Source organism: Tianweitania sediminis, assembly GCF_017813335.1.
Taxonomy (GTDB): domain Bacteria; phylum Pseudomonadota; class Alphaproteobacteria; order Rhizobiales; family Rhizobiaceae; genus Tianweitania; species Tianweitania sediminis.
Genome location: NZ_JAGIYY010000002.1, coordinates 1 through 729,150, shown reverse-complemented (window position 1 = coordinate 729,150; position 729,150 = coordinate 1). Strand labels below are relative to the sequence as shown.

The following is a 729,150-nucleotide window of genomic DNA, read 5'->3' as shown; positions in this document are numbered from 1 at the left end:
TTCCCGCCTGGTGCTCCTTCAGCACACCGATGATCTGGTCTTCCGTGAACCGGCTTCTCTTCATCTCCGTCTCCTGTCGACGGAGTCCAGTTCAAACCGAAGGCATCCACGGGGGCAACGTCACTGGGTCCAATGACAACTTGTCAGAAAACCGCTGATGAAGGTGCTCTCCCTCCGTGATCTCCATGACTATTTTTAGGTACTGAAGCTGAACCATCCACGGTCGACATGATTGCTCAGCGGATACGAGTTCTGCCTGAACGATTTCGGCAGTGTAGAGTCCATCAGGCACACTGGTCATGCCGCCGCCCTCGCCCGCTCCGCGTTATCGTTTCCAGGCTGCCGATTACCCGCCACCCATGCATCCAAATCTTCGGTGCGATAGATCACGGTGGTTCCGAGTTTCACGTAGACCGGGCCTGTGCCGTAGCAGCGGGCTTTGTCCAGGTACGACTTCGAGAGGCCGACATAGGCGGCGGCTTGTTTTACTCTCAGGTTGGGCATTCCAGTACCTCCATGCTTGGGATTGCACGGAGTTTTAGGCGTTTTCGCCTATGACGCTTAGGCAAACAAAAGGCTATTGATTGCGGTCTGCGGCAGCATCTTCTTTTGCGCGATCAAAGGTAGCTACAGCCGTGCGGACGTGCGTTTCCGAACGACCATATTTCTCCGCCAGAAGAATGAGGACCTCTTCATAGCGCACGCCTTCATCGCGCAAATGATGAAATTCCTCGCCGATCTCCAGCCAGTGCTTGGGCAGGCTCTTCCGACGTCCTCTCGATTGCTTCGGTGGCTTGATAAGGTCGGCCGCAATGCCCTGCACCACGGCGTCAGCAGCGCCGGATCGAAGGATCTCGACGATCATCGTCTTGGCATCTTCGACCCTATCCTCAAGCAGTGCGCTTCGGATCCGGATCGCCTGAAGGCTAAGCGATTTGGGGAGCGGCGCCATTCCGTCCTCCAATCGCATCCGCGATCTGGTTCGCTATGACATCAGCTCCGCGTCGTGCTGCCTCGTCGGCGATGTGGGCGTAACGTTGGGTGGTAGTGACGTCGGCGTGGCCGAGCAGCTTACCAATCACCGGCAAGCCGAGACCGGACCAAGCACCTACGCTGGCGAAACTGTGCCGGAGGTCGTGAATTCGCAGTCCGTCGAGCTTTGCGCGCTTTGTGATGGCAGTCCAGGGCCGCTTGAGGTCAGCGCGCGGCTTCTCGTCGGGCGCGCCTGCACTCTCGCCTGCAACCACATAAACCCCTACTCGCGGCATCTCCCTTAGGACGGCGAGCGCTGCCGCGGAGAGCACTACGGTCTTGCGGCCCGTTTTTGAATCCGGAAGGAACAGCAAGCCGCGTTCCAAATCGACCTCGGACCATCGGACATGGAGGATCTCCCGGAGCCGGGAGCCGGTCAACATGATGAGTCTAATGGCGCCGGTGACGCTAGGATGCATGACAGTGCGCTGTCCTTTGGGAGCGTGCTTGGACTCTCCAGCGTTGACTGGAAGGCCGACTGTCTCAGCCTCGATCATCGCTTCGCCGAGACGCTTCATCTCGTCAGCGGTTAAGAAGCGCTCGCGGCCTGTCTCCTTGTTCAGGTCGACCCCAGACGCAGGATTAAGACCCTCTGGCACATAGCCGTTCCGCGCGCCCCAGCCGTATGCCGCAGCGAGCAACTTCATTGCCCGATTTGCTGATATTCTCGCTGTCTTCGACATAGCCGCATGCGCACGTTGAACATCCACGCGGGTGAGCGCCACTGCTTTGGTGGCGCCGATATGCGGCTCAATGTGTTTGGTGAGGATCGTACGATAGAAGGCTGCTGACGACGCCTTCTTGTTCACCGACACGAATTCTGCGACGTAGGTGTTAACCAGCGTGTAAACGGTGATGCTGGCGCGCTCAACCGAGCGCTCGTTCGCAAGGTCCCTCCCGAGCCCAGCATGCGCAATCGCTCGTCGCGCGGCCTCGCGTGCCTCGTTTGCTTTTAGAGCCCCCACGCGACCAAGCTTGATGCGCTTCTTCGAGCCACCCGCGATCGGCCTAACTTCTACGAAGAATGTCCCTGTGCCGGCGGTGGTTCGATAGAAGCCAAATCCGGCCAGATCCGTGTCGAAATAAAACGTCGTTCGGTTCGGCTTCGACGAAGCCATTACCTCCCCCACGGCGGCAGCCGTAATCTTGATTGTAGCCACCCCACCCTCATTTGTAGCCGTATTGTAGCCAACATATAGGCAAACGGCTCAACCGAGGCAAGCGGCCACCAGTTTCCCAGCGTTGGAAAACATAAGTTTCGTCAATCTGTTATCATAATCTTACCATCTCTCGTGCAACCACAGGATTGGCTATAAAACCGCGTTAATTAGACTGGGGGTCAAGGGGTCGTGGGTTCGAATCCCGCCGCTCCGACCATTGAGCCGCCGGGGCCTGCGATTGCATCGGGAACTCAAACACGGGCTCAGGCGTCTAGGATGTGACGCCTGAAAGGATGACCGTGACCGAAAACACCAGCCTCACCCTCTCCCTTCCCCCCGATCTCGTGACCGCGATCAACCGCTATGCGGCTCAACGCGACCTCGGCTCCAACCAGGCGGAAGCCGCCATTCAGGCTTTGCGGCAGTGGGCGTTCAACGAGGGATTGTTGTCACCGGCAGGTGGCGACGAAGGGCTGCGGCCGGAAGATCTGAGCGCCGCCAACGACGGCTGAGACTTACCTCAGCGGACCTGGTCCAGCAGGCGCTTGCATTCCAGAAGATCAAACAGGGCCTCCTGAAGCAGTGCCCGGTTGTCACGCGAAAGCTTGCCCTGCCCCGGTGAAACCGGACCCTCTTCCTCGGCCTTGCCGATGCCGAAAAAGCGACGGTTCGGCTTTACCTTAGGCTCGCCAACCAGCATTTCTTCATCGACCGGCCGCGAGGGGGAGGCTGCGTGGTCGGCAGACGCCGACGGTTCGGCGGCCGCCTGCTTGCGCTGCGCCAGGGCTTCCGCGGCCGACAGGTCGCCGGTTCCGATCGCCATCAGGAACTGGTTGCCGTTTTCGCGCAACAGCTTCTGCACACCCTTGATGGTGTAGCCCTGATCGTAGAGCATGTAGCGAATGCCCTTGATCAGGTCGATGTCGTTGGGTCGGTAATAGCGCCGGCCACCGCCTCGCTTCAGCGGCTTGATCTGAGTGAAGCGGGTTTCCCAGAAACGCAGGACGTGCTGAGGCAGATCGAGATCTTCCGCAACCTCGCTGATGGTGCGAAATGCGTCCGGGCTCTTGTCCAACATACCTCAAATCCTTCAACCGCTGAGCGAATCGCGATTATCGCGTCAGTCCAGCGATTTGAAGGCAAGGTTTCAAGAGCAGCTTGACGCAAACACTGGCTATCAACCGGCTTTCTTCGCCTTGCCGGTACGCAAGGCTGCGTTGTGGCCGTCCAGGATCCGGCTTTTCAGGACATTGGACGCCTTGAAGGTCATCACCTTGCGCGGAGAGATCGGCACTTCTTCGCCGGTCTTCGGATTGCGGCCGACGCGTTCATTTTTCTCGCGGACGTGGAAGGTCGCGAAGGAAGACAGCTTCACATCTTCGCCGCGAACGATGGCAGCGCAGATCTCATCGAGCACGGACTCCACCAATTGGGCCGATTCAGTTCGGGAAAGGCCGACCTTTCGGTAAACGGCTTCGGCGAGATCGGCACGCGTGAGTGTCTTGCCTCCCATCGATCTTCGCCCTCACTACAGATGAAACTGAAATAACAAATGAGAAGAAGGATTAGGAAATTGGCCACGCTGGGTCAAGAACTTACACCAGACGCGGCTCACCAACGCAAGAGCACGGCGCCCCATGTGAAGCCACCACCCATGGCTTCGAGAAGCACCAAGTCGCCTTTCTTGATCCGGCCGTCGGCCACCGCTGCAGCAAGAGCGAGCGGAACGGAAGCCGCCGACGTATTGCCATGCAGATCCACCGTGATCACGACCTTGTCGAGGGGAATGCCGAGCTTCTTGGCGGATGCCTCGATGATCCGGCGGTTGGCCTGGTGGGGGATGAACCAGTCCAGTTCCGCGGCACTGATCTGGCCCTGGCGGAAGGTTTCCTCGACCACATCCGTGATCATGCCGACTGCGTGCTTAAAGACTTCTTTGCCTTCCATCCGCAACACGCCGACCTGGCCGGTCGTTGACGGGCCGCCGTCCACATAAAGCTTTTCGCGGTGGCTGCCATCGGAGCGCAGGCTTGCTGCGAGGATGCCGCGGTCCGTCAGCCCGCCCTCGCCTTCTTCCGCTTCAAGCACCACCGCACCCGCGCCATCGCCGAACAGGACACAAGTGGTTCGATCCTTCCAGTCGAGGATGCGCGAAAAGGTTTCCGAACCGATCACCAGCGCGCGCTTGGCCATGCCGCCCTTCAGGTGAAGGTCAGCGGTCGTGATTGCGTAAACGAAGCCGGAGCAAACCGCCTGCAGGTCAAACGCGAAGCCATGCGTGATGCCGAGCCGGTTCTGGATCTCCACGGCCGTAGCCGGAAACGTATTGTTGGGCGTGGATGTGCCGAGCACGATCAGGTCGATGTCGGCTGGCTGCAAGCCCGCCGCATCAAGCGCGGCCCGCGCCGCCGCTTCACCGAGTGACGCCGTGGTCTCGTCGGCCGCAGCGATGTGCCGCTGGCGGATGCCGGTGCGTTGGACAATCCATTCATCGCTCGTTTCCAGCGACGCCTCGAAGTCCGAATTCTTCATGATGCGGCGCGGCAGAGCCGTGCCGACACCTTTAACAACAGAGCGGATCACGCTTCACCCTCGCCTTCTTCCCCGAGGCGCGGCGCGCGCGACAAGGCATGCTGATGGCGACGGGCATGGAAGAGCTGCAAGTCCGCTTCGATGCGATCAATCAAGCGGTTGCGCACCATGTCGTAACCAAGGTCGATCGCAGCGGCGAAACCTTCGTCGTCCGTTCCCCCGTGGCTTTTCACGACAATGCCGTTCAAGCCAAGGAAGACACCGCCGTTGATTTTGCGTACGTCCATCTTTTCCGCCAAAGCCTTGAACGCACCCCGGGCGAAAACATAACCGATCTTTGCCATCAGGGTCCGTGACATCGCTGCCCGAAGATAACCCCCGATCTGGCGCGCTGTTCCTTCCGCGGTCTTCAATGCGATATTTCCAGAGAATCCCTCGGTCACCACCACGTCCACGGTGCCTTTGCCGATGTCGTCGCCTTCCACGAAGCCATGGTAGGTCATGGAATTGAGATCAGTGTCGCGCAGCATGGCGCCGGCTTCCTTGACCTCTTCCTGACCTTTCACTTCTTCAACGCCGACGTTCAGAAGGCCGATGCTCGGGCGTTCGATCTGGAACAAGGCCCGCGACATCGCGCCGCCGAGGATCGCGAAATCCACCAGTTGATGTGCATCGGCACCGATGGAGGCGCCCACATCCAGCACGATGCTTTCGCTGCGCGATGTGGGCCAGATCGCAGCGATGGCGGGACGGTCGATGTTGGCCATCGTGCGCAGGCAGAACCGCGCCATCGCCATCAAGGCGCCTGTGTTGCCGGCCGAAATACAAACATCGGCCTGATTGAGCTTCACCGCCTCAATGGCCCGCCACATGGAGGACTTGCCGCGACCGTGGCGCAGCGCCTGGCTCGGCTTGTCGTCCATGGCGACCGCCACGTCGCAATGAACGAGTTCCACAGACTTGGCGAGCGCGGGAAACTTCGCCAGTTCCGGCTGCACCAAGTCCTGCTTGCCGAAAAGGATGAAGCGAGCATCGGGACGCCGCTGGAGAAACTTCGCCAAAGCGGGAACCACAACCACGGGTCCGTGGTCGCCTCCCATGGCATCGATTGAGATCCGTATCACGCTTGGCTGTTTTCCAGGTTGATCGGGCCGGGTGAAAAGTCGCGCGAAAATAGCCGTTTTGCTTCTTCACACAACAGCAAAGGGTTGGCCGAAGCGTTTTCAGGTTTTCGCCTTCAGCGCCGCGAGCTTTTCCGCGAGAGGTCCCAGCGGCTTGTCCGCATCAGCTTGCGGCGCTACCGGGACCGCATCGCTTTTGCGCGGATATGGATTGATGGCGACACCAAAAAACTCTTCCGCCAGCGCGCCGACGTCCAACGTGTCGCCTTCAAGGATCTCCGGTGCATCCGGACCTTCGGGATCCACGAGAACTTCGCCGCTGAGGTCGCCAAGACGGAACAGCTTCGAGTTGCGAGGCAGGAACGTCGCATCCACGGGCTCGTCGATACGCGCAGGAACAGGCTCCAAAGAAGCAATGCAGGCCTGCGTAATTTCGGCTTCGACGCGCCCCCGCACGGCTACACCGTTGCCCTTCCAATCCGTCACGAGAAGATCGGCCTTGAAACGCTCCACCGAAAGGAGCCCGTGCGCTTGCGCGAGCGCTGTGCGCATTGCCGCGTCGGCTTCAACGAGCACGGGCATGCCCTTCGACGGCAATCGGTTGATGTTGACCGGAAATGAAACCGGGCTGGGCGGGGTGGTGGTCACGAATCAGGTCCCTGCAGGCTCTTCAAAGGAAAGGCGGCCACTCGCGAATTCGCCAACGGACTGGCTCGCGAGCAGAACGCTTTTGTCCTTCATATAGGCTGCGAGATCGCGCGTTTCAGGCCATTGTTCGACTCCTGGCCGCACATTGCGCGCCAAGGCCGCTTCCAAAGCCGGCAAATCATCCGCATCGAGTGCTTCTGTATAAGATTTCGCCCGACCATAAAACATGCGCGCGAGCTTCTTGATGCGCTTCGGCACGCCGACGTCCGAAATCCCGAGTTCGCGCAGGGAATGGTCGACATCGAGAAAGAACTCGTCCGTGAGGATCTGGGCGATGCCAGCCATTTCCCCCTTCTCGTCCCGAACCCGCCGCAGAAACAGGACCATGTGCAGCGCCACCATCTCGAATCGGCCAAGCGGCGTGTCCGGAACATTCCACTGGGCATAAAGCACCGGTTGCCGCGCGGCCGCCACGATCTGATCATAAAGCCTGAGCGCTGCCGTTCTGCCGGCGTTCTCGCCAAGGCCGAACAGTTTGCGTAACATGGGTTTCGAGCTCCGTTCTGCAGGAAGAGGCGGTTGGTTGCATCCGCTTCGAAGCTGGTCTACCGGTTTCCACGCTTTTCTGCAAAGCGGGTGGGGGTTCAAGGATCTCAATGGTGACGACAGGTTTTTCGCGACTGCGCAAGCTTGGCTTCGGACTGGCAGCTTTGGGGCTCGGCGGAACGGCGCTTGCCGGCTGCACGACCGCTGATCTGGCGCCGGGTGAGACGCTCACGCAGGGCTATGTGATCGACGAGCAGGCGATCGAGCTTGTTCCTGTGGGATCCTCACGCGAACAGGTCGTGCTGGCGCTCGGAACGCCCTCCACACAGGCGACCTTCGATGACGAAGCCTACTACTACATCTCGCAAACGCGCCGGCGCGACGTGGCGTTCATGAACCCGCGCATTGTCGACCAGCGCGTGCTTGCGGTTTACTTCGGCGAAGACGGCCGCGTGACGCAGATCGCCAATTACGGCCTTCAGGATGGTAAGGTCTTCGACTTCATTTCCCGCACCACGCCAACGGGCGGCCGCGACCAGACCTTTATCGGGCAAGTGCTGACGGGTGTCGGCAACTTTGGCGCGCCAAGTTCGGCGGCTCCAGGCTCCCAGCGCAACATCGGTCGGTAATTCCGGCGCTCCAAAAGAAAACGGCCGCTGATCCAGCGGCCGTTTTGCGTTTCACGTGACGATTCCCGTTAGCCCCCGTGCGCCAGAACCGCCAGCAACAAGAGCGCAACGATGTTGGTGATCTTGATCGCCGGGTTTACGGCAGGCCCTGCCGTGTCCTTGTAAGGATCGCCGACGGTGTCACCGGTCACGGATGCCTTGTGCGCGTCGGAGCCCTTGAGGTGCCGGGTGCCGTCCTTGTCGACGAAACCGTCCTCGAAGCTCTTCTTCGCATTATCCCAGGCACCGCCGCCCGAGGTCATGGAGATCGCCACGAACAGACCGTTGACGATCACGCCGAGAAGCGAGGCGCCTAGTGCTGCAAAGGCGGAGGCCTTGGAGCCGGATATCAGAAGAACGCCGAAATACACGACCAACGGAGCCAACACGGGTAACAGCGAGGGGATGATCATCTCCTTGATCGCTGCCTTGGTGAGGATATCCACTGCACGCGCATAGTCGGGTTTGCTGGTGCCCTGCATGATGCCGGCATCGGCCCGGAACTGCCGACGCACTTCTTCCACGATCGAACCCGCGGCACGACCCACCGCTGTCATGGCGATGCCGCCAAACAGGTAGGGGATCAAGCCGCCGAAGATCAGACCCGCCACCACATAGGGATTGGACAGGTCGAAGGAGACCGTCCCGATATCTGCGAAATACGGGAACAGCGTCGGGTTGGACGCAAAGTACTGGAGGTCGTAGCTGTAAGCCGCAAACAGCACCAGCGCGCCGAGGCCCGCTGAACCGATCGCATAGCCCTTGGTCACAGCCTTGGTGGTGTTGCCCACCGCATCGAGCGCGTCGGTAGATTGACGCACTTCCTTCGGCAGCCCCGACATTTCGGCGATACCGCCAGCATTGTCGGTCACCGGACCGAAGGCATCCAGCGCGACGATCATGCCGGCAAGGCCGAGCATGGTGGTCACTGCAATGGCCGTGCCGAACAGGCCTGCAAGCTGGAAGGTGGAGATGATGCCGCCGACGATCACGATGGCGGGGAGCGCGGTGGATTCCAGCGAAACCGCCAGACCCTGGATGACGTTGGTGCCGTGGCCGGTCACGGAAGCCTGAGCGATGGAGTTCACCGGACGCTTGTTGGTCCCCGTATAGTATTCGGTGATCACGACGATAAGGCCGGTCACCACGAGACCGATCAACCCGCAAGCAAACAGGCTCCAGCCGGAGATCCCCATATTGTTTGCCGTGCCGAACTCGCCCCAGCCCACGGTCAGGTGCGTGGCGATCGCAAGTCCGAGGATGGACAGCAGGCCCGTGACGATCAGGCCCTTGTAGAGCGCGCCCATGATCGAACCATTGGCCGACAGCTTCACGAAGAAGGTGCCGATGATCGAGGTGATGATGCAGGTGCCGCAGATCACAAGCGGGTAAAGCAGCACGTTTGCCAAAACGTCCGAACCGGCAAAGAAGATCGCGCCCAGCACCATGGTGGCGACAACTGTCACCGCGTAGGTCTCAAAAAGATCGGCGGCCATTCCGGCGCAATCGCCGACATTGTCACCGACGTTATCGGCAATGGTGGCTGGGTTGCGTGGATCGTCTTCGGGAATGCCGGCTTCCACCTTGCCGACGAGATCGCCGCCAACGTCGGCGCCCTTTGTGAAAATGCCGCCGCCCAGGCGCGCAAAGATGGAGATCAAGGAAGCACCGAAGCCCAGAGCCACCAGCGCATCAATGACGTCGCGGGGCAGCTGGTTTTCCGTAATCGCGTAGCCCATGGGTCCGATCAGCACCCAGAAATACACAGCCACGCCCAGAAGCGCGAGACCGGCCACCAGAAGGCCGGTGATCGCGCCTGCCTTGAACGCGATGTCGAGGCCCGCGGCGAGGCTGTTCGAGGCTGCTTGCGCCGTGCGCACGTTGGCCCGAACCGATACATGCATGCCGATGAAGCCGGCCGCACCAGACAAGACCGCTCCGATCAGGAAGCCGATGGCGGCAACGCCGGACAAAAGCCACCAAGCCAAGAGAAACACTACGATGCCCACGATCGCGATCGTGGTGTATTGCCGCGCAAGGTAGGCTTGCGCCCCCTCACGGATTGCGGCCGAAATCTCCTGCATGCGCGCGTTGCCCTGGTCGGCGGCAAGAACCGACCGAGTGGCCCAGATCGCGTAAGCAATAGAAAACAGACCGCAGAGAATGACGACGGTAAGCATGGTCATTGCCTGCAATTCCCTCCGGTTTCATCCGGCGAGCCCTCCCCCCGGACATGAAACGGAACCCGCGAAGCACGCTTCGACAGGCCCCTGGCGTAAGGGTTACGCTGCGTTGCGGGATAGTCAAGGTGGCGTGAATGCGGCTGCAAGGTTGCATCACCTTGCAGCTCAAGGCTTCAAGCGGCCTGGGGTCGTCTCAAGGTCACCGCAAGAACCAGGGCGGCGAGGCTGATCGCCACCACGGGGAACACGATCCAGTTCAGCATGTCCCAGCCATACGCGTTGTACACCAAGCCGGACATGAAGGATCCGAAGGCTACGCTGCCGAAAAGTACGGTGTCGTGGAAGCCAAGAACACGCGCGCGCTCCGACTGCCTGTAGGTTTCGGCGACCATGGCCGTGGAGCCGATGAAGCCGAAATTCCAGCCGAGCCCGAGCAGGATCAAGGCGGTCCAGAACTGCCAGAGTTCGATGCCGGACAGCGCCACCAAGGCACAACCAACCAGAAGCGCCAACCCGGTGGCCACGATCCGAGGAGCGCCGAAGCGCTGGATCAGGCTTCCCGTGAAGAAGCTCGGCCCAAACATGGCCATGACATGCCAGGAGATGCCGAGCGTCGCGTCATCGGTGGAAAAGCCGCAGCCGACCATCGCAAGCGGCGCACCGGTCATGACGAAGCTCATCAAGGCATAAGTGCCAACAGCGCAGGTCAGCGCTGCCGCAAACCGCGGCTGACTGATGATCGTCCGAAGCGGCCGCGCCGGCTCTGTGTCGGCCACAGTCACGGTCCCTTCGGACACCAGCGGTCGCCGCGGAAGACCGGACAGCAGGATGGCACCCACTGCCGCGAGGCCGATCACCGACACGAAGGATCCGGCGAACATCACTGGCGCAAACAGTTCACGCGTATGGATCACAATTTGCGGGCCGACGATGGCGGTGATCACACCCCCGGCCAGCACGAGCGAAATAGCCCGCGCCTTAAACTGTGGAGGCGCATTGTCGGCAGCGGCGAAGCGGAACTGCTGCACGAACGCGCCGCCGAGGCCGATCACCAGAAGCCCGATCGCGAAGATCAGGAAACTTGCGGCGAACAATCCGGCGGCGGCAACGGCACCGCCCGCAGCCGTCACCGCCGTGCCTGCCATGAAGCCGCCGCGTTGACCGAGCGTCCGTATCAAGGCGGCGGCCGGAATTGCGCCCAAAGCCACACCCAGGTTGAAGCCTGTCACGGGTGCGGTGGCAAGTGACTTGTCTTGTTCAAGGAGGTAATGCCCGGCCAGTGCGCCGATCGAAATGCAGATCGGAGCGGCAGCGCCCACAATGGCCTGAGCGGAAGCCAGGATAAGCGCCGTGCGACGCGCGCTCCCTGTGCCGCTGGTCATTCCGGCAGCGATCCGGGATCACGGCCTTTGCCTTCGCCGCGAATGCGGCGCGACACGCGGTCGAGAACGGCGTTCACGAGCTTGGGCTCGTCTTCCACATAGAAGGCCTTCGCGATGTCCACGTATTCGGACACGATCACAGCGATCGGCACGTCCTGCCGCTTCGTCAGTTCATAGACGCCGGCTCGCATGATGGCGCGCAGCGTGGAATCAAGCCTCGACAGCGGCCAGTCTTCGGTCAGCGCCTGCCGGATCAACGGGTCGATCGTCTTCTGATCTTCGACGACCCCCGACAGGATAGCGCGAAACCATTGTGCGTCCGCGTCGCGATAGGTTGCGCCATCGACTTCCTTGCCAAGCCGATAGGTCTCGTATTCCGCGGCAATCTCAAGCACGCCCGTGCCGGCGACGTCCATCTGGTAAAGCGCCTGTACCGCAGCGAGCCGTGCTGCACCGCGCTTGTTGACCTGGCGGACCGCGTTTGCTTCCGGCTTGTTAGGTTGGTCCGTCACGCGTCAGGCTCCGAGTTTCTCGCGCAAAGCAATCATCGTCAGGGCCGCACGTGCGGCGCCGCCGCCCTTGTCGAGCTCGCTCAACCGGGCGCGCGCCCATGCCTGTTCGTCGTTTTCCGTGGTCAGGATGCCATTGCCGATCGCCAGCGCTTCATCCACTGCAAGGTCCATGAGTGCACGGCTAGACTCGTTCGCGACGAGGTCGAAATGATAGGTTTCGCCGCGAATGACGCAGCCGAGCGCAACAAAGCCATCATAGCTCGCGCCGCCGTCTTCGGCCGCATACAAGGCGAATGATATGGCCGCCGGTATCTCCAGCGCGCCTGGAACCGTCACCACGTCATAGGTTGCGCCGGCTGCATCGAGCGCTGCCTTTGCTCCTTGAAGAAGAGCGTCGGCGAGATCGTCGTAGAAGCGCGCTTCCACAATCAGCAAATGGGGTTTGTCGCTGTCGGCCATGTCAGTCTCCGGAAGAGGCGCTGACTTAGGCCCATCACGGCGCTAGCGCAAGAAAGGAATACCTTCAGCGCCGCGACGAACCGTCAGCGCCGCCTTCCTGACCTCACAGCCCCTGCTCGCGCGCTTCCACAAGCCGGGCGGCATAGCGGGCCATTGTATCGACCTCGAGGTTCACGCGGTCGCCGACCTGGCGCGCACCCCATGTGGTGACCGTCAGCGAGTGATGGATCAGGAGCACGTCGAAGCGCGAACCCGCAACGCGGTTCACAGTCATCGACGTTCCGTCTAAGGCAACGGAACCCTTGGGCGCAATGAACCTGGCGAGTTCGCTCGGCGCTTCAAGCGTGAAGCGCACCGCCTCCCCCTCATCCTCCCGCGCCACGATCGTCGCCATGCCGTCGACATGGCCTGACACGATGTGCCCGCCAAGTTCATCACCAATCTTCAGCGCCCGCTCCAGGTTGAGCCGAGTGCCTTGGCGCCAATCTTGCGCGGTGGTGAGGCGCAGCGCTTCTTCCCACGCCTCGACTTCGAACCAGCGTTCGTTTGCGCCGGCTTGGGGAAGCTCCACCGCGGTCAAGCAAACGCCTGAACAACTGATTGAAGCACCGATGTCGATAGTCACCGGATCATAGTCGGTCGCGATGCGCAGCCGCACGCCCCCTTCACGCGGGGTCAGCCGCGTCACCTCGCCAACGTCCGTGACAATGCCCGTGAACATCAGACGGCCCTCACCCATTCCTGCCAAAGATCGTTTCCGAACCGGTTCTCGCGCCAAGCCATGAAGCGCTCCGGCACCTGCGCCGGAAGAAGCGGCGCGGCGATGCCCTCCGCCCCGATCGCTTCCGGCCCGGTCAGCAGCACAATCCGATCAACCAGATCATTCCGGAGAAAGGCCGAAGCCGTGACAGCCCCACCTTCAACCATCAATGTGCTGATGCCTTGGCGCGCAAGACCTTGCAAGAGACCGGGAAGATCGAGCTCACCGTTGCTGTGAGGCACAAACAGCACGTCCACGCCGAGGTCGCGCAACGCTTCGACATCGGCTGGGCGCGCAGCTTGCTCGTCCGCAACGATTGTTGTCGGTACCGTTTGCGCCGTTTGCGCCAGCCGTGACGCAAGAGGCAGCCGCGCGGAAGAATCAAGGATGAACCGCGCGGGTGATCTTTGCTCCAGACCAGGCAAGCGGCAGGTCAGCTGAGGGTCGTCAGCCAGTGCCGTGCCGATCCCGATCAGGATCGCGTCTGAAAAAGCGCGCAGGAGATGAACCTGACGACCAGCCACCGGACCCGTGATTGCAACCGGCTCGTTCCCCTTCCGGCCGATCATTCCGTCGGTAGAAACAGCAAGTTTCAGAGTCACTTCCGGTCGCCGCTTCAGCGAGCGCGTGAGGTATCCAGAAAGCATTTCCGATGCTTCGGTTTGGAGAACGCGCGCTTCAACGCTCACGTTGCCGTTCTGCAGGATTGCGAAGCCGCGGCCCGTCACACGATGATCGGGATCAGGCGCGCCGCACACGACGCGGCGGACACCTGCCGCAACCAGAGCTTCTGCACAAGGTGGCGTTCGACCGTAGTGCGCGCAGGGTTCCAGCGTGACATAGGCCGTCGCGCCGCGAGCCCGATCACCGGCCTGAGCAAGCGCCTGCGTTTCGGCATGCGGTCGGCCGCCGATCGCCGTAACGGCGCTGCCCACGATCGCGCCATCCTTGACGATGAGCGCGCCCACGGAGGGATTCGTGTCCGTCAGACCGGAGTGGCGGTGGGACAGCCTGATGGCTGCCGCCATGAAGCGGCGATCCTGGACGAGCGCATCGGGAGCCTGCACGTGCTAAGACCTGTTTTCCGCCTCGTCCTCGATGCTCAACTCGTCCAAAACGCCGTGAAAATCGCGCGCTTCTCGGAAATTGCGGTAAACCGAGGCAAAGCGGACATAGGCGACGTCGTCCAGTGCCTTCAGCGCTTCCATCACCAGGCGACCGATCTCACCAGCGCCGATTTCGCTTTCCCCCGAGCTTTCGAGCTGGCGGACGATCCCCGTGACGGCTCGCTCAATGCGATCCGGCTCCACGTTGCGCTTGCGCAAGGCAATGTCGAAGGATCGCATCAGCTTGTCGCGGTCGAACGGCACCTTGCGGCCAGACTTCTTGATCACCATCAGGTCGCGAAGCTGCACGCGCTCGAAGGTGGTGAAGCGGCCGCCACAGTCCGGACAAACACGACGGCGGCGGATTGCCGCCCCGTCTTCAGCGGGGCGGGAATCCTTCACCTGCGTGTCTTCGGATTGGCAATATGGGCAGCGCATGAGACTTCCGCTTCGGGGGAACTGGCGCTCCCCTTAGCCCATATAGGGATAAAGCGGGAAGCGATCCGTCAACGAAACCACCTTGCGCTTCACAGCCTCTTCAACGGACTGGTTGCCTTCGTCGGAATTTGCAGCCTTCAGGCCATCGAGGACTTCCGCGATCAGAGTGCCGATCTCGCGGAACTCCGCTTCACCAAAGCCCCGGGTCGTGCCTGCCGGCGTGCCGAGGCGAATGCCCGAGGTGACGAAAGGCTTTTCGGGATCGAACGGAATGCCGTTTTTGTTGCAGGTGATGTTGGCGCGACCGAGCGCTGCTTCCGCGCGCTTGCCGGTGGCGTTCTTCGGGCGCAGGTCCACGAGCATCGAGTGGTTGTCCGTGCCGTTGGACACGATATCGAGGCCGGTTTCCTGCAGGCTTGCGGCAAGCGACTTCGCATTGGCCACCACGTTGGCTGCGTAGGTCTTGAACTCCGGCTGCAGCGCTTCGCCAAAGGCAACGGCCTTCGCCGCGATGACATGCATCAGCGGGCCGCCCTGAAGCCCAGGGAAGACGGCCGAATTCATCTTCTTGGCAATGTCTTCGTCATTGGAAAGGATCATGCCACCGCGCGGACCACGCAGTGACTTGTGCGTGGTGGTGGTGACCACATGCGCATGCGGCAAGGGCGATGGATGAACGCCACCCGCAACCAACCCGGCGATGTGAGCCATGTCGACCATGAGATAAGCGCCGACGGCATCCGCGATTTCGCGGAAACGCTTCCAGTCCCAAATTCGGGAATAGGCTGTTCCGCCGGCCAGGATCAGCTTCGGCTTGCTTTCATGCGCCTTGCGCTCAACCTCTTCCATGTCGAGGAGGTGGTCATCCTTGCGTACGCCGTAGGACACGACGTTGAACCACTTGCCGGACATATTCACCGGCGAGCCATGGGTAAGGTGACCGCCGGAGTTCAGGTCGAGGCCCATGAAAGTGTCGCCCGGCTGCAGAAGCGCCAGAAACACGGCCTGGTTCATCTGGCTGCCGGAGTTCGGCTGCACGTTGGCAAAGTTGCAGCCAAACAGCTGCTTGGCCCGCTCGATCGCCAGCGTTTCCGCGACATCCACGAACTGGCAACCGCCATAATAGCGCTTGCCCGGATAGCCTTCGGCATACTTGTTCGTCATCACGGAGCCCTGCGCTTCCAGCACGGCACGGGAGACGATGTTTTCAGAAGCGATCAACTCGATCTCGTGGCGCTGGCGCCCCAGCTCGTCACGGATCGACCCGAAGATTTCGGGATCCCGTTCTTCCAACGGCATGGTGAAAAAGGCATCGGACACGTGTGCCATCGCAGGATCCTCGAACGATATCGGATGGGAAGTTGCGGCGCACTATCACATCTCCCAGTTATCCGCCACGAGCCGGGGGCGGATTTTTCTAGCGCGTTTCCGACAAACTGCCGCTCAACGAGCGCTCGTCGCGGAACCATGCCGGCAAGTTTACAATTGGGTTTGAACCTCAACACCAGAAGCGGAGTTCCCAATGCCGCCTTATGCACGGTTTGCCGCCATGATCGCCACCTCAACAGTGGTGATGTTTGGCCTGATGTACCTGAACACCTACCAGCTCGATCATGTGTTTTTCAGTGAAACCCGGGCCTACATGGCGCTGGTGATGGGCGCCGTGATGGCAATCATCATGATGGGCTACATGTGGAGCATGTATGAGAACCGGTCCGCAAACATCGCGATCCTTGTTGCAGCCGTCGGAGCGTTTGCCGGTTCACTTTACCTCGTGCGGAGCCAGGCGACCGTCGAGGACGTCGCCTACATGAAGGCGATGATCCCGCACCATTCGATCGCCATCATGACCAGCAGGCGGGCCAACCTCAGCGATCCCCGGGTGCAGGACCTCGCCAACAGCATTGCGGAAACGCAGGTCTCCGAAATTGCCGAGATGAAGGGCCTGATCGCCGATCTCGAGCAGGGCCAGAACCGCTGAGAGAATGCAAAAAAGGGCCGCACAAGGCGGCCCTTCCCAGGAGAAGTGCGATAGGCTCAGAGAGCCTGCGAAAGCTGCAGTTCCTGGCTGCCATCCAGTGCGTAGATGTCGTCGCGGAAGTGCGACACGCCATCGCCCGTCGACCAGGCCGAAACATAGGAGAAGTGAACCGGAACAGGCACTGCCAGCTGAACAGGCGTGTTCTGGCCGGAGCGGATCGTGTCCTCGAAGCGCTGGCGGTTCCAGCCCTGCGTGTCGCGCAAAAGCCACGTCACGAGATCGCGCACGTTCTGGACGCGAACGCAGCCTGATGAGTCGAAGCGCATCAGGTTGTTGAAAAGGCTCTGCTGCGGCGTGTCGTGCATGTAGGTCGCGTGGCTGTTGGGGAAGTTGATCTTCACCGAAGCCATCGCGTTGATCTTGCCCGGATCCTGGCGGAAGCGCAGCTTGGCTGCATCTTCGGTGGACCAGTCGATCGTCATCGGATCGATTTCCGAGCCATCGCCGGCCAAGATGCGGATGTTGTTGTCGCGCAGGTAATTCGGGTTCTTGCGCATCAGCGGAATGATGTCCTTGCGGACGATCGACTCGGGCGCGTTCCAGTAAGGATTGACGATAACTTCGTTGATCGCCGAGTCGATGATCGGGGTTTGCCGGTCGATTTTTCCAACCACCGCCGTGTGACGCGAAACGACGCGGCCGTTTTCCACCGCCTCGATCTGGGCCGCCGGAATGTTGACCATGACGTAGCGAGGCGTCTGGTAGGCGCCCATGCGCTCGTTCAGCCGGTTGAGGTTCGTTTGCAACTGGCCAAGGCGCACCTGCGCCGACACGTTCATGGCCGCATAGGTGTATTTGCCGGTCACGCCATCGGCCGGCAGACCGTGGCGGCGCTGGAAGCGCTTCAAGGCCGCGTCGACATAGGTATCGAAGGCCGGCGACATGCCGGCACGCTGCGACAGATCCCCCGAGATCATCAAACGGCGGCGGAGGGCTTCCACGTCGCCATCAACGCTGCCCAGTTGCAGCTTCTTGCCGGATGGCACCTGCCCCCAGCCGCCCTGCGCGACGATGTTCTGATACTGCCCGATCGCAGCCTGCGTATACATCAGGGTTTCCGCGCTGTAGATCGGGATGTTCGACATCACCTCTTCGCCGCCGGCGGCGCGCGCGTCGAACTGGTCGCCCCAGCTGCCACGGCGGGTGGAGCTGAAAACATCGCCCAGAATATCCTGCGCGAAGGCAGGAGCGGCAAGGGCGGTGCCAGCAAAGGCACTGGCAACGGTCAGAAAGTGGCGGCGGCTCGTGTTCATTCTTTATCCACGCTGTCAGCAAGCACTCGGAACAGTCAGGCGTCGCGCAAATCTAGGTCGACAGGCTTAACAAGTTGCAACCAGCGTCGACGCGCGTCCTGCTTCTTACCGCCTGTCACCGGATTATGGCCGCAGCGTGGCCCCTCACCTGGCGGAAGCTTCATCTCGGTCAGATCGTAGCGGATCGACCGCAAGGTGTGACATCCCGAACGCAGTTGCGGCGCCCGGAGGTCAGCCGGAGCGCCGCAACTGCTGCAGGGAAAAGGGCGGATTACATGCGGTAAGCGATGGTGTCGTTCCAGAAGCGGTCGAGGCGCTGCAGGGACTTGTTCATCTGGTGAAACTCGTCGTGGTTGATGCCGCCAACGGCTTCGATCGACCCGATGTGGCGCTCGTAAAGACCGGCAACGATCTTCTCGATCTCCTGCCCCTTCGGCGTCAGGCTGACGCGGACCGAACGGCGATCGATGCGCGAGCGCTGGTGATTGATGAAGCCGAGATCAACCAGCTTCTTCAGGTTGTAGGACACGTTGGAGCCGAGATAGTAGCCGCGGGAGCGGAGTTCACCGGCTGTCAATTCAGCATTGCCGATGTTGAACAGCAGCAGAGCCTGGATCGCATTGATGTCGCTGCGGCCGTTGCGGTCGAACTCGTCCTTGATGACGTCCAGAAGGCGGCGGTGCAGACGCTCCACCAGCTGGAGGGCTTCAAGGTAAAGCGAGCGGATGGCTTCACGGCGGTCATCCTGTGCCGGTGCGGGCTTTGCAGCCTGTCGCGCGTTGTTCATGGTATTGCCTCTCGTTTGACGCCTGGTGATTTTGTTTGTCTCACCTTGGACACGACCATAGCCGTCGCACCTAAAATTCGACTTAAACGCCAAGCTTAACCAGAGCTTTCCAAGGCCCAGTTTCCAAGAGGCTTAATGGACACTTACGTCTTCGGTTTGGTTTGGAAATAAATAACCAGACGCAGCGCGATATAGATGATGGCAACCAGCAAATGCGCCCACACCGCTGTAATGCGGTTTCCAAACAATTCTGGAAAACCAACAAACATTACTGTTTCGGTAATTGCGCAGATTGCCCAAACAACGCCACCCCAGGATGCAAGCATCCATAGGCCAATGGCGGCAAAGGGGAAGAAGACGGCAAGCGATGCACTTACCGCCTGCCAATACACGGGCATCGTGTCGAAGCGCCAGGTGAGCCCGTCATGGAGACCCACCAGCCTGATCCAGTACAGAACGCCGAAAAGCAGGCAGTAGGCCGCGACGATCCGGCTCAACCACACTTGCAGCGTTTCAGCCAAAGTCGGCGGTGCAGCCAGCGGAACCCCGGCCGGCTGGCGGCTCACACCTCGAGTTCCTTGTCGCCCAGCGGAGCGAAGTAGGCATCAACTTCCGCTTCCGAGACCGCAGCAATGTCGCCCGGCTGCCATGAAGGGGTGGAGCCCTTGTCGATCAGGGCTGCGCGGATGCCCTCGTAGAAATCATGGCCCTGCAGCATCCGATTGAGAATTCGGTACTCCATGCGCATGCATTCAGCCATGGAAAGCATTTCGCCGTCGAGCAACTGCCGGAAGGTGACGTGCAGGCTGGTCGGCGAGCGCTTACGCATGGTTTCGAGCGTCTTTGCCGCAAACTCATCATGAGCAGCTGCTTTTTCCAGACCATCCACGACCTCGGCCAGGGTATCGACGGAAAAGAGCCGGCTGATCGTGTGCAGGGCTCCGTCATCGACTTCGCGTTCTGGCGGCGTTGCAGAGAACTTGGCGAGCGAGGCGCGAGCATTGCCGCTTGCGGCGAGTTCCTCCAGCAGCAACGGCTGGTCGGCGGAAGCTACGAAATTGGTGCCCATGCCGGATGCCATGATGTCACCGGCGCGGACGCGATCGCCGGTTAAAGCCAGAAAGCGGCCAAAGCAGCCGGCGATCTTCGGCAGAAAATGACTGCCGCCGACATCGGGGAAAAAGCCGATGCCCACTTCCGGCATGGCGAAAAGGGCGTTTTCGCTGATGACGCGATGCGATCCGTGAAAGGAGATCCCGACGCCTCCGCCCATGACGATGCCGTCGATCAAGGAGATGTAGGGTTTTTCGTAGGTCTGGATCTGGATGTTCAGCCGGTACTCGTCGGCAAAAAACTCCACTGGGTGCTCGCCGGCCTTGCCGCGTCGGTAAACATCCAGGATGTCGCCACCGGCCGAAAAGGCGCGGCCTTCCGCTTTCACGACAACGACTTCCACTTCCGGATCGCGCGCCCAGTCCGTCAAAGCCGCCGCAAGCGCCTTGACCATGCCGTGGGTGAGCGCGTTCAAAGCCTTGCTGCGCGTCAGCGTAACCACGCCTGCCCTGCCGATGCGTTCAAAAGCGATTTCCTCGCCGCCGCCGAAATCAACCTTCATCGTCGTCACTCCCCGGACATGCTTTAGCGGGCTTACGAACCGAACCCGCTTGCGTCAATGCCGCAGCGCACTTGCTTTGTGCAGGGCCACGCATCGTGATAGGACGGCCGCTGCAAAGAGGTGCGTGATGGACAGGATCACCCGCGAAGCGGCTCGCCACGGCCGAAGCGTCGACGAAATCACCAGCAGTCGCCGGCTGCGCCGCATGCGCAAGGCCGATTGGTCGCGCCGCCTGGTTCAGGAAACCCGCCTGACCGTGCATGACCTGATCTGGCCCATTTTCCTGGTGGACGGCGTGAACAAGCGCGAACCCCTGCCCGCCATGCCGGGCGTGTTTCGCTTGTCTCCGGATCTTGCTGCCCAGGAAGCCCGCAGGGCGGCATCGCTGGGCATTCCGGCCATTGCGACCTTTCCTTATGTCGATCTCGCGCTGCGTGACCAGATCGGCTCCCATGCCTCGCACCCCGACAACCTCATCAATCGCGGAACCCGCGCCATCAAGGATGCGGTGCCGGAGATCGGCGTCATCACCGACGCGGCACTCGATCCGTTCACTGACCATGGCCATGACGGCATTCTGCGCGACGGCATCATCGTGAACGATGAAACCGTGGATCAGGTCGTAGCGGCGGCGGTGGCGCAAGCGCAAGCCGGCGCGGATATCATTGCGCCCTCAGACATGATGGACGGGCGCATCGGCGCTATCCGCGAGGCGCTGGACTCCGAAGGGTTCCAGGACGTGGCGATCATGTCCTACGCCACCAAGTTCTCGTCCGCCTTCTACGGCCCTTACCGGGAAGCGATCGGCACCAGCGGCCTCTTGAAGGGGGACAAGAAGACCTATTACCTCGATCCCGCCAACAGCGACGAAGCCGTGCGCGAAGCCGAGCAGGACATGCTCGAAGGCGCGGACATGCTGATGGTGAAGCCGGGCTTGCCCTATCTCGACATCATCCATCGGCTGAAGGAAACCTTTGCGGTGCCGACGTTCGCCTACCAGGTGTCGGGGGAATTCTCCATGATCAAGGCAGCAGCCGCGAATGGTTGGATCGACGGCGAGCGGGCGATGCTGGAAAGCCTCCTTTCCTTCAAGCGCGCCGGCTGTGACGGCATTCTCACCTATTTCGCGCCCGATGTTGCGGAAATCCTGAACGCGTGATGACGGGCACGATCAGTCGTCCGTTATGCGTGGCCGCTGCGCTGAGCGGCGCCGCCGGGGTTGTTTTTTCTGCCATCGCCGCGCATGCGGGCGGCGGTTCGCTGGGTACCGCTGCTTCCTTTCTTTTGATGCATTCGCCAGCGATTCTGGCCGTTGGTTTGGTGGAAGTCGGCAAGCCGATGCGGCTTTCAGCCTGGCTGCTGTTCGCAGGACTCACCCTTTTTGCGGGAGATCTCATCGCCCGGCATTTCGGAATGGACCGCCTTTTTCCTCTTGCGGCACCAACAGGTGGCACGATGATGATCTTCGGGTGGATCGCGATCGGGCTCGCCGCGCTTCTGCCGCGCGCACGGGCTTGACGCCCATCCGCTTGAATCTCGCGCTGGAATAGCCATCTCGAAGGAATCCCCAGGCAAAGAACTCGAGGATTATGATGCGCAGCAACACTTATTCAGACGTAACCCCTGGCCTCCAGGGCAGCCTGGATGAGGCACGCCTTTATGACGGGGTGCGCTCGCGCCGGGTTCTCGCCTTCTGCATTGACTACCTGATCGTCGGCTTGCTGCTTGTTCCCGTCAGCATCATCGTCGCCCTGCTTGGGGTGATTACGCTTGGGCTGGGCTGGGTTCTTTTCGGCGTGCTCGGGCCGATCGTTGCGATCGTCTACGTATACACCACCCTCGGCTCCGCCCGTCAGGCGACCTGGGGCATGCGCGCGATGTCCTTGCGGCTTGAGCGGCTGGATGGCGGCCGCGTCGAAGGAACGCTTGCTGTTCTCCACTCTGTGCTGTTTTGGGTGGCCAACGGCCTCCTGACGCCGCTGATCCTGCTCGTGACCCTGTTTGCCGACCGCAAGCGGACACTGCACGATCTTCTCCTGGGCACCGTCGTGATCCGCGCCGATCGCTGAAACTTGCTTCGGCCGCAAGGTTCAATTCTTGTGAGTTGACCTTTGCGGCCATGAGGCCAAGGTACAGTGAACCGCGTCCAGTCATTCGGGCTCAATGACTCACCATCAGGCCTCCGCGCCACAGTTCTTTCTGACCGCACCAACGGCGTGCCCCTACCTAGAAGGGCAGTTCGAGCGGAAGGTCTTCACCCATCTTATTGGGACTCGCGCCAAGGACCTTAACGATCTTTTGACGCAGGGCGGATTCCGCCGCTCGCAGAACATCGCGTATCGGCCGGCGTGCGAAAGCTGCCGGGCCTGCGTCTCGACGCGGGTGCTCGTGAACGAGTTCAAGCCGACGCGCAACATGAAGCGTGTTCAGGCGCGCAACGCCGATCTCGTCGGTGTCATGCATGATGCGGAACCCACCACGGAGCAGTACGCCCTGTTTCGCCGCTACCTCGATGCGCGGCACAAGCGTGGCGGCATGCTCGACATGAGCGTCCTTGATTACGCGATGATGGTCGAGGACACGCATGTGGAAACCAAGATCATCGAGTATCGCCGCCGCGGACCCGACACGTTCATAACCGGACGGGGCGTGGGCGACCTCGTGGCGGTTTCGCTTTGCGACCGCATGGGCGACGGCTTGTCGATGGTTTATTCGTTTTTCGATCCGGACCTCGACGATCGCTCGCTCGGCACCTTTATGATCCTTGATCATATCGCCCGCGCCCGATCCTACGGCTTGCCACACATCTATCTCGGCTATTGGGTCAACGGCTCGCGCAAGATGGCCTATAAGGTGCGCTTTCTGCCCCAAGAGCACCTTGGCCCCAAGGGGTGGGAGCGCTTCTCCGAGGAAGCGGTGCGACAAGGCGGCTGAAGCCGATCCGCGTCTCGCGCCTTCCGGAGGAACTCCATGCTTCGATCGCTGTCGCCGCACACACGCGGCCTGCTTCTTGCCGCCGTCGGCGGCCTTATTCTCACGATTGACATCCCGCTGCTTAAGCTCGGCGGAGCCAACAGCTGGACCGCCCTGCTGATCCGCACCAGCATGACGCTGATCGCGACGCTGAGCGTCTGGTCGGTGCTTCGCCTGCTCGGTTTCAAGCTGCCGCCACTCATCCCGGGCAAGATCGGCTTGGTCGTCGCAGGGCTTTATTCCGTTTCTTCCATGTGTTTCCTGTTGGCCGTTTTCTACACGACAACGGCCGACCTCGTTTTCATTCTCGCCTTCAACACGGCCTTTGCCGCGCTCTTGTCGTGGATCTTCCTGCGCGAGCGCCCGCGTCCCGTCACCCTTGGCGCCATCGGGCTGATGATCACGGGTGTCCTGATCATCGTTCATGCCGGCATCGGCACGGGAAACCTGCTCGGCAACGCGCTTGCCTTGTGTTCGGCCTTCTTGATCGCGGCCGCCATCACGATCAGTCGGGCGAGCGGACGCGACATGGGCCTTGCGTCCCTGATGGCGGTTGTGCCCGCACTTTGCGTCGCCATTGTCATGGTGACGCGCGTCGGCTTCGTGGTGGAAGCGCCGCAGTGGATCATGCTCGATGGCCTGCTTGTGATCCCGATTGCATTTTTTTGTCTTGCGAACGCGCCGAAATACCTGTCGGGACCCGAGGTCGCGATGTTCTACCTCCTGGAAACGGTGCTGGCGCCGATCTGGGTCTGGCTGATCTTTGCGGAAGTGCCTACCGGCGCGAGCTTGCTGGGGGGTGCCATCCTGATCACGACGCTGGTTGCGCATTCCGGTTGGCAACTGACCGAACACCGCCGTCGCCGGGCAGCACTTGCGCCCCGTCATCCCGCATGAAAGTTCCTGACGACCTACGGCGGGAGATTCGCAGGCCATATGACGCGCCGGTCGGGTTCTTGAGCTAGGGTGAAGGGCATGAGCCACGTCATTCCCAACGCTGTTGCGCGGCGCCTCCTGATTCACGAGCAGGCGCTGTCAGACCCGCCGCATCGCGCGCAGTCGCTTCCAGAGCTTGGCGATGTCATCACGCGCCTCGGCTATGTTCAGGTGGACAGCATCGCAATTGTGGAGCGGGCACACCATCAGATCCTGTTTGCGCGCAACAAGACCTACAAGCAGCCGCAACTGCATCGGCTGATCGAGCGCGAGCGCGCCCTTTTCGAGCACTGGACGCACGACGCGTCCGTCATTCCCGTCGCCTTCTATCCTTATTGGAAGCACCGATTCGCGCGCGAAAAGCTGCGGCTGGCCGAGCGCTGGCCCACCTATTTCGGGAATGACTTCGCTCATTCCGCCGATGCGATCCTGGAGCGCATCCGACGCGATGGCCCGGTCATGGCACGCGATTTCGAAGCGCGCGACAAGCCTTCCACCGGCTGGTGGGACTGGCACCCATCCAAAGCGGCACTTGAGTATCTGTGGCGAACCGGCGAATTGCAGATCGCTCGACGCGAGGGGTTCCAGAAGGTTTATGACCTCACCGAGCGGGTCATCGCCGCGCAGTACCGCGACCAAACGGTCGATCATGACGCCTTTGTTGACTGGGCCTGCACCGCAGCGCTTACCCGGCTGGGCTTCGGCACCAGGGGCCAGATCGCTGCCTTTTTCGCCCTGCTAAAGCCGGCGGAGGTGGAGCAATGGATCGCTGCCAAACACCACCGACTCGTGGTTGTCCAGGTTGAGAGCAGCGATGGTTCCAAGCCACGCGCCGCCTACGCCTTTCCCGAAATCATCGAAACTCTCGATGCCCTGCCTGAGCCCCCCGCGCGGGTGCGAGTTTTGAGCCCCTTCGATCCGCTGTTGCGTGACCGCGCGCGGGCCGAGCGCGTGTTCGACTTTCATTACCGGATCGAGGTCTTCGTGCCCGAAGCCAAGCGGAAATTCGGCTATTACGTCTTTCCGGTCATGCGCGGCGACAGGATCATCGGCCGCATCGACATGAAGGCAGACCGTCCGAACAACGTCATGAGCGTCCGGAGGTTTTGGCCCGAGCGCGGCTGTCGCCTTTCGAAAGCGGTCATCTCCGGCCTCGAAGCCGAGATCGAGCGGCTGCGGCGGTTCACCGGCGTTGAACGAACAGCCTTCGCGTCGGACTGGCTTGAGCCCTAGGTGAACCGGCCCGAGCGCGGAAAGCCTTTCGGGACCACGCGGCCGGCGCTTGCCCGCTCGCTAGTCCATTCAGTCAGTTCGGCGGCGCTGCGAGTGAAGGTGCGATCCGCCGTATCCTGCCAACTGAGGCCCTGTTCCAGCGTGAAGACCTTGATGTCGGACACGCCGCCATCCTTGTAGCGCTGCAAGCGAACGCCCTTGCCGCGCGCCATCTCCGGGATTTCTGCCAGGGGGAAGACAAGCATCTTGCGGTTTTCGCCGACGATCGCGACCTGATCCCCATGCGCCTGGATGCAGCGCTTGGCTTCATCCGGCATTTTGACGTTCATCACCTGCTTGCCCTTGCGGGTGTTGGCGACCACCTCGTCTTCCGGCACGAGGAAGCCGTAGCCCCCCTGTGAAGCGAGCAGAAGGCGGCGCCCCGGCTGGTGGGCGAAAGCCGTGACGATCGCCTGGTCGTTGTCCATGTCGACAATGATGCGGATCGGTTCGCCGTGACCGCGACCGCCTGGCAGGCGGTCGGCGCCGATCGTGTAGAACTTGCCGCCCGTGGTAAAGACCAGGATCTTGTCCGTTGTTTGGGCGTGGAAGGCGAGTTTCAGCGCGTCGCCTTCCTTGAAGGTCAGCGTCGAGAAGTCCGCCAGATGCCCCTTGAGGGCACGCAGCCAGCCCTTTTCCGAAACCACCACGGTAACCGGCTCTTTTTCAATCATCGCCTGGTGGATTTCGGAAAGATCATGGGTCGGCGCGTCCGCGAACTGGGTCCTACGCTTGCCAAGCGGGGTGTGGGAGCCGAACCGATCGCGCAGCTTTTCCACTTCCCAGCGGATCGTCTTCCATTGCTTCTCGTCCGACGCGAGCAGCGCTTCGATCGAGTCCTTCTCGGCGGAAAGCGCGTCGAACTCCTTGCGGATTTCGATCTCTTCCAGCTTGCGCAGCTGCCGCAAACGCAGATTGAGGATCGCTTCGGCCTGTAGGTCCGTCAGCTCCCAGCGCGCCATCATGACGGCTTTGGGCTCGTCTTTCTCGCGGATGATGCGGATGACCTCGTCGATGTTCAGGTAGGCAACGAGGTAGCCGCCAAGGATCTCCAGCCTGCGCTCGATCTCGGCGAGGCGGTGGCGGGAACGGCGAACAAGCACCTCCTTGCGGTGCTCCAGCCATTCCCATAGTGCATCGCGCAAGGACAGGACGTTTGGCACCTTGCCGCGTGACAGAACGTTCATGTTGAGCGGGAAGCGCGTTTCAAGCTCCGTCAGCTTGAACAAAGATTCCATCAGGAGGCCCGGGTCGACGGAGCGGCTTTTTGGCACCAGCACGATGCGGATGTCTTCGGCGCTTTCGTCGCGGATGTCTTCCAGCAAGGGCAGCTTGCGGGCAAGCAGCAGCTCGGCGATCTTCTCGATCAAGCGCGACTTCTGCACGCCATAAGGGATTTCCGTGACGACGATTTGCCAGGTGCCGCGCCCGAGATCCTCGGGCTCGTTGTATTTCGCACGAACACGGAAAGACCCTCGACCTGTCTTGTAGGCTTCAAGGATGGACTCGAAGCTGTCGACGATCACGCCGCCGGTCGGGAAATCCGGGCCGCGGACCATGTTCTCGTCCGGGTCTTCCTGCGGCACCCGGGTCATCAGGTCTTCCACTGAAGCCTCGGGCTTGTCGATCAGGTAGAGGGCGGCCTTGCAAAGCTCTGCCGCATTGTGCGGCGGGATCGATGTCGCCATGCCGACCGCAATGCCAGACGATCCGTTGGCAAGCAGATTGGGGAAGGCGCCGGGCAGAACAACCGGTTCTTCGTCTTCCTCGTTGTAGGTGGCGCGGAAATCCACCGCGTCTTCCGTGATGCCCGACAGGAGTTCGGTCGCGACTTCCGTCATGCGCGCTTCGGTGTAGCGCATGGCGGCAGCATTATCGCCGTCGATGTTGCCGAAGTTCCCCTGCCCGTCCACCAGCGGATAGCGAACGGAGAAATCCTGGGCGAGGCGCACCAGCGCGTCATAGATCGACTGGTCGCCATGGGGATGGAACTTGCCCATCACCTCGCCCACGATACGGGCGCATTTGGCAAAAGCCTGGTCCGGGTTCAACCGCAGCAGGCGCATGGCATGCATGATCCGACGGTGGACCGGCTTCAGCCCGTCGCGCACATCCGGCAGCGCACGGTGCATGATCGTCGACAGCGCATAAGCAAGGTAGCGCTCTTCCAGCGCTCGCTTGAGGTCGACCGGCTCGATGTGATCACCGCCCTCGGGTGGCGGAACGAGGCTTTTTCCCATGTTCACGCTCTAGCGAAGCGCAACGCTCGCCACAAGAACAAGATCAGAACAGACCGTCCGCGCACCCTCCCAGGCTGTGGTTTCTGTGGACAGCTTAAGGTGATTGTCTTTTGATGCCGATTAAGAGCAAAGTGCAGACCTGCCCGCCGGCGGTCGCGACGATCCGACGCGACTGTATTCCGGACCGGGAAACCCAATTGTCGTGGCTCGGCCAGCGACCAGAACAAACCCGGTGAACAGGACTTCCATCATGATCGGTACACGGACCATGGCCCGCTTGCTTTGGGCGCCATCGCTTCTGCTGTTGTTGCCGCTTGGCGCTGCCCAGGCGGCGGACCTGCAGCGATTGGGCGAAAGCCTGAAGGCAGCGGCCTCCGCACAGGACATGACCCTGGAATGGTCGGACCTCACCGGAAACGACGCAAGCGCGACGCTCAACAACGTCGTGCTGCGCTTCGAATCCGTCGATGATCCGGTCGAGGTCGGCACGGTCACGCTGACCGACATCAGCGAGGAAGCAGATCACTTCCTGATCGGAGAAGCCCGGCTGCCGGACTACAACGTCACGGAGGAAGGCGTCTCGGTCAGTGCCAGCGGCATCTCGGTGAATGGACTGGAAGTGCCTTTTGCGACAAGCGCCGAGCGCGAAGCGGGGCTCCTTCTTTATGACCGCGCTGGCTTGGACAGCGTCTCGATCACGCAGGACGGCACGCAACTGTTCGAACTCAGCGGCTTGAACGTCACACTCACAAAGCCCGAAAGCGAAGACGATCCACTTGAGTTTTCCGGCACAGCCAACAGCTTTTCAGCCGACCTTTCAAAGGTGGAGGATGTCCGAACCAAAGCGGTTCTTGACCAGCTTGGTCTGCAAACTATTTCCGGCGACTTCAATGTCGCAGGCTCGTGGAACCTGCAAAGCGGCCGCCTGGTTGTCGATCAGTATGACCTAAAAGTAGAGAATGCCGGCACGCTCGGCATCACGTCGGATCTGTCGGGCTATACGCCAGCCTTCATCAAGAGCCTTCGGGAAACCAGCGAGAAGATGGCCAACGCGCCGGAAGACCAGCAGTCGGCACAAAGCCTTGCAATGCTCGGCCTGATGCAGCAGCTGAGCTTCAACCGCGCGTCAATCCGCTTCGAAGACGAGGGCCTTACCCGCAAGATCCTGGAGATGATCGCGTCCCAGCAGAACACCACGGCGGATTCGCTCGCCAACCAAGCCAAGGCCATCGTGCCCTTTGCGCTGGCGCAGCTCAACATGCCGGATTTCGCATCCAGTGTTTCACAGGCCGTGAACGCCTTTCTCGATGATCCCCAGAACATTGAGATCACCGCCGCGCCGGCAACCGGGGTTCCCTTCGCGCAAATCATGGCGACGGCCATGTCGACCCCGCAGGCGCTGATCAAACAGCTCGGCGTTTCCGTCACAGCAAACGAGTGACGAGAAGCCAACAGGACGCATGCATAAGCCCGGCTCAGGCCGGGCTCTTTGTATGCTCCATCCAGGCCTGGCAGCAGGTCGCGATGATGATGCGGGACGCCTGCAAGAGATCCTCAAGCGTCATGTCATTCGAAGGACTTGCGCGGTCTTCTTCCAGCAAAGGGGGAACATGGATGAAGCCCGCCATCTCCGGCTCGTAACCGGCACAAAGCCTCGAGCGCGCGAGATAAAAGAGGTAGTTGCACAGGTAATCGCCGGCATCATCGGAAAAGGACACCGGCAGCCCTGCCCGAACCAGCTCCTCATGAAGTGCGAGGAGCGGCAGGCTTGACGGCAGATGCTCGCCGCCTTCGTGGATGTGGGCCACAGGTGGGGCGAAGCCCACATTGTCCGGTCGACCCACGCCAAAAGCGTTGCGCGCCAAGCGTTCCAGGGTGATGCTCTGCGCTTCCGCGCTCAAACCGAAATGAATTGCGATGTCGGGGCTCGCGGCCTTGCAGGCATCGGCAAGACGAAGCGGCAGCCCTCTGAAGTCGACCGGATAAACTTCTGTCGTCAATTGGCAGAGGTCGGCATAGCGATCCCGTTCCGCTTCGATCAGCGGGATCAAGTGTTCCGTCGGATTGAGCGGCGCACCGGGGAAAACGGAAAAGCCGGTGACGAGGACGCGCGGCAAACGAACTCGCTGCGCATCCTCCTGCACCGTCCTCAGTCCTTCTTCACCGGAACCGGGCGCAGCGCCAGTTCACGAAGCTGCTGCGGGGTTGCTTCCGACGGCGCGTTCATCAGGAGGTCGTAGGCCTGCTGGTTCATCGGGAACATGGTGATCTCGCGCAGGTTCTTTGCGCCGCAAAGCAGCATCACCACGCGATCGATGCCGGCCGCCATGCCGCCGTGGGGCGGTGCGCCATACTGGAACGCCCGGTAAAGGCCGCCGAAGCGCTCTTCAACCGTTTCGCGCGACAGACCCACCATCTCGAACGCCTTGACCATCGTTTCAGGCAGATGGTTGCGGATGCCACCCGACGCGATCTCGAAGCCGTTGCAGACCATGTCGTACTGGAATGCCTTGATGGTCAAGGGATCCTGACCCTCAAGCGCTTCAATACCGCCCTGCGGCATAGAAAACGGGTTATGGGCGAAGTCGATCTTCTTTTCGTCTTCGTTCCATTCAAAGAACGGAAAGTCGATGATCCAGCATAGCGCGAACCTATCACGGTCGACGAGGTTCAGTTCCTCGCCGGCGCGTGTGCGCGCATCGCCTGCAAACTTGTAGAACTTCGCGGGATTGCCGGCGACGAAGAAGGCAGCATCGCCATCGTCCAGGCCGAGCTGCTGGCGCAATGCTTCGGTGCGTTCTTCGCCGATGTTCTTGGCGATCGGACCGGCGCCCTCGATCTTGTCGCCTTCCTTGCGCCAGAAGATATAGCCGAGGCCCGGCTGCCCTTCCCCTTGAGCCCAGGAGTTCATGCGATCGCAGAATGCGCGCGAGCCGCCGGTCCTGGCAGGAATTGCCCAGACTTCAGCCTTTGGATCATTTGCCAGGATGTTGGCGAAAACCTTGAAACCCGAACCGGCGAAATGCTCGGATACGGCCTGCATTTCAATGGGGTTGCGCAGGTCCGGCTTGTCGGAACCATACTTGCGGATGGCGTCATCATACTTGATGCGCGGGAAATCCTGCGTGACCGGCTTGCCTTCAGCAAAGGTCTCGAACACGCCGCGCAACACCGGCTCCATGGTGGCCAGGATATCCTCCTGTTCCACGAAGCTCATTTCGAGATCGAGCTGGTAAAACTCGCCTGGCAGACGGTCGGCGCGCGGATCTTCGTCGCGGAAGCAAGGCGCGATCTGAAAATAACGGTCGAAGCCCGACACCATGATCAGTTGCTTGTACTGCTGCGGCGCCTGCGGCAGCGCGTAGAAGGTGCCGGGATGGATGCGGCTCGGCACCAGGAAGTCGCGTGCGCCTTCCGGGCTGGAAGCGGTCAGGATCGGCGTCGAAAATTCGGTGAAGCCAGATTCGCCCATGCGTTTGCGCATTTCGGCTATGATCTTCGTGCGCTGTACAATGTTTTTGTGCAGCGTGTCCCGGCGCAGGTCGAGGAAGCGGTATTTGAGGCGAATGTCTTCCGGATAATCCGGCTCGCCAAACACGGGTAGCGGCAGCTCCTTGGCAGCGGACAGCACTTCCATGTCCTTGGCGAAGATCTCGATCTCGCCGGTGGGCAGGTTAGCGTTCACCGTTTCAGGCAGACGCGCCTTCACCTCGCCATCGACGCGGATCACCCATTCGCCGCGAACGGTTTCGGCGATCTTGAAGCACGGCGAATCGGGATCGGCCACGATCTGCGTCAGGCCGTAGTGGTCGCGCAGGTCGATGAAAAGCAGGCCGCCGTGATCGCGCACGCGATGGACCCATCCGGATAGACGAACGGATTTGCCAACATCGGCTTTGCGGAGTTGAGCGCAGGTGTGGCTGCGATAGCGATGCATGATGGTTCCTGATGAAGCGGGCGTGCGGAGGCCGCCGACTTGAAGCGGCCCTGCAAAATCGGCGCGAAAAGCGCATGCGAGGCTGAGATTGTCAAGGCAAGCAGCTAGTGGCTTGGCGCAGGCTTGCAATGCCAACTGGCCCAGCCGCCTCCGGATTGCGCAATAGCCAGAACGGCGTGACCTCCTTATAGCTGACGGACGGACCACCCGGACGTGCCATGAGCTCTTTGCGACCGCTTATTCCCCTGCTCATCGCCGCGGGCATCCTGCTAGGCGGGAACGGTTTGCAGGCAACGCTGATCGCGATACGCGGCGCGGCCGAAGGGTTCGAACCCGCCACCATCGGCTGGATGGGCACGGCCTATTTCACGGGCTTCCTGGTGGGCTGCATTTTCATCACCCGAATGCTGCAGGCAGTGGGGCATGTGCGGACCTTCGCTTCGCTGGCAGCGATTGCCTCCGCGGCGACCTTGATGCTCATTCTGTGGATCGATCCGATCGTCTGGTCGGTGGTGCGCCTGGTGACCGGGTTCTGTTTTTCCGGCCTTTTTACTGTCATGGAAAGCTGGCTCAACCAGGGAGCCTCGAACCAGGACCGGGCGCGCGTCCTGGCGCTTTACCGCATCGTGGATGTGACGTCTGTTACGGGTTGCCAGTTCCTGATCCCGGTTGTGGGCACCGACGGCTTTACGATCTTTGCGATCATGACGATGATGATCACCTTGTCGCTGGTGCCGGTGTCGCTGGGCGACCGCTCGAACCCGGCGGCGCCGGTCGACGTCAAGCTCGATCTGAAGCGGGCCTACCAGATCTCACCGTTGGCCGCTTTGGGCTGCATTGCCATCGGTATGACCAACGGCTCCTTCCGAACCATGGGACCGGTTTACGCCGAGCAGATCGGCCTGTCTGATACGGGCATCGTGGCCTTCGTCAGCGCCGGCATCATTGGCAGCGTCCTTGTTCAGTACCCGATCGGATCGCTTTCGGACCGATGGGATCGCCGCAAGGTGCTTCTCGTTGCGACCGCCATCTCCCTCGTGGCTGCGCTCGCGCTTTCGTTTCTTGCCGGGTCTGATCCCCTCATAAACATCGGCCTTGTGTTTGTGTTTGGTGCCTTCGCGATGACGCTGTTTTCGCTCTGTGCCGCACACGCCAACGACCGGGCCGAGAAAGGCGAGTTCGTGCTGATTTCGGCAGCGCTGATGCTGTTCTATTCGATCGGCGCCGTGGCCGGACCTGTGCTCGCGTCCGCGCTCATGCAGATCCAGGGCCCGTCCGGCCTCTTCGTCTTCACCGCAGCGATCTATGTCGTTCTGATTGGGGTGACGCTTTACCGGATGCAGGTGCGGGGAAAGGTCCCGCCCGAACAACGAGGACGCTTCACAGCCCTGTTGCGGACATCACCCTTGTTTTCGCGGCTAACGCGAAAGAAAGACGATCCTTCCTCGCCCCTGGCCGATGGCTGATCGACACAGGAAAGACCCTCAGGCCTTGACGTCGGCGTTTCTCGCTGAAAACTGCGCCCGAAAACTAAAGGCGCTTTGATGAATCTCATTCAAACTCAGTCAGAACTCGAGCAAGCCATTGCGGCCTTCGAGCAGGCCGATTTCGTGACCGTCGACACGGAGTTCATCCGCGAAACGACATTTTGGCCGGAACTGTGCCTGATCCAGATGGCAACGCCTGACCAGACTGCGCTGATTGACCCTTTGGCTGAGGAGATCGACCTCGCACCGTTCTTCCGCTTGATGGCCAATCCAAATGTGACGAAGGTATTTCACGCCGCGCGGCAGGACATTGAAATTATCTTCCACCTCGGTGGCCTGGTGCCCTCGCCTGTTTTCGATTCGCAGATCGCGGCCATGGTGTGCGGCTTCGGCGAAAGCGTGTCCTACGATCAGCTCGTGCAGAAGATCACTGGCGCTCACCTCGACAAGTCGTCGCGCTTCACGGATTGGCGGCATCGCCCCCTTTCCGCCAAGCAGCTCGAATACGCGCTGGCCGACGTCACCTACCTCATCCCCGTTTACCTTCATCTGCGGGCGCAGCTCGAGCGTGAAGATCGCGCGCACTGGCTAAAAGAAGAAGCTCTGATCCTGACGGCGCAGGACACCTACGACCTGAAGCCGGAAGACGCCTGGAAGCGGCTCAAGATGCGGTTGCGCAAGCCGCAGGAATTGGCTGTGGTGCAGCACGTCGCGGCGTGGCGCGAGCGCGAAGCGCGGAGCCGCAACGTTCCCCGCGGGCGTGTTCTGAAGGACGACGCAATCTACGAGATCGCGCAGCAGCAGCCTGTCGACGCCACGGCGCTGGGACGTCTGCGCACCACGCCTAAGGGTTGGGAGCGATCGTCCACGGCAGCAGAACTGCTGGCCACGATCAAGGAAGCGCTGGCCACGCCGAAGGACAAGTTGCCCAAGCTGCCGCGCCATACACAGGCTTCGGAAGGAACAAATGCGGGCGCAGAGCTTCTCAAGGTTCTGCTGCGGATCGTCGCCGAACAGAAATCGGTCGCGCCCAAGATGCTGGCATCCAGCGACGACATCGAACAGATCGCGTCCAAGGGCGAAAGCGCCGACGTTCCGGCCCTCCACGGCTGGCGACGCGAAGTGTTCGGAGAACAGGCTTTGAAGCTGATCCGGGGGGAAGTGGCGCTAAAGTTCGAGAAGCGGCGGATTGCCGTTGTTGACGCTCCGAACTGAGCGTCAATCTTCCACTTCGAGCTTCAGCTGCCGATTGGTGACCTTGGCAAGATGCGCAAGGCGGCCTGCGGGGCGTTCGCCGTTGAGGTGAGCCAGGTCGCGCGGAAGAACAAGCGACAGCGTGCCGTCCTTCGCTTCGCGCCATTGCAGGCGGGGAAGCACACCGGGCATGGAAGCCGACAGCAAATACACAACGCGCATGATTGCGCCGAGCAGCCGTGCGCGCTCCAGGAAATGCGGTCCCGCCAGGTTTGCCAGTTCCGGTGCGAAGCGATCCTCGAAGACGCCTTCATGGCGGAACAGGTTGGCGAGCGCAATGAAGGCGCGGCCGGGATGGTCGATGCCCGTAAACGACGCATGCGCGATGATGTTGAGGGACTGCACGCCCCGGTAATCAGGGTGGGCGCGCCATCCGATGTCCGCCAGAAGGCAGGCGGCATGGCGCAAGCGTGCTTCCTGCTCTGTTTCCACGACCCCGAAGGTCTTCAAGGAACTGCCGACCCAAGCGGCAAGCTCGTGCGCATGCTTGACCGAGCGCGCGCGAAGCAGCGCCAGTTCCTCGGCCGCAGAAATCAACGGATCAACCGCGCGCTCTTCTTCTTCCAGAAGCGAGAACAGAAAGCCTTCGCGAACGCCGAGCGCTGACACCACGATCTTGGACGGCATCATGAGGGCGGCAATTTCGTGCAGCACGGCTGCGCCATAAGGCAGAAGGCTTCGGCGATTCTTCGAGATCTGCTCGACTCCGCGCATCTTGTCGAACTCGCCCCGCGCGACCTGGCGCAGGAACGGCGCAGAGTCCTTCAGGTCCATCTCATAATGATGCATGACGTTGAGCGGGTAGTTCGTCGACATCATGTGAAGGCGGGCGAGATTGCGCCATGTGCCTCCAACCGCATAGAAGGTGCGCCCTTCCCCCTTGCCGAGGAGCGACGCGCGCTGCAACTGTTCGCGAATAATCCGGCCGGCGTTCTGCGGCGCGTTCTTGGTCACGTCCTGCAAGCGCAGTCCACCGAGCGGAAGGGTGATGCCCTCCCCGATCGTGGTGTTCGCCACATCCACCAGTTCAAGGCTGCCGCCGCCGAGGTCACCGGCGATGCCATCGGGCTGGTGAAAGCCGGAGATCACGCCCATGGCCGAGAAGTAGGCCTCCTCGCGGCCGCTCAGGACGCGGATCTCCGTTCCGAGGATGCCCTCGGCGCGCTGAATGAATTCCGGACCGTTTTCCGCTTCTCGGGCCGCAGCCGTTGCGATCACATGCAACGCTTCCGAACCCGCCTGTTCGGCCAAAGCGCGGAAACGGCGGAATTCTTCCACCGACCGCTGAACGGCTTCAGGGTCGAGCTTGCCGGTTGAAACAATGCCGCGGCCGAGTCCCGCCAGCATCTTCTCGTTGAACAGCACAGTGGGTGCGCGCGCGATTCCCTCGTAGATCACCAAGCGAATGGAGTTCGACCCGATGTCGATCACGGAGATGGGGCGACGGTCTGGTAGTCGCCCTTGCGAAATCGCCATCATACGCCGGCTTCGACGCTCCCTTTCTTACGCTTCTGCCGGGTAATGCGCTTGGGCGCCGATTGTTTCAGAGCATCGCCACGACCGGACAGGCTCGGATTGGTCATGAAATATTCCTGAGCGTTGAAGGCTTCTTCCGCGCCGTCCCAAACGATCCGGCGAGACGTGCCGTCGGCGAGTACTTCAAAACTCTGCTGGTTGTCCATGATGTTCCCCAGCATGATCTGGCCGAGGATCTGCTCCTTCACCGTGGGATTGGTGATGGGCACCATGGTTTCCACGCGGCGATCCAGGTTGCGCGGCATCATGTCGGCCGAGCCGATATAAACCAGCGCTTCCTCCGATGGCAGACCATGGCCATTGCCGAAGCAGAAGATGCGGCTGTGTTCAAGAAAGCGGCCGATGATCGATTTCACACGGATGTTTTCGGACAGTCCCGGAACCTGCGGGCGCAAGCAGCAGATGCCGCGAACCACCAGATCGACTTCGACGCCGGCCGCTGACGCGTCGTAGAGCGCGTCGATGACGATCGGATCGACCAGCGCGTTCATCTTCATCCAGATCTGCGCGGGTCGCCCGGCTTTCGCGTGCTCGATCTCGCCTGCAATGTGCTGGAGAATGCGATTGCGCAAAGTGAATGGCGAGATCGCAAGCTGCATCTCCTCAGCCGGCTCTGCATAGCCGGTGATGAAATTAAAGACCTGCGATACATCTCGGGCGATGGTCGGATCGCAGGTGAAGTAGGACAAATCGGTGTAGATGCGCGCCGTGATCGGGTGGTAGTTGCCCGTTCCCAGATGCACGTAGTTGCGCAGCCGGCCCTCTTCGCGACGCACGATCAGCGACATCTTGGCGTGGGTTTTCAGCTCCACGAAGCCGAACACGACCTGCACGCCTGCTCGCTCAAGGTCGCGTGCCCAGCGGATGTTGGCTTCTTCGTCGAAGCGGGCCTTCAACTCCACCAGGGCCGTCACCGACTTGCCGGCTTCGGCGGCATCGGCCAGTGCGCGCACGATCGGGCTGTCGTTGGAGGTGCGATAAAGCGTTTGCTTGATCGCCAGAACGTCCGGGTCGGCCGCGGCCTGGCGCAGGAACTGCACCACGACATCAAACGACTCGTAGGGGTGGTGGACGACGATGTCCTTTTCGCGAATGGCCGCGAAACAATCGCCGTTGCGATCGCGGACGCGCTCGGGGAAGCGCGGGTTGTATGGCACGAACTTCAGATCGTCGCGCGGCACCTGCGTCAGTTCTGAAATCTGGCTGAGCGCGAGCGGCCCGCGCAGCACGCTGATGCGGCTTTCCGGCACGGCCAGTTCGCGTGCCACGAAGCTGCGCAGCGCTTGTGGCGTCCCACTGTCGAATTCGATGCGGATCACCTGCCCGCGGCGGCGACGCTTCAGCGCTGTTTCAAAGAAGCGCACGAGGTCCTCGGCTTCTTCCTCGACCTCGATATCGCTGTCGCGGATAATCCGGAACGTGCCGGAGGCCTTCATCTGGTAGCCAGGGAAGAGCTTGCCGATGAACATTTCAACGGCTTCCTCGAGCAGCACAAGGCGCACCTGGCGGTCCGCGTCCGGCAAGCGGATCAAGCGGCGCAAGGCGGGCGGCAAGCGCACAAGCGCGGTCATGCTTTCGTTGAGCCGCTTATGCTTGAGCTCCAGCGCCATGGTGAAGCCGAGATTCGGGATAAACGGAAATGGATGAGCGGGATCGATCGACATCGGCGTCAGCACCGGGAAGATCGTGTCCATGAAATGCGCTTCGAGCCAGGCCTTTTCTTCCTTCCCAAGGCTTGCAGGGCGCACCGTCTCAATGCCCTGGGCCTTCAGCAACTCGCCGAGCTTGCCGAGGCTTGCTTCCTGGTCTTCCTGCAAACGCCCGACTTCAAAAAGGATGCGCTCGAGCTGTTCTTCCGGCGTCTTGCCGTCCGGGCTCCTTGTTGCGATGCCCTGCCGCACCTGGCCGGCAAGACCCGCCACGCGCACCATGAAGAACTCGTCCAGGTTGCCCGCGGAGATCGAAAGGAAGCGGACGCGCTCAAGAAGCGGATGGTTGGGATTCTGCGATTCTTCGAGCACTCGGCGGTTGAATTGCAGCCAGGAGAATTCCCGGTTCACGAAGCGATCGGGATTGCCCGCAGCCGGTTCGCTGACAGCAACAGCCCCTATCCGCGCTTCCGCGCGCACCGGCTTCATCTCGTTCATCCTTTTCTCCCAATTTTGGCCACGCGGGCAACGGCAACCATAATCCCTTGCAGCGCTTTTGCGACAGTTTCGTCACACCAGCTTGCAAAGCCGCGCTTTCTGTTCCAGATGCCTGAGCACGACCAGAGGAGCTTGTCATGGCTGGCGGCACCATTCCGCATTTCCAGAACGATGCCGGGCACCCGGCAATCGCGATCGGCGTCAAGGAATTCATGTGCGTGGGGGCAAATCCACCCTTCGATCACCCGCATGTGTTCCTGGACATGGGCAGTGGCGACGAGAAGATCTGTTCCTACTGTTCCACCCTCTACAAGTATGATCCAGCGCTCAAGGCAACCGAAACACTGCCGCCCGGCGCTCTTTTCCAGTCGCCGCACGCAGCCTGATACAGCCGGGCATGCTCGACGCGAGCCGCCCGGTTCTGATCGCGGGCGGCGGCCTTGCCGGGCTGACCACGGCGCTTGCCTTTGCAGCAACCGGCACCGCGGTGCGCTTGTTTGAAGCCGCTCCGGCCTTTGGTGAAATTGGCGCAGGGTTGCAGCTTTCCCCCAACGCCACCCACATTCTCGACCGCCTCGGCGTGTTGCCACCGCTCGAACCCCAACTGACCCGCCCAAGCGCAGTAACCCTGTTCGATGCGGCGACGCTGCGGCCGCTCACGGCGATCCCTCTTGGCTCCGGCGGCGAAAAGCGCTGGCGCGCACCCTATGTGGTCGCGCATCGTGCCGCGATCCTCGATGCCCTGCTTGCAACTGCGCGCCGCAATCCGCTGATTTCCATCGAAACAGGCGCCCTCGTGCGCGACCTGGTGATCGGCCATGATGACGTGACCCTTGCCTTTGAGCGAGGCGGCAGCACGCAGACGGCCGATGGCGCGTTTCTGGTGGCCGCTGATGGCGTGTGGTCCGGACTTCGCCGCTTTGCCAACGGGGATCGCCCCGTCGACAGCCGCTTTTCAGGTCTTACCGCATGGCGCACGACCTTGCCGATCGCAGATGCCGAAAGCCTCGCGCTCCCGCGCGTGATCGACTTTGGCTGCGTGTCTACCTTCCTCGACCCCTACGCGCATCTTGTAGCGTATCCGCTGGCGGGCGGCTCCGCCCTCAACCTGGTTGCCATTACCCGCGGCGGGTCGGCTAAGAAGACCTGGCGGGAAGCGGATGGGCGCGACGTTCTCGATGCCTTCTTGCGCCGGTTGCCGCAGCCCTTGAACGGCCTGGCTCGGCTGAGCAACTGGACGCGGTGGCCCTTATACGAAGCGCCGGCCGATCTCACCTGGGTGAGCCACCGCTTCGCCTTGGTGGGAGATGCGGCACACGCGCTGCTGCCGTTTGCAGCCCAGGGTGCAGCGATGGCGATCGAGGATGCAGCCGTGCTCGCAGCCAGCGTTCAAGCTGCAGGTGCAGACCTGGATCGTGGTTTGCAGCACTACCAGGAGGTACGCCGCCGTCGCCTCCATCAGGTTCGCTCGCGCGGTCGTCTTAATCGCCTGGCCTGGCATGCGGGCGGGCCTGTGGCGCTCGCCCGCAACCTGGTTTTCCGCCTCAAGGGACCAGAAGCGCTCGCCGCCGATCTCGACTGGCTTTACGGATGGCGCGAACCGACCCGACCCTAGTGGAGGATCTGGGACAGGAACAATCTCGTGCGCTCGTGCTGCGGGTTGTTGAAGAACTCCACCGGCGTGTTCTGTTCGACGATCTGGCCTTGATCCATGAAGATCACGCGGTTCGCCACCTTGCGTGCGAAGCCCATCTCGTGCGTCACGCAAAGCATGGTCATGCCTTCTTCCGCCAGACCCACCATCGTATCCAGCACTTCCTTGATCATTTCGGGATCAAGCGCCGAGGTCGGCTCGTCGAAGAGCATGATGCGCGGGTTCATGCAGAGCGAGCGGGCAATCGCCACGCGCTGCTGCTGGCCGCCGGACAACTGACCGGGATATTTGTTGGCCTGTTCAGGGATTTTCACGCGGCGCAGGAAGTGCATCGCGGTTTCTTCCGCTTCCTTGCGAGGGATCTTGCGAACCCAGATCGGGGCCAGGGTGCAGTTTTCAAGAATGGTGAGATGCGGAAAAAGGTTGAAGTGCTGGAACACCATTCCCACCTCGCGGCGCACCTCGTCGATCTTTTTCAGATCGTTCGCGAGTTCCTTGCCATCTACGATGATCTTGCCCTTCTGGTGTTCTTCCAGTCGGTTGATGCAGCGGATCAGCGTCGACTTGCCTGAGCCCGAGGGCCCGCAGATCACGATCCGCTCGCCGCGCATGACCTTGAGGTTGATGTCGCGCAAAACGTGGAAATCACCGTACCACTTGTGCATGCCCTGGATTTCCACGGCCACGTCGGTTTCCGAGATGTGCATTCGCGAACGATCGATCTCGGCGTCTTGTTCGGCAACGGCGTTCTCAATGACCATATCCGTATTTCCCAGAGCGGTTGCGCCTTGTTGTTGTTGCAAAGATCGGCCCTTCGCTAGCGACTATGGCCGGTGTCCAGCCGCCGTTCCATGTAGATGGAATAGCGCGACATCCCGAAGCAGAAGATCCAGAACACGAAGCCCGCGAAGATCAGACCCGACATCGGCGTTTGCGGCGAGGCCCACGTGGCATCCGAGAAGTTCTGGCGAACGATCCCAAGCAGATCGAACATGCCGATGATGTAAACGAGGCTGGTGTCCTTGAAGAGCCCGATGAAGGTGTTGACGATCCCCGGGATCACCAGCTTCAGCGCCTGCGGCAGAACGATGAGGATCATCTTCTGCCAATAGCCGAGGCCGAGTGAATCGGCGCCTTCATACTGGCCCTTGGGAATGGCCTGCAGACCACCGCGGATCACCTCCGCCATGTAGGCGGAGGCAAACAGCGCCACGCCCACCAGCGCGCGCAGCAGGCGATCGAAGGTCATGCCGGCGGGCAGAAACAGCGGCAGCATGACGCTTGCCATGAAAAGGACGGTAACCAGCGGAACGCCGCGCACGATCTCGATGAAGACCACGCACACCATCTTCACGATCGGCATCTTCGAGCGGCGGCCAAGCGCAAGCACGATCCCCATCGGAAGCGAAACAGCGATGCCGACGAAGGAGATCACGAGCGTGACGAGGAGACCGCCCCACTGCTGGGTCGGTACGTAGGGAAGGCCGAAATAGCCGCCAACCAGCAGGAAAAACGCGATCACCGGCACGCCGAAGAAGAAGAGGACGGCATTCAGCGCCTTGTAGGGTGCGTTTGGCATCAGTAGCGGAATGAACAGCAGCACGAAGATTGCGGCCACCAGGTTCACGCGCCACCGCTCGTCGAAGCTGTAGCGGCCATACATGAACTGCTCGAACTTCGAATTCACGAAAGCCCAGCATGCGCCCGACCAGCCTTCCGGCTGAACGCCGCCTTGCGCAATGGTGGCGCATACGGAGCGATCAGGCCCTGTCCATTGCGCGTCTATGAACGCCCAGTTCAGCAAGGGCGGTACAAATGCAATCACCAGAAGCACCCCGATAACCGTCAGAACGATGTCCAACGGCGTCGATAGCAGGTTGGTGCGCAGCCACCTCAACACGCCGCGCTCGGAGACCGGCGCAGTTTGCGCGTTGATCATCTCGGCGCGGACGAAAGTCATGTCATGTTCTTGCATCGGCGTAGCCTTACCGCTCGACCAGCGACATGCGGTTGTTGAACCAGTTCATGAACACGGAGGTGGTCAGGCTGATCGTCAGATAAACTACCATCCAGATCGCAACCACTTCGATCGCCTGCCCGCTCTGGTTCATGGCGGTCTGGCCGATCTGCACCAAGTCCGGATAGCCGATCGCCACCGCCAGCGACGAGTTCTTGGTGAGGTTGAGATATTGGCTGGTCAGCGGCGGGATGATGATCCGCATGGCCTGCGGGATGATGATCAGCCGCAAAGTCGGTCCAGCCCGAACCCCCAGCGCATAGGCGGCTTCGGTTTGGCCGCGCGATACGCCCAGGATGCCGGCCCGCACGATCTCGGCAATAAAGGAAGCGGTATAAAGCGACAGCGCGAGGTAAAGCGACAAGAACTCCGGCTTCACCTGAACGCCGCCGGTGAGATTGAAATTGCCTTTCACGGGCACATCCACGTCGACCGGCATTCCGGCCAGGAAGTAGGCCAGGAGCGGAAGCCCGAGGATCAGCAGAATGCTTGTGCGCAGCACGGGGAACTGCTCACCGGTGGCCATCTGCCTTGCCCGCGCCCAGCGATAAACCAGAACGCTCATCACGAGGCCGGCTATCAGCCCCGCAAGGATCAACCAGGATCCTTCGTTGAACACGGGCCTTGGTATGAAGAAGCCGCGATTGTTCAGCCAGGCATTGAAGCCGATCGTGTCGTCCCAGCCGATGAGGCCGAAGGGTGTCTGGATGCCAAGCGGGATGCCGACTTCAAGGCTGTCGCGGGCTCCAGGCAGCGCCGACAGCACGCCCAGATAAATAAAGAAGATCACCAACAGCGGCGGAATGTTACGAAACACCTCCACATAGACCATGCAGATCTGGCGGATCAGCCAGTTGCGGGACAAGCGTCCGACGCCAACCAGAAAGCCGATGATGGAGGCGGTGATGATGCCGGTGACGGCAACCAGCAGCGTATTGAGCAAGCCGACAAGGAAGGCCTGTCGATACAGCGAGTTGGAGCCGTAGGGGATGAGCGATTGCGCGACGTCGAAGCCTGCGCGCGCATCCAGGAAGCCAAAGCCCGAAGCGATGTTCTGGCGGCGCAGATTGTCGGTCGTGTTGCCGACGATCCACCAGATAAACAAGGCAAGAAGAACAACGAGCACAACCTGAGCAATGATGCTGCGGACCTGCGGATTGTTCAAAGCAGAACTGCGCGATGTCGCTGCTGGCCCTGGAAGATGCGTGCTGTCAGTCGCCATGACACCGTCGGGTTGCGAGAGGGTGGGTAATTGGGGAGCGGCCGGAGCCGCTCCCCTTGTGGCGGTGGTTAGCGGATAGGCGGCGCGTACATGATGCCGCCCTTCGACCAAAGGGCGTTCAGACCGCGGGCGATCTTCAGCGGCGAGCCGGAACCGATGTTGCGTTCAAAGACTTCGCCGTAGTTGCCGACGCCCTTGATGATATTCACCACCCAATCGTTAGGAAGACCGAGATCCGCTCCGAGCGTTGAACCCTCTTCCTTGCCGAGGATGCGGCGAACTTCCGGATTGGTGGAGGTGTTCGCCATTTCCTCGACATTGGCCTGGGTGATGCCGAGTTCCTCGGCAATAATCATGGCATTCAGCGTCCATTTGACGATGTCCAGCCACTGATCGTCGCCCTGGCGTACGGCTGGTCCAAGCGGTTCCTTGGAAATGATTTCCGGCAGAACGACATGGTCATCAGGCGCAGCAAGCTGCAGGCGGATGGAATAAAGGCCCGACTGGTCGGTGGTGTACACGTCGCAGCGGCCCGACTCATAGGCGGCGTTCACTTCTTCCAGTGCCTGGAACACAACCGGGTTGTATTCCATGTTGTTGGCGCGGAAATAGTCCGCCAGGTTCAGTTCGGTGGTGGTGCCGCCCTGAACGCAAACCGAGGCGCCCGAAAGCTGCAGCGCGGACGTGATGCCTTCCAGGTTCTTCGCGTTGATCATGAAGCCCTGGCCGTCATAGTAGTTGACGCCGGCAAAGTTGAAGCCAAGCTTGGTGTCGCGGCTCAGCGTCCAGGTGGTGTTGCGGGCCAGAAGGTCGATTTCGCCGGATTGCAGAGCGGTGAAGCGCTCCGTGGCATTGGTGGGCGTGTAGTTCACCTTGTCCGGATCGCCGAGCACGGCTGCAGCAACAGCACGGCAAAGATCGACGTCAAAGCCTGTCCACTGCCCCTGGTTATTCGGCGAAGCAAAACCCGCCAGCCCTGTGTTGACGCCGCAACGCAACGTGCCCCTGGACTTCACGTCGTCCAATGTCGCAGCGGATGCGACCGACGATGCGGCGGCGAGAACGCCGGCGCCTACCAAAAGCTTCACGAGATTCTTCATTCGTACCAACCCCTTTTTCCTGCCGGGCTTCCAGCCGGCTTGCCGAAACGGAACGCGGCGAACCTGACATAAACGCTGCCGGGCTCAACCATGACACGCATCGAATGCCATTATGATCCAGCGGTCAAGCATGAAAGGGCCAGCGCGCTTCTTTGTTGTGCAGAATCAACCGGCTGCCTCGCAGCAGCCGCAGGCGTGAAGATCACAGTTTCGCCATGGGTGGCACATGTGGTTTGCGGAACCTTGGGACTGGCAGAAGCTCGCCGGGGTGGATGCGGAACGCGACTTCCCGACGGGCAAGCCAGCGCGCAAGCGCGAGCGTAAACAGGAAGCCGACCGTGAAGCCGCCAACGATGTCGCTCGGGTAGTGCGCGTCGGCTGCCACCCGCGTGGCCGCCATGAACAGCCCTGCCCCCAGGAAAAGCCAGCGGAAGCGCGGCAACCAGGCCATTAGGATCACCGTCAGGGCCGCAGCCGTGGTGGAATGGCCGGACGGAAAGCTGGCGAAGTCATGGGCGACCGTGAAAGGATCGAGGTGCAGCGATCCGAACTGTTCATATAGAACGGGCCTTGCACGGCCGAAGATGATCTTGAGGATGTTGGTGGTCATCAGCGAACCAGCCACAGCCGCGAAAACAATGCCGGCCTGCGCATAAAGGTTGGACCAGACCCTGCGGGCGCTGCTGTGGGGCTCGCCCCAGTCGACAACGCCTGCAAACAGCACCAAGAACGCTGCCGGCACCAGATACCACTGTGAGCGCACGAGATCGGTCCAGTTCGCCATGAAGTCGCGCAGAGCGTTGTCGTTTGCGCGAACGGCGGCGTTGATTTCCCCGTCAAAGAAACTGAGAACCACGATCAGCAGGGTGGCGCTCCAGGCGATCACCGTCATGGCCGGCGCCCAAACCGGGTCGGTCGCTTCACCCACAGGCATCCGGATCTTGGCGTGGCCCTGGCGGAAGCGTGTGAGGAGATGGCGGGGGGACACAGAACGGCGTCCGGTTTGCGCGTTCAGCGGGTCAGGTCGGATATCAGGCAAGTATCGGTGGTCCTTGAGATCAGATGACACGGTCACAGTTGCGTCAAACGTAGCGCCCGCCTAATCCAATTCCCATTCACTTTCACGAGGATCGTTATGGCACGCGCAAACGGTGGGGACAGCAACCGGTTCAAGGGCATCAACACGCGCCTGGCGCATTCCGGGCATGATCCGCACGCCTATTTTGGCTTCGTGAACCCGCCGGTGGTTCATGCCTCGACCGTTTTGTTTCCCGATGCCAAGACCATGGTGAATCGGGCGCAGCGATACACATACGGCACGCACGGCACCCCCACGACCGACGCGCTTGCCGCGGCCATCGATGAACTCGAAGGGTCTGCCGGAACGATCCTGGTTCCTTCCGGACTTGCTGCGGTGACTGTTCCGCTGCTCGCCTTCTTGTCGGCCGGAGACCACGTCCTGATCGTGGATTCGGTTTATTTCCCCACGCGACGCTTCGCCAATACGATGCTCAAGCGGCTTGGTGTTGCCGTGACGTATTACGACCCGCTGATCGGCGCCGGTATCGCAGACCTGATGCAGCCGAACACGCGCGTTGTTTTCACGGAATCACCGGGATCCAACACCTTCGAGGTCCAGGACATCCCGGCCATTTCACAAGCGGCGAAAGCAAAGGGCGCCGTGGTAATGATGGACAACACTTGGGCCACGCCCTTGTATTTCCGCCCCCTGGATCATGGCGTCGACATCGTGATCCATGCGGCCACAAAATATCCGGCCGGCCATTCCGACGTGCTGCTCGGAACAATCTCCGCCTGCAAAGATCACTGGCCGGTCTTACAGAGCGCGCATGACACGCTGGGCGTCTGCGCCTCGCCCGATGACGTTTACCAGGTGCTGCGCGGACTGCGGACGATGGGCGTGCGGCTTGAGCACCATGGTCGGTCGGCGCTGGAGATCGCGCGCTGGCTGCAATCGCAAGCGGGCGTTGCCGAGGTTCTTCACCCGGCGCTTCCCTCGCATCCGACCCACGCGCTCTGGAAGCGGGATTTCGGCGGTACAAGCGGCATCTTTTCCGTGGTGCTCGACGGTGGTGGCGAAAGCCAGGCGCATGCCTTCCTGGACGCGCTGGAGGTGTTCGGCCTCGGCTATTCTTGGGGCGGCTATGAAAGCCTGGCAGTTCCTGTGTCGCTGCAGGATCGCACGGTGTCTCGCAGGGACTATGGCGGCCCCGTGATCCGGCTGCAGATCGGCTTGGAGGATGTTGCGGACCTGCAGGAGGACCTGACCGCTGGGCTTCAGGCCGCAAAAAACGCTTGATGCTTGCGAAGAAGCGGCTTGCACCCCTTGCCTTCTCGCGGCGCGGTCTCTAGGACACGCGTCACCCGCCGGAGTGTAGCGCAGCCTGGTAGCGCACCTGATTTGGGATCAGGGGGTCGCAGGTTCGAATCCTGCCACTCCGACCACGGGTTTCTTCTTTAATCGATGCCGGCGCGACGCAGCGGAAAACTCCGCGGCGCTGTCCGGCCTTTGGCAGAAGTCCGCCGCGCGGCTCGATGAACTCACACGGCGTTTCTATCTCGCCTGCCGAATGCGCTGACGTCTTATGCGACCGCGTCGAAGTGGACAGCCAGGTGCTTCTTCAAGGCTGCTTCGGCGACCATGTCGTCGAACTCGCGCTGGCTAACAATGTCTTTGACCGGCAGGATCATCGAAACAGCCTGCGCCGCAGCGCGCGTAGAGATCGACTTTGCGCCCTGGCGAGAGGCGACATATTGCTCAACAACATCGCGAAGGGTCATGCTCTGCTTCCTCGTTAGCATGCGAGCAACTTACGATGCTGACGAAGTCTCGCATTAGCTTTCGTTACGTTCCTGCTAAATACTTCGAGGCGTTCTCCGACTTTTTACCCGTGGACGATGCAGAAGCACTCCGTTGCAGCCTGGAGCTTCAGAGAAGGAGCGGTTTGTCGTCGAAGAAGACGGTTCCTTAGGGTTTTTGCTTGAGGCTGTAGGTCCCAAAACAAACATCCTTTCCGGCATGGCAACCTTGCAGTTCGGTAACCCGCTTTTCCAAACGGACTCGCTCCAGACCGCCCTTTCTTCCATTCGGAAGCACCTTGGCATGGAGGTCGCCTATATCTCGGAATTCGTCGGCGACGAGACCGTGTATCGGGAAGTTGACGCTCCCGGGCTCGAGGCGCTGATCAAAGTCGGGGACAAGCGACCCCTCGACGAGGTTTATTGCCGGCATATCCTGGCGGGCCGCCTCCCCGAGCTGATTTCAGACACATCGCAATATGAACTCGCCCGATCCATGCCGATCACGGCGGCTGTTCCGATCGGAGCGCATATGAGCGTTCCCATCCGCGACAGAAACGGAACCGCAGTTGGGATGTTCTGCTGCCTCAGCCCTTCCCCGAACAAAACCCTGAACGAACGCGACCTTCAGATCATGCGGGTGTTTGCCGACATGGCGGCAGAGCAGATCTCGGAAAAGTCCGAGTCACAGCGCCATGACGCAACCAAGCGGGCCGCCGTTGAAAGCGTTATCGCTGAGGAAGCCTTTTCGATCGTCTACCAGCCCATCTGGAACTTCCTGACCGATCGGCCGACCGGCTTCGAAGCTCTGTGCCGATTTGCACCCCAGCCTTATCGCTCGCCAGACAAGTGGCTGCAGGACGCGTTCGAGGTCGGCCTCGGACCGAAGCTGGAAATGTGCTTGATCAAGAAGGCCGTTACTGCGCTCGCCCGCCTTCCGGAGAACACGTATCTTTCCGTCAACATCTCGCCCGAAACCTTGATCACCCATGTTTCGGAGGTGCTGGAATGGCAGATCCCGTTCGACCGCCTGATTTTCGAGATCACCGAGCATGCCGCAGTTGACGACTACGTTGTGCTCCTTGCCGCGGTTGAAAAGATCCGAGCCGTGGGGGCCGGCATTGCCATCGACGACGCGGGCGCAGGCTATTCGGGGTTGCAGCACATTCTCCGCTTGAAGCCGGAGATCGTAAAGCTCGACATGAGCCTTACGCGTGCCGTGGACAGTGACGACGCCAGGCAGGCGCTCGCGAGCGCTTTGATCTTCTTTTCCCTGAAAACAAGCTGCATCCTTGTTGCGGAAGGCATCGAAACCACGTCCGAACTGCAAACGCTTCGATGCCTCGGCGTTCCCCGGGGACAAGGTTATCTTCTCGGCCGACCCGCCGGACTGGACGAGGTCCTGAACCTGCTCACGGACGGGTGGAAACTCCAGCCCACCGGCTAATTAAAATCGGCGTCCGAGAAGATTATCCACGCGGGACCTTGCGGAATTGCCGATCACGCTCTAAATAGAACACGTCGAACTTGTTGACGAACGTTGTTTTTCCGGCACTGCCGCGCACTGCGATCTTCTTTCTCATTTTCGAAATATCGGGCATTTGGCGCGTTGCGAAATGCCGATCTTGTATGTCGATTGAAAGGACATCGCTATGAACACTGGTATCGTCAAGTTTTTCAATTCCACCAAGGGCTTCGGCTTCATCGAACAGGGCAACGGCAAGCCGGACGTGTTTGTTCACATCTCCGCCGTTGAGCGCTCGGGCATGAGCACGCTCTCCGAAGGCCAGAAGGTCAGCTTCGACATCGTGCAGGACCGCCGCAGCGGCAAGAGCACGGCCGACAACCTTCAGGCGGCTTAAGCTATCGAAAGATGCGCCTGGTCGTTGACCACGGATGAACTGGCAACGACTGCTCAGGCAGCACCAGGAAGGTCGGGTTCGCCCGGCCTTTTTTCTTTTCTGAAAGGATCGAAGCCATGAAAAGCATGCTGGAGCCTGGCATTTTCAAGCCGACGCCATCCCGCGGCGAGGCCAAGAGCGACGCCACAACGCGGTTGGCGCGCGAGATCATGAGCGGCGAGGCCAACGCCCGCATCGCCAAGACCGAGCGATTGCGCGCAGCGCGGCTCGCGCAGGAAGTGGCGGAGCCCGCGGTTCCCCCCGTGGCCAAGAAGACCCGCGGCAAGCGAGCCAAATAGCGCTGCCTCGTTTCGCTCTTTTCTTACGCGGCTGCAGCAACCCTGCGGCCGTGGGCGACAACCTTTTAAGCTTTGCAACCAAGCGGGCGCTGGACTATTGAAACAGCCAAACATCTTGTCGCCTTCCGGAGCCCGGCTCATGTCCGCCAGAATCTTCAGCCCCGCAAAAACCGCCATGCAGTCAGGCAAGGCAAAGACCGGCTATTGGGTGCTGGAATATGATCCTGAAATGCCGCGCAAGATCGACCCGCTGATGGGGTATACCTCGTCGGGTGACATGCGCAGCCAGATCCGCCTCACCTTCCAGACCAAGGAAGAAGCCGTGGCTTATGCGGAAAAGCACGGCATCGAGTTCCGCGTGCAGGAGCCGAAAGAAAGCTTGCGGCGCCAGATCTCCTATTCCGACAATTTCCGCGCCGACCGTCGCACTCCCTGGACGCACTGACTTGTTCTGCGCCTCCGGCGCGGGGTCCCGTAGCTCAGATGGATAGAGCACCGGCCTTCTAAGCCGATGGTCGCAGGTTCGAATCCTGCCGGGATCGCCAATAAAAACAAGTTCTTAGCTTATCTATCCTCCCCCTCCACGTCGCATTTATGTTGCAATTGAGAAGCGTTGATTTTCAACGGTTTGCACCGGTGCGCGGCAAATCGATGCGACGTGGACTGCAACATGAAAACGGAATGACCACATGAGCCAAGTAGCAGTACGCGTTGAAAAGAAGTCCGGCGAAAACTGGAAGGTTCGCGTCTCTCAGGACGGCCAGACAAAGGAAAGCGAGTTCTCAAATAAAGAGGACGCGAAGCGCTATGCCAAGGTTGAAGAGAAGCGTCTCGGCATAGCAAATTAAGCGAGCACGTCTAATCCGTCGGCGTGATTGCGGACATAAAGCGAGACATCGGAATGAGCGACAGTCCGAATGCTGATGAGTTCCTGCAGAGCTATGATCACAACTTCTGCACCGTTGGGCGGCTGAAGGCAACACAATGGCTGAGTTCCTACACCAAACCTTATCTCGGTCCTATTCGGCGTGATCATCTGCTGTATCGCTACGATCGGGCATCTGGTCGTAACCGACTTAGGTCGTATGCAGACTGACCCGAACTACAAGGCCAATCTGTTCAGAACGAGAAAGAAGCACGTGGTGTTGGCTCTCTCTCTCTCGGGCTGTTAGCGTGCGCTCTTATCGGCACCCTCATTGTGCTTGACCATCTTATGGCTGCGACATAGCGACGGGAAACCTAGCGAAAACAACCGCTGGCTTGGGCCTTCTAAGCCGATGGTCGCAGGTTCGAATCCTGCCGGGATCGCCACCCTTCTTCGTTTCAGCTTTCGGCGAGCACCAGCTTGGTGCAGGTCCCGCCCACTCCGTCGCCGTGGGTGATGGTGGCGCCGAGATTGGCTGCCATGGCCTTGACGATGCGCGAGCCGAGACCTGTGCCTTTGGCAACACCCGTGCCGTTCCAGCCGATGCCGTCATCTTCCACCGTGAGAAGTGCCGCGCCATCTTCGGAGCGGCGCAGGATCAGGCGGACCTCGCCTTTTTCCTCGGTCGGATAAGCGTATTTCAGGGCATTGGTGAGCAGTTCCGTGACGATCATGCCAACCGAAACGGCCTTGTCCGTGGGAATGCTGTAGCGATCGAGGTCGAGCTTCACGAGCGGCTTGTGACCGGACGCGCTCATGGATGTGCCGAGCTCTGCCACAATGGTGGCAAGATAATCGTCGAGTGCCACGTTGCGCACGTCGTCGGAGGTGTAAAGGCTGCGATGGAGGTTGGCTATGGCCGAGATCCTCACCTGCGTTTCGGCCAGCGCTTCCTTGGCTCCGGGATCAGCAATGGCAGACGCCTGCATGCGCACGAGGGCCGCAACAAGTGCCAGGCTGTTGCCGACACGATGGTTCACTTCGGCCAGCAGCAACTCGGCGCGATCCTTGGCGGCGCGAATTTCTGCTTCTGCACGCAGATGGGCCTGACGCATGCGCGCCGCGTTGATGGCCTGCTCGAGCGCCTTGGCCAGCAAGGTGACGAAGTCCTCACCAGCCGACTTCAACACATAATCTTCCGCGCCGGCCTTGAGGGCATCGACGGCCAGCGCCGGTTCCATGGAACCCGTCACGTAAACCACCGGAGGCGGATCGGTCAGATCGCGCATCGCGTGCAGCACGGTGAGGCCGGTTCCCGATGCGAGGTAGTGGTCGAGCACAACCGCATCCAGACCGCCTGCCCTGATCCGCGCCAGGCCGGCATCGATGTCGGCTGCATTCTCGACGGTGAAGCCGCGACGCGTCAGCGCTCGCTCCACCAGCCTGACCAGAGCGGCGTCGTCATCAATATGCAGGATGTGAACCGGCCGTGTTTGCACGTCAGGCTGTCTCCGGCACCTGCATCACCGAGAAGAACAGGCCGAGCTGGCGAATCGCATTGGCAAAGCCGTCATAGTCCACCGGCTTCGTGATATAGACGTTCGCGCCGAGATCATAGCAGCGCTGGATCTCACGCTCATCGTCCGTGGTGGTGAGGATCACCACCGGCGAACGGCGCGTGTGCTCGTTGGCCTTGACGCGCTGGAGAATGTCGACGCCGGTCATGTCCGGGAGGTTCAAATCAAGAAGCACCAGCAGCTGGCGACTGGAACTTGCTTGGCCCGACCCGTCAGGTCCAAGCAGGTATTCCAAGGCATCCGTGCCGTTTTGGAAGGGCACAATGGGATTGTTCACGCCTGCGCGGCGAATGTTCTTCTCGATCAAGCGGGCGTGGCCCTCGTCGTCCTCGACCATGACGATCGTGACGGGCCTTGAATCATGGCTCACTTCGCTTCACTCCTTACAACCGATCTGAGATCGAGCGGCAGTTCGACTCTAAAGGTCGAACCCACGCCGAATTGAGACGACACTGATATATCTCCGCCGAGATTGCGAGTCTGCGATCGCACATGGGCAAGACCGATGCCCTCACCGGGCTTGTCCTGGACACCGGCTCGCCGGAACAGATCAAAGACGCGCTCGTGGTCCTGGTCGGCGATGCCGCGGCCGTTGTCGTTGACAGCGATGGCGACGCGATTTCCACGCAGGCGTTCAGCCGAGATGCGCAGGCGCAACGGACGATCTGATGCGCGGTACTTAACGGCATTGTCGAGAAGGTTGCCGACGATCTGGTCCAGCGACATGCGGTCGGAAACGATCCGCGGGACGTTGACGTCGAACTCCACTTCGCCGTCGTTTTCGGCGATCTGGTGGTGAATGCTTGCGACGCTGTTTTCCAGCATCGCCTTGAGGTCGATCGATTCCGGCTTCAAGGGGCGGCGCCCTTCGCGTGACAGCTTCAAGATCGCGTTGATCAGCCCGTCCATCTTGCGGGTCGAAGAGCGGATGAAGTTGATGGCTTCAGGCAGGTCTTCGCCGGCAGCAAGCTTTGCTTGTTCCACATCATCGTCTGTTGCCTTGCCAGGCTCGGCCAGAACATAGGTCTGGATGGACTTGAGCGTAGTTTCGAGCTCGGACGTGAAGCCCATGATGTTAACCAGCGGCGCGCGCAGGTCGTGGGTCACGATATAGGCGAAGCGCTGCACTTCCTCATTGGCCCGGATCAGATCCTGCGTGCGCTCCTGGATGCGCGACTCAAGGCCGACATTCAACGCTTCCACTTCATTGCGCGCAGCAATGATCTCGCGTGTGTAGGTCCAAACGATCCAGGCGGCGGCCGCCATCACCAGCAGGATCAGCAAGCCACCCACGGCGGTGACAAGACGCAAAGCAAAGAAGTTGCGGTCCTGGGCAGTCATTGCGTCGATGATCTGCCCGTCTGCCTGCTCGATGGTTTGCGTGAAAAAGCTCTGCAGCTCGTCCATTAACTGCTTGCCGCGATCGGTCCGGACAGTGGCTATGGCTCCCTCGAGATCACCAGACTGGGCAATCTCGATGCTGCGCGTCATCTCATCAATCTTGCTTTGGATCGCGCCCCCAAACCGGCCGAGATCAGCGTCGTCGTCCAGCAGGGGCTCAACGGCTGCCACCATCTCGCCGTAGAGGGGGATGATGCGGGTGCTTTCCGCCGCGAAGGGTTCGAGATAGGTCGCGTCGTTGGTCAGCAGAAAGCCGCGCTGGCTGCTTTCGGCGACTTGCAGAGCGTTGCGCAGATTCACCGTTGATGCCCGTGCGATGCGCCATTGCGTCAGCGTTTCCGACAGGCTCTGGGACCGCTCGGCCAGGTAAAAGGTGGTGCCAACAATGGCGAGCAACGCCAGGAAGGCCACAACCAGGAACACGGCACTGCTGCGCAGGAATGCAGCGCGGGAGATCGGCATCAATATAATCCTCGAACCTGGCTTCCATGCTGCAAGCCGGGCAAAGACGCCAGAGAAAACTTGCTCCTGATGCGTCTGCCAAGCCGGAAAAACGAGCCCTCAGCCGTCTGGTGTCGCGACATCGTTAAGAACTTCACCTGCCAGGGCGCGGGTGATCGGTCGCCGCCGCTCAAGCGCTGCCTTGTCCAGGCGGTCCACCACCTCGATCGCGGTGCCCACGGAGCGTTCCATGCGGCGAATGATGAACTGCACCACATGCGGTTCAATCTCGACCTGGCGATCGGCAAACAGCTTCATCACCACGGCAGAAAGAAGCGCGTCGCCGGGCTCGGCTAGTTCCACAAAGGCGGCTGCCTTCAGCCGGGATTGCAGGTCTGGAAGGGTGATCTCCCAGGAAGCCGGCGACTGCCGCGCCGTCAGAAGCAGCGTTGCACCGCCGGAGCGGACTGCGTTGATGAGGTGAAACAGGGCCGTCTGGTCGATCGGCGCCCGGTCGGCATCGTCCCAGGTGATGGGCTCGCCGCGCTCGGCCCTCGCAAGCGCAGCGTCAAAGTCGCCAGCTGCATCTTGCGCACCCGTTTCATCGCGGAAGATCTCCATGAGGTGGGTCTTGCCCGAGCCCTTAGGTCCCGTCAGCACGGCCACCGGCGCCGGCCAATTCGGCCAAGCGTCGATCAGGCGCAGGGCAGCTTCATTTTCGTCCGCGACAACCAGGTCGTCCCGGCTGTGCCCAGGGCGATGACCCAGGTCGAGCGGCAGCTGGCGCGCTTCATCCGGCATGGTTCAAGGCAGGCTCATTTCAGGCGACGGTGACTTCGCTTTTGCCCCGATAAAGAGGCGATTCAAGATAACGCGAAATGGCGAAGCGCACGAGGACGCCAACTGCCGCGGCGGCCGGAACCGCAATCAACAACCCGACAAAGCCGAACAAGGCGCCAAAGGCAAACAGCGCGAACATCAGCCACACCGGATGGAGCCCGACGCTCGATCCCACGAGCTTGGGCTGCAGAATGTTGCCTTCGATGAACTGGCCGCCGAAGAAAATCGCAGCCACCAGGACGATCCAGGGCCAATCCGGCCAGAACTGCACAAACGCCACGCCCAGCGACAGCACGAGCCCAACCAGCGAGCCAACATATGGGATGAAGCTGATCAGGCCCGCGAAAAAGCCGATCAAAAGGCCGAAGTTCAGGCCAACAGCCGTCAAGCCGACCGCGTACATCGCACCCAGAACCAGGCAAAGGGTGCCCTGCCCCCGCACAAAGCCCGCCGTCGACGCGTTGATGTCGCGCGCAAGCTGCCGCACCGTTTCCACATGATCGCGCGGCACATAGCTGTCGACCTTGGCGACCATGCGATCCCAATCGAGCAGCATGTAAAAGGCAACAACGGGGGTCACCACCAGGAGACCGACCACGTCGATAATCGCCTTGCCGGAACTCCAGATGGACTGCATGAGCGTTGTCAGGAAACCCGCACCCTGCGTCAGCAAACCGTTCATGCCATCACGCAGCGCGGCAGGATCGACGCCGAAATTGTCACTCAGCCATTCCGGGTCGAAATCGGTGATGAGGGTTTGCAGGCGGGCGATGTAACCTGGAACGTTCGCCGCAAAGCCGGCCAGCTGCGAGGTGAGAACGGGCACCACGACGATCAAAAGCAGCACCAGCATCAGCACAAAGCCGACCAGGATCACGATGGTCGCCATGAGGCGCGACAAGCCGACTCGCTGCAGGCGGTCGGCAATGGGATCGAGGAAATAGGCGAGGACCATGCCCGCCACGAAGGGCAACAGGATGGAGCTGAACACAACCAGAAACAGAAGAAGCACCAAGGCAGCGCCGATCCAGAAGGCGGCGGTTCGCCACAAGCGGGGCTCAATGGCCACGACTGCCGCAACAGGTGCCGGCTCTGGTGGCGGCATGGTCGCGGCTGCTTTCCTTCTGGCAACAGCGAGGGCTGTTCGGCGGCTATCGGTCGGAGTTTTCGGGTTCGCCATAGCCGCTCATATGCCTCAGCCAGCCCACGAGATAGGCTGCCGCGGAAGCGACCGTCAAGAGCGCCGACACGATCACCAGCGCGTCCCGCAGCCAATCTCCTCGCCAGCCGGAAGCGAGCTCCGCCAGCACTGCCAGCGCCAGAAGGATCTGAAACGTCGTGTTCGCCTTGGACACAAACAACGGCTTCATGGCGACGGGATTGCCCATCACCGTAGACAGCATGACGCCTCCCACGATCAAGGCATCGCGCGACACGGCCGCCACGACGAACCAGAGCGGCAATTCGCCGAGATAGCCGAGCACAAGAAACACACAAACAAGCAGGAGCTTGTCGGCAATAGGGTCAAGGTAAGCGCCGAGTTCGCTCCGCTGATCGAAGTGGCGGGCAACGAAGCCGTCGACGCCGTCTGAAACGCCGGCAACGAGGAAACCGACAAAGGCCCACCCCATATGGCCGGTGATCATCGCCAGCACCACGCAGGGCACAAGGAAGAAGCGGATCAGGGTGATGAAATTGGCGACCGTCATCGTTTCCCTGTTGTCCTCCACCTTCGTTTTCACATGATCCATTCTCACCGGTGACTCACCAGTGCGACCGCTTTAGCATGTGGGTGGATCTGGCAGGAACTGATGCGGCGCTTGCGACCCATGCCGGTGCATGCGAAGAGCGCGGCACCCACCTCAGAACTCGGAGAACAGGCGATGGCGCGCGAACAGGACGGGCTCACCTATGCTCAGGCCGGGGTCGACATCGATGCGGGGAATGCGCTTGTCGACAAGATCAAGCCGATCGTGCGGTCGACGCGCCGCCCGGGCGCCGACGGCGAGATCGGCGGGTTTGGTGGCTTGTTCGACTTGAAGGCCGCCGGCTTCACCGACCCGGTCCTGGTCGCGGCCAATGACGGCGTCGGCACCAAGCTGATGGTGGCCATCGAGGCCGGCAAGCACGACACGGTCGGTATCGATCTTGTTGCGATGTGCGTCAATGACCTGGTGGTGCAGGCAGCCGAGCCTTTGTTTTTTCTTGATTATTACGCGACCGGCAAGCTCGAGCCGGACCAGGGAGCGGCCATCGTTGCCGGTATCGCGGAAGGCTGCCGCCAAGCGAACTGCGCGCTGATCGGTGGCGAAACAGCCGAGATGCCCGGCCTTTACCGCAGCGGCGAATATGATCTGGCCGGCTTCGCCGTGGGAGCCGCCGAACGCGGTTCGCTTTTGCCCACGGACGACATCTCCGATGGTGACATCATTCTCGGTCTCGCTTCGTCCGGGGTGCATTCCAACGGCTTCTCGCTTGTCCGCAAGATCGTGGAGCGCAGCGGCCTGTCTTACTTGGATCCAGCACCTTTCGACGGTGGGACGACGCTCGGCGAAGCCCTGCTGATGCCGACGCGCATCTATGTGCGGTCGCTGCTCCAGGCCATCCGTAACACGCATGGAATCAAGGCGCTGGCCCACATCACGGGCGGCGGCTTTCCCGACAACATTCCTCGCGTGCTGCCGGCGGAATGGTCCGCCGACATCGATCTCGAAAGCATCGACGTCCCGCCCGTGTTTTCCTGGCTGGCGGAAACAGGTGGCGTTGCGGAGCACGAAATGCTGCGCACCTTCAACTGCGGTATCGGCATGGTCGCAGTTGTCGCGGCAGGACAGGCCGCGCAGGTTGCCGCAGTGCTTCAACAAGCTGGGGAAACCGTCACTCCCATTGGTCGCATCGTGCCGGCGCGGGACCAGCGGGTGGTTTACCGCGGTTCGCTCGGCCTATGAGCAGCGCACGCAAACGGGTTGCCGTCCTGATCTCAGGTCGCGGTTCAAACATGGCGGCGCTGATCGAGGCCACAGCGGATCCGCGCTTCCCGGCGACCATCGCCGTTGTTGTTTCCAACAAGGCCGATGCGGGCGGGCTCGCCGTCGCGAAAGCTGCCGGGATTCCCACCCGCGTGATCGCAAAAGCCGATCATCCCGGTGCGGAAGCACAAGACCACGCCATGCAGGCGGTGCTTACGGAGCACCGCGTCGACCTGATCTGCCTCGCCGGCTACATGCGGCTGTTGCGCGATGAGTTCGTTCACCGCTGGAGCGGACGAATGATCAACATCCATCCCTCGCTCCTCCCCTTGTTCAAGGGATTGCACCCCCACGAGCAGGCCTTGGCCGCGGGCGTGCGCCTCCATGGCTGCAGTGTGCATTTCGTGACGAGCGAAATGGATTCCGGTCCAATCATCGCGCAAGCCGCCGTGCCCGTGCTTGCCGGTGATACGCCGGATAGCCTCGCGACCCGTGTTCTGGAGATCGAACACCGGCTTTATCCGCTCGCGCTACGCCTTGTCGCCGAAGGACGAGCGCGCATGGCAGGCGATCGCGTCGAGTTCAGCCAAACAAGCGCTGCCGAGCAGCAGGCTTTGCTGTCGCCGCTCCCGGACGACCCGATGGAAGATCTGGAAGCTCTGGCGCGCTCCACCCCTTAGGCGGTTACGAGTTCCGGAAGCGTCGTCTTTGGTGCCGCTCCGAGCGCGACCTTTCGCAGCCACACGCGCGTGTCGTGGAAGGCTGCGCCGCCATAAGGCGCCACGGCGTCGGCTCCCGTGAGTGTGTTGATGCCTTCCCCGTTGAGGTGCGCGGAGTTCGGCCAAATGCCTTCCGCAATGAGCACGCCACCTTGCACGCCATCAAAGAGCTTGACGTGAAGCGCAACGGCGCCGCGGTGGTTGCCGATCTCCGCGACGTCACCGTCACTGAGATCAAGCAGCATGGCGTCCTGCGGGTTAAGCAGCAGTTCCGGCCTCGTTTCCCGTTTCAAGGAGCCGGCGGTTTCGGTGAAAGTCGAGTTCAGAAAGGATCGAGCGGGTGACGTGGCCAGGCGGAACGGATGCGCCTCGTCCGCGCCTTCGATGAGATCAACATGATCCGGATAGGTCGGCAGGCGCGTTGCCTCTCCCTGCACGCCCATGGATGTGGGCGGCCGGTTTGGCGCCGGCGTTCCCATCCAGTCCGGCTGGAAGCGGAAGCGCTTGTCGGGGTGGCCGAAGCCCTGAAGAAAATGTGCCTCTTCGAAGGGTGGCTGCAGGTCGGCGAAACGCTGCTCTTCCAGGTCGGCGAAGGATCCGAGCCCCCGTTGGGCAAGGATCGCGTCGATGTGCTGACGTTCGCCCAAGCCGAAACCCGGCAGATGCGCGACGCCGAGACGCTTCGCCAGTTCTTCAATGACAAAGAGGTTGGTGCGGGGACCTTCCGGCGGGTCCACCAGCTTCGGCCCTAGCGTGATGTGCTGCTGGCCGCCGCCCTTGTAGATGTCGTCATGTTCCACAAACATCGTTGCTGGCAAAACAACATCAGCGAGCTTGGCCGTGTCGGTCATGAAATGCTCATGCACCGCCACAAACAGATCCTCGCGCAGAAAGCCCTCCCGGATCAGGCGCTGTTCAGGCGCGACATTGGCCGGGTTGGTGTTCTGGATCAGCATCGCCGTTACGGCCGGGCCATTGTACAAAGCCTCGCGATCCCCCGTAAGGATGCGGCCGATCTTCGACTGGTCGAGATGGCGGATGGCCGGATCGGCAAAGGCGTCGCCCTGGATGCCTCGCGTGTCGAGCTTGTAGATGCCCGAGTTGGAGTGGAAGGCCCCGCCACCCTCATGCTGCCACGCGCCGGTGACAGCCGGAATGCAAAGCGCGGCATGCATGTTGACCGCGCCATTGCGCTGGCGCGAGAACCCATAACCGAGCCGAAAGAACGTCCGCTTCGTTTGACCCACCAGTTGAGCAAACGCCTCGATCTTCTCGACGGACAGGCCCGTAATCGCAGCAGCCCATTGCGGTGTGCGGGTCTGCAGATGCGCTTCAAGCCCTGCTGGATCATCCGTGTAGCGGGCGAGATAGTCGCGATCGGCGTAGCCATCGCGGAACAGGACATGCATCACCGCGCAAGCCAGGGCCCCGTCAGTGCCCGGACGCAAGATCAGGCCTAAGTCAGCTTGGCGGACCGTTGCATTGTCGTAGACGTCGATCGCGACAATCTTGGCGCGGCGCTCCTTGCGAGCACGCGTGGCATGGGTCATCACGTTGACCTGCGTGACCACCGCGTTGGTGCCCCAGATCACCACGCAATCCGCTTTCGCCATTTCGCGCGGATCAACGCCGCGCAAGGCGCCGGCGCCCATTACCCAACCGGTCCAGGCCATGTTGGTGCAGAAGGAATCGAACTGGTTCGAATATTTGCGGGCGTGTCGCAGGCGATTGATGCTGTCGCGCTGAACGAGGCCCATGGTGCCCGCATAATAATAGGGCCAAACCGTTTCGCTGCCCTCGCGCGCTTCCGCAGCGAGAAACTTCTCCGCGATCAGATCGAGCGCGGCGTCCCAGCTCGCTTCCTTCCACGATCCCTCGCCTTTCGCACCCGCTCGAACGAGGGGCTTCAACAAGCGCTCGGGATGGTGGACGCGCTCGGCATACCGCGCCACCTTGGCGCAGATCACGCCTGCCGTGTAGCTGTTGTCCTTTGCGCCATGAACCCGGCCGATGCGGCCGTTGACGATCTCCACCTCGAGCGCGCATGTCGACGGGCAGTCATGGGGGCAGGCCGAGTGGCCCTTGCGGGGTTCGAAATGGATGTTCATGGCTGGCAAACTAGCCGATCTCGCAGCCGCCGTGTAGAGGATCGGGCAACGAGAGCCGAACACATTCGATGAACTACCGACACGCGTTTCACGCCGGGAATTTTGCCGACGTCTTCAAGCATGCAGTTCTGGCGCGACTGGTCGAGTACCTGAAACGCAAGGACGGAGCTTTTCGCGTGATCGACACCCATGCGGGTATCGGCATCTATGACCTTCACGCCAGCGAAGCGAGCCGCACCGGTGAGTGGCAGGATGGCATAGCGCGACTGCTCCAAACAAAGCTTCCCGCCCCAGCCGAAGCGCTGCTTTCGCCCTACTTGTCGGCAGTGCGCGCGGTGAACTCCGGCGGCGACACTCGCTTCTACCCCGGCTCGCCTCGGGTCACACGCGAGCTTCTACGCAAGCAGGATCGCCAGTCCCTGATCGAACTCCATCCGCAGGACGCAGAAACGCTGGCGCATCGCTTTGCCGGCGATCACCAGACCCGCGTTATTGCGCTTGATGGCTGGCTTGCCCTGGGCGCGCATCTTCCGCCCAAGGAAAAGCGGGGGCTTGTGCTTGTTGACCCGCCTTTCGAGCAACCCGGCGAGTTCGACCGCATGCTTGGAGGCCTCCAGGCCGCGCACAAGCGCTGGCCTGGCGGCATCTACGCGTTCTGGTATCCCATCAAGGACATTTCCGCTGTGGAAGCTTACCGCGCTTCGTTGGCTGCACTCGGAATCCCCAAGATCCTTGACACGTGGCTCACGGTGCGTGCTGCATCCGCCGAGGCAGGCCTGATCGGGTCGGGCATGGTGATCGTCAACCCGCCGTTTACGCTGCGTGACGAACTCACAACAATTCTCCCTGCTCTTCAGCACGTGCTCGCGCAAGAAAGAGGTGCGGCATCTGGGACACGCTGGCTCGCCGCCGAGCGCAGTCCCGGCTCAGACTGACGCGCAAAGCGTCGCCTCGCCTTGACCTTCTCCCCGGCGCGGGGCAAGTGCTTCAGAGAACGTGCACACAGGCACATCCGTCGCGAGGCACCCATGGCGCTTGGAACTCTTTTCCGCAAGTCCGCAGTCGCAGCCGCGATGCTGCTCGGCAGCCTCCATGCTCCGGCGGCAACCGCGGCGGACTACATTCTCCAAGTTGCGCCCGCTGACGCAGGATTCTGCTCCACGCCCGGCGTGCTCGGCCGCATCAAGAAGAATTTTCAGTATCAGGTGACGCATGTTCCGCACCTGCCGAATGTCGCAATCCTCGACTTCCAGAATATCACCTTGCGGCGTTGGCTGCCGGCGATCCCTGAAGAGCGGCCGATTGCCCGTCTTTATTGCGGCGGTATTGTCCAGCTTTCCGACGGGATGCAGCGCAACATCTGGTACCTCATCGAGGAAGGCATGGGCTTCGCGGGCACCGGCTACAATGTCGAGTTCTGCGTCGACGGCTTCGACCGCTGGAATGTCTACAGCGGCGCTTGCCGCGTTCTGCGGTGATCGGGCGCGTTTTCGCGCTCTTTCTGGGTCTTTCGACGCTGGCTGCCTGCGAGCCGGCGCAACCGACCGCTTCGTCTGATGCAACACCGATTACGACCGGCTCGACGGATCGCGCCCTGCCTCAGGGGAAGGGCTTCGACTTCTACGTCCTGAGCTTGTCGTGGTCGCCAAGCTATTGCCAGGCCGAGGGGGCTTCGGCCAACCGCCAGCAGTGCGGGCGTCGAGACCCGCTTGGCTTCGTGGTGCATGGCTTGTGGCCGCAGTTCAACGATGGCTATCCGGAATTCTGTTCGAGCCGCGAATCGGACCGGGTGCCGGACAGTCTGGTGAAGCAGTATCGGGACCTGCTGCCCTCCGCAGGGTTGATTGGCCACCAATGGCGCAAGCACGGAACATGCTCCGGCCTGTCGCAAAGCGACTACTTTGCCTTGACCCGATTGGCCCGCGAGCGCGTGACAATCCCGGCCGCGATGGCTGGAGGCACGGAGCCGGTTTCCCCCGCAGCGGTTGAGCAGAGTTTCATGGCAGCCAATCCCGGACTGCGCGCCGAGGACATGGCCGTTTCGTGCGACGACGGGCTTATCCGGGAAGTCCGCATCTGCCTTTCGCGGGACACGCTGGAGTTCCGCAGTTGCCCGCAGGTGGACGCGCGGGGCTGTACGCGCGCAGCGTCCATGCCACAGCCCATTTCTTACCAATAACATCCCGTGCCGCAGGAGCGTTCATGCCGAAGATCCTTTATTCCCCTGCATCCCCTTACAGCGCGAAAGTCCGGATGGCGGCTGCCTATGTCGGCCTGAGCTTCGAGTCCGAGTTGACGGAAACGAACGCCCCGCCCGACTCGCTGCTGCAGGCCAACCCGCTCGGCAAGATACCGGTGCTTGTGACTGATGAGGGCGACGGCATCTACGACAGCCGTGTCATCACCCAGTACCTGAATCGCGAACACAAGGGTGCCTTGTTTCCGCGCAACTCGGCCAAGCGGCTGCAGGCGGAACGGCTGGAAGCGCTTTGCGACGGTCTCTGCGACGTGCTTCTCGCGCATGTCTACGAGCGGCGCATGCGGCCAGAAGAAATCGTTCACCAGCCTTGGCTGGACCGGCAATGGAGAAAGGCCGAACAGTGCCTTGATCTGCTTATGACGCAAACCCCCAACCTGCCCGCGAAGCTGCATGCGGGGCACCTCGCCTTCCGCGCGGCACTTGCCTATCTCGCACTGCGGTTTGAAGGCAAATGGGAGCGCGGCCGCAGCAAGCTGGTGCGCTGGGCCAAGCGGTTCGATGAGAAGTTTCCGGATCTCGCTGCTTTGCTGCCCAAGGCCTGAGCGCGCAACAAAAAAGCCGGGCGCGAAGCCCGGCTTTTTTCGTCGTCGAGTTTGGCTCAGAACTTGAAGCCGACGCCGACCGAAACCTTGTGGTCGCGGGTGTCGACGTTCTGGGCAAGGCCGCCCGTGTTGAACGTTTCCGAACCGTAGTCGGTGTAGCGGTATTCGACGCGGCCGAAGACCTGGTCGGTCAGCTTGGCATCAACGCCGCCGCCGACCGTGTAGCCGAGCAGGGTCTTGTCGTCCGAGCCGAACGCATTGGACACTTCGGTCCGTTCAGCAGCACCACCGGCCGTTCCGTAGATCAAAACGCGATCGGTTGCTGCAACGCCCATGCGAGCGCGGATGGAGCCGTTCAGGCCACCTTCGACCTTGTTGCCGCCGTCCGAACCTTCGACGCCGCTGTAGCCGACATCACCTTCGAAGCCGTACACGAAGCTGCCCGTCTGCCAGTTGTAACCAGCGAAACCGGAGCCAGCAAAGCCGTCGGTGTCGACATCAGGACCCGTCAAACCGCTCGCGCGACCGTTGAAGCCGTAGGAAGCTGCAACACCGGCGTAAGGACCAGCCCAAGAAGCAACCGGCATCGACTCGATGAAGGCCGGTGCTGGCGGCTCTTCCATGACGACGTCAGCAGCCTGCGCCGAAAACGCGGCGAAGATAGCAGCCAGGCCGGTGAGCGCTGCGGCAGGCCGCGCATACTTGTTGATCAAATGCATTTTCATACTCCTTCACTCAGAAAGCGCCGATGGGAGGTCAGCCTTTCCAATCTGTTGGCATCACCGGCGGAGGACCCGGGGTGTCTGCCGCACCGTCAGAAAATCGGCACCAAATGCGGCCGAACCAAACTCCAATCGTGAAGTTTGCCGGGCGGAGATGTGGCGAAAAATTGACGTTGCAGGATCGTCACACAGGCTTGGAAAGTTTAATCAAATCCTAAGCTTACGAAAGCCGGTACGGACGTAGTTAACGCATCGTTGCGCGAAGCCGGTCAGGATCCTTATATGCATGGAGCGCCTCGTGCCTCGTCACGCTTGCCGAGGCGACGAAGCTCAGATACCCGGTTTTGATGTTGGCTGATTTCAGCGCTGGTCTCGCGCCCCGTTCCACATGGTCTTACACCCCTTGTTGCCGCAGCATGCCACGCGCGTGCTCGCCCGAGGTGGGAGGCTGTTGTCGATGACAACGGAACCACCACGTTCGCACCAGGCCAGCAGCGACATCGCCGGCTTCATGCCCGGTCGGGACGAAGACGATGATTCGCTTGTCGACGACGGCGGCGAGGCGATCTCGATTGAAAGCGCCGCCTCCATCGATTGGCTTGGAACGGGCGGGGATGCGGCTGGCTTGACCGGGCCGGAAGCGATCCAGGTTCTGGTGAAGCGGCTTCCCAACGCGCCTGGCGTTTACAGGATGATGAACGCGGCTGGCGACGTGCTTTACGTCGGCAAGGCGCGCAACCTGAAGAAGCGCGTCACGTCCTACGCGCAGGGCCGCTACCACAGCAATCGAATCGGTCGGATGGTGCGCGAAACCGCCGCCATGGAATTCGTTATTACCCGCACCGAGATCGAGGCGCTGCTGCTCGAAGCAAACCTGATCAAGCGGTTGCGGCCCCGCTTCAACGTTCTTCTGCGCGACGACAAGTCCTTTCCTTATATCATCTTGACCGGCGACCATCGAGCACCCGGCATCTTCAAGCATCGCGGCGCACGCTCCCGAAAGGGCGACTATTTCGGGCCTTTCGCTTCCGCGGGAGCTGTCAGCCGGACGATCAACGCGCTGCAACGCGCCTTTCTTCTGCGCACATGCACCGACTCGGTTCTGGAAAGCCGTACGCGGCCCTGCCTGCTTTACCAAATCAAGCGGTGCTCAGGCCCGTGTACCGGCGAAATTGACAACGCGGCTTACCAGGAACTGGTGGGTGAAGCGCGCGGCTTCCTGTCCGGCAAGAGCCAGGCGGTGAAAGGCCAGATCTCGGCCGCCATGCAGGAAGCCTCGGAAAACATGGAGTTCGAGCGGGCAGCCATCTACCGCGACCGGTTGAGCGCGCTGAGCCATGTGCAGAGCCACCAGGGCATCAACCCGGGGTCGGTGGAAGAGGCCGATGTGTTCGCCATCCATGGCGAAGGCGGGCAGACCTGTATCCAGGTGTTCTTTTTCCGTACCGGGCAGAACTGGGGCAACCGCGCGTACTTCCCCAAGGCGGATCCGGCCATCGAGCTCGACGAAGTGCTTGGCGCATTCCTGGCCCAGTTCTACGAGGACAAGCCCTGCCCTCGCATGATCCTTTTGTCACAGGATGTGGAGGAGCAGCCCCTGCTGGAAGAAGCCCTGTCGACGCTTGCCGGACGCAAGGTGTCGATTTCCGTGCCGCAACGGGGCGAAAAGAAAGAGCTGGTGCAGCACGCGCTGCAGAATGCTCGCGAAGCACTCGGGCGGCGCTTGGCGGAAACATCGTCCCAGAACAAGCTGCTTGAAGGTGTCCAGCAGGTGTTCGGCCTTGCCAGCAAGCCGCGGCGGATCGAAGTCTACGACAACTCGCACATCATGGGCACGAGTGCCGTTGGCGCGATGATCGTCGCGGGTCCGGAAGGCTTCGTGAAGAACCAGTACCGGAAGTTCAACATCCGATCGACCGAGATCACCCCAGGCGATGACTTCGGCATGATGCGCGAGGTGATGGAACGACGCTTCGGCCGCCTGATCAAGGAGCATGGCGTTCCCGACCGCGCCGCTCCCCCCGCGGATCCCGAAGAAGACGGTTTCCCCGCCTGGCCGGATGTCATCCTGATCGATGGCGGCGAAGGGCAGATGAACGCCGTGCGCAGGATCATGGCGGAGCTCGGCATTTCGGATGCCGTCACAGCGATCGGCGTTGCGAAGGGCATCGATCGGGAAGCCGGGCGCGAGCGCTTCATCATTGAAGGCCGGCCAAGCTTCACGCTGCCCGTGCGGGATCCGGTTTTGTATTTTCTGCAGCGGATGCGCGACGAAGCCCATCGCTTTGCGATCGGCGCCCATCGCACGCGACGAAAGAAAGAGTTCGTCCGAAATCCGCTGGACGAGGTTCCCGGCGTCGGGCCTGGGCGCAAGCGGGCACTGCTGCATCACTTCGGAACGGCAAAGGCGGTCAGCCGTGCCGCCGTCGAAGATCTGATGGCCGTGGAAGGCATTTCGGAATCGATCGCCAGAACCGTTTACAATCATTTCCATGAGCGCGGGTGATGAAGCCGGTGGCTTCCCTCCTTGCCCATGGTTCCAATTTGCCGCATTTGACGGCATGACAATCCGATCACCCCGGGATCTCCGAAGCGCATAAAGCGAGAACAATGGCAAGCCGTCGCGCTTTCAACGTTCCAAACCTCCTGACCTACGGCCGCATTTTGTGCGTGCCGCTGATCGTGTTCTGTTTCTTTCTTGAAGGGCGGTTGCAATCGAGCGACGTGGCGCGCTGGCTGGCGCTGTTTCTTTTCGTTCTCGCCAGCGTCACCGACTATCTCGACGGGTATCTAGCGCGAATTTGGCAGCAGACATCGAACATCGGGAAGATGCTCGATCCCATCGCCGACAAGCTGCTGGTTTCGACGTGCCTGCTCCTGCTTGCCGCCGATTCCGATCGGACCATTGCGGGCTGGACGCTTTGGGCGGCCATCATCATCCTGTGCCGTGAAATCCTCGTGTCCGGCCTCAGGGAGTACCTCGCGGCCTTGAAGGTGCGCGTTCCCGTGACCCAGCTGGCGAAATGGAAAACCACGCTGCAGATGTTTGCGATCGGCTTTCTGCTCGCCGGTCCTGCCGGTGACAAGCTGGTGCCCTACACGACGCAGATGGGCATCGTGCTCCTGTGGATCTCCGCCATTGTGACGCTTTACACGGGCTACGACTACTTCCGTGCGGGCGCCAAGCACATCATGGACGAGTGACGATATGAAGCTGGTTTATTTTGCCTGGGTGCGCGAACGGATTGGACGGGGCGAGGAGGAACTCGATCTTCCCTCGTCCGTCCAAACGGTTGCAGATTTGCTTGAATGGTTAAAGAGCCTGGGCGAAGGCTATCAGGAGGCTTTGAAGGTCCCGAAGGCCATTCGCGTGGCGATCAACCATGAGCATGTGGATTACCATGAACGGCTGGATGGCGCGCGCGAAATCGCTCTTTTCCCGCCCATGACGGGGGGCTAGTCGTGTCCCCTGCGCTTTCCGTCAGAGTCCAGCGCGAGGATTTCGATACGGCGGCCGAGATCAAACTCGCCGGCGAGACCTCCCGGCAAACGGGCGCAGTGGTTAGCTTCACCGGGATCTGTCGCGACGACGACGGCGGGCTGGCAGCGCTCGAACTGGAACATTATCCCGGCATGGCGGAACGTGCTCTTGCCGCAACCGCACAGGAGGCGCTCGACCGCTGGCGGCTCCTTGCCATCACCATTATCCATCGGTTCGGGCGCATCGTGCCGGGCGAAAATATCGTGCTGGTTGTGACTGCTTCCACACACCGGCAGGCGGCCTTTGAAGCGGCTTCGTTTCTGATGGACTTCCTCAAGTCGCGAGCTCCCTTCTGGAAAAAGATCATTTCGGGCGATGGCAGCGACAGCGGATGGGTCGATGCCAAGGACACCGACGAAGACGCGCTTCGTCGTTGGTCCGAAACACACGGCTGCGATCGATAACCACCACTTAACCGTGTACGAGGTTTTCGTGCTGCGGTTACATTTGCGAGACTTTCCGTGGCGTAAGGTGCAGGCGATCAACTTGCCGGCGAACCGTCATAGATGTTCTTTGAACCCTTTCTTCCCGGCTTATCGGGCACAGAGCTTCTCCTGGCGGCGCTGCTGTTCGTGTCCCTGGTGTTTTCTGCAAGCACGTTGTTTTTCTACCGGAGATTGCAGGGCTCGCTTGCAACGGCAGAGGAGAGCAGCGCAGCGTTGATCGCCCACCTGTCCGACGGGATCTACCGTTCCTCGCTGGACGGGCGTCAGCTTTCAGCCAATCCCGCTCTTGTTCGGCTGAACGGGTATGACACCGAAGAAGAGATGCTGCGTTCCGTCGAGGACATCGCGGTCGAATGGTATGTGGAGCCAGGCCGCCGCGAGGAGTTCCGCCGCATCCTCCAGGCTGAAGGTCATGTCAGCAATTTCGTATCCGAGGTTTATCGGCACAAGACGCGGGAGCGGATCTGGATCACAGAGTCTGCGCGTGTGGTGCGTCATGGCCGGACGGGCAAGCCGCTGTTCTACGAAGGGTCGGTGCGCGAGATCACCGAAACGCGGCGGCGGTTAAATCAGGAAGCCCTGTTTCAGAAACTGATGAGCGGCGTTCCCGGAGGCATCTTCCAGTTGAAGGTCGGCGCGAGCGGCATCAGCGCTTTCACCTTCCTCAGTCCCGGCTTCGAAAGGATCACCGGCATCTCGGTGCAGGAGATTTTGCGCGATCCGGCGACGCTGACCCAGCACATGCATGTGGACGATCAACAGCGCTACCGCACAAGCTTCCTTGAAGCCGCAAGCACCCTGCACTCTTGGGAAGTCGAGTTCCGTGTCGAGACAGCGAGGGGTGGTGAGAAGTGGCTGAGGCTCACGGCTGATCCGGAGCGCTCCGCCGATGGGGTGACCTGGCACGGCTACATGGCCGACATAACCATTCGCAAACGGCAGCACGCCCAGATCGAAGCCCTGGCTTACCGCGATCCGTTGACCGGACTTGCCAATCGGCGCCGCTTTTTCCGCGGCATGGAAGCGACGATGGCCGGCTTGCGGGATTTCGGCGGCACGGCTGCGGTGCTTTTCATCGACCTCGACAACTTCAAGTTCCTCAATGACACGGCAGGCCATGACGCCGGTGACCGCTGCCTGAAGGACGTCGCTGCCATCCTCCAGTCGAACACGGCGGAGGGCGAGATCCCGGCGCGCATCGGTGGCGACGAGTTCGTCCTGATCATCGGCGGATCGCTCATGGATGAAGCGGAGATGACGCAGCAAGCACTTGTTCGCGGCAACCAGATCCTTTCAGCGATCCGCCATGGTTGCGGCTCGCACCAGGTGTCCGCCAGCATGGGCGTGGTTGTGTTTGATGGCTCGAGCGCCGGCCCGGACGACGTGTTGCAGCGGGCAGACCGAGCAATGTACCGGGCGAAACAGGCTGGACGCGACGGACTTGCGATCTGCGATCTCAGGCCTGCCTCCGAAACGCTGAAGCCGATCGAGCTCCTTTCGCTTGCCGCGGCAGACACGGAACAGTCGCTCGACACATTCCAGCCACGGCGACGCAAGCTGAACTAGAAAAGACAAAGCCCGGACATGATCCGGGCTTTCTCGGTGTCTTGCGAGATCGAGTGGCTTAGCCAACCACTTGCGTTTGCGAGAACCAGTAGGCAATCTCCTGTGCGGCCGTTTCCGGCGCATCCGAACCGTGCACGGAGTTCTCGCCGATCGACAGGGCGTGGACCTTGCGGATCGTGCCTTCGTCAGCGTTCGCAGGGTTCGTGGCGCCCATCACTTCGCGATTCTTGGCGATTGCGTTCTCGCCTTCCAGGACCTGAACGACCGTCGGGCCCGACGACATGGATTCCACCAGTTCGCCGAAGAACGGGCGTTCCTTGTGCACGGCATAAAACCCTTCGGCTTCTCGACGGCTCATCCATACGCGGCGCGACGCAACCACGCGCAGGCCGGCATCTTCGAGCATCTTGGTGATGGCACCCGTCAGATTGCGCTTGGTCGCATCGGGCTTGATCATGGAGAAAGTACGTTCAACAGCCATAACTGGGCTCATCCTGTTTGAAAGGGTCAATGGGGAGGTGCCGGCTCTATACAGAGCCCCCCACCCCTTGCCAAGCCTCCGCTCAGGCTGCGGCAGGCACCTGACGCGCTATCCCGCCATGCAGATCAAGACAGCGCTGCAACCAGATCCCAACGGGGTCGGCTTCGTCCAGGAAGCGGAACGGGGAAACCACGCGAACCCATTGAAAGGCGCCGAACACGATGTAGTCGCAGAAAAGCGGGCTTTCGCCACCGATGAAAGGCTGAAAGCCAAGCATGCCGCGCAACGGCTCGAGTGAAGCGCGGAACGCCACCACCTTGGCCTCGCGTCCGACCGGCACCTCTTCCAGCTTCTTGTTGAACCGCGCTTCCCGGCTTTTCCGAAAATACTCCTGATCTTCCGGCGCGAGATGATCGTGAATGTCCATCAGCGCAGCCGACGCCAGGAAGGGATGAAGCGTCACGAGGGACCATCGTTCGATGAAGCGGCTCGTCGCTACCCCTGCCGGACCGCCGAACAGCGTTCGCCGATCCGGATATCGATCTTCAAGGTAAAGCGCGATGGCGAAGGAATCCCACACGATCTTGCCTCTGTCGGACAGCACCGGGATGAGGGGTGATGCTCCGTTTTCCACATGCTTGATGCGGGTGAAAGACGTCGGCACGCTTTCAAACTCGAGCCCCTTGTGTGCCAGCGCCATCGCGACCTTCCAGCAATGCGGACTGAAGGGCCGCGTTGGGTCCTTGCCCACGAGATCATAGAGTTTAATGGACATGGCGTTCTCCCTAGTCGCTTCGGCACCCGTTTAGCAGAAAGACACATCTATGAGGCAGGTTTTCGAGATGTTTGCGGCCTATAACGCATGGGCCAATAACGAACTTTATGAGGCGGCGGCGGAGCTGAGCGATGAAGAGTTCGGCCGGGATGCCGGCGCGTTCTTCAAGTCCATGCGGGGCACGCTCAACCACATTCTCGTTGCCGACCGCATCTGGATGAAGCGCTTCACGGGGCGCGGTGAGGTGCCAACCAGCCTTGCCGCGATCATCCATCCGAACCTCGCGCCCCTGCGGATCGCCCGGGAAGCGGAAGACACCCGCATCTCTGGCTGGGTCGCCGGCCTCAGCGATCCAGAACTGTCCGGACGCTTTTCCTACACAACCGTTTCAGAAATGCGCACCGTGTCACAGCGGCTCGCACCCGCCCTGTTTCACGTTTTCAATCACCAGACACATCACCGGGGACAGGCGCACATGATCCTGACCAGCCTTGGCCACCGCGCTCCCTCGCTTGACCTGATTGCCTTTCAACGCACCGAGATCGGCCGCAGCTTTGCTTAAGCTCGAAAGCAGTTTTCTTATATAAGCATACGGTAATTATAGCTTCGGATCGCCTGCAACGGTTCCGCGCATTGCTTCTTCTTTCTCCCAGCGGATTGAACCCCTTCTGGATGAAAGAGGAGCTTGTAATGACTAAGAATTCCAACGTTCTAATCGGCAAGATCATCGGCGCGGCCCTGCTCACCACGGTCGCCTTTCCTTCCTTCGCACAAGAAGGCGGGATCGGCGCGGGCGTGGGCGCGTCCATCGGCGGCAGCGACGGCATCGGCGCTGGCCTGGGCGCCAGCATCGGTGGCGATAGCGGCATTGGCGCCGGCCTGGGCGCTTCTGTTGGCGGTGACAGCGGCATCGGTGCCGGCGCGGGCGCAAACATCGGAGGCGGCAGCGGTGTCGACGCCGGTGCGGGTGCCTCCATCGGCGGCGGCGGCGGCGTCAATGCCGGTGCAGGCGCAAGCGTCGGCGGCGGCAGTGGCGTGGATGCCGGTGCAACGGCTTCGATCGGCGGTGGCAGCGGCGCGAATGCTTCAGCCGGCGCCACTGTGGGTGGCTCGGGCGGCATCGGCGCCGATGTCGGCCTCGGGATCGGCGGAAGTGGTGGCGACACCAGCCCTGCAACGGCCAGCGGGGTGTCCAACCAGGGCGGCCGCAGCATCTTCGGCGGCATCTTCGGTGGTGGCATGTCGGGCAGCACGGCGAGCAACCCCGACAGCAGCACGGGCGTAGCGGGCAATGCGGGCCGGACCGGACGGTCCTCGGTCGCTGGAACGCAGTCCACCGGCAGCAACGTGGTGAGCGGTCGCGATACGCGCAAGCTCAGCATCCTGTGCCGCCAGGTCCGCGCCAACCCCTACAACTACGATCAGGCTTCCAACGACGCCTGCATGCGCTGAAGCATCGGAGCCGCTTGGCTCCTGTCGACCTCAGACGAAAGGGCCTGCCGTTGTGGCAGGTCCTTTTCCGTTTCCCTATCCTTCTTCTTGCATGGTGCGACGCAAGCAGGCAAAAGCGCCGCCATGCTGATCATCAACGACCTTTCGCTCCGCGTTGCGGGACGCCTTCTTCTTGACCATACGTCGCTCACCCTGCCAGCCGGCACAAAGGCCGGTCTGGTGGGTCGCAACGGAACGGGCAAGACCACGCTCTTCAAGGCGATCACCGGCGATCTTGCCAGCGAAACCGGATCCGTCAGCCTTCCTAAGGGCCTGCGCATCGGCCAGGTCGCGCAAGAAGCACCCGGCACTGAAGAAGCGCTGATCGAGATCGTGCTGAAGGCAGACAAGGAACGCCTCGCGCTGCTGGAAGAAGCAGAAACGGCGACCGACCCGGGGCGCATTGCGGACATCCAGATCCGGCTGGCCGATATCGACGCGCATTCGGCGGAAGCACGCGCTTCCACGATTCTTGCGGGTCTTGGCTTCGACCTCGAAGCGCAGCAGCGTCCCGCCTCCTCATTCTCCGGCGGTTGGCGTATGCGCGTGGCACTGGCGGCGGTGCTGTTCTCGCAGCCCGACCTTCTGCTTCTCGACGAACCGACCAACTATCTCGACCTTGAAGGCACGCTGTGGCTTGAGAACTATGTTTCCAAATACCCGCACACTGTGCTGCTCATCAGCCACGACCGCGACCTGCTCAATCGGGCGGTGAACTCGATCGTTCATCTCGACCAGAAGAAGCTGACCTTCTGGCGTGGCGGTTACGACCAGTTCGAGCGCCAGCGGTCCGAACAGGCGGCCTTGCAGGAAAAGGGCCGCGTCAAGCAGGAGGCCGCGCGCAAGCATATGGAAGACTTCGTGGCGCGTTTCCGCGCCAAGGCTTCCAAGGCGCGTCAGGCACAATCTCGCTTGAAGGCATTGGAGAAGATGAAGCCCATTGCAGCCGTGATCGAGGATCATGTCGCGCCCTTCAACTTCCCTGAACCGGTGAAGACCGTCGCATCCCCGATCATCACAATGCAGCAGGGCACGGTTGGCTATGCGGAAGGCAAGCCGATCCTCAAGAACCTGACCCTGCGCATCGATGCGGACGATCGCATCGCGCTGCTTGGCGCCAACGGCAACGGCAAGTCTACCTTTGCCAAGCTGCTTTCCGGCCGCCTGCCGCTGCAGTCCGGCTCAATCACGGTTGCACCGCAGCTCAAGGTGTCGATCTTCGCCCAGCACCAGCTGGATGATCTGCGGCCCGAGGAAAACGCCATTGAGCATGTTCGCCGCATGATGCCGGAAGCGCCCGAGGCCAAGGTGCGCGCGCGGGTCGCGCAGTTCGGCTTGCCGACAGAAAAGATGATGACACCGGCCAAAGACCTTTCCGGCGGCGAGAAGGCGCGCCTCCTCATGGGCTTGGCCGTGTTCGACGGGCCGAACCTCTTCATCCTCGACGAGCCAACCAACCACCTCGACATCGACAGCCGCGCAGCCCTGATCGAGGCGCTGAACGATTTCTCTGGTGCGGTCATCATCATCAGCCACGACCGCCACCTTTTGGAAGCAACGGCCGACCGGCTTTGGCTGGTGAAGGACGGCACGGTTGCGCCTTATGACGGCGACCTCAGCGATTATCGCCAGCTCGTGACCGGCAGTGCCGGCGATCGGCGGGAACGTCGCGAGGCCGATAAGGCGAACAAGGCTGAGAAAAGGCGCGAGGCAGCGCAACGACGCGCTGCAATGGAGCCGGTGGCCAAGGAAATCAAAGCTACCGAAGCCCTGATGGAGCGGACACGCAAGCGGATCGACGGCATCGAGGATAGGTTGGCCGACCCTTCCCTGTATGAACGCGACCCGACCACGGCGACGCAGCTCGCTAAGGAACGCGCGCAACTTGAAGCCACCCTCGCCCAGAATGAGGAGAAATGGCTGACGCTTTCGGCCGAATACGAGGAAGGCGTGGCGGAGTAGCTACGCCTTTCTTTCCCAGCGGCGGTCCGGCGTTTGCTGCCAGTAGGTCGCTTGATGGCCGGAGCCTTTCACCGTGCGCCAGTGGCGCCGGGCGGCTTCGAGCTGCGCGTCATCATGCCCGTCGAACAGGAAAACGGCGCGTTCATAGCTTGTCAGGTCAGGCGGCTCGGCGGCGTCCACCATGAAGCGGATCTGCGCATCGTTGGTGTTGGCTTGCCCGGTGGTCAGAAGCACCGGCTGTTCTCCGGCATGCGGCTCGTGATCAACGCCATGCCCCAGAAACGAATCCTCGCGAAACGTCCAGAGATGGGCATCAAGTGCATCTCGCCGTTCTTCGCTGCCGGCCTGTACCACCACGCGCCAGCCACGCGCCGTGCTGCGCTCGAGAAGCGCGGGCAGCGCTTCTTCCAGCGTGGACTCGCTGAGATGGTAGAAGAGGACCTCGGTCATCGCGGTCCCTTTCGGCGCCCTAGCTTTCGTAGTGGTCGCGCACCAGCCGGTCGAGCAGGCGCACGCCATAGCCTGAGCCCCAGGACTGGCTGATCTCGTTGGCCGGCGAGCCCATGGCGGTTCCCGCAATGTCCAGATGCGCCCAAGGCGTGTCCTTGACGAAGCGTTGCAGGAACTGTGCGGCGGTGATCGCGCCGCCGAAGCGCCCGCCGATGTTCTTCATGTCCGCCGTCTTGGAGTCGATCATCTTGTCGTATTCCGGTCCAAGCGGCATCCGCCACAGCTTCTCGGCCGTTGCCGTACCAGCGCTCGTGAGTCGCTCGGCCAATTCGTCGTTGTTGGAGAACAGCCCCGCATGATGCTGCCCGAGAGCGACCATGATCGCGCCGGTGAGCGTCGCGAGGTCGATCATGAAGCGAGGCTTGTATTCCTCGTTCACGTACCAGAGCGCGTCGCACAGCACCAAGCGCCCTTCCGCATCGGTGTTGAGCACCTCGATGGTTTGACCGGACATGGAGGTCACGATGTCGCCCGGGCGCTGCGCATTGCCGTCGAGCATGTTTTCCACCAAGCCGACGACACCCAGTACATTGGCCTTTGCCTTGCGCGACGCCAGCGCGTGCATGAGCCCCGTTACGGCAGCCGCGCCGCCCATGTCGCCTTTCATGTCTTCCATTCCGGCGGCGGGCTTGATGGAGATGCCGCCCGAATCGAAAACAACGCCCTTGCCGATGAAGGCGATCGGCGCTTCGCCCTGCGCGCCGCCGTTCCAGCGCATGATGGCCAGCCGCGGCGGACGCACGGATCCTTGGGCCACGCCCAGCAGGGCTCCCATGCCGAGTTGGCGCATTTCGGTTTCCGTCAGGATCTCGACCTGCACACCGGCCTCGCTGAGCGCCTGGATGCGTTCGGCGAACTCAACGGGACCCAGCATGTTTGCGGGTTCGTTCACTAGGTCGCGCGCGAGCATGACGCCTTCCGCCACAGCGCGGTGGGCAGCGAAAGCGGCTTCCGCCGCAGCGGGATCGGCACAATGGATCGTGACGGCGACCGCCGCATCCGGCGCGTCTTCCCCGTCTTCGCCCTTCCTGGTCTTGTATTTTTCAAAGCTGTAGCTGCGCAGCAGCATGCCCTGCGCCAGCGCGGCGACATCATCGGGGCGCGCCGGGCCATCCGGCGTGTCCGCGATCACCGCCACCGTGGTTGCTTTGCGAATGGCAGCCGTCAGCGTGCCGCCGAGCTTGGTCCATCCCCACTCGTCGAGGGCGTCGGCCTTGCCGAGCCCGACCACATGGAGGCGATCGACCTGCGCGCCTTCAGGGCTCACCAGATCGAGGCTCGACCCAGGCTTGCCGCGGAAGTCCGACACCTTCGCGGCACGGCCGATCACACCAGCCGGATCGCTGTTCATCGCGTTTTGCGACAAGGCAGCATCGGCGCCGGCCAGCAGCAGGACAGTGCCTCCGCTCGGGCGTGCGAAATCGGCGAAGCGAATGGTGAGCTGAATCGGCATGCTGCTATCCCGTTGAAGCGAGTAGGAGGGTCGTTATTCCAGTGACATCACGCGTCCCCACTTTCAAGACCGTGACCTTTTGGCAACCGCGCCCGATGAAAGCGGCGGGGGCATGCATCAACGTACGCAAGCGGGAAAAGGCGCCGAGTTCCGCCCGCCTGCGCGCAAATGCCCCCATAAACGGTTCCTTAACTCTGTTTGTTGGCCCTTCCTTAGCCATTCTCATCGCTTGTATGAAGCTGGACAATCGATTTGCGTCGGTTAAAGACTCGGCTCGGGCGAGGCCGGATGATTGCGGTGGCGGAAGCGCGGGGGCGCGATTTCTGCTACAAAGGACGAACGCGACAGAATGAAAGTCGTTGAGCGCTACATCCTGCGGCGAGCCTTCGGTGTGTTTGCCGCAGCGCTGTTCTGGACCCTTGCCATGGTTTGGGTGAGCCAGATCCTCGCACGCATCAATCTGGTAACCGACAGTGGGCAATCCGCCTCGACCTTTTTCGAGGTCGCAACCATGATGCTGCCGTCGGTGGTACCGATCGTGGTTCCATTTGCGATCGTGATCGGCATCACGCAAACGCTCAGCGCCATGAACCAGGACTCGGAGCTCGTCGTTCTGAGCGCTGCGGGGTCTTCGCGCGGCACGATTATTCGCCCGATCATCCTGATGGCGCTCGCTGCCAGCCTGTTTGTTTTCATCGTCGACAACGTGGTGAACCCGCCGGCCCGCGAGCGGTTTCGCCAGCTTCTCGCCACTGCACGGGCTGACCTGATTTCGACCGTGATCCAGGAAGGCGCGTTCCGGCAGATCGACGACGGGCTTTACGTGCAGATCGCGGAACGACTTCCGGACGGCCGGCTGGGCGGCATCTTCGTCGCCGATACGCGCGATCCGCAGACCGAGCTCGTTTATTACGCCAAAACCGGCGCCATGCTGGACAAGGTCGGCGAGAACGTCCTCCTGATGCAGGATGGCGTGATCAACCGGAAGGAGCCGAACCGCCCGGCCTCTCTGATCCGCTTTGATTCCTACGGCTTTGACCTGTCTGCTTTCGCTTCCACCTCACGCGCCGTGGTGATGTTCCCCAAGGATCGACCGCTGGCCTACCTTCTCGACCCGGATCCCAGTGATCCCGTCCTTCTGGAACGTCCGGATTATTACAAGGCCGAGCTCCACAATCGATTCACCGAATGGCTTTATCCGCTTGTTTTCGCCTTGCTTTCGATCGCGGCGGCAGGCGACGCCCGGTCACATCGCGAAGCGCGGCTTCACCCCATGGTCACGGCGATCGGGGTTGCGCTGCTGGTGCGCTGGCTGGGCTTCACCGCCACCAACAACGCGGAAGGAAGCGCGCTGTTTTCGGCAGGCGTTTACGCCGTACCGATCCTGTCCGCCGCCCTGGCGGTCGCCTTCATTCGGGCCAACAAGACGCTGGAACTGCCCATTTCATGGATCGATCGGCTGACTGCCTGGATTGACCGGTTCCGCACGTCAGTCCTGGGTCGGCGCCTGCCGAGCCGCGGAGGTGCCGCATGATCGGCTTCACGCTTGGGCGTTATTTCTTTCTTCGGTATGTGACGATCACCGCCTGGTTCTTTCTGGGGGTGTTCGCCCTGGTGTTCATCGTTGATTTCACCGAGTTCCAGAACGTAGTGGCGGGTCTTTCTACCTACTCCTTCACGGGCGCGCTGACTGTTTCAGCGCTCCGCGTGCCCATGGTTATGCAGCAAACAGTGCCCTTCATCGGCTTGTTTTCGGCCATGGCCACGCTTGTGTCGCTGAACCGCAAGTACGAGCTCGTGATCGCGCGTTCAGCCGGCATTTCGGCGTGGCAGTTCCTGACACCGATTGCGCTTGGCGCTTTTGTGTTTGGGCTGTTTACGATTGTCGTGCTGAACCCAATCGCGGCGGCCGGGTTCGAGCGGTCGCAGGGCCTGGAAACGAACCTTCGAGCAGGCGAACCGAACCGCAATACCGCGTTCGAGACGCCATGGCTGCGCCAAAGCTTTGATGGCGTCGACACCATTATCAGCGCACAGGCAGTTCTGAACAACGGCCTGGAACTTCGTGAAGCAACCTTTTTCCGCTTCGATTCCGACGGTGATTTCAGCGACCGGCTCGACGTCCAGCAGGCCTTCCTGCGGGACGGCTATTGGGAGCTGCAGGGGATCGAAAGCTTCGCCAACGGCGCGAGGATCATCAACGAGGAAACCGTCCATATCCCGACCGGCCTGACGCCGGACCTGGTTCAGGAACGGGTCACGCTGCCGGAAACCATCCCGTTTTTCGAGCTGCCCGGCCGGATCAACACGGCGCGCGCCTTTGGCCTCAGCGCCAATGCATTTGCCATGCAGTTCCAGTCCCTCCTCGCCCTGCCGATCCTGCTTGTTGCGATGACGTTGATCGCCGCCACAGTGTCGATGCGCTTTACGCGGATGGGCCAGAACGAGGTCATGATTCTGGGTGGCATCCTTGCCGGCTTTCTGCTTTATGTCGTTTCGGTCCTGGTCAGGGCGTTCGGGAGCGCGGGGATCGTTCCCCCCGTCATCGCGGCCTGGGTACCCGTCGTGGTGGCGATGTTTTTCGGGGTGACTTTTTTGCTGCACAGGGAAGACGGCTAGTGTCGCGCGCGATTTGTTTATCCGCGCGAATGGGGCGCCTGCTTGAGGCAAGTGCCCTCGCCTGCCTCATGACGGTGCTGCCGCTGGGGCTCGCCTCCGCGCAAACGCCGGAAGAACTAGCCGTGCGCGACCGCGTGGCTCCCGATGGCCAGATGCTGCTGGAAGCCGACACGCTCGTGTACGACAACGATGCACAGACCGTTACGGCGGTGGGCGGCGTGCAGATCGACTACAACAACAATCGCCTTGTAGCGCAGCGCGTATCCTATAACCGCGCCACAGGTCGGCTGGTGGCGAGCGGCGCCGTCCAGGCGGTCGATCCGGGCGGCAACATCATCTATTCCGACCAGATCGACGTCACCGACGATTTTCGCGACGGCTTTGTCAGCGCGCTGCGGATCGAAACGCCGGACAAGACCTATTTCGCGGCGGAAAGCGCTGAACGCCGGGACGGCGTGGTAACCACGTTTAATCGCGGCGTTTACACCGCATGCGAGCCTTGCGAGGACCAGCCAAGCAAGCCGCCGATCTGGCGGATCAAGGCGCAGAAGATCATCTGGAACGGCCAAACCAAAGTCGTGCGCTTCGAATCGGCCCGCTTTGAGATGTTCGGCTTCCCGATCGCTTATCTGCCCGCGTTCGAGGTTGCTGATCCGACGGTGCGGCGCAAAAGCGGCTTTCTGTTCCCGACCTTCGGCTACAAGAACAAGCTCGGCTTCAGCGCGGCCGTTCCCTACTACTTCGCGCTTTCGCCGACCTATGACCTGACCCTTACCCCACGCGGCTACACGCGTCAGGGGTTCATGGGCGAAGCGGAATGGCGCCAGAAGTTCGACAATGGCGAATACAATCTGCGAGTTGCGGGCATCAACCAGCTCAAGCCCGAAGCTTTCGACGAGAACACCGTCGATCGGCAGGAGGAATTCCGTGGCGCAGTGACGACGCGCGGTGCGTTCACGATCAATCCGCGCTGGACGTTTGGCTGGGATGCCCTGCTGCAGACCGACAAGAACTTCGCCTACACCTACGGCCTCGACGACTACGGCACCTATGTGCATCGTTCCGAAATCTACCTGACCGGCTTGAACGACCGGAACTACTTCGACCTGCGGGCGATGAAGTTCCAGGTGCAGGAAAGCGTCCTGGACGACAATCCGGACTCGGTTGCCGAGCGCCAGCCTTACGTGCTGCCGAGCTTCGACTATTCCTTGACGCCGGACACGCCGATCGCGGGCGGCGAACTAAACATCGACGTCAACGTCACAGCAATTTCCCGCGACCGGCTGGCGATCGACGATTATCCTGATTTCGCTGGTGTTGTTCCGCCAATCTACGGCCAGAACATCCGCGGAATAGACGGCGACACGGCCCGCGCCACCGCACAAGCGGAATGGCGGCGCACCTTGATTACTCCCGGAGGCCTGGCTTTGACGCCGCTTCTCCAGGTGCGCGGCGACGGCATCTTCACCGACTACGAAGAGAACACGGTCCAGGCCCTTCAGTCGCAATATGTTGCAGCCGACATCCGCGACGAATACTGGCGCGGGATGGCGACGGCCGGGCTCGAAGCCCGCTGGCCGGTGCTGTTCACGTCAGCCAACTCGACGCATGTAATCGAGCCCACGGCTCAGATCCTTGTCCGGCCGAACGAACAGTTTGCCGAGCGCCTCGGCATCCCCAACGAGGATGCGCAAAGCCTCGTCTTCGACGCCACCTCGCTGTTCGAAACAGACAAGTTTTCCGGCTATGACCGGGTGGAAGGCGGCACGCGCGCCAATCTCGGCATCCGCTATTCCGGGACCTTTGCGAATGGCTGGACGACCAATGCCATTGTTGGCCAGTCCTTCCACCTTGGCGGACAGAATTCGTTCGCATCGCCTGACCTCGTAAGCGCCGGCGCCTTTTCCGGGCTCGAATCTGACCGCTCGGATTATGTGGCGCAGGTCGGCGTCGGCAGCCCTCTCGGCTTCACCGGCATTGTTGGCGCGCGCTTCGACGAAGACTCGCTGGACCTGCGGCGCGGCGAAGTAAAGGTGGGCTATAACACGGTGCCTTTGGCCGTGACGGCCCAATACGCCTTCATCGAGAAGCAGCCGCTTTACGGTTTCCCGCGCGATCGCCACGAGATCACGGTGGGTGCGCGCGCGAAGGTCGCCGAAGCGTGGAGCGTGTTCGGTTCGGCAATCTACGACTTCCAGTCCGAAGTGGTGGTGCGCGATTCGATCGGCTTTGCTTATGACGACGAGTGCTTCACCTTCGCCATGGCGTTCAACGAGCAGCGCGAGATCGACACCCGTGAAGTGAGCCGCGGCGTCGGCTTCCAGCTGACCTTCCGCACCATCGGCGATTTCGGTTCGGTCAATCGCGGCGGGTTGAACTAGCGTTGCTCCGCATGCCAGTGGGCGGTTGCAACAGCCGCCCGCCCGGAGTTAAGAAGAGCCGAACTGCCAGTCATCGTTTCGCCGTACTAGACGGGCAGGAGCGCGTTCGACCTGTGCGCGCCCCGTTCAATGAGGCCACTCCTTCATGAAGACGATCATCACGAAGCTTGCTGTTTCTTCTGCCCTCGCCGTCACCTTGTTGACCGGGACAATGGCGGTTTTGCCGCAGCCAGCTGCAGCAAGCGAAATCCGCTACGTGGTGAACAAGGAGGCGGTCACGAGCTACGACATCGAGCGCCGGGCAGCGTTTCTGCGCTTGCAGCGCCGCGACCCGTCCGATGCCGCCGACAGCATGATTGAACAAACCTTGCGCAAGCAGGAAATTGCACGGCAGCGGATCGCGATCTCGGACACGCAGGTCGACGACGCCTATAAGCGCTTCACCGATTCCAACAAGCTCACCACCGCTCAAATGGACCAGATCCTGAACCAGAGCGGGGTCACGAAGAGCCACTTTCGCGAATTCATGCGCGTGCAGATCGGATGGGGCCAGGCGATCGCCCGGCGGTCACGTTCCGACAACCGCATGAGCGAGCAGGACGTGGTGCAGCGGATGATGAAGGAAGGCCGCAAGCCTTCCGCCACAGAATATCTCCTGCAGCAGGTGATCTTTGTTGTGCCGGCAGCGGAGCGCGGTGCCAAGCTTGCGCAACGCAAGCGCGAAGCCGAAGCCATGCGCGCGCGCTTCAACAGCTGCGATAACACCCGTAGTTTCGCCAAGGGCCTCCTCGACGTGACGGTTCGCGACCTTGGCCGCGTTCTAGAGCCGGAACTGCCGCCGGACTGGTCGGAGCAGATCAAGTCCACCAAGACCGGTGGTGCGACCGCGGTGCGCGAGACCGATCGCGGCGTGGAATTCATCGGCATCTGCTCGCAGCGCGAAGTGTCGAATGACCGCGTTGCACGCATGGTGTTCGGCGCGGAAGATGCCAGCAAGGACGGCGCCGGCGAGGACATCAGCAAGACCTATACGGACGAGCTGCGCAAGAACGCCCAGATCGTCAAGCGCTGATGCCCTTTTCTATCTAGCACCATCGTGGCGATTGATGCACTTCCGCCGCTGCGCGAGGTCGTGGATCGCCACGGCCTTTTCGCCAAGAAGGCGCTCGGGCAGAATTTCCTGTTCGACCTCAACCTGACCAGCAAGATCGCCCGCGCGGCCGGACCTCTCGACGGCGTGACGGTGATTGAGGTTGGGCCTGGACCGGGCGGCTTGACGCGGGCCCTTCTGGCGCAAGGAACCAAGCAGGTCCTTGCCATCGAACGGGACGAGCGATGCCTCGCCATCCTGCAGGAAGTTGCCGAGCATTATCCCGGACGGCTTCAGGTAACGGAAGGCGACGCGCTTCTATCCGATTTCGCGGCATTGGCAGCAGGCAAGGATCCGGTGCGGATCATCGCCAACCTGCCCTACAATATCGGCACTGAACTCCTGGTACGCTGGCTCACCGTTCCGGTGTGGCCCCCGTTCTTTCAAAGCATGGCACTGATGTTCCAGCGCGAGGTGGCAGAACGGATCGTCGCCAAGCCAGGCGATGACGCTTATGGCCGGCTTGCCGTGCTGGCTGGCTGGCGCACGGAAGCGCGCATTGCCTTCGACGTGCCGCCACAAGCCTTCACGCCGCCGCCCAAGGTCACATCATCGGTGGTAACCCTGCAGCCGCGACCTTCGCCGGCTGCGGTGGAGTTGCGCATGCTGGAACGGGTCACTCAGGCCGCCTTCGGGCAGCGCCGCAAGATGCTGCGTCAAAGCCTGAAGGCGCTTGGCGGAGAAACACTCCTCGCGCGCGCCGCCATTGATCCAACCCGCCGCGCAGAAACACTGGACGTCGCTGAGTTCATCAGGCTCGCCAACTGCCTGGGGCACCCCGCTGGCTGACCAGGCTTGCTACTGTTCCGCCGGGGCGGCGGAATTGTCGTCGAGGAGGTCGGACACGAAATCGAACAGACCCGGCCGCCGGTCGCGACGGAGGCGCTCGGCAGCCACGATCGATCGAACAGCGCCGAAGGCGCGGTCCAGATCGTCGTTGATCACGACGTAGTCGTAGTCGCGCCAGTGCTCGATTTCCTTGCGCGCGTTTGCCAGTCGGGTTTCAATCACTTGATCGGAATCTTCGGCGCGCCGCTTCAACCGGCTGCGCAGTTCTCGCATCGAGGGTGGCAGGATGAAGATAGACACGATATCGGCCCGGATCTTCTCGCTCAGTTGCTTGGCACCCTGCCAGTCGATGTCGAACAGCATGTCACGCCCTTCGGACAGCGCGATCTCGGCCGGTTCGCGCGGCGTGCCGTAATAATTCCCATGCACTTCCGCCCATTCCAGCAGGGCATCGGTATCGCGGAGGCGCTCGAAATCGCGATGCGACACGAAATGATAATGGACGCCATCAATCTCGCTGCCGCGGCGGGCGCGGGTCGTGACGCTTACGGAAAGCTCGAGGGCCTTATCGTTTTCCAGAAGGTTGCGCGCGATTGTGGACTTGCCTGCTCCTGACGGCGAGGAGATCACCAGCATGACGCCGCGCCGGCGGATAAAGGTCGACGGATGAACCGCGGGCATCGCTTTCTTTCACTCCAGGTTCTGGATCTGCTCGCGAAACTGATCGACCACCACCTTCAGCTCCAGGCCGATCGCGGTCACGGCGGCAGCATTGGCCTTTGAGCACAAAGTATTCGATTCGCGATTAAATTCTTGCGCCAGAAAGTCGAGCTTGCGACCGACAGCGCCGTTCTCCATCAGCAATTGGCGTGCCGCTTCGACGTGGATCTTGAGGCGATCGAGCTCCTCACGCAGATCAGCCTTCGTCGCCAGAATGGCTGCTTCGGTGTGAAGCCGCGCTTCGTCCAGCGCGGGCGAGGCTTCCAACAACAAGCGCACCTGCTCGCTCAGTCGCGCACGGATGGCTAGGATGTCGCGCGAGGGATCCGCTTCCGCGCGTTGCCTCAGAGCATCGATCGTTTCAACATGGGCGAGCAACACGCCCTGCAGTGCAGCGCCTTCGCTGCGCCGTGCTTCTTCAAGCCCGCGCGCCGCGTCTTCCAGCGTTTGGAGGATGGCGCGGTCGAGGCCTGCACGTTCTTCGTCGCTTTCCAGCGCTTCCGGCGCTTCCATGACACCGCGCAGGGCGAGCAGTTGGGCAGACGTGGCCGGGGCGGCGCCGTATTCCTTTTCCAAACGCCCGGCGAGCTCGGCCATTCGTCGCAGCAGGCTCTCATTCACCACCGGCTGCGCTGATTTCTCCTCGCGGCTCAGGGTTAGGGTTGCCTGGATGTTTCCACGCGCAAAACGCTTTTGCAGGATCTGGCGCGCCGGTTGCTCAAGCCGCTCCAAGCCGGGAGGCATGCGCAGGCGGGCTTCCAAAGTCTTGCCGTTGACGGACTTCAACTCCCAGCCAACGGAGGCGCCCTCGCCTGTTGCCGAGGCACGCGCGAAGCCCGTCATGCTCTGCAAACCCATCGCGACCTTACCCATGATGCCGCGCGGGCACTGAAGCGCTCATTGGACCGCCAGCGTATCGTCGGCTGCGTCCGCGCTTTGACCCGCCTGCTGTGCCTGTTGGCGGCGAAAAGCACGCCAGCGGGCTACATTTTCATTGTGCTCCTGCAGCGTCTTGGCGAAAACATGCCCGCCGGTGCCATCGGCCACGAAGTAAAGTTCGTCGGTACGCGAGGGGTTGGCAACCGCTTCCAGCGAAGCACGGCCTGGAATTGCGATCGGCGTCGGCGGCAGACCGTCGATGCGGTATGTGTTGTAGGGCGTCGGCTTGTCGATGTCGGAACGGTAGATCGCGCGGTCGGCCGGCTTCCCGGCGCCACCAAACAGTCCATACACGATGGTGGGGTCGGATTGCAGCCGCATGCCCTTGCGCAGGCGGTTGATGAACACGCCGGCGATGCGCGGACGTTCATCAGCCACCGCCGTTTCCTTCTCGACGATGGAAGCAAGCGTCACGAACTCGTTGATGTTCTCAAGCGGGAGGTCGGGCTGTCGCCGCTCCCAAACGGCCTCGATCAGGGCCGTTTGGCTGGCCTCCAACTTGTCGACCAAAGCCTGGCGCGACATGCCGCGCGTAAAGCGCTCGGTATCGGCCATCAGGTAGCCTTCTTGCGGCACCTCGGCGGGCATTTCGCCGGTCAAGGCGTCGTGCTCGGCGATGCGCTGCAGGGCCTGCTGCACTGTCAATCCTTCGGGAATCGTCAGCGACAACAGCACGGAACGGCCCGAGCGCAGCAGTTCCATGATGTCACGCATGGAACTGCCCGGCTTGATTTCGTATTCGCCGGCCTTCAAGTCGCCATCTGCGCCATTCACGCGAAGGCCGATGCGGAAGATGCGCGCATCGCTGATGACGCCTTCGCGCTCGAGCGTGGTTGCGATCGACGCAACACTCGAGTTCGGCTTGATCATCACCAGTTCGGATTGCGTGGCGGGGCCTGGCCCGTTGAACATGGATCGTCCGAACCAGGCGCCCGCCAGAGCCACGATAGCCAGCAGCACCAGGCATGTCACCACGAAGTTCATGAACACCACGAACTGGCTGCGAGACTTGCGCGAGCGGCGCGGCGGCGGCACTCCCTTTTGGGGACGAAGCGCTTCACTGGCCGATTTCGGCACGATCGGCCGGTTGGTGCCGGCGCCTGACGGGTGCTGATCGGTCGGCTCGATGCTCATAGGGTTCCGGCGTGCTCCATGAAGGGAATCAGCCTCCGAACTATCGCCCCTTTATGGCAGAAATGACAGACGAAGCAGGCAACAGCGCACGCCTTGTGCGCCGTCCTCCTCAAGCCGCGTAGCGCTGGAAGACCAGGGACGCGTTGGTTCCGCCGAAGCCGAAGGAATTCGACAAAACCACATCGATCGGCCGCTCGCGTGGGGTATGCGGAACGAGGTCGATGGCCGACTCCACGGAGGGGTTGTCGAGGTTCAAGGTTGCCGGGGCAATGTTGTCGCGCATGGCAAGGATGGAGAAGATGGCTTCAACCGACCCTGCTGCTCCAAGCAGATGCCCAATCGACGACTTCGTGGACGACATGGAGATCTTGGACGCGGCATTGCCGACCAGCCGCTCGACGGCTCCAAGCTCGATCGTGTCGGCCATGGTCGAGGTGCCGTGGGCGTTGATGTAGTCGATGTCGGCCGGTGCCAGATTCGCGCGCTTCAAGGCAGCGGTCATGCAGCGGAAGGCACCGTCGCCATCTTCGGACGGCGCGGTGATGTGGTAGGCGTCCCCTGTCAGCCCATAGCCGACGACCTCGGCATAGATGCGGGCGCCACGCGCCTTGGCATGCTCGAGTTCCTCGAGGACGACAACACCGGCACCCTCTCCCATGACGAAACCGTCGCGGTCGACGTCATAAGGACGCGAAGCCTTCTCAGGCGTGTCGTTGAAGTGGGTGGAAAGCGCCTTCGTGGCGGAAAATCCTGCCAGTGACAGCCGGATCACCGGGGATTCGGCACCACCTGCAACCATCACGTCAGCGTCACCGAACGCGATCAAGCGAGATGCGTCGCCGATTGCATGCGCACCCGTGGAGCAGGCCGTGACGACGGCATGGTTGGGGCCCTTGAGGCCGTGGCGAATCGAAACCTGACCCGACACAAGGTTGATGATGTTGCCCGGGATGAAAAACGGGCTGACGCGGCGCGGACCTTTTTCGTGCAGGATCAGGGCGTTGTCGGCAATGCCACCCAGCCCGCCGATGCCGGAGCCGATCATTACCCCCGTGGCGCAGCGATCCGCTTCGTTCTCGGGATGCCAGCCGGCGTCGTTCAGCGCCTCATCGGCCGCTGCAATGCCGTAAAGGATGAAGTCCGCAATCTTGCGGAGTTCCTTCGGCTCCATGTAGGATTCTGGATTGAAGGTGCCGTTCGTCCCGTCGCCGCGCGGGATCACGGCAGCGATCTTGCAGGCAAGATCGTCCGTTTCGAAGTGCTCGACCTTCTTCACAGCGCTTTTCGCCGAAAGAAGCGACTTCCAGCCGTGCTCGACACCTGGGCCAAACGGGGTCACCAGGCCCATACCTGTGACAACGACACGCCTCATGACCGGTCCTCCTGAGACATCGGGATCTTGGGGATGATGCAGCGTTGCCGATGGCGGGCGACGCGGTTTCGAGCCGCCCGCAGATCGATCAGGCCTGGGCCTTCTCGATGAACTTCACTGCATCGCCCACCGTCAGGATGGTTTCTGCAGCATCATCCGGGATTTCGACGCCGAATTCTTCCTCGAACGCCATGACGAGCTCAACCGTATCGAGCGAGTCGGCGCCCAGATCGTCGATGAAGCTTGCCTGCTCCGTTACCTTGTCGGCTTCGACACCGAGATGCTCGACGACGATCTTCTTAACGCGCTCTGCGGTATCGCTCATGGCGTGGCCCTCAGTTTCCTGTGTTGAGTGCTCTCGTTAGCGGCCTCAATGCCGCTAATCAAGCTGAAAAAGTTCATGTTTCGGCGGGTTTACCCACTGGGTTTCAGCAGCAGGGCCGCGTCAGATCATCGCCATGCCGCCATTCACGTGCAAGGTCTGGCCCGTCACGTAGCTGGCTTCATTGGCGGCGAGGTAAACAACCGCAGCCGCGATATCGTTGCCGGCGCCCATCTTCTTTGACGGAATGGCCGACAAGATCGCGTCGCGCTGCTTGTCGTTGAGCTTGCCGGTCATGGCCGATTCGATGAAGCCCGGCGCCACGCAGTTCACCGTGATGTTGCGGCTGGCGATTTCCTGCGCCAGCGATTTGGTGAAGCCGATCATGCCGGCCTTGGACGCGCAATAATTGGCCTGTCCAGGATTGCCCGTCACGCCGACCACGGACGTGATGTTGATGATGCGGCCGAAGCGGCGACGCATCATCGGATGGGTGAGTTCGCGCGTCAGGCGGAAGACGGAGGTGAGGTTTACCTCCAGCACCGCATCCCAGTCCTCGTCGGACATGCGCACAAACAAGCCATCGCGCGTGATGCCAGCATTGTTGACGAGGATATCGACGCCTTCGAGTTCGGCCTCCGCCTTCTGCCCCAGAGCCTTCACCGATTCACGATCGCCGAGGTCGGCCGCAAAGACCTTGGCGCGGTCGCCGAGGTCTGCGGCAAGCGCTTCGAGCTTTTCCTGGCGGGTCCCGTGCAAGCCCACCGTTGCGCCCTGAGCGTGCAGCGCGCGTGCGATCTCTTCCCCAATGCCGCCGGTTGCGCCGGTCACCAAAGCCTTGCGGCCGGTCAAGTCGAACATGGATCGTCTCCTCGTGGATGCGACGCCCTTAGCAGGGCTTCGCCTTACTTCAAAGCGGCGAGCGCTGCTTCTACGTCGGCCGCCGTCGCGATGTTTGCGGTCGTAACCGACTTATCGATGCGCCGCGCCAAGCCGGACAGCACCTTGCCCGAGCCGATTTCGTAAAGCGTTGTCACGCCATTTGCGGCAAACCACTCCACCGTTTCGCGCCAACGCACACGGCCGGTCACTTGCTCCACAAGGCGCGCGGCGATCTCGTCCGGATCGGACAAGGGTGCCACCACGACATTTGCGACGACGGGGACCTTCGGCGCGTTCTTTTGCACTTCGGCCAGAGCTTCGCGCATCGCCTCGGCTGCCGGCGCCATGAGCGCGGAGTGGAAAGGCGCGGACACCTGCAGCATCAGGGCGCGCTTGGCACCCTTTTCGGTGCACAACCGCGCCGCTTCTTCAACAGCCGCCTTTGCGCCGGAAATCACCAGCTGCCCGCCGCCGTTGTCGTTGGCGATCTGGCAGGCCGAACCCTTGCCGGCCTCGGCGCAGGCTTCTTCCACCGCATCCTGTTCGAGCCCGATGATAGCAGCCATCGCACCTGCGCCGACGGGAACCGCCGCCTGCATGGCATTGCCCCGAATGCGCAGAAGCCGGGCCGTGTCGGCAACGGAAAAGGTGCCGGCCGCGGCCAGTGCGGAATATTCGCCGAGCGAGTGGCCGGCCACGTAAGAGACCTTCGAGGCAAGGTCGAAGCCGCGTGCTTCCAGCGCGCGCATGGCGGCCAAAGACACCGCCATCAGAGCCGGTTGCGCATTGGCGGTGAGGGTCAGCTTGTCTTCCGGGCCGTCCCACATCAGTGCGGAAAGCTTTTCGCCCAGGGCGTCATCGACTTCGTCGAAGACGCGGCGCGCGTCCGGAAAGGCTTCCGCCAAGTTTTTGCCCATGCCGACGGCTTGGCTGCCCTGCCCAGGAAAGGTGAATGCAATGCTCATGAGGATGCCTCCGATTGCGCGGCGTGTTGCGCAAGGGCGATCATGGAGTCAAGACGGGCGCGAAGCCATCTTCGCATCGGGATGCCAGCTTATTCACCTTGCTTTTGACGGGCGCCCCTGTATAAGCGCGCCATTCTGCCGGTCTCAGCTGGGGGCTGAACGGAGGGCAACGCCTTTGTTTGAAGGCGTGTTGCGGAGCCAGATGGTCTCCCGCCTCCCGTGTCTCCGCTCTCGACCGTCTCGACGATGCGCCTTTCTCGCCACCCCACGTGGCACCCGAAAAGTCGCAGAGGCTTTGCCGTTGGGACCGGGAGATCAAACGAAGAAAGGCGAACAATGGCTCTCTACGAACATGTGTTCCTTTCCCGTCAGGACCTGTCCCAGCAGCAGGTCGATGCGCTTGTCGAACAGTACAAGGGTATCGTCGAAGAGCTGGGTGGTTCCGTTGGCCGGATCGAGAACTGGGGACTGAAGTCCCTCACCTACCGCATGAACAAGAACCGCAAGGCGTATTTCACGCTCATGGACATCACTGCGCCTGCCGCCGCGATTTCCGAGCTGGAGCGTCAGCAGGGTCTGTCGGAAGACGTTCTGCGCTTCATGACCATCAAGGTCGAGAAGCACGAGGAAGGCGCCTCGGCCATGATGCAGAAGCGCGATGACCGCGAGCGCGGCGACCGCTTCGGCGATCGTCCCGGCGGCGGCCGTGGTGGCTTCGGCGACCGTGACCGTGGCGATCGCGGCGGCGGCCGTGGTTTCGGCGGTGGTGATCGTGATGGTGCGCCGCGCCGTCCACGGGAAGCTCAAACGGAAGGCGCTGAATGATGGTCGACATCAACCAGATCCCGACGCGCCGGCCGTTTCACCGTCGTCGCAAGACCTGCCCGTTCTCCGGCGCCAACGCGCCGCGCATTGACTACAAGGACGTGCGTCTCCTGCAGCGCTACATTTCCGAGCGTGGCAAGATCGTGCCGTCGCGCATCACGGCTGTCAGCCAGAAGAAGCAGCGCGAACTCGCCAAGGCGATCAAGCGCGCCCGCTTCCTGGGTCTCCTGCCCTACGTCGTGAAGTAAGATCGAAGGCGGCCGGCTGGTCCGGCCGCCTTTCCCTTTCCCCGTTCGGCGGTTGGAAAGCAGACCAGAAAATCCGAGTTGGGCTCCGGCCCTAACTGCCAGGCGGCAGGACAGCGAAACGGGCTTTGCTCCCTTTGTCCTTGCTTGCGGTGGCTCGTTGCCAATCCCCGGTTCGATCCGGATAAAACAAGGACCAACATCCATGCAGGTCATCCTCCTCGAGCGCATCGCGCGCCTCGGCCAGATGGGCGACACCGTCAAGGTCAAGGACGGTTTCGCACGCAACTTCCTTCTGCCGCAGGGCAAGGCACTGCGCGCCAACGAATCGAACAAGAAGAAGTTCGAAGGTCAGCGCGCGCAGCTCGAAGCCCGCAACCTCGAGCGCAAGTCGGAAGCGCAAGCTGTTGCCGACACGCTGGACGGCAAGAATTTCATCGTCGTTCGCTCGGCTGGCGAAACCGGCCAGCTCTACGGTTCGGTGTCCACCCGCGACATCGCCGAGCTTCTGGTGAGCGAAGGCTTCAACGTTTCGCGCAACCAGGTGCAGCTCAACAACCCGATCAAGATGATCGGCCTGAGCAACGTGGCGATTGCGCTCCACCCGGAAGTGGAAGTCACCATCTCGCTGAACATCGCCCGCTCGGCGGATGAAGCAGAACGGCAGGCACGTGGCGAAACCCTCACCACCGCCGAAGCCATCTATGGCGACGACATCAACGAGAACGCCCGCCCCGACAACTTCTTCGATCCGAATGCCGAAGAAGACGAAGGTGATAGCGAAAGCGACAACGAAGAAGCATAAGCTTCCAGAACCGGCTGGTACAAAAGGCCCGGGATTGCAGTCCCGGGCTTTTTTGTTTTTGTTAACGCTGGACGCGCGGATCTGGTCTAGATGCCACCCGGCTGTTTGCGCGGCGGAAACTGCATTCTGGGTCTCGCTTATGAACAGGTTGCTGCGTAACGTCATTGAAGCGACCATCCGGACGGGCAATCTGCTTGTCACTAGCCCAGACGGCGCGGTTCATCACTTCGGGGACAAAACGGGCGCCCCGGTCCATGTCTGGATCAAGACGCGCCGTGCAGAGCGCGCGATTGCTCTCGACCCCGCCCTGCAACTCGGAGAAGCCTTCATCCAAGGAAACCTCGATTTCCTCGAGGGCGACGTGCTGGCGCTGCTTCGACTGGTTTATGCGAATTCGGCTCGAAGCGACTCGGCAACCGGTAAATCTCTGAACGCCCTACGCACCCTGTTCAAGCGCTTTCAGCAGTTGAACAATGAGCGCCGGTCGCGGGAGAATGTACACCATCATTATGATCTCTCCGGGGAGCTTTACCGGCTCTTCCTGGACGACGACATGCAGTACTCCTGCGCTTATTTCGAGCATCCGGGCATGACACTGGAAGAAGCGCAGGCTGCCAAGAAGCGGCATATTGCAGCCAAGCTGGACCTGAAGCCCGGACAAAGCGTCCTCGACATCGGCTCAGGGTGGGGCGGAATGGGGCTTTACCTCGCGCGCGAGTTCGGCGTGCATGTGCTGGGGGTCACGCTCTCCACAGAGCAGCATGCGGTTTCCACGGAACGAGCCCACGAACAAGGACTTCAAAACGACGTCCATTTCGAACTCCGCGATTACCGGAGCCTTTCCGAACGGTTCGACCGCATCGTGTCCGTCGGCATGTTCGAGCATGTCGGGGTCAATCATTACAAGACGTTCTTCGAAACCGTTGCCGCGTTGCTGAAGCCGGGCGGCGTCATGGTGCTCCATTCGATCGGCCGCAATGGACCGCCGTATGCAACGAACCCGTTTATTCGGAAGTACATCTTCCCCGGCGGCTACATCCCCTCGCTTTCGGAGGTGCTGCCGCATATCGAACGGGCCGCGCTGATGGTCAACGACATCGAGATCCTTCGCCACCACTACGCCGACACGCTCATGCATTGGCGCGAACGGTTCATGGCCAACCGAGACAAGGCAAAGGCGATCTATGACGAGCGCTTCTGCCGGATGTGGGAGTTCTATCTGTCGGGCTCGGAATCAGCCTTTCGCTGGCAGGACATGATGGTGTTCCAGATCCAGATCACCAAGCGCAACGACGTTCTGCCGGTGACGCGAGACTACATGTTGGAAGCCGAAAGAGCTGCGCCTTTGCCCCTTCTGTCAGCAAGCATAGCGCCCCCGCGCAAGCGTCCGCGCAAACGCGCCGACAGCATCGAGGATTGAGCGAGTTCCAGGTCACAACGCTTTTGTGCTCCGGCGCTCAAGTTCCTGTTCTGTTCCTACTGCGACTCAGCTATGCTGGCTGGCCGGCTTGGGTCAACGGGATTCTTTCCCCGGATTGATGATGATCTGTGAATCCGGTGCGCAAAGCGGCGGCGACCGCGCCTTTCCGCGCCCGGCCTGATAGCTAAGCCGGCACATCAGAGGTGACGAAGATCATGGCGGAAGCCGTCAGGAAACTCCCGGTCAGCGAGGCTCCCCTTTATCGGGAAGCGCCGCACAACATCGAGGCGGAACAGGCCCTTCTGGGCGCCATTCTCGTCAACAACGACGCATTCTACCGTGTGTCGGACTTCCTCAAGGTGTCGCACTTCCACGAACCGCTGCACCGCAAAATTTGGGAAGTCTGCGCGGAAATGATCCGCATGGGCAAAACCGCCACGCCCGTAACGATCAAGACCTTCCTGCCGTCGGACGCCCGCGTTGGCGACATGACCGTGTCGCTTTACCTCGCAAAGCTCGCAGCCGAGGCCGTGACGGTGATCAATGCCGTGGATTATGGCCGCGCGATCTATGATCTCGCCACCCGCCGCGCGCTGATCACGATCGGCGAGGACATGGTCAACATCGCCTACGACGCGCCGGTCGATATGGCGCCGCAGGAGCAGATCGAAGACGCCGAACGGCGCTTGTTCGAACTGGCGGAAACAGGCCGGTATGATGGCGGCTTCGAGTCGTTTTCAGACGCCATGAAGACCGCCGTGGACATGGCAAGCGCCGCGTATCAGCGCGACGGAGGCTTGTCGGGCATCGCCACCGGTCTCCGCGACCTCGATATGCGCATGGGCGGATTGCAGCGCTCCGACCTGATCATCATCGCCGGCCGCCCCGGCATGGGCAAGACGTCGCTCGCCACCAACATCGCCTTCAACATCGCGTCCGTTTATGAACCTGCCCAGCAGGCGGACGGCTCGTTTGAAGCCAAAAACGGCGGCGTGGTCGGCTTTTTCTCTCTCGAAATGTCGGCAGAGCAGTTAGCGACCCGCATCATCTCCGAGCAAACGGAAGTGCCCTCGTCCAAGATCCGTCGCGGCGATCTGACGGAAAGCGACTTCGACAAGCTGGTCGCTTATTCGCAGATGAACCAGAAGCTGCCGCTCTTCATCGACTCCACGGGCGGCATCTCGATCGCCCAATTGGCCGCGCGTGCCCGCCGCTTGAAGCGCCAGCGCGGGCTCGACATGATGGTGATCGATTATATTCAGCTCATGCAGGGCTCGAGCGCAAAGTCATCGCAGAACCGCGTGCAGGAAATCACCGAAATCACCACCGGCCTGAAGGCGTTGGCGAAGGAACTGAACGTTCCGATCGTCGCCTTGTCGCAGCTGTCGCGCCAGGTCGAAAATCGTGACGACAAGCGGCCGCAGCTATCCGATCTGCGCGAATCGGGTTCGATCGAGCAGGACGCCGACGTGGTGATTTTCGTTTATCGCGAGGAATACTACCTCAAGAACAAGGAGCCGAAGCCCGGGACGGACGAGTACCTCAAGTGGGAAGGCGAGATGAATGATGCGCGCGGAAAGGCGGAGATTATCATCGGCAAGCAACGTCACGGCCCGACGGGAACGGTGACGGTGTCCTTCCAGGGCGAGTTCACGCGCTTTTCCGATCTTGCGGAGGAAAGCCACCTGCCGGAGCGCTTCGAATAGCCTTGTCCGCTCCGTTTCCTCCGCCCTCGGGCTCCAGTGTCGACGCCCGCCTGGCGGGTGGCGAACTGGTGATCAACCTCGAGGCGCTCCAGTCCAACTATCGCCGGCTCGCTGAGGCAGCGCCCACGGCAGCCACAGCCGCGGTGGTTAAGGCCGATGCGTATGGCCTGGGCGTCGACGTCGTGGTGCCCGCACTCCTGTCCGCGGGGTGTGACACCTTCTTCGTGGCGATGCTGCATGAGGCGCTGGCGGTTCGCGCACTCGCGCCGGAGGCGCGCATTTTTGTGTTGAACGGGTTGTTCGGCAACGATACCGCCCAGACTTTCGTCGAAGCGCAACTGATCCCGGTTTTGAACACGGCGCGCGATGTCGCCGTGTGGGAAGCGCATGGACGAGCCGGTGGCGAGCCACTCCCTTGCGCCCTTCATGTCGACACCGGCATGAACCGGCTCGGCATGAATCTGGAGCAAGCGGTTGCGCTCGCGCGCGAGAACGCGCTGACGCGGGCGCTCAACATCGTCCTTGTGATGAGCCATCTCGCCTGCGCCGACCTTCCGGAACATCCTCACAACGCGCACCAAGCGAAGTGCTTTGCGCTCCTTCGGGACGCCTTCCCCGGCGTGGAAGCAAGCCTCGCCAACACAAGCGGCATCCTGCTCGGGCAAGCGTATCACCTGTCCCTCACCCGGCCGGGAATCGGACTTTATGGCGGCGTTGTTTTACCCGGTCTCGTCCTGGAGCCGGTGGTCACGCTGACAGCACGGATCCTGCAATTGCGCGATGCGGCGGCCGGCGAAGCGGTGAGCTATGGCGCAGCCACTCGCCTCCGCCGCTACAGCCGCCTTGCCGTGGTGGCCATTGGCTATGCCGACGGCTTTCCCCGCGCTTCTTCCGGAAGCGGCGTGCCCCTGCGAGAGCTCCAGCCGATCGGCGGATACGGCTTCCTTCACGGCCACGCTGTTCCGATCCTAGGCCGTGTCACCATGGATCTCACCATCTTCGACGTCACGGATCTTGCAGCGGATCTCGTGCGGGAAAACGATATGATTGAACTGATCGGTCCAAACATCCGGCTGGGCGATCTCGCCGAAGCAAGCGGCACGATCGGGTATGAGATCCTGACGCGCCTGGGGCGGCGCTTCCATCGCCGTGTCCTGGGAGCCGTTTGACCGTGGCCAAGGCGCGTTCGCAATTCATCTGCCAGAACTGTGGCACCGTGCATTCCCGCTGGGCCGGCAAATGCGATGGCTGCGGCGAATGGAATACCCTTGTCGAAGAAGGCACGGCGGGCGGGATCGGGAGTGGACCTTCATCCATGAAGTCGGCCCGCAAGGGCCGCGCGGTGACACTGACGTCCCTGGACGGGGAGATCGAAGACGCGCCGCGGATCGTGTCCGGCATCGGCGAACTCGATCGTGCGACCGGCGGCGGGTTCGTTCGCGGTTCGGCTTTGCTCGTGGGAGGCGATCCCGGCATTGGCAAGTCGACGCTGCTCACCCAGGCTGCGGCCGCGCTTGCGTCCAAGGGCCACCGCATCGTGTATGTTTCGGGCGAAGAAGCCGTGGCGCAGATCCGCTTGCGCGCGCAACGGCTGGGTGTGGCCTCGACCCCGGTGGAACTGGCGGCGGAGACGAATGTCGAAGACATCCTGGCGACGATCGCCGATGGCAAGCGGCCGGACCTGGTTATTCTGGATTCCATTCAAACGCTCTGGACCGACACGGCTGATTCGGCCCCAGGCACGGTGACCCAGGTGCGGTCTTCCGCTCAGGCGATGATCCGCTACGCCAAGTCCACGGGTGCAGCCATCGTGCTCGTCGGCCATGTCACCAAGGAAGGCCAGATTGCGGGCCCTCGCGTCGTGGAGCACATGGTGGACGGCGTGCTGTATTTCGAAGGCGAAGGCGGTCACCATTACCGCATCCTGCGCACGGTGAAGAACCGCTTCGGCCCGACGGACGAGATCGGGGTGTTCGAGATGTCTGATCGCGGTTTGCGCGAAGTCGCCAATCCATCCGAGCTGTTTCTGGGCGAGCGCAGCGCCAAGTCGCCCGGAGCCGCCGTCTTTGCAGGCATGGAAGGCACACGCCCCGTGCTGGTTGAAATTCAGGCACTGGTGGCGCCTTCGCCACTCGGCACCCCGCGCCGCGCTGTGGTTGGCTGGGACTCGTCGCGCCTGTCGATGGTGCTGGCCGTGCTGGAAACCCATTGCGGCGTGCGCTTTGCGCAGCACGATGTTTACCTCAACGTCGCAGGCGGCTACCGGATCAGCGAACCGGCCGCCGATCTGGCGGTTGCCGCGGCGCTTGTGTCGTCCTTGACCGGCCTTGCCCTGCCTGCCGATTGCGTTTATTTCGGCGAAATCAGCCTGTCGGGCGCCATCCGGCCGGTCGCCCATGCGTCGCAGCGAATGAAAGAAGCAGAAAAGCTCGGGTTTCGCCAGGCAGCGATGCCGGTGGTCGGAGAGGACGCCACCGGGGCGTTCTCAGCACGATCCTTTCAGCCCACGGTTCTTGCCGATCTTGTTGCGCGGATCGCGGCGACACGCCGAGGCAAGCTCGATGACGAATAACGGCGTGGTGGAACGCATTTTGGCCGCGGCGGAGTAAGGGGAACCATGCCGATCACATTGCTGGACGGAATTCTTATCGGGTTCACCCTCGTGTCGGCGCTCCTGGCCATGGTGCGCGGCTTTTCGCGAGAGATCCTCTCGATCGCATCCTGGGTTGCGGCCGCAGCGGCTGCCTACTTCTTCTATCCCGTCGCGGTGCCTTATGTGACGCCTTACATCGACAACGACCAGATCGCGCTTGCCGCTTCGGCCGCGATCATCTTCGTGATCGCGTTGATCGTCGTCACCGTGATCACCATGAAGGTTGCCGATTTCATCATCGACAGCCGGGTCGGCGCACTCGACCGCACGCTGGGTTTCCTCTACGGCGCTGCCCGCGGCATTCTGGTGGTCGCTGTGGCGCTGCTGTTTTTCTCCTGGCTCGTCGGCTCCAATCCGCCTGCCTGGATCACCTTCGCCAAGTCGCGGCCGTTTCTTGAAGATATCGGCGCACGAATCGAGGCTCTGCTGCCTTCGGACCCAGACGCCGACATTTTTGACCGACTGACGGGTCCCGACGCCAACGAAGCCACGCCGGCTCCCGAAGCGCCTGCCGATGCGCCAGTGGTGCCTCCTGGGACAGTTACGCCGGCACCAGCAGACGGCGTCACAAACAACTGAGTGGCGCAACGGCGCCGGCTACATTATATGAGCGCCTTAACCTCAGGGACGGGCCTGAAAGGTCCGCCCACAGCAGCCGTCGCGAGCTGAAGGGCCGTTAAACATGCAGGACGCCGTGCGCCAAGCCTCGAACGATCTCCGTTCCGAGGTCGATGACCTGTTCGGTGATGAACTTCATGAGGAATGCGGGGTTTTCGGCATCCTTGGCCATCCCGACGCAGCGACGCTGACGGCACTCGGCCTTCATGCGCTCCAGCACCGCGGCCAGGAAGCAGCCGGCATCGTCTCCTTCGATGGACGGCGATTCCATTCCGAGCGGCGCATGGGCCTCGTCGGCGATCACTACACCGACCCCGCAACGCTCGCGAAACTCCCCGGCACCATCGCCATGGGCCATGTGCGCTATTCCACCACGGGTGAAGTCGCGCTGCGCAACGTTCAGCCGCTGTTTGCTGAACTGGAAGTTGGCGGCATTGCAATCGCCCATAACGGCAACTTCACCAATGGTTTGACGCTGCGACGTCAGCTGATCGCCGGTGGCGCGATCTGCCAGTCGACCTCCGACACGGAGGTCGTGCTGCATCTCATTGCCCGTTCGCGCTACACGTCGACCTCGGATCGCTTCATCGACGCCATCCGCCAAATGGAAGGCGGCTATTCCATGGTGGCCATGACGCGCACGAAGCTGATCGCCGCCCGCGACCCGACCGGCATTCGCCCGCTCGTGATGGGCGAACTCGACGGCAAGCCGATCTTCGCATCCGAAACCTGCGCGCTGGACATCATCGGCGCCAAGTTCGTGCGTGACGTGGAAAATGGCGAGGTCATCATCTGCGAGATCCAGGCAGATGGCTCCATCTCGATCGACGCGCGCAAATCCGGCAACCGTCAGCCGGAGCGGCTTTGCTTGTTCGAATACGTGTATTTTGCCCGCCCCGATTCGGTCGTCGGCGGCCGCAGCGTTTATGTTGCCCGCAAGAACATGGGCATGAACCTCGCCAAGGAGTCACCCGTCGAGGCCGATGTGGTGGTCCCGGTGCCCGATGGCGGCACGCCGGCTGCACTCGGCTTTGCACAGCAGAGCGGCATCCCGTTCGAATACGGCATCATCCGCAACCATTATGTCGGGCGCACCTTCATCGAGCCGACGCAGCAGATCCGCGCTTTTGGCGTCAAGCTCAAGCACTCTGCAAATCGCTCCATGATCGAGGGCAAGCGGGTGGTTCTCGTGGACGATTCGATTGTGCGCGGAACGACTTCGTTGAAGATCGTCCAGATGATCCGCGATGCGGGCGCGCGCGAAGTGCATCTGCGCGTGGCAAGCCCGATGATCTACTACCCTGACTTCTACGGCATCGACACGCCGGACCGCGAAAAGCTGATCGCCAACCAGTACGAAACACTGGAAGACATGTGCCGCTATATCGGCGCGGACTCGCTGCAGTTCCTGTCGATCAACGGCCTTTACCGGGCTGTGGGTGGCGAAGACCGCAACAATGCGCGGCCGCAGTTCACCGACCATTACTTCACCGGTGACTACCCGACCCGCCTCCTCGACAAGGACGGCGAAACCATGGGCAGTAAGCTTTCCCTTCTTGCCAGCAACGGCTGAGATTGCGGCTCACCCCCGTCCCTGGGTGAGCCATTCTTCGTCAACGGTTTAATAGCCCATCGCCGAACCGGCCTCGGCGCGGCTGTCGATCGCGCCATAATAGCGGGCGGCGGCGCTGCCGTTCTCAATTTCCTCCAGGTTGCGGCCACCCACAAGTATGGCGGCGGCCTCGCCCCAGATTGTCCAGTTCTCGTCGATTCCGACGTCGTATCCCTGCGCCGCCAGGATCTTCAGGGTGTCCGGCGACAGCGCGAGGGGCTCCATGCGGACCTTGTCCGGCAGCCACTGGTGGTGGATGCGCGGCGCGTCGATGGCTTCCTGCACATCCATTCCGTGGTCGATGACGTTCATGATCGCGGACAGCGTGATGGTGATGATGCGCGAGCCGCCCGGGCTGCCGACCACCATGAACGGCTTTCCGTCCTTGGAAATGATGGTCGGGCTCATAGAAGACAAAGGTGACTTTTTCGGTTCGATGGCGTTGGCCTCACCCTGAACCAGGCCGTACAGATTAGGCACGCCCGGCTTGACGGTGAAGTCGTCCATCTCGTTGTTGAGCAGAATGCCGGTGCCTTCCGCCACCTTGGCCGTGCCGAACGACCCATTCAGCGTATAGGTCACGGCAACCGCATTTCCGTCCTTGTCGATGATGGAGTAGTGCGTGGTTTCCGTGGATTCGCCGAAGCCTTGCGGTTTCAGGCCCTCGCTCTTGCCCGCGCGATACGGATCGATCCTCCCTCGGATCTCAGCTGCGTATTCGTCGCTGGTCAGCTTCTCCACCGGGTTCTGCACGAAGTCGGGATCGCCGAGAGCCGTGTTGCGGTCAACAAAGGCATGGCGCATCGCTTCCACCATCAGCCGCGTTGTTTCAGCGGATCCGTAGCCGAGATAGCCGATCGGGTAGCCTTCCAGCACGTTGAGGATCTCGCAGATCACCAATCCGCCCGAAGACGGCGGTGGCGATGACACGATGTCGTAGCCCCGGTAGCCGCATGTCACCGGCTCCAATTCGCGAACGGCATATTGCTCGAAATCAGCCTTGGCGAGGATGCCGCCATTCGCCTCGCTCGCTTGGACGATCAGATCGGCGATCTCGCCCTTGTAGAAGGCGTCGGTGCCGCGCTCGGAGATTGCACTGAGGGATTTCGCGAGGTCGGCCTGCTTGAGAGTTGCGCCAAGCGCCAGCGGCTTGCCGTCCGTGAGGAAGATTTTTGCGGCGGCCGGATCCTGGGCGAGCCGCTCGTTGCTGCCGGCGAACGACGCAATGTCGCCGGCCTCAAGCGCGAACCCATCCTGTGCGAACCGGATCGCCGGTTGCAGGAGGCGCTCGCGTGGCATTGTGCCATATCTCTCGCGCGCCATCTCGAAGCCTGCCACCGAACCCGGTGTTCCGACCGCCAGGTAGGTTTGCGTGCTCGCATCGGGAATCGGGTTGCCGTCCTTGTCCAGGTACATCGTCTTGGTGGCAGCTAGCGGCGCGCGCTCGCGGAAGTCGAGGAACGTGGTCTTGCCGTCAGCAAGCCGGATGGTCATGAAACCGCCGCCGCCAAGATTGCCCGCCGTCGGGTAGACCACTGCCAGCGCGTAGCCGACCGCAACTGCGGCATCCACGGCATTGCCGCCGTCCTTCAGAACCTGGACGCCGACCTCGGTTGCGAGATGCTGGGCGGTGACGACCATGCCGTTGTCGCCCTGCGCCGGGGCTGGCGACGCGGCCGACGCAAAGGAAGTATGGCCGGCAACCGCGGCCAGGGCACAGAAGGCGGTGCAGGAAAGTCTCTGGATATGCCTCATGGTGGCTCCCCTCCTCCGGGAGAAGGACAGAATAGGCACCCCGCCCTGCGGCTCAAGGCGTCACGAGCTTGAGACCGACAATGCCAGCCACGATGAGGCCAATGCAAACAAGCCGCATCGCTTGCGCCGGCTCGCCGAACAGCCAGATCCCGAGCAGTGCGGTTCCCACCGTTCCGACGCCGGTCCAAACGGCATAGGCGGTGCCCAGCGGCAAGGTGCGGAGGGCCAGTCCCAGAAGGGCGAGGCTGATGATCATGGAAACGAGCGTCAGGCCGGTTGGAACGACCCGCGTGAAGCCGTTTGTGTATTTCAGGCCCACGGCCCAGCCGATCTCGAAAAGGCCGGCAACAACAAGAATGATCCAGGCCATCGCCAGATCTCCTTCATGGCGATGAGGTCGTCCTCATCCGGGATGATGATGAAAAGCGGGCCGTCCCGCCGCTGAACTAGCTAGGCTGCAGCGCGCCGCCGTCAACGGATCGCCCAAAGCCCGGGGTTACGCGCCGGACGAATTCATATTATCAGCCTCGCAAACGCTGACAGCAGGAGCTCCCCGCATGACCACCGCCCCTGATCTCACCGGCCGCATCGCGCTGGTCACCGGCGCTTCGCGCGGCATCGGCTATCAGATCGCCAAACAGATGGCGGCGGCCGGAGCGCATGTGATCGCAGTGGCACGTACCGTCGGCGGGCTGGAAGATCTCGACGACGATATCAAGGCCGAGAACAAGCAGAGTGGCAAGGGCGAAGCCACGCTGGTGCCACTCGACCTCATGGACATGGCCGGGATCGACCGCCTCGGGGGCGCGATCTTCGATCGCTGGGGCAAGCTCGACATTCTCGTTGCCAATGCCGGTGTGCTCGGGGTGATCGCGCCAATCGGGCATGTTGAAGCGAAGGTGTTCGAGAAGGTGATGCAGATAAACGTCACCGCAACGTGGCGCCTGATCCGCTCCGTTGATCCGCTGTTGCGGCGCTCCGACAGTGGCCGAGCCCTGCTGCTGTCTTCGGGCGCCGGCTCCAATCCGCGGGCGTTCTGGGGTCCTTATGCAGCGTCCAAGGCTGCAGTGGACGCGCTTGCACGCAGTTGGGCCGACGAAACCAAAAACTCGGCCTTGCGCGTCAACGCGGTTGATCCAGGAGCCACCCGCACCGCCATGCGCGCGCAGGCGATGCCCGGTGAAGACCCGAAGACCCTGCCGACGCCCGCGGAGGTCGCCGCACGGATCCTGGCGATCTGCGGAACCGACCGCACGGAGACCGGGCAACTGTTCCACGTGCGCGACAACCGCTTCAAGAGCTTCCGCCTGCCCGACTAACGCATCCGTCCCAAGCCGCCGCTCCGTTGCGGGGCTCCATGGGTGCCGCTAGATTGCCACCCTGCGCTTTCCCGCGCGGGATTTTCACGAGCCGCCATGAACCTTCGCGCCGACCCGCATAACAGCCGCCTGGATGATGCCGCACGCGCCGGCTGGCTTTATTATGTCGGTGGCAACACCCAGGATCAGGTTGCGGCCAAGCTCGGCGTGTCGCGGCAAACCGCACAGCGTCTTGTCTCCCTGGCCATGTCGGAAGGCCTGGTGAAGGTGCGCATCGAGCACCCGATCGCCAGTTGCCTTGATCTTGCGCAGCGGCTTCAGGAGCGGTTCGCGTTTGAGCTCGTGGAAGTGGTGCCGAGCGACCCTGGATCTGCCTCCACAACGCTGGGGATTGCGGATGCCTGCGCGGCTGAGATTGAGCGGCGGCTTCGCAGCAGCGAACCGCTTGTGCTCGGGATCGGCACTGGCCGCACCCTCAAGGCTGCCGTGGAGCGGCTCCCGGTTATGGATTGCCCGCAGCACAAGATCGTGTCGCTGACAGGCAACGTGGCTCCCGATGGCTCGGCCGCCTTTTACAACGTGCTGTTCAGCATCGCGGACACGGTGAAAGCGCGGTCGTTTCCCATGCCGCTGCCGGTGCTGGCCTCTTCGCCTGCAGAGCGGGAAACCCTTCACAGCCAGCCCATGATCCGCGCCACGCTGGAGCTTGCGGCCCTTGCAGATGTCACCTTTGTGGGGATCGGCGACCTCGGCCAATCGGCGCCGCTTTTTCTGGACGGCTTCATTTCGGCCGGGGACCTCGAGGCGCTGCAGCAAGCGGGTGCGATGGGCGAGATCCTCGGCTGGACCTTCGACCGCCACGGCTGCCTGATCTCGGGGCTGACGAATGATCGGGTTGCCAGTGCGCCGATCCCGTCGCGCGAGCGCTCGCTGGTGATCGGTATTGCGATGGGCGAGCGCAAGCAGCAGGCGGTGCTTGCCGCTGCAAAAGGCAAGCTCATCAACGGCCTCGTCACAGACGAGGCGACCGCGCAATCACTTCTGGGCTGACCCGGCAGCCGGAGCCGCCATCAGCCACGCCGATGTCACGGGCGAGATGTGGAGACAATTCGTCGATGAAGAGCTTGCGCTGAGGTGCGGTTGGCCGCCGACGGAAGATCGCATCGCGCAGCCATCTCAGAGGCCTGATCTGGCTGCTTGAGTCCGATCTTGAGGCCGTTCTTGTGGTGAAGGTCATGGCACCATCCTCTTTGCTGCTTGCATCAAGATGGCGGTTTGTGCCTTGATCGACCAATTGAACGTCGATCAGGATCGATAAGGCTGCCTTATGCCGAACGAGATCGCCAACCTGCCGCTCGCAGCCCTGCGGGTGTTTGAAGCTGCTGCGCGGCTGCTGTCCTTCACACGCGCCGCAGAAGACCTGCGGATGACGCAGGCTGCGGTGAGCTACCAGATCAAGGTTCTGGAAGAACGCGTTGGGGCGCCGCTGTTTTTGCGCAAACCCCGCCACGTGGAACTGACCGAGGTGGGCGCCCGCCTTGCGCCGATCGTCAGCGACGCCTTTGAACGGTTGCGTAGTGGTTACGACGAGGCGCGGGGTGAAACCCGATCCGTGCTGGCGGTCACCAGTACGTCTACCTTTGCGTCGCACTGGCTGGCGCCACGGATTGGGTTATTTCAGCTCCAGCACCCGCAGATCGCCGTTCGGCTCGACACGGAAAATCGCGCCCGCGATTTCACGCGCGAACAAGTCGATGTCGGGATCCGTGGCGGTTACGGCGTTTGGCCGGGAGTTGCAGCACACAAGCTCCTGCCGATCACCTTTACGCCGATGGCCAGCCCTGCCCTTCTCCATCGCCTGGGGACACCAAAGCGTCCTTCCGACATCCTTCAGATGCCAATCATCGACACGTCGGACATCTGGTGGCGGCTCTGGTTCAAGCATGTGGGGATCGCCGAAGACAGCCTCGAATCGCACCCGCAGAACGATCTCGGCGCCCAGTCCATGACGTCCAGTGCTGCGCTTGCTGGACGCGGCGTCGCCATACTCACGCCGCTGTTTTTTCAGGAGGCTCTGGCGAGTGGTGCACTTGTTCAGCTGTTTCCCGACCTCGGCAGCGATGGACAGCATTATTGGCTGGTTTATGCGCAGGCCCGACGAAATATCGCAAAAATTAAGGCTTTCCGCGACTGGCTGCTGGACCAGTTCGAGCCGAGCCTTACCTGATGAAGAACGTGGGAGGCCGCATCGCTTGCTGCGCCGCAACGACGAATCCATGTTGACTTCGCGCCTTAGCTTTGAACATTTGCCCAAGGCTGAGGCAATTGCTCGTAGCCCGTTCAAGGGAGGTTACCAAATGACCCTGAAATCACTCATGCTTGGCGCCTGCTCCACGCTTGCGCTGGCGAGCGTCGCACAGGCGCAATCCACAACGTTGACGATCGCGACGGTCAACAACGGCGACATGATCCGCATGCAGTCGCTGACAGACGACTTCACGAGCAAGAACCCGGACATCCAGTTGCAATGGGTCACGCTTGAAGAAAACGTCCTGCGCGAGCGCGTGACAACCGACATTGCCACCAAGGGTGGCCAGTACGACGTCATGACCATCGGCAACTACGAAGTGCCGATCTGGGCAAAGCAGGGTTGGCTGCTGCCGCTCGACAACCTCGGCGACAACTACAAGGTCGACGACCTGCTGCCCTCGATCCGCAGCGGCCTGACCTATGAAGGCAAGCTTTACGCTGCGCCGTTCTACGGCGAGTCCGCGATGATCATGTATCGCACCGACCTGTTCGAGAAGGCCGGACTGACCATGCCGGAAGACCCGTCCTGGGAATTCATCGCCGACGCCGCTCGCAAGATCACGGATCGCGACAACAACATCAGCGGCATCTGCCTGCGCGGCAAGGCCGGCTGGGGCGAGAACATGGCGTTCCTGACGGCGCTCACCAATTCCTTCGGCGGTCGCTGGTTCGATGAAAACTGGCAGCCGCAGTTCGACCAGCCAGAATGGAAGGAAGCGCTGCAGTTCTATGTCGACCTGATGAAGGACGCAGGCCCCTCCGGCGCGTCGTCCAACGGTTTCAACGAGAACCTGACGCTGTTCCAGCAGGGCCAGTGCGGCATGTGGATGGATGCCACTGTTGCGGCGTCCTTCGTGTCCGACCCAGACAATTCGACGGTCGCAGACAAGGTGGGCTACGCGATCTTCCCGAGCAAGGAAGGCGTCGACAACAATGGTAACTGGCTGTGGTCCTGGAACCTTGCGGTTCCCGCCGGTTCATCCAAGGCTGAAGCTGCCCAGAAGTTCATCGCCTGGGCGACCAGCCAAGAGTACACCGAACTCGTTGCTGACAAGGAAGGCTGGGCTGCTGTTCCTCCCGGCACGCGCACCTCGCTTTACGAGAACGAAGAGTACCTGAAGGAACCGTTCGCACAGCCAACGCTGAATGCGATCCAGGCCGCCAACATTACCGAACCTTCGGTGAAGCCGGTGCCTTATACGGGCGGCCAGTTCGTTGCGATCCCCGAGTTCCAGGGGCTCGGCACGACCGTGGGCCAGTTGTTCTCGGCAGCCCTTGCTGGTCAAAGCAGCGTGGATGATGCGTTGGCTCAGGCCCAGCAGGTCAGCGTGCGCGAAATGACGCGCGCCGGCTACATCAAGTAAGCGTCCTCCCAAGCACGCTTTGCTCCCGGCTGGGTCTCGTCCCGGCCGGGAGCGCACCTTCTCACCACAAAACTCGTATTTGTGGCCCGGGCTTGTTCCGGATGATCCTGCGCTAGATGACAATGAGCCGGCTGCGGTTTGGCCCGCCGGCGGAGGGGAGACGGAGGATGGCGACCAGACAAACGCGAACGCTCGCCCGTTTCATGATGGCGCCTTCGGTGCTGTTGCTTCTTGTCTGGATGATCGTCCCCTTAGCGATGACGTTGTGGTTCTCGTTCCAGAACTACAATCTGCTCAACCCCGCAAATGTCTCCTGGGCAGGCTTCTTCAACTACCAGTATTTCTACACCGATCCTGCCTTCTTCCAGGCAATCTGGAACACGCTTCTGATTGTCGGCGGCGTGCTGCTGATCACCGTCGTTGGCGGCACATTTCTCGCGCTGCTGCTTGATCAGCCGATGTTCGGCCAGGGGATCGTGCGCATCCTCGTGATCTCCCCCTTCTTCGTGATGCCGCCTGTGGCCGCGTTGATCTGGAAGAACATGATCATGCATCCGGGCTACGGCGTCTTTGCAAGCATCACGCGGTTCTTCGGCGGCACGCCGATCGACTGGTTTGCGCAATATCCGCTGTTTTCCATCATTCTGATCGTGGCCTGGCAGTGGCTGCCGTTCGCCACGCTGATCTTCTTGACGTCGCTGCAGTCGCTGGACGGCGAGCAGAAGGAAGCCGCTGAGATGGATGGCGCGGGCCTTGTTGCCCGCTTCTGGTACCTGACGCTGCCGCACATGTCGCGGGCGATCACGGTGGTGATCCTGATCCAGACCATCTTCCTCCTGGGCGTTTATGCCGAGATCCTGGTGACCACCAACGGGGGCCCCGGTTACGCATCGACCAACCTGCCCTTCCTGATCTACCGCACAGCGCTCCTGAACTACGACGTGGGTGGCGCGTCGGCCGGCGGTGTCATCGCCATCATCCTCGCCAACATCGTTGCGCTGTTTATCATGCGCGCGGTGGGCAAGAACCTCGATCGCTGAGGAGGACCGGATATGGCCCGCGCTGCTTCGACTTCGCAGAAAATCGCCTGGACCGTTGTGGCCTGGGCGGTGGCTTTCGTGATCTTCTTCCCGATCCTTTACACGGTAATCACCAGCTTCAAGACCGAACCGGAAGCGATTGCCGGCATCAACCTGATCCCGTCCGGCACGCTCAAGAGCTATATCGACGTGCAAACGCAGCGCGACTACTGGCGGCCGTTCACCAATTCGGTGATCATCTCACTCGGCTCCACCCTGCTGGCGCTGTTGATTGCTGTTCCCGCCGCCTGGTCGATGGCGTTCTCCCCTACGCGACGCACCAAGGACATCCTGATGTGGATGCTGTCCACGAAGATGATGCCGGCGGCGGCCGTTCTGGTGCCCATCTATCTTCTGTTCCGCGACTTTGGCCTGCTCGACAGCCGCATCGGTCTGACGCTGATGCTGACGCTGATCAACCTGCCGATCGTCGTTTGGATGCTTTACACCTATTTCCGCGAGATACCGGGCGAGATCCTCGAAGCGGCGCGCATGGACGGCGCCTCGTTGTGGAACGAGATCATCCATGTGCTGACGCCAATGGCCGTGCCGGGCATCGCGTCCACCATGCTTTTGAACATCATCCTGGCCTGGAACGAGGCGTTCTGGACGATTCGGCTGACCACCACCAACGCGGCGCCGCTGACAGCCTTCATCGCCTCCTTCTCGAGCCCGCAGGGCCTGTTTTGGGCGAAACTGTCGGCCGCATCCACGATGGCAATCGCGCCGATCCTGATCATGGGCTGGTTCTCCCAGCGGCAGCTCGTTCGCGGCCTGACATTCGGTGCGGTTAAGTAGCAGAGAGGCGATGCAGCGCACCTCGGCGGGGACTCGGTTTCGGAGAAAACATGGGCAAGATCAATCTCGAGCACGTTTCGAAGTCGTTCGGCGTCACAAGCATCATTCCGGACATCAGCCTCCAGATCGAGGACGGAGAGTTCGTCGTGTTTGTGGGCCCGTCGGGCTGCGGCAAGTCAACTTTGCTGCGGCTGATCGCGGGATTGGAAGATGTCACCAGCGGTACGATCCGGATCGACGACCGCGACGTCACCAACGCCGCACCTGCCAAGCGTGGTCTGGCGATGGTGTTCCAGTCCTACGCCCTTTACCCCCACATGTCCGTTTACAAGAACATCGCCTTTCCGCTGAAGATGGCGGGCGAGGACAAGGCGGTGATCGAACGCAAGGTACAGGATGCTGCGAAGATCCTGAACCTCACCAATTATCTCGACCGCCGGCCGGGGCAGCTTTCGGGCGGCCAGCGCCAGCGTGTCGCGATTGGCCGCGCCATCGTGCGCCAGCCCTCAGCCTTCTTGTTCGACGAACCGCTTTCCAATCTCGACGCGGCACTACGCGGCACGATGCGCCTCGAGATCAGCGAGCTACACCAGACGCTGAAAACCACGATGATCTATGTAACCCACGACCAGGTCGAGGCGATGACCATGGCCGACAAGATCGTGGTGCTGAACGCCGGCAACATCGAGCAGGCCGGCTCGCCGCTGGAGCTTTATCGCAGCCCGAAGAACCTGTTTGTCGCCGGTTTCATCGGCAGCCCGCGCATGAACCTGGTCGGCGGCGCCCAGGCGGCCAAGCATGGTGCTGAAACCATTGGCACGCGTCCGGAGCACATCGCCATCTCCCGCACCGAGGGCGAATGGCGCGGCACGGTTGGCGTTGCCGAGCATCTGGGCTCAGACACCTTCCTTCACGTCCATGTGGACGGCATCGGCCAGGTGACCGTGCGTGCAGACGGCGAGGCCGGGCTCCACACGGGCGAAACGGTTTTTCTCACGCCGGAGCCGGGCAAGCTGCACCGGTTCGGCAAGGACGGAGTGGCATTGTGAGTGGAAGACTTGAGGGCAAGAGCGCCCTCATCACAGGCTCGGCGCGGGGCATCGGACGTGCTTTCGCGGAAGCCTACCTTCGCGAAGGTGCGACCGTTGCAATCAGCGACATCGACCTCACGCGGGCTGAAGCCACTGCGGCGGAACTCGGCGATAAGGCCTTTGCAGTAAAGCTCGACGTGACCGACCAGACCTCCATCGACGCTGCGGTTGCGGCGGTGGAAGCCAGGGCTGGCGGGATCGACATTCTCATCAACAATGCCGCCCTTTTTGACCTTGCACCGATCGTCGAGATCACGCGCGCAAGCTTCGACAAGCTTTATGCCGTGAATGTCGCTGGCACGCTGTTCACGCTGCAGGCCGTTGCCAAGTCCATGATAAAGAGGGGCAAAGGCGGAAAGATCATCAACATGGCGAGCCAGGCCGGCCGCCGCGGCGAAGCGCTGGTGGCCGTTTACTGCTCCACCAAGGCGGCCGTGATCAGCCTCACGCAATCGGCGGGCCTCGACCTCATCAAGCACGGCATCAACGTCAACGCGATCGCACCCGGCGTGGTGGATGGCGAGCACTGGGATCATGTGGATTCGCTGTTCGCCAAATACGAGAACCGTCCGCTGGGCGAGAAGAAGAGGCTGGTGGGTGCTGAAGTTCCGTTTGGCCGCATGGGCACGGCCGATGATCTGACCGGCATGGCGGTTTTCCTCGCCAGTGCCGAAAGCAACTATGTCGTCGCACAGACCTACAATGTGGACGGCGGGAATTGGATGAGCTGACCCATGGCAACGAAACTTTCTGCCGCCACGCTGGCCGACCTGCCGGCGAAGGTCCCTGCGCCGGCCTATGATCGATCAAAACTCACGGCCGGCATCCTTCATTTTGGCGTCGGCAACTTCCATCGCGCCCATCAGGCCATTTATCTCGACGACCTTTTCGCCTCGGGCGCAGGACACGACTGGGCGATGATCGGCGCCGGCGTTTTGCCATCTGAGAGCATCATGCACGCCAAGCTCGCGGAGCAGGATTGGCTCACCACCGTGGTGGAACAGGACGAGGGCCACATGGAAGCCCGCGTGACCGGGCCGATGATCGACTTCATCCCGCCGGGCGCCACGGGACAGATCCTGGCCACACTTGCCGATCCCGCGATCCGCATTGTCTCGCTGACCATCACCGAGGGCGGCTATTTCATTGATCCGGCGTCGGGTAGGTTCAACCCGCGACATCCGGCCATCGCTGCCGACGCGCAGGCACCAGAAGCGCCTGTCACCGTGTTTGGACTGATCCTCGCCGGTTTGAAGCATCGACGCGCTGCAGGAACACCGCCGTTCACTGTGATGTCCTGCGACAACATTCCCCACAACGGCCATGTCACGCGCGACGCGGTGGCGGGGCTTGCCGACCTGCAGGATCCGGAACTCGCCGGCTGGGTGCGCAGCACGGTCGCTTTTCCCAACAGCATGGTCGACCGGATCACCCCAGCGACCTCCGACCGCGAGCGCACTATCCTGCGCGACGAATTCGGCGTTGAAGACAATTGGCCGGTGTTTTGCGAACCCTTCAAGCAATGGGTTCTGGAAGACAAGTTTCCCGGCGGTCGGCCGCCGCTGGAACAGGTCGGCGTCCAGTTCGTGCCGGATGTGGCGCCCTTCGAACTGATGAAGATCCGCATCCTTAATGGCGGGCATGCCACCATCGCCTACCCCGCCGGCCTGCTGGATGTCCATTTCGTCGACGAGGCGATGAGCGAGCCGCTGGTGAAAGCCTTCCTCAACAAGGTGGAGCGCGACGAGATCATTCCAACCGTTCCGCCCGTACCGGGCGTTTTGCTGGACGAGTACTACGAACTCATCGTTCGCCGCTTTTCCAATCCCAAGATCGGTGACACCATCCGCCGGCTGTGCCTCGACGGATCCAACCGGCAGCCGAAATTCATCGTGCCTACCATCGCCGACCGCCTGAAGGCGGGCGCCTCCGTCCATGGCTTGGCGCTCGAGTCCGCGCTCTGGTGCCGCTACTGCTTCGGCACGACCGATTCAGGCGCGATCATCGAGCCAAACGACCCGGCCTGGGATCGGATGCAGGCAACCGCAAGGGCGGCCAAAGAAGACCCTGCCGCCTGGCTCGCCATGGCCGACATTTATGGTGACGTTTCGCACTCGGAACCCTTCCGGACGGCCTTCTCAGCCTGGCTCACCATGCTCTGGGGCGACGGCACCAAGGCTACTTTGGAACGCTACCTCGCCAGCGGAAACCCATCTTCGGCAGGCTTGTGACCATCAAGCTGGTAATTTTCGACTGCGACGGCGTGCTGGTGGACAGCGAGCCGATTGCGGTCGAGATCCTGGTTGATCACATTGCGCGGGCCGGTGGTGCGGTCACTCCCGCACAGGCGTATGAGGCGTTTCTCGGCCGCAGCATGGCAACGATCCGGGGCATCCTTGCGGATCAGTTCGATCTTCGCTTCAGCGAAACACAGATGGACGCCATGCGCGCCGACACCCGCAGGCGGCTCGCCGCGGAGCTGAAGCCAATCCCCGGCATCGCTGCTGCGCTGTCTGCGCTGCCGGCGCCCTTCTGTGTCGCCTCGTCCAGCCAGCCGGATCGCATTCGGCTATCGCTGCGGGTCACGGAGCTACTCGCCTTCTTTGAGCCGAACATCTACAGTTCGACGATGGTTGCGCGCGGTAAGCCCTTTCCCGATCTGTTTCTTCACGCGGCCCACAGCATGGGCGTCGATCCATCAGCCTGCCTTGTGGTGGAAGACAGCGCACCCGGCATCGAAGCCGCGAAGGCAGCCGGCATGCGCGTGCTGGGCTTCGCCGGCGGAACCCATGCCACACCGGGCAAGCTCGCTACTGCCTTCGAGCGGCTGAAGCCCGACGCGATCTTTTCGGATATGCGCGAGCTCAACTCGCTTCTGCATGCTGTGGCGGTGCGGACCGCCTGATGCCGAAAGGGGATCTCGTGTGCGCCGTCGATGTCGGGACCGGCAGCGCCCGCGCCGGTGTGTTCGACGGCAGCGGAAATATGCTGGGCCGGCAGGACCATCCCATCGCGATGCACCAGCCGTATCCCAACTTCGCGGAGCATAGCTCCGAAAACATCTGGAATGCCGTATGTGCTGCCGTGAAGGCCGCGGTTGCGCAGGCAGGGGTAGAACGCGTGCGCATCGCCGGCATCGGCTTCGGTGCAACCTGCTCCCTTGTGATGCGCGACAAGCAGGGCGAGCCGCTCAGCGTATCCCCTTCAGGCGACAACCAATGGGATACCGTTGTTTGGCTCGACCACCGCGCGATCGAGGAGGCGGACGCCTGCACGGCAACCGGTCACCCGGTGCTGCAAACCATCGGCGGGCGGATGTCGCCGGAAATGCAGGTGCCGAAGGCCATGTGGCTGAAGCGCCATCTGCCCCATCAATGGGAGCGCTGCGGCTTCCTGTACGACCTTGCAGATTTCCTTACCTGGAAGGCAACGGGGTCCAGCGCCCGCTCGCGTTGCACGCTGACCTGCAAGTGGACCTTCGAGCCGGATCGGGCGTCACCCTGGCACGGCGACTTCCTGTCGGCCGTGGGCCTTGAGGATTTCCTCCTTTGTGGCGGGCTGCCGAACACGACTGCCAGACCTGGCGACCCTCTTGGCACGCTCACCGATGCCGCCGCAGAAGCGCTTGGCCTCTCGTCCGACTGCCGCGTCGGGCCTGGATTGATCGATGCCTATGCCGGTGCGCTTGGCGTGCTCGGCCAATATGCCGGCGCCCCTGACATCCTGCGCACCCAGCTGGCGCTGATCGCCGGCACGTCGAGTTGCCTCATGACCCTTTCTCCGGACCCTATCGCCATCCCCGGCGGCTGGGGTCCCTATCCCGGCGTTACGCTACCACAATCGTGGGTGACCGAGGGCGGGCAATCAGCCACTGGCGGGTTGCTGGACCACGTGATCCGTGCGCATGGCGCCGGAGGTGAACCCACATCGGCCATGCACAGCAGGATCTGCACCAGGATCAACGAGTTGCATGCTGCAGAGGGCGAGGCCTTTGCCAGGCGCCTTCATGTGCTGCCGGACTTCCATGGCAACCGGACGCCCTTTGCCGACCCTCATGCGCTGGGAGTCATCTCCGGGTTGTCGCTCGACGCGTCGTTCGACGGCTTGTGCCGGATCTATTGGCGAGCCGCGGTGGCGATCGCGCTTGGCACGCGGCAAATCCTCGACAGCCTCCGGGCGGCTGGCGCAGCGGTGGAAACGCTGCATGTCGCGGGCGGCCATGCCCGCAATCCCCTGCTGCCGGAGCTTTACGCCGATGTAACCGGCCGCGAAGTCATCGTACACCACGACGGCGATGCCATGCTGGCGGGAAGCGCCATGTGCGCCGCCGCTGCCGCCGGCCTGCATGGCTCCTTGGAAAGGGCCTGCATCGCCATGGGAAAATCAGGGCGAAGCCAATTGCCCAAGACGGACGTCAAGGCTCGCTTCGACCGCGACTACGCCATCTTCCTTCAGATGCAGCGTCATCGGACGGCAATCGAGGCGCTCGACCCCTAATCCTCCGCGCCCTGCCCCAAGTGCTTTCGCTTGGCTGGCTTTGGCGCCGCGTGAAGGCGTCCGGTAGGCAGATGCTGGCTCTGCGCGAGAGTCCCGGAACCAGCATGAGCCAGCCCCTTGATTTGAACGCGCGGCAAACCAGCATCGCTGCCATCGGCTTCGTGACCTGCGCCTACTCGCTTTTTGCGATTCATGATGCTGGCATCAAGCTGCTGGTTGCCGGCTTCACGGTGTGGCAGGTGCTTTGCCTGCGCAGCATCACCATCCTCTCCGGCTTTGCCCTTGCCGGGCGTTGGGATGTTTACCGCGACGCCATTCGATCGCCGATCATCAAACCGATGGCGTTCCGGTCCCTGGTCATCCTTGGCGCCTGGATCTGCTACTACACGGCGGCTGCCGATCTGCAGCTGGCGGAACTGACCACGCTTTACTTCGCCGCGCCGATCATCACCACGCTGCTTTCGATCCCGCTTCTCGGCGAAAAGGTGACGCCGCTGCGCTGGTTCGCCGTGCTGACCGGGTTTGCCGGTGTGCTTGTTGCCAGCAACCCAGCCCAGCTCGGCTTCAGTGTGCCTGTGATCCTGGTGCTGATGGCGGCCGGCTTCTGGGCCTACTCGATCATCCTGTTGCGGCAGATCGCGCTTTCCTCTCCCACAAGCATCCAGATGGTGCTCAACAACCTGTTTTTCCTGATCATCCTCACCGTGCCGATGATCGTGACATGGGTCACGCCGACATGGGAACAGGCAGCGCTCCTGCTTGGCGCCGGCGTTTTGGCGGGCGTCGGCCAGTTCACCCTCTTCGAAGGGATGAAGCGCGCGCCCGCATCGGTGGCTGCCTGCTTTGAGTATTCCGCGCTGTTGTGGTCGTTTCTGCTCGGCTACCTGATCTGGCGCGACGTTCCGCGGCCGGAAGTGTTCTTGGGCGCGCTCCTGATCGTCGTCGCGGGTATCGTGATCGTGTTCGGCGAAACGCGTCGACGCCGCGCTTAGGCGCTAGCCCTCGCGCGCTTCCCGGCGCTTGAACGCCCGCACGCTGAACGGCAGGAACAGAAGGTAGCAGAGCGCAGAAACCACGAGGGTCTCCCAAGTGTAGCTCGCCAGAAACAGCACATAAGCCACCGTGCCAAGGATCAAAGGCACAACGGCATCGCGTCGGATTCGCTTGCCGGCTGTTTTGCCCGAGTAGATGGGCAGGCGACTGACCAGCAGGAAGGCGACCACGAGCGTGAACAGCACCGCAAGAAACGCGAAGGAAGGTCCCGGCTCCACGCCAAGAAAGCCCAGGTAGATCGGCAGCATCACCAGCCCTGCCCCGGCAGGGGCAGGCACGCCAACGAAATACGCGTTCTGCCACGCAGGACGGTTTGGCTCTTCCAGCATCACGTTGAAACGCGCGAGCCGCAAGCCCACGGCGATCGCGTAGATCATCGCCACGATCCAACCCAGTGAGCCGGCGTCGTTAAGGAGGTACGCGTAAAGCACCAGTGCCGGCGCAACGCCGAAATTGACGATGTCGGCCAACGAGTCCATCTGCGCGCCGAAATTCGAGGTCGCCTTCAGGGCCCGGGCTGCCCGCCCGTCGATGCCGTCCAGAAGGGCGGCGCCGAGCACCATCACCACGGCGACGTCATAGCGCCCTTCAAAAGCGAGGCGGATGCCCGTCATACCGGCGCAAACGGCCAGCAGCGTCAGCAGGTTCGGGATCAGCAAGCGGATGGAGATGCGCCGGGACTGCGCGGGGGGTGGCTTGTCGTCGAAGTTGGCGCTCATCGCTTCAGGATACCCTTACAAGTGGCGCCGGCAAGCCGCGGCCGAAATCTGCGATGATGGTTTCGCCGCCGATGGCACTTTGCCCCACCGCAACGCGCGGCGTGGCGCCAGACGGCAGGTAGACGTCGAGGCGCGAGCCAAAGCGGATCAGGCCGAAACGCTCGCCGATCGCAAGGCCGTCGCCTTCCTCGGTCCAGCAAACAATCCGACGCGCAACAAGTCCGGCCACCTGGACGCAGGCCACCGTTCCATGAGGGCTGTCGATCAAAAGGCCGTTGCGCTCGTTTTCGACGCTCGATTTATCGAGGTCCGCGTTCAGGAACTTGCCCGGACGATATTCGATCTTGCTGACCCGACCGCGCACCGGTGCGCGGTTCACGTGGCCCGAAAAAACATCCATGAACACGGACACGCGCATCATTTCGCCCGATCCGAGATCAAGCTCGCGTGGCGGAACAGCGGGGCCAACAGCAGACACACGCCCGTCGGCCGGGCTCACGACCACATCATCATCCACGGGCGTCACTCGCGGCGGATCGCGGAAAAAGAAGGCGCACCATGCGGTCAGCACCAGTCCCACAAAAAACAGCGGTTCCCAAAGCAGGCCAAGCAGGATCGTGGCCAAGGCAAACGCCGCAATGAACGGGTAGCCTTCCTTGTGGATCGGGACCAGCGTGTTGCGGATGGTTTCCGCTATGCTCATCAGAAAGGCCTCGTGAAATGACCCCCCGTGCTTAGCGGAAAGGTGGGGCTGCCGCAACGCGGCCGCCTATCACTCGTTTTCAACCGTTTCGGAGGTGCGGCGACGAACCACGATGCCGAGATCGTCGGTTTCGCGGGCCAGGCGCAGCCGCTCTTCTGCCTCGGATGCTTCGCGCTGGCGCATCCACATCGACGCATACAGGCCATCCAAGGCGAGCAGTTCGGCATGCGTGCCGCGTTCAGCGATCAAACCGTCGCGCAAGACGATGATCTGGTCGGCGTTGATCACCGTGGACAAGCGGTGGGCGATCACGATCGTCGTTCGGCCGCGGCTGACCACGTCCAGTGCAGCCTGAATCGACTGTTCGGTTTGCGTGTCCAGCGCTGATGTTGCCTCATCGAGGATGAGGATCGGCGGCGCCTTGAGAATGGTGCGGGCGATCGCGACTCGCTGCTTTTCGCCGCCGGACAGCTTCAACCCGCGCTCACCGACCATGCTGTTGTAGCCATCCGGCAAGCGGGCAATAAAATCCGCAATCTGCGCGCGATCGGCCGCTTCCTTGATTTCGTCCATGGAGGCAGACGTCCGGCCATAGCGAATGTTGTAGGCGATGGTGTCGTTGAAGAGCACGGTATCCTGCGGCACCATCCCGATCGCGGCACGCAGGCTTTCCTGCGTGACCTCGCGCACGTCTTGCCCATCGATCGTCACGCGGCCTTCACCGACATCATAGAAGCGAAACAGGAGCCGCGAGATAGTTGACTTGCCGGCACCGGACGGCCCCACGATTGCGACCGTCTGTCCCGCCGGGACTTCGAAGCTGATGCCACGCAGGATCCGGCGGTTGGCATCATACGAGAAATGGACGTCCTCGAAACGAACCACGCCTTCCGTCACCGCCAGCGGCTTGGCGCCCGGGCGATCCTGGACCTCCTGCGGCACATCCAGAAGGTCGAACATCTGCTCGATGTCCACCACGGCCTGGCGGATTTCGCGATAAACGAAGCCGATGAAATTCAGCGGCACCGACAGCTGCATCAACAATGCGTTGATGAATACGAAGTCGCCAACCGTCTGCGTTCCGGCCATGACCTCGCGAGCCGACAAGATCATGACAACTGCCATGCCGATCGCAAAGATCACCCCTTGCCCGAAGTTCAGCCAGCCGAGTGAGGTCCAGGTCTTCGTGGCAGCAACTTCATAGCGGGCCATCGAGCGGTCGAAGCGCTCGGCCTCCATGCGCTCGTTGCCAAAATATTTGACGGTCTCGAAGTTCAACAGCGAGTCGATTGCCTTGGAATTCGCTTCCGTGTCGGAATCGTTCATCTCGCGGCGGATACCAATGCGCCAGTCGCTCGCCTTCACGGTGAACCAGACATAAGCCAGCACCGTCAGCGCCACGACCAGGACGTAGCTGAAGCCGTAAGCCCAGGCGAAGACGATCGCCGTCAGGGCAAATTCCAGAATTGTCGGAATGGTGTTGAGGATCGTGAAGCGCACGATCGTTTCAATGCCCTTCGTGCCGCGCTCAATGATGCGCGATAGTCCGCCGGTGCGGCGCTCGAGATGAAAGCGCAGCGACAGCTGGTGCATGTGCACGAAGGTGCGAAACGCAAGCTGGCGAACCGCGTATTGTCCCACGCGGGCGAAGAGCGCATCGCGCAACTGGTTCAATCCGACCTGAATGGTGCGCACCAGATTGTACGCCACCACCAGCATCACCGGCCCCAGCAGGAGTACCGGCACCACCTCCCGGCCGGTGACGTCACCGGCCAGTGCATCCGTGGCCCACTTGAAGAAGTAGGGTACAGCAATGAGAACGAGCTTGGAGATGATGAGATAGAAGCTCGCCCAGACCACGCGGGCGCGCAGATCGGGGCGCTCGGACGGCCACATATAGGGCCACAGATTCCGCAAGGTTTGCAGAAGCGAGCCGGAGTCGGCTGAAACGGTTTTAGGCAAGGGGTTTTCCAGGGTTCTGGCAGGTGTCTGCCGTGCAGCAGCAGTCCACAAAGCCTTGTAGCGCGCCAGACAGCTTCTTCAACGCCACACGGTCAAGGGAATAGTGGGAGCGCTGCTTGTCGGGTGTGTAACGTACCAGCCCGGCGGCCACCAACACCTTCAAATGTTGGGAAACGGTGGACTGGGCAAGATCAAGGCGGGCGACAACTTCCTTGCAGCAACAAGCGGGCTGATCGGATAGCTCGCGCAGGATCCGCAGGCGCGTCGGATGCGCGAGGGCTGCCAGGCGCTCAGCGGTTTGGCCGTCGGCGTTTGCGTCGTCAGGAGAAGCCATCATCGTTCATCGGCGATAAACGATGGAGATTCGAAGTGCAAGAGCGTGGCTCGTGATCGCGACTTTGGTTTACTCGCTCTCCACCACCTGGTCGCCCGCGACTGCTTGTGCGCCGAGCTTGCTCATATCCACCTCGTGACCGTCTCGGGATGTTTTCGGCATCACGAAGACCTGGCCTGGCCAGATCATATCCGGATCTTCGATCTGATCCTGGTTGGCCAGGTAGATCGTGGAATAGCGGGTGCCCCGCCCATAAGCGCGGCGGGAAATCTTCCAAAGCGTGTCACCGCGACGGATGATCACTGCGCCCTTGGCCGACTGCAACGCAGGCGCTGTGGTTTCGGCTGGCGCAACCGGGCTCCCCCCAACGATTTCCGCACGCCGGGTGGAATCTTCGGGCGCCTGGGTGGCCGTTTCGACCGGCTTTTGCGCCGTGGTCTCAACGGGTGACGCCGTCCTCGACGTTCCCGCTTCCTGGACGGTTTGGGGCTGGCCGACCCTCGCGGCAGTGCGCGTGGCGGCCGGTGAGGCCTGGGATGGCTCAGCCTCGGGAGCGAGCGGTGGGGGCGCGGCGGGAGCCACAGCGCCGGCTGGCGCAGAAGCCGGTGGCGCAACAGACGGGGGTGCAGCCTCAACAGGGGCTGTCGCGTTTGACTCCACCACAGCCGGCGCTACAGCCGCCACCGCTTCGCCGGCTTCGCGGTCGAACGGCACGGCGGCGCGGGCCACGACGGTTCTGCCGTCGGGACCGAGGGCATCGACGCGGATGGTGTAGCTTCCCACCGGAAGATCCTGCTGCGCTTCAACAAGGAAGCGGCCGGCTTCGGAGGCGATCACCTGACCGAGAAAAAGGTTGTTGGCATAAACCCGCAGCGTGCTGCCCGGAGCCGCACGCCCGGCGATGTAAACCATGCCTGCTTCGATCTCCACCGCTTCCACGGCTGGCGAACGCCGTTGCGGACGCGCGGTTTCGTTGTTTCCCTGCGTTGATGTCCCTGGTGCCGCCACGTTGCCGGCAGAGGCGGGACCAGCGGCAGCAACCTGCTTTTCCTCCGCCTCGCCTGCCGGCGGGACAGGTGCAGGCGGTGTGGCGGCCGGTTGCTGCGATGCTGCGGTGCCGCCAGCGCTTGCCGGAGCCGAGGGATCATTGGTTGTTGTGCCGGCGGGGCTCGCGGCCGCAGCGGCTGTTTGCTGAGCTTCTGCCTGCGGCGCAGCGGCTGCGCTCGGTGCTGATGCGGCTGGTTGCTGCACCGATGCGTTTTCACCCGTTGCGGGTGCCTGTGCGGCGGATTGCTCTGTTGGTGCGCTCGCAACAGCTGCCGGTGCTCTTGCTGCAGTCTCACCCGCTGGTACTGCTGCCACGGGATCGGATGGGCGCGCTTCGCCTGTCTGCTGCGTGGCAGCCGAGGCGTGCGGCGTATCCGTTGATGGCGTCGGAGCGGGTGACGCAGCGCCCGCCGCTTGTTCGGCAGGCGGCTGAGGGGTGGCCGGGGCGGCATCGTTTGATGCTGCAGGCGCTTCCGGAACAGTGATCAAGCGGCTTGGCTCACCTGGCTGCTCCACCAAGGCGAGAACCTGGCCGCTCTTGTCCTTAGGCACGGACACAATCGCAGTTTCAACCGAAGTGGCAGCACTGCCCTTGTCCGTTGAACGCAGCACAAGTGAGTAGTCGCCGCCGCTCAACGGCTCTTCAAGCACGATCGCAAAATCGCCCTGGGGGCCGGCAACCGTGTTACCCAGAACCGTCGAACCGGAAACCACCTCCACCGCAGCGCCAGCGGCTGCCTGTCCTGCCACAACCACCGACCCATTCGGCTCCACGCGCAGCAAGTCAAAGCTTGGCGCCTGCACGTGCCCTGCAGAAGCGCCAGCTTTTGTCGTGTCCGGCGCGTCCGCAGGCGGCTCGGCTTGCAAAGGTTGTGGTGCGGCTGTGTTCTGCGCGTTGGAAGCGCCTCCCCCATCCGCGGCCAATCCGTTGGACGATGACGTACCCGGCGCCACGGCGGCAACCGTGCCAGAACCTTGCGCTTCTTCGCGCTGGAAGGCACCAGATCCATAGGCAACGATTCCCGCTGCTAGGAACAAGCCAAACAGGAACAAAACAACGCGCGCCGGAGTCACAGCCATGAGGAAAACCCTTAATCCTAACGGGCCTTAACTTGTTTTCATCCGGCTCACAAGAAAAAGCCGATTTAGGGCTTGACCGCTTTTCCGCACGACCTAACGACAGGTATTCACCGGCATGACCTCCATCACCTCTGTTTGCGTTTATTGTGGCTCCTCCCCAGGCCGCGCGCCGCATTATCTGGAAGCCGGGCAAGCGCTCGGAGCGCAGATTGCACGCGCCGGTCTTCGCCTCATTTATGGCGGCGGGACGCGCGGCGTCATGGGGGCCGTTTCGCGGGGCGCCATCGAAGCTGGAGGAAAAGTCACGGGCATCATCCCCCGCTTCCTGCTTTCCAAGGAGGCTGCAGACGGCCAGCACGCGGGCCTCGACGAACTGCTCGTGGTGGACACGATGCACACGCGCAAGCACATGATGTTTGAACGGTCCGACGCCTTCGTTGCCTTGCCCGGCGGGATCGGCACGGTGGAGGAGATCATCGAGATCATGACCTGGGCACAGCTCGGCCACCACCGCAAGCCGATGATCTTTGCCAATCAGAAGGGGTTCTGGAACCCAATGCGAGACCTTCTGGACCACATGGCTGCCGAGGGCTTCGTTCACACCGCCCACAACGTGCAGCCGATGTTCATCGAAGCGGTGGACGGAATCGTTCCTGCCCTGCTCGGAGCATCCGCCACCGGTAACGTCGGCGACGAAAGGGTGATCCGGCGGATGTGACGGTCAGCCCGCTTTCCTGCTGCGAAAGAAGGCGGACCAGGTGAAAACCACCAGGGCACACCAGATCAGCAGGAAGGCGATAAAGGTCGTGCCGCTGAAGGGTTCGCGGAACCAGAATACCGCCAGCAGGAAGATGATGCTCGGCGCAATGTACTGCATCATCCCGATGGTGGAGAGCTTCAGGAGCTTGGCGCCGTTGGCGTAAAGCAGCAGCGGACAAGCCGTTGCGAGCCCGGATGCGGCCAGGAGCCAGGCATTGAGGTGCGCGGGGCCATCGAGGAAATGCGACTGGCCGCCGATCGTCAGCCAGGCCAGGTAGGCCGCAGCCGGGACGCTGATGATGAGCACTTCCAGAAAGAAGCCTTCGTTGGCGCCGATCGGCAGGGCGCGTTTGAACATCGCGTAGAAGCCCCAGCTTACCGCAAGCGCCACCGACACCCACGGCAAGCCGCCGCGCTCCCAGGTGAGCACGGCCACCGCCGCAGCGGCAAGACCAATGGCCACGATCTGCGCCTTTGTCAGCTTTTCGCCGAGAAGAACCGCTGCGAGGAACACGCTGAACAAGGGGTTGATGTAGTAGCCCAGCGCGGCTTCCACCGTGCGGTCCGCCGCGATCGCCCAAACATAGATGCCCCAGTTCACCGAGATAATGGCGGCCGTCAGCAGCGCCATTGCAAACACGCGGGGCGTGGTGAGTGCCAAGCGGACACTCGGCAGCCGGCCCATCCACAACACTGCAAGGCCAGCAATCGGCACCGACCAGAGTGCACGATGCGCCACCACCTCCACCGTTGGGATGTGAGCGACCGCCTTCATGTAAAGCGGCAGGAAGCCCCACAGAAAGTAGGCGGCGACAGCCAGGAAGAAGCCGCTGCGTGCGGGATCGGTATTCTGTATCGGCAGGGTGTGCGTGGACATGCCTGCGCTATGCGCCCACTCGGCGAATGGAACCAGCAAAATCTGCTGATCCCTCCATTCAAGCCGTTGAAGAACCGGGGCTGCGTCAGGTCGGTGGCGGCGGGGCAGACAACCTGTTCTGGTTGAAAAGGAGCGAGAGCGTGTAAACGATCAGCCCTGCCCAGATGAAGCCGAAGGCGACGCCGCGCTGCCAGGTGAACGGTTCGTTGAACACGAAAACAGCCAGCAGGAACAAGCCCGTAGGAACGATGTACTGCATGATGCCGATGGTGGTGATGCGCAGAAGCTTTGAGCCGAACCCGTAGAAAAGGAGCGGAATGGCCGTTGCCGGCCCGCAAACCAGCAGAAGCAGGATGTCTTCGCCGGTGCCTGCAAAGAAGTGATCCTTCCCTTGCGCTGCCAGCCAAGCGACATAACCCAAGGCTGGAACAAGGAGGATCAGCGTTTCCAGGAAAAACCCCTGGCTCGGACCGATCGGAAGCGTCTTTCTGAGGAAGCCGTAAGCCGCGAAGGAGAAGGCCAGCGTCAGCGAAATCCACGGCACGCCGCCTGCTTCGATTGCAACCAGCACGACGCCAACCACCGCCAAGCCGATGGCCGTCAGCTTTGCCTTGTCCAACGGTTCGCGCAAGATAAACGCGCCGAACGCCATGGTGACCAGCGGGTTGATGTAGTAGCCGAGCGCTGCCTCCACCGTCCGCTCGACGGCAATGGCCCAGACATAGATCCCCCAGTTGACCGTGATCAGCGCTGCCGTGACGACCGCCATCAGCATGGTGCGAGGTGATCGGAGCGCTGCCCTGACATCGGCCGTGCGACCCAGCCACAAAAGAACGCCAGCAGCCACTGGCAAAGCCCAGATCACGCGGTGCGCCACCACTTCCGCAGCCGGCATGTGCGCGACCAGCTTCATTAGGAGCGGAAAGAAACCACCCCAGATGCCATAGGCCAAGCCGGCATAGATAAAGCCGCGAGTTTCGGGAGCGAGGGCATGGGACTTGGTGGTCATGCCCGCTCTATGCGCCGACAAAGCTGCTCAAGCCATGCCGGATTGCGTATGGCACAGCGGCATTTTGTGCATGGATCACCCGCTATTCTGCGGCGACCCTGCCGGCCAATTGGCGGTTCTTCATCAGCTTGAACACGATCGAGTCCATCAACGCCTGGAACGAGGCGTCGATCACATTGTTCGACACGCCCACGGTGCGCCAGCGCGCACCCTGCCCGTCCTGTGATTCGATCATGACCCGCGTTACCGCTTCAGTTCCTCCATCAAGGATGCGCACCTTGTAGTCCGCCAGCACAAGATCCTGGATCTCGTGCTGGAACTTGCCGAGGTCCTTGCGCAGCGCGATATCGAGCGCGTTGACCGGCCCATTGCCTTCGGCGACCGACATCTTTTCTTCGTCGTCGATCATCACCTTCACCACCGCTTCTGACACGGTGCGCAGTTGGCCGTTGGCATCGAAGCGACGCTCCACCATGCAGCGAAAGCTGGTGACGGAAAAGAATTCCGGCACATGACCGAGGGTTTGGCAGGCAAGCAGTTCAAAGCTGGCGTCGGCTCCCTCATAGGCATAGCCGCGGGCTTCGCGCTCCTTCACGAGGGTGATCAGCGTGTCGAGCCGGCTGTCATCGCGGGGGACATCGATGCCACGGCGCGCCAGTTCGGCCATGAAGTTCGCTTTGCCCCCCTGGTCCGACACCATCACGCGGCGGCGATTGCCGACCGCTTCCGGCGGCACGTGCTCGTAGGTTTGCGGTTCCTTGGCGATGGCGGAGGCATGGATGCCAGCCTTCGTAGCAAAGGCGGACGCGCCGACATAGGGTGCCTGTTCGCCCGGAGCGCGGTTGAGGATTTCGTCGAAGGCATGCGACACGCGCGCGATGCCGGCCAGAGCCTGCCCGGAAATACCGACTTCGAAACGATCGGCAAAAGCGGGCTTAAGCATCAGGGTCGGAATCAGGCTGACCAGGTTGGCGTTGCCGCAGCGCTCGCCGATGCCGTTCAGCGTGCCCTGGATTTGCCGGACGCCGGCTTCAACCGCTGCCAGCGAATTTGCTACCGCCTGCCCCGTATCATCATGAGCGTGGATGCCGAGATTTTCGCCCGGTATGCCGGCTGCAATAACCTTGCCGACGATGTCGCGCACTTCAGACGGCAGCGTGCCGCCATTCGTGTCGCACAAGACCACCCAGCGGGCGCCTGCTTCCAGCGCGGTTCGCGCGCAGGCAATCGCATAATCGGGATTGGCCTTGAAGCCGTCGAAGAAGTGTTCGCAGTCCACCAGTGCTTCGCGGCCGGCCCCGACGGCGGCTTTCACCGAAGCCTCGATGGCTTCAAGGTTCTCATCGTTGGTGCAGCCGAGCGCAACACGAACATGGTAGTCCCAGCTCTTCGCAACAAAGCAGACCGCGTCGACCTGCGCCTGCAACAGTGCGGCCAAGCCGGGATCGTTGGACGCTGAAATGCCGACCCGCTTTGTCATGCCGAAGGCTGTGAACCGAGCCCGCTTCGTCTGCTTGCGGCCGAAGAAGGCTGTGTCGGTTGGGTTTGCGCCGGGGTAACCGCCCTCAACGTAATCGAGACCGAACTCATCCAGCATCCTGGCGATCGCGATCTTGTCTTCAACCGAGAAGTCGATCCCCGGCGTTTGCTGACCGTCCCTGAGCGTGGTGTCGAAGAGGTAAAGCCGCTCGCGCGTCATTGGACGACCTTTCCGGCATAATGATCCGTGGCGCGGATCAGCTGATCGAGAATACCGGGCTCGGTATAAGCGTGCCCCGCTCCTTCAATGATGTGGAGCTTCGACCCAGGCCATGCCTTGTGCAGGTTCCAGGCCGTGCGCAGCGGGCATGGCATGTCATAGCGGCCATGGATGATCACACCGGGAATGCCGGCAAGCCGGCCGGCGTCGCGGATCAGCTGTCCTTCTTCCAGCCAGCCGGCATGCGTGAAGTAGTGGTTCTCGATGCGCGCGAAAGCCAGCGCGAAGTGATCACCATCATGCTGGGCGCTGAGCGCTGGCTCCGGCAGAAGCGTGATGGTTTCCCCTTCCCACAGGCTCCAGGCCTTGGCGCAGCGAATCTGCTCCGCAGGATCATCTCCCACGAGGCGCTTGCGGTAAGCCGCCATGAGGTCACCGCGTTCGACTTCCGGAATGGGCGCGACGAAGCGCTCCCACTTGTCGGGAAACATCTCTGACACGCCGAACTGGTAGTACCAGTCGAGCTCGGCCTTGGTCAGCGCGTAGATCCCGCGCACAACGAGTTCGGACACGCGGTCCCGGTGCGTTTGCGCGTAAGCGAGAGCCAATGTTGAGCCCCAGGAGCCGCCGAACACCAGCCATTGCTCCACTCCCGCCATCTCACGCAGGCGCTCGATATCAGCCACCAGATGCCAGGTTGTATTAGCATCTAGCGAGGCATGCGGGCGGGACCGGCCGGCGCCGCGCTGTTCAAACAGGAGCACGTCATAGAGGGTTGGATCGAAAAGGCGCCGGTGGTTTGGCGACAGGGTCGACCCGGGACCGCCGTGAAGAAAGACCGCCGGCTTCGCACCGGGTGTGCCGCATCGCTCCCAATAGATTTCATGACCATCCCCAACCGCAAGATGACCGGATGCGTAGGGCTCGATGGCAGGGTAAAGCTGGCGCAGGGTCATTGCTTTTCCTGCCGTCCCGGCACCCACCCACTGTCAGTGTCGTGATCGGGATGCTGGAAGTTCTGCATGTCCCGCAAGAACGATGCGGAGGTCTCGTCCTCCATGGTTTCGTGCCCGGGCAACCCATGCAGATCGTCCACAAAGGGAATCTTGTTTTCCGTGCCCCACTGCTTGTCGGGCGCCACGGACGCGGGATCATCAAAAGCGCCGATCGCCAGCGCCACGCCATCCGGCGCCTCGTAGGTGAGCGGTGTGCCGCAGTCCGGGCAAAAGCCGCGCTTGACCACACTGGATGATTGGAACCGCTTCGGTTCGCCGCGGGTCCACCTGAGGCTGTTCTCTGGAACCGTCGCAAGCGGGGCATAGAAGTTGCCGAAGGCCTTCTGGCACATGCGGCAATGGCAGATCGAGATGCTTGCCAGCGCGCCTTCGACGCGAAAACGCACGGCGCCGCATTGGCATCCGCCCGTGTAGATCGGCTTGTTGTCGAGGCTCACCGTTTCACCTCCCAGGTTGTGATGCGTTCGCCCGTCGTGGGGTCCTTGCCGTCCTTTAGCTGGATGCCCTTCGCGAGAAGCTCGTCGCGGATGCGGTCGGCTGCCGCCCAGTTCTTCGCCGCGATGAAGGCGAGGCGCTGTCGCACCGCTTCATGCACCTCGGAGCCGACATCCGTTTTCCGCACAGGATTGATACCCATCAGCCGCAGCGAAGCCAGTGCGGAGGCCGCCTCGCCGCCATGCAACAGCGCATGAATGCGGCCGATCGCTTCCGAAACGTTCAAGTCGTCAGCAAGGGCATCCAGCACTTGTGGATCCGGCTCGCCCGCGGGTTCAACGTCCTGGACGAACCGCTCCCACCGCTCGATCTCACGCAACGCATCTTCCAGCTTGACGACGGTGAAGTCGATCGGCTCGCGGTAATGCGTTTTCAGCATCGCCAGGCGCAGCACCTCTCCCGGCCATTTGCGGCCGCCGAACTTTTCCGTGTGCAGGAGATCGTGGATGGTGATGAAATTGCCTTCCGACTTCGACATCTTGCGCCCTTCGACCTGCACGAAGCCGTTGTGCATCCAGACGTTCGCCATCACCTCCGTGCCATGCGCGCAGCGGGACTGGGCGATTTCGTTTTCGTGGTGAGGAAAGATCAGGTCGAGCCCCCCACCATGGATGTCGAAGACCTCGCCAAGATAGGCGGCGGACATGGCCGAGCATTCGATGTGCCAGCCGGGACGTCCGCGGATCGCGAACGGCAAGGCCTCCACCGTGAAAACAGCGTTCCAGCCTGGCTCGTCTTCGGAAGAAGCCTTCCAAAGCACGAAATCGCCGGGGTTGCGTTTGTGTGCATCCACCGCAACGCGCGCGCCTGCTTGCTGCTCGTCCAGCGGACGGCGGGACAGTCCGCCATAGCTGCTCATAGAGGCGGTGTCGAAAAGGATTTCCCCTTTTTCGGCATAGGCATGGCCGCGGTTGATGAGGGTCTGAATCAAGCTCACCATGTCGGTTCTGCCATCATCGCGCGGCAGCACGAAGTCGGTGGCGCGAGGCTCGTGCGAGGGCTCCAGGCAACCCAAGGCCTTAACGTCCGCGTGGAACTGATCGGCTGTTTTTTCCGTGACACGCCGGATCGCTTCGTTGAGCGGCAGATCGGGAAAGTCACGCAAGGCGCGTGCGTTGATCTTGTCGTCGACATCCGTGATGTTGCGGACATAGGTGACGTGGCTGTCGCCGTAGACATGGCGCAAAAGTCGATAAAGCACGTCGAAGACGATCACCGGCCGGGCGTTACCGATATGGGCAAAGTCATAGACGGTCGGGCCGCAGACATACATGCGCACATTATCCGGATCGATGGGCGTGAAGACGTCCTTCGAACGCGAGAGCGTGTTGTGAAGCCGCAGCGACGTGCCTGCCATTCCCGTTCCTTTTCCCCTCTTCATCGGCGCGCCAAGCGCTGACCAACGCCGATAACCAGCCCTCGCCTGCTGGCCGGGGCGTTTGTTTCGTCTGTGAGGAGAAGGCGAAAACGACCGGACCAGCGAAGCGCTAGCCGATAATGCAAATCCCGCGAATTGCCCAAGTCGTTTTCATGCCGGCGTTATCGCGCCTGACGCTGCGAAAAGCAAGCGTGCTGCTGGGTCAGCATCAGCTCCATAGGACTTTATTAAACATAGAAGAATTCTGTGATTAGCGAATAGGAGCGAACCGGCCGGCGTGACATGGTTTAGTCCCAATCAAGCAACATCTACTCGAAGCAAGGGACAACGCTTCGCTCGAGGAAACGAGATGGCTCAGCACGCTGAAACGAAATCCAAGCGGCCGCAGGCTGCAAAGGACGCTGAACTCGCACGGCACTACCGGCAGATCGGCTCTGCGGCCATTCTGGGCGCGCTGGCAGTCAAGATGAAGCAGGCGGCCGACGACACAGCCGAGGTGCCGGCCCGCGGCCGAAAAGCTGCCTGATCGTCAGAAGAGCTGCAGTTGGCTTTGTTCCGGCTCGCTTGTTTCGGCGGCGCGGGTCGGTTGATCGACCACCGCAACCGGCCGGATCAGGTCAGCGCCGATGTTGGCAACCTTGTTGACCTTGTCGGACACGGGAATGGCTTCAAAGAAGCCAGGCTCCACAGGCCGCAGCAGATCTTGCACGTCGCGCGGCTCGCGCGTGCGGCAATCAAGCCAGCGGCTAAAATCTTCCGGCTTGATCACGACCGGCATGCGGTCGTGGATGGATCGCAGATCATCGTTGGCGGCGGTTGTGACGATCGCGCAGCTGTCCATCTCAGACCCACCCGGCTCCATGTAATGCTCCAGGAGACCGGCGAAGGCAGCGATGCCGCCGCTTCTCGGCCGAATGAAAAAAGCTTGCCTGGTTTTTCCGCTCCGTCTCCATTCGTAGAACCCGGTTGTGGGGACCAGCACGCGTCGGTGACGCATGGGCGCCTTGAAAGCAGCCTTTTCGTTGACCGTTTCGGAACGTGCGTTGATCAGCAGCGGGAGTTCCTTCGGGTTCTTGGCCCAGGATGGAAGCAAGCCCCAGCGCACAAGCATCCCCTGTCGGTCCGGCAGGTTGGATCCAGGCTCCCGCGCGGGACCGGGCGCGACAATCAGAACGGGCTGCGTCGGCGCGATGTTGTAGCGGGCAGGAAACGGCTCCACCTCGAGCAGCGCAAACATTGCGCCGACTTCGTCCGGCGTCGCTGTCAGCGTGAAGCGTCCGCACATGGCCTGCACCCTTCGATTTGACTTCGCATCCGTTCCTTAGATAGTCGCGACCCATGGCAAATGCACCCATCCCGGCCGTTTCCGTTGTGCTCCGTAAGGGCGACGCGTTCCTTTTGGTGAAGCGCGGCCGCGCGCCAAATCTCGGTTTGTGGGCCTTCCCGGGCGGCAAGGTCGAAGCCGGCGAATCGCTTGAAGATGCCGTGCGCCGAGAACTCCTGGAGGAAACCGGACTAAGCGCAACGGATTATCGGCTCCTGCGGATGATCCCACTGGTTGGCGACTGGGGTTCGTTCCACCTCCATGTGTTTAGCGCCGTTGCCAATGGTGCAAACCCAACCGCCGGTGACGATGCCGCGGAAGTCGGCTGGTTTGCTGTGGACGCCATGGAGGATCTGCCGGCCACCCCTTCCACGATAGAAGTCGCGAGGGAGATTCTCGGACAAGGGGTGTCGCTTACCCGCCACGACACTCCGGCAGGATGCCCCTCATGATGCGCCGCCACCTTTTCGCCGTCCTGGTTGTTTGCGCGGCAAGCGGACCGGCGACCGCGCAAACACAAGCGCCGCCTTTCGAGCCCGCGTTGCTGCGTCTTTCGGAACTTCTGGGCGCACTCCATTACCTGCGCAACCTGTGTGGCGAGCCGGGCACGCAATGGCGCGACCTCATGGGCAAGCTGATCGCAGCCGAAGCGACCACGGACGCGCGCAAGGCTCAGTTCACGGCGAGCTTCAATCGCGGCTACCGTTCGTTCGCGAGTTCATATTCGACATGCACGAGCTCGGCCGTGGCAGCTTTTGAGCGATACCGAGCCGAGGGAGAAAAACTGGCTGATCAGACTGCCGCAAGATTCGGCTATTAACATTCGATTTACTTTTTAACCCGGTAGGCGGGGTGCAGTCGGGGCAGACTGTGCTAACGTTTAAAGGGACATTAAAGGAAAGCATCAAGTTCGACCGGTGTGGCAGCCGGGTGACACTGCAGATGGGGATAGGAAAGCATGGACCTTGGTCGCAACGACATCGATGCCATGATCCGCGAAGAAAAGCGGCTCACCGCCGTGGAAAGCCACAACGAGGCCTGGGCCGATGGCATTTCAGCCGGCATCGAGCCGGAGATCATGGCGGAAGCGGCCCTGACGACAGCGCTCGGCGAACTGCTGCGCGAGTCGGGCGACGCTGCGGCGCTGGCCTTGCTCGAGCGCATGCGCGAGCGTGTTGAAGCCGGCGAGTTCGACGTTTATCAGTCACGGCACTGATCCGGCGCAACAGCATCACCAGCTGCGCCGGCGGATACTCAGGAGCACGATGCCCTTTTTCTTCGCTACTCCCCTCGGCCGCTTCACGGCAACGGCCGCGCTTTTTGCCGGTTTGACCCTGCTCCCCCTACCCGCGCATGCGCTGAGCGAGATCCAGAACGACGCCACAACCGCGCCATCCGGTGCGCAGGCGCCGATTCAGCGCAGCCCTTTGCCGCTCCCGAACGCCTTGGGCGATAGCCCGGCTCCTGCCGCTCCCGATGGGGGTACAGAAACGGAGGAACCCGAAGGTGGCCTTTCGTCCCCTTCGGCGACCCATCCGCAAAGCGACCCTGACGAACAGCCGGCCGAAGTGATCTATGATCTGTCGCGGCTGCCTGAGCCCGTTCGGCGCATGCACCAGTTGATCTACGATGCCTGCAACAGCGGGGATATCGAGCGCCTGCGTCCGCTGATCGGCACAGGCGAAACACAGACACAACTTTCGCTTGGCGATGTGGAGAGCGATCCCATCGAGTTCCTGAAGCAGTTGGCCGGCGATGACCAGGGACATGAAATCCTGGCCATTCTCGAGGAAGTTCTCGACGCCGGTTTCGTGCACCTGGACGCCGGAACGCCGGACGAGCTTTATGTATGGCCCTATTTCTTCGCCGTGCCGCTCGACAGCCTGACGGGTCCGCAGCGGGTGGAACTGTTTCGGATCGTCACTGCAGGCGATTACGAGGAAATGAAGAGCTTCGGCGCTTATGTGTTCTACCGCGTGGGAATCACGCCGGAAGGCCGGTGGTCGTTCTTCGTCGCCGGCGAATAAGCGTCACGCTGCGGGCAGCGCTTCGCTGAAAAGAACCGGCTGACCTGTGGATGGCGCGACGATCTCGCCTTCCCACATCGCCCGCTGGCCACGCACGATCGTTCCTACTGGCCAGCCGGTGACCTGCTTGCCATCATAGGGCGTCCATCCGGCCCTCGACCCAGCCTGCGCGTTTGTGATTGTTTCCGTGCGCTTCATGTCCACCACAGTGAGATCGGCGTCATAGCCAACGGCGATGCGTCCTTTCCGGGCCATGCCGAAGATCCGGTTGGGCCCGTGGCTCGACAGGTCCACGAAGCGCTGCAGGCTCAGGCGGCCGGCATTGACGTGGTCCAGCATGATTGGAACCAGGGTTTGCACGCCCGTCATGCCCGAAGGCGAGGCAGGATAGAGCTTTGCCTTTTCTTCCAGCGTGTGGGGTGCGTGGTCGGAACCGAGCACATCGACGATGCCCCCCTTGATGCCGGCCCAAATGCCATGGCGGTGTCCTGCGTCACGAACAGGCGGGTTCATCTGAATGAGCGTGCCCAACCGCGCGTAATCGTCAGCAGTCAGCGTCAAGTGATGCGGCGTCGCCTCGCAGGTTGCGACGTCCTTGTGGGCGGCAAGAAACGGGATCTCTTCGGCCGTCGAGATATGCAGCACGTGAATGCGCGCGCGGGCGCGCCGAGCAATCGCAACGAGCCGCTGCGTGCATTGCAGCGCCGCCGTCGCATCCCGCCACACCGGGTGCGAAGCCGGATCGCCTTCAACCCGCACGGAAAGGCGTTCGCGAAGGCGGAACTCATCTTCGGAATGGAAGGCAGCGCGTCGACGGGTCCGGCGCAGGATCTCGAAGACCCCGTTGTCATCTTCCACCAGGAGGTTTCCCGTGGAAGAGCCCATGAACACCTTGATGCCGGCGGCACCCGGCAGACGCTCGAGTTCGGCCACATCGGGCGCATTGTCGCGCGTGCCGCCGACCCAAAAAGCGAAGTCGCAATGCATGCGGTTCGTGGCGCGGCGCACCTTGTCGGCCAAGGCCGCCTCGTCCGTGGTGAGCGGATTGGTGTTCGGCATCTCGAACACCGCCGTCACACCTCCGAGCACCGCTGCGCGCGACCCTGATTCCAGATCCTCCTTGTGTTCCAGCCCAGGCTCGCGGAAGTGCACCTGGCTGTCGACAACCCCCGGCAGAATGTGGAGGCCGGTACAGTCGACCCGTTCCCCCGCACTTGCACGCGATAGATCGCCGACGAACGAGATACGGCCAGCCGTGACGCCAATGTCGCGGATGCCCTCACCATCGTGGTTCACCACTGTGGCGCCCGTCAGGATTAGGTCGTGGGTGGCCGTCATGTCGCTTGTCCCGGTTGTGCGCCCGGCTTACGTAATGCGCGACGCAGAGACAAGGGAAGACACCGATGCCAACCGTCCGCCTTGCCCATCGCGCGCTGATCCTCGTGACCGGCCCCGATGCCGAGTCCTTCTTGCAGAACATCCTCACGGTGGACCTCACCCCCGTGCAAGCCGGCGAAGTTGTTCCCGGAGCCCTGCTTTCACCACAAGGCAAGATCCTGTTCGACTTCCTTGTGTCGCGGGTTGAAGGGGGCTTCCGACTCGATTGCCGCGCCGCCGTAGCGACCGATTTCGTGCGGCGACTGACAATGTACCGGCTTCGCGCAAAGGCCGAGATCACCGTTGAAGATGAGTCGCTTGTAACAGTTTCCTTGCGCGGGGAAGCAGAGGCCGAAAACCCCGGATTCGGCCTAGTGGACCGGCGCTTTGCAGATGGCTCAGTGGTGCGGCACTACGGCACTGAACCGGCTGAAACCTCGGATCTGATGGCGTGGACCGCTTATCGCGTGAAGCACGGCATCGCTGAAAGCGGCAGCGATTACGAGCTTGGCGATGCCTTCCCGCATGACGTTCTCCTGGACCAGATCGGCGCCGTCGGCTTCAAGAAGGGCTGCTATGTCGGTCAGGAGGTGGTGTCGCGCATGCAGCATCGCGGCACCGCACGCCGCCGGATCCTGCTTGCCGAAGGGGAAGCGGATCTGCCGCCGACCGGCACCGACATCACGGTTGCGGGCCGCCTTGTCGGTTCAATGGGCTCCGGGCTGGGACGGCACGGGCTGGCGCTGGTGCGCATCGACAAGGTGAAGGCTGCCATGGACAACGGCTTGGCCGTCACAGCAGGTGATGTTCCCGTGACGCTGTCCATCCCCGGCTGGGCCAAGTTCGGCTTCCCAGAAGCCGCTGCAGACGCAGGCGACTAATGCCCGATCGACCTGGCGCACCGACCCGCGCTTGGCAGCGGATGCTGTCTGGTCGGCGGCTCGATCTTCTGGATCCATCTCCGCTCGACATCGAGATCAGCGACATCGCCCACGGGCTTGCCCGCGTGGCCCGCTGGAACGGGCAAACCCAAGGCGACCACGCCTTTTCGGTGGCCCAGCACTCCCTTCTGGTGGAGAAAATCGTCTGCCGCTTCGACCCCGCTGCGTCATGGGGGGCAAAGCTTGCAGCCTTGCTGCATGATGCGCCGGAATATGTAATCGGCGACATGATCTCGCCGTTCAAGGCAGCGATCGGCGGCGACTACAAGAGCGTCGAACATCGTTTGCAGGCAGCCATTCACCGCTGCTTCGGGCTTGCCCCTGCCCTGCCCGAGCCGCTCCGGCGCTTGATCAAGCGCGCCGACATGGTGGCCGCCTACTTCGAGGCAACCCAGCTGGCCGGCTTTGCGGAAACGGAAGCCGCCCAGTTCTTCGGGCGGCCACGCGGTTTTGCAGCGGACATGTTTCAGCTCGAGCCCATGCCCGCGGTGCAGGCCCAGCAGCAATTCCTCGATCGCTTCGCGGCAATCCAAAGTGAGAATACGAACTAGAATCACGTATCTCTGGTGCCGGCGTCCTGGAGCGTTGCTTCGCAGCATTGTCGCACTAGTTGCGCCGCTGAGCGGATGAGCGAGCAAGGAATCTAATGGACGCTTCCCGAACAAACCTTTTGGCGGCAGCGAGCAGCGCCTGGGACATGCTGGCTGCTCTGGCGGTCGCTTATTCCCTCTCGCTTCTCGGGGCGGTGGTGATCCTCGTCGTGGGCTGGATCTTCGCGGGCTATGCGGAGCGCTGGTCCTACGCGGCCATGGGCTCGTTCAGGCACATCGACGAGACGATCAAGACGTTTCTGTCTAAGACGCTGCGCTACGTCGTGCTCATCTTCGTTGGCGTCACGGTCCTTTCGCAGTTCGGCGTGCAAACAACCAGCATCGTGGCCGCACTCGGCGCTGCCGGTCTTGCCATTGGACTGGCGCTTCAAGGCACGCTGCAGAACATCGCCGCCGGGCTGATGCTGCTGTTCCTGAGACCCTTTCGCGTGGGCGAATATATCGACGCCGGCGCCGTCGCCGGAACCGTTCGCGAGATCGGCCTTTTCGCCACCGAACTCCGGACCTTCGACGGGCTCTATGTTCTCGCCCCAAACAGTTCGCTGTGGGGAACGCCGGTCAAGAACTTTTCCCGCAACGCGGATCGACGCACCGATATCCTCATCGGCATCGGCTACGATGACGATGTCGCCCTCGCCAAGTCGACTTTGATGGACATGCTGATTGGCGACAGCCGGGTCTACAAGGAGCCGGAACCTGCCATCTTCGTCACGGAACTGGCGGCGAGCGCAATCAACCTCAATGTCCGCTACTGGTCGGCAAGCAGTGATTTCGAGCGGCTGAAGTCGGACATGACGGCGTCCGCCAAACGTCTTCTCGAGGAAAAGGGGATCACGATCCCCTTCCCGCAGCAGGAAGTGCATTTCGTTCCGCAGGACCTGGCCGGCCAAGCGCAGAAGTCGGCAAAGCCGGCGCTGGTGCTCGATCAAAACAATTGATCGGTCCGGTTCTTCTATTCAATTGTAGCTGTCCCCAAACGCGGTAGAAGTCGCCTATCTGGCGGGGACTTCTTCCATGGCACTTGCAGCCACGCACCGTAGCACGCTTCCGTGGTTCCTCATCATCTGCGGCTGCGTTATCGCGGCACTGACCTTCGGCCCGCGATCGGCCATGGGCTTCTACCAGTTGCCGATGCTGGCCGAGAAAGGATGGGACCGCACCACCTTCGGCCTGGCCATGGCTTTCCAGAACCTTGCCTGGGGCGTCGGAACGCCAATCTTCGGTGCGCTTGCCGACCGCTACGGCACCTGGCGCGTGCTAGCGTTGTCGGGCTTCATGTATGCAGCGGGCCTTTGCCTGATGGCGCTCGCAACCACGCCCGGCATGCTGTACCTCGGTGGCGGCCTGCTGGTGGGCCTCGGTGTTGCGTCGGGTTCGTTTGGCATCGTGCTGGCCGCCTTTGCGCGCAACGTTCCGGCTGAACGGCGAAGCTTTGCCTTCGGCTTGGGAACGGCAGCCGGTTCAGCGGGCATGTTCCTGTTCGCGCCACTTAGCCAAGGCTTGATCGATGCCTATGGCTGGTTCAACTCGCTGTTGATCATGGCGGCGATGATGCTGGTGATCCCGTTGATCGCCGTGCCGTTGCGGGGCAACTCCAAGACGGGACTTGCCGGTCAGGCCGTTTACGAACAGACGCTCGGAGCCGCGCTTCGCGAAGCCTTGGGACACCGCAGCTACAACCTGCTGGTTGCTGGCTTCTTCGTGTGCGGCTTCCAGGTGGCGTTCATCACGGCTCACTTCCCCGCCTATATCGCGGATCTCGGCATCGACGCCCGCTATGCCGTTCTGGCGCTCGCGCTCATCGGCTTCTTTAACATCATCGGTTCGCTGGCAGCTGGCATCATCGGTCAGCGCTACTCAAAACCGACCTTCCTCGCCTGGATCTATATCGGGCGCTCCATTCTCGTGACGGGCTTTCTTTTGTTGCCGCAAACGCCAACGAGCGTGGTCGTCTTTGCCGTGCTGATGGGCCTTTTATGGCTTTCAACCGTGCCACCGACAAACGGGCTGGTGGCGATCATGTTCGGAACGCGCCATCTCGGCCTTCTTGGCGGCCTGGTCTTCTTTTCGCATCAGATCGGGTCGTTTTTGGGCGTGTGGCTCGGCGGCTACCTGTACGACCGGTTCGGCAGCTATGATCCCGTTTGGTGGCTCGGTGTCGCGCTCGGCGTCTTCGCGGCCTTGGTTCACCTGCCCATTCGCGAGAAGCCGGTGGAGCGGCCGCAGATCGTGCCGGCCGAGTAGCTCAGCGGGGCGCCAGCTGCGTTATCGGGAAGATGGAGCAAGTCTCGGTGCCGATTGCGAGGAGCTTGCCGGTGCTGTCCTTCAGGCTGGCTTCTGAAACAGCGGTGGTGCGGCCCTTGTGCAGGACACGTCCTTCCGCAACCACTTCGCCGGTGTTGGCCGTGATCGGGCGCGTCAGGTTGACCTTGAACTCGACCGTCGAATAGCCCTCGCCCGCCTGCAATAAGGTGTGGACGGCACAACCCAGCGCACTGTCCAGCAATGTGGCCGCCCAGCCGCCATGCACCACGCCGAGCGGGTTGAGATACGCTGCACTCGGCATGCCGCGGAAGACCGCCCGGCCTTCGGCCACCTCGGACAGGCCGAACCCCAGGTGCCGACCTATCGGAGGCACGGGATAGTCGCCCTGGATGATCCGTTGCAGGAATTCGAGCCCGCTTATCGACCCCACAACATCATGGGGCACGGTGCCGGCACCACCGCGTGCCACGAAACCGGGAAAGAGCTCAACAGCGTCGCTCATACGGATGTGTGCTCCTTCGACACAGGTCGGTTCAGCGCCTTGGTCAAGGCCGCTAGAAAGGAAGCGCGCGCTTCCGGCGCTTCGATACCGCGCGGCTCATAAACATGCCGGGCCAGGAAATGGCCCGTCAGGCGGAAGGCGTCGTGGATGGCCGCCGCGTCTCCTCCCAGCGCAGAGCCGACCCGCAGGAAGGGTGGGAGGCCGAACAGCCGGTCAGCCCAGGCGCTTCCCGCTTCGCCGCTGATGGCGCGGCCCGTTTTCGGCGAAACATAGATCAGGTCGTCGCTCGATCCCGTGGCCCCACACCGGGTGAGGTCCAGGCCAAAACCGAGTTCGTCGAGCACTGCGACCTCGAAGCGGGCCAATAGGGCCCCGACCACATCTGCATCATCGAGATGGGCGATGATGATCCCAAGCGTCTCGTAAAGACGGATATGCGGGTCCCGTTCGGGCAAAAGGCGCAAATGGGCGGCCAACACCTGCAACCCGTAAACGGAAACCGCACTGTCGAAGAGCCGGGCGGCGTTTTGTTCCAGCGGCTCCACTTGGAAGCTGCCGAGATGCTCATCGAGCCGCGCACGCCACAGAAGGTCGACCTTGTTGCCGGGTTGCAGAAACGGGCGCATCCGCCGCGACAGGCCCCCGCGAACGAGGCCAAGATGGCGCCCGCGCGAACGCGTCATGACTTCAAGGATGGCGCTTGTTTCACCATGCTTGCGAGTAGCCAGGATAATGCCTTCGTCGCGCCATTCCATGGCAGCGTTCTGTGCCGGTCAGGACGGGAACTCAAGTCCCATTTCACGGTAGCGTTCGGGATCATCGCCCCAGTTTTCCCGCACCTTCACGAACAAGAAGAGATGCACGGTCTGTTCAAGCATTTCGCCGATCTCGCGGCGCGCAGCCTGGCCGATGGCGCGGATGGTCTCGCCCTTGTGCCCGAGCACGATCTTCTTCTGGCTATCCCGCTCAACATAGATGACCTGCTCGATGCGCACCGAACCGTCCTTCTTTTCTTCCCATTTCTCCGTTTCGACATGGGACGAATAAGGAAGTTCCTGATGCAGCCGCAGATAAAGCTTCTCGCGCGTCACCTCGGCGGCGAGCTGGCGCATCGGGAGATCGGAGATCTGGTCTTCGGGATAATACCAAGGCCCCTGCGGCAGCGCCTCGCCGAGGTAGCGCAGGAAGTCCTTGCAGCCGGAGCCCGTCAGCGCGGAAATCATGAAGGTGCGCTCGAAGCGCACCTTCTCGTTGGCTTCGGCAGACAACGTCAGGAGCTTTTCGGGATTGACGCGATCGACCTTGTTGAGGAGCAGGATCTTGGGTTGAGCCACGTCGTTCAGGCTCTGGAGAATGGCTTCCGCGTCACCGCGGATGCCGCGCTCGGCATCGATCAACAGGACCACGAGATCGGCATCCTTTGCGCCGCGCCAGGCCGTGCTCACCATCGCATTGTCGAGGCGCCGCTTCGGCTTGAAAATGCCCGGCGTGTCGACAAAAACGATCTGTGCATGATCCTGCGTGACCACGCCGCGAATGATCGCACGCGTGGTCTGGACCTTATGCGTGACGATGGAAACCTTCGAGCCAACCAGCTGATTGAGCAAGGTGGACTTGCCCGCGTTTGGAGCCCCGATGAGCGCAACAAAGCCAGAGCGTGTTTGCACCTCCGGTACCGCGTTCTCTTCAGGCATCCACGCTCAACCCTTCATCCGTCCAAACTCCTTCCCGACGCAAAACAGCGGTTGCCGCCGCCTGTTCCGCTTCGCGCTTGGAGCGTCCGCTTCCCTGCTCGTCCGCAAGTCCTGCTATGCTCACCGACACCACGAAGACTGGGTCGTGATCCGGCCCGGTGCGGCTGACGACGCTGTAGACCGGCGTCAGAGCCTTGGCCTGATGCGCCCATTCCTGCAGCTCGGTCTTGGCATCGCGCCGGGCAGACGCTGCCTTGTCCGCATGGCCGCGCCAGAAGGTGCGAATGAAGGTCTGCGCCGGCCCGAACCCGCCATCGAGATAGATGGCCGCGATCAGCGCTTCCATGACATCCGCGCGCATGTTGACCCGCTTGCGACCGGCAACACCGCGCAACTCCCGACCCGCCTTGATCCACTCCGTAATGCCGATCTCCTCGGCAATCATCGCCAGCGTCTCGGCATTGACGAGCGCGTTGAGACGCACCGACATTTCGCCTTCGCTGGCCTGCGGATAGGTCTGGTAAAGCCAATCGGCAACGACAAGGCCGAGCACGCGGTCGCCGAGGAATTCCAGCCGCTGGTAGTCCGTTCCGCCGCTCGAGCGAGCACTGGCGTGCGTCAGAGCCCCCTCAAGACGCGCAGTGTCACTGAACTGATAGCCAATGCGCTCTTCAAGGCCGCTCGTGGTCCAACGCTCTGCCTGGCTCGCCCGTTGCGCCATTTCAGTTGACGAAGTTGAGGAGCCGCGACGCGCGCAGTTCGGTTGGCCATCTCCAGATTTCGAGCGGGCTCGCACTGTCCGCTATGGAGAAGAAGATGATGTTGGCTCGACCGACGAGGTTTTCTTCCGGCACAAAGCCAACGGCGTTCATGAAGCGGCTGTCGGTGGAGTTGTCGCGGTTGTCACCCATCATGAAATAATGTCCGGGCGGAACGACATATTCTTCGGTGTTGTCACCGTAGGAGTTCGGGGTGAGATCGAGCGTTTCATAGGAAACGCCGTTCGGAAGGGTTTCGCGATACACGTCCACCGGACGTTCTTCTTCCGTGATGTCGCGGTTCTGGATCTGGCCGATCTTTTCGCGCGGAACAGCCTCGCCGTTGATGTAGAGGACGCCGTCCTGCATCTGAATGCGATCGCCCGGCAAGCCGATCACGCGCTTGATGTAATCCAGGGACGGATTCGGCGGATACTTGAAGACGGCCACGTCGCCGCGTTCCGGCGCCGATCCCCAGATGCGGCCATCGAACAGATCCGGTCCGAACGGCAAGGAATAGCGTGAATAGCCATATGCCCACTTGGTCACGAAGAGGTAGTCGCCTTCCAGGAGGGTCGGGCGCATGGAGCCGGACGGGATCGAGAAAGGCTGGAAGAACAGCGTGCGGATGATTAGCGCCAGAATGAGCGCCTGCGCTATGACGTTGACGGTTTCGCCAAAGCCGCCGCTTTTCTTCTCGGTCTTGTCTGCCACGCTCATGCCGTCCTCGATGAGGCCCGCTCCCGCGCAGACCCGAATAGTGTTCACCTCTTAGCCGCTGTTCCCCACGCGGGCAATGCGGCCGCAGCGTGGCGCAGCGTCCTCACGAAGCCGGCAGAGCTTCGATAATCACAAAGGCTTGCGCGAGCGGAAAGTCATCGGTGATGGTGAGGTGAACAACAGCCACGTGTCCCGCGGGCGTCATGGAAGCCAGCCGCGCGGCTGCGCCGTTGGTGAGCTTCATCGTCGGCTTGCCGCCCGGCAGGTTCACCACGCCCATATCACGCCAGAACACGCCACGAGCAAGGCCGGTGCCAAGTGCCTTGGCGCAAGCCTCCTTGGCAGCAAAACGCTTGGCGTAGGACGCGGCGCGCTCCTTTCGGCGGTCGGATCTTGCCTGCTCGATGTCAGTAAACACGCGTGCTCGGAAGCGCTCGCCATGCCGCTCCAAGGTCTTTTCGATTCGACGGATGTCGATAAGGTCGCTGCCGATGCCGATGATCATGGCAAGGAAATCAGCGCGAAACTGCGGCGGAGCGGCTGCCCGGCTTCACCGGCGGGATCTTGGCAAGCTCTGCAGGCATCAGGTCCGGCGGATAGGCGGGCACCTCGTATTGCGCCAAGGACACCAGCGGGACGCCAACATCTGCCTTGCCCGCGGACCGGTCGATGATACAGGCGGCTCCGAGAACCTCCGCGTTTACCTTCAACATGGCCGTGACGGTTTCGCGGATGGATAGACCAGTCGTGACAATGTCTTCAACGATCAGGATGCGCGCGCCTTCCTTGATCTCAAAGCGCTTGAGCCGAAACTCGCCATGATCGCGCTCGACCCAGATCGCGGGCACACGAAGATGGCGCGAGGTCTCGTAGGCCGGGATCAGACCACCGATTGCAGGCCCAACGACGTAGTCGATGTTCCCTGAAAACTGCTCGCGGATGCGTTCCGCCAGCGCGCGGCAAAGAACTTCCGTCTTATCGGCATGCATGAAAACGCGTGCCTTCTGCAGGAAGATGGGGCTGCGCAGACCTGACGTCAGAATGAAATGACCTTCGAGGATCGCGCCTGCGTCGCGAAAGATGGCGATGACGTCGTCCGTGTTCATTGGTCTCCCCAGTGTGCGGTCAGCCATTGACGCGGCGTGCGTCACTAACGCTCGATGCGTCCTTCAGTTGCGACAGAAGCCGACTGAGGTGCTTCAGGTCCCAGACTTCTAGGTCGAACATCATCTCGGTGAAATCAGGCGCCGTGCTGATCATCGAAAGGTTGTGAATGTTCGCGTCGTTGGCAGCGACCACGCCGGCAATCTCGGCAAGTGAACCCGGCGCGTTGATGGTGGTGACAGCAATGCGCGCAGGAAAGCGCTCGGCCGTGGCTTCATCGATATCCCAGCGGACGTCGATCCAGCGTTCGGGGTGATCGTCGAACGCGGTAAGCGAGGGCGACTGGATCGGGTAGATCGTGATGCCCTGCCCCGGCTCGAGAATGCCGACGATGCGGTCGCCCGGCACAGCGCCTTCCGGCGCGAAGCGCACCGGCAGATCCCCTTGCACACCGCGGATAGGCAGGGCGCCGTTTGACGGGGCCTTTCTGGTGGATTTGCCCGGCACCTGGAACAACATGCCGGCCGCGTTGCGCAGGTTGAACCACCCTTCTTCGCGCTGTCGCGGCGGGTTCAGTGACACGCGTTCGTCCTTGAAGTCGGGGAACACGGCCTTCAGAACGTCATGCGACGGCAGTTCGCCACGGCCAACGGCTGCCAGAACGTCATCGATGTCCTTGTGGCCCAGCCGGTGGAGAACTGGCTTCAGCTGGTCGCGGGTGAACTGCTTGCCACTCCGCTCGAACGCGCGCTCGAGGATGCGGATGCCCAGGCCGGAATACTGTTTGCGAATGGCGTTCTTGGTTGCCCGGCGAATGGCAGCGCGCGCCTTCCCGGTGACCACCACCGATTCCCAGGCAGCGGGCGGCACCTGCGCCTTGGAGCGGATGATTTCGACCTCGTCGCCGTTCTTCAACTCGGTCACCAGCGGCATGACGTGGCCGTTGACCTTGACGCCGACGCAGGTGTCGCCGACCTCCGTGTGAACCGCGTAAGCGAAGTCGATGGGCGTTGCTCCACGCGGCAGCGCGATCAGCTTGCCCTTGGGGGTGAAGCAGAACACCTGATCCTGGAACAGTTCGAGCTTTGTGTTTTCCAGGAAGTCTTCCGGGCTATCGCCTTCCGCCAGCGACTCGATCGTACGCCGAAGCCAGGCATAGGCGTTGGTGTCCTTGGACACGCCGTGACCGCCCGAGGCTCCGTTGCGATTGCCACCGTCCTTATAGATCGCGTGGGCCGCGACGCCATATTCGGCGATCTTGTTCATTTCCTGCGTGCGGATCTGAAGCTCCACGCGCTGGTTGGACGGGCCGACAATGGTGGTGTGGATCGAGCGATAGTCGTTCTGCTTAGGCGTCGAGATGTAGTCCTTGAACCGGCCCGGCACCATGGACCAGGTCGTGTGAACGGCACCAAGCACGCGATAGCAGTCGTCCACCGTGTCGACGAGGACGCGGAAGCCGAAGATGTCCGACATCTGGTCGAAGGAGAGCGCCTTGGTTTCCATCTTGCGGAAGACTGACCAGGCCTTTTTCTGCCGCGACTTCACGGACGCCTTGACGTTCGCCTTCTCCAACAGCCGCGACAGCGAGGCTTCAATATCGGACAAGGTCGTCTTGTTCTTCTCGAAGACCTCCGCCAGCTTGTTGGTGAGGGTCTGGAACGCCTCCGGATTGATGTGCCGGAAAGCGAGCTCCTCGAGTTCCTCGCGAACGCCCTGCATGCCCATGCGGCCTGCAAGCGGGGCGTAGATATCCATGGTTTCTTCGGCGATCCGCAGGCGCTTTTCCGGCGCCATGTGGTCGAGCGTGCGCATGTTGTGCATGCGATCGGCGAGCTTCACCAGAAGAACGCGAACATCCTGTGCGATTGCCAGAAGAAGCTTGCGCAGGTTTTCGGCCTGCTCAACCTTCTTGGAAACCAGGTCGATCTTCTTGAGCTTGGTCAGGCCTTCCACGAGGTGGCCCAGATCGGGGCCAAACAGGGCATCGATTTCCTGGCGGGTTGCCGTCGTGTCTTCAATCGTGTCGTGGAGGAGAGCCACCGCAATGGTCGCCTCGTCCATATGCATGTCGGTCAGGATCGCCGCCACTTCGAGCGGGTGGGAGAAGTAAGGATCTCCGGAAGCACGGCGCTGATGGCCGTGCTTCTGCATGGCATAGACGTAAGCCTTGTTCAGCAGCGCCTCATTGACGTCAGGCTTGTAGCGCTGGACGCGCTCAACAAGCTCGTACTGACGCATCATGGACGGACACTCCTGCACCGGAAATCAAGAAGGGGCGCCCGCGCTAGGCGCCGGCACCCCTTAAGTAACATCTATTCACCACACTAAAAGATGTGGTCTTTGATCCAAGAGCTTAGAAATCGTCGCTTTTCTCCGGCGCGACGAGACCCTCGATGCCGGCAATCAGATCTTCTTCCGACATGCGGTCGAAGGTGATGTTCTCTTCCTCGACGTCGTCGGCCGGTGCGTTGGCATTGGCCTCGATCTGAGCCGCATCCGCTTCCGGCTCGTCGACTTCGACATGCTTCTGCAAGGAGTGGATCAGGTCTTCCTTGAGGTCGCCCGGCGACAGCGTTTCATCCGCGATTTCACGCAGGGCCACAACAGGGTTCTTGTCGTTGTCGCGGTCGATGGTAATCGGCGCGCCCTGCGAAATGAGGCGGGCCCGGTGACCGGCGAGCAGAACGAGCTCGAAACGGTTGTTCACCTTGTCGATGCAATCTTCAACAGTTACGCGGGCCATCGGGTGCCCCTTTCATGTCAGCGGTAGCGGGAGTTGGAGCCTGCTTAGCGCCAGAAAGCGAAAAAAACAAGGCAAGGGAGAAATTCCAAGGCTTAATGTTTTTGTCAAAATTGTGGTGCCAAAGACATCAACGTGCAACGCTTTGAGCACCAGCCAGTTTGTCCATGACATATTGCCCACGTTTCCGTTGAAGGAAATTCCGATGTTTGACCCTCGCGAAAAGATCGCGCTCTTCATAGATGGCGCCAACCTCTACGCCACGTCGCGCTCGCTCGGCTTCGATATCGACTACCGCAAGCTGCTCACCAACTTCCAGCGGCGCGGCTATCTGTTGCGAGCCTATTACTACACCGCGTTGGTGGAAGATCAGGAGTATTCCTCCATTCGCCCGTTGATCGACTGGCTCGATTACAACGGCTACCGGGTTGTCACTAAACCCGCCAAAGAATTCACCGACGCGACGGGCCGCCGCAAGATCAAGGGCAACATGGACCTGGAACTGGCAATCGACGCGCTGGAGCTCGCCGATGTGGTGGACCATTATGTGATCTTTTCTGGCGACGGCGATTTCCGCACGCTCGTGGAAGCACTCCAGCGTCGCGGCCGGAAAGTGAGCGTCGTGTCCACCATGGCTTCCCAGCCGCCCATGATTTCCGATGAGCTGCGACGCCAGGCGGATCACTTCATCGATCTGCAGAACTTGCGGCTGGACATCGGCCGTGATCCATCTGAACGTCCGCTGCGCCGGCCAGAACCGGCAGAACTTGAGTCGGAAGATAATCTTGCATGACGAAACAGCGCCGTCGGAGCCCTCGCCCGACTGCGATTTCTGCCCCCGCTTGCATGCCTTCATCGCAACGTGGCGCGAACGTGAACCGACTTGGTACAATGCCCCCGTGCGCGCATTTCTGCCGAACGGTGCAGTCAGCGCGCCACGGCTCGTAATCGTCGGCCTGGCACCTGGGCTACGCGGCGCAAACCGGACCGGCAGACCGTTCACCGGAGACTACGCCGGCGACCTGCTTTACAGCACCTTGCTTCATTTCGGATTTGCCACGGGCTGCTTCGAAGCGCGCCCGGACGACAGCCTTGAGCTCGTCGACACCGCAATCGTCAACGCCGTTCGGTGTATGCCGCCGGAAAACAAGCCGACACCTGCAGAAATCAACACCTGCCGACAGTTCCTGGCGCCGATGCTGCTTGGGCACCCCCTGCCCCGCGTGATCGTCACGCTGGGAGCCGTCGCCCATCAGTCCACCTTGCGTGCGCTTGGTTTGCGCATCAAGGACTATCCGTTCAAGCACGGCTTGCAGATGGATGTACCAGGTGGCCCGACGCTGATCGCGAGCTATCACTGCTCGCGCTACAACACCAACACGGGTGTACTCACCACTGCGATGTTCCACGATGTGTTTCGGCAGGCACGAACCCTGCTCGACTAGTTCCCCGCGGCGGCCGGCGCCACAATATTCAAGCGGATCGGCAGCCGGTAAGTGGCATCGGAAGCGGCATAGTCTCCGATCGCGAGCGGCGGCAGGGCGTTCAAGGCTTCCAGCACGAGCTGCTGGTCGTCCTGCGAGAGAATCGAATGCACGATGCGTGCATCGCGGGCTTTGCCATCCGACGTCAGCCCAAATTCCACCACGACATTGCTCGGGGAAGCATTCAGCGCCACCAGTCGCACACGTGGATCCGCGGCGACGGCACCGAAGTGCGCCTGCACGCGCGCAGCGAAGCCCGCACCCGTTTCAGCCACCGCGTCAGCCGAGAGAGACACCAGCAAGGCTGCCGCGAAAACGAGCGGACGTGTCATCCGCGATCCCGCAACAAACGCGCTTTTTCACGACCCCAATCCCGCTGCTTGGACGCTTCACGCTTGTCATGGAGCTTCTTGCCGCGTGCCACGGCGAGCTGGAGTTTGGCTCGACCGCGATCGTTGAAGTAAAGCTTGAGCGGCACGAGGGTCATGCCCTCGCGATCGACATGCTGAGCCAGGCGCGCCATTTCCCGCTTGTTGACCAGCAGCTTGCGGCGGCGGCGTGGCTCATGGTTGAAGCGGTTGGCCTGCAGGTATTCCGGCAGATAGGAGTTGATCAGCCACATCTCGCCGCCTTCCACCGAGGCGTAGGATTCGGCAATGTTGGCATGGCCTTCCCGAAGCGCCTTCACCTCCGTGCCGGTCAGCACGAGGCCAGCCTCAAGCGTATCGAGAACCTCATAATTGAAGCGCGCCTTGCGGTTCTCGGCGGCAATCTTGTTGTTGGGGTCGCTTTTCTTCGGAGCCATGCTGGTTAGATAGGCGCAATCCGCCTCAGTTCATCAGGCCGGCATGCTGAAGTGCCGCGTCAATCTTCCCAGCCGTCGCCGCTTCCACCGTCACCAGAGGAGAGCGAACCACATTCTTCACATGACCCAGACGCGATAGCGCGTATTTCGCGCCGGACACGCCGGGTTCGACGAAAATCGCCTTATGAAGCGGCATCAGCCGATCCTGCAGTTCAAGCGCCTTGTCCTTGTCGTTGGCGAGCGTTGCCTCTTGGAACTCGGCGCAAAGACGCGGCGCGACATTGGACGTGACCGAAATCGCACCGACCCCGCCATGGGCGTTGAAGCCGAGCGCGCTGGCGTCCTCACCCGACAGCTGGATGAAGGTCTTGCCGCAGGTCATCCGCTGTTCCGAAACGCGTTCGGTGCGGCCGGTCGCGTCCTTTACGCCCGCGATATTCTTGAAGTCAGCGGCGAGCTGACCCATCGTTTCGGGGGTCATGTCGATAATGGACCGCCCGGGTATGTTGTAGATAATGATGGGCAGCGTCGTTGCCTGTGCAACCGCTGCGAAATGGGCATAGAGACCCCGCTGCGTCGGCTTGTTGTAGTAGGGTGTGACCACCAGAACCGCATCCGCGCCAGCTTGTTCTGCAAACTCAACAAGGCCGATCGCTTCACGCGTGTTGTTCGAGCCGGCACCCGCAACCACCGGGACCTTGCCCTTTGCGACTTCGATGCAGGCCTTCACGACCTGGCGGTGCTCGTCATGCGAGACCGTCGGGGACTCGCCCGTGGTTCCCACCGGAACCAGGCCATGCGAGCCCTCCGCGATCTGCCACGCGCAGAACTCTTGAAAGGCTTTCTCGTCGAACCGGCCGTCCTCGGTAAACGGGGTAACGAGCGCAGTCAGCGAGCCTCTCAACATCATTCGAACTCCACGGGTTGTGCCGCCGGCAGCAGCGAGCGAAGCCTTCTAGACGATCCCAGCGGCGGGCACCATAGTCTTGACACGGAAGACAGAGATGTTCCGATCCCGCGGCGTCGCCCGCATCCGTTTACGCACTCTTCACGATGCGCACTTACCCTTAATCAACGGCTGACCGCTCCCTTCCCTTTCGCTTGGTACTGGAAAAACAACGACATGAAGCCTCGCACGCTCCTGCCATTGGGTTTCTCCGGTATGCTTCTGGCCGTTCTACCGGCTTTGCATCCCGCCCATGCCTTCGACCTTGGCAAAGCGCCTACGCCAAGTGCGCGTCCCAACATCAATGCTTATGTGGATACGCAGACAACAACCGGATCTGTGCCCACCCGCACGTCTGTTTCCGCGCCGCTTCAGCGCGGCGGAAGCATCACCCAACTGAAGAACGGACTTGATGCAATCGCGTCCAGGGATGTTCCCCGAGCCCGCGCGGTTCGCGACAGCCTGCCTGCTCAGTCGATCGATCGCCATATCCTTGCCTGGGCCATTGCGCTCTCAGCCGATCCCTCCGTCGGAAGCAACGAAATCGCTCAGGCGGCTGCCATGCTGCCCAACTGGCCGGGGATGGCGAGCTTCCGGCGCAACAGCGAGCGCGCACTCGCCCGCGAGAACGCCGCGCCGCAGGTCGTGGTGAATGCGTTTGGCGGAACGGCGCCACTGACGCTCGCGGGAACCTTGACGCTGACGCGCGCGCATCTCGCGCTCAACGACACAAAAAGAGCGCGCGCTGTTTTGGCGCCGTTCTGGCACAAGGAAAAGCTCGAGGCGGCCGACGAACAGGCCATCATCCGCGAGTTTGGCAGCAAGGTCCTGACACAGGCAGACCACCGTGTCCGCATGGAGCAGATGCTTTTCCACGACCGCATCACTTCGGCCGAACGCGTCGCCAAGCTCGCCGGCGCGCAGGCACTATGCGCTGCCTGGTCGGCCGTGATCCGCGGAGACCGAAACGCCACCAAGCTGCTAGACGCCGTTCCGGCAGCCCAGCGCAAGACGGGCTTCTATTTCGCACAGGCCAAGGCCCTGCGGCGTGCTGAAAAGTTCACGCTTGCCGCAGCGGCGATGCTGAGCGCGCCGAAAGATCGGGCTTCACTTATCGATCCCGACGCATGGTGGGTGGAGCGGCGTGTGCTTTCCCGCGAACTGCTGGACATCGGCAAACCCGACCTTGCTTACAAGGTTGCCGCTGCCCATTCGGCGGAAAGCGCCACAAGTGCCGCTGATGCGGAGTTCCACGCGGGCTGGTACGCGTTGCGCAGTTTGGGCGATGCGCGAACCGCGTCTGCTCATTTCGGCCGCATCGCCCAGCTGTCCAGCACACCGATTTCGCTGGCAAGAGCGCATTACTGGCTTGGACGCGCGGCCGAAGCCGGCGGCCCGGGCGACGCGCGCACGCACTACCAACAGTCGGCGCGTTACGGCACCACCTATTACGGCCAACTTGCATCGGCCAAGCTCGGACGGCAGTCGATCGTTGCCGACTATCCCTCCCCCACCGTTACAGACCGCCAGAACTTTGCGGGTCGTGAAGCGGTACAGGCGATCCAGCGGCTGGAACAAGCCGGTTACGAATGGCGTGCCGATGTTCTTTATCGCGATCTGGCGGAACAGCTGACGAGCCCCGGCGAACTGGCGCTGCTCGCCGTGCAAGCCGAAAAGCGCGGCAACCATTATCTGGCGCTGCGAATCGGGAAGGTTGCCAGCCAACGCGGTCTTGATGTCGGCGCCCTTGCGCATCCGACCGGAGCCATTCCGGCTTCGGCCAAGATGTCAGGCGCAGGCAAAGCCCTCGCCTATGCGATCGCGCGACAGGAAAGCGAGTTCAATCCTTCGGCAGTTTCGGGCGCCGGCGCGCGGGGATTGCTTCAACTTCTGCCTGGAACGGCAAAGGAGATGGCGCGAAAAAGCGGGCTTGCTTATTCAGCACAGAAGCTGACGGCGGACGCCGGCTACAACGCCACGCTTGGCGCTGCCTACCTTTCCACGCAGCTCGACCGCTTCAACGGATCCTATGTGATGACGTTCGCCGGCTACAATGCCGGACCGAGCCGTGCGGCGGAATGGGCGCAACGCTACGGCGACCCGCGCGGCAAGGATGTTGATAGCGTCGTCGACTGGGTGGAACGGATCCCCTTCACCGAAACGCGAAACTACGTGCAGCGCGTGATGGAAAACTACCAAGTCTACAAGATGCGCTTGTCCGGTGCGACCGACATCGCGGCGGATCTGTCCAACGGACGGTAGTCCACCGCCACTTCCGAGTTTTTGCAATTAGAGGTTCCCGGAGCAGATCGCTTCGGGGGCCTTTTTCGTCGTCCCCTCCTCGATCTCCAGGACGTTAGGCCGGTCCCGTTGCCCCAAAACAGAAAAGGCCCGGCGTGAGCCGGGCCTTCCTGCAATCTGCTCTGGAGAGCGGATTAGAACGAGCGCTGGAAGCGCAGGATGCCAGTGAAGTCTTCCGAGAACGTGTCGTAAGCAACTTCAGGCGTGATCGACAGACCGGAAACCGGGGAGATCGGCATGCCGAGCGAGAATTCCCACTCGTCGTCCGAGCCCACGAAGGTGTCGTTGTCGGAGAACCACTGAGCGGTTGCAGCCAGACCGACCTTTTCCGTCAGAGCGAAAGCGGCACCAGCGAGAACCGAGTACTCGGCAATCGCGCCGTTCGGCGAGATGATCGAGTAAACGCCAGCCACGCCATCGTCATCCGACGAGTAGAAGCCGTCGAGGTTGAGCTTCACAGCGGTGTTCGGAACGGTGAAGCGGAGGCCAACCTTGGCACCCCAGTTCTCGCGAACTGCGTCGTAACCGGCGATCGCACCGATCGAGCCCCAGCCCTGCTTGAAGTTCACGCCACCTTCGAAGTTCGTGTCCCAGTCGCTGTTCGCGGTGTTCTCAACAGCAGCGATAATGGCCGAGAAGCCGTTAGCGCCGGTGTAGGTGTAGGAGATTTCACCCGAGTTGTTGAAGCCGTAGCGGCCTTCGTAGATGGTCGGACCAGCATAGCCCAGGAAACGGGAGTACGGGGTGTCGCCCTTACCAACGAGGAACGTACCGTTTGCAGTCGCAAGCGAGATCTGCATGTGGTCGATGGTCGTTGCATTGCTGCTGCGGCCTTCAGGGAAACCGGTCGAGGAGTTATCCCACGTGTCCCACTGAGCGTAGAAGCGAGCATAACCGGTCAGGGTGCCGAGTTCGGTTTCCGACTTAACGGTGAAGGTCGGAGCGAAGCGAGCGCGCTTGCCGTAGCCTTCGTCGACCTGACCGTACTGACCGTTGCTGAAGTCGTCGAACGAGGCGCGAACTTCGTAACGGAAGTAGCCACCGATCTTCAAGCAGGTTTCGGTGCCCGGGATGTAGAAGTAGCCGGTGCCGTAAACGTCGCAGACGCGAACGTATTCGACCGGCTCGGGTTCAGCGATAACGATCGCGTCAGCGGCGCGTGCGCCGGAGACAGCGATCATCGCCGCTGCGGAGCCGAGAAGCAGGCTCTTAATGTTCATTTTCTGACCTCCAGTCAAAGTTGATAGTGGGTCTGGGTATTTTGCTGAAGGACAGCGTTCCCTGCCCCATCCCCTATGGCCGAAAAAGCTGCGTCTGCACGCCCCTTCTTCGAGGCAGACATTTACCCAGCCCCACACGCCGTTCAACCGAGATTGTGGCGGCAGCCCCTTGCAATCGCCTCTATCCAAACACCTTGTTGCACAAAAGCCACGAAATCGGGGGGCGGGGTAAGGTCTCGTTAAGGACTGGGCCTCTGTTGCGGGGCTTCAGCGCATCCGTTTGGGGTGAAGGGAGCTGGAATCACGGTGAATCCGGCGCGTTCAACTCCGTCGAGCCGCCTCTTGCCGGAAGAACAGCTCGGACGTGAGTCGCAGCACCGTCAGCTTAGGACGAGCAGCCTGCTGACCTAGCAAGGTCGGAGCAAGTCACACTTCTTCCCTTCCTGAATGTGAGCACACGGAGGGCGACGCTCCCCTGCCTCCCGTTTAAGCATCCGCCCAGATCAGCAGCAGCCAGTTTTTAGCCACCCTGCCTAGGTCTTCCGCAGTCCTGCCAAGCACTTGAAGCTCTTGTTACTTGCTTACAACAAAACAGTCACATTCAACGAAACAGAAGCGGTTGGCGCGGCGATGTATATTGCGAAGACCCGCAAATCAGATCTTACTCACTTCACCAAAGGGCAAGAAGCGCCACCGGTCGGGGGACCGAGAGGGGACGCCAGCAAGCCTCCGGCATCCACAACAATGCGCTTCTGGAGCACTCTATGTATATAAAGACGATCTTGCTCGGTTCTCTTGCCGCATTCGGCGCGGCGACGAGCGCGAATGCCGCTGATGCAGTGGTGATCGCAGAACCCGAGCCAATGGAATATGTTCGCGTTTGCGACGTCTACGGCACCGGTTACTTCTATATTCCCGGAACGGGAACCTGCCTGAAGGTGAGCGGTTACTACCGTTACGAGATCACAAGCATCGGATCGAGCGACTTTGGCGGCGACCAGTACGGCGATAACGTTGACGGCTATCGCAAGCGTGCGCGCTTCGCACCAGAGTTTACGGTGAAGTCGGAAACCGAGCTTGGTACTTTGACAGGCTATGCCCGCATTTACGCCCAGTGGGATACGCTGGAGGGCAGCGGGGCCGACAACGCAACCTATCTCGACCACATGCAGATCTCGCTGGCGACCGCGAACGGCACCATCCTGGTTGGCTACGGCGATACGCCGTATTCGCGTTTCCTCGGCTATGCGGGTCCCACCATTTACGAAGGCCGCTATGGCTTCAACAGCTCGGGTGAAATTTCCTACACCTATGACAGCGGCAACGGCCTGACCGCCATCGTGGCGGCGGTGGAGAATGACGACAACTCCGATTGGGACACCAATTTCGAAGGCGGCGTCAACTTCACGCGCGGCTGGGGCTCGATCGGCGCCATGGCCGGGTACGACGGCGTGGACGAGAACTGGGGTGCCAAGATCGGGGCGCGCTTCGCGATCCCCGACACGGCTGTGAAGCTGACGCTCGATGGCTTCTATTCTTCGGATGATGACGGCGTCGCCGGCGACTACTCGATCATCTCGCCGAACGGCTTCATTTCCGAATGGTCGGTGCTGGCTGGCGCGTCCGTGCCGCTGGGCACGAAGTTTGCCATCGTCGGAACGGCGCAGTGGTTCAGCGACAATGACACGCTGGTGGGTTCGGACGACGAGTGGGAATTCTCCCTCGGCGCGCCTTTCGCCCCCGTCACTGGAATGTCGATCACCCCGGAAGTCGCCTACGACACGTTCTCCGAGGAATACACCGGCATCCTGCGCTTCCAGCGCGACTTCTGATCAACCCACAACCTCCCAAGGGTGGAACTCGGCTCGGTGGAAACACCGAGCCTTTTCTTTTGATCACCCGAGTTGATGCCGGCCGAAGCGGCAGCTAAGCACCTTACGTTCCTTTAGGAGGGTTCCCCCACATGGCACCGCGCTTGACCAGGCTTGCCCAAAGCCTTCCTCAGACCGTCCCCTTTGTTGGAGTGGAAACGCAGGAGCGCGCCAGCGGTCGCCCATTCCGCGCTCGTCTTGGCGGCAACGAAAACGGTTTCGGCGCTTCACCACGCGTGGCCGAGGCGATGACCCTGGCGGCTGGGGAGATGTGGAAATACGGCGATTCGGAGAGCCATGATCTGAGGCAGGCGCTCGCAGCGCGGAACGGCATTTCAGCAGAGAATATCGCCGTAGGCGAAGGCATCGACGGACTGCTGGGTCTCGTCGTGCGGCTGTTCGCGGAACCAGGCTCTACAGTGGTTTCATCCCTCGGCGCATACCCCACCTTCAACTACCATGTCGCTGGCTTCGGCGCTCACCTGCATGTCGTGCCCTACAGAGATGACCGCGAGGACCTTGAAGCGCTGCTGCAAGCCGCACGAACCCTTCAGCCCGCAATTCTTTACCTGGCTAATCCTGACAATCCGATGGGCAGCTGGTGGCCCGCAGACGAGGTTGCTGCCTTCATGGAGGCGCTGCCCGAGGATGTGCTGCTGGTTCTCGATGAAGCCTATGGTGAGTTCGCACCACCGAGCGTTCTCCCCGCGCTGCACCCGATCCGTCCCAACGTTCTGCGCATGCGGACCTTTTCGAAGGCCTATGGGCTCGCCGGAATGCGCTGCGGCTATGCCATCGGCGCGCCGGAGGTGATCAGGGCCTTCGACAAGGTGCGTAACCATTTTGGCGTATCGCACATGACTCAGGTCGCGGCTCTCGCGGCCCTCGGCGACGACGCGTTCCTAAAGGATGTGGTCCTTCAGCTGCAGGCCTGCCGGCAGGAACTCGTCACGATCAGCCGTGACAACGGTTTGGTCGCGCTGCCGTCCGCAACCAATTTCGTTGCGATCGACTGCGGCAGCGATGGCGCCTTTGCCACGCGGGTGCTGAGAAATCTGGCGGAACAGCAGATCTTTATTCGCAAGCCGATGGCGCCGGTACTCGACCGCTGCATCCGCGTGAGCTGTGGACCCGAAGGGGAGATCGCGCTGTTTGCGGAAGCCCTGCCCCGCGCCCTGGCGGCGGCAAGCAGCGCCGCACAATAAAAGACGATCATCAAGGCGGATGATCGTCCTTGAAGGGCTGAGCCTGCCCTTGCTGGGCAAGCTGGCGGGTCAGATCAAAACTTAAGGGTCGCGCCGATTTGGAGCGCATAGCCCCATTCAGATGGCGATACTGCGGTGTAGTCGGTAGCGCTTGACCGCTGATCCTTCAGGCCATCCTCGAAGTAGATCGCCGCTGCGCCGGCACGAAGCTGGAACTTGTCCGTGGCGTTGTAGCCGAGGCCGCCTGCAATCGTCCACGTATCGTACAGCGTATCCCAGCCGGTGCTGACGCCCTTGTCCCAAGTGAGCGAGACCTGACCGGCGAGCTTCTCGTTGAACTGGTGACCAATGCCGCCGTTGATCGTCCAGCCGTCCTTGAAGAAGAACTGCGTGGACGAGAACGGGCGTCCGGCGACGCCTTCGGTGACAATCAGATTCTGAAGGACGCTCCAGTCGGTCCATTTCACCGAACCGAAGGCGAGCCAGCCAGGCGCGATGCCGCTTTGCAGGTTCAGCTCGAGGCTTTGCGGCAAGGAAGCGCCGGTGCGAGCCGTGGCGCTGGTGGCTGTGCCATAAAGAGCGCCGGCAACAGCGGGTGGCGCACCGGTCAGCACCGCCAAAGCTGCGAACGGCGTGTTCGTGTAGTTGCCGGTGGCATCGTCGTGGTTCGTTTCGGAGCGATAAAGCAGCTGTGCCTTCAGCGCGATTTCCGGAATGTCATAACCAAGCCCAAGCCGGTAACCGAAGGTGTCTGACTCGACCTGGAGCAGGCTGATATCCGTTACGCCCGGAATGATGCCGATGAAGTTGCGCCCTTGCGTGAACTCCACCGTTTCGTAGAAGCCCCCGCCGATAACCGATAGCCGGCCCTTGCCCACGTCGAAGCCATAGGCGCAGGTAAGGCCGTATTCATGTGTTTCGAGCGACTGCTCGGCGATATGGAACGTGATCGGACCAGAATATTTCGCGTCCGCGCCATAAGGCTGCGTATAGGACCCGGCGCAGCTCAGGCCGCCTGCGATACGACCACCGACCGAAACGGACGGGATCCAGTAGTCTTCACCGAATTCAACGGAGCCCGAAGGGCCGGTGACGGGGCTGTTCACGCTCGAATAAGAGCGGCCGGGCGACACGTAAATCGCTGTCGAGTAGATGCCGAACCCGCCAGCGTTGTAGAGCGGATCAAGGTTGGCTGCGCCGCGATTGAAGCCGCCGGCCTGCGCCGACACGGCGGTCGCCAAGATGATGCCGCCCGTCAGTGCCGCTGAAAGTGGTTGTTTGCCCATAGTGGTTCCCCCAAATCACCGCAAAACCTTACGTGACTGCGACTTAAGCGAAAACGCTAAGCGCGATGCGCAGCCGCTTTCCCAAACAACCGTTGCCCATGGGCCACAGAACCAGCACTCTTGAAAGAAATGAACGTTCGTTTTATTGCTGCCGCCGGAGGAACGGATGGCGCGCACAACGGGATCCGAGGGCGGGAAAACAGAGGCTGCAATCCGCATTGCGGCGGCAAGCTTGATCGCGCGCCACGGCTTCGAAGCGGTTGCCATGCGCCAGCTCGCATCCGAGGTGGGCGTGCAGGCAGCTGCTCTTTACCGCTATTTTCCCAACAAGCAGGATCTGCTCTTCAAGCTTATGGCCCGTCATATGGAAGAGCTTCTGTCTTCCTGGGAAGCAAAGCGCGCCCAAGCAGGCTTGGAGCCAGCTTCGAGGCTGGCTGACTTCGTCGAGCACCACATCCGGTTTCATCTGGAACGGCGCGAAACCACCCACGTCTCCAATCTCGAGCTGCGGTCGCTTTCCGAAGGCCAGTTGCCGGTGATCCTCGATCTCCGCTCCCGCTACGAGGCACAGCTTCGCACCATCCTGCAGGACGGGATGGCGGCAGGCCGCTTCACGATCGAGGACGCGGGGCTGACCACCATGGCCATCATTCAGATGATTACCGGAGTGATCGTCTGGTACCGGCCGCAGGACCGGCTTTCGGTGGATGAACTGATTGCTAGATATCTCATCATGACGCTGCGCCTCGTCGGCGCGGCTCCCCATCATTGAACCTGAGCGAGAGGCAGCATGTACGCAAACAGCATGGATTTTGGCCTGGGCGAAGATCTCGAAGCGCTGCGCGACACCGTGCGCCGCTTTGCGCAGGAGCGCATCGCCCCGCAGGCGGCGGAAATCGACCGAAGCAACGAGTTTCCAGCGCCGCTTTGGCGTGAAATGGGCGAGCTCGGCCTGCTGGGGATGACCGCCGATCCCGAATTCGGGGGCTCCGGCATGGGCTACCTCGCCCATGTCGTGGCGGTCGAGGAAATCAGCCGAGCATCCGCATCCGTCGGACTTTCCTACGGGGCGCATTCCAATCTGTGCGTCAACCAGATCAATCGCTGGGGCTCGGCCGAGCAGAAAGCCAAATATCTGCCGAAGCTTTGCTCGGGTGAGCATGTCGGTGCGCTTGCGATGTCGGAAAGCGGTTCAGGCTCCGATGTCGTTTCGATGAAGCTGCGCGCCGAAAAGCGCAACGACCGATATGTGCTGAACGGCACCAAGATGTGGATCACCAACGGTCCCGATGCCGAAACGCTGGTGGTCTATGCAAAAACGGATCCGGAGCGGAAATCGCGCGGCATCACGGCTTTCCTGATCGAAAAGGACATGGCCGGCTTCTCCATTGCGCAGAAGCTCGACAAGCTCGGCATGCGCGGCTCCAACACCGGCGAGCTGGTCTTCGAGGATGTCGAGGTGCCCTACGACAATGTGCTGGGCGAGGAAGGGCGCGGCGTCGAGGTGCTGATGTCCGGCCTCGATTACGAGCGGGTTGTGCTGTCGGGCGGTCCGCTCGGGATCATGGCTGCCTGTCTCGACGTGGCCGTGCCGTACGTGCGCGAGCGCAAGCAGTTCGACCAGCCGATTGGATCGTTCCAGCTCGTGCAGGGCAAGATGGCCGACCTTTACACCACGCTGAACGCCTGCCGCGCTTATGTCTACGCGGTTGCGCGGGGCTGCGACGACGGCAAGACCTCGCGTAAGGATTCTGCCGGCTGCATCCTTTTCGCCGCCGAAAAAGCCACGCAGTGCGCGCTGGATGCCCTCCAGCTGCTTGGCGGCAACGGTTACATCAACGATTATCCAACCGGCCGCTTGCTGCGCGACGCCAAGCTCTACGAAATCGGCGCCGGCACCAGTGAAATCCGCCGCTGGCTGATCGGCCGCGAAATGATGGAAGAAGGCTGATCCCATGCCCGTGATCCAGACACAGATCTCCCCGTCGTCCGAAGCCTTCAAGGCTAATGCGGAGCGCATGCGCGCGCTGGTGGCCGAGATGAAGGACAAGGCGGCGATCGTGGAACAAGGCGGCCCGGAAGAAGCTCGGCAGCGCCATACTGCACGCGGCAAGCTCCTGCCGCGCGAGCGTTTGGCGCAGCTGCTGGATGCCGGTTCACCGTTTCTGGAGATCGGCCAATTCGCGGCGTGGGACATGTATGGCGGTGGCATCGCGTCGGCCGGAATGATCGCCGGCGTCGGCATGGTCGAGGGCACGCCGTGCATGATTGTCGTCAACGACGCGACCGTGAAGGGCGGGACCTATTATCCACTCACCGTGAAGAAGCATTTGCGGGCGCAGGAGATTGCGGCGGAAAACGACCTGCCCTGCCTGTACCTAGTGGATTCGGGCGGCGCCAACCTGCCAAACCAGGATGAGGTCTTCCCTGACCGCGAGCATTTCGGCCGCATCTTTTTCAACCAGGCCAATATGAGCGCCCAGGGCATTCCCCAGCTCGCTTGCGTGATGGGCTCCTGCACCGCCGGCGGCGCTTACGTGCCGGCTATGTCCGATGAAACGATCATGGTGAAGAACCAGGCGACGATTTTCCTTGGCGGCCCACCGCTGGTGAAAGCGGCGACCGGCGAAGTGGTGTCGGCGGAAGACCTCGGCGGGGCGGATACGCATACGCGTTTGTCTGGCGTGGCGGATCATTACGCGCTCAACGACGAACATGCGCTCGCTCAGCTGCGGCGGATCGTCAGAAACCTGAATCGAAAGAGCGAGATGCCGCTCAAGCTTCGTGAGGTGGTGCAGCCGCTTCGCTCCCAAGATGAGATCTACGGCATCGTACCTGAAGACACGCGCCAGCCGTATGACGTGCGCGAAGTCATCGCGCGCATCGTGGACGGATCGGAACTCGACGAGTTCAAGCAGAACTACGGCACGACGCTGGTCACCGGCTTCGCGCATATCCACGGCATGCCGGTTGGCATCATCGCCAACAACGGTGTTCTGTTCTCGGAAAGCGCGCAAAAAGGCGCACACTTCATCGAGTTGTGCTGCCAGCGGAAGATCCCGCTGGTGTTCCTGCAGAACATCACGGGCTTCATGGTGGGCCGGAAGTATGAGGCGGGCGGCATTGCCAAGGACGGCGCCAAGCTGGTCACGGCCGTCGCAACCGCGCAGGTGCCGAAGCTCACCGTGATCATCGGTGGCTCGTTCGGTGCCGGCAATTATGGCATGTGCGGCCGCGCTTATTCCCCGCGCTTCCTGTGGATGTGGCCGAATGCGCGCATCTCCGTCATGGGCGGCGAGCAGGCGGCAACGGTGCTGTCGATCGTCAAGCGCGAGGGCATCGAACGGCGCGGCGGTGAATGGAGTGCCGAGGAGGAAGCCGCGTTCCGCCAGCCAATCCTCGACAAGTATGAGCGCGAAGGCCATCCGCTTTATTCTTCAGCGCGGCTTTGGGACGATGGGATCATCGATCCGGCAAAAACCCGCGAGGTGCTGGCGCTCAGCCTCGCCACCACTCTGAATGCACCCATTCCGGACACCAAGTTCGGCCTGTTCCGGATGTGAGGTTGAGCGAGATGACAAAGCTTTTCAGCAAGATCCTCATTGCCAATCGCGGCGAGATCGCCTGCCGCGTGATCCGTACGGCGCACCGCATGGGGATTCGCACTGTCGCGGTTTATTCGGATGCGGATGCAAAAGCGCTGCACGTCGAAATGGCGGACGAGGCCCTGCATATCGGCCCCTCGCCTGTGGGTGAAAGTTATCTGCGCGGCGACCTGATTATTGACGCTGCCCTTCGAACCGGCGCGGAAGCCATCCATCCGGGCTACGGCTTCCTGTCGGAAAATCCCGACTTCGTGGATCAAGTGACTGCCGCCGGCCTCACCTTTATCGGACCATCTGCCGATGCGATCCGCGCGATGGGCTTGAAGGACGCGGCCAAGCGGCTGATGGAGAAGGCCGGCGTGCCCGTGGTGCCAGGCTACCATGGCGAAGCGCAGGAAATCGTGGTGCTCGCCACAAAGGCGCATGAGATTGGCTATCCCGTGCTGATCAAGGCGCGCGCGGGCGGCGGCGGCAAAGGCATGCGGCGGGTGGATGATCCCGACAGCTTTCCCGAAGCGCTGGCAGGCGCCAAGCGCGAAGCGAAGGCGGCGTTCGGCGACGACCGGGTGCTGGTCGAAAAATACATCCTGTCGCCGCGCCACATTGAGGTGCAGGTGTTTGGTGACAACCACGGCAACGCCGTGCACCTGTTTGAGCGCGACTGCTCGGCGCAGCGCCGGCACCAGAAGGTGATCGAGGAAGCCCCCGCGCCCGGCATGACGGCCGAGATGCGCCAGGCCATGACAGAAGCAGCCGTGAAGGCTGCCCGTGCCATCAACTATTCAGGGGCGGGCACGATTGAGTTCATCGTTGACGCTTCCGCGGGGCTGCGGCCCGAAGGCTTCTGGTTCATGGAAATGAACACGCGTTTGCAGGTCGAACATCCTGTCACGGAAATGGTGACGGGCATCGATCTCGTGGAATGGCAGTTGCGTGTGGCCGCAGGGGAGCCGCTGCCTCGGGACCAGGAGCAAATCACCCTGTCAGGGCACGCTTTCGAGGCGCGGCTTTACGCCGAAGATCCCGCAAAAGGCTTTCTTCCGGCGACCGGAACACTGCACCATCTCGACTTTCCGCAGGAGAACGCTTCGCTGCGCGTGGAAACCGGTGTCCGGCAGGGCGATGCGATCTCGCCCTTCTATGATCCCATGATCGCCAAGCTGGTGACGCATGGCGCGACGCGTGAGGATGCCCTGGAGTCGCTCGTGGCAGCTGTTGACGCGACGCGGGTTGCGGGATCCGTGACAAACAAGAATTTTCTTGCGCAGCTTGGTCGGGACGCGGAATTTGCCGCCGGCAAGGTCGACACCGGCATGATTGAGCGCAAAGGTGAGGCCTTGGTGTCGCGAAGGCAGCCCAGCGAGCGTGCCACCGCCATTGCTGCGCTGGCCGCTGCCGGCGCTTCCGATGTTGCGGATCGTGCCGATCCTTGGGCGGCGCTGCGCGGTTATGCGCATTTCCATCCGGTCGCACGCAGCGTCACGATCGGCGAGGACGAGGCCGTTCAGGCGCGTATCGCCCCATCGGGCTCTGGATGGACGGTGACGCCGGAAGGCTCCACGGCGGCGATCACGCTTCCTGCCGATGCCGCCGCCGAGGCGGTGCGCTGGCCCGGTCACCTGACGGTTTTCGAGAATGGCGTCGGCTTTGACTTCGCACATGCCGACCCTCTCGACCAGGCTGCCGGCGCCGGTGCCGCATCCGGGGGGCTGCGGGCGCCGATGCCGGGGCTCGTCAAGCTCGTGCGGGTTGCGCCCGGCGACACGGTCCAGAAGGGCCAGCCGCTGCTCGTGCTTGAAGCCATGAAGATGGAGCACACGATCACGGCACCGCAAGATGCGGTTGTGGCAACGATCGTGTCGCAAGGAGATCAGGTGGAAGACAAGGTCGTGCTGGTGACCTTTGAGGAAGCGACGGGATAACAGCACCGCTTGATTGCTGCGTTGCCACAGGAGGCCGTAAGAATGCGCTCATGACCCTTCCTGGCGCCGATCCTGCCGTTCAGCGGCACCGCCTCTACGAGGATGTGCTCGCCATCCTGACAGGCACCGCTTTTGCGGCGCTCGGCCTCGTTATGTATACGCATGCGCATCTGACGGCCGGCAGCGCGGCAGGCCTCGCGCTTCTGCTGCAGTACATGACAGGCTATGGCTTCGGCACGATCTTCTTCGTGATCAACCTGCCCTTCTACGCCTTCGGCGTTGCTCGAATGGGCTGGGCCTTTGCGGCCCGGACCTTCGCCGCCGTTGTGCTGGTTTCGGTGATGAGCCGCGCTTTTCCTATGTGGATCAGCTTCGAGTTTCTGGATCCGCTGTTTGCCGCGCTGCTCGGCGGAGCGCTGCAAGGGATGGGACTGCTGGTTCTTGCTCGTCATCGCACTGGATTGGGCGGCTTCACCATCCTTGCGCTCTTCTTGCAGGACCGAAACATCATCCGTGCCGGATATTTTCAGCTCGGGGTGGACCTGATCATCCTAGCGGTCGCTTTCACCGTGCTCACCGGCCCGCAGGTAGTTCTGTCGGTGATCGGTGCGGTGGTGTTCAACATGATCCTCGCCATCAACCACCGGCCAGGTCGGTATGTGGCGATGAGCTGAACGGCAAAGGAACAATCCGGAAACAGGAACCGTTGGGGTGAGCAGACCAAAACCCAAGGAGTTCTGCCCTCATGAAACACCTGATCATTTCCGCCGCAGCGCTTGCGCTGCTTGCCGGCTCCGCCTACGCTCAACAAAACGCCGCACCGCCTGCGGCGCCCGCTCCCGCACAAACCGCTCCTTCCGCCGCGCCACCGCCACCTCCTGCCGAGCTCACCCCGGATGGGGACGATGAGCAGATGCAGCAGGACTCGAATGTTGGAACAGAGTCTCAGGACGCGTCCGAATACGATGACGACGACGGCCGCATGGAAGACAGGCAAAGCAGGCGCGAGGAGATGCGCGACCAGCGCCGCCAGATGCGCGCTGAATATCGTGAGCATAGCCGCCGGTGGGATCGCGATCGTCCGCGCTGGCACGGGCCTCGCCACGGCAAGGGTCCACAGCAGGAGCGCCGCGGCGCGCGCTTCCAGATCGAAACCGACGAAAACGGTCAGATCAAGCTCGATGTTCGCTGCCCGGCAAATGAGTCGCTGCAGACCTGTGCGGACGTCATCAACGATCTGCTTGATCGCATGGGTTCAGGCAACGTGAGTGGCGGCAACACTGACCTGTAAGGCGTGCCGCATCGTCGTTCCAAAGGGTCGCTTCGGCTGAAGCGGCCTCTTTCTTCAGTGGATGGTCATCCATTCGCGCGCTGCTCGCAGCGCCTTGGCGATGTCGGCCTTTGACATGGAAATCGCGAGTTCGGCCCGCAAACCGGCGGCGCGTTCGGAGCCCTTGATGGCGGCAATGTTGAACCATTTGTGTGCCGCGACCAGATCCACTTCGCAGTCGCGACCGGTAGCGTGCATCAGCCCCAACTCGAACAAGATGTCCGCCTGAGCCGTTGCGCCCATCGTGCCGACCGTGCCGTCCAGAATTTCGAAGCGTGCCATTGTCTTGATCCCTGTTAGCCCCTGAGAACCGTTTGTTCGGCGCCCTTTTTGATGGGATCAGAATGCGCCGCCGGCTTGAATTTGCCGTTAAACCTTGTGCTTAACTCGCGGAAAACAAAGCTAAAACAAGACGTAAACGTGAGGATCCGTTAAGGATGAGATCCCTTGTATCGCCTCGCATTTCGTTCAAAGGCGATGGAAACGGTGGGACGGGAAAGTCACGCTTCGCTAACCAGGAATCACACCGGTCAGAGTGACTGCTTTTCTTGTAAGCTGGCGCTGAGGGTCTTTTCCAGCCGTTCCAGCCCCTGCTAAGCTGCTGCAGAACCTGACCGGCCATGGGCTGGTCGCATCGGGAGGATCACATGCGTATTCTTGTGGCTGCCATCGCAGCGACGCTCAGCCTGACGACCATCGCCGCAGCCGACAACATCGAAGGACGTTGGCTGACCGACAGCGGCGCCACTGCAACGATCGCCTCTTGTGGAAAGGCTTTCTGCATCACCTTGAGCAGCGGGGCCCACAAGGGCCGCCGGATCGGACGCATGAATGCGGACGGTGAAAGCCGCTATTCGGGTGAGATCACCGATCCTGCCAACAACAAGACTTATGCCGGGAAGGCGTCGCTGGACGGGAATTCGCTTTCCATGAAGGGCTGCGTCCTCGGTGGGCTGATCTGCCGAGGTCAGAAGTGGACCCGCATGTAGGCAGCAGCGCGAGGGGCGGCACCGCTCCGCCCCCGTCGCATTCTTGATCAGCGTGCCTTTTGGCCGAAAAGAACCTTCTGCGCTTCCTTGTCTTCGGCGAGGTTCGAGCGCGCGTCAGCGGCCAATGCAAGGCCGCGCTGAACGGCCGGTCTTTCATTTACGGCCTCGAACCAGCGCTTGAGGTTCGGGAAGTCTTCGAGGTCCTGGCCCTGGTTCCTGTAGGGCTTCACCCATCCAACCGATGCCATGTCGGCAATGGAATACTCTCCTGCAAGGAAATCGCGGTCGGCCAGGCGCTTGTTCATGACGCCGTACAGGCGGTTTACCTCGTTGGTGTAGCGGTTGATGCCGTACTCGATCTTTTCCGGCGCGTATTGACGGAAATGATGAGCCTGGCCAGCCATTGGACCCAGGCCGCCCATCTGCCAGAAGAGCCACTGGTCGACCTCAACGCGGCTACGCTCGTCGGTGGGATAGAAGCGGCCAAATTTGCGGCCGAGATACTGCAGGATCGCGCCCGACTCGAAGATGGAGATCGGCTCGCCGTCAGGGCCCTCCGGATCGATGATTGCTGGCATGCGGTTGTTCGGCGCGATCTTGAGGAACGAAGGCTCGAACTGCTCGCCCTTGCCGATGTTGATCAGCTTCACCTCGTAGGGGACACCGAGTTCCTCGAGCATGATGGAGATCTTCCACCCGTTCGGCGTGGGCCAATAATAGAGTTCGATCGGCTTGGTCTGGTCGGCCATGATGCTCTCCTTTTTGCTGGACCAGCATATGGCGCCGCCGGAAGGGATGGTCGAGCCATGTGGCGCAGGCCAGGCCTCAATTTTGTTGAACGGTGGATGAACGCACGCATCAGCACCAATTCAGTCGCCTGTGTTCATGCTCTCCTCGATCTTCACAGGAGACGCTTCCATGCTCGCCCGCCGCTTCGCCATTGTTTGCCTGATGACGATGATCTTCGGAATGATGTTTTCCGTGGTGGTGGCAGAAACCAGTCGCAAGCGCAGCAACGACGGCGGGATCTCCTGCACCTGGGCAAACGATTACCCGTGCCGGTGGGACCAACCCTGAGCCGTTAACCGGCTGCCACACATCTCGCCTAGGCCTCTCCCATAGCCTGCAGCGAGCCTTTATAGTGGGTCATGGGAAAGCGAATCTATCCGACTGCAATCGAAACGGTCCATGGACCCGATCCGTTTGAGCGGCAGAGCTTCACGCGGGCAGAAGACGCCGTGGACGCTCTTGTCTGGCTTTACGAGCGCAACACGCGCTTCCTGCGAGACAGCTTTGTTGGGCTCGCGCAAGGTGGCGATCTTCTGCGCCGATACCGCGCTTTCTACCCCGAAATCTCGATCACCACGTCATCCTTTGCGATGATCGACTCGCGGCACGCCTATGGCCATATGCCCGCGCCCGGACAATATACCACCACGGTGACCCGACCAGACCTTTTCCGTCATTACTTGGTGGAGCAGTTGCGTCTCATCATGCGCAATCACGGCGTCCCGATCATTGTGCAGGAGTCCGAAACGCCGATTCCGCTGCACTTCGCCTTCACGGAAGGCAGCTATGTGGAAGGAGCTGTGGCTGACCGCATCAACCGGCCGCTCCGCGATATGTTCGACGTGCCGGACCTGAATGCCACAGACGATCTGATTGCCAACGGAACCTATGAGCCGGCGCCCGGCGAGCCCGGCCCCCTTGCCCCCTTTACGGCACAGCGGATCGATTACTCGCTGCATCGGCTGTCGCACTACACGGCTACGGCGCCACAGCACTTCCAGAACTTCGTTCTGTTCACCAACTACCAGTTCTATATCGACGAGTTCTGCGCTTATGCGCGCGGCCTCATGGCGGAAGGTGGTGGCGGCTACGAGAGCTTTGTGGAACCGGGAAATCTCGTGACGGATGCCGGCCGAAGCGATGCGCGCGAGGGTGCAGTGCCGATCCGCTTGCCGCAGATGCCAGCCTACCACCTGAAGCGACGAGGGCACGGCGGCATCACCATGGTGAATATCGGCGTCGGTCCGTCCAACGCCAAGACCATCACGGACCACGTGGCGGTTCTACGACCCCATGCCTGGCTGATGCTGGGGCATTGCGCGGGCTTGCGCAACACGCAGGCGCTCGGCGACTACGTCCTCGCCCATGCCTATGTGCGCGAGGATCATGTGCTCGACGACGATCTCCCGGTTTGGATCCCGATTCCCGCCCTTGCCGAAATCCAGGTCGCGCTGGAAGAAGCGGTCGCGGAAGTCACTGGGCTGACGGGGTACGAGTTGAAGCGCATCATGCGCACCGGTACGGTTGCGACCATCGACAACCGCAACTGGGAACTGCGCGACCAGCGCGGCCCGGTTCAGCGGCTGTCACAGTCTCGCGCCATTGGTCTCGACATGGAAAGTGCCACCGTGGCAGCCAACGGCTTCCGCTTTCGTGTGCCCTACGGCACCCTTCTTTGTGTATCCGACAAGCCGCTGCACGGCGAGTTGAAGCTGCCGGGAATGGCCACGGAGTTCTACAAACGGCAGGTGTCACAGCACCTGACGATTGGCATCCGCGCCCTGGAGAAGCTGGCAGCCATGCCGTCCGAGCGCCTTCATTCCCGAAAGCTCCGAAGCTTCTCGGAAACGGCGTTCCAGTAACGAAAAAGCCGGGCGATCTGGCCCGGCTTTCGATGGTAACGTAGCCGGCGCTTCACCGGCATTTTCCAGTCGGCGGTCGTGCAGGCCGCGCCAACACTACATGTTGGCGTAGACTGGCCCTTCGCCGCCTTGTGGCGGAACCCAGTTGATGTTCTGGTTGGGGTCCTTGATGTCGCACGTCTTGCAGTGCACGCAGTTCTGCGCGTTGATCACAAAACGCGCTTCACGAGCATGGCCCTCGTCGCGGTTTTCGCCCCCCTTGTCAGTGGCGCCTGGGCCGCCCGACACCGAGTTGCCGTCTTCGTCCACCCACTCGTAAACACCGGCGGGGCAGTATCGCGTCGACGGGCCCGAAAACACGCCGAGTTCCGAACGCTTCTGCAGATCCGGGTCCTTCACTTGAAGATGGATCGGCTCGTTCTCGTCGTGGTTGGTGCTGGACAGGAACACCGATGACAGCCGGTCGAAGGTCAATACGCCATCCGGCTTCGGGTATTCGATGGGCGAGTGCTTTGACGCGGGCTCCGTGGCCGCATAGTCCGGCTTGCCGTGCTTCATGGTTCCGAACGGCGACCAGTTGAAGAGCTGGTTGAGCCACATGTCCAGCCCGCCAAGCGCTACGCCAAACAGGCCGAGCTTCGACCAAAGCGGCTTCACGTTGCGAACCCGCTTCAGGTCCTCGCCGATCAGCGAGTCGCGCCAGCCGTTCTCGTAATCCAGCAGTTCGTCATGGGAGCGCCCGGCCGCGATGGCTTCCGCCGCGTGTTCGGCCGCCATCATTCCCGACAGGATGGCGTTGTGCGAGCCCTTGATGCGAGGCACGTTTACAAAGCCTGCCGAGCAGCCGATCAAGGCCCCACCGGGGAAGCACAGTTTCGGCACCGACTGGTAGCCGCCTTCCGTGATCGCGCGGGCACCATAGGACAAGCGCTTGCCGCCCTCAAAGGTGTCGCGGATGCGCGGATGGGTTTTGAAGCGCTGGAACTCCTCGAACGGGGCGATGTAGGGGTTCTTGTAGTTCAAGTGGACCACGAAACCGACGGCCACCGTGTTGTTTTCCAGGTGGTACAGGAACGAGCCCCCACCCGTAGAATAATCAAGCGGCCAGCCAAACGAGTGCTGCACCAGCCCCGGCTGGTGCTTTTCCGGGCTGACCTGCCAAAGCTCCTTCAAGCCGATGCCGAACTTGGCGGGCTCGCGGCCCTGATCGAGCCCGAACTTCTTGATGGCAACCTTGGACAAGGACCCGCGTGCGCCTTCGCCGAGAAGTACATACTTGCCAAGTAGCGCCATTCCGGGTGCGAAGTTCGGTCCGGGCTCGCCGTTGCGCTCCACGCCCATATCCCCGGTTATAACCCCGGTGACGGCGCCTTGGTCGTTGTACATCAGCTCCGCGGCCGCGAAGCCGGGGTAAATTTCCACGCCCAGCGCTTCGGCCTTTGTTGCCAACCAGCGGCAAACATTGCCGAGCGAGACCACATAGTTGCCGTGGTTGTTCATCAAACGCGGCATGATGAAACCGGGCAGGCTCAGCGAACCCGCAGGACCAAGAAGCAGGAACTGGTCCTTGGTCACCGGCGTCTTGAACGGATGATCGCTGTCTTCACGCCAGTCGGGCAACAGCCTGTCGATGCCGACAGTGGCCACAACTGCGCCCGACAGGATGTGGGCGCCCACCTCACCGCCTTTTTCCAGAACCACCACGGAAAGCTCCGGGTTTACCTGCTTCAAGCGAATCGCGGCGGCGAGACCGGCAGGGCCGGCGCCCACGATCACAACGTCGAATTCCATGCTTTCGCGTTCGATCTCGTCCATGCAAACTCCCGGTGCGGTGACCCTTCAAACAGTCGTTTGGTTTTGCATAACGCATGAGCAGCGCCGTCGGCACAACTTTTTCGCTGACGCAGCGGCGCAAAACGTCGCGTTTTCTGGAAATATTCTAATCCGGACCTTTCGCTTGCAACAGGGGGCGGAGAAGACCAAAAGAACCGCATGCCTGACCGGATCGCCGCCGAAGTTGAAGCGCTGCTGCGCTTTTATGCCGATGCCGGCTATGACGCCGCGCTCGATGAGGTGCCGCACGACCGGTTCGCCGAGACAGCCGAGCGGATTGTTCGGCGGGAGGTGACGCAGCCTGCGCAAGCGCCCGGCGCTCCGCTCCTGCCGCAAAAGCCCGCCGCTGCACCCGCCTTGCCGCAGCCCACCATCCCCGCCGAAGCGCAAGCCGCGCGCGCCCGCGAGATGGCGCGCTCCGCCCGCTCGATGGAAGAACTGCGGCAGATCCTTGAGGCGTTCGATGGCTGCAATTTGCGGTTCACGGCGAAGCAGCTGGTGTTTGCCGACGGCAACCCGCAAGCACCCATCATGTTTGTGGGCGAAGCGCCTGGCCGGGATGAGGATCTTGAAGGACGGCCTTTCGTGGGCCGGTCCGGGCAATTGCTGGACCGCATGCTCCAGGCGATCGGCCGTGATCGCGACAGCGCCTACATCGCCAATGTCATTCCGTGGCGGCCGCCCGGCAACCGCGATCCCTCGCCGCTCGAAACAGAGATCTGCCGCCCCTTCATCGAGCGCCAGATCGAGCTCGCTGGCCCGAAGGTGCTGGTGACGCTCGGAGGGCCATCAAGTAAGATCATCCTGAACACCCGGGACGGGATCATGCGGCTTCGCGGAACGTGGCAAACCCATACCACGCCTTCGGGTCGTGAGATCCCGACCATGCCGACGCTCCACCCGGCCTACCTTCTACGCAACCCGGCGCACAAGAAGCTCGCATGGCGCGATTTCCTTGAAGCGAAGGTGCGGCTGAAGGCGCTAGCGGGCGAGGCCTAGGCGGTCCACAAGGTCAGGCGTTGCGCCCGTCATGGCATCCGCCAAAAGGGCTGCAGTGGTGGGTCCTAGCGTGAAGCCCTGGTGTCCGTGGCCGAAGTTCAGCCACAGGCCTTTGTGCCTCGGCGCCGGCCCCACCACTGGCAGCATATCGGGCATGCAGGGTCGGTTGCCCATCCACGGCTCTCCTTCGACAGGGGTTCCGAGATCGAACAGTTCGCTGATTCCCTGTTCAGCTCGCTTGAGCTGCCGCAGAGCAGGCATCGCGTCGAAGCGTGTCAGTTCCGCACCGGTGAGAATGCGCGAGCCGTCCAACATCGGCGCGATGATGGCTGCATTCTCCACATCCATGATGGGCACGGTTGGCTGGGTGCCGCCTGTGAAATGCCGGTGATAGCCGCGTTCGAACAACATCGGGACGTCATAACCAAAGCGCTGGAGGAGCTTGGGCGTCCAGGGCCCCAGCGCGATTACGACATCTGGCGCCTCGAGAGGTCCATCTGCCGTTTCGATCGTCCAGCCACTTCCGCTTTCGCGCAGCGTTTCGGCGTCGCCGCTGCGCCAACCGCCGCCTTGCGCTTCAAACAATCGCGCATAGTTCGCGGTCAGTGTGCCTGGGCTGGCGCATGTCCAGGGTTGCGTCCAATGCACCGCGCCCTGGAGATCGCGCTTGAGATGCGGTTCGGCCGCGCGCAGCGCCGAAGCATCCTCGATCCGCATGCCCACGCCGAATTCCGCATGGAGACGCTCGGCCGTACGCAATCCCTGCTCGAAACGGCGTGGCGATCGGAACACCTGCCTGAAACCGTTTTTCGCTATGAGGTTTCCCGAACCGGAAGCCTCGATCCAGGGTGCATGGTCGCCGATCGCGCGGCTGATTAGCTGGCTGTAGGTCGAGGAGATCGTCTTGTAACGCTTGGCGGCGGAATGACGGAAGTAGTGCCACACCGGCCGCGCCCATAGCGGCATGGCGGCAAGGTTCCAGTTAACGTCGTTGCCGCGCTTCAGAGCAATGGAAACAATGGATGCGAGGTCGCGCGGAAAGGCATAAGGCTCGACGGCTTCACTCTGGATGATGCCGGCATTGCCATAGCTCGTTTCCTGGCCAGGGTTCCGGCGGTCTATGAGCACCACCTGCTTGCCCCGCGCCTGCAGGGCCAATGCTGTGCTGACACCGACCATCCCGGCCCCGAGAACGATGCAATCCGACATTGAAGCGACCTTCTTTTTGCGTTGACCTCGGTCAACCAGCGCAACCGGCCGGGCGGCATCAGGTTCCAGATGGCGGCGAAACCTGACGCGCTGTTCCACGCTCCAGGCCGAGGCGGTGTTCGCGCCAGATGATGAAAATGCCGGCAGCGACAACAATGGAGCCGCCAACAAGCATGTTGAGCGACGGCAGTTCGGAGAAAACCAAGTAGCCTGCCACGGTTGCCCAGATCATGGAGGTATATTCGAACGGCGCCACGGTTGAAGCCTCGGCATGCCGATAGCTTTCCGTCATGGCGATCTGGCCAAGCCCACCAAACAGGCCTGCCGTCACCAACAAGATGAACTGCTGGTTGTTAAGGAACACCCATCCGAACGGGAGCGTCATCAGAGCGACCACCGTCGACGTCATCGTAAACCAAAGAACGATGGTGGCGCTGCGCTCCGTATGCACCAGGCGGCGGACCAGAAGCATGGCGATGGCCGATGCCGCCGCAGACGTCAGCGCTGCCGCGACGCCGATTGCCTGAGCATTGTCGAGCCCGGCACCGGATGTGAAAAGCGTCAGCTTCGGCCAGGAGATCACCAGCACGCCGACGAAGCCGACGCAAACCGCGGCCCATCGATAGGCTCTTACAAGCTCGCCCATGAACAAGGCGCTGAACACGACGATCAGCAGCGGCTGCGCATAGCCAAGAGTCACCGCCTCCGGCAAGGGCAGCCGCGTGAGAGCAAAGAACCCCAGTCCCATCGAGGACACGCCGACGAGGCCACGAGCAACATGGCTGAGCGGCGCCTTCGTGCGGAAACCGCCCTTCAGCTGTTTCCGCCATGCCATGATCAGCAGGAGGGGAACGAAGGCAAAGGCAGAGCGAAAAAACACCAGCTGGCCAGCTGGAACATCGCCGGCGACCTTCAGGCAGGTGAACATCATTACGAAGGCGAGAACGGATGCCACCTTCAAGCCGATCGCTGCAAGCGGCCGGCGATCCCTTGGTTCAGCGCGTGCCGAACCTGTTCTTGCTTCGGCACTCACCTGCGCAATCCTGAGTCGTAGCTGCCTTCGTCCGGCCTCTGCCGGCGACCACATCGAAATACTATGGCTGCCTTACGGCAAAGCAGCTTCCCATGCCAGAGGCGGTTGTGGTGACACTGTCGACCATGGTTCGATTTGAGGCGGGGGCGTCTTCATGTATGAGGCAGAGTTACACGCCCCCTGCCCGGTTTACCCGTGGTCCCCAATCCAAAGGCAAAGCACCAAATGCGCGTCGACCAAGGACAGGTTTTCAAGCTCGAGGATTACAGGCCGAGCGCGTTCCTGATTCCGGAAACCAAGCTGACTTTCCGGCTCCATCCCAAGCACACGCTCGTCCAGGCCGAACTTCATGTTCAAACCCGCACGGGTGCGCCCAGTACAAGCAAGCTCGTGCTGGACGGGGATGAGCTCACCTTGCGGTCGATCGCCATCAACGGAGCGCCTTTGGCGCCGGATGCGTATACGGCCTCACCGGACCAGTTGGTGATCCACGCGCTGCCGAACGCAGCCTCGTTCACCCTTACGATCGAGACCGAAGTGGCACCGGAAGACAACAAGGCGCTGTCTGGTCTTTACCGCTCCGGCGGCAATTACACGACACAATGCGAAGCCGAAGGCTTCCGCCGCATCACCTATTTTCTTGATCGGCCGGATGTCCTGTCCGTTTACACGGTGCGGCTGGAGGCTGACCGGGCGGAAGCGCCTCTGCTTTTGTCCAACGGCAACCCCGTCGAAAGCGGACCGCTCGCCGATGGCCGCCATTTCGCTATCTGGCACGATCCCTTTCCGAAGCCCTCGTACCTGTTTGCGCTCGTGGCGGGGGACCTTGGCTCGATCAAGGACAGCTTCCAATCGGCCAGCGGCCGACAGGTGGAACTCGGGATTTATGTCGAACACGGCAAGGAAGAGCGTGCGCTCTACGCCATGGATGCGCTGAAGCGCTCCATGCGCTGGGACGAGGAGGTGTTCGGCCTCGAATATGATCTCGACGTCTTCAACATCGTTGCCGTGTCGGACTTCAACATGGGGGCTATGGAAAACAAGGGCCTCAACATCTTCAACGACAAATACGTACTCGCTGACGAAGCCACCGCGACCGATGCCGATTACGCGGGCATCGAAGCGGTGATCGCCCACGAATATTTCCACAATTGGACAGGCAACAGAATCACTTGCCGGGACTGGTTTCAGCTCTGCCTCAAGGAGGGGCTCACCGTTTTCCGCGACCATGAGTTTTCGGCGGATCAGCGGTCACGTCCCGTGAAGCGCATTGCGGAAGTTCGCGCTCTGCGGGCGCACCAATTCCCTGAAGACCAGGGACCGCTTGCGCATCCGGTACGTCCACGCCGGTATCGCGAGATCAACAACTTCTATACGTCCACGGTCTACGAGAAGGGATCGGAAGTGGTGCGCATGATCCGCACCATCCTTGGCCCGCGCGATTTCCGTCGCGGCATGGACCTTTATTTCCAGCGCCACGATGGCGAAGCCGCGACGATCGAGGATTTCCTGAAGGCCTTCGAGGACGCGTCAGGCCGCGATCTGCAGCAGTTCGCCTTGTGGTATCATCAGGCCGGAACGCCAACCGTCACGGTGGCCACGCGCCATGATCCGGACAAAGGCGAACTCACGCTGCATCTGGAGCAGGCGCTGGCGCCCACCCCTTCCGAAAGCCGCAAGCGCCTCATGCACATCCCGCTGGAATTCGGCTTGGTGGCCCCCGACGGCAGCGAAATGGCCGTGCAGGCGAAACACGAAGGCGTCGAAGGCAACATCATCCACCTGCGCAGGCGTCACCAAACGATCCGCTTCACCGGTGTCGATCAAAGGCCGGTTCTATCGATCAACCGCGGTTTCTCGGCGCCGGTTGCCCTTTCGCTGGAACAAACCGCGGAAGACCGCATGTTCCTCGCGCGCTTCGACGGTGATCTGTTTGCCCGATGGCAGGCGCTGACAAGCCTCTACACTCAAGCGCTGATCGCAGGCTATCGCGCCGTGCTTGGCCAGTCTGCACCGAGTTTCGAGCCAGCACTGTTGACGCTTGCCGGCGACCTGGCTTGTGACGAGGGCCTGCAGCCTGCCTATCGCGCGCTTGCGCTCACGCTGCCGGGCGAAGGCGACATCGCGCGCGAAATCGGCCAGAACATCGATCCGGACGCGATCCTGTCTGCCCGCACCGGGCTTGTCTCGGCCGTCACGCAGGCAAATGCAGCGCGCTTCACCCCGCTTTACCATGCCCTCGCCGAAACGGGCGGTTTCAGCCCCGATGCGGCGAGTGCAGGCAGGCGCGCCCTGCGCAACGCTCTGCTGGACTACGTCTGCAGCGAACCGGGGCAAGGCACCCTTGCAGCAAAGCAATACCAAGACGCCACCAACATGACAGAGCGCTCAGCCGCCTTGGCCGTGCTGGCGCATCGCCACAACGGAACGCCGGAAGCCCTTGCGGCACTTGCCGATTTCGAGGCCCGCTACCGTGCGGAGCCGCTGGTGATCGACAAGTGGTTCCAGATCCAGGCGACTGTACCCGGCGCCGCAACGGTTTCGACTGTCCGTGCGCTTATGGACTACAGCGGATTTTCTATCGACAATCCTAACCGGGTGCGGTCGCTCGTCGGAACCTTTGCTTCGGCCAACCAGACCGCGTTCCATGCCGCGGATGGCTCAGGCTATGCCTTGTTCTGCGATGCCGTGCTTGCGGTAGAGCAACGAAACCCACAGGTGGCCGCTCGGATTGCCACGGCTTTCCGCTCCTGGCGTTCGCTCGAACCCGTGCGGCGGGAAAAGGCGAGGCAAGCGCTGGTCGCGATCAGCCAGGTGCCGAACCTGTCGTCCGACCTGCGAGACATCGTGGAGCGGACACTCGGCTGAGTCCTCTTTGCCACGTTTCCGCCCGAGACGTTAAGGCTTCGTTGTTTAGGGCTGGACACCGGGAATCCCGTCTGATTCTTTAGGTTAGATTCGGCAGTGCGGCGTTCGCCGGATCCATCAAAATGGCGGCAATCTTGGGAGCCCATCCATGGGTAAGGCGGACGCGTTGCGCGCGGACGATGGGCGCATTTATGCGCGGGCAAAGGCAACCAGTCAGCGCGCTGTGCTGACCGGAGCAGCACGCTCCCTGGCGCATCCCGCCTATCAGCGTCTTCTGGCTGCCGAGCCGATCCTTCGCCGTTCCATCCCTACGCTGATCATCGTGTTCCTGATCGTGGTTGCAGCGGCTCGTACGCTGTCGCTGATGAACGCCCAGGACGAAGTGGAACGCGGCGCGAAAACTATTTTGGCCCTGGCTGCGGCCGATATCATTCAAAGCTATGACGGCTCTGCCCTGCCCGAGGGCGAGCGCCAGCAAAACGCCGACACCACCTTGAACTACGCTCGCAGCCTGGGCGCATTGAACATGCGCCACGTCCTGGCTGTCACGGACGCAAGCTTCAACGTGATCGCTGCCTCGCCTGAACAAAGCGGCCTCGTCGGGCGATCCCTCGAGCAGGTGATCGTGGGCGGCCAGCCGCTGTTCCTGTTCGGTGAAAGGGCCGGCGTTCTTCCCGTGACTGTCAGGGGCGCCAGATGGTACGCCGCGGTGAGCTTGATGCCGGACCGCTCCGCCGCCGCCGTTGCAATGGTCTCGGAAGACGCGGTGTTTGCGGAATGGCGCAAATCGGTTTCGCTGAACGTGACACTCTACGTCCTAACCGCCGGCGTCATGATCATCATCCTTTATGCCTATTTCGGCCAGGCTTCGCGGGCACGGGTTGCCGATCGCATCTACCTCGAAGCGCATCAGCGCATCGATCTTGCCCTGGTGCGGGGCCGCTGCGGCCTTTGGGATTGGGATCTCCATCGCGGCCGGATGTACTGGTCTCGCTCCATGTATGACATGCTTGGCTACGAAGCTTTCGACACGATGCTGTCGTTTGGCGAGGTGGCCCAGATTATCCACCCCGACGACGGGGACCTGTTTGAGATGGCAAACCGCATTGTTTCGAAGCAGACGGATCAGATCGACCACATCTTCCGCATGCGCCATGCGGACGGCCAATGGGTGTGGATGCGGGCCCGCGCGACCGTCGTGGATCCCAACGCAGAAGAAATCCACCTGATCGGCATCGCGGTGGATGTTACGGAACAGCGCACTTTGGCCCAGCGCTCGGAAGCCGCCGACCAGCGCCTGCGCACCGCCATTGAAAGCATTTCGGAGTCCTTCGTCCTGTGGGACGCAAAAGGCCGGCTGGTGATGTGGAACAGCAAATTCGCACAAGATACCGGCCTCAACATGCAGGATCTGGCGGAAGGAATGGAACGGCGCGCCGTTGAGGAACGAATGACGAAGTTCGTTTCCGAGCGGCGTCTCGCCAATCCGAACGGGCCACATGGCGCGGCAACCTACGAGCGCCAGGTGGCGGATGGACGGTGGCTGCAGGTCAACGAGTTGAAAACGCGGGACGGCGGTACGGTGTCGGTGGGCTCCGACATCACGCAGCTGAAGCAGCACCAGGAGCGGCTCACGGAAAGCGAACGGCGCCAGATGGCGACGATCCATGACCTCAGCCTCGCACGGCGTGCGGAAGAAGAGCGCGTCGTGGAACTGGCGGATCTCAATCGCAAGTATATGCGCGAAACCGAACGCGCCGAAGCGGCCAACCGGGCGAAATCCGAATTCCTCGCCAACATGTCGCATGAGTTGCGGACGCCCTTGAACGCCATCATCGGCTTCTCGGAACTGATGGCGAACGGCTTCTTCGGGCCACTCGGTTCGGAGCGGTATGTCGAATATGCCCGTGACATTAATTCGAGCGGCTCGTACCTGCTTGGCGTGATCAACGACATTCTCGACATGTCGAAGATCGAGGCAGGTCACTTCACCGTGGATCGTGAAGAAATCGACCTTGGCCCGCTGATCACGGAAGCCGTGCGCGTGGTGGCGCTGCAGGCGCAGCAGAAATCCATCACTGTGGAAACAAAGATCTCGGACTCGATCTCGCTGCATGCCGACAAGCGCGCGGTGAAGCAGATCGCTCTCAACCTCTTGTCCAACGCAATCAAGTTCACGGGGCAAGGCGGCCGCATCTCTGTGCGCGCACGCAACGTAGCTGGCGCCATGATGCTCACGATCGAGGACAATGGCTGCGGCATTCCGCGAGACGCCCTGAAGAAACTCGGCCGCCCTTTCGAACAGGTCCAAAACCAGCTGTCCAAGAACCACACCGGGTCGGGCCTTGGCTTGGCGATCTCGCGCTCCCTGGCGGAACTGCATGGCGGAACGCTGAAGATTCGATCCGTAGAGGGATCAGGAACCGTGGTGTCGGTGCGCATTCCGGCCCAGCGGCAGCCGCTGATGCGCGCGGCCTGACTAGGCCTTCATCAGTTCGTTGAACACGCTTCTTACGGCAACCGCGGTCTGCGCCACATGCGCTTCGAGCACGGTGAAATCCGGCAGGTCGGTTGCTCGCAGCAGAAGATCGGAAAGGCCAGGCAGGACGCCTTCGCCGTCAAAGGGCTCGGTCACGCAAAGCCGAATTACCTGCGTCAAAGCTGTGTAAAGGTCGTGGCCTCGCACAAGCACCTCCCTGGAGCCGGGCTCGACAAAGGCCGGTGACAGGCAACGCAGGATTTCGCCCGTTCCGGTCACCCGCCCCTGGCTTTCCACTGCGCCGGCAAGCACAGCGACCTGAGCGATGAACTCCAGGTCGATCAGCCCCCCAGGCATCAGCTTCAGGTCCCACTCGTCACGCGGCGGCTTTTCTTCTTCCAGGAGGGCGCGCATCTCGCGGGCCGCCTTTCGAAGCTCGCCGAGCGGCCGCTTGTTGATCAGGACTGCGTCGATCGTTTCCACGAGCCGATGCCCAAGGCTTTCATCCCCTGCAACGGCGCGGGCGCGAGTCAACGCCATGTGCTCCCAAGTCCAGGCGTCGCGCTCCTGATAGCTGCGAAAGGCTGCAATATGCGTGGCGACCGGCCCCTTGTTGCCGGATGGTCGCAAGCGCAGGTCCAGTTCGTAAAGAATTCCCTGTGCGGTCGGCGCCGACAGGGCGGCAATCAAACGCTGCGTGAGCCGCGCGAAGTACTGGGAGGAGGCAAGTGGCTTGGCGCCGTCCGACCACTCCGCTCCTTCATCATGGTCATAGATCAGGATGAGGTCGACATCCGAACTTGCGGTCAGTTCACGACTGCCGAGCTTGCCCATCCCGAGGATCGCGACCCGCCCGCCGGGCACGCTTCCATGCTTGGCTTCCATCTCGGCCTGAACGACTGAAAGCGCGTGTCCGATCGCGAGATCCGCCAGGTGGGAAAAAGCGCGACCAGCACGACCCGCATCGATAAGCCCCGTCAACAAGCGCATGCCGATGAGGAAGCGCTGCTCGGCCGTGAAGATGCGCAACCGGTCCAGTGCTTCTTCCAGACCCGTGGCGGCTTCAAGAAACACGTGCAGTCGGCCTGCAAGGTAGTCGCGGCTCGGCAGCTCGGACAAAAGCCGCGGGTCGAGAAGACCATCGAAAACATGCGGCGAGCGCGTGATCGTCTCGGCCAGCCGCGGTGCCGCACTCATCACCGCCATCAGCATGTCCAGCAAGGGCTGGTTGTTTTGCAGCAGCGAGAACAGCTGAATGCCCGCCGGCAACCCCGCCAAAAACCCGTCAAACCGAACCGCCGTTTCATCTGGACGGCCGGCCCGGGAAAATGCCCGCAGGAGAGCGGGCGTGAGTTCTGTCAGGCGCTCCCGAGCTTCCGCCGACCGCGTTGCGCGGTAGCGGCCGTAGTGCCAGCCCCGCACCAAACGGATCATGTCCGAGGGTCGTTCGAAGCCGAGATTTGCCAGCGTCTCCAGCGTGCCTGGGTCGTCGACGTCGCCGGTGAAAACGAGGTTCCCTAGTCCACTGGAAAGCTGCGGCGCTGTTTCGAAGAGAGCGGCGTAGTGCTGTTCCACATCCACCAGTGTGGATCGAAACACCTGCTCGAAAGCCGCCTCGTCCTCGAAGCCCATCAGTCTGGCGACGCGCGTGAAACCCTCGTCGTCTTCCGGCAGGACATGGGTCTGCTCGTCGGCCACGATCTGAATGCGATGTTCCACATCCCGTAGGAACCAATAGTGCTTGCCAAGCACATCAGCGGTCTCCGGTTCAATCCATTTTTGCTGGGCGAGCATGTCGAGCATCGGGACCGTTTCGCGGCCCCGCAATTCCGGCACCCGCCCTCCTGCGATGAGCTGCTGTGTCTGCACGAAAAATTCGATTTCGCGGATGCCGCCGCGACCGAGTTTTACGTTGTGGCCGCGCACGGCCACAGCTTCGTGGCCGCGATGGGCGTGAATCTGGCGCTTGATGGAATGAACATCCGCGATGGCGGCAAAGTCCATATACTTGCGCCAAACGAATGGGCGCAGCTCCTTCAAGAACCTCGCTCCCGCCGCCGCGTCTCCGGCAATCGGTCGGGCCTTGATCATCGCGGCACGCTCCCAGTTCTGGCCGCGCCCTTCGTAATAGGTCATCGCCGCATCCACCGAGATCGCGAGCGGGGTCGACCCAGGATCAGGCCTCAAACGCAGGTCGGTGCGAAACACATATCCGTCTCCCGTGCGGTCTTGAAGGATGCGCACGAGCCGGCGCGTCAGCCGCACAAAGAGATCCCCGGCCTCGTCAGGATCCACAATCGCGGGCGCCTCGGGGTCGAACATCACGATGAGGTCGATGTCTGATGAGAAATTCAGCTCGGCGGCACCGAGCTTGCCCATTCCGATCACGATCCAGCCGCAACCGGCTTGAGGATCGTCCCGCTGAGGGAGCTTCAGGCGCCCGGACGCCTCCGCATCGCGCAAAAGAAATCGCACGGCGGCGCAAGTGCAGGCTTCCGCAAGCTGTGACAGCTGGCGAACCGTTTCCTGTGCGGCTTGGGTGCGCGACAGATCGGCCAAGCCGATCAGCGCATGCGCCTCGCCCTTCAAACGCCGCAGCCGAGCCATTAATTGGCCCTCGGTTTCCCCCGCCACGTCAGCCGCAAGTTCGTCAAAGATCCGCGCCAGGCGCTGTTCAACGCCCGTGTCGAAAAGCGCTTCCAGGATCTGCGGCCGCCGTTCCAGGACACTATGGAGAAACGGGGACAGGGATGCCGCACTTGCCAAAAAGGAGGACAGCCCCCCGCTGCCTTGGCACAAGGCCTGGAGGCGCTTGCAACCTGCCTGTTCTGCCGCGTCCAGCAGATCTTCCCGCGCACGCTCGGCTGCTTCGATGCCTTCCGGCGGAAGAGGCAGCGGAGGACGGGTGAACCAGTTCGCTTCGCCAGGAGCCGAAGATCTCGCTGCCGCCTTGCTCACCGCGCTCCTTCCCCCGCCGGAAACACCATGCTGACCAGCAGGCCTGGATTGGCGTCCGACAGATCAAGCCGCCCTTTGTGGAAGGCCATCACTGCTCGAGCAAGGCTGAGCCCTAAACCGGAACCGGGCTGGGATCGGCTTTGTTCGAGCCGCACGAAGCGCTCAGTCGCCCGTTCCCGCTGTTCCTCTGGAATTCCGGGACCGCTGTCACGCACCCACAATCGTGCTTCGGCATTCGCGACAGTGAGCCCGACCACCACTTTTGTTGCGCCGGATCCTGCTCCGGCCGAGTATTTGATCGCGTTGTCGACGATGTTAGACAAAGCCTGCCCGATCAGTTCACGATTGCCGTTCACTGTTGCACCTTGCGCGATATCGAGATGCAGTTCCACACCCACCTCCTCGGCGGCGGGTTCATAGAGTTCCGCCACATCGGCCGCGATCGTCGCGAGATCAACCGTGGTGATCACTTCCGTGGATTGCCCTGCTTCCAGACGCGAAATCATCAGGATCGCGTTGAACGTGCGAATCAGATGATCGGACTCGGCAATCGTTCGCTCGATCATCGCACGGTATTCGTTTGGGTCTGGCGGAAGGTTCAGCGCCGCTTCGGCGCGATTGCGCAGTCGCGTGAGCGGCGTTTTCAGATCGTGCGCGATATTGTCGGAAACCTGCTTCAGGCCCTCGTTCAAGGTCGCGATCTTGGTCAGCATCTGGTTGAGGTTTTCCGACAGCCGGTCGAACTCGTCGCCCGTGCCCTCGACGGGTAGCCTGCCGCTGAGATCCCCGCCCATGATGCGCTGGCTGGCATCAGAAATCCGGTCGATCCGCCGCAGCGCCGCTCGCCCGACGAAAAACCAGATCAGCAACGCGCCGAGGCTCATGATGCCAAGCGTCACGATCAGCGCACGCTGAACGACTTGCCGGAAGCGCTCGGGCTCGCCCAGATCGCGTCCTACCATCACGATCATGTCGTTGGGGAGCCTCAACACCAGAGCTGTTGCAAGATGCATGGCTCCACTTGCATCCGTGGCTGCGGTTGGCTCGTCGCCCAGCCGTGCATTGCGCCCGTCTTCACCATAGCGCTGATAGCCGAAAGGTGACGCCGTCCATCCCGCCTGGTCGAGAACGCCCGGCTGCAGGCTCTCGACGTTCCCCGCGAGAATGCGGCCGGAAGGATCCGTGATCAGGTAAAGATTGGCGCCCGGCTGACGGGAACGTTGGTCGATCACGCGAACAAGGGCGTTCAACCCGCCCCGCTGGTATGCGCGGCCGAGCCCGTTCATCTCATCATCGATGGTGTTCTGGATCTGGCCGACCAGCATGCGGCCGGACAAGGACGTCATGTAGAAGACGAGAAGGATGGCACAGGCCGCAAACAGAAGCAGGTAGAGGGCCGACAACCGAGCGGCCGTGGTGCGCATGGTCGCGCCGAGCCGCGCAAACACCGTCACCCCGCCTTCAGCATGTAGCCCGCTCCACGGACGGTATGCAGCACCGGTGTTTCGAAGCCCTTCTCGATCTTGCCGCGCAAGCGGGAGACGTGCACGTCGATGACGTTGGTTTGCGGGTCGAAATGATAATCCCAGACATTTTCGAGAAGCATCGTACGGGTAACGACCTGGCCTGCATGACGCATGAGATATTCAAGCAGTCGGAACTCGCGCGGCTGGAGCGTTACCTCCTGCCCTGCCCGTTTGACGACGTGGGACAAGCGGTCGAGTTCCAGATCGCCGACGCGGTAGATCATCTCGACATCTTTGCTGCCGCTGCGCCGCTTCAGGACCTCCACGCGTGCAAGGAGTTCGGTAAAGGCATAGGGTTTTGTGAGGTAATCGTCGCCGCCAGCCCGCAGGCCGGTGACACGATCATCGACTTGCCCAAGCGCCGAAAGGATCAAGGCCGGCGTTTCGTTGCCGCGGGAGCGCAAGCCCGCGATGAGGGACAGCCCGTCGCGCTTCGGCAACATCCGGTCGACCACCAGAACGTCATACTCGCCGTTGTCGGCCAGCACAAAGCCGGACTCTCCATCCCGAGCGACATGCACGGTATGCCCCACCTCGTTCAAAGCTTTCTCGAGGTAGTCGGCCGCTTCACGGTCATCTTCGATAACAAGGATCTTCATGCCACCTGTATATGATGTCAGGTCGGCTCGCGGCAAAGAGGACGCTTCCTGCAAAAGGTCACCTCAGAAAAAGGAGCGGCAGCGGACCTAACGAAAGATCCGCTGCCGCCCTGTTCGCCGCTCAACTCAATACAAGAGCGGCATCATGTTCAAGCACCTGAAAAGGTCGGCTGACCGAGATCAACCCTTGCTGGTCGGCAGCGCGATGAACCGGTTGGCATCGTCGCGGGTGATCTGCACCAGAACCTGCTTGCGGCCTGCCTTTTCTGCTGCACGCACGGCTTCCTGAACGTCGCTCGCGCTGTTCACTTCCGTGTTGTGGACAGAGGTGATCACATCGCCTGCCTGAATGCCACGCGCCGCCGCATCGCCATCCGGGTCGACTTCCGTGACGAGGACGCCTTGTCCGTCTTCAGAAGGCGACACCGTCAAGCCAAAGTCGCTAAGGGCGCGACCTTCGCTCTGCTGCTCCTCGTCGCTACCATCGGGCGACGTTGCCGCGACAGTTTCTTCGGGCAACTCGCCAAGCTTCACGGTGATCTGCTCAGCCTTGCCATTACGCCACAAGTCGATCTCCACCGCGGTGCCTGGCCGATCAGAGCCGATCACGCGCGCCAGTTCCCGCGGGGACGACACAGACTGGCCATCAACCGCCGTGATCACGTCGCCTTCCTCGATGCCGGCTTCAGCTGCCGGGCTGTCGCTTTGCGCCGAAGCGACGATCGCGCCCCGTGCATCCTCGAGGCCGAGCGATTCGGCAATCTCCGGCGAAACCGGCTGGATCTGGACGCCAAGCCAGCCACGCTGGACTGACTTGCCCGTCATCAGCGTCGAAACGACGTCCTTTGCCGTTGAAGCCGGAATGGCGAACGCGATACCGACATTGCCGCCAGAAGGCGAGAAGATCGCCGTGTTCACGCCTACGACCTCGCCGTTGATGTTGAAGGCTGGGCCACCGGAGTTGCCGCGGTTAACCGCCGCGTCGATCTGCAGGAAGTCGTCATAGGGACCTGCACCGATATCGCGGCCACGGGCCGACACGATGCCTGCGGTGACCGTGCCGCCGAGGCCGAAGGGGTTGCCCACGGCGACCACCCAGTCGCCGACACGAACCTTCATGTCATCGGCGAAGTCGACATAGGTGAACTTGCGGGTGCTGTCGTCCACCTTCAGAACGGCCAGATCGGTGCGCGGATCGGTTCCGATCAGCTTGGCGTCGAGCTCGGTTCCATCGTCCATGCGAACGCTGAAGCCTTCTCCGCCTTCCACTACGTGGTTGTTGGTAACGAGAAAGCCGTCTTCGGAGATGAAGAAGCCCGAACCTTGTGCGGCAGGGCGCAGAGGACCACGCTCGGCACGGCGCTCGGAGCGACGGCCTTCAGGGCGATCCGGTGCACCGAATTCGCGGAAGAAGCGCTTCAGCGGGTGATCATCCGGCAGGTCTTCGAAACCAGGGATCTGTGAGGGACCAGCGGGGCCGGCGGATGCGCGCTCGGAGCCGCCCTTCACGAGAACGCTCACCACGGCAGGCGTCACGCGCTCCACGACATCCCCGAAACCAGGCGTCGCCGTCGTCGATTCGACGCGAACAGGCTCAGCAAAGACAGGCGCGGTTCCAGCGGTGATTGCACCAGCGCCGGCGCCGGCAATGATGCCGATCGATGCTGCGGCCGCGAAAAGGCGTGCGCGCGTAGTCATGTTGGATTTGCTCATCTGTTCCTCGTGTATCCTGAGATCGGGAGCGCTCGTGGCGTTCCGTTGAAGATACAGATAGGGAGCTTTGGGTTACATCGACCTGTCCGGGAGATGAAATCTTGTTAATCTAGCCGGAACGGGGCCCTCAGCTGTCACGAAGGATCGCCTGAAGCTTTCGTTCTTCCTCTTCACTGAGGAGCGCGGTTGTTGCAGCCTCGCGGCGGCGCATCATGAAGAGACCAATGCTGCCAGCGACTAGGATCAACAGGGGCGCCCCCCAAAGCAAGGCCGTGTGGTAGCCAAAGCGGGGTTTCAGCAAAACGAACTCGCCGTAACGCTGCACGATGTAATCAGTCACCGCCTCATCGGTGTCGCCTGCGAGGATCCGCTCCCGGACTAGGATACGCAGATCACGAGCGAGGTCTGCATCGGAATCGTCGATCGACTGGTTCTGGCAAACGTAACAGCGCAGCTCGGACGAGATCTCGCGCGCCCTTGCTTCCAGCTGCGGATCCGCCAGGATCTCGTCCGGCCGGACGGCATGCGCGGGCAAGCAGAGGCTTGCCAGAACCAGCACCGCGAAGATCAGCTTAGCGACCGTCATTCGGCTGCCGCCGGAACGGGCTGCGACCTGCGCCGGGCCGGGGCGCCGACGCGCAGCCGCCGGTCCGAGATCGACAACAGACCGCCGGCCATCATCAGGCACGGACCGAGCCAGATCAGCGTCACCATCGGCTTCCACCAAGCCCGCACCACCCAACTGCCATCGCCTGAAGGGTCGCCAAGCGCGACATAGGCCTGGCTGAAGCCGCGCGTCAGGATCCCTGCCTCGGTTGTCGGCATCTGGCGTGCCGTGTAGAGCCGTTTGGCAGCGACAAGCGTTCCGACGTCTCGATTGCCAGAGATCAGGGTGAAACGAGCCTGATCTTCGGTGTAGTTGGGTCCGGCAAACGGCTCCACACGCTCGAAACGCAGTTGCCTTCCAGCGAAATCGATCGTGTCACCCGGCTTCATTATGACGATCCGTTCCGTCTGGAATGCAACGGTCGCAACAATGCCCACCACGGTGACGCCCAGTCCGAAATGCGCCAGCGCCGTGCCCTTGGCGGAGCGTGGAAGACCCCACAAGCGACGACGGACCACGCTCCACGGCTGCGACCCCACCCCCGAACGCAGCACGAGATCCGTGGCAGCACCCAGCATCAGCCATGCGGCTAGGCCGATGCTCAAGGCGGCAAACAGCATCGTCCGATCAACGAACAACATGATCAGCAACGCCACGAGGATCGCGCCGCCCAGCGCCCAAGCAAGCCGTTGCGCGGCGGCGTAAAGGTCGCCCCGCTTCCAGGCGAGCAGCGGACCGAACGGAACCGCGATCAGCAAGGGCACCATCAGCGAACCGAAAGTGAGATTGAAAAAGGGCGCGCCAACGGAAATCTTGTCGCCGGTGAGCGCTTCCATCAGCAGCGGGTAAAGCGTGCCGATCAGCACGGTCGCGGTCGCCGTCGTCAGGAACAGGTTGTTGAGAACGAGCGAACCTTCACGCGAGATGGGTTGAAAGATGCCGCCGGCCGTCAGAGCGTGTGCCCGCCAGGCAAACAGCGCAAGCGCTCCGCCAACAAGCAACGTCAAGATGCCGAGGATGAAGACGCCACGGGTCGGGTCAGTCGCGAAGGCATGTACCGAGGTCAGCACGCCCGAACGCACCAAGAAGGTTCCAAGCAAGGACAAGGAAAACGTCAGAATTGCAAGAAGCACCGTCCAGATCTTCAGGGCCGAGCGCTTTTCCATCACGAGCGCCGAGTGCAGCAGAGCAGTCCCGGACAGCCATGGCATGAAAGAAGCATTTTCCACCGGATCCCAGAACCAGAAGCCACCCCAGCCGAGTTCGTAATAGGCCCAATAGGAACCCATCGCGATTCCACCGGTGAGGAAGATCCAGGCAGCCAGCGTCCAAGGCCGTACCCACCGCGCCCAGGCAGCATCGATCCGCTTCTCGATCAAAGCAGCAACCGCGAAAGAAAAGCTGACGGAAAAGCCGACATAGCCGAGATAAAGCAGCGGCGGATGAACCGCGAGACCGACGTCCTGCAGGATCGGGTTGAGGTCCTGCCCCTCGAACGGGGCCGGCACAAGCCGCGCGAAAGGATTGGATGTCACCAGGATAAACAACAAGAAGGCTGCCGCGATCCACCCCTGGACGGCGAGCACGGTTGCCTTCAGCTGATCCGGAAGGTTGCGTCCAAAGACAGCTACCAGAGCAGAAAACAAGGCGAGGATCAGGACCCACAGCAGCATGGACCCTTCGTGATTTCCCCAGGTCCCGGTGATCTTGAACAACATGGGCTTCTGGGAATGCGAGTTTTCCCAGACATTGACGACGGAAAAATCAGAAGTCACGTAAGCCCAGGTCAACGCCAGGAACGCCAGCGCAATCAAGGCGAAGCTGACAAGTGCGACCGGTGCGGCCACAGCCATCATGCGCGCATCGTTGATGCGGCTCCCCACGATTGGAACTGTGGATTGCACCAGCGCCAGAGCCAAGGCCAGCACCAGCGCGAAATGGCCCGCTTCAATCATGAGCCACGCGCCTCAGCCATCAGTTTTCCTGCCAAAGACCCTGGGCCTTGAGGCCATCCGCGACTTCCTTCGGCATGTAGGTTTCGTCATGCTTCGCCAGAACGCTGTCGGCCATGAAAATCCCGTCCGACCGGAAACTGCCTTCCGTCACCACGCCTTGTTCTTCGCGAAAGAGATCGGGCAGGATTCCAGCAAAAACCACGGGCACGGACCGTGTTTCATCCGTCACGGCGAAGGAGACTTCGGTGCCCTGCCCGCGCACCACCGTGCCCTTCTCGACAAGACCGCCCAACCGGATGCGCTGTCCAGGCGGCACAGCCTGCGTCGCCAGATCGGTCGGCATATAAAAGTACGACGTGCGCTGGCCCAGGGCATAGAATGTCAGGCCCATCGCCAGACCAAGGAAAGCCAATCCCCCCGCGATGACGCCGAGGCGCTTTTGCTTGCGGGTCATGGCTGAACACTCGCGAGGACATTGATGGAACGGGCAAAGTCCTGCAGCGCCGCTGCATCCCGGGTCGTTTCGCCTAAGGCGGACATCCCGCGACGCAGCGCCTCCCGCGCCTCGTCTTGGCGCCCGAGAACCGCATAGGAGCGTACGAGTTTCTGCCAACCTTCAGGATCGCGCGGATTGTCTCTCAGCTTCGCGTCAAGCGTGGCGACCATCCCCTCGATCATCGTTGAGCGCTCTGCAGAGCTCAAGGCAGCCGCATCTTGCACGTCCTGCGCGCCCGGCCCACGACCCGGTTGCGCGATGCGCGCAAGCGCCTGGTTTGCGGCCTCGCTCCAGGGCGATCCTGCCGGTTGATCCGCTTTCAAGGCCTGCCATTGTGCTTGCGCGCCGGCGACGTCACCCTCTTGCGCCGCGGCAAGGGCAAGGAAGAAGAGCGCCTTCCCATCGCCCGGCGCTGCCTGCAAGCCTTGCTCGAAGGCCTCGCGCGCCTCCGCAGTGACCGTGCCGCCTGCCTGCGCGATCAGCGCCTCGCCCAATCCAGACTGCCTTATTCCGCTCGAGCCAAGACGATCGATTGCTTCTCGATAAGCGCGAACCGCGTCATCCGTGCGGCCAACCCGCAGGTAAATTGGGGCAAGCACTTCCCAGCCACGGCTATCCGAGGGGTCCGTGCGAAGGTGTGCTTCCGCCCGCGCAATCAAGTCCTCTACAGGCAGATTGCCAGGACTCTCCTGCAAGCGTGCTTGGAGGGGTTGCGCTGGTTCGCCCGGTGAGCCAGTGGCCGCGTAAACGCTCCAGCTGACCAGCGGAATGGACAAAACTGCCGCCGCCGTCACGGCCCGACCCCACAGCGGCCTCTGCACCGTCGCACCGCCCGCTCTTTCGCTGGCGCGGAGGATACGCCGACCGATTTCGCTGCGGGCTTGTTCCGCTTCCCCGCGCCCGATCAAACCTCGTGAAAGATCCCGTTCAACCTCGGCAAGCTGATCCTTGTAGATCGCGAGGTCTGGTGAGGTCATTACGCCAACAGCGGCTGGCCGCCGCAGAAATGGCACGAGGACACTCAAGCAGGCCATCAACGTTAACAGCGTGGCAACGATCCAGAACAGCATGGCGTCCTTCTAGCCGGGCGGATCGCCACCGCCAATGCGACATGGTGCTGCCTCCGCGACAACCTCCCGCCCCAGGGAGGCCAAGACGATCAGGTGAGAGGCGTCCAGCTTCCGTTCGCGTTCCGGCAGGCCGTTCCGCGGGCGCTGTGCGGATTCCCCTTCACAAACACCGTATGATAGTATTGGCGGCAATCCTGGGAGCCGACGCGATAAGGCTGTGCGGCCACAACTTCCCCATAGGTATTGGCGCGCTGGTTGCGCCAGGTCACCGGCTGGCCGCTTGGTGTGTATTCGAGCGCCCGGTATTCTGCTTCCAGTGCGCTTCGACGATCGCGTGTTTCCAGCTCACGGCCTATCGTGCCGCCGACGAGACCACCTGCCATAGCCTCAAGCAGCGCTGCGCCGACCGGCCGCTCTTCGGCTTCCGGTTGAACAAAGCTGCTCGCCGTGGAACCAAAGCCGCTGGCCGAACATCCCGCCAAGGCAATCAAGAGAAGGGCAAGACTGACTGTCGTTTTCATGAAGCATCTGCCGCAGATGTGGGGTTACGCGAAGTCAAGTACATCTTAGCATAGCTAGGTGGCGCGCGGCAGTTCTACAATCACCTTCAGGCCACCAAGTTCAGAGCGGTCCAGCCGCAGAGCGCCGCCATATTCCGAAACAAGGTCGGATACGATCGAAAGGCCCAGTCCCGACCCAGGTTTCGTTTCGTCGAGACGCTTGCCGCGTTTGAGCGCTTCGTGACGCTGGTCTGCCGCAATGCCGGGTCCATCGTCCTCGATCGTCAACAAGAAGCGGTCGGCGCCCGCCGCGCTTTGCGCGACGTCCGTTGAAATCCGAGTCCGTTCCCTGCTCCATTTCATCGCATTCTCGAACAGGTTGCCGGTGATCTCTTCCAGGTCGCCTTCCTCGCCCGCAAAGATGATGTCGGCGTCCGACCCAAACACAAGGTCGATCCGCTTTTCCGGGTTGAGCTTTTCCATCACCCGAGCAAGCCGCTCAATGGGCTGCCGGACGCTGGTACGAAACACGACGCTGTCGCGCTGAGCCGCAATGCGGGCGCGTTGCAGATAGTTCTCGATCTGCTGGCGCATGGCCTTCGCCTGGTCATCCAGCAGTCGCCCCTGTTCCGTGTTCATCGCGCGCCCTTCATTCATGATGATCGCGAGCGGCGTTTTCAGCGAGTGCGCGAGATTGCCGACCTGCGTGCGGGATCGCTCGACGATTCGGCGATTGTTCTCGATCAGCGCATTGGTTTCATTCACCAGCGGCTCGACTTCCGGTGGGAAAACGCCGTCCAGCCGATGCGCCGTTCCTTCGCGCACCGCGGAAAGCGCGGCGCGCACTCGGGCAAGTGGCTTCAGGCCAAACAGAATGGCTGCCGCGTTGAAAGCCACCGTCCCGAGACCGAACAGGAAGAGATATGCATAAACGCTGTGTTCGAACTCTGCGATTTCCGCCTCTAGTTCGCTCAGGTTTCCCATCACGCGAAACCGCGCGATGCGGTTCTGGTCGTCCAGCACGAACTCGTTCTCGATCACCTTTACGCGTTCGCCGTTAAGTCCGTTGGCGGCATAGCTGCGTTGAAAACGATTATCGAAAGGAACTTGAACCAGCGTCGGCGAATCGACATTGCCGATAAACGACAGCGACCGCAAACGGCCTTCCAGGTTCTCGGACAAAGGCTCGACCGACCAGTACCAGCCGGACCGCGGGATCACGTAGCGGACGTCGCCCAGATCCGGTGAGCCCTGCAAACGCCCGTCCGGACTGACGCTTGCCGCACCGATCAGGTTGAAGAGATGCGCCGACAACAGGCTGTCGAAGCTGCGCTCGCTGGATTGGCGATAGAGTGCGGAAATCACCGTTGCGATCGCCACAAGCGACAACACGGCCCACAAGGTCGACAGCGCAAGAACGCGAATCGTCAGCGATCGCGGGAAGCGGATCATGGGCGCTCAGGCAGCTGAGCCGGGATTGCGCATCCGGTAACCCATGCCTCGGACGGTTTCGATCAGATCGACGCCCATCTTTCGGCGCAGCCGCCCTACGAACACTTCGATCGTGTTGGAGTCACGGTCGAAATCCTGGTCGTAAAGGTGTTCAACCAGCTCGGTTCTCGAAACCACCTCTCCGCTGTGATGCATGAGGTAGGCAAGCAGCCGGAACTCGTGCGAGGTCAGCTTCAAGGGAACACCATCAACATCGGCCTTGGAAGCCTTGATGTCGAGCCGGAGGGGTCCGCAGGTCAGTTCGGAAGAGGCATGTCCGGCGGCACGGCGGATCAGGGCCCTGACGCGTGCGAGAACTTCTTCGATGTGGAACGGCTTGGTCACATAATCGTCTGCGCCCGCGTCGATGCCCTGGACCTTGTCGCTCCAGCGATCCCGCGCAGTCAGAATTAGCACAGGCATCTTGCGGCCGGCCCGCCGCCAGCGCTCCATCACGGAGATACCGTCCATCTGCGGCAAGCCGACATCGAGCACCACGGCGTCATAGGGCTCGGTGTCGCCGAGGAAGTGCCCCTCCTCGCCGTCATAGGCGCGATCCACGACATAGCCGGCATCGGCAAGCGCGTCGGTGATCTGACGGTTCAGGTCCTTGTCGTCTTCCACCACCAGAATGCGCATGTCCCCTCCCGAAGTGCCAGACTGGCGGCCAATCTATTCCGCCGGCACGACATATTCGGCGCGGCGGGGCCGTGCGCCATCGCGGCCTGGAACCAGGATAACGATGCGGCACACCTGCTGGCCGTCTTGGACGAACGGCATGGCGCGTGCAAGCTGGCCGCCATATTTTGCTGCAAGTTCAAGGCCCAGCGCATAGCAATCCGCCGCCTGCGCGTTTGACAGCGACGAACCTTGCATCGCTGTCAGCGCTGTCGCCAGCAACAAACCGGAAAGAACGCGTTTTACTTTCATGGACCCCGTCAAGGCCTTGAACTGCGGTTGAGCAAGCGCGATGAAGCGCCCTTCACGGGTGATTGTGCCACCAGGAAGCACCGGACGACAGGGAAAACAAAGGGCTGTCGCGACCGGTGCATTCCAAACTCCATCCAGGCCGACACACTAGTTCTGGCGGGCTGAACGCGTCATGAACGGTTCCGTTGCCCATTCGATCAGGATCTCATGCTCGCCCTTTGCAAGAGGCGGCAGAGGCGACACGGATCAACTGATCTTCGCCGTTGCGGCGAACCGACCCATGACGGCAACCACGCCGCTGACTGCAGTAACGATCTGCAAAAGCGCATCCGTCAGAAGCATCTGCTCGGCAAGGCCGACGCTTCGACCCATCAGGCCGCCGACCGCGGCTGCAACGGTCACCAGAGATGCCCATACTGTACGCGACAAGTACCAAGGTTTTGAACCGTCCATGTTGCACTCCTTTCAGTTGGTTGATCACAATAGTGGGAGATCGGCTTTTGCGGGGATGCCTGTTCCGACGGTCCTGCTCACCTGCCGTACGGCAACCGCAATGCGGTTCGGCAGCCCGCCGAAGTCTGAAGCGGCCTCCGCAACGGGATAGTTGAGGAAGGGCACGCTGGTTTGCACGCGCCGCCGCACCTCACTGCTTCCTGACGCGGCGATCTCGACGAGATAGGTTTCGCTGTCTTCGCCAAGCGGGATTTCCGAAGCTTCCCAATCGTCGGCATCGATTCGGCTGCGGCGGATCCAGGTCAGCAACCATCCCGTGGCGGTTTTCCTGGCCCGAAGATGCACTGGGGCCAACGGCATGCGCGACCGCTGCCCTCCTGTGGCGCTGAGTTGGGTGAAGTATTCGCCCGTGACCGGATAACCAGCCGGGCCGATCCGCCATCGCCGCTCAAGACCGACTTCGGATGACATCAGGCCAGCCGGCAGGGCGCGATCATTCAGCAGAACAAAAGATCCTCCAGCGGCAGCGCCCGACTGCATCGCATCTTCCGTGCCGAGTTGCGCCCGTAGCAGGGCCGACAGCTGCCAAGTGTCGGCGGCGGTTTCTTTCGCTCTCTCGAACTGAAGCACCTCCCACTGGCCGTTCGCACAGGACACCGCGGCTGTGCCGGAACCGTTCAGCACTTCCAGCCGGGTTCGGTTTGCCAGTTCACCGCGTAGAAGCGAGACTTCGAGCACGTTTGTCCGGTCAATCCGCCCGACGGGTCCGGGGAAAAGCGGCGCAACAAGCTGGCCCATCGTGGCCGGCGCGGCGACCGTTCCTCGTTGAACATAGCCTTCGGCGCCTGAGGCACTGAACACGGCCAACGTCTTCCAAGGCTTCGCATGGGTCGCGAGACGCAGTTGCCGGGCCGGATCGGTTTCGCCCGGCAACATTGGCAGGTCGAGCAGGATCGAGGCAGGCCTGCCTGCCATTGGCTCGACAATTGCCGTTTGAAGCGGCCGGCGCACACGCCACGGCGATGACGCGATGCGCCGGACCTGCTTGGCGCGGATGCTGCGCTTGCTGCCTGCTTCGACACTGGTGACAAGAAAATCCACGCTCGGTATTTGAAACGGCAACCGGACGGTGGTGCCCGGCGTGACATCGGTTCTGCCCGGCTCCAGAGCGAAGCTGATCTCCTCGCGTCCTGCCCAATGGTCGCGCAGCCGGTCGGCAGCGAGCGACGCGGCCGCATCCGGTTCAAGCACGGCGCTGAGCGCGAGCGCCTGTTGGCGCAGCCCGGTGCGACCTGGGTCCACCGCGCGTGCGGTGGCACCCTGATATGCCGCAAACGGATCCCGGAAGCCCAGCGTCAGTTCGGTGGGCAACTCGCCCTCTCCGGCGCGCGTGCTTTCCACCACGGGTACGCCGTCCTCCACCACGAGCTCCGAGACTGAGATCGGCACCGTTGGCGTCGGTCCCGCGAAGCGCAAGGTGCCGCCGTCGTCGCCCACGCCGAGGCCGAAAAGACTCACGAGCGGCTCCAGTGCTTCGCGCGCCGTGCCTGGCTCCTCGATCACATAGCCATGAAGGGACCCAGGCGAGTCGTGGGTTTGCGCGAGGGGTAGGTCGTGATCCTGGAGAACAGCTGCAATCAGGTCCGCCGTTGTTGCCGTGCTTAAACGGCCGTTGAGCCAGTGCCCGAGCAACCAGTTGTCGCCGTCGCGCCACTGGTCACCGAGCGACGGGAAGGCGGGAAACGGTCGCGCGTCCCAGGCCCAAAGGTAGATGCGGTCGGGATCCACCATTGGTCCGCCGTAAATGGGGGAAAGCGGATTGTTCTGCCGCTCGAAACCCTCCGCATCGCCGTCCCAATGCGCCTGATGCGCCGCAATGAAGCTGTGTTGTGCGGGGTCCGAACGGCCGCCGGTGGAGTAATAGGGAAAAGCGCTTTCAGACGATTTCGGATCGGGAAAGACATTCGGCTGGTTGGGGCCCTTGTCCGATGCAGGACATCCCAGTTCCGTGAACCAGATTGGCTTGGAACAAGGGATCCAGTCTGTCGCTGTGGCAGCCTCGACCCCATTTTGCCTGTCGTGGTGGGGGTTTGACCACCAACTCACCAGGTCCTTGTAGCGATAAATCCAGGGCTTGTTGTAGGCACCGTCGCTGATGGGCGTGCGCCGCCTGGCGTGGCGATCTTCGAGACTCGCATAGAACCAGTCGTAGCCCTCGCCTCTTGCGATTTGGCCGCGCAGCGCGACCACGTCATACTGGCTTTGGAAGCCATCCGGATTGCCGGAGGCCCAATCGTTGTCGCGCCAATCGGACAAGGGCATGTAGTTGTCGATGCCGACCGCATCCACGGCAGAATGCGACCAGAGCGGGTCGAGGTGAAAGATTCGGTCCGCGCTCCCAATCGGTTGGTAGCCGGAATATTCCGACCAGTCCGCGCCATAGGTGATCTTGGTTGCAGGCCCAAGCAGGGCTCGCACATCCGCGGCGAGATCCATGAGTGCCGCAACGAAGGGAAAAGCGCCCGCGTGGTCGCGCACAGTTGTAAGTCCGCGCAGTTCAGACCCGATCAGAAAGGCATCGACGCCGCCGGCCGCCTTTGCCAGATGTGCAAAATGGAGCAGGAAGCGTCGATAGCTCCATTCGGCTGGATTGCCGTTGAAGGCCACCGTATCGTCCTCCAACGCGAAGTCGCTCGACGCCGCTCTGCCGACGAAGGCTGCAATCTCCTCCCCCGCCGCAGTGCTGCCGTCGCTTGTTTGCGGTGTTCCCGGCGCCGGATGGCAGGTGATGCGGCCGCGCCATGGATAGGGCGGCTGCGCGGTGCCACCATGCGGGTCCGGCAACGTGTTGTTGTGGGGCACATCCATCATGATGAAGGGGTAAAGCGTGACCTTCAGTCCCCGCCTTTTCAGGTTGAGGATCGCGTCCGTCACCGATCGGTCAGACGGTGCGCCGCCATAGGCCGCGCTGCCTTCATGCCGAGACACTTCCTCGGCATCAGCCCGCTCCAAGCCTGATACCCGCCAGGGCTGCGACTGACCGGTCACGTCCTTTTGCGCCACCATAGGCCGGATGGTGCAGGACCCGGCCCGCAGATCATTGCCGAACCAGGTCGCAACCAGCCCCACATGCTCAAGGTTCGGGCAAAGCGCCTGCAACTCGTCGAGGGCAGCCCCGATGTCCGTGCCGGCATGAAGAACATGCCGATTGAGTATCTCGGTTTCGCCGGGCTTAATGGTCAACGTCACCGGGCTGGGCGACAGGCCGTATTCCGTCGATCCCGGGATGAGGGTCACGGCCTTGATCTTTGCCGGGAGAGTGCCGGTCGGCCGAAGGACCTCGAAGCCGAACTGCGGGATTCGGTTGCCGAACTCCGCCAGCGGAAGGCGGTCGAACACCACGTAAGCCGTGCCACGAAAAGGCGCAGCGTTGCCTTCGCCCTGCTTGGCCTCGATGAGCGGATCCGGCAATTCGTCTTCGCTGCCCTTGTAGACCCGAACCTCGAACATGGTCTGGTCGAGTTCGCGCCCGTCGGCCCAGATCCGGCGCACGCCGGCGATCGGCCCTTCGCACAGGGCAAAAGCAACGTTGGCGAAGTAGCTGTAATTGGTGATCTTCGGGCCGCCCTTTCCGCCCGTGCGTTCCGCCGTCGCGACTTCCTCGAAGCGCGTCGCCCAGATCAGCGTGCCGCCCACTCGTACCGTGCCATACACGCGGGGCAGCGCTGCGCCGTCTTCCGCTGAAAACGGCCGGGGATCATTGAGCCTCCCACCTTCCAGGCGCCGCGTGCCGTTGATCACGGCCTGGTCAATGGCATAACCAGCCAGCGCACCGGCTGCACGGCCGATCACGGCGCCGGCAGGACCAAGGGCGCCGCCGAGGAAGGCCCCGGCAGCCTGCAAGACGATGGTTGCCATGCGGCACCTCTAGATGTGAGCGGGAAAAGCGAAAACGCCGGCAATGCGGTTGCGCCAGTGTCGGTTGAGCGCCGACACAACCACGCCATGCCGTTCATAAGCGTGGATCATGCGGTTCTGCGGCAGGGCAATTGCGCAGTGTGTGGCCGGGGCGTTCTCGTGCCAGCGCAACAGCATGAGATTGCCCGGCGCCGGCACACCGATCTCTGGACTGCTCGGGCAGGCGCGAAAATGTGCCCTGGCCGCTTGCAGCAGAAGACCATCCGCGCCAGTTTCCGCCCAATCGAGCGAATAAGTGTCGGGCACCATAGCCGGCGCTTTGCCGTAGAGGCCCTGCCACACACCCACGATCAAACCAAGGCAGTCGCAGCCCACGCTGCGCTGGCGACCCTGATGGCGATAGGGTGTCCCGCGCCACGAGAGGGCTTCCGCGACGACCCGCTCATTGATGCAAGCCTCCGTTCTCATGGCACAAGCGGGGCGCCGTCGAACACCACCCCATCCGTGACATAGCCATAGGCCGCATCATTGCCCGGAAGGTGCGGAAAGCCACGGAAGTTCAACACGTTGTTGAACTTCGCTTTGCAGGTTGCAAAATGCTTGTCACAGCCCACCTCGACGATGAAGCTGTCGCCCGTGTCCGAAACGACCGTTCCGTCGCGCCACAAGGCGAGCCGGACGCCGTCAAGGCGGCGCGCATGGTCGAGAACCTGCTCGCTACGACCCAGATTGCTGCCGCTCGTCCATGTCAGGCGGCCATGGGAAAACCAGCCATGCGCGGCGTCGCCGAGGCCGCTCACGAGGATCGCGTCGCTGCCCTCGGTCTCAACCACCGCTCCTTGGGCTCGAAAGCTTGGTCGATCGAGATCGACCCGGCAGCGGCGGTCGCCCAAGACCGCGTCGCAGTTTCTGCGGATGAAGCGGCCATTCACCCGATCCAGGCTTTCGCTTTGGCTGAGCAGTTCGGCGGTGAAATGCCCATCCCGGCGCGTGATCTTGCCCATCACGGCGCGGCGCAGCAACGTCGCGGTTCCCGACTGGCTCCAGTCGACAAGCAGGGTTTCCACAACCGCTCCGTCGTATGCGCCATCCGCGATCGCTTCTTCGGAAATCTCGAAGGCTGTCAACGCCCCGTCGATCTCCACCGCATCGGCAGCCAGGCCCAGCCGGTCCCGCGCCTCGCTTGCGGAAAGACCGGTTTCCGGCTGAAAGTGCGTTCCGACCACGCTCAAGGCGGTGTCGTGGTCGGTGAACCCCGCAACGTGACCATCGCGCCGCGTGATGCGCCAGCAGTGGCAAAGCGTGGAAACGCTCACAGGCTCACCTCGATCAGGGGAATGCTGGGAATCTGCCCCGCCTTGAAGGCGGTGAGGCTGAGAGAAAGATGTTCTGCGTCGAAGCGCACGGGGACGTGGAACTCGAACCCCGCCGTAAGCGCTGCGCCTGGCGCCACCGGGTCCGCCAGCGTCAGCAAGCCCGTGGCAGGATCAACGGCGAAGCGATCTTCCCTCAGTTCGACGCCGTCAACCGCGCAACGCACACTTCCAGCAACGATCTTGCGGATCGGACGCACGTAGGATGCCTCGCCGGTTCCGTAGGTCTTCGCCAGTTGAAAAGCCGCAGGCTCTCCTTCCGGGGTCCCGAGCGGCTGGTCAAGCGGGGTGATCGCCTGGTCCGGAAGGCAGGATTTCATGTCGAACGGATCTCGGAAGCGAAACGGATGCAGCGAGCCGCGCCGCGCTTCGAAGAAGGCCAGAACGGCGTAAAGATCGGCCAGCGCGCGCAGGCCGGTGCCGACGTCATAACGGCGGCGGGAATGGCGCAGCCTGAGGTTGCGCGCTTCCCTGCCGGAGGTCAGTTGAACGATCTCGACCTTGCGCTCCGGCCCGCCCGTTGCGCCAAAGGAGATCGCCGTCGGAAACAACGCGTCGTGAAACTCCTGCATGACGTCTCCTAGAGACCGCGCGTGCCGCGGCGAACGGCCTGCGCGAGCATGCCGGTGACCTGCGCTTCCGATTTGCGGAACGATGCCGCGTCGGTTGCCGTGACGTTGAAGGTGACATGAACGCTTGGCGTGCTGCCGCCGGCTGCGACCCCAAGGCGGCCATCGGCGCCTCGTGCCAGGGGCAGGATCGCTTCCGCACCGGCTTCTCCCATGAGACCGAGGTTGTGCCCCATGGGAAAGTAGCTCGGCGATGCCACCACGCCGCCTTTGGCAAACGGCACGACACTCGCCGCGCCACCAAACAAGCCCGACATCATCGAGCCCGCCATCTGCCGCAGCGGCGCTAATCCGAGGTTCAGAGCACGTCCTGCAAGGTTGGATGCAAGACGCCGTAAGATGTCATCGAGCGAACGCCCGCTGACGGCGGCGCCCTTTAGCGCGCCGGTCAGTTCCGCGCCAAAGCTCGTCGAAAGCGATTTGAGGTTTTCGAGTGTCGCAAGAAAGGGAGCGGCATCCGCTTCGATGCGCACTCGGATGTCTTCAGCCAAGGGGTTGCTCCTTATGCTCCGTCGGGAAATTGTTGCATCAAGCGGTCGAGTTCGTGGCGCGGCATGGCCTCTGCCGGGTCGCCGCCGGTGAGCGGCTGCAAGGCAGCCGCCAGTTCACGTGGGGTCATCATCCAGAAGTCAGCCGACCTCAGCCGCAGCAGACCTAGCCCGAGCGCCATCGCGCGTTCCCAGGGAAACGCCTCGTGTTGACGGGGCACCGTCGCGCCTGCTGCGGCTATCAAGGGTTTGCGGGCGCGTTGCTCCCGAATGTTGCTTGGAGCAGGTCGCTGACCATGCGCGCGTAGCCTGCCACGCCGTCGTCGCAGTGCATCCGCGCCACCGTCTCGTCTTCCACGGGGTTGCCGCCGCCGCGCAGCCCGGCGCCCAGGATCGCGATCATGTCAGTGGCCGACAGCGTTCCGCTTGAGAAGCGCTCCACCAGCGCGCGCAGATCGGTTGCGGCAAAGGCGCTTTCCAGTTCCGCCAGCGCCCCCAGCGTCAGGCAAAGCCGGTAATCGCGGTTATCGAGGCGCGCTGCCACCTCGCCGCGTCGCTTGTTCACATTCATTGTGATGCGAACCCGATTGCGCCGGCTGATTCAAGCGCGATCTCGAAGGCAATCTCACCGTCATGCGCTCCGGAATATTCCAGCGCCGCGATCTGGAATGGCCCTTCCACCGTGCCGAAGTCGGGCAGCACCAGTTGCCACCGCACGATGGCGCCGGAAAAGAAGGTGGACCGGATCGCAGCGTCCGAAGCCGCGTCCTTGAAGATGCCGGCCCCGCTCAGTGACGCCCGCTGAATGCCGGCGGCAGCCAGCAGTTCGCGCCAGCGGCCGCTTGAGTCCGCATCCGTAATGTCCACGGTTTCGCTGTTGAAGGCGAGCCGCTTGGTGCGCAAACCTGCCACCGTGCTGAATGTGCCATTCGCGGCCGCATCCATTTTGACGAGCAGATCCCTGCCCCGCTGAGCAACCATTTTTTGGCTCCGAAGATTGAAGTGGTAGTGGCCTAGTCAGTCGGCTCGGTCACCGCGCGGTAGCGCAGCAGGCCGTGATGGAGCGAAAGCTCCTCGTCGAAACGCGATTCCGCGAAATCCGGCGTCAGGTTGACAAGATGATGGCCTTGCGGCGCGAGCGATCCGTCGCGCAGGATCTCCTCCACCCGTCCCATCAGCTCCAATGTTTCCGATTTGCCCTTGGCCTTCGACCAGACATGGATGGTGAACAGGTGTTCGGTGCCGATTTCCGTTCCCGTGCTCCAGTCGAAGGAGCTGGTGCGCCCGAAGGTGAGATAAGGAAACGCAACATTCGCCGGGGCATGATCGTGGATGCGGTTGCCCACGATCGCGCTCACGGCAGGATCAGCTTTCAGCGCAGCAAAGATTGCCTTCTGCAGTTCAAGCGCTGCGGCTGCCACGATGCGTCACCTCCCGCTGTTGCCGTTGACCCCGCCTTGGAGGCGCGCCGGCACGATCTTCCATGTCCCGTCTGCTGCTCTCGGCAACGTCCGCATCTTCCTGGAGCTGGTGCAGCGTTGCTCGAAGCGCCCGCATCATACCGTCCATCGTCAAAGAATATCTGACATTCACCGCCCTTGCTCCTCCGTTCTGCAAACAAGGTAACGCCCGCCTTCATCCGGATCGTGCACCGTCAGGATCCGGAAATGGCGGTCGCCTCTTCGGAAGCGCATGCCGCTTGCCACATCGTCGCGCAAGCGCAGGGTCACGGTGTGCGTCACGCTTTCCAGCGTTTGATCACCGCCGAACCGCATCTGAGCGCGCACCGGCTCCAGCGCGGCAAAGATCCAGCCGATTTCGGTCCAGCTTTCCGCATGACCGCCCGCTCCGTCGTCGGTGAGCACGGCTTGTTCCAGTGCGAGTTGCGTTCGAAACCGCCCGGGATCCACGAACTGAAGCCGCATCAAAGCCTCCGAGTCTGGTAAGGTGCGATCAGCCGCTCATAGCCGCGGGGGAAGGAAGCGGGCCGTGCGGCCGGTTCCAGTTCCGTGCGGAATTCGAACCAGTGTGCTGCAAGCAGGATCACCGCGCGCTTCAGGAGATCAGGCACATCCGTGCCCGCGTCGCCGAAGCCAGCCCGCAGGTCGATCTCGATGCCGCTCAAAGCCTTGCCCGGCGCGGGCGGCGCTTCAATCAGCAAGCGAGCCGGTCGCGTTGTTCCGTCGAGGAGAATGCTGCCGGGGTCGAGCACCGTCGGGTGCCCGTCCCCATCAAAAACCGTGATGGCTACAACGGCCCGCACGGGATGGATGCTGAAAACAACGAGGTTCGAGCGCGGCCACCGGTCGAGCAACAAGCGCCATTCCTGCGTCAGCAGCGCGCAGCCCGTTGCCCGCTCCACCTCGCACCGAGCCGCCTTGATCAGGCCCGAAAGCAGGGCATCCTCACGGTCGCCGTCGAGGCGCAGATGCGCCTTCACATCCGCAAGCGTCACCGGCTCGGCCGCAGGCTCCGCCGTGCGAAACAGAGTCATGTTTTCCCCTCAAGGTCCAGTTCTGAAAAGAAAAACCCCGGCTCAAAGGCCGGGGTTCGTGAAGGAAGGCGGTTGACGCAGCTTATGCCGTGCCGAACTTCAGCAGCTTGATGGCGCTGAAATCCTGCACGCCGCCGCCCACGCGCTTGGTCACGTAGAAGAGAACATAGGGCTTTGCGGAATAAGGATCGCGCAGGATCCGCACGCCCGTGCGATCCACAACCAGGTAGCCCCGCGTAAAGTCTCCGAAGGCCACCGCGAAGGCGTCGGTACCGATATCAGGCATGTCCTCGGCTTCCACCACCGGGAAGCCCATGAGCATGGCCTTGGCGCCCACAGTGGCGGGCGGTTGCCACAGGTAGTTGCCGTCGCCGTCCTTCATCTTTCGCACGGCGGCCTGCGTTTTGCGGTTCATCACGAAGCTGCCATTCTCGCGATAGCCAGCCTTGAGCGCATAAACCAGGTCCACCAGCTTGTCCGCCGGGTTGCTGGCTGCGAAGGCACCCGCCGCCCCGGTCGCTAGGTAACCGAGGCTACCCCAGCTCCAGCTCGCATCGGCAACCTTGTCGGAAGCAAGGAAGCCTTTCGGCTTGTTGACGCCGTTGCCGGTCACGAAGGCGGTGCCCTCCTGTTCGGCAAAGGCCATCTCGATCTCATCGGTGAGCCAGCTGTCCAAGTCCACCGCGCTGTCTTCCAGTAGCGCCTGCGTTGCGGAAGGCATCGCGTAGAGCTCAGCCGTTGGAAACTCGAGCTCTGCCAATGTCGGGCTTCCGGTTTGCGGCCGCGCCGCTGTTTCGCCGACCCAGCCGGTTGCAGGACCCGTGAGGGCAAACGGCTTCTTCAGGAGTGCGGTTGAGACCTGCCGCACGGATGCAATGGAGCGGATCGGCGACAAGGCGCCCAGCCGCTTGGCGATCTGGGTTTCGGTTTCGTTCGGCACGAGGTATCCGCCGTCCGAGCCGGAGCCGAAGCTCATCGCCTTTGTGTCGAGTGCCCGCATCGCCCGGTCATCGCCGGACCGGACATAGGCTTCAAACGCTGCCTTGTGTTCACTTGGTGCGGTATACCCGCCGCCCAGCGCCGGTCGCGCCTTGCGCAGGAGCAGTTCGTCCAGCTTGCGCTTGTTGTCGTCGAGCGCCTTGGAGATGCGGTCGACCTTCTCGGTCGCCAGAACGTCGCCGCTCATGCGCGTTTCAAGCTCGCCCAGCCGCTGGTCGTTGGCGTCCTTGAAGGCCTCGAAGCTCGTCATGAAGTCATCGAAGGCGCCCTTCACGTCATAAGGAAGGGCGCTCTTTGTTTCAGGTGCGGGGGTCGATTGGGTCATGCAGGGTCCTTGGAATGAAACAGGGTTGCGGCGCGGCGGATCGTGCCGGCCAGATCAGTCGGAAAAGCTGTCGCGGCGTCGCGCTCGCGTTTCAGTTCGTTGAAGCCCTTGGCGATCACGCATCGCGCTTGGCTTCGCGTCAGCCCAGCGTCCTGCGTGAGCCAGCGTTCGAAATCTCTGGTTGTGGGAAGACCCTGGTGGGCCGTCTTCACCTGGTGGATGCGGGCAGCGCCTTGCATGGGAAAGGTCACCACGGAGATTTCCCAAAGGTCCGCTTCGAGGATACGGCGCAGCCCCGTTCCCGCCTCGGCTTTTGCCCGCAGCGCACGAAACCCGATGGACAGCCCGTCCAAGCCGCCGGCGCGCATCAGCGCGTGAACGTCGCGGGCGCGCGCCACGTCGAGGGCCAACTGGCCGCGCACCAGCAGGCCGCGGCTGTCTTCGCGCAGTTCAAGCCAGCGGCCGATCGGCTGTGCCGGATCATGCTGGAACAGCATTCGGATCCCGGCCGCACCACGCGTTTGCAGGGAGCGGACAAAGGCGCCTCGCGCCACGACGTCGCGCCCGAGGTCCGGCAGCTCGAACAGGCTGGCATAGCCCGTGAAGCTGCCGTCCGCGTCGAGGTCATCCACCGCAAGCGTCAAGCGTTTGGTTTCGATCCTGGGCTCGATCATCCCCGTGCCTCCTTGTTGCTCGTGAAGCTCGCGGACGGCCGAAGGCCTCGGCTGAACACCCGCATCAGGAAGCCCAGCGCCCACCAGGCACACAGGCTTGCCGCGGCCGAGCCCATCAGCATCAGTTCGAACGGCCCGAGTTCAGGCCCGAGCCCGAGTTCGACCGCAATTTTCAAGCCAACCGCACCGCCGAACACGAGGCCGCTCACCAGTCCGACTGCGAAACGGACGGCGGCTTCACGCCGACCCCTAGGCAAAATGTAGGCCAGCGAGATTGCTGATCCCGCGACGGCTCCGGCCGCACGTGCTAGCCAGATCCAGGCAGTGTCATTCATTGCTCCGGTCCTTCTGTCGGGGTGTTCAGCCAAGCGGCGGATAACCAACCGCCTGCCGCTTTTCGTCGTCGCTGAGAAAGGTTGCGGCGGCCAATCGCGACCAAAGCGCTTCACGCTCGGCTGCCAGCCCCTCGATCCCGTCCGCATCGAACCACAACCGAAGCCCACCGCCGAAGGTGGGTGACAGCCAGGCCGACAGCTCGCGGGCGGTTTTTGCCACCAGCGGCAGCACGGTCAGGCGATAAAAGGCGCGATGCGCTTCCTGGTAGTTGGCGTAGGTGTTGTCGCCGGGGATCCCGAGCAGCATGGGCGGCACCCCGAACGCCAGTGCGATGTCACGGCTGGCCGCATTCTTCGCCTCGATCAAGTCCATGTCGCGGGGCGAATAGCCCATCGCCTTCCAATCGAGGCCACCCTCCAGCAACAGCGGCCGGCCAGCGCGTTTGGCGCCGGAATAGCCCTCCTCGAGTTCCGCCCGCAGTCGATCGAACTGCTCGTCCGTCAGGTTACCGCCTTCCTTCGGCGCATAAACAAGCGCACCTGACGGCCGAGCGGAGTTGTCGAGCAGCGCCTTGTTCCATTGGCCTGCTGCGTTGTGCGTATCCAGCGCGGTCAGCGCGGCTTCCAAGGGCGCGAAGCCGTAATGGTCATCCAGGGGATGGAACAGTTGCAACTGCAACGCCCCTTCGGGCCCAAGCGGGATCAGGCGCTTGGCGCGGCCTTCGCCCACCGCCACCGCGACGGGCCAGCCGGCTTCATCCGTTTCCACCCGCGTACGATCAGGCCGCAGCACATGGAGTTCACGTTCCTCGCTCGCCGTCACCAGTTCAAGATAGGCGTTTCCCGCCAGAAGAAGGTGGCCGTAAACCGCTTCCATGAACGCAGAACCGGCCATGCGCCGGTTAGGCCGTTCAAGAAGCGCCAGAAGCGGATGCACCTCGAGCTCTGTTGCTCCTTCGTACAACAACCAGGGAACCGAAGCCGCCGCTTCCGCAACCATCCGGACGCAGCGATGCGCCACCGCATTGCGCATGAAGCCTTCGCGGGCGAGCGCGGGATAGTCACGCCGCGTCCAGCGGGCTTCACTTTGCGTGTGGAGCGATACGAAGCCGTAACGCGATTCCTCCTTGCGCTCCGGAGCTTCGGGCACGCGTCGCCAAGGCCAGTTCCATGCCTTCATCGTCACCAACCTTCTTTTGAAACGAAGCGGCTAGCGCATCTGCCGGATGCGCGGCTCGCCTGCCCTGCCAAGCAGCAATTCCGTCACCGCCCACACAAGGGCATCGACGCGGTCGGGCGAACGCCCGCCAGACAGCCCATCAGGACCGAAATCACACATCTCGTCTTCAAGCGCCGCGAAGCGTTGCGCGTGACCGACCCGTCCTTGCGCATAAAGAGCCGCCACAGGTTCGGCCCGCAGCCACTTGCCGCGGGTCGCGCGCACGGGTTTGACCGGCACTGTCGGGTCCACCGCCCGCAGCACGCTTTCCACCATGGCGCCACCCTGGTTGATTTCAGCCACGATGCAGTCCGCTTGCAGCCGGCGATAAAGCGCAACGGCAGAAGCCGCCCAGCCGTCCGGCGTCTGGCCGCTCACCGTTGCGTCGGCCAGCACCACGGCCCGCCCGTTTCCGTCGAGGCCGGCAGCCACGATGCCGCAGCGGTTGCCTTTTCCGTGACCGCCAGCCGGGGGATCCACCGCCACGACGATGCGCCCGACCTCGGCTTCGGCACGGCCGCAGCAAGCGTCCAGCATGGCACGGGTCCAAAGGGCGTCCGGCCGATCCTCAACGAGCTCGCCGTCAAGCTCTTGGCGTCCGAGATGCGTGCCGCCATAGCGTTGCTGGATGGCTTGCAGAAAACCCGGCGCGAGGTTGGCTGCGTTGTCAGCCGTCTTCATTCGCGTCACCCGCACTGCGGGGTCGGCAAGAAGCCGCTTCACCAGCGGTGTCGGCTTCGGCGTTGTTGTCAGGATCTGGCGCGGTTCTGTTCCCAGCCGCAATCCAAACTGAAGCTGGTCGAACACAGCGTCGGCATGCTTCCACTTTGCTATTTCATCACACCAGGCAGCGGCGAATTGCGGGCCGCGAAGGCTGTCGGGATCTTCGGATGAAAACGCCTGCGCCACCGCGCCATTGTCCCACAACAGCCGCCGCCTCGTGGCTTCGAAACGCGGCCTGTCATGGCGGGCGATGGTCACGAGACCCGAAGGACCCTCGATCATCACCTCGCGGACGTCGCCCAGCGTTTCGCCCACCAGCGCGATCTGCTCGTAGCGATCGCCAGGTCTCGTGAACGGCGGAAAGCCGCGCACAAGCGCGTTCACCCATTCCGCGCCAAGCCTCGTTTTGCCGGAACCACGTCCGCCAATCACCAGCCACGTCGCCGGCTGTTCGTCTTCCATCGGGTACTGGGCCGCGCGGGCGGTTGTAAACCACTCCCCCTCAACGAGCTCAGCGTCTTCCCGGCTGAGGTCCCCCGCCCGGGGCCAGTTGTTGCGCGAGCGTTTGGATCCGCTCGTGGATTTTTTGGAGGATGTTGGCGACGCGGGCATCGCGCTCCTTCACGGTGTCTTCTTTCCGTTCCGTCGGCACGAGTTCGCGGAGCTTTTCCACTGAGCGCAGCAGCGTCGACAACAGGTCGATGCGGCTCTTGTCCAGGCCCGTGCCCGCTTCCTCGGCATCGGCCATCAGGCGATCGACCTGTGCGTCGAGCCGCGTGATCTGCTGCTGCAGCCGCCGCTGCCGCTCGCGCACGGCATCCGCATGCGGCGCTTCCCAGCCTTCGTTCTCCGCCCGGCGCGCAACGGCCGCGGCCGTCACGCGTCCCGCCTTTGCCAGCAAGGCAATGCTGGGCGCAGCGCCTTCATGAAGCGCACGCAAACCAGCCCAGGCTTCTGCAGCCTTTGCTTCCATGTTCGATCATGTCCGATTGAATTCGTCGCGCTGCTGTCCAGCCCCGCCGCCTGCAGTCGCAACTCTTTGACGATGCCTGAACCTTACAGAACCATCGTCACGGTGTCAAGGACTATTTTCCTATTCGAGAGATTGGCTTGATGAATGCGTTCCGCCCTAACCGCGCCTTCACACTATCGCGTTATATCGCGCCTCGTTTCCCTTTCTTCTTGCTGTGTGGCCGAAAAGCTTGGCATCCTCTCAGCCGGGCGAAGGGACGCGCCCGCATCGCTTGTTCTATGTTCTGTGTTAAGAAGCCTGCCGGACCGTCACCATGGTTGAGCCCAAAAAAGCCCGCGGGAGGCGCGGCCAGATCGCCGCCCGGCTTCTTGAAGCCGACGCGTGGTTTGACTCGACCTTGTATGAGGCGGGGTTCCGCTTCGCGCGAATCTGGGAAAACATCACCATCTTCTCGCGCCGGTTCCGGGTAACCGGTTGGCGGCGCGGCCTGGTGGAGCTTTCCTCTGAAGCCTTCACCTTTGGTGCGGCCGGTTCCGTGGTGATGCTCGCTCTTGCGATGCCTGCTTTCGAGGAAACCAAGACCGATTGGCGCAACCAGGGAGACTACGCCGTCACCTTTCTCGATCGCTACGGCACGGAAATCGGCCAGCGTGGCATCATCCAGCGCGACAGCGTCCCCGTGGACGAGATTCCGGATTATGTGATCCAGGCAGTTCTCGCCACGGAGGACCGTCGGTTCTTCACGCATTGGGGCATCGACTTTCTCGGGCTGGCGCGCGCGCTCAGTGAGAATGTGCGGGCAAACGGGGTCGTGCAGGGTGGTTCGACCCTAACTCAGCAGCTCGCCAAGAACCTTTTCCTCACCAACGAGCGCACGTTGGAGCGCAAGATCAAGGAAGCGTTCCTGGCGGTTTGGCTCGAGCAGAACCTGACGAAAAAGGAAATCCTGCAGTTCTACCTCGACCGCGGCTACATGGGCGGCGGAACCTTCGGCATCACCGCCGCGGCCGATTTCTATTTCGGCAAGTCCGTCAAGGAACTGACGCTGGCGGAAGCGTCCATGCTCGCCGGATTGTTCAAGGCGCCTGCCAAATACGCGCCGCACATCAACCTACCGGCGGCACGTGGTCGCGCCAATGAGGTGCTGACCAACATGGTCCAGGCCGGCTTCCTCACCGAAGGCCAGGTTCTATCCGCGCGCATCCATCCCGCGAGCGTGATTGATCGCGGCGACAAGCCCAGCCCCGACTATTTCCTGGATTGGGCCTTCGAGGAAGCCAAGAAGATCGCATCGGCGTCCGGCATCCGCTCCATGGTGGCGCGCACCACAATCGATCTGAACCTGCAACATGCAGCGGAAGAAGCGCTGGAATTCATGCTGCGCCAGCACGGCAAGGAATATCGCGTCACGCAGGGCGCCATCGTGATGCTTGAAACCAATGGTGCCGTGCGGGCCATCGTTGGCGGGCGGGATTATGGCGCATCGCAGTTCAACCGCGCCACCAACGCGCTGCGGCAAACCGGCTCCTCCTTCAAGCCCTATGTGTATGCCACCGCCATGGAGCACGGCTTCACGCCGGACTCGGTTGTTTCAGACGGACCGATCACCTGGAACGGCTGGTCGCCCAAGAATTATGGCCGCAGCTTCTCCGGCCGCATGACCCTTGCCACCGCCCTGATCCGGTCGACGAACACGGTTCCCGTGCGGCTGGCAAAGGATCACCTCGGGGTGGACGCCATCAAGGCCATGACCAAGGCTATGGGGGTGGAATCGGAGGTGGAAGCCCACAAGACCATGGTTCTCGGCACGTCGGGCATGACGGTGATGGATCAGGCGACGGGTTACGAGGTGTTTGCCAGCGGCGGCTTCAATGGGCTTCGCCACGGCATCACGCAGCTCGCGAACCATTCGGGTCGCGTGGTTTATGAGCGCGAGCGTGATGCGCCGCCGCCGACCCGTGTGCTGTCGGAACAGGCCGTGAAGTCCATGAACTCCATTCTGGTGCAGATCCCGGAAACCGGCACGGCCCGCCGCGCTGCCCTGCCCGGCATCCGATCGGCTGGAAAAACCGGCACCACGCAGGCTTATCGCGATGCGTGGTATGTCGGCTTCACCGGCAACTACCTGGCCGCTGTGTGGCTTGGAAACGACGATTTCACGCCGACGCGCGAAATGACCGGGGGGTCCTTGCCCGCAATGACCTGGCAGCGCCTGATGGCCTATGCTCACCGCAACGTCGAGCTCAAGCCGATCCCCGCAATCGACAAGCCGTTCATCGAAAAACCGGCTGGAGACGCGGTGGCCGAACTCGCGGCCGGTCAGGATCCAAGCTTTGTGGAGGAAGCGCCGCGGGTGCTTTCTCCTGCAACCAGCCGTGTGCTGGAAGAGATCGGCGATGCTTTGCGGGGAACAACTTCGCCAGCAGCTGGTCGGCTGTCAGCACTTTGATTGTAGCCGCTTGCTGCCCACTCCACCGGCACGCTATGCGGCTTGATCCGCCCGCGACCGATCCATGCTGAAAACCATCCTGCTTTTCGCGCTTGCCTGCGCGACCGCCATCTTGGGCGGCGCGTGGAGCGTCGACTACGTGCTCAACAAGAGCGCGAGCTTCGGTGCGGTGTCAGTGGGCCCGTGGGTTGCCTTCCCCACGATGGGCACGGCCGAAGCCGATCCGTACATGCGCGCGCGCTATGCCCGAGATGGAACTTTGGCGCTCGGTCGCGCCGAAGGCATCGCGTTTCGCGCCTGGAGCGATTCATCCGGGGCGCTGTTGTCGCGCTCCTGTGACTACGCCATCGAAGGCACAACGCCGCCGGCCCGCTTCTGGACCTTGTATGCGAGCGACGCCGAGCAGGTTCCGCTCGGGCCGGTGGGACTGCGGCAGGCGGCCTTGAGTTCCTTGTCCGTGCTTCGCGTCGACCAGGCGGAGCGCTTTACAGTGACGGTCAGTGCCGATCCAGCCCCGTTTAACTGGCTGCCGCTCAGCGGCGAAGGCGCCTTCCAGTTGGTGCTGACGCTTTACGACACGCCCCTCGCAAACCAGACCGATGCGGCCAGCAACATCCTTCCCGCCATTCGCCGGACGGGCTGTCATGACTAAGCTCCTTTACGCGATCGTGGTGGGCTTGATCGGCGCGGCGATCGTGCATATCGCGATCGTTCTGCTGATCCCCTCCTATGCACCGCGGGATGCGTGGTCCCGCCTTGCCGCGGCTGGGGACCTTTACACCGTGGCGCCGATTTCCGGCGACACAGCCGGCGCTGGCCTTCTTGTGGGCGAAGGCGATCCGCTGTTTCGCGCCGCCGCTTGCCGGTTCGACCTCACGGATGGCGCGCTGCATCTTGTTGGAACGGGTCGCCTGCCGTTCTGGTCCATGTCGATCCGCGACCGCGCCGGCCAGACCACTTTCAGCCTGAGCGACCGCGCATCGACGCAGGCTGCACTGAACGTCATCGTATTGACGCCGCTGCAGATGATTGAGATGCGCCGCAGCCTGCAGCCGAGCCTGGATGAGGCCGTTTTCATCGAAAGCGAAACGCAGGAAGGCATCGCGGTGGTGCGGATCTTTGTTCCGGATCCAAGCTGGTCCGAGACAGCCGACACTTTCCTGCGTGAGCTTTCCTGCACCCCGCTGTGATTCGGGGCACGACCTGAAGCCCGTCAGCCCTGCCGCAACAGCGGCTTGGTGACGGTCCCCTGCTTTGCCGGCGCCGCCGATTGGGTGTCCAGGCGCTCATAGCGCACACCCGGGAAGATCACGATTTCCGCGGATCTTTCGCGCTGTGGTGCCGCGCTTCTTTGGGAAGAGCGGAATTTCAGTTCCACGATGTTTGTCATTTTCGAAGCCCTCTCACGATGATCGGAGCAAGTGACGCAACGCCTCCATGGGCGATTGAGCCCCCAGACGGTTAATGGTCCGCTAACGGAGTTCGTTTAAGTGTAGCGATCGAGCCATCGTTGAGTGCAGATCGCCGTGTCGCAGGAATTTCGACAACTCGCCCGCAAGCAGGAAACCGGACGTTCGGACCGCTTGTTTCGTGCGGCGATCTCTGCTTTTTGCGCCCTGACGCGGCCCAGCCGGCGCGACATCGTCCAGCTGGAAGATCTCTGCCTGCAGCTTTATGACGCCGTGTCGGCTGAAACGCTGCGCTACGTTTCCGCCGTGCTAAGCGAATGCGCGGTTGCGCCGGCTGGGATCGTGCGTCGCCTTGCCGATGAAGCCATTGAAATCGCCGCACCTTTGCTCCTGAAATCGCAGGCGCTGACGGAGGTCGACCTTGTTGCGATCATCGGGCGCCACGGTGCGAGCCATGCCCGCGTGGTGGCACAGCGCAGCCGCCTGACGCCGCCGGTGGCTTCCGTGGTGGAAAGGGTTCGCAGCAGCGGTGAACCAGGAACACGAGGCGAGAACAACGAGGGGCAGGCCGCAGCTGAAACGCGTGAGATCCTGCGCGGCATGATGCGCCCGTCGCGCACGCGCGCAGAAGGCGATGCGGAAGCCGCGATGGACGCAGTCTACGAAAAGCTCCGCTCCACGGCTTTGACGGGATCCCTCCCCTTCTTCCAGACCGCCTTGGCGGACGTGCTGGAAATCGAATATCGCCAGGCCCGCAGCATTGTCGCCGGCGCAAACAAACAGGACCTCCTGCGGATTTTGAAAGCGCTTGGCCTGACACAGGAACAGGCTTTTCTGCTCACTTCCGCGGTTCGCCCGCAGGATTTCGGCCACGGGCAAGCGATCCGGGCCTTTTTGTCGGCCTTCGAAGCCATCAGCGCGGACGAGGCCGTGAGCGCGGTGCGCTTGTACCAGGCCGACGCTGTTTATTCGGGCGTGACCCAGCACCTCGCGGGCAACGGCAATCTGGCCAAGGCGCCGACGCGCCGTTCAGTTCAGGCCGCCTGACGCGTTTCAGGGTTCATCCACCGACAGGAGCTCGTCGACTGCCAGGCGGCCCGGCTCGACGTCGACGATCCATATATCGGGATCGAAGCGCATCTCCTTGGCGAGCCGGGCTTCCACGGATGCATCGTCCGCACCGTCCAGCAGCCTGGAAAACTGCCGCTCCGCCGGACAGTCCTCGCCGTAGCTCGTTTGCGCTGCCGGACCATACAATGTCACCTCGCCGAAGCGATTTCTCGACGTCACGAAGATGGCGCCAGCTTCCGTTGCGCCCCGGCGTACCACGGCAGCAAACCCGCCGTCGCCGAACACCCGTCGCGTCAAGGCGGCTACAAAGAAGTCCGAGGTCAGCCGCATGATCGGAACGGCTCAGTTCGTCAGGCCAATTTCGCGCATCTTGGCATAAACCTCGTCCGTCGGCTCGCCGGTCACGGCCAGCCCGAACAACGCCTGGAATTCTCGGATTGCGCTCCGCGTCTTGGCGCCCATCAAGCCATCCACCTCGACGCTGTGATCGCCGAAGGCTCGCAAACCCGCCTGCACCTGGCTGATCCGGATCGGCTCCGGCGTCGCGCCTGGTTCGGCAATCAAGGAGGCGACTTCGTCGGTTCGCCCAATAGGGTCTGTCGGGACAGGAACGCTCCCTACCGAGGCGGTGTTGGTTTCGATGCCGAGGTGGTTCAACAGCGTGTCGTCGATCCGCCCTGTGGTCGGTTGCCCAAGGATCTTCTGATAGATCGAGATCGCCTCGCTCGTCCCGCTGCCCATGCGGCCGTCGACAGGGCCGCGATAAAGCTTGAGGTCTTGCAAGGCGGTCTGCACCTGCTGCACGGTCAGGTCGATGCTGGTGTCCGCCCCGTCCGGCTGTTCAATGCGGTCTTCGGGCTGCAACAAGGAAGGCACAACCGAGGGGGTGCGCATCTGCGGCAGGTCGCGCGTGGCAAAAAAGGCCCCGCTATGGACGTGAGGCTGGTACCAAACGGCATTCGCGGAAACAAAGAATAGCGCCACCAGAAAGGCCGTGCTGCCGCCCACCGCAACGGGATTGCGCGCGATCGCTGCCGCGGATGCCGAAGCAGCCCGGTGCATCACCCCATGTTGCGCAGCCGGCTGCGGCTTACGCGCTTTTGCGGAAGCTTTCTGCGATCTGCCTGCCATGCCTCTCCGTTCCTTTGCTTCCCCCAATTGCCGCATCCGTCTCCGGACCGTCGATCGGCAGGGTCACCGTCACCGTCGTGCCTTCGCCGGGTGCACTCGCCACCGACAAAGTACCCTGGTGCAGCTCCACAAGACCCTTCACGATGGAGAGCCCCAATCCCGCCCCTTCATGCTGGCGATTATAATCGCTGCACACCTGGACGAAAGGCCGGCCGATCTGTTCCAGGTCGCAGGCGGCGATACCGATGCCCGTGTCAGACACCCAGAACTGTAGCCGGCGACCCTGCCGGTGCGCCCCGATTGTTACGGCGCCGCCTTCCGGCGTGAACTTGATCGCGTTGCCGACCAAGTTGATCAAGGTTTGCTGGATCGCACGTCGGTCGCCGCAAACATCGCCGATGTCGCGCTCGATCTGGACCCGCAGCGAGATCGCCTTGGTTTTCGCTTGGCCTGCGAGCATGGCTCGGCAGAACTCCACGGCGTCGGCAAAGGGGAACGGCTCGGCATTGATCGTGTATGTGCCCGATTCAATCTTCGAGACATCCAGAATGGAATTCACCACGCTGAGAAGGTGCTGGCCCGACTCGCGGATGATGCCGACATATTCCGCTTGGCGAGGATCGGCAAAGGGGCCGGCCATGCCGCTGTTCATCATCTCGCTAAAGCCGATGATCGCATTCAGCGGCGTGCGCAGTTCGTGACTCACGGCAGCCAGGAACCGGCTCTTTGTCAGCTCGAGGCGGTCAGCGCGCTCGATCGCCTCCTCCAGCCGATGCTTGAGGTCGACTTCTTCTCCCCGGCTGCGAACCGATAGAAAGACGCTGAGGTCGATCTTGCGTTGCACCATGGTGAGGGCAAAAAGCTTGACTGCGGAGCCTGTTTCTCCTTCCGGGACGCGTAGCCGGACATCGAGGGTCTGGTCGACACCGGTGAGGCGCAGGTCAGCGAGAGCGGTGAGATACGTCACCCGGTCCGCGACATGAAGACGCTCGAAAAAGCCTTGCCCGCGCAGATGCTGACCAGGAAGGCCGAGCACGGTTTGTGAGTGCCGGTTCACGCTGACGACTTCGCCCGCGCTATCCACCCGCAAAACGGCCGCGTCCGACAAGGCTTCCAGTTCTGACGTGGGGTCTGACGTGGGGTCTGACGTCGGCACGACGTCAGCGTGCGGCGTTTGATTGAAGCGCTGCAGGAGGCTGAAAGCATAGCCGATCGGAAGCAGCCAGTGCCAAAACGCGCTCGGTGCCAAGGGCAGAAACAAGCCCGCGCCTTGCAACGCAACCAGCACGCCAAGCACGGATGCGGCGGCAAAGAAGCCGGCCTGCGCCGCGCGTCGCGAACGCTTCACCCACCATGCTTCAAGCGGCAGCGCGATCAGCATCAGGGTCACGGGAGATGCGACGCCTCCAGCAGCAGCGATCACCACCGTCAGCGCAAGGCCACCCAGAACAAGCCCCGCGGCCGCAAACAGGGAATCGCGCCCTGTGCTCGCCAGTCCGACGAGCAGGCCCCAGGAAGCGGCGATGCCGACGCATACGAGGGCCAGCATGATGGGCACGGTGAAGAAGGATGACAGATAAGGCGTTGCCAGTGCCGAAAGGCCGATCGGCGCAAGCAAAAGAAGCCCCGCCAAGCGAAGATGGCTGTTGAACGCCGATTCCGCCACGCGCGGATGCACAAGCCGGCTGCAAGCGGCAGCCAGGCCGCCTTTCCAATCGCCGGATCTGCGGGCCGTATAACTCAATACAACGCACTCACATGTAGCCGCGCCGTCGCGACCTCGAACTGGGTCGAAAGTCGCATCCAGCGTTTAAGGAAGAGATAAACGAGCCACCTTTCCTCGCCTTCTTCGCTCGCTGACACCCTCCGCGGGCTCTTCCGCCAAGCCAGCAGTTGCTAGGGTTAATTGCCCGTTGTGGCGTGTTCCGGCCCGGTGCGGCGCGCCGTCCCGCTGACCCGCCGACATTTCGACGAAGCACGCTCAGGAACTTAGATGGTTAACGAAAGGTTGGCTGGAACCCATTGCACCCGCAGCGCTTTTTCCGAATGATCGGGTATTCCGCATTTGAACTAATTTTGCTGAAAATGCTGGTTCTGCCTTCAAGCCGCTTTTGAAGGGAAATGCGCCAGAACGCCTTCAGCATAAGCAACGGGCCTTGGGCCCTTCTGGATGAAGTCGATGGCGTTTCTGATCCGCATGGGGTTTTGGTTCTCGCTGGTTCTTCTCGCACTTCCCTTTGGTGTTGGGGGAAGCGATTCGTCAGTACGGGAAGTCGGGCCGATCGAGGCCCTGTTTGCCGCCAAGGATGCCGTCAGCGACGTGGCGGGCCTTTGCCAGCGTAAGCCGGATGTCTGCGAAACCGGACGCGCCGCTTTCCAGACGATCAGCGTGCGGGCTCAGGAAAGCGCCCGCTTGGCTTCAACCATGATCGACCCTGAGCTTCCCGCCGATCCGGCGGCCGCCGACCTTGCTCTTGCGGATGTTGCGGCGGAGCCGACCACGACCGGAAGCATTCCCCTTCCCACCGCACGTCCGGACCACGCCCCTTTCTAGCCTTCGCAGCGCGAAGAGCAGCGTGACGCCCAGCTTTCCTCGACCTATATGCGCGGCATGACCGCATCCATCGAATCGATCCGCGAAGACTTCGCCTTCCTTGACGACTGGGAGGACCGCTACCGCTACGTCATCGAACTCGGGCAGGATCTTCCCCCCTACCCGGAAGAAGCGCGCGACGACGCGCACAAGGTTCCGGGTTGCGCCAGCCAGGTGTGGCTGGTCAGCGAACACGCCGGCGGCAACGATCCCGTTCTCACGTTCCACGGCGATTCGGATGCCCATATCGTTCGCGGCCTCGTGGCCATCCTCCTTGCCTTGTATTCCGGCCGGCGAGCGTCGGAAATTACCGGGATCGATGCCGAAGAAACGCTGCGGTCGTTGGGCCTCGACTCCCACCTGACGCCGCAGCGATCCAACGGACTTCGTTCCATGGTGAAGCGCATCCGGGCCGAAGCAGAGGCCAGCCGCGGCGTTTGATGCCAACCTACCGGACCGTCGGCCGGTAATCGTCTGTACCCCAATGAAGCACCCGCTGTTGCCGGTTCGATGATCGCGCTGGCTCGTAATGGCGCGCCAATGCGCTGAGTGCGGCCTTCAGCATGACCTTGCCTGAACGAACGGGCCATCCGCGCTCGGCTTCCACTTGCTCCAGCCCTTTCAGAAAACAGCAGATATCCAGCAGCACGCCCGACAGTTCCGGTCCCGTGGCATTGATCGCCCGTTCCACGCGTTGGCGGGCTGCCAGCGCCGCGTCGGTCAGATCGGCCATTCCGCCAGCACCGCCGCGGCCGCGCTGGGCCGCAGAAACTGTGGCGTTCCAGTTGGCGCTCAAGCGCGGCATCAGCTGGCCGCGGGTGAAATCGGCTCGCAGCCGCTCGCCAGCCCGGATCTCCTCCTCGCCCAGATAAGCACGTCCCGCACGATCCCTGCGGCGTGCAAGTTGTGCCAGGGGCGACTCCGCCAGGTTCACCGTCACGGTTTCCCATTCGCCGTCCGTTTTCACGGCTGCTTCCGCAAGCTCGCGATGCTGCGCGGCAAAGGCGTCCTGCAGGCCACGCCGCACGGCTCGTCCGTTTTCGGTGATCGTCACCGTCTCACCGGCTCTCTCCACCGCGATAGCTTGTAGCGCAGCATCCAGAACTGCGAGCGGCACGGCTATCCGGCCGCGCGGGCCGCTCAAGAGCAGTTGATCTCCAGTGTCCCGTTCGATGCGCGCAGCTCCTTGCGCGAGAAAATCGAGCAGGCGGCGCTTGTGGTGTTCTTCCTGTACCGGGTCCTTCATTATCGCAGGCTCCACACCTTGCGACCGCGCATCACGGTCTTCGCGATATGTTCGGTTCGCGCCAGGACAGCATCGAACTCGGCGTCGTCGCGCAGATCCTCGATCAGATGAACGGCATGAAGAACCGTGGTGCGGTCGCGCCCGAAGCCGCGCCCCACCTCCCCCATGCTCATGTCGAGGACGGTGTGGGCCACATACATGGCGATCTGCCGCACACGCGCGACCTCGAGGCGGGAACGCCCGGTTTGCCGCAGTTCCCGTCCGGAAACGCCATAGAAGGCCGCGGCGAGGTCGAGCACGCAGTCACACAGTTCCACGACTGCTTCTTCCCGACCCTGCTTGCCGGTATCCCCGTCGATATCCTCCTCCGCTTCAACACGCCTGTCCTGCCTTGCCGCATTTGCCGCCACCGGCCGCACTCCCAATAGGAATAGGTTCCTTTCTATAGGTGCAGCTCCTCCTCATGTGAACAAAAAAGGAACATCGGGCAGGTTTGTCAGAGGCGCATCATCTTGGCAGCGCTGGGTTTTCCACCTTCGGCGGATTGCTCCCACGTCACGTCCATTCCCCTCCCACTCCCGCCAGGCGAAGCTTCGCGGACTAATGGAGATGCCTGGGAATGACGATAATCAACGAGCGAACGCAGTTCTTAATGGCGAAACAAAGCTGGAGCGAACACGCCCGGCAAACAGCGGCATTGTCACTGCTGTGTGGGATCAATCTCGAGAAAGCGCTGACCAGCTCACCGAAGGACCGCGAACGTCTTGTGACAAGGCTGCGCCGCTACCTCGAGCGGGAGCGGCTTCGGGGCGCGCAGCGCCACTGGTGCTACGACCTCAACCGGCACATCGCCTTGAAGCAGGCTATGGACCGACTGGTTGCGAGCACCGGCGCCGGAAAACGGGACATCCATTAGGATACCCCCCGCGCAAACAAAAAGCGGCGCCGAAGCGCCGCTGATTTTTAGGATGTCGCGAAGAACTTTACGACGAGGCTTTGGGCTTGCGGCCAAGACCCATTGACTTCGCCAATTGCGAGCGGGCCGCTGCATAGTTTGGCGCCACCATTGGGTAGCTTGCATCAAGGCCCCACTTCTCGCGGTATTGTTCCGGCGTCATGTTATAGTGCGTCATCAGGTGACGCTTCAGCGATTTGAATTTCTTTCCGTCTTCCAGGCAGACGATGAAGTCGTCATGAACGGATTTCTTCGGATTGATCGCTGGCTTCTGCTTTTCAGGAGCGACAGGTTCGGCAGCCACACTGCCGACACGGCCAAGTGCGGCATGAATTTCGGCAATAAGAGACGGCAATTCGGATGCTGGAACGGAATTGTTGCTGACGTAAGCAGCCACGACATCAGCCGTAAGTTCCATGAGCGAATCGCTCGAACGGGGATCAGAAATTTCCATGAAGAAGGGCCTCAGGGCGAAAGGATACTAGGTTGTTGATTTTGCGCTTATAATAAGCGGGCAGTCACTTGAAGGTCGATGGCGGCATCGCGCCCGATCGCCCTCAAGCATTGCGCCCTATCTGGTCAAGAGTTTGCCGGAAGTCAAATAAAGCGTTTGTAATAAGTCGCAGCTATAAGCTAGCAGAAAACCTGCTGTGTTGCAGATCGGCACATCTCATCAGACTTTGGTCCGATTTGAGGCAAGAAGTAGCTTCCGAAAGAGTAGCCTCAGTCACGGGTGCCGTCATTCTCACGCGCGAGCTGAGGTCTTTCGTCGCAGTTCGCCCCCCGCCACATCGGATAGCCGGCCTGCAAAGCGGCGCGCGCCAGGAGATGCGCCGAGATGGGCGCCGTGATCAGAAAGAAGACTGCCGCCGCAATCGCCCGCGTGCCGAGTGCTGCATCCATTTCCACGAGTGCAACGGCGATCAGAATAACGCAGGAGCCAACCGTCCCCGCCTTGGACGCCGCATGCATGCGCGAATACACATCCGGCAGGCGCAGAATGCCAATGGCAGCCGTGAGCGTGAACAACGATCCGACCACAAGGAGAACGGCTGCCAGAAGCTCGAGAGCGGTCGCCACCATTATGTTTCGCCCTCCTGGTTGCCGGCATCCCGAGCGTCCTGGCGCAGTTGCAGCTTGCCCTGAAGGCTCAAGGTGAAGCGCGCGAAAGCCACTGTTGCAAGAAAGCCGACGAGCCCCAGCGCGAGCGCGATGTCGATGTAGAGCGTGTAGCCAGTCTTGATCCCAATGGCGCCGATAAAGCCGATGGCAATGACGACGAGCATATCCAGCGCCACCACGCGATCCGGCAGCGTGGGGCCGAGGATCACCCGCCAAACTGCGAACAGGAAGGCAAGGCAAAGCACCGCCAGCGTCAGCCAGGTCGCCCATTCGAGGATCACGGAAGACAGGCTCATTCGAAAGCCTCCAGGATGCGCCGCTCGAACCCGTTCTGGATGTCGCGTCGCGTTGCATCGGGGTCCCTGCAGTCGAGCGCGTGGATCACCAGATGCGACCGGTCGCTGGTGACGTCCACCGTCAGCGTGCCCGGCGTCAACGTGATCATGTTGCCGAGCAGCGCGATCTGGAAGTCTGACTTGAGTTGCAGCGGATAGATGATGATGCCGGGCGACACGTCCATCGTCGGCTTCAGGACCGCCTTCACCACGTTCCACACAGATTTCATCAGTTCCACCGCGAACACCGCCAACAGCACGAGGATCTTGCGGGGACGGCGGATCGAGACGGGGGTGCCAAGGTGATGGCGGACGATAAACAGCACGGTGGCGGCAAGCAGAAGCCCCAGAAACAGGTTGGGCAGAGTCCAGGTCGCGGAGATCGCCAGCCACACCAGCGTCAGGAGGATCAGCATCAGAATTGGCATCAGCCCTGCTCCCCAAACACAGCGTTGATGTAGGCGGCGGGATCAAGCAATCCGTCGGAAGCTCGCACTGCGGCAGCAACGAAGGGCTCCGGATAAAGCCCCATGACAATCGCAACAACCGTCAGAACACCGAGCACGCGAGGTGTTCCGTCGTGCTTGCTCCGACTTTCGGTGGAACTCGGCCGCCAGAAGGTCAGCAGAAAGAAACGGCCGAGTGCGATCACCGAAAGCAAAGACGACACCAGCACCGCTGCCGTGAGCCAGCCCCGGCCCGCTTCCAGTGCCGCCTGCACGAGCATCACCTTTGGCCACAATCCTGATCCGGGCGGCAAACCGCCGAGGGAAAGCACCAGCACGAAAGCGATCGCGCCGAGGAGCGGCACATCCTTCCACAGACCACCGAGCGCATTGAGAGAGGCCGACCCGCTGCGCCGCTCGATCACGCCCACCAGCAGGTAGGCGGCCGAAATCGCCACCATGGAATGCAGGGCATAGAAGATGCCGCCCGCGAGCCCTGGCGCCGATCCGATCGCGAGGCCTGCCATCATCACCCCGACTCCCAGGATCACCTGAAAGCCGACCATCCTGCGCAGGTCGTTTTGCGCCAGCGCACCCAGCGCCCCCAGCATCATCGTCGATCCTGCCACCCAGGCGACGACCGTTTGGAGTTCCAGGAGTTGCACCGGAAACATCATCACCAGCACACGGAACAGCGCGTAAACGCCAACCTTCGTCAGAACGCCTCCGAAGTAAGCGGAGGTGGCGTTTTCCGGCGTGTGGTACGAGGCCGGGAGCCAAGCATGGACGGGAAATGCGGCGGCCTTCATGCCGAACGCCAGCAGGTAGAGCGTTGCAAGCGTCATCAGCGGCGCGGCTTCGATCAGCGGCAGCTTGCGCATAATATCGGCCATGTTGAGCGTGCCGACGATGCCATAAAGAAGGCCAGTCGCGATCAGGAAAAGCGTGGTTCCGATCAGGTTCAGCACCCCGTATTTCATGGTGCCGTCGAGTTGAGCACGTGTTGAGCCCACCACCAGAAGACCAAAGGACGAAATCAGGAAGACTTCGAACCAGACATACATGTTGAAGATGTCGCCGGTCGTGAAGGTCCCGTTCACGCCGGCTGCCGTGAGCACCAGGAAGGCGAAGTAACCGTAGCGGCGTGACGAACGGATCACCCGGCGCGACGCCGAGATCGCACAGCCGAGCGCGATCAGCGAGTTTGCCACGGCGAACAGCGCGCCGAGCAGGTCCACGGTGAAGGAAATCCCGAAGGGCGGCAACCAGCGGCCCATGGTCATCACCAACGTCCCCTCGCTCCAGACCCGTGCGAGAAGTGCGATGCTGGCCAGCGAAACCAGCGCCAGGGTTGTGATCGCCACGGGCGCCTGCCAGTGCAAGCGCTTCCGCACGATGATCAGAAAGGCGCCGACAAGCAGGGGCAGCACAGCGGGTGCAACCACCAGCCAGTCCGCCAGCGGCGTCGGGGTCATCAGGAGGGCATCAGCGCCCGCGTTCGGAAGCACAGCCACGTCTCAGTATCCAAGCGGCGGAAGGGTGTCACCTTCCGGTTCGGCAACGCGCATCTGCACCGTATTGTCGCTTCCAAGCTCCTGGTAGGTGCGTAGCGCAAGCACCAGCAGGAAGGCGAAAAACGAGAACGATATCACGATTGCCGTCAGAATCAGGGCTTGCGGTAGGGGATTGGCGGCAATGCCGGTCAGTCGGTCCATGTCGGGCGCAATCACCGGCGGGGCTTCGCGGGTGATGCGGCCCGCAGTGAAGATCAGCAGGTTTACCGCATTGCCGAACAGAACGATGCCGATCAGGATGCGAATGATCGCTTTGGAAAGCATCAGGTAAACGCCGGCAGCGAAGAAGCAGCCGACCAGGAGGGACATCACTGCTTCCATCAGTGGTTATCCTCGGTGCTTTCGAGGGCAAGCGCGATCGAACTGACCGCGCCGGCAACCACGAGGTAAACCCCGATGTCAAAGATGATCACATTGGAAATGTCGAAGCCGATGATTGGGGATTTCGTCCAGACCCCCGTCAAAAGGGGTGTGCCGCTGAACAAGCCCGTGAGCCCTGACAAGGCCGCTATGAGCAGGCCTGTTCCCGCGATTGCGATCGGGTGAAACCACATCGCACGTCGCGTGGCAGGCACACCAAAGGCGATGCCGTAGATCGCAAAAGCTGATGCGGCAATCAAGCCACCGATAAACCCGCCACCGGGCTCATTGTGGCCGCGCAGCAGGATGAACACGGAGAAAAGCAGCATCAAAGCAGTCAGGTACGGCGCAACGGTTCGAAAAATCAGTGTTTTCATGACCGTCCCCTAATCCGTCCCGGCGTAGCAATCCGCAGGAGGGCAAGGATGACCAAGCCCGTCACGGCCACAACGGCGATCTCTCCCAAAGTATCGAGAGCGCGGAAATCGACGATGATCACGTTCACGACGTTGCGGCCGTGGGCGATGATGCGGGCGTTGGCGTTGAAGAACTCGGAGAGCGACGCGTCGAAGGGATTTTGCGTCACGCGAAGAAGCAGGAGCGTGAATGCCACGCCGCACGCGATCGCAATCGACCCGTCGAACAGACGCTCATTCCAGGGCCGGTGATCGGTTGGGGAAAGGTGAAGCCTCGTCATCGTCAACGCCAGCACGATCACCGAAAGCGTTTCAACCATGAACTGGGTGAACGACAGGTCCGGCGCGCCCATCAGCACGAAAAGAACGGCCACGGCAAAGCCCTGAATGCCGAGTGAAACAATGGCGGTCAACCGATTGCGCGTGCGAACGACGCTGTAAAGGCCGACCAGCGCAACCACGACCAACGTCCATTCGTGGAGTTGAAGCGCTGGAAACGGTGGCATGCTCGGCAGTTCGCTGTAAATCACCATCGGCACCAGCAGGACCACCGCCGTCGTGATGAAGGCGATTGTGATGTAGACGTCAAGGCGGCCGTTCTGGACGATGCGGAGCACGGCTGCGGACAATCGAACCAACCCGGCCACCACGTGGTCGAAGCCGCGGTCCGGACCCCAGTTTCCAGCGCCGAAAACGCTTGCCAGTCCGCCACGCAGGCGGGCCTGTGCGGCATACAGCACCAGGCCAACTGCAAGCGTGACCAGAGACAAGCCGAAGGCAAGGCTGACATGCGGCAAGGGAGAAATGGCGTTGGCGAATGCCGACCCTGCCACGGCCGTCGTCATCGGATCGGCGATTGTTCTGTAGAACAGGCCGTAAAGAAGGGCGGCGAGGAGCCCGGTGATGGCCAGAACAACTGGTCCCAGCCACAAGAGCGCCGGGCCTTCATGCGGATGTTTTGGCGTTTCCCGTTGGCGGCCGATGAAGGGTCGGAGCCCCACCGCGAAGCCGATGGCCACCATGGTAGCGTTACCCAGGATCGCGACAAGGAGGATCAGAAGCGGCCAGCCGCCGCTGTCGTGGGTGAGCGCCTCATAGATGGCTTCCTTGGCAAGAAAGCCCGTGAACAGCGGAATACCGGCCATGGACAAGGCGGCTCCGATGGCTGCGGCAAAGGTGATCGGCATCGCCTTGCGCAGCCCGCCGAGATCGCGGGTGTCGCGCGAGCCGGTTTCGTGGTCGAGGATGCCCACCACCATGAACAGCGCGCCTTTGAACAGCGCATGGGCGATCAGGTAAAGCACTGCAGCAGAGACGGCCAGATCGCTGCCGAAGCCGGTGAGCATGACAAGGAGGCCGAGCGAGCCGACGGTTGTGTACGCCAGCATCAGCTTGAGATCGGTCTGGCGCAGCGCCAGCACGCTACCCACCAGCAGCGTTGCGCCGCCGAACAAGGGCAGCACCGTTTCCCAGATCGCCGTTTCCCCCATGGCAGGGTTCAAGCGCATCAGGAGGTAAACGCCGGCCTTCACCATCGTGGCGGAATGGAGATAGGCCGACACGGGCGTGGGCGCCTGCATCGCGTTCGGCAGCCAGAAGTGAAACGGAAGCTGCGCCGACTTGGTGAAGGCGGCGAGCAGGATCAGGAGAAGCGCGGGAAGATAGAGCTCGCTGCCGCGAAGGCCTTCCGGCTGCGCCAGGAGGCCCGACAGGGTGTCGGTGGTTGTTGCCATGCCGATCACCACCAGCCCGGCGAGCAAGGCGAGGCCACCAAGCCCGGTTACCACGAGCGCCTGCAACGCGGCGCGACGGCTTGCTTCACGCTCGTGATCGAAGCCGATCAACAGAAACGACGCGATGGACGTCAGTTCCCAAAACACGAACAGCATCATGAAGTTGTCGGCGACAACCAGTCCCTGCATCGCGCCCATGAACAGAAGCAGGTAGCTCATGAAGCGGCCATGCTGCGGATGCCCATGTAGGTAACCGCCGGAATAAAGCACGATCAGCGTGCCGATGCCCGATATCAGCAGGGCGAAAGCGGTGGACAGCCCGTCGAGATACCAGGCCAAGGTCACGCCGAGCGAAGGGATCCAGCTGACCTCGCCGCGCACGGACGTTCCCGATGCGACGGTGGAAACAAGCGACACGAACACCGTGAACGCAAACAGCGGGATGAGCGCCAACAGCCATGCACCACGATCGCCCATCCGCCGCATCAGCCATGGCGCCACCGCAGCGCCCGCGAATGGCAGGGCAAGCCCGATCAACAATGCTGTTTCACTGCCTGACTGCATGAATGCGGTGGTCTCGATTGCGCTTGGGAGAATGGGGTTGGTTGCGCTGCCTGCCTAACCCGGGCTTGGCGAAAGCGCTAGCGCCGAATCCTCGGAAGCGTGCAGGCGCATCGTCCGAAACACCCTTCCGCCCAGCTTTTCAGAGCCCTCTGCGGGTGACTTCTCGCGGTCGGACCCTTATGTTCGGCAGGATTTTCGGGCCGCCAACCCACCTTCTTCTTCTGGTGAGCAGAAGCAGCTGTTTTCACTCACTTTTTTGTCAGAGATCCTCATGACCAAGAGCCTTTTCCCGCCTCTTCCTGCGCTCACCACCGAGCGTCGGGAGTGGAGCAACACACGCCATGGAATCAGCCGCAGCGACGAGTATGCCTGGCTGCGCGCCGACAACTGGCAGGACGTGTTCCGAGATCCGTCTCTGCTTGACCCCGCCATTCGGACGCAGCTTGAAGCGGAAACCGCCTATCAGACAGCCCTAATGGCCGACACGGCCGCCCTGCGTGAAAGCCTGTTCAAGGAGATGCGGGGGCGCATCAAGGAAGACGATTCCTCCGTTCCGCTGAAGGACGGCCCCTTCGCGTACGGCTCGTCCTACGTCACAGGCGGACAGCATCCGCGCTTCTTTCGCACGCAACGCGATGGCGGCGAGCGGGTGATCCTGCTCGACGGTGACAAGGAAGCGGAAGGCCAGGCCTATTTCCACCTCGGCAGCGTTGATCATTCACCTGATCACCAGCAGCTGCTTTGGGGCTACGACAACAAAGGATCCGAGTTCTACACGCTGCGGGTTCGTAACCTCGCCGGGGGCGAGGATCTTGGGGATGTCGTGCCCGATACTGGCGGAGGTGGCGTGTGGAACGCCTCCGGGGACGGCTTCTTCTACACCCGTCTCGATGACAATCACCGGCCCTCGCGAGTGTTCTTCCACCGGATCGGAACGTCAGCTGACGAGGACCGTCTGGTGTTCGAGGAAGACGATGCCGGCTTTTTCGTCAGTGTCGGCGGCACCCGCGACAACAAGTGGATCATGATCTCGATTGGAGATCACGAGACGTCCGAATACCGGATCCTGCGGGCGGACGAGCCGGATGCGACCCCTCAACTCGTGGCGGCGCGCGAAACAGGGCTGCAATACGATCTGGAGGAAGGCGGCGACGTCTTCTTTGTTCTGACGAACGCCGATGGCGCCAAAGATTTCAAGATCATGGAGACGCCGGCTGACAATCCGATTCGGGACAACTGGCGCGAGGTCGTGCCACACGAACCCGGCCGTCTGATCCTGTCTGTCATGGCTTTCCGCGACTTCCTCGTCCGGCTCGAGCGAAAGGACAGCCTGCCGCGCATCGTTGTGCGCGAACGGGCCACCGGTGAGGAGCACCTCATCGCCTTCGACGAGGAAGCCTTTTCGTTGGGTCTGGGCGGCGCCTATGAATACGGCACGGACGTGATCCGCTTCTCCTATTCCTCGATGACGACCCCCGCACAGCTTTTCGACTACAACTTGCGCACGCGCGAGCGCACGCTTCTCAAAACACAGGAAGTGCCGTCCGGTCATAATCCGGATGATTATGTCACGCGCCGCCTGATGGCGCCGGCACCCGACGGCGAGCTTGTGCCGGTATCCCTTCTTCACCGCCGCGATACCAATCTCGACGGCACCGCGCCCTGCCTGCTTTACGGCTACGGCTCCTACGGCATGAGCATTCCGGCGAGCTTCAACACCAACTGCCTGTCCCTGGTGGATCGTGGTTTCGTTTACGCCATCGCGCATATCCGCGGCGGCAAGGACAAGGGTTATGCCTGGTACGAAAACGGCAAGCGCGCCGCCAAGCAGAACACGTTCACCGATTTCATCGCGGCCGCGCGCCACCTGGTTGCTGAAGGCTACACCAGCCACGACCGCATCGTGGCGCAGGGTGGTTCTGCCGGCGGCATGTTGATGGGTGCCGTTGCCAATCTCGCGCCGGAAGCCTTCGGTGCGATTGTGGCGGAAGTGCCGTTCGTGGATGTGCTGTCCACCATGCTCGACGACACGCTGCCGCTCACGCCCCCGGAATGGCCGGAATGGGGCAATCCCATTGCGTCCGAGCAGGACTACAAGACGATCGCGGCCTATTCGCCTTATGACAACGTTGCGGCCCTGCCCTACCCGCCGATCCTGGCGGTTGCCGGCCTCACCGACCCGCGTGTGACCTATTGGGAGCCGGCGAAGTGGGTTGCGCGGCTGCGCGATCGCTCGACCTCGGGCAATCCGGTTCTGTTTCGCATCAACATGGATGCGGGCCACGCGGGCGCTTCCGGCCGTTTTTCACGGCTGGAAGAGATTGCCTACACTTACGCCTTCGCCCTGAAGGTGACAGGAAAGGACGCTGCTGTCCCTTAAGGGAACGCGGATGGGCAACCATTCGCGTCCTCCACGCTTCTTGTTCTCGGCTCCTCTGACGGCCTGAACAGCCGACCTCTTCGAAAGTCACTTCCATGTCCCAGCCGATGCAAGCCGCCGCGCCTGAACAACCTTATGCGCGGCGCTGGCCGATGCTTTTTATCCTGCTGCTCGCAGGGTTCATGAACCTGATCGACGTGACGATCGTCAACGTTGCCCTTCCCAGCTTGCAGGAAGGTCTCGGCGCGTCATCCAGCGAAATCGAGTGGGTCGTGGCTGCCTATATCCTGGCTTTTGCGATCGGCTTGCTGCCGTTCGGCCGTTTGGGTGACCGGATCGGGCGCAAGTCGGTTTTCCTCGTCGGTGTCGCAGGCTTCACCCTGTTTTCGGCGTTTTGCGGACTGGCACCGTCCACCGGCTGGTTGATCATCGCGCGGGTGTTTCAGGGCTTTGCGAGCGCCATGATGATGCCGCAGGTGCTGGCCATCGTTCAGGTCACCTTTCCGCCGGAGGAACGGGGAACCGCATTTTCCCTGTTCGGGCTCAGTGCCGGCCTTGCTTCGGTGACCGGTCCCTTGGCCGGCGGCCTCCTGATCAGCCTCGATCTTTGGGGTCTCGACTGGCGCCCGATCTTTCTCGTCAACATACCGGTTGGTTTGTTTGCCCTTTGGGCGGCTGGCCGCGTGGTGCCGAAGCTGCCTGGCAACACCGGGCAGGTGAATGACCTTGGCGGCACGCTTCTGGCGGGTGCGTCGATCTTTCTGATCGTGTTTGCCTTGATCGAGGGCCGCGGCTTCGGCTGGGCCTCCTGGATCTTCGGCCTGATGGTGCTCGCCGCCGTCGGCTTCGTCTTGTTCTACCGGCTCCAGAAAAGCCGCGAACGGGCTGACCTCACCCAGCTTCTGCCTGCCGCCCTGCTGCGCAATCGCAACTTCATGCTGGGCACCACGATGGTGCTTCTGTTCTTTTCCGGCGTTGCGGGCTTCTTCATGGTGCTGGCGATCTTCTGGCAATCAGGGCTTGGATTCACGCCGCTGGAGTCCGGGCTCACCACCGTGCCCTTCTCGATTGGTGTGCTTGTTTCGTCGGCCATAAACGGCCGGCTGAAGTCCAGCTTCCTGCGCCAAAGAACTGCCGCCGGCGCGCTTCTGCTTGCGGCCGGCATGGTCTGGCTGCGCGGGGTCGTCGGCGCGATCGAAAGCTTCGACGATCACTGGACGGCGGCCGCGCCCTTGTTCGTATCGGGCATCGGTCTCGGCATGACGATCTCGTCGCTGTTCCAGACTGTGCTGTCCAACGTTCAGGGTCGCGATGCCGGATCGGGTGCCGGCGCCTTGCAGTCGTTTCAGCAGGTCGGCAGTGCACTGGGCGTCGCCATCATGGGGCAGATCTTTTTCGCCGTGCTGGAAGGTGGCGGCCCTTCTGCCTCAGGAGACCGCTATCTCAGCGCGATGCAGACCTCGCTGATCTATGAAATCGTCGCCTTTGTCGGGGTGGCTGCCCTCGTTCTGCTTTTGCAGGCGCCGAAAGCTCCTTCGGTTTATGCCCCTTCCGCTGTGCCGGAATAAGGACGACCGCTCGACGTCAGTTCGAAGCGGGATATCCGTTTGGCTTGCCGGGGATGGCCTTCAGGTAGGCCGCGATCGCTTCGCGATCTTCCGGCCTGAGTTGCGCTAGGTTCTTCTGGACTTCGGCCATTGGGCCACCCACCACGTCGAAATCGGGTGTGAAGCCCGTTTCGAAATAGGTGACGAGATCGGCCTGCGACCAGTCTCCGATGCTGCCGTCGGGGGTTATGTTGGGAATGATGCCTTCGCCTTCCGCCGCAATGCCGCCGGCCAGCCATTGCGACCGCTCCAGGCCTCCCGTCGCATCGCGCGGCGTATGGCATTCGCCACAGTGCCCCGGACCTTCCACCAAATATCGGCCGAGTTGCACCTGTTCGGACGCATCGGGCGCCAGCGCCACGACGGGTTCGCTGTCGAGGTTCACCGCCTTCCAAAGCCCTAGGCCACGGCGGACGCTGAACGGAAAGCCAACCTCGTTGGGGGCGGCGCCACCGGCGACCTGTGGCGTGGTCTTCAGGAAGGCGTAGAGATCGCCGATGTCGGACGGCGCCATGCGGGTATAGGAGGGGTAAGGAAAAGCCGGATAAAGATGCGATCCATCGGGCGCAACGCCGTTAAGCATCGCATTGGCGAGATCTTCGCTCGACCAGTTGCCGATGCCGTCGGTTGGGTGCTGGGAAATGTTGGGCGCCACGAAAGTGCCGAATGCGCTCACCAAGCGGACTCCGCCCGGCAGTTCGAGAAGGGCCTCGCCTTCCGAACCCGGGGCGGCATGGCAGGAAGCGCAGCCGCCAGCAAAGAAGATCCGCCGTCCGGCTTGGGCATCGCCGGGGCCGAGCGCCGCAACCACATCGGACGAAACGCGCTGCGGCGCGGTCAGGAACCAACCGGCTCCCGCCGCGACCGCAACCAGTCCGACAGCGGCCCAGCCGAGCTTTGCTGTTGTCCGCATTCTGGGATCAGCGCTTCACGCGATAGCCCTGGTGGCAGGTTCCGCAGTTTGCCGTCACCAGCTTGAACTGCGTTTGGAAGGACTGGAGGTCCTGTGGGTTGGCGGCAACGGCTGCTGCCGTATCAGCCTTGAACTTCTCGGCAACGGCGATGAATCCAGCGCGATCTTCCCAGATCTTCGGCGACGCTTCGGTGTCTCCGCCGGTTTCAGTTCCCTCAGGAAAAAGAGCTTCGACGTCAAGTTTCTGCGCGTCGGCGGCCAGCGTTTCAAGCGCTGCCTGAACCTTGGCTGCGTCGAATGGCTCCTGGCCCTGGGCGATCTTGGCCACGGATCCCACCGCACGCCCCATATCCTTCATGAGCGCCTGCCGCTCCTCGATGGGATCGGCATAAGCAAAACCGATTGTCAGGATCAGCAGGCCAGCGGTGAGTACGATCTTCTTCATCCATTCCTCCGAGATGATCGACAGTCCCTGAAGCGCAGCATGCACGAGCTTCGTGAAATGTCGCGGACAAAGATCCGTGAGCGGGCCAGCCTCTTCTTGAACACTGCGTTCACAGATCCGGCGCGTCACGGGCAAAAAAAAGCCCCGCCGGAGCGGGGCTTTGCAGGATGGGTGAAACGAAAGCTCAGGCGGCGGCTTCGTAGCGCTCGAGCACGTAATCCCAGTTGATGAGGTTATCGACGAAGGCTTCGAGGTACTTCGGGCGCGCGTTGCGGTAGTCGATGTAATAGGAATGTTCCCAAACATCGACGCCGAGGATCGGCGTGCCGCCGTGCACGAGGGGGTTTTCACCATTCGGCGTCTTCATGATCTCGAGCTTGCCGTTCTTCACGGCAACCCAGGCCCAGCCCGAACCAAACTGGCCCTTGCCTGCTTCGATGAAGTCGTTGCGGAACTTGTCATAGCCGCCGAGATCGCTGTCGAACGCGGTCTGCAGCTTGCCTGGGAGGCTCTTGCCACCGCCGTCCTTCTTCATCCACTTCCAGAAATGGATGTGGTTGTAGTGCTGCGCAGCGTTGTTGAAGAGCGGCTGGTCCTTGCCATAAGACGCCTTCACCACTTCCTCGACCGACTGGTCGGCCATGCCGGCTTTCTCAGCCAGCGTGTTGCCCATGTCCACATAGGCCTTGTGGTGCTTGTCGTGGTGGTATTCCAGCGTTTCCCTCGACATGTAAGGCTGCAGCGCCTCGTAGTCGTAAGGCAGTTCGGGAAGTTGGAAGGCCATGGAACAATCTCCCTCGTTTATGGCTGTGCGGGTCCTGGTGGAACATAGGCGGCGCGCCGCGAGCGGCAACGCAGCCTGGTGGCTATTGGCTTGAATTCTTCAGGCGGCCGTTGAGTGCGCCCACTCCCAGTAAAGCTCACGCGCCTTTTTGGCGATCGGTCCTGGCTGGAGATCGCGGTCTTCCACCTTGATGATCGGAACGACCTTCGAATGATTGCCGGTTGAGAACACCTCGTCGGCATCCAGAAAGTCAGCGACCTTCAGAGCCTTTTCGATCACCTCGTGGCCGGCCTGGCGCAGGAGCGCGATGTTGCGGGCGCGCGTGATGCCAGACAAGAAGCTGCCGTTTGGCGCGGGCGTGAACACCACGCCGTCCTTGGCCATGAACACGTTGGACGTGCCGGTTTCCGCGACATTGCCCAGCATGTCGAGCACCAGCGCATTGTCGAAGCCGCGCGACCGGGCTTCCACGACGGCGCGTGCATTGTTCGGGTAAAGGCACCCGGCCTTGGCGTTTGTCGGCATGGTTTCCAAGGAAGGCCGACGGAACGGCGATTGCGTGACGGAGAAACCTGATGGCGGGATCATCGGCGCTTCGTAAAGGCACAAGCAGAAGCGGGTGGATGCCGGATCCGCCGCCACGCCCATGTAGCCGCCGCTTTCGGCCCAATACATGGGGCGGATGTAAACCGCTGTGCTGCCATCAAACTTCTTCAAGCCGTCGCGAGCATAGCCGACGATCGACTCGGCTGTTTCAGTGGGCTGAAGGCCGAGGTTTACGGCGGACATGTTGACGCGCTGCGCGTGAAGATCCAGATCGGGAGCAACGCCCTCGAACCAGCGGGCGCCGTCGAACACGCAAGACGCCATCCACATCGCATGGGTTTGCGGTCCCATGATCATCGGGTTGCCTTCGACCCAATCGCCGTCAACAAAGGTCCAGGTCTTGGTCGTCGTGGGCTTGGTTGGGATCATAGCCAGTGCTCTTTTCCTCGGGCGCTCTTGAGCGCGCACTCAAAAACGGCAATGCGCTGCGCGTCAACCGGCAAGGGGCTGATCTTCGCTCCAGGCCTCAAACTCCCGGCCCGGTGGCTCAGTCCATTCGGGTCGGAACCACGCTAGGTGAACAGCGACCAGGATCACGCCATGCCCTTTAGCCACTTTGTTTTTGACGCCTACGGAACGCTGTTTGACGTTCATGCAGCGGTGCGTCGTCACGCGGAAGAAATCGGCCCGGACGGGCAACTCCTTTCCGAGATCTGGCGTGCCAAACAGCTGGAATATTCGTGGGTCCGCACCCTGATGGGGGCTTACCAGGACTTCTGGGCTTTGACGGAGCAAGCCCTCGATCATGCGTTTGCGCGCGTTCCAAGCGCCGACCGCGCGATCCGGCAAAAGCTTCTCGATGCCTACTGGACCTTGGATTGTTATCCAGAAGTGCCGGCCGTGCTGCGCGGGCTCAAGGCTGCGGGTGCGCGCGTGGCAATCCTGTCCAATGGATCGCCGGACATGCTGACCTCTGCCGTGAAGTCGGCGGCCCTTGACGCCGTGATCGACGAGATCTTTTCCGTTGATCTCACCCGCCGCTTCAAGACCGACCCCAGCGTTTATGATCTCGTCACCACCCACTGGCGCCTTTATCCCGATGCGGTGTCATTCCAGTCGTCCAACCGCTGGGACATCGCGGGCGCAACCCGGTTCGGCTTCCGCAGCGTTTGGATCAACCGCAACAAGATGCCGGACGAATACCTCGACCTCCCGCCGGCGCTCATCCTGCCCAGTCTGGACGGCGTGCTGCAGTCCTGATCCAACCTGGAGAAACGCAAGGGAAGCTGTTGCTGATATGGCACACAGGCCAGCCCGATTGGCAGCAAAAGGCGAAAATGCGTCGCTGGAACTGATTTCCTGCCGCACTCACGCGTTGTTGCTTTTGCAAGCCGCACGCTTGGCTTTCTCCTAGTTCCGCGTCCAGTCGAAAGGCAGAACCACCTTCCATGTCGAACCCACTTACCCAAACGCGCGCAGATCGCCGACGCTTTCTGCTGAGCGCCGGGTCGCTGGCAGCCACTTTCGCGCTGGCATCCTGTGCAACCCGCATCGGCCCGGTTGACCGGACGGTTGAACTCGCTCCAGCCGAGCCCTTCATGGGCGGCGGCAGCAGCGGCCTGAACCCGGCAGCGATGTATGGCCCTGTTTATGACGAGGGCTACCAGATCCCGGCGGTGCCGTTCGAAAAGATCGATCCGCAGTTCTACCGCCAGATCGTGCCGAACCCCACCGGCGAGAAGCCCGGCACCGTGGTCGTCGATACCGGCAGCCACTTCCTTTATTACACGATGCCAAATGGGCAGGCGATGCGCTATGGCGTGGGCCTGGGTCGCGAAGGCTTCGCCTGGTCCGGCCGCGCCGTTGTGCAATGGAAGCGCAAATGGCCGACCTGGACCCCGCCGGACGAGATGATCGCCCGCCAGCCAGAGCTTGCGCCCTACAGCGCCGAAAACGGCGGCATGGAGCCAGGTTTGAACAACCCGCTCGGTGCACGCGCGCTTTACATCTTCCAGAACGGCGAAGACACGCTTTACCGGCTGCACGGCTCCCCTGAGTGGGCTTCGATCGGGCGCAACGTGTCTTCTGGGTGCGTGCGCCTGATGAACCAGGACGTCATTGATCTTTATGACCGTGTGCCAAATGGCACGCCGATCGTGGTGATCTGATCGTCAGGACCTGACGCTTGAAAAGCCTCGGTGCCGGGGCTTTTCCTTTACCGGCCGCGCTTGAGACTGCCCAGTAAGCCGCGCACCAGAGCCCGGCCGAGGGAAGAGCCGACGGAGCGAACCACCGATTTTACGGCTGCTTCCGCCACCGTTTGGCGGTTGGATGCACGTGGCGCGCGGCGTTGCGGCTCGTGATCGCCGCTTGAACGGGTGCGGCGCGTCGGCGCCCGATCGTTTGGCGACCGATCTTCTCCGAAGTCGGGCAGCGTCCATCCTGCCCCGCCTGCTTGAGCCTGTTCCGCTTCTTCTTCTTCGGGCACTGCGGCTTCTTCGGCTCGGCGCTGCAGCACCTCGAAGGCGGAGTCGCGATCGATGGTCTGGTTGTAGGCGGCAGCAACCGGACTGTTGCTCATGATTGTGCGTCGCTCGTCCGGCGTAATGGGCCCCAGCCTCGCTGCAGGCGGACGGATCAGCGTCCGTTGCACCACGGACGGCACGGCCTTCGCTTCCAGAACGGAAACGAGGGCTTCACCGACGCCCAGTTGCGTGATCGCAGCCGCACAATCGAAATCGGGATTTGGACGGAAAGTTTCGGCGGCCGTCTTCACCGCCTTTTGCTCCCGCGGCGTATAGGCGCGAAGCGCGTGCTGCACGCGGTTCCCTAATTGCGCCAGAACGGTTTCCGGAATGTCGAGCGGGTTCTGCGTGACGAAATAAATACCGACCCCCTTGGAGCGGATCAGCCGCACGACCTGTTCCACCCGGTCCACCAGCACCTTGGGCGCGTCATCGAACAGAAGATGCGCTTCATCGAAAAAGAACACGAGTTTCGGCTTGTCGAGGTCGCCCACTTCCGGAAGTTCTTCGAAGAGTTCCGAGAGCAGCCAAAGCAGGAAGGTCGCGTAGAGGCGCGGGCTCATCATGAGCCGGTCGGCTGCCAGCACGTTGACGGCGCCACGGCCGTCACGCGTATGCCCCATCAGGTCCCGGATATGCAGCGCCGGTTCGCCAAAGAAGTGATCGCCGCCTTGTTGCTCGAGCACCAGCAGGGCCCGCTGGATGGCTCCTACGGACGCCTTGGTGACGTTGCCGTATCTCGTCCCGATTTCCTTGGCCCGCTCGCCGATGTTGGCGAGCAGCGCCTGCAGATCCTTCATGTCGAGGAGCAAAAGCCCTTCGTCATCCGCGATCTTGAACGCGATGTTCATGATGCCTTCTTGTGCGTCCGACAGGTTCATGAGCCGCGACAACAGAAGCGGTCCCATCTCAGAGACCGTGGCGCGGATCGGATGCCCCTGCTCGCCAAAGAGGTCCCAGAAGATCACCGGGAATTCGGTGTTCTCGTAGGCAGCAAGGCGCACGTCAGCTGCCCGCTTCACCAGGAAGTCCTGCTGCGTACCCCGGCAGGCAATGCCCGACAGGTCGCCCTTGATGTCGGCGCAGAACACCGGAACGCCGGCGTCGGAAAAGCCTTCCGCCAGCACCTGCAGCGTCACCGTCTTGCCGGTGCCGGTCGCGCCCGTGATCAGGCCGTGCCGGTTGCCGTACTTCAGGAGAAGCGCTTCCGGCGCCCGGTAGCTGTCGTCAGGGTTTCTGCTCGCGCCCAGGAAGATGGTGTCGGCTTCCCACATGCACAGGCTCCCCTTCCGCCGCTTCGGCGCATCCCGCTCCTATATCGACGCATCGGCTCCACCACAATCATCCGAGCCATGCCCGTGATTCCCTCTTGCCAGCCGCGCAAGGCGGCGCCAAAGACAACCTAACAAATATTCGGTTGGCTGACGGAAAGCGGCTGTGCGATTGCGGCATCGCCCGGCACGCCCTAGTTTTCCAGAAGCTTCCAACATGCGGGGTTGAGGATGGAATACGGCTCGATCAAGGACGCACAGTTCCCCCAGGCCGATATGGATGCTTGGCGAGCGGTGGCCGAAAAGGCGCTGAAAGGCGCCGACTTCGAGGAAACACTGGTTTCCCACACGGATGACGGCCTGCGAATCGAGCCGCTTTACCGTCGTGCGGACCCTCTTTTCGTCCCGCGGTGCAATCCCTTGAAGCCCTGGAGCTTCGTACAGCGTATTGACGATGTCGATCCTGCCCGCGCCAACCGGCAAGCTCTGGATGATCTGGAGCAAGGCGCGACTGGTCTTGCCCTCGTGTTCGAGGGTGCCCCCAATGCCTTCGGCTATGGCCTGCCCGGGACGCCGGAAGCGTTGGCCGCCGTCTTGGAGGGCGTCGCCCTCAACAGGGTGCACCTGAGAATCGACGTGCATCCGCAAAGCCGCATGTCCGTTGACTGGCTGGTGGACTACCTCACCCGCAAATCGGCCGATCCAGCCAAGCTCGACATCGCGCTCGGGATCGATCCGGCCGCCCTTTTCGGCGGCACAGGCCGGCTGCGCATGTCGATCGAAGCGCTGGAAGCGTCCATGCCGACCTCGCTCGCCCACTTCTTCGCCATGGGCGTGCCGGCCGTTTTGATCGAGGCTGATGGGCGCGTGTACCACAACGCTGGTGCATCCGAAGCGCAGGAACTCGGCGCCATGGTGGCCGCGGCCGTGTCGCATCTGAGGATGTTTGAAGCCAGCCGCCAGCCGCTGCAGCATTCTGTGCCGCATCTCGGTTTTGCCGTGTCGGTGGACCAGGACCAGCTCCTGTCGATCGCGAAGATCCGCGCGCTGCGTTTGCTTTGGACGCGCGTGCAGGAGTTGTCCGGCGTCCAGCCCGTTCCGGCAAAGATCCATACCGAAACGTCCTACCGGATGATGGCCTTCAAGGATTGCGAAACCAACATCCTGCGCACCACGATCGCTGCTTTCGCAGCCGGCGTGGGCGGCGCCGACAGCGTGTCTATCCTCCCGCACACGATCACCCATGGTTTGCCGGAAGCCTTTGCCCGTCGAATTGCGCGCAACACGCAGATCATCCTTGCCGGCGAAAGCAAGCTCGATTTCGTGGTCGACCCTGCGGCGGGATCCGGTGCTATCGAGGCTTTGACCCACGAACTCTGTGCGGCGGCCTGGGGTGAGTTCCAGCGCATCGAAGCCGAAGGCGGCATCCTCAAGAGCCTCCAAGCCGGCAAACTCCAGGCGCGGATCGGGGCCATGGCGCAGGCTCGCGGCGAAGCCATCCGCGGCGGCAAGCGCGACGTGATTGGCACGACCCTTTATCCCAACAAGACGGAGCGCCCGGTGCAGGTGATCCGCGCCGAAACACGCGCCGCACCAGAAGATGGCGCTGTTTTCTGCCAGAAGCTGACCCCGATCTTTCTTGATCGCCTTGCAGGAGCTACAGCATGATTCCTGATTTCACGAAAGAAGCCTGGCACGCGCCGAAGACCGCAGGCACGATCGATGTTGCCGGTGATCCCTGGGCCACGCCGGAAGGCATTCGCGTCAACCATGCCTACTCGTCGGCGGATGTGGTCAATCTTTCCTACCTCGACACGGTGCCGGGTATCGCGCCCTTCATTCGAGGCCCCTACCCAACGATGTATGTCCAGCAGCCTTGGACGGTTCGGCAATATGCGGGCTTCTCGACGGCGGAAGAGTCCAACGCCTTTTATCGACGCAACCTCGCAGCCGGCCAAAAAGGCTTGTCGGTTGCCTTCGACCTGGCAACCCACCGCGGCTACGATTCGGATCATCCGCGGGTTGCGGGTGATGTCGGCATGGCGGGCGTCGCGATCGATTCCATTTTGGACATGCGTCAGCTTTTCGACGGCATTCCGCTCGACAAGATGTCTGTGTCGATGACGATGAATGGCGCTGTGCTGCCGATCATGGCCCTGTTCATCGTGGCCGCCGAGGAACAGGGCGTCGCGCAAAAGGATCTGTCCGGGACCATCCAGAACGACATCCTCAAGGAGTTCATGGTCCGCAACACCTATATCTACCCGCCGAAGCCGTCGCTCAGGATCATTTCGGACATCTTCGCCTACACGTCGAAGAACATGCCGAAGTTCAACTCGATCTCGATCTCCGGCTACCACATGCAGGAAGCCGGTGCGACGGCCGACCTGGAACTCGCCTACACCATCGCCGACGGCATTGAATATGCTCGCGCAGGCGTCGCGGCCGGCCTCGACATCGACCATTTCGCGCCGCGCCTTTCCTTCTTCTGGGCCATAGGCATGAACTTCTTCATGGAAGTCGCCAAGATGCGTGCCGCCCGCCTGATCTGGGCAGCCCTCATGCAAAAGAACTTCCAGCCCAAGGACCAGCGCTCGCTGTCGTTGCGCACCCATTGCCAGACCTCCGGCTGGTCTCTGACGGCGCAGGACCCCTACAACAACATCATGCGCACCATGATCGAGGGGATGGCGGCCACGCAGGGGCACACGCAATCGCTCCATACCAACGCCTTCGACGAGGCGCTGGCGCTGCCTACCGATCACTCCGCGCGCATTGCTCGCAACACCCAGCTTCTGCTGCAGAAGGAATCCGGCACCACCCGTGTCATCGATCCATGGGGTGGTTCGGCCTATGTGGAGCGTCTGACCCACGAGCTCGTGCGCAAGGCCCTCGCCCACATCGACGAAGTTGAAACACTTGGCGGCATGGCCAATGCGGTGGAACGCGGCATTCCTAAGCTGCGCATCGAGGAAGCCGCCGCCCGCACCCAGGCGCGCATCGATTCCGGCGAACAGCCGCTCGTCGGCGTCAACGTCTTTCAGCCCGAAACCGACATCGAGGTCGACGTCCTCAAGATCGACAATGCCGAAGTGCGCGCCCGCCAGCTTTCCAAGCTGCAGCAGCTGAAGGGCACCCGCGATGTGCAGGCCGTGGAAGAAGCGCTTGATGCGCTGACCAAGGCGTCGGAAGGCGACGGCAACCTGCTTGAATTCGCGGTCCGCGCCGCCCGCGCCAAAGCGACAGTTGGCGAGATTTCGCTCGCACTGGAGAAAACCTTCGGCCGCCATGCTGCCGTCGTGCAAACGATTTCGGGCGTATACCGGAAGGAGATCGGCCAGAACCCGACCGTGGATCGCGTGCAAGGCAAGGTCGAGCAGTTCGAAAAGAAGACCGGCGAAAAGCCGCGCATCCTCGTCGCCAAGATGGGCCAGGACGGCCATGATCGTGGCCAGAAGGTGATCGCGACCGCCTTCGGCGATCTCGGCTTCGACGTCACCGTCGGCGCGATGTTCCAAACGCCGGAAGAGATTGCCAAGCTCGCCGTGGAACGCGATGTCCACATCGTCGGCGCCTCATCGCTGGCCGCCGGTCACCTGACGCTGATCCCCGAGCTCAAGGAAGCGCTGCACCGTCTCGGACGCGAGGACATGATCATCGTGGCCGGCGGCGTGATCCCACCGCAGGACTTCGACGCCGTCCGGCAGGCTGGCGCCAGCGAGATCTTTCCGCCCGGCACCGTGATTCCCGATGCGGCAGACCGGCTGATGGATGCGCTGCTGGCGTGAGTTAGTAACTGCAAGAGATGCATCCACGTTAGATGGTTGTTATAACTTGGGTCGATGCAGTGACGTACGACCAGACGCACTTCGACAGGCAGATGGAAGCCGCTCTGCAACGGCTACAGCCTTGAGACAGCACCAGAAGACCGATCCACTTGGTGACATTTGCCGCCGACGGAACGATCGATGAAGACGGACTCGCAACCTTCTTCAGGGACAAATGTCAGCTGATTGAAAGCCTGACCCTCTTGCCCCGATGAGGCCGTGAACCAATGCTCAACCGACGCGCCCTTCTCACCGCCGGCTTGGCCTTTACCACGGCACCCGCATTCGTCCAGGCTCAAACCCAGCTGCGCGGCGGGCTTGACGGCGGAGCTGCGGCAGGATCCAGCCAAGAGCTGCAGCGCCTTCTTGAGGAGGCATCCGAGCGCAGCGAGGTCGTTTATCTGCCGGCTGGCACCTACGCCGTTTCGAACCTCGTTTTGCCCCGCCGGACCCGCATCACCGGCGTTCCAGGCGCGACCCGCCTGATCTTTTCAGGCGGCGGCGCGATGGTGACGGGTGAAGACACCGAGCATGTGGAACTCACGGGGCTCACCTTTGATGGCGCGAACACCCCGCTCGGCGAAGCCAGCCGGGCGCTGATCGACCTTCGTCGCCCAGCGGAGGTGGCGATCACCCGTTGCGTCATCCTCAACAGCGCCAAGAGCGGCCTGGCGCTTGAAAGTGCTGCCGGCCGCGTGGAGGATTGCACGATCACCGGCGCTGCCGAGCACGCGATCTATTCGGTTCAAGCGCGTGGGCTGTCGATCGCCGGCAACACAGTTGCCGATTGCGGAGATGGGGGCATTCTCGTGCATCGCTGGGAACCCGGCGAAGACGGAACCATCGTTTCGGAAAACCGCATCTCCCGTATCGGCGCCCGAAGCGGCGGCACTGGGCAGGTTGGCAACGGCATCAATCTGTTTCGAGCGCACACAGTCACGGTTTCGAACAACAAGATCGCGGATTGCGCCTTTTCCGCGATCCGCTCCAATGGCGGATCAAACGCCGTGATCACCGGCAACAGTTGCTTGCGGTCCGGGGAAACCGGGCTTTACGCCGAGTTCCAGTTCGACGGCGCGGTGATCGGATCCAACCTGGTCGACGGCGCCGCCAACGGCATTTCCGTGGTCAACTTCAACGAAGGCGGCCGCCTGGCAACGGTAACCGGCAACATCGTCCGCAATCTGCGCTCCACCGGCCCTTACCCCAGCGATCCGCCTGGCTTCGGCACCGGCATTGCCGTTGAAGCGGACACGGTGGTCACCGGCAATGTCGTTGAAAACGCGCCCTTGTTCGGGATCCATCTCGGCTGGGGCGAGTTCATGCGCAACGTCGTTGCGAGCAACAACGTCATCCGGGAGGCGGGGATCGGGATCTCGGTGACCGTTGTGGAAGGAACGGGAAGCGCGGTGGTGACGGACAACGTGATTTCGGGCGCACGCAACGGGTCGATCATCGGCCACCGCTGGACGGAACGTGCCACCGGAGATCTCGCCACAGGGGAGGAGCAGCCCTTTGCCAACCTCCGGGTTTCCGGCAATCAGGTGCTCTAGGCGAAGGCCTCCGGCGTCCGCACGCCGCCCACAACAAGGCCGTTCCAGTTCGTGAAGATGGGATTGGCGATTTGTTCGAAGCGCTCCGCGAAGGCTTCGTCGCCGCGCATCAGGATGACCAGGAGCCGCGCCACGATTGCTTCGGCGGCACGACTGGCGCCGTCCTCGCATTTCAGCGCAAAGCCCAGCCCAAGCTCCGGAACCGCACCGCAGTAAACGCCTTCCGCGCCGATCTTCACCATCACGCGCCCCTCGCCCGCTCGCATGATCGCCGTGTCGGCCCGATCCGTTCCGGCAACAAAGAATGGCTCGGCCATGCAGGCCGCGAACAAGCGCCGTGCGGCGGCAGCGCGATGGGGCTCCAGGCCCTCACCGGTTGCCATGCGGGCAAAACCCCTTGCCAAACTCTTCAGGGGCACCGCGTAAGTCGGAATGGAGCAGCCATCGATGCCTCGATGCGCCGCGTCGTGTTTCGCGCCGGTCACGCTTTCCATCGCGTCGCGCACGATCTCCTGCAACCGGTGTTCCGCCGTCACGTAGCCGCGCGGCGCGATGTGCTGGTGAGCGCAGGTGCAAAGAAAGCCGGAGTGCTTGCCGGAACAGTTGTTGTGCAGCTGGTTTGGATGTTTGCCGCCCTTCGCCAGATCCAGCGCCGTGTTCTGACGGCTCGGCCAATGGGTGCCGCATTCGAGATCTGCTTCGCCCAGGCCTGCTTTCTCCAGCATGCTTTGCGCCCGGGCGGCATGTTCCGGCTCCCCGTTATGCGAAGCGCAGGCCAGGGCGAGTTCCTTGTTTGTGAAGCCAAACGCATCTGCGGCGCCGCTTTCCACCAGCGGCAGCGCCTGGATCGATTTCACGGCTGAACGGGGAAACACCCGCCCTTCCACATCGCCCACTGCCAGCACCACGCCGCCGGCTGCATCGCAGACCACCAGGGAGCCGCGATGGCGGCTTTCCACCTCTTCGCCGCGGAGCACTTCAGCCAGAACAGGGTTCGTCATGGTCTCACCAATGTGATCGCGCGCGGCCGCGATCATTCCTACATAAATGCTGTTCCCGCCGTTTGAGGTTTACCCGCTGTATGGCTCTTCTGAAAGCCGTCCTTCTTTTCATCCTGCTTGTGTTCATCGTGCCGACTGCCGCCACCACCGTCTGGTGGATGTTGCAGGAGCGGCCGAACTCCTGGCGATCGGCGGACTGGTCGGCGAGCGGCGTTCTGCCGGTGGTCACCGACACGGACGAAGCCGCCGTTTACGTGATGGCAGCAAGACTCGGCGGGCTGAAGGGAGCCATCTCCGTCCACAGCTGGATCGTCACCAAGGAAAAGGGCGCGTCGCGATACAACCGCTTCGACGTTGTGGGCTGGGGCAGCCCCGTGCGCCGCAACGGCTATCCTGCCGATGGCCGCTGGTATTCCAACGAGCCGGTGATCATGCACGCCGTTGTTGGAGCGCAAGCCGAGGCCCTGATCCCTCGCGTGGAAGCAGCCGTCGACGCCTATCCTTATGCCCGCGCCGGCGATTACGTGGTGTGGCCCGGTCCGAACTCGAACTCCTTCGTGGCGTGGGTGCTGCGCGAAGTGCCGGAGATCGGCGCGCGCATGCCGCCGAACGCGACGGGGCGTGATTTCGCTCCGGGGGTCTTCGATATCCGCTGGACGCCGCAGACCCGCGACCTCCATGTCACGCTTGGCGGTTTCGTGGGCTTTGCCGCGGGTTGGACCAGCGGCTTCGAGGTTCATTTCCTGGGCGTCGTAGCAGGAATCGACTTGGTTCAGCCGGCCCTGAAAATACCGGGCTTCGGGCGGGTGGAAGCCTCGATCTTCCGCTGAGTTGCTGCATTGCAACAAATTGGGGCCGATCGTCATCGGACCATCATGGAAGGTTCATCAGTTCATCAAGGAGCGATGAGAAACAACAACAGCAAAAGCTAACCCGCTGAGTCCTTTTCAAGGCCCGCCATGCTGACGCTGCTTCTTCTTCTGCTGCTCTTCTTCCTTGTTCCCGCGGGCTTGCGGATCCTGTGGTGGTGCCAGCGTTCACAATGGCAGTATTGGGACGGGGAGGATTGCCGTGCGACCGGCCTGCTACCGGATCCCGCGCACCAGAGCTCGGCTGCGGTTTATGTCCTCAGCGCCCGCACGTCCGGCTTGAAAGGCGCGCTTGCCTCCCATTCCTGGATCGTTATCCGGCGCGCCGGCAGCCACGTCTATGAACGCTACGACAAGATGGGCTGGGGCGATGTCATCTGGAAAAACGGCTTTCCGGCCGATGGCCTGTGGTTTTCCAACATGCCCGTGGTGGAGCATGCGATCGAGGGGGCGGCGGCCGCCCGACTGATCCCGCTGGTGGATGCGGCCATCGCCTCTTATCCCTTCGCCGCCCAAGGGTCCTATTGCGCATGGCCGGGACCAAACTCGAACTCCTTCGTGGCCCATGTGCTTCGCGCAGCACCTGAGATCGGCCGCATGCCAGTTACGGCGATCGGCCGTGACTTCCACCCGCGCGTAACGTTGCGCTGGCAGGCCGAACAGCAGGCCCTCGCCTTCAGCGCCTATGGCTATGTCGGTGCGGCAGTGGGTCCGCGACTGCTCGAGATCCAGTTCCTTGGTCTGGTCGGCGGCATCGACCTGCAGAAGGGGCTGATCCTCGTTCCAGCCTTCGGCGCCGTTCGGCTATGGCCCGGCCGCATCCTCAGCGAAGGGCTGCGCCGGCGCTATGAACCCGCTGACTATTTCGACTCCGAGGCCGCTTGATTGATCAGTCAATAAACTTTAGATCCGAGCGATGCCCAAGCTCGGAATGGAACCTGTTCGTCGTCGTGCGCTGATCGATGCTACCATCGAAGCGATCGGCGACAGCGGGTCTCTTGATGTCACCATGTCGGAGATCGCCGGTCGTGCCGGCGTATCGTCGGCTCTTGCGCATCATTATTTCGGCGGCAAGGACGACCTGCTCCAGGCTGCGATGCGTCACATCCTGACTGAACTCGGGGCTGATGCCCGCGCAGCGCTCGCCTCGGCCGAAACCCCGCGCGGCCGCGTGTCCGCGATCATCGAGGTGAACTTCTCACCCAAGCAGTTCCGCAGCGAAATCATCGCATCGTGGCTTGCCTTCTATGTTGAAGCGCAGCGCACGGAGCCTTTGCGCCGCTTGCTGCGGATCTACGCGCGGCGGCTTCATTCCAATCTCATGAGCGGCCTGTGCGCATTGCTGCCGCGCCCCGAAGCCGCCCTTGTTGCTGAAGGCGTCGCGGCCCTGATCGACGGTCTCTACATCCGCCGCGCCTTGAAGGACGGATTGCCCGACGCCGCTTCCGCCATTGCCCTGGTGGAAGATTACCTGTCCGCCAAGCTTCCCCGGGAATGACCATGACGAAGCCGAACATCCTCATCATCATGGTTGACCAGCTGAACGGGACCTTGTTCCCGGATGGTCCTGCGGATTTCCTTCACGCGCCGAACCTCAAGGCCCTGGCGGCGCGCTCGGCGCGGTTCCGCAACAACTACACGGCCTCACCGCTTTGTGCCCCCGGTCGCGCCGCCTTCATGAGCGGTCAATTGCCCTCGCGCACCGGTGTTTACGACAATGCCGCCGAATTCCCATCCTCCGTGCCCACCTACGCCCATCACCTGCGCGCTGCCGGCTATCACACGGCCCTTTCCGGCAAGATGCATTTCGTCGGTCCGGACCAGATGCACGGCTTCGAAGAGCGGCTGACCACCGACATCTACCCCGCCGACTTCGGTTGGACGCCAGATTACCGCAAGCCAGGGGAGCGGATCGACTGGTGGTACCACAATCTGGGTTCGGTGACCGGCGCGGGCGTCGCCGAGATCACCAATCAGATGGAGTATGACGACGAGGTCTGCTTCCATGCCTGCCAGAAGCTCTACGAGTTTGCCCGCGTGTCGGACGATCCGGGTCGTCGACCGTGGTGCCTGACGGTGTCCTTTACCCATCCACACGACCCTTATGTCGCGCGCAAGCAGTATTGGGACCTTTACGAAGACTGCGCCCATCTGAAGCCGGAGGTCGGATACATTCCCTTCGAGGAGCAGGACCCTCACTCGCAGAGGCTTTATCGAGCCAGCGATTATCCGAGCTTCAACGTTTCGGACGAAGACATCCGGCGCTCGCGCCGCGGCTATTTCGCCAACATCTCCTATCTCGACGACAAGGTCGGCGAGCTGATGTCGGTTCTGGAACGCACCCGCATGGCCGACAACACGCTGATTTTGTTCTGCTCCGACCACGGCGACATGCTGGGAGAGCGTGGTCTCTGGTTCAAGATGTGCTTCTACGAGGGTTCGGCCCGCGTGCCGCTGATGATCGCCGGACAGGATGTTGCGCCTGGTTTGATCGACACGCCGGTGTCCAACCTCGACATCCTGCCCACGCTCGCGGATCTCGCCGGCCTCGACCTCTCAGGTATCGCACCCTGGACGGACGGTCAGTCCCTGATGCCTTTGGTGAACGGCGAGGATCGAACCGAGCCGGTGCTCATGGAATACGCTGCGGAAGGATCTGAAGCGCCGATGGTTGCCGTTCGCGACGGTCGCTTCAAGTTCGTTCATTGCGAAATAGATCCGCCGCAACTCTTTGATCTCCACGCGGATCCGCTCGAACTCACCAACTTTGCCGCCGATCCCGCGCATGCTGAAACGGTGGCCCGCTTCACCGCCTTCGTACGCGCGCGCTGGGACATGGCGCGCTTCGACGCCGATGTTCGCGCCAGCCAGGCCCGGCGCTGGGTGGTTTATCCGGCACTTCGCAACGGCGCTTATTATCCCTGGGAATACCAGCCGCTGCAGAAGGCGTCGGAGCGTTACATGCGCAACCACATGGACCTCAACGTTCTCGAAGAGAACAAGCGCTTTCCGCGAGGCGAATGACATGATCACCCTCCATGGCCGTGCAACCTCCTCGAATGTCCAGATGGTGGTCTGGACGCTGACCGAAATGGGTTTACCCTTCAGCCGGCTCGATGTTGGCGGCGCGTTCGGCGGCAACGATACGCCAGCGTTCAAGTCGATGAACCCGAACGGCTTCGTGCCGGTGATCGAAGACGGCGAGCTGGTGCTGTGGGAAAGCGCGGCCATTGTCCGCTATCTGGGCGCCCGCTACGGCGACGACCAGTTCTGGCCAGTGGATCCGGCAAAGCGTGCGATTGCCGACAAGTGGGCTGAATGGATCAAGACCACCTTTGTGCCAGCCTTCCTCGGAGGCGTTTTTTGGCCGATGATCACCCAACCCCTGAAGGACCGGCAGCCGCAAGCGCTGTCGGCTAATATCGAGAAGCTCAAGGGAGTCGCCGCGATCTTCGAAAGCGGCGTGCCGGCTGAGGGCTTTTACGGCGGCGGGGACGTCAGCTTCGCCGACATGGTGCTCGGTACCTATCTGTTTCGCTACTTCGACATGGACTTCGACCGCGCCGACACACCGAAGCTGCGCGCCTATTACGATCGCCTGGCCGCCCGGCCGGCTTATGCCGAGCACGTCATGGTCAGCTACGACAGTTTGCGCGCACGATGAGCCTCGAAGCCGATTTCGTTGTGGTTGGCTCCGGCTCCGCCGGCTCGGCCCTGGCTTATCGCCTGTCGGAAGACGGCAAGAACTCGGTGATCGTGATCGAGTTCGGTGGCACGGATGCCGGGCCGCTCATCCAGATGCCCTCGGCGCTGTCGATCCCCATGAACATGGCTCGATACGACTGGGGCTTTTCCACGGAACCGGAGCCAAATCTGGGCGGGCGGATTCTTGCCACGCCGCGCGGCAAGGTGGTTGGCGGTTCCTCTTCCATCAACGGCATGGTGTATGTGCGCGGTCATGCGAGGGACTTCGACCACTGGTCGGAAGCGGGTGCCACCGGCTGGGCCTTCGCGGATGTTCTTCCATACTTCAAGCGCATGGAAACAAGCCATGGCGGCGAGGAAGGTTGGCGCGGCACCGATGGGCCGATGCATGTCCGCCGGGGCCCGCGCAGCAACCCGCTTTACCACGCCTTTGTGGAAGCCGGTCGACAGGCAGGTTTTGAAACCACCGAAGACTACAACGGCTCCAAGCAGGAAGGCTTCGGCCCGATGGAACAGACGATCCACCAGGGTCGCCGCTGGTCTTCCGCCAATGCTTATCTGCGCCCGGCGCTGAAGCGCCCCAACGTTCGGCTGGTGAAGGGTTTCGCCCGGCGGGTGGTGATTGAAAACAACCGCGCATCCGGCGTCGAGATAGAGAGCCGCGGCGGGATCCAGATCATCACCGCGCGACGCAAGGTCGTGCTTGCCGCCTCGTCAATCAACTCGCCGAAGCTTTTGCTTCTTTCGGGGATCGGGCCCGCGGAAGAGTTGCGCCAGCACGGGATCACGGTCGTCGCCGATCGGCCGGGCGTGGGCAAGAACCTGCAGGACCATCTGGAAATATACATCCAGCAGGAGTCGCTGAAGCCCATCACGCTGCATTCCAAGCTCAACTGGGTCGCCAAAGGCATGATTGGCGCTGAATGGCTGTTGTTCAAGACGGGCCTGGGCGCCACCAACCACTTCGAATCTGCTGCGTTCCTCCGCTCCAAGGCGGGCGTCGATTACCCGGACATCCAGTATCACTTTCTGCCGGCTGCCATGCGCTATGACGGCAAGGCAGTGGCGAAGGCCCATGGCTTCCAAGCCCATGTCGGGCCCATGCGGTCCAATTCGCGCGGCGCAATCACGCTGCGTTCGCCTGATCCGGCAGTGAAGCCGAAGATCCTGTTCAACTACATGGCGCATGAGGAAGATTGGGCGGATTTCCGCCATTGCGTCCGCCTCACCCGCGAGATCTTCGGTCAGGAAGCTTTCCGACCCTATGCCGGTCGCGAGATTTCGCCCGGTGCCGAGGTGCAAACCGACGCTGAGCTCGATGCCTTCATCCGCGAACATGCGGAAAGCGCCTATCATCCCTGCGGATCCTGCCGGATGGGCCGGGCAGACGATCCTCATGCCGTGGTGGATCCGCAAACCCGGGTCATCGGCGTCGATGACCTGCATGTGGCCGACAGCTCGATTTTCCCGCGGGTCACGAACGGGAACCTGAATGGTCCCTCCCTGATGACGGGCGAAAAAGCAGCCGATCACATTTTGGGCCGCACACCGCTCCCCCCGTCCAACCAGGAACCCTGGATCAACCCACGCTGGCAAGTGAGCGACCGTTAAACCGTGTCGCGAGGGCCACAGCGGGCGCCGGGAACCTACGATGACGCCATGTTGAACGGGAGATCATCCGAAACGGCATGCTGACGGCACATTCTTAAGGGGGATGATTGCACTTCTCCTTCGACCCGCACCAGCCTACGGAATTCTTGATCATGCCCCATATGACGCGCCGCTTGTTTGTTTTGTCCCTTCCCGCTTTTGCGGCGGGCTGCGTTTCTTCGGCGCAAACGACCTCCATCAAGCCGGAGCGACCGCCGGTTCCCGCTTATTACCAGCAGATGTATGCAGCGGTTCCGGGTGAGCCTTACCCCGTTGCGGCCGCCGACCTGTCGAAGATCGATCCGCAATTCTATCGGCAGGAAGTGGATTACTTCACGACCGAGCCGATCGGCACCATCGTCGTGGATACGCAAGCGCGCTTCCTTTACCTCGTGGGCCAAAACGGCCGCGCGCTCCGCTATGGGATCGGCGTTGGAAAGGCCGGGCTTGCCTTTGAGGGCGTCGCCCGCGTGCAATACAAGCGCGAGTGGCCGCGCTGGACGCCAACGCAGGACATGATCGCCCGCGAACCGGAGCGCTATGGGCCGCTCGCCGGCGGCATGGAGCCGGGACCCACCAATCCGCTCGGCCCACGCGCGCTTTACCTGTTCCAAAATGGGGTCGACACGCTTTACCGCATCCATGGAACCACAGAAGACTGGTCCATTGGCCAGGCCGTTTCCAGCGGCTGCATTCGGCTCCTGAACCAGGATATTATTGACCTTCACGGTCGCGTGCCGAACGGCACGCGCGTCGTGGTCCTGCAAGCGCCCGTCAGCCCGGTGGCCTGACTTAACGAGGAGTTTCGCTCATGAACGTCCAGCCGAAGGCTTCCCACTACATCAACGGCCGCTTTGTTGAAGATGAAGGGGGCAGTGTGCTGGACGTGATTTATCCCGCAACCGGCGAGATGATCGCGAAGCTCCATGCGGCCACGCCCAACATCGTGGAGCTTGCGCTGGAAGCAGCACGCACGGCACAAGGCGAATGGGCGCGGCTGAAGCCGGTGGAGCGCGGCCGCATCCTGCGCCGTGCAGCCGACCTTCTGCGGGAGCGCAACGCAGACCTTTCGCGCATCGAAACGCTCGATACGGGCAAGCCCATCCAGGAAACGCTTGTTGCCGATGCTGCCTCCGCCGCAGACGCGCTGGAATTCTTCGCCGGCGCCGTGGCGGCCTTCAACGGCGAGTTCGTGGATCTCGGCGGCCCGTTTGGTTACACCCGGCGGGAGCCGCTCGGCGTGTGCGTCGGCATTGGCGCCTGGAATTATCCGATCCAGATCGCGGCCTGGAAATCCGGCCCGGCGCTCGCCATGGGCAACGCCTTTGTTTTCAAGCCGTCCGAAAACACGCCCTTGTCGGCACTTGCCCTGGCGGAGATCTACACCGAAGCCGGACTGCCGGACGGCTTGTTCAACGTGGTGCAAGGGTTCGGCGACGTGGGTGCCGCCCTTGTTTCGCATCCCGTCACCGCAAAAGTCTCGCTGACGGGCTCTGTGCCGACCGGCAAGAAGGTCATGGGCCTGGCGGGCTCGCACATGAAGCACGCAACCATGGAGCTTGGCGGCAAGTCGCCGCTGATCGTGTTTGAAGACGCCGATCTCGAAAACGCGATTGGCGGGGCCATGCTCGGCAACTTCTATTCGTCGGGCCAGGTTTGCTCCAACGGCACACGCGTGTTCGTGCAGCGCAATGTGCACGACCGTTTTGTTTCGCGCCTGGTTGAGCGGACGAAGGCGATCCGCATGGGCGACCCGCTCGATCCCGATGTCCAGATGGGACCATTGATGAACAAGTCGCAGCACGCCAAGGTGATGGACTATATCGCCGCCGGGAAGTCCGAAGGCGCGACGCTTGCCACCGGCGGCAACGCGCCGACCATGCAGGGGTTCGAGAACGGCTTTTTCGTCGAGCCGACCGTGTTCACCGGCGTGACCGACGAGATGCGGATCGCGCGCGAAGAGATCTTCGGGCCCGTGATGAGCGTGCTTGCCTTCGACACGGAAGACGAGGTCGTGACGCGCGCCAACAACACGGAGTTCGGGCTTGCAGCCGGTGTTTTCACCCGCGACCTTTCCCGCGGGCACCGGGTTGTGGGACAATTGCAGGCAGGAACCTGCTGGATCAACGCCTACAACCTCACCCCCGTGGAGCTACCGTTCGGCGGCGCCAAAGCGTCCGGCATCGGTCGGGAAAACGGCCTCGCCGTTCTGGGCCATTATTCCCAGCTGAAGTCAGTGTATGTGGAAACAGGTGACGTGCAGAGCCCATATTGAGCAGGCTCTGCTGCCTCCACCTATTCCACCCGGTCGAGATACTGCGTCAGTGCACTGACGAGGTGGTAGAAGATGCTGGCCGGCACTTCGGTGGCCGACGCCCTGCCCTTTTCGTCGATCTGGTCGATCCACATGCCGGTCGGCGCGGGGTCGATATGCCAGCGGAACAAGCGGCCGACGCGCTGCTCGATTTCCGGCTTGAGATCCGGGCCGCCCGTGGCGTCCAGCGCAATCGCCGCCTTGATCGCTTCGGACTGCGGCCAGGAGCGCGACATGCGGTCGAGCGGCAGGCCCGCCCGCGATACCGCACCATAAGCGAGGCCGGTCGCCCGGTTGAGCCCGTTCGCCACGGCTGACGCGTAAAGCTTGCGACCGAAGGGGATCAGGTCCTTTTGGCCGCTCGCCTTCGCGAAATCCACCAGGAGCGAGGCCCATTCGAAATGGTGGCCGGGCTCGGTCCATTGACCCTGTTCGCCGACCGCACGGCTCCAATCGTCTTCGAAATATTCGCCGAGCGTCCAGGTGTCGGCATCGAAGAAGCTGGAGCGGAACAGGTCGACGATGCGAGCGGCTCGGCGAAGGTAAGCGCGCTTGCCCGTGACCTGGTGCCAGGCGAGGAACGCCTCCAGGAGGTGCATATGCGGGTTGGAGCGGCGTAGCCCCTTGCCTTCCGAGGTCTCCAGAAATCCGGTGAGCCGGTGATCCTCGAGATGCTCGTCCAGGAAGTCGAAGGTGGCATCTCCCAGCCGCATCGCGTCCTTGTTTCCGGCGGCATGGGCATGGGCGAGCGCCAGAAGCACGCAGGAATGATCGTAGGCATCCTCGGTCGGGTCGGCCACGGCGCCATCCACCGTAAGCGTCCGAACGAAGCCGCCACGCACCGTGCGGGCTTTCAGCGCAAGATGTTCGATGCCATGCGCAATCAGCTTGTCGGCATCACCTGTCCAGCCCTGCTGCTTGGCCATGGCAAAGGCATAGATCTGGCGCGCTTGAGTGCGCACCCGCTTGTTCTTCAGAACCGGCCGTCCGTCGAAGGTCAGCGCTTCATGAAAACCGCCATGAACGCGGTCGACGCCGTTTTCGCACCAGAGCGGCAGTGTTTCCTCGAACAACCAGTGCCGCACGCGCTTGCGCCAGGCGCCGCTTTCCACGATGCGATCCTCCGTGGGCGTGAAGCGGGTTTCGAGACGGCCGCTTTTTTCCAGCTGCTCGACGATCTTCTTGACGTGCTGCGAGTGCGTCACCGGCGCAACGAAGGTCGCGTCCAGCGTGGACACCACGGCCACGTCCTTCATGCCGATTGCGGTCAGCAAGCGGCCGTGGGAGCGGAAATAAGCGTTCTCGCAATCGATGGCGATGACGTCGCCGAGCTTCACATTGCCCTTCTCGTCGGCTTGCGACACTTCCAGCAGCGATTGCCAGGAGCCAAGATCCGACCACTTGAACCGCGCCGGCACCATGGTGATGTCTGCCGCTCGTTCCATCACGGCGTAGTCGATCGAGTCCGACGGTACGTCGGCATAAAGGTCGGCCGGCAGGAACACGCCGTTGACCTCTTCTGTGGCGGCCTTCAGCGATGCTTCGGCGCGGGCCCAGATTTCCGGCGCATGCGCCGCGAAAGCATCGCGCATGGCGCTCGCCCGGAACAGGAAGATGCCTGCGTTCCAATAAAATGAGCCGTCGGCGAGATAGCGCTCGGCGGTTTCGAGGTCCGGCTTCTCCACGAAACGCGCAACCTTGCGCGGCTCGTCCACATTGCTGTCCGGGGCGCCCGGCGCTTCAATATAGCCATAGCCGGTTTCCGGCTGCGTCGGCTTGACGCCGAACACAACCAGGCTGCCGGCCTTCGCCGCGGGCACGCCGCTTTCCACGGTTGCCCAGAAATCGGCTTCGGTGGAAATCTCGTGGTCGGACGGCAGGATCAGCGCCAGGGCATCGTCGTGGCGTTCCAGAACCCGCAGCGCGGCAACAGCCACCGCGGCCGCCGTGTTGCGGCCCATCGGCTCGAAGATCGCCGCGCCGCCAGCCAAGTCGATCGGCGCCAGATCGTTGCGCACGCGCTCCGCATGGCGCTCGGATGCAATCAGGTAAACCGGAGTTTCGCCGGTTTGCCGCGCCTTCAAGCGCTTCACTGTCTTCAACAGCATGGAGCCGCCGCCGGACAGGTCGTGGAATTGCTTCGGGTTGTCTTCGCGTGACAGCGGCCACAGGCGCGAACCAACGCCGCCGCTCATCACGAAGCCTACAATGCGCTCAGATGCCACGTTCGTTTCCATTCCCAAAGGAAATGCTGGATTAGCATCCATTGCCGTTTGTCTCCACGAATAACCGGATCGGTCAAAAGGTCTGGTTGTAGGCACCAACTTCAGGGTTCTTGCGCAACACGGCGTCCACGGCCTCGAACATCGCGCGGCGGCGCTCCGACGACACCGGACTTTCGATCACCACCACCAGTTCCGGCTTGTTGGATGAGGCGCGCACCAGCCCCCAGGTGCCATCTTCGGCCGTGACCCGGATGCCGTTCACCGTCACTAGATCCACGATCTGCTGACCAGCAATTGCTTCCTTGCGGTCGCGCATGTCGGTGAAGTCGGCAGTGACCCGTTCCACCACGCCGTATTTCTTGTCGTCGTCGCAATGCGGCGACATGGTCGGCGTGCCGTAGGTCACCGGCAAGGCGCGGTAAAGATCAGCCATGGACTGGTCGGTATTGCGGTCGAGCATCTCGCAAACGGCAATCGCGGTGATCAGGCCGTCGTCATAGCCGCGCCCGATCGGCGGATTGAAGAAGAAGTGGCCCGACTTTTCGAAGCCTGCGATGGCGTTCAGTTCCTTGACCCGGCGCTTGATGTAGGAATGGCCGGTTTTCCAGTAGTCGGTTCTGGCACCCTTCGCCTTCAGGTCTTCGTCGGTCATGAACAGTCCGGTGGACTTCACATCAACCACGAACTGCGCATCGCCGTGCTGGCCAGCGATATCACGGGCAAGCATGACGCCGACCTTGTCAGCAAAGATCTCGTTGCCCTCGTTGTCGACGACACCGCAGCGGTCGCCGTCGCCATCGAAACCAAGACCGACGTTGGCGCCGACTTCAAGAACTTTGTCGCGGATGGCATGGAGCATCTCCATGTCCTCCGGGTTTGGGTTATAGCGTGGGAAGGAGAAATCGAGCTCGGTATCGAGTGGCACCACCTCGCAGCCCAGCCGTTCCAGCACTTCCGGGGCGAATGCGCCGGCTGTTCCATTGCCGCATGCAGCGACGACCTTGAGCTTGCGCTTGATCCGCTTGTTGGCAACAAGGTCGTCGACATAGGTCTGCCTGAAGTTCTCGACGAACTGGTAGGAGCCGCCTCCGACAAGGTCGAAGTCGCCGTCCAGCACGATCTGCTTCAGCGCGCTCATCTCATCCGGCCCGAAGGTCAGCGGCCGCTCGCAGCCCATCTTCACGCCGGTCCAGCCGTTTTCGTTGTGCGACGCCGTGACCATCGCAACCGAAGGCAGATCAAGCGCGAATTGCGCGAAATAGGCCATTGGCGACAGCGCCAAGCCGATGTCGTGCACCTGGGCGCCGGCGGCCATCAACCCTTGCGTCAGCGCGATCTTGATGCCCATAGAATAAGAGCGGAAGTCGTGTCCGACCACGATGCCGGGGGCCACGCCCTTGCGGCGGATCAAGGTGCCCAGCCCCATGCCGAGCGCCTGCACGCCCATGAGGTTCAGTTCGGGCGCCTTGTTGCTCGCAGGATGACCGAACCACCAGCGCGCATCATATTCGCGAAAGCCGGTGGCCTTCACGAGCGGCATGGTTTCAAAAGCGAAGGTGTTGGGCGAAACGTCGTCGGTTGGCTTGAAGAACACGGAAGGGCTTTCGATCGCTGCTGCAATTGCTGCGTCGTTATGCCGAAAAGCGACCCGCGTTGCCATGACAAAAACCCCCTGCCAGCGTCCTGACGGGTAATGTCATACGGATCGGCAACGGCGTCCTTAACTTCGATCGAGTTTCCTGCACACTGCGGAAAGGTTTCCGCAATATTCAGCGGGGCGCCGCAAAGACGCTGGCGCGGCGGATATGAAGAAAGCCGGCGTCACCGCGCGCAACATCCGTTTCGGGCGAAACGTCAAGTTCCACGGCGTCTCCGTTGGCCAGCCGCGCCAGGACGCGACGGCTATCCGGCCGATCGATGACGCGGGTCACGGTCGCTGCCATGCCTTCGCCACTCCGCGACCAGTCGAGGTCACCCGGCCGGACATAAATTTCCGCTGCACCATCCGCCAATCCCGGCGCCGCGATCGCCTGGCCGTCGATCTCCGCCCGCCCCCCGGCCACTCTGCCGAACAGCCTGTTCGTGTCGCCGAGGAAGCGCGTCACGAAGGCGGAGTTCGGCCGGCGCGTGACGTCCTGCGGTGAACCTTCCTGAACGATCACGCCGTCGTTCAGGATCACCACGCGATCGGCGAGATCAAGCGCTTCTTCCTGGTCATGCGTCACAAACAGCGTGGTGATGCCTAGCTGTTCCTGGATCTCGCGCAACCATAGGCGCAGATCGCGGCGAACCGCAGCATCCAGGGCGCCGAACGGCTCGTCGAGCAGGAGCACTTTGGGATCGACCGCCAGCGCTCTCGCCAAAGCAACGCGCTGCCGCTGACCGCCCGAGATCTGGGTGGGAAACCGGTCGGCAAGCCCTTCGAGCTGCACGAGCTGCAACAGCTCCGAGACCCGCGTGGCGATCGCTGTCTTGGAGCGCTTCACCTTCGAGACCTTCATGCCAAAGGCGATGTTTTCCGCAACAGTCATATGCGGAAACAGTGCGTAGTGCTGGAACACGAAGCCCACGCCCCGGTCGCGCACAGAGATCGCAGTGGCGTCTTCGGCGTCGAAATAGATCGCGCCGCCATCGGCATATTCCAGGCCGGCGATCATGCGCAGGATCGTCGTCTTTCCAGAGCCCGAAGGGCCAAGCAGCGCAACCAGTTCCCCGCTGGCGACCTCCAGAGACACTCCGCGGACCGCGCGAAACGTGTCGAAGGTCTTCACCACATTGTCGAGGCGGATCTTCATGGACGTTGTCCTTCAGCAAGTAAGACCGGTGCTGCCACGCTGACGCGGCTGCGGCGCCCCGCGCCCTGCCGCTCAAGCAAAACCTTGGCAACGATGGTCACCAGCGCCAGAACGGTCAGGATGGACGCGGCCGCAAAGGCCCCGGCGGTCTGGTAATCGTGGTAGAGCAGCTCGATATGGAGCGGCAGCGTGTTGGTTTGGCCGCGGATGTTGCCGGAAACCACGGAAACGGCGCCGAACTCGCCCATCACGCGGGCATTGCACAGCACCACGCCATAAAGCAGCGCCCAGCGGATGTTGGGCAACGTCACCGACCAAAAGGTGCGCCAGCCCGATGCACCCAGCGACGTCGCGGCTTCCTCCAGATCCCTGCCCTGCGCCTGCATCAGGGGGATCAGCTCGCGCGCCACAAACGGCGCCGTCACGAACATGGAGGCGAGCACAATGCCCGGAAGTGCGAAGAGGATCTGGATGTTCGCGTCGGCCAAGGCGGGCCCGAACACTCCTTGCAGGCCATACACGAACAGATAAGCGACACCGGCCACCACGGGCGAGATCGAAAACGGGATCTCGATGATCACGATCAGCAAGCGCTTGCCGGGGAAGTCGAACTTGGTCACCGCCCAGGCGGCTGCCAACCCAAAGGCTGTGTTCACCGGCACGGCGATCAGGGCGACGATCACGGTGAGCATGATCGCGTGCCGGGTGTCGGGTTCAGCGATCGTGGCAGCAAAGGCGCCCACTCCCAGCGAGAACGCTTGGGCGAAGATAACGATCAAAGGTGCCAGCACGAGCACGGCCCCAACGAGGAGGACCAGGGTGATCAAGGTGCGGCGCACCAAGGGGGTGTCGCCGACGCGGGAGGGTTTCCCGGAAGGGCTTGCGCTCATCTCAGGACCTTTGCGTGTAGCGCAAGGCGCGCGCCTGCAGGAAATTGGTGACGGCAAGCATCACGAAGGCAGTGATCAGCAGTACCGAGGCAATCGCCGCAGCGGCCTGATAGTCATATTCTTCGAGGCGGATGAAGGCGAGCAAGGCAGTGATTTCCGTCGACATCGGCTGGTTGCCTGCAATGAAGATGATCGCGCCGAACTCACCCAGGCTGCGGGCAAACGACAGCGAAACACCCGCCATCAACGCGGGGGCGAGCAATGGAAGCATCACCTGACGAAAGATGGTCCAGTCTGAACCGCCGAGCGACTGACCCGCTTCTTCTAGCGCCGGGTCGAGGTCTTCCAGCACCGGCTGCACCGTGCGCACGATGAAGGGAAGGCTGGTGAACGCCATCGCCACCACAATGCCGAGCGGCGTGTAAGCCACCGGAATGCCGATTGAGGCCAGCGGGGAACCGAGCCAGCCATTGGCCGCAAACAGGGTCGTCAGCGCGATACCCGCAACCGCCGTGGGCAAAGCGAAAGGCAGATCTACAATGGCATCCACCAGCCGCTTGCCGGGAAATTGGTAGCGTACCAGCACCCAGGCCAAGGCCATGCCGAAAACGAGGTTGAACGCCGTTGCTATCGCCGCTGACCCCGCCGTGACACGGTAACTCGCCACCGCGCGTTCCGAAGAAACAATGCGCCAGTAGTCCTCCAGCCCAAGCGTGCCCGCCTTGTAGATCAGGGCGCCCAGCGGAAGCGCCACGATGAAGCCGACATAAAGAAGCGTGATCCCGAGCGCCAATGGCAGACCCGGCAGGACACGGCGTTTCAAGTGGAGCAATCCTTTTCGTTCACAAAGAGAGGCCGGCATGCGCCTGCGCATACCGGCCTTCCGGTCTCAAGTCAGGCAGTTAGCGTTGACCGTAGATCTCGTCCAGCAGCGCCCCGGACGCGAAGTGCTCTTCCTGGATCTTGTCCCAGCCGCCGAACACGTCTTCTACCCGCACCAGGCGAACTTCCGGGAACTGGCTTTCGAACTCTGCCGCGACCGCTTCATTGTTCACCCGGTTGCCATGCTCGGCAATGATGCGTTGGCCTTCTTCCGAATACAGGAAGTCGAGATAGGATTTGGCGAATTCGCGCGAGCCACGCTTGTCGACGACCCGGTCGACGATTGCCACCGGAAATTCGGCAAGGATGCTCATGGCCGGTACAACAACATCATACTTATCTTCGCCAAATTCCTTGGCGATGCCGCGCGTTTCGGCCTCAAAGGTGATCAGCACGTCACCGATCTGACGCTCCACGAAGGTGGTTGTGGCGGCACGGCCGCCTGTGTCGAACACCGGAACATTGTCGAACAGCTTGCCGACGAATTCCTTCACCTGCTCGGGGTCATTATTGAACTTCTCTTTGGCGTAAGCGGTCGCGGCAAGATAAGTGTAGCGCGCGTTGCCGGATGTCTTCGGGTTCGGGAACACGACCTTCACATCGTCCCGGACCAGATCACCCCAGTCCTTGATGTTCTTCGGGTTGCCTTCACGCACAAGAAAGGCTGGCAGCGAGTAGTATGGCGAAGCGTTGTTGGCGAATTCGCTCTGCCAATCTTCCGATACCGCCCCGCCCTTCACGAGGGCATTCACGTCCGTAACCTGGTTATAGGTCACCACGTCGGCATCAAGCCCTTCCAGAATCGCGCGCGCCTGCTTGGACGAACCAGCGTGGGATTGGTCGATGGTCTTGCCCGGGTTTGCCGAGACATAGGCCTCGTTCACCTTTGCAAAAAGCTCGCGAGCGATGTCATAAGACGAGTTGAGGATCTTGTCGGGCGCTTGCGCGAAGGCCGAGCTGGAAAGGAGCGTCGCAAACGCCGCGCCGAGAATGAAGAGCCGCATGAAAACTATCCTGGTCTTGATCACTGCCAGGACATTACCGGTTCCGTTGCCACAATGAGAGGCAGGGCTGCGCGCGGCGCAACGCGCAGCAGAAAAGAGCGTCTAAAGGAGGGGAACGGACGAGAAAAATGTTCCCCTCGCTAGACCGCGCTTTCAGCCGACCGGGTAAAGATCCTTTGCACGGATCCGGTCGCGGATCTTTTCCTCGATCTTCACCAGCGGCTTCTCGGAAAAACGCGGCGCAAGGGCCGCTGCGCATTCCTTGACCGGAATGAGCAACTGACCGTGGGCTGCCGCGTCGTCGACGTAGTGGTTGATTTCAGACAAAAGTTCCGGGCTCGTTGTCATTCCAGTTCCTCCCTTGAACGACTGAACCAGTATGCCGCAGTTTTGGCGCGACACAACAGGTCTTCACCTGGCTAAGCGTTTCGGCTGAATCACACGCGCCGGGGCCTCACTCTTCGAGGAACTCCACGCTGGTTTCCTCCGGCTTCACGAGGTCTGCCAGTCGGCCGGCATCCCAGTTTGTCAGCCGGACGCAGCCATGGCTTGCGCTTTTGTCGATCATGGCCGGCTCAGGCGTGCCGTGGATGCCATAGGTCGGCTTGGATAGGTCGATCCAGACGTTGCCCACGGGGCCGTTCGGGCCCGGAGCGATCTCGAGCTTTTCCTTGTTGTCGCCCTGCTGGAAGTTTTCTTCGGGATTATAGGTGTAGGTCGGGTCCTCCACCGCCGCGAGCACTTTCATCGTTCCGGATGGAGAGGGGGTGTCTTCCGAGCCAATGGTGGCCGGTGCAACGAAGACCGGCTTGTCGCCGTCTCCGAAAGCGCGCAACTCGCCCTTCTCCTTGTCGATTTCGATGCGCGTGACTTGCTTTTCCGGAACCCCGCCGGGCGCCACAACGGCGATCTCCGTGCCGGCGGCGGTAAAATCAGTGTTCGGGTTCAGCAGCTTGAGGAGATCCTGGTCCATGTGGAAGCGCTCGGCGAGCATCTCCGTCACATCGTGGTACCCGATCCAGTCGAGCTCGGCGAGCTTCGCGTAATCATCAGGAACTTCATCGACATAGCGGCCGTTGATGTCGTCCTCGGTCAGCTTGTAGGTTTGAACCGGGCTCGCCTCATCTTGCGAAAGGCTGCTCCAAAGCTCGGCCGTGATCTCGCCGGTGACGTCCATGTCCTTGATACGCTGGTAGGCCTCGATCGCCTTGCGCGTATTTTCACCCATCAGCCCGTCGATCACACCCGGCGAGGTATAGGCACGGTCAAGAAGCACCTGCACCCGCACCAGGAAGGGATCGGGACCCTCAGCCGATTCACTGCTGGCTTCCTCGGCTTCTTCCTTGATGGACGGATCTGCTTGCACCTGCGCGGCCGCCTCATCGGGAACATCTGTGGACGCTTCAGGTGTTTCCACGACGGTGTCGGATTGACCTGGAACAGAAACCGTTGCGCTGTCGCCCTCCTCCGAGCTCGATTGGGATCCTTCTGCGGCTTCCACTTCGCCGGATCGCTGGTCGACCTCGAGCACCGCCTTGCCGGCCTCCCGTTGTTTCCAGCGCTCGAAAGTAGCGGCTTCGATCGCCTCCGCGTCGAACGCCTGAGCCCGAGCCATATTGCCAACCAGGAGCGACGCTCCCACCATCAGCGCAGCCATCTGCAGCTTTGTTGCAATGCCCACTTCGATCCCTCTCCTCTTGTTCTCGTGATCCCCAACGCGCGCAGTGGCGGTTTTGCTCCCATGCAACCCACCACGCGCTTGCTTTGCCCGCCTCGAGCTTAAGAGGGACGCAGGATGCGCAAGGGCGGATCTTCCATGGAACAGCCAGTCGAGAAGAATTGGCGGAGCAACTCGCCGCCAAGGAGGGTGCATCGAATAGATGACGAAAGGCCCTCAGCGCAGATCAGTGACGGGGATTCTTTGCAGGATGGGCATCGCGCCTGGCCAGGCAGGGCGTTGATGCCGCTGGGGCCCGATCTGGCTGGTCGGAGTGGCAGGATTCGAACCTGCGACCCCCTCGTCCCGAACGAGGTGCGCTACCAGGCTGCGCTACACTCCGCGACCAGACGCGGGCTTATAGCTTTGCCCCCAAACATGTGCAAGCGCCGCACCGGCCAATTTGTGGCGGCGGAGGATGTCGGTCAAACGGCGTAGAAGGCTCGGTACCAATCGACAAAGCGGCGGACACCTTCGCGCACGGACACCTTCGGGCGATAGCCCAGGCGGGTCTCGAGCTCCGACACATCTGCGAAGGTTTCCAGGACGTCGCCGGGTTGTGCATCCACGGGAACAGTCACAGCCTTGCGGCCAAGCGCGTCTTCGATCGCTGCCAGAAAGTCGATCAACTGCACCGAGTCGTTGTTGCCGATGTTGAAGATGCGAAACGGCGCATCGCTGCTCGCAGGATCGGGCACGCTCGGCAACCAGTTTGCATCGGGCGTTGCGATGTCGTCGCTCGCCCGCACCACGCCTTCCACGATATCGTCGATATAGGTGAAGTCGCGCGCGTGATTGCCACGGTTGAACAAGCGGATCGGCGTGCCTTCCATGATGCTCCTGGTGAAGATCATGGGCGCCATGTCCGGCCGGCCCCACGGGCCATAGACCGTAAAAAAGCGCAGCCCCGTCACCGGCAGGCGGTAAAGGTGGCTGTAGGCATGAGCCATCAGTTCGCCGGCGCGCTTGGTTGCGGCGTAAAACTGCAGCGGATGGTCGACATGGTGATGCTCAGAAAAGGGCATCGTCGTGTTGGCGCCGTAAACGCTGCTGCTTGAAGCAAAGGTGAGATGCGCCACCTGGGCGTGGCGGCAGGCTTCCAGCACGTTGGTGAAGCCAGTGACGTTGCTTTCAACGTAGGCCAGCGGGTTTTCGCTGGAATAGCGAACGCCCGCCTGTGCTGCCAGATGGATCACCCGATCAGGACGCGCAGCGTCGAAGCAGGCGTGGAACGCTGCTCCGTCGGCAATGTTGGCATGAACGAAGGTGAAGTCTGCGCCGAGGCGCTCCGCGAGCTTGCGGCTTTCTGCCAGGCGCGCCTCTTTCAAGGCGACGTCGTAGTAGGCATTGAGCGAATCAACACCAACCACCGCATCACCGCGCGCGAGCAGCCGTTGAACCACATGAAAGCCGATAAAGCCGGCGCTTCCGGTGACGAGGACGCGCATGTTTCTCCTGTCGGTGCGGTCGGTCGCGCCACGCGTCAGGATGGTGGCGGCGCAGGCTGCGCCGCCCGTTTAGCCGCTGCCGCTTACGAGCGGAAGAGGGACAGAACGCCCTGAGCGCTGGAGTTGGCGATCGACAGAGCCTGGATGCCCAGCTGCTGCTGGACCTGCAACGCCTGCAACCGCGTCGACTCCTGGTTCATGTCGGCATCCACCAGATTTCCGATGCCGCGTTCAATCGTGTCCATCAGGTTCTTGACGAAATCCTTTTGGAGGTCGACGCGCTTTTTTGCGGCGCCAAGATCTGACGCTGCATTGGTCATGCGCGTGATCGTATCATCTACGCCTATAATGAAGCTGTCGATCTTGGCGATGTCGAACGCGCTGTTGGTCAGCGCACCAATGTCAAGGGTCGTCACAGTGAAAGCGCCGGTCCCGGGTGTGGACTGATCCGCCTCCCTTACGCCGCCGATCGTTGGCGGCGTACCGGTCACTGCTCCCGTATAATGCGCGTCCAGTATTCCGATGCCACCGGTGGCGGTGTTTACTGCGGCGTCGAAGAGAACAACGCTCGACAGGTCGATGTCGATGGTGCCGACCGAAACGCTGGAAGCCGAACGGGTGAAGGACGACACGATTTCCTTGGTTGCGCTGTAGTTGCCGTCGTCCGACTTCACGGCCAGCCAGTTTTCTCCCGAGAACGATGCGGCCGCAGCGTTGCTTTTGAGCTGTTCCTGGAGAGTTGAGATTTCAGCCTGGATCTTGGCCTTGTCGACGCCGCCTTCCCGCGCCGCCACCAGCTTCTTCTTGATTTCGTCCACGACTTCGATGGCCGAGTTCATGCCAGTGTAGGCGGTATCGACCTTGGCTGCGCCGAGGCCCAAGGCATCCTGAACGGTGGACAACGCCTTGTTGTCGGACCGCATCGTGGTTGCGATCGACCAGTAGGCAGCGTTATCTGCGGCGCTTGCTACGCGGTAACCTGTCGAAATCCGGCTTTGCGTGCTTTCCAGCGCCTTGTTCGTTGCCTGCAGAGACTGCAGCGCCGTCATTGCAGACGCATTGGTCATGATGCTGGTCATCGATCGATCCCCTCCATCGCGCGACCCTGTCGCCTGCGATGCTTGTCATCCGGTGGGAAGGTGTACACCAACCCTTATAGCTAAGAGACAATGAACGGGTTTGGTTAACATTCAGTAAGCGAGGTTAATCTCCCGTCCGTGAGTTTTGGGTCTGCGACACGAAACCTGCTCACGAGGAAGCTTCAAGGGCGATCTTCGTTCAGCAACTCGCCTACCGGTTCCTCGATCGCGAATACGACGCTACGCGGCGGGGATTCCACCAGATGATCCTCGCGGCACTCACCGTCCAGTGTTCGCCACCGCACACCACTCACTTCGGGAAGGCGGAACAGGCTCGCCCTGTGGCCGCCATTCACAAGCACGGCGAGCCGCTCTCCTTCGCAAGTCAGCACCATCGCAAGCTTGCGGCTGTCCGGCTCTTCCCATTCAAGCGCGCTCAGGGCTTCGCCCGTGGGAGACAGCCATTGAACATCCTTGGACGTCAGCAGGCGCGCATGCCCGAGCACCGGGTGCCTTTTCCGCAACTGCGACAGCGCACTGGCATGACCCAGCAGGTCAGCATCGGCGCTTTCCCAGTCCAGCCAGGTCGTGTCGTTGTCTTGGGCGTAGGCGTTGTTGTTGCCCTTCTGCGTCCGGCCGAACTCGTCTCCAGCCGTCAGCATGATCGTGCCCACGGAGGCAAACAGCGTGCCCAGCATCGCTTTGAGATCAGCCCGCCGGGCTCGGAGAACGGCCGCGTTTCCGCTTGGTCCCTCCACGCCATGGTTCCATGACAGGTTCTCGTTGTGGCCGTCGCGGTTGTCTTCGCCGTTGGCCGCGTTGTGCTTTTCGCAGTAAGCGGTGACATCGGCGAGCGCCATGCCATCGTGTGAGGCGAGGAAGTTTATGCTGCGCGTCTCATCCTCGCCGCTTCGCCCGAAAATGTCGGAAGACCCAGCGAGACGCGTTGCCAGGGCGCCCAGCCCCCCATCGCCACGCCAGAAGCGGCGCACATCGTCACGGTAGCGGTCGTTCCACTCGAGAAAGGGTGCCCGGAAGTTGCCCAGCTGATACCCTCCGGCGCCGATGTCCCAGGGCTCGGCGATCAGGGTGCGGCTGCCCACAACGGGGTCGCTGCGTAAGCTTTGGAGCAAAGCAGATTTGGCGGAAAAGCCATTCTTGTCGCGACCCAAAATGGGGGCGAGGTCGAACCGGAATCCCTCAATGCCGGATTGAAGAACAAAATGCCGAAGCGCATCCAGGATCAGGTGCTGCGCTGCCGGATGGTCGCAAGCGAGCGTGTTGCCGGTGCCCGTGTCGTTCACCAGCGTTCCATCCGGGGCGTGGCGGAAATAGCTTCGGGCATCCAGTCCCCGCAAGGACAGGGTCGGCCCCCACTGATCGCTTTCACCGGTGTGGTTGAACACGACATCAAGGATCGTGCCGATCCCCGCGCGCTTCAACGCCGCCACCGCATCGCGCAACTCGGATTGGCCACCGGGAGCGAGGCGCGGATCAAGTGCAAGATAGTTGACGGGATTATAGCCCCAGGCGTTACGCAGCCCGAGTGTCGGGAGGTGCCGCTCATCGATCCAGGCCGTGATCGGCATGAGTTCCACCGCAGACACGCCAAGCTTCTGGAGGTATTCGATTACTACGGGCTCGGCCAGCGCTGCGATCGTACCCTGCTTATCTTTCGCAACGCCGGGATGGCGCATGGTAAAGGCGCGGACGTTCAACTCGTAGATCAGGCCGCCGGGCTGAAAGAGCGGCGGCTGCGCGGGCAAAGCGGCCGGCAGCCGTGTCACCACGCATTTGGGCATCAGCGGCGCCGTGTCGATGGCAGCCTCCCGCGGCGCTCCGAGCCGCGGATCATAGGTGAAGGGGCGGTCAAGCGTTAGCGCATAAGGATCCGTCAGAAGCTTGTTCGGATCAAACCACAAGCCACGGTCCGGCTCGTAAGCGCCTTCTGCGCGAAATCCATAGCGGGCGCCCTCGCTCACACCCGGCAGGTGCAAGGCAAACACCTCGTGGGCGCCACGCGAGAGTTCATGGCGTGCCGTTTCGCGCTCGCCGGTTGCGTCGAACAGCGAAACCCAGATCCGCTCGGCCGCGCTCGACCACACAGCGAAGTGAGTTCCGGAGGCGTCCGGCTTGGCGCCGAGTTGTGCGTGCCGCGTGCTCAGGTGATTACGCTCGGCTTGTCACGACCGGTTTTGGCCCGGATGCCGGCGATCTCATCCGCCGCTGCGATGAGATCGGCCAAGGCCTCGCCCGTGGCGACGTCATGCTTCGCGGCATCAGGCTCGAAGCGCTCGATATACACGCGCAGCGTCGCGCCGGAGGTGCCGGTTCCCGACAAGCGGTAAACGATGCGCGATCCTCCTTCGAACAGGATCCGGATGCCCTGATTGGCGCTGGTGGAGCCATCCACCGGGTCGAGGTAGGAAAAGTCGTCGGCCGTGGTGATCACCAGCCCCTTAGATGATGTTCCTGCCAAGCGGTCGAGCTTTTCCCGGAGTTCCGTGATCAGGCTGTTGGCAGCGTCGCTTGCAACGTCTTCATAATCGTGGCGCGCGTAATAGTTGCGGCCAAACTCCTTCCAATGCCCTTCGGCGATCGCCTGCACGCTTTCGCCCCGCTTGGCGAGAATGTTCAGCCACAACAGAACGGCCCACAACCCGTCCTTTTCGCGCACGTGGTCGGAGCCGGTGCCGGCACTTTCTTCCCCGCAGATGGTGACCATGCCGGCATCAAGCAGGTTGCCAAAGAACTTCCAGCCGGTCGGCGTTTCGTAGAGTTCCACGCCGAGCTTTTCCGCCACCCGATCGGCAGCCCGGCTGGTGGGCATGGAGCGGGCGATCCCCTTCAGGCCGCTCGCATAGGCCGGCGCCAGATGCGCGTTGGCGGCAAGCATCGCGAGGGAGTCGGACGGTGTCACGAAGATGCCGCGGCCGATGATGAGGTTGCGGTCGCCATCGCCATCGGACGCCGCGCCGAAGTCCGGCGCTTCGGCCGACATCATCAGCTCGTAAAGTTCGCGGGCATGGACGAGGTTCGGATCGGGGTGATGGCCGCCGAAATCTTCCAGCGGCACGAAATTCCTCACGCTGCCTGCCGGCGCACCAAGGCGGCGCTCCAGGATCTCCTGGGCATAGGGCCCTGTCACCGCGTGCATGGCATCGAAGGTAAGGCTGAACCCGCCGGCGATCATCGCCTTGATCGCCCTGAAGTCAAACAGCTCTTCCATCAGCGCCGCATAGTCAGCCACGGGGTCGATCACCTCGACATCCATGCCGCCCACTTCGACGCGGCCGATCCTATCGAGATCGACGTCCGGCGTTTCGCAGATCTTGTAGCTGTCGATCACCCTGGTGCGGGCATAGATCGCTTCGGTCACCTTTTCCGGTGCCGGACCGCCATTGCCGATGTTGTACTTGATACCGAAGTCTTCGTTGGGGCCTCCAGGGTTGTGACTGGCGGAAAGGATCAGACCGCCAAACGCCCTGTTCTTGCGGATCACGTTGGACGCGGCGGGTGTCGACAGGATGCCGCCCTGCCCCACCAGTAGGCGACCGAAGCCGTTGGCCGCCGCCATCTTGATGGCCTTCTGGATCACCTCGCGGTTGTAGAAGCGCCCATCGCCGCCGATCACCAGGGTCTGCCCGGTAAAATCTTCCAGGCTGTCGAAGACGGACTGGATGAAGTTCTCGACATAGTTCGGCTGCTGGAACACGGGCACCTTCTTGCGCAGGCCCGACGTGCCCGGCTTCTGGTCCTCGAATGGCGTGGTGGATACGGTCTTCATCCGTGTGTTCCTCGAAGAAGCGAGCGATAAACATCGATGTAGCACTTGGCGCTGTGATCCCAAGACACGTCGGAGCGCATCGCCTGCACCTGCATCCCCTGCCAATCGGCTGGCTCGCGATGCACATGAAGCGCGCGACGCACCGCATTGATCAAGGGCTGGTGCGCCAGCGGCTGGAACTGAAAGCCGGTCGCGACACCTGCGGTCAGCGCCGCTTCGTTTGCATCGATGATCGTGTCGGCAAGGCCGCCGGTGCGGGTAACGATCGGCAAACAGCCGTAGCGCAGACCGTGCAGTTGCGTCAGTCCGCAAGGCTCGAAACGCGACGGCACGAGAATGGCGTCGGCGCCTGCCGTGATTTGGTGCGACAGCGCCTCGTCATACCCGGTGACCACGCCGATGCGTCCGGGATGCCGACCTGCGGCCGCATGGAAAGCTGCTTCGAAGGAAGGATCTCCGTTGCCCAGAAGCGCCAGCTTGGCACCCATGGACACGATCTCATCCAGGCAATCCACAAGGACGTCGATCCCCTTTTGCCAGGTCAACCGGCTGACCAGGCAAAGAAGAAGGCTGTCGTCCCGATGCAAGGCGAAGCGCTGTTCCACCGCGTGACGATTGCCGCGCCGCGCGCCGAGGTCGTCGGCCGAAAAATGCTGCGGCAGATGCCGGTCGGTGCGGGGATCCCATTGTTCAAGATCGATGCCGTTGACAATCCCGGTGAGTGCGTTGGACCGGCTGCTCAGCAACCCGTCGAGGCCCATCCCACCTTCGGGCGTGCAGATTTCCTGAGCGTAAGTGGGACTGACGGTGGTAATGGCCCATGCCGCCTTGAGACCTGCCTTCAAGAAGCCGACGCCGCCATAATATTCTACGCCATGGATCGACATGGCATCGTCCGGCAGCCCAAGCTCGCCGAAGATGTCTGCGCCAAACTGCCCCTGGAAGGCCAGGTTGTGGACGGTGATCACGCTCGCAACATCATTCGCGGCACCGTAGCGCATGTAGGCCAGTGTCAGCGCGGCCTGCCAGTCATGGACATGAACGAGGTCGGGCTTGTAGCCGGTGAGCATGCCGCCTGCGATATCCGCGCCAGCACGCGAAAAAGCTGCGAAACGGCGCCAGTTGTCTGGCCAGTCCACCGCACCGTTGCCATAGATGCCGCCTGGGCGATCAAACAGATGCGGGGCGTTCAGGATCAGCAGGTCGAGGCCTGCGACCTCCGCGCCGATCAGTTCAGCCCATCCGCCGTAGAAATCGTTCCAGGACCAGACCTGGTGGGTCGTGCCTGACGAATGGGCGCGGGCCATGACCTTCGGGAAGCCCGGCAGGAGCGTTGTGGTGTGGGCACCATGGCGCTCGAGGGCCAGCGGAAGCGCGCCTGCGACATCCGCCAGTCCACCGGTCTTGACGAGAGGAAAGGCCTCGGATGCAACTGCCAGAATGCGCATCAAGTCAACCGAGCCGATCGATCATGTCCTGCGTGATCAAGCAGACACCACCCTCGGACCGGGTGAAGCGCTTTTCATCCAGCACGGGATCGAAGCCGACGGACAGCCCTTCGGGGATGCGCACACCACGGTCGAGCACCACCTTGCGCAGCGTCGCATTGCGTCCAATCAGGCATTCGGGAAGCACAACAGCCTCTTCCAGGGAGGAAAAGGAGTTCACGCGCACCCCGTTGAACAGAAGGCTGCGGCGCAAGGAAGCGCCGGAGATGATGCAGTCGCCCGATACCAAAGACGAGACAGCCGAGCCGCGGCGACCATCCTGGTCATGCACGAACTTTGCCGGCGGGCGCACTTCCGCATGGGTCCAAATCGGCCACTGCCGGTCATAAAGATCGAGATCCGGCACGACGTCCGTGAGATCGGTGTTGGCTTCCCAATAGGCGTCGATCGTGCCCACGTCGCGCCAGTAGGCCTTGTCCTCGAAGCTCGACTTCACACAGGAGGTGGAAAAGCGGTGCGCGACGGCTTTGCCGTGCTGGACGATATAGGGAATGATGTCCTTGCCGAAATCGCGGCTTGATCCTTCCGTCACCGCATCCCGGCGCAACTGGTCGAACAGGAAGCGCGTGCGGAAGACGTAGATGCCCATCGACGCCAGCGCCATGTCTGGGTTGTCGGGCATGCCCGGCGGGTCCTTCGGCTTTTCCACGAACGAAATGATGCGGTCCTGCGCGTCGACATGCATGACGCCAAAGCCGGTCGCCTCCAGCCGCGGCACTTCCAGGCATCCGACAGTGACATCGGCATTCTGGTCGACGTGCTGGCGCAGCATCAGCTCGTAGTCCATCTTGTAGACGTGATCGCCGGCCAGGATCACCATGTATTCGGGATCATAATCCTCGATGATGTCGGCGTTCTGAAACACGGCGTCGGCCGTGCCTTCATACCACTGGTGCTCCGATACGCGCTGGCTCGCCGGCAGGATATCGAAGCTTTCGTTGCGTTCAGTCCGGAAGAAGTTCCAGCCGCTTTGAAGGTGCCGGATCAGGGAATGAGCCTTGTATTGCGTTGCCACGCCGATGCGGCGGATACCTGAATTCAGCGCGTTGGACAGCGCGAAGTCGATGATGCGCGACTTGCCGCCGAAATACACGGCCGGCTTGGCACGGCGATCCGTAAGTTCTTTCAAGCGGCTGCCGCGACCACCAGCCAAAACATAGGCCATGGCGTCACGCGCCAGCGGCTGCTCCCTTGTGCCCGGCATCCCGTCCTCCCACTGCACTTTCAAGGCGATCTTTGCCTTAACATAGCTAGCGGCGATACAACCAAAGTCGCGCCGCCGCAGCTATTTTGTGGACTTTGGTCCCATGCGGGGGACGCACGCGGGCTCACCCCAGGCGGGCCGCTTCCTTTGGGCTTGACGGTCCAAAGATACGTCGCGCTCAGGCGGGCACGTCCCAGATCTCGTTTGCATATTGGCGGATGGTGCGGTCCGATGAAAACCAGCCCATGCGCGCCGCATTCAGAATGGCCTTGCGGTTCCAGTCAGCCGGATCGGTCCACAGCGCGTCGACCCTGCGCTGGGCGTCGGCATAGGCGTCGAAATCGGCTGCCACCATGAACCAGTCGCGCTCATAGATGCCGTCGATGAGGTCGCGGTAGCGATCCGGCTGGTCATGCGAAAACACGCCGCCCCTGATCGCGGACAGCGCCTGTGACAGTTCCGGGCTCGCTTCGATGAATGCGCGCGGGTCGTATCCCTCGGCGCGGCGTTCTTCCACCTCATGCGCCGTCAGGCCGAAGATCACGATGTTCTCGTCGCCGACTTGGTCCTTCATCTCGACATTGGCCCCATCCAGCGTGCCGATCGTGAGCGCGCCGTTGAGGGCCAGCTTCATGTTGCCGGTGCCCGATGCTTCCATGCCGGCCGTGGAAATCTGTTCCGAAAGGTCGGCTGCAGGCATCATCACCTCAGCCAGGCTGACATTGTAGTTCGGGATGAACACCACCTTCAGAAGACCCCGCACGGCCGGATCATTGTTGATCACGCGCGCAACATCGTTGGCGAGCTTGATGATCAGCTTGGCGTTGAAATAGCTCGGCGCGGCCTTGCCGCCGAAGAACTTGATGCGCGGAACCCAGTCACGTTCCGGATGCGAGCGGATCTGGTCGTAGAGCGCGACCGCTTCCACGATGTTCAAGAGCTGCCGCTTGTATTCGTGGATGCGCTTGATCTGGATATCAAACAAGGCCGATGGGTCGAGCCACAGCCCCATGCGCTCGCTGACGAGGCGGGCGAGCCGCTCCTTGTTGCCGCGCTTTACCGCCGCAAAGCGCTCTCGGAAGGCTGCATCCTCGGCATGGCGTTCGAGGTCCCGCAGCGCGTCGATGTCGTCCATGAAGCGGTCGCCGATCACCTCGCGCACAAGCGCAGTGAGGCCGGGATTGCATTGAAACAGCCAACGCCGCTGGGCGATGCCATTGGTCTTGTTGTTGATACGGGCGGGATAAAGCTGGTGCAGGTCGGCAAACACCGTTTCCTTCATCAGCTCGGTGTGGAGCGCGGACACACCGTTGATGGAATGCGACCCCGCAAAGGCCAGGTTGCCCATCCTCACGCGTCGCTCGCCGTCTTCCCCGATAAGGGAGATCGAGCGGATCTGGCTGTCGTTCAGACCTCCCTCGCGCGCTTCGCGCAGAAGCTCTGCATTGATCGCGTAGACGATCTGCATGTGGCGGGGCAAAAGCCGCTCGAAGACGTGGATCGGCCAGCTTTCCAGCGCTTCCGGCAGCAGCGTGTGGTTGGTGTAGCCGAAGGTGCGGCGCGTGACGTCCCAGGCCTCGTCGAAGCCAAACCCGTGAACGTCGCAGAGAAGGCGCATCAGTTCGGCGACCGCGACGGCGGGGTGCGTGTCGTTCAGGTGAATGGCCGCCTTGTCCGGCAAGGAGCGGAGGTCATCATATTCCCCAAGATGGCGATTGATGATGTCCTGCAGCGACGCGGCGGAGAAGAAGTATTCCTGACGGAGGCGCAGTTCCTGCCCGGCTTGGTGCGAGTCGGCCGGGTAAAGCACGCGCGTGAGCGCTTCCGCCTTGTTGCTTTCCCGCAGGGCACCGATGTGGTCGCCGGCGTTGAAGGCGTCGAGCAGAATCGGGTCGATGGGCATGGCCGACCAGAGGCGCAGCGTGTTCACGCGCTTGCCGCGCCAACCCACCACGGGCGTGTCGTAGGCCGTTGCAAGCACCCGTTCACTCGGACGCCAAACGTGCCGCTCCACACGACCCAGCTTGTCCGTGGTCGCTTCCACCGTGCCGCCGAAACCGATTTCATAGGAGCGCTCCCGACGCTCGAATTCCCAGGGATTGCCGTGTTCAAGCCAGGTTTCCGGCAGTTCGACCTGAACGCCATCCTGGATTTCCTGACGGAAAAGACCGTGCACATAGCGAATTCCATAGCCATGCGCCGGCACATCAACGCTGGCCATCGACTCCATGAAGCAGGCCGCAAGACGACCCAAACCGCCGTTACCGAGTGCCGCGTCCGGCTCGAGTTCGGCGATCACATCGATGTCGACGCCTAGCGACGCAAGCGCGTCGCGCATTTCTTCCATAAGGCCGATGTTGGAAAAAGCGTCGCGCATCAGGCGGCCGATCAGGAATTCGAGCGACAGGTAGTAAACGCGCTTGCCGCCTGCCTCATAGGTCCGTTGGGTGGACTCGATCCAGCGCGCGATGATCCGGTCACGCACCACCTTGATCGAGGCATTGAGCCAATCGTATCCCGTCGCCACGCTCGGGTTCTTGCCCACCCTGAACATCAGCGCCTTGACGATTTCGTCGGCCAGCGTGCCGGCTTCCGGCAGCGGCGCTACGGGATGTTTGCGCGGTGTCATCATTTCCGTCATTGCTCGTCTCCAGAACGTGCGGCTTCGTCCAGGTCGCTGGTCGCGAATGACCTTTTATAGGCTGGCGGGTTCCAATGCACGCTTAAGCGGAAGGGTTGAAAACTGATTACACAGCGATCGCTAGCTGCTCGATGTGCTGGCGAGCATCCGGCAATCCGGCTAAACGGCAGCTCGCAACTTTAGGGGAGGCAAAGATGATCGTTTGCTGTGGAGAAGCTTTGATCGACATGTTGCCGCGGAAAACCGGCGACGGCGAAGAGGCTTATGTCCCCTTCGTTGGTGGTGCTGTCTTCAACACGGCCATCGCGCTCGGTCGTTTGGGCGCCCCGACCGGCTTTTTCACCGGATTGTCGACCGATGTCTTTGGCCAGCAGCTGCGTGACGCACTGGTCGCCAGCACCGTTGATCCGCGCTACATCCATTTCGCGGATCGCCCAACCACGCTTGCCTTTGTGAAACTCACCAACGGCCAAGCCTCCTACATGTTTTATGACGAGAACACGGCAGGACGCATGCTGTCCGAAGCAGATCTCCCGGATCTTGCGCCGGACGTCGCCGCTCTGCACTTCTCCTGCATCAGCCTGATTCCCGAACCCTGCGGCTCGACCTATGAGGCGCTGATGCGCCGCGAGCACACGGGGCGCGTGATGATGTTCGATCCCAACATCCGCAAGGACTTCATTCCGGACCGGAAGACGCATCTGGCACGCATGAAGCGGATGCTGCAAATGGCTGACATCGTGAAGCTTTCCGATGAAGACCTCGCCTGGTTCGGCGAAACAGGCGAGCCGGCGGAGATCGCCCGGCGCTGGCTCGACGCGGGGCCGAAGCTGGTGGTGATCACCATGGGCGCCAAGGGCATCGCCGGCTTCTCGCGAAACGGCGATGTGCTGGTTGAAGGTGAACGCGTTCTTGTGAAGGACACGGTGGGAGCCGGTGACACCGTAAACGCCGGCATCCTGGCTTATCTTTCCGACCACGGCCTTCTTACCAAGAGCGGCATTGCCTCGCTTTCGCGGGACCAGGTTCGCGGGGCACTTGCCTTCGCCAATCGTGCAGCAGCCGTGACAGTGTCTCGCGCGGGTGCCAACCCGCCTTGGCGCGACGAGCTCGCATCCTGATTTTGCAAGACTATCCTGCACCCCTGACGCTGGCAGGACAGGCCTTCAATCCCGATCTGAGTGGCAGAGCATCGGAGGTTCGCCATGCATGGTACCGTTTCAAAGAAAAAGGCAGTGGTTTACCGGATGGTCGTGCCGGATCACACCTGTCCTTTCGGCCTCAAGACCATTGATCTCCTGAAGCGCCGTGGCTTCGAGGTGGAAGATCGACCGCTTCGCACCCGTGCGGAAACGGACGCGCTGAAAGCGGAGCTCAACGTGAAGACCACGCCTCAGACCTTTGTGGATGGGCAGCGTATTGGCGGCCATGATGATGTCCGCCGCTTCCTTGGCTTGGCGGTGCAGGACCCGGACGCAGTCAGTTATCGGCCGGTGATCGTGGTTTTCGTAGTTTCCGCCCTGATCGCGCTCGCCGCATCTTACGCGGCCAATGCGACCATTGAACCGTCGACCGCCTTGCGCTGGTTCTTAGCCATCACGACCGCGATCCTGGCCATGTTGAAGCTTCAGGACCTGTCACGCTTCAGCACGATGTTCCTGAACTACGACCTGCTTGCCAAGCGGTGGGTTCCTTACGCGACCGTTTATCCCTTCGCAGAACTGTTGGTGGGCGTCCTGATGATTGCGGGCGCGCTGGCTTGGCTTTCCGCCCCGGTGGCAATCTTCATCGGCTCCATCGGTGCATGGTCAGTCTTCAAGGCCGTTTATATCGACAAGCGATCGCTGAAATGCGCCTGTGTTGGCGGCAACAGCAAGGTTCCGCTGGGCTTTGTTTCCTTGACGGAGAACATCGCCATGATTGCGATGGGCATCTGGATGCTCGCAGCGATGGTGAACTGAACGCACGCGATGAATTGAGCGCAAGAAAAAACCGGCACCCGAAGGTGCCGGTTTGTCGTTTCGACAGGCGTCGAACTTAGTTGGCCGTTGCAGGCGTGCCGCCGGGGACCTGGCAATCCTGCGTGGTGCCTGCACCCGTGCCGGCTACGCAGTTGCCCTGGTTCTGCTTACCCGAAGCGTTGTTGTCGGTCGTTCCGGTCGAGCTTGCCGCTGCGCCAGCACCCGTGTTGCCGGCATCGGACGTGCCCGAGCCTGCGCCACCGCCGCCGCCAACAGTGCCACCGCCGGCTGCGCCGCCGCTGGTGCCTGCATCGGAGGTGCCGCTACCCGGAGCGCCGCCGCCGCCGGTACCGCTGTTGGAGGAGCCGTTGCCGGCGCCTGCGCTACCCGACGCACCGCCTGCTGCACCACCTGCCGAGCCGCCACCGTCTGCCTGGGCGAAAGCTGCGGAAATCGGAGCACCGGCCAGAAGAACAGCCATGGTGCTTGCAAAAGCAATTTTCTTGAAAGTCATTTGATAATCCTCACAATTGGTCGTTGGTCGTCGGGGATAACAACAAGCCAATCGGCATTTGGTTTCAACGCGCTGCGCGAATTTCTCGGGAAGCAAAAGTCCCGGATAATGTCCCGCGTATGGGAACCAGCACCCGGCGCTACAACCGCACAATTTGTGCACACACCGTTCCTTCGCCGGCTTGAAACTTCCTTCCCCGGACGTCCGTTGCTTGGGCATCGAAACATCGATTTGAAGGAGCTATTATGATCAAGTCCATTTCCATCGCCGCCCTCGCCCTCGCCATGACCGCTGGTGTCGCTTCGGCACAAAGCACCACCGATCTGCAGCAGGGTGCCGGCCTGTTCGACCAGGGCGGAGCTTTTGGTCCGCGCGACACGGCAACCAACAGTTACCAGGCACAGGACGGCCTCGACTTCGGCTCGACCGCGTCGATCGGCACCGGCATGTCCGACATGGACAACAACGCCGTGACCTATGAAGGTCGCAGCCAGACCGGCAACACCACCGTGCCGAGCGGCAGCACCTTTGGCGGCAGCAGCGTTCTGTTCGACAATTCGAAGTAAGGCCGAGCGCCTCGGCGCTTGTTCAACGAAGGGCGGCGAACTCCGGTTCGTCGCCTTTTTTGTTCGCGTGGGATCTGGCTGGGGCGCCTGGATTCGAACCAGGGAATGACGGTACCAAAAACCGTTGCCTTACCGCTTGGCTACGCCCCAAAGTCGCGGCCTTTGCCGCGGATCGTCAGCCGACTTCGGCGCCTATACACGGGCCTTTGCATCGGATCAACGGCGATTGATGGGCAATCCCCATCAGGCCACCGTCCTCAGGCCGCACGAACAGCTTCCGCAACCTGGTCGATGATGTAGTCCTGGGTAGACGCGTCCAAATAAGGATGCATGGGCAAGGCAAAAATGTCCTGTGCCACTTCCTCGCTCATGGGCAAGCCGTTCGGGGCCGTCGGGAAGTCGCGATAAGCCGTCTGCTGGTGCAGGGGCTTGGGATAATACACCGCGGTAGGAACTCCGGCTTCCGCCAGCTTGGCGAGGATCGCGCCGCGGTTTTTCCCCGGCGCACGGACGCAATACTGCGCCCACACCGACGTTGACCCTTCCGCAATGCGCGGCGTCGTCAGCACGTTGGAAAGGCCGTTTTCGTAGCGATCGGCAACCGCGTTGCGGGACACGATCTCTTCTGGAAACAGCGCCAGCTTCTCGATCAGGATCGCAGCCTGGATCGTATCCAGCCGGCCGTTCATCCCGATCCGCACATTGTCGTAGCGATCGCTGCCCTTGCCATGAAACAGGAGCGAGCGCAGCAGCGCGGCCGTGTCATCATCGTTCGTGTAGATGGCGCCGCCATCGCCGTAACAGCCGAGCGGCTTGGCGGGAAAGAAGCTCGTGGTGGTGAAGTCGCCGATCGTGCCTACCTTGCGGTTCTTGTAGACGCCGCCATAGCCTTGCGCGGCATCGCACAGCAGCCAGATCCCGGCCTCTTCCACGATTGGCTCAAGCGAATCGTAGTCAGCGGGCTGTCCGAACAGATCGACCGAAATCAGGCCGACGACCTTCATTCCGATCTCGCGTGCGTGGTCCAGTGCAGCCCGCAGGCTGGCTGGCGACAGGTTGAAGCTGCCTTCCTCGATGTCCACAAAGAAGGGGGTTGCACCCAGTTGGGCAACAACTTCCGCCGTGGAGGCGAAGGTGAAGCTTGGACACAGCACCACATCGCCCGGACCGACCCCCCTTGCCATCAGGCAGAGTGTCAGCGCGTCGGTGCCGTTGGAACAGGCAATCGCATGCTTGACGCCTGAAAAGGCGGCCATCTCGGCTTCGAGCTGCGCCACTTCCGGCCCCAGAATGTACTGGCCATGATCCAGTACCCGCGCCACTGCGGCATCCACTTTGGCCCGGATCCGCTTCTGCTGCGTTGCCAGGTCGATAAAGGGGATGGCTGGTCGGGTCATGATCGTCTCGCTTCGGCTCAGTGGTGCTGCCATAGCGTTCGTTCGCGGGATTCGGCAAATCACCTGTTACGTCAGGCTGTTGCAAATGGAAGGGCCAGAAAGCCTGCTCTTCTTTGCCTGCAGCCGCTTCCATGGTAAGCGGTCTCAAACAGTTGTTAGGTGATCATGTCGCTTGAGTTCAACACTGCCTTCGACGGTCGGGCCGATGAGCCGCTGCCGATTGCGCCCGACGTCTTGCGCGTGACGGCCAACAATCCCGGACCTTTTACCTTCCACGGCACCAACAGCTACATCGTCGGGCGAAACACGCTGGCGGTGATTGACCCTGGTCCGAACGACCCGGCCCATCTCCAGGCCCTGCTCGCCGCGATCAACGGGCGTCCCGTTTCCCACATCTTTGTGAGCCACACGCACCGCGACCATTCTCCGCTGACCAAGGCCATAGTGGCCGAAACGGGCGCCACGGTTTACGCGCAAGGCCCGCACCGCGCAGCGCGCCCCTTGCGCGATGGCGAAAGCAATCCCTTCGCGGAAAGCTCGGATTACGATTTCGCCCCTGACCAAACCCTGGCCGACGATGAACTCGTGCAAGGCGACGGCTTTGCCATCCGGGCAATCCACACGCCGGGCCATTGCGCCAACCATTGCGCCTTTGCGTTGGAAGGGACCGGCCTCCTGTTTTCTGCCGATCACGTGATGGCCTTTGCCACAACCGTGGTGGCGCCGCCGGATGGCGCGATGTCCGACTTCATGCGGTCGCTCGATCGTCTGCTTGAGCGCGACGACACGCTTTACCTTCCAGGCCATGGCGGCAACGTGGAGAACCCGCTGCGCTTCGTGCGCGGCCTGAAAGCCCATCGCAAGATGCGCGAGCGCGCGATCCTGGAGCGGTTCAGCGCCGGCGACCGGACCATCGCCGAGGTCGTGGCCGCGATCTACCGCGATATTGATCCGCGCCTCCATGGCGCCGCCAGACTGTCCGTTTATGCCCATGTCGAGGATCTTGTCGCCCGCGGTGTCCTCCAGGCGGAACCCTTTCCGGCCCTTGACGCGCGTTACTGGACGACCTGAGGCTTGGCGGCATCGGCGAGAACCGCTGCGTCGAGATCAGCAAAGAAGCGCCGAATGCGCTGAGCGTTGTCGCCGAAGTCATGGCGTCCGTACCGGGAGGCCGAGCGCATGTCGACGTAAGTCGCCGTACCGTCATCCATGATGCGGATGGCAACGTCTGCGGGGAAGCCCACGAGGAACGATCGAGCGACCGCGTTCAGGGTGGCGGAGCCGCCTTCCGCCACCGAGCCGAAGGGTCGCAGGACCGTCCAGCCACGCGCCGCCACCACGCCGTTGATGATCTGCGCCATCTTTTCCCCGGGCAAGGTATAGCTGTGACCGATCACCTGCGGATAAGCGGCGAGTTGAGCTTCCGCCTCGCTTTCCCTCATGGCGCGCGGCGCGTTCATCCAGGGCGTGCGATCCCGTACAACCGCAAGCACGGGGCGGCTTTCCGTATCCGTGGTGATGTCGTTCAACATCGGCGTGGTGAAGCCGCGATAAGCAGTAGCGGCAAAGGGCGTCAGCCCCGCCAGCAGCACAAGGGCTGCCACCGCAAGGTTGCTTCCGACGCGATCGCCTTCGTTCCACATGCGGTAGAACGCATAAACGAAGGCCAGGATTGAGCTGGCGAACACGAGCGCCACCAGCCCTAGAGCCAGAATGAAGCTCTGCGTGTCCAGCCGTTCAAAGCGATGTGCGGCGGCGGCGGCCAGAAACAAGACAACGCCAAAAACGGCCAGCCGGCGCGACCAGCGCGCCGACCGTGAAACATGCTCGGGATAAACGGCAACCAACCGGGACGCCTCAGGCGGTCGGCAGCTGATAATCCTTGAAGCGCTCTCGCAGGGTTATCTTCTGGATCTTGCCCGTTGCCGTATGGGGGATCTCGTCGACGAAGGTCACGTCGTCCGGCATCCACCACTTGGCGATCTTGCCTTCCATGAAGCTCAAGAGATCTTCTCGCGTCGGTTCCTTGCCGGGCTTCTTCACCACCACGAGCAGCGGACGCTCGTCCCAGCGCGGATGCGCAATGCCGATCACGGCTGCTTCCGCCACATCGGGATGGGCCACGGCGAGGTTCTCCAGATCGATGGTGGAGATCCACTCACCGCCCGACTTGATCACATCCTTCGCCCGGTCCGTGATCTGCATGTAGCCTTCCGGATTGATATGGGCGACGTCGCCGGTGTCGAACCAGTTTTCCTCGTCGAACTGGTCCGCGCCGGCGCCTCCATAATAAGCGCGGGCTACGGCGGGGCCCCTCACCTTCAAACGGCCAAACGTCTTTCCGTCCCATGGGCGTGGGTTGTTTTCGTCGTCCGTGACCTTCATTTCGACGCCAAAGGGCGCGTGTCCCTGGGTCTGCTGGACGTCGAGCTTGGCTTCGCCCGAGAGGTCGGCGTATTCCGCCTTCAACGAGCACAGCGAACCGAGTGGCGACATCTCCGTCATGCCCCAGGCGTGAATGACCTCGACGTCATAGTTGTCTTGGAACTTCTGGACCATGACGCGTGGACAGGCCGAACCACCGATCACCACCTTCTTCATGTAAGGCAGCTTCTTGCCGGTTTCTTCGAGGTACTGGAGGAGCATCAACCAAACCGTTGGTACCGCGGCCGAGAAGGTGACCTTTTCCGTATCCAGCAGTTCATAAATGGACGCGCCGTCCATCTTTCCGCCCGGCATCACCATCTTTGCGCCCACCATGGGGCCGCTTTGACCCAGGCCCCAGGCATTGGCGTGGAACATCGGCACCACTGGCAGGACGACGTCGCGCGAGGAAATGCCCATCGCGTCGGGCATGCTCGCCATCATCGCGTGAAGCACGTTGGAGCGGTGGCTGTACAGGACACCCTTGGGATCCCCCGTGGTGCCGGACGTGTAGCACATGCCAGCCGCGGTGTTTTCGTCGCCATTGCAGTTATGCCAGGTGAAATCGCCGTCGGCTTCCTTCAGCCAATCCTCATAGGCGACGACATTAGGCAGGCTGGTTTGCGGCAGATGCGCACCATCCGTGAGAACGATGATCTTTTTCAGCGACGGAATGGCAGGCGCAAGCTTCTCCACCAGCGGCATGAAGGTCAGGTCGGTGAACAGTGCCCGATCCTGCGCGTGGTTCATGATCCAGGCGATCTGGTCGGGAAACAGGCGCGGGTTCAGCGTGTGGTAAACGCCGCCCATGCCCATGATGCCATACCAGGCTTCGATGTGGTTCGCCGTGTTCCAGGCAAGCGTCGCGATGCGGTCCCCGGGCTGATAGCCTTCGCGCGCGAACAGTTGCGCCACTTTGCAGGCGCGGAGATGGATTTGCGAAAAGGTGGTGCGTACGATCGGGCCTTCCACCGAGCGCGACACCACCTCGCGGTTTGGATGTTGCGTGGCAGCGTGATCAAGGATCTTGTGGCAAAGAAGCGGCCACTGCTGCATCAATCCGAGCATATGTTCCTCCAGTCGGCTTTCGGCTGGTATAGAGACACGAAACGGCCCGATGTCCAGTATCTCGCTGGCTGTGCATAGCCGGCCCCGCTTTCTTCCGCAGCGAAAGGAACCGTGCTACGCAAGCATGCTGTCTCTTGCCTGTGCCTTATTTGCGACACCTTGGAAGCCAAGAAACGAGGTTTGCGCGAGGCATTGCAACCGATCTGGAGGTCACCCATGCATGCGCTGCAGATTTCCCATGATGACCTGGCGATCGCCGAGGCGCTCGATACGCTCGAACTGGAACTCGCCTTGCAGGTGCAGGACGTTTCCGTGGTCGGGTTTGAAACCGCGCTCGCACAGGCGCTTGCGGGACTGAAGGGTGAGCTGCTGTTTCGAATGCCCGGCGACATCCTGCCCGATGCGCGCGAGATCGCGGCAGTGTCTGTGCCGGATGAGGAAGCCGCCCGGCGCAAGGTGCTCCTGGTGGTATTGGCGCATGATGGCACGACGATGCGGGTTCAGGACGCCGGCGATGTTGACCACGCGGTGGGTTCCCTTGCCCGCTCCATGGCCGGAGTGATCGACAGCTTCAGCGCTTCTGAACAGGCTGACGAGCACCCCATTCTTCTTTAGGCGTCTTGCCGGTTTGGAACACGGCTCGGTGGCGCGCGTTTCCCGTCGAACGCCACGCAGGAGATCCACCATGGACAGCTTTGCTTCTTCCGTTGCTGCAACCGAAAAGCCGAAGTCGCATATCACGATTGAGCCGTTCGATGGCGTCGTGAACGTCACCTATTCGGACGCGGTGATCGCGTCATCCCAGCGCGCTCTGCTTTTGCGCGAAGGCTCCTATGAGCCGGTGTTCTATATCCCCTTCGAGGACATCTACTTCACCTTCCTGCGCAAAACGGAAACCACCACGCAGTGCCCGCACAAGGGCGTCGCCACCTATTGGCGTGCAACGGCTGTCGGTGAATCCATGGACGACGTGATGTGGGCCTATGAGCAGCCGTATGAAGGCGTGGCTCCGATTGCCGGCCACGGTGCCTTCGATCCGAAGAAGGTCCGCATCGAGGCTGTCGACAACAAGACGGACAAGTCGATCGACAACTGAGGCTCCGGCTTCTCCGCGCATTGTGATGACCGGGCAGCCATGTTGTGACTGTCCGGCCATGGAACTGCGCCATTCCCGTGCCACCTGCCACGCATGGCCTCCTTTAATCTACCTTCCAAACTCTCTCGCCGCGCGGTGCTGACCGGCGCCGCTGCCGTCGGCTTTTCCCTCCTCCACAAGCAGGCGTCCGCGCAAGCAGCCGGTTGGCAGGACAGTGTCCTGCGGCAGGCCCGAAGCTTCGAGGCCTTGCGGTCCCTGATCGTGACGCGAAGTGGCGCGCCGCTTATCGAAGAGGCTTTCAGCGGCGGTTCCCTCGACCGCGGCGTCAACATCAAGTCGGCGTCGAAAACGGTTCTGTCGGCGCTTGTCGGCATTGCGATCGAAAGGGGTGAGTTGGAGGGCGTGGATCAGCCGATCGTGCCCCTGCTCGGCAGTGCCGTCCCCGCCAATGCGGATCCGCGTCTGGCGGAGGTAACGATCGGCAACCTCCTGTCCATGCAGTCGGGGCTTGAACGCACATCCGGCCCCAATTACGGACGCTGGGTGTCCAGCCGCAGCTGGGTGCGTGCCGCGCTTGATCAACCGTTCGTCGATGAGCCTGGCGGACGGATGCTGTATTCCACCGGCAACACGCATCTTCTGTCCGCCATTCTCACGCGCATCACCGGCCGCTCTACGCTGCAGCTTGCCAGAGACTGGCTGGGCGAGCCGCTGGACATCACCATCCCGCCGTGGCCAACGGATCCTCAGGGCATCTATTTCGGTGGCAACGACATGGTGCTGTCGCCCCGCGCGCTGCTCGCCTTTGGTGAAATGTACTGCAACAACGGCAAGGCGGGCGACGTTCGGGTCGTATCGCCGGCCTGGATAGAGCGCTCCTGGACCGCGCGCACCTCGTCTCCCTGGACCGGGCACCAGTACGGTTATGGCTGGTTCCTGCGCGAGGTCGACCGCATGCCGGTTCGCTATGCCTGGGGTTACGGCGGACAGATGCTGTTTGTTGCGCCGCAAGCCGGCGTGATGTGTGTGATGATCTCGGATCCCACCGCGCCTTCCGGTCGCAACGGCTATGTGGACCAGTTGCACCAGTTGTTCGACGGGATCCTGCGCGGCGCAACAAGCGCCGCGTGAGCCCTCACTTCCGCACCGCAGCCTGCGCTGCCGCGAGCCGCGCGATCGGCACGCGGAACGGCGAACACGAGACGTAGTCGAGACCTACCTCTTCGCAGAAGCGGATGGACGCAGGGTCGCCTCCATGTTCGCCGCAGATGCCGAGCTTGATGTCAGAACGTGTTTGGCGTCCCTTTTCGGCGGCGATGCGCACCAGTTCGCCCACGCCGTCCACGTCGATCGACACGAACGGATCCTGCTCGATGATACCCTTCTGGCGGTAGGTTTCCAGAAAGCTCGACGCATCGTCGCGCGAGATGCCGAACGTGGTCTGGGTCAGGTCGTTGGTGCCGAAGGAGAAGAACTCCGCGCTTTCGGCAATCTTCTGCGCCCGCAAAGCCGCGCGCGGCAGTTCGATCATTGTTCCGACGAGGTAAGTGATCTCCGTGCCGGCTTCCGCCATCACCTCCTTGGCGACCTTGTCGATGCTCGCCTTCACGAAGTCGAGCTCCTTCACGAGCCCGACCAGCGGGATCATGACCTCGGGCACAACGGGGTTGCCGGTCTTCTTGGCGGATTCCACCGCCGCTTCGAAGATCGCGCGGGCCTGCATTTCGGCGATCTCGGGATAGGACACGGCAAGCCGGCAACCCCGATGGCCGAGCATCGGGTTGAACTCGTGCAGTTCCTCTGTCCGCTGGCGGAGCTTTTCCGGTGCCACGCCCATTGCGGTTGCGACTTCCGCAATCTCCTCGTCGGTATGGGGCAGGAACTCGTGCAGGGGCGGGTCAAGCAAGCGGATCGTCACCGGCAGGCCAGCCATGATTTCGAACAGTTCGCCGAAGTCGGCGCGCTGCATCGGCAGGAGCTTGGTCAAGGCCTTTCGCCGCCCGTCTTCCGTGTCGGACAGGATCATTTCGCGCATGGCGACAATGCGATCTTCGTCGAAGAACATGTGCTCGGTGCGGCAAAGGCCGATGCCTTCCGCGCCGAACGAGCGCGCCATGCGCGCATCGGCGGGCGTTTCAGCGTTTGTGCGCACCTTCATGCGGCGGATGCCGTCGGCCCATTCCATGATCGCCGCGAAATCACCCGACAATTCCGGCTGCAACATCGGCACCGCGCCCTTCAGCACCTGCCCGCTGGAACCATCGATGGTGATGATGTCGCCCTTGCGGAAGGTTTGCCCCATGACCATCATCGTGCCAGCCCGCGCATCGACGCGCAGCGACCCTGCACCCGATACGCATGGCTTGCCCATGCCGCGCGCGACAACGGCCGCGTGGCTGGTCATGCCGCCGCGCGTGGTCAGGATGCCTTCGGACGCATGCATCCCGTGAATGTCTTCCGGGCTCGTTTCCACCCGCACCAACACGACCTTGCGGCCCTGCTTCTTCAGATCCTCCGCTTCGTCGGAGGTGAACACGATCTCGCCCGTTGCTGCACCGGGCGACGCCGGCAGACCAACCGCCACGACGTTGCGCTCAGCCTTGGGGTCGATGGTTGGATGGAGGAGCTGGTCGAGCGAGGCAGGATCGATGCGTGCCACCGCTTCATCGCGCGTGATCAGCCCTTCCCCCGCCATCTCAACGGCCGTCTTCAGCGCCGCCTTGGCCGTGCGCTTGCCGGACCGCGTTTGCAGCATCCAGAGCTTGCCGCGCTCGATGGTGAATTCGAGATCCTGCATGTCGCGGTAGTGCTTTTCCAGCACGCCTGCGATGCGCACGAATTCGCCGAACGCTTCCGGCATGACCTTTTCCAGTGACGGCTGGTCGGATCCCGCGGCAATGCGGGCTTCTTCCGTTATGTTTTGTGGGGTGCGGATGCCGGCCACCACGTCCTCACCCTGCGCGTTCACCAGGAACTCTCCGTAGAGCGCCTTTTCGCCGGTGGACGGGTTGCGGGTGAAGGCGACACCGGTGGCGGAGGTTTCGCCCATGTTGCCGAACACCATCGCCTGCACGTTGACTGCCGTGCCCCAGCTTTCGGGAATGTCGTGCAGGCGGCGGTAGGTAATCGCGCGCTGGTTCATCCAGCTCGAAAACACTGCGCCGATCGCGCCCCAGAGCTGTTCCTGCGGATCCTGCGGAAAGGGCGAGCCGAGCTCTTCTTCCACCCTGCCCTTGTACAAGCCGACGATCTTGCGCCAATCGGCAGCCTTGATTTCTGTATCGAGCTCCACGCCCAGCCGCGCCTTGGAGTCTTCCAGGATTTCCTCGAAGTGCTCGTGATCGATATCAAGCACAACATTGGAATACATCTGGATGAAGCGGCGGTAGCTGTCCCAGGCGAAACGCTCGTCGGAAGCATCCTTTGCCAGGGCTTCAACCGTTTCGTCGTTCAGCCCCAGGTTCAGAACCGTGTCCATCATGCCGGGCATGGACGCGCGCGCGCCCGAGCGCACCGAAACCAGCAGCAGCTTGTCCTTGTCGCCAAAGCGCCGCCCGGTGATCTCCCCCACGCGATGAAGCGCGGCGAGCACCTGATCCTTCAGTTCCGGCGGGTAGCTCTGGTTGTGCGCGTAATAATAGGAACAGACTTCCGTGGTAACGGTGAAGCCGGGCGGAACGGGAAGGCCCAAGCTGCACATCTCAGCGAGGTTCGCGCCTTTGCCACCAAGGAGGTTCTTGTCGCCTGCCCGCCCTTCGGCGGCGCCGTCGCCAAAGCTGTACACCCACTTTGCCATGAACCCGTCCCCATGGAACTTTGAACTACCCGTGGGGTGGCGATAGGACGCGCGGCGAAGCTTGGCAAGTACGGCGCATCCTGCCAATCGATGCGAATCGATTGAGGCCGAAGCGTCAGGCGAAAACCCTCGCTCGATTGCCTTTTTCGCGCGGCGACCTCACCATCCTCCTCATGATCAGCGCGGATGCGACGAATGCCAGAACCACAACCGCCAAGGAGGGCGCGAGCCCGGCATCAGGCCCAAAAACGACCTCGTGCATACGGCGGCCCGGCATCAAGGTGAAGGCGCCCGCAATGATCAGGGCGCCCACATAGGTCGAGACCATGAAGCCGCGGTGAACCGCCAGCCGACGCTGTTTCGCCGCCCGAACGCCCATCACAAGGCCGAAGATCGTGTACACCGACAGGAGGTGGATGGGGCTAAAAGGGCCGATCACCTCCAGGTCCGAGATAAAGAAGGACGTGACGGAGACACCCAGCATCAGAAGGACCCAGATGCGTCCGAGAATCCGATGCACCGCGCCGCCTTTTTGCTTGAACACCACCACGGAGCCGAGCAAGAAGGCGCTGATGGCACATGCGACGTGAAGCTGGGTTGCAAGGGGAGCGTCCAACAAGGGCTGCAAGGACATGATCGACCTCCTTCAATGTGATCATTTGTCCTCCATTCCGTTTGGCGGTGTGCCTCGCAACGGAAGCTTCGCAGACGGGCCGTCCGCTTCGTGAACGGAGGCGCTCTGCAGTTCACGCTTCGTGAATGGCGCGATCATTTCAGCGAACCCCTCACCTGGGTGATCGCGGGGCTGGTCGGATCCGTTCTCGGTCTCGCAGGCCCGTTCGGCACCTATCACGACTTTTCGCCCGTTGAACTGATTGCCTATTGGCTGGCCGTGACCGTCTCGACCTATGCGGTCGGGCTCTTCTTTGTTGCGCTGGTCATCAACTGGGGCCAGGCCCGCAACTGGCCCAATGCGCCTTGCGTGTTGCTCGGTGGACTTGCAGCCGGGCCGCCGGTCACGCTTGTGGTACTTGCCGTCAACGCCTTCGCCTATGGCTTCGGTCATCAGGGAACGATGCGTCCACTGACGCTGCTCGGCTATTGCACGGCCATTGCGCTGGGTGTCGCCACCGCCTTCACGCTTTTGCGCCGCAAGCAGCCAGACCTCCTATCTTCAGCAACGGAACCGGTAACGGGGAAATCCGAAGCTGCCCCTGCGGCGCTACCGCGAATCCTGCAGCGCTTGCCCCATCCGCAGCGAGGCCGCCTCCTCGCCCTTTCGGTGCAAGACCACTACACGCAGGTCGTTACCGATCGCGGCAAACCCTTGGTGCTGATCCGCTTGTCCGACGCAATCAGCGAAACAGCAGGGGTGGAAGGCCTGCAGATCCACCCCTCCCACTGGGTGGCCGCACATGCAGTGAAGCGCGTTCTTTCAAGGGATGGCCGCATGGAGTTGGAACTGGAAAACGGCGACGTTCTTCCGGTCAGCCGAAGCTACGCTCCCGCCGTTCGCAAGGCAGGGTTTGGAAGCTGAGGTCACACGCCCCTGTCAGCTGGCTTCGCGCAACTGCTCGGCAGCCTCGAGGTCAACCGAAACCAACTGGCTGACGCCCTGCTCCACCATTGTGACGCCAAACAGGCGGTTCATGCGCGCCATGGTGATCGGGTTGTGCGTGATCACGATGAAGCGGGTCTCGGTTGAAGCGACCATCTGGTCCATGAGGTTGCAGAAGCGCTCGACATTGTGGTCGTCGAGGGGGGCATCGACTTCGTCCAGCACGCAGATCGGGGCAGGATTGGTGAGAAACACCGCAAAGATCAGGGCCATCGCCGTCAGCGCCTGTTCGCCGCCCGAGAGCAACGTCATGGTTTGCGGCTTTTTGCCCGGCGGGCGGGCCAGGATCTCGAGCCCAGCTTCCAGCGGATCGTCGGACTCGATCAACTGCAGTTCGGCCGTTCCCCCGCCGAACAGGTGGCTGAAAAGCCGCTGGAACTCGACATTAACCAGGTCGAAGGCCGCCAGCAGCCGTTCGCGCCCTTCCCGGTTGAGGCTGCTGATGGCTCCGCGCAGCATGCGGATGGCTTCCACGACATCGTCCCGCTCCGACACAATGCTTTGAAGGCGCTCCGCCTTTTCCTGCTGTTCCTCATCCGCCCGCAGGTTCACGGCGCCCAGCCGCTCGCGTTCGGTTTTCAGGCGCTCAAGGCGCTGCTGGACTTCCGCTTCGGGGGGCAGGTTCGCGTCGTTTGCGAGGCCCGCATGCTCAAGCACCCGATGCGGTTGCACGTTGAGGATCGTGGTGATGCGTCGTTCGATTTCGTCGCGGCGATCATCCGCCGCCGCCAGACGTTCTTCGATGCGCCCTCGAACTTCCCGGGCTTCCGCCAAGGCGGCCAAGGCGGCAGTGGCTTCCCGATCAAGTTCGGACTGACGTTTTTCGGCCGCTTGCAACGTCGATCTGGCCTGCTGCCGCGCTTTTTCCGCTACGGCGATTTCGCTCAAGAGCGCCTTGCGCTTTTGTTCAAGATCATCCGGCGCTTCGGCCAGCTGCGCGCTTTCTGCTCGAGCTTCTTCCTGGCGAGCGAGTAGCACAGCACGGTGACGCTGCGCGTCCTCTCCGCGCTTCAACCAGCTTCCCCGCTCGGCCGCGATGCCCGCCAAGCGCTGCCGGCGCATTTCGGCGGCCCGCTTCAGGGTTTCGAATGCGGCCCGACGGTCGCCATGCAGCGTCCGCGCCTTGGCGGCCTGTTCCGAAATGCGGGCGAATGCATCTGCCAAACGCTTCAGATCCGGTGCTGCCGCCAGGGTGGTTTCAGCATGCCGCACATCTCGATCGGCCTCCCCCAAGCTTTCCGCCAGGCGCGACGCGGCCTCGCTCAAGCTCGCCTGTCGAACCGACAGCTCACCCGATGCGCGCTCCGCACGCGACAGGGCTTCTCGCGCCTGCCCTAGCTCAGCTTGCGCCTGCTTCACCGCGATTCGGCCTTGTCGCTCCCGCTCTGCGGCTTGCCGGTGGGTTTCAGAAGCCGCCTGCGCTTGCCGCGTTGCCCCTTCCACGACCGATCGCGCCATGGCGATCTCGCGCTCCAGTTCGGCGAGCCGGTTCTTTTGCGCAAGACGCTGTGCTGCAGGGGTTGGCGCGTCGGCGGCCGCACGAAAACCGTCCCACCGCCAAAGAGCGCCGTCTCGGGTCACCAACTGCTGCCCGACGGCTAGCCGCGGCTGAAGAGCCGCGCCGTCCCCATGTGACACGAGGCCGATCTGCGCCAAGCGCCGATGGAGCTGCGCCGGGGCCTGAATGTAGCGCGCCAGCGGTTCGGCCCCCGCCGGGAGCGCCGGATCGGCGTGCGACGGCAGTGCTTCGCCCCAGTGCGCCGGTGCTTCGACATCGAGCGGCAGGTCGAGGTCTTCGCCGAAGGCCGCGCCTAAAGCAGCTTCAAAGCCGGGTTCCACCATGATGTCGTCAAGCACGCTCGACCAGAGCCCGCCGGAACCAGCATGCACCACCGCATGCAAGGTTTGCGCTTCCGTTTCCAGCCGACCGCAGCTTGCCTTTGTTTCCGCAAGGGCAAGGGACGCAGCACTCTCCTTTTGACGCGCCTGGGTGACACATGCTTCTGCTTCCGCGTGGGCGCTCTCGGCCGCAGCCGCAGCCGCAACGGCGGCTTCAACGCTTGTCGCGCATGCCTGAAGGTCCGGGAGGGCGACCAGCTTAGCAGCCAGCGCCTGTTGATCCTTTTCGATCTCGCCGGCCTGGCGCTTCAATCGGCTGGCGCGATCCCTCGCTTCAAGAAGCGTGCGCTCGGCCTGCTTGTGCAAGGCGGCAGCTTCAGCCTGCTTTGCTGCGGCCGTGGCAAGCGCTGCTTCCATGTGCTGCAAAGCGGCAAGATCAGCCGCCAGCGCTGCTTCCGCTTCGCGTTCGCGCTCGCCCTGCGCGTCATCCTCTCCGCGAAGGGCCTCTTCTTCTTCGGCGAGCTTGTTCAGTGCCGCGCCATTGTCATCGCCGATCTGGTTTTCACGTTGAAGGTCGGCGGCCAGTTGCTCGAGGCGGCGGGCGAGTTCCTCCTGCCGCGCGCGCAGACGGGCCGCCTCCTCTTCCAGCTGTGTTTTGGCAACCGTCATGCGTGCCACGGCCGCACCCGCGGCTGCGGCGGCTTCGCGGAGCTTCGGCAGGTGATGCGCGCCCACCGCCTGCTCTTTCGCACTTTCCATCTGCGCCGCAGCTCGCTGCGCTACGCGGTTCATAGCCTCATCCAGCGCAACCTGTTCTTCCAGCGCCTGGGCTTTCGCGTGGCTCCACCGCAGATGCAGCAGCAGAGCGTCGTTCTGGCGGATGTCGGCCGACAAAGCCTTGAAGCGCTGCGCCTGACGCGCTTGCCGCTTCAGGCTTTCCACCTGCGTCGTCAGTTCGGCAACGACATCTTCGAGGCGCTCCAGATTGGCTTCGGCCGCCTTGAGCCGCAACTCAGCCTCGTGCCTTCGCGAATGAAGACCTGAAATGCCGGCTGCTTCTTCCAGAAGGGCGCGGCGGGCCTGTGGCTTGGCCTGTATCAGCTCGCCGATGCGACCCTGTCCGACCATGGAGGGCGAGCGCGCGCCTGTGGACTGATCGGCGAACAGGAGCTGCACATCCTTGGCCCGCGCTTCCTTGCCGTTGATCCGGTAAACCGAACCGGACTCACGCTCGATGCGGCGGGATACCTGCAATTCATCGCTCGCGTTGAAGGCGAGCGGTGCGGTCCGGCCGGTGTTGTCGAGAAAAAGAGTGACTTCAGCCGTATTGCGCGCCGGCCGGGTTCCCGAGCCGGAAAAGATGACATCGTCCATGCCGGACGCGCGCATGTTCTTGTAGGAGCTTTCGCCCATCACCCAGCGCAGCGCTTCAACAAGATTGGACTTGCCGCAGCCGTTCGGTCCGACCACGCCGGTCAGGCCAGGCTCGATGATGAATTCAGCGGGCTCGACGAAGGATTTGAAGCCCAGAATACGAAGTCGGGAGAAGCGCATCAGCGCTGTCCCGTGATGCTGGACGAGCGGCGCCCGTCCAGCAGCGATGCCAGATCAAAGCAAGGAGTCGATGATCGCCGACATCTCGTCAACCGAGAGCGCCCCTGCGTATTTCTTGCCGTTGATGAAGAAGGTCGGCGTAGCATCAACGCCAAACTCCTGCGAACCGCGCGTGCGCACACTTCTGATATCGTCAAGCAGCTTCTGGTCCGTCAAGCAGGCTTCGAAGCTTTCCTGTGTAAAGCCGGCCAGCTTGGAGATCTGCAGGAGTGCGGCGCGCGCATCCTGAACGGGTGCCCACTGCTCCTGCTGCTTGAAGAGCACATCCACCATGGCGAAGTAATTGTCGCCTGCGCAGCGTGCCAGCATGAAGCCAGCTTCGGCGCGCGGGTCGAACGGGAACTCGCGCAGGATCAGCCGCGCCTTGCCCGTATCGATGTACTTTTCCTTGATCACCGGCAGCGTCGTCACGTCGAAATGAGCGCAGTGGCTGCAGGTCATGGACGCGTATTCGACGATCGTCACCGGCGCATCGGCGTTGCCGAGAACCTTTTCCGGGAGAACGCCAGGCTCCAGGAGCTTGGCCATGTCGACGTTGCCCTGTGGTGTGGGGGCAGCCGCCTGAGCCAAGCCAGCGCCTGTTCCGAGAACAAGCGCAGCGGGAGCGATGGCGATCGAGCCCAGCAAAGAGCGGCGGGTAAGCAAGGGCGTCATGGTTGGGATCACCTGTGGCATTAAACGCGGGAAACCATAACTGGGTCTGGTTCTCCCGGCAATTAAGGGATTTATCGCGTAAAACCAATTCCCTCCGCAACAGACTTGTTCACGAATGCGGGAAAATCATCGTCGTCTTGATCACCCTCGCCGTCCTAGGACGCTGCGACCCAGCGCTTCCAGCGACTGGCGCAGGCTTTCTTCCTCGATACCCGTAAGTTGACGGTCCAGCCCCGCTTCTTCGGCCGCGCTTAAAGGACGCAGCACGGGCTTGGTCTTGGCTGGCGCGTTTCGCACCGGCTTCTGCACGATCCTCAGGCGTCCGATTGCCGGGAAGCCGAGATAGCTGTTGATGCGGCCGATGATTTCGCCCGCTTCGTGCTGGATGTGCATGGCCGCGCGGGCTTCACAGGCTATCACCAATGTCGCGGGTTGAAACGGATCATCCTCATGCATCCTGCGCGGCCACAGGATCTTTTCCGGGCGCGATTGCAGCGCGACTTTGACGCCGACGATCTCCTCCCAAGATTGCACCAGCCCAACGGATATGCCGGCACGTTTGCGCAGCACCGGATCGAGAATCTCTCCGGAAAGGTCGCTGACGGGCTTGGCGTTGTAGCTGCGGCGCTTCTCTGTCATGAGGATTGTTTACTGCCCCGCCGGTCTTGATGGTAGCCGCTCATCCGCTCCATGACAGCCAAATTGCTTTCCCGCACGGACGCCTTCGAGGCCGAGCGTCTTCTTGCCTGGTATGACCGCCACGCGCGTGTCCTGCCGTGGCGGCTTGCGCCCGCCGACCTCCGGCGAGGGCAGCAGCCGGACCCATACCGCGTATGGCTGTCGGAAGTGATGCTGCAGCAAACCACGGTCGAGGCGGTGAAGAAGTATTTTCTCGCCTTCACGGCCAAGTGGCCGACCGTGACAGCCATGGCTGCAGCCAGCGAGGACGACATCCTGCGCGCCTGGGCTGGGCTCGGCTATTATTCGCGCGCGCGAAACCTAAAAAAATGCGCGGACGTGGTCGCGAAGGATCTGGGGGGCCGTTTCCCGCAAACGGAGGACGGCCTCCGCGCGCTTCCGGGGGTCGGCGCTTACACGGCAGCGGCGATTGCAGCGATTGCGTTCAACCGTCCGGCCGTGGTGATCGACGGCAACATAGAGCGGGTCACCACCCGCGTTGCCGCGATCGATACACCGCTTCCGCAGGCGAAGTCGCAGATCCGTGCTGCCTTGACCCCGGTGGTCTCCGCCGATCGCCCCGGCGACTTCGCCCAGGCGATGATGGACCTCGGCGCAACCATCTGCACCCCGCGCCGTCCGGCCTGCATTTTATGCCCCCTCAACGAAACCTGCCGCGCCCTCTTCCTCGGTGAGCCCGAGCGCTTTCCGGTAAAGAAGACCAAGGCGGACAAGCCGACCCGGCAAGGCGCTGCCTTTGTTGCCGTTCGCGCCGACGGCGCTATCCTCTTGCGCAAGCGCCCTGACAAGGGCCTGCTTGGCGGGATGGCGGAAGTTCCGGGCAGCACCTGGTCCGCAGACGTGAAACCTGGCGCCGACGACGCGCCCTTTCCTTCCGACTGGATGCCGTCCGGCGTCATCACCCATATTTTCACGCATTTTTCGCTGACGCTGTCGGTCTATCGCACCCGCTTCAACGGCGCTGCGCCACCTGGCATGTGGTGGTCCGTTCCGGCCGCGGTAAGCGGCGAGGCCTTGCCCACGGTCATGAAAAAGGCCATCGAAGCCGCCTGCCCCGGCCTCCTTTCACCCTAAGCGCGTTTTCTGCCATGACCCCGATCAAGCACATCGTCTTCGACATCGGCCGCGTGCTGATCCATTATGATCCGAACATCCCCTACCAACGGCTAATCCCGGACGAAGCGCAGCGACGCTGGTTCCTGGAAGAAGTCTGCTCCAACGCCTGGAACCTGGAACAGGATCGCGGGCGGTCATGGGCCGATGCGGAAGCGCTGTTGATTGCGGCTCATCCCGATCAAGCAGCGATGATCCGGGCTTTTCGCCCCCATTGGCACGAGATGGTGAGCCATTCCTACCAAGACAGTGTTGTTATCCTGCGCAAGCTCCTTGCCGCAGGTTACGACGTGACCATGCTCACGAACTTCCATTCCGAGACCTTTGCGGAAGCACAAAAGATGTTTCCGTTTCTGACCGAAACACGCGGCGTGACGGTGTCGGGTGACATCGCCCTGATCAAGCCGGATCGCGCCATCTACGAGCGCCACGCTGCCGACTTCGCGCTTGACCCGGCCGCAACGCTTTTCATCGACGACAATCTTGCCAATGTGGACGGCGCCCGTGCCGCCGGCTGGCAGGCGATCCAGTTCACGAGCGCCGAGCAAATGGAACGGGATCTGCGGGAGCGCGGCATGCGCTTCTGAAGCGCAGAAGTGGTCCTTACGCGCCGGCGCGTTCGATTCCGACGCGCGCGACGCGTCGTAGTTCGTCGATGGGCGTCAGGCCTCCGGCTCGCTCATAGTGCCAGAAAGTCCAGCCATTGCAGGCTTCGGCGTCCTGCACCTGCGCGCCGACCTTGTGGATCGAGCCGGCAAAGGTGCCGCTGGACAGCGTTCCATCGGCTCTTACCACGGCCGTATGACGACGCTTCGCATCGAAAAGCCTGGTGCCGGGCTTGATCAGGCCAGTGTCGAGGAGGCTTGCAAAGGCGACGCGCGGTTCCGCGCGCTTGCTGACGAGAAGTTCCAGAGCGAGGTGTTCGAGCGGCTTCACCTCGGCAATTCGTTCCTGCGCGGCGTCGATATAGGCCTGCTCACGCTCGATGCCGACAAAATGACGCCCAAGGCGCTTTGCGACCGCGCCTGTGGTGCCCGAGCCAAAAAAGGGGTCCAGCACCACGTCGCCCGGCTTTGTTGACGACAAGAGAACGCGGGCCAGAAGCGCTTCCGGCTTCTGCGTCGGGTGAACCTTCGCACCTTTCTCATCCTTCAAGCGCTCTGCGCCGGTGCAGATCGGAAACAGCCAGTCGGAGCGCATCTGCACATCGTCATTGGCCGCCTTCATGGACTCGTAGTTGAAGGTGTAGCCTTTCGCATCACGGTCCCGGCTCGCCCAGATCATGGTTTCATGGGCGTTCTGGAAGCGGCGACCGCGAAAATTCGGCATGGGATTGGTTTTGCGCCAGATCACATCGTTCAGCAGCCAAAAGCCGAGGTCCTGCATGATCGCGCCGACGCGGAAGATGTTGTGGTAGGAGCCGATCACCCAGATCGTACCGTTCGGCTTCAGGACGCGGCGCGCCGCCAGCAACCAGGCGCGCGTGAACGCATCGTAGGCCGCGAAGCTTTCGAACTGGTCCCACTCGTCATCGACCGCATCGACCTTCGACTGATCAGGACGGTGAAGCGTGCCCTCGAGCTGGAGGTTGTAGGGCGGGTCGGCAAATATGGCATCGACGGAGTGCGCCGGGAGCTTTTCCATTGCCGCCACGCAATCGCCTTTCAGGATCGTGTCGAGCCATGCGGAATGGCTGACGTCAACTGAGTTCTGTTCGGCAACTAGGCGCAGAGCGGTCATGGCGGTACTCGGAACAAACGCGTTACTTTACTGCCTGTTATGGTTACCGGATGGCGTAAAGATTTAATGAAGTCCGCCGAATTTGCCTCGAAACGCCGCGTGCTGTAGACCCGCCGCCTTCACCCCTTCCAGCCTTCTCGGAGTTCCCATGCCCCAGCCCGATCTCGTGATCTTCGACTGCGATGGCGTCCTTGTGGACTCTGAAATCATCGCGGCGCGGGTCGATGCCGGGCTGCTGTCGGCTGCCGGCTACCCGATCGACGCGGATGATTATGCCGAGCGCTTTGCGGGACTTACGTTTCGCGACATCCTTTTGCGTGTGGAAGCCGAAAGTCAGATCCCGTTTCAGGCACGGCTGATCGACGAGTCCGAACGTCTCCTAGATGAAAGACTCCGCGCCGAGGTAAGGGCCATCGAGGGCGCGCATGAAGCGGTGGCGTCGGTCCAGACCAAGCGCTGCATCTGCTCGAACTCGAAGCTGCACCGGCTCCAGTTCATGCTGGAGAAGGTCCGTTTGCTGCCGTTCTTTGGCGAGCACATTTATTCTGCGCGCGACAATTCCGGTATCAGGCACAAGCCTGCACCCGACATCTTCCTGCAGGCAGCCAAGAAAGAGGGTGCGCGGCCGGAAGCAACCTTCGTCGTCGAAGACTCGGTGCATGGCGTCACGGGCGCCGTTGCCGCCGGGATGCGGGTGATCGGCTTCACCGGCGCGTCGCATACTTATTCAGGTCATGCCGACCAGCTGACGGATGCCGGCGCGGAAACCGTGATCCGCCGCTGGGCGGATTTCGCGGGGTCCCTGGCGGCACTGTCGGAGTGGTCGGAGGCCTGAAGGTCAGCGGCTCGGCGGACCTTCGTCGAACCCGATATAGATCATGATGTCCCGCTGTTCGGGCTGGGGAATGTTGATGGCGGGGTCAGTGAACACGAACTGTGTGGCAGCAGCCGTATCGGTGACGCTCACCTGATGCTGATGCAGTTGCGAGTAAAGCACGTCACCACCGCGAACCACCGCCACCCGGATAGGCATACTGACCGTGCCAGCCTTTCCGACCGGGCCGGGCACGATGCGTCCAGCCACTGCGGCCTTGATCGTCATGGTGCCGCCTTCATACGTGCAGGCACGTGTCGCTTGCGACAGCGACGCCTGGTAGATCACCTTGGACGGATCGCCATCACCGCCCTTTTCGAAGGTGCTGAACGCCGAAGTGCCCTCACGCAGGGCGACATTGGGGCAATAGGCCCGCAGCTCCGACTCCGTGATCTGCGTTGATTTATCCGGCACATTGCGTGTTACGCTGTCGCCCGACTGGCATCCCGCGGCGATCAACATAAAGCCCGTCACGATCGAGCCGGCAACAATTCCACCTCTTCTCAACGTAACCCCCATCCAAGCTTCCAAAGCGAACCGTCGTCCTATACACAGCCCGCGGCTGAAATGCGACCAGCACGCGCGGCCTTGATCCAAGCGTTCCACAGATGGACAACGCTCCGCCGAAACGGGTACCGCCGCACATGGACTTCATCAGCACACGAGGAACCGCGCCGCGCCTGGGCTTTTGCGACGCTTTGTTGGCCGGCCTGGCGCGTGACGGCGGGCTTTACCTGCCCGAAAGCTGGCCGCAATTCAGCGCAGCCGAGATCCGGGCAATGCGCGGCTTGTCCTATCCCGACCTGGCCATACGCGTGCTCTCCCCGTTTGTGGACGGAGAGATCGACGAGGCGACCTTCGCGCGCATCGTTCGCGATGCTTACGAGAGCTTCCGCCATCCGGCTGTTTGCCCGCTGGTGCAACTTGATCACGATACGTTCGTGCTCGAACTGTTTCATGGGCCAACCCTCGCCTTCAAGGACGTCGCCATGCAGCTTCTGGCGCGCCTCATGGATCATGTTCTGGCCGAGCGCGGCGAGCGGGCGACAATCATCGGCGCAACGTCGGGCGATACGGGCGGAGCGGCAATCGAAGCCTTCGCCGGCCGCGATCAGACGGACATCTTCATCCTGTTCCCCGAAGGGCGCGTGTCTCCCGTCCAGCAGCGGCAGATGACGTCGTCGGCGGAGGCCAACGTGCATGCGCTGGCGATGGGTGGCAATTTCGACGACTGCCAAAGCATCGCGAAGGACCTTTTCAACGACCACGCTTTTCGCGATCGCGTGGCCCTTTCGGGCGTCAACTCGATCAACTGGGCCCGCGTGATGGCGCAGATCGTGTACTATTTCTCGTCCGCGCTGACGCTCGGCGCGCCGGAGCGGCCGGTTTCCTTCACCGTGCCGACCGGTAATTTCGGCGACATTTTCGCAGGCTACGCGGCCAAGCGGATGGGCTTGCCGATCGAGCGGCTGGTAATTGCCACAAACGACAACGACATTCTTCATCGCACGCTGCAAAGCGGGACCTACGAGATGCAAGGGGTGGTGGCGACGACCTCCCCTTCAATGGACATCCAGATCTCATCGAATTTCGAGCGCCTGCTGTTCGAGGCATGCGGACGCGACGCTTCGGAAGTTGCCGGCTACATGGCCGGGTTGAAGCAGTCCGGCGCCTTCACGCTCGAGCCGTCGACACTTGAAACAATTCGCGGCGAGTTCGATGCCGGCCGCGCATCCATGGCCGAGATCGACCGCACGATTGCCACCACGCTTGCCGAAACCGGCTACCTTCTTGATCCGCATACGGCAGCGGCAGTGAAGGTCGCGCGTGAAACGGTGAGTGCGGCGCCGATGGTGATCCTGGCAACGGCGCATCCGGCGAAATTTCCCGATGCCGTGCAGGCGGCCGCCAACAAGCGACCTGAACTTCCGGCCTGGCTTGGGAACCTCATGGAAAGGGAGGAGCGATTTACAACGCTTCCCTCAGACACCAAAATGGTGAAAGACTATATCGAGCGCCATTCCCGGGCGCTTCGATGATCGGTTGGAGACAAGCGTATTCATGAGTGTTGAGGTCAGCCGGCTGTCAAATGGCCTGACAGTCGCCACCGAGACGATTCCGCACATCGAGTCGGTTGCACTGGGTGTGTGGGTGAAATCCGGATCGCGCAACGAGCGCCAAGAAGAACACGGCATCGCTCATCTGCTAGAGCACATGGCCTTCAAGGGTACGGGCAGGCGCTCTGCGTGGCAGATTGCCTCGCAGATCGAAGATGTTGGTGGCGAAATCAACGCAGCCACCAGCGTCGAAACAACGTCTTTCTACGCGCGGGTGCTCGATACGGACGTGCCGCTCGCCATCGATATCCTGGCCGACATCCTGACCGACTCGAAGTTCGATCCGGCCGAACTCGAGCGGGAACAGAACGTCATCCTGCAGGAAATCGGCGCTGCCTACGACACGCCGGACGACATCGTTTTCGACCATTTCACCGAAACGGCTTTTCGCGGCCAGCGGATCGGCCGCTCGATTCTCGGCACGCCCGACACGGTGCAGGCATTCACGTCCGCGCAGTTGCGCGGCTTCATGGATCGCCAATATGCGGGTGATTCGATGGTGGTGGTTGCCGCCGGAAACCTGAAGCACGACGATTTCGTGCGCGAAGTCGAAAAGCGGCTCGGCTCGTTCCGCCCCACTTCCGGCGCGGAAGCGCCGGAACAGGCAAGTTATGTCGGTGGCGACTTCCGCGAAGATCGCGACCTCATGGATGCGCAGGTGATCCTGGGCTTCGAAGGGCGCGCCTACCATGTGCGCGACTTCTATGCCTCGCAGGTGCTGTCGATGATGCTGGGCGGCGGGATGTCGTCACGCCTGTTCCAGGAAGTGCGCGAAAAGCGCGGCCTTTGCTACTCCGTTTATGCCTTTCACTGGGGGTTCTCGGATACCGGCATCTTCGGCGTTCATGCAGCGACGGGCAAGTCTGACCTTGCCGAGCTCGTTCCCGTGATCGTGGATGAACTCCGCCGCTCCGGCGAAAGCATTCTTCCCGAGGAACTCGACCGGGCGCGGGCTCAGTACCGTGCCGGCCTCCTGATGTCGCGGGAAAGCGCCGCCAGCCGCGCTTCGCAAATTGCGCGTCAGCTGCTGCTTTATGGTCGCCCGATCCCGATGGAGGAATTGATCGACCGACTGGCTGCCTTAACCGTGGACCGCCTGGCCGACCTGTCGCACCGGATGTTTTCCGGTGTTCCGACCGTCACCGCGGTCGGGCCGGTGTCGCCGCTGGCATCCTACGACAGCATCAGCCAGCGACTGGGTGGCACCCGGTCGGCAGGCCGCACGGCGGCGATCGGCTGAAACAGGACCCATCATGCTTGCTCTGCCGTTTGGATCCAAGGCAACGCCGGTTCTGAAGGGCGAGCAGGTGCTTTTGCGGCTCCCTGCCTCATCCGATTATCACCAGTGGGCGGCGCTGCGCCATGCCAGCCGCAGCTTCCTGGAACCCTGGGAGCCGCGCTGGTCGGTGAACGAGCTCGAGCGATCCGGATGGCGCCAGCGGCTGGAGCGCAACAAGGCGGATTACAAGTCCGGCACCGGCTTCGGCTTCCTGATCTTCAAGGTCGCAGATGGCCAGCTCGCCGGCGGGCTGACGATCGGCAACATCCGCCGCGGTGTCGCCCAATCCTGCCAGATTGGCTACTGGATGGGCGAAGCCCATGCCGGGCGCGGCTACATGCTCGGTGCATTGAAGCTGGTGATACCCTACGCTTTCGACGAGCTGCGGTTGCACCGGATCGAGGCGGCTTGTATCCCTTCCAACGCGCGGTCTGTACGCGTGCTTGAAAAAGCCGGATTCGCCCGCGAGGGACTGGCGCGATCCTACCTGCGCATCAACGGCGCCTGGCAGGATCATTTTCTTTATGCTCTCGTGGCGGATGACCGATTCCGGTAGCCAGCCGCAGCGAGGCGGGACAGGGGTGATCTTGCCGCGCTTCATTCAACCTTGGTTGCTGGCTTTCCTGGCGCTGTGCGTGCTGGCCGTGGGCCGGGCTCAGGCGGTCGAGCCGATCAAGATCACGCGCGATGATGTGGCGCTGAACCTGACCAATGCGGTGGAATTCTACCGCAACCAGGGCGACACGTTCCAGGTTTCCACCGCCCCCGGACCAGACGGCATCGTGCGCCGCATCGAAGTGGAAGCATTGAACGAGCGCGCCACCGGTGATTGGGCAGTGTTTGCGCTGGCCAACACCACGGACCAGCAGCTCGACCGTTTGATCGTTACCCCGCATTTTCGGCTGGTCGGCTCTGGCCTTGTGTGGCCGGATCTAGGTTCCACGCGTATCGCGGCCATTACCCCGAGCGAGGGCTTCACGCTGGATCGCCAGGACAGCGAAGATGCCGACGTCTTCCTGGTGACGCTCAACCCCGGAACGGTGGTGACGTTTGTTGCCGAACTGGCGGCGTCGCGCGTGCCGCAGATGTATCTGTGGGAACCGGAATCCTACAAGGATCAGGTCAACTCCTATACTCTTTACCGCGGCATCGTGATCGGCATCGCCGGGCTCCTCGCCTTGTTCCTGACCATCCTGTTTGTGGTGAAGGGGACGTCGCTGTTTCCCGCAACGGCCGCCCTCGCCTGGGCTGTGCTGACCTATGTCAGCGTTGACTTCGGCTTTCTCAACCGGCTGATCGAGATTGCGCCGGGCAGCGAGCAGATCTGGCGCGCCGGTACGGAAGTGGCCCTGGCCACGACGCTGCTGGTATTTCTGTTTACCTACCTCAACCTCAACCGCTGGCATGGTCACTTCTCTTATGGTGCGGTGATCTGGATCTTCGGCCTGCTGCTTCTGGCGGGTGTGGCCGTGTACGATCCGGCCGTCGCCTCGGGCATCGCGCGTCTGTCCCTCGCAGCCACCGCCGCAACCGGCGTGCTCCTGATCGCCTATCTGACCTTTCAGGGCTATGACCGGGCCATCATGCTCATCCCGAGTTGGTTGATGGTGTTGGTTTGGCTTGTCGGCGGGTGGATGACCGTGACCGGGATGCTCAACAACGATGTGGTGCAGCCGGCTCTCGGGGGAGGCCTGGTTCTGATCGTGCTCCTGATCGGTTTCACCGTCATGCAGCATGCGCTGGCAGGCTCCGGCCTGCATCAGGGTCTGTTTTCCGACATGGAGCGTCAGGCGCTGGCCGTGATCGGCTCGGGCGATATTGTTTGGGACTGGGATGTGCTGCGCGACCGTGTTGTCAGCCGTCCGGACGTGGCCCCGCTCCTTGGGCTCCCCGCCGGCGAACTGCAGGGCCCCGCCCGCAATTGGCTCCCTGTGCTTCATGTGGACGATCGCGACATCTTCCGCACGACCTTGGATGTGGTGCTCGAACATCGCCGCGGCCGCGTGTCGCAAAGCTTCCGCCTGCGCGGTGCCGATGGACATTATCGCTGGTTCACTTTGAAGGCACGGCCGGTGATCGGTTCCGACGGGGAGATCATCCGCTGTGTTGGAACGCTGACCGACGTCACCGAGCAGAAAAAGTCCGAGGAGCGGCTGCTCCAGGACGCCGTTCACGACAACCTGACGGGCTTGCCCAACCGCGAACTCTTCATCAACCGGCTCGACGCCATCGTCGCCCTGTCCAAGGGTGAGGTTTCGGTGCGACCGACCGTGTTCGTTATCGACATCGATGACTTCGGCCGGGTCAATGACATGCTCGGCATTTCGGCGGGCGACACGATCCTGCTCACCATCGCGCGACGGCTTTACCGGCTCCTGAAGCCAGGGGATGCGCTGTCACGGCTGAGCGGCGATCAGTTCGGGCTGATGCTCTTGTCTGAACAGGAGCCCGCGCGGATTGCCGCCGTTGCTGAAGCGATCCGCCAGGCCGTGCGAAACCCCATCACTTTTGCCAAGCGCGAAATCGTGCTGACGCCGTCGATCGGGCTGATCTCCTGGACGAGCGCCCAGAGTTCCGCAGACGACATGGTGAAGGATGCTGAGCTTGCCATGCTGCAGGCCAAGCGCTTCGGCGGCGACCGCATCGAGCCTTTCCGTCCGGCCTTCCGCTCCGTGGGCACCGACCGGCCGACGCTCGAATCCGATTTGCGCCGTGCGGCCGACCGGGGCGAGCTTTCGCTCGCTTATCAGCCCATCGTGCGGCTGGAAGACCGCACCCTTGCCGGTTTCGAGGCCCTGCTGCGCTGGGAACACCCACGGCGGGGCACCATTCCGCCCTCCGACTTCATTCCCGTTGCCGAGAACTGCGGGCTGATCGCCCAACTCGGTCTGATGGCCATGACCCGCGCGGCCGAAGATCTTGGCGACTGGCAGAAGCAGGTGCGCGATGTGCCGCTGTTTGTGTCCGTGAATGTTTCAAGCCGCCAGTTGCTGCGCCGCGATCTTGTGAGCGACGTACGTTCGGTGATCGCGCGCGCCAATCTGCAGCCGCGCTGCTTCCGGCTGGAACTCACCGAGTCGCTGGTGATGGACAGTCCCGAACAATCCGCCCACGTTCTTGCGAAGCTGAAGCAGCTGGGCATCGGTCTTTCAATCGATGATTTCGGAACGGGCTATTCGTCGCTTTCCTATCTCACGCGCTTTCCGTTCGACACGATCAAGATCGACAAGAGCTTTATCGACGACTCCAGCCCCAAGCGCGGCGTTCTCCTGAAGTCGATCGTCGGTATGGCGCACGACCTCGGCCTTTCCGTCGTCGCCGAAGGTGTCGCCGATGAAGCGGACGCGACCATGCTCAAGGACATCGGCTGCGAATATGTCCAAAGCTACCTGTTCGGCCAGCCGATGACGGCGGAAGCGGTGCTGAAACTACTGCGCGAAAATCATCCTGCCGCATCAACGGCGCGGACCTGACCTCTGCGACTAGACGCGGCCCCGCAGCCGGTTTAGCAGGGCAGCCCCTGCGACACCGGCGAGACCGCCGGCGCATTTCACCAGCGCATCCGGCAAGCGCCCATGGCGACCCGGCACAAGCTCTTGCAGGAGTTCGAAACTCAGCGCTGCGGCAACCAGAATGGCCGCAACCAGCCCGAGCCTGCGGGGATGGGCCAGCCCGAACAAGCATCCGAGGAGAACAAACGCGAGGAGACGTTCAGTGTTCGGCCCGCCGACATGCGGCCGTAAACCGATCGGTGACAAGGTCACGAAAGCGATCGCTGCCAGGCTGCCCCAGGCCGCAACAAGAAGAACACGCTGCAAGGGCGTTCGCGCGGATGCCCGCTCCCACGCTTTCCGGCGCCCCTGGTGCGGCTCAGGCGTGGCCGGCAACGTGGCTCAGATGCGTCGGATCAATCCCGATGGAGCTTAGTATCCGCTCGTATTTGCGGTCGATGTCCCGGTCGAAAAGCAGATCCGGATCGGCCGGACAAGTCAGCCAGCCGTTTTCGATGATCTCGCTTTCCAGCTGCCCGGCGCCCCAGCCGGCATAGCCAAGCGCCATCAGTGCGCGCTTGGGACCGCGTCCGGCCGAAATCGCGCGCAGGATGTCCACCGTCGCGGTGAGGTAGATTTCGTCGGCCACCGGGGTGCTGGACTCGACCGTGACATCATCGGAATGAAGCACAAAGCCACGGCTTCGATCCACCGGTCCGCCATGCCTTACAACGAGGTCGCGCGCCTGATCGGGCAAACGGATTGCATCCGCTTCTTCGATCACGCCAATCTGTACCAGAAGATCCGGGAAGAGCATCTGCTGGGCCTGGTTGATGATCAACCCCATCGCACCTTCTTCACTGTGCGCACAGATATAGATCACCGTGCGCGCGAAGCGGTCGTCCTTCATGCCAGGCATGGCAATCAGAAACTGGTCATCGAGATACCCCTTTGTCGGGGCTTCCACGTATTTCTTGCGGAGCAGATCCATGGTCAAAGCGTAGCGCGTTTTCTGTTCTCGTAAAGTGGCACCTGCCTTCGAGCCGGCAAAAAAGCTAACGCCGCCAAGGGCGGAGGCGAGGCCTTCACGCAAAGATGAGGTCCATCGCAGCCCTTCATCTTGTTCCCGCCTGCAACAAAGGACAAGAAGGTTACCATGCACCAGCCCAAGCTCCTGATCAGCGCGGCCCTTCTCCTTGCATCGGCCACAAGCGTTCAGGCCGCGAGCAGCTCCTGGTTCGGAACCGAGGGCGGACGTATCCGCCTGGTCAGCACAGGCGTTCCCGATGAGAACGGCCAGTTGCGGGGCGCCCTGCAGGTTGACCTGAAGCCCGGCTGGAGAACCTATTGGCGCGACCCGGGCGATGCCGGCGTGCCTCCACAGCTTACGCCCGGTGCAGACGGTCCGCTTGGCGCGGTCACGCTCCACTACCCTGCCCCGCAACGCTTCGTGGACCATGGCTCCCATTGGACGGGTTACAGCCAGTCCGTTTCGTTGGCGCTTGACCTGTCGCTCGATCCGCCCATCAAAGGGGATCCTTTCACTGTCGACGTCTTTCTTGGCATCTGCCAAACGATCTGCATTCCCGTGCAGACGCAGTTGAGCCTCGATCCCGACCTGCGGGCCGATGATCTTTTCGACCGCGCCGTCGTGGGTGCCGCGTTTGACTCCCTGCCCCACGAAGCCGGTCCGCAGCTCGGCATCACAGCCGTGGAGATGAACGGCAGCCACCTCTTGACGAAAGCTTCAGGGTTGGCCGGCGACGATCCACTCCTGTTTCTTGCCGGTGATGGAGGCTACCGGTTCGGCACGCCCCGCTTCGACACCACGACCCAGCGGTTCGAAACGGAGATCCTTTCGCGCCCGAAGGTATCCGGTTCCGTCACGATCCATTACACGCTCAGCCATGGCGGCAATGCGGTGCAAGGAAGCTTCGTTCTTCCGCCGCAACCCTGACTGGCTGGACTCGGCCAACGATCGCGTTAGATGTCGCCCCTCAACCCCTCATGATTGGAGCCTTGGTAACGATGACGATAGCGACCGGCGAACGCCTGCCAGATGTGAAGGTGAAACTGGTCACCCCCGACGACATCACCGAGGTGAACACGGCCGATTATTTCGCCGACAAGAAGGTCGTCCTGTTCGGGGTGCCGGGTGCCTTCACGCCGACCTGCTCCAACAATCACCTGCCGGGCTATCTCGAGAATGCCGAAACGATCCTCGGCAGGGGCATCGACGAGATCGCGGTGATCGCCGTAAACGACCCCTTCGTGATGCGGGCGTGGGCGCGCTTCACCGGCGGGGAAGGCAAGATCACCTTTATTGCCGATGGCAGCGCTGTTTTTGCGAAGGCGGCGGGTCTCGACCTGGACATGAGCGCCGGCGGCATGGGACTCCGTTGCAAGCGCTTTTCCATGGTGGTGGACAAGGGCGTGGTCAGCGCAGTCAATGTGGAAGGCACGCCGGGCCAGGCCGTCGACAGTGGCGCTGCGCGGATGCTGGAACAGCTTTAGAAACCGGGAGGCGGGGTAAACTCCCCTGCCTCACTCTTCCCGAACGAAGGTGCGGTTGAGCTTTCGCGTCGGGGCAGCCGGTGCCGCCGCCCGGATGGGATCCACCTTCTTTGGCGTTCCCTTGACTTTGAAGGGCGCCATGCCCGCGCGGGCCAACTCGTCCGCCCGTTCGTTTTCGGGGTGGCCGGCGTGCCCCTTCACCCAATGCCATGTCACCTTGTGGCGGCGCCGCGCTTCATCCAGCTGCTGCCAAAGCTCGGCGTTCTTGACCGGCTGTTTCGCGGCGGTTTTCCAGCCATTGCGCTTCCAGCCCTCTATCCAGCCGCCAATGCCGTCCTTGACGTAGTTGCTGTCGGTATAAAGATCGACCTCGCAAGGCTCTTTCAGCGCGTTGAGCGCCGAAATCGCCGCCATCAGTTCCATGCGGTTGTTGGTTGTGTCCGCTTCGCCGCCGGACAGTTCCTTGGTCTTGCCGTTGTAGCGCAAAATAGCGCCCCAGCCACCGGGTCCTGGATTTCCGGAGCAGGCGCCATCCGTATACGCGTCGATGTGCTTCATGACAGGCCGTAGGTGCTGGGGGACGTCACGTCCCGGTGGAACCGCAGCTTGGCGACATATTCCAGCGGATCGCGCTTTTGCACCGATGCGCCATCCGGGATGGTCAGCCAATCGTAAAGCCGCGTCAGCATGAAGCGGAGCGCCGAGCCGCGTGCCAACAGCGGCAGCGCAGCCTTTTCTCGATCGCTGAGCGGGCGCACCGCCTCGTATCCGGTCAAAAGGGCCGCCGCTTTGGCTGGGTTGAAGCTGAAATCAGTCTCAAAGCACCAGGCGTTGAGGCAGGTCGCTACGTCGTAGGCGTAGAAATCATCACAGGCGAAGTAGAAGTCGATCAGCCCGGACAACCGATCGCCGAGGAAAAAGACGTTGTCGGGAAAAAGATCGGCGTGGATGATGCCCCGCGGCAGGTCGTTCGGCCATCGGGTCTCAATGTCGGTGAACTCCGCCTCCACTTCGGCTGCCAAGCCGGGTGACACTTCGTCCGCCCGGTCTCGCGAGCCGTTCCACAACAAGCGCCAGCCCTCGACGGCGAGCGCATTGGCGCGATGCATGGGGAAATCCGCGCCCGCAAGATGCAGTTGAGCCAGCGACCTGCCGACCTCGCCGCACTGGGCGACGGTCGGGTGGCGCATCCACATGCCTTCCAGGAAGGTGATGATGGCGGCAGGCCGCCCGGCCAGTTCGCCGATGAGTTCCCCGTCACGCCGCTGCACCGGCAGCGGGCATATGACGCCTCGACGCGCCAGATGCTGCATCAGGCACAGGAAAAACGGCAGATCGCTCTGATCCACCCGCTTCTCGTAAAGCGTCAAGATGAAGGATCCGCGCTCTGCATGGAGGAGGAAGTTCGAATTTTCGGACCCTTCTGCGATGCCCTTGTAGGATAGAACGGATCCAACGTCGTAGTCCTGAAGGAAGCGCGACAGCTGCGCCTCGTTGACATCGGTATAAACAGCCATCAGGCCGCATTTCCGTTGACGAAGGCCATGTCATCCGCCGTGAGCGGCATGTCACGCAAGACGCTGAGAACCGGGAAGTTTTCGTCTTCGACTGCTGTGACCGCGAGGTCCACGGAGACGGCAAAGCGCTGGTTGAAGGCGTCGACAATTTCATCGACGATGATCTGCGGTGCCGAAGCCCCCGCCGACAGCCCCACCACCTCACCGCCAATCATCATGTCCCATGGGATCTCGGACGCGCGCTGCACCAGCATCGCCTGCTTGGCGCCTGCGCGCCTGGCAACTTCCACGAGGCGCATCGAGTTGGAGGAATTGGGCGCGCCCACGATCAAAAACAGGTCCGTTCCGGCTGCCGTCTCCTTCACCGCTTCCTGGCGGTTCGTGGTGGCGTAGCAGATCGATTCCGCCGATGGCGCCTGGATCGCCGGAAAGCGCTCCTGCAGCCGCGCGATGATGCCGGCCGTATCGCTCACCGACAACGTGGTTTGCGTCACGAAACCCATGTCACCTGGCTGTGGTGGCACGAAGGACAGCGCATCCTGTTCCGTTTCGATCAAGCTGACGGCGCCCTCCGGCAACTGGCCCATCGTGCCGATGACCTCCGGATGCCCGGCGTGGCCAACAAGAACAACGTGCCGGCCCTGCCGCTGGTGCCGCATGGCCTGCTTGTGAACCTTGGACACAAGCGGGCATGTGGCGTCGAGATAGAACAGATTGCGCGCCTGCGCGTCTTCGGGCACCGACTTCGGAACGCCGTGGGCGGAAAACACGACCGGCCGGTCGTGGTGCTCGGCCGGAATCTCGTGCAGTTCCTCGATGAACACGGCGCCGCGTTCCCGCAGCCCCTGCACCACGAACCGATTGTGCACGATCTCGTGGCGTACATAGACCGGGGCGCCGTATTTCTTCAGCGCAAGCACGACGATCTGGATCGCACGATCCACGCCGGCGCAAAAGCCGCGCGGTTCGCACAAGCGGATCGTCAACGGCGGTTTGGCGGTAGCGGTCATCAACAGGTCCATGGGTCAGCCCCGGACATGAGGGCTCGCTGCTCGAGTGTCAAGTTTCTGCCGTCTCGTCCGGCGCCGAGTTCGCGTGTCGCCGACTGCGGATAAGCATCAACAGCGAAACGGCAGCCAAAGCGAGTGCCAGCCCATACCAGGTCACGGCATATTGCAGGTGGTTGTTGGGCAGGTTGACCATGGTGACGCCGCCCACCGGCCAGCCGCCGGGACTGGACGTTGCATCAGCATCCACGAAAAAGGGCAGGATCGAGCCCGGCACGGCCGCGCTGGACGCCATCGCTCCCAGATCCTTCCAATAGAAGATGTTCTTGGCGGAATCGTTTTCGGGCACCAGCCAAGACGGCTTGGCGGCGGGTTGTTCGCGCGCAAGCCCGGTGACTGACACGGTGCCGGCAACCTGCCCTGCCGGCCGGGTCGAAGGAGATTTCAGGTCGAAGGGCACGAAGCCCCGATTCACGAACACGGCCCGGCCATCGGCAAGCCGCAAGGGCGTGTAGACATAAAAGCCGGACTGCCCTTCATGCGTGGCAAAGAAGTGCCGCTCCCGCTCGTGCTCGAACTGCCCCGACAGCGTGACGGGCTGATACTCGATAGGATCGCCACGGCTTTGCGCCGCTTCCACCTCTGCAAGATCGAGCGGCTGCTGCGACAGCTGTTCCTCGATGCGGGAAAGCAGCGCCTCCTTCCATTGCATTCGCTGGACCTGCCAGGTTCCCAGCACCAGAAGAAGCGCGAAGGCGGCGACAACCAGACCGCCCAGCGCCATCCGGCGCCAGCCGGAAAGCGCGGAGGCGTCATCGGCAGCTGGAACATTGGAAGGATCGGTCATATCCCGCTCAAACGAAAAAGGCGGCCGCGCAAGCGACCGCCCTTTCCTAGCATAGAGGCTGGCTTAATGCCCGGCCGCGATCGTCGCACCAGCCGACGCCCACACGTAGATCGTGGCGAACAGGAAGAGCCAGACAACGTCCACGAAGTGCCAGTACCAGGCTGCTGCTTCGAAGCCGAAATGCTTTTGCGGCGACATTCCGCCGTTCATCGCCCGGATCAGGCAGACCAGCAGGAAGATCGTGCCCACAAGCACGTGGAAGCCGTGGAAGCCCGTCGCCATGTAGAAGGTGGCGCCATAGATCGATTCGGAGAACGAGAACGGGGCGTGCATGTATTCATAAGCCTGCACGAAGGAGAACAGCACGCCGAGGCCGACGGTCAGTGTCAGACCAGCCACGAGGCCCTTGCGGTCGTTGTGCAGGAGGGCATGGTGTGCCCAGGTGACCGTGGTCCCCGACAGAAGCAGAATCACCGTGTTGTAAAGTGGCAGGTGCCAGGGATCGAGCACTTCCACGCCCTGGGGCGGCCACTGACCGCCGGTGAACTCCGTGCGAAGGACCTGCTCCGCATCCCCAGGGTAAAGGCTGGCATCGAAGAAAGCCCAGAACCACGCGACGAAGAACATCACCTCGGAGGCGATGAACATGATCATGCCGTAGCGCAGGTGGAGCGACACGACGCGCGTATGGTGCCCTTGCCGGCCTTCCTTGATCGTGTCGGACCACCATCCAAACATGGTGTAAAGAACGATGGCCAGACCGATCAAGAACAGCCAAGGGTTGTTCAGCGGCAATCCCAACAAGCCGAACTCGTTGCCCTTGATGGCCTGCATCCATCCGATGCCACCGATTGCCATCACCAGCGCGCCGAGCGACGCCAGCGCAGGCCAGGGGCTGGGATCGATGATGTGGTAATCGTGATGTTTGGCGTGCGCCTCGGCCATATCAACCCCCGAAAGTTTTGCTTGTCGTGCTTTCCTCTGCGTTCACCGGGGAGCTTGCCGCGAGCGGCTGGTTTTCCGGCAAAGGAAAGAACGTGTATGACAGTGTGATGGTTCGTATATTTTTCAGGTCCGGATCGTCGACGATCGCGGGATCAACGAAAAAGACCACGGGCATGTCCATGGACTCGCCCGGTTGCAAGGTGGTGTCCGTGAAGCAGAAGCACTCGATCTTGTTGAAATAGGCGCCAGCCAGTTCCGGCGTCACATTGAAGGTGGCCTTGCCAGCCGTCGGCGTTTGGAACGGGTTGGAGGCTTCGTAAGAAACCTGGGCCGTTTCGCCGATGCGCAGGCTCACCTCACGCTGCACCGGCTTGAAGGCCCAAGGCAGCCCACCGCTGATATTGGCATCGAAACGAACGTTGATGGTCCGGTCCAGAACCGTGTCGGAATATTGCGTGACGCGCTGCGTGGTGCCCCCGTATCCCGTCACCCGGCAGAACATCTCGTAGAGCGGTACGGACGCATAGGCAGCGCCCAGCATCGCGCCGAAGAACGCGAGGCAGCCGAGGGCGACCGTCCGGTTCGCCCGGCTCCTTCTTGCCTGTTCCGCTTGCTTGTCAGCACTCATCTCAAAGCGGCCTGTTCATCATGCCGGGTCCCTTGGCCAGCGTGACAAGATAGAAAATCACCACCAGCGCGGCCAGCGCGATCGCAATGGCGACCGAGCGGTTGCGCCGCGCCTTGCGCTGCTTTTCCGTCAGCTCGACGGTCTCGACCGGCTTGTCTCGCTCGGGCGTCGCCATCAGAGAAACGCTCCGGACGCAAGCACACGCGCCGCAACAACATCAACGAGATAGGCAGCGAAGATGCCAAACAGGTAGATCAGGGAAAAGCCGAACATCTGCTTGGCTGGCGCCATGGCGGTGTCGCTCGGCTTCATGCGCAAAACGCCCCATGCATAATAGATGAAGCCTGCACCCAATGCCGCTGCAACAAGTCCATAGCCGGCTGAAACATAACCGAGCAGCCACGGAAGAACCCCGATCGGCGCGACAAGAAGCGTGTAAGCGAAAATCTGGCGACGGGTCGACGCCTCGCCGGCCACGTTCGGCATCATCGGGATGCCCGCGCGGCCGTAGTCACCCGCCTTGAAGAGGGCCAGGGCCCAGAAATGCGGCGGCGTCCAAAGAAAGATAATGGCAAACAGGATGAGGCTTTCCAGGCTAAGCGAGCCCGTGGCGGCCGCCCAGCCAACCACCGGCGGAAACGCACCGGCCGCGCCGCCAATCACAATGTTCTGCGGCGTCCAGCGCTTCAGCCACATGGTGTAAACCACGGCATAAAAGAAGATCGTGAAGGCAAGAACCGCCGCCGCTAGCCAGTTGGCAGCAAGCCCGAGCGTGAGAACCGCAAGCAGGGAAAGGAAGAGCCCGAAACCGAGGGCTTCGCCCGGCTGCACGCGCCCGGCCGGAACCGGCCGCCGCGCCGTGCGGCTCATCACCCGGTCAATGTCGGCATCGTACCACATGTTCAGGGCACCCGATGCGCCGGCGCCGACCGCGATTGCCAGCACGGAGATCGAAGCCAGAATAGGATCCAGCGGAACCGGCGCGGCAACCAGGCCGACCAGCGCCGTAAACACCACGAGCGACATCACGCGCGGCTTCAGCAAAGCGAGGAAATCGCCTGCCGTTGCCTCGGACACCCCCACCTCGGGAGCATCGACGCTTGTCTGCTCAACTATGCTCATTCTTTATAACATCCAATGACTTGGCCCGGACAACAGGCCCGGGCCGGGTCGCGCCCGAAAGCGCTTACTTGATCTTCGGCAGCTGTTCCCACTGGTGGAACGGAGGCGGCGAAGACAACTGCCATTCCAGGGTCGTGGCGCCTGCGCCCCACGGATTGTTGCCGGCGAGTCGCTTCTTCGAGAAAGCTTCGTAGATGCCGAACAGGAAGATGAACACGCTGAACATCGAGAGGTAGGAGCCGTAGGACGACACCATGTTCCAGCCTGCATAAGCATCCGGGTAGTCGATATAGCGGCGCGGCATGCCGGCCAGTCCCAGGAAGTGCTGCGGGAAGAACACCAGGTTCACACCGATGAACATCAGCCAGAAGTGGAGCCGTGCGATCAGCGGCGAGTACATGTAGCCGAACATCTTCGGGAACCAGTAGTACCAGGCCGCAAAGATCGCGAACACGGCGCCCAGCGACAGCACGTAATGGAAGTGCGCCACGACGTAGTAGGTGTCGTGCATCGCACGGTCCAAACCAGCATTCGCGAGCTGGACGCCCGTCACGCCACCGATGGTGAACAGGAAGATGAAGCCGATCGCCCACAGCATGGGCGTGCGCATCGCGATGGAGCCGCCCCACATGGTGGCGATCCAGGAAAACACCTTCACACCCGTCGGCACGGCAATGACCATCGTGGCGAACACAAAGTAGCGCTGCGTGTCGAGCGAAATGCCCGTGGTGTACATGTGGTGCGCCCACACGACGAAGCCGACCACGCCGATCGCGACCATGGCGTAGGCCATGCCGAGATATCCGAACACCGGCTTGCGCGAGAAAGTCGAGATGATGTGGCTGATGATGCCGAAGCCCGGCAGGATCAGAATATACACTTCAGGATGCCCGAAGAACCAGAACAGGTGCTGGAACAGGATCGGGTCACCGCCCCCTTCAGGCGCGAAGAAAGTGGTGCCGAAGTTACGGTCCGTCAACAGCATGGTGATGCCGCCAGCCAGAACCGGCAGGGACAAGAGCAGCAGGAAAGCCGTGATCAGCACCGACCACGCAAACAGCGGCATCTTGTGAATGGTCATGCCCGGCGCGCGCATGTTGAAGATCGTGGTGATGAAGTTGATCGCGCCCAGGATCGAGGATGCACCGGCTATGTGCAGCGACAGGATCGCGAAATCCATCGCCGGGCCGGGATGCCCGCTGGTTGATAGCGGCGGATAGATTGTCCAACCGGTACCCGCGCCAGCCACACCGCCCGGTCCGCCAGGAACGAACATGGACACCAGAAGCAGGAGGAAGGCGGGCGGCAGCAGCCAGAACGAGATGTTGTTCATGCGCGGAAACGCCATGTCCGGCGCTCCGATCATGATCGGGATCATCCAGTTGGCGAATCCGCCGATCAGCGCCGGCATCACCATGAAGAAGATCATGACCAGCCCGTGACCCGTGGTGAACACGAGGTACATGTGCTTGCCAGCATCAAGGGCCGCGTCGCCCTCCACGCCATAGACCATGGATGCAAGACCATGGAAGATCTGGATGCCCGGCTCCTGCAGCTCCCACCGCATGAAAACGGAAAGGAGGCCGCCGATGATGCCCGCCGTGATCGCGAAGATCAGGTAAAGCGTCCCGATGTCCTTGTGGTTCGTGGAATTGACCCAGCGCGTCCAGCCATGCGGCTTGTGATCGTGATGGGCGTCCCCGTGGTGGGTTGCAGCGCCTGCCATGTTCCGCTCCGTTTCCCTTTCGTCCGGCTGGTGCGGCTTATTCGCCGGCCGAAGCAATCTTGTTTTGGGCTTCAATGGAAGCCATCAATGCGCGGTTGGCGCCACCAACATCCGTCGCCGCCGCCGCAACCCACGCATCATACTGTGCCTGGTTCACGATCCGGATGGCGATCGGCATGAAGGCATGGTCCTTGCCGCAGTTTTCCGAGCACTGCCCATAATAAAGGCCTTCGCGCTCCGCGCGGAACCACATCTCGTTGATCCGGCCCGGCACGGCATCCAACTTTACGCCGAAGGCTGGGACAGCAAAGGCATGGATGACGTCGCTGCCCGTGGTAAGCAGGCGGATCGTGGTGCTCACCGGCAGCACGACTTCGTTGTCGACTGCCAGAAGCCTCGGATAGTCCCGCAGGTCTTCCTTGCCGGAGTCCGGCCGCGCCGCGTCCGTCAAAATCGCCGAGTTAAAGCTGATCGGCTGCTCGAGCTGGTATTCATAGTCCCAGTTCCACTGGTTGCCCGTGGCCTTCAAGGTGATGGCGGGTTCTTCCGGCGGCGAATACTGTGCGGTGAGAAGCTGGAAAGAGGGGATCGCGATGCAGAGCAGCACCAGAACCGGGCCCACCGTCCAAATGACCTCGATCAGCGTGTTGTGGCTCGTGCGCGACGGCGTCGGGTTGGCGCTTTCGCGGAACCGCAGAACACACCAGGCCAGAAGCGCCAGCACAAGAAGGGTGATCGGCGTGATGAACCACAGCGTGTAGTCCTCGAACCACGCAATGCTTTCCATGATCGGAGAAGCCGCCACCTGGAAATCGAACTGCCACGGCGTTGGCTGACCGGGCGCCTGAGCCCAAGCGGCTGCGCTCGACAGCAGAACCATTGCACCGGCAACGCCTGTCAGTTTCTTCATGGCGATCGTCATCTCCCGACATCATCCTAGAAAGCCGCCTGCATCGGCACGCAGGCAAGCCGACTCCCGGCTCTCGGACGCGTTCAAACCATACTCTCATGGCGACCGCAAGAAAGCCACGTTTTGGCCCGATGCGGCATTTTGTGCTCCTGCTTCAGCAAACCGGGAACGGCTGCTGAAGTGGAGGAGCGGCCGAACCGCGCCCGCCGGCAGTTGAAATCTGTTCGAAGCGCCAACAACCTTTTGAGCAAGGCTTTTCATTTACATGCCGTTCCAGCCCACTACATTGCGCTGATTCGCGTTGGAGACCTTTTGCTGATGCGCTTTTTGAAGCCGCTCGCCCTTGCCCTTCTGCTTGGCTCGCCGCTGGTTGCCAGCGCGCCGGCCGGCGCCCAGCAGCCCGCCCCCACCGGAACCGTGCGCTCCACTCATGGCGCCTGGTCAGTGATCTGCGACACGCCGGCGGGCGCTACGGCGGAGCAGTGCGCCATGATGCAGAACGTCGTTGCCGAGGACCGGCCGGAAATCGGCTTATCCGTGGTTGTTCTTCGCACGGCCGACAACAAGGCCGAGATCCTGCGCGTTCTTGCTCCCCTTGGAGTGCTTCTGCCAAACGGGCTGGGCCTCAACGTCGACGGCAAGGATATCGGCCGTGCTTACTTCGTGCGCTGCTTCCAGGATGGATGCTACGCCGAGGTCATCCTGGAGCAACCGCTTCTGGAAACCCTGCGCACCGGTTCTTCCGCAACGTTTATCGTGTTCCAAACACCGGAAGAAGGCATCGGCATTCCGGTCGCGCTGAATGGCTTCGCGGAAGGGTTCGCCGCACTTCCTTGAGGGTCCGCGAGGGGCGCTGAAAGCGGCGACGCACACCGCCGAGCCTGCACCCACCGCCGCGCCGACAACGATCCCTGTCGAGGGCCGCGGCCGGCTCCCCTACTCCCTGGTGTTCTTCTGCTGGAAGTGAGCCAGCCGCACTCCTACCTTCAAGCGAGTCCTTCCCAAAGTGAGTCCAGAACCATGCCCAAGCCGCTGATCCAACAGTTCGATTGTTCGGAAGAACGGCTGCGGCAGATGCTGGCGGATACGCTGAAGGGCGCCGACGACGGCGAGTTGTTCCTCGAACAAAGCGAAAGCGAAGCGCTGATGTTCGACAACGGCCGCCTGAAAACGGCGAGCTACAACACGGACCGCGGCTTCGGCCTTCGTGCGGTTGCGGGAGAAGCATCCGGCTATGCCCATGCGAGCGAGCTGTCGGAAGCCGCTTTCGGGCGAGCGGCCAGCGCGGTTTCCGCCGTGAAGGCCGGCTATTCCGGGACCTTGGCCGACGCACCGCAGGGCACAAACCGGCGCCTTTACGGGGACGTCAATCCACTGACAGAGCCTCAGTTCGGCGAGAAAGCCAAGCTTCTGCAGGACATCGACGCGTTCGTCAGGGCCGAGGACCCGCGCGTGCGCCAGGTCACCGCATCGCTTGTCGCGTCCTGGCAGCAGATCGAGATCCTGCGGGCAGATGGCCGGACTGTCGGAGACATCCGCCCTCTCGTTCGCATGAACATCACGGTGGTGGTCGGCGAAGGCGACCGGCAGGAAACCGGCTCCTATGGCATTGGCGGTCGCAAGGGCTTCGGCGCGTTCATCGCGGAAGATTCCTGGCGGTTCGGCGCGCGCGAAGCGCTGCGGCAAGCGCTGGTGAACCTGGAAGCCACCCCTGCCCCTGCCGGCACCTTCGACATCGTGCTTTCGGCGGGTTGGCCAGGCGTGATGCTGCACGAGGCCGTCGGCCACGGTCTGGAAGGTGACTTCAACCGCAAGAAAACGTCGGCCTTCGCCGGCCTGCTGGGTAGCCAGGTCGCAGCCAAGGGCGTGACTGTGGTGGATGACGGCACGATCGCCGAGCGGCGCGGGTCGCTCACCATCGACGACGAAGGCACGCCCACCAACCGGACCGTGCTGATCGAGGACGGCAAGCTGGTCGGCTACATGCAGGATCGCCAAAACGCCCGGCTGATGGGCATGCAACCGACCGGCAACGGCCGGCGGGAGTCTTATGCACACCCGCCGATGCCGCGCATGACCAACACCTACATGACGGCCGGCGACAAGCAGCCGGAAGAGATCATCGCTTCGGTGAAGAACGGCATCTATGCCGTGTCGTTCGGCGGCGGTCAGGTCGACATCACCTCAGGCAAGTTCGTGTTCGGCTGCACCGAAGCCTACATGATCGAGAACGGCAAGGTCACGCGACCCATCAAGGGCGCCATGCTGATTGGCAACGGCCCTGACGCGATGCACCGCGTGTCGATGGTTGGCAACGACATGAAGCTCGACACGGGTATCGGCATGTGCGGTAAGGCCGGCCAGGGCGTTCCCGTAGGCGTAGGTCAGCCGCATCTGCGCATGGATCAGATGACGGTAGGCGGCACGCAGGCTTGAGCTAGACCCAGGACGCCGGCGTTTTCGGCAGTCGCTTATCCGGATCAACCACCTGCAGGGTCGCTCCTGCGCCTGCGTTCCAGCGCCACAAGGCAACGCAACTCCCGCCCGGGGACATGAAGGACGGGTAGATGACGCCGTCCCATCCCCTCGCCGCGAGCGTTGCCTGGAGCGCGTGGGTTTGCGGCTGCCGGCCTTCGTCGAGGTCTGCGCGCCATTCGCAGCGATGGATCTCGTCGGATATTCCGTTTCCTGCCAGCACGGCCTCGTCGGTCAGGTCGAGAACCCGTGCATTCTTCAGCGCAAGTTGGGCGATGAGGGCCGGGTGCTGGACGAAGCCTTGGTTGTATTCGGCCCAGGCAGTGGAGAGCTCCCGCGCCGCGTAGATCGCTGGCGTGCCGATCGGGTTCCAGCGTCCGCCAAAGCGCGAAGCACCCTCGCCCGATAGCGGAAGATGCGCCCAGCGGGGCACGAAAGCGCGCCACAGCGTCAGCGCATCAGGCATAAACGCCCGAGCGCACTGCCTCCAGATAGGCGAGGACCTTGTCAGCCTTGCCCTCGCGCACGAGATCGTAAGCGGTTTTGCCTGCCCAACCTGGCAACGGCTGGTGCTTGAACCAGATCGCTGCGCGCTGTTCGCCGCCCGCCATTTCACTCGCCATGGCGAGGATACGCACAACCGGGCTGAGCGCGGCATCGACGCGCCGCGCCCCGCTCTTGGCTGTTAGCGTGTTGCGGGCGATGCCGATCAGGGCGGCGAGCTCCGTCAAGGTCACGCCAAGAACTTCGGAAACGCGGCGCGCGGACAGGAATGGTGAGTTCGCGTCGCTGAGCGCATTCACAACCAGCGCTGTCATTTTCCCTCGCAATTTGCGCATCGTTTGATAGCTATATGGATAATCCGCGCTCAACACGCAAATCAAGCCGCTCGTTTCGCCCTGGAGCTCGAATGTCCTTTTCGTCTATCGTGATCCTCACAGGCGCCGGTATCTCGGCTGAATCGGGCGTGGACACGTTCCGGGACAAAGGCGGCATCTGGTCGAAGGTTGACCTGCGGGATGTGGCCACGCCGGAAGGCTTTGCGCGCGACCCCGAGCGCGTCCACGCCTTCTATAACGAGCGGCGCAGCGGCCTTTCGAGCGTAGAACCCAATGCGGCGCATCGGGCGCTCGCCCAGCTGGAAGCCGAGTTTGCGGGCGATGTGCTGGTGGTGACGCAGAACATCGACAATCTCCATGAGCGCGGCGGTTCCAAGCGGCTCATCCACATGCATGGCGAACTCACCAAGATCTTCTGCACGAAATGCGGCACACGCCGCGAGGAACATGGCGATTTGACCACCTTCGACTGCTGTCCCCAATGCGGCGCGATGGGTACTCTACGGCCCGACGTGGTGTGGTTCGGCGAAATGCCCTACCAGATGGACGAAATCAGCGAAGCGCTGCAGCAGTGCGATCTGTTTGTATCGATCGGCACAAGCGGCAATGTTTATCCTGCGGCAGGCTTCGTGGAAGAAGCGCATCAAGCCGGCGCTCACACAGTCGAACTCAACCTCGAAGCGTCGGAACATCACACGCGGTTTGCCGAGGTGCGGCGCGGTCGCGCAACGGAGCTCGTGCCAGCTTTCGTGGAAGAACTGCTCGGCCGCTAGCGCCGCTTCCGTGGCTTCTCGAGAAGCGCCACGGCTTCCACGTGGCTCGACCACAGAAACTGGTCGATCGGCGTAACCGACGTCACCGTGTAACCACCCGCGACCAAGGTTGCGAGGTCCCGTGCCAGCGTCAGCGGATTGCAGGAAACCGCCGCGACCTTCGACACCCCACTTTTGGCCAGCTGCCGGCACTGAAACTCAGCACCCGCACGCGGCGGATCAAACACCACCGCATCGAACCGGTCGAGTTCCTTGGTGGTCAGCGGCCGTTCAAACAGGTCACGCTTTTCCGTGGAAACGCGCTTCAGGCTCGGCGTGAACCGGAACGCACGATCGAGCGCAGCAAGGGCGGCCGCCTCCCCTTCCACGGCATGCACTTCGGCGCGTTGAGCCAGCCGGAAGGTGAAGGCGCCCGAGCCGGCGAAAAGGTCGGCCACCCGCTTGGCCTTTCCAAGGTGATCCAGCACCAGTTGCCCCATCGCCTCTTCCGCGGAAGCAACGGCCTGAAGAAAGCCGCCGGGCGGGATGTTCACCACCGCAGGTCCCATGGACACCTGCGGCTTCTTTGGCTCCACGATGATCTCGCCATCCACCGAAACACGCGCCAGGTTTGCCGCCATGGCGAAGTCGGCAATTGCCTTGCGCGCGGCGTCATCCAGCACTCCGCTGTCCAGCAGCGCCACATCGAGCCCCGATGCGGTGGCGGTCACCGTCATGCGAAAAGCCTTGCTTGTGAAGCAGCTTAGGCGCGCCAGCGCGCGCAAAGAGTCAAGCGCCTCAACGATCGGCGGAACACTGATGGGACACTCGGCAATGTCCACGATCTCGTGCGACAAGTGGCGATTATAGCCAAGCAGCATTCCCCCTTCGACCTTGCGCAAGGCAAAGGTGACACGGCGGCGGCTATGCGGCGCACACGGCACGATCTGGCCGACGGCGGGCTTGAGCGCCTGGGATTTCAGCGCCTGCACCACCTTGTCGCGTTTCCAGGCGAGGTAATCGGCCATTGCCAGATGCTGCAGCTGGCAGCCGCCGCAGGTGCCGAAATGCCGGCATGGCGGCTCGACGCGATTGGATGCAGGCTCCGTCACGGCGATCAGCTCGCCGCGATCCTTGTTGACGGCGGCCGTAACCATTTCGCCCGGAAGCGTGAAGGAAATGAAGACGGGGCCCCGCTCGGTGTCCGCGATGCCGTCGCCCTGCGCTCCCAGCCTCGCCACGCGATAGCGCGTCGTCATGGCGCTTTCCTGCCGCCGAGCAGCCATTCCTTGTTGCCGTCCCCGCCTGCGATCGGCGATGGGACGAGCCCGAGCGCAGTCCAGCCGTCCTGCTCCTCCAGCCAGCTTCGCAGGCGCTCCGCGATCCGCGCGCCATCATCCGAATTTTTGAGCAGACCACCCTTGCCGATTGCTTCGCGACCCGCCTCGAACTGCGGCTTCACCAGAAACACGGCTTCCGCACCCGGTCGCGCCAGCTGAAGGGCCGCCGGCAAGGCGAGCGTCAGGGAAATGAAGCTGACGTCGCAAACGACCGCATCGATCGCTTCGCCGCCGAAATCGCCAGCGGCCAATTCCCGCGCGTTCCTGTTTTCCATTGAAATCACGCGCGCATCTTCTGCGAGGGTCGAATGGAGCTGACCATGACCAACGTCCACGGCAAAGACCCGCGCAGCGCCGCGTTCCAGCGCGACCTGCGTGAAGCCGCCGGTGGACGCGCCGAGATCAAGCACCGTCTTGCCCTGAAGATCGATGCCGAAATGATCCAGGCCCGCGATCAGCTTCAGTGCTGCGCGCGAAACATAGCTGCGAGCCGGATCGTCCACCTCGATCGCCGCATTCTCCGCGACCAAATGGCCGGCCTTGGTGACAATCCTGTCGCCGACGCGCACGGTTCCGCGCTTCACCGCATCGCCCGCTCGGGAGCGGGTGGGGAAAAGCCTGCGTTCCACAAGCACCTCATCGAGGCGCTGCAGGTTCTGCTGGGTTTGTTTGCCTTGCATGGCCGGGTGCATGGCTGAAGCCGCCGGCGAAGGCAAGCGCTTCAGCCGTTCGCCTCAGGCCCGAGCGGCGGCTTGTGGTCGTCCCAGCGCCGCAAACACCGCACGGGTAATGCCGGCGGCATCCAGACCCGCATCGGCATACATCTTTTCCGGCTTGGCATGGTCGACAAAGCTGTCGGGCAGAACCAGCGGCCGGACCTTCAAGCCGTGATCGAGCAGACCGTCATGGGCGAGATAATGCAGGACCTGCGCCCCGAAGCCGCCGACCGCCCCTTCTTCCACCGTGATCAGGACCTCATGCTCGCGCGCAAGGCGGCGGATCAGATCCTGGTCGAGCGGTTTTGCGAACCGCGCATCCGCCACGGTGGTAGACAAGCCTGCCGCGTCCAGCTCGTCGGCCGCGAGCAGGCAATCGGCCAGTCGCGTTCCGAAAGACAGAAGCGCGACCTTGGAGCCTTCACGCACCACGCGGCCCTTGCCGAGTTCGAGCACCGATCCGCGTTCCGGCAGATCGATTCCTACACCGTTGCCGCGGGGATAGCGGAAGGCGATCGGCCCGTCGTCGTAGGCTGCCGCCGTGCGCACCATATGGCGCAGTTCCGCTTCGTCGCTTGCCGCCATCATCACCATGCCCGGCAAGGACGCGAGATAGGTGGTATCGAAGGCGCCGCAGTGGGTGGCGCCGTCCGCGCCAACAAAGCCCGCGCGGTCAATCGCGAACCGTACGGGCAGGTTCTGGATCGCCACGTCATGCACGACTTGGTCATAGGCGCGCTGCAGGAAGGTCGAATAGATCGCGCAGAAGGGCTTGTAACCTTCCGTTGCCATGCCGGCCGCAAAGGTCACCGCGTGCTGTTCGGCGATACCCACGTCGAAGGTGCGCTTGGGGAAGGCCTCGCCAAACAAGTCCAGCCCGGTGCCGGACGGCATTGCGGCCGTGACCGCAACGATCTTCGGGTCCTCCTGCGCTTCCTGCACCAGGCTTTCGGCGAAAACGCGCGTATAGGCGGGCGCATTGGCGGGGGCTTTGGCTTGCGCACCGGTGATCACGTCGAACTTGTTGACGCCGTGGTACTTGTCGGCTGCGGCTTCCGCCGGGGCGTAGCCCTTGCCCTTCTTGGTCACGACATGGATCAGCACGGGGCCGTCGCCATTGTCGCGCACATTCTTCAGCACCGGCACGAGATGCTCGAGATTGTGTCCGTCAATCGGGCCGATATGGTAGAAGCCAAGTTCCTCGAACATGGTGCCGCCCGTCACGAACCCGCGGGCATGTTCCACCGCTCGCGTCACCGTGCGCTCGACGCGGCGGCCAAGATAGCCGGTCAGCTTCTTGCCAAGGTCGCGGATCTCCGAATAGGTTTTGCCGGACGCGAGCCGTGCCAGATAGGCGCTCATCGCGCCGGAAGGCGGCGCGATCGACATGTCGTTGTCGTTGAGGATCACGATCAGCCGCGCATCCAGCGCACCCGCATTGTTCATCGCCTCGTAGGCCATGCCTGCCGACATCGCGCCGTCGCCGATCACGGAAATCACGTGGTTTTTCCCGCCAGACAGGTCCCGCGCCACCGCCATGCCGAGCCCGGCCGAAATCGAGGTGGAGGAATGGGCTGCGCCGAACGGGTCGTATTCGCTTTCCGAACGCTTGGTGAAGCCGGACAGGCCATGTTCCTGGCGCAAGGTGCGGATGCGGTCGCGGCGTCCCGTCAGGATCTTGTGCGGGTAGGCCTGGTGGCCAACGTCCCAGATGATCCGGTCAGCCGGGGTTTCAAACACGTAATGCAGCGCTACCGTCAGTTCGATGACGCCGAGGCCAGCACCGAGATGGCCGCCGGTCTGCGAAACGGCGTCGATCATCTCCTTGCGCAATTCGGCGGCGATCTGCGGCAGTTCCGCTTCCGGGAACTTGCGGAGATCGGCCGGAATCCGGATCTTGTCGAGCAAAGGCGTTTGTAAAGACTGCACTTGATAAACCACCGAAAGGAGACCGTCCCGAGATAGGGCTCAAGGCAGCCGATGTAAACAAAGGCCGGTTCTTCTGAGGCGATCAAGCTTCCGGCAAAGGTATGAACTCCTCGGCATCGCCCGGCACGATGTCGAAGCGGCCGGTGCGCCATTCTTGCTTGGCCTGCTCGATCCGCTCCTTCGATGACGACACGAAGTTCCACCAGATGTAGCGTTTCGAGTTCAACGCGGCGCCACCAAACATCATCACATGCGCCGGCCGATCATTGGCAGCCCGGACCGCCAGCGTGTCGCCAGCGCGGAAGGCCAGCAGCCGGTCAGACGGGAAGATGTCGCCGGCAATCTCCACCGAGCCGTCCAGCACATAGATCGCACGCTCCTCGGCGGCATCACCGGGAATCGAGATCGTTGCACCGGCCTCCAGGCGGAGGTCGGCATAAACCGTGTCGCTTGCCGTGCGGACGGGCGCTCGCAGGCCGTGAAAACTGCCGATCACCACCCTTCCGCGGATTCCTTCTGCGTCGATCAGCGGAAGGTCGGAACGGGCGGTGTTTTCAAAAAGCGGCGCCATTTCTTCATGGCTTTCCGGCAGGGCCAGCCAAGTCTGCAGCCCGGAAATGGCCATTGGGGAGCCCCTCAGTTCCTCCGGCGAACGCTCGGAATGGACAATGCCCCGGCCGGCCGTCATCAGGTTCACGTCGCCGGGCTCGATCACCATCTCGGTGCCAAGCGAGTCGCGGTGCCGGATCTTGCCGTCGAACAGGTAAGTGACCGTGGAAAGGCCGATATGGGGATGCGGGCGGACGTCGAGCGTCTGGTCGGCCCGCAACAGAGCGGGTCCCATGCGGTCAAAGAAGATGAACGGCCCAACGAGCCGTCGCCGTGCGGTTGGCAGGGCGCGCCGCACTTCCAGCCCGCCAATGTCGGACGTGCGCGGAATGATCAGCGTTTCAATGGCATCGCATGCGAACGCATCGCCGGGCTGGGGATCGTTGCCGGGAAAGAAGCTCATGCTCTCGAACCTTTCAGCGCCATGTCAGCACGTCACCATAGCGGTCACTCTCCAAAAATCATCGACAACTCTTTGTCGGATGCCACGATCCGCGCTCGTCCTTGACCCGACACCAACCTGAGGAGACGTTTCATGCCCTATATCGATGGTTTCCTGCTTGCCGTTCCGAACGCACGGCTCGACGACTACACCGCCATGGCTGAACTTGGCCGCACCGTTTGGATGGAGCATGGGGCGACAGCCTATATGGAAGCAGTGGCGGACGACGTGCCTTACGGTGCAGTCACGTCCTTCCCGCGTGCCGTGATGGCGAAGGAGGACGAGACCGTGATCTTCTCCTACATCCTTTACCCGTCCAAGACGGTCCGGGATGCCTGCAACAAGAAGGTGATGGAAGACGAACGCATGAAGGGCTCGATGGATGATGCGCCCTTCGACGGCAAGCGCATGATATTTGGCGGCTTCGAAACGGTGGTTGCGCCCCAACAAGCGTCCGAGCCGGCCGGGTATGTGGATGGCTTCGTGCTGCCGATCGAAACCGGCGAGCTCGACCGCTTCCGAACCCTTGTTCAGGAGAGCGCAGCGCTTTGGACGGAGCTCGGCGCTTTGTCGATGGGCGAAGCGGTGGCCGACGATGCGCCGGTGGGGGAACTGACTTCGTTTCCACGCAGCGTGCAATTGAAGGAAGGCGAGACTGTTGGCTTCGCCTTCCTCACCTATCGATCGCGAGCGCACCGGGATGAGGTGGCGGCACGCATGACGGCCGACAAACGCAGCGAAATGATGCAGAACCTGCCGGTGGACAGGAAGCGCATGTTTTTCGGCGGCTTCCGGCCGATCGTCCAGGCCTGAGCGTTATTCGGGGTCGAGCGGCTCGACCCCGATCGGCTTGCCTTCGCGTGACAACCGGATCTTCTCGACCTTCGCTTCCGCCGCTTTCAGGAGGCGATCGCAATGGTCCTTCAGCGCTTCGCCGCGTTCGTAGATGCGGATCGACTGATCGAGCGGCACGTCACCGCGTTCCAGATCGTCCACGATCTGTTCGAGCGCGGCCAAAGCGTGCTCGAAGCTCATCGCCTTGATGTCCTCGTTCTCGCTCATTGCTTCAGCCCTTCATCAAACGCTTCACGTGGGCTGCCACCGACATCGACAAACCGTCGAGGTCGTAGCCACCTTCAAGCACGCTCACCAGCCGGTTCTCAGCGGAACGCTGTGCGACATCCATCAGCTTGCCCGTTGCCCAGTCGAAATCGTCTTCCACCAGATTGATCTCTGCCAGCGGATCCAGGTGATGGGCGTCAAAGCCTGCCGAGATGATGATGAGGTCCGGCCGGAAGTTGGCTAAAGCCGGCAAGACGCGGCTGTTGAAGGCTTCGCGAAACTGGCTACTGCCATCGCGCGCCGCCAAAGGCGCATTGACGATGTTGCCTGCGCCCGTTTCCCCTTTAGCTCCAGTGCCGGGAAACAGCGGCATCTGGTGGGTTGAGCAATAAAGCACGCTCGGATCATCCCAGAAGATGTCCTGCGTGCCGTTGCCGTGGTGGACGTCCCAGTCCACGATCGCGACCCGCTCCACCCCGTGCTGCTTTTGCGCGTAGCGGGCGGCAATGGCGGCCTGGTTGAAGAAGCAGAAGCCCATCGCCTTTTCGGCCTCGGCATGATGCCCGGGCGGTCGCGCAACGACGAAAACGTTGTCGGCCGTCCCTGCAAAAACATCGTCCACCGCGGCATTCGCGGCGCCCACGGCCGTCAGCACGGCCTCCAGCGTCCTGGGGCTCGCGGTGGTGTCCGAATCGATGCGCCCCAAGCCCTCTTCTGGGATGATTGCCTTGACCCGCTCGAGGTGACGCTCCGGATGGGCGAGGAGGACGACTGCCTCATCAGCCGCAGTTGGTTCGGCGCGATCCAGACGGTCGAAATCGGGATCTTCCAGAACGCGCAGGATTGCCCGCATGCGGTCGGGCCGTTCCGGATGACCGGGCGGCGTGACGTGCTCAAGAAAGATTGGAGATGAGTAAAGGCGCGTTGTCATGCGGTCCATATAAGCGCGTCCGCTGCTCGGGGGAACGCAGCGGTGTTCAAAAGCCTTCGATGCTCAACAGATCTTCAACTGCGGGCTCAGTTCCGGTCGAGGATCGTGGTTCCTGCGATGCGGATGCCGAAGCCTTCGAGCCCGACATAATGACGCTCGCGCGACGCGAGAAGACGAATGGAGGAGATGCCCAGATCCTTCAGGATCTGCGCGCCAAGGCCGATCTGCTTCCACTCACTTTCGCGCCGCACGGCTTCCGCGTGATCCTCACCCGGAAGGGCCGCACGATTGCGGGACAGGCTGTCGACCCCAACGGAGCCTTCGCGCAGGTAAACGATGACCCCTCGCCCTGCCTCCGAGATGCGGCGCATGACGTCGTCCAGGCGGGCTGACCGCTTGAACACATCCGTGACCACATCCTCAGCGTGCAAGCGCACCGGGATGTCCTCGCCGTCGCGGATGTCGCCGAACACCACCGCAAGGTGGTGCATGGGATCCCACGGGAGTTTGTAGGCGGTCGCCTTGGCGGGTCCAACCGGCGTTTCGATCTCGAAACTTGCGGTGCGCTCCACCAGCGTTTCCTGGCGCTGGCGATATGCGATCAGATCGGCGACGGTGACCTGCTTCAAGCCGTTCTTGTCGGCAAAGTCGCTGACCTGCGGTCCACGCATCACCGTGCCGTCGTCATTCACCAATTCGCAGATCACACCGACCGGCGGCAGATTGGCCAGCCTGCAAAGATCAACAGCCGCTTCGGTATGGCCGGAGCGCATCAGCACGCCGCCTTCGCGGGCAATCAGGGGAAAGATGTGGCCGGGACGCGAGAAATCGCCGGCCGATGCGTTTGGATTGGCAAGGTTGCGCACCGTCGCGGTCCGGTCTTCCGCCGAAATGCCCGTTGTGGTGCCGTGCTTGAAATCGACGCTGACCGTGAAAGCGGTAGTGTGGGCGGAATCGTTTTCGGCCACCATCGGCCCGAGGTTGAGGCGGCGGGCTTCCTCACGCGGCATGGGCGTGCATACGATGCCGGACGTGTGACGCACGATGAACGCCATTTTCTCAGGCGTGCAGTGGACGGCGGCGACGATCAGGTCGCCCTCGTTCTCGCGCCCGTCATCGTCCATTACGACCACGATCTCGCCGCGCTCGAAGGCCCGCAGCGCTTCCACGATCTTCTTCTGGTCGTATGGCATGGAGAATGTCCTCAGATGCGTCCGGTTTGGCCGCGATGGCGCAGATAGTGATCAGCGATCGCGCAGGCCACCATGGCTTCGCCGATCGGAACGGCCCGGATGCCTACGCAAGGGTCATGGCGCCCCTTTGTGGTCACGTCTACATCGCGCCCATCCTGATCAACGGACTGGCGGGGCGTCAGAATGGAAGAAGTCGGCTTTACCGCGAAGCGGGCGATCACCGGCTGGCCGGTGGATATGCCGCCCAAAATGCCGCCCGCATGATTGCTCAAGAAGCGTGCCGGCCCCTCGTTGGCCGAGCGCATCTCATCTGCGTTTTCTTCCCCTGTCATGCGGGCCGTGGCGAAGCCGTCGCCGATCTCCACACCCTTCACCGCGTTGATCGACATCAGCCCGGCCGCTATTTCGGCATCGAGCTTTCCGTAGATCGGTGCGCCGAGACCGGCCGGAACACCTTCGGCAACGACTTCGATCAAGGCGCCAACGGAGGAGCCGTTCTTGCGGATGCTATCGAGGTAGTCGGAAAAGGTCGGCACGGATGCAGGATCCGGCGTGAAAAATGGATTGTCGCCGCTTTCCACGAAGTCCCAATTCCAGTTCGCCCGGTTGATCTCGACCGAGCCCATGGCAACAAGAGCGCCACGCACGGTGAGGCCGGGAACCACAAGCCGGGCAAGCGCGCCGGCGGCCACACGCGCGGCCGTTTCGCGTGCGGAAGATCGCCCGCCGCCGCGGTGGTCCCGCACACCGTATTTCATGTCATAGGTGTAATCGGCATGGCCCGGACGGTACTGCCGCGCGATGTCGCCATAGTCTTTCGACCGTTGGTCGACATTCTCGACCAGCATCGAAATTGGCGTGCCGGTGGTAAGGAGGCTGCCGTCTTCCCCGTCCGGCAGAACCCCCGACAGGATCCTGACCTCGTCGGGCTCGCGGCGCTGTGTCACGAAGCGCGATTGTCCCGGCTTGCGCCGATCAAGCTGTGCCTGGATGTCCGCCAGCTTGAAGCGGATCCCCGGCGGGCACCCGTCCACCACGCAGCCAAGCGCCGGGCCATGGCTTTCACCCCAGGTGGTGACCCGGAAGAGATGCCCAAACGTGTTGTGCGACATGAAAAATCCGCAGGCGGCGAAGTGGAGTTGCCGCGCTTCTAGGAAGGAATTCAGCGACGGTCAAACCGGCAGCCTCTCGCCAGCCGCAATTTTTGACACATTCTCCCGCTTCCTGTTGTTGAAGCGTTTCCGCCCATGCAGAGGTTCACCATGAAAACGATCGTCGCCAGCCTTGCCGTTCTGCTGTTCTCATCCGCGGCGAGTTTGGCCGCCGACACGGACGGGATCATCCAAAGCATCGACCGCGAAAGCCTCACGATCACCCTGGCCGATGGCGAAAAATACAAGTTGCCCGGCGAATTCGACGTGACCGTGCTGGAAGAAGGCATGGACGTGGTGATCGCCTATGACGAAGTCGGCGGCGAAAACCTGATCACGGACATGCAACTGCCGGAATAAGGTCGCGTCATCCAAGCTTGACGATACTAAGCCGCCCTCCGATGCCTTAGACTGCAAGTTGGACGCGGAACCGTACTGACCAGGTGGTCCGCGTCCTTCTAACATCAAGACAGACGGTGATTGGTATGAACCACATCATCGTCTCCTCCTGTCGAGAGCATGGCTGATGCCACAGTCGCAGGATCCACCCCTACGATACGCCACCCGGTCTAACGCAGCTGCTTGGCCTCCGACGTGCTGACACGTCATCAGCCGATGCCAAGTTAAAGCCGCCCTCGCTGCTTCTTTCCAGCTATCTGGTCGACTACAACCACTCCAGCCGGCCAGCTTCCATGCGCAGGATGCGGTCTTGTGGCACATCCATGCGGCTCGCTTCCTCTTCGTCCGCGGCGTCCAGCAACCGGAACAAGGCCCGGATGACGCCGCCATGCGCGACGCAGATCGTCGGTTGCGCGATTTCCGGCAGCCATGACGCAATGCGCTGGGTCAGCATGGCATAGCTTTCAGCACCATCGCCGGGCGGCACGTAGTTCCACTTGTCCCGATTGCGCGCGGCCCGGAGGCCCGGGGTTCTTTGCTCCAGCTCGGCAAAGGTAAACCCCTGCCAATCGCCGAAGTTCAGCTCCATCAGACGCGGATCGGTGCGGTAGCCTCTGGGATCCAGCCCCATGGCGGTGCGGACCCGCTCCATCGTGTGACGCGTCCGCAGCATTGGACTGGCGACGAAATCGAAGGTGGCAGGGTCCGACACCAGGTCCTTCAGCCGGAGGCCGTTGTTTGTGGCCTGCGAACGCCCGGTTTCGTTGATGTCACGGTCAGCCTGGCCCTGGAGGCGGTGCTCTGCGTTCCAGTCGGTTTGACCGTGCCGCACGATGTAGCAAAGTGGACGCGTCACTCCTTGACGACCGAGATGTCAGGCGCATCCACCGCCTTCATGCCGACAACATGATAGCCCGAATCGACGTGGAGCACCTCGCCGGTCACACCGCGTGACAAGTCTGACAGGAGATAAACGGCGGAATCGCCGACTTCCTCGATGGTCACGGTGCGCTTCAGCGGCGAATTATACTCATTCCACTTCAGGATATAACGGAAGTCGCCGATGCCCGACGCGGCCAGCGTCTTGATCGGCCCGGCGGAGATCGCATTGACGCGGATTTTCGAAGCGCCGAGATCAACCGCCAGATACTGAACGCTTGTTTCCAGTGCGGCCTTTGCGACACCCATGACGTTGTAATGAGGCATGACTTTTTCGGCGCCGTAATAGGTCAGCGTCAGGATGGAGCCGCCGTCCGTCATCAGCGGCTCGGCGCGCTTGGCCATGGCGGTTAGCGAATAGGCCGAGATGTCCATCGTGCGCAGGAAGTTGTCCCGCGTGGTTTCGACATAGCGGCCCGTGAGTTCATCCTTGTCGGAAAAAGCGACGGCATGAACAACGAAGTCGATCTTGCCCCACTTTTCCTTCACGGCGTCGAAAACCGCGTCCACCGTGGACATGTCGGTGACGTCGCAGTGACCGGCAACGATGGCGTTCAGTTCGGCAGCGAGCGGCTCCACGCGTTTGCGCAGCGAATCGCCCTGATAGGTCAGTGCGATCTCGCCGCCCTGATCGGCAATCGCTTTCGCGATGCCCCAGGCGATTGAGCGATTGTTCGCCACACCGAAGATCAGTCCGCGTTTGCCGGCCATCAGGCCATTACCGACTGCCATCTTTTGTGCCCCCTGCTGCATTGCTGTTGCCGTGCCGCCTATCGCATAGCACCGGAAAGCCTTCAAGCAACAGCGCGACCGTGCAGCCCTCGTGTCCACCGCGCGCACTCGTCCGGCTAGATGCTTGCGGTTCTCCCCCGCAGGAGTTTCTCGAGCTCCGTGTCGGCAGGGTCCAGCATGATGCGGACATGAACATAAAGGTCCGCATGACCGCCCGTTTTCACCGGCAAGCCCCTGCCCTTCAGCCGCAGCACCTTGTCGGAGCTTGACCACGCGGGAACGGTCACAGCAAGCCTGCCTTTCGGGGTCTCCACCGGAAGCTTGGCGCCCAGCACGGCATCGGCAAGCGACACCGGCAAGTCGACATGAAGGTCGCGCCCTTCGATGCGATACAAGAGATGCGGCTGGTAAACGATCTTTACCAGCGCGTCGCCGGGCTCCCCGCCATAGGCGGAGGGTTCACCCTGTCCTTTCAGGCGGATGGTCTGGCCGTCTTCGACAAAAGCGGGCAGCTTCACGGAAATCCGCCGGCCGCCGGGGAAAACCGCCTGCACCTTGTCGGCTGCAACGACTTCCTCGATCGAAACATGCATGACGGCGTTGAGATCAGCTCCCTTCGGCGGCGCCCCGCGACCAGCACCACCGGCACCGCCGCCGCGGCTGAACGCCTGGCCGAAGATCTCGCTGAAAATGTCGTCGGCGCCCCCGCCAAACCCGCCGCCGCGTGATTCGAAGCCGCCGCCCCGCTGCCGGAACTGGGCAAACGGATCGCCGCCCGTTGCCCCTTCGAAGCCCTGGAAGCGCGGCTTGCCTTCGGCATCGATCTCGCCGCGATCATATTGCTTGCGGCGCTCTTCGTCGCCCACGATCTCGTAGGCCTGGTTGGCCGCGTTGAAGCGGTCCTTCGCCCGGGGATCGTCCGGGTTCTGGTCCGGATGATAGGTCTTCGCCAGCTTTCTGAAAGCTGACTTGATGTCTTTGGCCGAGGCGTCCTTGCTGACGCCCAGCACCTCATAAGGATCGCGCATGGTTCATGGCCCGATGTGAACGGAAGTTATGCCAGATATGCGATCTCGAAGTTGTGAATTCCAGAGCGCTTGAAGCTTGATTGCAGCCTTACATGCTCTTGAAGGCGCGCATTTTCCAGTCGCGGCCATTCACCAGGCAGGCGTCGCCATCATAAAGGCTGACGCCATTGTAGCTTTCGCGCGATACCACGAACTTGCGGCAGGTCGCGCCGGAGTCGGCATATTCCGAAATGCTGGAGATCGCGCCACGCGACCCGGTCTCATCGTTCGTCCAGGCCATGCCCGTTTGGTCGAGCGTGCTCAGATCCGCCTGCGACACGGCATTCCGAATGGTCGACTGATCCGAAATCATCTGCGTATCGGCGGGTTGACCACCCGCGATGCTGGCGGTGGTGACGGAAACATCGTCGGCCTTGCTCAACGAGAAGCCACCGCCGCACCCACCAAGCATCAGGCAAAGCACAACAGCGCTAAACTGTATCCCGGATTTACGGCCGGCTGGCGTGTTGACATTACTGTGCGAGGCGACAGGTTGCGCGTGAAGCGGCAATCGACAATCTCCGGCTAACGGATTTCGAGTCAGGACAGGATAGTGGACGAGACAACGTTAACAAGCGGTGACTTCGCCGCAGCGCAAAATCCCTTTCACTTGTTCGGGACCTGGCTTGCGGAAGCGGCAGTCAGCGAGATCAACGATCCAAACGCCGTGGCGGTTGCAACGGTGGATGCCAATGGTTTGCCAAACGTCCGCATGGTTCTCCTGAAGGACTTCGACGAGGCCGGCTTCGTTTTCTACACCAACTACGAGAGTGCCAAGGGCCGCGAGGTCCAAAGCAACTGGAAGGCTGCCATGGTGTTTCACTGGAAATCACTGCGGCGTCAGGTTCGCTTGCGCGGACCGGTCGAAAGCGTGACCGCCAGCGAGGCAGATACCTATTTCGCGTCGCGCCCGCGCGGCAGCCGGATCGCCGCTTGGGCTTCGCAGCAGTCGCGCCCCCTGGAAAGCAAGGAAGCGCTGGAGCGCGAGGTCGCGCGCTACGAGGAGCAGTTTGGCAACGGCGAGATCCCCCGCCCGCCGCACTGGTCGGGCTTCCGGATCGTGCCGGAAACCGTCGAATTCTGGCACGACCGGCCTTACCGCCTGCATGAGCGCATCGTGTTCAGCCGCGCTGCGTCCGGTTGGAGCAAGCAGCGCCTCAACCCGTGATGGGAGGTGGCTCGGCTCAGGAAAAGCCGGCCACCGCATGCGGAACGTAAGGTGCTTCGAGCGCAGCGATCTCTTCTTCGCTTAGCTCCAACGAGAGGGCGGCGATCGCGTCATCGAGGTGATGCTCCTTGGTCGCACCGATGATCGGCGCCGACACCGCTTGCTTCTGCGCCACCCAGGCAAGCGCGACCTGCGCGCGGGGCACCCCGCGCTTTGCTGCGACCTCCGCAACCGCTTCAACCACGGCGCGATCCGCTTCCTCGGTTCTTGAGTAAAGCGAAGGGATCACCTTGTCGGTCTCTGAGCGTTTGCTCGCTTCGCTCCAATCACGCGTCAGCCGTCCACGCGCCAGCGGGCTCCAGGGAATGACGCCGATCCCTTCCGCCTGGCAAAGCGGAAGCATCTCACGCTCTTCTTCGCGGTAAAGCAGGTTCAGGTGATTCTGCATGGTCACGAAGCGCGTCCAGCCATTACGCTCGCTGATCGAAAGCATCTTTCCGAACTGCCAGGCATACATGGACGAGGCGCCGATGTAGCGAACCTTGCCGGCCCGCACCACGTCATTCAGCGCTTCCAGTGTTTCTTCCATCGGCGTGCCGTAGTCGAAGCGGTGAATTTGGTAGAGGTCGACGTAGTCGGTCCCAAGCCGCCGCAAGCTGGCATCGATCTCAGCAAAGATCGCCTTGCGTGAAAGGCCGCCCCCATTGGGACCCGGCTGCATGCGCATGTAGACCTTGGTCGCCAGCACGATCTCGTCGCGCCGGGCAAAGTCCTTCAGGGCACGGCCGACGATCTCCTCGCTGGAGCCGTCCGAATAGGTGTTGGCCGTGTCGAAGAAATTGATGCCGGCTTCCACCGCCTTGCGAATGAAGGGACGGCTCTCGTCTTCGGGCAAGGTCCAGGCGTGGGTGCCGCGATCCGGCACGCCATAGCTCATGCAGCCCAAGCAAAGGCGCGAGACATCGAGGCCTGTGCGGCCGAGTTTCACATAATCCATGTCGTGTTCCTGACTTGCGCGTGCGGTCACCATTTCTGCCGGCAGCGGAAAGGTCAACCGGTTGCCGATGCCATCGTCATGGAGGTGTCACGAGGCCGTTCAATTCGCGTCATCTGTCGCCCCTATCGGAAGTCCGTTCGCAACTCGAGCCTTTCAAGAAGGGGATCCCATGAAGCTTCGAGCCCTCCTCGCCTCCGCTGTCGCCGTTGTGGCGCTTGGCGGCGCTGCCAATGCGCAAGAAACCACCTTTCCGGCAAAGCTTGCCGGTCATGCCTACCTGCCTGCGAACTCCATGATCATGCCGCCGGCGAATGCCCCGCGTGACGCCTGGGTGTCCGGCAAGTTCACCGGCAAGGCCCGCAACGACAAGCCGATGAGTGCGCCGGGGGACACTGGTGCCGCTTACGGTGCTCATCCAACCGGCTATTCGCTGCCGTTCGTCGGCCAACCTGTGCAGGGCATGTCGGGCTTTGCCATGAACCGCGCCGAAGACGGTTCCATCTACACGCTGACCGACAACGGCTTCGGTGGAAAAGCCAACAGCGGCGACGCCCTTCTGTTTTTCCACCGCATGAAGCCCGATTTCGACACCGGCAAGGTTGAGCGCCTAGACACGATCTTCCTGCGCGACCCCGACAACAAGGTGCCGTTCCGCCTTGCCTATGAAGGGACAGACGGCCGCTATCTCACCGGCGCTGACTTCGATCCAGAAAGCATCCAGGTCCTGAACGGCGAAGTGTGGATCGGCGAGGAGTTCGGTCCTTACGTGATCCATGCCACGCTGGACGGTCGCGTGCTGAGCGTTTACCCGACCATGCTTGACGGCAAGCAGTTGCGTGGCCCCGATACACCGGGTGTTTCCGTTCCTGCAGCGGCTGGCAAGGACTTCCAGGTCCAGCGTTCGGGCGGTTATGAGGGCATGGCGCTCCAGCCGAACACGAACCTCCTTTGGGCGCTGCTGGAAAAGCCGCTGCTTGGCGAAGACGGCCAGCCGGAAGGCGCTTACCTGCGCGTGCTGACCTTCGACCCCGCCAAGAAGGATTGGACCGGCGACAGCTACAAGTTCAAGCTTGCCGACGGCGCCACCGCGATCGGTGACTTCAACTTCATCGACGACACGCGCGCACTGGTGATCGAACGCGACAACGGCGAAGGCAACGTTTCGGTCGCTTGCGCCGCCGATGCCACCGACAAGTCAGCCTGTTATCCGAACCCCGCCAAGGTGAAGAACATCGTTCTCGTGGACACCGCGCAGGTTGATGGCGAAGGCTTCATCCGCCGCATCGGCCATATCGACCTCATGAACATCGACGATGCCGACAACAAGGCGGACATGTCGATCGTCAAGAACGACGAAAGCGGCAGGTTTAGCTTTCCGTTTTTCACGATCGAAGACGTGATGCGCGTGGACGACACCCACATCATGGTGGCCAACGACAACAACCTACCTTTCTCCGGTGGTCGCGAGATCGGCAAGGCCGCCAACAACGAGTTCATCCTGCTCGATGTGGCGGACTTCCTCGCCGCCAAGTAAGCAGAGGCGCGGCTGAGCGTTGAAGGCGGGTCGCAAGGCCCGCCTTATCCTTGCGAATATTGACCGCAGCCTACTTCTTTCTGCTGAAGAAGGCTGCGAAGGCGTCGCGGGCTTCCTGAGACGCAAGCCCTTTCCGAACGGCCTTCGACTCCTCATCGATCCGGGCCAGGATCGTGTCACGCGGGCCTCGCATGAACTCACGAGCGGTGCGTAGCGCGTTCGCAGGCTTGGCCGCGAGGCGGTCTGCCGCAGCAATCACCGCAGCCTCGAGTTCCTGTTCGTTGACGACCGCATGGATAAGGCCGCCAGCCTTGGCCTCCGCAGCCGGCAGCGGGTCGCCCATGACCAAAAGCGCAAAAGCGGGCTGGCGGCCAAGAACTGCCGGCACAAGCAGGCTGGAGCCTGCTTCGGGTACGATCCCCAGATCCACGAAGGGCGTGCGGAACTCGGTGCGCGGCGTGGCGAATGTCAGGTCGCAGTGGAGGTGGATCGTCGTGCCGATGCCAACCGCAATGCCGTCTGCTCCGGAAACGATAGGCTTTTCCAGCGTCGCCAAGGCCCGAAGAAAGCCGAACACTTCCAGGCCCTTGGTTTCGCCTGAAGCAATGCGCATGAAGTCGGACAGATCGTTACCAGACGAAAACGCGCCGGGCACGCCGAGCAGCACGTGGGCGCGAACCGCCTCGTCTTGTTCGCCGGCTGTGAGCGCAGCCGCCATCGCATCATACATGGCAAAGGTCAGCGCGTTCTTCTTGTCGGGCCGGTTGATGCGGATGACGTTCACCGCCCCGCGCCGTTCAACGATGATGTGTTCGCTCACGATGAATGTTCCTCCCCGATGACCAAGGCGGTCAGGCCAATGCCGTGCGAGCGGCCGCAAGGCTGGTCGCCCCTTCGGTCACCCGCGAGCGCAGCGCCGCTGTTTCTCCAACCAGGTTTTCCGCAAAGAAACGGCACAGCGCGCGTCTCGGCGCGCCTGAGTCCGCCACCGCCCCACGCGCGAGATAAGCGCCGCCGGCGGCCAGGCCGAACAGCCGGAGGTAGGGCGTTGCCCCAGCCAGTGCTTCTTCGGTGCGGCCTTCGGCGAGGGCGGCCTGCAACCAGCCGGTCGTTTCTTCCAGGTCGTCGATGGCGCTTTCGAGCCGATCGGCGGAGCGGCCAAGTTCGGGCAGGTTGGAGGTGCGCAAGGCTTCAACGTCTGCACGCAATTCGCTGATATAGCCAGCCATCTGCGTGCCACCGGACAGCGGCAGCTTGCGCGTCACGAGATCGATCGCCTGGATGCCGTTGGTGCCCTCGTAAATTGGCGCTATGCGCGCATCGCGATAGAAGATCGCGGCGCCGGTTTCTTCCACGAAGCCCATGCCGCCATGCACCTGCACGCCGATCGACGCCACTTCCACGCCGATGTCGGTGGAGAAGGCCTTAGCAACTGGGGTCAAGAGGTTGGCGCGTTCCTGCCAATGACGGGCATCATCCCCTTCCGCGGTGTGGGCACGGTCCAGCGCATTGGCACAAGCGTAGCAGATCGCTCGGGACACCGAGGTCAGGGCCTTCATCGTGAGCAGATTCCGTTGAACGTCCGGATGCTCGATGATCGGGCTCATATCGGCACCCGCTGCAGCGGCCGCGGCTGCTGCCCGACCCTGTTTGCGCTCGCCGGCGTAGTCACGGGCCTTCTGGTAGGCCGCTTCGGCGATGCCCACGCCCTCGATGCCGACATTCAAACGCGCATTGTTCATCATGGTGAACATGCAGGCCAACCCACGATTCTCCTCGCCAACGAGATAGCCGATCGCGCCAGCTTCTCCCGCCTCCCCCTTCCCGTCGCCAAAGATCATGGTGCAGGTCGGCGAACCGTGGATGCCGATCTTGTGTTCGATCGAAGCACAATAAACGTCGTTGCGTTCGCCCAGACTTCCGTCATCGTTCACCAGGAACTTCGGCACCAGGAACAAGGAAATGCCGCGCGTGCCCACCGGCGCATCCGGCAAACGTGCCAGAACGAGGTGCACGATGTTGTCCGTGATGTCGTGCTCGCCATAGGTGATGAAGATCTTCTGGCCGAAAATACGGTAGGTGCCGTCGTCCTTGCGCTCGGCGCGGGTGCGCAGGGCAGCAAGATCCGAACCGGCTTGCGGCTCGGTCAGGTTCATCGTGCCGGTCCATTCGCCGGACACGAGCTTTTCGAGATAGGTGGCCTTGAGCGCATCCGAGCCGTGCTTCTCCACGGCTTCCACCGCACCCATGGTGAGCAGCGGCCCCAGCCCGAAGGCCATGGAAGCCGAACTCCACATCTCGTTTGCCGCGACATTCAGCATCAGGGGCAAGCCCTGCCCGCCATACTCCTCAGGGCCAGACAAACCGTTCCAGCCGCCTTCGCGCCAGCGGTGGTAAAGCTCGGGCCATCCCTTGGGCATGGTGACCTTGCCGTCGTTCCACTGGGCGCCTTCCATGTCGCCGGGCAGGTTCAGCGGCGCGATCTCATCGCTGGCGAAGCGACCTGCCTCGCCAAGGATCGCATCAACGAGATCATCCGAAAGATCTCCGTAGCGGCCCTGCTCCAGGTCCGGTGCCAAACCTGCGACCTGCTTCAGTGTGAACGCGATCTCGTTGACCGGTGCGCGATACATGAATGACCTCTTCGGCTGACTGCTCTGCTTCGTGCTAGAACAAGTCGCCATCGAAATGAAGGGGCCTGCCATGCTCGCGCGAACCGATCGTTACGACTGTGTGGAATGCGGACTGCCATACGGAGACGAGAACTTCGCACTGGACCATGGGCGGCTCGATTATGGCGCCGCCTATTGGTGCGATCGCGGCCTGCTTTGCTCTGCCGCGTGCTCGCTTGCGCATCACAAGAAGCGAATGGCGGAAGGCACGCTGCCCACCGAGCCTGCGCCCGATCCATACGAGGCAGGCTTGTTGCCGACGATCCCGCCGCGCCGTTAAAGCGCGCGCCAGCCGATATCGCGTCGACAGAACCCTTGCGGCCAATCGATGCGATCAACTGCTTCGTAGGCTATTGCCTGTGCTTCGCGCACCGTAGGGGCACGGGCGGTCACGTTGAGCACGCGCCCGCCTGCGGCGACCAGCGCGCCGTTCTTGAGCGCGGTGCCGGCATGGAACACCTTGGCCCCCTCGCCTGCGGCCTGGTCAACTCCCTTGATCACCGTGCCCGTCAGCGGAGTGGTTGGGTAGCCGTTCGCAGCCATCACGACGGTCAGGGCCGTGTCCTCGCTCCAGCGCAGATCCTGTTCGGCCAGCCGCCCATCGGCTGCGGCGTGGAGCAGGTCGAGAAGATCGCTGTGAAGCCGCATCATCAGAACCTGGCATTCCGGATCCCCGAACCGAACGTTGTATTCGATAAGCTTGGGGCCGTCTTTTGTCAGCATCAGGCCGGCAAACAGAACTCCGGAGAACGGCGCTCCGATTTCCGCCATGCCGCGCAAGGTGGGCGCGATGATGTCGCGCATCACCGCCTGTTCGACGTCAGGCGTTAAGACCGGCGCCGGGGAATAGGCGCCCATACCCCCGGTGTTCGGCCCGGTGTCGCCATCGCCGACGCGCTTGTGATCTTGCGCGGCGCCGAAGGCCACCGCCGTTTGTCCGTCGCAAATGCAGAAGAAGCTGACTTCCTCGCCTTCGAGATACTCTTCCACCACCAGTTCCGCTCCGGCGGAGCCGAAGCTCCCGTCGAAGCAAGCGTCCACCGCAGCCAGGGCTTCATCGGTCGTCATCGCCACGGTAACGCCCTTGCCGGCCGCAAGCCCGTCGGCCTTCACGACGATGGGAGCACCTTGCTGTTCGATGTAAGCGCGCGCTTCGGCTGCATCTCTGAAGCGGCCGTAAGCCGCTGTTGGGATGTCAAAGCGAGCGCAAAGATCCTTGGTGAAGCCCTTGGACCCTTCCAGTTGGGCAGCCGCCTTGCTCGGGCCGAACACCTTGATGCCAGCCTCGCGCAGGGCATCGGAAAGGCCGTCCACCAGCGGCGCTTCCGGACCAACAACCACAAGCTCCACCGCCTTTTCGCGGCAGAACGCCACCACCGCGGCATGATCCGTGGCACGCAGGTCCACAAGTTCGGCATGATCGGCGATGCCGGGATTACCCGGCGCGGCATAAAGCCTTGTCAGCTTCGGCGAAGCCCCAAGCTTCCAGGCCAATGCGTGTTCACGGCCACCGGAGCCAATCAGGAGAACGTTCATTTGCTATCAAGCCCGCAGGAAATATACGGTTGGGCCTAGAGGCGACAGCCGGCAAAGGCAAGGTGGCTAGCGCTCGTCGAGGAAACGGCAGGACGCAATCTCGCGCGATTGCGCGTCGCCGCCACCAGCGTTTCCTGTATGCCTCCCCATCGGACAAAGGCAAAACAACAGCCGCCTCGCTGTTCTGCCGGGTATCCACCAACTCCGTTCGCTCCGCAGTTACTTCATCAGGGGTACTTCGCGATGTTTGAGCAAAACTCACTCACGGTAGCATAGCCCAAACTGACCTCCTGCAATTCTGCGTGCAAAGGTACGTCCGTCGCCCTCACATCAAGTCCCTTGACGCTCAAGCCTGCCCCTGCCACTCGAATCCCCATGGAAACCATTCAAACCACCGGCGTGCGCGGGCGCGTCAAGGATGCGCCGAGCGGCCATTGGGTGTACCGGCTGCTTCCGCGCGGGCTTTGGCCCTATGCGCAGTTGGCTCGATGGGACCGCCCCATCGGCTGGTGGCTTCTGCTTTGGCCTTGCTGGTGGTCAGCCGCGATGGCGGCGGCAGCGGGCGCCCGGGCCGGCGATCCGCTCGCCAGCGTGCTGCCCTCACCCTGGCATCTTCTTTTGTTTCTTGTCGGCTCGATCGCAATGCGTGGTGCCGGTTGCACCTATAACGACATCGTGGATGTCCGCATCGACGAGAAGGTCGATCGCACCCGGTCGCGGCCGCTTCCTTCCGGGCAGGTTTCCAAGAAGCAGGCCTGGTTCTTCCTGGTGCTTCAGGCGCTGGTCGGGCTGGCCGTGCTTCTGCAGTTCAATAGCTTTGCGATTGTGGTCGGCCTTTGCGCGCTGATCCCGGTCGCGATCTATCCCTTCATGAAGCGCGTTACGGATTGGCCGCAGCTTTTTCTGGGCTTTGCCTTTTCCTGGGGTGCGCTGATGGGGTGGGCTGGAGCCTTCGGACGGCTCGACGCCGCACCCTTGCTGCTTAACGCAGGCGCCGTTCTTTGGACGATCGGCTATGACACGCTGTATGCCCACCAGGACAAGGAAGACGACGCGCTGGTTGGCGTCCGCTCCACGGCTCGCTTGTTCGGCGACCGCACGAAGCAGTGGCTGATCTACCTCTACGGCGGGGCGCTGGTTTTGATTGCGTCGGCTTTTGCTTCCGCCCAGGTGCCCCTTCCGGCCATGGCCGGCCTCGTCGCCGCCGCCGTTCACATGATGCGGCAGATCCGGGTGCTCGACATCGACGATCCGGATCAGTGCCTCAGATTGTTCAAGTCGAACTCGACGGTCGGCTGGCTGATATTCATCGGCCTGATGGCAGGTGGCATCTGGGCCACCCTGCGCATCTATGTGTGACCCGCTACCTCTTTCTACGTGCGGGCGATGATTTCCTCGCCGTCCACCACAAGCCGCAATCCAAGATCGCCGGACTTGCGGCGCGCTAGGAACCGCGGGCGACGCGGCGCCGATGAGGAGCGTTTGCGGCGCGGCTTGGCAGGGCCTGCCTTGACCCCGCCGATCGTATCCTCAAGCGTGCGGGCGACGCCATCGGCTTCGACAAGCAGCATCGGCAGGTTGTAGGCTTCCGCCCATGCGCGCCAATCCGCCGCCACGTCATCCAGGTCGTGGGCAACCAGCAGCGGAACCGAAAGCTGCGGGTCGGCATGGTGCAATTCCAGCGTCACCGTGACATGGCCGGTGTCATCTTCAAGCGCCCGCGCCGCCACGCCCTGAAAGGCACGCGCCGGCAAGGCAATGGTCACTGGCAAGCCGCTGCGCTCAAGCCAGCGCTTGATCACAGCGCCACGCTTGTCGATCGTGAACAGGACGTCGCCCTGCTCGTCCGATGTTGCGTAGGTCACCACTTGTGGCAAGCGGAAAGGATCGAGGCGCATGTCGCTGCCCGCCCAGACCGGCTTCAATCCGATGTTCATCATGCCTGTCTTCCTGTTCTTCCTGAGAGCTGTTTCCAGCTTTCGGACCGGTGTTCCGGCCTCGTTGAACGGGAAGCTAAGCGCGGCTCCTTACCGGCGCACTTAAGAAGTTGGGTTAAGCAAATTCGGATGGAACGATGGTTATCGGTTTGCAACCCGGATGCATAAAGCAGAAAGCAAGATTGCCAAGTCGTTGATGCTTCGCTTCTACTTGCCTCGCGGTGCCGCGGCCCGGCTCAAACGATCATTGATCGCCACGCCGAGCCCGTGGTGCGGAATGGTTTCTACCGCGATCATCCCGGCTCCGCACCGATCAAGCGCCTGGAGGTGGGCGTAAAGGTTCGCCGCGGCTTCTCGAAGATCTCCGGACGGGGAAAGGTTGCGAACCGCCAGGGCGGCATCGGCACCGGCAATCCGGCTGTTGCCGAAGGCAAGCAGCGCTTCGCCCGGCTGCAGCGCCTCCGCTTCCAGCCGCACGGCGGCCGCGGGTGCATAATGGGAGGCTAGCATGCCCGGCGCTTCGATCGCTGGGCGGGCGCCGGCGCTTGTGACGGTTTGCCCGACTGCTTTTTCAATCTCTTCGGCGGTGATCCCGCCCGGTCGCAACAACCTGATCGTTCCACCCTCCACCTTGACGATGGTGGATTCCAGCCCAACCTGCGTCGGCCCACCATCCAGGATGAAGTCGAGTTTCGTGCCAAGGTCGTCGTGCACCGCCTGAGCACTTGTCGGGCTGATGCGGCCTGATGTGTTGGCACTGGGAGCCGCGATCGGCCGCTGAAGCTTGGACATGACCTCCAGCGCCGGCCCTTGCGGCATGCGCAGGGCCACTGTCGTCAACCCGGCTGTCACGAGCGGATGGATGGCGGTATCTTCCTTAAGGGGAAGAACCAGCGTCAACGGGCCGGGCCAGAAGCGATCAGCCAGGGCGGCCGACAGCGCGTCGAACGCTGCGATCTGGTCTGCCATGGCGCGATCGGCGACATGAACGATCAGCGGGTTGAACTGCGGCCTCCCCTTTGCTTCGAAGACCCGCGCCACCGCCTGGCCGTCGGTTGCATCAGCGGCAAGACCGTAAACGGTTTCCGTCGGCACGGCGACGATCCCGCCGCGCCGGAGCGCATCCACGGCGCGTTGAAGCGGGTCGGCAGGGACGGAGCCTGTCATTCGAAAATCCTCAATTGCCTGCGGCCCAGAGAGGGCGTTGGTAACTCTTTGCTGTTATCGAACGGTGTGGTCCGCGAGCAAGGAGTTCCCGATGCGTTCATTGCTGCTGATTTTTGGTTGCATGGCCTTCACGGGCCCGGCCCTCGCGTCCTCGGTTATTGTCTTGCCCTTACCGAAAACAACCCCCTCGGTGATCAGGCTCGGAACACCAGACTTCGCAAGCGCACGCTCCGGCGACGACAAAGAGGACGACATCGCGTCCGCCGACACCAAGCCGCGCAAACGCTATGGCGCGCCGATGATCATCGATGGTGGCACCGGTGAGGTGCGAAGCCAGCCGGTTTCACAATCACCGGAAGCATCCGTTCCGCCGCCAGCGCGCAGCGCACCACCCTCAAACAACGACGACCTCGTCGAGCAGCAGGAAGCAGCCGGCTCCCCGGACGATTTGGATGCTCCTGCCCGGTCAGGCAGCGTGCCTGAACCCGTTGCCGTGCAGCCGGTTTCCCCCAGCGCCAACCGCCCCCTGTAAGGGGAAGCCGCCGGCGATCAGCCGCCAATTCTCGAAAAGTCCGCAACAGTGCTCGTTGTGGCACGGATCCGCTGGAGCAGCGCCAAGCGGTTTGCCCGGATCACCGCGTCCTCATCATTCACCAGCACGGTGTCAAAAAAGGCATCGACCGGCTCGCGCAAACGACTAAGCGCCGCCATGGCGGCGGAAAAGTCCTGCCTCTCAACGGCTTGCGCTGCTTCCTTCTCAGCCTGATTCACCGCCGCAAAGAGGCTGCGTTCCTGCTCGGCAGCGAAGCGGGCGGGCTCAACAGCCTCGGCGACCGTTGTCCCCTTCTTTTCCTCGGCAGCTAGAATGTTGGCGGCGCGCTTGGTGCCAGCTAGGAGGTTCTTGCCATCGTCCGTTTCCAGGAACGAACCCAAAGCTTCCACGCGTCGCACGATCAGAAGGAGGTCGTCATTCGCCGTATCCGTGGCTAGCACGGCATCGATGAGGTCGTGCCGGGCACCGCGATCGCGGAGGTAGACCTTGAGGCGGTCGTGGAAGAAGGACAGGAGGTCGGCGTTCACATGGGACGCTAGCGGCATCTGAATCCCGTTTTCCACCAGGATGCGGATCACGCCCAGGGCAGCACGGCGTAGCGCGTAGGGGTCCTTGGAGCCCGTGGGCTTCTCGTCGATGGCCCAGAAACCCACCAGCGTGTCGAACTTGTCGGCCAGGGCAACGGTCACCGAAACCGGATCCGTCGGCACGCGATCGGAAGGTCCTTGCGGCTTGTAGTGTTCCTCCAAGGCTGCGGCGACCGAGGGGTGCTCGCCCTGCAGGAGGGCGTATTTGCGCCCGATGACGCCCTGCAGCTCCGGGAACTCGCCAACCACCTCCGTGGGCAGATCAGCCTTGGCCAGCACTGCCGCGCGCCTGGCCAATTGCGGATCGGCCCCGACCACCGGCGCCAGGTCCTCCGCCAGCTTGGCGATGCGCTGAACGCGCTCACCCTGCGTGCCAAGCTTGGCATGGAAGGTGACGCCGAGCCGGTGGAGCCGGGCCATGCGCTGGTCGAGCGGCTTGGAAAGATCGAGGCCGAACGTTTCGCCCGCCTCCGTCAGCCCCGCGCGGTCCGGCAGATCGGCCTGATCGGTGTTCCAGAAGTAAAGCGCATCCGACAAGCGAGCTCGCACCACCTTGCCATTGCCATGCACGATCTCGGCACCGCCGTCGCTCGCCTCGATGTTGGCAGTCAGGATGAAGCGGTTGGATACGCCACCATCAGGGTTTCCGCCGGCGGGCCGCGTGACAAAGCACTTCTGGTTGGCACGGATGGTGAGCTGGATCACCTCTGCGGGGATCTGGAGATATTCTTCCTCAAAGCTCCCCATCAGAACCACCGGCCATTCCACGAGGCCGGACACTTCTTCAAGCAGCGCGTCGTCTTCCACCAGTTCCAGTCCGTTGGCGAACGCGATGTTCTTGGCATCGTCGCGGATGATCGCCTTGCGCCGCTCGGCATCCAGCACAACCCTGGCGGCTTCGAGCTTTGCGACATAATCGTCGAAGCGCTTCACCGTGATCGCATCCGGCGCATGGAAGCGGTGGCCGTAGGTCACGTTGCCGGAACGGATGCCATCCACTTCGATGTCGATCACCTCCGGCTCGCCGCCGGTTTCAGGGCCGAAGGTGCACAGGATCGATTGCAGCGGCCGAACCCAGCGCAAGGAACCCGGCTGCGCCGACGCCCTGCCCCAGCGCATCGACTTCGGCCAGGGAAAGGCGCGTATCACGGCAGGCACAAGCTCAGCCACGATCTCTTCGGCGCTGCGGCCCGGCTTCACGAGGTGGGCAACGTAGAACTCGCCCTTCTTTGGATCCGCATGCCTGTGGGCTTGGGCGATGTCGCTCAGGCCGGCCTTGCGCAGGAAGCCCTGTATTGCGGCCTCCGGAGCGGACACGCTTGGCCCCTTGATCTCCTCGCGCACATCCTTCGACCGCGCGTTGAGCCCGCGGATGTCCAGCGTCAGCCTGCGGGGCGTCCAGTACTCCTGCGCCCCTTCATAAGTGAGCCCGGCTTCCACCAGCCCGTCCGTGATCATCTTGCGAAGATCGCCGGCCGCCTTGCGTTGCATGCGGGCAGGGATTTCTTCGGAGCGCAGTTCGAGAAGGAGGTCAGGCATGGTGCAGTCGCTATGGGCTTGAAGTCGCTGCGCTGCCTGTAAAGCAATTGGAGCGAAGATGCGAAGCCGTTTTGTGTCTGGCCGGCGGTTGAACCGTGGTCGGTAGCCGAGAACCGGGGAACGGCAGTGGCTTACCAGCCGCCGCCACCGCCGCCGCCGCCGCCGCCGCCGGAAAAGCCGCCGCCGCCCGAAAAGCCGGAAGACGAGCTTTTCGCAACCGGCAAGGAGGCCGTGAAGCTGTTTGACAAAGATCCGGCGAGGCTGCCGAGGTCGGACCCCATTCCGCTCGGGCTAAAGGGTCGGTCGCCATGGTACCAGCCGGGCCCGGCGTAGGCGGTGGCTGTTCCCGCGGCCACCGCGGCAGCCAGCCAGCCGTCGAAGGCACGCGACCAGGGTTTCTCCACGCCCAACGCGACAGCATAGGGCAGCAGCGTTTCGAAGTGGCGCGGCGACATCGCCGGCGCGCCTTGCATGTTCATGCGCTCGGCTTCGGCCAGGGTGAGATATTGCTTCAACCCCGCGATCTCGGCGGATCGCTTTTGTCCGAGCGGCGTCGGCGCCCCCATCAGGTAAAAAAACGTGACGTTTGCGATCGCCAAACCGCCAACAACAGCAAGGACCTGCGGGTTGAAGTTCAGTTCTGTCAGGAGCGCGGTCACACCGCCGATGGCACTCAGCGACATGAAGCCCACAAAGCCAGCAAGAAGAATTGCGCTGATCCGCTCCCGAAGCGTTCGCGCCCGGAGGAGCTTGCGGCCGATGTTCACGGCAAAGATGGCAATCACGATGCCCGGCAGGACGGCACCCACGGCGCCTGCAAGCGCTTCTTCCGAAAAGCCGGACAAGCCAAGCGTGAAGACGACCACCAGCAGCGACAAGCAGGCACCGCCAAGCAGGTACAAGGGATTGTGCTTGTAGAAGCGATGCCGGTGTTCCCGTTCCAGGGCGGAGCGGAACAGCTTTCCGGCCGCCTGAACGGACACGCCATTGGCCTTGTCGACGCGCAGAGTGTCTCCGTCGTTGGGGAAGAACGACAGGATGGCCCGGCTGCCGACGCCGAGATCTCGCGGAACACCATCGCCGACCCGACGGATGGTGACGGTGTCGTCCAGTTCCTCCAGAACGACGTGGCCCTTCACGGCAAGATCCAGCACGGCGGCAGCGAAGGCATCCCAGCCCTGTCCTTTGAACCCGCGCTGGTCGATGTAGTTGGCGAGCGCGGGCGTCACACCCTTCGGCGCATCCCAACGTGGCACCACCACGTCTCCAGGAGGATCGCGCCCGACCCGGTTCCAGGCCCACAGGTAGAACGCCAGCACCGTCGCCAGGCCAACGGCGCCGACGATCCAGCCAAGATTGTCTCGGCGCCAATCTGCGCGCTCGTCTTCCGCGCTTGGCGGAGCAACCACGCCCTTCGGAAACGCAACGGCAATCGTGAGGCCTTCCCGCACGCCAAGCGGCTGCGTGGTGCGGGCAACGACGATGCGGCCGTCCTGCAGGATCTGGGCCCGTGCGGCCTTTCCGGTAGATCCGTAGGCACCCGTGAAGAAGGTGACATCGCTGGCTTTTCCGCCGGGGGGCAGCCGGATTTCCGCTTCGGCGCGCAGGATCGGGAAATCCCAGGCGTTGCCCGTGACGTTCCAGTAGAGCTCGTCATGATCGGCGAAATAGCGGATCTGGCGCCTGGTTTCATAGGTAATGGTGTAGCGGTGGATGCCTCGCGGCAGACGGACATCCGGGTTGCCGATGCGGATGCGTTGCACGCCTGAGCCGCGCGTCACCTCATAAGGCTCGGCAGCGCCATTGCGGGTGACGGAACGAACGTCCAGTTCCACTTCGCGCGTCTTCCCGGACGCATCCTCATAGCGCAGCGGAATGTCGCGGAAGATACCCCGCGAGATTGCCCTGCCCTCGACGTTCACCTCGATCTGCTCCGTTACCAGCAGTGTCGCATCAGCATCCAGGTCAATCCGCACGTCAAAGGAGCGGATCTCTTCCGCTGCCCGTGCGCCCACGATGCCGAAAGCAAGCAACAAGCACAGGAGAAGAAAGCGTTTCACGGCGAAAAACAGCCTGCGGCGCTTAGCTGAAGGCAACCTTGGGAACGGCGCGATCAGCGGGATTCTCGATCTCGAAGTAATCCGCCTTCTTGAAGCCGAAGGAGTTTGCAACAAGGTTCGACGGAAAGCTCTCGACCTTGATGTTCAGGTCGCGCGCCGCGCCGTTGTAATACCGCCGCGACATCTGGATTTCACCTTCGGTGGTTTCCAAGGTGGTTTGCAGCTGAAGAAAGTTCTGGTTTGCCTTGAGGTCCGGATAGGCTTCGGCCACCGCAAAAAGCCGGCCGAGTGACTGGCTCAGCATGCCTTCGGCTTGCGCACGCGCGGCGACATCGCCGCTCGGCACGCTTTGGGCGCGAGCCCGCATGGCCGTGACTTCTTCCAGCGCTTGCCGCTCATGTGCGGCGTAGCCCTTCACGGTTTCGATCAGGTTGGGAATGAGGTCGGCGCGCCGCTTGAGCTGCACATCGATGCCGGACCAGGCTTCCTGCACGAGTTGCCTGGCGCGCACGAGGCCATTGTAGATCACGACCACATAGACTGCGATCAATGCGATCACGACAAGAACGATTGTGCCGACCCCGAAGTCCATTCCTGTTCCCCTTCAGAAAGGCCAAGCGGCCAGCCGCGCCATCATGCATCCCTGCGGTGCGGCGGCAAGACCGATCCCCGCGCCGCGAGCGCCTTTTGTCAGGCTGCGGCGCTGCGCGCCACGTAACCGCCCGCGTCCGTCAGCAGAAACGCTTCGCCGCAGGCCTTGGCAAGGTTGCGCACCCGCAGAATGTAGTTCTGCCGCTCCGTGACCGAGATCACGCCGCGGGCATCGAGCAGGTTGAACACGTGGCTCGCCTTGATTGCCTGATCATAGGCGGGAAAGATCACCCGCTGCACGCCGCCATTCTGCGGTGCACCGGCGACAAGCAGCGCCTGGCATTCCTTTTCCGCATCCACGAAGTGCTGCAACAGCATCGCCGTATCAGCATGCTCGAAGTTGTAGCGGGAATATTCCTGCTCGGCCTGAAGGAACACGTCACCGTAGGTGACCTTTTCGTCACCGTCGCGGCCGTTGAAGTTGAGGTCGTAGACGTTATCAACGCCCTGCACATACATCGCGAGGCGTTCGAGGCCGTAGGTCAGCTCGCCGGCGACCGGCGCGCATTCGATGCCGCACACCTGCTGGAAATACGTGAACTGCGACACTTCCATGCCGTCGCACCAACACTCCCAGCCAAGCCCCCAGGCGCCCAGCGTCGGGCTTTCCCAGTCATCCTCGACGAAGCGGATGTCGTGCAAAAGCGGATCGATCCCGATCGCCTTCAAGGAACCGAGGTAAAGCTCCTGCAGGTTCGACGGGTTGGGCTTCAGGATAACCTGGTACTGGTAATAATGCTGGAGACGGTTTGGGTTTTCGCCATAGCGCCCATCCTTCGGGCGGCGCGACGGTTGCACGTAAGCGGCATTCCAAGGCTTCGGTCCTAGCGCCCGCAAGGTGGTGGCGGGGTGGAACGTGCCCGCTCCCACTTCCATGTCGTAGGGCTGCAGCACCACGCAACCATAGTCGGCCCAATAGGCGTGAAGCGTTAGAATCAGACCCTGAAACGAGCGCTTCGGGTCATTGTGGAAGTGAGTCGTCGCTGTCACGGAAGCCTCGACAGAACTGGAGAATGCGAGGCGCCCTCCTAGGACGGGGTGGAAAGAGCGTCAAGGCGAGCCGGCGCGGTCGCGAGGCGATAACCCGATCGGATGCGCGTTGGGGCTGCAATGGGCGTGATCGTTGAGTGTTTCGATCACCCGGCAGTCTTCCACGCTGCCATGTCCGCACTGCTGCACCATTCGCTGCAGCTCTTTTTCCAGCATCTGCAACTGGGCAATCCGCCGGGTCACGTCGGACAGATGGCGGCTGGCAATCGCGTCGATCTCCTCGCACGGTCGATAGCGATCGGCAGACAGATCAAGAAGCTCGCGGATCGCGTTAACTTCAAAGCCGAGTTCACGCGCGTGGCGGATGAAGTTCAGCCTCGAAACGGCATCGGCGTCATACCGCCGCTGCTTTCCTTCTGAACGGGGGGGCGCCGGCATCAGTCCGACATCCTCGTAATAACGCACGGTTGGCACCTTCACCTTCGTGCGGCGGGACAGTTCACCAATGGAAAGATCGCGCATTTTCTGCTTGCACCTATAGTCACTAGAGATTGTAGTGATGTCGCCTGGCTGTTTAAAGGAGTGAAGCCATGGCTGACGCCTGCTGCTCAGCGGAAGCGACGCACGACCCTCACCATCATCATGATCACGACCGACGCGCGCACTCAGGTGGGCCTGATGCGGCCCCAAGCTGCTGCGCCCCGGGCGTCCCGGTGTTTGACGGCATGGACCGGCGCTACAAGCAGATACTTTGGCTCGTGATCGCCATCAACGGCGGCATGTTCGCGCTGGAAACGGTTGCGGGCCAGCTTGCCGGCTCAAAGGCACTGCAAGCGGACGCGCTCGATTTCCTGGCCGATACGATCACCTACGGCTTGAGCCTTGCCGTGATCGGGGCAAGCCTGCGGGTGCGCGCCACGGCAGCACTCGCGAAGGGCGCGTCGCTGTTCCTGATGGCGCTTTGGGTGTTCGGCTCGACGCTATACCAGACCCTGGTGCTTGGCGTTCCGCAGGCCGAGATCATGGGTTTGATCGGCTTTCTGGCGCTGGCTGCCAATCTCGCCTCGGTGGTGCTGCTGCGATCCTACAAGGATGGCGACGCCAATGTCCGTTCCGTCTGGCTTTGCTCGCGCAATGATGCCATCGGCAACGTAATCGTCATGGCGGCAGCCGCCGGCGTTTGGGCCACCGCAACGGCTTGGCCCGACCTGATCGTCGCCGCGATCATGGCCGGCATCTTCCTTACGTCCTCGGTGCAGATCCTCCGGCAAGCGCTCGGCGAGTACCGCGACGGCGGAAATCAGCTGTCGCATACCTGAGAAGGCCGGGGATAAGGGTCGCCTTCTGCGGCGACCCAGCACCCATCAGCCCGGGTTGCTGGCCGCCGGCGCAGGTTTCGCTGGCTCGGCATCGGCAGCGGCCGGCGCCGGAATGTCCGGAAGACCCTTGGCAAGCTTTTCGCGGATCTTCGGCAGATCGGCCTCGGTCGGCTCGCGGTCGATCGCGTGGCTCCACTGGAAGGTGGCTTCCAGCTTGCGCCCGACCCGCCAATACGCGTCACCAAGGTGGTCGTTCAGAACCGGATCGTCCGGCTTCAGCGAAACAGCGCGCTCGAGTTCCGTGACCGCATCCTCGTAACGGCCAAGGCGGTAATAAGCCCAGCCAAGGGAATCGACGATGTAGCCGTCGGAAGGACGCAGTTCCACCGCTCGCTTGATCATCTCGAGGCCTTCCTCGAGGTTCATGTTCATGTCGACCCAGGAATAGCCGAGATAGTTCAGGACCTGCGGCTGGTCTGGAAACAGTTCCAGTGCCTTGCGGAAATTCGGTTCGGCCTTGTCCCACTGCTTCAGCCGCTCGTAGGCGATGCCGCGCTGGTAGAAGATGTTCCAGTTGGAGCGATCAGGTGCCGGCAGGGCAGCGACAGCCTCGTCATACACCTCGGCGGCGGCGCGGTAGTTTTCCTGGCCGGAATAAACGCCGCCCAGCGCCAGATAGGCGCGGGTGTCGGTTTTATCCTGTTCCAGGGCGATGCGCAGATGTTTGATCGCCTCGTCGTGCCGCTTCAGGTCAGCAAGGTTCAGCCCGATCTGCAGTTCGGCTGCACGTTTCAGGGGCGAGCGGTCGGGAATCTTCGTGTAGAGCGCGATCGCTTCTTCCGGCAATTGCTGCTGCTCAGCGATGCTGGCGAGCTGCAGAAGGATCATGTCGCTGTCAGGGTGCAACGCCCGCGCCAGTTGCAGGTAAAGGCGGACAAACGACTCGCCGCCGCTTTGATTGAGAGCCGCCGCCACGTTGAGCAAGGCTTCGGCTCCGCCTTCGGCCGGAGATTTCACCATCGGCTGGATGGTTTCACCGGCGCGGATACGATCGCGCAGCTTGACGATCGGAATGCGACCGCCAATGAAATCGTCCGCGCTGTCCAAGACACGGATCGCGGCATCCTTTTCGCCCTGACGGGCGAGGAAGCCGGCATAGGCTTCGGCCGCGCGCAAATAGGTATCCGGCGCAGCACCGCCTGCATCCTGATTGGCGAGCGTCGCTTCATAGGTCCTGCGCGCTTCGTCGTTGAGCTCCGCTGCCTCTGCAATCAGGGCGCGATGATAGCTGACGAAAAGCGAAAACCAGGGTGGGCCGTCCAGCCGATCCAAGGAATCGAGCGCGCTTTGCGGTGCATCGAGGCCTAGCTTGCTCCATCCGGAAAGCAGGCCTGCCACGAGACGATCCAGATCGGAATCGATGCTTCCGGAAAAGAGCTTGTCAGCTTCGGCGTAGCGCCGGTCGCGCAGGGCGTCGATGCCGAGCGTCATGCTGGCCACGCGCGAAACGCCGCGCACCAGCTTCAACTTTTCGGCATGCCGCAGCGACTGGTTGAAATCGCCCTGTGCGAGCAAGCCCAGGAACAGGCTGCGCTCCACATCCTGGTTATCCGGTTCAAGCGCCAGAGCACGCTTGTAGTAGTCCGTTGCAGCGTCGAAGTTCTTGTCGGTTTCGGCCGTTCGGGCGGCTAAAAGTGCGCCGGAAAAGGTCGAGATCTGCGACGGATCGAACTGCGGCGCGGCGGCGTTTTCTTTTGCGGCTGCCGGCATCGCCGCAGTGGAAAGGGCTGCCAGAAGCGCGAGTGTGCTCAAGCCGCGTTGGCGAAACTGCCGCATGGGATCCTTTCCGGGCGCCAGGCCCGCTTCGCTTTGGTCAAGGCATCGATATCGAAGCCGAAGCAGTTACGCGCAAGCATGGCCTTTTTGCGGTGCAGCTTCAACGGCTGCCGCTGCGTCAAACCACGCGGCTGATGCAGAAGTCGATCACGTCCAGGAGAGCAGCCTTCTGTCGCGATGACGGCAAGGGCGCCAGCGCGTCGCGAGCGATGCCGCCGAAATGACGGGCGCGACCGATCGTGTCGGCGATGGCGCCGTGCTTCTTCATAATGCCAAACGCCTTTTCGAGCGCCGCATCACTGGCTTCGCCGGTTTCGATCGCTTCGCGCCAGAACGCCCGCTCCTCTTCCGTGCCGCGCCGATAACTCAGGATCACCGGCAGCGTGACCTTGCCTTCGCGGAAATCGTCGCCGACATTCTTGCCGAGGTCCTTGCTGGATCCGCCGTAATCGAGCGCGTCGTCCACCAACTGGAACGCCAGTCCGAGATTGGTTCCGTAGGAGCGCAGGGCGGCGCGATCCGAGCGCGACGCATTGGCGATCACCGGGCCGACTTCCGCCGCAGCCGAAAACAACGCAGCCGTTTTCGCCTTGATGACCTCCAGATATTCGTCCTCGGTGGTTTCCAGGTTCTTGGATACCGAAAGCTGCAGCACCTCGCCTTCGGCAATCACGGCTGCGGCGTTGGACAGGATGTCGAGCGCTTCCAGAGAACCCACTTCCACCATCACGCGGAAAGCCTGGCCAAGCAGATAATCGCCAACGAGGACGCTCGCCTGGTTGCCCCAGATCATGCGCGCAGTCTTCTTGCCGCGCCGCATGCCGCTTTCATCCACCACGTCGTCGTGGAGCAGCGTTGCCGTGTGCATGAACTCGACGCTCATGGCGAGCTTGACGTGCCCGTCGCCGGCATAATTGAACATCTTGGCGGCCGCCAAAGTCAGCATCGGACGCAGCCGCTTGCCGCCGGACGAGATCAGGTGATTGGCAACTTCCGGGATCATGGCAACGTCCGATCCCGCCTTCGATAGGATCAGTTCGTTGACGGCCGCCATGTCCTGCGCCGTCAGCGCAACGAGCTCGGCGATCGAGGCTTGCGGCTTCTTGCCGTCTTCCAGGTTCACGACAACACCCACGGCAGAACTCCCGGACGCGACTTCCATTCGACGGCCGGTTCTATTTTGCCCCCTTCTGCGCGGCAAGGGGCGAATTGGCGCGTGCTGCGCCTTGTTTACTTCGCAAGGCTTTCCTGCCAGCTAGGCTGCATGATCGAATTGATGCGAACCAACGATGCAGTGCTGATTTCCTTTGTGGAAGCGCTGATGCGCGACGCGGGGATCGCCTGCTTTGTCGCCGACCAGAACATGAGCATCATGGAAGGCTCCTTGGGCATTCTTGCTCGTCGCATCCTTGTTGACGCGGATGCCGTCGACAGGGCTCGCGCGCTCCTGGCGGATGCCGGCATTGCCGGCGAAATCAAGCGCGATTGAACCAACCGTGTTGCCGCAGGAGGAATGGCCGCCGCACACGATCGATGCCTTCCATCGCGGGGCCTTTCATCTGGCGCAGCCGAAGGACGCCGGCCATCGGGCGGGCACGGATGCACTGATGCTGGCTGCAGCGGTGCCGTCGGGTTTCGGCGGCACCGTCGCCGACCTTGGTTCGGGCGCCGGAGCGGCGGGGCTGGCTGTTCTTGCCCGCTGCCCAGGCGCCAGCGCACTTTTTGTTGAGCGCTCAGCCGAGATGGTGGCTTGGGCGACGCGTACGCTCGCGCTGGACGCCAATGCGGCGTTTCGAACGCGCGTGCGCCTCGTGGAAGGGGACGTTACCCACACCGGAGGCGCCCGGCGGCTGATCGGGCTCGACGACAACAGCGTGGATTTTGCGATCCTCAACCCCCCATTCAACGCTGCGTTGGATCGCTCGTCTCCTGACCCGATGCGGCAGGAAGCGCATGTGCTGACCCCTGATCTGTTTGCGCAATGGCTGCGGACGGCTGCCGCAATCGTGAGACCGAAGGGTGGCCTCGCCTTGATCGCGCGACCGCAATCGCTGCCCGAAATCCTCGCCGCCCTCGCCGGCCGCTTCGGCGGCGCGCAGATCGTGCCTGTGCTTCCCCGACCCGACCTTCCCGCCACCCGCATCATCCTGCGCGCGGTGCTGGGCTCGCGAGCCACACTGTCGCTCTACCCTCCCCTTGTTGTTCACGGCGAGAGCGGCAACGGGTTTTCGCCGCGCGCCGACGCGATCAACAACGGTCGCACGAGCTTGTTCGGCGATTAGCGCCGCCATTGCACCGCGACCCTCGCCACCTACATGGGATGCACCAATCAAACGGAGATTTCGCCCCGTGAACCGCTTCCTTCGCCGCTTGTTGCCCCGGTCCATGCGCAAGGAGGAGGTCGTTATTCCGGTTGTGCGGCTCAACGGAATGATCATGGCGGGCGGATCGCCGCTGCGCCCGTCGCTCAACCTCGCGTCCTGCGCCGGACTGCTCGACAAGGCGTTCTCGTTCAAGGCGGCACCGGCCGTTGCGATCTCGGTCAACTCGCCGGGCGGATCGCCCGTCCAGTCTCGGCTGATCTATCAGCGCATTCGGGACCTCGCGGCGGAAAAGAAGAAGACGGTTCTGGTGTTCGTGGAAGATGTGGCTGCTTCAGGCGGCTACATGATTGCGATCGCCGGCGACGAGATCATCGCAGACCCGTCGTCGATCGTCGGCTCCATCGGCGTGGTTTCCGCGTCCTTCGGGTTTCAGGACCTGATCGCCAAGCTCGGCATCGAACGGCGCGTTCATACGGCCGGTGAAAATAAGGCGGTTCTGGACCCGTTCAAACCGGAAAAGCCGGAAGACGTGGAACGGCTAAAGGCGCTGCAGCTGGAAGTGCATCAAACCTTTATCGATCTGGTCAAAACACGGCGCGGCGCCAAGCTTGCCGAAGACCCAGAGCTATTTACGGGGGTGTTCTGGGCCGGCAAGCGCGGTTACGCCCTTGGGCTTGTGGATGCACTGGGTGACCTGCGCGGCACCTTGAAGGCGCGCTACGGCGAAAATATCCGCTTGCGAGTGATCACTCCACCGAAGGGCCTGCTCGGCCGCCGCTTCGGCTTCCTCGGTGCAGGGGCGGGCTTCAACGCTCCCGATGTCGCGGGCGCCGCAGCCAGCGGGCTGATCAGCGCGCTTGATGAAGAAGCCGCTTGGTCGCGCTATCGCCTTTGATCTGACATGGTTTCCCTTGTAGGTTCGGGATCTTCTTCACAGCCATCGGGAGCGCGTGAGCCATGCCGCCATTGATCTTCTTGGCCGTTGTCGGGGCGATTGGCTATGCCGGTTACAAGAAGCTCACAAAGGAGGCCGAGCGGATCGTCGCGCGATCTCGACGCGAGGAAAAGGAAGCGCGTTCGGGCAGCCAGGGAACGCTGGTGCAGGATCCGAAAACCGGCGTTTACACGATCGCCAAGGATTGATGACCGTCGATGCTCTTGTCCGGGCCTTTGCTCCCGCGAAGGTCAATATTGCCCTGCATGTGATTGGACGCCGGCCGGACGGTTACCACCTTCTGGACAGCCTCGTCGCTTTTGCCGATTTTGGCGACCACCTGGAAATTAGCCCTGCAAAGGACGATCGCTTCAGCGTCTCAGGCCCGTTTGCTTCTGGCGTGCCGACTGACGGGGGAAACCTCGTTTTGAAGGCACGCGACCTGTTGCGTGACGCGCTTGGCGGTTCATCCTGTCCGGTTCATATCCACCTTGAGAAGCGTTTGCCGGTGGCGTCGGGCATCGGCGGAGGCTCGAGCGACGCCGCGGCCGCGTTGCGGGCTCTGACGGCGATGTGGCATCTTTCATATACGCCCCAGCAGCTTGCCGAACTCGCCTTGGCCCTCGGCGCCGATGTGCCGATGTGCCTCGTAGCCAAAGCCGCCCATGTCAGCGGGATCGGTGAAGACGTCCGTCCTGTTCGGGACCTGCCGACCATCCCCGCCGTTCTCGTAAACCCCGGCGTTGCGGTTTCAACGCCCGCTGTGTTTGCCCGGCTGCAACAGCGAACCAACCCGCCGCTGCCACCCTTTCCCGAAACGGACGACTGGCCAGCTTGGCTTCACCAAACGCGCAACGACCTGCAAGCGCCGGCCATCGAAGCAGCGCCGATGATTGGCTCTGTTCTCGAAGCGCTGCGCGACAGCGGTGCCGATTTCCAGCGCATGTCCGGGTCGGGCGCCACCTGTTTCGGTCTTTTTTCCACGGCGGCGGCGGCGAACAAAGCAGCGGCCCTGCTCGTTGAGGAAAACCGCGGCTGGTTCGTTCAGCCTGTTCTTCTGTCCTGATCGGAGCCCTTGCCGATGTACCGCCTTGATGAAAGCCGCCCCTTTATTCCCGTCGGCATCGCCGTCCTGACGGTGTCCGATACCCGGCGTCTCGAAGACGACAGATCGGGCACGATCCTGGCAGAGCGGATCGAAGAAGCCGGCCATCGCCTTGCAGGGCGCGCCATTGTTCGGGACGAGGTCGAAGCGATCCGAACCCAGGTTCTCGCCTGGACAAAAGATGAAAACCTGGACGTGGTGATCACCACCGGCGGCACCGGCTTCACCGGGCGCGACGTCACCGTGGAAGCGCTGCAGCCGCTTTTCACCAAGGTGATGGACGGTTTTTCTGCGATCTTCCACCGCGTGTCCTTCGACAAGATCGGAGTCTCCACGATCCAGTCGCGCGCCACGGGCGGGCTGATCGGCACGACCTTCGTTTTCGTGCTGCCCGGCTCACCCGGCGCCTGCAAGGATGGCTGGGACGAGATCATCCGCGCACAACTCGATTACCGCCATATGCCGTGCAACTTCGTGGAAATCATGCCGCGGCTGGACGAGCACCTGAAGCGGCGCAAGGGCTGACCCGCAGCCCGTCAGGGTGCAGGAATGATCTCTGCGGGCAGCCGGCAGACACCTCGCGGCAGGCTGAGCGCTCCTTGAGGGTCCAGCACCGCCGCCATTTGACGGTGCCGCAGGAGCAGGCCAGCCCGTAGGGGTCCCTCTGCAGAGATCCAGTCGAGCCACCTGTCGCGGCGTGCCCCCCCGCGCCTGAACCTTGCGGGGCGATCATCCCCTGCCATGTGATCGCGCACCGCATCCGTCCACCCCGCCATCAGGCGTGATCCTGGCTCCAGCACGAGGAGCCATTCCCCGCGCGCCCTTGCCAGCCCTTGCGGCAAGCCAGCTCCCGCCAGGAAAACGCAGCCGGCGTGATCGGCGACCTTTTCCGTGCCATCAAGCGAGCCGTCGTCGCAGACCATGACCTCCCGGATCATTCCTTCCACTGCCCCTGAAACAAGGCTCGCAAGCGTTCTTGCCAGCGCCTCCTCACTGTTCCGGGTCGGTATCAGAACTGTCAGCATGTACCCTGCTTAACCCAACAGGGAAGCCCGCGCCACATCACCCGGGGAACGAATTTGTTCTTGCTTCGTTCCTGTTCTGCCGTTAGGACTATTTTCATCAACGGCGTTCGATTCGCGCGCTCAAGGCGAAGCTCGGGAGCACATTATGCAAGGCATGGAACAGATTTCCCGCGCGGATCGCGCGGCATTTACGACAGGTGGGGCTGCTCTCGCCAACGCGCTGGTTGACGACAGCGGCATGCGGATCGCACCCGATCGCCGTCGAGGCCGGTCGGCTGGCATCAACCCGTCCGGGCGCTTCGAACCCACCAGCCGGCACGTATTCGACGATGGCTGGAACACGTTGGAAGAGCTGCCGCCGTTCAAAACGGAAGTGCAGGTTGAAAAGCCACGCACCATCATCACGCGCAACGATTCGCCGGACATTTCCTTCGATCGCTCGGTGAACCCTTATCGGGGTTGCGAGCACGGTTGTGTTTACTGCTTTGCGCGCCCGACCCACAGCTACATGGGGTTGTCGGCAGGCCTGGATTTCGAGTCCAAGCTCTTCGCCAAGCCGGATGCGGCGAGGCTTCTCGAAAAGGAGCTGGCAAAACCGGGCTACCAGCCGCGCACGATTGCCATCGGCACCAACACCGACCCTTACCAGCCGATCGAGAAAACTCATCGCATCATGCGCGAGATCCTTGAGGTTCTGGATGCCCACAATCATCCGGTCGGGATCGTCACGAAATCCGCGCTGGTGATGCGCGACATCGACGTCCTCGGGCGAATGGCCGAGCGGGGCCTTGCCAAGGTTGCGCTGTCGGTCACCACGCTGGATCGCAAGCTTGCACGCACGATGGAACCGCGGGCGGCGACGCCCACGCGTCGCCTTGAAGCGCTGCGTGCAATGAATGGGGCCGGAATACCGGTTTCCGTCATGGTGGCGCCGATCATTCCCGGGCTCAATGATCCGGAAATCGAGCGCATCCTCGACGCGGCTGCAGCCGCGGGCGCGAAAGAGGCCGGCTACGTCATGCTGCGGCTTCCGCTCGAAGTGGCGCCGATCTTCAAGGACTGGCTGCTGACGCATTATCCCGACCGCTACCGCCATGTGCTTTCGCTGGTGCGCTCCATGCGAGACGGCAAGGACTACGATGCGGAGTGGGGCAAGCGCATGAAGGGCAGCGGTCCTTATGCCTGGCAGATCGGCCGCCGCTTCGAACTCGCGGCCAAGCGACTTGGCTTGAATGCCGCGCGGCGATCGCTGCGCACGGACCTCTTCGAAGCGCCGGAACCCGCCGGCAAGCAGCTGCAATTGTTCTGACGCTCCGAGCGGCTCAAACAGCCGCACTCGCTCAAGCGAACGCCGGTTCTCCGGCAAAGACTCCCTTCCCGGCTCGCCCCAATCGCCGGGAAGGACTTGCGGAGAATCAGGTCCGATGCGAGCTTCGCCGCACGATGGCTCCCCGGAACCCTGATTCTCCGCCCTTGTTCGAGATTGTCTCGACGCCGGATTTCGCGCGCGAAAAGCGGGCGATTAAGGCCGACCAATGGCCGGTCGCCGGCGCAGACGAAGCCGGACGTGGTCCCCTTGCGGGTCCCGTTGTCGCGGCGGCGGTGATCCTCGATCCGAAACGGATTCCCAAGGGATTGGACGATTCGAAGCGGCTCACTTCCGACCAGCGCGAGGCGCTTTTCATCAAGATCTTGAAGACGTCGCTTGCCGTTGGGGTGACGTCGATCTGCGCGGAAAGCGTGGACGAAATCAACATCCTACAGGCGAGCCTGACCGCCATGAAGCGCGCCGTGGATGGTCTCGTTCTGCAGCCCAAGCTCGTGCTGGTGGACGGGCGCGACGTGCCGGCCGGCCTGCCCTGTTCCTGCGAGGCGCTGATCAAGGGCGACCAGCGTTCGCAATCGATCGCCGCAGCTTCCATTGTGGCCAAGGTCATGCGCGACCGAATGATGACGCGCTGCAGCGCCCAACACGACCGCTACGGTTTCGACAGCCATATGGGTTACGCGACCGTACGCCACCGGGATGCGATCGGCGCGCACGGCCCAGTGGCTCGCCTCCACCGCATGAGCTTTGCGCCGCTGAAGCCAGACGCCGGCCATCGAGTGCAAGGTGATCTTGTGGATGCGATTGCCATGGAAGGCGACGCTCCCGTTCGGCTTATTGGCTGATCCACCGAATTCCCGGGCACCCTCCCCGCACCGATATTGTCCCGTCAACGACCAGCAAAGAAAAGCCGTCGGATCGCTCCGACGGCTCCATTTTCCACTCCGGCGATGAAGCTCAATTGAGCTTGGTGCGAACTTCCGCCAGCGACGACTGGAACGCGTTGGGCGCCGTTGCACCCTGCTCGGCGAGAACCCGCCGCGCCGCTTCCACGGCAATGTCAACCGCGCTGGAGCGTACGGCATTCACGGCCTCACGCTCGGCCTGAGCGATCTTCTGCTCGGCCATGGTGGTGCGACGCGCGACGTATTCGTCTGCCTTGGTCTTTGCGTCCTGACGCAGCATCGTCGCTTCGCGTTCAGCGGCAGCCAGAATGTCGCCTGCTTCCTTCTCCGCTTCCGCGCGCTTGCGCTGGTATTCGGCCAGAAGCTGCTGGGCTTCCTCACGCAGGCGCCGTGCTTCATCCAATTCGCCGCGAATGCGATCGGCGCGATCATCAAGCGACTTCGTGACCATGCCCGGCACCTTCAGGTACGCGATCAGGGCGAGGAACAAGACGAGGGCGACGGTGGCCCAGAATGTTGCGTCAAAAGCCATCTGGGTTAGCTCCGTTGCGCTGCAACAGCAGAAGCGATCGCCGAGCGATCCGGCGTGCCGCCGAGCGCTTCAACAATCGCTGTTGCGGTTTCTTCAGCGATGCCGCCGACTTCAGCCATGGCCGCATTGCGAATGGAGGCAATCCGCGCTTCCGCCTCTGCAAGGCGCGTATCAAGCCCCGCTTCGGTTTCGCGCCGGTTGGCTTCGGCTTCCGCCTTGGCCCGGTCTCGCGCTTCCTGGCCGATGACGTTTGCCTTTGCACGGGCATCCGCCAGTTCCTGCTCATAGGCCGCCACGGCTGCGTCGGCCTCTTCCTTCATGCGCGATGCGGTATCGAGATCCTGCGCGATGCGATCACGCCGAACCTCCAGCATGTGGCCGAGCCGCGGCAGGACCACCTTCTGCAGGAACAGGTAAAACAGGCCGAACGTGATCGCCAGCCAAAGAATCTGTGAGGGGAAAAGGGAGGTCTCGAACGGCGGAAAGACGCCGGTGTGCTCGGCTTCCACGTGCTCCGTTGTGCCTTCCGTAATCGGTGGCGTGTGCGTCAACGGCACGGCATCCGTTGGTGCTTGTTCTTGCGCGAAAGCGGGCGCGACGAACATCGGCTTCCCCTGTCAATTGAAACCCGACCGCGTTCATCGCGGTCGGGAAAACATCTCATGCTCATGCTTGCGCCGACAGTCGCTGATCTTACGTGAAGAGCAGCAGCAGAGCGATGAGGAGCGAGAAAATGCCCAGAGCTTCCGTCACCGCAAAGCCGAACACGAGGCGGCCGAACTGAGCGTCCGCAGCCGACGGGTTGCGCAGCGCGCCCGAAAGATAGCTGCCGAAGATGTTGCCCAGGCCGAGCGCGGTGCCCGCCATGCCGAAGCAGGCAAGTCCTGCACCGATTGCCTTTGCTGCTTCCACTTCCATTGTAGGCTCCTTTTGAGGGGTCTGTGTTCAAGGATATCTTTGGCGGAGGTCCGCCGGTGAAGGGTAAGGACGATCAGTGACCGCCCGGATGAACGGCGTCGTTCAGGTACATGCAGGTGAGAACGGCGAAAACATAAGCCTGCAGGAACGCGACGAGGAACTCGAGGGCCGTCAGCGCCACCGTCATCAGGAGCGGCAGGATCGCGCCGCCGATGCCGACCGCACCCAGCGCGCCAAGCGACGTCACGAAGCCGGCGAAAACCTTCAGCGTGATGTGGCCGGCCAGCATGTTGGCAAACAAGCGGACGGACAGGCTGATCGGGCGCGACAGGAACGAGATGATCTCGATCAGCGCGACGATAGGAACGATGGCTGCGGGCACACCGCTCGGCACGAAGATCTTGAAGAAACCCGTGCCGTGCTTGACCAGACCGTAGATCACCACGGTCAGGATCACGAACAGCGCCAGCATGAAGGTGACGATGATGTGGCTGGTGACGGTGAAGAAGTAAGGGAACATGCCGAGCAGGTTCGCGGTCAACACGAACATGAACAGCGAAAACACCATCGGGAAGAACTTCATGCCGCCTGTGCCGGCGGAGTCTCGCAGCATGCCTGCGATAAACTCGTAGGACATTTCCGAGATGGACTGCATGCGGCCGGGAATCAGGCCACGGCTTGAGGTCGTCAGGAAAAGAAACGCGCCGGCGGTGGCGACCGTCAGCACCATGAACAGGGACGAATTGGTGAACGAAAAGTCCATGCCGCCGATTTCAATCGGCACCAGGCGGGAGATCTGAAACTGGTGGATCGGATCGTTTGCCACCGGCTACCCCTTGCTCTTCCTCGGGCTATCAAAGCCCAAAACAGTTGCGGCTCGAAGGCCAATTCGTTGCTCGCGACGATTGTCGCACTCAGTCGCGATCTTGCTTGCCCTGCTCGTCCCTGGAGGCGCGAAGCCCCGCATCGGCGATCATGCCTGCAGATCGCAGAACGTTCAGAACACCCGCGCCAAATCCCAGGAGCAAGAAGATGATCAAGCCCCATGGCGACGTTCCAGCCACGCGATCGATAATCCAGCCCAGCCCGGTTCCCACGACGATCCCCGCGATGAACTCGCTGGAAAGTCGCATGGCCTGACCATACCCGGTCGCTTCGCGCGATCTGGCGTCGCCACCCCCGATCCCCGCTTCGGCGCGCCTTTGCGCCAATCTGGCGCCCAGGTCGCGTCGGCGTCCATCGAGACTGTCGTCGCGTGCTGCATCAGCGCCAGCCCGATTGTCCCGGCTCTGGGAAGCGTTGTCCGGCCCGTTTGTCTTGGCCATCGCACCCTCCCGCTGAGCCCGGCTCCCGGGTGGAGCTTTCGCTTCAAAGTTGGGCGCAACATATTCAGGTCACAATCGGGCGTCAACCCGCGATCGGCACCCTTTCACTGGGTAAATCATCTCGGAAAAACAGGCGCTTAGATCGCTGCGACAATGCGCGCTGCGTCAGCGGCGCGCCGCCAGGCGCGAATCCCGCCGATGCACCACTCAGCTCCAGCCACCGCCATGCGTGCGGTAGAAGATGTGCAACCCGATCTTCTTCATCTTTTCCATCGTGTGCGACCAACGGGGATTCACGTAAGTCGCATGGTAGTGGGTGGAAGAGCCCACCTCTGGAATGAAGATCTGACCGGCGGTGACAGCACGCCCGATTTCCTGGGCGATCCGGTAGTGAGCAGGGCTGCGGATGACATCCGGGATCCCGTCACAAGCGAAGGAAAACTGGCAGCGGTTGCGCCAATGGTCGTTCTGATAGACCACGCCACAGATGGTGTTCGGGTAAGTCGGGTTGCGCACACGGTTCAAGATCACCTGCGCAACGGCAGCCTGACCTTTTTCCTTTTCACCCCGCGCTTCGAAATAGATGCCGTAAGCAAGGCACTTTTGTTCGGCCGCCGTGAACACTGTTGCTGGCAGTGGCTGGCTCATCCATCCATGATCGCCTTCTGCAACCGGCGGGATGAAGCGCCCGTTGTCGGGATCTGATCCCCGCAGAAGGACCGCAAAGGGCGACGTTTTCGCGTAATCGTCTTCCACCGGCGCATAGGCATTCGCAAGAATGTCCGCCTTCTCGTTGGTCACCAGGGCGGCGATGGCGGTCGGCAGCTTCAGGTCCTGCTTCTTGGGGGTGGAATGAAACGCAGCGGCAATCTCGATTTCCTTACCGCCGAGCTTCGGCTTGGCGAACGCCATCTCCTGCCCGTCGCCCAGCGTTTGCCGCAAGATCATGCTGGTCCGCTCAAATACGGAGCCAGCGGTAAAGGCCTTTGGTGGTGCCACGGGCGCAATGCGAACGATGCGGCCCTTTTTCTCCGACCGGGTGACCCGCTCTTCATCGGGCTGGTCAGATTTGGCGGCCTTGCCCTGCAAGGTCACCGTTCCGAGACCAGCCGCTTTCAGCCCTGCTCCTCCAAGACTCGCCGTCGATACACTGGTGGAGGCATCATGGAATTTCAGTTCTGCCTGGTGTACGGATCCGGCGGCAGCCTTTTCCAAATAGGCGTTCCAGCGGGTGCTGACCGCTTCCACCCCGGAAACGAGACTGGTTGTGTCCTGCATCGCCACCACCGTCGGGAAGCTCATCCAGATCCCAAGGCCGAGCACCAGGGGCGACACAAGGGACCGCAGGCGGTCCGACGCAGCAACACGCCGCGGCAAAACTCGATTCAACACCGACCCACTCTCCAGAACGCAACCGACCCGCTTCTGGAAAAACAATGATCGATTAACCTTGATGAGGGGTTAACCGCGACTCGTGGGGCGGCAATGGGGCGGCCCGTCCGGCCGAGCAAAACTGATCGTGATCAGGAAAGGGGTTGCTGCGCCTCGACCGCGTCAGCGGTCCTTGGGCGCAAACGGGTTTTCAGACGCGCGCAGGTTCATGCGGATGGGCACGCCGGGCATGTCGAAGGCTTCGCGCAATCCGTTCACGAGATAGCGGATATAGGACTGCGGCATGGCGTCGGGTCGCGTGCACGACAGCACAAAGCCGGGCGGCCGCGCCTTCACCTGCGTCATGTACTTGATCTTCAAGCGACGGCCCGCAACAGCGGGTGGCGGATGATGGCCGAGCACGCCTTCCAGCCAGCGGTTCAGCCGGCCCGTGGAGATGCGACGGTTCCAGACTTCATGCGTCTTCACCACCGCATCCATCAGCTTGTCCGTGCCCCGGCCCGTTTCGGCGGAAACCGGTATGGCCAACAGGCCGCGGACCTGAGGCAGCAGACGGGCGGTCTTCTCGTGCAGCTCTGCCAAAACAGCCTGCTTGTTCTCGATCAGATCCCATTTGTTGAAGGCAAGCACCAGAGCCCTGCCCTCCCGGATGATCAGGTCGGCAAGCTGAAGGTCCTGCTTTTCGAAGGGGATCGTGGCGTCGAACACCACCACCACCACCTCGGCAAAACGAATGGCGCGCAGGCCATCCGCCACGGAAAGCTTTTCCAGCTTTTCCTGCACACGCGCCTTGCGGCGCATTCCGGCCGTGTCGAAGAGCTTGATTTCGCGATCCCGCCAGGTCCACTCGACCGAAATGGAGTCACGGGTGATGCCGGCTTCGGGACCCGTAAGGAGGCGTTCTTCGCCGATCAACTGGTTGATCAGCGTGGACTTGCCGGCATTCGGACGCCCCACGATTGCGATGCGCATCGGCTTGGTGTCGTCATAGGCGGGGGCTTCGGCATCCGGATCGGCGATATCTTCGCCGACAAGCGCTTCGGCTGCGGCTTCCGCCACCAGCGCATCCGCCTCGTCTTCTGCAAAGGCGCGGTCCTTACCAATGGCTTCGACCACCGCGTCACGCAGGTCAGCCATTCCAAGCCCATGCTCAGCCGAGATGCCGACCGGCTCCCCGAGCCCAAGCTCCCAGGCTTCGAGCGCACCGGCTTCCGCCGCACGGCCTTCTGACTTGTTTGCAACCAGAACCAGTGGCTTGCCGGCCTTGCGGACCAGATCCGCAAAAGTGCGATCATCCGGTGTCAGGCCGGTCCGCGCATCGATCACAAACAGGATGACGTCCGCTTCCTCGATCGCGATGTCAGTCTGCTGGCGCATGCGGCCAGCGAGCGACTCGTTGGGCGCGATCTCAAGGCCGGCGGTGTCCACGACATCAAACCGCAGATCATAAAGCTTCGCCGCATGCACGCGACGATCCCGCGTTACGCCGGGCGTGTCGTCCACCAGCGCGATCTTGCGCCCCACCAGCCGGTTGAAGAGGGTGGATTTCCCGACGTTGGGACGACCGATGATCGCGAGCGTGAACGCCATGGTTGCCTTCAGCCCGCGCCGGAGCCGCGGATCAGTTCCACCATCATGCCTGCGCGCTGGCGGATGTTGGCAGGCGCGGCGGTATCATCCTGCAGCGTTTCAAACAGCGGCATAGCGTCGGCCAAACGGCCTTCCTTCCAGGCGGACAGCGCCAAAGCTTCGCGTGCGGAATGACGGAGCGGGTTCGTGTCGGCATTCAGCGCGCCAACGCGGGCTTCCACATCGCCGTAGCTGCCATGATCCACCAGAATAAGGCCGGCGCGCAGCTTCGCAAGGTCGCGAATCGACTGCGGAATGGACCCGTCATTCGAAACCTGGTCGAACTGCGCAACCGCGCCTGTGAAGTCACCCTGCTGTGCGATCACCGTTGCCATGCGCATGCGCGCCAGCAGAGGGTAAGCGCCGACCCCATCGCTTTCCAACGCCTGGAGCGCAGCGAGCGCTTCATCGGACTTGCCTTCGCTGGCAAGCTGCAAGGCCTGCGAAAACTGATCTCCGGACGCATTGGCGCGGCTTTCCGCCCACCAGTTATAAAGCACCCAGCCGCCCGTCCCGAGCACGATCAGGACCGCCAGAATGATCGCGATCGGTCCGAAGCGCTGCCATATGGCGCGCGCTTTCGCCTGGCGCATCTCTTCATTGACTTCGCGGAAGAAGGTATCCGACATCCGTTCGCTTCGCTCGATCTGCAGCAGGGTCCGCGGCCAACATCGCGCCGGCTCACCAAATGAGCCCGCGTTTTAGCGAGTTTTGACCGTCATGGAAGGGGGCTGGCGAAAAAGCTCGGCCCCGTCGCTCACGTCCGCGTCAACCGGCAAGTTGCGGCAGCGGGTACACGCCGACCAGCCACACATGCAGGCGCCACAGGAAAAGCAGGTAAACGACCACGGCGAAGCCTACCGCGATCAAGTCCCATTTCACCGGTCCCGGCAGCGGTGTCGGCACCGCGCGACGCTTCACCGAGATACGATCGAGCACGGCCCAAACGAGGAACGAGCCGAACAGCAGCAAGGACGCCAGGTCACCATTTGCCAGAAGGTGGGCAACAGCCCAAAGCTTCACCGCAACCAGCATTGGGTGCTTCAGCCGCGCTTTCAGGTGACCGGCTGGAAACAGGTAGGCGGCGAAGGCAACGAACGCCAGCAGCATGAGCAGCAGCGAAGCGTGCTTCAGACCGCTTGGCGGCTCGTACAACACCACCCCTTCGTTTCGGGCGAGGCCATAGCCCCAGATCATCAGCATCAGGCCAACGAAGGACACCAGCGAGTAAACACCCTTCCAGCCGCCATCGCCCATGCGCTGCACCTGGCGATCGCGCCAGGCGGGCGCGGCAATGCGCGTGGAGTGGATGCCGAGGAAAAGGATGATGCCGAGGATGAGGACCGTCATGGATGCCTGTTCGTGGCTGGCTTGTGGCTTGCGTGGCCTTTCATAGCACTGGATCAATGACAAACCCACGCAGCACGTCCCCACCACGGCCATATTCCACCGCTAGCGAACGCCTTTTTTCGGGATTCTTGCATTGCTTCGATCTTTCCTTGCTGCCGGCGTGCTGTTTGCCAGCCTTACCGGCGGTCTCCAAGCCGAAGAAACCGCGCCGCAATATGTGGTGATTTCGTTTGACGGCGCGCACGACAATGCGTTGTGGCAGCGCAGCCGCGCCCTTGGCGAAGAGACCGGCGCGCATTTCACCTACTTCCTGTCCTGCGTTTATCTCTTGTCGCCTGAGACACGGCACGAATATCAGGCGCCGAACCGGTCAGCCGGGCGCTCCAATGTGGGGTTCGGAGAAACCAAGCAGGACGTGGCCGAGCGGCTGACGCAGATCTGGACGGCGCGAAGCGAAGGGCACGAGATCGCAAGCCACGGCTGCGGGCATTATGATGGCAAGGACTGGCGAAAGGCGGATTGGCTCGGGGAGTTCGCGAGTTTCATGCGGATCGTGCGCGATGCTTATGCCATCAATGGGATTCCCGACGAGCCCGAGGACTGGAAGCACTTTGTGGAAACCGAGATCAGCGGCTTTCGTGCGCCTTATCTTTCGGCAAGCTCATCCCTGTTGAAGGCACTGGGGCAAAGCGGCTTCCACTATAATGCAAGTGCGGTATCCAATGGTCCGGAGACTGCCGATCGCAGCGGCACCGTGGTCAGCTATGCTCTACCCACCGTGCCGGAAGGCCCAAAGGCCCGGCGCATCATCGCCATGGACTACAACCTGTTCGTTCGCCATTCCGGCGGCATCGAAAGGCGCAGCGATGCGGCGCTCTTTTCGGAACGGGCATATCAGGCCTTCAAGACCGCATATGAAGCCGAGCGTGGCGGCAGGCGGCGGCCGCTGCAACTTGGCTTCCATTTCGTGCTGATGAATGGCGGCGCTTATTGGGACGCCCTGGAGCGGTTCGCTCGTGAGGTGTGCGGACGCCTAGATACGCGTTGCGTGTCCTACAGCGAACTGGAAGCGCTGACCGGCGCCGGTAAAGGCGCTGGCGGTTGATCCGGTTGCCCGCTCAGGTGGCGGGTTGTTCTTGCGGTGGAACGCCGGCCGCTTCGCGCTGGAGGTAGTAGCGGCCCCCCCGAAGGCAGTTCCTCCCCGTCGAGCTCCGCTTCAAACGCACGAATACGCTTGTAGATCGACATCAGTTCAACAATCACCGGCCAGGAATTCACGAGATACTGGAAGGAGTTGGCGACGTAATTGAAGGCAAAAAGGAGCTGCTGGAAGATACCGAAGGTGATCCGACCGGCAGCGATGGTGGGAACCAGCAGGAAGGTCGGGAAGATGACGTCGGTCTGCAGGTAACGATATCACGCGGCGTTGAAGTACACGTAGTGGAAGTAGCGTGTGAAGTAGTCCCTGCGCACTTTGTCGAAGAGTGCCGCCAGGGTGAGCGGCTGGGCCCGCGGCACTGTCGCAGGAGGCAACTAGTTTCCCCGAGCCGCACCAGCCGCCTTTTCGGCTGTTCCGAGAGTTGCAGCGATAGCCGCGGCCAGCAGCAGAACAAAAGCCGCACCCAGCGACGGCACGGTGAAGCTGCCGGTCCAGTCGGCAACATACCCTGCCAGCACCGGAGCAATCATCTGGCCAAGCCCGAAAGCGCTCGTCATCACCGCCATGGCGCGGCGGGGCGACTGCTTCGCAAGCAAGCGCCCTGCCTGCACACCAAGGCTTGTCACCGCCACGAAGGTGCCGCCCAGAAGCGCACCGCCGATGAAGGGCCCGAGAAAGCCGCCGGTTGCGACGCTCGCCGTCACGCCGATCGCTTCAACAACGAGGCCGACCGCGAAAGTCGCAGTCAACCCGATGCGGCGTGCCAAGAAGCTCCACAGCGGCATGGACGGGATCACGGCCAGTCCGGTCACCAGCCAAACGGCCGATTCCGTGAGCGGTCCACCATTGCCCGCTCGAACAATCGCGATGAGAAAGGTGGCCGTCACGATATACCCAGCGCCGAAGAGGCCATAGGCCACAATGAGCGCCTGCAAGGGTCGGCCGGCGGGCAGCGGAGGCTCGCGCGTGGCCGGGCCGGAAAGGCGCGCCGGAGGCTCGAGGAAGATGAGGGCGAGAACGCTGGCACCCCCTGCCACGACGGCAGAGCCGATCCACCCCCACCACCATTCCGCGCCGCCCAGGTAAAGAAGCCCGGTGATTGCGGCCGACAACATCATGCCGACCCCGACGCCGGCGAAGAAGGTGCCTTGCAGATCGCTGCGGCCGAGCAACGCAAGGCGGGCGAACACGATGGTCGACAAGAAAACCATCGTGAATGCGCTGGCCATGCCGGCAAGGAAGCGGACCGCAAGCATGAGCGGGTAGTTCTCAGTCAGTCCCATAATCAAAAGGAGCACTGCGGACAGAACAAGGCTGCTCGTCGCCACCCGGTATTCGCGGCCCTGCCCCCAGCCACCGCCAGCGAGGATTGCGCCAAGGAGATAGCCAACATAGTTGGCAGACGCGATCCAGCCTGCTTCGGACGCATTCATGTCGAGGCCAACCATCATGGCCGGCAGGATCGGCGTGAACACGAAGCGGCCGATGCCCATGACGGCCGCCATCCCGGTCAACCCGGCAGCGGCCGTTTTCCATGCCGCGATGTCGCTCTTCAAGCTTGCCTCCCGAATTCACGCCTGCGCGTGTCTAGCGGCTGCTGATCCTTCGGTCGCAGATCCAGGAACAAGGAACAAAGTGTCACAGGGCGCGTTTGCGGTCCGTCAGCAACAAGCTTGGGCTTTTTCATGAGAACCATCGTTTACACAGTCGGCGTCATCGTCATCGTTCTGCTGATCCTTTCCTACGCCGGATTCGCCTGAGCGATCTGCTGGATTACGACCGGAAATCGCGCTGCGGGCAACTTGGGAGCGCATTGAGAGGGAATGTTTTATGTCTTTGGGTGACACAACTACGGATGTGACCATCGTCGATGCAGGGGGCGGAGGGAACTCCGGCTCGTATGTCGATTGGGGCGCAATCATCGCCGGTGCCGTTTTGGCAACGGCCATTACCTTCGTTCTCGTGACGTTTGGATCGGCACTCGGCCTTTCCATGACCTCGCCTTATGAAGGCGAAAGCACGTCCTTGTGGGGTATCGCCATCGCAGCCGGCCTTTGGCTTCTGTGGGTACAGATCTGCTCCTTCGGCGCAGGTGCCTATCTCACCGGGCGTCTTCGTCGGCGTGCTTATGATGCCAGCGAACACGAATCGGACATCCGCGATGCCTCGCATGGCCTGCTCGTTTGGGCGCTGGGCACTCTGCTTGGGGCCGTCATCGCCTTCATGAGCATCAGCGGCGCTGCCACAACGGCTGCCAATGCGGTGTCCAACGTTGCGGGCGGTGCGGCCAGCGCTGTTGGCAGTGCTGCGCAGGGCGCGGCCAATGCGGCAGATAATCCGGCCGTAGCTGGCTACGTCGATCGCCTGTTCCGCGGCACCAATGGTGAGCCGATCGCGCCGGAAACGCGCTCCGAAGTCGGTCGCATCTTCACCAACGCACTGGTCGAGGGTGAATTCCCCGATGACGACCGCAACTATGTCGCCACCCTGATCGCGCAGAACACCGGTGTTGCGCCGGAAGAAGCGCGCGCACGTGTGGACCAGGTCGTGAACACGGCACAGGAGGTGGAGCAGCAGGCACGTGATGCTGTGGAAACTGCCCGCAAGACTGCGCTGGTGGTGGCGTTCTTCACAGCTGCATCGCTGGCAGTAAGTGCTGCCGTCGCGTTCTTTGCAGCCGGCCTGGGCGGTCGTCATCGCGACGAAGGCGTCTTCATTGAAGGTCTCGGCCTTCGCTGATCGAGGCACGGGAGCAGCCGCTCGGCTGCTCTTTTCCACACTGCTGTGGCAGTTCGCTAGGAACCGCACCTGCTACAGCGCGTTAAATCCATGATCCGCTAACATTAGAAAGGCTCATCAAATGTCCGGAATTATCTACCTCGTCGGCCTGGTTGTGATCGTTCTGGCGATCCTTTCGTTCCTCGGCCTGCGCTAAGCGCCATCTCTTCTTCGTCAAACGCCCCGTCAGATCCATCTGGCGGGGCGTTTGCTTTTCCTGAAGTTTGACAGCAAGCAACGGGACGCGCGCCAAGGGCTGTTCACCTAGTTTCACAGCGAAGCAAAACAGCCTAAGGAAAGCCCATGTCCGTTCCGCTGCAATCGATCTCCGATGATCCGCGCTGGCACTCCGTTGTCAGCCGGGATGCACGCGCCGACAACCGCTTCGTTTACGCGGTGACGACCACCGGCGTTTACTGCCGACCATCCTGTCCCTCGCGGCGCGCCAAGCCGGAGAATATCCGCTTCTTCGCGTCGGCTGCGGAAGCAAAGCAGGCGCAGTTTCGCCCTTGTCTCCGGTGCAAGCCGGACGGCCGGTCACCGCGCGAACAACGTCTGGAAGTCATTGAGGCCGCATGCCGGTCCATGGAGCAGGCCACCGAACCGCCCAGCCTTGAAAGCCTGGCGCGCGCGGCAGGACTGAGCCCTTTCTACTTTCACCGCGCTTTCAAGGAAGCAACGGGGATGACGCCGCGCGCTTTTGCTGCCGCACAGCGAGCCGAGCGCGTACGCGCTGCCCTTGCGAGCAGCGAACATACCGTTGCCGCAGCGCTTTACGACGCTGGCTTCAACGCAAGCAGCCGGTTCTACGCGCAGTCCGACGCGGTGCTCGGCATGGCGCCGAAAGCGTACAAAAAAGGCGGCGCGTCGCAGCAGATCCGATTTGCCGTGGGAGCCTGCTGTCTCGGGCAGATCCTTGTTGCGCAAAGCGACAAGGGGATCTGCGCGATCCTGCTTGGCGATGATCCGCATGCGCTGCTTCGCAATCTGCAGGATCGCTTTCCTCAAGCCGAACTGCTTGGCGGAGATCCCTCGTTCGAGCACACGGTTGCGCAGGTGGTCGCGCTCGTCGATGAGCCGCGTGGCAGCCTTGATCTGCCGCTCGACATTCGCGGCACCGCTTTTCAGCAGCGTGTGTGGCAGGCGCTGCGGGAGATCCCCGCGGGCGAAACGATCAGCTACAGCGAGCTTGCCCAGCGCCTGGGTGCCCCGCGCGCCGTGCGTGCCGTGGCGAGCGCTTGTGCGGCCAACGCGCTTGCGGTTGTTGTTCCCTGCCACCGTGTGGTGCGCTCGGATGGCGGCCTGTCCGGTTATCGCTGGGGACTTGAGCGCAAGCAGGCCCTGATCACCAAAGAAGCCCTTCGTCTCGACGACCAGCGCCCGCACGACCCCCGAGCATCCTGAGAGTTCCCATGGCCAGTCCTGCCCCGATGCTGATCGAAGATGTTCTCACCACGGCAGGAACCGGACGCTTCCAGAAGCGACTGCTCGCCATCTTCGGCTTTGTTTGGGCGGCCGATGCCATGCAGGTCCTGGCGGTGGGCTTCACCAGTGCCTCCATCGCCAAGACCTTCGGACTGACGGTACCTCAGGCCCTGCAAACGGGAACCTTGTTCTTCCTCGGCATGCTGATCGGCGCCAGTGTATTCGGCCGGCTGGCTGACCGGTTTGGTCGCCGTCGGGTTCTTCTTCTTACGGTTGCCGGCGATGCCGTGTTCGGGCTTTTGTCCGTGTTTGCGCCGTCCTTTGGCATTCTCCTGGCGCTGCGCTTCATGACGGGCGTTGCCGTTGGCGGCACGCTGCCGGTGGATTACGCCATGATGGCGGAGTTCCTGCCGCCGCGCAGCCGCGGACGCTGGCTCGTTATGCTGGAAGGTTTCTGGGCAATTGGAACGGTGGTGATCGCGGTTACCGCCTGGCTCACCAGCATCTACGGCGTGGAAGATGCCTGGCGCTGGATCTTTGCCGTCACCGGCCTGCCCGCGCTGATCGGCATTTTCCTGCGCTGGTGGGTGCCGGAATCCCCCATGTTTCTCCTGAAAAGCGGGCGACCAGACGAGGCCCGGCAGGTCCTCAACAGGGTTCTTCAGGCGAACGGAAAGCCGGTGCTCACCGGCGACGTGTCGGCACCAATGTCTCCGCAGAAGGCTGGCAGCATTTTCTCGCCGGAGCTGCGCCGCCGGAGCATCGCCATGCTCCTCGTATGGTTCTTCGTATCGATTTCTTATTATGGGGTCTTCACCTGGATGCCCGCGCGTCTCGCGGGTGAAGGTTTTGGCTTCGTGCGGGGCTATGGCTTCCTTGTTCTCGTGGCGCTGGCGCAGATCCCCGGCTACGCCTTGGCGGCGTTTGGCGTGGAAGCCTGGGGACGCAAACCGACCCTTGTCGGATTCCTGCTCCTCAGCGCTGCCGCATGCCTCCTTTTCGTGGTGGCGGGCGACAGTTCCGCGCTGGTTGCCGCCTCCCTCCTGATCATGAGCTTTGCGCTTCTGGGAACATGGGGCGCACTCTACGCCTTCACACCGGAGCTCTACCCCACGCAGGCGCGGGCTACGGGGATGGGCGCGGCGAGCGCCATGGCGCGGCTTGGTGGGCTGCTTGCGCCATCGCTGGTTGCGCTGGTGATCACGCAAAGCTTTGTGGGCGCGGTCGGCTTGTTTGCGTTCTTCCTCCTGGTCGGCGCCGTGGCTGCCAGCACCATCAATCAGGAAACCCGTCAAGCCGCCCTGGACTAAAGCGGCGCCTCAGAGCGCCGCTCTAGCTCCTCCGACGCCTCATTCCCACTCGATTGTGCCGGGCGGCTTACTTGTCACGTCATAAACGACGCGGTTGATGCCGCGCACCTCGTTGATGATGCGCGTGGCGGCGCGGCCGAGGAATTCCATGTCGTAGTGGTAGAAATCGGCCGTCATGCCATCAACGGACGTCACGGCCCGAAGTGCGCAAACGAACTCATAGGTTCGCCCATCGCCCATAACGCCTACGGTTTGCACCGGCAATAGAACGGCAAAGGCCTGCCAGATCGCGTCGTAAAGACCCGCCTTGCGGATCTCATCCAGGTAGATCGCGTCGGCTTCGCGCAGGATCTCGAGCTTTTCGCGCGTGATCCCACCCGGGCAGCGGATGGCCAGACCCGGTCCAGGGAATGGGTGGCGGCCGATGAACGAGTCGGGCAGGCCGAGTTCCTTGCCCAGCACCCGCACCTCGTCCTTGAAAAGCTCGCGCAGCGGTTCCACGAGCTTCATGTTCATGCGCTCGGGCAGACCGCCAACATTGTGGTGCGACTTGATGGTGACAGATGGGCCGCCGGTAAAGGACACGCTTTCGATCACATCGGGGTAAAGCGTGCCTTGCGCCAGGAAATCGGCGCCGCCAAGCTTCTTTGCTTCTTCCTCGAACACTTCGATAAACAGGCGGCCGATCGTCTTGCGCTTCTTTTCAGGATCAGATTCGCCTTCCAGCGCGCCGATGAAGCGGTCCGCGGCATCCACACGGATGAGGTGCAGATTGTAATGCTCGCGGAACATGGCCACCACATCGTCGGCCTCGTCCTTGCGCATCAAACCGTGGTCAACAAGGATGCAGGTCAGCTGGTCGCCGACCGCTTCGTGGATCAGCAGGGCCGCCACGGAAGAATCCACCCCGCCCGACAGGGCGCAGATCACCCTGCCCGAGCCGACCTGATCCCGGATCTGCTGCACCGCATGCTCACGGTAAGCACGCATCGTCCAATCGTTCTTGATGCCGGCGATCCGATGAACGAAGTTGGCCAGGAGCTTGGCGCCATCCGGGGTATGAACCACTTCTGGATGGAACTGCACGGCATAGAAGCGGCGCTTGTCATCGGCGATGGCGGCATAGGGCGCGCCGGTCGAGGTACCGACGACGCGGAACCCTTCCGGAAGCGCGGTGACCCGGTCGCCATGGCTCATCCACACCTGGTGGCGCGTGCCCTTGGCCCACAAGCCTTCAAACAGCGCGCAGTCTTCCTGGATGTCGAGAAAAGCGCGACCGAATTCTCGGTGGTGGCCGCTTTCCACCGCACCACCAAGCTGGGCGCACATGGTCTGCTCGCCGTAACAGATCCCAAGAACAGGAATGCCCGCGTCGAACACCTTCTGCGGCGCGCGGGGGCTGCCGATATCCACCGTGGAAGCCGGGCTGCCGGACAGGATAACCGCCCTGGGATTGATGCGGTCGAACTCGGCATCAGCGGATTGGAACGGAACGATCTCTGAATAAGCGCCGGCTTCGCGGACGCGCCGCGCGATCAGCTGGGTGACCTGGCTGCCGAAATCAACGATCAGGACTGTATCGGGGGTAAGTTCTTCGCTCATGGCGAGCGTCTAGAGAGAGTCCGTGCCGGACGCAAGCGCCGAGCACGCTTTGTTCGGGAACTGCGTGGCCAGAGCCGCCGAATCCTCAGTCGGCCCGCGCTTCCTGCCAATGCGGGTACGTGACGTAAGCCGTGACGGCGCCCTCTTCGTGCGAGCGAATGGTAACGGTTTCGCCTTTGGGCATGTGAATGATCTCGCCCGGCCCGGCACTAACCGTTCCCGCTTTGCTGGAAACAGAAAGCCTTCCTTCCAAGACCACCATCACGTCGTCGACCGTCATGGTTTCTTCAAGGGTTTGGTTCTTGCCGTAGCGGCCGAACCCGATCGTCACCGGAGCTCCATGGCGCTGATCAACCACATTGCCGGCGAAGATGTCTCCGGTTTGGCCCGGAGACCGCTCGAAAGCTGCATCGCTTACAGCGAACTTCTGAACGCGCATACACCCACCTCCGCTTTGCTGGAACAGGACCTCAGCCGAGAATGCCGTCGCGGCCGATCACCGTCATCATGGTGCCCGTCATGGTCGCGATCAGCTTGGCCTCGCCGTCTGCCCCAAAGGCATAGGCCTGGCCGTCCGCCACAATGATCGTGCGGCCGGGTTTGGTGACGGCGCCGCGAAACAGGAACCGCTCGCCTTTGCCGGGGGCAAGAAGATTGACCTTGAACTCGATGGTGAGAACCGCGGCATTGTCGGGCATCAGGGTGTAGGCGGCATAACCGCAAGCCGAGTCCATGGCGGTTGAGATGACCCCGGCATGAAGGAAACCGTGCTGCTGGGTCAGGCGATCCGAGAACGCCATCTCGATCTCCACCATTCCCGGCGTCACGCGTGTCAGTTCCGCGCCGATCGTTGTCATGGCAGGCTGCCGCTCGAAGCTGGCGCGCACCCGGTCTTCGAAGTCGTCGTCGGCGACCAGCCGTTCTGCTGCCATGTTGCGATCCCCCCTTTGCTTGCCGGAAAGCTATCGCAAATGGAGAGCGATTGCGCAATTCACCTCCTCAACGGCCGCTCAGTTCAACCCGATAAGGGACGCGTTGAGCAGGGCGGCGTAAGCCGTCCACAGGACGTAGGGTGCGAAAAGCCAGGTGGCCAGCCGGTCTTTTCCCCAGCTCAGCCCCATGAAGGCGATGATCGCCGCCAGCAGAAGAAGGATCACCAACAAGGCAAGAACCATCTGCTGCAGACCGAAAAACATCGGCATCCAGAGGAAATTGAGGATGAGCTGCGCCCACCACACTTGCATGCGCTTGCTGGTTGGTCCGCGCCGCCAGGTGCGCCAGCCGACAATCGCAATCAGAATATAGAGTGCGGTCCAAACCGGCGCGAACAGCCAGTCCGGCGGGTTGAAGACGGGTTTCGCGAGGCTGGCATACCATTCGCCGGGCCTGTTGGTGGCGCCGATCAACAGGCCGCCGCCGAGCGTCAGCAAAAGAAACAAGGCGAGCGACAGAAAGCGGTTCATGCGCTTGACCTAGCGCCACGTTCGGAGCCGTCCAGATCGCGGCTTCAGATGCGGCGTTCCAGCGCAGCAAAGAAGAAGCCGTCCGTGCCTGTGGTCAAGGGGCTCATCAGGATGCCATGCTCCATGAAGCGCGCGCTGCCGCGCCCCAGCCGGTCCTGCCACAGCGCTTCATGATCAAGCGGCCTGAATTCCGGATGCCGGGCCAGGAAGCCCTCCACCTGCGCTGTGTTTTCTTCGGCAAACACCGAGCAGGTGACATAAGCAATGCGCCCGCCTGGCTTCACGAAGCGAACGGCATCGTCGAGGATGGCGGTCTGCTCGGCGACGCGTACTTCAAGCTGCCGCTGGCTCAAGCGCCACTTGGCATCAGGCCGCCGGCGCCAGGTGCCAGAGCCGGTGCAAGGTGCGTCGATCAACACGAGGTCGGCTTCGCCCTCAAGCTTCGCCAGGCTGTTCAGCGAAGCGATCGCCTGGACATTGCGCGTTTCCGCTCTCTTCAGGCGATCGAAGATCGGCGCCAGCCGCGACTTATCCGCATCATAAGCAAAGATCTGGCCGCGGTTGTCCATGTCGGCCGCCAACGCCAGCGTTTTGCCCCCTGCCCCAGCACAGAAATCCAGCACCTGCATGCCGGCGCGGGCGCCTGCCAGTGTGGCCGCGATCTGCGATCCTTCATCCTGTATCTCGAACCAGCCTTTCTGAAAGGCCGGCTCCACCTGCACGTTGGGATGGCGGCCGGAGCCCTCGATCGGCGCGATGCGCAAGCCGAGCGGCGCGATCGCTGTCGCCTTCGCCCGGGTGTCCTCCAGCTCATCCGCAACCTTGTCGCGGCTGGCCAGCAGACCGTTGACGCGAAGGTCCAGCGGCGGACGCGCCGCCAATCCGGCCGCTTCCTCCACCCAACCGGCACCAAAAGAGCGTTGGAGATGGGGCTGGCACCAGTCGGGGCTGTCGGCGCGGACATCGTCCGGCGCTTGGGCCAGAGTGCGGGACGCCACCGCTGCTTTTTCGGTTTCGCTCAGTGGATCGGGCGCGAAGCGATCCCCCTCAAGCGTCCGATCAAGGCTCTCAGGCGTTTCGCCCCACTCCAGAAGCAGCGCGCCGAAGGCTGCCGCCCGCGGGGTTTCGCTGTCGAGTTGCCAGGTTGCGGAACGGCGGCGCCGCAGCGCGTCATAAACGATGTTGCCGATTGCGGCGCGGTCACCGGCGCCTGCAAAACGGTGCGACAGGCCCCAGTCCTTCAGCGCATCGGCCGCAGGGCGATGGCGCTTTTCCATGTCGGACAGAACTTCGATTGCTGCCGCAAGTCGGCCGCCAAGACGCATATCGGTGTTTCCCGTGTTCGGATTGACCCGTTCACGACCTAGCTAACGGCGCTTGCCGAAAAAGAAAAGGCCGGGATTGCTCCCGGCCCTTCCTCACGTCAGGACTGGCGCATCAGCCTTCGATGCGATCCGGCGTCTGGATGTCGAAGCGGTCCGCGTTCATGACCTTGACCCAAGCCGCAACGAAATCGCGAACGAACTTCTCGTGCGAATCTCTCGTTGCATAGACTTCGGCATAAGCACGAAGGTGCGAATGCGAGCCGAAGATCAGGTCGATGTTCGTGGCGGTCCAACGCGGCGCCTTGGTCTTCCGGTCAACGCCCTGATAGAGGCCGTTCGCGTCCGGCGCCTGCCATTCCGTTGCCATGTCGAGAAGGTTGACAAAGAAGTCGTTGGTCAGCGTCCCCACGCGGTTGGTGAAAACACCATGCTGCGTGTTCTTGTAGTTCGCACCGAGCACGCGCAGGCCGCCCAACAGCACCGTCATTTCCGGACCCGTCAGGGTCAGGAGTTGAGCGCGATCCACCAGAGCTTCTTCCGGCTTCATGAACTTCTGCTTGGTCGAGTGGGTGTAGTTGCGGAAGCCGTCATAGCGTGGCTCCAGCGGCGCAAAGGACAGCACGTCCGTTTGCTCCTGCGAAGCATCGCCACGGCCCGGCGCGAACGGAACCTTGACCGTGATCCCCGCGTCGCGGGCAGCCTTTTCCACGCCCGCCGAACCTGCAAGCACGATCAGGTCGGCCATGGTGACGGGCTTGCCGAACTCGGCGCGGATCGTCTCCAGCTTGGCAAGAACTGCCTGCAGCTGTTCCGGCTCGTTGGCTTCCCAGTCCTTCTGGGGGCTGAGCCGCACGCGCGCACCATTGGCTCCGCCGCGCTTGTCGGAGCGCCGGAAGGTCGAGGCCGAAGCCCAGGCGGTGGAAACGAGCTGCGCAACCGTGAGTCCGGAAGCCAGCACCTTTTCCTTCAGTGCTTCCACGTCGCTGGCCGAAAGCGGCTGGTCGTTGACCGGCACCACGTCCTGCCAGATCAGCTCTTCCTTCGGAACGAGCGGTCCGAGGTAACGGACTCGCGGACCCATGTCGCGATGCGTGAGCTTAAACCAGGCGCGGGCGAAGGCGTCGGCGAACTGGTCGGGATTCTCGTAGAAGCGGCGCGAGATCTTCTCGTAAGCCGGATCCATGCGCAGCGAGAGGTCGGTTGTCAGCATCGTGGGGCGATGCTTCTTGTTGGGATCAAAGGCGTCCGGCACATCGGCAACGGCGTTCTTGGCCACCCACTGCTTGGCGCCAGCCGGACTCTTCGTCAGTTCCCACTCGTTTTCGAACAGGTTCTTGAAGAACAGGTTGGTCCAGCGCGTGGGCGCCTGGGTCCAGGTGACTTCCGGACCGCCGGTGATGGCGTGCGCGCCAATGCCCGTTTCGTGCTTGCTTTTCCAGCCGAGACCCTGGTCTTCCAGCGCACCGGCTTCCGGCTCGGGGCCAACCAGCGACGGGTCACCCGCCCCGTGCGTCTTGCCGAAGGTGTGACCGCCGGCGATGAGCGCGACGGTTTCCTCGTCGTTCATGGCCATGCGGGCGAAGGTTTCGCGGATGTCGCGGGCTGCTGCGACCGGATCCGGGTTGCCGTTCGGACCTTCCGGATTGACGTAGATCAGGCCCATCTGCACGGCGCCGAGCGGCTCGGACAGCTGGCGCTCACCGCTGTAGCGCTCGTCTCCGAGCCAGGTGCCTTCCGGCCCCCAGTAAAGCTCTTCCGGCTCCCAAACATCGACGCGACCACCGGCAAAGCCGAAGGTCTTGAAGCCCATCGATTCCAGCGCAGCATTGCCGGCCAGGATCATCAGGTCGGCCCAGGAAATTTGGCGGCCATACTTTTGCTTGATGGGCCAAAGCAGGCGGCGTGCCTTGTCGAGATTGGCGTTGTCCGGCCACGAGTTGAGCGGAGCAAAGCGCTGCTGCCCGGCCCCGGCGCCGCCGCGACCATCGGTCGTGCGATAGGTACCGGCCGAGTGCCAGGCCATGCGTACCATCAGGCCGCCGTAGTGGCCGAAATCAGCAGGCCACCAGTCCTGGCTATCGGTCATCAGCGCTTTCAGGTCTTCCAGAACGGCGTTCAGGTCGAGCTTGGCAAACTCTGTCGCGTAGTCGAAATCCTGGCCCATCGGGTTCGACAGGTCGGAATTGCGGTGAAGCATCTCGATGTCGAGCGCTTCCGGCCACCACTCGCGATTGCCACCCCTCCGCGCCTTGTTCGGCGGGCTGTCCATCGGGCACTTGCCCGCACCTTTTTCGCTGACCGCGTCCATGTCCATCTCCCGGGCTTTTCGCTAGGTTCACGAGCGCCTGCATAAAAGCCAAGCCTCGCCGTACTCCTGTCCTAACGGGGCGTCGCGATAATGACAAATTGCGTTTCCTGTTCGTTTCGATAACAACAGGTGATGATACGAACCAGCCTGCGGCAGTTGGAATATTTCGAAGCGCTTTCGGAAACGCTCCATTTCGGCCGCGCGGCCACGCTTTGCGGCGTGACGCAGCCCGCCTTGTCGACGCAGGTTGCGGAACTGGAAGACGTGCTCGGGTGTCGCTTGTTTAACCGCGCCCGGAGAGCGGTTTCGCTAACGGAAGAAGGGCGATCGCTGTTGCCGCAAGCGCGCACCATTCTCGATGCCGCGCGAGCATTTGAAAGCACAGCCCGTCAGCAACCGACCATGCAGGGGCGCTTCCGTCTGGGCTTGATCCCCACGATTGCGCCTTACCTTCTGCCACCTTTGCTGCCGGCCCTGCGGCAGGCCTTTCCCGACTTCCAGTTGGAACTCCGCGAAGCGCTGACGCCCCATCTCACCGGAGCGCTGCTGGCAGGCGAGATCGATGCGTTCATCGCGGCGCTGCCCATCGACGAGCGTCAGGTCACTGCCCTGCCCTTGTTCGAGGAAAGCTTCTTCCTTGCCGTTCCGGCTGCCGATCCAGATTTCGTTGCGCCACCCGTTCCGCCGGACAGTCCGGCCCTGGAACGTCTGATGCTCCTGGAAGAAGGCCATTGCCTGCGCGAACAGGCGCTTTCTGTTTGCACGCAAGTGAAACCCGTTGCGATGAAACGCTTCGGCGCAACGAGCCTGTTCACGTTGATGCAGATGGTGGCCAACGGCATGGGCGTGACCCTGATCCCAGAGATGGCCGTTGCCACGGCACAGTCCATCGGTGGCTTGAAGGTCGTTCCCTTCGCAGCACCGGCTCCCCAGCGGAACCTAGCCTTGTTTGCGAGGCGCAACGGGATCCGTTTCCAGGAATGCGAGATGCTTGCGGAGGCAACGCGCAGGATCTGGCTGAGCCCGCCGGACGTCGCCTAAAGACGGCTCACCTCGCAGGCAGTCGGCACCTACGCGTTTTTTAGGCCCGGTCAGAGGACCGGGCGCGGCGGCCAAACCAAACAAGTCCGGCCAGCATCACCAGACCGATGCCAAAGAACAGGTGCTTCAAGATCACGAAAACCGACGCCGTGCGGATCAAGGAATGGCTCACGCCGACCGGATCGATCAACATGGCAGAAATCAAGCCATTGCTTCCGTAATCCGCCAGGAGATACGGCACGATCCAGAGGATGCAAAGGAGCTGGAGGCGATCCTCGCCGAGTTGCCGCAGCCGGGGAACTTCGCGGGCGGCATAGAAGGTGAATCCCGCAAGGGCAAAGCCCACGAGAAAAGGAAATACCAGGTCGGCCGTTAGATAATGCCAAACAAGCAGCGCTTCGCGCCCGCGCGGGCCAAGTGCGGTCAGCCAAGACAGCGCTTCCATCGGCTTGAATCCGTCGAACCGCCAATCCAGGCTCGATTGTCCATTGGTGAGCGGGCGCAGGTAGAGAAATTCCAGCGCCAGCATGATTAGCGCAACCGGAACGGCTGCGACGGCCAGGACAATCGGGTTGCGCAGGAGGCGCATGCGTGCGTCCTGCCTTACATCACGCCTGGGTAATTCGGGCTTTCCCGCGTGATGGTGACGTCATGGGCATGGCTTTCCCGCAGCCCCGCGCTGGAGATCCGCACGAAGGTTGCGCGCTCGCGCAGTTCCTGAAGATTGGGCGCACCGACATAGCCCATGGCAGCGCGCAAACCGCCGGCGAGCTGGTGCAGGACGCCAGATACGGGGCCCTTATAAGGCACCTGCCCTTCGATGCCTTCCGGCACAAGCTTCAGCGTATCGCGTACTTCAGCCTGGAAGTAGCGATCGGCCGAGCCGCGCGCCATGGCGCCAACGGAGCCCATGCCGCGATAGGCTTTGAAGGAGCGCCCCTGATGCAGGTAAACTTCGCCCGGGCTTTCTTCGGTGCCTGCCAGCAGCGAGCCGACCATGGCCGCGCCTGCCCCGGCCGCTAATGCCTTGGCGAGATCGCCGGAATATTTGATGCCACCATCGGCGATCACCGACACGTTCTGCTTGTCGGCTTCTTCCGCCGCCGCCATCACCGCCGAAAGCTGCGGCACGCCAACGCCGGCCACGATTCGCGTGGTGCAGATCGAGCCGGGGCCAATGCCCACCTTCACCGCATCCGCTCCGGCGTCGATTAGCGCCTTCGTGCCGTCGGCCGTGGCGACATTGCCGGCCATGATCCGCACCGAGTTGGACATCTTCTTGGCTGCCGAAACGGCGTCCAGCACGCGCTGCGAGTGACCATGAGCGGTGTCGATCACGAGAAGGTCGACACCCGCATCGATCAGCCGCTCCGCACGCTCCAATCCGTCGGCGCCGACGGTGGTTGCCGCCGCAACGCGCAGGCGACCCTGCGCGTCCTTGGACGCATGCGGGTTGAGCTGCGACTTCTCAATGTCCTTGACCGTGATCAACCCCACGCAGATGCCTTGGTCATCCACCACGAGCAGCTTCTCGATCCGACGCTGGTGCAGCAGGCGCTTGGCTTCGTCCTGGCTGACATTGTCCTTAACCGTGACGAGGTTTTCCTTCGTCATCAGTTCGTGGACCTTCTGGCGGGGATCGGACGCGAACCGCACGTCGCGATTCGTGAGGATGCCAAGCAGCCGGCCGATCTTGGGCCCGCCAAGTCCGGCATTTTCCACCACGGGAATGCCGGAAATGCCATGCACCTTCATCAGGGAAAGCGCATCGGCCAGCGTTGCGTCCGGCCCGATCGTCACCGGGTTGACCACCATGCCCGATTCGAACTTCTTGACCTGACGCACCTGTTCGGCCTGCTCAACCGGCGTGAAGTTGCGGTGAACGACGCCGATGCCGCCAGCCTGCGCCATCGCAATCGCCAGCCGGGCTTCCGTCACGGTGTCCATGGCCGCTGACAGGATCGGAAGGTTCAGTTCGATGTCATGGGCGATCCGGGTGCGGATATCCGTTTGACCCGGCATCACTTCGGAATGACCGGGCTGCAACAGCACGTCGTCGAACGTCAGCGCATGCGCGCCCGTAATGGTTTCGATGATGCGTGCCATGGCCAACCCTTGCGTAACGGGATGAGAAGAGCCAGCCTTCTACGAAACGCAAAGGCCAGTTCGTTCTTCCGTGTGGAGAATGGCAGTGGCTGCTACCACGCTGGCCCGGCAAAGGGAAGACGCGCCAAGGCGTCTTCCCACAGCAGGCTAGACAGCGAACTGGTAGGTCGCCGGCACAAAGCGGAAGCCGGTGTCGAGGGGCTCCACGAAGCCCACTGACGGATGTGGCATGTGATAGCCGATAAAGGGCATCCGGTCGGATGCTAGCATTCCGAAGATCCGTTTGCGGGTTTCGGCAGCCTGCTCCTTGTTCATGTCGAAGGATACTTCCCAGTCCGGCCGCTGCAGCGAGGCCACGAAATGATTGGCTGTGTCCGCCGTCAGAAGAAGGTTGCGTCCTTCGCTTTCCAGCATGAACACCATGTGGCCGGGCGTATGGCCCGTCGCCGCCATCGCCGTGATACCAGGCGCAACCTGCGCGTTGTCTTCGATGAAGGTCATCTTGTCCTTCAACGGGACAACCTTGGATTGGACTGCCTTTGCATTGCCTTCCGCCGGCGTGCCGGCGCGATCAGGCGACGTCCAGAAATCATATTCCGTCTGGCCGGCGACATAGCGGGCGCCGATGAAGGCCGGTTGATCGCCTTCCATCAAACCGTTGATGTGGTCGCCATGCATGTGGGTGATCACCACCGTCGTCACGTCCGAAGGCGAATAGCCGGAATCTGCCATGCGGCGCGTCAGCTGCCCCAGCCCGGCTTCGCGCCCGGCAGGGCCCATGCCGGTGTCGAACAGGATCAGTTCCGAGCCGGTGTTCACCAGAACGGGATTGAACATGTTGACCATGCGCTTGGGCGGAAGGAAGTTTTCCACCATCAACGCTTCCACTTCCTCCGCAGGCTGGTTCGCGCCGAAGGTCGGATGCGGACCGTCGCCGGGGCGCATGCCGTCAAGGATCACCGTGACCTCGAAGTTGCCGAGGGTGAAACGGTGGAAACCAGCGTTGCCCACCTCTGGCTTCTGCGGCGCCGCGGCAAAAGCTGCTCGCGTCATGAGCTGGGGGGCGGCCAAGGCGGCCGTTCCGGCGAAAGCGCCAGCCTTGAAAAGCGTGCGACGGTCGATCGAGCCAAGCATGGAACTCTCCCTTTTGATGATGAGGGAAAGCTACCCGCTTCCTATGACGTGGCAATCGGCCTCACAGCAAAGTGACGCGTCTAGTGCTCACGGGCCGCCCTTGCGAGACCTTGCGCCACCAAACGGTCGATCACCTCGGCATAAGGGATGCCGCTTGCCGCCATGGCCTTTGCGTACATGCTGATGTCCGTGAAGCCCGGGATCGTGTTCACCTCGTTGACGATCAGCCGCATCTCGTTTGTGACAAAGAAATCCACGCGGGCCATCCCATCGCACCCCAGGGCGTGGAAAGCACGATCGGCCATTTCGCGCATCTGGCCTTCGACCTCGGCAGGCAGGTCAGCGGGAACGTTCAGCGTCGCTCCATCGGCGTCTGTATATTTGGCATCATAGCTGTAGAAGCCGTGGCTTTCCGCGGGCACGATCTCTCCCGGTCGGGACACGAAACGCGTTCCGTCCGCATCTTCGAGCACGCTGCACTCAATCTCGCGGCCATCGACGAACTCCTCCACAAGGAGCGTTGTGTCGTGCTTGAAGCCTTCGGTGAAGGCGTGTTGGTATCCAGCCTCCGCCACTACCTTGCTGACGCCAACGGAGGAGCCCTGGCGCGCCGGCTTGATGAACAACGGCAAGCCAAGCCGCTCCTTCAGAGCGGAGAAGGGTGGCACATTCGCAGCGTTTACCGTCACCCATCGAGCAACGGGCAGGCCCGCCTCGCCTAGAAGGCGCTTGGCCATGCTCTTGTCGAGAGCGGTTGCGGAGCCGAGTATCCCGCAGCCAACCAGCGGCACGCGCGCCACGGCAGCCAGGCCTTGCACGGACCCGTCTTCCCCGTGCAGCCCGTGGAGAACCGGGAAGATGGCGCCGACGGGGGGAAGTTCCTGAGACGCTTCTCCCGGCGTCACAGCAAGCATCCGACCTTTCCCTCCAGGCAGGAGGCAAAGCTCCGTTCCTTCGGTGGGTCGAGTGAGGTCGCCATCCGCGAAGCGACTCAAGAGCCAGCGTCCATCGCGCGTCACGAAAATCGGCACCGCATCGTATTTTTCGGGATCCAGAGCGCGCAGGACGTTCGTCGCCGAAAGGATCGAAACGTCATGTTCGGCCGACCGCCCACCGAACAGAACCGCCATTCGTAGTCGTTTTGCCGAACCGTCCGCCATGCTGTTCTCGCCTCTTTCGAATGCAACAAAGTCCGCGCAGCTGTGCGACGTCGGACGCGCGGACACTCGGGTGCGCATGGTAAAGAAGTTCTTTCCAGTTGCATCTACGCTTGCGCCGATCGCTCCACCTTGGACCACCACTCAGCCGATGCGTGGCATTGACTTCCGGGCGGCCGCGGAAAGTTTGGGAGCGATGGTGCCGATCTTTCGCCTCTTGCGCCTCCTCGCCGCCCGGAGGCAACTGTCCAAATGAAGCGTTCCTTGCCGCTGGTGCTCGCCGTGGCGCTGTTCATGGAGCAGATGGACTCCACTGTGATCTCGACCTCGCTGCCGGCGATCGCGCGCGACATCGACACGAGCCCCATTGCGCTGAAGCTTGCCCTCACCGCCTACCTTGTTTCGGTTGCGATCTTCATTCCCGTAAGCGGCTGGATGGCAGACCGCTACGGCGCCAAGAACATCTTTCGCAGCGCAATCGGCGTTTTCGTGATCGGCTCCATCGCCTGCGCCTTCGCTGGCTCCCTCGGCGCTTTTGTTGGCGCGCGCTTCCTTCAGGGGATGGGCGGCGCGATGATGACGCCGGTGGCGCGCCTCGTGCTGGTGCGCGCCACAAGCAAGTCCGAACTCATCAATGCCATGGCATTGCTCACCATCCCCGCCCTCGTGGGGCCGCTTGTCGGGCCGCCTGTTGGCGGCTTCATCACCACCTATTTCACCTGGCACTGGATCTTCCTGATCAACGTGCCGATCGGCCTTGCCGGGATCTTTTTCGCCGGGCGCATCTTGCCGGACATGCCGGGCATCAAGGGCGAAGGCATCGACACCGCCGGCTTCGTGCTGGCCGGCCTTGCGGCTTCGGGTCTGGTGTTCGGCTTGTCGGTGGTCAGTTTGCCGGTTCTGCCGATCTGGGTTGGCGTGGCCACGATCCTTGTCGGTCTCCTTGCCGGCCTTCTTTACCTGCCACACGCAAAGCGGCATCCGGCGCCGATTCTCGACCTGACCCTGTTCCGAAAGCCGGTGTTCCGACGTGCGGTTCTCGGCGGAACCCTGTTTCGCTTCGGGATCGGCGCCATCCCTTTCCTGCTGCCGTTGTTTTTCCAACTTGTGTTCAAGCTGACGCCGTTTCAATCGGGTCTGCTGACCTTTGCGTCGGCCGGCGGCGCGTTGATGATGAAGTTCCTGGCGCCCACGTTGTTGCGGTGGTTCGGCTTCCAGATGGTGCTGATTGCCACAGCCTTGATTGGCGGCGCGCTGATCATCGCCAACGGCTTCTTCACGCCGGATACGCCACACCTCGTGATCATTGTTGTTCTCGTAGCAGCAGGCTTCTTCCGATCGCTATTCTTCACCTCGGCCAACGCCCTGGTGTTTGCCGAGATCGACGGCAAGGAAGCAGGACCAGCGACGGCGATTTCGGCGGCTTCGCAGCAGATTTCAATTGCGATCGGCGTGGCGATTGCCGGCGCAATCCTCGAGGTCGCGCCGATCTTCAACGGCGCGCCCCTCAGTCACCAAACATTTGCGGTTGCGTTCACCGTCGTTGGGCTTCTAGCCATGCTGGCGATCCTGCCATTCCTGCGGCTTGACCGGAATGCCGGCAGCGACGTTTCAGGGCATCGCGCGCAACCCCCGGTCCGCGATCCGCTCGCCCAGCAGCCACCGGTGGTTTAGCTCTGGTCTTCCGGCGCTTCTGCCGGCTCTGCCGCCCGCCCCTTGAAGTCGCGAGCCAGAAGATAAAGCTCCACGGATTCGTCGCGAGACGCCGGCGGCTTCACGTGATGGACTGACTTGAAGTTCTTTTTCAGCCGGTCGAGCAGGTCGTTTTCGGTGCCGCCCTGAAACGTCTTTGCCAGGAAATGCCCACCGGGCTTCAGCACCGAAATGGCAAAATCCGCGGCGACCTCACACAAATGCATCGTGCGGATGTGGTCGGTGCGGCGGTGGCCGGTGGTGGGCGCGGCCATGTCCGACAGGACCACGTCGGGTGACCCGCCGAGCGCTTCCATCAGCCGAGCCGGGGCATCGTCATCGAGGAAGTCCATTTGCAGGAGCGTGACGCCGGGCAGCTGGTCCATCTCGAGATAGTCGATGCCGACAACCCGCTTGTCGTCGTCACTCGATCCAACGCGCCCGACGGCGACCTGGCACCAGCCACCCGGCGCCGCACCGAGGTCGATCACCCGTTGGCCCTTCTTGAGGATATGATGGCGATCATCGATCTCGATCAGCTTGTAGGCTGAGCGCGCACGATATCCCTCCATTTTGGAACGGTGCACATACGGATCATTAAGGTGCCGCTCCAGCCACCGGCGCGACGAGTTTTTTAGCCCGCTCTTCTTCTTGATCCGCGTCTTCAGCGCGCGGGCGCCGCTGCCGGTTGTGGTGGGGCGCTTACTCGGGGGCTTCATCGGGCAACCGCCGTGTTGGCGGGGTTGTTCGGGCGCCGCCAGGCGCCGTCATCGCCCATTAGCTCGCTCAAGATGCCTTCCCGCAAGCCGCGGTCGGCGACGCGCAACCGCTGCGAAGGCCAAACCTGGCGGATGGCTTCCAGGATCGCGCAGCCGGCCAGCACCAGATCCGCGCGATCGGGTCCGATGCAGGGGTTCGCCACGCGCTGCGCAAAATCCCAGGAAACCAGCTTGGCAATCATGGCGTCGACATTCTCTTTTTCCAGCCACAAACCATCAACGCGGCGACGGTCGTAGCGCTCCAAACCCAGATGCACGCCAGCCAATGTCGTGACAGTGCCCGATGTGCCAAGCAGATGAAAGTCTGGGCCGGCAGCCAGGTCGCCCAGCTTGCCGCGATCCGCGAAGCGATCCAGCATTCCTGCGACATCGGCCACCATGGCGTCGAAAATGGCCGGCGTCACCGTTTGTCCGCCAAAGCGCTCGGCGAGCGATACCACGCCCACCGGAAGCGAGGTCCACGCGACGATGTGGCGGGCAAGCCGCGGGCGCCGGTCGCCGGACACATCAACCAGCGCGATTTCCGACGAGCCACCGCCGATGTCAAACAACACCACCGCCTTTGTGCCGCGCTCCACCAGCGAACCGCAGCCGGAAACGGCGAGGCGTGCTTCCGTTTCGCGGTCGATGATTTCCAGTTCGAGCCCCGTTTCGCGACGCACCCGCTCCAGGAACTCTGCGCCATTCTCGGCCGACCGACAGGCCTCGGTTGCAATCAGCCGCGCACGACGGATCTGACGTGCGGCAAGCTTGTCGGCACAAACCTTCAAGGCTTCCACCGCACGGTTCATGGCCGCTTCTCCCAACCGACCGGTGGCGGTGAGGCCCTCGCCCAGCCGCACGATGCGCGAAAAGGCGTCGATGACCCGAAACTGGCCGGACCGAGTGGGAACGGCCACAAGCAGGCGACAGTTGTTTGTGCCGAGATCGAGCGCAGCATAAGCGGGCACGTCGTGCGGGCGGGGGCGAACGCCCGCGGTGGGGGCGAGCCGGACCTGCGACGCCGTTGTTGGCCGCTGGGCAGGCTGCGCTGCTGCCGCCTTCGCTGGCGTGGCAGGGTTCGGTGCGCTGCTCGCGGCTGATGACTTGCCGTGCTTGCCGCGACGCCGCTTGCGGCCGGCCGGAGGCTTCGGTGGCGCTTCCGCGCCACTGACGCTTCGTGCCTTGGCTTCAACTGGTGGTCGCGCTGAAAGCTCGCCGCCCCCCTTGCGGCCGCGCTTGCGCCGGCGTCGCCGCTTCGATGACGGATCTGCCGGAACGGCCGCCGGCCCGGCGGGCTTTGCGGATCGGCCGGCGTCCTGCGACATGCCAGCCTTGGAGGCGCGCGATGCGACCTCTGACCCATGCATCGACCCCCTGTTCGCCGGCGCGCCTGCGCCGGGTTCGGGATCTTTCACGTCCAATCCTTCCGCGCCGAGCGCCAAGGGCGGCTACAGGCGCATTTGTTTTCAAGTTGTCCGCACCGTAGCAGCCAAAAGGCCGATCACCAAGTGTGTTGCGCGCCGGGTTCTCACTTGAAAAGCGACCGCTCCGCGTCCATCTCGTGCGCCATCCCCAACATCAGCAAGAATGCCATGGATACCCAGATCAAGACTCCTGAAACCAAGAGCTTCGAAGCGGATGTCGCGCGCCTTCTGCACATGATGGTGCATTCGGTATACTCCGACCGCGACGTGTTTCTGCGCGAGTTGATCTCGAACGCCGCCGATGCCTGCGAAAAGCTCCGCTACGAGGCCCTTGCGCAGCCGGAGCTTGCGGGCGAGGCCTTCCAGCCCCGCATCACCCTCCATGCTGACAAGGACGCCAAGCGCCTCGTGGTGGAGGACAACGGCATCGGCATGACGCGCGAAGACATGACGGAAGCGCTTGGTACGATCGCCCGGTCGGGAACACGCGCCTTCATGGAGCGCGTGGAAGCCGCAAAGGCCGGTGAGTCGGCGCAGCTCGTCGGACAGTTCGGCGTGGGTTTCTATTCGGCCTTCATGGTTGCCGACCGAGTGGAGGTCTTCACGCGCAAGGCTGGCGGGAACGAGGCCTGGCACTGGGCATCCGACGGGAAAGGCTCCTACGAGATTGGCGAAGCGCAACCGGGCGACGCGCCGGAACGAGGGACCCGCGTCGTGCTTCACCTCATGGACGACGCAACGAGCTATGCCGAGCGCTGGACCCTGGAACGGCTGGTGAAGGAACAGTCCGGGCACGTGCCGGTGCCAATCTCGCTTGTCGAAAAGCCGGGCGAGGAGGCAAAGGAAATCGCAGACGGAACGGCGCTCTGGACCAAGTCGAAGAGCGACGTGAAACCCGAAGAGTATGCCGACTTCTACCGCGGCGTTTCGGGGCAGTACGACGAGCCGGCGCTGACGGTCCATTACCGCGCGGAAGGTCGTCACGAGTATTCCACCCTCGCCTTTGTGCCTGGGTCGCCGCCCTTCGACCTGTTCGACCAGGACCGGCATGGGCGCATGAAGCTTTACGTCCGCCGCGTGTTCATCACGGACGAGGCGGAGCTCCTGCCGCGCTATCTTCGCTTTGTGCGCGGCATTGTGGATTCGGCCGATCTGCCGCTCAACCTGTCGCGCGAAATGATCCAGGAAAGCCCCTTGCTTGGCGCGATCCGAAAGGGCGTGACCAACCGTGTGCTTGGCGATCTCGGCAAACTCGCCGAGAACGATCCGGCCGCTTATGCAAAGGTCTGGGGCAACTTCGGCACGGTTTTGAAGGAAGGGATCTACGAAGACTTCGAGCGTCGCGAGCAGCTATTGAAGCTGGCGCGGTTCCGTACGACGCGCTCGGGCGAGGATCTGCGCAGCTTGGCCGACTACATCGCGGACATGAAGGAAGGGCAGAAAGCCATTTTCTTCATGACAGGCGACAGCCGCAGCCGTTTGGAAGCATCCCCGCAGTTGGAAGGCTTTAGCGCCCGCGACGTGGAAGTCTTGCTGCTGACCGAACCGATCGACAGTTTCTGGGTGCTCAATGCTCCCGAATTTGAGGGGAAGCCCTTCAAGTCGGTGACGCAAAGCGGTGCGGATCTCGCCGACATCGCACGGGACAACAAGGCAGCGGACGCGTCTGCCGAAACAACACCGGAAGTCGAGGCCTTCCTCGCGTTCATCAAGAACACGCTCGGCGACGCGGTTGCGGATGTGCGAGCATCCGACCGCCTGACCGAAAGCGCGGTTTGCCTGGTTGCACCGGAAAACGGACCGGACCGGCAGTTCGAGCGGCTTCTGAGTGCGGCCGGGCGTCTCGACACAGCGTCCAAGCCGATCCTCGAGATCAATACAGGGCATGCGCGTATCGCCGAACTCGCGCGGCTCGGCGGCGCAGACGAGGAACTCAAGGCCGACATCGCGCATCTCCTTTATGATGAAGCGCGCGTGCTGGATGGCGACAAGCCGGCAGATCCTCGGGCCTTCTCGTCCCGCCTCGCCCGCGTGATCGCGCGAGGCCTTCCTGCAGCCTGAGGCGCATGAGCGCGACACAGCCTTGAACGTGTCGCGCTCACCGTCCCGACGGCAAGTCATGCATCTGGTATACCTTGACCGCGACCTTCGGTGAAACTTTCCCCGCCGATCAGAGTTTGCAGGCTCGATCCACTACGGGAGCTTGCGATTGGCGGAAGAGGTCAACCCCCTTATCAGGGCTTTGGAACAGTATGATGTGCTGTCCGACGAGGAAAGAGACGCATTAAGGGCACTGCCGCTCCGCACGCGCCTCCTGCAGAAGAATGAAGAGATCATCCGCGAGGGCGATCGCCCGACCCACAGCTGTTTGCTGGTCGCAGGCTTCGCCGCCCGGACGCAGAACCTGGAGGATGGGAAGCGGCAGATCACCAACCTTCATGCTCCCGGGGATTTTGTCGATCTTCACAGCCTCCTTCTGAAGCGGATGGATCACAATGTGATTGCCTTCAGCGACTGCGAGGTCGCCTTCATTCCGCACGGCGCGCTCCGCGAACTGATCGACCGCCACAACCACCTGTCGCGGCTTCTTTGGGTGACCACCCTCGTCGATGCTGCGATCGACCGGGCCTGGATCACCTGTCTTGGGCGACGCCCCGCCATAGATCATCTCGCGCACTTCATCTGCGAGTTGTTCACCCGCTTGAAGGGACGCGGCTTGAACGACGGAAACAGCATTCTTTTCGGCGCAACACAGGTTGAGCTGGGTGACATTCTCGGGATGTCCACCGTCCACGTGAACCGCACGATCCAAGACCTTCGCAAACTCGGCTTGATCGATTGGGAGGCCGGCCGCGTGACGATCCGGGACTTCGATCGACTGGCAGATCGCGCCGGCTTTGATCCCGCTTATCTGAACCAGTGGGTTGAACCAAGATGACGCAGGCAAACACCGGCACCCGGTTCTTTTTCGATGTCTTCGACGGCAGCCGCTTCGACCATGATGAGATAGGGACAGTGCTCGCGTCCCGTGATGAGGTTCGCGTCCAGTCGACGACCCTGCTTCCCGCGCTTGCTTCCGACGTGTTGCCGGATGGCAATCACCGCACCTTCGTTGTGCGCGTACGCGACGAAAGCGGACGCTACATCTTCGAAGCGACCATGGTGATGAGCACCGGCTTCCTGGACTAACAGGTCGCCGGGATCTGACGAAAACGGCGGTTTACAGGCGCCTCGCGGTAGGGAAGATGATGGCATTTCGTGCCACTCCCCTTCGCTTCAGGACCTCCTCCATGCTTGACGATCCCCGCTCGCACGGACTTTGGGAACGAACCGCGCCGCCGGCTCCGGTCACGGCAGCGCTGAACGACACCATCCAAAGCGATGTGGTGGTTGTTGGCGCCGGTTTCACAGGCTTGTCGGCTGCACTTCACCTCGCAACCAATGGTGTACGCGTGGTGGTTCTGGAAGCTGCGGAGATCGGTTTCGGCGGCTCGGGTCGCAATGTCGGCCTGGTGAATGCGGGCCTGTGGACCATGCCCGACGATCTTCCGGAGGCGCTCGGGCCCGTTCACGGCGAGCGACTGCTCACCCTCCTCGGGAACGCGCCCAGCGTGGTGTTCGACTTGGTGGAACAGCATGGCATCGCCTGCGAGGCGACACGCACCGGCACCCTGCATCTCGGCGTCGGCAAGAAGGGCACCGCCGAATTGACTGAGCGGGCGCGACAATGGCAGGCCCGGGATGCTCCGGTTGAGCTCCTCGAGCGCGCCGAAACCGCGCGCAAGGTCGGCACCAGCCATTACGCGTCGGCACTGCTTGACCGGCGGGCGGGCACGATCCAGCCGCTTGCCTATGTTCGCGGCCTCGCCGACGCAGCCCTTCGCGCTGGCGCAACCATCCACACGCGGTCGCCGGTGACGGGTGCGGTGGAAGACGGCGCGGGGTGGCGCGTCGAAACGCCATCGGGCGCGGTCACGGCGCAATGGGTGATCGTTGCAACCAATGCATATACCGCCAGGCCCTGGCCGGAGATCCGCGAGGAAGTTGTCCATCTCCCTTACTTTAACATCGCTACAGTGCCCCTTTCCGCGAATGTCCGCTCCTCAATCCTGCCGGAACGCCAAGGGTGCTGGGACACAAAGGAAGTGCTTTCGTCGTTTCGCTTCGACCAGGCGGGCCGTCTGGTGATCGGCAGCGTCGGCGCGCTGCGCGGCTCGGGGACGGCGATCCACCGCCGGTGGGCGCGGCGCTCGCTCCAGCGCCTGTTTCCGCAACTCGGTGACATTGCCTTTGAAGCCGAATGGTACGGAAAGATCGGCATGACTGCGGATTCGCTGCCGCGCTTCCACCGCCTGGCGAACCGCGTCGTGTCGTTCAGCGGCTACAATGGACGCGGGATCGGGCCGGGAACCGTATTTGGACAGGTTCTCGCGCAACTGGTGTCGGGGCAGATCGGCGAAGACGACCTACCCCTCCCGCTCACCCAGCCTGAGCCGCAGCGTTTCCGTGGCGCGCGCGAGGCATATTACGAGCTCGGAGCCCAGATCGCCCACTTGTCGTCGCGGGTTTGACGTCGAAGGACGCCTTGAGAGTCAGGCGCGAAGCGACTAGCAAGGTTCCCTGACACGACTGCACGCGCCTTCGCACCGATTTCTTGTGACTGCGCTCGCGGCCAATAACAGTTCATCCGCATGAGAGGATCCCATGGGAAACCACGTGCCCGCCAGTGACATTCGCGCCGCCTTCTCGGCTGCCATGTCTTCCATGTATCGCGCGGAAGTGCCGGCTTACGGCACGCTGATGGACCTCGTCGCCGATGTGAACGACCGCGTCCTGACCGAAAACGCTTCCCTGCGCGAAAGCCTGCAAGCGAGCAACGCGCTCGACCGCATTTCCGACGAGCGCCATGGCGCCATTCGGCTCGGCACACCGCAGGAACTCGCGACCATGCGGCGCGTGTTTGCGGTGATGGGCATGTTCCCCGTCGGCTACTACGATCTGTCGGAAGCCGGGGTGCCGGTTCATTCCACGGCGTTCCGGCCGGTAGGCGAAGACGCGTTGTCGGTGAACCCGTTCCGCGTTTTCACGTCCCTGCTGCGCCTCGACCTCATCGCCGATGAAGCGTTGCGCGCCGAAGCGCAGGCGGTGCTGAACGGTCGACAGATCTTCACGGAACGGGCCCTGCAGCTTGTGGAGAAGGCGGAACACAATGGCGGCCTCGACAAGGCCGATGCCGACCGCTTCGTTCAGGAAGTGCTGGAAACCTTCCGCTGGCATGACAAGGCCATCGTCTCGGCCGATCTTTACAAGCGCCTGCACGACTCCCACCGGCTGATCGCCGATGTCGTTTCGTTCAAGGGGCCGCACATCAACCACCTGACGCCGCGAACCCTCGACATCGATGCCGTGCAGGACCAGATGCCGGCGCGCGGCATCTCGCCAAAGGCCATCGTGGAAGGTCCGCCGACGCGCGCATGCCCAATCCTGCTTCGTCAAACATCCTTCAAGGCGCTGGAAGAACCTGTTTCTTTTCAGGGTCACGATGGCGCCTGGCATTCGGGCTCGCACACGGCACGGTTTGGCGAAATCGAGCAGCGCGGCATCGCGCTGACACCCAAAGGACGCGCACTTTACGACCGGCTTCTGGATGAAACCCGCGCCAAGGTGCGCCCGGCCGCTGATGGCTCCAACGCCGCCGCTTATGTCCAGGCGCTCCGCGACACCTTCAGGCAGTTTCCCGATGATTGGGCCGGCATCCGTGCCCAGGGGCTGGGCTATTTTACCTATTCGCTGAATGCCAAGGGCAAGGCGGCGGGTCCGCAAGGTCAAACAGACATCGAAACCCTGTTGGCGAACGGTTTGGTGCGCTTCGATCCAGTGACCTACGAGGATTTCCTGCCGGTGAGTGCCGCGGGCATCTTCCAGTCCAATCTCGGCGACCATGCCGCGCAGGCCTTCGAAGCGAGCCCCAACCAGAAGCGTTTCGAAGCCGATCTTGGAGTCTCCGTGCTGGATGAGTTCGCGCATTATGCGGCGATCGAGCAGGCATCGATTGACGCCTGCCGCGCAGCGCTTGGCCGACAGGAAGCGGCGGAATAAGCCGCAGACATGATTGCTGACGACCACAGGCGCGCCCTTGTTGCCCTCCTCGGCCCCGACAACGTGCTGTGGGAGGACGGCGATCGCGTGTCCTACGAAAGCGGAGCGCGTTTCGACCGTGGCCGCGCCGCGCTGATCCTTCGCCCGCGCGACACCCAAACCGTGTCCGCGGCAGTCAGCTACTGCGTCAAGCACGACATCGCCATTGTTGCACAAGGCGGCAACACGGGCGTGGTGTCCGGTTCCACGCCCGACGACACGGGAGAACAGGTGGTCCTCAGCCTCGATCGGCTGACGCAGCGCTTCGAACTTGACCGCGAAAACCGTTCCTTGCGCGTTGATGCGGGTTTCCTGCTTTCCGACGTCAACGGGAGGCTTGCCAAGCACGGGCTACAGTTTCCGATCGACCTGGGCGCCGATCCGCGACTTGGGGGCATGCTGTCGACCAACACCGGCGGGTCACGCTTTCTCCGGTATGGCGATGTGCGGCAAAACGTGCTTGGCATCACGGCGGTTCTGGCGGACGAAAACGGCACCGTGCTCGACCTGATGTCGGGTTTGCGCAAAAACAACACCGGCGTCGACTGGAAGCACATCTTCATCGGCACGGTGGGTGCATTCGGCATCATCACGGAATGCGAACTCAACCTCGAACCGCTTCCGTTGCAGGTGGCCACGGCGCTTCTGGTGCCGCGGGATGGCGCGGCCGTGATGCGCTTGCTGGCTGCCATGGAACGGCAACTCGGCTCCTATCTTTCAGCTTTCGAGGGCATGTCGGGGAATGCGATCGACGCTGCCCTGGTCCATGTTCCGTCTCTACGCAACCCGTTCAGCAACGGCGAAACCGCGCCTTACGCCATTCTTGCGGAAGTAAGCCGTGATTGGCCGATCCGGGAAGGCGAACAGTCGCTCGATCTCGTTTTGGAGACCGTGCTTGCCGAAATCTGGGGAAGCGACGATGCGCCTTTAGCCGATGCGTTTGTCGGCCCGCCGCAAGAGCTTTGGGCGCTTCGCCATGCCCTCTCGGAAGGCGTCAAGGCGAGCGGGCGGCTGGTCGGATTCGACCTTTCATTTCGGCGTGGCGACGTGATCCGCTTTTGCGACCACATGAAGGAAACGCTGCCGGAGCGCTACCCGGGCATCAGGATCTGCGACTTCGGCCATATCTGCGACGGAGGGGTCCACTTCAACCTGGTGCTGCCGGCCGAAACGACCTTCGACGCGGCGGCCGAACAGGCGCTGCGGGCCTATGTCTACGGCACAGCCGTGGAAAGCTTCGGGGGCAGCTTCTCGGCCGAACACGGTATCGGCCGCAAGAACCAAGCGTTCTATGATCGATACACGAGCGATCATCGCCGCGCGCTTGCGGACGGTTTAAAGCAACTGACCTCACCTGCCAGGCTTGGCACGGTTCGCTTCGGATCAGCCTGACGCCCGCGCCCGATATCTCATAGGGCCGTAGCCCGGTGCGTGGCTATCGGAACACAACAACCGGAACGCGGCAGGTTTGGATAACTTCCCGCGTGGTGGAACCGAGAAAAAGGCTGCGAAGCCGGGAATGGCGGTAAGCGCCCATCACCAGAAGGTCGTGCCCTTCCCTTTCCAAGACTTGCGGGATCACCGTTTCGGCCTCCCCGGGCAGAAGCGCGACAGCAGACTCAATGCCCGCAGCCTTCAGGGTTGAGGCGGCTGCTGTCAGCTTGTTCTGGTTGGCGTCAGTGCTTTCGCCCACCATCAGCAGCTTCAGCTCGACTCCGCGCAGGATCTCGCTGCGGGACACCCGTTCCACAGCAGCAAACGCAGTCGGCTCGCCATCGAAGGCGATCATCACGCGCTGGATCGGCTTGAAAGCGCGTGACACGATCACGACAGGCATCTGCGTTGAGCGAACCACGCGTTCCAAGTTGGACCCAAGATGCTCCCGCGCAAAATCGCTGCCTTCGCCGCGTTTGCCGATTACGATCATGTCCGCTTGCGGCTGGAGATCCTGAACCGTTTCAAGGAGATCCCCGTTGCGCAGCCGTGTTTCGACCTGCTGAACGCCGGCAGCTTCTAGCCGCGTTTTCGCATCATCGAGCAGCAACCGGCCGCGCTTTTGCGCCACCTTGGCCTTTTGAGCATCCAGGTCCGCCAGTTCCTGAAGCAGCGCCGTGCGGGCGCCGAGACCGATGTTGCCGCTGAGGTCAACGGGCTCGCTGGAAAGATCCCGGCGACCAATCACGTGCAGAAGGTCGATCGAAACCGCGGTGCGGCCGGCGATCCAGACGACGTGATCGCAAACGCTGCCGGCGTAAGATGAACCGTCGATCAGTGCCAGAATGCGCGTCATGATTTCCCCCTAGTGTCCCATCAGGCGTTCCATGGCGCCTGGCTTGTCGTGAATGGCCAGACGATCAACGATCGTCTCGCTGGCCTGGTTCATGCCCAGGATCTCCACCTCCGCGCCTTCGCGACGGAACTTCAGCACGATCATGTCGAGCGCCGCGACGCTAGATATGTCCCAAATATGCGCACGAGTGACGTCAATCGTGACCTTCTCCAGGACTTCCTTGAAGTCGAAGGCCTTGTTGAAGTCCTCCACCGAAGCGAAAAACAGCTGACCCTCCACCTGGTAGGTGCGGTGGTTGCCGTCCGGCGACAGGTTCGAGGTAATGCGGAATATCTGCGCGATCTTCCAGGCAAAGAACACGGCCGACAAAAGCACGCCAATCAGCACGCCAATGGCAAGGTTGTGGGTGTAAACGACGCCCACAACCGTGGCGATCATGACGAGCGACGAGGATCGCGGATGATCCCGGAGGTTCTTGATGGACGACCAGGAAAAGGTGCCGATCGACACCATGATCATGATGGCGACAAGGGCCGCCATCGGGATCTGGCTCACGAGATCGCCCAAAACGAGGATCATGAACAGGAGGAGAACCCCTGCCGTGAAGGTCGACAGGCGCCCACGCCCGCCGGACTTCACATTGATGATGGACTGACCGATCATGGCGCATCCGGCCATCCCGCCGATGAAGCCGGTGGCGGTGTTGGCGATGCCCTGCCCGATGCACTCGCGATTGCGATCGCTGGGCGTGTCGGTCAGGTCGTCCACGATCTGGGCCGTCATCAGCGACTCCAGCAAGCCTACCGCCGCGACCGCCGCCGAGTACGGCAGGATGATCATCAGGGTTTCCAGGTTGAACGGAATCTGCGGGATCAGGAAGACGGGCAAGGTCGAAGGCAGTTCGCCCATGTCGCCCACGGTGCGCACATCAAAGCCAAACAGGAGCGAAAGCACCGTGAGAACCACGATACACACCAGCGGCGACGGCACAGCACGCGTCACGTGGGGGAAAAGGTAGATGATCGCGAGTCCAGCTGCCACGAGGATATAGGTGAGCAACGGTACGCCGATCAGCTCCGGCAGCTGCGCCATGAAGATCAGGATCGCGAGCGCGTTCACGAAGCCCGTCATCACCGAGCGCGACACGAAACGCATAAGGCCGCCAAGCCGCAGCAGCCCGGCCGCGATCTGCAACACGCCTGCAAGAACGGTGGCGGCCAGAAGATACTGCAGACCGTAATCACGAACCAGCGTCACCATTAGAACGGCGGTTGCAGCAGTGGCTGCCGAGATCATGCCTGGTCGGCCGCCCACAAAGGCAATCAGCACCGCGATCGAGAAGGAAGCATAGAGCCCGACCTTCGGGTCGACGCCGGCGATGATCGAAAAAGCGATGGCTTCGGGGATAAGGGCAAGCGCGACGACGAGACCGGCAAGCAGATCGGCCCGCACATTGCCGAACCATTCGGTTCTCAGGGTCCCCAGGAAATCTCGATGCAAAACAGTGGTCTCCATGCTGCGGCGTTGGAAGGGGCCGTCGGCAAAGTGGGTAAGTGGTGAAAAGCGGCGTGCAGAACCCGCGCCTCGTGATCGCAAACAATCAACAAAGCCAAGACGGTTCTGTGGTGGCTGGTCGTCAAATCGGTGCTCACTGCAAGATCGTGGCAGGAGCGAGCTGGTTGCCGGGGGATAGGCGCCCGGAGAAGCCACCCGCGGTGCGGGTCCGGTTGATGATGGTGTTATTGCGGCAAACGCTTCTCAGATCAAGGGCATTATCGCACCGCACCAAGAGGAGGCGGTGTTCGGATCGCTGAAGAGGCGGGCTGGAAAACAGGCGAACCGGTTACAAGCCGATCAGGACCCCTCCGAGCGCGCCGACGATCACAACCAGCCATGGCGGAGCGTTCCACACCAGCAAGAGCACAAAGCAGGTCAGGCCCAGCGCAAAGGACGCAGGGTCGACAATCGCGCTGGTAAACACGGGATCGTAAAGGGCAGCGCCGAGGACGCCAACCACGGCGGCGTTCGCGCCGCGCATGAGCGCCTGCGCTCCTTCCTTTGCCCGCAACTGGTCCCAGAACGGCAGAGCGCCGAACAGAAGCAGAAAACCGGGCAGGAAGATAGCAACCAGCGCGATCACCGCACCCGCAACGCCGTTGGGTAAGGGTTGGAGAACAGCGCCAAGATAGGCGGCGAAGGTGAACAAGGGGCCAGGCACCGCCTGCGCCGCGCCATAGCCGGCGAGGAAAGCGTCGGCCGTGACCCAGCCCTTCGCAACCGTTCCGGCTTCCAACAACGGCAAAACCACATGGCCGCCCCCGAATACCAGCGCACCGGAGCGGTAAAAGGCGTCGAATACAGCGATGCCCTGCGACGCGCCTGTGGCGGCCAGGATCGGAAGACTTACGGCCAGGATCAGAAATAAAGCGAGGCTGATCAGCCCGGCAGAAGCAGGAACTCCGAACGGCACCGTGTTCAGAGATGCGTTCGCGATGGAACCGCGGCACCAGATCAAGCCAGCCACAGCGCCGGCCGCGATCGCTGCGACCTGCCCGAGAGGCCCCGCAGCCACAATCACGATCAAAACGGCAGTCAGCGCGATCGTCGCACGTTGCCGGTCCGGGCAAAGATTTTTTGCCATGCCCCAGACGGCTTGCGCCACGATCGCCACGGCAACGACCTTCAGCCCGCTGACGATCCCGGTGCCGATCGGCCCCGCAAAAGCGTCGGCTCCATAGGCGAAGGCGATGAGCAGGAGTGCCGAAGGCAATGTGAAGGCCAGAAACGCAGCCAAAGCCCCGAGGAGGCCTGCCCGTAGGAGACCCAGGGCAAAGCCGACCTGGCTCGAAGCGGGGCCAGGTAGGAACTGGCAAAGCGCCACAAGATCGGCATAGCCCTTCTCGTCGATCCAGCCGCGCCGTTCCACGAGTTCATTGCGGAAATAGCCCAGATGGGCGATCGGACCTCCGAAAGAGGTCAGGCCGAGCTTCAGGAAGACGCGAAAGACTTCTGCGGGCGTGCCGTTGCGGGTGGCGATCCGTCTATGCGGCGTGTCGGGAATGTTTGCCATGCGGTTGCTGGAAGCCTAGCCTGAAGCGGTCTGCCAGAGGCCATTGCGCAGCGTTCATGACAAGCTCATGACAGCCGCGACCGGACGGTCACGACTTAAGCGATCAAGCCACCTGCGCAACGATGTCGGTGATCCAAGGAAGCGCCACATCCTCCGGAGCATCGCCGCTCGATGCATCATGCGTGACGCGCTCTCCGACCTGCACGGCGCCTTTCGCTTGGAGCTTTTCGGCCAGCGTTTTCGAGCCATGCGTGAACGTCTTGCTGTATTCGGCGTCACCAAGGCCGAACATCGCGAAGCGCAAGGCAGACAGGTCGTAGGAGCCAGCGTCGAGCTTTTCAGCAAACGGGCGGGCGGAGCTGGGCAGTTCCCCTTCGCCATAAGTGGAGCACACGATCACGGCAAAGCTTTCGCCATCAAGCTCGGCTGGGTCGACATCCGCCAGATCACGGCAGGTGACATCGTGTTCGCTTTCCAGCGCGGACTGGATGTCTTCTGCCAGCATTTCGGCATTGCCGGTTTCCGTGCCGAAAAGGACGTCGATTTTCATGAATTGGTCTCCTGTTCGCCCGCCACGCGCAAAAGCTCGTTCTTGCCAGCAAGCTTCTGCCGACACCGGTTTGGCGCCGCCGCTGCCAGTTCCGCGCTGTCGATCTTCTGCCAGCCGGTGTAGTCCACAACATCCCGCAGGCCTGCAAAGATATGGGACCCTTCCCGATCGGGATTCGGTGAGATTTCTTCGAGCAAACGCGTCGCCAGCGCCTGCGCTTCGGTTCGGCTGTCGGGGATCGTTCCCCGCGGACCACGCCAAAACCAGCCTGCCGCAAACAGATTTTCGGCCAGCTTGCCGCTCGCATCCGGTTCGGCCGCCGAAAGCAGGGCCTCGCGATCGAAATCGCCGCTGGACTGGAAGCCGATCGCCGTCAGGATGCTGGATGCCGGAATGATCTCCTCACCTTCAGCGCTAGCAACCTTCAGGCCGGACACACGGTCCGTTCCTTCAACGGAACGAAGTTGCAGCCCAAAGCGGAAGATGATGCGGGTTGATCCCTTCGCGTGGCCATGGATTTCGGACAGCGCTTCGAGGCGCTTTCGCTCCTCCTCGTCTTCCGATGAATGCACGCCCGCCACGTCGATCGTGACATTTGTGAGCTTGGCCAGTTCCCGCACCATCACAGGGTCGAACTTCGCCTTGCCGGCCGGTGATCGCCCGATCACGGTCAGCGTTTCAAACCTGTTTGCTGCAAGCCACGCGGTTGGTCCGGGGCCGAGATCGGATCCATGAAGTTCATCCGCCGTCTTGGCGAGCACCCTCAAGAGATCAATGGCCACATTACCGTTGCCGACGATCACCGGCGCGGAACCGAGATCGGGCAGCGCGTCGGCTTCGGGATGTTCGTGGAGAGCCCGGGTCAGCGCGGCGGACCCGTAAACGCCCGGCAAAGTGTCACCGGGAATCCCCAGCTTGCGATCTGCCGACAAACCCGCGGCTAGAATCACCGCATCATAAGCGCTTCTCAGCGTCGCAAGGGAGATATCCTGTCCGATCCGGACATTTCCAAAGAAGCCGGCGCCCTGACGCTCGAAGATGCGGCTGAACTGGCGGGACACCGCCTTCGTGCCCTGATGATCGGACGCCACGCCATAGCGGACCAGCCCAAAAGGCACCGGCAAAGCGTCGATGATGTCGACCTGCAGGTCCGGCGCTGCCTTCAGCAAAGCCTGCGCAGCGTAGCATCCTGATGGACCGGATCCGACGATTGCGACCTTTGCCTTCATGCGCCTCCACCTGTTCGCGTGCTGTGTGCCGGTTTGAACACCGACTAACAAGATCCAATGCCACCCGATGCTTGAAGCGACAGGCAATCTTCGCTATACGATGTTTGTTGCGAATAGCGCACAAACTTGGGGCGGTAAAGTCCGCTTTCAAGACAAGCTTTGACATCTGGAAGGTTGCAAATGAACGCGCGGGACGATGCAGAGCTAGGCGATGCGCTGGAACCCGGCGCACCCGACACGTGGATCAGGGCGGCAAACAGTGCCGACCTTGAGATCCCGCGCCCTGTGATCCCCGTGACGCTTTTCGGCCAGCGGCTGGTGTTGTTTCGCGACGACGAAGGGGAGCTTGGCCTGATCGGGCGCCATTGTCCTCACCGCGGCGCTGATCTTTGTTTTGGCCGACGCGAAGACAACGGCCTGCGGTGTCCGTTTCATGGCTGGCATTTCGATCGCAACGGCCAGTGCGTGGAACAACCCGCCGAGCCCGCGGATTCCACCATGTACAAGACGATCAAGCTGCCCAGTTATCCTGTTGTGGAGAAGGACGGCGCGATCCTGACCTATATGGGCAAGGGCGAGCCGCCGCGCGACGTCGTGGTTCCCGCGCAGCCCGCCGCTTCTGCTACCCGCTGAACGTCCCGCCACCTTGGAGGATTCGACATGATTAGTGAAAAGCTCAACAACCAGATCACCCAGATCGGCCCGCAAACACCGGCGGGCGAGGTGTTGCGGCGGTACTGGCAGCCGGCAGCGCTCGTGGACGAGATGCAGGGCAGCGCAAGCAAGCTTGCGGTGAACCTCATGGGCGAACGTCTGGTGTTGTTGCGCAACGATGCCGGGGGGTTTGTGCTGACCCAGCGCGTTGCTTCCCCTGATGAAGCCCCGGCGCATTTTCCGGACCCGGAAAGTATCGAGATTGTCGATGGCGGCCCGGTTTATCCCGTTGTGGAAAAGAAGGGCATCTTCTTCGCGTATATGGGGCCGGGCGAGGCTCCTGAATTCCCGAACTTCGACTGTTTCCGCGCGCCGGACAGCCATGTCTTCGCCTTCAAGGGCCTGTGGGAATGCAACTGGCTGCAGGCGCTGGAAGTCGGCATCGACCCAGCACATGCGTCCTTCCTCCACCGCTTCCTGCAGGACGAAGACCCTGCGGACAGCTACGGCAAGCAGTTCCGCGACAAGGCAGCCAATCTCGACATGCCGATGACGCAGGTTCTGCGGGAATATCCGCGTCCGGACATCGAAGTCGAGGAAACCGACTTCGGCCTCAAGATCACGGCCTTGCGTCACATGGCTAACGACCTGACGCATGTTCGCGTGACCAATCAGATCTTCCCCCAGGCGATCTGCATCCCGATGTCCCGCGAAATGATCATCACGCAGTGGCATGTGCCGGTGGATGACCAGAATTGCTACTGGTACACGATGTTCACCAGCTTCTCGAAGCCGGTGGACAAGGACGTCATGCGCGAACAGCGCCTGAAGGAGCACCGGCTCCCCGATTACGCTCCGCTCAAGAACCGCCGCAACAACTACCACTACAACCCGGACGAGCAGAATACGCTCACCTATACGGGCATGGGGCTGGACATCAACGTTCACGACCAGTGGGCGGTGGAAGGTCTGGGGCCTATCCAGGATCGCACGCGCGAGCATCTTGGACGCGGCGACGCGGCGATCGTCCGCTACCGCCTGATGCTGCGCAAGGCGATCAAGGCCGTTGAAAGCAAGAAGGAGGCTGCGCTTCCCATGCGCGGCGATGTGGATGTTTCGCGCATCGTCGGGCCGCTTTCCAACGACGCCATTGCCACAACAAAGGACTGGGAAGCCGCAAGCTGGCAGGCCGACATGCAGCGCCGGTCAGAATGTCCTTGGGACGCCTCGGTCTGAACCGGCCCTTGACCAGTTCTGTGGACGTTTGCCGCGTTCGGGGAAGAGCCTTCGAGGATATCCTCGATGGCTACTTCCCCTTGGAAGAGTCGATCCGTCAGCTGATGGCGCGGCAGGGCTTTGCTTCGGCGTGGATCACGCTGCTGCATGCGCCCGTCATGAACATCAAGGGATTGGCACCAACCGATCCCGTGCCCTTTTCCCTTCGGAAAACCTATGCCGGCATGATCGAGCGAATGGACGTGTTCGCGCGCGCCACCGGCGAGGGGCTGCAGCTTGATGGCGTGGGAAGATGGTTCTGGCTTGATCCGCGCGATGAGGCTCCCCGCTTTGCCCCGACGATCCGTTTGGGAGAGCCGGCCTTTGTGCGCGGCATCGGGGTTGATAGGGACCATCCGGAAACCGCAAGCGGCCAGCCGGCGAACACCACCGCATGCGTTCGTGTCCCGCGCGGGACGGCGGTGGCGTCCGCTTTGTCTTCCGCAGTCCACGAGCTCGGCTGGACCTCCGGCCGCGCTTGGGGTGGTTACCCCCTGACCTCCGGCATCCAACCCGCGCACGACGCCCAGGAGCCGCATGTTCTGACCGGCGAGGAATTCACGGCAGGTCGCCTGGAGGGCATCGTCCAAGCAGGCGAAGCGTCCGACATGCACAGCTATGTTCTGGTCGACACCAGCCCGGATCAGGCCGAAAAGGAAGCTCTCGAGCTCGCGCGGCTTCTGTGAGAGCGCGGCTTCAAGCGAGCGATTTGCGGTAACAGGCCGGATTCATGTCACGGATGTCGATGCTGATGCTTTCGACATCCGGGCACTGCGTGCGAAAGGCCTCACGCAGTGCCTGAGCCAGCGCATCCTTCTGCTCGTCGCTGCGGCCGGTCAGCATGGACACGGTGACGTGAAGAAAAGACCGTCGCCCGTCGCCGAACAGGATTGCTTCGGCGGGAAGGCAGCGGACCTTGATGTCCTCCACCGCCATGATCGCGGACGCCTCACAAACGGTCAAAGCAAGCTGCATGGCGTCGTTGCGCGATGCGCCGCTCGCAAACGCCTCGAAATGTTCTATCACGACATGCGGCATCTCGGTTCCTGTTGTTAAGGGGCGCTAGCGTTCGAGCGGAGCGTCCTTGATCCGGTCCCAAACAGCCGTCGCCGTTTGTTCGGGCAGATCGAGGCCAAACCCGCGCACGAGCACGTCGTGCAATTCTTCAGCACTTACAAGCACATGCTGCGCTTTGCTGCCGTCGGTGAACTTCCGGTTGAACAGCGTACTGCGGCCTTCCTCGCCATGGCGCGCCATCATCAGATGCGTGGAAAACGGCGCCCCTTTCCAGGTGGCCGCGAGGTGGTTGGCAGCCTCCAGATCGACGGGGCGCACAGGGCTGCGATCAAAGCCGTAAAGCGCGAGCCACCCCTCGCCCTGCGCACGTTCCAGCACAGTTTCGTCGCAGCTTGCGTCAAACCGCACGCGATAGGTCCCGTTTGGCAGGACCTGCGGCGTGTCCTGATCCAGCGCCACGGGCCATACGGCACCCGGACCACCGAACCCGACATCCGCGAGCCATTCGCGGCCCTCCACCTGCACAACGAAGCACTGATGCATGCGTGCCCCGCCCTGCGACGCGCCGTTGCGCACGCGTCCGAGCACCGTTGTGGGCCGGTAGCTGAAAGCTTCCAGCGCCAAACCGAACAAGGCGTTGAGCTCAAAACAATATCCGCCGCGCCTTTGCCGGACGATCTTGTTTCCGAGTGCGGCGGGATCAAGCAGCGGCACGCGGCCAAGCAGCGGGTCCAAGTTTTCGAAGGGCACGGCTGCCATATGCGCGGCTTGCAGGGTGCGTAGTCCTTCCACACCAACAGGCGCCTGTTCGAGGCCGAGTCGCCGGAGGTAGCGCATTGCATCAAAAGCGGTCATCACGGTGCGTCCTCAGAATAGCGAGAAGTATTCTGCCTGCTCCCATTCGGTGACGGTCATGAGGTAGCGGTCCCATTCGGAGCGCTTGATGTGGGTGATGTAGTTGACGAACTCGTCGCCGAGTTCCCTTCGATAGAATGGCGAGGATTCAAACGCTTCCACCGCGGCGATCATGCTTTTCGGCAACGCCGCTGCGTCGCTGTTGTAAGGTGTTTCCACCGCCCGTGGCGGCGTCATCTGCGAGCAGATGCCGTCCAGTCCGGACAGGATCTGCGTGGCAAAGAAGTAGTAGGGATTGGCGGCCGTTTCGGCGACGCGGTTCTCGATGCGGCTGGCCTGGTCGCCCGGCTTCATCAAGGCGCGGATCATGGCGCCGCGGTTGTCCTGGCCCCACTGAATACGATCGGGCGCCAGTTGGAAAGGCTGGTAGCGCTTGTAACCATTCACGGTCGGCGTGGTGAGAAGGCAGCTTTCACGGGCATGCGCGAGAAGCCCGGCTATCCACTGGCCAGCGAGTTCGGTCGGCTGGTCCGCTTGCTCGGGAACAAACAGGTTTTGTCCCGTCGCAGGACGGACGAGCGATTGATGCAGGTGCCATCCGCTGGCCGCCCCGTTCTCGACCTTCGGTCGGCACATGAAGGTGGCGTGGAGCCCTCGCCTGGCGCAAACCTCCTTCACCATCGTGCGAAACATCATCATGTTGTCGGCGTGGGTGAGCGGATCGGCCGGATCGAAGGTGAACTCGAACTGACTCGGGCCCATCTCGACCTCGGTGGAGCGCACAGGCAGGTTGAGCTGTTCGGCGTGGCGGCGCAACTCATCCATGATCCATTCCAGCCGGTCATAGCGAACCTCGGCAAGAAACTGGTAGCCCAGCGAAACAGGACGCGTCACGGGTGGCTGGTTCGGCATTGTCGCCGATGCGTGCTCCATGCGCGCATCGGTGGTCTCATAAACATGGAATTCCACCTCGAGGCCAACAACCAGGGCCAAGTCGTGGTTTGCCAGCTGCGCCACCGCCTTGCGCAGGATGTTGCGCGGCGCAAAGCCGATCGGCGCGCCGTCCTTGGTGTAGGTGTCGCACAGGATCCATGCCGAATGCGGCGACCAGGGCAGCACGCGGAACGTGTCGGGGTCCGGGCACAGGAGGATGTCTCCCGCGCCGCCCATCGGCACCCAGGAGCCGCTATCTTGTCCGCTCCAAACGCTGAATACGGTGCGATTGGACGTGTCCTTCAAAAGCAGGGTGGAAGGTGCTGCCATGCCGCTGGCAAAGGTCGATGCGAGTGCTGAAGCCACGATCGTCTTGCCGCGAAGAACGCCATGCTGATCCGGAAACAGAACGCGGACGGTTTCGATCCCCTGCTTTTCGAGCCCGCTCAGAAGGGCGACCGCCTTGCGGATCGCCTCCTCATCCAGAAGCTCAGATCTGGCGAGGAAGCCGTTTCGGATCTTGCTGTCGAAGCGGTCGGTCATGGGAAAGTCTCACTGGATCAACGAAGCCGTTGCGGCGGCCGCGGCCTCAGGTTCGAAAGGGTCGAACCACCTCTGGACGATAGTGGTTGATTATCGCATAAATCAACGGATTTCGCTTACTTCACCGTTATCAGGGGGAAAGTTCATCCTCATGAGGCGACGCGGCGATCTCAAGTGGCCCGGTACCCGGCAGGTCGCTATCAATGGCAAAGAGCGCCCGCCACAGGTGCCATCGCCGAAGAGTACGCATACATGGAATCTGACCGCGACATCTCGTTGACCTTCCTGAAGGGCATGGCCGTCCTCAAAGCCTTCGACGAAGATCAAACGCATATGACCATTGCCGATATCGCGCGCGCCACGGATCTCGATCCCGCCACCGCGCGGCGCCTGGTGCTGACGCTCGTGCGGCTGGGTTACGTTCGCAAAGACAGCCGAACCTTCTCACTGACGCCGCGCATCCTTGTGCTGGCCGGTGGCTTCCTGCGCGGCAACCAGTTTGGCAAGTTCATCCAGCCGCTTCTGAACAACTGCGCCAGCGAAACGGGTCTCGCGGTTTCCTTGTCCATGGTGGACGATGTTGATGCGCTGTTGGTTGCACAATCCACACTGCGCTCCACGCAGATCACTTACGGCTTCACGGTTGGCAGCCGCCTGCCCCTGATGCACACGGCAATCGGACGCATGTTGCTGGCCTATGGCCCGGAAGACTGGGCGTCTGCGAACCTCGAAACAGCGCCCATCAACCCGCTCACGCCCGAAAGCCTGCTCGATCGGGACGCCATCAAGAAGGCCGTTGATGACGTTGGACAGCGGGGCTTTGCTGTGGTGTCGAACGAATTCGAGATCGACGTGACCGGCATTGCAGTTCCGGTAGGGCGCAAGGGCGCAATCAAGGCTGCGCTTGGCGTTTCGAACGCAACAACGGAGCTGAGCGACCCTTCACGGGTCACGCAGATCGTCAGCGCGCTTCGCCGCAGTGCGAGCGACCTCACGCGGGCGAATATCTTCTAGCCTGGGCTTCTGCGGACTGCCGGAGAAAGCTGCTTGCCAAGGCATTTTCCTGCGAATAGTGTGGCTTTGTGCGTTTATCGCCAACAAGAAAAATATTTGACGCGCTCAGAGGGTTGATCAGGCGCGATCCACAGAGGAGAACTGACATGTCTTCGCGTATCCGTCTGCTTGGCGCGCTTTCAGCGCTGCTGCTTGGCTCGGTGGCCGCCCATGCCGACACCATCAAGGTCGGCGTTATCGGACCGATGTCGGGCCCTTATTCGCTTTACGGCCAGAACTTCCAGTGGGGCGTACAGGCCTACGCGCAGGTCAACGGCAAGACTGCCGACGGCCATGATGTCGAGTTCGTGTTCCGTGATCTCCCGGGGGTTGATCCCGCCAAGGCACGCGCGCTGGCACAGGAACTGGTAGTGCGCGATGGCGTGCAATATCTTGCTGGCGCTTATTTCACGCCGAACGCGCTGGCCATCGCGCCGCTTCTGCAGCAGGGCAAGGTACCGTTCGTTGTGTTGAATGCAGCCACTTCGTCCATTGTCGAGCAGAGCCCGTATATCCTGCGCACCTCCTTCACGATGTGGCAGAATACGGTTCCTGCCGCCAAGGTCGCGATCGAGAACGGCAGCAAGAAAGCCATTACCATCGTCAGCGATTATGGTCCCGGTGTCGACGCCGAAGCGGGCTTCAAGAAGACCTACGAGGAAGGCGGCGGCGAGCTCGTGGAAACGCTGCGCGTTCCCCTGTCGACAACCGACTTCAACCCGCTGGTCCAGCGCATCAAGCAGTCCGGCGCAGACACGGTTTTCGCATTCTTCCCAGCCGGTGCGCCGACGCTCGGCTTCATGAAGTCTTATATCGGCAACGGCCTCAAGGAAGACGGCATCAAACTGATCTCCACAGGCGACCTCCTCACAGAACCGGATCTGCCGGCGCTCGGCGACGTCGCGATCGGCACCCAGTCGACCTACCATTACTCGGCTTCCCATGACTCGCCTGAAAACAAGGCCTTCATGGAAGCGCTGAAGGCGGTTGGTGCGGACCCGAGCAAAGTGACCATGGCTGCGGTTGCCGCTTTCGACGGTGCGAAGCTCATCTATGAGATGATCGACGCCACGGACGGCGAGCAGGATCCGCAGAAGGCGGTGGATGCCGTGAAGGGCATGAGCTGGGAAAGCCCGCGCGGCCCGGTTACCATCGATCCGGACACGCGCCACATCACGCAGAACGTTTACCTGCGCGAAGTCGCTAAGGAAGGCGACACTTACATGAACAAGGAAATCCGGACGTTCGAAGCCCAGCCCGATTGGGGCCTCGAAGGCAAGTAAGAAGCCGCTTTTGGCAGCTCCGGCCGAAACGGGCCGGGGCTGCTTCCGCTTGTTCTGTTTTATCCAGCACCTGCAGTTTGTTTATGGCGCAAGAGACGACAGGCAGCATTCTGCTGTCTAACGGGCGGTTTCATCGTACCGCCTTTGACATCGATCCGGCGTCTGCTTTGCTTGTGCGGGGAGACCGGATCGCCTGGATCGGGAACCGGGCGGACGCTCCAGCGGCCGATCGCACGATCGATCTCGACGGCGCCTGCGTGCTGCCCGGCCTGACCGACGCTCATATCCACATCTTCACTCTTGCCCTGGCGCGACTCCAGCTTGGCTTTGCCGCCCATCGCCCACGCGTCCTGGCTGATGTTTTCAGCCTCCTGCAACAGGAGCAGGCGCGGCTTGCGCCGGGCGAATGGCTGCAGGCGCTCGAGCTCAACGAAGATATGCTGGCTGAGCGGCGCCTGCCCACGCGCGACGAACTCGACGCGATGTTCGGTGACCAGCCGGTGCTGCTGCGGCGCTATTGCGGACATGTGGCAGTGTTCAACACGGCCGCCATGCAGCGCCTTGGCCTCGCAGAACACCAGCCGGACCCCGTTTCCGGACACTTCGAGCGTTTCGCGGACGGACGGTTGAAGGGCATCGCGTATGAAGGGGCGGCCGAGGCGATCTTCCGCGCGGGCCCCATTCCGGCCGAACATCTCCTGCGGCAAGGCATCCGTGATGCCATCACCGATTGCACGAAGCTCGGGCTCACTGCACTGACAGAGGCAGCGGTCGGCTTTTCAGCCGGGCATGACCGCGAAGACGCGATCTGGGACAGCCTTCGTGGCGACGACGATCTGCCCGTTCGCATGGGTTTCATGGCGCAGCTCACGGCCGGAGAAGCAGCGGAGCGCAAACGTACGCCTGCCTTCGACCGCCGGTGGAGCCGCGAAACCTTGAAGTTTTTTGCCGACGGCATTGTCGGCGGCCGCACCAGCGCCCTTTCCGAACCGTTCTGCGACCGCGGCGGCACAGGCACCTTTGTTTTGCCGGAGAATGTGCTGGTCGCGGAAATCCTTGCCGCGCACGAGGCGGGATGGCGGGTTGCCGTTCATGCGACCGGTGACCGGGCGATCGCGCTGGTGGCCAGCGCCTATGAGGCGGCGGAAGGGAAGCAAAGGGAACGGCGCGGTCACCGAATCGAGCACTGCTTCTGCCCTCCCCCGGATCTGTTTCCGCGGCTCAAGGCCATCGACGCCTTTGTTGTGATGCAGCCGAGCTTCCTGTGGCGCATGGGTCCATCGATCGAAGCAGGGCTCGGACGACGCACCGAAACCGCCTATCCCGGCCGCAGCGTTCTCGATGCAGGAGCGCAGCTCGTTTTCAGCTCGGATGCACCGACCGGCTTGTTTTCACCGTGGGAGGGCGTGCGCTCGGCTGCCGAACGAAAGTCTTCCAACGGAAGCATCCTGGGTCCGGCGGAAGCGGTTTCCGTCCGCGAAGCGGTGCACGCGTATATTGCCGGCGGTGCGGAGGCCATGCACCACAGCCCCTTCCGCGGCAGGCTCGAAGTCGGACAGGCGGCCGATCTCGCCGCCTTTGACCGAGACCCCTTTGAAGCGGAGGGTGCGGCGCTCGCCGCGACCCGCGCAACCCTCACAATGATCGATGGCCGGATCGTCCATCACGATGCATGATGCTGCGGTCAACCTCCAGGCCATGGCTCCGGGAGCCGGTGAAGCGATAATCTGATGGTGCTTTTCTTCAACATACTGTCGGACGCCTTTGTGTACGGGATGGTGCTTTTCATCATCTCCGTCGGCCTGTCGCTCGCGATGGGGCTGATGAAGGTCGTCAACCTCGCGCATGGCGCCTTTGCCATGATCGGCGGCTACATCGCGTCCTACATCACGCAGGACCAGGGCATGTCCTACACGCTTGCGGTTGCTGCCGCCGTCGTGGGCGCGATCATCATCGCGGTGCCCATGGAGCGGCTCTTGTACCGCCGCATCTACGGCACCTCCGAACTCACGCAGGTCCTGATGACGATCGGCATCACCTTCGTGATCATCGGCGTCGCGAACTTCATCTTCGGCCCCACCTTGAAAACGATCCCCCTGCCCGACGAACTGAGGCAGCGCGTCGATCTCGGCTTCCGGACCATGTCGTCCAACCGTGTTTTCATCGCCTTCTGCGGCGCTGCGGTTGCAGCCGGGCTCTGGTACGTGATCGAGAAGACCGACTTCGGGATCAAGCTGCGCGCCGCAGTCGAGAACGAAAAGATTGCAGGCTCGCTCGGCATCAAGACCAGTGTGATTTTTTCGGTGAGCTTCGCGCTCGCGACGGGGCTTGCTGCCTTTGGCGGTGTGATCGGCGCGGAACTGCTCCCGATCGAGCCCTATTATGCGCTGACCTACATGGTGATGCTTCTTGTCGTGGTCTGCGTGGGCGGCGCCGGGTCAATTGGCGGAGCGCTTGCCGCTTGCCTGATCCTCGGCACCGTGGACACCGTCGCCCGTTATCTCCTGCCGTCCTATGGCGCGTTTTTCTTCTACTTCGCCGTGATCATCATCGTGCTGATGTTCCCCAACGGCCTGTTTGGACGGAAACTCAACGTATGACCGCTTTGTCCCAGACCCGGGCCATCCCAGCCACCACGCGGCACGGGCTGCGAGACCTGATCGGCGCGTGCGCCATTCTTGCGGTAGGCGTCGGCTGCTTCTTCCTTTTCCCGAACAACCTGTCGTTCCTCACGATCATCCTGTCGATCAGCCTCCTCGTGATGTCGCTGGACCTCGTGACAGGCGTCAGCGGCGTGGCGACGCTCGGCCATGCCTTTGTGTACGGCGCGGGCGCTTATGCGGCCGGCATCGCCAGCGTCAACGGCGTGTCGGATCCGCTGCTTCTCCTCCTGCTCGGTTCCTTGGCGGGCTTGCTGGCGGGGGTCGTGTCGGGCGCGCTGATCCTCAAGGGCCATGGCCTGTCGCAGCTCGTGATCTCCATCGCGCTGGTGCAACTCGCGTCCGAGGGCGTGAACAAGGCGTCGTTCGTGACCGGCGGCAGCGACGGTTTGGCGGGCCTGACCATCGACCCGCTGTTCGGCATCTTCGAGTTCGACCTGTGGGGGCGGACGGCGTTCTGGCTGGCGCTTGCTGTTGTTCTGGTCGTGGCGGTGCTTTTGCGCATCCTGGTGCGCTCCCCCTTCGGCATGATGTGCCGGGGCATCCATCAGGATCGCGTTCGCGTCCGTGCCATGGGCGCGTCCGTTTATCTCACGCTCCTGAAGATGTATGCGATTTCCGGTTTTGTCGGCGGATTGGGCGGCGCGCTGCAGGCGGTGGCGACCCAGGTGGTGGGGCTGGACAGCGTCAGCTTCACGACATCCGCTGAAGCGCTGGTGATGCTGATTTTCGGCGGCACCGGCCACATCTTCGGTGCCCTGGCTGGAACCTTCGTGTTCATGTGGTTCGAGCATTCCGTGTCGGCGGCCAGCCCATTCCATTGGCTGATCCTGGTCGGCATCCTGCTGATCCTCGTGGTGCTGTTCGCGCCAAAGGGCATCTACGGCCTCGTAGGCCGCCTCTTCCAGCACAAGGAGGTGTGAGCCTTGGACACCCTCCTCGACATCCGCAATCTCAAGATGAATTTCGGTGGCCTGAAGGTCACCGATGACGTTTCGCTGAACCTCGCCAAAGGCAGCCGCACCGCCCTAATCGGACCGAACGGCGCCGGCAAGACCACCCTGATCAACCTGATCGCAGGCGCTTACCGCCCGACATCCGGCTCCATTTCGCTGATGGGGCAGGACGTGACCGGTATGAAGGACACGGATCGCGTTCGCCTTGGCCTGATCCGTTCCTTTCAGATCACGCGGCTTTTCCCCGACCTCACGGTGATCGACCACCTCGCCATGGCGATCCTGCAGCGCGAAGGCCGCTCCGCCGGCATGTTCAAGTCCTACCATCGGATGCCCGAGGTTCTGGACGAGGCGATGGAAGCGCTGGCCAGACTGCGCCTCGACCCCCTGGCGAACCGTGTGGTGGCACAGATCGCCTATGGCCAGCAGCGCCTGCTCGAGATCGCCATTGCACTCGTGCTGAAGCCAAAGGTGCTGCTGCTCGACGAGCCGGCCGCCGGCATTCCGAGCAGCGACATGGACCGGGTGGTCGCCGCCCTCGACAACCTGCCCGCCGAACTTGCCGTGCTGCTTATCGACCATGACATGGATCTGGTTCGCCGTTTTGCCCGCGAGGTGATCGTGCTGAGTTCGGGCGCCGTTATCTTCCGCGGCACGCCGGAACAGCTCGGAAGCGATCCACGCGTCAGAAGCGCTTATCTGGGAGAGGATGCCTGATGCCAGCAGCAACCCTTCACGTGAACGGGCTGAGTTCTGGCTACGGGCGCACCGTGATCGTAGAAGACGTTTCCTTTTCCGTTCCGGCCGGCCAGCGGATGGCCATCATCGGCCGCAACGGCATGGGAAAGACCACGCTTCTATCGACCTTGATGGGACTGACGACCCACCATGCCGGCACGATTGCCGTTGAAGGCGCAGGCGTCGAGAAGCTGTCGGCCTCGCGCCGTGCTTATGCCGGTCTGGGGTACGTGCCGCAAACGCGCGACATCTTTAGGACATTGACGGTCGAGGAGAATTTGGTGAGCGGCCTCAAGGGCCGAGCCAAGACCAACCTCGATGAAGCCTACCATCTGTTCCCGCGTCTCAGGGAGCGTCGCCGCAACCTCGGCTGGCAATTGTCGGGCGGCGAGCAGCAGATGCTGTCCACGGCGCGCGCGCTCCTGGGCAAACCCTCGGTTCTGCTGCTCGACGAACCTCTGGAAGGCCTGGCGCCGGTGATCTGCCAGGAACTGATGGCCGCCTTTACCGAGCTTGCAAAGGCCGGCACCACCACAATCCTCCTTGTGGAGCAGAACTTGAAAACCGCGCTTGCTTTTGCCGAAGAGGTGCTGGTCATGGAGCGCGGCCGGATCGTCTGGTCCGGGCAGTCAGAGGCTTTGTCGAGCGAGCCTCACCTGATCGACAAGTTCATGGGTGTTGCCGGCGTCCACTAGCCGGCCAGGAGACGGGAATGCGCACTCAGGTTGTCATCGTAGGTGCTGGTCCCGCGGGGCTCATGCTGGGGCGGCTGCTTGAGCTCGCCGGCGTGGACGCCACCATCCTGGAGCGCAAAAGCGCCGATTACGTTTTGAGCCGGATCCGCGCCGGCGTGCTGGAACAAGGCAGCGTCGACCTCCTCGAGCGGGCGGGCGCGGCGGGCCGCATGCATGCGGAAGGCCTTGTCCATCATGGTGTTCATCTCAGCTTCGATGGCGACAGCCACCGGCTCGACCTCACGCAACTGGTGGGCCGCAGCGTGATGGTTTATGGCCAAACCGAGGTCACGCGCGACCTCATGGCGGTTCGCAACGGCACCACCATCTACGAAGCGGACGATGTCACGCTTCATGACTTGGATGGCAAACCGTTCGTCACCTACCGCAAGGACGGCGTGGACCACCGCATCGATTGCGACTTCATTGCCGGTTGTGACGGCTATCATGGGGTCAGCCGGGCGAGCGTTCCCGCTTCTGCCGTGACGACCTATGAGCGTGTTTACCCGTTTGGCTGGCTGGGCATTCTCGTGGACAAGCCGCCGGTCGCGGAGGAGCTGATCTACGCACATCACCAGCGCGGCTTTGCCTTGTGTTCGCAGCGCTCGCTCACCCGCAGCCGCTATTATGTCCAGGTGCCGCTGGACGAGAAAGTCGAGAACTGGTCCGACGATCGGTTCTGGGATGAGCTGCGCAGCCGGCTTGCGCCGGAAACTGCCGACGCCCTGAAAACCGGCGCCTCGATCGAGAAATCCATTGCACCGCTGCGGTCCTTTGTTGCCGAACCCCTTCGCTTCGGCCAGTTGTTCCTCGCCGGCGATGCCGCTCATATCGTGCCGCCCACCGGCGCCAAGGGGCTGAACCTTGCCATGAGTGACGTCGCCATTCTCGCCGACGCGCTGATCGAAGCTGCCGTGGAAAAGAGCGACGCCGGCATCGACCAATATTCCAGCCATGTGCTGCAGCGCATCTGGAAAGCGGAGCGGTTCAGTTGGTGGATGACCAGCCTGCTGCACACCTTTCCGGAAAGCGACGCGTTTTCCCGCCGCATTCAGCGCGCGGACTTCGACTACCTTGTGTCTTCCCAGGCTGCACAGCAGAGCCTTGCCGAAAACTACACCGGCCTGCCGATCGCCGGCCTGCCACATCGCCAAGGGAGGGGCTGATGCCTTTCGTATCCGCCAATGGTGTCACCCACCACTACCGCCTCGGCGGAACCGCCGGACGACCGCGCGTTGTTTTCCTGAACTCGCTCGGCTCCGATTTCCGAATCTGGGAAGACGTCGAAGCCAGACTGCGCGACCGCTTCGAGATTCTGCTTCTCGACAAGCGGGGCCATGGGCTGAGCGAGGCGGCGGCTGGTCCCTACACGATCAGGCAACTGGCCGGTGACGTGCTGAGCGTTCTGGATGCGCTCGGCTGGAAAAAGGCAAGCGTGGTCGGCCTCAGCATTGGTGGCCTGATCGCGCAGCAGATCGCCGTCCAAGCGCCAGATCGCGTTGAAGCGCTGGTTCTCATGGACACAGCCGCCAAGATCGGCGACGCCGACAGCTGGAACGGGCGCATCGCGGCTGTGGAAACCGGCGGGATGCAGGCGATCAGCGAAGCGGTGGTGAGCCGCTGGCCGACGAGCGCTTTTCGCGGCGCTCAACCGGCTGCCTACGCCGGCTGGCGATCAATGCTGGAAGGCACCTCATCCGAAGGCTACCGCGGCTGCTGCGCTGCCTTGCGCGACGCCGATCTCACGGAGCAGGTGGCGGCGATCACCGCGCCGACGCTCGTGTTGTGCGGCGACGATGACAAGCCTACACCGCCGGATCTCGTGCGCGGGACGGCCGAGCGCATCCCAGATGCGCGGTTTGTCCTGATTTCTGGCGCCGGTCACCTGCCCTGCCTGGAACAGCCGGATCAGGTTGCAAGGCTCCTTGCCGAGCACCTCGACGCTGCGGCTGCCAACGTGGCGGAAGCGTCCACGCGGTTCGAGACCGGCATGAGCGTCCGCCGTCGCGTACTCGGCGACGCGCATGTGGACCGGGCGAGTGCGGCCGCAACACCGTTCGACGCCGCGTTCCAGCGCTTCATCACGGAAGGCGCATGGGGCACTGTGTGGTCGAGCGGGCAATTTACCTTGCGGGAGCGCTCGGTTGTGACGATCGCGTTGCTTGCCGCGCTGGGCCAGGACGACGAAGTCGCCATGCATGTGCGCGCCACACGCAACACCGGCGCCAGCGAACGAGACATTGCCGAAGCGCTGATGCATGTCGCGGTTTATGCCGGCGTGCCGGCCGCCAACCACGCGATCAAGATCGCAAAAAAGACATTCGCAGACATGCGAGAGGAGCAGGCGGGATGAACAATTCCTATTTCCAGCGCGATCGCGACTGGCACCCGCCGGCGCTCACGCCAACCTACAAGACGTCGGTGCTGCGCTCGCCACGCCACGCGCTTCTTTCGCTGCCTACTACCTTGTCGGAAGAAACCGGCCCCGTGTTCGGCCACGACATCCTGGGTCCGCTCGACAACGACCTGATCCGCAACTTCGCCAAGGACGGCGCGGAAGCAATCGGGCAACGCATCATTGTTTATGGCCGCGTGCTGGACGAAACGAACCGGCCGGTGCCGGGCGCGCTGGTGGAGTTCTGGCAGGCGAATGCGGGCGGGCGTTATCGCCACAAGAAGGAAAGCTACCTCGCCGCGCTCGATCCGAATTTCGGCGGTTGCGGGCGCGCCATCACCGATGCGGAAGGTCGCTATGAGTTCCGCACGGTGAAGCCCGGCGCTTATCCCTGGCCGAACGGCGTCAACGACTGGCGCCCGGCGCACATCCACTTTTCCGTGTTTGGCCACGCCTTTGCGCAACGCCTGATCACACAGATGTATTTCGAGGGCGATCCGATGATCTGGCAGTGCCCCATCGTGAAGACGATCCCCGATCCGGCGGCCCTCGACAGGCTGGTGGCAGCGCTCGACCGCAACGCCACCATTCCGATGGACAGCCTCGCTTACAAGTTCGACATCGTCCTGCGCGGTCGCCGCTCGACCCTGTTTGAAAACCGGCTGGAGGGGAACTGACCATGCAGCGCCTCGACTACCTCAAAGAGAGCCCGTCGCAGACAGCCGGCCCCTACGTTCATATCGGTACCAACCCGAACTGGGTGGAAATCACCGGCGTCTGGAAGGACGATCTCGGCCTCGCTCTCGTTGGGCCCGAAACCAGGGGGGAGCGCATCCTGATCGAGGGCACGGTCACGGACGGTGCCGGTGCACCGGTGCGCGACGCCCTGATCGAGATCTGGCAGGCCGATGCGGATGGCCTCCACAACTCGCCAGCCGAAACGCGCGGGACGGCTGATCCGAACTTCGTCGGCTGGGGCCGCCAGCCCGTTGCGGAAGCCGATGGCACGTTCCGCTTCGAGACCATTCGGCCCGGACAGGTGCCCTACCCCGATGGTCGCGTGCAGGCGCCGCACATCACCGTGTGGATCGTAGCGCGCGGCATAAACATCGGCCTTCATACGAGGCTTTATTTCGCGGACGAAGCCGAGGCCAATGCTGGGGATCCGCTGCTCCTGCGCATCCCGGAACCGGCGCGCCGCGAAACGCTGATTGCTCGGCGCAGCGAGCGCGACGGCATTCCTGTGTTTACGTTCGACATCCGCATCCAGGGCGACAACGAGACCGTGTTCCTCGACATGTGAGTGCCGCGCAAGCGGCCGGAAGGACTGCAATGAACAAGACGCTTCCCACCCTCCAAGACGCGGTTGCCGGTATCACCGACGGCGCCACGATCATGATCGGCGGCTTCGGCGGTTCCGGCGCACCGATCGAAATGGTTCACGCGCTGATCGATCGCTTTCTCCAAACGGGCGCGCCGAAGAACCTGACGGTCGTGAACAACAATGCCGGCAATGGTCATGTCGGCCTTGCCGCCATGATCGAGCAAGGCATGGTCGCCAAGCTCATCTGCTCCTTCCCGCGCTCGGCTGATCCGCGCGTGTTCACGGAGCGCTATCTGGCCGGCAAGATCGAGCTGGAACTGGTGCCGCAGGGGACGCTGGCCGAGCGTATCCGTGCTGGAGGCGCCGGCATTCCGGCCTTCTACACGCCGGCAAGCTTCGGCACGGAACTCGCCGAAGGCAAGCCGGTGGAAGAGTTCGACGGCCGCTCTTATGTTCGCGAACGCTGGCTCAAGGCCGATTTCGCGCTGGTGAAGGCCCATCTTGGCGACACGATGGGGAACCTCACCTTCAACAAGGCAGCGCGCAACTTCAATCCGCTGATGTGCATGGCCGCAACCACCACGATCGTGCAGGTGTCGCAGGTCGTGGAGCCTGGCACAATCGACCCCGAGCACGTCGTGACGCCGGGCATCTTCGTGCAGGCGGTGGTGGAAGTGGCGAACCCCGCACAGGAAGAAGACCTGAACCGCGCCAACGCCCATTACCCGGAGGTCGCCGCATGAGCGCCAAGCTTTCCGCAACGCAGATCGCCTGGCGCGCCGCGCAAGAGATTGCCGACGACGCTTATGTCAATCTCGGCATCGGCCTGCCGGAAATGGTCGCGCGGTTCCAGCCGCCCGGGCGGCAAGCGATCTTCCACACCGAAAACGGCATTCTCGGCTTCGGCGAAGCCCCGCCTGCTGGCGAAGAAGACTGGGACCTGATCAATGCCGGCAAGAAGGCGGTTACGCTTCTGCCGGGTACGGCCTTCTTCCACCATGCCGACAGCTTCGCCATGGTGCGCGGCGGTCATCTCGACATGGCAATCCTCGGCGCCTTCGAAGTGGCCGAAAACGGCGATCTCGCCAACTGGTCCACGGGGCCGAAAGGCGTGCCGGCCGTTGGCGGCGCCATGGATCTTGTTCATGGCGCAAAGCAGGTGGTGGTGATCACCGAACACACAACCAAGGACGGCAAGCCCAAGCTCGTGAAGCGGTGCTCGCTGCCGCTGACCGGCGTTGGCTGCGTGACGCGCGTTTATACAAGCTTGGCCGTGATCGACATCCAAGGCGGACGGTTCATCCTGCGTGAAAAGCTGGCCGCGATGTCGCTGGAAGAACTGCAGGCTGTCACCGGCGCGGAGCTCGGTGTACACGGAACCGTTGCCGATCTCGTTGTGCCGGAGCTTTGACGAATGCCTGAAGCCTTTATCTGCGCGTATCTTCGCACCCCCATCGGTCGCTTCGGCGGCTCGCTGTCCAGTGTTCGCGCCGATGACCTCGCTGCCGTACCAATGAAGGCGCTGATGGAACAGCACGCGTCCGTGGATTGGTCGGCGGTCGACGATGTGATCTATGGCTGCGCAAATCAGGCCGGCGAAGACAACCGCAACGTTGCGCGCATGGCGGTGCTGCTTGCAGGACTTCCGGACAAGGTCACCGGCGCCACAATCAACCGCTTGTGCGGCTCGGGCATGGATGCGGTGATCCAGGCTGCGCGCGCAATTAAAGCCGGTGAAGCGGAACTGATGATTGCTGGCGGCGTGGAGTCTATGTCGCGTGCGCCCTTCGTGATGCCAAAAGCGGAAACGGCCTTTTCGCGTAACGCCGAAATCTACGACACCACCATCGGCTGGCGCTTCGTGAACCCGCTGATGAAGGCGCAATACGGCGTCGACTCGATGCCTGAGACGGGTGAAAACGTCGCCGAAGATTATCGCGTTTCGCGCGAGGACCAGGATGCTTTCGCCGTTCGCTCGCAAAGCAAGGCGGCTGCGGCGCAGGAAAACGGCCGCCTGGCGCGCGAAATCACCCCGGTGACGATCCCGCAACGCAAGGGCGATCCCGTGGTTGTGGATCGCGACGAGCATCCGCGCGCTACGTCCGTGGAAGCCTTGGCCAAGCTGCCGACGCCGTTCCGCAAGGGTGGCACCGTGACGGCCGGCAACGCTTCCGGCGTGAATGACGGCGCTGCCGCCTTGATCATTGCCTCGGAAGAAGCCGCGAAACGCTACGGCCTGACGCCGATCGCCCGCGTGCTCGGCGGCGCCACGGCGGGCGTTCCGCCGCGCATCATGGGAATCGGGCCTGCGCCCGCTTCGCAGAAATTGATGGCGCGGCTCGGTTTTTCGCAGGCCGACTTCGACGTGGTCGAGCTCAACGAAGCCTTTGCGTCGCAGGGCATCGCCACCTTGCGCGAACTGGGCATTGCGGATGACGACGGGCGCGTGAACCGGAACGGCGGCGCCATCGCGCTCGGCCATCCGCTGGGCATGTCGGGAGCTCGGATCACCGGAACGGCCGCCGTGGAACTGTCGCTTACCGGCGGAAAGCGTGCGCTGGCTACGATGTGCATCGGTGTCGGCCAAGGCATCGCGATTGCGCTTGAGCGGGTGTGAGCGTGATTGGCGGCCTCGCTGATGCTTTGATCCGCGACGACGAGGTCGCCGCCCACTTCAGCGAGGAAGCCGAAATCGCCGCCATGCTGCGTGTCGAAGTCGCGCTTGCTCGGGCGCAAGCAGGGCTCGGCATCATCGAGCGGCAAGCTGCGGAGGACATCGCAGAAGTCTCAGCGACGCTTCGCCCGGACCTCGCAGCAATCCGCAGCGGCATGGCTCGCGACGGCGTGCCGGTTCCGGCGCTTGTGAAGGCGCTCCGCAGCGCTTTGGGCGAGCCGTATGGAGCGGATGTTCACAAAGGGGCGACCAGCCAGGACATCATCGACACCGGGCTGATGCTGAGGCTGCAGACCGTCTTCGGCCTTTTCGAAGAGCGGCTAGACAGCGTTATCCGCCTGATCGACGAAACGGCACTCGATCAGGGGTTAACGTCCTTGATGGCGCATACGCGCATGCAGGCCGCCCTTCCCTTCACGGGGGCCGACAAGCTCGCCACCTGGCGGCAACCGCTTCAATCGCATCGTGCACGACTGATCCAGCTTCGTCAGGATCTGCCGATCCAGCTCGGCGGTCCGATCGGAACCGGCGGCAGCTTCGGCACGCAGTACCGTCGGCTCCGCGCGGACTTGGCGCAGGCGCTCGCGCTCCGCGATGCAGCTCCGTGGCATTCCGATCGGACGGTGGTCCTTGATGCAGCGCAGGCATTTGCCACTCTCACCGGCACCATGGGCAAGATCGGGCAGGACCTTGGCCTGATGGCACAGGCCGGCACCGTCGCCCTTGCGGGCGGCGGCACATCTTCGGCCATGGCGCACAAGCAGAACCCGGTTGGCGCAGAACTGCTGGTGACCCTGGCTCGGCTCAATGCCGGCCTCCTCGGAACGGTGGCACAATCGATGGTGCATGAAAACGAACGGTCCGGCGCGGCCTGGACGCTGGAATGGCTCGTGCTGCCGCAAATGGCCTGCGCTGCCGGGAGCGCCCTCCTGCGGGCGCAGCAAGTCCTTTCGGGACTGCAGTTTCGCGCCACGCGCGGCTGAAGCCTTTCCCCCAACGCTACGTTGCGTCGGACGCGCTGCCCTCGCCTTTGTCCCAATACCAGGCGACATACATCCGCTTGCGATCATGGCCGCGCGCCTTGAGTGTCTGACGCACGATCCGGATATCGTCCTTCTCGCAAGCAACCCAGACGAAGGTGTGCGGTTCGACGTTTCGGATTGAATCCAGAACGACATCCAGCAGCCGGTTCGGCGCTTCGCCCGTCCTGTTCTTGCGATGAAGCCAGCGAAGCTCGAGCGCGCCTGCGCTCGGCAACGGCTGCTCCTCCGCCTCATCCTCGATCTCGATCAAGGCTTGTATTTCAGTGCCGGCCGGCGCTTCGGCAATGATGCGGGCGATTGCCGGCAAGGCGCTTTCGTCACCGGCGAGCAGCATGCGCGCAGCGACCGGCATGTCGCCGCCTCCTGGTCCAAGCATGCCGATCACCTGACCCACCTTTGCATCCCGGGCGAAATCAGCGCCGGGCGTTGCGACGTCCGGCATCGGGTGCTGCAGAAAATCGATCGACACTTCGCGGCGCTCTCTGTCAACGAAGCGGATCGTGTAAACGCGCACCACCAGTTCATCGTCGCCCTCCGGCCAGGCCAGCCGCCCGTCCGCGCCCATGTTCGGCCAAACGGGGTTACGTCCTGGCGGCGGAAGGAGCAGGCGCACATGCATGCCGCCGCCGGCAAAGGCAGACACGTCATCGCAGCGCAAGACGACGCGGCGCATATGCGGCGTGACCGCTTCGGTGCGCACCACAATGGCCTCGCGGAAGTTCGGAAGCGGCTTGGGCTCGCTCGCAGACGACCAACTGAGCTCGAGCGGATCCTCGCCCGCAAAGTAGAACATGTGCTCGGCGATGGAGTTTTGCGCCAGTTGAAGGGATTGGCTGGACGGCGCTGCGATCTTGATCTCAATCCGACCATCAACCAGCGCGAAGGCGGCCGTTCCCAAGGCGCTTTTCATCAGGGCCGACGCGCCCGTCCGCTGAACCGACGCGTGCTCGACGAAGTGCTCGCACATTTCGTCCAGCATCCATGCGGCATCCCGGGGTCGTGCCGTGCCGGCGAGCACGAAGGTCTGGTCTCCCATGATGTCTTGTTCTTCCACGACGAGGCTCATGCGACCTCCTCCCTTTTTATGCGATGGCGGCCGATCGGCAGCATCAGCGGGCGACCACTCAGGGGATCCGCGACGATGCTGCTTTCCAGCCCAAAAACGTCGCGCACGGTTTCAACCGTCAGGACGTCTCCCGGCGTTCCTCTCGCATGCAGCCGCCCATCCGCCATGGCAACCAGATGGTCCGCGTAGCGTGCCGCGAGGTTGAGGTCGTGCAAAACCATGATGATCGTCGTGCCGCGGGTCTGATTGAGGTCAACCAGAAGGTCGAGAACTTCGACTTGGTGCGCGATGTCCAGAAAGGTGGTCGGCTCGTCGAGGAGCAGGATGTCCGTTTGCTGGGCAAGCGCCATGGCGATCCAGATGCGCTGACGCTGACCGCCAGAAAGCTCATCCACCGGCCGTTCGGCAAGATCGGTGGTGTTGGTGGCTTGCAGTGCGGCGGCAACGGCCTCGTCGTCTTGCCTGGTCCAGCGAGAAAAAACGCCCTGATGCGGATGACGGCCGCGCCCCACGAGATCGGAAACCGTGATGCCTTCGGGTGCAATCGGCGATTGCGGCAGAAGGCCGAGCGTTTGTGCGAGCTTGCGCGGCGGCATGGTGTGGATCGACTTTCCGTCGAGCAGCACCTGACCCTGCCTTGGAGGCAGGAGCCGCGACATGGCCCGCAACAGCGTGGACTTTCCGCAAGCGTTGGCACCGACGATCGCCGTGATCTTTGCCGGAAGCACGTCGAGGTCGAGCCCGGCAAACACGTTGCGATCGCCATAACCGGCGGCAAGATCCTGCACGAAGAGACGGTGGTGCGTCACAGCGAGCGCCCCGTTCGGTTCACCCGCACGATGAGGTAGATCAGGTAGGGTGCCCCTAGCGCGCCTGTCACCACACCAACCGGGTAGCGCGTCGGCAGAAGGAACTGACCGACGTAATCGCCGCCAAGCACGAGAATCGCTCCCACCAGCGCCGACGGCATCAGGAGAGAGCCTTCGCTGCCCACCAGGCGCGCGGCGATTGGCCCGGACAGAAAGGCCACGAAGGCGATGGGGCCAGTCACGGCGGTGGCAACGGCAAGCACGCCCACTGCACCCATGATCACAAGGAGCCGTGTGCGCGCGACGTTCACGCCGAGCCCCGCCGCCATGTCGTCGCCGAGACGCAATGCTTCGAGGTTGCGTGCCTGGCTGAGCAGCAATCCGCCGAAGCCGACCAGCGCCGCGGAAAGCGGCAGCGCCTGCTGGAGCTGGGCGCCATTCACGCTGCCAGTCAGCCAGCGCATGGCCTCCTGAAGGTTCCAGGACGGCGCCTGCGAGAGCGTATAGGAGATAAAGCTTTCCAGCATGGCTGCGACGCCGATGCCCACCAGGATGAAGCGCGTGCCTGCGACTCCGTTGCGGGATGAGAGACCGTAGATCGCAACGGCAACAGCGAGGCCGCCCGTCACGGCTAAGAGCGACACCACGGCGCCGCTTGCCGACAGGAAGACGATCGCGAACACGGCCGCCGCACTCGCACCGAAGCTGATGCCGATGATGTCCGGGCTGGCGAGAGGGTTGCGCAGCATGATCTGGAACGCCGCACCGCTCAAGCCGAAGCTCAGGCCCGCAAGAATCGCGAGAACCGCACGGGGCAAGCGCAATTGCCCGATCGTGAAAGAAGCGCCCGGCACATCCTTTCCAAGCAGAACGTCAAGCACCACCTGAGGCGGCGTGAAGGATTGCCCGAGAGTCAGGGTCAGCGCGAAAGCCGCGGCCAGCGCCACCACTGCGCAGCCGATCACACGGCGGCACGTGTTCCTTCGTTGGCGCCGGCCGTGGGCAACATGATCAGCGGTGAAGGCGAGCGCAGTCACAGTTCGCGGATCCTTTGGCGCCGTACGATCCAGACAAAGAAGGGCGCGCCAAGGAAGGCGGTGACGATGCCGACATCGAGTTCGCTGGGTCGCGCCACGACGCGCCCGACGACATCAGCCACCAGCAGCAGGCTCGCGCCCGCGACGGCACCGATCGGCACCAGCCATCGATAATCGGAGCCGAACAGGCTGCGACAGAGATGCGGCACAACCAGCCCAACGAAGGCGATCGGCCCGCAGGCCGCAGTGGTGGCGCCACACAACAGGATTGCGCCAAACGACGCCACAACACGCGTGCGCGCAACGCGTTCACCCAAGCCAGCCGCTACATCGTCGCCAAGGGCCAGCGAGTTCAGCTTGCGGGCCGACAGGAGGCTGACAACGAACCCGGCGGCGAGGAAGGGCAGGATCGCCGCGGTTCGATCATTGGTCGCCCCTCCGACGCCGCCCACCTGCCAGGATCGCATGCCTCCTGCGACGTCGTTGCGCGTCAGCAAAACAGCCAGCACCAGCGAAACAAAGGCAACGTTCGTGGCCGTGCCGGCCAAAGCCAGCTTGAGCGGCGTTGCACCGCCGCGTCCAAGCGAGCCGATTGCGTAGACAAAGATTGCCGTGCCCCACGCGCCAGCAATTGCCGTCCAGATGAAGGCTTGGGTCGACGCGATGCCGAACCAGGCGACTCCGATGGCGATTGCGAGCGAGGCGCCCATGTTGACCCCGAGGATGCCAGGCTCGGCCAGCGGGTTGCGCGTCACGCCCTGCATGACGGTTCCGGAAACCGCAAGCGCCGCGCCCGCAAGAACGGCAAGGAGGGTTCGGGGAATGCGCACCGCAACGGCCGCTTGTTCGATGCTTTCCACGTGACCCGCAAGCGCGGGGAAAACATCGTGCCACGCCACGTCGCGCGTCCCCACGGCAACCGACAAAACCGTCAAGACAGCGAGGGCGGCCAGCATGATGGCCAGCCAAAAGACGCGGCTGGGTCGGTGGAAACGGAGAGCGGGAATGGCAGCCAAGCGCCGCGGTTGAAGATCGGACACGGTTATTCCGACTTCTCGGCAGCGCCCGCCAAGAGCGACACGTAGTCTTCCAACACCCAGGAGATCGACAAGGGCGTGGGATTGGCGGCCGTGCCCAGGGGATCTCGTCCAAGCGTGACGATCGCATTGTTCTTCACGGCCGGCATGCGTCCCAGAAGCGGATTTGCCGCCATGGCCGCGAGGAGGTCCGCGTTGCCGTAGGTGACAAGGACGTCCACATCATCGAAAGCATCAACATGTTCGGCGCTGATGGATCCGGCATAAACACCGCTGCTTGACGCATCCAGCACGCTCTTGGGCGCCTCTAATCCGAGGTCGGCGAAGAAGCGCACACGGGTATCATTGGTGGTGTAGAAGTTGACCACGCTCAGGTCGAACGGGTCCAGATGCGTGACAAACATCGCGGTCTTGCCCTTGAGCGTCGGGTGCCTGGCCACGGCTGCTGCAATGTTGCCCTCGATCCCCGCAATCAGCGCCTCGCCTTCCTTCTTCATCCCTAGGGCGCTGCTGTTCAGGCGGATCATTTCCTTCCAGTCGGTGGACCAGGGCGTGGTGGGATACGCAACCACCGGCGCGATCTGGCTCAGCGTGTCGTAGTCAGCCTGGCTCAGCCCGGAATAGGCAGCCAGGATCACGTCCGGCTCCGTGGCGGCAACCGCTTCGAAATCGATGCCATCGCCTTCGTCGAACAGAACAGGCGTCTGCGCGCCTAGCTCGTTCAGCTTGCCGGCCACCCAGGGCAAAACGCCGTCGCCATCATCGTCCCCAAAATTGGCTGCCGCAAAGCCCACCGGAACCACCCCGAGGGCCAGCGGCACCTCATGGTTTGCCCAAGCGACCGTCGCAACGCGACGCGGCTTTTTCTTGATGGTGGTGGTGCCCAGCGCGTGCTGGATCACAAGAGGAAATTCGGTGTCGTCCTGCGCGCGCGCTGCATTTGCCGCCGCGAAGAAGACCACTGCGACTACGAGAATGGGCAGAGAACGGAAGAACCGAAGCATGAGGGCTGAGCCTCCTTTTGAAGTGGAGATCCCTAGTCATCTTTTCGCACAGCCGTCAACAAGCTTGCCGAACAGCGCTGCTGCAGCCGGGGAAATTTCCGCAGGTCCGTAGAAGAGGAATTTACAATACTTGATAATGATGCTCAAGTTAGGTGCAGCGCACATCGCCAGCGGATACGCCAGCTTAGCAATCATCAACGTTCCGGAATTTCAGCATGACCACCCACCCGATCCGCAAAGCAAAGCAAGCCAATGCAGCCCGCCGACGCGCACTTCTTCTCGGATGTACGGCGCTTATCGCGTTGACCCCGGCGGAACTCCTGGCTCAGGAAGGCGCCGCAGTCGTGCTGGAAGAGGTTGTGGTGCAAAGCGGCGGTGCCGGCGGTGGCACTGGGGATGATGACGCCAACACCATTGTTGCCACGAAGGCCTCCAGCGGCGGCAAGATTGCGCGTCCCCTGCTCGAAACGCCTGCTTCGGTTTCGGTGATCACCGCAAAGGAAATCGAGAAGCGCAACGCGCAAACGGTGGAAGAGATCATCGCCTATACGCCCGGCGTGGTCACCGATTTCTACGGTGCCGACGAACGTTTTGACTACTACAAGATCCGCGGCTTCGATGCCTTTCAATACCGCGACGGCCTGACCCTCGGCCGCGCCTTCGGCTCGTTGCGCGAAGACTCCTATGCCTATGAGCGCGTTGAAGTCCTGAAGGGCGGCGCATCCACAACGTTCGGCGTCTCGGATCCGGGCGGCGCAGTCAACTTCATCACCAAAACGCCGAAGCGTGGCCGCTGGGGCGAGGCTTATGTGACCGGCGGCTCCTTTGACCGCAAGGAAGTGGGCTTCGACTTTGGCGATGACATCATCGAAGATGGCACGCTGTCCTATCGTCTCACCGGCAAGCTCAAGGATGCCGACAACGAGTATGATTTCTCGCGGGACGATGCGCAATTCATCATGGGCGGCCTGACCTGGCGCCCAACAGACCAAACCAACCTGACGCTGGTGTTCGATCACCTCAACAAGGATGGCGTGCCCGGAAGCGGCGGCTATCCGAACGGCATCGACTTCGAGCGGAGCACGTTCTTCGGGGAACCCGACTTCAATTACCGAGGCGCCGAGCGCAACACGCTGACCGCCAAATTCGATCATGATTTCGGCAACGGCCTGTCATTCGCCGCCGACGGACGCTACAGCGATACGCATACCGACTTCGGCTACGCCTACATCGCGTCCACGCCGACAGACGGTTCCACCGTTGCCAACCGCTCCTTCTTCACCAGCGACGTGCAAGCGCGCCAGCTCATCGGCGACGCGCGCCTCCAATACGACACCAGCTTCGGCGACATCGACAGCCAGACCTTGGTTGGCATTATGCACAACGATCAGGTGTCCGACTCCAAGACGGGGTTCGGTGCGGCGCCCGGCATCGACTGGACCAATCCCGTTTATAGCGGCGCACCGACCGCCGTTCCGCTGTTTGCCGCAAGCAAGCAGGATCTCAACACCACAGGCCTCTACGCGCAGCAGGATCTCACCTTTTTCGACAAGCTCATCGCGAGCGTCAGCCTGCGCAACGACTGGATCGACATTGACCAGACGAACCAGCTGACCGGCGCGCTCAGCCGGGCGGAGGAAAGCGAGTTCACCAAGCGCTTCGGGCTGACCTACAAGATCACGCCGGAAGTGGCTGCTTATGCGAGCTATGCCGAGTCGGCCGTTCCTGCTTCCGCCTTGACCAACGAGGTGGAGCGCGGCGAGCAATACGAGCTCGGCGTCAAGTACGAGCCCCTCGCCTTCCCGGCACTGTTCTCGGCCGCCGTTTACGACCTGCGCAAGACCAACGTCACGGTGACGGATCCGATCACGCTGCTGCCTTCGCCAATCGGTGAAGTGCGCGTGCGCGGTCTGGATCTGGAAGCCAAGGCGGAACTGCCGATGAACTTCAGCATGACGGCGGCTTATACCTACCTGGACGCCGAGATCATCGAAAACGGCACCGGCGGCAATGAAGGCAACCAGCCGCAGCAGACGCCGGCGCATGTGGCTTCGTTGTGGCTCGACTGGACCCTGCCCGGCGAAGGCTGGCGCGGAGACCTGACGATTGGCGGCGGCGCACGCTATGTCGGAACCTATTTCTTCGATGCGGCCAACACGATCGGCACCGGAGATCATGTCGTGGTGGATGCAGCGCTGAACTACGAAATCGTGGAAAACACATCGCTGCAGATCAACGCCACCAACCTGTTTGATGAGAAACATGTGGCGTACGGCGGTTTCGGCGCGGACTTCTACAATCCGGGCCGCACGGTTTCGGCCACGCTGCGCCACACCTGGTAGGCACACTCGAGAGCCCATACGGATCCTCCGCCGGCAGCTTCCGGCGCTGGCGGAGGATTGCTCCTTACCGGCGCCGCCGGTTTTCCCGCCAGATCGTGAAAACGCCGCTGCCGATGATTACCAGTGCCCCCACGATCACCGGCGCGTCCGGCCATTCGTTCCAAACAAGCCAGCCTAGAAGGGTGGCCCAGATCAGCGCGGTGTAGTCGAGCGGCGCCACCACCACGGCCGGCGCCAAGCGGAAGGCCTGGGTCATCAAGGTCATTCCCGCCGTTCCGAAGAGGGCGATGGCTGCAAAAAGGCCCAGATGGTCCCATTGAACGGGCACCCAAACAAAGGGCACCACAAGGGAACTCAACAGCGCACCCGCGCCCGTCAGGTAAAGCAGCAGCGTCCAAACGCTTTCGCGCCTGTCCACCCAGCGGGCGGATACCATCAGAAGCGCGTAGAAGAGTGCCGTTGCGAGCGGCAGCAACGACGCGACCTGGAACGTGTCGCCGCCGGGGCGCACCGCGATCAACACACCGGCAAAGCCGACCAGAACCGCAAGCCATCGCTTCCAACCGACCTGTTCACCGAGAAACAGAGCGGAAAGCGCCGTGATAAACAGCGGCGCCACGAACACGAGGGCGGTGGCTTCCGCGAGCCCCAGGTAGCGCAATCCGGAAACAAACAGAAAGGCAGCGGCCATCCAGAGCAGGCCGCGCAGCAGATGCGCCACAGGCCGATGCGAGCGCAATGCGCTCGTTCCCCCCAGACTTGCGGCAATTGCTACCGCAAAAGGGAGCGCGATCAGGTTGCGCAGGAACAGGATCTGAAATGGCGAATAGGTCGACGTCAGCGCCTTCGCCAGGGCATCGTTGACCGTCAAGCACGCAACGCCGATGCACATCATCGCCATGCCCGCCGCCGTGTGCGTTTGCTTCAGATCCGCCGTTGGCTGCATGTCGATATCCGCTGTGTCGCGTCGACCTAACAGATCATGCCCCTTCTGTCGTCCTGATCTCCGGACCGCATCTGGCGATCTGCGCCGTGCGACGGCGACCCGGGTGGCCGAATGCTTTGGGCGTGCCATATGTCGGGGTGCCATGAAGACCAGCACCCTGATCGTCGCCGCCCGTTGGGCCAGGCACAATGTGGAATTCGGAACCCTTCTTGTTCTGGCAATTACGGTTGCCGGGTTCTGGGGCTTCGCCGAACTTGCCGAAGCCGTGGTGCAGGGGTCCACGCATGATCTCGACCGTGATGTTCTGCTCCTGATGAGGACGCAAGGTGAGTTGGACAACCCGATCGGACCGCCGTGGGTCGAGGAGGTTTTTCGCGACCTCACCGCCGCCGGCGGCATCGCCATCCTGACGCTCGCGACGCTTGCAGTGGCCACCTTCTTTCTTCTTCAGGGCAAAAGGTCTTCCGCCATCTATCTTCTGGTGGCGGTGGGCGGCGGGCTCCTCATCTCGAGCCTTGCGAAGGGGCTGTTCGATCGCCCGAGGCCCGATCTCGTGCCGCATGGCTCCTTTGTTCATACGGCCAGCTTTCCGTCCGGCCATTCCATGATGGCTGCGGTGGTTTACCTGACGCTTGGCGTTCTGGTCGCTCGGACCCTTCCGCACCGGCGCTTGAAAGTGTTCGTTCTTCTGCTTGCGACGCTTACGACCCTTTCGGTGGGTGTCAGCCGTGTTTACCTTGGCGTCCATTGGCCAAGCGACGTGCTGGCGGGGTGGCTTGCAGGGGCGGTTTGGGCCTCACTGTGCATGATGGGCGCCCGTTTCCTTGCCCGGCGCGGCAATGTGGAGGCCGAAGCCGGACGGGATTGACGCCGTTGCAGGCCGCGAGCTGTTTGCCGATCCTGCCGACGAACCACCTCCTTGTGTTGGCAGTCAAGGCGGTCTCTTGAGGTCTGGACGTGACCTTGCTCACGAAAACTGACAGACTGTCGCCACCGTGGCGACGATGCGAGGACACTTAAGACAAGATGCTTGGATCTTTCGACGCGGTTCTCCTGGCACGCATCCAGTTCGCGTTCACCGTGAGCTTCCACTTCCTTTTCCCGGCCTTCACGATCGGGCTGGCGAGCTACCTCGCTGTTTTGAACGGGCTCTGGCTTTGGACCAGGGACCACCAGTATCTCGACCTGTTTCGCTATTGGGTGAAGATCTTCGCGCTCGCTTTCGCCATGGGCGTCGTGTCGGGGATCGTGATGTCGTACCAGTTCGGCACGAACTGGTCCGTGTTTTCAGACAAGGCGGGGCCCGTGATCGGTGCGCCGATGGCCTACGAGGTCCTGTCAGCCTTTTTTCTCGAGGCGGGCTTTCTCGGGATCATGCTTTTCGGGCGCGAGCGCGTCGGACCGACCCTGCACATGATCGCTTGCATCGCGGTTGCTGGTGGCACCGCGATGTCGGCCTTCTGGATCCTGTCGGTGAACAGCTGGATGCACACGCCCGCCGGTTTCGAGATCGACCTTGAAACCGGTCAGTTCCTGCCGACGGACTTCTGGCAGGTGATCTTCAATCCCTCTTTCCCTTACCGCCTGATGCACACCGTTACGGCGGCGTATCTGACAACGGCATTTATCGTGGGTGGCGTCGGGGCCAGTCATTTGTTGCGCAGGCGGCGACTGTCAGAGCCGGCAAGTGCCTCAACGCGCACGATGTTTTCCATGGCCATGTGGATGGCCGTCGTTGTCGCGCCCGTGCAAATTTTCCTTGGCGATCTCCATGGTCTGAACACGCTTGAGCATCAGCCGGCCAAGGTCATGGCGATGGAGGGGCACTACGAAAGCCACCCCGACGGCGCCCCGCTCTACCTTTTCGGGATCCCCAATGACGAGGCGCAGCGCCTGGACTACGCGATCGGGATCCCGAATCTCAGTTCGCTGATCCTCAAGCACGACCTTGCCGCACCGCTCGATGGCCTTGATACCATTCCCGACGATGAGCAGCCGCCCACCTTCATCGTGTTCTGGTCGTTCCGCGTCATGGTGGCCATCGGCTTTGCGATGCTGGCCCTTGGGCTCTGGTCACTGTGGGCCCGGGTGCGCGGAAACCTTTATTCCGCCCACTGGTTGCACCGTGCTGCCGTGGTTATGGCGCCATCCGGTCTGGTTGCCGTTCTCGCCGGCTGGATCACCACCGAGGTCGGACGCCAGCCTTACACGGTCTACGGTCTGTTGCGCACGGTCGACAGCGCAGCGCCACTCGATGCGGCCGCCGTTGGATCCTCGCTTGTTGCGTTTGTGGTGGTCTACTTCGCCGTCTTTGGCGCGGGAACCTATTACATCCTGCGGCTGATGTCGCGGCCACCGGTCTTTGACGAACCGCGCCTTCAGGACGTGGCGCCGGGGCCGATTCGCACGGCTGGCATCACTCCCGCTCCGGAAGAAGCGGTGCGGCGGGCTGATGACCGAAAAGGGGGAGCATGAACATGCCACTCGCTGACGGTGTTTCGTTCGACCTCACGGTGGTTTGGGCGTTCCTGATTGCCTTTGCCGTTCTGGTCTACGTCATACTCGATGGCTTCGATCTCGGGCTCGGCATGCTTTTTGCTGCCGAGCGCCATCGCGGCGACAGGGACGTCATGATGAACTCAGTCGCGCCTGTCTGGGACGGCAACGAAACTTGGCTGGTTCTGGGTGGCGGCGGGCTCTTTGCTGCCTTTCCGCTTGCTTATTCGCTGGTGCTGCCGGCGCTGTACGCGCCCATCATTGCCATGCTCCTGGCCCTTATCTTCCGCGGCGTCGCCTTCGAGTTCCGTTGGCGTACGGAGCGGTGGCGGGGTGTTTGGGACTTCGCTTTCATCTTTGGGTCGGGCACGGCCGCGCTGGCACAAGGCATCGCGCTCGGAGGTCTCCTTCAGGGCATCGAGGTCGACAAGGCAGCGCGCGCCTATGCAGGTGGTTGGTGGGACTGGCTGACGCCGTTTTCGCTAACCGTGGGCCTCGCCCTGATGGTCGGTTACATGCTGCTTGGCGCCACCTGGCTGGTGATGAAAACGACTGGGGACCTGCAGGAAAGGATGCGCCGGCGAGCTTGGCTGTTCGGCATCGCGACCGTGGGATTCATCGGCATCGTGAGCCTGTGGACGCCCTTTCTTCAGGAGGGTTACTACAGCCGATGGTTTCGCGGCTGGGGCATCCTTCTTGCGGGGCTCGTCGGGCTTTCAGTTCTGGCGCTGGCCACGCTGATGTTCAGGGCGCTCACCGTGCACCGGCACGATTACTGGCCATTCGTGCTGGCTCTGGCCATGTTCACCCTGTGCTTTATCGGCCTCGGAATCTCGATGTTCCCCTATATCGTGCCCGTCGGTGTGACCATATGGGAAGCTGCCGCGCCCCGTAATGCGCAGCTTTTCATGCTCGTCGGCGCGGGGATCCTGATCCCGATCATCCTGGCTTATACCGGCTACGCTTACTGGGTATTTCGAGGCAAGATCGATCCAGATACCGGATACCACTGATGGGTCCGCCTTCTGGACAAAGGGAACAAGGCGCCGAGCGGCAGGCCCCTTCTCTCCTGCGCCGTCTTTCTTGGTTCGTCCTCCTGTGGCTTGCGAGCGTCGCGGCCGTTGCCGTTGTGGCTTTTGCCATTCGCGTTTGGATCACGTGAAAGCCGCTCATGCCCGAGCGGGCACAACTCGCGAGCCTCGGTCGGTCTTTCGCAGCTCAGCAGCAACCATGATCAGCCACGCGAGCAGCAGAGCCGCCAATGCTCGTTCCAAGAATCCAGCCCAGCCACTCGGAAACCAGAAGTAGTAGACGGGCGCCGCGACTACCCAGATCCAACCAATGACACGGCTGTAACCGGCAACAGAGGAATCCAGGGTGCGCAGGCCGGAAGCGCCGGCCAGTGCCGCAGTTGCAAACGACGCGTACAGGAGATAGTTTGCCCACGAATGGAAATCGGCACCCGTGTTTTCTGTTCCGGCGTACTGATGCACCATGGCGATCAGAGCTACTTCGGCGCCTATCGCGATTGTGGCTATGCCAGCGATCCGCAGATTCCGAGTTTTCGTTCGGAGGGATAAAAGACCCACGCCGATGAGCAGGCAGGCCAGCGCCAGTACCAAGAGGCCTAGGTCCATCAGCCAGCTTGCGTCTCCTACAGCCAGATCACTGATCGTCTGGCTCAGCGGACTGTAGCTATCGGCTATAAACCAGCTCAGAACGTCTGCGACTATCGGGAACACAGCCCCCGCCAGTCCGAGCGTGCCACAAAGTCTTGGAAGCCCCACTTTGACCCTCCTTCACATCTTAGCGCTCTGCCTGTCGCTTGGCAGCAGAGAGAATAAAGTTTGAGGGTCGACAGGTGCCGACCCTCAAACTTTGTCGCCGGATCAAACGTCCGGGAACTTTCGGTGCTTAGTTGGCTGAGCCCGAATTCGACGAGTCCGTCGAGGAACCCGAAGTGGACGAGCCCGACGAAGAGGAGCCCGAAGTCGCGTTGCCCGTTGGTGCAGCCTGGGCGCCCATTACACGTCCGCTGGTGTCGATCATCATGAGAACCAGTTCACCATTCGGTGTCTTGGCCTGGACCATGTATGCGGCGTCCATCACCTTGGCTTCGGTGTAACCGGCCTGTTGCAGTGCTTTCAGGACGTTGCCCTGGGAAGCGACCATCTGCTCACTCGATAGACCCGAGGATCCGCCCGAAGTGGACGTAGACGTGCTCGCGCCGCCAGTTGTCGAAGTGGTGCTGCTGGCGGCTGCGCCGCCGGATGAGTCGGTTGTGGTGTTGCCCGACTGTGCCATCACTGGCGAAACACCGAACGCGACCACGGTCGCTGCGAGAAGTAGCTTTTTCATAGATTTAATCCTTTGTTTTGGGACACCGCCAACTCATTCGTCGACGCGTGTCCAAGTTTTGGGGATGCGATGGACTTAGACGTCCCAGAAACCGCCATCGCCCATGTCGTCGCCGAGGTCGCCCAGCTCAGGCTCTTCGATGACCTTGTCGGAGTCGGCGTCATAGGCGGCGTAGCTGTTCTCGTAGAATTCATCCTCGGACAGCTCGTTGTTGTCGTCGGCGTCCCAATCGGCGTAGGCGTTCTCGCCAAAGCGCTCATTGAACGCAGTAGTGTTGTCGCCGATGTTCTCGTTGAACTCGGTTTCAGACAGGGTGCCATTCTTGTCAGCATCCCACTTGTCGAAGACGCCGGCCTTGTCCAAGCCAGTGCGATATTCATTCATGTCCAACTGGCTGTCGGAGTTGCTGTCCCAGCCGTCGTATGGCTCGGCGGCTAGTGCTGGAGTAGCCATCAGCGAGAATGCAACGGCTGGTACGGCGGCGATTTTCCAGATGTTATTCATGGTTCTGCCTTCCTTGAAGCGTTTCGTTTCTCGTTCTCATCAGCCAAGTGACTGATACAGGGCTAACAACACACGGAAGATGTCGTTCCGAAAAAGTTCGTTACATTTCTGTAACTCTTCCCGAGGCGCTATCGAGTCGAAACAGGCTTGATGGGCAACTCACCTTGGCCGACGGCTGCAATCAGGATGGCGAAGTTGTCGCTGTTTCTGCTCTTGAGGTGACCCTACTGCGGGCAGCTGGTCAGCCTATATGGCCCTTCACGACCCGGCAGCGACTTGATACTGCTTGCTTCACCTTGCGGGCGGTTTCGCGCTTCGCTGCCCCTCCTCCTTGTTCTGGAGCAAGTTTCTTGGACGTTGAACTTTCCAACAGTGCTCAAACAGGGATTCAGGGGCTCGACGACATTCTCGTCGGCGGTTTGGCGAGAGGGCACGTCTACCTTTTCGAAGGCAGTCCGGGCACCGGGAAGACCACGGTGGCGCTCCGCTTCCTACTGGCGGGCGCTGAATCAGGAGAACGCGGCCTTTACATCACCTTGTCGGAAACAGAAAAGGAGCTGCGGTCCGGGGCGGCGTCGCATGGCTGGGAACTCGATGGCAATATCGAGGTCTGCGAGTTGATCCCGCCGGAGAACGTCCTTGATCATGACAACGAGCAGAGCCTGCTCTACGCGTCGGACCTGGAACTCGGTGAAACCGTGAAGCAGATCTTCGACGCCGTGGAGCGTGTGAAGCCGGTTCGGGTGGTCTTGGACAGTCTTTCGGAGATCCGGCTTCTGGCGCAAAGCTCCCTGCGCTACCGCCGGCAGATCCTGTCACTGAAACACTATTTTGCTCGCCAGGGCGCAACCGTCCTGCTTCTCGACGATCTCACCTCCGACACATTGGACAAGACCGTGCACAGCGTGGCGCATGGTGTGGTGAAGCTGGAAGAAGTCGCGCCGGAATATGGCGCTGAGCGGCGGCGCGTGCGCGTCATGAAATATCGCGGACAGGCTTTCCGCGGCGGCTACCACGACTTCATCATCCGCAAGGGCGGGGTCCAGGTTTTCCCCCGCTTGGTGGCCGCGGAGCACCGCACAAGGTTCACACGCGGCCAGATGACGAGCGGCATCGACGAACTCGACCAGCTGCTGGGCGGCGGCATCGAGCAAGGATCAAGCGCGCTCGTGCTCGGCCCCGCCGGGACTGGCAAGAGCACCTTCTCCTTCCAGTTCGTGGCCGCTGCCATCGCGCGCGGCGAGCGAGCGGCCATGTTCATCTTCGATGAGGAAATCGGCCTCCTCCTTAGTCGATGCAAAGCCATGGGGTTTGATTTCGCCGCATGGCGCGATCAGGGCCTGCTTCACCTCGAGCAGGTCGATGCAGCGGAGCTTTCGCCGGGCGAATTTGCCCATCGCGTGAGGAGGGTGGTCAACGAGAAACTTGCCAAGACGGTGGTGATCGACAGCCTCAACGGCTACCAGGCGGCGATGCCCGAGGAAAATGCCCTCATCCTGCATATCCACGAGCTGCTTCAATATCTCAATCGCCAGGGCGCCACGACGTTCCTGACCGTTGCCCAGCACGGTTTGATGGGGGACATGAAGGCTCCCGTGGACATCACCTATCTGGCGGATACGGTGATCCTGCTCCGCTATTTCGAAGCGCTCGGCAAGGTCCGCCGCGCGGTATCCATCATCAAGAAGCGCACGGGCGGACACGAGGACACGATCCGGGAATATCGGATTGGCGGCAGCGGCTTGACGCTTGGCCAGCCGCTGACGGAGTTTCAGGGCATCTTGCGCGGCGTTCCTGTTTTTGTGGGTGAACGGCCGGCCATCATGAACGATGCAATCGCCACTCCTGGTGCCTAGCTCATGGCTGGTGAGGCCCTGATCCTGGCCCCTCGGGGCCGAGATGCCGAGGTTGCGTCGCGGCTGCTTTCAGCAGCAGGCATTGGTTCGATTGTCTGTGCCAGCTATCGCGACCTGGTTGAGCGGCTGACCGATGATGCCTGCTTTGCGGTGATCACAGAAGAATCGCTGCGCGGAGAAGACCTCGACCACCTTCGAAGTGCGATGGCCGAACAGGCGCCCTGGTCGGACTTCCAGTTCATCGTTCTCACTGCGAGCGGCGCCCTTCCGGAACGGACCCGATCGGCCACAAAATTGTCCGAGGTGCTGCGAAACGTTTCGTTTCTGGAGCGCCCCTTCCATCCAACCTCCTTCACCAGCCTGGCGCGCACCGCCAAGAAAGGGCGCGACCGGCAATATGAGGCCCGCGCCCGCATGGAGGAGTTGCACGAAAGCCGAAATCGCCTCAACACCGCGCTTTCGGCGGGCCGGCTTGGCGCGTGGGAGCTCGACCTCGCTTCAATGACCTTGACCACCACGGCGACATGCAAGGCGATCTTTGGCTACGCACCCGACGAGCCATTCGCTTATGCCGATCTCCTTGCCAGGATTCATCCGCAGGACCTTCCACGCATGCGTGCTGCCGTGGAAGAAAGCCTGAGGCGTGGCATCGATTACCTGATCGAGTATCGCACGATCTGGCGTGACGGCAGCGAGCATTGGGCGGCCATCCAGGCACGCGTGCTCAACCATGGCGATCCCGGCGCTCAGATGGTCGGGGTCTCTGCGGATGTGACGGCCCGCCGGAAGGCAGAAACGGACATCCAGCGCTTGAATGAAACGTTGGAAGCGCGCGTGGTTGAGCGAACCGCAGAGCTGGAAGCCGCACACCGCACGGTGCTTTCCGAGATCACGCAGCGCGAAAAAGCCGAAAGCCTGCTGCGGCAGTCCCAGAAGGTCGAAATGATCGGCCAGCTGACTGGCGGCGTCGCGCACGACTTCAACAACCTGCTCATGGCTGTCTTGGGCAACCTCGATCTTTTGCGCAAGAACCTGCCCGAAGAGCCGAAGATCCAGCGGCTGATTGATGGCGCCATGCAAGGAGCCAAACGCGGCGCGGCGCTGACGCAGCGGCTGCTGGCCTTCGCGCGTCGGCAGGAGCTTTCGGTGGAACCGGTCAACGTGTCCGAACTCGTGCGCCAGATGACAGACCTGATCGACAAGTCTACCGGCGCAAACATCGAATGGCAGTTGCGCCTCAGCGACGAAGTACCGCTTGCCCTGATCGACCCTAACCAAGTGGAGCTTGCCCTCCTGAACCTCGTCGTCAACTCGCGAGACGCCATGCCGGAAGGCGGCGTGCTTACCATTTCTGTTGAAAGCGCCATTGTCGCGGAAGAAGGTGAACTGCCTGCAGGCGAGTATGTCCGGCTGACGGTGACCGACACAGGCCAGGGAATGGACCTGGATACGCTGAAGAAGGCGACGGAGCCGTTCTATTCCACGAAGGAACTGGGCAAGGGCACCGGTCTGGGGCTTTCGATGGTGCATGGTCTGGCCCAGCAGTTGAGTGGGATGCTGCGTCTCACCAGCACGCCGGGGCGTGGGACAACGGCCGAGCTCTGGTTGCCCGCCTCAGCTGGACAAGAAGCGTCGATCCGCCCTGCCGAGCTTGTCGACCCAGGGCCAGATCAGCCCCTTCTGGCTACCATTCTGACGGTGGACGACGATCCGCTTATCGCCATGAGCACGGTTGATATGCTGGAAGATCTTGGGCACGAGGTCATTGAAGCGAATTCCGCTGCTCAAGCCCTGGAGATCATCAAGAGCGGCCGTCGGATCGATGTCTTGATGACCGACTTCTCCATGCCGAAGATGAACGGCGCGCAACTTGCCGAGGCAGCCCTGCAGATCGTTCCAGACCTGCGCATCCTGCTTGCGACCGGGTATGCCGAGTTGCCTCCCGGCTATTCCCTCGATCTGCCCCGGCTTTCGAAACCGTATCAGCAAGCGGACCTGCAACGGGAGATAGAAAGACTGATCCGTCGATAACCCGCCTTCCGGCGGAACCCTGCCTTTTCATCGACTCCGAGAACGGTCGCCCAAGCCCAGCTGAGGCATGACGGCACGAGCATTGTTTGTTTCCCGCGAGCGGGACGGCGCACTTACTGTCGCTTAAGGTTCTGGTGAGCAGACTCTTATGTTGTGAGCACAGCTCGGCACCAGCGAGAGCGTGTCCCTGTTGTTTGGCAAAGGAGGCAAACGATGCAGGACCTGCAACCAGATCACCGTTTCAACGGCGTTGACACTCGGCTCAACGAAGATCTCCGTTTGTCGGCGCTGGACGAGCTCGATCTTCTTGATACGCCCCGCGAGGAAGCTTTTGACCGAATAGCGCGGCTGATCCGCTACACATTCAAGGTTCCGGTTGCGCTCATTTCCTTGATGGATGCGCATCGGCAATGGCACAAGGCATGCATCGGGCTGGAAGCGGGCGAAGCCGAGCGCAAGGATACGTTCTGCCGCTATCCCGTTGCGAGCGGCGAGCCGCTCGTGATTCCGGACGCGCGGCTGGACCCTCGTGTTGCGGACAATCCGCATGTCACCGGGCCATCCGGCATCCGCTTTTATGCAGGTATTCCCCTGAAGGTCGGATCAGGCGAGGTTGTCGGCACGCTCTGCGCCATCGATTTCGCGCCGCGCGAATTCTCAGAGGAAGACCTCGCAGCGCTCCAGGACCTCGCGGCTATCACCATGCGCGAAATTGAGCTGCGGCAGGTGGCAGGCACCGATGCCCTGACGGACCTTCTTTCGCGCCGCGCCTTCAAGGAACGGGCGCTGAGCGCCGCGAAGCTGGCGACGCGCCACAAACAGGCGCTGTCATGCCTGGCAATCGACATCGACCACTTCAAGCAGATCAACGACACGCATGGTCATGCCGCGGGCGACGCGGTCTTGAAGGCGGTTGCCACCGCCAGCAGCCGGGCGCTGCGAACAACCGACCTGATCGGCCGCCTCGGCGGCGAGGAATTTGCAGCTCTCCTGCCCTCGACGGACCGGCGAGGCGCCCTTGAGGCCGCTGAAAAACTGCGCCGGGCCGTCCAGGGCGTTCGGGTTGAGTTGGGCAATGTTGCCATACGGGCAACCGCGAGCGTCGGCGTTGCGTCGCTCGATCCCTTTTCCGGGGACTTCGATTTGCTGTTGGCTCATGCCGACGAAGCCATGTACGGCGCCAAGCGGGCCGGACGGAATCGCACGGTGGTTTGGCAGGGTGCTCAAACAGAAAGAAGGCGTGTCCTGAAAGCGGGGCGCATCGTTTTCAACAATCGCCACTCGACGATCGACTGCACCATCCGCATGTTGGGTGAGGACGGCGCCGGCATCGATGTCTGGAACTCCCATGATGTCCCGGACCGGTTCACCTTGACGATCGGCTCCCAGGGGAGCGACCGCGAGTGCAAGGTCACGTCGAGAGCCGACAAGCATATCGAGGTCGACTTCGTCTAGGGCGCGCGGGGCGGCTCCAGCGGAGGTAGCGGACTGGCGGGCAAAGCGACGAAGACCCGCGACAGCCGCGACAGAACCAACGTCTTTACCTGTATGTCTTGATCCAAGGCCTATAAGAGATCTTCAATGCGAGGCGCTGCCGCCGCCGTGGCAAGCGCAAACCTTCCTCTGGGTAAACAGGAGCCGAATGGTGACAGAGTTCGCCGGCAGTTGCCGTCAAGGGCGGCGAAACACGGAGTACGATCGCCGCGGCGCGCCCTCTTCAGGATCTTTCCTGGCGAGTTCAAAGCCGTGACCGAGGAGCGGCAAACGCTGCCGACGGAGGCCCCGCGATCTTCCATTCACCTCCTCCTGATCGGCACAGCGATCGTGATTGGCTGCCTGCTCTTGTGGCAGCTTTCGAACCTCCTGCTTCTGATCTTCGGTGCAGTTCTGTTTGCCGTGCTCCTTCGGGCTCTTTCAGGACTGATCGAAGAGAAAACACCGCTCGGCGACAAAGGAGCGTTGGCCGTCGCAGGTCTGGTCGTCCTTCTGCTCGTCGGCGGCTTCGCCTTTCTCCTCGGCAATCAAGTGCAAGCCCAGATCGAGGACCTCGCCGGACGTTTGCCCGGCCTGATCGACAGGATCGGCGACCGGCTTGGCGTGGAAAATGCCCAGAGTTGGGTCATGAACAAGGTTCGAGACGTGATTGCCGACAGCAGCATCGTGGCGGACCTGGCTGGCTACTCCTCCTCCTTGGCCGGCATTCTGGGCAACACGCTGCTGGTGCTGACAGCGGGCGTTTATCTCGCGATCTCACCAGCGCTGTACCGAAACGGCGTCCTCAAGCTGTTCCCGGCCAAGCCGCGTGAGCAAGCCTCCGAGACAGTAAGTGCTGTCGGCGGGGCGCTGAAGCTGTGGTTGGTTGGCCAACTCGCGGCCATGGTGTTGGTCGGGTTCCTGACGGGCCTCGGTTTGTGGCTCCTCGGCATCCCGTCCGCCCTGACATTAGGACTGGCGGCCGGGCTCTTGGAGTTCGTTCCGTTCATCGGTCCAATCCTCAGCGCCGCCCCAGCCATAGCGATCGGCTTGGCCGAGGGACCTTCCACGGCCATGTGGGTCGCCGGCCTGTACATTGCCATCCAGCAGGTCGAGGGCAATCTCATCACGCCCCTTATTCAGAAACGGGCAGTGGATCTGCCCCCGGCCTTGACGATCTTTGCGATCGTCGCCTTCGGCATCCTGTTCGGCACGCTCGGCGTTCTTTTTGCCACTCCCCTTTGTGTGGTGCTCTTCGTGGTCGTGAAGAAGGTCTGGTTGCGAGACACCTTGCACGAAGACACGGATGTGCCCGGACAAGAGGACGCAGAACAAGCGACCTAGACGGATTGCGCCAGCCAACGCGTCCGCTTCCGGGCGTGCGTGTTCTGCCCTTGCCGTCTGAGAGCATTCCGCAGTCGCGGACGGAACCTGGAACAGGTGTGCGCGCTCGGGGTTACGCAGGCATGATCTATCTGCCCTTGCTTTTTGCGTGCGCTCTCGCCGCCATTCACCTGTTCATCCGCAAATTGCATTTTCTGGATGTGGTACCCCGGAGCCGCTGGCTTTCGGCAGCGGGCGGGGTCGCCGTCGCTTACGTCTTCCTGCACATCCTTCCGGAGCTGAGCAAGCACCAGGAAACCTTCGCGGAACAGCTTGGCGTCGGCGAAGGGACCGCCGAATCCTGGGTTTACCTTGTTTCTCTGGTTGGACTGGCCGCCTTTTACGGGCTGGAGCGCGCTGCCAAGATCTCTCGCGGACGTTCGCGCAGCGAGGGGGGCGAAGATGCCGTGGAAGCCGACATCTTCTGGCTCCATATCGGCTCTTTCGGCCTCTACAATGGCTTGATCGGCTATCTGCTGGTGCATCGCGAAGAGCCTGGGCTTTGGCCACTGGTTATCTTCTTCGTCGCGATGGCGCTGCATTTCGTTACCAACGATTATGGCCTGCGCGAAGACCATAAGACGCGCTACGACAGGTTCGGACGCTGGATCCTGGCCTTAAGCGTCGTTGCCGGCTGGGCGCTCGGGGCGGCCACCGAAATTTCGGAGCTGGTGATCGGCTTCCTTTTCGCCTTTCTGGCCGGTGGCGTGGTCCTCAACGTCCTCAAGGAAGAACTGCCCAAAGAGCGGCAAAGCCGCTTTCTGCCGTTCGCGCTGGGGCTCGGCGGCTATGCAGCCGTGCTTCTCTTGATCTGACGGCTGCGGCTCGGGCTAGGTTCAGGATCCCCCCTCGGAACACAGCATTTCGATCCTGGATCTCGGTTGCGGGGTTCAGGAAGGGGAATGGAAGCGGAAAAGCCGCGTGCCGTCAGCTGGATCCGTGATGATGCTGGCACGGACGCCGAACACAGCCGTGACCCTTTCCACCGACAAGACATCTTCCGGTTTACCCAACGCGACGAGGCGCCCGCCCGCCATGACGCCGACCCGATCGCAAGAAAGCGCCTGGTTGAGGTCGTGCAGGGCGATCACCGCCGTCACCGGAAGGCTTGAAACAAGCTGCAGGATGGACAGCTGATGCTGGATGTCGAGGTGGTTGGTTGGCTCGTCGAGCAGCAGGATTTCGGGCCGTTGTGCCAGCGAGCGCGCAAGATGCGCGCGCTGGCGTTCGCCCCCCGACAAGGTTGCCCATTGCCGCTTTTCGAAGCCCGTCATGTCCGTGTCGCGAAGGGCGTCGGCAACAATGCGATCATCCTCGGGGGACCAAGGCTGCAACGGACCCAGCCAGGGCGTGCGGCCGAGTTCCACCGCATCCCGCACCGTGATTGCTTCGGTTGTTTCGGCCTGTTGTTCGAGAAAGGCGATGATCTGCGCGACCTTGCGGCGCGGCATGGAAGCGATGTCGCGGCCCTGCAGGCTGACCGCGCCCCTCGTCGGCTGACGGATGCCCCCAAGCAGCTTCAGGAGGGTTGATTTGCCGGACCCGTTCGGGCCGATCAGCCCCAGCGTTTCGCCCTCGTTGATGGCAAGATCGACACCCGACACGATTGCCTTGCCGCGCACGCTCCAGCCGAGGTCTTTCGTGCGAAGGATCATCGGGTCCGTCGCCCGCGAAGCAGAATCAAGGCGAAGATGGGCGCTCCTACCAGCGCGGTGATGACGCCGATCGGCAACACCTGCCCGGGGATGATGGTTCGCGACAACACATCGGCCGCAATCAGAAACACAGCGCCGATGATGGCCGTGGCCGGTCCAAGGCGGCCGTGCCGTACGCCAACAAGAAAGCGCGCGGCATGGGGGATCACCAGCCCGACGAAGCCGATCGAACCGACGATGCTGACCATGACTGCGGTCACCAGGGCCGTCACCCCGATCAGGACGACCTGCGTGGTGCGCACTGGAATTCCCAGCGCTGCCGCCTGGTCCGCCCCGAAAGCAAAAGCATCCAGTGCGCGCGCATACCAGATGGTGGCAAGCAGTCCGAGCAGCGCTATGGGCACGGCAAGCCATACATCCGGCCAACGGGCACCGCTCAGATTCCCCAGGAGCCAGAACATGATGCCGCGGGCCTGCTCGGCATTAGCCGATTTGGTGATGATAAAGGACGTCAGGGCATTGAAGAGCTGCGAGCCGGCGATACCCGCCAGCACAATCTGGCCAGTGCCCTGCAGGGACACGCCGCCTCCCGCCGCTTTCGCCAGTCCGGCAACCAGAAGAAAGGCGAGCAAGGCGCCGATAAAGGCCCCGAGAGACATGGACACCGCTCCGGCGCCGAGACCGGCGATCGTCACCGTCACGGCTCCGGTGGAAGCTCCGGCGGAGATGCCGAGAAGGTAAGGGTCGGCAAGCGCATTGCGGAGCAGCGACTGCAACACCACCCCGGATATCGCCAGTCCCGTGCCGCAGCAGGCGGCAACAATGGCGCGCGGCAAGCGGTAGTTCCAGATGATGCCCGTGTCGATCGGATCAAGCGGGTAGCCGGCGCCCAACAGCTTGTTGGCAAGCACCTGCGCCACCGTGGTCAGCGGGATGGGCGTTTCGCCGATGCAGGTGCCCGCAACAACAGCTGCCAGCAGGACAACGAAGCCAAGAGCCCCCCGACCGAGTCGGGAGGCGTAAACGTTCGGGCGATGAACCGCCACGACCGTCACTTGGCCGAGCCAGCCTTCTCGAGCGCCTCCGCCAGGACCTCGATGCCATCGATTGTGCGCATCGTGGCATCCATGGCATGACCGTCCATGACCACGATCCGGTTGTTCTTGACCGCATCCATCTGGCTTGCCACCGGATCGTTCTTCAGGAACTGGAGCTTCATTTCGACATCATCGGCCGGGTAGCGGCGACGTTCCATACGGGCAACCACGATAAAGGTCGGGTTTGCCTTGGCGATGGTTTCCCAGCCGACAACCGGCCATTCCTCATCGGATTCGACCACGTTCTTGATGCCGAGCTTGTCCATCATGTAGGCGGGTCCGCCCTTCCGACCGGCCACATACGGATCGATGTTCATTTCGGCGCTGGAGAACCAGAACACCGCGGACGTGTCCTCACGCTTGGCTGCCTTGGCTCGTTCAATTGCCGCTGCTTCGCGCTTTTGGAGGTCGGCAACCAACGCGTCCCCCTTGTCCTTGACGTCAAAGATTTCCGCCAGTTCACGCACGCCCTGATGGATGGTGGCCGTCGAAAACAAGGCGCTGCGCGTCCCGTCACGACCAACCGTATTGTCCTTTTCGACGCAATCGGCCGGCAGGGCATAGGTCGGGATGCCCATTTCGTGGAACTGAGCGCGCGTGCCGACGATGCCTTCCGGCCCGATGTGCCAAAGAAACTGGATGGCCACCAGTTCTGGACGCTTGTTGACGACGCTTTCGAAGCTTGGATCGTTATCCGCGAGGCGTTCGACCCTTTCGTTGATCGCCTTGAACTCTGGCTTGACGCTCGTGAACCAAACGGACGTGCCTTTCACCTTCTCGCCAAGGCCGAGCGAATAAAGAATCTCCGTCGCCGCCTGGCCTACGGTGACGGCTGAAGCAGGCGCCTTGTCGAAGATCAGCGTTTCGCCGCAGTTCTGCAGCGTGAGAGGGTATTTGGTTGGTTCGGCCTGCGCTGCTGGTGCCAGCAGCGCGAAGGCGGCGGCCGCAAGGGCCAGGCGTGTGGTCGTCGTCATTCGATCCATCCCCGATCGGTTGTTCACCGGCTCGGCTTGTTCTGGACAGGCGACAATGAGAAATACGGAACGCTTCTAACGCCCCTCCAGCTGCACTTGACGTGTGGCTTCATCGACAACCTCCCCGGACAACCCCGCCCGGCGTTTTCAGTTCAGTTGTCGGTAGGTCTCCTGACTGACGGATCGACGCTCGTTCCGGCCTTCCCGGGCGAACCCAGTGGCATGATCAGAACGAACTCACCGCCTACAGTTGCGGGGGCAGTTTCGGTTCACGGGCAAGCCCGTGGCGAATTCCCTGTTATTTCCTTGCGGAAACCGACAGCCCTCCCCGTAGCGGGTACGACCCACGGAGGCAAGTAGCCAAGGCAACCCCTAAAACCTTGATCGGTCTAACCAGCCGAAGCCAAGGGCAGCGCATCGGGAGGTATCGACGCTTCAACCGGGCCGTCCTGATCCTCTTTAGCGGAAGCGCTCTGTCCGTCCACTTCGGACAGTTTCGCTGCCAGTTCCATGCGCGAAAACGGCTTGATCAGTCGAGGAAAGTTCAGGTCGAGACCGGTTCCTTGCGCGTAGCCCGATATGATCAGGATCCGGAGATCCGGATGCGTGACCCGCACCGTTCGAGCAAGCTCGGTCCCGGACATGCCGGGCATGAGGTGATCCGTCACCAGGAAGCGGGGTTGAAGACCGCTGTTTAGGCGCGACAGCGCGTCCTCCGCCGACACTGCTTCGTGAACCTCAAACCCCAGGTCCTGCAGCATATCGGCCGTTGATGCCCGTGCGAGATCCTCGTCGTCAACCAGAAGAGCGACCGCTTCCCTCTTCTTGAGGACTGCACCATGGCCCTCCGTCGGCGCAAGCTCTTCGGCTGCAGCGCTTTGGGGGAGCCAGATTTCGATGGTCGTACCGCGGCCCTGCTCGCTGTGGATCCTGAGAACGCCGCCAAGTTGTGCCGCAAGTCCATGAGCCATCGATAGCCCCAGCCCTGTGCCCTGACCGACGCCTTTCGTGGTGAAGAAGGGCTCCACTGCGCGCCTGCGCGTCGCTTCATCCATTCCAACGCCGCTGTCGGCCACCGAAACGCAGAGATAGGAGCCCGGCTGCAGTTGGTCTGCCGTTTCAAAGGCAACGGTCTGCGCCGACACAGAAACGCGCAATGTGCCCCCGTCGGGCATTGCGTCGCGCGCGTTCACACAAAGGTTGAGAAGCGCCATTTCGAGCTGGTTGGGATCTGCCACCGCGGGAGGGAGATCGTCCGGAGCGTCCATGAGGACACGGATCTGGGGCCCGCTCGTGCTGGAAATCAGCCCTGCCATTTCCGTGACCAGACGGCCCAGGTTGACCGGAACCGGTTGAAGCGGCTGCCGACGCGCAAAAGACAGCAACCGCTGCACGAGGATCTTGGATCGTTCCGCAGCCTGAGCTGCCCCCTTGATCAAACGCTGGTCCCGCTCGTCGCCCACGCCTTTTCTCGTGAGCCTGTCCAGCGCTCCGATGATCGGCGTAAGCAGATTGTTGAAATCGTGAGCGACCCCGCCTGTCAGTTGCCCAATTGCTTCCATCTTCTGGGATTGGCGAAGCGCTTCTTCTGCCACGACCTGACGGGTGACATTTCGGCTCGAGCCAAACAGGCGTGTGACTTCGCCCTTGTCGTTGCACAACGGAACCAAAGTGGTGTCCCAGTGCTGCGGCTCACCCGAGGTCTCGAACGTGTCGCGGAAGTGATAGACTTCTCGCGTTTGGACCGCGCGACAATAGGTGTCCAGGATCCGCTCGGCGTCTGCTGCGGGCAAGAGGCTGTCAATCCGCTTCCCGCGGACTTCCTCGAGCTTGAAGCCGACGCCCTGTTCGTGGGCGGGGTTGATTTCCTCCACAACGAAGCCGCCGTCGGGTGCAACCCCGATCACGAACAAAGGATCGGGCGAGCTCTCGAAATAGGCGCGGTACAACGCATCCGCCGCACGCCGTGCTTCTTCGGCTTGCCGCAAGGCAACGGTTCGCGCCTCCACCCGGGCTTCGAGCGTGGCGTTGAGTTCCCGCAATTGCTCCTCGACCAGCGCGCGCTCGATGACGAGCCGGATCCGTTCGGCGATCTCTTCCAGGAAGCGAATTTCCTCCTGGTGCCAGGTTCGCGGCGCAGTATCGCTCAGATAGATGATGGTCCGCGATCCGTCCGGCCGGTCAAACGGAACGGCTACGACCGATCGGATTTCGGTGGTGCCACCCTTCTGCAGAGGCGGAACGGCCTCGCGCAGGTTCATTCCTGCGGGTTCTTGAGCAACGATCGTGCCGGCGCCCGCGAGCGCTTGCGCAAAAACGGATCCAAAGACGGTCGCGGGAAAGCGTCCGAGCAACGGGGGAACGGATCCGTCGGTCCAGCACACCTCGAAATCCAGACTGTTTTCGGCGGAACAGTGCTGTCCGTAACCGACGCGAGAAACGGCGAAATGTTTCCCCAGTAGCGACGCGATCTGGTTGAGAGCCTCCTTGGTTTCCCGCTGACGCAGCACGTCCGCCACATCCAGGCGCAAGGCAATCCGTGCTTCCCGCTTTGCATAAGCGGCAAACGAACGTTCCACGCGAGCGGCGCCCAAGGCAAGCAGCAGGATAAGCGCAGTGAGCCCGCTGATTGCGATCGCCAGATAGGTTTGTGAAAGGCTCGCAAGTCCATCCGCTGTGTGATGGGACGAGGCACGGGTAAAAATGGCCGCCCGCATTCCAGCGTAGTGCATTCCAGCGATGGCGGAGCCCATCACCGCCGCCGCAGCGATGCGGTGGCTGGTTCGATGATCCAGCGCCGCCAACCATACGGCAGCGGTTGCCGCCCCGACCGCTATGAAAACGGAAATCCCAAGCCAGACCGGCTCGTAGCTCAAGGTGGCATCCATACTCATGGCTGCCATGCCCACGTAGTGCATTGTCACGACGCCGAAACCGATCAGGAGCCCTGCGCCGGCCACCGTGCCTAGAGAGCTGCCACGCCAGTTCATGAGCGCGAACCCGGCTCCGGTGAAGGAAAGCGCCAGCCCCAGCGACAGCAGCGTCAGGCCCGGATCATAAGCCATGGCCATGTCGGGCATGCTGAAGGCGAGCATGGCCACGAAGTGCATCGACCAGATGCCACCTCCCATCGCGAGGGAAGCAGTTGCCAGCCAGGCAAGACGCATCCGACCGCCGGACGCACGAGCGCGGCTTGCAAGACTTAGAGCGGTGTACGACGCGAAGACCGCGATAAAGATCGACAGGAACACGAGAACACTGTCGTGACTGCCGGTCATGATCATTGTGGAAACGAGCTACTTTCTAGATTTTCGAGAAACCGGAACTCGCAGGCATATGCGCTGCGTGAGCACGCGAAGCGCCTGACCAGCCAACTTGTTCTGGAGCGTGAAAGCGCCAGATGTCAAATGCTGCCCAAGGCGGAAAATCGTCACCAGCGTCCGGCTGGCTCCTTTGGTGCCAATCGTTTCCCCGGGTAGGGTATCTGCAATGTCGTGCGGAATGCCGCACCGGAGCCAGCTAAAGCAGACGGTCCCGCCGCCGACACGCTGCAGGTCGGCATAGTCAAACAGCTCATGGATCGGTGTCCCCGTGCCGCTGCGGTGTCAGCTTGCGCGGCACCACGATCTTCCAGTTAGCTGATCCTTGACAAGGGGACCATCGGACTTCCGTCCGGCGGGGCTAAGACCAAGGTCTTAAGCGGGTGAGGCGAATGTTCTGCACCTGCAGCGTGAGGACGCACCAGAATGATCAGGCCGCGCCGGCACCGCCGTCAGCACACGCGGCCGTCCGTCCGAGCCGACCTTATCCAGAATAGAGCAGGTCCCAACGGATTCTGCGAAGGGAGGCCCTGCCCTGCGGGTGTAGCTTTTTACCAGTTCGCCACCGTATGCTTCGCCAGGCGGTCTGAAGCCATCTTGCCGTGGCGGTGGATGAACCGGAACTAGGGGCGCTGGGCTGACGCAAGCAGGGGCTGGTGGCCGAGCAAAATATGCAGGTAGAAGAGGCGGGCTCGTATGGAGCCGGGCATCTGAGGACATCAATCTTGCGCAGGACTTCAACGGCTCTCGCGATGGCGGCGATGACGACAGTTGCTCTCGCCGAACCTTTGCAGAGTGCAACGGACTTCGTGCGAGCCCTCTACATGAGCGAACCCATCTACAATCCAGGCTTTGACGAACCCTTTGAAGAGCGACTTACCGGGCCCGCATTGGCTGCCGTGGAGAAGAACGAAGATGATGCGGCCGCTTCCGAAGGCGTCGGGTGCATCGACTTCATGCTTTCGCTGAATGCACAGGACGCCGATGAAGCGACGGTGCGACGGACCCTGGAAGTGGACGAGGTCAGCTCGGAAACGGATGGACGCATTTCCGTCGAAGCCACCTTCATCGGCTTCGAGTTCGAAGGCATTCCCGCCGATCAGCAGACGCAGACCGTCATCCGCTACGATCTTCTGGCGATGGATGATGGCTGGCGCATCGCTGACATCAGCGGCAAGGCTGTCGGGGATGACGAATTCGGCTGGCGCCTTTCCGAGCTTTGCCAGTAGCCAACGTTCCCGGCTCGGTACTCTCGGGCGGTCAGAAAACGTTCAGCATTGGTTGCAGGATCACGGCGAAGATGCCGATCACCAGCAACACGACCATTACCCCGAGAAGTGTTCCGATCTTCTCAGCGGTGCCGTCGCCAGGCTGTCCAAACATCATTGCCGGTCTCCATTCTTTTTGTCCTGCGCAAGCTAAGCACAGGCTTAGCTGAGCCGAAAGCTTGCCGATGAAGTCTTCCCTGCGGGATGGTTGGACTGGGAGCAGTTAAAACCTGAAGATCGTGGAGCTCATGCGGGCTCCGTAAGCCCGAATGCCGGCAGTTCGATCGCCTCCAGCCTGCCGAGCGCCTCGTCGCGCTTGCGGATGATGTCGGCTCGATCCCGCTCAGCGTCAGCCTTGCCCAGGCCCGCGTCCGAAATCAGCCAAAGATGCTCGGTTAGAGCCGCTCGCTGTTCCGGCAGCTGGATATGCTCGGCCAAGCGGTGGATCGCTTCCAGGAGATGCAAGACGATGGCGGGATGAACGGCGCCGCTTTGGCGGATCTGGTTGAAAGCCTCATCGAAAACGGCGTGGTAGCTGGTATCTTGCCCAACCACCCGCAATGTGTGCTGGCTGTCGAAGCGGGCTGTCGGCTTGATCTCTTTTCTCATCAAGTGAGAAAGCGATCCGCGGAGGTGATCGATCACCACCGTTGCCGTTCTCGGATCGTTGATCCCGGGTGACAAGGCGCGCAAGGCCACGTCAACAAGATACCGGATCAAGAACTCGATATCCTGGGTGGGCGTCCGACGGGCACCGATCTCAACGGCGCTCTGAATTGCTTCTTCCACCTCGGCATCGAGCGCCGAGGCGGGGCTTACCTCGGCCAGCCAACCCTCACGGCACATGAAGCCACCCGCCTTGACGAGAACGCGGATCTTCATACCTCCGTCGCTGGCTAACTCACAAAGGCGGCCGTAGTCGACCGCCTGGACGTAACCTTCGTTGACGGAGCGCAGGATCCGCGGGGCTCCCTCATGCGCGAGCTTTGCCGGGGATCGCGGGCGGGGCCTATGCTTAAGCGGCGGAAGCCGGTTCAGCTCCTGTTCCAGTTCGGCTGCTACACGGCGGATCACGTCATCTGCGACCATGGAACGGGCAATCGCATGCATGAACAGAAGCAGCGTCAACACGCAAAGGAGCCCCAGCAAAAGGCTCAGCGTCACGGCGACATGAGGGACTTCCTCGGCGGGAAGGTCCTTGTAGACGGTGCGAAGAACAAGAAGGCAGTACACGATGGTCATAACGAAGATGCCGAGGGACAACTGCGTCTTGAAATCGGCCATGTAAGTCCGGACCAATCGGGAGCCGAACTGCGCAGCCGCCAGCGAAAGCACGACCATCGTGATGGAGAACATCACGCTGGCCATGGTGATCAGTGCGCCGACCAGCGTTGAAACCAGGTTCCGGGCATCGTCACCGCTTCCGGAATGAAGCCACCAGAGCGACAGGGCAACATCGTTGTGGATCAGCGAATCCGCCCAGAACGCCACTTCTCTCAGGATGACAGCAAGAACCAACATCACCGCTGGGACAGGCCAGATGCTGGTTCGAAGAACTTCGAAAAGAATTCCCCGCCGATACCGCAAGCTTCGGCGCAGGCCGTCACCCTGCGAAGGACCCTGTTTTATGAGACTGGGCAAAGGCTGTCTGGCTCCCCTGTTTTGCGCTCGATACCTCGCTCGCCAGCCAACCCGATGCCTTGACAACTTGTTCCGGTTCATCGCTCCTGAAGGTGGCTCACGACCGATTGGACCAGCAGAGCGTGACAAGCGCCCCGCTCAGCCATCCGGTGACGCGGCATCGTTGATCGCATCATGGGCCTAAAATGTCTCGCGACCCACGTTCATCAACCTGCTCGATCTCACATGACCGGGCTCCCTAGAGCACCGCGTCCTTCGCGCCAAACGAACCTAGCACCCCGTCGACATCCTGAAGCACGCAATAACCGCCGAAGGCGCGCAATGCACCCTCATGGCGCTCCTGGGAATAAGCGGCGCAGGCATCCGTCGCACATACCATATAGTACCCGCGGTCGGCACCATCGCGGATGGCCATATCTATGCACTGGTCTGTGACGAACCCCGCAACGACGACGAATTCGATCCCGAGATTGCGCAGCACATAGTCGATGTTGGTGGAGTTGAAGACCCCCGATGAGGTCTTCGGCAGGACGATGTCGTCCTCCGCCGGCGCGACGTCCGCAATCACCTGCGCAAGGGGCGAACCGCGCGGCACGTTGATGTTGGACAGCTTGTGGTCGAGCGAGCGGTCGCGCCCGTCCTTGGTGAGCGATTCAATCACCGTGTAGATGATCTCAGCACCGCTGGCACGTGCACCCTCGATAAGGCGCTTCATGTTCGGGATGGCGCGGGTATGCACCTGCTCATAAAAGAACGGCTGCTTTTCCCTGACCTCGTCCGTAACTTCGGCATTTTGAGCATCGACAATCAGGATCGCGGTGCGCGCGGGCACCAGTTTGCGGTTGCGTCCTTCATAGGAGGCGAGCGTGCTGCCTTGGCTCATTATGTATTCCCTGGGAAAAGTAGTTCTTCAAAAAACGGCGGGGCCACGATGGCCCCGCCGGCGTCGCACCGAACCAAGCTTAATTGGTTTCAGGCGTCCAGACGTCCTCAACTGCGTATTTGCCGTTCTTGACGCTGATGATGGAGACCGGCTTCGGCGGCACCATCGAAGCGCGGGTGTAGCTCACCTCGCCGGTGACGCCCTTGAAGCCCCGGGTTTCCTTCAGCGCCTTCTGGATGTCGGCCGGCTCCGCAGAGTTGGCGCGCTTGATGGCATCAGCCACCAGCATCATTGCGTCATAACCAAGTGGCGCAAAGGCGTTTTCGGGCTCGCGGTTATATTCCGCCTTGTAGTCCTCGACGAACTTGGTGACCTCCGGGCGGTCATCCGCACGGTACGTATGGGTCGAGAAGTAAACGTCGGTCGCCAATTCCGGTCCCGGGACGGTCGACACCAGTTCGGTGTCGAAGCCGTCTCCCGAGATGATCGGCATGGTGATGCCCTGCTCGCGGATCTGCTTGACCGAAATGCCTGCTTCCGACGGGATGGCGGACACGAATACGGCGTCAGGCTTCGGGTCCATGGATGCGAGACGAGCGATCTGGGCGGAGAAATCCGTATCGCCCATCATGAAGGAGTCCGTGCCGACGACCTTGCCGCCCTTTTCCTCGAAACGCTCCGTGAAGAAGGTGCTGAGCGCCTTCGTGAAATCCATGGAATTGTCGGTCCACACTGCCACTGTGCGCGCGCCGAGCGTATCATAAGCATAGTCAGCAATCGCGTAGGACTGGTCATCATCGCCGAAAGGCGTCATGAACATGTAGTCGCCGACCCATTCCGGCAGCTTCGGGTGCGTTGCCCCCGAGGTGACGAAGGGCACGCCCTTTTCCTGGAACAGCGGCGCGCCGGCCATCACGAAGGTGGTGTCCGACTGGCCGATGCCCGCCACCACGCCTTCCGACAGAACGCGCTGTGCGGCTTTGGCGGTTTCCTGCTGGTCAGTCTTGCCATCAGGCGCGATCAACTCGACCTGCTTGCCAAGAAGGCCGCCGGTCTCGTTGATCTGCTTGACCGCGAGTTGCGCACCCGACAGCGACGGGCCATCGAGCGAGGACATTCCACCAGTCACGTTGTAGAGCGCGCCGATCTTGATCGTTTCCTGCGCAGGCGCAGTTCCCATCATGGCCGCAATGGCCAAGGAGGCTACGAGTAATCTCTTCATCTGTGCTTCCCCTTTTTTGCACTTCGAACCGGCTGCACGGTCGGGCAGCCGAGCTCTGTGGTGATCGCGAACATGACCAGAGGCACCGCCCTGAGTCAATCGAATCATACATCCGCCTTCTGATTGCAGATTTTGTCTGATTTGATACACAGCCGGAATGGAGCATCATGACGCCCGATACGAAAACTGAACTGCTGCAGCGGCTGCGCAACGAACTTCCGGAACTCAGTGCCCGCGAAGCCCGTGCGGCGCGTCATCTGCTCACGAACTACCCGATGGCTGGGATGCGCACCGTCGCGGAATTCGCCAACGAGAGCGGTGTATCCACCGCAACCGTACTTCGCTTGGTCAAGCGTCTCGGCTTTCCCGTTTATTCCGACTTCCAGTCTGCTCTTCGGCGCCATATCGAAGCGACGCTGCAATCACCTTTAGTGCGGTTTGGCGCACAGGCAGAGCAGGACACTCCGAGCCCGGAAGGTTTCTTTGATCGCTTCATCGTAGCCATGAGCGATCATCTGGAAACGCTGCGGCGAAGCATCGTGCAGGGCGAGTTCGACGCTGTAGTGGAACTGATCGCCAATCCGCGCCGCGACATCCACCTCGTCGGGGGACGATATTCCACCAACCTGATGCGCTATTTTGCCGACCTCCTGCTGGCGGTGCGCGGGCGTGTGAGCGTGATCGACGGCCAAACGCAGATCTGGCCGCAGAACCTGCTCGACATGGGCAAGTCGAGCGTGCTCGTGATCACCGATGTCAGGCGCTATCAGCAGGACGTCATCGAATTCGCCCATGCCGCGGCCAAGCGAGGCGTGACGGTTGTTCTCTTGACCGACAACTGGCAGTCGCCGGCCGCACGCTCCGCCAGCCACGTCCTGAGCTTCCCCGTGTCGTCGCCTTCCATCTTCGATGTGCTGACGGTCGGCATGGCGCTTGTGGAAGCCTTGACAGGGGCTGTGGCCAACCGGCTCGGCGATACAGGACGGGCGCGAATGGCTTCCTTGGAAGACCTGCGCAAGCCGTTTGCGCCTCGCGAACCAGAACTGAACCGAACGCCGCAGAAGCGCGACGAATTGGATGACCTGCAGGAGCAGCCCGAATGAACCGCGAAGAAATCATCATGCTGTGCACCAGCGACCTTTCCGGGCAGGTGCGCGGCAAGGGCTTCCCCGCATCCGACCTGGACAGCCGGCTGCGCAAGGGCATTGGCTGGACGCCAACCAACAGCATGATCACGGCCCATGGAGCAATTGCGCCGAGCCCCTGGGGACCGTTCGGCGACACGGTTCTCCTGCCTGATCCCGCATCCCATGTGCGGATCGACTTCGGCCCCGACCATGCGGCCGAGAACTTCATCATGGGCGACATCTGCCATCTCGACGGCACACCCTGGGCCGTGTGCCCTCGCTCGTTCCTGAAGCGTGTGGTCGCCGCGCTGGAGGAACGTCACGGTTTGCGTGTGCGCGCGGCCTTCGAGCACGAGTTCACCTATGACGGCGTGGAAGAGCGGCCCAATGCAAGCTACGCGCTCGATGCGTTCCGGCGGCAGGACCTGTTTGCCGAGACTTATCTCGGCGCCCTCAAGCAGGCGGGTCTCGAGCTGGACACGTTCATGCCGGAATACGGTCCGCTCCAGTATGAGGTGACAGTCGGCCCAGCCGTTGGGGTCGCAGCAGCCGACCAGGCGATCGCAGTGCGCGAAATCGCTCGCGCGGTTGCCACCCGCTCCGGCCACCGCGCGAGCTTCACGCCGATCCTGCGCCCGGACGCCGTCGGGAACGGCGTTCACGTCCATTTCAGCCTGTTCGAGGCGGCAACAGGCAAGCCGGTCAACCATGACCCGCAGCACAAGGAAGGCCTGTCCCCGACGGCAGGCGCCTTTGTTGCCGGGATCCTGAAGAAGATGCCGGCGATCACGGCACTGACGGCGGCCTCGACGATCTCCTATCTGCGCCTGACGCCCAATCGCTGGAGCGCGGCCTTCAACAATCTGGGATACCGTGACCGCGAGGCGGGCGTGCGCATCTGTCCGGTCTTTGCAGCGGCCGATGTTGCCAAGCAGTACCATTTCGAGTTCCGCGCCGCCGACGCGGCTGCAAGCCCTTACCTCGTTCTAGGCGCCATTCTGGCTGCCGGCCTTTACGGCCTGGATCAGGGCTTGCCGGTTGCGGAAGTCTGCGAAGGCGCGCCGCAGAACCTGCCGCAGGAGATGCTGGACCGGCTGGGTATCGAGCGGTTGCCGCAATCGCTCGATGCTGCGCTGGACGCCTTCGAGGCCGACAACGACCTGACCGACATCATCGGCACCGATCTGAAGCAGGCTTATCTCGCGCATAAGCGCTTCGAGGCCAACCTCATGAAGGACTTTTCAGACGCGGAGCAATGCGAGCGCTACAGGCTGCTTTACTAAGGCGCAGCCGGAGAAGGTGCCGCTGCCTTAGCGGGCGGCGGCATCTCCTGCATCGCCCAAGGCGGCGATCAAGCTTTCCGTTGTTTCCATCCGGCAATATCCCTTGAAGGCATTCAGCGCGGCATGGTGGCGCTCATGCGTGTCGGTTGCGCAGCCATCACTGACGCAGATCATGTGGAAGCCACGATCGGCGCCGTCGCGGATCGTGTGGTCCACGCACTGGTCCGTCAGAAAGCCGGTGACGATGATCGTGTCGAGCCCGATGTTGCGGGCGAGATATTCGAAGTTGGTGGAGTTGAAGAGGCTGGACGAGGTCTTCGGGATCACCATCTCGTCGCCCACCGGCGCGAGTTCATCGATAACCTTGGCGTCGTGCGAGCCCTTGGGGATGAAGAAGTTCGACAGCTTATAGTCGAGGCTGCGGTCGCGCCCGTCTTCCGTGAAATTCTCCATCACCGTGTAGACGACTTCCACTCCGTTGGCGCGGCAGGCTTCCGCCAGGCGGGCAAGGTTCGGGATCACGGTTTCCCGCGCATCCCGATAGAAGCTCGGCCGCGGCTGGCGGTTTGCTTCATCCATCACCCAGTTCTGCACGTCGATCACCAGAAGCGCGGTTCGCTCGGCGACAATCGGCAGCTTGCGTGACGGATAGATGTCCCGTGCACGGAGACCAGTAGTGGCGACCATGGGAGTTCCCTTTCAAAACAGGCGGCGCAGCAGGCGCGGCTCGGCCCCACCCATGATTCCGTTGGGGCGGAAAAACAGGACGAGGATCAGGGCGAGCGCCACGATGACCTGGCTGAGGCCGTAAAGGTTCAGGCTCTCTTCCAGTGGCCGGGCTGCTTCCGAAATGCCGGTCAAGGCGATGGCAGCAAGGACCGCACCGAAAACGCTGCCCGATCCGCCGATCACCACCATGGCAATCAGGTTGAAGGCCAGCACCACCGAATAGGTTTTCGGCGTCACCACCGTGATCAGATGCACCATAAGACCGCCCGCAACCGCAGCGAAGAAGGCCCCAATCACGAAGGCAAGCATGCGCACGCGGTAGGTGCTGACACCAGACAATTCCGCCGCCATGGCATTTTCGCGCGTGGCCATCATGGCGCGGCCGAGCGAAGAGAATTTCAGCCGCAGCGCGACATAGATCGCAAGCGCGGCAAACCCAAAGCACCACCAGATGTCAGTCAGGCGCGGAATGCCATTGAGGCCAGAACCACCACGCGTCAGCCCGCTCCAGTTGGTGGCGAGGCCCTGTACGATCACGATCAGCCCCAGCGTTGCCACGGCGAGGTAATGACCCTTGAGGCGCAGCACGGGCAAACCGACGAGAAAGGCGAGGATCGCCGCGATGATGCCGCCCGCAAGCAGCGCGGGCAGAAGTGGGATCTGGTTTGTCAGAAGCACCGCCGGCAGGTCCGGCAACATGAAGTCCTTGCGCGCGGGCGGGTAGGTCAGCACGGCCGCGATATAACCGCCGATCGTCATGAAGGCAGGGTGGCCGAGCGAGAACAGGCCGGCAAAGCCGTTGGTGACGGTGAGCGAAACCGCAAGCGCGATGTTCAGGAACATCAACGCCAGAAGCGTGACAACATAAGAGCTGAGCGTCGCCTGCGCGGCATAAACCAGCGCGGCCCCGACCCCCAGCAAGGCTGCAAGGGCCAGCAGGCCAGTGGCCGAACGACGTCGGGTCACCTCAGGCACGTTCTTCGACATGGCGCACAAACAGACCGGACGGTTTCAAAAGCAGGATGATGATCAGCATCGTGAACACGAACACGTCGCGATAACCGGAAAAGGCAGGCGGCAGGAGGCCAACAAACAGCACCTCCGCGAGGCCAAGCAGGTAGCCGCCGAGCATCGCGCCGCCGATCGACCCCACGCCGCCGATCACGCAGGCGATGAAGGCCTTCAAACCGGGTGCAAAGCCGAGCAGCGGATCGATCTGCCCGAACTTGCCGCCCCACATCAACCCGGCCACGGCCGCCAGCCCCGAGCCGATCGCAAAGGCAAAGAGGATGGTGCGGTTCACCGCGATCCCCATCAGCCGCGCTGCCATCAGGTTGTCAGCGGTGGCGCGCATCGCAGTGCCCAGGCGGGTGCGGTACACGACCACCAGCAGGAGGGCGATCAGGAGCAGGGTCAGGCCGATGATCGACAGATCAGTCACTGAAGCCGAAACGGATCCAAGCTGGACGCGCTGGCGCATGAAAGCGGGGAAGGAGAAGTTGCGCGGCTGGCCCGACAGGGTCATCAAGCCGACATTCTGGATCACGATGGAGACTGCGAGCGTGGCGATGAAGCCCGTCACCTGCTGCGCACCGCGCATCGGCCGGAAGATCGTTGCCTCGATGGTCATGCCAGCAAGCGCGCCGATCATCAGCACGAAGACGAGGATCAGCGGCCAGGGCACCCCCATGGCCACGAAGCCGAGGGTGGAAAAGGCGCCGATCATCACGAGGTCGCCATGGGCGAAATTGATCAGCCGCACGATGCCGTAGATCATCGAAAAGCCAATCGCGACCAGCGCGTAAAGGCTGCCCAGCGAAAGACCGTTGATCAGTTGCTGGAAGACGTACTGGCTCATGAGGCGATCCCGAGATAAGCCTGCCGGACGCGATCATTGTCGGCAAGTTCCCGCCCGCTGCCGGACAGGGTGATGCGGCCATTTTCCAGCACATAGGCCCGGTCGGCGATGTCGAGCGCCATGGCCGCATTCTGTTCCACAAGCAGGATGGTGGTGCCGCGCTTCTTCAGCGTTTCAATAACGTCGAAGATGCGCTCGATCATCTGCGGCGCGAGACCTAAAGACGGCTCGTCAAGAAGAAGGAGGCGTGGCCGTGCAAGCAGCGCGCGGCCGATGGCCAGCATCATCTGCTCGCCCCCCGACAGGGTGCCGCCGGCCGCCTTTGCCCGCTCCTTCAGAATCGGAAACAGCGCATGCACCTCCTCGATGGAGGAGCCGAGCGAAGCACGATCCCTTCGGAGGTACCCGCCCATGGAAAGGTTTTCTTCCACGCTGAGCGAGTGGAAGATCTGTCGCCCCTCCGGGCATTGTACAAGCCCCTCGCCTACGATGCGTTCTGCGGCCAGTTTTGTCAGGTCGATCGAGCCGGATGCGCCCTCAAAACGGACGGTGCCAGATTTCGCCCGCAGCAACCCCGATAATGTGAGCAAGGTGGTCGATTTACCCGCGCCATTAGCTCCGATCAACGCTGCCGTCTCACCCTCGAGGACCTCAAGCGAGATGCCCTTGAGCACTTCCGTTGCCCCGCGTGTGACGTGAAGATCGCGAACCTCAAGCATGCGTCTTGGCGCTCCTGCGCGTTCCAAGATAGGCCTCGATCACGGCCGGGCTGCTTTGCACCTCAGCGGGCGTGCCGTCGGCGATCAGCTTGCCGCGGTTAAGCACCTGGATGCGCTGGCAAAGCCCCATCACAAGATGCATGTCGTGTTCCACCACAAGCACGGCAACCTTGAGATCGGTGTTGATCTTGCCAATGAGACCAACCAACGTTTCGGTTTCGGCTGGGTTCAGCCCCGCTGCGGGCTCGTCCAGCAGAAGCGCACGCGGTTCCCCAGCCAGGGCTCGCGCGATCTCTACCCGCCGCTGGTCACCATAAGACAGATCCCCTGCCCGGCGGTCCGCGATGGCTGCAAGGTCCGTCAGCTCAGCGATGTCGCGCGCCTGGCGAGCGATCTTTGCTTCGGCTCGCCGAAAGGACGGCAGTTGCAGGATGGTTGGAAAAAAGGACGAGCCGTAGCGCATGTGCCCGCCGCACATGATGTTTTCCAGCACGGAAAGATCCGCAAACAGGCGGATGTTCTGGAAGGTGCGCGCCACGCCGCGCTGCGCCAAGCGATTTGGCGCGCGACCCGTCATGTCCTCGCCGGCAATCACGATCCGTCCGGAGCTCAGCTTGGTGATGCCGGTCAGAAGGTTGAACGCTGTTGTCTTGCCCGCTCCGTTGGGTCCGATCAGGCCAACGAGTTCACGCTCCCGCAGGTCGAGCGAATAATCTTCCACCGCGACAAGCCCACCGAAGCGGCGGGTGAGATTGCTGGCCTGGATGACGCTGGGTCCGGACACGTTGCGTGGATGGCTCCGTTGTTGCGCCGCAACACTATTAGCGGGGAAGTGTTTGCGTCAACCAAAAGATACAAGTACAACGGCCACTGCCATTTTGTACGATTTCATACACAGAGGGATGTTGATGTCGCTTGCGCCCCGCCCGGACATGTCGGCCACCTTGCTCGCGCCCGATGAGCCCCACCCACTCGAGACGGTCAATCTCGAGGGCGGCGCCGATTTCGTGCTGATCTGTGAGCATGCGGGGCGGCGCATCCCTGCCGTTCTCGGCGACATGGGCTTGTCGGAAGAAGACCGCCGGCGCCACATCGCCTGGGATGTCGGCGCACGCGACATTGCGATCGCGCTTTCGCGGATCCTAGACGCGCCGCTGTTCATGCAGCGCTATTCGCGCCTGGTCTGCGACTGCAACCGGCGGACCGACGTACCCTCCTTCATGCCGGTAATCAGCGAACTCACAGAGATCCCGGCCAACAACGACATTTCGGCGGCTGAACGGCAGGCGCGGATCGACGAGATCTACACCCCGTTCCACGATGCGATCACGGCCGCGCTGGACGCGCGCGACGCGGCCGGGAAGCCGACCCTTCTCGTGACGGTCCATTCCTTCACGCCGGTTTTCAAGGGCGTGTCCCGGCCCTGGCAGATCGGCGTCCTGTTCAACCGGGACAGGGATTTCGCGCCACAGGTTGCCCGTTATATCCAAAACAACACGGATTACACGGTGGGCATCAATGAGCCCTACGCCGTGAGCGACGAGTCCGACTACGCCATGCCGGTTCACGGCGAGGCGCGCGGCTATCCCTGCGTTGAGTTCGAAATCCGCAATGACTTGACCGCAGGCGACGAAGCCGTGGAGGCCTGGGCACAGTTGATGGCCGCTTCCGTGCTGCACGCGAAGGAGGCCTTCAGCCTTTCGCAGCGAAAGGCAGTTTGAACAGAGGAGCGCGGCAGCTGCGTCAGAGCCCGCGCGTGCACTGATGAGCGCGCGTGCTATCGTGTGCGCGGAAAACATCTACGCAACAATCCTCAGTTCTCGCTGACCTGCTCGGTTTGGTTGGCCATTACGTTTGTAGCGGGCCAATTCTCGGTAGCTGATTGCGCCCGCCTACCGCCTGCTTCAGAAAATTCTCGAAGCAAGGGAATAGACCGGCACTGTTGGTGTTCTCGATTGTGCACGAGCGTGATCGTACGCTGGATATCGGGAGACGAACGATGGCACCAAAACGGGTTGCAGCGCTGGCATTTGTCGCGCTGGGGATGATGGCTGGCTCCGCCCTCGCCGACAAGGGCATGGTGAAGGACGGCATGCTGGTGAACGAGAAGGGCATGACCCTCTACACCTTCGACAAGGATGCCCCGGGCACCACCAACTGCTATGACAAATGCGCGACCAACTGGCCGCCACTGATGGCCGATGCAAGCGCCAAGGCGGAGGGCGAGTGGTCGCTGGTCGAGCGAAAGGATGGGTCGAAGCAGTGGGCCTACAAGAAGATGCCGCTTTACCTGTGGGTCAAGGACACCAAGCCGGGCGACACCACCGGCGACATGGTCAACGACGTCTGGCACATCGCCAAGCCCTGACTTTGGCACCGAGATGGGCCGGCAGGCCATGAGCGACATCGAGCGCGGGATCATTGCAATGATCCCGCGCTTGCGTCGCCTTGGCGCAGCACTCTGCCGTGATCGTTCGGCAGCTGACGATCTCGTCCAGGATACGGTTGAACGCGCGCTGGCCCGCCGCCATCTTTTTCAGAACGGCAGCCTGCGAGCGTGGCTCACCACGATCATGCTGAACCTTTATCGCAACGAACGCCGCAAGCTGGCCCGCCGGCCGGTGCTGGTTGATGTGAATGATCCGGCCTATGCCGCACACCTCGGTGCAGCGGCCAGCGGCATGGATGGCCGTCGCCTCGACACGGTGCGTGCGCTTGACCGCTTGCCCGAAGACCAGCGCATCGCCCTTCTTCTGCGCGTGGTGGAGGATTGTTCCTATGCAGAGATCGCCGCCATTCAGGAGGTTGCCATCGGCACGGTCATGTCGCGCCTGGCACGGGCGCGCGAAACGTTGCGCGAATTGACGGAAAGCGGAAGCGTGACACCGATCGGAAAGACGAGATGACGGCGCCCGTCACCATCTCCGAAGAAGAACTGAACGCCTATTTCGATAGCGAACTGCCGGCTGCGCGCCGGGACTCAGTTGAAGCCTGGCTTGCGACCGATCCGCAGGGGATGGCGCGGCTGGAAGCCTGGGAGCGTCAGGCAGAGGATCTGCGCGCGGCCTTCAACCCCATCCTTGGAGAACCTGTGCCGGCCCGCTTCCCCCGCGCTTCACAGGCGCGTCGCATGAGACGGCTTGGGCGCTGGGCTGCAATCGCGGCCAGCGTGGCGATCGCCTTTGCCGCCGGTTTCGGCACTGCGCGCATTTCGGCACCTGATGGAACCGCGGGCGGCAACGATCTCGCAAGGTTCGGCCTGTCGGCCCATGCAACCTATGTGAGCGAAATCCGTCACCCCGTGGAGGTAGTCGCAGCCGAAGAAGCGCATCTCGTCAAATGGCTTTCGAACCGTCTGGGTGCGCCGCTGGTCGTGCCCGACCTCTCAGCGGACGGCCTCGCACTGATCGGCGGTCGACTGCTGCCGGCGGGAGGGAAGCCAGGCGCCATGCTGATGTACGAGACCCGATCCGGCGAGCGCTTTTCGCTGCTGGTCACGCCGGGCTCAGCCAAGAGCGAAACGGCCTTCCGCTACGAGGAGGAAGACGGTTTTGGCTCGTTCTACTGGTACTCTGGCGACTTCGGCTATGTGCTCGTTGGCCCCGCTGACCGCGCTCGCCTGCTGCATCTTTCCAGGGAAGTTTACGACGCGCTGACCTAAGCGGCGGCGCCCAGGGCGCCTGCCCGCGAGACCCGCATGGGAGGATGCTGGCAGCATAATCCGCGCGCGCATGTACTGCGGGCGGGAAATCACTTTCCCGCCCGCAGCCGCCTTTCTGATGGCTGCGCTTACTGCCAGCTCTTCACCAGTTCGTCATAATTGACGGTCATCGGCTTTTCCTTCTCGTCCTCAATCTTGAGCTGCGGCGCGAGGTTGCCCTTGGAAACGGCATCCTTGTGCCAGTATTCGAGGTCGTGCTCCTCGGCCATCTTCGGTCCGATGTCACCCTGCACGCCGGCGCGCTCGAGGCGCTCCATCACCTTTTCCTGTTCGGCGCAAAGGGAGTCCATGGCTTCCTGCGGCGTTTTCGCGCCTGAGGAAGCATCGCCGATGGCCTGCCACCAAAGCTGTGCAAGCTTCGGATAATCCGGCACGTTGGTTCCCGTGGGCGACCACTGAACGCGGGCCGGCGAGCGATAGAACTCGATCAGGCCGCCGAGCTTGGGTGCGCGCTCGGTGAAGGAGTCGTGCTTGATCGTGGATTCGCGGATCAGGGTCAGGCCGACATGGCTCTTCTTCACGTCCACCGTCTTGGACGTGACGAACTGGGCGTAAAGCCAGGCTGCCTTGGCGCGGTCATCCGGCGTGGACTTCAGAAGCGTCCAGGAGCCCACGTCCTGATAGCCAAGCTTCATGCCGTCCTTCCAGTAAACGCCATGCGGCGACGGAGCGAAGCGCCATTTCGGCGTGCCGTCCTCATTCACCACAGGCAGGCCAGGCTTCACGAAGTCCGCCGTGAAGGCCGTGTAAGTGAACATCTGCTGCGCGACTTCACCCTGGCTTGGGACCGGGCCGGATTCGGAGAAGGTCATGCCCTGCGCGGCGGCAGGCGCGTAGGCCTTCATCCAGTCGAGGTATTTCTGGATGGCGTAAACGGAAGCGGGGCCGTTGGTGTCGCCGCCGCGTGCCACGCAGGAGCCGACCGGCCGCGAATTCTCGTCGACCTTGATGCCCCACTCGTCGACCGGCAAGCCATTCGGAAGGCCTTTGTCGCCGTTGCCGGCCATGGAAAGCCAGGCATCGGTGAAGCGCCAGCCGAGCGACGGGTCCTTCTTGCCGTAGTCCATGTGGCCATAGACTTTCTTGCCGTCGATCTCGCGGCCGGTAAAGAACTCCGCGATGTCCTCGTAAGCGGACCAGTTCACCGGAACGCCGAGATCGTAACCATACTTCTCTTTGAAGTCGGCCTTGTTCTTCTCGTCGTTGAACCAGTCGTAACGGAACCAGTAAAGGTTGGCGAACTGCTGGTCAGGCAGTTGGTAAAGATCGCCGTCCGGTGCCGTCGTGAATTTGAGGCCGATGAAGTCGTCGAGGTCGAGAGTCGGGCTGGTGACGTCCTTGCCCTCGTTGGCCATCCAGTCGGTCAGCGAACGTGCCTGCTGGTAGCGCCAGTGGGTGCCAATCAGGTCCGAGTCGTTGACATAGGCGTCATAGATGTTCTCGCCCGACTGCATCTGCGTTTGCAGCTTTTCAACCACGTCCCCTTCGCCAATCAGGTCATGGGTGAGGTTGATGCCCGTGATGTCCGAAAACGCTTTGGCCAGCGTCTTCGACTCATATTCGTGAGTGGTGATCGTTTCCGAAACGACCTTGATGTCCATGCCGGCGAAAGGCTTTGCCGCGTCGATAAACCACTGCATCTCCGCTTCCTGCGCGGCACGATCGAGCGTCGACAGGTCGCCGATCTCGGCATCCAAGAAGGCTTTTGCCTCGTCCATTCCGGCATAGGCGGCACCTACGCCACACAGCAGCATGAGTGCGCTGCTTGAAGCCAGTAATCTTAGTCGCATGATGGTTCCTCCCTGGAAAATAAGCGACGGTTCTATTTCTGCAGTTCTTGGCCCCGACCCTCCAGTCGCGGCCAACATTCTCGCTCAAACGAAGCGGAAAACGCCGATCGCGTAGACCACCGAAAGAGCGAGTGCCCACCAAAGGTTGGGACCAACCAGTCCCAGCCATGCGAGATGAATGAAAGCGCTGCCGAGCAGCGAAACGAACAGGCGGTCGCCACGCGTTGTTTCAAAGCGCAGAACACCAACACGTGGGTTGCCGCCCGGCGACACATATTCCCAAACCGCCATGGACACGAGCAGCAGCAGGATCGTGCCAAAGAAGATGGCGGTCGGAAGCGTCCAGGCCATCCAGGACAGGTCCATGGTCATACCCTCCCCAGGGCAAAGCCCTTGGCGATGTAGTTGCGTACAAACCAGATCACGAGCGCGCCCGGGATGATGGTCAGCACGCCGGCTGCGGCCAACACGCCCCAATCGAGGCCCGAAGCTGACACCGTGCGCGTCATGATCGCTGCAATCGGCTTGGCGTCCGTTGTAGTCAGTGTGCGGGCGATCAGGAGTTCCACCCAGGAGAACATGAAGCAGAAAAAGGCAGCGACGCCGATGCCGCTTGCGATCAGCGGCATGAAGATCTTCACGAAAAACCGGGGAAACGAATAGCCGTCGATGTAGGCGGTTTCATCGATCTCCTTCGGCACCCCCGACATGAAGCCTTCGAGGATCCAGACGGCGAGCGGCACATTGAACAGGCAATGCGCCAGAGCCACTGCGATGTGGGTGTCGATCAGGCCGAAGGCCGAATAAAGCTGGAAGAAGGGCAGAGCAAAAACGGCAGGCGGCGCCATGCGGTTTGTCAGAAGCCAGAAGAAAAGGTGCTTGTCGCCGAGGAAGCGATAGCGGGAAAACGCATAGGCTGCCGGCAGGGCCACGGCGACCGAGATTACCGTGTTCATGACCACGTAGATGATGGAATTGATGTAGCCCTTGTACCAGGACGGATCGGTAAAGATCACCGCATAGTTGCGGAGCGTCGGTTCGGCCGGAAGGAAGGTGATCGGCCCGAGGATCTCCGCATTGGTCTTGAAGCTCATGTTCACGAGCCAGTAGATCGGCAGCATGAGGAACAAGATATACAGCGTCGGAATGAGCCACCCGAGGCGGCTTGCTCCCCCGCGTCGGCGCATGCGGCGCATGGTGGCATCATCCGATGCCGACGAGGCTGCCGCAGTTCCCGCAAAACTGTCGCGCGCGGTCAGATCAGCCATCGCGGCGCTCTCCATCCGACGCGGCGTCGTAGTTGGTCATGACCGTGTAGAACACCCACGACAGAAGCAGGATGATCAGGAAGTAGATGATCGACATGGCTGCCGCCGGCCCGATGTCGAATTGGCCGACCGCCATCTTCACGAGATCGATAGAAAGGAAGGTGGTGGAGTTGCCGGGCCCACCGCCCGTCACAACAAAAGGCTCGGTATAGATCATGAAGCTGTCCATGAAGCGCAGCAGCACGGCAATCAGCAGTACGCGGTTCATCTTCGGCAACTGAATGTATCGGAACACGGCCCAGCGCGAGGCGCCATCGATCTTTGCGGCCTGATAATAAGCGTCGGGTATGGACACCAGGCCGGCGTAGCAGAGCAGCACAACCAGGCTCGTCCAGTGCCAGACGTCCATGACGATCACCGTCACCCAGGCGTCGAACGGATCGCTGACATAGTTGTAGTCGACGCCCACCTCGCGCAGGGCATAACCGAGCAGGCCGATATCCACGCGCCCGAAGACCTGCCAGATCGTGCCCACCACATTCCAGGGGATCAGCAGCGGCAGCGCCATCAAGACCAGGCAGACCGGAACGCCCCAGCCTGATTTCGGCATGTTGAGCGCGATCAGGATGCCGAGCGGGATCTCGATCAGGAGCACGATGCCGGAAAACAGGAGGTTGCGGCCCATCGCAGCCCAGAACCGGTCGGAGGTCAGCATTTCCTCGAACCATTCGGCGCCGGCCCAGAAGAATTCGTTGTTTCCGAACGTGTCCTGCACTGAGTAGTTGACCACGGTCATCAACGGGATGATCGCCGAGATCGCCACCAGGAACAGCACCGGCAGCACCATGAACCAGGCCTTGTTGTTCCAGGTCTTGTTCATTGCGCGGTCTCCACCCGCCAGTTGTCGGCGTAAAGGTTGATGCCAGCAGGATCGAACAGGAGCCGCGGCTCTGCGGGAAGATCCGCGTCCTCGTCAACAATCGCCGCCACCTCGTAGCCTTCCAGTTGCGCTCGCACGATCCGGTGCCTGCCGATGTCCTCCACCTTGGTGATCGTTGCCGGCATCCCTTCCCGGCCGATCCGCACGAATTCAGGCCGGATGCCGAGTTCAAGCTTGCCGCTTGGAACGCTTGCCGGCGGGGCGAAAAGCGAGATTTCATTGCTGCCGACGCGAGCCGATCCACCCGCGAGTTCCATGGGCAGGACGTTCATGCCCGGCGAACCGATGAAGTAGCCGACAAAGGTGTGTTTCGGCCGCTCGAACAGTTCGGCGGGCGTGCCGATCTGCACGATCTCGCCTTCAAACATGACGACCACCTGATCGGCGAACGTCAGGGCCTCGGTCTGGTCATGCGTCACATAAACCATGGTGTGGCCGAAGCGCTGGTGAAGTTGCTTCAGTTGGGTGCGCAACACCCACTTCATGTGGGGGTCGATCACCGTCAGCGGTTCGTCAAACAAGATGGCATTCACGTCGGAGCGGACCAGACCGCGGCCAAGCGAGATCTTCTGCTTCTGGTCGGCTGTGAGGCCGCGCGCCTTGCGATCGGACCAGCTGTCGAGATCAATCATCGAAAGGATCTCGCGCACCTTGCGATCGACATCAGGCTCTGACACGCCGCGGTTGCGCAGTGGAAAGGCCAGGTTGTCGTAAACGGTCATCGTGTCGTAGATCACCGGGAACTGGAACACCTGGGCGATGTTGCGCTCCTGCGTGGAAAGGGGCGTGACGTCGTTGCCATCGAACAGGATGCGACCTTCCGACGACCGGACCAATCCGGAGATGATGTTGAGCAGCGTGGTCTTGCCGCAACCCGAAGGGCCGAGAAGCGCATAAGCGCCGCCATCTTCGAACGTATGGTGCACTTCCTTCAACGCATAATCGGACGGCGATTGAGGCTTCGCCATATAAGCGTGGCGGATGTGGTCGAGGTCGATGCGTGCCATTGACTACGCGTCCTCCGCCACCGCTGCCGTTGATACGGCCTGCCCGGCACCATCGAACACCATGACATGGCGCGGTTCCAGCCAGAACTCGATCACCTCGCCCGGTTTGAATTGCCGAATTCCGTGGGCGAGCATCACCCAGCGCGTCCCCGCAAAATCGAGATGCACAAAGCTTTCGGATCCGGCGATCTCCACAATTGACACCGTGCCGTTGAGGGCGATCGCCTCCCCTGCGGGTTGAACGAGCGAAAGGTGGTGCGGCTGGAACGCGATCGTGCAGGGGCCGTCAACAGCACCCTGCGCGTGGCGGGGGACCGGGAAGCCGGTTCCATTTTCGATCAGGAAGCGATCGCCCGCTTTTCTCACGGCCAGCGTGTTGAGGGGAGGATCCGCGAAAGTCCGTGCCGTTACCAGGTCGCGCGGCCTGCGGAACACATCCACTGTTCGCCCGAACTGTGTGACCCGCCCTTCCGAAAGTGTCGCCGTGTTGCCGCCGAGCAGCAGCGCTTCGCTGGGCTCGGTGGTGGCGTAAACGAAAACAGCGCCCGTGGCGGCAAAGATGCGCGGCAGTTCCGCCCTGAGTTCCTCGCGCAGCTTGTAATCGAGATTGGCAAGGGGCTCATCGAGCAGCACCAGTTCAGCCCCTTTCACGATGGCCCGTGCCAGGGCGGTTCTTTGTTGCTGGCCGCCGGAAAGGTTGAGCGGCGTGCGCTCCAGATAAGGCGCGAGCTTCAGGAGCTCTGCCGCCTCCTGCACCGCTTTATCCACTTCCGTCCTGCTTTTGCCGACCACCCGCAACGGCGAGGCGATGTTCTCGTAGACCGTCATCGCCGGGTAGTTGATGAACTGCTGGTAGACCATAGCGACGTTGCGCTTCTGGACGGGCACGCCCGTGACGTCCTTGCCGTCCACCAGGACCTGGCCGGAGGTCGGCCGGTCGAGGCCGGCCATCAGGCGCATGAGCGACGTCTTGCCAGACAGGGTTGGCCCCAGCAGCACGTTGAGCGAGCCGCGCTCCAGCTTGAGCGAGACATCGTCGATATGCGTCCGGCCGCTGACCAGTGTCGAAACATTTCTGAGTTCGAGCATGCTGGCCTCCCTCCCGCTGCCCCGTCCGCCGCACGTCGGTATTGCCGTGCGGCAATCCTCCAATTCCCTAGTTCAACGCGTTGCGCTCCCTTCAAGGCAGGCCGTGGTTGGCTGGGCGCCCACGAACTTTCTCCCCGTGAGCGCTACCGGGTCCTATCAGGTACCGAACCTTGGCTTCCGTCAAGCCGGTCCCGAAGCCTTTCACAGATCAGCAAAAATCCCACGCCACTGGGGATGTGCGGGCCGGTGCCGGTGAACCGCCTTGTTCCTGAGTGTTCATCTTGCAAGAAGCAGGAGGCGGGGCGCAGCCGTCGCTCGCAAGGCACAGTTCGGTAAGCGGCGGCAGGCTTCACGAAGGTCGCGGCAGCAGAGCTTCGAGCGGTGCTCGAGCACGGCCTCAGAAGGCAGGGCCTACTTACCGGCATATCCGGCTGCTAGTGAAAGCGGGATGCACCCAGTAAGGTGCTAATCCCGGCTGCGGCAGAAAGCGCCACCAGGAAGATTGCTGCGCCGAGGAACATCCCGTCATACCCAAAGCCCAGGACCACGGGCGTGCTGAGTAGCGGAGAGCAGAACTGGCCGATGAACACCGAGGCCGTCAGGATACCGCCAGCCAAACCACGGCGCGGGGCTGGCGCAAGATTGAGCGTCAGGGCGACAAAGGTGGGCGAAACCAGAGCGTAGCCGGCGCCAATCGATGCAGCGCCAGCGAACGTCAGCAAAGCCAACGGAGACGAGACGATCAGCAGAAAGCCAGCCGCCATTGCTGTATACCCCAGCGGAAAGATGCCGGCATAGCCGATGAGGCTCTGTATGCGGGTGTAGAACAGCGCCATGATCCCGCCAGTAAGCATCAGCACGCTCAAGGTCGCTCCCGTCATAGCCGCACCGCCATAGCCTCGGGCATCGAGGAAGAAGGGCAGTTGTGTAGGCATGATGAAGAAGAGCATGTTCGTCAGAGCCTGAAGGACCACCAGACTCCCGAACTGCAAGCGCCAAGCCCGTTGCATTCCCAGGTTTGCCGCTGCACCGCCGGACTTGCCCGGCAAGTCCCGTTGCGGCTCTTTGATCACCATCCAGATCAGCGGCAGGATCAGAACCGCCAATCCATAAACGCCGAACGCATAGCGCGGCGACATGGACGCAACCCAGCCAGCCAGCAGGATGAACAGCAGGCCACCGAAATTCCGTGCAGAAACTTGCAATCCAGTGAGGGCCTTCCTGCTCTCACCGGTGAAGTAATCGCCGATCAGCGCGGTTTGTGATGTCATGATCAGCGCCACCGCAACGCCGAGAACGATACGGCTTATGAAGATCGTCGTGAGGTCCGGCAGGTAGAGACCGGCGCTTCCCGAAGACACGAAAAGAATGATGCCTGTGAGCAGCAGGACACGACGGCCAAAGCTGTCGATCGCAAGCCCAATGAGCGGAGCCAAAAGGGCGATGCTGAGCGAGGGTGCCGGAACCAGCAGGCGGGTCATCAGAGCTGCGTTAGGGTCTTCAGCGAACAGCTGCTGCAGCCCGGGCAAGGCTGGGCTAATGGTGGCGTTCGCCATCACCGTAAGGGTCGCCGCCATCAGGAGTGCGACAGCCCTGCTGTCTCTCCAAACCGGGTTTTCCCGAGCATCTGGCAGCATCGTCATAGCCACGTCCCTTGCCGAAGTCATCATCTTGAGAGATCGTACGACTTCAAGCTAACTTGAGGTCAAGCATGAAAATGATGGACATAGGCGAGGTCTCAAAGCGCGCCGGCGTGCCGCCCTCCACGTTGCGCTACTACGAGGAAATAGGCCTAATCCGCTCCGACAAACGGCACGGGCTTCGCCGACAGTTCGACCCGGATGTGCTGTCAAGACTTGCGCTGATCGCCCTTGGCAGAACCGCCGGCTTTACGCTTGTCGAGATCAGCGCAATCATCGGACGAGACGGCGAACTTTATCTTCCACGCGATGAGCTGCGCGCAAAAGCGGATGACCTGCAGCGACAGATGGCAAAGCTGCGTATCTTGCGTGACACGCTAAGGCATGTCGCAGATTGCAAGGCGCCGAGCCACTTGGAGTGTCCGACGTTCCGCAAGCTCATGAAAGCAGCCTTGCGGACGGAAAAGCGCGGCTATCGCCATCCGAACGCTTCGAATAGACCTTAAGCAGTCGAGGATGCCGCTGCCTAGGAGCAAATCACGTGTCAAGGCTCCGTGCCTCGTCTCATGGATGGGAATGACGTCTCACCCGCAGGGGCCATGGTAGCGAGCCTGCTGATCTACGACCGGGAAGGAGCCCCGAGCCGTATCGGAAGCAAGCATTCGGCTGCGATTATCGTTCCCCGCGACCTCTGAGACCTCTCGCAAACGACTCACCCTCGATCATCTGCCGGATGCGCGCGGCTATTGCATCCATCGTGAACGGCTTGGTGAGCACCTGCATGCCAGGCTCAAAGTGGCCATGGCTCAGCACGGCGTTATCCAAATAGCCGGTGATAAACAGGACCTTGAGCGCATGCCGGACGCTTCGTGCGGCATCGGCGGCCTGGCGGCCGTTCTGCCACCGGGGGCCCGACGCCGGTTACAAGGAGGTCGATCCGGAAATCGGATTTGACGATCTTGAGCGCGGTCGGCGCCCTGCACCTTGAGAGGAGTGTAGCCAAGGCTTGAAAGATTTTCCGGCAAAGCCGACGCGCCAAGGCTCTGGAATGGCTGGGGAACCTGGATTCGAACCAGGACTAACGGAGTCAGAGTCCGTGGGTCTACCGTTAACCTATTCCCCAAGGGACGCGCCGCGGCGGCAGGACCGGCCCGCGTGTCGTGGTGCGCTTATCGCGGGCCAGACGGCTCTAGTCAAGCCCAAAGACGCCGGCACGCCTTTTCTCAAATCAGGCCGAAAACAAGTGCGGCAGTGAACCCTGTGGCTGCCGCGAACATCGTGTAGGCTGCGGCGCGCGACAGGCTGAAGCCCCCCAACCGCCCTTTTCGCTGCGGAGAAACGTCACCGATGATGGCCATGTTCTTTCTCCTAGTGATGTTGACGTTGGGCTGAAAGCGCGCCCATCAGGACGGCTGCTTCAGCATAGGTGATCTTGTGCTTCGTCACGGTGCTGTCGCCCGTCACCGCCTCGAGGGCATACACCGCGCGCGCCGGCAGATCGTCCGTGCAGTCGCGCATGCCGCCGAAAACAACCGTGATGGGAATGGCACGACCATCACAATCGACTTCCGGTTCAAGCATGTCCGGCCGCCAGTCTTCAAACGCGTCCAGCGCGTCGTTGAATGCCTCTTGCAGAAAAATAGGCGCATGTCCTTTGTGGAGGGATGGGAGCAGATGCTGCATCTGGTTGTCCTCGCATAGGGACGGTCTAGCCGCCCGGTCAGGTCAGAAACGATACAAGGCACTCAGTTCTTCTGGATGTTACAACGCGCAGGTCGGAGGAAAGTTGTTCCTCAAAATGCGATCTGAAAAAAACTCTTTGCCCCAAAGCCGCTAAATCAGCGGCCGATCACAAAAACCATCTACAAACAAGAACAACCCCGCTTCTTCATCACCGAAGTATGACGCGACGAAACAGGATGTCAACAATGTCTACCGAGTTTGTAGACAAGCCATTTGGGATCAGGGGTTTAGTGCTTGCGGCAGGCGCCTGCGGAGCGACGTCGTTCAGCGCTTGTCGGCTTCCGGTGTGGCGTCCAGCGGAGCCGTAAGGGGCGCGCGATCACCCGAATCAGCGCGATATTCCGGCACGATGTGAAGCAGGAGCTGCAGCGCCTTGCCGCTGTCCTCCTTGCTTGCGGCGACTTCGATTTCGTCGATGCTGCGCGTCAGCAGCGCCTTGTCGATAATCCGCGGCGCGGCCATGACATAGCCGTCCTGTGTCCGTTCGTTCTGAACCTCCGAAGGATCGAACAGTTCCTCATAGAGCTTTTCGCCGGGACGCAGGCCCGTATAGGAAATCTCGATATCCACCCGCGGCTTCAAGCCGGCCAACTGGATCAGGCGCTCGGCAAGGTCGACGATACGCACGGGCTTGCCCATGTCGAGCACCATGATCTTGCCGCGCTCGGTGCGGTGGCGCAAGGCGTGGGCGGACGCGTGAAGCACCAGCCGCACCGCTTCGGGAATGGTCATGAAATAGCGAATGATGTGCGGATGCGTGACGGTGACCGGACCGCCCTTGGCGATCTGCTCCTGAAAACGTGGCACGACGGAGCCGTTCGAGCCCAAAACATTGCCGAACCGCACCGTCTTGAAGCGGGTGGTTGCCGAAGCGATGTCGAGGGCCTGGCAATAGGCTTCCGCCGCGCGCTTCGTTGTCCCCATGATGTTTGTCGGATTCACCGCCTTGTCGGTGGAAATCATCACGAAGGTGGAAGCTGAAAGGCGCAACGCGGCATCAGCGATGTTGCGGGTGCCGAGGAGGTTGGTCTTGATGCCTTCGAGGGGATTGTCTTCCACGAAAGGCACGTGCTTCAGCGCCGCGGCGTGAAACACGATGTCGGGCCGGTATTCCTCAAACAGATGCGCCACGCGCCCCTTGTCGCGGATGTCCATGATCCGCGAGATGACCTGCAGACCGGGAAACCGGTCGCCCAGTTCCAGATCGAGCTTGAACAGATGGAACTCGGAATTGTCAGTTGCAACAAGAAGGCGGGGCGCGAAATGGGCGATCTGCCGGCAGACTTCGGAGCCGATGGAGCCGCCGGCGCCGGTCACGAACACGACCTTGTTGTTCAACAAGCGCGTCATGCCTTCCAGATCGGTCTGCACTTCGGGTCGGCCAAGAAGATCGCCGAGTTCGATCGGCTTTCGTTCCATGGCGCCATCACCCCGCACCTCGGCGCGTTCGTCCGGCCCCGGTATGCGCGACACGGTGATCCCGTGCGTGGTTGCGGCTTCCACGATCTCGCCGAGCCGCGTGCGATCAACGCCCTTTTCGGTGATCAGGAGTTCAGTGACCTCTACGCCGCGTCGCTTCAGAAGCGCATGGACGCCGGGCAAGGCGGCCAGATTGCCAAGCACCTTCACGCCCTGAACCTTGCGGCCGAGATTGCTTCTCTGCTCATCCAGCAGGCCCACCACGGCGACGCCACGTCCGGGGTTGCGGCGCGCCGAGCGGATGAAGCTTTCCGCCGCATCGCTCATCCCGAACAGGAGAATGTAGCGCTTGCGTTCGGACAAGCGCCCGATCATGGGCTCGCCAAACATGCTGCGTTCCACGATCAGTCGGTAAGCCAGCCGCGGCCCTGCCAGCCCGCCCACAAGGTAGATGAGGGACAGGATCGGCACGGAACGCGGCAGGTAAAGGCCCCGCGATACAAGAAAGGAACCGAGCGTATAAGCCACCACGGCCGTCACGGAGGCCTTGATGATGGCCAGCAGATCGGGAATGGATACATAGCGCCATGAGCCGGAACTTACGGAAAACAGCGCAAAAGACGCCATGGCCACCGCGGCGAACAAGAGAATGCGCTCAAACAGGTCCGGCACGTAATAAGCGGTGACGGGTCCATAGGCGGTCAGGTATGCGAGATAGGCGGCAGCGATCGCCACGATCAGGTCATGCGCGATGCTGACATAGCGCAGGAGGCCATGATCCCTGGCATAGCCATAAAGGTTCATTGCTGGGCTCACCGTTTCGACGCGACACTTAGGACAACCGCCATGCACAGGCAATTGCAGCGAAACGACAGGGGCGCAGAAACTTGCCGGCTTTTCCTGTGCTGCCGATGACAGTGCTTGTGACAGGCGGCACGGGCTTCGTTGGCCGGCACCTCGTTCCGCATCTCGCCCAACACGGTCTACCCGTCCGCGTTCCGGTTCGCGACCGGAAAACCGTTCCGTCCGCCTGGGAAACGTTGCAAGGGGTGGAGATCGTGCCGATGCCCGCCCGATCGGATGCCTTTGATGCGATCATCACCGGTGTTTCCGGCGTGGTGCATCTTGCGGGTCTGGCCGCAGTTCCGACCGGCCCGGACGCGGAGATGCGCTTGCGGGCCGCCAATGTTGACCTCACAACCGATCTTGTTGCGGCCGCCCGGCGGCACAGCGTGCGACAGTTTCTTTTTCTGAGTTCGATCCGCGCTGTTGTTGGATCCGCCAGTTCCAACACGATCGATGATGCGAGCGCAGCACAGCCGGTTGAGCCCTATGGCCGCTCGAAGCTGGCTGCCGAGGAGGCTGTTGGCGCTTTTGCCGAACCAAGCCGCTTGGCGATCAGCCTGCGCGCGCCGCTCATCATCGGACCAGACGCCGGCGGCAATTGGCGGCGGCTCCAGCAACTGGCAGCCAGCGGTGCCTGGCTGCCTTTTGCGGGCATCCGAAACCGCCGCAGCTATCTTGCCGTTGAAACGGTGTGCGCGGCCATTCTCCACCTTCTCGAAGGGAACTGGACCAGCGACGCGTCGGGCTCCTATTGCCTTGCCGATCCCGAAGCGCTTTCCCTGCCGAAGGTGATTGGCGCGATGCGAGACGGTTTAGGGCACCCGCGCCGCTTGTTTGCTTTGCCGGGGCTCTCATGGACTGCTGCACTGCCCGGCTTATCCGGCCCTGCACAAAGCTTGTTCGGTTCGCTTCCGGTGGATGCCAGCCGTTTTCGGGAGCGCTTCCATTTCGCGTCGCCGCATCCTCTCGCGGAGCGGATTGCGCTTGCCGCGTCGCCCGACCGTGGTCGCTGAGGAACTTGTTCGGCTTTCCGGCAGGTTCTAGAGCAAGGCCATGAAGCGCTTCTTCGATCTTTGCCTTGTTCTTGTTTGCCTCCTGCCCGCGCTGGTGGTGATCGGCGGACTGGTTTTGTGGATCCGCCTAGGTTCCCGCGGGCCAGGCCTGCTTCGGCAGGCTCGCGTGGGCCGCGATGAAGTCACCTTCACCTGCTTCAAGCTGCGCACGATGTATTTCGGCACCCCACAGAAGCCGAGCCACGAAATCGGGCGCAGCGCGGTGACGCCGCTTGGCCGCGTGTTGCGCCGGGTGAAGCTCGACGAACTGCCGCAACTCATCAACATCCTGCGCGGGGACATGAGTTTTGTCGGCCCCCGCCCCTGCCTGCCCACGCAAACCGCCCTGATTGCTGCACGCCGACGGTTGGGGGTCACTGCCCTGCGCCCCGGGATCACCGGCGTTGCCCAGGTGGCCGGCGTCGACATGTCGGAACCGGAGCGGTTAGCGGCGCTGGACGCCACCTATCTTGCGGATATGTCGCTCGGCCACGACCTGCGCCTGATTGCGCGTACCCTCTTGGGATCGGGCCGTGGCGACCGCGTTGCGGATTGACCTCCGCTCCCCGTTTGGCGCACTACTGGCGGCAGATCTTTTGCCTCGGAGGCTTCGATGGACATTCGCCAGATCGCACCGGACTACGCCGTGTCAGCCCAGATCCAGCCTGACGACGTTGCCGCCCTGAAGGACGCGGGCTTCAAAAGCATCATCTGCAACCGCCCGGACAATGAAGATCCCGGCCAGCCGTCGGTCGCGTCCATCCAAGCCGCAGCCGAAGCGGCGGGCCTCCAGTTTCGCCACATCCCGGTGATCAGCGGTCAGATGACAGGCGCCGACGTGGAAAATCAAGCCAAGGCGCTGGCGGAACTGCCCGCCCCGGTTTTCGCTTATTGCCGCTCTGGCACACGCTCCACCAATCTTTACGGCCATGTGCAGGACCTGAAACGCGGCTGACGCTTTCGAGAGCTGCTGACGCGGGCTCAGAATCCGCTTAAGGCTACGGCCATGCCCATCCGCCAACTGTCCGACAGCGTCATCAACCAGATCGCCGCCGGCGAGGTCATCGAGCGCCCCGCCAGCGTGGTGAAGGAACTGGTCGAGAATGCGCTCGACGCCGGCGCGACGCGGATCGAGATCGCAACCGCCGGCGGCGGGCTGTCGCTGCTGCGAGTCGCCGACAACGGGTGCGGGATGACCGCGGAAGATCTTCCGCTGGCGATTGGCCGCCATTGTACCAGCAAGCTGCAGGCTGACATCTTCGACATCCGCTCGCTTGGTTTTCGCGGTGAAGCGCTGCCCTCGATCGGTTCGGTGTCGCGTCTTTCTATCCGGTCCCGCACGCTTCATGACGAGGGCGCAGAGATCCGGGTCGAAGGCGGCGTCGTGTCGCCCCCTCGCCCAGCCGCCGGCAATCCCGGCACGGTTGTGGAAGTGCGCGACCTTTTCTTCGCCACACCGGCCCGGCTGAAATTCATGAAGTCCGAGCGGGCGGAAGCCACCGCGATTTCGGACATCGTGAAGCGCATTGCCATTGCGTTTCCGCAGGTCCGCTTCACCCTTTCCGGCCCCGATCGCACGACGCTCGATCTTCCGGCCCACCAAGGAGACGACGCCCGGCTCTTGCGGATCGCCGATGTTCTCGGGCGGGAGTTCACGGACAATTCCCTGCCAATCGAGGCTGAGCGGGAAGGCGTGAGCTTGAGCGGCCATGTGTCTATTCCGGCCTACAGCCGGGCCAACGCGCTGCATGCGCATATGTATGTGAATGGCCGGCCCGTTCGCGACAAGATGCTCGCCGGCGCCATTCGCGGCGCCTATGCCGACGTGTTGTCGCGCGACCGTTCGCCCGTTACGGCCCTGTTCCTGACATTGGACCCCTCTTTGGTGGATGTGAACGTTCATCCGGCAAAGGCCGATGTTCGCTTTCGCGACCCCGGACTGGTGCGCGGCCTTCTTGTTGGCGCCATTCGCCATGCCCTCACGATCAACGACGTCCGAGCGGCAACAACGGGAGCGGAAGGCCTGATGCAGGCCTTTCGACCGGCTGCGCCCGCGGACCGATCCAGTTATGGATGGAACGCAGCCGCCCCCGCCCCACAGGAAAATCCATACACGCAATCGCCCTCACGGCCGCTCGATTTCGGCTTTGCGGAAAGCGCACGCAGCGATTACCAACCGCGGCCCTTTCCCGAAGCGGCACCGGATACAACGCCTGCCGACCACACGCTCGGCGCTGCGCGCGCGCAGGTTCATGAAAACTATATCGTGGCGCAAACCGCCGATTCGCTGATCATCGTGGATCAGCACGCAGCCCACGAACGCCTCGTTTATGAAGCGCTGAAGACCTCCCTTCATGCCAAACCGCTCGCAACCCAGATGTTGCTGCTTCCGGAAATCGTGGACCTGCCGGAAGACGACGCGACACGGCTCGCGGCCCATGCGGCAACCCTCGGTCGCCTCGGATTGGTGCTTGAACGATTCGGTCCCGGTGCCGTCGCGGTGCGGGAAACGCCGGCCATGCTAGGCGAGGTCGATGTTCCCGGCCTGGTCCGCGACCTTGCCGACGAGATCGCCGACAGTGAAACCACCGACGCGCTGGAGCGGAAGCTCCATGCGATTGCATCCCGCATGGCTTGCCATGGTTCCGTACGATCGGGACGGCGGCTGCGCGCCGAGGAAATGAACGCGCTCCTGCGCCAGATGGAAGCGACACCGGGTTCCGGCACCTGCAATCATGGCCGCCCGACCTATATCGAACTGAAGCTGCACGATATAGAACGCTTGTTCGGCCGCCGCTGAGAAGAAGGTGATGATGAACCGTTTTGAAGGACCCGGAGCGCGCGAAGCCCGGCTCCGCTACCTCGATGGTGATTTCCAGGTCACCAGCCCCGGCGCTTTCGTGCGTTGCGCGGTGACCCACGAGGCCATTCCGCTGGACGAGTTGCGCTATTGGAGCGTCGCACGACAGGAAGCCTATTCCAGTGCATCGATCTCGCTCCAGCGTGAGATCGACGCCAATCCGGACCTGCGCAAGCGCGGCTGAGGCCCGTCAGCCGATCCGACGGTCGCGATAGGCCGCCAGCGTGCCATCGATGATGCGGTTGAGCGCGTTGGGATCGTCAAAGACCGTTTCCACTTCCAGCACCTGGACCCCATCAAGGAAACGGGTACTCGCCGGTGACCAGCCGCGCAGCCTGGCTGCATCCTTGGCAGTGGTGATCAGTTGGGCACCGTGTTCGGCCGCGAGAGCTTGCAGTTCCGCCAGTTCATCTTCCGCGTAAGCATGGTGATCCGGGAAGCTCCGCGCCAGAACGACCTCTCCGCCATTGTCGCGCACCGTATCAAAGAACTTGGCGTTGTGGCCGATGCCGGCAAAAGCCAAGAAGCGCCGGTTGGCGATGTCCTGCCCTGCCTTGATGCGCGTTTCAGCTTCGAAATAGGGCCTACCCGCGCGGGCGGCGCGGCGGATCACAGGGTCGGCGGCACTCCCATGGCCCATCTTCAGGAGCCCCGTTGTTTGCCGAAGCTGCTCCACGAGAGTGGCGCGCAACGGTCCTGCGGGAATGACATGGCCGTTCCCGATGCCGCGCGCAGCATCCACCACCAGAAGCGCGTAATCGATGTGGATGCGCGCGCTTTGAAACCCGTCGTCCATGATGAGCGCGTCGCAGCCTTGCGAAAGAAGAAGGGCTGCGGCCTTCGCCCGGTCGGGCGAGACAGCAACCGGCGCGGCGCTTGCGAGCAACAGCGGTTCGTCACCGACATGCTTGGCGATGTCATGTCCGGCATCCACCAGACGGGGCTTGGTGAAGCTTCCGCCGTGACCGCGTGACAGAATGCCCGGGCGGAGGCCCCTGGCCCGCATGGCGTGGGCGGCCGCGATGGCAACGGGCGTTTTCCCCGCCCCGCCCACGGTGAAGTTGCCAATGCACAAAACGGGCGCGGCGATCTTCACCCATGGAGCGCGCCGCATGCGGTGACCGGATACGATGCCATAAAGCATCGAGGCCGGCCACAAGGCCCTGGCGCGCCAGTCAGCATCTTCCCACCAGAAGGGCGGCGCTTCGCTTGCCATGGTCAGTTGCTGCCAGAACTGTCCAAGCGGGACTTCACCACCAGCGGATGGATGAAGGGATCCAGAACATCCATGGTCTTATCGAGCGCACCGCGCATCTCATGCACGGTCACCCGCGCTGCCCGCGCCATCTTCTGACGCGCATCCTCGTTCTTCAACAAGAAGCTAACCGCGCCGGCAAGCGTTTCCTTGTTTTTCACCAGCCGCGCGCCGCCGCGATCCACGAGGCGCTTGTAGGTATCGCGGAAGTTCTGAACGTTTTCGCCAGCCAGAACAGCGGTGTCCAGCAAAGCCGGCTCGATCGGGTTCTGGCCGCCAGACCCGGTGAGCGAGCGGCCGACAAACGCGATCCCGCTTAGCCTCAGGTAAAGTCCCATGTCCCCCATCGTGTCGCCCAGAAGCACGTCGACATCAGGTTGGACCGTATCCCCCAGGCTTTGGCGTGCGACCTTCAGGCCGCGCTTGGAAAGATCGGAGGCAAGGGCATCGCCCCGCTCCGCATGGCGCGGCACGATGACGGTGAGAACGTCATCATGCCGGTTCTTCAGGAGCCGGTGCACCTCGGCCGCAATCATCTCCTCGCCATCATGCGTGGACACAGCCGCCCAAACCGGACGGCCGCCGATTTCCTTCATCAACCGAGCATGAATCGCGGCATCATAGGGCGGCAGGTCCGTTTCGAGCTTCAGATTGCCCGACACGGTGACCGGCCGCGCGCCCAGCGCCAAGAAGCGCTCACCGTCGAGACCCGATTGTGCCGCCACATGCGCAAAGTTCTCGAACAGGGCTTCCGCGAGGTGTGGGCGCTTCTTCCAGGCTTCAAAGGAGCGATCCGACAGGCGGCCGTTCACTAGCACCTGCGGGACACGCCGCCGCCCGAGCGAAAGAATGGTGGTCGGCCAGATCTCGGATTCCGCGAAAATGGCGAGATCGGGCTTCCAGTGATCAAGAAAGCGGTTCACTGCCGGTCTGAGATCGAGCGGAACATATTGATGGATCACCCGATCGCCCAGCCGCTCGGCCACGATGCGGGCGGAAGTCACCGTGCCAGTGGTCAAGACAATCCGGATCCCCAACCGCAACAAGCGCCCGATCAAGGGAAGCACGGCGCCGGTTTCGCCGACGCTCGCCGCATGAATCCAAACAAGCGGACCTTCCGGCCGCGGCTCGCTCGCCCGGCCGTAGCGTTCGCCCCGCCGCTGACGGTCTTCCTTGCCGCGGCTGGCGCGTAACGCGATGTAGGGACCAACCAAGGGATAGGCTGCGGCTCCGGCCCAGCTGTAGAGCGACAGGATCTGACGCGCCCGGCGCTCGCTCACGATGCTGGTCCAGCCGCTGGCTTGGCGTCGGCCAGCGCATAAGCCCGCCGCGTCACATCGTCGAGCGCCTGCGTCACGGTCGCTCGAAGGCTCTCCAGGTCCTCGCTCGTCGCGGACGCCGGCACGTGGATCGGCTCGCCGATCACCACGGCGCCGCGGCCGAACGGGAGGTTGATCACCATCTTGTCCCAGCTGCGCTCGATCACCTTGCGGCGGCTGCTGGCATATGCGAGCGGCAGGATCGGGCGCCCAGACAAGCGGGCCAGCGTAACCACGCCCAGTCCCGCATCACGCGGCGTGCCATTCGGAATATCTGCCACCATGGCGACGGATCTTCCTGAGTCGAGCGACTTTTTCAGGGCGATCAGCGCCCGCGCGCCACCTTTTTCCACGGCCTTGCGGCTGCTGCGACCGCCGGAGCCCCGCACCACGCCGATGCCGAAGCGCTCCAGCACGAGCGCGTTGATTTCGGCGTCGGCGCTGCGCGACACCATGATGTCGAGCGGATGCTTGCCGGGGTAAAGCACGGGATACATCAGGTGCTGGCCGTGCCACACCGCATAGATGGCAGGTCCATCGCGTTCCATCGATTGCGCGATGTCGCTCGAGCCGGGCACAGGAGGGTTGGTTCGCTGGACAAAGCGAAGGCCGCTGCCAAACAGCGTCGCAAGCACATGCTTCACCTGCGCCGAGTCCGCCAGCGGCCGCCGAATGCTGCGCCACAGTTCCTTCAACGCGCGCGGCGTGTGGCGCCGCCGCGCGGCCGGTTTGCGCGTCTGCGTCACGTCTTCGGTTGTCACGCCTTTGTTGCCGACGCGTCGCTCGGTTCCAGCAGGCGATGCAGGTGGACGATGAAGTAACGCATATGGGCGTTGTCCACGGTTTCCTGCGCCTTTGCCCGCCACGCGCGTTCGGCCGACTTGTAGTCCGGGAAGATGCCCACGATGTCGAGCCCATCGAGATCGCGGAAGTTGACACCGGTGAGCGACGTCAGTTCGCCACCGAAAACGAGATGCAGGAGCTGCTTGGATTCATGATTTTCGGTCATACGAATCTCCTTGAGATCAGGATCACGCGGTTGTCCTGTTCATAGAGCGTTTCGGGAACAAGTCACCGGAAACGTGGAAGAATGCGCGTCATCTTGCCCAAAAGCGCGCCACTGCCGGCGGCCAACGGGCCATGCTTGGAGTTTGCCGTCGCCAGCGCCAGCCGCTCGCCTGTGGCATCGACAACCATGCCGCCCGCTTCTTCAAGAATAAGATCGGCGGCGGCCAGATCCCAATCATGGGAGTTCGGCTTCACAAAGGTGGCGTCGATTTCGCCGCGCGCCACCATGGCGATGCGATAAGCCAGAGACGGCACATAGGTGACGGACCGGAAATCGCGCCGATCGGCATGATCCAGCGCATCAATCATGGTTTTTGGGCCGCCCACCGCCGGCTCCGACCGCGTCGGCGCCACCGTGATGATGTGGCCGTTCAAACGAGCTCCGCCGCCGGCTGCGGCATCGAAGATCTCGTTTTTCACGGGGCAATCCAGAACGCCGGCAATAGGTCTCCCCGCTTCCACGATGCCGATCGACACGCACCAGGTCGCTTTGCCTTCGATGAACGCCCGGGTGCCGTCAATCGGATCCACCACGAAGGTGCGGGCATTCTGCATGCGTTCGAGGTTGTCGGTGGTCTCCTCCGACAACCAGCCGTAATCCGGACGGGCTTGAAGAAGATGCTCGCGGAGAAACTTGTCGACAGCATAATCCGCTTCGCTGACCGGCGATTGGCCTTCCTTCCACCAGACTTCCGGTGACTGCTTGAAGAAGCGCATGGCGATTTCGCCCGCTTCTCGCGCAGCCTCGCGGATGAGGGAGAGATCGCTTAGCAGATCCGTTCGCGTGTTTTCAGCTTCCAGCAAGCGTCATGTTCTCGATCAGGAGGGTGGGCGCCGCGACCGAAAAATTGCGGTCGACATCCGAAGCTGGGATCATGCGGAGAAACATGTCCTTGAGGTTCGATGCGATGGTCACTTCTGCCACGGGATAAGCCAGCTGACCGTTATCGATCCAGAAGCCAGACGCACCGCGGCTGTACTCTCCGGTCACCATGTTGACGCCCTGGCCAAAGACTTCCGTGACATAGAAGCCGGTCTTCAAGCCGCCGATCAGCTCTTCCGGCGAGCGGCTTCCCGGTTCAAGCACCAGATTGGTCGAACTTGGGCTGACGGATGTGCCGGCACGAACACCTCGGCCGTTGGTTTGCAGCCCAAGCTCGCGCGCCGCCGAGGTGGACAGGAACCAGTGCTGCAGCACGCCGCCCTCGACCATCGTCAGCGGCTTGCCACGCACCCCTTCGCCATCGAAAGGTCGCGACGCCGGCCCACGGCGACGGGCGGGGTCGTCAGTCACGGTAATGGCAGAGCCCGCCACCGGTTTTCCCATCATGTCGCGAAGAAAGCTTGTTTTCCGAGCCACCGATGCGCCGTTGATGGCGCCCGCCAGATGCCCTGCGATCCCGCGGGACACGCGCGGGTCGAATACGACATCGACGGATCCCGTCTTGGCCTTGCGGGATTTCAGGCGCCGCACAGTGCGCTCGCCCGCCCGACGGCCGATCTCAGCCGGATCTTCCAACTCGGCGAAGTGGATGCGGGAGGAAAAATCATAGTCGCGTTCCATGCCGGTGCCTTCCCCGGCAATGACGCTGACGGAGCGCGAAAAGCGGGAACCGACATACTGGCCGACAAATCCATGCGATGTCGCTAGCACCAGACCGCCATAGCCGAAACCGGCACTTGCACCCGACGAATTGGTGACACCGGCAACGGAAAGGGCCGCTTCTTCCGTGGCAAGCGCATCCTGGCGCAACTGTTCCCCGCTGAGTTCCGTCGGGTCGAACAGGTCGAGATCGTCCACACCGTTGGCAAGCAGGGACGGATCGGCGAGCGACTGAAAGGGATCTTCGGGAGACACCCGCGCCATCGCAACCGCACGCTGCGCCAGTGCTTCGACATCCGCGCCGGCATTGGCGGAAATATTGGCGACCCGCTGCCCGACAAAAACGCGCAAAGCGATGTCGTCGCTTTCGGAGGCTTCGGTGTTCTCGACTTTGCCGAGGCGAACGGTCACACCGACCGAGCGGCCACGGACCGCCACCGCATCCGCCGCATCGGCCCCTGCCCTCTTCGCTGCTTCCACCAGTGCCCCAACCTGATCAACAAGCTTGTCGGCATTGGTTTGAACGGACATGAGGGAGCATTCCTGGACTAGAAGGGCGCAACGCAGGGGGCGCGCGCCACGCTTCCATCTATGCCCCGCCTCCAAGCTTCGCAATGGCGGGGGTGCAAATTCCGGGAAACGAGCCCGCCCCTTATCCTCAGGCGGCGATCTTCACCGCCATGTCGACCGCCTGCTTCAACTCGTCTTTTACCGATTCGGTTTCGGCAAGAACGCGGTCGATCTTGAGGAACTCGAGGGCTTTGTAGCGGGTGCCGGGCCGCAAATAGATGGCAGGCGGTTTCTGCTTCATCTTCATCTGGTTGATGGCCTGCATCATGATCTGGTTGGCCCCAAACAGCATGTCCAGCGCTTTCAGCTTGCGGCGCCCTTCTTCCGCGGGGCCGCTCACAACATCCACCGCGATCACGATGTCAGCGAGCCCTTCCAGAAGATCAAACGGAACGGGATTAAAGATGCCGCCGTCGATCAGCGTTCGACCCTGATGCTTGACCGCTCCAAACACCGCGGGAATCGCGCAGGATGCTCCCAGCGCCAGCTTGAGATCGCCTTCGTCCAGCACCACAAGCTCCTGCTTGTAGAAATCGGTGGCCGTCACCTGCAGCGGGATCTTCAGGCTGTTGAACTCATCCGGTATTTCCGGCGGCAGGAAAGAGGCCAGGATCCGGCCGATGTTGAACTGGCTGACCCGGATCCCGCTCGCCATGAAGTCGCTGAGCGTGTCCGGGCGCGAGTTCCACATGCGGCGCGTCACTTCCGCCCGATTGCACAACACGCCGCGGGCGAAGTCGCGGATGTCTCGCCCGGCCATCCCGGATGCCATGGCCGCGCCCATGATGGCCCCGATGGACGATCCGGCAATCGCAACCGGGCGAATGCCGAGCTCGTCCAGCGCTTCAATGACGTTGATGTGGGCGAGCCCGCGCGCGCCCCCGCCGCCGAAGGCGATCGCAAAGGTCGGATCGCGCCGTGGCGCGTCGCCGATCTCCGCTGGACTGACCGCAACGACGTCCCGCATTCCAGGCTTAGCCTCCGGTTTCAGTTTCCGGCTTCGCAGGTGTTTCAGACGCAGCCGGCTGGTCGGATCCACCACCCTGCTCCGGCCCGACCAGCATCACCGTCGGCGTGGTCGTCAACAGCCTTTGCGCTTGTTCGCGCACCTGATCAATCGTCACGGCTTCGATAAGCGCCTCGCGACGATCGATATAATCGATGCCGAGATCTTCAAGTTGCAGTTGCGTGAGGGTGGACGCAATGGAAGTGGAGCTGTCGAGATTGTTGATCGCATAAGCGCCGATCGTATACCGCTTGGCTGCCTCGAGTTCCTCTTCGGTCGGCCCCTCTTCAGCCATGCGCTGGACCTCATCCTTGATGATCGCCAGAGTTTCGGACACGCGATCGCTGCGCGTGGACGTGGCAATTCCCAGGCCTGAGGAATAGCGGCGCGTGGAAAGCGACGAGCCGATGCCATAAGTCAGGCCGCGCTTTTCACGCACTTCCTCGAACAAGCGTGAGGAAAACGTTCCACCGCCCAGAACCTCGTTCATGAGGTATGCAGCAAAGAAGCCGGGGTCCTTGCGATCAACGCCTGGGTAAGCCATGCGGATGCTGGTTTGCGGCAGGTCATAGGCGACGCTCAGTTCCTGTCCAAGTTCGGGCATTACCTTCGGCACTTCGCGAAGGTCGGCCTTGGCTGGCAGGGGCGCGAACACCTGGTCGAGATATCGTCCAAGCGTTTCGGCGTCGATCGCGCCCACCACGCTCACCACCAGATTGTCGCGCGCAAACACAGCCTCGTGCTGCGCCACAAGGTCTTCCCGCGTCAGCGTTTTCACGCTTTCGGCCGTGCCTTCTGTGGGACTTGCGTAAGGATGATCGCCGTAGAGCGCGGCAGCCCATTTGCGATTGCTTTGTTCCTGCGGGTCTCGAGAGCCTGCCTCGATGCCGGTCAGGATCTGCGAGCGGACGCGCTCCAAAGGCTCGGGATCAAAGCGTGGCGACTGCACCGCCTTGGCCAGCAACGCGAACCCTTCTTCGAGGTCTTCGTCGATGGCGCGAAACGAGCCAAGGATTTCATCAGTATCCGCACTGAAGCTGATCTCGGCGCCGGAGTCGTCCAATCGATCCTGGAAGGCTTCACGGTCGAGATCGCCCGCACCTTCATCGAAAAGGCCGCTCATCAGGTAAGACAAGCCTTCCTTGCCTCCGGGATCCTGGACGCTGCCGCCCCGGAAGGCGAAGCGCATCGACACGATCGGCACGGAATAATCTTCCACGAGCCAGGCCGTAATCCCGGCCGGGCTTTCCACCTTCTGGATGCGCATGTCTGCGCGCGCCAGCATGGGGTGAATGGCGACAAAAGCGAAGGCGAGCAGAACGGTGGCAAGCAGAACCTTGACCTGCATCAGCCTCGGCGTTGTCGCGATGAAACGGTTGGTCTTCACGATTTCTCCTCCCCTGCCGGCAGAAGGTAGCTGCTGACAGCACGCTTGTTGTCGAGGTAGCGTTTGGCGGCTTCCTGCACATCGGCAGCGGTGACCGCGCGGATCCGATCGGGCCAGCGCTCGACATCCTCGATCGTGCCGCCCGTGGCCAGCGCCGCACCATACATGCGCGCCATGCCGGACTGGTTGTCACGGGCAAAGATCATGCTGCGCACGAACCTGTTTTTGGCTCGCTCCAGTTCCTGCTCATTCACGCCGGCGGTCGCAAGACGCTCGATCTCGGCATCCACCGCCGCTTCGACCTGTTCCAGGCTCGCGCCGCCACGCGGCGTTCCATAAACGGTGAAGCTCGAGTCATCGAGCGCCGTGCCCTGGTAATAGGAGCCGACGGATGCGGCGACACCCTGCTGCACCACGAGCGCCTGGTACAAGCGGCTGCGGGCGCCACCGCCGAGGATCTCGCCGAGGAGGTCGAGCGCTTCGGCTTCTCCGTCTTCGGCCGTGGTGTAGGACGGCACGACCCAGGACTTCTGGTAGCTCGGCAGGGATACCCGCGGATCGGAAAGGCTGACGGTGCGGCTGGTGTTTTGTTCAGGCTCGGTGGGGCGAACCCGCGGCGGCAGGTCAGGCCCGCGGGGAACCGCGCCATAGGTTTTTTCCGCCAGAGCGCGCACCGTCGCGGTGTCGACATCGCCGGCCACAATCAGCACGGCATTATTTGGCGCATAGTAGCGATTATAGAAGTCGATCGCATCCGCGCGGTTCAACGTCTCCATTTCATGCATCCAGCCGATCACCGGAATCCCGTAGGGGTGGTTCTGGTAGAGCGTCGCCGACATCTCTTCGTTGAGAAGCGCGCCCGGATCCGTTTCGATGCGCGAGCGGCGTTCTTCAAGGACCACGTCGCGCTCCGGCCCGATCACCGCTTCCGTCAGCACGAGATTGCGCATGCGATCGGCTTCGAAGCGCATCATCGTTTCCAGCGCATCCGGCGATACCTGCTGGAAATACGCGGTGTAGTCGTAGGATGTGAACGCGTTTTCGGAACCGCCGATCGCCGCAACAGCGGCGGAAAAGGCTCCTGCCGGGTTGTTCGACGTGCCCTTGAACATCAAATGCTCAAAGAAATGAGCGATGCCGGACTTTCCAGGCGCTTCGTCGGCACTGCCGATCTTGTACCACAACATGTGGGTGACCACCGGGGCCCGGCGGTCGGGAATGACAACCACCTGCAGGCCGTTGTCTAAGGTGAAGCTTTCCACCGTGCTTTCGGCTGCAACCGCGCTTTGTAGCTCCTGCGGGGGCTGAACCGGCTCCTGCGCGACCGCGCCAGCCGGCGACATCGCCACAAACAAGGCAAGCGGCCAGGCCTTGCTCCGTTTCCAAGCTGTGCCGTTGCGCATCATGCCACACCTCGTCGTTTTCAACCGCATAGATGATTCCGCGATCGACTGCTTCATTAGCAGCGGTAAACGGCAGGGGAAAAAGGCCAAAGTCAGGCGCGGCGCAGAAAACGGATCACCGTTTCGCCGTAGCTGCGGGCATCCTCGGTCACAAAGCCTTGAGGCGGGTCGAAAACGGCCGCGGCACTTTCCTCCACAACGCATAACGCGTCTTCCTGGAGCCAGCCGCCGGACAATGCCGATTGGAGAGCCGCTTGCCCGAGTTCGCGATTGTACGGCGGATCAGCGAACAGAAGGCCAAAGGGCTGCATGGTGCCAACCGGACCTAAGGCGGTTGCGTCGCGACGGAAGATCTTTGTGCGACCGCTTAAGCCGAACGCTTCCACGTTTTGGCGGATCAGGCCCCGGCCCTCAGCTCCTTCTTCGATGAAGACCGTGAACGAAGCGCCTCGCGATAGCGCTTCCAGCCCAAGCGCTCCCGTTCCGGCAAACAGATCGAGCACCCGCCGCCCTTCGAGCGCGCCGGGGTAACGATGCTGCAGCACGTTGAAGACTGCTTCGCGGGTGCGATCGGTGGTGGGCCTGATCAGATCCGAGCGCGGCGTGGCGAGGGCGCGCCCGCGCAGATCACCGCCGACGATCCGCACTTCTTCCACCGCGTGGTGCACCACCCTTCGGCCGATCTCCGCCGCCCGGTCCGGAACGTTTCGGCCCATCGCTGCGCGGACCACGACCGTCACCGCCTTCGGGGCGCGGTCGTCCCTCCCCGCGCGGCTTGAAGCTGCGGCCCGCCGGCTTGCGGTCGCGGAACGGACGGTCGCCGGCTGGACGTTCAGCGCGCGGCCCATCAGGACGTTCGCGCTTCGCGTAAGGCTTGCCCTCGGCAGAGCGGGCACGGAAAGGCTTTGCATCCCCTTCGGGGCGCTCGCCACGGGGCCGGAAGCTGCGACCTTCGGCACCGGCTTCGTCGCGGCGCGGACCGCTCGGGCGCGCGCGGAAGGGCTTTGCGTCACCCTCGGCGCGATCCTGGCGCGGACGGTCTCCCGGCGTTCTTGACCGAGGCGCACGCGCCTCGTCCCGAGCTGCGCGCTCGGCTGCTTCGGCTTCCACCTTTTTGGCATTGCGTGGCCGCGCGCCTGGCGCCATCCAGACATTGGCGCCACGGGGCCGCGGCGGTGTTGCTTCCCGCCGCTCCTCGTCACGCTTGCCCCCACGCGGCCCAGCGGACTTGAAGCCGCCCTTGTCGCCGAAGCGACCCTGAGGCTTGGTTTGCAGCCGGTCCAGCATGTCGGAGCGGTGGTTCTCGCGATCGCGCTTGCGGTTGGGTGCACCTTCACTGCGGCGTTCGCGGCTCGGCTCCTCGCTTCTCGCCGGGGCGGGCGCATCGCGCGCGGGCAAATCAAACACGGCACCGGATTCTTCGATCAGCCGGTCACCCAACTGGTCGCGCAGGTAGCGACCCTTGAGCTCGTGCACCGCACCTTCGGCAAGTTCGCCGATCTGGAAAGGTCCATAAGACACGCGGATCAGCCGCGACACCTCGAGGCCAAGCGCGCCCATGACGTTCTTGACTTCCCGGTTCTTGCCTTCCCGCAAACCGACGGTCAGCCAGGCGTTGCTACCCTGCTCGCGATCGAGCGTCGCTTCGATGGAGCCGTAGAAGACGCCATCCACGGCAATGCCGTTCTTGAGCTCAGCGAGTTTCGCTTCATCCACCGTGCCGTGAACGCGCACGCGGTAGCGCCGCAGCCAACCGGTCGCCGGCAGTTCCAGAACGCGGGCCAGGCCGCCATCGTTGGTGAGGAGCAACAGGCCTTCGGTATTGATGTCGAGACGGCCAACCGTCACGAGGCGCGGCAGGTCGGCCGGAAGCACGTCGAAGATCGTGCGGCGCCCTTCGGGGTCCTTGTTGGTGGTGACAACGCCCGCCGGCTTGTGAAACAAAAATAGCCGCGTGCGCTCGATCTCAGGGATCGGCTTGCCATCCAGTTCGATGCGGTCATTGGCCGTGACGTTGCGCGCCGGCGTATCCAGCACGACCCCGTTGACCTTGATGCGGCCGTCCGCAATCAGTGCTTCGGCGTCACGACGCGAGGAAATGCCCGCACGCGCCAGGCGCTTGGCGATGCGCTCGCCGCTGGTGGGGTTTTCTGCTTCCGGTTCACGGCGCGTCGCCCGCGCTTCGCCCCCATCCCGGTCACGCGGAGGGCGATCGCCAAACGGCTTCTTGCCACCGCCAAACGGCTTGCGGTCACCGAAAGGCTTTTTGTCGCCGAACGCCTTCTTGTCGCCAAACGGCTTATTGTCACCGAAACTGCGGCGCTCGCCGCCTTCGGCATTGTCGCGCGGGCGCTTGTCGCCAAAGCCGCCGCCGGCTGCCGGGCGCTTGCCGGGCCTGAAGGGTTTCTTGCGGTCGTCGTCCATGTGGCCTTCGTTTATCTGGGCGGCTAGGTAAGTACGGCCTGCCGCTTCTGGTATGGCTTATAATGCGGATGGAAGCATGACGCAGCCAGATTTCATGGCCGTCGCCCTTGAAGAAGCAGAAATGGCTGCCGACCGCGGCGAAGTCCCGGTCGGCGCGGTGCTTGTCATCGATGGTCGGATCGTCGCTCGGGCAGGCAACGCGACCCGCCAGCGCAACGATCCCACCGCCCATGCGGAGGTCCTCGTGATCCGCGCCGCCTGCGCCGCGCTTCAACAGGAACGCCTCGCCGGGCTCGACCTTTACGTCACACTCGAACCCTGCGCCATGTGCGCCGGCGCCATCTCCTTTGCCAGGCTGCGCCGGCTGTATTACGGCGCAAGCGATCCAAAGGGTGGCGGCGTGGAACACGGCGGGCGCTTCTTCTCGCAGCCCACCTGTCATCACCAGCCAGACATCTATTCCGGCATCGGCGAAACGCAATCTGCCGCTCTACTGCGCCGGTTCTTTTCAGGCCGCCGCGACGGCTGACCGGATCAGAACGGCAGAATGTCGCGCCAGCTGTTGGTGCCCGACGACTTGCGGGCGGCCGCCTTGGCGCGGCGTTCCTTCACCGCCTCGTCCTCCCCGACATCGCCCACCGGGGCCGTCGGGGCCGGCGCGCGGTAATCAAGCGGCGGCTCGCTCAGATATTTGCGGGTGGTCGGGTTGCCCTGGCGCTGGTCAGCCAAACGGCGGTTGAATTCCTCCCGCTGGACCCGAGCATTGCTTTCCGTTCCGTTCTGGGGAATTTCATTTTCTCGGCCAAAGGCCAGGGGCTGGCGGGCGCGCTGCGACAACGCCAAATCTGGCACCACTTCCGGCCGGTAGTTCGGGTTGTCCTGATTGGCGGTGGCTTCAGCTCGGATCCGCGCCCGCCGCTGTTCAGGAGATTCGGGCCATTGTCCGCCTTCCACAGACGCCACGCTCTGCTGCGGCGGGGGCAGCGCCGGAGTGGCCCCCGGAGCGGGGCGCACGAGTTCGGGACGTGGTTTGTAGTCGATCGGCTCGTCGCGCGACCCACCGACCGCGAACATGCCCGTCAGATCTTCGTAAAGCTGCTCGTTTGCGGTTTTGTCCGTGCCGTAGGTCGGTGAGGACAGGCATCCGGATGCCAGTGCGCTGGCGAGGAGAACCGGGGCAAGACAAGCCATGCGCCCTGCTTTGAAGCGTGTCATTTCGTCGTTTCGCCCTTTGTGTCGTCCTGTTCGAGCCCTGCCTGTTGCGGCGTCCCGAACCCAGCCGAATACGGCACCCCAAGCCGCTGCCCTGCATCGCGAGGGAATCCGGCGACAACAAGGCGTCGCCTGCCATAACGGAAAGCAGGCCGGAGAGCAACGCAACGCGCGGCTTCCGACCTGCCCGGTCTCAAAGCCGGCCGAGTGCCCGCAATTCCTGCAAAGCGGCCGCATCGCGGGCGGATACATCCGGAAAGGCTGGATCACTCCCGACGTCCGTGGTGTAGCGCCAGGAGCGGGCGCATTTCGTGCCGCTCGCCAATCCCGGTACCACGGCCACGCCTGCCACATCATCCAGCGTATAGGCTTCAACCGGGGCCGGATCGCGCGCCACTGTGAGATCGGACGTGATAGCGATCTCGGCCAGATCCACATCGGCCACGGCCGAAGCGAGTTCAGCGTCCGTGACGTAAACCGTGGGCGCCGCTTCCAGCGAGGAGCCGATCACCTTCTTGGCGCGTTCGATCTCAAGGGCGGCCGTGACCACCTTGCGGACCTGCCGGACCTTGCGCCATTTCGCGGCCAAGGCATCATCGCGCCACTCAGCCGGCAGATCCGGGAACTGTTCCAGATGTACCGAAACGGCATCCGGATTTCGGTCGCGCCAGGCTTCTTCCGTTGTGAAGGGCAGCATGGGCGCAAGCCATTTCACGATGCAGTCAAAGAGATGACGCACCACCACCAGCGCGGCCTTGCGCCGGCTGCTCGACGGCGCGTCGCAATAAAGCGCGTCCTTGCGGATGTCGAAGTAGAAGGCCGACAGTTCCACCACCATGAAGTCGATCAGGGCGCGGGTGATGCGCTTGAACTCGAAGTCATCGTAGCCCTTGCGAACGAGTTCATCGAGCTCGGACAGCCGGTGCAGCATGAGCCGCTCGAGTTCCGGCATGTCGGTGAGTGCAACCTCTTCGCCCTCGTCATGCGCCAGCGTGCCCAGCATCCAGCGGATCGTGTTGCGCATCTTGCGATAAGCATCGATGTTGGTTTGCAGCACGTTCTTGCCGAGCCGCTGGTCTTCCCAGTAGTCGGTGGTCATAACCCAAAGGCGCAGGATATCGGCGCCCGACTGCTTCATCACATCCTGCGGCACAACCGTGTTGCCGAGCGACTTCGACATCTTGCGACCGTCCTCGTCCATGGTGAAGCCATGGGTGATGACAGCGTCATAGGGCGCACGACCACGCGTGCCGCAGCTTTCCAGCAGCGAGGAATGGAACCAGCCGCGATGCTGGTCCGAGCCTTCGAGATAAACATCGGCCGGCCACTTCATGTCCGGACGGTCTTCCAGCGTGAAGGTGTGCGTCGAGCCTGAATCGAACCAGACATCCAGGATGTCGCGCACCATGGTCCAGGGCTCATTGGCGCGGGAACCAAGGAAGCGCTCGCGGGCGCCTTCGGCAAACCAGGCATCGGCGCCTTCCGCTTCAAAGGCTTCGAGAATACGGGCGTTGACAGCGTCGTCCTTCAGCACCGCACCGTTCTCATCCGCGAAAACGCAGATCGGCACGCCCCAGGCGCGTTGGCGGGACAGCACCCAGTCGGGGCGATCGGCGATCATGGCGCGCAAACGCGTCTGCCCCTGCTCCGGCACGAAACGCGTCGCGTCGATCGCCGCCAGCGCACGGGTGCGCAGCGTCGTTCCATCACCCAGTTCTTTGTCCATATGAACAAACCATTGCGGTGTGTTGCGAAAGATCACCGGCTTCTTGGAGCGCCACGAATGTGGATAGGAGTGCTTCAGGCGTCCCCGTGCAAACAAGGCGTTAGCCGCGATCAGCGCTTCAATGACCGCCTTGTTGGCGTCGCCCTTCTTGCCGTTGTCGTCGATGACGCGCGCAGCACCGCCTTCGCGATCGGGGCCGAAGCCCGGCGCGTCCTTGGTGAAGAAGCCGCCGTCATCCACGCTGAAGGGAATGATGGTGTCGATGCCGCGGGCGCGCAGCGCAGGGGCAGCATCCATCCAGGCGTCAAAGTCTTCCCGGCCATGGCTGGGCGCGGTGTGGACGAAGCCGGTGCCGGCATCGTCGGTGACATGCTCGCCGGCAACCATGGGGACGGTGAACTCATAACCGCCGCCAAACCCCTTCAGCGGATGCGCAAGCTCAAGGGAAGCGAGCTCTTGCGCCGATACGCTGCGGATGAGAGTCAGGGTGAGCTTTGCCTTGGAAGCCGCGTCCTCGGCAAGCTTGCTTGCGAAGATCAGCTTTTCGCCCGGACGGGGTCCAAAATCGTTCTCGACCGAGCCGACTTCATAAAGCCCGTAGTCCACACGTTCGGAAAACGCGACGGCGCGGTTGCCCGGGATGGTCCATGGAGTGGTGGTCCAGATCACCACTGCGGCGTCTTCCAGATCCGTACTTTCCGCGACGCCCGTTGCAGCAAGCGCATGAGCGATCGCCTGGTCTGAGCCCGACCGCACGGGGAACTTCACCCAGATCGTGTCCGACTCATAGTCATGATACTCGACCTCGGCTTCAGCCAGCGCGGTGCGCTCGACCACCGACCACATCACCGGTTTGGAGCCGCGGTAGAGCTGGTCCGACATCGCAAACTTCAGCAACTCGCCGGCGATGCGCGCTTCGGCGTGGAAGTTCATGGTCGTATAGGGGTTCTTGAAGTCGCCGACGACGCCAAGGCGCTGGAACTCCGCGCCCTGCACGCCGATCCAGCTGGCAGCGAAGTCGCGGCACTCGCGGCGAAATTCGTTGATCGGCACCTGGTCCTTGTCCAGGCCCTTGGCGCGGTACTGCTCCTCAATCTTCCATTCGATCGGCAGGCCGTGGCAGTCCCAGCCCGGCACATAATTGGAATCGAAGCCGCGCATCTGGAACGAGCGCGTGATGACGTCCTTCAGGATCTTGTTGAGGGCATGGCCGATGTGGATGTTGCCGTTGGCATAGGGGGGACCGTCATGCAGGACGTATTTCGGCCGGCCGGCAGCGCTTTCACGAAGCCTGGCGTAAAGGTCCAATTCCTGCCAGCGGCCGACAATCTGTGGCTCCTTGTCCGGGAGACCGGCCCGCATTGGGAAATCGGTCTGCGGCAGGTAAAGCGTTTTCGAGTAATCGAGGGACTGCGCGGTATCGGACATGGGAAAGGGCCATCTTGGGGCGGGCGCGGATGGCCCGGCATCGTAGTTCAGGCTGAAACAAAGATCGCGGGACGATCCGCGCGAGATCCCGGAGCTTCCGGCGGGTTCAAACCGCGCGGAAGACCGGGCTCATAATTCGTATCACGGTGGCAATGAAAAGCGGCTGCCTGCACATGAGCGCGTTCTTAGCCAAGCGCGCCACAATTTCAAAGCGGAATCGCAGTGCGGCCGCTCAGCTGGCGCCGTAGTTCGCTTCGTAGAGACCGCGCTGGCGACGCAATGCAACCATGGTGTTGCGCAACAGGATCGAAACTGTCACTGGGCCGACCCCGCCTGGCACAGGCGTGATCCATGAGGCGATGTCCTTGACGCTTTCGGTATCAACGTCACCCACGACGCGTTCCTTGCCGTCTTCATCCCGCTCGGTGTTGATGCCGATGTCGATCACGGCGGCGCCCGGCTTCACCATGTCGGCGCGAATGAAGCGAGGCCGTCCCACCGCAACAAACAAGGCGTCGGCGCGGCGCGCATGGGCGGCAACCGAGCGTGTCATGTGGTGGCAAACGGTGACGGTCGCGCCTTCGCTCATCAGAAGGAAGGCGATCGGCTTGCCGACGATCTCCGAATGGCCGACGATCACGGCCTCCAGCCCTTTCAGCTCAAGGCCTGTCGACTTCAACAGCTCCACTGAGGCAGCGGCCGTGCAGGGGGCCAGATCGAGCTCGTTGTAGACGATGTTGCCGATCGAGGACGGGTGCATGCCTTCCACGTCCTTCAGTGGATGGATAGCGCGCTGCATCGTGCGCACGGGCAGCGACGGCGGCAAAGGGCGCTGCATGATGATGCCAGTCACGCGCGGATCCGCATTCATGCCGTGGATGGCTGCTTCCAGTTCGGCCGCGGCGACCGATGCGGGAAAGTTGCGCTCCTCGAAATCGAAGCCAACCGCTTCGGCCTTACGGCGCTGGTTGCGGACATAAACATCGACCGCTCCGACATCGCCAACCGTGATCGAAACGAGCTTCGGCTTCCAGCCTTCCGCCGTGGCTGCGAGCGCTTCCTCGCGAACCGCATCGAGGATCCGTTGTGCAACGGGAGCGCCCCTTAGATAACGGTTGTCGTCAACGGCGGTCATGAATCGCTCCTGCTGATGATGCGGCCCCCTCGTAGCGGGCAAAAACAAAAAGGGCGACACGATTCGCGTCGCGTCGCCCCTTTGTCGCGACACGAGGTCCCCACCTCTCGTCGCGTGTGGGGTCGGGCTGGAGGTCCCGACCCCTTGGCAGATTGACCAGCGTCCCCTCGGCGCGCCGGCTCGTTCCCCGCCTAGCTCCTAGATCACCACCACCTTGGTGCCGACCTTAACCCGTTGATAAAGGTCAATCACGTCCTCGTTGCGCATCCGGATACAACCTGAGGACACGTTGGTGCCGATCGTCCAGGGCGCGTTTGTCCCATGAATACGGTAAAGGGTTGAGCCAAGGTAAAGAGCGCGCGCTCCGAGCGGATTTGCCGGGCCACCTTCCATACGGACGGGCAGGATCTTTCCCTTGGCGCGCTCACGCTCGCGCATCTCGGCCGGTGGCGTCCAGGTCGGCCATTCCCGCTTGTTGGTGACCGTTTCGGTTCCGGTCCAACCGAACCCTTCCTTGCCGACGCCCACGCCATAGCGTTTGGCTTTGCCGCCGGCCTGGACGAGGTAAAGGAACTTATCCCGCGTATCGATCACGATTGTGCCGGGGGCATGCTTGCTTTCGTAGGCCACGGTTTGCGGCAGGAACTGGGGAGCGATCTCCTGCCTGGCCATCATGCGGCCTGCGCCCGCGACCGCGGCGGTTTCGATTCGTTCCGGGCGCGGTTCGCGTTCATAGCGGCGCTTGGGCGCGCGGAGCACGGCCCGTGGTTGTGGCGCAACCTGAACCGCGTAGCCATCGGGGACACGGTGAACGCGCCGAACAGCACTCTGCGGCGCCCGTTGCAACTGCATCACCCAAGGCGCGGCGAGATCCGGGCTGATCACCACCGGGGGCCGCTCGCCGTACCGATCGTAACTAAAAGCCGGCACCGTCAATCCCAGGCTGAACGCCAGGGCAACCAAGACATGGGATACGCGCATCACAGCACCTTCACGCAAGGACTTCAGCTGGGAACGGCGGGGAAGCCGGCCCCATTCTTCCGACAACCTTCGGCCCCTGACTCCCAGCAAAAGGTGAATCCCCGTTCGTTAAACTTTGAACCAGCATCAGATCGCGCCAGCTTGGTTACTGTTCGGTTCAGGAATCTGGTAAAGCCGAAATGAAGAGGGTGCGGAGGGATTGATGGCAGAACTGGCCGACGGGCTTACAAGGGGCGACGATGGGATCGTACGATGCGCCTGGGGCGGCAGCGCGCCGGACTACCTGCCCTATCACGACCGCGAATGGGGGTGGCCGGTTGCTGACGACAACCGCTTGTTCGAGAAGATCTGCCTTGAAGGATTCCAGTCCGGCCTGTCGTGGCTGACGATCCTGCGCAAGCGCGAGAATTTCCGCGCGGCTTTCGCAGCGTTTGACTTCACCGTCGTCGCCCATTTCGGCAATGCGGATATCGAGCGGCTGGTTGGGGACGCCGGCATTATCCGCCATCGCGGCAAGATCACGTCCACGATCAACAACGCCAAGTGCGCCGTGGCTTTGAAGGAGGAGTTCGGGTCTCTTGCCGCCTACTTCTGGCGCTTCGAGCCTCCTGCCGACGCACGCCCGGCCATGATGGATTGGGCCACGCTTCGCGCCAATCCCACCACGCCTGCTTCGGTGCGCCTGTCGAAGGACCTGAAGAAGCGCGGCTGGACCTTTGTCGGGCCGACCACGGTCTACGCCTTTATGCAGGCCATGGGGCTCGTCAACGACCATATCGCGGGCTGCGCTTGCCGCGACCAGGTGGAAGCTGCGCGCTCGAACTTCAAGCGGCCGGGCTGACGCTCACTGGCAGGTCAACGAGTTGCCCACCGTCCGGCATTTGGAGCCGTCGGGATTGTAGACCGTGTCGCCGATGCGGTTGGTGCGCGTCGGATCTGTCGGGAAGATCGCATTGCCAGGGCTTTTGGCACGCTGCTGGGGGTTCGTGTAGCGCTGGTTGCCAAGCTGGTCGTTCTGGAATCGGTTGTTCAGCGATGGCGTGGTTGGTGCGCGCTGGCCGGCGCGCCCGTCCGAACAGAAAAAGCTGGAGCCGATCGCGCGGCAATTTTGCGCCGATGCGACGCCTGCCGGCAGGACTAGTGCCGCGGCAAGCGAGATAATGAGAATGCGGGACATCGCGAACTCCTTTCCCTTCTTTGTTATATAGGCAGTGAGCGCCATCGTTCCGTATCCGCTCCGCAAAACTTGAACCGCCCGCCCTCATCCGATAGGACGCGCGGCAACACTGCAGACGGGCTGCTGCCCCCTCCCGACGGACGTTTCCCATGGCCGACAAGCAAGACAAGATGAAGGCGCGCCTGGCGCGCGGCTTCGGCGACCGCTCGGCCGACGACATCCGCGCCACCGAGCGCATGATGGACAAGATCAAGGCCGTTTACGACCTCTACGGCTTCGAGCCGGTGGAACAGCCGCTGATCGAATACACCGACGCGCTCGGCAAGTTCCTGCCCGATCAGGACCGTCCCAACGAGGGCGTCTTCTCCTTCCAGGATGACGACGAGCAGTGGCTGTCGCTGCGCTATGACCTGACTGCCCCGCTCGCCCGCTACGTGGCAGAGAATTTCGAGCGCTTGCCGAAGCCGTTCCGCTCGTATCGCGCCGGCTGGGTGTTTCGAAACGAGAAGCCCGGCCCCGGTCGCTTCCGCCAGTTCATGCAGTTCGATGCCGATACAGTGGGAACGCCGGGCGTCGCCGCTGACGCCGAAATGACCATGATGATGGCCGACGTCATGGAAGCGCTGGGCATCAAGCGCGGCGACTACGTGATCCGTGTCAACAACCGCAAGGTGCTTGATGGCGTGCTGGAAGCGATCGGCCTTGGTGGCGAGGCGAATGCCGGCCGCCGCCTCACCGTTCTGCGCGCGATCGACAAGCTCGACAAGTTCGGCCCGGAAGGTGTGAAGCTCCTGCTCGGGCCGGGCCGCTGGGACGGCGGCGTGGAAGGTGAAGGCGACTTCACCAAGGGTGCCGGATTAAACGAAGAACAAATCACTAAGCTCGGCCGGTTCATCGAATTTGGCCGCTGGCACGATTTCACGGCTGGAAAAGACGGGAGGTCGGTTCAGTCTACGTTAAATGACGAAGGCATGGATTGGCTCGATGACGAAGCTTCTCCTCGTGACCTCTTCCGAGCCCTCGATGCTAGCTTCGGAGAGAACGAAACTGCCTCTCAAGGTATAGACGAACTCAGGCAAATTTCCCAACTTGTGCGCGCTGCGGGCTATGGCGAAAACCGCATCAAGATCGATCCATCCGTGGTTCGCGGGCTCGAGTATTACACCGGCCCCGTTTACGAAGCCGAGCTCTTGGCTGAAATCCCGAACGAGGACGGCAAGATCGTGCGCTTCGGCTCCGTGGGCGGCGGCGGGCGCTATGACGGGCTCGTGTCGCGCTTTCGTGGCGAACCGGTACCGGCCACCGGCTTTTCCATTGGCGTTTCGCGCCTTCAGACTGCGCTGAAGAACCTGGGCAAGCTGGACGTTGCCGATGTCGTCGCACCCGTGGTGGTGCTGGTCATGGACAAGGACACGGAAAGCCTCGGCCGCTACCAGAAGATGGTGGGCGACCTCCGGCGTGCCGGCATCCGCGCCGAAATGTATCTCGGCGGCGCGGGCATGAAGGCGCAGATGAAATATGCCGACCGGCGCGGCGCGCCTTGCGTGGTGATCCAGGGTGGCGATGAGCGCGCCAGGGGTGAAGTGCAGATCAAGGACCTGATCGAAGGCGCGCGGCTGTCGGCCGAAATCACCGACAATGATGCCTGGCGCGAAGGCCGCCCGGCACAGGTTTCGGTGCCGGAAAACGAAATGGTTGCGACTGTGCGCGGGATCCTCGACGCGCAGGCGGCGGACCGGCAGCGCTGACGTGACGCTCGCCGAAACGATCTTGTCTCGCTTCGCGGCCGAGGGCATCGGCCTTGCGGAGGTGCCAATCCTGCAGCCTGCGGACCCCTTTCTCGACATGGCGGGCGAGGACCTGCGGCGGCGCATTTTCCTGACACAGAGCGAGACCGGCGAAAGCCTGTGTTTGCGGCCGGAGTTCACTATTCCCGTGTGCCTCGACCACATAGCGCGACAGGCAGGCACGCCTCGGCGTTATGCTTATCTCGGCGAAGTGTTCCGCCAGCAACGCGACAGCGGGACGGAGTTCCTTCAGGCCGGCATCGAGGATCTTGGCGAGGCCGATGTGGCGCAGGCGGATGCGCGCTCCATTGCGGACGCCTGGCGCCTGCTGCGAGCCGCACTGCCCAACCAGTCCCTTGCCGTCACGATCGGCGACCAGGCGGTCTTCGAGTCCGTGCTTGCAGCGCTGGGTCTGCCGCGCGGCTGGCAGATGCGACTCCTGCGCGCTTTCGGCTCGCCCGCCATGCTCCAAGCTGCATTGGCCGATCTCGCCAATCCGCCGAAACGGCGCAGCCTCGGCACGTCCATTGCCCGGATCGTTGCGGCACGCGACGTAGAAGCGCTGGCGGGCTTTGTGGAAGCGCGGATGAACGAAACCGGTTTGTCGCCTGCAGCGGGACGTTCCCCGACCGAAATCGCGCGGCGCTTGATCGACAAAGCAGAGTTGGGTGCAGTGCGGCTTGCGGACGAAGCGTTCGAGGCGCTTCGGCAGTTCCTTTCCATCCGTGTCCCGCTCAGCCAGGCACCCGCTGCCCTGCAACAGTTTGCCGATGAGGCCGATCTGGTCCTCGACACCGCGCTGGAGCAGTTTTCTCGGCGTGCCGAAGCGGTGGGCGCTGAGGCGGTCGAAAGCGATGCCGTTCTCTACGACGCGTCCTTCGGGAGGCCACTCGATTACTATACCGGCCTGGTTTTCGAGATCCGCGCAGAAAACGATGCCCGCTCGCTCGTGGGTGGCGGGCGATACGACCGGCTGCTGACCATGCTGGGCGCGGCCGATCCCATACCGGGCGTCGGTTTCTCAGTCTGGCTTGACCGCGTGGAAGCCCTGCGAGGCGTCACCCCATGACGCTGACCCTCGCCCTCCCCTCCAAAGGCCGGCTCAAGGAGCAGGCGATCGAGCGCTTCGCGCAAGTCGGGCTTCAGGTGCAACTGCCCACGGATCCGCGCTCCTATCGCGGACGCATCGAGGGACCCCTCCCAATCGACGTCGTCTTTCTTTCGGCTTCAGAAATTGCACAGGAACTCGGGCAAGGCTCCGTGGATCTCGGCGTCACGGGCGAGGATCTCGTGCGCGAAACTCTGGCGAACTGGGAGGTCCACGTTTCCATCGAAGCGCGCCTTGGATTTGGCGCCGCCGATGTTGTGGTTGCCGTGCCCGATGTTTGGCTGGACGTGGAAACCATGGCTGACCTCGATGACGTGGCCGCCGAGTTCCGCCAGCGGCATGGCCGCCGGTTGCGGATCGCCACCAAATACTGGCGGCTGACCCAGCAGTTCTTTTCCCTGAAGCACGGCATTCAGGTTTATCGGATCGTGGAAAGCCTGGGCGCCACGGAGGGCGCTCCGGCAGCAGGCTTGGCGGATGTCATTGTCGACATCACCTCCACAGGCTCAACGCTTACGGCCAACCACCTACGGGTATTGTCAGACGGCATTATCCTGCGATCCCAGGCATGCCTGGTGGCTTCCAAACGCGCCCGATCCGATGAGGACGCGAAAGCGCTGACGCAGGTCGCGAAGCTTCTTGCATGAAAAAAGCCCGGCGCGAGGCCGGGCTTGTGCGTCATGAAAATCGCTTCGCAGAATTCAGGCGCGGCGGGCTTCGATCGAAATCGGCCCGGGCCCGAAAGCTGCGAGTACAAGCAGACCGCCTGCGAGCGCCAGATTCTTCTGGAACGCGATCATCTGCATCATGTCCGACCAGTCGCTATGAGCAACGACTGCGGAAGCCACGCAGAAGATGGCCAGCGCCCAAGCACCCTCACGGGTGCGGAAGCCGAGAAGCACAGCCAGGCCGCCCACGAGTTCCACCAAGCCAACCACAACGGCCGCAACCATAGGAGCCGGTATCCCGAGGCTCGCGAAGTAGCCCGCAGTTCCGCCAAGCGCGGTCAGCTTGCCGAAGCCAGACAGGATGAAGATGATCGACAGCAGAACGCGGCCGATAAGGACGATGGTGGACATGAAGCCTCGCTGGGAAGTTGATGCGCTCTTCATGGCGCATTTTGCTTCCCAGCGTCAGCCTCTCATCAGACGACGCTATGTTCAACTTTGTTGAACGACAGCGCGAAACCTGTTCACAAGTCCCAGAATCTCAGCCCGGGCGGGTCATCGCTTCTGGCTTCACCAACTCGTCATACTCAGCGTCCGTTACTTCCCCGCTTGCGACAGCTTCCTCCCGCAAGGTCGTGCCGTTCTTGTGCGCGGTTTTCGCGATCTTTGCCGCAGCATCGTAGCCGATCTTGGGCGCCAGCGCCGTCACCAGCATCAGCGACTTCTGCATCAGGTCCTCGATGCGACGCTCGTCCGCCTCGATGCCGTCCACGCAATTGTCGGCGAAGGACACCATGGCATCAGCCAGAATGCGGATCGACTGCAACACATTCAACGCGATGACGGGCTTGAAGACGTTCAGCTCGAAATGGCCCTGGCTCGCTGCGAACGAAACGGCGGTCTGGTTGCCCATCACCTGCGCGCATACCATGGTCAGCGCTTCGGCCTGGGTCGGGTTCACCTTGCCGGGCATGATCGAAGAGCCGGGCTCGTTTTCCGGCAGCTTCAACTCGCCAAGGCCCGATCGGGGGCCTGAGCCGAGAAAGCGGATGTCGTTTCCGATCTTGAACAGATCTGCCGCGAGCGCGGTCAGCGAGCCGTGCAGGTCGGTCAGTGCTCCGTGCGAGGCAAGCGCCTCAAACTTGTTTTCGGCGGTGCGAAACGGAAGCGAGGTGATTTCCGAAACGCGATCGGCAAAGGCTTCCGCGAAGCCCACCGGCGCGTTCAGCCCGGTGCCTACGGCGGTACCGCCTTGGGCAAGGGCATAAACGTCTTCCAGGCTGTCAGCGATGCGCTTTTCACCGTATTCCAGCGCCGCAAGGTAGCCGGAAAACTCCTGACCCAGCGTCAGCGGCGTGGCATCCTGGGTATGCGTGCGGCCGATCTTCACGATGGACGCGAAGCTTTCGACCTTCTTTTCCATCGCCGCTTGCAGGTGTTCCAGCGCAGGCAGCAGCCGCTCATGAACTTCCAGCACGGCCGCAATATGCATGGCGGTCGGGAACGTATCGTTCGACGACTGGCTCATGTTGACGTGGTCGTTCGGATGAACCGGCTTCTTGGAGCCCATCGTGCCGCCGAGGATCTCGATCGCGCGATTGGAGATCACCTCGTTGGCGTTCATGTTGGATTGGGTGCCGGAACCCGTCTGCCAGACCACCAGGGGGAAATGGTCGTCGAGTCCGCCGGTGATGACCTCATCGGCCGCCGTGGCGATCGCATCGCCGATCTCCTTGTCGAGCTTGCCGAGGCTCATGTTCACTTCCGCAGCCGCCCGCTTGACCATGCCAAGCGCGTGCACCAGAGGCAAAGGCATGCGTTCGCCGCCGATCTTGAAGTTCTGGAGGGAACGCTGGGTTTGCGCGCCCCAATACCTGTCGGACGGAACATCGATCGGGCCGAAAGTATCGGTTTCGCGGCGCATCTGAGCCATTGCTCGGGTCTCCTGTTTGCCCGTTCGCTAGCACAACGACTTCGCCCCTGCCATCAGGCGCAATCCACCAAAATCGATTGAGTTGATGCTGGCGCAGGCTGGGCGGCACAAATGACCGGCGACACGAACGCAGAAGGCCGGCCGCTGCTGCGACCGGCCTCGTTGCCGTAGATCACGTCGGACTGATGCGCTCAGCGCTTGGCGTCGCGGTCGGCATCGTCCTTGACGTCGCCAAAGCCCTTCTGGACCTTGCCTTCCGCCTTGTCGAGCTTGCCGTCGACCTGCGTGCTTGTATCGCCGGTTGCGCCACCGACGGCGTCCTTCACGGCGCCCTTGATCTGCTTGCCAACGCCTTCAGCCTGGTCTTTGTTCACCATAGCCCAATCTCCTTTTTCTTACGGATCGATATTGGGACAACGCGGCCTATCCGCCATCGTTCCCCATCGGATGCCGATTGCGGAGACAGCGAGGGTACGAAAAAAGGGCGGCATTGCTGCCGCCCTTTCAGAGTACCGTTCGGGATGCCAGACTTAGAAGTCCATGCCGCCCATGCCGCCCATGCCGCCGCCAGGCATACCGCCCGGCATGCCGCCAGCGTCCTTCTTCGGCGCTTCGGCAATCATGGCTTCCGTGGTGATCAGCAGACCGGCAACCGAAGCTGCGTCCTGCAGAGCCGTACGGACAACCTTGACCGGATCAACGATTCCGAGGGCGATCAGATCACCATACTCGTCGGTTGCGGCGTTGTAGCCGAAGGTCGGCGTGTTGTCGTCCATGATGCGGCCGGCCACGATCGATGCCTCGGCACCTGCGTTGGAAGCGATCTGGCGAACCGGAGCCTGAAGAGCGCGGCGAACGATGTTGATGCCAGCGGCCTGGTCGGCATTGATGCCTTCCGAGGTGATCGACTTGGTTGCGCGCAGCAAAGCCGTGCCGCCGCCAGGAACGATGCCTTCTTCAACCGCAGCGCGGGTTGCGTTCAGGGCGTCGTCAACGCGGTCCTTCTTTTCCTTGACTTCCACCTCGGTGGCACCGCCGACGCGGATCACGGCAACGCCGCCTGCGAGCTTCGCGAGACGCTCCTGCAGCTTTTCCTTGTCGTAGTCGGACGTGGTTTCCTCGATCTGCTGCTTGATCTGTGCAACGCGGCCCTGGATCTCCGGCTTCTGGCCGGCGCCGTCGACGATCGTGGTGTTTTCCTTGGTGATCGACACCTTCTTGGCGCGGCCGAGCATGTTGAGGCCAACATTCTCAAGCTTGATGCCGAGATCTTCGGAAATCACCTGGCCGCCCGTGAGGATGGCGATGTCTTCCAGCATGGCCTTGCGGCGATCGCCGAAGCCGGGAGCCTTCACGGCAGCAATCTTCAGGCCGCCGCGCAGCTTGTTGACCACGAGCGTGGCCAAAGCCTCGCCTTCCACGTCTTCCGAAATGATGACCAGCGGCTTCGACGACTGAACAACAGCCTCGAGAACCGGCAGCATCGCCTGGAGGTTGGAAAGCTTCTTCTCGTGAAGGAGAATGTAGGCGTCTTCCAACTCGGCAACCATCTTGTCCGGGTTGGTGACGAAGTACGGCGACAGGTAGCCGCGGTCGAATTGCATGCCTTCAACGACTTCGAGTTCGGTTTCGGCAGTCTTGGCTTCTTCGACGGTGATGACGCCTTCGTTGCCAACCTTCTGCATCGCTTCCGCGATCATCTGGCCGATTTCCTTCTCGCCATTGGCAGAGATGGTGCCGACCTGCGCCACTTCTTCCGAAGTGTTGATCTTCTTGGCAACCTTGCCGAGTTCAGCAACGACTTCGGCCACAGCCATGTCGATGCCGCGCTTCAGGTCCATCGGGTTCATGCCGGCGGCAACAGCCTTGGCGCCTTCCTGAACGATCGCCTGGGCGAGAACGGTTGCGGTGGTGGTGCCGTCACCGGCCTTGTCGTTGGTCTTCGAGGCCACTTCGCGCACCATCTGGGCGCCCATGTTCTCGAACTTGTCTTCCAGTTCGATCTCCTTGGCGACGGTCACGCCGTCCTTGGTGATGCGCGGAGCGCCGAACGACTTGTCGATCACGACGTTGCGGCCCTTAGGGCCCAGCGTGACCTTCACGGCATTGGCGAGGATATCAACGCCGCGCAGCATACGCTCGCGGGCGTCACGGGAGAACTTTACGTCTTTTGCAGCCATGTGCTTGCTCCTGGGCCTGTGGCCCGAATGTCAGGTTGCGGGTGAGCGAAAAAGGCTGATCAGCCGATGATGCCCATGATGTCGGATTCCTTCATGATCAGAAGGTCTTCGCCATTGAGCTTCACTTCGGTGCCGGACCACTTGCCGAACAGAACGCGATCGCCTGCCTTGACGTCGAGGGCAACGATCTTGCCGCTCTCGTCGCGCGCGCCGGAACCAACGGCGATCACTTCGCCTTCCTGCGGCTTTTCCTTGGCGGTGTCCGGGATGATGATCCCGCCGGCGGTCTTTTCCTCGGACTCAACCCGACGAACGACCACGCGGTCATGAAGCGGGCGGAAATTGCTGGCCATATCCAATACTTCCTCGGTTGGATGATGTCGGTTGGTTCTGGAGAACCAGTTAGCACTCACCTTGGTCGAGTGCTAACGCGACGCCGAGATAAGGGAGGACACAGAGCCTGTCAAGATCGTGGGAACGTGACTGCCAGACGATTTTTGGGGCGCCCGGCATACCGTAGATGGGAGGTTGCGGGGGCTCGCGCAAGACGCGCGGCACGGGCCGCGCGTTCCAGCCACTACGCCCCCGATCAGCTGACGATGCGAAGGTTCGACAATTCGTCTGCGATGCTCTTGAAGTCGTCGGCGAGGCTTGAGCCCGTCGCATTCCAGAACAGCTTGGCTGCCTTGCCGGAGCTGTCTCTCCGAAATTTCGAGTCGGACGCACAAGCAGACAGTGCATCGATCTGAGCTTTCTCAACAGCGTTCTTGCCATCAAGGTCGAGCGCAACCGTCATGACGGTGATGTTCTGCGCTTTGGCGTTCGCGCAGAGTGCCGCGAAGTGCTCATTAAGAGCTTTCGTAAAGTTGGCGTTGCTGAAGGTTGTCTTCGACACAGCGCTCGATGTGTTCATGTAAAGGCGCGGGTTCGAACCGTTGTTGTACTTCTGAGCCGCATAGCCATAAACCGAATAGGTGGAGCCATTGCCAGCTGAATCGCTGAAGCCGAGAGAATCAGGCGTGTAATAAGTGTTCTCACCATCGGTCAGGACAATAACAACCTTGTCGTTGCCTTTCTCGCTTTCGGGCCGCCCGCCTGTGAAAGGCGCCGCGCTGGACAGCACGCGCCATCCCCAAGCCATCCCTTCCGGGACGTTGGTTGCGCCGAGCGCGATCATGCCGTCAATCGCGGCTTTCACTTTGGTCACACCGGCCGCCGTGCTGACGTCCGTCAGCGGCAGTATCGCGGTGGTGGTACAGCTGGAGTTCGGGCCATCATGTGCTGCCGGCATAGCTGCAGAACTCGGAGCCGCAACGAAGTATTTCTTCATGTTTTGCTGACGAGCCCGGTAGTCAGTTGCATTGGACGGGTTCGTGGTGCTCATATCGTCCCACCAGGAATTATGGGACTTGAACTTCTTGATCGTTGGATCTGTAGCGCTCTGTTGTGTCCAAATATTACCGGCTTCATCCGGCGCAAACATCGGCACGAACATGGTGGCCGGCGACGACTTGGAAGCCGCCGTGTCGTCGACGTTATAGGGGAAGGGCCTGGCCTCCACGCAACCTTCCCAGGTAAACGGCTTGCTGAAAGTGTTGACGTTTGTAGTCGTGGTGACCGTCTTAGTACCCCACCGAGAGCAGTAGAAGCCTGAGCTCCAGCTCCACGCCCACTCCTTGCACTCTTTCTCCGTTGTGGTGTTCGTCTGCTGGTTCGTACCGCTGATGCGCTGCATATTGTTGTAGAGCGTGAAACGAGTGAGCGGCTTGTCCTTCAGGTCTCCCCAATCCGAGCCACGAGCGTAGCGAACACCTGCAACTTCCTCGACGTACTTGGAGCTTCCGGCGCTTCCGATAGTCGTCCAATCAAAATTTTCATGATGGACGGGTGACACGCCGGTCGTATCCATCCAGCTTTCGTTTTCGTTGGAGGAACCAACATTCACGGATGCAGCAAAGGGTACGAGCCCGAACTGAACCGGCTTCTGCAACTGCTTCATCTGCGCGCTTTGCGCCGACAGCGTGTCCACAAGTTGCTTCGCTGCTTCTTTCAGCAGCACCATGCGCTTCTTGCCCGATCCCGAGCCCGTATAATCCATGGAGCCCGAGTTATCGAGCACAAGGGCAACTTCGATCGTGTTCTTCAGCTTGATCTCGCTCGACGCGGAGAAGCTCAGGTCGCTGGGCGTTTGGTTCCGGAGGCGCTCAAAGGCGCCGAAAAACAGCGGATCGTAATCGAGTGTAGCGCCGATCTTGAGCGTGCCGCCGCCGGCCGCGTTGTCGTTCGGCAGAACCAGCGACAACTGTACCCGGCCCGGATCGATGTTGCCGATATTGGCGTTGAAGAAGTTGCGGGCGTAGGTCTGCAACTCCGTTGCGGACGCGCCTTCGATGAGACGGCGCGCCGTCGCGATGCCGGCCGCGTCCAGGGCGTTCAGCGTCAACTCGCGTTCGCGGCTCATTTCGCTGTAATCCACGGCAAGAGCCAAGGCGCCCAACAGCGGCACAGTGACCGCAATGGTCGCGAGGGCGTAATTGCCGCGCCGGTCCTGCAGAAACTTCCTGATCATCTGTCTTCCATTCAGGTGGTTCGACCGGCCTTACAGACGCAATCCTAAATTGCGGTGTGACAGGACCCGCTCATTTTAAGCGTATGCGTAAATATCTGCTTAGGAAGCTGCATCTTCCCGCGCTGGCTTAGCGCGTGACACCTGCGGAGGTCTGGGCTAGGAGCCACAGCACAGAACCTTGAAAAGCAGGATAGTCCATGAGTTCAGCACCGAAGATGATCGAAACGCTCGATCAGGTGTCGGGCCGCTATCGCGCGATCTTCTGCGATGTGTGGGGCGTGCTGCATAATGGCGTCCAGTCGTTTCGCTCGGCCAGCGAGGCGCTCGCCTCGGCCCGCGCGAGCGGACTTGCCGTGGTGCTGATCACCAACGCGCCGCGGCCTTTCGCGGATGTGGAAGCGCAACTGCTCGGCCTCGGCGTGCTTCCCGAGGCCTATGATCGCATCGTCACCTCAGGCGACGTTACGCGCGAGTTGATCCGCAACGGTCCTCGTCGCTTGTTTCACATCGGCAGCGAGCGCGAACTGACGCTTTATGATGGTCTTGATGTAGAACTCGTCGAGGAATTCGAGGCATCGGGGATCTGCTGCACCGGCTTGTTCAACGACACGCGGGAAACGCCCGAAGATTATACCGAGATGCTGCGGCGCTTGCGGTCGCGCGATCTTCCCATGGTTTGCGCCAACCCCGACATCGTGGTGGAACGGGGCGACGACCTTGTCTGGTGCGCCGGTGCCTTGGCGCGGGACTACGGCCTGATGGGTGGACGAACGCTGATCGCCGGCAAACCGCATCACCCCATCTATCAGGCGGCGCTTGCGGCAGCCGCGGAGGTGATCGGCCGGGAGATTGCTCCTTCTGAAGCATTGGCGATTGGTGACGGCATGCTCACCGACGTGAAGGGTGCTGCCGACAATGGTTTCGACGTGCTTTACGTGTCGGCCGGTGTTCACGCCCGCGATTATGGGCCGGCGCATGCACCGGATCTCGCGATGCTCGGACGTTTTCTCGAGAAGCATGGGGCGGACCCAATCGGCGTCATCCCCACCCTGCGCTGACAGCGGATGGCCCTCCAGCGCATCGCCAGCCTGTCAGACTTCCCGCCGCATCTGCGTGGCGGCGTCGTGGCGATCGGCAACTTCGACGGCGTTCATCGCGGTCACCGATCGGTTCTGGACAAGGCGCTCGGCATCGCCGCCGACATGCAGGTTCCCGCACTCGTTCTCACGTTTGAGCCGCACCCGAGATCCCTTTTTCGACCCGACCAGCCGGTGGCGCGCTTGTCGCCGGCTCCGTTGCGGGCACGCCTGCTCGACGTGCTGGGCTTCGATGCGGTGGTGGAGCAACGCTTCGATCAGCCGTTCGCGCAAACCTCGGCAGAGGACTTCGTGTCCGGCATCCTGACCGGTGCGCTTGCGATCCGCCACGCGGTGACCGGCGTTGATTTCCATTTCGGCCGCGAACGGCGCGGCGGCCCCGCCTTCCTGATGACCGAAGGCGAGCGACGCGGCTTCGGCGTGACGCTTGTGGATGCCTTTCGCGACGAGAACGCGGATGTCATCTCGTCCAGCCGCATTCGCAAGCTTCTGGCCGAAGGCGACGTTTCGCAGGCGGCAGGCCTGCTTGGCTACCGCTTCACCGTCCAAGCCGAGGTCACCGGCGGCAAGAAGCTCGGCCGCACGCTCGGCTATCCGACGGCCAACATGGCGCTGCCGCCCGAAACCACCCTAGCCCACGGCATTTATGCCGTGCGCTTCCGCCGTGCTGATGGCAGCCTGCTTGATGGCGTCGCGAGCTTTGGCCGGCGGCCTACCGTGGATGAAAACGGTGCGCCGCTGCTTGAAACCTTTCTGTTCGATTTCAGCGGCGATCTTTACGGCGAAACCGCTTCCGTCTCGTTTTTCGGGTTCCTTCGCGGCGAAGCGAAGTTCGACGATCTCGACGCGCTCGTTGTGCAGATGAAGCGGGACGAAGCGGAAGCGCGAGCGTTGCTTTCGCGCATCACTCCGATGGGGGATCTCGACGCAGCCTTGTCATTCCTGCCGAGGTAGTGCAGTTCGTTAAGCAAGCGCAGGCATCGTTGTGCCGCGGGAACTGGACGGGGGTCAGAACATGCGTTGCTGGATTTACGGTTTCTCGGCCGCTGCCTTGCTGGCCGGAACGGTCTGCGCAAGCGCGGCTGATCTGGGCGGCGTTTCGGAACCCAGCCGCGAGCGCTTCTACAGCGGTGACTGGAGCCTGACGATCGGCGCTGCCGCGCTTTACCTGCCGGAGTTCGAAGGCGGCGACCATTACCGCTTCTTTGCCCAGCCGCTCGTTTCTTTCGGGCGGCAAGGAACGGAGCGCCGCTTCACCTCGCGCAACGACAACATCTCCATCGGCATCGTGGATACCGGCGCGTTCCGTGCCGGCCCGACCGCCAAGGTCGTTTTCGGCCGTGACAACGATGATTACGACGACACATTCGGCCTGGACGACGTCGAGTTCGGTGTGGAAGTGGGCGTTTTTGCTGAGTTCTACCCGCTGGACTGGCTGCGCATTCGTGGCGAAGTTCGCCGCGGCATCAACGCCCACGACGGCATTGTTGCTGATGGCGCAGTGGATGCGTTCACCTACCTGACGCCATCGCTGCGCTTGTCCGGCGGGCCGCGCATCACCTACGGGACGGCGGACTACGTGGATGCCTACTACGGCGTGAGTTTTGCCGAATCGCTGCGCTCCGGTTTGTCGGAATACAACGGCGACAGCGGCGTCTCGTCCTACGGCGTCGGGGGTGCCCTCACCTGGAAGACCACGGAGCGGGTGGAAACCAGCTTGTTCGGCGAATACCGCCGCCTGACCGGTCCGGTTGCCGATTCGAGCCTGGTAGAGGAGCGTGGCGACCGCAACCAGTTCAGCGTCGGCGTTTCGGCGACCTACCGCTTCGACTTCTCGCTTTAAGAATGCCTAGCGGCGCTTCAGCGCCAGACCGAAGGCGATCATCGCCCAGCCCTGGAACAGAAGATCCAGGGCTAGGAACATGCCCAGCACCCACAAGCTGTTGACCGGCCAGCCCATCGCGATCACCAATCCGGCGAGAAAGGTCACCGCGCCGGACAACACGACCCAGCCCCAGTTCGGCGCCGGCCGCGCCTGAAAGCCCACCCAAGCGCGCACAACACCGCTGACGATCAAAGCGGCGGCCAGTAACAGGGTGAGGATTGCGGACGCCAGAAGCGGGTTCACCAGCGCGGCAAAGCCGGCAATCGCGTAAACAACGCCGCCAAGCACCCAAAGCAGAAAGCCTGACCAGCTCTTCACCGAAAAAGCGTGCGCGATCTGAGTTCCCGCGCCGATCAGCATCAGAATCGCAACGGTGTAGACCGATGCAACCGTTGCGACGAGCATGTTCAGCAGGCCGACAGTTCCCAGGAGAACCAGCACGAGGCCGAACGCAACGAACCAGCCCCAGCGATGCCGCAGTTCGCCCATCGCGAGGCGGCGGTCTGTTGCCGCAGGATTGGGTGGCGAGGCATGCGAGATCGGGGTGGGCACGGCGCTATCTTCCTTCTTTCGCGACATGAAATAGCCTGAAGCCCGGAAACGTTCCGTGAGCGCTCCCTTGGAGCGTACTTGTTGCGCTCAGAGATTTGCGGGCTTGGGACCGCCATACGCCCAATCCAGAAGCTGCACCGTGTGCACCACGGGCATCTTCGACGCGGAGCCGATCTGGGTCATGCAGCCAATATTGCCTGTGGCAATCACGGCTGCGCGCGTTGCCTCGATGTTGCGCACCTTGCGGTCGCGCAAGCGCGCGGAAATCTCCGGCTGAAGAATGTTGTAGGTGCCGGCCGAACCGCAGCACAGATGCCCTTCCCGGGGTTCGCGGACGGTGAAGCCGGCAGCCCGAAGCAGTGCCTTCGGCTGGCGCGTGATCTTCTGGCCGTGCTGCATGGAACAAGCGGAATGGTAGGCAACCTCCATTGCCTCGCGATGCATCGGCTCAGGCAGGTCCAGATCGGCGAGGTACTCCGTGACATCGCGCGCGAGCTGCGACACGCGCTTTGCTTTCTCCGAGTAGGCCGGATCAAGCCGCAGCATAAAGCCATAGTCCTTTATCGTGGTGCCGCAGCCGGAGGCGGTAATCACGATCGCATCCAGCCCGTTCGTCTCGATCTCCCGCGTCCAGGCATCGACATTGCGCCGCGCCATCTCCAAGGCCGCATCTTCGCGTCCAAGATGATGAACAAGCGCGCCGCAGCAGCCTTCCCCAGGCGCCGCCACGGTTTCGATCCCGAGGCGCGCCAGCAAACGCCCGGTGGCCGCGTTGATCTCGGGGTCGAGAACAGATTGCGCACAGCCGGCCAGCACGGCCACGCGGCCTTTCAGCGGAAGCGGCGCAACTGCTGTTGCTGTCGGAGCAGCCGGCGGGAGGCTGTGCGGCGCGAGCTTCAACATGGCAGCCAGCGGCTTCAACGGCCGGATCTTGTCCAAAAGCGGCGCCAAGGGCCGTCCGAGCTTCGCCAGCCCAAGCGCTGCCCTGAACCGCTCCGGGTAAGGCAGCACGGCAGCCAAGGCGGAGCGGATCAGCCGGTCGATCATCGGGCGATGGTAGGTACGCTCGATATGGGCGCGCGCGTGATCCACGAGATGCATGTAGTTCACGCCCGAAGGGCACGTCGTCATGCAGGCCAGGCAGGACAGGCAGCGATCGATGTGCGTGACGATCTCCTTGTCCGCCGGACGATTGTTTTCCAGCATGTCCTTGATGAGGTAGATGCGCCCGCGCGGGCTGTCGAGCTCATTGCCGAGCGTCACATAGGTCGGACACGTGGCGGTGCAGAACCCGCAATGCACGCAGTTGCGCAGGATCTTCTCGGACTCCGCCACATGCGGATCTTCGAGCTGTTCGGCCGTGAATGTGGTTTGCATCAGCTGGTCCCTTGACTGCCGCTCAGGTGTGTCGACGGAACACCAATGATGCCGCCTGCGCGATCAAGAACGACAAACCTGCCCAGGAACGGCCGCAGAAGGGCTAGTGATACCGGAGTTCGGATGCGATCGATCTCAGGAAAAGCCGCCACCGGCAAGACCAGAACCGAAAGCGCAAGCTCCCTGAGGTGCTGTTGGTGGGGCATGTTCCTGTCCCAGGTGATGAGCCAATTGAACCCTTGGGCGGCGGCTTGCAAGACGTGCTTGTCGGGCAGGCTTCGCCATGTGTCGGGAAAGTTGGCGACTTCGACTTCCGGCGACGTCAGCAGAGCCGCGACTTCAGCAGGAGTGCCTTCGTCGACGACTGCCCGCTTCAAGCAGCCGCCTTCACGAACTTCCGACCAGCCTGAAGGATCGCCGCCTCGGCTCTTTCGCGGCCGACTGCGGGGTAGTTCCGCAGCAGTTCCTCAAGCGTCAACCCCGCCGCAAGGTTCTCGAAAAAGGCTTCAACGGGAATGCGGGTGCCTCGAAGGACAACGGCCCCACTCACGATATCTGGGTGTGGCTCGAACAACTCTTCTTCTATTATAGCGATGTTGTCCATCGGTTCATTCTCCAACGCCAGTTCATCCTACCCCATCCGGCCGGGATTGAGGATGCCGTTCGGATCAAATTGCTCTTTCAGGCGTGCGGAGAGCGCTGCGAGCGCGGGGGGCTGGGGCTGGAACACCGGCGTTGAAGCACGCACCGACGGCGACGCACGCACGAGTGTGGCATGTCCCCCACCGAAATGCGCGACTAGGGCACGAATGCCTTCCGCTTCCGGTTCCGCTTCCATGCGCAGCCAAACCAAACCACCCTGCCAATCGTAGAAAGCCGCGGCACCGGCGTGCATGCGCAATTCGGCCACCATCTTGTAGGCTTCGGAGGGCGCCATGGAAACACGCCACACCGGGCGATCTGTGTTGTCAGCAAAGGGAGCGCAGTCGCGGATTTCCGCCCAAACGGCTGTTGAGTCGTCGATCCGCTCGATAACCCCCCCGTCACGCAGGAGCCGGTGGAGAAGATCGAAACGATACGCGACAGACGGGCCAAAGCCTTCCAGGCGCAGCAGCGTTTTCGGCCCGCTGCCCAGGAGCACGTTCAGCGTCGGTGTGCTGATCCCTTCCGGCAGGTGCGCGGCAGACGACACTTCCGCGCTTGAGCCCATGGCAAGCGCCATTGCCGCCGCAGCGTCGCCCTCGCTCAATCCGCGCACCAGCAAGGTGGCTTCCATCTCCGGAGCCGGCAGCACCTTGAACGTCAGGCTGGTCAGGACGCCCAGCGTTCCCCAGGATCCGGCCATCACCTTGGAAAGATCGTAGCCGGTGACGTTTTTCACCACGCGCCCGCCTGACTTGAACAGCTCGCCGCGACCGGACACCACGCTCACACCCAGAACATGATCGCGAGCCGCACCGGCCTTGAGCCGTCGCGGTCCGGCGAGATTGCCCGCAAGCACGCCACCGATCGTGCCACGACCCGCGGGCTGTTCAAGCAAGGGACCGTAGTCCATCGGTTCAAACGCCAGCTGCTGACGGTTGCGCTTCAGCAGCTCCTCGATCTTCGCGAGAGGCGTCCCAGCTCGCGCGGACAGGACCAGTTCTTCCGGTTCGTACAGCGTAATGCCGGAAAGGGCTGAAAGGTTGATGGCGTGCTCGGTTTGCGCCGGGCGACCAATGCCGCGTTTCGAGCCCTCTCCCATGATCTCCAGCGGCGCATTTTCCGCCAAAGCCCATTGCACGGAGGCTACCACATCCTCGTCAGCGGTCGGGGTGAAGGTGGTCATCGGATGCTTGACTTCAAGATGGCGGTCAAAATCGGGGAATGTCGGGAAAGGGCATCTTCCCTGCATGAATGTGCATGCGGCCGAGTTCAGCGCAGCGACGCAGTTGGGGGAACACTTTTCCCGGGTTCAACAAGTGGTTCGGATCGAAAGCGCATTTCACGCGCATCTGTTGATCAAGATCGACCTGGCTGAACATCACGGGCATCAAATCGCGTTTTTCCACGCCGACGCCGTGTTCTCCGGTCAAGACGCCGCCAACCTCCACGCAAAGACGCAGAATATCGTTGCCGAAGCTTTCTGCCTTTGCGAGCTCGCCAGGTATGTTTGCATCATACAGGATGAGCGGATGCAGGTTGCCGTCGCCGGCATGAAAGACATTTGCCACCCGCAACCCGTAGCGCTCGGACATTTCGCGCATGCCGGCCAGGACGCGAGGCAGTTCTTTCCGCGGGATGGTGCCGTCCATGCAGTAATAGTCGGGCGAGATGCGGCCCACTGCGGGGAAGGCTGCCTTGCGGCCGGCCCAGAAAGCCAGCCGCTCTTCTTCCGATTGGGAGATCCGGCAGGTGGTCGAGCCGTTGTCGGTGGCAATCGCTTCGACCTGTCCGATCAGGTGCTCGATTTCCGGCCCAGGCCCGTCCAGTTCCACGATCAGCAAGGCTTCCACATCAAGGGGGTAGCCGGCCTGGACGAAGTCCTCGGCCGCGTGGATCGCCGGCTCATCCATCATCTCCATGCCGCCTGGAATGATGCCTGCGCCGATGATTTCGGCAACGCATTGGCCAGCCTGTTCGCTGCTTGGGAAGCCGAGCAGCAGCGCCCGCGCTGCTTCCGGGCGCTGCAGGATGCGAACCGTCACTTCCGTGACGACGCCGAGCAATCCTTCGGATCCGGTCATCACGCCGAGCAGGTCGTAGCCCTCGCTATCGAGATGCTTGCCACCCAGACGGATCACCTCCCCCGTGATCAGCACCATCTCGACGCCAAGCACGTTGTTGGCAGTGAGGCCATATTTCAGGCAGTGCACGCCGCCGGAGTTCTCGGCGACGTTGCCGCCGATCGAACAGGCGATTTGCGAGGATGGATCGGGCGCGTAGTAGAAGCGCTCTTCTTCCACCGCCTGGGAGATTCCAAGATTGGTCACGCCCGGCTGGGCAATCACGCAGCGATTGACGTAGTCGATGTCAAGAATGCGGTTGAAGCGGCTCATCACGAGGAGCACGGCATCCGCGAGGGGCAGCGCACCACCTGACAGTGACGTGCCCGAACCACGGGGCACGACACGGATGTTCCGTTCGTTGCAGTAGCGCAGGATGCGCGACACCTGCTGGGTTGTTTCTGGCAGCACCACGACCAGCGGCAGCTGGCGATAGGCTGTAAGCCCATCGGTTTCGAACACGCGCATCTCATTGGGCGCTTCCACCACGCCTTCGCCCGGAACAATGGTGCGCAGGTCGGCCGCGATTTCGGCGCGCTTCGCCAGCACGGCGGCATCGGGCTGCGGCATCGCGAGCGACATCGATCCTCCTTGTGCATCCGTGCTTGCTGTTTGACCAATAGAGTGCACAGCCCTACACCGCAACGACCTTGCCTGACGGAGAACCGAACGTGGGAACGCCGCTTACAATTGCTGAACTGAAGGCCCGGGCACGGCGGCGTGTGCCGAAAATGTTCTTCGACTACGCCGATTCCGGCGCCTGGACAGAAGGCACCTACAAGGCCAACGAAGCGGATTTCGCGGCGATCAAGCTGCGCCAGCGTGTTTTGGTCGATATGACCAACCGTTCGCTGCAAAGCACCATGATCGGCGAAACCGTGTCTATGCCGGTTGCTCTCGCGCCGACCGGTTTGACGGGCATGCAACACGCCGATGGCGAGATCCTTGCGGCGCAGGCGGCCGAAGCCTTCGGCGTGCCGTTCACCCTTTCGACGATGAGCATCTGCTCGATCGAAGACGTGGCGGCCCATACGACCAAGCCGTTCTGGTTCCAGCTTTACGTGATGAAGGACCGCACCTTCGTGGCGTCCCTTATCAGCCGCGCCAAAGCGGCAGGATGTTCGGCTCTGGTGCTGACCCTGGACCTGCAGATCCTCGGCCAGCGCCACAAGGACATCCGCAACGGGCTTTCTGCGCCGCCGAAGTTTACGCCGAAGCATGTCTGGCAGGTTGCCACGCGGCCATTCTGGGCGTGGGAGATGACGCAAACCAAACGGCACAGCTTCGGCAACATTGTCGGCCATGCGAAGGGTGTGGGCGATCTTTCCTCCCTGTCTTCCTGGACTGCCGAACAGTTCGACCCCCGCTTGTCGTGGTCCGATGTTGCCTGGATCAAGGAGCAATGGGGCGGCAAGCTGATCCTGAAGGGCATCATGGATCCTGAAGATGCGCGCCGCGCAGCGGACACGGGCGCCGATGCGATCATCGTGTCGAACCACGGCGGCCGTCAGCTCGATGGCGCTCCGTCGTCGATTTCGGTGCTGCCGGAAATTGTCCAGGCAGTGGGCGACAGCATCGAGGTGCATCTCGACGGCGGGATTCGCTCCGGGCAGGACGTGATGAAGGCGCTGTGCCTCGGCGCGAAAGGCACCTATATCGGCCGGCCCTTCCTTTATGGCCTCGGCGCCTACGGCAAGCGCGGCGTCACCATGGCGCTGGATATCATCCGCAAGGAACTCGACATCACGATGGCCTTGTGCGGCAAGCGCGACATCCGCGAAGCCGGTCCTGACCTGCTGCACCACCGCTTGCCCGTTGTGGAAGCCGAGCCGGCGCGGCCAAGCCAGTGAGCGACGGGATTTCACTCAAGGCAGCGCGTGCGCCGAGCGGCTTGCGACTGTACGCGATTGGCGACATCCATGGCTGTTCGGATCTTCTTCGCGCGATGCATGCTGCAATCGACGCCGAATTGGACCGCGATCGCCCGGCCGATTGGCGCGTCATCCATATCGGCGATTACATTGACAACGGTCCCGACAGCAGGGGCGTGCTGGACCAGTTGGTGGAACGCTCAAGCGACAGCCGCATGCTGTTTTTGCGCGGCAACCACGAACAGGGCTTCGTCGACTTCCTGCATGATCCCTCCGGCGGCGAGTTCTTTGCCGATCATGGCGGGGAGTGGATGGCGCAGTCCTATGGCGTGAGCGTCGACTTCAGCACCAGCGAAGGCCGGCACGCAGCACACACCGATCTCGTCAATGCGATGCGGTCGAGCCACCTCGATTTTCTGCAACAAACGGCGCTAAGCGCCTCGTTTGGAGATTATTTCTTCTGCCATGCGGGTATTCGCCCCGGCATCCCGCTGGACCGGCAAGAAGCCTGCGATCTTCTGAACATCCGCAAGGAGTTTTCGGGTGCAGATACGCTGCATCCGAAAATCATCGTGCATGGCCACACACCCATCGAACGGGCCCAACTTCACCGCAACCGCATCAACATCGACACGGGCGTCGTGAAGTCCGGCTTGCTCAGTGCGATCGCACTCGATGCCGATGAGAAGCGTGTACTGGAGGTTCGCTCGACCGGCCGTTAGTGCGTGGCACTCACGCCATAGCCATCGGTCACCTGCATATGGACCGAAGCGTCAGCCGTATAGATGCCGGCCCCCCACATCGCGATGGCAGACATCATTACCATGGAAAGGAAAAAAGCACGCACGGGGGTCATCTCTAGATTTCCGATCCACAAACCTTGTCAGTCACCGGTTACTATCCGGTTGCTCGATAAACGCTGAATATGCCTTCGGGTTTCACTCGATTGAGCGATCTGCGCGAGTGGTGCAGAATTGCATCAGCTGCGGGGGTCGCCGGTCTCGACGCGGCGGCTTCTAGCCGTCCGCACGTGCGAGCGGAAGCGGGTGGAAGAGCGGATCCACACACTTCCTTCAGGCGTGCCAAAAATGCCACGCCGCCGGGCCAAGACCCTAGATGAGCGCTGCCCAAGCGCGCGCGATCGCCAGCCCGTTTTCGTCTGCCACCCGCCCCGTCGTTTCGCGTTCCTCTGCAAAGCGCTTCGGCCAATCCTGATCCTGCGCCAGCATCGCGTCCCTATAAACTTCGGTCCATCGGGCAAGCACGCTCCGATCGGCTTCGAAGTGGAACTGGATGCCGTAGCCGGCGCGCCCGATGCGGAGCGCCTGGTTATGGGCGGCATCGTTTCCGGCCAGCCGAACGCCAGCCCGCGGCAGCACGAAAGTGTCGTCGTGCCATTGGAAGGTGAGAAACTCCCGCTGCACCGAGCTCAGCACAGGGTCTGCCTCGCCGTCTTCGGTAAGGGCCACGGAGGTCCAGCCGAACTCATGCGTGGCACCAACGAGATTTTGCGCTCCGAACGCGCGGGCAAGGAGCTGGCTGCCGAGACAAACCCCGAGAACCGGTTTTCCGGCTTCAACCATCTGACGCATTGCCGCAAGCAAAGGCGCAAACCACGGTGCGGCCTCATCGGCCAGGGCGTTTTGCGCGCCGCCCAGCACAACGAGAGCATCAAACGGGCCACCGGGCATAGGCGAGCCGTCGAAAGCCTGCCAAAGCACGATCTCCGCCCCTCGCTCGCGAAGCGCCGTTTCGATCTGGCCGAGCGTTGTTTCCGGGTAGTTCTGGACGGCAAGGACACGCATGCAAGGGCTCTCCAAGGGCGAGGCTGGCTAGCATGTCGAAGGCTTGGCGCAAACGGTCAGCTTGACCTTGCCCGAGCAAGGCCGCATGGGGCTTCCATGCGCGCCAACTATAAAATGCAACGCCTTTTCGTGTCCGAGGACCTGCGCGCGGGTGGACGGGTATCGCTTGCGGCAGAACAGACGCACTACCTGCTTCACGTCCTGCGGCTGACGGAAGGCGCCGAAATCCTGTTGTTCAACGGTCGGCACGGAGAATGGCGGGCGCGGCTTTCCGAGCTTCGCAAGAAGTCTGTGACCGTGGAAGCGCTGGAACAAACAAGGCCGCAAACGGAGCGGCCGGAACTTCACTACTGCTTTGCGCCGCTCAAGGTCGGACGGCTCGACTACCTTGTGCAAAAGGCCGTCGAGATGGGAGCCGGGGTTTTGCAGCCGGTTCTGACCCAGCATACGCAGGTAAGCAGGATCGGCGTCGAGCGCTTGCAGGCCAATGCCACGGAAGCTGCCGAACAATGCGGCATCCTCGCCTTGCCGGAGGTCTGCGAGGCCATGAAGCTTGAGCGCCTGCTCGAGAGCTGGGATCCCGGCCGCCGGCTGATTTTCTGCGACGAGGCCGCGGCCGGCAACAATCCCTTGCCCTTGCTTCAGCAGGTGGAGGAGCGAAAGCTCGCCCTTCTTGTTGGGCCGGAAGGTGGGTTTTCAGAAGCCGAGCGCCGACTGCTGCATGCGCTGCCTTTCGTGACGGCCATTCCGCTCGGGCCGCGCATCCTCAGGGCCGACACGGCAGCCGTTGCCGCACTCGCCGTGATCCAGGCGAGCGTCGGGGACTGGTAAGATCCCGTTCCCATTGACAGTTCGATCAAGAGAATTCGCTTGCCGCACAGCCTGATAATCTGCAAGCAAGCCGCTCTTTCCAGCGCAGGTGACGAGAATGGCGCGCGACACAACAGACACCCAACCAATCGAAGGATTGGACGATCTCGTCGGCTATCTGGCGAGCGGCAACAAGCCGCGTGATGCGTGGCGCATCGGAACCGAGCACGAGAAGTTTCCCTTCTACGTTGATGGCCACCAGCCGGTGCCGTATCACGGCGACCGCGGTATCCGCGCCCTGTTGGAAGGCATGCAGCGCACGCTCGGGTGGGATCCCATCGTCGATGAGGGCAACATCATCGGCCTCGTGGAGCCGACCGGCCAGGGGGCGATCAGCCTTGAACCAGGCGGGCAGTTCGAGCTGTCGGGTGCAGCGGTGGAAACCATTCACCAGACTTGCCGCGAAAGCAACGCGCACCTTGCACAGCTGCGCCAGATTGCCGAGCCGCTCGGCATCCGCTTCCTCGGCCTCGGCGGCAGCCCGAAATGGACATTGGCCGACACCCCGGTAATGCCGAAGTCCCGCTATGAAATCATGACCAACTACATGCCCAAGGTCGGCTCCAAGGGCCTGGACATGATGTATCGCTCCTGCACGATCCAGGTGAACCTCGACTTCTCGTCGGAAGCCGACATGCGGCGAAAGATGCAGGTCGGCCTGAAGCTGCAGCCCCTTTCCACCGCGCTTTTCGCCAACTCGCCTTTCACCGACGGCAAGCCGAACGGCTTTGAAAGCTGGCGCGGCGACATCTGGCGCGACACGGACAACCAGCGCGCCGGCGTGCTGCCGTTCTGCTTCGCGCCGGATTTCGGCTTTGCCGATTATGTTGAATGGGCACTCGACGTGCCGATGTATTTCGCGATCCGGGACGGCCGCTATCACGACCTCACCCATGTGACGTTCCGCCAGTTCATGGACGGTGCCCTGCGCAAGGAGCTGCCAGATGGCATGCCCACCATGGGCGACTGGGCCAATCACCTGTCCACCTTGTTTCCCGATGTGCGCTTGAAGCGGTTTCTTGAGATGCGCGGTGCCGATGGCGGCCCTTGGCGGCGGATCTGTGCCCTTCCCGCGTTCTGGGTAGGCCTGCTCTACGACGACGAAGCGCTGGATGCAGCGGAAGCGTTGACGCGCCACTGGACCTATGAGGACGTCATCGCCATGCGTGATGACGTGCCGACCCAAGGGCTTTCCACGCTCCTTCACAACCGCAGCCTGCGCGACGTCGGGCGCGAGGTGCTTGCGATCTCCCATCGCGGCCTGGCGAACCGAGCCTGCTTGAACCGGGAAGGCTTCGATGAAACCTCTTTCCTCAGCCCGCTGGACGAGGTGGTGGCGCGCGGAACAACCAGCGCCCACGAAATGGTCAAGGCCTATAACATGCGCTGGGGCGGTTCCATCGAGCCGGTTTTCCAGGAATACGCTTATTGAGCCTGCGGAGACGCCTCTTCTAAGCGCTGCGGTTTCAGCATAGGCTGGTGGCGACTGGAGGATCCGCCATGCTGCCCCTGTTCGACATGCTTTCCGCGGCTGATAACGGCCGGGCGATGGAGTTGATGGCGCGGCAATACGGCCTAACCCAGCAACAGGTCCAGCTTGCAACCGAAGCGCTGCTTCCCGCCTTCAGCCAAGGTTTGAAGCGGAACGTCGCCGACCCGTACGGCGTCGGCGCTTTCGTGCAGGCCATGGCCTCGGGTCAGCATGGCCGCTATTTCGAAGACGCCAGCCGCGCGCTTGGGCCGGAAGGCCTGGCGGACGGCAACGGCATTCTTTCGCATCTGTTCGGCTCCAAGGAGATCAGCCGCGCCGTCGCGGCGCAAGCCGCCCAGGCGACAGGAATCACGCAGTCGGTTCTGCAGCAGATGCTGCCCACGCTGGCGGCCATCATCATGGGCGGCCTTTTCAAGCAATCCACCGGGCAGGTGGCCGGCCAGTCCGGGGGGAACGTCATCGGCGACATCATTGAACAGATGATGCGGCGAAGTTCACCGCAAGCGGCGCCCACAAGCGCGGGGCCTCCCGGTTTTGACCCGTTCGACAATCCCTTTGGCAAGGCGATGAAGGAGATGATGGCCGGACATCGCGCGGGCCAGCCCGACGGAAGAACGGCTCCACAAAACCCGTTCAACGAAACGCCCTGGGGCAAGATGATGGAAGGTTGGATCGGCGCGGCTGGCGCAGCGCCCGAACCGCCACCCACCAATCCGAGTGGTCGCCCGCGCAACCCCTATGATGACCTGTTCGGCGACATGTTCGAAACCGGGCGCAAGACGGGCGAAGACTATCAGAAGAACACCGAGGCAATCTTCGACAGGTTCATGAAAGGCATGGAAAAGCACCGGCCCTGATCTAAAAGCCGGCGCTTAAGGTCGGGGAGTTGCTCCGCGGGTTGCGGCAATGGAGCCTCAACTCACCCGGCGCGCGGCATCCTCGAGACTCAACCGGGCGCTTACGATGGTGCTCAAGCGCGCCGTCGGATCTCCATAGCCATGGGCACCAGCGCGAATCAGATCACCGCGGGTCACACCGATGTCGGTCAATTGCCAGTCGGTGAGTTCGGAAAGGCTGCTGAAGGCGCGGCGATTGTTCCACACACGGAAGGCTTGAACGCTGCCACGCGCAACGCGTACCCAGAAAGCCGGACGGGAAGCGGCTGGCAGCGGCAGAACAGCGTGGGTAAGCGTCGTCATAGTCCTTCTCCTGCAGAAACGGCGGAACGGTACAGCGTCGCGCCCGGGCAATAACCCGAACGCGTGACACAGCAATGACCGTTCCCGTTGAACAGGGTAGAAGATGCACCACGCCTATTGATTGATCTAGCGAATGTTTCTAATGCTAGACATCAGCACTGCTTATGTACTTCGCGGATGGTATGTGATGGCGGTTCCTCTCGATCTCGATCAACTGCAGACCTTCGTTGCCATTGCCGACACCGGTAGCTTTACCCGTGCGGCCGACGAAGTGCATCGAACGCAGTCGGCGGTATCCATGCAGATGCGACGGTTGGAAGAGCGGATCGGGAAGCCGTTGTTTGCGAAGGATGGGCGCACGAACCGCCTCACTTCCGACGGTGAAAAGCTCCTGACCTTCGCGCGCCGGATGGTGCGGTTAAACCGCGAAACCGTGGCCGCGTTTGACGACAACAGCCTGGAAGGGCAGATCCGCATTGGTACGCCGGATGATTATGCGGACCGCTTCCTGCCCGAGATCATGGCTCGCTTTGCTCGCTCAAACCCTCGGGTGGAGATGTCGGTCGTGTGCGAGCCGACTGCCAACCTTGTGGAACTCCTGCGTCGCAACCAGCTGGACATCGCGCTGATCACGCAGAGCCCCGAAACCGGGCAGGCCGAAGTGGTGCGTCGCGAGCCGCTTCTGTGGGTCAGTTCTGCGAACCACCAGATCCACCAGGAGTCCATTCTGCCGCTTGCAGTCGGGCGCCCCACCTGCATGTGGCGACGCGCTGCCTGCGACGCCCTGGATGTCAGCGGGCGCGAATATCGCATCCTGTTCACAAGCTGGTCAGCCACCGTGGTGATTGCCGCCGTGTTGTCCGGCCTGGCGGTTTCGATTCTGCCTGAATGCGCCTTGCGTCCGGGCATGCGCGTGTTGGGGGAAGCCGACGGGTTTCAGCCGCTTCCCGACATCCGCATCGGTCTTTTGCGCGGGCACTCGGGTCCGTCACAGATCGTGGACGCACTGGCACGACATATCAGCGAAAGCCTGGATAACATCTCCCTGCCCAATGAAGACGGAGGCAGCTTCGACTTCACGGCTCTTTCCTTTGGAAAACGCTCGCGCCGACCGATACAGCTGACGCCGGGGTGGTAAGCAGGATGGCACGTGGTGTTTCCCAAGGAGCTTCGCGCACACGGCACAGGAAACCAGAGGATGCCCTCCTTTTCCCGTGGCGCGTTCCATTCAGCCGCCCTCGCCTCACCTGAATTGAAGCATGTCCGATCGCATTTCCCCCGCCCCGCTGACAAACGCGGCTGAATATACGGTCTCCGAAATATCCGGCGCGCTGAAGCGTGCAGTGGAGGATCAATTCGGGCATGTGCGGGTTCGCGGCGAGATCTCAGGATTTCGTGGCGTCCACTCATCCGGCCACGCTTATTTCGCGCTGAAGGACGACCGCGCGAAGCTTGAGGCCGTGGTTTGGAAAACCACCATGGCGCGGCTGCGCTTCCGTCCGGAAGAGGGAATGGAGGTGATCGCCACCGGCAAGCTCACGACCTATCCCGGCTCGTCCAAGTACCAGATCGTCATCGAAAGCCTGGAACCTGCGGGTGCCGGTGCCTTGATGGCCCTTCTGGAGGAGCGCAAGAAGCGTTTGGCCGCCGAAGGCCTGTTTGACGCGGCGCGCAAGCGGGACCTGCCTTTCATGCCGAAGGTGATCGGCGTGGTGACCTCGCCCACCGGTGCCGTGATCCGCGATATTCTTCACCGCATCAGTGACCGCTTCCCGCTGCATGTGGTTGTTTGGCCCGTGCGTGTTCAGGGGGAAACCTCGGGCTCGGAAGTGTGCGCGGCGATCCACGGCTTCAACCAGCTGGAGCGCGGCGGCAGCATCCCCCGCCCCGACGTCATCATTGTTGCGCGCGGCGGCGGCAGTCTTGAAGACCTTTGGGGCTTCAACGACGAGTCCTGCGCCCGCGCCGTTTTCAGCTCCGACATCCCGCTTATCGCCGCTGTTGGCCACGAAACCGACTGGACGCTGATCGACCTAGTGGCCGACCGGCGCGCTCCCACGCCAACCGGCGCGGCGGAAATGGCCGTGCCGGTGAAGGCAGAACTCGAGGCGAGGATCGCTTCGCTTGGCGCACGCTTGCGTGGCTGCATGTCGCGCGGCATGGACCGGCGAAGTCACGCGATGCGCAGCCTGGCGCGCGCCCTGCCCACGGCCGACGCCATCCTCGCCCTGCCACGCCGGCGCTTCGACGATGCCACCGGTCGGCTTGAGCGGTCGCTTGAAACAGGCACCCATCGCTGCCGCGTTCGCCTCGACGGGATCCGCTTGTCGCCCGCCGTGCTGGTTCGCCGCGTGACCCATCTGCAGCGCGAGTTGGAACGGTTCGACGCGCGCTTACCCGTGGCGCAGAGTCGCCGTCTGCAAGACTGCCGTGCCCGTCTGCCCCAGCCGGAGCGTCTTGCGCGCTTGTTGGGGCGCAAGCTCCAGCATGACCGAACCGCCTTCGAGCACAAGGCCCGGCGGCTGCGGCCAAACTCCCTGTTTGACCGCGTCACTCAGCTTGGGGCGCTTTACTCCACGCTGGAGGCGCGGCGATCGCGCGCTGTTTCCACTTTGCTTGCGCTTGGTCGATCCAACCTGTCGCAAGCCGAACGCATGCTGAACTCGCTGTCCTACAAGGCGGTGCTTCGGCGCGGCTTCGCCGTGGTGCATGATCAAACGGGCCAGCCTGTCACAGGAGTCGAAGCGATCGCGGCGGGTGAACGCTTGTCGCTTGAATTCGCGGATGGTCGGGTCGATGCCATCGCCGCCGGTGAAGCGCCGGTCCGCCTCAAAGGGGGCAAGCGCAGTCAATCCTCGGCCGAAGAACAAGGACAATTGCTTTAGCTGATCACGTCATCCGTTCAGATGAAGGGCTCCGGATCGACAACTGAGCGGAAAAGCGTCTTGCGGCCGGTGCGCTACCAGTTGGGGCGAAGACCGCCGCGACGCTTGCGGCTGCCCCTTATCCCCCGGCGGAGGCCAGCCACCATTGCGTCGCGTAGCCCTTTCAGGCCGAGCGGCGGAACATGCGCGTCTCCGTAATAGTCCCACACGATGCTACGCGGCGGTGCCGGGTCCTTGCGCGGCTCAGGGTCTTTGCGCTTCGCTTCCTTTGCGTCAGACGGGGCGGCATAACCGTAAGCGTAGGCGCCATCGAAGTCCTGCTTGCGACACCGCGACAGCGTTGCTCCAACGACGTTTGCGCCCGCAGCGCGCAAGCGGCTCAAGGCGAGCAGAGCGGACCGGCGGCTCACCTGTCTGGCTGACACAACCAGCAGGGTCGCGTCCGCGAGGCGCGACAGCACGGGCGCATCGGACAGGCCTCCTACGGGCGGACCATCCACCACCACAAGGTCGTAGCGACGCTGAAACGCGTCAAACAAGACGCTCGTCCGTTGTGCAGACAGGAGATCCACTGGATTTGCGGCGATCGGCCCGGCGGTGAGCACCATCAGGTTTGGTGCCGCGATGTGGAACAGCCGCGAGAACGTCTTTCGCGTCACGGCTTTGGCCAGGATGTTGCTGAGACCGTTGCGGTTGGCGAGCTTCATGCGGCGGTGAATCGAGGGGCGGCGCAGATCGGCATCCACAAGAAGCACTCGCTGCCCCAGCACGGCGAAGTCGCTGGCAATCTTGCAGGCGGTGGTGGTTTTGCCTTCGCCCGGCTCGGCACTGGTCACCAGAAGAACACGCGGAGCGCCGCCGTCGGCAAACTGCAGTGATGTGCGAAGCGATCGATAGGCTTCCGACAGCTCCGACCTCGCATCAAGCAGGGCATTCTCGACTTCGTCTTCTCCGACCACGGGAAGCGCACTCAGCACCGGCACCTTGAGATGCGCTTCCACCTGTTCGGGCGTCCGGAAGGCATTGTTCAGCAGCTCGAGGAGGTAAAGGGCGAAGCCCGCCAGCCCGGTCGCGATCACCAGCGAAACAAAAAGGGCGTGCGACAGGCGCGGCGCAATCGGGATGGTTGGCACTGTTGCTTGTTCGAGAACGGTGACGCTTTGGGACCTGATCTCGGCACCCACTCCCACTTCGTTCAGCTTGTCGACCAGACCATCATATTGGGAACGGAAGGCATCCACCTCACGCTTCAGAATGGTGAAGTTGATCGCGCGATCGGCATAGGCCGCATGATCCACCTTGAGGGCGACAAGCTTGGCCTCGATCTCGCGCTCCTTGGCGACCGCTTCCGCGTGCCTTTGCTGGACCGACGCGAGCACAGCCTGCGTGAGTTCCTCCAGTTGTCCCTGGTATTCCACAATCTGCGCACGCAGCATGCGCATGTCCGGGTAATCGGCCTTGAAGAAGCGCAGGTTCTGCTGATACGTCGCGCTCAGCTCCACGATCTTGCTGCGAATTTCCAGCGCAGTGCGGTTTTCCAGCACAGCCTCGAGCCGATTGCCATTGCCAGCTTCGATCTGCTCCACCAGGCTTTCCGCCGCGAGCCGCTCCCCGATGGCATCGCCGAGGGCGGCGTTGATCGCGCGCATGTTCTGCTCGATCAGCGATCCCCCGCTGCCTTCGAGCGTCAGCCCCTGCTCCTTGGCATAGGCAACCAAGGCCGTTTCGGCAGTTTGCAGCCGGCCTTTCACACCGAGCACTTGGTTCTCGATGAAGTCGCGCGCAACCGTCGTGGTCCGCTCCGTTTCCGCAAGGCGCTGGTCGATATAGCTTTGGGCGTGCTGATTGGCGATCGCCATCGCCAGCTTGGGGTCTGCATCCGCGTAGCTGATGGTAAGAATGCCGGTGTTGCGGGTCAGGCTCACTGCAAGGTTGGCCTGCACTCGTGCGATCGCTCTTTCTTCGCGTTCGGGCAGGCTGAGATCCGCCAGCGCGGCGCCGGTCTCTCCCAGGAGCTGGTTGATCAGCCGCCTGGGTGACAGCCCGGGTTGCGGAACCAGGAAGGCGGGCTTTTCCGCAAGGCCGAGGGCACGCACCGTGCGCTCGGCGACGCTTCTGCTTTTCAGCTTTTCAATCGCGGTTTGGAAGGCGCGGATGTCGGCCGCTTCGTGCACCACCTCGAGGTCGCGCACCACCCGGGCCGAAGGCGCGGAAATCTCGATCCGAGCCGCTGCCCGATAGATCTGTGTTTGCGTCAGGAAGAAAGCCAATCCCGCGCAAAGCCCCGCCAGAACGAAGCTCGCGATCAACAGGCGATATCGCACCAGGTGGGAAAGGAGCTGACGCAGATCGAGCTGATTTCCCGCCGCGCCTTGTCCGCCATAGCTCAGATGCGCATCGAAGCTGTCATAAGCTGAGGGTGCGTAAGGCAAACCGGAGCGGAACGCGCCCACCCCATAGTCGTAAGCAGGCTGGCGGGCGATCCGGTCAAGCATCGGTCACAGTCCGAGCGCCGCCAGACTACCGACGCTTGCCGCAGCGCCAAGTAGGTCCTTGAGCTCGTGTCGCACCAGCTTGGCGGCCGAGCTTGGCACCACAACCATGTCGCCGCCAAAGATGTGGGGGTCGGGACTGCGGCCGTTTCTCAAGGCTACGACATCAAAAACGGCAACGTAGCGAAGGCCGCCGGAAGGGCGGAACACCAGAACTTTCCTGTTGTTTGCGAGGCTGCTAAAATTTCCGGCCTGTGCAATTACCTGCAGCAAGGTCGATCGAGCCGTCACCGGATAGATGCCGGCCCGGTTGACTTCGCCGTCCACCGTGACCTGCTGTCCAACCGACTCCTTGACGAAAACCGAAACCTGAGGCGACTGGAGGTAGTCGCGAGCATAAGCAAGCGCGATGGTGTTTTCGAGTTCCCGCTGCGAAGCGCCGGCAGCCTCGATGCTGCCCACCAGCGGCAGTGCGATCTCCCCGTTGGCGTCGACCCGGACTGTTCGGTCGAGTTGCGCCGCACCGTAAACGTTGACCGTCAGGACATCGTTGGCGACGATCTGCGGATTGCCGTCCGCTGCGGTGGTCGGTTCGGGCAGGGCTCCCGTCAGAACCGTGGTGCCAATCACCTGCTGCTCGCCGGAAAAAAGGGAAGGCTCGTAGTTCGAAGCGGTCGTGCAGCCGCTCACGGCCAGCAAGCCCAGGATCAGGCACCTGAAGACGGGTCTCAAACCCGGTCTCCGGCGGCGGGGCTAAGCTGGCCTCCCGCTGGCAGGAAGGCTGTCACACCCCGCCGGGGGTCGATGGCCGCTTCCGTCCGCGGCGCGATCAGGGCCGCAGGCGTGCCGTGCACCATGTCATGAGCAGCCGCTTCGCCCACCCACAAGGCTGCGCGGTCGCGGGCGGCGCTGAGGAGCGGCGGGCGCCGTTGCTCGTCATGCGCATCGGTGGCGATCACATCCACCAGCCTGTGATCCAGCATGTATTCAGACCAGAAACGAGCGCGGCTGCCAAACCGTCCCAGAAGCGAGCCGGCTGTGATCTGCATCACCGCTCCCTGCTTCTGAAGGGCGAGAAGGAGATCGGCGCGCGCTTCGATCCAGCGCAAGCGCTCCGGATGAGCAATCACGGGGCGGTACCCGGCCGCTTGGAGCCCAGCAATGAAACCGATGACCCGGGGCGGCAGCGCGGCCGACGGGAGCTCGAGCAAAAATGCGGAGCCCCGCCCCAGACAGGGCAGCACGCGGTTGTGCAGGCCGCCAACGAGATCCGGCGTCAGATGAATTTCCGCGCCCAGGGAAAGCTTCAGCGGGATCTCCGCGCGGTTCAGGACCTCCCGGAAAAGCGCGAGGCGTGCCGAAATGCGGAGGCCCGTGTTGGGGTGGAGCCCCGGCACGATATGCGGTGTGCAGACGCAATGGCGGATCCCATCCCGAACGGCGATCCGCGCCATGGCCAATGCGCTGGCGAGATCGGGGGCGCCGTCATCGAGACCGGGCAGGATATGGCTGTGAAGGTCGATCAATGCGCCACCCTCACCTCGCCCCGAAGCCGGTCACGATCGTGCGCAGGGTGCGCAGCGCAATCAGCACATCAAGCCAGTTGGAAAAATAGGCGATGTAGTAGAGGTCCAGGCCTAGCTTGTCCCGCACGCTGTCGACGGTGGTGACATGTCCCTGGTTCACCTGCGCCCAGCCGGTGATCCCGGGCCGCACGATATGGCGGTAGCTGTAAAAGGCGATCTCGTCATCATAATGCGCCGACAAGGGCAGCGCTTCCGGACGAGGTCCGATCCAGCTCATTTCTCCGCGCAGGATGTTGATGATCTGCGGCAACTCGTCGAGCCGTGTGCGGCGCAACCACTTGCCAACGGGGGTGATGCGGCGATCATGCGGCAAGGTGCGAGCGTGTTCGCGCCGTTCTTCGAGGCTGATGGCTTGCGCCTCCTCGTGGCGCATCGTCCGGAATTTGACGACCCTGATGACACGGCCGCGATGGCCAAGCCTCGGCTGGACGAAAAACACCGGGCCCGGCGTGTCGAGGCGGATCGCCAAGGCGATCAAGGCTGCCAGCGGCAGCGCGGGCAAGAAAACCAGCAGCGCGACGACAAAGTCAGCCGCATGCTTCAAGCGGAAATAAAGCCTGTTCGGATTAAGCGAACCGAACGTGTTTTCCGACAGATGCTCGATCTCGACACGCCCGGTGAGGGACTCGCGGATGCGTTTGAAATGGTACACGGGAACGCCCGCCAGCGCCGCACGGGCGATGAAGCGGGTCCAGTCCGCGCCATGGTCCGCACGAAGGTCGACCACGATGCCGTCCCAGCGGTGCCACCCGGCCTCGGGCTCTTTCAGCCAGTCCCAGGACACGCCCCGGATCTGCTCCAGCGTTTTCGCTGCACCTCCGGGCACAACCGCCAATCGGAGCGTCTGCGCGCGACGGCCGATTGCCGTGTGCGCATAGGCCCAAACAAGAGCAAGACTATAGCTCAGCAAAAAGTCCTGGCGTGAATATTCAAGCCGGAAAAAGAAGAAGACAACGATCACTGCGGCAAACGACGTCGTGAAAGCCGGAAGGATGTAGCTCGAAGCTGAGACGCCCGGGAAGCCGACGAGGCGACGGTGAAGGTAGTAGCCGCCCAGCAGCGCGGAAAGGGCGCCAACCGTCATCTTGACGTCTGCGGGGTACAGCATGGGAGGAAGGTTGAAGCCGTTCCGAAGGAGCGCTGGAAACAGCACGCAAAGAAGCAGACCGCCGAGCAGGTGGTAGCGCAAGCGCATCGCGCAGCGAAGATCCGGTCGCGCCGACAACACGTCGAGCATCGACGTTTTGAGCCCAATCTGCTCCACCCGCGCCCCCACGCACTACTAAAAAGGACACCATGATCAGGCACCGGCACAGCATACTAGGTTGCGCTTGACCCCACCTGTTGAACACAACCGTACAGGAAACGTTAAACTGCGCAATCCCAGATTTTTACTTTCTGTAAACTATTCCTCTTGATTTCAGATCGTTCGTCAGAGCAGATATGGAGCAGAGTAGCTTCGGAGTTGGTGTACAAGTGTGTGGTATCACGGGTCAGTACCAGTACACCAGGACGTCCAGATCTGGTTTCGCTTTCCAAACAGCTTCCGCAGCAGAGTATATGTCCGCGCGAGGCCCGGATGGCGATGGCTTGATCACCCTCGATAACGGCGACCTGGTTTTTGCCCATCGTCGGCTTTCCATTATCGACCCCACGAAGCGGGCCACGCAGCCGATGGGGGAAGCAACTGGGCGGTTGCACATCACCTTCAACGGCGAGATCTACAATCACCGCGACCTTCGCAGCGACCTCGCCGCGCGCGGCTACACCTTCAAAACAGCGTCCGACACCGAGGTGATCCTCAATCTTTATCTGCAAAGAGGCGCGGAGGCCGTCCATGCCCTTCAGGGTATGTTTGCTTTCGCGATCTTTGATCAGCAGGAGAAAACACTTTTCGTTGCGCGCGATCCCTATGGGATCAAGCCATTTTACTACAGCGACGACGGTCGAAGTTTTTCCTTTGCTTCGCAGGTCAAGGCGCTTCTTACCGGCGGCGTGGACGACACCGTTGATCCGGCCGGGATCGCTGGCTTTGCCCTGCTCGGTCATGTCCCCGAGCCCTTCACGACTCATCGCGCCATCAAGGCTTTGCCTGCCGGACATCACCTGACAATCAGAAACGGAGTGGTGGGATCTCCCACCCGCTTCGCCTCGCCGGGCGCTGTGCTTGCCACACGCGCTGCCAATGTGCCGCTGCGAGAGGCCATGCGTGCAACGCAGGACGCTGTGCGCGCTAGCCTTTTCCGACACCTCGAAGCCGATGTGCCGATCGGGCTCTTCTTGTCGGCCGGGCTGGACTCCGCTGCCCTTCTCGGCGCCTTGCAGGACCTGCGCCCCAGCGACGCGCTGGCCGCCATCACACTGACCTTCGAGACCTTTTCGGGCACGGCGCAGGATGAAGAACGCGGCGCGCGCTCCGTGGCGGAGCATTATGGCGCCCGTCACCATGTCGAGCAGGTGGGCGAAGCGGAACTCAGCACCCTGTTGCCAGCAATCCTCCGCGATATGGACCAACCCAGCGTCGACGGCATCAACACCTGGCTCGTGGCGCGCGCGGCGCGTCAAACGGGGCTGAAGGTCGCTTTGTCGGGCATCGGCGGCGACGAGCTGTTCGGTGGCTATTCGACCTTCCGCACCGTGCCCGGGCTTGTGCGGGCGGCCGCCCGGCCCGCGGCGTTTCCCGGATTCGGCAAGGCTGCGCGGCACATCGGATCGACCCTGATGCCCACCCTACGGAAGGGCAATCCCAAGGCGCTGTCGCTTTTCGAATGGGGTGGCACGTGGCCGGGCGCGTATCTGCTCAGGCGAGGCCTTTTCATGCCGCATGAGCTGCCGAACCTGCTCGGGCGCGACTTCGCCAGCGCGGGGCTGGAGCGGCTGCAGCCGATGGCGCTGATCGGCACGTCGCTTGGCAGTGGGATCAGGGATCCCAAGCTTCGCGTGGCCGCGCTGGAGATCGACAACTACCTCAAGAACCAGCTCCTGCGCGACGCGGATTGGGCCGGCATGGCACATGGCGTGGAGATCCGCACCCCATTGGTGGATTACCGGCTGTTGCAGGATGTGGCGCCGTTTTTGTCAGCCGTGCTGCAGGCGGGCGGCAAAAGCGTGCTGGCCGAGATCCCACGCAAGCCGCTCCCGCCTTCGCTGCTGGCCCGATCGAAAAGCGGCTTTAGTATCCCTTCGGCACCTCTGCTCGGCACCGCAACTCTGCCCAATCCACGCCTGACATCAAGGATATGGGCGCGACAAGTGCTTGGGCATTTCAAGCAGATCGAGCAACTCGCCGCATGACCAGGTTGTCCGAGCATCGATCCCCCACATGCAGCCAACCGTTGTCGATCACGGCGGTGATCCTGACCTTCAACGAAGCGCTTCATATTGGTCGCTGTGTTTCCCGCATCGCACCGCTGGTGCAGCGCGTGCTGGTTGTGGACAGCTTTTCCACCGACGACACTGTGTCCATCGCCCAGGCACATGGGGCTGAGGTCGTGCAGCGGCCCTGGGTCACCTATGCCGATCAGTTCCAATGGGCGCTCGACCAGATGGATATCGAGACCGACTGGATCTTGCGCCTTGATGCGGACGAATATCTCGAAGACGCGCTGGTCGAGGAAATCAGGTCGGTGCTTCCCGGCCAGCCCGCGGCGGTCACCGGCCTCAGGCTCAAGCGCAAGGTGATCTTTCGTGGCCGCTGGATCCGCTTCGGCGGTCTGTATCCCACTATCCTGATGCGGCTCTGGCGGCCCGGCACAGGGCGTATCGAGCAACGCTGGATGGACGAACATATGGTTCTGACGCAGGGCCACGCCGTTACGCTCGATCACGATATGGTGGATGAGAACCTCAACGACATCTCGTGGTGGACGGACAAGCACAATGGCTACGCCACGCGCCAGATGCTGGACTTCCTTCAGCTCGAACATGACCTTCGCCCCGGCGACGCGACACTGGAAACGCAGCGGGATCAGGCCGGCTGGAAACGCGTGATCAAGAACCGCGTGTTCGGCCGCATGCCGCTTTATCTGCGCGGCACAGTGTACTTCCTGTTCCGCTTCTTCCTGTTGCTCGGGTTTCTCGACGGCCGCCAGGGCTTCCTGTTCCACTTCCTTCAGGGCTGGTGGAACTGGATGCTCGTGGATGCCAAGATCGATGAAGCGCGGCGCTTCATTGCGGCCAACGGTGTCGATGCGTTCAAGCAGCACATCCGGCAGCGCCACGGATATTCCCTATGAGCGCGGTGGCAGCTGTCCCGCAGACCGCTGTTCACCCGTTGCGTCGGCTGGCCGAATACGCGCTGCGCAACCTGGTTGTTCGCCGGCGCCTCCCGCCGGAGTTCGGGCGCCGGCTGATCTTTCTTTCACCGGCCAATCGCTTGCGTGCCCTGCAGTTCAATGTCGAACGGTTCGAGCCTGAGCTTCTTGGATATGTGCGCCGCTTCGTTCGATCCGGCATGACCGTGTGGGATATCGGCGCCAACATGGGCTCCTTTGCCTTTCCCGCCGCGCATGCTGTCGGATCCACGGGCGCCGTGCTAGCGATCGAGCCGGACCCTTTCAATCAGATGCTTTTGCATCGGTCCTTGGCTGCCAATCCGGATCTGTCGGTGACGATCGTACCGGCGGCGGTATCCGACCGCCTCGCGCTGTCGGCCCTTGAGATTGCCGCGCGCGGGCGAGCCGCCAACAGTTTGCGGGGAGCCGATCACGGCAGCCAGATGGGCGGCACGCGCACGACCTACCCGGTGGTCACGGTGACGCTGGACTGGCTTGCAGAGCAACAGCCCGCGCCCGACCTGATCAAGTGCGATGCGGAAGGCGCGGAAGTCTGGATCCTTACCGGTGGCACCGAGCTCCTGCGCGAAAAGCGGCCGCTCCTCATCATGGAAGTTCCGCGGGAGAACAGTTCCGTGGTGACGCGCCTCCTGCACGAACAGCGCTACGCGATCTTTGCCGCCAACCGTCCGATCTCGGCATCCGCTGCGCTGCCTGCGATCGGCGACAGCTGGGAAATCGTCGCCGTTCCCGAAGAGCGTGTCGACCATTGGAACGGCGCGTGAGGCGCTCACGGCCCCTGGTCGTCTGTGCGATTGGTGCGGCCTGGCCGGGCAATGAAGCGTCGGGGCCCAATCAGAGCTTCCTTGCCATGACCGACGCTTTGGGCGGCCAGTTCGACTTCCACTTGCTGGCGCGCGATCGCCCTTTCCGGGCAGAGGAAGGCTGCGCTTCCCGGCGAACGGCCGACCGGTTCACCGCATCCTATCTACGGGCGGGCAGCGGCTTGCCGCTGCGGCTCCTTCAGACCATCCACGGCCTGGCTCCGGATCTCGTTTGGCTGAACGGCTTCTTTGACCGCGAGTTCACCCTACCGCTCCTGCTTGCGCGGCGTGGTGGATTGTTGCCGGGCATGTCCGTATTGTTGTCTCCCCGTGGCGAGTTCAACCCGGGTGCGCTCGCGCAAAAGCCGCGCCGCAAGCAGGCATTCGTTGCCTTTGCAACACGCGGGCGCCTGCTGCAAACGGTGGCGCTGCACGCCACCGGCGCACTTGAGGAGAACGCTTGCCGGACGCTTTTTCCTGCGCACCGGACCCTGCAAAGCGCGGGCAACATCCGCCCTCTCCTTGTTCCGCTGCCCCATGTGCCGGGCGACAAGGTGCGGCTTGCCTTTCTCGGCCGCATCACACCGGTCAAAAACCTGCACCTCGCCCTCGAGGTCCTTGCAGGCGCGACGATCCCCCTGCAGTTCGACATCTACGGACCATCGGAGGACGCTGGCTATCTCCAAACATGTCGGGCGCTTGCCGAACGATTGCCGCCGCATGTTCAGGCCTCATTCAAGGGCGTTCTTCCCCAGCAACAGCTTGCCACCGTTCTTGCCGAAACCGATCTGTTGTTTCTGCCGAGCGCGGGCGAAAACTTTGGCCACGCCATCTTCGAGGCTCTGAGTTGCGGCGTCCCGGTTCTGATTTCGGACCAGACACCCTGGACAAGTCTTCGGCTGAATGGTGCGGGATGGGACCTGCCGCTCGGCAAGAAGGCTGACTTCCTTGAAGCGATCCAAGCGTTCGCAGGCTACGACGAGGGAACCAGGCTCAGCATGCGAGCCAATGCCCGTGCCTTGGCCGAAGACCATCATCGCCGCAACGACGCGGTGAGCCGAACGGAGATCATGCTTCGGGAGCTATGCGCTGCATGAGCGCGGATGTGTCTCCTCCCTCGTCCCTGCGTATCCTGGCCGTCAGCGAGACCTGGCAGGGTTCCAACGCTTATGCGTTTGTTCGCGCATTTCGCCGTGCCGGCCATTCCGTTCATGTGATTGCGGACGATGCCTTTGCCGGCACGCCCTGGAAAAGCGTTCCCATGCGGGCGGCCCGGCGCCTGCTTTGGCCCCTGATCATCCGGGAAGCGGAGGGCGCACTGGTTGAGCAGTCGAAAGCATTCCAGCCCCATCTCCTGTTTGCGTTCAAGGGCGTCATGGTCACGCCGGCTGCCGTGCGTTCGGTCCAGCAACAAGGCGGCGTCGCGATCAACTTCTGGCCCGATGTCAGCGTGGCGGCGCACGGAAGCCTGCCGCCGCAGGTCTTGCCGCTTTACAACTGGGTCTTCACCACCAAGAGCTTTGGCATCGCAGATATGGCGCGCCATGGTGTTTCCCGCGCGTCCTTTCTGCCGCATGGCTTTGATCCGGAAACCCACCGGCCTGCATCGCCGGACGCCCTGGATCCACGCCTCCCTTGTGCGGCCTCCTTTATCGGCACCTGGTCGCCGAAAAAGGAAGACATTCTGGCGGCACTCCTCCAGCGTCACGGAAAACTGGATCTCCGGATCTGGGGCGCGCAATGGCAGCGCGCATCCACCCTTCCCCCTCACGCACTGCAACAGCGGGAGATCACCGGCGCGTCCTATGCCGCCGCCATCAGCGCTTCCAGGATCAACATCGCTCTCCTCAGCGAAGCGCGTGCGGGCGCATCAAGTGGGGATCTCATCACCTCGCGGACGTTCCACATCCCTGCGTCCGGGGGCTTCATGCTGCATGAGCGCTCCGACGAGATTGGTGACTATTTTGCAGAGGACCGGGAAGCTGTCTTCTTCACAGGCGCGGACGAACTGGCCGACAAGATCCGTTTCTACCTGGCTCATGACGACCTTCGCCGCCGCATTGCGGCAGCGGGCCATCAACGAGCCCTGCGTTCAGGCTATTCGATAGACGATCGCGCCGCCGTGGTGCTCGCCAAGGCGCGCCAGCTTCTTTCGCAACAACAGCGCTATGCCACCACCGCACCAAGGGGCGCCGCCACCCTCCAGGCCGCGCCATCCGAACAGGCAAGGGTCGGCGCGCCGCTCGCATCCGAAACGTAAACGATTGCGCCGGCGCCCGCCGTGTTCGGCGCCGGAAGTGTGGCCACTGTGTAGCTTTTGAGACGGACCGGCCCGTCCACCACCAGCTTCGCGCCCGTCGGATAGGCCGCACCGCTGCCGATCCCGACATTGCCATCGAAAAGGTGGAAGATGATGGCGTTCGAAGCGCTTTTGTCGCGGAAGGCCAGCCGGGCGCTGTAATCGTAGGTAACCACGCCGGCAGTGTCGACGCTCCATTCCGTTGTGCGTCGGGTGCGCGCCGCAAGCGTTATGGAGGTCACCGACGCCGGCAGGGCGTTGTTTGTTTTGAAGCTTGTGTCGCTTAAAACGTCCGTCACGCGCGTGTTGGCCGGCACGTTGGTGCCAGTGATGCCGCGGCCGATCGCGGCTTCCGGCACGGCATTGGTGCCGGCCGTCGTCACGGTGGTGGTGCCGTCGGCGGTGACCGCAATCGCCGCCGATGCACCTTGCGTGACACCGCAGGCAAGAGCGAAGGTGGAAGCCAAGCCCCCCGGCGCTTCTGCAACAAAGGCGTCCGTGTTCATCCCGCGGGCTGTGGCCTTCGGCCCTGATGCATTGCGCGAGCCCGGCGCGCGCGGCGTGGACAGGGCGCGGCTCATCACCAGCAGGTCGCCATCGTCCACGTAAGGCAGAGCAATGGTGGAATCGGCGGCGGCGTTGCGCTGCCGATGCGGCGGCACATCGTTCTGGAGGTAGGTGGTGCTGATGCCGTCATAAACCAGCACGGCGTTGGTTTCGAAGTTGTAATCGATCTTCGGCTGGTGGTTGTTGCCTTGGAGGTAAAGCACGGTCTGCGCGAGGCTGACATTGCCGAAGGAGCCGTCATGCGCCCCCACCCAGCCGATCGGCCGGCGCTTGGCACCAGTTGTATCAATGACTTCGAGGAAGTTTTCGGTCCACGGCTTGAGCTGGTTCGCGTTGGAATAGAACTTCGATTCCATGTGCCAGGCGGCATATTGCCGGTTCGGATCGGCTTTCAGGGCAACGCCCGCCATGTTGATGCCGGATGCAAACACGTCGTCGATATAGGTCGGCTCGTTGCTGGGCCCGTTGCTCCAGGAGGCGGCCTGGTAATAGCTGCGCCAATCGTAGCCGCCGGTTGTCGCGACCGCCGTGGTATCGAGCCTGTGGGTCAAGCCGGTTGCTGCAAGCGCTTGGACAACCGCACCGGTGATGGCACCCGAACCGCCGCTTTCGCCTCCTCCGCCGGCGTTCTGACCGACTTCCGCCCAGCCGCCATTGTGGTGCACAAGCAAGACGGCCTCGTTCTGTACCCAGGCCGTCCAGCCGCTTTGCGGCGCGTAGAATGCCCAGGCCCCATCCTGCCAAGCGGCGAGAAACCCGACGTGATCCGCCCAGGGCTCGACTGCGCCGGAGGGCACAAGATAGCGATCGCCTTCCGCCGGGCTTGGCGGTGGCATTGCCACATTCCGCGCGAGAACAGCGATCTGCACCAATGCGTCCAGGGCACGGATCGCCTCGTTGTGGGTCACATGCTTCTGCGCCTGCGAAGGCATGATGTAGGGCAGCGAAAGATTGGGAGAGATCTCGTTCATGGGAAGGGTTCCTGCGTCACCTGTTCTTCAAGATGCCGCGCGTTTCTCCACCCGTGGATGAACTTCTCCGCGTTGTGCTTGCGATCTGCCGCTTCAGGCGTGTTGTTGACGCAATTTTGTTCACGCCTTTTTCTACAACCCGCCTCACGCGAAAGGAGTTGATCTTTTCTCCTTGCGGCGAAATACTGGTTCTTCTTCCGGCGAGTTGTTGTTCAGCGTGAGTACGCGTTCTCTCCAGGCGATCTGCTACCCTTCGCCCCGTTTCGACGGCACGCGCATCTTTTACCATTGGCTTGGCAGCGTGCTCCATTCGGACATGCATGTGCTGAACCTGGGTGCCGGCCCACAGACGGGGCATCCGCTGCGCATCCTGAAAGGTCGTGTTCGCCAAGTGGTGGGCGCCGATATCGACCCGATCGTTCTAGACAACGAGGAACTCGACGCCGCGGTTCTGATTGGGGCGGACGGCACGCTGCCCTTCCCCGACGCCTGCTTCGACACGGTCTTCAGCGACTATGTTCTCGAACATGTCGAAGATCCCGGCCGGTTCTTCGGTGAAGTGCGGCGGGTGCTGAAACCCGGCGGCAGCTTCTTTTTCCGGACTCCTAATCTTTTCCATTATGTTGCGATCGCAGCTCGTTGCACACCGCACTGGTTCCACCACCTCGTGGCCAACAGGGTCCGGGGCGCTGCGAAAGACCAGCACGCGCCTTGGCCGACCTTTTACCGCGCCAACACGAGGAGGCGGTTGCAGAACCTTGCGCACGCGAGCGGCTTCCAAAGCTGCGACTTGCGGATGGTAGAAACCGATCCCGCTTACCTCAGCTTCTTCGCGCCACTCTATCTTTTGGGCGTTGCCTACGAACGAACAGTCAACGCGCATCATGCCTTGTCCGGCATGCGCGCCAATATCTTCGGCCGACTGCAATGAGGGGCTGCAGTTCTGGCCGCGACGTCGCCGCTTGGGAACTCCTTTGGCTGGCCGGCCTTGTTGGCTTCTACCTGGTTGCAGGGTTGTTCGGCGACGTCGCCGCACAACCGTTAGTGAACTTCGTTGGACCTCCGTGGCTCGCAGCGGTGCTTGTCGCGGGCGCCATCCAGGTGGCGCGGCGCAATCCCTTCGCCTTGTGGACCGGCTTGTTCTGGATGCGCCTCGCCACGGCGACCTACTTCGGCATTGGGTCGGTGGCCGAAGGGCTGATGAACAAGGTGACCCATGCCGAGCTGATGGCTTTCTACGACGCCACCGAAGCGGAAATCGCCAAGTTCAACCTGCTGGCAGCGTCATGCAGCCTTGTGATCCTGTCCACGGTGTTCGCCGCCGCGCGCGTGTGGCCGCAACAGGCCTTGCCTCGGAAACCGGCCGGCAATGACCGCCTCATGCTCGTAGCCGCCTTCTTGTTCGGCACTGTGGGATTTGCCGTTAAGTACCTGTTTATCTTTCCCAAAGCGATGGGCGCGTTGGGCGAAGACACCGTTCTGCCGGGGCTGCTGACGCAACTCGTGTGGCTTGCTCCCGTAGCCACCTTTCTTGCCACGCTCTGGTGCCTGCGCAACAATCCGCGCTGGCTCGCGCTCGTGCTTCTTTTCGTTGCGGCGGATGCTTTTGCGGGTCTCCTTCGCTTCTCAAAGGCCGACGCGCTGCTGCCAGTCTTGATGTTCGGCATCGCCGTGCTGCAGCATCGCTTTTCGCTGCGTCGCCTTTTCCTGGCGGTCGCCTTGGCTGTCGCTACCTTCCCCTTCCTGCAGATGGCCACCATGGATGGTCGGGCACAGCTGGCCGATCGGTATGGCACCATTCATACTGCTTCATTTGCCGAGCGCCTGGGCATCCTTTCCGACTTCGCCGCGCACGGGCCAAACGAACGGCACGACGAGCTCCAAGGAAGCCTGCTGCGCATCGCCTATGTCCATGCGGCCGCTCCCGCGCTTTCGCTTTTCGATTCCGGACAAGCCGGCAACTCGCTGACATATCTGCCTTATCTCCTTGTTCCCCGCGTCCTGTGGCCGGACAAGCCGTTGTTCGACATGGGGCGGGACTACACAATCCTTCTCACGGGTTCAGAAACCTCGTCCACCTGGATGGGCTACTTTGCGGAAGCCTATTGGAATCTCGGCTGGGCGGGTGTCCCGCTGGTCATGGTCCCGCTTGGCCTGATCTTCTTTGCGACCGGACGCTATGCCTTTTGGACCCTGACCCACGGCCAGTGGCTGCATTTCCCTGCCGTGTTCCTCGGCATGTATATGGGCGCTCGCATGGACGGGCTGCTTGCCGGGGACGTCGGCGCAAGCCTGTTGACCATCGCTGCGGTATACCCAGGAGCGACCCTCCTCACGGCGATTGTTCGCGACGTTGGGGGCGGATCCTCCATTCGGCGAGCGCGCGGAGCGCAAGCAGCATGAGCGACGCCGTTGCCTGGCATGACGGGATAGCCGACCGGTTCGACGCCGCTTACACGCGGGCGCGCGGCTTTCGCGAGCGCAAGATGGTGTGGAGCCGCCTGATCTCCCGTTACGCACCGGCAGGGGCACGGGTGCTGGACGCCGGTTGTGGGTCCGGCGTGCTCACCGCGGTAGCGGCTGAACACGCTGCGCATGTGCTGGCAGTCGATGGAAGCGCGGCCATGCTGGACCTTGCGCGCCGGCGCATAGCCATCGAAGGGCTCGCTCATGTGGTGCTGCGTCTTGCGATGATCGACGAACGGGTACTGGCGCAAGAGGCGCCCTTCGATCTGGTGCTTTGTTCCAGCGTGCTGGAATATGTCGACGATTTCTGGGGCACCGTCGACACACTCGTTTCGGCGCTGGCTCATGACGGCATGTTGTTGTTCTCGGTGCCGAATTCCCACAGCGTCTACCGCCATGCCGAGCGGCTCATGTTTCGCCTTTGCGGATGGCCGCGCTACCGGCGGCATGTCCGGCACATCATCGCCTTGGAAGCGCTGCAGAGAGAACTGGCGCAGCGGAACCTGGAGGTAATGGAAACGGTCTACTACGCGCCGGCACCGGTGCTTTCACCGGTGTTGCGCGCGCTCGGGGCGGCACGCTTCTCCGACACGCTTGTTGTTCTGGCCTGCCGGCACCGCCGCTGATGGCTCGGATCCTCATCGGCACGGCCACGCTCCAGCCAGGCGGCGGCATCGCGAAGGTGGCACGGTTGACTGCGCGGGTCCTCGGGGAAGCCGGCCATGACGTGCGGATCGTCACCTATCTCGACGGGGTGCAGCAAGACGGAACCTTCGGTGCCGGGGGAAGTCGCGCCCGCTTCCTTTTGAAAACGCAGTGGGAAGGCTGGCGGGGAGATCTGTGCATCTATGACAGCGCGAGTTTGGCGCGCGTCCATCCGCACTGGCCGCGCCGTCCTCACGTTGTCTGGTTGCATGGCGCGGAAGCCTGGGAGGCGCTGCGTCCAAGCGGACTAACTGCCCTGCGAAGGGCAGATCGCGTGCTGGCGGTGTCGCAGCATTCCCTGCTTCGCTTCGAAGCCCTGCACGGCTCTCTTCCTGCCGCACGTGTGTGTTCGCTCGGAACGGAGGAGGACACGCCGCCGCAAACGGCGACAACGGCCAAAGAGCCGCTTGTGCTGATGGTCGGCCGGATCGACGCGGAGGAGAACTACAAGGGTCACGATCTCACCGTCGACATCTGGCCCTCTGTCGTGGCCGCCCTTCCCGAGGCGCGATTGACGATTGCCGGCACAGGCTCAGGTCTCCCCGCGCTCCAAGCAAGGATCGCCGCATCTCCCGTTGCAGCCTCCATTGACGCCCTCGGGTTCGTCCCATCCCGCGCGCTGGATGACCTGTGGGCACGTGCGGGCTTGTTTGCGATGCCCTCGCGCGGCGAAGGCTTTGGCCTCGTTTACGTCGAAGCCATGCGACACGGCGTTCCGGTGATCACGAGCACGCAGGACGCAGGTCAGGAGGTCAACGTCGACGGCGTGACGGGAGCGTGCGTGGATCTTTCAAAGCCCGGCACGCTTGCGGCTGCCATCATCCGGCTCCTGGGTGACCCCGTGCTGCGAACGAAAATGGGGCGTGCCGCGCAGGCTCGTTGGCTTGACCAATACCGATACAGCGCGTTGCGGTCACGCCTGCTGCCGCTGTTGGAAGATCTGCTGCCAGCGAAGCTTCGCGTGTCGCCGCAAAGTGGAAGGGGACGCGACAATCATGACGGGTACAGCGGCGAACAGGATCCACAACATCGCTTCCAGGCTGGGTGATGCAGGAGGAAGCAGCAGGCCGACAAAGCCGCACCAGCCTGCGCTTCCAATTCCTCCGAGCACGCAGGCGCGGTAATATGGCGCGAGTGGCCCCCGCAGTTCGCGGCGGGCGAGCACGGGCAGAACCAGCCCCATCCCGACGCCTTCCCCGAGCGCCAGGGCCGCAGCTGCGCCAACAATGCCATAGGTGGGCATTGCGAGCGCCATTGCGCTTAGTCCGATGGCAAGCTGGACGATCCAGGCAAGGGCGTTCGGCCGAGCGCGGTTGGTGAAGGCAAGGTACTTCGCGATCGGCTGCGCAATCGCGGACACCACGATCCCGCAGCCGAGCCACACCGCAACAAGTAGATCGAAAGGCACCGTGCCGCCGGTCCAGATGGACAGAATGGCCTCTCCGAACAGGATCAACCCAACACCGGCAGCCGCAGAGGTCGCAGCCAGAAACCGACCCAATGCGCTCAAACGGCTGGTATCGGCGGCACTGGATGTCGCGCCGCCCGCAATCTCGATGCCGACGGCAATCGACAGCATCGTGGCGACCTGCTTGGCAAATCCCGCCAAGGTGCGGATCAACAGGAAGGCCACAAGAGCAGGGCCACCGAGGCCCGCAATGCCCATTGCCAGCACAGGCAACTGCAACCAGGCAACAGGCGCGCATTGCTCCACCGCAAGCCAGCGCGCATCCTTCCAGATGGGAAGGAACGCTCGCCAGCTTGGCCGGGCCACTCGCCAGTGCAAGTGAGGCAGCGAGCGACGGAGGTCCCAAACGGCCAGCCCGATGCCGAAGACGATCTGGCAGGCGAGATAAGCGGCAGCCAGGGCAACGGGACCCGCGTCAACACTGATCGCAAGAGCAGTACTCCCAAGCAGTGCGGCCGTTCCAAGGAGCGCCACGATACTGCCTCTCACATAGAGCCCATGGCCTCGGTAAAGCTGCGAGATGCTGCCTCGCATCACCATCAAGATGGTGAACAGGCTGAGCATCACAAAAACATCTGACGCGCCTTCTTCTGTCGAAAGGTTCAGCGCCGAGGGCAGGTCGACCAAAGCGAGAAAGACCAGTGCCAGCGCAAGCAGAACAATGCCTTGAACAAGCGCGTTGCCGAGTGCGGTGGCCAGCATTCGATCCGACCCGGCGTGATCGCCGGCGGCGTGGTTTCGCTGCCAGACGTTGCCGTTGTAGACGTTGAGGCCAAGCTCACCCAGTTGAAGCAAACCGGTGATGGACAGCAGGATCGCCCAGTCAGCATAGCCATTGGGCCCCCAGGCCTGGACCAGAAGGCCAACGGCGACGACGCGCTCGACGATCATCAACACGAGCGCGAGGATCTGAACGGCGAAGTTGCGGCTGACCCGCGCAAGCATGATCAGGAACGCTCGCTCAACCGCTGAACGCCATAGGTGGCATGGAGGCGCTCCGACGCGCGACGCGACTGGTAGATCATTGGATACATATCGCACCCCAAAGCATTTCGAAGTCACGCGCAGAACAACAACAGGGCTGCACTTCTTCTTTGCTTTTCAGCATACTTGCAGTTGCACACAATTGCATATAGCAATTCTTGACGGCGCGTATTGCCGTGGCCGGGGGGCCTTGCGTAACATGAAGATGGTTGTTCAGCATCTGGGCGATGGCCGCACGGAGGTGGCCGATGCTCCTGCACCTGCCCTCAGGCGCAATCATCTTCTTGTCCGCTCAAGCCGCAGTCTCATTTCGCCTGGTACGGAGCGCATGCTGGTGTCGTTCGGCAAGGCCGGGCTGATCGGCAAGGCCCGCGCCCAGCCGGAACGGCTTCGCGACGTGATCGCCAAGGCGCGTACGGATGGCGTGCTGTCGACGCTGGATGCGGTTCGCGCCAAGCTCGACCGCCCGCTTGCCCTAGGCTACTGCAACGTCGGAACCGTGGTTGATGCCGGCCCAGGTACCAGCGAATGGCGCGTCGGCGACCGCATTGCGTCCAACGGCAGCCATGCCGAGATCATTTCCGTGCCCGCGACGCTTTGCGCGCGCGTTCCAGATGCCGTGAGCGATGATCAAGCCGCCTTCACGGTGATCACGGCCATCGCTTTACAAGGGCTGCGCCTCGCGCAGCCCACATTCGGTGAGTGCGTGGCCGTGATCGGCCTCGGGCTCGTCGGTTTGCTGACGGTGCAACTGCTGCACGCCCAGGGGTGCCGCGTGCTCGGCCTCGACTTCGATCCTGCGCGCGTCGCGCTGGCCGCGCAGTTCGGCGCCGAAACGGTCACACTGGGAAGCCAGGCTCCCTTGCCTGTTGCACAGGCTTTTTCGCGAGCTCGCGGAATCGACGCGGTGGTGATTGCAGCCGCCACCCGCAGCAGCGATCCGGTGCGCCTCGCAGCCACGATGTCACGCAAACGCGGGCGGATCGTGCTTGTGGGCGTGAGTGGGCTGCAGCTCGATCGGGCAGACTTCTACGAGAAAGAACTGTCGTTCCAGGTATCGTGCTCCTACGGGCCCGGCCGGCATGATCCAGCCTATGAAGAAGCCGGCCAGGATTACCCTGCCCCTTTCGTGCGCTGGACTGCTCAGCGCAACTTCGAAGCTGCCCTCGACACCATGGCGGCCGGCCAACTGCAGCTGGAACCGCTGATTTCCCATCGCTTCGCCATCGATCAGGCGGAAGCGGCCTACGAGTTGGTGGACAGTGCGGCGCCCTCGCTCGGGATCCTGCTCAGCTATCCCGAGCGGCAGCAGGAGCCAAAACCCCTCGCCCCCCAAGTGGTGCCGTTTCGCCCACCCTCGCCCGGAAGAAATCCCGCGGTCGGGGTCATCGGTGCTGGGGATTATGCGATGCGGACCCTGCTCCCAGCATTCAAGCGCGCGGACGCATCATTTCATGAGGTCGTGGCGCGCAACGGTCTTGCCGCACTCCACGCCCAGCGCAGGTTCGGTTTCCATCATGCGGGCACAAGCGTGGAGGCGCTGCTGCACAACGCCGCCGTCGAAGCGGTTGTGATCGCCACGCGTCATTCCTCCCACGCGGCACTGGTTGCCGCGGCTCTAAACGCTGGCAAGCATGTCTTTGTTGAAAAGCCCCTTGCTGTAGATCGCGAAGGTCTTGCGTCCGTGCAAGAGGCATGGACCGCAAGCCGCGGCCTGTCACAACCGCCGCTGCTCACCGTCGGTTTCAACCGTCGGTTCGCCCCGCATGTTGCGGCCGTGAAGCAGACGCTTGTTCGGCGCAGCGGTCCGGCAACCCTCATAATGACCGTCAATGCCGGCATCGTTCCTGCCAGCCACTGGACGCAACAAGACGAAGAAGGCGGGCGCATCACCGGCGAAGCCTGCCACTTCGTGGATCTCCTGCGCCATCTGGCAGGAGCTCCGATTACGCAGGCAAGCGCTTGCGGCCGCGGCGATGTCGCCACGCTGCAGCTTGCCTTCACGAACGGCTGCACCGGAACCGTGCATTACCTTGCCAATGGCGCCAGCACTTTTCCGAAGGAGCGGCTCGAAGTGTTCTGCGACGGTACCATCACCGTCATCGACAACTTCCGCCGCATCCGCAGCTTTGGACGTCCCGCCGTACGGCCGATGCCCCTTTGGCGGCAGAACAAGGGCCAGGATGGGTGCGCAGCGGCCTTTCTGCAGGCGATCCGCAACAACGGCCCGGAGCCTATTCCCGCCGAGGAACTGTTTGAGGTCGCGCGCGTGACGCTCGACCTTGCCGAGACCCTGCGCCGGTAATCCGTTCATGACGCTCATCGACGTGATTGCCGGCGCGCGGCCGAACTTCATCAAGATCGCCGCCATCATGGCGGCACTTGAGGCGCATCGTGCGGCAGGGGGGCACCTGCGCGCGCGCCTCGTTCATACCGGCCAGCACTACGACCAGGCGATGTCGCAGAGCTTCTTCGACGAACTCGGCATTCCGCAGCCGGACATCAACCTCGGCGCCGGTAGCGGCAGCCAGGCGACGCAGACCGGCGCGATCATGATCGGCTACGAGGCGCTGCTTGCCCGACAGCGCAGTGCGGCCTGCGTGGTGGTTGGCGATGTCACCTCGACACTGGCCTGTGCGCTGGTCAGTCAGAAGGCCGGCATTCCGGTTGCCCATGTGGAAGGCGGCATTCGCTCGGGCGACTGGTCGATGCCCGAAGAAATCAATCGGCTCGCCACCGATGCCATCACCAACTGGTTCTTCACGACGAGCGAAGTGGCCAACGCCAACCTGCGGGCCGGCGGTGTTGCCGAGAGCCGCATCTTCTTTGTCGGCAACACGATGATCGACACGCTGCTTGCCCATCGGGATCGGTTCCGAGCACCGGCTTTCGCGGGCGACCTCCATCCGGGGCGCTACTTCGTTCTGACGCTGCATCGTCCCGCAAATGTGGATTGCCCTCAGGTGCTGTCGCAGCTTCTGCACACGGTCTGCCAAGCCGCAGCCGGGCTGCCCGTAATTTTTCCGGTTCATCCCCGAACGCGGTCGGTGCTTGCCGCCTGCGGTCCGATGCCGGTTACGCTCAGAACCGTGGACCCGCAGCCTTACCTTGCCTTCAACTTCCTTGTGGAGCACGCCAAGGCGGTGATCACCGACTCCGGCGGCGTTTCAGAAGAAACCACCGTGTTGCAGGTGCCCTGCCTCACCTTGCGCAGCACAACCGAGCGGCCGGAAACCGTCGCCCTCGGAACAAACGAGATCCTTGGCAGCGATCCCGACCGGCTTCGCGATGCAATGCGCCGCGTGCTTGCCGGACAATGGAAGACCGGCATCATTCCCCCGCTCTGGGACGGTCAAGCCGGCACGCGCATCGTTGCAGCACTCGGCCGGTTGCTCCCCGCGTGATGTGGCGCGTCCTGCTTTACGGCCAAACGGTCCGCCATCTTCGCATCGGCCAGATTTTTCACCGGCTCCGTTTTCGCTTCATCCGCCCGGGCGTAGACACGCGTCCGCCGCCACCGCTGCGGCCACGCCTCGGTTCCTGGACCCCGTCGGCAGAACGGGTTGCCAGCATGACGGGTCCGCAGAGCTTTTCCTTTCTCGGCCAGGAAGGCACAGTTGTGGACGGGTGGAATCCTTCAAACCAGTCCCGACTTTGGCGCTACAACCTCCACTACTTCGATGATCTCACCGCAACGGACGCGGCGGAACGGCGGGCCTGGCACACGGCGCTGATCGCCTTCTGGATCCGCGACAATCCTCCCGCACGCGGCACTGGCTGGGAGCCCTACCCGACCGCGCGGCGCATCGTGAACTGGATCAAGGCGGAACAAGCCGGCCTGCCGCTCGGGCCGGATGCCGTGACAAGCCTGGCCATGCAGGCGCGCTGGCTCAAGACGCGCGTCGAGCATCATCTTTCAGGCAATCACCTCCTGGCGAACGCGATTGCGCTTTGCTTCGCCGGGCTGCGCTTCCAGGGCGATGAAGCCGAAGATTGGTATGCCACGGGCAGCGCGATCCTGCTGCGCGAATTGCCCCAACAGATCCTGCCGGATGGCGGCCATTACGAGCGCAGCCCGATGTATCACTCCCTCGTGCTGGTGGATCTGCTGGATCTCCTAAACCTTCGGCGCTGTTTGGCTTCCACCGCCGACCCACCTACAGCTCTCGCGGCGTCAACCATCGAGCCGATGCTTGCTTGGCTTCGAGGCATGACGCATCCGGACGGCGACATCAGCTTCTTCAACGACACAGCGCTGGAAGTGGCGGCGCAGCCTTCCGCGCTGATGGCTTATGCGGAGCGCCTCGGCTTCACGCCGCCCCCGCCGCCACCGGTCGGGCTGTCAGGCTTTGCCGCATCGGGCTACTGGCGGCTGCAAACCCACCGCGCCGTTCTTCTGGCCGATGTCGCCGAGCTCGGGCCGGATCACCAGCCCGGCCATGCGCATGCCGACACCTTGTCCTTCGAACTGTCGCTCGGCGGAGAGCGCGTGCTGGTAAACTCAGGCACGTCCGACTACGCCACCGGCCTGGAACGGCAAAGGCAGCGCGGAACGGCAGCGCACAACACGGTTGTGTTGGACGATCGGGATTCGTCGGAAGTGTGGGCTGCCTTTCGCGTGGCCCGTCGCGCGCGGCCACGCCTGCATCTTGCCAGCGCCGGCGAGCACCAGATGCGCCTCGTTGCGGATCATGACGGGTATGCTCGGCTCCGCGGCAAACCGATCCACAAACGTGAATGGGTGCTGGACACCAACAGCCTCCAAGTGACGGACGAGCTTTCAGGACCGCCACGACTGGCGATCGCACGTTTTCATTTTGCGCCGGAAATCACACTCCTTCACCACAGGCAGACCGGGTCCGCTACCGGAGCGGTCCGCGAAATCCTGCAGTGGACCTGCGATGCCGGCACCGCCTGGGTGGAGGCGGCCACCTACCACCCTCGCTTCGGAGAAAGCATGCCGACGCAGTGTCTTTGCGTCAGGCTGGAAGGAAACAGATCGTCCTTGAAGTTTATTTTCGCTTCAGCCTCCTGAGCTACTTGTAATCTGAATAATGTTTGTCACACTACAAGACGTTAACTTTGCGTTAGTCATGCGTATCTTGAGTGTCGTGCAACATGCACATCCTTTTCCTTTCGGACAACTTCGTTCCTGAGGTCAATGCTCCGGCAAGCCGCACCTACGAGCACTGCCGCGAATGGGTCGCGGCAGGCCACCAGGTGACGGTGATCACCGGAGTGCCGAACTTCCCACGCGGCATCGTTTATCCGGGCTACCGCAACAAGCTTTGGCAAAGCGAAACCATCAGCGGTATCCGGGTGGTCCGCGTCGGTACCTTGATCTTCGCCAATGAAGGGTTCTTGTGGAGGACCCTCGATTATCTGAGCTTCATGCTCAGCGCCGCCATCGCGGCCTGCTTCGTGCGACGCGTCGATGTGGTGGTCGGCACCTCGCCGCAGTTCTTCACCGCTTGTGCCGCCTGGCTTGTCGGCGCGGTTCGACGCCTCCACTTCGTAATGGAAGTCCGCGATCTTTGGCCGGAGTCGATCCGCGCCGTGGGTGCCATGAAATCCACGTGGCTCCTCGCACTAATGGAGAAGGTCGAGCTCTTTCTTTACCGTAGGGCGGCGCTGATCGTGACGGTGACCCGAGCCACCAAGCGCATCCTCGCGGCACGCGGGATCGATGCGGATAAGATCACCGTTGTCACCAATGGCGCGGATCTCCGACGCTTCCAGCCCATGCCCAAAGATCCGCAGCTTTCCGCGCAGATGCGGCTCAGCGACACCTTCGTGGTCGGCTACATCGGCACTCACGGGCTGGCGCACGGCTTGGACGCGCTGATCGACACCGCAAGGCTGCTGCGGGAACGCGGCGCGAACGATATCCGCATCCTGATGCTCGGCGACGGCGCCGAAAAACGCACGCTGCAAGCCCGCGCAGCGGATGAGGGCCTGTCCAACCTTCTTTTCCTCGACAGTGTGCCGAAGGATCAGGTCGCTCGCTTCTGGTCCCTGCTCGACCTTTCGGTGATCCACTTGCGCCGCGATCCACTTTTCGAAGCCGTGATCCCGTCCAAGCTGTTTGAGGCCATGGCGATGGGCATCCCCACCCTGCTCGGCGTGCGCGGAGAAGCCGCGGACATTGTGGCGCGCCATGGGGTCGGATTGCCGGTACCACCGGAAGATCCGGCCGCTCTGGCTGCCGCGATCCTTGCGCTCAAGAACGACCCGCAGGGTCGCGCCCGCATGCGGGTGAACTGCACCGCTGCCATCCGCAATTACACGCGTCCCGTTCTTGCAAGGCTCATGCTGCTGGCGATCGAAGCCGCTGTTCCTTCGCGCCGCGCGGCCCAGGAGATCGTTCTTCCATGACGCTCGACCTACTTCACGATCTTCTTCGCCCAGGACGGAGTTCGGCGGGTGGCGCACTCGCTGCAAATCCTCAACCGGATGTGGCTGCCCAACTGACGGCGCGGCTTCAAGCGCGCACCGCTCAGATCGGCATCATCGGACTGGGCTATGTCGGCCTGCCGCTCGCCGCCGCCTGTGGTCGGAGCGGGTTTGCGGTGACGGGGTTCGATATAGATCCGGTGAAGGTCGATGGGCTCAATGCCGGCCGGTCCCATATCGATGCGCTTCCATCGAGTGAGCTACAGCGGCTCCTCGATGCGGGCCGGTTCGCGGCAACAGACGATTTCAGGCGGCTGCGCGATTGCGACGTCATCGTGATCTGCGTGCCCACGCCACTTTCGCATCACAGGGAGCCAGACCTTCGCTATGTCGTCACCACGGCTGCGACCATTGCCGACAGTCTGCGCCTTGGCCAACTTGTCGTGCTGGAGTCCACCACTTACCCCGGCACCACCGAGGAGGTCGTAAAACCGCTTCTCCAAACCACCGGGCTGATTTCGGGCGCGGATTTCTTTCTGGCCTTTTCGCCCGAACGGGAAGACCCCGGCGCCACCCAGTTTTCCACCACCACCATTCCGAAAGTGGTGGGCGGCGACGGGGACGTGGCCGGCGGGCTTGCTGAGCACTTTTATTCGCTCGTGGTGGAGCGCATCGTGCGCGTCAATTCGCTCAAGATCGCGGAAGCCTCCAAAGTCACGGAAAACATCTTCCGAGCTGTCAACATCGCGCTCGTGAACGAGCTCAAGATCATCTACGACGCGATGGGCGTGGACGTTTGGGATGTGATCGACGCGGCCGCCACGAAGCCTTTCGGCTTCATGCCGTTCTACCCTGGGCCCGGTCTCGGCGGCCACTGCATCCCCATCGATCCCTTCTACCTCACCTGGAAAAGCAAGGAGTTCGGGATCAACACGAAGTTCATCGAGCTTGCCGGCGAGATCAACGCCTCCATGCCGGGCTATGTTCTGGCGCGCTTGGAACGCGAGCTTGACCGTCGACTCGGCTTGTCGCTCAGCCGCGCACGGCTGCTTGTGATTGGTTTGGCGTACAAGAAGAACGTTTCGGATATCCGCGAAAGCCCTGCCCTTGCGATCCTGGCGACCCTGCTTCAACGCGGCTGCCCGGCGGCCTACCACGACCCGCATGTACCGGAAATCCCCCGCACCCGTGAGCACGCAACCCTTGAAGGGCAGAAATCGGTTCCGCTCGAGGAGCGCTACGATGCAATCTTGATCGTGACCGATCACGACGCGGTGGATTATACGCGGCTTGCTGCCCTTGCGCCGCTTGTGGTGGATACGCGCAACGCCATGGCGCGGCGCCACCTGATCGCGGACCACATCGTGAAGACCTAGGCTAGCGACGCCTGAGCGTCGCCGCGTGAGCCTTGGCGCGGCGACGACGCGCCCCTGCCCTATTTGGGCGCGAATTTCCGCGTTGTTGTCGGTGTGCCGGAAAAGCGAATGGGCGAACGAACATTGATGATCTCGCCTTCGGTCGGATGCGTCACTTTCTCGAACAACCCGACCGCCTGCAGGTGAGGGTCTTCAAGAAGATCGTCCAAGGCATTCACCGGGGCGCTTGGCACCTGCAGCTCTTCCAGCGCAGCCAGCCATTCGGCACTGGTTTTTTCCAGCAGGCACGTGGCAAGGCGCTCATACAGTGTTTCGATCCTTTCCGCGCGTTCGCGGTTAGAGATCGTTGCCGCTTCCTTCGCCCAATCGGCCCGGCCCGCGGCGCTGAACACGGCGTTCCAGTGCGCTGCCGTGTAAGGCATCACGCCGATATAGCTGTCCGCCGTTTTGAAGGGCCGGCGATGGCGCGACAAGATGCGGGAATAACCGGAACCACCATCCGGCGGCACGAACGTCAGCCCGGAAAGATGTTCAACCATCAAAAAGGAGGCCATGGTCTCGAACATCGGGATTTCGATGGCCTGGCCCCGGCCCGTTTGCGAGCGACTGAAAAGGGCGGCGTTGATCGCTGACACAGCAAACAGCCCCGTTGTCTTGTCGGCCACGATGGTGGGTGCATAGCGCGGTTCGCCGCCGGTCCGTGCCGTGAGTTCTGCCCAGCCGGACGCCGCCTGGATGACGTCATCGTAGGCTGGTCGATCGCGGTAGGGTCCGTCCTGGCCGAAGCCGACGATGGCGCAGTAAATGAGCTTCGGGTTGCGCTCGAGCAGCGTTTGAGCGTCGAGCCCTGCCCGACGCGCCGCATTCATGCGCATGTTGTGAACAAACACGTCCGCCGATGCCACCAGTTCGGTCAAGCGGTCGCGATCTGCCTGTTGGCGCAAGTCGAGGCGCAGGCTGTCCTTGTTGCGGTTGCAGTTGAGAAAGGCGGCACCCATTTCCGGCGACCGGGACGGGCCGGGAGCCCGCATGATGTCGCCGCCGGCAGGCTCCACCTTGAGAACATCGGCGCCCATGTCGCCAAGGATCTGGGTCGCGTAAGGGCCGGCGATAACCGTTGTCAGATCGATGATGCGGACCCCCGCCAGCGGACCTTCCATTCCCGTCTCCTCACGCGAAAGCTGTTTGCGCCGTTCCCAGCGGGAACGACTCCTGACGCTTCATCCAACATCGGCCCGCTGCCGTCCAGCGGGAACAACGAGGGCGAACCAAGCCTGCCAATCCGTTTCACATCATGGGGAGGTACACAGCGGAACCTGCACGGCTTGTTCCAAGTTGACCGCCCACGGAAGCCGAAAAAAGGAAATGGCTATGGGCAGGATCTTGAAGACATTGTTGCTGGGCTGGATCATGAAAAAGGTGCTTCGCCGCAGCGGACGCTGAAAACCAGACCCCCATTGGGGAGTGCCCGAACGCTCGGTGAAGGAGAGGATCTCATCGCCGAGCGCGGGGTGCGCGAGGCATCGGCAACGTCTCACGTGGTGAGCGTCCGCCCTTTAACAGGATTTCCAAAGGTGTGGAGTGGTACGGTTGGGTGGGCTCGAACCACCGACCTCCGGATCCACAATCCGGCGCTCTAACCAACTGAGCTACAACCGCAAGCGCACGCCTTTTCATGCAAGGCGGCTTCGGGGCTCCACTACCGACAAACGGTGCCGAATTCAAGACCGAAGACGCGGACGCCTCAAGAGAAAGACCGGCGTTGAACGCCGGCCTTGGTTTCGTGCCTTCGCTGCGCGGAGCCGGCCTGTCAGCTTTCGCTGCTGAGAATGGCCGACCTGCGGCGCGATCAGGCGACCTTCAGGTCCGTCCAGTTCTTGCCGACCACGTCCTTCAAGGGACGCGTCAATTCTTCCACACTTTTGGTGGACACGGTCTGGATCTCCTTCGCCTGGTTCATGGCGAGTTCCATCTGCTTGCGCATAAAGGAAGACTGCAGTTCCACGAAATCGGAGACGGTCTTGACGCCCATGAGAGCCTCAAGATGCGAGAAGGAAAGTTCCGTGTTGGCGCGCATGGCGGCAAGCGACTTCAGCGACAGTTCGCTTGAAACGGCGCGGGCATTTTCGAAAGACGCCTCCACAGCCTTCTGGGCATCTTCGGCACCTTCCTTGAAGCGGCTATAGGCTTCGCGGGACTGTTCCATACCCTTTTCGGCAAAGGCACGAAACTGATCAACAGCCGGGTTGGCGTCGAACGTGGGGAAAGGCGTTTCAGTCGATTTGGGGAAAGCTTCGGACATTCCGCTACTCCTGGAAAGGGATGAGTTTTGTCGAGTGCTTGTCACTGCCGTGCCGCTCCAAGCGGCGCATTGCCCAATTCTATAGCGCATTTTATTGTGCACCGCAACATTTTTGCTGCATTGCGGTTGTTCGACCGGAAACTGGCCTGTTAACCACTTCGCCGATCGGTGTGCGGTTCAGGCCGAACGCGAGTGGATTTCGGGACGCTTTCTCATTATTAATAATGCGTTAAGAGCGAACCAAGGCGCTGCATGAACCAGGTCTACTCCTTCATCGACGTGGTCGCGCTCGAGCCTGTCCGGACGCGCTTTGCCGCCGGTGAAGCATTGGTCGTGTTCGACGCTGATCTGGACGAGATCCTGTGGGCCAATGGTGCAGGCGCCAAGGCGCTGGGCTTCCAAGCCATCGATGAGGCGATGGGGGCGGCCAATCCGCTGCCGGCCATTGCGCGGCGCCAGATTGCGGCAACGCCGGGCTTTCCCCACGTTCAGCCGAATCGCACGATCGTGGTGCGGTCCGCCGCCACGTTGTTGAGCCGCTTGTCGCGCTTGGCGCTTGAGCCGGTGACCTTGCCCGACGGTGAAGTTGCCGTTCTTGTGTCGTTTCTCGACCTTGCCGCGGAACCGGACAAGGCATGGCAGCAGGCGATCGCGGGGTTCGCGGTGGATGATCACGCAGCTGCGATCCTCGACGATGGCGGCAAGGCACTGGCCGCCACGTCTTCGTTCGAAGAAGCGGGCTTCCATGACGCGGATTTGGCGGCGCTCGCCGCAAGCGCTGCTCACGCGCGTGGCCAGGTTGCCAAGCGCCGACTGCCGTCGAGGCGCGGCCTTTTGCCCGCCGGCCTTGCGAAGCTCGGCGACGATCCGGCGCTGTTTTTGTTGATCGCCGTGAGCGAAGGGGCTGAACCCGGCGACACTCCGGCAAGCGTACCAACAAGCGAGATGGCGGCCAGCGACGCAGCGGATGACGCAGCAACAATGGAGGAGGCCGCTATTCCGGCCTCAGCCCATGTGGCGGCGGGTTCCGCGAGGCGGAAGGGATCGCTGCGGTTCGTGTGGCGCACGGACGCTCAGGGTTGCTTCAGCGCGATATCTCCCGAATTCCTCGAAGCCATGGGTTCCGATGAGGGAGCCGTGATCGGGCGGTCGTTTCGCGAGATCGCCGCCGCCCTCGGCTTCGACGAGGATGGGGAAATCACCGGGCTCCTGGAGCGACGAGACACCTGGTCGGGCCGGTCCGTGCTTTGGCCCCTGCCCGGCAACGGCTCCATGCGTGCGCCGGTGGATCTCGCCGCGCTTCCCGTTTACGACCGCAACCGCGGTTTCGAGGGTTTTCGCGGGTTCGGCGTGGCCCGCTTTATTGATGCCGTTGCGGCTGATCCGGTTGCTGGGCCTGCCCCGTCCACAGCCGATCCCCAGGCTGTCCCCACCATTGATGACGAAGCGTCCGGCGACGTGGAAGAAGATCCGTTCCGGGGTGAACCGCCGGTTCTTGTTTCCACGGAAGCAGCAAACGGGCGTCCTTCTTCCCCTTCTTCAACCATCGAGAAGGTGGTGCGCCTTGCAGCACACCGGCAGGCGCTGGCCGAACGGGCTGCTTTGAGCAGCAGTGAACGCATCGCGTTTCAAGAAATCGGACATCGATTGAAGGCCGCCGATGAAGCCGCGCCGGAATCGGAAAAGGTGATGAGCATCGTGACCGACGTGCCGCAACAACCCTCCGCCGAGGCGAGCGCTCTCCCGGTGATCCCTGTCGCGCCATCAGCCGCCCCGGCACCGGCCATTGCCCCGCAGGACAGCGACGTTAACGCTGCTGGTTCAGAACCCCGGCGCGATGCGCAGCCGGCAGATGAGCTTGCGGCAGAAGAAAACGAGGATGTATTGGCCCGCGCTGCCGTGGAAGGCAGTTGGCCGCGCGCAACCAAGATTCCGCTGGCTGATCGCGTGCTTGAGCTGCCACCAAGCGCGCGGATGGAAGAGCCGGCGCAATCGGTTGCTCATGACGGCTCGGTTGATGAAGACGGCGGGGACACGGCTGCCGCGCTGGAGGAGGATGCCGTGTCGCCTTCGCTCGACGGCGGTGCCACCCCCGCCGAAGTTGCCGCAATCGAGGAGGAGCACGGAGAATCTGGCGACGAGGTGTCGCCAACGGAGCTCGTGGAAACGACGGATGCCTCCCCCGCGCCGTTCGTTGGGATCGAGCCACTGGCCGCGGATGCGCCGGTTGCGCTTCCCCCGACAGTGGACCACGACGTCCAAGCCGCCGACTCTCTCCTGGAGGATTTTGCGGATCTGCAATCCGAACCTGCCTTCGGCGACGATGAAGAGGTTTCAGGTCGCTTCGGCGAGCAGCCCAACTTCACCAAACTGCCTGATGCGGAACGCGAGCTGATCGATGCGCTACCGATTGCGCTGATCATCCATGCCGGTGACCGTCTCGATTTCGCCAATCGTGAGTTCTTTTCGCTGACCGGCTTCGACTCGCTTGCGGCGATTTCTGCTGCCGGCGGTCTGGAAGCGCTGTTTCCCGCACCGGTGGGAAAGGAAACCGCCGCAAAGGACCGGCGCCTGTTTGTGCGCCGCTTCGACGGCGAACAGATCCCGGTGCATGCCCATCTGCAGTCGGTGCCCTGGGGAGGCGGCAAGTCGCTGATGCTCTCGTTGCGGCGGGCCGAAGGAGAGCCGCAAAGTGAATGGTCGGCCCTGCAGGACTTGCATGACACGGACATCGCACAGAATCCGGAGAACCTCGGCGACAACGTGACCCGGCTGCCCCTGACCCTGGTGACGCCACCGCAACAGGCCGTGCCTGAAGTCGCCTCGGTGGACGAGGACGCGCTGTCGCGTACCCAGGCACTCTTGGAGGAGATGCGGGCCATCATCGACACGGCAACGGATGGCGTCGTTCTGATCACACCCGATTCGCGCATCCGCAGTTTGAGCCAGCCGGCCGAAGCCTTGTTCGGCGTCGATTCGGCCGGTGTTGAAGGGCAGCCGTTCTCGTCCCTGTTCGCGATCGAAAGCCAGCGGGCGATCAAGGAGTACCTCCACGGTCTGACCGACCATGGCGTAGCCAGCGTTCTCAACGATGGCCGCGAGGTGATCGGGCGCGAAAAGCAGGGCGGTTTCATTCCGCTTTTCATCACCATCGGACGTCTTCCGGCTCAGGGCGGATTCTGCGCCGTTTTGCGGGAAATCACCCAGTGGAAGCGCGCGGAAGAGGAACTGACGCAGGCCCGGGCGCAGGCGGAGCGCTCGTCGTCCCAGAAGAGCGATTTTCTGGCGCGCGTCAGCCATGAGATCCGGACGCCGCTCAACGCCATTATCGGGTTTTCGGAACTGATGATGGAGGAGCGGTTCGGACCCGTCGGCAACGAGCGGTACCGCGAATACCTCCGAGACATCAATCGCTCCGGCACCCATGTTCTCGACCTCGTCAACGACCTCCTCGACATTTCGAAGATCGAAGCGGGCGAACAGGAACTGAGCTACACCGCGGTGTCACTGAACGACGCGCTTGCCGAAGCCGTGGCGATCATGCAGCCGCAAGCCAACCGCGAACGCGTGATCATCCGCTCCAGTTTCGCGTCGCGCTTGCCAGATGTCGTTGCCGACCTCCGCAGCATCCGCCAGATTGCGCTGAACCTGCTGTCAAACGCCGTGCGCTATACCCAGGCCGGCGGGCAGGTCATCGTGTCCACGGTTTACGAACCTCATGGCGAGGTCATCCTGCGGATCCGCGACACTGGTGTCGGCATGTCCAGCGCCGAGATCGACCAGGCACTCCGCCCATTCAAGCAGATCAACGCCCTGAGGCGCGCCCGCGGCGACGGGACCGGGCTCGGGCTTCCGCTCACAAAGGCCATGGTTGAAGCCAACCGCGCACGCTTCGTGATCGACTCACGCCCGGGCGACGGCACATTGGTGGAAATCACCTTTCCATCCACGCGCGTGCTTGCCGATTGACACAGGCAAGCCGCGGGCAAGAAAAAAGCGCCCGAGGGCGCTTGAAGTTAGAAGGCTGTTACGCGAGGGGCTTGAACTGTCCGGCTGGGGATCCGGCATTCGGATTGCTCCGATCAAGTTAGCCTCACTATCGCGATCAGCCCTTAACAAGACCTTACCAGACTCTTCCCGTTTTTACATTTCGGCATGAGCTGTGAAGTGGTGGTAAATATCACCGAAGGGATCTGTTAACCAGCGCCTAGCTCGCGAGCTCTTGGCGATCCCGGAAAAGCTCGAGCGCTTCGGGGTTGGCGAGCGCTTCCTTGTTGCGCACGGTGTCGCCGTGAACCACCTGCCGCACCGCGAGTTCCACGATCTTGCCCGACTTGGTGCGCGGGATATCCCCGACCTGCACGACCTTGGCCGGCACATGCCGCGGGGTCGCACCTGAACGCACCTTGGCCTTGATCCGGTCCTCCAGAGCCGCGTCGAGGGTCAACCCTTCGGCCAACCGCACAAACAGCACCACCCGCACGTCGTTGTCCCAGTTCTGGCCGATGCAGAGCGCCTCCACCACCTCGTCCATCTGCTCCACGACATTGTAGATCTCGGCCGTGCCGATGCGTACGCCGCCCGGGTTGAGCGTCGCGTCCGAGCGGCCATGGATGATGAGGCCGCCATGGTTCGTCCATTCCGCGAAATCGCCGTGGCACCAGACATTGGGGAAGCGGTCGAAATACGCATCATGATATTTCCTGCCATCCGGGTCGGCCCAGAACATCACCGGCATGGACGGGAACGGCCGTGGGCAAACGAGTTCTCCCTTTTCGCCCACCACGTGCTGGCCTTCGTCGTTCCAGACGTCGGTGGCCATGCCGATCGCCGGACCCTGGATTTCGCCAGACCACACGGGCTTGATGGGGATGCCGATCACGAAGCAGGCGCAAAGGTCGGTGCCGCCGGACATGGATGCCAGATGCACGTCCTTCTTGATGCCGTCATACACGAAGTCGAAACCTTCCGGCGACAGAGGTGAGCCGGTGGACGACAATGTCTTCAGCGCTGACAGGTCATGCGTTTCGCTAGGACGCAGGCCAGCCTTGCGCGCGGCGTCAATGAACTTCGCGGACGTGCCGAAATAGGTCAGTCGCTCTTGTTCGGCGAGGTCGAACATCGCGGTGTTGCCGGGGTAGAAGGGCGACCCGTCATAAAGAACAAGCGTGGCCCCGCTTGCCAGGCCCGACACCAGCCAGTTCCACATCATCCAGCCGCAAGTGGTGTAATGGAAGAAGCGGTCGCCCGGCTCGATGCCGCCGTGCAACTGGTGCTCCTTCACGTGCTGCAGAAGCACCCCGCCCTGCGCATGCACGATGCATTTCGGGATGCCCGTAGTGCCGGACGAAAACAGGATGTAGAGCGGCTGGGCGAAAGGCAGCCGGGTAAAGCGCACCGGCTTGGCCGCAAACTCGCTCAAGGCTTTTTCGAAGACCTCTCCGTTTGGGATGGCAGCGGCGACGTCCCCGCCCCGGCCAAGGTAATCAACGATCAACACCTTGCGGGCGCTCGGCAGCCGTTTCGCAATTGCCGCCACCTTCCCACCCACATCGATGGCCTTGCCGTTGTACCAGTAGCCATCTGGGGCCACGAAAATGGTCGGTTCGATCTGCCCGAAGCGATCGAGCACGCCTTGTTCGCCGAAATCAGGGGAACAGGACGAGAAGATCGCCCCAAGCGAGGAGGCCGCCAACATCACGGCAACGGTTTCGGGCATGTTGGGCATCATCGCAGCGACGCGGTCGCCAACTGTCACGCCGGCCGTTTCGAACAGCTGCTGCAGGCGCGACACCAGCGCATGCAGGTCGTCCCAGCTCATGCGGCGCTCGACCTTGTCTTCGCCGCGAAACACCATCGCCTCTTCTGGACCGGTGTGTTTCAGGAGGTTTTCTGCGAAGCTCAGTTTCGCATCTGGAAAGAACTGCGCGCCGGGCATCTTATCGCCGTTTTCGAGCACGCGCTCACCGGGCTCACCGACCACGCCGGTGAAGTTCCAGATCAGTTGCCAGAACGCTTCGGGATCCTCAATCGACCAGCGGTGAAGCGCTTCGTAATCCGCCATGTCGCGCTTGGCGATTGCCGCCGCTTCCGCCATGAAGCGCGTCATCGGATGATGTTCGATGCGTTCGCGCGAAGGCGTCCAAAGCGGCTGTGTCGAAGTCATAGTCACGTCCTCCCAACTTGCGGCATGTTATGCCCGTGCGCTTCGCGCGGATCAATGTCCTGCACGACGCATCAGCGCCGTCTTTCCGCACACTTGGAACCGCAGTCCATTGTGCGTTAAACCGCGTCGACAACCCTAACCGCTTCCACTGCCCCACACGCAAGAAGGGCCAATGCCGAAACCGCTGCTGCGCAAAACCCTTTTGTCGCTCGTCCTGTTGGCGGTCATCACTGGCGCGGTGATCGTGGCCCTGCCTTTTGCCGCTTCCACTCACCTTGTGCGAGATCGGATCGGGCAAGAAATCAGCTTCTGGACTGGTTACAACGTGGATGTGGGCGCCCGACCGGAGATCGAGGTGTGGCCGAGCCTTCGGGCCGTGCTTCACGACGTGTCGTTTTCGGATCCCGATACCTCCGCTCCAGCCGTGCTGCACGCTGAGCGCGTCGAGATCGACATGTCGGCTGTGGCGGCGTTGCGCGGGAACATCGACTTCAAGCGCGTGCGCTTGATCAATCCGGTCGTGCATCTGGAAGCGGCCGGTGACGACTACAGATCTCTTCTTCCGCGCGGCGGCAAAATCTCGCGCTCCGTTCAGGCCGCCCGCGTCGCCCGCGAAGCCGAGCCAATCAAACCGGATCCGGCTGCCTTGCCGAAGGATGCATTCGGCACGGTTGAGTTCCTGAACGGCCAGATCGTTTTGCAGAACCAGTCCGGCACCAGCATTCTTGCCTCCGATCTGTCCGGAGCGGTTGAATGGCCAGCGCTAAACCGGCGCGGCAGCCTGAACCTGGAGGGCCTGTGGAACGGTGAGCGCCTCGCCTTGAAAGTCGAGTCGGCACAGCCTCTCCTTCACTTGGCGGGAGGGACCAGCGAGCTTCAGGCCAGTCTGACGTCGAGCCGCTTGACAGCGGCTTTCGATGGGCGCGCCGGGCTGGACCAGGACGGGCTCGTTGATGGGACCTTGCGTGTAGCCACCCCTTCTGTCCGGGGCGCTGTGGACTGGCTGCATCCGACGCAAGATTTGACGTTCACGGAAGGCGCGCTGGAATTCAACAGTCAGGTGTCCGGCACTCCCGGACGCCTCAAGTTCAACAACGCCTCCCTCCTTGTTGCCGGCAGCCCCGGCATCGGAAGCCTGGAACTTACATGGGGGCAGACAGCGCCGGTCTTGTCTGGCGGAATGGCCTTCGAGACGATCGATCTGGCGGCCCTTCTGGCCCTGTTTTCCCCTGTGCTGCCAGACGGCGCGCCAGTGGGAACTTCGCGTCTCCCCGCGCTTGCCTTCGACCTTCGGCTTTCCGCCTCCGTGGCGACGGTGGGCACGGTGACGCTGAACGAAGTTGCCGCCACAGCTCAGGTGAGGCCGGGGCTGACCGTGCTCGACCTGTCTGACGCCACTGCGTTCGGCGGCATTGTGCAAGCCGGCCTCCGCGTCACTCCAGGCAACGGTTCCAACATGGTCGAGTTGCGCATGCTTGCGACCGACATCAACGGACAGGCGGCAGGCGACGCATTGGGGCTCGCGCGCCTGCTTCCGACATCGCGCGGAACACTATCCTTGATGCTGACGGGGAATGGCGCAAACTGGCAGGAGGTTTTCGGCTCAGCCAGCGGCACGTTCTCTGCCGATTTCGCAGCAGGCACGCTGCGCCAGTTCGACCTGCAGGATTTTCTTCTGCGCCTTCAGGAGGGGGCTGTCTTCGCGATCAATGACGTCGCTGAGGGCACCGTTCCGATCGAGGCCCTGCAACTCAAGGCCATCGCGCAGAAAGGGATCGCTCAGATCGGCGAAACAACGGTGCGCACCGCAAACAACACTATCCTGATCAACGGCATCGTGCCTTACGACGGTGGTTTGGCGCTGACAGGCAGCGTTCATGCCGCAGGTGCTCAGATCCCGGCGCAAATAGAAGGCGAAGCGAGTGCCTTTCGGCCTTTGGCCGCATTCTTTGTCGGCGGATCCTGGTCGGCGCCTTTCGTGTCTCCCGCGACGCCGTGGACGCTGCCCTGACCCTCAGGCGCGGCCAGCCGCCTGCTCGTCCCTGAGACGCTGGACTTCCCGCCGCTTGTTGACCAGCGACGCGATGATCACGCCGGTGGCCACGATGGCGATCAGGATTGTGCAGATCGCGTTGATTTCCGGTGTCACACCAAGCCGCACCTGACTGTAGATCTTCATGGGCAGCGTGGTCGCACCTGGACCGGACGTGAAGCTCGCAATCACCAGGTCATCGAGCGACAGCGTGAAGGCGAGCATCCAGCCAGAAATGATCGCGGGTGCAATCACCGGCAGGGTGATGGCGAAGAAGGTCTTCACCGGTGTGGCGCCGAGATCCATCGCCGCTTCTTCAAGGCTGCGGTCGAAGGTCAACAAGCGCGATTGCACGACCACAGCCACGAAACACATGGCGAAGGTGATGTGCGCCAGCGTCACCGTCAGCATGCCGCGGTCAAGCCCAATTGCCACAAACAACAACAGCAGCGACAGCCCTGTGATCACTTCCGGCATCACCAGCGGCGCAAACACCATGCCGGAAAAGAGGATCCGTCCTCGAAAGCGCGTGTAGCGCGTCAGAGCGAGGGCGGCCAGAGTGCCGAGCACCGTTGCCACGGTCGCCGACACAAGCGCCACCTGCAGCGTCACCCAGGCGGCATCAAGCAGCCCCTGGTTCTGCAGCAGAGCGGCATACCATTGCGTGGAAAACCCACCCCACACCGTCACAAGCCGCGACGCGTTGAAGGAATAGATTACCAGCAGAAGGATCGGCAGGTAAAGAAAAGCAAAGCCCAGCGTCACGGACGCGATGTTGAACCGGCTCCAGCCGCCCGTGTTCATCGGCCCTGCTCCTGTTGTCGGGCCTGGGCCTGCTGGAAGATCATGATTGGCACCACGAGGAGCAGCAGGAGGATCACCGCTACCGCGGAAGACACCGGCCAGTCACGATTGGCGAAGAACTCGTTCCAAAGCGTTTTGCCGATCATCAGCGTTTGCGATCCTCCGAGAAGGTCAGGGATCACGAATTCGCCGACAGCAGGAATGAACACCAGCATGCAACCGGCAATGATGCCTGGGCGCGACAAAGGAAAGGTGATCTTCCAGAACGCGCTGCTCCTGGTGCAGCCGAGATCCTGCGCCGCTTCGATGAGCGAATAGTCCATCTTTTCAAGCGCCGCATAGAGCGGGAGCACCATGAAAGGCAGATAGGAGTAAACGATCCCGATGAAGATCGCGGTGTAGGTGTTCATGATGAGCAGCGGCTGGTCGATCAGACCGATCGCCATCAGGAACTGGTTGAGCAGTCCTTCAGGCTTCAGGATGCCGATCCAGGCATAAACGCGGATCAGGAAGCTCGTCCAGAACGGCAGGATCACCAGCATCAGGAGCAAAGGGCGCAGGGCAGACGGTGCGCGCGCCACGCCGTAGGCCAGCGGGTAGCCGACCAGGAGGGCGAGGACAGTGGACACCGCGGCGATTACCACGCTGGTGACATAAGCGTTGAAGTAGAGCGCGTCTTGCGTGAGCCACAGGTAGTTGTCGAAGGAGAACTCCCGCAGGTTCTGCCATAGGCTGCCCACCCCCTCCAAAACCGGCGTGTACGGCGGGATCGCGAGTGTTGTTTGCGAGAAGGAGATCTTCACCACGATGGCGAAGGGGACCAGAAAGAAGGCGAGCAGCCAAAGATAAGGAACAAGGATCACGAGCCGGCTCGACAGGGCGCGAAGGATTCCACGCGACCAGACGGGGCGCGATTCGTTCTTGGTCGGGATGTCGGTTCCAGGCGCCACCGGGATCGTCATGCAGACCTCCCTCAGCGCGTCAGAACAACGCCGGAATCGGGCTGAAACGCGATCCAGGCACGGTCCCCCCATGTGAGCGGGTCATCCGCCGAGCGCTGGCTGTTGATCACGGTGGACTTCACGATCTGCCCGCTGTCGAGCTTCACATTGTAGATCGTCACGTCGCCGAGATAGGCGATGTCGTAGATCTCGCCTTGCGCTGCATTCGCGCGGGCGTTCTCCGGCGGGAAGGAGGACAGCCGGATCTTTTCCGGCCGGATGGCATAATGCACCGTCTTGCCCTGCTCGGCATCGCCCGGATTGGCAGTATGGATCACCAGGCCCGGGCCGGCGATCTCCGCCCGGCCTGCATCGCGGCGGGTGACCTGCCCTTGAAAGAGGTTCACGCTGCCCACGAAGTCCGCCACGAAGCGCGACCCTGGCGCTTCATAGATTTCAGGCGGCGTGGCGACCTGCATCACTTCGCCCTTGTCGAGGATGGCGATGCGATCAGCCATGGTCATGGCCTCTTCCTGATCATGGGTCACAACAAGGAAGGTGAGCCCGAGATCCTGCTGCAGGTCCATCAATTCAAACTGCGTTTCTTCACGCAGCTTCTTGTCCAAAGCGCCGAGCGGTTCGTCCAGCAGCAAGACCTTCGGGCGTTTGGCCACCGAGCGCGCAAGCGCCACACGCTGGCGTTGGCCGCCCGAAAGCTGGTGCGGCTTGCGCTTGGCAAACTCTTCCAGCTTCACCAGGCGCAACATCTCGGCCACCCGCGCAGCAATGTCTGCTGCCGGCATTCCATCCTGCTTCAGGCCGAAGGCGATGTTCTTTTCCACCGTCATGTGCGGAAACAAGGCGTACGACTGGAACATCATGTTCACCGGGCGCCTGTAGGGCGGCACGCCCCGCAGGTCCTGCCCATCCAAGAGGATTCGCCCGCTCGTGGGCTCCTCGAAGCCGGCCAGCATGCGCAACAATGTGGACTTGCCGCAGCCCGAGGCGCCAAGCAGCGCGAAGAACTCTCGTTCGAAGATCGTCAGCGACAGATCGTTGACAGCAGCGAAGTCGCCGAACTTCTTGGTGACGCGGTCGAAATGAATGTAGGGTCTGGCTGCCGGATCATTCCAGGGTTCGAAGCCGCGGCGGATGCTGTTCAGCGATTGCAACGCCATGCCGCGTTTCCTGTTTAAGCCCCTCGGGCCGCCCTTTATGGATGAGCAAGATTTTAGATTTGTGCCAGATCTGCTCGTGCCTGGCTGCGAGCATCATCCTGAGCGGCACCATTAGAAGGGTGCCGCCCAGCGATGCTGCTGCTGTTTTACTGGCCGGTGACGATTGTCGTCCAGGCGCGCGTCACCAGGCGTTGCTCCCGCGGGCCGTAGGGTTGAACCGTGAACAGCTTCTCGAGCGTTGCTTCATCCGGATAGATCGCCGGATCTTCGATGATTTCTTCATCCAGCAACGGCTGCGCTGCCTTATTGCCGTTAGCATAGAACACATAGTTCGAGGCCTTGGCGGCGACTTCCGGCTTCATCATGTAGTTGATGAAGGCATGCGCTTCTTCCACGTTGCGCGCATCGGCCGGAATGGCCATCTGGTCGAACCACATCTGGGCGCCTTCGGCCGGAATGACATAATCGATTTCGACGCCCCGGTTGGCTTCGGCCGCACGGTCACGCGCCTGGAAGAGATCGCCTGAGAAGCCAACGGCAAGGCAAATATCGCCATTGGCCAAAGCGTTGATGTATTCGGACGAGTGGAATTTGCGCACCGAGGGGCGGATGCTCATCATCAGCTCTTGCGCCTTGGCGAGATCATCCGCGTCCGTCGAAGCGGGTGGAAGGCCCAGATAGTTGAGTGCGGTGGGAAGGACGTCGGTGGGCGAGTCCAGGATGTAAACCCCACAGTCCGCAAGCTTCTCGATCACCTCGGGCTTGAATACGACATCCCAGCTGGTGATCTTGTCGATGCCGAGTGCTTCCTTGACCTTCTCGACGTTGTAGCCGATGCCGGTGGTGCCCCACATGTAATTGACAGAATATTCGTTGCCGGGATCAAAGGCGGCGACGCGCTCCGTTACCACGTCCCACATGTTGTTGAGGTTCGGCAGCTTGGACTTGTCGAGCTTCTGGTACACGCCAGCCTGGATCTGCCGAGCCAGGAACGGGCTGGCGGTCGGCACCACGACATCGTAGCCGCTGCTGCCGGCCAGGAGCTTGGTTTCGAGGATCTCGTTGGAGTCGTAGACGTCGTAAACGACCTTTATCCCGGTTTCCTTCGTGAAATCATCGATGATGGAAGAGTCGATATAGTCCGACCAGTTGTAGACGTTGACCACCTTCTCTTGCGCGCCAGCCGGCGCAGCGAAAACAAGGGCGGCTGCAGCTAGCCAGAAAGTTCTCTTCATCATCAGGTCTCCGATCTCTTTTCTTCGCCGGCGGGTCGGGTGCTCGGCTTCTCAGGTTCGGAGCCTATTAACGTTTCACGGCAGCGGCAAGTGCCAAAGGCTGCTGATCGTGGAGGCCGGGCCCCCGTTGCAGCGAGCCTGTCCGAGCGTTCCACGCTCATTGAAAGTCGAAGGCGCTCAGCCCCGTCACCATCTCGTCCAGGCCGAGGGGTCGCGTGAGGGGCGGCTCGGCTCGCGACAAGCAACCTACGCGCTCACAAAGGCGGCAGGCCGGACCGATCAGCACGGGTGCAACGGGCCTGCCCTCCCCCGATAACATCGGCAATGCATCGCCATAGATCACGGCGTCGCGGTGTTCGATGTCGCAGCCAATCAGAACGGCCGTGCGCCGGGGACGTTCTGCAAAGCTTCCCTGCGGTCCTTCCAAGGTGCGCGCCAGAACCAGGAAGGTTGCACCGTCCGGCATTTCTGCGGCTTCGATCAGGATCTGTCCGGCTTGCGCGAAAGCGGCATGCACCGGGAGCTTTGGGCACCCGCCGCCGAACCGGCCATGCGGAAAGGCCGACGTGCCCGCCCGCCGGAACCGCGTGCCGGCGTGATCCACCTCCATCATGAAGAAGGGAACCCCTGTTTGACCGGGGCGGGCCAGCATGGTGAGGCGCGTGGCCGCTTGTTCGAAGGAAACACTGAAGCGCGAGCGCAGCACGTCGATGTCGTAGCGCGCCCGCTTGGCAGCGGTGAGGAACGGCGCATAGGGCATCATCAAGGCATGCGCGAAATAGCGCCCAAGTTCGAACCGCGCGATGCGCCGCGCTTCATCGGAGCCAAGCTTCAGCGCCTGCACCTCGGCCGCGATCGCCACCTGCGCACGGATGAGGCCTGCTTCGATTGCGATCTCGCGAAGCTGGTCCTGCGGCGACAAGCGCTCGGAAATGAACAAGCGGTGCGAATGCCGGTCATAGCGCCGGCGCCAGTTCGGCATGGTGGCAACAGGCAGCACTTTCACCACAATGCCGTGGTCGCGCTGCAACCAAGCCTTCAGGGCAGCGCCGAGATCGTCGCCGGGCTGCAGGATCTTGCTGAAGGCTTCCGCTTCTTCTTCCAGCGCCGCGAAATAGTTGGCGCGGCGCTCCATGGCATCGCGCACCGCGTCGAGCGGCAGGCGCGCGCCGGCGAGGCTCGTTCCCTTGCCTTCGCGCGCCAGCATGTCGGACAGATCGGAAAGCCGCTCCGCCTGCTCCTTGTAAGCGCGGTAAAGCTTGATCATGCCAGCCGCCGCGTTGGGGGCGGCCTGCGCCACCTCCACCAGTTCCTGGTCGCCCGGCAGTTCGCCGGCGAGAAGCGGATCGGCAAATACTTCGCGCAAGGCGACAAGGGGCGCGTCATCCCCTTGCAGAAGGTCGATGTCCACCTTGTAGGTGGCCGCCAACTTGATCAGCAGCGGTACGGTGAGCGGCCGCTGGTTACGTTCGATGAGGTTGAGATAGGAGGGCGAAACACCCAGCGCGTCGGCCATCGCCGACTGGGTCAGGCCGCGATCGACCCTGATGCGGCGAATCCGCGGGCCGGCAAAGATCTTGCGTTCAGCCATGTCGCCCCCTCGTGACAAGATTTACAATATGACAAAGCGTACGGTCAAGGACGTGACAGAGCCACTCCTTTTCCGAACACAATGCAAGCGAAAACCTCGATTTTCAGAGCAGAAGCGCGCAAATGGACGGTGCCTGCCCAGACTTGCAAGGCATGTCAAAGCTGATTTGGAGATCCACCATGACCGATTTTTACAACCTGGTTCCGTCCGCCGCTCAAGGTCGTTTCGATGGTGTAGAGCGTCCTTATACGGCTGAGGATGTGAAGCGGCTGCGTGGTTCTGTGGAAATCCGCTACAGCTTGGCCGAGATGGGCGCCAACCGCTTGTGGAAACTCATCCACGAAGAAGATTTCGTGAATGCACTCGGCGCGCTCTCCGGCAACCAGGCCATGCAGATGGTCCGCGCCGGGCTCAAGGCCATCTACCTGTCCGGCTGGCAGGTCGCTGCCGACGCTAACACGGCTTCGGCGATGTATCCCGACCAGTCGCTCTATCCGGCCAACGCCGCGCCGGAACTCGCCAAGCGCATCAACCGCACGCTGCAGCGCGCCGACCAGATCGAGACCGCGGAAGGCAAGGGTCTTTCGGTCGACACCTGGTTTGCGCCGATTGTGGCGGATGCTGAGGCTGGTTTTGGCGGACCGCTCAACGCGTTCGAAATCATGAAGGCGTTTATCGAGGCCGGCGTCGCAGGCGTTCACTTCGAGGACCAGCTGGCATCTGAAAAGAAGTGCGGCCATCTCGGCGGCAAGGTTCTGATCCCCACCGCTGCGCATATCCGCAACCTCAACGCGGCGCGGCTTGCCGCCGACGTGATGGGTGTGCCGACGCTGATCGTGGCGCGCACGGATGCAGAAGCCGCCAAGCTCCTGACCTCCGACATCGACGAACGCGACCAGCCCTTCGTTGATCAGGCGAAGGGGCGCACCGTTGAGGGCTTCTATCAGGTGAAGAACGGCATCGAGCCCTGCATTGCACGCGCCATCGCCTATGCGCCGCATTGTGACTTGATCTGGATGGAAACGGGTAAGCCCGATCTCGAGCAGGCCCGCCGTTTCGCCGAAGCCGTCGACAAGGCTCATCCCGGCAAGCTGCTCGCCTACAACTGCTCGCCGTCGTTCAACTGGAAGAAGAACCTGGACGACGCCACGATCGCCAAGTTCCAGCGGGAACTCGGCGCGATGGGCTACAAGTTCCAGTTCATCACGCTGGCTGGGTTCCACCAGCTGAACTATGGCATGTTTGAACTGGCGCGCGGCTACAAGGAGCGCCAGATGGCCGCTTATTCCGAGCTACAGGAAGCGGAATTCGCGGCGGAAGCCAATGGCTACACCGCGACCAAGCACCAGCGCGAAGTCGGCACCGGCTATTTCGACGCCGTGTCCATGGCGATCACCGGTGGCCAGTCGTCCACGACTGCCATGCACGAATCGACCGAACATGAGCAGTTCCGCCCCTCGCCTGCCGAAGGCGAGACTTTCCGTCCAGCCGCAGAATAAGCGCCAAACAAGCGTAGACAGCAAAGGAAGCGACCCATGCTCGATACCGTTCAAGAAACCACCAAGCCCAAGACACGCGTGAAGGAACGCGCGGAGGAACAGGCATCCACCATGTCAGGCGACCAGCAGTCGGCGATCCGGATGCTTGCCAACGACCTGCACCGTTTGAACCAGTCCGTGATGAAAGCCGTGGAAGCCGGCGTTTCGGTCGAGCTCGTGCGATCCGCGCGTCACCATGGCGGCGACGGAAACTGGGGTGACCTGCTTACGCCGGTGATCGTCACCCGCCGGGATTGATCCGCCTTTAAGGGCTGAGAAGCTGGGGCGGCAAGGGTTTTCCCGTGCCGCCCCGCAGCCTTTTGGAGGACGGGCGATCTGCCCTTGCAGGCGCAATTTTCTCGCCCGCTCTCCCGCTCTTCCCTTCCTTCTTCGCGACAGGCTATATTGCTGGCCTGTCTAACAATGGTGATTGATGCCTGTCGCGAAGAAGGAAACTCGTCCGGCCGCTAAAAAGGGCGGCCGCGTTCAAACGCCCGCCTTTCTGCAGAACCTCCGCGGCGTGAAAAGCTGGAAGGAAGCGTCCGAATGGCTCGAATGGCGCGGCATCGAAGATATCGAGTGCATCACACCTGACCAGGCAGGCGTCGCGCGCGGCAAGATGATGCCGTCCAAGAAGTTCACGTCCAACACCTCGCTCGCCCTGCCATCCGCCGTTTTCATGACCACCATCTCGGGCGGATACCCCGAAGACGGCAATGGCTTCGCTTATCCCGAAGACGATGGCGACCTGAAGCTGATGCCCGATCTCAGCACGTTGTCAGCCGTGCCGTGGGAAACCGACCAAACTGCGCAGGTGATCTGCGATCTCGTGCACCAGGACGGACGCACGGTGGAATTCACGCCGCGCAACGTTTTGAAGCGGGTGGTCGCCGCTTATGCCGAACTAGGCTGGCGTCCAGTGGTTGCGCCTGAAATCGAGTTCTACCTCGTGCGCAAGAACCCCGATCCGGATTACCCGTTGACTCCTCCCGTGGGGCGCTCGGGTCGGCCGATCGGCGGCGGACAAGGCTATTCGATCGCCGGCGTCAACGAGTTCGACGAGTTGATCGACGACATCTACCACTTCTCCGAAGGCCAGGGCCTCGAGATCGACACGCTGATCCACGAAGAAGGGGCCGGGCAGCTCGAAATTAACCTGCGTCACGGTGATCCGGTCCAGCTCGCGGACCAGGTATTCCTCTTCAAGCGCACCATCCGCGAAGCCGCGCTGAAGCATGAAACCTATGCGACCTTCATGGCCAAGCCCATCCAGGGCCAGCCCGGTTCGGCCATGCATATCCACCAGTCCATCATCGACGCCAAGACCGGCAAAAACATCTTTGCTGCCGCCGGCGGCGAAGAAACCGATGCGTTTCACCATTTCATTGGCGGCATGCAGCGCCACGTTCCGAACGCGCTGGTGATGTTTGCGCCTTACGTGAACTCCTACCGCCGCCTCACGCAGGCAGCTTCGGCGCCGGTGAACACGAAATGGGGCTATGACAACCGCACCACGGCTTTTCGTGTGCCACGGTCCGATCCAGCGGCCCGGCGCGTGGAAAACCGCATTCCCTCGTCCGACGCGAACCCTTACCTCGCGCTGGCCGCCTCGCTCGCATGCGGCTTGATCGGGCTTCGCAACGCCATCAAGCCGGATGCACCGGTCGGGCGCACCGTGAACAAGGACGACATCGAACTGCCGCGAAGCCTTCTCGAAGCCGTGCAGCTCTTTGAAGCCGACGAGGAACTGAGGGCTTTGCTGGGTTCCCAGTTCGTCGCGACATATGCAGCGATCAAGAAGGCTGAGTTCGAAACCTTCATGGAGGTGATCAGCCCTTGGGAGCGCGAATATCTGTTGTTGAATGTGTGAGGTGAGAAGCCTTTAGGTGAGCAGGCGATTAGGTAAATGAACGACGGGCCGACGATCCGTTCCTACACAGATCTCCTGGTCTGGCAGCAGGCCATGGACTTGGCTGCCTCGATCCACTCACTGACCCGATCCTGGCCTCGCGACGAGATCTATGGTCTCACAAGCCAAGTACGTCGCGCCGCCGCAGCTTTTCAGAACTTCCTCAAGACCGCACAAGGATCCCTGAAGGAGGCTGAAACCCATCTGCTCATCGCAGAGCGTGTTCGGATCGCATCAGCGGGATCGATCCAGCCGGCACTGACGTTGAGCGAAAGCGTGGGGGAGCTACTTCAACGGCTCGTTGGCAGCCTCAGCAGGAGCGCTCCATGATCCCCTTCTCACCTTATCGCGCAATCGCCTAATCGCATGTACTCTTCCCCAATCTCCCCCGGCCGTTCTTGGTACGAAGACAGCGTCGGTGATCGCCCCGCTTATCCCGCACTGGACGGCTCGGTGAACGCAGATGTTGTTGTCATCGGCGGTGGGTTCACAGGACTTTCAGCCGCCTACCACCTGGCCGCGATGGGCACGCGCGTGGTTCTGATTGACGGCTCAAGGTTTGGCGATGCCGCTTCGGGGCGCAATGGTGGCCAGTTGAACACCGGCCAACGCGCATGGCCCGAAGAACAGGAAGAAGAGCTCGGCTTCGAACGCGCCAAGGCCTTGTTCGACCTTGCCGAAGAAGCCAAGGCGCATCTGCTCGGGTTTGCCAAGTCGCACAACATCGAGATCGACTACGTGCCGGGCCAACTGTCGGTCGTGCACAAGAAGCGCTACGTCGACGACTACCAGCGCCACGCGGAAGCGATGGCCACCCGCTACGGCTACACCCAGATCCGCTACATCGACGCGCAGGAAACGGCGTCACGCATCGGTTCAGATCGCTATTTCGGTGGAACGCTCGACACGGGAACCGGACATATCCATCCACTGAAGCTGGTGGTTGGAACCGCAAGGGCGGCCGCTGCCGCAGGAGCGGTGCTGCATGAAAATACAAAGGCGACGCGGATCACACATAGTGGCGGCAAGGTTTTCGTGGAAACCGCAAGCGGCACGATCACCGCAAACAAGGCGCTCCTAGCAGTCAACGCCTATGGTGGCGACGTGGAGCCGGTCAGTGCCGCGCATGTCATGCCGATCGGCTCTTTTATCGGGGCAACCGTTCCATTGCCGGAGGACAGCCCGATCTTGCCGGGTGGTGAGTCCGTCAGCGACTCACGCTTCGTGGTTCGATATTTTCGGCGCACGAAGGACCACCGCCTGCTTTTTGGCGGCAGTGAAACCTATTCAACGGCCGACCCGAAGGATATCGCTGCCGCGGTTCGCGCGCAGATGGTTGAAGTCTATCCGGCCCTGCACGATGTCGCGTTCACCCATGCCTGGGGCGGATATGTCGGCATCACCATTCCGCGCCGGCCCTTTGTTCGCGAGGTCATGCCCAACGTGATCTCTGCCGCAGGCTTTTCCGGTCACGGCGTGATGCTGTCGAACTTCGTTGGCAAGCTTTATGCAGAGAGCGTGGCGGGCAATCGCGACCGGCTACAACATTTCCGGGACCTGAAGGTGCCGGCTTTTCCGGGAGGGCGGCGGTTTCGCACACCGCTACTCCTGCTTGCCATGAACTGGTACGCTTTGCGCGATCGGATCTGAGCTCTCTCGCGCGGCACGGGAACGATTCCTATCCTTCCGCGCTTATCCCGGCGACATTGTTCCGGAGATCCCTCATGCGCAAATTGCTTCTTCTGGCCCTTGGTTATGCCGCCTATCGCTGGCTGAGCTCGCCTGCAGAGGACAGAATGCCGCAAACCATGGATCGAGGTGCTCAGCCGCGGTGGTCGGGGGGAAGCGGCCGTTCGAGCGGAGGGCGATCGCCAACCCGTTCGGATGCCACTCCAGAAGAACAGGGTGACGCCGGAAAAGTGACCTACCGCGTTGTCGAACATGATGGCGGGTGGGCCTACAAGGTCGGCGACGTATTTTCCGAGACCTTCGGAACCCATGACGACGCGCTGAAGGCGGCCAATGCGGCGGCGCGCGCCCAGCAGCTTGCCGGCGAGCCGGAACCGATCGAGTATCAGGACGAGTCGGGCACCTGGCGCCAGGAAGACGCCAGCGGGGATGATCGCCCGGATACCGGCGTGGAAGACACTGAGCCCCGCAAGGGCTGAGTGTCTTTCGTAGTCTTCAGCCGTGGTTGAACACGATCGTCTTCGTTGCCGACATGTCGAAAAGGGCCTCGAAGCCCTTTTCGCGGCCGTGACCTGACTTCTTGAAGCCGCCAAAGGGCAGCTCGATGCCGCCGCCGGCGCCGTAGCCATTCACGAACACCTGTCCGGCGCGCACGCGCTTGGCCATGCGATGTTGCAGCGCGCCGTCCTTTGTCCAGATGCCGGCGACAAGGCCATAGTCCGTGCTATTCGCAAGCCGCACGGCTTCTGCTTCGCCGTCGAAGGCAAACAGGGTCAGCACAGGCCCGAACACCTCCTGCTGCGCGATGTTGGCCAGAGGGTCGACCGAACCAAACAAGGTCGGCTCGACATAAAAACCTGCTTCCGGTGCAGTGGGATCAATCGACCCGCGGGCCAGAACCGAAACGCCTGCTTCTTCGGCGGCAGCAACCAGGTTCCGCACCTGTCCCTGCTGCTTCTTGTTCACCATCGGTCCCAGGTCGCCGTCCGCATCGTGTGGCTTTGCCACCAATGCACCGAAGCGGGCGGCGAGTTCCTTGGCGACTGTTTCGTAGATCGGCTTTTCCAGCAGCACGCGGCTGCCGGCCGAACAGGTCTGGCCGCCGTTCTGGATGATGGCGTTGACCAGAACCGGGAGCGCCTTTTCGAGATCCGCATCGGCAAACACGATCTGCGGTGACTTGCCGCCGAGTTCCATGGTGACGCCACGGTTGTTGATTGCAGCGGCCTGCTGGATCGCGGTTCCCGTCATCGTTGAACCGGTGAAGGTCACATAGTCGATTTCCGGATGGGCCGACAGGGCCGCACCCGCATCCCGGCCATAACCGGTCACGACGTTGAAGACGCCCTCCGGGAAGCCGGCTTCGAGCGCAAGTTCCGCAATGCGGATCGTCGTCAAGGACGCATCCTCCGCTGGCTTCACAACCAGCGTGTTGCCCATTGCAAGCGCCGCGCCGGCAACCCGCGCGAGGATCTGCATCGGATAGTTCCAGGGAATGATGCCGGCGACCACACCATGCGGCTCGCGAAGCGTCAGCGCCGTGTAGCCGTCGAGAAACGGGATCGTGTCGCCATGGATCTTGTCGGCAGCGCCACCATAGAACTCATAGTAGCGCATGGTGGCAACCACGTCGGCCTTGCCCTGACGGATCGGCTTGCCGGTATCACGAGACTCAAGAGCGGCCAGTTCGTCGCCGTTCTTCTCGATCAGCTGACCAAGCTTGGTCAGAAGCCGTCCGCGCTCGAAAGCGGGCATGCGGCTCCACGGCCCTTCTTCAAAGGCCTTCTTCGATGATTTTACCGCGCGGTCCACATCGGCTGCGCCGGCCGCTGGAATGGACGCGAATACCTTTCCATCGGAGGGCGACACGACGTCGATGCGTCCGCCGCTCATGGCGTCTGCAGGCTGGCCGTTGATGACTTGCATGAAAGCGCGGCCCTCAGCCACGGTGCGCGACAGATGCTGTCCCATGCGACGATCCTTTTCGAAGTGTTTGCGCGTCCCTGCACCAGGTAGCGCAAAAAGTCATCCGCAACTTGCATCTGGCCCAGCAAGAAGCGCCCGTCGAGAAGACGCTGCTGGGGTTTGCTCGATGCCGGACGCTCCCTATGTTGCGCTGCAAGAGCACCCGCTTGCTTGATCTAATCGATTTGATTTCCGCGGCACCGCCAGCTAGGAAACCGCATGACCAGCCAAACCATCCCAGTTGAACCGTTCGACTTCATTATTTTCGGCGCCACAGGTGATCTGGCAGAGCGCAAGCTGCTGCCGGCCTTGTACCAGCGCCAGGTTGCAGGCCAGTTCCTCGATCCGAGCCGCATTGTCGGCACATCGCGCACACCGATGAGCACCGAGGAGTATCGCTCTTTCGCCGAGGCGGCACTCAAGGAACATGTCTCCGCAAACGAACTGGATCCGGAGCAGCTGAAAGCCTTTCTAGGACGGTTGTCCTACGTCGCGGCCGATGCGACCACGGGCGAAGGCTTCGACAAACTGAAGGAAAATCTCAACGGCGACGAGGTGATCCGCGTCTTTTACCTGGCTGTTGCGCCGGCCCTGTTCGGCACCATTGCCAAGCAGGTCGAAGCGCATGGGCTGATCACGGAGCAGGCCCGCATCGTGGTGGAAAAGCCGATCGGACGCGATCTTCAGTCCGCCCGGCAGCTGAACGACACGATCGGCAGCGTGTTCAAGGAAAACCAGATTTTCCGCATCGATCATTATCTCGGCAAGGAAACGGTGCAGAACCTCATGGCGCTGCGCTTTGCCAACGCGCTTTATGAACCGCTTTGGAATTCCGCGCATATCGATCACGTGCAGATCACGGTCGCGGAGTCGGTCGGCCTGGAAGGTCGTGCCGGCTACTACGACAAGGCTGGCGCGCTGCGCGACATGGTGCAGAACCACATGCTGCAGCTGCTGTGCCTTGTAGCGATGGAAGCGCCGCATTCCATGGAATCGGATGCCGTCCACGACGAGAAGCTGAAGGTTTTGCGCTCGCTCCGGCGCATCAACGGCGGCACGGCAAGCAAGCTTACCGTTCGCGGCCAGTATCGCGCCGGCGCCTCTGCCGGCGGCGCAGTGAAAGGTTATCTCGAAGAACTCGAAGGCGGCGAAAGCAACACGGAAACCTTTGTCGCCATCAAAGCCGAAATCTCAAACTGGCGCTGGGCTGGCGTGCCCTTTTATCTCCGCACGGGCAAGCGCCTGGCCTCCCGCGTGTCGGAGATCGTGATCGAGTTCAAGCCGATCCCCTACTCGATCTTCGGAGACAATGTCGGTCCTGTCACCGCCAACCAGCTGGTGATCCGCTTGCAGCCAGATGAAGGCGTCAAGCAATGGCTGATGATCAAGGATCCCGGGCCGGGCGGCATGCGTTTGCGCCACGTTCCGCTCGACATGAGTTTCGCCGCAGCCTTCAACGTACGCAACCCGGACGCCTATGAGCGCCTTATCATGGATGTGGTGCGCGGCAACCAAACCTTGTTCATGCGCCGCGACGAAGTGGAAGCCGCCTGGAAGTGGATTGATCCGATCCTGCAGGCATGGAGCGACAACAACCAGGAGGTCCAGGGCTACACATCCGGAACCTGGGGACCCTCTTCGGCCATCGCGCTGATCGAGCGTGACGGCCGGACCTGGCACGAGAGCACGTGAGCCATGAGACCCGAACCGATCTGGCACGACTTCGACACACCGACGCTTCTGGCTGAGCGCTTCGCCGACGACGTGGCGGCCGCACTCGGAGCGGCAATGGCAGATCGCGGCCTCGCTCTTCTTGCGGTTTCGGGCGGCACAACGCCTGCCCCGTTTTTTCGCGCTTTGTCGCAACGCGAGCTCGATTGGTCGAAGATTCATGTCGCACCGGTCGATGAGCGTTTCGTTCCGATAACCTCGGAACGCTCAAACGAAAAGCTGATCCGAGAGAACCTCCTGATCAACAAGGCAGCGGCTGCATCCTTCACCCCGCTGTACCACGAGACCATGACGGTCCAGGAAGCGGCGATTGCGGCGGAACGCGGTATAAGCGTACTGCCCCTGCCCTTCGACATGCTCATCCTGGGCATGGGCGGGGATGGCCATACGGCCTCCTTCTTCCCCGACTCCCCTCATCTCGCCGATGTTCTCGACCCGAAAACGCCGCGGCTCGTGTTGTCGGCCGACGCGCCTAGCGCAAACGAGCCGCGCCTGACCCTGACCTTGCCGGTTGTTGTTGCCGCCCGTCGGCTCACCCTCCACATCGAAGGCAATGACAAGCGCACGCTCTTCGAAACGATCCTGCGAGAGCGTCAAGACAAGCCGATCGGCATCGTCATCGAGCAAAGTCCGCGTCCGGTCGATGTCTACTGGGCGCCAAAGGAAAGCGAACTGTCATGACCGTGCGCAAGGACATCGCCACCATCACGGAGCGGATCCGTGAACGCTCCCGCGACCGTCGCGAAGCCTATCTCGCTCGTCTTGAGGCCGCCGTCAGCCGGGGCGTGCACCGCTCCACCCTGTCATGCGGCAACCTTGCTCATGGCTTCGCCGCCTGCGCGGTTTCGGAGAAAGCCGCGCTGGCCGGAGACGTCGTGCCCAACCTCGGCATCATCACGGCCTATAACGACATGCTTTCGGCGCATGCGCCCTACGAAACCTACCCTGCCTTGATCCGGCGGGCTGCCGCGGATGCTGGCGGCGTGGCCCAGGTCGCGGGCGGCGTGCCGGCCATGTGCGACGGCGTCACGCAAGGCCAGCCTGGCATGGAGCTTTCGCTGTTTTCGCGCGACGTGATCGCCATGGCAGCCGGCATCGGCTTGTCGCACAACATGTTCGATGCAGCCGTTTACCTCGGCATCTGCGACAAGATCGTACCCGGTCTCACCATCGCCGCTTTGACCTTCGGGCATCTTCCGGCCGTGTTCATACCCGCCGGCCCCATGCCCTCCGGGCTGCCCAACGACGAGAAGGCGAAGACGCGTCAGCTTTATGCAGAAGGCAAGGTCGGCCGCGCCGAGCTCCTCGAGGCCGAGTCGAAGTCCTACCATTCGCCCGGCACCTGCACCTTTTATGGCACCGCCAATTCCAACCAGATGATGATGGAGATGATGGGCCTGCATACGCCGGGCTCCTCCTTCATCAACCCCGGCACGCCCTTGCGCGATGCAATGACCCGCGAAGCCACGCAGCGGGCTCTGGCCATCACCGCTCTTGGCAATGCGTTCACGCCGGCTGGCCGCATGATCGACGAGCGCTCGATCGTGAATGCAGTTGTGGGGCTGCATGCCACCGGCGGCTCCACCAACCACACCATCCACCTGATCGCCATGGCTGCTGCCGCTGGTATCCGTCTGACCTGGCAAGACATTTCCGACCTCTCCGACGTCGTTCCGCTGCTTGCGCGCGTTTATCCCAACGGTTTGGCGGATGTGAATCATTTCCATGCCGCCGGCGGAATGGGGTTCCTGATCCGCGAACTGCTTGACGCCGGGTTTGCGCATGAAGACGTGCAAACCATCTGGGGCAACGGCCTGCGCTCCTACGCGACCGAGCCGGGGCTTGCTCAGGATGGCAGTGTGGAACGCTATCCGGCGCCGGAAAAGAGCGGCGATGAAAGGGTCCTGATCGGCGTTCCGAATGCCTTCCAGGCATCGGGCGGCCTGAAGGTCCTGAAGGGGAATCTGGGCCATGCCATCATCAAGACGTCGGCTGTAAAGCCCGAAAAGCGCTTCGTGGAAGCGCCGGCCATCGTGTTTGAGAACCAGGAAGCGCTCAACCAGGCGTTCAAGGATGGCGACCTGGATCGGGACTTCGTCGCTGTTGTGCGGTTCCAGGGGCCAAAAGCCAATGGCATGCCGGAACTGCATCGCCTCACAACGGTGCTTGGCGTGCTGCAGGACCGCGGCCGCAAGGTCGCGCTCGTCACCGACGGTCGGATGTCCGGCGCATCCGGCAAGGTGCCCGCGGCCATTCACGTGACCCCGGAAGCACTCGACAACGGCGCGATCGGACGCATCCGCGATGGCGACATGATCCGCCTCGACGGGGAGCGAGGCACGCTCGAGATCCTGGTTGCGCAGGAAGAACTCGACAGCCGACCCCTGGTGGTGCCGGATCTTTCAGCCAACGGCTTTGGCATGGGCCGCGAACTGTTTGCCGGGTTCCGCCAACTGGCGCTACGCGCGGACGAAGGCGCGGCGAGCTTCGGAATGGAAGTCTAGCTTCAGTCGCGCAGTTCGATGCCGCGTTGCTTGGCGGCTTCCACTGTCTCAGCTAGGAGTTGCTTCAACCGGTCACCGCCCATGAGCACGGCGAGACCGGCGGCCGTTGTGCCGTTCGGGCTGGTGACGTTCTGGCGCAGCTTTCCAGGCTCCTCGTCGCTTTCCGCGGCAAGCGCGCCCGCGCCGTAGACCGTCTGCATGGCAAGCAGTTTCGCCACGTCGTCCGGCAGGCCGGCGGTGCGCGCAGCTTCGGTCAGGCACTCGATGAAGTGGAACACATAAGCGGGACCCGAACCCGAAACAGCCGTCACGGCGTCCATCAGGTCCTCGTCGTCGATCGAGGCGATAGCCCCGTTAGCGGAGAGGAGATCCCGGACGAACTCATCCTGCTCGGGCGAGATGTTGTTGTTTGCGAAAAGCACCATCATGCCCTTGCCTATGGCCGCGGGCGTGTTCGGCATGCAGCGGATGATCGGAGCGTCGGCGCCGAGCAGTTCTTCGAAGGTTCCCACGGGCGTGCCGGCGGCGATGCTCACGAAAGCTGCACCGCCTGCCTTGAAGCGACTGTAGTCGGGCACAACCTGCCGCATGACCTGAGGCTTGACGGCGAAGATCACCACCCTTGGCTGGCAATCGGGCGCAATCTCCTGCGCGGTAGCATGGGCCGACAGGCCAAGGGCCGCCGCACGCAGGCGCAGACTTTCGTTGGGCTCCACCACGACCACCCGCGCTGCGGGGATGCGGCCGGCGGTGATCCAGCCGGCAAGCATTGCGTGGCCCATGTTGCCGCAGCCCACCAGAATGAGGTCGATCGTCATGTCAGGCATCCCCCGTGTCCAAGGCTGGCATAAACCAGGATTGGGCCGACTGTCACGCTTCGCAGGCGCTGCATCGCCCCAAGTTGATGCAGCGGCGCGTTGACATTCCCGGCCGCACTTCGTCTATCTCCCCCACCCAGAAGGCACCGCCACAGGAATGATCCATGCTTAATGTTGCGCCCACCGGACTTGCTCGCGAACTGGCGCAACGGGAGCGAGACGGCAAGCCGGTTCGCATTGGACTGATCGGCTGCGGCGAGATGGGGACGGACATCATCACGCAAGTCGCGCAGATGCAGGGCATCCGCGTTGCGGCGGTGGCGGATCGGTCCGGTTACCGCGCGCGCGAAGCCGTGGCGATCGCCGGACTGGAAAGCAGCAGCGCGAAGGAAGCGCAAAACGCGTCAGCCGTGGGCGACGCGGTTCGCTCCGGCCAGATGGCCATCGTGCCGGATGCGGAACTGGTGATTTCCAGCGAGGAGGTGGATGTCGTTGTGGATGCAACGGGCAAGCCGACTGCCGGAGCGGACATCGGCATGCGCGCCATGGAACATGGCAAGCATCTCGTGATGATGAATGTGGAAGCCGACGTCACCATCGGCGCCTACCTGCGGCAAACGGCCGACCGGCTGGGGGTGATCTATTCCGTGGGTGCTGGCGACGAGCCTTCGTCCTGCATGGAACTGATCGAGCTTGTTTCAGCGCTGGGCTACACGATCGTGGCGGCGGGCAAGGGCAAGAACAACCCGCTCAACCATGACGCGACGCCGGACGAATACCGCGCGGAAGCGGAACGCCGGAACATGAACCCACGCATGCTCGTGGAGTTCGTGGACGGCTCCAAGACGATGGTGGAGATGTGCGCCATTGCCAATGCCACGGGTCTGGTTCCCGACAAGGCCGGGATGCATGGCCCAGCGGCGACGCTCGATGATCTGCCCCGCGTGCTTTGCCCGGTGGAAGATGGTGGTGTGTTGTCGCGCAAGGGCGTGGTGGACTTCTCCATCGGCAAGGGCGTGGCGCCGGGCGTTTTCGTCATCGCCGAAATGGCGCATCCGCGCCTGCGCGAACGCATGAACGACCTGAAGCTCGGCGAAGGTCCCTATTTCACTTTCTACCGACCGTTCCACCTGACCAGCCTCGAAGTGCCGCTGACCTGCGCCCGCGTGGTGCTGCATGGAAAAGCAGACATGGTGCCACTGGATCGGCCGGTGGCGGAAGTTTGCGCGGTCGCAAAGCGCGACCTCAAGCCGGGCGACCGGTTCGACGCGATCGGCGAGTACACCTATCGTTCGTGGATCATGAGCGCCAACGAAGCACGATCGGCGCGCGCCGTTCCTTGCGGTCTCCTTGAGGGCGGCACCGTCACCGCGGCGATCGCCAAAGGTGCGCTGATCACCTATGAGAACGCAGAACCCGACCGCACCACCCGCTTGTTCGACCTGCGCGTCAAACAGGACCAGATGGTGTTCGGAAGCTCGGTTGCAGGCTAGCTGGTCGCGAGCCGCCTAGTAGGTCGTCCGCCGCTCCTCGCTGGGCGGCCGGCCGAACTGCAGGCGGTAGCTTTGCGCGAAATAGGAATGCGACGTGAAGCCGGTCGAGATTGCCACATCGAGGATCGGCATGTTGGTTTGGCGCAGAAGTTCGCGCGCACGTTCCAGCCGCAGCCGCATGTAATAGCGGCCCGGCGTCATGTTGAGGTGGCGCAGGAACAAGCGCTCCACCTGGCGCACCGAAAGACCCGCGGACTTCGCGAGCTGCACGGCAGACAGCGGCTCGTCCAGCTTGTCGGCCATGAGTTCGACGATCTTCTTCAGCTTCTCCGACTTGCCGGTGAGGTCACGCTCTGGACCCACGCGCTGGCGGTCGCTTGCCCCGCGGATTCGCTCGTGCTGGAACTGGTTGGCTATCTCATTGGCAAGCCCCTGCCCGAAGTCGCTGCGCAGGATCTCGAGCATCAGGTCGATGGAGGTGGTGCCGCCGGCGCAGGTGTAGCGCTTGCGGTCAATCTCATAAACGTTGCCCGTACACTCGATGTCGGGGAAGCGCTCGCGAAAACCGGCGCGGTTTTCCCAATGGATCGTGCAGCGATAGCCTTCCAGCTGGCCTGCCTCAGCGAGAAGGTGCGAGCCGACCGACAGCGCTCCGAGCGCGCCACCGCGGCGACCCCAGTTGCGTAGCGCGCCCAGCACCTTGCTTTTGCCCGGGAACTCTGTGGACAGACCGACGCAAACGAACAGGATATCGGCCGGCGGAATGTCGGCCACGCTGTAGTCGATCTTCAAAGGCAGTCCGTTGGAGGCCATCACCGCCTCGCCATCGGCGGAGATGGTGGTCCAGCGGTAGTAGTCCCGCCCAAGCGTCCGATTGGCGGAGCGCACGACGTCGATCGCGGCAGCCAAGGAAAACATGGAAAACTTGTCGACGAGCAGGAAGGCGAAGTGCCTGCTACCTTGCAGGGGATCAGACATAGTGGGCGCTTTTACCTGATCCCCGCTGCAACAAACAGGCCTGCCTCAGAACTTCGGAGGCTTGCGGCCGGCTGCGCGATATGCGGATTTCAGCGTGTTGGCCATCAGCAGCGCGATGGTCATGGGCCCAACGCCGCCCGGCACCGGCGTGATGGCGCCGGCATGCTCGCTCGCTTCGGCGAAGGCAACGTCGCCCACAAGCTTGGCCTTCTCTCCTTCCGCTGCGATGACGCGGTTGATGCCCACGTCGATCACGGTTGCACCCGGCTTCACCCAATCGCCCTTCACCATTTCCGGGCGTCCTACTGCGGCAACGAGAATGTCGGCCGTGCGGGCCAAGGCCGGCAAATCCTTGGTGCGGCTGTGCGCGATCGTCACGGTGCAGTTTGCCGCCAGAAGCAAGTTGGCCATCGGCTTGCCAACAATGTTGGAACGACCGATCACCACCGCGCTCAAACCGGAAAGATCGGCCCCGCGAATCTTCTCCACGAGAAGCATGCAGCCGGCTGGCGTGCAGGGCACGAAAGCCGCGTCGAGTTCGCCCGTGCCGAGCCTGCCGACATTGTTGAAATGGAAGCCGTCGACGTCCTTTTCCGGTGCAATGGTCTGGATCACCTTGCCCGCGTCCATCTGGGATGGCAGCGGCAACTGCACCAGAATGCCATGGATCTTGGGATCCGCGTTCAGCTTCTCCACAAGCGCCAGGAGCTCCGCTTCGCTTGTTTCGGCCGGAAGCGTGTGCTGTTCCGAATGAAAGCCGCAATCCTTGGCCTTCTTGGACTTGGAGTTGACGTAAACCTGGCTGGCGGGGTCTTCCCCCACGATCACCACGGCCAGACCGGGCTGCACACCCGCTTCGGCGATCAGCTGCGCGGTGCGCTCCTTGACCTTGGCGACGACTTCCTCGCCTGCTGCCTTGCCGTCGATAATCTCGGCCATGAGTTGCCCCGCTTCGTTTTTCCTGTGCGCGTGTTTACGCGGATCGCGGCACTAGCACTTCCGCAACAACGGCGCACCATGCCGTTTAAGAGAAAGAACCGAGGGGTGCGCGCCAACTGTCCGGGCGCCGCGCTCTGGCTTTCCACTCGCGGACGCATCGGTCAAATCCATCTAGAAGCGTCTTCTTTATGTAAGACGAAAACTCTATAGGTTCGAGATCAACACTTAGCCGAAGCGAGAAGACATGGCAGTTCTGGTGACGGGCGGCGCCGGGTATATTGGCAGCCACATGGTGTGGGAACTTCTGGATTCCGGCGAGAACGTCGTTGTTCTCGATCGTCTTTCCACCGGCTTCGAGTGGGCTGTCGCCCCCGAAGCGAAGCTTGTTGAGGGCGACATCGCCGACCAGCCGCTGGTGGAAGCGCTTCTGCAGGAGCACGAGGTTGATGCCATCATCCACTTCGCGGGCTCCATTGTTGTGCCGGAGTCCGTGGCGGACCCGCTCGGCTACTACGAAAACAACACCTGCAAATCGCGGGCGCTGATTGAAAGCGCGGTGCGCGCCAAGGTCCCGCACTTCATCTTCTCATCCACCGCAGCTGTTTACGGCGGCGCCGGCGCTGAACCGGTAGTGGAGGACGCTCCGAAGCAGCCGGAATCCCCTTACGGGTTGTCCAAGCTGATGACGGAATGGATGCTGCGGGACGCGGCCGCAGCGCATCCCTTCGCCTACACAGCACTGCGCTATTTCAACGTCGCCGGCGCGGACCCGCAGGCGCGTACCGGGCAATCCACGCCTGGCGCCACTCACCTGATCAAGGTGGCCAGCGAAACCGCGCTCGGCAAGCGGCCCAAGATGGCCGTTTTTGGCACGGATTACGAAACTGCGGACGGCACCTGCGTGCGCGATTACATCCATGTGTCCGACCTGGTAGCAGCGCACCGCCTTGCCTTGGCACGGCTGCGCAATGGGGGCGGAAGCCTCGTGGCCAATTGCGGCTATGGCCACGGCTATTCCGTTTTGGACGTGATCGACAGTGTGAAGCGGGTCAGTGGCGTCGACTTCACCGTCGAGATGGCACCGCGTAGGCCCGGTGACGCCGCCGCGGTGGTCGCAGATGCCGGCGTCGCTCGACAATCGCTCCAGTGGGTGCCGCGCTACGACGATCTTGACAGGATCGTAGAGCATGCCCTCGCCTGGGAAGCGTCTTTGTCGAAGCGCAACAGCGTTGCTGCGCAAATGCGCCCGCTCGCCTGATTGCGCTCACGCCCCTGCAACGGAAAACGCCCACCGGGGGAGGAGGTCCGGTGGGCGCTTTTTCAGGTGATTGTCCGGGGAGGAGGTCGGACAATCAACATCGCTGTTATAGCTTCTGCTCGCCGAAGGGGCAATAAAAATCTGTGCCCATATCATGAGCAATCAATGCCGATTCTCTGAGCCGGTTCCGAGATCGCTGGGGACGATCTCAGCGTGGGATAACCTTCATATTCGGCGTTGGCGCTAACGAATCTCAGCTAGAACTGCCATTGTCGTTCCTGCCTGCTGCCTTAACTGTGACGGCACCGGCATGCCATTCGTGCTGCCCCTAGATCAAAGAAACAGGAGAACGCGGTGAGTTCCCTTCAAGCTGCATCCGTAACCCGAAAGCGCGGTGCTGGATATTGGGCGGTGGCGCTGCTTGCGCTTGTTTTGGTTCTGTTCGGACTGCCGATCTTCGGCGGAGGCGCCTACCTCATCCTGTTGGGGGGCTCCTGGTATTACGTTTTCGCAGGGCTGGGGCTTCTGGTCACGGCATTGCTTCTGTTGCGCGGCTCCCTGGCGGCCGTTTCCGTTTACCTGCTGACCTATATCGGCACGGTGATCTGGGCTTTCTGGGAAGTCGGATTGGACTGGTGGGCGCAGGTTCCGCGCCTGGTTGCACCAACCATAATCCTGCTTCTTGTGCTCCTCAGCATGCCAGTGTTGTCGCGACTGTCGCGCAGTCCGCGCCGCCGCCGCCGCTAATTTCCACGACCAACAAGGATCTCGCCCATGAAAGCGAAACTCCTAGCGCGCTCGACGGCCCTGAGCCTTATCGGGTTGTCCCTTTCGCTGTCTGCCTTGCCTGCTCAAGCGCAGTCGACGCCCACCGCGCCGAGCACAGCAACGCCGAGCCCCGTGCCACCGGCATCAACGCAGCCAAACGCGGCAACTTTGCCGCCAGGAGTGATCGCCCCACGGGACGAGCAGCCGGCGGGCATTCCTTCCGAAACGCAAGCTGCGCCCCAAGCGCCGGCAGAAGAAGGGCCCGATGCGGCTCCGGCACCTGGCTCTGATGCCGCTCCGGCACCGGCACCTGGCTCTGATGCCGCTCCGGCACCGGCCGCTGGGTCTGCTCCCGCTCCCGAAGCGCCGGCGCCGAGCCAACAAGAGCCGCAACAACCTGCCCCGCAGAATACGCAACCGGATGCATCCACACCCGGCACCAGCGGTGAGCAGCCAACACCGGCACAGCCTGCAGAACCAGGCGAGGAACAACCGGAACCTTTGCCCACCGACCTGAACACGCAGCCTGGTAGTGCGTCGGAAAGCTCCGAAGACGCTTCCGCCGCGGGCCCCGCGTCTTCAACAGATCAGGACTCGGGATCTGTCGCCGCGGCGCGACCGCCGGTTCAGCCCCGTGAAGTCGGCGTTGATTGGCCATTCTGGGGCGGAGATGAACGGGCGACCCGCTATTCCCCTCTTGATCAGATTACCCCTGAAAATGTGGGGCGCCTTGAGAAGGTCTGGACATATCGCACCGGCGACATGCCCTCCGGCGCGACAGAAGGCAAATATTCACCGGAAGGCACGCCGCTGAAGATCGGCGATACGCTTTATATCTGCTCGGCCATGAACATCCTGACCGCTGTGGATGCCGCAACCGGGCAGGAACGCTGGCGCTATGATCCAAAAGTTCCAGCGGAAGCGATCCCTTACGGCGCCTCCTGCCGGGGCGTTGCGTTCTACGAAAACCCAGACGCGGCTCCCGATCAAGCCTGTGCCGCTCGCGTGATCGAGGGAACGCTCGACGCACGCTTGATAGCCGTGGACGCGCGCACTGGCCAGCCCTGCGAGGATTTCGGCGAGGGCGGAATGGTGGATCTTTGGACCGGCATTGGTGAGAAGGTGCCCGGCTGGTATGCCGTGACAGCCCCGCCGGCGATCGTCCGCGGCATTGTCGTGACGGGCGCGCAGGTGAAGGATGGCCAGGCAGAAGACGCGCCTTCTGGTGTGATCCGCGGCTATGATGCCGTGACGGGTGAACTTGCCTGGGCATGGGATCTCGGCAATACTGACCTTACCGGTCTGCCGCCGGAAGGTGAAACCTACACCCGCGGCACACCCAATATGTGGACCACCGCCACCGGCGACGAGGAAACCGGTTTAGTGTTGCTGCCCATGGGCAATTCGTCCGTGGATTATTATGGCAGCAACCGTTCCGAAGCTGAAAATGAGTGGGCGACGTCCCTCGTGGCGCTCGATGTCACGACGGGGCAACCGCGCTGGCGCTTCCAAACGGTGCGCCATGACGTTTGGGACTACGACCTCGGCAGCCAGGCGACGATCATTGACTGGGCCGGGCAGGATGGCGGCACCACGCGGGCCGTTGTTTTGCCATCAAAGCAGGGCGACATCTACATCCTCGACCTCGAAACCGGGGAATCGCTGGTTCCCATGGAAGAAATCGAGGCGCCACAAGGCGGAGTGGAACCGGACTATGTTGCCGACAGCCAGCCGGCTTCCGGTTATCACACGCTGCGCAAGCCCGACCTCGTTGAAGCCGACATGTGGGGGGTGACGCCGCTTGACCAGTTGTTCTGCCGCATCGCATTCCGCCAAGCGACGTACCAGGGCATCTACACGCCACCCACAGCCGATACACGCTGGATCCAGTATCCGGGCTACAATGGCGGCTCGGACTGGGGCAGTGTCGCAGTTGACACCGAGCGTGGCATCATCGTTGCCAACTACAACGACGTGCCAAACTATAACCGCCTCATCCCACGTGAAGAAGCGGAAGAACGCAACCTCCAGCCGATCTACGCGGAAGAGTCCGGGTCGAGTGGCGGATCGAATGCGGAAGGTGAAGGAGACCCGCAGGTCGGCGCGCCCTATGGCATCGACGTCAATGCCGGCTGGCGTGCACCGTTCACGGGTATTCCTTGCAAACAGCCACCGCTCGGCGGCATTCGCGCAATCGATCTTGCTTCCGGTGAAACTCTTTGGGATCAGCCGCTTGGCACGGCACGCCGCAACGGTCCATTCGGCATCCCGTCATATCTCCCCATCACAATCGGAACGCCGAACAACGGTGGTTCGGTTGTGACCCGCGGCGGGCTGACCTTTATCGCTGCAGCCACGGACAACTTGATCCGCGCGATCGACACCGAAACAGGCGAAGTGCTGTGGTCGGACGTCCTGCCGGCAGGCGGCCAGGCGAACCCGATCATCTATCAGCAGGATGGACGCGACTACCTGGTGATCCAAGCCGGTGGCCATCACTTCATGGAAACGCCGATCGGCGATTATTACATCGCCTATGCCTTGCCGCAGCGCTGATCGCGGCTGAAGGAACAAAAACGGCGGAGCTGGTGCTCCGCCGTTTTTGTTTTCGCGGTGGTCAGCCGTTCGGCTCATCCCACCAGGGGTAGAAATCCGGCATCTGCGAGGTGTCGTCGGTAAAATGCGGCGCGCGCTTCTCGTTGAAGCTTCGCACCCCCTCCTTGCCGTCGCGCTGGCTGGCGTAGAACATCGCAAGGGACTCGATCTTGTGCGCCTGCCAGGGCGAAGGCTCGCCGGAATTGCGGTACATCATCTGGCGGATCAGCGCCGTGGACATCGGCGACCGCTCATTGGCCAGAATGCCAGCAAGCTCATAAGCGCGCGCCAGGAGGTCCTCCGGCGCCAAGACTTCCTTGACCAACCCACTCCGCAGGGCTTCGTCGGCGCCAAAGATTTCTGCCGTGTAGGTCCATTCCAGCGCTTTCGCGATCCCCACCACCTTGGGCAGGAACCAGCTCGAACACGCATCCGGCACGATCCCGATCTTGCCGAACACGAAGCCAAAGCGCGCTTTTTGGGATGCAAGCCGAATGTCCATGGCAAGCTGCATCGTGGCGCCGACCCCCACGGACACACCGTTCACGGCCGCGATCACCGGTTTCTTGCAGTTGAAGATGGCGAGCACGACGCGGCCGCCGGTATCGCGCACACCGCTCAAGATCGCCGGGTGGTCGGAGCGTTGTTCAAGATCCTCCAGCGTCGGCTTCATCGCTTCATCCAGGCCGAAGACGTTTCCGGTCGGGTTGACCTCGGACAGATCCATGCCCGCGCAGAATGCTTTTCCAGCCCCCGTGACAACGATGGCGCGGATTGCGGCATCATCGCTGGCACGCTCGAAAGCATCCACCAATTCATCGGCCATGCGGACGGTAAAGGCGTTGAGCTTGTCCGGACGGTTCAGCGTGATTGTCAGGATCCGGTCGGCAACGTCCCAGCGGATCGCCTCGTAAACACTTGGTTCAAGCGCGGCCATGCGGCCCCTCCCTTTCTGGCTTTCAAGCACCGGTGGCAATGAAGTGGGGATTTGCAAAATCGCAATCGTCCGGTTGGTTGCGTTTCCCATATCGGAGCAGCGAACCATCGCAGCAGCGAGTTGCGCCGCCAACCGCACGCAAAATCGCGTCGCCTGCGGCGGTGTCCCATTCCATGGTGCGGCCGAACCGGGGGTAGATGTCGGCTTCTCCTGCCGCGATCAGGCAGAACTTCAGCGACGAGCCGATCGAAACGAGTTCCACCGCCCCCAAGGACGCAATGAAGCCATTTGTTTCCTCAGTTCGGTGGGAACGGCTGGCCAGAACCGTCGGAACCGAGGGCCGCAGGCGGGCGTGGATCGGGCGGCGTTCGCGGAGTTGATGCCCCTCGGTTGACGCTACATAGGCCCCCGCAGGGGAGCCGGCATAGAAAATATCGCGTGCCGGCGCATAAACGACACCGACCACTGGAACGCCATCCTGAATCAAAGCCAGATTGACGGTGAAATCGGGATTGCGGCTAATAAATTCACGCGTTCCGTCCAGCGGATCCACGAGGAAAAACGGGCCCTTAAGATCAGGCGGGCAGATCCCGGCCGACGCTTCTTCTTCCGCCACGCAGGGGATATCCGGAAAGCTTTTCCGCAAACCCTTGAGGATGATGGCTTCGGCACGCGAATCGGCCTGCGTCACCGGTGATGCGTCCGCCTTGGTTTCCACGGCGAAATCTTCGTTGAAGACCTCCATGATCGCGCGTCCCGCCTCGAGGGCGAGTGTTTCGAAAGCGGCGAGAATTGAGGCGTGGGGCAGCGGCAGCATACTCCAGCAATAACCGGGTTTCGCGCGTGCGTCTCCCGCTTCCGTTCGCGCGCGTAGCGAAACCACCTCCCGGAGCTGCCGGAGGATAGACAGCCCGATCGTGCCACTTGCTGGCGATCCAGCCTTGATGCTCAATGGAGGGAAGGAAAATGGTGCTGCGAGAGAGGATTGAACTCTCGACCTCTCCCTTACCAAGGGAGTGCTCTACCACTGAGCTACCGCAGCCGGTCCTTGAATGCGGCTGGCTTCTGCCACAGGAACGGGTGAAGCGCAAGCAACAGAACCGGTCAAAATGAAGCCGGCTCCTTCCGCCTTTCTCGGATCGAGTCGCGGTTCTATAAAGCGCATTCCGTAGGTAGGACCCTCATGACCCAGCAACCTCGATCCGGCAAAACACGGGAAGAACGCGTGGCCGAGCAGTTGCGCGCCAACCTCGCGCGTCGGAAGGAACAGGCCCGTTCGCGGCGAAAAGGCGAGGCCGATGGCCGCCCTGATGGCGTGGCCGTCTCCGGCGCCGGAGCAGATCAGGATGGTCCTGCTCCTGCGCCGGGTCCAGGGTCGAGGAAACCCGTTCCTTGAAGTGGTCCCCGCGATCAGGTAGGTGCAGCCCTTGATCCAGTTTGCCGTTCTTGCCCTCGTCTCTCGAAGACCTGCGGCCTACCGTGAAAGCTTCCCATGGACCGTATCAGATTGATCGGCGGCAATCCGCTGAATGGCACCATCCCGATTTCCGGCGCGAAGAACGCTGCCCTGCCCCTGATGATCGCGTCGCTGCTGACCGACGACACGCTGACGCTGGACAACGTGCCGCACCTCGCCGACGTCGAGCAGTTGATCCGCATCCTGGGCAACCACGGCGTGGATTATGCCGTGAGCGGCCGACGCGAAAAGCAGGCCGAGGGGTATTCCCGCACGGTGAGCTTCACGGCACGCAACGTGGTTTCCACCACCGCGCCCTATGAACTCGTGTCCAAGATGCGGGCGAGCTTCTGGGTGATCGGGCCGCTCCTTGCCCGCTGCCGCGAAGCGCGCGTGTCTTTGCCCGGTGGGTGCGCCATTGGCACGCGGCCGGTGGATCTTTTCCTTGAGGGCCTGCAAACGCTCGGTGCCACAATCGACGTGGATGGCGGCTACATCAATGCCAGCGCACCCGAGGGGCTCATGGGCAACCGCTACGTGTTCCCCAAGGTTTCGGTGGGCGCCACGCATGTGCTGATGATGGCAGCCTCGCTCGCCAAGGGTACAACCGTGCTCGAAAATGCGGCGCGCGAACCGGAAGTCGTCAACCTCGCCGATTGCCTCAACGCCATGGGTGCACGGGTGAGTGGTGCAGGAACGACAACCATCACGATCGAGGGCGTCGAATCGCTCCATGGCGCGCGCCATGCGGTGATTCCGGATCGCATCGAGACCGGCACCTATGCCATGGCGGTGGCCATGACGGGCGGCGATGTTCTCTTGGAGGGTGCCCGCGCCGAATATCTGCAAGCGGCCCTCGATGTTCTGGGCAGCACGGGCGCGACGATCAGCAGCGAATCCGCAGGGCTTCGCATCAAGCGCAACGGCAACGGAATTCTTCCCGTGGACATTACCACCGAGCCCTTTCCAGGCTTCCCGACGGATCTTCAAGCACAGTTCATGGGCTTGATGACCATGGCAGCCGGGCGCTCCCGCATCACCGAAACCATCTTTGAAAACCGCTTCATGCATGTGCAGGAACTGGCGCGGCTCGGCGCGCAGATCAGCTTGTCCGGGCAAACGGCCATCGTTGACGGCGTGTCCAAGCTGCGCGGCGCACCCGTGATGGCAACGGATCTGCGCGCTTCCGTTTCGCTGGTGATTGCGGGGCTCGCCGCGGAAGGCGAAACGGTGGTGAACCGGGTCTACCATCTCGATCGCGGCTTTGAGCGGCTGGAAGAAAAGCTGTCCCGCTGCGGCGCGCAGATCGAGCGCGTTTCCGGCTGAACCTTCAGCCGTCCTGCGGCATTCGCCAGAAGCCGCGACGAGGCGTAATTGTTCTTGGCCGCGGGACGCATTAACACGCACGGAGCGAAACGGGACCATCACGATGCTCAGACTTGCCGCCTTGGACGAGGAAGACCTGAAGATCGTGTCGGCGCATGCCCAGGACGCGGCGATTCAGGTCAAGGCCATCCGGTGGGACAAGCAAGCCGGCCGCGTGCTGATCGAGATGAACCGCTTCGTGTGGGAAAAGCGCCCGCGCTGGTTGTTCCGTCAGCGCTATGAGCGGCGGCGCTCCGTGCTGCATTTCGATGGCGTCACCGCTGTTCGCGCGACGGGTCTGTCCCCCATCAAGCAGGACGAGGTGCTTGTGCTGTTGTCGATCACCTTTGAGCCCGGCCAAGCACCGGGCGGCTTCATCACCCTGACCTTCGCCGGCAATGCCGCACTGCGGCTCGAGGTCGACTTTGTCGAAGCGCGCTTGACGGATCTCGGGGCTGCTTGGGAAACGCGCAACCGCCCCCGCCACATAGGCTGATCTGCCCTATGGTTTTTCGCCTGAGCCTTGCCGACAGCACGTTCGAAGCTGATTTCTCCGCACTTCTTTCCGCCAAGCGCGAAGTGTCGGAAGATGTGGACCGGGTGGTACGCGACATCGTGGCTGATGTTCGCGCGCGTGGTGATGCGGCGCTGATCGACTACACATCGCGCTTCGACCGGGCCGATGTTACCGGGCGCCTGCGCGTTACGGCGCAGGAAGTCGCGGAAGCTTATGAAAAGGCAGACGCGGCCACGGTTGACGCGCTGCGCCTGGCTCGCGAGCGCATTGCCAGCCATCACGCCCGCCAGAAGCCTGAGAACGACCGCTACCGCGATCCGCTCGGCGTTGAGCTCGGTTCGCTTTGGACGGCCGTTGAGTCTGTCGGCCTTTATGTGCCGGGCGGCACGGCCAGTTACCCGAGCTCGGTTCTCATGAACGCTGTTCCGGCCGTGGTTGCGGGTGTGGAGCGGATCGCCATGGTCGTGCCCGCGCCGGACGGCGCCCTGAACCCCCTGGTGCTGGTTGCCGCCGACATTGCGGGCGTGACGGAGATCTATCGCATCGGCGGCGCGCAGGCGATCGCAGCGCTGGCGTTCGGAACCGAAACCCTCCCGGCGGTGGCCAAGATCGTCGGGCCCGGCAACGCGTATGTTGCCGCCGCCAAGCGGCAGGTGTTCGGAACGGTGGGCATAGACATGGTGGCGGGGCCATCGGAAGTGCTCGTCCTGGCCGACAACACCGCCAATCCCGACTGGATCGCCGCTGACCTGCTCGCCCAGGCCGAACATGACGTGTCGGCACAATCGATCCTGATCACGGATGATCCCGACTTGGCCGAGGCTGTGGCCGGTGCCGTCGAGCGCCAGTTGCGGACGCTGCCGCGCGGCGCCATCGCCCGGCAAAGCTGGGACGATTTCGGCGCACTGATCACGGTACCAGACTTGCAGGCAGCCCTGCCCCTTGTGAACCGGCTTGCGGCGGAACACCTGGAACTCGCCGTCGCCGATCCGGAAGCGCTGCTAGGGGGCATCCGCAATGCCGGCGCCATCTTTCTTGGCGCCCATACGCCGGAAGTCATTGGAGATTATGTTGGCGGTTCCAACCACGTTCTGCCCACAGCCCGCTCCGCACGTTTTTCATCAGGTCTATCCGTGCTTGACTTCGTGAAGCGAACGTCGATCCTGAAGCTTGGACCCGATCAGCTGCGTCAGCTGGGGCCTGTCGCGATCACATTGGCGAGGGCGGAGGGGCTGGATGCCCATGCGCGTTCGGTTGCGATCCGCATGAATATCTGAGGGCCATGACAATCCCGCCGGACTGCCGCCTGGTTGAAGTCGAGCTCGACGAGTCGATCGGCCGCTCCACGCCGGATGTCGAGCACGAGCGCGCGGTGGCCATCTTCGACCTGATCGAAGAAAACACGTTCCGGCCGGTCGCGGATGATAATGGCGGGCCTTACCGGCTCAGGCTCTCGCTGGTGGAAAGCAAGCTCGTTTTCGCCATTGCCCGCGAAAACAACGACCCCGTGGTCACGCACATCCTGTCGCTGACGCCGTTTCGGCGGATCGTCAAAGATTATTTCCTGATCTGCGAAAGCTATTACGACGCGATCCGCTCCTCCTCCCCCAGCCAGATCGAGGCTATCGACATGGGTCGCCGGGGTCTGCACAACGAGGGTTCGCAGACCCTGCTCGACCGATTATCGGGCAAGATCGACGTGGATTTCGACACGGCGCGGCGCTTGTTCACGCTGATCTGCGTTTTGCATTGGCGCGGCTGATCCGTTGGACGACCCTTCCCGCTCCGACAAGCCCCCGGATGCCAACGGCGCGGCAGCAAACAGGCCGAGTTCCGTGCTTTTTCTTTGCGGCATGAACGCCGTGCGCTCGCCCATGGCCGAGGAGCTTGCACGCCAGCACCTGCCCGCCTCCGTCTTTGTTGCGTCCGCCGGCGTTCGGCCCGGCGAGCGTGATCCCTTTGTCGACACCGTCCTGGCCGAAAAAGGTTTGGATCTCGCCGATCGCCAGCCCCGTACGCTGGATCAACTGGAAGACGACTATTTCGACCTCATCATCACGCTTGCACCGGAAGCCCACCATCGCGCGCTGGAGCTGACGCGTACGCTCGCGGTCCAGGTGGAATATTGGCCCACCGCCGATCCCACCACGATGTCCGGCACCCGAGACCAGATCCTTGCGGCTTATCGGGACGTCCGGGACCGGCTGGAAGCGCGCATTGCGGAACGTTTCGGCTCGAAAAGTGGCGCTGCGCACACCAAATAAGACGTTCACAAGGCATGCTGCATCATATAGGTGTGGCCGCAGATTCCAGGCCCTTCTTCTGAACGGCCGCAGAAAGGATACGAATGGCGAAGGAAGAAGTCCTCGAATTTCCCGGCACGGTCACGGAACTGCTGCCGAATGCGATGTTTCGCGTCAAGCTTGAGAACGAGCATGAGATTATCGCACATACGGCAGGCCGCATGCGGAAGAACCGCATCCGTGTTCTCACCGGCGATAAGGTTCTGGTCGAGATGACGCCCTATGACCTCACCAAGGGTCGCATCACCTATCGTTTCAAATAGCGCCTTTGCAGCACGGCTCGCGCTGGGCGCCCGCCTGTGCTTTTGTCTCCTCGCCCTTCCCCGGACCGTCCTCCCATGAGCAACGTGGCCAAGCTTGTTCTGGCGTCCGGTTCTCCGCGGCGCATTGAGCTCCTGCAGCAGGCGGGTTTGGAGCCTGACCGGATCCTGCCTGCCGATGTGGATGAAACGCCCGCAAGGAACGAGATCCCGCGGTCCTTGGCCAAGCGCCTGTCCCGAGAAAAGGCCGAACGGGCGCTGTCCATTCTCAAGGCAGAGAATGACAGCGATGACGCCTTCATTCTGGCAGCCGACACCGTGGTTGCGGTAGGACGGCGCGTGCTACCCAAGGCTGCCATCTCGGACGAGGCGGTTGATTGTTTGCAACTTCTGTCGGGCCGCTCGCACCGCGTTTACACGGGGATCTGCGTCATCACGCCGGGCGGCAAGATTCGGCAGAAGCTTGTGGAAACCCGGCTGCGCTTCAAGCGTTTGTCGCGCCGCGAGATCGATCGCTACCTGGAATCAGGAGAATGGCGCGGCAAGGCCGGCGGCTACGCGATCCAGGGCCTGGCCGGCAGCTGGGTGGTGAAGCTCATCGGTTCCTATACCAATGTGGTGGGGCTGCCGCTTTATGAAGCGCTGGGGCTCCTGGCCGGCGATGGCTTCAACACGGAACCGCGCCTTTCGCCCGCGGCGAGCTGAAGCAGCCGCCAACCCTTTGCAGCGCCGGCTGGCCTTCCTACTTGTCGGCTTGACCTGTTTTCACCCACGCGTTGAATGGTGCCATGGCTGAAGCCGTTGTAACTCCGCTGCGCCCCAAGCGACCCTGCCCTGAATGCGGCCGCGCGTCGCAACGCGCGACCTTTCCGTTTTGCTCTCCGCGATGCAAGGACGTTGATCTCAATCGCTGGCTGTCTGGCGCCTACGCCATTCCCGTGCGCGACGACGAGGACGACCAGGAAAACCAAGGTCTGGCCGGGGCAGAGCCGGACGAGCGGCTGACGCGCCCCTGATGAGCTGTCGCGTTTGCCGGCTTGCGAAAAAGGCTGGGCGTCACCCTTGTTGGTTGTAAGCCGGCTCCGGCTCCCCAGCTAAACATGTGAATGTCTTGAAATCGGTGATCGGGCGCTGGACAGGGCAAAACCACGTGTTATAACCCGCCCGCTTCCGGCGGAGCGCCAACCCCGCCGACCCGAGACTTTTGTCTTGGACAGTGCCCAAGTAGCTCAGTTGGTAGAGCATGCGACTGAAAATCGTAGTGTCGGTGGTTCGATTCCGCCCTTGGGCACCATTTCTCCCTGCCGAGGCTGCTGCTTCTTCTTCTTATCCTTCCGACCGCCGCATGTTTCTTTCACGGTGATTGCGGCCATACGGTCTATGACGTGATCCTCCCTTGCGACATCAACAAAAGCTTCTGACCGCCGTTCAAGACCGGCTGCTCATCACGAACGCGTTGCAGGCCGTGTAGTTTTTGTTTGCCAGCTGGATGGGTGGCGGGGCAGAGAAAGCCGTGTTCAGCCTGAAGGACCTCTCGTGTTTCATCGTGCCCTCGCCTTCGTTCCGATCCTGGCTGGCGCAACGCTGAAGGACCGGTTGGTGGCGTGTTTGGGCACGCTGCTGGCTATCACTTTAACAGGACTGCTGTGCGCGCTCGCCCGCGGCACCGATGGCGCCGTGCCGCTGATGGTTGCTCCCGTTGGCGCTTCCGCCGTGCTGCTGTTTGCCGTGCCGGCAAGCCCGCTTGCGCAGCCCTGGTCCATTGTCGGCGGCAACACAATCTCAGCGCTGGTTGGGGTTCTCGTGGCCCGGCTTGTTCCGGATCTTACCCTGGCGAGTGGGCTGGCCGTATCCCTTGCGATCCTTGCAATGTCGTTCACACGGAGCCTCCACCCGCCAGGTGGCGCCACCGCGCTGACCGCGGTGATCGGCGGGTCTGCCATCACATCCGCCGGCTTCTTTTATCCGCTGGTCCCCGTTGCCCTGAACTCGGTCGTGCTTGTTCTGCTCGGCGTGGGGTTCCACCGCCTGTCCGGCCGCCTTTACCCGCACATTGCCGCGGCACCGCTGACGTCGGCGCAGAAAACCGCGGATGTGCCGGCGTCCTTGCGGCTCGGCTTCACGCCGGCCGATGTGGATGCCGCGCTTGCAGCCGCCAACGAAACCTTCGACATCGACCGCGATGACCTGGATGCCCTCCTCCGGCGCATCGAGCTGCAGGCCATCTTGCGCCAACATGGTGATCTGACCTGCGCCTTGGTCATGTCGCGCGACGTCGTCAGCATTCCTGTCCATGCAACCCCGGCAGCTGCGCGCGAGCTTCTCCTGCGCCACAACATCCGAACCCTGCCGGTGGTTGATCCCGAGGGACGGCTGGTGGGTGTGGCAGGCCTGCGGGAACTGCAGCGCGAGGCAGTGAGCCTGGGCGAGCTGATGTCGCGCCCGGCAACCGCACTGCCCGAGCAGTCGGCTCTCAGTCTTCTGCCAACACTAACCGACGGCCGCTCCCACGCGGTGGTGATCACCGATCCCGAAAGTCGCGTGGCCGGCTTGATCACCCAAACAGATCTGCTGGCTGCCGCCGGACGGCTTCTGCAGAAGGCTTCATAAAGCCGTAGCGTCAGGACTCCTGCGCCTTGCAACTTAGGTCTTTTTTCCTACAGTCGCTGGATGGCTGGACCGATTCGAACCCTTGGAGAAGCAGCGCGTCACAACATGGCGCTGCGCATTGGCTGTAAAGCCTGCAAGCGCACTGCAGATTATCTCGCATCTGACATTGTCCGCTTCCAGCCGGCCGGTCGCGGACTGGAGGCACTGCGCATGGTGTGCAAGGAGTGCGGCGCGCGCGAAATCACCGTGTCGGCGTTTGAGTTGCCGCGCAAGCGCGAAAACGAGGTGGTGATCTGGCGTCCGACCGTGATGTAGGCGCCAAAACTGCCATCGTTTGATGTGGGTCAATATGACCAAGACGCTGAAAGTTTACGGGATGAGCACACAGGCGTATATTTGCGGCACCTGCTAGCAGGGTGGATGGAATGAATTACCAGCGTTTTTTCGAAGAAGCGGTTGACCAGGTCCAGGCAGAAAAGCGCTACCGCGTTTTCGCCGACCTCGAGCGCATCGTGGGGCGGTTTCCCCGCGCCATCTGGCGCTCCAGCGGCGAAGCACGCGAAATCACCGTTTGGTGCTCCAACGATTATCTCGGCATGGGCCAGCACCCGGATGTGATTACGGCGATGCAGCAGGCTGCCGGCAACATGGGCTCCGGGGCCGGTGGCACGCGCAACATTTCCGGCACGAACCATCCGCTCGTCGAACTCGAGCAGGAACTGGCGGACTTGCATGGCAAGGAAGCCGCGTTGGTGTTCACCTCCGGCTTCGTGTCGAACGAGGCGTCGATCTCCACCATTGCACGACTGTTGCCGGACTGCCTGATCCTGTCGGACGAGTTGAACCACGCGTCCATGATCGAGGGCGTGCGGCGCTCGGGTGCCGACAAGAAGGTGTTCCGCCACAACGACCTCCAGCACCTTGAGCGATTGCTCGCAGTGGCACCGCGCGAGCGTGCCAAGCTGATCGTGTTCGAATCCGTTTACTCGATGGATGGCGATGTGGCTCCCATTGCAGAGATTGCCGAACTGGCGCGGCGCTACAACGCCATGACCTATATCGACGAGGTCCATGCGGTTGGCATGTATGGTGCGCGCGGCGGCGGCATCACCGACCGGGAAGGATTGGCGGACGAGATCGATGTGATCGAAGGGACGCTTGCCAAGGCGTTCGGCACGCTGGGCGGCTATATTGCCGGTCCCCGCTCGGTGATCGATGCCGTGCGCTCTTATGCACCGGGCTTTATCTTCACAACAGCGTTGCCGCCGGCGATTGCCGCGGCCGCAACGGCTTCCATTCGCCACCTCAAGGCGTCGCACACCGAGCGCGACCAGCACCAGCGACAGGCCCAGCACACCAAGGAGCGGCTCGCCGCCGCAGGGCTGCCGGTGATGTCCTCTGACACGCATATCGTGCCGGTTCTGGTGGGCGATCCCGAACTCTGCAAGCGCGCCAGCGATCACCTGCTGGAGAAGCACGGCCTTTACATCCAGCCGATCAACTACCCCACCGTGCCGCGCGGCACAGAGCGGCTGCGGATCACGCCTACGCCGTTCCATTCGGATGCGCTGATCGGCGAGCTTGCCGCGGCGCTCCGCGAAACATGGGAAGCGCTCGGCATTCCGTTTGCCCGCGACCAGCGTCCGGCGCAGCAACGCACCGACCGCATCATCCCGCTCGTGGTGCCTGCAGCCGGCGGTTAAGCGAACCACCGCCGGTCAAGCGGCGGGAAGTGTCCTGATCCAGTCGGTCAGTCGCTCCGTCGCCTGCTCGATCTGGTCAAGGCGGCGGTGGAAGCACAGGCGGAAATGCGCTTCGCCCCCTGCGCCGAACGCGGTTCCTGGTGCCAACCCGACTCCAGCCTTGTCGATGATCTCGAAGGTTGCGCTTCTGGAATCGACGATCCCGTCCACCGCGAAAAAGGCATAGAACGCGCCTTGCGGCACGCTCACGCGCACGCGCCCGGTGTCGAGCAGTGCGCTGGCCAGAATGTCCCGCGCTTTGTGCGCCCGCTCGACCTGCTCCTGGATGAAGCCTTCGCCCTGTTCAAGCGCTGCAATGGCGCCGCGCTGCATGAACTGCGCGACGCCGGAGGTGGAATACTGAATCAGGTTTTCAAAGACCTGCTGCAGGTCCGGGTGGGTGCGGAGCCAGCCGATCCGCCAGCCCGTCATCGCCCAGTTCTTCGAGAAACTGTTCACGAACAGCACCCGATCGTCCGGCTCCATCACGTCGAGGAAAGATGGTGCGCGGCCGCCGGAATAGTAAAACAGGGTGTAGATCTCGTCGGCAATGATCCAAAGGTTGCGCTCTCGGGCGAGATTCAACAGCTGCCGCAGCGTGTCGAGGTCAGCCGTCCACCCCGTCGGGTTGGAAGGCGTGTTGATGAAAAGCACGCGTGTCCGCTCGGTGATGGCATCTGCCACGCGATCAATGTCGCAGATCCAGCCATTGTCAGTTTCACGGAGCGGCACCGGGACGGGCATTGCTCCCGCCAGGCCCGTTGCTCCTGCGAAATTTGGCCAGGCCGGCGTCAGGTAGATGGCCTCGTCGCCCGCGCCCGTCGTTGCCTGCAGCGCAAGCTGGATCGCGTGCATTCCGCTGCCCGTGATCAGAAACTCTTCCGGTGCAAAGCTGCGACCGAAATGGCGTTCATGGTAGCCCGCGAGGGCTTGCCGGAGTTCCGGTATACCGCGCTGCCAGGTGTAAAAGGTTTCCCCCGCCGCCAACGCGGCCTGCGCGGCCTGCGTGATGAAGCCGGGCGTCGGCAGGTCGCCTTCCCCCGCCCACAGCGGGATGGTTCCCGCTCGTGCGCGGCCGTAGTTCATCGCCGCCACGATGTCGCTTTCCGGCGCGTTGCGGGCTTCCGATCTCAAATGTTGAAGGATGCTCACGGGAAAACCTCGAAAACGAAAGGAGCGCGCCCTGCAGGGTCGCGCCCTCGTTAGCGCCTCCCCAAGCGGTACGCTAGGCCAAGATCAGACCGGACGCTTGGCCAGAAGATCGCGAATCTCCGTCAGCAGCATGACGTCCGGGGGTGGTGGTGCCGCGGGAGCAACCGCTGCTTTTTCTTCCCGTTCGATCCGGCGGCGCATGTTGTTGACGGCCTTGACCATCAGAAAAATGATGAAAGCCAGGATCAGGAAATTGATGATCACCGTGATGAAGCTGCCATAGGCGAAAACGGCGCCCTGTTCGCGCGCTGCAGCCAACGTGGGCGCCGTCACAGCAGATGACAGGGGCAGGAAGTAGTCCGAGAAATCGAACCCGCCGAAGATCGCGCCCACAAATGGCATGATGATGTCGTCCACCAGCGAGGTCACGATCCGCCCGAAGGCCCCGCCGATGATCACGCCCACTGCGAGATCCATGACGTTGCCCTTGGCGATGAATTCCTGAAACTCTCTCAGCATGAGAAGCCACCCCTTGATGCTTCCGACGACGCGACCGCCTCCTGCGGCCTCACCGCAGCATAAGATGAAGCACGGCGAGGAAAGCAAGGGGTGGATCGGCTTGTTCCCAGCCTCGTGTTGTTGGACAAGATCCGCCTGCCCATGCTTTGCTGCCGATTGCATCGGAAGGAGACAAGCGTGCAGGGCTGGGCCGTTGTTTTAGCCGCGCTTGCATATGTAACGCTGCTGTTCGTGGTCGCGAGTTTGGGCGACCGCCGCGGGCAACGCAGCAGCGGCGGCAGGCCGCTGATTTATGCGCTCAGCCTCGCGATCTACTGCACGTCGTGGACCTTCTTCGGCTCCGTCGGCTTGGCCTCCGAGCGCAACCTGGAATTTCTGGCGATCTACATCGGGCCTATTCTGGTGTTCGTGTTCGGCTTTCCGCTTCTCAGGCGCATCGTGCGTATCGCGAAATCCGAGAAGATCACCTCCATCGCGGACTTCCTCGCCGCCCGCTACGGCAAGAGCTTCGCCGTTGCGTCCATCGCCACCCTGATCGCGACCCTCGGCACGATCCCCTACATCGCCCTGCAACTGAAGGCGATTTCCGAAACCGTCGGATTGATGGTTGCGCACTACAACACGCAGCCGCCCGACGTGCAGTTCTTCGTCGGCGACCTGTCCCTGATCATCGCGCTGCTGCTCGCCGTGTTTGCCGCCCTGTTCGGCACGCGGCAGGCCGACGCGACGGAGCATCAAAACGGGCTGATTCTCGCCGTTGCGGTGGAATCCATCGTCAAGCTCGTAGCCTTCCTGACCGTGGGCCTGGCGGTCACCTTCTTCTTGTTTGGAGGGGTCGGCCCGATTGTCAGCGCGATCGGCGAAAACCCGGCGGTGATGGAGGCGGTGAGCTACAGCACCTCGCTGCCCACCTGGATCGTGACCACCATGCTGTCAGGCTTTGCCATCCTGATGCTGCCGCGCCAGTTCCACGTGACCGTGGTGGAAAACCGCACGGATGCCGAGCTCCGGACGGCGACACGGGTGTTTCCGCTTTACCTGATCGCCATCAACATCTTTGTTCTGCCGATCGCCTTTGCCGGTCTAACCTTCGTGGGCGATGCAACGAGCGCCGACCTTTATGTTGTCGCACTGCCCCTTGCGGCCGGGCAGGACTGGCTGGCGATGATTGCCTTCATCGGCGGCCTTTCAGCAGCAACGGCCATGGTGATCGTGGCCAGCGTGGCTCTTTCGATCATGATCTCGAATGATCTCGTGATCCCGCTTTTCGTGCGCCGCATGGTGCAGCCCGACAGGCGAGGCTCCGAGGACTGGTCGCGCCTGATCCTCAACATCCGCCGCGCTTCCATCTTCATCGTTCTTCTCGCGGCCTTTCTTTATTACCGGGAAACAACCGGGAACACGCGGCTGGCGTCGATCGGGCTGATCTCCTTTGCAGCCGTTGCGCAGTTCGCACCAGCTTTCCTCGGCGGGCTCCTTTGGCGCGGTGCCAACGGGCGCGGCGCCGTTCTCGGCATGCTGGCCGGCACGTCCTTGTGGGCCTACACCCTGCTCCTGCCTTCGCTTGCGCCTGCCAACACAAGCATTCTCACGCATGGGTTGTTTGGAATGGAGGCGCTGCGGCCGCAGTCCCTGTTCGGCACCGTCGGTGAACCGTTGAACCACGGTGTGCTTTGGAGCCTGTGCATCAACACACTGTTCTTCGTGCTCGGTTCCTTGTCACGCGCGGCTCGTCCCCTGGAGCGCATCCAGGCCGCCATCTTCGTGCCGCGCGACATTAATCCCGTGCCGGGTCTTCGGCGCTTCCGCACGACCGTTACCGTCGATGAGCTCAAGGACACGATCGCCCGCTATCTCGGCGTGGAACGAACCGAGCGCTCCTTCGAGGCCTTCGAAGCCGGCCAGGGGCGCCGCCTGCATGGCAACGAGCCGGCCAGCATGACCGTTGTTCGCTTCTCGGAGCAACTGCTGGCGAGCGCCGTCGGCTCCTCATCGGCTCGCCTGATCCTGTCGCTGCTCCTCGGACGCAACGACCGCTCGCCCAAGGATGCCTTCCGGCTGCTCGATGACGCGTCGGAGGCCCTGCAGCAGAACCGCGACCTCCTTCAAACGGCCCTTGACCAGATGGATCAGGGGATCACCGTTTTCGACAAGGACCTGCGGCTGACCAACTGGAACCTGCAATTTCGCGCGCTGTTCGACCTCCCGGAAGACCTGGGCCAGGTCGGCGTCTCCTTGCATCACATCCTGCGCCATCTGGTTGAGCGTGGCGACCTGGCTCCGCGCTTCGAGATCACCGCGCTGAACCGCTTGAGCAGCTTCGGCACCCCGTGGCGCATCGAACTGCAGGGCAGCGGCCGCATCATCGAACTGCGCTCCAATCCCATGCCGGATGGAGGCATGGTCGCGACCTATTCCGACGTCACCGCAGCGGTTGCCGCTGACGCTGCGCTGAAGCGGGTCAACGAAACGCTCGAACAGCGCGTGGTGAGCCGCACGGCGGAGCTCGTTCGCGTCAACGAGGAACTGGCACAAGCCCAGGAGCTGGCCGAAGAAGCCAACCTTTCCAAGACGCGCTTCCTTGCGGGCGCCGGCCACGACATCCTTCAGCCGCTCAACGCTGCCCGGCTGTACTGCACATCGTTGATCGAACAAGCCGGCAAGGGATCAACCGCCGATGCTGCCCAGAACATCGAATCTGCGCTGGAGTCAGTTGAAACCATCCTCGGCGCGGTTCTGGACATTTCGCGGCTCGATGCCGGCGCGCTCAAACCCGCTGAAACCACCTTCCGGCTCGACGGCTTGTTGAAGCAGATCCACACCGACTTTCTTCCCGTGGCGGCAGAAAAAGGCCTTGAGTTGCGGACGCTGCCTTCGTCGCTTGCAGTTCATACCGACCGCAATCTGCTGCGCCGCGTCATTCAAAACCTTGTTTCCAACGCGGTGAAGTACACGCGCGCCGGCCGCGTGCTGGTGGGTGTTCGCCGCCGGGGCGCCCTGCTGGAGATCCAGGTGCTGGATTCCGGCATCGGCATCGCGCCAGCCGAACTCAACACCGTGTTCCGCGAGTTCACGCGGCTCGATGACGGCATGCGCGAGGCGCAGGGGCTGGGGCTCGGGCTTTCCATCGTGGATCGCATCGCGCGGGTTTTGCGATTGGAGATCCAGGTTCGGTCTTTCAAGGGACGCGGCACCCGCTTTTCGGTGCTGTTGCCGGTCGCAGAAGCCCCCGCCACAGCCGGTGATGGGAACATGCTGCCCTTGAGCCTAGCCGCCGGGGAGCTTGGAGGATTGTTGGTGCTGTGCATCGACAATGATCCGCGCATCCTGGATGCCATGCGCCAGCTTCTTGAAGGCTGGGGCTGCACGGTCCGGGTTGGTGCCGACAGCGCCTCCTCTCTGGATGGCCCGCCTCCCGATGTGCTGCTTGTGGATTACCATCTGGACAGAGAAACCGGTTTGGATGCCGTTCGTGCCGTGCGCGCGCATCACAAGCTGTTTGTTCCGGCCGTGCTGATTACGGCTGATCGCAGCGCGGAGGTCCGGGCGGCGGCGGAAGCCCTGGACATGCGGGTCATCAACAAGCCGGTAAAACCGGCCGTTCTGCGCCTGACCCTGTCGCGGCTCCGCCGCATGGAGGAAGCGGCGGAGTGATTCTCAGCCAGGAAGTGGTTCGGCGCCGAGCTTGGACAAAAAGATCACGGCCTGTGTGCGGCTGTCGACGCCGAGCTTCTGCAACACTGCTGACACATGCGCCTTCACGGTGGCTTCCGACACGTCGAGTTCATAAGCGATCTGCTTGTTGAGCAGACCCGAGGACAGCATGGTGAGAACGCGCGTTTGCTGCGGCGTCAGGCTTTGCAGCCGTCGGATCAGTTGCTGCATTTCGGGATCTCCTTCCGTGCCGAGCTCCAGATTTGCGGGCATCGCAACGCCGCCTTCCAGAACTTGGCGCACCGCGGCGCGGATTTCTTCCATGCTGGCAGATTTGGAAATGAACCCCGATGCGCCCAATGCGAGCGTGCGGCGCACGGTTTCCGCGCCGTCATGGGCCGACACAACCACGATCGGCAGATCCGCAAAAGCGGCGCGCATCCGCACCAACCCAGACAGGCCGCTGCCGCCTGGCATGGACAGATCGAGCAGCATCAGGTCGATGTCATCTTCGTCGGCGGCCGACGCTTGCGCGGTCTCGAAGTCGCCGGCTTCCAGAATAGCCACTTCGCTGCCTAGTCCGGCGAGGGCATTCCGCAGCGCGCCACGGAAAAGCGGATGATCGTCCGCAACCACGAATTTCAGGCCGGTGCCCAAATGAAGCCGCTTCCCAGCCAGAGTGACATTCCCCGCATTATGCGAGGAACACCGGCGCACGCAAGCGTGGCTTATTCGCCGGCCTTGCGAAGCATCGGCGCCATCATGATGTGGTGGCTCCTGTCGTCCTTGGCGCGTTCTGCGGGCAACAAGCGGCCGGTCGCCGTGTAGAAAATCGTTTCAGCGATGTTTGTTGCGTGGTCGCCGATGCGCTCGATGTTCTTGGCGCAAAACAGCAGATGGGTGCAGGGCGCGATGTTGCGCGGGTCTTCCATCATATAGGTCAGAAGCTCGCGAAACAGCGATGTGTACATCTGGTCGATGTTGTCGTCGCGATCGCGCAAGGACGAGATCCGGTCGACCGAACGCGATGCGAAGATGTCGAGCACTTCCTTCAACTGCGTCAATGCGAGGTCGGACAGGGCTTCGAGGCCACGAAACAAGCGCGGCGGCTGCAGGCCCTCGCTGACGGCAACCACCCGCTTGGCGATGTTCTTGCCGAGATCCCCCACGCGCTCGAGATCGCTTGAGATACGGATGGCGCCGATGATCTCCCGCAGGTCGTGCGCCAGCGGCTGACGCCGGGCAATGATCACCACCGCCTTTTCGTCAATCTCGCGCTGGGCATCATCCAGCAACTTGTCGTCGAGGATGATGCGCTGCGCCAGGGCTGTGTCCGAGGTCACGAGTGCTGAAATGGCACGCTCCACCATGCGTTCGGCATGGCCGCCCATCGCGCCGATGCGGGCCACCAGGAACTTCAGCTCCTCATCATAAGAACGGACACTATGCTGCTGGGCGACCATACGCGACTTCTTCCCAAGAATGGCAGTCGGCAACGACTCTAGCGGATGTCGCTAGCTGATTCCCGTGACAGAACGACGAAACCTCTGCTTTTACTCAAGCAACTTCTTCCGTTCGGGGAAAAATACCGTGAACTCGGTTCCTTCGCCCACCTGAGACCTAATCAGGAGCCGCGCATTGTGCCGCGTCACGATGTGCTTGACGATGGCAAGGCCAAGGCCGGTGCCCTTCTGGCTGCGGCTTGCCTCGACGTCGACGCGGTAGAACCGTTCCGTGATGCGGGGGATATGCTCTTCGGCGATGCCCGGCCCAAAATCACGGATCGATGCGGCGATGCCGGGCTCGCCCGCATCGTCCCGGCGCCCCAAAGACACTTCCACCCGACCTCCGTCTCTGCCGTACTTGCAGGCATTCTCAAGCAGGTTCTCGAAGACCTGAAACAATTCGTCCTTGTTGCCGAGCACCGTAAAGCCGTCCTCTCCCCAGTTGGGCACGACCTTCAGCCCCGCTTCGCGCGCCCGCTGGTCGATCGTGTCGATCACCCGCTCGAGGATCGGCCGCAGGTCGGCCGTTTCGCCCGGCTTGAGCATGGGCTTCATTTCAACGCGCGAAAGCGACAGAAGGTCGTCGATGAGACGCGCCATCCGGCCGGTTTGTTCCTGCATGATACCCAGGAACCGGTCGCGTGCGACCACATCGTTCTTGGCAGGTCCGCGCAAGGTCTCGATGAAACCCGAGATGGACGCAAGCGGCGTGCGCAACTCGTGGCTCGCATTGGCGATGAAGTCGGCCCGCATACGGTCGATGCGTCGCCCTTCGCTTTGGTCGCGGAACACCAGCGCCGACAACCCCGATGTCCGGTCGAGAAGTGTCACGCTGACCCTGTACAACTGCTCCAGGGGCAGCCGCTCCACATAATCCACGACGGTGCCTGGATCGTTGCCGTGGAGCGCGTCCTCGATCAGGTGCTGCAGTTCCGGCGCCCTGAAGCGCAACTGCAGCATCGTGCCCGGCAGCACTGCGCCGAAAACAGCCACGGCAGCAGGATTGGCGTGCACCACAACGCCGCCGCGATCAAATACGATCAACGGATCGGCGACAGCGCGGGCGAGATCGATAGCCGATATTTCGGGAAGGACATCGCTTGTGCGCACCAGCGCGTCTGACGCGTCGCGCAGCACGATACGCCGTGGGCGCAGGGCCATAATCGCGATCAGGGAAAGCAAGACGGCAATGGCAAGGCCTGCCCATAGCAATGCCGGTTCCATGGCGCAGAGCACTGCCACCCCAGCCAGCCCGGCCGCCAGCATCAGCCAGATCGCGCTCCGCGTTCCTTGTTCTTCGCCGCTCGATTCTTGTTCCGGCAGTTGCACCGCCACCTGCGCCATTGCTTTCACACTGTTTCACGCCGATCGAGGATCGACCTTGCGCCATCGTCTAAGTCCATGCACCACATAGCATGACAGGCTGATTGCAGAAGGACAGGCGATGAACGAGAAAATCGCGCCGGCAAACTTTCCGGACACACCGGCGGTAACGCTGGAGATCAACGGCGAAAGCAAGATCTTCGACGTCGATGACGAGGCGCTGCCAGACTGGGTGGAAGGCGGTGCGCTCACCTCGGGCGATTACCCTTACGAGAAGGCCCTGAAGAAAGCAGAATTCGAAGACACGATGCTGGCGCTCCAGGTCGAGTTGGTTCGGCTGCAGGAGTGGCTGAAAACCACGGGCGAGCGGGTCATGATCCTGTTTGAGGGACGTGACGCCGCCGGCAAAGGAGGAACGATCGCCGCGCTTCGGGAGAACCTCAATCCTCGCACTGCGAGGAATGTGGCGCTGCCAAAGCCAAGCGAAGTGGAACAGGGGCAGTGGTACTTCCAACGCTATGTGGCGCACTTCCCGACGCGGAGCGAATTGGTGACATTCGACCGCTCCTGGTACAATCGCGCTGGCGTCGAGCGCGTAATGGGCTTCTGCTCCCCCGAACAATACGAGCAGTTCATGGATGAAGTGCCGTTGTTCGAACGCATGATCGTGCGCGACGGCATCCACTTCTTCAAGATCTGGCTCGAAATCGGCCGGGAAACGCAGTTGAAGCGCTTTCACGACCGGCGGCAAAGCATCCTGAAGAGCTGGAAGTTTTCACCCATCGACATCGCCGGACTGACGCGGTGGGACGATTACACGCAAGCGCGCAACGAAATGTTCGAGCGCACCCACAGCGAGCATGCTCCGTGGACGATCGTGCGCTCCAACGACAAGCGGCGTGCCCGCATCGCGGTGATCCGCCACATCTTGCGCGCCATCCCCTATGAAGGGCGCGACCTCGGCGCCATCGGCGAAACCGATCCGAAGATCGTGCGATCGGGCGCCGATTATGCGGTGAAATGACTCACGTCTTGTGGGCGCGTGCCTCACGCGCCCACACACTGGCGCTGCGCCGATGCGGTGTTTTTTCCCAAACAAAGGGTTTGCGGTAAAGGTGCCAGACAGCCCGCCAGGCTGCGAACGAAATCAGCATCCAGTAGAGCGGTGTCGCGAGGACCACCCGCCAGAACCCCTTGCGCTCGCGCTTCATCAAGGTGGCGGCGCCGAGAACAAGAAAGGCCGCGTAGCCGCAGGTGATGTTGACGGCATCAACCGCAAAGATGATCGAGCGCTGCGCATCAGGCGTTGATCCCCATGCAAGTTCCGTCACCACGCCAGCGAGCGTCAGCAGCATCAGCGGATGAGCGGCGGCCGACAGAACCATTCCCGCAAAAAGGATCTGCACCATCAGGAAGGAACCGGTTCCAAGCTCGCGCCAAAGGCGCATCGGCCGGCGCATGTGCACCAGCCAGGTCTGAAGCCAGCCCTTGAACCAGCGGGTGCGTTGCGGGATCCAGGTTTTGATGCGCATCGGCGCATCCTCGAAGGTCGGATAGGTGATCGTGCCGGAGCGGTACCCGAAACGGGCAAGCCGAAGGCCAAGATCGGCATCCTCGGTGACGTTGAACGGATCCCAGCCGCCACTGTTGACCAGCGCCTCGCGGCGGAAGTGGTTGGAGGTTCCGCCAAGCGGCAGGATCAGCGACCGCGCCGCAAGCCAGGGCAAGAGGCCGCGAAACAAGGCTGCATACTCGAAGGCAAACAAGCGGGCGAGCATGCCTTGATGAGAGTTGGTGATCACCAGCGGCGCTTGCACGCATGCCAGGCTCGCATCGGCCTTGGCGAAGGCTTGCCAGGCTTCCACAAGTTGCAGCGGATGCGGCTTGTCTTCCGCATCATAGATGGCCACGACCTGCCCTGTCGTGGTGGGGAGCGCGTAAGCCAGAGCCTTGGGCTTGGTCCGCGGGCCGATCGCCGGAACCTCGATGATCTCCACCCAAGGCTTCAGGGGAACAGCACGCAATGCCGCCAGTGTTTCATGATCGTCTGCTTCGCAAACGAGCTTGATCTCCAGCTTGCTGCGCGGCCAAACGATGCGGCCGAGGCCGGCCAGCAATTCCGGCACGACATCGGCCTCCCGGTACAGGGCAACCATGACGGAATAGGTCGGCAGGTCCTTTGCCGCCACCGGCGCCAGCTTCTTGAGGTAAGGCGGCTGGGCATGGCGCGCAGCACGCATGCGCAGCAGCACGCAGCCGAGAAAAAAGACCGAAAAGAAGAGGTGAACACCAAACATGGTGGTGAATGGCCACAATGCAAAGGAAATGGGCAGCGCCATTGCGAGAGCACCGATCACCCACCCTTGCCAGGCACTCGCCACTAATCGTGCCGAGCAATCCGGCACGTCATTCGCCAGTTGATCGCGAGCCTGAGCGCCAAGCGTGGCTGCTGCGCGCTCCTTCACAGCCCTGCGCAGGGCGGCTGGCGGCACAACGATCAATCGCTCGCAAAGCTCTGGGCGCTTTTGCAGCAGGGCTTTCAACCGACCGATGTCGAGCAGGCCAAGTCCCAGCAGGCGAACAAGCGGCGCAGAGCCATCAAGGTAGGATAGCGGACGTTGCGCGCCACCGGGCCCAAGAAGGGCGATGAAGTCGTGATTGTCCGTGACAAGCCCACCGGAATCGACTTCGAGGCGAAAGGGAAGACCAAGCTCTTCCGCAAGCGCGAAGTAGAGGTTGGCTTCCGGGCAAGGCGCGGCCGCCAGAAGCTCGGCATGAAAGCTTGTTGCGTTTGTTCGCGCACGCGCAGCGATCGCAGCCATCTTGTCGAGAGGATATCCCACTCGCATCAAGATGGCGTACCAGTGCTGCATGTCCTCGAAAGGATCTCGGATCCGGGGCGGCGCTTCCGCCAATCCAGTCGAAGCTGGAACAGCTTTCAGCCGTAAAGCAGCCGGTGCGTTATCATTGGTGGTGGGGCTGTAGGGTTGTTCAACAGCGCTCACGGCTCACACCGAAATAGCGTAGGATCATGCGACGGGCATCCAATGAACTGGACGAGATCCCTGTCTCTCCTTGTCCCTCGCTTTCGGGTACTGGTCTCGCAACCAGCACGGCACAGATGAAGTTCCACTCGCCCTACCCCGACGCTACGCTTTTACTTGAACTTACATGAGAGATACTATTCACCCGCCGCAGTTTAGCAACTGGTTAATGGAATCTTGAAACAGATTTCAGGCTGAGGGTGACTTGTTGCCATGGGTCCAAACCGTGGCCGAGGCTTCCAGAACACTGTTCAGGGCAGTTGAAAGCGCCCGACGCTCGCTTTCGTCGAGACGATCAAGAGCCACCAGAACCCTCGCAAGAGGATCGCGGGCCAAATAGGCGGCGCCATTTTCGGTCAGTTCCAGGTGCTCCGCGCGACCGAGCGGCTGAAGATCCGATTTCCGCACCAGTTCCTTTTGGATCAGCGTGCGAACGGTTCTGCTGACCGGTCCATTCGCAAGCCCTTGGAACCGAGCAAGGCTACTGGCGGTGCGTGCCCCATCCTCGGCCCGGGCAAAATAACGCAGGGCAGTCCATTGCGCGGGGTATAGCCCTTCCGCATAGCCTATGGAGTGCATCGCACGACACGCCAATTCCAGCCGTTCGGCCAGACTTGGAACCGTGATAGGGCGCCGCGCAGCCACGACCCTGGCCTCCTCGTGCAGAGAGGGGGTTTTTCCAAACCCGATCACTCTACGCCGATCCGGCGGCACAGACCAGAGGCCTGGCTCCGCGGCTATGATCCTCACCTTTGGCCAGACGCGGGCGGCGCGCCCGACCTTCAGGGCCGGATCAGATCATCCGTCAACGGCGGCAAAAGGGCTGCTTCTTCGCCTGACTTGCGCTCGTGCTGTTCGCCGATCATCTTCAGCCAGTCCATGCCGTTGTAGGGCTCGCGGACGAAAAAACGCTCGATCTGGAGCATCAGCACCCGAGTCGGCCGGTAACGAAGCGCGAAGACCTCATCGAAGTCGCTCGTGTGAACGAAGCAGATCTTGTGGGCGCAAAGCGGAAGCATGAGGGCGAGCAACTCGCCAAAACTGTCATGCAGCACCAGCCACCGTTCGCCCTGTGGACGCTTCTCGTTGCCTGTGATCCGCAGGCGACCCACATTCATCAAGCGGTTGTCGTAGATCGGCTTCACCGCCGGGTCGGTGGAGATGCGCAGGCTGAACGGAACGGGAGGGTGTCCGATCTTTGAGCCGAGATCGCCAGGATTTTCGTAGGTGTGATCGATCGCATCCGAGAAGTCGAGGAGGTTCGGATCCGCACCCAGGAGGTCCGCAATGAACCTTGCATAGCGTTCAGCTCCGGCGAAGCTCCAATGGGTGTCATTCTTCGGATAGGCCGGAGGATCCTTCTGCTCCGCAAGGATCGACGGCTCGAAGACAATGGGATGAAGCGCATCAGCGCCTGCGTTCCGGTATTGCTGTAGCGGGCGGGGTCCGACGGAACCGGGCTTCACCGTGTCCGGCAGGAGGTGCGCGTATACCGTTTCGCGGTCAGGCACCACGACATGGTGGTATTCTGCGCCGAGCATCTGACAAAAAGCACGCCTGGCAGCATGAGTCGCAGCGATGTTCCAAATGCGCCGTTCGCTCAGAACGAATCGGCCTTCCACCTGATCGATCACGCGATTGGAATCGTTGGTCAGGAAAAGATATCCATCTTTTCCTTCCAGGACCTGGGCTTCACTCAGTTCGTTCATACTGGCCGGTCGGCATGCAAGGGCAGCGTGGCTGCCTTGGCCACTCGTGTTGATTCTGTTGCGCTTATCGATCGCGGAACGCAACCCGCAAACGATCGGTCAACGGCTGCAGCAGGTATTCCCCCGCGGTCCGCTCGCCAGTCGGGAGGATGATCTGCGCGGCCATGCCCGCGCGCACGCGATCCTCGCCAAGCTTCTCCAACTCATTCTTGTCGATCTCGATGCGGGCAAAGAAGTAGTCGTTCTTCGGATCCTGCGGATCTTTCACGCGATCATTGGAAAGCGCAATCATCTTGCCATAGAGGAGTGGGCTTTCACCGGCCTTGAAGTTGGGAAAGCGAATTTCCGCCGCCTGGCCGATATTGATGACGTCCACATTTTGCGGTGGGATCTGGGCGTTGATCACGAGGTTCTGGTCGACAGGCGCGATTTCCACGAGCGTGTCGCCTGACCGGATCACGGCACCGATCGTGCTTGGTCCGCGTGCCTGTGCAATGCCCGTACGTGGCGCATAGATGTGGAGGCGATCAAGGACGTCCTTTGCGATCTTGATGCGCTCGTCGGTTTCAGCCAGCAAGCGGCGCACTTCGATCAACTCGTTCAACACGGTGCTTTGCCAGTCTGCCCTTTGCTGCGCGAGTTCCAGATCGGCTTCGCCGATGGCCCGCCTCGCCTTCGCGACATCCGTGCGCGACCGGGCGATGGTGGCTTCCAGGCGTGATTTTTCCCGCTCGAGCGTCGTCACGCGGGTCAGCGAAGTGAGACCGCGCTTGAGCAGGACCTTCAGGCCGTCAAGCTCACGATCGATCTGGGTCACCTGCTCTTCGGAAGAGGCTCGCTCTGCTTCGAGACCGAGGATCTCCTCTTCAAGCGTGTCCTTCTTGTTGATCAGGACGTTTTCCTGCACCTCTCGCAAGTCACGCCGGCGTTTGAAGCTTGCTTGTTCGTCTTCAATCGCCTTCACGACAGTGGGGCTGGTGCTCGCCAGCAGTTGCTCGGAGAAGACGAGTTCGTCTTTTCTGTCACGCTCCGCCATGAGACGGGTTTCCTGCGCCGCGCGGATGGCGCGCTCGGTGGTCAGCACGCCCAGCGTCGCCAGGGAGGGCGTGGGATCGAGCACAAACAGGAGATCACCCTCCTGCACGAGCTGACCGTCCTCGACATGGATCTCCTGGATTATTCCGCCCTCGAAATGCTGGACGATCTGCTTGCTGCCTTCCACCGCGACAATGCCTGGGGCAACAACGGCGGAGTCCAGCGGCGCAGAGACGGCCCAGCCGACAAAGCCGCCGCCGCAAAGGAGCGTCACAAGCAGACCGGCGCGAAGCGGCTTGCGCCAATCCCCGCTGACTTCCGGGGCCGCGCGTTCGAAGTCGAGTTCCGGGCGCTCTGCCATGATCAATCTCCTCGTGAAGCCTGCGTCAACGGCGCGGTCCAGCGACGCCCGGCGCTGCATTCAATTGCGGTGGGCGGATATTGATGACCTTCGGCTTGGTGAACCGGCGGCTGACTTCGTCGCAGGGACCGAAGTCTTTCATTACGCCCTCGCCAAGAACCACGACGAAGTCCGCTATGGATAAAATGCTCGCCTTGTGCGTGACCAACACAACGGTTGCACCCCGCGCGCGGACAGCCTGCATGGCCTTGGAAAGAATTTCCTCGCCTGCGCCATCCAGGTTGGAATTGGGTTCATCCAGAACAACAATGGCAGGGTCGCCGAAAAGGGCACGCGCCAGCCCGATCCGTTGCCGCTGCCCGCCAGAGAGCCCTTGCCCCTGCTCTCCGATGCGCGTGTCGTACCCGTGCGGCAAAGCCTGGATCATGGCGTGGATGCCAGCATTCGTGGCCGCCTTGATGATCTGAGCCGAATCCGCATCGCTGAAGCGGCAAATGTTTTCGGCCACGGTTCCGGGAAAAAGTTCGACATTCTGCGGCAGGTAACCGAGGTGAGCGCCGAGATCCTCGTCGTTCCAGTTGTCGATGTCGGTGCCGTCGATGCGGATGATACCCCGCAAGGGCTTCCAAACGCCAATAAGAGCACGCGCGAGGGACGATTTCCCGGATGCGCTCGGCCCGACCACCGCAAGGATTGACCCGGCTGGAACGGAAAAGCTGATGTTGCGCAGAAGGATGCTTTCGACGCCCTTGCCCGGCGGAGCGATCGCCACGTCATAGACCGCCAGATCGCCTTTGGGCGCCGGCAAACGCATGCGTGGCGCTTCGGCGGCCGTTTCCTGCAACAAGGATTGCAATCTGGCGCGCGCCTGCCGGGCGGCAGCGATGCTTCGCCAGGATCGGACAAGCCCCTGCAGCGGTGCGGTAGCCTGCCCGACAATGATGCTTGTGGCGAAGATCATTGCCGCGTCGAGGCTGTTGTTCAGCACGAGATAGGCGGCCAGCGCGAGAACAAGCGTGTTCCCGAGGTTGCGTGTGAAGGAGCCAAGTATCCTCAGGAAGGTGGAGCGGTCATCAGCGGCGATAGACCAATGCATGGCGTTCCGGTGCGCGCGTTGCCAGCCCCCTCGCATGGCTGGCCGCATTCCCATGCTGTGTACCGACTCGTAGTTCTGGAAAGCAGCATTTGCTCGCTTCGTTGCAGCCTGCTGCGCTTTGCCAAATTCGCGAACGGGTTCGGCCGTCACGCGAGAGGTCATGTAGTTGATCACCGCCATCGCTCCACCAGTAACAACAACGAGGGCGACGAAGGCTGGGTGGATGATCCAGCATACGATCAGGAAAAGCGGAAAGAACGGCAGCATCAACAAGCCGGGAAGAGCCGAGCCGTTGATGAAATTGCGCAAAGCGTCGACGTCAGCCATCGTTGGCAGATTGCGATCCATGGGACGCCTGACGATGGCTTTCTGGACAGCGTCGAACGTGTCACCGGCAATTTTTTGATCGAAACCGACCGAAGCGCGGCGCAGCATGTCGGCTCGCACGGTCTCAAGTATCGCTTCGACTGCGATTGCAAAGAGAACGATAATCGTCAGGACGATCATCGTCGTTTCATTGCGGCTGTTGATGACCCGGCTGTACAAGTTCATCATGTACAAAGGACCGGAGAAGCCGAGTACGGTTATCAGAAACGAGAAAAACAAGCCCCAGCCGATGACCGGTCGAAGGCTCTGTTCTGCATCTTCCAAACTGGTGCGGACATACTGATGCGATGAGATGGCTTCATTGACACCTTTCAGCGAGCCAGCGACCTGCTTCGACATCAATCGTCCCTTCCCGCGCGACGTTGCGTCGACCGCCAAGCTCCAAAGCCTTCAGGCTCTTTGGCCGCAATGAACGTCGAATGACGGCAGAAGCGTGGCTGAACCTGTTTAGCAAGACTTTGATACCGCAAAACAAGGTCGAATGCATAGCCGTCCCGATCTCTTGTGTGAATGATGACAGGCAGATCGCGCAATGCAGCATCAGCCTGCTTGCTCCATTGGAGCAATTCGCAGAGAATAGATCTGCAAAGGATTATTGAACGAAACGAGCATCATGAGCGTCTCCAAGGATCTCAGCCTTAGGGCGCCGGCTTTTTCCAGTTCGCACGCGGTGGCGACGCGGTCCGCTGCTTTCGAGACTTCAGTTGGAGACCTCGGCTATGTCTTGCATTTCGCTTCAAAAATCATTGTCGCTATACCGCGACCGCAGGCTTGGATCGAAACGATCACGCTACAAGACCCCCTTGGCTTCCAGGCAGGTCTGCAGGACTGGACCAGTCTCGATTACGCAATGAACAGTGATGAAACCTCATCATCGGATTTGAAGCTGACCATTGCCAGTACCCCGCGCGACGCGGGCCTCGACCTCACCGGGCGTGTGGCAGTCACGATTGAAACCGAGGATGGCGGGCAGATCGCGTTCAATACCCGCATTGCCACCGTTAAGCCCGGAGCCCATGGTGACCCGGTGCTGCGCGGACTGGTTGTTGCGGCAGCGGAAGCCGGTGCCATCGACCTGCGCGCGTCGTCCCTCCTGGGCAATCGCTGCCGCTGGGTCGCCGTGGAAGAGTTTACGCCGCTCTTGTTCAACAGCAGCCTGGAAGGGGAAGATGGCGTCCTCATCGAGGGATGGATGCAGGACGCGCATATTCGATCCTTCGCCCTCGTGAACACAGATTTCACGAGCTATGTACATGTTGAAGACATGCTGTTGCGGGCCGTTGAGCGTCCTGCGGAGGTCCGGAACCGGACCCGGCGCCGCTCGCAGTTGACCAAACTTGAGGGCTTCCTCGCTGCGCTTCCTTTGAATGGTTGTTCTGCCGAAGAGGTCCTGGTTGTTGAGCACCTCGCCGGCGAAACCCTCTTGTCGGGTCCTTACCGGCTGAAGCTCGAGGGCAATCCCCAACACATGGTGGAAGAGGTCACGCGATCCATCGAGCTTGACCCAGACCAGCCGCTGCCCAAGAGCCTGGCGGTGGTGAGCGCTCTTACCAGGCGGCGGAGCATTGCCCCATCCTTCAGGGTGCAGCGGTTTGGCCAGCAATCAGAAGCCAAGATTTCCATCGTGGTCGCCATGTCCGGCGACGAAATTTTCCTTCAGTCGCTGCTTCATCAACAACAAAGGCTGTCGCCGCATCTGGAATGGGTCATCTGCCTTGAGGCCGGAGAACGGGCGACGGGTTTTGCCAGGATCATCGCCACCCAAGGGCATCGTTTGCGAGGTGCAATAAAGCTTGTCATCGCCGACAGCCCTTGTGGAACGATGCGACTGAAGAACATCGGTGCGGAAAAAGCGGCCGGCGACATCCTCGTTTTTGTCGAAGAAACAACATGGTTCGAAGATCGAAGACCGTGGCTCGCCGCTCTGCTTGCCTTGCGCGACCGCGCGTTCGATGTGGTTGGGGTGGGGCTCGCCATGGAAGATGGCAACTTGGACAATGAAGGTCTTTTCGTCCGAAACCATGCCCTGTCTCCGCACCTTCCCTCGGTTGAGTTCAAGAACCGCGGTCGGCCGAGCTTTCCGAGTAGGCCACGGCCGGTGATCGAGCCAGTCGACGCCGTTTCCAGCGCAGCGCTCGTCACCAGCCGCGGCCGCTTTTTTGCGATCGGCGGCTTCGATGAGGGCTTCGAGGCGGCGCGATATGCCGACAATGAGTTCGCGCGACGCGCAGCGGCAGCAGGAGCCATGATTGGCTTTGTTTCGGGCCGAGGCGCGACACACGTAGAAGGCGCAGCGTCCGCCGCGGCCGATCAGGCGCGGTTGCTTGCAGACCGACTTCGCCACGCTATCGCCCTTGCCGACCAGACAGCAATCCAGGGTCTGCTGACATGAAGGCGTTCGAGTTCGCGGATCAACCGGACGCCCACCGCGTACGGGTGCTGATCATCGCGCCCAGTGACCCCGAGGGGCGTTACAATCGTGCGTCGCATGCGGCTTTCCGGCTTTTCAAGGAACTGCAGAGTGACCCGCAGATCACGCCGATTTTCCTGGCACTTGGCGACCGCGAGGTCGCGGCCATGTCCGCATCAACAGGACTGGTGGAAGAGCGCTCCGGCGAGGCTCGCCTGAGTGTTCCTCCCCTTGATCGCTTTGGACTGTTCTCCAGTGACGCGCAGGAGCGGGATGCCGCGGTTGAACGGCTTGTTGCCCAAACGCGTCCAGATGTCATTCACCTGCACCACCTTGGAGGGCTTGGCCTCGACTCGCTGAAGGCATTTGCTGATCTGTGGATCCCTGCGGCCGTTACGCTATACGGAAGCCTGCGGGGGGAAGAGGATCTTGCGCAACCCAAGAATCGGACCGCAGCGCGCTTCATCCAGCGCCGCCTCGTACAGGACGTTCTCGATCTCGCGAGCTTTATCTTTGTTCCAAACGCGCTGCTAGCACGGCAGATCCAAGACTTCCTTCCTGCCGAATTGGAAGCCGAGGTTGTCGCGCCGCTCACCGAACTCCCCCCCTCGCGAGCAAGGAAGGACGAGGTCGCGAACAGGTCAACATGGAGAGCCTTCCGGTCCGCTCCGGCTGCCGTCCCTGCTGTCCCCCGGCGCTTCGGCTTTTTCGCGACCAGCATGAATGCGCCGAGCGTGCGGGTCTTCAAGTTTGGCTTGGATCAGGTGCCGATCGATCTGCGTGCGCAAATGGATCTTGGCGTCTACACGCCAGCGTCTTTGGGCGATCGGACCGCCGGTTCCAAGAAGGAGGGTCGTTCGAATGAACCTTCCGCACCCCACCTGAAAGATCGGGAGATCCGCGACGCCGTTTCCCTTTGCGCTTGCGTCGTGGTGGCGGACCTTGCGGATTCCATCGCCTTCACCGCCGTGCAGGAGGCAATGTTTCAGGGCATCCCTGTAATCTGTCCAAGGCTCGGCGAGGCCGGCGCTGCTGACCCAACGCTCATCGAGATCAGTCTGACTCGCAGAGACGTTGCAGAAACCCTGCAAAAAGCCCTTCGCGAAGCGTTGAAGCGCTCACCACCGGCGACCTCCGAGGCAAGGCTGGACCGGCAAGCGGTTCAGCGGCACATCGCAATCTACCGAGCCTTGGCCGGCGGGGAACAGGTGCCGCTGGCAGATGTGGAGCCTTCTTTCCCCCTGCAGGACCAGGAGCCGGTGGCGAAACGATTTCAGTTCTGGTCGAAGTTGAAGAAGAGCTTGCTGTCTTCATCGCCCGCATAAGCGGGTTCTTCTTCCTCCTCACGCCTTTCCGCCGCTTTCAAGGGGACGGTTGATCGTTGCGTTTTGCCCGGCAGGAAGCGCGACGAGTAAAGCATGGCGATTGCAAGCAGGAACGCGTGGTGCGGCTTCTCGCCCAGCGTCGCGAGATCGTCGCCCGACAAAGCAAAGAACGCTTCCTGGTCGACAGTCCAGAACGGCGTTCGCCCTTGACGATCCTTCAGATCAGGGAGCGGCTTCAAAACCGAAGCTTCCGCCAGTGCCTTTGCGGCATCCTCGCTTTGCTTGCGCTCGAGCCGCAATTGCTGGAGGCGACGCAGGATAGCCTTGATCAGCGGAGCCGGACGCCCTTCTTGGTCAAAAAAGCGGTTGGTGCGATCCGGTCCCACTGTTTTGTCGTCAACCGCAACGGCAAGGACCGGCTTTTCCTCGCCTGTTTCCAGCGCCTGAAACGGATGATAGCGCAGTGCGGTTGGCGGTCGTCCGAAACGCCAACCAAAGTCTTCGTCGAGCGGGCTTTTACCGGGTTCACCTGTTTCCAGCGGTACCACGGGGACCCAATCGCCGCCGCGCTTGGCAACAAGAACCGGAAGATGTTGTGACAGGCGGCGGATTTCCGAACGGGCCAACGGAACCCAAGGATCATTTCTCGCGAAGGAATAGGTATAGGCGAAATCCCAGTTCAGGTGCTGGTGGAGAGCCACATGCAGCGGATTGAACAAGAAAGCCATGGCTCAGACGCCTCCACCTGAACGCCCAGCAAGACCGGGAAGATCGTCTGCCCGTTCCTGCACCCGTTGGCGGGACAAGACGTGATGCTCGATGGCGGAAACGAAGTCCGGGCCGTGCCTTGCGGCCAAGCTGACATAGGCGTCGCTCGCCAGAAAGCGTGGGGAGATCACGTGCAGGTCGCTGTTGTTGACATCGACGTCGTCGAAGCTCAGCCGCAGGCGCCAGAGTTCGAAAGCGTCCGCTGCCTCAAGCTCGGCATTCCAGGCCCTGGCGCGATCGCGTTCGGCTCCCACAAGCCACAAGATGTCCGTCCGCTTCTGAGCCGGTGCACTGAGTTCGTCTCCTTCGAAGAGAGCCGTGCCGCCCTTCGCGTCGCTTAGATCGAGCAGCACTGTTGCGCTGCCTTCCGATGAAGCGGGCCCGAGGCACAAGGGGTAGGCTTGAAGAAGCAAGGGAGTGGCTTCTGGAGGATGCGCGGCCAGACGCTGTGCGAGAGGTGGCTGGTCTGCAAAGCCGATCATAGCGACAGCCTCCACCTGCTCCCCTTGCCGCACCCATGCGGTTGGCCAGAAAGCCGCCAAGGTCGCCATTTCGATGAAGAAGATCGGGACGAGCCGCTGCTGTGCAAGATGCTCGTAGTGGGACAGCGCGTGCAGGCGCTGACGCGGATCTGATGGGTCAAGCGCCACTAGATTCTTGTACATCGTTGGCTCGAATTCCAAACCGAGGCTGAAACGCCCCATCATGCTTTACGTTCAAGGCGTTCGCGAAAAGATCTGCAGAACCCAGCAGCCTCCAAGCCCGCAGCCAACCCTATATGTTCTTGTTGCTGATATCCATGTTGCTATACGATAGGTGAGTTTCGTTGCAGCCGGGCAGATCGGCCGACCTTTGGAGCGTAAGTTGTAAGAATGACGGTTCAGCGCCTGAAGTCCCCGCCTACTGAAGCATATCGCTTCAATTCGCGCATTCTCACCCTGGACCAGGGCCTGCATGGTATCCGCTACACGTCTGATGGGGACGAGCGGAATGCACCGGCCGTGATGATCCAGGCGTTGCCCGCTGATTCGGAAGCGATCGATCACATGCCATCGCCCGGCGCGACACCTGGCTGCCTGACCTCGCCAGGCGAGATGCTGGTTCTGCGGGCCAGCCGAAAGGCACGAATCGTAGCTACGATCGTGACCACTGCAGGTTACGTCAAGAACGACAGCCTGCAGCTCAAGGTCGATCGTCTCGACGCGCCTCGTCGCCCCCGCAAGGTTTCCGAAGAGCCGCGGGCTTCAATTCCCGAAGCGCCCACGCCCACGAAGCCTAACCGCCCTGCGGCAGTCACCGCGCCTGCAGAAAAGCCTGCCCCCCGCGCTCTTGAACCGATCATCGAGGTCATCGAACCTGCGGTGGCTTCATCGCGGGTGGCGTCCACTCCGCCTGTTGCGGAAGCCCTTTTGGAGGCGAGCTACCGACCTGCCCAGGCGCCACAGCAAAACTCAGGTCCTGCCATCACGGTCGGGATTCTGGCACAAGGCGCCCGTTCGTGGCGCAACGCTCCCCTCCACCAGAGCGGAGGCCAGAGCGGTGAAACCATTGTGGGGCTCCGCGCCAAGCCGGAGGGGCAGGTTGCGTCGGGGACCCAGTTGCGTTTGACAGTCTTGATGAATGACGGGCGAACCCGCGAAAGCGTCGGGCAGGACGTCCGCATTGAAGCGATGGGCGCCACGTTCATCGTCGCCGCGACGCTTCTTGGACGGACACCATCTTCACCCAACTGGGCCGTTCTCGGCCAACTGCAGTTCAGCAATTAGCAGCGAGGATTGGCCACCCTCTCCTTCCGGTATGGGTGCGCGACAATTTTATTCTTCGGCAGTGCAACATCTCTATCGACAGCCCCGGGTATAGATGCTACTAAATAGGTAGTCAGTCAGGGAAGCTGTCCTACTAGGGACGCGGCTGCATCAAGGGGCGCGGTTCTTTCGAAGTGCCGCAACTATTTTTGAGAGGGATCCATGGCTACCTACGACTCGCCGCGCGCGACCGTTGAGACCAACCTGGAAAGCACGGTTGGCAACTTCCTTTCGGCAAAGATCCTTGCGGCTCTCGAAGCCAACGGCGACGCCGGTGGTGACGTCACCATCAATCAAGGCTGGACGCCGGGTTCTACGGTGGCTCCCGGTACGGACATCTTGATCGCAGCGCCCGGTTCCGTTTCGGGCGAGATCGACATTCCGGCTGGCGTCTCGGCGCTTCTCTTGACTGGTCCCACGGGTGTTCAGGCGACCTTCAATGTCACGGGTGATGTTGGCGTTGCGCTGACCGAAGCCAAGGACATCATCTCGATCTCCATGCCCACCGATAATCCGGACACTCCGGAGAACGAAGCGGCTGTTGAAGCCACGTTCGATGGTGGCAACGGCTTCGATATCGGGCGCGTCGAGGGTTCGATCGAAGATTACACGGTTGTGTTCGCCAACGGCGTCTTGACGCTGACGAACGAAGCCGGCGGCGTCATCACCATGAACGACCTGGAATATGTCCAGTTTGCCGATGGCAGCGTCGTCATGAACCTCAACACGGTGAACGATGTTGCGTCGGCCACGCTGTACGAAGTGATCCTCGGTCGCTCGGCTGACGAGGGTGGCATCGAATACTTCTCCGGCGCGCCTTCCACTGAAGATTTGCTCAGCACTGCCGACTTCATGCTGCATTCGGAAGAGTTCACCGCGCAGTTTGGCGACGTGGACAGCCTCTCGGACGAACAGTTCCTGGACATCATGTACCAGGGTGCTTTCGGTCGCGATGCCGACGAAGGTGGCGAAGCCTATTGGCTGGCCCAGCTCGCCGGCGGCATGTCGAAGGCAGAAGTTGCCCTCAACTTTGCAGTTTCCAACGAGGCGGATGTCACTTTCGACAATCTGATCAACCTCAACCAGACCCCGACGGTCGGGAACGCCTGATCGGTCTGAATGAACATCAAGCGGCGGGACATGCTCCCGCCGCTTTTCTTTTGGGCCTAATGCTCGTCATTGGCCCCGCTCGAAAAGCGGCTTGATCTGGCACATGGACCTTTCCATCTCTGCCGCGGCTCACATGCCCGTTGACAGTGCGAGCGACGGATCAGCGATACGTTTTCCGGTTTGGGCGCAAAGCCATTCAACGCGGTGGCGCTGGCGGCAATCCTTGATCCACCATGCCTTGGAGGCCTACGGCCGAGGCGAGTGGCGTGAAGCCCTTCGATGCCTTGATCTTTGCTGTTCGCTGCCGATCCCGGCAACCGAAGACCTGCTGTTCCGGTCCGAAGTCTACGGCAAACTCGGGCAGTCCGCCTTGAGTACCGCAGACCTCGAAGCGGCGTTTGCCATCGATCCGACGCTGCCAGCATTGCAGATGCGCATGCTCCACCAGTTGTGGCGTTCGACGGACGAGCCCAGCCGGCTCGTGCAGTTCGCCCGCCGTCTGGTTTCCATCGACACCGCACCAGCCGTTCTACGGTTTTGTCTCACGCGCGTTCTTGATGACGGGACGTGGTCCGGTGTCGCGCTCACCAGGATCAGCGGCTCGGCCATTCGCATCTTGCTCCTGACGAAGTCCGCTGAAGACGTTTCAATTGAGGGGCGCTTTTCTGGTCAACGCCGGCAAGTCGTCACACGAACAAGCAGCAATCATGACCGGGCCTCGGTTCTGGGACATGCAAGCGTCGTTGAAATGCCGTGGCCGGAGGGCGAGCGGAGCGTTGCCCTTTCTTCGCCCGGTAACAGCCTGTGGTGGCCGAAGCCGTGGCATGGCCGGCCCTGGCATCAACACACATCGAAGCCCACAGGCACACCGATCGTGCCGGAGGGCACGAACTCGGCGCTAGTGACCGTGATCATGCCGGTTTTTGACGGTCTGGCGGCGACACAGGCGAGCCTCGATGCGCTTCTGGACGAGCATGCAAGCACGACGCGCCACCGGATCGTTCTTGTGGACGACCGGGGACCGGACCCACGCATCCCTGCGATGCTGCATACGGCAGCGGCCCGAGCGGCGCAGCAGGGCTTCGAACTGAAGATCCTGCGCAACCCCGCCAATCTCGGCTTCATCGCCAGCGTCAACACGGCACTGGCAGCCTTTCCGTACGGCCCGGTGGTTCTCTTGAACGCGGACACGATCGTCCCGCCTGGTTGGCTGGACCGCATGGTTTCGGCTGCGCGAAAGCTAGGTGTGGGCACCGTGACCCCCTTGTCGAACAACGGCGAAGTCACGTCGATGCCGCAGATGTTCACCTCTGCTCCGATGCCCTCCCCCAATGTGGTGCGTCGCATCGATGCGTTGGTCGCCGAAGCCAATCGCGGCCGGGTGGTCGATGTTCCGAACGGTGTCGGCTTCTGCATGCTGATCACGCAGGCGGCGCGCGATGCCTGCGGGTTCCTCAACGACCTCGACTACGACCAGGGCTATCTGGAGGAAGTCGATTACTGCCTTCGTGTAGCTGAACACGGGCTCCGTAATGTCTGCGCCTGCGACGTCTTTGTTGGACATGAAGGCGGTCAGTCCTTCAAGGATACCAAGCGCGCACTGGTGGTGCGCAACCTCGGAGAACTTGAGCGGCGATTCCCGTCCATTCGCCGCGACACGCTCCGCTTCCAGACCGAAGACCCTCTTGCGGATGTCCGCAGCGCCTTCCAGCTTGATGTTCTCGGCAGCGGCATCGGCGTCGGATCGATCGCGCTGGAAGTCGGCAGCCAAGCTTCCACGCGGCACATGTCGGCCACCCCGCAGTCCGGAAGGGACGTTCCGGTGATCCTTGTAACACCGATACGCCTTCAACCTGACGGTTTGGTACTGCGTCTGGAAAGCAGTACGCTTTTGGCGCCTCGGCAGCTTGACCTTACCGTTTCGGAGTCGAGCGCGGCAGCCAAGGAGCTTGCGGCGCTGCTGTCCGCCTTTCGCGTCGAATCGGTCCTGTTCACCGAATTGTCTTCCGTCACTGAACCGTTGTTTTCGCTGCCCGCTCTGCTTGGAGCGCCGCATGATCTGCGTCTCACGGGATCCGAGTTCGGCGACGGGCTCTTTGCAGCCGATCTCCTGGAAGGCGCGCGACAGATCGAAACCGTGTCGCCGACGCTGATGAGGCTCGCGCACCGGCTGGGACGTGACGACGTGCGGCTTGAAAAGCCCCGCGCGTCGCAGGCTCCGGTCCTTTCCCGTCCGGCCGGAGACGAGATGGACGCGGCGGCCGTTGCCGTTTTCTGTGAAGCCGATGACAGTCAAGCTGCAGAGCTCGTGCTGCAGATGGCGCGATCGTTTCTTGTCGACAACCTGCCCTGGTACCTGGTTTTGTTTGGGCGGCAAGCCTCGCCTGCCATGCTTGCAACCACGCGGGTCATCAACGGAGCCGATTTCGACCACGACCGTATCGCCGATCTCCTGCGTCTTCACGCCACGCACGCATCCCTGTGCCTGATGCGAACAAAAAATTATGAGCATCCAGTGCAGGATCTGCTGCTGCAAACCGCACGCCCGCTTTTTTCCCTCAGCGCGAGCCTCGTGGAACCGCTGGATATCCCTGCGGACGATCTTATCGTTCTCCCGCATCATGTGACGGCCAGCGCGATCGTCGACGCGTTGAGGAAGACGGTTCCTGTGCCTGCTTCCCTGATGCTATAGCGTCCAGACCTTCCTTCTTCGCGGCAGTTTACGTGTCTTCAGCCATCATTGCCGAGCTTCGCATCCAGGGCCAGTTACTTGTCGGCTGGGTAATTGATCCAAAACAGCCCGACCGTCGGTTCGTTGTTGAAGTGGATTGCGACGACCAAGCGCTGATGGTTGCTCGAGCAGAAGCTTTCCTTCCGCACCTGCGGGACGCCGGGCATGGTGATGGCTGCTACGGCTTTGCCGTGACTCTGGACGAGCCTGACTCAGGACGAAAGCCGTTTCGGCGTCGCTATACGCTGCGGATTGCCAACACCTCCCTGGTGCTCGCGTCGGTCTCGCCTTCCCTCGGTCCGGTGGTCGAACCCGTCAGCCTCGGCGGTCACGTTGTTTGGCGTGGAGGGCTCCGCTTGAGCGGTATCCTCCATGGCTTTCAGGTGCGCGAGATCAGCGGAGGCCTTCAGGTCTTCGAAGGTTCGAGCCGCATCGATGCTGTTGTAAGTCATAGCCCGAGCAGCGAAAGCGAGCGGGACAGCGCCTTCGATCTTTTCCTGCCGGCGGGTCTCGCGGACGGTGCGCTTCACACGGTCCGTGTGCTCGACCCCAATGGAGCAGAGCTTGATGGCAGCCCCTTGTGGATCGTCGCGGATCTGGCCGGCTTCCGCGGGCTTGCGGATCGAGCGCTTGCGGGATTGAAAGAGCGCGACGCGCTCCGGGACCGACTGCTGGACCATCTGGATCTCCTGGTTCCGGCCTCGCTTCCGTTTGACGGCTACTCGACCTGGTTCCAGAAGGTGGAGGAACCCGAAGATTTTGGGCCGACCGACGATCCGATGACCGTCGGCATCGTGATCATCGGCCGGAGCGCGCAAGAAGTCACCGTGGCTTCTCTCCGAGAACAGGTCGGCGGCGTCTCGGTGCGGGTCGGGATCCTTGATACGGACGATCACGGACGGTTCACCGCAGAAGCATGGTCCCAGTTGCAGAAGGCGCTGCTGCGCGGGGTGCCACTCAAGGCAGTTCTGGTTGTGCGCGGCGGGACCAGCTTCAATCCCAAGGCCTGTCGCCTGTTAGGCGAGGCCTTCAGCAGCGGCGATCATCCGCCCGGTGTTGTTTTCGCCGACCACACGCTGTTCAACGGCGAGGGCCTGACCGTGCCAGTGCTGGCGCCGGCCTTCGACTACGAGCGCATGCTGAGCCAAGGCTATGGTGAAGGCCTTTTTGCGCTGTCACCCGGCCTGATGGAGCAAGTCCGCTTCAACGATGTTTCTTGCAACGCCTATGACGTCCTGTTCGCTGCGTTGGAACAGGCCGCGCCGTCCCTGCGTGACAAGGTTGCGCATTTGCCGCGCGTGTTGGCAAACGTGCCGCAACGACCGCCGCAACTGGCCGCGTTGCTCTTGAAGGATGCGGTGCAGCACCATTGCGCGCGCATCGGCATCATGCATGACGTGGACGCGACGGCAGGTCAGACCTACCCGGTAGTACGGCTGCGCAGACCGCAACCTGAGGGACAGGTCGAAATCATCATCCCGACGCGGGACCGGCTTGATTTGCTGAAGCCCTGCCTCACCACCCTCTTCGAACGAACCGAGCATCCGCATTATCAGGTGACCGTGATCGACAACGGATCGGTGGAACGCGAAACACGCGCTTATCTGACCGAACTCGAACAGCGCGGAGCCATCAAGATCCTGCGCGATGATGGCCCCTTCAACTACTCCCGGCTCAACAATCGGGCGGTTGGTCATTCCACTGCCGACTTCATCTGCCTGCTGAACAATGATGTCGAGATCATCGCACCCGGCTGGTTGTCTGCGATGCAAAGCCACTTCGCACGACCGGATGTCGGAGCCGTCGGTGCCAAACTCACCTGGCCTAATCGCATGCTGCAGCATGGCGGCGTGGTGCTCGGCACCGGCTTCGCGGCCTCCCACGCATACGACCGCTATCTTGCCGATGAGCCCGGCTACCTCGACGGCATCCGTGTTGCGCGGGAATGCGGCGCGCTGACCGCTGCCTGCATGCTGATGCGCCGGAGCGATTATCTGGCCGTGGGTGGGTTGGATGAGTTGATGTTTCCCGTCGCCTTCAATGATGTTGATCTGTCGTTGAAGCTTCGCGCGGCAGGCCGGGTGTTGATCTGGTCGCCTGAAGCGGAGCTGCTCCACAAGGAGTCAGCCTCACGTTCGAAAGAGGTCGGTCGTTTGTCCGATCGCAGCCGTGCGGACAAGGAACTGGCAGAACTGCGCGCCAAATGGCGCTCGGCGCTGGTGGAAGATCCCTATTACAACCCCAACCTCAACCTCGATGTCTACACCTTCACTGGCTTGGCCGTGCCGCCCCGACGCCGGGACTTGCGGCGCAACCTGCCGCCGGTTCCCTACGGCTGAGTCAACCGTTGCGGCGAAGCACGGCGCGCGCTTCTTCGAGCCGCACCGGCTGGTCGGGAATGCCCAGCGCAAACTGGGTATGGCCACCAACGCTTTGCACCAGATCGAGCGTTCCCCCGTGCGCCCGGGCAAGCTCATGCGCGATGGCAAGACCCAGGCCGGTGCCGCCACTGCGGGCCGAACCGCGGAACGCGGCGAAGAGATTGCGGCGCGCTTTTTCCGGCAGCCCCGGACCGGTATCGGTCACGGTGATCCGCGACACCGTGCCGATCCGCTCGGCAGCAACTGTGACGCGCGACACCACGGCTGCGGAGGGCTCAGTCGCCATGGCCTGCACGGCGTTGCGGCACAGATTGCTCAGGATCCGGAACAGGTGGTCTGGATCGGCATCGATCTCGAAGTCGGCGGGAATGGCGTTGATGAATTCGAGGTCGCCTTCGGGCTCGATACCGAGCAGTTCGCCGACTTCTTCCACCACCTGGTGCAGGCGCAGGCGCCGGCGCGTCGGCGGCGCTTCCTGTGCGCGGCCATAGGACAACACGCCTTCCGAATAGGCGACCGCACGATCGAGCGTACGCACCAGCTTGGGCGCAAAGGCCTGCACGGCCGGGTCCTTCACGTTGCGCAGGCGGTCGGACATCAGCTGCGCGGAAGCCAGAATGTTGCGCATGTCATGGTTGATCTTGGACACGGCCAGCCCGAGATCCGCCAGGTGCTTCTGTTCGCCAAGCTGCTTCTGGAGCTGGCTTTGCATGGACGCCAGGCCACGCTGGGCAAAGCCAAGTTCGTCTTTTCGGGGCTGGGGCTGGATGATCTTGCCAGGGTCGTCCGGCTGATCAGCAAAGCGCTGCATGGAAGCGCGCAGCCGGCGAATTGGCCGCACCATCATCTGCAGGATCGTGAAAAACACGAGACCCGCGGTGATCACCGAGATCAGAAGCGACAGGAGCGCGATGTTGCGCGCATAAACCAGCATGGCCTTGCGCAGATCCGCATCACGGATGATGAGCTCGAACTCTTTGTTGCTCTCGCCTACATGGCCGTAAGCCCGCACCACCCGATCGCCTCCAAAAAGAAGCGTATCGAAGGCGCCTCGTATCGACTCAAAGGGTCCAATCGTGTCCAGGTCGATGTGCTCGTCGACTTCTGGGGGCATCTGCGAGACGAGCAGGAGCCGCGATTCACCGGCGTCTCGAACGGCGATGGCGATGGCACCGATGGCCCTCAAGACATCTTCCTGTGCCGCATCCTCGATGGGCCCACGATCCGTGCGCAAGATGACCAGGCTGATGGCTGCAGCCGTGCTGAGCCGTTCTTCAAACCAGCGGTTGCGGAAATCAGCAACGGATGGCGGGAAAATCAGCACTTCCGCGATCATGACGAACAGGATCGTCAGCATCAGAAGCTTGGTGGACAAGCGACGGAACACAGGAATGCGGTCCGAAGCAAGCTCGGCTTCGTCTGTCACCGCTGGATTGGCGGCGTCCCGCGCCATTGTGCATCCCTTAACAGCCGCTTTGGCGGTGAGGCAAGCTTCAGCCGAACAGTCTTAGCCCGCCGAGCAGCCCTCGCACGATCGGCTTGCGAGTCATTGCCTCAAAATAGGAGACAGAAACGCGTTTGCCAATTTCCCCAACCGTTGGATAGGGCGCGACGTAGGAGGTCATGTCCTTCAGGCTGAGGTTCTGGGCTATGGCAAGCGCCCAGATGTGGATGAGTTCGCCGGCATTGCGCCCCACGATCGCCACGCCCAGGATCTTGCCGCCCGTTCCGGCGATCACTTTGATGAAGCCTTCCGTTTCATGTTCGGCACGGGCACGGTCGTTGTCGGCGATCTGCCAACGCAACACGCGATGCTTGCCCGGCAGCATGCGGGCTTCCTCTTCCGTTGCGCCCACCGCGGCGATTTCCGGATCGGTGTAGGTCACGCGCGGGATGATTTCTGGCCGAACCTTGGCCGGTGCACGGAACAGGATCGGACGCAAAACGAGGCCTGCATGGTAGTTGGCGGCATGGGTAAATTGAGCCCCGCCGGCAACGTCCCCGACGGCGTAGATCAGGCTGTTGCTGACACTGCGCAAGCTGTTGTCGACCTTTATGCCCTGCTCGTTGAACTCAACACCTGCCGCTTCCAGACCGAGATCTGTCACGTTCGGGCGGCGTCCTGCCGCGACAAGCAGATGGGAGGCCTCAAGGGTCGACTGGGAGGCCTCAAGGGTCGACGGCTTTCCGGCTGATGCCAGGTGCAGACGGAGACCTCCGGGATGTTTTTCGACGCGGCTCAGCGTGGTGTTCGGCCGCAGATCCACGCCGTCGCGACGAAACGAAGCCAGGGTGACATCGGCAAGATCCGCGTCCTCCTTTTTCAGGATGCGGCCGCGGTCCAGAACCGTGACTTGCGCGCCCAGCCGGCGGAAAGCCTGTGCCAGTTCGACACCGACAGGCCCGCCTCCAAGGATCGCCAGGTGGCGGGGCAGTTCTGCCACGTCGAAAATGGTCTCGTTGGTAAGCACCTCAACCGTGTCGATGCCGGGGATCGGGGGTATGACGGGCGATGATCCGGTGGCAACAACAATGCGACGCGCCTTGATCGTGAACCCTCCGGCTTCAAGCGTGTCCTTGCCGAAGAAGCGGGCGTGCGCCCGTATCACCTGCGCACCCAAATCGCGGAAGCGCTCCTCCGAGTCGATCGGCGCGATGCTGTCGATCACGCCGCGGACATGCCGGCGCACCGCAGCAAAATCGATGACCGGATCCACCGACTGGAGGCCAAACGGCGTGGCATTGCGCATCTCGTGGGCGCGACGCGCTGCAGCCAGCAAGGACTTGGACGGGACGCAGCCGTAGTTCAGGCAGTCGCCGCCCATCTTGCCTTTCTCGATCAGAACCACGGAAACTCCGAAAGCCCGTGCAGCCGCCACAACGGACAACCCTCCGGATCCTGCCCCGATTACGCAAAGATCCGGCTGCAGAAGCTTCGTCATGAGATCCCCTCCCCCCTTATCGCAGACCGCTTCATTGCGATCGGCGCGCCTTCCACTTCTTGAACAGCACCGGCACCAGCGCCACGACGGCAAGAAGCCCGAAGGCCAGCGTCAGTTCCGGCGTCACTAAATCCTTCGGTTCCAGGCTGGTTCCAGCGCGCTGAGCCTGAGCAATCGCGTCTTCGAGACCCGCACCAAGGTAGGTATAAGCAAAGACGCCAGGCAGAATGCCGATCGCGGTGGCGGTCACAAACACCCGCAGCCCGACGTCGAACAGGGCGGGCGCGATGTTGATGATGAAAAACGGGAAAACGGGGGCAAGCCGAAGGGCCAGGAGATAGCCGAAGGCGTTCTGTTCGAAGCCTTGGGCAAGGTTCTCGGCTCGTCCTTTTACCTGCCGTCGCAAGGAGCCACCCAAGGCCGACTTTGCTGCAAGAAAAACCAGTGTGGCGCCGAGCGTCGCCGCGGCGGCAACAAGAACGCCCCCCAGCAGCCAACCAAACAGAAAGCCGCCGAAGATGGACAGGATCGACGCTGCGGGGAAAGACAGGGCGACCGCGGCGGCGTATGTGAAAAAGAACAGGATTGGCGCCAGAAGCGGATGAGCGGCAACCCACGTTCCGAGCGCTTCACGGCTGTCCACAAGCACGTCGAAATCGAGATAGCGCTGCCAGCCCAGCGCATACGCGGTCGCCAAACCGGCGACCACAACAACAAGCGGAAGAAAGCGCTTCCAGTCGGAGCCTGAAGACACCGCAGCGGCAGTTTGGGCGCGATCGCTTCGGCGGTGCAGACCGTTGACCAACCTTGTTCCTTCAATGCCTGAACACAAGACGTTGCTGGGCTGCGGCTCGTCGGCTGGTTGCCTGCACCCCTGGCTTTCACTTGTACCACGAGCAGCCGGCGGCAACAGTTTCTTCAATCCCTTGTGACTGGCCGTCTCCCATTTGGAGTTTTGGCGGATGTACGCCAGTACTCAATTCCTCAGTCACACAGCGCTTTGGGAGGATCTCGACAACCATGATCGGCAGCCGGAAGGACCGGTTCTCAGCGTCACCTCGGCCATCTACACCGTAGCGGAGATCTGCGAGTTCGCAGCAAGGCTGTTCCAATCAGGTCTCTATGCTGATCGTGCAATTCTGAACTTGTCGCTTCGCAACAATCAAGGTCGCAAATTCTGGGTGAGCGAGTTCACGCGCATGCGCTTTGCTATGATCGAGTAGCTCACGGTGAGGAAATCTCGTTCACGAGAACTCTCCGGCAGCGTGGATAGCAGGAAGATCGCAGCGGACCTTCTCGTCAGCCAGTTTCAGGTCTTCGACTAAAACGTATTCAGAGAACAAATGGAAAAGGAAGTTGAAGCCTATCACGAAGGCCGATCAAGGTAGTTGCCTCACTTGAGGCCGGCAACCGAATAGGGCAGCACAAGCTTAACGGCAGAAGTTGCAACTGAGACCCGCCCACTGAGGCGGGTTTTTGTGTTCTAGAGCTCACGCCCATGGCGTCAGTTCAAATCACTCGATCATACAGGCTGCTCCGGCGGCCGGCCGGCCTCCCGCCAGCGCGATCCTCATCACGGAGAGTGGGAGCGGATACAGCATAGCAAAAGAGCCCGGCACCGAAATACCTGGCTCTCAAAGATCCAGTTGAAGCCCGCTCTCAGAATTAGGAAGGACGAGCGACACACTCTTTCTTTCGCGGTACTCCGGGCGTGCTCCCTGTGACCTGCTTTACCTGGCCCTGGGGGCAGCTGCCGTCGTCCACCAATACCTTTACGCCAGTCGCTAAGGTGCCAGCGGCAGGTTCTTTTGTCATCATAGTCGAATTGCAGCCGGCAAGCGAAATCGCTGCCGACACGGCGAGAACTATTCTACTCATATGAATATTCCCCTCTCGTTTGCTTTCGCAAAACGAGAGGATCATAGAATATACCTCGCATCAAGTCTGTTAGAATTACTGTACGGCGAGTAAATGAGCCAACCCGCAAGGAACTGAGCCTTGATGCATGGCCAGTTAGAAGACAGGATGGCTGCCCACGCGCAAAGGCCCGGGCGCACCGCAGGTCGGCTAACCCTTAGATGACCGCCCTCGCAACCAGGCGGCAATGTAGCCGGCGGTGGCAAGCAGAAGCAGCGCGAGCGGGATAGCGCCCGGCTCGCCTTCGACAGTGACCATCATCAAAAGAAGCACCAGTCCGATGGCGCCGACAACCGCGGATCCGATCTTCAGTGTCTTGGGTCGCAATTCAGGCCCTCCCATTGAAGGCGCATCAGTCGTCTTCGACTTCACCGTTCTCGATCTCGCGATCATCGTCTTCACCGCAAGCAGCTAAGGTAAGAGGTGCTGCCAGAACCAGGAGCAGGGCAAGAACACGGGTCAGGTTCATGGATCGATCTCCTTCATTCGAAGGATATTCAACGATCCTGCTGCGCGCTGGTTGCTCATGCGTCACCGACGATGACGGCGACCGTCCCAGACCCCTGGCATTCCGGACACGGTTTGCCGTCCTTCTCACCGCTGCCTCCACATGAGGGGCAGATGTCTGGCGCACTCTGCTTGCTGCCGGGCTCTGTTTCATCGCCCGGTACGAGCTGCGGGGTCTTAGGATCGCTCATGGTCATTTCCCTTTGGGAACCAACTGTCAGAAGTCGCGCATCGTTCCAGTGCCGCTCAACATGAAGCGCGCGTATGTCGTCGATGGCCAGCCGGAAGAGGTGAGTTTCGGGTGAGGGGTGTTATCTTAGAACTTCTTCACCGTGGCTCCGCAGCCGTCGCAAATGAACGTTGTGCCGGTCTTGTTGTCGTTCTCACCGACTACGTGCGATCCATCGGCGACGTGATCGACGGAGAAGCCAAGGTGGGCGGTAGCCGTTGAGTCGCAAGATGCGCTCGCAGCCCGCCGAGTGAGGGCGAGCTTTTTTGTCCCATATGTCAGCGCTACGATCTCGCCCTCGCAATCAGTCCCAAAGCCGACCGTCTTCTGACCACCGCTGAGTACGACCCTCTTTATCTAATTCCGGATGCAAGCGAAGTCGACACGTTCGCGGTCGCGGCGCTGACGACCCTGCGCCTCCTCCGCCTAGCTGCGGACCCCTTCTGGCGGGTCAGTGAGGAAAAGGCAGGGTCAAAATGCCGAAATGACCACCTGTCCATCGCGCGCCGGGCACTGGTGACCGCAGGACAGAGCAGCGTCGGTACGATCAGGACCGAGACACGCAGCCTTGGCGCCGCTGGTACAAGACCGCTGGTCGCCGCTGACGGGATGCTTGACGTTCTAGATCAACGCATCTTACGTAGCCCCGCATACGGATGATCACCGTGGTCGCCAAGGGATGGAACATGCTTGACCCGCAGTTGATCTACATCGCCGTCTTCAATCGGCCGGCAGACCCAGCCGGACTTGCTTGGGTGAACGAACTCACCCAGGACGGCACCAACTACGAGGCCATGGCTGGTCTCACAGGCACTGTTGAGTACACAATGAACTTCAACGGCCTCGAGGCGGCGGAAACCATTTCACGCTTCTATGAAAGCCTTTTCAACCGCCTGCCGGAAGAAGCAGGGCTCCAATACTGGGTCTCGAACTTCACGCCACATCCAGACGGCAGCGGTGCGGCTTTCTCTCCGGCTAATCTTGTGTTCGCGATGGTCGAGGCAGCACAAGGTCACGACGCCGATACTCTCGCCGCAAAGGTGGAAGTCGCGTCCTACATCACCTCTCTTCTGGATACCCCAGATGAGGTCGCTGCCTATGAAGGGCGCGGCGCTGGCGTTTTCGGAAGAGGAATGGTCAGCCAGACGGATTGGGAGAACCTACCCACTCACGCAGAGATCGACGCTGGCTGGAAAGAGCACTTCGATAGCTGGGCGCAGTATAATCTCTGATAAGCTAAGCGGTACAGGGCACGAGCTTAGAGCAAGCGGACGAGATGGTCCGCGATCTCGCCGACGGTCTGCAGAGATGAGTTCAGCGCCACCTTGTCTGCCAAGGTTGAGCTGTAATTTGCGACCTCGTGCCGGAGGTGGTCGACGCCGGCTCAACCCGGACGCTGCGGATCGTCCCCTGCACGCTGACCAGACGGACGAGCGGTGGGACGCCGTACGACTTTGTAAGAGGCTGACTTCTTCAGATCCGGAAAGCGCCGTCTCACGAACGGCGGCTAAGTGCCGGGCCACATAAGGCCAACGTCTACAGCGAACCCCAGGTATGGGTTGACGTAGGCCGCCACCAGCAACGCGACGGCGAAAACGCATCCGAAGGCGATGCCGAAGGTCCACGAGGATGGCTTGCCCGTCGCGCCTGACCCCACCGCTACGGAGATTGCACCCGACGCTGCCAGAATGAATCGCAGACTGCACCGATCACGATCACCAGCAGAGTGACGGCAATCCTCATCCTGTTTCTCCCACAGCGTTGCGTCTCCCGAGACGTGATGCGGTTGGTGCCGGCAGTCCTCGCCGGATTGACTTGGCGTCAGCCAATGCCTAGAAGCGCGCAACGCTTGGGCTTCCGGTCCGGTGCATGTTTTTGCGCCGGTCGGTTGCCGCTCATTCCTTGCCAGCCTAGCTGATCCCTGGAAAACGAGCGTTCTGCAGCGTCGATCCCCAGATCGATCCTGCATCATCGTGCTAGACCATAAGAAGGGCCGCACACCGCGGTATTAAACAATGAAGCGTACCTATCAGCCGTCGAAGCTCGTCCGTAAGCGCCGCCATGGTTTCCGCGCGCGCATGGCCACCAAGGGTGGTCGTGCTGTGGTTGCCGCCCGTCGCAATCGCGGTCGTAGCCGCCTGTCGGCCTAAGAAAGAACGATCGAGCAGGCGACGATGTCCGCCACGAGCCGCTCCGGCGCTTCTGCGCCGGTTCGGCTGAAAAAGCGAGCCGAGTTTCTGGCCGTGCGCCAGGGCGAGAAACGCCGCGGACCTTTGTTCCTGCTTGAAGTTCTCACCCATCGGGGGGAAGCGCCGCCTCGCGTGGGTTTCACCGTCACAAAAAAGGCCGGAAACGCCGTGGAGCGAAACCGGATCAGGCGACGACTACGGGAGGCCGTGCGCCTTCATGCCGCCCGTGACATGGCGGCTGGCACAGATTATGTGATCGTAGGACGGCGGGAATGCCTCGGCACCTCGTTCCAGATCATAGCCGATGAACTTTCGCGCCGGATTTCGGCGCCGGCCTTACGCCCCAAGGCCAATCCTTCCGCAAAGCGCCACAAGGCTTAGGCGGAACTCGGGTCAGGACCTGTAGAGATGCAAAACAACCGGAATTTCTTCATCACCATCGCGCTGTCGGTGCTGATCCTGACCCTTTGGCAGGTGTTCTACATGAACCCTCGCATGGAAGCAGAGCGGGAAGCGGCGCAGATCGCCGCCGATCAGCAGGCTGCCCAGCAGGGCACAACAGCCGGATCGACCGAAAACCTGCCGCAGTCGGGCACGGGCATCGGGGGCGCAGCGCTCGCACCGGCCGGTGGCGGCAACCTCGCTGTGCCGGGTACGGATGGCGCCACGCCGCAAACGCGCGAGCAGGCACTTGCCGCAACCCCGCGCGTGCCGATCGAAACCCCCAGCGTGTCCGGTTCCATCAACCTGCGCGGCGCGCGGTTGGATGATCTCCGACTAAAGCAATACCGTCTGACCGTTGAAGACGATTCTCCTCTCATCGAACTCCTGAGCCCTTCGGGTCTGCCCAACGGCTATTTCGCGGAACTTGGCTATAGCGCGCCGGCCGGTGGAAATCCGGGTCCGCTGCCGAATGGCGAAACGCAGTGGCAGGTCGAAGGCGCAAACGCGCAGCTGACCCCCTCGACGCCGGTCACCCTCGTTTACGACAATGGACAAGGGCTGGTGTTCCGCCGGACCGTCTCTGTCGACAACAACTACATGTTCACGGTCAGCGATACGGTCACCAACAACAGCGGCGAGCCTGTCAGCCTGGCAGGCTATGGCCGGGTTACCCGGTTCGACAAGCCGCTCACTGCGGCCGCTTATGTGCTTCATGAAGGCCTCATCGGTGTGACCGGCGAGGAAGGCCTCCAGGAACACAACTACTCGTCCCTTGAAGACGACAAGCAATTCGTGCCGGGCAAGTCGACCAATGGCTGGCTCGGCATCACGGACAAGTATTGGGCTACTGCGCTGGTGCCATCGGGCAAGCAGCCGTTCCAGCCGCGCTACGCCTATTTCGAGGGAGCGCGGCCAAGCTATCAGTCCGATTTCCTGTCGGACGCGACGACGATTGCACCGGGTCAGTCCAGCACCAACGAAACGCTCGTGTTCGCGGGCGCGAAGGTGGTGCAGACAATCAACGCTTATGCGGAAGAGCGCCAGATCCGCCAGTTCGATCTCCTGATCGACTGGGGCTGGTTCCACTTTATTACCAAGCCGATGTTCTGGCTGATCGACCACCTCTTCGTGCTCCTCGGCAATTTCGGCCTCGCCATCCTTGCCACGACCGTGATCGTCAAGGCCGTGTTCTTCCCCCTCGCCAACATGAGCTACAAGTCCATGGCGAACATGAAGAAGGTGCAGCCGAAGCTGCTCGAGATTCGTGAGAAATACGGCGACGACCGTATGAAGCAGCAACAGGCGATGATGGAGCTTTACCGGACGGAAAAGATCAATCCGTTGGCGGGTTGCTGGCCGATCCTGGTGCAGATTCCGATCTTCTTTGCGCTCTACAAGGTGCTCTACATCACCATCGAGATGCGGCACGCGCCGTTCTTCGGCTGGATCCAGGATCTGGCAGCGCCCGATCCCACCTCGATCTTCAACCTGTTCGGCCTGCTTCCCTTCGCCGTGCCGGCCTTCCTGATGATCGGCGTTTGGCCACTGATCATGGGCATCACGATGTTCCTGCAGATGCGCATGAACCCGACACCGCCGGACCCGACCCAGGCGATGATCTTCAACTGGATGCCGGTGATCTTCACCTTCATGATGGCCGGCTTCCCCGCCGGACTGGTGATCTACTGGGCGTGGAACAACTTCCTTTCCGTGCTGCAACAGGGCACGATCATGAAGCGGCAGGGCGTGAAGATCGAGCTTTGGGACAATCTGGCGGGATTGTTCCGAAAGAAGCCGAGCCCAGCCGAGTAACAGCAAAATGGCCGGCTTTTCCGGCCTTTTTCTTTTTGGACGGAGAGCCGCATTGGCCGGACCGAACCCCAACATCAAGCATCCGATGGCACCGGCTCACAAGCGCGTCGGTTTTCTTAAACCGATCGTCGATGCGCAAAACATCGAGATCGGTGATTTCACCTACTATGACGACCCGAACGGGCCTGAGCACTTCGTCGAGCGCTGTGTCCTTTACCATTACCCGTTCATCGGTGATCGACTCGTGATCGGCCGCTTTTGCGCGTTGGCGGAAGGCGTGACCTTCATCATGAACGGCGCCAACCACGCTATGTCCGGCTTCTCGACCTACCCCTTCAACATCTTTGGCCATGGCTGGGAAACAGGCTTCGACCCCGCGACATGGGCGGCAGAAAGCCGCGGCGATACCGTGGTCGGTCACGATGTCTGGATTGGAATGCAGGCCATGATCATGCCGGGTATCACGATCGGTCATGGCGCAATCATCGCCAGCCGCGCGGTGGTGGTTGACGATGTGGCGCCTTACACCGTCGTGGGCGGCAATCCGGCACGACCAATCAAGCAGCGCTTCCAACCCGCCACCGCCCAACGCCTTCTCGACCTCGCCTGGTGGGATTGGCCGATGGAAAAGATCAGCCGCAATCTGGATGCTATCCGCGGGTCCGATCTCACGAAACTTGAGGCAGCCGAATGACCGAAAGCGTTCCCACTCTGGAGCCTGGCCTGTTCAAGCGCCCTTGGGTGTTCATCCGCGGCGTGCCTGCCATGAAGTTCCTTCCGCCGGAAGGTCCGCCGGAAATCGCGTTTGCGGGCCGCTCCAACGTCGGAAAGTCATCGCTGATCAATGCGCTTCTGGAACAAGGCGGGTTGGCACGGACATCCAACACGCCCGGCCGAACTCAGGAACTCAACTATTTCGTTCCCGGCGGCTTCTCGGGCGAAGGCGAGGACCTGCCGCCCTTGGCATTGGTGGACATGCCCGGCTACGGCTTTGCGCAGGCGCCAAAAGACGAGGTGGACCGCTGGACCAAGCTCGTGTTCGATTATCTCAAGGGTCGCGTCACGCTGAAGCGCGTTTATCTGCTGATCGATGCCCGCCACGGGATCATGAAGCGCGACGCAGACGTCATGGACCTGCTCGACAAGGCGGCGGTGTCCTACCAGGTCGTGCTGACCAAGGCTGACAAGATCAAGCCGCCCGCCGTGCTTCGCCTCAAGAGCGAGACGTTGGACAAGATCCGAAAAAGGCCCGCGGCCTTCCCCGAAGTCGTTGCGACGTCTTCGGAAAAGAGCGAGGGCCTTGATGAGGTGCGGGCGGCGATCCTGTTCGCCGCTGCCGGCCGTTAAGCCGGAGACTGTGTTGCGGACGGCTTGAAGGCCATGGCAACGCCGTTGATGCAGTGACGCATGCCGGTTGGCTGCGGGCCATCGTTGAAGATGTGGCCGAGGTGGCCGCCGCAGCGGGCGCAGTGGCACTCCGTCCGCGTCATGAAGAAGGTGTTGTCTTCCTTCGTGCCGATGCCGCCCGGCACCGCATCCCAGAAGCTCGGCCAACCGGTGCCGGAGTCGAACTTCTTGTCGGAGGAATAAACCGCCTGATCGCAGCCCGCGCAGTGGAACATGCCGACGCGATGCTCTTTGTTTAAAGGGCTGGTGAAGGCGCGTTCAGTGTCTTCCTCGCGCAGAACAGCATATTGCTGCGGCGTCAGTTGCGCACGCCATTCGGCAGCGGTCTTGGTGACCGGAAAGGCTCCGCCCTCCGAAGCCGCTTTGGCGGATGTGCGCGAAAACAAGAACGTACCGGTGGCGGCCAACACTGCCGCACCGGCTGCGCTATAAAGAAAATCACGTCGCTGCATGATGTGGCCTCCTGGATGTGTCTGATTGTTATATCGGGTGCGCAGGGCTTGCCTGCAATCAATTCCGCTTGAGCGAAAGCCCCGCACCCCTTCGGGGGAACGGGGCCAAACAGATCAAGGACCGTGATTATGACTTCGGCAGAAGAACCTTGTCGATCACGTGAATGACGCCGTTCGACTGGTCGACATCAGCGATCGTCACGGTTGCCACACCGCCGTTCTCGTCGGTGAGCGTGATCTTGTCGCCGTCCATCTTCGCCTTCAGGACGCAACCGCCAACGGTGTTGACGTCGTGTTCGCCGTTATCGTCGGAAATCATCTTGCCGATGGCCGATGACATGGCATCAGCGGCAACAACGTGACAGGTCAGGACCTTGGTGAGCTGGTCCTTGTTTTCGGGCTTCAACAGCGTGTCAACGGTCCCAGCCGGCAGTTCTTCGAAAGCGGCATTGGTCGGTGCGAAAACAGTGAAGGGACCTTCGCCGGAAAGCGTTTCCACAAGGCCTGCAGCCTTCACGGCCGCTACCAGCGTCGTGTGATCTTTGGAGTTTACGGCGTTCTCAACAATGTTCTTGTTGGCGTACATCGGGGCGCCGCCAACCATTGGATTGTCTTGAGCAAACGCAGCACCCGAAAACAGAACAACGGTCGTCAGCAAGGACGCAGCAAGCTTAGCCATCTAAATATCTCCCTGTTCACTTCCCTTTATTGGGAAGCATGGGGAGAGATACGAGACCTGCTTGGGCGGAGTTTCACCGCCGCCGAAAGTTATTTTCAGATTTCGGTAAGTCCGCCGGCAGCCACGACCGGACCCGTTGGCTGACCGGTGGGCGAGCCACCTGTTGGCTCAAGGCTGATTGCAAAGACGTTGCCGCGATTCACGTGTTCTGCCAAGGGCGCCGGCATTTGCATGCGGAACGTTTCCCCTTGCGGGATCACGCCCAGCGAAACCGGCGGGTTCTGTCCCTCGATCATCCAAAGCTCGAAGTCACGACCCGCGGCGCGCTGGCCTGAAACATGCGAAAGGCTGATGGAGTTCGTGTCGTGATCCACCATCGCCATGAAATGCACGTCACTGCCTTCTGCAGAAAGCGAGGCCACCATTCGATGCCCCTCTTGCTGCGGGCTCGGCTGCAATTGCGGTAGGGCGACGAAGGCAACCAAGGCGGCGAGTGCGCCGATCGCGAGCGTACGCCAAACGGCAAGGCTGCTCCAGATCCCAGGACGCTCCTTTGCGTTCGATGCTGCAGACGTGAACAGGGCGCGATCGATGCGCTGCTTGACTCCGGCGGGCGGCTCCACTTCTTCGAACGAAGCCGCAAGGGGCGCGAAGTGCGCTTCCCAACGGTCAACTCTGGCGGCAAACTCGCGGCTTGCGTCGATCCGACGCTGAGCCGCCGTTCGTTCTTCCGCAGTCTGGAGACCAAGAACATATTCGGCGGCGACGATATCGTCACCTTCCGGTTCTCGGTCCTGTGTGCCTGCGTCGCTCATCGTTCCAAACAGTCTCTCAACTTCATCAGGCTGCGCCGCAGCCAGGTGCGCATTGTATTCAATGGAACCTTGAAGCGCTCAGCAAGGTCCAGGTAGCTTTCACCATCCAGATAGGCACCGCGAACGGCGGCTGCCCGATCCGACTCCAGTTCGTCCAAACAGGTGAATACACGATCACGCTCGCCACCCGCCATTGCCGCTGCTTCCGGTGTCGGCGCCGTGTCGGCGACATCGTAGGCTTCGTCTATGTCCGTGGTCTTGTGTCGCTTCAAGCGCACGCGATCAATCGCGTGGTTGCGTGCCACGGCCACCAGCCAGGAAATCGGGCTTAGTTCCGAAACCGCGAACCGGTCGGCTTTCGTCCAGATTTTGACGAAGACCTCCTGGAGCGCTTCTTCCGCTTCAGCACGATCTTTCAAGACACGCAGGCAAACGCCGAAAAGTTTCGCTGAGGTGGCTCGATACAGGAGATCAAAGGCTTCGCGATCCTTCATGGAGGTGCGAACGATAAGTTTGGTGATGTCCTGCGCCGTCATACGCCAAATTTTCCGGAGCGATATGCAGCGTTTATAGGGCCATCGTTAACATTTGCAATGAAGCAGACCGGTCGGTGACGGTGTGTCTTCGCGTTTGAACCAGCGCTCCAAAGCGGCTAGGAGACCGGCCACAACGATGGAACACCTCACCATGGACAATCCCGAAGAGCAGGCGCGCCTCTTATCCGACGCGCTTCCTTATATGCAGCGCTACGAGAACAAGACGGTTGTCGTGAAGTATGGGGGTCACGCCATGGGCAATGCGGCGCTCGGGCAGGCTTTCGCGCGCGACATCGCGCTTCTCAAGCAGTCCGGCGTCAATCCGATCGTTGTTCACGGCGGCGGACCGCAGATCGCTTCCATGCTGCAGCGGCTCGGCATTCAGTCGGAGTTCCGCGGCGGATTGCGCGTCACGGACCAGGCTACCGTGGAAATCGTGGAAATGGTTCTGGCTGGCTCCATCAACAAGGAGATCGTCGCCCTCATCAACAAGGAAGGCGAATGGGCGATCGGCTTGTCCGGCAAGGACGGCAACATGGTTTTCGCCGAGCGCGCCAAGAAGACCCAGGTGCATCCCGACACGGGTGAAACGGAACTGCTCGATCTGGGCTTCGTGGGCGAACCCACGGAAGTGGACCGGACACTGCTCGACCTTCTTGCCCGCTCCGAAATGATCCCCGTGATCGCGCCCGTGGCACCCGGGCGCGACGGCAACACCTACAACATCAATGCCGACACCTTTGCCGGCGCCATAGCCGGAGCGTTGCAGGCGTCGCGTCTCTTGTTTCTCACCGACGTTCCCGGCGTGCTGGATGCTAACAAGAACCTGATCCACGAGTTGACCGTCGCCGAAGCGCGCGCCTTGATTGCCGATGGCACGATCTCTGGCGGCATGATTCCGAAGGTGGAAACCTGCATCGAGGCAATCGAGCGCGGCGTGCAGGGTGTGGTGATCCTGAACGGCAAGACGCCGCACGCGGTGCTGCTCGAACTCTTCACGCAGCATGGCGCCGGCACACTGATCGTGCCGTGAGGCAGGCCTAACCGAGCAGCACCAGCACCACGATGCCGGCCACGATCAGGAGACAACCGGCAACTTCAAGCCGGTTGATCTTTTCGCGGAAATAGAACACGGCCGCGGCGAAGGTGAAGAGCATTTCCACCTGCGCCAAAGCCTTCACGACGGCTGCCTGCTGCAGCGTCATGGCCGCAAACCAGCCGAGGGAGGCCGTGGCGCCCGTGGCACCCACGAACAGGCCCGGCCTCCAGGCCCGGCGCATGCGGCCGAACTCGGTGCGGTCACCGAAGATCATCCAGGCGAACATGATCAGGGTTTGCATGGTTAGCGTGAAAGCCAGCGTCACGGCTGCTTGCATCAGGAAGTTCGGTCCGCCGAGCGACAGGGATGCCGCGCGGTAGCCCACCGCCGAAATGCCGAACGCTGTGCCGGACGCGATCCCGATCAGCGCCGTCGGCCGGATGATGGACGTCAGGAGCGAGCGCGGATTCACCGGCGTATGCGCGACCGAGATCAGCATGACGCCCACGACGCTGATCGTGATCGCAACCACAACGCCGAGGCTCAGCGTTTCCTGCAGAACAAGCAGGGCAAACAGCGCGGCTTGAGCAGGTTCCGTGCGCGAATAGGCGGTGCCCACCGCGAAATTGCGGAACGAGAACAGGTGGATGAGGAGGAACTGCGCCAGGATCTGCGACAAGCCTGCGAGCACCGACCACAGAACGAAAGTGCGGTTGAGGTCCGGAAAGGGATAACCCAAACCTTCATGCAGGATCAGAAGAAACACCACCGCAAACGGCAGGCCGAAGGCGAAGCGCACAAAGGTTGCGCCCGTGGTACCGATCGTGCCCTTCAGATGTTTCTGCCCGGCTGAGCGGAGGTTCTGCAGGAAGGCGGCGGCGAGCGTAATAGGGATCCACAAGTCCATGGCGCGGTGTTTGCGCCGAGTTGAGGCTTCGGACAAGGTGCCTTCGCGGCAACCCACTGGTCCAGAAACACCGCATCGGATGACGCTTTCCCGCGCGCGGCTGTTCAGCTACATCAGACACATGGCCATTGCTCCTGATCCCGCGCGTTTCGCCCATGTCGATGACTGGGTTTTCGACCTCGACAACACGCTTTACCCGCACCACACGAACCTGTTTGCGCAGATCGACGTCAACATGACCGCCTATGTTCAGGCGCTGCTCGACCTGCCGCGCGAGGAAGCGCGCAAGCTGCAAAAGGATCTGTACTTCGAGCATGGCACGACGCTTGCCGGCCTAATGGCGCGCTACAACGTCGATCCCGATGACTTCCTCGCGAAGGCGCACGACATCGATTATTCCGGTCTTGTCCCAGATCCGGCTCTTGGCGATGCCATCAAGGCCCTGCCAGGCCGCAAATTCATCTTCACGAATGGCGATCGGCGCCATGCAGAGCGGACCGCGCAACAGCTCGGCATTCTCGAGCACTTCGAGGATATCTTCGATATCGTGGCGGCCGAGCTGCAGCCGAAGCCGGCCCGCAAGCCCTATGACGCCTTTGTCGCCCTGCACAAGATCGTCGGCAGCAGTGCCGCGATGTTTGAGGACATCGCCCGCAACCTTGCGGTTCCGAAGGCTTTGGGAATGACCACAGTGCTGATCGTGCCGCGGAACTTCGAGCCGACTTTCGCAGAAATCTGGGAACGCGATCCCGAGCACTCCGACGACGTCGATTTTGTCACGGACGACCTCAACACCTTCCTGAAGGCACTGGCCCCAGCGTTCCGCTAGGCCAAGCTCCCTGCCGCTATTCAGCGGCCTCGTCACGCTCGAGTTCATAGAAGTCGCTGATCACCGACCAGGCTTCAGCGGCCGTATCCACGAAGGTGAGAAGATCGCCGTCGTTGGGCGAGATGGTGCCCTGCTCGGCCAGATAGTCGACGTTGATGGCGTTGGCCCAGAAATCCTTGCCAAATAGGATCACCGGCACGCGCTCCATGCGGCCGGTCTGGATCAGGGTCAGCGTTTCAAAGAGCTCGTCCATCGTGCCGAAGCCGCCCGGAAACACGGCGACCGCTTTCGCGCGCATGATGAAATGCATCTTGCGGACCGCGAAATAATGGAAGTTGAAGCAAAGCTCCGGCGTGACATACTCGTTGGGCGCCTGCTCGTGCGGCAACACGATGTTGAGCCCGATCGAAGGCGCCCCCACGTCCGCGGCGCCGCGATTTCCCGCTTCCATGACGCCAGGGCCGCCGCCGGTCACCACCACGAACTCGCAATGGTCGTACGACGCGGAATGACGCGAGCAAAGCCGGGCGAACTCCCGCGCTTCCTCATAGTACTTGGCGTTGGCAAGCAGGTTTTTCTGTTGCGTCTCGTTCTTGGCAGCCCAGGCATCGCCGCCGGGCTCTGGGATCCGCGCCCCACCGAACAGGATCACCGTCGAGCGGATGCCGCGCTCAGTCAGGATCATTTCCGGCTTCAGCAGCTCGAGCTGCAGGCGCACGGACCGCAGTTCGCGGCGGGTCAGAAAATCCTGGTCGTTCCAGGCCAGGCGAAAGCTTGGTGCCCGGGTTTGCGCCGTGTCGGGCGCCAGCTTCATCCGCTCAAGATCCTCGTCGGAATGGGCGAGCGGTGTCCAGCCTGTGTTTTCTTTGGTCTTCATGAGTTCGCGTGTGATCCTGATCCTTTCGGCGACGTTCCATTCCTCTGGATCGCTTCGCCGCGGGGCGTTGGTGCGATTGACCCTCCCCGTGCCATGACATAGGTTCCGCGCGCTTCCAAGGGAACGCCGCCGCGCCGTTTGTTGCGCCTGTGTATCGGAGTCTTTGCCATGACGATAGCCGACTTGTCCGGCCTCGAAGCCACCATCGAATCCGCGTTCGAGGCGCGTGACGGGATCGGCACGTCCACGCGCGGGGAAGTGCGTGATGCCGTGGACAGCGCCCTCGACCTCCTCGATCGTGGCCAAGCACGTGTGGCCGAGCGACAGGCAGACGGCTCCTGGAAAGTGAATCAATGGCTGAAGAAGGCCGTGCTGTTGTCGTTCCGGTTGAACCCGATGGCCGTCATCGAAGGTGGTCCAGGCAAGGCCGTGTGGTGGGACAAGGTCGCTTCCAAGTTCGACCGCTGGGCCGCGAGCGATTTCCAAGCTGCGGGCTTCCGCTCGGTTCCAGGCGCGATTGTGCGCCGCTCCGCCTTCATCGCCCCGAACGCGATTTTGATGCCGTCTTTCGTCAATCTTGGCGCTTACGTCGGCGAAGGCACGATGGTGGACACCTGGGCGACCGTCGGGTCCTGTGCCCAAATCGGGCGCCATGTGCATCTTTCGGGCGGTGTCGGCATCGGCGGTGTGCTTGAACCCATGCAGGCCGGCCCCACCATCATCGAGGACAATTGCTTCATCGGCGCGCGCTCCGAAGTCGTGGAAGGCTGCATCATCCGTGAAGGCTCCGTGCTTGGCATGGGCGTCTTCATCGGCAAGTCCACAAAGATCGTGGATCGGGAAACGGGCTCCATCACCTACGGCGAGGTCCCGCCCTATTCCGTGGTCGTGGCTGGGTCCCTGCCGGGCAAGCCGATGGGCAATGGAGAGCCCGGTCCGAGCCTTTATTGTGCGGTGATCGTGAAGAAGGTGGACGAGCGGACCCGCTCCAAGACGTCCATCAACGACCTCCTGCGGGACTGACCGGTCGTGAGCGCACGTCAGCTGATCTGGTTTTTCTTCGGTCTGTCCGGCCGGATCAGCCCCAGTGCATTCTTGCTTGGCGGCATCTTTCTTTATCTGGCACGCGCCTTCGTTTTCTACCGCCTTTACGAAGTCATGCTGGTGTCGCCGGAGTCGCCGGAAGCGCAGTCCTGGTCGCTGATCTTCCTGTTTGTGGTGCTGGCCAGCTATTGGTCCTTTTTCACACTGAGCGCCAAGCGTTTCCACGATTTCGGCAAGCCCACTCTCTGGGCAGTTTCTGCGCTGGCGCTCGATCTCCTGTTGCTGATTGTCCTGCCGTTCTTTCGCAGCGATCCCGGGCCGAACCGGTATGGTCCCGATACCAATCTGCCCGGCTGAACAGCCATGGGCGGGACACCCTGCGCAAAGTGTTAAGATCCTTGCAAAAGTGCCCCTTGTCGCGGCCGCATGGCTTCGACTAAGCGTTCAAGGATGACCCTGCCGACTGATCCCATTGCCAATCTTGCGACGCTGATCCGCTGCGCATCCGTTACGCCTGCGGAGGGCGGCGCGCTGCAGGCTTTGGGCGCCATGCTCGTGCCCATGGGGTTTTCCGTGGAGCGCCCCACCTTCAGCGAAAGCGGCACGCCTGACGTGGAGAACCTTTACGCGAGGCTCGGTGGCGACGGATCCCATCTGATGTTTGCCGGGCACACAGATGTGGTGCCTACGGGAGACGAAGGGGACTGGACGCATCCGCCCTTCGCTGCCGAGATTTCGGACGGCCAAATGTTCGGCCGCGGCGCCGTGGACATGAAGGGCGGCATTGCGTGCTTCGTTGCAGCCGTTGCGCGGCATCTCCGGAGTCGCGGCAAGCTCCCGGGCTCCGTCTCGCTGTTGATCACCGGCGACGAGGAGGGTCCGGCAGTCAACGGCACAACCAAGCTTCTTGACTGGGCCGTGGACAAGGGTGAGCAGTGGGATGCAGCCATTGTTGGTGAGCCTACGAATCCCGAAGCCCTCGGCGACATGATCAAGATCGGGCGGCGCGGATCCTTGTCAGGCACCCTGACGGTGGTCGGGCGACAAGGGCACGCGGCCTATCCGCATCTGGCGGACAATCCGGTTCGAGGCCTGCTTACACTTTGCGATGCGTTGCTCGACCCCGCACTGGACGCAGGAACGAATGATTTCCAGCCCTCCAACCTGGAAATCACCACGCTTGATGTCGGCAATCCCGCCGCCAACGTCATCCCGGCGCGCGCGACTGCTGCGTTCAACATCCGCTTCAACGACACCTGGTCGGTGGAAGACCTGCAGGCGGCCATCCACAACAGGCTCGACGCGGCCGCATCCAATCCGCGGCTGCGGCCCGGCAAAACAGAAGCAATTGAGTTCGACCTGAGCTGGAAGGATCGGCCGAGCCCGGTTTTCCTGACGCGCGACGACAAGCTGATCTCGGTGCTTTCCGGATCCGTTCAAGCCGTCACCGGACGCACACCGGCCCTTTCCACCACGGGCGGCACCTCCGATGCCCGCTTCATCAAGGACCATTGCCCGGTGGTGGAATTCGGCCTCGTCGGGCAAACCATGCATATGGTCGACGAGCGCGTGCCAGTGGCCGACCTCGAACAGCTGACGCAGATCTACGAACGCTTCCTCCAGGACTGGTTTGCCTGATCATGCCGCCGGTGGAGGAGATCCAAAGATCCCTTGCTGGTGCCTGGGCGGTCATGCGCGGCAAGAAAGCGGGCCTGTCGCTCCTTGACCTCACCGTGGACGGCTTCTGGGACTCCTTCTGGGCGATCCCGCTTTCCCTGCCCCCCCTGCTGCTGACCTGGATCACGGTTGCCAACAGCATTGCCTCTGGTGATCCTGTTTTTACTTTAATCCTGCGGCTGGCGCTGGTTGATCTCGTGAACTGGCTGCTTCCGCTTTTTCTGTTTGCGCTCGCGGCCCGGCGCCTCCGCTTGTCGAAACGCTTCCTGCCCTTCGTTGTCGCCAGCAACTGGGCGACCGTTGTGCTGGTTTGGCTGGTGATGCCGCTCCGACTGCTTGATCTGCTATCACCGCAATCACGCGAGGTGGCCGAGCTCCTGTCGCTCCTCGTGATGATCCTGTCCCTGGTTCTGTTCTGGCGCCTGACCCGAACAACGCTGCAAACGGACCTGCCGACAACAACGGCGGTTTACGTCGGGCTGAACGCCGCTTCGCTGTTTATCGTGATCCTGTTGCCGCAGATGCTCGGGCTGACCTTCACCGCCTAGCCGTCGTCGTAATCAACGGCCGTCAGAAACAAGCCATCGGCGGGCGCAAGGGCGCCGCAGCGCGCGCGATCACGCGCTTCCAGCGCTTGTTGCACTGTTTCGGGGGTCCATGCCCCCTCGCCCACGCGCTTGAGCGTCCCCACGAAGGAACGTACCTGGTTGTGAAGAAAGGAACGGGCGGACACGAAGAAGTCGATTGCCTCGCCGTTGCGCACCACTTGGAGACGGTCGAGGGTGCGAACCGGGCTTTTTGCCTGGCAATGCGCGGAACGAAAGGTGGTGAAGTCGTGGCGTCCGAGCAGGGTGTCGGCGGCCGCCTGCATGGCATCTGCATCCAGAAAGCGCGGCACGAGCCAGGCCTGTCCGAGTTCGAGAGCCAGCGGCGCCCGGCGGTTGATGATGCGGTACCGGTAGTGGCGTGCCGTTGCGGAAAAGCGCGCGTTGAACGTCTCGGGAACGGCCGCTGTCCGCAGAATGGCGACGCGGTGGCCCGCCATGCGCAGATGTGCATTGATGCCCCCCATCACCGTTTTCGCCGGCCAATCCTTCGCGAGGTCCACATGCGCGACCTGGCCGGTGGCGTGCACGCCGGCATCCGTTCGGCCGGCACCCTGGATCCGCACCGCTTCCCCGCTGAAGGCTGTTATCGCGGTTTCGATCGCTCCTTGGACGCTCGGCTGGCCTTCCTGCATCTGCCAGCCAGCGAAGCCGGCGCCGTCATATTCAATGTCGAGGCGGTAGCGCGGCATGGCTCAGCCTCCTAAAGCAGACGGTCCACGCCCGCCGGAAGGCCTTGCAGGAAGTCGCGCATCGCCACCGGCTTTCCACCGGCGCGCTGGACCTGAAGCAGACGCACCGCGCCGGTTCCGCAGGCGATGTTGCCGCTGTCATCAAGCAACAGGCCCGGCTCGCCCTCGCCTTCGCCTTTCTCGGAGCGCAACAGCTTCAAGCGCTCACGCCGGCCACCATGGTCCATCTCACACCAGGCTCCCGGCATGGGCGACAGGCCGCGTATCCGGCGGTCCACCGCTTCCGCCGGCTCGGCCCAGTTGATGCGCGTTTCCCCCTTGGAGATCTTGGCGGCGTAGGTCACGCCTTCTTCCGGCTGAGCTTGAAGAGGGAGTTCGCCTTTTCCCAGCCGATCGAGCGCATCCACCATCAGGCGGGCGCCAACAACCATCAACTGGTCATGCAGGTCGCCGGCCGTCGTTCCGGGCGCGATGGGAAGGCGCTCTTCCATCGCGACCGGCCCGCTATCAAGCCCCTCATCCATGCGCATGATCATCATGCCGGTTTGGCGGTCTCCGGCCATGATCGCGCGCTGGATGGGCGCTGCCCCACGCCAGCGCGGCAAAAGCGACGCGTGACCGTTGAAGCAGCCAAGGCGTGGCGCCTCCAGGATCGGCTTCGGCAGAAGCAGGCCGTAAGCAACCACAACGGCGACGTCAGCTTGCAACGCTGCAAAAGCTTCCTGTTCAGCGGCGCCCTTCAGCGAAACGGGGCTGCGCACTTCCAGGCCATGCCGTTCCGCGAGGCCCTGAACCGGCGATGGCACGAGTTCCAGACCGCGGCGGCCCGCGGGGCGCGGCGGCTGCGTGTAAACGGCCGCTACCGAGTGACCCGCCTGCAGGATCGCCTCCAGCGTTGCCGCAGCGAAGTGCGGCGTGCCCATGAAGACGACGCGCAACGCCATCAGCCCACCAGCGCGCCGGCTGCGCGATCCTTCGCAAGCTTCTTGAATTTGCGCACCACCATGTCCCGCTTCAGGCGCGAGATGTGGTCGATAAACAGCACGCCGTTCAAGTGATCAATCTCGTGCTGCAAACAGGTCGCGAGAAGTCCGTCGGCGTTGAGCTCATGCTTGTTGCCCTGAAGATCCTGGTAAGCCACGCGGATCGAGGCAGGCCGCTCCACGTCGGCATAATAATCGGGGATCGACAGGCAGCCCTCCTCATGAACGTTGATGCCGTCCGATCGGGACAGGATCTCCGGATTGATGAAGATCTGCGGCAGCTTCGGCTCGTCGTCCTTAGTGAGGTCGATCACCACCACGCGGAGCGGTTCCGCGACCTGGATCGCGGCGAGGCCGATGCCCGGCGCTTCATACATAGTTTCCAGCATGTCGTCGGAAAAACGCTTGAGCTGCGCGTCGAACGCTTCAACAGGCTTGGAAACCTGACGGAGCACAGGGTCGGGAAGAAGAACAAGAGGACGGATGGACATGGGCGGTCACGTAAATGCTCGCTGCCCAGCCGTCAACGGAAGTCGGCGCATGCGTTCACCTTTTGATCTTCTGACAAGAGAACGAATCGCGTAGTCTCCCGCCATGAACACCGCCATCAGCCTTTCCGAGCCCGTTCTTCGGCTCGGCGCCACCACGCTGTCGCTGGGCTCTGCCCTGATGATTGCCGCCGCCCTTCTCCTGCTGCTGGTGATCGTCGCCGCTGTCGGGCTGAGGCAGGCGGCTTGGCGGCAAGCCCAAACGCATGCAGAAGCGCTTGACCAAGCGCGGCAAAACGAACATCGCATGGCTATGCTCCTGCAGGCGCAATCGGAGATGCAAGGGCGAATGGGTGCGCTGGCGGACGTGTTTTCCAGCCGTCAGGCCGAACTGAACCGGGCCATTAGCGAACGCCTTGACGGCATGACGACGCGGCTCGGCCATTCCATGACTGAGCAGACGCGCGCAACGCACGAGAACCTGGCCAGGCTGCAGGAGCGTCTTGTGGCGATCGACACGGCGCAAAACAACATCCAGTCGCTTGCCGGACAGGTGGTTCAGCTGCAGGCCATCTTGTCGAACAAGCAGACCCGAGGCGCTTTCGGGCAAAGCCGCATGGAAGCGATTGTGGCCGACGGCCTGCCGCAGGGCGGCTACGAATTTCAGGCAACGCTCTCGAACGGGAACCGGCCGGACTGTCTGATCCGGATGCCGAACGGCACCGCATCGCTGGTGATCGACGCGAAATTTCCGCTTGAAGCCTGGAACGCGATCCGCGCGGCTGAAGGAGAAGCGCAGCAGAAGGTCGCCGCGCAATCGTTTCGGCGCGACGTCGAGTTCCATATCAAGGCGATTGCCGACAAGTACTTGATCTCGGGCGAAACCCAGGACACGGCCTTCATGTTCGTGCCGTCGGAATCCATCTTCGCGGAGATTCATGAGCATTTCGAAGCCGTGGTGCAGAAGGCGCACCGCGTTCGCGTGGTGATCGTGTCGCCTTCGCTGCTGATGCTCTCGATCCAGGTCGTTCAGGCGATCCTGAAGGACGCGCGCATGCGCGAACAGGCCCATCTGATCCAGGGCGAAGTGATGCGGCTGATGGAAGATGTCGGGCGCTTGGACGAGCGCGTGCGCAAGCTGCAAACCCACTTCGGGCAGGCAGGCAAGGACATCGACGATATTCTGGTGTCAACGAAGAAGCTGACCAGCCGCGGTGCCAAGATCGAGGCGCTGGAGCTTGGTGGGGCCAGCGTCAAGGACGACGCGCCGCCCACCCCCAGCACCCGGACCATTCACGAGCCGCGCCCGGGCCAGCTCAAGCTGCGGGTGGTTGAAGAAGATTGAGCAAAAAAGGCGGCCCCAGGGCCGCCTTTTTCTTGTTTCAGCTGCCGCGCGTCAGCGGTGGGTGCGTGCCTTGCGTGCGGCGTAGCGCGCATCGCGCTTGGCCTTGCGCTCGGCTTCGTCCGCCAGCAGCCGCGCGATCTGGTCTTTTTCGGCTTCCGCCTTGGCCAGCGCTTCGCGTTGGGCTTCTTCTTCAGCCAGCCGCTGGGCTTCCGCTTCCGCCGCTTCACGCGCCGCGCGCTCGGCTGCTTCCTGTGCCTCGCGCTCTTGCTTCAGCCGCGCTTTCTCTTCTTCGCGCTTCGCGCGCGCTTCCACAATCGCCTGCCGTTCGGCCTTGCGAGCCTGAACCGCCGGATCGTCTTCGGCAGGCTTGGCTTTGAAGCGCTCGAGCATAGCCTTCTTGGCTTCGTTCGCAGCCTTTTGACGATCGTTGAAATCTTGTTCCTTAAAGCGCGCCAATGCCGCCGCCTCTCCATAGTCAGATCTTGGGGATGGCGATGTAATGAGGATTTGCGGCTGGACTTTCAAGACCTGAACGGGGCTTTTTCGCCACAGTGAGACAATCCCGTGCTTATTGGAACCCGAGAAGCACTGTTCAACGGGCGGCTCTGGCATGCCGCCAAGCCAGTTCGTAGATCAACGGGAGCCAGGAGATCATCGATGCAGTTCGGACTCTACACTTTCGCGGATGTCGACCCGCTTCGCGCCAACACGGGTACAGCGCCGGCCGAGCGGCTGAAGAACCTCCTCGAGGAAATCGAACTTGCGGATCAACTCGGCCTCGATGTGTTCGGCTTGGGCGAACACCATCGTCCGGACTATGCTGCCTCAGCTCCGGCCGTCATCCTGGCAGCGGCTGCCAGTCGAACGAAAACGATCCGCCTCAGCAGCGCTGTCACCGTCCTGTCATCCGACGATCCGGTGCGCGTCTTTCAGCAGTTCGCAACGTTGGATCTGCTGTCGCAAGGCCGCGCCGAGATCATGGCAGGACGTGGCTCCTTCATCGAATCGTTTCCGCTGTTCGGCTATGCACTCGAAGACTACGATGCCTTGTTTTCCGAAAAGCTAGAGCTTCTCTTGAAGCTGCGCGACACGGTGGAGGTCCATTGGGAAGGGACCATGCGGCCATCCATCCCAGGCCGTGGCGTTTATCCCCGCCCGCTTCAGGAAAAGCTGCCCGTCTGGATTGCTGTGGGCGGCACGCCGGAATCCGTCGCCCGTGCCGGCGTGCTCGGCCTGCCTTTGGCGCTGGCCATCATTGGCGGCGAGCCGGCGCGGTTTGCCCCTTTGTTTTCGCTGTACCGGCAGGCCGCGCAGCGCGCCGGCCATGACCCAGCTGCCCTTCCCACAAGCATCAACGTTCATGGCTATGTCGCCGAAACCTCTCAGGCCGCAGGCGATGAATGGTATCCCGCCCAGGCCGAGGTGATGAACCGGATCGGCCGCGAGCGGGGTTGGGGACCAACCAACCGCGCGCATTTCGAGGCAGCTCGGAGCCCGCGTGGCGCAGCGTTCGTCGGAAGCCCGGCCGAAGTGGTGGACAAGATCCTGGCCAACCATGCCTTGTTCAAGTTCGACCGCTTCTTGATCCAGATGGCGATCGGACCGATGCCGCACCATCAAATCATGAAGTCGATCGAGCTCTTTGGAACCAGGGTGGCGCCGGAGGTCAGAAAGGCGCTTGCGGCATCGCGCTGAAGGTCCGCCACTTCTGCCGGCGCGCCCGTCTTGGTGAAGAAGTTTTGGCCACCTATATGAGCAACATGGCTCTTTTCTCCGTTCTCGACCTTTCACCCGTTCCGTCTGGCAGCACCGCCCGCCAGTCGCTCCAGAACTCACTTGATCTTGCGCGGCATGTCGAGGCGCTGGGTTACCACCGCTATTGGCTGGCCGAGCATCACAACATGCCGGGCATCGCCAGTGCCGCGACCTCCGTGGTGATCGGGCACATCGCCGGCGGCACCAGCCGCATAAGGGTGGGCGCAGGTGGCATCATGCTTCCAAACCACGCGCCGCTGGTGATTGCGGAACAGTTTGGCACGCTCGCCGCGCTCTACCCTGACCGCATCGACCTTGGCCTTGGCCGCGCCCCGGGTACGGACATGCTGACCGCACGGGCGCTGCGCCGCAACCTGGAGAACGGGGTCGACAGTTTCCCGAACGACGTCGTGGAACTGATGGGCTATTTCCAGCCTGTGCAGGAGGGGCAGCGCGTGCAGGCTGTTCCTGGTGCGGGGCTCGATGTTCCGGTCTGGATCCTCGGCTCGAGCCTTTATGGTGCACAATTGGCCGCCATGCTCGGTCTCCCTTATGCCTTTGCTTCGCACTTCGCTCCAGCAGAACTGGACAACGCGATTGCGATCTATCGCTCCCGCTTCCAGCCCGCGGAACATCCTTCGGAACATGCGCTTAAAGCGCCGTATCTCATGCTTGGGCTGAATGTGGTTGTGGCCGACACGGATGACGAAGCGCGCTTCCTGTTTTCCTCGCAGCAGCAGTCGTTCGTGAACCTGAGGTCAGGTCGCCCGGGGCTGCTTCCGGCGCCGGTGCGCGATTATGAAAGCCAAATCGACGCGGGAGGGCGGATGATGCTTGATCATGCGCTGTCCGCTGCTGTTGTTGGCTCGCCCGACACCGTGCGCCGAGGCGTCGAGGCGTTCTTGAACCGCACCGGCGCGGACGAACTGATGGTCACGGCCATGATCCACGACCACCAGGCCCGCAAGCGATCTTTTACCCTGCTGAGCGAAGCTTTGGCTGGCTTTTCAGCTGCGGCTTAATCGAGGCTGAGGCCGGAGGAACCGGCGCGCACCCAGAGCGTTAAGCGAGGCTGGAGCATCCGCTCCGGCTTTTTTCGACTCGGGGGCACCCATGAACAAGACGACGGGCGGCGCGATTGCACCAGCCGAGGTGTCGATTGCCGCAAGCGCGTCGAGCGATCTGACGAGGCTCCGCAAGCTGATCACCGGCTTGTTTTTGATCCTCACCTTCTATGGACTTTACTTCGCACGCGACTTTTTCATGCCGGTTGTGTTGGCATTCCTGGTCGCGATGACCTTGACGCCGATCGTCCGCTTCCTGCGCAAGCGCGGCATCCCCTCCCCGCTTTCGGCCACTCTTCTTGTTCTTGCGTTTGCTTCTGTGGTTGGCCTGCTCGCGTACATGATCAGTGGCCCCGCCATTTCGCTGGTGTCGGATGCGCCATCCATCGGCCGCACGCTGACGGAGCGGTTGCAACAATTGCAGCGCCCAATGGAGCGTTTGAACGAGGTTCTCAGCCAATTCGACCGCGTGACCGGCGGGGTCACCGATCCCGACATCGAGCAGGTGGCCGTCGCACAACCGGGTGTCATCAACCGCGCGGCAGGCACGCTTCTGTCCGGCGCCACAACAATCGGCATCACTCTGGTGCTCGCCATCTTCCTTTTGGCGTCCGGCACGATGTTTTACGAGAAGATCGTCCAGTCTTTCGGCCGCATGTCGGACAAGAAACGCGCGTTGCGCGTGGTTTACGACGTGGAGCGGGAAATCTCCCACTACCTGCTGACCATTGCCATCATCAACTGGGGCCTAGGTGTTTGCATCGGAACTGGCTTGTGGGTGATCGGGGTTCCAAACCCTGTTCTTTGGGGCGTCATGGCCGCCCTGTTGAACTTCCTGCCCTATATCGGTGCGCTGGTCACCATGTCGGTGGTCGCAGTGATCGCGGTGGTGACCTTCGATTCCATGAGTTATGCGCTTTTGGCGCCTGCTTTCGTGTTGTTCTGCAACACCATGGAAGGACAGTTCATCACCCCCCTGGTTGTGGGACGGCGGCTCGAACTCAACGCCGTCGCGATCTTCATCGCCGTTGCCTTCTGGTCGTGGCTATGGGGTCTCGTCGGCGCCCTGATTGCAGTGCCGCTTTTGGTGGTGATCAAGGTCTTCTGCGACAACTTCGTTTCCCTGCAGGCTATGGGAAATTTCCTGGCCGCGCAGCAAACCATCGAGCGCGAGGAAGAGCTCCCGCCGCCGGTGGAAACGCCCGTCAACGCAGGGCTTTAATCAGCGCAGCACTCGGAAAGCAGGTCGGCGCCTGGCCCCGGCGGGCCTGCCATTCTCCTATGGAGCGCCGGGTCTTGTAGCCCGGCAACCCATCTGCGCCACCGACATCGAAGCCTTGACCTTCCAGCCCGCGCTGCAGGGCAGCAACGTCGGAGCGAAGCAGCTTGTCCACAGCGCCCCACTTGCCCTGGAAAGCGCGCCCGCCATGTGCAATCCGATCAGCGGCGTTGCCGACGAACAGGGCGTAAAGGTCGCTCGTGTTGTAGTCCTTCAGCACATAGAAGTTCGGCGTGACAATGAAGGCCGGCCCGTTGCGACCGGCGGGCATCAGCAGGAAACCCTCCCGATCGAGTTCCGCCTTCGGAAACGGCTTGCCGCTGACGCGGGTCACGCCGTCCTTCGCCCATTCGCTGATCGACTTGCCGCGGTCCGGTCCTTCGAGGGCACAGGACAGGGCTGCAGGCACAGACACCTCGAACCCCCAGTCGCGCCCCTTCACCCAGCCATGATCGGCGAGGTAGTTCGCGATCGAACCAAGCGTGTCGGGCACCGAGTTCCAGATGTCGCGGCGGCCATCCCCGTCCATGTCGACGGCGTTCTCCAGGAGAGAGGAAGGCAGGAATTGCGGCTGGCCCAGCGCGCCGGCCCAGGACGACTTCATTGCCGAACGAGACGCCCAGCCCCGCTCCACCACCTGAAGGGCAGCAAGCACTTCCTTGCGGAACAGTTCCTTGCGCGTGGCAAGGAATGCTTTCGTGCCGAGAACCTGAAATGCGTCGTGCGGGATCTTTGCGCGGCCAAAACCGGACTCGCGTCCCCAGATCGCAACAACGATGCCGCGGGGCACACCGAAATGCTTTTCCACCATGTCCAGCACGCGTCCGTGTTCGCGCGCCCGCGCCTGTCCGCCGGCCACAACCGCGCCAAGGGTCTTTTCTGCGAAATACGCGCCCGGCGATCCGAATTCCGCCTGGCGCTGTTTCGCGTCGCCGCCGGGCTTTTCACCCGGCAGCACGAGATCCGGCAGTTCCAGATTGGGCGTAACACCCTTGAATGCAGCATCGAACGTTGCGCGCGACACGCCGTTCGCCGCTGCTTCCGGCCACAGGTCGTTTTGCAGCCAGGCCTGGAATTGCCGCTCCACCGACTGCGCCACAACAGGCCCGCCGAGACCGACAAGGAAAAGGACGATCAGAGCCAGGTGACGGATCGTTCGCATCAAAAAGCCGTTCGTGATCGCAAGGCCGCCGTCAGCGTGCCTTCATCCAGGTAGTCAAGCTCGCCGCCAACCGGAACACCATGCGCCAGGCGGGTGATCTTGACGCTCATGTCGGCGAGCTGATCGGTCAGATAATGAGCCGTGGTCTGCCCTTCTACCGTCGCGTTGACAGCGATGATCACCTCGTTGACGCTCCCGTCGACCACTCGTGTGACCAGGCCGGCAATGTTGAGATCGTCCGGGCCGACCCCGTCGAGGGGTGAAAGCGTGCCGCCGAGAACATGAAATTGCGCGTTCATCGCCCCTGCGCGCTCCAGCGCCCACAGGTCAGACACATCCTCTACCACGATGATCGTTGCGGTGTCCCGCCGCGGATCCGTGCAGATCGTGCAGGGATCGGCCGTGTCGATGTTGCCGCAGGTCGAGCAGACCCGCACCTTTTGCAGCGCATCGCCCATGGCAAGCGTCAGGGGACCAAGCAGCTGGTCCTTTTTCTTGATCAGGTGCAAGGCGGCGCGACGAGCCGAGCGCGGTCCAAGCCCCGGCACTTTCGCCAGAAGCTGGATGAGCTTCTCGATCTCAGGTCCTGCGATGCGCTTCGACATGGCGGCTGAATGCGTTCCGCCGATCAGAAAGGCAGCTTCATGCCGGGCGGCAAAGGAAGGCCGGCTGTCAGTTCGCGGGTTTTTTCCTGAGTCATCGCCTCGACCTTGGCACGGGCATCGTTGTGCGCGGCCAGGATCAGGTCTTCCAGAATTTCGACCTCGTCTTCCTTGAAGAGCGACGGATCGATCTTCAGGGCCTTCATTTCCGACTTGCCGGACAGCGTCACCGACACGAGACCGCCACCGGACTGGCCGGTTGCCTCGATGTTGGCCATCTCCTCCTGCATGATCTGAAATTTCGACTGCATTTCCTTGGCCTTGCTCATCAGGCCCATCAGGTCTTTCATTGCCCTATCCTTTGGTTAGAGATCGTCAGGGTCATCGAGGCCTGGATCAACCGGGAGGTTGTCCAGATCGAGTTCCGCTTCGGCAGCGGCTTCCGGAATGCGAATGTCGATGATCTTCGCGCCAGGAAATTTCGCGAGGATGGCGGCAACCGCTGGGTCAGCCTTGGCGTCCATCAGCGCGGTCTCGCGCTTCTCGTTTTCGATTTCGGCGAGCGTCCGACCGCCGGCCTCGCGCGAAACGGTGACCAGCCAGCGCGTTCCCGTCCATTTTGACAGCCGTGCCTGGATATCGCCAAGCAGGGTACGCGGCGCGTCGTCGGACAGGTTGATTTCTAGCTTACCGGGCTCGATGCGCACCAGCCGGACATGCGCTTTCACGCCGATCTTCAGCGGCATGTCGCGGTTGGCATCCGCCAGAGCAACGATGTCTTCCAGGGAGTTCACTGGAACGGCAGGCGCCGGCGCCACGGGGACCGATGCCAGCGACACCGTAGAAGGCTGGCTTTCTGTTTCCACCAGCCGCATGGTTTGGGCGCCGCCACCACCTTGCGGCATCGTGCGCATGGCTGAAACGGCTGGGCTCGACGCGCCACTCATAAGCGCGCCTGCGCTGGGTCCACCGCTGCCGCTGCCCGGACGCGATCCACTGCCCGCGGCAGCCGGCAACGTTCCTCCGCCCTTCAGGATCTCGTCGAGCGTTGGAAGTTCCGCCGCGTGAGCCAAGCGGATCAGCACCATTTCGGCGGCGCTGATTGGTCGCGCCGCGCCCTGCACCTCCGGGATGCCCTTCAAAAGCATCTGCCAGGTGCGGGACAACACGCGAACAGACAGCGTTTCGGCAAACTGAAGGCCACGGACCCGCTCCGCTTCGGTCAGCGAGGCGTCGTTCGCGGCTTCCGGCACATAACGCAGCCGCGTGACGAGGTGCGTAAATTCGGCGAGATCGGTGAGGACGGTGGCCGGATCCGCACCAGTCTCATATTGCGCGCCCAGTTCTGCCAGAGCGCGTGCAACATCGCCCTTCATGACATGATCGAACAGGTCGATGATGCGGCCGCGGTCGGCAAGGCCCAGCATGATGCGAACGGCATCAGCCGTCACCGTGCCGGAACCGTGTGCAATGGCCTGGTCGAAGATCGACAGCGAGTCGCGCACCGATCCTTCGGCCGCGCGCGCGATCATGGCGAGAGCTTCCGGCTCGACGCTGATGTCTTCCTTGCCAGCGATGCCCGCGAGATGCTCCGTCAGCAGGGCAGCATCCACGCGGCGGAGATCGAAGCGCTGGGTGCGCGACAACACCGTGATTGGAACTTTGCGGATCTCGGTTGTTGCAAAGATGAACTTCACATGCGGCGGCGGCTCTTCCAGCGTCTTCAAAAGGCCGTTGAAGGCCTGCGTCGACAGCATGTGCACTTCGTCGATGATGTACACTTTGTAGCGCGCGGAAACCGGCGCGTAGCGGACACGGTCAATGATGTCGCGGATATCATCGATGCCGGTGTGCGAGGCCGCATCCATCTCGATGACATCGACATGGCGGCCCTGCATGATGGCGTCGCAGTGCTCCCCGGGCGTGGCGAGATCCACCGATGGCTGATCAACAGATGCGCTGCGGTAGTTGAGGGCGCGCGCCAGAATGCGAGCGGTGGTGGTTTTCCCGACCCCTCGAACACCCGTGAGCATCCAGGCCTGGGCTATGCGGCCAGTTGTGAACGCGTTGGTGAGGGTGCGGACCATCGGCTCCTGGCCGATCAGCGTGGTGAAATCGGCAGGCCGGTATTTGCGGGCAAGAACGCGATAACCGCCGCTGGGTCGCTGTCCCGCTTCGCTCATGAACGTGCTTTGCTCCTCGGCAACCACCGGCTCATCAAACGGCCGAATCGACGCGCTGTCCAGACCGGCGCGGTGCAGACCCTTCTGCGACCGACTTGTGCTGCCAGGCGTTGAAGCGAGGCAAAGGTGGGAGGCTGACGAGAATGACCCGTGCCGGGCTCGTTAGGGCTGCTTCCTTCCGGACCTGACCCGGTTGGCGAGTGGCTCGTCCACCAGCCAACCTCCCGTCGCTCATATCGGCAATTGCGACGCCATTTGCAAGCGGTCGGGACAACGGACGAATAGCCTGTCTGCGCGGAGAAGGATTATTTGCCGAATGGCAATCTCCAGCCTTGCGAGCCACTTCGCCCCCCGGTAGCGTGGCGGGCTCACGAGGACATCTTCATGGACACGCCGCGCCGCTCGGCAGCAGCTTTCGAGATCGATGCGCGCTTGGAAGCGGACAGCGAGCACCTGGCTTGGCTCAGCCTTTGCGAACTCCGGTTGATGAACGACAGTCGCTGGCCGTGGCTGATTCTTATTCCCCAACGTGCCGGCATTCTCGAGATTCACGACCTGACGCCGCTCGACCAGACCATGCTGACGTTTGAAACCAACCTCGTAGCCGAATCCCTGAAAAGGATCACGAGCTGCGACAAGATCAACACGGGCGCACTCGGAAACATCGTCCGGCAATTGCATGTGCATGTGATCGCGCGGACGGAGGGCGACAGTGCCTGGCCCGGTCCGGTGTGGGGACACGGACCGCGCGAACCCTATCGGCGCGAAGACCTCCACCAGCTCGCCGCGCGCGTGCAGGCCGCGTTGTAAGCTCAGCGCGTTTCGGAGCCTCCAGGCATGCCCTTTTTCCTGTTCGATCAACCTCAACACGAGGCGAGTTCTTTTGTCGGCTTTGCCGGCAACATTCTGGACCGTCAGTCCGAAACCCGCGCGGATGATTGCGTTGCCGCCGCTCTCAGCGATGCCCGCGCGCGATTGTTGCTGCTTTGCGGGCCAAAGTTGCTGCTCCACATGAACAACGGGGTGTTTTCTCCGCTGTTTTCTGCTGATGAGTGCCATCAGCTCGGCGGCAAAACCGAGGATGCGCTTTACCTCGGCACGTCACCGGCCGGTCCGCTGCTTGCCATCGACCTTCCACTGGATCTCGACACGCTGCCAGACGGGCTGAAGGCCATCGACCACCGGTCGATCTACATGCATGGCCTGATCGATCCGGCGGAGCTCGGGGCGCTTGCGCAAGCCGCTTCGTTGATGGCCTGGAACCGCACGCATCGCTTTTGCGGCCGATGCGGTCACTCGACGCTGAGCCGGAGCGGCGGTTACAAGCGGGTTTGCTCCCATTGCGCGGCCGAACTCTTTCCGCGCACAGATCCCGTCGCGATCATGCTGACGGTGACGGAGGATGCATGCCTGCTCGGCCGCAGCCCGCATTTCGCACCCGGCATGTTTTCCACCCTGGCAGGCTTCATTGAACCGGGTGAAACGATCGAGAATGCCGTGCGGCGGGAAACGCTGGAGGAATCCGGCATTCGCGTGGGTCGTGTGGCCTACCACGCCAGCCAGCCTTGGCCGTTTCCCCATTCCCTGATGATTGGCTGCTTTGGCGAGGCGTTGAGCCTCCAGATCCAACACGACGCCCTGGAGCTTGAGGATTGCCGGTGGTTTTCCCGAGCCGACCTACAGGCGATGATCGCCAATACGCATCCGGATGGGCTGACCGTGCCGCCCAAGGGCGCAATTGCCAGCCATCTGATCCGCTTCTGGGCCGATAATCCCTAGCGCGGATAAGGAAAAGGCCGGCGGATTGCTCCACCGGCCTTTTCTGCCCGAGTTCGAACGGTCCTTAGCGGATCACAGGACAGTTCGGGGCTCGGGCAAACACGATCCGCACGCGCTCGCCGCGCTGGTAACCGCGGACGGCAATGGTGTTGCGCGCAACGCGGGTGACACGCGGCCGGTTGATGCCGAGCTTCCACGCTTTCTCGACCGCGCGATTGGCTGTGCATTCGCGACCGCGGACACGGGGCCGCTCACGCTCGTATCGGTATTGAACGGCTTCGGGAGCAACCGTGATGTGCAACGAACCGGCCTGTGCGACCGACGGAGCGACTGCAAAGCCCCCAAGTACAACGGCCAGCGACAGAGCGGCAGTCTGGATGGTCTTGAACATGAAGTGCGTTTCCTCGTGATCAGCAGCGATGGAAACGATTTGCCATGTTCGACATGAACCGACCGGGAACCACGCATTCACACGCCGTTCACCCGGTGTGATCGGCTCAGACACTGTCCTCAGGGCTGCTCATCGAGCATATGGTCGAAGTAGTCTTCGTCTTCCGCGAGGTCGCTTTCCAGCGCTGTGACGCGGTCCTTCATCGAAATTCCTGCGGCATGAACGGCCTCGCGGCTCCCGGAAATAAGATGGTGCCATTGCGGCAGGTCCTTGCCCTCCGCCACCAGCTTGTAAGCGCAGGTCCTGGGAAGCCAGTCGATTTCCCGCACCTTTTGAGGTGTCAGTTGCACGCAATCGGGAACATGGCGCTTGCGATCGAGATAGTTGCTGCACTGGCATGTGCCAGCGTCGAACAGGCGGCACGCAACGCTTGTCCAGTAGATCTCGGCCGTGTCCTCGTCTTCGAGCTTGGCAAGACAGCATTTGCCGCAGCCGTCGCACAACGATTCCCACTCGCCGAGCGTCATCGCTTCCAGCGTTTTGGTTTTCCAGAAAGGTTCGTCCATTTGCCGCATGTGCGCCTGCAACAGGTCAAGATCAAGGCCACCGCCCCTCGGCCGGCAATCTGAACGGGAGGTTCAGCGAAAGTTCAGGCGACAAAAGTGGAACTGAGGGAGCGTTGCTCCATTTGAGAGCCGATGGGACGAAACCAAAAGGAGTTTGGCATGAAAAGCCAAAAAAGCATCTTGGCCGGGACCGCCCTTGCCTTGCTGATGGCCGGACCGCTGAGTGCAACAGCGGCTCCCGGAACAGCGACCGCCCCGATTAAGCCTGCTGACCTGCCGCTGATTTTGGCGCAGGCAGAAGGAGAAAGCCAGCCAGCGGAAGAGATCGTCCCGCAGCAGGAAGAAGCCCCCGCGCAGGAAGAAGCACCCGCGGCGGAAGAGGCTCCGCAACAAGAAGCACAGCCGGAAGCCGCGGCACCCGAGCCGCAGGCCGAGCCAGAACCGCAGCCAGAACCAGAAGCGCAGCAGCCAGAGCCGCAGCCGGAACCGGAAGCGCAGCCAGAACCCGCGCCCGCCGACCCAGAACCGGCTCAGCCGGAAGCGGAGGCGCAGCCTGAACCGGCGCAACCGCAGGCCGAGGAACCGGCTGCCGAACAGCCGCAGGCTACGCCTGAAGCGGCTCCGAGCAGTTCAGAGCAGCCCGCCGATGCTGGAACAAGTGCCGAAACCGGCGCCGACCGGATGCGGGAGGATCGCCAGCAGCAAACAGGGGGCGAACAAGCGCCAGCCGAAACTGCACCTGCCGCACAAAGCGAGCAGCCAAGCGAAACGCCAGCCGAAACTGCACCAGCCGCGCAAAGCGAGCAGCCAAGCGAAACGCCTGCCGCACCCGCACCTGCGGATGCCGCTCCGCAAACAAGCCCCGACACGCCACAGCCTGAAACGGCTCCCACGGCACAGCCGGATGCCCCTGCTGCGACCGAAGACGGCGCACAAAGCGGTGCCGAGCGCATGCGTCGGGATCGGCAGCGGCGAACCGGTGACGCACAGGGTGCAGCAACGCCGACTGAGGCGGCGCCTGCCGGTGAGGCCGTTGCCCCGGCCGATGCCTCGCAGCCGACGCAGATCCAGTCCGCTCCGGCCCGCCAGCAGGCTGAACAACCGGCGCAGCAGGGCGAAACGCCTGTTCCTCAGGCGTCTTCACCCTTGCCGGAGAATGCCGCACCGGTGCTCGACAGCGCCAAGCCGCAGCCTGCCACTGACGGTGGCCAGGCACAGGGCCTAGCGCCTGCTGCAGCCCCTCAGGCTCCGGCAGCCGCTGCCACACAAGCACCCGCACAGCCCGCTCCCGCTTCGGATGCCGCTGCGCAAACCACGGTGATCCCGCTGGATCAGATTCGTTCAGCTCGGGAAGAACGGGGTGAGCGCATCCAGGTGGATCGCGATCGCCCCTTCCGTGGCGAGCGTCGAGAAGGCGTAGACGTGGTTCGCGAACTCGACAACCGCATCATCCTAAACTTCGGCAACGAAACCTATGTGGAAAGCTCTGATCGGCCGCGCCTGACCCGCAACGCGCGCGACGTATATTACGAAGAGCTGCCACGCGGCCGGACGCGTGAAACCATCGTGCGCTCCAACGGCGTGCAGGTGGTGACGATCCGCAATCGGTATGGCGACGTCATCCGGCGCTCGCGTATCGAGCCGGACAATCGCGAATACGTGCTCTATTATGTTCAGGAAGACGACTACGACCGTGTGCGCGAGTGGCGCGATCCGGGTGAAGACCTGCCGCCGCTGCGGCTTTCCATCCCGGCAAACGAGTATATTCTCGACGCCGGCGTCGTGGAGGATCCCGATCGCTACTACGACTTCCTCGATCAGCCTCCGGTCGAAAAGATCCAGCGCCTTTATTCGGTGGACGAGGTGAAGCGGTCTGCGCGCATCCGTGACACGGTGCGTCGCGTGGATCTCGACACCCTGACCTTCGACACGGGCTCCGCCGAGATCCGGGATGACCAGATCGATCGGTTGCAGGGGGTTGCCGAAGGCATGCTGCGCCTGCTTGAACAGAACCCGGCCGAAACCTTCCTGATCGAAGGGCATACCGATGCAGTGGGCAGCGACCAGTCCAACCTCGTGCTTTCGGACCAGCGGGCGGAAAGCGTTGCCGCGGCCTTGACCCAGTATTTTGAGATCCCGCCGGAAAACCTGTCGACGCAGGGTTATGGCGAGCGTTACCTCAAGATCAACACGGGCGGTGATGAGCGTGAAAACCGGCGCGTGGCGATCCGGCGCATCACGCCGCTGGTTTCACCGGCCACTGCAAGCGCCCGGTAAGCGTCGGACGAAGAAACAAAAAAGCCCGCCATTTCGGCGGGCTTTTTTAGTATCCAGCTGCGCGATCAACCAGATGCTGGAGCGGTTCGCCGCGATCATAGGAATCCATCTGCGCCAGCATCGGACGCACGACTTCTCGGGGATCGGATGGTGCGGCGGCATGCGGCGTGATGAACACCCTCGGGTGCGTCCACAACGGTGATGCAGCCGGCAGGGGCTCGACCTCGAACACGTCGAGGCTGGCTTCCTTGAGGCTGCCATCTTCCAGCGCCCGCAGGATATCGGCTTCCTTTTGCAGGCCGCCGCGTCCCGCGTTGATCAAGACAGCCCCGCCTATGAGGTTGTCTCGCCGCAAGGACGACAGCACGCGGTAGTCGATGATGCCGTGGGTCCCGGCTGTGAGGGGCAGGAGAACGACAAGTATGTCCGTTTCAGACAGGAACGGCTGCAGTTCGTCCGGTCCTGCGAAGGTGGTGACGCCCTCCACGGCTGCCCGGCGGCGGCTCCACCCGTTCAACTTGAACCCTAGCGGAGCAAGCGCACGCGCTGCTGAGCCTCCGAGTTCGCCCAGTCCCATGAAGCCGACGCTGACGCCGGACGAAACCGGCTGATCGAACTCCTTCCATTCACCCACGGCCTGCGCGGCGCGGTATTCCCCCCCCCGGCGATGGTGGTCCATGACACGCCAAACGACGTATTCGACCATGTACTGGGTCAGATTTTCGGACACGACCCGAACGATCGGCAGATCGGGAAGGGTCGGATCGTTCAAGACGTGGTCCACGCCCGCGCCTAACGAGAAAATCGCCTTCAGGTTCGGCAGCCGGTTGAGGATGCTCTGAGGTTGCCGCCACACCACGGCATAATGGATCGAGGGATCCTGCGCCCCGTCCGGCTCAACCGTTACTTCGCGCCCCGTTTGCCCCAGAATATCTACCCAAAGATCGGTATCCGTGCCGGTGGCGGCAAACAGGATGCGGCCACGTTCCGCTTCGCTCATGAAAACACTTCCGTTACTCGCTGACGTCGCTGTCGGCCGGCGCTTCGATCTTGAAGGCAGCTGCGATCAGAGCCTTCGTGTAATCGGTTTGGGGGTTGTCGAAGATCTGTTCCGCCGTTCCGTGCTCGACCACTTCACCGTTGCGCATCACGACCACCTCGTTTGCGAGGGCGCGCACGACCTTGAGGTCGTGACTGATGAAGAGGTAGGCGAGGTCATGCTTTTTTTGCAGGTCGCGCAGGAGATCGACGACCTGGGCCTGCACGCTCATGTCCAGCGCCGAAGTCGGTTCATCGAGCATGACGAAGCGCGGCTTCAAGACCATGGCGCGGGCAATCGCAATTCGCTGGCGCTGGCCGCCGGAGAATTCATGCGGGTAACGGTGCCGGGTTGACGGATCGAGGCCCACCTCCCCCAGGACATCCACCACGCGCGCATCGCGCTCGGCTGCCGAAAGCTCCGGCGCGTGGATGCTCAGCCCTTCCTGGATGATCTCGCTGACCGACATGCGCGGGCTGAGCGAACCGAAGGGATCCTGGAACACGATCTGGAGTTCGCGACGCAACGGCCGCATCTCCTTGAAGGACAGCTGGTCGATGGGTCTGCCATCGAATTCGATCTGCCCTTCGGACGAAATCATCCGAGCCAGAGCCAGCCCGAGCGTGGTTTTTCCCGATCCGGACTCGCCGACCACGCCCAGGGTCTGGCCAGCCTTCACCGTCACGTCTATGCCATCAACCGCCCTTACATGACCAACGGTCTTGCGGAAAAAGCCTTCCTTGATCGGAAACCAGACCCGCACGTCCTTGCCCGACATCACCGTCTTTGCCGTTGCGTTCGCGGGCGGCGGCGTTCCCTTGGGCTCGGCCGCAAGGAGATGGCGCGTATATTCATGCTGCGGATCGCCGAAGATTTCCGTAGTCGGACCTTCTTCCACGATCTTGCCCCGCGTCATCACGCAGACCCGGTCGGCGATGCGGCGCACGATCCCGAGATCATGGGTGATGAACAGCATCGACATTCCATGCGTCACCTTGAGCTCACGAAGCAGCTTGAGGATCTGCGCCTGAACCGTGACGTCAAGGGCGGTGGTCGGCTCATCGGCGATCAACAACTGCGGACGATTGGCCAGTGCCATGGCAATCATCACGCGCTGACGCTGCCCCCCTGAAAGCTGATGGGGATAGGCCGACAAGCGCTTTTCCGGCTCGCGGATGCCGACTTCGCGCAGCAGTTCAAGGGTTCGCTCGCGCGCCTGGGCATCACGCATGCCGCCATGCAGCTTCAGGATTTCACCGATCTGGTCCTCGATCGAATGAAGCGGGTTCAGCGACGTCATCGGCTCCTGGAAGATCATGGTGATGTCGTTGCCGCGCACCTTGCGCAGTTCACGCCCATCCATGGCCAGGAGATCGGCACCCTTGAACAGGATCTGACCCGTCGGGTGGCTAGCGGCTGGATATTGCAACAGCTTCAGAACAGAAAGAGCGGTGACGGATTTGCCGGATCCGGATTCGCCAACCAGCGCCACCGTTTCCCCGCGCGCAATGTCGAAGGAAATACGGTCAACCGCCGTGGTGCGTTGATCGCCCTGGCTGAAGGCTACCGACAGGTCGCGAACGGAAAGAAGGGGCGCGTTTTCTTTCACCAGTTCACCGGAACGTCTTGCGCGGGTCAAAGGCATCGCGCGTCGCTTCGCCGATGAAGATCAACAGCGACAACATGATCGAGAGCGTCACGAAGCCGGTGATGCCGAGCCAGGGGGCGGTCAGGTTGCGCTGGCCCTGCTTCAGGAGTTCGCCCAGAGACGGCGCTCCGGGCGGTAGGCCCAGCCCCAGGAAATCCAACGAGGTCAGCGTCGTGATCGACCCATTGAGGATGAAGGGAAGGAAGGTCAGCGTCGCCACCATGGCGTTCGGCAACAGGTGCCGCGACATGATGGTGCGGTTCGAAACGCCCAACGCGCGCGCGGCGTTCACGTATTCGAAGTTGCGCGCACGCAGGAATTCGGCACGCACCACGCCCACGAACGCCACCCAGGAAAATAGCAGCATGATCCCCAGAAGGATAAAGAAACCGGGCGGCAGAACGGCCGAGATGATGAGGATCAGGTAAAGCACGGGGATCGCTGACCAGATCTCTATGAAGCGCTGCATGATGAGATCGGTCCAGCCGCCGAAATAGCCCTGAACGGCACCCGCAGACACGCCGATCACGGCCGACGCCAAGGTCAAAACCAGCCCGAACAGCACGGAAATGCGGAAGCCGTAGATCACGCGCGCCAGGACGTCGCGGGCGGAGTCATCCGTCCCGAGCCAGTTCCAGTTGCCGATCGTACAACCCGGATCTTCCACACCCAGAGGATAGCGGGCGCATCGCTCTTCCTTTGTGTAGAGCCATGAGGGCTTGGCCGGAGCAGCGGCGGGTATCTCGTTGTTCACGGTGTAATAGGAATACCGGATCGGCGGCCACAAGACCCAGCCGTTCGCCTCGATCTCTTCCATGATGAAGGGATCGCGGTAGTCGGTGACGGCATAAAAGCCACCGAACTTTTCTTCCGGATAGTCGACCATTACCGGCACCAGCAACTCGCCCTTGTAGGAGGCAAGCAAGGGTCGGTCATTGGCGATCAGTTCGGCAAACAGCGTCAAAACGAACAACAGCAGGAAGATCCACAGCGACCAGTAGCCCCGCCGATTCGCCTTGAAGTTCTGCCAGCGCCGGACGTTCAAAGGCGACAGCCAGGGACGCGCCGTTTGCTTGCGAACCCGTTCCACCTCTGTTTTCAGCTGGATTTCCGACATCAAACGTCCCTGCTTTCAAAGTCGATGCGGGGATCGATCCAGGTGTAGATCAGGTCCGACAGCAGTCCGACCAGAAGTCCGAACAGGGAGAAGATGAAGAGGGTGGCGAACACCACCGGGTAGTCACGGTCGATCACGGAGCGGTAGCCAAGCAGGCCAAGGCCATCCAGCGAGAAGATGTTTTCGATCAGGAGCGAGCCTGTGAAAAAGGCGGATATGAAGGCGCCGGGAAAGCCCGCGATCACGATCAGCATGGCGTTGCGGAAAACATGGCCGTAAAGCACGCGGCGTTCCGACAGGCCCTTGGCGCGCGCGGTCACGACATACTGCTTGCGGATTTCATCCAGAAAGGAGTTCTTTGTAAGCAAGGTCGTGGTGGCGAAAGCCGACAGCACCATGGCCGTCAGCGGCAGCGCCAGGTGCCAGAAATAGTCGACGATCTTCATCGGCCAGGACAGCTGGTCGAAGTTTTCTGACGTCAGCCCGCGAAGCGGGAACCAATCGAAAAAAGACCCGCCGGCAAACAGCACCATCAGCATGATGGCAAACAGGAAGCCGGGGATGGCATAGCCGACGATCACAATGCCCGAGGTCCAGACATCGAAGCTCGACCCGTCCTGCACTGCCTTTCGGATCCCGAGCGGAATGGAGATGGAATAGGAGATCAGCGTGATCCAGAGCCCAAGCGAAACCGAAACCGGCATCTTTTCGAGGATCAGGTCCAGAACAGCGATGTCGCGGAAGAAGCTTTCCCCGAAATCGAAGCGCAGGTAATCCCACAGCATTCCGAAAAAGCGCTCGTACCAGGGCTTGTCGAAGCCGAACTGTTGTTCGAGTTGCGCGATGAAGTTCGGGTCCAGCCCCTGCGCGCCGCGATATTGAGAGCCATCGACGGCACTGCCGCTCTGGTTGCCGGCATCCGAACCGCCGCCGGAGATCATGTCGCCGCCCTGCCCCGACAGGCGTGCGATCACCTGTTCCACCGGTCCGCCGGGCGCGAACTGGATCACGAGAAAGGAGATTGCCATGATCCCGAAGATAGTGGGGATCATCAGCAGCAGGCGCCGAAGGATATAAGCGCCCATCAGCTGCCGTGCCGCTCAATCGAGATGTACGTCAAGCTTTCTTCCGTCACGCTTTCCCGATCGTTCTCGCCTTGGCTTCATCGAGCCACCAGAGCCGCTCCACCGGGAAACCATAGTCGGGTTTCGGCTCCTTGTAGCCAAACATGTCCCAGAACGCAGCCCGATGATTCGCCGCGTACCAGTTTGGTATCCAGTCACGGCGTGCACGCAAGACCCGATCGAGCGCCCGCATGGCGATCCCCAAGGCTTCGCGGCTTTCCGCCCGCCCAACGGCATCCACAAGGGCGTCCACAGCGGGGTCGGCCGTGCCGGTCAGGTTGCGCGAACCTTCGCGATTGGCCGTGCGCGAGTGGAAGAAGTTTTCCATCTCGTCGCGAGTGGGCGTCGCGGTGAAGATCGTCGCCACGCTCAACATGTCGAAGTCAAAGCTTGCTTGCCGCGCCTGATACTGCGTCGGATCAACGAGCCGGATGGATGCATCAATCCCCACGGCACGCATGTTTTCCACAAACGGCGCATCCACCCGGGCCATCGATTCGTCGTTGACGAGGATCTCAAGCGTCAGCCGTTCGCCATCGCCCGTTTGCAGGAACCCATTCTGCCTTTCTAGCCCAGCATCCGCCAACAAGGCTGCGGCACGCGATAACAGCGCGCGATCGCGACCGGAGCCGTTGGACCCCGGCTGGCGCACGGGATCACCAAAGACCGACGGGGGCAGTTGGCTGCGCAGCAGTTCCAGCAGCGCTAGCTCTTCACCCTGAGGTGCCCCCTGCGCCTGGTAGACCGACCGCTCGAACAAGGAGTGGGACCTGGCATAAGCATCATAGAAGAGGTTGCGGTTGGTCCACTCGAAGTCGAAGCAAAGGCCGATCGCCTCGCGGACCCGCACATCCTTGAAGCGTTTGCGACGTTGGTTGATGGCCCAGGCCTGCATGGTGGGGCGGGTTTCTGCCGGAAACTCGCGCTTCACCACGCGCTTTTCCACAATGGCCGGGAAGTTGTAATCGGACGCCCAGACGCGGCTCGTATATTCCTGCCGATAGAAGATGACCCCCTTCTTGAAGGCTTCGAACGCGGCCTGCCGCTCGCGATAAAATTCCACCCGAATGCGATCGAAGTGGTTCATCCCCTTGTTGAGAAAGAGGTCCTTGCCCCAGTAATCCCCCACGCGCTCATATTCGATGCTTTGCCCGGCTTGCACTGCCGCCACGCGGTAAGGACCGGATCCGAGAAGGGGCGCCATGGCGTCACCTTCGAAGCCGCCGCGGTTTTCGAGGTTGCCGCGGGAAAAGATCGGGAAGCTCGCAACCGTCAAGATTGCGCGCGACGACTGGTTGCCATCGAACACGAGCCGGATCGTATCGGGGGCGAGAACTTCCGCCGCACGGAGGTCGGCCAGCGGCAGGGCAAGATCAGGATGACCTTGCTCCTTGAGAACGCGGTAGCTTTCAGCGACATCTTCCGCGGTGATCGGAGTGCCATCGTGAAAGCGCGCCTCTGCCCTCAGCTTGAAGACCCAGCTGTTGCGGTCCGCCGAAATCGACACGTATTCCGCGGCCAAACAATAGACCGCATCCGGTTCGTCCAGAACAGCGCTCATCAGCGAGTCGAAGCAGAGCTCCATGCGCGGCGGCGCATCGCCCCGTAAGGTGAAGCTGTTCAGCGTGTTGAACGTCTGTGTGTTCTGGTTGAAGTACCAATAGGACGGCGAAAAGTTGAACCTCCCGCCTTTCGGCGCGTCCGGGGCGGCGTAGTCGGTGTGGGCTGCGTCCGCAGCGTATTTGAGATCCCCGAAAGCGGATAGACCGTGCAGCGGCGTGTCGGTGGGGGCGGCAGCGAACGCCAGGGTTTTCAGGCAGGGCGCCAGGGCGGCCGCGCCCGCCATGGCCAGAAACGAACGGCGCGGGATCGCCGGCCCGAAGGTCAATTCACGCTCCTGTATTTTGCCGCGAGCGCCTGTTCCTTGGCTTCGTCGATCCACCAGGAATCGATGTCGACGCCGATATAGGCGGGCTGCTGGTCGGGAATGCCGAACTTGTTCCAGTAAGCGACCCAGATCTCTGGCAGATGCCATTGCGGCACGGCGTAGAAGTTCCACAACAGAACCCGGTCCAGCGCCTTCGTTGCGGCGATCAGGTCTTCGCGATCTTCCGCGAAGATGATCCGCTCCACGAGCTTGTCGATGACCGGATCCTTGATGCCGGAAAGATTGCGGGAGTCTGGCGCATCGGCAGCGGCCGAGCTCCAGAAGTCCCGCTGCTCGTTGCCGGGAGATTGCGACTGCTGCTGGACGGAGGAGATCACGTCGAAATCGAAGCTGCGAGTCCGGTTTATATACTGCGAAGCGTCCACAACCCGGAGACTGGCATCGATACCCAGCCGCCGCAGGTTCTGGATATACGGCGTGGCAATCCGCTCATCTGTCGGATCATCGCCGAGAAACTCCATGCGGAACTGCTCGCCGGCTTCGTTGACGAGGCGTCCATCGCGCAAGGTCCAGCCGGCTTCCTTGAGGAGCTCGGATGCGCGGCGCAGATTGGCCCGCTCGTCTCGCGGTGTTTCGTTGGTCGGCAGCGTGAAAGGTTCCGTGAACACGCGCTCCGGGATCTGCCCTCGGAACTCGTTGAGGATCTCGAGCTCACGCCCTTCCGGCAACCCGCTCGAGGCCAGCTCGCCCCCTTCGAAATAGCTGTCGGTGCGCGTATAAGCGTTGTAGAACAGCGTCCGGTTCATGCTTTCGAAGTCGAAAGCGTAGGTCAGCGCTTCGCGCACCCGGGGATCCTGGAATTGGGGGCGCCGCGTGTTGAGGAAGAAACCTTGGAACGGCTCGCCTGAGCGCGTCTCAAACGCCCGTTTCACCACATCGCCTGCCTGGAACGCGGGGAAGGTATAATCGACATGCCAGCGGCGTGAACTGTTTTCAGGCCGGATGTCCTGGAAGCCGCCTTTCGTGAAGGCCTGCCAGGCTGCGTTGTCATCCTGGATGTAAACATAGCGCTTGCGGTCAAAATTGTTGCGGCCGATGTTCACCGGCAGATCGGCGCCCCAATAATCCTCGACCCGCTCCCAGATTATTTCGGAACCCGGCCGGAAGCTCTGGATCCTGTAGGGACCGGATCCGAGCGGCGGTTCCAGCGTCGGCTGGGTGATGTCACGCTTGTTGCCCGAGGCGTCCGTGCCTTCCCACCAATGCTTCGGAAGAACCGCCAAATCGCCCATGATGTGCGGCAGTTCCCGATTGCCCTTCTGATCGAAACGGAATTCGACTTCTCGTTCGCCGACCTTCACGGCTTCCGTAACGTTGGCGTAGTAGCGGTTATAAAGCTGGCTATTCTTCTTGAGGACGTTGAACGACCAGATCACGTCCTCGACGGTGACCGGCTTGCCGTCATGCCACCGCGCGTCAGGGTTCAACCGATAAGTCGCGGAGGAATAATCGTCCGGGTAGCGAAACGCGTCGGCAAGCAGTCCATGGCTCGTCCCGGCCTCATCCAACGACTGCTGCATCAGCGTGTCATACATGATCCCGCCGAAACTGCTAAAGCCGGCTGCTGCGGTTCCGCGCACAACAAAAGGATTGAAACTGTCAAAGGTGCCGGGCGCCACGGCGTTCAGCGTGCCGCCTTTCGGCGCATCCGGGTTGACGTAGGAATAGCGTTCAAACGGCTTGTCCTCGTTCTCACCCGGAATGAGCGAGGACGTGGTGTGCCATTCCTCAGCGTCCTGTGCGTGAAGGGAGGCCGAGAAGGGCAGAAAGAACAGAGTGGTGGCCAAGAGCCAGCGGGCAGCAGTTTCGCGCGGCTTCAACAATCATCACCTCGTCGTCGCGTGAAAGGACCTTCACCAGTCCCGGGATCAGCTTGGCACGTCCGCGCCAAGCCGCACATCAAAAAAGCCGGGTTGAACCCGGCTTTTTCGTGATCATGATCTGACAATCGCGTTATTCGCCGGCTTAGTTGCCCTGGCCGTCGCCCTGGAAAGGCGCAGCACCGTTGGCCGGCGCGCCGCCATCGGTTTCCACCGGAGCATTGGTTGGATCAACCGGCGCCGGTGCCGTGCGCGTGGTGCCTTCTGCGGGAACAAGACCCGGAACGGCTTGAGCCGGTGCAGTTTGCGTGCCCTCTTGAGCTGGAACAGCTTCTCCGGGCTGCGGAGCACTTTGTGCCGGCGCTGCTTCGGTGTTGTTTGGGGCGCCGGCTCCGTGTTCCGGAACATCCGGCGATGACGGGTTGGCCGTCGGCGCTTCGCCGTCGGGGATCTCCACCGCCGGTGTTTGCGGCAGGGGTGCGCCCGTCGATTCCGAAGCTGCAGAACCTTCCACGCCAGGAGGGTTCGCCATCTGGGTCGGCTGCGCGCCCCCTTCCACGACCGGCGTTTCGCCTTGCGCATTTGCGCCGGAGTCGATGGGCGTCGCTTCCGCTTCGGCAGCCGGCGCTTCCGGCAACGGCTCAGGCGTATCCGCAGTTGTACGCAGATAAGCGATGAGGTTGGCGCGGTCCTCGGGGTTCTTCAAACCGGCATAGCTCATGGCCGTGCCGCGAACCACGGCCTTCGGCGCGGCAATGAACTGATCGAGGTGATCATAATCCCAGACCGGATTGGTTTGCGCGTGTTCCCGCATCGCAGCCGAATAGCTGAAGCCTTCATGCGAGGCGACCGGGCGGTTCACGACGCCCCAAAGATTAGGACCGATCTTGTTGGCACCGCCAGCGTCATCCGTATGACAGGCAGCGCAGCGCTTGAAGAGCTGTTCGCCGGCTTCAGGGGTGGCGGTCTGCAAGCGTGCGGCAATCGGCGCTTCGGCTGGACCGGCTTCCGATGCTGCGCCGGCGTCAGGCTCGGCGGCTTCGATGGCGTATCCGAAGGTTTCCGGCGTGGGCGACGCAAAGATGGCTTCGGAAACGATGCTGATGGAAAACACGATGAAGACGACCGCAAGCAGCGCGCCGATCATCTTGTTCATTTCGAATGAGTCCATGCGGACGCCGCTCCCTGCCTCTTCTCCCGGCGCGCGCCACAGATCCTGCGCACAGCCGCCCTCAATCCCGGCCGGAAGCCGCGAAAAATCGGGCGGAAACTAGGTCTTTTGTAGATGGGTTGCAACACCTATAAGGGCGCCGCCCCATGTGGCCTTTTGACACTTTCGGGGGCCGCGCTTGCTTCTTTCGGAGCCCTCGATGTCGACGCTTGTTCTGATCCCCGCCCGCCTTGCTTCCACACGATTGCCCGGCAAACCGTTGTCCGACATTGCAGGCAAGCCGATGGTCGTGCGCGTGGCCGAACAGGCCGCTGCTGCCAATCTGGGCCGGGTGGTGGTCGCCGTGGACGCGCAGCAAACGTTTGATGTTGTTTCTGCCCATGGCTTCGAAGCGGTGATGACGGATGTGGGGCACGAATCCGGGTCGGACCGCATTTATCAGGCCCTGAACATCGTCGATCCGAACGGGCGAACAGAAACGGTGGTCAACGTGCAAGGCGATCTGCCCACCGTTGAGCCGCGAATCATCCGCGCTGCGGTGGACCTCCTCCGCGATCCGGCTGTGGATATCGGCACGCTCGGTGTGGTGATCACGCGCGAAGAAGAACGCCGCAACGAGAACGTTGTGAAGATCGTCGGATCACCGTTGGAAGAGGAGCGGCTGCGGGCCCTTTATTTCACCCGCGCAACGGCTCCCTGGGGTGACGGCCCGCTTTACCACCATGTCGGCCTTTACGCTTATCGCCGCGCGGCGCTGGAGCGGTTCGTTTCGCTGCAGCCTTCCACGCTGGAACGACGCGAAAGACTTGAGCAGTTGCGTGCCTTGGAAGCCGGCATGCGGATCGATGCGGCCATTGTGGACGCCGTTCCGCTCGGCGTAGACACCGCCGAAGATCTCGAACGCGCACGCCATCTTCTTTCCAGGAATAATCAGCCATGACATCGACCAACCGCATCGCCTACCAGGGGGAAGCCGGCGCCAACTCCGACACGGCCTGCCGCGACATGTTTCCGGCCATGGAGCCGCTGCCCTGCCCGACCTTCGAAGATGCGTTCAATGCGGTGGAAAGCGGCGCGGCGGATCTTGCGATGATCCCAATCGAGAACACGATTGCCGGCCGGGTCGCCGACATCCATCACCTTCTACCGCGCTCCAAGCTGCATATCGTCGGCGAATATTTCCTGCCGATCCATTTCCAGCTCATGGTGCTGCCCGGTGTGCAGCTGGAGGAAATCCGGTCCGTTCATAGCCACATCCATGCCTTGGGCCAATGCCGCAACGTCGTGCGCAGACATGGCTGGACGCCGGTGATCGCCGGCGACACGGCAGGAGCCGCTCGGGTGGTGCGGGATGAGCAGGATCGCACGAAGGCAGCCTTTGCGCCACGGCTCGCCGCCGAGCTCTATGGCCTCGACATCCTGATGGAAGATGTTGAAGACACCGAGAACAACGTGACCCGCTTCGTTGTTCTGTCAAAAAATGAAGCCTGGGCGGAAAGAAAGGCGGCCGACCAGCTGATGGTGTCCACCTTCATCTTCCAGGTGCGCAACGTGCCGGCGGCGCTTTACAAGGCGCTCGGCGGGTTTGCGACAAACAGCGTCAATATGACCAAGCTGGAAAGCTACCAGCTTGAAGGCCGCTTCGTTTCGACGCTGTTTTATGCCGATGTGGAAGGCCACCCCAACGACCGCAATGTGGCGCTCGCGCTTGAGGAAATCGCGTTCTTTTCAAAGGAGATGCGCATCCTCGGCGTTTACGATGCGCATCCCTTCCGGATCAATCAGTCTGCATCCGTGTGAGCCTTTCGTCAGGGCTCGATGGCGAAGGTAACCGTGACCTGAACGCGGTAGGTGTTCTGACCCGCTTCGATCGGCACCGCTTCCGCGGCAACCGATCGTGCCTCGAAGGTCTTCATCATCGGCACCGGCGGCTGGTTCAACGACGTTTCCGTGATTTCGAGCACCGATCCCAGGGTGACGCCGGCCGCTTCAGCCAGCGTGCGGGCGCGCGCCATTGCGTCTGAAACGGCATCCTTGCGCGCGTCCTGCAAGGGCTTTTCCGGGTCCACAGCGCCGAAGCTGATGTCGCCGCCCTGGTTCACGCCGAGGCTGACGGCCTTGTCGAGCAAGTCACCAACCTTGGTAATGTCGCGCACCCTGACGCCCAACGTGTTGGTCACCTGGTAGCCAACCAGCTGCGGTTCGGCATTTCCGTTGTTGTTGTGGCTGGGATAGGTGTAGCGGGGCTGAATGCCAAACCCGGCGGTTTGCAGGTCGTTCTCGGCCACCCCTTCCGTTTTCATGGCCGCGATCACCGCTGCCATCGCCGCGCTGTTTGCGTCCAGCGCTTCGCGCGCCGTTTCAGCTTCGCGCATCACGCTGAGCGTCAGGGTTGCCAGGTCGGGGCGCGCCTTTGCTTCTCCTTCGCCTGTCACAACGATGCGCGGCGGCGGCTGCATCTGTGCCTGGGCGGGACCTTGCTGTGCCGCGGCCGGCAGGACGGCCAGGGTCAGGGCGGCGGCGGAGGTGAACGGAAGAAGGGAACGCATGATTTTATCATCTCTCCTGGGGACATTTCCCCTGCGCCCCCGCTAGCGCTGGAATATGGAGCGATTAGGACAAAAGAGGCAAACGCACTCTGCGCAGCACGGCTTGCGGCGCATCCGCAAACGCCGTAGTGCTGGCTTCGTGTGGGGCCTGTAGCTCAATGGTTAGAGCCGGCGGCTCATAACCGCTTGGTTGGGGGTTCGAGTCCCTCCGGGCCCACCATCCACCTTTTCAGCCATTGATTTTGCTGGATTTTTTCGGCTTTTTTGTCCCATTTTTTCCAACCCCCGAAATAGCTGGGACAACTTTGTCCGCTTTCCGTTCCGGTATGAGCTTATGGATCGCGTTGCCGGCGATGCGCTTGCGGTTGGCTTTTTGGGTGTAGAGCGTCGTCTGCTGTTTGGTGACCCAGCCGAAGATTGCCATCAGCTCTTCGTCGGTTGCGCCGTTCTCGGCCGCGATCGTGGCGCCGGCCTTTCGCAGGCCGTGGGCTGTGCAATGCGGCAGCTGGGCGGCGTCGCACCACTTGCGGAAGCGGTTGCCGAGCCCGTCGACCGTAAAGGGTCGGCCGTAGTCGTTCATCAGGAAAGCCAGGTCGCCGCAGCGGCTTTGCGCGATCGTCTCGCCGAGCATCGGCAAGATCGGGATCGACACGACCACGCCTGATGACTTCGCTGTCTTGTTCGGCCGCACGACCAGCCATCCATTCTCTTCGTGCTGGCGGCCGACGATCGCCAGCGTTTGCAGTCGGAAGCCGGTGAACAGCCCAAGGTGAAGAGCAAGGCGCGCCGTGGATCCAGCCGGGTGGCAAGCTTCGAACTGCTCGACCTCATCGACCGTCCAAGTATGGAAGCCTTCGCCCGAATGCAGCCGCTCGATGCCGGCACATGGGTTGAGGGCGAGCATGCCGGATTTCACAGCCCAGGCGAACATCGACGACAGAGCCTTGATGATGTTGTTTTGTGCGCCAGGCGTGTCGCGCAGCTCGTCACGCGCATCGATCACGTGCTTGCGCTGCATCTGCGCGAAAGGAAGGTCGCCACGCTTTTTGCCGCTGCGGAGCTGCGAGTCGCAGATCTCCATGAGCATCCGATAACGGCGCTCCATGAGATCCGGCGTTATCCTCTTGCGATTGCGGCGCTCATATTCATCGGCAAGCCAGCGGAGGGATCCATTGATCACCGCAGGTCGAGCGGCGCCTTTGTCTTCCTTAGCCTTCGCCTCGTGGGGGATCCCGAGCCGCGCGCAGGCGACTTCGTCCTTGAACGCATCCGTTCCGGGCGTTTCGCGCAGCCGGACCTTCTGGTGTCCCTGTCTGCGGAAATAATAACGGGGGTTGCCTCGGCTGTCGAAATCGACCGAGACACCAGGCGGGAGGTTGTGTTTACGCGGCATCGTCCCAAGGATTGCCTGCGGCGCTCGGCGCGTCAACGGTTTCCGAGCGGTGCGGAATGGCCCGGAACGCCTCGGCGACCTCGGCCACGTCCCAAACGATTCGGCTGAAGATGAGCCGGCCATCCGGCATCATGCCGGATGCGACCAGCCGATCGAACATCGTGGCGCTCACGCCGATCAGGGCGGCCGCCTGTTCGCGGTTGATGCCGATCGGCGGCAGGCTTTCGGGGAGGATTGCCGACGCGCGTTTCATCGCCCGGCCCGGATGTGCGTGACGATCGCCTTCAGGAAGGGTCTTTCCATGAGGACGAGCTTGGGCGCCCGCCACGACCGGCGACCCTCGCGGCGCACCTTGTCTTCTTCCCTGTAGATCGAGGCGAGCCGATTGATCGCCTGAAAGACGCCGAGGCTTTTCGCCGTCGCGCGCTCAAAGCGGTGGGCCATATAGAGATCATAGAACTCGGCACCCCGGCTCTTGCGGCGGTTGTTGAAGGCAATGCGGCACCGTGGCCCGCAAAAGTCGCTCTTCGTTCCCTCTGCCCCGCATTCAAGGCATGCGTGTACACGGATGTGGGTCATTCGGGTGCCGCCTCCCTCCGTGCATCTGCATCGGGTGCGAGTTGGCGGGAGCGGGAGTTCCAAGCCGAAACGGCTTCAGCCTTGCTCGCGTAGAATGGCGCTTCGATGTTGCAGCCAGCGCATTGGATGCGGCGCGACGAGCCAGAGTTGTTGCTACCTTCATCCGGGTCGCAGAACACCATCAAGTCGTCGCCACTCGCGCCGCAGAATGGGCATGGCCGTAGCCCCGCATCCTGTTCGGGCTCACTGGCGGCAGAGCGCTCGCCAAGCTGCGGGTGGGCGAAGAGCTTGGTGCCGACTGGCGGACAGTAGCCAGATGCCCACCGGACGATCTGCATGTCATTCAGGGAGCCGGCAAGCTCCACGACCTCGCCGATCGGCTCGCTTTGTACAAGGCGGCTCATGCTGCCACCGCCAGCGGTGCGAGGATGAACCGGCCGAAGGTGAAGGCCACCACAAGGGCGATCACCACCCGCCCAAGAGCGCGCCGCCTTTCAGCATCTTCCAGAACAGCATCGCTGTAGGCGACCGTTCCTGGGTGGTGTGGAAACTCGGGCGCCGGCTCGACATAGGTCGCGCCGAAGCCTTCGCAGTGGCATCGGTCCCATTCCGGGCTGTCGCGGGTGATCTCCAGATAATCCCAATCACGGCAAAGATGGCGGCCGTCGCCTTTCAAGTCGCTCATGGCCTGATCCTCAGAATGGGATTTCGTCGTCGATATCGCGGCCGAAGTTGCCGCTGCTTTGTCCAAACGATGATCCGCCGCGGCTGTCGCGCCCGGAGGAATGGCCGTAGTCGTCCTGGCTGCCGGCCGCCGGCGGGCGGTTCGACTCGGCGCGGTCGAGCATCTGAAGCTCGCCGCGGAACTTCTGCAGAACGACTTCCGTCGTGTAGCGGTCGATCCCGTCCTTGGTCCATTTCCGGGTCTGCAGCGACCCTTCGATGTAAACCTTGGCTCCCTTCTTGAGGTACTTTTCCGCAACTTCGGCCAGGGCTTCGTTGAAGATCACCACCGAGTGCCACTCGGTGCGCTCCTTGCGCTCGCCGGTGTTCTTGTCGCGCCATGTGTCCGATGTCGCGATCCGCAGGTTGGCAATCGGGTCGCCGGCATTGGAGCGGCGGATTTCCGGATCCGCGCCGAGATTGCCGACGAGAATGACCTTGTTGATGCTTCCCGCCATGTCAGGCAGCTCCGTAAACGAGGGCGTCATAAGCCTTGACGGTGGCGCGATAGATCGGCCCCTTCGGCGAAGGCTCGGTTTCAAGAAAGCCGCGCGAGGCGAGGCCCGTCATGGTGAAGGCGGCCGCCAGCTTTTCATCACTGTCGACGGTGCCGACACAGTGGTGACCCCGCGAAATCACGAACAGCAGGGCCTGCCGCTCGTGTTCCGGCATGGCCTCGGCCGCAGCCTTCGGGACAACGGCCAGGCCGGCGCGCTCCATGGCCTTCAGGCAGGCGTCGGCTAGGAGATCGAGCGACATCACGGTGAAAGCCGGATGCGGGCTGGCTTGCATTGCCTTGACCAGTGTCGCGCGGTTCATAGCTCGACCCCTGCGGCCATCAGCTGGTCTTCGACCTCGCTGATGCGGCCGGCAAAACTGCCGAGAAGATCCTTGCGGATCCCGTCCGTGTATCCGGGGGCAACGACGATCAGCGATGCGGCCTTATCGTCGCCAATCATGATCTTGAGAGGCTCGCCCGATTGCAGGCGATCGCGCATCGCAACATCCTGGGCGCGCTGCGTGCGGAGCCGGTTGATGCGATCGAGGTCGGACAGCTTGACCATGATCACACCATCCCGAGCGCGGCTTTGTAGAGATCAAGCAGCGCTTCGGCTTCCTCACGCTCGGCCTGGTCGGCCTTGCGCAATTTGACGATCTGGCGAATGGCCGGCACGTCAAATCCCGTGCCCTTTGCCTCGCTGTACACCTGGCGAATATCCTCCGCGATGTTGGCCTTTTCTTCCTCCAGGCGCTCGATGCGCTCAATGAAGGCGCGCAGCTGGCCGGCTGCGACGGTTTGCGAAGTGTCTGTGCTTTCGTCAGCCATGGCCCTGCCTCAGAAGTGTCGTTGCATGATGATGAATGTGTCGGCTTCGCGCGGGCCGAAGCAGCGGATGCGGGCCGCGTCGCCGCGGCACGGCGCAAGCCGAACCTTGCCGTCGCCGGCCGCCGCAATCATCTGGCGCAGATATCGGACGTCGATGGTGATCGGCTCGCCGCTGCCGACGATCTCGGCCGGCAACCGGTCCTGTGCTTCCCCCAGGGTGCCGCGCATTTCGACGAGGATCTCGTTGTCCTCGGCCGCCGGCGTGATCCGCACCGCCCGCGCGGTTTCGCGGCGGCCCTTGCCGTCGACCTTCGGGATGAGCGTCAGGGTGGCCGCGCATTGTTCCAGCGCCTTGCCATCAACGACGATCGAGAAGTCGCCGGCTTCCGGAATAACCCGCTGGAAATCGACATAGTCGTGGTCGATCAGCTTGGCGATCAGCCGGATCCGTTCGGCCGCAATGGAAATGAAGCCTTTCGAGCCGGACACGAGCACGGCGCTTTCATCATCCGCAAAGAGCTTGAGGATCTTGCCGACTGCGTTCTCGGGGATGATCATCCCGTGCCAGCCCTCGATCTGCGCTTCGTCGGGCAGGTCAAGGGCAGTCAGGTGCAAATGATGGCCATTGGTCGCGACGGCAAGCAGTTCGCCGTTGCGCGGCGTCATGAAGACGCCTTCGAGATAGAAGCGGGTGCCATCTTCGGCGATCGCGTCTTCGCATTTGCGCAGGGCGCCGCACAGTTCATGCGCGCGCAGGCCGATCGACCAGGCCGGGTCGATCTTCTCGAATGACACGAAGTCCTCACCGCGCAGGATGGCGATGGTCATGCGTGCCTTGCCGATCCGCGCCGTGACGTTGCGCATGGCCGCATCGAATTCCAGTGTGCCTTCGGCGCCGCCCGTCGAGCGGGCGATAAAGAATTCCAGCACCGCCATGGGGATTGCCGCGAGGATCTCGCCTTCGCAGACGCATGGCATCGTGATGTGGGCTTCCATCTCCATGTCGGACATGGTCAGCACCATCTGGTTGGCAGCCGCATGCAGCCGCGCATGTTCATAGATGTCGACCCTGATTGCGCTGTTCGGGATCGAGCGCAGCGCCTTCGCGGCTGCAGCGAAATCGGCAACGGAAAAGCGGATCATGCCGGCGTCCTCGGCGGGGTGGCAGGGTTTGGAAGCCGGCGCGCTTCGACGATGCGCTGATGCGCTTCGAACGGCATCAGTTCGCCGGGGTGCAGGCCATCAAGCAGGGCATGCGACGCTTCGCGCTCGCCCGCGACGATCAAGTCGGCGAGCTGGCGGACATCGATCGCGCGCATGGTCGAATAGCTGTCGCAGCGGTGACAGAAGAACATCACGGCCTCCGCGCGTTCGGGCAGTAGCGATCAAGGCGGTCGCGATACTCGTCGGCCGAGCGGGCCACGGACCAGGACTTGAGGGCGCCGCGCATGCGGATCGGCCTGGCATTCTCGATCGCTGCGCCCCAGCTTGCGGGCGACGGCATCAGGAGCTGCCGGCGCTCGGTTGCCAGCATGCGGCAATCGAGATCTGCGACCTGGGCGCGGTATGTCTTGCCCGGAACAGGGACGCCGGCCGCTTTCCAGATGGCGCGGTCGAGCCGTTCCTTCGCGGCGTTGATGAGAGGGGTTGCAACGCGCCCCATCCCCATGTCTTCCGCCAGAACGTCGAGCCACTTGGCGACCGGCGTGGTGAAATCGCCGAAAACATATTCGTGCGCGTCGTGCAGAAGAAAGTACGCCGCCAGGTTGGCGTCGCCCGTTTCTTCCAGCGCAACATCGCAGCCGATCACGCAATGCTGCGCCACCGAAAAGGGAATGCCTTGCACCGAACCGCCATAGCGCCCGATGCGCGCGAGCGTTTCGGCACAGTCGCCGAACAGGTCGATGTCTTCATGTGTGAAGCTGACCAGCGGGAACTTTCTGCCGCTGATCGTCTGCTTCCATATCTCGTCGGGCGACACGCGCGCATTCATCAGGCGGCGCGCCTTGCCTGTGCCGCCTTTTGCGCTGCGGCGACCTTGTTGATGACCTGGTTTGCCGCGCGTTCGGACAAACGGAGGCCGCGCAAGAAGTCCCGCAACCGTGCGAGGCAGCGCTCCCCCTGGCTCACCCAAGGATCGAGCCTGTATGCCGCGCGTGCGGTGCAGAAGTGCCGCCACGCCGTTACGGCCTCATCAGACAGCGGCTCGCCGTCCAGCCGGGCCGGATCGTTGCTGCGCGCTTCGAGGCACTTGACGATGATCTCGGGCACCCTCTCGATCGGGCGGATCTGCCGGGTGATGCGCGTGCCGACGAGCTTTCTCGCGGCAGGACCATGCTCGATGATTGCGGCAATCGAGAAGCCGGCCGCGATCAGGTCCGCTTCGGTGACGCCGCCACCCGATCCCGCGACCTCTTCCATGGCGCGCGCCATGTCTTCAACCACGGGGTGACGATCGGGCTGTTCCGGAAAGACCGGACGAACGACCGCGCTGAAGCGGCCATCCGCCGTCAAGGGGACGTGCTGCATGATCAGGTTCTCCAGGTGAAAGCGAGGTACAAAAGGGCCGCTGCCGGAACGACCGTGGCGCACAGCGTGGCCAGCCAGAATCGCCAGTCGGACAGGTGCTTCATGCAAAGACCGTGAAGGCGATCAGCGCCAGGACCATCGCGAAGGCGACGAGGTCGCGAATGCGGCTTTCCGTTTCAGCGCGCCGGGCGAGATGCTTGCGGCGCCCTTCGAAGGTGCCGAGGTTCGCAACCGGGGCAACGGGCTTCAGCGGCAGGGTTGATGCTTTTGGGACAAACACGGAAACGCTCCATCAGCGGGTGTGATGGAGGTGACTATGGAAAACTCATAGTCTAAAGTCAACAGAAAATATGGAAAAGTCATATTCCCACAAAGCAAGGTATGGGACGTTCGTAGCCGATGACCTTTTCCAAGGTATCAACAGCCACCGGGCCGAATCACAGCGGCAGCATAATTGTTCTTGCTACGTTCACGTCAGTGAGTCAAAATGAGCTTTGGTTGGCTCAAAGGGGCTAGACGTTTTATGGGCATCAAGATCACGCAGAGGCCAGCCAACCGCACAGATGCGGCGATGGCGAAGCTGCGCGATCTTTCCGCGCCTTTACCGTTCGATCTCAAGAAAGTGCTTGAGCGCGACGCTGTGCTTAAGATGGTTTTGCTTTTGCCGGAAGACGTTCTTTCTGAGGCTCTGGCTGTCGGAAAGGCTCTGCAAGCTTGCGCAGAACATCGGCGTAGGATTCTTGAAGATCCGGCGGAAGACTGTCGAAAGTAGTCAGGACCTCCCGGTACTTGGTGGCGAGGTCGACCATCGGTCCTGCTCCGCGCATCAACCACTCGAAGCGCACTTTGAACTTTCGGGCATAGATTTCGCCCTTGTCCGCGCGAAAACCCGAACTTCCATTCTCATGACCAGCGTAGGTGGGGTAAGGCACACCAAGAGCCGCGGCGGCGTCGCTCGCGGAGCTGAAGCCGGCGTGCTTCCTGGCGGCAACAAGTCTTTCATGCAGTTCCATGGTCTGACTTTGCCATAATTCAATATGAGAAACTCATTGACATTGATCTATGAGTTTCCCATAAGTTGACGGTATGGATACTCTGCTCGACGTGAAAGCCCTTCGTGTGGCCCTTGGTCTTAGCCAGGCTCAGCTTGGCGAAGCCGTGGGCGTTGATCAAAGCACGGTCTCTAACTGGGAGAACGGCAAGTCGCCTCGTGGGCCGGCTCGTCTTCTTCTGCAGAGGCTCTCCAAGAATTCTTCCGTCGCCCCGACCTCCCAGGAGAGCGGCGCCGCCTGCCCGGATGATGCCTTCCCTGCTGCCCCATCCGGGCAGGTTCCTCTTTGCGAGGCTGCCGAATGATGTCGATGCGCCTTCCATGTGGGCCTCCGTGACCTGATCACCGCCGGACAATCCGGCTTCCTTCGATGACGCCAATCTGTCGCGCGGCTCGCTCGCGCGCACGGAAATCTTTTGCCGAAAAATTTCCGTGACTTCCTGAGGTTTTTTCCCATGCGTGATGAAGCTATGAAACTGCCCCGCAACATCACCGACAGCGAGGTTCTCGGATTGAAAGCGGACACCCGCGCCGCCTTCGATCTCATGGGCGGCGCGAACAAGTTCGCGTTGAAGACAAGGGTGAACGCGCCGCAACTTTCGAAGTGGGGATCGCCGGCCGATCCGGCCGTGATCGACCTGGCCGTGGCGGTTGAAGCAGACCGCGAATTGGGCGCTCCCATGCTGATCGCTGCCGCAGCGGCCTTGCTGGGTTATCGCCTCGTACCCGAGAGCGACGAGCCGGAAGGCGGCGCCCTCACCGAATCGGATGCTCGTGAGCTGCGGCGTCATTCCAGCAACCTTCATCGCGCGATCGATGATGCGTTGGAAGATGAAGTGGTGGACGTCCACGAGCGGCGGCAGATCCTTGCCGAAGTCAACGAAAAGATCGTGGTGCTGAAGCGCATGCGCCGGAAGGTGGCAGGGTGACCCGCTGGAACGCCGAAGCGCGGGTGATGGTGCAGCGCCTTGCCGCGGATGGCCAATCGGCCACGCAAATTGCGGGGCAGCTCGGTTGCACACGCAGTTCGGTGCTCGGCCTTATTCATCGGATGCAGGCGGCCGGCACGATGCCGAAGCGCGAACGCCGCGTATCGATCGCGAAGCCGAGAACGACAGCACCTCGTGCGGCGCCTGCGGTGGCCAAGCCGGCACCCCTGCCGCCTACATCCAAATCCCCTGAGCGCAGCCCGGTCGATCGCCGCGAGGCGCGCAGCTTCACCGCGTTTCGAGGCAAGGCTGCGCGGATCGTGGTGGTTCCTCTCCCTTTTGCCAGGGCGATTGCCGAAAACCGATGCCTGTTTTTCGCGGCCGATCCCTTTTCAAAGGAAGGGCCGGACATGCTGGTGTGTGGATGCCCGCGCCAATTTCGTGTGCGCAAGCCCTATTGCGAGGCCCATGTTGCCGGCGAGGCTCAGGCATGACCCAGCTGCCGAGCGAAGTCGTTTCCGCTGCGCATGACCTGCCGATCCTGTCGATCGCACGCGAGATGGGTGCTTCGCTCCGCCGCAAGGGATCGGAATGGAACGGTCCCTGCCCCGGCTGCGGTGGCACTGACCGGTTCTGGCTCAACGAAGACAAGAACACCTTTCTGTGCCGCATGTCCGGTGCTGCCGGCGATCCCATCAACCTTGCCCGTCATGTCCATGGCATCGGCTTCGCCGACGCGGTTGCCATGCTGACCGGCGTCGACCGGAGCCACCTGCACAAGATGCAAACGCCCGCAGCCGAGGACAACAAATATCGCGAGAAGGCACGGCAGCGCGCGTGGAAGATCTGGCGTGACGGGCGCTCGATCGATCATCGCCAGGGCGGCTACCTCGTTGCGGCGTATCTCGCCCTTCGCTCCATACCCTTTCCCCAATGGACCGTTCCGGCCCTGCGCGAAATCGACCAGCTCGCTTATTGGGAATGGTCGAAAGAGGACCAGGCTTTCCGCATCGTTCACACCGGGCCGGCCATGATGGCCGCCATCGTGGGTCCGGACGGCCATTTCATTGGCGTTCATCGCACATGGCTCGACCTTCAGCGCCCGAATGGAAAGGCGCTGATTTCCGATCCCGAGACGGGCGAGGTTCTCGACGTCAAGAAGGTGATGGGTTCGCAGCGCGGCGGCCGGATCATCCTGCGAAAGGGCGATCGCCCTTGCCCACGGATCACCGGGGAAGGCATCGAGACGGTACTTTCCTTCGCCGCCTTTCACGGGGACCAGAGATCGACCCTTCAGGCAGGCATCAATCTCGACAACATCGCCGGCAAGGCCGCCAGCCAGATCCCGCACCCTTCGAAGCAGAACGTCGATCGGCTCGGCCGCAAGCGGCGCCTGATGATCGGATCGTCCGAACCCGATGCGCAGGACACGGCATGCCTTGCCTTCAATGGCGACCTGTCGAGCGTCACGGAGGAACTGCTTCTCGGCGATGCCGACAGCGACCGCTTCACGACCCAAGCGGCCATGCTGCGCGCCAAAGCGCGCGCCGAGCGCGACGGTCGCCCTGTTTCGATCCGATGGGCTCCGGACGGGCTCGACTGGAACGATGCGCTGCGTGCCCGTGCGGTGAAGCAAGCCAAGCGCAGCGAGGTCGCAGCATGACGCTTCAGGCTTATCAAGATTTCTTGGCGAGCAAGGCGATTGTCGACCCGCCTTCTGGGCTCGACCGGATCCCTCAACTGCCTTCCTTCCTGTTCCCGCATCAGGGCGACATCGTCCGATGGGGCTTGCGGCGTGGCCGCGCGGCGGTTTTCGCCGGGACGGGCCTCGGCAAAACCCTGATCGAGCTGGCGTGGGGGCAGGCCGTTGCCGAGGCGACCGGCGGCATGGTGCTCTTGTTTGCGCCGCTCGCGGTGTCGGCACAGATCCTCCGAGAGGCCGCACGGTTCGGCATTCCGGCACGGCTGGTCCGGTCACAGCATGAATGCCGCGCCGGCATCAATGTCACCAACTATCAGAAGCTTGATCGCTTCGAGCTCGCCGCCTTCGTTGCCGTGATCCTCGACGAAAGTTCGATCCTGAAGAGCCATGATGGCCATTACCGCACACGGCTGATCAGGGACTGCGCGGTTGTTCCTTTTCGGCTTGCGGCGACCGCCACGCCGGCACCGAACGACTTCACCGAACTCGGCAACCATGCCGAGTTCCTCGGCGTGTTGTCGCAAACCGACATGCTTGCCACCTATTTCGTTCACGACTCGTCCGACACTCGCGTGTGGAAGCTCAAAGGCCACGCCGAAGACGTGTTCTGGCGTTGGATGGCGTCCTGGGCCGTGATGCTGCGACGCCCATCGGACCTCGGTTATCCCGATGATGGCTATCTTCTGCCGCCCCTCACCCGGCGCGAACATCCCGTCCATGTGGAATGGGGACCGGACATAGAAGGGCAGTTCTCCTTCCTGGCGCCGATCGCAAAAACCATGAAGGAGCGCCTGCACGCGCGGCGCGACAGCCTGGAAGAGCGGGTGTCCAAGGCCGCCAGCCTGACGCCTCACGATGAGCCTTATGTGTGGTGGTGCAACCTCAACGCCGAAAGCGAAGGCCTGGCTGCTGCCATTCCCGGCGCGGTCGAAGTTCGCGGGTCGGACACGGATGACGAAAAAGAGCGGAAGGTTGTTGCCTTTTCGGAAGGCCGCATCCGCGTTCTCGTGACCAAGCCCACGATCTGCGGCTTCGGCATGAACTGGCAGCACTGCTCCCGCACCGGCTTCGTGGGGCTGACCGACAGTTTCGAGCAGATCTACCAATCCATCCGCCGCTTCTGGCGCTTCGGCCAGACGCGCGAGGTCATTGCGGATTTCGTGTTCGCCGAAACCGAAGGTGCCGTGCTGGCCAATCTCGCGCGCAAGGAAGCCGATGCGGATCGCATGGCCGCCGCCATGGTCCGCCACATGGCCGACCTTTCTGCTGCCGAAGTGCGCGGAACGACGCGGACGATCCTACCCTACAACCCCGCGCAGCCGATCATGCTGCCTAGCTGGATGGTGAACTGACATGGATGGGATCAAGGCGGAAGACCAGGTCATCGCCGAGCGATATGCCATCTATCAAGGGGATGCGTGTGAGCTGATCCGAGGGGTTCCGGATGCCTCGGTCGGGTTCGGCATCCACTCGCCGCCTTTTGAAGGGCTTTACAAGTTTTCAGACAGCCCGCGTGACCTTTCGAACAGCGAAGGCGACCTGTTCTGGACGCATTACGGCTTCCTGATCGCCGAGCTGTTTCGCGTCACCCAGCCAGGCCGGTTGCATTCCGTTCACGTCATGCAGCTGCCGATGTCGAAGATCCGCGACGGCAATATCGGCATGCGCGACTTCCGCGGCGAGGTGATCCGCGCTTTCGAAGCGGCCGGATGGATACTCCATTCCGAAGTCTGCATCTGGAAAAACCCCGTGGTGGCACAGCAGCGCACCAAATCCATCCGGCTCCTGCACAAGCAGCTGGTGAAGGACTCGAGCCTGAGTGGCCAGGGCTTGGCAGACTACATCGTCACGTTCCGAAAGCCGGGCGAAAACGCCAAGCCGATTGCCGGCTGTTTCCGCCGCTATGTCGGCGAAGGCGACGGGCCAGACTTCGACAAGTTCACCACCGCCGACGACAGTCGCAACTGGTTTTCGATCGAGGTCTGGCAGCGCTATGCGTCGCCGGTTTGGATGGACATCCGGCAGGGCCGCGTGCTGCACTATGCCGGCGGGCGCGACGAGCGCGACGAGAAACATATCTCGCCGCTGCAGCTGGACGTGATCGAGCGCTGTCTCGACCTTTGGTCCAACCCCGGCGATGTTGTGCTGACGCCGTTTCTCGGCATCGGGTCGGAGGTTTACGCCGCCGTTCGCTCAGGCCGGCGCGGCATCGGGTTCGAATTAAAGGCGAGCTATTTCGCGCAGGCGAAGCGCAACCTGCTTGCTGCGGCAGAGCCGGATGAAAGTGCGGTCGGCACTTTCGACTTCGAAAGCGAGCCCGCCTGATCGATGGACTTCGACATTCACTCCGATCCGGACCAGCCGGAGGATGGCGCGCCTTCGCCATCCGACGCCGCGCAAGACGCGCTGCTTGCCGCCTGTGCGGCCGAGCCGGAAACCGATATCGGCAACGGCCGGCGGTTGCGCCGACGCTACGGCGACCTGGCCGCAAAGCATGAAGGCGCGGCGAGCTGGATCGCGATCAGCGTGGCGCATATCGGCTGGCACGTTTTCGACGGAATGCGGTGGAAGGAAGACGAGGACGGATCGCTGATCCGGCCGCTCGCGCATGAAACGGCCGAAGCGATCCGCCGCGAGGTTTTTGCCATCACCACCACGCCGGAAGAGCGGGACGCGCTTGCCGCAGCCGAAGTGGCGCAGGCCGCGCTCGACGCCATGGGCAGCGCGAAAGCGGTTCTTCCCGATCCGGACAAAGCCCGGCAGCGCAAGGATCTGGAGGAAGCGGCCAGCCTCACGAAGCTCATTGCGGAACGTGTTGCGGGGCGGCGTTCGTCGCGGATCCGGCACGCCAAATCGACCGCCGGATCGAGCAAGCTCAACAACATGCTGGAGGAAGGGCGACCCTATATGTCGCGCAAGGTCCAGGACCTCAACACGAACCGTCTCCTGGTGAACTGCCGATCGGGCACGATCGAGTTCGCGCGGGTGGAAGACGAGGAAAGCGACCCGGATGACCCGCGCTTCCGCTGGGAAGCCAAGCTGCGGCCGCACGATCAGACGGACATGATCACCAAGATGGCCGAGGTCGAGTGGGATCCTGCCGGGAAGCCCGAGTGTCCGGAGTTTCGCAAGTTCCTGACGCGCTCGCAGCCAGATCCCGAGATCCGCCTGTTCCTGAAGCGGTTCTGCGGCTACTGCCTCACCGGTCTGACAGTGGAACAGGTGATGCTGTTCTTTTACGGCGCCGGTCGGAACGGCAAGTCGACCTTCGTCGACCTGATCTGCCACATCCTCGCCGATTATGCCGTGACGCTCTCGATCGACAGCTTTTCGGGCGAGAACAAACGCGGCGGTGCCGAGGCAACTCCAGACCTCGCACGACTGCCTGGGGCCAGGCTGGTTGCAGCGTCCGAACCGGAAGCGAATGTGAAGCTGAAAGATGCCTTGATCAAGACGCTCACCGGGGGCGAAAAGATTCCGGTACGCCGGCTGCACAAGGACTTCTTCGAGGTTGATCCGCAGTTCAAGATCATCCTTTCGGGCAACCACAAACCGCGCATCGACGACGATTCGGACGGGATCTGGCGACGCGTCATCCTTGTCCCTTGGATGATCCAAATCCCCAAGGCCGAAGTCGACCCGCTGCTGCCGCAGAAGCTGCGCAAGGAAGTCGCAGGCGTGTTTGCCTGGATGGTGGAAGGTGCGCTGGACTATCTGAACTACGGTTTGGAGGTGCCGAAAGCGGTGCGCGATGCCAGCCAAGAGTATCGCGAGGAAAGCGACCCGATCGGCACCTTCATTCGCCAGGCCTGCATCGTGACGGGCGAAGCGACGGACAAGGAAACGCCGCTCGACCTGTTCATGGCCTATGAGCGCTTCGCCGATGCGGAAGGCGTGTTCAAGTTCAACAACTCGACCTTCGCCAAGCGCTTCGCGTCCTCATCGCGGCGATCGTGGGAAGGCACGGACGGCCAGATGAAGCAGATCGCCAAGAGCAAGAGCGGCACGACCGTTTATCTCGGCCTGCGGATCAAGCCGAACTGGCTCCCCAACAGCAGCGGAGGGGATGATCGATGAACCTTATCTACGGGTCCGTCTGTTCCGGCATTGAGGCCGCAACAATGGCTTGGGAGCCGCTCGGCTGGCGACCCAAGTTCTTCGCCGAGATCGAGCGGTTTCCGTCCGCCGTCCTTGCCCATCACTACGGCTCGAACATGCCGGGCGAGCCCCCTTCCCGCAACGGAGTGCCCAACCTTGGAGACTTCACCACAATTGGACCTGATGCTGGTCCCGTCGATCTCCTTGTCGGCGGCACACCCTGCCAATCCTTCTCGGTCGCAGGAAAACGCCTTGGCCTGGATGATCCGCGCGGCAACCTCGCCCTCGAATATCTCGCGCTGGCTCAACGCCTGCGCGCCCGCTGGATCGTCTGGGAAAATGTGCCCGGTGTCCTTTCCTCTCGAAGCGGCGATGACGATGCCGAAGACGGAGAAGGGCTCGAAAGCGCCGACTTCGCGACGTTCCTCTCCTTCGTTCGCGAATGCGGGTATGGGTTCGCCTACCGAGTTCTGGACGCTCAGCACGTCCGAAGCGACGGCTTTTCTCGCGCCGTTCCACAGCGACGGCGGCGTGTGTTCGTTGTCGGATATCTTGGAGACTGGCGACGTGCCGCAGCGGTTCTTCTTGAGCCCGAAGGCCTGCGCGGGGATCCTCCGCCGCGCCGACAAGCGGGGCAAGGTGTTGCCGGCGCAGTTAGCGCAAGCTCTGGGCGCCGTGGCGGGGTCGATGATCCCGAGCGGGGCAAGCTCGTCGCCTTCGGAGGAGGAAATCTCAGCGGGAGCATAGAAGCGGCAGCCTGTCTCACAGCGAAGGGACAGCGTATTGATTTCGAGGTCGAAACGTTCGTGACAACCCGACCTGTCGCAGCGACGCTGACGCGTGGCGCGGAGAGCCAAGGCAAGGGAGGCTATGCCGGACGAAGGCAAGAAGATGACGACAACCTAGTCGCCCATTCGCTGATGAGGGGCGAAGGTTTCGATGCGAGCGAAGACGGCACCGGGAGAGGCACGCCCCTTGTTCCAGTCTTCTCTATGCAGGAGCGCATGGAGAGCCTTAATCCTAGCGCTGGCCCAAATGGTAAAGGGTGGTCTGACGATGGATCGGCCTTCACCTTGGAGGCGCGCCGAAAACCTCAGTCCATTGCTACATCTTGGGCTGTTCGCCGGCTGACGCCGCGCGAATGCGAACGATTACAGGGCTTCCCAGACGACTTCACCGATGTACCATGGCGCGACTCGGGTCATTCGCCCGATGGTCCCCGATACAAGGCGCTCGGCAACAGCATGGCAGTCAATGTCATGCGATGGATCGGCGCCCGCATCGACCTCATGGAGCAGCTCGTCAAGGACGGCTTCCTTCCCGATCAGGGCCGATAGGGACGATCTTTCTGCCTTCGGCGCGGATCGACCCACCAAAAGGGATAGGGAATTCAACGAGTTCGGACGCTAGGGGCGCTAGGGACGATAATCTGCGGATAACGTATGCATGCGCGACCTCTAGGGGATAGGGGCTAGAGAGGATTGTCTCTCATATGCGTTACTTACCGATTACCGTCCCTATCGTCCCTAGCGTCCCTACCCTTCTTTATTTGCCTGCGAAAGCAAGAACTTAGCAAAACGAGGGTTTGGGACGATAATGGAAAATTGGGTCGATGTTACCGAATTTGGGTCGATGCGGCCCATCGAGTTGAGCTTGATCAAGCGCGATGCAACCGGAAGACGCAGCGGCCCGGTTGAAGCGGTGCTGGCCTGGGCCTATCGCGACGAATTGCCAAAGGCGCCGAAGATTGCGGCCGGGCCGCGCGACATCCTCGGCGGATGGAACAAGACATCTCAGTGGGAAGAGTATCTTTCCCTCGTCGAGCTGCACGGCGTGAACGAATATGGCTGTGTGCCCGACTTTTCCGCGCAAGCCTGGCCCTGCGCCGATGCCAAGCTGATCGCCGATGCCGTTCACACGCTCAACGATTGCGACCTGCAGATGCCCGAGGGCTGGAACCCCGCTCCCGAACTGGATGCTTTCGGCGGGCTGGGTGCCAAGGCGATCAGCACTGCCTGGCGCCGGATGACCCTTCAGGACGGCAGCGGGCATGCCCGCCTGCGCGTGAAGCCTTCCGACCTGATCATCCGTCGCGCCGTGATGGGATACAATCTGGACAGCCTGCGGCTCGACCATGTGACTTGCGAGGTCGAGCGCACCGGCCGGCGCGAACGCTACTTCCTGCAGAAGCTGATGCATGTGGTGGTTGGTCAGGACAGCAAGGGGCAGGACATCACGCGGCCTGAAATGGTTGAGGTGGAGGGATGGTCGGCCCGGCAGCGGCGCCCCCTGCCCGGCGCTTACACAAAGAGCTACCTCGACCCGGATCCGGTTGCGACGATCATGGAACGCGCCGAACATGAGATCTGGGTGGCTGCGATGGGGCTCCTACACGACGCCGTTGCGCACCAGCTGCAGGATATCATCATGCTTCCGTCTACCGTCCCTGCCGAACCTTGGGCTCAGAACAAGCCGCAGCCGCGCCTCCTGCGCGATCTTCCTGCCGATGCCAAGTTTGCCCGTGACGAAGAGGAACGTGCGCTGGCGAGGCTCGCAGGGCGGTTTCCGCGATGGTTCAAACAGCAGATGCGAAAGAGAGCTTGACGCGACCCAAAATTTGGAGGATGTCTCGTCACGGATAAGAAGGTTCCAAATCAGACCCCGCTTCGGAAACGAGGCGGGGTTTGGTGTTTCAGGGGTGCGGAGCATGGGCAGGCTCAAGAGCTTAGCGCCTCGCATCGGCGCCCTGCCGCCCCGCATCGGGGTCGCTGGGCAGAGCGAGCAGGAACGCCTTCGCGTTCGCGACCGCACCCAAGCGTGGCGCGCTTGGTACAAGACGGCGCGATGGCAGAAGCTGCGTTGGTCCGTGCTCGTTCGGGACCTGTTCACCTGTTCCATCTGCAAGCGGGTTGAGGCTGTGACCTCGCAGCTGGTGGCTGACCACAAGGTGCCACACCGAGGCGACGAGACGCTGTTCTGGGATGATCGCAACCTGCAGTGCCTGTGCAAGGGCTGCCACGACAAGGTTAAGCAGAGCGAGGAAAGGCGAGGTTCATGAGCATGACCTGTGATCCGATCGCGAACGGTAGTGCCCAATGGAATGCAGACAAGGAACCGCGCTGGATCGATGAGCAGCGCTTGGAGGCGGTCGGCGGGCACGAATTGGTGGTGCTCGACAACAGCAAGGGCAATGGGTCGGATCGCGCCGCACCGATCAAGTGACCGGAGGGGGGGCGGGTCGAAAGTCTAGGACCCCTCACCCGCTAGACCCGCGTCCCCCACATTCGGAGGTTTTTTTCTGTCGTGACGGATTTTGAGGCCGCCTTTGACCTTCTTGGCGATCCGATCCCGGCCAATTTCGGTGGTCGCGGGCGTCCTCCGCACGTGCCTACAAAGGAAAACCGCAACAAAATCATGCTCTTGCTGGCACAGGGATGGGTCGACAAGCGCATCGCTGGCGCGCTTGGGATCAGCGAGCCAACTCTGCGGAAGCATTATTTTCGCGAACTCAAAGTTCGTGACCTAGCCCGTGATCGGGTTGAGGCCATCGGTCTCCTGTCACTGTGGAACATGGGACGCGAGGGCAACGTCGCTGCGATGAAGGAATACTTTCGCCGCCATGACACGGCGATTGGCGATGCCTTCGGCGACAAGGTCGAAGACGAAAAGCGCAAGCTCGGGAAGAAGGAGCGCGACCGGATCGAGGCGAACAATCCGCCGGATGATTGGGAAGCGGTCGCGCCGAGGCTCGCTCACTGATGACGGACTTTTCGTGCTTGGACTGGTTCGAGAAGCTGAAGGCCGGCCGCTCACCGCTGCCTGACGCTCTACCACTCGACCATGAGGAAGCACGGCTTGCCGTCGAAACCTTCAACAAGTTGCGGCTGCCGGATGTGCCTGGGCAGCCCCTTCTTCGCGACGTGGCTGGACAGTGGGCGCGCGATTTCGTTAGCGCCATCTTCGGCCTCGTGGAGATGAACGACGATCGCACCATGATCGTGAACCGCAAGGCGCGGAAGTTCTTCCAGCTGGTGCCAAAGAAAAACTCGAAGACGACCAACGGCGCGGCAATCATGATGACGGCCATGATCCGCAACCGTCGTCCCAACGCGGAATTTCTGTTGGTTGGACCTACCCAGGCGACAGCAGAGCGCGCCTATGAGCAGGCGGAGGGAATGGTGAAGGCCGACCCGTGGCTTTCGAAGCGCTTCCACCTCCGTGAGCACCTGAAGACGATCGAAGACCGGAAGAACGGCGCTAAGCTGCGTATCCGCTCCTTCGACAACAAAGTCATGACCGGCGCGAAGCCTGTTGGCGTCCTCGTCGACGAATTGCATGAACTTGGCAAGATCAGCTACGCCGCCAAGGTGATGACGCAGATCGAGGGCGGCATTGTCGCCAACGCCGAAGGCTTCGTGATCATCATCACGACGCAGTCCGACGAGCCACCAACCGGCATCTTCAAGGATGAGCTGAAGCTGGCGCGGTCCATCCGCGACGGTGAGTTCAAGGATGCCGAGACGCTTCCGATGCTCTACGAGTTTCCGACAGCGATGCAGGCAGACAAGGCGCAGCCTTGGACTGATCCAACGAATTGGAACATCGTGCTTCCAAACATAGGCAAGTCGATCACCGCCGAGCGGTTACTGCCGAAATTTCGGGAGGCGCGGGAAGCCGGCATCGACAAGCTGTCGATTTGGGCGAGCCAGCACCTCAACATAGAGGTCGGCGTCGGCATCGGAAGCGACGGATGGTCGGGCGCGCCATATTGGACCAGCTGCGTCGACAAGAGCCTTGCCAGCCTCAATGAGCTGCTGGCGAGATCAGAGGTTTGCACCATCGGAATCGATTGGGGCGGCGCAGACGATTTAGCTGCCCTCTATGTCATCGGTCGCGAGCGGAAAACGAAGCGTTGGCTCGGCTGGGGCAAAGCATGGGCGCGAAAGTCGGTTTTCGAGCGCCGTAAGGGGATCGTCTCCTCGCTGGAACAGTTTGAAGCCGATGGCGATCTCGTGGTCGCTGCCGATGGCGAAGAACAGGCTATGTCGGCGGCAGCGATCTGTCGGCGTGTTGCTGATAGCGGTCTGCTGCCGGAACAGGCCGGCATTGGCCTTGATAGCGCCGGCGTGGCACTGCTGCTCGATGCGCTTGAAGCAGAGGAACTAACGCAACCACTCGTTCAGGCTGTTGCGCAGGGTTGGAAACTTCAGACGGCTGTTTCGTCGGTGCCGCTCAAGCTTGAAGACCGCCGCTTCCTCCATGGCGACCAGGCGCTGATGGCTTGGGCTGTCGGCAACGCCAAACAGACCTTGCGCGGGAGCAATTATGTGGTGACGAAAGAAGTCTCCGGCGCAGCCAAGATCGACCCGCTCATGGCGCTATTCAATGCGGCCATGCTGATGTTCCAAAACCCGGAGGCGAAAGGCGCGTTCGATGCCGATGCCTGGATTGCGAGCTACGCATGAGTTGGTATCGACGTCTGCTTGGCCTCGGCAGCACCAAGGATATCGAGCCATGGCGGGGCGGTGAGGTCTCGACTGAGAACGCAGACAATTTCGTCGTCAATCAGGTCACGGTCTCGGACTATCGCGATACTCAGCTGACCAAGGGCGGCGCAGCAGTCGGGCTGTCCGCGACATGGTCGTGCGTGCGCCTGATTGCCGGCACGATCGCGTCTTTGCCATTGATGGTTTACCGCACCAACGCAGATGGCATTCGCGAGGTGGCCCGCGATCACCCCCTCTATTTTGTGCTGCATGACAGCCCGAACTATGATCAGACCGCGGTCGACTTTTGGGAGGTCATGGCGGCCAGCATCGAACTCTACGGAAACGCCTATGCCGTGATCGAGCGCCGTTCCGGAGGCATCGTCAACGCGTTGCACCCGATCCGTCCTGACAAAGTCAAAGCCCGCCGCACGGCCGGCGGTGAGATCGAGTATTCGTGGACCGAAGATGGTCGCACGGTCACCAAGCGAGGATCGGACGTTCTTCATATTCGCGGGCCGTTCGGCGATGCCCTGTCGGGTGCCTCTACTCTCTCGATGTGCCGCAGCGTTTTCGATGATGCTCTTGCGGCGGAGAGCGCAGCCGGCTCGATGTTTCGGAATGGCGTCAACCCAACAGGTGTTCTGTCAACGAAGCCGGACGTTCAGCTTACCCCGCAGCAGCGCCAAGATCTGGAAGATCATCTTGCCAAGAAATACATGGGCTCAATCCGCCAGGGTCGGCCCATGCTGCTCGATAACGGCCTGACCTGGACGCAGCTCTCGATCAATCCGCAGGACGCGCAGATGCTGGAAAGCCGCAAGTTCGGCGGCGAGGAAATTTGTAGAATTTTCGGTGTGCCGCCCGCCATGGTCGGCTTCGGCGACAAGTCCTCGAACTGGGGTACCGGCAAGGAAGTCGACGTGCTCGGTTTCCAGAAATTCACGCTGCGCCCGCGCCTCAAGCGGAAGGAACAGGCGTTGCTCAAGCAGCTCGTGCCGCTCTCTGAACGTCGAGCTCAGGGTTTGGTAATCGAGTTCAACCTCGAAGGTTTGCTGCGCGGGGACACTGCCAGCCGGTACGAATCCTATGATCGCGCCATCCGCATGGGCCTGCGCACGCGCAATGAATGCCGCGCGCTGGAGAACCTTCCGCCGATTCCTGGCGGCGACATCGTCACCATCCAGATGCAGGACATCCCCCTGCAAAGCGCCATCAATGGAGATCGTAATGACGACCCTGCTGCGTAAGCATGCCGCTCCGGTGATGGATAAGAAGACGGCGCCGATCCTCGAAATCAAGGCGCTGAAGGACAGCGGCGAGTTCGAGGGCTACGGATCGACCTTCGGTGGCGAGCCGGATGCCTACGGCGACGTCATCGCCGAGGGCGCCTATGCCGATAGCCTCGCCGCTCACAAGGCAAAAGGCACCATGCCGAAGCTGTTCTGGCAGCACAACGCCGACCAGCCGATCGGCAAATGGCTGGACGCAAAGGAAGACGATCACGGCCTGCTGCTTCGCGGCAAGCTCAACATGGACGTGCAGCGTGGCCGCGAAGCCTATGCTCTGCTGAAGGAAGGCGACATCGACGGATTGTCAATCGGCTACCGGATCAAGGAATACAGCGTCGACACCGAGACCGGTATCTGGACGCTTGAGAAGCTGGACCTGGTCGAGGTCAGCATCGTGTCGGTTGGTGCCAACGAAAACGCAGTCGTGCAGAGTGTGAAGGCGGCGAAGGCCGCGCACGACCTCATGGAAAAGCTGAAGGCCGGGGACCGGCTGACAGAACGAGAGTTCGAGGTCTGGCTCAAGGGGCTAGGCTTTTCGAACTCGCAGGCGGAGCGCGCCGCACGCATCCACCTGAAGGCGCAGGGGGAACCTGCGAAAGCGGATGAAGGGCTCGATTTTCTCCGAGCCTTATTGGGCTGACGCCCTTCCCTCAACCTCAAGGAACACAAACAATGAAAAGTTTCTACCTCCGCGGTTTCGCGGTTGCGCTTCTCGCTGTCTTCGGCGCTATCGCCGCAACAGCTTCTCACGCGGCCATCGGCCCGATCGGCGGCTCTGAACTGGCAGGATTGGCACCCTACGCCGCCGTTGCCGCAGCGGGCGGCATCGCTCGTCTGGCTTCCCTGCCATTCGGCCCTCGCATCTTCTTCAAGGCCGAAGACGGCACCGGTTCCAAGTCTGCAGCCGAACTTGCAGCGGAATTCAAGCGCGACTTCGAAACCAAGCACGACAAGGTCAAAGAGCTTGCCGAAAAGGCCCTTGCCGAAGCCGAGAAAGGCACACCCCTGGCCAAGGCTGCCAAGGAACTGGCGGATCAGGCGATTTCCGGCATGAACGAAGCGAAGGCTCGTCTCGATGAGCTGGAACAGAAGACTTCGCGAGGTGGTGGCGAAGGCGATCGCATCCTCACGGCCGGCGAGCGGTTTACCGAAGACGAAGCATTCAAGTCTTTCGCCGGTCAGACCCGACCTCGCGGTCGCGTTCTGGTGGACGTTAAGGACATCACGTCGCTCACCACCGATGCGGCTGGTTCCGCCGGCGCGTTGATCCCGTCCGATCGCCGTGGCTTGCAGGTCGAACTGCCGCAGCGCCGGCTCACCGTTCGCTCGCTCCTGCTGCCTGGCACGACCGCCAGCAACTCGATCGAGTATGAACAGGAAAAGCTGTTCACCAACAGCGCTGCTCCGGTTGCCGAAGGCGATCTCAAGCCGCAGTCGGAATTGCAGTTCGAAGATAAGACGGCAACGGTTCGCACGATCGCGCACTGGATCCGCACCTCGGTGCAGATCCTCGCCGATGCGCCTGGTCTCCGCTCCATTATTGATCAGCGGCTGCGTTATGGCCTCGCGCTCGCCGAGGAAAACCAGCTGCTCAACGGATCCGGCACCGGTCAGAACCTGCTCGGCCTCGTCACTGCCGCCACGGCGTACGCTGCGCCCGGCAGCCTGACCGCCACCACTCAGGTGGACATCATCCGCTTGATGATCCTGCAGGCCGCTTTGGCGGAATATCCGCCGAACGGCATCGTGATGAACCCGATCGACTGGGCGGCCATCGAAATGGCGAAGGACACCCAAGGCCGTTACATCATCGGCAATCCTCAAGGCACGATTTCGCCGACGCTTTGGAGCCTGCCGGTGGTGCCAACCCAGGCGATGGGAGTGGACAAGGCTCTGGTCGGTGCTTTCAACCTCGCTGCCCAGATCTTCGATCGGCAAGACGCCACCATCGACGTGTCCACTGAAGACCAGGACAATTTCGTCAAGAACAAGGTGACGATCCGTGCCGAGGAGCGTCTCGCGATGGCGATCTATCGTCCGCAGGCAATCGTCTACGGGGATCTCGGCCGCGTTGCATAAGCGGATTCGGCTCATCACAACCGGCGCGCTTCAGCGGCTCGCCGGTTTCATGAACCGAAGGAGTGAAGCCATGGATACCGTGAAAGCAATCCTCACCAAGCCGCTGGACGGCCAGCCAGAAGGTACTGCGCGAGAATTCGACCGCGTCGATTTTGACCGCTTGGAAGCCATGAATGCCGTTCGCGAGGCTGGCGATGACGAGGGCTTGCGGCAGGATGGTCCGACCATCGCCGAATACCTCTCAGCTGGTTACAAGGCAGAGAACTACCCGCCGGCAGGATACGCGGCGCGCAGCACGCCAGAAGAAATCGCCGCAGCTCAAGCTGCCGAGATCTCGTCTCCGATCGAGCCGCCGATGGATGATACCTCTGTGGTTCCGCCGGAGCTGCCCGTTGCGCCACAAGCTGATGACAGCACTTCCTCGGCGGGAAAGAAGGCAGCCACGACGGTGCAAAACAAGAAGGCGCCGGCAGTTAACAACAAAACGGCTGAGTAACCATGCGCCGACCGGCCCTTGTCACACCGCCATCGATCCTGCCGATCTCCGTGGCGGCGGTGAAGCTCGCGCTCCGGATTGATGACCCAGATCTCGATACGGAGATCGAAAGCCAGATCCGCAGCGCAGTCGATCACTATGAGGGCTGGACAGGCATCCTCGGCATTGCGCTTGCCGAGCAAAGCTGGTCGCAGAGCTTTGATCGGTTCTTCCGTGAACTGGCATTGCCAATTGGGCCGGTGATCGGTGTCGATAGTGTCACGTGGCGCAATGTTGCTGGCCAAGTGGCGACGGTTCCTCCTGCTTCATACGCGCTGCGCACGGATGCTGGTGGCGCATCATCAATCCGGTTCGATGCTGGGTACGGCTTCCCCGTCGACCTTTATGAACGCGAAGCGGTGTTGATCCAGTATCGAGCCGGATGGCCGAACCGGCCGTTGCCGGCTGATGCGGTCGAAGGTGCGGTGCCGGAATCCGATGTTCCGGATGACATCAAGACCGCGATCAAGCTGCGGGTACAAACCATGATCGATGAAGCAGCGCGCGTGAATGCCGTGCATCTTGGGCGGATCGAAAGCGCACTGATCGGCAAGTATCGGCGATGGAGTATTTGACTGATATGCCACGTGTGCGCTTCCTTTCCGACTTCGACTTCAAGCCTTCGGCTCAAGTCACCGTCGCCTACAAGGCTGGCACCGAAAAGCTGGTGAAGGCCGTTTGCGCCGAGAAAGCGATTGCGGCTGGCAAGGCCGAGGAGATCAAGCCGAAGGCGAAGCCGGCCGATGGCGAATAGCCCCACTGCCGGCGAGCTGCGGCACCGCGTTGCGTTCGATAAGCGGGGCGCATCTACAGGGCCTGACTATGGCAACGAGGAAGGCCCCTTTGCCGAACAGTTCCAAGTCCACGCAGCCTTTCGCTCCCGCGGCGGCTCCGAGGCTGTTGTTGCCGCGCGGCTGGAAGGCCGAAACGTACTTGGCGTTTATGTCCGCTCCTCGACCCAGACGCGGCAGATCGAAAGCGACTGGCAGATGCGCGACGTGAGGACCGGCGAGCGATACGCTGTCAAGATCGTGGACGCAGTGACGGATCGGCGGTGGGTGTACCTTGAGGTGAGCACCGGGGTGGCGGCGTAATGGCGATCAAGGCGAAGATGCTCGGTCGCGAGAAGACCATGAAGCTCCTTCGCGGTATCGTTCCGGAAGCCGAAAAAGAGCTGGCGAAAGCACAAATGGAAGCGGCGCAGGATCTTGCAAGCAAGATCAGGCCACGAGCGCCAGGCCCGCGCACCGGCCAATATCAAGCGAGCATCCAAGCAGATCGGTTGGCGAACCGGACGGGTCAGCAGCCGGTCAGCCAAGGACTCCGAGGGTCTACCAAAGATCCGAATGCAACCGGCGTGTTCGCTGATTTCATTTGGCGGTTCCTTGAGTTCGGCACGGTCAAGATGGCGAAGCGCCCGCATATCTTTCCGACCTATCGCCAGGAACGTCCTCGCATTCGGCGGAAGATGGCTGCTTCGGTTCGCAAAGCCGTGAAGAAGGTCAAGACCAAGTAATGTCGCCATCCCTCGAACTTCAGGGCGCGATTGTCGCGCGTCTCAAGACGACTGCTGGCGTTTCGTCGCTGATCAGCACCCGCGTCTATGACGCGGTCCCGAAGAAACCCGACTTCCCCTATGTCACGGTCGGGGAAGGCGACGAGACCAGCGACGATGCTGATTGTGTCAACGCCTTCGAGATCTCGCTCGATATCGACGTATGGTCTCGCGCGGTTGGTTTCCCGGAAGCCAAGAGGATCGCTGACGCTATTCGCCGGGCACTCAAAGGTCCAGAACTGGCACTGCAAGACAATGCCCTGGTGGAGTTTCGCCACCGGCAAACCCGTACCTTTCGAGATCCGGACGGCCAGACCAGCCATGCCGTACTCACCTTCGAAGCCATTATCGAACAGCCATAGAAGAGGACACCCTTATGGCACAGCCCGTCACCACCAAGGGCGGAAAGCTCCGCGTCATGCTCGGCAACGATGCCGAGCCAATTGTGTATGCCGCGCCCTGCGGTTTCACCAGCCGATCACTCACACTGAGCAAAGGGCTGGAAGACGTGAACCTTCCTGATTGCGACGATCCGGATGCTGTGTCCTGGACCGGCCGGGATGCCACATCGCTTTCGATGGCGGTCAGTGGTGAAGGCGTCATGGCGCAGGAAAGCGTCGAGACCTGGCTTGATGCTTGGGAGAGCGTCGATAGCGTTCCTGCACGCATCGAGCTGGAGTTTCCAGCCAAGACTGTCGCGTGGGTTGGCCGCATGCACGTCGAGAGCATTGAGGCAGGTGGTGAGAATGGCCGGCGCGTTACCAAGTCGATATCGATGCAGAGCGACGGCGAGATGACCCGCACGGTGACCCCGTGAGCCGTGACGGTTCTATCCTGCTGGACTTCGCGGGTGATATTCGCGCCTTCCGGTTCGCTTGGGGCGATCTGGAGAAGCTGCAGGAGGCCCGCGGCGCTGGCCCCTATGTGATCCTTGACCGTTTGGTCTCGGGTCGCTGGTACGTCGAGGACATCGCCGACGTGATCAAGTTCGGCCTGATCGGCGGCGGCACGGAGCCAGCAAAGGCTGTAAAGCTCGTTCGGGACGAGGTGATGTCCAAAGCGCCGCTTCAGAGTCTGGTCATTGCCCAGCAGGTGCTTGGCTCTGGGGTCGTCGGGGCGCCGGAGGAGGAACTCGAAAAAAAATCCGAGGCGGCAAGTCAGGAGGAGAGCCCGCTCTCCCAGACGGAAGGGTCAGATTTGCCGCCCTCTATGGAACCGGAGCCGTCTTAGGCTTCACACCCCAGCAGGTGCGAGCCATGAGCACCTGGCAGTTCTTGGCGGCTGTCGAGGGCTATCGCGAGACAAACGATCCTGAAAGCGAGAAACGTTTGACGGGTAAGGAGCAGGACGAACTTGCCGATTGGCTAGGGATTTAGCGAGTTTGTCTGACTAGCTCATCAAATCGATCTTGGGTTATCCTGCCATCTGAGAGGCAGGACGATGCAGCGTTGAACATCGGCGTTCCCCGCTCCGGGCGCTCTTTAAGAACAACGCGGATCAGCGTCTCGCAATCAGCGCTTTCTTTGCCTGCTAAGGCTGATTTTCGTTCGTTCCAGAAGAAGTAGCCAGCTGAGGCTAGAACTGCAACACAGGCGGCAGCGATGAGCGCCTTCAACCAGCCTTCCATCTCTGAGGTCTCCCTTGGCAACTGACAACGAACAACTGGTGCTTAGCATCAGCGCTGACACGCGCCAAATTCAGCGGCAGTTGAAGTCGCTGGTTGGGCAGACGCAGGCGAACACTAAGGCGATCGAACAGGCGTTCGCGTCGTCGGGTGCCGCTGCTGCCTCGTCATTCAACGGTGTTGCGGCGAATAGCAACAAGGCTTTCACCGCCGCTGAACAAGGGGCGAAGCGTTTCCAGAGCGCGATGAAAGCCTCTTCGTTTCAGACTGGCAACCTTGCAGCGCAGATCAATGACATTGGCGTCCAGCTAGCGGGCGGACAATCGCCGTTCCTGATTGCCTTGCAGCAGGGCACGCAGATCAATCAGGTCCTCGGCGGCAGTGGTTTACGCGGGACCGTTGCGGCTCTCGGCGGGGCGTTCACATCCCTGCTCAACCCTGTGTCACTTGTGACCATCGCCACAATTGGCTTGGCTGGCGCGGCGGTTCAATACTTTTCCGAGTGGATGTCGGGTGGGAAGGCCACGTCAGAAGAGATCGCCAAGCATGCCGCCCTCGTTCAGAAGGTTGCCGACAAGTACGGCGTGGTGATACCGGCAGTCAAAGACTATGCGGATCAGCTCACCCGGGCTGCCGACGCGGCCGAACGAATGGAGGCGATCCGGCTCACCAAAGACAGTGTTGCCGGCGGTTTCCGAGAGGAGTTCGACCGGATCACGGCTTCCATCACGGATATTCTTGCCATTGTCCCTGATGCAAATCGTGAGTTCGGCGTCCTGGCATCGAAGATCGACTCCAACTCTCAGACCGCCGAGGATTTCAGGCGTGTTATCGATGCGCTGAATGTCGTCTTTGAGCAGACCGGCAACCAAACGGTGAAGTCGGTCATAACTCAACTCGAAGCGCTAGCAGCATCTTCCACGAAGGCAGTGAGCACGATTGAGGAGCTGGATGACGCATCGAAGGCGGTGACGCTAACGCTGGAGGAGGCGAAGACTGTTGCGGCGGCCCTGACAACACAACTTCTCGGGTTGGGCACGCAAGGCGCAGGTGCGATCAAGGAGATCGCGGACGCTGTCTCGGGCTATCTTAACCCTGCTATGCGCTCTGTTTCCGGCTACCTCGATGGGCTCGCCAAAGATTGGGAGATGGTTGGCAAGGCGCAGGGTTCTGCGGCCGATATGATCAAGAAGCACGAGGGCTTCCGGCAGACCGCTTACTGGGATGTGAACGCTTATCGGACGGGCTTCGGGTCGGACACAACTACCCGCTCCGATGGCACGATTGAGAAGGTAACGCGCGACACGGTTGTCACCTTGGCTGATGCCGAGCGGGATCTTGCACGTCGCATCGTTGAATTTCAGTCGGGCATCCAGCGGGCGATCGGCTTGGATACTTGGCGCAGCCTTTCCGAAGGTCAGCAGGCCGCGCTCACTTCCATCGCTTACAATTACGGCAGTCTGCCAAAGAAGATCGTTGCAGCCATACAGAATGGCGGCGGACCTGAAGCGGTGGCTAATGCTATTGCCTCGCTAGGTGTCGACAACGGGGGCGTTAACAAGACGAGGCGCCGACTGGAGGCACAGGCTTATCTCAGCAGCACCGGCTACAGCCTCAAAGATGCTGGGATCAGTACATCAACCCCGCGAGCGCCGAAGAAAACACCCGCAGAGATTTTTCAGGGTGATGTGGACCAGATCCAGCGCCGGATTGACGTGCTTAATGCGGAATATGAGGCTCAGGGTCGGGTCAATCCGCTGATCAACGACTACGGCTTCCAGGTCGAGCAAGCCCGCATCAAGCAGGAACTGCTCAATGAGGCGAAGAAAGCTGGCGTAGAAATCACGCCGGAAGTGTCAGCCAAGATCAACGAGCTAGCTACCAACTACGCCACGGCCTCATCAAGCGTCGATCGCCTGCGCGACAGCCAAGAAAAGGCCGCTGAAGCGGCGCGTGAAGTTGCAGAAATCGGGCGTGAAACAATGGGCTCGTTCATCCGCGACATGATCAACGGCAAGAGTGCGACCGAAGCACTTGGTAGCGCCTTAGGTCGACTGGCAGACCGGTTGTTGAACAGCGGTCTGGATGCGCTCTTCAGCGGTGGAAAGGGCGGCGGCGGCGGGTTTCTCGGCTCGCTGCTTGGCGGTATCGGCAGCCTGTTTACCAAGCGCGAGTTCGGGGGTCCGGTTCGGGCGGGCCAGCCCTACATCGTAGGTGAGAAGCGGCCGGAGCTGTTCGTTCCAAATCAGTCAGGCCACATCGTCCCGAGGATCCCGACCGCACTCGGCAAGTCTGCTGGCGGCGCCATCAGCGCGCCGGTCAACATCACGATCGATGCGAGGGGTGCTGATCGCGAAGGCTTAGCCCGCGTCGAACAGCAAGTCGCGAAGCTGAAGGCCGAACTGCCTGCGCATGTGATCAACACCGTCCGGCAGGCGCAAAAGGGACGGCAGCTCTAATGGCGCTCGCTGATCCCTTCGACATCCTGGCGGACTTCCCCGGCTGGTCGATCGAGTTCGACCTGGTGCATCGGCAGGAGACGTCTCGCCAGGCGAATGGCGTTACACGCGTCAAGGATCTCGGTTCTCCGATCTGGGGCGGCACCTGGCAATCGCGCGTCCTGCGCGCGAATGAGCTGGACCGTTGGCGTGCCAGGCTTAACGCGCTTGAAGGCGGCGCCAAGCGTTTTATCGCCTATGCCTCATCTCGCTGCCGCCCCATCGCACATCCGGGTTCTGGCGCCCTCCCAGCCGGCTCTCTCGGCTCCATTGCTTCCAATCGGAAGACGATCAGCGTGAGTGGTCTGGCGGGTGTGTCGCTCAAGGCTGGAGACCTAATCCAGATCGGTGCAGCTGACCTGCATCGGGTTGTGGAAGACGCCTCCGGCAGCTTTGAGGTTCGGCCGCACATCTGGCCCGGCGTGTCGGCAGGTGCTGCCGTGAAGATTGCCAAGCCCTCTTGCCTGATGACGATCGTGCCGGGCTCCGTTTCAGCGTCGGCGGATCCGAGCACCGGCCGCGGCGCGATCTCGTTCCAGGGTCTCGAGGCCCGCTGATGCGCGCGATCTCAGCAGCCAATCAGGCAGCCCTGGCTGCACGGGTTCTCGTTGCCCGCGACTTCCTTTGGATCGTGGCGCGCAACCGCTCCACCAATGCGCCGGAAGCGGTCGGCTTCTGGTCCGACGTCGGCGATGTGTCAGCGCAGGTGCGCAGTCCGGATACCGGCCAGGTGGAAAACCGCGCCTTCTACGGTTCCGGCACGCTGATCGCCATCAGCGACATTCCGCTTGTGGCAAACATCACTGTGCAGACGGTGACCATCGACTTGTCGCAGCTTGATGAACTGGTTGAGCAGGCGGCGCGGCTTTATGACCTTCGGCAGGCCAAGGTCGAGATCTTCCGCGGGCTGTTCAATCCCGACACCCGGCAGATGGTGGCGCCGGCGGAATGCCGCTTCGCTGGCTTCGTGGATGGTGCGCCGATCACCACGCCATCCGAGGGTGAAGCAGGCAGCGTTCGGCTGGAATGCCGGTCCCATACGCAGGAGATGACGCGCTCCAACCCGGATACGCGCTCGCATGCCAGCCAGATCCTGCGTTCACCAGGTGACGACTTCTTTGCCGATGCCGGCACCGTCGGCGAGTGGGAAGTGTTCTGGGGCAGGAAAAACGGAAAGCTGACTTGATCCGGCACGCGACCGCCTCGGATCGCTTCGCGGTGATCCGCCTGCTGCGCGACAGCCATGCCGCGGCGGGCTGGACGTTTCCGTTCCAAGCCGCTCGCGCGGAGGCGCTGTTCAAGCGGCACGCGGAAAGTCCGGACGCCTGCTGCCTAGTGATCGGCGAGCCTGCGCATGGTGTGCTGATGGCGACGGCCTTCGATCATCCGTTCGGTGCGGGCAAGATGGCGAAGGAAACGGTGTGGTTTGTCGCTCCTGACGCACGCGGCCGCGCGGCGCTGTTGATGCTCCACGCCTATGAGGATTGGGCGCGCTCCCTTGGCTGCGTCGTCGCGGGCATGGCCTCGCTCGCCACGAATGACGTGTCACGACTTTACGAACGCCGCGGCTATCGCGCGATCGAAACGCATTTTCTGAAGCCGCTTTAAGCGTCGGGTTCCCGGATCATCCATGGCAATTTTCTCCGGCATCGCAGCGGCGATCGGCGGCGTGTTCTCCGCTGTGTCTGGCTTTATCGCCAGCAGCGCGATCGGCGCCTTCGTGCTGCAAACCGCTGCCGGCATCGGGCTCAACCTTCTCGCGAAGGCAATCGCCGGGAAGCCGCAGGAAGCGCAGTTTTCCGTTCAGGGGAAGCTACAATCGGGCGGCGACTTGCCGCGCTCTTTCATCCTCGGCTTAGGCGCAACGGCGGGCTCGCTGGTCTATGTCAACACGTGGGGCGAAGAGAACAAGACGCCGAACGCCTACCTGACGCAGGTCATTGCCCTTTCGGACCTGCCGGTGAGCGGACTGGCCGAGCTTTGGGTCAATGGCGAAAAGGTCACGATCGACTGGAGCAATGGCACCTATGAGCAGGGCTTTCCTGTTCTTGAGTACCGCACGGATGAAACGAACAACCACCTCTGGGTCCGCTTCTATGACGGCAACCAGGTTGGACCGGACGCCTTCCTCGTCAACCGCGTTTCGAGTGCCGAGCGGCCATGGGGATCAAGCCGCATCGGCCGCGGCGTCGCCTATGCCATTGTCACGGCGCAGATCAACGAGGAGCTGTTCAGCGGCTTTCCCCAGTTCAAGTTCGCGCTGAACGGCGTAAAGCTCTACGATCCCTCACGCGACAGCACGCGCGGCGGCAGCGGTTCGCATCGGCTCGGAACCCCGTCGACTTGGGGCGGCGACGGTGACCATCTGCCGGCCGTTCAAGCCTACAATCTGCTGCTGGGGCTCAAGTACAACGCAACGTGGTTCTACGGCCTTCAGAGTGTTGCCGCCGCCCGTCTGCCGGTGGCCGACTGGATCGCCCAGATCAACAAGTGCCGAGCGCCGATCGCCGGACCGAATGGATCGGAACCGACCTATCGCACGGGCGGAGAGATCCAGGTGGCCGCGCCGCTTGCCGACGCGATCGAGGCCGTGCTCACCGGTGCCCAGGGGCGGCTGGCAGAGATCGGCGGCACCTACAAGATCCATGTCGGCGCGCCGGATGCGCCGGTGGCATCGATTGACGACGGCGTGATCCTTTCGACGGAGCCGCAAAGCTTCTCGCCCTTCTTTGGCCTAGCCGACACGATCAACGGCGTTGCTGCCACCTATCCGGAACCTGCCGAAGGGTGGGTGCCGAAACCAGCGCCGGCGCTTTACCGCGCGGACCTCGAAGCGCGGGACGGTAATCGCCGCCTGATGGCCGATGTGTCGCTGGACCTGGTGCCTTATCCCGGCCAGGTGCAACGATTGATGAAGTCGGCGCTCGAGGAAGCGCAGCGGGCGCGCCGGCACACGATCGTTCTGACGCCCGAGTACGGCGTGCTCGAACCCGGCGTCGATACGATCGCCTGGACCTCGCCGCGCAACGGCTACATCACCAAGCATTTCCGTGTCGATGGCGTGGCCGACAGGGCCAATCTCGACGTGATGGTCGATCTGACCGAAGTCGATCCGAACGACTACGACTGGAACCAGAACACGGATTATCGGACGCCGGTCAACGGACCGGTGGGGCCGATCCGCCCTGCCCCGCAGATCATCGTCGACTGGTATGCCGAAGGCGCGGTGCTCTACGATGAAAGCGGCATAGCGCGCCGAGCAGCGATCAAGCTATCATGGGACGGCGAGCAGCCGGACGTCGCGGCCGTGGTGTTCGAGGTGCGTCTCGCAGCCACGGAAGAGGTGATCTATCGCGGTCGCACGGATAACCCCGCTGCTGGCTCCATTCTGATCAGCCAGAACCTGCTGCCGCTTACCGCCTATGGTGTGCGCGGCCGCTATGAGCCGCGGTCCAGTCGACCGACGCTCTGGTCGGGTTGGCTGCCGGTCACTACGCCCGATATCCGGCTGACCGACCGGGACGTTTATCTGCCTGGCATGCTGGAGGAGATCCAGCAGCATATCCTGCGAATGACCGAGTTCGCCACGACGGGTTCGCGCGCTGCGATCGAGCGTATCCGCCAGTTGATGCTGGACGAGGAAAACGAAGCTTCATCGAACTTCATCGACCGCAAGGTCATCCGCGAAGAAGTCGAGCTGAAAATCGAGGACACCCGCGCTTTTGTGGGAGAGTCCATCATCCTGGCGATCGGGCCGGATGGCGTGATCACGGCCGTGCTCAACGAGATGAGCGCCGAGTTCGAGACAGGGCTCGCGACCGTCGAGCAGCTGGTGCAGACGGAAGTCACGCGCATCAACGGCGAGATCGTCGCGACGGCTCAGTCCATTGATGTGCTGGAAGCACACGTCGGCGATGTGTCCGCTTCGATCAACATCCGGGCGGAAGCCACGGCCGGTGGTCCGGCAGGAGGCGCCCGCTACGCCGTCCAGGTGCAGCATGGCTCCGCTAACAACTTCGTCAGCAGCGCGCTCTTCCTGGAAGCGACCAGTGGCGGCCTTGGCTATGCGGGCTTCGTTGCCGACCGCTTCTACATCGCGAACCCAACAAGCCCCGGAAGCAAATTCACGCCGTTCGTGTTTCAGAATGGCGTGATGCGCGTCAACGCGGCCGTGCTTGCGTCGCTGATCGTGGGCGAGATCGATGCGATAAACATCAAGGCGCACAGCATCGATACCGACCAGCTCAAGGTCGGCGGCGTCGATACCAGCGCTCTGGCTTTGTATGCGGCGACCACCGCTTCAGTCGTAACCAACAACGGCACAACGAGCGGAAGTGGCTGGTCAACCGCCTGCCAAACCTCTGTTTCGATGCCTGCGGGCGGTGGCGGAACCCTCTTCGTCCTCTTCGCCTGCAGGATTGATGTCCAAAGCAGTGACGGTTCTGCTTTCGCCTCGATCGTCGCCCGCATCCTGATCAATGGCAGCGAGTACATGACACTCGTTGCCGGTCAGTCGAATGGCGGCACGGGAAACATCAGCGGCGGCGCCTTCTCCTTCGTGTTTCCGATCGCGGTGGGCTCGGGGACCTTCAATGTTGCCCTGCAGTTTTCAACCACGGCCAGCACCGGCGCGTCAGCGTCCGCATCCTATTCCCGCCTCGGTGTCTTCGGAGCGAAGCGATGAGCGATCAACTAAATGCTGTGTTTGTCGAGCACGATCCCGTCACTGGCGAGATCATCTATTGCGGGTCAGTCCCGCCGGATGTGATCGAGGGCTATCCGCCGCTGTTTCCTAAACTGACCTTTCGGTGGGTCGGCCACGGCATGGACGTTCCGGATCCTTCCGCAGTCTACTTTGACATCGACGTCAATCAGATCCGGCCGCGGCCGCGCCTGGTGGTGCAGACTTCAAAGACCGTGATTGCCGCCGATGGCGTGGATGAGGCGGTGATCAGCGGCATTCCTGCCGGCGTCTCTTTCACGGTCGACGATGAGCTCTTCATCGCCGACGGCGAGCCCATCCAGATGCGATCAACCCTGCCGGCGAGCTACCGGCTGGCGATCAACCACTTCCCCTACCTCGCGTTCGAAATGGAGATCGTCGCTCAATGAGGATCGAGCTCGCGAAAAACATGACCAATGTCCGTTTGGCTGCGCTCTTGCGGCTGGAAGCAGGCTTCGCAACCCGCCACTACGCGGTGCTCGGCGGAGCCATCCACGAGGTTCATGCGCTTAAAGCTGACGAGGCGCGTCGCGTTCTCGACGGGGGCACCTCGCCGCTGCTGGCGCCGGAAGCATCCGCTCGCGGCATCAGTGAGGCTGATCTTGCACACGCCGTTCTCGACAAGGCGCAGGTGCAGGCAGAGCAGCTCGCGCAGGTCGAAATCGACCGCCAGCGGGCACAAGCTGACCTGAAGATAGCGGCCACGCCGGCCGCGGTTGAAGCGGTTCTTGCCGCCTACGGCATCCAACCCAGCTAGTAGCAGGGACTTCAAAGATGACTGAACCGACCCAAGCGGCTGGCGCTGATGCGCCGCAGCCGGTGATCCTCGATGCCGTGGCTTCGCACTATAAGCGCCGCGTCGCCTTTCTGGAAAACGAAGCTCTGATGATGGCGATCACTGTGCGCGAACTCGACCAGGAGCTTCGCAAGGTCCGGGCGCGCAATGCCGAACTCGAAATGCGTGCGAGGGATCATGGCTGATTGGCCAGGCATCTATAGCACCGGCAGCGCGACCGTCGAGGAAGGCGGCCTTACTGTTACGTTCCAGAACGCGGGCAACCTGGTGCAGGCTGTGCGTCCGGGAGATCGTTTCGGCGGTCACCGCGGCTTGCTTGTGCGAGTCGCTGCTGTTACCGCGACAACCGTCACGCTGGCGGCCGCGTGGCCTGGCCCCGGGCAAATTGAAGCGCCCTACGAAATTACCTTCACGCCTTACGATAGCGGCTATCGACAGGCGCTTGAGATCCTCCTTGCAGGCGTTCAGATCGATATCACTCTGCTGGATGGCATCCTGCAGAGCATGCCAGACATTATCGCTGTGGGCGCGGCGTCTGCAGATGTCGCAGTGCTCGCGCCGCTCGCCGATAAGCTGGCCGCCCTCGACGCGGTCGCTGTGCAGCAAGCAGCAGACAACATCGCCGGCATCAACGAGGTGGCTGCTCAGCTTCCTGTGATCAGCAGCGCCATCGCGGCCGCCGAGAACGCCGGAAGCTTCGCCACGCTGGCGCTGGCTAATGCAGCCGTAGGCACCACGATCGCGCTCAACAAGGGCATTTACGTCACGGCAGATCCGGCAGCGCCGACGCTCGGGCCTGATGGTGCAGGTGAAGGCAATGGCTACTACGAAAATCGCACCGGCAGCGCTCCGCTTTACAAAGTCAGCAATGACACACCGCAGGCGCTAGCAGCGCGCACTACCGCCGCAGAGGCAGCGTCGGAGGAGCTGGACGCCAGGCAGACGGCGCAGGAAGTCAGCTTCGAGGCAAGCTCCGGCATCATTGGCGATGATCGGCTTGTCGTAATCTCGGCTCAAGATGGGGACGGCCGGAAGCGCGAAATCGGTCACTGGAAGAAGGACGCGACGTTTCATGCTCCGCAGGTAGCGGGGAGCTCGGGCCTCTTTGATTTTGTTCGGTTCGGCGATGTCGATGCCTTCGCCATGGAGATCATCGGCGCGGAAGATGCCGTCTACTTCGTCGATCAGAACAACCGGATCATCAAGACCTTGAAGGCGATGCCTGTTGGCCGGGAGTTTCAGACCTCTGAGGCTTACCCGGTCATCGGCCTTCCGGATGGCCGCGCGGTTTTTACTGATGGCGACAGCCGCGTTATGGGCATTCTGCCAAGCATAGATCTCGACCCGTTGATGCCCGAGATGGTTGCGGCTCGAGGCGTTCAGCCCTCACTCGCTGCTCGCATCGATCGCTCACTCGACGGCTACGGAAATCTGAAGGGGGCAACCGAGAACCTCGATCAGCTTCGTCGGACCCGAGTCTTTTTGAGCAGGCTGGAGACTGAGGTCACCGATACGCAGTTCCCCATCGGCTTCCTCGGCGACAGCCGGACGTACCTCGCCAACATCAGCCATTCCCTCGGTACTCGGCTTCGCAAGCGCTTTGGCTATGCCGGTGGGGGTTACATCAATTTCAACGGCGCCATGGCTCGCCCGCATGCTCTCATCGGGGAGTATTCCACCAGCTACTCCGCCACCTTCCACTTCTTCCAAAACAGCGTTGCTACGCCCGATATGTCCTACACCAAGGCGACGGTGGCGGGCTCGGTTGTTGCTGTGAACTGTCCTGGCGGCGTCTCTCCGTCTGAGGTCGCATGGATTTACCTGCCCCTTGCGAGCAGTTCGATCCGCGTCCGCTACAACAGCGGAGCGTGGTCAACGGCTATCGATACATCCGTTGGAAGTGGGCCTTCTCGCGTGATCCTGCCTCCAGCACCTGCGAACACCACGAAGATCGAGATCGAATGTTCGTCGGGAGCAGAAGAGTTCAACGGGCTTCACATCCTGACGAGCAGCAACGGTTTCCGCTTCAACAAGTTCGGTCAAAACGGTGCAGTGTCCGGGCACTTCCGCTCGAAAAACGAGGCGCAGTTTATCGCTTCTCACGCGATGATGCCCTGCTGGCTCTACATTCTTGGTCTCGGGACGAACAACCAATCGTCGACGAGCAGTGCGGCTACGATCGGCGCGGCCCTTGCGGTCGACTATGACATCATTGCGCAGCGTTTGCGTCAGGCTAGCCCCGGAGCTGACATCCTGATCGCGATGCCTTCCGAAAACTTCCTCGGACGTGACGCCTTGATGTCCGAGATCACCGTACCCGTGCGCGAAATGTGCGTGGCGAAGAACTACCCGTTCATCGACCTGCAGCCGTACTTCGGTCTCAGCCTGGATGACTACTCGCCAACAAGCCCGCTCCCGGCGCTTCCCGACAACACTCACGAAGACGCTTTGTTCGGCGGCCCACTTGCGGCCGACGCGCTCTACCGCGCCCTCGTTCACTCACTTTAGGAGATCGCCACCATGGCCGGCATTGCTATCCGCTCGCCTGCAGTCACCAACAACCCAGCTCTTCCGGTCCTGAAAAAGGATGTGCATTGGTGGACTGACTTCAACAACGGCGGGCTCTTCGGAGCCGACGTCGCTCACCCCGCTTCCTACCAAGCCGGAAACCCGGCGCAGAATGATGGGCCCATCATCGATACCTCCGAGCACGCGAACGGCAAGATGGTGATACCGGCCGGGCAGAACGTTCCGGTAGTCGGTGGGATGCTCGACTTTTCAGGAGTGACCGCTCGCGCGACCTATATGGAAGTTCCTGCCAGCGTAGCTGCCGCGATCTATGCGAATGCGCAACGATATCTCGCGATCGCCTGGATCAAGTTCCCCACGGCGGATGACTGGAACTCACTTTCTGGCGAGATCCCCTACCTGAACTTCACTGACACGGGCAACGGTTGGCAAGGCGGGCCTGAGATCTTCCAGCTGGGGCACGGAACCAATAGCGGTGTTCGGCAGCTCTGGCACCGCAGGGCGAAGGCCACAAACAGCACCGACGCGGTCGTGCATAGTGGTATTGATCCCGCAATTTTGGGAACCGTCACTCAGGTGGCACTCTGGTTCGATGGCGCAGTAATCGGACTGAGCACCCGGCCTCTCGGCGGGATCCGGAAGACTGCTGCAAACCCTTCCACGGTGGCGAACTCCAACGATTTCAGCGGTCTGAAGGGCAAGTTCGGAATTCCGTACTCCAACTGGAGTGCTACCTTCTCAGCTGCTCAAAACCTTTCCAAGAAGTTCAAAGCCGGCCGGCTCTTGATCGAGGCGCTCGGCGTCAGCCAGCGCGACCCTATTGCTGTTGCGGAGGCCGATTTCGCCGCGACCGAGGCGCGAGGGGTGTTTGGTTGATGTGACCGACTGCTGTAGTTAGACGCTATAAAAGATCGTTCCCTCTTGTGGGAGCGTGGGAATAGTTCGCATAAGCCAGTGGTCGAGCTCCGCGTAAGCGGGTGGCGATGGTTCGAATCCATCTGTGGACTAGTCCCAGGGATCGCCCGATCCCGTAAGCCAGTTGGTAGAGCTCCCACGCGAGTGGGGTGTCGCCGGATCGAAGCCGGCCGGGACGGGCGATCACCGAACTATCGCGAAGTTCAAGGTGATGTCGGTAAGCACTTCGTCATCGACTAAGGCCACATCAACTGAGGTTCGGGCTGCTGGCCAAATTTGCGTGCCTCCTAGAGTTTTGAGGCGTGCTCCAAGTGCCGGTGCAAACTGATGACCCTCTCCGCCAGCAACCCAGATCGACAAGCGCCCAGCTGACATCACGCTCAAATGGCAGTTGGCTTGTAATGGTTGTCCAGCCTTTGGTCGCGGCCCTACATAAGCGATCTCGTGCCAGTATCGACTAGGGCTCCAGAGCTTTCCGCCGTCGTTTCTAGCGATCCAGATAAGCCAGCTTTCCGGAGGAAATCTCGAGTGGAAAAGGTGGTCCCGGTCTAGCTGCGTCACCGCCGACACCTTCTTGTCGTCACGGTCATACACCGCCGCTCGGATGGCCGCCCAAGTCGCGACCAGCTTCTGCTGATCAGGGCTAAGCTTGACCGATTCGCCTTGCACTATCGGTCCTAGGACCGGGATCACTGCATCTTCGATGGCCTTCATCCAACCGCCGTTACAGTTGAGGCATACGCAGCGAACTGTCTTCCCCAGCAAGTTGCCCTGCTTGGCTCTCGGGGGTGTCACTTCTATGGTGAAGGTATCGCCGACGCGTCTTACTGCCGGGCCGCCCTTCGAAAAACCGGTCGCCTTCTCAGGGAGCAAACGACCCACCCATGCGGGCATGATGTGTTCATGCGTTAGCCGTGATCCGCCACAAAATATGCACTTCCCCTGAGGCTTTGCCATCCTTGGCCCTGTTCGCTGTTCCCGGTGCGGAAGTCAGCAGGAATCCACCCAGGCCGCAATCCTAGCCTGACCTGAGAATCTGAAAATTGGAGAACGTGATGTCCCTGAAGGATGAGGCCTTCGAGGCCGTGCAAACGCGCCTGCATGAACTCGGCTGGTATACGGGCAAAATCGACGGCGCTCCCGGCCCGTTGAGCGAGACAGCCGTGTCCGATTTCAAGCGCGCCCATGGGCTGAACCCGCGTGCGTTCATTGGCCCGATTACCTTGACGCGCCTGTTCGATCCGGAAGCGGAAGCGCGGCCGAAGCCAAAGCCTGCGGCGATTGGCGGTCTGCCGTGGCTTGCTGAAGCCGAGCGCCTGAAGGGCACCAAGGAAGTCGCTGGCAAGGGCAACAACCCCATCATCATGGATTGGGCCGAAAACCTCGACCAAGGGTACACGGGCGACGATGTTGCCTGGTGCGGTTTGTTCGTGGCGCACTGCATGAAGATCGGCGCGCCGCTCGATCCTCAAAGCTTCAACCGCCTCGGCGCCCGCGAATGGCTGAAGTTCGGTCGCGCCGTTGATCCGCAGCGCGGCGCTATCCTCGTTTTCTGGCGCGGCTCAAAGAATGGCTGGCAAGGTCATGTCGGCTTCTACGCCGGCGAAGATGCCGACGCTTATCACGTTCTCGGCGGCAATCAGTCCGACGCCGTCACCGTCGCCCGTATCGCCAAGAACCGCCTGCTCGGCGCGCGCTGGCCGAAGTCGTTCTCGGCCTCGGGTGAGCGGGTGACGGTCAACGCTGGCGGCAAAGTGCTCTCGACCAACGAGGCGTGACGAGATCCGCGCCCGGCGGTCTCCGGGCATCCTCCAAGGAGAACAATCATGGGTAACTACTCGAAGCTGATCGGCAGCGTCGTTGGCGCGGCCTTCGGTGCGGCTGTCGCGTTCGGCCTTCTGCCGAATGAACTCGCCACACCTGAGATCCAGGGATCGGTGATCGCACTGATCACCGCCGTTTGCGTTTACTTCTTCCCTGCCAACCAGCCTTCGGTCTGATGGCCTGGCTGTCGCTCCTCAACCTTCTGCTCCAGCTCGCCGTGCTTGTTGCGCGGCGGGCGGAGCGTGCCGACATCGAAAAGGCAGTGGCCGATGAAATCGAGATCCTGCATGGCCGCCGCGTTCGCGCTGCCGTTGATGCTCGCGAGCGGGTGCGTGACGGCCGGACTGCTGCCGACCCAGCCGACCCCTACCGCCGCGACTGAGGCGGCCCTGGCGCGCGATGTGTGCAGCGCCTGGCAGCCCGTCACCTATTCCAGCCGGGACACCGACCAGACCCAGCTCGACGTGCGCGCAAACAACGCGGCACGTGATGCGTATTGCTCGACAAAGGAAGACTGATGCCCGGAACAGTCCCCAACGGGAACGGCGAAACCGAAGCCGCGCGCATGTATATGGATGCGGTCCAGGCCCAGCTTGGCGAGCGCGTCACCAACCTCGGCCGGCGCCAGTCGGATCTGGAAACCGAGATGCGATCTGGCTTTCGCCAGATGGAAACCTCGATCACGTCTTTCACGAATGAAACGCGCAGCTCGATCGCTGCCCTGTCCACCACATTGGCCGAGCGCAACAAGCCTCAGTGGCAGGCGCTCAGCGTCATGTTGGCCGCAATCATTGCCATTGGCGGCTTGGTGTACTGGCCCATCCGGGAGGGACAAACCCGTATCGACGCCACGCTGAGCCGTTTGGGCGAAACAGTGGTGACCCGCGAAGAGATGACCTGGCGCTCACAGCGCACGGCAGAAGATCGGGCACGCATGGAAGGCGCCGTTGCAGATCTCCGCACGAGCATGGTTCACCGGAACGAGTGGTCGGAGCGCAACCTTTCGCGCGACCATGAGATCGCAGACATCCGGTCGAGCATCGCGAGGGACACTGCGAACCTTCAGCGGCAGATCGATCAGCAGCGCGGCGACTTTTCGCAATTCAGCAGCTCCCTCGGGAACGGCCGCGACGTGATCCAGAACCTGCAGACCGAGATCAATCGGGTGCGGGATCAACTGGCAGAGCTACGCGCGCGAGGGAGCGGCCTCCCTTAAAAAGGTGGTGTCTGGCTGTTAAGGCGCCCAGCCGTGCTTGCTGTCCCAAGGAACAGTATCCCGGCCCGACATGCGCAAGACGACAGTGTTTAGCGCGTCGTGAAAATCATCCAGGGCGCGGTAGAGGTCGCAGTCAACGCGCAGCTTCGCCTGGAGCGGCTGAACAACCTTCTGCGTTTCCACGCAGTGTCGCATGAAGGCTGCGACTTCGATGTCGCTAAGTTCTGTGATCGTCCTGCGTCTTGCCATAGCGGCCTCCTGTGCTTGCGTGATCCGCCGCACGTGAGGACTTTGTTCCTACAATGTTCTGGGTCTGTCAATTCCTGACATTGGGACATGCACAACCGAAAATCTAGCAAGATCAACGAGCGGTTTTTGTCCCACTCTGCGCAGAGAAGCCCGGTGAAGCTGGGTTTCCGCAGTCCCTCCGGGCCCACCATTTTTCCTGTTTTTCAAGGGCTTCCAGAGCCGAGATTGGGATCAGTTTCCTAATATGTTCTAAGGTTCGCCATCGTGACCGACAACCCCACCCTCAAGATCGACACGCTAGGCCGGCTGAAGGAACACGGCTACCGGATCGGGATCTCCTGTGGCCCCTGCAACCGGTTCAAGGTAGCGGACATGGATGCGCTTATTGCCAGGAAGGGCGAGGACTTCGAGGCCAACCACTGGAGCATCACGCCTCTGTTTCGATGCGAGCGCTGCGGAGATGGTGGGAGGATCGCCATGCAGCTTATGGCTCCGACGCTGGGGCCGAAGACGGGGCGGTGAGGGATTCACAGCGATTCGGCGGTGCGCTATATTCTCTGCCATTCCCTGGCTTCTTTGCATAAAGCGCAAAGAAGCCCCGCCCACACCGGCTGCGGTGCTTGGGAGGGTTAGCGGACAGCCCGATACCCAGCCACCCTCGCCTCGCCTCACCTGCGGCGATTGTCCGGCAGATGCTCGATCTTCTCCAGAAGCTCATCGAGCTTGTCGTCCATCTCCGACTGCTTCTTGTCGTTGATGGCGTGAGCCACCGCGTCAACCGCCTTGATCAGCCGTTCCATTTGCTCCTTGTTGCCCAACTCCATACCGATCGACTGGAGAGCGGAAGCAGGAGGAGCGGCCGGCTTGTTCCGACTGATGATGAACATAACCGCCCCACCAACTGACAGGACGACATAAAACAGGGCACGCGCCCAGCCTGGCAGATCAGCTAGGATGCTTTCCATGGATGCGCTCGCTGTATGGGACACGAGCGTCTTTTGCTGCTGTCCAGATGTTGGAGCCCTCGCCCATGGCAAGGAAGGCGTAGGTGATGCTGCCGGTGGATGCTACGCCGGATACCTCGATCCCATATGCAAGCGCGACGAAGATCAGCCCGCCAAAGATAGCGAAGGCGCCCCGGATCTCAGGTGACGGTTTCCACGCGCCGTTCCGGTAAAGAACGATCAGGCGGAACAGGCCGCAATAGAACAACAGGTTGCCCCACGTCCCTTCAGACGCAATGGCAGCAAGCTCCCTGAACGCCGGCTGCGCGAACGTTTCGGCGGGGTCCAAAAGGCGAATACCCAGGAACATGAGGATGCCGGCGCTTATCCACTCCATCCTTCGGACGGGGAACTGCTCTCCGATCTGGCCGAAGATGATCACAATGCGCTTCCCTGTTCATGCCGCAGGCATTCGCTCTGCGACCAGACAGACGCCCCGCAAAGCCTCGCTGCGGTCTCGTCTATCTTGTCCTGGTCCGCAGCCGTCTTGCCCTGCGCTCCCACGAGCGATGTTCCGATCACCGAGCGAGCCGAGCTATTCAGCGCCTGCTTCGATGCAGACACCTCTCGCGAAACTGTACACGCCTGAACGGAGAACGCACTGACGACGAAGAAAAGCAGCACGATCGGCTTCATTGGCGAGTTCTCCTGATGCTTGGTTGGTTGCCGCGTCCAGTTGTGCCGCCTTGGCAAGGCCACCTGCGCGGTATTGATCCGGACCATGAATGACGAAGGCCCAGAGAAGGCCCAGAGCGAGGCCTACGGCGGCGCCGGCTGTGATGTTGAGATAGTCGATCATCTAGAGCCGAGCCCCGTCTCTGTAGGCCTGCACGCTCTTCTCTTCGACCCGCTTGCTGTTGAGGTAGAAGGCGCCAGCAATGGCTGCGATGATGATGAACCACAGCCATGCCGGCGCATCGCCCACGGCGTCTTTGAGCGGCTGGACGTATTCACTCGCCATGCCAATGTTGCCGATGACGCCGTTGATGAACGCGAGGATGGCCGCAAAGAGCGCAATGATCCCGCCACCGTTCTTGTTCAGGCGGTTTGCCTTGGCTTCGGGGATGGTCTTGGCGATTTCGTCAGTAGCCGTGTCCTCACGCGGCAGCTTGCGCGGCTTGGCTGTGTCGAGCGCAGCCACCAGCGCCCCGTCGATGTCGCGGCCGGCCGGAAGTCCGTTGTCGGCGCGGAAGGCCGCAATGGCATCGCCCGTGAGCTTGCCGAGCTTGCCGTCATAGTCGCCGGTCTTTGGATCAATCGAACCCAGCGGATAGCCGAGAGCGGTGAGCTTACGCTGCACAACCTGCACCATAGCGCGGGAGGTGTAGATGTCGGATGCGGCGGGCTTGGGTGCAGGCGTCGGTTTAGGTTGCGCCGTAGCGCCCTTCATCAACTCAAGAACGTTCACCCGCTTACCCTTGCTCCAGAGCACCTTGCCCGCGGTATCGGCGGGATAGAGGTTCGCGTGGCCGTTGGCGGAGTAGCGCCCGTCGAAGAACAGATCGCGCTCCTTTTCCCGGCGCTCGATGATCTCCTTCGGCTTCTTCCATGCCATGAAGGCAGACTTCGCGCCGACCATATCGCCGGCGTTGAACTTCTTCACCCAGCTTGCCCGGTGAATGCCGCCCGTGTTGAAGTCGAAGGAAACCGCCGCGTCGAACTGCGCTTGGGTCAGCGGGCGCGTGAATGCCTTGCGCACACGAGCTTCGAACTTCTCGATGTCACGCCGGAAGATCGTCATGATCTCCCCGATAGTGAACTCCCGGCGATGCTGCGCAGGGTCCGGTTCACCTGCAGATGCAGTGTGCCCTATGCCAACGGTGAGCTTGCCCACACTATCAAAATAGGGCGCATTGACGATCCCTTCGTGGCTCGCGATCTCCACGAGCCCTTTGTCGCTGACCTTTTGAGCCATCGTTGCGTTCTCCAGATTGTTAGGATTGTCTTTGCGCGCGATCAGCGCTTAGGGTTCAGGCGTCGGGTGTTACTATCCACCGCTCAGCAGCCGTGGAAGGGGCTTAGCTGTAGAACCCCGCATCGTACTTCGCCTTGGTGCGCTCCCAATCGGCGTCGAGAACGGCGACGGGATCCCGTCCGCTCAGACCAAGCGCTTCCACAAAGCCGCGGTGAAGCTTCCACTTCTTCGCGTTTGTGGTGGAAACCGTAGACGATCCAATGCCGTGGATACCCACAAGGGGCTTTGTGGTCGAGAAATCGACCGTGTTATCAGTGCCGGGGCTGGTCGATGTACTCCACGTCATTCCGTTGGCTGTGCGGATGCGGGAGCGCTGTTCGGTAGCATTGCGCCAAGTGGCGATTTGAGCAAACTGACTGAATTCGGTAGCAGGCACAGCGATCTGCTTCCCGTCCACTGAGTTAAGCGCTTTTTGCCGGTACATGAACAACATCTTCTGGCCACCGGTTGTTAGCTGCCCGAAGTTGAAGACGTCCGGCGCGAGAGCGTATCCGTTCACGTTCGTGGTCCAGCTAATAAACGCGCGGATACCAGAACTTGTCTCCCAATCTGCCGAAGACGGGAGCACTACATAGAGGCAACCGAGGTAATACTGGCTGTTCGCCCAAATCGCAGCGGCAGCGGCAGAAGGCCCCTCAAGATAAACACCGTTGGCCGTTATGCCTGAGAAATCCACGCCACCATCAGCAAAGGGCAGCGTCTGCCCGGCAGTCACGATAAACTGACCGTTGGGGATGGCACCGGAAGCATCCGTAAATGCTTCTGCTAGGTTCTTAACCGGAGCGCCGTTTACCACCGGGGAGGCGCCGCCATAGCATAGCGGTCTGGCCAGATCGAAGAGCCACTTCACGCCTCGATTGTAATCGTCGCGAAGTAAAGGATCGCGGGTCAAAAGTGGTTTACCCTGACCGGCAGCAGTAAATTGGGTCTGTTGAACAAGTGTCATAATTGTCAATCCTATTGCATCAAGAGGCGTTCTTTGGCGTCGGCTATGAGCTTCCCGCCATCAGCGCTTGGGTGGATGTCGTCGGGCAACATGAAAGGATGGATGCCCGTAGAGCGGTAATCCGACTTGTTTTCAACTCGTCCAAAGATGTTCTGCAGGTCGAGATGCGCGAAGTTGTTGTCGTAAGCGTACTTGCGCACCGCCGCCGTGATATCGGTCATGAGCCTGGGGCGGCCGAAGAAGTTCTCAGGCGGCGATGTGAGAAGAATGTCCGTCGCTGGCGATCCGACCCGACATCGAGAGGCGATAAGGCCGAGATTACTTGCAATGGTTACGTCAGGCAGGCTCTCCACTGACGCGGCCTGGTCATTCGTCTGCAACATGATATCGACAAGATCGGTGTCCAGCCACCCAAATGCTTGAGACCAAAGTGTTGCGTTAGGCGCAAGCCAGCTACCGGTAGAAGCGCCATTCACAGCGATTTTGTTGACCCGAACGCCCGCGCTGGCAGCGCGCATGTCTGCGCCGGATAGGATCACAGTCCCGCTGACGACTTCGATCTCGAAGTTCCAGGACCCAGATGTCGGGGCGCCGGAAACCATCGAAGTGCGCGCGTTACCCGTGCCAACAGTCAGATCAAGAGCGGTCCAGCTTCCATTGTTCCAGCGATAGCGTGCCTGCCCATCTACGGTCGGGACATAGTGTAACCAGACTTCGCTGATCTGCGCGCCAGCTGGCCCAGCGACTGTAATCTTGGCCCCTGCAACGGCTGACTTGATAATCCCGAAATCGACCGTTGGTTGGCCTTGAGTTTCGGCGATTGTCTCGGTCCAAGAACCCGAGAGCGTGCCGGTGTAGCCGGACCCAGCCGCATTCACTGATGTGCGGTTGTCGCGAAACGAAATCCAGCCGTGACCGGCATCGCCATAGACTGCCTTGAGGCGCTTGGTCAGCCAGTTCGGCCAGTTCCCATAGCCCCAGCTATCGCCGATGACCGTGTAAACGAACTGGATCGCGGTATCGCCATTTAGGATGCGACGCAGCTTGTAGCGCGACCATCGCAACTCTTCGGCGTTAATCATCGGCGTGCGCGGCGCACCATTTGCATCGAGAAAACTTAGCCGTTCGGAAAGGTTCGTCTTGTTACCTCGTGCCGCCGATATCTCAGCTTCTGCCGCATCAACAAGTTCATTGAATGCTTGCGTATCAACCAGACCGATGACAGAGATAATAAAGCCATCTATGCTGACAATGAATGTGCCGCCCGGCTCTTCAGTGTCCCATTCAGTGAGAGATGCCTGACTGGTCACATCGAAAGTGTTGAGGATGTATCCATCACTGCTTATCGTAAGCAGGTTGAACGGCTCTTCTGTGTCCCATTCAAGCCGGTTTGTGACGTTTGCAACCGCCCCCACCGTGGCATTGCTGTCTTTTTCCAGAACACCAGAGCGCTTGACGTAGAAGCCGTTGTTGGCCCCATCTGCGGTGACATAGACGCCCTTGTCGGCAGGAATGGATGCAAGGGCAGTATTGGCCAGAGCAAGCGTGGTATAGCTGCCGACGCTTTCTGCGGCTGCGATGGCATCGGAAGCGCTGGTGGCGGCGTTCGTCTCGCTTGTTGCCGCAGCACTCGCCCCCTCCCCAGCCGCCTGTGCAGCAGCTGGTGCATTCTGTATGGCGGTGATGTGGGCGGCGGCGGTTTGGATGTCGTCAACAGCCGGCGCGAGAGCCTGTAGGTCCGCAGCGCGTGCCGCGAGGGAAGCCACGTCATCGGCTTTCTCGGCGACGATCTCGATGTCCGCCCGGCTGGCATTGACCTGCTCCACCAGCGGGCGCAGTTCAGCTACCTCGTCGGCCCGCTCGATCACGTCAGCCAGCGCATTCGGCGCCAGCTTGCGCATGACCTTCTTGCCGTTGACGGTCTTCAGGCCGAACGCTTCGAAGTCGGTGACATCCGAGGTTTCCACCACGTCAACGGCATTGGTCGGTTGATGAAGGCTGCTCATAGGCTTGCCTCCCCAGGAATGAGGAACATCAGGTCTTCTCCGGATGTGGAAAGGTGTGGGCTGGCGCGGGATGGCGCCGGCCTGATAGGTTGGATAGCGACAGACCCAGAGGGCCCATGCTGAGATTTGCGGTTGCCGCGTTCGTTCTACTGCTTGCCATGCCGGCACAGGCTCAAGGCCCGTTCACCGGCCGTGCTTCCGTGGTCGACGGCGACACGATCGAGATCACCGGCCAGCGCATTCGCTTCCAGGGCGTGGATGCGCCTGAAAGCTGGCAGCGATGCCAGGATAGCGCCGGCAAGCCGTACCGGTGCGGCAAGGTCGCGGCCGATGCGCTCGACACGTTTCTTGCCAAGTCACGGCCGACCCGGTGCGAGTTCATCGAATATGACCGATACAAGCGCGTGGTTGCCGATTGCTTCCGCGCCGATGGAAAGAGCGTAGCCGAGTGGCTTGTTCTCAACGGGCATGCTCTCGACTTCAAGCGGTACAGCAAGGGCGCCTATGCCGCTGCTGAAAGACGGGCCTCGGCGGCGAAGGTTGGCATGTGGCAGGGCGAGTTCGACGCGCCCTGGGATGCGAGAAAGCGGCGGTAGATCAGCCAAACAGCGAGACGACCGGCCGCAGAGCGGTTGATGTCTGCGCCGGCCGATCCGGCAGCGTCACCACCGTGCCCATAGGGATCACCGGCCCCATCGCGGCAAGGCCGGGGTTTAGGTCCAGCGCGGCGGGCAACAGATCGCGCGCCAGCACCGCTCCATATTCGGCGTAAAGCAGTTGGTCGAGCAAGATCGGTTCACCTCGGACTGTGATCTCCTTCGGCATCACCGACCTCCCATGACGCCGAAGATGGACAGCAGAGCCCCAATGATGCTGGGGCTCGCGCCTTCCGGCGACGTCTTCACCATCGAGATCGAATGCTTGACCGTGAAGCCGACGCCATCGCGCATCAGGTCGGCATGGCTTTCACGTATGTCCTCAATGACGAACCAGCCGAACATCTTGCCATCGCCGCGCATGACCGGGAGCCTCTGGCCCGAGCGACGCATCTCGTGCAGTGCCTCCAACTCGGTCAATCCGCCGATCTTGGACGGCAAGAGTTGACCGGAGATGGTGATCTTCTCGTCGCCCTCGCCCATAAACTCGCGGCCAGGGAGGGAGCCGATCAAGGGCTTCACGGCGAAGTCGGCAGCGCCGGTGCGCTCGACGTCGTCTGCGCTGAACGGGCGGGTGTCCAAGGTGATCGTTCCAATGGAATAGAGCATCAGCGATCATCCTTGCCGGCTGCGCCCTGCGGCTGTGCGAGTTCGCATCGGGTCACCGCTCCGCCGTCACGATCTGCGGCGTGGGTACGGCCGGTAATCCGATAAGTGCCATCGATGCCAGGGCGAGCACCGGTTAGCACAAGCGTGCCTTCGGCCATCGCTTCAGTGGCCAGGTCGAGTTGGGCAGACCCGACGCCTGCGTTGCGCTCCGCATCAACCTTCTGGCTTTCTGCCATAGTGCCGGCCTGGTCTTCATCAGCGGCATTCCAGCGCTGAGTGTCGATCGCATCCCCGGCGTCCTCAAGGTCGATCGTCAGTTCCTTTTCCTTGAACTTCGCTTCCTCGCGGTCAAAGAACCGGACCTTCTTGGTTTTGGACCGGGGCCGCCCCTTTGTCGGGTCGATGTTCACCGAAATGACGTTGCCATCACGGCCGCAGCGAGCGAACACGGTCGGCAATGCGGACCCGGCCACAGAAAGCCCCTGCCCTCGCTTGGCAAAGACGGCACGGTTTCCCTGTAGCTTGAACGTCGCGCCCAACTCCCGACTGATCTTCTCGCCCCAGGCAATGAAGCTGGCCCCATCTGGCGACCAGTAGTCGCGCATGATGCTGGCAAGCACCGGGTCGACCTGAACGCTGAACCCGGCCGCCGCACCGGCCTTCTGCGCTGCTTTGTCGAACGTTGTGTCGTCCAGGTGCCAAAGCTGGTTCTCGGTCGCCTTGCCGCGCGTGTCGAATGCCTTGCAGGAGACCTGAAGCAGTCGCCCGCCGCCACGGCTGAGCGTCCAAGGTGTAGAGTCTACGAACCCACTGAAGACTGGCACGCCGTTCAACATGACCTCGACCGGTGTCCTTGGCGCCGGCAGCTTCACCTGACCATCGCTGTCATCGAAGGTCAGCGAACAGGCGTCGCTGTCGACGCCGTCGCGGTCCACGACCTCAACTGAGATCAGATACGGCCGCATCGGGTTTGTCATATCGGTGCCGCCGACGATGACCCGCCAATCTACCGTCCACGCCATCAGCCGGCTCGTGACAAGTCAGCATGCATTCCGGAGTAATCCACTCGCGCACGCGCTGCGGCCGCACTCGCCGTTCTCGCCGCCTCTGGGATCTGGCGTAGCGTAGCCAACAAAGAGCTTGCCTCATTCTTAGCCGCACGGATCGACGACGCGTCCACTTGAGGACTCACCGTCATGGCGGAGATCTCGTTCCGGCGCTCGATCAGCTGCTGCATTTGATCACCGATCTGCCGCATCGTTTCGACCGCAGCGGGGTCCGGCGCCAGTTTGAACCCCTGCTCCAGCTGCGTCTTCTTGCTGACGAGTTCGCCAAGCTGTTGATCAATGCGGGATAGCTCATCGTCGGTCGCCGCGGATGGCGCCATAGAAGGTCGAGGCGTAGGAATCGGGATATTGTCTCCGCTAGACGCAGAAGGTTTAGCCGGTCGGTTCGAGAACCTCCTCTGAGGGCCAGCAGACGGCGCCGGTTGCGGCTGCGGCTCCCGAGAATCTGTACCCCAGCGACGGCGATAATAGTCGTCATCGACGCTGTCACGCTGCAGACGATCGAGATCTTGGCGCATCGCATCAATCTCGCCCGTGTCCCAGCCCTGACCAGTAGCCAAGTCCAAGACCTTATCAACCGCCTTAACAGGCGGGCTGACTTTCGCCGCATCCTTGATGGTATCTCGGGCGCTGCCCAGAGGCCCTTCATTCGGCGTGTCTTCAGTAATCACGCCGATCTCTTGGCCGAATTCACGGATCGTCTTGATGCTGCCCGTAAGCGTGTTGGTCAGCGCAGCCATACGGCTGAAGAAGCTTTCGATAGCCGAGCCCTCATTCCCCATGGAGAGGATCGACCCGATCAAGTCCTTCAACTCGCCAAGCGCTTTCTTGGCATCTTGAAAGGACTGCGCGTCCACCTCCACCTTCAGGGTTTCCAGGCCTTTGCCGATCTCATCGAAGATAGCGCGGGCCTCCTCGAGACCACTCTTGATGTACGGCATCGACATATTGCCGGCGTCGATCATCAGTTCGCGCAGCGTGTTCCGCGCGATTGTCCATTGCGACCAGAAGTCGTCGAGCTTGAGCTGATAGGAATTGTTGAGCGATCCGGCCCACCCTTGCTGATTGGCAGCATAGTCCATGTTGCGGACCAATTCCTCGCTGCCTTCCACAAGCTGGCTGACCACATCGACATGCTCTTGCCCGAATAGATCAGCGATAACGCCAGTGCGTGAGGCGGAGTCGAGCTTCCTCAGGCTTTTAATCAGATCAACAAGCGCGCCATCGGCGTCTTCCGCAACCTTTTCCGCAAACTCTTCGGTGTCGCCCACCAGACGTTTGAACGCTAGGAAGCCCTTTTTCGAAAGCGAGTTCGGCGCCAGCAGTTTCGTCAGCATTGAGTTGACCGCGGTCGCGGCTTCATTGGCCGGAACCTTGAGGTTCGCGAGCGTGGCGCCTAGCGCTGCCGTCTGTTCCACCGTGAGGCCGAAGGTCTTGCCCATAGCGCCGGCGCTGTCGAGAAAGTCGACGATACCCGATTCGTCCGCGATGCCGCTGTCAGCCAAGCCGTTGATCAGGTCGAAGATGCTCTCCATGCGCTCCATTGGAACACCAAGGGCCTTGTTAAGGCCGGCCGCAGTGTTGCCGACATCTTCGGCGCTCATCTCGAAGGCATCGGCAGCCTTGGCCGAAAGCAACGCGAACTGCCGGAGCTGGTCGAGCGGGATGCCGGCGGCGGCACCGCGTTCGTAGGCCGCAGCAATCTCCTCGAGCGGGACGGCCAAGTCGCCAGACGTTGCGAGCGTCTTGATCTCTTCGCCAAGGCGAGCGGTCTCTTCGGCTGTGATGCCGGCCTTCTTCTGGATGTTCGTTAGCGCGCTCTCGAAGTCCGCCGCCTCACGAACGACACTGCTTGCCCCGTAGGCGCCGGCGATTGGAGCGATGGCTCCTGCGGCTCCTGCAAGAGCCATCCGACTAGCTGTGCCCATTCTGACGGCCGAACGCTCAAGCCGCCCCAGAGTACCACTCAGCGCCCGCGCAGGGCCTGTCACCTTGTCGATGAGCGATAGAACGAGCTCGGAGCTAAGACGCGCCACGGGCTAGACCCTCTTCATTGAAGGGGCGAGATGACGCGCGATCACGCTGACGAGTTCGAGATCCGGCCACCGCAGCGCACGCAGCGCAGTTACCGACAATCCGGTCATCGATGAATGCAGGTCCAGTTCCGACAGGGAGCCGGCCAGAACAGCCTCCACGGTAGAAAAAGACGGATGGCGGAACTCAACTTCGCTGATGCGGACGCCGTCAACTTCGAACGGGTAGGCGAGGCGCACAACGGCAGTAGCAGGAACCTGATCGTAGAAAATTTGCGCCGCATCTTCCTGAGCGCCGCTCGTTTCCTCGGAAACATCGTCGTTGACGAACTGCGTATCAGCCGCTTCTTCTAGATTGATTTCGGACATACATATCGGCCTTCGGTGGAGAAGAAGAATTTGAACAGGATCATCGCAGCGGCCGGCGTGCTTCAGATCATCGGCGCCATCGTCGTCTACAGCCAAGCTGCGACGACGGTGATCCTTGAGGTGTGGGCCGCGATCACGCTCGGGATGGGCGTTCTCACGATTGCCGTCGCCGTAACGAACCATCGATTGCGCGAGATCCGAGACGCGTTAACGCCGAGTAGCGGCGCTGTCTTGCCGAGCGCACCGCAGAGCGAGCGTATCCGCGAAGAACTTGCAGCTGCTGATCAAAGCCGCAAACCAGATCTGGCTCAGGTCGGCGCGATTTTCAAAGATCGGTGACGCGCTGCCTCGACTCTCTCCAGACACACGGCTTTTATGCAGCCGGGTGGAGGGACCAATCATGATCACGCTAACGCTTCTGGCGCTGCTGCTTGCGGAATCGCCAAGACCTCAGTGGTCGCAGCCCGAGCCGCAGGTGATTTTCTGCTCCGGGTGCGGTTGCCGAGGTGGCCCAGGCTGGCGCAGCAAACGCACCGGGCAGTGCGTAGGCAAAAAGAACTTGGCGAAGGAATGTGGTCGCCCGCCAAGTTCGAAGCGCTGCACGAAAGAGAATTAGGCTCCTAGCGCTGTTCGATGCGGCGCCATCAGGTCACGGCCGTCAACGCGGATGATGCGTTCCCAGAGATCGACATAGAACAACTCTTTGCCGGCCACGGTAAGCTCATAGTGCGTCACCTCGGCAATGGAGTGTGTGCAGCCCTGAAACTCCGCAGGATCGCTTTCATCGGGCTCCCAAGAGGTGATGGCCCCTTCGATCACCGCACGCGCCGGCACGACGCCACCACGGCCAGGGCCGCGCATGTTGAGTGAGCCCGCGAATGTAAACGTGTCCACCTCGCCCATGCCAACGAAGGCTTCCGTATCAATGCCCTTCACGGTGAAGGCAGGTTCCGGCGCTTCAATGCGCGGCATGGCGAAGTTTGCAGCCATCACACCACCGCCTGGGTTGTGTTCGGCCGTCGCAAAGACGAGGCCCGGCATTGTCAGCGACGTGATGATGTTCGCCCGCGAAGTTCCCGGGCGCGAGGCGCGACGAACGTCCACAGCCGTCAACAGGTACAGATTGGATTGTGCCATTGATCCGGCTCCTTAAGCGACGGTGTTGAGGCGAGCGACGATCTCGGAAACGAGACCCTCGACGGCGGGGCGATAGCGGCGGATGTCAGTGTCGGCACGCTTGAAGACTGGGGCCGGTTCGATGCCCAAGTCTAGTTTGATGCGGCCGAGCCGGATCTGCTCAGGGCTGTTCTGGTCGGGAATGAAGACGTCCTTGTTGTACCCGAGGATGTCGTCAGCCGCCTTGTGATCGCGCAGCATGAACAGGATCGAGTTGATGTAGGCTTCCACCAAGTCGGCGGTGATCTTCCGCCCGAGGAACTCGCGGGTGATCTGGATCAGCTTGACCGTGATGTAATCGGCGCCGCGCACCTGGTGGATCTGCTGCCAGAGTTCGCCAGTGTCGGCGTTGTCGGTGCCGATGAAGACAAAGCCGCCGTCCGCGACCGCGCCGTCAACACCCACCTCGCCGCTGGCCACAACCGAGACGTTAGCCTCGAGCATCTGCTGCCCTTCGGTCGAGCCGTCGAGCAGAGAGAATGGGATGGCGCGGGACAGGCCGGCCAAGCCATAGATGGCACGGTTGGCGATTGGGTCGAACGGGCGACCCTCGTTCTCATTGTCGACGCGGGCGAACAGGCCAAGTATGCGCGGGCCCATGGCGCGAGTGACTACGTTGGTGCCTTCGAACACACGGGCTGCAACGCCCACCGGCATCAGCCGCTGGCTGTTCATGGTCTCACGAGCATCGATTGCGTTGGCCGACGCGGTGTCATCCACGTCGACCACCGAGATAGCGAGGAGCGTTTCGCAGGCTTGCGGCAGGGCAGCGACTACCGGGTTCACCAGGAACTCGCCTTCGTTGTCCGGGTCAACCGGGCGGAACGACGTGCGACCGGCCCAGATCAGACGCGGCGTTGCGTTCACCTGCGACGGGATTGCAGCAACATTGCCGAGGGCAGCAACGATGTTTGCTGCCGTTTCCGCAACCGTACCAGCTTCCGTGACGCGAACGACGGTGATATCGGCGCCGCGGTTGACGCCGGTCAGCTGAGCGTTGATGCCCTTCACCGCGTCCGCCAAGAGACCTGTGCCAAGCTTCGCTACGGTCGCTGCATCAGAAGACGAGAAGCGCTTCGCCACCCCGATCGGGAAGGCTGTCGCGTCCGCATCCGCCGACGTTTCGATAAGTAGCATCTTGGAAAAGTCGGCTCCAAGGACCGGTACCGGCTCGTCGGCGGGCCGGGAGAATTGCATGCCAAAGATTGGAGCGCTCATTTGCTAATTACCTCCTTTAGGTAACGGTTTTGTTGCCGTTGACGGTTCTGGAGGCTAATGGAGCGCACCCCATTTTGACCGGACACGCGGCATAGCTGATAAGGCATAGGCATACGCCTATGAGTAAGACTATGTCCAAAGCCTCTGACGCTCCGTTCAGCAGGGTCGAAGTCATCACATC

General features: G+C 62.1%; 709 protein-coding genes, 10 tRNA genes, 1 other RNA gene, 1 pseudogene, 1 riboswitch and 1 other annotated feature. Of the genes and pseudogenes, 328 read left to right on the top strand and 393 right to left on the bottom strand.

The window, feature by feature from the left end; genetic code table 11:
* Positions 1 to 297: 297 nt before the first annotated feature.
* The 3 genes from J5Y06_RS10560 to J5Y06_RS10550 all read right to left on the bottom strand — a co-directional run bounded on the left by J5Y06_RS10560 (position 298) and on the right by J5Y06_RS10550 (position 2,192).
* Positions 298 to 504, bottom strand: coding sequence for a helix-turn-helix transcriptional regulator (locus J5Y06_RS10560; protein WP_209335077.1), 207 nt, complete (start codon positions 502 to 504; stop codon positions 298 to 300).
* Positions 505 to 577: 73 nt separating this feature from the next.
* Positions 578 to 865 carry a hypothetical protein gene (locus J5Y06_RS10555; RefSeq protein ID WP_209335076.1) on the bottom strand — a complete coding sequence of 96 codons (288 nt, stop codon included), beginning with the start codon at positions 863 to 865 and terminating at the stop codon, positions 578 to 580.
* Positions 866 to 926: 61 nt separating this feature from the next.
* Positions 927 to 2,192, bottom strand: coding sequence for a tyrosine-type recombinase/integrase (locus J5Y06_RS10550; RefSeq protein WP_209335075.1), 1,266 nt, complete (start codon positions 2,190 to 2,192; stop codon positions 927 to 929).
* A 293-nt stretch (positions 2,193 to 2,485) separates the two neighbouring features.
* Here J5Y06_RS10550 and J5Y06_RS10545 point away from each other — a divergent pair, with 293 nt between their 5' ends.
* Entirely contained in the window at positions 2,486 to 2,704 is a 219-nt protein-coding gene (locus tag J5Y06_RS10545) for a hypothetical protein (RefSeq protein ID WP_209335074.1), read from the top strand.
* An 8-nt stretch (positions 2,705 to 2,712) separates the two neighbouring features.
* On the opposite strand, the gene J5Y06_RS10540 is transcribed toward J5Y06_RS10545, so the two are convergent.
* From J5Y06_RS10540 to J5Y06_RS10515, 6 genes are all read right to left on the bottom strand, one after another.
* Positions 2,713 to 3,267 (bottom strand): MerR family transcriptional regulator, encoded by a 555-nt coding sequence (locus tag J5Y06_RS10540; RefSeq protein ID WP_209335135.1) that lies wholly within the window; start codon positions 3,265 to 3,267, stop codon positions 2,713 to 2,715.
* Positions 3,268 to 3,369: 102 nt separating this feature from the next.
* Entirely contained in the window at positions 3,370 to 3,705 is a 336-nt protein-coding gene (locus tag J5Y06_RS10535; RefSeq protein ID WP_209335073.1) for an integration host factor subunit alpha, read from the bottom strand.
* Positions 3,706 to 3,803: 98 nt separating this feature from the next.
* Positions 3,804 to 4,775, bottom strand: coding sequence for a beta-ketoacyl-ACP synthase III (locus J5Y06_RS10530; protein ID WP_209335072.1), 972 nt, complete (start codon positions 4,773 to 4,775; stop codon positions 3,804 to 3,806).
* The gene (gene plsX, locus J5Y06_RS10525; protein ID WP_209335071.1) at positions 4,772 to 5,848 is read right to left on the bottom strand and encodes a phosphate acyltransferase PlsX; all 1,077 of its coding nucleotides are present in this window, start codon (positions 5,846 to 5,848) and stop codon (positions 4,772 to 4,774) included. The genes J5Y06_RS10530 and plsX overlap by 4 nt, the downstream gene beginning before the upstream one ends.
* Before the next feature lie 99 nt (positions 5,849 to 5,947).
* Positions 5,948 to 6,493 carry a DUF177 domain-containing protein gene (locus J5Y06_RS10520; RefSeq protein WP_209335070.1) on the bottom strand — a complete coding sequence of 182 codons (546 nt, stop codon included), beginning with the start codon at positions 6,491 to 6,493 and terminating at the stop codon, positions 5,948 to 5,950.
* Between the two features lie 3 nt (positions 6,494 to 6,496).
* Entirely contained in the window at positions 6,497 to 7,039 is a 543-nt protein-coding gene (locus J5Y06_RS10515) for a ubiquinol-cytochrome C chaperone family protein (protein WP_209335069.1), read from the bottom strand.
* Between the two features lie 110 nt (positions 7,040 to 7,149).
* Here J5Y06_RS10515 and J5Y06_RS10510 point away from each other — a divergent pair, with 110 nt between their 5' ends.
* On the top strand, positions 7,150 to 7,668 hold the full coding sequence (locus J5Y06_RS10510) for an outer membrane protein assembly factor BamE (protein WP_209335068.1): 519 nt from the start codon (positions 7,150 to 7,152) through the stop codon (positions 7,666 to 7,668).
* Between the two features lie 68 nt (positions 7,669 to 7,736).
* Here J5Y06_RS10510 and J5Y06_RS10505 read toward each other — a convergent pair whose 3' ends face one another.
* The 8 genes from J5Y06_RS10505 to glyA all read right to left on the bottom strand — a co-directional run bounded on the left by J5Y06_RS10505 (position 7,737) and on the right by glyA (position 15,876).
* Positions 7,737 to 9,893, bottom strand: a complete 2,157-nt coding sequence (locus J5Y06_RS10505; protein WP_209335067.1) for a sodium-translocating pyrophosphatase — start codon at positions 9,891 to 9,893, stop codon at positions 7,737 to 7,739.
* 170 nt (positions 9,894 to 10,063) lie between these two features.
* A complete protein-coding gene (locus J5Y06_RS10500) occupies positions 10,064 to 11,272 on the bottom strand; it encodes an MFS transporter (protein ID WP_209335066.1) in 1,209 nt (402 codons plus the stop codon).
* Positions 11,269 to 11,784, bottom strand: coding sequence for a transcription antitermination factor NusB (gene nusB / locus J5Y06_RS10495; RefSeq protein WP_209335065.1), 516 nt, complete (start codon positions 11,782 to 11,784; stop codon positions 11,269 to 11,271). The genes J5Y06_RS10500 and nusB overlap by 4 nt, the downstream gene beginning before the upstream one ends.
* Before the next feature lie 3 nt (positions 11,785 to 11,787).
* Positions 11,788 to 12,243, bottom strand: coding sequence for a 6,7-dimethyl-8-ribityllumazine synthase (locus tag J5Y06_RS10490; protein WP_209335064.1), 456 nt, complete (start codon positions 12,241 to 12,243; stop codon positions 11,788 to 11,790).
* A gap of 103 nt (positions 12,244 to 12,346) precedes the next feature.
* A complete protein-coding gene (locus J5Y06_RS10485; protein WP_209335134.1) occupies positions 12,347 to 12,964 on the bottom strand; it encodes a riboflavin synthase in 618 nt (205 codons plus the stop codon).
* The gene (ribD, locus tag J5Y06_RS10480) at positions 12,964 to 14,070 is read right to left on the bottom strand and encodes a bifunctional diaminohydroxyphosphoribosylaminopyrimidine deaminase/5-amino-6-(5-phosphoribosylamino)uracil reductase RibD (RefSeq protein WP_342453402.1); all 1,107 of its coding nucleotides are present in this window, start codon (positions 14,068 to 14,070) and stop codon (positions 12,964 to 12,966) included. The genes J5Y06_RS10485 and ribD overlap by 1 nt, the downstream gene beginning before the upstream one ends.
* A 3-nt stretch (positions 14,071 to 14,073) precedes the next feature.
* The gene (gene nrdR, locus J5Y06_RS10475; RefSeq protein ID WP_209335062.1) at positions 14,074 to 14,547 is read right to left on the bottom strand and encodes a transcriptional regulator NrdR; all 474 of its coding nucleotides are present in this window, start codon (positions 14,545 to 14,547) and stop codon (positions 14,074 to 14,076) included.
* A 33-nt stretch (positions 14,548 to 14,580) separates the two neighbouring features.
* A complete protein-coding gene (glyA, locus tag J5Y06_RS10470) occupies positions 14,581 to 15,876 on the bottom strand; it encodes a serine hydroxymethyltransferase (RefSeq protein WP_209335061.1) in 1,296 nt (431 codons plus the stop codon).
* A 193-nt stretch (positions 15,877 to 16,069) separates the two neighbouring features.
* Here glyA and J5Y06_RS10465 point away from each other — a divergent pair, with 193 nt between their 5' ends.
* The gene (locus tag J5Y06_RS10465) at positions 16,070 to 16,528 is read left to right on the top strand and encodes a DUF305 domain-containing protein (protein ID WP_209335060.1); all 459 of its coding nucleotides are present in this window, start codon (positions 16,070 to 16,072) and stop codon (positions 16,526 to 16,528) included.
* A gap of 56 nt (positions 16,529 to 16,584) precedes the next feature.
* Here the strand turns inward: J5Y06_RS10465 and J5Y06_RS10460 are convergent, their stop codons facing one another.
* The 4 genes from J5Y06_RS10460 to J5Y06_RS10445 form a co-directional block, all read right to left on the bottom strand.
* The gene (locus J5Y06_RS10460) at positions 16,585 to 17,841 is read right to left on the bottom strand and encodes a L,D-transpeptidase family protein (RefSeq protein ID WP_209335059.1); all 1,257 of its coding nucleotides are present in this window, start codon (positions 17,839 to 17,841) and stop codon (positions 16,585 to 16,587) included.
* A gap of 271 nt (positions 17,842 to 18,112) precedes the next feature.
* Complete coding sequence (ldtR, locus tag J5Y06_RS10455; RefSeq protein ID WP_209335058.1) at positions 18,113 to 18,628, bottom strand: transcriptional regulator LdtR; 516 nt, start codon at positions 18,626 to 18,628, stop codon at positions 18,113 to 18,115.
* Positions 18,629 to 18,771: 143 nt separating this feature from the next.
* Entirely contained in the window at positions 18,772 to 19,194 is a 423-nt protein-coding gene (locus J5Y06_RS10450; protein WP_209335057.1) for a DUF6163 family protein, read from the bottom strand.
* Positions 19,191 to 20,243: an enoyl-CoA hydratase/isomerase family protein gene (locus J5Y06_RS10445; protein ID WP_209335056.1), complete on the bottom strand. Its 1,053-nt coding sequence runs from the start codon at positions 20,241 to 20,243 to the stop codon at positions 19,191 to 19,193. Before J5Y06_RS10445 ends, J5Y06_RS10450 begins: the two co-directional genes overlap by 4 nt.
* 127 nt (positions 20,244 to 20,370) lie before the next feature.
* Here J5Y06_RS10445 and hemB point away from each other — a divergent pair, with 127 nt between their 5' ends.
* The 6 genes from hemB to J5Y06_RS10415 all read left to right on the top strand — a co-directional run bounded on the left by hemB (position 20,371) and on the right by J5Y06_RS10415 (position 25,385).
* Positions 20,371 to 21,402, top strand: coding sequence for a porphobilinogen synthase (gene hemB, locus J5Y06_RS10440; protein WP_209335055.1), 1,032 nt, complete (start codon positions 20,371 to 20,373; stop codon positions 21,400 to 21,402).
* Positions 21,402 to 21,761 carry a DUF423 domain-containing protein gene (locus J5Y06_RS10435; RefSeq protein ID WP_209335054.1) on the top strand — a complete coding sequence of 120 codons (360 nt, stop codon included), beginning with the start codon at positions 21,402 to 21,404 and terminating at the stop codon, positions 21,759 to 21,761. Before hemB ends, J5Y06_RS10435 begins: the two co-directional genes overlap by 1 nt.
* Before the next feature lie 71 nt (positions 21,762 to 21,832).
* The gene (locus J5Y06_RS10430) at positions 21,833 to 22,312 is read left to right on the top strand and encodes an RDD family protein (protein WP_245247721.1); all 480 of its coding nucleotides are present in this window, start codon (positions 21,833 to 21,835) and stop codon (positions 22,310 to 22,312) included.
* A gap of 94 nt (positions 22,313 to 22,406) precedes the next feature.
* Positions 22,407 to 23,177, top strand: coding sequence for an arginyltransferase (locus J5Y06_RS10425; RefSeq protein WP_209335053.1), 771 nt, complete (start codon positions 22,407 to 22,409; stop codon positions 23,175 to 23,177).
* Between the two features lie 36 nt (positions 23,178 to 23,213).
* A complete protein-coding gene (locus J5Y06_RS10420) occupies positions 23,214 to 24,113 on the top strand; it encodes a DMT family transporter (protein ID WP_209335052.1) in 900 nt (299 codons plus the stop codon).
* A gap of 78 nt (positions 24,114 to 24,191) precedes the next feature.
* Positions 24,192 to 25,385 (top strand): winged helix-turn-helix domain-containing protein, encoded by a 1,194-nt coding sequence (locus tag J5Y06_RS10415; RefSeq protein WP_209335051.1) that lies wholly within the window; start codon positions 24,192 to 24,194, stop codon positions 25,383 to 25,385.
* Here the strand turns inward: J5Y06_RS10415 and parC are convergent.
* Entirely contained in the window at positions 25,382 to 27,664 is a 2,283-nt protein-coding gene (gene parC / locus J5Y06_RS10410) for a DNA topoisomerase IV subunit A (RefSeq protein WP_209335050.1), read from the bottom strand. The genes J5Y06_RS10415 and parC overlap by 4 nt on opposite strands.
* 250 nt (positions 27,665 to 27,914) lie before the next feature.
* On the opposite strand from parC, the gene J5Y06_RS10405 reads away from it, so the two are divergent.
* On the top strand, positions 27,915 to 29,105 hold the full coding sequence (locus J5Y06_RS10405) for a hypothetical protein (protein WP_209335049.1): 1,191 nt from the start codon (positions 27,915 to 27,917) through the stop codon (positions 29,103 to 29,105).
* 34 nt (positions 29,106 to 29,139) lie between these two features.
* Here the strand turns inward: J5Y06_RS10405 and J5Y06_RS10400 are convergent, their stop codons facing one another.
* Positions 29,140 to 29,808, bottom strand: a complete 669-nt coding sequence (locus J5Y06_RS10400; RefSeq protein WP_209335048.1) for a pyroglutamyl-peptidase I — start codon at positions 29,806 to 29,808, stop codon at positions 29,140 to 29,142.
* A 5-nt stretch (positions 29,809 to 29,813) separates the two neighbouring features.
* Positions 29,814 to 31,601: an aspartate--tRNA ligase gene (gene aspS, locus J5Y06_RS10395; RefSeq protein ID WP_209335047.1), complete on the bottom strand. Its 1,788-nt coding sequence runs from the start codon at positions 31,599 to 31,601 to the stop codon at positions 29,814 to 29,816.
* 218 nt (positions 31,602 to 31,819) lie between these two features.
* On the opposite strand from aspS, the gene J5Y06_RS10390 reads away from it, so the two are divergent.
* Positions 31,820 to 33,067: an MFS transporter gene (locus J5Y06_RS10390; protein WP_209335046.1), complete on the top strand. Its 1,248-nt coding sequence runs from the start codon at positions 31,820 to 31,822 to the stop codon at positions 33,065 to 33,067.
* 78 nt (positions 33,068 to 33,145) lie between these two features.
* On the top strand, positions 33,146 to 34,303 hold the full coding sequence (gene rnd, locus J5Y06_RS10385) for a ribonuclease D (protein WP_209335045.1): 1,158 nt from the start codon (positions 33,146 to 33,148) through the stop codon (positions 34,301 to 34,303).
* Positions 34,304 to 34,306: 3 nt separating this feature from the next.
* On the opposite strand, the gene ppx is transcribed toward rnd, so the two are convergent.
* Entirely contained in the window at positions 34,307 to 35,821 is a 1,515-nt protein-coding gene (ppx, locus tag J5Y06_RS10380; protein ID WP_209335044.1) for an exopolyphosphatase, read from the bottom strand.
* Entirely contained in the window at positions 35,818 to 38,025 is a 2,208-nt protein-coding gene (locus J5Y06_RS10375) for an RNA degradosome polyphosphate kinase (RefSeq protein ID WP_209335043.1), read from the bottom strand. The genes ppx and J5Y06_RS10375 overlap by 4 nt, the downstream gene beginning before the upstream one ends.
* Positions 38,026 to 38,162: 137 nt before the next feature.
* Here J5Y06_RS10375 and J5Y06_RS10370 point away from each other — a divergent pair, with 137 nt between their 5' ends.
* Both J5Y06_RS10370 and J5Y06_RS10365 read left to right on the top strand, forming a co-directional pair.
* Positions 38,163 to 38,411 carry a zinc-finger domain-containing protein gene (locus tag J5Y06_RS10370; RefSeq protein WP_209335042.1) on the top strand — a complete coding sequence of 83 codons (249 nt, stop codon included), beginning with the start codon at positions 38,163 to 38,165 and terminating at the stop codon, positions 38,409 to 38,411.
* A gap of 11 nt (positions 38,412 to 38,422) precedes the next feature.
* Positions 38,423 to 39,640, top strand: a complete 1,218-nt coding sequence (locus J5Y06_RS10365; RefSeq protein ID WP_209335041.1) for an FAD-dependent monooxygenase — start codon at positions 38,423 to 38,425, stop codon at positions 39,638 to 39,640.
* On the opposite strand, the gene J5Y06_RS10360 is transcribed toward J5Y06_RS10365, so the two are convergent.
* The 5 genes from J5Y06_RS10360 to J5Y06_RS10340 all read right to left on the bottom strand — a co-directional run bounded on the left by J5Y06_RS10360 (position 39,637) and on the right by J5Y06_RS10340 (position 45,057).
* Positions 39,637 to 40,440: an amino acid ABC transporter ATP-binding protein gene (locus J5Y06_RS10360; RefSeq protein ID WP_280819020.1), complete on the bottom strand. Its 804-nt coding sequence runs from the start codon at positions 40,438 to 40,440 to the stop codon at positions 39,637 to 39,639. The genes J5Y06_RS10365 and J5Y06_RS10360 overlap by 4 nt on opposite strands.
* 56 nt (positions 40,441 to 40,496) lie before the next feature.
* The gene (locus J5Y06_RS10355; protein ID WP_209335040.1) at positions 40,497 to 41,654 is read right to left on the bottom strand and encodes an amino acid ABC transporter permease; all 1,158 of its coding nucleotides are present in this window, start codon (positions 41,652 to 41,654) and stop codon (positions 40,497 to 40,499) included.
* A gap of 10 nt (positions 41,655 to 41,664) precedes the next feature.
* Complete coding sequence (locus tag J5Y06_RS10350; protein WP_209335039.1) at positions 41,665 to 42,918, bottom strand: amino acid ABC transporter permease; 1,254 nt, start codon at positions 42,916 to 42,918, stop codon at positions 41,665 to 41,667.
* 68 nt (positions 42,919 to 42,986) lie between these two features.
* Positions 42,987 to 44,018 (bottom strand): amino acid ABC transporter substrate-binding protein, encoded by a 1,032-nt coding sequence (locus J5Y06_RS10345; protein ID WP_209335038.1) that lies wholly within the window; start codon positions 44,016 to 44,018, stop codon positions 42,987 to 42,989.
* Positions 44,019 to 44,220: 202 nt separating this feature from the next.
* Positions 44,221 to 45,057: a phosphatase PAP2 family protein gene (locus J5Y06_RS10340; RefSeq protein ID WP_209335037.1), complete on the bottom strand. Its 837-nt coding sequence runs from the start codon at positions 45,055 to 45,057 to the stop codon at positions 44,221 to 44,223.
* A gap of 96 nt (positions 45,058 to 45,153) precedes the next feature.
* On the opposite strand from J5Y06_RS10340, the gene J5Y06_RS10335 reads away from it, so the two are divergent.
* Together J5Y06_RS10335 and J5Y06_RS10330 are read left to right on the top strand one after the other, a co-directional pair.
* Positions 45,154 to 46,338 carry a cystathionine beta-lyase gene (locus J5Y06_RS10335; protein WP_209335036.1) on the top strand — a complete coding sequence of 395 codons (1,185 nt, stop codon included), beginning with the start codon at positions 45,154 to 45,156 and terminating at the stop codon, positions 46,336 to 46,338.
* 69 nt (positions 46,339 to 46,407) lie between these two features.
* Positions 46,408 to 46,484: transfer RNA gene (locus J5Y06_RS10330), tRNA-Pro, on the top strand.
* A 138-nt stretch (positions 46,485 to 46,622) separates the two neighbouring features.
* On the opposite strand, the gene J5Y06_RS10325 is transcribed toward J5Y06_RS10330, so the two are convergent.
* A complete protein-coding gene (locus tag J5Y06_RS10325) occupies positions 46,623 to 46,820 on the bottom strand; it encodes a hypothetical protein (protein WP_209335035.1) in 198 nt (65 codons plus the stop codon).
* Positions 46,821 to 47,058: 238 nt separating this feature from the next.
* On the opposite strand from J5Y06_RS10325, the gene J5Y06_RS10320 reads away from it, so the two are divergent.
* The 6 genes from J5Y06_RS10320 (at position 47,059) to J5Y06_RS10295 (ending at position 49,886) form a co-directional block, all read left to right on the top strand.
* Positions 47,059 to 48,285, top strand: coding sequence for a sensor domain-containing phosphodiesterase (locus J5Y06_RS10320; RefSeq protein WP_209335034.1), 1,227 nt, complete (start codon positions 47,059 to 47,061; stop codon positions 48,283 to 48,285).
* 205 nt (positions 48,286 to 48,490) lie between these two features.
* Positions 48,491 to 48,700 (top strand): cold-shock protein, encoded by a 210-nt coding sequence (locus J5Y06_RS10315; protein ID WP_209335033.1) that lies wholly within the window; start codon positions 48,491 to 48,493, stop codon positions 48,698 to 48,700.
* A 116-nt stretch (positions 48,701 to 48,816) separates the two neighbouring features.
* Complete coding sequence (locus J5Y06_RS10310) at positions 48,817 to 49,038, top strand: hypothetical protein (RefSeq protein ID WP_209335032.1); 222 nt, start codon at positions 48,817 to 48,819, stop codon at positions 49,036 to 49,038.
* A gap of 139 nt (positions 49,039 to 49,177) precedes the next feature.
* On the top strand, positions 49,178 to 49,483 hold the full coding sequence (locus J5Y06_RS10305; RefSeq protein ID WP_209335031.1) for an ETC complex I subunit: 306 nt from the start codon (positions 49,178 to 49,180) through the stop codon (positions 49,481 to 49,483).
* A 23-nt stretch (positions 49,484 to 49,506) separates the two neighbouring features.
* Positions 49,507 to 49,583 (top strand) — tRNA-Arg (locus tag J5Y06_RS10300).
* Positions 49,584 to 49,727: 144 nt separating this feature from the next.
* Positions 49,728 to 49,886: a hypothetical protein gene (locus tag J5Y06_RS10295; protein ID WP_209335030.1), complete on the top strand. Its 159-nt coding sequence runs from the start codon at positions 49,728 to 49,730 to the stop codon at positions 49,884 to 49,886.
* A gap of 475 nt (positions 49,887 to 50,361) precedes the next feature.
* On the opposite strand, the gene J5Y06_RS10290 is transcribed toward J5Y06_RS10295, so the two are convergent.
* The 6 genes from J5Y06_RS10290 to J5Y06_RS10265 all read right to left on the bottom strand — a co-directional run bounded on the left by J5Y06_RS10290 (position 50,362) and on the right by J5Y06_RS10265 (position 55,871).
* Positions 50,362 to 51,402, bottom strand: coding sequence for a sensor histidine kinase (locus tag J5Y06_RS10290; protein WP_209335029.1), 1,041 nt, complete (start codon positions 51,400 to 51,402; stop codon positions 50,362 to 50,364).
* A 1-nt stretch (position 51,403) separates the two neighbouring features.
* The gene (locus J5Y06_RS10285; protein WP_209335131.1) at positions 51,404 to 51,817 is read right to left on the bottom strand and encodes a response regulator; all 414 of its coding nucleotides are present in this window, start codon (positions 51,815 to 51,817) and stop codon (positions 51,404 to 51,406) included.
* 29 nt (positions 51,818 to 51,846) lie between these two features.
* Positions 51,847 to 53,343: a sensor histidine kinase gene (locus tag J5Y06_RS10280; RefSeq protein WP_209335028.1), complete on the bottom strand. Its 1,497-nt coding sequence runs from the start codon at positions 53,341 to 53,343 to the stop codon at positions 51,847 to 51,849.
* A 99-nt stretch (positions 53,344 to 53,442) separates the two neighbouring features.
* On the bottom strand, positions 53,443 to 54,123 hold the full coding sequence (gene hdaA / locus J5Y06_RS10275) for a DnaA regulatory inactivator HdaA (protein ID WP_209335027.1): 681 nt from the start codon (positions 54,121 to 54,123) through the stop codon (positions 53,443 to 53,445).
* Positions 54,124 to 54,142: 19 nt separating this feature from the next.
* Complete coding sequence (locus J5Y06_RS10270) at positions 54,143 to 55,342, bottom strand: AI-2E family transporter (protein WP_209335026.1); 1,200 nt, start codon at positions 55,340 to 55,342, stop codon at positions 54,143 to 54,145.
* Positions 55,314 to 55,871, bottom strand: coding sequence for a CDP-alcohol phosphatidyltransferase family protein (locus J5Y06_RS10265; protein WP_209335130.1), 558 nt, complete (start codon positions 55,869 to 55,871; stop codon positions 55,314 to 55,316). Before J5Y06_RS10265 ends, J5Y06_RS10270 begins: the two co-directional genes overlap by 29 nt.
* A 174-nt stretch (positions 55,872 to 56,045) precedes the next feature.
* On the opposite strand from J5Y06_RS10265, the gene purM reads away from it, so the two are divergent.
* Positions 56,046 to 57,110, top strand: coding sequence for a phosphoribosylformylglycinamidine cyclo-ligase (gene purM / locus J5Y06_RS10260; RefSeq protein WP_209335129.1), 1,065 nt, complete (start codon positions 56,046 to 56,048; stop codon positions 57,108 to 57,110).
* A complete protein-coding gene (gene purN, locus J5Y06_RS10255) occupies positions 57,107 to 57,811 on the top strand; it encodes a phosphoribosylglycinamide formyltransferase (RefSeq protein WP_209335025.1) in 705 nt (234 codons plus the stop codon). Before purM ends, purN begins: the two co-directional genes overlap by 4 nt.
* On the opposite strand, the gene J5Y06_RS10250 is transcribed toward purN, so the two are convergent.
* Positions 57,808 to 59,958, bottom strand: a complete 2,151-nt coding sequence (locus J5Y06_RS10250) for a molybdopterin oxidoreductase family protein (RefSeq protein ID WP_209335024.1) — start codon at positions 59,956 to 59,958, stop codon at positions 57,808 to 57,810. The genes purN and J5Y06_RS10250 overlap by 4 nt on opposite strands.
* 68 nt (positions 59,959 to 60,026) lie before the next feature.
* Between J5Y06_RS10250 and J5Y06_RS10245 the strand changes: the two genes are divergently transcribed.
* The 4 genes from J5Y06_RS10245 to J5Y06_RS10230 all read left to right on the top strand — a co-directional run bounded on the left by J5Y06_RS10245 (position 60,027) and on the right by J5Y06_RS10230 (position 62,760).
* Positions 60,027 to 60,893, top strand: coding sequence for a 23S rRNA (adenine(2030)-N(6))-methyltransferase RlmJ (locus J5Y06_RS10245; protein ID WP_209335023.1), 867 nt, complete (start codon positions 60,027 to 60,029; stop codon positions 60,891 to 60,893).
* Positions 60,894 to 60,986: 93 nt separating this feature from the next.
* Positions 60,987 to 61,436, top strand: a complete 450-nt coding sequence (locus J5Y06_RS10240; RefSeq protein WP_209335022.1) for a hypothetical protein — start codon at positions 60,987 to 60,989, stop codon at positions 61,434 to 61,436.
* Positions 61,418 to 62,137: a ribonuclease T2 family protein gene (locus J5Y06_RS10235; protein WP_209335021.1), complete on the top strand. Its 720-nt coding sequence runs from the start codon at positions 61,418 to 61,420 to the stop codon at positions 62,135 to 62,137. Before J5Y06_RS10240 ends, J5Y06_RS10235 begins: the two co-directional genes overlap by 19 nt.
* A 23-nt stretch (positions 62,138 to 62,160) precedes the next feature.
* Positions 62,161 to 62,760 (top strand): glutathione S-transferase, encoded by a 600-nt coding sequence (locus tag J5Y06_RS10230; protein WP_209335020.1) that lies wholly within the window; start codon positions 62,161 to 62,163, stop codon positions 62,758 to 62,760.
* Between the two features lie 56 nt (positions 62,761 to 62,816).
* Here the strand turns inward: J5Y06_RS10230 and J5Y06_RS10225 are convergent, their stop codons facing one another.
* On the bottom strand, positions 62,817 to 63,479 hold the full coding sequence (locus J5Y06_RS10225) for an outer membrane protein (RefSeq protein ID WP_209335019.1): 663 nt from the start codon (positions 63,477 to 63,479) through the stop codon (positions 62,817 to 62,819).
* Positions 63,480 to 63,939: 460 nt separating this feature from the next.
* Here J5Y06_RS10225 and uvrC point away from each other — a divergent pair, with 460 nt between their 5' ends.
* From uvrC to J5Y06_RS10200, 5 genes are all read left to right on the top strand, one after another.
* A complete protein-coding gene (gene uvrC, locus J5Y06_RS10220; protein WP_209335018.1) occupies positions 63,940 to 65,988 on the top strand; it encodes an excinuclease ABC subunit UvrC in 2,049 nt (682 codons plus the stop codon).
* A 104-nt stretch (positions 65,989 to 66,092) separates the two neighbouring features.
* Entirely contained in the window at positions 66,093 to 66,686 is a 594-nt protein-coding gene (gene pgsA, locus J5Y06_RS10215) for a CDP-diacylglycerol--glycerol-3-phosphate 3-phosphatidyltransferase (protein ID WP_209335017.1), read from the top strand.
* Between the two features lie 4 nt (positions 66,687 to 66,690).
* Positions 66,691 to 66,942, top strand: a complete 252-nt coding sequence (gene moaD, locus J5Y06_RS10210; RefSeq protein WP_209335016.1) for a molybdopterin converting factor subunit 1 — start codon at positions 66,691 to 66,693, stop codon at positions 66,940 to 66,942.
* A gap of 2 nt (positions 66,943 to 66,944) precedes the next feature.
* Positions 66,945 to 67,427, top strand: coding sequence for a molybdenum cofactor biosynthesis protein MoaE (locus tag J5Y06_RS10205; protein WP_209335015.1), 483 nt, complete (start codon positions 66,945 to 66,947; stop codon positions 67,425 to 67,427).
* Positions 67,428 to 67,529: 102 nt separating this feature from the next.
* Positions 67,530 to 69,035 (top strand): diguanylate cyclase, encoded by a 1,506-nt coding sequence (locus tag J5Y06_RS10200; RefSeq protein ID WP_209335014.1) that lies wholly within the window; start codon positions 67,530 to 67,532, stop codon positions 69,033 to 69,035.
* Between the two features lie 58 nt (positions 69,036 to 69,093).
* Here J5Y06_RS10200 and ndk read toward each other — a convergent pair whose 3' ends face one another.
* Together ndk and J5Y06_RS10190 are read right to left on the bottom strand one after the other, a co-directional pair.
* A complete protein-coding gene (gene ndk / locus J5Y06_RS10195; protein ID WP_209335013.1) occupies positions 69,094 to 69,516 on the bottom strand; it encodes a nucleoside-diphosphate kinase in 423 nt (140 codons plus the stop codon).
* A gap of 82 nt (positions 69,517 to 69,598) precedes the next feature.
* Complete coding sequence (locus J5Y06_RS10190; RefSeq protein WP_209335012.1) at positions 69,599 to 70,291, bottom strand: glutathione S-transferase family protein; 693 nt, start codon at positions 70,289 to 70,291, stop codon at positions 69,599 to 69,601.
* Between the two features lie 49 nt (positions 70,292 to 70,340).
* On the opposite strand from J5Y06_RS10190, the gene J5Y06_RS10185 reads away from it, so the two are divergent.
* The 3 genes from J5Y06_RS10185 (at position 70,341) to J5Y06_RS10175 (ending at position 73,744) form a co-directional block, all read left to right on the top strand.
* Positions 70,341 to 70,853, top strand: coding sequence for a DinB family protein (locus tag J5Y06_RS10185; protein ID WP_209335011.1), 513 nt, complete (start codon positions 70,341 to 70,343; stop codon positions 70,851 to 70,853).
* Positions 70,854 to 70,981: 128 nt separating this feature from the next.
* Positions 70,982 to 71,743 (top strand): hypothetical protein, encoded by a 762-nt coding sequence (locus J5Y06_RS10180; protein ID WP_209335010.1) that lies wholly within the window; start codon positions 70,982 to 70,984, stop codon positions 71,741 to 71,743.
* Between the two features lie 123 nt (positions 71,744 to 71,866).
* Positions 71,867 to 73,744, top strand: a complete 1,878-nt coding sequence (locus tag J5Y06_RS10175) for an ABC-F family ATP-binding cassette domain-containing protein (RefSeq protein ID WP_209335009.1) — start codon at positions 71,867 to 71,869, stop codon at positions 73,742 to 73,744.
* Here the strand turns inward: J5Y06_RS10175 and J5Y06_RS10170 are convergent, their stop codons facing one another.
* Both J5Y06_RS10170 and J5Y06_RS10165 read right to left on the bottom strand, forming a co-directional pair.
* Positions 73,745 to 74,194: a DNA polymerase III subunit chi gene (locus J5Y06_RS10170; RefSeq protein ID WP_209335008.1), complete on the bottom strand. Its 450-nt coding sequence runs from the start codon at positions 74,192 to 74,194 to the stop codon at positions 73,745 to 73,747. It abuts the gene before it with no gap.
* A gap of 19 nt (positions 74,195 to 74,213) precedes the next feature.
* Positions 74,214 to 75,707 carry a leucyl aminopeptidase gene (locus tag J5Y06_RS10165; RefSeq protein WP_209335007.1) on the bottom strand — a complete coding sequence of 498 codons (1,494 nt, stop codon included), beginning with the start codon at positions 75,705 to 75,707 and terminating at the stop codon, positions 74,214 to 74,216.
* 349 nt (positions 75,708 to 76,056) lie between these two features.
* Here J5Y06_RS10165 and lptF point away from each other — a divergent pair, with 349 nt between their 5' ends.
* The 5 genes from lptF (at position 76,057) to rsmA (ending at position 82,646) form a co-directional block, all read left to right on the top strand.
* Positions 76,057 to 77,241: an LPS export ABC transporter permease LptF gene (gene lptF, locus J5Y06_RS10160; protein WP_209335006.1), complete on the top strand. Its 1,185-nt coding sequence runs from the start codon at positions 76,057 to 76,059 to the stop codon at positions 77,239 to 77,241.
* Positions 77,238 to 78,326, top strand: a complete 1,089-nt coding sequence (gene lptG / locus J5Y06_RS10155; RefSeq protein WP_209335005.1) for an LPS export ABC transporter permease LptG — start codon at positions 77,238 to 77,240, stop codon at positions 78,324 to 78,326. Before lptF ends, lptG begins: the two co-directional genes overlap by 4 nt.
* Positions 78,327 to 78,355: 29 nt before the next feature.
* Positions 78,356 to 80,707, top strand: coding sequence for an LPS-assembly protein LptD (locus J5Y06_RS10150; protein WP_209335128.1), 2,352 nt, complete (start codon positions 78,356 to 78,358; stop codon positions 80,705 to 80,707).
* Positions 80,708 to 80,852: 145 nt separating this feature from the next.
* Positions 80,853 to 81,779, top strand: coding sequence for a SurA N-terminal domain-containing protein (locus J5Y06_RS10145; RefSeq protein ID WP_209335004.1), 927 nt, complete (start codon positions 80,853 to 80,855; stop codon positions 81,777 to 81,779).
* A 24-nt stretch (positions 81,780 to 81,803) separates the two neighbouring features.
* Positions 81,804 to 82,646 carry a 16S rRNA (adenine(1518)-N(6)/adenine(1519)-N(6))-dimethyltransferase RsmA gene (gene rsmA, locus J5Y06_RS10140; protein WP_209335003.1) on the top strand — a complete coding sequence of 281 codons (843 nt, stop codon included), beginning with the start codon at positions 81,804 to 81,806 and terminating at the stop codon, positions 82,644 to 82,646.
* A 9-nt stretch (positions 82,647 to 82,655) separates the two neighbouring features.
* Here rsmA and gmk read toward each other — a convergent pair whose 3' ends face one another.
* From gmk to fabD, 7 genes are all read right to left on the bottom strand, one after another.
* Complete coding sequence (gene gmk, locus J5Y06_RS10135; RefSeq protein WP_245247719.1) at positions 82,656 to 83,327, bottom strand: guanylate kinase; 672 nt, start codon at positions 83,325 to 83,327, stop codon at positions 82,656 to 82,658.
* 9 nt (positions 83,328 to 83,336) lie between these two features.
* A complete protein-coding gene (locus J5Y06_RS10130; RefSeq protein ID WP_209335002.1) occupies positions 83,337 to 84,224 on the bottom strand; it encodes a YicC/YloC family endoribonuclease in 888 nt (295 codons plus the stop codon).
* Between the two features lie 39 nt (positions 84,225 to 84,263).
* Positions 84,264 to 85,439: an endolytic transglycosylase MltG gene (gene mltG, locus J5Y06_RS10125; RefSeq protein ID WP_209335001.1), complete on the bottom strand. Its 1,176-nt coding sequence runs from the start codon at positions 85,437 to 85,439 to the stop codon at positions 84,264 to 84,266.
* Positions 85,440 to 85,548: 109 nt separating this feature from the next.
* Positions 85,549 to 86,811, bottom strand: coding sequence for a beta-ketoacyl-ACP synthase II (gene fabF / locus J5Y06_RS10120; protein WP_209335000.1), 1,263 nt, complete (start codon positions 86,809 to 86,811; stop codon positions 85,549 to 85,551).
* A gap of 88 nt (positions 86,812 to 86,899) precedes the next feature.
* Complete coding sequence (locus J5Y06_RS10115; protein WP_189501441.1) at positions 86,900 to 87,136, bottom strand: acyl carrier protein; 237 nt, start codon at positions 87,134 to 87,136, stop codon at positions 86,900 to 86,902.
* A 120-nt stretch (positions 87,137 to 87,256) separates the two neighbouring features.
* Positions 87,257 to 87,994, bottom strand: coding sequence for a 3-oxoacyl-[acyl-carrier-protein] reductase (gene fabG / locus J5Y06_RS10110; RefSeq protein ID WP_209334999.1), 738 nt, complete (start codon positions 87,992 to 87,994; stop codon positions 87,257 to 87,259).
* A 44-nt stretch (positions 87,995 to 88,038) separates the two neighbouring features.
* Positions 88,039 to 88,980 (bottom strand): ACP S-malonyltransferase, encoded by a 942-nt coding sequence (fabD, locus tag J5Y06_RS10105; RefSeq protein WP_209334998.1) that lies wholly within the window; start codon positions 88,978 to 88,980, stop codon positions 88,039 to 88,041.
* Positions 88,981 to 89,316: 336 nt separating this feature from the next.
* Between fabD and rpsF the strand changes: the two genes are divergently transcribed.
* The 9 genes from rpsF to purF all read left to right on the top strand — a co-directional run bounded on the left by rpsF (position 89,317) and on the right by purF (position 98,825).
* Positions 89,317 to 89,805, top strand: coding sequence for a 30S ribosomal protein S6 (gene rpsF / locus J5Y06_RS10100; RefSeq protein ID WP_209334997.1), 489 nt, complete (start codon positions 89,317 to 89,319; stop codon positions 89,803 to 89,805).
* A complete protein-coding gene (rpsR, locus tag J5Y06_RS10095) occupies positions 89,805 to 90,053 on the top strand; it encodes a 30S ribosomal protein S18 (protein ID WP_173190471.1) in 249 nt (82 codons plus the stop codon). The genes rpsF and rpsR overlap by 1 nt, the downstream gene beginning before the upstream one ends.
* Positions 90,054 to 90,255: 202 nt before the next feature.
* Positions 90,256 to 90,855, top strand: a complete 600-nt coding sequence (gene rplI, locus J5Y06_RS10090) for a 50S ribosomal protein L9 (protein WP_209334996.1) — start codon at positions 90,256 to 90,258, stop codon at positions 90,853 to 90,855.
* Between the two features lie 139 nt (positions 90,856 to 90,994).
* Positions 90,995 to 92,275, top strand: a complete 1,281-nt coding sequence (locus J5Y06_RS10085) for a cyclopropane fatty acid synthase (RefSeq protein WP_209334995.1) — start codon at positions 90,995 to 90,997, stop codon at positions 92,273 to 92,275.
* A gap of 215 nt (positions 92,276 to 92,490) precedes the next feature.
* On the top strand, positions 92,491 to 93,981 hold the full coding sequence (locus tag J5Y06_RS10080; protein WP_209334994.1) for a replicative DNA helicase: 1,491 nt from the start codon (positions 92,491 to 92,493) through the stop codon (positions 93,979 to 93,981).
* A 2-nt stretch (positions 93,982 to 93,983) separates the two neighbouring features.
* The gene (alr, locus tag J5Y06_RS10075; protein ID WP_385931205.1) at positions 93,984 to 95,150 is read left to right on the top strand and encodes an alanine racemase; all 1,167 of its coding nucleotides are present in this window, start codon (positions 93,984 to 93,986) and stop codon (positions 95,148 to 95,150) included.
* Between the two features lie 2 nt (positions 95,151 to 95,152).
* Complete coding sequence (gene radA, locus J5Y06_RS10070; RefSeq protein ID WP_209334993.1) at positions 95,153 to 96,553, top strand: DNA repair protein RadA; 1,401 nt, start codon at positions 95,153 to 95,155, stop codon at positions 96,551 to 96,553.
* 45 nt (positions 96,554 to 96,598) lie between these two features.
* The gene (locus J5Y06_RS10065) at positions 96,599 to 97,213 is read left to right on the top strand and encodes a CvpA family protein (RefSeq protein WP_209334992.1); all 615 of its coding nucleotides are present in this window, start codon (positions 96,599 to 96,601) and stop codon (positions 97,211 to 97,213) included.
* 103 nt (positions 97,214 to 97,316) lie between these two features.
* Positions 97,317 to 98,825 carry an amidophosphoribosyltransferase gene (gene purF, locus J5Y06_RS10060; RefSeq protein WP_209334991.1) on the top strand — a complete coding sequence of 503 codons (1,509 nt, stop codon included), beginning with the start codon at positions 97,317 to 97,319 and terminating at the stop codon, positions 98,823 to 98,825.
* Between the two features lie 48 nt (positions 98,826 to 98,873).
* Here the strand turns inward: purF and ggt are convergent, their stop codons facing one another.
* The gene (ggt, locus tag J5Y06_RS10055) at positions 98,874 to 100,619 is read right to left on the bottom strand and encodes a gamma-glutamyltransferase (RefSeq protein ID WP_209334990.1); all 1,746 of its coding nucleotides are present in this window, start codon (positions 100,617 to 100,619) and stop codon (positions 98,874 to 98,876) included.
* 52 nt (positions 100,620 to 100,671) lie between these two features.
* Positions 100,672 to 100,989 (bottom strand): quaternary ammonium compound efflux SMR transporter SugE, encoded by a 318-nt coding sequence (gene sugE / locus J5Y06_RS10050; protein ID WP_209334989.1) that lies wholly within the window; start codon positions 100,987 to 100,989, stop codon positions 100,672 to 100,674.
* A 187-nt stretch (positions 100,990 to 101,176) separates the two neighbouring features.
* On the opposite strand from sugE, the gene J5Y06_RS10045 reads away from it, so the two are divergent.
* The 12 genes from J5Y06_RS10045 (at position 101,177) to J5Y06_RS09990 (ending at position 114,069) form a co-directional block, all read left to right on the top strand.
* The gene (locus J5Y06_RS10045) at positions 101,177 to 101,938 is read left to right on the top strand and encodes an SDR family NAD(P)-dependent oxidoreductase (protein ID WP_209334988.1); all 762 of its coding nucleotides are present in this window, start codon (positions 101,177 to 101,179) and stop codon (positions 101,936 to 101,938) included.
* Positions 101,939 to 102,034: 96 nt separating this feature from the next.
* Positions 102,035 to 102,988: a sugar-binding transcriptional regulator gene (locus J5Y06_RS10040; protein ID WP_209334987.1), complete on the top strand. Its 954-nt coding sequence runs from the start codon at positions 102,035 to 102,037 to the stop codon at positions 102,986 to 102,988.
* 277 nt (positions 102,989 to 103,265) lie between these two features.
* On the top strand, positions 103,266 to 104,165 hold the full coding sequence (locus J5Y06_RS10035; RefSeq protein WP_209334986.1) for a LysR substrate-binding domain-containing protein: 900 nt from the start codon (positions 103,266 to 103,268) through the stop codon (positions 104,163 to 104,165).
* A gap of 130 nt (positions 104,166 to 104,295) precedes the next feature.
* Positions 104,296 to 105,612 carry an ABC transporter substrate-binding protein gene (locus tag J5Y06_RS10030; RefSeq protein WP_209334985.1) on the top strand — a complete coding sequence of 439 codons (1,317 nt, stop codon included), beginning with the start codon at positions 104,296 to 104,298 and terminating at the stop codon, positions 105,610 to 105,612.
* Between the two features lie 167 nt (positions 105,613 to 105,779).
* Positions 105,780 to 106,652 carry a carbohydrate ABC transporter permease gene (locus J5Y06_RS10025; protein WP_209334984.1) on the top strand — a complete coding sequence of 291 codons (873 nt, stop codon included), beginning with the start codon at positions 105,780 to 105,782 and terminating at the stop codon, positions 106,650 to 106,652.
* A gap of 12 nt (positions 106,653 to 106,664) precedes the next feature.
* Positions 106,665 to 107,489 carry a carbohydrate ABC transporter permease gene (locus J5Y06_RS10020; RefSeq protein ID WP_209334983.1) on the top strand — a complete coding sequence of 275 codons (825 nt, stop codon included), beginning with the start codon at positions 106,665 to 106,667 and terminating at the stop codon, positions 107,487 to 107,489.
* A 50-nt stretch (positions 107,490 to 107,539) separates the two neighbouring features.
* Positions 107,540 to 108,538: an ABC transporter ATP-binding protein gene (locus J5Y06_RS10015; RefSeq protein ID WP_209334982.1), complete on the top strand. Its 999-nt coding sequence runs from the start codon at positions 107,540 to 107,542 to the stop codon at positions 108,536 to 108,538.
* Entirely contained in the window at positions 108,535 to 109,311 is a 777-nt protein-coding gene (locus tag J5Y06_RS10010; RefSeq protein ID WP_209334981.1) for an L-iditol 2-dehydrogenase, read from the top strand. Before J5Y06_RS10015 ends, J5Y06_RS10010 begins: the two co-directional genes overlap by 4 nt.
* Positions 109,312 to 109,314: 3 nt before the next feature.
* Positions 109,315 to 110,811, top strand: a complete 1,497-nt coding sequence (locus J5Y06_RS10005; RefSeq protein WP_209334980.1) for a mannitol dehydrogenase family protein — start codon at positions 109,315 to 109,317, stop codon at positions 110,809 to 110,811.
* Positions 110,808 to 111,485, top strand: a complete 678-nt coding sequence (locus tag J5Y06_RS10000; RefSeq protein ID WP_209334979.1) for an HAD family hydrolase — start codon at positions 110,808 to 110,810, stop codon at positions 111,483 to 111,485. The genes J5Y06_RS10005 and J5Y06_RS10000 overlap by 4 nt, the downstream gene beginning before the upstream one ends.
* The gene (locus tag J5Y06_RS09995) at positions 111,485 to 113,077 is read left to right on the top strand and encodes an FGGY-family carbohydrate kinase (protein ID WP_209334978.1); all 1,593 of its coding nucleotides are present in this window, start codon (positions 111,485 to 111,487) and stop codon (positions 113,075 to 113,077) included. The genes J5Y06_RS10000 and J5Y06_RS09995 overlap by 1 nt, the downstream gene beginning before the upstream one ends.
* 104 nt (positions 113,078 to 113,181) lie before the next feature.
* On the top strand, positions 113,182 to 114,069 hold the full coding sequence (locus tag J5Y06_RS09990) for a DMT family transporter (RefSeq protein WP_209334977.1): 888 nt from the start codon (positions 113,182 to 113,184) through the stop codon (positions 114,067 to 114,069).
* Positions 114,070 to 114,072: 3 nt separating this feature from the next.
* Here the strand turns inward: J5Y06_RS09990 and J5Y06_RS09985 are convergent, their stop codons facing one another.
* From J5Y06_RS09985 to J5Y06_RS23050, 5 genes are all read right to left on the bottom strand, one after another.
* A complete protein-coding gene (locus J5Y06_RS09985) occupies positions 114,073 to 114,849 on the bottom strand; it encodes a CDP-alcohol phosphatidyltransferase family protein (protein WP_209334976.1) in 777 nt (258 codons plus the stop codon).
* Positions 114,850 to 114,853: 4 nt separating this feature from the next.
* Positions 114,854 to 115,552 carry a phosphatidylserine decarboxylase gene (locus tag J5Y06_RS09980; protein WP_209334975.1) on the bottom strand — a complete coding sequence of 233 codons (699 nt, stop codon included), beginning with the start codon at positions 115,550 to 115,552 and terminating at the stop codon, positions 114,854 to 114,856.
* 69 nt (positions 115,553 to 115,621) lie between these two features.
* On the bottom strand, positions 115,622 to 117,514 hold the full coding sequence (locus J5Y06_RS09975) for an ABCB family ABC transporter ATP-binding protein/permease (protein WP_245247717.1): 1,893 nt from the start codon (positions 117,512 to 117,514) through the stop codon (positions 115,622 to 115,624).
* Entirely contained in the window at positions 117,507 to 117,851 is a 345-nt protein-coding gene (locus tag J5Y06_RS09970) for an ArsR/SmtB family transcription factor (protein ID WP_209334974.1), read from the bottom strand. Before J5Y06_RS09970 ends, J5Y06_RS09975 begins: the two co-directional genes overlap by 8 nt.
* A 66-nt stretch (positions 117,852 to 117,917) precedes the next feature.
* The gene (locus J5Y06_RS23050; protein ID WP_245247716.1) at positions 117,918 to 119,975 is read right to left on the bottom strand and encodes a LysM peptidoglycan-binding domain-containing protein; all 2,058 of its coding nucleotides are present in this window, start codon (positions 119,973 to 119,975) and stop codon (positions 117,918 to 117,920) included.
* Between the two features lie 115 nt (positions 119,976 to 120,090).
* On the opposite strand from J5Y06_RS23050, the gene J5Y06_RS09960 reads away from it, so the two are divergent.
* Positions 120,091 to 120,693 carry an LOG family protein gene (locus tag J5Y06_RS09960; protein WP_209334973.1) on the top strand — a complete coding sequence of 201 codons (603 nt, stop codon included), beginning with the start codon at positions 120,091 to 120,093 and terminating at the stop codon, positions 120,691 to 120,693.
* Positions 120,694 to 120,696: 3 nt separating this feature from the next.
* Here the strand turns inward: J5Y06_RS09960 and rarD (J5Y06_RS09955) are convergent, their stop codons facing one another.
* The 6 genes from rarD (J5Y06_RS09955) to cysS all read right to left on the bottom strand — a co-directional run bounded on the left by rarD (J5Y06_RS09955) (position 120,697) and on the right by cysS (position 127,187).
* The gene (gene rarD, locus J5Y06_RS09955) at positions 120,697 to 121,611 is read right to left on the bottom strand and encodes an EamA family transporter RarD (RefSeq protein WP_209334972.1); all 915 of its coding nucleotides are present in this window, start codon (positions 121,609 to 121,611) and stop codon (positions 120,697 to 120,699) included.
* Positions 121,612 to 121,696: 85 nt separating this feature from the next.
* Positions 121,697 to 122,620 carry an EamA family transporter RarD gene (gene rarD, locus J5Y06_RS09950; RefSeq protein ID WP_209334971.1) on the bottom strand — a complete coding sequence of 308 codons (924 nt, stop codon included), beginning with the start codon at positions 122,618 to 122,620 and terminating at the stop codon, positions 121,697 to 121,699.
* 82 nt (positions 122,621 to 122,702) lie between these two features.
* On the bottom strand, positions 122,703 to 124,319 hold the full coding sequence (gene cimA / locus J5Y06_RS09945) for a citramalate synthase (RefSeq protein ID WP_209334970.1): 1,617 nt from the start codon (positions 124,317 to 124,319) through the stop codon (positions 122,703 to 122,705).
* Positions 124,316 to 125,275, bottom strand: coding sequence for a prolyl aminopeptidase (gene pip, locus J5Y06_RS09940; protein ID WP_209334969.1), 960 nt, complete (start codon positions 125,273 to 125,275; stop codon positions 124,316 to 124,318). Before pip ends, cimA begins: the two co-directional genes overlap by 4 nt.
* Positions 125,272 to 125,772 carry a GFA family protein gene (locus J5Y06_RS09935; protein ID WP_209334968.1) on the bottom strand — a complete coding sequence of 167 codons (501 nt, stop codon included), beginning with the start codon at positions 125,770 to 125,772 and terminating at the stop codon, positions 125,272 to 125,274. Before J5Y06_RS09935 ends, pip begins: the two co-directional genes overlap by 4 nt.
* A complete protein-coding gene (gene cysS / locus J5Y06_RS09930) occupies positions 125,769 to 127,187 on the bottom strand; it encodes a cysteine--tRNA ligase (protein WP_209334967.1) in 1,419 nt (472 codons plus the stop codon). Before cysS ends, J5Y06_RS09935 begins: the two co-directional genes overlap by 4 nt.
* A 370-nt stretch (positions 127,188 to 127,557) precedes the next feature.
* On the opposite strand from cysS, the gene J5Y06_RS09925 reads away from it, so the two are divergent.
* Positions 127,558 to 127,734, top strand: coding sequence for a hypothetical protein (locus J5Y06_RS09925; RefSeq protein ID WP_209334966.1), 177 nt, complete (start codon positions 127,558 to 127,560; stop codon positions 127,732 to 127,734).
* A gap of 3 nt (positions 127,735 to 127,737) precedes the next feature.
* On the opposite strand, the gene J5Y06_RS09920 is transcribed toward J5Y06_RS09925, so the two are convergent.
* The gene (locus tag J5Y06_RS09920) at positions 127,738 to 128,493 is read right to left on the bottom strand and encodes an SOS response-associated peptidase (RefSeq protein ID WP_209334965.1); all 756 of its coding nucleotides are present in this window, start codon (positions 128,491 to 128,493) and stop codon (positions 127,738 to 127,740) included.
* Positions 128,494 to 128,546: 53 nt separating this feature from the next.
* Between J5Y06_RS09920 and J5Y06_RS09915 the strand changes: the two genes are divergently transcribed.
* The 4 genes from J5Y06_RS09915 (at position 128,547) to J5Y06_RS09900 (ending at position 130,559) form a co-directional block, all read left to right on the top strand.
* Positions 128,547 to 128,984, top strand: coding sequence for an NUDIX hydrolase (locus J5Y06_RS09915; protein WP_209334964.1), 438 nt, complete (start codon positions 128,547 to 128,549; stop codon positions 128,982 to 128,984).
* Positions 128,981 to 129,352, top strand: a complete 372-nt coding sequence (locus tag J5Y06_RS09910) for a TIGR02301 family protein (RefSeq protein ID WP_209334963.1) — start codon at positions 128,981 to 128,983, stop codon at positions 129,350 to 129,352. The genes J5Y06_RS09915 and J5Y06_RS09910 overlap by 4 nt, the downstream gene beginning before the upstream one ends.
* 138 nt (positions 129,353 to 129,490) lie before the next feature.
* A complete protein-coding gene (locus tag J5Y06_RS09905; protein WP_209334962.1) occupies positions 129,491 to 129,748 on the top strand; it encodes a hypothetical protein in 258 nt (85 codons plus the stop codon).
* A gap of 49 nt (positions 129,749 to 129,797) precedes the next feature.
* A complete protein-coding gene (locus J5Y06_RS09900; RefSeq protein ID WP_209334961.1) occupies positions 129,798 to 130,559 on the top strand; it encodes a hypothetical protein in 762 nt (253 codons plus the stop codon).
* 3 nt (positions 130,560 to 130,562) lie between these two features.
* On the opposite strand, the gene J5Y06_RS09895 is transcribed toward J5Y06_RS09900, so the two are convergent.
* Positions 130,563 to 131,897, bottom strand: coding sequence for a dihydroorotase (locus J5Y06_RS09895; RefSeq protein ID WP_209334960.1), 1,335 nt, complete (start codon positions 131,895 to 131,897; stop codon positions 130,563 to 130,565).
* A 65-nt stretch (positions 131,898 to 131,962) separates the two neighbouring features.
* On the opposite strand from J5Y06_RS09895, the gene ygfZ reads away from it, so the two are divergent.
* The 4 genes from ygfZ to J5Y06_RS09875 all read left to right on the top strand — a co-directional run bounded on the left by ygfZ (position 131,963) and on the right by J5Y06_RS09875 (position 135,732).
* On the top strand, positions 131,963 to 132,817 hold the full coding sequence (gene ygfZ / locus J5Y06_RS09890) for a CAF17-like 4Fe-4S cluster assembly/insertion protein YgfZ (RefSeq protein WP_209334959.1): 855 nt from the start codon (positions 131,963 to 131,965) through the stop codon (positions 132,815 to 132,817).
* Entirely contained in the window at positions 132,817 to 133,428 is a 612-nt protein-coding gene (locus J5Y06_RS09885; protein WP_209334958.1) for a YfbR-like 5'-deoxynucleotidase, read from the top strand. The genes ygfZ and J5Y06_RS09885 overlap by 1 nt, the downstream gene beginning before the upstream one ends.
* 95 nt (positions 133,429 to 133,523) lie before the next feature.
* On the top strand, positions 133,524 to 134,426 hold the full coding sequence (locus tag J5Y06_RS09880; protein ID WP_209334957.1) for a mechanosensitive ion channel family protein: 903 nt from the start codon (positions 133,524 to 133,526) through the stop codon (positions 134,424 to 134,426).
* Positions 134,427 to 134,502: 76 nt separating this feature from the next.
* Positions 134,503 to 135,732: an MFS transporter gene (locus J5Y06_RS09875; protein WP_209334956.1), complete on the top strand. Its 1,230-nt coding sequence runs from the start codon at positions 134,503 to 134,505 to the stop codon at positions 135,730 to 135,732.
* 1 nt (position 135,733) lies between these two features.
* On the opposite strand, the gene J5Y06_RS09870 is transcribed toward J5Y06_RS09875, so the two are convergent.
* The 9 genes from J5Y06_RS09870 to rpoZ form a co-directional block, all read right to left on the bottom strand.
* Positions 135,734 to 136,255 (bottom strand): PaaI family thioesterase, encoded by a 522-nt coding sequence (locus J5Y06_RS09870; RefSeq protein WP_209334955.1) that lies wholly within the window; start codon positions 136,253 to 136,255, stop codon positions 135,734 to 135,736.
* Positions 136,252 to 137,010, bottom strand: coding sequence for a DNA repair protein RecO (gene recO / locus J5Y06_RS09865; protein ID WP_209334954.1), 759 nt, complete (start codon positions 137,008 to 137,010; stop codon positions 136,252 to 136,254). Before recO ends, J5Y06_RS09870 begins: the two co-directional genes overlap by 4 nt.
* A gap of 18 nt (positions 137,011 to 137,028) precedes the next feature.
* A complete protein-coding gene (gene era / locus J5Y06_RS09860; protein WP_209334953.1) occupies positions 137,029 to 137,949 on the bottom strand; it encodes a GTPase Era in 921 nt (306 codons plus the stop codon).
* Positions 137,942 to 138,670 (bottom strand): ribonuclease III, encoded by a 729-nt coding sequence (gene rnc / locus J5Y06_RS09855; RefSeq protein ID WP_209334952.1) that lies wholly within the window; start codon positions 138,668 to 138,670, stop codon positions 137,942 to 137,944. The genes era and rnc overlap by 8 nt, the downstream gene beginning before the upstream one ends.
* A 1-nt stretch (position 138,671) precedes the next feature.
* Positions 138,672 to 139,427 carry a signal peptidase I gene (gene lepB, locus J5Y06_RS09850; protein WP_209334951.1) on the bottom strand — a complete coding sequence of 252 codons (756 nt, stop codon included), beginning with the start codon at positions 139,425 to 139,427 and terminating at the stop codon, positions 138,672 to 138,674.
* A 103-nt stretch (positions 139,428 to 139,530) separates the two neighbouring features.
* Positions 139,531 to 139,932, bottom strand: a complete 402-nt coding sequence (gene acpS / locus J5Y06_RS09845) for a holo-ACP synthase (protein WP_209334950.1) — start codon at positions 139,930 to 139,932, stop codon at positions 139,531 to 139,533.
* Between the two features lie 10 nt (positions 139,933 to 139,942).
* Positions 139,943 to 140,533 carry an orotate phosphoribosyltransferase gene (gene pyrE, locus J5Y06_RS09840; RefSeq protein ID WP_209334949.1) on the bottom strand — a complete coding sequence of 197 codons (591 nt, stop codon included), beginning with the start codon at positions 140,531 to 140,533 and terminating at the stop codon, positions 139,943 to 139,945.
* Positions 140,534 to 140,552: 19 nt separating this feature from the next.
* Positions 140,553 to 142,775: a RelA/SpoT family protein gene (locus J5Y06_RS09835; protein ID WP_209334948.1), complete on the bottom strand. Its 2,223-nt coding sequence runs from the start codon at positions 142,773 to 142,775 to the stop codon at positions 140,553 to 140,555.
* Between the two features lie 112 nt (positions 142,776 to 142,887).
* Positions 142,888 to 143,277, bottom strand: a complete 390-nt coding sequence (gene rpoZ / locus J5Y06_RS09830; RefSeq protein WP_209334947.1) for a DNA-directed RNA polymerase subunit omega — start codon at positions 143,275 to 143,277, stop codon at positions 142,888 to 142,890.
* 202 nt (positions 143,278 to 143,479) lie between these two features.
* On the opposite strand from rpoZ, the gene J5Y06_RS09825 reads away from it, so the two are divergent.
* Together J5Y06_RS09825 and J5Y06_RS09820 are read left to right on the top strand one after the other, a co-directional pair.
* A complete protein-coding gene (locus J5Y06_RS09825; protein ID WP_209334946.1) occupies positions 143,480 to 144,067 on the top strand; it encodes a LabA-like NYN domain-containing protein in 588 nt (195 codons plus the stop codon).
* Complete coding sequence (locus J5Y06_RS09820; RefSeq protein ID WP_209334945.1) at positions 144,060 to 144,719, top strand: uracil-DNA glycosylase; 660 nt, start codon at positions 144,060 to 144,062, stop codon at positions 144,717 to 144,719. Before J5Y06_RS09825 ends, J5Y06_RS09820 begins: the two co-directional genes overlap by 8 nt.
* Here J5Y06_RS09820 and J5Y06_RS09815 read toward each other — a convergent pair.
* From J5Y06_RS09815 to dapA, 3 genes are read right to left on the bottom strand one after another with little or no spacing between them, the layout of a single operon-like run.
* Complete coding sequence (locus tag J5Y06_RS09815) at positions 144,716 to 145,090, bottom strand: hypothetical protein (protein ID WP_209334944.1); 375 nt, start codon at positions 145,088 to 145,090, stop codon at positions 144,716 to 144,718. The two genes, J5Y06_RS09820 and J5Y06_RS09815, sit on opposite strands and share 4 nt — an antisense overlap.
* Positions 145,087 to 145,563 (bottom strand): SsrA-binding protein SmpB, encoded by a 477-nt coding sequence (gene smpB, locus J5Y06_RS09810; RefSeq protein WP_209334943.1) that lies wholly within the window; start codon positions 145,561 to 145,563, stop codon positions 145,087 to 145,089. Before smpB ends, J5Y06_RS09815 begins: the two co-directional genes overlap by 4 nt.
* Before the next feature lie 25 nt (positions 145,564 to 145,588).
* Positions 145,589 to 146,470, bottom strand: coding sequence for a 4-hydroxy-tetrahydrodipicolinate synthase (dapA, locus tag J5Y06_RS09805; protein WP_209335123.1), 882 nt, complete (start codon positions 146,468 to 146,470; stop codon positions 145,589 to 145,591).
* Between the two features lie 216 nt (positions 146,471 to 146,686).
* On the opposite strand from dapA, the gene J5Y06_RS09800 reads away from it, so the two are divergent.
* Positions 146,687 to 148,771 (top strand): lytic transglycosylase domain-containing protein, encoded by a 2,085-nt coding sequence (locus J5Y06_RS09800; protein ID WP_245247715.1) that lies wholly within the window; start codon positions 146,687 to 146,689, stop codon positions 148,769 to 148,771.
* A 173-nt stretch (positions 148,772 to 148,944) separates the two neighbouring features.
* On the opposite strand, the gene J5Y06_RS09795 is transcribed toward J5Y06_RS09800, so the two are convergent.
* Entirely contained in the window at positions 148,945 to 150,030 is a 1,086-nt protein-coding gene (locus J5Y06_RS09795; RefSeq protein WP_209334942.1) for a porin, read from the bottom strand.
* Between the two features lie 764 nt (positions 150,031 to 150,794).
* Between J5Y06_RS09795 and J5Y06_RS09790 the strand changes: the two genes are divergently transcribed.
* Positions 150,795 to 151,862 (top strand): porin, encoded by a 1,068-nt coding sequence (locus tag J5Y06_RS09790; RefSeq protein ID WP_209334941.1) that lies wholly within the window; start codon positions 150,795 to 150,797, stop codon positions 151,860 to 151,862.
* A gap of 131 nt (positions 151,863 to 151,993) precedes the next feature.
* The gene (locus tag J5Y06_RS09785) at positions 151,994 to 153,106 is read left to right on the top strand and encodes a pyridoxal phosphate-dependent aminotransferase (RefSeq protein ID WP_209334940.1); all 1,113 of its coding nucleotides are present in this window, start codon (positions 151,994 to 151,996) and stop codon (positions 153,104 to 153,106) included.
* 74 nt (positions 153,107 to 153,180) lie between these two features.
* Here the strand turns inward: J5Y06_RS09785 and J5Y06_RS09780 are convergent, their stop codons facing one another.
* Positions 153,181 to 154,392, bottom strand: a complete 1,212-nt coding sequence (locus J5Y06_RS09780) for an OmpP1/FadL family transporter (RefSeq protein WP_209334939.1) — start codon at positions 154,390 to 154,392, stop codon at positions 153,181 to 153,183.
* A 166-nt stretch (positions 154,393 to 154,558) separates the two neighbouring features.
* On the opposite strand from J5Y06_RS09780, the gene J5Y06_RS09775 reads away from it, so the two are divergent.
* The 6 genes from J5Y06_RS09775 to J5Y06_RS09750 all read left to right on the top strand — a co-directional run bounded on the left by J5Y06_RS09775 (position 154,559) and on the right by J5Y06_RS09750 (position 161,210).
* Entirely contained in the window at positions 154,559 to 155,164 is a 606-nt protein-coding gene (locus tag J5Y06_RS09775) for a TetR/AcrR family transcriptional regulator (protein ID WP_209334938.1), read from the top strand.
* A gap of 18 nt (positions 155,165 to 155,182) precedes the next feature.
* Entirely contained in the window at positions 155,183 to 156,343 is a 1,161-nt protein-coding gene (locus J5Y06_RS09770) for an isovaleryl-CoA dehydrogenase (RefSeq protein WP_209334937.1), read from the top strand.
* A 4-nt stretch (positions 156,344 to 156,347) separates the two neighbouring features.
* Positions 156,348 to 157,955 carry a carboxyl transferase domain-containing protein gene (locus tag J5Y06_RS09765; protein ID WP_209334936.1) on the top strand — a complete coding sequence of 536 codons (1,608 nt, stop codon included), beginning with the start codon at positions 156,348 to 156,350 and terminating at the stop codon, positions 157,953 to 157,955.
* 11 nt (positions 157,956 to 157,966) lie between these two features.
* Positions 157,967 to 159,919 carry an acetyl-CoA carboxylase biotin carboxylase subunit gene (locus J5Y06_RS09760; protein WP_209334935.1) on the top strand — a complete coding sequence of 651 codons (1,953 nt, stop codon included), beginning with the start codon at positions 157,967 to 157,969 and terminating at the stop codon, positions 159,917 to 159,919.
* A 50-nt stretch (positions 159,920 to 159,969) separates the two neighbouring features.
* Positions 159,970 to 160,593 (top strand): YitT family protein, encoded by a 624-nt coding sequence (locus tag J5Y06_RS09755; RefSeq protein WP_209334934.1) that lies wholly within the window; start codon positions 159,970 to 159,972, stop codon positions 160,591 to 160,593.
* Positions 160,594 to 160,664: 71 nt separating this feature from the next.
* Positions 160,665 to 161,210, top strand: coding sequence for a hypothetical protein (locus J5Y06_RS09750; RefSeq protein ID WP_209334933.1), 546 nt, complete (start codon positions 160,665 to 160,667; stop codon positions 161,208 to 161,210).
* A gap of 54 nt (positions 161,211 to 161,264) precedes the next feature.
* Here the strand turns inward: J5Y06_RS09750 and J5Y06_RS09745 are convergent, their stop codons facing one another.
* On the bottom strand, positions 161,265 to 161,531 hold the full coding sequence (locus J5Y06_RS09745; protein WP_209334932.1) for an SEL1-like repeat protein: 267 nt from the start codon (positions 161,529 to 161,531) through the stop codon (positions 161,265 to 161,267).
* 365 nt (positions 161,532 to 161,896) lie between these two features.
* Here J5Y06_RS09745 and J5Y06_RS09740 point away from each other — a divergent pair, with 365 nt between their 5' ends.
* Positions 161,897 to 162,238: a DUF2147 domain-containing protein gene (locus tag J5Y06_RS09740; RefSeq protein WP_209334931.1), complete on the top strand. Its 342-nt coding sequence runs from the start codon at positions 161,897 to 161,899 to the stop codon at positions 162,236 to 162,238.
* Between the two features lie 47 nt (positions 162,239 to 162,285).
* Here the strand turns inward: J5Y06_RS09740 and J5Y06_RS09735 are convergent, their stop codons facing one another.
* Positions 162,286 to 162,987, bottom strand: coding sequence for a glutathione S-transferase N-terminal domain-containing protein (locus J5Y06_RS09735; RefSeq protein WP_209334930.1), 702 nt, complete (start codon positions 162,985 to 162,987; stop codon positions 162,286 to 162,288).
* Between the two features lie 169 nt (positions 162,988 to 163,156).
* Here J5Y06_RS09735 and J5Y06_RS09730 point away from each other — a divergent pair, with 169 nt between their 5' ends.
* Together J5Y06_RS09730 and J5Y06_RS09725 are read left to right on the top strand one after the other, a co-directional pair.
* Entirely contained in the window at positions 163,157 to 163,315 is a 159-nt protein-coding gene (locus tag J5Y06_RS09730) for a hypothetical protein (protein ID WP_209334929.1), read from the top strand.
* Between the two features lie 71 nt (positions 163,316 to 163,386).
* Positions 163,387 to 164,889: an AMP nucleosidase gene (locus tag J5Y06_RS09725; RefSeq protein ID WP_209334928.1), complete on the top strand. Its 1,503-nt coding sequence runs from the start codon at positions 163,387 to 163,389 to the stop codon at positions 164,887 to 164,889.
* 96 nt (positions 164,890 to 164,985) lie between these two features.
* Here the strand turns inward: J5Y06_RS09725 and J5Y06_RS09720 are convergent, their stop codons facing one another.
* Positions 164,986 to 166,704 carry an electron transfer flavoprotein-ubiquinone oxidoreductase gene (locus J5Y06_RS09720; RefSeq protein WP_209334927.1) on the bottom strand — a complete coding sequence of 573 codons (1,719 nt, stop codon included), beginning with the start codon at positions 166,702 to 166,704 and terminating at the stop codon, positions 164,986 to 164,988.
* Between the two features lie 177 nt (positions 166,705 to 166,881).
* On the opposite strand from J5Y06_RS09720, the gene J5Y06_RS09715 reads away from it, so the two are divergent.
* Positions 166,882 to 167,721, top strand: coding sequence for a uracil-DNA glycosylase (locus tag J5Y06_RS09715; RefSeq protein WP_209334926.1), 840 nt, complete (start codon positions 166,882 to 166,884; stop codon positions 167,719 to 167,721).
* Here the strand turns inward: J5Y06_RS09715 and J5Y06_RS09710 are convergent.
* Positions 167,704 to 168,930: an NAD(P)/FAD-dependent oxidoreductase gene (locus J5Y06_RS09710; protein WP_209334925.1), complete on the bottom strand. Its 1,227-nt coding sequence runs from the start codon at positions 168,928 to 168,930 to the stop codon at positions 167,704 to 167,706. The genes J5Y06_RS09715 and J5Y06_RS09710 overlap by 18 nt on opposite strands.
* A 58-nt stretch (positions 168,931 to 168,988) precedes the next feature.
* On the bottom strand, positions 168,989 to 170,017 hold the full coding sequence (locus J5Y06_RS09705) for a DMT family transporter (RefSeq protein ID WP_209334924.1): 1,029 nt from the start codon (positions 170,015 to 170,017) through the stop codon (positions 168,989 to 168,991).
* 171 nt (positions 170,018 to 170,188) lie between these two features.
* On the opposite strand from J5Y06_RS09705, the gene pepN reads away from it, so the two are divergent.
* Both pepN and J5Y06_RS09695 read left to right on the top strand, forming a co-directional pair.
* On the top strand, positions 170,189 to 172,831 hold the full coding sequence (pepN, locus tag J5Y06_RS09700) for an aminopeptidase N (protein WP_209334923.1): 2,643 nt from the start codon (positions 170,189 to 170,191) through the stop codon (positions 172,829 to 172,831).
* 148 nt (positions 172,832 to 172,979) lie between these two features.
* The gene (locus J5Y06_RS09695) at positions 172,980 to 175,310 is read left to right on the top strand and encodes a PAS domain-containing sensor histidine kinase (RefSeq protein WP_209334922.1); all 2,331 of its coding nucleotides are present in this window, start codon (positions 172,980 to 172,982) and stop codon (positions 175,308 to 175,310) included.
* Here the strand turns inward: J5Y06_RS09695 and J5Y06_RS09690 are convergent, their stop codons facing one another.
* The 30 genes from J5Y06_RS09690 to J5Y06_RS09545 form a co-directional block, all read right to left on the bottom strand.
* The gene (locus tag J5Y06_RS09690; protein WP_209334921.1) at positions 175,311 to 178,268 is read right to left on the bottom strand and encodes a bifunctional [glutamine synthetase] adenylyltransferase/[glutamine synthetase]-adenylyl-L-tyrosine phosphorylase; all 2,958 of its coding nucleotides are present in this window, start codon (positions 178,266 to 178,268) and stop codon (positions 175,311 to 175,313) included.
* Positions 178,265 to 179,692 carry a sensor histidine kinase gene (locus tag J5Y06_RS09685; RefSeq protein ID WP_245247763.1) on the bottom strand — a complete coding sequence of 476 codons (1,428 nt, stop codon included), beginning with the start codon at positions 179,690 to 179,692 and terminating at the stop codon, positions 178,265 to 178,267. Before J5Y06_RS09685 ends, J5Y06_RS09690 begins: the two co-directional genes overlap by 4 nt.
* Before the next feature lie 26 nt (positions 179,693 to 179,718).
* On the bottom strand, positions 179,719 to 180,393 hold the full coding sequence (locus J5Y06_RS09680) for a response regulator transcription factor (protein WP_209334920.1): 675 nt from the start codon (positions 180,391 to 180,393) through the stop codon (positions 179,719 to 179,721).
* A 180-nt stretch (positions 180,394 to 180,573) separates the two neighbouring features.
* A complete protein-coding gene (locus J5Y06_RS09675; protein ID WP_209334919.1) occupies positions 180,574 to 182,106 on the bottom strand; it encodes a Do family serine endopeptidase in 1,533 nt (510 codons plus the stop codon).
* Between the two features lie 127 nt (positions 182,107 to 182,233).
* A complete protein-coding gene (locus J5Y06_RS09670) occupies positions 182,234 to 182,692 on the bottom strand; it encodes a cytochrome c-type biogenesis protein (protein ID WP_209334918.1) in 459 nt (152 codons plus the stop codon).
* A complete protein-coding gene (locus J5Y06_RS09665; RefSeq protein WP_209334917.1) occupies positions 182,689 to 184,668 on the bottom strand; it encodes a heme lyase CcmF/NrfE family subunit in 1,980 nt (659 codons plus the stop codon). Before J5Y06_RS09665 ends, J5Y06_RS09670 begins: the two co-directional genes overlap by 4 nt.
* Positions 184,669 to 184,687: 19 nt before the next feature.
* Entirely contained in the window at positions 184,688 to 185,122 is a 435-nt protein-coding gene (gene ccmE / locus J5Y06_RS09660) for a cytochrome c maturation protein CcmE (RefSeq protein WP_209334916.1), read from the bottom strand.
* Positions 185,119 to 186,234, bottom strand: coding sequence for a c-type cytochrome biogenesis protein CcmI (ccmI, locus tag J5Y06_RS09655; RefSeq protein WP_209334915.1), 1,116 nt, complete (start codon positions 186,232 to 186,234; stop codon positions 185,119 to 185,121). The genes ccmE and ccmI overlap by 4 nt, the downstream gene beginning before the upstream one ends.
* An 89-nt stretch (positions 186,235 to 186,323) precedes the next feature.
* Positions 186,324 to 186,755 carry a hypothetical protein gene (locus J5Y06_RS09650; protein WP_209334914.1) on the bottom strand — a complete coding sequence of 144 codons (432 nt, stop codon included), beginning with the start codon at positions 186,753 to 186,755 and terminating at the stop codon, positions 186,324 to 186,326.
* 54 nt (positions 186,756 to 186,809) lie between these two features.
* Positions 186,810 to 188,186, bottom strand: coding sequence for a sensor histidine kinase (locus tag J5Y06_RS09645; protein WP_209334913.1), 1,377 nt, complete (start codon positions 188,184 to 188,186; stop codon positions 186,810 to 186,812).
* 6 nt (positions 188,187 to 188,192) lie between these two features.
* Positions 188,193 to 188,864, bottom strand: coding sequence for a response regulator transcription factor (locus J5Y06_RS09640; protein ID WP_209334912.1), 672 nt, complete (start codon positions 188,862 to 188,864; stop codon positions 188,193 to 188,195).
* 33 nt (positions 188,865 to 188,897) lie between these two features.
* Complete coding sequence (locus J5Y06_RS09635) at positions 188,898 to 189,155, bottom strand: hypothetical protein (RefSeq protein ID WP_209334911.1); 258 nt, start codon at positions 189,153 to 189,155, stop codon at positions 188,898 to 188,900.
* A gap of 246 nt (positions 189,156 to 189,401) precedes the next feature.
* Entirely contained in the window at positions 189,402 to 189,608 is a 207-nt protein-coding gene (locus J5Y06_RS09630; RefSeq protein WP_209334910.1) for a hypothetical protein, read from the bottom strand.
* A gap of 24 nt (positions 189,609 to 189,632) precedes the next feature.
* Positions 189,633 to 193,526, bottom strand: coding sequence for a baseplate multidomain protein megatron (locus J5Y06_RS09625; RefSeq protein WP_209334909.1), 3,894 nt, complete (start codon positions 193,524 to 193,526; stop codon positions 189,633 to 189,635).
* Between the two features lie 9 nt (positions 193,527 to 193,535).
* Positions 193,536 to 193,994 carry an NlpC/P60 family protein gene (locus tag J5Y06_RS09620; protein WP_209334908.1) on the bottom strand — a complete coding sequence of 153 codons (459 nt, stop codon included), beginning with the start codon at positions 193,992 to 193,994 and terminating at the stop codon, positions 193,536 to 193,538.
* Positions 193,991 to 194,842, bottom strand: coding sequence for a DUF2163 domain-containing protein (locus J5Y06_RS09615; RefSeq protein ID WP_209334907.1), 852 nt, complete (start codon positions 194,840 to 194,842; stop codon positions 193,991 to 193,993). The genes J5Y06_RS09620 and J5Y06_RS09615 overlap by 4 nt, the downstream gene beginning before the upstream one ends.
* Positions 194,839 to 195,471, bottom strand: a complete 633-nt coding sequence (locus J5Y06_RS09610; RefSeq protein ID WP_209334906.1) for a DUF2460 domain-containing protein — start codon at positions 195,469 to 195,471, stop codon at positions 194,839 to 194,841. Before J5Y06_RS09610 ends, J5Y06_RS09615 begins: the two co-directional genes overlap by 4 nt.
* An 8-nt stretch (positions 195,472 to 195,479) precedes the next feature.
* The gene (locus J5Y06_RS09605; RefSeq protein WP_209334905.1) at positions 195,480 to 196,019 is read right to left on the bottom strand and encodes a phage tail tape measure protein; all 540 of its coding nucleotides are present in this window, start codon (positions 196,017 to 196,019) and stop codon (positions 195,480 to 195,482) included.
* 11 nt (positions 196,020 to 196,030) lie between these two features.
* Positions 196,031 to 196,237 (bottom strand): rcc01693 family protein, encoded by a 207-nt coding sequence (locus J5Y06_RS09600; protein WP_342453400.1) that lies wholly within the window; start codon positions 196,235 to 196,237, stop codon positions 196,031 to 196,033.
* A 20-nt stretch (positions 196,238 to 196,257) separates the two neighbouring features.
* A complete protein-coding gene (locus tag J5Y06_RS09595; protein ID WP_209334904.1) occupies positions 196,258 to 196,587 on the bottom strand; it encodes a gene transfer agent family protein in 330 nt (109 codons plus the stop codon).
* Positions 196,584 to 196,997 (bottom strand): phage major tail protein, TP901-1 family, encoded by a 414-nt coding sequence (locus tag J5Y06_RS09590; protein ID WP_209334903.1) that lies wholly within the window; start codon positions 196,995 to 196,997, stop codon positions 196,584 to 196,586. Before J5Y06_RS09590 ends, J5Y06_RS09595 begins: the two co-directional genes overlap by 4 nt.
* A 32-nt stretch (positions 196,998 to 197,029) precedes the next feature.
* Complete coding sequence (locus J5Y06_RS09585; protein WP_209334902.1) at positions 197,030 to 197,437, bottom strand: DUF3168 domain-containing protein; 408 nt, start codon at positions 197,435 to 197,437, stop codon at positions 197,030 to 197,032.
* Positions 197,438 to 197,605: 168 nt separating this feature from the next.
* On the bottom strand, positions 197,606 to 197,941 hold the full coding sequence (locus tag J5Y06_RS09580) for a phage head closure protein (protein ID WP_209334901.1): 336 nt from the start codon (positions 197,939 to 197,941) through the stop codon (positions 197,606 to 197,608).
* Positions 197,941 to 198,510 carry a head-tail connector protein gene (locus tag J5Y06_RS09575; RefSeq protein WP_209334900.1) on the bottom strand — a complete coding sequence of 190 codons (570 nt, stop codon included), beginning with the start codon at positions 198,508 to 198,510 and terminating at the stop codon, positions 197,941 to 197,943. The genes J5Y06_RS09580 and J5Y06_RS09575 overlap by 1 nt, the downstream gene beginning before the upstream one ends.
* A gap of 82 nt (positions 198,511 to 198,592) precedes the next feature.
* On the bottom strand, positions 198,593 to 199,834 hold the full coding sequence (locus J5Y06_RS09570; RefSeq protein ID WP_209334899.1) for a phage major capsid protein: 1,242 nt from the start codon (positions 199,832 to 199,834) through the stop codon (positions 198,593 to 198,595).
* Positions 199,831 to 200,508: an HK97 family phage prohead protease gene (locus J5Y06_RS09565; RefSeq protein ID WP_209334898.1), complete on the bottom strand. Its 678-nt coding sequence runs from the start codon at positions 200,506 to 200,508 to the stop codon at positions 199,831 to 199,833. The genes J5Y06_RS09570 and J5Y06_RS09565 overlap by 4 nt, the downstream gene beginning before the upstream one ends.
* Positions 200,505 to 200,843, bottom strand: coding sequence for a DUF6107 family protein (locus J5Y06_RS09560; protein ID WP_209334897.1), 339 nt, complete (start codon positions 200,841 to 200,843; stop codon positions 200,505 to 200,507). Before J5Y06_RS09560 ends, J5Y06_RS09565 begins: the two co-directional genes overlap by 4 nt.
* A 25-nt stretch (positions 200,844 to 200,868) precedes the next feature.
* Positions 200,869 to 202,023: a phage portal protein gene (locus J5Y06_RS09555; protein WP_209335119.1), complete on the bottom strand. Its 1,155-nt coding sequence runs from the start codon at positions 202,021 to 202,023 to the stop codon at positions 200,869 to 200,871.
* Between the two features lie 30 nt (positions 202,024 to 202,053).
* Positions 202,054 to 203,397, bottom strand: a complete 1,344-nt coding sequence (locus tag J5Y06_RS09550; RefSeq protein WP_209334896.1) for a DNA-packaging protein — start codon at positions 203,395 to 203,397, stop codon at positions 202,054 to 202,056.
* Positions 203,297 to 203,758: a hypothetical protein gene (locus tag J5Y06_RS09545; RefSeq protein WP_209334895.1), complete on the bottom strand. Its 462-nt coding sequence runs from the start codon at positions 203,756 to 203,758 to the stop codon at positions 203,297 to 203,299. The genes J5Y06_RS09550 and J5Y06_RS09545 overlap by 101 nt, the downstream gene beginning before the upstream one ends.
* 313 nt (positions 203,759 to 204,071) lie before the next feature.
* On the opposite strand from J5Y06_RS09545, the gene J5Y06_RS09540 reads away from it, so the two are divergent.
* The 3 genes from J5Y06_RS09540 (at position 204,072) to J5Y06_RS09530 (ending at position 207,397) form a co-directional block, all read left to right on the top strand.
* The gene (locus J5Y06_RS09540) at positions 204,072 to 206,207 is read left to right on the top strand and encodes a transglycosylase domain-containing protein (RefSeq protein ID WP_209334894.1); all 2,136 of its coding nucleotides are present in this window, start codon (positions 204,072 to 204,074) and stop codon (positions 206,205 to 206,207) included.
* A gap of 64 nt (positions 206,208 to 206,271) precedes the next feature.
* Complete coding sequence (locus tag J5Y06_RS09535) at positions 206,272 to 206,859, top strand: DUF1214 domain-containing protein (protein WP_209334893.1); 588 nt, start codon at positions 206,272 to 206,274, stop codon at positions 206,857 to 206,859.
* Positions 206,852 to 207,397: a DUF1254 domain-containing protein gene (locus J5Y06_RS09530; RefSeq protein WP_209334892.1), complete on the top strand. Its 546-nt coding sequence runs from the start codon at positions 206,852 to 206,854 to the stop codon at positions 207,395 to 207,397. Before J5Y06_RS09535 ends, J5Y06_RS09530 begins: the two co-directional genes overlap by 8 nt.
* 23 nt (positions 207,398 to 207,420) lie before the next feature.
* On the opposite strand, the gene J5Y06_RS09525 is transcribed toward J5Y06_RS09530, so the two are convergent.
* Positions 207,421 to 207,597, bottom strand: a complete 177-nt coding sequence (locus J5Y06_RS09525; RefSeq protein ID WP_209334891.1) for a hypothetical protein — start codon at positions 207,595 to 207,597, stop codon at positions 207,421 to 207,423.
* 136 nt (positions 207,598 to 207,733) lie between these two features.
* Between J5Y06_RS09525 and J5Y06_RS09520 the strand changes: the two genes are divergently transcribed.
* Positions 207,734 to 208,663, top strand: coding sequence for a DUF2336 domain-containing protein (locus J5Y06_RS09520; protein WP_209334890.1), 930 nt, complete (start codon positions 207,734 to 207,736; stop codon positions 208,661 to 208,663).
* A 6-nt stretch (positions 208,664 to 208,669) separates the two neighbouring features.
* Here the strand turns inward: J5Y06_RS09520 and J5Y06_RS09515 are convergent, their stop codons facing one another.
* The 3 genes from J5Y06_RS09515 to J5Y06_RS23445 are packed head-to-tail and all read right to left on the bottom strand — an operon-like array spanning position 208,670 to position 211,484.
* Positions 208,670 to 209,017, bottom strand: a complete 348-nt coding sequence (locus tag J5Y06_RS09515; protein WP_209334889.1) for a DUF1491 family protein — start codon at positions 209,015 to 209,017, stop codon at positions 208,670 to 208,672.
* Positions 209,018 to 209,029: 12 nt separating this feature from the next.
* On the bottom strand, positions 209,030 to 209,818 hold the full coding sequence (locus tag J5Y06_RS09510; protein WP_209334888.1) for a peptidoglycan-binding domain-containing protein: 789 nt from the start codon (positions 209,816 to 209,818) through the stop codon (positions 209,030 to 209,032).
* Positions 209,778 to 211,484, bottom strand: coding sequence for a sensor histidine kinase (locus J5Y06_RS23445; protein ID WP_209334887.1), 1,707 nt, complete (start codon positions 211,482 to 211,484; stop codon positions 209,778 to 209,780). The genes J5Y06_RS09510 and J5Y06_RS23445 overlap by 41 nt, the downstream gene beginning before the upstream one ends.
* A gap of 513 nt (positions 211,485 to 211,997) precedes the next feature.
* Between J5Y06_RS23445 and J5Y06_RS09500 the strand changes: the two genes are divergently transcribed.
* Both J5Y06_RS09500 and J5Y06_RS09495 read left to right on the top strand, forming a co-directional pair.
* Complete coding sequence (locus J5Y06_RS09500) at positions 211,998 to 212,372, top strand: DUF5330 domain-containing protein (protein ID WP_209334886.1); 375 nt, start codon at positions 211,998 to 212,000, stop codon at positions 212,370 to 212,372.
* A gap of 57 nt (positions 212,373 to 212,429) precedes the next feature.
* Positions 212,430 to 212,852, top strand: coding sequence for a SufE family protein (locus J5Y06_RS09495; RefSeq protein WP_209334885.1), 423 nt, complete (start codon positions 212,430 to 212,432; stop codon positions 212,850 to 212,852).
* A gap of 7 nt (positions 212,853 to 212,859) precedes the next feature.
* Here the strand turns inward: J5Y06_RS09495 and J5Y06_RS09490 are convergent, their stop codons facing one another.
* Positions 212,860 to 213,657: a DUF6456 domain-containing protein gene (locus tag J5Y06_RS09490; RefSeq protein ID WP_209334884.1), complete on the bottom strand. Its 798-nt coding sequence runs from the start codon at positions 213,655 to 213,657 to the stop codon at positions 212,860 to 212,862.
* Positions 213,657 to 214,067 carry a helix-turn-helix domain-containing protein gene (locus J5Y06_RS09485; RefSeq protein WP_342453399.1) on the bottom strand — a complete coding sequence of 137 codons (411 nt, stop codon included), beginning with the start codon at positions 214,065 to 214,067 and terminating at the stop codon, positions 213,657 to 213,659. Before J5Y06_RS09485 ends, J5Y06_RS09490 begins: the two co-directional genes overlap by 1 nt.
* A 209-nt stretch (positions 214,068 to 214,276) precedes the next feature.
* Between J5Y06_RS09485 and J5Y06_RS09480 the strand changes: the two genes are divergently transcribed.
* Positions 214,277 to 214,573: a cytoplasmic protein gene (locus tag J5Y06_RS09480; protein WP_209334883.1), complete on the top strand. Its 297-nt coding sequence runs from the start codon at positions 214,277 to 214,279 to the stop codon at positions 214,571 to 214,573.
* 67 nt (positions 214,574 to 214,640) lie between these two features.
* Here J5Y06_RS09480 and J5Y06_RS09475 read toward each other — a convergent pair whose 3' ends face one another.
* From J5Y06_RS09475 to J5Y06_RS09440, 8 genes are all read right to left on the bottom strand, one after another.
* Positions 214,641 to 215,066, bottom strand: coding sequence for a Ros/MucR family transcriptional regulator (locus J5Y06_RS09475; RefSeq protein ID WP_209334882.1), 426 nt, complete (start codon positions 215,064 to 215,066; stop codon positions 214,641 to 214,643).
* Positions 215,067 to 215,335: 269 nt separating this feature from the next.
* The gene (mnhG, locus tag J5Y06_RS09470) at positions 215,336 to 215,695 is read right to left on the bottom strand and encodes a monovalent cation/H(+) antiporter subunit G (RefSeq protein ID WP_209334881.1); all 360 of its coding nucleotides are present in this window, start codon (positions 215,693 to 215,695) and stop codon (positions 215,336 to 215,338) included.
* Entirely contained in the window at positions 215,695 to 216,030 is a 336-nt protein-coding gene (locus tag J5Y06_RS09465; protein WP_209334880.1) for a cation:proton antiporter, read from the bottom strand. The genes mnhG and J5Y06_RS09465 overlap by 1 nt, the downstream gene beginning before the upstream one ends.
* The gene (locus J5Y06_RS09460; RefSeq protein WP_385931538.1) at positions 216,027 to 216,500 is read right to left on the bottom strand and encodes a Na+/H+ antiporter subunit E; all 474 of its coding nucleotides are present in this window, start codon (positions 216,498 to 216,500) and stop codon (positions 216,027 to 216,029) included. The genes J5Y06_RS09465 and J5Y06_RS09460 overlap by 4 nt, the downstream gene beginning before the upstream one ends.
* On the bottom strand, positions 216,497 to 217,990 hold the full coding sequence (locus tag J5Y06_RS09455; RefSeq protein WP_209335117.1) for a Na+/H+ antiporter subunit D: 1,494 nt from the start codon (positions 217,988 to 217,990) through the stop codon (positions 216,497 to 216,499). The genes J5Y06_RS09460 and J5Y06_RS09455 overlap by 4 nt, the downstream gene beginning before the upstream one ends.
* Before the next feature lie 42 nt (positions 217,991 to 218,032).
* A complete protein-coding gene (locus tag J5Y06_RS09450; protein WP_209334878.1) occupies positions 218,033 to 218,410 on the bottom strand; it encodes a Na+/H+ antiporter subunit C in 378 nt (125 codons plus the stop codon).
* On the bottom strand, positions 218,410 to 218,826 hold the full coding sequence (locus tag J5Y06_RS09445) for a Na+/H+ antiporter subunit B (RefSeq protein WP_209334877.1): 417 nt from the start codon (positions 218,824 to 218,826) through the stop codon (positions 218,410 to 218,412). Before J5Y06_RS09445 ends, J5Y06_RS09450 begins: the two co-directional genes overlap by 1 nt.
* On the bottom strand, positions 218,823 to 221,162 hold the full coding sequence (locus tag J5Y06_RS09440; protein ID WP_209334876.1) for a putative monovalent cation/H+ antiporter subunit A: 2,340 nt from the start codon (positions 221,160 to 221,162) through the stop codon (positions 218,823 to 218,825). Before J5Y06_RS09440 ends, J5Y06_RS09445 begins: the two co-directional genes overlap by 4 nt.
* A 271-nt stretch (positions 221,163 to 221,433) precedes the next feature.
* On the opposite strand from J5Y06_RS09440, the gene J5Y06_RS09435 reads away from it, so the two are divergent.
* Together J5Y06_RS09435 and J5Y06_RS09430 are read left to right on the top strand one after the other, a co-directional pair.
* Positions 221,434 to 223,542 (top strand): S9 family peptidase, encoded by a 2,109-nt coding sequence (locus J5Y06_RS09435; protein ID WP_209334875.1) that lies wholly within the window; start codon positions 221,434 to 221,436, stop codon positions 223,540 to 223,542.
* A 95-nt stretch (positions 223,543 to 223,637) separates the two neighbouring features.
* On the top strand, positions 223,638 to 225,110 hold the full coding sequence (locus J5Y06_RS09430; RefSeq protein ID WP_245247713.1) for an MFS transporter: 1,473 nt from the start codon (positions 223,638 to 223,640) through the stop codon (positions 225,108 to 225,110).
* A gap of 16 nt (positions 225,111 to 225,126) precedes the next feature.
* Here J5Y06_RS09430 and J5Y06_RS09425 read toward each other — a convergent pair whose 3' ends face one another.
* From J5Y06_RS09425 to J5Y06_RS09410, 4 genes are all read right to left on the bottom strand, one after another.
* Positions 225,127 to 226,062 (bottom strand): cytochrome c, encoded by a 936-nt coding sequence (locus tag J5Y06_RS09425; protein WP_209334874.1) that lies wholly within the window; start codon positions 226,060 to 226,062, stop codon positions 225,127 to 225,129.
* Between the two features lie 7 nt (positions 226,063 to 226,069).
* The gene (locus tag J5Y06_RS09420; protein WP_209334873.1) at positions 226,070 to 226,507 is read right to left on the bottom strand and encodes a c-type cytochrome; all 438 of its coding nucleotides are present in this window, start codon (positions 226,505 to 226,507) and stop codon (positions 226,070 to 226,072) included.
* A gap of 184 nt (positions 226,508 to 226,691) precedes the next feature.
* A complete protein-coding gene (locus J5Y06_RS09415; protein ID WP_209334872.1) occupies positions 226,692 to 227,291 on the bottom strand; it encodes a superoxide dismutase in 600 nt (199 codons plus the stop codon).
* 99 nt (positions 227,292 to 227,390) lie between these two features.
* Positions 227,391 to 228,266: a branched-chain amino acid aminotransferase gene (locus J5Y06_RS09410; protein ID WP_209334871.1), complete on the bottom strand. Its 876-nt coding sequence runs from the start codon at positions 228,264 to 228,266 to the stop codon at positions 227,391 to 227,393.
* Positions 228,267 to 228,437: 171 nt separating this feature from the next.
* On the opposite strand from J5Y06_RS09410, the gene J5Y06_RS09405 reads away from it, so the two are divergent.
* Both J5Y06_RS09405 and J5Y06_RS09400 read left to right on the top strand, forming a co-directional pair.
* A complete protein-coding gene (locus J5Y06_RS09405) occupies positions 228,438 to 229,097 on the top strand; it encodes a haloacid dehalogenase type II (RefSeq protein ID WP_209334870.1) in 660 nt (219 codons plus the stop codon).
* A gap of 188 nt (positions 229,098 to 229,285) precedes the next feature.
* A complete protein-coding gene (locus tag J5Y06_RS09400; protein ID WP_209334869.1) occupies positions 229,286 to 230,005 on the top strand; it encodes a L,D-transpeptidase in 720 nt (239 codons plus the stop codon).
* Positions 230,006 to 230,052: 47 nt separating this feature from the next.
* On the opposite strand, the gene J5Y06_RS09395 is transcribed toward J5Y06_RS09400, so the two are convergent.
* A complete protein-coding gene (locus tag J5Y06_RS09395; RefSeq protein WP_209334868.1) occupies positions 230,053 to 231,636 on the bottom strand; it encodes a helicase HerA-like C-terminal domain-containing protein in 1,584 nt (527 codons plus the stop codon).
* A 228-nt stretch (positions 231,637 to 231,864) separates the two neighbouring features.
* Between J5Y06_RS09395 and J5Y06_RS09390 the strand changes: the two genes are divergently transcribed.
* From J5Y06_RS09390 to J5Y06_RS09380, 3 genes are all read left to right on the top strand, one after another.
* Positions 231,865 to 233,301, top strand: coding sequence for a methylmalonyl-CoA mutase family protein (locus tag J5Y06_RS09390; RefSeq protein WP_209334867.1), 1,437 nt, complete (start codon positions 231,865 to 231,867; stop codon positions 233,299 to 233,301).
* Entirely contained in the window at positions 233,298 to 235,421 is a 2,124-nt protein-coding gene (gene scpA, locus J5Y06_RS09385; protein WP_209334866.1) for a methylmalonyl-CoA mutase, read from the top strand. The genes J5Y06_RS09390 and scpA overlap by 4 nt, the downstream gene beginning before the upstream one ends.
* Before the next feature lie 266 nt (positions 235,422 to 235,687).
* Complete coding sequence (locus J5Y06_RS09380; RefSeq protein ID WP_209334865.1) at positions 235,688 to 237,013, top strand: TIGR03808 family TAT-translocated repetitive protein; 1,326 nt, start codon at positions 235,688 to 235,690, stop codon at positions 237,011 to 237,013.
* Here J5Y06_RS09380 and J5Y06_RS09375 read toward each other — a convergent pair.
* Entirely contained in the window at positions 237,010 to 238,014 is a 1,005-nt protein-coding gene (locus tag J5Y06_RS09375; RefSeq protein ID WP_209334864.1) for an asparaginase, read from the bottom strand. The two genes, J5Y06_RS09380 and J5Y06_RS09375, sit on opposite strands and share 4 nt — an antisense overlap.
* 80 nt (positions 238,015 to 238,094) lie before the next feature.
* Here J5Y06_RS09375 and J5Y06_RS09370 point away from each other — a divergent pair, with 80 nt between their 5' ends.
* From J5Y06_RS09370 to betB, 8 genes are all read left to right on the top strand, one after another.
* The gene (locus J5Y06_RS09370; RefSeq protein ID WP_209334863.1) at positions 238,095 to 238,844 is read left to right on the top strand and encodes a DUF3750 domain-containing protein; all 750 of its coding nucleotides are present in this window, start codon (positions 238,095 to 238,097) and stop codon (positions 238,842 to 238,844) included.
* 129 nt (positions 238,845 to 238,973) lie between these two features.
* The gene (locus J5Y06_RS09365; RefSeq protein WP_209334862.1) at positions 238,974 to 239,768 is read left to right on the top strand and encodes a DUF3750 domain-containing protein; all 795 of its coding nucleotides are present in this window, start codon (positions 238,974 to 238,976) and stop codon (positions 239,766 to 239,768) included.
* 31 nt (positions 239,769 to 239,799) lie between these two features.
* Complete coding sequence (betI, locus tag J5Y06_RS09360; RefSeq protein ID WP_209334861.1) at positions 239,800 to 240,381, top strand: transcriptional regulator BetI; 582 nt, start codon at positions 239,800 to 239,802, stop codon at positions 240,379 to 240,381.
* Positions 240,378 to 241,907 carry a choline-sulfatase gene (gene betC / locus J5Y06_RS09355; protein ID WP_209334860.1) on the top strand — a complete coding sequence of 510 codons (1,530 nt, stop codon included), beginning with the start codon at positions 240,378 to 240,380 and terminating at the stop codon, positions 241,905 to 241,907. Before betI ends, betC begins: the two co-directional genes overlap by 4 nt.
* 1 nt (position 241,908) lies before the next feature.
* Entirely contained in the window at positions 241,909 to 242,547 is a 639-nt protein-coding gene (locus J5Y06_RS09350; RefSeq protein ID WP_209334859.1) for a glutathione S-transferase family protein, read from the top strand.
* The gene (betA, locus tag J5Y06_RS09345; protein ID WP_209334858.1) at positions 242,544 to 244,199 is read left to right on the top strand and encodes a choline dehydrogenase; all 1,656 of its coding nucleotides are present in this window, start codon (positions 242,544 to 242,546) and stop codon (positions 244,197 to 244,199) included. Before J5Y06_RS09350 ends, betA begins: the two co-directional genes overlap by 4 nt.
* A gap of 152 nt (positions 244,200 to 244,351) precedes the next feature.
* The gene (locus tag J5Y06_RS09340) at positions 244,352 to 245,029 is read left to right on the top strand and encodes a L,D-transpeptidase (RefSeq protein ID WP_209334857.1); all 678 of its coding nucleotides are present in this window, start codon (positions 244,352 to 244,354) and stop codon (positions 245,027 to 245,029) included.
* 20 nt (positions 245,030 to 245,049) lie between these two features.
* Positions 245,050 to 246,513 (top strand): betaine-aldehyde dehydrogenase, encoded by a 1,464-nt coding sequence (betB, locus tag J5Y06_RS09335; protein WP_209334856.1) that lies wholly within the window; start codon positions 245,050 to 245,052, stop codon positions 246,511 to 246,513.
* A 20-nt stretch (positions 246,514 to 246,533) separates the two neighbouring features.
* On the opposite strand, the gene J5Y06_RS09330 is transcribed toward betB, so the two are convergent.
* From J5Y06_RS09330 to J5Y06_RS09255, 16 genes are all read right to left on the bottom strand, one after another.
* The gene (locus J5Y06_RS09330; protein ID WP_209335115.1) at positions 246,534 to 248,747 is read right to left on the bottom strand and encodes an AGE family epimerase/isomerase; all 2,214 of its coding nucleotides are present in this window, start codon (positions 248,745 to 248,747) and stop codon (positions 246,534 to 246,536) included.
* Between the two features lie 103 nt (positions 248,748 to 248,850).
* A complete protein-coding gene (locus tag J5Y06_RS09325) occupies positions 248,851 to 250,317 on the bottom strand; it encodes a phosphomannomutase/phosphoglucomutase (protein WP_245247759.1) in 1,467 nt (488 codons plus the stop codon).
* 229 nt (positions 250,318 to 250,546) lie between these two features.
* Complete coding sequence (locus J5Y06_RS09320) at positions 250,547 to 251,572, bottom strand: sulfate/molybdate ABC transporter ATP-binding protein (protein ID WP_209334854.1); 1,026 nt, start codon at positions 251,570 to 251,572, stop codon at positions 250,547 to 250,549.
* Positions 251,569 to 252,462, bottom strand: coding sequence for a sulfate ABC transporter permease subunit CysW (cysW, locus tag J5Y06_RS09315; protein ID WP_209334853.1), 894 nt, complete (start codon positions 252,460 to 252,462; stop codon positions 251,569 to 251,571). The genes J5Y06_RS09320 and cysW overlap by 4 nt, the downstream gene beginning before the upstream one ends.
* A 1-nt stretch (position 252,463) precedes the next feature.
* The gene (gene cysT / locus J5Y06_RS09310) at positions 252,464 to 253,285 is read right to left on the bottom strand and encodes a sulfate ABC transporter permease subunit CysT (protein WP_245247712.1); all 822 of its coding nucleotides are present in this window, start codon (positions 253,283 to 253,285) and stop codon (positions 252,464 to 252,466) included.
* A gap of 79 nt (positions 253,286 to 253,364) precedes the next feature.
* Complete coding sequence (gene cysP / locus J5Y06_RS09305; protein ID WP_209334852.1) at positions 253,365 to 254,348, bottom strand: thiosulfate ABC transporter substrate-binding protein CysP; 984 nt, start codon at positions 254,346 to 254,348, stop codon at positions 253,365 to 253,367.
* A gap of 153 nt (positions 254,349 to 254,501) precedes the next feature.
* Positions 254,502 to 254,696 (bottom strand): hypothetical protein, encoded by a 195-nt coding sequence (locus J5Y06_RS09300; protein ID WP_209334851.1) that lies wholly within the window; start codon positions 254,694 to 254,696, stop codon positions 254,502 to 254,504.
* Between the two features lie 106 nt (positions 254,697 to 254,802).
* A complete protein-coding gene (locus J5Y06_RS09295) occupies positions 254,803 to 256,029 on the bottom strand; it encodes a L,D-transpeptidase family protein (protein ID WP_342453398.1) in 1,227 nt (408 codons plus the stop codon).
* 302 nt (positions 256,030 to 256,331) lie between these two features.
* Positions 256,332 to 256,408, bottom strand: a tRNA-Pro gene (locus J5Y06_RS09290).
* An 82-nt stretch (positions 256,409 to 256,490) separates the two neighbouring features.
* Positions 256,491 to 257,513, bottom strand: a complete 1,023-nt coding sequence (locus J5Y06_RS09285; RefSeq protein WP_209334850.1) for an NAD-dependent epimerase — start codon at positions 257,511 to 257,513, stop codon at positions 256,491 to 256,493.
* An 83-nt stretch (positions 257,514 to 257,596) separates the two neighbouring features.
* Positions 257,597 to 258,592: a flagellin N-terminal helical domain-containing protein gene (locus J5Y06_RS09280; RefSeq protein ID WP_209334849.1), complete on the bottom strand. Its 996-nt coding sequence runs from the start codon at positions 258,590 to 258,592 to the stop codon at positions 257,597 to 257,599.
* Positions 258,593 to 258,774: 182 nt separating this feature from the next.
* Complete coding sequence (gene glgX, locus J5Y06_RS09275; RefSeq protein ID WP_209335112.1) at positions 258,775 to 260,757, bottom strand: glycogen debranching protein GlgX; 1,983 nt, start codon at positions 260,755 to 260,757, stop codon at positions 258,775 to 258,777.
* Complete coding sequence (locus J5Y06_RS09270) at positions 260,754 to 262,379, bottom strand: alpha-D-glucose phosphate-specific phosphoglucomutase (protein ID WP_209334848.1); 1,626 nt, start codon at positions 262,377 to 262,379, stop codon at positions 260,754 to 260,756. Before J5Y06_RS09270 ends, glgX begins: the two co-directional genes overlap by 4 nt.
* Complete coding sequence (gene glgA, locus J5Y06_RS09265) at positions 262,376 to 263,827, bottom strand: glycogen synthase GlgA (protein ID WP_209334847.1); 1,452 nt, start codon at positions 263,825 to 263,827, stop codon at positions 262,376 to 262,378. Before glgA ends, J5Y06_RS09270 begins: the two co-directional genes overlap by 4 nt.
* A 4-nt stretch (positions 263,828 to 263,831) precedes the next feature.
* On the bottom strand, positions 263,832 to 265,091 hold the full coding sequence (gene glgC / locus J5Y06_RS09260; RefSeq protein ID WP_209334846.1) for a glucose-1-phosphate adenylyltransferase: 1,260 nt from the start codon (positions 265,089 to 265,091) through the stop codon (positions 263,832 to 263,834).
* Between the two features lie 178 nt (positions 265,092 to 265,269).
* Positions 265,270 to 267,732, bottom strand: a complete 2,463-nt coding sequence (locus J5Y06_RS09255) for a glycogen/starch/alpha-glucan phosphorylase (RefSeq protein WP_209334845.1) — start codon at positions 267,730 to 267,732, stop codon at positions 265,270 to 265,272.
* A 194-nt stretch (positions 267,733 to 267,926) separates the two neighbouring features.
* On the opposite strand from J5Y06_RS09255, the gene J5Y06_RS09250 reads away from it, so the two are divergent.
* Complete coding sequence (locus J5Y06_RS09250) at positions 267,927 to 268,853, top strand: carbohydrate kinase family protein (RefSeq protein ID WP_209334844.1); 927 nt, start codon at positions 267,927 to 267,929, stop codon at positions 268,851 to 268,853.
* Between the two features lie 84 nt (positions 268,854 to 268,937).
* Positions 268,938 to 269,693 carry a MauE/DoxX family redox-associated membrane protein gene (locus J5Y06_RS09245; RefSeq protein WP_209334843.1) on the top strand — a complete coding sequence of 252 codons (756 nt, stop codon included), beginning with the start codon at positions 268,938 to 268,940 and terminating at the stop codon, positions 269,691 to 269,693.
* Between the two features lie 76 nt (positions 269,694 to 269,769).
* Here J5Y06_RS09245 and J5Y06_RS09240 read toward each other — a convergent pair whose 3' ends face one another.
* A complete protein-coding gene (locus J5Y06_RS09240) occupies positions 269,770 to 270,207 on the bottom strand; it encodes a hypothetical protein (RefSeq protein ID WP_209334842.1) in 438 nt (145 codons plus the stop codon).
* A gap of 245 nt (positions 270,208 to 270,452) precedes the next feature.
* Between J5Y06_RS09240 and J5Y06_RS09235 the strand changes: the two genes are divergently transcribed.
* A complete protein-coding gene (locus J5Y06_RS09235) occupies positions 270,453 to 270,773 on the top strand; it encodes a hypothetical protein (RefSeq protein WP_209334841.1) in 321 nt (106 codons plus the stop codon).
* A gap of 75 nt (positions 270,774 to 270,848) precedes the next feature.
* Here the strand turns inward: J5Y06_RS09235 and J5Y06_RS09230 are convergent.
* Together J5Y06_RS09230 and J5Y06_RS09225 are read right to left on the bottom strand one after the other, a co-directional pair.
* Positions 270,849 to 270,923: transfer RNA gene (locus J5Y06_RS09230), tRNA-Gln, on the bottom strand.
* A gap of 107 nt (positions 270,924 to 271,030) precedes the next feature.
* Positions 271,031 to 272,170, bottom strand: a complete 1,140-nt coding sequence (locus J5Y06_RS09225) for a DegT/DnrJ/EryC1/StrS family aminotransferase (protein ID WP_209334840.1) — start codon at positions 272,168 to 272,170, stop codon at positions 271,031 to 271,033.
* 165 nt (positions 272,171 to 272,335) lie between these two features.
* On the opposite strand from J5Y06_RS09225, the gene J5Y06_RS09220 reads away from it, so the two are divergent.
* Positions 272,336 to 273,241: an MBL fold metallo-hydrolase gene (locus tag J5Y06_RS09220; protein WP_209335111.1), complete on the top strand. Its 906-nt coding sequence runs from the start codon at positions 272,336 to 272,338 to the stop codon at positions 273,239 to 273,241.
* Here the strand turns inward: J5Y06_RS09220 and J5Y06_RS09215 are convergent.
* Together J5Y06_RS09215 and J5Y06_RS09210 are read right to left on the bottom strand one after the other, a co-directional pair.
* Positions 273,226 to 274,017, bottom strand: a complete 792-nt coding sequence (locus tag J5Y06_RS09215; protein ID WP_209334839.1) for a DUF1499 domain-containing protein — start codon at positions 274,015 to 274,017, stop codon at positions 273,226 to 273,228. The genes J5Y06_RS09220 and J5Y06_RS09215 overlap by 16 nt on opposite strands.
* A 10-nt stretch (positions 274,018 to 274,027) precedes the next feature.
* Positions 274,028 to 275,662 carry a fatty-acid--CoA ligase gene (locus J5Y06_RS09210; protein WP_209334838.1) on the bottom strand — a complete coding sequence of 545 codons (1,635 nt, stop codon included), beginning with the start codon at positions 275,660 to 275,662 and terminating at the stop codon, positions 274,028 to 274,030.
* Positions 275,663 to 275,878: 216 nt separating this feature from the next.
* Here J5Y06_RS09210 and J5Y06_RS09205 point away from each other — a divergent pair, with 216 nt between their 5' ends.
* From J5Y06_RS09205 to J5Y06_RS09195, 3 genes are all read left to right on the top strand, one after another.
* A complete protein-coding gene (locus J5Y06_RS09205) occupies positions 275,879 to 276,277 on the top strand; it encodes a hypothetical protein (RefSeq protein WP_209334837.1) in 399 nt (132 codons plus the stop codon).
* A 70-nt stretch (positions 276,278 to 276,347) separates the two neighbouring features.
* Positions 276,348 to 276,758, top strand: a complete 411-nt coding sequence (locus tag J5Y06_RS09200) for a DUF427 domain-containing protein (RefSeq protein ID WP_209334836.1) — start codon at positions 276,348 to 276,350, stop codon at positions 276,756 to 276,758.
* Between the two features lie 93 nt (positions 276,759 to 276,851).
* Positions 276,852 to 277,889 carry a serine hydrolase domain-containing protein gene (locus J5Y06_RS09195; RefSeq protein WP_209334835.1) on the top strand — a complete coding sequence of 346 codons (1,038 nt, stop codon included), beginning with the start codon at positions 276,852 to 276,854 and terminating at the stop codon, positions 277,887 to 277,889.
* A 4-nt stretch (positions 277,890 to 277,893) separates the two neighbouring features.
* Here the strand turns inward: J5Y06_RS09195 and ppdK are convergent, their stop codons facing one another.
* Positions 277,894 to 280,554, bottom strand: coding sequence for a pyruvate, phosphate dikinase (gene ppdK, locus J5Y06_RS09190; RefSeq protein ID WP_209334834.1), 2,661 nt, complete (start codon positions 280,552 to 280,554; stop codon positions 277,894 to 277,896).
* A gap of 115 nt (positions 280,555 to 280,669) precedes the next feature.
* On the bottom strand, positions 280,670 to 281,188 hold the full coding sequence (locus J5Y06_RS09185) for a DUF2306 domain-containing protein (RefSeq protein WP_209334833.1): 519 nt from the start codon (positions 281,186 to 281,188) through the stop codon (positions 280,670 to 280,672).
* Positions 281,189 to 281,278: 90 nt separating this feature from the next.
* Between J5Y06_RS09185 and J5Y06_RS23440 the strand changes: the two genes are divergently transcribed.
* On the top strand, positions 281,279 to 282,091 hold the full coding sequence (locus J5Y06_RS23440; RefSeq protein WP_209334832.1) for a LytTR family DNA-binding domain-containing protein: 813 nt from the start codon (positions 281,279 to 281,281) through the stop codon (positions 282,089 to 282,091).
* A 15-nt stretch (positions 282,092 to 282,106) separates the two neighbouring features.
* Here the strand turns inward: J5Y06_RS23440 and J5Y06_RS09175 are convergent, their stop codons facing one another.
* The 3 genes from J5Y06_RS09175 to J5Y06_RS09165 form a co-directional block, all read right to left on the bottom strand.
* Positions 282,107 to 285,565 (bottom strand): chromosome segregation SMC family protein, encoded by a 3,459-nt coding sequence (locus J5Y06_RS09175; protein WP_209334831.1) that lies wholly within the window; start codon positions 285,563 to 285,565, stop codon positions 282,107 to 282,109.
* 54 nt (positions 285,566 to 285,619) lie between these two features.
* Positions 285,620 to 286,279, bottom strand: coding sequence for a DsbA family protein (locus tag J5Y06_RS09170; protein WP_209334830.1), 660 nt, complete (start codon positions 286,277 to 286,279; stop codon positions 285,620 to 285,622).
* Positions 286,280 to 286,420: 141 nt separating this feature from the next.
* A complete protein-coding gene (locus J5Y06_RS09165; RefSeq protein ID WP_209334829.1) occupies positions 286,421 to 286,918 on the bottom strand; it encodes a DUF721 domain-containing protein in 498 nt (165 codons plus the stop codon).
* A gap of 51 nt (positions 286,919 to 286,969) precedes the next feature.
* Between J5Y06_RS09165 and mutY the strand changes: the two genes are divergently transcribed.
* Positions 286,970 to 288,052, top strand: coding sequence for an A/G-specific adenine glycosylase (gene mutY, locus J5Y06_RS09160; RefSeq protein WP_209334828.1), 1,083 nt, complete (start codon positions 286,970 to 286,972; stop codon positions 288,050 to 288,052).
* Positions 288,053 to 288,066: 14 nt separating this feature from the next.
* Positions 288,067 to 288,678, top strand: coding sequence for an HAD family hydrolase (locus J5Y06_RS09155; protein WP_209334827.1), 612 nt, complete (start codon positions 288,067 to 288,069; stop codon positions 288,676 to 288,678).
* Positions 288,679 to 288,694: 16 nt separating this feature from the next.
* On the opposite strand, the gene J5Y06_RS09150 is transcribed toward J5Y06_RS09155, so the two are convergent.
* Entirely contained in the window at positions 288,695 to 289,831 is a 1,137-nt protein-coding gene (locus tag J5Y06_RS09150) for a site-specific DNA-methyltransferase (protein WP_209334826.1), read from the bottom strand.
* Positions 289,832 to 289,979: 148 nt separating this feature from the next.
* Between J5Y06_RS09150 and J5Y06_RS09145 the strand changes: the two genes are divergently transcribed.
* Positions 289,980 to 290,666: an HAD family hydrolase gene (locus tag J5Y06_RS09145; RefSeq protein WP_209334825.1), complete on the top strand. Its 687-nt coding sequence runs from the start codon at positions 289,980 to 289,982 to the stop codon at positions 290,664 to 290,666.
* Between the two features lie 3 nt (positions 290,667 to 290,669).
* Here the strand turns inward: J5Y06_RS09145 and J5Y06_RS09140 are convergent, their stop codons facing one another.
* On the bottom strand, positions 290,670 to 291,224 hold the full coding sequence (locus J5Y06_RS09140; protein WP_245247711.1) for a hypothetical protein: 555 nt from the start codon (positions 291,222 to 291,224) through the stop codon (positions 290,670 to 290,672).
* Between the two features lie 125 nt (positions 291,225 to 291,349).
* Here J5Y06_RS09140 and thrC point away from each other — a divergent pair, with 125 nt between their 5' ends.
* Genes thrC through J5Y06_RS09120 form a run of 4 tightly spaced genes read left to right on the top strand, consistent with a single transcriptional unit; the run spans position 291,350 to position 297,574 of the window.
* On the top strand, positions 291,350 to 292,744 hold the full coding sequence (gene thrC / locus J5Y06_RS09135; RefSeq protein ID WP_209334824.1) for a threonine synthase: 1,395 nt from the start codon (positions 291,350 to 291,352) through the stop codon (positions 292,742 to 292,744).
* Between the two features lie 22 nt (positions 292,745 to 292,766).
* On the top strand, positions 292,767 to 294,062 hold the full coding sequence (locus tag J5Y06_RS09130) for a M16 family metallopeptidase (protein WP_209334823.1): 1,296 nt from the start codon (positions 292,767 to 292,769) through the stop codon (positions 294,060 to 294,062).
* Positions 294,063 to 294,075: 13 nt separating this feature from the next.
* Entirely contained in the window at positions 294,076 to 294,657 is a 582-nt protein-coding gene (locus tag J5Y06_RS09125; RefSeq protein WP_209334822.1) for a GNAT family N-acetyltransferase, read from the top strand.
* Between the two features lie 31 nt (positions 294,658 to 294,688).
* A complete protein-coding gene (locus J5Y06_RS09120) occupies positions 294,689 to 297,574 on the top strand; it encodes an EAL domain-containing protein (protein ID WP_385931305.1) in 2,886 nt (961 codons plus the stop codon).
* A 9-nt stretch (positions 297,575 to 297,583) separates the two neighbouring features.
* On the opposite strand, the gene J5Y06_RS09115 is transcribed toward J5Y06_RS09120, so the two are convergent.
* Both J5Y06_RS09115 and J5Y06_RS09110 read right to left on the bottom strand, forming a co-directional pair.
* The gene (locus tag J5Y06_RS09115) at positions 297,584 to 297,919 is read right to left on the bottom strand and encodes a VanZ family protein (protein ID WP_209334820.1); all 336 of its coding nucleotides are present in this window, start codon (positions 297,917 to 297,919) and stop codon (positions 297,584 to 297,586) included.
* A gap of 52 nt (positions 297,920 to 297,971) precedes the next feature.
* Positions 297,972 to 298,583, bottom strand: a complete 612-nt coding sequence (locus J5Y06_RS09110; RefSeq protein ID WP_209335109.1) for a YqgE/AlgH family protein — start codon at positions 298,581 to 298,583, stop codon at positions 297,972 to 297,974.
* A 165-nt stretch (positions 298,584 to 298,748) separates the two neighbouring features.
* On the opposite strand from J5Y06_RS09110, the gene J5Y06_RS09105 reads away from it, so the two are divergent.
* Both J5Y06_RS09105 and J5Y06_RS09100 read left to right on the top strand, forming a co-directional pair.
* A complete protein-coding gene (locus J5Y06_RS09105; RefSeq protein ID WP_209334819.1) occupies positions 298,749 to 299,549 on the top strand; it encodes a protein-disulfide reductase DsbD domain-containing protein in 801 nt (266 codons plus the stop codon).
* A gap of 71 nt (positions 299,550 to 299,620) precedes the next feature.
* Positions 299,621 to 300,106, top strand: a complete 486-nt coding sequence (locus J5Y06_RS09100; RefSeq protein ID WP_209334818.1) for a peroxiredoxin — start codon at positions 299,621 to 299,623, stop codon at positions 300,104 to 300,106.
* 30 nt (positions 300,107 to 300,136) lie between these two features.
* Here J5Y06_RS09100 and rnhA read toward each other — a convergent pair whose 3' ends face one another.
* The 10 genes from rnhA to coxB all read right to left on the bottom strand — a co-directional run bounded on the left by rnhA (position 300,137) and on the right by coxB (position 308,808).
* Positions 300,137 to 300,664 (bottom strand): ribonuclease HI, encoded by a 528-nt coding sequence (gene rnhA / locus J5Y06_RS09095; protein ID WP_209334817.1) that lies wholly within the window; start codon positions 300,662 to 300,664, stop codon positions 300,137 to 300,139.
* The gene (locus tag J5Y06_RS09090) at positions 300,661 to 301,623 is read right to left on the bottom strand and encodes a homoserine kinase (RefSeq protein ID WP_209334816.1); all 963 of its coding nucleotides are present in this window, start codon (positions 301,621 to 301,623) and stop codon (positions 300,661 to 300,663) included. The genes rnhA and J5Y06_RS09090 overlap by 4 nt, the downstream gene beginning before the upstream one ends.
* Complete coding sequence (ispH, locus tag J5Y06_RS09085) at positions 301,623 to 302,633, bottom strand: 4-hydroxy-3-methylbut-2-enyl diphosphate reductase (RefSeq protein WP_385931543.1); 1,011 nt, start codon at positions 302,631 to 302,633, stop codon at positions 301,623 to 301,625. Before ispH ends, J5Y06_RS09090 begins: the two co-directional genes overlap by 1 nt.
* A 49-nt stretch (positions 302,634 to 302,682) precedes the next feature.
* On the bottom strand, positions 302,683 to 303,414 hold the full coding sequence (locus J5Y06_RS09080; protein WP_245247755.1) for an SURF1 family protein: 732 nt from the start codon (positions 303,412 to 303,414) through the stop codon (positions 302,683 to 302,685).
* A 126-nt stretch (positions 303,415 to 303,540) separates the two neighbouring features.
* Complete coding sequence (locus tag J5Y06_RS09075) at positions 303,541 to 304,422, bottom strand: cytochrome c oxidase subunit 3 (protein WP_209334814.1); 882 nt, start codon at positions 304,420 to 304,422, stop codon at positions 303,541 to 303,543.
* 1 nt (position 304,423) lies between these two features.
* Positions 304,424 to 305,050, bottom strand: coding sequence for a cytochrome c oxidase assembly protein (locus tag J5Y06_RS09070; protein WP_209334813.1), 627 nt, complete (start codon positions 305,048 to 305,050; stop codon positions 304,424 to 304,426).
* Position 305,051: 1 nt separating this feature from the next.
* Positions 305,052 to 305,225, bottom strand: coding sequence for a CoxF protein (locus J5Y06_RS09065; protein ID WP_209334812.1), 174 nt, complete (start codon positions 305,223 to 305,225; stop codon positions 305,052 to 305,054).
* The gene (locus J5Y06_RS09060) at positions 305,225 to 306,172 is read right to left on the bottom strand and encodes a heme o synthase (protein ID WP_209334811.1); all 948 of its coding nucleotides are present in this window, start codon (positions 306,170 to 306,172) and stop codon (positions 305,225 to 305,227) included. The genes J5Y06_RS09065 and J5Y06_RS09060 overlap by 1 nt, the downstream gene beginning before the upstream one ends.
* 64 nt (positions 306,173 to 306,236) lie before the next feature.
* Complete coding sequence (ctaD, locus tag J5Y06_RS09055; protein WP_209334810.1) at positions 306,237 to 307,898, bottom strand: cytochrome c oxidase subunit I; 1,662 nt, start codon at positions 307,896 to 307,898, stop codon at positions 306,237 to 306,239.
* A 37-nt stretch (positions 307,899 to 307,935) separates the two neighbouring features.
* Positions 307,936 to 308,808 (bottom strand): cytochrome c oxidase subunit II, encoded by an 873-nt coding sequence (coxB, locus tag J5Y06_RS09050; RefSeq protein ID WP_209334809.1) that lies wholly within the window; start codon positions 308,806 to 308,808, stop codon positions 307,936 to 307,938.
* Between the two features lie 318 nt (positions 308,809 to 309,126).
* Between coxB and J5Y06_RS09045 the strand changes: the two genes are divergently transcribed.
* Entirely contained in the window at positions 309,127 to 309,645 is a 519-nt protein-coding gene (locus J5Y06_RS09045; protein ID WP_209334808.1) for an invasion associated locus B family protein, read from the top strand.
* 183 nt (positions 309,646 to 309,828) lie between these two features.
* Entirely contained in the window at positions 309,829 to 311,244 is a 1,416-nt protein-coding gene (gene tldD / locus J5Y06_RS09040) for a metalloprotease TldD (RefSeq protein WP_209334807.1), read from the top strand.
* A gap of 1 nt (position 311,245) precedes the next feature.
* On the opposite strand, the gene J5Y06_RS09035 is transcribed toward tldD, so the two are convergent.
* A complete protein-coding gene (locus J5Y06_RS09035; protein WP_209334806.1) occupies positions 311,246 to 311,749 on the bottom strand; it encodes an RES family NAD+ phosphorylase in 504 nt (167 codons plus the stop codon).
* Positions 311,742 to 312,101 carry an MbcA/ParS/Xre antitoxin family protein gene (locus J5Y06_RS09030; RefSeq protein ID WP_209334805.1) on the bottom strand — a complete coding sequence of 120 codons (360 nt, stop codon included), beginning with the start codon at positions 312,099 to 312,101 and terminating at the stop codon, positions 311,742 to 311,744. Before J5Y06_RS09030 ends, J5Y06_RS09035 begins: the two co-directional genes overlap by 8 nt.
* 92 nt (positions 312,102 to 312,193) lie before the next feature.
* Between J5Y06_RS09030 and J5Y06_RS09025 the strand changes: the two genes are divergently transcribed.
* Positions 312,194 to 312,895, top strand: a complete 702-nt coding sequence (locus tag J5Y06_RS09025; protein ID WP_209334804.1) for an NAD-dependent deacylase — start codon at positions 312,194 to 312,196, stop codon at positions 312,893 to 312,895.
* On the opposite strand, the gene J5Y06_RS09020 is transcribed toward J5Y06_RS09025, so the two are convergent.
* The 4 genes from J5Y06_RS09020 to J5Y06_RS09005 all read right to left on the bottom strand — a co-directional run bounded on the left by J5Y06_RS09020 (position 312,892) and on the right by J5Y06_RS09005 (position 317,871).
* On the bottom strand, positions 312,892 to 314,133 hold the full coding sequence (locus J5Y06_RS09020; RefSeq protein ID WP_209334803.1) for a class I SAM-dependent RNA methyltransferase: 1,242 nt from the start codon (positions 314,131 to 314,133) through the stop codon (positions 312,892 to 312,894). The two genes, J5Y06_RS09025 and J5Y06_RS09020, sit on opposite strands and share 4 nt — an antisense overlap.
* Positions 314,130 to 314,894 (bottom strand): TlyA family RNA methyltransferase, encoded by a 765-nt coding sequence (locus tag J5Y06_RS09015; RefSeq protein ID WP_209334802.1) that lies wholly within the window; start codon positions 314,892 to 314,894, stop codon positions 314,130 to 314,132. Before J5Y06_RS09015 ends, J5Y06_RS09020 begins: the two co-directional genes overlap by 4 nt.
* Before the next feature lie 54 nt (positions 314,895 to 314,948).
* Entirely contained in the window at positions 314,949 to 316,859 is a 1,911-nt protein-coding gene (gene dxs, locus J5Y06_RS09010) for a 1-deoxy-D-xylulose-5-phosphate synthase (RefSeq protein WP_209334801.1), read from the bottom strand.
* A gap of 82 nt (positions 316,860 to 316,941) precedes the next feature.
* Positions 316,942 to 317,871, bottom strand: a complete 930-nt coding sequence (locus tag J5Y06_RS09005) for a pirin family protein (RefSeq protein ID WP_209334800.1) — start codon at positions 317,869 to 317,871, stop codon at positions 316,942 to 316,944.
* A gap of 132 nt (positions 317,872 to 318,003) precedes the next feature.
* Here J5Y06_RS09005 and J5Y06_RS23035 point away from each other — a divergent pair, with 132 nt between their 5' ends.
* Positions 318,004 to 318,723: a DUF1428 domain-containing protein gene (locus J5Y06_RS23035; protein ID WP_245247710.1), complete on the top strand. Its 720-nt coding sequence runs from the start codon at positions 318,004 to 318,006 to the stop codon at positions 318,721 to 318,723.
* A gap of 3 nt (positions 318,724 to 318,726) precedes the next feature.
* Here the strand turns inward: J5Y06_RS23035 and J5Y06_RS08995 are convergent, their stop codons facing one another.
* The 4 genes from J5Y06_RS08995 to aroC form a co-directional block, all read right to left on the bottom strand.
* Positions 318,727 to 318,972 carry an exodeoxyribonuclease VII small subunit gene (locus tag J5Y06_RS08995; protein WP_209334799.1) on the bottom strand — a complete coding sequence of 82 codons (246 nt, stop codon included), beginning with the start codon at positions 318,970 to 318,972 and terminating at the stop codon, positions 318,727 to 318,729.
* A gap of 4 nt (positions 318,973 to 318,976) precedes the next feature.
* Positions 318,977 to 319,903: a histone deacetylase family protein gene (locus tag J5Y06_RS08990; RefSeq protein WP_209335106.1), complete on the bottom strand. Its 927-nt coding sequence runs from the start codon at positions 319,901 to 319,903 to the stop codon at positions 318,977 to 318,979.
* 86 nt (positions 319,904 to 319,989) lie between these two features.
* The gene (gene ribB / locus J5Y06_RS08985; RefSeq protein ID WP_209334798.1) at positions 319,990 to 321,096 is read right to left on the bottom strand and encodes a 3,4-dihydroxy-2-butanone-4-phosphate synthase; all 1,107 of its coding nucleotides are present in this window, start codon (positions 321,094 to 321,096) and stop codon (positions 319,990 to 319,992) included.
* Positions 321,097 to 321,107: 11 nt separating this feature from the next.
* Entirely contained in the window at positions 321,108 to 322,208 is a 1,101-nt protein-coding gene (gene aroC / locus J5Y06_RS08980; protein ID WP_209334797.1) for a chorismate synthase, read from the bottom strand.
* Between the two features lie 150 nt (positions 322,209 to 322,358).
* Here aroC and J5Y06_RS08975 point away from each other — a divergent pair, with 150 nt between their 5' ends.
* Positions 322,359 to 322,607: a DUF1344 domain-containing protein gene (locus J5Y06_RS08975; protein WP_209334796.1), complete on the top strand. Its 249-nt coding sequence runs from the start codon at positions 322,359 to 322,361 to the stop codon at positions 322,605 to 322,607.
* 304 nt (positions 322,608 to 322,911) lie between these two features.
* On the opposite strand, the gene J5Y06_RS08970 is transcribed toward J5Y06_RS08975, so the two are convergent.
* The 4 genes from J5Y06_RS08970 to J5Y06_RS08955 form a co-directional block, all read right to left on the bottom strand.
* Positions 322,912 to 323,502 (bottom strand): histidine phosphatase family protein, encoded by a 591-nt coding sequence (locus tag J5Y06_RS08970; protein WP_209334795.1) that lies wholly within the window; start codon positions 323,500 to 323,502, stop codon positions 322,912 to 322,914.
* The gene (gene fabI, locus J5Y06_RS08965) at positions 323,499 to 324,317 is read right to left on the bottom strand and encodes an enoyl-ACP reductase FabI (RefSeq protein WP_209334794.1); all 819 of its coding nucleotides are present in this window, start codon (positions 324,315 to 324,317) and stop codon (positions 323,499 to 323,501) included. Before fabI ends, J5Y06_RS08970 begins: the two co-directional genes overlap by 4 nt.
* A gap of 116 nt (positions 324,318 to 324,433) precedes the next feature.
* Positions 324,434 to 325,345, bottom strand: a complete 912-nt coding sequence (locus J5Y06_RS08960; RefSeq protein ID WP_209334793.1) for a DnaJ C-terminal domain-containing protein — start codon at positions 325,343 to 325,345, stop codon at positions 324,434 to 324,436.
* Positions 325,346 to 325,433: 88 nt separating this feature from the next.
* Positions 325,434 to 325,766 (bottom strand): RT0821/Lpp0805 family surface protein, encoded by a 333-nt coding sequence (locus J5Y06_RS08955; RefSeq protein WP_209334792.1) that lies wholly within the window; start codon positions 325,764 to 325,766, stop codon positions 325,434 to 325,436.
* A gap of 171 nt (positions 325,767 to 325,937) precedes the next feature.
* Here J5Y06_RS08955 and pdxH point away from each other — a divergent pair, with 171 nt between their 5' ends.
* Positions 325,938 to 326,552, top strand: coding sequence for a pyridoxamine 5'-phosphate oxidase (pdxH, locus tag J5Y06_RS08950; RefSeq protein ID WP_209334791.1), 615 nt, complete (start codon positions 325,938 to 325,940; stop codon positions 326,550 to 326,552).
* A 16-nt stretch (positions 326,553 to 326,568) separates the two neighbouring features.
* On the opposite strand, the gene J5Y06_RS08945 is transcribed toward pdxH, so the two are convergent.
* Positions 326,569 to 327,549, bottom strand: a complete 981-nt coding sequence (locus tag J5Y06_RS08945) for an aldo/keto reductase (protein WP_209334790.1) — start codon at positions 327,547 to 327,549, stop codon at positions 326,569 to 326,571.
* A gap of 169 nt (positions 327,550 to 327,718) precedes the next feature.
* On the opposite strand from J5Y06_RS08945, the gene J5Y06_RS08940 reads away from it, so the two are divergent.
* Positions 327,719 to 329,083 carry an esterase-like activity of phytase family protein gene (locus J5Y06_RS08940; protein WP_209334789.1) on the top strand — a complete coding sequence of 455 codons (1,365 nt, stop codon included), beginning with the start codon at positions 327,719 to 327,721 and terminating at the stop codon, positions 329,081 to 329,083.
* 70 nt (positions 329,084 to 329,153) lie between these two features.
* Here J5Y06_RS08940 and J5Y06_RS08935 read toward each other — a convergent pair whose 3' ends face one another.
* Together J5Y06_RS08935 and J5Y06_RS08930 are read right to left on the bottom strand one after the other, a co-directional pair.
* Complete coding sequence (locus J5Y06_RS08935; RefSeq protein ID WP_209334788.1) at positions 329,154 to 329,903, bottom strand: crotonase/enoyl-CoA hydratase family protein; 750 nt, start codon at positions 329,901 to 329,903, stop codon at positions 329,154 to 329,156.
* Between the two features lie 31 nt (positions 329,904 to 329,934).
* Positions 329,935 to 331,716 (bottom strand): acyl-CoA dehydrogenase family protein, encoded by a 1,782-nt coding sequence (locus J5Y06_RS08930; RefSeq protein ID WP_209334787.1) that lies wholly within the window; start codon positions 331,714 to 331,716, stop codon positions 329,935 to 329,937.
* A gap of 70 nt (positions 331,717 to 331,786) precedes the next feature.
* On the opposite strand from J5Y06_RS08930, the gene J5Y06_RS08925 reads away from it, so the two are divergent.
* A complete protein-coding gene (locus J5Y06_RS08925) occupies positions 331,787 to 332,035 on the top strand; it encodes a hypothetical protein (protein ID WP_209334786.1) in 249 nt (82 codons plus the stop codon).
* Here the strand turns inward: J5Y06_RS08925 and purD are convergent.
* A complete protein-coding gene (purD, locus tag J5Y06_RS08920) occupies positions 332,032 to 333,291 on the bottom strand; it encodes a phosphoribosylamine--glycine ligase (protein ID WP_209334785.1) in 1,260 nt (419 codons plus the stop codon). The genes J5Y06_RS08925 and purD overlap by 4 nt on opposite strands.
* A gap of 375 nt (positions 333,292 to 333,666) precedes the next feature.
* Between purD and ubiA the strand changes: the two genes are divergently transcribed.
* Positions 333,667 to 334,650 carry a 4-hydroxybenzoate octaprenyltransferase gene (gene ubiA / locus J5Y06_RS08915; RefSeq protein WP_209334784.1) on the top strand — a complete coding sequence of 328 codons (984 nt, stop codon included), beginning with the start codon at positions 333,667 to 333,669 and terminating at the stop codon, positions 334,648 to 334,650.
* Between the two features lie 14 nt (positions 334,651 to 334,664).
* Here the strand turns inward: ubiA and J5Y06_RS08910 are convergent, their stop codons facing one another.
* The gene (locus J5Y06_RS08910) at positions 334,665 to 335,228 is read right to left on the bottom strand and encodes a DUF6101 family protein (RefSeq protein ID WP_209335105.1); all 564 of its coding nucleotides are present in this window, start codon (positions 335,226 to 335,228) and stop codon (positions 334,665 to 334,667) included.
* A gap of 207 nt (positions 335,229 to 335,435) precedes the next feature.
* A complete protein-coding gene (locus J5Y06_RS08905; protein ID WP_209334783.1) occupies positions 335,436 to 336,395 on the bottom strand; it encodes an L-threonylcarbamoyladenylate synthase in 960 nt (319 codons plus the stop codon).
* Between the two features lie 91 nt (positions 336,396 to 336,486).
* On the opposite strand from J5Y06_RS08905, the gene J5Y06_RS08900 reads away from it, so the two are divergent.
* The gene (locus tag J5Y06_RS08900) at positions 336,487 to 336,927 is read left to right on the top strand and encodes a hypothetical protein (RefSeq protein WP_209334782.1); all 441 of its coding nucleotides are present in this window, start codon (positions 336,487 to 336,489) and stop codon (positions 336,925 to 336,927) included.
* A gap of 17 nt (positions 336,928 to 336,944) precedes the next feature.
* Here J5Y06_RS08900 and glyS read toward each other — a convergent pair whose 3' ends face one another.
* The 5 genes from glyS to J5Y06_RS08875 all read right to left on the bottom strand — a co-directional run bounded on the left by glyS (position 336,945) and on the right by J5Y06_RS08875 (position 343,297).
* Positions 336,945 to 339,074, bottom strand: coding sequence for a glycine--tRNA ligase subunit beta (gene glyS / locus J5Y06_RS08895; protein WP_209334781.1), 2,130 nt, complete (start codon positions 339,072 to 339,074; stop codon positions 336,945 to 336,947).
* Between the two features lie 131 nt (positions 339,075 to 339,205).
* Positions 339,206 to 341,134, bottom strand: coding sequence for a DUF2207 domain-containing protein (locus tag J5Y06_RS08890; RefSeq protein WP_342453397.1), 1,929 nt, complete (start codon positions 341,132 to 341,134; stop codon positions 339,206 to 339,208).
* Between the two features lie 22 nt (positions 341,135 to 341,156).
* Positions 341,157 to 341,726, bottom strand: a complete 570-nt coding sequence (locus J5Y06_RS08885; RefSeq protein WP_209334780.1) for a LemA family protein — start codon at positions 341,724 to 341,726, stop codon at positions 341,157 to 341,159.
* Positions 341,727 to 341,824: 98 nt separating this feature from the next.
* Complete coding sequence (locus J5Y06_RS08880; RefSeq protein ID WP_209334779.1) at positions 341,825 to 342,775, bottom strand: glycine--tRNA ligase subunit alpha; 951 nt, start codon at positions 342,773 to 342,775, stop codon at positions 341,825 to 341,827.
* Between the two features lie 60 nt (positions 342,776 to 342,835).
* Complete coding sequence (locus J5Y06_RS08875) at positions 342,836 to 343,297, bottom strand: MerR family transcriptional regulator (RefSeq protein WP_209334778.1); 462 nt, start codon at positions 343,295 to 343,297, stop codon at positions 342,836 to 342,838.
* Between the two features lie 68 nt (positions 343,298 to 343,365).
* Here J5Y06_RS08875 and J5Y06_RS08870 point away from each other — a divergent pair, with 68 nt between their 5' ends.
* A complete protein-coding gene (locus J5Y06_RS08870) occupies positions 343,366 to 344,094 on the top strand; it encodes a cation efflux transmembrane domain-containing protein (RefSeq protein ID WP_209334777.1) in 729 nt (242 codons plus the stop codon).
* Positions 344,095 to 344,139: 45 nt separating this feature from the next.
* Here J5Y06_RS08870 and J5Y06_RS08865 read toward each other — a convergent pair whose 3' ends face one another.
* On the bottom strand, positions 344,140 to 345,930 hold the full coding sequence (locus J5Y06_RS08865; protein WP_209334776.1) for a tetratricopeptide repeat protein: 1,791 nt from the start codon (positions 345,928 to 345,930) through the stop codon (positions 344,140 to 344,142).
* 118 nt (positions 345,931 to 346,048) lie between these two features.
* Positions 346,049 to 347,065, bottom strand: coding sequence for a polyprenyl synthetase family protein (locus J5Y06_RS08860; RefSeq protein ID WP_209334775.1), 1,017 nt, complete (start codon positions 347,063 to 347,065; stop codon positions 346,049 to 346,051).
* A 129-nt stretch (positions 347,066 to 347,194) separates the two neighbouring features.
* Here J5Y06_RS08860 and J5Y06_RS08855 point away from each other — a divergent pair, with 129 nt between their 5' ends.
* From J5Y06_RS08855 to moaB, 6 genes are all read left to right on the top strand, one after another.
* A complete protein-coding gene (locus tag J5Y06_RS08855; RefSeq protein ID WP_209334774.1) occupies positions 347,195 to 347,419 on the top strand; it encodes a putative signal transducing protein in 225 nt (74 codons plus the stop codon).
* A 7-nt stretch (positions 347,420 to 347,426) separates the two neighbouring features.
* Entirely contained in the window at positions 347,427 to 348,212 is a 786-nt protein-coding gene (locus J5Y06_RS08850; RefSeq protein ID WP_342453408.1) for a tRNA1(Val) (adenine(37)-N6)-methyltransferase, read from the top strand.
* Between the two features lie 67 nt (positions 348,213 to 348,279).
* Complete coding sequence (locus J5Y06_RS08845) at positions 348,280 to 349,149, top strand: S49 family peptidase (protein ID WP_209334772.1); 870 nt, start codon at positions 348,280 to 348,282, stop codon at positions 349,147 to 349,149.
* A 62-nt stretch (positions 349,150 to 349,211) separates the two neighbouring features.
* Positions 349,212 to 349,397, top strand: a complete 186-nt coding sequence (locus J5Y06_RS08840; RefSeq protein WP_209334771.1) for a hypothetical protein — start codon at positions 349,212 to 349,214, stop codon at positions 349,395 to 349,397.
* Entirely contained in the window at positions 349,397 to 350,254 is an 858-nt protein-coding gene (locus J5Y06_RS08835) for a 4-(cytidine 5'-diphospho)-2-C-methyl-D-erythritol kinase (RefSeq protein WP_209334770.1), read from the top strand. The genes J5Y06_RS08840 and J5Y06_RS08835 overlap by 1 nt, the downstream gene beginning before the upstream one ends.
* Before the next feature lie 15 nt (positions 350,255 to 350,269).
* Positions 350,270 to 350,818 (top strand): molybdenum cofactor biosynthesis protein B, encoded by a 549-nt coding sequence (gene moaB, locus J5Y06_RS08830; RefSeq protein WP_209334769.1) that lies wholly within the window; start codon positions 350,270 to 350,272, stop codon positions 350,816 to 350,818.
* 11 nt (positions 350,819 to 350,829) lie between these two features.
* Here moaB and J5Y06_RS08825 read toward each other — a convergent pair whose 3' ends face one another.
* On the bottom strand, positions 350,830 to 351,318 hold the full coding sequence (locus J5Y06_RS08825; protein ID WP_209334768.1) for a glycosyltransferase: 489 nt from the start codon (positions 351,316 to 351,318) through the stop codon (positions 350,830 to 350,832).
* Positions 351,319 to 351,472: 154 nt separating this feature from the next.
* Between J5Y06_RS08825 and J5Y06_RS08820 the strand changes: the two genes are divergently transcribed.
* Together J5Y06_RS08820 and J5Y06_RS08815 are read left to right on the top strand one after the other, a co-directional pair.
* A complete protein-coding gene (locus J5Y06_RS08820; RefSeq protein ID WP_209334767.1) occupies positions 351,473 to 352,627 on the top strand; it encodes a PA0069 family radical SAM protein in 1,155 nt (384 codons plus the stop codon).
* Positions 352,628 to 352,761: 134 nt separating this feature from the next.
* Positions 352,762 to 353,490 (top strand): ribonuclease HII, encoded by a 729-nt coding sequence (locus J5Y06_RS08815; protein ID WP_209334766.1) that lies wholly within the window; start codon positions 352,762 to 352,764, stop codon positions 353,488 to 353,490.
* 112 nt (positions 353,491 to 353,602) lie between these two features.
* Here J5Y06_RS08815 and J5Y06_RS08810 read toward each other — a convergent pair whose 3' ends face one another.
* From J5Y06_RS08810 to J5Y06_RS08770, 9 genes are all read right to left on the bottom strand, one after another.
* Positions 353,603 to 354,082 carry a F0F1 ATP synthase subunit B gene (locus J5Y06_RS08810; RefSeq protein WP_209334765.1) on the bottom strand — a complete coding sequence of 160 codons (480 nt, stop codon included), beginning with the start codon at positions 354,080 to 354,082 and terminating at the stop codon, positions 353,603 to 353,605.
* 5 nt (positions 354,083 to 354,087) lie between these two features.
* Positions 354,088 to 354,687 carry a F0F1 ATP synthase subunit B gene (locus J5Y06_RS08805; protein ID WP_209334764.1) on the bottom strand — a complete coding sequence of 200 codons (600 nt, stop codon included), beginning with the start codon at positions 354,685 to 354,687 and terminating at the stop codon, positions 354,088 to 354,090.
* Between the two features lie 88 nt (positions 354,688 to 354,775).
* Positions 354,776 to 355,000 carry a F0F1 ATP synthase subunit C gene (locus J5Y06_RS08800; RefSeq protein WP_209334763.1) on the bottom strand — a complete coding sequence of 75 codons (225 nt, stop codon included), beginning with the start codon at positions 354,998 to 355,000 and terminating at the stop codon, positions 354,776 to 354,778.
* Between the two features lie 73 nt (positions 355,001 to 355,073).
* Positions 355,074 to 355,826: a F0F1 ATP synthase subunit A gene (locus J5Y06_RS08795; RefSeq protein ID WP_209334762.1), complete on the bottom strand. Its 753-nt coding sequence runs from the start codon at positions 355,824 to 355,826 to the stop codon at positions 355,074 to 355,076.
* 88 nt (positions 355,827 to 355,914) lie between these two features.
* A complete protein-coding gene (locus J5Y06_RS08790) occupies positions 355,915 to 356,325 on the bottom strand; it encodes an AtpZ/AtpI family protein (RefSeq protein WP_209334761.1) in 411 nt (136 codons plus the stop codon).
* 207 nt (positions 356,326 to 356,532) lie between these two features.
* A complete protein-coding gene (locus J5Y06_RS08785) occupies positions 356,533 to 357,717 on the bottom strand; it encodes a cell wall hydrolase (protein WP_209334760.1) in 1,185 nt (394 codons plus the stop codon).
* Between the two features lie 162 nt (positions 357,718 to 357,879).
* The gene (gene der / locus J5Y06_RS08780; protein WP_209334759.1) at positions 357,880 to 359,307 is read right to left on the bottom strand and encodes a ribosome biogenesis GTPase Der; all 1,428 of its coding nucleotides are present in this window, start codon (positions 359,305 to 359,307) and stop codon (positions 357,880 to 357,882) included.
* An 8-nt stretch (positions 359,308 to 359,315) separates the two neighbouring features.
* Positions 359,316 to 359,975: a tetratricopeptide repeat protein gene (locus J5Y06_RS08775; RefSeq protein ID WP_209334758.1), complete on the bottom strand. Its 660-nt coding sequence runs from the start codon at positions 359,973 to 359,975 to the stop codon at positions 359,316 to 359,318.
* A 139-nt stretch (positions 359,976 to 360,114) separates the two neighbouring features.
* The gene (locus tag J5Y06_RS08770) at positions 360,115 to 360,696 is read right to left on the bottom strand and encodes an NnrU family protein (protein ID WP_209334757.1); all 582 of its coding nucleotides are present in this window, start codon (positions 360,694 to 360,696) and stop codon (positions 360,115 to 360,117) included.
* Between the two features lie 133 nt (positions 360,697 to 360,829).
* Between J5Y06_RS08770 and J5Y06_RS08765 the strand changes: the two genes are divergently transcribed.
* Positions 360,830 to 361,801 carry a polysaccharide deacetylase family protein gene (locus J5Y06_RS08765; RefSeq protein ID WP_209334756.1) on the top strand — a complete coding sequence of 324 codons (972 nt, stop codon included), beginning with the start codon at positions 360,830 to 360,832 and terminating at the stop codon, positions 361,799 to 361,801.
* 13 nt (positions 361,802 to 361,814) lie between these two features.
* On the opposite strand, the pseudogene J5Y06_RS08760 reads toward J5Y06_RS08765, so the two are convergent.
* Positions 361,815 to 362,208 (bottom strand): annotated as a pseudogene (locus tag J5Y06_RS08760) (SbmA/BacA-like family transporter); the annotation flags it as partial.
* 21 nt (positions 362,209 to 362,229) lie between these two features.
* Complete coding sequence (locus J5Y06_RS08755) at positions 362,230 to 363,411, bottom strand: YbfB/YjiJ family MFS transporter (protein WP_245247707.1); 1,182 nt, start codon at positions 363,409 to 363,411, stop codon at positions 362,230 to 362,232.
* Positions 363,412 to 363,685: 274 nt separating this feature from the next.
* On the opposite strand from J5Y06_RS08755, the gene J5Y06_RS08750 reads away from it, so the two are divergent.
* The 3 genes from J5Y06_RS08750 to J5Y06_RS08740 all read left to right on the top strand — a co-directional run bounded on the left by J5Y06_RS08750 (position 363,686) and on the right by J5Y06_RS08740 (position 367,368).
* Complete coding sequence (locus tag J5Y06_RS08750) at positions 363,686 to 364,594, top strand: 6TM ABC transporter family protein (protein WP_209334755.1); 909 nt, start codon at positions 363,686 to 363,688, stop codon at positions 364,592 to 364,594.
* A gap of 342 nt (positions 364,595 to 364,936) precedes the next feature.
* Positions 364,937 to 366,037: a bifunctional DNA-binding transcriptional regulator/O6-methylguanine-DNA methyltransferase Ada gene (ada, locus tag J5Y06_RS08745; protein WP_209334754.1), complete on the top strand. Its 1,101-nt coding sequence runs from the start codon at positions 364,937 to 364,939 to the stop codon at positions 366,035 to 366,037.
* Between the two features lie 8 nt (positions 366,038 to 366,045).
* Positions 366,046 to 367,368, top strand: coding sequence for an MFS transporter (locus tag J5Y06_RS08740; RefSeq protein WP_209334753.1), 1,323 nt, complete (start codon positions 366,046 to 366,048; stop codon positions 367,366 to 367,368).
* Positions 367,369 to 367,407: 39 nt separating this feature from the next.
* Here the strand turns inward: J5Y06_RS08740 and guaA are convergent, their stop codons facing one another.
* The 6 genes from guaA to katG form a co-directional block, all read right to left on the bottom strand.
* Entirely contained in the window at positions 367,408 to 368,970 is a 1,563-nt protein-coding gene (gene guaA, locus J5Y06_RS08735) for a glutamine-hydrolyzing GMP synthase (RefSeq protein WP_209334752.1), read from the bottom strand.
* An 85-nt stretch (positions 368,971 to 369,055) separates the two neighbouring features.
* Positions 369,056 to 369,409 carry an ethanolamine utilization protein gene (locus J5Y06_RS08730; RefSeq protein ID WP_209334751.1) on the bottom strand — a complete coding sequence of 118 codons (354 nt, stop codon included), beginning with the start codon at positions 369,407 to 369,409 and terminating at the stop codon, positions 369,056 to 369,058.
* 31 nt (positions 369,410 to 369,440) lie between these two features.
* Entirely contained in the window at positions 369,441 to 369,902 is a 462-nt protein-coding gene (locus J5Y06_RS08725; RefSeq protein ID WP_209334750.1) for a PaaI family thioesterase, read from the bottom strand.
* Positions 369,903 to 369,980: 78 nt separating this feature from the next.
* On the bottom strand, positions 369,981 to 370,433 hold the full coding sequence (locus J5Y06_RS08720) for a TspO/MBR family protein (RefSeq protein ID WP_209334749.1): 453 nt from the start codon (positions 370,431 to 370,433) through the stop codon (positions 369,981 to 369,983).
* A gap of 44 nt (positions 370,434 to 370,477) precedes the next feature.
* Positions 370,478 to 371,758 (bottom strand): RsmB/NOP family class I SAM-dependent RNA methyltransferase, encoded by a 1,281-nt coding sequence (locus J5Y06_RS08715; protein ID WP_209334748.1) that lies wholly within the window; start codon positions 371,756 to 371,758, stop codon positions 370,478 to 370,480.
* 112 nt (positions 371,759 to 371,870) lie between these two features.
* The gene (gene katG / locus J5Y06_RS08710) at positions 371,871 to 374,066 is read right to left on the bottom strand and encodes a catalase/peroxidase HPI (protein ID WP_209334747.1); all 2,196 of its coding nucleotides are present in this window, start codon (positions 374,064 to 374,066) and stop codon (positions 371,871 to 371,873) included.
* 132 nt (positions 374,067 to 374,198) lie between these two features.
* On the opposite strand from katG, the gene J5Y06_RS08705 reads away from it, so the two are divergent.
* Positions 374,199 to 375,107 carry a hydrogen peroxide-inducible genes activator gene (locus J5Y06_RS08705; RefSeq protein WP_209334746.1) on the top strand — a complete coding sequence of 303 codons (909 nt, stop codon included), beginning with the start codon at positions 374,199 to 374,201 and terminating at the stop codon, positions 375,105 to 375,107.
* A 40-nt stretch (positions 375,108 to 375,147) separates the two neighbouring features.
* Here J5Y06_RS08705 and J5Y06_RS08700 read toward each other — a convergent pair whose 3' ends face one another.
* From J5Y06_RS08700 to J5Y06_RS08685, 4 genes are all read right to left on the bottom strand, one after another.
* Positions 375,148 to 375,696: a hypothetical protein gene (locus J5Y06_RS08700; RefSeq protein ID WP_209334745.1), complete on the bottom strand. Its 549-nt coding sequence runs from the start codon at positions 375,694 to 375,696 to the stop codon at positions 375,148 to 375,150.
* A 14-nt stretch (positions 375,697 to 375,710) separates the two neighbouring features.
* Positions 375,711 to 377,213: an IMP dehydrogenase gene (guaB, locus tag J5Y06_RS08695; protein ID WP_209334744.1), complete on the bottom strand. Its 1,503-nt coding sequence runs from the start codon at positions 377,211 to 377,213 to the stop codon at positions 375,711 to 375,713.
* A 147-nt stretch (positions 377,214 to 377,360) separates the two neighbouring features.
* Complete coding sequence (locus J5Y06_RS08690) at positions 377,361 to 378,347, bottom strand: MBL fold metallo-hydrolase (RefSeq protein WP_209334743.1); 987 nt, start codon at positions 378,345 to 378,347, stop codon at positions 377,361 to 377,363.
* 80 nt (positions 378,348 to 378,427) lie between these two features.
* Complete coding sequence (locus tag J5Y06_RS08685; protein WP_209334742.1) at positions 378,428 to 379,507, bottom strand: D-alanine--D-alanine ligase family protein; 1,080 nt, start codon at positions 379,505 to 379,507, stop codon at positions 378,428 to 378,430.
* A 249-nt stretch (positions 379,508 to 379,756) separates the two neighbouring features.
* Here J5Y06_RS08685 and J5Y06_RS08680 point away from each other — a divergent pair, with 249 nt between their 5' ends.
* A complete protein-coding gene (locus tag J5Y06_RS08680) occupies positions 379,757 to 381,178 on the top strand; it encodes an MFS transporter (protein ID WP_209334741.1) in 1,422 nt (473 codons plus the stop codon).
* Here the strand turns inward: J5Y06_RS08680 and J5Y06_RS08675 are convergent.
* On the bottom strand, positions 381,175 to 381,915 hold the full coding sequence (locus J5Y06_RS08675; protein WP_209334740.1) for an RlmE family RNA methyltransferase: 741 nt from the start codon (positions 381,913 to 381,915) through the stop codon (positions 381,175 to 381,177). The two genes, J5Y06_RS08680 and J5Y06_RS08675, sit on opposite strands and share 4 nt — an antisense overlap.
* Entirely contained in the window at positions 381,912 to 383,324 is a 1,413-nt protein-coding gene (locus J5Y06_RS08670; protein ID WP_209335102.1) for a Ppx/GppA phosphatase family protein, read from the bottom strand. Before J5Y06_RS08670 ends, J5Y06_RS08675 begins: the two co-directional genes overlap by 4 nt.
* A gap of 225 nt (positions 383,325 to 383,549) precedes the next feature.
* On the opposite strand from J5Y06_RS08670, the gene htpG reads away from it, so the two are divergent.
* From htpG to J5Y06_RS08640, 6 genes are all read left to right on the top strand, one after another.
* On the top strand, positions 383,550 to 385,442 hold the full coding sequence (gene htpG, locus J5Y06_RS08665; RefSeq protein WP_209334739.1) for a molecular chaperone HtpG: 1,893 nt from the start codon (positions 383,550 to 383,552) through the stop codon (positions 385,440 to 385,442).
* A 148-nt stretch (positions 385,443 to 385,590) separates the two neighbouring features.
* Complete coding sequence (locus tag J5Y06_RS08660) at positions 385,591 to 386,319, top strand: Crp/Fnr family transcriptional regulator (RefSeq protein WP_245247706.1); 729 nt, start codon at positions 385,591 to 385,593, stop codon at positions 386,317 to 386,319.
* Positions 386,316 to 386,570: a DUF6894 family protein gene (locus J5Y06_RS08655; protein WP_209334738.1), complete on the top strand. Its 255-nt coding sequence runs from the start codon at positions 386,316 to 386,318 to the stop codon at positions 386,568 to 386,570. The genes J5Y06_RS08660 and J5Y06_RS08655 overlap by 4 nt, the downstream gene beginning before the upstream one ends.
* Positions 386,571 to 386,671: 101 nt before the next feature.
* Complete coding sequence (locus tag J5Y06_RS08650) at positions 386,672 to 387,952, top strand: NAD(P)/FAD-dependent oxidoreductase (RefSeq protein ID WP_209334737.1); 1,281 nt, start codon at positions 386,672 to 386,674, stop codon at positions 387,950 to 387,952.
* Between the two features lie 133 nt (positions 387,953 to 388,085).
* On the top strand, positions 388,086 to 389,480 hold the full coding sequence (gene hglS, locus J5Y06_RS08645; protein ID WP_209334736.1) for a 2-oxoadipate dioxygenase/decarboxylase HglS: 1,395 nt from the start codon (positions 388,086 to 388,088) through the stop codon (positions 389,478 to 389,480).
* Positions 389,481 to 389,489: 9 nt separating this feature from the next.
* Entirely contained in the window at positions 389,490 to 390,911 is a 1,422-nt protein-coding gene (locus J5Y06_RS08640; RefSeq protein WP_209334735.1) for an FAD-binding oxidoreductase, read from the top strand.
* 43 nt (positions 390,912 to 390,954) lie between these two features.
* Here J5Y06_RS08640 and J5Y06_RS08635 read toward each other — a convergent pair whose 3' ends face one another.
* The 5 genes from J5Y06_RS08635 to J5Y06_RS08615 form a co-directional block, all read right to left on the bottom strand.
* Positions 390,955 to 391,809, bottom strand: a complete 855-nt coding sequence (locus tag J5Y06_RS08635) for a universal stress protein (RefSeq protein WP_209334734.1) — start codon at positions 391,807 to 391,809, stop codon at positions 390,955 to 390,957.
* Positions 391,810 to 391,818: 9 nt separating this feature from the next.
* On the bottom strand, positions 391,819 to 393,324 hold the full coding sequence (locus J5Y06_RS08630; RefSeq protein ID WP_209334733.1) for a SulP family inorganic anion transporter: 1,506 nt from the start codon (positions 393,322 to 393,324) through the stop codon (positions 391,819 to 391,821).
* A gap of 161 nt (positions 393,325 to 393,485) precedes the next feature.
* Positions 393,486 to 393,537, bottom strand: a sequence feature (sul1 is cis-regulatory element that is thought to sense ions involved in sulfur or methionine metabolism; They are found in Alphaproteobacteria).
* A 115-nt stretch (positions 393,538 to 393,652) separates the two neighbouring features.
* Entirely contained in the window at positions 393,653 to 394,879 is a 1,227-nt protein-coding gene (gene chrA / locus J5Y06_RS08625) for a chromate efflux transporter (protein WP_209334732.1), read from the bottom strand.
* A 103-nt stretch (positions 394,880 to 394,982) separates the two neighbouring features.
* Entirely contained in the window at positions 394,983 to 395,429 is a 447-nt protein-coding gene (locus tag J5Y06_RS08620) for a flavodoxin domain-containing protein (RefSeq protein ID WP_209334731.1), read from the bottom strand.
* Complete coding sequence (locus J5Y06_RS08615; protein WP_209334730.1) at positions 395,426 to 396,658, bottom strand: FAD-dependent oxidoreductase; 1,233 nt, start codon at positions 396,656 to 396,658, stop codon at positions 395,426 to 395,428. The genes J5Y06_RS08620 and J5Y06_RS08615 overlap by 4 nt, the downstream gene beginning before the upstream one ends.
* A gap of 180 nt (positions 396,659 to 396,838) precedes the next feature.
* Between J5Y06_RS08615 and J5Y06_RS08610 the strand changes: the two genes are divergently transcribed.
* From J5Y06_RS08610 to J5Y06_RS08600, 3 genes are read left to right on the top strand one after another with little or no spacing between them, the layout of a single operon-like run.
* Positions 396,839 to 397,291 carry a Rieske 2Fe-2S domain-containing protein gene (locus tag J5Y06_RS08610; protein ID WP_209334729.1) on the top strand — a complete coding sequence of 151 codons (453 nt, stop codon included), beginning with the start codon at positions 396,839 to 396,841 and terminating at the stop codon, positions 397,289 to 397,291.
* Positions 397,292 to 397,318: 27 nt separating this feature from the next.
* Entirely contained in the window at positions 397,319 to 398,548 is a 1,230-nt protein-coding gene (locus J5Y06_RS08605; protein WP_209334728.1) for an aromatic ring-hydroxylating oxygenase subunit alpha, read from the top strand.
* Positions 398,549 to 398,556: 8 nt separating this feature from the next.
* Entirely contained in the window at positions 398,557 to 399,273 is a 717-nt protein-coding gene (locus tag J5Y06_RS08600; protein WP_209334727.1) for a hypothetical protein, read from the top strand.
* A 10-nt stretch (positions 399,274 to 399,283) separates the two neighbouring features.
* Here the strand turns inward: J5Y06_RS08600 and J5Y06_RS08595 are convergent, their stop codons facing one another.
* The 3 genes from J5Y06_RS08595 to J5Y06_RS08585 are packed head-to-tail and all read right to left on the bottom strand — an operon-like array spanning position 399,284 to position 401,935.
* Positions 399,284 to 399,625 carry a 5-carboxymethyl-2-hydroxymuconate Delta-isomerase gene (locus J5Y06_RS08595; protein ID WP_209334726.1) on the bottom strand — a complete coding sequence of 114 codons (342 nt, stop codon included), beginning with the start codon at positions 399,623 to 399,625 and terminating at the stop codon, positions 399,284 to 399,286.
* Positions 399,626 to 399,649: 24 nt separating this feature from the next.
* On the bottom strand, positions 399,650 to 400,459 hold the full coding sequence (locus tag J5Y06_RS08590) for an arylamine N-acetyltransferase family protein (RefSeq protein ID WP_209334725.1): 810 nt from the start codon (positions 400,457 to 400,459) through the stop codon (positions 399,650 to 399,652).
* A gap of 12 nt (positions 400,460 to 400,471) precedes the next feature.
* On the bottom strand, positions 400,472 to 401,935 hold the full coding sequence (locus tag J5Y06_RS08585) for a glutamine synthetase family protein (protein WP_209334724.1): 1,464 nt from the start codon (positions 401,933 to 401,935) through the stop codon (positions 400,472 to 400,474).
* Positions 401,936 to 402,187: 252 nt separating this feature from the next.
* Here J5Y06_RS08585 and J5Y06_RS08580 point away from each other — a divergent pair, with 252 nt between their 5' ends.
* From J5Y06_RS08580 to J5Y06_RS08510, 15 genes are all read left to right on the top strand, one after another.
* Positions 402,188 to 402,949, top strand: coding sequence for an IclR family transcriptional regulator domain-containing protein (locus tag J5Y06_RS08580; RefSeq protein ID WP_209334723.1), 762 nt, complete (start codon positions 402,188 to 402,190; stop codon positions 402,947 to 402,949).
* Positions 402,950 to 403,095: 146 nt separating this feature from the next.
* Positions 403,096 to 404,271: an ABC transporter substrate-binding protein gene (locus tag J5Y06_RS08575; protein WP_209334722.1), complete on the top strand. Its 1,176-nt coding sequence runs from the start codon at positions 403,096 to 403,098 to the stop codon at positions 404,269 to 404,271.
* Between the two features lie 83 nt (positions 404,272 to 404,354).
* Positions 404,355 to 405,947, top strand: a complete 1,593-nt coding sequence (locus J5Y06_RS08570) for an amidohydrolase (protein ID WP_209334721.1) — start codon at positions 404,355 to 404,357, stop codon at positions 405,945 to 405,947.
* A gap of 54 nt (positions 405,948 to 406,001) precedes the next feature.
* Complete coding sequence (locus tag J5Y06_RS08565; RefSeq protein WP_209334720.1) at positions 406,002 to 406,871, top strand: branched-chain amino acid ABC transporter permease; 870 nt, start codon at positions 406,002 to 406,004, stop codon at positions 406,869 to 406,871.
* Positions 406,868 to 407,854 carry a branched-chain amino acid ABC transporter permease gene (locus J5Y06_RS08560; protein ID WP_209334719.1) on the top strand — a complete coding sequence of 329 codons (987 nt, stop codon included), beginning with the start codon at positions 406,868 to 406,870 and terminating at the stop codon, positions 407,852 to 407,854. Before J5Y06_RS08565 ends, J5Y06_RS08560 begins: the two co-directional genes overlap by 4 nt.
* A gap of 3 nt (positions 407,855 to 407,857) precedes the next feature.
* Positions 407,858 to 408,604, top strand: a complete 747-nt coding sequence (locus tag J5Y06_RS08555) for an ABC transporter ATP-binding protein (protein WP_209334718.1) — start codon at positions 407,858 to 407,860, stop codon at positions 408,602 to 408,604.
* Positions 408,604 to 409,320 (top strand): ABC transporter ATP-binding protein, encoded by a 717-nt coding sequence (locus J5Y06_RS08550; protein ID WP_209334717.1) that lies wholly within the window; start codon positions 408,604 to 408,606, stop codon positions 409,318 to 409,320. The genes J5Y06_RS08555 and J5Y06_RS08550 overlap by 1 nt, the downstream gene beginning before the upstream one ends.
* A 17-nt stretch (positions 409,321 to 409,337) precedes the next feature.
* Positions 409,338 to 410,525, top strand: a complete 1,188-nt coding sequence (gene pobA / locus J5Y06_RS08545) for a 4-hydroxybenzoate 3-monooxygenase (protein ID WP_209334716.1) — start codon at positions 409,338 to 409,340, stop codon at positions 410,523 to 410,525.
* Positions 410,525 to 411,712, top strand: coding sequence for a bifunctional 3-oxoadipate enol-lactonase/4-carboxymuconolactone decarboxylase PcaDC (pcaDC, locus tag J5Y06_RS08540; protein WP_209334715.1), 1,188 nt, complete (start codon positions 410,525 to 410,527; stop codon positions 411,710 to 411,712). The genes pobA and pcaDC overlap by 1 nt, the downstream gene beginning before the upstream one ends.
* Entirely contained in the window at positions 411,709 to 412,431 is a 723-nt protein-coding gene (pcaH, locus tag J5Y06_RS08535) for a protocatechuate 3,4-dioxygenase subunit beta (protein ID WP_209334714.1), read from the top strand. The genes pcaDC and pcaH overlap by 4 nt, the downstream gene beginning before the upstream one ends.
* Positions 412,432 to 412,433: 2 nt before the next feature.
* Positions 412,434 to 413,057 (top strand): protocatechuate 3,4-dioxygenase subunit alpha, encoded by a 624-nt coding sequence (gene pcaG / locus J5Y06_RS08530; protein ID WP_209334713.1) that lies wholly within the window; start codon positions 412,434 to 412,436, stop codon positions 413,055 to 413,057.
* A gap of 29 nt (positions 413,058 to 413,086) precedes the next feature.
* On the top strand, positions 413,087 to 413,821 hold the full coding sequence (locus J5Y06_RS08525) for a 3-oxoacid CoA-transferase subunit A (RefSeq protein WP_209334712.1): 735 nt from the start codon (positions 413,087 to 413,089) through the stop codon (positions 413,819 to 413,821).
* Entirely contained in the window at positions 413,818 to 414,489 is a 672-nt protein-coding gene (locus J5Y06_RS08520) for a 3-oxoacid CoA-transferase subunit B (protein ID WP_209334711.1), read from the top strand. Before J5Y06_RS08525 ends, J5Y06_RS08520 begins: the two co-directional genes overlap by 4 nt.
* Before the next feature lie 3 nt (positions 414,490 to 414,492).
* A complete protein-coding gene (pcaF, locus tag J5Y06_RS08515; protein WP_209334710.1) occupies positions 414,493 to 415,695 on the top strand; it encodes a 3-oxoadipyl-CoA thiolase in 1,203 nt (400 codons plus the stop codon).
* Positions 415,692 to 416,735 (top strand): 3-carboxy-cis,cis-muconate cycloisomerase, encoded by a 1,044-nt coding sequence (locus J5Y06_RS08510; protein WP_342453396.1) that lies wholly within the window; start codon positions 415,692 to 415,694, stop codon positions 416,733 to 416,735. Before pcaF ends, J5Y06_RS08510 begins: the two co-directional genes overlap by 4 nt.
* Positions 416,736 to 416,751: 16 nt before the next feature.
* Here J5Y06_RS08510 and J5Y06_RS08505 read toward each other — a convergent pair whose 3' ends face one another.
* The 6 genes from J5Y06_RS08505 to J5Y06_RS08480 form a co-directional block, all read right to left on the bottom strand.
* Positions 416,752 to 417,861 carry a DUF2218 domain-containing protein gene (locus J5Y06_RS08505; protein WP_245247705.1) on the bottom strand — a complete coding sequence of 370 codons (1,110 nt, stop codon included), beginning with the start codon at positions 417,859 to 417,861 and terminating at the stop codon, positions 416,752 to 416,754.
* Positions 417,858 to 418,670 (bottom strand): ABC transporter ATP-binding protein, encoded by an 813-nt coding sequence (locus tag J5Y06_RS08500; protein ID WP_209334709.1) that lies wholly within the window; start codon positions 418,668 to 418,670, stop codon positions 417,858 to 417,860. Before J5Y06_RS08500 ends, J5Y06_RS08505 begins: the two co-directional genes overlap by 4 nt.
* The gene (locus J5Y06_RS08495) at positions 418,667 to 419,635 is read right to left on the bottom strand and encodes a FecCD family ABC transporter permease (protein WP_342453395.1); all 969 of its coding nucleotides are present in this window, start codon (positions 419,633 to 419,635) and stop codon (positions 418,667 to 418,669) included. The genes J5Y06_RS08500 and J5Y06_RS08495 overlap by 4 nt, the downstream gene beginning before the upstream one ends.
* 68 nt (positions 419,636 to 419,703) lie before the next feature.
* On the bottom strand, positions 419,704 to 420,747 hold the full coding sequence (locus tag J5Y06_RS08490) for a FecCD family ABC transporter permease (protein ID WP_342453394.1): 1,044 nt from the start codon (positions 420,745 to 420,747) through the stop codon (positions 419,704 to 419,706).
* Positions 420,748 to 420,749: 2 nt separating this feature from the next.
* Entirely contained in the window at positions 420,750 to 421,748 is a 999-nt protein-coding gene (locus J5Y06_RS08485; protein WP_209334707.1) for an iron-siderophore ABC transporter substrate-binding protein, read from the bottom strand.
* A 36-nt stretch (positions 421,749 to 421,784) separates the two neighbouring features.
* The gene (locus J5Y06_RS08480; RefSeq protein WP_209334706.1) at positions 421,785 to 421,943 is read right to left on the bottom strand and encodes a hypothetical protein; all 159 of its coding nucleotides are present in this window, start codon (positions 421,941 to 421,943) and stop codon (positions 421,785 to 421,787) included.
* 20 nt (positions 421,944 to 421,963) lie between these two features.
* Between J5Y06_RS08480 and J5Y06_RS08475 the strand changes: the two genes are divergently transcribed.
* Positions 421,964 to 424,090, top strand: a complete 2,127-nt coding sequence (locus J5Y06_RS08475; RefSeq protein ID WP_209334705.1) for a TonB-dependent siderophore receptor — start codon at positions 421,964 to 421,966, stop codon at positions 424,088 to 424,090.
* A 64-nt stretch (positions 424,091 to 424,154) separates the two neighbouring features.
* Here J5Y06_RS08475 and J5Y06_RS08470 read toward each other — a convergent pair whose 3' ends face one another.
* Entirely contained in the window at positions 424,155 to 425,036 is an 882-nt protein-coding gene (locus J5Y06_RS08470) for a DMT family transporter (RefSeq protein WP_209334704.1), read from the bottom strand.
* A 142-nt stretch (positions 425,037 to 425,178) separates the two neighbouring features.
* Between J5Y06_RS08470 and J5Y06_RS08465 the strand changes: the two genes are divergently transcribed.
* The 3 genes from J5Y06_RS08465 (at position 425,179) to cydB (ending at position 428,545) form a co-directional block, all read left to right on the top strand.
* Entirely contained in the window at positions 425,179 to 425,904 is a 726-nt protein-coding gene (locus J5Y06_RS08465) for a phosphatase PAP2 family protein (RefSeq protein WP_209334703.1), read from the top strand.
* A gap of 158 nt (positions 425,905 to 426,062) precedes the next feature.
* Entirely contained in the window at positions 426,063 to 427,511 is a 1,449-nt protein-coding gene (locus tag J5Y06_RS08460) for a cytochrome ubiquinol oxidase subunit I (protein WP_209334702.1), read from the top strand.
* Between the two features lie 2 nt (positions 427,512 to 427,513).
* On the top strand, positions 427,514 to 428,545 hold the full coding sequence (gene cydB / locus J5Y06_RS08455; protein ID WP_209334701.1) for a cytochrome d ubiquinol oxidase subunit II: 1,032 nt from the start codon (positions 427,514 to 427,516) through the stop codon (positions 428,543 to 428,545).
* Between the two features lie 156 nt (positions 428,546 to 428,701).
* On the opposite strand, the gene J5Y06_RS08450 is transcribed toward cydB, so the two are convergent.
* From J5Y06_RS08450 to J5Y06_RS08440, 3 genes are all read right to left on the bottom strand, one after another.
* On the bottom strand, positions 428,702 to 429,274 hold the full coding sequence (locus J5Y06_RS08450; RefSeq protein ID WP_342453406.1) for a DUF998 domain-containing protein: 573 nt from the start codon (positions 429,272 to 429,274) through the stop codon (positions 428,702 to 428,704).
* Positions 429,275 to 429,446: 172 nt separating this feature from the next.
* Entirely contained in the window at positions 429,447 to 429,890 is a 444-nt protein-coding gene (locus J5Y06_RS08445; protein ID WP_209334699.1) for a hypothetical protein, read from the bottom strand.
* Between the two features lie 75 nt (positions 429,891 to 429,965).
* Positions 429,966 to 430,394, bottom strand: a complete 429-nt coding sequence (locus tag J5Y06_RS08440) for an EF-hand domain-containing protein (protein WP_209334698.1) — start codon at positions 430,392 to 430,394, stop codon at positions 429,966 to 429,968.
* Positions 430,395 to 430,744: 350 nt separating this feature from the next.
* Here J5Y06_RS08440 and J5Y06_RS08435 point away from each other — a divergent pair, with 350 nt between their 5' ends.
* From J5Y06_RS08435 to J5Y06_RS08415, 5 genes are all read left to right on the top strand, one after another.
* A complete protein-coding gene (locus tag J5Y06_RS08435; protein WP_209334697.1) occupies positions 430,745 to 432,250 on the top strand; it encodes an ATPase domain-containing protein in 1,506 nt (501 codons plus the stop codon).
* Positions 432,251 to 432,253: 3 nt separating this feature from the next.
* On the top strand, positions 432,254 to 434,281 hold the full coding sequence (locus tag J5Y06_RS08430; RefSeq protein WP_209334696.1) for a hybrid sensor histidine kinase/response regulator: 2,028 nt from the start codon (positions 432,254 to 432,256) through the stop codon (positions 434,279 to 434,281).
* Between the two features lie 213 nt (positions 434,282 to 434,494).
* A complete protein-coding gene (locus J5Y06_RS08425) occupies positions 434,495 to 435,736 on the top strand; it encodes a sensor domain-containing diguanylate cyclase (RefSeq protein WP_209334695.1) in 1,242 nt (413 codons plus the stop codon).
* Positions 435,737 to 436,027: 291 nt separating this feature from the next.
* Positions 436,028 to 437,098, top strand: a complete 1,071-nt coding sequence (locus J5Y06_RS08420; RefSeq protein ID WP_342453393.1) for an AI-2E family transporter — start codon at positions 436,028 to 436,030, stop codon at positions 437,096 to 437,098.
* Between the two features lie 122 nt (positions 437,099 to 437,220).
* Entirely contained in the window at positions 437,221 to 437,952 is a 732-nt protein-coding gene (locus J5Y06_RS08415; protein WP_209334693.1) for a hypothetical protein, read from the top strand.
* A gap of 75 nt (positions 437,953 to 438,027) precedes the next feature.
* Here the strand turns inward: J5Y06_RS08415 and J5Y06_RS08410 are convergent, their stop codons facing one another.
* The 4 genes from J5Y06_RS08410 to J5Y06_RS08395 form a co-directional block, all read right to left on the bottom strand.
* Positions 438,028 to 438,792, bottom strand: coding sequence for an ABC transporter ATP-binding protein (locus J5Y06_RS08410; protein WP_209334692.1), 765 nt, complete (start codon positions 438,790 to 438,792; stop codon positions 438,028 to 438,030).
* On the bottom strand, positions 438,789 to 439,847 hold the full coding sequence (locus tag J5Y06_RS08405) for a FecCD family ABC transporter permease (RefSeq protein WP_209334691.1): 1,059 nt from the start codon (positions 439,845 to 439,847) through the stop codon (positions 438,789 to 438,791). Before J5Y06_RS08405 ends, J5Y06_RS08410 begins: the two co-directional genes overlap by 4 nt.
* Positions 439,844 to 440,863, bottom strand: coding sequence for an ABC transporter substrate-binding protein (locus J5Y06_RS08400; protein ID WP_245247704.1), 1,020 nt, complete (start codon positions 440,861 to 440,863; stop codon positions 439,844 to 439,846). Before J5Y06_RS08400 ends, J5Y06_RS08405 begins: the two co-directional genes overlap by 4 nt.
* 144 nt (positions 440,864 to 441,007) lie before the next feature.
* A riboswitch (cobalamin riboswitch) is annotated at positions 441,008 to 441,198 on the bottom strand.
* A 54-nt stretch (positions 441,199 to 441,252) separates the two neighbouring features.
* Positions 441,253 to 444,141 (bottom strand): MHYT domain-containing protein, encoded by a 2,889-nt coding sequence (locus J5Y06_RS08395; RefSeq protein ID WP_209334689.1) that lies wholly within the window; start codon positions 444,139 to 444,141, stop codon positions 441,253 to 441,255.
* A gap of 803 nt (positions 444,142 to 444,944) precedes the next feature.
* Here J5Y06_RS08395 and J5Y06_RS08390 point away from each other — a divergent pair.
* Positions 444,945 to 445,412, top strand: coding sequence for a hypothetical protein (locus J5Y06_RS08390; protein ID WP_209334688.1), 468 nt, complete (start codon positions 444,945 to 444,947; stop codon positions 445,410 to 445,412).
* Between the two features lie 31 nt (positions 445,413 to 445,443).
* Here the strand turns inward: J5Y06_RS08390 and J5Y06_RS23280 are convergent, their stop codons facing one another.
* From J5Y06_RS23280 to J5Y06_RS08375, 4 genes are all read right to left on the bottom strand, one after another.
* The gene (locus J5Y06_RS23280) at positions 445,444 to 445,569 is read right to left on the bottom strand and encodes a hypothetical protein (protein ID WP_280819019.1); all 126 of its coding nucleotides are present in this window, start codon (positions 445,567 to 445,569) and stop codon (positions 445,444 to 445,446) included.
* Between the two features lie 128 nt (positions 445,570 to 445,697).
* Positions 445,698 to 447,173 carry a DUF2254 domain-containing protein gene (locus J5Y06_RS08385; RefSeq protein WP_280819018.1) on the bottom strand — a complete coding sequence of 492 codons (1,476 nt, stop codon included), beginning with the start codon at positions 447,171 to 447,173 and terminating at the stop codon, positions 445,698 to 445,700.
* 157 nt (positions 447,174 to 447,330) lie between these two features.
* Positions 447,331 to 447,975: a cysteine hydrolase family protein gene (locus J5Y06_RS08380; RefSeq protein WP_209334686.1), complete on the bottom strand. Its 645-nt coding sequence runs from the start codon at positions 447,973 to 447,975 to the stop codon at positions 447,331 to 447,333.
* 79 nt (positions 447,976 to 448,054) lie between these two features.
* Entirely contained in the window at positions 448,055 to 449,197 is a 1,143-nt protein-coding gene (locus J5Y06_RS08375; protein WP_209334685.1) for an ABC transporter substrate-binding protein, read from the bottom strand.
* A gap of 167 nt (positions 449,198 to 449,364) precedes the next feature.
* On the opposite strand from J5Y06_RS08375, the gene J5Y06_RS08370 reads away from it, so the two are divergent.
* Positions 449,365 to 450,300 (top strand): MurR/RpiR family transcriptional regulator, encoded by a 936-nt coding sequence (locus J5Y06_RS08370; RefSeq protein ID WP_209334684.1) that lies wholly within the window; start codon positions 449,365 to 449,367, stop codon positions 450,298 to 450,300.
* Positions 450,297 to 451,607: a glutamine synthetase family protein gene (locus tag J5Y06_RS08365; RefSeq protein WP_209334683.1), complete on the top strand. Its 1,311-nt coding sequence runs from the start codon at positions 450,297 to 450,299 to the stop codon at positions 451,605 to 451,607. Before J5Y06_RS08370 ends, J5Y06_RS08365 begins: the two co-directional genes overlap by 4 nt.
* A gap of 27 nt (positions 451,608 to 451,634) precedes the next feature.
* Here J5Y06_RS08365 and J5Y06_RS08360 read toward each other — a convergent pair whose 3' ends face one another.
* Genes J5Y06_RS08360 through J5Y06_RS23435 form a run of 5 tightly spaced genes read right to left on the bottom strand, consistent with a single transcriptional unit; the run spans position 451,635 to position 455,697 of the window.
* The gene (locus tag J5Y06_RS08360; RefSeq protein ID WP_209334682.1) at positions 451,635 to 452,294 is read right to left on the bottom strand and encodes a cysteine hydrolase family protein; all 660 of its coding nucleotides are present in this window, start codon (positions 452,292 to 452,294) and stop codon (positions 451,635 to 451,637) included.
* 12 nt (positions 452,295 to 452,306) lie between these two features.
* Complete coding sequence (locus J5Y06_RS08355) at positions 452,307 to 453,323, bottom strand: branched-chain amino acid ABC transporter permease (RefSeq protein ID WP_209334681.1); 1,017 nt, start codon at positions 453,321 to 453,323, stop codon at positions 452,307 to 452,309.
* A complete protein-coding gene (locus J5Y06_RS08350) occupies positions 453,304 to 454,194 on the bottom strand; it encodes a branched-chain amino acid ABC transporter permease (protein WP_209334680.1) in 891 nt (296 codons plus the stop codon). The genes J5Y06_RS08355 and J5Y06_RS08350 overlap by 20 nt, the downstream gene beginning before the upstream one ends.
* Entirely contained in the window at positions 454,191 to 454,913 is a 723-nt protein-coding gene (locus tag J5Y06_RS08345; RefSeq protein WP_209334679.1) for an ABC transporter ATP-binding protein, read from the bottom strand. The genes J5Y06_RS08350 and J5Y06_RS08345 overlap by 4 nt, the downstream gene beginning before the upstream one ends.
* Positions 454,906 to 455,697, bottom strand: a complete 792-nt coding sequence (locus tag J5Y06_RS23435) for an ABC transporter ATP-binding protein (protein ID WP_209334678.1) — start codon at positions 455,695 to 455,697, stop codon at positions 454,906 to 454,908. Before J5Y06_RS23435 ends, J5Y06_RS08345 begins: the two co-directional genes overlap by 8 nt.
* 124 nt (positions 455,698 to 455,821) lie before the next feature.
* Between J5Y06_RS23435 and J5Y06_RS08335 the strand changes: the two genes are divergently transcribed.
* The 4 genes from J5Y06_RS08335 (at position 455,822) to J5Y06_RS08320 (ending at position 458,574) form a co-directional block, all read left to right on the top strand.
* Positions 455,822 to 456,634, top strand: coding sequence for an N-formylglutamate amidohydrolase (locus tag J5Y06_RS08335; protein WP_209334677.1), 813 nt, complete (start codon positions 455,822 to 455,824; stop codon positions 456,632 to 456,634).
* 323 nt (positions 456,635 to 456,957) lie between these two features.
* Entirely contained in the window at positions 456,958 to 457,281 is a 324-nt protein-coding gene (locus J5Y06_RS08330) for a COG4315 family predicted lipoprotein (RefSeq protein ID WP_385931549.1), read from the top strand.
* A gap of 28 nt (positions 457,282 to 457,309) precedes the next feature.
* A complete protein-coding gene (locus J5Y06_RS08325) occupies positions 457,310 to 457,819 on the top strand; it encodes an RNA polymerase sigma factor (protein ID WP_209334675.1) in 510 nt (169 codons plus the stop codon).
* Entirely contained in the window at positions 457,816 to 458,574 is a 759-nt protein-coding gene (locus J5Y06_RS08320; RefSeq protein WP_209334674.1) for an anti-sigma factor family protein, read from the top strand. Before J5Y06_RS08325 ends, J5Y06_RS08320 begins: the two co-directional genes overlap by 4 nt.
* 128 nt (positions 458,575 to 458,702) lie before the next feature.
* Here the strand turns inward: J5Y06_RS08320 and J5Y06_RS08315 are convergent, their stop codons facing one another.
* From J5Y06_RS08315 to J5Y06_RS08285, 7 genes are all read right to left on the bottom strand, one after another.
* The gene (locus tag J5Y06_RS08315; RefSeq protein ID WP_209334673.1) at positions 458,703 to 460,424 is read right to left on the bottom strand and encodes an ABC transporter substrate-binding protein; all 1,722 of its coding nucleotides are present in this window, start codon (positions 460,422 to 460,424) and stop codon (positions 458,703 to 458,705) included.
* An 84-nt stretch (positions 460,425 to 460,508) separates the two neighbouring features.
* Positions 460,509 to 460,790, bottom strand: coding sequence for a DUF2160 domain-containing protein (locus J5Y06_RS08310; RefSeq protein ID WP_209334672.1), 282 nt, complete (start codon positions 460,788 to 460,790; stop codon positions 460,509 to 460,511).
* Positions 460,791 to 460,792: 2 nt separating this feature from the next.
* On the bottom strand, positions 460,793 to 461,692 hold the full coding sequence (locus tag J5Y06_RS08305; RefSeq protein ID WP_209334671.1) for a carbohydrate ABC transporter permease: 900 nt from the start codon (positions 461,690 to 461,692) through the stop codon (positions 460,793 to 460,795).
* The gene (locus J5Y06_RS08300; RefSeq protein WP_209334670.1) at positions 461,685 to 462,572 is read right to left on the bottom strand and encodes a carbohydrate ABC transporter permease; all 888 of its coding nucleotides are present in this window, start codon (positions 462,570 to 462,572) and stop codon (positions 461,685 to 461,687) included. The genes J5Y06_RS08305 and J5Y06_RS08300 overlap by 8 nt, the downstream gene beginning before the upstream one ends.
* Positions 462,569 to 463,639, bottom strand: coding sequence for an ABC transporter ATP-binding protein (locus J5Y06_RS08295; protein ID WP_209334669.1), 1,071 nt, complete (start codon positions 463,637 to 463,639; stop codon positions 462,569 to 462,571). The genes J5Y06_RS08300 and J5Y06_RS08295 overlap by 4 nt, the downstream gene beginning before the upstream one ends.
* A gap of 3 nt (positions 463,640 to 463,642) precedes the next feature.
* Complete coding sequence (locus tag J5Y06_RS08290; RefSeq protein WP_209334668.1) at positions 463,643 to 464,728, bottom strand: ABC transporter ATP-binding protein; 1,086 nt, start codon at positions 464,726 to 464,728, stop codon at positions 463,643 to 463,645.
* Positions 464,729 to 465,162: 434 nt separating this feature from the next.
* The gene (locus tag J5Y06_RS08285) at positions 465,163 to 466,371 is read right to left on the bottom strand and encodes an MFS transporter (RefSeq protein WP_209334667.1); all 1,209 of its coding nucleotides are present in this window, start codon (positions 466,369 to 466,371) and stop codon (positions 465,163 to 465,165) included.
* Between the two features lie 68 nt (positions 466,372 to 466,439).
* Here J5Y06_RS08285 and J5Y06_RS08280 point away from each other — a divergent pair, with 68 nt between their 5' ends.
* Positions 466,440 to 466,874, top strand: a complete 435-nt coding sequence (locus tag J5Y06_RS08280) for a helix-turn-helix domain-containing protein (RefSeq protein WP_209334666.1) — start codon at positions 466,440 to 466,442, stop codon at positions 466,872 to 466,874.
* 543 nt (positions 466,875 to 467,417) lie between these two features.
* Here J5Y06_RS08280 and J5Y06_RS08275 read toward each other — a convergent pair.
* The 4 genes from J5Y06_RS08275 to J5Y06_RS08265 form a co-directional block, all read right to left on the bottom strand.
* Positions 467,418 to 467,491 (bottom strand) — tRNA-Gln (locus tag J5Y06_RS08275).
* 100 nt (positions 467,492 to 467,591) lie between these two features.
* Positions 467,592 to 467,726: a hypothetical protein gene (locus tag J5Y06_RS23265; protein WP_280819017.1), complete on the bottom strand. Its 135-nt coding sequence runs from the start codon at positions 467,724 to 467,726 to the stop codon at positions 467,592 to 467,594.
* Positions 467,727 to 467,736: 10 nt separating this feature from the next.
* Positions 467,737 to 468,051 carry a BRA0787 family protein gene (locus J5Y06_RS08270; RefSeq protein WP_209334665.1) on the bottom strand — a complete coding sequence of 105 codons (315 nt, stop codon included), beginning with the start codon at positions 468,049 to 468,051 and terminating at the stop codon, positions 467,737 to 467,739.
* 324 nt (positions 468,052 to 468,375) lie between these two features.
* Positions 468,376 to 470,334 (bottom strand): polysaccharide biosynthesis protein, encoded by a 1,959-nt coding sequence (locus J5Y06_RS08265; protein ID WP_209334664.1) that lies wholly within the window; start codon positions 470,332 to 470,334, stop codon positions 468,376 to 468,378.
* An 83-nt stretch (positions 470,335 to 470,417) separates the two neighbouring features.
* Between J5Y06_RS08265 and J5Y06_RS08260 the strand changes: the two genes are divergently transcribed.
* From J5Y06_RS08260 to J5Y06_RS08240, 5 genes are read left to right on the top strand one after another with little or no spacing between them, the layout of a single operon-like run.
* A complete protein-coding gene (locus J5Y06_RS08260; protein WP_209334663.1) occupies positions 470,418 to 471,389 on the top strand; it encodes an NAD-dependent epimerase/dehydratase family protein in 972 nt (323 codons plus the stop codon).
* Between the two features lie 40 nt (positions 471,390 to 471,429).
* On the top strand, positions 471,430 to 471,984 hold the full coding sequence (locus tag J5Y06_RS08255; RefSeq protein ID WP_209334662.1) for a sugar transferase: 555 nt from the start codon (positions 471,430 to 471,432) through the stop codon (positions 471,982 to 471,984).
* A 57-nt stretch (positions 471,985 to 472,041) separates the two neighbouring features.
* Entirely contained in the window at positions 472,042 to 472,383 is a 342-nt protein-coding gene (locus J5Y06_RS08250; protein ID WP_209334661.1) for a protein tyrosine phosphatase family protein, read from the top strand.
* A gap of 51 nt (positions 472,384 to 472,434) precedes the next feature.
* Positions 472,435 to 474,228: a DNA mismatch repair endonuclease MutL gene (mutL, locus tag J5Y06_RS08245; RefSeq protein WP_209334660.1), complete on the top strand. Its 1,794-nt coding sequence runs from the start codon at positions 472,435 to 472,437 to the stop codon at positions 474,226 to 474,228.
* 10 nt (positions 474,229 to 474,238) lie between these two features.
* Positions 474,239 to 474,472, top strand: coding sequence for a DUF2093 domain-containing protein (locus J5Y06_RS08240; protein WP_209334659.1), 234 nt, complete (start codon positions 474,239 to 474,241; stop codon positions 474,470 to 474,472).
* 6 nt (positions 474,473 to 474,478) lie between these two features.
* Here the strand turns inward: J5Y06_RS08240 and lpxK are convergent, their stop codons facing one another.
* From lpxK to J5Y06_RS08185, 11 genes are all read right to left on the bottom strand, one after another.
* Entirely contained in the window at positions 474,479 to 475,504 is a 1,026-nt protein-coding gene (lpxK, locus tag J5Y06_RS08235) for a tetraacyldisaccharide 4'-kinase (protein ID WP_209334658.1), read from the bottom strand.
* A gap of 2 nt (positions 475,505 to 475,506) precedes the next feature.
* Positions 475,507 to 476,823, bottom strand: a complete 1,317-nt coding sequence (gene waaA / locus J5Y06_RS08230; RefSeq protein ID WP_209334657.1) for a lipid IV(A) 3-deoxy-D-manno-octulosonic acid transferase — start codon at positions 476,821 to 476,823, stop codon at positions 475,507 to 475,509.
* Positions 476,820 to 477,623, bottom strand: coding sequence for a lysophospholipid acyltransferase family protein (locus J5Y06_RS08225; RefSeq protein ID WP_342453391.1), 804 nt, complete (start codon positions 477,621 to 477,623; stop codon positions 476,820 to 476,822). Before J5Y06_RS08225 ends, waaA begins: the two co-directional genes overlap by 4 nt.
* The gene (locus J5Y06_RS08220) at positions 477,620 to 477,871 is read right to left on the bottom strand and encodes a DUF4170 domain-containing protein (protein WP_209334656.1); all 252 of its coding nucleotides are present in this window, start codon (positions 477,869 to 477,871) and stop codon (positions 477,620 to 477,622) included. The genes J5Y06_RS08225 and J5Y06_RS08220 overlap by 4 nt, the downstream gene beginning before the upstream one ends.
* Before the next feature lie 62 nt (positions 477,872 to 477,933).
* Positions 477,934 to 478,734, bottom strand: coding sequence for a 3'(2'),5'-bisphosphate nucleotidase CysQ (locus J5Y06_RS08215; RefSeq protein ID WP_245247703.1), 801 nt, complete (start codon positions 478,732 to 478,734; stop codon positions 477,934 to 477,936).
* Positions 478,721 to 480,064: a TldD/PmbA family protein gene (locus J5Y06_RS08210; RefSeq protein ID WP_209334655.1), complete on the bottom strand. Its 1,344-nt coding sequence runs from the start codon at positions 480,062 to 480,064 to the stop codon at positions 478,721 to 478,723. Before J5Y06_RS08210 ends, J5Y06_RS08215 begins: the two co-directional genes overlap by 14 nt.
* A gap of 127 nt (positions 480,065 to 480,191) precedes the next feature.
* A complete protein-coding gene (locus J5Y06_RS08205; protein ID WP_209334654.1) occupies positions 480,192 to 481,070 on the bottom strand; it encodes a patatin-like phospholipase family protein in 879 nt (292 codons plus the stop codon).
* Positions 481,071 to 481,077: 7 nt separating this feature from the next.
* Positions 481,078 to 482,496 (bottom strand): M16 family metallopeptidase, encoded by a 1,419-nt coding sequence (locus J5Y06_RS08200; RefSeq protein WP_342453390.1) that lies wholly within the window; start codon positions 482,494 to 482,496, stop codon positions 481,078 to 481,080.
* Complete coding sequence (locus tag J5Y06_RS08195) at positions 482,493 to 483,899, bottom strand: M16 family metallopeptidase (protein ID WP_209335094.1); 1,407 nt, start codon at positions 483,897 to 483,899, stop codon at positions 482,493 to 482,495. Before J5Y06_RS08195 ends, J5Y06_RS08200 begins: the two co-directional genes overlap by 4 nt.
* 92 nt (positions 483,900 to 483,991) lie before the next feature.
* Positions 483,992 to 484,546: a 16S rRNA (guanine(966)-N(2))-methyltransferase RsmD gene (gene rsmD / locus J5Y06_RS08190; protein ID WP_342453405.1), complete on the bottom strand. Its 555-nt coding sequence runs from the start codon at positions 484,544 to 484,546 to the stop codon at positions 483,992 to 483,994.
* Positions 484,527 to 486,323 carry a pseudouridine synthase gene (locus J5Y06_RS08185; RefSeq protein ID WP_209334652.1) on the bottom strand — a complete coding sequence of 599 codons (1,797 nt, stop codon included), beginning with the start codon at positions 486,321 to 486,323 and terminating at the stop codon, positions 484,527 to 484,529. The genes rsmD and J5Y06_RS08185 overlap by 20 nt, the downstream gene beginning before the upstream one ends.
* Positions 486,324 to 486,399: 76 nt before the next feature.
* On the opposite strand from J5Y06_RS08185, the gene J5Y06_RS08180 reads away from it, so the two are divergent.
* Positions 486,400 to 486,852 (top strand): nucleoside deaminase, encoded by a 453-nt coding sequence (locus tag J5Y06_RS08180; protein ID WP_209334651.1) that lies wholly within the window; start codon positions 486,400 to 486,402, stop codon positions 486,850 to 486,852.
* A gap of 5 nt (positions 486,853 to 486,857) precedes the next feature.
* On the opposite strand, the gene J5Y06_RS08175 is transcribed toward J5Y06_RS08180, so the two are convergent.
* The 4 genes from J5Y06_RS08175 to J5Y06_RS08160 all read right to left on the bottom strand — a co-directional run bounded on the left by J5Y06_RS08175 (position 486,858) and on the right by J5Y06_RS08160 (position 492,805).
* The gene (locus J5Y06_RS08175) at positions 486,858 to 487,538 is read right to left on the bottom strand and encodes a hypothetical protein (protein WP_209334650.1); all 681 of its coding nucleotides are present in this window, start codon (positions 487,536 to 487,538) and stop codon (positions 486,858 to 486,860) included.
* A gap of 190 nt (positions 487,539 to 487,728) precedes the next feature.
* Complete coding sequence (gene ileS, locus J5Y06_RS08170; protein WP_209334649.1) at positions 487,729 to 490,689, bottom strand: isoleucine--tRNA ligase; 2,961 nt, start codon at positions 490,687 to 490,689, stop codon at positions 487,729 to 487,731.
* A gap of 232 nt (positions 490,690 to 490,921) precedes the next feature.
* The gene (locus tag J5Y06_RS08165) at positions 490,922 to 491,824 is read right to left on the bottom strand and encodes a bifunctional 5,10-methylenetetrahydrofolate dehydrogenase/5,10-methenyltetrahydrofolate cyclohydrolase (RefSeq protein ID WP_209334648.1); all 903 of its coding nucleotides are present in this window, start codon (positions 491,822 to 491,824) and stop codon (positions 490,922 to 490,924) included.
* A gap of 198 nt (positions 491,825 to 492,022) precedes the next feature.
* Positions 492,023 to 492,805, bottom strand: coding sequence for a L,D-transpeptidase (locus J5Y06_RS08160; protein ID WP_209334647.1), 783 nt, complete (start codon positions 492,803 to 492,805; stop codon positions 492,023 to 492,025).
* Between the two features lie 202 nt (positions 492,806 to 493,007).
* Here J5Y06_RS08160 and J5Y06_RS08155 point away from each other — a divergent pair, with 202 nt between their 5' ends.
* Positions 493,008 to 493,646, top strand: a complete 639-nt coding sequence (locus J5Y06_RS08155) for a DNA-3-methyladenine glycosylase I (RefSeq protein WP_209334646.1) — start codon at positions 493,008 to 493,010, stop codon at positions 493,644 to 493,646.
* Between the two features lie 3 nt (positions 493,647 to 493,649).
* Here the strand turns inward: J5Y06_RS08155 and J5Y06_RS08150 are convergent, their stop codons facing one another.
* The gene (locus J5Y06_RS08150; RefSeq protein ID WP_209334645.1) at positions 493,650 to 493,982 is read right to left on the bottom strand and encodes a hypothetical protein; all 333 of its coding nucleotides are present in this window, start codon (positions 493,980 to 493,982) and stop codon (positions 493,650 to 493,652) included.
* Between the two features lie 149 nt (positions 493,983 to 494,131).
* Here J5Y06_RS08150 and hisS point away from each other — a divergent pair, with 149 nt between their 5' ends.
* Genes hisS through hisG form a run of 3 tightly spaced genes read left to right on the top strand, consistent with a single transcriptional unit; the run spans position 494,132 to position 497,524 of the window.
* The gene (hisS, locus tag J5Y06_RS08145) at positions 494,132 to 495,730 is read left to right on the top strand and encodes a histidine--tRNA ligase (RefSeq protein WP_209334644.1); all 1,599 of its coding nucleotides are present in this window, start codon (positions 494,132 to 494,134) and stop codon (positions 495,728 to 495,730) included.
* Between the two features lies 1 nt (position 495,731).
* A complete protein-coding gene (locus J5Y06_RS08140; protein ID WP_342453389.1) occupies positions 495,732 to 496,838 on the top strand; it encodes an ATP phosphoribosyltransferase regulatory subunit in 1,107 nt (368 codons plus the stop codon).
* Positions 496,835 to 497,524, top strand: coding sequence for an ATP phosphoribosyltransferase (gene hisG, locus J5Y06_RS08135; RefSeq protein ID WP_209334643.1), 690 nt, complete (start codon positions 496,835 to 496,837; stop codon positions 497,522 to 497,524). Before J5Y06_RS08140 ends, hisG begins: the two co-directional genes overlap by 4 nt.
* Before the next feature lie 54 nt (positions 497,525 to 497,578).
* Here hisG and J5Y06_RS08130 read toward each other — a convergent pair whose 3' ends face one another.
* The 6 genes from J5Y06_RS08130 to J5Y06_RS08105 form a co-directional block, all read right to left on the bottom strand.
* Positions 497,579 to 497,956: a DoxX family protein gene (locus J5Y06_RS08130; protein ID WP_209334642.1), complete on the bottom strand. Its 378-nt coding sequence runs from the start codon at positions 497,954 to 497,956 to the stop codon at positions 497,579 to 497,581.
* 130 nt (positions 497,957 to 498,086) lie between these two features.
* Positions 498,087 to 499,478, bottom strand: coding sequence for a class II fumarate hydratase (fumC, locus tag J5Y06_RS08125; RefSeq protein WP_209334641.1), 1,392 nt, complete (start codon positions 499,476 to 499,478; stop codon positions 498,087 to 498,089).
* A gap of 191 nt (positions 499,479 to 499,669) precedes the next feature.
* Positions 499,670 to 499,855: a CsbD family protein gene (locus tag J5Y06_RS08120; protein WP_209334640.1), complete on the bottom strand. Its 186-nt coding sequence runs from the start codon at positions 499,853 to 499,855 to the stop codon at positions 499,670 to 499,672.
* A 153-nt stretch (positions 499,856 to 500,008) separates the two neighbouring features.
* Positions 500,009 to 501,658, bottom strand: coding sequence for a chaperonin GroEL (groL, locus tag J5Y06_RS08115; protein WP_209334639.1), 1,650 nt, complete (start codon positions 501,656 to 501,658; stop codon positions 500,009 to 500,011).
* A 59-nt stretch (positions 501,659 to 501,717) separates the two neighbouring features.
* The gene (gene groES / locus J5Y06_RS08110; protein ID WP_209334638.1) at positions 501,718 to 502,011 is read right to left on the bottom strand and encodes a co-chaperone GroES; all 294 of its coding nucleotides are present in this window, start codon (positions 502,009 to 502,011) and stop codon (positions 501,718 to 501,720) included.
* Positions 502,012 to 502,247: 236 nt separating this feature from the next.
* Positions 502,248 to 504,227 carry a vWA domain-containing protein gene (locus J5Y06_RS08105; protein ID WP_209334637.1) on the bottom strand — a complete coding sequence of 660 codons (1,980 nt, stop codon included), beginning with the start codon at positions 504,225 to 504,227 and terminating at the stop codon, positions 502,248 to 502,250.
* 197 nt (positions 504,228 to 504,424) lie between these two features.
* On the opposite strand from J5Y06_RS08105, the gene J5Y06_RS08100 reads away from it, so the two are divergent.
* From J5Y06_RS08100 to J5Y06_RS08090, 3 genes are all read left to right on the top strand, one after another.
* On the top strand, positions 504,425 to 505,285 hold the full coding sequence (locus tag J5Y06_RS08100; protein WP_209334636.1) for a TIGR01459 family HAD-type hydrolase: 861 nt from the start codon (positions 504,425 to 504,427) through the stop codon (positions 505,283 to 505,285).
* 6 nt (positions 505,286 to 505,291) lie between these two features.
* Positions 505,292 to 506,278: a bifunctional riboflavin kinase/FAD synthetase gene (locus J5Y06_RS08095; protein ID WP_209334635.1), complete on the top strand. Its 987-nt coding sequence runs from the start codon at positions 505,292 to 505,294 to the stop codon at positions 506,276 to 506,278.
* 61 nt (positions 506,279 to 506,339) lie between these two features.
* Positions 506,340 to 507,167 (top strand): MipA/OmpV family protein, encoded by an 828-nt coding sequence (locus J5Y06_RS08090; protein WP_209334634.1) that lies wholly within the window; start codon positions 506,340 to 506,342, stop codon positions 507,165 to 507,167.
* 6 nt (positions 507,168 to 507,173) lie between these two features.
* Here J5Y06_RS08090 and J5Y06_RS08085 read toward each other — a convergent pair whose 3' ends face one another.
* The 6 genes from J5Y06_RS08085 to J5Y06_RS08060 all read right to left on the bottom strand — a co-directional run bounded on the left by J5Y06_RS08085 (position 507,174) and on the right by J5Y06_RS08060 (position 512,485).
* Entirely contained in the window at positions 507,174 to 507,698 is a 525-nt protein-coding gene (locus tag J5Y06_RS08085) for an HdeD family acid-resistance protein (RefSeq protein ID WP_245247735.1), read from the bottom strand.
* A 150-nt stretch (positions 507,699 to 507,848) separates the two neighbouring features.
* A complete protein-coding gene (glcF, locus tag J5Y06_RS08080) occupies positions 507,849 to 509,138 on the bottom strand; it encodes a glycolate oxidase subunit GlcF (protein WP_209334632.1) in 1,290 nt (429 codons plus the stop codon).
* Positions 509,138 to 509,515 (bottom strand): hypothetical protein, encoded by a 378-nt coding sequence (locus J5Y06_RS08075; protein WP_209334631.1) that lies wholly within the window; start codon positions 509,513 to 509,515, stop codon positions 509,138 to 509,140. Before J5Y06_RS08075 ends, glcF begins: the two co-directional genes overlap by 1 nt.
* Entirely contained in the window at positions 509,512 to 509,742 is a 231-nt protein-coding gene (locus J5Y06_RS08070) for a DUF433 domain-containing protein (protein ID WP_209334630.1), read from the bottom strand. Before J5Y06_RS08070 ends, J5Y06_RS08075 begins: the two co-directional genes overlap by 4 nt.
* Before the next feature lie 27 nt (positions 509,743 to 509,769).
* On the bottom strand, positions 509,770 to 510,966 hold the full coding sequence (gene glcE, locus J5Y06_RS08065) for a glycolate oxidase subunit GlcE (RefSeq protein ID WP_209334629.1): 1,197 nt from the start codon (positions 510,964 to 510,966) through the stop codon (positions 509,770 to 509,772).
* Between the two features lie 25 nt (positions 510,967 to 510,991).
* The gene (locus J5Y06_RS08060) at positions 510,992 to 512,485 is read right to left on the bottom strand and encodes an FAD-linked oxidase C-terminal domain-containing protein (protein ID WP_209334628.1); all 1,494 of its coding nucleotides are present in this window, start codon (positions 512,483 to 512,485) and stop codon (positions 510,992 to 510,994) included.
* 89 nt (positions 512,486 to 512,574) lie between these two features.
* On the opposite strand from J5Y06_RS08060, the gene J5Y06_RS08055 reads away from it, so the two are divergent.
* Both J5Y06_RS08055 and J5Y06_RS08050 read left to right on the top strand, forming a co-directional pair.
* Positions 512,575 to 513,753, top strand: a complete 1,179-nt coding sequence (locus tag J5Y06_RS08055) for an alpha-hydroxy acid oxidase (protein WP_342453388.1) — start codon at positions 512,575 to 512,577, stop codon at positions 513,751 to 513,753.
* Positions 513,750 to 514,496: a metallophosphoesterase family protein gene (locus J5Y06_RS08050; protein WP_209334627.1), complete on the top strand. Its 747-nt coding sequence runs from the start codon at positions 513,750 to 513,752 to the stop codon at positions 514,494 to 514,496. The genes J5Y06_RS08055 and J5Y06_RS08050 overlap by 4 nt, the downstream gene beginning before the upstream one ends.
* On the opposite strand, the gene J5Y06_RS08045 is transcribed toward J5Y06_RS08050, so the two are convergent.
* Together J5Y06_RS08045 and J5Y06_RS08040 are read right to left on the bottom strand one after the other, a co-directional pair.
* Positions 514,493 to 514,630, bottom strand: coding sequence for a hypothetical protein (locus J5Y06_RS08045; protein ID WP_209334626.1), 138 nt, complete (start codon positions 514,628 to 514,630; stop codon positions 514,493 to 514,495). The two genes, J5Y06_RS08050 and J5Y06_RS08045, sit on opposite strands and share 4 nt — an antisense overlap.
* A gap of 256 nt (positions 514,631 to 514,886) precedes the next feature.
* Entirely contained in the window at positions 514,887 to 515,579 is a 693-nt protein-coding gene (locus J5Y06_RS08040) for a type 1 glutamine amidotransferase (RefSeq protein ID WP_209334625.1), read from the bottom strand.
* Between the two features lie 96 nt (positions 515,580 to 515,675).
* On the opposite strand from J5Y06_RS08040, the gene J5Y06_RS08035 reads away from it, so the two are divergent.
* The 3 genes from J5Y06_RS08035 to J5Y06_RS08025 all read left to right on the top strand — a co-directional run bounded on the left by J5Y06_RS08035 (position 515,676) and on the right by J5Y06_RS08025 (position 518,798).
* Positions 515,676 to 516,410, top strand: coding sequence for a 16S rRNA (uracil(1498)-N(3))-methyltransferase (locus tag J5Y06_RS08035; RefSeq protein ID WP_209334624.1), 735 nt, complete (start codon positions 515,676 to 515,678; stop codon positions 516,408 to 516,410).
* 97 nt (positions 516,411 to 516,507) lie between these two features.
* Positions 516,508 to 517,881, top strand: a complete 1,374-nt coding sequence (locus J5Y06_RS08030) for a glutamate--cysteine ligase (protein WP_209334623.1) — start codon at positions 516,508 to 516,510, stop codon at positions 517,879 to 517,881.
* Between the two features lie 68 nt (positions 517,882 to 517,949).
* Positions 517,950 to 518,798 carry a DUF937 domain-containing protein gene (locus J5Y06_RS08025; RefSeq protein ID WP_209334622.1) on the top strand — a complete coding sequence of 283 codons (849 nt, stop codon included), beginning with the start codon at positions 517,950 to 517,952 and terminating at the stop codon, positions 518,796 to 518,798.
* 57 nt (positions 518,799 to 518,855) lie between these two features.
* Here the strand turns inward: J5Y06_RS08025 and J5Y06_RS08020 are convergent, their stop codons facing one another.
* Positions 518,856 to 519,140: a DUF1127 domain-containing protein gene (locus J5Y06_RS08020; protein ID WP_209334621.1), complete on the bottom strand. Its 285-nt coding sequence runs from the start codon at positions 519,138 to 519,140 to the stop codon at positions 518,856 to 518,858.
* 187 nt (positions 519,141 to 519,327) lie between these two features.
* Between J5Y06_RS08020 and J5Y06_RS08015 the strand changes: the two genes are divergently transcribed.
* Positions 519,328 to 520,278 carry a LysR substrate-binding domain-containing protein gene (locus J5Y06_RS08015; protein WP_209334620.1) on the top strand — a complete coding sequence of 317 codons (951 nt, stop codon included), beginning with the start codon at positions 519,328 to 519,330 and terminating at the stop codon, positions 520,276 to 520,278.
* Between the two features lie 121 nt (positions 520,279 to 520,399).
* On the top strand, positions 520,400 to 522,025 hold the full coding sequence (gene xseA, locus J5Y06_RS08010; protein WP_209334619.1) for an exodeoxyribonuclease VII large subunit: 1,626 nt from the start codon (positions 520,400 to 520,402) through the stop codon (positions 522,023 to 522,025).
* 74 nt (positions 522,026 to 522,099) lie between these two features.
* Here the strand turns inward: xseA and J5Y06_RS08005 are convergent, their stop codons facing one another.
* From J5Y06_RS08005 to J5Y06_RS07990, 4 genes are read right to left on the bottom strand one after another with little or no spacing between them, the layout of a single operon-like run.
* Complete coding sequence (locus J5Y06_RS08005) at positions 522,100 to 524,520, bottom strand: GumC family protein (RefSeq protein WP_209334618.1); 2,421 nt, start codon at positions 524,518 to 524,520, stop codon at positions 522,100 to 522,102.
* Between the two features lie 3 nt (positions 524,521 to 524,523).
* The gene (locus J5Y06_RS08000) at positions 524,524 to 525,249 is read right to left on the bottom strand and encodes a polysaccharide biosynthesis/export family protein (protein WP_209334617.1); all 726 of its coding nucleotides are present in this window, start codon (positions 525,247 to 525,249) and stop codon (positions 524,524 to 524,526) included.
* Positions 525,246 to 526,043, bottom strand: a complete 798-nt coding sequence (locus J5Y06_RS07995) for a tyrosine-protein phosphatase (RefSeq protein WP_209334616.1) — start codon at positions 526,041 to 526,043, stop codon at positions 525,246 to 525,248. The genes J5Y06_RS08000 and J5Y06_RS07995 overlap by 4 nt, the downstream gene beginning before the upstream one ends.
* A 10-nt stretch (positions 526,044 to 526,053) precedes the next feature.
* Positions 526,054 to 527,367 (bottom strand): sugar transferase, encoded by a 1,314-nt coding sequence (locus tag J5Y06_RS07990; RefSeq protein ID WP_342453387.1) that lies wholly within the window; start codon positions 527,365 to 527,367, stop codon positions 526,054 to 526,056.
* A gap of 179 nt (positions 527,368 to 527,546) precedes the next feature.
* On the opposite strand from J5Y06_RS07990, the gene asnB reads away from it, so the two are divergent.
* The 5 genes from asnB to J5Y06_RS07965 all read left to right on the top strand — a co-directional run bounded on the left by asnB (position 527,547) and on the right by J5Y06_RS07965 (position 533,461).
* Positions 527,547 to 529,397, top strand: a complete 1,851-nt coding sequence (gene asnB / locus J5Y06_RS07985; RefSeq protein WP_245247702.1) for an asparagine synthase (glutamine-hydrolyzing) — start codon at positions 527,547 to 527,549, stop codon at positions 529,395 to 529,397.
* A gap of 41 nt (positions 529,398 to 529,438) precedes the next feature.
* The gene (locus J5Y06_RS07980; RefSeq protein ID WP_245247701.1) at positions 529,439 to 530,338 is read left to right on the top strand and encodes a glycosyltransferase family 2 protein; all 900 of its coding nucleotides are present in this window, start codon (positions 529,439 to 529,441) and stop codon (positions 530,336 to 530,338) included.
* Positions 530,335 to 531,162, top strand: coding sequence for an FkbM family methyltransferase (locus tag J5Y06_RS07975; RefSeq protein WP_209334613.1), 828 nt, complete (start codon positions 530,335 to 530,337; stop codon positions 531,160 to 531,162). Before J5Y06_RS07980 ends, J5Y06_RS07975 begins: the two co-directional genes overlap by 4 nt.
* Positions 531,163 to 531,248: 86 nt before the next feature.
* A complete protein-coding gene (locus J5Y06_RS07970; protein ID WP_209334612.1) occupies positions 531,249 to 532,298 on the top strand; it encodes a glycosyltransferase in 1,050 nt (349 codons plus the stop codon).
* On the top strand, positions 532,295 to 533,461 hold the full coding sequence (locus J5Y06_RS07965; RefSeq protein WP_209334611.1) for a CgeB family protein: 1,167 nt from the start codon (positions 532,295 to 532,297) through the stop codon (positions 533,459 to 533,461). Before J5Y06_RS07970 ends, J5Y06_RS07965 begins: the two co-directional genes overlap by 4 nt.
* On the opposite strand, the gene J5Y06_RS07960 is transcribed toward J5Y06_RS07965, so the two are convergent.
* Complete coding sequence (locus J5Y06_RS07960; RefSeq protein WP_209334610.1) at positions 533,368 to 535,038, bottom strand: DUF2793 domain-containing protein; 1,671 nt, start codon at positions 535,036 to 535,038, stop codon at positions 533,368 to 533,370. The genes J5Y06_RS07965 and J5Y06_RS07960 overlap by 94 nt on opposite strands.
* A gap of 217 nt (positions 535,039 to 535,255) precedes the next feature.
* On the opposite strand from J5Y06_RS07960, the gene J5Y06_RS07955 reads away from it, so the two are divergent.
* The 9 genes from J5Y06_RS07955 (at position 535,256) to J5Y06_RS07915 (ending at position 548,430) form a co-directional block, all read left to right on the top strand.
* Positions 535,256 to 535,969 carry a class I SAM-dependent methyltransferase gene (locus tag J5Y06_RS07955; protein ID WP_209334609.1) on the top strand — a complete coding sequence of 238 codons (714 nt, stop codon included), beginning with the start codon at positions 535,256 to 535,258 and terminating at the stop codon, positions 535,967 to 535,969.
* On the top strand, positions 535,966 to 537,441 hold the full coding sequence (locus tag J5Y06_RS07950; RefSeq protein WP_209334608.1) for a hypothetical protein: 1,476 nt from the start codon (positions 535,966 to 535,968) through the stop codon (positions 537,439 to 537,441). The genes J5Y06_RS07955 and J5Y06_RS07950 overlap by 4 nt, the downstream gene beginning before the upstream one ends.
* A complete protein-coding gene (locus tag J5Y06_RS07945) occupies positions 537,438 to 538,130 on the top strand; it encodes a class I SAM-dependent methyltransferase (protein ID WP_209334607.1) in 693 nt (230 codons plus the stop codon). Before J5Y06_RS07950 ends, J5Y06_RS07945 begins: the two co-directional genes overlap by 4 nt.
* A complete protein-coding gene (locus tag J5Y06_RS23260) occupies positions 538,130 to 539,257 on the top strand; it encodes a glycosyltransferase family 4 protein (RefSeq protein ID WP_385931434.1) in 1,128 nt (375 codons plus the stop codon). Before J5Y06_RS07945 ends, J5Y06_RS23260 begins: the two co-directional genes overlap by 1 nt.
* 1,603 nt (positions 539,258 to 540,860) lie before the next feature.
* A complete protein-coding gene (locus tag J5Y06_RS07935) occupies positions 540,861 to 542,966 on the top strand; it encodes a bi-domain-containing oxidoreductase (protein WP_245247700.1) in 2,106 nt (701 codons plus the stop codon).
* A gap of 7 nt (positions 542,967 to 542,973) precedes the next feature.
* On the top strand, positions 542,974 to 544,065 hold the full coding sequence (gene wecB, locus J5Y06_RS07930) for a non-hydrolyzing UDP-N-acetylglucosamine 2-epimerase (RefSeq protein ID WP_209334605.1): 1,092 nt from the start codon (positions 542,974 to 542,976) through the stop codon (positions 544,063 to 544,065).
* Entirely contained in the window at positions 544,065 to 545,696 is a 1,632-nt protein-coding gene (locus tag J5Y06_RS07925) for a heparinase II/III family protein (protein WP_245247731.1), read from the top strand. Before wecB ends, J5Y06_RS07925 begins: the two co-directional genes overlap by 1 nt.
* 83 nt (positions 545,697 to 545,779) lie before the next feature.
* A complete protein-coding gene (locus tag J5Y06_RS07920; protein WP_209334603.1) occupies positions 545,780 to 547,036 on the top strand; it encodes a glycosyltransferase family 4 protein in 1,257 nt (418 codons plus the stop codon).
* Complete coding sequence (locus J5Y06_RS07915) at positions 547,033 to 548,430, top strand: nucleotide sugar dehydrogenase (protein ID WP_209334602.1); 1,398 nt, start codon at positions 547,033 to 547,035, stop codon at positions 548,428 to 548,430. Before J5Y06_RS07920 ends, J5Y06_RS07915 begins: the two co-directional genes overlap by 4 nt.
* 59 nt (positions 548,431 to 548,489) lie before the next feature.
* Here the strand turns inward: J5Y06_RS07915 and J5Y06_RS07910 are convergent, their stop codons facing one another.
* From J5Y06_RS07910 to J5Y06_RS07900, 3 genes are all read right to left on the bottom strand, one after another.
* Positions 548,490 to 549,590 (bottom strand): CaiB/BaiF CoA transferase family protein, encoded by a 1,101-nt coding sequence (locus J5Y06_RS07910; RefSeq protein WP_209334601.1) that lies wholly within the window; start codon positions 549,588 to 549,590, stop codon positions 548,490 to 548,492.
* 422 nt (positions 549,591 to 550,012) lie between these two features.
* Positions 550,013 to 550,089 (bottom strand) — tRNA-His (locus J5Y06_RS07905).
* A 190-nt stretch (positions 550,090 to 550,279) separates the two neighbouring features.
* Positions 550,280 to 550,732 carry a phasin gene (locus J5Y06_RS07900; RefSeq protein WP_209334600.1) on the bottom strand — a complete coding sequence of 151 codons (453 nt, stop codon included), beginning with the start codon at positions 550,730 to 550,732 and terminating at the stop codon, positions 550,280 to 550,282.
* Positions 550,733 to 550,984: 252 nt separating this feature from the next.
* On the opposite strand from J5Y06_RS07900, the gene J5Y06_RS07895 reads away from it, so the two are divergent.
* Positions 550,985 to 554,701, top strand: coding sequence for a histidine kinase dimerization/phospho-acceptor domain-containing protein (locus J5Y06_RS07895; RefSeq protein WP_209334599.1), 3,717 nt, complete (start codon positions 550,985 to 550,987; stop codon positions 554,699 to 554,701).
* Positions 554,702 to 554,939: 238 nt separating this feature from the next.
* Here the strand turns inward: J5Y06_RS07895 and J5Y06_RS07890 are convergent, their stop codons facing one another.
* Positions 554,940 to 556,898, bottom strand: coding sequence for an acetoacetate--CoA ligase (locus tag J5Y06_RS07890; RefSeq protein ID WP_209334598.1), 1,959 nt, complete (start codon positions 556,896 to 556,898; stop codon positions 554,940 to 554,942).
* A gap of 172 nt (positions 556,899 to 557,070) precedes the next feature.
* On the opposite strand from J5Y06_RS07890, the gene J5Y06_RS07885 reads away from it, so the two are divergent.
* The gene (locus J5Y06_RS07885) at positions 557,071 to 558,909 is read left to right on the top strand and encodes an AsmA family protein (protein ID WP_209334597.1); all 1,839 of its coding nucleotides are present in this window, start codon (positions 557,071 to 557,073) and stop codon (positions 558,907 to 558,909) included.
* Positions 558,910 to 558,912: 3 nt separating this feature from the next.
* Here the strand turns inward: J5Y06_RS07885 and J5Y06_RS07880 are convergent, their stop codons facing one another.
* The 5 genes from J5Y06_RS07880 to J5Y06_RS07860 all read right to left on the bottom strand — a co-directional run bounded on the left by J5Y06_RS07880 (position 558,913) and on the right by J5Y06_RS07860 (position 564,679).
* Positions 558,913 to 559,734: an ABC transporter permease subunit gene (locus J5Y06_RS07880; RefSeq protein WP_209334596.1), complete on the bottom strand. Its 822-nt coding sequence runs from the start codon at positions 559,732 to 559,734 to the stop codon at positions 558,913 to 558,915.
* Positions 559,731 to 560,696, bottom strand: coding sequence for an ABC transporter permease subunit (locus J5Y06_RS07875; protein WP_209334595.1), 966 nt, complete (start codon positions 560,694 to 560,696; stop codon positions 559,731 to 559,733). The genes J5Y06_RS07880 and J5Y06_RS07875 overlap by 4 nt, the downstream gene beginning before the upstream one ends.
* Positions 560,697 to 560,707: 11 nt before the next feature.
* A complete protein-coding gene (locus J5Y06_RS07870) occupies positions 560,708 to 561,847 on the bottom strand; it encodes an ABC transporter ATP-binding protein (protein ID WP_209335089.1) in 1,140 nt (379 codons plus the stop codon).
* Between the two features lie 152 nt (positions 561,848 to 561,999).
* Entirely contained in the window at positions 562,000 to 563,091 is a 1,092-nt protein-coding gene (locus J5Y06_RS07865; RefSeq protein ID WP_209334594.1) for a polyamine ABC transporter substrate-binding protein, read from the bottom strand.
* A 154-nt stretch (positions 563,092 to 563,245) separates the two neighbouring features.
* Entirely contained in the window at positions 563,246 to 564,679 is a 1,434-nt protein-coding gene (locus tag J5Y06_RS07860; RefSeq protein WP_209334593.1) for a helix-turn-helix domain-containing protein, read from the bottom strand.
* A gap of 179 nt (positions 564,680 to 564,858) precedes the next feature.
* Between J5Y06_RS07860 and aceA the strand changes: the two genes are divergently transcribed.
* The 6 genes from aceA to J5Y06_RS07830 all read left to right on the top strand — a co-directional run bounded on the left by aceA (position 564,859) and on the right by J5Y06_RS07830 (position 570,294).
* Positions 564,859 to 566,178, top strand: coding sequence for an isocitrate lyase (gene aceA, locus J5Y06_RS07855; protein WP_209334592.1), 1,320 nt, complete (start codon positions 564,859 to 564,861; stop codon positions 566,176 to 566,178).
* A 36-nt stretch (positions 566,179 to 566,214) separates the two neighbouring features.
* Complete coding sequence (locus J5Y06_RS07850) at positions 566,215 to 566,475, top strand: SMc00767 family acetate metabolism repressor (RefSeq protein WP_209334591.1); 261 nt, start codon at positions 566,215 to 566,217, stop codon at positions 566,473 to 566,475.
* Between the two features lie 175 nt (positions 566,476 to 566,650).
* A complete protein-coding gene (locus tag J5Y06_RS07845; protein ID WP_209334590.1) occupies positions 566,651 to 568,087 on the top strand; it encodes a glutamine synthetase family protein in 1,437 nt (478 codons plus the stop codon).
* Positions 568,088 to 568,123: 36 nt separating this feature from the next.
* A complete protein-coding gene (locus J5Y06_RS07840; protein WP_209334589.1) occupies positions 568,124 to 568,456 on the top strand; it encodes a four helix bundle protein in 333 nt (110 codons plus the stop codon).
* A 36-nt stretch (positions 568,457 to 568,492) separates the two neighbouring features.
* Positions 568,493 to 569,776: an NAD(P)/FAD-dependent oxidoreductase gene (locus tag J5Y06_RS07835; RefSeq protein WP_209334588.1), complete on the top strand. Its 1,284-nt coding sequence runs from the start codon at positions 568,493 to 568,495 to the stop codon at positions 569,774 to 569,776.
* 74 nt (positions 569,777 to 569,850) lie between these two features.
* A complete protein-coding gene (locus J5Y06_RS07830; RefSeq protein ID WP_245247699.1) occupies positions 569,851 to 570,294 on the top strand; it encodes a DUF2188 domain-containing protein in 444 nt (147 codons plus the stop codon).
* A gap of 16 nt (positions 570,295 to 570,310) precedes the next feature.
* Here the strand turns inward: J5Y06_RS07830 and J5Y06_RS07825 are convergent, their stop codons facing one another.
* Positions 570,311 to 571,786 carry an aldehyde dehydrogenase family protein gene (locus tag J5Y06_RS07825; RefSeq protein ID WP_209334587.1) on the bottom strand — a complete coding sequence of 492 codons (1,476 nt, stop codon included), beginning with the start codon at positions 571,784 to 571,786 and terminating at the stop codon, positions 570,311 to 570,313.
* 213 nt (positions 571,787 to 571,999) lie between these two features.
* Between J5Y06_RS07825 and zwf the strand changes: the two genes are divergently transcribed.
* The 3 genes from zwf to edd are packed head-to-tail and all read left to right on the top strand — an operon-like array spanning position 572,000 to position 576,015.
* Entirely contained in the window at positions 572,000 to 573,472 is a 1,473-nt protein-coding gene (gene zwf, locus J5Y06_RS07820) for a glucose-6-phosphate dehydrogenase (protein ID WP_209334586.1), read from the top strand.
* Positions 573,473 to 573,475: 3 nt separating this feature from the next.
* On the top strand, positions 573,476 to 574,192 hold the full coding sequence (pgl, locus tag J5Y06_RS07815; RefSeq protein WP_209334585.1) for a 6-phosphogluconolactonase: 717 nt from the start codon (positions 573,476 to 573,478) through the stop codon (positions 574,190 to 574,192).
* Entirely contained in the window at positions 574,189 to 576,015 is a 1,827-nt protein-coding gene (gene edd / locus J5Y06_RS07810; protein ID WP_209334584.1) for a phosphogluconate dehydratase, read from the top strand. Before pgl ends, edd begins: the two co-directional genes overlap by 4 nt.
* 2 nt (positions 576,016 to 576,017) lie before the next feature.
* On the opposite strand, the gene proC is transcribed toward edd, so the two are convergent.
* Positions 576,018 to 576,833: a pyrroline-5-carboxylate reductase gene (gene proC, locus J5Y06_RS07805; protein ID WP_209334583.1), complete on the bottom strand. Its 816-nt coding sequence runs from the start codon at positions 576,831 to 576,833 to the stop codon at positions 576,018 to 576,020.
* A gap of 164 nt (positions 576,834 to 576,997) precedes the next feature.
* Between proC and J5Y06_RS07800 the strand changes: the two genes are divergently transcribed.
* Complete coding sequence (locus J5Y06_RS07800; protein ID WP_209334582.1) at positions 576,998 to 578,326, top strand: NAD(P)H-dependent oxidoreductase; 1,329 nt, start codon at positions 576,998 to 577,000, stop codon at positions 578,324 to 578,326.
* Positions 578,327 to 578,341: 15 nt separating this feature from the next.
* Here the strand turns inward: J5Y06_RS07800 and J5Y06_RS07795 are convergent, their stop codons facing one another.
* Together J5Y06_RS07795 and folD are read right to left on the bottom strand one after the other, a co-directional pair.
* The gene (locus tag J5Y06_RS07795; protein WP_209334581.1) at positions 578,342 to 579,304 is read right to left on the bottom strand and encodes a GlxA family transcriptional regulator; all 963 of its coding nucleotides are present in this window, start codon (positions 579,302 to 579,304) and stop codon (positions 578,342 to 578,344) included.
* A 45-nt stretch (positions 579,305 to 579,349) separates the two neighbouring features.
* Positions 579,350 to 580,243, bottom strand: a complete 894-nt coding sequence (gene folD / locus J5Y06_RS07790; RefSeq protein WP_209334580.1) for a bifunctional methylenetetrahydrofolate dehydrogenase/methenyltetrahydrofolate cyclohydrolase FolD — start codon at positions 580,241 to 580,243, stop codon at positions 579,350 to 579,352.
* 244 nt (positions 580,244 to 580,487) lie between these two features.
* On the opposite strand from folD, the gene galE reads away from it, so the two are divergent.
* The 3 genes from galE (at position 580,488) to J5Y06_RS07775 (ending at position 584,825) form a co-directional block, all read left to right on the top strand.
* Positions 580,488 to 581,501: a UDP-glucose 4-epimerase GalE gene (gene galE / locus J5Y06_RS07785; RefSeq protein WP_209334579.1), complete on the top strand. Its 1,014-nt coding sequence runs from the start codon at positions 580,488 to 580,490 to the stop codon at positions 581,499 to 581,501.
* 354 nt (positions 581,502 to 581,855) lie between these two features.
* Positions 581,856 to 582,248 (top strand): hypothetical protein, encoded by a 393-nt coding sequence (locus J5Y06_RS07780; RefSeq protein WP_209334578.1) that lies wholly within the window; start codon positions 581,856 to 581,858, stop codon positions 582,246 to 582,248.
* A 27-nt stretch (positions 582,249 to 582,275) separates the two neighbouring features.
* Positions 582,276 to 584,825, top strand: coding sequence for an outer membrane protein assembly factor BamB family protein (locus tag J5Y06_RS07775; protein WP_209334577.1), 2,550 nt, complete (start codon positions 582,276 to 582,278; stop codon positions 584,823 to 584,825).
* 61 nt (positions 584,826 to 584,886) lie between these two features.
* Here J5Y06_RS07775 and J5Y06_RS07770 read toward each other — a convergent pair whose 3' ends face one another.
* The 3 genes from J5Y06_RS07770 to J5Y06_RS07760 all read right to left on the bottom strand — a co-directional run bounded on the left by J5Y06_RS07770 (position 584,887) and on the right by J5Y06_RS07760 (position 586,843).
* Positions 584,887 to 585,801 (bottom strand): crotonase/enoyl-CoA hydratase family protein, encoded by a 915-nt coding sequence (locus J5Y06_RS07770; protein WP_209334576.1) that lies wholly within the window; start codon positions 585,799 to 585,801, stop codon positions 584,887 to 584,889.
* Positions 585,802 to 585,823: 22 nt separating this feature from the next.
* Positions 585,824 to 586,618: a 3'(2'),5'-bisphosphate nucleotidase CysQ gene (cysQ, locus tag J5Y06_RS07765; RefSeq protein WP_209334575.1), complete on the bottom strand. Its 795-nt coding sequence runs from the start codon at positions 586,616 to 586,618 to the stop codon at positions 585,824 to 585,826.
* 150 nt (positions 586,619 to 586,768) lie between these two features.
* Positions 586,769 to 586,843: transfer RNA gene (locus tag J5Y06_RS07760), tRNA-Thr, on the bottom strand.
* Between the two features lie 450 nt (positions 586,844 to 587,293).
* On the opposite strand from J5Y06_RS07760, the gene murA reads away from it, so the two are divergent.
* The 12 genes from murA (at position 587,294) to hemA (ending at position 596,015) form a co-directional block, all read left to right on the top strand.
* On the top strand, positions 587,294 to 588,583 hold the full coding sequence (gene murA, locus J5Y06_RS07755; RefSeq protein ID WP_209334574.1) for a UDP-N-acetylglucosamine 1-carboxyvinyltransferase: 1,290 nt from the start codon (positions 587,294 to 587,296) through the stop codon (positions 588,581 to 588,583).
* A 103-nt stretch (positions 588,584 to 588,686) separates the two neighbouring features.
* The gene (locus J5Y06_RS07750) at positions 588,687 to 589,118 is read left to right on the top strand and encodes a DUF2948 family protein (protein ID WP_245247697.1); all 432 of its coding nucleotides are present in this window, start codon (positions 588,687 to 588,689) and stop codon (positions 589,116 to 589,118) included.
* 8 nt (positions 589,119 to 589,126) lie between these two features.
* The gene (gene hisD / locus J5Y06_RS07745) at positions 589,127 to 590,416 is read left to right on the top strand and encodes a histidinol dehydrogenase (RefSeq protein WP_209334573.1); all 1,290 of its coding nucleotides are present in this window, start codon (positions 589,127 to 589,129) and stop codon (positions 590,414 to 590,416) included.
* Between the two features lie 5 nt (positions 590,417 to 590,421).
* Positions 590,422 to 590,901, top strand: coding sequence for a UPF0262 family protein (locus tag J5Y06_RS07740; protein ID WP_209334572.1), 480 nt, complete (start codon positions 590,422 to 590,424; stop codon positions 590,899 to 590,901).
* Positions 590,902 to 590,974: 73 nt separating this feature from the next.
* On the top strand, positions 590,975 to 591,403 hold the full coding sequence (locus tag J5Y06_RS07735) for an arsenate-mycothiol transferase ArsC (protein WP_342453403.1): 429 nt from the start codon (positions 590,975 to 590,977) through the stop codon (positions 591,401 to 591,403).
* An 83-nt stretch (positions 591,404 to 591,486) separates the two neighbouring features.
* Positions 591,487 to 591,705 (top strand): translation initiation factor IF-1, encoded by a 219-nt coding sequence (infA, locus tag J5Y06_RS07730; RefSeq protein WP_209334571.1) that lies wholly within the window; start codon positions 591,487 to 591,489, stop codon positions 591,703 to 591,705.
* Between the two features lie 75 nt (positions 591,706 to 591,780).
* The gene (locus tag J5Y06_RS07725; RefSeq protein WP_209334570.1) at positions 591,781 to 592,407 is read left to right on the top strand and encodes a Maf-like protein; all 627 of its coding nucleotides are present in this window, start codon (positions 591,781 to 591,783) and stop codon (positions 592,405 to 592,407) included.
* 83 nt (positions 592,408 to 592,490) lie between these two features.
* Positions 592,491 to 592,718: a DNA gyrase inhibitor YacG gene (yacG, locus tag J5Y06_RS07720; protein ID WP_209334569.1), complete on the top strand. Its 228-nt coding sequence runs from the start codon at positions 592,491 to 592,493 to the stop codon at positions 592,716 to 592,718.
* A gap of 202 nt (positions 592,719 to 592,920) precedes the next feature.
* Positions 592,921 to 592,996, top strand: a tRNA-Phe gene (locus J5Y06_RS07715).
* 242 nt (positions 592,997 to 593,238) lie between these two features.
* Positions 593,239 to 594,312, top strand: a complete 1,074-nt coding sequence (locus J5Y06_RS07710) for an HPP family protein (RefSeq protein ID WP_209334568.1) — start codon at positions 593,239 to 593,241, stop codon at positions 594,310 to 594,312.
* Positions 594,313 to 594,417: 105 nt separating this feature from the next.
* Positions 594,418 to 594,627 carry a hypothetical protein gene (locus tag J5Y06_RS07705; RefSeq protein WP_209334567.1) on the top strand — a complete coding sequence of 70 codons (210 nt, stop codon included), beginning with the start codon at positions 594,418 to 594,420 and terminating at the stop codon, positions 594,625 to 594,627.
* Positions 594,628 to 594,737: 110 nt separating this feature from the next.
* Positions 594,738 to 596,015, top strand: coding sequence for a 5-aminolevulinate synthase (gene hemA / locus J5Y06_RS07700; protein ID WP_209334566.1), 1,278 nt, complete (start codon positions 594,738 to 594,740; stop codon positions 596,013 to 596,015).
* Between the two features lie 15 nt (positions 596,016 to 596,030).
* Here hemA and J5Y06_RS07695 read toward each other — a convergent pair whose 3' ends face one another.
* Both J5Y06_RS07695 and mscL read right to left on the bottom strand, forming a co-directional pair.
* Positions 596,031 to 597,206 (bottom strand): pyridoxal phosphate-dependent aminotransferase, encoded by a 1,176-nt coding sequence (locus J5Y06_RS07695; protein ID WP_209334565.1) that lies wholly within the window; start codon positions 597,204 to 597,206, stop codon positions 596,031 to 596,033.
* An 84-nt stretch (positions 597,207 to 597,290) separates the two neighbouring features.
* Positions 597,291 to 597,725 (bottom strand): large conductance mechanosensitive channel protein MscL, encoded by a 435-nt coding sequence (gene mscL / locus J5Y06_RS07690; RefSeq protein WP_209334564.1) that lies wholly within the window; start codon positions 597,723 to 597,725, stop codon positions 597,291 to 597,293.
* Between the two features lie 177 nt (positions 597,726 to 597,902).
* Between mscL and J5Y06_RS07685 the strand changes: the two genes are divergently transcribed.
* Positions 597,903 to 601,379 carry a PAS-domain containing protein gene (locus J5Y06_RS07685; protein ID WP_209334563.1) on the top strand — a complete coding sequence of 1,159 codons (3,477 nt, stop codon included), beginning with the start codon at positions 597,903 to 597,905 and terminating at the stop codon, positions 601,377 to 601,379.
* A 3-nt stretch (positions 601,380 to 601,382) separates the two neighbouring features.
* Here J5Y06_RS07685 and J5Y06_RS07680 read toward each other — a convergent pair whose 3' ends face one another.
* From J5Y06_RS07680 to J5Y06_RS07670, 3 genes are all read right to left on the bottom strand, one after another.
* Positions 601,383 to 602,036 (bottom strand): response regulator transcription factor, encoded by a 654-nt coding sequence (locus J5Y06_RS07680; RefSeq protein WP_209334562.1) that lies wholly within the window; start codon positions 602,034 to 602,036, stop codon positions 601,383 to 601,385.
* A gap of 71 nt (positions 602,037 to 602,107) precedes the next feature.
* A complete protein-coding gene (gene phoU / locus J5Y06_RS07675) occupies positions 602,108 to 602,842 on the bottom strand; it encodes a phosphate signaling complex protein PhoU (protein ID WP_209334561.1) in 735 nt (244 codons plus the stop codon).
* A gap of 90 nt (positions 602,843 to 602,932) precedes the next feature.
* Entirely contained in the window at positions 602,933 to 604,228 is a 1,296-nt protein-coding gene (locus J5Y06_RS07670; RefSeq protein WP_209334560.1) for an ATP-binding protein, read from the bottom strand.
* Positions 604,229 to 604,328: 100 nt separating this feature from the next.
* On the opposite strand from J5Y06_RS07670, the gene ppk2 reads away from it, so the two are divergent.
* Positions 604,329 to 605,231 carry a polyphosphate kinase 2 gene (gene ppk2 / locus J5Y06_RS07665; protein WP_209334559.1) on the top strand — a complete coding sequence of 301 codons (903 nt, stop codon included), beginning with the start codon at positions 604,329 to 604,331 and terminating at the stop codon, positions 605,229 to 605,231.
* A 1-nt stretch (position 605,232) separates the two neighbouring features.
* On the opposite strand, the gene J5Y06_RS23560 is transcribed toward ppk2, so the two are convergent.
* From J5Y06_RS23560 to J5Y06_RS07640, 5 genes are all read right to left on the bottom strand, one after another.
* Entirely contained in the window at positions 605,233 to 606,447 is a 1,215-nt protein-coding gene (locus tag J5Y06_RS23560) for a glycosyltransferase family 2 protein (protein WP_425348069.1), read from the bottom strand.
* Positions 606,448 to 607,440: 993 nt separating this feature from the next.
* Positions 607,441 to 607,896, bottom strand: a complete 456-nt coding sequence (locus tag J5Y06_RS07655) for a MarR family winged helix-turn-helix transcriptional regulator (protein ID WP_209334557.1) — start codon at positions 607,894 to 607,896, stop codon at positions 607,441 to 607,443.
* A 137-nt stretch (positions 607,897 to 608,033) separates the two neighbouring features.
* Positions 608,034 to 608,960 (bottom strand): alginate O-acetyltransferase AlgX-related protein, encoded by a 927-nt coding sequence (locus J5Y06_RS07650; RefSeq protein ID WP_209334556.1) that lies wholly within the window; start codon positions 608,958 to 608,960, stop codon positions 608,034 to 608,036.
* 64 nt (positions 608,961 to 609,024) lie between these two features.
* Positions 609,025 to 610,356, bottom strand: coding sequence for an HlyD family type I secretion periplasmic adaptor subunit (locus J5Y06_RS07645; RefSeq protein WP_209334555.1), 1,332 nt, complete (start codon positions 610,354 to 610,356; stop codon positions 609,025 to 609,027).
* A gap of 25 nt (positions 610,357 to 610,381) precedes the next feature.
* Positions 610,382 to 612,178 (bottom strand): type I secretion system permease/ATPase, encoded by a 1,797-nt coding sequence (locus J5Y06_RS07640; protein WP_209334554.1) that lies wholly within the window; start codon positions 612,176 to 612,178, stop codon positions 610,382 to 610,384.
* Positions 612,179 to 612,452: 274 nt separating this feature from the next.
* Between J5Y06_RS07640 and J5Y06_RS07635 the strand changes: the two genes are divergently transcribed.
* Complete coding sequence (locus J5Y06_RS07635) at positions 612,453 to 614,231, top strand: glycosyltransferase family protein (protein ID WP_209334553.1); 1,779 nt, start codon at positions 612,453 to 612,455, stop codon at positions 614,229 to 614,231.
* Complete coding sequence (locus J5Y06_RS07630) at positions 614,228 to 615,574, top strand: glycosyltransferase family protein (RefSeq protein ID WP_209334552.1); 1,347 nt, start codon at positions 614,228 to 614,230, stop codon at positions 615,572 to 615,574. Before J5Y06_RS07635 ends, J5Y06_RS07630 begins: the two co-directional genes overlap by 4 nt.
* On the opposite strand, the gene J5Y06_RS07625 is transcribed toward J5Y06_RS07630, so the two are convergent.
* Both J5Y06_RS07625 and J5Y06_RS07620 read right to left on the bottom strand, forming a co-directional pair.
* Positions 615,523 to 616,302: a SapC family protein gene (locus J5Y06_RS07625; RefSeq protein ID WP_209334551.1), complete on the bottom strand. Its 780-nt coding sequence runs from the start codon at positions 616,300 to 616,302 to the stop codon at positions 615,523 to 615,525. The genes J5Y06_RS07630 and J5Y06_RS07625 overlap by 52 nt on opposite strands.
* Positions 616,303 to 616,305: 3 nt before the next feature.
* On the bottom strand, positions 616,306 to 617,007 hold the full coding sequence (locus J5Y06_RS07620; RefSeq protein ID WP_209334550.1) for a SapC family protein: 702 nt from the start codon (positions 617,005 to 617,007) through the stop codon (positions 616,306 to 616,308).
* A gap of 207 nt (positions 617,008 to 617,214) precedes the next feature.
* On the opposite strand from J5Y06_RS07620, the gene J5Y06_RS07615 reads away from it, so the two are divergent.
* The 4 genes from J5Y06_RS07615 to J5Y06_RS23425 all read left to right on the top strand — a co-directional run bounded on the left by J5Y06_RS07615 (position 617,215) and on the right by J5Y06_RS23425 (position 624,327).
* Positions 617,215 to 618,108, top strand: coding sequence for a hypothetical protein (locus J5Y06_RS07615; RefSeq protein WP_209334549.1), 894 nt, complete (start codon positions 617,215 to 617,217; stop codon positions 618,106 to 618,108).
* 201 nt (positions 618,109 to 618,309) lie between these two features.
* Positions 618,310 to 619,257: a DUF4214 domain-containing protein gene (locus J5Y06_RS07610; RefSeq protein WP_209334548.1), complete on the top strand. Its 948-nt coding sequence runs from the start codon at positions 618,310 to 618,312 to the stop codon at positions 619,255 to 619,257.
* A gap of 103 nt (positions 619,258 to 619,360) precedes the next feature.
* The gene (locus tag J5Y06_RS07605; RefSeq protein ID WP_209334547.1) at positions 619,361 to 621,949 is read left to right on the top strand and encodes a glycosyltransferase family 2 protein; all 2,589 of its coding nucleotides are present in this window, start codon (positions 619,361 to 619,363) and stop codon (positions 621,947 to 621,949) included.
* A 32-nt stretch (positions 621,950 to 621,981) separates the two neighbouring features.
* On the top strand, positions 621,982 to 624,327 hold the full coding sequence (locus tag J5Y06_RS23425; RefSeq protein WP_209334546.1) for a glycosyltransferase family 2 protein: 2,346 nt from the start codon (positions 621,982 to 621,984) through the stop codon (positions 624,325 to 624,327).
* A 1-nt stretch (position 624,328) separates the two neighbouring features.
* On the opposite strand, the gene J5Y06_RS07595 is transcribed toward J5Y06_RS23425, so the two are convergent.
* Genes J5Y06_RS07595 through J5Y06_RS07585 form a run of 3 tightly spaced genes read right to left on the bottom strand, consistent with a single transcriptional unit; the run spans position 624,329 to position 628,116 of the window.
* Positions 624,329 to 625,822, bottom strand: coding sequence for a sensor histidine kinase (locus tag J5Y06_RS07595; RefSeq protein WP_209334545.1), 1,494 nt, complete (start codon positions 625,820 to 625,822; stop codon positions 624,329 to 624,331).
* A gap of 40 nt (positions 625,823 to 625,862) precedes the next feature.
* Entirely contained in the window at positions 625,863 to 627,311 is a 1,449-nt protein-coding gene (locus J5Y06_RS07590; RefSeq protein WP_209334544.1) for a dihydrolipoyl dehydrogenase family protein, read from the bottom strand.
* Positions 627,312 to 627,342: 31 nt separating this feature from the next.
* Positions 627,343 to 628,116 (bottom strand): TVP38/TMEM64 family protein, encoded by a 774-nt coding sequence (locus tag J5Y06_RS07585; protein ID WP_245247696.1) that lies wholly within the window; start codon positions 628,114 to 628,116, stop codon positions 627,343 to 627,345.
* 157 nt (positions 628,117 to 628,273) lie between these two features.
* Here J5Y06_RS07585 and J5Y06_RS07580 point away from each other — a divergent pair, with 157 nt between their 5' ends.
* Positions 628,274 to 628,534 (top strand): hypothetical protein, encoded by a 261-nt coding sequence (locus tag J5Y06_RS07580; protein WP_209334543.1) that lies wholly within the window; start codon positions 628,274 to 628,276, stop codon positions 628,532 to 628,534.
* Between the two features lie 442 nt (positions 628,535 to 628,976).
* On the opposite strand, the gene J5Y06_RS23420 is transcribed toward J5Y06_RS07580, so the two are convergent.
* On the bottom strand, positions 628,977 to 629,189 hold the full coding sequence (locus J5Y06_RS23420) for a DUF6719 family protein (protein WP_342453386.1): 213 nt from the start codon (positions 629,187 to 629,189) through the stop codon (positions 628,977 to 628,979).
* Between the two features lie 189 nt (positions 629,190 to 629,378).
* On the bottom strand, positions 629,379 to 629,555 hold the full coding sequence (locus J5Y06_RS07575) for a hypothetical protein (protein WP_209334542.1): 177 nt from the start codon (positions 629,553 to 629,555) through the stop codon (positions 629,379 to 629,381).
* A gap of 1,095 nt (positions 629,556 to 630,650) precedes the next feature.
* On the opposite strand from J5Y06_RS07575, the gene J5Y06_RS07570 reads away from it, so the two are divergent.
* From J5Y06_RS07570 to yihA, 6 genes are all read left to right on the top strand, one after another.
* Positions 630,651 to 631,196, top strand: coding sequence for a hypothetical protein (locus tag J5Y06_RS07570; protein ID WP_209334541.1), 546 nt, complete (start codon positions 630,651 to 630,653; stop codon positions 631,194 to 631,196).
* A gap of 783 nt (positions 631,197 to 631,979) precedes the next feature.
* Positions 631,980 to 632,114 (top strand): 50S ribosomal protein L34, encoded by a 135-nt coding sequence (gene rpmH, locus J5Y06_RS07565; RefSeq protein WP_209334540.1) that lies wholly within the window; start codon positions 631,980 to 631,982, stop codon positions 632,112 to 632,114.
* 24 nt (positions 632,115 to 632,138) lie between these two features.
* Positions 632,139 to 632,534: a ribonuclease P protein component gene (rnpA, locus tag J5Y06_RS07560; protein ID WP_209334539.1), complete on the top strand. Its 396-nt coding sequence runs from the start codon at positions 632,139 to 632,141 to the stop codon at positions 632,532 to 632,534.
* A gap of 27 nt (positions 632,535 to 632,561) precedes the next feature.
* Complete coding sequence (yidC, locus tag J5Y06_RS07555; protein ID WP_209334538.1) at positions 632,562 to 634,409, top strand: membrane protein insertase YidC; 1,848 nt, start codon at positions 632,562 to 632,564, stop codon at positions 634,407 to 634,409.
* 85 nt (positions 634,410 to 634,494) lie between these two features.
* Positions 634,495 to 635,103: a CatB-related O-acetyltransferase gene (locus J5Y06_RS07550; protein ID WP_425348068.1), complete on the top strand. Its 609-nt coding sequence runs from the start codon at positions 634,495 to 634,497 to the stop codon at positions 635,101 to 635,103.
* Complete coding sequence (gene yihA, locus J5Y06_RS07545) at positions 635,100 to 635,756, top strand: ribosome biogenesis GTP-binding protein YihA/YsxC (RefSeq protein WP_209334536.1); 657 nt, start codon at positions 635,100 to 635,102, stop codon at positions 635,754 to 635,756. Before J5Y06_RS07550 ends, yihA begins: the two co-directional genes overlap by 4 nt.
* Here yihA and msrB read toward each other — a convergent pair.
* From msrB to J5Y06_RS07525, 4 genes are all read right to left on the bottom strand, one after another.
* Complete coding sequence (gene msrB, locus J5Y06_RS07540; RefSeq protein ID WP_209334535.1) at positions 635,753 to 636,268, bottom strand: peptide-methionine (R)-S-oxide reductase MsrB; 516 nt, start codon at positions 636,266 to 636,268, stop codon at positions 635,753 to 635,755. The two genes, yihA and msrB, sit on opposite strands and share 4 nt — an antisense overlap.
* Before the next feature lie 127 nt (positions 636,269 to 636,395).
* A complete protein-coding gene (locus J5Y06_RS07535; RefSeq protein WP_209334534.1) occupies positions 636,396 to 636,947 on the bottom strand; it encodes a fasciclin domain-containing protein in 552 nt (183 codons plus the stop codon).
* Between the two features lie 95 nt (positions 636,948 to 637,042).
* A complete protein-coding gene (locus J5Y06_RS07530) occupies positions 637,043 to 637,762 on the bottom strand; it encodes an anti-sigma factor (protein WP_209334533.1) in 720 nt (239 codons plus the stop codon).
* Positions 637,759 to 638,298, bottom strand: a complete 540-nt coding sequence (locus J5Y06_RS07525; RefSeq protein WP_209334532.1) for a sigma-70 family RNA polymerase sigma factor — start codon at positions 638,296 to 638,298, stop codon at positions 637,759 to 637,761. Before J5Y06_RS07525 ends, J5Y06_RS07530 begins: the two co-directional genes overlap by 4 nt.
* A gap of 136 nt (positions 638,299 to 638,434) precedes the next feature.
* Here J5Y06_RS07525 and argB point away from each other — a divergent pair, with 136 nt between their 5' ends.
* Positions 638,435 to 639,331 carry an acetylglutamate kinase gene (gene argB / locus J5Y06_RS07520; RefSeq protein ID WP_245247695.1) on the top strand — a complete coding sequence of 299 codons (897 nt, stop codon included), beginning with the start codon at positions 638,435 to 638,437 and terminating at the stop codon, positions 639,329 to 639,331.
* A 7-nt stretch (positions 639,332 to 639,338) separates the two neighbouring features.
* Here the strand turns inward: argB and J5Y06_RS07515 are convergent, their stop codons facing one another.
* Positions 639,339 to 640,244: a DMT family transporter gene (locus J5Y06_RS07515; protein ID WP_209334531.1), complete on the bottom strand. Its 906-nt coding sequence runs from the start codon at positions 640,242 to 640,244 to the stop codon at positions 639,339 to 639,341.
* 121 nt (positions 640,245 to 640,365) lie between these two features.
* On the opposite strand from J5Y06_RS07515, the gene J5Y06_RS07510 reads away from it, so the two are divergent.
* Entirely contained in the window at positions 640,366 to 641,073 is a 708-nt protein-coding gene (locus tag J5Y06_RS07510) for a pyrimidine 5'-nucleotidase (protein WP_209335083.1), read from the top strand.
* Positions 641,074 to 641,089: 16 nt separating this feature from the next.
* On the opposite strand, the gene J5Y06_RS07505 is transcribed toward J5Y06_RS07510, so the two are convergent.
* Positions 641,090 to 641,950 carry an LOG family protein gene (locus J5Y06_RS07505; protein WP_209334530.1) on the bottom strand — a complete coding sequence of 287 codons (861 nt, stop codon included), beginning with the start codon at positions 641,948 to 641,950 and terminating at the stop codon, positions 641,090 to 641,092.
* 168 nt (positions 641,951 to 642,118) lie between these two features.
* Between J5Y06_RS07505 and dapD the strand changes: the two genes are divergently transcribed.
* The 4 genes from dapD (at position 642,119) to J5Y06_RS07485 (ending at position 645,219) form a co-directional block, all read left to right on the top strand.
* Positions 642,119 to 642,973 (top strand): 2,3,4,5-tetrahydropyridine-2,6-dicarboxylate N-succinyltransferase, encoded by an 855-nt coding sequence (dapD, locus tag J5Y06_RS07500; protein ID WP_209334529.1) that lies wholly within the window; start codon positions 642,119 to 642,121, stop codon positions 642,971 to 642,973.
* A 6-nt stretch (positions 642,974 to 642,979) separates the two neighbouring features.
* A complete protein-coding gene (locus tag J5Y06_RS07495; protein ID WP_209334528.1) occupies positions 642,980 to 643,351 on the top strand; it encodes a DUF805 domain-containing protein in 372 nt (123 codons plus the stop codon).
* 93 nt (positions 643,352 to 643,444) lie between these two features.
* Positions 643,445 to 644,632, top strand: coding sequence for a succinyl-diaminopimelate desuccinylase (gene dapE / locus J5Y06_RS07490; RefSeq protein ID WP_209334527.1), 1,188 nt, complete (start codon positions 643,445 to 643,447; stop codon positions 644,630 to 644,632).
* 53 nt (positions 644,633 to 644,685) lie between these two features.
* A complete protein-coding gene (locus J5Y06_RS07485; RefSeq protein WP_209334526.1) occupies positions 644,686 to 645,219 on the top strand; it encodes a transporter in 534 nt (177 codons plus the stop codon).
* Here J5Y06_RS07485 and truA read toward each other — a convergent pair.
* The 3 genes from truA to def are packed head-to-tail and all read right to left on the bottom strand — an operon-like array spanning position 645,216 to position 647,442.
* Positions 645,216 to 645,968, bottom strand: a complete 753-nt coding sequence (truA, locus tag J5Y06_RS07480) for a tRNA pseudouridine(38-40) synthase TruA (RefSeq protein ID WP_209334525.1) — start codon at positions 645,966 to 645,968, stop codon at positions 645,216 to 645,218. The genes J5Y06_RS07485 and truA overlap by 4 nt on opposite strands.
* Before the next feature lie 11 nt (positions 645,969 to 645,979).
* Positions 645,980 to 646,912, bottom strand: coding sequence for a methionyl-tRNA formyltransferase (gene fmt / locus J5Y06_RS07475; protein WP_209334524.1), 933 nt, complete (start codon positions 646,910 to 646,912; stop codon positions 645,980 to 645,982).
* The gene (gene def / locus J5Y06_RS07470) at positions 646,912 to 647,442 is read right to left on the bottom strand and encodes a peptide deformylase (protein ID WP_209334523.1); all 531 of its coding nucleotides are present in this window, start codon (positions 647,440 to 647,442) and stop codon (positions 646,912 to 646,914) included. Before def ends, fmt begins: the two co-directional genes overlap by 1 nt.
* 103 nt (positions 647,443 to 647,545) lie before the next feature.
* Between def and J5Y06_RS07465 the strand changes: the two genes are divergently transcribed.
* On the top strand, positions 647,546 to 648,784 hold the full coding sequence (locus J5Y06_RS07465) for a DNA recombination protein RmuC (protein ID WP_209334522.1): 1,239 nt from the start codon (positions 647,546 to 647,548) through the stop codon (positions 648,782 to 648,784).
* 51 nt (positions 648,785 to 648,835) lie between these two features.
* Here J5Y06_RS07465 and J5Y06_RS07460 read toward each other — a convergent pair whose 3' ends face one another.
* Positions 648,836 to 649,240 carry a DUF6481 family protein gene (locus tag J5Y06_RS07460; protein WP_209334521.1) on the bottom strand — a complete coding sequence of 135 codons (405 nt, stop codon included), beginning with the start codon at positions 649,238 to 649,240 and terminating at the stop codon, positions 648,836 to 648,838.
* A gap of 201 nt (positions 649,241 to 649,441) precedes the next feature.
* Between J5Y06_RS07460 and J5Y06_RS07455 the strand changes: the two genes are divergently transcribed.
* The 3 genes from J5Y06_RS07455 (at position 649,442) to J5Y06_RS07445 (ending at position 652,825) form a co-directional block, all read left to right on the top strand.
* Positions 649,442 to 650,479 (top strand): LLM class flavin-dependent oxidoreductase, encoded by a 1,038-nt coding sequence (locus J5Y06_RS07455; protein ID WP_209334520.1) that lies wholly within the window; start codon positions 649,442 to 649,444, stop codon positions 650,477 to 650,479.
* A gap of 65 nt (positions 650,480 to 650,544) precedes the next feature.
* Positions 650,545 to 651,561, top strand: coding sequence for an LLM class flavin-dependent oxidoreductase (locus tag J5Y06_RS07450; protein ID WP_209334519.1), 1,017 nt, complete (start codon positions 650,545 to 650,547; stop codon positions 651,559 to 651,561).
* 91 nt (positions 651,562 to 651,652) lie between these two features.
* Positions 651,653 to 652,825 (top strand): AI-2E family transporter, encoded by a 1,173-nt coding sequence (locus J5Y06_RS07445; RefSeq protein WP_209334518.1) that lies wholly within the window; start codon positions 651,653 to 651,655, stop codon positions 652,823 to 652,825.
* On the opposite strand, the gene J5Y06_RS07440 is transcribed toward J5Y06_RS07445, so the two are convergent.
* The 5 genes from J5Y06_RS07440 to ffs all read right to left on the bottom strand — a co-directional run bounded on the left by J5Y06_RS07440 (position 652,809) and on the right by ffs (position 657,053).
* Positions 652,809 to 654,044 (bottom strand): lytic murein transglycosylase, encoded by a 1,236-nt coding sequence (locus J5Y06_RS07440; RefSeq protein WP_209334517.1) that lies wholly within the window; start codon positions 654,042 to 654,044, stop codon positions 652,809 to 652,811. The genes J5Y06_RS07445 and J5Y06_RS07440 overlap by 17 nt on opposite strands.
* The gene (gene recR, locus J5Y06_RS07435; RefSeq protein ID WP_209334516.1) at positions 654,044 to 654,649 is read right to left on the bottom strand and encodes a recombination mediator RecR; all 606 of its coding nucleotides are present in this window, start codon (positions 654,647 to 654,649) and stop codon (positions 654,044 to 654,046) included. Before recR ends, J5Y06_RS07440 begins: the two co-directional genes overlap by 1 nt.
* Before the next feature lie 23 nt (positions 654,650 to 654,672).
* Positions 654,673 to 654,996, bottom strand: a complete 324-nt coding sequence (locus tag J5Y06_RS07430) for a YbaB/EbfC family nucleoid-associated protein (protein WP_209334515.1) — start codon at positions 654,994 to 654,996, stop codon at positions 654,673 to 654,675.
* 15 nt (positions 654,997 to 655,011) lie between these two features.
* A complete protein-coding gene (locus tag J5Y06_RS07425) occupies positions 655,012 to 656,856 on the bottom strand; it encodes a DNA polymerase III subunit gamma/tau (RefSeq protein WP_342453385.1) in 1,845 nt (614 codons plus the stop codon).
* A 100-nt stretch (positions 656,857 to 656,956) separates the two neighbouring features.
* Positions 656,957 to 657,053: signal recognition particle sRNA small type (gene ffs, locus J5Y06_RS07420), an RNA gene on the bottom strand.
* 160 nt (positions 657,054 to 657,213) lie between these two features.
* Between ffs and J5Y06_RS07415 the strand changes: the two genes are divergently transcribed.
* On the top strand, positions 657,214 to 657,639 hold the full coding sequence (locus tag J5Y06_RS07415) for an HIT domain-containing protein (RefSeq protein WP_209334513.1): 426 nt from the start codon (positions 657,214 to 657,216) through the stop codon (positions 657,637 to 657,639).
* Positions 657,640 to 657,666: 27 nt separating this feature from the next.
* Positions 657,667 to 658,608 (top strand): NAD(+) diphosphatase, encoded by a 942-nt coding sequence (gene nudC / locus J5Y06_RS07410; RefSeq protein ID WP_209334512.1) that lies wholly within the window; start codon positions 657,667 to 657,669, stop codon positions 658,606 to 658,608.
* Positions 658,609 to 658,672: 64 nt separating this feature from the next.
* On the opposite strand, the gene J5Y06_RS07405 is transcribed toward nudC, so the two are convergent.
* Positions 658,673 to 658,999 carry a hypothetical protein gene (locus J5Y06_RS07405; RefSeq protein ID WP_209334511.1) on the bottom strand — a complete coding sequence of 109 codons (327 nt, stop codon included), beginning with the start codon at positions 658,997 to 658,999 and terminating at the stop codon, positions 658,673 to 658,675.
* Between the two features lie 119 nt (positions 659,000 to 659,118).
* Complete coding sequence (locus J5Y06_RS07400; protein ID WP_209334510.1) at positions 659,119 to 659,565, bottom strand: YcgN family cysteine cluster protein; 447 nt, start codon at positions 659,563 to 659,565, stop codon at positions 659,119 to 659,121.
* 159 nt (positions 659,566 to 659,724) lie between these two features.
* Here J5Y06_RS07400 and J5Y06_RS07395 point away from each other — a divergent pair, with 159 nt between their 5' ends.
* Entirely contained in the window at positions 659,725 to 661,842 is a 2,118-nt protein-coding gene (locus J5Y06_RS07395) for an OmpA family protein (protein WP_209334509.1), read from the top strand.
* A gap of 46 nt (positions 661,843 to 661,888) precedes the next feature.
* Here the strand turns inward: J5Y06_RS07395 and J5Y06_RS07390 are convergent, their stop codons facing one another.
* The 7 genes from J5Y06_RS07390 to J5Y06_RS07360 form a co-directional block, all read right to left on the bottom strand.
* Complete coding sequence (locus tag J5Y06_RS07390; RefSeq protein WP_209334508.1) at positions 661,889 to 662,842, bottom strand: 2-hydroxyacid dehydrogenase; 954 nt, start codon at positions 662,840 to 662,842, stop codon at positions 661,889 to 661,891.
* 13 nt (positions 662,843 to 662,855) lie between these two features.
* Positions 662,856 to 664,526 carry an ABC transporter ATP-binding protein gene (locus J5Y06_RS07385; RefSeq protein ID WP_209334507.1) on the bottom strand — a complete coding sequence of 557 codons (1,671 nt, stop codon included), beginning with the start codon at positions 664,524 to 664,526 and terminating at the stop codon, positions 662,856 to 662,858.
* Entirely contained in the window at positions 664,495 to 665,646 is a 1,152-nt protein-coding gene (locus J5Y06_RS07380; RefSeq protein ID WP_209334506.1) for an ABC transporter permease, read from the bottom strand. The genes J5Y06_RS07385 and J5Y06_RS07380 overlap by 32 nt, the downstream gene beginning before the upstream one ends.
* The gene (locus J5Y06_RS07375) at positions 665,646 to 666,731 is read right to left on the bottom strand and encodes a microcin C ABC transporter permease YejB (RefSeq protein ID WP_209334505.1); all 1,086 of its coding nucleotides are present in this window, start codon (positions 666,729 to 666,731) and stop codon (positions 665,646 to 665,648) included. Before J5Y06_RS07375 ends, J5Y06_RS07380 begins: the two co-directional genes overlap by 1 nt.
* A gap of 46 nt (positions 666,732 to 666,777) precedes the next feature.
* Positions 666,778 to 668,658: an extracellular solute-binding protein gene (locus J5Y06_RS07370; RefSeq protein ID WP_342453384.1), complete on the bottom strand. Its 1,881-nt coding sequence runs from the start codon at positions 668,656 to 668,658 to the stop codon at positions 666,778 to 666,780.
* Entirely contained in the window at positions 668,655 to 670,538 is a 1,884-nt protein-coding gene (locus tag J5Y06_RS07365; protein ID WP_385931496.1) for an extracellular solute-binding protein, read from the bottom strand. The genes J5Y06_RS07370 and J5Y06_RS07365 overlap by 4 nt, the downstream gene beginning before the upstream one ends.
* 145 nt (positions 670,539 to 670,683) lie before the next feature.
* Positions 670,684 to 671,709 (bottom strand): c-type cytochrome, encoded by a 1,026-nt coding sequence (locus J5Y06_RS07360; protein ID WP_209334504.1) that lies wholly within the window; start codon positions 671,707 to 671,709, stop codon positions 670,684 to 670,686.
* Positions 671,710 to 671,908: 199 nt separating this feature from the next.
* On the opposite strand from J5Y06_RS07360, the gene J5Y06_RS07355 reads away from it, so the two are divergent.
* Positions 671,909 to 672,649 carry a 3-deoxy-manno-octulosonate cytidylyltransferase gene (locus tag J5Y06_RS07355; RefSeq protein ID WP_209334503.1) on the top strand — a complete coding sequence of 247 codons (741 nt, stop codon included), beginning with the start codon at positions 671,909 to 671,911 and terminating at the stop codon, positions 672,647 to 672,649.
* Positions 672,646 to 673,509 carry a prephenate dehydratase gene (locus J5Y06_RS07350; protein WP_209334502.1) on the top strand — a complete coding sequence of 288 codons (864 nt, stop codon included), beginning with the start codon at positions 672,646 to 672,648 and terminating at the stop codon, positions 673,507 to 673,509. Before J5Y06_RS07355 ends, J5Y06_RS07350 begins: the two co-directional genes overlap by 4 nt.
* 8 nt (positions 673,510 to 673,517) lie before the next feature.
* Here the strand turns inward: J5Y06_RS07350 and J5Y06_RS07345 are convergent, their stop codons facing one another.
* Complete coding sequence (locus tag J5Y06_RS07345; RefSeq protein ID WP_209335080.1) at positions 673,518 to 674,261, bottom strand: SIMPL domain-containing protein; 744 nt, start codon at positions 674,259 to 674,261, stop codon at positions 673,518 to 673,520.
* 141 nt (positions 674,262 to 674,402) lie between these two features.
* Here J5Y06_RS07345 and J5Y06_RS07340 point away from each other — a divergent pair.
* Positions 674,403 to 674,478 (top strand) — tRNA-Ile (locus J5Y06_RS07340).
* A gap of 9 nt (positions 674,479 to 674,487) precedes the next feature.
* Here the strand turns inward: J5Y06_RS07340 and J5Y06_RS07335 are convergent.
* The 15 genes from J5Y06_RS07335 to J5Y06_RS07265 form a co-directional block, all read right to left on the bottom strand.
* Positions 674,488 to 675,651 carry a tyrosine-type recombinase/integrase gene (locus tag J5Y06_RS07335; protein WP_209334501.1) on the bottom strand — a complete coding sequence of 388 codons (1,164 nt, stop codon included), beginning with the start codon at positions 675,649 to 675,651 and terminating at the stop codon, positions 674,488 to 674,490.
* Positions 675,641 to 675,904, bottom strand: a complete 264-nt coding sequence (locus J5Y06_RS07330) for a hypothetical protein (protein WP_209334500.1) — start codon at positions 675,902 to 675,904, stop codon at positions 675,641 to 675,643. The genes J5Y06_RS07335 and J5Y06_RS07330 overlap by 11 nt, the downstream gene beginning before the upstream one ends.
* Entirely contained in the window at positions 675,901 to 676,230 is a 330-nt protein-coding gene (locus J5Y06_RS07325; RefSeq protein ID WP_209334499.1) for a transcriptional regulator, read from the bottom strand. The genes J5Y06_RS07330 and J5Y06_RS07325 overlap by 4 nt, the downstream gene beginning before the upstream one ends.
* Positions 676,227 to 676,634, bottom strand: coding sequence for a Lar family restriction alleviation protein (locus tag J5Y06_RS07320; RefSeq protein ID WP_209334498.1), 408 nt, complete (start codon positions 676,632 to 676,634; stop codon positions 676,227 to 676,229). The genes J5Y06_RS07325 and J5Y06_RS07320 overlap by 4 nt, the downstream gene beginning before the upstream one ends.
* Positions 676,631 to 676,915: a hypothetical protein gene (locus J5Y06_RS07315; protein ID WP_209334497.1), complete on the bottom strand. Its 285-nt coding sequence runs from the start codon at positions 676,913 to 676,915 to the stop codon at positions 676,631 to 676,633. Before J5Y06_RS07315 ends, J5Y06_RS07320 begins: the two co-directional genes overlap by 4 nt.
* A 10-nt stretch (positions 676,916 to 676,925) precedes the next feature.
* Positions 676,926 to 677,411, bottom strand: coding sequence for a single-stranded DNA-binding protein (gene ssb / locus J5Y06_RS07310; protein WP_209334496.1), 486 nt, complete (start codon positions 677,409 to 677,411; stop codon positions 676,926 to 676,928).
* A 1-nt stretch (position 677,412) separates the two neighbouring features.
* On the bottom strand, positions 677,413 to 677,772 hold the full coding sequence (locus tag J5Y06_RS07305) for a hypothetical protein (protein WP_209334495.1): 360 nt from the start codon (positions 677,770 to 677,772) through the stop codon (positions 677,413 to 677,415).
* Entirely contained in the window at positions 677,769 to 678,017 is a 249-nt protein-coding gene (locus J5Y06_RS07300) for a hypothetical protein (RefSeq protein ID WP_209334494.1), read from the bottom strand. The genes J5Y06_RS07305 and J5Y06_RS07300 overlap by 4 nt, the downstream gene beginning before the upstream one ends.
* 2 nt (positions 678,018 to 678,019) lie before the next feature.
* On the bottom strand, positions 678,020 to 678,280 hold the full coding sequence (locus J5Y06_RS07295; protein ID WP_209334493.1) for a DUF2312 domain-containing protein: 261 nt from the start codon (positions 678,278 to 678,280) through the stop codon (positions 678,020 to 678,022).
* A 9-nt stretch (positions 678,281 to 678,289) separates the two neighbouring features.
* Complete coding sequence (locus tag J5Y06_RS07290) at positions 678,290 to 679,423, bottom strand: DNA polymerase III subunit beta (protein WP_209334492.1); 1,134 nt, start codon at positions 679,421 to 679,423, stop codon at positions 678,290 to 678,292.
* Positions 679,420 to 679,635, bottom strand: a complete 216-nt coding sequence (locus J5Y06_RS07285) for a hypothetical protein (protein ID WP_209334491.1) — start codon at positions 679,633 to 679,635, stop codon at positions 679,420 to 679,422. Before J5Y06_RS07285 ends, J5Y06_RS07290 begins: the two co-directional genes overlap by 4 nt.
* Complete coding sequence (locus tag J5Y06_RS07280; protein WP_209334490.1) at positions 679,635 to 680,273, bottom strand: hypothetical protein; 639 nt, start codon at positions 680,271 to 680,273, stop codon at positions 679,635 to 679,637. The genes J5Y06_RS07285 and J5Y06_RS07280 overlap by 1 nt, the downstream gene beginning before the upstream one ends.
* Positions 680,273 to 680,809: a hypothetical protein gene (locus tag J5Y06_RS07275; RefSeq protein ID WP_209334489.1), complete on the bottom strand. Its 537-nt coding sequence runs from the start codon at positions 680,807 to 680,809 to the stop codon at positions 680,273 to 680,275. Before J5Y06_RS07275 ends, J5Y06_RS07280 begins: the two co-directional genes overlap by 1 nt.
* Before the next feature lie 100 nt (positions 680,810 to 680,909).
* Positions 680,910 to 681,089: a hypothetical protein gene (locus tag J5Y06_RS07270; protein ID WP_209334488.1), complete on the bottom strand. Its 180-nt coding sequence runs from the start codon at positions 681,087 to 681,089 to the stop codon at positions 680,910 to 680,912.
* A gap of 364 nt (positions 681,090 to 681,453) precedes the next feature.
* Positions 681,454 to 681,822: a hypothetical protein gene (locus tag J5Y06_RS07265; RefSeq protein WP_209334487.1), complete on the bottom strand. Its 369-nt coding sequence runs from the start codon at positions 681,820 to 681,822 to the stop codon at positions 681,454 to 681,456.
* A 73-nt stretch (positions 681,823 to 681,895) separates the two neighbouring features.
* On the opposite strand from J5Y06_RS07265, the gene J5Y06_RS23555 reads away from it, so the two are divergent.
* From J5Y06_RS23555 to J5Y06_RS07145, 24 genes are all read left to right on the top strand, one after another.
* Complete coding sequence (locus tag J5Y06_RS23555; RefSeq protein WP_209334486.1) at positions 681,896 to 682,165, top strand: helix-turn-helix domain-containing protein; 270 nt, start codon at positions 681,896 to 681,898, stop codon at positions 682,163 to 682,165.
* Between the two features lie 150 nt (positions 682,166 to 682,315).
* Positions 682,316 to 682,789: a phage regulatory CII family protein gene (locus tag J5Y06_RS07255; RefSeq protein WP_209334485.1), complete on the top strand. Its 474-nt coding sequence runs from the start codon at positions 682,316 to 682,318 to the stop codon at positions 682,787 to 682,789.
* Positions 682,786 to 683,283, top strand: coding sequence for a GcrA family cell cycle regulator (locus J5Y06_RS07250; RefSeq protein ID WP_209334484.1), 498 nt, complete (start codon positions 682,786 to 682,788; stop codon positions 683,281 to 683,283). Before J5Y06_RS07255 ends, J5Y06_RS07250 begins: the two co-directional genes overlap by 4 nt.
* A complete protein-coding gene (locus J5Y06_RS07245; protein ID WP_209334483.1) occupies positions 683,280 to 684,452 on the top strand; it encodes a DUF7146 domain-containing protein in 1,173 nt (390 codons plus the stop codon). Before J5Y06_RS07250 ends, J5Y06_RS07245 begins: the two co-directional genes overlap by 4 nt.
* Complete coding sequence (locus J5Y06_RS07240; protein ID WP_209334482.1) at positions 684,449 to 685,843, top strand: DEAD/DEAH box helicase; 1,395 nt, start codon at positions 684,449 to 684,451, stop codon at positions 685,841 to 685,843. Before J5Y06_RS07245 ends, J5Y06_RS07240 begins: the two co-directional genes overlap by 4 nt.
* A gap of 1 nt (position 685,844) precedes the next feature.
* Positions 685,845 to 686,816: a DNA-methyltransferase gene (locus J5Y06_RS07235; RefSeq protein WP_209334481.1), complete on the top strand. Its 972-nt coding sequence runs from the start codon at positions 685,845 to 685,847 to the stop codon at positions 686,814 to 686,816.
* 3 nt (positions 686,817 to 686,819) lie between these two features.
* Complete coding sequence (locus tag J5Y06_RS07230; protein ID WP_209334480.1) at positions 686,820 to 688,568, top strand: phage/plasmid primase, P4 family; 1,749 nt, start codon at positions 686,820 to 686,822, stop codon at positions 688,566 to 688,568.
* Complete coding sequence (locus tag J5Y06_RS07225; protein ID WP_209334479.1) at positions 688,565 to 689,926, top strand: DNA cytosine methyltransferase; 1,362 nt, start codon at positions 688,565 to 688,567, stop codon at positions 689,924 to 689,926. The genes J5Y06_RS07230 and J5Y06_RS07225 overlap by 4 nt, the downstream gene beginning before the upstream one ends.
* A gap of 259 nt (positions 689,927 to 690,185) precedes the next feature.
* Entirely contained in the window at positions 690,186 to 691,193 is a 1,008-nt protein-coding gene (locus J5Y06_RS07220; RefSeq protein ID WP_209334478.1) for a hypothetical protein, read from the top strand.
* Positions 691,194 to 691,296: 103 nt separating this feature from the next.
* The gene (locus J5Y06_RS07215) at positions 691,297 to 691,647 is read left to right on the top strand and encodes an HNH endonuclease (RefSeq protein ID WP_209334477.1); all 351 of its coding nucleotides are present in this window, start codon (positions 691,297 to 691,299) and stop codon (positions 691,645 to 691,647) included.
* Entirely contained in the window at positions 691,644 to 691,811 is a 168-nt protein-coding gene (locus J5Y06_RS07210) for a hypothetical protein (protein ID WP_209334476.1), read from the top strand. Before J5Y06_RS07215 ends, J5Y06_RS07210 begins: the two co-directional genes overlap by 4 nt.
* 81 nt (positions 691,812 to 691,892) lie before the next feature.
* The gene (locus J5Y06_RS07205; protein ID WP_209334475.1) at positions 691,893 to 692,348 is read left to right on the top strand and encodes a helix-turn-helix domain-containing protein; all 456 of its coding nucleotides are present in this window, start codon (positions 691,893 to 691,895) and stop codon (positions 692,346 to 692,348) included.
* Positions 692,348 to 694,054, top strand: a complete 1,707-nt coding sequence (locus J5Y06_RS07200; protein ID WP_209334474.1) for a terminase large subunit — start codon at positions 692,348 to 692,350, stop codon at positions 694,052 to 694,054. Before J5Y06_RS07205 ends, J5Y06_RS07200 begins: the two co-directional genes overlap by 1 nt.
* Complete coding sequence (locus J5Y06_RS07195; protein WP_209334473.1) at positions 694,051 to 695,325, top strand: phage portal protein; 1,275 nt, start codon at positions 694,051 to 694,053, stop codon at positions 695,323 to 695,325. Before J5Y06_RS07200 ends, J5Y06_RS07195 begins: the two co-directional genes overlap by 4 nt.
* Positions 695,306 to 696,007, top strand: a complete 702-nt coding sequence (locus tag J5Y06_RS07190; RefSeq protein ID WP_245247693.1) for an HK97 family phage prohead protease — start codon at positions 695,306 to 695,308, stop codon at positions 696,005 to 696,007. Before J5Y06_RS07195 ends, J5Y06_RS07190 begins: the two co-directional genes overlap by 20 nt.
* Positions 696,008 to 696,039: 32 nt before the next feature.
* Positions 696,040 to 697,446: a phage major capsid protein gene (locus J5Y06_RS07185; protein ID WP_209334472.1), complete on the top strand. Its 1,407-nt coding sequence runs from the start codon at positions 696,040 to 696,042 to the stop codon at positions 697,444 to 697,446.
* A gap of 70 nt (positions 697,447 to 697,516) precedes the next feature.
* The gene (locus tag J5Y06_RS07180) at positions 697,517 to 697,942 is read left to right on the top strand and encodes a hypothetical protein (protein WP_209335136.1); all 426 of its coding nucleotides are present in this window, start codon (positions 697,517 to 697,519) and stop codon (positions 697,940 to 697,942) included.
* A 2-nt stretch (positions 697,943 to 697,944) separates the two neighbouring features.
* A complete protein-coding gene (locus J5Y06_RS07175) occupies positions 697,945 to 698,556 on the top strand; it encodes a head-tail connector protein (protein ID WP_209334471.1) in 612 nt (203 codons plus the stop codon).
* Between the two features lie 5 nt (positions 698,557 to 698,561).
* On the top strand, positions 698,562 to 698,735 hold the full coding sequence (locus J5Y06_RS07170) for a hypothetical protein (protein WP_209334470.1): 174 nt from the start codon (positions 698,562 to 698,564) through the stop codon (positions 698,733 to 698,735).
* Positions 698,725 to 699,075, top strand: a complete 351-nt coding sequence (locus J5Y06_RS07165; RefSeq protein WP_209334469.1) for a head-tail adaptor protein — start codon at positions 698,725 to 698,727, stop codon at positions 699,073 to 699,075. Before J5Y06_RS07170 ends, J5Y06_RS07165 begins: the two co-directional genes overlap by 11 nt.
* Positions 699,075 to 699,497 (top strand): HK97-gp10 family putative phage morphogenesis protein, encoded by a 423-nt coding sequence (locus J5Y06_RS07160; protein WP_209334468.1) that lies wholly within the window; start codon positions 699,075 to 699,077, stop codon positions 699,495 to 699,497. Before J5Y06_RS07165 ends, J5Y06_RS07160 begins: the two co-directional genes overlap by 1 nt.
* Positions 699,497 to 699,898, top strand: a complete 402-nt coding sequence (locus tag J5Y06_RS07155; protein ID WP_209334467.1) for a DUF3168 domain-containing protein — start codon at positions 699,497 to 699,499, stop codon at positions 699,896 to 699,898. Before J5Y06_RS07160 ends, J5Y06_RS07155 begins: the two co-directional genes overlap by 1 nt.
* Before the next feature lie 14 nt (positions 699,899 to 699,912).
* Positions 699,913 to 700,353 (top strand): phage tail tube protein, encoded by a 441-nt coding sequence (locus tag J5Y06_RS07150; protein WP_209334466.1) that lies wholly within the window; start codon positions 699,913 to 699,915, stop codon positions 700,351 to 700,353.
* Positions 700,350 to 700,766, top strand: a complete 417-nt coding sequence (locus tag J5Y06_RS07145; protein ID WP_209334465.1) for a gene transfer agent family protein — start codon at positions 700,350 to 700,352, stop codon at positions 700,764 to 700,766. The genes J5Y06_RS07150 and J5Y06_RS07145 overlap by 4 nt, the downstream gene beginning before the upstream one ends.
* 142 nt (positions 700,767 to 700,908) lie before the next feature.
* Here the strand turns inward: J5Y06_RS07145 and J5Y06_RS07140 are convergent, their stop codons facing one another.
* Positions 700,909 to 701,163 carry a hypothetical protein gene (locus tag J5Y06_RS07140; protein WP_209334464.1) on the bottom strand — a complete coding sequence of 85 codons (255 nt, stop codon included), beginning with the start codon at positions 701,161 to 701,163 and terminating at the stop codon, positions 700,909 to 700,911.
* A 38-nt stretch (positions 701,164 to 701,201) separates the two neighbouring features.
* Between J5Y06_RS07140 and J5Y06_RS07135 the strand changes: the two genes are divergently transcribed.
* From J5Y06_RS07135 to J5Y06_RS07085, 11 genes are all read left to right on the top strand, one after another.
* Entirely contained in the window at positions 701,202 to 703,619 is a 2,418-nt protein-coding gene (locus tag J5Y06_RS07135) for a phage tail length tape measure family protein (protein WP_209334463.1), read from the top strand.
* Positions 703,619 to 704,215, top strand: coding sequence for a hypothetical protein (locus tag J5Y06_RS07130; protein WP_209334462.1), 597 nt, complete (start codon positions 703,619 to 703,621; stop codon positions 704,213 to 704,215). The genes J5Y06_RS07135 and J5Y06_RS07130 overlap by 1 nt, the downstream gene beginning before the upstream one ends.
* Positions 704,215 to 704,844 (top strand): hypothetical protein, encoded by a 630-nt coding sequence (locus J5Y06_RS07125; RefSeq protein WP_209334461.1) that lies wholly within the window; start codon positions 704,215 to 704,217, stop codon positions 704,842 to 704,844. Before J5Y06_RS07130 ends, J5Y06_RS07125 begins: the two co-directional genes overlap by 1 nt.
* On the top strand, positions 704,841 to 705,266 hold the full coding sequence (locus tag J5Y06_RS07120; RefSeq protein WP_245247692.1) for a GNAT family N-acetyltransferase: 426 nt from the start codon (positions 704,841 to 704,843) through the stop codon (positions 705,264 to 705,266). Before J5Y06_RS07125 ends, J5Y06_RS07120 begins: the two co-directional genes overlap by 4 nt.
* Positions 705,267 to 705,288: 22 nt before the next feature.
* Positions 705,289 to 708,342, top strand: a complete 3,054-nt coding sequence (locus tag J5Y06_RS07115; protein ID WP_209334460.1) for a phage tail protein — start codon at positions 705,289 to 705,291, stop codon at positions 708,340 to 708,342.
* Positions 708,339 to 708,770, top strand: coding sequence for a hypothetical protein (locus tag J5Y06_RS07110; RefSeq protein WP_209334459.1), 432 nt, complete (start codon positions 708,339 to 708,341; stop codon positions 708,768 to 708,770). Before J5Y06_RS07115 ends, J5Y06_RS07110 begins: the two co-directional genes overlap by 4 nt.
* Positions 708,767 to 709,138 carry a hypothetical protein gene (locus J5Y06_RS07105; RefSeq protein ID WP_209334458.1) on the top strand — a complete coding sequence of 124 codons (372 nt, stop codon included), beginning with the start codon at positions 708,767 to 708,769 and terminating at the stop codon, positions 709,136 to 709,138. The genes J5Y06_RS07110 and J5Y06_RS07105 overlap by 4 nt, the downstream gene beginning before the upstream one ends.
* A 17-nt stretch (positions 709,139 to 709,155) precedes the next feature.
* On the top strand, positions 709,156 to 709,362 hold the full coding sequence (locus J5Y06_RS07100) for a hypothetical protein (RefSeq protein ID WP_209334457.1): 207 nt from the start codon (positions 709,156 to 709,158) through the stop codon (positions 709,360 to 709,362).
* On the top strand, positions 709,355 to 711,685 hold the full coding sequence (locus J5Y06_RS07095) for an SGNH/GDSL hydrolase family protein (RefSeq protein WP_209334456.1): 2,331 nt from the start codon (positions 709,355 to 709,357) through the stop codon (positions 711,683 to 711,685). The genes J5Y06_RS07100 and J5Y06_RS07095 overlap by 8 nt, the downstream gene beginning before the upstream one ends.
* Positions 711,686 to 711,697: 12 nt before the next feature.
* On the top strand, positions 711,698 to 712,582 hold the full coding sequence (locus J5Y06_RS07090; RefSeq protein WP_209334455.1) for a hypothetical protein: 885 nt from the start codon (positions 711,698 to 711,700) through the stop codon (positions 712,580 to 712,582).
* 64 nt (positions 712,583 to 712,646) lie between these two features.
* Positions 712,647 to 712,713, top strand: a tRNA-OTHER gene (locus J5Y06_RS07085).
* 91 nt (positions 712,714 to 712,804) lie between these two features.
* Here J5Y06_RS07085 and J5Y06_RS07080 read toward each other — a convergent pair.
* Positions 712,805 to 713,335, bottom strand: coding sequence for a hypothetical protein (locus J5Y06_RS07080; protein WP_209334454.1), 531 nt, complete (start codon positions 713,333 to 713,335; stop codon positions 712,805 to 712,807).
* Positions 713,336 to 713,676: 341 nt separating this feature from the next.
* On the opposite strand from J5Y06_RS07080, the gene J5Y06_RS07075 reads away from it, so the two are divergent.
* The 4 genes from J5Y06_RS07075 to J5Y06_RS07060 all read left to right on the top strand — a co-directional run bounded on the left by J5Y06_RS07075 (position 713,677) and on the right by J5Y06_RS07060 (position 715,661).
* Entirely contained in the window at positions 713,677 to 714,399 is a 723-nt protein-coding gene (locus J5Y06_RS07075; RefSeq protein WP_209334453.1) for an NlpC/P60 family protein, read from the top strand.
* Positions 714,400 to 714,447: 48 nt separating this feature from the next.
* Entirely contained in the window at positions 714,448 to 714,621 is a 174-nt protein-coding gene (locus J5Y06_RS07070; RefSeq protein WP_209334452.1) for a hypothetical protein, read from the top strand.
* Positions 714,621 to 714,827, top strand: a complete 207-nt coding sequence (locus J5Y06_RS07065; RefSeq protein ID WP_209334451.1) for a hypothetical protein — start codon at positions 714,621 to 714,623, stop codon at positions 714,825 to 714,827. Before J5Y06_RS07070 ends, J5Y06_RS07065 begins: the two co-directional genes overlap by 1 nt.
* A 135-nt stretch (positions 714,828 to 714,962) precedes the next feature.
* Positions 714,963 to 715,661 (top strand): hypothetical protein, encoded by a 699-nt coding sequence (locus J5Y06_RS07060; RefSeq protein WP_209334450.1) that lies wholly within the window; start codon positions 714,963 to 714,965, stop codon positions 715,659 to 715,661.
* Between the two features lie 18 nt (positions 715,662 to 715,679).
* On the opposite strand, the gene J5Y06_RS07055 is transcribed toward J5Y06_RS07060, so the two are convergent.
* A complete protein-coding gene (locus J5Y06_RS07055) occupies positions 715,680 to 715,910 on the bottom strand; it encodes a hypothetical protein (protein ID WP_209334449.1) in 231 nt (76 codons plus the stop codon).
* A 264-nt stretch (positions 715,911 to 716,174) separates the two neighbouring features.
* Between J5Y06_RS07055 and J5Y06_RS07050 the strand changes: the two genes are divergently transcribed.
* Positions 716,175 to 716,432 carry a hypothetical protein gene (locus J5Y06_RS07050; protein WP_209334448.1) on the top strand — a complete coding sequence of 86 codons (258 nt, stop codon included), beginning with the start codon at positions 716,175 to 716,177 and terminating at the stop codon, positions 716,430 to 716,432.
* A gap of 146 nt (positions 716,433 to 716,578) precedes the next feature.
* On the opposite strand, the gene J5Y06_RS07045 is transcribed toward J5Y06_RS07050, so the two are convergent.
* The 6 genes from J5Y06_RS07045 to J5Y06_RS07020 all read right to left on the bottom strand — a co-directional run bounded on the left by J5Y06_RS07045 (position 716,579) and on the right by J5Y06_RS07020 (position 721,736).
* Positions 716,579 to 716,875, bottom strand: a complete 297-nt coding sequence (locus tag J5Y06_RS07045) for a hypothetical protein (RefSeq protein WP_209334447.1) — start codon at positions 716,873 to 716,875, stop codon at positions 716,579 to 716,581.
* Positions 716,856 to 717,296: a hypothetical protein gene (locus tag J5Y06_RS07040; protein WP_209334446.1), complete on the bottom strand. Its 441-nt coding sequence runs from the start codon at positions 717,294 to 717,296 to the stop codon at positions 716,856 to 716,858. The genes J5Y06_RS07045 and J5Y06_RS07040 overlap by 20 nt, the downstream gene beginning before the upstream one ends.
* Positions 717,293 to 717,550, bottom strand: coding sequence for a hypothetical protein (locus J5Y06_RS07035; protein ID WP_209334445.1), 258 nt, complete (start codon positions 717,548 to 717,550; stop codon positions 717,293 to 717,295). Before J5Y06_RS07035 ends, J5Y06_RS07040 begins: the two co-directional genes overlap by 4 nt.
* 163 nt (positions 717,551 to 717,713) lie before the next feature.
* Entirely contained in the window at positions 717,714 to 718,829 is a 1,116-nt protein-coding gene (locus J5Y06_RS07030) for a glycoside hydrolase family protein (RefSeq protein WP_209334444.1), read from the bottom strand.
* Positions 718,830 to 718,932: 103 nt separating this feature from the next.
* On the bottom strand, positions 718,933 to 719,835 hold the full coding sequence (locus J5Y06_RS07025; RefSeq protein ID WP_209334443.1) for a hypothetical protein: 903 nt from the start codon (positions 719,833 to 719,835) through the stop codon (positions 718,933 to 718,935).
* Between the two features lie 11 nt (positions 719,836 to 719,846).
* Entirely contained in the window at positions 719,847 to 721,736 is a 1,890-nt protein-coding gene (locus tag J5Y06_RS07020) for an SGNH/GDSL hydrolase family protein (protein ID WP_209334442.1), read from the bottom strand.
* Between the two features lie 221 nt (positions 721,737 to 721,957).
* Between J5Y06_RS07020 and J5Y06_RS07015 the strand changes: the two genes are divergently transcribed.
* A complete protein-coding gene (locus J5Y06_RS07015) occupies positions 721,958 to 722,437 on the top strand; it encodes a thermonuclease family protein (protein ID WP_209334441.1) in 480 nt (159 codons plus the stop codon).
* Position 722,438: 1 nt separating this feature from the next.
* On the opposite strand, the gene J5Y06_RS07010 is transcribed toward J5Y06_RS07015, so the two are convergent.
* The 5 genes from J5Y06_RS07010 to J5Y06_RS06990 form a co-directional block, all read right to left on the bottom strand.
* A complete protein-coding gene (locus tag J5Y06_RS07010) occupies positions 722,439 to 722,666 on the bottom strand; it encodes a tail protein X (RefSeq protein ID WP_209334440.1) in 228 nt (75 codons plus the stop codon).
* Positions 722,666 to 723,106, bottom strand: coding sequence for a phage tail protein (locus J5Y06_RS07005; protein WP_209334439.1), 441 nt, complete (start codon positions 723,104 to 723,106; stop codon positions 722,666 to 722,668). The genes J5Y06_RS07010 and J5Y06_RS07005 overlap by 1 nt, the downstream gene beginning before the upstream one ends.
* On the bottom strand, positions 723,106 to 724,128 hold the full coding sequence (locus tag J5Y06_RS07000) for a phage late control D family protein (RefSeq protein WP_209334438.1): 1,023 nt from the start codon (positions 724,126 to 724,128) through the stop codon (positions 723,106 to 723,108). The genes J5Y06_RS07005 and J5Y06_RS07000 overlap by 1 nt, the downstream gene beginning before the upstream one ends.
* Positions 724,128 to 726,083: a phage tail tape measure protein gene (locus J5Y06_RS06995; protein ID WP_209334437.1), complete on the bottom strand. Its 1,956-nt coding sequence runs from the start codon at positions 726,081 to 726,083 to the stop codon at positions 724,128 to 724,130. Before J5Y06_RS06995 ends, J5Y06_RS07000 begins: the two co-directional genes overlap by 1 nt.
* A gap of 129 nt (positions 726,084 to 726,212) precedes the next feature.
* Positions 726,213 to 726,575: a phage tail assembly protein gene (locus J5Y06_RS06990; RefSeq protein WP_209334436.1), complete on the bottom strand. Its 363-nt coding sequence runs from the start codon at positions 726,573 to 726,575 to the stop codon at positions 726,213 to 726,215.
* 15 nt (positions 726,576 to 726,590) lie between these two features.
* Between J5Y06_RS06990 and J5Y06_RS06985 the strand changes: the two genes are divergently transcribed.
* The gene (locus J5Y06_RS06985) at positions 726,591 to 726,914 is read left to right on the top strand and encodes a hypothetical protein (RefSeq protein WP_209334435.1); all 324 of its coding nucleotides are present in this window, start codon (positions 726,591 to 726,593) and stop codon (positions 726,912 to 726,914) included.
* A 273-nt stretch (positions 726,915 to 727,187) separates the two neighbouring features.
* Here the strand turns inward: J5Y06_RS06985 and J5Y06_RS06980 are convergent, their stop codons facing one another.
* A complete protein-coding gene (locus tag J5Y06_RS06980) occupies positions 727,188 to 727,712 on the bottom strand; it encodes a phage major tail tube protein (protein ID WP_209334434.1) in 525 nt (174 codons plus the stop codon).
* Between the two features lie 12 nt (positions 727,713 to 727,724).
* On the bottom strand, positions 727,725 to 728,969 hold the full coding sequence (locus tag J5Y06_RS06975) for a phage tail sheath protein (RefSeq protein WP_209334433.1): 1,245 nt from the start codon (positions 728,967 to 728,969) through the stop codon (positions 727,725 to 727,727).
* Positions 728,970 to 729,150 lie beyond the last annotated feature (181 nt).

What these genes read in the sequence shown, in the direction of transcription:
- J5Y06_RS07035 (WP_209334445.1), bottom strand. Translation starts at nt 717,550, where the DNA reads ATGAAGCCGATCGTGCTGCTTTTCTTCGTCGTCAGTGCGTTCTCCGTT.
- ubiA (WP_209334784.1), top strand. Translation starts at nt 333,667, where the DNA reads ATGGAAACCATTCAAACCACCGGCGTGCGCGGGCGCGTCAAGGATGCG.
- J5Y06_RS10375 (WP_209335043.1), bottom strand. Translation starts at nt 38,025, where the DNA reads ATGAACGAGATGAAGCCGGTGCGCGCGGAAGCGCGGATAGGGGCTGTT.
- J5Y06_RS07215 (WP_209334477.1), top strand. Translation starts at nt 691,297, where the DNA reads ATGGGCAGGCTCAAGAGCTTAGCGCCTCGCATCGGCGCCCTGCCGCCC.
- J5Y06_RS09650 (WP_209334914.1), bottom strand. Translation starts at nt 186,755, where the DNA reads ATGAAAACGACAGTCAGTCTTGCCCTTCTCTTGATTGCCTTGGCGGGA.
- J5Y06_RS07020 (WP_209334442.1), bottom strand. Translation starts at nt 721,736, where the DNA reads ATGCGCAAGCTGGCGCCGAATGCGCTGGCTGACGTGATCGAGCGGGCC.
- J5Y06_RS08995 (WP_209334799.1), bottom strand. Translation starts at nt 318,972, where the DNA reads ATGAGCGAGAACGAGGACATCAAGGCGATGAGCTTCGAGCACGCTTTG.
- J5Y06_RS07210 (WP_209334476.1), top strand. Translation starts at nt 691,644, where the DNA reads ATGAGCATGACCTGTGATCCGATCGCGAACGGTAGTGCCCAATGGAAT.
- J5Y06_RS09020 (WP_209334803.1), bottom strand. Translation starts at nt 314,133, where the DNA reads ATGACGACGCGCTATCGCGTGGCGAGGCTGGGAGCGCAGGGCGACGGC.
- J5Y06_RS08700 (WP_209334745.1), bottom strand. Translation starts at nt 375,696, where the DNA reads ATGCGCCTCCTGCGCAACCCGATTGTCCTGGCCGTCGCAGCCGTTCCG.
- J5Y06_RS08525 (WP_209334712.1), top strand. Translation starts at nt 413,087, where the DNA reads ATGAACAAGACGCTTCCCACCCTCCAAGACGCGGTTGCCGGTATCACC.
- J5Y06_RS07900 (WP_209334600.1), bottom strand. Translation starts at nt 550,732, where the DNA reads ATGTCCGAAGCTTTCCCCAAATCGACTGAAACGCCTTTCCCCACGTTC.
- J5Y06_RS08255 (WP_209334662.1), top strand. Translation starts at nt 471,430, where the DNA reads ATGAAGCGCTTCTTCGATCTTTGCCTTGTTCTTGTTTGCCTCCTGCCC.
- J5Y06_RS07525 (WP_209334532.1), bottom strand. Translation starts at nt 638,298, where the DNA reads ATGACGGCGCAGGACATCACCAAACTTATCGTTCGCACCTCCATGAAG.
- J5Y06_RS09125 (WP_209334822.1), top strand. Translation starts at nt 294,076, where the DNA reads ATGCTTGCTCTGCCGTTTGGATCCAAGGCAACGCCGGTTCTGAAGGGC.
- J5Y06_RS08900 (WP_209334782.1), top strand. Translation starts at nt 336,487, where the DNA reads ATGCGTTCATTGCTGCTGATTTTTGGTTGCATGGCCTTCACGGGCCCG.
- rpsF (WP_209334997.1), top strand. Translation starts at nt 89,317, where the DNA reads ATGGCTCTCTACGAACATGTGTTCCTTTCCCGTCAGGACCTGTCCCAG.
- ileS (WP_209334649.1), bottom strand. Translation starts at nt 490,689, where the DNA reads ATGTCCGATACCGCGCAGTCCCTCGATTACTCGAAAACGCTTTACCTG.
- aspS (WP_209335047.1), bottom strand. Translation starts at nt 31,601, where the DNA reads ATGCATCGCTATCGCAGCCACACCTGCGCTCAACTCCGCAAAGCCGAT.
- J5Y06_RS09900 (WP_209334961.1), top strand. Translation starts at nt 129,798, where the DNA reads ATGCCCTTTTTCTTCGCTACTCCCCTCGGCCGCTTCACGGCAACGGCC.
- msrB (WP_209334535.1), bottom strand. Translation starts at nt 636,268, where the DNA reads ATGCAGCGACGTGATTTTCTTTATAGCGCAGCCGGTGCGGCAGTGTTG.
- J5Y06_RS08910 (WP_209335105.1), bottom strand. Translation starts at nt 335,228, where the DNA reads ATGAACATCGGATTGAAGCCGGTCTGGGCGGGCAGCGACATGCGCCTC.
- J5Y06_RS07950 (WP_209334608.1), top strand. Translation starts at nt 535,966, where the DNA reads ATGAGGGGCTGCAGTTCTGGCCGCGACGTCGCCGCTTGGGAACTCCTT.
- J5Y06_RS09670 (WP_209334918.1), bottom strand. Translation starts at nt 182,692, where the DNA reads ATGACGGTCGCTAAGCTGATCTTCGCGGTGCTGGTTCTGGCAAGCCTC.
- J5Y06_RS07335 (WP_209334501.1), bottom strand. Translation starts at nt 675,651, where the DNA reads ATGCCGCGTAAACACAACCTCCCGCCTGGTGTCTCGGTCGATTTCGAC.
- J5Y06_RS08870 (WP_209334777.1), top strand. Translation starts at nt 343,366, where the DNA reads ATGGCTGACGCCTGCTGCTCAGCGGAAGCGACGCACGACCCTCACCAT.
- J5Y06_RS09995 (WP_209334978.1), top strand. Translation starts at nt 111,485, where the DNA reads ATGCCGAAAGGGGATCTCGTGTGCGCCGTCGATGTCGGGACCGGCAGC.
- J5Y06_RS07845 (WP_209334590.1), top strand. Translation starts at nt 566,651, where the DNA reads ATGCCTGTCGCGAAGAAGGAAACTCGTCCGGCCGCTAAAAAGGGCGGC.
- chrA (WP_209334732.1), bottom strand. Translation starts at nt 394,879, where the DNA reads ATGGCAAACATTCCCGACACGCCGCATAGACGGATCGCCACCCGCAAC.
- J5Y06_RS08240 (WP_209334659.1), top strand. Translation starts at nt 474,239, where the DNA reads ATGATGAACCGTTTTGAAGGACCCGGAGCGCGCGAAGCCCGGCTCCGC.
- J5Y06_RS08030 (WP_209334623.1), top strand. Translation starts at nt 516,508, where the DNA reads ATGGCGCGCGACACAACAGACACCCAACCAATCGAAGGATTGGACGAT.
- J5Y06_RS07635 (WP_209334553.1), top strand. Translation starts at nt 612,453, where the DNA reads ATGAGCGTCTCCAAGGATCTCAGCCTTAGGGCGCCGGCTTTTTCCAGT.
- J5Y06_RS09375 (WP_209334864.1), bottom strand. Translation starts at nt 238,014, where the DNA reads ATGACGAACCCTGTTCTGGCTGAAGTGCTCCGCGGCGAAGAGGTGGAA.
- J5Y06_RS10510 (WP_209335068.1), top strand. Translation starts at nt 7,150, where the DNA reads ATGGTGACGACAGGTTTTTCGCGACTGCGCAAGCTTGGCTTCGGACTG.
- J5Y06_RS09325 (WP_245247759.1), bottom strand. Translation starts at nt 250,317, where the DNA reads ATGCCGCTCGTGAAGGCCACCGGCTTTCGCGAATATGATGCGCGCTGG.
- J5Y06_RS10040 (WP_209334987.1), top strand. Translation starts at nt 102,035, where the DNA reads ATGAACCTTCGCGCCGACCCGCATAACAGCCGCCTGGATGATGCCGCA.
- J5Y06_RS08315 (WP_209334673.1), bottom strand. Translation starts at nt 460,424, where the DNA reads ATGCGACTAAGATTACTGGCTTCAAGCAGCGCACTCATGCTGCTGTGT.
- J5Y06_RS08590 (WP_209334725.1), bottom strand. Translation starts at nt 400,459, where the DNA reads ATGACCGCTTTTGATGCAATGCGCTACCTCCGGCGACTCGGCCTCGAA.
- J5Y06_RS07770 (WP_209334576.1), bottom strand. Translation starts at nt 585,801, where the DNA reads ATGGCCGCGCTTGAACCAAGTGTTTACGAGGCGATCCGCTGGGACGTT.
- J5Y06_RS07830 (WP_245247699.1), top strand. Translation starts at nt 569,851, where the DNA reads ATGCGCAAATTGCTTCTTCTGGCCCTTGGTTATGCCGCCTATCGCTGG.
- J5Y06_RS09155 (WP_209334827.1), top strand. Translation starts at nt 288,067, where the DNA reads ATGACCCCGATCAAGCACATCGTCTTCGACATCGGCCGCGTGCTGATC.
- J5Y06_RS08360 (WP_209334682.1), bottom strand. Translation starts at nt 452,294, where the DNA reads ATGGTCGCCACTACTGGTCTCCGTGCACGGGACATCTATCCGTCACGC.
- J5Y06_RS09090 (WP_209334816.1), bottom strand. Translation starts at nt 301,623, where the DNA reads ATGGCTGTTTATACCGATGTCAACGAGGCGCAGCTGTCGCGCTTCCTT.
- lptF (WP_209335006.1), top strand. Translation starts at nt 76,057, where the DNA reads ATGAAAGTCGTTGAGCGCTACATCCTGCGGCGAGCCTTCGGTGTGTTT.
- J5Y06_RS07875 (WP_209334595.1), bottom strand. Translation starts at nt 560,696, where the DNA reads ATGACGATCCCGGTGGCGCCTGGAACCGACATCCCGACCAAGAACGAA.
- J5Y06_RS07885 (WP_209334597.1), top strand. Translation starts at nt 557,071, where the DNA reads ATGCCGAAACCGCTGCTGCGCAAAACCCTTTTGTCGCTCGTCCTGTTG.
- moaD (WP_209335016.1), top strand. Translation starts at nt 66,691, where the DNA reads ATGAAGCTGGTTTATTTTGCCTGGGTGCGCGAACGGATTGGACGGGGC.
- J5Y06_RS09340 (WP_209334857.1), top strand. Translation starts at nt 244,352, where the DNA reads ATGCCCCATATGACGCGCCGCTTGTTTGTTTTGTCCCTTCCCGCTTTT.
- J5Y06_RS09285 (WP_209334850.1), bottom strand. Translation starts at nt 257,513, where the DNA reads ATGCGCGTCCTCGTCACCGGAAGCGCCGGCTTTATCGGCTTTCATGTG.
- J5Y06_RS08045 (WP_209334626.1), bottom strand. Translation starts at nt 514,630, where the DNA reads ATGACCCCCGTGCGTGCTTTTTTCCTTTCCATGGTAATGATGTCTGCC.
- J5Y06_RS09415 (WP_209334872.1), bottom strand. Translation starts at nt 227,291, where the DNA reads ATGGCCTTCCAACTTCCCGAACTGCCTTACGACTACGAGGCGCTGCAG.
- J5Y06_RS08595 (WP_209334726.1), bottom strand. Translation starts at nt 399,625, where the DNA reads ATGCCGCATGTCGTGATAGAACATTTCGAGGCGTTTGCGAGCGGCGCA.
- J5Y06_RS08810 (WP_209334765.1), bottom strand. Translation starts at nt 354,082, where the DNA reads ATGGCTTTTGACGCAACATTCTGGGCCACCGTCGCCCTCGTCTTGTTC.
- J5Y06_RS07920 (WP_209334603.1), top strand. Translation starts at nt 545,780, where the DNA reads ATGCACATCCTTTTCCTTTCGGACAACTTCGTTCCTGAGGTCAATGCT.
- J5Y06_RS09920 (WP_209334965.1), bottom strand. Translation starts at nt 128,493, where the DNA reads ATGTGCGGACGCTTCACGCTGACAGCGACGCCGGACGAAGTCGGCGCA.
- J5Y06_RS10295 (WP_209335030.1), top strand. Translation starts at nt 49,728, where the DNA reads ATGAGCCAAGTAGCAGTACGCGTTGAAAAGAAGTCCGGCGAAAACTGG.
- J5Y06_RS08410 (WP_209334692.1), bottom strand. Translation starts at nt 438,792, where the DNA reads ATGATCCTTCGCACGAAAGACCTCGGCTGGAGCGTGCGCGGCAAGGCA.
- J5Y06_RS07430 (WP_209334515.1), bottom strand. Translation starts at nt 654,996, where the DNA reads ATGAAAGACCTGATGGGCCTGATGAGCAAGGCCAAGGAAATGCAGTCG.
- cydB (WP_209334701.1), top strand. Translation starts at nt 427,514, where the DNA reads ATGCCACTCGCTGACGGTGTTTCGTTCGACCTCACGGTGGTTTGGGCG.
- ppdK (WP_209334834.1), bottom strand. Translation starts at nt 280,554, where the DNA reads ATGGCAAAGTGGGTGTACAGCTTTGGCGACGGCGCCGCCGAAGGGCGG.
- J5Y06_RS07415 (WP_209334513.1), top strand. Translation starts at nt 657,214, where the DNA reads ATGGACACGCCGCGCCGCTCGGCAGCAGCTTTCGAGATCGATGCGCGC.
- rnd (WP_209335045.1), top strand. Translation starts at nt 33,146, where the DNA reads ATGAATCTCATTCAAACTCAGTCAGAACTCGAGCAAGCCATTGCGGCC.
- truA (WP_209334525.1), bottom strand. Translation starts at nt 645,968, where the DNA reads ATGCCGCGCTACCGCCTCGACATTGAATATGACGGCGCCGGCTTCGCT.
- J5Y06_RS09765 (WP_209334936.1), top strand. Translation starts at nt 156,348, where the DNA reads ATGCCCGTGATCCAGACACAGATCTCCCCGTCGTCCGAAGCCTTCAAG.
- J5Y06_RS08130 (WP_209334642.1), bottom strand. Translation starts at nt 497,956, where the DNA reads ATGTCCACCATCGTCCTTATCGGCCGCGTTCTGCTGTCGATCATCTTC.
- J5Y06_RS09565 (WP_209334898.1), bottom strand. Translation starts at nt 200,508, where the DNA reads ATGATCGAGCCCAGGATCGAAACCAAACGCTTGACGCTTGCGGTGGAT.
- J5Y06_RS09075 (WP_209334814.1), bottom strand. Translation starts at nt 304,422, where the DNA reads ATGGCCGAGGCGCACGCCAAACATCACGATTACCACATCATCGATCCC.
- J5Y06_RS08520 (WP_209334711.1), top strand. Translation starts at nt 413,818, where the DNA reads ATGAGCGCCAAGCTTTCCGCAACGCAGATCGCCTGGCGCGCCGCGCAA.
- recO (WP_209334954.1), bottom strand. Translation starts at nt 137,010, where the DNA reads ATGGAATGGCGCGACGAAGGCATTATCCTGGCTACTCGCAAGCATGGT.
- J5Y06_RS09740 (WP_209334931.1), top strand. Translation starts at nt 161,897, where the DNA reads ATGCGTATTCTTGTGGCTGCCATCGCAGCGACGCTCAGCCTGACGACC.
- thrC (WP_209334824.1), top strand. Translation starts at nt 291,350, where the DNA reads ATGGACTTCATCAGCACACGAGGAACCGCGCCGCGCCTGGGCTTTTGC.
- ctaD (WP_209334810.1), bottom strand. Translation starts at nt 307,898, where the DNA reads ATGGCAGGCGCTGCAACCCACCACGGGGACGCCCATCACGATCACAAG.
- J5Y06_RS10190 (WP_209335012.1), bottom strand. Translation starts at nt 70,291, where the DNA reads ATGTCCATTAAACTCTATGATCTCGTGGGCAAGGACCCAACGCGGCCC.
- J5Y06_RS08550 (WP_209334717.1), top strand. Translation starts at nt 408,604, where the DNA reads ATGCCAGCAGCAACCCTTCACGTGAACGGGCTGAGTTCTGGCTACGGG.
- J5Y06_RS10145 (WP_209335004.1), top strand. Translation starts at nt 80,853, where the DNA reads ATGAAGACGATCATCACGAAGCTTGCTGTTTCTTCTGCCCTCGCCGTC.
- J5Y06_RS08325 (WP_209334675.1), top strand. Translation starts at nt 457,310, where the DNA reads ATGAGCGACATCGAGCGCGGGATCATTGCAATGATCCCGCGCTTGCGT.
- J5Y06_RS23420 (WP_342453386.1), bottom strand. Translation starts at nt 629,189, where the DNA reads ATGAGTAGAATAGTTCTCGCCGTGTCGGCAGCGATTTCGCTTGCCGGC.
- J5Y06_RS08770 (WP_209334757.1), bottom strand. Translation starts at nt 360,696, where the DNA reads ATGACGGTCCTCATCCTCGGCATCATCCTTTTCCTCGGCATCCACTCC.
- J5Y06_RS07750 (WP_245247697.1), top strand. Translation starts at nt 588,687, where the DNA reads ATGCTCAGACTTGCCGCCTTGGACGAGGAAGACCTGAAGATCGTGTCG.
- J5Y06_RS09835 (WP_209334948.1), bottom strand. Translation starts at nt 142,775, where the DNA reads ATGATGCGTCAGTACGAGCTTGTTGAGCGCGTCCAGCGCTACAAGCCT.
- J5Y06_RS07055 (WP_209334449.1), bottom strand. Translation starts at nt 715,910, where the DNA reads ATGGCAAGACGCAGGACGATCACAGAACTTAGCGACATCGAAGTCGCA.
- J5Y06_RS10350 (WP_209335039.1), bottom strand. Translation starts at nt 42,918, where the DNA reads ATGGCGACTGACAGCACGCATCTTCCAGGGCCAGCAGCGACATCGCGC.
- J5Y06_RS07850 (WP_209334591.1), top strand. Translation starts at nt 566,215, where the DNA reads ATGCTCGATACCGTTCAAGAAACCACCAAGCCCAAGACACGCGTGAAG.
- J5Y06_RS09560 (WP_209334897.1), bottom strand. Translation starts at nt 200,843, where the DNA reads ATGAATGACACTGCCTGGATCTGGCTAGCACGTGCGGCCGGAGCCGTC.
- J5Y06_RS07125 (WP_209334461.1), top strand. Translation starts at nt 704,215, where the DNA reads ATGCGCGCGATCTCAGCAGCCAATCAGGCAGCCCTGGCTGCACGGGTT.
- J5Y06_RS07825 (WP_209334587.1), bottom strand. Translation starts at nt 571,786, where the DNA reads ATGGGACAGCATCTGTCGCGCACCGTGGCTGAGGGCCGCGCTTTCATG.
- J5Y06_RS08670 (WP_209335102.1), bottom strand. Translation starts at nt 383,324, where the DNA reads ATGCATGGGTCAGAGGTCGCATCGCGCGCCTCCAAGGCTGGCATGTCG.
- purD (WP_209334785.1), bottom strand. Translation starts at nt 333,291, where the DNA reads ATGAACGTTCTCCTGATTGGCTCCGGTGGCCGTGAACACGCATTGGCC.
- J5Y06_RS07945 (WP_209334607.1), top strand. Translation starts at nt 537,438, where the DNA reads ATGAGCGACGCCGTTGCCTGGCATGACGGGATAGCCGACCGGTTCGAC.
- lptG (WP_209335005.1), top strand. Translation starts at nt 77,238, where the DNA reads ATGATCGGCTTCACGCTTGGGCGTTATTTCTTTCTTCGGTATGTGACG.
- groES (WP_209334638.1), bottom strand. Translation starts at nt 502,011, where the DNA reads ATGGCCAGCAATTTCCGCCCGCTTCATGACCGCGTGGTCGTTCGTCGG.
- J5Y06_RS10030 (WP_209334985.1), top strand. Translation starts at nt 104,296, where the DNA reads ATGACCCTGAAATCACTCATGCTTGGCGCCTGCTCCACGCTTGCGCTG.
- recR (WP_209334516.1), bottom strand. Translation starts at nt 654,649, where the DNA reads ATGTCGAAGCGCATCGCAGGACCTGAGATCGAGAAGCTCATCCAGCTT.
- fabF (WP_209335000.1), bottom strand. Translation starts at nt 86,811, where the DNA reads ATGAGGCGTGTCGTTGTCACAGGTATGGGCCTGGTGACCCCGTTTGGC.
- pip (WP_209334969.1), bottom strand. Translation starts at nt 125,275, where the DNA reads ATGACCCTGCGCCAGCTTTACCCTGCCATCGAGCCCTACGCATCCGGT.
- groL (WP_209334639.1), bottom strand. Translation starts at nt 501,658, where the DNA reads ATGGCTGCAAAAGACGTAAAGTTCTCCCGTGACGCCCGCGAGCGTATG.
- J5Y06_RS07625 (WP_209334551.1), bottom strand. Translation starts at nt 616,302, where the DNA reads ATGGCTTTCTTGTTCAATCCGCTGCATGTGGCTCTCCACCAGCACCTG.
- J5Y06_RS07800 (WP_209334582.1), top strand. Translation starts at nt 576,998, where the DNA reads ATGCTTAATGTTGCGCCCACCGGACTTGCTCGCGAACTGGCGCAACGG.
- mnhG (WP_209334881.1), bottom strand. Translation starts at nt 215,695, where the DNA reads ATGGTGGCGACCGCTCTCGAGCTTCTGGCAGCCGTTCTCCTTGTGGTC.
- J5Y06_RS08205 (WP_209334654.1), bottom strand. Translation starts at nt 481,070, where the DNA reads ATGCGGGACGTCGTTGCGGTCAGTCCAGCGGAGATCGGCGACGCGCCA.
- ribB (WP_209334798.1), bottom strand. Translation starts at nt 321,096, where the DNA reads ATGCCATACGACCAGAAGAAGATCGTGGAAGCGCTGCGGGCCTTCGAG.
- J5Y06_RS07150 (WP_209334466.1), top strand. Translation starts at nt 699,913, where the DNA reads ATGGCACAGCCCGTCACCACCAAGGGCGGAAAGCTCCGCGTCATGCTC.
- J5Y06_RS07895 (WP_209334599.1), top strand. Translation starts at nt 550,985, where the DNA reads ATGAACCAGGTCTACTCCTTCATCGACGTGGTCGCGCTCGAGCCTGTC.
- J5Y06_RS10080 (WP_209334994.1), top strand. Translation starts at nt 92,491, where the DNA reads ATGGCGGAAGCCGTCAGGAAACTCCCGGTCAGCGAGGCTCCCCTTTAT.
- J5Y06_RS07240 (WP_209334482.1), top strand. Translation starts at nt 684,449, where the DNA reads ATGACGCTTCAGGCTTATCAAGATTTCTTGGCGAGCAAGGCGATTGTC.
- J5Y06_RS08320 (WP_209334674.1), top strand. Translation starts at nt 457,816, where the DNA reads ATGACGGCGCCCGTCACCATCTCCGAAGAAGAACTGAACGCCTATTTC.
- J5Y06_RS08905 (WP_209334783.1), bottom strand. Translation starts at nt 336,395, where the DNA reads ATGACAGGCTCCGTCCCTGCCGACCCGCTTCAACGCGCCGTGGATGCG.
- J5Y06_RS10425 (WP_209335053.1), top strand. Translation starts at nt 22,407, where the DNA reads ATGACTCACCATCAGGCCTCCGCGCCACAGTTCTTTCTGACCGCACCA.
- J5Y06_RS07925 (WP_245247731.1), top strand. Translation starts at nt 544,065, where the DNA reads ATGTGGCGCGTCCTGCTTTACGGCCAAACGGTCCGCCATCTTCGCATC.
- J5Y06_RS07550 (WP_425348068.1), top strand. Translation starts at nt 634,495, where the DNA reads ATGGCACCGGCTCACAAGCGCGTCGGTTTTCTTAAACCGATCGTCGAT.
- J5Y06_RS07070 (WP_209334452.1), top strand. Translation starts at nt 714,448, where the DNA reads ATGGGTAACTACTCGAAGCTGATCGGCAGCGTCGTTGGCGCGGCCTTC.
- glyA (WP_209335061.1), bottom strand. Translation starts at nt 15,876, where the DNA reads ATGGCACACGTGTCCGATGCCTTTTTCACCATGCCGTTGGAAGAACGG.
- J5Y06_RS09130 (WP_209334823.1), top strand. Translation starts at nt 292,767, where the DNA reads ATGAGTGTTGAGGTCAGCCGGCTGTCAAATGGCCTGACAGTCGCCACC.
- J5Y06_RS07605 (WP_209334547.1), top strand. Translation starts at nt 619,361, where the DNA reads ATGGACCTTTCCATCTCTGCCGCGGCTCACATGCCCGTTGACAGTGCG.
- era (WP_209334953.1), bottom strand. Translation starts at nt 137,949, where the DNA reads ATGCCTGAAGAGAACGCGGTACCGGAGGTGCAAACACGCTCTGGCTTT.
- J5Y06_RS09405 (WP_209334870.1), top strand. Translation starts at nt 228,438, where the DNA reads ATGCCCTTTAGCCACTTTGTTTTTGACGCCTACGGAACGCTGTTTGAC.
- J5Y06_RS08385 (WP_280819018.1), bottom strand. Translation starts at nt 447,173, where the DNA reads ATGAACCGGAACAAGTTGTCAAGGCATCGGGTTGGCTGGCGAGCGAGG.
- J5Y06_RS09545 (WP_209334895.1), bottom strand. Translation starts at nt 203,758, where the DNA reads ATGGAAGCAAAGGCTGCAGAAGCCTGGGCTGGTTTGCGTGCGCTTCAT.
- J5Y06_RS09910 (WP_209334963.1), top strand. Translation starts at nt 128,981, where the DNA reads ATGATGCGCCGCCACCTTTTCGCCGTCCTGGTTGTTTGCGCGGCAAGC.
- J5Y06_RS08465 (WP_209334703.1), top strand. Translation starts at nt 425,179, where the DNA reads ATGAAGACCAGCACCCTGATCGTCGCCGCCCGTTGGGCCAGGCACAAT.
- J5Y06_RS09970 (WP_209334974.1), bottom strand. Translation starts at nt 117,851, where the DNA reads ATGATGGCTTCTCCTGACGACGCAAACGCCGACGGCCAAACCGCTGAG.
- J5Y06_RS09510 (WP_209334888.1), bottom strand. Translation starts at nt 209,818, where the DNA reads ATGGCAGGCAGATCGCAGAAAGCTTCCGCAAAAGCGCGTAAGCCGCAG.
- J5Y06_RS08345 (WP_209334679.1), bottom strand. Translation starts at nt 454,913, where the DNA reads ATGCTTGAGGTTCGCGATCTTCACGTCACACGCGGGGCAACGGAAGTG.
- J5Y06_RS09905 (WP_209334962.1), top strand. Translation starts at nt 129,491, where the DNA reads ATGGACCTTGGTCGCAACGACATCGATGCCATGATCCGCGAAGAAAAG.
- J5Y06_RS06990 (WP_209334436.1), bottom strand. Translation starts at nt 726,575, where the DNA reads ATGTCCGAAATCAATCTAGAAGAAGCGGCTGATACGCAGTTCGTCAAC.
- J5Y06_RS09025 (WP_209334804.1), top strand. Translation starts at nt 312,194, where the DNA reads ATGTCCTTTTCGTCTATCGTGATCCTCACAGGCGCCGGTATCTCGGCT.
- J5Y06_RS07075 (WP_209334453.1), top strand. Translation starts at nt 713,677, where the DNA reads ATGTCCCTGAAGGATGAGGCCTTCGAGGCCGTGCAAACGCGCCTGCAT.
- J5Y06_RS07360 (WP_209334504.1), bottom strand. Translation starts at nt 671,709, where the DNA reads ATGGACTCATTCGAAATGAACAAGATGATCGGCGCGCTGCTTGCGGTC.
- proC (WP_209334583.1), bottom strand. Translation starts at nt 576,833, where the DNA reads ATGACGATCGACCTCATTCTGGTGGGCTGCGGCAACATGGGCCACGCA.
- J5Y06_RS08815 (WP_209334766.1), top strand. Translation starts at nt 352,762, where the DNA reads ATGGCTCCCCGGAACCCTGATTCTCCGCCCTTGTTCGAGATTGTCTCG.
- J5Y06_RS08095 (WP_209334635.1), top strand. Translation starts at nt 505,292, where the DNA reads ATGGCCCTCCAGCGCATCGCCAGCCTGTCAGACTTCCCGCCGCATCTG.
- J5Y06_RS10225 (WP_209335019.1), bottom strand. Translation starts at nt 63,479, where the DNA reads ATGCATTTGATCAACAAGTATGCGCGGCCTGCCGCAGCGCTCACCGGC.
- J5Y06_RS08570 (WP_209334721.1), top strand. Translation starts at nt 404,355, where the DNA reads ATGGCGCAAGAGACGACAGGCAGCATTCTGCTGTCTAACGGGCGGTTT.
- J5Y06_RS08370 (WP_209334684.1), top strand. Translation starts at nt 449,365, where the DNA reads ATGACGCCCGATACGAAAACTGAACTGCTGCAGCGGCTGCGCAACGAA.
- J5Y06_RS07025 (WP_209334443.1), bottom strand. Translation starts at nt 719,835, where the DNA reads ATGACACTTGTTCAACAGACCCAATTTACTGCTGCCGGTCAGGGTAAA.
- J5Y06_RS09475 (WP_209334882.1), bottom strand. Translation starts at nt 215,066, where the DNA reads ATGGAAATTTCTGATCCCCGTTCGAGCGATTCGCTCATGGAACTTACG.
- J5Y06_RS08395 (WP_209334689.1), bottom strand. Translation starts at nt 444,141, where the DNA reads ATGACCGGCAGTCACGACAGTGTTCTCGTGTTCCTGTCGATCTTTATC.
- pobA (WP_209334716.1), top strand. Translation starts at nt 409,338, where the DNA reads ATGCGCACTCAGGTTGTCATCGTAGGTGCTGGTCCCGCGGGGCTCATG.
- pcaG (WP_209334713.1), top strand. Translation starts at nt 412,434, where the DNA reads ATGCAGCGCCTCGACTACCTCAAAGAGAGCCCGTCGCAGACAGCCGGC.
- J5Y06_RS09065 (WP_209334812.1), bottom strand. Translation starts at nt 305,225, where the DNA reads ATGGCGACGCCCGAGCGAGACAAGCCGGTCGAGACCGTCGAGCTGACG.
- J5Y06_RS08380 (WP_209334686.1), bottom strand. Translation starts at nt 447,975, where the DNA reads ATGAGCCAAGGCAGCACGCTCGCCTCCTATGAAGGACGCAACCGCAAA.
- J5Y06_RS07650 (WP_209334556.1), bottom strand. Translation starts at nt 608,960, where the DNA reads ATGAACGAACTGAGTGAAGCCCAGGTCCTGGAAGGAAAAGATGGATAT.
- J5Y06_RS08715 (WP_209334748.1), bottom strand. Translation starts at nt 371,758, where the DNA reads ATGCGTCTTGGCGGCCGACTTGCGGCAGCAATCGAAGTTCTGTCCGAC.
- J5Y06_RS07325 (WP_209334499.1), bottom strand. Translation starts at nt 676,230, where the DNA reads ATGACCCACATCCGTGTACACGCATGCCTTGAATGCGGGGCAGAGGGA.
- J5Y06_RS07110 (WP_209334459.1), top strand. Translation starts at nt 708,339, where the DNA reads ATGAGCGATCAACTAAATGCTGTGTTTGTCGAGCACGATCCCGTCACT.
- J5Y06_RS07835 (WP_209334588.1), top strand. Translation starts at nt 568,493, where the DNA reads ATGTACTCTTCCCCAATCTCCCCCGGCCGTTCTTGGTACGAAGACAGC.
- dapA (WP_209335123.1), bottom strand. Translation starts at nt 146,470, where the DNA reads ATGTTGAGAGGCTCGCTGACTGCGCTCGTTACCCCGTTTACCGAGGAC.
- J5Y06_RS10185 (WP_209335011.1), top strand. Translation starts at nt 70,341, where the DNA reads ATGAGGCAGGTTTTCGAGATGTTTGCGGCCTATAACGCATGGGCCAAT.
- J5Y06_RS09185 (WP_209334833.1), bottom strand. Translation starts at nt 281,188, where the DNA reads ATGTCCTTGCAGCCCTTGTTGGACGCTCCCCTTGCAACCCAGCTTCAC.
- J5Y06_RS23265 (WP_280819017.1), bottom strand. Translation starts at nt 467,726, where the DNA reads ATGGCCATCATCGGTGACGTTTCTCCGCAGCGAAAAGGGCGGTTGGGG.
- rpsR (WP_173190471.1), top strand. Translation starts at nt 89,805, where the DNA reads ATGGTCGACATCAACCAGATCCCGACGCGCCGGCCGTTTCACCGTCGT.
- J5Y06_RS09220 (WP_209335111.1), top strand. Translation starts at nt 272,336, where the DNA reads ATGTCGCTTGAGTTCAACACTGCCTTCGACGGTCGGGCCGATGAGCCG.
- ldtR (WP_209335058.1), bottom strand. Translation starts at nt 18,628, where the DNA reads ATGAACAACGCGCGACAGGCTGCAAAGCCCGCACCGGCACAGGATGAC.
- ndk (WP_209335013.1), bottom strand. Translation starts at nt 69,516, where the DNA reads ATGGCTGTTGAACGTACTTTCTCCATGATCAAGCCCGATGCGACCAAG.
- uvrC (WP_209335018.1), top strand. Translation starts at nt 63,940, where the DNA reads ATGACAACGGAACCACCACGTTCGCACCAGGCCAGCAGCGACATCGCC.
- J5Y06_RS07235 (WP_209334481.1), top strand. Translation starts at nt 685,845, where the DNA reads ATGGATGGGATCAAGGCGGAAGACCAGGTCATCGCCGAGCGATATGCC.
- J5Y06_RS09080 (WP_245247755.1), bottom strand. Translation starts at nt 303,414, where the DNA reads ATGGCGCTGGGCGGTCTGGTTGTCGCCGCCTTCGCGCTTCTTCTGGTG.
- J5Y06_RS10085 (WP_209334995.1), top strand. Translation starts at nt 90,995, where the DNA reads ATGAACAGGTTGCTGCGTAACGTCATTGAAGCGACCATCCGGACGGGC.
- J5Y06_RS09620 (WP_209334908.1), bottom strand. Translation starts at nt 193,994, where the DNA reads ATGAGAACGGAGGCTTGCATCAATGAGCGGGTCGTCGCGGAAGCCCTC.
- J5Y06_RS09390 (WP_209334867.1), top strand. Translation starts at nt 231,865, where the DNA reads ATGGAATACGGCTCGATCAAGGACGCACAGTTCCCCCAGGCCGATATG.
- J5Y06_RS09045 (WP_209334808.1), top strand. Translation starts at nt 309,127, where the DNA reads ATGCGCTTTTTGAAGCCGCTCGCCCTTGCCCTTCTGCTTGGCTCGCCG.
- J5Y06_RS10250 (WP_209335024.1), bottom strand. Translation starts at nt 59,958, where the DNA reads ATGAACATCCATTTCGAACCCCGCAAGGGCCACTCGGCCTGCCCCCAT.
- J5Y06_RS09770 (WP_209334937.1), top strand. Translation starts at nt 155,183, where the DNA reads ATGTACGCAAACAGCATGGATTTTGGCCTGGGCGAAGATCTCGAAGCG.
- purN (WP_209335025.1), top strand. Translation starts at nt 57,107, where the DNA reads ATGAGCAGCGCACGCAAACGGGTTGCCGTCCTGATCTCAGGTCGCGGT.
- J5Y06_RS10200 (WP_209335014.1), top strand. Translation starts at nt 67,530, where the DNA reads ATGTTCTTTGAACCCTTTCTTCCCGGCTTATCGGGCACAGAGCTTCTC.
- J5Y06_RS10230 (WP_209335020.1), top strand. Translation starts at nt 62,161, where the DNA reads ATGCCGAAGATCCTTTATTCCCCTGCATCCCCTTACAGCGCGAAAGTC.
- J5Y06_RS09145 (WP_209334825.1), top strand. Translation starts at nt 289,980, where the DNA reads ATGCCCCAGCCCGATCTCGTGATCTTCGACTGCGATGGCGTCCTTGTG.
- J5Y06_RS08585 (WP_209334724.1), bottom strand. Translation starts at nt 401,935, where the DNA reads ATGACCGACCGCTTCGACAGCAAGATCCGAAACGGCTTCCTCGCCAGA.
- dapE (WP_209334527.1), top strand. Translation starts at nt 643,445, where the DNA reads ATGACCCTGCCGACTGATCCCATTGCCAATCTTGCGACGCTGATCCGC.
- J5Y06_RS07160 (WP_209334468.1), top strand. Translation starts at nt 699,075, where the DNA reads ATGGCGATCAAGGCGAAGATGCTCGGTCGCGAGAAGACCATGAAGCTC.
- J5Y06_RS09990 (WP_209334977.1), top strand. Translation starts at nt 113,182, where the DNA reads ATGAGCCAGCCCCTTGATTTGAACGCGCGGCAAACCAGCATCGCTGCC.
- J5Y06_RS09730 (WP_209334929.1), top strand. Translation starts at nt 163,157, where the DNA reads ATGCTCGCCCGCCGCTTCGCCATTGTTTGCCTGATGACGATGATCTTC.
- J5Y06_RS09590 (WP_209334903.1), bottom strand. Translation starts at nt 196,997, where the DNA reads ATGGTTGCTCAGCGGGGCAGGGATCTGCTCGTCAAAATGGATGCGGCC.
- J5Y06_RS23555 (WP_209334486.1), top strand. Translation starts at nt 681,896, where the DNA reads ATGGATACTCTGCTCGACGTGAAAGCCCTTCGTGTGGCCCTTGGTCTT.
- J5Y06_RS09070 (WP_209334813.1), bottom strand. Translation starts at nt 305,050, where the DNA reads ATGAGTGCTGACAAGCAAGCGGAACAGGCAAGAAGGAGCCGGGCGAAC.
- J5Y06_RS07000 (WP_209334438.1), bottom strand. Translation starts at nt 724,128, where the DNA reads ATGGCGTGGACGGTAGATTGGCGGGTCATCGTCGGCGGCACCGATATG.
- J5Y06_RS10505 (WP_209335067.1), bottom strand. Translation starts at nt 9,893, where the DNA reads ATGACCATGCTTACCGTCGTCATTCTCTGCGGTCTGTTTTCTATTGCT.
- J5Y06_RS07740 (WP_209334572.1), top strand. Translation starts at nt 590,422, where the DNA reads ATGACAATCCCGCCGGACTGCCGCCTGGTTGAAGTCGAGCTCGACGAG.
- J5Y06_RS08300 (WP_209334670.1), bottom strand. Translation starts at nt 462,572, where the DNA reads ATGAACAAGACCTGGAACAACAAGGCCTGGTTCATGGTGCTGCCGGTG.
- J5Y06_RS07030 (WP_209334444.1), bottom strand. Translation starts at nt 718,829, where the DNA reads ATGGCTCAAAAGGTCAGCGACAAAGGGCTCGTGGAGATCGCGAGCCAC.
- htpG (WP_209334739.1), top strand. Translation starts at nt 383,550, where the DNA reads ATGGATACCCAGATCAAGACTCCTGAAACCAAGAGCTTCGAAGCGGAT.
- J5Y06_RS08250 (WP_209334661.1), top strand. Translation starts at nt 472,042, where the DNA reads ATGGACATTCGCCAGATCGCACCGGACTACGCCGTGTCAGCCCAGATC.
- J5Y06_RS07935 (WP_245247700.1), top strand. Translation starts at nt 540,861, where the DNA reads ATGAAGATGGTTGTTCAGCATCTGGGCGATGGCCGCACGGAGGTGGCC.
- J5Y06_RS07645 (WP_209334555.1), bottom strand. Translation starts at nt 610,356, where the DNA reads ATGGCAGAGCGCCCGGAACTCGACTTCGAACGCGCGGCCCCGGAAGTC.
- J5Y06_RS09165 (WP_209334829.1), bottom strand. Translation starts at nt 286,918, where the DNA reads ATGACAGAGAAGCGCCGCAGCTACAACGCCAAGCCCGTCAGCGACCTT.
- yacG (WP_209334569.1), top strand. Translation starts at nt 592,491, where the DNA reads ATGGCTGAAGCCGTTGTAACTCCGCTGCGCCCCAAGCGACCCTGCCCT.
- J5Y06_RS08310 (WP_209334672.1), bottom strand. Translation starts at nt 460,790, where the DNA reads ATGGACCTGTCCTGGATGGCCTGGACGCTTCCGACCGCCATCTTCTTT.
- J5Y06_RS08430 (WP_209334696.1), top strand. Translation starts at nt 432,254, where the DNA reads ATGGCTGGTGAGGCCCTGATCCTGGCCCCTCGGGGCCGAGATGCCGAG.
- J5Y06_RS10305 (WP_209335031.1), top strand. Translation starts at nt 49,178, where the DNA reads ATGTCCGCCAGAATCTTCAGCCCCGCAAAAACCGCCATGCAGTCAGGC.
- J5Y06_RS08445 (WP_209334699.1), bottom strand. Translation starts at nt 429,890, where the DNA reads ATGAAAAAGCTACTTCTCGCAGCGACCGTGGTCGCGTTCGGTGTTTCG.
- J5Y06_RS07445 (WP_209334518.1), top strand. Translation starts at nt 651,653, where the DNA reads ATGAACAAGACGACGGGCGGCGCGATTGCACCAGCCGAGGTGTCGATT.
- guaA (WP_209334752.1), bottom strand. Translation starts at nt 368,970, where the DNA reads ATGAGCGAAGAACTTACCCCCGATACAGTCCTGATCGTTGATTTCGGC.
- galE (WP_209334579.1), top strand. Translation starts at nt 580,488, where the DNA reads ATGGCAGTTCTGGTGACGGGCGGCGCCGGGTATATTGGCAGCCACATG.
- J5Y06_RS08805 (WP_209334764.1), bottom strand. Translation starts at nt 354,687, where the DNA reads ATGTTCGTCGCGCCCGCTTTCGCGCAAGAACAAGCACCAACGGATGCC.
- J5Y06_RS07795 (WP_209334581.1), bottom strand. Translation starts at nt 579,304, where the DNA reads ATGTCTGATCCCCTGCAAGGTAGCAGGCACTTCGCCTTCCTGCTCGTC.
- J5Y06_RS08035 (WP_209334624.1), top strand. Translation starts at nt 515,676, where the DNA reads ATGCGCGCCAACTATAAAATGCAACGCCTTTTCGTGTCCGAGGACCTG.
- J5Y06_RS10460 (WP_209335059.1), bottom strand. Translation starts at nt 17,841, where the DNA reads ATGAACACGAGCCGCCGCCACTTTCTGACCGTTGCCAGTGCCTTTGCT.
- J5Y06_RS09575 (WP_209334900.1), bottom strand. Translation starts at nt 198,510, where the DNA reads ATGACTCTGTTTCGCACGGCGGAGCCTGCGGCCGAGCCGGTGACGCTT.
- J5Y06_RS09380 (WP_209334865.1), top strand. Translation starts at nt 235,688, where the DNA reads ATGCTCAACCGACGCGCCCTTCTCACCGCCGGCTTGGCCTTTACCACG.
- fabI (WP_209334794.1), bottom strand. Translation starts at nt 324,317, where the DNA reads ATGGCAGTCGGTAATGGCCTGATGGCCGGCAAACGCGGACTGATCTTC.
- J5Y06_RS08580 (WP_209334723.1), top strand. Translation starts at nt 402,188, where the DNA reads ATGGAATCTGACCGCGACATCTCGTTGACCTTCCTGAAGGGCATGGCC.
- J5Y06_RS10360 (WP_280819020.1), bottom strand. Translation starts at nt 40,440, where the DNA reads ATGGTCATTGAGAACGCCGTTGCCGAACAAGACGCCGAGATCGATCGT.
- J5Y06_RS09430 (WP_245247713.1), top strand. Translation starts at nt 223,638, where the DNA reads ATGTCCCAGCCGATGCAAGCCGCCGCGCCTGAACAACCTTATGCGCGG.
- asnB (WP_245247702.1), top strand. Translation starts at nt 527,547, where the DNA reads ATGGAGCAGAGTAGCTTCGGAGTTGGTGTACAAGTGTGTGGTATCACG.
- J5Y06_RS08655 (WP_209334738.1), top strand. Translation starts at nt 386,316, where the DNA reads ATGACGCAGGCAAACACCGGCACCCGGTTCTTTTTCGATGTCTTCGAC.
- J5Y06_RS08835 (WP_209334770.1), top strand. Translation starts at nt 349,397, where the DNA reads ATGACCGTCGATGCTCTTGTCCGGGCCTTTGCTCCCGCGAAGGTCAAT.
- purF (WP_209334991.1), top strand. Translation starts at nt 97,317, where the DNA reads ATGCAGGACGCCGTGCGCCAAGCCTCGAACGATCTCCGTTCCGAGGTC.
- ssb (WP_209334496.1), bottom strand. Translation starts at nt 677,411, where the DNA reads ATGGCGGGAAGCATCAACAAGGTCATTCTCGTCGGCAATCTCGGCGCG.
- J5Y06_RS08335 (WP_209334677.1), top strand. Translation starts at nt 455,822, where the DNA reads ATGTCGCTTGCGCCCCGCCCGGACATGTCGGCCACCTTGCTCGCGCCC.
- J5Y06_RS09030 (WP_209334805.1), bottom strand. Translation starts at nt 312,101, where the DNA reads ATGACAGCGCTGGTTGTGAATGCGCTCAGCGACGCGAACTCACCATTC.
- cysW (WP_209334853.1), bottom strand. Translation starts at nt 252,462, where the DNA reads ATGAGCGCAAGCCCTTCCGGGAAACCCTCCCGCGTCGGCGACACCCCC.
- J5Y06_RS08290 (WP_209334668.1), bottom strand. Translation starts at nt 464,728, where the DNA reads ATGCTCGAACTCAGAAATGTTTCGACACTGGTCAGCGGCCGGACGCAT.
- J5Y06_RS08605 (WP_209334728.1), top strand. Translation starts at nt 397,319, where the DNA reads ATGATTAGTGAAAAGCTCAACAACCAGATCACCCAGATCGGCCCGCAA.
- J5Y06_RS08185 (WP_209334652.1), bottom strand. Translation starts at nt 486,323, where the DNA reads ATGGACGACGACCGCAAGAAACCCTTCAGGCCCGGCAAGCGCCCGGCA.
- J5Y06_RS10545 (WP_209335074.1), top strand. Translation starts at nt 2,486, where the DNA reads ATGACCGTGACCGAAAACACCAGCCTCACCCTCTCCCTTCCCCCCGAT.
- glyS (WP_209334781.1), bottom strand. Translation starts at nt 339,074, where the DNA reads ATGCCTGACCTCCTTCTCGAACTGCGCTCCGAAGAAATCCCTGCCCGC.
- cysS (WP_209334967.1), bottom strand. Translation starts at nt 127,187, where the DNA reads ATGGCAGGCACGTCGCTGCGGCTTCACAACACGCTCTCGCGTTCGAAG.
- J5Y06_RS08640 (WP_209334735.1), top strand. Translation starts at nt 389,490, where the DNA reads ATGATTGCTGACGACCACAGGCGCGCCCTTGTTGCCCTCCTCGGCCCC.
- J5Y06_RS09170 (WP_209334830.1), bottom strand. Translation starts at nt 286,279, where the DNA reads ATGACGCCCTTGCTTACCCGCCGCTCTTTGCTGGGCTCGATCGCCATC.
- J5Y06_RS09300 (WP_209334851.1), bottom strand. Translation starts at nt 254,696, where the DNA reads ATGACAACGAGCCCGGAACTTTTGTCTGAAATCAACCACTACGTCGAC.
- J5Y06_RS23560 (WP_425348069.1), bottom strand. Translation starts at nt 606,447, where the DNA reads ATGCGTGCTGCGCGCCATGCCCAGCCGCCTTACCTCAAGAAGCTGGCG.
- J5Y06_RS08390 (WP_209334688.1), top strand. Translation starts at nt 444,945, where the DNA reads ATGACGACAGTTGCTCTCGCCGAACCTTTGCAGAGTGCAACGGACTTC.
- J5Y06_RS08685 (WP_209334742.1), bottom strand. Translation starts at nt 379,507, where the DNA reads ATGGCGGACGGTTCGGCAAAACGACTACGAATGGCGGTTCTGTTCGGT.
- cimA (WP_209334970.1), bottom strand. Translation starts at nt 124,319, where the DNA reads ATGACGCGCGAGCGGCTTTACCTCTTCGACACCACGCTCAGGGACGGT.
- J5Y06_RS07380 (WP_209334506.1), bottom strand. Translation starts at nt 665,646, where the DNA reads ATGTCGGAAATCCAGCTGAAAACAGAGGTGGAACGGGTTCGCAAGCAA.
- J5Y06_RS09245 (WP_209334843.1), top strand. Translation starts at nt 268,938, where the DNA reads ATGCATGGTACCGTTTCAAAGAAAAAGGCAGTGGTTTACCGGATGGTC.
- parC (WP_209335050.1), bottom strand. Translation starts at nt 27,664, where the DNA reads ATGGGAAAAAGCCTCGTTCCGCCACCCGAGGGCGGTGATCACATCGAG.
- J5Y06_RS07295 (WP_209334493.1), bottom strand. Translation starts at nt 678,280, where the DNA reads ATGGCTGACGAAAGCACAGACACTTCGCAAACCGTCGCAGCCGGCCAG.
- J5Y06_RS10490 (WP_209335064.1), bottom strand. Translation starts at nt 12,243, where the DNA reads ATGGCCGACAGCGACAAACCCCATTTGCTGATTGTGGAAGCGCGCTTC.
- J5Y06_RS09420 (WP_209334873.1), bottom strand. Translation starts at nt 226,507, where the DNA reads ATGAAGAAGATCGTACTCACCGCTGGCCTGCTGATCCTGACAATCGGT.
- J5Y06_RS07265 (WP_209334487.1), bottom strand. Translation starts at nt 681,822, where the DNA reads ATGGAACTGCATGAAAGACTTGTTGCCGCCAGGAAGCACGCCGGCTTC.
- acpS (WP_209334950.1), bottom strand. Translation starts at nt 139,932, where the DNA reads ATGATCATCGGCATCGGCAGCGACCTTATCGACATCCGTCGAATCGAA.
- J5Y06_RS08475 (WP_209334705.1), top strand. Translation starts at nt 421,964, where the DNA reads ATGACCACCCACCCGATCCGCAAAGCAAAGCAAGCCAATGCAGCCCGC.
- J5Y06_RS07970 (WP_209334612.1), top strand. Translation starts at nt 531,249, where the DNA reads ATGACCGACGCTTTGGGCGGCCAGTTCGACTTCCACTTGCTGGCGCGC.
- J5Y06_RS09550 (WP_209334896.1), bottom strand. Translation starts at nt 203,397, where the DNA reads ATGCCCGCGTCGCCAACATCCTCCAAAAAATCCACGAGCGGATCCAAA.
- J5Y06_RS08800 (WP_209334763.1), bottom strand. Translation starts at nt 355,000, where the DNA reads ATGGAAGTGGAAGCAGCAAAGGCAATCGGTGCAGGACTTGCCTGCTTC.
- J5Y06_RS07405 (WP_209334511.1), bottom strand. Translation starts at nt 658,999, where the DNA reads ATGTTCAAGACCATCCAGACTGCCGCTCTGTCGCTGGCCGTTGTACTT.
- J5Y06_RS07095 (WP_209334456.1), top strand. Translation starts at nt 709,355, where the DNA reads ATGGCTGATTGGCCAGGCATCTATAGCACCGGCAGCGCGACCGTCGAG.
- J5Y06_RS08105 (WP_209334637.1), bottom strand. Translation starts at nt 504,227, where the DNA reads ATGATCAGGAAGTTTCTGCAGGACCGGCGCGGCAATTACGCCCTCGCG.
- J5Y06_RS09760 (WP_209334935.1), top strand. Translation starts at nt 157,967, where the DNA reads ATGACAAAGCTTTTCAGCAAGATCCTCATTGCCAATCGCGGCGAGATC.
- J5Y06_RS08790 (WP_209334761.1), bottom strand. Translation starts at nt 356,325, where the DNA reads ATGGCCAAGACAAACGGGCCGGACAACGCTTCCCAGAGCCGGGACAAT.
- J5Y06_RS07315 (WP_209334497.1), bottom strand. Translation starts at nt 676,915, where the DNA reads ATGAGCGACTTGAAAGGCGACGGCCGCCATCTTTGCCGTGATTGGGAT.
- fabG (WP_209334999.1), bottom strand. Translation starts at nt 87,994, where the DNA reads ATGTTCGACTTGACCGGCCGCAAGGCTTTGGTGACCGGCGCAACCGGC.
- J5Y06_RS09535 (WP_209334893.1), top strand. Translation starts at nt 206,272, where the DNA reads ATGCTGAAAACCATCCTGCTTTTCGCGCTTGCCTGCGCGACCGCCATC.
- J5Y06_RS07230 (WP_209334480.1), top strand. Translation starts at nt 686,820, where the DNA reads ATGGACTTCGACATTCACTCCGATCCGGACCAGCCGGAGGATGGCGCG.
- J5Y06_RS09755 (WP_209334934.1), top strand. Translation starts at nt 159,970, where the DNA reads ATGACCCTTCCTGGCGCCGATCCTGCCGTTCAGCGGCACCGCCTCTAC.
- J5Y06_RS09250 (WP_209334844.1), top strand. Translation starts at nt 267,927, where the DNA reads ATGATCGTTTGCTGTGGAGAAGCTTTGATCGACATGTTGCCGCGGAAA.
- J5Y06_RS08825 (WP_209334768.1), bottom strand. Translation starts at nt 351,318, where the DNA reads ATGCTGACAGTTCTGATACCGACCCGGAACAGTGAGGAGGCGCTGGCA.
- J5Y06_RS10310 (WP_209335032.1), top strand. Translation starts at nt 48,817, where the DNA reads ATGAAAAGCATGCTGGAGCCTGGCATTTTCAAGCCGACGCCATCCCGC.
- J5Y06_RS08705 (WP_209334746.1), top strand. Translation starts at nt 374,199, where the DNA reads ATGATACGAACCAGCCTGCGGCAGTTGGAATATTTCGAAGCGCTTTCG.
- cysQ (WP_209334575.1), bottom strand. Translation starts at nt 586,618, where the DNA reads ATGCTGCCGCTGCCCCACGCCTCAATTCTCGCCGCTTTCGAAACACTC.
- J5Y06_RS08270 (WP_209334665.1), bottom strand. Translation starts at nt 468,051, where the DNA reads ATGCAGCATCTGCTCCCATCCCTCCACAAAGGACATGCGCCTATTTTT.
- J5Y06_RS07155 (WP_209334467.1), top strand. Translation starts at nt 699,497, where the DNA reads ATGTCGCCATCCCTCGAACTTCAGGGCGCGATTGTCGCGCGTCTCAAG.
- J5Y06_RS10180 (WP_209335010.1), top strand. Translation starts at nt 70,982, where the DNA reads ATGACTAAGAATTCCAACGTTCTAATCGGCAAGATCATCGGCGCGGCC.
- J5Y06_RS08840 (WP_209334771.1), top strand. Translation starts at nt 349,212, where the DNA reads ATGCCGCCATTGATCTTCTTGGCCGTTGTCGGGGCGATTGGCTATGCC.
- J5Y06_RS09880 (WP_209334957.1), top strand. Translation starts at nt 133,524, where the DNA reads ATGGACGCTTCCCGAACAAACCTTTTGGCGGCAGCGAGCAGCGCCTGG.
- J5Y06_RS10335 (WP_209335036.1), top strand. Translation starts at nt 45,154, where the DNA reads ATGGCACGCGCAAACGGTGGGGACAGCAACCGGTTCAAGGGCATCAAC.
- J5Y06_RS07115 (WP_209334460.1), top strand. Translation starts at nt 705,289, where the DNA reads ATGGCAATTTTCTCCGGCATCGCAGCGGCGATCGGCGGCGTGTTCTCC.
- rpmH (WP_209334540.1), top strand. Translation starts at nt 631,980, where the DNA reads ATGAAGCGTACCTATCAGCCGTCGAAGCTCGTCCGTAAGCGCCGCCAT.
- J5Y06_RS10355 (WP_209335040.1), bottom strand. Translation starts at nt 41,654, where the DNA reads ATGCAAGAACATGACATGACTTTCGTCCGCGCCGAGATGATCAACGCG.
- J5Y06_RS23050 (WP_245247716.1), bottom strand. Translation starts at nt 119,975, where the DNA reads ATGGCTGTGACTCCGGCGCGCGTTGTTTTGTTCCTGTTTGGCTTGTTC.
- J5Y06_RS07225 (WP_209334479.1), top strand. Translation starts at nt 688,565, where the DNA reads ATGAACCTTATCTACGGGTCCGTCTGTTCCGGCATTGAGGCCGCAACA.
- J5Y06_RS10415 (WP_209335051.1), top strand. Translation starts at nt 24,192, where the DNA reads ATGAGCCACGTCATTCCCAACGCTGTTGCGCGGCGCCTCCTGATTCAC.
- J5Y06_RS09465 (WP_209334880.1), bottom strand. Translation starts at nt 216,030, where the DNA reads ATGAGCCTGTCTTCCGTGATCCTCGAATGGGCGACCTGGCTGACGCTG.
- pepN (WP_209334923.1), top strand. Translation starts at nt 170,189, where the DNA reads ATGCGCGTCGACCAAGGACAGGTTTTCAAGCTCGAGGATTACAGGCCG.
- J5Y06_RS07005 (WP_209334439.1), bottom strand. Translation starts at nt 723,106, where the DNA reads ATGCTCTATTCCATTGGAACGATCACCTTGGACACCCGCCCGTTCAGC.
- J5Y06_RS09915 (WP_209334964.1), top strand. Translation starts at nt 128,547, where the DNA reads ATGGCAAATGCACCCATCCCGGCCGTTTCCGTTGTGCTCCGTAAGGGC.
- J5Y06_RS07530 (WP_209334533.1), bottom strand. Translation starts at nt 637,762, where the DNA reads ATGAGCGACGCAGGCACACAGGACCGAGAACCGGAAGGTGACGATATC.
- J5Y06_RS07375 (WP_209334505.1), bottom strand. Translation starts at nt 666,731, where the DNA reads ATGGGCGCTTATATCCTTCGGCGCCTGCTGCTGATGATCCCCACTATC.
- J5Y06_RS09960 (WP_209334973.1), top strand. Translation starts at nt 120,091, where the DNA reads ATGACCTCCATCACCTCTGTTTGCGTTTATTGTGGCTCCTCCCCAGGC.
- J5Y06_RS08350 (WP_209334680.1), bottom strand. Translation starts at nt 454,194, where the DNA reads ATGAGCCAGTACGTCTTCCAGCAACTGATCAACGGTCTTTCGCTGGGC.
- J5Y06_RS07350 (WP_209334502.1), top strand. Translation starts at nt 672,646, where the DNA reads ATGACATCGACCAACCGCATCGCCTACCAGGGGGAAGCCGGCGCCAAC.
- J5Y06_RS07165 (WP_209334469.1), top strand. Translation starts at nt 698,725, where the DNA reads ATGGCGAATAGCCCCACTGCCGGCGAGCTGCGGCACCGCGTTGCGTTC.
- pcaDC (WP_209334715.1), top strand. Translation starts at nt 410,525, where the DNA reads ATGCCTTTCGTATCCGCCAATGGTGTCACCCACCACTACCGCCTCGGC.
- J5Y06_RS06980 (WP_209334434.1), bottom strand. Translation starts at nt 727,712, where the DNA reads ATGGCACAATCCAATCTGTACCTGTTGACGGCTGTGGACGTTCGTCGC.
- betC (WP_209334860.1), top strand. Translation starts at nt 240,378, where the DNA reads ATGACCATGACGAAGCCGAACATCCTCATCATCATGGTTGACCAGCTG.
- J5Y06_RS06975 (WP_209334433.1), bottom strand. Translation starts at nt 728,969, where the DNA reads ATGAGCGCTCCAATCTTTGGCATGCAATTCTCCCGGCCCGCCGACGAG.
- J5Y06_RS08155 (WP_209334646.1), top strand. Translation starts at nt 493,008, where the DNA reads ATGGCAGAACTGGCCGACGGGCTTACAAGGGGCGACGATGGGATCGTA.
- J5Y06_RS09800 (WP_245247715.1), top strand. Translation starts at nt 146,687, where the DNA reads ATGAAGCCTCGCACGCTCCTGCCATTGGGTTTCTCCGGTATGCTTCTG.
- J5Y06_RS09815 (WP_209334944.1), bottom strand. Translation starts at nt 145,090, where the DNA reads ATGACACGTCCGCTCGTTTTCGCGGCAGCCTTGCTGGTGTCTCTCTCG.
- J5Y06_RS09540 (WP_209334894.1), top strand. Translation starts at nt 204,072, where the DNA reads ATGGTTGAGCCCAAAAAAGCCCGCGGGAGGCGCGGCCAGATCGCCGCC.
- J5Y06_RS09435 (WP_209334875.1), top strand. Translation starts at nt 221,434, where the DNA reads ATGACCAAGAGCCTTTTCCCGCCTCTTCCTGCGCTCACCACCGAGCGT.
- edd (WP_209334584.1), top strand. Translation starts at nt 574,189, where the DNA reads ATGACCGTGCGCAAGGACATCGCCACCATCACGGAGCGGATCCGTGAA.
- J5Y06_RS07065 (WP_209334451.1), top strand. Translation starts at nt 714,621, where the DNA reads ATGGCCTGGCTGTCGCTCCTCAACCTTCTGCTCCAGCTCGCCGTGCTT.
- J5Y06_RS09925 (WP_209334966.1), top strand. Translation starts at nt 127,558, where the DNA reads ATGGCTCAGCACGCTGAAACGAAATCCAAGCGGCCGCAGGCTGCAAAG.
- rnpA (WP_209334539.1), top strand. Translation starts at nt 632,139, where the DNA reads ATGTCCGCCACGAGCCGCTCCGGCGCTTCTGCGCCGGTTCGGCTGAAA.
- J5Y06_RS09795 (WP_209334942.1), bottom strand. Translation starts at nt 150,030, where the DNA reads ATGAACATTAAGAGCCTGCTTCTCGGCTCCGCAGCGGCGATGATCGCT.
- J5Y06_RS07185 (WP_209334472.1), top strand. Translation starts at nt 696,040, where the DNA reads ATGAAAAGTTTCTACCTCCGCGGTTTCGCGGTTGCGCTTCTCGCTGTC.
- J5Y06_RS07045 (WP_209334447.1), bottom strand. Translation starts at nt 716,875, where the DNA reads ATGGAAAGCATCCTAGCTGATCTGCCAGGCTGGGCGCGTGCCCTGTTT.
- J5Y06_RS08285 (WP_209334667.1), bottom strand. Translation starts at nt 466,371, where the DNA reads ATGACGATGCTGCCAGATGCTCGGGAAAACCCGGTTTGGAGAGACAGC.
- J5Y06_RS10500 (WP_209335066.1), bottom strand. Translation starts at nt 11,272, where the DNA reads ATGACCAGCGGCACAGGGAGCGCGCGTCGCACGGCGCTTATCCTGGCT.
- J5Y06_RS09330 (WP_209335115.1), bottom strand. Translation starts at nt 248,747, where the DNA reads ATGAGCGGCGGCGTTGGTTCGCGCCTGTGGCCGCTGTCACGCGAAGAC.
- J5Y06_RS09015 (WP_209334802.1), bottom strand. Translation starts at nt 314,894, where the DNA reads ATGCAAGGCAAACAAACCCAGCAGAACCTGCAGCGCCTCGATGAGGTG.
- J5Y06_RS09400 (WP_209334869.1), top strand. Translation starts at nt 229,286, where the DNA reads ATGTCGAACCCACTTACCCAAACGCGCGCAGATCGCCGACGCTTTCTG.
- hisG (WP_209334643.1), top strand. Translation starts at nt 496,835, where the DNA reads ATGACGCTGACCCTCGCCCTCCCCTCCAAAGGCCGGCTCAAGGAGCAG.
- J5Y06_RS08725 (WP_209334750.1), bottom strand. Translation starts at nt 369,902, where the DNA reads ATGGCAGCAGAACGGCTGGTCGCCGACGACGACTTCGAAGACCGGGTG.
- murA (WP_209334574.1), top strand. Translation starts at nt 587,294, where the DNA reads ATGGACCGTATCAGATTGATCGGCGGCAATCCGCTGAATGGCACCATC.
- J5Y06_RS07615 (WP_209334549.1), top strand. Translation starts at nt 617,215, where the DNA reads ATGACGGTTCAGCGCCTGAAGTCCCCGCCTACTGAAGCATATCGCTTC.
- ggt (WP_209334990.1), bottom strand. Translation starts at nt 100,619, where the DNA reads ATGAGGCATATCCAGAGACTTTCCTGCACCGCCTTCTGTGCCCTGGCC.
- yihA (WP_209334536.1), top strand. Translation starts at nt 635,100, where the DNA reads ATGACCGAAAGCGTTCCCACTCTGGAGCCTGGCCTGTTCAAGCGCCCT.
- J5Y06_RS08460 (WP_209334702.1), top strand. Translation starts at nt 426,063, where the DNA reads ATGCTTGGATCTTTCGACGCGGTTCTCCTGGCACGCATCCAGTTCGCG.
- J5Y06_RS07510 (WP_209335083.1), top strand. Translation starts at nt 640,366, where the DNA reads ATGGCCATTGCTCCTGATCCCGCGCGTTTCGCCCATGTCGATGACTGG.
- J5Y06_RS07105 (WP_209334458.1), top strand. Translation starts at nt 708,767, where the DNA reads ATGAGGATCGAGCTCGCGAAAAACATGACCAATGTCCGTTTGGCTGCG.
- hisS (WP_209334644.1), top strand. Translation starts at nt 494,132, where the DNA reads ATGGCCGACAAGCAAGACAAGATGAAGGCGCGCCTGGCGCGCGGCTTC.
- J5Y06_RS08990 (WP_209335106.1), bottom strand. Translation starts at nt 319,903, where the DNA reads ATGACAACGCGCCTTTACTCATCTCCAATCTTTCTTGAGCACGTCACG.
- J5Y06_RS07255 (WP_209334485.1), top strand. Translation starts at nt 682,316, where the DNA reads ATGCGTGATGAAGCTATGAAACTGCCCCGCAACATCACCGACAGCGAG.
- J5Y06_RS10285 (WP_209335131.1), bottom strand. Translation starts at nt 51,817, where the DNA reads ATGGTCGAGGACGACGAGGGCCACGCCCGCTTGATCGAGAAGAACATT.
- J5Y06_RS09100 (WP_209334818.1), top strand. Translation starts at nt 299,621, where the DNA reads ATGACGATAGCGACCGGCGAACGCCTGCCAGATGTGAAGGTGAAACTG.
- lpxK (WP_209334658.1), bottom strand. Translation starts at nt 475,504, where the DNA reads ATGGCAAGCGAAGCGCCGCCCTTCTGGTGGGAAGATGCTGACTGGCGC.
- J5Y06_RS07355 (WP_209334503.1), top strand. Translation starts at nt 671,909, where the DNA reads ATGTCGACGCTTGTTCTGATCCCCGCCCGCCTTGCTTCCACACGATTG.
- folD (WP_209334580.1), bottom strand. Translation starts at nt 580,243, where the DNA reads ATGGCCGAGATTATCGACGGCAAGGCAGCAGGCGAGGAAGTCGTCGCC.
- J5Y06_RS07060 (WP_209334450.1), top strand. Translation starts at nt 714,963, where the DNA reads ATGCCCGGAACAGTCCCCAACGGGAACGGCGAAACCGAAGCCGCGCGC.
- J5Y06_RS10420 (WP_209335052.1), top strand. Translation starts at nt 23,214, where the DNA reads ATGCTTCGATCGCTGTCGCCGCACACACGCGGCCTGCTTCTTGCCGCC.
- pcaF (WP_209334710.1), top strand. Translation starts at nt 414,493, where the DNA reads ATGCCTGAAGCCTTTATCTGCGCGTATCTTCGCACCCCCATCGGTCGC.
- J5Y06_RS07705 (WP_209334567.1), top strand. Translation starts at nt 594,418, where the DNA reads ATGGCGCTGCGCATTGGCTGTAAAGCCTGCAAGCGCACTGCAGATTAT.
- J5Y06_RS09150 (WP_209334826.1), bottom strand. Translation starts at nt 289,831, where the DNA reads ATGACCGCTCTGCGCCTAGTTGCCGAACAGAACTCAGTTGACGTCAGC.
- zwf (WP_209334586.1), top strand. Translation starts at nt 572,000, where the DNA reads ATGACCAGCCAAACCATCCCAGTTGAACCGTTCGACTTCATTATTTTC.
- J5Y06_RS09320 (WP_209334854.1), bottom strand. Translation starts at nt 251,572, where the DNA reads ATGAAGATCCGCCTCGACAATGTGGTGAAGACCTTCGACACGTTTCGC.
- J5Y06_RS09630 (WP_209334910.1), bottom strand. Translation starts at nt 189,608, where the DNA reads ATGGACGGTTCAAAACCTTGGTACTTGTCGCGTACAGTATGGGCATCT.
- J5Y06_RS07610 (WP_209334548.1), top strand. Translation starts at nt 618,310, where the DNA reads ATGGCTACCTACGACTCGCCGCGCGCGACCGTTGAGACCAACCTGGAA.
- J5Y06_RS09495 (WP_209334885.1), top strand. Translation starts at nt 212,430, where the DNA reads ATGACCGCATCCATCGAATCGATCCGCGAAGACTTCGCCTTCCTTGAC.
- J5Y06_RS09350 (WP_209334859.1), top strand. Translation starts at nt 241,909, where the DNA reads ATGATCACCCTCCATGGCCGTGCAACCTCCTCGAATGTCCAGATGGTG.
- glcE (WP_209334629.1), bottom strand. Translation starts at nt 510,966, where the DNA reads ATGACCACCTTCACCCCGACCGCTGACGAGGATGTGGTAGCCTCCGTG.
- J5Y06_RS08930 (WP_209334787.1), bottom strand. Translation starts at nt 331,716, where the DNA reads ATGTATCGCGCACCGGTCAACGAGATCGCGTTCACACTGAAGCAGGTC.
- J5Y06_RS07175 (WP_209334471.1), top strand. Translation starts at nt 697,945, where the DNA reads ATGCGCCGACCGGCCCTTGTCACACCGCCATCGATCCTGCCGATCTCC.
- J5Y06_RS06995 (WP_209334437.1), bottom strand. Translation starts at nt 726,083, where the DNA reads ATGGCTCTTGCAGGAGCCGCAGGAGCCATCGCTCCAATCGCCGGCGCC.
- J5Y06_RS08355 (WP_209334681.1), bottom strand. Translation starts at nt 453,323, where the DNA reads ATGTCGAAGAACGTGCCTGAGGTGACCCGACGTCGTTCGGCCACTGGC.
- pgsA (WP_209335017.1), top strand. Translation starts at nt 66,093, where the DNA reads ATGGCAAGCCGTCGCGCTTTCAACGTTCCAAACCTCCTGACCTACGGC.
- J5Y06_RS08295 (WP_209334669.1), bottom strand. Translation starts at nt 463,639, where the DNA reads ATGGCACGCATCGACCTCGACCACATCCGCCACGCTTATATGGCGAAG.
- sugE (WP_209334989.1), bottom strand. Translation starts at nt 100,989, where the DNA reads ATGGCCTGGATCATTCTTGTTGTTGCCGGCCTTTTCGAGATCGGCTGG.
- xseA (WP_209334619.1), top strand. Translation starts at nt 520,400, where the DNA reads ATGTCCGATCGCATTTCCCCCGCCCCGCTGACAAACGCGGCTGAATAT.
- purM (WP_209335129.1), top strand. Translation starts at nt 56,046, where the DNA reads ATGGCGCGCGAACAGGACGGGCTCACCTATGCTCAGGCCGGGGTCGAC.
- J5Y06_RS09270 (WP_209334848.1), bottom strand. Translation starts at nt 262,379, where the DNA reads ATGAAGACCGTATCCACCACGCCATTCGAGGACCAGAAGCCGGGCACG.
- J5Y06_RS09425 (WP_209334874.1), bottom strand. Translation starts at nt 226,062, where the DNA reads ATGCGGACAACAGCAAAGCTCGGCTGGGCCGCTGTCGGACTGGTTGCG.
- J5Y06_RS08925 (WP_209334786.1), top strand. Translation starts at nt 331,787, where the DNA reads ATGCTCGCGCGAACCGATCGTTACGACTGTGTGGAATGCGGACTGCCA.
- argB (WP_245247695.1), top strand. Translation starts at nt 638,435, where the DNA reads ATGGAACACCTCACCATGGACAATCCCGAAGAGCAGGCGCGCCTCTTA.
- J5Y06_RS07140 (WP_209334464.1), bottom strand. Translation starts at nt 701,163, where the DNA reads ATGGAAGGCTGGTTGAAGGCGCTCATCGCTGCCGCCTGTGTTGCAGTT.
- J5Y06_RS09175 (WP_209334831.1), bottom strand. Translation starts at nt 285,565, where the DNA reads ATGCGCTTCTCCCGACTTCGTATTCTGGGCTTCAAATCCTTCGTCGAG.
- J5Y06_RS08365 (WP_209334683.1), top strand. Translation starts at nt 450,297, where the DNA reads ATGAACCGCGAAGAAATCATCATGCTGTGCACCAGCGACCTTTCCGGG.
- J5Y06_RS08750 (WP_209334755.1), top strand. Translation starts at nt 363,686, where the DNA reads ATGTCTTTGGGTGACACAACTACGGATGTGACCATCGTCGATGCAGGG.
- J5Y06_RS07595 (WP_209334545.1), bottom strand. Translation starts at nt 625,822, where the DNA reads ATGGCGCGGGACGCCGCCAATCCAGCGGTGACAGACGAAGCCGAGCTT.
- J5Y06_RS08740 (WP_209334753.1), top strand. Translation starts at nt 366,046, where the DNA reads ATGGCCAGTCCTGCCCCGATGCTGATCGAAGATGTTCTCACCACGGCA.
- J5Y06_RS10170 (WP_209335008.1), bottom strand. Translation starts at nt 74,194, where the DNA reads ATGACCGAGGTCCTCTTCTACCATCTCAGCGAGTCCACGCTGGAAGAA.
- yidC (WP_209334538.1), top strand. Translation starts at nt 632,562, where the DNA reads ATGCAAAACAACCGGAATTTCTTCATCACCATCGCGCTGTCGGTGCTG.
- J5Y06_RS10325 (WP_209335035.1), bottom strand. Translation starts at nt 46,820, where the DNA reads ATGACCCTTCGCGATGTTGTTGAGCAATATGTCGCCTCTCGCCAGGGC.
- J5Y06_RS07570 (WP_209334541.1), top strand. Translation starts at nt 630,651, where the DNA reads ATGCTTGACCCGCAGTTGATCTACATCGCCGTCTTCAATCGGCCGGCA.
- J5Y06_RS08440 (WP_209334698.1), bottom strand. Translation starts at nt 430,394, where the DNA reads ATGAATAACATCTGGAAAATCGCCGCCGTACCAGCCGTTGCATTCTCG.
- J5Y06_RS07535 (WP_209334534.1), bottom strand. Translation starts at nt 636,947, where the DNA reads ATGGCTAAGCTTGCTGCGTCCTTGCTGACGACCGTTGTTCTGTTTTCG.
- J5Y06_RS09445 (WP_209334877.1), bottom strand. Translation starts at nt 218,826, where the DNA reads ATGAAAACACTGATTTTTCGAACCGTTGCGCCGTACCTGACTGCTTTG.
- J5Y06_RS07580 (WP_209334543.1), top strand. Translation starts at nt 628,274, where the DNA reads ATGTACGCCAGTACTCAATTCCTCAGTCACACAGCGCTTTGGGAGGAT.
- J5Y06_RS09395 (WP_209334868.1), bottom strand. Translation starts at nt 231,636, where the DNA reads ATGTGGGAAGCCGACACCATCTTCCTGGGCGCGAGCAGAAACCCTGAC.
- J5Y06_RS10390 (WP_209335046.1), top strand. Translation starts at nt 31,820, where the DNA reads ATGAGCTCTTTGCGACCGCTTATTCCCCTGCTCATCGCCGCGGGCATC.
- J5Y06_RS09195 (WP_209334835.1), top strand. Translation starts at nt 276,852, where the DNA reads ATGGCCTCCTTTAATCTACCTTCCAAACTCTCTCGCCGCGCGGTGCTG.
- J5Y06_RS23280 (WP_280819019.1), bottom strand. Translation starts at nt 445,569, where the DNA reads ATGATGTTTGGACAGCCTGGCGACGGCACCGCTGAGAAGATCGGAACA.
- J5Y06_RS23035 (WP_245247710.1), top strand. Translation starts at nt 318,004, where the DNA reads ATGCCCTATATCGATGGTTTCCTGCTTGCCGTTCCGAACGCACGGCTC.
- J5Y06_RS08330 (WP_385931549.1), top strand. Translation starts at nt 456,958, where the DNA reads ATGATGGCTGGCTCCGCCCTCGCCGACAAGGGCATGGTGAAGGACGGC.
- J5Y06_RS10270 (WP_209335026.1), bottom strand. Translation starts at nt 55,342, where the DNA reads ATGGCGAACCCGAAAACTCCGACCGATAGCCGCCGAACAGCCCTCGCT.
- ccmI (WP_209334915.1), bottom strand. Translation starts at nt 186,234, where the DNA reads ATGCTGTTCTGGATCGTTGCCACGCTGTTAACGTTGATGGCCTGCTTG.
- pcaH (WP_209334714.1), top strand. Translation starts at nt 411,709, where the DNA reads ATGAACAATTCCTATTTCCAGCGCGATCGCGACTGGCACCCGCCGGCG.
- J5Y06_RS07015 (WP_209334441.1), top strand. Translation starts at nt 721,958, where the DNA reads ATGCTGAGATTTGCGGTTGCCGCGTTCGTTCTACTGCTTGCCATGCCG.
- J5Y06_RS07275 (WP_209334489.1), bottom strand. Translation starts at nt 680,809, where the DNA reads ATGCAGCACGTCCCCTTGACGGCGGATGGCCGCTTCAGCGCGGTCGTT.
- J5Y06_RS09005 (WP_209334800.1), bottom strand. Translation starts at nt 317,871, where the DNA reads ATGAGCTTCTTTCCCGGCAACGATCCCCAGCCCGGCGATGCGTTCGCA.
- betI (WP_209334861.1), top strand. Translation starts at nt 239,800, where the DNA reads ATGCCCAAGCTCGGAATGGAACCTGTTCGTCGTCGTGCGCTGATCGAT.
- J5Y06_RS08025 (WP_209334622.1), top strand. Translation starts at nt 517,950, where the DNA reads ATGCTGCCCCTGTTCGACATGCTTTCCGCGGCTGATAACGGCCGGGCG.
- J5Y06_RS09640 (WP_209334912.1), bottom strand. Translation starts at nt 188,864, where the DNA reads ATGCGCATTCTGGTGGTGGAAGACGACAAGGACCTGAACCGTCAGATC.
- J5Y06_RS08305 (WP_209334671.1), bottom strand. Translation starts at nt 461,692, where the DNA reads ATGGCTGATCTGACCGCGCGCGACAGTTTTGCGGGAACTGCGGCAGCC.
- J5Y06_RS08855 (WP_209334774.1), top strand. Translation starts at nt 347,195, where the DNA reads ATGATCGAATTGATGCGAACCAACGATGCAGTGCTGATTTCCTTTGTG.
- ppk2 (WP_209334559.1), top strand. Translation starts at nt 604,329, where the DNA reads ATGAACGAGAAAATCGCGCCGGCAAACTTTCCGGACACACCGGCGGTA.
- J5Y06_RS07880 (WP_209334596.1), bottom strand. Translation starts at nt 559,734, where the DNA reads ATGAACACGGGCGGCTGGAGCCGGTTCAACATCGCGTCCGTGACGCTG.
- J5Y06_RS07400 (WP_209334510.1), bottom strand. Translation starts at nt 659,565, where the DNA reads ATGGACGAACCTTTCTGGAAAACCAAAACGCTGGAAGCGATGACGCTC.
- katG (WP_209334747.1), bottom strand. Translation starts at nt 374,066, where the DNA reads ATGGACGCGGTCAGCGAAAAAGGTGCGGGCAAGTGCCCGATGGACAGC.
- ispH (WP_385931543.1), bottom strand. Translation starts at nt 302,633, where the DNA reads ATGACCGCTACCGCCAAACCGCCGTTGACGATCCGCTTGTGCGAACCG.
- J5Y06_RS10035 (WP_209334986.1), top strand. Translation starts at nt 103,266, where the DNA reads ATGCCGAACGAGATCGCCAACCTGCCGCTCGCAGCCCTGCGGGTGTTT.
- J5Y06_RS10015 (WP_209334982.1), top strand. Translation starts at nt 107,540, where the DNA reads ATGGGCAAGATCAATCTCGAGCACGTTTCGAAGTCGTTCGGCGTCACA.
- J5Y06_RS08480 (WP_209334706.1), bottom strand. Translation starts at nt 421,943, where the DNA reads ATGATTGCTAAGCTGGCGTATCCGCTGGCGATGTGCGCTGCACCTAAC.
- mscL (WP_209334564.1), bottom strand. Translation starts at nt 597,725, where the DNA reads ATGCTGAGAGAGTTTCAGGAATTCATCGCCAAGGGCAACGTCATGGAT.
- J5Y06_RS09645 (WP_209334913.1), bottom strand. Translation starts at nt 188,186, where the DNA reads ATGATCCGCTTCCCGCGATCGCTGACGATTCGCGTTCTTGCGCTGTCG.
- J5Y06_RS09745 (WP_209334932.1), bottom strand. Translation starts at nt 161,531, where the DNA reads ATGGCACGCTTCGAAATTCTGGACGGCACGGTCGGCACGATGGGCGCA.
- J5Y06_RS09870 (WP_209334955.1), bottom strand. Translation starts at nt 136,255, where the DNA reads ATGAGCGACGCTGTTGAGCTCTTTCCCGGTTTCGTGGCACGCGGTGGT.
- J5Y06_RS07440 (WP_209334517.1), bottom strand. Translation starts at nt 654,044, where the DNA reads ATGCGAACGATCCGTCACCTGGCTCTGATCGTCCTTTTCCTTGTCGGT.
- guaB (WP_209334744.1), bottom strand. Translation starts at nt 377,213, where the DNA reads ATGGCACGCATCATCGAAACCATTACGGGCGCGCATGCGCTGACGTTC.
- J5Y06_RS09480 (WP_209334883.1), top strand. Translation starts at nt 214,277, where the DNA reads ATGACGATAATCAACGAGCGAACGCAGTTCTTAATGGCGAAACAAAGC.
- aroC (WP_209334797.1), bottom strand. Translation starts at nt 322,208, where the DNA reads ATGTCGCACAACACGTTTGGGCATCTCTTCCGGGTCACCACCTGGGGT.
- J5Y06_RS08690 (WP_209334743.1), bottom strand. Translation starts at nt 378,347, where the DNA reads ATGCTTGGCTCGATCGACCGTCGCACGCTTTTCAAGGCTGGCGCTTTC.
- J5Y06_RS09875 (WP_209334956.1), top strand. Translation starts at nt 134,503, where the DNA reads ATGGCACTTGCAGCCACGCACCGTAGCACGCTTCCGTGGTTCCTCATC.
- J5Y06_RS08020 (WP_209334621.1), bottom strand. Translation starts at nt 519,140, where the DNA reads ATGACGACGCTTACCCACGCTGTTCTGCCGCTGCCAGCCGCTTCCCGT.
- J5Y06_RS07305 (WP_209334495.1), bottom strand. Translation starts at nt 677,772, where the DNA reads ATGAACCGCGCGACACTGGTCAAGGCAATGCAAGCCAGCCCGCATCCG.
- J5Y06_RS10370 (WP_209335042.1), top strand. Translation starts at nt 38,163, where the DNA reads ATGGCTGGCGGCACCATTCCGCATTTCCAGAACGATGCCGGGCACCCG.
- J5Y06_RS10435 (WP_209335054.1), top strand. Translation starts at nt 21,402, where the DNA reads ATGACGGGCACGATCAGTCGTCCGTTATGCGTGGCCGCTGCGCTGAGC.
- J5Y06_RS09885 (WP_209334958.1), top strand. Translation starts at nt 132,817, where the DNA reads ATGCCCGATCGACCTGGCGCACCGACCCGCGCTTGGCAGCGGATGCTG.
- J5Y06_RS09280 (WP_209334849.1), bottom strand. Translation starts at nt 258,592, where the DNA reads ATGACCAGCATCATGACCAATGCGTCTGCAATGACGGCGCTGCAGTCT.
- J5Y06_RS08165 (WP_209334648.1), bottom strand. Translation starts at nt 491,824, where the DNA reads ATGACCGCCGTTGACGACAACCGTTATCTAAGGGGCGCTCCCGTTGCA.
- J5Y06_RS09500 (WP_209334886.1), top strand. Translation starts at nt 211,998, where the DNA reads ATGGCGTTTCTGATCCGCATGGGGTTTTGGTTCTCGCTGGTTCTTCTC.
- nrdR (WP_209335062.1), bottom strand. Translation starts at nt 14,547, where the DNA reads ATGCGCTGCCCATATTGCCAATCCGAAGACACGCAGGTGAAGGATTCC.
- J5Y06_RS07390 (WP_209334508.1), bottom strand. Translation starts at nt 662,842, where the DNA reads ATGAGCGAAGCGGAACGTGGCCGCATCCTGTTTGCCGCCACCGGCACG.
- J5Y06_RS08940 (WP_209334789.1), top strand. Translation starts at nt 327,719, where the DNA reads ATGAAGCTTCGAGCCCTCCTCGCCTCCGCTGTCGCCGTTGTGGCGCTT.
- J5Y06_RS09685 (WP_245247763.1), bottom strand. Translation starts at nt 179,692, where the DNA reads ATGCGCACCACGGCCGCTCGGTTGTCGGCCCTCTACCTGCTTCTGTTT.
- J5Y06_RS09110 (WP_209335109.1), bottom strand. Translation starts at nt 298,583, where the DNA reads ATGGATCTGCTCCGCAAGAAATACGTGGAAGCCCCGACAAAGGGGTAT.
- ada (WP_209334754.1), top strand. Translation starts at nt 364,937, where the DNA reads ATGTCCGTTCCGCTGCAATCGATCTCCGATGATCCGCGCTGGCACTCC.
- J5Y06_RS10485 (WP_209335134.1), bottom strand. Translation starts at nt 12,964, where the DNA reads ATGTTCACGGGCATTGTCACGGACGTTGGCGAGGTGACGCGGCTGACC.
- cysP (WP_209334852.1), bottom strand. Translation starts at nt 254,348, where the DNA reads ATGCGGCTCTTCATTCTCGGCGCGGCGTTTGCGACGCTCCTTTCCAGC.
- J5Y06_RS08040 (WP_209334625.1), bottom strand. Translation starts at nt 515,579, where the DNA reads ATGCGTGTCCTTGCCGTCCAGAACTACCCGGAAACAACGCTCGGCCAG.
- J5Y06_RS10430 (WP_245247721.1), top strand. Translation starts at nt 21,833, where the DNA reads ATGATGCGCAGCAACACTTATTCAGACGTAACCCCTGGCCTCCAGGGC.
- glcF (WP_209334632.1), bottom strand. Translation starts at nt 509,138, where the DNA reads ATGCAAACCACATTCACGGCCGAACAGCTCGAAGATCCGCATGTGGCG.
- J5Y06_RS08775 (WP_209334758.1), bottom strand. Translation starts at nt 359,975, where the DNA reads ATGTCGGATACCTTCTTCCGCGAAGTCAATGAAGAGATGCGCCAGGCG.
- J5Y06_RS07485 (WP_209334526.1), top strand. Translation starts at nt 644,686, where the DNA reads ATGCGCGGCAAGAAAGCGGGCCTGTCGCTCCTTGACCTCACCGTGGAC.
- J5Y06_RS07180 (WP_209335136.1), top strand. Translation starts at nt 697,517, where the DNA reads ATGGATACCGTGAAAGCAATCCTCACCAAGCCGCTGGACGGCCAGCCA.
- J5Y06_RS09200 (WP_209334836.1), top strand. Translation starts at nt 276,348, where the DNA reads ATGGACAGCTTTGCTTCTTCCGTTGCTGCAACCGAAAAGCCGAAGTCG.
- rplI (WP_209334996.1), top strand. Translation starts at nt 90,256, where the DNA reads ATGCAGGTCATCCTCCTCGAGCGCATCGCGCGCCTCGGCCAGATGGGC.
- J5Y06_RS09060 (WP_209334811.1), bottom strand. Translation starts at nt 306,172, where the DNA reads ATGAGCATAGTTGAGCAGACAAGCGTCGATGCTCCCGAGGTGGGGGTG.
- J5Y06_RS08680 (WP_209334741.1), top strand. Translation starts at nt 379,757, where the DNA reads ATGAAGCGTTCCTTGCCGCTGGTGCTCGCCGTGGCGCTGTTCATGGAG.
- J5Y06_RS08085 (WP_245247735.1), bottom strand. Translation starts at nt 507,698, where the DNA reads ATGGGCGAACTGCGGCATCGCTGGGGCTGGTTCGTTGCGTTCGGCCTC.
- J5Y06_RS07385 (WP_209334507.1), bottom strand. Translation starts at nt 664,526, where the DNA reads ATGCCTTTGACCCGCGCAAGACGTTCCGGTGAACTGGTGAAAGAAAAC.
- J5Y06_RS08485 (WP_209334707.1), bottom strand. Translation starts at nt 421,748, where the DNA reads ATGCTTCGGTTCTTCCGTTCTCTGCCCATTCTCGTAGTCGCAGTGGTC.
- J5Y06_RS10045 (WP_209334988.1), top strand. Translation starts at nt 101,177, where the DNA reads ATGACCACCGCCCCTGATCTCACCGGCCGCATCGCGCTGGTCACCGGC.
- glgA (WP_209334847.1), bottom strand. Translation starts at nt 263,827, where the DNA reads ATGCGCATTCTGGCAGTTGCATCCGAGGCCTTTCCTCTCGTCAAGACC.
- J5Y06_RS09710 (WP_209334925.1), bottom strand. Translation starts at nt 168,930, where the DNA reads ATGTCGGATTGCATCGTTCTCGGGGCCGGGATGGTCGGTGTCAGCACA.
- J5Y06_RS08175 (WP_209334650.1), bottom strand. Translation starts at nt 487,538, where the DNA reads ATGACACGCTTCAAAGCAGGGCGCATGGCTTGTCTTGCCCCGGTTCTC.
- J5Y06_RS10065 (WP_209334992.1), top strand. Translation starts at nt 96,599, where the DNA reads ATGCCGATCACATTGCTGGACGGAATTCTTATCGGGTTCACCCTCGTG.
- J5Y06_RS07195 (WP_209334473.1), top strand. Translation starts at nt 694,051, where the DNA reads ATGAGTTGGTATCGACGTCTGCTTGGCCTCGGCAGCACCAAGGATATC.
- J5Y06_RS10555 (WP_209335076.1), bottom strand. Translation starts at nt 865, where the DNA reads ATGATCGTCGAGATCCTTCGATCCGGCGCTGCTGACGCCGTGGTGCAG.
- hdaA (WP_209335027.1), bottom strand. Translation starts at nt 54,123, where the DNA reads ATGCCGGATGAAGCGCGCCAGCTGCCGCTCGACCTGGGTCATCGCCCT.
- pyrE (WP_209334949.1), bottom strand. Translation starts at nt 140,533, where the DNA reads ATGAACACGGACGACGTCATCGCCATCTTTCGCGACGCAGGCGCGATC.
- J5Y06_RS10130 (WP_209335002.1), bottom strand. Translation starts at nt 84,224, where the DNA reads ATGGGTTTGCAGAGCATGACGGGCTTCGCGCGTGCCTCGGCAACAGGC.
- J5Y06_RS08375 (WP_209334685.1), bottom strand. Translation starts at nt 449,197, where the DNA reads ATGAAGAGATTACTCGTAGCCTCCTTGGCCATTGCGGCCATGATGGGA.
- J5Y06_RS07320 (WP_209334498.1), bottom strand. Translation starts at nt 676,634, where the DNA reads ATGAGCCGCCTTGTACAAAGCGAGCCGATCGGCGAGGTCGTGGAGCTT.
- aceA (WP_209334592.1), top strand. Translation starts at nt 564,859, where the DNA reads ATGACCGATTTTTACAACCTGGTTCCGTCCGCCGCTCAAGGTCGTTTC.
- coxB (WP_209334809.1), bottom strand. Translation starts at nt 308,808, where the DNA reads ATGAAGAAACTGACAGGCGTTGCCGGTGCAATGGTTCTGCTGTCGAGC.
- J5Y06_RS08060 (WP_209334628.1), bottom strand. Translation starts at nt 512,485, where the DNA reads ATGTCGCTCGCGATGCCGCAGCCCGATGCCGCCGTGCTGGCGAAGCGC.
- J5Y06_RS10320 (WP_209335034.1), top strand. Translation starts at nt 47,059, where the DNA reads ATGGCAACCTTGCAGTTCGGTAACCCGCTTTTCCAAACGGACTCGCTC.
- J5Y06_RS07100 (WP_209334457.1), top strand. Translation starts at nt 709,156, where the DNA reads ATGACTGAACCGACCCAAGCGGCTGGCGCTGATGCGCCGCAGCCGGTG.
- J5Y06_RS09775 (WP_209334938.1), top strand. Translation starts at nt 154,559, where the DNA reads ATGGCGCGCACAACGGGATCCGAGGGCGGGAAAACAGAGGCTGCAATC.
- rpoZ (WP_209334947.1), bottom strand. Translation starts at nt 143,277, where the DNA reads ATGGCCCGCGTAACTGTTGAAGATTGCATCGACAAGGTGAACAACCGT.
- betA (WP_209334858.1), top strand. Translation starts at nt 242,544, where the DNA reads ATGAGCCTCGAAGCCGATTTCGTTGTGGTTGGCTCCGGCTCCGCCGGC.
- J5Y06_RS07450 (WP_209334519.1), top strand. Translation starts at nt 650,545, where the DNA reads ATGGCTCTTTTCTCCGTTCTCGACCTTTCACCCGTTCCGTCTGGCAGC.
- J5Y06_RS09705 (WP_209334924.1), bottom strand. Translation starts at nt 170,017, where the DNA reads ATGTGGTCGCCGGCAGAGGCCGGACGAAGGCAGCTACGACTCAGGATT.
- infA (WP_209334571.1), top strand. Translation starts at nt 591,487, where the DNA reads ATGGCGAAGGAAGAAGTCCTCGAATTTCCCGGCACGGTCACGGAACTG.
- J5Y06_RS07860 (WP_209334593.1), bottom strand. Translation starts at nt 564,679, where the DNA reads ATGGCTGAACGCAAGATCTTTGCCGGCCCGCGGATTCGCCGCATCAGG.
- J5Y06_RS08945 (WP_209334790.1), bottom strand. Translation starts at nt 327,549, where the DNA reads ATGGATTATGTGAAACTCGGCCGCACAGGCCTCGATGTCTCGCGCCTT.
- J5Y06_RS09140 (WP_245247711.1), bottom strand. Translation starts at nt 291,224, where the DNA reads ATGGGGGTTACGTTGAGAAGAGGTGGAATTGTTGCCGGCTCGATCGTG.
- J5Y06_RS08615 (WP_209334730.1), bottom strand. Translation starts at nt 396,658, where the DNA reads ATGAAGGCAAAGGTCGCAATCGTCGGATCCGGTCCATCAGGATGCTAC.
- J5Y06_RS09440 (WP_209334876.1), bottom strand. Translation starts at nt 221,162, where the DNA reads ATGCAGTCAGGCAGTGAAACAGCATTGTTGATCGGGCTTGCCCTGCCA.
- J5Y06_RS08960 (WP_209334793.1), bottom strand. Translation starts at nt 325,345, where the DNA reads ATGCGCGATCCTTATGAGGTGCTGGGCGTCAGCAAGGACGCCTCGGCC.
- pgl (WP_209334585.1), top strand. Translation starts at nt 573,476, where the DNA reads ATGAGACCCGAACCGATCTGGCACGACTTCGACACACCGACGCTTCTG.
- J5Y06_RS07285 (WP_209334491.1), bottom strand. Translation starts at nt 679,635, where the DNA reads ATGTTCTTCTGTCACCGCTGCGACAGCTATTCGACCATGCGCGCGATC.
- wecB (WP_209334605.1), top strand. Translation starts at nt 542,974, where the DNA reads ATGACGCTCATCGACGTGATTGCCGGCGCGCGGCCGAACTTCATCAAG.
- J5Y06_RS07455 (WP_209334520.1), top strand. Translation starts at nt 649,442, where the DNA reads ATGCAGTTCGGACTCTACACTTTCGCGGATGTCGACCCGCTTCGCGCC.
- ygfZ (WP_209334959.1), top strand. Translation starts at nt 131,963, where the DNA reads ATGCCAACCGTCCGCCTTGCCCATCGCGCGCTGATCCTCGTGACCGGC.
- J5Y06_RS09225 (WP_209334840.1), bottom strand. Translation starts at nt 272,170, where the DNA reads ATGACCCGACCAGCCATCCCCTTTATCGACCTGGCAACGCAGCAGAAG.
- J5Y06_RS07290 (WP_209334492.1), bottom strand. Translation starts at nt 679,423, where the DNA reads ATGATCCGCTTTTCCGTTGCCGATTTCGCTGCAGCCGCGAAGGCGCTG.
- fmt (WP_209334524.1), bottom strand. Translation starts at nt 646,912, where the DNA reads ATGGCGTTGCGCGTCGTCTTCATGGGCACGCCGCACTTCGCTGCGGCA.
- J5Y06_RS09720 (WP_209334927.1), bottom strand. Translation starts at nt 166,704, where the DNA reads ATGGACGAGATCGAACGCGAAAGCATGGAATTCGACGTTGTGATCGTG.
- J5Y06_RS09985 (WP_209334976.1), bottom strand. Translation starts at nt 114,849, where the DNA reads ATGAGCGCCAACTTCGACGACAAGCCACCCCCCGCGCAGTCCCGGCGC.
- lepB (WP_209334951.1), bottom strand. Translation starts at nt 139,427, where the DNA reads ATGAGCGTGGCAGACAAGACCGAGAAGAAAAGCGGCGGCTTTGGCGAA.
- J5Y06_RS07130 (WP_209334462.1), top strand. Translation starts at nt 703,619, where the DNA reads ATGGCGCTCGCTGATCCCTTCGACATCCTGGCGGACTTCCCCGGCTGG.
- J5Y06_RS07330 (WP_209334500.1), bottom strand. Translation starts at nt 675,904, where the DNA reads ATGAAACGCGCGTCGGCAATCCTCCCCGAAAGCCTGCCGCCGATCGGC.
- J5Y06_RS07090 (WP_209334455.1), top strand. Translation starts at nt 711,698, where the DNA reads ATGGCCGGCATTGCTATCCGCTCGCCTGCAGTCACCAACAACCCAGCT.
- tldD (WP_209334807.1), top strand. Translation starts at nt 309,829, where the DNA reads ATGCCCAAGCCGCTGATCCAACAGTTCGATTGTTCGGAAGAACGGCTG.
- J5Y06_RS08120 (WP_209334640.1), bottom strand. Translation starts at nt 499,855, where the DNA reads ATGGTGAACAAAGACCAGGCTGAAGGCGTTGGCAAGCAGATCAAGGGC.
- J5Y06_RS09410 (WP_209334871.1), bottom strand. Translation starts at nt 228,266, where the DNA reads ATGATCCCAACCAAGCCCACGACGACCAAGACCTGGACCTTTGTTGAC.
- J5Y06_RS10240 (WP_209335022.1), top strand. Translation starts at nt 60,987, where the DNA reads ATGGCGCTTGGAACTCTTTTCCGCAAGTCCGCAGTCGCAGCCGCGATG.
- J5Y06_RS09580 (WP_209334901.1), bottom strand. Translation starts at nt 197,941, where the DNA reads ATGCGGCTTCAGTTCGTGGATCCCGGGCGGTTTCGAACGCAACTCGCA.
- J5Y06_RS08505 (WP_245247705.1), bottom strand. Translation starts at nt 417,861, where the DNA reads ATGAGCCTCGTCGTGGAAGAACAAGACATCATGGGAGACCAGACCTTC.
- J5Y06_RS10005 (WP_209334980.1), top strand. Translation starts at nt 109,315, where the DNA reads ATGGCAACGAAACTTTCTGCCGCCACGCTGGCCGACCTGCCGGCGAAG.
- J5Y06_RS09105 (WP_209334819.1), top strand. Translation starts at nt 298,749, where the DNA reads ATGCACCAGCCCAAGCTCCTGATCAGCGCGGCCCTTCTCCTTGCATCG.
- J5Y06_RS08210 (WP_209334655.1), bottom strand. Translation starts at nt 480,064, where the DNA reads ATGTCCGTTCAAACCAATGCCGACAAGCTTGTTGATCAGGTTGGGGCA.
- J5Y06_RS08425 (WP_209334695.1), top strand. Translation starts at nt 434,495, where the DNA reads ATGCAGGACCTGCAACCAGATCACCGTTTCAACGGCGTTGACACTCGG.
- J5Y06_RS07245 (WP_209334483.1), top strand. Translation starts at nt 683,280, where the DNA reads ATGACCCAGCTGCCGAGCGAAGTCGTTTCCGCTGCGCATGACCTGCCG.
- J5Y06_RS09785 (WP_209334940.1), top strand. Translation starts at nt 151,994, where the DNA reads ATGGCACCGCGCTTGACCAGGCTTGCCCAAAGCCTTCCTCAGACCGTC.
- J5Y06_RS08635 (WP_209334734.1), bottom strand. Translation starts at nt 391,809, where the DNA reads ATGACGCGCATTCTGGCACTGATCGACGGTTCATCTTACGCCGGCAGC.
- rnc (WP_209334952.1), bottom strand. Translation starts at nt 138,670, where the DNA reads ATGGCGCAACGGGCGAGCCAGGCAGAGCGTTGGACCACGAGCGGCCTT.
- J5Y06_RS08070 (WP_209334630.1), bottom strand. Translation starts at nt 509,742, where the DNA reads ATGGACAACATCGCTATAATAGAAGAAGAGTTGTTCGAGCCACACCCA.
- J5Y06_RS10365 (WP_209335041.1), top strand. Translation starts at nt 38,423, where the DNA reads ATGCTCGACGCGAGCCGCCCGGTTCTGATCGCGGGCGGCGGCCTTGCC.
- J5Y06_RS08575 (WP_209334722.1), top strand. Translation starts at nt 403,096, where the DNA reads ATGTCTTCGCGTATCCGTCTGCTTGGCGCGCTTTCAGCGCTGCTGCTT.
- glgC (WP_209334846.1), bottom strand. Translation starts at nt 265,091, where the DNA reads ATGCCGGGCACAAGGGAGCAGCCGCTGGCGCGTGACGCCATGGCCTAT.
- J5Y06_RS09205 (WP_209334837.1), top strand. Translation starts at nt 275,879, where the DNA reads ATGCATGCGCTGCAGATTTCCCATGATGACCTGGCGATCGCCGAGGCG.
- J5Y06_RS09365 (WP_209334862.1), top strand. Translation starts at nt 238,974, where the DNA reads ATGCTGACGCTGCTTCTTCTTCTGCTGCTCTTCTTCCTTGTTCCCGCG.
- J5Y06_RS09490 (WP_209334884.1), bottom strand. Translation starts at nt 213,657, where the DNA reads ATGAAGGACCCGGTACAGGAAGAACACCACAAGCGCCGCCTGCTCGAT.
- mutY (WP_209334828.1), top strand. Translation starts at nt 286,970, where the DNA reads ATGACAGCCAAATTGCTTTCCCGCACGGACGCCTTCGAGGCCGAGCGT.
- rnhA (WP_209334817.1), bottom strand. Translation starts at nt 300,664, where the DNA reads ATGAAGCACATCGACGCGTATACGGATGGCGCCTGCTCCGGAAATCCA.
- J5Y06_RS10245 (WP_209335023.1), top strand. Translation starts at nt 60,027, where the DNA reads ATGAACTACCGACACGCGTTTCACGCCGGGAATTTTGCCGACGTCTTC.
- J5Y06_RS08015 (WP_209334620.1), top strand. Translation starts at nt 519,328, where the DNA reads ATGGCGGTTCCTCTCGATCTCGATCAACTGCAGACCTTCGTTGCCATT.
- J5Y06_RS09515 (WP_209334889.1), bottom strand. Translation starts at nt 209,017, where the DNA reads ATGCGGCTGACCTCGGACTTCTTTGTAGCCGCCTTGACGCGACGGGTG.
- scpA (WP_209334866.1), top strand. Translation starts at nt 233,298, where the DNA reads ATGATTCCTGATTTCACGAAAGAAGCCTGGCACGCGCCGAAGACCGCA.
- J5Y06_RS07080 (WP_209334454.1), bottom strand. Translation starts at nt 713,335, where the DNA reads ATGAAGGCCATCGAAGATGCAGTGATCCCGGTCCTAGGACCGATAGTG.
- J5Y06_RS09450 (WP_209334878.1), bottom strand. Translation starts at nt 218,410, where the DNA reads ATGGAAGCAGTGATGTCCCTCCTGGTCGGCTGCTTCTTCGCTGCCGGC.
- J5Y06_RS07200 (WP_209334474.1), top strand. Translation starts at nt 692,348, where the DNA reads ATGACGGACTTTTCGTGCTTGGACTGGTTCGAGAAGCTGAAGGCCGGC.
- smpB (WP_209334943.1), bottom strand. Translation starts at nt 145,563, where the DNA reads ATGGCTCCGAAGAAAAGCGACCCCAACAACAAGATTGCCGCCGAGAAC.
- J5Y06_RS08820 (WP_209334767.1), top strand. Translation starts at nt 351,473, where the DNA reads ATGGAACAGATTTCCCGCGCGGATCGCGCGGCATTTACGACAGGTGGG.
- J5Y06_RS10265 (WP_209335130.1), bottom strand. Translation starts at nt 55,871, where the DNA reads ATGACGGTCGCCAATTTCATCACCCTGATCCGCTTCTTCCTTGTGCCC.
- J5Y06_RS07505 (WP_209334530.1), bottom strand. Translation starts at nt 641,950, where the DNA reads ATGAAGACCAAAGAAAACACAGGCTGGACACCGCTCGCCCATTCCGAC.
- gmk (WP_245247719.1), bottom strand. Translation starts at nt 83,327, where the DNA reads ATGCCCGCGGTTCATCCGTCGACCTTTATCCGCCGGCGCGGCGTCATG.
- J5Y06_RS09595 (WP_209334904.1), bottom strand. Translation starts at nt 196,587, where the DNA reads ATGAATGTGAACAAGCGACGCGGCGAGGTGGCAGCGCGCCTCGATAAC.
- J5Y06_RS07465 (WP_209334522.1), top strand. Translation starts at nt 647,546, where the DNA reads ATGAACACCGCCATCAGCCTTTCCGAGCCCGTTCTTCGGCTCGGCGCC.
- J5Y06_RS10020 (WP_209334983.1), top strand. Translation starts at nt 106,665, where the DNA reads ATGGCCCGCGCTGCTTCGACTTCGCAGAAAATCGCCTGGACCGTTGTG.
- J5Y06_RS07630 (WP_209334552.1), top strand. Translation starts at nt 614,228, where the DNA reads ATGAAGGCGTTCGAGTTCGCGGATCAACCGGACGCCCACCGCGTACGG.
- nudC (WP_209334512.1), top strand. Translation starts at nt 657,667, where the DNA reads ATGCCCTTTTTCCTGTTCGATCAACCTCAACACGAGGCGAGTTCTTTT.
- J5Y06_RS08195 (WP_209335094.1), bottom strand. Translation starts at nt 483,899, where the DNA reads ATGCGCAACGGCACAGCTTGGAAACGGAGCAAGGCCTGGCCGCTTGCC.
- J5Y06_RS07170 (WP_209334470.1), top strand. Translation starts at nt 698,562, where the DNA reads ATGCCACGTGTGCGCTTCCTTTCCGACTTCGACTTCAAGCCTTCGGCT.
- J5Y06_RS09750 (WP_209334933.1), top strand. Translation starts at nt 160,665, where the DNA reads ATGAAACACCTGATCATTTCCGCCGCAGCGCTTGCGCTGCTTGCCGGC.
- J5Y06_RS09680 (WP_209334920.1), bottom strand. Translation starts at nt 180,393, where the DNA reads ATGAAGATCCTTGTTATCGAAGATGACCGTGAAGCGGCCGACTACCTC.
- J5Y06_RS09635 (WP_209334911.1), bottom strand. Translation starts at nt 189,155, where the DNA reads ATGAAAGTAAAACGCGTTCTTTCCGGTTTGTTGCTGGCGACAGCGCTG.
- J5Y06_RS08005 (WP_209334618.1), bottom strand. Translation starts at nt 524,520, where the DNA reads ATGCTTGACCGGATCGCCCGCCAGCCTGCTTACGACTATGGGGTGGGC.
- J5Y06_RS07915 (WP_209334602.1), top strand. Translation starts at nt 547,033, where the DNA reads ATGACGCTCGACCTACTTCACGATCTTCTTCGCCCAGGACGGAGTTCG.
- J5Y06_RS08865 (WP_209334776.1), bottom strand. Translation starts at nt 345,930, where the DNA reads ATGCGGCAGTTTCGCCAACGCGGCTTGAGCACACTCGCGCTTCTGGCA.
- J5Y06_RS08730 (WP_209334751.1), bottom strand. Translation starts at nt 369,409, where the DNA reads ATGCGCGTTCAGAAGTTCGCTGTAAGCGATGCAGCTTTCGAGCGGTCT.
- J5Y06_RS08400 (WP_245247704.1), bottom strand. Translation starts at nt 440,863, where the DNA reads ATGACGACGACCACACGCCTGGCCCTTGCGGCCGCCGCCTTCGCGCTG.
- J5Y06_RS10465 (WP_209335060.1), top strand. Translation starts at nt 16,070, where the DNA reads ATGCCGCCTTATGCACGGTTTGCCGCCATGATCGCCACCTCAACAGTG.
- J5Y06_RS08675 (WP_209334740.1), bottom strand. Translation starts at nt 381,915, where the DNA reads ATGAAGCCCCCGAGTAAGCGCCCCACCACAACCGGCAGCGGCGCCCGC.
- def (WP_209334523.1), bottom strand. Translation starts at nt 647,442, where the DNA reads ATGTCCATCCGTCCTCTTGTTCTTCTTCCCGACCCTGTGCTCCGTCAG.
- J5Y06_RS09675 (WP_209334919.1), bottom strand. Translation starts at nt 182,106, where the DNA reads ATGAGCAAATCCAACATGACTACGCGCGCACGCCTTTTCGCGGCCGCA.
- der (WP_209334759.1), bottom strand. Translation starts at nt 359,307, where the DNA reads ATGGCGTTCACGCTCGCGATCATCGGTCGTCCCAACGTCGGGAAATCC.
- hglS (WP_209334736.1), top strand. Translation starts at nt 388,086, where the DNA reads ATGGGAAACCACGTGCCCGCCAGTGACATTCGCGCCGCCTTCTCGGCT.
- J5Y06_RS09695 (WP_209334922.1), top strand. Translation starts at nt 172,980, where the DNA reads ATGGGTAAGGCGGACGCGTTGCGCGCGGACGATGGGCGCATTTATGCG.
- J5Y06_RS09210 (WP_209334838.1), bottom strand. Translation starts at nt 275,662, where the DNA reads ATGCTCGGATTGATGCAGCAGTGGCCGCTTCTTTGCCACAAGATCCTT.
- J5Y06_RS08610 (WP_209334729.1), top strand. Translation starts at nt 396,839, where the DNA reads ATGAACGCGCGGGACGATGCAGAGCTAGGCGATGCGCTGGAACCCGGC.
- J5Y06_RS07640 (WP_209334554.1), bottom strand. Translation starts at nt 612,178, where the DNA reads ATGTCGAAGCAGGTCGCTGGCTCGCTGAAAGGTGTCAATGAAGCCATC.
- J5Y06_RS07865 (WP_209334594.1), bottom strand. Translation starts at nt 563,091, where the DNA reads ATGATGAAGAGAACTTTCTGGCTAGCTGCAGCCGCCCTTGTTTTCGCT.
- J5Y06_RS07515 (WP_209334531.1), bottom strand. Translation starts at nt 640,244, where the DNA reads ATGGACTTGTGGATCCCTATTACGCTCGCCGCCGCCTTCCTGCAGAAC.
- ppx (WP_209335044.1), bottom strand. Translation starts at nt 35,821, where the DNA reads ATGATGGCGATTTCGCAAGGGCGACTACCAGACCGTCGCCCCATCTCC.
- J5Y06_RS10175 (WP_209335009.1), top strand. Translation starts at nt 71,867, where the DNA reads ATGCTGATCATCAACGACCTTTCGCTCCGCGTTGCGGGACGCCTTCTT.
- J5Y06_RS09895 (WP_209334960.1), bottom strand. Translation starts at nt 131,897, where the DNA reads ATGACGGCCACCCACGACCTAATCCTGACGGGCGCCACAGTGGTGAAC.
- J5Y06_RS09725 (WP_209334928.1), top strand. Translation starts at nt 163,387, where the DNA reads ATGGGAAAGCGAATCTATCCGACTGCAATCGAAACGGTCCATGGACCC.
- phoU (WP_209334561.1), bottom strand. Translation starts at nt 602,842, where the DNA reads ATGGTCGCCCAGCAGCATAGTGTCCGTTCTTATGATGAGGAGCTGAAG.
- J5Y06_RS10405 (WP_209335049.1), top strand. Translation starts at nt 27,915, where the DNA reads ATGATCGGTACACGGACCATGGCCCGCTTGCTTTGGGCGCCATCGCTT.
- J5Y06_RS10165 (WP_209335007.1), bottom strand. Translation starts at nt 75,707, where the DNA reads ATGCCGATTCAGCTCACCATTCGCTTCGCCGATTTCGCACGCCCGAGC.
- J5Y06_RS08620 (WP_209334731.1), bottom strand. Translation starts at nt 395,429, where the DNA reads ATGAAAATCGACGTCCTTTTCGGCACGGAAACCGGCAATGCCGAAATG.
- ccmE (WP_209334916.1), bottom strand. Translation starts at nt 185,122, where the DNA reads ATGACCCGCAAGCAAAAGCGCCTCGGCGTCATCGCGGGGGGATTGGCT.
- J5Y06_RS07395 (WP_209334509.1), top strand. Translation starts at nt 659,725, where the DNA reads ATGAAAAGCCAAAAAAGCATCTTGGCCGGGACCGCCCTTGCCTTGCTG.
- J5Y06_RS08885 (WP_209334780.1), bottom strand. Translation starts at nt 341,726, where the DNA reads ATGGACTTCGGGGTCGGCACAATCGTTCTTGTCGTGATCGCATTGATC.
- J5Y06_RS10280 (WP_209335028.1), bottom strand. Translation starts at nt 53,343, where the DNA reads ATGCCGATCTCCCGCGCTGCATTCCTGCGCAGCAGTGCCGTGTTCCTG.
- J5Y06_RS08630 (WP_209334733.1), bottom strand. Translation starts at nt 393,324, where the DNA reads ATGGAGACCACTGTTTTGCATCGAGATTTCCTGGGGACCCTGAGAACC.
- mltG (WP_209335001.1), bottom strand. Translation starts at nt 85,439, where the DNA reads ATGAGCATCGAGCCGACCGATCAGCACCCGTCAGGCGCCGGCACCAAC.
- J5Y06_RS08180 (WP_209334651.1), top strand. Translation starts at nt 486,400, where the DNA reads ATGACGCAGCCAGATTTCATGGCCGTCGCCCTTGAAGAAGCAGAAATG.
- J5Y06_RS08265 (WP_209334664.1), bottom strand. Translation starts at nt 470,334, where the DNA reads ATGAACCTTTATGGCTATGCCAGGGATCATGGCCTCCTGCGCTATGTC.
- J5Y06_RS09780 (WP_209334939.1), bottom strand. Translation starts at nt 154,392, where the DNA reads ATGGGCAAACAACCACTTTCAGCGGCACTGACGGGCGGCATCATCTTG.
- J5Y06_RS23260 (WP_385931434.1), top strand. Translation starts at nt 538,130, where the DNA reads ATGGCTCGGATCCTCATCGGCACGGCCACGCTCCAGCCAGGCGGCGGC.
- J5Y06_RS07840 (WP_209334589.1), top strand. Translation starts at nt 568,124, where the DNA reads ATGAACGACGGGCCGACGATCCGTTCCTACACAGATCTCCTGGTCTGG.
- J5Y06_RS08470 (WP_209334704.1), bottom strand. Translation starts at nt 425,036, where the DNA reads ATGCAGCCAACGGCGGATCTGAAGCAAACGCACACGGCGGCGGGCATG.
- rarD (WP_209334971.1), bottom strand. Translation starts at nt 122,620, where the DNA reads ATGACCACCAAGTCCCATGCCCTCGCTCCCGAAACTCGCGGCTTTATC.
- J5Y06_RS10315 (WP_209335033.1), top strand. Translation starts at nt 48,491, where the DNA reads ATGAACACTGGTATCGTCAAGTTTTTCAATTCCACCAAGGGCTTCGGC.
- J5Y06_RS07960 (WP_209334610.1), bottom strand. Translation starts at nt 535,038, where the DNA reads ATGAACGAGATCTCTCCCAATCTTTCGCTGCCCTACATCATGCCTTCG.
- J5Y06_RS10115 (WP_189501441.1), bottom strand. Translation starts at nt 87,136, where the DNA reads ATGAGCGATACCGCAGAGCGCGTTAAGAAGATCGTCGTCGAGCATCTC.
- J5Y06_RS07775 (WP_209334577.1), top strand. Translation starts at nt 582,276, where the DNA reads ATGAAAGCGAAACTCCTAGCGCGCTCGACGGCCCTGAGCCTTATCGGG.
- J5Y06_RS08150 (WP_209334645.1), bottom strand. Translation starts at nt 493,982, where the DNA reads ATGTCCCGCATTCTCATTATCTCGCTTGCCGCGGCACTAGTCCTGCCG.
- J5Y06_RS09790 (WP_209334941.1), top strand. Translation starts at nt 150,795, where the DNA reads ATGTATATAAAGACGATCTTGCTCGGTTCTCTTGCCGCATTCGGCGCG.
- J5Y06_RS08975 (WP_209334796.1), top strand. Translation starts at nt 322,359, where the DNA reads ATGAAAACGATCGTCGCCAGCCTTGCCGTTCTGCTGTTCTCATCCGCG.
- J5Y06_RS08090 (WP_209334634.1), top strand. Translation starts at nt 506,340, where the DNA reads ATGCGTTGCTGGATTTACGGTTTCTCGGCCGCTGCCTTGCTGGCCGGA.
- J5Y06_RS08100 (WP_209334636.1), top strand. Translation starts at nt 504,425, where the DNA reads ATGAGTTCAGCACCGAAGATGATCGAAACGCTCGATCAGGTGTCGGGC.
- J5Y06_RS09240 (WP_209334842.1), bottom strand. Translation starts at nt 270,207, where the DNA reads ATGACTTTCAAGAAAATTGCTTTTGCAAGCACCATGGCTGTTCTTCTG.
- J5Y06_RS09525 (WP_209334891.1), bottom strand. Translation starts at nt 207,597, where the DNA reads ATGACAAACATCGTGGAACTGAAATTCCGCTCTTCCCAAAGAAGCGCG.
- J5Y06_RS09455 (WP_209335117.1), bottom strand. Translation starts at nt 217,990, where the DNA reads ATGACCCCGACGCCGCTGGCGGACTGGCTGGTGGTTGCACCCGCTGTG.
- J5Y06_RS07725 (WP_209334570.1), top strand. Translation starts at nt 591,781, where the DNA reads ATGAGCAACGTGGCCAAGCTTGTTCTGGCGTCCGGTTCTCCGCGGCGC.
- J5Y06_RS08875 (WP_209334778.1), bottom strand. Translation starts at nt 343,297, where the DNA reads ATGCGCGATCTTTCCATTGGTGAACTGTCCCGCCGCACGAAGGTGAAG.
- J5Y06_RS08565 (WP_209334720.1), top strand. Translation starts at nt 406,002, where the DNA reads ATGGTGCTTTTCTTCAACATACTGTCGGACGCCTTTGTGTACGGGATG.
- J5Y06_RS09715 (WP_209334926.1), top strand. Translation starts at nt 166,882, where the DNA reads ATGCCTGACCGGATCGCCGCCGAAGTTGAAGCGCTGCTGCGCTTTTAT.
- hemA (WP_209334566.1), top strand. Translation starts at nt 594,738, where the DNA reads ATGAATTACCAGCGTTTTTTCGAAGAAGCGGTTGACCAGGTCCAGGCA.
- J5Y06_RS10150 (WP_209335128.1), top strand. Translation starts at nt 78,356, where the DNA reads ATGGGGCGCCTGCTTGAGGCAAGTGCCCTCGCCTGCCTCATGACGGTG.
- J5Y06_RS07670 (WP_209334560.1), bottom strand. Translation starts at nt 604,228, where the DNA reads ATGGCGCAGGTGGCGGTGCAACTGCCGGAACAAGAATCGAGCGGCGAA.
- J5Y06_RS07590 (WP_209334544.1), bottom strand. Translation starts at nt 627,311, where the DNA reads ATGACGAAGCTTCTGCAGCCGGATCTTTGCGTAATCGGGGCAGGATCC.
- fabD (WP_209334998.1), bottom strand. Translation starts at nt 88,980, where the DNA reads ATGAGCATTGCATTCACCTTTCCTGGGCAGGGCAGCCAAGCCGTCGGC.
- J5Y06_RS09570 (WP_209334899.1), bottom strand. Translation starts at nt 199,834, where the DNA reads ATGACCCAATCGACCCCCGCACCTGAAACAAAGAGCGCCCTTCCTTAT.
- J5Y06_RS09625 (WP_209334909.1), bottom strand. Translation starts at nt 193,526, where the DNA reads ATGGCAACCATCGTCTTGCAGGCTGCCGGGGCCTTCCTCGGCGGCGCC.
- J5Y06_RS09035 (WP_209334806.1), bottom strand. Translation starts at nt 311,749, where the DNA reads ATGCCTGATGCGCTGACGCTGTGGCGCGCTTTCGTGCCCCGCTGGGCG.
- J5Y06_RS07300 (WP_209334494.1), bottom strand. Translation starts at nt 678,017, where the DNA reads ATGGTCAAGCTGTCCGACCTCGATCGCATCAACCGGCTCCGCACGCAG.
- J5Y06_RS07965 (WP_209334611.1), top strand. Translation starts at nt 532,295, where the DNA reads ATGAGCGCGGATGTGTCTCCTCCCTCGTCCCTGCGTATCCTGGCCGTC.
- betB (WP_209334856.1), top strand. Translation starts at nt 245,050, where the DNA reads ATGAACGTCCAGCCGAAGGCTTCCCACTACATCAACGGCCGCTTTGTT.
- hisD (WP_209334573.1), top strand. Translation starts at nt 589,127, where the DNA reads ATGGTTTTTCGCCTGAGCCTTGCCGACAGCACGTTCGAAGCTGATTTC.
- J5Y06_RS10025 (WP_209334984.1), top strand. Translation starts at nt 105,780, where the DNA reads ATGGCGACCAGACAAACGCGAACGCTCGCCCGTTTCATGATGGCGCCT.
- J5Y06_RS07910 (WP_209334601.1), bottom strand. Translation starts at nt 549,590, where the DNA reads ATGGAAGGTCCGCTGGCGGGGGTCCGCATCATCGATCTGACAACGGTT.
- rarD (WP_209334972.1), bottom strand. Translation starts at nt 121,611, where the DNA reads ATGTCCACGCACACCCTGCCGATACAGAATACCGATCCCGCACGCAGC.
- mutL (WP_209334660.1), top strand. Translation starts at nt 472,435, where the DNA reads ATGCCCATCCGCCAACTGTCCGACAGCGTCATCAACCAGATCGCCGCC.
- J5Y06_RS09235 (WP_209334841.1), top strand. Translation starts at nt 270,453, where the DNA reads ATGATCAAGTCCATTTCCATCGCCGCCCTCGCCCTCGCCATGACCGCT.
- J5Y06_RS09825 (WP_209334946.1), top strand. Translation starts at nt 143,480, where the DNA reads ATGTTTGACCCTCGCGAAAAGATCGCGCTCTTCATAGATGGCGCCAAC.
- J5Y06_RS08280 (WP_209334666.1), top strand. Translation starts at nt 466,440, where the DNA reads ATGAAAATGATGGACATAGGCGAGGTCTCAAAGCGCGCCGGCGTGCCG.
- J5Y06_RS07280 (WP_209334490.1), bottom strand. Translation starts at nt 680,273, where the DNA reads ATGAATGCGCGCGTGTCGCCCGACGAGATATGGAAGCAGACGATCAGC.
- J5Y06_RS07620 (WP_209334550.1), bottom strand. Translation starts at nt 617,007, where the DNA reads ATGTACAAGAATCTAGTGGCGCTTGACCCATCAGATCCGCGTCAGCGC.
- J5Y06_RS08650 (WP_209334737.1), top strand. Translation starts at nt 386,672, where the DNA reads ATGCTTGACGATCCCCGCTCGCACGGACTTTGGGAACGAACCGCGCCG.
- J5Y06_RS07890 (WP_209334598.1), bottom strand. Translation starts at nt 556,898, where the DNA reads ATGACTTCGACACAGCCGCTTTGGACGCCTTCGCGCGAACGCATCGAA.
- J5Y06_RS09530 (WP_209334892.1), top strand. Translation starts at nt 206,852, where the DNA reads ATGACTAAGCTCCTTTACGCGATCGTGGTGGGCTTGATCGGCGCGGCG.
- moaB (WP_209334769.1), top strand. Translation starts at nt 350,270, where the DNA reads ATGTACCGCCTTGATGAAAGCCGCCCCTTTATTCCCGTCGGCATCGCC.
- hemB (WP_209335055.1), top strand. Translation starts at nt 20,371, where the DNA reads ATGGACAGGATCACCCGCGAAGCGGCTCGCCACGGCCGAAGCGTCGAC.
- dapD (WP_209334529.1), top strand. Translation starts at nt 642,119, where the DNA reads ATGACGATAGCCGACTTGTCCGGCCTCGAAGCCACCATCGAATCCGCG.
- J5Y06_RS09980 (WP_209334975.1), bottom strand. Translation starts at nt 115,552, where the DNA reads ATGAGCATAGCGGAAACCATCCGCAACACGCTGGTCCCGATCCACAAG.
- J5Y06_RS08220 (WP_209334656.1), bottom strand. Translation starts at nt 477,871, where the DNA reads ATGACCGAAAATCATGAATCCAAGCAGCTCCTGCATCTCGTTTTCGGT.
- J5Y06_RS10535 (WP_209335073.1), bottom strand. Translation starts at nt 3,705, where the DNA reads ATGGGAGGCAAGACACTCACGCGTGCCGATCTCGCCGAAGCCGTTTAC.
- J5Y06_RS10515 (WP_209335069.1), bottom strand. Translation starts at nt 7,039, where the DNA reads ATGTTACGCAAACTGTTCGGCCTTGGCGAGAACGCCGGCAGAACGGCA.
- J5Y06_RS08160 (WP_209334647.1), bottom strand. Translation starts at nt 492,805, where the DNA reads ATGCGCGTATCCCATGTCTTGGTTGCCCTGGCGTTCAGCCTGGGATTG.
- J5Y06_RS07010 (WP_209334440.1), bottom strand. Translation starts at nt 722,666, where the DNA reads ATGCCGAAGGAGATCACAGTCCGAGGTGAACCGATCTTGCTCGACCAA.
- J5Y06_RS07975 (WP_209334613.1), top strand. Translation starts at nt 530,335, where the DNA reads ATGAGCGCGGTGGCAGCTGTCCCGCAGACCGCTGTTCACCCGTTGCGT.
- J5Y06_RS09370 (WP_209334863.1), top strand. Translation starts at nt 238,095, where the DNA reads ATGGCTCTTCTGAAAGCCGTCCTTCTTTTCATCCTGCTTGTGTTCATC.
- J5Y06_RS10445 (WP_209335056.1), bottom strand. Translation starts at nt 20,243, where the DNA reads ATGAAGGTTGATTTCGGCGGCGGCGAGGAAATCGCTTTTGAACGCATC.
- fumC (WP_209334641.1), bottom strand. Translation starts at nt 499,478, where the DNA reads ATGGCTCAGATGCGCCGCGAAACCGATACTTTCGGCCCGATCGATGTT.
- J5Y06_RS07220 (WP_209334478.1), top strand. Translation starts at nt 690,186, where the DNA reads ATGGAAAATTGGGTCGATGTTACCGAATTTGGGTCGATGCGGCCCATC.
- J5Y06_RS09665 (WP_209334917.1), bottom strand. Translation starts at nt 184,668, where the DNA reads ATGATTGAAGCGGGCCATTTCGCGCTGGTGCTGGCCTTGGCTCTGGCG.
- J5Y06_RS09610 (WP_209334906.1), bottom strand. Translation starts at nt 195,471, where the DNA reads ATGCAGGAGTTTCACGACGCGTTGTTTCCGACGGCGATCTCCTTTGGC.
- J5Y06_RS09555 (WP_209335119.1), bottom strand. Translation starts at nt 202,023, where the DNA reads ATGAAGGCATGGAACTGGCCTTGGCGACGCGTGCCCGAAGCTCCGGAG.
- J5Y06_RS10345 (WP_209335038.1), bottom strand. Translation starts at nt 44,018, where the DNA reads ATGAAGAATCTCGTGAAGCTTTTGGTAGGCGCCGGCGTTCTCGCCGCC.
- J5Y06_RS08415 (WP_209334693.1), top strand. Translation starts at nt 437,221, where the DNA reads ATGATCTATCTGCCCTTGCTTTTTGCGTGCGCTCTCGCCGCCATTCAC.
- J5Y06_RS08720 (WP_209334749.1), bottom strand. Translation starts at nt 370,433, where the DNA reads ATGAACCGCTTTCTGTCGCTCGCCTTGTTTCTTTTGCTGACGCTCGGC.
- J5Y06_RS09735 (WP_209334930.1), bottom strand. Translation starts at nt 162,987, where the DNA reads ATGGCCGACCAGACCAAGCCGATCGAACTCTATTATTGGCCCACGCCG.
- J5Y06_RS09255 (WP_209334845.1), bottom strand. Translation starts at nt 267,732, where the DNA reads ATGACGGAAATGATGACACCGCGCAAACATCCCGTAGCGCCGCTGCCG.
- J5Y06_RS07190 (WP_245247693.1), top strand. Translation starts at nt 695,306, where the DNA reads ATGACGACCCTGCTGCGTAAGCATGCCGCTCCGGTGATGGATAAGAAG.
- J5Y06_RS08560 (WP_209334719.1), top strand. Translation starts at nt 406,868, where the DNA reads ATGACCGCTTTGTCCCAGACCCGGGCCATCCCAGCCACCACGCGGCAC.
- J5Y06_RS10560 (WP_209335077.1), bottom strand. Translation starts at nt 504, where the DNA reads ATGCCCAACCTGAGAGTAAAACAAGCCGCCGCCTATGTCGGCCTCTCG.